This is a genomic window from Bacillus lumedeiriae, assembly GCF_044891285.1.
GTDB classification, from domain to species: Bacteria; Bacillota; Bacilli; order Bacillales; family Domibacillaceae; genus Pseudobacillus; species Pseudobacillus lumedeiriae.
Genome location: NZ_JAUIYO010000001.1, coordinates 1 through 675,240, shown reverse-complemented (window position 1 = coordinate 675,240; position 675,240 = coordinate 1). Strand labels below are relative to the sequence as shown.

General features: G+C 42.6%; 672 protein-coding genes, 21 tRNA genes, 2 rRNA genes, 3 other RNA genes, 9 pseudogenes, 8 riboswitches and 8 other annotated features. Of the genes and pseudogenes, 591 read left to right on the top strand and 116 right to left on the bottom strand.

The window, feature by feature from the left end; genetic code table 11:
• From QYG89_RS03535 to QYG89_RS03400, 28 genes are all read left to right on the top strand, one after another.
• Positions 1 to 126, top strand: a 23S ribosomal RNA gene (locus QYG89_RS03535); the annotation flags it as partial.
• Positions 127 to 342: 216 nt separating this feature from the next.
• Positions 343 to 458, top strand: a 5S ribosomal RNA gene (rrf, locus tag QYG89_RS03530).
• A gap of 6 nt (positions 459 to 464) precedes the next feature.
• A tRNA-Val gene (locus QYG89_RS03525) sits at positions 465 to 540 on the top strand.
• Positions 541 to 545: 5 nt separating this feature from the next.
• Positions 546 to 621: transfer RNA gene (locus tag QYG89_RS03520), tRNA-Thr, on the top strand.
• Positions 622 to 650: 29 nt separating this feature from the next.
• A tRNA-Lys gene (locus tag QYG89_RS03515) sits at positions 651 to 726 on the top strand.
• Positions 727 to 735: 9 nt separating this feature from the next.
• Positions 736 to 817 (top strand) — tRNA-Leu (locus QYG89_RS03510).
• Between the two features lie 76 nt (positions 818 to 893).
• Positions 894 to 968 (top strand) — tRNA-Gly (locus tag QYG89_RS03505).
• Between the two features lie 8 nt (positions 969 to 976).
• Positions 977 to 1,065, top strand: a tRNA-Leu gene (locus QYG89_RS03500).
• Positions 1,066 to 1,076: 11 nt separating this feature from the next.
• Positions 1,077 to 1,153: transfer RNA gene (locus tag QYG89_RS03495), tRNA-Arg, on the top strand.
• Between the two features lie 8 nt (positions 1,154 to 1,161).
• Positions 1,162 to 1,238: transfer RNA gene (locus tag QYG89_RS03490), tRNA-Pro, on the top strand.
• A 15-nt stretch (positions 1,239 to 1,253) separates the two neighbouring features.
• Positions 1,254 to 1,329, top strand: a tRNA-Ala gene (locus tag QYG89_RS03485).
• 16 nt (positions 1,330 to 1,345) lie between these two features.
• Positions 1,346 to 1,419 (top strand) — tRNA-Met (locus QYG89_RS03480).
• A 7-nt stretch (positions 1,420 to 1,426) separates the two neighbouring features.
• Positions 1,427 to 1,503 (top strand) — tRNA-Ile (locus QYG89_RS03475).
• Between the two features lie 19 nt (positions 1,504 to 1,522).
• A tRNA-Ser gene (locus tag QYG89_RS03470) sits at positions 1,523 to 1,615 on the top strand.
• A gap of 22 nt (positions 1,616 to 1,637) precedes the next feature.
• A tRNA-Met gene (locus QYG89_RS03465) sits at positions 1,638 to 1,711 on the top strand.
• Positions 1,712 to 1,715: 4 nt separating this feature from the next.
• A tRNA-Asp gene (locus tag QYG89_RS03460) sits at positions 1,716 to 1,792 on the top strand.
• A gap of 17 nt (positions 1,793 to 1,809) precedes the next feature.
• Positions 1,810 to 1,882, top strand: a tRNA-Phe gene (locus tag QYG89_RS03455).
• Positions 1,883 to 1,893: 11 nt separating this feature from the next.
• Positions 1,894 to 1,967: transfer RNA gene (locus tag QYG89_RS03450), tRNA-Gly, on the top strand.
• Positions 1,968 to 1,982: 15 nt separating this feature from the next.
• A tRNA-Ile gene (locus QYG89_RS03445) sits at positions 1,983 to 2,056 on the top strand.
• Between the two features lie 6 nt (positions 2,057 to 2,062).
• A tRNA-Asn gene (locus tag QYG89_RS03440) sits at positions 2,063 to 2,137 on the top strand.
• A 22-nt stretch (positions 2,138 to 2,159) separates the two neighbouring features.
• A tRNA-Ser gene (locus QYG89_RS03435) sits at positions 2,160 to 2,250 on the top strand.
• 3 nt (positions 2,251 to 2,253) lie between these two features.
• Positions 2,254 to 2,325, top strand: a tRNA-Glu gene (locus QYG89_RS03430).
• Between the two features lie 341 nt (positions 2,326 to 2,666).
• On the top strand, positions 2,667 to 4,082 hold the full coding sequence (locus QYG89_RS03425; protein WP_404314547.1) for an isochorismate synthase: 1,416 nt from the start codon (positions 2,667 to 2,669) through the stop codon (positions 4,080 to 4,082).
• A complete protein-coding gene (menD, locus tag QYG89_RS03420) occupies positions 4,075 to 5,838 on the top strand; it encodes a 2-succinyl-5-enolpyruvyl-6-hydroxy-3-cyclohexene-1-carboxylic-acid synthase (protein WP_404314545.1) in 1,764 nt (587 codons plus the stop codon). Before QYG89_RS03425 ends, menD begins: the two co-directional genes overlap by 8 nt.
• Positions 5,829 to 6,638, top strand: a complete 810-nt coding sequence (gene menH / locus QYG89_RS03415) for a 2-succinyl-6-hydroxy-2,4-cyclohexadiene-1-carboxylate synthase (protein ID WP_404314543.1) — start codon at positions 5,829 to 5,831, stop codon at positions 6,636 to 6,638. The genes menD and menH overlap by 10 nt, the downstream gene beginning before the upstream one ends.
• 15 nt (positions 6,639 to 6,653) lie before the next feature.
• Positions 6,654 to 7,472, top strand: a complete 819-nt coding sequence (gene menB, locus QYG89_RS03410; RefSeq protein WP_404314541.1) for a 1,4-dihydroxy-2-naphthoyl-CoA synthase — start codon at positions 6,654 to 6,656, stop codon at positions 7,470 to 7,472.
• A gap of 87 nt (positions 7,473 to 7,559) precedes the next feature.
• Positions 7,560 to 7,718, top strand: coding sequence for a hypothetical protein (locus QYG89_RS03405; protein WP_404314539.1), 159 nt, complete (start codon positions 7,560 to 7,562; stop codon positions 7,716 to 7,718).
• Between the two features lie 166 nt (positions 7,719 to 7,884).
• Positions 7,885 to 9,336, top strand: coding sequence for an o-succinylbenzoate--CoA ligase (locus QYG89_RS03400; protein ID WP_404314537.1), 1,452 nt, complete (start codon positions 7,885 to 7,887; stop codon positions 9,334 to 9,336).
• A gap of 54 nt (positions 9,337 to 9,390) precedes the next feature.
• Here the strand turns inward: QYG89_RS03400 and yidD are convergent, their stop codons facing one another.
• Together yidD and ytzI are read right to left on the bottom strand one after the other, a co-directional pair.
• Complete coding sequence (gene yidD, locus QYG89_RS03395; RefSeq protein WP_404314535.1) at positions 9,391 to 9,633, bottom strand: membrane protein insertion efficiency factor YidD; 243 nt, start codon at positions 9,631 to 9,633, stop codon at positions 9,391 to 9,393.
• Between the two features lie 13 nt (positions 9,634 to 9,646).
• Positions 9,647 to 9,811: a YtzI protein gene (gene ytzI, locus QYG89_RS03390; RefSeq protein ID WP_404314533.1), complete on the bottom strand. Its 165-nt coding sequence runs from the start codon at positions 9,809 to 9,811 to the stop codon at positions 9,647 to 9,649.
• Between the two features lie 126 nt (positions 9,812 to 9,937).
• Here ytzI and QYG89_RS03385 point away from each other — a divergent pair, with 126 nt between their 5' ends.
• Positions 9,938 to 10,378, top strand: coding sequence for a Dps family protein (locus QYG89_RS03385; RefSeq protein WP_404314531.1), 441 nt, complete (start codon positions 9,938 to 9,940; stop codon positions 10,376 to 10,378).
• A gap of 52 nt (positions 10,379 to 10,430) precedes the next feature.
• Here the strand turns inward: QYG89_RS03385 and QYG89_RS03380 are convergent, their stop codons facing one another.
• Positions 10,431 to 10,679 carry a DUF6154 family protein gene (locus QYG89_RS03380; RefSeq protein ID WP_404314529.1) on the bottom strand — a complete coding sequence of 83 codons (249 nt, stop codon included), beginning with the start codon at positions 10,677 to 10,679 and terminating at the stop codon, positions 10,431 to 10,433.
• Between the two features lie 169 nt (positions 10,680 to 10,848).
• Between QYG89_RS03380 and QYG89_RS03375 the strand changes: the two genes are divergently transcribed.
• The 4 genes from QYG89_RS03375 to QYG89_RS03360 all read left to right on the top strand — a co-directional run bounded on the left by QYG89_RS03375 (position 10,849) and on the right by QYG89_RS03360 (position 12,835).
• A complete protein-coding gene (locus QYG89_RS03375) occupies positions 10,849 to 11,163 on the top strand; it encodes a hydrolase (RefSeq protein ID WP_404314527.1) in 315 nt (104 codons plus the stop codon).
• 130 nt (positions 11,164 to 11,293) lie between these two features.
• Positions 11,294 to 11,773, top strand: a complete 480-nt coding sequence (gene ytkD / locus QYG89_RS03370; protein ID WP_404314525.1) for an RNA deprotection pyrophosphohydrolase — start codon at positions 11,294 to 11,296, stop codon at positions 11,771 to 11,773.
• A gap of 16 nt (positions 11,774 to 11,789) precedes the next feature.
• Entirely contained in the window at positions 11,790 to 12,563 is a 774-nt protein-coding gene (locus QYG89_RS03365) for an alpha/beta hydrolase family protein (RefSeq protein WP_404314523.1), read from the top strand.
• 29 nt (positions 12,564 to 12,592) lie between these two features.
• A complete protein-coding gene (locus QYG89_RS03360) occupies positions 12,593 to 12,835 on the top strand; it encodes a DUF2584 domain-containing protein (protein WP_404314521.1) in 243 nt (80 codons plus the stop codon).
• A gap of 103 nt (positions 12,836 to 12,938) precedes the next feature.
• Here the strand turns inward: QYG89_RS03360 and pckA are convergent, their stop codons facing one another.
• Positions 12,939 to 14,525, bottom strand: a complete 1,587-nt coding sequence (gene pckA, locus QYG89_RS03355) for a phosphoenolpyruvate carboxykinase (ATP) (protein ID WP_404314519.1) — start codon at positions 14,523 to 14,525, stop codon at positions 12,939 to 12,941.
• Positions 14,526 to 14,761: 236 nt separating this feature from the next.
• Positions 14,762 to 14,924, top strand: a riboswitch (SAM riboswitch).
• A gap of 151 nt (positions 14,925 to 15,075) precedes the next feature.
• Between pckA and metK the strand changes: the two genes are divergently transcribed.
• Positions 15,076 to 16,275 carry a methionine adenosyltransferase gene (metK, locus tag QYG89_RS03350; RefSeq protein ID WP_404314517.1) on the top strand — a complete coding sequence of 400 codons (1,200 nt, stop codon included), beginning with the start codon at positions 15,076 to 15,078 and terminating at the stop codon, positions 16,273 to 16,275.
• Between the two features lie 68 nt (positions 16,276 to 16,343).
• On the opposite strand, the gene QYG89_RS03345 is transcribed toward metK, so the two are convergent.
• Positions 16,344 to 16,871, bottom strand: a complete 528-nt coding sequence (locus QYG89_RS03345; protein WP_404314515.1) for a gamma carbonic anhydrase — start codon at positions 16,869 to 16,871, stop codon at positions 16,344 to 16,346.
• Positions 16,872 to 17,004: 133 nt separating this feature from the next.
• On the opposite strand from QYG89_RS03345, the gene QYG89_RS03340 reads away from it, so the two are divergent.
• Both QYG89_RS03340 and QYG89_RS03335 read left to right on the top strand, forming a co-directional pair.
• The gene (locus tag QYG89_RS03340) at positions 17,005 to 17,814 is read left to right on the top strand and encodes an alpha/beta hydrolase (protein WP_404314513.1); all 810 of its coding nucleotides are present in this window, start codon (positions 17,005 to 17,007) and stop codon (positions 17,812 to 17,814) included.
• Positions 17,815 to 17,823: 9 nt separating this feature from the next.
• Positions 17,824 to 18,912: a tetraprenyl-beta-curcumene synthase family protein gene (locus tag QYG89_RS03335; RefSeq protein ID WP_404314511.1), complete on the top strand. Its 1,089-nt coding sequence runs from the start codon at positions 17,824 to 17,826 to the stop codon at positions 18,910 to 18,912.
• 98 nt (positions 18,913 to 19,010) lie between these two features.
• Here the strand turns inward: QYG89_RS03335 and QYG89_RS03330 are convergent, their stop codons facing one another.
• Positions 19,011 to 19,583, bottom strand: a complete 573-nt coding sequence (locus tag QYG89_RS03330) for a class I SAM-dependent methyltransferase (protein WP_404314509.1) — start codon at positions 19,581 to 19,583, stop codon at positions 19,011 to 19,013.
• Positions 19,584 to 19,727: 144 nt separating this feature from the next.
• Between QYG89_RS03330 and QYG89_RS03325 the strand changes: the two genes are divergently transcribed.
• The 4 genes from QYG89_RS03325 to QYG89_RS03310 all read left to right on the top strand — a co-directional run bounded on the left by QYG89_RS03325 (position 19,728) and on the right by QYG89_RS03310 (position 25,994).
• Positions 19,728 to 23,681, top strand: a complete 3,954-nt coding sequence (locus QYG89_RS03325; protein ID WP_404314507.1) for a tetratricopeptide repeat protein — start codon at positions 19,728 to 19,730, stop codon at positions 23,679 to 23,681.
• Between the two features lie 200 nt (positions 23,682 to 23,881).
• The gene (locus QYG89_RS03320) at positions 23,882 to 24,700 is read left to right on the top strand and encodes a basic amino acid ABC transporter substrate-binding protein (protein ID WP_404314505.1); all 819 of its coding nucleotides are present in this window, start codon (positions 23,882 to 23,884) and stop codon (positions 24,698 to 24,700) included.
• A gap of 41 nt (positions 24,701 to 24,741) precedes the next feature.
• Complete coding sequence (mmuM, locus tag QYG89_RS03315) at positions 24,742 to 25,686, top strand: homocysteine S-methyltransferase (RefSeq protein WP_404314503.1); 945 nt, start codon at positions 24,742 to 24,744, stop codon at positions 25,684 to 25,686.
• Between the two features lie 122 nt (positions 25,687 to 25,808).
• The gene (locus QYG89_RS03310) at positions 25,809 to 25,994 is read left to right on the top strand and encodes an H-type small acid-soluble spore protein (protein ID WP_404314501.1); all 186 of its coding nucleotides are present in this window, start codon (positions 25,809 to 25,811) and stop codon (positions 25,992 to 25,994) included.
• A 149-nt stretch (positions 25,995 to 26,143) separates the two neighbouring features.
• On the opposite strand, the gene QYG89_RS03305 is transcribed toward QYG89_RS03310, so the two are convergent.
• A complete protein-coding gene (locus QYG89_RS03305; RefSeq protein WP_404314499.1) occupies positions 26,144 to 27,100 on the bottom strand; it encodes a TIGR01212 family radical SAM protein in 957 nt (318 codons plus the stop codon).
• 202 nt (positions 27,101 to 27,302) lie between these two features.
• On the opposite strand from QYG89_RS03305, the gene QYG89_RS03300 reads away from it, so the two are divergent.
• The 4 genes from QYG89_RS03300 (at position 27,303) to QYG89_RS03285 (ending at position 31,934) form a co-directional block, all read left to right on the top strand.
• Positions 27,303 to 28,499: an MDR family MFS transporter gene (locus QYG89_RS03300; RefSeq protein WP_404314497.1), complete on the top strand. Its 1,197-nt coding sequence runs from the start codon at positions 27,303 to 27,305 to the stop codon at positions 28,497 to 28,499.
• A gap of 50 nt (positions 28,500 to 28,549) precedes the next feature.
• Positions 28,550 to 28,770, top strand: a binding site (T-box leader).
• 46 nt (positions 28,771 to 28,816) lie between these two features.
• Positions 28,817 to 31,228: a leucine--tRNA ligase gene (gene leuS, locus QYG89_RS03295; protein ID WP_404314495.1), complete on the top strand. Its 2,412-nt coding sequence runs from the start codon at positions 28,817 to 28,819 to the stop codon at positions 31,226 to 31,228.
• A gap of 17 nt (positions 31,229 to 31,245) precedes the next feature.
• Positions 31,246 to 31,551, top strand: coding sequence for a rhodanese-like domain-containing protein (locus tag QYG89_RS03290; protein WP_404314493.1), 306 nt, complete (start codon positions 31,246 to 31,248; stop codon positions 31,549 to 31,551).
• A 227-nt stretch (positions 31,552 to 31,778) separates the two neighbouring features.
• A complete protein-coding gene (locus QYG89_RS03285) occupies positions 31,779 to 31,934 on the top strand; it encodes a YpzG family protein (RefSeq protein WP_404314491.1) in 156 nt (51 codons plus the stop codon).
• Positions 31,935 to 31,972: 38 nt separating this feature from the next.
• Here QYG89_RS03285 and QYG89_RS03280 read toward each other — a convergent pair whose 3' ends face one another.
• Positions 31,973 to 33,226, bottom strand: coding sequence for a BaiN/RdsA family NAD(P)/FAD-dependent oxidoreductase (locus QYG89_RS03280; RefSeq protein ID WP_404314489.1), 1,254 nt, complete (start codon positions 33,224 to 33,226; stop codon positions 31,973 to 31,975).
• A gap of 135 nt (positions 33,227 to 33,361) precedes the next feature.
• Between QYG89_RS03280 and QYG89_RS03275 the strand changes: the two genes are divergently transcribed.
• From QYG89_RS03275 to QYG89_RS03265, 3 genes are all read left to right on the top strand, one after another.
• The gene (locus QYG89_RS03275; protein WP_404314487.1) at positions 33,362 to 34,981 is read left to right on the top strand and encodes a putative polysaccharide biosynthesis protein; all 1,620 of its coding nucleotides are present in this window, start codon (positions 33,362 to 33,364) and stop codon (positions 34,979 to 34,981) included.
• Positions 34,982 to 35,144: 163 nt separating this feature from the next.
• Positions 35,145 to 36,050, top strand: coding sequence for a DMT family transporter (locus QYG89_RS03270; RefSeq protein ID WP_404314485.1), 906 nt, complete (start codon positions 35,145 to 35,147; stop codon positions 36,048 to 36,050).
• Between the two features lie 19 nt (positions 36,051 to 36,069).
• The gene (locus tag QYG89_RS03265; RefSeq protein ID WP_404314638.1) at positions 36,070 to 36,777 is read left to right on the top strand and encodes a pseudouridine synthase; all 708 of its coding nucleotides are present in this window, start codon (positions 36,070 to 36,072) and stop codon (positions 36,775 to 36,777) included.
• Positions 36,778 to 36,822: 45 nt separating this feature from the next.
• On the opposite strand, the gene QYG89_RS03260 is transcribed toward QYG89_RS03265, so the two are convergent.
• Positions 36,823 to 37,044: a DeoR family transcriptional regulator gene (locus QYG89_RS03260; RefSeq protein ID WP_404314483.1), complete on the bottom strand. Its 222-nt coding sequence runs from the start codon at positions 37,042 to 37,044 to the stop codon at positions 36,823 to 36,825.
• Positions 37,045 to 37,345: 301 nt separating this feature from the next.
• Between QYG89_RS03260 and pepV the strand changes: the two genes are divergently transcribed.
• The gene (gene pepV, locus QYG89_RS03255) at positions 37,346 to 38,770 is read left to right on the top strand and encodes a dipeptidase PepV (protein WP_404314481.1); all 1,425 of its coding nucleotides are present in this window, start codon (positions 37,346 to 37,348) and stop codon (positions 38,768 to 38,770) included.
• A 79-nt stretch (positions 38,771 to 38,849) separates the two neighbouring features.
• Here the strand turns inward: pepV and cysK are convergent, their stop codons facing one another.
• Entirely contained in the window at positions 38,850 to 39,779 is a 930-nt protein-coding gene (cysK, locus tag QYG89_RS03250; protein ID WP_404314479.1) for a cysteine synthase A, read from the bottom strand.
• Positions 39,780 to 39,939: 160 nt separating this feature from the next.
• Here cysK and thpR point away from each other — a divergent pair, with 160 nt between their 5' ends.
• The 4 genes from thpR (at position 39,940) to trmB (ending at position 43,467) form a co-directional block, all read left to right on the top strand.
• Positions 39,940 to 40,494, top strand: coding sequence for an RNA 2',3'-cyclic phosphodiesterase (thpR, locus tag QYG89_RS03245; protein ID WP_404314477.1), 555 nt, complete (start codon positions 39,940 to 39,942; stop codon positions 40,492 to 40,494).
• A gap of 6 nt (positions 40,495 to 40,500) precedes the next feature.
• The gene (locus tag QYG89_RS03240) at positions 40,501 to 41,478 is read left to right on the top strand and encodes a nuclease-related domain-containing protein (protein WP_404314475.1); all 978 of its coding nucleotides are present in this window, start codon (positions 40,501 to 40,503) and stop codon (positions 41,476 to 41,478) included.
• Between the two features lie 503 nt (positions 41,479 to 41,981).
• Complete coding sequence (locus tag QYG89_RS03235; protein ID WP_404314473.1) at positions 41,982 to 42,758, top strand: phosphotransferase; 777 nt, start codon at positions 41,982 to 41,984, stop codon at positions 42,756 to 42,758.
• A 67-nt stretch (positions 42,759 to 42,825) separates the two neighbouring features.
• Positions 42,826 to 43,467: a tRNA (guanosine(46)-N7)-methyltransferase TrmB gene (trmB, locus tag QYG89_RS03230; RefSeq protein ID WP_404314471.1), complete on the top strand. Its 642-nt coding sequence runs from the start codon at positions 42,826 to 42,828 to the stop codon at positions 43,465 to 43,467.
• 249 nt (positions 43,468 to 43,716) lie between these two features.
• On the opposite strand, the gene QYG89_RS03225 is transcribed toward trmB, so the two are convergent.
• On the bottom strand, positions 43,717 to 44,355 hold the full coding sequence (locus QYG89_RS03225) for a YhcN/YlaJ family sporulation lipoprotein (protein ID WP_404314469.1): 639 nt from the start codon (positions 44,353 to 44,355) through the stop codon (positions 43,717 to 43,719).
• Positions 44,356 to 44,519: 164 nt separating this feature from the next.
• Here QYG89_RS03225 and QYG89_RS03220 point away from each other — a divergent pair, with 164 nt between their 5' ends.
• Entirely contained in the window at positions 44,520 to 45,374 is an 855-nt protein-coding gene (locus QYG89_RS03220) for a YtnP family quorum-quenching lactonase (RefSeq protein WP_404314467.1), read from the top strand.
• A 136-nt stretch (positions 45,375 to 45,510) separates the two neighbouring features.
• Here the strand turns inward: QYG89_RS03220 and QYG89_RS03215 are convergent, their stop codons facing one another.
• Positions 45,511 to 45,831 (bottom strand): hypothetical protein, encoded by a 321-nt coding sequence (locus QYG89_RS03215; RefSeq protein ID WP_404314465.1) that lies wholly within the window; start codon positions 45,829 to 45,831, stop codon positions 45,511 to 45,513.
• A 153-nt stretch (positions 45,832 to 45,984) separates the two neighbouring features.
• Between QYG89_RS03215 and QYG89_RS03210 the strand changes: the two genes are divergently transcribed.
• The 14 genes from QYG89_RS03210 to motS all read left to right on the top strand — a co-directional run bounded on the left by QYG89_RS03210 (position 45,985) and on the right by motS (position 59,926).
• A complete protein-coding gene (locus QYG89_RS03210) occupies positions 45,985 to 47,058 on the top strand; it encodes a M42 family metallopeptidase (protein WP_404314463.1) in 1,074 nt (357 codons plus the stop codon).
• 46 nt (positions 47,059 to 47,104) lie between these two features.
• Positions 47,105 to 47,623, top strand: coding sequence for a DUF84 family protein (locus QYG89_RS03205; protein WP_404314636.1), 519 nt, complete (start codon positions 47,105 to 47,107; stop codon positions 47,621 to 47,623).
• Positions 47,624 to 47,698: 75 nt separating this feature from the next.
• A complete protein-coding gene (locus tag QYG89_RS03200; RefSeq protein ID WP_404314461.1) occupies positions 47,699 to 48,715 on the top strand; it encodes a PTS transporter subunit IIC in 1,017 nt (338 codons plus the stop codon).
• Position 48,716: 1 nt separating this feature from the next.
• Positions 48,717 to 49,028 carry a thioredoxin family protein gene (locus QYG89_RS03195; RefSeq protein ID WP_404314459.1) on the top strand — a complete coding sequence of 104 codons (312 nt, stop codon included), beginning with the start codon at positions 48,717 to 48,719 and terminating at the stop codon, positions 49,026 to 49,028.
• Positions 49,029 to 49,112: 84 nt separating this feature from the next.
• Positions 49,113 to 49,925, top strand: a complete 813-nt coding sequence (locus QYG89_RS03190; RefSeq protein WP_404314457.1) for a DUF1444 domain-containing protein — start codon at positions 49,113 to 49,115, stop codon at positions 49,923 to 49,925.
• A 156-nt stretch (positions 49,926 to 50,081) separates the two neighbouring features.
• On the top strand, positions 50,082 to 52,592 hold the full coding sequence (locus tag QYG89_RS03185) for a DNA translocase FtsK (RefSeq protein WP_404314455.1): 2,511 nt from the start codon (positions 50,082 to 50,084) through the stop codon (positions 52,590 to 52,592).
• Between the two features lie 143 nt (positions 52,593 to 52,735).
• Entirely contained in the window at positions 52,736 to 54,040 is a 1,305-nt protein-coding gene (gene murC, locus QYG89_RS03180) for a UDP-N-acetylmuramate--L-alanine ligase (RefSeq protein ID WP_404314453.1), read from the top strand.
• Positions 54,041 to 54,246: 206 nt separating this feature from the next.
• Positions 54,247 to 54,729 (top strand): DUF948 domain-containing protein, encoded by a 483-nt coding sequence (locus tag QYG89_RS03175; RefSeq protein WP_404314451.1) that lies wholly within the window; start codon positions 54,247 to 54,249, stop codon positions 54,727 to 54,729.
• A 26-nt stretch (positions 54,730 to 54,755) separates the two neighbouring features.
• Entirely contained in the window at positions 54,756 to 55,415 is a 660-nt protein-coding gene (locus QYG89_RS03170) for a YtxH domain-containing protein (protein WP_404314449.1), read from the top strand.
• A gap of 110 nt (positions 55,416 to 55,525) precedes the next feature.
• Positions 55,526 to 55,846 carry a bacillithiol system redox-active protein YtxJ gene (ytxJ, locus tag QYG89_RS03165; RefSeq protein ID WP_404314447.1) on the top strand — a complete coding sequence of 107 codons (321 nt, stop codon included), beginning with the start codon at positions 55,526 to 55,528 and terminating at the stop codon, positions 55,844 to 55,846.
• Positions 55,847 to 56,130: 284 nt separating this feature from the next.
• The gene (locus QYG89_RS03160) at positions 56,131 to 57,207 is read left to right on the top strand and encodes a bifunctional 3-deoxy-7-phosphoheptulonate synthase/chorismate mutase (RefSeq protein WP_404314445.1); all 1,077 of its coding nucleotides are present in this window, start codon (positions 56,131 to 56,133) and stop codon (positions 57,205 to 57,207) included.
• 72 nt (positions 57,208 to 57,279) lie between these two features.
• The gene (ccpA, locus tag QYG89_RS03155; RefSeq protein ID WP_404314443.1) at positions 57,280 to 58,275 is read left to right on the top strand and encodes a catabolite control protein A; all 996 of its coding nucleotides are present in this window, start codon (positions 57,280 to 57,282) and stop codon (positions 58,273 to 58,275) included.
• A gap of 125 nt (positions 58,276 to 58,400) precedes the next feature.
• A complete protein-coding gene (gene motP, locus QYG89_RS03150; RefSeq protein ID WP_404314441.1) occupies positions 58,401 to 59,210 on the top strand; it encodes a flagellar motor protein MotP in 810 nt (269 codons plus the stop codon).
• Positions 59,207 to 59,926: a flagellar motor protein MotS gene (gene motS / locus QYG89_RS03145; protein WP_404314438.1), complete on the top strand. Its 720-nt coding sequence runs from the start codon at positions 59,207 to 59,209 to the stop codon at positions 59,924 to 59,926. Before motP ends, motS begins: the two co-directional genes overlap by 4 nt.
• Positions 59,927 to 59,952: 26 nt before the next feature.
• Here the strand turns inward: motS and QYG89_RS03140 are convergent, their stop codons facing one another.
• Positions 59,953 to 61,116 (bottom strand): acetoin utilization protein AcuC, encoded by a 1,164-nt coding sequence (locus QYG89_RS03140; protein WP_404314436.1) that lies wholly within the window; start codon positions 61,114 to 61,116, stop codon positions 59,953 to 59,955.
• A 128-nt stretch (positions 61,117 to 61,244) separates the two neighbouring features.
• Complete coding sequence (locus tag QYG89_RS03135; protein WP_404314433.1) at positions 61,245 to 61,877, bottom strand: GNAT family N-acetyltransferase; 633 nt, start codon at positions 61,875 to 61,877, stop codon at positions 61,245 to 61,247.
• 204 nt (positions 61,878 to 62,081) lie between these two features.
• Here QYG89_RS03135 and acsA point away from each other — a divergent pair, with 204 nt between their 5' ends.
• On the top strand, positions 62,082 to 63,800 hold the full coding sequence (acsA, locus tag QYG89_RS03130; protein ID WP_404314431.1) for an acetate--CoA ligase: 1,719 nt from the start codon (positions 62,082 to 62,084) through the stop codon (positions 63,798 to 63,800).
• Between the two features lie 266 nt (positions 63,801 to 64,066).
• Positions 64,067 to 64,282 (top strand) — a binding site (T-box leader).
• Between the two features lie 64 nt (positions 64,283 to 64,346).
• Positions 64,347 to 65,609, top strand: coding sequence for a tyrosine--tRNA ligase (tyrS, locus tag QYG89_RS03125; protein WP_404314429.1), 1,263 nt, complete (start codon positions 64,347 to 64,349; stop codon positions 65,607 to 65,609).
• Between the two features lie 296 nt (positions 65,610 to 65,905).
• Here the strand turns inward: tyrS and rpsD are convergent, their stop codons facing one another.
• Positions 65,906 to 66,508 carry a 30S ribosomal protein S4 gene (rpsD, locus tag QYG89_RS03120; protein ID WP_404314427.1) on the bottom strand — a complete coding sequence of 201 codons (603 nt, stop codon included), beginning with the start codon at positions 66,506 to 66,508 and terminating at the stop codon, positions 65,906 to 65,908.
• 427 nt (positions 66,509 to 66,935) lie between these two features.
• Here rpsD and QYG89_RS03115 point away from each other — a divergent pair, with 427 nt between their 5' ends.
• Entirely contained in the window at positions 66,936 to 68,750 is a 1,815-nt protein-coding gene (locus QYG89_RS03115; protein WP_404314425.1) for a sensor domain-containing diguanylate cyclase, read from the top strand.
• A gap of 267 nt (positions 68,751 to 69,017) precedes the next feature.
• Here QYG89_RS03115 and hisJ read toward each other — a convergent pair whose 3' ends face one another.
• Complete coding sequence (gene hisJ, locus QYG89_RS03110) at positions 69,018 to 69,821, bottom strand: histidinol-phosphatase HisJ (protein WP_404314422.1); 804 nt, start codon at positions 69,819 to 69,821, stop codon at positions 69,018 to 69,020.
• Between the two features lie 201 nt (positions 69,822 to 70,022).
• On the opposite strand from hisJ, the gene ezrA reads away from it, so the two are divergent.
• The 5 genes from ezrA to QYG89_RS03085 all read left to right on the top strand — a co-directional run bounded on the left by ezrA (position 70,023) and on the right by QYG89_RS03085 (position 76,657).
• Entirely contained in the window at positions 70,023 to 71,711 is a 1,689-nt protein-coding gene (gene ezrA / locus QYG89_RS03105; RefSeq protein WP_404314420.1) for a septation ring formation regulator EzrA, read from the top strand.
• Positions 71,712 to 71,836: 125 nt separating this feature from the next.
• On the top strand, positions 71,837 to 72,967 hold the full coding sequence (locus tag QYG89_RS03100; RefSeq protein ID WP_404314418.1) for a cysteine desulfurase family protein: 1,131 nt from the start codon (positions 71,837 to 71,839) through the stop codon (positions 72,965 to 72,967).
• An 11-nt stretch (positions 72,968 to 72,978) separates the two neighbouring features.
• Positions 72,979 to 74,181, top strand: a complete 1,203-nt coding sequence (gene thiI / locus QYG89_RS03095) for a tRNA uracil 4-sulfurtransferase ThiI (protein ID WP_404314416.1) — start codon at positions 72,979 to 72,981, stop codon at positions 74,179 to 74,181.
• Between the two features lie 169 nt (positions 74,182 to 74,350).
• Complete coding sequence (gene mbcS / locus QYG89_RS03090; RefSeq protein WP_404314414.1) at positions 74,351 to 75,937, top strand: acyl-CoA synthetase MbcS; 1,587 nt, start codon at positions 74,351 to 74,353, stop codon at positions 75,935 to 75,937.
• Positions 75,938 to 76,291: 354 nt separating this feature from the next.
• Positions 76,292 to 76,657 (top strand): EamA family transporter, encoded by a 366-nt coding sequence (locus tag QYG89_RS03085; RefSeq protein WP_404314412.1) that lies wholly within the window; start codon positions 76,292 to 76,294, stop codon positions 76,655 to 76,657.
• Between the two features lie 227 nt (positions 76,658 to 76,884).
• On the opposite strand, the gene QYG89_RS03080 is transcribed toward QYG89_RS03085, so the two are convergent.
• Positions 76,885 to 77,685, bottom strand: a complete 801-nt coding sequence (locus QYG89_RS03080) for an NAD kinase (protein WP_404314410.1) — start codon at positions 77,683 to 77,685, stop codon at positions 76,885 to 76,887.
• 178 nt (positions 77,686 to 77,863) lie between these two features.
• Here QYG89_RS03080 and sppA point away from each other — a divergent pair, with 178 nt between their 5' ends.
• The 8 genes from sppA to QYG89_RS03040 all read left to right on the top strand — a co-directional run bounded on the left by sppA (position 77,864) and on the right by QYG89_RS03040 (position 84,001).
• Complete coding sequence (gene sppA / locus QYG89_RS03075; RefSeq protein WP_404314408.1) at positions 77,864 to 78,874, top strand: signal peptide peptidase SppA; 1,011 nt, start codon at positions 77,864 to 77,866, stop codon at positions 78,872 to 78,874.
• A gap of 13 nt (positions 78,875 to 78,887) precedes the next feature.
• Entirely contained in the window at positions 78,888 to 79,472 is a 585-nt protein-coding gene (locus QYG89_RS03070; protein ID WP_404314406.1) for an RDD family protein, read from the top strand.
• A gap of 116 nt (positions 79,473 to 79,588) precedes the next feature.
• A complete protein-coding gene (locus tag QYG89_RS03065) occupies positions 79,589 to 80,221 on the top strand; it encodes a DUF2953 domain-containing protein (RefSeq protein ID WP_404314404.1) in 633 nt (210 codons plus the stop codon).
• Positions 80,222 to 80,236: 15 nt separating this feature from the next.
• Complete coding sequence (ytfJ, locus tag QYG89_RS03060) at positions 80,237 to 80,671, top strand: GerW family sporulation protein (RefSeq protein ID WP_404314402.1); 435 nt, start codon at positions 80,237 to 80,239, stop codon at positions 80,669 to 80,671.
• Positions 80,672 to 80,796: 125 nt separating this feature from the next.
• Positions 80,797 to 81,297 carry a thiol peroxidase gene (gene tpx / locus QYG89_RS03055; RefSeq protein WP_404314400.1) on the top strand — a complete coding sequence of 167 codons (501 nt, stop codon included), beginning with the start codon at positions 80,797 to 80,799 and terminating at the stop codon, positions 81,295 to 81,297.
• Positions 81,298 to 81,518: 221 nt separating this feature from the next.
• Positions 81,519 to 82,511 (top strand): class I SAM-dependent methyltransferase, encoded by a 993-nt coding sequence (locus QYG89_RS03050; protein WP_404314398.1) that lies wholly within the window; start codon positions 81,519 to 81,521, stop codon positions 82,509 to 82,511.
• A gap of 72 nt (positions 82,512 to 82,583) precedes the next feature.
• Complete coding sequence (locus QYG89_RS03045) at positions 82,584 to 83,774, top strand: acetate kinase (RefSeq protein ID WP_404314396.1); 1,191 nt, start codon at positions 82,584 to 82,586, stop codon at positions 83,772 to 83,774.
• 74 nt (positions 83,775 to 83,848) lie between these two features.
• A complete protein-coding gene (locus QYG89_RS03040; protein WP_404314394.1) occupies positions 83,849 to 84,001 on the top strand; it encodes a hypothetical protein in 153 nt (50 codons plus the stop codon).
• 70 nt (positions 84,002 to 84,071) lie between these two features.
• Here the strand turns inward: QYG89_RS03040 and QYG89_RS03035 are convergent, their stop codons facing one another.
• A complete protein-coding gene (locus QYG89_RS03035; RefSeq protein ID WP_404314392.1) occupies positions 84,072 to 84,704 on the bottom strand; it encodes a YitT family protein in 633 nt (210 codons plus the stop codon).
• Between the two features lie 197 nt (positions 84,705 to 84,901).
• On the opposite strand from QYG89_RS03035, the gene QYG89_RS03030 reads away from it, so the two are divergent.
• Positions 84,902 to 85,747: an EcsC family protein gene (locus QYG89_RS03030; RefSeq protein ID WP_404314390.1), complete on the top strand. Its 846-nt coding sequence runs from the start codon at positions 84,902 to 84,904 to the stop codon at positions 85,745 to 85,747.
• Positions 85,748 to 85,817: 70 nt separating this feature from the next.
• Here the strand turns inward: QYG89_RS03030 and QYG89_RS03025 are convergent, their stop codons facing one another.
• From QYG89_RS03025 to QYG89_RS03015, 3 genes are read right to left on the bottom strand one after another with little or no spacing between them, the layout of a single operon-like run.
• Positions 85,818 to 87,467 carry a b(o/a)3-type cytochrome-c oxidase subunit 1 gene (locus tag QYG89_RS03025; RefSeq protein ID WP_404314388.1) on the bottom strand — a complete coding sequence of 550 codons (1,650 nt, stop codon included), beginning with the start codon at positions 87,465 to 87,467 and terminating at the stop codon, positions 85,818 to 85,820.
• Positions 87,464 to 87,952, bottom strand: a complete 489-nt coding sequence (locus QYG89_RS03020; protein WP_404314386.1) for a cytochrome c oxidase subunit II — start codon at positions 87,950 to 87,952, stop codon at positions 87,464 to 87,466. The genes QYG89_RS03025 and QYG89_RS03020 overlap by 4 nt, the downstream gene beginning before the upstream one ends.
• 14 nt (positions 87,953 to 87,966) lie before the next feature.
• On the bottom strand, positions 87,967 to 88,098 hold the full coding sequence (locus QYG89_RS03015; protein WP_404314384.1) for a cytochrome c oxidase subunit 2A: 132 nt from the start codon (positions 88,096 to 88,098) through the stop codon (positions 87,967 to 87,969).
• Positions 88,099 to 88,486: 388 nt separating this feature from the next.
• Between QYG89_RS03015 and QYG89_RS03010 the strand changes: the two genes are divergently transcribed.
• From QYG89_RS03010 to QYG89_RS02970, 9 genes are all read left to right on the top strand, one after another.
• The gene (locus tag QYG89_RS03010) at positions 88,487 to 89,695 is read left to right on the top strand and encodes an argininosuccinate synthase (RefSeq protein ID WP_404314382.1); all 1,209 of its coding nucleotides are present in this window, start codon (positions 88,487 to 88,489) and stop codon (positions 89,693 to 89,695) included.
• A complete protein-coding gene (gene argH / locus QYG89_RS03005) occupies positions 89,692 to 91,086 on the top strand; it encodes an argininosuccinate lyase (protein ID WP_404314380.1) in 1,395 nt (464 codons plus the stop codon). The genes QYG89_RS03010 and argH overlap by 4 nt, the downstream gene beginning before the upstream one ends.
• Positions 91,087 to 91,567: 481 nt before the next feature.
• Entirely contained in the window at positions 91,568 to 92,650 is a 1,083-nt protein-coding gene (locus QYG89_RS03000) for a putative 2-aminoethylphosphonate ABC transporter substrate-binding protein (RefSeq protein ID WP_404314378.1), read from the top strand.
• 23 nt (positions 92,651 to 92,673) lie between these two features.
• Positions 92,674 to 93,690 carry an ABC transporter ATP-binding protein gene (locus tag QYG89_RS02995; RefSeq protein ID WP_404314376.1) on the top strand — a complete coding sequence of 339 codons (1,017 nt, stop codon included), beginning with the start codon at positions 92,674 to 92,676 and terminating at the stop codon, positions 93,688 to 93,690.
• Positions 93,691 to 95,448: a putative 2-aminoethylphosphonate ABC transporter permease subunit gene (locus QYG89_RS02990; protein ID WP_404314374.1), complete on the top strand. Its 1,758-nt coding sequence runs from the start codon at positions 93,691 to 93,693 to the stop codon at positions 95,446 to 95,448. It abuts the gene before it with no gap.
• Positions 95,449 to 95,465: 17 nt separating this feature from the next.
• Entirely contained in the window at positions 95,466 to 96,263 is a 798-nt protein-coding gene (phnX, locus tag QYG89_RS02985) for a phosphonoacetaldehyde hydrolase (protein WP_404314634.1), read from the top strand.
• 14 nt (positions 96,264 to 96,277) lie between these two features.
• Complete coding sequence (gene phnW, locus QYG89_RS02980; RefSeq protein ID WP_404314372.1) at positions 96,278 to 97,375, top strand: 2-aminoethylphosphonate--pyruvate transaminase; 1,098 nt, start codon at positions 96,278 to 96,280, stop codon at positions 97,373 to 97,375.
• Positions 97,372 to 98,562: a saccharopine dehydrogenase family protein gene (locus QYG89_RS02975; protein ID WP_404314370.1), complete on the top strand. Its 1,191-nt coding sequence runs from the start codon at positions 97,372 to 97,374 to the stop codon at positions 98,560 to 98,562. The genes phnW and QYG89_RS02975 overlap by 4 nt, the downstream gene beginning before the upstream one ends.
• Before the next feature lie 42 nt (positions 98,563 to 98,604).
• Entirely contained in the window at positions 98,605 to 99,390 is a 786-nt protein-coding gene (locus QYG89_RS02970; protein ID WP_404314368.1) for a DeoR/GlpR family DNA-binding transcription regulator, read from the top strand.
• Positions 99,391 to 99,537: 147 nt separating this feature from the next.
• Here QYG89_RS02970 and QYG89_RS02965 read toward each other — a convergent pair whose 3' ends face one another.
• Complete coding sequence (locus QYG89_RS02965) at positions 99,538 to 99,987, bottom strand: universal stress protein (RefSeq protein ID WP_404314366.1); 450 nt, start codon at positions 99,985 to 99,987, stop codon at positions 99,538 to 99,540.
• Positions 99,988 to 100,067: 80 nt separating this feature from the next.
• Positions 100,068 to 101,162: a M24 family metallopeptidase gene (locus tag QYG89_RS02960; RefSeq protein ID WP_404314364.1), complete on the bottom strand. Its 1,095-nt coding sequence runs from the start codon at positions 101,160 to 101,162 to the stop codon at positions 100,068 to 100,070.
• A 139-nt stretch (positions 101,163 to 101,301) separates the two neighbouring features.
• Between QYG89_RS02960 and QYG89_RS02955 the strand changes: the two genes are divergently transcribed.
• Positions 101,302 to 101,982, top strand: a complete 681-nt coding sequence (locus tag QYG89_RS02955) for a metal-dependent hydrolase (RefSeq protein WP_404314362.1) — start codon at positions 101,302 to 101,304, stop codon at positions 101,980 to 101,982.
• A gap of 115 nt (positions 101,983 to 102,097) precedes the next feature.
• Positions 102,098 to 103,411, top strand: a complete 1,314-nt coding sequence (locus QYG89_RS02950; protein ID WP_404314360.1) for a DRTGG domain-containing protein — start codon at positions 102,098 to 102,100, stop codon at positions 103,409 to 103,411.
• A gap of 113 nt (positions 103,412 to 103,524) precedes the next feature.
• On the opposite strand, the gene QYG89_RS02945 is transcribed toward QYG89_RS02950, so the two are convergent.
• Positions 103,525 to 103,830: a YtpI family protein gene (locus QYG89_RS02945; protein ID WP_404314358.1), complete on the bottom strand. Its 306-nt coding sequence runs from the start codon at positions 103,828 to 103,830 to the stop codon at positions 103,525 to 103,527.
• 96 nt (positions 103,831 to 103,926) lie between these two features.
• Here QYG89_RS02945 and QYG89_RS02940 point away from each other — a divergent pair, with 96 nt between their 5' ends.
• Positions 103,927 to 104,868: a DHH family phosphoesterase gene (locus QYG89_RS02940; RefSeq protein ID WP_404314356.1), complete on the top strand. Its 942-nt coding sequence runs from the start codon at positions 103,927 to 103,929 to the stop codon at positions 104,866 to 104,868.
• Between the two features lie 3 nt (positions 104,869 to 104,871).
• Here QYG89_RS02940 and ytrI read toward each other — a convergent pair whose 3' ends face one another.
• Together ytrI and QYG89_RS02930 are read right to left on the bottom strand one after the other, a co-directional pair.
• On the bottom strand, positions 104,872 to 105,381 hold the full coding sequence (ytrI, locus tag QYG89_RS02935; RefSeq protein WP_404314354.1) for a sporulation membrane protein YtrI: 510 nt from the start codon (positions 105,379 to 105,381) through the stop codon (positions 104,872 to 104,874).
• The gene (locus QYG89_RS02930) at positions 105,378 to 105,713 is read right to left on the bottom strand and encodes a YtrH family sporulation protein (protein ID WP_404314352.1); all 336 of its coding nucleotides are present in this window, start codon (positions 105,711 to 105,713) and stop codon (positions 105,378 to 105,380) included. Before QYG89_RS02930 ends, ytrI begins: the two co-directional genes overlap by 4 nt.
• Before the next feature lie 146 nt (positions 105,714 to 105,859).
• Between QYG89_RS02930 and dnaE the strand changes: the two genes are divergently transcribed.
• The 8 genes from dnaE to QYG89_RS02890 all read left to right on the top strand — a co-directional run bounded on the left by dnaE (position 105,860) and on the right by QYG89_RS02890 (position 116,804).
• A complete protein-coding gene (gene dnaE / locus QYG89_RS02925; protein WP_404314350.1) occupies positions 105,860 to 109,210 on the top strand; it encodes a DNA polymerase III subunit alpha in 3,351 nt (1,116 codons plus the stop codon).
• 106 nt (positions 109,211 to 109,316) lie between these two features.
• Positions 109,317 to 110,555 carry an NAD(P)-dependent malic enzyme gene (locus tag QYG89_RS02920; protein WP_404314348.1) on the top strand — a complete coding sequence of 413 codons (1,239 nt, stop codon included), beginning with the start codon at positions 109,317 to 109,319 and terminating at the stop codon, positions 110,553 to 110,555.
• A 4-nt stretch (positions 110,556 to 110,559) separates the two neighbouring features.
• Positions 110,560 to 111,177: a FadR/GntR family transcriptional regulator gene (locus QYG89_RS02915; RefSeq protein ID WP_404314346.1), complete on the top strand. Its 618-nt coding sequence runs from the start codon at positions 110,560 to 110,562 to the stop codon at positions 111,175 to 111,177.
• A gap of 79 nt (positions 111,178 to 111,256) precedes the next feature.
• Positions 111,257 to 112,129 (top strand): acetyl-CoA carboxylase, carboxyltransferase subunit beta, encoded by an 873-nt coding sequence (gene accD, locus QYG89_RS02910; RefSeq protein ID WP_404314344.1) that lies wholly within the window; start codon positions 111,257 to 111,259, stop codon positions 112,127 to 112,129.
• Positions 112,126 to 113,076: an acetyl-CoA carboxylase carboxyl transferase subunit alpha gene (gene accA / locus QYG89_RS02905; RefSeq protein ID WP_404314342.1), complete on the top strand. Its 951-nt coding sequence runs from the start codon at positions 112,126 to 112,128 to the stop codon at positions 113,074 to 113,076. The genes accD and accA overlap by 4 nt, the downstream gene beginning before the upstream one ends.
• 264 nt (positions 113,077 to 113,340) lie before the next feature.
• The gene (gene pfkA, locus QYG89_RS02900; protein WP_404314340.1) at positions 113,341 to 114,300 is read left to right on the top strand and encodes a 6-phosphofructokinase; all 960 of its coding nucleotides are present in this window, start codon (positions 113,341 to 113,343) and stop codon (positions 114,298 to 114,300) included.
• Between the two features lie 28 nt (positions 114,301 to 114,328).
• Positions 114,329 to 116,089 (top strand): pyruvate kinase, encoded by a 1,761-nt coding sequence (pyk, locus tag QYG89_RS02895; RefSeq protein ID WP_404314338.1) that lies wholly within the window; start codon positions 114,329 to 114,331, stop codon positions 116,087 to 116,089.
• 328 nt (positions 116,090 to 116,417) lie between these two features.
• Entirely contained in the window at positions 116,418 to 116,804 is a 387-nt protein-coding gene (locus QYG89_RS02890) for an FxsA family protein (RefSeq protein ID WP_404314336.1), read from the top strand.
• A gap of 126 nt (positions 116,805 to 116,930) precedes the next feature.
• Here QYG89_RS02890 and ytvI read toward each other — a convergent pair whose 3' ends face one another.
• A complete protein-coding gene (gene ytvI / locus QYG89_RS02885) occupies positions 116,931 to 118,061 on the bottom strand; it encodes a sporulation integral membrane protein YtvI (protein WP_404314334.1) in 1,131 nt (376 codons plus the stop codon).
• Positions 118,062 to 118,263: 202 nt separating this feature from the next.
• Between ytvI and QYG89_RS02880 the strand changes: the two genes are divergently transcribed.
• The 18 genes from QYG89_RS02880 to rplT all read left to right on the top strand — a co-directional run bounded on the left by QYG89_RS02880 (position 118,264) and on the right by rplT (position 137,887).
• Positions 118,264 to 118,719 carry a DUF441 domain-containing protein gene (locus QYG89_RS02880; RefSeq protein ID WP_404314332.1) on the top strand — a complete coding sequence of 152 codons (456 nt, stop codon included), beginning with the start codon at positions 118,264 to 118,266 and terminating at the stop codon, positions 118,717 to 118,719.
• Between the two features lie 292 nt (positions 118,720 to 119,011).
• Positions 119,012 to 120,130, top strand: coding sequence for a citrate synthase (gene citZ, locus QYG89_RS02875; protein ID WP_404314330.1), 1,119 nt, complete (start codon positions 119,012 to 119,014; stop codon positions 120,128 to 120,130).
• Positions 120,131 to 120,440: 310 nt separating this feature from the next.
• Entirely contained in the window at positions 120,441 to 121,730 is a 1,290-nt protein-coding gene (gene icd, locus QYG89_RS02870; protein ID WP_404314632.1) for an NADP-dependent isocitrate dehydrogenase, read from the top strand.
• Between the two features lie 222 nt (positions 121,731 to 121,952).
• On the top strand, positions 121,953 to 122,666 hold the full coding sequence (locus QYG89_RS02865) for a response regulator transcription factor (protein WP_404314328.1): 714 nt from the start codon (positions 121,953 to 121,955) through the stop codon (positions 122,664 to 122,666).
• The gene (pnpS, locus tag QYG89_RS02860; protein WP_404314326.1) at positions 122,663 to 124,441 is read left to right on the top strand and encodes a two-component system histidine kinase PnpS; all 1,779 of its coding nucleotides are present in this window, start codon (positions 122,663 to 122,665) and stop codon (positions 124,439 to 124,441) included. The genes QYG89_RS02865 and pnpS overlap by 4 nt, the downstream gene beginning before the upstream one ends.
• Entirely contained in the window at positions 124,425 to 127,061 is a 2,637-nt protein-coding gene (gene polA, locus QYG89_RS02855) for a DNA polymerase I (protein WP_404314324.1), read from the top strand. The genes pnpS and polA overlap by 17 nt, the downstream gene beginning before the upstream one ends.
• Positions 127,062 to 127,088: 27 nt before the next feature.
• Positions 127,089 to 127,925 carry a DNA-formamidopyrimidine glycosylase gene (gene mutM / locus QYG89_RS02850; protein ID WP_404314322.1) on the top strand — a complete coding sequence of 279 codons (837 nt, stop codon included), beginning with the start codon at positions 127,089 to 127,091 and terminating at the stop codon, positions 127,923 to 127,925.
• 65 nt (positions 127,926 to 127,990) lie between these two features.
• On the top strand, positions 127,991 to 128,623 hold the full coding sequence (gene ytaF / locus QYG89_RS02845; RefSeq protein WP_404314320.1) for a sporulation membrane protein YtaF: 633 nt from the start codon (positions 127,991 to 127,993) through the stop codon (positions 128,621 to 128,623).
• A gap of 20 nt (positions 128,624 to 128,643) precedes the next feature.
• Positions 128,644 to 129,246, top strand: a complete 603-nt coding sequence (gene coaE, locus QYG89_RS02840; protein ID WP_404314318.1) for a dephospho-CoA kinase — start codon at positions 128,644 to 128,646, stop codon at positions 129,244 to 129,246.
• 156 nt (positions 129,247 to 129,402) lie between these two features.
• A complete protein-coding gene (locus QYG89_RS02835; protein ID WP_404314316.1) occupies positions 129,403 to 130,431 on the top strand; it encodes a glyceraldehyde-3-phosphate dehydrogenase in 1,029 nt (342 codons plus the stop codon).
• Positions 130,432 to 130,769: 338 nt separating this feature from the next.
• A complete protein-coding gene (gene speD, locus QYG89_RS02830; RefSeq protein WP_404314314.1) occupies positions 130,770 to 131,147 on the top strand; it encodes an adenosylmethionine decarboxylase in 378 nt (125 codons plus the stop codon).
• A gap of 146 nt (positions 131,148 to 131,293) precedes the next feature.
• A complete protein-coding gene (gene nrdR / locus QYG89_RS02825) occupies positions 131,294 to 131,752 on the top strand; it encodes a transcriptional regulator NrdR (protein ID WP_404314312.1) in 459 nt (152 codons plus the stop codon).
• Positions 131,753 to 131,814: 62 nt separating this feature from the next.
• The gene (locus tag QYG89_RS02820) at positions 131,815 to 133,227 is read left to right on the top strand and encodes a replication initiation and membrane attachment family protein (RefSeq protein WP_404314310.1); all 1,413 of its coding nucleotides are present in this window, start codon (positions 131,815 to 131,817) and stop codon (positions 133,225 to 133,227) included.
• On the top strand, positions 133,214 to 134,146 hold the full coding sequence (dnaI, locus tag QYG89_RS02815) for a primosomal protein DnaI (RefSeq protein WP_404314308.1): 933 nt from the start codon (positions 133,214 to 133,216) through the stop codon (positions 134,144 to 134,146). Before QYG89_RS02820 ends, dnaI begins: the two co-directional genes overlap by 14 nt.
• 342 nt (positions 134,147 to 134,488) lie before the next feature.
• Entirely contained in the window at positions 134,489 to 136,429 is a 1,941-nt protein-coding gene (thrS, locus tag QYG89_RS02810) for a threonine--tRNA ligase (protein WP_404314306.1), read from the top strand.
• 121 nt (positions 136,430 to 136,550) lie between these two features.
• Positions 136,551 to 136,681: a sequence feature (ribosomal protein L20 leader region), on the top strand.
• 72 nt (positions 136,682 to 136,753) lie between these two features.
• On the top strand, positions 136,754 to 137,272 hold the full coding sequence (gene infC / locus QYG89_RS02805; RefSeq protein ID WP_404314630.1) for a translation initiation factor IF-3: 519 nt from the start codon (positions 136,754 to 136,756) through the stop codon (positions 137,270 to 137,272).
• Between the two features lie 22 nt (positions 137,273 to 137,294).
• Positions 137,295 to 137,495 (top strand): 50S ribosomal protein L35, encoded by a 201-nt coding sequence (gene rpmI, locus QYG89_RS02800; RefSeq protein ID WP_041097707.1) that lies wholly within the window; start codon positions 137,295 to 137,297, stop codon positions 137,493 to 137,495.
• 32 nt (positions 137,496 to 137,527) lie between these two features.
• A complete protein-coding gene (gene rplT, locus QYG89_RS02795; protein ID WP_404314303.1) occupies positions 137,528 to 137,887 on the top strand; it encodes a 50S ribosomal protein L20 in 360 nt (119 codons plus the stop codon).
• Between the two features lie 73 nt (positions 137,888 to 137,960).
• Here rplT and QYG89_RS02790 read toward each other — a convergent pair whose 3' ends face one another.
• Positions 137,961 to 138,176 (bottom strand): hypothetical protein, encoded by a 216-nt coding sequence (locus QYG89_RS02790; protein WP_404314301.1) that lies wholly within the window; start codon positions 138,174 to 138,176, stop codon positions 137,961 to 137,963.
• A 229-nt stretch (positions 138,177 to 138,405) separates the two neighbouring features.
• On the opposite strand from QYG89_RS02790, the gene QYG89_RS02785 reads away from it, so the two are divergent.
• From QYG89_RS02785 to QYG89_RS02755, 7 genes are all read left to right on the top strand, one after another.
• Positions 138,406 to 138,648, top strand: a complete 243-nt coding sequence (locus tag QYG89_RS02785) for a DUF1294 domain-containing protein (RefSeq protein ID WP_404314628.1) — start codon at positions 138,406 to 138,408, stop codon at positions 138,646 to 138,648.
• 17 nt (positions 138,649 to 138,665) lie between these two features.
• The gene (locus QYG89_RS02780) at positions 138,666 to 139,154 is read left to right on the top strand and encodes a dUTP diphosphatase (RefSeq protein WP_404314299.1); all 489 of its coding nucleotides are present in this window, start codon (positions 138,666 to 138,668) and stop codon (positions 139,152 to 139,154) included.
• Between the two features lie 79 nt (positions 139,155 to 139,233).
• Positions 139,234 to 140,319: a M42 family metallopeptidase gene (locus tag QYG89_RS02775; protein ID WP_404314297.1), complete on the top strand. Its 1,086-nt coding sequence runs from the start codon at positions 139,234 to 139,236 to the stop codon at positions 140,317 to 140,319.
• A 392-nt stretch (positions 140,320 to 140,711) separates the two neighbouring features.
• Positions 140,712 to 142,562, top strand: coding sequence for an assimilatory sulfite reductase (NADPH) flavoprotein subunit (locus QYG89_RS02770; protein ID WP_404314295.1), 1,851 nt, complete (start codon positions 140,712 to 140,714; stop codon positions 142,560 to 142,562).
• 31 nt (positions 142,563 to 142,593) lie between these two features.
• Complete coding sequence (cysI, locus tag QYG89_RS02765; protein WP_404314626.1) at positions 142,594 to 144,318, top strand: assimilatory sulfite reductase (NADPH) hemoprotein subunit; 1,725 nt, start codon at positions 142,594 to 142,596, stop codon at positions 144,316 to 144,318.
• Between the two features lie 134 nt (positions 144,319 to 144,452).
• Positions 144,453 to 144,770 carry a hypothetical protein gene (locus QYG89_RS02760; RefSeq protein WP_404314293.1) on the top strand — a complete coding sequence of 106 codons (318 nt, stop codon included), beginning with the start codon at positions 144,453 to 144,455 and terminating at the stop codon, positions 144,768 to 144,770.
• A 99-nt stretch (positions 144,771 to 144,869) separates the two neighbouring features.
• Complete coding sequence (locus tag QYG89_RS02755; protein ID WP_404314291.1) at positions 144,870 to 145,139, top strand: PepSY domain-containing protein; 270 nt, start codon at positions 144,870 to 144,872, stop codon at positions 145,137 to 145,139.
• 104 nt (positions 145,140 to 145,243) lie between these two features.
• On the opposite strand, the gene QYG89_RS02750 is transcribed toward QYG89_RS02755, so the two are convergent.
• Together QYG89_RS02750 and QYG89_RS02745 are read right to left on the bottom strand one after the other, a co-directional pair.
• Complete coding sequence (locus tag QYG89_RS02750) at positions 145,244 to 146,266, bottom strand: AI-2E family transporter (RefSeq protein WP_404314289.1); 1,023 nt, start codon at positions 146,264 to 146,266, stop codon at positions 145,244 to 145,246.
• A 130-nt stretch (positions 146,267 to 146,396) separates the two neighbouring features.
• Entirely contained in the window at positions 146,397 to 147,083 is a 687-nt protein-coding gene (locus QYG89_RS02745) for a DUF421 domain-containing protein (RefSeq protein WP_404314287.1), read from the bottom strand.
• 227 nt (positions 147,084 to 147,310) lie between these two features.
• On the opposite strand from QYG89_RS02745, the gene QYG89_RS02740 reads away from it, so the two are divergent.
• A complete protein-coding gene (locus tag QYG89_RS02740) occupies positions 147,311 to 148,888 on the top strand; it encodes an S-layer homology domain-containing protein (RefSeq protein WP_404314285.1) in 1,578 nt (525 codons plus the stop codon).
• Positions 148,889 to 149,063: 175 nt separating this feature from the next.
• Here the strand turns inward: QYG89_RS02740 and QYG89_RS02735 are convergent, their stop codons facing one another.
• Positions 149,064 to 150,461: an S-layer homology domain-containing protein gene (locus QYG89_RS02735; RefSeq protein WP_404314283.1), complete on the bottom strand. Its 1,398-nt coding sequence runs from the start codon at positions 150,459 to 150,461 to the stop codon at positions 149,064 to 149,066.
• A gap of 210 nt (positions 150,462 to 150,671) precedes the next feature.
• Between QYG89_RS02735 and QYG89_RS02730 the strand changes: the two genes are divergently transcribed.
• Complete coding sequence (locus QYG89_RS02730; protein ID WP_404314281.1) at positions 150,672 to 151,490, top strand: squalene/phytoene synthase family protein; 819 nt, start codon at positions 150,672 to 150,674, stop codon at positions 151,488 to 151,490.
• A gap of 250 nt (positions 151,491 to 151,740) precedes the next feature.
• Here QYG89_RS02730 and QYG89_RS02725 read toward each other — a convergent pair whose 3' ends face one another.
• Positions 151,741 to 151,884 carry an acid-soluble spore protein N gene (locus tag QYG89_RS02725; RefSeq protein ID WP_404314279.1) on the bottom strand — a complete coding sequence of 48 codons (144 nt, stop codon included), beginning with the start codon at positions 151,882 to 151,884 and terminating at the stop codon, positions 151,741 to 151,743.
• A 406-nt stretch (positions 151,885 to 152,290) separates the two neighbouring features.
• Here QYG89_RS02725 and QYG89_RS02720 point away from each other — a divergent pair, with 406 nt between their 5' ends.
• The 6 genes and pseudogenes from QYG89_RS02720 to QYG89_RS02695 all read left to right on the top strand — a co-directional run bounded on the left by QYG89_RS02720 (position 152,291) and on the right by QYG89_RS02695 (position 157,369).
• Positions 152,291 to 153,745: an N-acetylmuramoyl-L-alanine amidase gene (locus QYG89_RS02720; RefSeq protein WP_404314277.1), complete on the top strand. Its 1,455-nt coding sequence runs from the start codon at positions 152,291 to 152,293 to the stop codon at positions 153,743 to 153,745.
• A gap of 244 nt (positions 153,746 to 153,989) precedes the next feature.
• Complete coding sequence (locus QYG89_RS02715) at positions 153,990 to 155,426, top strand: FAD-binding oxidoreductase (RefSeq protein WP_404314275.1); 1,437 nt, start codon at positions 153,990 to 153,992, stop codon at positions 155,424 to 155,426.
• A pseudogene (locus QYG89_RS02710) lies at positions 155,423 to 155,984 on the top strand (MFS transporter). Before QYG89_RS02715 ends, QYG89_RS02710 begins: the two are co-directional and overlap by 4 nt.
• Complete coding sequence (locus tag QYG89_RS02705; RefSeq protein WP_404314273.1) at positions 155,984 to 156,364, top strand: hypothetical protein; 381 nt, start codon at positions 155,984 to 155,986, stop codon at positions 156,362 to 156,364. Before QYG89_RS02710 ends, QYG89_RS02705 begins: the two are co-directional and overlap by 1 nt.
• Positions 156,365 to 156,385: 21 nt before the next feature.
• Positions 156,386 to 156,562 carry a DUF4083 domain-containing protein gene (locus QYG89_RS02700; RefSeq protein WP_404314271.1) on the top strand — a complete coding sequence of 59 codons (177 nt, stop codon included), beginning with the start codon at positions 156,386 to 156,388 and terminating at the stop codon, positions 156,560 to 156,562.
• Between the two features lie 18 nt (positions 156,563 to 156,580).
• Positions 156,581 to 157,369: a nucleotidyltransferase domain-containing protein gene (locus QYG89_RS02695; protein ID WP_404314269.1), complete on the top strand. Its 789-nt coding sequence runs from the start codon at positions 156,581 to 156,583 to the stop codon at positions 157,367 to 157,369.
• A gap of 106 nt (positions 157,370 to 157,475) precedes the next feature.
• On the opposite strand, the gene QYG89_RS02690 is transcribed toward QYG89_RS02695, so the two are convergent.
• A complete protein-coding gene (locus tag QYG89_RS02690) occupies positions 157,476 to 157,667 on the bottom strand; it encodes a hypothetical protein (protein ID WP_404314267.1) in 192 nt (63 codons plus the stop codon).
• 416 nt (positions 157,668 to 158,083) lie between these two features.
• On the opposite strand from QYG89_RS02690, the gene QYG89_RS02685 reads away from it, so the two are divergent.
• From QYG89_RS02685 to QYG89_RS02660, 6 genes are all read left to right on the top strand, one after another.
• Positions 158,084 to 158,281, top strand: coding sequence for a hypothetical protein (locus QYG89_RS02685; RefSeq protein WP_404314265.1), 198 nt, complete (start codon positions 158,084 to 158,086; stop codon positions 158,279 to 158,281).
• 244 nt (positions 158,282 to 158,525) lie between these two features.
• Positions 158,526 to 159,929 (top strand): M48 family metallopeptidase, encoded by a 1,404-nt coding sequence (locus tag QYG89_RS02680; RefSeq protein ID WP_404314263.1) that lies wholly within the window; start codon positions 158,526 to 158,528, stop codon positions 159,927 to 159,929.
• Between the two features lie 24 nt (positions 159,930 to 159,953).
• Positions 159,954 to 160,358: an RDD family protein gene (locus QYG89_RS02675; RefSeq protein WP_404314261.1), complete on the top strand. Its 405-nt coding sequence runs from the start codon at positions 159,954 to 159,956 to the stop codon at positions 160,356 to 160,358.
• Between the two features lie 467 nt (positions 160,359 to 160,825).
• On the top strand, positions 160,826 to 163,552 hold the full coding sequence (locus QYG89_RS02670) for a response regulator (protein ID WP_404314259.1): 2,727 nt from the start codon (positions 160,826 to 160,828) through the stop codon (positions 163,550 to 163,552).
• A gap of 26 nt (positions 163,553 to 163,578) precedes the next feature.
• Positions 163,579 to 164,430 (top strand): CheR family methyltransferase, encoded by an 852-nt coding sequence (locus QYG89_RS02665; protein WP_404314624.1) that lies wholly within the window; start codon positions 163,579 to 163,581, stop codon positions 164,428 to 164,430.
• Positions 164,402 to 166,477, top strand: a complete 2,076-nt coding sequence (locus QYG89_RS02660) for a PAS domain S-box protein (protein ID WP_404314257.1) — start codon at positions 164,402 to 164,404, stop codon at positions 166,475 to 166,477. The genes QYG89_RS02665 and QYG89_RS02660 overlap by 29 nt, the downstream gene beginning before the upstream one ends.
• A 66-nt stretch (positions 166,478 to 166,543) precedes the next feature.
• On the opposite strand, the gene QYG89_RS02655 is transcribed toward QYG89_RS02660, so the two are convergent.
• Positions 166,544 to 167,947 carry a Mur ligase family protein gene (locus QYG89_RS02655; RefSeq protein WP_404314255.1) on the bottom strand — a complete coding sequence of 468 codons (1,404 nt, stop codon included), beginning with the start codon at positions 167,945 to 167,947 and terminating at the stop codon, positions 166,544 to 166,546.
• Positions 167,948 to 168,269: 322 nt separating this feature from the next.
• On the opposite strand from QYG89_RS02655, the gene QYG89_RS02650 reads away from it, so the two are divergent.
• Complete coding sequence (locus tag QYG89_RS02650) at positions 168,270 to 169,487, top strand: ATP-grasp domain-containing protein (protein ID WP_404314253.1); 1,218 nt, start codon at positions 168,270 to 168,272, stop codon at positions 169,485 to 169,487.
• 36 nt (positions 169,488 to 169,523) lie between these two features.
• Positions 169,524 to 169,922 (top strand): CotY/CotZ family spore coat protein, encoded by a 399-nt coding sequence (locus QYG89_RS02645; RefSeq protein ID WP_404314250.1) that lies wholly within the window; start codon positions 169,524 to 169,526, stop codon positions 169,920 to 169,922.
• 75 nt (positions 169,923 to 169,997) lie between these two features.
• On the opposite strand, the gene QYG89_RS02640 is transcribed toward QYG89_RS02645, so the two are convergent.
• Entirely contained in the window at positions 169,998 to 171,026 is a 1,029-nt protein-coding gene (locus tag QYG89_RS02640) for a YheC/YheD family endospore coat-associated protein (RefSeq protein WP_404314622.1), read from the bottom strand.
• A 162-nt stretch (positions 171,027 to 171,188) separates the two neighbouring features.
• Here QYG89_RS02640 and QYG89_RS02635 point away from each other — a divergent pair, with 162 nt between their 5' ends.
• Positions 171,189 to 172,400, top strand: coding sequence for an ATP-grasp domain-containing protein (locus QYG89_RS02635; RefSeq protein ID WP_404314248.1), 1,212 nt, complete (start codon positions 171,189 to 171,191; stop codon positions 172,398 to 172,400).
• A gap of 328 nt (positions 172,401 to 172,728) precedes the next feature.
• Positions 172,729 to 173,208: a hypothetical protein gene (locus QYG89_RS02630; protein ID WP_404314246.1), complete on the top strand. Its 480-nt coding sequence runs from the start codon at positions 172,729 to 172,731 to the stop codon at positions 173,206 to 173,208.
• Positions 173,209 to 173,243: 35 nt separating this feature from the next.
• On the opposite strand, the gene QYG89_RS02625 is transcribed toward QYG89_RS02630, so the two are convergent.
• The 3 genes from QYG89_RS02625 to QYG89_RS02615 all read right to left on the bottom strand — a co-directional run bounded on the left by QYG89_RS02625 (position 173,244) and on the right by QYG89_RS02615 (position 175,188).
• A complete protein-coding gene (locus tag QYG89_RS02625; protein ID WP_404314244.1) occupies positions 173,244 to 173,594 on the bottom strand; it encodes a 2Fe-2S iron-sulfur cluster-binding protein in 351 nt (116 codons plus the stop codon).
• A gap of 3 nt (positions 173,595 to 173,597) precedes the next feature.
• The gene (locus tag QYG89_RS02620; protein WP_404314242.1) at positions 173,598 to 174,446 is read right to left on the bottom strand and encodes a family 1 encapsulin nanocompartment shell protein; all 849 of its coding nucleotides are present in this window, start codon (positions 174,444 to 174,446) and stop codon (positions 173,598 to 173,600) included.
• Positions 174,447 to 174,630: 184 nt separating this feature from the next.
• Positions 174,631 to 175,188 (bottom strand): IMEF encapsulin system ferritin-like cargo protein, encoded by a 558-nt coding sequence (locus QYG89_RS02615; RefSeq protein WP_404314240.1) that lies wholly within the window; start codon positions 175,186 to 175,188, stop codon positions 174,631 to 174,633.
• A gap of 328 nt (positions 175,189 to 175,516) precedes the next feature.
• Between QYG89_RS02615 and QYG89_RS02610 the strand changes: the two genes are divergently transcribed.
• Positions 175,517 to 175,663 carry a hypothetical protein gene (locus tag QYG89_RS02610; protein ID WP_404314238.1) on the top strand — a complete coding sequence of 49 codons (147 nt, stop codon included), beginning with the start codon at positions 175,517 to 175,519 and terminating at the stop codon, positions 175,661 to 175,663.
• A gap of 169 nt (positions 175,664 to 175,832) precedes the next feature.
• On the opposite strand, the gene QYG89_RS02605 is transcribed toward QYG89_RS02610, so the two are convergent.
• Positions 175,833 to 176,171, bottom strand: a complete 339-nt coding sequence (locus QYG89_RS02605) for a DUF1360 domain-containing protein (protein WP_404314236.1) — start codon at positions 176,169 to 176,171, stop codon at positions 175,833 to 175,835.
• Between the two features lie 466 nt (positions 176,172 to 176,637).
• Here QYG89_RS02605 and QYG89_RS02600 point away from each other — a divergent pair, with 466 nt between their 5' ends.
• Both QYG89_RS02600 and QYG89_RS02595 read left to right on the top strand, forming a co-directional pair.
• Positions 176,638 to 176,916, top strand: a complete 279-nt coding sequence (locus tag QYG89_RS02600) for a hypothetical protein (protein WP_404314234.1) — start codon at positions 176,638 to 176,640, stop codon at positions 176,914 to 176,916.
• Between the two features lie 93 nt (positions 176,917 to 177,009).
• A complete protein-coding gene (locus QYG89_RS02595; RefSeq protein WP_404314232.1) occupies positions 177,010 to 177,315 on the top strand; it encodes a hypothetical protein in 306 nt (101 codons plus the stop codon).
• A 138-nt stretch (positions 177,316 to 177,453) separates the two neighbouring features.
• On the opposite strand, the gene sspI is transcribed toward QYG89_RS02595, so the two are convergent.
• Positions 177,454 to 177,660, bottom strand: a complete 207-nt coding sequence (sspI, locus tag QYG89_RS02590; RefSeq protein WP_404314230.1) for a small acid-soluble spore protein SspI — start codon at positions 177,658 to 177,660, stop codon at positions 177,454 to 177,456.
• A gap of 113 nt (positions 177,661 to 177,773) precedes the next feature.
• Here sspI and QYG89_RS02585 point away from each other — a divergent pair, with 113 nt between their 5' ends.
• From QYG89_RS02585 to pheT, 3 genes are all read left to right on the top strand, one after another.
• Positions 177,774 to 178,541: a TrmH family RNA methyltransferase gene (locus QYG89_RS02585; protein ID WP_404314228.1), complete on the top strand. Its 768-nt coding sequence runs from the start codon at positions 177,774 to 177,776 to the stop codon at positions 178,539 to 178,541.
• A gap of 43 nt (positions 178,542 to 178,584) precedes the next feature.
• Positions 178,585 to 178,810: a binding site (T-box leader), on the top strand.
• 126 nt (positions 178,811 to 178,936) lie between these two features.
• Complete coding sequence (gene pheS / locus QYG89_RS02580; protein WP_404314226.1) at positions 178,937 to 179,971, top strand: phenylalanine--tRNA ligase subunit alpha; 1,035 nt, start codon at positions 178,937 to 178,939, stop codon at positions 179,969 to 179,971.
• An 18-nt stretch (positions 179,972 to 179,989) separates the two neighbouring features.
• Positions 179,990 to 182,404: a phenylalanine--tRNA ligase subunit beta gene (gene pheT, locus QYG89_RS02575; RefSeq protein WP_404314223.1), complete on the top strand. Its 2,415-nt coding sequence runs from the start codon at positions 179,990 to 179,992 to the stop codon at positions 182,402 to 182,404.
• Between the two features lie 193 nt (positions 182,405 to 182,597).
• Here the strand turns inward: pheT and rnhC are convergent, their stop codons facing one another.
• Complete coding sequence (gene rnhC / locus QYG89_RS02570; RefSeq protein ID WP_404314221.1) at positions 182,598 to 183,530, bottom strand: ribonuclease HIII; 933 nt, start codon at positions 183,528 to 183,530, stop codon at positions 182,598 to 182,600.
• A 90-nt stretch (positions 183,531 to 183,620) separates the two neighbouring features.
• Between rnhC and zapA the strand changes: the two genes are divergently transcribed.
• The 15 genes from zapA to uvrC all read left to right on the top strand — a co-directional run bounded on the left by zapA (position 183,621) and on the right by uvrC (position 199,925).
• Positions 183,621 to 183,881, top strand: coding sequence for a cell division protein ZapA (gene zapA, locus QYG89_RS02565; RefSeq protein WP_404314219.1), 261 nt, complete (start codon positions 183,621 to 183,623; stop codon positions 183,879 to 183,881).
• A gap of 5 nt (positions 183,882 to 183,886) precedes the next feature.
• Positions 183,887 to 184,435, top strand: a complete 549-nt coding sequence (locus tag QYG89_RS02560) for a CvpA family protein (RefSeq protein WP_404314217.1) — start codon at positions 183,887 to 183,889, stop codon at positions 184,433 to 184,435.
• A gap of 78 nt (positions 184,436 to 184,513) precedes the next feature.
• Positions 184,514 to 186,232 carry a DNA polymerase/3'-5' exonuclease PolX gene (polX, locus tag QYG89_RS02555; RefSeq protein ID WP_404314620.1) on the top strand — a complete coding sequence of 573 codons (1,719 nt, stop codon included), beginning with the start codon at positions 184,514 to 184,516 and terminating at the stop codon, positions 186,230 to 186,232.
• Positions 186,233 to 186,252: 20 nt separating this feature from the next.
• The gene (locus QYG89_RS02550; RefSeq protein ID WP_404314215.1) at positions 186,253 to 188,607 is read left to right on the top strand and encodes an endonuclease MutS2; all 2,355 of its coding nucleotides are present in this window, start codon (positions 186,253 to 186,255) and stop codon (positions 188,605 to 188,607) included.
• A gap of 31 nt (positions 188,608 to 188,638) precedes the next feature.
• Positions 188,639 to 189,049, top strand: coding sequence for a DUF350 domain-containing protein (locus QYG89_RS02545; protein ID WP_404314213.1), 411 nt, complete (start codon positions 188,639 to 188,641; stop codon positions 189,047 to 189,049).
• A gap of 313 nt (positions 189,050 to 189,362) precedes the next feature.
• Entirely contained in the window at positions 189,363 to 190,823 is a 1,461-nt protein-coding gene (locus QYG89_RS02540; protein WP_404314211.1) for a carbon starvation CstA family protein, read from the top strand.
• Between the two features lie 92 nt (positions 190,824 to 190,915).
• Entirely contained in the window at positions 190,916 to 191,230 is a 315-nt protein-coding gene (locus QYG89_RS02535; protein ID WP_404314209.1) for a cupin domain-containing protein, read from the top strand.
• 96 nt (positions 191,231 to 191,326) lie between these two features.
• Entirely contained in the window at positions 191,327 to 192,202 is an 876-nt protein-coding gene (locus QYG89_RS02530; protein ID WP_404314207.1) for a VanW family protein, read from the top strand.
• Between the two features lie 197 nt (positions 192,203 to 192,399).
• Positions 192,400 to 194,088: a long-chain-fatty-acid--CoA ligase gene (locus QYG89_RS02525; RefSeq protein WP_404314205.1), complete on the top strand. Its 1,689-nt coding sequence runs from the start codon at positions 192,400 to 192,402 to the stop codon at positions 194,086 to 194,088.
• 121 nt (positions 194,089 to 194,209) lie between these two features.
• Positions 194,210 to 194,794 (top strand): TetR/AcrR family transcriptional regulator, encoded by a 585-nt coding sequence (locus QYG89_RS02520; RefSeq protein ID WP_404314203.1) that lies wholly within the window; start codon positions 194,210 to 194,212, stop codon positions 194,792 to 194,794.
• Between the two features lie 33 nt (positions 194,795 to 194,827).
• Positions 194,828 to 195,601, top strand: a complete 774-nt coding sequence (locus tag QYG89_RS02515; RefSeq protein ID WP_404314201.1) for an enoyl-CoA hydratase — start codon at positions 194,828 to 194,830, stop codon at positions 195,599 to 195,601.
• Between the two features lie 55 nt (positions 195,602 to 195,656).
• Positions 195,657 to 196,430, top strand: a complete 774-nt coding sequence (locus QYG89_RS02510) for an electron transfer flavoprotein subunit beta/FixA family protein (RefSeq protein ID WP_404314199.1) — start codon at positions 195,657 to 195,659, stop codon at positions 196,428 to 196,430.
• A gap of 24 nt (positions 196,431 to 196,454) precedes the next feature.
• Positions 196,455 to 197,435 carry an electron transfer flavoprotein subunit alpha/FixB family protein gene (locus tag QYG89_RS02505; RefSeq protein WP_404314197.1) on the top strand — a complete coding sequence of 327 codons (981 nt, stop codon included), beginning with the start codon at positions 196,455 to 196,457 and terminating at the stop codon, positions 197,433 to 197,435.
• 258 nt (positions 197,436 to 197,693) lie between these two features.
• A complete protein-coding gene (gene trxA, locus QYG89_RS02500; protein WP_404314617.1) occupies positions 197,694 to 198,035 on the top strand; it encodes a thioredoxin in 342 nt (113 codons plus the stop codon).
• A gap of 105 nt (positions 198,036 to 198,140) precedes the next feature.
• The gene (gene uvrC, locus QYG89_RS02495) at positions 198,141 to 199,925 is read left to right on the top strand and encodes an excinuclease ABC subunit UvrC (protein ID WP_404314195.1); all 1,785 of its coding nucleotides are present in this window, start codon (positions 198,141 to 198,143) and stop codon (positions 199,923 to 199,925) included.
• Positions 199,926 to 200,008: 83 nt separating this feature from the next.
• Here uvrC and QYG89_RS02490 read toward each other — a convergent pair whose 3' ends face one another.
• Complete coding sequence (locus tag QYG89_RS02490; RefSeq protein WP_404314193.1) at positions 200,009 to 200,434, bottom strand: YslB family protein; 426 nt, start codon at positions 200,432 to 200,434, stop codon at positions 200,009 to 200,011.
• A 284-nt stretch (positions 200,435 to 200,718) separates the two neighbouring features.
• On the opposite strand from QYG89_RS02490, the gene QYG89_RS02485 reads away from it, so the two are divergent.
• The 18 genes from QYG89_RS02485 to yihA all read left to right on the top strand — a co-directional run bounded on the left by QYG89_RS02485 (position 200,719) and on the right by yihA (position 219,302).
• Positions 200,719 to 201,327 carry a succinate dehydrogenase cytochrome b558 subunit gene (locus tag QYG89_RS02485; RefSeq protein WP_404314191.1) on the top strand — a complete coding sequence of 203 codons (609 nt, stop codon included), beginning with the start codon at positions 200,719 to 200,721 and terminating at the stop codon, positions 201,325 to 201,327.
• Between the two features lie 55 nt (positions 201,328 to 201,382).
• The gene (sdhA, locus tag QYG89_RS02480; RefSeq protein ID WP_404314189.1) at positions 201,383 to 203,143 is read left to right on the top strand and encodes a succinate dehydrogenase flavoprotein subunit; all 1,761 of its coding nucleotides are present in this window, start codon (positions 201,383 to 201,385) and stop codon (positions 203,141 to 203,143) included.
• Positions 203,144 to 203,145: 2 nt separating this feature from the next.
• Entirely contained in the window at positions 203,146 to 203,913 is a 768-nt protein-coding gene (gene sdhB / locus QYG89_RS02475; protein ID WP_404314187.1) for a succinate dehydrogenase iron-sulfur subunit, read from the top strand.
• A 241-nt stretch (positions 203,914 to 204,154) separates the two neighbouring features.
• Positions 204,155 to 204,379, top strand: a complete 225-nt coding sequence (locus tag QYG89_RS02470; protein WP_404314185.1) for a helix-turn-helix domain-containing protein — start codon at positions 204,155 to 204,157, stop codon at positions 204,377 to 204,379.
• Positions 204,380 to 204,600: 221 nt separating this feature from the next.
• Complete coding sequence (locus tag QYG89_RS02465; protein ID WP_404314183.1) at positions 204,601 to 205,050, top strand: MarR family winged helix-turn-helix transcriptional regulator; 450 nt, start codon at positions 204,601 to 204,603, stop codon at positions 205,048 to 205,050.
• Between the two features lie 10 nt (positions 205,051 to 205,060).
• Positions 205,061 to 205,864 carry a glutamate racemase gene (gene racE, locus QYG89_RS02460; RefSeq protein WP_404314181.1) on the top strand — a complete coding sequence of 268 codons (804 nt, stop codon included), beginning with the start codon at positions 205,061 to 205,063 and terminating at the stop codon, positions 205,862 to 205,864.
• 111 nt (positions 205,865 to 205,975) lie between these two features.
• The gene (locus tag QYG89_RS02455) at positions 205,976 to 207,022 is read left to right on the top strand and encodes a GerMN domain-containing protein (RefSeq protein ID WP_404314179.1); all 1,047 of its coding nucleotides are present in this window, start codon (positions 205,976 to 205,978) and stop codon (positions 207,020 to 207,022) included.
• Positions 207,023 to 207,191: 169 nt separating this feature from the next.
• Entirely contained in the window at positions 207,192 to 207,932 is a 741-nt protein-coding gene (gene rph / locus QYG89_RS02450; protein WP_404314615.1) for a ribonuclease PH, read from the top strand.
• A gap of 16 nt (positions 207,933 to 207,948) precedes the next feature.
• Positions 207,949 to 208,557, top strand: coding sequence for an XTP/dITP diphosphatase (locus QYG89_RS02445; protein ID WP_404314177.1), 609 nt, complete (start codon positions 207,949 to 207,951; stop codon positions 208,555 to 208,557).
• The gene (locus QYG89_RS02440; protein ID WP_404314175.1) at positions 208,554 to 209,063 is read left to right on the top strand and encodes a metallophosphoesterase; all 510 of its coding nucleotides are present in this window, start codon (positions 208,554 to 208,556) and stop codon (positions 209,061 to 209,063) included. Before QYG89_RS02445 ends, QYG89_RS02440 begins: the two co-directional genes overlap by 4 nt.
• A gap of 265 nt (positions 209,064 to 209,328) precedes the next feature.
• Positions 209,329 to 209,405: transfer RNA gene (locus QYG89_RS02435), tRNA-Arg, on the top strand.
• Between the two features lie 113 nt (positions 209,406 to 209,518).
• The gene (locus tag QYG89_RS02430) at positions 209,519 to 209,623 is read left to right on the top strand and encodes an RsiV family protein (protein ID WP_404314173.1); all 105 of its coding nucleotides are present in this window, start codon (positions 209,519 to 209,521) and stop codon (positions 209,621 to 209,623) included.
• Between the two features lie 187 nt (positions 209,624 to 209,810).
• Positions 209,811 to 210,788: a hypothetical protein gene (locus QYG89_RS02425; RefSeq protein WP_404314171.1), complete on the top strand. Its 978-nt coding sequence runs from the start codon at positions 209,811 to 209,813 to the stop codon at positions 210,786 to 210,788.
• A gap of 144 nt (positions 210,789 to 210,932) precedes the next feature.
• Positions 210,933 to 212,219 (top strand): trigger factor, encoded by a 1,287-nt coding sequence (gene tig, locus QYG89_RS02420; protein WP_404314169.1) that lies wholly within the window; start codon positions 210,933 to 210,935, stop codon positions 212,217 to 212,219.
• A 584-nt stretch (positions 212,220 to 212,803) separates the two neighbouring features.
• Positions 212,804 to 214,066, top strand: a complete 1,263-nt coding sequence (clpX, locus tag QYG89_RS02415; protein WP_404314167.1) for an ATP-dependent protease ATP-binding subunit ClpX — start codon at positions 212,804 to 212,806, stop codon at positions 214,064 to 214,066.
• 369 nt (positions 214,067 to 214,435) lie between these two features.
• Positions 214,436 to 216,106, top strand: coding sequence for an ATP-dependent protease LonB (gene lonB / locus QYG89_RS02410; RefSeq protein ID WP_404314165.1), 1,671 nt, complete (start codon positions 214,436 to 214,438; stop codon positions 216,104 to 216,106).
• A 288-nt stretch (positions 216,107 to 216,394) separates the two neighbouring features.
• Positions 216,395 to 218,725, top strand: coding sequence for an endopeptidase La (gene lon, locus QYG89_RS02405; protein WP_404314163.1), 2,331 nt, complete (start codon positions 216,395 to 216,397; stop codon positions 218,723 to 218,725).
• Positions 218,715 to 219,302, top strand: coding sequence for a ribosome biogenesis GTP-binding protein YihA/YsxC (gene yihA, locus QYG89_RS02400; RefSeq protein ID WP_404314161.1), 588 nt, complete (start codon positions 218,715 to 218,717; stop codon positions 219,300 to 219,302). The genes lon and yihA overlap by 11 nt, the downstream gene beginning before the upstream one ends.
• Positions 219,303 to 219,493: 191 nt before the next feature.
• Here yihA and QYG89_RS02395 read toward each other — a convergent pair whose 3' ends face one another.
• Positions 219,494 to 219,979: a LiaI-LiaF-like domain-containing protein gene (locus QYG89_RS02395; RefSeq protein ID WP_404314159.1), complete on the bottom strand. Its 486-nt coding sequence runs from the start codon at positions 219,977 to 219,979 to the stop codon at positions 219,494 to 219,496.
• Between the two features lie 198 nt (positions 219,980 to 220,177).
• Between QYG89_RS02395 and hemA the strand changes: the two genes are divergently transcribed.
• The 8 genes from hemA to ysxE all read left to right on the top strand — a co-directional run bounded on the left by hemA (position 220,178) and on the right by ysxE (position 228,853).
• Positions 220,178 to 221,518 carry a glutamyl-tRNA reductase gene (hemA, locus tag QYG89_RS02390; RefSeq protein WP_404314157.1) on the top strand — a complete coding sequence of 447 codons (1,341 nt, stop codon included), beginning with the start codon at positions 220,178 to 220,180 and terminating at the stop codon, positions 221,516 to 221,518.
• A 13-nt stretch (positions 221,519 to 221,531) separates the two neighbouring features.
• Positions 221,532 to 222,365, top strand: a complete 834-nt coding sequence (locus QYG89_RS02385) for a cytochrome C assembly family protein (protein ID WP_404314155.1) — start codon at positions 221,532 to 221,534, stop codon at positions 222,363 to 222,365.
• Between the two features lie 19 nt (positions 222,366 to 222,384).
• Positions 222,385 to 223,317 carry a hydroxymethylbilane synthase gene (gene hemC / locus QYG89_RS02380; RefSeq protein WP_404314153.1) on the top strand — a complete coding sequence of 311 codons (933 nt, stop codon included), beginning with the start codon at positions 222,385 to 222,387 and terminating at the stop codon, positions 223,315 to 223,317.
• Complete coding sequence (locus QYG89_RS02375; RefSeq protein WP_404314151.1) at positions 223,314 to 224,099, top strand: uroporphyrinogen-III synthase; 786 nt, start codon at positions 223,314 to 223,316, stop codon at positions 224,097 to 224,099. Before hemC ends, QYG89_RS02375 begins: the two co-directional genes overlap by 4 nt.
• Positions 224,096 to 225,073, top strand: a complete 978-nt coding sequence (gene hemB, locus QYG89_RS02370; RefSeq protein WP_404314613.1) for a porphobilinogen synthase — start codon at positions 224,096 to 224,098, stop codon at positions 225,071 to 225,073. The genes QYG89_RS02375 and hemB overlap by 4 nt, the downstream gene beginning before the upstream one ends.
• A gap of 15 nt (positions 225,074 to 225,088) precedes the next feature.
• Positions 225,089 to 226,378 (top strand): glutamate-1-semialdehyde 2,1-aminomutase, encoded by a 1,290-nt coding sequence (hemL, locus tag QYG89_RS02365; protein ID WP_404314149.1) that lies wholly within the window; start codon positions 225,089 to 225,091, stop codon positions 226,376 to 226,378.
• A 289-nt stretch (positions 226,379 to 226,667) separates the two neighbouring features.
• Positions 226,668 to 227,804, top strand: a complete 1,137-nt coding sequence (gene spoVID, locus QYG89_RS02360) for a stage VI sporulation protein D (RefSeq protein ID WP_404314147.1) — start codon at positions 226,668 to 226,670, stop codon at positions 227,802 to 227,804.
• Between the two features lie 62 nt (positions 227,805 to 227,866).
• A complete protein-coding gene (gene ysxE, locus QYG89_RS02355; protein WP_404314145.1) occupies positions 227,867 to 228,853 on the top strand; it encodes a spore coat protein YsxE in 987 nt (328 codons plus the stop codon).
• Positions 228,854 to 229,134: 281 nt separating this feature from the next.
• Here the strand turns inward: ysxE and QYG89_RS02350 are convergent, their stop codons facing one another.
• Positions 229,135 to 229,326 (bottom strand): hypothetical protein, encoded by a 192-nt coding sequence (locus tag QYG89_RS02350; RefSeq protein WP_404314143.1) that lies wholly within the window; start codon positions 229,324 to 229,326, stop codon positions 229,135 to 229,137.
• 189 nt (positions 229,327 to 229,515) lie between these two features.
• Here QYG89_RS02350 and nfsA point away from each other — a divergent pair, with 189 nt between their 5' ends.
• From nfsA to pheA, 22 genes are all read left to right on the top strand, one after another.
• Positions 229,516 to 230,259 (top strand): oxygen-insensitive NADPH nitroreductase, encoded by a 744-nt coding sequence (gene nfsA, locus QYG89_RS02345; protein ID WP_404314611.1) that lies wholly within the window; start codon positions 229,516 to 229,518, stop codon positions 230,257 to 230,259.
• A 37-nt stretch (positions 230,260 to 230,296) separates the two neighbouring features.
• Positions 230,297 to 230,534, top strand: a binding site (T-box leader).
• Between the two features lie 40 nt (positions 230,535 to 230,574).
• Positions 230,575 to 233,217 carry a valine--tRNA ligase gene (locus QYG89_RS02340; protein WP_404314141.1) on the top strand — a complete coding sequence of 881 codons (2,643 nt, stop codon included), beginning with the start codon at positions 230,575 to 230,577 and terminating at the stop codon, positions 233,215 to 233,217.
• A gap of 189 nt (positions 233,218 to 233,406) precedes the next feature.
• Positions 233,407 to 234,702, top strand: coding sequence for a bifunctional folylpolyglutamate synthase/dihydrofolate synthase (locus tag QYG89_RS02335; RefSeq protein ID WP_404314139.1), 1,296 nt, complete (start codon positions 233,407 to 233,409; stop codon positions 234,700 to 234,702).
• Between the two features lie 137 nt (positions 234,703 to 234,839).
• Positions 234,840 to 235,586, top strand: coding sequence for a prepilin peptidase (locus QYG89_RS02330; RefSeq protein WP_404314137.1), 747 nt, complete (start codon positions 234,840 to 234,842; stop codon positions 235,584 to 235,586).
• A 131-nt stretch (positions 235,587 to 235,717) separates the two neighbouring features.
• Positions 235,718 to 236,674, top strand: coding sequence for a hypothetical protein (locus QYG89_RS02325; protein ID WP_404314135.1), 957 nt, complete (start codon positions 235,718 to 235,720; stop codon positions 236,672 to 236,674).
• A gap of 318 nt (positions 236,675 to 236,992) precedes the next feature.
• Entirely contained in the window at positions 236,993 to 237,580 is a 588-nt protein-coding gene (locus QYG89_RS02320; protein WP_404314133.1) for a Maf family protein, read from the top strand.
• A 22-nt stretch (positions 237,581 to 237,602) separates the two neighbouring features.
• Positions 237,603 to 238,292, top strand: a complete 690-nt coding sequence (gene radC, locus QYG89_RS02315; protein ID WP_404314131.1) for a RadC family protein — start codon at positions 237,603 to 237,605, stop codon at positions 238,290 to 238,292.
• Between the two features lie 135 nt (positions 238,293 to 238,427).
• Positions 238,428 to 239,444: a rod shape-determining protein gene (locus QYG89_RS02310; protein WP_404314129.1), complete on the top strand. Its 1,017-nt coding sequence runs from the start codon at positions 238,428 to 238,430 to the stop codon at positions 239,442 to 239,444.
• Between the two features lie 152 nt (positions 239,445 to 239,596).
• A complete protein-coding gene (gene mreC / locus QYG89_RS02305) occupies positions 239,597 to 240,490 on the top strand; it encodes a rod shape-determining protein MreC (RefSeq protein WP_404314127.1) in 894 nt (297 codons plus the stop codon).
• Complete coding sequence (gene mreD, locus QYG89_RS02300) at positions 240,487 to 241,002, top strand: rod shape-determining protein MreD (RefSeq protein ID WP_404314125.1); 516 nt, start codon at positions 240,487 to 240,489, stop codon at positions 241,000 to 241,002. The genes mreC and mreD overlap by 4 nt, the downstream gene beginning before the upstream one ends.
• A gap of 75 nt (positions 241,003 to 241,077) precedes the next feature.
• Entirely contained in the window at positions 241,078 to 241,764 is a 687-nt protein-coding gene (gene minC, locus QYG89_RS02295; RefSeq protein WP_404314123.1) for a septum site-determining protein MinC, read from the top strand.
• Positions 241,757 to 242,566 (top strand): septum site-determining protein MinD, encoded by an 810-nt coding sequence (gene minD / locus QYG89_RS02290; protein ID WP_404314121.1) that lies wholly within the window; start codon positions 241,757 to 241,759, stop codon positions 242,564 to 242,566. Before minC ends, minD begins: the two co-directional genes overlap by 8 nt.
• 265 nt (positions 242,567 to 242,831) lie before the next feature.
• Complete coding sequence (locus tag QYG89_RS02285; protein ID WP_404314119.1) at positions 242,832 to 243,491, top strand: peptidoglycan DD-metalloendopeptidase family protein; 660 nt, start codon at positions 242,832 to 242,834, stop codon at positions 243,489 to 243,491.
• Positions 243,484 to 244,341, top strand: coding sequence for a M50 family metallopeptidase (locus tag QYG89_RS02280; RefSeq protein ID WP_404314117.1), 858 nt, complete (start codon positions 243,484 to 243,486; stop codon positions 244,339 to 244,341). The genes QYG89_RS02285 and QYG89_RS02280 overlap by 8 nt, the downstream gene beginning before the upstream one ends.
• A 53-nt stretch (positions 244,342 to 244,394) precedes the next feature.
• Entirely contained in the window at positions 244,395 to 245,861 is a 1,467-nt protein-coding gene (locus QYG89_RS02275; RefSeq protein WP_404314115.1) for an Rne/Rng family ribonuclease, read from the top strand.
• 47 nt (positions 245,862 to 245,908) lie between these two features.
• Positions 245,909 to 245,988 (top strand) — a sequence feature (ribosomal protein L21 leader region).
• A 13-nt stretch (positions 245,989 to 246,001) separates the two neighbouring features.
• Positions 246,002 to 246,310 carry a 50S ribosomal protein L21 gene (rplU, locus tag QYG89_RS02270; RefSeq protein WP_404314113.1) on the top strand — a complete coding sequence of 103 codons (309 nt, stop codon included), beginning with the start codon at positions 246,002 to 246,004 and terminating at the stop codon, positions 246,308 to 246,310.
• A 12-nt stretch (positions 246,311 to 246,322) separates the two neighbouring features.
• Positions 246,323 to 246,655 (top strand): ribosomal-processing cysteine protease Prp, encoded by a 333-nt coding sequence (locus QYG89_RS02265; protein WP_404314111.1) that lies wholly within the window; start codon positions 246,323 to 246,325, stop codon positions 246,653 to 246,655.
• A gap of 15 nt (positions 246,656 to 246,670) precedes the next feature.
• On the top strand, positions 246,671 to 246,955 hold the full coding sequence (gene rpmA, locus QYG89_RS02260) for a 50S ribosomal protein L27 (RefSeq protein WP_049663432.1): 285 nt from the start codon (positions 246,671 to 246,673) through the stop codon (positions 246,953 to 246,955).
• Positions 246,956 to 247,170: 215 nt separating this feature from the next.
• Positions 247,171 to 247,716, top strand: coding sequence for a Spo0B C-terminal domain-containing protein (locus QYG89_RS02255; RefSeq protein ID WP_404314109.1), 546 nt, complete (start codon positions 247,171 to 247,173; stop codon positions 247,714 to 247,716).
• A 41-nt stretch (positions 247,717 to 247,757) separates the two neighbouring features.
• Complete coding sequence (gene obgE, locus QYG89_RS02250; protein ID WP_404314107.1) at positions 247,758 to 249,047, top strand: GTPase ObgE; 1,290 nt, start codon at positions 247,758 to 247,760, stop codon at positions 249,045 to 249,047.
• A 387-nt stretch (positions 249,048 to 249,434) separates the two neighbouring features.
• Positions 249,435 to 249,887, top strand: coding sequence for an ACT domain-containing protein (locus tag QYG89_RS02245; protein ID WP_404314609.1), 453 nt, complete (start codon positions 249,435 to 249,437; stop codon positions 249,885 to 249,887).
• Between the two features lie 57 nt (positions 249,888 to 249,944).
• Positions 249,945 to 250,802 (top strand): prephenate dehydratase, encoded by an 858-nt coding sequence (pheA, locus tag QYG89_RS02240; protein ID WP_404314105.1) that lies wholly within the window; start codon positions 249,945 to 249,947, stop codon positions 250,800 to 250,802.
• Positions 250,803 to 251,016: 214 nt separating this feature from the next.
• Here pheA and QYG89_RS02235 read toward each other — a convergent pair whose 3' ends face one another.
• Both QYG89_RS02235 and QYG89_RS02230 read right to left on the bottom strand, forming a co-directional pair.
• Positions 251,017 to 251,556: a transcription repressor NadR gene (locus QYG89_RS02235; protein ID WP_404314103.1), complete on the bottom strand. Its 540-nt coding sequence runs from the start codon at positions 251,554 to 251,556 to the stop codon at positions 251,017 to 251,019.
• 60 nt (positions 251,557 to 251,616) lie between these two features.
• On the bottom strand, positions 251,617 to 252,741 hold the full coding sequence (locus QYG89_RS02230) for an IscS subfamily cysteine desulfurase (RefSeq protein WP_404314101.1): 1,125 nt from the start codon (positions 252,739 to 252,741) through the stop codon (positions 251,617 to 251,619).
• Between the two features lie 105 nt (positions 252,742 to 252,846).
• On the opposite strand from QYG89_RS02230, the gene nadB reads away from it, so the two are divergent.
• The 12 genes from nadB to rpmG (QYG89_RS02170) all read left to right on the top strand — a co-directional run bounded on the left by nadB (position 252,847) and on the right by rpmG (QYG89_RS02170) (position 266,218).
• On the top strand, positions 252,847 to 254,442 hold the full coding sequence (gene nadB, locus QYG89_RS02225) for an L-aspartate oxidase (RefSeq protein ID WP_404314099.1): 1,596 nt from the start codon (positions 252,847 to 252,849) through the stop codon (positions 254,440 to 254,442).
• Positions 254,411 to 255,289 carry a carboxylating nicotinate-nucleotide diphosphorylase gene (gene nadC, locus QYG89_RS02220; protein ID WP_404314097.1) on the top strand — a complete coding sequence of 293 codons (879 nt, stop codon included), beginning with the start codon at positions 254,411 to 254,413 and terminating at the stop codon, positions 255,287 to 255,289. The genes nadB and nadC overlap by 32 nt, the downstream gene beginning before the upstream one ends.
• On the top strand, positions 255,267 to 256,370 hold the full coding sequence (gene nadA, locus QYG89_RS02215) for a quinolinate synthase NadA (RefSeq protein ID WP_404314094.1): 1,104 nt from the start codon (positions 255,267 to 255,269) through the stop codon (positions 256,368 to 256,370). The genes nadC and nadA overlap by 23 nt, the downstream gene beginning before the upstream one ends.
• 223 nt (positions 256,371 to 256,593) lie before the next feature.
• A complete protein-coding gene (safA, locus tag QYG89_RS02210; protein ID WP_404314092.1) occupies positions 256,594 to 258,129 on the top strand; it encodes a SafA/ExsA family spore coat assembly protein in 1,536 nt (511 codons plus the stop codon).
• 106 nt (positions 258,130 to 258,235) lie between these two features.
• Positions 258,236 to 259,084 carry a phosphotransferase gene (locus QYG89_RS02205; RefSeq protein ID WP_404314090.1) on the top strand — a complete coding sequence of 283 codons (849 nt, stop codon included), beginning with the start codon at positions 258,236 to 258,238 and terminating at the stop codon, positions 259,082 to 259,084.
• Positions 259,085 to 259,156: 72 nt separating this feature from the next.
• The gene (locus tag QYG89_RS02200; protein ID WP_404314088.1) at positions 259,157 to 259,783 is read left to right on the top strand and encodes a YhcN/YlaJ family sporulation lipoprotein; all 627 of its coding nucleotides are present in this window, start codon (positions 259,157 to 259,159) and stop codon (positions 259,781 to 259,783) included.
• Between the two features lie 139 nt (positions 259,784 to 259,922).
• A complete protein-coding gene (locus QYG89_RS02195) occupies positions 259,923 to 261,335 on the top strand; it encodes a LysM peptidoglycan-binding domain-containing protein (protein ID WP_404314607.1) in 1,413 nt (470 codons plus the stop codon).
• 174 nt (positions 261,336 to 261,509) lie between these two features.
• The gene (locus QYG89_RS02190; protein ID WP_404314086.1) at positions 261,510 to 262,511 is read left to right on the top strand and encodes a permease; all 1,002 of its coding nucleotides are present in this window, start codon (positions 261,510 to 261,512) and stop codon (positions 262,509 to 262,511) included.
• 16 nt (positions 262,512 to 262,527) lie between these two features.
• A complete protein-coding gene (locus tag QYG89_RS02185; RefSeq protein ID WP_404314084.1) occupies positions 262,528 to 263,472 on the top strand; it encodes a TIGR03943 family putative permease subunit in 945 nt (314 codons plus the stop codon).
• Between the two features lie 172 nt (positions 263,473 to 263,644).
• Positions 263,645 to 264,820, top strand: coding sequence for a hypothetical protein (locus tag QYG89_RS02180; RefSeq protein WP_404314082.1), 1,176 nt, complete (start codon positions 263,645 to 263,647; stop codon positions 264,818 to 264,820).
• A 39-nt stretch (positions 264,821 to 264,859) separates the two neighbouring features.
• Positions 264,860 to 266,044: a GTP-binding protein gene (locus QYG89_RS02175; RefSeq protein WP_404314080.1), complete on the top strand. Its 1,185-nt coding sequence runs from the start codon at positions 264,860 to 264,862 to the stop codon at positions 266,042 to 266,044.
• A 24-nt stretch (positions 266,045 to 266,068) separates the two neighbouring features.
• A complete protein-coding gene (gene rpmG, locus QYG89_RS02170; protein ID WP_404314078.1) occupies positions 266,069 to 266,218 on the top strand; it encodes a 50S ribosomal protein L33 in 150 nt (49 codons plus the stop codon).
• Between the two features lie 58 nt (positions 266,219 to 266,276).
• Here rpmG (QYG89_RS02170) and ssrS (QYG89_RS02165) read toward each other — a convergent pair.
• Positions 266,277 to 266,463: non-coding RNA, 6S RNA (gene ssrS / locus QYG89_RS02165), on the bottom strand.
• Positions 266,464 to 266,573: 110 nt separating this feature from the next.
• Between ssrS (QYG89_RS02165) and QYG89_RS02160 the strand changes: the two genes are divergently transcribed.
• The 7 genes from QYG89_RS02160 (at position 266,574) to yajC (ending at position 271,521) form a co-directional block, all read left to right on the top strand.
• The gene (locus QYG89_RS02160) at positions 266,574 to 266,777 is read left to right on the top strand and encodes a hypothetical protein (RefSeq protein ID WP_404314076.1); all 204 of its coding nucleotides are present in this window, start codon (positions 266,574 to 266,576) and stop codon (positions 266,775 to 266,777) included.
• 184 nt (positions 266,778 to 266,961) lie between these two features.
• Complete coding sequence (gene ruvA / locus QYG89_RS02155; RefSeq protein WP_404314074.1) at positions 266,962 to 267,573, top strand: Holliday junction branch migration protein RuvA; 612 nt, start codon at positions 266,962 to 266,964, stop codon at positions 267,571 to 267,573.
• Positions 267,574 to 267,809: 236 nt separating this feature from the next.
• Positions 267,810 to 268,811, top strand: a complete 1,002-nt coding sequence (ruvB, locus tag QYG89_RS02150; protein WP_404314072.1) for a Holliday junction branch migration DNA helicase RuvB — start codon at positions 267,810 to 267,812, stop codon at positions 268,809 to 268,811.
• Positions 268,808 to 269,014: a DUF2905 domain-containing protein gene (locus QYG89_RS02145; protein ID WP_404314070.1), complete on the top strand. Its 207-nt coding sequence runs from the start codon at positions 268,808 to 268,810 to the stop codon at positions 269,012 to 269,014. The genes ruvB and QYG89_RS02145 overlap by 4 nt, the downstream gene beginning before the upstream one ends.
• A gap of 19 nt (positions 269,015 to 269,033) precedes the next feature.
• Positions 269,034 to 270,062, top strand: coding sequence for a tRNA preQ1(34) S-adenosylmethionine ribosyltransferase-isomerase QueA (queA, locus tag QYG89_RS02140; protein WP_404314068.1), 1,029 nt, complete (start codon positions 269,034 to 269,036; stop codon positions 270,060 to 270,062).
• Between the two features lie 29 nt (positions 270,063 to 270,091).
• Positions 270,092 to 271,231 carry a tRNA guanosine(34) transglycosylase Tgt gene (gene tgt / locus QYG89_RS02135; protein WP_404314066.1) on the top strand — a complete coding sequence of 380 codons (1,140 nt, stop codon included), beginning with the start codon at positions 270,092 to 270,094 and terminating at the stop codon, positions 271,229 to 271,231.
• Positions 271,232 to 271,257: 26 nt separating this feature from the next.
• Positions 271,258 to 271,521, top strand: coding sequence for a preprotein translocase subunit YajC (gene yajC, locus QYG89_RS02130; RefSeq protein ID WP_404314064.1), 264 nt, complete (start codon positions 271,258 to 271,260; stop codon positions 271,519 to 271,521).
• 116 nt (positions 271,522 to 271,637) lie between these two features.
• Here the strand turns inward: yajC and QYG89_RS02125 are convergent, their stop codons facing one another.
• A complete protein-coding gene (locus QYG89_RS02125) occupies positions 271,638 to 272,009 on the bottom strand; it encodes a TIGR04086 family membrane protein (RefSeq protein WP_404314062.1) in 372 nt (123 codons plus the stop codon).
• Positions 272,010 to 272,106: 97 nt separating this feature from the next.
• Between QYG89_RS02125 and QYG89_RS02120 the strand changes: the two genes are divergently transcribed.
• Positions 272,107 to 272,751 carry a DUF421 domain-containing protein gene (locus QYG89_RS02120; protein ID WP_404314060.1) on the top strand — a complete coding sequence of 215 codons (645 nt, stop codon included), beginning with the start codon at positions 272,107 to 272,109 and terminating at the stop codon, positions 272,749 to 272,751.
• Positions 272,752 to 272,807: 56 nt separating this feature from the next.
• On the opposite strand, the gene spoVB is transcribed toward QYG89_RS02120, so the two are convergent.
• On the bottom strand, positions 272,808 to 274,343 hold the full coding sequence (spoVB, locus tag QYG89_RS02115; RefSeq protein ID WP_404314058.1) for a stage V sporulation protein B: 1,536 nt from the start codon (positions 274,341 to 274,343) through the stop codon (positions 272,808 to 272,810).
• Between the two features lie 114 nt (positions 274,344 to 274,457).
• Here spoVB and QYG89_RS02110 point away from each other — a divergent pair, with 114 nt between their 5' ends.
• The 7 genes from QYG89_RS02110 to dtd all read left to right on the top strand — a co-directional run bounded on the left by QYG89_RS02110 (position 274,458) and on the right by dtd (position 284,100).
• A complete protein-coding gene (locus tag QYG89_RS02110) occupies positions 274,458 to 274,769 on the top strand; it encodes a post-transcriptional regulator (protein ID WP_404314056.1) in 312 nt (103 codons plus the stop codon).
• Between the two features lie 142 nt (positions 274,770 to 274,911).
• A complete protein-coding gene (gene secDF / locus QYG89_RS02105) occupies positions 274,912 to 277,176 on the top strand; it encodes a protein translocase subunit SecDF (RefSeq protein WP_404314054.1) in 2,265 nt (754 codons plus the stop codon).
• Between the two features lie 114 nt (positions 277,177 to 277,290).
• On the top strand, positions 277,291 to 278,196 hold the full coding sequence (locus tag QYG89_RS02100) for a cation diffusion facilitator family transporter (RefSeq protein WP_404314052.1): 906 nt from the start codon (positions 277,291 to 277,293) through the stop codon (positions 278,194 to 278,196).
• A gap of 88 nt (positions 278,197 to 278,284) precedes the next feature.
• The gene (recJ, locus tag QYG89_RS02095) at positions 278,285 to 280,651 is read left to right on the top strand and encodes a single-stranded-DNA-specific exonuclease RecJ (protein ID WP_404314050.1); all 2,367 of its coding nucleotides are present in this window, start codon (positions 278,285 to 278,287) and stop codon (positions 280,649 to 280,651) included.
• Positions 280,642 to 281,157, top strand: coding sequence for an adenine phosphoribosyltransferase (locus QYG89_RS02090; RefSeq protein ID WP_404314048.1), 516 nt, complete (start codon positions 280,642 to 280,644; stop codon positions 281,155 to 281,157). Before recJ ends, QYG89_RS02090 begins: the two co-directional genes overlap by 10 nt.
• A 293-nt stretch (positions 281,158 to 281,450) precedes the next feature.
• Positions 281,451 to 283,646: a RelA/SpoT family protein gene (locus QYG89_RS02085; protein ID WP_404314046.1), complete on the top strand. Its 2,196-nt coding sequence runs from the start codon at positions 281,451 to 281,453 to the stop codon at positions 283,644 to 283,646.
• Positions 283,647 to 283,659: 13 nt separating this feature from the next.
• The gene (gene dtd / locus QYG89_RS02080; RefSeq protein WP_404314044.1) at positions 283,660 to 284,100 is read left to right on the top strand and encodes a D-aminoacyl-tRNA deacylase; all 441 of its coding nucleotides are present in this window, start codon (positions 283,660 to 283,662) and stop codon (positions 284,098 to 284,100) included.
• A 139-nt stretch (positions 284,101 to 284,239) separates the two neighbouring features.
• Here the strand turns inward: dtd and QYG89_RS02075 are convergent, their stop codons facing one another.
• Positions 284,240 to 285,562, bottom strand: a complete 1,323-nt coding sequence (locus tag QYG89_RS02075; RefSeq protein ID WP_404314042.1) for an N-acetylmuramoyl-L-alanine amidase — start codon at positions 285,560 to 285,562, stop codon at positions 284,240 to 284,242.
• A gap of 237 nt (positions 285,563 to 285,799) precedes the next feature.
• Positions 285,800 to 286,033, top strand: a binding site (T-box leader).
• Positions 286,034 to 286,312: 279 nt separating this feature from the next.
• Between QYG89_RS02075 and hisS the strand changes: the two genes are divergently transcribed.
• The 10 genes from hisS to QYG89_RS02025 all read left to right on the top strand — a co-directional run bounded on the left by hisS (position 286,313) and on the right by QYG89_RS02025 (position 294,757).
• Positions 286,313 to 287,590: a histidine--tRNA ligase gene (gene hisS, locus QYG89_RS02070; RefSeq protein WP_404314040.1), complete on the top strand. Its 1,278-nt coding sequence runs from the start codon at positions 286,313 to 286,315 to the stop codon at positions 287,588 to 287,590.
• The gene (gene aspS, locus QYG89_RS02065; RefSeq protein WP_404314038.1) at positions 287,591 to 289,366 is read left to right on the top strand and encodes an aspartate--tRNA ligase; all 1,776 of its coding nucleotides are present in this window, start codon (positions 287,591 to 287,593) and stop codon (positions 289,364 to 289,366) included. It begins immediately after the preceding gene.
• A gap of 68 nt (positions 289,367 to 289,434) precedes the next feature.
• Positions 289,435 to 289,624: non-coding RNA, 6S RNA (gene ssrS / locus QYG89_RS02060), on the top strand.
• A 200-nt stretch (positions 289,625 to 289,824) separates the two neighbouring features.
• Positions 289,825 to 290,592 carry a tRNA threonylcarbamoyladenosine dehydratase gene (locus QYG89_RS02055; RefSeq protein ID WP_404314036.1) on the top strand — a complete coding sequence of 256 codons (768 nt, stop codon included), beginning with the start codon at positions 289,825 to 289,827 and terminating at the stop codon, positions 290,590 to 290,592.
• A 47-nt stretch (positions 290,593 to 290,639) separates the two neighbouring features.
• Positions 290,640 to 290,777 carry a YpzI family protein gene (locus QYG89_RS02050; protein ID WP_404314034.1) on the top strand — a complete coding sequence of 46 codons (138 nt, stop codon included), beginning with the start codon at positions 290,640 to 290,642 and terminating at the stop codon, positions 290,775 to 290,777.
• A 255-nt stretch (positions 290,778 to 291,032) separates the two neighbouring features.
• Positions 291,033 to 291,809, top strand: a complete 777-nt coding sequence (locus QYG89_RS02045) for a hypothetical protein (protein WP_404314032.1) — start codon at positions 291,033 to 291,035, stop codon at positions 291,807 to 291,809.
• Positions 291,810 to 291,812: 3 nt separating this feature from the next.
• Complete coding sequence (locus QYG89_RS02040) at positions 291,813 to 292,184, top strand: GntR family transcriptional regulator (RefSeq protein ID WP_404314030.1); 372 nt, start codon at positions 291,813 to 291,815, stop codon at positions 292,182 to 292,184.
• Between the two features lie 4 nt (positions 292,185 to 292,188).
• Positions 292,189 to 292,878 (top strand): ABC transporter ATP-binding protein, encoded by a 690-nt coding sequence (locus tag QYG89_RS02035; protein ID WP_404314028.1) that lies wholly within the window; start codon positions 292,189 to 292,191, stop codon positions 292,876 to 292,878.
• A gap of 11 nt (positions 292,879 to 292,889) precedes the next feature.
• Positions 292,890 to 293,810 (top strand): ABC transporter ATP-binding protein, encoded by a 921-nt coding sequence (locus tag QYG89_RS02030; protein WP_404314026.1) that lies wholly within the window; start codon positions 292,890 to 292,892, stop codon positions 293,808 to 293,810.
• Positions 293,810 to 294,757: an ABC transporter permease gene (locus QYG89_RS02025; protein ID WP_404314024.1), complete on the top strand. Its 948-nt coding sequence runs from the start codon at positions 293,810 to 293,812 to the stop codon at positions 294,755 to 294,757. The genes QYG89_RS02030 and QYG89_RS02025 overlap by 1 nt, the downstream gene beginning before the upstream one ends.
• A 94-nt stretch (positions 294,758 to 294,851) precedes the next feature.
• On the opposite strand, the gene QYG89_RS02020 is transcribed toward QYG89_RS02025, so the two are convergent.
• The 3 genes from QYG89_RS02020 to QYG89_RS02010 form a co-directional block, all read right to left on the bottom strand.
• Entirely contained in the window at positions 294,852 to 295,646 is a 795-nt protein-coding gene (locus QYG89_RS02020) for a DUF2935 domain-containing protein (protein ID WP_404314022.1), read from the bottom strand.
• A gap of 147 nt (positions 295,647 to 295,793) precedes the next feature.
• Positions 295,794 to 298,091, bottom strand: coding sequence for a 5-methyltetrahydropteroyltriglutamate--homocysteine S-methyltransferase (gene metE, locus QYG89_RS02015; RefSeq protein ID WP_404314020.1), 2,298 nt, complete (start codon positions 298,089 to 298,091; stop codon positions 295,794 to 295,796).
• A 163-nt stretch (positions 298,092 to 298,254) separates the two neighbouring features.
• Positions 298,255 to 298,402, bottom strand: a riboswitch (cobalamin riboswitch).
• A gap of 283 nt (positions 298,403 to 298,685) precedes the next feature.
• A complete protein-coding gene (locus QYG89_RS02010; RefSeq protein ID WP_404314605.1) occupies positions 298,686 to 299,444 on the bottom strand; it encodes a DUF3050 domain-containing protein in 759 nt (252 codons plus the stop codon).
• Between the two features lie 315 nt (positions 299,445 to 299,759).
• On the opposite strand from QYG89_RS02010, the pseudogene QYG89_RS02005 reads away from it, so the two are divergent.
• Positions 299,760 to 300,293 (top strand): annotated as a pseudogene (locus QYG89_RS02005) (protoglobin domain-containing protein); the annotation flags it as partial.
• An 18-nt stretch (positions 300,294 to 300,311) separates the two neighbouring features.
• On the top strand, positions 300,312 to 301,052 hold the full coding sequence (locus tag QYG89_RS02000) for a methyl-accepting chemotaxis protein (protein ID WP_404314603.1): 741 nt from the start codon (positions 300,312 to 300,314) through the stop codon (positions 301,050 to 301,052).
• Between the two features lie 59 nt (positions 301,053 to 301,111).
• On the opposite strand, the gene QYG89_RS01995 is transcribed toward QYG89_RS02000, so the two are convergent.
• Positions 301,112 to 302,377, bottom strand: coding sequence for a replication-associated recombination protein A (locus QYG89_RS01995; protein WP_404314018.1), 1,266 nt, complete (start codon positions 302,375 to 302,377; stop codon positions 301,112 to 301,114).
• A 154-nt stretch (positions 302,378 to 302,531) separates the two neighbouring features.
• Here QYG89_RS01995 and QYG89_RS01990 point away from each other — a divergent pair, with 154 nt between their 5' ends.
• From QYG89_RS01990 to QYG89_RS01900, 19 genes are all read left to right on the top strand, one after another.
• Positions 302,532 to 303,209, top strand: coding sequence for a YczE/YyaS/YitT family protein (locus QYG89_RS01990; RefSeq protein ID WP_404314016.1), 678 nt, complete (start codon positions 302,532 to 302,534; stop codon positions 303,207 to 303,209).
• The gene (gene cymR, locus QYG89_RS01985; RefSeq protein ID WP_404314014.1) at positions 303,206 to 303,628 is read left to right on the top strand and encodes a cysteine metabolism transcriptional regulator CymR; all 423 of its coding nucleotides are present in this window, start codon (positions 303,206 to 303,208) and stop codon (positions 303,626 to 303,628) included. The genes QYG89_RS01990 and cymR overlap by 4 nt, the downstream gene beginning before the upstream one ends.
• Positions 303,629 to 303,642: 14 nt before the next feature.
• Complete coding sequence (locus QYG89_RS01980) at positions 303,643 to 304,788, top strand: cysteine desulfurase family protein (protein WP_404314012.1); 1,146 nt, start codon at positions 303,643 to 303,645, stop codon at positions 304,786 to 304,788.
• Between the two features lie 34 nt (positions 304,789 to 304,822).
• Positions 304,823 to 305,938 carry a tRNA 2-thiouridine(34) synthase MnmA gene (mnmA, locus tag QYG89_RS01975; RefSeq protein ID WP_404314010.1) on the top strand — a complete coding sequence of 372 codons (1,116 nt, stop codon included), beginning with the start codon at positions 304,823 to 304,825 and terminating at the stop codon, positions 305,936 to 305,938.
• Positions 305,939 to 306,260: 322 nt separating this feature from the next.
• Positions 306,261 to 306,416 carry a hypothetical protein gene (locus QYG89_RS01970; RefSeq protein ID WP_404314008.1) on the top strand — a complete coding sequence of 52 codons (156 nt, stop codon included), beginning with the start codon at positions 306,261 to 306,263 and terminating at the stop codon, positions 306,414 to 306,416.
• Between the two features lie 337 nt (positions 306,417 to 306,753).
• Positions 306,754 to 307,416, top strand: a complete 663-nt coding sequence (locus QYG89_RS01965; RefSeq protein ID WP_404314006.1) for a tetratricopeptide repeat protein — start codon at positions 306,754 to 306,756, stop codon at positions 307,414 to 307,416.
• A gap of 12 nt (positions 307,417 to 307,428) precedes the next feature.
• Positions 307,429 to 309,819, top strand: coding sequence for an SF1B family DNA helicase RecD2 (gene recD2, locus QYG89_RS01960; RefSeq protein ID WP_404314004.1), 2,391 nt, complete (start codon positions 307,429 to 307,431; stop codon positions 309,817 to 309,819).
• Between the two features lie 74 nt (positions 309,820 to 309,893).
• Positions 309,894 to 310,082: a hypothetical protein gene (locus QYG89_RS01955; protein WP_404314601.1), complete on the top strand. Its 189-nt coding sequence runs from the start codon at positions 309,894 to 309,896 to the stop codon at positions 310,080 to 310,082.
• Between the two features lie 492 nt (positions 310,083 to 310,574).
• Entirely contained in the window at positions 310,575 to 311,654 is a 1,080-nt protein-coding gene (locus QYG89_RS01950) for an AI-2E family transporter (protein WP_404314002.1), read from the top strand.
• 337 nt (positions 311,655 to 311,991) lie between these two features.
• Complete coding sequence (gene alaS, locus QYG89_RS01945; protein WP_404314000.1) at positions 311,992 to 314,625, top strand: alanine--tRNA ligase; 2,634 nt, start codon at positions 311,992 to 311,994, stop codon at positions 314,623 to 314,625.
• Positions 314,626 to 314,707: 82 nt separating this feature from the next.
• Complete coding sequence (locus tag QYG89_RS01940) at positions 314,708 to 314,974, top strand: IreB family regulatory phosphoprotein (protein ID WP_404313998.1); 267 nt, start codon at positions 314,708 to 314,710, stop codon at positions 314,972 to 314,974.
• Positions 314,975 to 314,980: 6 nt separating this feature from the next.
• The gene (gene ruvX / locus QYG89_RS01935) at positions 314,981 to 315,397 is read left to right on the top strand and encodes a Holliday junction resolvase RuvX (protein ID WP_404313996.1); all 417 of its coding nucleotides are present in this window, start codon (positions 314,981 to 314,983) and stop codon (positions 315,395 to 315,397) included.
• 13 nt (positions 315,398 to 315,410) lie between these two features.
• Entirely contained in the window at positions 315,411 to 315,698 is a 288-nt protein-coding gene (locus QYG89_RS01930; RefSeq protein WP_404313994.1) for a DUF1292 domain-containing protein, read from the top strand.
• A gap of 236 nt (positions 315,699 to 315,934) precedes the next feature.
• Entirely contained in the window at positions 315,935 to 317,050 is a 1,116-nt protein-coding gene (gene mltG / locus QYG89_RS01925) for an endolytic transglycosylase MltG (RefSeq protein WP_404313992.1), read from the top strand.
• Positions 317,051 to 317,254: 204 nt separating this feature from the next.
• On the top strand, positions 317,255 to 317,899 hold the full coding sequence (locus QYG89_RS01920; protein WP_404313990.1) for an O-methyltransferase: 645 nt from the start codon (positions 317,255 to 317,257) through the stop codon (positions 317,897 to 317,899).
• 1 nt (position 317,900) lies between these two features.
• On the top strand, positions 317,901 to 318,830 hold the full coding sequence (locus QYG89_RS01915; protein ID WP_404313988.1) for a peptidase U32 family protein: 930 nt from the start codon (positions 317,901 to 317,903) through the stop codon (positions 318,828 to 318,830).
• Positions 318,831 to 318,943: 113 nt separating this feature from the next.
• Positions 318,944 to 320,209, top strand: a complete 1,266-nt coding sequence (locus QYG89_RS01910) for a peptidase U32 family protein (protein WP_404314599.1) — start codon at positions 318,944 to 318,946, stop codon at positions 320,207 to 320,209.
• Between the two features lie 353 nt (positions 320,210 to 320,562).
• On the top strand, positions 320,563 to 321,033 hold the full coding sequence (greA, locus tag QYG89_RS01905) for a transcription elongation factor GreA (protein ID WP_404314597.1): 471 nt from the start codon (positions 320,563 to 320,565) through the stop codon (positions 321,031 to 321,033).
• A 120-nt stretch (positions 321,034 to 321,153) separates the two neighbouring features.
• Positions 321,154 to 321,774, top strand: a complete 621-nt coding sequence (locus tag QYG89_RS01900; RefSeq protein ID WP_404313986.1) for a DUF1510 family protein — start codon at positions 321,154 to 321,156, stop codon at positions 321,772 to 321,774.
• Positions 321,775 to 321,978: 204 nt separating this feature from the next.
• Here the strand turns inward: QYG89_RS01900 and QYG89_RS01895 are convergent, their stop codons facing one another.
• Positions 321,979 to 322,182: a DUF2536 family protein gene (locus QYG89_RS01895; protein ID WP_404313984.1), complete on the bottom strand. Its 204-nt coding sequence runs from the start codon at positions 322,180 to 322,182 to the stop codon at positions 321,979 to 321,981.
• Between the two features lie 301 nt (positions 322,183 to 322,483).
• On the opposite strand from QYG89_RS01895, the gene mtnN reads away from it, so the two are divergent.
• A complete protein-coding gene (gene mtnN / locus QYG89_RS01890; protein ID WP_404313982.1) occupies positions 322,484 to 323,179 on the top strand; it encodes a 5'-methylthioadenosine/S-adenosylhomocysteine nucleosidase in 696 nt (231 codons plus the stop codon).
• A 435-nt stretch (positions 323,180 to 323,614) separates the two neighbouring features.
• Here mtnN and sigK read toward each other — a convergent pair whose 3' ends face one another.
• Positions 323,615 to 324,325: an RNA polymerase sporulation sigma factor SigK gene (sigK, locus tag QYG89_RS01885; RefSeq protein WP_404313980.1), complete on the bottom strand. Its 711-nt coding sequence runs from the start codon at positions 324,323 to 324,325 to the stop codon at positions 323,615 to 323,617.
• A gap of 258 nt (positions 324,326 to 324,583) precedes the next feature.
• Positions 324,584 to 325,123, bottom strand: a complete 540-nt coding sequence (pssA, locus tag QYG89_RS01880) for a CDP-diacylglycerol--serine O-phosphatidyltransferase (protein WP_404313978.1) — start codon at positions 325,121 to 325,123, stop codon at positions 324,584 to 324,586.
• 122 nt (positions 325,124 to 325,245) lie between these two features.
• Between pssA and QYG89_RS01875 the strand changes: the two genes are divergently transcribed.
• The gene (locus QYG89_RS01875) at positions 325,246 to 326,034 is read left to right on the top strand and encodes a phosphatidylserine decarboxylase (protein WP_404313976.1); all 789 of its coding nucleotides are present in this window, start codon (positions 325,246 to 325,248) and stop codon (positions 326,032 to 326,034) included.
• Positions 326,035 to 326,086: 52 nt separating this feature from the next.
• On the opposite strand, the gene sda is transcribed toward QYG89_RS01875, so the two are convergent.
• Positions 326,087 to 326,224 (bottom strand): sporulation histidine kinase inhibitor Sda, encoded by a 138-nt coding sequence (sda, locus tag QYG89_RS01870; protein ID WP_404313974.1) that lies wholly within the window; start codon positions 326,222 to 326,224, stop codon positions 326,087 to 326,089.
• 331 nt (positions 326,225 to 326,555) lie between these two features.
• Here sda and QYG89_RS01865 point away from each other — a divergent pair, with 331 nt between their 5' ends.
• From QYG89_RS01865 to QYG89_RS01830, 8 genes are all read left to right on the top strand, one after another.
• Positions 326,556 to 327,107, top strand: coding sequence for a YqeG family HAD IIIA-type phosphatase (locus QYG89_RS01865; RefSeq protein ID WP_404313972.1), 552 nt, complete (start codon positions 326,556 to 326,558; stop codon positions 327,105 to 327,107).
• A gap of 14 nt (positions 327,108 to 327,121) precedes the next feature.
• Positions 327,122 to 328,210 carry a ribosome biogenesis GTPase YqeH gene (gene yqeH, locus QYG89_RS01860; RefSeq protein WP_404314595.1) on the top strand — a complete coding sequence of 363 codons (1,089 nt, stop codon included), beginning with the start codon at positions 327,122 to 327,124 and terminating at the stop codon, positions 328,208 to 328,210.
• A 144-nt stretch (positions 328,211 to 328,354) separates the two neighbouring features.
• Complete coding sequence (aroE, locus tag QYG89_RS01855) at positions 328,355 to 329,203, top strand: shikimate dehydrogenase (protein ID WP_404313970.1); 849 nt, start codon at positions 328,355 to 328,357, stop codon at positions 329,201 to 329,203.
• The gene (gene yhbY / locus QYG89_RS01850) at positions 329,190 to 329,483 is read left to right on the top strand and encodes a ribosome assembly RNA-binding protein YhbY (protein ID WP_404313968.1); all 294 of its coding nucleotides are present in this window, start codon (positions 329,190 to 329,192) and stop codon (positions 329,481 to 329,483) included. Before aroE ends, yhbY begins: the two co-directional genes overlap by 14 nt.
• Complete coding sequence (locus QYG89_RS01845) at positions 329,480 to 330,052, top strand: nicotinate-nucleotide adenylyltransferase (RefSeq protein WP_404313966.1); 573 nt, start codon at positions 329,480 to 329,482, stop codon at positions 330,050 to 330,052. The genes yhbY and QYG89_RS01845 overlap by 4 nt, the downstream gene beginning before the upstream one ends.
• Positions 330,042 to 330,614, top strand: coding sequence for a bis(5'-nucleosyl)-tetraphosphatase (symmetrical) YqeK (gene yqeK, locus QYG89_RS01840; RefSeq protein ID WP_404313964.1), 573 nt, complete (start codon positions 330,042 to 330,044; stop codon positions 330,612 to 330,614). Before QYG89_RS01845 ends, yqeK begins: the two co-directional genes overlap by 11 nt.
• Complete coding sequence (rsfS, locus tag QYG89_RS01835; RefSeq protein WP_404314593.1) at positions 330,614 to 330,970, top strand: ribosome silencing factor; 357 nt, start codon at positions 330,614 to 330,616, stop codon at positions 330,968 to 330,970. The genes yqeK and rsfS overlap by 1 nt, the downstream gene beginning before the upstream one ends.
• A complete protein-coding gene (locus QYG89_RS01830) occupies positions 330,967 to 331,704 on the top strand; it encodes a class I SAM-dependent DNA methyltransferase (protein ID WP_404313962.1) in 738 nt (245 codons plus the stop codon). Before rsfS ends, QYG89_RS01830 begins: the two co-directional genes overlap by 4 nt.
• 193 nt (positions 331,705 to 331,897) lie before the next feature.
• On the opposite strand, the gene comER is transcribed toward QYG89_RS01830, so the two are convergent.
• Complete coding sequence (gene comER / locus QYG89_RS01825) at positions 331,898 to 332,722, bottom strand: late competence protein ComER (protein WP_404313960.1); 825 nt, start codon at positions 332,720 to 332,722, stop codon at positions 331,898 to 331,900.
• A gap of 141 nt (positions 332,723 to 332,863) precedes the next feature.
• On the opposite strand from comER, the gene QYG89_RS01820 reads away from it, so the two are divergent.
• The 3 genes from QYG89_RS01820 (at position 332,864) to QYG89_RS01810 (ending at position 336,316) form a co-directional block, all read left to right on the top strand.
• Positions 332,864 to 333,514, top strand: coding sequence for a helix-hairpin-helix domain-containing protein (locus QYG89_RS01820; protein ID WP_404313958.1), 651 nt, complete (start codon positions 332,864 to 332,866; stop codon positions 333,512 to 333,514).
• 74 nt (positions 333,515 to 333,588) lie between these two features.
• Positions 333,589 to 333,999, top strand: coding sequence for a deoxycytidylate deaminase (locus QYG89_RS01815; protein WP_404313956.1), 411 nt, complete (start codon positions 333,589 to 333,591; stop codon positions 333,997 to 333,999).
• Positions 334,000 to 334,021: 22 nt separating this feature from the next.
• The gene (locus QYG89_RS01810; protein WP_404313954.1) at positions 334,022 to 336,316 is read left to right on the top strand and encodes a DNA internalization-related competence protein ComEC/Rec2; all 2,295 of its coding nucleotides are present in this window, start codon (positions 334,022 to 334,024) and stop codon (positions 336,314 to 336,316) included.
• A gap of 68 nt (positions 336,317 to 336,384) precedes the next feature.
• On the opposite strand, the gene QYG89_RS01805 is transcribed toward QYG89_RS01810, so the two are convergent.
• Positions 336,385 to 336,516 carry a YqzM family protein gene (locus QYG89_RS01805; RefSeq protein ID WP_404313952.1) on the bottom strand — a complete coding sequence of 44 codons (132 nt, stop codon included), beginning with the start codon at positions 336,514 to 336,516 and terminating at the stop codon, positions 336,385 to 336,387.
• 285 nt (positions 336,517 to 336,801) lie between these two features.
• On the opposite strand from QYG89_RS01805, the gene holA reads away from it, so the two are divergent.
• Entirely contained in the window at positions 336,802 to 337,821 is a 1,020-nt protein-coding gene (holA, locus tag QYG89_RS01800) for a DNA polymerase III subunit delta (protein WP_404314591.1), read from the top strand.
• 113 nt (positions 337,822 to 337,934) lie between these two features.
• Here holA and rpsT read toward each other — a convergent pair whose 3' ends face one another.
• Positions 337,935 to 338,189, bottom strand: a complete 255-nt coding sequence (gene rpsT, locus QYG89_RS01795) for a 30S ribosomal protein S20 (RefSeq protein WP_404313950.1) — start codon at positions 338,187 to 338,189, stop codon at positions 337,935 to 337,937.
• Positions 338,190 to 338,385: 196 nt separating this feature from the next.
• Here rpsT and gpr point away from each other — a divergent pair, with 196 nt between their 5' ends.
• Positions 338,386 to 339,489, top strand: coding sequence for a GPR endopeptidase (gene gpr, locus QYG89_RS01790; RefSeq protein WP_404313948.1), 1,104 nt, complete (start codon positions 338,386 to 338,388; stop codon positions 339,487 to 339,489).
• Here gpr and QYG89_RS01785 read toward each other — a convergent pair.
• Positions 339,479 to 339,730: a hypothetical protein gene (locus QYG89_RS01785; RefSeq protein WP_404313946.1), complete on the bottom strand. Its 252-nt coding sequence runs from the start codon at positions 339,728 to 339,730 to the stop codon at positions 339,479 to 339,481. The genes gpr and QYG89_RS01785 overlap by 11 nt on opposite strands.
• 91 nt (positions 339,731 to 339,821) lie before the next feature.
• On the opposite strand from QYG89_RS01785, the gene spoIIP reads away from it, so the two are divergent.
• From spoIIP to QYG89_RS01600, 37 genes are all read left to right on the top strand, one after another.
• Entirely contained in the window at positions 339,822 to 340,991 is a 1,170-nt protein-coding gene (spoIIP, locus tag QYG89_RS01780; protein WP_404313944.1) for a stage II sporulation protein P, read from the top strand.
• Positions 340,992 to 341,016: 25 nt separating this feature from the next.
• Complete coding sequence (locus tag QYG89_RS01775) at positions 341,017 to 341,313, top strand: hypothetical protein (protein ID WP_404313942.1); 297 nt, start codon at positions 341,017 to 341,019, stop codon at positions 341,311 to 341,313.
• Between the two features lie 147 nt (positions 341,314 to 341,460).
• On the top strand, positions 341,461 to 343,296 hold the full coding sequence (gene lepA / locus QYG89_RS01770; protein ID WP_404313940.1) for a translation elongation factor 4: 1,836 nt from the start codon (positions 341,461 to 341,463) through the stop codon (positions 343,294 to 343,296).
• A 73-nt stretch (positions 343,297 to 343,369) separates the two neighbouring features.
• Complete coding sequence (hemW, locus tag QYG89_RS01765) at positions 343,370 to 344,521, top strand: radical SAM family heme chaperone HemW (RefSeq protein ID WP_404313938.1); 1,152 nt, start codon at positions 343,370 to 343,372, stop codon at positions 344,519 to 344,521.
• 108 nt (positions 344,522 to 344,629) lie between these two features.
• Positions 344,630 to 345,658: a heat-inducible transcriptional repressor HrcA gene (gene hrcA / locus QYG89_RS01760; RefSeq protein ID WP_404313936.1), complete on the top strand. Its 1,029-nt coding sequence runs from the start codon at positions 344,630 to 344,632 to the stop codon at positions 345,656 to 345,658.
• A gap of 159 nt (positions 345,659 to 345,817) precedes the next feature.
• Complete coding sequence (grpE, locus tag QYG89_RS01755) at positions 345,818 to 346,393, top strand: nucleotide exchange factor GrpE (protein ID WP_404313934.1); 576 nt, start codon at positions 345,818 to 345,820, stop codon at positions 346,391 to 346,393.
• A 32-nt stretch (positions 346,394 to 346,425) separates the two neighbouring features.
• Positions 346,426 to 348,258 carry a molecular chaperone DnaK gene (gene dnaK, locus QYG89_RS01750; RefSeq protein WP_404313932.1) on the top strand — a complete coding sequence of 611 codons (1,833 nt, stop codon included), beginning with the start codon at positions 346,426 to 346,428 and terminating at the stop codon, positions 348,256 to 348,258.
• Positions 348,259 to 348,411: 153 nt separating this feature from the next.
• Entirely contained in the window at positions 348,412 to 349,527 is a 1,116-nt protein-coding gene (gene dnaJ, locus QYG89_RS01745; RefSeq protein WP_404313930.1) for a molecular chaperone DnaJ, read from the top strand.
• A gap of 22 nt (positions 349,528 to 349,549) precedes the next feature.
• Positions 349,550 to 350,491 (top strand): 50S ribosomal protein L11 methyltransferase, encoded by a 942-nt coding sequence (gene prmA / locus QYG89_RS01740; RefSeq protein WP_404313928.1) that lies wholly within the window; start codon positions 349,550 to 349,552, stop codon positions 350,489 to 350,491.
• A gap of 47 nt (positions 350,492 to 350,538) precedes the next feature.
• A complete protein-coding gene (locus QYG89_RS01735; RefSeq protein ID WP_404313926.1) occupies positions 350,539 to 351,291 on the top strand; it encodes a 16S rRNA (uracil(1498)-N(3))-methyltransferase in 753 nt (250 codons plus the stop codon).
• 5 nt (positions 351,292 to 351,296) lie between these two features.
• Positions 351,297 to 352,640 (top strand): tRNA (N(6)-L-threonylcarbamoyladenosine(37)-C(2))-methylthiotransferase MtaB, encoded by a 1,344-nt coding sequence (mtaB, locus tag QYG89_RS01730; RefSeq protein WP_404313924.1) that lies wholly within the window; start codon positions 351,297 to 351,299, stop codon positions 352,638 to 352,640.
• A gap of 171 nt (positions 352,641 to 352,811) precedes the next feature.
• A complete protein-coding gene (gene deoC, locus QYG89_RS01725; protein ID WP_404313922.1) occupies positions 352,812 to 353,495 on the top strand; it encodes a deoxyribose-phosphate aldolase in 684 nt (227 codons plus the stop codon).
• Positions 353,496 to 353,630: 135 nt separating this feature from the next.
• Positions 353,631 to 353,804 carry a 30S ribosomal protein S21 gene (rpsU, locus tag QYG89_RS01720; RefSeq protein WP_039238310.1) on the top strand — a complete coding sequence of 58 codons (174 nt, stop codon included), beginning with the start codon at positions 353,631 to 353,633 and terminating at the stop codon, positions 353,802 to 353,804.
• Positions 353,805 to 353,823: 19 nt separating this feature from the next.
• The gene (locus QYG89_RS01715) at positions 353,824 to 354,270 is read left to right on the top strand and encodes a GatB/YqeY domain-containing protein (protein WP_404313919.1); all 447 of its coding nucleotides are present in this window, start codon (positions 353,824 to 353,826) and stop codon (positions 354,268 to 354,270) included.
• 585 nt (positions 354,271 to 354,855) lie between these two features.
• Positions 354,856 to 356,118, top strand: coding sequence for an NfeD family protein (locus QYG89_RS01710; RefSeq protein WP_404314589.1), 1,263 nt, complete (start codon positions 354,856 to 354,858; stop codon positions 356,116 to 356,118).
• Between the two features lie 12 nt (positions 356,119 to 356,130).
• Positions 356,131 to 357,129: a flotillin-like protein FloA gene (gene floA, locus QYG89_RS01705; protein ID WP_404313917.1), complete on the top strand. Its 999-nt coding sequence runs from the start codon at positions 356,131 to 356,133 to the stop codon at positions 357,127 to 357,129.
• Between the two features lie 38 nt (positions 357,130 to 357,167).
• Positions 357,168 to 357,563, top strand: coding sequence for a hypothetical protein (locus QYG89_RS01700; RefSeq protein WP_404313915.1), 396 nt, complete (start codon positions 357,168 to 357,170; stop codon positions 357,561 to 357,563).
• Positions 357,564 to 357,621: 58 nt separating this feature from the next.
• Positions 357,622 to 357,906, top strand: coding sequence for a sporulation protein YqfC (gene yqfC / locus QYG89_RS01695; protein WP_404313913.1), 285 nt, complete (start codon positions 357,622 to 357,624; stop codon positions 357,904 to 357,906).
• Positions 357,907 to 357,918: 12 nt separating this feature from the next.
• A complete protein-coding gene (gene yqfD / locus QYG89_RS01690) occupies positions 357,919 to 359,148 on the top strand; it encodes a sporulation protein YqfD (RefSeq protein WP_404313911.1) in 1,230 nt (409 codons plus the stop codon).
• The gene (locus QYG89_RS01685) at positions 359,111 to 360,073 is read left to right on the top strand and encodes a PhoH family protein (protein ID WP_404313910.1); all 963 of its coding nucleotides are present in this window, start codon (positions 359,111 to 359,113) and stop codon (positions 360,071 to 360,073) included. Before yqfD ends, QYG89_RS01685 begins: the two co-directional genes overlap by 38 nt.
• Before the next feature lie 179 nt (positions 360,074 to 360,252).
• The gene (gene ybeY / locus QYG89_RS01680; RefSeq protein ID WP_404313909.1) at positions 360,253 to 360,726 is read left to right on the top strand and encodes an rRNA maturation RNase YbeY; all 474 of its coding nucleotides are present in this window, start codon (positions 360,253 to 360,255) and stop codon (positions 360,724 to 360,726) included.
• Positions 360,704 to 361,093, top strand: coding sequence for a diacylglycerol kinase family protein (locus QYG89_RS01675; protein WP_404313907.1), 390 nt, complete (start codon positions 360,704 to 360,706; stop codon positions 361,091 to 361,093). Before ybeY ends, QYG89_RS01675 begins: the two co-directional genes overlap by 23 nt.
• 87 nt (positions 361,094 to 361,180) lie before the next feature.
• Positions 361,181 to 361,579: a cytidine deaminase gene (locus QYG89_RS01670; RefSeq protein WP_404313905.1), complete on the top strand. Its 399-nt coding sequence runs from the start codon at positions 361,181 to 361,183 to the stop codon at positions 361,577 to 361,579.
• A complete protein-coding gene (gene era / locus QYG89_RS01665; protein WP_404313903.1) occupies positions 361,572 to 362,492 on the top strand; it encodes a GTPase Era in 921 nt (306 codons plus the stop codon). The genes QYG89_RS01670 and era overlap by 8 nt, the downstream gene beginning before the upstream one ends.
• A 115-nt stretch (positions 362,493 to 362,607) precedes the next feature.
• Complete coding sequence (locus QYG89_RS01660) at positions 362,608 to 362,763, top strand: YqzL family protein (RefSeq protein ID WP_404313901.1); 156 nt, start codon at positions 362,608 to 362,610, stop codon at positions 362,761 to 362,763.
• A gap of 24 nt (positions 362,764 to 362,787) precedes the next feature.
• Positions 362,788 to 363,561, top strand: a complete 774-nt coding sequence (recO, locus tag QYG89_RS01655; protein WP_404313899.1) for a DNA repair protein RecO — start codon at positions 362,788 to 362,790, stop codon at positions 363,559 to 363,561.
• 175 nt (positions 363,562 to 363,736) lie between these two features.
• Positions 363,737 to 363,892 carry a hypothetical protein gene (locus QYG89_RS01650; RefSeq protein WP_404313897.1) on the top strand — a complete coding sequence of 52 codons (156 nt, stop codon included), beginning with the start codon at positions 363,737 to 363,739 and terminating at the stop codon, positions 363,890 to 363,892.
• A 158-nt stretch (positions 363,893 to 364,050) separates the two neighbouring features.
• Positions 364,051 to 364,941, top strand: coding sequence for a glycine--tRNA ligase subunit alpha (gene glyQ, locus QYG89_RS01645; RefSeq protein WP_404313895.1), 891 nt, complete (start codon positions 364,051 to 364,053; stop codon positions 364,939 to 364,941).
• On the top strand, positions 364,934 to 367,006 hold the full coding sequence (gene glyS, locus QYG89_RS01640) for a glycine--tRNA ligase subunit beta (protein ID WP_404313893.1): 2,073 nt from the start codon (positions 364,934 to 364,936) through the stop codon (positions 367,004 to 367,006). The genes glyQ and glyS overlap by 8 nt, the downstream gene beginning before the upstream one ends.
• A 246-nt stretch (positions 367,007 to 367,252) precedes the next feature.
• Positions 367,253 to 367,888, top strand: coding sequence for a helix-turn-helix transcriptional regulator (locus QYG89_RS01635; RefSeq protein ID WP_404313891.1), 636 nt, complete (start codon positions 367,253 to 367,255; stop codon positions 367,886 to 367,888).
• Between the two features lie 30 nt (positions 367,889 to 367,918).
• The gene (locus tag QYG89_RS01630; RefSeq protein ID WP_404314587.1) at positions 367,919 to 368,725 is read left to right on the top strand and encodes a pyruvate, water dikinase regulatory protein; all 807 of its coding nucleotides are present in this window, start codon (positions 367,919 to 367,921) and stop codon (positions 368,723 to 368,725) included.
• 552 nt (positions 368,726 to 369,277) lie between these two features.
• Entirely contained in the window at positions 369,278 to 371,089 is a 1,812-nt protein-coding gene (dnaG, locus tag QYG89_RS01625; RefSeq protein WP_404313889.1) for a DNA primase, read from the top strand.
• Between the two features lie 45 nt (positions 371,090 to 371,134).
• Positions 371,135 to 372,256, top strand: a complete 1,122-nt coding sequence (gene rpoD, locus QYG89_RS01620) for an RNA polymerase sigma factor RpoD (protein ID WP_404313887.1) — start codon at positions 371,135 to 371,137, stop codon at positions 372,254 to 372,256.
• Between the two features lie 294 nt (positions 372,257 to 372,550).
• Entirely contained in the window at positions 372,551 to 373,084 is a 534-nt protein-coding gene (locus QYG89_RS01615; RefSeq protein ID WP_404313885.1) for a hypothetical protein, read from the top strand.
• Positions 373,085 to 373,247: 163 nt separating this feature from the next.
• The gene (cccA, locus tag QYG89_RS01610; protein ID WP_404313883.1) at positions 373,248 to 373,610 is read left to right on the top strand and encodes a cytochrome c550; all 363 of its coding nucleotides are present in this window, start codon (positions 373,248 to 373,250) and stop codon (positions 373,608 to 373,610) included.
• A gap of 95 nt (positions 373,611 to 373,705) precedes the next feature.
• Positions 373,706 to 374,434: a tRNA (adenine(22)-N(1))-methyltransferase gene (locus tag QYG89_RS01605; RefSeq protein WP_404313881.1), complete on the top strand. Its 729-nt coding sequence runs from the start codon at positions 373,706 to 373,708 to the stop codon at positions 374,432 to 374,434.
• Positions 374,412 to 375,530 carry a Nif3-like dinuclear metal center hexameric protein gene (locus QYG89_RS01600; RefSeq protein WP_404313879.1) on the top strand — a complete coding sequence of 373 codons (1,119 nt, stop codon included), beginning with the start codon at positions 374,412 to 374,414 and terminating at the stop codon, positions 375,528 to 375,530. Before QYG89_RS01605 ends, QYG89_RS01600 begins: the two co-directional genes overlap by 23 nt.
• A gap of 51 nt (positions 375,531 to 375,581) precedes the next feature.
• Here the strand turns inward: QYG89_RS01600 and QYG89_RS01595 are convergent, their stop codons facing one another.
• A complete protein-coding gene (locus tag QYG89_RS01595) occupies positions 375,582 to 376,538 on the bottom strand; it encodes a 4-hydroxy-3-methylbut-2-enyl diphosphate reductase (protein WP_404313877.1) in 957 nt (318 codons plus the stop codon).
• Positions 376,539 to 376,629: 91 nt separating this feature from the next.
• Positions 376,630 to 377,145: a VrrA/YqfQ family protein gene (gene vrrA, locus QYG89_RS01590; protein ID WP_404313875.1), complete on the bottom strand. Its 516-nt coding sequence runs from the start codon at positions 377,143 to 377,145 to the stop codon at positions 376,630 to 376,632.
• A 187-nt stretch (positions 377,146 to 377,332) separates the two neighbouring features.
• Between vrrA and QYG89_RS01585 the strand changes: the two genes are divergently transcribed.
• Together QYG89_RS01585 and QYG89_RS01580 are read left to right on the top strand one after the other, a co-directional pair.
• Complete coding sequence (locus QYG89_RS01585; RefSeq protein ID WP_404313873.1) at positions 377,333 to 378,655, top strand: DEAD/DEAH box helicase; 1,323 nt, start codon at positions 377,333 to 377,335, stop codon at positions 378,653 to 378,655.
• Between the two features lie 93 nt (positions 378,656 to 378,748).
• Positions 378,749 to 379,648 (top strand): deoxyribonuclease IV, encoded by a 900-nt coding sequence (locus QYG89_RS01580; RefSeq protein WP_404313871.1) that lies wholly within the window; start codon positions 378,749 to 378,751, stop codon positions 379,646 to 379,648.
• Positions 379,649 to 379,691: 43 nt separating this feature from the next.
• Here the strand turns inward: QYG89_RS01580 and QYG89_RS01575 are convergent, their stop codons facing one another.
• A complete protein-coding gene (locus QYG89_RS01575) occupies positions 379,692 to 379,946 on the bottom strand; it encodes a DUF2624 family protein (protein WP_404313869.1) in 255 nt (84 codons plus the stop codon).
• A 109-nt stretch (positions 379,947 to 380,055) separates the two neighbouring features.
• On the opposite strand from QYG89_RS01575, the gene QYG89_RS01570 reads away from it, so the two are divergent.
• From QYG89_RS01570 to QYG89_RS01555, 4 genes are all read left to right on the top strand, one after another.
• Positions 380,056 to 380,928, top strand: coding sequence for a YitT family protein (locus tag QYG89_RS01570; protein ID WP_404313868.1), 873 nt, complete (start codon positions 380,056 to 380,058; stop codon positions 380,926 to 380,928).
• 286 nt (positions 380,929 to 381,214) lie between these two features.
• Positions 381,215 to 381,994: a metal ABC transporter ATP-binding protein gene (locus tag QYG89_RS01565; protein ID WP_404313867.1), complete on the top strand. Its 780-nt coding sequence runs from the start codon at positions 381,215 to 381,217 to the stop codon at positions 381,992 to 381,994.
• A complete protein-coding gene (locus tag QYG89_RS01560; RefSeq protein WP_404313866.1) occupies positions 381,991 to 382,827 on the top strand; it encodes a metal ABC transporter permease in 837 nt (278 codons plus the stop codon). The genes QYG89_RS01565 and QYG89_RS01560 overlap by 4 nt, the downstream gene beginning before the upstream one ends.
• Positions 382,828 to 382,831: 4 nt before the next feature.
• Complete coding sequence (locus QYG89_RS01555) at positions 382,832 to 383,254, top strand: Fur family transcriptional regulator (protein WP_404313865.1); 423 nt, start codon at positions 382,832 to 382,834, stop codon at positions 383,252 to 383,254.
• A 274-nt stretch (positions 383,255 to 383,528) separates the two neighbouring features.
• Here QYG89_RS01555 and QYG89_RS01550 read toward each other — a convergent pair whose 3' ends face one another.
• Entirely contained in the window at positions 383,529 to 384,116 is a 588-nt protein-coding gene (locus QYG89_RS01550; protein WP_404313864.1) for a 5' nucleotidase, NT5C type, read from the bottom strand.
• A 154-nt stretch (positions 384,117 to 384,270) separates the two neighbouring features.
• Between QYG89_RS01550 and QYG89_RS01545 the strand changes: the two genes are divergently transcribed.
• Positions 384,271 to 384,612 (top strand): hypothetical protein, encoded by a 342-nt coding sequence (locus tag QYG89_RS01545; protein ID WP_404313863.1) that lies wholly within the window; start codon positions 384,271 to 384,273, stop codon positions 384,610 to 384,612.
• Positions 384,613 to 384,641: 29 nt separating this feature from the next.
• On the opposite strand, the gene ispG is transcribed toward QYG89_RS01545, so the two are convergent.
• The 3 genes from ispG to QYG89_RS01530 all read right to left on the bottom strand — a co-directional run bounded on the left by ispG (position 384,642) and on the right by QYG89_RS01530 (position 387,052).
• Entirely contained in the window at positions 384,642 to 385,739 is a 1,098-nt protein-coding gene (ispG, locus tag QYG89_RS01540; RefSeq protein WP_404314585.1) for a flavodoxin-dependent (E)-4-hydroxy-3-methylbut-2-enyl-diphosphate synthase, read from the bottom strand.
• A gap of 122 nt (positions 385,740 to 385,861) precedes the next feature.
• Complete coding sequence (locus tag QYG89_RS01535; RefSeq protein WP_404313862.1) at positions 385,862 to 386,194, bottom strand: hypothetical protein; 333 nt, start codon at positions 386,192 to 386,194, stop codon at positions 385,862 to 385,864.
• Between the two features lie 69 nt (positions 386,195 to 386,263).
• A complete protein-coding gene (locus tag QYG89_RS01530; protein ID WP_404313861.1) occupies positions 386,264 to 387,052 on the bottom strand; it encodes a DUF1189 domain-containing protein in 789 nt (262 codons plus the stop codon).
• 213 nt (positions 387,053 to 387,265) lie between these two features.
• Between QYG89_RS01530 and QYG89_RS01525 the strand changes: the two genes are divergently transcribed.
• The 8 genes from QYG89_RS01525 (at position 387,266) to pstB (ending at position 397,321) form a co-directional block, all read left to right on the top strand.
• A complete protein-coding gene (locus QYG89_RS01525) occupies positions 387,266 to 388,900 on the top strand; it encodes a Na/Pi cotransporter family protein (RefSeq protein ID WP_404313860.1) in 1,635 nt (544 codons plus the stop codon).
• A gap of 183 nt (positions 388,901 to 389,083) precedes the next feature.
• Positions 389,084 to 389,692, top strand: a complete 609-nt coding sequence (gene sodA, locus QYG89_RS01520; RefSeq protein ID WP_404313859.1) for a superoxide dismutase SodA — start codon at positions 389,084 to 389,086, stop codon at positions 389,690 to 389,692.
• Positions 389,693 to 389,786: 94 nt separating this feature from the next.
• Complete coding sequence (locus QYG89_RS01515) at positions 389,787 to 391,019, top strand: MFS transporter (protein WP_404313858.1); 1,233 nt, start codon at positions 389,787 to 389,789, stop codon at positions 391,017 to 391,019.
• A gap of 147 nt (positions 391,020 to 391,166) precedes the next feature.
• Complete coding sequence (locus tag QYG89_RS01510) at positions 391,167 to 393,299, top strand: peptidoglycan D,D-transpeptidase FtsI family protein (RefSeq protein WP_449727741.1); 2,133 nt, start codon at positions 391,167 to 391,169, stop codon at positions 393,297 to 393,299.
• Between the two features lie 296 nt (positions 393,300 to 393,595).
• Positions 393,596 to 394,558, top strand: coding sequence for a PstS family phosphate ABC transporter substrate-binding protein (locus QYG89_RS01505; RefSeq protein WP_404313857.1), 963 nt, complete (start codon positions 393,596 to 393,598; stop codon positions 394,556 to 394,558).
• Between the two features lie 78 nt (positions 394,559 to 394,636).
• Positions 394,637 to 395,581 (top strand): phosphate ABC transporter permease subunit PstC, encoded by a 945-nt coding sequence (gene pstC / locus QYG89_RS01500; RefSeq protein WP_404313856.1) that lies wholly within the window; start codon positions 394,637 to 394,639, stop codon positions 395,579 to 395,581.
• Positions 395,581 to 396,471: a phosphate ABC transporter permease PstA gene (gene pstA / locus QYG89_RS01495; protein ID WP_404313855.1), complete on the top strand. Its 891-nt coding sequence runs from the start codon at positions 395,581 to 395,583 to the stop codon at positions 396,469 to 396,471. Before pstC ends, pstA begins: the two co-directional genes overlap by 1 nt.
• A gap of 34 nt (positions 396,472 to 396,505) precedes the next feature.
• Entirely contained in the window at positions 396,506 to 397,321 is an 816-nt protein-coding gene (gene pstB / locus QYG89_RS01490; protein ID WP_404313854.1) for a phosphate ABC transporter ATP-binding protein PstB, read from the top strand.
• Between the two features lie 380 nt (positions 397,322 to 397,701).
• Here the strand turns inward: pstB and QYG89_RS01485 are convergent, their stop codons facing one another.
• The gene (locus QYG89_RS01485; protein ID WP_404313853.1) at positions 397,702 to 398,181 is read right to left on the bottom strand and encodes a hypothetical protein; all 480 of its coding nucleotides are present in this window, start codon (positions 398,179 to 398,181) and stop codon (positions 397,702 to 397,704) included.
• 4 nt (positions 398,182 to 398,185) lie between these two features.
• Positions 398,186 to 398,563, bottom strand: coding sequence for a hypothetical protein (locus QYG89_RS01480; protein ID WP_404313852.1), 378 nt, complete (start codon positions 398,561 to 398,563; stop codon positions 398,186 to 398,188).
• A gap of 218 nt (positions 398,564 to 398,781) precedes the next feature.
• On the opposite strand from QYG89_RS01480, the gene rpmG (QYG89_RS01475) reads away from it, so the two are divergent.
• From rpmG (QYG89_RS01475) to QYG89_RS01455, 5 genes are all read left to right on the top strand, one after another.
• Positions 398,782 to 398,931: a 50S ribosomal protein L33 gene (gene rpmG, locus QYG89_RS01475; RefSeq protein ID WP_077247170.1), complete on the top strand. Its 150-nt coding sequence runs from the start codon at positions 398,782 to 398,784 to the stop codon at positions 398,929 to 398,931.
• A 76-nt stretch (positions 398,932 to 399,007) separates the two neighbouring features.
• Positions 399,008 to 399,580, top strand: coding sequence for a 5-formyltetrahydrofolate cyclo-ligase (locus QYG89_RS01470; RefSeq protein ID WP_404313851.1), 573 nt, complete (start codon positions 399,008 to 399,010; stop codon positions 399,578 to 399,580).
• 76 nt (positions 399,581 to 399,656) lie between these two features.
• On the top strand, positions 399,657 to 400,829 hold the full coding sequence (locus QYG89_RS01465) for a rhomboid family intramembrane serine protease (RefSeq protein ID WP_404313850.1): 1,173 nt from the start codon (positions 399,657 to 399,659) through the stop codon (positions 400,827 to 400,829).
• A gap of 83 nt (positions 400,830 to 400,912) precedes the next feature.
• On the top strand, positions 400,913 to 401,125 hold the full coding sequence (locus QYG89_RS01460; protein WP_404313849.1) for a YqgQ family protein: 213 nt from the start codon (positions 400,913 to 400,915) through the stop codon (positions 401,123 to 401,125).
• Positions 401,126 to 401,449: 324 nt separating this feature from the next.
• Positions 401,450 to 403,315, top strand: coding sequence for an LTA synthase family protein (locus QYG89_RS01455; protein ID WP_404313848.1), 1,866 nt, complete (start codon positions 401,450 to 401,452; stop codon positions 403,313 to 403,315).
• A gap of 145 nt (positions 403,316 to 403,460) precedes the next feature.
• Here the strand turns inward: QYG89_RS01455 and QYG89_RS01450 are convergent, their stop codons facing one another.
• The gene (locus tag QYG89_RS01450; protein WP_404313847.1) at positions 403,461 to 403,634 is read right to left on the bottom strand and encodes a DUF2759 domain-containing protein; all 174 of its coding nucleotides are present in this window, start codon (positions 403,632 to 403,634) and stop codon (positions 403,461 to 403,463) included.
• 192 nt (positions 403,635 to 403,826) lie between these two features.
• Between QYG89_RS01450 and QYG89_RS01445 the strand changes: the two genes are divergently transcribed.
• On the top strand, positions 403,827 to 404,459 hold the full coding sequence (locus QYG89_RS01445) for an MBL fold metallo-hydrolase (protein WP_404313846.1): 633 nt from the start codon (positions 403,827 to 403,829) through the stop codon (positions 404,457 to 404,459).
• Positions 404,460 to 404,647: 188 nt separating this feature from the next.
• Here QYG89_RS01445 and QYG89_RS01440 read toward each other — a convergent pair whose 3' ends face one another.
• Positions 404,648 to 404,890, bottom strand: coding sequence for a DUF2626 domain-containing protein (locus tag QYG89_RS01440; RefSeq protein WP_404313845.1), 243 nt, complete (start codon positions 404,888 to 404,890; stop codon positions 404,648 to 404,650).
• A 279-nt stretch (positions 404,891 to 405,169) separates the two neighbouring features.
• Here QYG89_RS01440 and comGA point away from each other — a divergent pair, with 279 nt between their 5' ends.
• The 8 genes from comGA (at position 405,170) to QYG89_RS01400 (ending at position 409,364) form a co-directional block, all read left to right on the top strand.
• The gene (comGA, locus tag QYG89_RS01435; protein WP_404313844.1) at positions 405,170 to 406,255 is read left to right on the top strand and encodes a competence type IV pilus ATPase ComGA; all 1,086 of its coding nucleotides are present in this window, start codon (positions 405,170 to 405,172) and stop codon (positions 406,253 to 406,255) included.
• Positions 406,236 to 407,249, top strand: coding sequence for a competence type IV pilus assembly protein ComGB (gene comGB, locus QYG89_RS01430; RefSeq protein ID WP_404313843.1), 1,014 nt, complete (start codon positions 406,236 to 406,238; stop codon positions 407,247 to 407,249). The genes comGA and comGB overlap by 20 nt, the downstream gene beginning before the upstream one ends.
• A 17-nt stretch (positions 407,250 to 407,266) precedes the next feature.
• Complete coding sequence (gene comGC, locus QYG89_RS01425) at positions 407,267 to 407,590, top strand: competence type IV pilus major pilin ComGC (protein ID WP_404313842.1); 324 nt, start codon at positions 407,267 to 407,269, stop codon at positions 407,588 to 407,590.
• Positions 407,580 to 408,041 carry a competence type IV pilus minor pilin ComGD gene (gene comGD, locus QYG89_RS01420; protein ID WP_404313841.1) on the top strand — a complete coding sequence of 154 codons (462 nt, stop codon included), beginning with the start codon at positions 407,580 to 407,582 and terminating at the stop codon, positions 408,039 to 408,041. Before comGC ends, comGD begins: the two co-directional genes overlap by 11 nt.
• Positions 408,025 to 408,333, top strand: a complete 309-nt coding sequence (locus tag QYG89_RS01415; RefSeq protein ID WP_404313840.1) for a type II secretion system protein — start codon at positions 408,025 to 408,027, stop codon at positions 408,331 to 408,333. The genes comGD and QYG89_RS01415 overlap by 17 nt, the downstream gene beginning before the upstream one ends.
• A gap of 10 nt (positions 408,334 to 408,343) precedes the next feature.
• On the top strand, positions 408,344 to 408,745 hold the full coding sequence (gene comGF, locus QYG89_RS01410) for a competence type IV pilus minor pilin ComGF (RefSeq protein WP_404313839.1): 402 nt from the start codon (positions 408,344 to 408,346) through the stop codon (positions 408,743 to 408,745).
• A complete protein-coding gene (locus tag QYG89_RS01405) occupies positions 408,745 to 409,125 on the top strand; it encodes a hypothetical protein (protein WP_404313838.1) in 381 nt (126 codons plus the stop codon). Before comGF ends, QYG89_RS01405 begins: the two co-directional genes overlap by 1 nt.
• A gap of 68 nt (positions 409,126 to 409,193) precedes the next feature.
• Positions 409,194 to 409,364: a YqzE family protein gene (locus QYG89_RS01400; RefSeq protein WP_404313837.1), complete on the top strand. Its 171-nt coding sequence runs from the start codon at positions 409,194 to 409,196 to the stop codon at positions 409,362 to 409,364.
• Between the two features lie 178 nt (positions 409,365 to 409,542).
• On the opposite strand, the gene QYG89_RS01395 is transcribed toward QYG89_RS01400, so the two are convergent.
• Complete coding sequence (locus QYG89_RS01395; RefSeq protein ID WP_404313836.1) at positions 409,543 to 410,331, bottom strand: YqhG family protein; 789 nt, start codon at positions 410,329 to 410,331, stop codon at positions 409,543 to 409,545.
• Positions 410,300 to 412,000 (bottom strand): DEAD/DEAH box helicase, encoded by a 1,701-nt coding sequence (locus QYG89_RS01390; RefSeq protein ID WP_404313835.1) that lies wholly within the window; start codon positions 411,998 to 412,000, stop codon positions 410,300 to 410,302. The genes QYG89_RS01395 and QYG89_RS01390 overlap by 32 nt, the downstream gene beginning before the upstream one ends.
• 157 nt (positions 412,001 to 412,157) lie before the next feature.
• Positions 412,158 to 412,248: riboswitch (glycine riboswitch) on the top strand.
• A 3-nt stretch (positions 412,249 to 412,251) separates the two neighbouring features.
• Positions 412,252 to 412,333: riboswitch (glycine riboswitch) on the top strand.
• 98 nt (positions 412,334 to 412,431) lie between these two features.
• Here QYG89_RS01390 and gcvT point away from each other — a divergent pair.
• From gcvT to gcvPB, 3 genes are read left to right on the top strand one after another with little or no spacing between them, the layout of a single operon-like run.
• The gene (gene gcvT / locus QYG89_RS01385) at positions 412,432 to 413,532 is read left to right on the top strand and encodes a glycine cleavage system aminomethyltransferase GcvT (RefSeq protein ID WP_404313834.1); all 1,101 of its coding nucleotides are present in this window, start codon (positions 412,432 to 412,434) and stop codon (positions 413,530 to 413,532) included.
• Positions 413,533 to 413,554: 22 nt separating this feature from the next.
• Positions 413,555 to 414,901: an aminomethyl-transferring glycine dehydrogenase subunit GcvPA gene (gene gcvPA, locus QYG89_RS01380; protein WP_404313833.1), complete on the top strand. Its 1,347-nt coding sequence runs from the start codon at positions 413,555 to 413,557 to the stop codon at positions 414,899 to 414,901.
• Entirely contained in the window at positions 414,894 to 416,366 is a 1,473-nt protein-coding gene (gene gcvPB, locus QYG89_RS01375; RefSeq protein ID WP_404313832.1) for an aminomethyl-transferring glycine dehydrogenase subunit GcvPB, read from the top strand. Before gcvPA ends, gcvPB begins: the two co-directional genes overlap by 8 nt.
• Positions 416,367 to 416,605: 239 nt before the next feature.
• Here gcvPB and QYG89_RS01370 read toward each other — a convergent pair whose 3' ends face one another.
• A complete protein-coding gene (locus QYG89_RS01370; protein ID WP_404313831.1) occupies positions 416,606 to 416,980 on the bottom strand; it encodes a rhodanese-like domain-containing protein in 375 nt (124 codons plus the stop codon).
• 159 nt (positions 416,981 to 417,139) lie between these two features.
• On the opposite strand from QYG89_RS01370, the gene QYG89_RS01365 reads away from it, so the two are divergent.
• The 3 genes from QYG89_RS01365 to QYG89_RS01355 all read left to right on the top strand — a co-directional run bounded on the left by QYG89_RS01365 (position 417,140) and on the right by QYG89_RS01355 (position 421,943).
• Positions 417,140 to 417,976: a lipoate--protein ligase family protein gene (locus QYG89_RS01365; protein ID WP_404313829.1), complete on the top strand. Its 837-nt coding sequence runs from the start codon at positions 417,140 to 417,142 to the stop codon at positions 417,974 to 417,976.
• Between the two features lie 319 nt (positions 417,977 to 418,295).
• Positions 418,296 to 420,857, top strand: coding sequence for a vitamin B12-dependent ribonucleotide reductase (locus QYG89_RS01360; RefSeq protein WP_404313828.1), 2,562 nt, complete (start codon positions 418,296 to 418,298; stop codon positions 420,855 to 420,857).
• Positions 420,858 to 421,070: 213 nt separating this feature from the next.
• Positions 421,071 to 421,943 (top strand): patatin-like phospholipase family protein, encoded by an 873-nt coding sequence (locus tag QYG89_RS01355; protein ID WP_404313827.1) that lies wholly within the window; start codon positions 421,071 to 421,073, stop codon positions 421,941 to 421,943.
• Between the two features lie 9 nt (positions 421,944 to 421,952).
• Here QYG89_RS01355 and QYG89_RS01350 read toward each other — a convergent pair whose 3' ends face one another.
• Together QYG89_RS01350 and QYG89_RS01345 are read right to left on the bottom strand one after the other, a co-directional pair.
• Positions 421,953 to 422,315 carry an SA1362 family protein gene (locus QYG89_RS01350; protein ID WP_404313826.1) on the bottom strand — a complete coding sequence of 121 codons (363 nt, stop codon included), beginning with the start codon at positions 422,313 to 422,315 and terminating at the stop codon, positions 421,953 to 421,955.
• A gap of 40 nt (positions 422,316 to 422,355) precedes the next feature.
• Entirely contained in the window at positions 422,356 to 423,300 is a 945-nt protein-coding gene (locus QYG89_RS01345; RefSeq protein ID WP_404313825.1) for a DUF1385 domain-containing protein, read from the bottom strand.
• 139 nt (positions 423,301 to 423,439) lie between these two features.
• On the opposite strand from QYG89_RS01345, the gene QYG89_RS01340 reads away from it, so the two are divergent.
• The 28 genes and pseudogenes from QYG89_RS01340 to QYG89_RS01205 all read left to right on the top strand — a co-directional run bounded on the left by QYG89_RS01340 (position 423,440) and on the right by QYG89_RS01205 (position 447,403).
• Entirely contained in the window at positions 423,440 to 423,949 is a 510-nt protein-coding gene (locus QYG89_RS01340) for a YqhR family membrane protein (protein ID WP_404313824.1), read from the top strand.
• 66 nt (positions 423,950 to 424,015) lie between these two features.
• Positions 424,016 to 424,471: a type II 3-dehydroquinate dehydratase gene (gene aroQ / locus QYG89_RS01335; protein WP_404313823.1), complete on the top strand. Its 456-nt coding sequence runs from the start codon at positions 424,016 to 424,018 to the stop codon at positions 424,469 to 424,471.
• On the top strand, positions 424,464 to 425,525 hold the full coding sequence (locus tag QYG89_RS01330) for a M24 family metallopeptidase (RefSeq protein WP_404313822.1): 1,062 nt from the start codon (positions 424,464 to 424,466) through the stop codon (positions 425,523 to 425,525). The genes aroQ and QYG89_RS01330 overlap by 8 nt, the downstream gene beginning before the upstream one ends.
• 22 nt (positions 425,526 to 425,547) lie before the next feature.
• The gene (efp, locus tag QYG89_RS01325; RefSeq protein WP_404313821.1) at positions 425,548 to 426,105 is read left to right on the top strand and encodes an elongation factor P; all 558 of its coding nucleotides are present in this window, start codon (positions 425,548 to 425,550) and stop codon (positions 426,103 to 426,105) included.
• A gap of 124 nt (positions 426,106 to 426,229) precedes the next feature.
• Entirely contained in the window at positions 426,230 to 427,150 is a 921-nt protein-coding gene (gene spoIIIAA / locus QYG89_RS01320; RefSeq protein ID WP_404313820.1) for a stage III sporulation protein AA, read from the top strand.
• The gene (gene spoIIIAB, locus QYG89_RS01315) at positions 427,147 to 427,659 is read left to right on the top strand and encodes a stage III sporulation protein SpoIIIAB (RefSeq protein WP_404313819.1); all 513 of its coding nucleotides are present in this window, start codon (positions 427,147 to 427,149) and stop codon (positions 427,657 to 427,659) included. The genes spoIIIAA and spoIIIAB overlap by 4 nt, the downstream gene beginning before the upstream one ends.
• 17 nt (positions 427,660 to 427,676) lie before the next feature.
• Complete coding sequence (spoIIIAC, locus tag QYG89_RS01310; RefSeq protein WP_404313818.1) at positions 427,677 to 427,880, top strand: stage III sporulation protein AC; 204 nt, start codon at positions 427,677 to 427,679, stop codon at positions 427,878 to 427,880.
• Between the two features lie 24 nt (positions 427,881 to 427,904).
• Positions 427,905 to 428,288: a stage III sporulation protein AD gene (gene spoIIIAD / locus QYG89_RS01305; RefSeq protein ID WP_404314581.1), complete on the top strand. Its 384-nt coding sequence runs from the start codon at positions 427,905 to 427,907 to the stop codon at positions 428,286 to 428,288.
• 56 nt (positions 428,289 to 428,344) lie between these two features.
• Positions 428,345 to 429,535, top strand: coding sequence for a stage III sporulation protein AE (gene spoIIIAE, locus QYG89_RS01300; RefSeq protein ID WP_404314579.1), 1,191 nt, complete (start codon positions 428,345 to 428,347; stop codon positions 429,533 to 429,535).
• 17 nt (positions 429,536 to 429,552) lie between these two features.
• Entirely contained in the window at positions 429,553 to 430,164 is a 612-nt protein-coding gene (gene spoIIIAF / locus QYG89_RS01295) for a stage III sporulation protein AF (RefSeq protein WP_404313817.1), read from the top strand.
• Positions 430,157 to 430,789 carry a stage III sporulation protein AG gene (gene spoIIIAG / locus QYG89_RS01290; protein WP_404313816.1) on the top strand — a complete coding sequence of 211 codons (633 nt, stop codon included), beginning with the start codon at positions 430,157 to 430,159 and terminating at the stop codon, positions 430,787 to 430,789. The genes spoIIIAF and spoIIIAG overlap by 8 nt, the downstream gene beginning before the upstream one ends.
• Entirely contained in the window at positions 430,790 to 431,344 is a 555-nt protein-coding gene (locus QYG89_RS01285) for a SpoIIIAH-like family protein (RefSeq protein ID WP_404313815.1), read from the top strand.
• A gap of 205 nt (positions 431,345 to 431,549) precedes the next feature.
• Positions 431,550 to 432,050 carry an acetyl-CoA carboxylase biotin carboxyl carrier protein gene (gene accB / locus QYG89_RS01280; RefSeq protein ID WP_404313814.1) on the top strand — a complete coding sequence of 167 codons (501 nt, stop codon included), beginning with the start codon at positions 431,550 to 431,552 and terminating at the stop codon, positions 432,048 to 432,050.
• 13 nt (positions 432,051 to 432,063) lie between these two features.
• A complete protein-coding gene (accC, locus tag QYG89_RS01275) occupies positions 432,064 to 433,422 on the top strand; it encodes an acetyl-CoA carboxylase biotin carboxylase subunit (protein WP_404313813.1) in 1,359 nt (452 codons plus the stop codon).
• Positions 433,423 to 433,425: 3 nt separating this feature from the next.
• Positions 433,426 to 433,848 carry an Asp23/Gls24 family envelope stress response protein gene (locus QYG89_RS01270; protein WP_404313812.1) on the top strand — a complete coding sequence of 141 codons (423 nt, stop codon included), beginning with the start codon at positions 433,426 to 433,428 and terminating at the stop codon, positions 433,846 to 433,848.
• 135 nt (positions 433,849 to 433,983) lie between these two features.
• On the top strand, positions 433,984 to 434,370 hold the full coding sequence (gene nusB, locus QYG89_RS01265) for a transcription antitermination factor NusB (protein ID WP_404313811.1): 387 nt from the start codon (positions 433,984 to 433,986) through the stop codon (positions 434,368 to 434,370).
• A gap of 29 nt (positions 434,371 to 434,399) precedes the next feature.
• Entirely contained in the window at positions 434,400 to 435,248 is an 849-nt protein-coding gene (gene folD / locus QYG89_RS01260) for a bifunctional methylenetetrahydrofolate dehydrogenase/methenyltetrahydrofolate cyclohydrolase FolD (RefSeq protein WP_404313810.1), read from the top strand.
• A 229-nt stretch (positions 435,249 to 435,477) separates the two neighbouring features.
• Complete coding sequence (xseA, locus tag QYG89_RS01255) at positions 435,478 to 436,833, top strand: exodeoxyribonuclease VII large subunit (protein WP_404313809.1); 1,356 nt, start codon at positions 435,478 to 435,480, stop codon at positions 436,831 to 436,833.
• Positions 436,823 to 437,050 carry an exodeoxyribonuclease VII small subunit gene (gene xseB, locus QYG89_RS01250; protein WP_404313808.1) on the top strand — a complete coding sequence of 76 codons (228 nt, stop codon included), beginning with the start codon at positions 436,823 to 436,825 and terminating at the stop codon, positions 437,048 to 437,050. The genes xseA and xseB overlap by 11 nt, the downstream gene beginning before the upstream one ends.
• Before the next feature lie 2 nt (positions 437,051 to 437,052).
• On the top strand, positions 437,053 to 437,937 hold the full coding sequence (locus tag QYG89_RS01245) for a polyprenyl synthetase family protein (protein WP_404313807.1): 885 nt from the start codon (positions 437,053 to 437,055) through the stop codon (positions 437,935 to 437,937).
• A gap of 231 nt (positions 437,938 to 438,168) precedes the next feature.
• Positions 438,169 to 440,066, top strand: a pseudogene (gene dxs / locus QYG89_RS01240) (1-deoxy-D-xylulose-5-phosphate synthase); the annotation flags it as partial.
• Positions 440,064 to 440,906, top strand: a complete 843-nt coding sequence (locus tag QYG89_RS01235; RefSeq protein WP_404314577.1) for a TlyA family RNA methyltransferase — start codon at positions 440,064 to 440,066, stop codon at positions 440,904 to 440,906. The pseudogene dxs and the gene QYG89_RS01235, both read left to right, overlap by 3 nt.
• 148 nt (positions 440,907 to 441,054) lie before the next feature.
• Positions 441,055 to 441,504: a transcriptional regulator AhrC/ArgR gene (gene ahrC / locus QYG89_RS01230; protein WP_404314575.1), complete on the top strand. Its 450-nt coding sequence runs from the start codon at positions 441,055 to 441,057 to the stop codon at positions 441,502 to 441,504.
• Positions 441,505 to 441,521: 17 nt separating this feature from the next.
• Positions 441,522 to 443,231 carry a DNA repair protein RecN gene (recN, locus tag QYG89_RS01225; RefSeq protein WP_404313806.1) on the top strand — a complete coding sequence of 570 codons (1,710 nt, stop codon included), beginning with the start codon at positions 441,522 to 441,524 and terminating at the stop codon, positions 443,229 to 443,231.
• Positions 443,232 to 443,323: 92 nt separating this feature from the next.
• On the top strand, positions 443,324 to 444,013 hold the full coding sequence (locus QYG89_RS01220; protein ID WP_404313805.1) for an MgtC/SapB family protein: 690 nt from the start codon (positions 443,324 to 443,326) through the stop codon (positions 444,011 to 444,013).
• A 282-nt stretch (positions 444,014 to 444,295) separates the two neighbouring features.
• Positions 444,296 to 445,501 carry a SpoIVB peptidase gene (gene spoIVB, locus QYG89_RS01215; protein WP_404313804.1) on the top strand — a complete coding sequence of 402 codons (1,206 nt, stop codon included), beginning with the start codon at positions 444,296 to 444,298 and terminating at the stop codon, positions 445,499 to 445,501.
• Between the two features lie 284 nt (positions 445,502 to 445,785).
• Complete coding sequence (gene spo0A / locus QYG89_RS01210) at positions 445,786 to 446,574, top strand: sporulation transcription factor Spo0A (protein WP_404313803.1); 789 nt, start codon at positions 445,786 to 445,788, stop codon at positions 446,572 to 446,574.
• Between the two features lie 94 nt (positions 446,575 to 446,668).
• Positions 446,669 to 447,403, top strand: a complete 735-nt coding sequence (locus tag QYG89_RS01205; protein ID WP_404313802.1) for a glycerophosphodiester phosphodiesterase — start codon at positions 446,669 to 446,671, stop codon at positions 447,401 to 447,403.
• A gap of 464 nt (positions 447,404 to 447,867) precedes the next feature.
• On the opposite strand, the gene QYG89_RS01200 is transcribed toward QYG89_RS01205, so the two are convergent.
• Complete coding sequence (locus tag QYG89_RS01200) at positions 447,868 to 448,104, bottom strand: DUF2627 domain-containing protein (RefSeq protein WP_404313801.1); 237 nt, start codon at positions 448,102 to 448,104, stop codon at positions 447,868 to 447,870.
• Between the two features lie 130 nt (positions 448,105 to 448,234).
• On the opposite strand from QYG89_RS01200, the gene QYG89_RS01195 reads away from it, so the two are divergent.
• The 7 genes from QYG89_RS01195 (at position 448,235) to QYG89_RS01165 (ending at position 456,782) form a co-directional block, all read left to right on the top strand.
• Positions 448,235 to 450,292 (top strand): sigma 54-interacting transcriptional regulator, encoded by a 2,058-nt coding sequence (locus QYG89_RS01195; RefSeq protein WP_404313800.1) that lies wholly within the window; start codon positions 448,235 to 448,237, stop codon positions 450,290 to 450,292.
• A 149-nt stretch (positions 450,293 to 450,441) separates the two neighbouring features.
• Complete coding sequence (bcd, locus tag QYG89_RS01190; protein WP_404313799.1) at positions 450,442 to 451,542, top strand: branched-chain amino acid dehydrogenase; 1,101 nt, start codon at positions 450,442 to 450,444, stop codon at positions 451,540 to 451,542.
• 20 nt (positions 451,543 to 451,562) lie between these two features.
• Positions 451,563 to 452,015, top strand: coding sequence for a hypothetical protein (locus tag QYG89_RS01185; protein WP_404313798.1), 453 nt, complete (start codon positions 451,563 to 451,565; stop codon positions 452,013 to 452,015).
• Between the two features lie 40 nt (positions 452,016 to 452,055).
• On the top strand, positions 452,056 to 453,480 hold the full coding sequence (lpdA, locus tag QYG89_RS01180) for a dihydrolipoyl dehydrogenase (RefSeq protein WP_404313797.1): 1,425 nt from the start codon (positions 452,056 to 452,058) through the stop codon (positions 453,478 to 453,480).
• Between the two features lie 26 nt (positions 453,481 to 453,506).
• On the top strand, positions 453,507 to 454,502 hold the full coding sequence (locus tag QYG89_RS01175) for a thiamine pyrophosphate-dependent dehydrogenase E1 component subunit alpha (protein ID WP_404313796.1): 996 nt from the start codon (positions 453,507 to 453,509) through the stop codon (positions 454,500 to 454,502).
• A 17-nt stretch (positions 454,503 to 454,519) separates the two neighbouring features.
• Positions 454,520 to 455,503, top strand: coding sequence for an alpha-ketoacid dehydrogenase subunit beta (locus QYG89_RS01170; RefSeq protein WP_404313795.1), 984 nt, complete (start codon positions 454,520 to 454,522; stop codon positions 455,501 to 455,503).
• Between the two features lie 28 nt (positions 455,504 to 455,531).
• A complete protein-coding gene (locus QYG89_RS01165; protein WP_404313794.1) occupies positions 455,532 to 456,782 on the top strand; it encodes a dihydrolipoamide acetyltransferase family protein in 1,251 nt (416 codons plus the stop codon).
• A 185-nt stretch (positions 456,783 to 456,967) separates the two neighbouring features.
• Here the strand turns inward: QYG89_RS01165 and QYG89_RS01160 are convergent, their stop codons facing one another.
• The gene (locus QYG89_RS01160; protein ID WP_404313793.1) at positions 456,968 to 457,828 is read right to left on the bottom strand and encodes a DUF1002 domain-containing protein; all 861 of its coding nucleotides are present in this window, start codon (positions 457,826 to 457,828) and stop codon (positions 456,968 to 456,970) included.
• Between the two features lie 227 nt (positions 457,829 to 458,055).
• Here QYG89_RS01160 and QYG89_RS01155 point away from each other — a divergent pair, with 227 nt between their 5' ends.
• The 5 genes from QYG89_RS01155 (at position 458,056) to QYG89_RS01135 (ending at position 465,050) form a co-directional block, all read left to right on the top strand.
• Entirely contained in the window at positions 458,056 to 459,987 is a 1,932-nt protein-coding gene (locus QYG89_RS01155) for a methylmalonyl-CoA mutase family protein (RefSeq protein WP_404313792.1), read from the top strand.
• Entirely contained in the window at positions 459,980 to 462,172 is a 2,193-nt protein-coding gene (gene scpA / locus QYG89_RS01150) for a methylmalonyl-CoA mutase (RefSeq protein ID WP_404313791.1), read from the top strand. Before QYG89_RS01155 ends, scpA begins: the two co-directional genes overlap by 8 nt.
• A complete protein-coding gene (gene meaB, locus QYG89_RS01145; RefSeq protein ID WP_404313790.1) occupies positions 462,169 to 463,296 on the top strand; it encodes a methylmalonyl Co-A mutase-associated GTPase MeaB in 1,128 nt (375 codons plus the stop codon). Before scpA ends, meaB begins: the two co-directional genes overlap by 4 nt.
• Positions 463,297 to 463,511: 215 nt before the next feature.
• Positions 463,512 to 463,949 (top strand): BrxA/BrxB family bacilliredoxin, encoded by a 438-nt coding sequence (locus tag QYG89_RS01140; RefSeq protein WP_404313789.1) that lies wholly within the window; start codon positions 463,512 to 463,514, stop codon positions 463,947 to 463,949.
• Between the two features lie 102 nt (positions 463,950 to 464,051).
• The gene (locus tag QYG89_RS01135; protein WP_404313788.1) at positions 464,052 to 465,050 is read left to right on the top strand and encodes an aromatic acid exporter family protein; all 999 of its coding nucleotides are present in this window, start codon (positions 464,052 to 464,054) and stop codon (positions 465,048 to 465,050) included.
• A gap of 23 nt (positions 465,051 to 465,073) precedes the next feature.
• On the opposite strand, the gene prli42 is transcribed toward QYG89_RS01135, so the two are convergent.
• On the bottom strand, positions 465,074 to 465,169 hold the full coding sequence (gene prli42, locus QYG89_RS01130) for a stressosome-associated protein Prli42 (protein WP_404313787.1): 96 nt from the start codon (positions 465,167 to 465,169) through the stop codon (positions 465,074 to 465,076).
• A gap of 175 nt (positions 465,170 to 465,344) precedes the next feature.
• Here prli42 and mce point away from each other — a divergent pair, with 175 nt between their 5' ends.
• The 4 genes from mce (at position 465,345) to QYG89_RS01110 (ending at position 469,152) form a co-directional block, all read left to right on the top strand.
• Positions 465,345 to 465,761, top strand: a complete 417-nt coding sequence (gene mce / locus QYG89_RS01125) for a methylmalonyl-CoA epimerase (protein WP_404313786.1) — start codon at positions 465,345 to 465,347, stop codon at positions 465,759 to 465,761.
• Positions 465,762 to 465,763: 2 nt separating this feature from the next.
• A complete protein-coding gene (locus QYG89_RS01120; protein ID WP_404313785.1) occupies positions 465,764 to 467,320 on the top strand; it encodes an acyl-CoA carboxylase subunit beta in 1,557 nt (518 codons plus the stop codon).
• Between the two features lie 134 nt (positions 467,321 to 467,454).
• Positions 467,455 to 468,576: a M20/M25/M40 family metallo-hydrolase gene (locus QYG89_RS01115; protein ID WP_404313784.1), complete on the top strand. Its 1,122-nt coding sequence runs from the start codon at positions 467,455 to 467,457 to the stop codon at positions 468,574 to 468,576.
• Between the two features lie 99 nt (positions 468,577 to 468,675).
• Entirely contained in the window at positions 468,676 to 469,152 is a 477-nt protein-coding gene (locus QYG89_RS01110; protein ID WP_404313783.1) for a chemotaxis protein CheW, read from the top strand.
• Between the two features lie 237 nt (positions 469,153 to 469,389).
• Here QYG89_RS01110 and QYG89_RS01105 read toward each other — a convergent pair whose 3' ends face one another.
• Positions 469,390 to 470,784, bottom strand: coding sequence for an APC family permease (locus QYG89_RS01105; RefSeq protein WP_404313782.1), 1,395 nt, complete (start codon positions 470,782 to 470,784; stop codon positions 469,390 to 469,392).
• A 523-nt stretch (positions 470,785 to 471,307) separates the two neighbouring features.
• Here QYG89_RS01105 and rnz point away from each other — a divergent pair.
• Positions 471,308 to 472,222: a ribonuclease Z gene (gene rnz / locus QYG89_RS01100; RefSeq protein WP_404313781.1), complete on the top strand. Its 915-nt coding sequence runs from the start codon at positions 471,308 to 471,310 to the stop codon at positions 472,220 to 472,222.
• Positions 472,223 to 472,357: 135 nt separating this feature from the next.
• Here the strand turns inward: rnz and namA are convergent, their stop codons facing one another.
• Positions 472,358 to 473,371 carry an NADPH dehydrogenase NamA gene (gene namA / locus QYG89_RS01095; RefSeq protein ID WP_404313780.1) on the bottom strand — a complete coding sequence of 338 codons (1,014 nt, stop codon included), beginning with the start codon at positions 473,369 to 473,371 and terminating at the stop codon, positions 472,358 to 472,360.
• 69 nt (positions 473,372 to 473,440) lie between these two features.
• Positions 473,441 to 474,268 (bottom strand): pyrroline-5-carboxylate reductase, encoded by an 828-nt coding sequence (proC, locus tag QYG89_RS01090; RefSeq protein ID WP_404313779.1) that lies wholly within the window; start codon positions 474,266 to 474,268, stop codon positions 473,441 to 473,443.
• Positions 474,269 to 474,331: 63 nt separating this feature from the next.
• Positions 474,332 to 474,546 (bottom strand) — a binding site (T-box leader).
• A gap of 214 nt (positions 474,547 to 474,760) precedes the next feature.
• Between proC and QYG89_RS01085 the strand changes: the two genes are divergently transcribed.
• Complete coding sequence (locus tag QYG89_RS01085; RefSeq protein WP_404313778.1) at positions 474,761 to 475,732, top strand: MBL fold metallo-hydrolase; 972 nt, start codon at positions 474,761 to 474,763, stop codon at positions 475,730 to 475,732.
• A 118-nt stretch (positions 475,733 to 475,850) separates the two neighbouring features.
• Positions 475,851 to 476,642: an SDR family NAD(P)-dependent oxidoreductase gene (locus QYG89_RS01080; RefSeq protein WP_404313777.1), complete on the top strand. Its 792-nt coding sequence runs from the start codon at positions 475,851 to 475,853 to the stop codon at positions 476,640 to 476,642.
• Positions 476,643 to 476,685: 43 nt separating this feature from the next.
• On the opposite strand, the gene QYG89_RS01075 is transcribed toward QYG89_RS01080, so the two are convergent.
• The gene (locus tag QYG89_RS01075) at positions 476,686 to 476,877 is read right to left on the bottom strand and encodes a YqzH family protein (RefSeq protein WP_404313776.1); all 192 of its coding nucleotides are present in this window, start codon (positions 476,875 to 476,877) and stop codon (positions 476,686 to 476,688) included.
• Between the two features lie 57 nt (positions 476,878 to 476,934).
• A complete protein-coding gene (locus QYG89_RS01070) occupies positions 476,935 to 477,156 on the bottom strand; it encodes a CDGSH iron-sulfur domain-containing protein (RefSeq protein ID WP_404313775.1) in 222 nt (73 codons plus the stop codon).
• 90 nt (positions 477,157 to 477,246) lie between these two features.
• Here QYG89_RS01070 and QYG89_RS01065 point away from each other — a divergent pair, with 90 nt between their 5' ends.
• Positions 477,247 to 477,561, top strand: coding sequence for an iron-sulfur cluster biosynthesis family protein (locus tag QYG89_RS01065; protein ID WP_404313774.1), 315 nt, complete (start codon positions 477,247 to 477,249; stop codon positions 477,559 to 477,561).
• 24 nt (positions 477,562 to 477,585) lie between these two features.
• On the opposite strand, the gene QYG89_RS01060 is transcribed toward QYG89_RS01065, so the two are convergent.
• The gene (locus tag QYG89_RS01060) at positions 477,586 to 478,515 is read right to left on the bottom strand and encodes an alpha/beta hydrolase (protein WP_404313773.1); all 930 of its coding nucleotides are present in this window, start codon (positions 478,513 to 478,515) and stop codon (positions 477,586 to 477,588) included.
• Positions 478,516 to 478,854: 339 nt separating this feature from the next.
• Between QYG89_RS01060 and QYG89_RS01055 the strand changes: the two genes are divergently transcribed.
• Together QYG89_RS01055 and QYG89_RS01050 are read left to right on the top strand one after the other, a co-directional pair.
• On the top strand, positions 478,855 to 479,109 hold the full coding sequence (locus tag QYG89_RS01055; RefSeq protein ID WP_404313772.1) for a DUF3886 domain-containing protein: 255 nt from the start codon (positions 478,855 to 478,857) through the stop codon (positions 479,107 to 479,109).
• On the top strand, positions 479,075 to 479,344 hold the full coding sequence (locus QYG89_RS01050) for a hypothetical protein (protein WP_404313771.1): 270 nt from the start codon (positions 479,075 to 479,077) through the stop codon (positions 479,342 to 479,344). The genes QYG89_RS01055 and QYG89_RS01050 overlap by 35 nt, the downstream gene beginning before the upstream one ends.
• Here the strand turns inward: QYG89_RS01050 and QYG89_RS01045 are convergent.
• A complete protein-coding gene (locus QYG89_RS01045) occupies positions 479,323 to 480,243 on the bottom strand; it encodes an aldo/keto reductase (RefSeq protein WP_404313770.1) in 921 nt (306 codons plus the stop codon). The two genes, QYG89_RS01050 and QYG89_RS01045, sit on opposite strands and share 22 nt — an antisense overlap.
• A gap of 133 nt (positions 480,244 to 480,376) precedes the next feature.
• On the opposite strand from QYG89_RS01045, the gene QYG89_RS01040 reads away from it, so the two are divergent.
• The 17 genes from QYG89_RS01040 (at position 480,377) to QYG89_RS00960 (ending at position 495,304) form a co-directional block, all read left to right on the top strand.
• Positions 480,377 to 480,928, top strand: a complete 552-nt coding sequence (locus QYG89_RS01040; protein ID WP_404313769.1) for an NUDIX hydrolase — start codon at positions 480,377 to 480,379, stop codon at positions 480,926 to 480,928.
• Positions 480,929 to 481,040: 112 nt separating this feature from the next.
• Positions 481,041 to 481,676, top strand: a complete 636-nt coding sequence (spoIIM, locus tag QYG89_RS01035) for a stage II sporulation protein M (RefSeq protein WP_404313768.1) — start codon at positions 481,041 to 481,043, stop codon at positions 481,674 to 481,676.
• 109 nt (positions 481,677 to 481,785) lie between these two features.
• Positions 481,786 to 482,277 (top strand): ferric iron uptake transcriptional regulator, encoded by a 492-nt coding sequence (gene fur / locus QYG89_RS01030; RefSeq protein ID WP_404313767.1) that lies wholly within the window; start codon positions 481,786 to 481,788, stop codon positions 482,275 to 482,277.
• Positions 482,278 to 482,521: 244 nt separating this feature from the next.
• A complete protein-coding gene (locus QYG89_RS01025) occupies positions 482,522 to 482,752 on the top strand; it encodes a YqzK family protein (RefSeq protein WP_404313766.1) in 231 nt (76 codons plus the stop codon).
• A 6-nt stretch (positions 482,753 to 482,758) separates the two neighbouring features.
• Complete coding sequence (gene xerD, locus QYG89_RS01020) at positions 482,759 to 483,652, top strand: site-specific tyrosine recombinase XerD (RefSeq protein ID WP_404313765.1); 894 nt, start codon at positions 482,759 to 482,761, stop codon at positions 483,650 to 483,652.
• A gap of 100 nt (positions 483,653 to 483,752) precedes the next feature.
• Positions 483,753 to 484,937 carry a phosphopentomutase gene (deoB, locus tag QYG89_RS01015; protein WP_404313764.1) on the top strand — a complete coding sequence of 395 codons (1,185 nt, stop codon included), beginning with the start codon at positions 483,753 to 483,755 and terminating at the stop codon, positions 484,935 to 484,937.
• A 10-nt stretch (positions 484,938 to 484,947) separates the two neighbouring features.
• Positions 484,948 to 485,763 (top strand): purine-nucleoside phosphorylase, encoded by an 816-nt coding sequence (locus QYG89_RS01010; protein ID WP_404314573.1) that lies wholly within the window; start codon positions 484,948 to 484,950, stop codon positions 485,761 to 485,763.
• 11 nt (positions 485,764 to 485,774) lie between these two features.
• Positions 485,775 to 487,079: a pyrimidine-nucleoside phosphorylase gene (locus QYG89_RS01005; RefSeq protein WP_404313763.1), complete on the top strand. Its 1,305-nt coding sequence runs from the start codon at positions 485,775 to 485,777 to the stop codon at positions 487,077 to 487,079.
• A 402-nt stretch (positions 487,080 to 487,481) separates the two neighbouring features.
• Positions 487,482 to 488,660 carry a D-alanyl-D-alanine carboxypeptidase family protein gene (locus tag QYG89_RS01000; RefSeq protein WP_404313762.1) on the top strand — a complete coding sequence of 393 codons (1,179 nt, stop codon included), beginning with the start codon at positions 487,482 to 487,484 and terminating at the stop codon, positions 488,658 to 488,660.
• Between the two features lie 115 nt (positions 488,661 to 488,775).
• Positions 488,776 to 489,138: an anti-sigma F factor antagonist gene (spoIIAA, locus tag QYG89_RS00995; RefSeq protein WP_404313761.1), complete on the top strand. Its 363-nt coding sequence runs from the start codon at positions 488,776 to 488,778 to the stop codon at positions 489,136 to 489,138.
• A complete protein-coding gene (gene spoIIAB, locus QYG89_RS00990) occupies positions 489,128 to 489,568 on the top strand; it encodes an anti-sigma F factor (protein ID WP_404313760.1) in 441 nt (146 codons plus the stop codon). The genes spoIIAA and spoIIAB overlap by 11 nt, the downstream gene beginning before the upstream one ends.
• Before the next feature lie 11 nt (positions 489,569 to 489,579).
• Positions 489,580 to 490,338: an RNA polymerase sporulation sigma factor SigF gene (sigF, locus tag QYG89_RS00985; protein ID WP_404313759.1), complete on the top strand. Its 759-nt coding sequence runs from the start codon at positions 489,580 to 489,582 to the stop codon at positions 490,336 to 490,338.
• A 168-nt stretch (positions 490,339 to 490,506) separates the two neighbouring features.
• The gene (locus QYG89_RS00980; RefSeq protein ID WP_404313758.1) at positions 490,507 to 491,130 is read left to right on the top strand and encodes a stage V sporulation protein AA; all 624 of its coding nucleotides are present in this window, start codon (positions 490,507 to 490,509) and stop codon (positions 491,128 to 491,130) included.
• Positions 491,114 to 491,539, top strand: a complete 426-nt coding sequence (locus QYG89_RS00975) for a stage V sporulation protein AB (RefSeq protein WP_404314571.1) — start codon at positions 491,114 to 491,116, stop codon at positions 491,537 to 491,539. The genes QYG89_RS00980 and QYG89_RS00975 overlap by 17 nt, the downstream gene beginning before the upstream one ends.
• Positions 491,540 to 491,763: 224 nt before the next feature.
• A complete protein-coding gene (locus QYG89_RS00970) occupies positions 491,764 to 493,236 on the top strand; it encodes a spore germination protein (RefSeq protein WP_404313757.1) in 1,473 nt (490 codons plus the stop codon).
• A 160-nt stretch (positions 493,237 to 493,396) separates the two neighbouring features.
• The gene (gene lysA / locus QYG89_RS00965; RefSeq protein ID WP_404313756.1) at positions 493,397 to 494,716 is read left to right on the top strand and encodes a diaminopimelate decarboxylase; all 1,320 of its coding nucleotides are present in this window, start codon (positions 493,397 to 493,399) and stop codon (positions 494,714 to 494,716) included.
• Between the two features lie 228 nt (positions 494,717 to 494,944).
• Positions 494,945 to 495,304, top strand: coding sequence for a GNAT family N-acetyltransferase (locus QYG89_RS00960; protein ID WP_404313755.1), 360 nt, complete (start codon positions 494,945 to 494,947; stop codon positions 495,302 to 495,304).
• 48 nt (positions 495,305 to 495,352) lie between these two features.
• Here the strand turns inward: QYG89_RS00960 and QYG89_RS00955 are convergent, their stop codons facing one another.
• Positions 495,353 to 495,910, bottom strand: a complete 558-nt coding sequence (locus QYG89_RS00955) for a DUF309 domain-containing protein (RefSeq protein WP_404313754.1) — start codon at positions 495,908 to 495,910, stop codon at positions 495,353 to 495,355.
• A 155-nt stretch (positions 495,911 to 496,065) separates the two neighbouring features.
• Here QYG89_RS00955 and QYG89_RS00950 point away from each other — a divergent pair, with 155 nt between their 5' ends.
• The 15 genes and pseudogenes from QYG89_RS00950 (at position 496,066) to QYG89_RS00880 (ending at position 510,126) form a co-directional block, all read left to right on the top strand.
• Entirely contained in the window at positions 496,066 to 496,812 is a 747-nt protein-coding gene (locus QYG89_RS00950; RefSeq protein WP_404313753.1) for a segregation/condensation protein A, read from the top strand.
• Positions 496,799 to 497,389 carry an SMC-Scp complex subunit ScpB gene (gene scpB / locus QYG89_RS00945; protein ID WP_404313752.1) on the top strand — a complete coding sequence of 197 codons (591 nt, stop codon included), beginning with the start codon at positions 496,799 to 496,801 and terminating at the stop codon, positions 497,387 to 497,389. Before QYG89_RS00950 ends, scpB begins: the two co-directional genes overlap by 14 nt.
• Before the next feature lie 98 nt (positions 497,390 to 497,487).
• The gene (locus QYG89_RS00940; protein ID WP_404313751.1) at positions 497,488 to 498,588 is read left to right on the top strand and encodes a D-alanyl-D-alanine carboxypeptidase family protein; all 1,101 of its coding nucleotides are present in this window, start codon (positions 497,488 to 497,490) and stop codon (positions 498,586 to 498,588) included.
• A gap of 15 nt (positions 498,589 to 498,603) precedes the next feature.
• Entirely contained in the window at positions 498,604 to 499,197 is a 594-nt protein-coding gene (locus QYG89_RS00935; RefSeq protein WP_404313750.1) for a nucleoside recognition domain-containing protein, read from the top strand.
• Positions 499,198 to 499,725 (top strand): spore maturation protein, encoded by a 528-nt coding sequence (locus QYG89_RS00930; RefSeq protein WP_404313749.1) that lies wholly within the window; start codon positions 499,198 to 499,200, stop codon positions 499,723 to 499,725.
• Positions 499,726 to 499,889: 164 nt separating this feature from the next.
• Positions 499,890 to 500,621, top strand: a complete 732-nt coding sequence (locus QYG89_RS00925; RefSeq protein WP_404313748.1) for a pseudouridine synthase — start codon at positions 499,890 to 499,892, stop codon at positions 500,619 to 500,621.
• A 168-nt stretch (positions 500,622 to 500,789) separates the two neighbouring features.
• Positions 500,790 to 501,323, top strand: coding sequence for a thiol-disulfide oxidoreductase ResA (gene resA, locus QYG89_RS00920; RefSeq protein ID WP_404313747.1), 534 nt, complete (start codon positions 500,790 to 500,792; stop codon positions 501,321 to 501,323).
• Between the two features lie 16 nt (positions 501,324 to 501,339).
• Positions 501,340 to 502,953, top strand: a complete 1,614-nt coding sequence (resB, locus tag QYG89_RS00915) for a cytochrome c biogenesis protein ResB (protein ID WP_404313746.1) — start codon at positions 501,340 to 501,342, stop codon at positions 502,951 to 502,953.
• Positions 502,954 to 502,975: 22 nt separating this feature from the next.
• Entirely contained in the window at positions 502,976 to 504,163 is a 1,188-nt protein-coding gene (gene ccsB / locus QYG89_RS00910) for a c-type cytochrome biogenesis protein CcsB (RefSeq protein WP_404313745.1), read from the top strand.
• A 199-nt stretch (positions 504,164 to 504,362) separates the two neighbouring features.
• On the top strand, positions 504,363 to 505,067 hold the full coding sequence (locus tag QYG89_RS00905) for a response regulator transcription factor (RefSeq protein ID WP_404314569.1): 705 nt from the start codon (positions 504,363 to 504,365) through the stop codon (positions 505,065 to 505,067).
• Complete coding sequence (locus tag QYG89_RS00900) at positions 505,064 to 506,836, top strand: ATP-binding protein (RefSeq protein WP_404313744.1); 1,773 nt, start codon at positions 505,064 to 505,066, stop codon at positions 506,834 to 506,836. The genes QYG89_RS00905 and QYG89_RS00900 overlap by 4 nt, the downstream gene beginning before the upstream one ends.
• A 177-nt stretch (positions 506,837 to 507,013) precedes the next feature.
• A complete protein-coding gene (locus tag QYG89_RS00895) occupies positions 507,014 to 507,172 on the top strand; it encodes a hypothetical protein (RefSeq protein WP_404313743.1) in 159 nt (52 codons plus the stop codon).
• Between the two features lie 144 nt (positions 507,173 to 507,316).
• Positions 507,317 to 507,447, top strand: a riboswitch (FMN riboswitch).
• A 155-nt stretch (positions 507,448 to 507,602) separates the two neighbouring features.
• Entirely contained in the window at positions 507,603 to 508,184 is a 582-nt protein-coding gene (locus QYG89_RS00890; RefSeq protein WP_404313742.1) for an ECF transporter S component, read from the top strand.
• Positions 508,185 to 508,443: 259 nt separating this feature from the next.
• Positions 508,444 to 509,184 (top strand): annotated as a pseudogene (locus tag QYG89_RS00885) (MCP four helix bundle domain-containing protein); the annotation flags it as partial.
• Positions 509,185 to 509,538: 354 nt separating this feature from the next.
• Positions 509,539 to 510,126 carry a methyl-accepting chemotaxis protein gene (locus QYG89_RS00880; protein ID WP_404314567.1) on the top strand — a complete coding sequence of 196 codons (588 nt, stop codon included), beginning with the start codon at positions 509,539 to 509,541 and terminating at the stop codon, positions 510,124 to 510,126.
• 235 nt (positions 510,127 to 510,361) lie between these two features.
• On the opposite strand, the gene QYG89_RS00875 is transcribed toward QYG89_RS00880, so the two are convergent.
• Positions 510,362 to 510,610 (bottom strand): ferredoxin, encoded by a 249-nt coding sequence (locus tag QYG89_RS00875; RefSeq protein ID WP_404313741.1) that lies wholly within the window; start codon positions 510,608 to 510,610, stop codon positions 510,362 to 510,364.
• A 221-nt stretch (positions 510,611 to 510,831) separates the two neighbouring features.
• On the opposite strand from QYG89_RS00875, the gene QYG89_RS00870 reads away from it, so the two are divergent.
• The 4 genes from QYG89_RS00870 to QYG89_RS00855 are packed head-to-tail and all read left to right on the top strand — an operon-like array spanning position 510,832 to position 514,688.
• Positions 510,832 to 511,878: a helix-turn-helix domain-containing protein gene (locus QYG89_RS00870; protein ID WP_404313740.1), complete on the top strand. Its 1,047-nt coding sequence runs from the start codon at positions 510,832 to 510,834 to the stop codon at positions 511,876 to 511,878.
• Between the two features lie 6 nt (positions 511,879 to 511,884).
• Positions 511,885 to 513,348, top strand: a complete 1,464-nt coding sequence (locus tag QYG89_RS00865; protein ID WP_404313739.1) for a RecQ family ATP-dependent DNA helicase — start codon at positions 511,885 to 511,887, stop codon at positions 513,346 to 513,348.
• Positions 513,345 to 513,926: a CPBP family intramembrane glutamic endopeptidase gene (locus tag QYG89_RS00860; protein WP_404313738.1), complete on the top strand. Its 582-nt coding sequence runs from the start codon at positions 513,345 to 513,347 to the stop codon at positions 513,924 to 513,926. The genes QYG89_RS00865 and QYG89_RS00860 overlap by 4 nt, the downstream gene beginning before the upstream one ends.
• A gap of 21 nt (positions 513,927 to 513,947) precedes the next feature.
• Positions 513,948 to 514,688 (top strand): LysM peptidoglycan-binding domain-containing protein, encoded by a 741-nt coding sequence (locus QYG89_RS00855; protein ID WP_404313737.1) that lies wholly within the window; start codon positions 513,948 to 513,950, stop codon positions 514,686 to 514,688.
• A 90-nt stretch (positions 514,689 to 514,778) separates the two neighbouring features.
• On the opposite strand, the gene QYG89_RS00850 is transcribed toward QYG89_RS00855, so the two are convergent.
• Genes QYG89_RS00850 through QYG89_RS00840 form a run of 3 tightly spaced genes read right to left on the bottom strand, consistent with a single transcriptional unit; the run spans position 514,779 to position 515,864 of the window.
• Positions 514,779 to 515,348 (bottom strand): manganese catalase family protein, encoded by a 570-nt coding sequence (locus QYG89_RS00850; protein WP_404313736.1) that lies wholly within the window; start codon positions 515,346 to 515,348, stop codon positions 514,779 to 514,781.
• Positions 515,349 to 515,379: 31 nt separating this feature from the next.
• Complete coding sequence (locus tag QYG89_RS00845; protein WP_404313735.1) at positions 515,380 to 515,640, bottom strand: spore coat protein CotJB; 261 nt, start codon at positions 515,638 to 515,640, stop codon at positions 515,380 to 515,382.
• Positions 515,637 to 515,864, bottom strand: coding sequence for a spore coat associated protein CotJA (locus QYG89_RS00840; protein ID WP_404314565.1), 228 nt, complete (start codon positions 515,862 to 515,864; stop codon positions 515,637 to 515,639). Before QYG89_RS00840 ends, QYG89_RS00845 begins: the two co-directional genes overlap by 4 nt.
• A gap of 192 nt (positions 515,865 to 516,056) precedes the next feature.
• Between QYG89_RS00840 and QYG89_RS00835 the strand changes: the two genes are divergently transcribed.
• From QYG89_RS00835 to QYG89_RS00825, 3 genes are all read left to right on the top strand, one after another.
• A complete protein-coding gene (locus QYG89_RS00835) occupies positions 516,057 to 516,767 on the top strand; it encodes a metallophosphoesterase (RefSeq protein ID WP_404313734.1) in 711 nt (236 codons plus the stop codon).
• Between the two features lie 96 nt (positions 516,768 to 516,863).
• A complete protein-coding gene (locus tag QYG89_RS00830) occupies positions 516,864 to 517,445 on the top strand; it encodes an adaptor protein MecA (protein WP_404313733.1) in 582 nt (193 codons plus the stop codon).
• Between the two features lie 98 nt (positions 517,446 to 517,543).
• Entirely contained in the window at positions 517,544 to 518,515 is a 972-nt protein-coding gene (locus tag QYG89_RS00825; protein ID WP_404313732.1) for a YpdA family putative bacillithiol disulfide reductase, read from the top strand.
• Positions 518,516 to 518,546: 31 nt separating this feature from the next.
• On the opposite strand, the gene QYG89_RS00820 is transcribed toward QYG89_RS00825, so the two are convergent.
• Positions 518,547 to 519,524 (bottom strand): asparaginase, encoded by a 978-nt coding sequence (locus QYG89_RS00820; RefSeq protein ID WP_404313731.1) that lies wholly within the window; start codon positions 519,522 to 519,524, stop codon positions 518,547 to 518,549.
• Positions 519,525 to 519,620: 96 nt separating this feature from the next.
• Between QYG89_RS00820 and prsW the strand changes: the two genes are divergently transcribed.
• The 36 genes from prsW (at position 519,621) to QYG89_RS00640 (ending at position 552,396) form a co-directional block, all read left to right on the top strand.
• Positions 519,621 to 520,304, top strand: coding sequence for a glutamic-type intramembrane protease PrsW (gene prsW, locus QYG89_RS00815; protein ID WP_404313730.1), 684 nt, complete (start codon positions 519,621 to 519,623; stop codon positions 520,302 to 520,304).
• A gap of 106 nt (positions 520,305 to 520,410) precedes the next feature.
• Positions 520,411 to 521,145 carry a spore cortex-lytic enzyme gene (gene sleB, locus QYG89_RS00810; protein ID WP_404314563.1) on the top strand — a complete coding sequence of 245 codons (735 nt, stop codon included), beginning with the start codon at positions 520,411 to 520,413 and terminating at the stop codon, positions 521,143 to 521,145.
• Between the two features lie 16 nt (positions 521,146 to 521,161).
• Complete coding sequence (gene ypeB / locus QYG89_RS00805) at positions 521,162 to 522,511, top strand: germination protein YpeB (RefSeq protein ID WP_404313729.1); 1,350 nt, start codon at positions 521,162 to 521,164, stop codon at positions 522,509 to 522,511.
• Positions 522,512 to 522,624: 113 nt separating this feature from the next.
• Complete coding sequence (locus tag QYG89_RS00800) at positions 522,625 to 523,287, top strand: flagellar brake protein (RefSeq protein WP_404313728.1); 663 nt, start codon at positions 522,625 to 522,627, stop codon at positions 523,285 to 523,287.
• 107 nt (positions 523,288 to 523,394) lie between these two features.
• Positions 523,395 to 524,072: a (d)CMP kinase gene (gene cmk / locus QYG89_RS00795; RefSeq protein ID WP_404313727.1), complete on the top strand. Its 678-nt coding sequence runs from the start codon at positions 523,395 to 523,397 to the stop codon at positions 524,070 to 524,072.
• On the top strand, positions 524,072 to 524,653 hold the full coding sequence (locus tag QYG89_RS00790) for a lysophospholipid acyltransferase family protein (protein ID WP_404314561.1): 582 nt from the start codon (positions 524,072 to 524,074) through the stop codon (positions 524,651 to 524,653). Before cmk ends, QYG89_RS00790 begins: the two co-directional genes overlap by 1 nt.
• Positions 524,654 to 524,753: 100 nt before the next feature.
• Positions 524,754 to 525,899: a 30S ribosomal protein S1 gene (gene rpsA, locus QYG89_RS00785; RefSeq protein ID WP_404313726.1), complete on the top strand. Its 1,146-nt coding sequence runs from the start codon at positions 524,754 to 524,756 to the stop codon at positions 525,897 to 525,899.
• A 175-nt stretch (positions 525,900 to 526,074) separates the two neighbouring features.
• Positions 526,075 to 527,127, top strand: coding sequence for a type 2 isopentenyl-diphosphate Delta-isomerase (fni, locus tag QYG89_RS00780; RefSeq protein ID WP_404313725.1), 1,053 nt, complete (start codon positions 526,075 to 526,077; stop codon positions 527,125 to 527,127).
• 435 nt (positions 527,128 to 527,562) lie between these two features.
• Positions 527,563 to 528,873, top strand: coding sequence for a ribosome biogenesis GTPase Der (gene der, locus QYG89_RS00775; protein WP_404313724.1), 1,311 nt, complete (start codon positions 527,563 to 527,565; stop codon positions 528,871 to 528,873).
• A gap of 19 nt (positions 528,874 to 528,892) precedes the next feature.
• Positions 528,893 to 529,945 carry an NAD(P)H-dependent glycerol-3-phosphate dehydrogenase gene (locus tag QYG89_RS00770; RefSeq protein WP_404313723.1) on the top strand — a complete coding sequence of 351 codons (1,053 nt, stop codon included), beginning with the start codon at positions 528,893 to 528,895 and terminating at the stop codon, positions 529,943 to 529,945.
• A gap of 246 nt (positions 529,946 to 530,191) precedes the next feature.
• Positions 530,192 to 530,389: a DUF2768 domain-containing protein gene (locus QYG89_RS00765; protein ID WP_404313722.1), complete on the top strand. Its 198-nt coding sequence runs from the start codon at positions 530,192 to 530,194 to the stop codon at positions 530,387 to 530,389.
• Positions 530,390 to 530,412: 23 nt separating this feature from the next.
• Positions 530,413 to 531,120 carry a hypothetical protein gene (locus QYG89_RS00760; RefSeq protein WP_404313721.1) on the top strand — a complete coding sequence of 236 codons (708 nt, stop codon included), beginning with the start codon at positions 530,413 to 530,415 and terminating at the stop codon, positions 531,118 to 531,120.
• 352 nt (positions 531,121 to 531,472) lie between these two features.
• Positions 531,473 to 532,951, top strand: coding sequence for a stage IV sporulation protein A (spoIVA, locus tag QYG89_RS00755; RefSeq protein WP_404313720.1), 1,479 nt, complete (start codon positions 531,473 to 531,475; stop codon positions 532,949 to 532,951).
• A 273-nt stretch (positions 532,952 to 533,224) separates the two neighbouring features.
• The gene (locus QYG89_RS00750; protein ID WP_152149430.1) at positions 533,225 to 533,497 is read left to right on the top strand and encodes an HU family DNA-binding protein; all 273 of its coding nucleotides are present in this window, start codon (positions 533,225 to 533,227) and stop codon (positions 533,495 to 533,497) included.
• Between the two features lie 263 nt (positions 533,498 to 533,760).
• Entirely contained in the window at positions 533,761 to 534,327 is a 567-nt protein-coding gene (gene folE / locus QYG89_RS00745) for a GTP cyclohydrolase I FolE (protein ID WP_404314559.1), read from the top strand.
• A gap of 23 nt (positions 534,328 to 534,350) precedes the next feature.
• A complete protein-coding gene (mtrB, locus tag QYG89_RS00740; RefSeq protein WP_404313719.1) occupies positions 534,351 to 534,578 on the top strand; it encodes a trp RNA-binding attenuation protein MtrB in 228 nt (75 codons plus the stop codon).
• Between the two features lie 12 nt (positions 534,579 to 534,590).
• Positions 534,591 to 535,385: a heptaprenyl diphosphate synthase component 1 gene (locus QYG89_RS00735; protein WP_404313718.1), complete on the top strand. Its 795-nt coding sequence runs from the start codon at positions 534,591 to 534,593 to the stop codon at positions 535,383 to 535,385.
• A gap of 3 nt (positions 535,386 to 535,388) precedes the next feature.
• Complete coding sequence (locus QYG89_RS00730; RefSeq protein WP_404313717.1) at positions 535,389 to 536,096, top strand: demethylmenaquinone methyltransferase; 708 nt, start codon at positions 535,389 to 535,391, stop codon at positions 536,094 to 536,096.
• A gap of 18 nt (positions 536,097 to 536,114) precedes the next feature.
• Positions 536,115 to 537,077 (top strand): heptaprenyl diphosphate synthase component II, encoded by a 963-nt coding sequence (hepT, locus tag QYG89_RS00725; protein WP_404313716.1) that lies wholly within the window; start codon positions 536,115 to 536,117, stop codon positions 537,075 to 537,077.
• Positions 537,078 to 537,171: 94 nt separating this feature from the next.
• Positions 537,172 to 537,618, top strand: coding sequence for a nucleoside-diphosphate kinase (ndk, locus tag QYG89_RS00720; RefSeq protein ID WP_404313715.1), 447 nt, complete (start codon positions 537,172 to 537,174; stop codon positions 537,616 to 537,618).
• 155 nt (positions 537,619 to 537,773) lie between these two features.
• Positions 537,774 to 538,547, top strand: a complete 774-nt coding sequence (locus tag QYG89_RS00715) for a CheR family methyltransferase (RefSeq protein WP_404313714.1) — start codon at positions 537,774 to 537,776, stop codon at positions 538,545 to 538,547.
• Between the two features lie 195 nt (positions 538,548 to 538,742).
• Complete coding sequence (aroC, locus tag QYG89_RS00710; protein WP_404313713.1) at positions 538,743 to 539,915, top strand: chorismate synthase; 1,173 nt, start codon at positions 538,743 to 538,745, stop codon at positions 539,913 to 539,915.
• A gap of 2 nt (positions 539,916 to 539,917) precedes the next feature.
• Positions 539,918 to 541,009, top strand: a complete 1,092-nt coding sequence (gene aroB / locus QYG89_RS00705) for a 3-dehydroquinate synthase (protein ID WP_404313712.1) — start codon at positions 539,918 to 539,920, stop codon at positions 541,007 to 541,009.
• Complete coding sequence (aroH, locus tag QYG89_RS00700; RefSeq protein ID WP_404313711.1) at positions 541,006 to 541,386, top strand: chorismate mutase; 381 nt, start codon at positions 541,006 to 541,008, stop codon at positions 541,384 to 541,386. The genes aroB and aroH overlap by 4 nt, the downstream gene beginning before the upstream one ends.
• Before the next feature lie 30 nt (positions 541,387 to 541,416).
• A complete protein-coding gene (gene hisC / locus QYG89_RS00695) occupies positions 541,417 to 542,517 on the top strand; it encodes a histidinol-phosphate transaminase (RefSeq protein ID WP_404314557.1) in 1,101 nt (366 codons plus the stop codon).
• Between the two features lie 14 nt (positions 542,518 to 542,531).
• Complete coding sequence (locus tag QYG89_RS00690; protein ID WP_404313710.1) at positions 542,532 to 543,635, top strand: prephenate dehydrogenase; 1,104 nt, start codon at positions 542,532 to 542,534, stop codon at positions 543,633 to 543,635.
• A gap of 11 nt (positions 543,636 to 543,646) precedes the next feature.
• Positions 543,647 to 544,936 (top strand): 3-phosphoshikimate 1-carboxyvinyltransferase, encoded by a 1,290-nt coding sequence (aroA, locus tag QYG89_RS00685; protein WP_404313709.1) that lies wholly within the window; start codon positions 543,647 to 543,649, stop codon positions 544,934 to 544,936.
• A 370-nt stretch (positions 544,937 to 545,306) separates the two neighbouring features.
• A complete protein-coding gene (locus tag QYG89_RS00680) occupies positions 545,307 to 546,566 on the top strand; it encodes a tetratricopeptide repeat protein (RefSeq protein WP_404313708.1) in 1,260 nt (419 codons plus the stop codon).
• 38 nt (positions 546,567 to 546,604) lie between these two features.
• Positions 546,605 to 547,144, top strand: a complete 540-nt coding sequence (locus QYG89_RS00675) for a ReoY family proteolytic degradation factor (protein WP_404313707.1) — start codon at positions 546,605 to 546,607, stop codon at positions 547,142 to 547,144.
• A 268-nt stretch (positions 547,145 to 547,412) separates the two neighbouring features.
• Complete coding sequence (locus QYG89_RS00670; protein ID WP_404313706.1) at positions 547,413 to 547,880, top strand: YpiF family protein; 468 nt, start codon at positions 547,413 to 547,415, stop codon at positions 547,878 to 547,880.
• Between the two features lie 156 nt (positions 547,881 to 548,036).
• Positions 548,037 to 548,540: a ubiquinol-cytochrome c reductase iron-sulfur subunit gene (locus QYG89_RS00665; protein ID WP_404313705.1), complete on the top strand. Its 504-nt coding sequence runs from the start codon at positions 548,037 to 548,039 to the stop codon at positions 548,538 to 548,540.
• Positions 548,541 to 548,554: 14 nt separating this feature from the next.
• Entirely contained in the window at positions 548,555 to 549,229 is a 675-nt protein-coding gene (gene qcrB, locus QYG89_RS00660) for a menaquinol-cytochrome c reductase cytochrome b subunit (protein ID WP_404313704.1), read from the top strand.
• 51 nt (positions 549,230 to 549,280) lie between these two features.
• Positions 549,281 to 550,054 carry a menaquinol-cytochrome c reductase cytochrome b/c subunit gene (locus QYG89_RS00655; protein WP_404313703.1) on the top strand — a complete coding sequence of 258 codons (774 nt, stop codon included), beginning with the start codon at positions 549,281 to 549,283 and terminating at the stop codon, positions 550,052 to 550,054.
• A gap of 107 nt (positions 550,055 to 550,161) precedes the next feature.
• Complete coding sequence (locus tag QYG89_RS00650) at positions 550,162 to 550,773, top strand: DUF1405 domain-containing protein (protein ID WP_404313702.1); 612 nt, start codon at positions 550,162 to 550,164, stop codon at positions 550,771 to 550,773.
• Positions 550,774 to 550,853: 80 nt separating this feature from the next.
• Positions 550,854 to 551,645 carry a sporulation protein YpjB gene (locus tag QYG89_RS00645; protein ID WP_404313701.1) on the top strand — a complete coding sequence of 264 codons (792 nt, stop codon included), beginning with the start codon at positions 550,854 to 550,856 and terminating at the stop codon, positions 551,643 to 551,645.
• A 70-nt stretch (positions 551,646 to 551,715) separates the two neighbouring features.
• Positions 551,716 to 552,396: a zinc metallopeptidase gene (locus tag QYG89_RS00640; protein WP_404313700.1), complete on the top strand. Its 681-nt coding sequence runs from the start codon at positions 551,716 to 551,718 to the stop codon at positions 552,394 to 552,396.
• Between the two features lie 83 nt (positions 552,397 to 552,479).
• Here the strand turns inward: QYG89_RS00640 and QYG89_RS00635 are convergent, their stop codons facing one another.
• Positions 552,480 to 553,352, bottom strand: a complete 873-nt coding sequence (locus tag QYG89_RS00635) for a YitT family protein (RefSeq protein WP_404313699.1) — start codon at positions 553,350 to 553,352, stop codon at positions 552,480 to 552,482.
• A gap of 182 nt (positions 553,353 to 553,534) precedes the next feature.
• Between QYG89_RS00635 and QYG89_RS00630 the strand changes: the two genes are divergently transcribed.
• From QYG89_RS00630 to QYG89_RS00605, 6 genes are read left to right on the top strand one after another with little or no spacing between them, the layout of a single operon-like run.
• On the top strand, positions 553,535 to 553,864 hold the full coding sequence (locus QYG89_RS00630) for a nucleotide pyrophosphohydrolase (protein WP_404313698.1): 330 nt from the start codon (positions 553,535 to 553,537) through the stop codon (positions 553,862 to 553,864).
• A 3-nt stretch (positions 553,865 to 553,867) separates the two neighbouring features.
• On the top strand, positions 553,868 to 554,668 hold the full coding sequence (gene dapB, locus QYG89_RS00625) for a 4-hydroxy-tetrahydrodipicolinate reductase (RefSeq protein WP_404313697.1): 801 nt from the start codon (positions 553,868 to 553,870) through the stop codon (positions 554,666 to 554,668).
• Between the two features lie 13 nt (positions 554,669 to 554,681).
• Entirely contained in the window at positions 554,682 to 555,398 is a 717-nt protein-coding gene (gene bshB1, locus QYG89_RS00620) for a bacillithiol biosynthesis deacetylase BshB1 (RefSeq protein WP_404313696.1), read from the top strand.
• Positions 555,395 to 556,546, top strand: coding sequence for an N-acetyl-alpha-D-glucosaminyl L-malate synthase BshA (bshA, locus tag QYG89_RS00615; protein ID WP_404313695.1), 1,152 nt, complete (start codon positions 555,395 to 555,397; stop codon positions 556,544 to 556,546). The genes bshB1 and bshA overlap by 4 nt, the downstream gene beginning before the upstream one ends.
• Complete coding sequence (locus QYG89_RS00610) at positions 556,539 to 557,732, top strand: CCA tRNA nucleotidyltransferase (protein WP_404313694.1); 1,194 nt, start codon at positions 556,539 to 556,541, stop codon at positions 557,730 to 557,732. Before bshA ends, QYG89_RS00610 begins: the two co-directional genes overlap by 8 nt.
• Positions 557,717 to 558,703: a biotin--[acetyl-CoA-carboxylase] ligase gene (locus QYG89_RS00605; protein ID WP_404313693.1), complete on the top strand. Its 987-nt coding sequence runs from the start codon at positions 557,717 to 557,719 to the stop codon at positions 558,701 to 558,703. Before QYG89_RS00610 ends, QYG89_RS00605 begins: the two co-directional genes overlap by 16 nt.
• 223 nt (positions 558,704 to 558,926) lie before the next feature.
• On the opposite strand, the gene QYG89_RS00600 is transcribed toward QYG89_RS00605, so the two are convergent.
• Complete coding sequence (locus QYG89_RS00600) at positions 558,927 to 560,006, bottom strand: PQQ-dependent sugar dehydrogenase (RefSeq protein WP_404313692.1); 1,080 nt, start codon at positions 560,004 to 560,006, stop codon at positions 558,927 to 558,929.
• A 303-nt stretch (positions 560,007 to 560,309) separates the two neighbouring features.
• Between QYG89_RS00600 and panB the strand changes: the two genes are divergently transcribed.
• From panB to QYG89_RS00545, 11 genes are all read left to right on the top strand, one after another.
• On the top strand, positions 560,310 to 561,149 hold the full coding sequence (panB, locus tag QYG89_RS00595) for a 3-methyl-2-oxobutanoate hydroxymethyltransferase (RefSeq protein ID WP_404313691.1): 840 nt from the start codon (positions 560,310 to 560,312) through the stop codon (positions 561,147 to 561,149).
• Entirely contained in the window at positions 561,146 to 562,003 is an 858-nt protein-coding gene (gene panC, locus QYG89_RS00590) for a pantoate--beta-alanine ligase (protein ID WP_404313690.1), read from the top strand. Before panB ends, panC begins: the two co-directional genes overlap by 4 nt.
• Positions 562,004 to 562,009: 6 nt before the next feature.
• Positions 562,010 to 562,393: an aspartate 1-decarboxylase gene (gene panD, locus QYG89_RS00585; RefSeq protein ID WP_404314555.1), complete on the top strand. Its 384-nt coding sequence runs from the start codon at positions 562,010 to 562,012 to the stop codon at positions 562,391 to 562,393.
• A 320-nt stretch (positions 562,394 to 562,713) separates the two neighbouring features.
• The gene (dinG, locus tag QYG89_RS00580; RefSeq protein ID WP_404313689.1) at positions 562,714 to 565,521 is read left to right on the top strand and encodes an ATP-dependent DNA helicase DinG; all 2,808 of its coding nucleotides are present in this window, start codon (positions 562,714 to 562,716) and stop codon (positions 565,519 to 565,521) included.
• 72 nt (positions 565,522 to 565,593) lie between these two features.
• Positions 565,594 to 566,400 (top strand): ComEC/Rec2 family competence protein, encoded by an 807-nt coding sequence (locus QYG89_RS00575; RefSeq protein ID WP_404313688.1) that lies wholly within the window; start codon positions 565,594 to 565,596, stop codon positions 566,398 to 566,400.
• An 82-nt stretch (positions 566,401 to 566,482) separates the two neighbouring features.
• A complete protein-coding gene (locus QYG89_RS00570; protein ID WP_404313687.1) occupies positions 566,483 to 566,653 on the top strand; it encodes a YpmA family protein in 171 nt (56 codons plus the stop codon).
• Positions 566,654 to 566,691: 38 nt separating this feature from the next.
• Positions 566,692 to 567,891 carry a pyridoxal phosphate-dependent aminotransferase gene (locus QYG89_RS00565; protein ID WP_404313686.1) on the top strand — a complete coding sequence of 400 codons (1,200 nt, stop codon included), beginning with the start codon at positions 566,692 to 566,694 and terminating at the stop codon, positions 567,889 to 567,891.
• Positions 567,892 to 568,167: 276 nt separating this feature from the next.
• Positions 568,168 to 569,379 carry an amino acid--tRNA ligase-related protein gene (locus QYG89_RS00560; protein ID WP_404313685.1) on the top strand — a complete coding sequence of 404 codons (1,212 nt, stop codon included), beginning with the start codon at positions 568,168 to 568,170 and terminating at the stop codon, positions 569,377 to 569,379.
• Positions 569,380 to 569,506: 127 nt separating this feature from the next.
• Entirely contained in the window at positions 569,507 to 570,199 is a 693-nt protein-coding gene (locus QYG89_RS00555; protein ID WP_404313684.1) for a DnaD domain-containing protein, read from the top strand.
• Positions 570,200 to 570,215: 16 nt separating this feature from the next.
• Entirely contained in the window at positions 570,216 to 570,869 is a 654-nt protein-coding gene (gene nth / locus QYG89_RS00550) for an endonuclease III (protein WP_404313683.1), read from the top strand.
• A complete protein-coding gene (locus QYG89_RS00545; RefSeq protein ID WP_404313682.1) occupies positions 570,866 to 571,351 on the top strand; it encodes a YpoC family protein in 486 nt (161 codons plus the stop codon). The genes nth and QYG89_RS00545 overlap by 4 nt, the downstream gene beginning before the upstream one ends.
• A 117-nt stretch (positions 571,352 to 571,468) precedes the next feature.
• Here the strand turns inward: QYG89_RS00545 and QYG89_RS00540 are convergent, their stop codons facing one another.
• Together QYG89_RS00540 and recU are read right to left on the bottom strand one after the other, a co-directional pair.
• Entirely contained in the window at positions 571,469 to 574,243 is a 2,775-nt protein-coding gene (locus QYG89_RS00540; protein ID WP_404313681.1) for a transglycosylase domain-containing protein, read from the bottom strand.
• Positions 574,244 to 574,387: 144 nt separating this feature from the next.
• On the bottom strand, positions 574,388 to 574,993 hold the full coding sequence (gene recU, locus QYG89_RS00535) for a Holliday junction resolvase RecU (protein WP_404313680.1): 606 nt from the start codon (positions 574,991 to 574,993) through the stop codon (positions 574,388 to 574,390).
• A gap of 400 nt (positions 574,994 to 575,393) precedes the next feature.
• On the opposite strand from recU, the gene QYG89_RS00530 reads away from it, so the two are divergent.
• The 23 genes and pseudogenes from QYG89_RS00530 (at position 575,394) to QYG89_RS00420 (ending at position 597,605) form a co-directional block, all read left to right on the top strand.
• The gene (locus QYG89_RS00530) at positions 575,394 to 575,636 is read left to right on the top strand and encodes a hypothetical protein (protein ID WP_404313679.1); all 243 of its coding nucleotides are present in this window, start codon (positions 575,394 to 575,396) and stop codon (positions 575,634 to 575,636) included.
• A gap of 81 nt (positions 575,637 to 575,717) precedes the next feature.
• Positions 575,718 to 576,068 (top strand): DUF1798 family protein, encoded by a 351-nt coding sequence (locus QYG89_RS00525; RefSeq protein WP_404313678.1) that lies wholly within the window; start codon positions 575,718 to 575,720, stop codon positions 576,066 to 576,068.
• 62 nt (positions 576,069 to 576,130) lie between these two features.
• Complete coding sequence (locus QYG89_RS00520) at positions 576,131 to 576,523, top strand: YppG family protein (protein WP_404313677.1); 393 nt, start codon at positions 576,131 to 576,133, stop codon at positions 576,521 to 576,523.
• A gap of 202 nt (positions 576,524 to 576,725) precedes the next feature.
• The gene (locus QYG89_RS00515) at positions 576,726 to 579,008 is read left to right on the top strand and encodes a DEAD/DEAH box helicase (protein WP_404313676.1); all 2,283 of its coding nucleotides are present in this window, start codon (positions 576,726 to 576,728) and stop codon (positions 579,006 to 579,008) included.
• A 1-nt stretch (position 579,009) separates the two neighbouring features.
• Complete coding sequence (locus QYG89_RS00510; protein ID WP_404313675.1) at positions 579,010 to 580,248, top strand: ribonuclease H-like domain-containing protein; 1,239 nt, start codon at positions 579,010 to 579,012, stop codon at positions 580,246 to 580,248.
• Positions 580,249 to 580,578: 330 nt separating this feature from the next.
• A complete protein-coding gene (locus QYG89_RS00505; protein ID WP_404313674.1) occupies positions 580,579 to 580,815 on the top strand; it encodes a CotD family spore coat protein in 237 nt (78 codons plus the stop codon).
• 214 nt (positions 580,816 to 581,029) lie between these two features.
• A complete protein-coding gene (locus QYG89_RS00500; RefSeq protein ID WP_404313673.1) occupies positions 581,030 to 581,590 on the top strand; it encodes a DUF1273 domain-containing protein in 561 nt (186 codons plus the stop codon).
• Between the two features lie 82 nt (positions 581,591 to 581,672).
• Positions 581,673 to 581,990 carry a cell division regulator GpsB gene (gene gpsB, locus QYG89_RS00495; protein WP_404313672.1) on the top strand — a complete coding sequence of 106 codons (318 nt, stop codon included), beginning with the start codon at positions 581,673 to 581,675 and terminating at the stop codon, positions 581,988 to 581,990.
• A gap of 75 nt (positions 581,991 to 582,065) precedes the next feature.
• An RNA gene (gene rnpB / locus QYG89_RS00490) (RNase P RNA component class B) lies at positions 582,066 to 582,461 on the top strand.
• Positions 582,462 to 582,730: 269 nt separating this feature from the next.
• The gene (locus QYG89_RS00485) at positions 582,731 to 583,870 is read left to right on the top strand and encodes a THUMP domain-containing class I SAM-dependent RNA methyltransferase (RefSeq protein WP_404313671.1); all 1,140 of its coding nucleotides are present in this window, start codon (positions 582,731 to 582,733) and stop codon (positions 583,868 to 583,870) included.
• A 224-nt stretch (positions 583,871 to 584,094) separates the two neighbouring features.
• Positions 584,095 to 584,333, top strand: a pseudogene (locus QYG89_RS00480) (VOC family protein); the annotation flags it as partial.
• Positions 584,334 to 584,429: 96 nt separating this feature from the next.
• A pseudogene (locus tag QYG89_RS00475) lies at positions 584,430 to 584,781 on the top strand (DUF2200 domain-containing protein).
• 138 nt (positions 584,782 to 584,919) lie between these two features.
• Positions 584,920 to 587,142, top strand: a complete 2,223-nt coding sequence (gene purL, locus QYG89_RS00470) for a phosphoribosylformylglycinamidine synthase subunit PurL (protein ID WP_404313670.1) — start codon at positions 584,920 to 584,922, stop codon at positions 587,140 to 587,142.
• Between the two features lie 366 nt (positions 587,143 to 587,508).
• Positions 587,509 to 587,610, top strand: a pseudogene (locus tag QYG89_RS00465) (hypothetical protein); the annotation flags it as partial.
• Between the two features lie 110 nt (positions 587,611 to 587,720).
• Entirely contained in the window at positions 587,721 to 587,876 is a 156-nt protein-coding gene (locus QYG89_RS00460; protein ID WP_404313669.1) for a hypothetical protein, read from the top strand.
• Positions 587,873 to 588,709, top strand: coding sequence for a cytochrome c oxidase assembly protein (locus tag QYG89_RS00455; protein ID WP_404313668.1), 837 nt, complete (start codon positions 587,873 to 587,875; stop codon positions 588,707 to 588,709). The genes QYG89_RS00460 and QYG89_RS00455 overlap by 4 nt, the downstream gene beginning before the upstream one ends.
• A gap of 162 nt (positions 588,710 to 588,871) precedes the next feature.
• Positions 588,872 to 588,973, top strand: a riboswitch (purine riboswitch).
• A gap of 118 nt (positions 588,974 to 589,091) precedes the next feature.
• Positions 589,092 to 589,676 carry a xanthine phosphoribosyltransferase gene (locus QYG89_RS00450; protein ID WP_404313667.1) on the top strand — a complete coding sequence of 195 codons (585 nt, stop codon included), beginning with the start codon at positions 589,092 to 589,094 and terminating at the stop codon, positions 589,674 to 589,676.
• Positions 589,673 to 590,980, top strand: coding sequence for a nucleobase:cation symporter-2 family protein (locus QYG89_RS00445; RefSeq protein WP_404313666.1), 1,308 nt, complete (start codon positions 589,673 to 589,675; stop codon positions 590,978 to 590,980). Before QYG89_RS00450 ends, QYG89_RS00445 begins: the two co-directional genes overlap by 4 nt.
• Positions 590,981 to 591,596: 616 nt before the next feature.
• On the top strand, positions 591,597 to 595,238 hold the full coding sequence (locus QYG89_RS00440; protein WP_404313665.1) for a dynamin family protein: 3,642 nt from the start codon (positions 591,597 to 591,599) through the stop codon (positions 595,236 to 595,238).
• Complete coding sequence (locus QYG89_RS00435) at positions 595,219 to 595,446, top strand: hypothetical protein (RefSeq protein WP_404313664.1); 228 nt, start codon at positions 595,219 to 595,221, stop codon at positions 595,444 to 595,446. Before QYG89_RS00440 ends, QYG89_RS00435 begins: the two co-directional genes overlap by 20 nt.
• 14 nt (positions 595,447 to 595,460) lie before the next feature.
• Positions 595,461 to 596,297 carry a sulfurtransferase gene (locus tag QYG89_RS00430; RefSeq protein ID WP_404313663.1) on the top strand — a complete coding sequence of 279 codons (837 nt, stop codon included), beginning with the start codon at positions 595,461 to 595,463 and terminating at the stop codon, positions 596,295 to 596,297.
• A 97-nt stretch (positions 596,298 to 596,394) separates the two neighbouring features.
• Positions 596,395 to 597,309 (top strand): 5'-3' exonuclease, encoded by a 915-nt coding sequence (locus QYG89_RS00425; RefSeq protein WP_404313661.1) that lies wholly within the window; start codon positions 596,395 to 596,397, stop codon positions 597,307 to 597,309.
• Positions 597,310 to 597,329: 20 nt separating this feature from the next.
• Positions 597,330 to 597,605: a DUF6123 family protein gene (locus tag QYG89_RS00420; RefSeq protein WP_404313660.1), complete on the top strand. Its 276-nt coding sequence runs from the start codon at positions 597,330 to 597,332 to the stop codon at positions 597,603 to 597,605.
• Positions 597,606 to 597,722: 117 nt separating this feature from the next.
• On the opposite strand, the gene QYG89_RS00415 is transcribed toward QYG89_RS00420, so the two are convergent.
• Positions 597,723 to 598,628, bottom strand: a complete 906-nt coding sequence (locus QYG89_RS00415) for a DMT family transporter (RefSeq protein WP_404313659.1) — start codon at positions 598,626 to 598,628, stop codon at positions 597,723 to 597,725.
• Entirely contained in the window at positions 598,625 to 599,026 is a 402-nt protein-coding gene (locus tag QYG89_RS00410; protein WP_404313658.1) for a ribonuclease HI family protein, read from the bottom strand. Before QYG89_RS00410 ends, QYG89_RS00415 begins: the two co-directional genes overlap by 4 nt.
• Before the next feature lie 167 nt (positions 599,027 to 599,193).
• Between QYG89_RS00410 and QYG89_RS00405 the strand changes: the two genes are divergently transcribed.
• Genes QYG89_RS00405 through QYG89_RS00395 form a run of 3 tightly spaced genes read left to right on the top strand, consistent with a single transcriptional unit; the run spans position 599,194 to position 600,519 of the window.
• A complete protein-coding gene (locus tag QYG89_RS00405) occupies positions 599,194 to 599,631 on the top strand; it encodes a hypothetical protein (RefSeq protein ID WP_404313657.1) in 438 nt (145 codons plus the stop codon).
• Between the two features lie 21 nt (positions 599,632 to 599,652).
• On the top strand, positions 599,653 to 600,306 hold the full coding sequence (locus QYG89_RS00400; protein WP_404313656.1) for a reverse transcriptase-like protein: 654 nt from the start codon (positions 599,653 to 599,655) through the stop codon (positions 600,304 to 600,306).
• Positions 600,307 to 600,339: 33 nt separating this feature from the next.
• A complete protein-coding gene (locus QYG89_RS00395; RefSeq protein ID WP_404313655.1) occupies positions 600,340 to 600,519 on the top strand; it encodes a zinc-finger domain-containing protein in 180 nt (59 codons plus the stop codon).
• Positions 600,520 to 600,563: 44 nt separating this feature from the next.
• On the opposite strand, the gene cspD is transcribed toward QYG89_RS00395, so the two are convergent.
• Positions 600,564 to 600,764, bottom strand: a complete 201-nt coding sequence (gene cspD, locus QYG89_RS00390) for a cold-shock protein CspD (protein ID WP_041096853.1) — start codon at positions 600,762 to 600,764, stop codon at positions 600,564 to 600,566.
• 253 nt (positions 600,765 to 601,017) lie between these two features.
• Here cspD and mntR point away from each other — a divergent pair, with 253 nt between their 5' ends.
• The 13 genes from mntR to QYG89_RS00325 all read left to right on the top strand — a co-directional run bounded on the left by mntR (position 601,018) and on the right by QYG89_RS00325 (position 613,163).
• Positions 601,018 to 601,437, top strand: a complete 420-nt coding sequence (gene mntR / locus QYG89_RS00385; protein WP_404313654.1) for a transcriptional regulator MntR — start codon at positions 601,018 to 601,020, stop codon at positions 601,435 to 601,437.
• Positions 601,438 to 601,796: 359 nt separating this feature from the next.
• Positions 601,797 to 602,477: a class I SAM-dependent methyltransferase gene (locus QYG89_RS00380; RefSeq protein WP_404313653.1), complete on the top strand. Its 681-nt coding sequence runs from the start codon at positions 601,797 to 601,799 to the stop codon at positions 602,475 to 602,477.
• Between the two features lie 54 nt (positions 602,478 to 602,531).
• Positions 602,532 to 603,029 carry a hypothetical protein gene (locus QYG89_RS00375; protein ID WP_404313652.1) on the top strand — a complete coding sequence of 166 codons (498 nt, stop codon included), beginning with the start codon at positions 602,532 to 602,534 and terminating at the stop codon, positions 603,027 to 603,029.
• Positions 603,030 to 603,054: 25 nt separating this feature from the next.
• Complete coding sequence (locus tag QYG89_RS00370) at positions 603,055 to 604,938, top strand: ABC-F family ATP-binding cassette domain-containing protein (protein ID WP_404313651.1); 1,884 nt, start codon at positions 603,055 to 603,057, stop codon at positions 604,936 to 604,938.
• Between the two features lie 76 nt (positions 604,939 to 605,014).
• Positions 605,015 to 606,139 (top strand): conserved virulence factor C family protein, encoded by a 1,125-nt coding sequence (locus QYG89_RS00365; RefSeq protein WP_404313650.1) that lies wholly within the window; start codon positions 605,015 to 605,017, stop codon positions 606,137 to 606,139.
• An 18-nt stretch (positions 606,140 to 606,157) separates the two neighbouring features.
• Positions 606,158 to 606,592 (top strand): BrxA/BrxB family bacilliredoxin, encoded by a 435-nt coding sequence (locus tag QYG89_RS00360; protein ID WP_404313649.1) that lies wholly within the window; start codon positions 606,158 to 606,160, stop codon positions 606,590 to 606,592.
• 45 nt (positions 606,593 to 606,637) lie between these two features.
• A complete protein-coding gene (locus QYG89_RS00355) occupies positions 606,638 to 607,441 on the top strand; it encodes a class I SAM-dependent methyltransferase (protein WP_404313648.1) in 804 nt (267 codons plus the stop codon).
• Complete coding sequence (locus tag QYG89_RS00350) at positions 607,438 to 608,394, top strand: thymidylate synthase (RefSeq protein ID WP_404313647.1); 957 nt, start codon at positions 607,438 to 607,440, stop codon at positions 608,392 to 608,394. The genes QYG89_RS00355 and QYG89_RS00350 overlap by 4 nt, the downstream gene beginning before the upstream one ends.
• Before the next feature lie 19 nt (positions 608,395 to 608,413).
• The gene (locus tag QYG89_RS00345) at positions 608,414 to 608,896 is read left to right on the top strand and encodes a dihydrofolate reductase (protein WP_404313646.1); all 483 of its coding nucleotides are present in this window, start codon (positions 608,414 to 608,416) and stop codon (positions 608,894 to 608,896) included.
• Between the two features lie 294 nt (positions 608,897 to 609,190).
• Positions 609,191 to 610,189 carry an ABC transporter substrate-binding protein gene (locus QYG89_RS00340; RefSeq protein ID WP_404313645.1) on the top strand — a complete coding sequence of 333 codons (999 nt, stop codon included), beginning with the start codon at positions 609,191 to 609,193 and terminating at the stop codon, positions 610,187 to 610,189.
• Positions 610,190 to 610,253: 64 nt separating this feature from the next.
• Entirely contained in the window at positions 610,254 to 611,273 is a 1,020-nt protein-coding gene (locus tag QYG89_RS00335) for an ABC transporter permease (protein ID WP_404313644.1), read from the top strand.
• Positions 611,248 to 612,042 (top strand): ABC transporter ATP-binding protein, encoded by a 795-nt coding sequence (locus QYG89_RS00330; protein WP_404313643.1) that lies wholly within the window; start codon positions 611,248 to 611,250, stop codon positions 612,040 to 612,042. Before QYG89_RS00335 ends, QYG89_RS00330 begins: the two co-directional genes overlap by 26 nt.
• 278 nt (positions 612,043 to 612,320) lie before the next feature.
• Positions 612,321 to 613,163: a DegV family protein gene (locus QYG89_RS00325; protein WP_404313642.1), complete on the top strand. Its 843-nt coding sequence runs from the start codon at positions 612,321 to 612,323 to the stop codon at positions 613,161 to 613,163.
• Positions 613,164 to 613,312: 149 nt separating this feature from the next.
• Here the strand turns inward: QYG89_RS00325 and QYG89_RS00320 are convergent, their stop codons facing one another.
• Positions 613,313 to 613,819 (bottom strand): PCYCGC motif-containing (lipo)protein, encoded by a 507-nt coding sequence (locus QYG89_RS00320; protein WP_404313641.1) that lies wholly within the window; start codon positions 613,817 to 613,819, stop codon positions 613,313 to 613,315.
• A 157-nt stretch (positions 613,820 to 613,976) separates the two neighbouring features.
• On the opposite strand from QYG89_RS00320, the gene QYG89_RS00315 reads away from it, so the two are divergent.
• From QYG89_RS00315 to QYG89_RS00275, 9 genes are all read left to right on the top strand, one after another.
• Positions 613,977 to 614,756, top strand: coding sequence for an SGNH/GDSL hydrolase family protein (locus tag QYG89_RS00315; protein ID WP_404313640.1), 780 nt, complete (start codon positions 613,977 to 613,979; stop codon positions 614,754 to 614,756).
• Complete coding sequence (locus tag QYG89_RS00310) at positions 614,753 to 615,334, top strand: YpmS family protein (RefSeq protein WP_404313639.1); 582 nt, start codon at positions 614,753 to 614,755, stop codon at positions 615,332 to 615,334. Before QYG89_RS00315 ends, QYG89_RS00310 begins: the two co-directional genes overlap by 4 nt.
• A gap of 183 nt (positions 615,335 to 615,517) precedes the next feature.
• The gene (locus QYG89_RS00305) at positions 615,518 to 615,742 is read left to right on the top strand and encodes a YozE family protein (protein WP_404313638.1); all 225 of its coding nucleotides are present in this window, start codon (positions 615,518 to 615,520) and stop codon (positions 615,740 to 615,742) included.
• A 170-nt stretch (positions 615,743 to 615,912) separates the two neighbouring features.
• Positions 615,913 to 616,683: a sporulation protein gene (locus tag QYG89_RS00300; protein ID WP_404313637.1), complete on the top strand. Its 771-nt coding sequence runs from the start codon at positions 615,913 to 615,915 to the stop codon at positions 616,681 to 616,683.
• 81 nt (positions 616,684 to 616,764) lie between these two features.
• Positions 616,765 to 617,469 carry a purine-nucleoside phosphorylase gene (gene deoD, locus QYG89_RS00295; RefSeq protein WP_404313636.1) on the top strand — a complete coding sequence of 235 codons (705 nt, stop codon included), beginning with the start codon at positions 616,765 to 616,767 and terminating at the stop codon, positions 617,467 to 617,469.
• Positions 617,470 to 617,543: 74 nt separating this feature from the next.
• On the top strand, positions 617,544 to 618,347 hold the full coding sequence (locus QYG89_RS00290) for a M15 family metallopeptidase (RefSeq protein ID WP_404314553.1): 804 nt from the start codon (positions 617,544 to 617,546) through the stop codon (positions 618,345 to 618,347).
• 205 nt (positions 618,348 to 618,552) lie between these two features.
• Positions 618,553 to 620,061, top strand: coding sequence for a lmo1851 family serine protease (locus QYG89_RS00285; protein ID WP_404313635.1), 1,509 nt, complete (start codon positions 618,553 to 618,555; stop codon positions 620,059 to 620,061).
• A gap of 228 nt (positions 620,062 to 620,289) precedes the next feature.
• The gene (locus QYG89_RS00280) at positions 620,290 to 621,201 is read left to right on the top strand and encodes a CobW family GTP-binding protein (protein WP_404313634.1); all 912 of its coding nucleotides are present in this window, start codon (positions 620,290 to 620,292) and stop codon (positions 621,199 to 621,201) included.
• Between the two features lie 542 nt (positions 621,202 to 621,743).
• On the top strand, positions 621,744 to 622,463 hold the full coding sequence (locus QYG89_RS00275) for a CAP domain-containing protein (RefSeq protein ID WP_404313633.1): 720 nt from the start codon (positions 621,744 to 621,746) through the stop codon (positions 622,461 to 622,463).
• Positions 622,464 to 622,607: 144 nt separating this feature from the next.
• Here the strand turns inward: QYG89_RS00275 and QYG89_RS00270 are convergent.
• Positions 622,608 to 623,923, bottom strand: a pseudogene (locus tag QYG89_RS00270) (IS1182 family transposase).
• 391 nt (positions 623,924 to 624,314) lie between these two features.
• Between QYG89_RS00270 and QYG89_RS00265 the strand changes: the two are divergent.
• Positions 624,315 to 625,106, top strand: a complete 792-nt coding sequence (locus QYG89_RS00265; RefSeq protein ID WP_404313632.1) for an SDR family oxidoreductase — start codon at positions 624,315 to 624,317, stop codon at positions 625,104 to 625,106.
• Between the two features lie 102 nt (positions 625,107 to 625,208).
• Positions 625,209 to 625,345, top strand: a riboswitch (cyclic di-AMP (ydaO/yuaA leader).
• Positions 625,346 to 625,410: 65 nt separating this feature from the next.
• On the top strand, positions 625,411 to 626,724 hold the full coding sequence (locus tag QYG89_RS00260; protein ID WP_404313631.1) for a TrkH family potassium uptake protein: 1,314 nt from the start codon (positions 625,411 to 625,413) through the stop codon (positions 626,722 to 626,724).
• 289 nt (positions 626,725 to 627,013) lie between these two features.
• On the opposite strand, the gene QYG89_RS00255 is transcribed toward QYG89_RS00260, so the two are convergent.
• Entirely contained in the window at positions 627,014 to 628,390 is a 1,377-nt protein-coding gene (locus QYG89_RS00255; RefSeq protein WP_404313630.1) for an MATE family efflux transporter, read from the bottom strand.
• 176 nt (positions 628,391 to 628,566) lie between these two features.
• A complete protein-coding gene (locus tag QYG89_RS00250) occupies positions 628,567 to 629,124 on the bottom strand; it encodes a GNAT family N-acetyltransferase (RefSeq protein WP_404313629.1) in 558 nt (185 codons plus the stop codon).
• Positions 629,125 to 629,430: 306 nt separating this feature from the next.
• On the opposite strand from QYG89_RS00250, the gene QYG89_RS00245 reads away from it, so the two are divergent.
• The gene (locus tag QYG89_RS00245; protein WP_404313628.1) at positions 629,431 to 630,315 is read left to right on the top strand and encodes a patatin-like phospholipase family protein; all 885 of its coding nucleotides are present in this window, start codon (positions 629,431 to 629,433) and stop codon (positions 630,313 to 630,315) included.
• 151 nt (positions 630,316 to 630,466) lie between these two features.
• On the top strand, positions 630,467 to 631,153 hold the full coding sequence (locus QYG89_RS00240; RefSeq protein ID WP_404313627.1) for a DUF421 domain-containing protein: 687 nt from the start codon (positions 630,467 to 630,469) through the stop codon (positions 631,151 to 631,153).
• A gap of 47 nt (positions 631,154 to 631,200) precedes the next feature.
• Here QYG89_RS00240 and QYG89_RS00235 read toward each other — a convergent pair whose 3' ends face one another.
• Both QYG89_RS00235 and QYG89_RS00230 read right to left on the bottom strand, forming a co-directional pair.
• Entirely contained in the window at positions 631,201 to 631,407 is a 207-nt protein-coding gene (locus tag QYG89_RS00235) for a cold-shock protein (protein ID WP_404313626.1), read from the bottom strand.
• A gap of 114 nt (positions 631,408 to 631,521) precedes the next feature.
• Positions 631,522 to 631,704: an aspartyl-phosphate phosphatase Spo0E family protein gene (locus QYG89_RS00230; RefSeq protein WP_404313625.1), complete on the bottom strand. Its 183-nt coding sequence runs from the start codon at positions 631,702 to 631,704 to the stop codon at positions 631,522 to 631,524.
• 308 nt (positions 631,705 to 632,012) lie between these two features.
• Between QYG89_RS00230 and QYG89_RS00225 the strand changes: the two genes are divergently transcribed.
• A complete protein-coding gene (locus QYG89_RS00225; RefSeq protein WP_404313624.1) occupies positions 632,013 to 632,237 on the top strand; it encodes a hypothetical protein in 225 nt (74 codons plus the stop codon).
• Between the two features lie 163 nt (positions 632,238 to 632,400).
• Here the strand turns inward: QYG89_RS00225 and QYG89_RS00220 are convergent, their stop codons facing one another.
• Complete coding sequence (locus tag QYG89_RS00220; protein WP_404313623.1) at positions 632,401 to 632,595, bottom strand: hypothetical protein; 195 nt, start codon at positions 632,593 to 632,595, stop codon at positions 632,401 to 632,403.
• A 256-nt stretch (positions 632,596 to 632,851) separates the two neighbouring features.
• On the opposite strand from QYG89_RS00220, the gene QYG89_RS00215 reads away from it, so the two are divergent.
• From QYG89_RS00215 to QYG89_RS00205, 3 genes are all read left to right on the top strand, one after another.
• Positions 632,852 to 633,103, top strand: coding sequence for a hypothetical protein (locus QYG89_RS00215; RefSeq protein ID WP_404313622.1), 252 nt, complete (start codon positions 632,852 to 632,854; stop codon positions 633,101 to 633,103).
• Entirely contained in the window at positions 633,100 to 634,113 is a 1,014-nt protein-coding gene (locus QYG89_RS00210; protein ID WP_404313621.1) for a peptidoglycan recognition protein family protein, read from the top strand. The genes QYG89_RS00215 and QYG89_RS00210 overlap by 4 nt, the downstream gene beginning before the upstream one ends.
• 353 nt (positions 634,114 to 634,466) lie before the next feature.
• Positions 634,467 to 637,199 carry a response regulator gene (locus tag QYG89_RS00205; protein WP_404313620.1) on the top strand — a complete coding sequence of 911 codons (2,733 nt, stop codon included), beginning with the start codon at positions 634,467 to 634,469 and terminating at the stop codon, positions 637,197 to 637,199.
• Positions 637,200 to 637,299: 100 nt separating this feature from the next.
• Here QYG89_RS00205 and QYG89_RS00200 read toward each other — a convergent pair whose 3' ends face one another.
• Complete coding sequence (locus tag QYG89_RS00200; protein WP_404313619.1) at positions 637,300 to 638,166, bottom strand: polysaccharide deacetylase family protein; 867 nt, start codon at positions 638,164 to 638,166, stop codon at positions 637,300 to 637,302.
• Positions 638,167 to 638,515: 349 nt separating this feature from the next.
• Between QYG89_RS00200 and QYG89_RS00195 the strand changes: the two genes are divergently transcribed.
• The 4 genes from QYG89_RS00195 to QYG89_RS00180 all read left to right on the top strand — a co-directional run bounded on the left by QYG89_RS00195 (position 638,516) and on the right by QYG89_RS00180 (position 643,062).
• Positions 638,516 to 639,850, top strand: a complete 1,335-nt coding sequence (locus QYG89_RS00195) for a D-serine ammonia-lyase (RefSeq protein WP_404313618.1) — start codon at positions 638,516 to 638,518, stop codon at positions 639,848 to 639,850.
• A 153-nt stretch (positions 639,851 to 640,003) separates the two neighbouring features.
• On the top strand, positions 640,004 to 640,708 hold the full coding sequence (locus QYG89_RS00190) for an SH3 domain-containing protein (RefSeq protein ID WP_404313617.1): 705 nt from the start codon (positions 640,004 to 640,006) through the stop codon (positions 640,706 to 640,708).
• A gap of 479 nt (positions 640,709 to 641,187) precedes the next feature.
• On the top strand, positions 641,188 to 641,880 hold the full coding sequence (locus tag QYG89_RS00185; protein WP_404313616.1) for an FMN-dependent NADH-azoreductase: 693 nt from the start codon (positions 641,188 to 641,190) through the stop codon (positions 641,878 to 641,880).
• Between the two features lie 411 nt (positions 641,881 to 642,291).
• Positions 642,292 to 643,062, top strand: coding sequence for an NRDE family protein (locus tag QYG89_RS00180; protein WP_404313615.1), 771 nt, complete (start codon positions 642,292 to 642,294; stop codon positions 643,060 to 643,062).
• Positions 643,063 to 643,120: 58 nt separating this feature from the next.
• On the opposite strand, the gene QYG89_RS00175 is transcribed toward QYG89_RS00180, so the two are convergent.
• Entirely contained in the window at positions 643,121 to 643,693 is a 573-nt protein-coding gene (locus QYG89_RS00175) for a biotin transporter BioY (RefSeq protein ID WP_404313614.1), read from the bottom strand.
• Positions 643,694 to 643,973: 280 nt separating this feature from the next.
• On the opposite strand from QYG89_RS00175, the gene QYG89_RS00170 reads away from it, so the two are divergent.
• The 21 genes from QYG89_RS00170 (at position 643,974) to QYG89_RS00070 (ending at position 662,601) form a co-directional block, all read left to right on the top strand.
• Positions 643,974 to 645,314, top strand: a complete 1,341-nt coding sequence (locus QYG89_RS00170; protein ID WP_404313613.1) for a S8 family peptidase — start codon at positions 643,974 to 643,976, stop codon at positions 645,312 to 645,314.
• A gap of 106 nt (positions 645,315 to 645,420) precedes the next feature.
• Positions 645,421 to 645,543 (top strand): hypothetical protein, encoded by a 123-nt coding sequence (locus QYG89_RS00165; protein WP_404313612.1) that lies wholly within the window; start codon positions 645,421 to 645,423, stop codon positions 645,541 to 645,543.
• A gap of 139 nt (positions 645,544 to 645,682) precedes the next feature.
• The gene (locus QYG89_RS00160; RefSeq protein ID WP_404313611.1) at positions 645,683 to 646,552 is read left to right on the top strand and encodes a GHMP family kinase ATP-binding protein; all 870 of its coding nucleotides are present in this window, start codon (positions 645,683 to 645,685) and stop codon (positions 646,550 to 646,552) included.
• 325 nt (positions 646,553 to 646,877) lie between these two features.
• Positions 646,878 to 647,069: riboswitch (cobalamin riboswitch) on the top strand.
• Between the two features lie 335 nt (positions 647,070 to 647,404).
• Positions 647,405 to 647,785, top strand: a complete 381-nt coding sequence (locus QYG89_RS00155; protein WP_404313610.1) for a (2Fe-2S) ferredoxin domain-containing protein — start codon at positions 647,405 to 647,407, stop codon at positions 647,783 to 647,785.
• Positions 647,786 to 647,806: 21 nt separating this feature from the next.
• Entirely contained in the window at positions 647,807 to 649,393 is a 1,587-nt protein-coding gene (gene cobJ, locus QYG89_RS00150) for a precorrin-3B C(17)-methyltransferase (RefSeq protein WP_404313609.1), read from the top strand.
• A 14-nt stretch (positions 649,394 to 649,407) separates the two neighbouring features.
• A complete protein-coding gene (locus QYG89_RS00145) occupies positions 649,408 to 650,295 on the top strand; it encodes a sirohydrochlorin chelatase (RefSeq protein WP_404313608.1) in 888 nt (295 codons plus the stop codon).
• Positions 650,292 to 651,083: a precorrin-6A reductase gene (gene cobK / locus QYG89_RS00140; protein WP_404313607.1), complete on the top strand. Its 792-nt coding sequence runs from the start codon at positions 650,292 to 650,294 to the stop codon at positions 651,081 to 651,083. The genes QYG89_RS00145 and cobK overlap by 4 nt, the downstream gene beginning before the upstream one ends.
• Complete coding sequence (locus QYG89_RS00135) at positions 651,073 to 651,720, top strand: precorrin-8X methylmutase (protein WP_404313606.1); 648 nt, start codon at positions 651,073 to 651,075, stop codon at positions 651,718 to 651,720. Before cobK ends, QYG89_RS00135 begins: the two co-directional genes overlap by 11 nt.
• Complete coding sequence (locus QYG89_RS00130) at positions 651,717 to 652,826, top strand: cobalt-precorrin-5B (C(1))-methyltransferase (RefSeq protein WP_404313605.1); 1,110 nt, start codon at positions 651,717 to 651,719, stop codon at positions 652,824 to 652,826. Before QYG89_RS00135 ends, QYG89_RS00130 begins: the two co-directional genes overlap by 4 nt.
• Positions 652,819 to 654,033 carry a precorrin-6y C5,15-methyltransferase (decarboxylating) subunit CbiE gene (gene cbiE / locus QYG89_RS00125; protein WP_404313604.1) on the top strand — a complete coding sequence of 405 codons (1,215 nt, stop codon included), beginning with the start codon at positions 652,819 to 652,821 and terminating at the stop codon, positions 654,031 to 654,033. Before QYG89_RS00130 ends, cbiE begins: the two co-directional genes overlap by 8 nt.
• Entirely contained in the window at positions 654,030 to 654,731 is a 702-nt protein-coding gene (gene cobI, locus QYG89_RS00120) for a precorrin-2 C(20)-methyltransferase (protein ID WP_404313603.1), read from the top strand. Before cbiE ends, cobI begins: the two co-directional genes overlap by 4 nt.
• Complete coding sequence (cobM, locus tag QYG89_RS00115; protein WP_404314551.1) at positions 654,728 to 655,501, top strand: precorrin-4 C(11)-methyltransferase; 774 nt, start codon at positions 654,728 to 654,730, stop codon at positions 655,499 to 655,501. Before cobI ends, cobM begins: the two co-directional genes overlap by 4 nt.
• A complete protein-coding gene (locus QYG89_RS00110) occupies positions 655,498 to 656,625 on the top strand; it encodes a cobalt-precorrin 5A hydrolase (protein WP_404313602.1) in 1,128 nt (375 codons plus the stop codon). Before cobM ends, QYG89_RS00110 begins: the two co-directional genes overlap by 4 nt.
• Before the next feature lie 13 nt (positions 656,626 to 656,638).
• Entirely contained in the window at positions 656,639 to 658,045 is a 1,407-nt protein-coding gene (locus QYG89_RS00105) for a cobyrinate a,c-diamide synthase (RefSeq protein ID WP_404313601.1), read from the top strand.
• Positions 658,023 to 658,658 (top strand): precorrin-2 dehydrogenase/sirohydrochlorin ferrochelatase family protein, encoded by a 636-nt coding sequence (locus QYG89_RS00100; protein ID WP_404313600.1) that lies wholly within the window; start codon positions 658,023 to 658,025, stop codon positions 658,656 to 658,658. The genes QYG89_RS00105 and QYG89_RS00100 overlap by 23 nt, the downstream gene beginning before the upstream one ends.
• Complete coding sequence (gene cobA, locus QYG89_RS00095; RefSeq protein ID WP_404313599.1) at positions 658,658 to 659,446, top strand: uroporphyrinogen-III C-methyltransferase; 789 nt, start codon at positions 658,658 to 658,660, stop codon at positions 659,444 to 659,446. The genes QYG89_RS00100 and cobA overlap by 1 nt, the downstream gene beginning before the upstream one ends.
• A gap of 28 nt (positions 659,447 to 659,474) precedes the next feature.
• Positions 659,475 to 660,218, top strand: a complete 744-nt coding sequence (locus QYG89_RS00090; protein ID WP_404314549.1) for an energy-coupling factor ABC transporter permease — start codon at positions 659,475 to 659,477, stop codon at positions 660,216 to 660,218.
• 3 nt (positions 660,219 to 660,221) lie between these two features.
• Positions 660,222 to 660,515 (top strand): energy-coupling factor ABC transporter substrate-binding protein, encoded by a 294-nt coding sequence (locus QYG89_RS00085; protein ID WP_404313598.1) that lies wholly within the window; start codon positions 660,222 to 660,224, stop codon positions 660,513 to 660,515.
• Positions 660,512 to 661,288, top strand: a complete 777-nt coding sequence (gene cbiQ / locus QYG89_RS00080) for a cobalt ECF transporter T component CbiQ (RefSeq protein ID WP_404313597.1) — start codon at positions 660,512 to 660,514, stop codon at positions 661,286 to 661,288. The genes QYG89_RS00085 and cbiQ overlap by 4 nt, the downstream gene beginning before the upstream one ends.
• 23 nt (positions 661,289 to 661,311) lie before the next feature.
• Complete coding sequence (locus tag QYG89_RS00075) at positions 661,312 to 662,136, top strand: energy-coupling factor ABC transporter ATP-binding protein (RefSeq protein ID WP_404313596.1); 825 nt, start codon at positions 661,312 to 661,314, stop codon at positions 662,134 to 662,136.
• A gap of 195 nt (positions 662,137 to 662,331) precedes the next feature.
• A complete protein-coding gene (locus tag QYG89_RS00070) occupies positions 662,332 to 662,601 on the top strand; it encodes a YiaA/YiaB family inner membrane protein (RefSeq protein WP_404313595.1) in 270 nt (89 codons plus the stop codon).
• Positions 662,602 to 662,667: 66 nt separating this feature from the next.
• Here the strand turns inward: QYG89_RS00070 and QYG89_RS00065 are convergent, their stop codons facing one another.
• Positions 662,668 to 663,123 carry a DinB family protein gene (locus tag QYG89_RS00065; protein WP_404313594.1) on the bottom strand — a complete coding sequence of 152 codons (456 nt, stop codon included), beginning with the start codon at positions 663,121 to 663,123 and terminating at the stop codon, positions 662,668 to 662,670.
• Positions 663,124 to 663,353: 230 nt separating this feature from the next.
• Between QYG89_RS00065 and QYG89_RS00060 the strand changes: the two genes are divergently transcribed.
• Together QYG89_RS00060 and cobT are read left to right on the top strand one after the other, a co-directional pair.
• Positions 663,354 to 663,968 carry a histidine phosphatase family protein gene (locus tag QYG89_RS00060; RefSeq protein WP_404313593.1) on the top strand — a complete coding sequence of 205 codons (615 nt, stop codon included), beginning with the start codon at positions 663,354 to 663,356 and terminating at the stop codon, positions 663,966 to 663,968.
• Positions 663,937 to 664,998 carry a nicotinate-nucleotide--dimethylbenzimidazole phosphoribosyltransferase gene (gene cobT / locus QYG89_RS00055; protein ID WP_404313592.1) on the top strand — a complete coding sequence of 354 codons (1,062 nt, stop codon included), beginning with the start codon at positions 663,937 to 663,939 and terminating at the stop codon, positions 664,996 to 664,998. Before QYG89_RS00060 ends, cobT begins: the two co-directional genes overlap by 32 nt.
• Before the next feature lie 61 nt (positions 664,999 to 665,059).
• On the opposite strand, the gene QYG89_RS00050 is transcribed toward cobT, so the two are convergent.
• Positions 665,060 to 665,623: a hypothetical protein gene (locus tag QYG89_RS00050; RefSeq protein WP_404313591.1), complete on the bottom strand. Its 564-nt coding sequence runs from the start codon at positions 665,621 to 665,623 to the stop codon at positions 665,060 to 665,062.
• Positions 665,624 to 665,955: 332 nt separating this feature from the next.
• Between QYG89_RS00050 and QYG89_RS00045 the strand changes: the two genes are divergently transcribed.
• Positions 665,956 to 666,840: a hypothetical protein gene (locus QYG89_RS00045; protein ID WP_404313590.1), complete on the top strand. Its 885-nt coding sequence runs from the start codon at positions 665,956 to 665,958 to the stop codon at positions 666,838 to 666,840.
• Positions 666,837 to 667,637: a hypothetical protein gene (locus QYG89_RS00040; RefSeq protein ID WP_404313589.1), complete on the top strand. Its 801-nt coding sequence runs from the start codon at positions 666,837 to 666,839 to the stop codon at positions 667,635 to 667,637. The genes QYG89_RS00045 and QYG89_RS00040 overlap by 4 nt, the downstream gene beginning before the upstream one ends.
• A 327-nt stretch (positions 667,638 to 667,964) precedes the next feature.
• On the opposite strand, the gene QYG89_RS00035 is transcribed toward QYG89_RS00040, so the two are convergent.
• On the bottom strand, positions 667,965 to 668,192 hold the full coding sequence (locus tag QYG89_RS00035) for a hypothetical protein (protein WP_404313588.1): 228 nt from the start codon (positions 668,190 to 668,192) through the stop codon (positions 667,965 to 667,967).
• A gap of 379 nt (positions 668,193 to 668,571) precedes the next feature.
• Between QYG89_RS00035 and QYG89_RS00030 the strand changes: the two genes are divergently transcribed.
• A complete protein-coding gene (locus QYG89_RS00030) occupies positions 668,572 to 669,864 on the top strand; it encodes a helix-turn-helix domain-containing protein (RefSeq protein WP_404313587.1) in 1,293 nt (430 codons plus the stop codon).
• Between the two features lie 104 nt (positions 669,865 to 669,968).
• On the opposite strand, the gene QYG89_RS00025 is transcribed toward QYG89_RS00030, so the two are convergent.
• Positions 669,969 to 671,375 (bottom strand): M20 family metallopeptidase, encoded by a 1,407-nt coding sequence (locus QYG89_RS00025; protein WP_404313586.1) that lies wholly within the window; start codon positions 671,373 to 671,375, stop codon positions 669,969 to 669,971.
• 60 nt (positions 671,376 to 671,435) lie between these two features.
• A complete protein-coding gene (locus QYG89_RS00020; protein WP_404313585.1) occupies positions 671,436 to 672,680 on the bottom strand; it encodes an MFS transporter in 1,245 nt (414 codons plus the stop codon).
• Between the two features lie 305 nt (positions 672,681 to 672,985).
• Between QYG89_RS00020 and QYG89_RS00015 the strand changes: the two are divergent.
• Together QYG89_RS00015 and QYG89_RS00010 are read left to right on the top strand one after the other, a co-directional pair.
• A pseudogene (locus QYG89_RS00015) lies at positions 672,986 to 673,072 on the top strand (recombinase family protein); the annotation flags it as partial.
• Between the two features lie 101 nt (positions 673,073 to 673,173).
• Positions 673,174 to 673,296: a hypothetical protein gene (locus tag QYG89_RS00010; protein WP_404313584.1), complete on the top strand. Its 123-nt coding sequence runs from the start codon at positions 673,174 to 673,176 to the stop codon at positions 673,294 to 673,296.
• On the opposite strand, the gene QYG89_RS00005 is transcribed toward QYG89_RS00010, so the two are convergent.
• On the bottom strand, positions 673,293 to 675,026 hold the full coding sequence (locus QYG89_RS00005) for an amidohydrolase (RefSeq protein WP_404313583.1): 1,734 nt from the start codon (positions 675,024 to 675,026) through the stop codon (positions 673,293 to 673,295). The genes QYG89_RS00010 and QYG89_RS00005 overlap by 4 nt on opposite strands.
• Between the last annotated feature and the right edge of the window lie 214 nt (positions 675,027 to 675,240).

Genomic DNA, 675,240 nt, shown 5'->3' with positions numbered 1-675,240 from the left:
CAAGATGAGATTTCCCATAGCGCAAGCTAGTAAGATCCCTGAAAGATGATCAGGTAGATAGGTTCGAGGTGGAAGCGTGGCGACACGTGGAGCTGACGAATACTAATCGATCGAGGACTTAACCAATAACGAAAAGCGTAGGCGCCTGTACTGCTCCGACAGGCAAATGTTCTTTAACCAAAGAAGTTCGTTCTTTGACTTCATTGGTTGAAGGTTATTTGACCCGAGGAGCAAGGCGCCGCAGCTGGACAAGCGAAAAGCAACACCAAATGGCACTCGATTGCCGGTTACTTGAAACATATTATCCAGTTTTGAAAGAACAATTCTTTCAACTTTATACAGTCTGGTGGCGATAGCGAAGAGGTCACACCCGTTCCCATACCGAACACGGAAGTTAAGCTCTTCAGCGCCGATGGTAGTTGGGGGCTTCCCCCTGTGAGAGTAGGACGCTGCCAGGCAAAAACGGAGGATTAGCTCAGCTGGGAGAGCATCTGCCTTACAAGCAGAGGGTCGGCGGTTCGATCCCGTCATCCTCCACCAGTATTGCCGGTGTAGCTCAATTGGTAGAGCAACTGACTTGTAATCAGTAGGTTGGGGGTTCAAGTCCTCTCGCCGGCACCACTTTTAAAGAATAAACGTCTTATTAAGACGAGCCATTAGCTCAGTTGGTAGAGCATCTGACTTTTAATCAGAGGGTCGAAGGTTCGAGTCCTTCATGGCTCACCACTTTTATATGCGGGTGTGGCGGAATTGGCAGACGCACCAGACTTAGGATCTGGCGCCGCGAGGCGTGGGGGTTCGACTCCCTTCACCCGCATCCTGTTCTAATGATCTTCTGTTAAGAACTGTCACGTCCTGTGACAAACACAGAAGTCAGAACATCCTGTTCAAGCGCGGAAGTAGTTCAGTGGTAGAACACCACCTTGCCAAGGTGGGGGTCGCGGGTTCGAATCCCGTCTTCCGCTCCATAGAAAGTGCCGGGGTGGCGGAACTGGCAGACGCACAGGACTTAAAATCCTGCGGTAGGTGACTACCGTACCGGTTCGATTCCGGTCCTCGGCACCATTTCAACTTATGCGCCCGTAGCTCAATTGGATAGAGCGTTTGACTACGGATCAAAAGGTTAGGGGTTCGACTCCTCTCGGGCGCGCCATATATAAACGGGAAGTAGCTCAGCTTGGTAGAGCACTTGGTTTGGGACCAAGGGGTCGCAGGTTCGAATCCTGTCTTCCCGACCAGTTTTAACACATTGAGGGGCCTTAGCTCAGCTGGGAGAGCGCCTGCTTTGCACGCAGGAGGTCAGCGGTTCGATCCCGCTAGGCTCCACCAATATTATTTTTATTATGGCGGTGTAGCTCAGCTGGCTAGAGCGTACGGTTCATACCCGTGAGGTCGGGGGTTCGATCCCCTCCGCCGCTATTTTATTGGACCTTTAGCTCAGTTGGTTAGAGCAGACGGCTCATAACCGTCCGGTCGCAGGTTCGAGTCCTGCAAGGTCCACCAATTGAATCATTAAACATTCGGAGGAATACCCAAGTCTGGCTGAAGGGATCGGTCTTGAAAACCGACAGGCGGGTTAAACCGCGCGGGGGTTCGAATCCCTCTTCCTCCGCCATTTCTTTTCTCAATTATATCGCCGCGGGGTGGAGCAGTTCGGTAGCTCGTCGGGCTCATAACCCGAAGGTCGCAGGTTCAAATCCTGTCCCCGCAATCACGGTCCGGTAGTTCAGTTGGTTAGAATGCCTGCCTGTCACGCAGGAGGTCGCGGGTTCGAGTCCCGTCCGGACCGCCATTCATACATAATGATATGGCTCAGTAGCTCAGTCGGTAGAGCAATGGACTGAAAATCCATGTGTCGGCGGTTCGATTCCGTCCTGAGCCACCTTCTTATTTGCGGGTGTAGTTTAATGGTAAAACCTCAGCCTTCCAAGCTGATGTCGTGGGTTCGATTCCCATCACCCGCTCCATTTATTTATGTAAATGGGCCTGTAGCTCAGCTGGTTAGAGCGCACGCCTGATAAGCGTGAGGTCGATGGTTCAAGTCCATTCAGGCCCACTCCATTCCGCAGTAGCTCAGTGGTAGAGCAATCGGCTGTTAACCGATCGGTCGCAAGTTCGAATCTTGCCTGCGGAGCCATATTCATTTTTATATGTTTGATGGGGAAGTACTCAAGAGGCTGAAGAGGCGCCCCTGCTAAGGGTGTAGGTCGCGTAAGCGGCGCGAGGGTTCAAATCCCTCCTTCTCCGCCATATGGCCCGTTGGTCAAGCGGTTAAGACACCGCCCTTTCACGGCGGTAACACGGGTTCGAATCCCGTACGGGTCATCCTAACAAAAAGCTGTTTCCTTTTATGAGGGGACGGCTTTTTTCTTTTTTCTAAACAAATCTTCTTTTGCTTCTTTCATTTTTTCTTATTGAATGACTATATTAATAATTATTGTTGATTAGAGCGGAAAGTGAGTGCCCCGGTGGAGATCATCAGGAGAGTTTAACAAAGCTTATTAAATAAAAACATAGTCAGGAGACTGAATGATATGACAAGCTCTAATAGGGCAAAATAGCCGTAAATAAGGGGGAATCATTGACAGAAGGAGTTCTAGAGGTGTATCTTTAAATAGGTTTGACTAGAAATAATAACTGATTTAAGTGCAATGGAGGAGAGTTCATTGTCTACTGTAAAAAGCCAGCCGATCAAGAAAGCACTTATACATTCGATTCAAGAAAAACAGAATAATAAGCAGCCCGCTTTATTTAGCTATGTTGAAAAGGTTGATTGGATAGATTCTCTGCAATTTTATAAAAGCGGACAAGCTTTGTATGCAGGGGAACGCTTTTTCTGGAAAGATCGCGATGAAGAAGTGGCAATTGTCGGATTAGGCAATATTTATACCGTCTGCAGTGAAAAGACCGATCAGTCACGTTATGGGGAAGCGGAAGAGAAATGGAATGATATGATTAAATGTGCATCCATTCACAATCCTTTCGATATTTATGGAGTTGGTCCTGTTTTATTTGGCGGCTTTTCTTTTGATCCAAAGCAAAATCAAGAAGAAGAATGGACAAAGTTTTCGTCTGCCTTTTTTTATTTACCGGAATATATGTTGACAACTTATGAAGGGGATTGTTATTTAACAACGAACGTCATTTGTCCTTCTGATGAGCTGGATGAGTTGATTGATAAATTAGTATCCAAAAGAAACTGGCTGCTAGCGCAGGTGGGATTAGATCAGCCAGATGAGTATGCTCAGTTAGTTAATATAGAAGAAAAAGATGCTGAACAGTGGAAAAAGGCAGTGAATGCGGCTGTTGATCAGATTCGATCGGATGATGAATTGAAAAAAGTCGTCCTCGCGAGAAAGATCGTTGCTGATTTTAATAAAGATATTGATCAAGATCAAGTGTTAGAACGGTTAATGGAGCAGCAGCCGGAAAGTTTCATTTTTTCATTGGAGGCAATGAAATGCTGTTTTCTTGGAGCCTCACCTGAACGCTTAGTGCGTAAGCGAGACGAAGTGATTTTATCTACGTGTCTGGCTGGTTCTATTAAAAGAGGACAGACGGATGAGGAAGATCAAGCATTGGGGAATCAATTGCTGAATGATGAGAAAAATCGTATTGAACATGATTATGTCGTTCAAATGATTAAAAAGGAAATGGAGCATTTATGTCATACAGTAGATATTCCATGTGCCCCAGAGCTGATGAAAATACGTGATATTCAACACTTATATACGCCGGTAACCGGCTTTACGGAAGAAGATCGTTCGATTTTGCAATTTGTGGAGAAGCTTCACCCCACACCTGCGCTTGGCGGACTGCCAAATGATAAGGCGCTTCCTGTGATCCGTCAGCTCGAGAAAATGGATAGAGGCTTTTATGCCGCTCCTATTGGCTGGATGGATTATCGGAAAAATGGCGAATTTGCGGTTGCTATTCGTTCTGGTTTATTAAGAAAACAACAGGCATTTTTATATGCCGGATGCGGGATTGTAGAAAATTCAGAGGCCGAAAGTGAATTAGCGGAAACATATATTAAGTTCCGGCCTATGCTGCGAGCGTTGGGAGGAGCTGCTGATGAATAATAGCCGACAAGATTTAACGTTATATAATGCTCATTTTATCGATGGGCTTGTAAAAGCGGGAGTAGAAAGCGCCGTAATTAGTCCGGGGTCGCGGTCTACTCCTATGGCGCTTTTATTAACAGAGCATCCAGATATTAAGGAATATATTCAAATTGATGAACGTTCAGCGGCCTTTTTTGCCCTTGGCCTTGCAAAAGTATCAGGGAAGCCCACCGCATTGCTGTGTACGTCTGGTACGGCTGCCGCTAACTATTTGCCGGCGATCACAGAGGCAAACAATGCGCGTATTCCACTCATTGTGCTGACGTCAGATCGTCCACATGAGTTAAGAGAAGTAGGAGCGCCACAAACGATCGACCAGAACCGCTTGTATGGTACTCATGTAAAATGGTTCGCTGAAATGGCACTGCCAGATGCGGAGGAAAGTATACTGCGTTATGTGCGTACTACTGCGGCTAAAGCAGTATATACAGCAAAACAATCACCCGCAGGACCAGTTCACTTAAATTTTCCTTTCCGTGAACCGCTTCTTCCAGAATATGATGGTTTATTTGAACGATTAGAAACCGATCGATTTCCTGCGATTCATTTAAATGAAGGAATGCGTGTTCTTCCGCAATGTGAGATTGAGGAACTGGCTGCTCTTCTGCAGGGAAAAGAAAAAGGATTGATTGTTTGCGGGGAGCAGCAGTCGGAGGGATTTGAAGAAGTGGTAGTGGAACTGGCTGAAAAGCTTGGCTACCCAATATTAGCTGATCCTCTTTCTGGTTTACGAAGCGGAGCAGTTTATTCTGATTTAATTATAGATAGTTATGATGCTTTTTTAAGAAATGATCGAGTGAAGCAAGAGGCCGTCTTTGATGTTGTGCTGCGTTTTGGAGCAATGCCTGTGTCAAAGGCACTCACGCAGTTTCTCTGCAGGCATGCGGGAAAAGTGCATTGTGTAGTGGACGGAGGCGGCGGCTGGAGAGACCCAATTGGTGTTGCTACTCATATGCTTGCTGCGGATGAAAGTGCTTTTTGCCGTCTGCTTACTTCTTGTTTGAAAGAACGTGAGGATACTTCTCTATGGATGAGAAACTGGATTAGAATAAACCAAGGGGCAAAAGCGAAGATGGAAAGTATAGGGGAAGATCAAGAATTAGATGAAGGAACGTTGTTTTATGAAATACTGCAGCGGCTGCCTGATCCATCCGCCTTATTTGTTGGCAATAGTATGCCGATTCGGGATCTTGACTCTTTCTTTTTTGCTAATCATCGGCGTGTTCGACTTCTGGCTAACCGAGGAGCAAATGGCATTGATGGTTTAGTTTCTAGCGCCCTCGGAGCGGCTGCAGTCACTTCCCCTCTCTATTTAATTATTGGGGATTTATCTTTTTTCCATGATTTAAATGGTTTGCTGGCTGCTAAGTTGAATGGCATAAAAATGACGGTGATTGTTATTAACAATAATGGCGGGGGTATCTTTTCTTATTTGCCGCAGGCAGCAGAACCGAAGCATTTTGAACGATTATTTGGCACACCAGCCGACCTTGATTTTTCTTATGCTGCTCAATTATATGGAGCCGGCTATGAAAAAGTAAGCGACTTATCTTCATTAGACACCGCTATGGCCAAAGCTGAACGAGCGGATGGCCTGTTCATTATTGAAGCAGTGACCGACCGTGTGAAAAATGTGATTGCTCACCGCGAATTATGGGAAAAAGTTTCCCAGGAAATGAACAAGTTGACGGCGGGTGATGATTTTTGGAAATAATGATTGAGAACTGTCACTATCACGTTGAAACTATTGGTAACGGCGATCCATTGCTCCTGCTGCACGGATTCACAGGGAATGTAGGTACATGGAAAGAGGGAATAGCTTATTTAAAAGGGGAGTACCGATGCATAACCGTAGATATTATCGGTCACGGAAAAAGCAGCTGCCCGGCCGAAGCGGAAAGGTATAATATCGAACTTGTGGCCCGTGATCTAAAAGAGCTGATGAATCAACTTGGCTATTCCCGTTTTCATGTCCTCGGTTACTCTATGGGCGGCAGACTAGCATTAACGCTCGCTGTTCTTTTTCCGGAAGCTGTGCAATCTTTACTATTGGAAAGTGCTTCTCCAGGTTTAAAAACAACAAACGAACGTTTGCGGCGCAAAGAATCAGATGAGGCTCTTGCGCAGAAAATAGAGAGAGAAGGTATAAGGGCATTTGTCGATTATTGGGAAAGCATTCCTCTGTTTGCGACACAAAATAAATTGCCGCTAAAAAAACAGGAAATGGTTCGGCAGCAGCGCCTGCAAAATTCCATTGTTGGTCTTAGCAGTTCATTAAGAGGCATGGGGACCGGTTCACAACCATCTTGGTGGGAGCAGCTTCCTAGTCTTTCTATGCCTGTACTGCTTCTGACTGGTACAGAAGATAAAAAATTTACGAAGATTGCTTATGAAATGTCGCAGCTGTTTCCGTCAGTTGTTTGGAAAGAAATTAACGGAACCGGACATGCGATTCATGTGGAAGATTGCGAGAAGTTTGGTACAATAATAAAGGAGTTTTTGTCACATACATAACAAGGAGGAAGAAAAATGTCTATCAATTGGATTAGTGAACGAGAATATGAAGATGTTTTATACGAAACATATAATGGCATTGCAAAGATTACAATCAATCGACCTGAAGTACACAATGCTTTTCGTCCGAAAACAGTCATGGAATTAATCGATGCCTTTGCCTATGCACGTGATGATCAAAAAATTGGTGTCATCATTTTAACAGGTGCCGGCGACAAAGCATTCTGTTCAGGAGGCGATCAACGAGTACGCGGCCACGGCGGCTACGTAGGGGAAGATGAGATTCCACGTTTAAATGTCCTCGACTTGCAGCGTTTAATCCGTGTGACTCCAAAGCCAGTTATTGCCATGGTGGCTGGTTATGCAATTGGAGGCGGCCACGTTCTGCATGTAGTGTGTGATTTAACCATTGCTGCGGAAAATGCTGTATTTGGCCAAACAGGTCCAAAAGTCGGCAGTTTTGATGCAGGATACGGTTCAGGCTATCTAGCGCGTATTATCGGACATAAAAAAGCTCGTGAAATTTGGTACTTGTGCCGCCAGTACAATGCTCAAGAAGCGCTTGATATGGGGCTTGTCAACACAGTTGTTCCACTTGAAGAGCTTGAAGCAGAAACGGTGAAATGGTGCGAGGAAATGCTTGAAAAGAGTCCAACGGCTCTTCGCTTCATTAAAGCAGCGATGAATGCGGATACAGACGGTTTAGCAGGTCTTCAACAAATGGCTGGGGATGCTACATTGCTTTACTATACAACAGACGAAGCAAAAGAAGGAAGAGATGCCTTCAAGGAAAAACGCAAACCAGATTTCGGCCAGTTCCCAAGATTCCCATAATAAAAGCGAAAGCGCCTGTTCTGCCCCGACAAGCAAATGTTCTCCTCCAAAGAAGTCGGCTCTTTGACTTCATGGGGAGGAGGTTATTTGACCTCGAGGGACAAGGTGCTGCAGCTGGATGAAATAAAAGCGAAAGCACCTGTTCTGCCCCGACAAGCAAATGTTCTCCTCCAAAGAAGTCCGTTCTTTGACTTCATGGGGAGGAGGTTATTTGACCTCGAGGGGCAAGGTGCTGCAGCTGGATAAAATAAAAGCGAAAGCACCTGTTCTTATTAACAGTCATACGCCAAGCTGATGGAATGATGTTTTATAACCATGCAGTCAGGCTGGAGGGCTAGTTTTGAATATGAAAAGCTTGATGGGCAGCCATCAAGCTTTTTTGTCAGCTAGAGAAGAATAGGAGGGGTGAAAGATGACTAAAAGTGTACCAAATTGGCTAAAGCAGCGGGCTTTTTTGACGCCAGAGCGTCCGGCTTTGCATTTTGAAGGGAACGTATGGACATTTTCAGAACTGTATGAGAAAGCATTGCGCTGGGCATCTGCTCTAGAAAAACAAGGCCTGAAAGAAGGAGATCGGGTTGGACTGCTCGTACAGAATACACCAAATGCGGTTTATGTGATTCATGCGCTTCAGCAGTTAGGAGTTTCAGCTGTTCTTTTAAATTCGCGTTTAACGGCGAATGAGCTGCTTTGGCAGTTAGAAGATACGGCAGCGGCAGCCGTACTTTATGATCCTGTATATCAAAAAGCGGTTGAAGAGTTAAATGGACATTTTTTTAGGATAAGTTTAGCCAGTCTATCGTCACCTGAAGGGTTTAGCTGCCGAGAGGAGTTTTTACTTGATGATATTTGCTCTATTATGTATACATCCGGCACAACAGGAAATCCGAAAGGTGTTCAGCAGACGTATGGAAACCATTGGTGGAGTGCCACAGGCTCCGCTTTAAATTTAGGGCTGCAGGAAAAAGACTGCTGGCTTTGTACTGTACCCCTTTTTCATATAAGCGGTTATTCGATTTTAATGCGCAGTGTTATTTATGGAACGTCTGTCAGACTGTATAAACGATTTGATGAGAAGGAAATTAATAAAGCACTCAAGAGGGGGGATGGAACCATTATTTCTGTTGTCTCCGCGATGCTGTCCAGGCTCCTAGCTTCGCTGGAAGGAAAGTATCATCCCCATTTTCGATGTATGCTCCTTGGCGGCGGCCCGGCTCCAAAACCGCTTCTCGAGGCATGTGCTGAAAAGCAAATTCCGGTTTTCCAAACATATGGGATGACGGAAACAGCTTCACAAATTGTGACACTTCCACCCGAATATAGTTTAACAAAGCTTGGATCAGCGGGAAAACCGCTATTTCCATGTCAATTAAAAATTGATGCAGAACCTCATTCAGAAGGGGAGATTCTCGTTAAAGGACCTAATGTAACAATCGGTTATCTTCATCGGGAAAAAGCGAATCGCACCGCCTTTACAAATGGCTGGTTTCGTACGGGAGATATTGGCTATGTAGATGAGGAAGGTTTTTTATTTGTGCTTGACCGCCGTTCAGACTTAATTATTTCAGGGGGAGAAAATGTATATCCTGCTGAAGTAGAAGCCGCTTTGCTTAGCCATCCAGCCGTAAGTGATGCAGGGGTTGTTGGAGTGGCTGATGAGAAGTGGGGACAGGTACCGGCTGCTTTCGTCGTTGTCAATAAGCCGGTAGGTGCAGCAGTCTTGCGCCAGTTTTGTGAAGAGCGGCTGGCGAAATATAAATGTCCATATTATTTTTTCCAACTCGATGAACTCCCTAGAAATGCGTCAAAGAAATTACTGCGGCGCGAGTTAAAAAATGAATTTGAGAAGAGAGGAGGAGGGTGAAGAGGAACATAATCGTCCTTCATCCTAATTAAAAAAGACTTGAGGATGTACGACTCAAGTCTTTTTTTTGCGATCACTCCATGTGTCAGGAACAAAATCAAAGCCCCCTGGGTGAAAAGGATGGCATTTTAAAATACGGACAACCGTTAAATATCCGCCTTTCCATACGCCGAACCGTTTGACGGCCTCCAAACCATAATGAGAGCATGTTGGATGGAAACGACATGTTGGCGGCTTTAATGGAGAAATCACTTTCTGATAAAACCGGATAATAAAAATAAAAAGCGGCTTCAACATGACAAGCCCACCTTTACTTTGAGTCAGATTCTTGTTGACTGTCTTCTGGCGGCAAATGAGGGTTATTGTCCACTGGGTCGACTGTATGTTTAAATTGGTAGCCTTTGTTTACTGTATAGACAGACAGCGCAATCACTAGCGCAATAATGATAACAGAAATGATCATAATAATAATCAATGACATTACCTCCCCTTCTTATCATATCACTTTTTTCGTTTGTGTGGAGAAAAGAATGGATGGTTTTAAAGAAGGGAATTCAGGGTAATAACTAAAGAGCAGGATAAATGACAGGAGGAAATATATATGTCTAAACAATTGATTGAACAAGTAAACAAGCAAATTGCCAATTGGACAGTGATGTATACAAAATTACATAATTATCACTGGTTTGTAAAAGGCCAGCAGTTTTTTGCGCTTCACGAAAAGTTCGAAGAGTTTTACACAGAAGCTGGGACCCATATTGATGAATTAGCGGAGCGTTTGCTTGCTCTTGAAGGAGCACCGGTTGCCACACTGAAAGAAGCATTAGAAATGGCGACAGTGAATGAGGCGGAAGGAAAGGAAACGGCTGAACAAATGGTACAGTCGATCATTGATGATTTTACAACGATGATCAATGAATTAAAAGAGGCAATGAATCTTGCTGCGGAAGTGAAAGATGAAACAACAGGCGACATGCTGCTTTCCATCCATCAAGGACTTGAAAAGCATGTGTGGATGTTAAAATCATTCTTAGGTAAATAATTGAAAGAAAATGAAAGGATGTTCCCGGTTGGAAACATCCTTTTCTATGTATTTAATGGTACAAGCGTTTATCAGCGAAGCCGTGATCTGTATCAATTGTATCAAATTTCTGTTTCAACGCTTCAAATAAGTAGAGCCGGAAAAAGTAAGCGAGCTCTTCTTCTTTTAACTCCTTGATCATACCTAAAATTTCCTTTTGCGACAGTTGTTCAAGTACAGTGAGTGTGATCATATCCAGATCTTCTTCTGTTCCTTGAAGTCTTCCGCGGTAAATTTCAAACAGTTCATCGACTAGTTTCAAGTTACCCTCTCCTTTGTTTAAAAGTGTGTGTACTTGTCCTCCCAATCCCTTATAACATTTATACCTTAATTCGGCCAAATAAACCAGTAGATAAGTGATAGAAGAAAATAATTAATTTTATTCATTTTTACGAATAGAAAGGGAACGATAAGCAGAGGAGGTGTCTGAAATGCAGGAAGATAAAAATGTTTATTACATTTCCATTGCTAATGGAGAGATCATGAGGCAGCCAAACGTGTCTCCGTGGAACTTTAAGATTTATGCGACAGACGATGAGATTACGGTCTTAAGAGGGTTGTTTGATTCTAACTATTCAACAGAGTGGGAAAACTTTTTTCGTGCTCACGTGCCTTATGTCCAGTATCATTATGACCGGGAAAATGACCAGTATGATGATCGCCTGAAAAAAGTATATAAAATGATTTATGATTTAGGTGATGAGGAAGCGAAACAGCATATAAAGGAAACATGGAGAATAGAATGAATAGATGTTCTCTCGCCCCTGAAGGGAAAAATAAGGTATAATGGGGTCAAACTCGGGAACGTTCACAGGCAGACGGTAAAAAGTGAGCAGACCGCTTGTCAGCGTGAGCGATAGAAACAGGGGAGAGGACATGAGCGAATTTACGGATGAGAATGGCTGCCGGGTAACGCTTGTCTTTCAGAAAGAAGCTTTTTCATTACCTGCCCGGCATGTCATTGTCTTTTGCCGCTTTAAACAAAAGTGGCTGCTGACGCTTCACACGGTACGAGGACTTGAGTGTCCCGGCGGGAAGGTGGAAGCGGGAGAAACCATTGAAGAAGCGGCCAGGCGTGAAGTATTTGAAGAGACCGGGGCGATTGTGAAAAGCCTGCAATTCGTTGGCGAATATTTTGTTAGGCGCCCGGAAAATCCTTTCGTAAAGGCGATTTTTTTTGCAGAAATAGAGAAGATAGTAGAAAAAGAAAATTATATGGAAACAGAAGGTCCGGTATTATTTGATCAAGATTTGTTGACAGAAAGAATGAATAGCAGCTTTAGCTTTTTGATGAAAGATGAAGTGGTAGAAAGAACGTTAGACTTTTTGATGAATAAGCAATGGCTGCAACAATAATAGATGTGGTGATAAGATGGGAAGAATCATTGATTGTTTCCGCTTTCCATCCCCTAATCCGCATGTTTTACTATCCATGGTTACTTACTGGTCGGGGGGATTGAAAGTCAAAGGAATGCTTGCGGAACCAGCGGCAGAAGGACAATATGACGGCTTTCTTTATTTACGGGGCGGCATTAAAAATGTAGGTATGGTACGCCCCGCGCGAATTGCCCAATTTGCTTCTGAGGGCTTTATCGTATTTGCTCCTTTTTACCGGGGCAACCGCGGAGGAGAAGGAAATGAGGATTTTGCCGGAGAAGATAGAGAAGATGCTTTTGCTGGATTTGAATTGTTGGAAGCTCATCCGCGAGTGACGAATCGTGTGCATATTTTCGGATTTTCAAGAGGTGGCGTGATGGCACTATTTACGGCTTTGGAAAAAGAACATGCGGCTTCTGTTGTTACATGGGGCGGCGTATCCGATATGATCTTAACATATGAGGAAAGAAAAGACTTGCGTCGGATGATGAAGCGGGTAATCGGCGGGAGTCCGAATAAACGAGAAGAGTTGTACAACTGGCGCACACCGCTGTATAAACTTGAGCAGTTAAAAGCACCTGTACTAATTATTCATGGATTGAAAGATGAGAATGTTTCACCCCAACATGCATTTCGTCTGGAGGAACGGTTACAGCAGGTGGATCATCCAGCCCAGACTTGGTACTTTCATCGGTATGGCCACTACTTTCCGCCAGCTGTTAACCGAAAAATCGTAACGGATTTATGCCGCTGGATGAAACAGCAGTAATAAAAGAGAAAACAGGGGAGGGATATGGGATGGGGATGCCAATGGAATTGAACACAATGATTGTGACGAAAGGCAAGGAGCAAAGACTAGAGGAGAACGTATTCTCTTTAAAAAAAGAGGGCTATCGATTATACCCTATAGATATACCGGTTCCTGTGCATAAAACAAGAGATGGGGATATAATCGGTACCGCCGTCATTGAAAAAGTCGAATGGACACAAGACGAAACACAAATTACATACAGGCTTATTTTTTTAAACTCTATTAATTAAAAAAGACGACTCGGGAACATAAGCAAAGCGGTAGAAATGGTAAACAATAAGTATAAGAGATAAACAAAGAGTGCACCGCTGGGGTGCACTCTTTGTTTATATGTTAGATTTGCGGTCCGCCAAGTTCTATAATTTCTTTTGATACGTTCGCAAACTTTTTGAAGTTTTCACGGAACTTACCAGCAAGTTCTGCTGCTTTTGTCATAAATGCATCTTCATCAGCCCAAGCCTTACGCGGAATTAATACATCATCCGGTACACCTGGTACATGAAGTGGAATTTGTAAGCCGAATGTTTTCGTTGTGTATGTTTCAACGTTGTTTAATTCACCTTCAAGAGCTGCTTGAACCATTGCACGTGTATAAGCAAGCTTCATGCGGGAGCCTACGCCGTATTCGCCGCCAGTCCAGCCAGTGTTGACAAGGAATACTTGAACGTTATGTTCGTCAATTTTCTTACCAAGCATTTCTGCATAGCGTGTCGCTTCAAGCGGAAGGAAAGGTGAACCAAAGCAAGTAGAGAATGTTGCTTGCGGAGAAGTAACACCGCGTTCTGTACCTGCAAGTTTAGATGTATATCCGCTCAAGAAATGGTACATTGCTTGTTCTTTTGTCAATTTGCTGATTGGAGGCAGAACGCCGTACGCATCAGCAGTTAAGAAGATAATTGTGTTCGGATGGCCGGCTACGCTTGGATCAACGATATTATCAATTGCTTGCAGCGGATAAGCGGCACGTGTATTTTCTGTCAAGCTGTTGTCATCGTAGTCAGGAATGCGTGTTTCTTCGTCAAGAACAACATTTTCAAGAACAGAACCGAAACGGATGGCATCGAAAATTTGAGGTTCTTTTTCACGGGAAAGTCCGATTGTTTTTGCGTAGCATCCGCCCTCAATATTGAAGACACCGTTAGAAGACCAGCCATGCTCATCATCACCGATTAAGCGGCGGTTTGGATCTGCGCTTAATGTTGTTTTACCTGTTCCCGAAAGACCGAAGAATAGAGCAACATCACCTTCGTAACCAACGTTTGCTGAGCAGTGCATAGATAAAATATCATTTTCAGGAAGAAGGTAGTTCATAACAGAGAAAATTGATTTCTTCATTTCCCCTGCATATTCCGTTCCACCGATCAAGACGATGCGGCGCTCAAAAGACACGATAATAAATGCCTCTGATTTTGTACCATCTACAGCAGGATCTGCTTTAAAGCTTGGAGCGGATACGATCGTGAAGCCAGCTTGATGATTCTCTAGTTCTTCCTTCGTAGGACGAATGAAAAGTTGATGAACAAACAAGTTGTGCCATGCATATTCGTTGATGACCTGAATTGGCAGACGGTGTGCTTGATCTGCTCCTGCAAAACCTTTGAAAACGAATAGTTCTTCTTTTTCACTTAAATAGTTGATTACTTTCTTGTATAATTGATCAAACACTTCAACAGAAATTGGCTCATTGACTGAACCCCAGTCGATTTTATCTTTGGTGGACGGTTCTTCAACGATAAATTTATCTTTAGGAGAACGCCCTGTATATTTGCCTGTTTCAGCACACACTGCACCAGAAGCTGTTAATACGCCTTCTTTGCGGTTAAGTACTTTTTCCACAAGTAATGGCACAGACGGCTGCATTGTTACGTTAGAACCCTTTAAAAGCTCCAAAATTTCGCTTGAAACGCTCACAGTCTTCATAAATTAATAACCATCCTTTATTTAAATTTAAATTAGTTATTTTTTTATCGTTTACTCAAAAGTAGTATAGCACATTCCAATTAATAGTCTATACTATTGATTTATTTTTTTGTAATTTTTTATTTATAACATACCCATTTCTCTATAAGAAGAAAAGCGGAAAAAGGAGGAGCTTTTTACGTGAAATTGGTTGACATCGCTGGCTGGATTTCGTATGATTTAACCTTGAACGGATACTCTTATCCTGAGCTGGCGGAGGGACAGGCCCGATGAAGCCCGGCAACCTGCTTGAATGTACGTGGCAGCCGCATAAACTGCCGTTGCTTATACATGTATAAGCTTCTTTTTCAAGACAAAGGTGCTAACCTGCTGCAAGGGCAAAACCTTGAACGATAAGAGTGAAAGGCCTATGTTGAAATGACCAACCTTTCCTCTCTTTATTTTCAGGAGGGGTTTTTTATTTTTTAAAAGGATAAACTTAGGGACATGAGTACCGTATAATGAACGATCAGCTGAACGAAAAGCTGATCATTTTTAAGGAGGAAGTTTCATGACAAAAAAACGCCGTCTTTTTACTTCAGAGTCAGTAACTGAAGGACATCCGGACAAAATTTGTGATCAGATTTCTGATGCTATTCTAGACGAGATCTTATCAAAAGATCCGAATGCACGTGTAGCAGCGGAAACATCTGTGACAACTGGCCTTGTGCTTGTAGCTGGGGAAATTACAACAACTTCTTATGTAGACATTAACAAAATCGTTCGGGAAACAGTAAGAGAAATTGGCTATACGCGCGCGAAATACGGATTTGATGCCGAAACGTGCGGTGTATTGACGTCTATTGATGAGCAGTCTGCTGATATTGCGGCAGGAGTCGATGTTGCGCTTGAGGCACGTGAAGGCCAGATGAGCGATGAAGAAATCGAAGCGATCGGTGCGGGAGACCAAGGATTAATGTTTGGATTTGCCTGCAATGAAACGAAGGAATTGATGCCTCTTCCAATTTCACTTGCTCATAAATTATCCCGCAGGTTGACAAAAGTGAGAAAAGATGATGTGCTTTCTTATTTGCGTCCAGACGGAAAAACACAAGTGACGGTTGAATATGATGAGAATGACAAGCCAGTCAGAGTAGACACGATTGTTATTTCTACTCAGCATCATCCGGAAGTAACACTTGAGCAAATTCAGCACGACTTACGCGAACATGTCATTAATCCAGTTGTTCCTGCTGAATTAATTGATGAAGAAACAAAATTCTTTATCAACCCGACAGGCCGTTTTGTTATCGGCGGTCCACAAGGAGATGCGGGCTTAACAGGCCGGAAAATCATTGTAGATACATACGGTGGTTATGCGCGTCATGGCGGAGGAGCTTTCTCCGGTAAGGATCCGACAAAAGTAGACCGTTCCGCTGCGTATGCTGCCCGCTATGTAGCAAAAAATATTGTCGCTGCCGGTCTTGCGGACAAATGTGAAGTTCAGCTAGCCTACGCAATTGGTGTAGCACAGCCTGTATCCATTTCAATTGATACATTTGGTACTGGCATAGTATCTGAAGATGTGCTCGTTCAGCTTGTCCGCAGCAACTTCGATTTACGTCCGGCTGGTATTATCAAGATGCTTGATCTGCGCCGTCCAATTTATAAACAAACAGCGGCTTATGGACATTTTGGCCGTACAGATGTTGATCTTCCTTGGGAAAGAGCAGATAAGGCGGAAACGTTAAGAGAGCAAGCAACAAACTAAACAAAGGTTCAACGTTCGTTTGGGCCGCCATCAGGCTGCTTGTAAACAATCTGAAGCCTTCAAACTCGTTAGGAGTTTGAAGGCTTTTTTTGAATGCTTTTATAATAATGTCCCTTTTCTACATACTCTCTAACGATTCTTTCCATGTCTTGTCGATCTGCATCATTCACAGGACGAATGACTTTTGCGGGCCGTCCAAAGGCGACTGAGTGAGGAGGGATGATTTTCCCTTGTGGAACGAGGCTTCCTGCACCGATAAAAGCACCTTCACCAATTTCAGCATTGTCTAAGATGATGGAGCCCATGCCAATGAGTGCGTTTTTTCTAATTTTGCAGCTATGCAGAATGACTTGATGGCCGATCGTTACTTCATCTTCAATGATCAGCGGATTGTTAGGACTTTGGTGCAGGACTGAATTATCTTGTATACTTACTTTTTTGCCGATAATGGTCGGGGCAACGTCTCCGCGGATAGAGGTGTTAAACCAAATGTTTGATTCCTCCCCGATTTTGACATCACCAGTAATGGTTACATAATCAGCTATATAAGCAGAATTAGCAATTTCAGGTGTTTTATTATTATAAGGATAGATCACTTCATGTTCCCCTTTCTGTCAGTTGTACAAGAAATATATAGAAGGTTTGCTTATTATTTTAACTAAAAGGGTTTGGTTTGTATAATAGAAGATAACAAATACAGTACTTATCAGTGCCAGAGGAGGAAACGTGATGTGGAAATGGGAAACAGAAAGTCAGCCAAGGGGCGTCATCGTTATGATTCATGGAGCAATGGAGCATCACGGCCGGTATGGCTGGCTGATTGAAATGTGGCGCAGAAATGGGTTTCATGTAGTAATGGGGGATTTGCCCGGTCAAGGAATGACGTCGCGGGCGACGAGAGGACACATTTCTTCTTTTAATGAATATATCGATGAAGTGAAAGAGTGGGTGCAGGCAGCTTATCAATTTGACTTGCCTTTATTTATATTTGGCCACAGTATGGGAGGACTCATAGCAATCCGGCTGCTTCAGGAAATGGAAGTGGAAACAGCAGGGGTCATTTTGTCGTCACCGTGTCTTAGAATGATTCATACACCACCCAAAATACTGGAAATGATGTCGTATGGCCTAAATTCACTTGCCCCTTCGTTGAGAATATCAACGGGGATGACAGTGGAAATGGCAACAAGGAATGAAGAGGTAAGACAAGCAGATAAAGAGGATACACTCTATATAAATAAAGTATCAGTCCGCTGGTACCGCGAGCTGCTGCAAGCGATCAAGGCGGCAGGATTAACAGTAGAGGACATGCCGGACGTGCCGCTTCTCGTCATGCAGGCAGGTGATGACTTAATTGTGGATAGAAAAGCCGTTAGAAAATGGTTTCACCGGCTTGATTTATCTGAAATGCATTATAAAGAGTGGCCAGGATTGTATCATGAAATATTTAATGAACCGGAGCGGGAGGAAGTATTTCATTATGCAAAGGGATTTGTGATGAACAGGCTGCGTTTATTAGGATATGTAGTTGAGGAATGAGGTGAAGAAATGTCTATCCCTATGGGGCCGCTTCATTTAATGCACAGTATTTATAAGAAAGTATTCCCTCTCGTTCACGAACAGCTGCAGTATTGGAAAGAGCAGGCGGCGAAGATTCCGAATGAGGAACTGCGCCGGCAGGCTTTAGCAAGTATCGAGCATAAAACCTTTCATTGTGAGGGAGGGTCCGTGTTGGCGCTGTTATCAGAGAAAAGGCTTCTAGAAGCGGTTCGTTTTATTGTGGCTTACCAGACGATCAGTGATTATCTGGACAATCTTTGTGATCGCAGCACATCACTTGATCCGGCAGATTTCTCTGCGCTTCATGAATCAATGGAAGATGCATTGTCACCGGGACCTCCGCTTCGTGGTTATTATCGCTTCCGGGACGATAAGGACGATGGCGGTTACTTAGCTAAGCTTGTAGAAACGTGCCGATCTGTGCTTGTCGGAATGGAAGGATACAAAGTCATTGTTCCTCACCTTAACGAGTTATGCCGCTATTATTGTGATTTGCAAATACATAAGCATGTGAAGAAGGAAGAGAGGGAGGAACGCCTCATCTCCTGGTTTGAAGAGTACCGCCACGAGCTGCCCAATATGGAGTGGTATGAATTCTCTGCCTGTGCCGGCTCTACGCTCGCCATTTTTTGTTTAGTGTCATATAGCTTGAATGCTCCGTTAAGTACCGAGCAGGCGCGGCAAATAAGAAACAGTTATTTTCCTTATATTCAAGGGCTTCACATTTTGCTTGATTACTTTATTGATCAGCAGGAAGATCAGGAAGGCGGGGATTTGAACTTTTGTTTTTATTATCCAACCGAACAAAGGTTGTTTGAGCGGCTGGAGCATTTTATCGAACAGGCAGATAAGCATATAAAAGGACTGCCCCATGCTCAGTTTCATAAGTTGATTAACCGTGGGCTCCTTGGCCTTTACTTATCGGATAATAAAGTGTTTGAGCAGAGGCGCATCCGGCAAATATCCAAGAAGGTCATTCATAAAGGCGGGGCAGCCAGCCGCTTTTTTTACTGGAACGGCCGAACATACAGACGGGTACAGCGGGCATTTCCGCAGCTGTTCATTAGGAAGGGATAGGCGGATCAAGGGATGACTCAAAGCCAAAATGTAAGATTCGTTTGAGTCACCCCCCTTTTAAGATCTACGATGACTGTCATCCCATCCAAGCAGTTCCCCTATCTCTTTTCAATGGCCACGATAAATGGCGGATTGTTCGCCTGGTTAATAAATTCATAACGAAGAATATGTGCTTTTTGCTGGTCGATTTGTTCCGCGAAATTGATCAGCTTTTCTTTTTCTACCGCTCCTTCCTCGTGACCGTGATAAATGACAAGAACGATGATCCCGCCAGGAGCGAGCATCGATAATATTTGTTCTATTGCAGCAATCGTTGTATCGGGCTTAGTGACGATTGATTTATCTCCTTTTGGTAAATACCCGAGGTTGAAAATAGAGCCTATCAGCCGGCCGTGCCATTCATTGGGAATACAGACAGCTGCTTGTTCATGGCCGTGGGCGAATAACGTCACACGTTCATTGAGGCCGTGCTCCTGAAGGCGCGCAGCAGTATTAGCCAGGGCTTGTTCTTGAATATCGAAGCCGAATACGTGACCGCTGTCACCGACGAGTTTGGCAAGAAACAACGTATCATGGCCATTGCCAACCGTTGCATCAATCACCGCACTTCCTTCTGTTACTACTTTTTCAAGCAGCTTGCGGGCGAATGGCAAAATTCCATCCAAATTCATGAGGCAATCGCTCCCTTTTTACAATGTCTGAATGGGTAAATCATTCTTGATCATTATACTTAAAATGTGTCATTGTTGGTATAATCGACGTAATCAATAGAATAGTAGTAATAGGAAAAAAACAAAAAGAAAGGGCGTTGCTTTTTGAATACAGTAATAACGAAGCCGTCCCAAATTAAGACTGTGTCACAACTCATCGATACCATTGGGCAGCTTTGGACGTTAAAATCATATAAAGCTGTACGTGAGTGGCTCAAGCAAGTGGAGTCAGAGAATGAGTATTATCGGTTAATCCGGCTGGCAGATGCCGGTGCAATGTATGCCTATAGCACGTTTTTGGCTTCTATGGCGAATAAGCAGTTTCAATCGGTCCGAACGTTTTCATGGTATTGCTACAATTTACTCGACCAAGGCAGGAGCTTAGAGGCTGAAACGAAAATGAAGCAGCGTTTATTTGATGAAGATGTCGCTTCATTGACAATCGAAGAAAAAAAATCGGCCTATCTTTTGCTTGTAAAGGCACTTTGTCAGCTGCACCGCTATCGGGAAGCCATGGAATATATCTGCCTGATCGAAGAAGCAGGCGGTTTTCTTTCACCCGACCAAACAGCTGATTTTTATATGGAAACAAATGATTGGGTCCGTGCCCAACAAGAGGTGAAAAAGGGGCTCGATTTGTCATTTGATGAGCGCGGCGATGCGAGCTGGCTCGTCTATGCAGATCTTTTATCAAGACAAGGAAGCCACGAAGCAGCGCTGCAAGTGCTGCAAAAGGGAGCAGGTCAGTTTCCAGGACACCCCGTGTTCCAACTTGAACAAATGCGCATTTTTCATCTCCTCGGCAATTTTCAGGAGATTCTTGATCGCTTTGAGCGTTTGAATAAGGAAAATCCTTTTCATGTGAATGTCGACTATTTTATTTATTTGAAAGCAGAAGCTCTTTATCGGCTTGGGAAATGGGACGAGCTGCAAAAGTGGATTATAGAACATAATGCCGTTTTAAACAAGACAGTATTTAGTGAGCGGACGATTCATCCAAATGGTGCTTATCGGGAATTAGCTATTCAGCCGATTCGTCAAAAGTTGAATTACTGTGTACCAGCAGCGCTTTCGATGATTCTGCAAGCGGCGGGACAAACAGTGTCACAAGATGAAATTGCCCAGCACGTTTTCGATGTGACTGGATCAAAGCTGACGACGGCCATTGATTACATGGCATCTCTCGGGTTTTCATCAGCCTTTTTCAAAGGAACGATCGAGTTGTACAAACATTTCATTCATGCGGGCTATCCAGTCATGCTTGATCTGTTGATTGAAAACAGTTCACACGTTCAGCTCGTTGTCGGTTACGATGACCGGCTCGGCGTGCTGCTCGTGCAAGACCCGAATGAGCTGGAGGTCTTAATGGTTCCTTATGAAGAAGCAGCCCACACGTACCGGCTGAAGGATCAATTATCGATCGTATTCGTTCAGGAGGAAAAAAAAGCGCTGCTTGCCTGCTTAAATGAACAGGATCATCAGTTTTTTCAACGACTTTTTCTCTACTTAGACAAGCTGGAGCAAGAGACGGATGATCTGTTGGATGAGTTCCTTGCTTATTTAGTGGAAAACGATCAGGAGATATTTGCGTCGATTATCGGGTTAACGAGGATTCAGCATGCAAAAGCTAAATCGCTGCTTAACAAATGGATTGATCATGTGACAGAGCGGTTTGGAGAAGCGGATGAAGAAGCACGGCTTCTCATTGCTCATTCTTATTACATGCATGAGCAGACGGGCGAGGAATTTCAGCGGGTGATGAATGGGGTGAAGAGGAAAAATGCTTACGCTTATTTCCTCCTTGGTGTAGTAGACTATCAGAATGATCAAACCGAGCAAGCGATTTTGCACTTAAAGCGATCGCTTGAAAAAGATCCATTTCAACCATCCGCTTATGCGTATTTAGCACGATGCTATGCTGATTTTTCGCAGTTTCAGCTGGCACAGCAGTGGGCGCTCGTTGCACTTGAACAGGCAGAAACAGATGAATTTATCCGTTCCACTTATGCGGTCATTTTGTTTGAGTCAGGAGCGATTCAGGAAGCGCTGTCTATCTTTGAAGAGTTATCTGAAGACTATCCAGATGATCATTACTACGTGTATGAAATTGGTCATTGTTACATGGAAATGAGAGATAAACGAGCGGTTCAATGGTTAAAGCGTGCAATCGAGATGAATCCAGCTGTTCCCTATCCATATTTGCGTATTGCTGAAATTCGTATGAGCGAAGAAAAGTGGGAACGAGCGGAAGCGTATTTACGTATCGGAGCAGAGGATGCTGTGCCGGAAGAGGAAACGGGCCTTCTTTGGCTGCATGTCGGTCATACAAGAATGGGACGGGAGATGTACGATCACGCAGAAGAAGCTTATAAGCGGGCCGTTCAGCTTGATACCGATGGAGAACTGCTGGCGGTTGTGTACGAGGCACAGTCGATAATTAAACAAGGAGATTGGCAGCGGGCAGAACAAGCCATTCACTGTTACGCTGAGCCTTCTGAAAATCCGGATATGTATGTACGGGCTGGCGCGATGATGATTGAAGAAGCGGACGGAGACAGAGAACAGGAAATCGGCTTTGACTTTATGGAAGCGGGCCTTCTAGAAGGAGGCGGATTGGCGGAGCATGTTTCGATGTATGTCGATTATGTGGAAGATACGCCATTTATTCATCGTGCATTAGCATTTTTACAAAAGCTTCGTGCCCGCTATCCGTTAAGTGATCTTTACTGCTATGAAGCGATTTTTCATGAACAGCTGGAGAATGTGACACTTGCTGAAAGGCTTTTACTAGAGGCAGCGGCACTTGATAATGAGAGCACGTTTCCGCATTACCGTCTCGGCAAACTGTACCGGACGTTAGAAGAATACACCTCTGCCGAGCATCATTTACTCGAATGCTTGACGATTGATCCCGATTTTACAGCTGCTCATGAGGAACTGGCGTACGTGTATGAAGAAATGGACAGCATCGACAAGGCGAAAAAGCATCGATTCCGCGTATTTGAGATAATGCCGCAAACATGTGATGTTGAGCAATTAGCAGAATGGATGTCTTCTCCTGATGAGCGGAAAAAATTGCAGCATCACCTCGAATATCTACAAGGGACGATCGATGAAGAATGGCGGCTTCAAGCGTTGAGTGAAGTGCTGGAGATTGAAGAAGCGGTCGGCCTGCTGGAAAAAGAGGAATCAGCTGAACTAAAAGCTAAACTAGCGGCGTTGTATGCCCGAAGCGGGCGGGAAAAAGATGCGCTGGCCTTAATGGAAATACTCATTCAAGAAGAACCGGACAATGAAGGGCTATATGGGGCATGGATGGAAGCTCTTTACCATTCTAAGAAACTTCTCAAAATCGAAAAAATCATTAAACAGATGGAACTGTCATCGAAAGACGCAGCAGCTGTCTATAGAAACAGCGGCAATGCCCTTATTCCTTATGTGGATGAAGAAGTGGAGAAAGAGAAGAGCGGATTGTGGAAAAAAATCACTGGAGGATTAAAAACAATTGGCTTGATTGGCGCGGTTGCTGCTTTATACGAAAAAGCAATTGAATTAGATCCCGATCATCCTCAAAGCTACGACCGGCTGGCCTCCTTTTACGTAGAGAGGGATGTGGCAGATGATGCGGTGAAGGTGCTGAAACGTTATCTCTCCCGCTGTGAAGATGACAATTTGCGTTTTAAAGCAGCAGCCATAGCGCTGGGCTATGGAACAGAAACAGGAAAAGAAAAGTACATGAAAGAAGCGCAGGAACATCTTCTTTTATTAAAGGAACGCCATCCGTCTGATGGAGAGGTCCGGGAAATGCTGGCCGATTCTTTTCTATTCCTTGGCCAGCTGGAGGATGCACTGGCAGGATATGAAGAACTTATTAAAGGAGCCCCATATAAAAAAGAGGGCTATATTGGAAGAATACTCGTGCATCTTGAAATGGAGCAGCCGCAAGAAGCAAAATGGCATTTAGATCGGATACCAGAACAAATGCGGGAGTGTGTGAATAGACGATTAGAAGAAATAGCCAAGGACAATCCAGAGGTTGCAGAATGGCTTAAAGTATAGTGAGAAAAAGACCGGCTGCTCGTGTGCCGGTCTTTTTCTGTGGTGACAGCAGCTGTTTGCAGACAGAAATAGATAAAAAATTAATCTTTGAAAAAAATGTAGAGCCATGTATTATTAAGCTTGTGTGGTTTTTAGAATAATCGCTCAATTGTAAAATTTGCATTTTAATTTTTATTACAGCAGTTTTAGGAGGAAGATTTATGAGAAAGCGCGTGAGTAAAGGGATTTTAGCATTAGGTATGGCAAGTTTATTAGCTTTCGTCTCAGCTTGTGGACAAGAAAAAACAGAAACAGGCAGTGAAGATGCGAAAGAGAAGGTAATCGTAGGGACTGATGCAGCTTATGCACCGTTTACCTATATGGATAAAGGGAAGATTGTCGGTTTCGATATTGACGTTGTAGATGCCGTTATGAAAGAAGCTGGTTATGAATATGAAGTGAAAAATATGGGATGGGATGCCCTGTTTGAAGGGACACGCCAGGGCAGCCAACTTGATATGGCAGTCTGTGCGATTACAGTGAACGATGAACGTAAACAAACATTTGATTTTTCATCTCCATATTATCAATCTACGCATATGATTATGACGAAAGAAGATGCTGCGGTTCAAAATGCGAATGATTTAAAAGGCTTAACAGTAGGGGTGTTAAATGGCTCAACGGGTCAAATGGCAGCAGAACAGATCTTAGGGAAAAATAATCCCGATATTAAAAAGTACGAAAGCGATGTAGTATCTATTATGTCGTTGAAAAATGGTGCTGTTGAAGCAGTGATCGCTGATAATACGGTCATCAATGAATATTTGAAAAATAATCCGAAAGAACATTTCAAAACGTTTGAAGACCACAAGAATTTTGATGCAGAATTTTATGGATTGATGCTGCCTAAAGACAGTGAATTAACGGCTAAAGTTGATCAGGCGCTTAAAGAGGTTATTGCAAATGGGACGTATAGTAAAATATATGAAAAATGGATGGGAACAAAACCTAACATAGAAGCATTGCAAGCAGCAAAATAGTTACTGATAGGAAGAATAGCACAATGACTGGAGGGACGACAATGAATCCTATAGACAATATTTTAAAGGCATTTCCAATGATCGTACTAGATGGGGCGATGGCTACTGAGCTTGAACGCCATGGCTGTGATTTGAACAATAGTCTTTGGTCAGCTAAAGTGCTGATGGAGAACCCGGAGATCATTAAGCAAGTGCATATGGATTATTTTAATGCTGGTGCTGATTGTGCGATCACAGCTAGTTATCAAGCGACAATCGAAGGTTTTGCCCAACATGGATTGTGCAAAGAGGAAACGTTACATCTCATTCAGGAATCTGTTCGAATAGCTCGGGACGCACGAGATGAATTTTGGAATAACCTTGAACATCAGGGGAATCGTCCGAAACCGATTATAGCGGCTTCAGTAGGCCCTTATGGTGCATTTCTTGCGGATGGTTCGGAATATCGAGGAGATTATACAGTTACAGAAGATGAGTTAATAGCCTTTCATAGATGGCGTATGAAAGCATTAATTGATGCAGGGGCGGAAGTGCTGGCATGTGAAACGATCCCTAATATGCTGGAAGCTAAAGCTATCGTTAGATTATTAGAAGAAGAATTCCCAGGGACATATGCGTGGATTAGTTTTAGTGCAAAGGATGAAAGCCGTATTAGCAGCGGAATTCCTATCGGTGAGTGTGCAGCGTGGCTGGATGCGCACGAACAAGTGGCTGCGATCGGAATAAACTGCACATCACCTGAATACATATCGCCGCTAATTAAAGAAACAGTTCAACATACAAAAAAGCCCATCATCGTTTATCCGAACTTAGGGGAGATATACGATGCCTCGACGAAAACCTGGTCCGGAGCTCCAGCAAGAGAATCTTATGAAAGCCGTATTCAAGAATGGTACGAGTGCGGCGCCCGATTGATCGGTGGATGCTGTCGAACAAAACCAGAAAATATAAAAACTATCTCTGAATGGTCAAGGCGGGATAGGTGATAGGTCAAAAGAGATCGGTTTCAATGCTGTAAAGCAGCAGAGCCGGTCTTTTTTGCTTTGGTGTATAAAATGAACTTACCTTCACAAAATAAACCGATCACACGATTTGGGAGGTAAGCGTAATGGATGTAAAACGTGCAAAGCAAATTTTTTCTTCATCGGCAGATATTGATGTAACATTCCAAGGTACTTCTGTCTGGATTGATGAGCTGCATGAAGATGAGAAAATGGCCACTGTTCATTTACGAGGACCGTTAGAGGAAAGAACACAGGTCGCCATTGCGGATTTAGTTGAGGAAGAGAAATAATATAGGAAGAGGCCGCATCTAAAAGTTGTTTTGTTATCAACTTTTGGATGCGGCCTTTTTGTTTAGTTATGTGAATGATTATTGGCGATTGGAGCGGAGGGAGAGAGTCCTCATTGGAAATCAACAGGCAGGTTGAACATAGCCTTTATTTACACGATGGGACAGCTATATTTTTTCCCCTGCCAGCTGTTTCGCCGCTTCAGTTCAGCATCAATAGCATTCAGCACGTCCCATTTATTTACGCTCCACATCGGTCCGATCATTAAGTTGATGGGACCGTCGCCGGTGATGCGGTGGATGATCATGTCCGGCGGTAAGATTTCTAACTGATCACAAACGAGATGGACATAATCCTCGAACGATAAAAATTCAAGCAGCCCTTTTTCATATTGCTTGACCATTGGCGTGCCTTTTAATAAGTGAAGCAAATGGATTTTAATTCCTTGCACGTCAAGCTTAGCGACCGCCTGAGCGGTTTCCATCATCATTGCTGGTGTCTCGAGCGGCAGGCCGTTAATAATATGGGAACAAATACGGATGCCGTGTTTGCGTAACTTTTCTACGCCTTGTTCATAGGATGGAAAGTCATGTGCACGGTTAATGAGATTGGCTGTTTTTTCGTGAACGGTCTGTAATCCAAGTTCAACCCATAAATACGTTCTTTCATTCAATTGGGCCAAGTAGTCAACGACGTCATCTGGAAGGCAGTCCGGACGTGTAGCAATTGACAAGCCGACGACCCCTTCTTGATGTAAGACTGTTTCATATTTTTCCCGCAGTACATCTACAGGGGCGTGTGTATTTGTATACGCTTGAAAATACGCCATGTATTTGCCATCTTTCCATTTACGATGCATCTTTCCTTTTATATCGTTAAACTGTTTGACAAGATCATCCGCACGGCTGCCGGCAAAGTCTCCGGAACCGGCTGCACTGCAAAATGTACATCCTCCGAATGCTACAGTGCCGTCGCGATTGGGGCAGTCAAAACCTCCGTCTAATGCGACTTTAAACACTTTATGTCCGAAATGACTTCGTAAATGGTAATTCCATGTATGATAACGTTTATGATCGCTTGCATAGGGAAACGGATTGAGTGTCATCAATGTCATCCTCTCTTTCAAACTACAGGCAGAAGCTGCAGCATAAAGAAAATTTTATCATGAATGAGCGGAAGATGGCGAATCTAATTGAAGGCAGAAGTATTCAGAATTTTAAGTTCGGAAAACAGCTTGAAACAATTGGGTATGCGTTCTAAAATAATATTTTGGAAATCGAAATAATTGGCTGAAAAGGAAGGGATGCAATATGCCAAAAGCCGTTTGGCTGTTAGTGATCGGCATGGTGATTAATGTGACAGGCACTTCGTTTTTATGGCCGCTTAATACTATCTATATACACGGAGAATTAGGTAAATCCTTGTCTGTTGCAGGGATTGTTTTAATGTTGAATGCTGGTGCAACGGTTGTCGGTAACTTGCTCGGAGGAGGACTGTTTGACCGGCTCGGCGGCTACCGCACGATTTTGCTTGGTGCGGGGGTGAACCTGTTTGCGATGGCTGGCATGACGATATGGCATGGCTGGCCCCACTATGTCATCTTCTTGACGATTGTTGGTTTCGGCTCGGGAGTTGTTTTCCCAGCAGTATATGCCTTGGTCGGTGCTGTTTGGCCTAAAGGGGGCCGCCGGGCATTTAATGCGATCTACATTTCGCAAAATGCGGGTGTTGCGATCGGCTCGTCTTTAGGCGGTTTTGTTGCATCCTTTTCATTTAATTATATTTTTGCCGCGAACTTCATTATGTTTGCCGCGTTCTTTTTACTGTCTGTGTTTGGCTATCGTCATATGGCAGGCGTGACTGGTGCTCAGATGAATGTATTTTCGGAAAATGGAGGAGTGCGCAGCCGCAGCAAGCTGACAGCTCTGTTGATTTTATGTACGGCGTATATGCTGTGCTGGGTCGGCTACGTGCAGTGGATGTCAACGATTGCGAGTTATACACAGGAAGTAAATATTAGCTTAAAGCAGTACAGCTTCTTGTGGACAGTGAACGGAGTGCTCATTGTGTTTGGACAGCCGCTCGTTAATTTCTTCGTTCGAACATTCCAGGACAATATGAAAAAGCAAATTTTGATTGGGATTTGCATATTCATCGTGTCATTTGGCATTACAGCATTTACCGACGGATTTAAAGGGTTTTTAGCTGCAATGATTATTTTAACGATCGGTGAAATGTTTGTCTGGCCGGCGGTGCCGACGGTGGCTAGTCAATTGTCACCGAAAGGAAGAGAAGGGTTTTATCAGGGGATTGTAAACAGCACAGCGACAGCGGGGCGGATGTTCGGCCCGGTGCTCGGCGGGATATTAGTGGATGTGTACGGCATGACAGTGCTATTTATCACACTTATTGCATTTTTACTGATTGGCATTGTATTGACACTCGTTTATGAACGTCCTCTAAAAAAAGAAAAAGACGATTCAGTACCTTCCATATCTTCTCTTTAAGCTTGCAACTGCGGGAGATTTTGTCTAAAATAGTCGTAGATTGAATAAGCTAAAAGATGATGACGAGGAGTAGTAGTGGCTATTTTCGGAATAAGAGAGCTGGCGGAAGGTGCAAGCCAGCCCGGAACACCATGAACTCGCCTTTGGAATTGCAGATGTGAACAGTCATAAGTAATATCTGCCGCTGATCTGCGTTAAAGACGTAAAGCAGAGTGCTTAATGGAAGCACTAATCTGGGTGGTACCGCGGGAACTATACTCTCGTCCCAATTATGGGGCGGGAGTTTTTTAATATTTCATTAGGAAAGGGTGTTACATATGAGTTTCAATCATCAGAAGATTGAACAAAAATGGCAGACATACTGGGAAGAAAACAAAACATTTAAGACAGCAGAGAAGGAAGATCAGCCAAAATTTTACGCACTGGATATGTTCCCTTATCCTTCAGGTGCCGGCCTTCATGTTGGCCATCCGGAAGGATATACAGCAACAGATATTTTATCGCGTATGAAACGGATGCAAGGCTATAATGTTCTCCACCCAATGGGCTGGGATGCCTTTGGCTTACCGGCAGAGCAATACGCGCTTGATACCGGCAACGATCCGGCGGAATTTACTGAACAAAACATTAATAACTTCCGCCGCCAAATTAAGTCGCTCGGCTTTTCTTACGATTGGGACCGGGAAATTAATACGACGGATCCAGAGTATTATAAATGGACGCAGTGGATTTTTCTCCAGCTTTATAAAAAAGGCCTCGCTTATGTCGATGAAGTAGCGGTGAACTGGTGTCCAGCACTCGGTACCGTTCTTGCTAATGAAGAAGTCATTGATGGAAAAAGTGAACGCGGCGGCCATCCAGTTGAACGACGTCCGATGAAGCAATGGATCTTAAAAATTACTGAATATGCCGATCGTTTACTGGAAGATTTAGAAGAGCTTGATTGGCCGGAAAGCATTAAAGATATGCAGCGTAACTGGATCGGCCGTTCAGAAGGAGCAGAAGTCACATTTGCGATTGATGGGCATGAGGAAACATTTACTGTGTTTACAACACGTCCAGATACACTTTTTGGAGCTACATATGCGGTTTTAGCGCCTGAGCATCCATTTGTAGAAAAAATTACGACAGATGAACAAAAAGAAGAAGTTGCCCGTTATTTAGATAAAATTAAGTCGAAAAGTGATCTTGAACGCACAGATTTGGCGAAGGAAAAAACAGGCGTGTTCACTGGTGCATATGCGATCAATCCGGTAAACGGAGTAAATATGCCGATTTGGATTGCAGACTACGTCCTCATGAGTTACGGAACAGGTGCTATTATGGCCGTGCCGGCGCACGATGAACGTGACTATGAGTTCGCGCAGACATTCCATTTGCCGATTAAAGAGGTCGTTGCCGGCGGCGATATCGAGAAAGAAGCGTACATAGGTGACGGCGAACATGTTAACTCTGGCTTTTTAGACGGAATGAATAAAGAAGACGCGATTACAGCGATGATTAACTGGCTTGAGGAAAAAAAGCTGGGTACGAAAAAAGTAACGTATCGTCTGCGTGACTGGCTGTTCAGCCGCCAGCGTTACTGGGGAGAACCGATTCCAATTATCCATTGGGAAGATGGTACAATGAGCCCAGTGCCGGAAGAGGAACTGCCGCTTATGCTGCCGGTTACAACTGAAATTAGACCGAGTGGAACGGGCGAATCACCACTTGCTAACATCGCTGAGTGGGTAAATGTAACAGACCCAGTAACAGGGAAAAAAGGCCGCCGGGAAACGAATACGATGCCACAATGGGCGGGAAGCTGCTGGTATTATTTACGCTTTATTGACGCCCACAATAGTGAAGCGCTTGCTGATCCTGATAAATTGAAGGAATGGCTGCCTGTAGATATTTACATCGGCGGAGCAGAACATGCCGTTCTTCACTTGTTGTATGCACGTTTCTGGCATAAAGTGCTGTACGATATCGGTGTTGTTCATACGAAAGAGCCGTTCCAGAAGCTGTTTAACCAAGGAATGATCCTTGGTGAAAATAACGAAAAAATGAGTAAATCAAAGGGCAATGTCGTTAATCCTGATGAAATCGTAGAAAGCCATGGAGCAGATACACTGCGCCTATATGAAATGTTTATGGGGCCTCTTGATGCTTCTATTGCTTGGTCAACAACCGGCTTAGATGGTGCGCGCCGTTTCCTTGACCGTATTTGGCGCTTGTTCGTGCAAGAAACGGGCGAATTAAGTGAAAAAATTACGGACTCTGGCAATGAACTGGAGAAGGTATATCATCAAACAGTGAAAAAAGTGACAGAAGACTATGAGCATTTACGTTTTAATACCGCCATTTCACAAATGATGGTGTTCATCAATGAAGCGTATAAAGCAGCTACACTCCCGAAAGAATATGTGGAAGGGTTTGTGAAGCTTCTTTCTCCAATCGCACCGCACATCTCTGAAGAATTATGGGAGAAACTTGGTCAGCAAGAAACAATCAGCTATCAGGCATGGCCGACGTTTGATGAATCGAAGCTTGTTGATAATGAAGTGGAAATTGTCGTTCAAGTAAATGGAAAAATGAAAGCAAAACTAATGGTGCCTAAAGAAGCGACGAAAGAAGAAACAGAACAAATCGCCATGGATGAAGAAAAGGTACAAGAGCAAATCACAGGCAAAACGATTCGCAAAGTTATTGTTGTACCAGGAAAGCTTGTGAACATTGTAGCCAACTAACAGAAAGGATGTTATATATGGAACGAATTCCTGAAATTACACCAGAAGAAGTGAAACAAAAATTAGCCAACGGTGAAAAACTAGAGCTTGTTGATGTGCGAGAAGACGATGAAGTAGCCGAAGGGAAAATCCCTGAAGCGAAGCACATCGTCATGGGAACGATCCCAGAACATCTCGATCAATTTGACAAAGAAAAAGAATATATTTTCGTCTGCCGCTCCGGCCGCCGCAGTGAAAACGTCTGCTACTACATGCGCGACCAAGGCTTTAAAGTCCGTAATATGACAGGCGGCATGCTTGAATGGACTGGTGAAACAAAATAAATAGATAGGCTGTTCCCTGATAAAAGGAAGATGTCATGCATCCCAATAAAGATATTATCAATAAAAGTGAGGATATCATGAGTCGCAGAGGGAATATCAAGAATCACAACTAATATCCAAAAAATGAGCAAGAAAAGAAATGATAGTTTCATTCGTTTTCACACATACTAAAACGGATATTCAACAAATGAATATCCGTTTTCAAAAATTCCGGTGAGGTGAGCCTAATGACCAAAAAAGCGTATTTAGATCCGAAATCTCAGAAGATTCACCATAATTGGACGAGACCGAAACGTACAAATTCGCAAGTGAATGGGCATACAGAAATGACGCTGCGCACAATGCTGAATAAAAGTGTCTCGAACGAAAACCGGTTTTGTTAATGAATGAAAAGCAGGGGAAGTGTTTCCCTTGCTTTTTTCTATTGTGCCGCATTTAGGCCAGCGAGTCGGCCTGTAATGAGGGCGGAAGTGATGTTGTAGCCGCCTGTATAGCCGTGGATATCAAGCACTTCTCCACAAAAAAACAAGCCAGGCATTTTCTTTGAAGCCATTCTTTTTGGATCAATCTCTTTCACAGAAACACCGCCGCCGGTGACAAATGCTTTTTCGAGCGGCAGTGTACCGTTGACGGAAAAGCGGAATTGCTTGCATAAATGAGCAAACTGGCGGGCTTTTTCTGCGCTGATGTTACTGCATGGCGTGTCTTCATCGATACCAGCCTGCTCAAGTAAAAACAATAAATAACGTTCTGGCAATAGACCCTTGAAGCTATTTTTAACGGCTTTTTTCGGATGGTCAGCGAGAAGTCCGCGAATTTCACTGAAAAGTTGTTCTTCATTTTTCTCCGGCAGGCTGTCAATGGCCATGAACACTTCATTTGTTTTGCTTTTTTTCAATGCTTTCACGACAAATTGACTGCAGCGGAGAACAGCAGGTCCCGATACACCGAAATGAGTGAAAATCATGTCCATGTGGTGAGTGATGATTGGTTTTCCTTTTGAATTCAATACACTAAGGGCCACATCGCGAAGCGACAGTCCCTGTAGCTTCTTTTCTTTAATAAATGGTTCATTGGACGTTACTGGAACTTCTGTTGGATAAAGTTCTGTTACCGTATGTCCAGCTTTTTCTGCCCATGGATAGGCATCCCCGGTTGAGCCGGTATGAGGAACGGAACTGCCGCCTGCAGCAACAACGACGGAACGGCTGTGGATGGACTGGCCGTCGCGTAATAAGATACCTGCTATGTGTTCATCTTCAATTAGCAGATCACCTACAGCTGTATTCACTCGAATGTCAACATGCAATTCCGAAATCCGGTGAAGCAATGCATCGACAACTGACTGGGCTTTGTCGGTTACAGGAAACATCCGTCCATGGTCTTCTTCTTTCAGTTCGATGCCAAGGCCTTCAAAAAAACGAATGATGTCTTCATTATTAAAAATGGAAAAGGCACTATATAGAAAACGTCCGTTGCCCGGGATATGTTTAATGATTTCATCGACCGGCAGACGGTTGGTCACGTTGCAGCGGCCGCCGCCTGATATGGCAAGTTTGCGTCCGAGTTTGTTTCCTTTATCGACGAGCAATACACGCGCGCCCTGTTCACCGGCTGCAATAGCAGCCATTAAACCGGATGGACCGCCTCCGATCACTATTACATCGTATTCCATTAATAACTCCTTCTTTCTTGAACAATTCTATTCATAGTAGATGATTTCTTTCATGCTTGTCAATGAACAGAAAAAAGAGGTAAACTGATTTTTAGTGTTTGTATTTATTTTAGAGGAACGGAAAGGGAATTTTTTATGTCTTCAAAGCTGATTAGGGGAACATTCATTTTAACGTTGGGGACATTTATCTCCAAATTTCTTGGCTTGTTTTATGTCATACCGTTTTATTCCATTGTCGGTGAGGAAGCAACGTCACTTTATCAATATGGCTACGTGCCATATACGATCTTCATAAGTATAGCGACCGCTGGTGTGCCGCTTGCTGTTTCTAAGTTTATTGCCAAATATAATGCACTCGGTGAGTATGCTGTTGGCCGCCGGCTGTTTAAATCGGGTCTAATGATCATGTCGGTGACAGGATTTCTTTCATTTCTCATCATGTACATCTGTGCTCCAGCCTTTGCCAACATGATGATCGTTGATGAAAAACAAATTTATACACAGGAAGAAGTGGCTTATGTTATCCGTGCTGTCAGCTTTGCGCTGATTATTGTTCCGTTTATGAGTTTAATGCGCGGTTTTTTTCAAGGACATCAGTCGATGGGACCATCTGCTGTTTCGCAAGTTGTCGAGCAGATTGCACGTATTATCTTTTTGTTAGCGGGAGCATATCTTGTATTGAATGTAATGAACGGAACGGTCGTAGAGGCGATCGGTGTGGCCACGTTTGCAGCCTTTGTTGGAGCAGTGTTCGGCTTGCTCGTTTTATTGTGGTATTGGAAAAAGCGGAAAAAGCATTTGGATGAACTGCTTGAGAAAGATACAGGCAGCGTTCAAGTTTCACTCGTCGATATTTACAGAGAAATTGTCGTTTATGCGATTCCGTTTATTTTTGTCGGCATTGCGATTCCGCTTTATCAGCTTATTGATACGGTCACCTTTAACCGGGCAATGGCCGCCATTGGCCAGGCGGAAATATCAGATACCGTATTTGGAATTGTCAATTTTAGTACGCAGAAAATTGTTATTATCCCTGTTTCGCTGGCGACCGCTTTTGCGATGACACTTGTACCGCTCGTTACAAGTTCTTTCGTATCGGGAGAACCAGGGAAAGTTAAAAAACAGCTTGATCAGACGTTCCAAGTGCTGCTATTTTTAACGGTTCCTGCAGTCGTTGGTATTATGCTGCTGGCGGAACCATTTTATACAGCATTTTATGAATATAGCGAACTTGGCACAGCGATTTTACGGACGTATGCGCCTGTTGCGATTTTATTTGCTTTATTCACTGTAACGGCTGCCATTTTGCAAGGGATCAATGAGCAGCGCTTTACAGTGTTCAGCCTACTAGTCGGGATTTTATTAAAATTATCGCTAAATATCCCGCTTATTAAACTATTTCAAGGAGAAGGAGCGATTTATGCGACAGCGATCGGCTATGGCGCATCGATCATCATTAATTTATTAGTGATTAGGCATTATGCCGGTTATTCACTTCGCTCCATTGGAGGAAAAATTAGTCAAATTGCGTTGTTCAACGTTATTATGGCGGCAGCTGTGTTTGCTGTATATTTCGCTATGCATCCGTTCTTTAGTATAGACAGCAAACTGCAAAGTACGCTTTTAATTGCGATTTGTGCCGTGATTGGCGCCGCTGTTTACTTTTATCTAAGCTTTAGAACGGGGCTTGCCAGTGCGTTATTTGGAACAAGACTTGATCGAATGAAAAATAAGTTTAGAAAAGCAAAAATATAATGATTCATTAGAACAAGGGGCCGTCCTAAAACCAAAGTGTCAGACCCCACATCGACAATATATTGTGTATTCAAAGGATAAACATCCGCTATATACAGCGTATTGAAGATGAGGTCAGACCCTTATGGGACAGTCCTTTTTCTGTTAAAGGGAGGAAAGGAAGATGGAAGGTGCCGTCGCTTATCAATCAAGAACAAAAGGGATGGTTATGGTACTAGCCAGTGCCTTGTTTTGGGGTGCATCGGGTGTAATTGCACAATTTCTGTTTCAACAGCAGGGGATTGGCGTAGAATGGCTCGTTACAGTCCGGCTGCTAGTTGCGGGCCTGCTTTTACTTGCATTTTCAGCAGTAAAAGAAAAGAAACCTATTTTCGATATTTGGAAAGATCGGTTTAGCTGGCCGTCGTTGATTCTGTTCAGCTTGTTTGGAATGATTGGTGTACAGTATACATTTTTTTCAGCCATCCAGCATGGAAACGCAGCAACAGCAACGGTTTTACAATATTTAGCTCCTGTATTAATTGTTTTATATCTCGCTATCCGTTCGAAAGCGCGTCCGGCTTCAAAAGAAATTATCGCTGTTCTTTTATCGGTATTAGGTACTTTTTTTCTCGTAACGGGTGGCAATCCGAACGAATTGGCGATTTCCGGACAGGCTTTATTTTGGGGGCTCAGTTCATCGATCGCCCTTGCTATTTACACTCTGCAGCCGCTTAAACTGTTACAAAGATGGGGATCGATTCTGATCGTCGGCTGGGGAATGACAGTGGCTGGTGTCGGCTTTACCTTCGTTCACCCGCCATGGAAATTTGAAGGAACCTATTCTTTGGCAGCGTTGGCTGGAGTCAGCTTTGTCATTATTTTTGGCACGCTGCTTTCTTTTTACTTATACTCAGAAAGCTTGAATTATTTGCGCGCATCAGAAACGAGCCTGCTTGCTTGTGCAGAACCGCTGTCTGCTGTCTTTTTATCGGTGTTCTTGCTCCGTGTTCCATTCGGCTTCGGGGAATGGTTTGGTACGGCTTGTATCATCATAACAGTGTTAATATTGTCGCGGGAAAAGAAATAAAGAGGAGCGAGGAATGAAGATGAGAATTGATAAATTGCTGGCCAATATCGGACATGGCAGCCGTAAGGAAGTAAAACAGTTACTAAAAACCGGAGCCGTGGAAGTCAATGGGGAAGTAGTGAGAGACGCAAAGCAGCACGTGGATCCTGCGAATGATCTTATTATGCTTCATGGCGAAGAAGTGTATTATCGGGAGTTTATTTATTTAATGATGAATAAGCCTCCAGGCGTTATTTCAGCAACCGAAGATACAAGAGATGAAACGGTTGTAGATTTGCTGGAAACAGACCACGCTGTGTTTAAGCCGTTCCCAGTTGGCCGGCTTGATAAGGATACGGAAGGTTTGCTTTTATTGACAAATGACGGCGTGCTGGCCCATCAGCTGCTGTCGCCCAAGAAGCACGTGCCAAAAACGTATTTTGCGGTAATCGACGGAGAAGTGACGGAAGAAGACGCAGCTGCTTTTCAAAAAGGAGTCACGCTTGACGACGGATACGTAACGAAACCGGGGCAGCTGGAAATTTTAAAAAGCGGCCTGCGTTCAGACATTGAGCTGACGATCACAGAAGGAAAATTCCATCAAGTCAAGAGAATGTTTGAAGCAGTCGGAAAAAGAGTCGTTTACTTGCAGCGGATCTCTATGGGACCGCTTCAGCTCGATGAAGAATTAGAACTCGGGGAATACCGGGAATTAACTGAAGAAGAAGTAGCTCTGTTAAAAGGATGAGCGAACAAAACAAAAAGGCCCCTGCCAATGAAGCGGGGGCTTCGTCTATGAAGTCATTCGAACTTTTTTTTGTGTCGTTGTCCACTTGCCGCGGCTTGGGCTGATCACCAAGTCGTTGTAAGCTAACACATTCAAATCTCTTTGAATGGTGCGAGGAGTGATACCAAATTCATCTACAATTTCCTGAGTCGAAACAGTCCCATTTTCCTTAATAAACAGATAGACTGATTTGATCCGATTTAGCATCCGATTTGTTGAAGGTTTCAAAAAACCACTCCCTCATCTTTTTTCACAGAGGCAATACAACAGACGACGGTATGTTGAGAAGGGCTGCGCTTCTCGTTTGGATATGTAACTGATGGAACGCAGACAACTCCTTTACTCAGTTGTATAAGATGTCTGACAATTACATTTTACCCTATTTATATTTATATATCTAGAAAAAATGCTTAGATTAACGGAATTTTACATATTATTTACTTTTTTTATGAAATAGAAAAGGGTTATGTATTCTTTTTCTACTACAAACTGGGTAAAATGAAGAAAAAGACAGACAGGGGGAAGTGTAATGAAAGAAATAAACTGGAAATCAGAAGTGGAAAAGCGGCAGGAGAGTTTGCTGCACGATTTACAGTCATTGATAGCTATTCCAAGTGTGCTTGATGAAGAGCATGCGTCACCAGCAGCCCCACTTGGCGAAGGGGTCAAAGCAGCTCTTGATTTTATGTTGGATCTTGGAGAAAAAGATGGATTTATTGGAAAAAATATAGACAATTTAGCTGGCCATCTTGAATTTGGTTCGGGGGAAGAGCTTATTGGTGTGCTGTGCCACGTAGATGTTGTGCCAGAAGGCGACGGCTGGACGGTGGAGCCATTTGGCGGTGAAATCAGAGATGACAAAATCTTCGGACGCGGGGCGATTGATGATAAAGGACCAACGATGGCTGCCTATTATGCGATGAAAATTATTAAAGAGCTGGACCTTCCTTTACATAAGCGGGTGCGGATGATCATCGGAACCGATGAAGAGAGTAACTGGCGCTGTGTCGACCGTTATTTTGAAAAGGAGGAAATGCCGTCTGTCGGTTTCGCACCGGATGCAGATTTTCCCATTATTTATGCTGAAAAAGGGATCGCTGATTTTGATATCATCCAGAAATTGGATGAACCGATTAAGCGCTGTGCAGCGGACGTCATTGTCCATTCTTTTGAATCAGGCAGAAGGTATAACATGGTGCCAGATTATGCGAAAGCGGCCGTAACGGTAAACCGCGGGCAGACGGAGATTCTCCAGAGTTATAAGGCATTCATTGATAAGAATAGGCTGACTGGCCAATTTCACATCGATAATGGACAGCTTATTTTAGAATTAAAAGGTGTGTCTGCTCACGGCATGGAGCCGGATCTTGGGAAAAATGCCGGTCTTTATTTAGCCAAGTTTTTAGCGGAGCGACAGCTCGATGAAAAAGCAGCCCGCTTCTTGCAATGGACGAGTGAATGTTTATTCGAAGAATCCCGGGGGCAAAAGTTAGGGGTAGCCTACAATGATGATATCACCGGAGACTTGACGATCAATGTAGGCAAGCTGTCGTTTACTGAGGAGGCTGGCGGCCGGTTAGGAATCAATATGCGTTATCCAGTCACATTCCCGCTGGAAGAGAAAAAAGCAGCATTGACAGTGAAACTTGCAGAAGAAAAGTTCCAAATCGACAACTTTTCTGATAGCCCGCCGCATCATGTGGACAAAGATCATCCATTTATCCAAACGCTGTCCAAAGTGTATGAAGAGCAAACAGGAGAAAAAGCTGAATTGCTTTCAATTGGCGGCGGCACATATGCCCGCAGTTTAAAAACAGGTGTCGCATTTGGCGCGCTGTTCCCGGAACGGGAGGATGTGGCTCACCAAAAACATGAATATATGTTTATTGAGGATCTGTTGAAAGCAACAGCGATTTATGCACAAGCTATTTGGGAACTTGCCGGGAAAAAATAAGCCGCAGAACTTCGTGTGATGTTACCGGTCAACCACTGATAAGAAAAACGCCCTTCCTCAAAATGGAAGGGCGTTTTTCTTATGATTGAAACAAATCACTTGATAAGTAACGTTCGCCAGTGTCGCAGATAATGCAGACGACGACATCATCTTTCGTTAGCGTTTTTGCCGTTTGGATCGCTGCATAGCAGGCCGCACCTGAAGATGGGCCGACGAGAATGCCTTCTTCGCGGGCAAGGCGTCGGACAGTTTCGTAAGCATCTTCATCCTCAATCTTATAAATATAATCGTATACATCTTCATTTAGTGTATTTGGAATAAATCCGGGACTCGTGCCGACGAGCTTGTGTTTGCCAGGCTTGCCTCCTGATAAGACAGGAGAACCAGCAGGCTCTACGACGTGAACTTTTAGTCCAGGAACGTGTTCTTTTAACACTTCGCCTGTACCAGTAATGGTGCCGCCTGTGCCTGCAGTGGCGACGAAAGCACCGAGATTTTTGCCGATTTGCTTGACGCCGTCTAAAATCTCAAGAGCTGTTGTTTTCCGGTGCGCATTTGGATTTGCCTGATTGTCAAATTGCATCGGTATAAAGCTATTAGGAATCTCTTTAGCCAGCTCCTCTGCCTTTTTGATGGCCCCCGGCATTTTTTCGTCACCTGGTGTCAAGACCACCTCTGCACCGTATGCTTTTAATAAATTAATCCGCTCTTTTGTCATTGTATCAGGCATGACTAGAATCGCTTTATAGCCTCTAGCAGCCGCATTCATTGCGAGGCCGATACCGGTATTGCCGCTCGTAGGTTCAATAATGGTAGCGCCCGGTTTTAGCAAGCCTTCTTTTTCCGCTTCTACAATCATATTGAAGGCAGCGCGGTCTTTTACACTCTTGCTCGGGTTAAAAAATTCCAGTTTTAAATATACGTCCGCCCCATGTTCAGGATTTAGGCGGTTTAATTTTAAGAGGGGTGTGTCTCCGATTAATTCAGCAATGTTGTTGACCGTTTTCACTCTCGTTCATCCTTCCATCGTTTTTCTTACTTCTATTAATATCATATTAATTCGGATTAATCCAATCAATACAAAGTGAAATGATTATTTTTTCGATTTGTGAAACACCTCCGCCGTTTGATAAAATAGAAGGAAAATGCACGATAAAGGAGCCGCTGACATGAGAAGCAATCATTATTTTTTTGCCCTTCCTTTGCCGCTTGAGTTAAAATTACATCTTCATCAAATGGTGCAGCAGCAACAATTGCCATTCGCCCGTTTTGTTCATGAAGAGGACTTGCATTTAACGTTAGCTTTTTTAGGGGCAGCAGAAGAAGAACAGCTGCAAACAGCCCTTCAGCTTGTTGCTTTATCTGTACAAGACGTTGAAGCGTTTCCGCTTGTGATCGATTCTTTCGGCACGTTTGGCAAAAAGGATGAGCCGCGTATTTTTTGGATGGGGGTAAAAGCGGAGGAACGCTTGAATGAATTGCAATCGGTGGTGAGCCATGCCTGCCGAAAAGCAGGGTTTACACTTGATAATAAGCCGTTTCGGCCGCATATTACGCTGGCTAGAAAATGGAAGGGAGAGGCTGCATTTCAACTGCCGCATATAAGTGTAAATCAAAAATTTTTAGCGGAATCGGTCATTCTTTACGAAACTTATCTCGATCAGAGTCCGAAATATAAAATGAGGAACAGAATGAAACTTCATAAATGTGAAGGAAAGGAATAAAAAGAGATGGCACAGTTGATTAAGCTGCAGGATTACATATCTAGGTATGAAACAGACATTTATCATTATCCTGCTCGTTTTGTTCGATTGAAAAAGCAGCAATGGGAGAGCATGCGGCAATATTGGGAACGAAATCGTCTAGGGGAAGAGCCCGCTGTTGTTTCAGCTGAAGAGCCGGAAGAGGAGCTTGACGAGCCGGGGGTGATAAAAAAGCTGAAATTGCTTTTTTGGAAGGAAAAGGAAGAGGAGGCCGCTTCTGTTCAAGAAGAGGAACCGTCTATATTTGAAACCATTGAATTGAATGGGGTCGCTAATTTAGAAGAACTAAAGCACAAATTTCTTGATCAGCTTTTTACATTTCAAGTAAAATGGGCAAGTTCCACTGTACGTGAAAAGTCCTATATTGATGCCAAGTATTTTCACGATGAACGGCTGAAATTTTTTTTACAGAGGCTTCCAGACAACTACTTGGTGTTATATGAGCCTGTACTCCGATTGAAGAAGGCGCCGGTAGAGCTTGATGTGATTTTGTTGACACCGACAGAGGCGTGGTGTCTAACATTTCTAGAAGAAGAAGAGCAGTCTGTCTATATTGGATCGGGTGAGCGTTTTTGGATGAAGAGAAGCGGGGAAAAGGAGGGGCGGCTGTTGAGTCCGGTACTTGCTGTCAGTCGGATGGAGGCGGTGCTGAAACATTTGTTTCAGCAGCAAACACTGGATTACCCTATTAGAAAAGCGATTGTTTCCCGTAATGGTTTTATCGATTACCCGGATGCGCCATTTGGACTGGAAGTCATTGATTATCGATCATTTCCGACGTGGTTTACCCGCATGAGAAACTTATCTTCTCCATTAAAGACGATTCAATTGAAGGCCGCAAAAAGCGTGCTGGATTTCGGGCAGACAACGAGTGTCCGCCGTCCGGAATGGGATGAGGATCACGATTTTCTGTTCATAAGTGAGACCGAGGAGCAGGAACATTAACGGAAACATCCCCTGTTCCTCGGGGCAATGCACGAAATACCTAGCGGAACGCGGTGGTTCGTGATAAAATACTAAATAACTTTTAAGATGAGCACGTAGATGGCGGCTCAGGAGATGCAGTCTGCCATAATGCGAAGATAGAGCTGTCTCATAAGGGATTGACCTCACTCTCCATACATCGTATATAGCGGATGCGAATCCTTTGAATATGCAATAGATTGTTGATGTGGGGTTTGACACTTTATTTAGGCAGCCCTGTCTTTTTTAATGAATGGCTATGTTAAAGACTATTGTTGATTGGAGCGAGAAGCGAGTGCCCCAGTGGAAATCAACAGGCTAGTTTAACAATGCGTAATGAATAAGAAATATAAGGCTTTTGGATTTAGCTTTGGCGTGTAGCTTCGGATACTATCGGCTTGACTTAAGCTTATCACTGATAGGTGGATGTCTTTGCGCTTTTCTTATTCACGAAATGAGCCAAACAAAGATGAAGGTGACTAACGGTGGAACACTTACTTGGACAAGATTGGGAAATCACTCCGGCCGGCGGAGTAACAGGACAGGCCTACATAGCTAAACATGATGGGCAGCAATTATTTTTAAAAAGAAACTCTTCTCCTTTTTTGGCGGTTCTATCGGCAGAGGGAATTGTACCAAAGCTGATCTGGACAAGGCGGCTTGAAAATGGAGATGTGATCACGGCCCAGCATTGGCTTAAAGGCCGGGAACTTGTTCCGGCGGAGATGAAGCAAAGCCGGGTGGCCAGATTGATGAGTAAAATTCATTCTTCCCAGCCGCTGTTGTCCATGCTTGAACGGCTTGGTAAAAAGCGAGTGTATCCGGAGATGATGATGATCGAGATCGAAAAGCGGCTTGATGAGGAAGCTAAGAATCATCATGATATTCGAAAAACTATCTCGTTTCTTCATAGTTATCTTTCAGAAATTGGGCACGGAGAATATGTTGTTTGCCACGGAGACATTAATCATAATAATTGGCTGTTGTCTGATGAAAACGAATTATATTTAATCGACTGGGACGGAGCGATGATTGCTGATCCGGCGGTTGATCTAGGAATGATGCTATATAAATACATTGAAGAAAATAAACGGGAAAGCTGGCTTGCTCAGTATGGCTTGGCCTATACACCGCATCTTGAATTGAGAATGAAGTGGTATGGACTGGCGCAAACGCTTTTAGAAATACAGTGGAATAAGGAAATTGGCCGCCTTCGGGAAATGAGAGAAGGCCTTTTCGATCTTCCGCAGATTTTGTCTTAATAGCTGTTGCATGTCTGCAGTAAGCATGATATGGTTTGAACGAAAAATTTTTTAATGAGGTGCCGATATGCGACTAAGACATAAACCTTGGGCCCGAGAGAAAATAGAGGCCCATCCACAATATATCGTTCCCACTCCAGAAGACTATCAAGGGAACTGGAAAGAAGTATTCAATAATAACAATCCTTTGTATATTGAAGTAGGTACAGGCAAAGGCCAATTTGTTACAGAGATGGCGAAAGCCCACCCTGATATTAATTTTATCGGTATCGAGCTGTATGAAAGTGTAATTATCACAGCATTGGACCGGCTCATTGAAGCAGAACTTCCAAATGTGAAGTTGTTGAATGTGGATGCGCGAAACTTGTCTCAATATTTCACTAAAGGAGACGTCAGCCGTGTATATTTGAACTTTTCTGATCCGTGGCCGAAAACCCGCCATGAAAAACGCCGCCTGACATATCAGACGTTTTTAAAGATGTATGAGGATATCATGCCAGATGGCGGGGAAATTCATTTCAAAACAGACAATCAAGGGCTGTTTGAATTTTCTTTGAAAAGCTTTTCCGCTTATGGAATGCTGCTGACATTCTTGAGCTTAGATCTGCATAACAGTGACTTTGAAGGCAATATTATGACAGAATATGAAGAGAAATTTTCAGCGAAAGGCCAGCGGATTTACCGGGTTGAAGCAAAATATCGCTCATAGGACGTGCTATACATCAATGAGACTGACCCAAAAGGTCGTTAAAAACGACTTTTCAGGGTCAGTCTTTCTTTAGTTTTTAACAACGTTCAAACGATTATTTTTCACTGGGTTGAATTGTAGTGGAAGGCGAAGCGCCCGGAACGGAAATGAACGAACAAGTTTAAATAACCATGCAAGGATGCCCCTAAAAGTTATATTTTGGGGGCATTCTCAATAAGTTAATCGATAGATACTTTTACTTGTTAAAGCTTAACGGGCATTTGGAAATACTCTCCGAACGGTTTCGTTAAACTCCGTGAATAGTCCTTCTACTGGATGACCTTCATTAATTTTGTTTCCATACCCGGTCATTCGTTCAACGAAATCCGGGTTTGTTGATACATACACATGGTTAACACTTGGATCTGCTTTTCTTACTTGATCAGCGATTTTCTTTTCCATTTTGCTTGTAAGACTGCCTTCTGTTCCGTCACTTAAAACGACAGCAGTATACGCATTATGATCAGTTACAATTACGTTGGCCGAGCGCACTCCTTTTAGCGATACGACTCGATCCGCAGCTTCATTAGCTACTTTCATTCGAGATTCGTTATTATTACGTACATTTACATTATTGTTATTGCGTAAATTCACGTTATCATCATTAAAATCATGCATGCCATTTCGATGATCGACAAGGTCGTTATCACCCAATCCATTTCGAATATCGACACGATCATTATTATTGAATTCATTTTGATGATCAACGAGACCATCGTTTGGGTTGTACCGTACATTACGAATATCATTATCCCGTTCGGTTACTGTGTTATTTCCAGGAAAAGCATTACAACCGAATAGGAGGGCGATTGGCAAAACAGCGACTGTTAAACGTTTTAATTTGACCATGATGATCTCTCCTTCTGTTGATGTACAAGTGTTAACATGAGCAAATTATTATTTTTTTATTCGTGAATTTAATTATTTGGTCTGTTGATAAAAATGGGTCTATAGAATAGCCTTTTGAATACATGATATAATTGGATCTATATAGATAAAGGGGAGAATGGCAGATGGAGACGCTGAAAGTGGGAAGTTTGACGTTGACGTGGTTAAATGGCGGGGTGACAAACATGGATGGCGGCGCTATGTTCGGTGTTGTACCGAAACCGCTTTGGTCGCGTAAGTATGCTCATAATGACAAAAATCAAATAGAACTGCGGACGGATCCGATTTTTTTTCAGCTTGAGGGGAAAAATATTCTTATTGAATCAGGAATCGGCAATGGGCGGCTAACAGACAAGCAAAGGCGCAATTATGGGGTAGAAGAAGAATCAAAAGTGGAGGCGTGCTTACAACAGATGGGGTTGACGCCGGAAGATATTGATCTGGTTCTCATGACGCATATGCATTTTGATCATGCTCTCGGTTTGACGAAACAGATAAATGAAAAGCTTACACCTGCTTTTCCGAATGCAGTCATTTATACATCAGAAGTAGAGTGGGAAGAAATGAGACATCCGAATATCCGGTCAAAAAATACGTACTGGAAGGAAAACTGGGAAGCGATTGAGCATCAAGTAAAAACGTATAAGTCAGAATGCGAACCAGTCAAAGGTGTAAAAATGATTCATACGGGGGGACATAGCAGCGGTCATTCAATCATTACCGTGAAAAATGGTAATGAATGTTTAATTCATATGGCAGATCTTATGCCGACACATGCTCACCAAAATGTCTTGTGGGTGCTCGCATACGATGATTATCCAATGGACTCGATTGCAGCTAAACAAAAGTGGCTGCCTAAAGGAATGGCGAAGGGAGCCTGGTTCTTATTTTACCATGACGCAGTGTACAGGGCAGTGAAGTGGGATGAGAATGGTGAAATGATTGATTTCGTGAAAAGAGAAAAAAACACAGCAAAATAGTAAAGCAGTTCGTTTATATCTATGTCCTTTACTGCTCTTGTATAGCGGGGAGGAGTTTATCTATCATTTACGACAGGGAAAAGAGGTTGACTCAAACTAGTCTAATGATGTGATTATAAGTCAACCTCTTCGTTTATTAGTATGTCTTATATACGTCCATAATGGCTCCGGTTTTAGAATCAGCGATAAATTCGAACTGTTCTCTTTTCTGACCGATTGTGCGGGACACGCCGCCTTTGTAGATTAATTTGTTCATGCCCGTTTTCTTTAATGTTTCCGGTTTCATTTTTACCCAGGAACCATCAATGGCACCTTCCGTTTTAAATGCGTCTTTTACTTCTTTTAATGCTTTCTCGGCTGAAACGTATGTAGCTTTTGATAAGTTTTGTTGTACGAGTAAAGCTCCGGCCGCTCCGGCTGCTGCTCCTAGAATAAATGTGCTCCACTTGATGCTCATTTTCTTCACCTCTATTTTAGTAGAATAATATAAGTATACATCAATTTAAAAGATGCTGAAACTTCTGTCTTCTATGTTCAATAATTTGTCATGAACTTACTGGAAAGCTAGTCCAACTTTCTGTAAGATGTAGGTAAAAAAGGGAGGCACATAATGAATAAAGAAACGATGGAACTCTTTAAAACGTTAACAGAACTGCCTGGCGCATCGGGAAATGAGCATGACGTGCGACGATTCATGCGTGCGCAGCTAGAGCGTTATGCGGATAATATTATCCAAGATGGGCTCGGCAGTATTTTTGGTGTGAAGAAAGGGAAGGAAGATGGTCCTGTCGTGATGGTCGCCGGCCATATGGATGAAGTTGGCTTCATGGTGACGCAAATTACAGATAACGGCATGATTCGTTTTCAGCCGCTTGGCGGCTGGTGGAATCAAGTACTCCTTGCCCAGCGGGTGCAGATTATGACGGACGATGGCCCAGTGATCGGTGTGATCGGTTCTATTCCTCCCCATTTATTAAGTGAAGAACAGCGTAAGAAGCCGATGGAAATAAAAAATATGCTTATTGATATCGGTGCTGATGATAAAGAAGATGCAAAAAGAATTGGCATTAAGCCGGGACAGGCAATTTTACCAGTGTCCGCTTTTACACCGATGGCGAATGAGAAAAAAATTCTTGCTAAGGCATGGGATAACCGTTATGGATGCGGGCTCGCGATTGAACTGTTGAAAGAGCTAAAAGATGAAACAGTTCCGAACATTCTTTACTCCGGAGCAACGGTGCAGGAAGAAGTTGGTCTGCGCGGTGCTCAGACAGCAGCTGAAATGATTCAGCCAGATATTTTCTATGCTCTTGACGCAAGTCCTGCTAATGATGCATCAGGTGATAAAAATGAATTCGGCCAAATCGGTAAGGGGGCTCTTCTTCGTATTTTTGACCGTACAATGGTGACCCATCGCGGCATGCGCGAATTTATCCTTGATACTGCAGAGAGCCATCATATTCCGTATCAATACTTTGTGTCACAAGGCGGAACGGACGCAGGTCGTGTTCATACTTCCAATGAAGGGGTGCCGAGTGCAGTGATCGGTATTTGTTCCCGCTATATCCATACGCATGCTTCCATTATTCACGTTGATGATTACGCGGCAGCAAAAGAGTTGCTCATACGCCTCGTAAAAGCGAGCGATCAAGCGACCGTTGCTTCAATAAAGGCGGGAAGTTGAGAGAAGAGCACAATATTTGAAGGGGAACAAAGAAAGAAGGGATCACTTGAAACTCGCTATCGGTTCATTAAATAAAGCAAAGAAATTAGCTGTGGAACGAGTGGTAAAAGAAGCAGGGCTGGAAATGGACATAGTGACACTTTCTGTTCCGTCTGGTGTCAAAGAGCAGCCATTTTCCGACGAAGAGACGAGGTGGGGGGCAATCAACCGGGCAACACGTGTTTTAAGTGAAGGCAACGCTGATATTGGCATCGGTCTTGAAGGAGGGGTAATGGAAACAGCAGAGGGACTATTTTTATGCAATTGGGGAGCACTTGCTGTAAAGAACCAGCCGGTTATGACAGCCGGGGGTGCCAGAATCCTGCTGCCGCAAGAAATAGCCGATTGCCTTCGGAGTGGTGAGGAACTGGGTCCAGTGATGGATCGATTCACCACTCGGGAAGGCATTCGTCATTCTGAGGGAGCCATTGGTGTTTTCACGAACGGTCTCGTTACGAGAGACGAAATGTTTGTACATGTAGCGAAATTGTTACTCGGTCAATTTTTGTTGAAAAATAACAGATAGCCTCTTCATCTGTCGTAGAAACAAGTATATAATTGTCTTTACACCAGTAAATAAAAGGTGTAAGGAGGAAGAGGGATGAAAGCATATTTACAGAAAAAAGGTGTGACGCTGTCACCGAAAGTATATTTTGTAGATGCGCTTAGCTTCATGGCGCTCGGGCTGTTCAGCTCGCTTATTATTGGATTGATTATTAAAACAATCGGCCAGCAGTTTGCTGTTCCTTTTCTCATAGAAATGGGAGAACTGGCGATGGGTTTAATGGGGCCGGCCATTGGAGTAGCTGTCGCTTTTGGCTTAAAAGCTCCCCCGCTTGTTCTTTTTGCAAGTGCCGTGACGGGAGCTGCGGGCGCGGCACTTGGCGGTCCAGCCGGCAGTTACATAGCAGCTCTTTTAGGTGCTGAAATCGGCAAAGCATTAAGTGGAACAACAAAGGTAGATATTATCGTTGCGCCATTCGTCACGATTGCATCTGGCTATACGGCAGCTGCCTTTTTAGGACCGGGCATTGCTGAGTTTATGAAATGGTTCGGAAGCTGGATCAGCTGGGCCACTTTGCAGCGGCCGATTACGATGGGCATTTTAGTGGCTGTATTAATGGGACTCGCCCTTACCGCTCCAATTTCGAGTGCGGCCATTGCTATGATGCTCGATTTAAACGGTCTTGCTGCAGGAGCCGCAACGATTGGATGCAGTGCGCAAATGATTGGTTTTGCTGCAGCCAGCTGGCGTGAAAATAAATTTGGCGGATTTATCGCTCAAGGACTCGGTACTTCCATGCTGCAAGTACCGAATATTATTCAGCACCCGCTCATACTTATTCCTCCGACCATTGCCGGTGCGCTTTTGGCGCCCATTGGTACAACGATATGGCCAATGATGAATAACGCCGCAGGTGCTGGAATGGGGACATCAGGATTTGTCGGGCAAATCATGACTTTTTCTGTTATGGGCTTTGAAGCAAGTGTCTTGATGCAAGTCTTTCTGCTTCATTTTGCCGGTCCGCTTGTGATAAGCTTAGTGATATCAGAAGCGATGAGGAAAAAAGGCTGGATTCAGCCAGGACAGATGACGATCTCGACAGGAGGGAAATAAAATGAAGAAGTTAACATCAATGGACGAGTTTCAGCAGATGAAAGAATCAGGAAAGCATCTCTTTTTGTTTTCTGCTGACTGGTGCCCGGATTGTCGGGTTATTGAGCCGGTTCTGCCTGAAATAGAAGAGAAATACAATGATTATACATTTGTCTATGTGGATCGTGATGATTTTCTTGATTTATGTATAAATATGGACATTTTCGGTATTCCGAGCTTTATTGCATTTGAAAATGGCCAAGAGCTTGGCCGCTTCGTCAGCAAAGATCGAAAGACGAAAGAGGAAATTGAACAATTTATTGAAAAGCTGTAAAATTGAACGTCTGGTTTGTCGGCCGCTTCTTGTATGTGTGAGGAGAATATCGACAGCCAGGCGTCTTTGTTGAGGAAGGAGAGGATGTTTGTGGATTCAACAAAGCTAAAACGTATTCTTGAAGAACGTTTGCAAAAGGATAATCGCGCCTTTATATTTAACCGTGAAAAAGACGAGCTGCGGATTGAAAATAAAGAATCGGAAAAAGGAATTACCGTTTCCTTGCCCGGAATTATAGCTAAATGGCACGAGAAAAAAGAAAAAGCGATCGATGAGGTTGTTTATTATGTGGAAGAAGCGCTGGCAGTGATGGGAGCAGATCATTCACTGTTGGATCAGGAAAAACATATTTTTCCTGTTATTCGTTCCACTTCTTTTCCAAAGGAGACCACAGAAGGTGTACCGTTCTTTATAGATGAACATACGGCAGAAACGCGTATTTATTACGCATTGGATCTTGGCAAAACGTATCGCCTGATCGATGAGAGATTAATGAAAAAAGAGAATTGGACGGAAGAGCGTATTCGTGAAATGGCGCGTTTCAATCTTCGTTCTTTATCAACGGATATGAAGAAAGACGAGGTTTCCGGCAATTTGTTTTATTTTCTGAATACAAATGACGGGTATGATTCCAGCCGTGTGTTGAATGAAAAGTTTTTAAAAGAAATGGCTGAGAACATCCAAGGTGACATGACAGTGTCTGTGCCGCATGGCGATGTGCTCATTATTGGTGACATCCGGAATGAAACGGGTTACGACATACTCGCCCAAATGACGATGAGTTTTTTTGCCGGCGGTCATGTCCCCATTACAGCTCTCTCCTTTATTTATGACGAAGGGCATCTGGAGCCGATCTTTATTATGGCTAAAAATCGACCCGCTGAAAGAAAAAATTAAATAATCTCTAGGAAAAGTTCTGAAAGCGGATCGCCGCTTTCAGCTTTTTTTATGGCTGGCGGTTCGAAAGGCTCAATTGTTGCGATTCACTATCGTAACAATGAAAAAAACTGTTAAAATAGGAATGAACTTTTAAAAAAAGAAAGAGTGATTTTAATGAGTTTTTTCAAAAAAATAATAGGATTATTTCGCGAAGAAATAGATGATGAATTCGAACAGTATGATGAACCGCTAAAGCATAAAGAGACGATTTTACAGCGGACGGATGAGCAGACAATGCTTCATTCCGTTCATGGGCGTACCCCTGATACACAGGAAATGGAAACGAGAGTAACGTACCGCTATCCATCACAGGAATTGTTGCCTCGGAGACATCATGAAACACCGCCGCGGCCGCGCCGGGAAAGGCGTTCAGATAGACAAGCTGTTCCTGATACCCAGGAGAAGCACGGAGAATATAGATACGTACAAGAGGAGGTGGTCCCTCCTGTAAAGCCGGTAAAAGCTTCACCAGCTTACAAACTGTCTCCTGGGCCATTTAAGCCGACAGAAATTCCGTCTCCTGTATATGGTTTTCGAAAGCGTCCTTTAAACGAAACAAAAAATATTGAAAAATGGATAGACAACGAAGATCAGCTGGATTCCCTGCTTTCGCCAGTGCTTGAACACGAACCGGATTCGACGGGCATGGCTATTGAGAAACAGGAAGAAGTGATCGTTGCTCCTTCTAGTGTTTTTGAAAAAGAAGAGTCCGTACCTGAGCCGTCAAATGAAGAACCGCTTTTGTTGTTTAAGGTGGAAGAAAAGAAAAAAGTATTTGATGCGGAAGCCATGCCATCCTTTAGGGCGGAAGAGGAATCAGCTGCAGCAGTGATTGAAAAAGAAGAACAGCCTGTTGTAGATCCTCCGCTTCAAGAAGAGCCCATTGTACAGGTGGAGATGGAAGAAGAAATAACACCTCAGGAAAAATATAAAGAAGAACTCCCAGAAGAGAAAAACGTCCTTCAGACAGAGGAAAGCAGACCGAAACGAAGACAAACACCGTTTAATGTCGTGATGTTAAAGAAAGACCGTGAAGCTTGGGAAAAGCGGGAGAAAGGGTCTTCTCAGCCATCTGTACAGCTTGTTCCTGCTGAGGAAGAAGCTCCTGTCGGCTGTCTTGATTTAGAACCGGAATACGTTTCGGAGCAGACAAAGAAACAGGAAGAACCAGAACAAGAAATGGCTTACGGGGCCGAACCAGACTACTACGTGTTTCCTTACGAAACGTACTTATCGCCGCCTATAGTAAAAGAAACAGAAGGGGAATGGGTAGAATCACAAAGCGAAGTGCTGAATGAAACGTTTAAAAACTTTAACGTAAAAGCTGCTGTTGTGAATGTCACTGTCGGCCCATCTGTGACAAGGTTTGAAGTAGAACCGGAACGAGGGGTAAAAGTAAGCAAAATTACCAATTTAACCGATGATATTAAACGGAGTCTCGCTGCCCGCAATCTTCGTATTGAAGCACCTATCCCCGGGACGCAGGTCATTGGAATTGAAGTTCCGAATAAAAAGAGCAGGCCTGTACAAATTAGTGAAATTATCTCTAGTTCAGTATTTAAGGACCATTCTTCTCCACTCACGTCAGCATTAGGACTCGATATATCTGGAGAGCCAGTTGTACTTGATTTAAAGAAAATGCCGCATGGCTTAATTGCCGGTGCGACAGGATCGGGAAAAAGTGTTTGCATTAACTCCATTCTTGTCAGCCTTCTATATAAAGCAGCCCCGCATGAGTTAAAGCTGATGCTCATTGATCCGAAAATGGTCGAACTTGCGCCTTACAATGGCATTCCTCACTTAGTGAGTCCTGTCATTACCGATGTGAAGGCAGCTACAGCTGCGTTAAAGTGGGCGGTGGAGGAAATGGAGCGGCGCTATGAATTGTTTGTTCACTCTGGTGTTCGTGATATTACGAAGTACAATGAAAAAGTAAAAGAGAATGGGCAAAAAAGCCAACATTTGCCTTATATTGTGATTATTATTGATGAACTGGCCGATTTAATGATGATGTCACCGGCTGATGTAGAAGAAGCGATTTGCCGGATTGCCCAAAAAGCACGGGCATGCGGCATTCATTTAATTGTCGCGACACAGCGTCCTTCTGTGGACGTCATCACAGGGTTAATCAAAGCGAATATTCCGACGAGAATTGCTTTTTCTGTCTCATCACAAGTGGACTCGCGGACGATCATCGATACAGGGGGAGCGGAGAAGCTTCTAGGCCGAGGTGATATGCTGTTTTTAAACAATGGGGCATCTGAAACGGTTCGTTTGCAAGGTACATTTGTTTCCGATGATGAAATTGATACAATCGTTGCACATGTAAGAAAGGAGCAGGAGCCGCAGTACTTGTTCCAGCAAGAGGATCTGCTGCAAAAAGCGGCACTGTCTGAAACAGAAGACGAGTTGTTTTTGGAGGCGTGTGAATTTGTTGTTCGTCAGGGGGGGGCGTCCACTTCACTGTTACAGCGCCACTTTAAGGTGGGCTACAATCGAGCGGCCCGGTTAATTGAAATGATGGAAACACAGGGGCTGGTATCCGGCCAGCGGGCTGGCAAACCGCGGGAAGTGCTCATGACAGAAGAGGAGCTGCATGCTCTTAATGAATCGAGTATGAGTTGAAAACTTAAAATACCTTTTTATCCGAATAAAGAAGTGTTATAATATTTCAATGTAAAACGCTAACTGTCCGTCGTCTATAAAAGGGCAAAATGGCTTAAGATACATATAATGCTTACGGATAGACGAATGCTGGAGGTTCTATTATGACGATATACCACTTTGTTGGAATTAAAGGCTCGGGAATGAGCGCCCTTGCACAAGTGCTTCACGACCAAGGTGAACAAGTGCAAGGCTCCGATGTTGATAAATCTTTTTTTACACAGAAAGCGCTGGAGGAAGCGGGAATCCCTATTCTTTCGTTTCGGCCGGATAATATTCAGCCTGGCATGACTGTCATTGCGGGGAATGCCTTTCCTGATGACCATGAAGAGATCCAACGGGCAAACGAGTTGCAGGTGCCTGTTATCCGCTACCATCGTTTCCTAGGAGACTTTATGCAAGGCTTTACGAGCATTGCTGTAACAGGTGCTCATGGAAAAACATCGACTACTGGTTTGCTAGCCCATGTAATCAGCGGTGCAAAGCCCACTTCCTTTCTAATTGGAGACGGTACGGGAAAAGGAGAAAAAGGAGCAAAATACTTTGCTTTTGAGGCGTGTGAATACCGCCGTCACTTCTTATCGTACGACCCTGATTACGCGATTATGACGAATATTGACTTTGATCATCCGGATTACTTTAAAGATGTAGAAGATGTCTTTTCTGCTTTTCAAGAAATGGCATTAAAGGTTAAAAAAGGGATTTTTGCATGTGGAGATGACGAACATTTGCAAGGTATTCATGCAAAAGTACCTGTCGTCTTTTACGGATTTGCGGAGGAAAATGATTTCCAGGCACGCAATATCCAGCACGATGCAACAGGCACGATATTCGATGTGTTCGTCCGCCATACATTCTATGCTACATTTAAAATTCCGTCATTCGGAGACCATAACATATTAAATGCACTTGCTGTCATCGCCCTTTGTCAGTATGAAGAAATCGATACAAGCATTGTGCAAGAGCGTCTGCTTACGTTCGGAGGAGTGAAGCGGCGTTTCTCAGAAAAAGTAATGGGTACGCAGATACTGATTGATGATTATGCCCATCATCCAACGGAGATCAAGGCGACGATCAATGCAGCGCGCCAAAAGTATCAGGATCGGGAAATTGTTGCTATTTTTCAGCCTCATACCTTTTCAAGAACACAGACCTTTTTAGATGATTTTGCGGAAAGTCTTAATGGGGCAGACTCTGTTTATTTGTGTGATATTTTTGGCTCTGCCCGTGAACATCAAGGAACACTGACTATTGAAGATTTACAGAAAAAAGTTCCTGGTTCTGTTTTATTGAAAGAAGGAGACACGGCATCCTTATCACAACATAAAAACGGAGTGTTGATTTTTATGGGGGCGGGAGATATTCAAAAGTTCCAAGCCGCGTATGAAAACTACTTAAATGAAGAATAATAAGGAAATGACGGCTGTCATTTCCCTACCCGCTGTCGGAGAAATTCTTCGGCAGTTTTTTCTTGGTTTAGCACTAAATGTGAATAATTTATACTTTTTTCACAAATAAGAAGGAAAAATAGGGATTTGAGAGAAGTTAAAGAGTGTTTATTCCTTTATTTACAGGGTAACTTTAGTGTATAACAAGTTGGAGGAGGTGTTCCAGAATGGAAGTTATTCTGTATGTGAGTGCTTTAGTAGCAGCGCTTGCTTTTTTAATTCTTGTGTTAAATTTGTCCAAAACGTTGAAGTCAGTAAACAACACATTGGACAGCCTGGCCCGTACGATAGACAGACTGGAAGGACAACTACAAGGGATTACATCAGAGACGACGGAATTACTACATAAGACGAATGCACTTGCGGAAGACGTTCAGCATAAGACTGAACAGTTGAATGCAGTCGTGTATGCTGTGAAGGATGTAGGTACCACTGTCCAGAACCTAAATCAGTCTATCAATAAAGTAACAACAACTGTTGCTTCACAGATGGAGAAAAACCAGCACAAAATTTCTCAAGCTGTACAATGGGGAAATGTAGTAAAACAGCTCATCGGCAAATTTAAAGATGACCAGACGCAAACGGTGAAAGCGGGAGCGTTGTCTCCTTCTGAACCAGTTGTGCCCGTGACTCGCCAGCCGAACCATTAATTAATGAATGAAGGGGAGAGATCGAGATGGAAAAAACGAAAAAGCCAACTGTAAAGTATGATAATTATGAAGCGGGCAATAATTATGATGATAGCAGCATTAATACGAAAGATTTTCTAATCGGTGCATTAGTAGGCGGATTAGTCGGTGCTGCTACTGCTTTATTTACGGCGCCAAAATCCGGTAAAGAGCTGCGTGGTGACTTTAATTCACAAACATATATGTTGAAAGAACGGGCATGCGGCTGGACAGAAATGGCAAAAGAAAAAGGAAACAGCTTTGCCTCTGCAGCCAAAGATAAAACAGTTACCCTGTCCCAGTCCGTTCAAGAACAATCTAGTGTGTTAATGGATAAAGTGAAAACAATCATGCCATCTGGAAGCAATACAAGTGCTCAAGAAGCAGGCAGCACACCGGATAAGGCTCAAGAAACAGCAGATCCTGTTTCTCAAAAGCTGGAAGAAACGAAAAAAGCGTTTGAACAAACGGAAAAAAGCTTGGATCAAGCAAACCGTTCAGCTGTTCCATCCGATTCCAAGCCCGCATCTCCTTCCTCTGCCAATCGGGATCAAGCAGAATCTAATGAAGAAGAGAAAGAGGCTGTCCCAGTAGCTGTAGGAGCTGCAAATCAAAATAGTACTGTTAACAGCAGCAGAAAAAATAACAATAAAAAGAATAATAAATAATAAGAGTTTTTCATAGACTTTGTGTATTATCCGGAACAGCGGGACAACCCGCTGTTTTTTGGATCAAAAATTCTTTTATTTACTAAGTTCAAACTAGAAAGGTGATTCTTGTGGAAAAGGTTCATTTAGTTGCCGATTTTGAAAAATTGATGGAAGAAAATAAGCGTTTCTTTTTTTTGAAACATAGCACGACTTGTCCTGTGAGTGCTAGCGCGTTTGCTGAATACGAGGCTTTTTTGGATGAACACCCGAATGAAAAAGGCTATTATTTAGCGGTACAGGATTCAAGAGAGCTGTCTAATTACATTGCAGAAAAATACAATGTTATTCATCAATCTCCTCAAGCCTTTTTGTTTGAGAATGGACAGCCTGTCTGGCATGAGTCACATTGGAAAATCACGGGGGAGCAGCTAAAACAAGCAGGTTTTTAATCCTGTGAAGTCTATAGAAAAGGAACGGCCGAAGAGGAAGAATGAAGCCTTTTTAGCCGTTATTTTTCACTTTTTTACTTTAACGCTTAAAAGCGTCTAATAAATAAAGAAAAATATTCGTGACATTTCAGAATGTTTGTTTTATAATAATCCCTAATATTACAAATGATTGTTTCTCTCTTGTACCACTCTTTCAAATGACGAAAGATGGACGCTCAAATAGAGAAAAATAACAGTTAATGATTAGGAATTGTAGACACCATTAAAGCGGAAGGATGATGATTGTGAGTAACCAAGGATTAGATCAGTTAAGACAACGTGTTGACGAAATAAACGTAGAACTTCTAAATCTTATTAGTGAGCGTGCCGAGCTTGTACAGGAGATTGGGCGTGTGAAAGAAAAACAAGGTGTCAATCGTTACGATCCTGTCCGCGAAAGAGCAATGCTGAATGGGATTGTTGAAAGCAACAACGGTCCGTTTGAAAATTCGACGATCGAGCATTTGTTCAAGGAGATTTTTAAAGCAGGATTGGAATTACAGCAAGACGATCACCGCAAAGCACTTCTTGTTTCCCGTAAGAAAAAGCCAGAAGACACAATTGTTGACATTCGCGGCGAAAAAGTGGGAGACGGTGTACCAACATTTGTATTTGGACCGTGTGCAGTAGAGTCTTATGAACAAGTAGCAGAAGTGGCACAGGCCATTAAAGATAAAGGATTAAAATTAATCCGCGGAGGCGCATTCAAACCGCGTACTTCTCCATATGATTTCCAAGGTCTTGGCGTAGAAGGCTTGAAAATCTTAAAGAAAGTGGCAGATGAGTACAACCTTGGAGTTGTGAGCGAAATTGTAAATCCAGCTGATGTAGAGCTTGCTTGCGATTACATTGACGTGATTCAAATCGGTGCCCGCAATATGCAGAACTTTGAGTTGTTAAAAGCAGCCGGTGATGTGAAAAAACCGGTATTATTAAAACGAGGTCTTGCTGCAACCATTGAAGAGTTCATTAATGCAGCGGAATACATTATTTCCCGCGGAAATGATCAAATTATCCTTTGCGAGCGCGGCATCCGCACGTACGAGCGTGCTACACGCAATACACTAGATATTTCAGCTGTACCGATTTTAAAACAGGAAACTCACTTGCCGGTTCTTGTTGACGTTACACATTCGACAGGACGCCGTGATTTATTAATTCCAACAGCAAAAGCAGCACTTGCTATTGGAGCGGATGGAGTAATGGCTGAGGTACATCCAGATCCAGCAGTAGCCCTTTCTGATTCTGCTCAGCAAATGAATTTGCAACAATTTAATGAATTTTACAGTGAAGTTCTTCGATCTATTCCTGTAAAAGCGTGACTCCTGTGTATTCACAGGAGTTTTTTTTGTTAAGATAGAGATAGATGCTAATGTGAAGGAGAAGAGATAAAAATGAATGTAACGATCTATGATGTAGCACGAGAAGCAAGTGTTTCTATGGCTACCGTTTCCCGTGTAGTGAATGGAAATCCAAATGTGAAACCAGCTACACGAAAAAAAGTGCTTGAAGTAATTGAGAGGCTGGGCTATCGTCCAAATGCAGTTGCCCGCGGACTTGCTAGTAAAAAAACGACAACGGTCGGTGTCATTATCCCTGATATCTCAAATATTTTCTATGCGGAGCTTGCGCGGGGCATTGAAGATATTGCGACAATGTATAAATACAATATTATTTTAAGCAACTCTGACCAAAATGCAGATAAAGAAATGCGCTTAATCCATACAATGCTTGGCAAGCAAGTAGACGGACTTGTCTTTATGGGCGGACAAATTACAAAGGAGCATGTGGAAGAATTTGAACGTTCTCCTGTTCCTGTTGTGCTGGCAGGCTCTGTAGAATCCGCAGGCCGTATTCCATCCGTTAATATTGATTACAGGGAAGCAGCAGTGGATGCCGTTAGTATGCTGGCGGAAAAAGGTCATCAACATATTGCTTTTGTTGCCAGTCCATTGCATGATACGACCAATCAACACGCACTAAACGGTTATAGAGACGCACTTGCCTCGTTCGATTTGCCGGCAGCGGATGATCTCCTTGTGGAAGGGGATTATACGTATGATTCTGGAATCGAAGCGTGGCACAAACTTCAGGAGGCGGAAGTAAGACCGACGGCTGTGTTTGTCAATAATGATGAAATGGCTCTCGGTGTCATTCATGGCGCTCAGGACAGCGGTGTGAACATTCCAGAGGAACTTGAGGTAATCAGCTTTGACAGCTCTAGACTCGCTTTGATGGTGCGGCCACAGCTGACATCTGTCGTGCAGCCTCTATATGATATTGGGGCTGTTGCTATGAGATTATTAACGAAATACATGAATAAAGAAGAAGTTGAAAGCCCAAATGTTGTCCTGCCTCACCGAATTGAAAAAAGAGGGTCAACAAAATAACCTTTCCTCCGATACTAAACATATAAGACGAATTTCAAGTCTATTTTAGACACCCTCGGGCTCATAAAAAAGTGGAGATTTGTCAGCAGCCCGGGATTTGTTTGTCAGAGAGTAGGGGAGGAAAGATGAAAAAGTTCGATGCATTGACACCGATTGGTATCGTTGTGGGGATTGCTTTGTTAGCCTTTGCTGTTTTGACGAGCGGCGGCATGGATGGCTTTGCTTCATTCATCCATTTGCCGTCGACTTTGATCGTTTTCGGCGGTCTGACAGCGGGGTTATTGATCAACTTTCCATTGAGCGAGATCAAGCAGTTGTTCACCGTTGTGAAACAAGCGTTTCGTGAAGAGGAAATGGATTTAGAAGCGCTCATTCAACGGTTTGTCGAGCTGTCTGAAAAAGCGCGGCGGGAAGGATTGCTGACACTTGAAAGTGAATTAGCACAAGAAGACAACAAGTTTTTAAAAAAGGGAATGCTGTTAGCGATCGATGGCCTTGAGCAAGAGATGCTTGTTGATATTATGAATGCTGAGATTATTGCTTTAGAAGAGCGCCATAGAAAGAAGCGAAGCATGTTGGAAAAGGCGGGCGATTACGCACCAGCCTGGGGAATGATCGGTACATTGATCGGTCTTGTACTCATGCTGAAAAACTTAGATGATCCGACTTCGCTTGGTCCGAATATGGCTGTAGCTCTGTTAACTACTCTTTACGGTTCATTGCTTGCTAACCTTGTCTTTTTGCCGATGGCTGCAAAGTTGGAATTGAAAACGGAAAAAGAAGTATTTTTTCGTGAAATCATTATTGAAGGTGTTGTCGGTGTGCAGTCGGGGCAAAATCCGAACATCCTTCGAGAGAAGCTGCAGGCATTTTCAGCTGGAGATAAGAGGAAAGTAAAAGCAGCATTGGCGGCAAGTGAGGCGGCAGAAGTATGATCAGCAGGCGCCGCTCTTCCCGCAAGCCGGCACAAAAAGGGTCTCCGAAGTGGATGGTAACCTTTGCCGATCTTGTGACGCTCGTGTTAGTGTTTTTTATTTTACTTTTTTCTATGTCGCAAATTGATATGATCAAGTTTAAATCGATCGCTCAATCATTTAATACGCAAGGGGTTTTTGAGACGAATGATTCCATCGTCCCTGGAGAATACCCGTCACCCAAAATGAATAAAGAAGAAGTGAATAAAAATGAACAATCCCTCGATCAGCTTGCCAAAGAAGTGCAAAAGTATCTAGAGGAAAATAAACTGGAAGATACAGCAGCAGCTATCAGAAATGAACGGGGAGTCGTGCTCGTTTTGCAGGAGCAGATTGTGTTTAGTACGGGAGATGCTGTCGTGCTCCAGGAGGCTTATCCCTTTTTAGAGAAAACGGGCAAGCTGCTTAAAGCGATGCCTAACCTGGTGAAAGTGGAGGGGCACACCGATAATCGCCCGATTAAAAATTCTATTTATCCATCTAACTGGGAATTGTCCAGCGCGCGTGCAACGAGTGTGATCCGTTTTTTTATTGATGATATTGGTCTCGAACCTGAACGGTTTATCGCTGTTGGCCATGGTGATACACGTCCGCTCGTTCCGAACACGACGGAGGAAAATATGCAAAAAAACCGCAGGGTACAAATTGTTATCTCTGACCCGACTTATAAAGAATAAAAAAAGGTTGACTCTTTGATTTAGAGTCAACCTTTTTTCTGCTGGCGAAGCGGGTATAACATTTTTTCCATCGTTAAACGGTTTTGTTCTTCGATTTCTTGTTTACGTGGAATAGCGGGATATGCTCCTATAGGATCATCCCATTCTTTAGGCAGCTGCACGGGTGATTTAGCACTCCAATGTTTCAGCCACTCTGCTGGCAGAGGGCCAGATACATTGGATTGATTGGTCATGACAAGCCAAATATACGCCCAGGCCCGTGGAACGACCCGCCATATGTCATAACCGCCTCCCCCGACAGCGATCCAGCGCCCGTCGCAGTATTTATGGGCGATTTGATGAGCAATTTCAGGAATGCGCCGATACGTCTTCATCGTGACGGATAAGTGGGTGAGCGGATCATAAAAGTGGGCGTCAGCTCCATTTTGAGTCAAGATGACATCTGGTTTGAAAAAATCAGCTATTTCCCATACAGCTGTTTCATAAGATTCGAGCCAGGAATCATCTTCGGTAAACGCGTCTAAAGGGAGGTTGAATGAAAAACCGTACCCTTTTCCTTGACCGCGTTCATGAACCGTTCCTGTCCCAGGAAACAGGTAGCGCCCCGTTTCGTGGATAGAAAAGGTGCATACGTCCGGATCATCATAAAAGGCCCATTGTACGCCATCGCCATGATGGGCATCCGTGTCAATGTATAGGACCCTTGCGTGATACTTCTCCTGCAAATATTTAATGGCAACGGAGCTGTCATTATAAATGCAAAAGCCTGCTGCTTTGCCGCGAAAGCCATGGTGAAGCCCGCCGCCTATATGTAAGGCGTGCGCTGCTTTTTCTTGCATCACCCAGTCTGCAGCTGTCAGTGTGCCGCCGACAAGGAAGGAGCTTGCTTCATGCATGTCTTTGAATATCGGTGTATCCTCTGTCCCGAGGCCGTATCCTTCGGCGATATCAAGAGCCAATTCTCCCTTGCCTGCTTTGTGAACGGCCTCTATGTAGGCAGCATGATGAATAAGCTGCAATTCTTCACTCGAAGCCATACGAGGAAGAATCATGTCGCTGTCTTGAATTCGATCCATTTTTTTTAGCAAGTCAATCGTTAACGTAAGCCGGAATTGGTTAAAAGGATGATCTTTGGAAAATTTATAAGAAAGCAGCTGATCAGAATAGACGAATATTGCTTCTTTTTTCATAAAAACATGCCTGGCATATTCAAGCGCAGTTCAGTATGCCCTTTCTTCTTTACATCAATAGTCATTGTGACCGGCTTCATCATTTGCATACGGACTTGCTCTACTATCATTGTATTCATCCCCCTTCGTTAATACATAAAACGATTCACAAAGCGGATTTGATCAAATCGTTCAATCGATGTCTGGTCCACATGTCTGCCGATCCGTGCCATCAAACAGTTAGCCGGATGTGAGCTAATTTCGGGATCATCCGTTGCAAACCATTCTAAGCCGCCGCTGTTCATCATTCTTTCCATGACTTTCCTATATTGCCATACATTCAATCCGGTTCCTTTTAAATCCCAGTGCCAATAGTATTCGGTCGTGATGATGATATAGTTTTCCATCATGCCATCAAGCATAGACAGTTTAATCATACTGGTGCCAAGTTGTGCGCCGCGATAAGGAGGAGCAACTTCTACTGCTCCCAGTTCAATTAAATTGTCGAGCTTTGCTTCTGACCATCTCTCGAGCGGGTCAGGATAAAGGTATGTTACGTAGCCGACGATTATATCGCCGCTTCGGGCAATAATAATGCGCCCTTCAGGAAGATCAGCAATTTCTACGATCGCTTGGTGCTGCTGTTTTGGCTGTCGGAAAGCGGTCAGCCCTTCATGAAACGTCATATGTGCCAACGCTTCCGAAGAAACAGGGCCTTCAACGACAATCGTTCCCTCTGATGTCTCTATTTCTTGCGAATGATATTCTTTTTTATGTTCCATTACGTCACCGCCTTAGATCATTCCATAGTTGTATTATACCTAAATTCGTATGAGAAAAAGCTTTTTTAACTGAATTTTTAGAATGAATGAACGTTGAAGCAGTCAGGTAGATTCATAGAATGAATGATTATTTCAAAATTGTGAAAACTATCAAATTACGATATAATAAAATAACAGAAACTTACATGAGGGGGATTCAGTCATATGAAATTGGAAACGCTGACAGCACAAGAAGGAAAGCATAATCTGAAAAACTATGACGAACTATATGCTTCATTTGATTGGAAAGAAGCAGAAAAACATTTTTCTTGGGCTGAAACTGGCAAGGTAAATATCGCTTATGAGGCGATTGACCGCCATGCTGAATCTGAACGCGGACAAAAGGTCGCTCTTTATTATAGAGACGCCGGCCGAGATGAAAAATATACATTTGCGGAAATGAAGGAATACACGAATAAGGCAGCTAATGTGCTAAAAACAGCTGGAGGGGTAGAAAAAGGAGACAGGGTTTTTGTATTTATGCCTCGTTCGCCGGAACTCTATTTTGCTGTACTTGGTACAATCAAAGCGGGAGCGATTGTCGGTCCGCTTTTTGAAGCCTTTATGGAAGGGGCTGTTCGTGACCGTTTAGAGGACAGTGGAGCCAAGGTGCTTATTACGACTCCTGAGCTGCTCGATCGCGTACCTGTGAAAGATCTGCCTGAATTACAAACGATTTTTCTCGTTGGAGACAATATACCAGCGGGAGATAAATACGTAGATTTTAAAGAGAAAATGAAAGAAGCAGATGCATCGTTTGATATCGAATGGATGAATCTTGATGATGGCATGATCCTTCATTATACTTCTGGCTCGACAGGCAAGCCTAAGGGAGTATTGCACGTACAACAGGCAATGGTTCAGCAATATATGACAGCTAAATGGGTGCTTGACTTACAAGAAGAGGATGTCTATTGGTGTACGGCCGATCCAGGCTGGGTTACAGGTACATCCTATGGTATTTTCGGTCCTTGGCTGACAGGAACGACTAATGTCGTTGTTGGAGGACGCTTTAAACCGGAAACATGGTATCAAACACTTGAAGATTATAAAGTGACGATTTGGTACAGTGCGCCGACTGCGTTCCGCATGTTAATGGGAGCGGGAGATGAAGTGGTGAAAAAGTTTGACTTAAGCTCACTTCGCCATATCTTGAGCGTAGGTGAACCGCTTAATCCGGAAGTCATTCGCTGGGGGATGAAAGTGTTTAATCTCCGTATTCATGATACATGGTGGATGACGGAAACGGGTGCTCACATTATTTGTAATTATCCATCGATGGATATTCGTCCGGGATCTATGGGAAAACCAGTTCCAGGCGTACAAGCTGCGATTGTGGATGATCGTGGGAATGAGCTGCCTCCAAACAGGATGGGGAACCTTGCCATTAAGAAAGGCTGGCCAGCCATGATGGCTGCTGTTTGGAACAATCCTGCAAAATATGAATCTTACTTTATGCCTGGTGATTGGTATGTCTCTGGAGATTCAGCTTATATGGACGAGGACGGTTATTTCTGGTTCCAAGGCCGTGTTGATGATGTAATTATGACAGCCGGGGAGCGGGTAGGACCGTTTGAAGTCGAGAGCAAACTCATCGAACATCCAGCTGTTAACGAAGCTGGGGTCATCGGCAAACCAGATCCAGTGCGCGGGGAAATTATTAAGGCATTTGTCGCTCTCCAAGAGGGATATGAGCCGACAGAAGAGCTAAAAGAAGACATTCGCCAATTTGTAAAAACAGGACTCGCTGCTCATGCCGCACCGCGCGAAATTGAATTCCGGGACAAGCTGCCAAAAACGCGCAGTGGAAAAATCATGCGCCGCGTCTTGAAGGCGTGGGAGCTGGATCTTCCGACAGGTGATTTATCAACGATGGAGGATTAACGCACGAAGAGATGATCGGCTTTGAAACACTATACTAGTTGTTTCAAAGCCAATTTTTGATGAAGGCTTTGTTAATGACTATGGTTGATTTTACCTCTTTGTTAATTGGAGCGTAAGGAGCGATAGCGACGAGGAGGCTCCCGGACTGTCCATGGAAAGCAAGTGCCTATAGCGGAAGCCAACAAGCGAGTTTAATTCGCCTTGATGAAAAGCATATTTGACTTTTGTGTTCTTATCTGTTTATAATGTGTTCTATACATTTACATATCTAAGCGTTGAAAGGATTCAGTAGTTCGCTATCCCTGTTTTGAAGAGAGCCGGTGGCTGGTGGGAACCGGTACAAATAGTTGAACGAATTACCTCCTGGAGCTTTTGCTGTGAACGATCGGAGTAGCAGCAAACGGATAAAACCGTTATTGGAATGAGTGGAGAAGAACTTTCTCAAGCTTGGGTGGTACCGCGCGAATTTATGCGTCCCTGCAGTGATGGCAGGGGCGTTTTTATTTTGTGCAAAAACAGTGAGGAAAAAAGAAAGGAAGACAACCAATGAATCTAATAGAAGAACTGCAATGGCGGGGAATTATTTATCAGCAAACGGATGAGGAAGGCATTAAAGAACTATTAGAAAAAGAACAAGTATCTCTTTACTGTGGTGTCGATCCGACAGCGGACAGTATGCATATTGGTCACCTGCTGCCGTTTCTAACGCTGCGGCGCTTTCAAAATAACGGGCATCGTCCGATCGTTCTCGTCGGTGGAGCAACGGGTCTGATTGGCGATCCAAGCGGAAAGAAAGAAGAGAGAAAACTACAGACGCTTGAAATGGTACAGCATAACGTTGCTTGCATTCAAAAGCAGCTGAAGCAAATTTTTAATTTTGAAGGAGAGAATGGCGCTAAGCTTGTCAATAACTATGACTGGGCAGGCTCGATGGATATCGTGACGTTCCTGCGTGATTTCGGTAAGCACGTTGGTGTCAACTACATGCTGGCGAAAGATACAATCGCTTCCCGATTAGATACAGGAATCTCATTTACAGAGTTTACGTATACGATTTTACAGGCGATGGACTTCTTTCATTTGTATGAAAACCATAACTGCAAAATGCAAATTGGAGGCAGTGATCAGTGGGGGAACATTACGACTGGATTAGAATTAATTCGTAAAATGAAATCGGAAAGTGATAAAGCATTCGGATTAACGATTCCACTCGTGACAAAAGCAGACGGTACGAAGTTTGGAAAAACGGAGAGCGGCGCGATCTGGCTTGATCCAGAGAAAACATCTCCGTATGAGTTTTATCAGTTCTGGATTAACACGGCCGATGCTGATGTTGTTAAATACTTGAAAATTTTCACATTCTTGACACCTGAAACGATTGAGGAACTTGAAAAAGCTGTTCAAGAAGAGCCGCATTTACGCCGGGCACAAAAAGCGCTTGCTGAGGAAATGACGCGTTTAATTCATGGAAACGAGGCGCTTGAACAAGCACAGAAAATTACAGCTGCTTTGTTCAGCGGTGATGTAAAGAGTTTAACGGCTGCAGAAATTGAACAAGGATTTAAAGACGTGCCGTCATTTGAACAGGAAAGTGACGCAGAAGCAGGACTAGTAGATGTGCTTGTAGCGGCCGGTATTTCTTCATCCAAACGCCAGGCACGGGAAGATATCCAAAACGGTGCTGTTTCTATTAATGGTGACAAAGTAACCGATACTGCCTATACGCTATCTGATACAGATAAGATGGACGGACGCTTCACGGTGATCCGCCGCGGGAAGAAGAAATATTACTTAATTAAATATAAATAAGCGATCAAATTATAAGTAATGAGACATTGATCTGTTGTTATTTAATGAAAAGAGAGGCTGACCCTAAAAAATCGTTCAAAACGACTTTTTAGGGTCAGTTTTTTTAAGGAAAATTTAAAGGATTGATTTTTCACTGAGTTGATTGTAGAGGAAGGTCTGAAGACTCCTGTGAGAAAAGAGAATGACTGTAAAAGTTATACTTTTGGAGCATTCGCTTCATTTAATGAATATGTGGGCATAAAAATAACAAGTTCCATTTGCAGGGCAAATGGAACTTGTTGAGTAGAGGTTTCTTATTAACGAGAGTAGAACTCTACGATAAGTGCTTCGTCGATCTCAGCTGGAAGCTCAGAACGTTCTGGAAGGCGAGTGAATGTGCCTTCTAATTTGTCAGCATCAAATGTTAAATAATCAGGTACGAAGTTGTTCACTTCAACCGCTTCTTTAACGATTGTAAAGTTTCTTGATTTTTCACGAACACCGATTGTTTGACCTGGTTTTACTTGGTAAGATGGGATGTCTACGCGACGGCCATCAACAACAATATGACCATGGTTTACAAGCTGACGAGCTTGGCGGCGAGTGCGGGCTAAGCCAAGACGGTAAACAAGGTTGTCTAAGCGGCCTTCAAGAAGGATCATGAAGTTTTCGCCGTAAACGCCTTTCATTTTACCAGCTTTTACGAACAAGTTCTTAAATTGGCGCTCGTTTACACCGTACATGTGACGAAGTTTTTGCTTCTCTTGTAATTGTAGTCCATATTCAGACAATTTTTTACGTTGGTTAGGACCGTGTTGTCCAGGTGCGTAAGGACGTTTTTCTAATTCTTTACCTGTACCGCTTAGAGAGATTCCAAGGCGGCGGGAAATTTTCCAGCTTGGGCCAGTATAGCGAGCCATAATATAGCTCCTCCTTTAATGTTTTTATTTTGTTGTAAAATAAAAACCGGTGAAACAGCAATCAGGCCATTTTATTTTCATGTACCATCGCCCCAGCAGCAAGGGGTTACGCGATACACCATTTGCAAATAGATTGCAAAGGAACAAAATGGGCACATAAAGGTGCTCACATAGGCTGCAATTATTTTACACAAGGAATAGTATATAATTTACTAGTTGTTCTGTCAAGGAAAGATATAAGTCTATGTTGAAGATATAGGGAGTTGTATAGGTCTTTATTATTATAACGCATACATCCCTTATGGTATAATTAACCTAACATTGATATAATTGGTTATTATTGAAATATTTCCATTAAGTATAATGGTTAGTCTTTGAGGTGAGAAAACAACAGGATTGTCCAATTAGAATGGCAGGTGGTTACTACATGAGTCAGCGTTATGAAAGCAAGTGGACAGCGAGTTTTAAAGTGTTATTGTACGACTTGATGATTAGTTTCCGAGGCTCCTTATTTGATGTGGAGCGCTTTAGGGAGGAATGGCTTTTCCTTGTCGGCAGCCAATTTCGTACGAAACATGTGCAGTTGTTTGGTACCGGCAGCCTAACAGAAGTGAAATGGACCTTCGAGGAACAGAAAAAAGCAGAGCATGCTTTTGCAAAGCCATATCTTCTTTATACAGGCGGACAAACAGATTGGCCAGTCTCTCCTTTATACAATTTTGGGGTGAGATTGATTGATAAAGAGATGTATTTGTTTATGAAGGTAAATAAAGAGGTACTAGCCGATCTTGAAGAAGAGGATTTGTTATTTTTTACAGAAGAAAGCAGCCGTCTAATGGAGTGGGCGCATAATATGTACGAAATGAGAGCAAGCGTCGCACGATATAAAGAGCTGTTTAACGTAACGGGAAAATTTCATTCTTCGATGAACATTGAGTTTGTGTTAAAGGAAATTGCCGCGACATTGCAACGGATTTTCCCTTTATACTCGTACCACTTTCTGATGACGATGGAGGGTACTTATACTGGCATGCCAGTCAGCCATTTTGATTTTGATAAAGTAAGCGAGGAGGGGATGGTGTCTTATACGAATGGCACGGTTCAAGTGGATGATGTCAATGGTATTTTATATGCTCCCCTCATTGGCAAGCAGGGGGTATACGGTGTGCTGCAGGTGAAACTTCCCAAGGGAGAAGCGATCTCCAAGCAGGAGCAAAAGTTTATCCGGATGGTTGCCAGTGCAGGCGGCAATGCCATTGAAAAAGCAGGACTGTATCATCAATCGCGGAAGTTGAATGAAGATTTACGGCTGATTAATGACACATCCCATCGGGTCAATTCCAGCTCTAATTTTTTAGATATTACTAACTTTTTAAGATTAAAAATTATTCATTCTTTTCATGCATGTGCGGTTGGCTTTATTTTTTTTAACGAACAAACAACGAAAGTAATGGCAGGAAGCAGTTCGTTTTTCTATAAACAAGAAGGGGAAGAACTGATTCGCTTTGCTTCCAACAAGCTCCGAAAGGAAAAAGAGGCGTTTTTTATAGGGAATCTGGCAGATAAGATAGAAAAGTGTGATTTAGCAGGCCATACGATGATGGCTGTACCTATGGAGCTGGGAGAAGAGATGAAAGGTTTTTGTCTCGTGGTCAAAAATAAATCTTATGGCTTTACTTTTGAAATGTATAAACTGCTGCAATCTCTTATTCGTCACTCTACACTCGCTTTAGCGAATGCTCTGCTGCGCGAAGAATTAGAGAAAATGGTAGTCACTGATCATTTGACGAAATTGTATTCAAGAAGTTACCTGGATCAAACACTCCGGACATCTACTGAAACAGACGAAGCGGGTGTCTTTCTTCTGATCGATATTGATGATTTTAAAGTCATCAATGACACATATGGACATGAGACTGGAGACAAAGTTCTTATTCAAGTGGCACAGATTGTACAAGCGTATGTCCAAAACGAACAGATTGCTGCCCGCTGGGGGGGAGAAGAGCTGGCTGTTTATTTGCCTAATGGTTCCATTGAAGAAGGAAGAGAGCTGGCTGACAAACTTGTGAAGGAAGTAGAGACAAACACAAAGCCGGCTGTTACGATTTCCTGTGGGGTTTCCTACTGGTCCAAAGAGCATCCGGATTCCCGAAAGCATCTGTTTAATTGTGCAGATGCTGCTTTATACGAAGCGAAAAGAACGGGAAAAAATAAAGTGTCATTAGGCCAATGCTGTGTATAGACCGGCGTAAAATGAATTTCAGTTCCAATTTGAAAAGAGGCTGACTCAAAAGGTCGTTACAAGCGGCTTTTTAGGGTCAGTCTTTATTTGTTTTTTAGAAATAATCAAATGATTATTTTTTATCGGGTTGATTGTAGTGGAAGGCACGAAGACTTCTGCGGGGAAAGCGAGCATGTGAGACCCCGCAGAAAGCAAAGCGCCTAGAACGGGCAAGTTTAAAGAACCATACAAAAAAGAGGTTGTGTCCGCCTTTTATGAACAAATAAATCAGTTATGATGGAGAAGCGGCATATCCTTAAAGCCCTGGCCGATGTCTTTCGCTTGATGGGCATCTGATCCGTATATGAGTGGAATACCCATTTCTTTTGCTTTTTGGGCAATGGCGGGCGGCGGGTAAGACTCACAGCATAACGGCTTGATAAGACCGGCTCCGTTAAAATCAAGTTCATAGCCGTTTTTCTTTATTAACTGCAGCAGTCCATCTATTTCCATACTGAAATCTCTTTCACAAGGGAACCGCTTTTGGAACTTATGTACGAGTGTTATATGCCCGATTCGCTTGGGTTTAAAGGAGCCGAGGTCCGCTTCAATCGAGCGCTTTACTGTTTCGAAATACGTTTTATACACGGCCCCTGTTGATCCGAAAATCTCTGTCATTTCCCCAAATAAATCGGCACTATAGTCCAGGCAGTACCAGTTTGCAAGCCTTTTTAAAAAATGAACAGACAAAATCGAATCATCCAGAAGCGGACCGTATTCATTTAAGAAGGCAGCCGTTTCTTTTTCAAAGCCTTCAATATAATCAACTTCAAGTCCAATTTGTATAGTTAAATCAGCCGCATACTCTCGTTTTACACGCTGCAAGGATGAGAAATAAGCATCTAAGAAATCTGGATTCATTCCGCTGTCGCGCGTAGGGGTGCTGTCTATAAAACAGGCAGGTAAAGGAGCATGCTCAGTGAATGTCAGCTGAGAAAAACCTTGATTGATTGCTTCTTCAATATAGCTGTCTAACGTATCTTTCGTCCCGTGAGGACAAAAGGGTGTATGGATATGTCCGTCTCTTTTCATCAACATTTCCTCCCTGAAAAAATAACCGTATTTTAAGTGTATCAAAAAATTTAGAAGGGAGCTTAAAAAAAACAATTTTTGTCGTCAAAAAATGTCACATACTATGGTATCATTATTAATAATTGAGCGAAATTTGTATAATACACGACTTTAAATAGATGGAACGCTTATTTTTGCAGGTAGGAGAACAGGAGGCTTACGATGAAATTCATCATTGCTGTAGTCTTAATGGCAGCTATTCTATTAATTATTGCCTATTTTAATAGAAAAAAAATATACAAAGAAATTGATGCGTTGGAAAAGAGGAAAATAGAGATTATGCACCGTCCGGTGACGGATGAGCTCTCGAAGGTAAAGCGGCTTAATATGACTGGACAGACAGAGGAGCTGTTTGAACGTTGGCGTCAAACTTGGGATGAAGTACTCACTGTCGATTTGGCACAAGTAGAGGAGAAGCTGTTTGAATCAGAGGAGCGTACAGATCAATTTCGGTTTGGAAAAGCGAAAGAAATCAACGAAGAGATCAACCAGAATCTGGAAGAGTCGGAAGAGAAAGTGGACGGCATTTTGGCCGAACTGAATGAGTTGATTGGCAGCGAAGAAAGCAACCGCGAAGAAAGCGAGGAGCTGAAAGCCATGCAGCGGGCAGCGAAGAAGCAGCTCCTTGCTCACCGTCACACATTCAGCAAGGCAGCTCCTGTGCTTGAGGAACAGCTTAACTCATTATCTTCCAAGTTTGAAAAGTTTGAAGCACAAACCATTGAAGGAAACTATTTGGCAGCTAGGGAAGTGATCTTGAAACTTTCGGATGATATGAATCATATAGTGCACAAAATGGAAAAAATTCCGGTTCTGATGGCTGAAGTATCTAACTTGCTGCCGTCACAGTTGAATGAAATTGAGTCTGGCTACAAAGAGATGGTGCAAAAAGGTTATTTGCTCGAACATTTACAGGTTGAAAAAGAAATCAAAAGCTTACGTGAACAGCTTTCTCTTTATAAAGAATTTATTATCAAGACAGAAACGAATGAAGTAGAGGCTGGAATTCAAGATGTGAAAGAAAATATTGAATTTTTCTACGATTTGCTCGAGAAAGAAGTAGAGGCGAAACACTTTCTCACAAGAAATGATCAGCAAACGAGAGATCAGCTGGAAGGCGTGAGAACGGCTAACGAAGATTTACAGGCAGAGACTGAACACGTGCGCTTAAGCTATCAATTGGCGGAGGAAGAGTGGATCATCCCTCGGAAACTGGAAGAAGACATTTTTCGTCTCGGAAAAAGATATGATTTACTGGAGGCGAGAATTACAGAGCAAAATACGGCCTATTCTTTTTTACACGAAGAATTGGAAGAAATCCAGAAACAATTGGAAGAGCTGCAAAAAGAACAAACGAGCTTTAGTCATTTTTTAAAAACGCTTCGTAAGGATGAAATGGATGCACGCGAAAACTTAAATCAACTTCGTAAAAAAATTAAAGACATTTTTCGTCAGATTGACAAAAGCAATATACCCGGCGTCCCGGACTTTTATCAATCCATAACGGAGGAAACGACAGAGCGCATCGCTGCCGTCGTACAGGCATTAAATGAAAAGCCGCTGAATATGAAGGCGGTTCAAGGGAAATTGGACGAAGCAGTTTCTTCTGTAAACAGCCTTGAGCGTAAAACAGTAGAAGTCATTGATCAGGCGGAGTTGGCAGAACGTATTATTCAATATGGAAATCGATACAAGCGTTCCAACCCGTCCATTAGCAGTCAGCTTCAACAGGCGGAACTTGCTTTTAGAAACTATGATTACCGTTCTGCACTTGAAGAAGCGGCCACCGCTATCGACAAAGTCGATCCGAAAGGTTTAAAGCAGCTTGAGGACATGATGAATAAAAAGTAAACGATACGGCCTCGGCAGATTGGGTGTCAATCAAGCCGGGGCTTTTTTTTTGTGCGAAGTTTCCTTCAAAAAGCAGCTATGTTAAGATAAATAGTTGAACAAACTGAAATGAAGCAGGTGCGAACATGATCTATTTTGATAATAGCGCAACGACAAGACCATATAAAGAAGCCTTGTCCGCCTTTGTAAAGGTAAATGAACAGTTTTTTGGCAATCCATCATCGCTTCACCATCTAGGTGTGCAAGCAGAACGATTGCTGACAGAAGCCCGCAAACAAATCGCTTCGCTTGTGGGGGCCGAGCCGGAGGAGATTATTTTTACATCAGGCGGTACGGAATCAAATAATTTAGCATTAAAAGGAGCGGCTCTCGCCAATAGGCACCGCGGGAATCATATTATTACCCAACAGACGGAGCATCCTTCTGTCATAAACGCATGCCGTCAGCTTGAGGATGTTGGATTTCGCGTGACTTATTTGCCAGTAGATAAGGAAGGAAGGGTCTCTGTAAAAGAGCTGGAACAGACCCTTACAAATGAAACGATTATCGTATCCATCATGCATGTGAATAACGAAACGGGAACCATTCAGCCGGTGAAACAAATCAGCAGGCTGTTACGAGAATATCCAAGGGCTTTATTTCATGTGGATGATGTTCAAGGACGTGGAAAAGTTGGGTTAGATCTAGAGGGAATTGATCTTTGCTCCTTGTCTGCGCATAAATTTCATGGGTTGAAAGGGAATGGTGTGTTATATAAAAAAAAGCAAATTAAACTATCTTCCCTTTTATCTGGAGGCAATCAAGAAAGTGGCTGGCGAAGCGGCACAGAAAACACAGGCGGCTTGGCGGCAATGGCGAAAGCGCTGCGTTTAACAGAAGAAAAGCGGAAAGAACACATTGATATGATGAAAGAAATCCAGTTGTTTTTACGCACTGAGCTGAAACAAATAGATGGCACGGTCATCCACACACCCGAAGAAGGATGTGCGCCGCATATATTGAATTTTTCGATCGCGGGAATGAAAGGAGAAGTTCTCATTCATGCGCTTGAGGAAAAGGGATGCTATTTGTCAACGACAAGCGCCTGCTCTTCCAAACAAAAGAAAACGAGTGCAGTTCTGACGGCAATGGGTGTGTCGAGAGAAGAAGCTGACAGCAGTATCAGACTTAGTTTGTCTTATGAAAATACAATGGAAGAAGCTCGAAGCTTTATCCGTCTATTAAAAGAAACCATTCCAAATTTAACGAGAGTATAGAGGTGGCAGCAATGAATTATGATCGCATATTAATCCGGTATGGTGAACTTTCTACGAAAGGGCGCAACCGCAATCAATTTATCAATAAATTGAAAAAGAGTATTTTGCATCTATTAAGGGATTATGATGAAATAAAAATTGAATTAGGACGCGACCGAATGTTTATCCATTTAAACGGCACGCCATTTGAAGCGGTAAAAGGTCGGCTGGGCCGTATATTTGGCATCCAGTCATTCAGCCCGGTTGTCCGTACAGATCAAGAGATTGAGGAAATGAAGGCTGCTGCGCTGGAACTTGTAAAGCGGAATTTCAGCTCAGGAAAAACGTTTAAAGTCTCTACCCGCCGCTCTGATAAGCGGTTTGAATTAGACACAAATGAAATCAATTATGCGATCGGCAGCCATGTCCTTAGAAATATGGAAGATTTGAAAGTGGACGTAAAGAACCCTGATATTAATTTGCTCGTAGAGGTTCGGGAAAAAGGTGTCTTTTTATCATGTGAAAAGTATGCAGGGGCTGCTGGATTGCCATCAGGAGCCAGCGGAAAGGCGATGCTGCTGCTTTCTGGCGGAATCGATAGTCCTGTAGCCGGCTACTTTATGATGAAAAGAGGAGTCGAAATTGAGGCCATTCACTTTCATAGTCCCCCTTACACGAGTGAGCGGGCGAAGCAAAAAGTGATCGACCTAGCGGAGCGGCTGACAGAGTTCGGGGCGGAAATGAAGCTCCATATCGTTCCGTTTACAGCTATTCAGCAAAAAATCCAGGAACAAGTGCCGGAAAATTATACGATGACATCGACAAGAAGAATGATGCTCGTTATCGCCGATCGGATCCGTCAGAAATGTGGGGGGCTTGCCATTGTAACCGGGGAAAGTCTTGGACAAGTAGCGAGTCAGACGCTGGAGAGCATGCAGGCAATTAACGATGTTACATCTACTCCGATTTTGCGGCCGCTGATTGCGGCGGATAAACTGGATATTATTGATGTGGCCAAAAAAATCGGCACGCATGATATTTCTATTCTTCCTTACGAAGACTGTTGTACGATTTTTACGCCGCCATCACCAAAAACACGGCCAAAGCTTGAGAAAGTGCAACGCTTTGAAAGCTTCGTTGACTTCCAACAAATGATAGAAGAAGCCGTTCAAAATATGGAAACTGTTTATTTGCCGAAAAGCACAACAAAGGATGAATTTTCGGAGCTGCTTTAATAATTCACAATCTGTCCTAAAGCTTATTCTTTTGGGACAGATGTTCTGTTAAACGCGCAGCATGCTCTAACTGTGATAGGCATGTAACCTTTTTATTGTTCATACATTTCGCTAACTGTACTTTATGTTAAATAATGAATGAACGTATATTAATCAAGGGGGGACGTTGATGAAGAGAGAAGATTTATTGGCACCTGAAAGATATAACATTGTAATGGAAGTGGAGAAATTCGCAAAGGACCCCGCCCGTCTAGCATTAAAGTGGGAAAACGAAGCAGGCGAGAAACAAGAAATAACATACGTACAGTTAATGAAAAATGCGAACAAGATTGGAAATGTCTTTCTATCGAATGGATTGAAAAAAGGAGATCCTATTTTAATCATGGTGCCGCGCTTAATCGAGGCATATGAAATCTTTCTTGCCGCATTAAAAACCGGTTTAGTCATTATCCCAAGCGCAGAATTGCTGCGTACGAAAGATTTAAACTATCGAATTGAACATGCCGGTGTAAAAGGTGTCGTCTGTTATGCACCGTTCACCGAACAGTTTCAGAATGTAGATCAAATAGATGAATTAACTACACTTTCATTCGGTGGGGAAGTAGAAGGCTGGGTGAATCTTGAGCAAGCAATGCTTGAGGCTTCTGATGAATTGGTTATGGCGGAAACATCGAAGGATGACATTGCCTTTCTTCCTTATACGTCTGGCACGACAGGCAATCCTAAAGGTGTCGTACATACACATGCATGGGGATATGCTCACTTAAAAACAGCAGCTCCAAATTGGCTTGGTATTAAAGAGGGGGATGTTGTTTGGGCAACGGCGGGTCCGGGCTGGCAAAAATGGACGTGGAGCCCATTTTTATCTGTACTTGGTTCAGGAGCTGTAGGATTTGTTTATCATGGCAAATTTGAACCGAAAAAATATCTCGAGCTGCTAGAGAGAAATCGTATTAATGTATTGTGCTGTACCCCAACGGAATACCGCCTCATGGCCAAGGTGGACCATCTATCGGATTGCGATTTATCCAGTTTGCATAGCGCTGTTTCGGCCGGTGAGCCATTAAATCGGGAAGTCATTGACACATTTCGAAAATATTTTAATGTAGACGTGCGTGACGGATATGGCCAGACGGAAAGTACACTCGTGATTGGTGTGTTAAAAGGCATGAAAATAAAGCCTGGATCGATGGGTAAACCGACACCGGGCAATCGTGTGGAAATCATTGATGAAGAGGGCAAGCCGGTGGAAGCGGGGGTTGTCGGAGATATTGCTGTCCATATGGATACACCAGCGTTGTTCAAACATTACTATAGGGATCCGGAGCGGACCGCTATGCAGTTTAGAGGAGATTACTATTTAACGGGCGACAAAGCGAAAAAGGATGAAGACGGCTACTACTGGTTCGAGGGCCGCAGCGATGATATTATCATTAGCTCGGGCTATACGATCGGTCCTTTTGAGGTAGAGGATGCGCTCGTCAAGCATCCGCACGTCAAGGAATGCGCAGTTGTTGCTAGTCCCGATGAAATTCGCGGCCATATCGTGAAAGCATTTGTTGTGCTGCAAGACGGCATTGATCGGACGAGTTCAGAGCTCGTAGAAAAACTGCAAAATCATGTTAAATCAATCACAGCCCCTTATAAGTATCCTAGAGAAATTGAATTTGTCGATCATTTGCCGAAGACTTCTTCTGGAAAAATCCGCCGCGTTGAACTGCGGGAGGCGGAAAGAAAAGTGAAAAGCTCATTCTAGAAAGCCGATGTTATGTATAAAAGAAACCTGCTGTCTTCAGCGGGTTTCTTTTATACATAATGGGTTTAATGGGTTGGGCAACCAAACGTCCGATGTTTGGGTAAGAGTGAGGTGTTAGAATGAATGGACGAACAAAGGCAGGAGTAATATATATATTACTTGCCTGAGTATTGTGGGGAACGTTTCCGCTTTACTGGAAAATGCTCGAACATGTGACTGCCCAAGAGGTTCTCGCGAATCGGGTATTTTGGTCATTAATTACGATGTTGCTGCTTCTCTAGTTTACTAGAAAAATAGGAACGTTGAAGGCGACACTCAACATGATGAAACAAAGGCCGAAAGAAGCTGCGGTTCTTGCAGCCGCTTCTGTTCTTATCAGCTGCAGCCTTCTTAATATATTGGTGGTCAAAAGCAGAACTATCGCTGTTGTTTATTTCTTCTTCTACCGATTTGCTGCTGGTCGCCGGTGGAGTGGTCGCTGTACTGCCGATGCTGTTGTTTGCAAAAGGTGCCCCCATCGTCCCGCTTTCTGCGATCGGTGTTTTACAGTATGTTACTCCGACGATGACGCTGCTTCTTGGGATCTTCGTTTATCATGAACCATTTTCTAGTATCCTGCTAATCTCTTTTTCGTTTATTTGGACAGCGCTTGTCATTTTTACGTTTTCACAAAAGAGACGAATCAGTCATGAGAAAAAATACAAAAAAGGAAGTGCGTAACGAGCGATAGCCCGTTCGCCCTTCCTTTTTGTTCTTTTCTCCTACAACGATCCATAGTGATATTATATAGGGCTGTTGACAAACGCCTGCTTGTTTATGATTTTTCGGTTTTGCTTATAGAAAGACTGTGTTAATGATTCTTGTTGATTGGAGCGGAAGGCGCGATAGCGATGAGGGGGCTTCCGGACCGCCTGCAGCAGAAATCAACAGGGCAGTTTAACAAAGGCTTATAAAAAAGATCGTTTCACTTTGTGCCAGAAAGAGTTGTCTTTCAGTTTGACCGTTTTAATGCGTTTTTCGCTTAATGAAATTTTAATTTCTTCAATATGCTGAATGCTCATCGCTTCATTATCAAGGCCCATAATGGGATAATTGTTGCTGCCTTTGAGCATTTTTAGCGTAAGTGTACGGTCACCGCTTAAAATAAAAGAGGAGCCGAGCGTACGGTAGCGCTTGTTGTTTAATGAAGCGAGTTCGCTCACTTGCATGCATGGAAGAAGCGGATCGACAACGGCACCATTTACTGACTTATTATAAGCGGTGCTGCCAGTCGGAGTAGCGATAATCATTCCATCGCCCCGAAACATTTCAAAATGAAGGTCGTCGATGTACACATCCATTTCCATCGTTTTAATAATACTAGATTTAATGCTGAATTCATTTAAACAGTGAAACACAGCATTCTGATCGACAGAAATTTGTAAAACCGGGTAACGGCGCACCTCTAGTTCTGCTTTTGACATCAATTCAATTAAGCTTTCTGTATCACTTGCATGAAAATCGCAATACATATTCAAATCATTGAAGATCGAAATTCCTACATATAGACAATCCTCTCGGAATCCGCTTTTTCGAACTGCTTGCAAAAAGGTGCCGTCACCGCCGACACTGACGATGATGTTTGCCTGATCCGAACGGTCTACAACAGTAAAATCATACCGTTCTGCAAGTTTTTTCAGTTCGGTTACTTTCTCTGACACGTTTTTTCGGCGTGTTTCATAAAAATATACATTTCGGCGTTGATCCATAAAAAAATTCTCCTTTTTCTGGGAAGACTAGTAGGTTGTTTGTGGATGTTTTGTTAAAATAAGATAACTATGCCTAGTCCAAAGTGTTTAACATAGATTTTATCTATCAGTTGGACTATGTTGTAAGTGTATCATGGACTGGATTATTTTTCGAAGGCAAAAGGAAGGAGAGGATCAAGTGAGTAAGAAAAGAATCATTGCCTTGGCGCTTGCTGCTGGATTATTGATTGTGTCTATCATTGTCAATACAGCTTCTATTGCATTGACTTCTGATATTTCTGCTGTTTGGGAAACGGCTATGAGGGCAAGTGAAGAAGAGCTTACAGAGCATGTAGAGGAGGAAGGGAATGCAGGGGAGAAAATTGCTGTTTTGCCGGTTGAAGGTGTTATTCAAGATACGGGTACGACAGAGTCTTTTTTCTCTTCGCCAGGCTATAATCACCGGCAGTTTATGAAACAGCTGGATAAAGTGCAGGAGGACCGTACGGTAAAAGCGGTGATTCTTCAAGTGAATTCACCGGGCGGCGGTGTGGTTGAGAGCGCACAAATTCATAAAAAAATCATTGAAATAAAAGAAAAAACAAAAAAGCCGGTTTATGTATCGATGGGGGCTATGGCGGCATCCGGCGGCTATTATATATCTGCACCTGCTGATAAAATTTACGCCAGTCCAGAAACATTGACCGGCTCCCTCGGTGTGATTATGCAAAGCGTGAATTATTCAAAACTCGCTAAAAAATATGGTGTGGACTTCGTCACCATTAAGAGCGGTCCTCATAAAGACATTTTGAGCCCGACCCGCGAAATGACAGAAGAAGAAAGAAAGATTTTACAATCGATGATTAATAACTCTTATAACGGTTTTGTCGATGTCATTGCGAATGGCCGCGGCATGTCAAAAGAACAAGTGAGAAAAATAGCCGATGGTCGTGTATATGATGGCCGCCAGGCGAAAGAATTGAACTTAATTGACGGTTTCGGCTATCTTGAGGATACAATTGCAGCCTTGAAAAAGGCGGAGAATTTAAAGGATGCTCAAGTCGTTACGTATGAATCGAATCTAGGCCTGCCCTCATTCCTGACGATGAAAGCGCAGCAAATGATCGGTGGAAATGCAGAGGCTCATGCACTAATGAAAATTCTTTCACATCCAAATTCACCGCGGCTTATGTATTTGTACGCGGAGTAAAGGGGAGTAGATTATGAAGGAAGAATCAAATAAAGAATGGGAAGAACAGGAGCATCTAGGGACTGAAGAACAAGCGGCACAAGCGCATGATCAACAGAAAGAAGAAGCTCCCGATACCGACAAAATACAGAATACTGCCTCGGCTGCCCTCGCCTTGCATTACGCTGGTTTTTGGATGCGTTTCTGGGCATACCTGCTCGACTTAATCGTCATTGGCAGTATCTCGCGTCTATTCGTGTATCCTCTCTTTCGCTCGCTGGGCATAGACACAGCGTCAGGCGAACTGTTTTCTGCTATTAACATGGCTACGGTTGCTGTCTTTTATTTGTATTTTATGTTAATGACGAAAAAGTGGGGGCAGACGGTTGGTAAAATGGTGTTTGGCTTAAAAGTAATTTCATTGAAAAGCTCCGCGCTTTCTTGGAAAACCATTTTATTCAGGGAATGGATCGGCCGCTATATATCCGCTACGATTCCTTTCTTATACGTACTTGTCGCCTTCTTGTCAAAAAAACAGGGACTGCATGACTATTTTGCTGATACAACGGTGATCCACGAACATACGATGATTGTAAAAACATCTGCTCATACTGTGTAAATAGAGCTGCTGGCTAATGGCCGGCAGCTTTATTTATGCAGCCTATATAAGCACTGTTTCATGTTTACTTTCTTTTTCCAGCGGACAGACTGTTTAGCGGAAAAGGAGGGAGATAGATGATTTATCTTTGGTGGGGGAGCGCTATTTTAGCTGTAATCCTTATGATTCTTTTTTTATTGAAGATTCGAATATTTATTCATTTTCTCCGTATCCCAGGGTATAAGGAAGCGTATATCCGCTTTTTCCTTTTTCGTGGACTTTTCTCTTATACTTTTTATTTTCCTTTTAAGGACGATCAGGCACCCGATGCTGTAAAAAAAGGAATGAAGGAAGAAGTGACTTTTGAAGAGGCGCAGCACTTTGCTCAACAAGCGAAAGGTAAGCTGGAACGTGTAGAACATCTTCATCGTGTGACGCGCTCCTTTTTAAAGAAGATAGAAATTCATACATTCCTATGGCGGACGGCCATAGGAATGAAAGATGCCGCTTGGACAGGTACAGCGGCAGGTTCTCTTTGGGCGTTAAAAGGGGGCATCCTTTCAGCGGCAGGCCGCATGATGAAGATCACAGCAGCTCCCGAGATTGACGTTGTACCGGTCTTCGGGCAATCCATTTGGAAGGTAGAATGTTCATGTATGATTTCGTTTCGTGCAGGGCATGCTATAGCTGCAGTCATTTCGTTGTTTTTTCACCGGCGCCGCCGGAAAAAACATGTGAAGACAGGACCGGCTTTTCAAAAAAATGGCTAAAAGGGAGGGATAAATATGAGTGACCATCCAATTGAAGGATTGATGACGACAGCCATGGAAAACTTGAAAGATATGATCGACGTGAATACGATTATCGGTGATCCGGTAGAAACGCCTGACGGCAGCGTGATTATGACCGTTTCTAAAGTAGGATTCGGGTTTGCTGCCGGGGGAAGTGAATTTATGCGTGACAAGCAGGGCGGTGATCAAGGATCAAGCCCATTTGGCGGTGGAAGCGGCGGCGGAGTGTCGATTACGCCTATCGCTTTTTTAATCGTTAATTCAGACGGTGTTCGCCTGCTTCACTTAGATGAAAATACTCACCTGCTCGATAAAATCATTGATTTAGCGCCATCTGTGATTGATAAAATTCAAAGTATGCTCAACAAAAAAAAGCAGTCTTCTAAACCACCAGCAGAAAAAAAATCCTCCTCAGATTTTACGATTTGACGGGGGATTGAATATTTTCCCCTTGCTGTTCGTCAGCAAGGCTTTTTCTTTGTGTTTTTCTTTTAAATGAAAGGGAAAACAAGTATGATGGTAAGTGTGAAAATGATAGAGGAGGGATTATCAATATGGTGAAAGTCACATTTAAAGGGCATCCGATCTCATTGCTTGGAAATGAGGTAAAGGCAGGGGATCAGGCACCAGGTTTTACGGTATTGGCAAACGACTTATCTGAAGTAACATTAGCGGATTCTAATGGGAAAGTGCGCTTAATCAGCGTCATCCCTTCGATTGATACAGGTGTTTGTGATCAGCAGACACGCAAATTTAACGAAGAGGCATCACAAATTGATAATGTGCAGGTCATCACGATTTCTGCAGATCTGCCATTTGCGCAAAAACGCTGGTGTGCAGCAAGCGGACTAGAACATGTGAAAGTATATTCCGACCATCGTGATCTTTCGTTTGCGGAGGCATATGGGGTACATATGAAAGAACTGCGTTTGCTGGCGCGTTCCGTATTTGTTATTGACAGCCAAGACAAAGTTACATATGTTGAATATGTAAATGAGGGAACAGACCATCCAAATTATGAAAAGGCAATCGAAGCAGCAAAAGCAGCCAAGTAAAATAAAAACAGGGGGACTATTTTATAAGCCCCTGCAATAGAGGAAGAGGGTGTCCGAAAAGTAAAGGTTTCAGGCACCCTTCAGCTTATTATAAATGAATGCAGTAAGGTTCCTCGGCATATTAACTTAGCAGTGTGGACTGATATGAACAGTTCGATGATCAAATACAAAAGTAAGAGCCCTCAATCTTTTCTAAAGCAAGGCATACAGGAGGAACGAACATGAACAAACTATCCCCAATTGAACGCTTATTTAATACCTTCGATGAAACAGCGGTCATTCTTCAACAAGAACTGTCCTGTACCTATTTGGACGCATTGGCAGAAACGGCCGAAAACTTATTCCAACAAAAAGTGTTACAAGACGAAATGAGTGAGTTCGCTAAAAAGAAATTATGGAAAGCATATGAACAAGTGAAACTCTCTGACTATTCAAAAGAAGAAATACGCCAGGCGTATCAATTCTCTATTTTAAAAGGCATGCAGGAAAATGTGCAGCCGAACCATCAAATGACACCTGACTCTATCGGTTTATTTATGAGCTATTTACTAGAGAAGTTCATGGGAAAGGAGAAAGAGTTTACGATTCTTGATCCTGCAGTTGGGACAGGGAACTTGCTTTTAACGATCGTTAACCGCCAGCCGGAAGCGTCTATTTCAGCAATAGGAGTAGATGTGGACGATCTGCTCTTAAATCTTGCCTGGAGCGGTGCGAACTTGATGGAACATTCCACCCAGCTTTATAATCAAGATGCATTGGAACCGCTGTTTATTGATCCTGTTGATGCAGTGGTCTGTGATTTGCCAGTCGGCTGGTATCCAAATGACATCAGGGCAGCCGATTATGAATTAAAAGCAGAAGAAGGCCATTCATATGCTCACTATTTATTCATAGAACAAAGCATTAAGCATACGAAGCCTGGCGGTTATCTGTTCTTCTTAATTCCGAATGACTTGTTTGAAGGAGCTGGTGCCCAGCAGCTGCACCGCTTTTTACAAAAACATATTCACATTCAGGGACTGATTCAATTGCCGATGACAATGTTCAAAAATAAACAAGCGGCGAAAAGTATTTTAATTTTACAAAAGCAAACCGAAGGCCTGCCTGCTCCAAAGCAAGTCTTTCTAGCCTCTATGCCATCTATGAAAGACCGGCAAGCGATGCAGTCTATCATGGTTAAAATGGATGCTTGGTTTAAAGAAAACAAATCGTAGTCAGCTAGATCACTCGCAGCGGTCGCACCTGACATTACAGGAATGGTAACTCTTGAAAATGAGGAGATTTTTATGTCTAAAATTATAGCCATCAACGCCGGAAGCAGCTCTTTAAAGTTTCAGCTGTTTGATATGCCGGAAGAACGAGTCATCACGAAAGGGCTTGTCGAACGAATCGGCCTGCCGCAATCTTTATTCAACATTACAGTGGACGGCCACAAGCAAAAGGAGATCCTAGACATTCCGAACCATGCAGAAGCTGTTCGCATTCTGTTGCATAAATTAACAGGCCTTGGCATTATTGATTCGCTTGAAGAAATTGACGGCATCGGCCACCGGGTCGTTCACGGAGGAGAAGTATTTACTGACTCCGTGTTAATTACAGAAGAAGTAGAAGAGAAAATTGAGCAGTTATCTGATTTGGCTCCGCTGCATAATCCAGCGAATATAACGGGAATCCGCGCATTTAAAGCGGCTCTTCCTAGCGTGCCTGCGGTAGTAGTATTTGATACAGCTTTTCATCAGACGATGCCTGAAAGTTCCTTTTTGTATAGTTTGCCGTACCATTATTATACTGATTATGGCATCCGTAAATACGGATTTCATGGCACCTCCCATAAATATGTCTCGCAGCGAGCGGCTGAACTGCTTGAAAGACCGATTGAACAGCTGCGTTTAATTTCCTGTCATTTAGGAAATGGTGCGAGCATTGCCGCAATCAGCCACGGTCAATCAATTGATACATCTATGGGATTCACACCGCTTGCAGGGGTTACAATGGGCACAAGATCAGGAAATATTGATCCCGCTCTTCTTCCTTTTATTATGGAAAAGACAGGGAAGACGGCGGATGAGGTACTGAGCGTGTTAAATAAAGAATCTGGTATGCTGGGTGTGTCCGGTTTTTCAAGCGATCTGCGTGATATCGAAGAAGAAGCTGCCAAGGGAAATGAGCGCGCGAGTCTCGCACTTGAAGTATTTGCTGGCCGAATACATAAATATATTGGTTCGTACGCCGCCCGTATGTCTGGTGTCGATGCCATTATTTTCACAGCTGGTATTGGTGAAAACAGCCCAGTCATCCGCAGCCGTGTTCTGCGCGGCCTTGAATTTATGGGCATCTATTGGGATGCTGCCCGTAACCAGATCCGAGGCGAGGAAGCCTTTATCAATCATCCGCATTCCCCGGTGAAGGTCATCGTCATTCCAACGGATGAAGAAGTAATGATCGCCCGGGACACGATGAAATTGGCTGGGCTATAAGGTAAGAAGGCTTTCGTCTCAAAGAATGAAAGGTTCACTCCTGGATATTATATGAAAGAAAGGAGTGGAACCTCATGAAGAAACGAAAGGATATCGAGGAACCGATAATAGCTGAGGGCATTGACACGGAGGATCAATTAAAAGAGAAGGCAACTCAAGAAGAGATTTCTAGAGGAGAGTATACGGAAGTAATTACGTTATCCTTAGATGAAAATGATCCAAGTTAATAGGTGAAAGAAAAAAGAAGCCATTGTCCCGTGCCTTGTCCAAAGGTGTGAGGAATGGCTTCTTTTTCTTTTATCTAGGGTAAAGGCTGATCGATTTGAATGAAGTCAATATAGCAATCAGGACCGAAACACATATGATGGTAAACAAGGAATAGATTAATTTCGGATCTTTAAATAGAAGTAAACCGGAAGCAAGGATAAGTGAGTCAATGAAAAAAACGATAAACCCTGCATTAATGGCAAAGTGCTTTGAAAGTAAAAGTGCCAGCAGGTCCACCCCGCCCGGAGAGATGTTATACCTTAGCATCAATCCTGTTCCCACTCCGATGAATAGACCGCCAACAGAGGCACTTGCCAAAATGGGAAGATGAACAATTCCGCTTAATGGAATGAGTAAATCAATCAAAATAGGAGTAATGAGAGTCCCGTATAAACTATTAAAAAAACAAGATCGGTCCAGCTTAAAGGCGAGAACATAAACAGGCAGGTTCACACAGATGATTGTAAGGCCTATTTTGAAATCCCATAAATAATTAAATAATAAACCAATCCCAAAAACCCCTCCCTCAAGAAGGTGAAAGGGAAGAATGAATAGATTAATTCCTAATCCGATTAGTAGTCCTGAAAGTCCGATGATGATCATTTTTCTCAGTATTTTTCTCCACTCCTTGTCCAGATGCCTTATTAAAAAGTATGCGTACAAAAAGCAGCCTATTCTTATAACTAGGCTATGTTAATGCTTATTATTGATGCTGCTGCTTCATTGATCGGAGCGGAAAGCAATAGGGGAGTGTAATGTAGCCTATAAATAAAAAAAGAGAAAGCTAGTGGAAATTGACAATCTTCCTTCGATCATAGAAAATAAAAAGACGAGAAACCGTACGAAAAGGGGGGTTCCAGATGGCTTGGACAGAACGAGACGAAGTGGTTTGGGAAGAGATTATGACATGGGAACAGTCACTTGCCGAACACGAAGGAAATGATTTTCAATATACATATTCAAAGTGGCTGAGTACAGCAATGGAAGCCATTCCAGAAGAGATGCTGTCTGCTTTTTTTGGACAATTGGACGGTGCCTTGTTTCATATGCACTCGCTGCTTCAAGGATCACAGTTTCAAAATGAGGCGCGAGAACGGATATTAACGTCTGCTCGTGTGTTTAGGGAAGATGTAAAGGTGATTGCCGATTTAAAAAAATTGACGATTGATCAGATCTGCTATTTAAATAGCCAGCAGTCATCAAGGCATCGCCTTTATTCTCTTATTCAAGGGGGAATTACGGGGACGGGCGGGGCCGTTCCGCTCGGCACAGACCTCGCAGTCATGGCTGCTCTCAATTTGCGAGCGGTGCAAATCACAGCGATGACGTATGGGTATGACCCGCAGATGCCATTTGAAATGATGGCTTCTTTAAAGGTTTTTCATGCTGCTTCACTGCCGGAACGATTGAAAATAGAAGGATGGCAGGAGCTGCTAATTGAACTGGAAGAACGTGATCACCCTTATTTTTATAAGGAAACGGAACAGCTGACCGACCTGACATGGATGGAGGGACCGGTCAAACAGCTCGGCAAGCTTCTTGCCATCACCCTGTTTAAAAATAAAAAAACGGCTAATCTGCCGCTCATTAGTCTGGCCATCGGTGCCGGAACGAATTATCGCCTGACAAAAAGCATTACTGAATTTGCTGAAAAATATTATCAATATCGCTGGCTGCAGGAAAAGAGAGAAGCGGCCAGAGCTTAACGTAAAGCGCTATCGTTTGATAAAGATGAATAAAAAACGCCTGGATGACATCATCCAAGCGTTTTTTTATTTACCATAGTTTATATCCTGGAGATCCTGGAGGTGCATGCTGAATCATATGCATAAATGGAATCGTATACGCGAGTAAAATTAATACGATAACAATCGTGATCCATAACCACCATTTGTCGAAGAACAGCGGTGTTTTTTCTGCCGATTCTTCGGGTTCTCCAATGGGGAATTCTTCCTCGCCTTTCGGTGCGAACCACAAGAGCTGAACGACGATATATAGAACTAAGATGATCCCAAGGAAAAGCATGGAACCGCCGACGGCTTGGGCGACTTGGTAAGGAATCCATTCAGCCGCTTGAACAGAATCGCCGTACGTAGAGAAAGACGAGCGTCTTGGTGCGCCGAATAGGCCTACCCAGTGCATCGCTCCTGACATGATCAGCATACCGATCGACCACACAACCGCCTGAACAATAGCTAGTTGGTTTAACTGCTTCGTGAACGTTCTTCCTGTTAAGTGAGGAATGAGCCAGTAAGCAGCACCGAAGAAAGTAAGAACGACTGTTGTGGCGATCGTTAAGTGAAAATGTCCGGTAACCCAAATCGTATTGTGAATGACTTGATTCAACTGATGCGATGCATTGATAATCCCGCCGGCACCCCCTGGAATAAAAGCAGCCATCCCGATAAAAGGTACAGTGAAGCGGGCATCTTTCCATGGAAGGACTTTTAACCAGCCAAATAGACTAGATGCCCCTTTTGACCGGCCGAATCGTTCAAATGTCGCAAACATACTGAACGCAGTCATTAAAGATGGAATAACGACCATCAGTGTCAGTACTACTTGAATATATTTCCAGATAGGAGAGATGCCGGGTTCAGTTAACTGATGGTGAAACCCGACAGGAATCGAAAAGAATAGGAACAAAATGAACGACATTCTTGCGAGTGAATCAGAGAAAATCTTGCCCCCGATTACTTTTGGAATGACAACATACCATACCATATAGGCAGGAAGCAGCCAAAAGTATACGAGCGGGTGGCCGAAATACCAGAAAAGTGTACGGCTGACTAATACATTGATGCCATCTGTCCATCCCATCGACCATGGAATGAATTGAAGTAAAACAGTAGCGGCTACACCTAGTGAACAGATGAGCCAAAGCGCCATATTAATGACAGCCATAAAGCTAAATAAGGGACCCACTTGACCGGGATGCTGCTTTTTCCATTTCGCATAATGAGTAAACATGGCAAATCCTGAAATCCAGCTGCCCACGACGACTAAAGCAAGGCCGATGTAAAAGCCGGCATGCGCTTGAAGTGGAGCATAAAAGGTATAAAGAACGGATGCTTCTCCTGTTAAGATATAAAAGGTAGTGAGAGAAGTACCGATCGTCATCGTCCAAAAACCAATCCAGCTGGAAAGGCGTGCTTTATCGGATAGAGCGCCTGCCGTGCGGCTCATGCCGGCAAATTGAAAGCCGATAATAAAGAATGTTGTTAAAATGAGAGCAAGTAAGACGCCATGAGCCGTGAGAATTTGATAATATCCGATGCCAGCGGGAAGCTCTACTTTGCCAGAGCGGACCAATACTTGAAGAAACCCGCAAACTCCGCCGAGAAATAAAGCGATAAATGCAACGATAATATGCGCTAAAGCCAGTTTTGCATCTTTTCTATTTACTTTCACTGCTATTTCGCTCATACGTGATCAACCACCTTTATTTTAGCGTGCATAAGGTGATGCCCGCCCCCACAGTATTCATTACATAAGAGAGTGAACTCGCCTTCGTTTCGGAAGACTTGGGTTGTTTCACTGACATGGCCGGGCTCAAGCATCATGTTGGCATTTGTGCCGGCAATCTCAAATCCGTGAACAACGTCTTTCGTCGTGGCAATAATATGGACTGTCGCCCCTTTTGGAATTTCTACAACTTTGTCTTGTGTACCGACATCAAAGGAAAAGGCAGAGGTTAATACGACAAGTTGGTATTCATTGTCACCAATCTTCTTCAATCCCGGCTCATCAAAAGGAGTGGTGGTCTCCACTGTCTTTGGATCGACGATCTTCCCTGAACTTGGCGGATGATGCCCGGATACAAATGCGTTGATTCCAACAATGACGAGAAATAGAACAAGAGAGCTGATTCCGAACACTAGCCATATCTTTTCATACTTGTGTAAATGCATAGGATTTCCCCCAATCACATTCTAGATAAAAACAAATTCCAAATAGCAAACCAAGAAAGAAGAACGATGCCTCCGACGATAAGGACAGAAAAGAACGTTCCTTTTAATGAATCTTTTTTGTACGTCTTTTCTTTGTCTCTTTCCATACGTGTCACTCCTTTGTGAGTAGGATAAAGTATCTACTGTTATCTTACTCTCACAGGTTGTGATGTGTTGCACATGAATGTGAACATTGTTTCGCAAAAGTGTGAAACAACTGTGAATGGAAGGGAAGCGAATCTAGTTTTTTAAAGAAAGACTATGTTAATGATTATTGTTGATTTTGCTCCCCTGTTAATTGGAGTGGACATCAACAGATGAGTTTAACGATGCCAAAAGAAATCATTGGTTATTTATTCAACAAAGTGAATTTTTTTAAAATAAATACTTGAAAGTATAAAAGGAACGTGATATATTTTATTCATACGAAAGAATAAAAATAAAATTTAATGTATATTTATACTTATAGATAACATCTTAGAGGAGGAAGTATCAATGAACAAAAAAGTTGTGTTAGCTTATTCTGGCGGTTTAGATACATCGGTTGCGATTCCGTGGCTGAAAGACAAGGGGTATGACGTTGTAGCATGCTGCCTTGACGTTGGAGAAGGAAAAGATTTAGAGTTCGTTAAAAACAAAGCACTTCAAGTTGGTGCGGTAGCGAGCTATATGATCGATGCGAAAGAGGAATATGCAAATGAATATGCATTGATTGCTCTTCAAGCCCACACATTATATGAAGGGAAATATCCGTTAGTATCCGCGCTATCACGTCCGCTTATTGCGAAAAAGCTAGTAGAGGTAGCTGAAAAAGAAAATGCGGTCGCTGTTGCTCACGGATGTACGGGTAAAGGAAATGACCAAGTACGTTTCGAAGTTTCTATTAAAGCGCTGAATCCAAACCTTGAAGTAATGGCGCCTGTACGTGACTGGAAATGGTCACGTGAAGAAGAAATTGAATATGCAAAACAAAACAACATTCCAATTCCGATCAACTTAGACAGCCCATTCTCTATTGACCAAAACTTATGGGGAAGAAGCAATGAGTGTGGGATTTTAGAAGATCCATGGGCAGCTCCTCCAGCAGACGCATACGAATTAACAGCAGCGCTGGAAAATACACCGGATGTGCCGGAAGTGATTGAAATTGATTTTGAACAAGGTGTGCCTGTTGCGTTAAACGGCAACAAGTATTCCTTAGCTGAATTAATCCTTGCTCTGAATGAAGTGGCAGGAAAACACGGTGTCGGAAGAATCGACCACGTAGAAAACCGCCTTGTTGGTATCAAATCAAGAGAAGTGTATGAGTGCCCGGGTGCCATGACATTAATTTTAGCGCATAAGGAATTAGAAGATCTAACGCTTGTAAAAGAAATGGCACACTTCAAGCCAGTCATTGAAAAGAAAATGACAGAACTTATTTATGAAGGTCTATGGTTCTCTCCATTAAGAAATGCTCTTGAAGCATTCTTAAAACAAACACAGCAATTTGTTACTGGTACAGTGCGTGTGAAATTATTCAAAGGCCACGCAATTGTAGAAGGAAGAAAATCAGAGTACTCATTATATGATGAAAAACTTGCAACATATACAACAGAAGATGAGTTTGATCATGAAGCAGCTGTTGGATTCATTCAGCTGTGGGGTCTGCCGACAAAAGTGAACTCTATGGTTCAGCAAACGAAAGAGAAAGTTAGTCAATGAGCAAGCTTTGGGGAGGGCGCTTTCAAAAATCAGCGGAAGAATGGGTAGACGAATTCGGCGCCTCTATCCACTTTGATCAAGAGCTTGTTTTTGAAGACCTTGAAGGAAGCATGGCACATGTAACGATGCTTGGCAAAAGCGGCATCTTAACAGAAGAGGAAACAAATCAAATCTTGGGCGGCCTTGAGGTTTTAAAGGAGAAAGCCTCAAAAGGTGAATTAACGTTCTCGGTTGCCCAAGAGGACATCCATTTAAATTTGGAAAAATACTTGATCGAAGAAATTGGCGCGGTCGGCGGCAAATTGCATACTGGCCGCAGCCGTAACGATCAAGTCGCCACTGATATGCATTTGTACTTGAAGAAGCAGGTCAAACTTATCATTGGACTGATTGAACAGTTTCAAAAAGCCCTTGTGGAGAAAGCAGAGCAGCATGTGGAAACACTTGCGCCCGGCTACACTCATCTGCAAAGAGCTCAGCCGATTTCATTCGGCCACCATTTAATGGCGTACTTTTGGATGCTGCAACGAGATAAAGAACGGTTTCAAGAAGGATTGAAGCGCATAGATGTCTCGCCTTTAGGGGCGGGAGCGCTGGCTGGAACCACATTCCCGATTGACCGTGAATTATCAGCAGATCTGCTTGGATTTTCCGGCGTTTATGCCAACAGCATGGATGCGGTCAGTGATCGTGACTTTATCCTTGAATTCTTGAGCGGTGCCTCCATTTTAATGATGCATATGTCCCGTCTTGCTGAAGAAATGATTCTTTGGTCGAGCCAGGAATTCCAATTCATTGAAATGGACGACGCTTTCTCGACCGGTTCAAGCATTATGCCGCAAAAGAAAAACCCTGACATGGCGGAGTTAATTCGCGGAAAAACAGGGCGCGTCTATGGCAACCTGTTCAGCCTGCTCACCGTATTAAAAGGCCTGCCCCTTGCGTATAACAAAGATATGCAAGAGGACAAGGAAGGGATGTTCGATACGGTACATACGATCATCGGTTCCTTAAAGATTTTCACAGGAATGGTTCAGACAATGAAGGTGAATGAGGGCCGCTTAGAGGAAGCTGTCCACAATGATTTCTCCAATGCCACGGAGCTCGCTGATTATTTAGCGTCAAAAGGCACTCCATTCCGAGAAGCACATGAAATCGTTGGAAAGCTTGTGCTTCATTGCATTCAAAATCAATGCTATCTCGCCGACCTGTCTTTAGAGGAGCTAAAGTCAGCGTCTGAGAGCATTGAAGAAGACATTTATCAAGTGTTGTCTCCATATGAGGCCGTTAAAAGAAGGAAGTCTTTAGGCGGCACTGGCTTCGACCAGGTTCAGCTCCAAATCGAGACAGCTAAACACTTGATCAATGACGAAAAGCCCCTTAAGAAGTAAGGGGCTTTTTTGTTATGCTCATTATTAAAATATTCAAGTTTGTCATTGCTCCATGTTAGCTGGTTTTTCCTCGGTTTGTACAACTCTTTGCCTCAAAACCCTACATATCAACGAGTAAAGTACTTGAACAGCTAATCTTGTTTATACTCCTCTCCATTTACATGAAAAGCTCATTCAAATGAACGAATCATTCTGCTAAAAGAGTAAATCTCCTTAATTCTTTATCTATTCATTCCTTTGATCTACATGCCTTATGTGAAAAAAGTTGCCTCATTTTTGTGGAAGTTTATACAAAATATTAAGTCAATGTAAATAATTTGAAGGTGCAATTGTGGTTTTCGTTTGATTTTACAATGAAAACACATGATTCAAAGCTTTTCCATAAAAAACAAAAGATTAACAATACAACTAATCGGTTTTTACTTTCGTTTTTTATAGTGAGTTTGTAGAGAAACAACCAATTGAAAAAGGAGAGAGTAACTTGAAGGCAAAAAAGCAAAAAGTAGTCGCCCTTGCAACTGTACTCGTTTTATCTTTAATGGCCGGTTGTTCGGGCAAAGAAGAAAAAGCATCCGCAAAAGATGGAGAAGAAAGGCTGGAGGGTGAATTAACCGTTTATACAGCGATCGAGGAGGAGCTGATTCCTGTTTACCTTGAATCATTTGAAAAGAAATATCCGGAAGTGGATGTAAACATTATCCGTGACTCAACTGGGGTCATTACAGCAAAGCTCTTAGCTGAAGGAGAAAACACTCCGGCTGATGTCGTTTGGGGAACAGCTGCCTCTAGTTTGCTGGCGCTCGATGAAAAAGACATGCTTGCGGGTTATTCACCTAAAGGAGTTGACCGGGTGCATCCTTTATTTAAAGATTCCAGTCAGCCGGAAAAATGGGTAGGGAATACAGCATTTATGACAGGGATTGCTGTAAATAAAAAAGAACTAGAAAAGAAAAATCTTTCCATGCCTAAATCATATGAAGATCTATTAAAACCAGAATACAAAGGAACGCTCGTAATGCCGCATCCTGCTTCTTCAGGTACTGGATTTTTAACCGTTTCTGCTTGGCTGCAAATGATGGGAGAAGAAAAAGGCTGGGATTATATGAAGAAGCTTCATAAGAATGTTGCTTCATATACTCATTCAGGATCAAAACCGGCCAAGCTTGCATCAGCAGGTGAGTATCCAATTGGAATTTCTATGATTTACAGTGGAGTAAAAGAAAAACAGAAAGGTTCTCCGATCGAAGTCATTCTTCCAGAAGAAGGGCTGGGCTGGGAAGTTGAAGCAAACGCCTTAATTAAGAAAGTTGAAGAAGAGAATAGAGAAATTGCTCAAGCATTTTTAGACTGGGCCATTTCTGATGAAGCCATGAAAGAATATTTTGAAGCTAATGGATTTGTCACAATTGAAAATGATTTCAAAACGCCGGAAGGATTTCCTGCTGATGTGGATAGTCAATTGTTTGATAAAAATGATTTAAAATGGGCGGCAGAGAACCGTGATGCCATTTTAACTAAATGGGAAAAAGAGTTTGGTCAAAAAGCTGAGGCGAAAGAAGAATAATAGGCGAAAGGATGTCAATCACCATGAAGGATTATTTAAAAATTGACCACGTCAGCAAAAAGTTTGGAGATGTCACTACATTAAATAATCTCTCTTTTAATGTGTCTAAAGGAGAGTTCCTATGCTTATTAGGTCCAAGCGGCTGCGGGAAAACGACATTACTTCGTATTATTGCCGGATTAGAAGAGCCGTCCTCTGGAAAGATATTTATCGATGGACAAGATGTAACGGCTGTTTCACCGGCGAAAAGAAATATTGGGATCGTTTTTCAATCGTATGCTCTTTTCCCAAATCTAACTGCCTTGAAAAACGTTGAATTTGGATTGAAAGCTAAAAAAATACCTAGACGTGAAGCGAGGGAGAAAGCCCTGGATGCTTTAGAGATGGTTGGCTTAGCGGATAGTAAAGATCGCTATCCTGCACAATTATCAGGAGGACAGCAGCAACGAGTGGCACTGGCCCGCGCGCTCGCCTTATCCCCGGATTTCCTTCTATTGGATGAACCGTTATCTGCGCTAGATGCTAAAGTCCGAGAAAAGCTTAGGTTTGAAATTCGTTCTCTTCAAGAAAGACTAGGCATTACGACAATTATGGTTACCCATGATCAAGAGGAAGCTTTAACGATGGCGGATAAAATTATTGTGATGAAAAGCGCGGAAATCATGCAAATAGGCACCCCTCAAGAAATTTATCAGCTGCCAGCCAATCCATTCGTAGCTGATTTTATCGGGGCTATGAATTTTATTAATGTCCATCCGGCCGATCCAAACGGGCAAATGCTTGCCATCCGGCCGGAGCAGATTACGTTAACTGACGGATCGGGCATACGTGCTGTTGTGGAGAAACTTGAATTTAGAGGGCCGGTATATAGAGGATTAGTTAAGCTTGAGGACTTTGGCTCGCCGTTACACAATAAGCCGGTACTTATTGATATAGCTACAAATATCGTTCAGCAGAGAAAAATCCAAAAGGGCGGTACACTCACTCTTTCTTTAGGTGAAAAGCAAATGCTGTCATATCGAGAGAAAGTGGGCGTTTAAATGGAGTGGCTAGAAAAGAATGAAACAGCAGCTATCTCTAGACGAATAAACAAAAGAGGCAGAAAAAACGAATGGCTGCAGCGTTTACTCCTTCTTAGTTTGATTGGCACTTTCTTATTACTGTTGGTTTTTCCACTGTACCAATTATTTGTTCAAGCATTTTACAGCAAAGATGGCTCATTTGTCGGATTAGAAAATTTCATTCAGTACTTTTCTTCACCGGCGCTTGTCCAATCATTGAAAAATACGATTTTTATATCAAGCACGACAACGATGATTTCAACTGCCTTGGCGTTTGTTTATGCCTATGCACTCGTCCGATCAGCGATTCCTGGAAAATGGTTCTTTAAATCTGTAGCGCTTCTTCCATTATTTGCGCCAACAATGATGCACGGAATTGCTCTCATGTATTTATTTGGAAACCAAGGATTAATCACGAATGGTTTTTTTGGAATTTTGCCAAATGTATCGTTTGAATTGTATGGCCCTATAGGAATTATCATAGCGGAAGTTATTTATACATTCCCACAGGCGTTGTTAATTTTACTAGTCGCTTTTCAAGGAACAGACTATCAAATGTATGAAGCAGCTGACACTCTTCGTGCAAGCAAGCTTAAAAAATTTCTAGTAATTACGCTGCCCGAGGTGAAGTACGGTGTGATCAGTGCGTCATTTGTTGTCTTTACCTTGAGCTTCACAGACTTTGGAGCACCAAAAATTGTGGGGGGACAATACAACGTACTTGCAACAGATGTTTATAAACAAGTGATCGGCCAGCAAAATATAGCAATGGGTGCCGCGGTGGGCATCATCCTTATGCTTCCAGCTGTTTTTGCTTTTATCGTTGATAGACTGACAAAACAAAAGCATGCTGCATCCATTTCAGCTAAATCAAAGCCGTTTCAAATTAAAAAGGGCCGGTTGAGAGATACGATATTGTTCCTGTTTTGTTCGGCTATCACAGGCGCTGTTTTGCTAATGGTCTCTGCCGTTTTAGTTGCTGCTTTTACAAAGGTATGGCCGTATGATCTAAGCTTCACTTTTGAACATCTCGGTATTTCCAGCTATACGGGTAACGGGATGGAATCATTTAAAAACAGTGTACTTGTCGCTGTGATTACAGCCATTCTTGGAACATGTTTAACCTTTTTATTCGCCTATGGAATAGAAAAAATCCGCCGGATGTCCGGTTTAAGAAAAATTGGTTACTTTCTATCTGTAATCCCTCTGGCTGTACCAGGTCTTGTTATCGGGCTTGGATATATATTCTTTTTCAGCCAGTCAGAAATCCAATTTCTTTCATGGGAGTTTAAGAATCCTTTTCATTTTTTATACGGAACAGTTGCGATCATAGTCATGGCAAATATTATCCATTTCTATTCGGTTGCCTTCGTCACGGCGACTACATCGTTAAAGAAATTACATAAAGAATATGAAGTGGTATCTGAATCTATGGGAGTCCCTTTTTACAAAACATTTTTCACCGTTACGGTTCCTATGTGTTTGCCGGCTATTTCGGAAATGGCTATGTATTTCTTTGTCAATTCTATGGTGACTATTTCTGCAGTGATGTTTTTGTATTCGCCGGACTTTAAATTGGCGGCGGTCTCTATTGTTAATATGGATGATGCTGGGAATTTGGCTGCAGCGGCAGCGATGAGCTCACTTATTTTATTAACAAATATACTTATAAAAGTTTTACATGAAATCATAACAAAAAAGATGCTCCTGCGGGTGTCCCGCTGGCAGCGAAGATAGGGGAGATAAACATGGAAATGAAAATTAAAGGTGTTATTTTTGACTGGGCAGGAACGACAGTAGACTATGGGTGTTTTGCACCGGTACAAGTGTTTGTTGAAATTTTTAGAGAAAAAGGAGTTGAAATTACAGTTGAAGAGGCACGTACGCCGATGGGACTGGGGAAACTTGAACATATTCGTGTGCTGACTGAAATGCCGCGAATAAAAGAATTATGGAAAACTGTCCATGGGGGTGATCCTGAAGAGAAAGATGTTCAGGAGATGTATGAACGGTTTGAAGAAGAATTATTCGCTATTCTTCCAAATTATGCGACTCCAGTTCCAGGATGTTTGGAGCTTATGGAAGCACTTCGTCAGCGCGGGATCAAAATTGGTTCAACGACCGGCTACACAGCAGAGATGATGGAAGTCGTTACAGAGCAAGCTGAAAAACAAGGGTATGCCCCAGATTGTCTAATTACATCGGATGAAGTACCTGCCGGACGTCCTTATCCGTGGATGATTTACTTAAATGCGATGAAATTAGGTGTCTATCCAATGAACGCAATGATTAAAGTTGGGGACACAATTGCAGATATAAAAGAAGGAAAAAATGCCGGGATGCGGACAGTTGGCATCATTTTAGGGAGCAGTGAACTAGGTCTGACGGAAAATGAAGTGAAATCAATGGAAAATAGCGAGCTGGAAAAGAAAATACAAGAAGTACGGGAGCGTTTTATCGAGGCGGGTGCTGACTATACGATTTTACAATTGGCTGATTTGGAAAAAGTAATTGACGAAATTGAGCAAGAACAACTAATTACTGTTTCATAAAGGAGAATATTTAAATGGAAAACTCACATTATTTACTATTGACGCCCGGCCCGCTTACTACGACAAAACAAGTCAAGGACGCTATGCTAAGAGATTGGTGTACATGGGACGACGACTACAATGGTCTTGTTCAAGAAGTTCGCAGAAAGCTTGTAGAGATGGCTGTGAAAAACACTGAAAAATATACAGCGGTGTTAATGCAAGGGAGCGGAACATTTACTGTAGAAGCCACTATAGGGTCAGTTATCGAGTCGTCGGGAAAGCTTTTAGTTTGCGCGAATGGAGCGTATGGAAACAGAATCGCTCAGATCGCGCGCATACTTGGCATTCCAACAGTTATGTGTGAAGCAGACGAAAATGAACCGATCCAAATTGAACAATTGGAAAGAGTCTTAACAGAGCACGCAGATATCACTCATGTGGCAGCGGTCCATTGTGAAACAACTACAGGGATATTGAATCCAATACGGGAAATTACTAAAACAGCCAAGAAACATAACAAAATCACAATTATTGATGCAATGAGTAGTTTCGGCGGTATTGAAATAGATATGGAAGATTGGCAGATTGATTTTCTTATTAGCAGTGCAAATAAGTGCATTCAAGGAGTACCGGGATTTGGGTTCGTCATTGCTAATCGCATAGAGATTGAAAAGTGCAAAGGGCGGGCGCGTTCTCTATCGCTTGATTTGTATGATCAGTGGGAAACGATGGAACATTTTAACGGAAAGTGGAGGTTTACTTCGCCTACCCATGTTGTACGGGCATTTTATCAAGCGCTGCTTGAACTTGAAGAAGAAGGAGGTGTGATGACCAGGCAGGAGCGCTATGAACAGAATCAGAGACTGCTAGTGCAGCGGATGAAAGAAGCAGGATTTAAACCGTTTATTAAAGACGAATATCATTCGCCTATCATCACCTCATTCTGTTTTCCAAATGAAGATTTTCATTTTGCTTCATTTTATGAATATTTAAAAGCGCAGGGGTTTGTCATTTATCCAGGCAAGGTTTCACAAACAGATACCTTTAGAATTGGAAACATTGGTGACGTACATGAAGCTGATATTCTAGCATTAACAGAAACAATTGAAAGAAGGAGTGTTTATCAATGAAAGTATTTTGTTTAGGCGGGGCAGGGAAAATTTGTCGTGAAGCGATCTTAGACTTAGTTCAATATTCCAATTTTGAAAAAATCACAGTAGCTGATTTTAATGAGCAAGAGGGAAAAGACGTTGTGAAGTGGCTCAATGACCCAAGGGTGGACTTTGTGCAAGTTGATGTAACGGATATAAAAGAGACTGTATTAAAAATGAAAGGATACGATATTGTTTTAGATGGAACAACAATTAAGCTGAATGGATTGTCTTCTGAATGTATTGCAAAAGCAGGATGCCATGGAATTAATTTAAATGGATTTGGAGAAGAGAACAAGTGGAATGACTTGTTTGTGAGAAATGGAAAAACTCTCCTCCCAGGTTTTGGCATGACCCCGGGATTAACGCAAATGATGGCTATGCATGCGGCTAATCAGATGGATACGGTAGAAAGTGTGCGGGTAAGCCATGGTTCTTTCCGGCCAATTGCCTTTTCAGCCTCCATTGCTGAGACAACTACGTATGAATATGATCCAGAATTGCCGACAAGAGTAGTATTTGAAGACGGGGAAATGAAACAAGTCCCCCCGTTTGCCCGGCCGCGAAGAATTCAACTGCCTGAACCTTATGGGGAAACGATTCAATATATTATTCCGCATGCTGAAACGATCACTCTCTCTAAAGCATTGAAAGATAAGGGAATTAAATTAATTGAAACCAGGGGGACGTGGCCTGAAAAGAATATGCGTCTTGTGAAATCGCTATTCGATTATGGAGTTTTGCGAAATACACCTATTATGGTAAATGGTAAAGAGATTGGTATTATGGATTGTATATCTCAATACTTACTGGAGTCTGAAGAAGGTCAGCAAACGGAATTATACGGCTATGCGCTCCATGTAGAAGTTGAAGGAACTAAACATGGGAAACAGGTTAATCACACACTATATCATACACATCCAGCTTCAGATGGGTCTATACCTGGATGGGAAAAGCTGCGAGCTTATACACGAAATGTGGCAACGCCTTTTGCTATTGCCGCCATCTTAATTGCTAATGGACAGGTAGAAAAGCATGGGGTGATCACCCCGGAAGAAGCTTTTCCTAATCCGTCACTTCTTTTTGAGGAGTTGAAAAAAAGAGACATTTTTGTTCACGAAGAAGTGAAGGTCATAAAAAAAGAAGATGTTCTGCTATACCTTTAGTGAAAGAAATAAGATTAAATATTTGACATTGGAGGTACGGCAGTGTCTGTTATAAGTGAAGAGAGAAAGCGGATAATCGTCGAAAAAATAGAGGTGAAAGGAAAAGTCAAAGTAGCGGAGTTAGCAAGTGAATTTGCGGTTTCCACTGAAACCATTCGCCGCTATTTGGAGGAGCTGGATAAAGAGCAAAAGTTAAAAAAAGTGTATGGAGGAGCTGTAAAATTAGCAGCCACTCTGTTAAGTGAGCCCTCCATGTTTGAAAGAAAAATATGGAATGTTGAGCAAAAGAAAAGAATTGCCTACAAAGCAGCTACCTTTATACGTGATGGAGATGTGCTGATGATTGATGAGGGAAGCACTACTCTGCAGCTGGTACCTTATATTCTTCATTATAAAAATCTGACTATTATTACTAATTCTTTTGCACTGGCTAATCAGCTCATATCGGCAGTTAATAAGAAGTTTTTTGATGGAGACGTATTATTTATTGGTGGAAAGGTCAGTTCTCAACATTATCGAGTAGCCGGCCCTATGTCTCAGCAAATTATGAATCAGCTGCATTTTGAAAAAGCATTTATTTCAGTGGATGGTATACTCCCAAACTTCGGATTATCATGCTATGACCTAGAAAACGCTAAGTTATCAGAAAAAATGATTAAGCAAGCGAGCCAGACATTTGTTTTAGCGGATCATTCGAAGGTAGGAGTAAAAGCTACATATCAAATTACTAATTTGAGTAAAGTTGATTATATTCTTTCGGATAAGCATCATTCAGAGGGATGGAAAGAGAAGTTAGAAAAAGACGAGGTTGAATGGGTGAAATGCTGAAAAAACATTTCAGTCTAGGGTATTGATAAGCGTTTTCAGTCAGCTTGAAGGTATCTAAAATGGACTTTGTCTACAATCTGCATTTCAATCTATTTTTTTCATGTACCAACCGCCTTGGCCTGTTTTTCGCCAAGGCGGTTTTTAAAATCATTCTCCTTTGTCCGTTCGGACGACGAGAACATCGCAGTTGGAGGAGCGGGCGATGTGTTCGGAGACACTTCCGATCAAGAAGCGCTCCATAGCGTTTAACCCGGTTGCTCCGCATACGATTAAATCTGCTTTAACTTCTTTTGCTGCGCTTTTTGGGATGATTATTTTCGGAGAACCATATTCAACATAAGTATTCACAGTTGAGACACCAGCTTCTTCAGCCGTCTGTTTATACTTTTTCAGTAAGTCAGCGCCATAAGTAGCTGCTCGTTCCGAGATGGAGCGTTCATATGCTTCAAGTGCAGCATACGAGCGGGTATCAATAACGTGTATAAGGTTTAATACTGCATTATTCCGCTTAGCAATTTCAATGGACTTTTGAAAAGCCCATTCTGCTTCTTTTGAACCGTCTACAGCAACAAGAATGCTTTCATACTTCATGTTCATGATTGATTCCTCCTTTTCCTTCATTTTACATGAAAAAGAAGGAAGTTAAAGTTGATAATCTTTTGAAAATGTGAAGTTTTTTAAACAAATGTTAAAGCTTTGGGAAAAGAGGTTAAGATCTCGACGCCGTCCTCTGTGACGTATACGTCATCTTCAATTCGCACACCCGCCGTATCTGGCACGTAAATCCCTGGTTCGATCGTAAAGACCATGCCTTCTTCCAAACGCAATTCGTTCGTCTCGGTAATGTTTGGGTACTCATGGATACTGATGCCAAGTCCATGCCCAAGGCGGTGCGGGAAGAAATCGCCGTAGCCTGCTTCTGTAATTAAGCGTCTAGCCGTTAAATCAATGTCTTTGGCCATCATTCCGGGCTTGATAGCGGCGATTGCGGCTTTCTGCGCTTTTAAGACAGTTTCGTATATGTCACGCTGCTTCTCTGAAATTTCTCCAAAAGCGACTGTGCGCGTAATATCTGAGCGATATCCTTCATACATGACACCGAGGTCGAATAAAACAAAGTCCCCTTTTTGCACTTTCGTATGTCCAGGTATTCCATGTGGAGACGCTGCGTTTTTACCGGTTAGTACCATTGTAGAAAAGGCCATTTCCGCAATGCCATGCTTTTTTATTTCAAATTCAACTTCTGCGCGTATGTCTAGTTCCGATTTGCCTTCGCGAATGGCACTTGCTCCTATTTCCACAGCAAGATCGGCATATTGTGCGGCTTTTTTCATAAGGGCAAGTTCGTCTTTGTCTTTAATCATGCGCAGTCGTTCTAGTTTCTCTTCAGCGGCGATAAAAACAGCGCCTGGAAAGCGTCCGATCAGCTCTTCATACCGCGCCACATTCAAATGATGCTTTTCAACTGCGATATGGTTTACATGATTAACCCGGCTTTTTACCCGCGATTCAATCATATCCCAGGGGTTTTCAATATCGGTGTAACCGACAATCTCAAGCGTCCAGCCGCTGTTTCGTGCATCAGCCTCATCCAGCTTCGGACAAATGAGAAAAGGTTCAGCTTCAGGGAATACAGCTGCACCGAGCAGTCGCTCATAAGGATCGCTTCTGAAGCCTGTTAAATAAAAGACGTTTTCAGGGGCTGTAATAAAAGCGAAAGGAATATTTTTTTCCTTCATCCAATTCATTAATTTTTGTAATCGTTTGTTCATATTGTTTCCTCCCTAAGCAGTGGATTTGCTAAGTAGAGCATATCAACAAATACAAAGTAAATAAATAGACAGGCAGGTGATTTTGGTGTTTCATTGAATCATAAAGAGTGGAAATATTTTTAGAAAAGGAGTTTTACATATGAAGGTATCTTATCATGGACATTCTGTTGTGAAAGTAGAAACGAACGGGAAAACCATTCTAATTGACCCGTTTATTACGGGCAACGATGTAACAGATTTGAAAGTGGAAAATGAGTATCCGGACGTCATCATTTTAACACATGGGCATGGCGACCATGTAGGTGATACGGTTGAACTTGCGAAAAAAAGCAATGCACTTGTCATTGCCGTGAATGAATTAGCTGTTTATTTAAGTCATCAAGGAGTGAATGCCCATCCGATGCATATTGGAGGAAGCCGCGAATTTGACTTTGGACGGGTGAAATTTACACAGGCGTTTCACGGTTCGGGTATTCAACAGGAAGACGGCACGTTTCTTTATATGGGAATGCCTGCGGGCGTGCTGCTTATGGCTGAGGGCAAAACGATTTATCATGCCGGTGACACAGGCATTTTCTCTGATATGAAATTGATCGGTGAATTGCACCCGATTGATGTAGCCTTCCTCCCGATTGGAGACAATTTCACGATGGGGCCTGATGACGCGGCACTTGCGGCTAAGTTTTTGCAGGCCAAGCAAGTAGTGCCGATCCATTTCAACACGTTCCCGCCTATTAAACAAGATCCGTATGCATTTATTGAGAAATTAGAAGCGAAGAACGGAAAAGTGTTAGAACCCGGAGAGGGAATTAAACTATAACAGTCTGCAGGCTGCAAGAAGAACCTTGCGGCCTTTCTTTAAGTAGGATTGAATAAGGAAGTCTTTCAAAGTATAATAACTGTATTAGCAAGTCTGAAAGGGACAGGTGAAACAGTTGATTACAAAACACGAACAGATTTTACAATACATAGAGGGCTTGCCGATCGGGGAAAAAATTTCTGTCCGGCAAATTGCCAAAGTGCTATCGGTCAGTGAGGGAACAGCGTATCGGGCGATCAAAGATGCAGAAACGAAGGGGTTTGTTTCTGCTATTGAACGTGTTGGTACGATTCGAATTGAGCAAAAGAAGAAAGAGAATATTGAAAAACTAACGTTTGCTGAAGTGGTCAATATTATTGATGGCCAAGTGCTTGGCGGCCGAGCAGGGCTTCATAAAACGCTGAACCGATTTGTCATTGGGGCAATGAAACTAGAGGCGATGATGCGATACACAGGTCCTGACAATCTATTAATTGTCGGCAACCGTACGAAAGCGCATGAACTGGCACTGCAGGCGGGAGCGGGTGTATTAATTACCGGCGGATTCGAAGCGGATGATCACGTGACGAAGCTTGCAGATGAATTAGAGCTGCCCGTGATCACAACAACGTATGACACATTTACAGTGGCGACGATGATTAACCGTGCAATTTATGATCAGCTCATTAAAAAGGAAATTGTACTTGTTGGGGATATTTTTACGCCTTTTGATCAAACGGTTTCATTGTCTATCGGTGATACGATCGGGGATTGGATTGAGAAAAATCGTGAAACGCTCCATAGCCGCTTTCCGATCCTTGATCGTCAGCTGAAAGTGCAAGGAATCGTGACAGCGAAGGATATCATGGGGGCTGAGCAGGAAACATTGATTGAAAAAGTGATGACAAAACAGCCGATTACCGTCACGATGAATACGAGTGTAGCTGCTGCTGCTCATATGATGATTTGGGAAGGGATTGAATTGCTGCCGGTCGTTGATGACCAAAACCGCATTCAAGGAATCATCAGCCGACAAGACGTGCTGAAAACATTGCAAATGGCCCAGCGTCAGCCGCAAATGGGAGAAACACTAGATGATACAATTACGAATCAGATCGATTTATTAGGCGATCAACCAGAAGAAACATATACATTTGAAGTGACTCCGCAAATGACGAATCAGCTCGGCGCAATTTCTTACGGAGTATTTACAACGATCGTGACTGAAGCAGCAAGACGCTCACTGCGGGCAAAGAAAAAAGGTGATATTGTCGTGGAGAGTATTACCATTTATTTTTCGAAGCCAGTACAGATGGAAAGCTTGCTAGAAATCCACCCAAACGTCCTCGAAGTGGGACGGAAATTCGGAAAAGTAGACGTCGAAGTATACAACGGCGGCATGCTCGTCGGCAAAGCCCTCATGATGTGCCAACTACTCGACAGGCAATAAAGAAAAGCGGAAGCGCCTGTTCTGCTCCGACAGGCATTTAGCAGGTGATGTTGAACGTTCAGCTCGTCAGTAAAAAATGAAGCCGCTCTCAAAAGGAAGCGGCTTTGTAACCATTATTGATTTTTTAATTCTTCTGCTTCTCTTTGTGCAAATGGCCGGAAGTGGCGGTATGCTTTAAATCCAACCCAGAGACTAGCAAAGCCGATCAATAAAAATAAAGCGGCGACAATATAAGAAGTGGTCGTCTGGTGGATAAATAATGTATTCAGGCCGAAGCAGCCGACAAATAGGCCAAGAGCCATGCTAGATTTTGCGGATAACCATTTTTTCTCCATCGGACGTCTGCTTCTGACGTATTGAACCTTATAAAGAATATAAAAAACGAACGATAGAACGATAATAAATACTAAAACAGGCATGTTTTTTCCTCCAATTAATTGTTCAAACATCTCCATTTTAACGGGAATGAGGAGGAAATTCTACTAAAAAACTTGACCGCCGTAAAGGAGACAGGCATGAAAAATCAAATTATCCAAAAAATAAAAGAATACGAGACGATCATTATCCACCGTCATGTGCGTCCTGATCCTGATGCGTACGGCTCACAAGGTGGTCTGGCAGAAATGATCCGTGCTTCTTTTCCTCATAAAAAAGTGTATGCAGTGGGGAAAGAAGAGCCGACACTAACTTATTTGAGTAAGCTTGATGTAATCCCAGATGAAGCATACGAAGGTGCACTTGTGATCGTTTGCGACACAGCGAATCAAGGGAGAATTTGTGACAGCCGTTACACATTAGGCAAAGAGTGGATTAAAATTGACCACCATCCGAATGAAGATCCGTACGGTGATCTTTTATGGGTAGATACGTCTGCGAGTTCTGTCAGTGAGATGATTTATGACTTGTATGAAACTGGCAAAGAAGATGGACTGCAATTGAATGATGGGGCTGCTCGTCTCCTATTTGCAGGGATTGTCGGAGATACGGGCCGCTTTCTTTATCCAAGCACAACGAAGCGTACGATGAAGTTTGCCGGTGAATTGCTTCAGTTTGATTTTGACCGTGATGAATTATTTAACCGTATGTATGAAACGGAGGCGAAAGTGCTGAAACTGCAGGGCTGGATATTACAAACGTTCACCTTGTCAGCAAGTGGAGCTGCTTCTGTCAGTTTGAAAAAGGAGCTTCTCGATGAATTCGACGTTTCACCAGCTCAAGCCTCACAGCTTGTTAGTTCGCTCGGCGGTGTACAAGGTATTAAAGCGTGGGTGTTTTTTATTGAAGAAGATGATCAAATTCGCGTTCGCCTGCGTTCAAAAAAACCGGTGATTAATGAAATTGCCAAAAAATATAAAGGGGGAGGCCATCCGCTTGCTGCTGGTGCTTCTGTGTATTCATGGGAAGAAGCTGAGAAGGTGGCTGCTGATCTCGAAGCGCTTTGCCGTGGAAGTGTGTAAAGTTTAACTGTCTTCCAGCTCCATTTCCAACTGAATGTGAATGGTTGTATAAAAATACCATTCTTTTACATGAAGAGAATAGTTTCGCTTATTGATTTTGAGCGTTTTATTTTCAATCGTCTGCCGGATCAGTTCCTTATGAGAGTACACTGTCTCAAGGTCTTTGGCATATAAGACAGATAAATCTTCCTTTATTTGTTCTTTGGCAGAAAAAATACTTTGGGCATCATCAATACCGTATTTTTTATAATTCATAATATCTACTTCAATATCCTGCACAGTCAGCTTGTGCAGGTTTTTTTTATTCAATTCTTGATATTCTTCCTGCCAGATAGAAAGCTGTACCTTTAGATTGTTCATATGATTCTTTTGTTTTTCCAACAAAACAGCTTGTCGCTCCTGCATGGCGCCGAACATGTAAAGAAAGAGCAGCCAGCTGATACAAAAGCCAATCGCAGCTCCGCTTAATAGCCATCGTACCTTTGGTTTATTATAAAGAGAAGGTACCCTCATGGCGCAATATGCTCCCCAGTCAGCCAGACAATGATCGCTGTGCCGGTGGCTGTTCCTCCCATCGCTGATAAAATAAGCAGGAATTGTTTAAATAAATCTTTCGTATCTGCATTTAAAAACCCCCGCTCAAAGCTATATACGGTATCAAACGTCCCTCCGATAGCCGCAATAATTGCCCAAATTCTTAAGCCTTCACTTATTTGTGAAATGCTAGTGAAAAGCGGCTTCCCAGTTGCAAATGCTGAAAGCCCCCCGATAAGCGAGCCGCCAAGCAGGACACCGAACGCGATAAAGTAACATTTAAATAATTCGTTAAAAAAAGTTTCTGCCATATGTCCTCCTTATCTGCTTGTCTTTCTATTTATATATGTACTGATAGACCTTCCTATGAAAATAGAACATATTTTCTTTTTTATAACGGTACACTTATAATAAAGACAGAATAGAGAGCGAAAAGTTTCGAGGAAGGGTGAGGGGGATGTTCACACATCTGCAGGTTCAAACAGGCTATAGCCTGCTGTCAAGTTCTATATCTATTGATAAACTGACGGCAAAAGCGAAAGAACTAGGCTATCATGCGCTCGCTATCACAGACCGCAATGTGATGTATGGTGCTGTGCCTTTTTACAAGGCATGCAAGAAGTCAGGCATGAAGCCGATTATCGGGTTAATTGCTGATGTGGAAAGCGGAGTGAGTGAAGGCTGTTCATATCCGCTCGTGCTGCTGGCTAAAAATAACACCGGCTATCATCACCTGCTGAAAATTTCGAGCGTCATTCAAACGAAGGCAAAAGAAGGGATTCCATTAAAGTGGCTGAAAGGTTATTCTGCGGGTCTATTTGCTTTTACTCCGGGAATGGAGGGTGAAGTAGAGCAGCTGCTTTTAAAAGACCCGGTACAGGCAAAAAAAGCGGCCATTTTGCTGCAGCAGCAATTTGAACCGGGGCATTTCTTTTTATCGGTTGCCCGCCATGGAAGACAGGAAGAGGAAACGTTCATAGAAGCGATGAAGAAACTCAGTGCTTCTCTTTCTATTCCGCTGCTCGCTGCTAATCGGGTCACCTATCTCAATCGGGAAGATGCTTTTGCTGTTCAGTGTCTGGAAGCTATTCGTGATGGAGTGAAACTAGGGGATAAACACATAGATGAAAATGATCGTGCCTACTTTTCTTCTAAAGAAGAAATGTCGGAGTTATTCGCCGATCTGCCCCAAGCACTGGAACAGACGATGCGAGTGGCAGAAGCCTGTGAAGTAAATCTTTCGTTTGACCGCCGGCTTCTCCCGAAGTACCCGATACCGAACGGACAATCTGCTGCCAGTTATTTAACAGAGCTTTGTCGAAGCGGGCTGGAAGAAGCAGGGGTCTTAGGACAGCCGGCGTATGAGAATAGGCTCGTCTATGAACTGCAGACCATTGAAAGAATGGGCTTTTGTGATTACTTTCTCATTGTCTGGGACTTTATGAAGTTTGCAAAAGACGAACATATTTTAACGGGACCGGGAAGAGGATCTGCCGCTGGTTCCCTCGTTGCCTATGCTCTCGGTATTACGACAGTGGATCCACTCGAACATGATCTGCTGTTTGAGCGATTCCTTAATCCGGAGCGCGTGTCTATGCCGGATATTGATCTCGATTTTCCAGATCACCGCCGGGATGAAGTGATTCGTTACGTTGCTAATAGATATGGAGCGCTTCATGCCGCGCAAATTATTACGTTTGGTACGCTGTCTGCTAAGGCGGTGATGCGTGATATAGCACGGGTTTTTGGCTTTTCTGCGAAAGAGCTGGAGCGGCTGTCCCGGCTGATTCCATCGCGTCCTGGATTAACACTTAGCCAGCACTATGAAGAAGCAGGGAATTTCCGTGAGTGGGTATGCGAAACGGACGTACATGAAAAAGTATACAAGCTCGCTTTAATACTTGAGGGACTGCCGCGTCATACATCAACCCATGCCGCTGGAATGGTGATTACAGAGGAGCCGCTGACGGAACTCGTTGCTATTCAAGAAGGCAGTGATGGTGTATTTTTGACACAATTTCCAATGGATACGCTCGAAGACCTCGGGTTGCTGAAAATAGATTTGCTCGGACTGCGTAATTTGACGATTGTCGAAAGAATGATGGACTCTATTTATTATGCAGAAGGAAAAAGAGTGACTTTGCAGAATATACCTTTACAGAATGAAGAAACGTTTCGGCTTTTGGGAGAAGGAAAAACAACGGGGATTTTTCAGTTGGAATCAGAAGGGATGCGCAAAGTGCTGATGAGGCTGAAACCAAATCGTTTTGAGGATATTGTGGCGGTGAACGCGCTTTATCGGCCGGGACCGATGGAACATATTCCTCTTTATATTGAGCGGAAGCACGGGCATCGGCCGATTGACTATCCTCATCCTGATTTGAGGGACATTTTAGAGCCGACGTATGGCGTACTCATTTACCAAGAACAAATTATGCAGATTGCCTCTAAATTAGCCGGTTTTTCATTAGGAGAAGCTGATTTATTAAGAAGAGCGGTCAGCAAGAAGAACAAGGATGTGCTTGATAGTGAGCGCCGGCACTTTGTCGAAGGAGCGGTGAACAATGGATATAGCAAAGAAACAGCGGAGAGTGTTTACCGCCTCATCGTTCAATTCGCAAATTACGGGTTTAATCGCAGCCATGCAGTCGCTTACAGCTTTATTGCTTACGGGATGGCCTATGTAAAGGCCCATTACCCAGCTATTTTCATGGCGGCGCTGCTGAGTTCTGCTATGGGCAATGAAGATAAAATCAGACAGTACGGGGCTGAAGCAAGGGGAATGGGGATTTCTTTACTTCCTCCTTCTATTAATCGCAGTCAATATCCTTTTCAAGCGGATCGGAATAACATTCGCTTCAGCCTCGCGTCTATTAAAGGGATCGGAGCGGGCGTACTGAAAGCGATCCTGAGCGCCCGAGAACAAGGACCATTTACTGATTTGTTTGATTTTTGTCTGAGAATCCCGTTAACGATCGTTAATCATAAGGCGATGGAAGCGCTCATATATGCAGGAGCATTCGATGAGTTTAATGAAGAGCGTGCCGTGCTTTTAGCGACGCTGGATGTAGCGATTGAACATGCAAAGCTCATTCAGCCTGCAGATGGGATAAATGAAGAATCATTCATAGAAGATGACTTTTTTCCAAAACCTAAATATGTACAAGCGGCACCGATTAGTATTGAGGACAAGCTTCATTTTGAAAAAGAAGTCCTTGGGCTCTATTTATCAGCTCATCCAACGGAGCCGCATGAACCGCTGTTTAAGGAAGCGGGGGGAGTGGCAGCGGCTAGTCTAGCTGCCGGACAACGCCGTGTGTCTGTCGGTGTTTTCATTAATGAAGTGAAAGTCATCCGCACCAAAAAGGGAGAAAACATGGCATTTGTTCACTGTTCGGATGAAAGCGGTGAAGTGGAAGGAGTAATGTTTCCAGCCGTTTACAGAATGTATCTGTCCCTTCTTACAAAAGGCGGAATTCTGTATGTAACAGGAGATGTGGAAGAAAGAAGCGGACGCACACAGCTGATTATTAAATCTGTACAAAGCATAGAAGAATTGAAAGAGCGGCGGCAGGAAAGAAACAAAATATTATATTTGAAAATTCCTGATTCGCCAGACGAACATTTAATTCTTGAAGATATTCATCGGCTGATCGGCCGCTTCAAGGGAGAAACACCTGTCATCCTTCATTATGAAAGAAATCGCCAGACGGTCAAACTTCCCGAGAAAAATGCCATCAAACCAACGAAGCAATTACTGAAAGAGTTGGAACAAATCATTGGGAAAGAGTGTGTAGTACTTAAATAATTATTACTTTACAACTTTCCGCCGATGGTTTATTGTGTAATAGATAAAAACGTGGTCTGACCACTTGTGGCGGTTTAGACTGGTTAAAAACAGGGAGCGAGAAATAATGTCAATTAGAGAAGAAGCTTTACATATGCATAAAGTTAATCAGGGGAAATTATCTACTGGTATTAAAACAGAAGTGAAAAATGCTAAAGATTTAAGCCTTGCCTACTCACCGGGCGTCGCAGAACCATGTAAGGAAATCTATGAGAAACCGGAAACAGTGTTCGATTATACAATTAAAGGAAATACAGTGGCAGTCGTTTCAAATGGAACAGCAGTACTTGGATTAGGCAATATTGGCGCAGAGGCCGCAATGCCGGTCATGGAAGGAAAAGCAGTGTTGTTCAAGAGTTTTGCGGGTGTAGATGCATTTCCTATTTGTTTAAATACAGAATCGTCCGATAAAATCGTCGAAACCGTGAAATTAATGGAGCCGACATTTGGCGGTGTCAACTTAGAAGACATTGCTGCTCCACATTGCTTTGAGATTGAAGAGCGCTTAAAAAAAGAAATGAATATCCCTGTGTTTCACGATGATCAGCATGGAACAGCTATCGTAACGGCAGCTGGCCTGCTTAATGCACTTAAATTAACAGGAAGAAAGATTACAGACATTAAAGTCGTGGCTAATGGAGCTGGAGCAGCTGGTATTGCCATTATTAAGCTTCTGGCAAACTATGGAGTGCGTGATATTATTATGTGTGATTCACGCGGAGCGATTTATGAAGGCCGCCCAGAAGGGATGAATCCTGTAAAAGAGGAAGTAGCTAAATTTACGAATGTCAGCCGTCAAGAAGGTACACTTGAAGACGTTATTAAAGGCGCGGATGTATTTATCGGTGTATCTGTTGCAGGCGCATTGACGAAAGAAATGATTGAAACAATGAATCCTGAGCCGATTATTTTTGCAATGGCGAATCCGGTTCCGGAAGTTATGCCGGAAGTAGCGAAAATGGCAGGGGTTTCTGTCATTGGAACAGGACGTTCAGATTTCCCTAACCAGGTGAATAATGTACTGGCATTTCCAGGGATTTTCCGTGGAGCGTTGGACGTGCGCGCTACGCATATTAATGAACAAATGAAGCGTGCAGCTGTAGAAGCTATCGCTGGATTAATTGATGACAGTGAGCTTCATGCTGATTATGTGATTCCTGGTCCGTTCGATCCGCGTGTGGCACCAGCTGTCGCAGCAGCAGTGGCGAAAACGGCAATGGAGACAGGTGTTGCTCGTTTAAAAGCAGATCCTGAAGAAATACGTAACCGGACGATGCAGCTGGCTTTTATCGGAAAAGGTGAATAAAGCTGTGGAAAATGAGCGGCCGCAGTCCAAATTTGCAGAAGTCGTTGAAAAGATTCGTAACATGATCGCGGCAGATGGTTTGCTTCCTGGAGATAAGCTGCCATCTGAGCGGGAATTATCTGAACGGTTGTCTGCGGCACGTTCTTCTGTTAGAGAGGCTTTGCGAGCATTGGAGCTGCTTGGATTAATTGAAACAAAGCGGGGAGAAGGTACATTTCTTCGAGATTTTAATAACCATCAGCTCGTTCAGCTGCTCAGTGCATTTATTCTGCAAAGAGTTCAGACGAAAAGGGATGTCTGGCAGACAAAAGAAATTATAGAAAAGGGATGTTTGTCGACTGTTATGACACACCCCGATCTGGAAGCGCAGATGTCTACACTTGCTAGGAAAATGGCAGAGCCTCATTTTACAGAATATGATTTTTTTGCTTATTTAATGGACGTAAGCGGCAACTCGCTTTTAAAAAAAATCTGGCTGGTCGTATCGGATTATGCAGCGGCGATTCATCAGGAAGATCGACTGGCAGCTAACAAAGATGCATTTGTTCGTTTAATTCATATAGTAAAGACAAAAAACGTAAAAGATATTTTTGAAGCGTACAAGCAGCTCTCCAGTCGGTAGGCTGTTTCGTTTTTTTGCTGTCCATCTCGTAAAATCAGATAAATAAGTTGAAGTTTTTTACAAAGGGAGAGGATGCAATTTGATTAAAGATTTATTTAATAAACAAAAACCAAAAAAGAAGAAATATGCAACGATACCTACAGAAGCAAGCAGACAGGATGTACCTGAAGGAATTATGCAAAAGTGCCCGAGCTGTAAGAAGATTATGTATACAAAAGAGTTGAAGAAAAACTTGCATGTTTGTTTACAATGTGGCCACCATCATGGGATGACGGCGTTTGAACGCCGCGATTCTTTTATAGATGAAGGGACATTTCAGGAACTAGACGCTGAACTTACGTCAACGAATCCTCTGGATTTTCCGGGATATTTAGAAAAGGTTGAAGCAGATCGGCAAAAAACAAAAATGAATGAAGCGATTTTAACGGGCGTCGGTCAAGTGGAAGGTTTTGAAGTAGTCGTTGCTATTATGGATGCGAACTTTCGCATGGGAAGCATGGGATCGGTCGTTGGAGAAAAGATCACGCGGGCGATTGAAGAAGCGGATAGGAGAAATGTACCGTTTGTGATTTTTACTGCCTCAGGCGGAGCTCGAATGCAAGAGGGTGTTCTTTCTTTAATGCAAATGACAAAAACAAGTGTCGCTTTAAAGCGTTTTAGTGAAAATGGCGGATTGATCATTTCGATTATGACTCACCCGACAACGGGCGGAGTATCTGCAAGCTTTGCTTCGCTCGGCGACTATAATTTCGCAGAACCGGGAGCATTAATTGGATTTGCAGGAAGACGGATTATTGAGCAGACGATTCGTGAAAAGCTGCCGGAGGATTTCCAGACAGCTGAATTTTTATTAAAGCATGGTCAGTTAGATGCGGTGCTTCACCGTCATAAAATAAAAGAAAAACTTGCTTTTTTACTTGATATACATCGACCGGGTGGTGAACTCGTATGATTGGATTAGAGTTTGAGAAACCAGTATTAGAACTTAAAGGGAAAATCGCTGAATTAAAAGAGTTTACTTCGACTTCTGACGTTGATTTGACAGAGGAAATTGAAAAGCTTGAGCAGCGGTTGAAAAAGCTAGAAAAAGATATTTATGAAAGTATGACACCGTGGGATCGAGTTCAAATGGCCCGGCATCCGGAACGGCCGACGACGCTTGATTACATTGGCTTCTTATTTACTGATTTTATGGAGCTTCATGGCGACAGGTTATTTGGCGATGATGCAGCGATCGTCGGCGGGGTTGCAAAATACCATGGTCTTCCAGTCACTGTGATTGGGCATCAACGGGGCCGCGATACGAAGGAGAATATTAAGCGTACATTTGGTATGCCGCATCCAGAAGGATACCGAAAAGCGCTTCGTTTAATGAATCAAGCAGTGAAATTTAAGCGTCCAATTATTTGTCTTATCGATACGAAAGGTGCTTATCCAGGAAAAGCGGCAGAAGAGCGCGGACAGAGCGAAGCGATTGCTAAAAACTTGTTTGAAATGGCGGGCATGGAAGTGCCTATTATTTGTATCGTCATTGGTGAAGGAGGAAGCGGCGGTGCGCTTGCACTTGGTGTAGGCGACAAACTGTTTATGCTTGAGAACTCTACGTATTCTGTCATTTCCCCTGAGGGGGCAGCAGCTTTGCTTTGGAAAGATGCTTCTCAAGCGAAGCGGGCAGCGGAGACGATGAAAATTACAGCAGGCGATTTAAAAGAGATGGATATTATTGATGGGATTATTCCAGAAGTAAGCGGCGGTGCTCACCGTAATGTTGCACAACAGGCAGCACTTATTGATAAAGTGCTGAAACCAGCACTGAAAGATTTGCTGCAATTGCCAGCTGCTGACTTGCTTGAACAGCGCTATGTGAAATATAAAAAAATTGGTCAATATGAGATTTAATTGTTTTTCGATAAAAAGATAGCAACAAAAGGGGAACGTGCAGCAAAAAGCACGTTCTTTTTTGATTAGGAAATGGAATCGTGCTGATTCTCATGATTTATACGCGATGAGGCTTCTTAATTCGTGACTAAAATTAAGTAATCGTTTAAACTGAACATTGGATGATTATTACAACCAATAGTCATTCCAACACAAGATCATGTTCTAATCGTGCTGACTGCATGAACGGGTAATCGAATACATATGGAGACGGGGGAGATTCACGTGAAGCGTATTGGAGTGCTGACAAGCGGTGGGGATGCACCGGGAATGAATGCAGCCATTCGCGCCGTGGTTCGCAAAGCAATTTATCATGGATTAGAAGTGTATGGTATTTATCAAGGATACCAAGGATTAATTTCTGGTCATATTAAAAAAATGGAGATAGGCTCTGTCGGTGATATCATTCATCGTGGAGGAACCATTCTCCATTCAGCGAGATGCCCTGAGTTTCAATCAGCAGATGGACAGAAAAAAGGATTGAAGCAGCTAATAGAACATGGAATCGAAGGGGTTGTCGTGATCGGCGGCGATGGTTCTTACCGCGGCGCAAAGGCGCTGACAGACCTCGGATATCCATGTATAGGTGTACCAGGCACGATTGACAATGATATTGTGGGTACAGAATTTACGATTGGGTTTGATACGGCTTTAAATACAGTGATTGATGCTGTAGATAAAATTCGTGATACAGCAAGCTCCCATGAACGAACATTTATTGTGGAGGTCATGGGAAGATCTGCTGGAGATCTCGCTTTATGGGCAGGCCTTGCTGCTGGAGCCGAGACAATCGTTATCCCTGAAGAACCAATTGATATGGAAGCGATGAAAGTACGATTGTTAAAAGGGCTTGAACGGGGGAAGAAGCATAGCATCATTATTGTTGCTGAAGGTGTCATGAGCGGGAGTGAATTTGCTGAGAAAGTGACAGAAATAACAGGGATTGATACGAGAGTATCTGTTCTGGGTCATATGCAGCGAGGCGGCTCACCGACGGCTGCGGATCGCATGCTTGCTAGCCGCCTTGGAGCGAAAGCTGTCGAACTTTTACTAGCGGGAAAAGGTGGACGGGCAGTCGGTGTTGAGTGCAATGAACTTATTGATTATGATATTACAGAAGCGACATCTCTTCCCCATAAATTAGATTTGGACATCTATCGATTATCAAAAGAATTATCCATTTAATATATTCTCACGAGGAGGATAACAACACATGAGAAAGACAAAGATTGTATGTACGATTGGACCAGCGAGTGAAAGTCCGGCTATGCTTGAGAAATTGATGGAAGCAGGGATGAACGTTGCCCGCTTGAACTTTTCCCATGGAAATCATGAAGAGCATGCAGAACGGATTAAAAACATTCGTGAAACGGCCAAGAAGACTGGAAAAACGATCGGGATTTTGTTAGATACGAAAGGACCGGAAATTCGCACACATAATATGGAGAATGGTTCTATCGAACTTGCTGCCGGCAGCAAGGTGATCGTGTCTATGCATGAAGTAATCGGAACGCCCGATAAGTTCTCAGTTACTTATGAAGGACTTGTTGAAGATATCGGGATAGGCAATGAGATTTTGCTGGACGATGGATTAATTGCACTTAAAGTGACCAGCATTGATAAACAGCACGGAGAAATTCATACAACCGTCCTGAACAGCGGTACACTAAAGAATAAAAAAGGCGTAAACGTACCAGGTGTATCTGTGAAGCTTCCTGGCATTACAGAAAAGGATGCAGAAGATATTAAATTCGGTATTGAGCAGGATATTGATTTCATTGCTGCTTCTTTCGTTCGTCGGGCATCGGATGTGCTTGAAATTCGTGAATTGTTAGAACGATATCATGCAAATCATATTAAAGTGATCCCGAAAATTGAGAATCAAGAAGGGGTCGATAATATTGACGGTATTCTTGAGGTGTCCGATGGACTCATGGTTGCCCGCGGGGATCTTGGGGTAGAAATTCCTGCGGAGGAAGTACCGCTCGTTCAGAAAAACCTCATTCAGCGATGCAATATACTCGGAAAACCTGTCATCACAGCTACACAAATGTTGGATTCGATGCAGCGCAATCCACGACCAACGCGCGCGGAAGCAAGTGATGTAGCTAATGCCATTTTTGATGGAACAGATGCGATCATGCTTTCAGGTGAAACAGCAGCGGGCATGTATCCTCTTGAATCCGTACAAACGATGCATAACATTGCTGAGCGCACAGAAACAGCTTTAAACTATTCTGAAATCTTATCGATCCGGAGCAAAATGAGCCGTCATACAATGACAGATGCGATCGGGCAGTCTGTAGCCCATACAGCAAATAACCTTGAAGTGAAAGCAATTGTGACACCGACAGAAAGCGGTCATACAGCGCGGATGATTTCACGTTACCGCGCAAAAGCGCCGATTGTGGCTGTTACATCCAGTGAGCAGGTCTCCCGCAGTTTAGCGCTCGTCTGGGGCGTGTTGCCACACATTGGACCGAAGGTAAAAACAACGGATGAAATGCTGGAATTGGCCGTTCAGCAAAGTTTAAGCACGAACCTTGTTACACATGGTGATTTAATTGTGATCACTGCAGGTGTGCCGGTTGGCGAGTCTGGTACGACAAATCTTATGAAAATCCACATTGTCGGAGATGTTCTAATGAAAGGCCAGGGAATTGGCCGGAAGTCGGCTTACGGAAAAGTTGTCACCGCGAGAAATGCAGAAGAAGCTCTTAATAAAGTGGAAACAGGAGACATTCTTGTAACCATTGGCAGTGACAGAGATATGGTGCCGGCTATTGAAAAATGTGCCGCGCTTATTACTGAAGAAGGCGGATTAACAAGCCATGCGGCTGTTGTTGGTATTAACCTTGGTGTTCCCGTTCTCGTTGGAGTGGAAAATGCGATGTCTATTTTAAAAGATGGACAAGAAATTACCGTTGATGCAGCAAGAGGCATTATTTATAACGGACACGCGAACGTACTTTGATGAAGTAAACAAGCACTGCTCAAAAGTCGGGCAATCACGGACTTTTGGGCAGTGTTTTTATTGGAATAGTCATGGCCTATTGTTTCTGTTGTTCTTTCGTTGATTGGAGCGGAAATCAACGGAGGAGTTTAATAAATCCATTGAGCTAAACGGCTGAATAGCAGCCAGAAAGCGTGGAAAGAGTTTTAAATCTGTGGAGCAGCTGTCACCAGGAAAGATCAATGAATCAAATAGTACACAGGGTGTCCAACGGTTCTATTTTGCGAAAATCCTTGTCCGAATGATATAATGAAGAGGAACATATATTGCTTAAAAAGGAGAAAATCCGTTGAGATACTTACTGTTTATTTTCATTGTCGTTCCTGTGCTGGAAATTGGACTGCTCATGTTTTCCGGAAAGACGATCGGGGTGCTGCCAACGATTCTGCTTATTTTGGCAACGGGGTTTTTAGGGGCCTACTTTGCAAAGAAACAAGGGATGCATGCCCTTATGAAGCTGCGTGAAGAAGTACAAAATGGCCGATTGATTGGTGATGCGGTATTAGATAGTGTATGTATACTAGTCGGTGGTTTGCTACTGTTAACTCCGGGATTTGTCACAGATATTTCTGGCTTTTTGCTGTTGTTTCCTTATACGCGAAATGGGCTGAAACCACTTCTATTGCGCCTGCTCCGAAATTCATTTCAAAACAAAAACATCATCATCATGAAATAAACAAAAGCGCAGGCGTCTCGATCAGCCCCAACAAGCAAATGTTCTTCTCCCAAGGGAGCCGCCTAGACAATTGAATGTATAAACTTCTATAAATAGTAAAAAACGTCAGCCCTTACTGACGTTTTTTTATTTGGCAGGAGGAGAGGAATTCTTGCCGACAATATAGCTCCATAAATCTGTGAATACTCCTGCTTGATGAAGTGCATTAATGATAACAAGAACGACTGGCCCTAAAATTAGGCCAAAAAAACCTGCAAGCTTAAAGCCGACAAATAACGCAATAAGCGTGGCAAGAGGGTCAAGGCCGATGCTTGAGGAGAGGACTTTTGGTTCCATGATTTGCCGCTGTACGATGATGATGACATATAAAACGGTTAGTCCGATGGCAAGACTCGTATCACCGGCTATAAACTCATAGATAATCCAGGGAATGAATAGTGTTCCCGTTCCAAGATAGGGAAGGAAGTCCACCAAACCGGCAACAAGTGCTAATGTGATCGCATAATTAACCCGTAAAATAAGCAGACCGATTAAAACAATCAATGTTGTAATTGAAACAAGGGTTAATTGTGCGCGTAAAAAGCCGAACAATGCTTTTTTTAGAGCAGTAAACACTTTCCTTAAACTTGTTGTCGCTTTAATTGGCAAATAAGTCAGCGACCGCCGCTGAAGCTTTTCCCAATCTTTACTGATGAAAAAGGCAGCAAGAAATGAGAAAATGAATCCAGTTGCAAAATTAGGGATCCAGGAAATCAGTTTAGGAAGTTTCAGAAAGAAGTTTTGGATGAAGTCACCTGCTGTTGAAGCGAATTGTTCACCTGCTTCCTTGATATTTGTGGACAATGTATCACGCTGGCTAGTATCGAGTGATTGGAATAATCCGGCTGCCCGTTCGTAAATGGGGATCACTTGGGACGCAAATAATGCTTCCATTTGTTGGACAACTACATGGATGTGGCGGGGAACAACCGAGGCAAAATAGTTAGCACCTGAAACAATCTCTGCTATTAAAAGTGTCATGCCTCCGGCGAAAACAGCAATGATAAGGAGAATAGTCGTGCCAATCGACGCTGTCCGCGGCAGTCTTGCCTTCGTTTCTAGAAAGCGGACGAATGGCTGCATGAGGAAAGCGACAGCAAAGCCGATAATAAACGGATAGGTGATTGATGCAACGTAGTACAAAGCAAGAAGAAGAAAAATAGCAGAAACTATGACAATGACCGACCGTATTAGCTTGTCCCGGCTAGATGGATTCATAAGCTCACCTCCCCTGAAAGTAGACTGTCCTTACATTGTATCAAGGAGAGAGGAAAAAGAGGAAGGAAAACGACTCGTATTATCCCGACAAAAATTGCATTGTATATAACGGTATGGATCAGAATGCCGTGTGCAATATTCATTAACATCCCGCTGGTTCGGGTAAAGCCGCCGCGGAAATAGAAAGGAGGGAAAAGAGAACATGCAGCCGTATTTATTTTTACTGATGCTTCTTATGATTGGTTTTATCGCCAAAAATCAATCACTGCTTATTGCTGTTGCTGTCCTGCTGCTCATGAAGCTTATTGGTTTGGACGACAAGCTTTTTGCTGCCGTTCAATCTAAAGGAATAAATTGGGGAGTGACCATTATTACGATTGCTGTGCTGGTACCGATTGCGACAGGAGAAATTGGGTTTAAAGATCTTAGTGATTCATTGAAATCTCCGTTTGCATGGATCGCTCTTATTTCAGGAGTCTTGGTGGCTCTTCTAGGAAAAAGCGGATTAATCTTGCTGGCGGAGGATCCTCATATTACGACTGCGCTCGTTTTTGGAACCATAGCAGCTGTCGCTCTTTTTAACGGTGTGGCGGTCGGCCCGCTGATCGGTGCGGGGATCGCTTATACGGCTATGAGGGTTTTCGAGCAGTTTCAATAGAAATCCTATTTATTTAGATGTATAATGATCAAAGAAGGAAAAATAATTTATTAGTATAACACGTTTTTCCCCCGTGTTTTATTTAAAAAACATGACGATTTTGTAGATTGTATAGTTTTTTAGACACTTAACGTTCACAAATATCAAATAATTGTTTATAATAGCAGATGAAAGCGCAATCTTTTTATACATTCGCATTTTATGCGGGCTTCTGCTGAGCAAACGCTCAGCAATAAGTATGGTTTTAAAAAAGGCAATGGGGGAAACTAACAGTCGAAGGAGAGAGGAAATTATGACGACCACTCGTGGATTAGAAGGAGTAGTTGCAACAACATCTTCAGTAAGTTCTATTATTGATGATACCCTTACATACGCAGGTTATAACATCGATGATCTAGCTAAAAACGCAAGCTTCGAAGAAGTAATTTATCTGCTTTGGCATCGGAAACTCCCTACACAGGCAGAGTTGGACGAGTTAAAGCAGCAGCTGGCAGACAATTATGACCTTCCTCAAGAAGTACTCAATCATTTCAAACTATATCCAATTGACAAGGTTCATCCAATGGCCGCTCTTCGTACAGCCGTATCATTAATCGGTTTATACGATGAAGAAGCAGATGTAATGGATGAAGAAGCGAATTATCGCAAAGCGATTCGTCTGCAAGCAAAAATCCCTGCACTTGTGACAGCGTTTGCGCGTATTCGTAAAGGCCAAGAGCCAATAGCACCACGTAAAGATTTTGGCTTAGCGGCAAACTTTTTGTACACGCTCTCTGGGAAAGAGCCAGAGCCTGTGGAAATCGAAGCATTTGATAAAGCGCTCGTTTTACATGCGGACCATGAGTTAAACGCTTCTACATTTACGGCTCGTGTATGTGTTGCTACTTTGTCGGATGTTTATTCTGGTGTTACGGCAGCGCTTGGCGCATTAAAAGGCCCTCTTCATGGCGGAGCAAACGAGCAAGTCATGAAAATGTTGTCAGAGATCGGCTCTGTTGACAATGTTGAGCCGTATATTTTAAGCAAGTTAAATAACAAAGAAAAAATTATGGGCTTTGGCCATCGCGTGTATCGTCAAGGTGATCCGCGTGCGAAACACTTGAAAGAAATGTCGAAAAAATTGACAGAATTAACTGGAGAACCGCAATGGTATGAGATGTCTATACAAATTGAAGAGCTCGTAACAGCTCAGAAGCCGCTTCCGCCGAACGTGGATTTCTATTCAGCATCTGTCTACCATAGCCTTGGCATTGAACATGATCTGTTCACGCCGATCTTTGCGGTAAGCCGCGTTTCGGGCTGGCTCGCACACATTCTTGAGCAGTATGCAAACAACCGCTTAATCCGTCCACGTGCAGAGTATACAGGTCCTGGTATGCAAGAATACGTGCCGATTGAGGAACGTAAATAAATTTAATGTTTTTAAAAGCAAAAAAGTTTACAAAGTTTTTAAAAGCAAAAAAATTTACAAAAACACAAAAAATTGGTGTAATATATTAAAGGTTAGATGGCACATGCCTCTAACCTTTCAGATTGTAGATAAAGTGTATGTAGACACTTTTAGGCTGATCGAAAACGATCGTCTTTCGAGGCACGAAGCCTGGATGAGGGATAGGGCAGCCAAAGGAGCCGCAAGCAGCGCAGACAGGAGAATAGTGAAGAAAGCAATCGATTGTCAACAGCCTAAAAGGTTAGATGGCATAGGCCTCTAACCTTTGATTATGGAATTGGAGGTATTCTCGATGACACAAGCTGAAAAAATTACTGTATCAAATGGAGTTTTAAACGTACCAAATCATCCGGTGATCCCATTCATTGAGGGAGACGGAATTGGTCCAGATATCTGGGCAGCAGCTTCCCGTGTAATGGATGCAGCTGTTGAGAAAGCATACAATGGCGAAAAGAAAATCGAATGGAAAGAAGTATACGCTGGAGAAAAAGCATTTAACAAAACAGGTGAATGGCTTCCAGAAGAAACATTAGAACAAATCCGTGAATATTTAATCGCGATTAAAGGTCCGCTAACAACACCAATCGGCGGCGGTTTCCGTTCTTTAAACGTCGCTCTTCGCCAAGAATTAGATTTATTCGTCTGCCTTCGTCCAGTACGCTATTTTGATGGAGTACCTTCTCCTATTAAGCGTCCTGAAGATACAGATATGGTTATTTTCCGTGAAAACACAGAAGATATCTATGCTGGTATTGAATACAAAGAAGGCTCAGATGAAGTAAAGAAATTAATCAACTTCCTGAAAAATGAAATGGGTGTGAATAAAATCCGTTTCCCGGAAACATCAGGAATTGGTATCAAACCTGTTTCTAAAGAAGGAACAACGCGCCTTGTACGCTCTGCTATTAACTACGCGATTAAAGAAGGACGCAAATCGGTTACTTTAGTACATAAGGGTAACATTATGAAGTTTACAGAAGGCGCCTTTAAAAACTGGGGATACGAATTAGCTGAAAAAGAATTCGGCGATAAAGTATTCACTTGGGCGCAATATGACAAAATCAAAGAAGATCAAGGCGCAGAAGCAGCAAACAAAGCACAATCTGATGCAGAAGCTGCTGGCAAAATCATCATTAAAGATGCTATTGCTGACATCTTCCTTCAACAAATTCTAACTCGTCCAAAAGAGTTTGATGTAGTAGCGACGATGAATTTGAATGGGGACTACATTTCTGATGCTCTTGCTGCACAAGTCGGCGGAATCGGTATTGCTCCAGGAGCAAATATTAACTATGAAACAGGACATGCTATTTTTGAAGCAACACATGGCACAGCTCCTAAATATGCAGGACTTGACAAAGTCAACCCTTCTTCTGTTCTACTTTCAGGCGTGCTTATGCTTGAACATTTAGGATGGAATGAAGCGGCGAAAATGATTACCAATTCTGTTGAGAAAACAATTGCATCAAAAGTAGTAACTTATGACTTTGCTCGTTTGATGGAAGGTGCAACAGAAGTAAAAACTTCTGAGTTTGCTGATGAATTAATTAAAAACCTTTAATGAACAGCATCACTACATTAAAGTAATGAAAGAAGAGGTCGACTCTAAAGGATCTGACCCTACGCACAATTATTGTATCTAATGGACTTGAATCTTTTTAGTATACAGTATATTGATGTTGTAAGGGCTGACACTTTGATGAGTCAGCTTCTTCTTTTTTATTTTAGGTATGATTGCGCTATAATCGAAGGGAGTAGTAATCATTTCTTAGGGGAGGACGAAATGAACAAAAAGATACTAGTTGTGGACGATGAATCATCCATTGTAACCTTAATTAAATATAACTTAGAACAGGCAGGATATGAAGTCATCACGGCATTTGATGGGGAAGAGGCGTTAAAAAAAGCCCTCGGAGAACGTCCGGATTTACTTGTCCTAGATTGGATGCTTCCAGGATTGGATGGAATGGAGGTATGTAAAGAACTGCGGCAGCAAAAAGTGTCTATACCGATTTTAATGCTGACAGCAAAAGATGAGGAATTCGATAAAGTACTTGGTCTTGAGCTTGGGGCGGATGACTATATGACAAAACCATTTAGTCCAAGAGAGCTGCTTGCGCGGGTCAAAGCGATCTTGCGCCGCCTGCAGCACATGCCGAAACCCGAGGAAACCAATAGACAGGAAGAAGGTTTCAAGGTTTCGGACATTCACATTTTTCCAGAAAAATATGAAGTATATTATCGAGAGAAATTACTAGAACTTACACCCAAGGAATTTGAACTGCTGCTTTATTTAATGGAAAACAAAGGGCGGGTATTGACGCGTGATCAACTGCTTAGTGCTGTTTGGAAGTACGATTTTGCTGGTGATACACGGATCGTAGATGTACATATTAGCCATTTACGAGAAAAAATTGAACAAAATACAAGAAAGCCGGAATACATAAAAACCATCCGGGGATTAGGTTATAAATTAGAGGAGCCGAAGTCTTCATGATTAAGTTTCGCACTCGGCTGGTGCTTGCTCTCATTTCGTTGCTTGTACTCGTTCTAGCTGCTCTAGGAATCATGCTTGGACAAATGTTTAAAGGTTATTATTTATCCACATTTAATGAGCGTTTAGATAAAGAAGCAGAGATGTTAGCGGGACAAGTCAGCCGGGCAGGTGGAATTCATGCTTTTAATACAGAACTTGCAACAGAATGGAGCAAACAGCTGCAAGTTCGAATTTCCCTTGCAGATCAGTCGGGTACATTACTTTTCGACAGTGGTGCTGTGAACCATTCAACGATTTCCGAACATCAAGAAATTGTTAAACAACTGGCTAGTGCTACTCATTCTGCTGCTTATCAAGAAGCGCTTGCTAACAAGTTTGGCGAACACTACCACTGGCGGATAGTGAAAGGTAAAGACGGCCAGATAGACGGAATCCTCGTATTAAACACGAAGGTAAAGGATCTTGACTACATTTACCGGAAAATTTGGCTCATTTTACTATTTTCTCTTGGTTTTTCGCTAATACTGCTTACACTATTCGGAACAAAAATTACGAACCGCTATACAAAGCCGATTGAGTCGGCGACAAAAGTAGCGATAGAGCTGGCAAAAGGGAATTACCGAGCGAGAACGTATGAGACGCCCTCGGATGAGGTAGGTATGCTGAATACATCGATTAATATTCTCGCCCGCAATTTACAGGAAATGATGCAGGCACAGGAAATGCATCAAAATCGGCTGTCTACGTTAATTGAAAACATAGAGAGCGGGCTTTTACTCATTGATGCCCGCGGTTTCATTATTATGGTGAATAAATCATTTAAAGAGTTTTTCCATCTAGATGATCAACAATTGATTAAAAGAAGGTACCATGAAGCCGTTCAGCATTCAGAAGTAATTGGAATTATTGAGGAAGTCTTTATGACGGAACAAAATGTACGCAGACAGATGTTGTTGCCGCTGCGGATCGAACGAAGGCATTTTGAAGTGTCTGGTGCGCCGATTATTGGGACAAATGATGAGTGGAAAGGGATTTTAATTGTTTTTCATGATATTACGAATTTAAAGAAACTGGAGCAAATACGAAAAGATTTTGTCGCAAATGTTTCGCATGAATTGAAAACCCCCATTACCTCCATTAAAGGCTTTACTGAAACATTATTGGACGGCGCTCTTGAAGATAAAGAAGCGCTGACGATGTTTTTAAATATTATTTTAAAAGAAAGCGAGCGGATGCAGACGCTCGTCATGGATCTATTGGAACTGTCAAAAATTGAGCAAAAGGGAACGGTTTTAAATGTTACTCGTCTAGCTGTTGATGAAATCATTGAAGACATCGTACCTACACTTCAAAATAGGCTGGACAATAAAAATATTCACTTTACGCTTCAACTTAAAAATGAATTATGGGTAGATGGAGATATCGAGCGTTTAAAACAAGTGTTTTTTAATTTAATGACGAATGCTATTTTGTATACGCAAGAAGGCGGTCATATAGAAGTGCACGCCTTTGAACAGAACGATCGGGTCGTCGTGGAAGTTGCAGATAACGGCATTGGTATTGCCAGCAGTGAATTATCGCGTATTTTTGAACGTTTTTACCGTGTGGATAAAGCGAGAAGCCGCAACTCTGGTGGAACCGGACTTGGCTTGGCTATTGTGAAGCATATTATCGAAGCACATGAAGGAGATATTTTCGTGAAAAGTAAAGTGAATGAAGGCACCACGTTCACTGTATGTTTAAAAAAGAGCTTGGAGGATGATCGTTTTGAATAAAAAAATCGTATTAATTGACGGCAACAGTGTCGCATATCGGGCCTTTTTCGCACTCCCTTTACTGAACAATAACAAAGGTGTACATACGAATGCGGTGTATGGTTTTACGATGATGCTTTTAAAAGTATTAGAAGAAGAGAAGCCGACTCATCTTCTCGTTGCATTCGATGCCGGCAAAACGACTTTTAGGCATAAAACATACGGTGAGTATAAAGGAGGAAGGCAAAAAACACCTCCTGAATTGTCCGAACAATTTCCTTATATCCGTGAATTGTTGAAAGCTTATGGCATTGCTCAATATGAATTGGAAAACTATGAAGCGGACGATATTATCGGCACGCTGTCACAGCAAGCAGAGGAACATGGATTTGAAGTCAAGATTTATTCCGGGGATAAAGATTTAACCCAGCTGGCATCCGATGCAACGACTGTTTGTATTACGAAAAAAGGCATTACCGATATTGAGGAATATACACCTGCTCATATTGACGAGAAGTACGGTCTGACACCAGCACAGATTATTGATATGAAAGGACTAATGGGGGACTCTTCGGATAACATTCCAGGCGTGCCGGGTGTTGGAGAAAAAACGGCTATCAAGCTATTGAAGCAATTTGATTCTGTAGAAAAGCTGCTTTCATCAATCGATGAGGTAAGCGGAAAGAAGCTGCAGGAGAAATTACGGGAACATCGCCATCTTGCTGAGATGAGTAAGGAACTTGCTGCGATTTTACGTGAAGTGCCTCTCGACTTTACAGTAGACAGTCTTGAATATAAAGAAAGGGACAATGAAAAAATATACGAGTTATTTAAAGAGCTCGGCTTTAATTCCCTGCTCGAAAAGCTAGATCATCCAGTGGAAGAAGCAGCGATTCATGAAAAAACAAGCTATGAACTAGTGACAGAATGGAACGAAGAGTTGTTTACTGACGATTCTTCCTTTTATTTGGAGATGATTGCTGAAAACTATCATCATGCTCCTATTGCGGGCTTTGCACTAAGCGGAGGCAATGGAACGTATTTTATCCCAGCAGAAGCAGCTGTTCAGTCTGCCGTCTTTAAAGAATGGGCAGAAGACGAGACGAAGAGAAAGTCGGTGTATGATGCGAAGCGCACGGTTATTGGATTAAGACGTTATGGAATTGAGCTGAAAGGGATTGATTTCGATATTTGGCTTGCTTCGTATTTGTTAAATCCATCAGAATCGCCGGAAGATTTCGCTGCGGTTGCTAAGCTGCACGGTGTATCCTCTGTGCAGCCGGATGAAGTAGTGTACGGTAAAGGAGCAAAAAGGAAGTTACCAGAGCAAGAGCAATATGCAGAACATATTGCGTCAAAAGCAGCAGTGATTGAAAAGTTAAAAGCGATTTGTCTAAAAGAAATGGAAGAAAATCAGCAGCTGGAACTATTTTATGAGCTCGAACTGCCGCTCGCACTCATTCTTGCTGATATGGAATGGGAAGGTGTGCAAGTGGATGTTAATCGTTTAAAGGAAATGGGAGAAGAGCTAAAGGGCAGGCTTGCTGATATTGAACAGACTATTTATGCGCTTGCCGGCACAGAATTTAATATTAATTCACCTAAGCAGCTAGGTACGATTTTATTTGACAAGCTTGGCCTGCCGCCTATTAAAAAAACAAAAACTGGTTACTCCACATCGGCAGACGTACTCGAAAAACTGGCACCATCTCACGAAGTTGTGGAACACATTTTAAACTATCGCCAGATTGGCAAGCTGCAGTCTACTTATATTGAAGGACTGTTAAAAGTAGTCGATCCAGAGACGCATAAAATTCATACGCGTTTTAATCAGGCACTTACGCAAACGGGAAGATTAAGTTCCGCAGAGCCTAATTTGCAAAACATTCCGATCCGGCTTGAAGAAGGAAGAAAGATTCGACAGGCATTTGTTCCAGAAGATGATGACTCTGTTATTTTTGCGGCAGATTATTCGCAAATCGAACTGCGGGTACTGGCCCACATTGCGGACGATGAAAAATTAATTGAGGCATTTTTACATGACCTTGATATTCATACAGCGACAGCCGCTGATGTGTTTCATGTAAAGCAAGATGAGGTAGACAGCAATATGAGACGCCAGGCGAAAGCAGTTAACTTTGGAATTGTCTATGGTATCAGCGACTATGGGTTATCACAAAGTCTTGGAATCACAAGAAAAGAAGCTGCGACCTTTATTGAACGCTATTTGCAATCTTATCCAGGTGTGAAAGAATATATGGATACTGTTGTTCGTGAGGCGAAAGAAAAAGGATTTGTGACAACCTTGCTCCAGCGCCGCCGGTATATTCCGGAAATTACGAGCCGTAATTTCAATTTGCGCGGCTTTGGAGAGCGGACTGCGATGAATACTCCGATTCAAGGCAGTGCGGCCGATATTATTAAAAAAGCAATGATTGCGGCAGTTGAAAAGCTAGAAAAAGAAAAACTTAAGTCGAAGCTATTGCTGCAAGTGCATGATGAATTAATTTTTGAAGTGCCAAAATCAGAAATCGAAACGATGAAACGGCTCGTTCCAGAGGTCATGGAACAGGCAGTAAAGTTGAAGGTTCCATTAAAGGTAGATTATTCTTACGGACCGACATGGTACGATGCGAAATAATAAACAGGACGGAAGGGAGAGATCCGCTTGCCTGAAATGCCAGAAGTGGAAACTGTCCGGCGTACACTTGAACAGCTCGTCGTCGGCAAAACGATTCAAGGAGTAGAGATCCGCTGGCCGAATATTATAAAAAAACCGGAGCAAGCTGAACAGTTTGCTCATGCATTAGTTGGAGAAACTATTCGTGATGTCGTGCGAAGAGGAAAGTTTTTAATTTTTGTGCTCGATCATTACTCGCTCGTTTCTCATTTACGCATGGAGGGCAAATACCGTTTGCATGAATGCGGAGAAGAGGAAGAACCGCATACGCATGTGTTATTCAAATTCACCGATCACTCCGAGCTGCGTTACCGCGATGTGAGGAAGTTCGGCACGATGCACTTATTTCAAAGAGGACAGGAATACGATTCTTTGCCTCTTTCACAGCTCGGTCCGGAGCCATTTTCAGATCATTTTTCCATTGACTATGTGAAGAGTAAACTAGAAAAAACGGAACGAAATATGAAAGCTGTGCTGCTGGATCAAAAAGTATTTGTCGGTCTTGGCAACATTTATGTAGATGAAACACTCTTTCGTGCTCGAATTCATCCAGAGAGAAAAGCCAATTCACTCAGGGAAGAAGAAATTGTGATTCTTCATCAAGAAATTGTCGCCACGTTAGAAGAAGCTGTTGAAAAGGGTGGAAGTACGATTCGCTCATATGTGAACAGCCAGGGACAAGCTGGTACGTTTCAAGAAACTCATTTCGTATATGGCCGCACAGGAGAACCTTGCAAAAAATGCGGTGAACCGATTATTAAAATGAAAACAGCCGGCCGGGGCACACATATTTGCCCGAACTGTCAAAGGCTTCTGCCTAGGTAAAATTGAACCTTCCCATCTATCCTTCCATATACTACAGTAACGTTCGACAGGGGAGGAGCTGTTTAATGGATGGGTATCTTTCATTGTTTATGCTTGCAGCGGCGGTTAGTTTAGACAGTTTTAGTGCGGGGCTTGCTTACGGATTGAAGAAGCTGAAATTGCCAGTCAAATCTTCTATTGTTTTATCCCTTTGTTCAGCAACGGCACTTCTCGCCGCGATGGGAGCGGGCCATTGGCTCAGCAGGTGGTTTAGCGGAGCAGCAGCGAGCCGGCTTGGCGGTGTGATTTTAATTTCTCTTGGGATGTGGGTACTGTGGCAATTTTTCCGAGGAGGACAAAAGCACGGACAGACGGAAGAAAGGCCGCTCATCCATTTAGAGTTGAAGCGGTTAGGTGTAGTTATTCATATTTTCAAACGACCGACTGCTGCTGACTTGGATCAGTCGGGGACGATTACCGGGCTGGAGGCGCTGCTGCTTGGATGCGCGCTGTCGCTTGATGCATTCGGTGCAGGGATTGGCGCGGCCATGCTTGGCTATCCGGCGCTGCTTCTCGCATCAGCAGTTGCTGTTATGAACTTCCTATTTGTCACAAGCGGTCTCGCCTGCGGCCGGAAATTTGCGGGCATTCTATGGATACAACGGGTTGCTTTTATTCCTGGTATTTTATTAATCATTTTAGGGACATTAAAAATCTAGTAACGTAGAGGGGGAAGACGATGGCAGTAATGATCGGGCTGACCGGCGGCATTGCAAGTGGAAAAAGCACGGTCAGCCGCCTGTTACAAGAGTTAGGCTACACGATAGTAGATGCGGATGTGGCTGCCCGGACAGTAGTTGAGCCGGGCAGCCCGGCGCTTTCGCAGATTGCCGGGGCATTTGGTGATGAAGTGCTTTTGCCCGATGGTTCACTTGACCGCAGAAAACTAGGCGACCTTATTTTTAATGATGAAAAACAGCGGGAAAAACTGAACGCCATCGTTCATCCAGCTGTCCGCCAGTTCATGATGGCTGAGAAAGAGGCGGCTATTGAAGAAGGAAAGCAAACAATCATTATGGACATTCCACTTTTATATGAAAGCAAGCTGACATGGATGGTGGACAAGGTTCTTGTTGTTTACACAGATGAAGCCACCCAGCTGCACAGGCTTATGGTACGCAACGATTTAGATGAGGCGGCAGCTCAAGCGCGGATCGCCTCTCAGCTTCCACTCCGCGAAAAAGCCAAAAAAGCCGATGCTGTCATTAACAACAATGGCACGATCGAACAAACGAAACAACAGCTGCTGCATATTATTAAAGATTGGAAACTTATTCCTTAATCCTGTGTAAAAGTATTCGGGTCTTTTCATTTTCAAAATAGTTAAACTTTTTATTTTGTCGTTTTTAAGGTTCTTTTTGAAAGTGAATATGTTATACTAATCGCAGATAAGAAAACAATTAAGTATAACATTTATAAATATAGGAGGAACCGATATATGAAGGCGAAAGTAGCAATTAACGGATTTGGCCGTATCGGAAGAATGGTGTTCCGCAAAGCAATTTTAGAGGATAATTTTGAGATTGTAGCAGTGAATGCAAGCTATCCTGCAGAAACACTCGCTCATTTAATTAAGTATGACACAAATCATGGAAAATTTGAAGGCGATGTGCAAGTTGAAGAACGTGCATTGATCGTAAATGGCAAGCGTGTTCAATTAGTAAATAACCGCGATCCTCGTGAACTTCCATGGAAAGAGCTTGGCATTGATATTGTTATTGAAGCAACAGGGAAATTCAATGACCGCGAAAAAGCAGCTCTACATCTAGAAGCTGGAGCGAAAAAAGTAGTGTTAACAGCGCCTGGTAAAAATGAAGATGTGACGATCGTAATGGGTGTCAATGAGAACGATTTAGACATCGAAAAACATGAAGTGATTTCTAATGCTTCTTGTACAACAAACTGTTTAGCTCCAGTAGCAAAAGTGCTCGATGACAAATTTGGTATTGAAAATGGCTTAATGACAACTGTCCATGCCTACACAAATGACCAAAATAATATTGACAACCCGCATAAAGATTTACGCCGTGCCCGTGCATGTGCTCAATCTATTATTCCAACATCTACAGGAGCGGCAAAAGCGCTGTCACTTGTTCTTCCTCAATTAAAAGGGAAAATTCATGGCATGGCTTTACGTGTACCAACGTCTAACGTTTCTTTAGTTGATCTTGTGGTTGACTTAAAGCGTGAAGTAACAGTAGATGAAATCAATAACGTGTTTATCGAAGCGTCTCAAGGTGCGTTAAAAGGCATTCTTGACTATACAACAGAGCCGTTAGTATCTGTTGATTTTAACACAAATCCTCATTCATCGATTATCGACGGTTTATCAACAATCGTGATGGATGGTACAAAAGTGAAGGTTCTTGCATGGTATGATAACGAGTGGGGTTATTCTTGCCGCGTCACTGATCTTGTGAAGTACGTAGCTGAAAATATGAAAAAAAAAATTGAAGTAACTGCATAATTAATAAAAAAGGAACTGTTTCATAAGAACCGGGCAATTTGGTTTTGGGACAGTTCCATTCTTCTGTTTTCAAGGGAATTCATGCATAAGTCTTTCACAGCAGCGCTGAACAATATATTTTGATTTCTTTTATACCTATGCAATAAGTTCCCAAGACAATCCTTTCGAAAAAATTCATACAAGATGTTGCAAAATTAGACACTTCACAGTATACTAATTTTCGTGTGAAACAAATAGCTGCTTAAAGGGTTAGGACCTCTTCGGACTAACTTTCCCCCGTGGCGGTTATCACTTTTACAACGAATCTTCTAAAAAATTGTAAAAGGGGGAAACGATCTTTGGATACTATGGGTCGTCACGTCATCGCAGAACTATGGGGCTGCAATCTTGAGAAATTAAATGATATGGAAACAATTGAACAGATTTTTGTGGATGCTGCATTAAAGTCAGGTGCTGAAATTCGCGAGGTGGCTTTTCATAAATTTGCCCCTCAAGGTGTAAGTGGAGTCGTCATCATTTCTGAATCGCATTTAACTATTCATAGCTTTCCAGAACACGGCTACGCAAGCATTGATGTATATACTTGCGGAGACCTTGATCCGAATATTGCAGCCAATTACATCGCAGAGGCACTAGAGGCAGAGATACAGGAAAAGATGGAAATGCCTCGAGGAATGGGCCCTGTTCAAGTAAAACAAAAAGCAAGTGTGTTATAAAAAAGGTGTATGCGATGAGCATACACTTTTTTGATTTAGACAAAGTCTAGTTAGATTCCCTTAGGCATTAAATCTATCATGGTCTTGTGCATTTGGCTTCTTTTTAATATGATGAAAGTAGCGAATTTAGAATCGGGGTTGATATAATGAAATGTCCGGCTTGTGAACATAACGGCACCCGGGTCATCGATTCAAGACCTGTGGACGAAGCGCGTTCGATCCGCCGCCGCCGGGAGTGTGAATCGTGTGCCTACCGGTTTACCACTTTCGAAAAAGTGGAAGACTTGCCGTTGATTGTTGTGAAGAAAGAAGGTACGCGGGAAGAATTTAACCGTGAAAAGCTTTTGCGAGGGCTGATTAAAGCATGTGAAAAGCGTCCGGTTTCCCTCGAACAGCTGGAGAAGTTGACAATGGATGTGGAAAAAGACATACGAAGCCAGGGGGTTTCAGAAATCCAATCGGAAAAAGTTGGAGAAATGATTATGGACCGGCTGGCAGCGATAGATGAAGTAGCTTACGTTCGTTTTGCTTCTGTATACCGCCAATTTAAAGATATTAATGTGTTTTTGGACGAGTTAAAGGAATTAATAAAAAAAGAAGAATAGTAAGCTGGAGGAAACGACCGTTCTCTAGCTTTTTTTTATCATTGAAAGGTTAGATGGGTGATATGAAAAGACATTGGAACGAAATTCAGCCGGTAGATGAGTACATAGCCTGTCTTAGCGGAACACTTCATGAAACGGATCGGCGCATTTTAACATTTTTGTATCAGCCGCTGCTCGGAACGACTTGCTTTAGTTTGTATATGACGCTTTGGGGAGAGGTGGAAGAAAATCGACTTCGTGCCCAAGCGGCAAATCATTACCATTTAATGAATGTTCTTGATAAAAATCTTCAGGAGATTTATGAAGCGCGTCTAAAGCTTGAAGCGCTTGGATTATTAAAAACATTCGTAAGAAAAAACAATGACTTGCGTGAATTTGTTTATGAGCTGCAGCCGCCTCTCACGCCGCAGCAGTTTTTTAACGATGGCATGCTTAATGTGTTTCTGTATCGTAAAATTGGCCGGTCCCACTTTTTAAGGCTGAAAGAATTTTTCACGGATGACACTACGTATACAGTCGAACACGTAGACATTACGAAAGATTTTCAAGAGGTATTTTCTGCCGGCACGCCGCCGCTTGACCGTGATATGTTGGAAGACAGCCTGCTTTCGAAAGATAAGATGTTTGTGTCTAAATCAAAGGGAAAAGGCATTCCTCTCAAAGTCGATCAATTTGACTTTAGTTTATTGGAAAGTTCCCTTCAGGGAGCGATGATACCAAAATCCGCACTGACACCGTTTGTAAAAGAAATGATTGTGAAGCTGGCTCATCTTTACGGTATTACACCGCTTGAAATGAAAAATTTACTGCTGACGGCTGTTGATGAGAAGGACGAGATTGATGTAGACGTGCTGCGTAAATCGGCTCGTGATTGGTATCAGCTGGAAAAGGATGAAAAGCTGCCTGAACTTGTTCACTTAGTCCAGCCGGCGGCGCTGCGTACGATTCAAAGCGAACCGGCCTCTAAAGAAGAAGAACTGATTCAATATTTAGAAACGATATCTCCGCGGCAGCTGTTAATTGATATTTCGGGCAGTATGCCGTCGAGTTCAGATATGCAAGTGATTGAGGGGATCCTTTTTCAATATAAACTGCCGGCAGGTGTCACGAATGTACTTATCCAATACGTGATGCTGAAAACCGACATGAAGCTGACGAAAAAATATATCGAAAAAATCGCATCACACTGGGCGCGCAAAAAGGTAAAGACCGTGAAAGATGCGATGGAGCTTGCAAAAAATGAGCACCGTCAATATGCAGAGTGGGCTAAAAGTAAAGGAAAGCCGAAACAAAAAGTGACCCGTACAGAAAAGCTTCCTGACTGGTTTTATGAAGAAGGGAAAGAAAAAGAAAACGGAAAAGGTCCTTCTCCAGCTGCTGATCAGGAACTAGAAGCGAAAAGACAGGCGCTTGCGGAAAAAATCAAGAACAGGCGCTTGAAAAGGCAGGTGACAAACAGCGATGAAGAGAATTGATGAAACGCTAAATAAATTGACGCGTTCTCCCGATTTTAAAGCCCGTTATGAAAAGACACGCCAAGAAATTTTAAATGATCCGGCTGTCCGTCACTTTTTGCGTGAACACGAAGGTCAAATAACATCGGACATTCTTGATAAATATTTAATGAAGCTGTATGAGTATAAAACCCAAAGCTTCTCTTGTGAAAAATGCCCGAGCCTTCGTGAGTGTATTAACGTCATGAAAGGTTTTGAACCGAAGCTCGTTTGGCGCCGCGGCAGCATCGATATTGATTATCATCGCTGCTCGCGTAAAATTCGAGATGATGAACAAAGAAAGAACGAAAAGCTAATCAACAGCATTTATGTGCCGAAAGATATTTTGAATGCTGATTTTTCCAATCTTGATTTAGGAGATCTCGGCCGGCTGAGGGCGATCGAATTGGCCCAGCAGTTTACAGAAATATATTCGAAAGATCAATCGACGAAGGGATTGTTTATTTACGGTCCATTCGGTGTTGGGAAATCATATTTGTTAGGCGCTGTAGCGAATGAACTGGCGGACATGAATGTCCCTTCCCTCATCGTGTACTTTCCAGAGTTTGTTCGGGAGATGAAGCAGTCATTCAATGATCAGTCGATGAACTCGAAGCTTGAGGCTGTCAAAAAAGCACGGATACTGATGATTGACGATATTGGCGCAGAAGCCATGTCCAGTTGGATGCGTGATGATATTCTCGGAACAATTTTGCAGTTTAGAATGCTTGAAGGACTGCCGACGTTCTTTACTTCCAACTTTAGTTATGATGAGCTTGAGCATCATTTAACGTATTCCCAGCGTGGAGAAAAAGAAGAGCTGAAAGCGAAGCGTGTCATGGAACGGATCAAATTTTTGACGGTGCCTGTCGAAATGAAAGGAGCTAACCGTCGAAAATAGGAGAGAATCCTATTGATTTTCAGAGGAGTAAAGAATATAATACGGACATACAAATAAATAACAAGACAAGTTTTGATAAGGACATGGGTACTTTTTTACGGTTTCCAGAGAGGGAGAGCCAGGCTGAAACTTTCCTAACACGGAGAATGTACTTACCGCCTTTGAACTTCGGCTGTGAACGCAGTAATGCTAGTAATGGACCGACGGCAGCAGCCGTTATCTGATCTGGAGATTTCAACGATGTTTGTTGAAAAGTAGGGTGGAATCGCGATGTAAACCTCGTCCCTTCATTTTGAAGGGGCGGGGTTTTTTATTTTTTCAAAAAAGTAAGGAGTGTTTATTATGTCTGAAATGCTGAATATTACATTTCCTGACGGGTCCGTCAAGGAGTTTTCAAAAGGAACATCAACAGAGGAAATTGCCCAATCTATCAGCCCGGGCTTAAAGAAGAAAGCACTTGCTGGAAAAGTAGGTGGCCAGCTGCTTGATTTACGCACACCCATTCAAGAAAGCGGCAGCTTGGAAATCGTTACACCAGACCATGAAGATGCGCTTGAAATTATACGTCACAGCACGGCTCACTTAATGGCTCAAGCGATTAAACGCCTGTATGGCAAAGATAATGTGAAATTGGGCGTCGGTCCAGTGATTGAAGGCGGCTTCTATTATGATATTGATCTTGATGAGTCGATCACACCGGAAGATTTACCGAAAATCGAAAAGGAAATGAAAAAAATTATCGGTGAAAACTTGGAAATTGTTCGCAAGGAAGTAAGCCGTAATGAAGCGAAAGAGCTGTATGAAAACATTGGTGATGAATATAAAATTGAGCTGATTAGTGCGATTCCAGAAGAGGAAACAGTCACTATTTATGAGCAGGGCGAATTTTTTGATTTGTGCCGCGGTGTCCATGTACCTTCAACAAATAAAATTAAAGAATTCAAGCTGTTAAGTATTGCGGGTGCTTATTGGCGTGGAAATAGTGATAACAAAATGCTTCAGCGTATTTACGGGACAGCCTTTTTCAAAAAAGAAGAACTTGAAAGCCATTTGAAAATGCTGGAAGAAGCGAAAGAGCGTGATCACCGGAAAATCGGGAAAGAGCTTGATCTGTTCATGAACTCACAAAAAGTTGGCCAAGGGCTGCCGATGTGGCTGCCAAAAGGCGCGACAATTCGCCGCATCGTTGAGCGCTACATCGTTGATAAAGAAGAAAGTCTTGGATATGATCACGTATACACACCGGTAATGGGAAGTGTCGATTTGTATAAAACGAGCGGCCACTGGGATCATTATCAAGAGAATATGTTCCCAGTTATGGACATGGACAATGAACAGCTCGTTCTGCGCCCGATGAACTGTCCGCACCACATGATGATTTATAAAAACAGCATTCATTCTTACCGCGAACTGCCGATCCGTATTGCTGAGCTTGGCACAATGCACCGCTATGAAATGTCAGGGGCGCTTTCAGGATTACAGCGCGTGCGCGGTATGACATTGAACGATGCGCATATTTTCGTTCGTCCAGATCAAATTAAAGAAGAATTCAAACGTGTTGTCCGTTTGGTTCTTGAAGTATATAAAGACTTTGATTTGAAGGATTACTCATTCCGTTTATCTTATCGTGATCCAGCGGACACGGAGAAGTATTATGATGATGACGAAATGTGGAATAAGGCGCAAAGTATGTTGAAAGAAGCGATGGATGAACTAGGTTTAGATTATTATGAAGCCGAAGGAGAAGCAGCGTTCTACGGACCGAAGCTTGACGTACAAGTGAAAACAGCGCTCGGTAAAGGAGAAACGCTGTCTACAGTCCAGTTGGATTTCTTACTTCCGGAAAAGTTTGAATTAACTTATGTCGGTGAAGACGGCAAGCAGCATCGCCCAGTCGTTATTCATCGCGGGGTTGTTTCGACAATGGAGCGCTTCGTTGCCTTCTTAATTGAAGAGTATAAAGGAGCATTTCCAACTTGGCTCGCACCAGTCCAAGTACAAGTGATTCCGGTTTCTGCGGATGTTCACTTTGACTATGCAAAAGAAGTGCAGGAGAAACTGCGCTCAGCGGGCATCCGCGTGGAACTGGACAGCCGTGACGAGAAAATTGGCTACAAAATCCGTGAAGCGCAAATGCAGAAGACACCATATATGCTCGTTGTTGGTGATAAAGAAATCGAAACAAATTCTGTCAATGTCCGTAAATACGGTGAACAAAAATCAGAAACAATGGCGTTCGCTGATTTCCTTGAGTCAATCAAAAAAGAAGTGAAAAAAGCATAACTTTTGAAAAAGGTGTTGCCTAATTCAAGAGACTTTGTTAGAATTGTTTTTGTTGAAGTGCTTTTGATGAATTGACGAAGAACGCTAGTTATGGTATATTACTAAGGTGAACTGAATACACATTAATAAGCAGGAGCACCCGCTTCTCACCTGATTGACGCACCAGCAGTTGGCAGGTTTGATATAACAATAAATAGCTGATTTATGCTGTTTAATGCGGGTATGCACTCATACCCGCATTTTTTATTGCCTAAAAACAATGCTGGTTGTCAATGTGTGTTCTGGGATAGAAACGTTTATTCTCAAAAACCTTGGAGGTGGCTCATTATTAGCAAAGATATGTTTGTAAACGAGGGGATTCGCTCCCGTGAAGTTCGTTTGATCGACCAAAATGGAGAGCAGCTTGGAGTCAAGTCAAAGAACGAAGCACTCGAAATCGCTGGACGAGTTAATCTTGATCTTGTGCTTGTTGCACCAAACGCGAAACCGCCAGTTGCCCGTATTATGGACTACGGCAAATTCAAGTTTGAACAGCAGAAGAAAGACAAAGAAGCTCGCAAAAACCAAAAAATTATCAACTTGAAAGAAGTGCGCCTCAGCCCAACAATTGAGGAACATGATTTCAATACAAAACTGCGCAACGCGATCAAGTTCTTGGAAAAAGGGGACAAAGTGAAAGCTTCTATCCGCTTTAAGGGACGTGCGATTACTCATAAAGAGATCGGACAACGTGTACTTGACCGTTTTGCTGAAGCTTGTCAAGAAGTAGCTACTGTCGAAACCAAACCAAAAATGGATGGACGCAGTATGTTCTTAGTGTTAGCACCTAAAAACGAAAAGTAATCAGTTTGAGGAGGAAGAAAAAATGCCAAAAATGAAAACTCACCGCGGCTCAGCGAAACGTTTCAAAAAAACAGGTTCTGGTAAGCTGAAACGTTCTCACGGCTACACTAGCCACTTATTTGCCAACAAATCTACAAAACAAAAACGCAAGCTTCGCAAAGGAACGCTTGTATCTAAAGGCGATTTCAAACGCATTCGCCACATGTTAGACAATCTTAAGTAAGACTAGCACTCATATTCTAGGAGGGAAATATTATGCCACGCGTAAAAGGCGGAACAGTAACTCGCAGACGTCGTAAAAAAGTTCTTAAATTAGCAAAAGGTTTTTTCGGTGCTAAACACCGTTTATATAAAGTAGCCAACCAGCAGGTTATGAAATCCCTGCAATACGCTTACCGTGATCGTCGTCAGAAAAAACGCGACTTCCGTAAGCTTTGGATTACACGTATTAACGCAGCTGCTCGCATGAACGGTCTTTCTTACAGCCGTTTAATGCACGGCTTGAAGCTTGCAGGTATCGAAGTGAACCGTAAAATGCTTGCTGACCTAGCTGTTAGCGATCTACAAGCGTTTAACCAATTAGCAGAAGCTGCTAAAGCTCAGCTTAATAAATAAGAACGACTTCAAAATCAGACCCGCTTTTAGCGGGTCTGATTTTTTTGAATCAAGGTGTCAGACTTTTATGGGATCATTCGTACTTCTCTCCGTCAAAGAAATGCTGAAACTTCTCCATTTCCGGATCTTTTTTTAATTTGGTTATTTGATAAGGGCTTTCTGATTGCTTGAGATCGATACGAATACCCAATTGGGCCGTACCTTGCGGATCAGAAATAACGCCTTCATGTTTCCCGTCAAAATGAGGGCTGCTATCGCCGGAATGTATGCTTCTCGTTTCTCTTGCCACTAGGTTTTCACCTGCTTCCATTAAGATCAATTATATTCTTCTCTGGTGTCCGGCTCTTTATACGGAAGCCGCCTCAGGAGATATGTGCGTAATTTATGAAAAGAAGTTTGCTATTCATGATAAAAGCTGTGATTCATGAAAAGTTTCCTGCAACTTAAAAAAGACCGGCTGAATCACCGCTTTATCTGTGCTTTTTTGCTAAAATAACAGAGAGGTGAGCCCGTTGTTGATGTATTTTGTATTGATTAACATGATCAGCTATATTGTTATGGGAAATGATAAAAGGAAAGCGAAGCGAGGCGCATGGCGGACACGTGAACGTACACTTTGGCTGTTAGCGTTTATAGGCGGAGCGGTGGGCGGCTGGATTGCGATGCAGGCACACCGTCATAAAACTAAACATGCTGCTTTTAAATATGGCATGCCAGTTTTAGCTATTGTTGATCTTAGCCTGCTTGCTTATTTTTCATAAAGAAGGGAGAAAATAACGTGAACTTATCTAAGTTGTTCCACATGCAAAAGGCCCTAGATGAATACATTGAAGCAGAGCATGACCTGCAAAATGTGGATTTGTTTGATAAAAAAATACTCGCTTTACTCGTTGAATTGGGTGAACTGGCTAATGAGACGCGCTGTTTTAAATTTTGGAGCTTGAAAAAGCCAAGTGAGCGTACAGTCATTTTAGAGGAGTTCGTAGATGGGGTGCATTTTATTTTGTCGCTTGGCTTGACACTTTCTTTAGAGACAGAAGCATCGGTGACTGAGGAGGAGCCTGCTGATTCAATAACGGAACAGTTTCTTCGTATACATGAAGCTGCTCATTTATTTAAGCAGGACAAATCAGCAGAGACATATGACCGATTACTTAATGGTTACTTTGCGCTTGGCCGTCTGCTCAGCTTTTCAGCAGAAGAAGTGGAAAAAGCATATGTTGCTAAAAATGAAGTCAATTACGAACGTCAGAAGCAAGGTTATTAGAGGAGAATTTTTGCGTGTTCCTTAAAAAGTACGTATACTGAAAGCAGATACATATTTTTTACATAGGAGGGATTTTTTTATGGCTAAAATGGACGAAACTTTAACGATGCTGAAAGAGTTAACAGATGCTAAAGGAATTGCTGGGAATGAGCGTGAAGTCCGTAACGTTATGAAAAAATATATAGAGCCGTTTGCGGATGAAGTAACGACCGACAATTTAGGCAGTTTGATCGCTAAACAAACGGGGGATGCGAATGGGCCGAAAGTGATGGTTGCCGGCCACTTAGATGAAGTCGGCTTCATGATTACTCAAATTGACGACAAAGGTTTCCTTCGCTTTCAAACGGTCGGCGGCTGGTGGAGCCAGGTAATGCTCGCTCAGCGCGTGACGATTGTGACGAGAAAAGGTGACCTCACAGGTGTTATTGGCTCCAAGCCGCCGCATATTTTATCGGCGGAAGCACGTAAAAAGCCAGTTGATATTAAAGATATGTTTATCGATATCGGCGCATCTAGTAAGGAAGAAGCTGAGGAGTGGGGAGTTCGGCCGGGAGATATGGTTGTGCCTTACTTTGAATTCACGGTCATGAATAATGAGAAAATGCTGCTCGCTAAAGCATGGGACAATCGTATTGGCTGTGCAATTGCCATCGATGTTATGAAATATGTCAAAGGCAAGCAGCATAAAAACATCGTATATGGTGTTGGAACGGTACAAGAAGAAGTCGGACTGCGCGGGGCGAAAACATCGGCGCAGGCTATTCAGCCGGACATTGCCTTTGGGGTGGACGTCGGTATCGCCGGTGACACGCCAGGTGTATCCAGCAAAGAAGCAATGAGTAAAATGGGCGGCGGTCCGCAAATTATTTTATATGATGCATCGATGGTTTCCCATAAAGGATTGCGCGATTTTGTGACAGATGTGGCGGATGAATTAAATATACCTTATCAATTTGATGCAATGGCCGGCGGAGGTACAGATTCAGGAGCCATCCATGTGACAGCGGGCGGTGTGCCAAGCTTATCAATTACGATCGCTACACGCTATATCCATTCACATGCTGCTATGCTTCACCGCGATGACTACGAAAATGCCGTCAAACTGATTGGCGAAGTTATTTTAAGGTTAGATCGTGACACTGTTAATAAGATTAAATTTGATTGATGAAAACAGCTGCCCTAAAAGCGAAGATCTTCGCTTTTAGGGCAGCTTTTATTTTAAAAGATAGTATGGATGGATAAATGTTCGGCTCGCCGCTGTGTAATTTTAACGCTTGACACGATGACTGTAAGGGACGTTAAAAGTGATAAAACCTACTTGACATATAGGGATAATAAATATATCATAAAACATAATCATTGAGACGCTGTTTTAGCAGATGAACTGCCTTGCGTTTTCTGCATCATTGTATCTTTACATGAAGGGAGAGGAATAGAAAAGGAAGCCAACTGGACCTTATTCCTTTCACGTTTTTTTGTTATGGTGACAAATGAAACGATGAATTCTATGAAAGTATAATGATGGATTATTTATATTTCTTTGTGAGGTGGATAACGTTGCAACTTCAAGTAATAAACAGTCCTTTTAGCCAGGAGCAAACAGAGCTCCTCAATCGTCTTCTATCAACGCTGACGGATTCACAAAAAATGTGGCTGAGCGGTTATCTTGCTGCTCCGCAAAACGTTTCCTCTGCAAGTGGAGCAGGAGCTGCTTTGCAAGGGTTATCGGAGGCTGGCCTGCTTTCTCAACATACTGCTCAATCCTTGACTAAGGAAGTGACGGTTCTTTTTGGATCACAGACTGGCACGGCCCAAGGAATTGCGGCGAATGTATCGGAAAAGTTAAAAGAACGCGGCTTTCAAGTCACGCTTTCTGCAATGAACGAATTCAAGCCTAATAACATCAAGAAGGTTCAGAATCTTCTGATCGTGGTTAGTACGCACGGAGAGGGAGAACCGCCGGATAATGCTATAGCTTTTCATGAATTCCTTCATGGCAGAAGAGCTCCGAAATTAGAAGATTTAAAGTTCTCCGTTCTATCCTTAGGAGACAGTTCCTATGAATTCTTCTGCCAGACTGGCAAGGAGTTTGACAAACGGCTGGAAGAGCTGGGCGGTCAACGGCTTTATACGCGTTTTGACTGCGATTTAGATTATGAAGATCCTGCTGCAGAATGGCTGGAAGGTGTTCTCAATAATTTGGGTGAGACGAAGGAGCAGGTGAATGCTGCCGCTGCCGCTTTAGTATCCGTTGGAACGGGGGCATTGACTGATCAGCAGAAGTATTCCAGAACCAATCCTTTTAAAGCAGAAGTGTTTGAGAATATTAATCTGAATGGCCGCGGATCGAATAAAGAGACGAGACATCTTGAACTCTCTCTTGAAGGTTCTGGTTTGGAGTTTGAACCAGGGGACAGCTTAGGCATTTATCCTGAGAATGATCCTACATTAGTAGATATGTTGATTTGGGAAATGGGCTGGAACCCTGATGAACATGTTCCAGTGAATAAGCAAGGGGAAGAGCGTTCATTGCGGGATGCGCTCATTTCAAACTACGAGATTACTGTGCTGACTAAGCCTTTATTGGAGAAGGCGGCAGAGCTTTTCTTGAGTGATGAGCTGCAAGGTCTTGTATCATCAGGAAATGGAGAAAAACTGCGAGAATATATGGAAGGGCGCGATCTTTTGGATCTCGTTCGGGACTTTGCTTTAAAGGGAATACCAGCGCATACATTCCTGTCTGTTCTTCGGAAAATGCCTGCCCGTCTTTACTCGATTGCGAGCAGTTTAAAAGCGAATCCAGATGAAGTGCATCTTACGATTGGAACGGTAAGATACGATGCTCACGGGCGCGGCCGTAATGGAGTATGCTCTGTACAATGCGCAGAACGAATTCAGTCAGGCGACTATTTGCCGATTTTTATCCAGCATAATCAGAACTTTAAGCTTCCTGCTAATCCTGACACACCAATTATTATGATTGGACCTGGTACTGGAGCAGCACCGTTCAGATCATTCCTTCAAGAACGAGAAGAAGTGGCGGCTCAAGGGAAATCGTGGCTGTTCTTCGGTGACCAGCACTTTGTTACCGATTTTCTTTACCAGACAGAATGGCAGAAGTGGCTGAAAAAAGGTGTGCTGACAAAAATGGACGTTGCTTTTTCACGTGATACGGAGGAAAAGGTATATGTTCAGCATCGCATGCTTGAGAAGGGCAGAGAATTGTATCAGTGGCTGGAAGAAGGAGCAATTGTCTATATTTGCGGCGATGAGAAACATATGGCACATGACGTACATGAAACGCTGATACAAATTATTGAACAAGAAGGCGGCAAAAGCAGGGAACAAGCGGAAGCATACCTTGCTGACATGCAGCAGCAGAAACGTTATCAGCGCGATGTATATTAAGCAATACAGATAGAAAGGAGTTACGAAAATGATTAAAGAGAAATTACTACAGGCACCAGAAGGCCCTCCAAGTGATGTGGAGAGGATCAAAAGCGAGAGCAATTACTTGCGGGGCACCCTTGCGGAAACAATGATTGAACCGTTGACTGCAGGGATATCTGATGATGATAACCGATTAATGAAATTCCATGGCAGCTACTTGCAGGACGACAGGGATTTGAGAAATGAACGTGAGCGGCAGAAGCTTGAACCAGCCTATCAATTCATGGTGCGGGTGCGTGCTCCCGGCGGTGTAGCTACACCGGAACAATGGCTCGTCATGGATGACATTGCCCATAAATACGGCAACGGAACGCTGAAGCTGACGACTCGCCAGGCGTTTCAAATGCATGGAATTTTAAAATGGAACATGAAAAAGAGCATTCAAGAAATTAATGCGTCTTTAATGGATACTTTAGCTGCCTGCGGTGACGTGAACAGGAATGTTATGTGTAATCCCAATCCGTACCAGTCGGAAATCCATGCAGAAGTGTACGAATGGTCTAAAGAACTGAGCGATTATCTTTCGCCGCGTACGAGAGCTTATCACGAGATTTGGCTTGATGAGGAAAAAGTAGCAGGTACTCCTGAAACGGAGGAAGAAGTGGAACCGATGTATGGCCCGCTTTATTTGCCTAGAAAGTTCAAAATCGGCATCGCTGTTCCTCCTTCTAACGATGTAGACGTCTTTTCTCAAGATCTAGGCTTCATCGCAATTATAGAAGAAGGAAAGCTGCAAGGGTTTAACGTAGCGATCGGCGGAGGCATGGGAATGACCCATGGGGATAAAAATACATATCCTCAAGTAGCCCGGGTGATCGGTTTCTGTACGCCGGATCAGATTCTAGATGTCGCGGAAAAAGTTATTACGATTCAACGTGATTATGGCGACCGTTCTGTCCGAAAATATGCCCGCTTTAAGTATACAGTTGACAGACTAGGATTGGATGTCGTTAAACAAGAATTGCACAATCGATTAGGATGGGAGCTGGAAGAAGAACGGCCTTATCATTTCGATCATAATGGTGACCGCTATGGCTGGGTAGAAGGAAGCAATGGCCATTGGCATTTTACTTTATTTATTCAAAACGGCCGCGTGACCGATTTGGAGAATTATCCGCTTATGACGGGTTTAAGAGAAATTGCTAAGATCCATACTGGGGATTTCCGTCTCAGCCCGAATCAAAATCTTGTGATTGCGAATGTAACGAGTGAGAAAAAGAATGAAATCGTTGGGTTGATTGAGAAGTACGGATTGACGGACGGTAAGCAACATTCCGCATTACGCAGAAATTCACTGGCTTGTGTGGCTCTTCCAACTTGCGGACTGGCTATGGCTGAAGCGGAGCGTTATCTGCCAGTTCTAATAGATAAGATTGAGGAGATCGTGGAAGAAAACGGCCTGAACGAAGAGGAGATCACTATTCGTATGACGGGATGCCCGAATGGATGTGCCCGTCCAGCCCTGGCGGAAATCGCGTTTATTGGCAAATCTCCAGGAAAGTACAATATGTATTTAGGAGCGGGCTTTTCCGGTGACCGTTTAAGCAAGATTTACAAAGAGAATATCGGAGAAGAAGAGATTTTGGACACACTTCGTCCAATTCTTTCCCGGTACGCAAAAGAGCGGCAAGAAGGTGAACGTTTCGGTGATTTTGTCATCCGTGCCGGCTACGTTAAAGAAGTTCATTCTGGGCTCGATTTTCATGATGAATAGAAGAAACATATCATATTATATAAACCTCTAAAAAAGTAGCAGGGACCGATTTCCGGTTCCCTGCTTTTTTGTGTGCAATATAAGGTGCCACTGCTTGTAGGTTAACTGGTACAATAAAGAAAAAAGGAGAAAATATGCAAATCTATAGTTTGTCGTCCATTGCTTTTTCTTTTATCGGAATGTTATTTATTGGTCTTTCTTTCGTTCTTAGTCATTTTAATGAATATCTATTTGCTATGGGACTGATTTTTTCATTGGCGGGAGTCGTTGTGAGTGTTAGAGCGATTACTAAAGGAGAGACGGGAATAGTGAAATATATTGCTATTGCTGCTTTCGGACTAGTGAATTTGACTGTTATCTGGGCAGCTCCCTTCCATTATATCCAGTTATTCACATGGGTGAAAAATTGGCCGATCATTGAGCAGCTATTAGTAAGGATACGAGAGTCTTAATTAGATCATTGCCTATATATCTTGACATTCGGCACTCCCCATAAGATGAATGAGTATGATAAGAAGTAAATGATAATATTAAAGGTAAGGTGGGCATTGATGAGTAATAATTGGTACGATCCACATTCTTACGGGTACAGGAATCAATGGAATCCTGGCGACTCGTACAATTGGTATCGCCGGATAACGATAGAAGAGGCCATAAAAATTGCTGTAGAACGAGTGCCGGGCCAAGTAGTAAAAGTAGAGCTGGAGCATGAACATGGGAGATGGATTTACGAAGTGAAGATTATTACACCACAAGGCGTCAAATATGAGGTGGAAGTTGATGTGAATACTGGCAGGATTACAAGGGTAGAGCTTGATTAAAAGGATCAATCAAATAAAATGAAAAGAAGCAGCTCTTTTATCAATGGACAGGAGGGCTGCTTCTTTTGAAATAGGCTATGTTAATGACTATTGTTGATTAGTATTTATGATGATACGGATGTTGTTATTTCTTTATTTGTTACCTCAAGGACATCGAGAAGGAAGACGAATACTGGAATCCCAATAATCAACCCCCATACCCCGAAGAAATGCTCTGAGAAAAGAAGGACAATGAACGTATAAAAAACAGGTAAATCTGTTTTAGAAGACATGAGCTTCGGATTTAAAATGTATGCTTCAATAGCATGGATAATGGCGATGGCTAGGACCACATAGAAGACTTTAATAAACCCCCCAATCGTGTAAGCGATCAAGCAAAGTGGAAGAAGTGAAATGATGACACCTGCCACAGGAATGAGTCCTAGAAAGAAGATCATAATCGCTAATCCAAAGATTTGCTGGAATCCGAGAATCGTCAAGGCGATGACTGATAAAAAACAATTAACGATCGCAATAATAAATTGTGCTTCAATGACTTTGCCGAATGTACGTGTAAATTTTTTCCCAAAGAATTCAATCTCATAGTAAAAAGGAGCGATTTTGCTATGTTTAAATTTAGCAGTGAATTCTTGCAAACGATGTTTCTCCAGTAGAAAGAACAAACTTAAAATGAGGGAGATCATAATATCAATACTCATTTTACTAATATCGGTAAACGATTTTAGCAGGAAAGAAAAACCGTTCTCCAAATAGGCGGAAATTTGGTCGCCGGAGATGAATTTTTCGATATAGTTAATAACAATATTCTCATGAGGCTGTGTATAAAAAGCCGTAATGCGTTTAATAAGCTGACCGATTTCTATCGTGATGATTGGCAAGTATTTCACTAATCCAAACGTCAACAAACCGACAATCAGCGAATACATCAGTAAAACAAGGAGCCTGCGATTGAACGGGACACGCTTAGCAGTGAATTCCACAAGGCGATCCATCAAAAAAGCAAAAATAAATGTCAGCAAAATTAAGTTAATCATGCCCCGCATAGCGAATAACATCAAAATAATTAAGCCGGAAATGATGATGCGTTTAACTCCTTTTTTCTGAAAAAATCCTTTTATTTCATCCATCTAGGTCATTGCTCCTTAGTAAGTTTCTCACTTTTGATGCTTTCTCCTTTATTATCAACTCATAAGACCAAGTTGACAAGTAGAAAGACATTTTTTTAAAGGATTATTCGTACCGGGAAAGGATGAACAATCATGTAGTTTTAGGATAAGTCTGTACAAACATTCCGTCCCCTTCCAGCCATTCAGCTATAAAAACATCTTTGTAATCAGAAACACTTTGTGATAATAGCTGCATTTTTAACCAAGATTCATCAAATCCCAAATCTTTGATTTCATCCCACAACACTTCTCCATCACGAATAAGAGTGACAGGGACATAAGCTGGTTTCCCTGGAAGATTGAAGTTTTCCAATGTCGCTTTTTGATATTGTGGTTTCTTTAATATACTAATGGAACCATTAGCCTCTAAATAACAAAAGGCTACTTCACGAATGGAAAAGGTTTCACTTTGGCGAAGCAGACTTTGCAGCTGATTGAGATTCATCCGGCTCTTTCTTAAAGCTTCTGGGTCAACGATTCCGTTGTTAATAATAGCAGCAGGCTTTCCTTGAAAAATACCACGGAAAAACAAATGTTTTCTTCCAAGATATTCGACAGTAAATAGTAACAATCCCCACAAACTCATTGAGTAAATAATATAGAAAGTTCCCACTTTATCATCATATAAGGCATTTCCCAGCAGTTCACTTAACACAATAGAGGCGATAAAAGTGAAGGGGGTAATTTGATTAATGATTTTCCTTCCAACCCACTTAACGATTATAAAAAGAAGGAAAAATCCAGTAATAAGTTCCATTGTTAAATGCATGATATTCATATTGATACATACTCCAATCTAATCATTCTTTATATAATTATTATCAATCATTTCCAATTGGTGTTTGTTGTAGTACGTATTTTACTGAGTAGATGTTTTCGTGAATGATGGGTTAAAAGTGGAGGTTTATGGGGTTAATTTGATGGAATGGTTATATTTTCCTAGAGGATAAATATTTAGATTAATATATAATAAGTGTTTAGAATATTTTAGAAAGGGAGTTTCATATGATTAAGATTCTAGTAAGGTGTCTTGCGGCCTTGTTCATATTCATCCTAGTTTTGCCGTATTCCAGTCAGGCTGCCACAGTTCAATCTTTTAAAGATGTAACGAGCTTTAAAAAAGAGATTGAGTTTTTAACGAGTAAAGAAATTATTTTTGGTTACCCAGATGGTACATTTCGTCCAAATGAGCCTATTAAACGGGTTCATGCTGTGCAGATGATTATGCGTGAAATGAAGCCCGAACTTGGCAAGGCGCCTAATCCAAACTTTAAAGATATTAAGCCGGGGGACCGAGGCTATGAGGAAGTAGCTAAAGCGGTAGAAATGGGGATTATCTCTGGAAAGGGAAATAATATTTTTGATCCGCAAGGGAATTTAACTCGTGCAGAAATGGCGATCATTCTTGTGAGAGCCTATGAGTTAGGCGGTATTTATCCGAAAGGCTTTACTGATGTTCCGATGTCATCTAAAGCATACTGGTATATTTCTTCGTTAGCTGCCAGCAATATTACAGTCGGATATCCTGATGGCACGTTTAAACCGGTACAGCCAATTAACCGTGCCCAATTTTCTGCATTTATGGCCCGGATCATTGAACCTTCTTTCCAGCCGAAGAATGTAGGAATAGCTGATACGCTTTTAGAGGCGTTGTTTGATGGTGATATTCTTGATTATGATATCGATCCCGTAAAACCGATTGTTTATTTGTTAGATGGCAGCACGAATGAAGTTGTTGCTTTAAACTATGAGACATATGACGCTGAGTCTGTGGAGTTGGACTTGCCAGCAGAACGCATTGCTTATGCGAACAACAAGATTTATGCCACTCAATTAAAAGGAAAGCACGATTACTATGTGCCTGACAAGGATCAACGAGGAGCATTTGCTGTAATTGATGCGGCAACGATGAAACAAGACAAGGTCATCAATATTGATCTTGATCCATATGACATTGAAGCGGATGACAATGGCATTGTTTATATCTCATCAGGCTCTGGACAGCATACAAAACTTGTCAGCTTTGACAGCAAGACGGGTGAAATTATCAGTTCACAAGGGATCTATGCGCGAACACTGATAGAGATGCACCCGTCCCAAAAAAGGTTGTATACGATCACGACTGCCCTTTCGCCGAGAACGATGAGTTCGTTTGCCATTACTAACGGCGCATTAAACGAAGAACAGCGTTCACCGTACCATGGCGATTATGATTTGAATAAAGATTTAACGATTTCACCGGATGGAAAATATATTTTTAACAGTACAGGCCACATTTTTCGCTCTTCTGCTACACCAAGTGCGGACATGGTTTATTTCGCTAAGCTGGATCGTCCATACAGCTCTATTGCTTTTGACGCTGAGTACGGCGAATTATATACAGCTAACAAGAAAAATTACATCCAAGCATATGATTATAAAACAATGAAGCCGATCGAGCAATTGGAAACATACGGAAATGTTGATAAAATGTTCTACATTCCGAAAGAGAATATATTGCTTATTTTCTCACAAGTCACTCTAGGCGGCTCCACTGTTCCATTTACAGGCTTGGAGAAAGTGTATTTTGAGATAGAAGAATAAAATAAATATTCATCTTCATGCCATCCCTTTGATGCAATCAAGCAAAGAGGGGCTGGTGTTTTTGTGAACATACGAATCGGTGACAGAAAAAATGGGTGCGTTAAAAGAATAAAAGAAAAGGGGACCACCTTTCTTCGCTTAATGACAGCGGTAAAAGGATGGTCCCCTCGTCTAATTAATTCATTTTTTGCAAAGCTCTGCTTGCAGCGGCTGCTTTGGCGCCGGATTCAAAAAGATCCAATTGCATCGTTACAAAGCTTTCTTTGTCACTTAACGCTATAATCGTGCCATTTGTTGTGGATTTCACTTCCGTACCAGCATCTGTCAGGCGTTTTAGGACAGACGCATCTGCGAAATCTGCTCCTTTTCCATGTGACAATACAGCAAGAGTTGGCGCAACAGTGTCGACAAATTCTTGCGATGTTGCTGTTGCTGCACCGTGCTGGCCTGCTTTCAACACTTCTGCATCAAGCGTATATTTCGTCATTAACTGTTTTTCTAATTCCGTTGTGGCATCAGACATGAGCAAAAAGTCGATGTCGCCATGGCTGACTTCGAGAACGACTGAGCCATCGTCTGCGTTTTCAGCTTGACTGTTGGCGTTTAGAACGTTGATGGACACCTCTTGATCTGTTGATAGATTTTGTCCTTCTTTCGCTGGTGTTAATGCCAATTTTTTTGCTTTCACTGCATTTACATAATCTGTATACTCTTTTGACGTGCCCGTTAAGCCAGAGTCGATAACTTTTTGGACGTTAAAATGATGAATGACATAGTCAGCACCGCCGATATGTTCTGAATCAGGCTGCGTCGCAATGAATGTATTGATCTCTTCAATTCCAAGAGCTTCGAGTTCTTGGGCGATGGCTGTATCGGACGGACCGGCATCAACAAGTACTGTTTCTCCGCTCGGAAGGCCGATTAAGGTTGCATCACCTTGACCGACGTTCAGGAAAAGGATGCCAAATGCGTCACCGGCAAAGGAATCCATCGCTCTTGATAAAAAGGCAGCGAATTGTCCGCGTGTAACTGGAGCGTTTGGTCGGAATGTTCCATCTTCATACCCGTACGTAATGTCGGCAGCGACAATATTTTTTATGTAAGGATAAGCAGCTGAACTTGGCGAAACGTCAGGAAAGTCAACATCAGCTTCATCTGTCAGATCGAATGCTTTGGCAAGAATGATCGCCATTTGCGCACGTGTAACTGTTTGATTAGGCCGAAATGTATGATCCGGGAAGCCGGAAATGATACCTTCTTCTACAGCAGAAGTGATATAACCGGAAGCTGTATTCGATGCATGTACATCGATAAATGGCGTGTTTCTTTTTTCTCCGTCAAGATCAAACGTTTTTCCGATTAAAATAGCGGCTTGCGCCCGTGTTACTGCTTGATCAGGTTTGAATGTGCCGTCCGGATAGCCGCTGATGATTTCCATATCGGATAAGAAATCGATGTCCTCAAAGAAGCGGTGGGAATCAGGCACATCTGTAAACGAAGCCGCTTGTGCGAACGGCGTAAACAGAGTCAAGCCAAGAATAAAACTGAAAAATATAGATAATGGCTTTTTCAAATTAGTAACTCCTTTCAATTGTTGTAATCAGTATAAGTGAGGAAAAAATAAAAAAATACAGGAAGTTTTTGGCGAATAATCCTGCAGCTTATTTCTGTAACAATCAAATTTAATAAGAAGTCAAATTTTATGTTAAACTATTGTTATCATTAAAAAAAACGGTTTCTTAAACCGTTTGGCGTGTGACCGTGAAAAACAGGAGGCAACAAAATGAGCGAAATCAATCATTTACAAAAAGACGCGATCGACGTGTTAAAGGAGACGAGCAGGACGTTTTTTATTCCTATCAGTCAGCTTGCTCCAGGCGTACAAGAAGCTGTCGCATCGGCCTACTTATGTATGAGAGCGATCGACGAAATAGAAGACCATTCGGAACTCGATCAGGCAGCGAAAAGCAGCCTGCTGTATTCAATCAGCGACATGTTGACGAACCCATTTAATAAAGGGAAGTTTGAATCGGCCATTGCTCCTTATCAATCAGTCTTACCAGAAGTCACTGTGCGGCTCAGTGATTGGATTGACTTTTGCCCGGCGACGATTGTTGAGAATGTGTTAAGTGCAACGTCTACGATGGCAAAGGGGATGGCTGAATGGGCAATGAAAGGCTGGAAAGTCAAGGACGAAGAAGACTTAGATCAATATACGTTTTATGTTGCCGGTTTGGTAGGAGTGATGCTTTCTGATATTTGGAAGTGGCATGATGGGACGGAAACAGACAAGCATTTAGCAATCGCTTATGGCCGCGGCTTGCAGTCTGTTAATATTCTCCGAAATCACACAGAAGACGGCGAAAGAGGTGTAAATTTCTTCCCGGAGGGGTGGGGATTGGAAGAGATGTTTGCGTACGCCAGACGAAACTTGGCATTAGCTGACGTTTATATAGAAGATATTAAAGAAGGCTCCATTCTTAATTTCTGCAAAATTCCGCTGGCTCTTGCTCATGGCACACTTGACGCTTTGGAAAAAGGAAAAGAAAAAATGAGCAGAGCTGAAGTGAATGAAATGGTCAGCGAAGTAGTAAGTAAATAATGAAGATAGGAAAACTGTCTCCAAAGTCAATGAAGTACTGGCTTTGAGGCAGTTTTTTTTATGTGTGAAGCTAGAATAATTGAAGGAAAGCTGCCTCATAAAGGTCTGCCTTCATCTTCAATACACTATGTATAGTGGATATTCATCCTTTGAATATACAGTATATGGTTGATGCGAGGTCCGACACTTTAGTATAGAGACAGCTGTTTTGGGCTGTGAAATTGGGAGTCCTTATTGCTTAACCTGTTACTTACTCACCCTTTGTTTGGATGACTTGTGGATGCTTTCCTGACTTATCCTGCATTTGTTTTCCTTTGTTTGCATCGAAGGCAGTGGGAGGTGACCCCGCATGATTAGATGCGAACTGATTTCTGCCTGTTTTTGGTTTGCTCATTTGTATATCCCTCCTTTTCCATTATAGCTTTGCCAAAATGAAGAGAGATATCAATGATTTGTTTAGGGAATTGTTTCCTGAAGGGAGTGGTTTTTCTTTTTTTGCTATGTTAATGACTATTGTTGATTTTTCTACTTTGTTGCTTTTCGCTGCAGGTGAGCTTAACAAAGCCATTTTTTAAACAACAAATGATCATTACAAATTTAGATTTTATATCATTCAATATTTATGCTTAGTTTTATTACGAATATATTACAATATTATTTTTAATGTTACAAAGCAATCAGAGATCTACATAATTAACCTATTTCTGTCGAAAAGTAGAGTAAGAGTAGAAATGTGGATGTTTAAGAAGAAAGTTGTATACTAGAATCAAATGGTAAATTTTATGAAAGGAGATAAAGTTGTGAGAAAAAGTGTGGTTTTTGTCATATTAGCGTTTGTTTTAGTCGTCCCTCTTTTTGGATTTCACACAACGGCGCAGGCCAGCGGATTTACGGACGTGCCTAGCCGGGCGTTGAAAGAAGTGAACTATTTGATGAAAGGGGGCATTGCCCACGGTTCATCAGCGACGAGATTTTCTCCTGAGACAGTGGTGACCCGCGAAGAAGCAGCTGTATTTATCAGCCGGGCTTTGCAGTTAGATGGCACAAAGCGTGAGACTGTTTTTAAAGATGTATCGGCGGATAACGATTCATCCGGCTACATTCAATCAGCAGTAGAAAAAGGAGTTTTGTCCGGTTACGCTGGCGGAAAATTTCTTCCATATAAAGAAGTGACACGTGGTGAAATGGCTGTAATGATGTCAAGGGCATTCGGCTATGAGTTTGGCGGTACGCTGTCTGGGGCAGCGAATGCATTGATGTCACGAGGGATCGCAAACGGAGTAGAAGATGGAACGTTCGGGTCCAGCCGGCAGATTATCCGTGCTGACTTTTCCGTATTCCTTGCACGCGCGATCAATCCCGAATTCCGTACGAAAAACACTGCCCAATTTAAAAAGAAGTTATGGGTAAATGCCACTAGTTTGAATGTACGTACAGGTCCAGCTACTAGTTATGAGAAGGTCGGTTCCCTCAAAACAAATGCGGAAGTATCCGCTAGTCATGAAATTGGCAGCTGGATTTATATTCAATCAGGCAGCCTTACAGGATTTGTACATAAAAGCTACTTGAGTGACAAGGAGTCAGCGAACAGCGGCAATAATGACTCTGATAAAGGCGATATAGATGACGGCAGCGAAAATCCCGGCACAATAGATAACGTGGACCCGCGCCTTGCTAACCAAGTAATCATTCTTGATCCTGGCCACGGCGGCGGGGATTCTGGAGCTGTCGGTTTCGGATTAAAAGAAAAAGATGTTGTGCTCGATACAGGTTTAAAAGTAAATGAATTATTTAAGAAAACACCGTTTCAAGTGTATATGACTCGTACAAGTGATACCTTTCCAACGTTATCAGAACGTCCGAAATTTGCCAAAAGTAAGGGCGGAAATGTATTCGTCAGTATCCATGCAAATGCCGGGGGCGGAACGGGGATTGAGACTTACTATTATGCAGCAGCAACAAACCCGTATGTTTCTGATAGCAAGCTGCTAGCGACAAAAATCCAGCAGCGTATGCTTACCGCTTTACAGTTGAAAAACCGTGGGGTGAAGACAGCTGGTTATTACGTAATCAAATACAACAGTATGCCGGCAGCCCTTGCTGAACTTGGTTTTATAGATAATAAAAACGACAATGAGAAACTGAAATCAGATTACTGGCGTGCACAAGGTGCTAAAGCCATCTACCTCGGAATTTTGGACTACTACAAAGAGAAAGGCTACAACGTCGATTCCCTTTATGACGCGGCAAAATAAAAGAAGAATGCTCTAAAAGCCAAGCTTTTAGAGCATTCTTCTTTTTATTGTAAGAAAAGTGATCGAACGGTCGGACAACTCATGAAGAAAACGGATAAATAATCCGAATAGTGAACAATTGTAGTTTACTCGTCTTCAATCTATCGCAGGTTAAGAAAATATATTCCATAATTTCCATATATGATAAAATTATGTAAATGCGTATGTTAAGATAAACATAGACAATTTTTGGGAGTAGTCACTTATGAATAAAAAAATGATCTCTTCTTTTTTTATTGGATATAGTTTGCTTTTTTTCGGCTCTATGTATATATATGAACAAAAAAATTCTCAGCCGGCAGTGGTCGATGCTGGAAGGCTGCTGCCGACAACTGTAAAAAGTATTAAGCAGGCGGAGGGAGAGCGACAATTGCAGACTATCATCCGTCAGGCCAAACAAACGGGAGATAAGATTTCAATTGCCGGTGTGCAGCACAGTCAGGGCGGGCAGACGTATTATCCGAATGCAATTATGATTGATATGACAAGATACAATAAAATTCTCGAGTTTCATCCACAAAAACAAACGATTACTGTTCAAAGCGGAGCGACTTGGGACGATATTCAGCAGCGGATTAATCCGTATGGTCTAGCAGTAAAAGTCATGCAGTCGCAAAACATTTTTACTGTTGGCGGATCGTTAAGTGTAAATGTTCATGGCCGTGACATTCGAAATGATTCGTTAATTGATACAGTTGAATCGTTTCGGCTGCTCACAGCAGACGGAGAAATTATTCATGTCAGCCGAGAGGAGAACGAAGAGCTTTTCCCTCTCGTGATTGGTGGATACGGCTTGTTCGGAATTATTTTAGACGTTACTTTCACGTTAACAGAAGATGAACTATATAAAACGAATACAAAGTTTATTGATTATAGAGAATACGCGTCTTATTTTACAAAAGAGGTTACGAATAATCCTCATGTAAAAATGCATTTAGCCCGTATTTCAATTGCGCCTGATACATTTTTACGGGACATGTACGTAACGAATTGGACACTCGCTGCCAATCAACAAGACCTTTCTTCTTATAATCAATTAAAAGAAGACCGAATCGTGGCGGCACCGAAAATGCTGCTCGGTTTTTCTCGTTATAGCGGCTGGGGGAAAAATAGTTTTTGGGAGCTCCAACGGACATACATGGAACAAGGAAACGGAAAGCTGGAAACGAGAAATAACGTTATGAGGTCGGAAACGGCATTTATGGAATACGAAAACAGCAGACGAACAGAAGTTTTGCAGGAGTATTTTGTCCCAGTTAATAAATTTACGAGTTATATAGACGATTTACGAAATGTGTTGGAACAAGAAGAGTTTAATTTACTTAATATTACGATCCGTTACGTGAAGAAAAATGAGCGGGCCGTTTTGTCCTATGCAAAAGAAGATATGTTTGCATTGGTTTTACTCATTAATCAAGGGCGGTCTTCAGTGGATGTCAAACAAACCGAAAAGGTCATTCGAAAGATGATTGATGTTACGCTTAAGTATAATGGCAGTTACTATTTGCCTTACTACCCGTATCCGACGAAAGCGCAGCTGCGCACGGCTTATCCGCACAGCGAAGAGTTTTTTCGCATGAAAAGAAAGTACGATCCGGATGAACGCTTCATGAACTTTTTCTATGAGGAGTATGGCAAATGAATTTTCAGCGATTTATTTTTTCACAAAGCTTAATTATGATGGCAGGCAGTATGATTTTTCCTTTTTATGTGCTGTTGCTGAGAAATATTGGGGACAGCTACTCACAATTCGGCTGGGCGTATGGCTTGTTTGCCTTAACGTCTGCCGTTGCTTATCCAGTGATTGGAAAAATGGCGGACAAGTCAGGCGATCGGAAGCTGCTCATTTTTTATGCGTGGGGGATGGCTGTACTCCTGTTGTTCTTTCCACTCGTTACAGAAGTATGGCAAGTATACATTTTGCAAATCTTTATGGGACTGCTTGGTGCCTTGCAGAAAAACACAGAAAAAACGTCGCTCGCCCGCCGTGTCGCTAAAGAAACAGCTGGTAAAGAAATCGGAAACTATCACACATGGACATCAATTGGAGCGGCTGTCGCTATCATTTTAACTGGTTATCTTGTTGACTTTCTGACGATTGGTACGATTTTTTTATCTAGCTTCAGTCGTATACGTTATTAGCGGGATGGTTTTAATAAAAAACGAGCAGCAAAATAAAAAAGGGAGAGGTGCGTTATAGTGAAAAAACTTTTAACAATCCTGTTAGTAGTTTTAATTGCCGGCTGCTCGTCCTCATATAATGAAGAAGCAGGATACAAACAATCAACGATTTACAATGATTTTCCTGTTCCAGAAAATGCCGAACCTCAGGAAGCAAAGTTTGGCAACCCTAACATAGAAAAGGGGGTTAAATATGAATTAAAAAACATTGGAGGCGAGCAAGGGCTGCTGCCGCCCGAGCGGTATTTTCAAGAGCTGGAGGAAAGAGGATGGAAAGAAGAGAAAGACAAACAAATGGGATCGGTTCACTTATTCAAGAAAGATGATACAGTGATGTTAGTTGATATTAAACAAGACTATTTTAATTTGTATCAAATGAAAGTAGGTGCACCCTACTAAAGCAGTGGGAAGGATAGAGGCATGCATATAAATATTGGAGATGTATTGTGGCAATTATTTAATTTAGGGCTGCTTGTGCTTATTGTGATTTTTATCGTGCAGTTTTTTCGTTCGGCCAAACAAAGGAAAACGCAGCTTGATCGCATTGAAAGTAAGATAGATGCAATGAATGCTTTTATTAAAAAGAGGGACGAATGAAGCAGGAGGCTCTAGTAAATGAAAGAAAAAATTTTAAAAACCATTACCCAAATCGAAAAAGATTACAATGTCAAAATAGTGTATGCATGTGAATCTGGCAGCCGCGCGTGGGGCTTTCCTTCGAAAGACAGCGATTATGATGTGCGGTTTGTCTATGTGCATGAAAAAGATCATTATTTAAGCATTGACCCGGTCGGTGTCGGCACGAAGCGGGATGTGATTGAACTGCCGATAAATGACCTGCTTGATATGAATGGCTGGGAGCTGACGAAAGCGTTAAAACTATTTCGCAAGTCCAATCCGCCTCTTTTGGAATGGCTGCAATCGACGATTGTTTATTACGAAGCTTTTTCAACCATTGATCGGATGAAAAATTTACATAGAGAGGTTTTTGCACCGCATTCTTGCTTGTATCATTATTTAAATATGGCCCGCAACAATTATCGGGAATATTTGCAAGGGGAAAACGTAAAAATTAAAAAGTATTTTTATGTCCTTCGCCCTGTGCTGGCTGCGAAATGGATTGAAGAGTTCAATGAATTTCCGCCGCTTGAGTTTCAAACACTGCTGGAAAAAATGATTCCAGCGGGAGAGATAAAAGACGCCGTTGCTATTTTATTAGAGAGAAAAATGTCTGGTGATGAACTTGATGTGGAGCCGAGGATCTACATCATCAATCAATTCCTTAATGAAGAAATCGTTCGGCTTGAAGCATATGCGAAAAGTTTAAACGTCCACATTCCCGATCCAACCGGACAGCTTGATGAGCTGTTTAGAGATACGCTGGAAGAAGTATGGGATAAATGAAGAACTGCTTATCTTATTTTAGATCAATGATCTGCCGTCTAAACTTGCTATAGAAGCTGTCTCAAAACAAAAGGATCCACTCCTTATGAGACAGCTTTTTAGTCGATCATATTTTAAAGGGCAGCCATTTCAAAAGAGGAGACCTATGTTTATCAACTACTTTTAACTCATCCATTAATAGTTTATCTTGGTGGTCGATGATCCATTTTTTTAAATCATGTTTATCTTTAAAATGAGAATAATAAGTTTCGCCACCTTTGCCAACAGCATTGACAACATATCTGTACGTATGATCCATATCGTCCACCTTCGTTATTTATTGTTTTCAACAAGCATTATAACAAGGTTAAGTTAATATTCCACTATTTTTTTATGAAAAACATGTGAAGATTCATTTTTAAAAGTGAATAAACCAATGGGCCATATCCAGAGGAGAATAATATATGAAAAAAACAATAATAATGACAGTGATCGTCTTCGTCTCTCTCATTCTTGCAAGTTGTAAAGGTTTGGATGACGAAAACCGTCACGTCCAAGTTGAATAAGAAAAGTGGCCGGTACTTAAAACAGTAAGCGGCAGGAAAATTATTGCTGAACTGGAACAAACAACGAAGGATACAAAAATAAGAAGAGATAGGACAGAGCATACTGGTTGAAGCATCCGGTCCAATTTTCGAGTCTTATCCTGGACAAGGTTCAGTCAAATATGTAAAAGTGCTGCCAACATATCAGCCTGAAAAAGCGGATTTAACTGAAGCGAAAGTTGTACGTCAAGCCATTAAGCAATCAAAAAAAGGAGAAAGATTCGTGCTCGCTGTTAGTAACATTGCGTTTGATGTGAAAGCGGATCAATGGAAGGTGGAATTTACCGAAGAGCAAGATGTTTTTGAAGTGATTGTGGATGATCGATAAAAGAAAAGACGGAACGATGAAAAGAACACGTACAGTAGTTTTAGTCATAAAAAAGCTATTTTCAGTAAACTAAAAAATAGGTATTAATATCCTGGGAAATAATCGAAGGAAGACCGATACTAAAATAGTAGATATCTATTCCACTATATTCCTATAGTATATTCTTCCTTCTACCATTATTCTAATATGGAGACAAATGAAGCAATAGGAAAAAGTGATGATGAAAGGAGTGGAAGGAAGGAAAATGAATCAGGAAATACAGCTTAAGGCCCTCGTTCATAAAAATGAGAATAAGTATTTTTGGCTCGTACTTGTGATTAGTCTTCTTACATATATTGGTTTCGTTATGTCGATTGTGGGTATTTTTATTATAGTAGGCTTGTTTGCTCTTTCGTTATTTTTACACGCGCTCTCGATTGGGTATATTCGTATGAATGCGGTGAAGTTAACAGAGAGACAGTTTCCGGATGTATACGAGCAAACAAAAGAATTGTGTGAGAAAATGGGGATTTCATCTGTGCCCGACGTCTATGTGATGGAGTCGGCGGGAGCATTGAATGCATTTGCTACTCGTTTTTTTGGAAAGAATATGGTCGTCGTTTATTCGGAAATTTTTGAATTGACGACGAGGGGAGCAAAGGATGAATTGGCGTTTGTGATTGCACATGAGCTGGCGCATATTAAGAGGAATCATTTATCAAAAATGTTGTTTATTTTACCAGCGATGTGGATACCAGGGATTGCCGAATTGTATTTGCGGGCTTGTGAATACACATGTGATCGCTATGCTGCATATTATATAGGTAATCGGGAAGCAGCTAAAAATAGCTTAACGATTCTTGCTGTCGGCAAAGCACTTTATCAACGGGTAGACCGGACAGAATATTTAGATCAAGTTAATCAGGAAAAAGGTTTTTTCGTCTGGCTGAGTGAAGTGCTGTCAACACATCCGCCTTTACCGAAACGAATATATGAAATTGCTCTGTTCTTTGATGAACCAGAGCAGACTGTCATTGTGAAGAAGACAAGGAAGCTCGTTTGGCTGTGGATACCAGCCGCTTTACTGACCTTTGGGCTGATTGTAGCAGGCAGTGTCTATGGGATAGAGAAACTTTCTGATTTCGCTTTTTCTGATGAGTACGAGGAAGTTGAGGAGAGTGAAACGCCGGCGGGAGATATTCCTCCGGTGATCGAAGCTGCAGTAAAAGGAGACACCGCGAAAGTCAGTGCCTTTATCCAAAAGGGAGGAGATGTTCATATAACAGATAACCAAGGATATACGCCGCTTCACTGGGCTGTCTTAGACAGCAATAAAGAGATGGTCGATCTGTTATTAAAAGCCGGCGCTGATCCGAACGAAGAGGATGATTATGGAATGACTCCATTTACAGCCGCCGCCCAGCAAGGAAATGCCGAAATGGTGGAAAGGCTGGCAAAAGCCGGAGGGGAACTGAATTATCAAAGTGCAGACGACGAAACGACACCATTGCTGTATGCTGTATTCAGTGAAGATGCTGCAACAGTAGAGACGTTATTGAAGTTAGGAGCCGATCCTGAATATAGAGACAGTGAAAACATGACTGTCTTGATGTACGCGATTGAATCAGGAGATCGTGACATTATTGCCTTATTAAAAAAGGCGAGCTAATAGAGGAAGAAGGAGAGAGAGTACATGATTACACAACCAGCGGGGTTTTGGAGAAGGTTGTTTGCTAATATTTTAGATGCCATTATTATAGGTGTGCCTTTATCTATTTTAAGTTATTTTATTGTAGGAAACTGGGATGGAGATGTATTCACGAGCGTTATAAACGCGTTATACGCTTTAGTGCTGCCTGTGATTTGGTCAGGGTATACGATTGGAAAAAGGATACTTGGCGTCCGCATTGTCAAAGTAAATGGTGACAAGTTAGGCTTTGGGGCTATGTTGATGCGTACGCTTGTCGCAGGTCTTGTTTACGTTGTAACGTTAGGTATCGGTTTAATCATTAGTGCCTTTATGGTCGGCTTGAGAGAAGATAAGCGTGCGATCCATGATTTTATTGCAGGCACATATGTGACTCGTGAAAAACCTTAATAAGCAGGGCAGAGAGCTGTCTTAAGGGCTTCTCCAATTTATACAGTTGGAAAGGTTAGGCCTTTATGAGGCAGCTCTTTTATTGTAAGCCTGTGTTAATGACCATTGTTGAATGGAGCGGAAAGCGGGTACCTGCAACAGAAATCAACAGGGAAGTTTAACAAAGCCTATTTTACGTAAGAGGAGCGATCTTCTTCAAGTAAGGGAGAAGACTGCCCTCCCTTACACTTTTTTATTTTTAGAAAAATCTGAAAGTGTTATTGCGAATCTATGTTTTTAATGGCACAATTAAATAAAAATACTTGATAGTATGATGGAAAAAGAATAGAATCGCTGCTTTGAGAAGTAGTTTAAAAGCGAAGATGATCGGTTTTAACATGTACATATCAGCATGGCGTAAAATATATATTTTATTCTTGGCTGCTGCGTACATGAGCAGCAAATGATCGAAGGGAAAAGGGAAGACGATGAAATTTAAAACAAAACTGTATGTAGGGTTTGGCTTTCTTTTCGCGCTGTTTATTGTTTCTTATCTTATTCTTATGGTCATGCTGAATGAGCTTAGCCATAATACAAAGGTTGCCGTAAAAAACTATGAGATGCTTGATTTAGCTAATACGATTCGAAATGAATTGAATGCGTTCAGCCGAGACTCAAGGGGAATGTCGGCTAATCCGCCTGAAGACCTGTATAAGCAATTCGAGAAAAATAAAGAACAGGCTTTTCGCAATGTAAATGAAGCGATTGAATCGTTAGAAAAGCTGGACAAGCGTGAAAAGTCACAGCAGTTAATCCAGCAGTTAAAGATAACAGGTAAGGAATATCATGATCTGGAAGAAGAAATGGACGCATTAAGATTGGCAGGGGAATTTTTTGAAGTAGATGACCGTTTTTGGTATGAAAGCTTAGACTTAAGAGAAAGAATGAGTGAGCTTGCAGGTGAATTACAAACGATCCAGAAAAAGACGATTGATAAGGAACTGAAACAATCTGTCCAAACATATAAACGAGCGAATCAAATGATTTTCATCTATGTGTTAGCCGGTTTTCTTGCAGGCGTTGTGATGACCATTTGGATCCTTCGGAGTGTGACAAGGAACTTGAACAAAGTGACGTCTGTGATGACAAAAGTTGATTTCAGCCAATCTGATCAGCTGCCGCGCATAGAGGTCATGACCAAAGATGAAATTGGAGAAATCGCTGTGGCGTTCAATGAAATGGCTCAATCTCTCGAAGAGCACGCTATGGAGGAGAAAAAATTAAAAATTGAAGCAGAGGATCAAAGCTGGTTAAATAAGAAAATAGCTTCGATTGCTAATATGTATCCGGGAATAGATGATTTGGAAACATTAGCCCGTTTGTTCATTACGAAGGTTGCTCCGATCGTAGGGGCAGATTATGGTGTTTTCTATATGAAGGATCGTAACGGAGAGGGATTGCAAAAGCTTGCTGCCTATGCTGATTACGATCGGGAAATAGGCAAAGAAAGCTTTCGTCTAGGGGAAGGGATCGTTGGACAATGTGCAAAGGAAAATCGCATTATCTATCTTGATCAAGTCCCTCCGGGGTATATACAAATTAAATCAGGTCTTGGCACGGCTCCGCCGGCTCATGTCCTTGTCATTCCAGCAGAATTTCATGGGGAAGTGCTCGCTGTTGTTGAGCTGGCCTCATTTGAAACGTTCAGCTCCCTGGAACAAAAGTTTCTTCTGGAGATTATGCGCACTGTTGGTGTGAACATAAACAGTATTTTAAGGCATATGCAAGTAGAGAAGCTGCTAGGTGAATCACAGATGTTAACTGAGGAGCTGCAGAGTCAATCAGAAGAACTGCAGCTGCAGCAGGAAGAGCTGCGCACAGTGAATGAGCAGCTGGAAGAGCAATACGAACAGTCTGAACAGAAGACGAAAGAATTAGAAAAAATAAAAGATATGCTAGAGGAAAAAGCACAACAGCTGCTCGCTAGTTCACAATATAAATCAGAGTTTCTTGCAAATATGTCTCATGAGCTGCGAACTCCGCTTAACAGCTTGCTCATCCTAGCTCAAATGCTTGCTGAAAATGCCAGCGGTACCCTCACTCCGAAACAAGTGGAGTATGCAAGAACTATTTTCTCTTCAGGTAATGATCTGCTGCATTTAATTAATGACATACTAGACATCGCAAAAATTGAAGCCGGCAAAATGGAAGTTGTTTTCGAGAATGTAAAGATAAATGAGATAAAAGAGTTCATCCAATCACAATTTGCTCCGATTGCTCGCATGAAACAAGTCCAATTACATGTTCAACTTGCTCCTGATTTACCAGAAGTCATTCATACGGACAAACAGCGTTTACAGCAAGTGCTTAAAAACTTATTATCCAATGCGTTTAAGTTTACTGAGCATGGGTCTGTATCTTTAATGATACAAAAGGCTGAAAGTGAACATCCGGATGTAGAGTTGGCTTTCATCGTTCAGGATACAGGGATTGGAATTTCAAAAGAAAAGCAGGAAAGTATTTTTGATGCATTTAAACAGGCAGATGGCACGATCAGCCGCAAATATGGCGGAACCGGATTAGGGCTTTCCATTAGCCGGGAGATTGCTCATTTGTTAGGCGGTTTCATTGAAGTTGAAAGTATAGAACAGAGCGGAAGCACATTCACCTTGTATTTACCCAACTATCGAAAAATAAAACCATTTCAGCGATCCCTTCCTGAAATGGAAGCAGCGGCTGGATTGGCTGAAGCGGCGGATTCCATGCTTGTCGATACAGCTAAACCATTATTAAAGCCGGATGGTGTGAAAGAAAAGCAGCTGTCTAGGAGGAAAGAATTGCTTCGGGGAAAGCAAATACTCATTGTAGATGACGACATGCGTAATATCTTTGCTTTAACTACGGCGCTTGAAGGTTATGAAGTGGATGTGCTGTTTGCGGAGAATGGCAAGGAAGGGATTACATTGTTACAACAAAATCCTGGGGTCGATTTAATCCTCATGGATATTATGATGCCAGAGATGAATGGATTCGAAGCTATTCAAGCGATACGCCAAATGCCGGAATTCCAGCGGCTGCCGATTATTGCTCTTACAGCTAAAGCGATGAAAAATGACCGAAAGCAGTGTATTGAGGCAGGAGCTTCTGATTATATTAGCAAGCCGGTGAACCTAGAACAATTATTTTCGATCATGCAAGTATGGTTATATAGATAGGTGGGGGTAGAGTGACTAACGGGGTAATGGAACAAGAAGAATACAGCGAATGTCAGCTGCATAATGAAATGGAAACAATAGAAATAGACTTATTACTCGAAGGGATTTATCGTTACTATGGACTTGATTTTCGCAACTATGCTCGTCCGTTTTTAAAGCGCAGAATTTGGAACCGGATTCGAGCCGAAAATGTATCGAGCATTTCGGGTTTACAAGAAAGGGTTTTTCATGATCCCTATGCTATGAAAAAACTGTTTTGTGATTTTTCCATTAACGTCACAGAAATGTTTCGTGACCCGAGCTTTTTTCTATCCTTTCGAACACAGATTATCCCGCTCTTAAGAGAACACTCTGAAGTTCGAATTTGGCATGCCGGCTGTTCGACTGGAGAAGAAGTGTATTCTATGGCAATTCTTTTGCAAGAAGAAGGACTGTATGAAAAAACGCGGATTTATGCGACAGATATGAATAACAATGTATTAAAGTATGCGCAAAGAGGCGAGTTTCCTTTGCATAGAATGCAGCTGTACACGAAGAATTATTTGGCTGCGGGAGGAACGAGAGCGTTCTCGGAATATTATACAGCCGAACATGAAAATGCGAAATTTGATCCATATTTAGCCAAAAATGTGATTTTTGCTGAGCATAATTTGGCGGCTGATCGTTCGTTCAATGAATTTCATGTAATTATTTGCCGCAATGTGATGATTTATTTTAATAAATTGCTTCAAAATCGTGTATATAATCTTCTTCACCAAAGTTTAAGTGTATCCGGCATTCTAGGACTAGGCAGTAAAGAAGGGCTTAAATTCACAAGTATTGCAAATTTTTATGAGGAAGTGGATCCAATTGAAAAATTATATCGAAAGATTAAATAATCCTTTGTCCACTCACGTCATGCCGGCAAGTAGTGAAGAGAAAGAAACGAAAAGCATGCAAGCGGTAAAGCAGCAAAAAGTAAACATTTTAATGGTGGACGACCGTCCCGAAAATTTGCTGACATTAGAAGCCGTACTGACCTCATCTGACTATCACCTCGTGTGTGCAAATTCTGGGGAAGAGGCCTTGAAGAAAGTACTTGAACAAGACTTTGCTGTGATTTTGTTAGACGTACAGATGCCGGGATTAAATGGATTTGAGACAGCCCATCTGATTAAAGCGCGGGAAAGATCTAAATATATTCCTATTATTTTTATCACAGCTATTAGTCAAACGAAGAAAAATGTTTTGCAAGGGTATAATCTTGGGGCTGTAGATTATATTGTTAAACCATTTCATCCAGAAACGTTAAGATTAAAGGTTCAACAATTCGTTAAAATGTATAAGAATAATGAGCATATACAGCATCAACATGAAATGCGGCGTCAGTCTGAACTGAAAGAAGTGAACGCCAAACTAGAGCGGACGGCGTTCAATTTGCGAAAAAACAAGGAATTGGCTAGAGTAATCGGTGAAACGCTATTAGATACGATTATTACTTTCGATGAGCAAGGGTACATCTTATCGGTCAATCCCGCTGTTACACGCATGTTCGGTTATTCAACGAAAGAATTGAATGAACAACATATGGCTAAACTGCTGCCTGGATTTGCTTCTTCCCTTATGGATTACGTAAGAGAGATGACAGGGCAGCTGCTAGAGGCTTCAGCTAAAAACAAAGAAGGGAAAGAGATCCCTGTTGAAATCCAAATTGGGGAAGCCCAAATAGAAGACGAATGTCTGTATGTTTGTTCGATCCGTGATATTACGGATCGAAAAAAAATGGAGCAGGAGCGAAAACAGCAGTATGACATGCTCGAACAGCTAGTAGAAGCGAGAACTCAAGAATTGTTAGCAGCGAATGAACAGCTGCGAAAAGAAGTAGAAGAGAGAAAGAAAATAGCTGAAGATCTTCGCGTATCTAAAGAACACTTTTATAAGATTTTTCAATCGAGCCCTTGTTTAATTGAAATTCGCACATTGAAAGAAGGCAAGTATATCGATGTGAATGCAAGCTGGCTGAATTATACGGGCTATACCCGTGAGGAAGTGTTAAACCGAACAGAATCGATTTTAAATCTCACGGCTGATAGCAGCGTAGAAACAAAGTCGTGTGTTCAAAATGCAGAAGTCCGGTACGAAACAAAGGATGGCATTGTCCGGCATGGCTTGTTATCAACTGAAATTTTTGAAATTCAAGGGGAAAAGTGTGTATTAAGCACCATTACAGACATTACAGAAAAGGTACGGCTAGAGGGTGAAGTGGCCCGCCTCGACCGTTTATATTTAGTGGGTGAAATGGCGGCGGGAATTGCCCATGAAATAAGAAATCCAATGACTACTGTCCGAGGCTTTTTAGAATTGTCCAAGAGTGATCCCGAACATTTAACGGTCAAGTATGTTGATTTAATGCTGGGAGAATTAGATAGGGCAAACTCGATTATTACTGAGTTTCTAAATTTAGCCAAAAACAAGGTGAGTGATCAGAAGAAGCAGAAGCTTAATCCGATCATTGAGGGGCTGTATCCGTTAATACAGGCAGAAGCGTTAATGAATGATAAGTTCGTTTCACTCCAGCTGAGTGAATGCCGGGAACTTCATCTTGATGAGAAGGAAATTAGTCAATTAATTTTAAATTTATCTTTGAATGGGTTAGAAGCTATGAATTCTGGCGGAAAATTAACCTTGAAAACATATGAAGAAAAACAGACAGTTGTTTTAGAAGTACAAGATGAAGGATGCGGCATCAAACCAGAGTTTCTCGAAACGATTGGAACACCATTCTTTACAACGAAAGATACCGGGACAGGGCTTGGGCTGGCCATCTGTTACAGTGTGGCTGAACGTCATAATGCGGTGATTGATTTGAACACAAACGAAAAAGGAACGACCTTTTTAATTCGATTTAAACATATAGAAGAAAATCAAAATGAAGCTGCTCCATAAGTGTCTGACACCTATGGAACAGCTTGTTTTTTTGTGATATTTAGCCGTTATGAAAACTGAAAAAGACTACTCCCTGCTTTGCTTAGTATCCTTCTTTAAGTATTGAATGATCTCATCAAAATCTTTGCCGTTGCCCCCAGTTTTAAAGTATAGAAGATCGTCGGGCTGTAAGAAAGTATCAAAGAAGGTTTTCATTTCTTCCACTTCTATGAAATGATAAATTTTTTCTTTTTCTACTCCGGCCTGAATCGCTGCTACTCCAAAATCTTTTGCAATAGTGCCTTTAGTGATAAGTATGTCTATTTCTAGATCTTTTATCAGCTTTCCTGCCTTTTCATACTCTTCATCTGCATATATTCCAAGTGCAGACATTCTTCCTAGGACAGCAATCGTCCTTTGAGATGGCAATGATATTTTCTTTAATGATGATAAACCACTCTTTAAAGAAGCCGGGGTAGATTTCCATGTGTCATCAATCAGAGTGACCTGTCTGCGGCTTTCGATCATTTGAAAATGAGCGTCTAAATGCTGAAAGGATGCCAGCCTTTTTATCGCTGTTTTCATATTTATGCCAACTTCTATAGCTGCTGCGATAGAAGCGATGGCATTGTAGACATTATGCTCTCCTAAACCAGGGACAGATCCATTATAAGATTTACCTTTATAATTTAATTTAAAATGCATCTTCTTTTCATCGAATACTATATCATCTATGTTCAAATCAGCGTGTTTGCTTTTCCCGAAAGTCACAATTTCTCCCCGATACTTAGAGAAATTCATAGATGAAATGTGTGGATTGTCAATATTAATAATCAGTGTTCCGTTATTATTGAGACCTTTCATTAATTTTTCTTTTTCTGCTATATAGTCTTTAAAGGAATGGAATCTATCGGTGTGGTCAACATCAATCATCGTTATAATTCCGATCGTTGGGAAGAAATATTTACAGGTCTCCATCATATGACCAGGTGCGGCTACTGCTGTTTCTATAACTGCTACATCCGTTTCTTCGTCAATCCCCATTAAATAACGAAGGTTATAATAGCCAGCATTTTTATTTGAAATGGTTGATTGTACGTTAAGGTCTTTTTGAAGAATATGTTTAATCATTTCCTTCGTCGTCGTTTTTCCACAAGTACCAGTGACAGCTATAACAGGAATATCAAACAAATGCCGATAATAGGAAGTGAATTTGTAGAAGGCCTCCATCACATCGTCTACCATAATAATTTGTTCCGTTTTCAATTTTTCCATATTTGAAAAAGAAGCATCGGTTACTATATAAAAGTTTTTAAAACCTTTCAATTTTTCCCCATCAAGAAAAGTTTTTCTGCTTCTGCGGAAATATAATGTGTTATGATCCGCGGCAAATTTGTTATGGGTGACTTTTGAAATGGAGATGCCTAGATGGGCTTCACCAGGTGTGATCTCCATGGCAGTTAATATATCTTTCAAGGCTAGAGGATCCAACTTTCTTACTCCTCTCTTTAATTTTTGTGAAACTTTACAATAATTATTATATGCATATATAAACTTATGGAATAGGTATCTGTACTTCATTCACTCTAAAAAATAGATTTATGAAGAGAGAGTTTTCTGCTCGTGAGATTGTTAGTATGTTTTGATAAAATGCCTAACACTCAGTTTTGTGGCACCTAAACTGGGCTGTTAATAATATGAATTTTCTAGTGAATATGTCCATTCGTTTTGAAGATGAATGGAATAAGATACAGCATAGGCTAGTGTGCTATTTATTCAAGTGTTTCATGTTATATGGAGGCATTAATACAAAATGAAAGCTATTATTTTCGTGGATTCCAATCAATCAGGATCAAGTTGGGAAGGAATCAAAGCAGCAAAAAAGCTGGGCTATTTTGTTCACTTGTTAACGGATCGGGTGAGTTTTTTAAAGAACAGTGAAGGGTTTAGTGAAATAGATCAAATACATGCTGTAGATTTGGAAGAGAAAGAAAATATTCAAGAGGCGATCATAAACATTCAGTGTGTTCATCATGTAGTTTGTATTATAAGTTTTATCGATTCTTATATTCAGATGGCAGCAGAGTTTTCAAATCGTTTCTGCGGTACAAATATATCGACGGAAAGTATAAAGAGAATGGAGAATAAATCATTAACGAGGACTTATTTAAAAGATAAAGAGTATTCTCCATCTTACTTCATCGTTCAAAAAAACGAGTCAATGAAGCATTGTATCCTCCGTCTCAAAGGCAAATATCCTCTTGTTGTTAAATTGCCCCGCTCGACAGGATCAAAGGATGTTTTTTTTATTAAAACTGAATACGAGTTAAGAAACAGAATGAAATATTTGCGAGAGAGGTATCCAGAGGAAGATATCCTTATTGAAGAGTATCTGGAAGGGCCGCAATTCATTGTTGAAGCGATCGTTTACGATGGGAATGTCCAGATTGCGGCTGTCGTTAAACAAGAGATTACCAGAAAAGAGAGGTTCATCGTTACAGGCTATAGCCTATCTTCAGAACTCGATAGAGAGGTCTATCATACGCTCATTGAAACCTCCCTAGAAATTATCAAGGACTTAGATATAAAGAATGGAAATTGCCATTTGGAATTAAGATTGACCGATGAGAGATGGAAACTAATTGAAGCCAATCCTCGTATTTCCGGTGGAGTCATCAATCGGCTCATCGAAGAGGCTTATGGATTTAATTATGCACAACAAATAATCAACGTTTATTCAGGGAATCAGCCCCTGCTAATAAGGGAAGATGAAATGTGCGTGTATGCCCATTACATGACAGTGGGTTCATTAGGTACACTTTTGAAAGTCACTGGAATGACTGAAGCTATGAGCGAGAAAGGGGTAGCTGAAGTGTATATAAAACCGAGAAATGGCCAAACATTAACTCCTCCTTTATCAATGGGACATAGATACGGTTATGTGTTAGCGAAAGGTACGACAGAGAAAGAGGCACAAGAAATCGCATTAAGAGCAGCTAACTATATTCAATTCCATCTTGATCCTATTTAAATGTCGATAACATTATTATAAAAGGGGGGAGTACTATTGAGCTCTTCAACTCTTAAAAGCTCCATATATGAGCAAATGGAAAAATCATTACAAAAGCATGAACAGCTAGGTCATAAAAAGGATACCGTTCCTTTTTTATTGTACACGAAAAAGGGGAAGGCTTTTTGGGCAAGGGGAATGGATGATATGCATGATTGGTTCTTTTCTCCATTCTTTACAGTAAAGAGTTTAAATAAGGATGGAAATTGTGCGGTTTTGGCTATTTTAGAGCCAGTCGGTATGGATGGATGCAGGGTAGAAAAGGTTGAAGAGGTTTTTTCGTTACTTAAGACGAACATTTGCTTAACAGTCGACTTAACATGCTTCTGTGCCATTCAATCATTTTCTTCTAAATTAGTGGAACGTTCATTTCCAATTATTGAACAAAAGAAATGAAAAAGGGCCTTTTTCGAATGTTCGTTAAAAGTTAACTAAAGAAACCATCGTTCCATGACACGATGGTTTCTTTAGTTAATGAGTCTTTTTCGCTAAGTACCTCGCGTAATCGATAGTATTCTTTACTACATCTAATTCTAAATAAAATAGTACAGGCGGACCAGGCCGCCAATTCACTTCAAAAATCCATAGCTTTCTATTTTCGTCAATTCCCACATCGATTCCTAATTCATCAAAATAATCTTCTCCATATAGAGATTCAAAATGGATAGGGAAGTTTAGTGCGAACCATTCCAGTTCGCGCTTTATGTTATACCAATCTTCATCAAATTCTGCTTGTAAAAAATGATCTAGAAAGGCGGTATACCCCCCGCTGCCCATGTTAGACGTGATCGTACCTAGTTTCCCTATTCTTGGATAAATAGAAGTGATAGCCCATTTTCCTTCTCCATTTTTTTGCACATGCAATCTAAAGTCATACACATGCCCCGTTTTTATTTGACAAGAAATAAATGGCTGAACTAAATATACTTCTTCCTGTATTTTAGAGTTGATGAAGTGTACTAACCCATTCTTATCCGTAACCGAAACCTTTCCTTGATTATTTATTCTATATTGATTCTTTCTTTCTTGTTGGATAAATGCAATTCCAGCCCCTTGATGTCCGGAAGCTGGTTTAATAATGATTTTTGAGTATTGTTCAATCATCTCCCACCAGTTGCGTTCATTTGTTAAATCGCACGTAGGAATAAGAAAAGGTTCAAAGTCTTTTCCGTTCTTAATTCTTTCATGAACTACTAATTTATTTCCAACTGAGTGGCTTGTAAACGGAATTTTACCGGATAACTCTCTAAAAATATGCCGAGCTTTATCGCTTACTGGGGAGCTGACATTAAAAATGACATCAGGATAAGGGAACTCTTTATCAATCCAATGGCCATTTTCATACACTTTTCCTACTATGCGTTGTGTTTCTAGATTTACTGTGCCAGGGGTGAAGTAAAAAAAATTAATACCTTCCGCTTTTGCTACAACAGCATAAGCATAAGCTTTTCTTACTTTTCTAGGGTCTTTCCGATGATGGAGCATTCCAATTAAGACCATACCGTGTTCCATTCCCCTCCTTTACAAACTCATTATAAAAGCTGCCTATGTAGTCATAGGCCCAGAACAAATTTTTCTCTTTTTTATATCTTATTTATATAGGCAGGTGAAGGAGTTAAGCCTTAATGAAAACTTATGATGATGGGATGATGAATATAACTCATGAAAACTCTTGTTTTTATTGGAGGCAATAAATCGGGATCAAGTAGGGAAGCAATTAAAGCGGCAGAGAGATTAGGCTTCTTTACTGTCTTGTTAACGGACAGGGAATCATTCATACAACAAAGACTGGAATTTCCAGATGTTCATCAAATGATTCTGACAACATTGACTGACAATAATCAATTAATAGCAAAAATCGAAGAAATACAAAAACAAGGAAAACAAATCATAGCTATTTTGAGCTTTATAGATCCTTTCGTTCATGTAGCGGCCGCGTTATCAAAAAGGTTTTGTTCGGGAGCTGTCTCGCCTGAACCGATTCAAATGATGGAGGATAAAGTTTTAACTCGTGAACTCCTTAAAGATCATTCAGTTTCACCGTATTTTGCAAGATACACAAGTGACCAGTCCGTGAAGGGTTTTCTTAATGAACAAAAGCCAACGTATCCTCTCGTCGTAAAATCACCTACCTCGACGGGATCAAAAGACGTTTTGTTTGCAAACAATAAAAAGAAATTAAAGAGAGCTATTCAAGCATTAGTAAGGAAACAAAATGAAGAGATTTTGATAGAAGAGTATTTAGAGGGACCTCAATATTTAATTGAAGTGTTAGTACACAATGGAAAAGTCCACATTGTTGCTGTAATTGAGCAGGAGATTACCTTTTACAAACGTTTTATTGTTACCGGGTATTGCTTGTTAGCGGATATGGAGAAATCTTTCTATAATCATATTTTTAAAACGGTCAGCTCCATTTTAGAAAAGTTTGGACTGAAAAATGGCGCTTGCCATCTAGAGATGAGATTAGTGGATGGTCAGTGGAAACTAATAGAAATTAACCCGAGAATATCAGGCGGGGCTATGAATCGAATCATTGAAGTAGCCTATGGAATTAATCTAGTTGAAGAAACAATTAAATTATTTGTAGGACAGGAACCTAATCTTATAAAAAAACATAATCGATTTGTGTACACACATTATATAACTGTAGACACTCAAGGGGAATTGGTGAAAGTAACAGGAAGGAATCGCTGTTCGCGAATTCCTGGGGTAGAAGAAGTATTTATCAAACCTAAAAAAGGAAAACTATTGCGTCCTCCTCTATCGATGGGGGATCGTTATGGATATGTCATCGCCTCTTCAAATATAAAAGAGGAAGCCATAAAAATTGCCAAGAATGCGGCTATGGAAATAAAGTTTCATCTTGAATGAGTATAATGATTAAACAAGCATCTTTTCCCAAGGGAAATACAACGTGACTGCTCAGTAGTGTAACAATGAGCCGGCAGTGTATTTCCCTTTAAAAATATAGCCACATCTTAAAAGTGAATGCTTGCAGCAAGGAGCGTTTCTGTATGTTTGGGGACAGTTGGATTTTGTAGAAATGCATAAAAGTCATTTAAGGATGGATAAAGGAGTTTCAAAAGCGTAGATTCTGTGACCATCTCCGAATTATTTGAAGAAAAAACAAATTGACAATGATTCTCATTTTCTTTAAAATAAAAGTAACATATCTAGAAACTGGAGCGGAGGGAATCCCATGTTTAACATGCTGCATGGATTAAAAGACATTCATACCGTGATTTCAAATAAACGTAAGATTGGCGGAGCAGCGGAAGCGGATACGATTCAATTGTTATCAGGTGAAGTGTATGTTCATCCAGTATTTACGAATATTGATCTTTCAAAAGGACAATATGTTTCCCTCTGTTTTATTGATGAAAACGGAACGAATATTATGACACATGTTGATCAAATCGCGGTCATTAAAGGACTGCAGCACAAGTTGATCTGCCAGCTGGACAATGCTTGCGTCAAACGAATGCTGCTGCAGGATACGATCCAGCATTTGCGAAAGCTGTGCGAAGTCAATGAAGGCTTTGTCACTCATACATTTAAGGAGGAAGCGCTGCAGCTCGTTCGCGATATTAGTGTCAAAGAATTAGAAAAAAGTGATGTAAGTCTGCCGTTCTCATTGGAAAGGAAACTTATCCATTTAAATGACCGACTGCACGCATAAAAAAGGAACCGTCCTGAATTCTTGGGACGGTTCTCTTATTGTAATTCTGCCTGACAGGCTAAGCGATAACCTTCTGTTAAAGCGTGCTGCAGTTTTTTTTGCTCTTTTTCATTTGGCGGTAATAGATGTGAAGCCCCCTCGATGATTTTTACCGTACAAACACCGCACGTGCCTTTTCGGCATTTGAACTCGAGAGGCTTGCCTTGTTTTAATGACGTATTTAATAAGTTGCCCTTCATACGCTTAATATCAAATACGTGCTTGTTTTGCTGCAGGCGAATGAACGTGTCCTGCTGTGTCTTACGAGGGTGTCGGGAAGGTGTAACAGGCTCGACAGCCGGCTGCTTTGGAATCAAAGAGCCGACGGTAACTCTCCTCTTATCCATCCATTAATCCTTCGGGTCAACGAGTGTACAAATGGCTGACGGACGTTTAATACGCAATACAGCTGTTTCATACACACGGAAAGGGTGATTCATCCCTTCTTCTCCTAAATGAGCTGTTTCAAAATCTTCAGAAATAGCTAAATCTAGATTGTTGCGTCCTGTATTGACAATGACACCTGCTTTTCCTTTTAAGGCAGGAGATTGAAAGACCCCATCGGTAATCAGTTCACGGACATGTTCAATTTCAAGTACGTTCGTGTCTTTATGCACACGATGCAAAAGAGAGTACAGTTCAGGCGATAACACGAGTGCATATGGACCGTTGTGATTCATTTCTAACAGCTTGTTTCTTGCATCGACGATATCCTGGAAGGCGCTCCCTGATTCGTGCCAATTGCCGATTAAGTGTGTCAGCCTGCCTTTTACATTCATTAAACCTGGAATATCAAATTCTTTTGATCCATGAAAAATCATTTGATCTTCTAAAATAGCGACATCGCGCGCAGCATTAGCCGCTACAGAAAAGTCGATGGGGATATCTAATACTTTCGCTTGTTCTAAATCCCGCCAATATAATACGAAGTCTTTATATAGCATGGGGATCGTATAGTTGACCCGCTTGCTGGATTCAATATCGGTATCGAATGATCCTTGAAAGTCCATTTTTGCCTCATGGTTTTCAATGAAAATATCGTTAAAGACGCTTTGTACACCTCTGCCAAGCGGCCCGTATAATTCAATAAAGCGCCTGCCGACGAGCTGTCTCCGCGCTGCCTCAATAACCGTTTGATCCAGCTGTGTGAAATCTTGTTCTGTTAAAGGTGAATCTGGATACAATTGCGATTTATTCATTTATTCATACCTCCTTTTTTACATTGGGTTTGTTAAATGTCTCTGTTGATTTCCGCTGCAGGCGCTCGCTTTCCGCGGGCGGTCCGGGAGCCTCCTCGTCGCCTGCGGGTCTCACTTGGACACGCTTTTCCCGCAGGAGTCTCGCACCTTCCGCTCCAATCAACAATAGCGATTAACATAGCCTTTAAATTAACCTTCCCACAGTAAAGCCTTTGCGTTTTGGAGGCTGCACTGCCGGGGGAGTACCTGGAGAGGCTAAATGATCATGATGTTCATCATGATGGGCATGGGGATCAACATAATCGTGGTCAAACCGTTCGTTAATTTCTGCCAGCTTTGCTTTTACATACTGATACCCCTCATAAGCCTCCGCCCTGAGCTTATTTAATAAGGTGCTGCGTTCTTCATCTGTAAATGAAAAAAGCGCCAAATCCAAATGTTCAACGAAATTATGCAGTCCGAATTTTTCTAGATTAAGTTCTTGTAAAAGCCGGTTAAATTCGTTGTTATGGGGTGAAAAGTCTGTTTCTTGTTTTTCTGTTTGAAATTTATGAATCAGCGGAATGAGTACATCAAGCCGGGAAAGCCGTTGTTCTTCTTCTTCGTAGATATGATGGTAGTACAAACGTTCATGATCATCCGCAGCATGTTCAATGACGGGATCAAGCATACCCATAAACTGTTCAATCGCATCCTTCGTCGTTGTGAAAACTTGATAAAATGAGGATAATTCTTCATTCACTCATGACACCCCCTAGTTACGAATAAAAACCAGTATGCCCAAATCTTTTCACTTTATTACCGGTTTTTTGTATAAAAATTGTAACTGATGTTCCATTCCCTTTTTTCTTGATAAAAAAACGAACAAGTGCAGCATGTCCAAAAAAATTTCTGTATATATGTAGTGGGCCGAAACTTGCTGTGCTAAACGATCTGACGGAGTTTTAGAGGGTATCAATGGGAATGAATTTTATCAGAATCAAGCGATGCGAAATGATGAAAGTACATGTGTATAACGTAAATTCAGGGGGGCAAAATAAGGGGAGGATAAAAGAAAGGAGCGATAGGCTATGAGTATATACAAACAATTCCCTGTTGCTGACTTAAATAAGAATCATCTGCAGAAAGTGCAGTCACTTGAAAAAGAATTAAGGCAAGAATTAGGCGAGAACATTGTACTGATTGCCTATGATGAAGAAAATAGGCAAGAAGCCTGAAAGTAAGTGATACGATCAGGCACGTAACAGCACGCTGCTGGATAATAGGAACAACAGACCGAAGCTGACTTATAAGTGTCTGAACTCGTCTTCAATACTGGATAATCATACTATTCATTGTTGAGGTGAGATCTGACACACTTGATGAGTCAGCTTCGATTATAATTATTCATATTTTAGATTCAATGAGTGCGGCTACTCCCGCAACTGCGAACACCAATATGACTGGAAAGGTGAAGGGAAGATAAATATAGGACAGTACGACACCTAAGGAGCACCAAAATCCAGTGCACCAATAACAGCTTAGGAGTTTGCCGATCCAAGAGCGCAATCCTGTGCCTTTGATTTCAATGTAGGTTTCAATATTCCCCGATGAGTCTTCTTTAAAAATCTCGTTCATGAAAGGCCTGCGAATAAAAGAAGTAATTTCATCAAAAACAATGAAATGAGTGAGGCGAAAAGAAGCTAATGAAAGAATGATGAAATCAAACCAGTCGATGGTAGTCATGGTCCACATCCTTTTCCTTAAGTATTTAAAGAAAGCGTCTATTTCATCTCATTTTTTAACTGTACGGCTTCAGCTTTTAATTCCCCCGCTGACTTTTTCCGTTTTCAATCTAATCATAATCTTCAACATAGCTTTTTTTAATAAGACATGACAGAAAAAGCTACAATATCATATGCATGTCAAAGCCTAATGTGCTAAAAAGTTCCTTTTAAACGTAAAAAGGTTGAACCAAAAAGAAAGTGTCATCCCATGCTGCGACATTTGTTTCGGGAATGGATAGGTCAATGGCCTAATTTAATAAAGATAAGCTCTTTTTTGACTGACAGGCATATGATATGAGGGAATAGACATTCTTTTATAAAGCAATAGATAAATATACAGTGATTGTTGACGTTCGTTATTACTAAATGGGAATGTTTATGCCAGAAAAGTGGATTATTGAAAAAAGAAAAGGGGAGTAACTGTAATGAATCCAGAGATGCAAATGTTACCTGAAGAATTTATGAGGGCAGCTCAAGGAAGTCATGCGGATGAACACCTTGTCCGCAGGCCGATTGGCAGATACCATAGACCATTTTATGGAAGACCTTTCTTTGGTGGGTTTGGTGTGCCTTTCTTGGGAGGATTAGCGGGTGGATTATTAGCAAGTTCGTTGTATTATCCATATGGTTACCCATATTCATATTACGGTTATCCTCCATACGGCTACCCTCCATACGGCTACCCTCCATATGGATATTATTAAGATCCTAAGCAGGGCGAAATGATAAAGAGAGACACAAAGTGGGAGAGAATTGAATAAGGTAAAGTGCAAGCAAAAATAAAGGGGGATATTCTTTTGTATTACCAAGACTTTAACTTTGAAGATGAACAGCTTATGGAGCGGGATGGATTAGGCAACATGGAAATGATGGATGAAAGACAACAGCCATACCAAATGCACCATTATCCGCAGTATCATCAGTCCTATCACTATCCATATCATCATCCATACCCTCACTATCCATATCCGAGACCGCGGCCAATAAGTCATTATCCGCATTATCCTTATCATCATCCATATCACCATCACCACCACCACCACCCGCATTACCAGCCATATCCGTATTCTTCAGGGCATCGTATGGATGGATGGAATGAATAGAAAGGAACAGAGCTGTCCGAGTATTCGGATGGCTTTTTATTTTAAATGGAATGAGCAGTCTAGAGTATAGCAGGAGTTGTCTCATAAGAGTTGAATGCCTTGATTTTGAGAAAACTCCTGCTAAGTGTAGCCTGTTTTTTATCTCAATCCTTCTTCTAGCGTTTGCAGCATGTGTTGTTTTTCTTGCTCATCCGCGTTATTCCAAAACACTTCAAACAAGACACCAAGGCCAGGCAGCATTTTTTCTTCATTGCGCTGGATTGCATCGACGATGGTTTGTTCCAGCTGTTCTTGAGAACTTCCTGACACGTTATTTAAAACGGCATTACGCAAGTTGAAATTCATATGGCTCGCTCCTTTTCGCAGTGATCCATTTTATTTTCACCGGGTCTTTCGTTTATTATGCGGAAAAAATAAGCTATAATGAAGCAGCGAAAACGGAAAGAGGAGCGGAAGACGTGAAATTTATTCAATCAGTAAAAAACCCGCAAGTGAAGCAATGGAAAAAACTGCTGACGAAAAAAGAGCGGGAAAAAACCGGCCAGTATATGTTAGAAGGTTTTCATTTAGTGGAAACAGCGTTACATTATAAAGACGAAATCGTTGAATTAATCATTTCCGAGGAAGCAGAACTGCCGCCGCATTGGAATGTGGACGACATAGAAATGACGATGGTGACACCTGAAATAGCGAGAGCATTGTCTGATACAGAAGCAGGCCAGGGAGTGTTTGCCATCTGCCGCAAGCAAGAGTTTTCAGAGGTCTTGGAAGGCCGTACATATTTGCTTATTGACGCGGTGCAGGATCCAGGCAATATCGGCACGATGATCCGGACGGCAGATGCAGCTGGACTTGACGGGGTCATTCTTGGAAGCGGCTGTGCAGATCTATACAATTCGAAAGTGCTTCGGTCGGCCCAGGGAAGCCATTTTCATTTGCCGATCGTCCAAAGACCGCTGCTTGAAGTCATTCATCAATTGAAAGAGCAGGGAATACCAGTCTTTGGCACATCCCTGCAGGAGGCGTCTGACTACCGAGAGGCAGAAGTGATGGATGCGTTTGCCCTTCTTGTCGGCAATGAGGGAAGCGGTGTGGATGAAGATTTATTGTCAGTGACGGACAGCAATGTATTTATTCCTATTTATGGACGCAGTGAATCGTTGAATGTGGCAGTTGCCGCTGGGGTTTTACTGTATCATTTCAAACAATCCTTGAAAAACGTTTGAATTTTTAAGTAGGGTTGACTATAATAACGGTAATTGCATAAAGGAAAAGGCAATGACAGAGAAGAGTAGCTCATTTGATTTCTTTCAGGGAGAAAGTGTCAAAGACTGGAAGCACTTTTACGAAATGATGAGTGAAGTTCACCTCTTGAGCCGGCATCGGGACCGCTATTTGCGTAAAGATGCCCCGGTGAAGAACCGTTACGTCAATGAAGTGAACATGTTTGGCATGTTAAAAAGGGTGGTACCGCGACCAAAGCCTCGTCCCTTTCCGGGAGACGGGGCTTTTTTTATTGGTTAAAAAAACTGAAAAATCATCGCATGGCAGAACCTTTGCGTGCTGGTGCTAATGGAGGCGCCTGCGCATTTGTTCTGTAAAAATGAAGGAGGAGTCAGACATGGAGCAGCAATTAAAAGAGTTACAAACAGAGGCGCTCGCTAAAGTCGAAGCAGCTGAAGACTTGAAGCAGCTAAATGACATTCGTGTCGCTTATTTAGGAAAAAAGGGACCGATCACAGAAGTATTAAAAGGCATGGGGAAATTGTCAGCGGAAGAACGCCCGAAAATGGGGGCGCTTGCGAATGAAGTACGTGCTGCTGTTGCATCGGCAATTGAAGCGAAGCAGACGGGGCTAGAGCAAAAAGCGATCGTGGAACAGCTGGAAAAGGAAACAATTGATGTGACCCTGCCAGGCCGTTCGGTGAAAAGCGGCAGCGCTCACCCGCTCACACAAGTTGTAGAAGACATTGAAGACTTGTTTATCAGCATGGGCTATTCGATTGCTGAAGGCCCGGAAGTGGAAACAGACTATTATAACTTTGAAGCGTTGAATCTGCCTAAAGGCCACCCAGCACGCGATATGCAGGATTCTTTTTATATTACAGAAGAGATTTTGCTGCGCACACATACATCACCTGTGCAGGCGCGTACGATGGAAAAGTATAAAGGCAAAGGTCCTGTGAAAATTATTTGTCCAGGAAAAGTGTATCGCCGCGACAACGACGATGCCACGCATTCTCATCAATTTACGCAGATTGAAGGTCTTGTTGTTGATGAAAACATTAGCATGGGCGATTTAAAAGGCACGCTTGAAGTGTTTGCTAAGAAAACATTCGGTGAAGATCGCGAAATTCGTCTCCGTCCAAGCTTTTTCCCATTTACGGAACCATCTGTTGAAGTTGATGTCAGCTGTATGTGCGGCGGGGAAGGCTGCCGGATTTGTAAACATACTGGCTGGATCGAGATTTTAGGAGCGGGTATGGTGCATCCGAACGTATTAGAAATGGCTGGCTTTGATTCAAAGAAATATACGGGTTTTGCATTTGGAATGGGTCCGGACCGAATTGCGATGCTGAAATATGGCATTGATGATATCCGTCATTTTTACACGAATGATGTGCGTTTCTTAACACAATTTGCAGAACATGAATAATTAAAGGAGGTTCAAACAATGTTTGTTTCATATAAATGGCTGAGCGAATACGTTGATTTAGGCGGGATGCCGGCAAAAGAACTGGCGGAGAAAATTACCCGCAGCGGGATTGAAGTAGAAGGAGTCGAAGTGCTCGGCGAAGGGATTAAAGGGGTCGTCGTCGGCCATGTTCTCGAAAAAGAGCAGCATCCGAATGCGGACAAATTAAATGTTTGTCAAGTAGACATCGGAGAAGGCGAGCCAGTGCAAATTGTTTGCGGTGCATCGAATGTAGATAAGGGACAAAAAGTAGCAGTGGCGAAAGTAGGGGCCGTTCTTCCGGGGAACTTTAAAATAAAAAAAGCGAAACTGCGCGGTGAAGCATCACACGGCATGATTTGTTCCCTGCAAGAACTCGGCATTGAGAGCAAGCTTGTCGCTAAAGAATATTCAGAAGGCATTTTCGTTTTTCCAAACGATGTGACGCCTGGGGAGGATGCGCTGTTACAGCTGAATCTAGATGACGAAGTACTTGAGCTTGGCCTCACACCGAACCGGTCAGACTGCTTGAGCATGATTGGTGTTGCTTATGAAGTAGCTGCCATTCTTGGCCAGGACGTGCTGCTTCCTGCTATTGAAGTGAATGAAGCGGCTGAGCAGGCTGAAGACTGGATTAAAGTGAATATTGAAGCGAAAGAGGACAATCCACTATACATAGCGCGAGTCGTGAAAAATGTCAAAATCGGCCCATCTCCGCTTTGGATGCAGACGCGCCTCATGGCGGAAGGAATTCGTCCGCACAATAATGTCGTTGATATTACGAACTATATTTTGCTTGAATATGGCCAGCCGCTCCATGCGTTTGATTATGACCGGTTAGGTTCTAAAGAAATTGTTGTCCGCCGCGCTCGTGATGGTGAAAAAATGGTGACACTCGATAATGCAGAACGGACGTTGTCATCCGAGCACCTAGTCATTACAAATGGAGCAGAACCTGTAGCGCTGGCAGGCGTTATGGGCGGTGCTAATTCTGAAGTAGAAGCCGATACGACAACGATCTTGATTGAGTCTGCTTATTTTAACGGTCAGCGTGTCCGCCAAGCATCTAAAGATCATGGTCTTCGTTCAGAAGCAAGCGCCCGCTTTGAAAAAGGTGTCGATCCGAACCGCCTGCAGGCAGCGGCTGACCGGGCTGTCCAATTAATCGGACAATATGCCGGTGGAGAAGTGCTGGCTGGAAGTGTCGCTGCCGGTGAAATCAATCTTGAACCGAAAACTGTTTCGGTGACACTTGAGAAACTAAACCGTGTACTTGGAACGAATTTGCAAACAGCAGAAGTAGAAGATATTTTCCGCCGTTTAAAATTTGAAGTAGCAATAGATAACGAGTCCTTCATTGTTACTGTGCCGACTCGCCGCGGTGATATTACAATTCCAGAAGATCTGGTTGAGGAAGTGGCTCGGCTATACGGCTATGACCATTTACCGACAACGGTTCCAACAGGTGCAGCATATCCTGGCGGTTTGACTGACTACCAAGAAAAACGCCGCGCTGTTCGCCGCTTTTTAGAAGGAGCAGGTTTATATCAAGCGATCACTTATTCTTTAACGAGTGAGAAAAAGGCGAAAGAATATGCTTTAGAAAACCGTGAATTAATTAAACTTGCGATGCCGATGAGTGAAGAGCGTGCTTATTTACGATTGAGCATCGTACCTCAGCTGCTGGAAACCGTTGCTTACAACAATGCTCGTCAAATCGACTCACTTGCCTTGTATGAAATTGGCAGCGTCTTTTTAAGGGAAGCAGGTGCGGAACTGCCGGCAGAAGAAGAACATCTAGCAGGCGCGATCACGGGACTATGGGAAGAGAATCCATGGCAGGGTGAAAAGAAAGCTGTTGATTTCTTCGTTGCCAAAGGTATCCTAGAAGGACTTCTTGCTAAACTTGGTCTTTTAGAGCGCATTGTATTTAAAAAGGCAGAGGTCTCTGGTATGCATCCGGGACGTACCGCGGCTGTTGAACTCGACGGAAAAGAGATCGGTTTCGTTGGACAGGTGCATCCGCAGCAAGCTAAAGATCTAGATATAAAAGAAACATACGTTTTTGAACTAAAACTAAGCCCATTATTTACAGCTGAAACAGAAGCGGTCGTTTACGAACCAATTCCGCGCTTCCCATCCATTACACGTGACATTGCTCTCGTTGTAGATTCAAGCGTGGAAGCAGGTAATTTACAGGCCATTATTAAAGAAGCCGGCGGCCAGCTGCTGAAAGATGCGCGCGTCTTTGATCTGTATGAAGGAGAACATATTGAAGCAGGCAAAAAATCCATTGCCTTCTCTCTCAAATACTTTGATCCAGAAAGGACATTAACGGACGAAGAAGTCGTTCAAGTGCATAACGGCGTATTAGAGGCATTGAAAGAAAAAGCAGGCGCAGAATTAAGAAGTTAATGCTTGTTTAAGCACTCCCGCAAATGGCGGGAGTGCTTTTTTGGGGCTGCGTTCACAAATCTCTTAAGTGCGTGCACAATCGACAAATATGTGCGCACAAAATTGGGAAAGCCGCTCATAAGTCGGCGAAAGCGTCACAGGAACATGCAGTTGCGAAAGCCTGACCCGATTGATCGGGTCAGGCTGTTTCTTTTCAATATTTGTTAATTAGTTTTTTCGCTTTTTCGGTATTGGCAAAATGTTTTTTCGTAAAATAAAGCAGAGCGTCTTCGCCTTTTTCACGAATTAACCGGGCAGCTGCGGCATCCACTTGGCTGCCGGCACCCTTTGGAATAGTAAAGCCTGCTTCACTGCTCAGTTTGTCCATTTGTTTAACGAAAGCATAGCGGGCAATGATCGAGGCCGCGGCGACAGAAAGGTGAATGCTTTCTCCTTTTGTACTAAAAAAGACATTTTCCTGAAAGACTCGTTTTTGATCTTTTAAATAGCGATAATACGTACTCTCTTCGGCGAACTGATCGATTAATACAGCTTCTGGGCGTTCGGGAAGAATCTTTTCATGCAAGTTAATAAGTGCTTGGTTATGAAGCAGTGCTTTGATCTTTCCCTGTGACATGCCTGTTTGCTGCAGTTCATTGTATTTTTCATTTTTTAAAATGAGCAGGCTGTATGGTACTATTTTGGCGATTTTTTTGGCGATGCTGACGATTTGAGAATCGGTTAAGTCTTTTGAATCGCGGACACCCATATCCTTCAGCTCATTCATTTGATCTTTCCTTACATAGGCGCTGACGACGGTGATTGGACCGAAATAATCCCCGGTACCGACTTCGTCGCTGCCTATAACAGACATTCCCGAAAAACCAGGCGGCAAGCTGACAGCGGATGGTTTTTTTTGTTTGGCAGGGGCTGCTTTTGCAGTTTCTCCCGGCCACTTAGCGGCTTCTGACTGCGCTTCTTTTCCTTGGAACAGCACTTTGCCTGAACGGTAGCCAGTGATGGAACAGGCGGATGTTTTGGCAGCAAAGACAGCACCTGCCGGCAGCTTGCCGGTGGAATAGGCAGCATAATGCGCCTTCATTTGCGAAAGAGTGACATTCGATACATTCAATACAGTATGGCTCAATAGAAATTCTCCTTTATAGTTGCGGCTTTTCATGATTTCTTACTCATGGTATGATAGCACGTAGGATTCTTTACGAATGGGGGCTTTCCAGTGTCGAACGAACAAAAAAATCGCATTACGGTTAACATATACGGACATCATTATACAATTGTCGGCACAGAATCGAAAAGTCATATGCAGCATGTAGCTCGTATGGTCGATGAAAAAATGCGGGAAATTAAATTAAAGAATCCAGTTCTTGACTTGAATAAAATTGCCGTTTTGACGGCAGTAAACACGGTTCATGAGTATATGAAATTACAAGAAGAAATGAACCACTTAAAGGAAGAACTGAAAGGACTGAAAGGTTGACCGACATGATTGACATCATTATCCTTCTATTTATATTTTTCGGCATTGTGATTGGTTTGAAGCGAGGGTTTATTTTGCAGTTTTTTCACATAGCCGGTTCCATTCTTGCTATTCTTGCCGCCCTTACCTTACGGGAGCAAGTGGCGCCGCTGTTGAAAAATTGGATTCCAATGCCGCCGGTTGACCAAAATCTAGCATTTAGGTTTGTGACCACTAGTTTCGAATCATTTTATTATGGAGCGATTGCCTTTATTCTTATTTTTCTTTTAGTAAAAATCGCCTTGTCCATGCTCGGTTCTTTAGTGAACAAGGTGGCCCAGATACCTATTATAAGGGAAGTAAATAAGATTGGCGGAGGAATTTTTGGATTTCTGGAAACTTATCTTTTGTTATTTGTGCTTATCTATCTGGCTGCCTTGCTTCCACAAAACGGGCTTTCAACGATGATCGATAATTCCGCAGTGGCTGCCTATATGATTCATCATACACCTTATTTATCGGATGCACTTCAAAATTTTCATTCGCTTGATCAGTTGAACCGCTTCTCTTTTTAAAAGAGAAGTTTTTGTTTTGTCAGGCTTTTCTGTTACTATTAAGTAGGGAAAATGATCGATGGTGAAAGCATGGTGACGATGATGGTGAATAAAAAAGATATTATTCGTTTATTAGAAAAAATAGCGATATATATGGAATTAAAAGGAGAAAACCCGTTTAAAATTGCTGCTTTTCGAAAAGCGGCCGCTGCATTGGAAACAGATGAACGCAGCTTGTCTGAAATTGAAGATGTGACAAAGATCGCAGGAATTGGTAAGGGGACGAGTGCGGTAATCCAAGAATACCGCGAAACGGGTGAGTCTGTTGTGTTAAAGGAGCTGCAGGAAGAAGTGCCGGCAGGGCTCGTTCCTTTGCTTGGGCTTCCCGGACTCGGCGGTAAAAAAATTGCCAAGTTGTATAAAGAGCTGAATGTGAAAAATATAGATGATTTGAAAGACGTATGTGAAATGAACAAAGTACGTGAGTTGTCTGGCTTTGGTGCGAAAACAGAAGAGAAGATCCTGGCGGCGATTGAAGAAGCAGGCAAGCGGCCGGAGCGCCTGCCGATTACGTATATGCTGCCACTGGCGGAATCGATCGAACGTCAGCTTGCTAGTATGAAAGGCATCCAGCAGTTTTCACGTGCGGGAAGTTTGCGTCGCCTGCGGGAAACGATTAAAGATCTCGATTTTATTATTGCCGCTGGGGATGCTGCGCTCGTAAAAGAGCAGCTGTTACAACTGAACGGAATGAAAGAAGTGATTGCAGCGGGTGACACGAAAGTTTCACTCGTCCTTGAAGGAGAGTGGGACGTATCGGTCGATTTCCGTATTGTCACAGCTGAGGAATTCTCTTCTACGCTCCATCATTTTACCGGCTCCAAAGACCATAATGTCCGCATGAGACAGCTGGCAAAAGAGCGTGGAGAAAAAATCAGTGAATACGGTGTCGAGTCTATTGAAACGGGGGAAGTGAAGACGTTTCAAACGGAAGAAGAATTTTATCATTATTTTAATCTTCCGTGGATTCCCCCAGAAATACGGGAAGATGGAACAGAAGTAGACCAATTTAAGGAAAAGGATTCTTTAATTAAGCTTAGCGACATCAAGGGCGATGTTCATATGCATACGACTTGGTCGGATGGGGCGTATTCTCTTGAGGAGATGGTGGAGGCATGCCGCGCTAAAGGGTATGAGTACATGGTGATTACAGATCATTCCCGCTTTTTAAAAGTAGCAAATGGACTGTCAGTCGAGCGGCTGCTCCAGCAAAATAAAGAGATTCGGCGGTTAAATGAACAATACGAAGACATTGAAATTCTTTCTGGTATTGAAATGGATATTTTGCCGGATGGCACGCTTGATTACGATGATGATGTACTAAGCCAGCTGGACTTTGTCATTGCTTCTATTCATTCTAGTTTTTCTCAGCCGCGGCAGACGATTATGGCTCGATTAAAAGCCGCATTAAGGAATCCGCACGTCGACTTGATTGCTCATCCGACTGGGCGGCTCATTGGCCGCCGGGATGGTTATGACGTGGATATGGAAGAGTTAATTGAACTAGCAAAGGAAACGAATACGGCTCTTGAGCTAAACGCGAATCCGCATCGGCTCGATTTATCAGCAGACTACTTGAAAAAAGCACAGGCTGCTGGGGTGAAGATTATGATTAATACGGATGCCCATGCGATTGAACATCTAGAATTTATGGAAATTGGCGCTAAAGCGGCAAGAAAAGGCTGGCTTCGACCTGAAACGGTCGTTAATACGTACAGCAAAGAAGACTTTTTGGCATTCGTTCATCGAAACAAATAAATAGGGAGGATTCCTGTTACGTGAATAAAAAGGTATTAAAGACTCTTGAGTTTGACAAAATTAAGCAGCAGCTTGCCGAACATGCAGCCTCCAGTCTAGGGAAAGAACAGGCAGAATCTTTGCAGCCGTTCGTTTCGTTTGATGAAGTGGTCCGTCTGCAGGAGGAAACAGATGAAGCGGCACGAGTGCTGCGTATAAAAGGACATGCTCCGCTTGGCGGCATTTATAATGTCCGGCCGCAAGTGAAGCGGGCGCAGATCGGCGGCATGCTGAATGGCATGGAGTTCGTCCAAGTAGCTAGTACAATCTATGCGGGCCGCATGATGAAGCAGTTTATTACAAATTTAATTGAAGATGGTGAGGAGCTGCCAATTCTTTCGGAAAAAGCAGATGAGCTGCCGGTACTGACACCGCTTGAACATAAGATTAAGCATACAGTTGATGAACATGGCGGCGTGCTCGATTCAGCGAGTGAAGCGCTCCGGCATATTCGTCAGCAGATGCGCGCCAATGAAAGCCGGATTCGCAGCAAGCTCGAAAGTTTAATTCGCGGGAGCAATGCCCAGAAAATGTTATCCGATGCGATCATTACGATTCGGAATGACCGCTACGTTATTCCAGTGAAACAAGAATATCGCGGACATTACGGCGGCATCGTCCATGACCAGTCTTCATCCGGTCAGACGCTATTTATTGAGCCGGAATCGATCGTGCAAATGAACAACCAGATTCGCGAATTTAAGCTGAAGGAACAATTGGAAATTGAACGGATTTTTACTGAGCTGACCGTAGAGGTTGAAGAGCATGGAACAGAACTTTATTACTTAACCGGTCTGCTTGGCGATCTTGATTTTATGTTTACAAAAGCAAAGTTTGGCCAAGTAATCAAAGGCACGAAACCATTGATTAATCAAAATGGCTATATCCGGCTGAATAAGGCGCGCCATCCACTTTTGCCGATTGATGAAGCGGTAGCAAGTGACATCGAACTTGGAAAAGATTACACAACGATCTTAATTACAGGACCGAATACCGGCGGGAAAACAGTTACATTAAAAACACTTGGATTGACCACCCTAATGGCTCAGTCAGGTCTGCAGGTTCCAGCGCTGGATGGCTCGGAAACAGCAGTGTTCGGTTCGGTTTTTGCCGATATTGGAGATGAGCAGTCCATTGAGCAAAGTCTAAGTACATTTTCATCTCATATGGTGAACATCGTTGATATTTTAAAGCACGTCGATCATAACAGCCTTGTTTTGTTTGATGAGCTTGGCGCTGGTACAGATCCTCAAGAAGGTGCGGCGTTGGCGATGTCGATTCTTGATGACGTACATAACCGCGGGGCGCGTGTCATTGCGACTACGCATTATCCGGAGTTAAAAGCTTACGGCTATAACCGAGAAGGCGTCATTAATGCGAGCGTAGAATTTGACGTGGAGACGCTGAGTCCAACGTACCGCTTGTTAATCGGTGTGCCAGGACGAAGCAATGCGTTTGAAATTTCTACCCGTCTTGGGCTTGACCCTGGCATCATTCAGCAGGCACGGGGACTGATCGGTGCAGATACGAATGAAGTCGATCAAATGATCGCTTCACTTGAACAGGCACGCAGAAAGGCTGAAGAAGAAGAGAAGGAAGCGCGTGAGTATTTGAAGCTTGCTGAACAGCTGCATAAAGATATGCAAAGGCAAATGCAGGATTATTATGCAAATGAAGAAGAACTTGCAGAGAAGGCGCGCCAAAAAGCAGCAGATATCGTCGAAAAGGCGAAAGCAGAAGCAGAAGAAGTCATCCGCGACTTGCGTACGATGAGGCTGGAAAAACTAGCAGATGTGAAAGAGCATGAATTAATTGAAGCGAAGCGGCGGCTGACAGAGGCTGTGCCGGAAACGAAAAAAGCGCCAAAGCAGAAAGCAGCGGCCGTAGAGCGCATACTAAAGCCGGGCGACGAAGTAAAGGTCCTCAGCTTTGGCCAGAAAGGCACATTGCTTGAAAAAGCGGGCGATCACGAGTGGCACGTGCAAATCGGAATTATGAAGATGAAAGTGAAAGAAAGCGACTTGCAATTCATGAAGTCAGAGAAAAAAGCCGAACCGAAGCCACTTGCTATGGTACGCGGCAAAGATTATCACGTCAGCCTTGAACTGGATTTGCGCGGCGAACGCTATGAAGATGCGTTAGTAAAAGTGGAGAAATACATTGATGATGCCTTGCTCGCCGGTTATCCGCATGTTTCTATTATCCATGGAAAAGGAACGGGAGCGCTGCGAAAAGGAGTTCAAGAATATTTAAAAAATCATCGATCGGTAAAACGGACTCGCTTTGGTGAAGCAGGCGAAGGCGGCAGCGGCGTGACAGTCGTTGAATTGAAATAAGAAGAATCCGAAAAAGAGGGGCTTTATTGATATGAACCAGTTTTGGGAAAATGAATTCGTGCAGCTTGCTGGTTATTACAGCGTCGTCATTGTTTGTATAACGCTGTCGCTGGCTGTATTTGAACTGGTAACGAAATACCGTAACTGGGAAGAGATCAAAAAAGGCAACATGGCTGTTGCAATGGCAACAGGTGGAAAAATATTTGGCCTTTCTAACATTTTTCGCCACTCCATTGCCCACAACGACAGCGTTTTGACAATGGTCGGGTGGGGGACATTCGGTTTTATCTTACTGTTAGCTGGTTACTTTATTTTTGAATTTCTAACTCCCCATTTTAAAATCGATGAAGAAATCAAAAAAGACAATCGTGCGGTCGGTTTTATCGCGATGGTAATTTCCGTCGGATTATCGTATGTCATCGGCGCAGCTTTAATGGATTAAGGAGAGGGACTATGGAAACATTAGCGAAAGTACTGCTCGCACTATGCGGCGTCTTTCTGATCATTGGGATCGTTTATTTAACATTTATTGCTTAAAGTAGAAAGGGGCTGTCTTCATCAGGAAGCAGCTCTTTTTTTGGGCTGGAATCAATGTTAAAGTGGCAGGAATATCATGAATAAGGAGAAATATATCGTGACTCATTGAAGGATATCCTCCATGAATAGGTCAATAAGGTCAATCATATTACAATGAAGAAACTATTCGTCATCCTTTGAAAAGATTTGTCATATGTTTATTCAAAGGAGGGAAATCCATGTTCACATTTATTGCCGCTATTATTTTACTGATAGTCAGCTATTTTACGTATGGCAAGTATGTGGAGAAGGTGTTTGGAGTCAAGCAAGAAAGGAAAACCCCGGCTTATACGCTTGCTGATGGTGTGGATTATGTGCCAATGGATAAAAAGAAGAACTCACTGATCCAACTGTTAAACATCGCTGGTGTCGGACCTATTTTTGGACCGATTATGGGAGCGCTTTATGGGCCTGTTGCTTTTATTTGGATTGTTTTTGGAGCCATTTTTGCTGGGGCGGTTCATGATTATTTAACCGGAATGATTTCACTTAGAAACCGTGGCGCTCATTTGCCGGAACTTGCCGGGATCTTCCTTGGAAAAGCTTTTAAGCATGTAGTAAATGCTTTTTCAATTTTATTGCTCGTGCTTGTTGGAACGGTCTTTGTGACATCTCCAGCGGCATTACTTGCAGATTTGACCCCCGGATGGATGACAGCCGGCGTTTGGATTGCTGTTATTTTTGTTTATTACTTACTGGCTACTCTTTTGCCGATTGATAAAATGATCGGGCGCTTCTATCCTATTTTCGGTGCGCTTTTATTAATTAGTGCAGTCGGAATTGGAGGTGCGCTGTTATTCCAAGGCCACCCGATTCCAGAACTTTCATTTGTGAATATGCATCCTGACAATCTTCCTATTTTCCCGCTTTTATTTTTAACGATTTCGTGTGGAGCACTGTCTGGTTTCCATGCAACACAGTCTCCGATTATCTCGAGAACGACGCAGGGAGAGTCACAGGGACGTTTTATTTTCTATGGCATGATGATTACGGAAGCTATTATTGCGATGATATGGGCAGCGGCGGCGATGTCCATTTTCAATGGAACCACGTTAAATGAATTGCTGGCAGCTGTAGGACCAGCTGGAATCGTGAAAGAGGTAGCGATGACAACACTGGGGGCAGTGTTTGGAACGTTGGCTGTTCTTGGAGTGATCGTGCTGCCAATTACGTCTGGGGATACAGCTTTCCGCAGTGCACGAATGATCATTGCTGATTATATTGGGGCTGGACAGAGAAACATCGGTAACCGCTTATGGATTGCTGTACCGATGTTTGTCGTTTCAGTTGCCCTCACGCAAGTTGACTTTACGATTCTGTGGAGGTATTTCTCTTGGGCGAACCAGTCAACGGCTATGATTGCTCTCTGGGTAGGGGCGATGTATCTTGCCTTGCAGAGGAAAAACTTCTGGATTGCGGCTATACCAGCCGCATTTATTACGATGGCAACTTTCACTTATATATTGAACGCGCAAATCGGATTTGGTTTGTCGATGAATGCCGCTTATATAGGGGCAGCCATTATCACGGGAATCATCGTTATCGGCTTTTTCTGGGGGCTTAAACGAAAGTTCGCCGCAGCAGAAAGCGGGAAAAAGCCAATTGTGCTTGATGACGGGTTAGGAAAACTCATTTCTTAAATGAAGGACGGGTGTCGGTCCATTGACACCCGTCCTTTTTTATGAAAATCTGAATGGGAGGAAATGATGTTTTGTGAGGAGGAGAGTTTTTTATGGATAAGCAATCAATGATGAATTATGTGACCTTTTCAGATGAGAAGTTTACTCGAAACGTCGTGAAAAGCGGAGGGAAATCGATGGCCTTCGTTCTAAATTTTCAGCCGGGTCAGGCGCTTCCTCCGCACCCTCATCCAAATGCCGACGTATATGTCGTTGTATGGGAAGGGAGCGGCACATTTACTGTAGACAGTAAAAGCTTTTTAGCTGAAAAAGGTGATATTGTTCATTGCCGCGGTGAAGAAGTGCTTTCCTTTAAAAATGACAGCAATGTAAACACAACATTATATGTTACGTTAGCAAGGGATTAAGGCAGTTAAAATAGCCGCCCTTAGTAAATGAGCCGATACTCTTTTTCATACATGAAATCGTCTCTTCAACTAATACTAGGACGAGGAGGTAATGGAATGATAAAGAAAATGATTTGTATGGTTCTTTTGCTATTGGCGGCAGTTCCCCCCCATCAACCCTCAGCTCAAAGACTCATCGTTACAGATCAAACGAACAGTGAAACCATTATGCATCAGCATTTTTCTCTTTCCCCGATTGGCGAGGTATGGATTGATCAAGAAAAATTGCACTTATTGATGGAGCGTTTAAGTAAACAAGTCTATAGGGAACCAGTTAATGCGCGGCTGGATGACAAAGGAACCATTGTTCCGGCCGAGCTGGGAACAATTCTTGATCGGCAAACATTTCTAGAACAATTTTATTCCTTTTACTATGGAAACGAATCAGGTGTTATACATGTTCCAACAAAGAGCATTTATCCAAAAGTGGATAGTGAGCTTTTGGCGGAAATTAGTACGAAGGAGGTCGGCCGTTTTACAACTTATTATAGGGAGAATAATAAGGAACGTTCCCATAACATTGTTTTGGCAGCAAAAGCCATTGATAATCATGTCGTTTTCCCGGGGGAGAAGTTTTCTTTTAATGATGTTGTCGGAAGGCGCACGAAAGAAAGAGGCTATAAGCGCGCACCGGTTATTGTAAGAGGTGAACTTGCGGAGGATATTGGCGGAGGCATATGCCAAGTTTCTTCCACATTGTTTAACGCAGTAAATTTAAAAGGAGTACAAATCATTGAACGCTACTCACACAGTAGAAGGGTGCCATATGTCCCTCCTGGCAAAGATGCTACAGTCAGTTGGTGGGGACCGGATTTTGTATTCAAAAATCAATACAATCAGCCCATCTTGATTCGTGCAGCATCAAAACATGGCAAAATGACTGTGCGTATATTTTCATCCGAAGCGATTGAAATAAAAGGAGCTTTTTATTAGTAAATCCAAGGTTAAACATAACGATAGAGCATCAATCGAAACGGGCTGAATTAGCCGTATTCCCTCTCTCTAGTTCTTAAAAATACGACTACTTCATGAAAAGGCTTTGCTTTTTTAACATTTGGCAAGGCCTTCATGAATAGTTTATAATTGAGTGCAATATTTTCAACATTCAAAATGGATGTGGAGGGATAAAAATGGACGATCGGCCTTGGCTTGCACAGTATCCAGAGGAAATACCGGCAACGCTTGCCTATGAAGAACAACCGGTTCAAGCATATCTGACGAAAGCAGCAAGAGATTATCCTGCTAAAACAGCCATTCATTTTATGGGAAAAGAGTTGACGTTTCAGGAAGTATATGAATCATCTTTAAAAGTGGGCTGTTATTTGAAGAAGCTCGGTGTTGAAAAAGGCGATCGGGTAGGAATTATGCTTCCGAATGGACCGCAGGCAGTTATTAGTTATTTTGGCATTTTATATGCTGGTGGTGTCGTCGTTCAAACAAATCCGCTTTATACAGAAAGTGAAATAGAATACCAGCTGAAAGATTCAAGTTGTAAAGTGATGATTACATTGGATATTTTATATCCCCGTGTACAGCAGGTGATGGATCGCACGGATTTAAAACATATCATTGTAACGGCTGTGAAAGATTATTTGCCTTTTCCAAAAAACATTCTTTATCCTTTTATACAGGCAAAACAGACGGGCCTGAAAGTTCAAGTAGAAGAGCGGGGAACGAACCATGAGTTTAAGCGCATTATCGCTTCAGAGAGAGCGGAAGAATTAGATATTCCTTTCGACTTTGACGAAGATATTGCACTGCTTCAGTATACGGGAGGGACGACAGGACTGCCGAAAGGTGTCATGTTAACTCATAAAAATTTGATAGCGAACACTTCCATGTGTGCTTCTTGGCTGTATAAGTGCAAGAAGGGAGAGGAAGTGATGCTGGGGCTTATTCCGTTTTTTCATGTATACGGTATGACGACTGTGATGATCTTATCCATTATGCAGGCTTATAAGATGGTGCTTCTCCCAAAGTTTGACGTAAAGATGACATTGAAGACAGTTCACAAGCAGCGGCCTACTTTATTTCCAGGTGCTCCTACTATTTATATTGCGTTATTGAATGACCCTGATCTGCACAAATATGACTTATCTTCTATTCGCGCATGCCTCAGCGGATCAGCCCCTCTTCCTATTGAAGTGCAGAAGAAATTCGAGAAGGCTACCGGCGGCAAGTTAGTAGAAGGATACGGGTTATCCGAAACATCGCCTGTTACACATTCGAATTTTCTATGGGATCGTGAGCAGGTGAAAGGCAGCATCGGTGTCCCATGGCCGGATACAGAGGCAGCTATTTTATCTATGGGTACAGGAGAGATCCTTCCTCCGGGAGAGATTGGAGAAATTATTATTAAAGGGCCGCAAGTGATGAAGGGATACTGGAATCGTCCGGAAGAAACAGAAATGACATTTAAAGATGGCTGGCTGTTGACAGGGGATATCGGCTATATGGACGACAAAGGCTATTTCTTTATTATTGATAGAAAGAAAGACATGATTATTTCTGGCGGTTACAACATTTATCCGAGAGAAGTGGAAGAAGTATTGTATGAACATGAAGCGGTGCAGGAAGCAGTGGTTGTAGGTGTGCCACACCCTTATTGGGGAGAGACGGTGAAAGCATATATCGTCTTAAGGGAAGGGTACTCAACAACTGAAGAAGAATTAAACCAATTTGTAAGAACATACTTAGCCGCTTATAAAGTGCCGAGAATTTATGAATTCAGAGAGGAGCTGCCAAAAACAGCTGTTGGCAAAATTTTACGACGTGTATTAATAGATGAAGAGAGAGCAAAGCAAGAGAAAACGAAATGACTGAAATAATGAAAGAAACACTCGTCCCTCTCTTGACTCTTTATAGACAAAACGATAATATAAACCATGAATGAATAGTCATTCATTTTGGAAAATATTGAGAGGGCGGGAGGATCACCCTGTGAAACGAAATAAACCGAAATACCATCAAATTATTAATGCTGCTGTTGTAGCGATCGCGGAAAATGGCTATCACCAAGCTCAAGTGTCAAAAATAGCGAAGCAAGCCGGCGTCGCAGACGGCACCATTTATTTATATTTTAAGAATAAAGAAGATATTTTAATTTCGTTATTTCGAGAGAAAATGGGCAGTTTTGTAGAAGAAATTCAAAAAGCGCTGGCAGGAAAAAGCACAGCTGCAGAGAAGTTAATGTTATTAGTAGAACATCATTTTACTATGTTGGCAGAAGATCGGCATTTAGCTGTGGTGACTCAATTGGAGCTTAGACAATCGAATAAAGAGCTTCGTTTGAAAATTAATGCGGTGCTGAAGGAGTATATGCAGCTCATTGACGAAGTGTTGAAGGAAGGGGTCGAGAAAGGGGAATTCCGGTCATCATTAAATGTCCTGCTTGCTAGACAAATGATTTTTGGGACGATAGATGAAACAGTGACTACCTGGGTCATGAACGAACAAAAGTATGACCTTCCGGCTCTTGCTCCTGAAGTAGGAAATCTGCTGTTAAATGGTTTTTCTATTCGTTGATTGGTATCGAACATAAGGGGGGAATGACAGGAGATGGAATACATATCCTGGAAAAGAGAAGGGCGGACAGCTGAAATACTTATTCAGAGACCGCCTGCAAATGCCCTTTCAAGCGCGTTAATCGCTGACATTGAGCAAGCGTTCAATGAGATTGAACAGGACAAGGAAGTGCGCGTCGTTCTGATCAGCGGTGAAGGCAGGTTTTTTTCAGCTGGCGCTGATATTAAAGAATTTACAACAGTGAAAAATGGCAAAGAGTTTTCGAAGCTTGCGCTGCGGGGACAACAGGTGTTTGAACGAATTGAAACATTTTCAAAGCCGGTCATCGCTGCGATTCATGGAGCTGCACTAGGCGGTGGATTGGAGCTGGCGATGAGCTGTCATATACGACTCGTCTCGGAACAGGCAAAGCTCGGATTGCCTGAACTTTCACTTGGATTGGTCCCAGGGTTTGCAGGTTCCCAGCGTTTGCCTCGTTATATAGGAGCGGCCAAGGCGGCAGAGCTGCTTCTGACGAGTGAGCCGATATCCGGCATGGAAGCTGTACAGTGGGGACTAGCTAATCATGCATTTCCGGAGGAGGAGCTGCTCACAAAAGCCCGGGAAATGGCTGCGAAAATATCTTTAAAAAGTCCAGTCAGCATGAAAGCAGCCATTGAACTGATGAATTATTCTAAGCATGCCCAGTACTACGAAGGAGCGGCAAGAGAAGCCGAACTTTTCGGAGAAGTGTTCCAATCCCAAGATGCTAAAGAAGGAATTGGTGCATTTATAGAGAAGCGCCAGCCGAAGTTTACAGGTAATTAGTTTTTTCAGAAAAGTATTTGCCGTTTGGAAAACGACCAAAGCAGGAGGGGAAAGCATGAACATTTACGTACTGTTAAAGAGAACATTTGATACGGAAGAAAAAATCAGTGTGAAAAATGGTGCGATCCAAGAAGACGGTGCGGAGTTCATCATCAACCCGTATGATGAGTACGCGGTTGAGGAAGCGATCCAAATTCGCGATGACAAAGGCGGCGAAGTAACCGTTGTGTCCGTCGGTTGTGAAGAGGCAGAAAAGCAGCTGCGTACCGCACTTGCAATGGGAGCAGATAGGGCTGTACTTATTAATATAGAAGATGATATTGAAGAGAGTGATCAATATACAACAGCAGCTATTCTGGCGGAATACTTAAAAGACAAAGGTGCAGACTTAATCATTGCCGGCAATGTGGCGATTGATGGCGGCAGCGGTCAAGTCGGTCCGCGTGTGGCGGATCAGCTTGGCATTCCATATGTGACGACGATCACCGGTATTGAAATTGACGGTGAGACAGTGACAGTCATTCGTGATGTGGAAGGAGATTCAGAGAAAATTCAGACGACGCTGCCGCTGCTCGTAACGGCTCAGCAAGGGCTGAATGATCCGCGCTACCCATCGCTGCCGGGCATTATGAAGGCAAGGAAAAAGCCGCTCGATGAACTAGAGTTAGATGATTTGAATCTGGATGAAGAGGATGTACAAGCGAAAACAGAGACGATTGATATCTTTTTGCCGCCGCAAAAGGCTGCAGGACGCATTTTAAAGGGCGATTTAAGTGATCAAGTGAAAGAATTGATTCATGCACTTCATACAGAGACAAAAGTCATTTAACAAACTAGGCGGGAGGGGATAAATATGGCGAAAAAAATATTGGTATTGGGAGAAGTACGGGACGGAACGTTAAGGAATGTGTCTTTTGAAGCGATCGCCGCTGGAAAGAAAGTGGCACAGGGAGGCGAAGTGATCGGTGTGCTTATTGGCCAATCAGTAAGCGGATTGGCAGAGCAGCTTATTCATTACGGTGCGGACCGTGCGGTGACGGTGGAAGATGAAAAATTATCACAATACACATCCGATGGGTTTTCGCAAGCGCTGCTTGCCGTTGTGAATCAGGAAAACCCAGAAGGTATTCTTTTTGGCCATACAGCGCTGGGCAAAGATTTATCGCCGAAGGTCGCTTCCCGTCTCGGAGCGGGCCTCATCTCAGATGCAACAGCAGTGGAAGAAGAAGGAGACAGTATCGTCTTCACCCGCCCGATCTACTCGGGAAAAGCTTTTGAAAAGAAAAAAGTGAGCGCCGGTCTTATCATGGCGTCCATTCGTCCAAACAATATTGCGCCGCTTGAAAAAGATCAATCCCGTTCCGGAAACGTATCTTCTGTATCAGCAGATATTAAGGATATCCGCACGATTATCCAGGAAGTTGTCCGTAAAACAGAAAAAGGGGTCGATTTGTCGGAGGCAAAAGTGATTGTCGCCGGCGGGCGCGGTGTGAAAAGTGCAGATGGTTTTAAGCCGCTGCAGGAGCTCGCTCATGTACTTGGCGGTGCCGTCGGTGCTTCCCGCGGTGCATGTGACGCTGATTATTGTGACTACTCACTGCAAATTGGCCAGACAGGGAAAGTCGTGACACCGGATCTTTATATTGCCTGTGGCATTTCGGGAGCGATTCAGCACTTGGCGGGAATGTCCAATTCGAAAGTCATTGTCGCGATTAATAAAGATCCGGAAGCGAGCATTTTCAATGTAGCGGACTACGGCATTGTCGGGGACTTGTTCGAAGTCGTTCCCATGCTGACAGAAGAGTTTAAAAAACTGAAAATCGCTTCTTCCTAAATAGGATGTGAAAAAGCTGGTGCCCGGTGCATCAGCTTTTTAGAGTGAGGTTTTTTACTTATGTTCTGCAGTTGTTCAAAAAGCTATGTTAAAGGCTAGTATTGATGCGGCCCCTTTGTTGATTGGAGCGGAAATCAACAAAGGGAGTTTTAACGAAGCTATTCAGAATGAAAGAGTAAAGGGAGGACAAAAGGGGAAAGTAAGAAATGAAGCAAAAAAATAGCATCCGTTTCTAATAGGTGCTATACTGACCGTAATATATGTAACTTTAGGAGGTTTTTTGAAATGGCAATTGTAAAAGCGACTGACCAAAACTTTACTGATGAAACAGCTAGCGGACTTGTGCTGGCAGACTTCTGGGCTCCGTGGTGCGGACCTTGTAAAATGATCGCTCCTGTATTGGAAGAACTCGATACAGAATTGGCGGAAAAAGTGAAAATTGTCAAAATTGACGTGGATGAAAATCAAGAAACAGCTGGAAAATTCGGTGTTATGAGTATTCCAACGCTTATTTTATTCAAAGACGGCCAGCCTGTCGATAAAGTGATCGGCTTCCAACCGAAAGAAGCACTTGCTGAGCTTGTGAACAAACACGCTTAATCTTAATATGAGAAAACCGTCTTCTGCCCTAAGCGGAAGGCGGTTTTTTGTAAGAATGTGATGAATGAACAGCATGGAAAAAGAAATTGTCCGGGAGGTGGGAAAATGAATCAGAATATCAAAAACAAGCTGGCACTGCTCCCGGACCAGCCGGGCTGCTATTTAATGAAAGACCGGCAGGGAACGGTGATTTATGTCGGCAAGGCAAAAGTATTGAAAAATCGGGTACGCTCCTATTTTACCGGTTCACACGATGCGAAAACACAGCGTCTCGTCGGGGAAATAGAAGATTTTGAGTATATTATTACTTCATCTAATTTGGAAGCATTAATCCTTGAGCTAAATTTAATTAAAAAGCATGATCCAAAATATAATATTATGCTGAAGGATGATAAAAGCTACCCATTTATTAAGCTGACTGCAGAAAGACATCCTCGGCTGATCATTACCCGCAAAGTCAAAAAAGACAAAGCGAAATATTTCGGTCCTTATCCGAACGCCTACGCAGCCACCGAAACAAAAAAGCTGCTTGACCGGCTGTATCCGCTTAGAAAATGTTTGAATTTACCGGATCGGGTATGTCTTTACTATCATATGGGACAGTGTCTTGCTCCTTGTGTGAAGGAAATAACAGAAGCGCAGTACAAGGAAATGACGAATGAAATTGCTCGTTTTTTAAACGGAGGCCATCAAGCAGTGAAAGAACAGCTGACCGCAAAGATGAATGAAGCAGCGGAAAATCTTGAATTTGAGCGGGCGAAGGAATTTCGGGATCAAATCGCTTATATTGAAGCAACGATGGAAAAGCAGAAGATTAATATGACCGATCTGATAGACCGTGATGTATTCGGCTATGCTGTCGACAAAGGCTGGATGTGTGTACAAGTATTTTTCGTCCGCCAAGGGAAGCTGATTGAGCGCGATGTTTCCTTGTTTCCTATTTATGATGAGCCGGAAGAAGAGTTTTTGACATATCTTGGTCAATTTTATGACCAGCCGAATCATTTTAAGCCGAAAGAGATTTTACTGCCGGAAAAAGTAGATGATTCTCTCGCGGAAGGATTAATCGAGGTAAAGATGATCAAGCCGCAAAAAGGAAGAAAGAAAGAGCTTGTAAAGCTGGCTGTCAGTAATGCCCAAGCAGCGCTGACGGAAAAATTTGCATTAATCGAGCGCGATGAAGACCGGACGATTAAAGCAGTAGAGCAGTTAGGAAGGGCGATGAATATCCATACACCGCTTCGAATTGAGGCGTTTGATAACTCAAACATTCAGGGAACCAATCCAGTGTCAGCGCTGATTGTGTTTATTGACGGCAAGCCGGCGAAAAAAGAATACCGCAAATTCAAAATTAAAACGGTGCAAGGGCCAGATGATTATGGCTCCATGAGAGAAGTGATTCGGCGCCGCTATAGCCGTGTGCTGAAGGAAGGGCTTCCGCTGCCGGATTTAATTATTATTGACGGCGGGAAAGGACAGGTTGAAGCGGCAAAAGATATTTTACTGAATGAATTAGATTTGGACATTCCTGTTGCAGGTCTTGCGAAAGATGAGAAGCATCGGACGTCACAGCTCTTATTTGGTACACCGCTTGATATCGTGCCGCTTTCCCACAATAGTCAGGAATTTTACTTATTGCAGCGCATTCAAGATGAGGTCCATCGCTTTGCCATTACGTTCCACCGTCAGCTTCGGGGGAAAAGTGCGATTCAATCTGTGCTGGATGACATCGCTGGGGTGGGGCCTAAACGAAAACAGCAGTTATTAAAACATTTCGGCTCAGTGAAAAAATTGAAAGAGGCAACGATAGAGGAATTAAGATCGATTGGCATTCCCGAAAAAACAGCGGAAGAAATTACTAGGAGTCTGAAGGAACCGGATAGTAAATGAAAAGAGACGATCCTATAAGTGAGGAGTGTGTAATCACTTATAGGATCGTCTCTTTGTGAATGGAGGAGTTAAATATTATGACACTATTCCCATTTGACCGTAAATACTATTTTTTTGGATCGTTTTTGTATATCGATGACTGACTCTGCATCGATTTGCTGCTGTAAAGCGATCTGTTCAGCTAAAAAACCACTTTCAAGAGAGAAGGAAGGTTCTGACTGAACCGAAAATCTTCTTTCAACAAACGGACCGCTTAGTTCAAACGTCTTTTCCCGTTTCGTTTCTTTTAGAAGAATAAGATTGCCCCAGCCTGCTTCGTGGAAAAAGGAAAAGAGGTCTTCGATGTTCCCGCAAGGAAATTTTCTGGCAAGTGATTTGCCTGCCCAGTAAAGAATGGAACTAGCTTCTTTACCGAGTATGTCTGTTAACAAGGCATCTCTTAGTAATTCATAACCAAAAACAGGTACAACAAGCTCTTCTGTTTCTTGGAGGTCGAGTTGATTCGTCAATTTTTATCCCCACTTTCTGTTATCCATTATATACAACTGCTGAAAGAGAAAAAAGAAGTTTGTGGATTTGATATATTGGTATAATAAAATTAAAAATGAAGGGTAAAATAATGAAGCGGTGTTCACTTTATTAATTTTTTTACGATATGAAAAGATGTGTACGTATCCTTGACGCTTTTTGGCGATGGGAGTAAAATGGTCTTGTCACAAAATAGTTACAATATGAAGCTTTGCCGAAAGAAAGGATAATTTGTCGGATGCTTCAAGATTAAGGGGGGTAAAACATGGCTGACAACCGAGAGTTTTTTTATCGCAGGCTGCACTCATTGCTAGGTGTCATACCTGTAGGGTTATTTCTGACGCAGCACTTGGTCGTAAACCATTTTGCAACGAAAGGCGAGGAAGCATTTAATAAGGCTGCTGGTGTTATGGAAGGATTACCGTTCCGTTATGTACTAGAAGCACTCATCATTTTTCTGCCGTTATTATTCCACGCTATTTATGGATTGTACGTTGCATTTACAGCAAGAAATAATCCAGGCAGATATGGATTTTTTAGAAACTGGATGTTCTTCTTGCAGCGTGTAACTGGTGTAATTACGCTCATATTCATCGCATGGCACGTATGGGAAACGAGAATCCAGGCAGCACTTGGCGCCGAAGTAAACTATCAAATGATGGCGGATGTATTCTCTAATCCGTTCATGATTGCGTTTTACATAGTCGGTGTCATTTCGACTGTATTCCATTTCTCTAATGGTTTATGGGGCTTCTTTGTAAGCTGGGGAATCGCAGTTTCTCCGCGTTCGCAGCAGATCATGACATATGTTACGATGATTGTTTTTGTTGCACTTTCTGTCATCGGTCTTCGCGCAATTTTTGCGTTTGTATAAGGTAATCGTCGAATGAAGTTAAGTTCGGAATTGGGAAAAAAGGGAGTGAGTCTCAATGAGTAATGGAAGAGTTATCGTAGTCGGCGGCGGCCTAGCCGGTTTAATGGCTACAATCAAAGCAGCAGAAGCGGGAACGCAAGTCGATTTGTTCTCCTTAGTTCCAGTTAAACGCTCCCACTCTGTGTGTGCACAGGGCGGTATTAACGGTGCGGTTAACACGAAAGGTGAGGGGGATTCACCGTATATTCACTTTGATGACACGATCTACGGTGGGGACTTTTTAGCGAACCAGCCGCCTGTAAAAGCAATGACGGAAGCAGCGCCTGGTATCATTAATTTATTGGACCGTATGGGAGTTATGTTTAACCGTACACCTGAAGGCTTGCTTGATTTCCGTCGTTTCGGCGGTACACAGCATCACCGTACAGCGTTTGCTGGAGCAACAACAGGCCAGCAGCTGTTATATGCGCTTGATGAACAAGTACGCCGCTTTGAAGTAGCGGGTCTCGTTACAAAGTATGAAGGTTGGGAATTCCTGGGTATTATCACGGATGATGAAGGAATCTGCCGCGGAGTTGTCGCACAGAACTTACGTGATATGCACATTCAGTCATTCCCTGGAGATGCGGTTATTATGGCATCTGGCGGACCTGGTATTATCTTTGGGAAATCGACTAACTCTGTTATTAACACAGGATCAGCTGCTTCTATCGTTTATCAACAAGGAGCACACTATGCGAACGGCGAATTTATTCAAATTCACCCGACGGCCATTCCAGGCGATGACAAGCTTCGCCTTATGAGTGAATCTGCACGTGGGGAAGGCGGACGTGTTTGGACGTATAAAGATGGTAAACCTTGGTACTTCTTGGAAGAAAAATATCCAGCCTATGGAAACCTTGTACCACGTGACATTGCGACACGTGAAATTTTTGACGTGTGCGTAAATCAAAAGCTTGGTATCAATGGTGAAAACATGGTGTATCTTGATCTTTCTCATAAAGATCCGCATGAACTGGATATTAAACTGGGCGGTATTATTGAAATTTATGAGAAGTTTATGGGTGATGATCCGCGTAAAGTACCGATGAAAATCTTCCCAGCTGTTCATTATTCTATGGGTGGATTATGGGTAGATTACGAGCAGCAAACGAACATTCCAGGTCTTTTTGCTGCTGGTGAGTGTGATTATTCTCAGCACGGTGCGAACCGCTTAGGCGCAAACTCCCTGTTATCGGCTATTTACGGGGGAATGGTTGCTGGACCAAATGCTGTAAAATATATTCATGGCTTAGAAAAGTCAGCTGATGCGATTTCTTCTTCTGTTTTTGAAAGCAGAGTGAAAGAAGAAGAAGCAAAATGGAACGACATTATGTCTATGGACGGCAAGGAAAATGCTTATATCCTTCATAAAGAACTCGGTGAGTGGATGACAGCAAACGTAACGGTTGTTCGTTACAACGACAAGCTGAAAGCAACAGATGACAAAATTGTTGAATTAATGGACCGTTATAAAAACATCAACATTAACGATACAGCGAAATGGAGCAACCAAGGTGCTGCATTTACACGTCAGTTGAAGAATATGCTTCATCTTGCGCGTGTTATTACAATCGGTGCTCTTAACCGTAATGAAAGCCGTGGAGCTCATTACAAGCCGGAATTCCCGGATCGTAACGATGAAGAATTCATGAAAACAACAATGGCAGCATTTAAAGGGGAAAATGAAGCACCTGCTTTCCATTACGAAGATGTGGACGTTTCCTTGATCCCTCCGCGTAAACGCGATTATTCTAAAAATAAGGAGGAGAAATAAGGATGAGTGAAAATAAAACAGTCCGCTTTATTATTACTCGTCAAGACGCAATGGATTCCGCGACATATGAAGAAGAGTTTGTGCTTCCATATCGTCCGAATATGAACGTTATTTCAGCGCTCATGGAAATTCAGCGTAATCCGGTCAATGCAAAAGGTGAAAAAACAACACCAATTGCTTGGGATATGAACTGTCTTGAAGAAGTTTGCGGCGCCTGCTCAATGGTCATTAACGGCAAGGCAAGACAATCATGTACGGCTCTAGTTGATAAGCTTGAACAGCCGATCCGCCTTGCACCGATGAATACTTTCCCGGTTGTTCGTGACTTGCAAGTTGACCGCAGCCGCATGTTTGATTCATTAAAACGTATTAAAGCATGGATTCCGATCGATGGAACGTATGATCTCGGAGCGGGTCCGCGCATGCCGGAAAGAAAACGCCAATGGGCATACGAATTATCTAAATGTATGACTTGTGGTGTTTGTCTTGAAGCATGTCCAAACGTAAACAGCAAATCTGATTTCATTGGTCCTGCGTTTATTTCACAAGTCCGTTTATTTAACGCTCATCCAACTGGAGCAATGAATAAAGATGAACGGTTGAATGCATTAATGAGTGACGGCGGCCTAGAGGGCTGCGGAAACTCACAAAACTGTGTACAGTCATGTCCAAAAGGTATTCCTTTAACGACATCTATTGCAGCTGTCAACCGCGATGCTACAATCCAAGCTTTCCGTAACTTCTTCGGAAGCGACCATCATGTAGACTAATATATTTCAGCCTTCAGCTTATCCAGCTGAAGGCTGTTTTTTGTTTATTAGACCAAGATAGATTTAAATGCTGGGTTTCAATTTGTGACTGATGCTGTAATTAGCGGTCAGCTAACTAAAAATTGAGGGGATTTTTGTTTGGTGATTGTCAAATTTCTACTTACTTACATATGATACGGTAACGGCCATTCTATTAATTAGGTGATTAGAAGCTGGCGGAAGCGAGGAGGGTACATGTCAAGTGAGGGAGCACCGCTTTGATCGTAAACCGCTATTAACAAAAAGAGAAAAAGAAGTATTTGAGTTACTTGTGCAGGATCGGACAACGAAAGAAATTGCTGAAGAGCTGTTTATTAGTGAAAAAACGGTCCGTAATCATATTTCTAACTCTATTCAAAAGCTTGGTGTAAAAGGAAGATCACAGGCTATTGTTGAATTGCTTAGGATGGGAGAATTGAAACTTTAACAAGTCATGCCAGGCTTAGCGGGAGTTGTTTCATAGAGGTCTGATCCTTTTATTTTAAGACAGCTCCTGCTATTTTTTATGTCGGCTGCCAAAGAGCAGGCATCCTCTGTTTTCGTTCCTTCTTCCCTTGCATTTTACAGAAAAACAGGCGAAAATAAATAGATGGGTTGGAGTCCTGTTACTATGTGAACAAGGGAACTGATGAGTAAGGAGTGCTGAGAATGGCAGCAGATTTTGAGGAATCGCTTGATTGTGTTGCTGATATTGAAAAAGAGTTGCGGTACATAAATGGCATCATTAAACAAAAAGGCCGGGAAATATTAAGTGATTATAAGATTACTCCTCCTCAGTTTATTGCTTTGCAATGGCTGTTTGAAGAAGGGGATATGACAATCGGTGAACTATCTACTAAAATGTTTTTGGCTTTTAGTACAATGACTGACCTGATTGATCGAATGGAACGAAATGAGCTGGTTGAACGAGTGAAAGACACGAATGACCGCCGAATTGTCCGGATCCATTTGCTGCAAAATGGCGCGAGCATGATTGAAGAAGTCATCAAAAAGCGTCAGCTGTATGTGCAGCAGGTTTTGCGAAATTTTAGCGGTGCTGAAATACGAACGTTAAAAAGCAATCTAGAAAAAATGCATCAAGAAATGAAGGCAAAATGAGGCGAGGAAAGTGAATAGACCGATCGGTGTAATTGATTCGGGGGTCGGCGGTTTGACCGTAGCGAAAGAGATCATGCGTCAGCTTCCGAATGAAACGATTTATTATACAGGAGATACTGCCAGATGTCCGTATGGACCAAGACCGGCAGAGGAAGTGAAGGAATTTACTTGGGAAATGACCCGTTTTTTAATAGAGAAAAAGATTAAGATGCTCGTCATTGCCTGTAATACAGCTACAGCGGTTGTACTGGAGGAAATTCAAACAGCCCTTTCCATTCCGGTTATTGGGGTGATTCATCCAGGAGCAAGAGCGGCGATTAAACAGACAAGAAATGATCAAATTGGAGTGCTCGGAACGATTGGTACGATACGAAGCGGTGCTTATGAAGCGATGCTTACTTCGATTAATAAAAAAGCAGTGGTTACAACACTTGCCTGTCCAAAGTTTGTTCCTCTCGTGGAAAGTGGAGAGTATAAGGGTAAAATGGCAGAGAAAATTGTGGCTGAAACACTTATGCCGTTAAACGGAACAGAGATTGATACGGTCATTTTAGGATGTACTCATTATCCGCTGCTTGAACCGATTATAGCGAAGGCGCTCGGTAATCATGTGCGGATTATTAGTTCTGGCGAGGAAACTGCCCGTGAAGCAAGTGCGATTCTTGATTATAAAAAACTGTTAGCAAAAGAATCTCCTGAGCGGCTGCCGCACCTTTTCTTCACGACAGGCTCACGGGAGTTATTTTATGAAATCGCCTCTGATTGGCTGCAAGATAAAGAGATTCATGTTGAAGCAATCCGCTTAACCCGCTAAGCAGAATGATAATGAAGGGAATATCCGCTGGCACAGAAGATTTGTCCAAGCCGGTTCTAAGATTTCAAAACCTCCGTATATTTAGTACAAACAGTTTTAGGAGGGGTAGTTATGAGAAAAAAGAAAACGACCGCGGCGATGGTCATTTTAATTTCTTCTGTCTATGCAGCGGGCTGCGGACTATTGCCTGAAGAAAAAAAAGAAAAAATTGATCCTCCGCAGTCGGTTGTTTATACGGACAACCTGGCTGGCGGTGAAGAACAGCAGGCTGTACAAAATAAAAACATGGTTATGACGGAACTGTATTTAATTGATAAAAATGGTTATGTTGTTTCTCAAACGATGCCGCTTGCGAATACGAAAAGTTTGGCCAAGCAGGCGCTTGAATATTTGGTGGCAGAAGGGCCGGTTTCAAACGTGATTCCAAATGGATTTCGTGCTGTATTGCCAGCAGGAACACAAGTGAAAAGTGTAAATATAGAAGATGGAACAGCAACTGTTGATTTTTCTCCGGAATTTAAAGAATATGCTAAAACGGATGAAGCGAGAATTGTTCAATCCATCACTTGGACATTGACTCAATTTGATTCTATTGAACGGGTAAAATTGCAAGTGAATGGCCATCCGCTTTCAGAAATGCCTGTTGCCAAGATGGTGCTTAATGAAGATGGATTAACACGCCAGAACGGTATTAATATAGATGCGTCAGGTGTGGTGGATCTTGCTGATACGAGACCGGTAACTGTGTATTATATGGCGCAGCAGGGAGAAGAGTATTACTATGTACCTGTTACAAAACGGGTGAACAATGATGAAAAAGATCAAATTACTGCTGTGGTAAAAGAGCTGGCGAAAGGGCCAAGTGTGGATTCAGGGCTTGTAACTGAGTTTTTACCGGAAGCTGAACTGCTGGAAAAACCGGTCGTTAAAGAAGGTCGAGTGACACTCAACTTTAATGAAGCAATTCTTGGAAGCTTTGAAAATAAAATGGTATCGGAGCATGTATTGAAGTCACTTGCATTGTCTTTAACAGAAGGCGGTCAGATCGAGAGCTTTGCTATTCAAGTCGGCGGCAGTTCCAATATTACGACTGAACAAGGGAAGCCGCTCAGCAGCTCCGTGACCCGTCCTGATATAGTGAATCCGGTAGATTTGTGAAAGGGCCGTCTGCTCATAACAGATGGTATATGCATGTAATTCTTCTTGAGAATCATCTGTCTAACTGCCTGTTATCTAGGTATTTAGATGAATGATTTCTTTTTTTTGTCTGAAGAAAAGTGCTACTATAAGAAGATGCAGGAAAAAGGAAATGACGGAGGGAATTATGATGAGAGTGGATGGAAGAGAAGCACACGAACTTAGAAGTGTGCACATTGAAACAGATTATTTAAAACACCCAGAAGGATCGGTGCTCATTCAAGTCGGGGACACGAAGGTCATTTGCACAGCAAGTGTTGAAGACCGAGTGCCCCCGTTTATGAGAGGCAGTGGAAAAGGCTGGATTGCTGCCGAGTATTCGATGCTGCCGCGGGCCACGGGACAAAGAAACATTCGGGAATCTTCAAAGGGAAAAGTGTCGGGGAGAACGATGGAGATCCAGCGGCTGATCGGGCGTTCTCTTAGAGCAGTCGTTAATTTAGAAGCAATCGGTGAACGGACGGTCTGGATCGATTGTGACGTGATTCAGGCAGACGGAGGTACACGGACAGCCTCCATTACCGGTGCATTCGTTGCGCTATCGTTTGCGCTTAATAAGCTGTATGAAGAAAAGAAATTGTCGTCATTTCCGGTCATTGACTTTTTAGCAGCAGCTAGTGTGGGAATCGTTAAAGAACACGGTACAGTGTTAGACTTAAATTACATAGAAGACAGCCAGGCGGAAGTAGATATGAATGTTGTCATGACTGGAAAAAATGAATTTGTTGAGCTGCAAGGAACGGGAGAGGAAGCGACTTTTTCCATCAATGATTTGCATGGGCTTCTGGAACTTGCTCAAACAGGTATCACTAGCTTGTTCGCTATTCAAGCCACAGCTCTTGGTGAGATTGCTGGAAAAATTGGCAAGTAATGAAAAGGAGAATGAGATGAAGACAGTCATTATCGCAACAAAAAACCAAGGGAAAGCCAAGGAATTTACGAGTCTTTTTGCGGACTATGGAATGGAAGTGAAAACGTTGCTTGATTACCCGGAGATCACAGATGTTGAAGAAACGGGAGAAACATTTGAAGAAAATGCAGTATTAAAGGCAGAAACTATTTCAATTGAAACAGGCCAGCTCGTCATTGCGGACGATTCCGGCCTAATCATTGACGCACTTGACGGCCGGCCAGGTGTATATTCTGCGCGTTATGCAGGCCTTGAGAAAAATGATGAGGCTAACATAACAAAAGTTCTTGATGAACTGCAAGGAGTATCAGCGGATGAACGAACGGCCCGTTTTTATTGTGTGCTGGCAGTCGCCCGCCCCGGAAAAGAGACGGTGACCGTATCAGGAGCCTGTGAGGGGAGAATAACGGAAGAAAAACAAGGGAAAAACGGCTTCGGCTATGATCCTATTTTTTGGGTGGAATCGTTCGGAAAAACGATGGCAGAGCTTCAGCCAGCAGAGAAAAACAGCATTAGCCACCGCGGCCGGGCGATGAAGCGGCTTGGAGAGATGCTTCCCGAATTGATTGGTGGTGAAGCAGGGTGAAAGTGCTGGTAGTCAGCGACAGCCATGGCTGGAGCGAAATGCTGACAGAGTTGAAAGATCGCTATGAAGGAGAAGTGAATGCACTGATTCATTGCGGTGACTCTGAACTTGATGCCGATGATCCGGCCATCCAAGGTTATGTAGTCGTACGGGGAAATTGTGACACAGAAGATGAGTTCCCATATGATATTGTGGAAGGTGTCGAAGGCAGAAGAATGTTTATTACCCACGGCCATCGTTACAATGTAAAAATGTCACTCATGAAATTGTCGTATAAGGCGCAGGAGTATGGGGCTGACTTCGTTTTTTTCGGTCATACCCATATGCTTGGCACAGAAAAAATCGACGGCACCATTTTCTTGAATCCAGGCAGTATCACGATGCCGCGCGGAAGCCATGAGAAAACGTACTCCCTAGTAGAAGCTGATGATGGGCAGGTGAACATTCGTTTCTTTGACGATAAGCATCAAGAGCTGACAGAATTGAACTGCACATTTTCATTGTAGTTGAAAAGGTTTGTCCAAAAGGTCTGTGTTCGCTGATTTTTTGGACAAACTGTCTTCTTTTCATTAAAATGGGTTATGTTAATGAATGTTGATGCTGCTGCCCTTTTGTTGATCGGAGCGGAAACAAGCAGGCAGGTTTAACCAACCGAAATAATAAAAAAATTAAAAAACGCGTTGACAACTTTTAACTCAGTTGTTATTATAATAATTGTCTTAAATAACTTGTTCAAACAACGTCAACGACAACGGTTGAACAAAAATATATGTCCCAGTAGCTCAGCCGGATAGAGCAACGGCCTTCTAAGCCGTCGGTCGGGAGTTCGAATCTCTCCTGGGACGCCATACATAACTAACCAACCTTTTAGGCAGTAGTCTAAAAGGTTTTTTCTTTGTGAAGAGGCGTAATTCTCCACAGCTCCTGCTGACAAATAGAAATTGACAGCAAGACTCCACTTGTGTATACAGACGGAGGGATTAAAGTCGTATTCCAAGAATATGAGATAGGGCCTTATGCTATGGTTCGTCCGGTTATTACCATTCCATCCATAGTTTATAAATAACTTTTTGGTATCAATAATCTCCCTCGGGAGGCGACACACAACAAGCTAACCTTTCAGGCGATTGCCCGGAAGGTTTTTTCTTGGCTTTTTTTTTCAAAACAGACGTGCTACACTTACAGAAATACAGAAGCAGGAATGGGAACAGCGGCTGTTTTCATTCCTATAGAGATGATCGGGTGACGGGCTGATGAAAAAGAAAAAGTGGGATAGAAAAGGCAATGTATTTATTTTCCCGGGAACGAGTGAAGCGCTTATTCAAAAAGGAAGAGAGGCTCTCGAAGGGAAGGATTATGATCAGGCGGCTTTGTTTTTATCCGAGGCATTAGAATATCCGCTTGCTGAAGAAGAGGATGTGAAAATGGCTCTTTTATTAGCGTTATATGAAAGCGGGCGCTATGAAAATGCCTTGAGATTATGCAGTGATATGCTTCATAAAGGGCTTGGCGATTACTATGATGTGATGGATATTTACGTGCTTATTCTTATGCAGCAAAAACAATATGACACTATTTTTTCTATGTTGACGGCCCTGATGGAAGAAAAGCAGCTGCCAGAAGAAAAGCGAGAGTATTTCGAGCGTCTTCTCACTTTAAGTAAAAAGATGATTGACTCTCCTGACACAGAGTGGAAACCGCTGTTTACCGGTAAAGAAAGCTTGCGTGAGAAGACGTTGAAACTGATGGAACTCGTTCATGTGAACATTCATCCATATACAGCTGAATTAACCGCTATGCTAGAAGGAGCGGATACTGACCCATTTTTACAAACGCTTGCTTTAAATGTATTAAAAGAGCATGGGGTGGAAAAACCGGTAAACGTACGGAAGTTTTATTTTGAAGAAACGGTCGTACCGGGGCAGCTAATGGATGCGTTTGAACAGGACTATTTTAAAGAAGTGATTCGTTTGCTGGAAGAACATCTGGCGGATACTGATCCTGTACAGTTCGAACAGGCCAAAGAAATGGTTAAGCGTCATTTTTTTCTGCTGTATCCGTTTGAACCTGATAAGATCTCTCCGGAAGGGTGGGCAAAAGCTGTGATTCAGCTGCTTCGAGCCTATTATTCAGAAGCGGAGCCGCGGGCAAATGTAGAACTAGAGAAGGATGTCGAGATGAGCCTCGCTTTTATGCGGAAATTGGACGAAATTTCTTCGCCGATCCTGTAGGCTTTTTGTTGAAAGAGAAAAAACGTATGTTATAATGTAAAGGTCATAATGTGTCCTTTTTGTGTAGGAAATAACATACATAGGGCGGCCGAACAACTTATACTGTTCATGATGATCAATTTATAGATTTTTGGAGGGAACTTTATGTCTGCTAAATGGGAAAAACAAGAAGGGAACCAAGGGGTTCTTACAGTAGAAGTAGATGCGGAAACAGTAAACAACGGTTTAGATGCCGCATTCAAAAAAGTAGTAAAAGATATTAACGTACCTGGTTTCCGTAAAGGAAAAATGCCTCGCGCTTTATTCGAAAAGCGTTTCGGTGTAGAATCTCTTTACCAAGATGCATTAGATGTCATTCTTCCGGAAGCATACGGAAAAGCGGTTGAAGAAGCAGGAATCGATCCTGTTGACCGTCCTGAAATTGACATTGAGCAAATGGAAAAAGGGAAAGAGCTGATCTTCAAGGCAACAGTTACAGTTAAACCTGAAGTGAAGCTTGGGGAATATAAAGGTCTTGAAGTTGAAAAGCTAAGCACAGAAGTAACAGATGAAGATGTTCAAGAAGAGTTAACTGCTCTTCAAAAGCGTCATGCTGAGCTTGTTGTTAAAGAAGACGGCAAAGTAGAAGACGGTGATACAGTTGTTCTTGACTTTGAAGGATCTGTGAATGGTGAAGTATTCGAAGGCGGGACAGCTGAAAACTATTCACTAGTGATCGGTTCTGGCACATTCATTCCTGGTTTTGAAGAGCAATTAGTCGGCCTGGCAACTGGCGAAGAAAAAGATGTGGAAGTAACGTTCCCAGAAGAGTACCATGCAGAAGATCTTGCAGGTAAGCCAGCTGTATTTAAAGTGAACATTCATGAAATTAAAGCTCAAGAGCTTCCTGAGCTAAATGATGAATTTGCGAAAGAAACAGACGAAGATGTTGAAACATTAGATGCTTTGAAAGAAAAAATCCGCACACGTTTAGAAGAGCAAAAGAAATCTGCATCAGAGCAGGCGCTTCGTGACACACTTGTAGAAAAAGCAGCAGCTAATGCAGAAATCGATGTTCCAGAAGTGATGGTTGAAACTGAAATCGACCGCATGCTTCAAGAATTTACACAAAACCTTTCTATGCAAGGGATGAACCTTGACCTTTATTACCAATTCTCTGGTCAAAGTGAAGCAGACCTTCGCGGTCAAATGAAAGAAAACGCTGAAACACGCGTACGCACAAGCCTAACGCTTGAAGCGATTGCCAATGCAGAAAACCTAGAGTCAACTGAAGAAGATCTAGAAAAAGAATTAAGCAAAATGGCAGAACAATTCAACATGGCAGTAGAAGACATTAAAAAAGCATTAGGAAGCCTAGAAGGCATGCAAGCGGACTTGAAGATCCGTAAAGCGGTCGAATTCCTTGTAGAAAACAGCAAGGTTAGTGCATAATATAGGTAAAGATAGACAAGGCGCGAACTGCTCGTGCCTTGTTTTCTACCTACTACATACATAATAGAAAAGCGAAAGTGCCTGTTCTGTCCCGCCAGGCAAATGATCCTCTCCCAAATAAGCCGTTCTTTGGCATCCTTTGAAGAAGGTTATTTGACCCGAGGGGCAAGGCGCTGCAGCTGCACAACATAACATAGTAATAAAAAATGTTTTAGTAATAGTTAAGTAAGTAACACATTATATATACAAAAGACCTTTTATTTCTGTTAACACGGGAAAATGTGGTACAATGCAATACATACTTTTTTAAACGAAAAGCGGAAGCGTCTGTTTTGCTCCGACAGGCAAATGTTCTTCCCACAAAGAAGTCGCTCTTTAACTTCATTGGGAGAAGGTTATTTGACCCGAGGAGCAAGGCGCTGCAGCTGGACAAACGAAAAGCGGAAGCGGCCGTTTAGACTCGGCAGACATAAGACGGACCGCTGAAGTGGCGTTCTTTGCCACACAGGCGTGACGGCTTATGACCGAGAGTCTGGCCGCTAGAGCTGGACAAGCGATTAATTATTCATAAGGGGTGAAAATCATTGTTCAAGTTTAATGATGAAAAAGGACAGCTTAAATGTTCTTTCTGTGGAAAAACACAGGATCAGGTGCGCAAACTTGTAGCAGGTCCTGGTGTATATATATGCGATGAGTGTATTGAGTTATGTACAGAAATAGTAGAAGAAGAACTTGGTACAGAAGAAGAAGTAGAATTTAAAGATGTCCCAAAACCAATGGAAATCCGCGATATTTTAGGCGATTATGTAATCGGTCAGGAGCGTGCTAAAAAGTCATTAGCCGTTGCCGTTTATAACCACTATAAGCGCATCAATTCCAACAGCAAAGTGGATGATGTAGAACTGTCTAAAAGTAACATCTGTTTAATTGGTCCGACAGGAAGCGGAAAAACACTTCTTGCTCAAACGCTTGCCCGTATTTTAAATGTGCCATTTGCTATTGCGGATGCCACATCTTTAACAGAGGCAGGGTACGTTGGAGAAGATGTGGAAAACATTCTTCTTAAACTGATCCAGGCTGCAGATTATGATGTGGAAAAAGCAGAAAAAGGCATCATTTATATTGATGAAATTGATAAAGTAGCCCGTAAATCTGAAAATCCGTCGATTACACGGGATGTTTCTGGTGAAGGTGTACAGCAGGCGCTTCTAAAGATTTTGGAAGGTACAGTAGCGAGTGTTCCTCCGCAAGGCGGACGTAAACACCCTCATCAAGAATTCATTCAAATTGATACGACGAACATTCTGTTCATTTGCGGTGGAGCATTTGACGGGGTAGAACAGATTATTAAGCGCCGCCTTGGTCAAAAAGTAATTGGTTTCGGTTCTGATACGAAAAAAGAAGAAGAGGTAGAAGGTTCTCTTCTTTCTAAATTAGTACCGGAAGATTTATTGAAGTTTGGGTTGATTCCTGAATTCATCGGTCGTCTTCCAGTCATCTCAAGCCTTGAGCAGCTGGATGAAGAAGCACTCGTTGAAATCTTAACAAAGCCGAAAAATGCACTTGTGAAGCAGTACCAAAAAATGATGGAACTTGACGATGTTAACCTAGAGTTTGAAGAAGATGCCCTCCGCGAAATTGCTAAAAAAGCGATTGAACGTAAAACAGGTGCACGCGGACTCCGCTCTATTATCGAAAGCATCATGCTGGATGTCATGTATGACCTGCCTTCACGAGAAGACATCAAAACATGCATCATCACAAAAGAAACTGTCCTCGACAATGCAGCTCCCAAATTGCTAGGCGAAGACGGCCAAAAAATAGACTTAACAAAAACATCAGCGTAAAAACGAAAAGCGTAGCCGACTGTTCTGGAGCGACAGCCTAAGTTGTTCTGGCGAAATGGCGTTCTTCAGTCATACAGCAAGAACAGTTTATGACTCGAGCTCCAAGGAGGCGGAGCTGGACAAAAAAGCAAAAACAGGACACCCTTAAATGAGCAGGGTGTCCTGTTTTTCTATCCTAAAAGGAACTTTTGGAGCAATAGCTGTTTATGAGTATCAAAACGAGGCGATACTGGCAAATAAGAAAACAGATGATTCAGCAGCATAAGGAATGACATCCGAATGTTCAAATAGGCCGTGTGTAAAGAGAGATATTTCTTAAGAAATATCCGCTTAAGCATGGTGTACTTTGCTGGTATTGGAGGATGAGATATGAATTGGACAGTAGTTGCGATCGTAGGACAGCTTGTATTTGGATTGATTATCAGTCTTTATTTTTTTACGATGTTGAGAAAACAGCATACGAATAAAGTGACGATTGATCGTGAATCAAAAAAAGAAATGGAAATGATGGGAAAAATGAGGGCCGTTTCATTAACACAGCCGCTTGCTGAGAAAATCCGTCCAAAGAGATTTTCAGAAATCGTTGGTCAGGAAGAAGGAATCAAAGCATTGAGGGCAGCTCTTTGCGGTGCTCATCCACAGCATGTCATTATTTATGGTCCACCTGGGGTAGGGAAAACAGCGGCAGCCCGTCTTGTACTCGAAGAAGCCAAAAAGAATAATCGTTCTCCTTTTGCCCCATCAGCTGTGTTTGTAGAATTAGACGCAACAACAGCCCGGTTTGATGAGAGAGGAATTGCTGATCCGCTTATTGGCTCGGTGCACGATCCGATTTATCAAGGAGCTGGTGCACTTGGACAGGCAGGCATCCCACAGCCGAAAAAAGGAGCAGTCAGCAACGCGCACGGCGGTATTTTATTTATTGATGAAATTGGTGAATTACATCCGATTCAAATGAATAAGCTGTTAAAAGTATTAGAAGATCGAAAAGTGTTTTTTGAAAGTATTTATTATAGTGAAGAGAATGACACGATTCCAAAGCATATTCATGATATTTTTCAAAACGGGCTTCCGGCCGACTTTCGAATGATCGGCGCGACAACGAGGCAGCCTGAAGAAATACCAGCTGCTATTCGCTCTCGTTGTCAGGAAGTATATTTTAACGAATTGGATGATAAACATTTAATGGATATTGCTAGTAACGCTGCTGAGAAAGCAGGCATGTCTATGACGGAAAAGGGATTAGCGCTTGTAGCAGGGCATACCCGAAATGGTAGAGAAGCTGTGAATTTGGTCCAAATGGCTGCGGGCATAGCGATGATGGAAAATAGAAAAGAAATCCTTAATCAAGAAGTAGAATGGGTGATTCATTCAAGTCGGCTCTCACCAAAATGGAATGCCCGCATTCCAGAGAAATCCCAAGTCGGCCTCATTAACGGGCTCGCTGTCACGGGACCGAACAGCGGGGCTTTGCTTGAAATTGAGGCAGCTGTCCTTCCTGCAAAAGAGAAAGGGACGGTCACAGTTACAGGCATTGTAGAGGAAGAAACATTCAAACAGCCAGCCAAATCGATCAAACGAAAAAGTATGGCAAAAGGGTCAGCGGAAAATGCGGTCACGGTATTAAAATCGATGGGAGTACCGGTTGAGCAATTTAATATTTTCATTAACTTTCCTGGCGGCATGCCTGTAGATGGTCCATCTGCTGGTGCAGCGCTTGCACTGGCTGTTTATTCGGCCATATATGGACACCCGGTAGATCATACAGTCGCAATTACGGGTGAAATTGGACTGCATGGCCAAATAAAACCGGTCGGGGGTGTTTTGCAGAAAGTGCTTGCTGCGAAAGAGGCGGGAGCAAAAAAAGTACTTTTTCCAAAAACAAATGACACGCTTCTTTTAGAGAAAATAGATGGCATTGAATTGGTCGCCATTTCTCAATTGCAAGAAGCATTTGACCACTTCTTTGATAAGCAGGCCGAACAGGAAGGGCTTGTTCAACCTGGAAATATCTTGTCTCAACAGAAAAAATCGATGTAATCCACAAGAGGCTGTCCAATAAGTGCCTGGCTCCTCCTTCATACGTTAAAATATAGTGGGCGGTTTGTTCGTTATACTATATATGACGTTGGAGGTGCCCGGCTTTTTGTTTTTGAAAGCGCTGTGGGGAGCAGGGCGAAAGATAGGCAGGAGATAATTTGTTCTAGAATGGACACTCCTATTTAAATAAGATAAGATTGTACAAAACAGCTATTTTGCGGTGAAAAGCGTAAAAGAGAGAACAGGCGGCTGTTTTGCCTGATGTTTGAAGTGATGGAGGTTATATGTATGAGCAATCAAAACGTTTACACTGTGCCCCTCCTGCCGCTCCGGGGATTGTTAGTGTATCCTACAATGGTACTGCACCTGGATGTCGGCCGTGAGCGCTCGATCGAAGCGTTGGAGCAGGCAATGATGGACGATCATTTAATTTTTTTAGCTACTCAAAAAGATTCGAATATAGATGATCCCTTACAGGAAGATTTGTTTGAAATCGGAACATTGACCAAGGTCAAGCAAATGCTGAAGCTCCCAAATGGCACGATCCGTGTTCTTGTGGAAGGATTACAGCGGGCGGCGATGAAGCAGCTAGATGATAAAGAAACCTTTTATTTAGCAACGGTGGAAACATACGAGGATGAAATGGAAAAAGACACAGAGACGGAAGCGCTGATGCGGACACTTCTGCAGTATTTTGAACAATATATCAAATTGTCTAAGAAAATCTCAGCGGAAACGTATGCGGCGGTCATAGATATTGACGAACCAGGACGTTTAGCTGATATTGTAGCGTCTCATTTGCCGATTAAGTTAAAGGATAAACAGGACATTCTCGAAATAATTAACGTAAAAGAGCGTTTGAATCGAATCATTGATTTATTGAATAACGAGAAGCAAGTGTTGAACTTGGAAAAAAAGATCGGTCAGCGAGTGAAAACGTCAATGGAGCGCACGCAAAAAGAATACTTTTTGCGTGAACAAATGAAGGCCATTCAACAAGAGCTTGGTGATAAAGAAGGTAAGACCGGGGAAGTAGAAGAACTATCGAAACGGATTGAAGAAGCGGGTATGCCGGAGCATGTGGAAAAGACGGCTGTAAAAGAACTGAATCGCTTTGAAAAAATTCCTTCCAGCGCGGCAGAAAGTGCCGTCATTCGCAATTATCTTGAATGGCTGATTACGCTGCCGTGGACAAAAGCGACAAAGGACGATTTAGATGTCACAAAGGCAGAAATGGTATTAAATCGTGATCATTATGGACTAGAAAAAGTAAAGGAACGCGTACTTGAATATTTGGCTGTGCAGCAGCTGACAAAGTCGTTAAAAGGTCCTATACTCTGTCTTGCAGGCCCGCCGGGTGTAGGGAAAACGTCGTTGGCACGTTCCATTGCTGAATCGCTTGGCAGAAACTTCGTCCGTATCTCTCTCGGCGGTGTGCGTGATGAGTCGGAGATCCGTGGTCATCGTCGTACATATGTAGGGGCTATGCCGGGACGGATTATTCAAGGCATGAAAAAGGCAGGAACGATCAACCCAGTCTTTTTGCTTGATGAAATTGATAAAATGTCGAGTGACTTCAGAGGGGACCCGTCTTCAGCCATGCTTGAAGTGCTGGACCCGGAACAAAACTTTAATTTTAGTGATCATTATATTGAAGAAACGTATGATTTATCGAAAGTAATGTTTATTGCAACTGCTAATGATTTGTCAACGATCCCCGGGCCTCTTCGTGACCGGATGGAAATTATTACGATCGCTGGTTACACAGAGCTGGAGAAGATTCACATTGCGAAATCTCATTTGCTCGTGAAACAAATAAAAGAGCATGGACTGACGAAATCTCAGCTTCAACTGAGGGACGATGCCATTCAAGATATTGTCCGCTATTACACGCGTGAAGCGGGGGTTCGCGGTCTTGAACGCCAGCTCGCAACAGTTTGCCGGAAAACAGCTAAAATGATTGTATCTCAGGAAAAAAAGCGCATTGTCGTGACGAGCAAGAATTTGGAAGAGCTTTTAGGCAAACGGAAGTTCCGTTATGGCCAGGCAGAAACAGTGGATCAAGTAGGGGTAGCGAACGGACTAGCTTACACAGCTGTAGGCGGGGATACGCTGCAGATTGAGGTGTCGCTGTCGCCAGGGAAAGGAAAGCTCCTATTGACAGGAAAGCTTGGAGATGTGATGAAAGAATCGGCACAGGCTGCTTTTAGCTATGTTCGCTCTAAAACTGAGGAGCTGGAGATTGAAAGTGATTTCCATGAAAAATACGATATCCATATTCACGTTCCAGAAGGCGCTGTGCCGAAGGACGGCCCTTCTGCCGGTATTACGATGGCAACGGCCCTTATTTCTGCTTTAACGGCGCGTCCGATCCGGCGAGAAGTTGGTATGACCGGCGAGATTACTTTACGCGGCCGTGTTCTGCCGATCGGAGGTGTGAAAGAGAAGTCGCTTGGGGCTCATCGGGCAGGGCTTAGAACTATAATTCTTCCGCAAGATAATGAAAAAGACATCGAAGACATTCCAGAAAGCGTGCGCAATGATCTGACATTTATCCTTGCTTCCCATATGGATGATGTATTGAAAATCGCATTGACAGGTGAAAAACATGAAGGTTAACCAAGTAGAACTCGTCATCAGTGCTGTTAAGCCAGCACAGTATCCAGAAGACTCGCTGCCAGAATTTGCGCTGGCTGGGCGCTCTAATGTAGGAAAATCATCCTTTATTAATAAAATGATTCAGCGTAAGAGCATGGCGCGAATTTCATCTAAACCAGGTAAAACACAGACGCTCAATTTTTACAAAATTGAAGAGACCCTTTACTTTGTTGATGTTCCTGGTTACGGCTTTGCTAAAGTATCAAAAAAAGAACGGGAATCATGGGGTAAGATGATTGAAACGTATTTAACGGCGAGAGAGCAGCTGAAGGCGTGTGTGCTCATTGTTGATTTGAGACATCCGCCGACGACAGACGATGTGATGATGTACAACTTTTTAAAGCATTACGACATTCCAGCAGTCGTTGTCGCTACGAAAGCCGATAAAATTCCAAAAGGTAAGTGGCAAAAGCATTTGAAAGTGATTAAAGATAAGCTGGAGTTTGATCCGTCAGACGATATCGTCGTTTTTTCATCCGAAACCGGCCAGGGGAAAGATGAAACGTGGGGCTTCATTCATAAACGAATGAAGCAATAAAAAAAGCTGATCCAAAAGGTCGTTAAAAACGACTTTAGGGTCAGCTTTTTCTTTGAAAAAGTTCAAACGATTACTTTTCACCGGGGTGATTGTAGGGAAGGCGCACGAAGGCTCCTGCGGGGAAAGTGAACAGGTGAGACCCCGCAGAAAGCGAAGCGCCTGGAACGGAAATCAACGGACGAGTCTTGATGTTATTTCTTTTTTACAAATAACAAATAACCGCCGATGGCAATTAATATAACCGGCCAAAACTGCCAGAGGGAAAGCGCACGGTTTTCAAGCAGACCAAGCCATTCAATAACCTTATCATAAAAAAGAGTAATCATGGCAAGAATGAGAAATAATAAGCCTTGAAACAAGCCATTTCTCGTTTTTTGATACTGCAGCAAAAAGCCGAGTGAAATAATTAAGATAAAGACACCGGTATCATTTGACCAAAAGTCAAAATGATTTACAACGTGAAAATGAATTCCAAAGCCTGTTAGAATGACACCGGGCAAAATGCCGCTTCCATCTTTGCTGTTGTAGGTATCGGCCAAAAAAGCGAGACCGATGACGAGAAGAAGCGTCGGCCAGCTTAAAAATGGCTGGAACCAAGCAACGGCGGTCTGCTGAAGGAAAAAATATAAACCGAATCCGATTAAGATAACTCCTGGAAAAATACGCTGCTGCTTCATGAGATAGTTTCCCCGCCTTCTATTACCCCACTTGAATCTTCGTTCCTATTTTGTTACGCTAACTAGTGGGCTTATATAGGTTTATGACTTTTAGATTTCACGCTTTTAATGTTAGCATATGTTCACAATTTGTGAATAAGGAAAATTTGTTCCGTGTTATAATAAGAGTAACAGATTTTTACGGGGGTGCCTCAAAACGTGCATATTATTGTAGTAGGATTGAACTATAAAACAGCCCCAGTGGAGATACGCGAACGTTTATCTTTTCAAGATACTGACTTAGAAAAGGCTATGTCAGAACTCCGGAATCAAAAAAGCATTTTAGAAAATGTCATTCTTTCTACTTGCAATCGGACAGAAATTTATGCGGTCGTTGATCAGCTCCATACAGGGCGTTATTATATTAAAGATTTCTTAGGGAAATGGTTTGGCATGGAAAAGGAAGAATTTACGCCTTTTCTGTTTATACATGAACAGGAAGCAGCGGTTGAGCATCTGTTAAAAGTGACAAGCGGATTAAATTCCATGGTACTTGGAGAAACGCAAATTTTGGGACAAGTGCGCTCGAGCTTTTTGAGCAGTCAGGAAATTGGGGCAACTGGGACCGTTTTTAACCATTTATTCAAACAAGCGATTACACTTGCGAAAAAAGCACATGCTGAAACAGAGATCGGTGCGAATGCAGTCTCTGTCAGCTACGCAGCTGTGGAACTTGCTAAAAAGATTTTTGGCAGTCTTTCCGGCAAGCATGTGCTCGTTGTTGGCGCTGGGAAAATGGGTGAACTTGCTATTCAGAACCTGCACGGCAGCGGAGCTACAAAGGTAACCGTCGTAAACCGGACGTTTGAAAAAGCAGCAGCACTCGCCGAGAAGTTTGATGGTGATGCGAAAACATTGGCAGAGCTTCAATGTGCCCTCGTGGAAGCGGATATCTTAATTAGCTCGACAGGCTCAAGCGACTACGTTATTACGAAAGAAAGAATGGCGGCAGTAGAAAAGATGCGCAAAGGCAAACCGTTGTTCATGGTGGATATTGCCGTGCCGCGTGATCTTGATCCAGCCATCTCTGACTTGGAAAGTGTTTTTCTATATGACATTGATGACTTAGAAGGAATTGTAGAGGCAAATCTTGCGGAACGTCAAAAAGCTGCCGAGAAAATTGAACTCATGATTGAAGCTGAAATTGTTGCTTTTAACGAGTGGATCAATATGCTGGGCGTTGTTCCAGTTATTTCCGCCCTTCGCCAAAAAGCGCTCTCGATCCAGGCAGAAACGATGGTCAGCATTGAACGGAAAATGCCTGAATTAACAGAACGTGAACGCAAAGTATTAAACAAACATACGAAAAGCATTATTAATCAGCTGTTAAAAGACCCGATTTTACAGGCGAAAGAACTGGCTGGGGATAAACATTCAGCTGAAAAATTAGCCCTGTTTACGAAAATTTTTAACATCGAAGAAGAAGTCCAAAAGCAGCAGGCAGGAACAGTGGCACAACACATTCAGCCGGCTCAAACAAAGCCGCTATTCCAGGGATAAGCGAGGTTACTTGATGTTTGAACAAGGAATGGCCAGGCTCCACGAACTGATGGTAATTTTATATGCATTAAGCGTGATGCTTTATTTTATCGACTTTTTAAACCAAAATCGGAAGGCGAATAAAATCGCCTTCTGGATGTTATCGATTGTTTGGGTTCTTCAAACAATTTTTTTGTTTTTATATATGCTGAAAACGAATCGTTTTCCAGTTCTCACCCTTTTTGAAGGGCTTTATTTTTATGCATGGATTCTGATTACACTCTCACTGATAATTAACCGATTGCTGCGGATGGACTTTACTGTGTTTTTTACGAACATTATTGGTTTTGCTATTATGGCCATACATACGTTTGCTCCTGTCCAGATGCAGTCAGAGGCTATGGCAGAGCAGCTCGTGTCTGAATTGCTGTTTATTCATATTACAATGGCCATTTTGTCCTATGCCGCATTCTCGCTTTCTTTCATTTTTTCTATGCTTTATTTGCTGCAGCACCGGCTGTTGAAAATGAAGAAATGGAGCCAACGGTTATGGCGTCTCAGTGATTTAGACAAATTGGAAAAGCTGTCGTACGTATCAAATGCAGTTGGCGTGACAATGCTGTTGTTAAGTTTAATTCTCGGTGTGATCTGGAAATTTATTAAACTGCCGGATGTCAGCTGGTACGATGCAAAGATTATTACATCCTTTATTTTGTTGATGATTTATAGTGCTTATCTTTACTTGAAAGTTCGTAAGGGGCTGTATGGCAAATCATTGGCGCTGTTGAACGCAGCTGCCTTTCTAATTATCTTGATTAACTTTTTCCTAGTGAGCCGATTTTCATCGTTTCACTTTTGGTACACTTAAAGTAACGCGGGAGGGTATTATGAGAAAAATTATTGTCGGTTCGCGCAGAAGTAAACTGGCTTTAACGCAAACAAATTGGGTAATAGAGCAATTGAAGAATTTAAATCCTGAATTTGATTTTGAAGTAAAAGAAATTGTGACAAAAGGCGACCGGATTTTGGATGTCATGTTGTCTAAAGTAGGAGGAAAAGGCCTGTTCGTGAAGGAAATTGAACAAGCGATGTACGATAAAGAGATTGATATGGCTGTACATAGTATGAAAGATATGCCGGCCCAACTTCCAAAAGGATTAACGATCGGCTGTATACCGGTGCGGGAAGATCATCGTGACGCTTTCATTTCAAAGAATCATGTGAAGCTCCATGATATGCCGGCCAGTGCCGTTGTGGGTACGAGCAGTCTTCGCCGCAGCGCTCAAATTTTAGCTGTTCGTCCGGATCTTGAGATTAAGTGGATTCGCGGAAATATAGATACCCGGCTTGCTAAGCTTGAGACAGAAGAATATGATGCGATTATTTTAGCGGCGGCAGGATTGTCACGCATGGGCTGGGCATCTGATATTGTGACGGAATTTCTTGAACCCGAACTTTGCTTGCCGGCAGTAGGGCAGGGAGCACTTGCGATTGAATGCCGGGAAGATGATAGAGAGCTATTAGAACTGCTTTCGGCTTTTTCTAGTAAAGAAACGACAAAAACAGTCACAGCGGAACGCTCTTTTTTACATGAAATGGAAGGCGGCTGTCAAGTGCCGATTGCCGGCTTTGCTGTTAGTGAAGGGGACAATACAGTGCTGACTGCTCTTGTCGCTTCACCGGATGGAAAAACGATTTATAAAGAAACAGTGAAAGGCAGCGATCCGAAAGCTGTCGGTATCGAGGCAGCTGCCCGCTTAAGTGAACGGGGAGCAAAAAAATTAATTGAGTCGGTGAAAGCGGAGCTCGATGCTGAATGACACCAGAGCGGCCGCTTGTTGACAAACACATATTGGTCACCCGTCCGAGAGGACAAGCAGGGTCATTTATTGATAAAATAGAAGCAGCCGGGGGAATGGTTCATTTCGTTCCCTTGATTGCTTTTCGCTCTTTTGCCGATAGGCGGGAAAGGGATCGGCTGCAGCAATTGTGTACATATGATTGGATTATTTTAACGAGCAAAAACGGTGTTGACTTTTTCTTTAAGCGTTTGGAAGAGATGGGAGCCGCTCGCACAACTATAAAGGCCCGCTTTGCCGCCATTGGAACAGAAACAGCCGCTGTGCTCAAGGGGTACGGATTTCAAGCGGACTATATCCCTAAAAAGTTTTCTGCCGACCAATTTGCCAAAGAAATTAAGGAAGGCAGCTTTGAGGCGAAAAAAGTATTGATTCCAAAAGGGAACCTTGCTAGAACGCTGATTGCTGAAGCTCTTAGAAGAGAAGGGATGATCGCTGATGAATGGATCGTCTACGAAACTTATTTTCCAGAAGAGGAAAAGAAGCATTTAGTCGATTTACTTCAAACAGAAAAGACAGATGTGATCACATTTACGAGTCCTTCTTCTGTCCGTCATTTTATGAAGGCAGTAGAGGAAGCAGGCAGCCACACCATTGGACAAACGGTTGTCGCCTGTATCGGACCAGTCACTAAAAAAGAAGCGGATCACTTTGGCTTTCACACACCGATTTGCCCGGACGTCTATACGAGTGAATCTTTGGCAGAGGCTATTATCCGCTATTTCAGAAAGGAAGAGGAATAATGGAATTACAATTTAAACGTCATCGCCGCTTGCGTCAATCGGCGAATATGCGCGCGCTTGTCCGTGAAACATTTCTTCATAAGGAAGACTTTATTTATCCATTGTTTATCGTAGAAGGAGAAAATATTAAAAATGAAGTCGTTTCTATGCCTGGTGTGTTCCAGTTATCGATGGACCGCCTAAAAGAAGAGATGGATGAGATCGTTTCGCTCGGATTGAAGTCAGTTATTCTATTCGGTGTACCAGTTGAGAAAGATGCAGAAGGCACAGGCGCCTATCATAATCACGGGATCGTCCAGGAGGCGACACGCTACATTAAACAACACTATCCAGAGATCATTGTGGTAGCGGATACATGTTTGTGTGAGTATACGGATCATGGTCATTGCGGTGTCATTGAAGGGGATAAAGTGTTGAATGATCCGTCCCTTAGCCTGCTTGTTCAAACAGCAGTCAGTCAAGCAGAAGCGGGTGCTGACATCATTGCTCCGTCTAACATGATGGATGGGTTTGTTGCGGCGATCCGCCACGGGTTAGATGAAGCGGGCTTTACCGATGTGCCGATTATGTCCTACGCAGTTAAATATGCATCTGCTTTTTACGGTCCGTTTCGTGATGCCGCAGATTCTGCTCCGCAGTTCGGCGACCGCAAAACGTATCAAATGGACCCGGCAAACCGCTTGGAAGCTCTTCGTGAAGCCCAGTCAGATATGGAAGAAGGCGCTGACTTTTTAATTGTAAAACCAGCCTTGTCGTATTTGGATATTATTCGTGATGTACGAAATGAATTCAATGCCCCAGTTGTTGCTTATAACGTCAGCGGTGAGTATTCGATTGTCAAAGCGGCAGCATTAAATGGATGGATTGATGAAAAAGCAGTAGTGATGGAGAAATTAACGAGCATCAAACGAGCGGGAGCCGATTTAATTATTACATATTTTGCAAAAGATGCAGCCCGGTGGCTGAGCGAATAAGGGGAGGTTTCTTTCATGCGTTCTTATGAAAAATCAAAACAAGCATTTCAAGAAGCAGTTAAATTAATGCCAGGCGGTGTGAACAGTCCGGTACGTGCTTTTAAATCTGTGAATATTGATCCCATCTTTATGGAGCGGGGAAAAGGCTCTAAAATTTATGACATTGACGGCAATGAATACATTGACTATGTATTATCATGGGGTCCGCTTATTTTAGGACATGCGAATGACCAGGTAGTCGAAGCGTTAAAAAAGACAGCAGAAACTGGAACGAGTTTTGGAGCTTCTACATTGGTAGAGAATGAGCTGGCGAAGCTTGTGATCGAACGTGTTCCATCTATTGAAGTCGTTCGGATGGTTTCTTCTGGAACTGAAGCAACGATGAGTGCTCTTCGCCTTGCCCGCGGATTTACAGGCCGCAGCAAAATTTTAAAGTTTGAAGGCTGCTATCATGGCCATGGCGACTCCCTGTTGATTAAAGCAGGCTCTGGTGTGGCAACATTAGGACTTCCAGACAGCCCAGGTGTACCTGAAGGAGTGGCGAAAAATACGATTACCGTTCCTTATAACGACCTTGAAGGGGTAAAATATGCGTTTGAACAATTCGGCGATGATATTGCCTGTGTCATTGTTGAACCTGTTGCTGGCAATATGGGAGTCGTTCCTCCAGAACCAGGTTTCCTGGAAGGGCTGCGTGAAGTAACAAAGGAAAATGGAGCTCTTCTCATTTTTGATGAAGTGATGACAGGTTTCCGTGTCGGTTATCATTGTGCGCAAGGCTACTTTGGAATCACACCTGATCTGACGTGTCTAGGGAAAGTAATTGGCGGCGGCCTCCCGGTCGGTGCTTACGGCGGCCGAGCAGATATCATGAATCAAGTAGCCCCAAGCGGCCCTGTTTATCAAGCAGGTACGCTGTCAGGAAACCCTATGGCAATGACAGCAGGTCTAGAAACCCTTCGCCAGCTGACACCGGAAACGTATGAAGAATTTGGACGTAAAGCAGATCGTCTAGAAGAAGGACTGACTAGAGCAGCGGAAAAATACAACATTCCAATTACATTTAACCGCGCTGGCTCCATGATCGGCCTATTCTTTACGAACGAGCGTGTAACGAACTATGAAAAGGCAAAAACCTCTGATCTTGAATGGTTTGCTGATTACTACCGAGAAATGGCGAATGAAGGTGTATTCCTGCCGCCATCGCAGTTTGAAGGATTGTTCTTATCTAGTGCTCATACAGCTGAAGATATTGAACATACGATTGCAGCTGCTGAAAAAGCATTCAGCCGTTTAAAAAAATAAGGGATGTTAATGATCATTGTTGATTATAGTGGAAAGAGAAGTACCTGCAGCGGAAATCAACAGAGGAGTCTAACATAGCCAAAAAATAAAATAAGATAAAACCCGCCTTTGCGATGAATGGCGGGTTTTTTTGTGCCGAAAAAACGACCTAATCAACATGAAAGAGGCAATTGTTCATAATCTTTGCTTAGGTGTCATACAAATAAATTGTAGGAGAAGATGAATGTAGATAGAATGCGGTCATTCCAATGAATGAAGCAGGACTGGTGACTTGAAAGGAGGAAATAAAGTGACGTCTCAAGATCTATCGTATTTACGATTTTCATTAGAAGAAACCGTACAGTTTACAGCTGGAAAGGAAGTAGGAGAATTATATTCTATTTCTCTTGATCCACAAATTCAAACAGAAGAAGATGTAGAATTTGTTAGAATGCATGGTTTTTTAGAGCTTTCGGGAGAATATGCCCCAGCAGAACAAAGAGAAGAGCAGCAGTCAAATACACATACTTATAAATATGTACAGCAAGTATTAGAGCGTGGAGACGGTGAATGTGAATTTTTCCACCATTTTCCTATTGATATAACCATACCCAAATCCCGAATTTCTAAAATGGAAGATGTGGAGATTTACATTGATTCATTCGACTACGAATTCCCTGAAAAGTCCAATTTGAAATTAGTCGTAGATTTATCGATCTCTGGTGTAGCAGAGGAAAAAGCAGAAGCGAAAAGAGCGCCAGATACTAAGGTGGAGGCGAGTGAAAAAGTAAAGAAAGAAGAAAATGATCCGGCTGAAAAAGTAGAGGCGGAATTTTCAATATTAAAGTTAGATGTAAGTGAGGAAGAGATATTAGAAGAAGAAGCGGATTTCTCAGTGGAAGTAAAAAGGCAGCCTGATACATCGGAAAAAGAGGTAGAAAGCCAGCTCGTTCAAGCGATAGAGAAGAGAAAAGAAAAACAGGTGACAGAATCTTCAGGGGTCCGTTCAGATAAAGGCAGCCAAGGAGCGCCATCAACAGAAACAAATGAATCTCCTAATGTGACTGAGTCTCCATCTGTGGAGCCAATAGAGGCAAATGAATCTCCTAACGCGGCTGAGTCTCCGTCTGTAGAATCGATAGAAGCGAATGAATCTCCTGACGTGACCGAATCGCCATCTCAGGAACCTGAAGTAAAAGAACAAAAGAAGAAAAAAGCATTTGGACTAAAAAAGACAGAATCTATGACATTGACGGACTTCTTTGCTAGAAAAGAACCAGAAGAGATGGTCACCTGGAAAATATGTTTTGTTCAAAAAGATGATACATTGCAAAAGATAGCAGAGCGCTATGAACTGCCAGTGACCGACTTAGTTCGGGAGAATAAATTAGAAACGAATCAAAGCATTGAAGAAGGTCAAGTGCTTTATATACCGCCTTCTCGTTAACGGTCTGGCTGTTCCCGATTGAAATTGGGACAGCCTTATTTTTTATAAAGCGGGTGAAGACAGTGGAACAGCCCTATTCAGCGATTTGGAACAGTTACGGAATAAAACCTAAGCATATAGAGACAATGGGCCGTGTACAAAAAATATCTACAGATAAAGGAACCTTTGCTTTAAAAAGAATTCCTGCTGCAAGAGGGATGGATTTTTTATTCAATATGCAAAAGTTTTATCAGGCGGGCTATCATCGATTTGTTCCCGTCTATCCAGCTTTAGACGGCAGGTATGGAATTCTTCAAGGCTCCTATATTTATTATTTAATGCCATGGGTGGAAAACGGCAGCCAAGTGATGCAAGAAGTGGAGAGAAAGATGTTTCGAGAAGCGGCCAGACTTCATTTAGTCTCTGCGGTCGATGTGCCGGTATCGAAAAATGAACGTGTAGAACAGTATGAGCGAATAGAGAATATTTGGAAAATGCAGGAAGATCATCTGGAGATATTTTTAGAGCTTTCGGAAAAGGAAACGTATATGTCGCCGTTTCAGCTGCTTTTTTGCCTGTACTATACAGAGATTCTTCAGGCTTTTTCTTACGCGAAAGAAAAACTGAAAGAGTGGAAAGAAGCGACTGAGGACGAAAAAAAAGAAAGAACGGTTCAAGTACATGGACAGCTTGACCCTGCTCATTTTCTTGTTGACCGGAACGGGGGCGGCTATTTTATTAATTTAGAACAATCTAGGAGGGGGACACCTATACATGATTTGGTTCCCTACTTTGCCCGCGCCTTGGATGCTTTTCCGGAGGGGTCTGCCGCCGCGGGTGAGTTGTTTACGTATTACACAGAGTTTTTTCCACTTAAAAAAGGGGAAAAATTATTATTTCAAAGCTATATGGCTTATCCAGGAGCCATTTACGAAACGATTGCTGATTATTTTTCGGGACAAAAAAAACAGAATGAATGTCACTATACGAAGAAGCTTCAGAAGAATTATTGGCAAATGAAAAACATTGAGTATTTTGTCACTAGCCTGAAAGAAGAGAGCAGCGAGTAAAGGGGATTTCCTATTTGACGATGTTTATTCCATGGGGCTGTGTTAAATGTTCCTGTTGATTTCCGCACCAATCAACAAAGTAGAGCCTTCTATGAAAAAATGTCCCCAATATGTATATCGTTACATTTGATAAATATATCGCTCGTTAGGAAGAAGAAGTTTTCATTCACCTATGATGAACAATCCTAACAAGTAGAAGACGAGCCTCTCTAAAAGGGTGTATAAACTTTTCAGAGAGGCTCGTCTTGTGATCTAAAAGTGAGCAGAAATTCGTGTCTATTTCAAATCCACTCGAGATGAAGAGCAACGGCAATGAGAACAAAAATAGCCAAAACGATCACGTCCAATGGTGTTGGAATGAAAATGGTGCGTATACCTTGGAAAATGCAAAAGGGGATAGCCAGCTGACAGCAGACACGCCGGACTGTCCGCAGCCACGGAGGCAAAGAATAAGGATTGTATCTTCTTCTCATAATGACACCTGCCTGTTGCTTGATATCGTTAAGCGTTCTTTTTTATTATATGTAGCAGAGAACAAGAGGTGATTTTTAGCAGGGGAAGGCAAGAAAATTGACAGATGATGGACATTGATTTACGTTGAAAAAGAGAAGATCGCTAATACATATGTTTGTTTATGAGGAGAAAAGGGGAGGATGGTAATGATGTTGGATTTGTTGAAGTCGCATGTGTCTGTTCGAAAATACAAAGAGGAGCCGATTTCTGATGAAACGTTCTTTGAGCTGCTCGAAGCTGCCCAGCATGCTGCAAGCTCTCATTTTGTGCAGGCATATTCTGTTATACGTGTGAAAGATCGCGAGAAGCAAGTGAAACTCGGAGAATTATCAAAGAACAAACAGCAATTTGAATCTGCTGCCCTGCCGCTCATTTTCTGTGCCGACTTGAAACGGCTGGAAAAAGCAGTCACACTTCATGGGAAGCCCTTTGAAGGAAGCGGGGCGGATAGTCTGCTCGTTGCTGTCATTGACACTGCGCTGTTTGCCCAAAATTTTGTTATTGCTGCTGAATCAAAAGGGTACGGCATTTGTTATATCGGCGGCGTGCGCAACAATCCGCAAGCGATCAGCGAGCTGCTTCATTTGCCGGACTATGTAATTCCGCTGTTCGGTTTAACAGTCGGTGTGCCGGCAGAATCGAATGAAGTGAAGCCGCGCCTGCCGCTGGAAGCCATTTTGCATGAAGATTCGTATGATGAAGAAAAGTATGATCATTTGCTGCCGGAGTATGATGAACAAATGGGGGCATACTATGCCAGCCGTACAGCCAATAAAAAAGATGCAGCCTGGACGAGCGGAATGGCTTCCTTTTTATCAGAGCCGCGCAGGGCGTATATGTTTGACTTTCTGCAGTCGAAAGGTTTTATAAAAAATAACGGGAAGAAAGATTGACGATTGCGCCCTTTTTTCGATAATATATGAGTGATATAGAAAAGCACTGACCGGGAAGAGTACGAAGATAGTGTTTGCTTAAAGAGAGGAAAGCTCACGGCTGAAAAGCTTTCCGCAAAGCTCCTTTGGAATGTCGCCCGCGAGCTGCTTCTGCGAATTTCTTAGTAGTAGAAGCCGGTTGCCAGCCGTTAATGGATTGAGAGCTGAATGGCTCTGCTTAGCTGCAGTCATTCATGAAAAAAGGTGGTACCGCGAACAACTCCTTCGTCCTTTTGGCGACAGGAGTTTTTTTGTGCAAATAAGGAGGAAATATTGATGGAAAACAACGAATTGTCGATGCCGACAAAATATGATCCACAAGCCATTGAGCAAGGCCGATATGACTGGTGGGTACAAGGAAAATATTTCGAAGCGAAAGATGATGAAACGAAGCCGCCGTATACGATCGTTATTCCGCCGCCAAACGTAACAGGAAAACTTCACCTCGGTCATGCGTGGGATACGACTTTGCAAGATATTTTAACGCGGATGAAGCGGATGCAAGGGTATGACGTTCTTTGGCTGCCGGGCATGGACCATGCCGGGATTGCTACACAGGCGAAAGTAGAACAAAAGCTGCGTGAAGAAGGCAAGACACGCTATGATCTTGGCCGGGAGAAATTTTTAGAAGAAGCATGGAAATGGAAAGAAGAATATGCAGGATTTATTCGTCAGCAATGGGCGAAGATGGGTCTGGGCCTTGATTACAGCCGCGAACGCTTTACGTTGGATGAAGGCTTATCGAAAGCCGTTCGTGAAGTATTCGTTACGCTTTACAACAAGGAACTGATTTATCGAGGCGAATATATCATTAACTGGGATCCGGCAACGAAAACGGCGCTGTCTGATATTGAAGTCATTTACAAAGACGTACAAGGCGCTTTTTACCATATGAAATATCCACTTGCTGACGGCAGCGGCCATATTGAAGTGGCAACGACCCGTCCAGAAACGATGCTTGGTGATACAGCTGTTGCTGTTCATCCAGAAGATGAGCGTTATAAGCATTTAATTGGAAAAACAGTCATTCTGCCAATTGTCGGCCGGGAAATTCCAATTGTCGGCGATGACTATGTGGATATGGAGTTCGGTTCTGGTGCGGTGAAAATTACACCAGCTCATGATCCGAATGACTTTGAAATTGGTAATCGTCATAATCTAGAACGTATCCTCGTAATGAATGAAGACGGTACGATGAATGACCGCGCCGGCAAATATAGCGGAATGGATCGTTTTGAATGCCGTAAGCAAATTGTGAAGGATTTGCAAGAAGCAGGCGTACTGTTCGAAATCGAAGATCATATGCATTCCGTCGGCCATTCAGAGCGCAGCGGTGCAGTCGTAGAACCGTACTTATCGACTCAATGGTTCGTCAAAATGCAGCCGCTTGCCGATGAAGCGATTAAGCTGCAAGCGAAGGAAGACAAAGTCAACTTCGTACCGGACCGCTTTGAAAAAACTTATCTTCATTGGATGGAGAATATTCGTGACTGGTGTATTTCCCGCCAGCTTTGGTGGGGGCATCGTATTCCAGCTTGGTACCATAAAGAAACAGGAGAAGTATACGTCGGACATGAAGAGCCAACAGATGCGGAGAACTGGGAACAAGATACAGATGTACTTGATACGTGGTTCAGTTCTGCCCTATGGCCGTTTTCAACGATGGGCTGGCCGGATGAAGCAGCCGCTGACTTTAAACGTTATTATCCGACAGCTGCGCTCGTGACTGGTTATGATATTATTTTCTTCTGGGTGTCCCGTATGATTTTCCAAGGTCTGGAATTCACAGGCGAGCGTCCATTTAAAGATGTCCTCATTCATGGACTTGTCCGCGACGCAGAAGGCCGGAAGATGAGTAAGTCATTAGGAAACGGTGTAGACCCGATGGAAGTCATTGATCAGTACGGAGCAGATTCTTTGCGCTACTTCCTATCAACGGGCAGCTCGCCGGGACAAGATCTTCGCTTCTCAGTGGAAAAAGTGGAGTCTGTCTGGAATTTTGCCAATAAGATTTGGAACGCTTCCCGTTTTGCGTTAATGAATATGGATGGATTGAAATATGAAGAAATTGATTTGAACGGTGAGAAATCCGTTGCCGACAAATGGATTTTAACACGATTAAATGACACGATCACCAACGTAACGAAGCTTGCTGACCGCTATGAGTTCGGTGAAGTAGGCCGTGTGCTCTATAACTTCATTTGGGATGACTTCTGTGATTGGTACATTGAAATGTCTAAACTTCCGCTGTACGGTGAGGACGAAGCAGCGAAGAAAACGACACGTTCGATTCTTGCTTATGTATTAGACAACACGATGCGTCTTTTACATCCATTCATGCCGTTTATTACCGAGGAAATATGGCAGAACCTGCCGCACAGTGGGGAGACGATTGTCACATCTAAATGGCCGGAAGCAGATGCAGCGTTGTCTGATCAACAAGCAGCGGCTGACATGAAGCTGCTCGTTGATATCATTCGTTCTGTGCGTAATATCCGCGCTGAAGTAAACACACCGCTCAGCAAAAAAATTAAATTGATCGTGAAAGCGAAAGATGAAACGGTACTGAACACATTGGAACGCAACCGTGCATACATTGAACGCTTCTGTAATCCAGAAGAACTGATTCTATCCATCGATGCAGCGGCTCCTGATAAAGCGATGACAGCTGTTGTCACTGGTGCAGAATTATTCTTGCCGCTTGAAGGCTTAATCAACATCGAAGAAGAAATTACCCGTCTGCAAAAAGAATGGGATAAATGGAACAGTGAAGTGGAACGCGTTCAGAAAAAACTTGGCAACGAGCGATTCATCAGCAAAGCTCCGCAAAAAGTCGTTGATGAAGAACGTGCGAAAGAACAAGATTATTTAGAAAAACGCGCCTCTGTTGAAGCGCGCATGAAAGAAATGCAAGGGTAACTCTATTGATTAGACGAATTCACTGAGAGTGGATTCGTCTTTTTCAAAGCGGGATGGCGGATAAAGAGAAGAAAGTGGTCAGTAAACTTGTGAAACTGGCTCGTAAATGCTGTGAACCGGTTAAGAAATCACCAAAGTGTCACACTTGGCCCGCATTTTTAAAATAGAAGTGATCAGGAGGAGAAACAGATGAACCATACATATGAACAAGCACTGGCCTGGATTCATGGCCGGCTTCCGCTTGGCATTAAGCCGGGACTTAAACGGATGGAATGGCTCATGGAGAAAATGAATCACCCGGAGCGTCGTCTGCGGGCTGTGCATATTGGAGGAACGAACGGCAAAGGCTCTACTGTCGCCTATATGCGTTCCATGTTACGAGAAGCCGGTTATGAAACAGGCACGTTTACTTCGCCGTACATTGAGCAATTTAACGAGCGAATCAGTGTAAATGGCGAACCAATCAGCAATGAAGCGATGATCGAACTCGTTGAAATCATCCGTCCGCTGGCAGAAGAGCTAGAAAAAACGGAACTCGGCGGACCGAGTGAATTTGAAATCATTACCGCGATGGCGATGTACTATTTTGCTTACATCCATCCAGTAGACGTTGTTTTATTTGAAGTTGGTCTCGGCGGCCGGTTCGATTCCACGAATGTGATCCACCCGCTTCTGTCTATCATTACGACGATCGGTATGGATCACATGCAATTTTTAGGAGATACGATTGAAGACATTGCTTTTGAAAAAGCCGGCATTATTAAAAATGGCGTGCCGGTCATTACAGGTGTTAAACAGAAAGCCGCTCGAAAAGTGATCACCGAGCGGACGCGAGAAGTAAGATCATCTGTCTATCAGCTCGGAAAACAATTCACAGCCGACTGGCAGGAATCACTGCCTCAAGGTGAAGACTTTCATTTCCAATCTGTGTTTGCAGATATGAAAGACCTGCATACCGGTTTGAATGGGCTGCATCAAACAGAAAACGCGGCGATTGCAGTAATGGCGCTTTTATATTTGCGTGCTTTTTATGCTTTTCAAATAGATGAAGAACAGATCCGTTCTGGGCTTCAAACGGCAAATTGGCCGGGAAGAATGGAGCGAGTATCTGAGCAGCCTGTTGTTCTATTAGATGGTGCGCATAATCCAGAAGGCATGAAGGCTCTCGTTGCCTCACTAAGTGAACGCTTCCCCGGCAAAGAAATTACCGCCTTATTTGCCGGCATGAAAGACAAGCAGCTGGATGGCATGGTGGTCATGCTTGAAGAAGCGGCAGAAAGAATTGTATTTACAAGTTTTGACTTTCCGCGGGCCGCGGGGAAAGAAGAATTTGAGCCATTCTTAAAGACTCATCAATGGCAAGAGGATTGGAAAGGGTGGATTGAAGAATTTCGGTCGTCAGCTAAAGAAGACGAAGTGCTCGTCGTGACCGGATCGCTTTATTTTATTTCGGAAGTAAGGAATTTGTTTGACAGCCGTTCTTAAATAGAACGGTTTTTTGTATGGAATAGTGTGGTAAAATGTAAAGTAACATTCCATTTAATAAAGGAGGAAAAAACATTGTGTGTAAAAGGTAGGAGAAGTGATGGCTTGGGTGGAGATCCACGCCTGAGAAGCCAAAAATGATATTCATATTCTTTTTATACGGTCTTGTGTTTGGTTCTTTTTTTAATTTAGTTGGTATAAGAGTTCCGGTGGGCCGGTCCGTCATGACGCCGAGAAGTATGTGTACAGCATGCAATCACCTATTGACCGCTAGAGAGCTTATTCCCGTTGTATCGTACGTTTGGCAGAACCGATCGTGCCGAGTGTGCTGTTCTCCAATTTCCCCATTATATCCCTTCGTGGAAATCATAACCGCTTGTTTGTTTGCCTTCGCATATGCCAAATTTGGCTTTCAACTTCCATTGTTAAAAGCTTTGACCCTTATTTCCTTATTAATGATTATTTTTGTCTCTGATATTGTCTATATGCTCATCCCTAATAAAATACTTTTATTCTTCACGTATTTATTCCTCATTCAATGGATCTTTTTGCCTGCTTCGATGAAAATGGATGTACTGCTAGCAGGGGTAATGGGAGGGGGCTTATTGATCCTTATGGCTGCGGTCTGCAAAGGGGGGATCGGAGGAGGGGATATTAAGCTGTTTATCTTGCTCGGGTTTGTTTTAGGGTTAAAGGAGTTTTTAGTTACCTTCATCCTGTCCGTTTGGCTTGGAGCGCTTGGAGGACTTCTCGGGATGATGTTAGGGAAAGTTAAGCGTGGACAGCCTTTTCCGTTTGGTCCATTTATTGTAGTAGCCGCGCTGCTGGTCCTATTTTATGGTGAATTTATTTTTACGTTCTATCTCTCTCTTTTTCATAATTGATAAAGAAAAGGCGAAACTCAATAGTATTTGCCGAAAGTTTTCTAGAGCAGGACGACAAAAGTCTTGTTCTTTTTTTTATCTGCTATGTTAGCATGAAGGCAACTTTAATGGATGTGGAAGGGTGATCGTAAATGGACAAGCCAAAGAAGTCACAGGGCGTTTTTATAACGATCGGCGGCAAGAAAAAACAGGAACGGAAAGAACTCATTGTTCAAAGTTTGAAAAAGGGTCCAATAGAAAGTGCAGCAGCAGCTGAAGAGCCAAAAAAAGCAGAGGAAGAGGAATTTCAGTGGATTTTTCCTAATGAAACAGAACGGAGAGACGATGTCCTCAAACAATATGCTCCAGTAGAAAAAGCAGCAACTAAGCGGGCAACAGGAAAACTGTTTATCATTGTGATCAGCGCTGTGTTAATCGGTGTACTGTTCGGTTATGCGTTAGTAAAAATCATTACACAAAAAGAAGAGGCACCGCCTCAAGCTGTTTTAAAAGAAGAAACAGTCGAACAAAAAGCAGCAGCTCCTTCCGCGCCGTCAGCCCCAACATCTCCCAAAACAACTAGCGCTATGCTTTTGCCGCTAGAAATCACTGTTGTTCAAGGAGGGGTTTTTTCGACGAAAGATGCGGCTGCCTCGGTCAAACAACAAATCAAAAGTGTCGGATTGCCTGCTGAAATCGTGGCACAAAATGGTCAATATACGGTTCTTCTTGCGGTTTCATCAACGATGGAAACAGCTAAAATAGTTGGAGGTGTGTATGAACAAGCAGGTGTTTCCACTTATGCGAAACAAACATCCGTTTCCCCTGCTGAAGGCTTACAGGGGGAAGCCGGCAAGTTAGCTGCTTTGCTGCCGGTCGTAGCAGAAGAAAGTGGAAAAAGCGCAGCCGGATTATCTGTTGATACAGGGAAACTGCAAGAAGTGAACGACCAATTGAAAGCAATTAAAATCCAAGCAAACGACGAGGCATCTGCTCAATTGAAAAAATTACTGACAGCAGCGTTAACTGAAGCCAAAAGCGATCAGCCGCAGGCCGCCAAAACTGCGCAAGAGAAGCTTCTGGCTTTTTTGTCCGTATATGGAAAATAAGTAAATGACGAACTTAATTCTAAGGGTTTCCCAAACGTCGTCTTTAGGGAAATCCTTTTTAAAATTGTAGGCTTTGTTAATTGGAGCGGAAGGAAAGACAGCGGCGAGGAAGCTCCTGGACTGCCCCCGGAAATTAACAGGCACGTTTAACATAGCCAAATGGTAAAGGCCTGACCGACAATCGTTGCTTAGGAATGGCGGTTGATCTAGGGAAGCGAATTGAGTCGGTCTTTTCTTTGGAAAAGATTGTAGTACATCCCTGCTTTTGATATGATAACGGTGTATCTCCCTTAATCCTCGAAAGATAGGTGAATGAATTTGACACAGTTGATTTTAGCATCAGGTTCTCCGCGGCGAAAAGAACTCCTCGAACAAATTGGTCTAGTCTTTACAGTGAAAGTAAGCCACGTTGATGAAACGATCCCACTTGGAATGACACCAGAAGAAATTGTTATGCACTTAGCTTCTACGAAAGCGGCTGCCGTCGCACAAAGTGATGAAAATAGTTTTGTCGTCGGTGCGGATACAGTTGTGGTTCTCGACGGCGAAATTTTAGGAAAACCAAATGACCGCCGGGAGGCTAAAGAAATGCTTCATCGTCTTTCAGGCTGCACGCACGCCGTCTATACGGGAGTGGCCGTCAGACATAAAGCTAAAGAACATGTCTTTTTTGAAAAAACAAATGTTACTTTTTGGGAGCTGACGGAAGAGGAGATAAACGGCTATCTAGATACAGAAGAACCGTTTGATAAAGCGGGTGCATACGGCATTCAAGGAGCGGGTGCTGTCTTGGTGAAAAAAATTGACGGTGACTACTTCTCCGTTGTCGGCCTTCCACTTTCTTCATTGTATAGACAGCTTAAGCAGCTTGGCTGGCAGGGCACTGCTTTCCACTTCCCCTCCTGAAAAGGGAAAAGGAGAGAAACATATGCCAGAAGAAACATTTATGATTCGTGATGTCCCTGCAGAAGATCGTCCCCGGGAACGGTTAATTACGAACGGTGCATCCAGCTTGTCTAACCACGAGCTCCTCGCCATTATTTTGCGGACGGGTACGAAAAGCGAGTCCGTCCTTCAACTGGCCAATCGCCTCTTACAAACCTTTGAAGGTCTCCGTTTATTGAAAGAAGCCTCACTTGAAGAAATCACTTCCATTAAAGGAATCGGCAAAGCAAAAGCCGTCCAAATCATGTCAGCCCTCGAACTCGGACGCCGTATTAGCCAATTAAAATTTGAAGACCGTTACGTCATCCGCTCACCGGAAGATGGAGCTAATTACGTGATGGAAGAAATGAGATTCCTCACACAAGAGCATTTCGTCTGCTTATACCTCAATACGAAAAACCAAGTGTTGCACAAACAAACGCTGTTTATAGGCAGCTTAAATGCCTCGATCGTGCATCCGCGCGAAGTATTTAAAGAAGCGTTTCGCCGCTCTGCGGCTTCCATTATTTGTATCCACAACCACCCTAGCGGCGATCCGGGACCGAGCAGGGAAGACATTGATGTGACAAAAAGGCTTGCGGAATGTGGAAAAATTCTTGGAATTGAGCTGCTAGACCATTTAATTATAGGTGAAAAGAAATTTGTTAGTTTGAAAGAAAAAGGCTATTTATAACGCTAGGATTTTTTTTTTCATTCGGTTATAATATAAGTTATGATTTTTGCTAGTTGTTTTTGTCGAAAACTTGGAGAATAATGTCGAAATAATCATCATAATGAAAGTAATGGATCGAGAAAGGGAGATACTTGTATGTTTGGAATTGGAAGCCGAGATCTTGGAATAGATTTGGGAACGGCTAATACGCTCGTTTATGCAAAAGGAAAAGGTGTCGTTGTGCGCGAACCGTCTGTTGTGGCTCTTCAGACAGATGCAAAGCAAATTGTAGCGGTCGGAAATGATGCAAAAAAAATGATTGGTCGTACACCGGGAAACGTGGTAGCAACGCGGCCGATGAAAGATGGCGTAATTGCTGATTATGAAACAACGGCAACGATGATTAAATATTATTTGAAACAAGCAACAAAAAGTGGAAAAAGCTTCTTTGCCAGCAAGCCCTATGTCATGGTCTGCGTGCCATCTGGTATTACAGCTGTTGAGGAACGGGCAGTGATTGATGCGACCCGTCAGGCAGGCGCGCGTGATGCGTATACGATTGAAGAACCGTTTGCAGCTGCAATTGGGGCCAACCTTCCTGTATGGGAACCGACAGGAAGTATGGTTGTTGATATCGGCGGAGGAACGACAGAAGTAGCCATTATTTCTCTTGGCGGGATCGTTACAAGCCAGTCTCTGCGTATCGCTGGAGATGAAATGGATGATGCTATTGTTGCCTATATTCGCAAACAATATAATTTATTAATTGGTGATAGAACATCTGAAACCATCAAAATGGAAATCGGGTCAGCAGGTGACTTTGAAGAGCTTCCAAGCATGGAAATCCGGGGCCGGGATTTATTGACCGGACTGCCAAAAACGATTGAGATTACCGGAGAGGAAATTGCTGATGCCTTGAAAGATACAGTCACAGCCATTGTTGATACGGTAAAAAGCACATTGGAACAAACACCGCCGGAACTTGCGGCAGATATTATGGATCGCGGGATTGTGCTGACAGGCGGAGGGGCGCTCCTTCGCAACTTAGACAAGGTCATCAGTAAAGAAACAAACATGCCAGTCATCATCGCTGAAAACCCGCTTGACTGTGTAGCGATTGGGACAGGAATGGCGCTTGATCATATTGATTTATTTAAAAATAAGAATAAATAAGGTACGGTTTATCTAGCTGCAGCGGCCAGACTCTCGGTCATAAGCCGTTCCGCCTGCGTGGCAAAGAGCGCCACATCGGCGTTTCGTCTTATGTCTGCCGAGTCTGAACGGCCGCTTCCGCTTTAATGCAAACAAACAGAGGTGGAGTATTGATGCCACAATTTTTTACAAATAAGCGTCTGATCATTCTTCTTGGAAGTATTATTGTTCTTGTCGCTTTAATTGGTTTTTCTCTCCGTGATAGGGACAATTTATCTTGGCCGGAGCAATTTGTTAAAGACATTGTTGGTTTAGGTCAAGCAGCGGTGTCTAAACCTGCAAATGGTTTCGCAGGTTTTTTTGATGAGATTAAAGACTTGCGGAACACATACGAAGAAAACAAAGAATTGAAAGCACGGATTAAGAAGACAGCCCAGCTGGAAAGTGATGTAGCTCGTCTTCAAAAAGATAACGAAGAACTTCGAAAAATATTGGATAAAAAGCAGAGTTTAGCAGATTATGAGCCAGTGCAGGCGACAGTGATCGCACGTAATCCGGACCGCTGGTATGATGTCATTACGATTGACAAAGGAGAGGCAAATGGCATTCTCCCTAACATGGCTGTGATTACCGCCGAAGGATTAATCGGAAAAGTGAGAAACACATCGAAATTTACGTCCACTGTTCAATTGTTAAGTGCTCATGATTCGAGAAATCGTGTATCAGCAGTGATTCAAGGAAAGAGTAACGTATTTGGGGTCATCGAGGGATACGATAAAGAGAAGAAAGCTCTGCTGATGACGAAAGTTCCTTATGATTCTAAAGTGAAGAAAGGAATGCTTGTCACTACATCTGGTAAAGGCGGCGTTTTTCCGAAAGGGTTAATTATTGGTAAAATTAAAAAAATGGTGCCGGATGAATTTGGTTTAACGCAAACGGCGCTGATTGAACCCGCTGCTTCCTTTAACGACCTTGAGCATGTGATGGTTACGAAACGCGGAATGACAATGGTTTTTCCAGAAAAGAAAGAGCGCAAACAAGTTCTTATTGAGGAGGGGAATCTGTGAAACGGTTTTATCTTCCTCTCCTAATGGTTGCGCTTTTTTACAGTGACAGTTTGTTTGCAGCTGCTTTTCCAGAAACGGCATTTGAAGGGAAATATATGATTGTGCCGCATTTCTTTCTTGTTGGCTTGTTATTCATGTCCATTTTTTTTGACCGCAACACAGCGATTAAATATGGTTTTCTGTTCGGCTTTCTTTTTGATATATTTTATACAGGAATATTAGGGGCTTACATGTTCTTTTTGCCTTTGATCGTGTATATCGTATCAAAGCTTGTAAAAGTTCTGCAAAACCACCTGTTTATCTTGAGCTTTATTGTGTTATTTGGAGTTTTTTTACTTGAGCTCATTATGTTTCAATTGAATGTGCTTGTTGAGCGGACAGAAATGGATTTGACACAATTTACATCGATTCGCTTGTGGCCAACTTTGCTTTTAAATCTAATCTTTTACCTTCTTTTAGCCATTCCGTTAAAAAGTGCCTTTGAAAAGCTTCGGCGTATTTACAACGATTAATCCGTAAGAATGTAAAAAGAGGAATCAAAGGAAGGTTTGTCGAATTAATTGGACAACAGAGGTGAATTTCGTGCTATGAAGACAAAACAGAACGTTGTCATTAAAGGGACAAAAGATGGACTAACTTTACATTTGAATGACAAATGTGCATATGATGAATTGTTGCAAGAGCTGAAAGAAAAAATGGATACTGTGAACGGCCAGGAGCACGATTCTATCATTACCGTCACCGTTCAAGCAGGCAACCGCTATTTGCTGGACGAAGACATAAATCAAATAAAAGAATTAATTAACCAGCGTGAGCATCTTGCTGTAGAAGAAGTGAAGTTCAATGTAATGACGATGGAAGAAGCCATTCGCTGGAAAGAAGAGAGCGAGATCACTTCTTATACAGGAAGAATTCGTTCGGGGCAAATACTAGAGGTTCCTGGTGACTTACTGTTAATTGGCGATGTGAATCCCGGGGGAACAGTAAGGGCGGGAAGAAACATTTTCATTATGGGAGCTTTAAAAGGAGTAGCCCACGCTGGCTGTTACGGAGACGACATGGCTGTGATTACTGCTGGCCGGATGACGCCGTCTCAACTAAGGATCAGCCGTTATTTAAATCGCGCACCCGATCGTTATGAAGAAGAAGATCATTACGAGACGGAATGCGCCTACATAGATGAATCTAACCAAATTGTGGTTGACCGCTTGCAGGTGTTGAAGCATCTGAGACCGGAGATTTCTACGTTTAAAGGGGGAACACACAGTGGGTGAGGCTATAGTTATTACATCTGGAAAAGGCGGGGTCGGCAAAACAACCACTTCAGCCAACCTAGGCACTGCACTTGCATTGCAAGAAAAGAAAGTTTGTTTAGTAGATACAGATATTGGACTAAGAAATTTAGATGTCGTTATGGGGCTTGAAAACCGGATTATTTATGATTTAGTCGATGTGGTCGAAGGACGCTGCAAAATTCATCAAGCGCTTGTGAAAGATAAGCGCTTTAATGACTTGCTTTATCTGCTGCCGGCTGCCCAGACAACAGATAAGTCTGCTGTCCAGCCTGAGCAGTTGAAAAAGCTTATGGAAGAATTGAAGCAGGATTTCGATTATATTTTAATAGACTGCCCGGCTGGTATTGAACAAGGATATAAAAATGCTGTGGCTGGGGCTAACAAAGCGATTGTCGTTACGACCCCTGAAAAAGCTTCTGTCCGTGATGCCGATCGAGTCATTGGATTATTAGAAAAAGAAGAAGGTATGGAACCTCCGAAGCTAATCATCAATCGTGTACGCAGCCATATGATGCAGCAGGGCGATATGATGGATGTCGATGAGGTGGCGGCGCACTTATCCATTGAGCTAATTGGTGTTGTGATTGATGATGATGAAGTCATTAAATCTTCTCATAACGGTCAGCCAGTTGCTCATAACCCGAATAATAAGGCCTCTATTGCTTACCGTAATATTGCTAGAAGAATTCTTGGAGAATCTATTCCGCTCCAACAGCTGGATGATACAAAAGAAGGCTTCCTCACACGTTTAAAAAAGTTTTTCGGTGTTCGTTCAAAATAACCATGAAAGTAAGCTGTCTGTCAGCCAGTAAGGCTGCAGGCGGCTTTTTTTTATGAAGATTATATGAATGATGATTGTCGATTGGAGCGGAAGGTACGACAGCGACGAGGAAACTTCCGAACCGCCCGCAGCGGGAATCAGCAGCGTAGTTTAACAAAGCCTTTATGAATAGCTCATGCTCATCTAATTATGGCAATTCTTCCTTCTTAATTGGGCTTGTCAGTCATATAGTGTACAAACCTATGTATAAAAGGAGGAAAGATGCGTGAAGGAAGAGAAAGAACTGTTTCCGCTGACAGAAGAAAAGGAAGAGCTGCATCCTTTATTCAGCTGGGAACGCTTTTTATTTAAATGGCTTGCAGCCGCTGCTTTAGTATTAGCTACCGCTATCTTGTTTCAACATCCTTCTCCAGTGTTTGAAGAGGGACGTGGGTGGATGGAGCAGACGATGGAGAAAGAGTTTCCGTTTTCGAAAGCCGCTGAGTGGTATGAACATACGTTTGGAGAACCTCTTCCATTTACTGTGAACAGCTGGAAGGCTAAAGAAGAAAGGCTGAACGAAGGTTCTGAAGTTGCGCTTCCGGTATCGGGCCATATTTTAGAAGACTTTCAGACGAATGGCCAGGGAATTCTCGTGAAAACTGGTTCAGAAGAGGAGGTAAAATCTATCAGGGATGGGACCGTTATTTTTACGGGAACAAAAGAAGGTCTTGGAAAAACGGTTATTGTGCAGCATGCTGACAACAGCGAATCGTGGTATGGACACTTAGCTTCTTTATCTGTTCAGCCGTATGAACGAGTGAAAGCAGGTCATATACTCGCAAAGGCGGCAGCAGGAGAGAAGATGGGAGAAGGACAATTTTATTTGGCGATCAAGCGAGAGGGTGTGTTCATTGATCCGAATCAGGTGGTTCCGTTTGAATAATTGGATGAAGAACGTGCACGTTCATCCGCTGCTATGGGGAGTGACTGGTGTTTGTGTGCTGACAGGAACATTTTTGCACCTTTTGCTTATTTTTATCGTGATTGCCATTCATGAATTAGGTCATGTGTTGGCTGCTCATCTGCTTGGATGGCGAGTGAAAAAAATTATTTTCCTGCCGTTCGGCGGGGCAGCAGAAGTAGACGAATACGGAAATCGTCCTTTGCAAGAAGAATTGCTCGTTGTGCTCGCGGGCCCCCTACAGCATCTATGGATGTTTGCAGCGGCTTGGCTTATGCACGGGGGAGGTTTTCTGCCGGATCAGATATATGAAGCATTCCTGCAAATAAACATGGCTATATTGTTGTTTAATTTGCTTCCTATTTATCCGCTTGACGGCGGCAAGCTGCTTATGCTGCTGTTCTCTATCGCAAAACCTTTCTTATCTGCCTTTCGTCTCGTTATTATTTGTTCTGCCTGTTTATTGTTCTGTTTGCAAATCATCGTATTTCTGTTCTTTCCTTTCCATTTACAGGCATGGGCCATATTTATTTACTTAGCATGGACACTCTGGCGGGCCTGGAAAGAAAAGCGTTATTCATTTATGCGTTTTTTACTTGAACGACACTATGGAAATAAAGGTTCAGCAGATTTCTTAAAACCGTTGACTGCTCCAGCCGGCGAACCGGTCATGAATGTGCTTGAACGATTTCAGCGCAATGCTAAACATATTATTTACGTGACAGATGAAGGGAAACAAAAAGGAAGACTAGACGAGAATGAATTGTTATATGCTTATTTTTCAGAAAAGAAAACGGATTGCTGTTTGCAGGATTTACTGCCTATTGATTGACGGGAGCGCCAGGCAGCAGTAAAGTGGAACAAAAAGAGGAAAGCGGGTTTTATATGAATACATTGATTGTCAGCGTGAAAGGCAGAGAAAAAAGACTAGCTGTCATCAAAAATGGACTGGCCGATCAATTCCATATCTTTCAGCCGTCACATACCTCCCGTGTCGGCTTTATTTATTATGGGATTGTATCAAAAGTGGAAAAAGGGATGAACGCTTGCTTCGTGAACATTGGGCTGAAGCAAAATGCCTATTTGCATCGAAATGATTTGCCTAATCATCAAAATAAACCGATCAATGAACTCGTTCATCAAGGACAAAAACTCATCGTTCAAGTGACGAAAGATGGATCGGAAATGAAAGCGCCCCGGCTGACAGCAATGATTGAATGGCCGGGAGAACTGCTCGTTTATTTACCTTTGGGAGGCTATACAGCTTTATCCAAGAAAGTGGAAGATGAAAAGAAGCGCCGTGAATGGATGAAGTGGGTGGAGGATCATAAGCAGGAAAAGGAAGGGGTTATTCTCCGCACGGCAGCGTTTCATTCATCGAAAGAAGCGCTGCTGGCCGAGTGGAAATGGCTCCGTGCTGAACATGAAAAGATCATAAAAAGAGCAATGGGGACGGGAGCGCCTGTTTTATTAATGGAAAAGCAGCAATTAAAGGAAGAATTATTTGTTCAGATGACAGCACTCGGGCAAGGGGAACTGATTTGTGATGAGTTGGAGTTTCTATCAACTATAAAGCAGGATTTTCGTTTTAAAAAAAGTAATTGGACAGCCGTGTTTCATTCCAATGATGAAGATGTGTTTGCTGGTTATGGCCTAGAGGAAGCGGCGGAAGTTTCTTTAAAGCGGAGAATCTGGCTCCCAAGCGGCGGATTTATTGTCATTGATAGGACAGAAGCGATGACAGTGATCGATGTGAATACAGGTAAATTCACTGGAAAAAGCAATCAGCAGCAGACCGTACTGCTGACGAATAAAGAAGCAGCGGCAGAGAGTGCTCGTCAGCTTCGGCTTCGGGACATCAGCGGCATCATCCTAATCGATTTTATTGATATGGTTAGTGCAGCGGACCAGCAGGAAATCGAAAATCAACTCATTCAGGCAGCGAAAAAAGATGCAAAACAGATTTCGATACGCGGATTTACTTCTCTTGGTCTCATGCAGATCACTCGTAAAAAAACCAAGCCATCCCTCATAGAGACGCTGACAGTTCCTTGTCACACATGTCAAGGGACTGGGCGGGTGATAAGTGCGGAAACGGCCGCATTTCAGCTGGAGAGAAAGCTGTTTGAATGGGAACGGGATGCCTCGGAAGCTGTGCTCGTTGAAGTGACGCCGGATGTACTGGCCGCATTCGCTGGCGAAAAAAATGAATATCACGAAAAGCTGGAGAAATGGCTTCATAAAAAAATTGTATATAGGGTGATTCAAGAGAATGTGCCAATTGGAAGATTTGTGCGTGGGGGTGCTTACGAGGAACTGGCGGCAAAAGGGACAGTTATAAAAAGAAGTTGACATGAAAAAACTAAAGTGATAAAATTTCAATGTTATTGTTTGTAGCACCCGTGCTACAACCGCACATAGCAGGTTAGAAGTGTTTGCTTTGCCAGACCACCTGTGAATGGCGAGTCTGAGTGATTAAGGAGGTGCAGGGAATGTACGCAATTATTGAAACTGGCGGTAAGCAAGTGAAGGTAGAAGAAGGCCAAGCGATCTATATTGAAAAATTAGAAGCTGCAGAAGGCGATTCTGTCACATTTGATCAAGTATTATTCGTCGGCGGTGAGAATGTAAAAGTAGGCAGTCCTTTAGTTGAAGGTGCTACTGTTACAGCTAAAGTTGAAAAACAAGGCCGTCAAAAGAAAATTACTGTATTCAAATTTAAGGCGAAGAAAAACTATCGCAAAAAGCAAGGTCATCGTCAACCATACACTAAAGTTATCATCGAAAAAATCAACGCGTAAGGCGATGGTTGAATGATTCAAGTAAATGTGGTAAAGCATCCAACAGGAAGAATTACTTCTTTCACAATGGATGGACATGCAGAGTTTGCTGAACATGGAAAAGATCTCGTCTGCGCAGGAGTGACAGCTGTTTCTTTTGGAGCGTTGAACGCTATTCTTTCATTGACTGATGCAGAGCTTAGCATTGAACAAGGGGAAGAAGGCGGATTTCTTAAATGCCTCGTTCCGGAAGACCTTCCGGCGGGCACGGACGAAAAAGTTCAACTGCTTCTTGAAGGAATGATTGTTTCTTTGCAGATGATTGAACGTGAGTATAGCAAATATATACAAATTACTTTTCGCTAACAGGAGGTGAAACTCATGTTAAGATTAGACCTTCAATTTTTCGCATCGAAAAAAGGGGTTGGTTCTACAAAGAACGGACGTGATTCTGAAGCAAAGCGCCTTGGTGCTAAGCGCGCAGATGGTCAGTTCGTAACAGGCGGATCAATTCTTTACCGTCAGCGTGGAACGAAAATCTACCCTGGTGAAAACGTTGGCCGCGGTGGTGACGACACTTTATTCGCAAAAGTTGACGGCGTTGTTCGCTTCGAGCGCTACGGCCGTGACAAGAAAAAAGTGAGCGTATATCCTGCAGCTCAATAATGAAGTGAGAAAGCTCTAACCGACTGGTTAGAGCTTTCTTTATGGCCATTTCGCTGTCACTTTGAAATGTTTACTCTCTATTCGGTTTAATTTCTGGTATACTAATTGACAGCAGGAATTAACAGGAAGATTGCGAACGTATGGTTGATCGTAAAGCAATAAGTACCCTTCTTTTTCTTCCATACATGTTTGACATAAGGGAGGGAGTTTTGGCAATGGACAGAAAAAATGAGAACTGGACGATTATTCGGGCGCTTCAGCATGTTCGTCATGACTGGATGAATCATATTCAGCTTATTAAAGGATACATTGCGCTTGGAAAAACGGAAGAAGCGGAGAGAACCATTGAACAAATCGTTATGCAGGCAAAGCAGGAAGCCCATTTATGCAGTCTGCCTTTGCCGGAACTTGTGAAGCTGCTCGTTACATTTAATTGGGATCAGCATTCATTTCAGCTGGAATATGAAGTGCTGGACAAGAATATACGCACGGAGACGAATGATGAACAGCTAGTAAGCTTAATGATCTCTCTTTTTGATTTAATGGAGCGCTGGATTGAAAAGTATGCCGATAATCAATTGTACCTTTCCATCGAAGGGACGAACGACGGACTCCGTTTCTTTTTTGAATTTAGCGGAATAATAACAAACACAGAGGCATTCATCCGGGAGTTAACGGGAGCATTAAATACGGCCCATGTGAAACGAGGCCAGATTCACTCTCACTCACTAGAGGAATGCTCGTTTGAAGTGATAGTGTAACATTGCTATAAAAAAGCGTATGTTCATATTAGGAGGATTTTATGTTTGTAGATCAGGTAAAAGTATATGTCAAAGGTGGAGACGGCGGGAACGGCATGGTGGCTTTCCGACGTGAAAAGTATGTCCCAAAAGGCGGGCCAGCCGGCGGAGACGGCGGGAGCGGAGCCGATGTTGTTTTTGAAGTAGATGAGGGGCTCAGAACATTGATGGATTTCCGCTATCAGCGCCATTTTAAGGCGCCGCGCGGCGAACACGGCATGAGTAAAAATCAGCACGGCAAAAATGCCGCGGATATGATTGTAAAAGTTCCGCCTGGTACAGTTGTGACAGATGAGGATACGGGAGAAGTTGTTGCTGATTTAATAGAGCATGGTCAGAGGGCTGTGATCGCAAACGGCGGACGCGGCGGACGCGGCAACTCCCGCTTTGCGACGCCGGCAAATCCAGCGCCGGAGCTGTCTGAAAATGGAGAACCAGGGCAAGAACGCTACATTGTGATGGAATTGAAGTTATTAGCAGATGCCGGGCTTGTTGGTTTTCCAAGTGTTGGGAAATCAACGTTGCTTTCTGTTGTTTCAGCTGCCCGTCCGAAAATTGCAGCGTATCATTTTACAACGATTGCCCCAAATCTTGGTGTAGTGGAAACGGGCGATGGCCGCAGCTTCGTGATGGCGGACCTTCCAGGGTTAATTGAAGGCGCTCACGCCGGAGTAGGGCTAGGTCATCAGTTTTTACGTCATATTGAACGGACGCGCGTCATTGTTCACGTTATAGATATGTCCGGTATGGAAGGGCGCGACCCGTATGACGATTATATGACGATTAATAAAGAGTTGAAAGAATATAATTTAAGGCTGACTGAGCGCCCGCAAATTATTGTGGCAAATAAGATGGATATGCCTGGCTCTGAGGAAAATTTAGCAGCATTCAAAGAAAAGGTGAGTGCAGAAACACCAATTTTTCCAATTTCTGCTGTTACTCGTGAAGGACTAAAAGAACTTCTGTTTGCGGTGGCAGATAAAGTGGATGAAACACCAGAATTTCCACTGGCTCATATGGAAGAAGAGAAAGGCATTCACCGTGTCATGTACAAATACGAAGATCGACCGGCAGAATTTGCTATTACGAGGGATTCCGCTGGCACATTCGTCGTAAGTGGAGCGAAAGTGGAAAAACTGTTTAAAATGACGGATTTTTCAAGAGAAGATTCGATCCGCCGCTTTGCCCGTCAGCTTCGTTCGATGGGTGTGGATGATGCGCTGCGTGAACGCGGAGCAGAAGACGGCGATATCGTTCGTCTGCTTGATTATGAGTTTGAGTTTGTAGAATAAGGATGATAGGCTGAAGCGCCTAGCTCTTAGGGTCAAATAACCTTCCCCAATAAAGTCAAAGAGAGACTTTATTAGGGGAAAGAACATTTGCCTGTCGTGGCTAAACAGGCGCTTCCGCTTTTAGTTTATCTAGCTGCAGCGCCTAGCCCCTCGAGGTCATAAGCCAAACCGGCTGAATGGCTGAAGAACGCCATTTCACCAGTTCGTCTTATGCTTGTCGTGGCTAAACAGGCGCTTCCGCTTTTAGTTTATCTAGCTGCAGCGCCTAGCTCCTCGAGGTCATAAGCCAAACCGGCTGCATGGCTGAAGAACGCCATTTCACCAGTTCGTCTTATGCTTGTCGTGGCTAAACAGGCGCTTCCGCTTTTAGAGTGAGGGAGAGCAGTGATTAAGAAGGATTTTGAACGTAAATTTTATCTTGTACGTGAAGATGTGCTGCCAGAGGCGATGAAAAAAACACTTGAAGCGAAAGAACTGATTGATCGGCATCGGGTAGACTCTGTGTGGGAAGCGGTAAAGGCAGTAGATTTGAGCCGCAGTGCGTATTATAAATACCGGGATACAGTCTTTCCTTTTCATAAAGTGGTGAATGAGCGGATCATTACCTTGTTCTTTCACCTTGAAGACCGATCAGGCACATTGTCTGAATTGCTTGGTCTTGTCGCTAAATATGATGGCAATATATTAACAATTCATCAAACGATCCCCATTCAAGGGAGAGCGAACGTTACACTTTCATTAAATGTAAGTAATATGACGATTGATTTAGATGAACTGCTGGCAGATTTAGAAAAACTCGAATTTGTCGATACGGTGGAAGTGCTCGGCTCAGGTGGATAAGAGCCGGCTTTTCTATAGTCAAATAATTTTCAATTTTCTTATAAGGGGTAGGTTTTATTGCGAAAAATTGCTTATTTAGGTCCTGCGGCTACTTTTACTAATTTAGCTGTACGCCATTCTTTTCCAGATGAAGAGCACGTTCCTTATTTAACGATCCCAGCTTGTATGGATGCCGTCATTAATGGGGAGATGGATTTGGCTGTTGTGCCGATTGAAAACACACTAGAGGGAACAGTCAATTTAACGATTGATTATTTGTTCCATGAAGCCGATTTAAACATTGTTGCTGAAGTGATCGAACCCATTCAGCAGCACTTACTTGTACATAAAGACTATGCTTATGAATGGCAGCAAACAGAAAAGATCTTGTCGCATCCGCATGCTATTGCCCAGTGTCATAAGTTTTTACACGGTTATTTTCCCGACATTCCATATGAACAAATGACATCAACGGCAGCGGCGGCAAAATACATAAAAGAACACCCAGAGCAGCGGCTGGCGGCAATTGCTAATGAGTTATCTGCACAGGAGTACGACTTAGCCTTTGCAAAAGTGAATATACACGATTATGACTTCAATCATACGAGGTTTATTGTGTTATCTAGACAGGACGAAGAACTATCATTGCCGATTGCTCGTCCACGTGATAAAACAACAGTCGTTATTACACTGCCATCCGATCGGCCGGGTGCACTGCATCAAGTTCTTTCCGCTTTTTCGTGGCGCAATATTAACTTAAGCAAAATCGAATCCCGTCCGTTAAAAACGGGCCTTGGCAATTATTTTTTCATTATTGATATCGGACAGAGGATGGATCAAGTACTCGTACCAGGGGCCTTTGCTGAAATGGAAGCACTCGGCTGCAAGGTCAAGGTGCTAGGCAGCTACCAGGCTTATTCGATTACATATGAATAATAAAAAGCTGTCTTTGTGGACAGCTTTCAGGCTGTTGACAAACGCTCGCTTTCTTCGTTGCTCACCGGCCTGCGGTGCTCATGACCCCCTATGGCCGCTCTGCTCCTCGGCAGGTTTTGGGCCTCGAAAGACAAACGTTTTCAATCGGCCTGAAGGTGTATAAAATAAATTTTGTCTATAATCAAAAAAGCTGTCTTTGTGGACAGCTTTTTTATTATTCACTAAGTAGAAACCCTGCCTGTTTTAAAGCGGCTTCTGCTTCATCTAGAGTCTGTTTTTCTTTTGCGGCAATGGTATGCAAATGGACACCGTCTGTTAATTGTGAAAGATAGGACGCATTTGTTTCGTTAATGCGCTGTACAAACTGCGCCGCTTCTTTTCGGTTAGAGACCATAACGGAAGCAGTCAAATCTCCATAGACGGGATGCTCAATTCTCACATCTTTAACAAGCACTCCAAGATCAACGAGTATATTCAGTTCGTTCTCTGTATCTTGTGGTTTGTGAATGCAGGCAACCGCGCGTTCAAACCATTGTTCTGGTGCAGGGGACGCGAAATAATAATAGCCTTGGCTTGTGGCAATAATTGGTTCATTTCGTGCCTTTAATAACGTAATATCGTTAACGATCACTTGGCGGCTCACATTTGACCGATTGGCCAGTTCACCGCCCGTTAACGGTTCTCCGCTCGTTTTGAGCCATTCTAAAATGAGCTGGCGCCGTTCTTCTCCTAAAATTTTTTTTCCGGGAGCCATAACAATCCCTCCATGTACAATCTTTGCTGTTTTTATTCTAGCATAAGATCCATCCCTGTTCTAACAGGAAATGACGGATGTGATTTCAAGAAGAGCCTCACCAAGCTGTCCCATTTCTTCCGGAGTTGTCCGGCTGCTGAATGAAACGCGGAAAAACTGCCTTGCCTCTTCTATGGAATAACCCATAGCCTGGATCGCCTTCGTGCCGGTTTCTGAGCGGGAGTCACATGCACTCCCTGTTGAAATAGCGAATCCCCGTTCGTTTAGTTTCAGTAAAACGAGCTGTCCTTCTATACTAGGTGCGGTCAATCCAATAATCGATGGAAGCTGGCTTGCTTCATCACTTTCAATCCAGCGAAAAGGAGAGTTGGCCAGTTTCTTCTTTAACCCATTTCGAAGCTCCCATTCTTTTTCTAAATTGAACGTTTGACACGCTTTTTCCGAGGCTGCGATAAAAGCAGCAATGGCAGGTACATCTACCGTTCCTCCACGAAACCCATTTTCATGAGTTAAACCAGGAAAAAGAGGGGACCAGCGGATAGAAGGATGGATGTACGCCGCTCCGACTCCTTTTGGACCGAATAGTTTATGGGAAGAAAGTGAAAGACTGTCTACCCATGGAAGCAGCGGGCAAAGATCCAGTTTTCCGAATGCCTGAACACAATCTGAATGGAATAAAATACTTTTCTGCTTTAATAATCTTCCAATGTCTTCAATTGGATGGATCGCTCCAATTTCTTGATTGGCATATTGCAAGGAAACGAGAACGGTATCAGGACGAATCGCAGCGGCCACTGTTTCCGGTTCTATCGTTCCCTGTGAGTTAAGAGGGAGTTTTGTAATGTAGAAACCTTCTTTTTCCAAATAAGCCATCGCCGCATGAACAGACGAATGCTCCGCTAATGATGTGATGATGTGTTTCCCTTTTGTTTTTGATGCTTGTGCGAGTGAAACGATGGAGAGTAAATTGCTTTCTGTTCCACCTGATGTAAAGTAAATGCCGTCTTCTTTGCCGCCAATCAGCTGAGCGAGCGTTTTTCGGCATTGTTCGAGTAAAAAGAGGGACCGGCTTCCTTCATCATGAAGACTTGAGCTGTTGCCGAAAAACTCTCGGCTCGTTTGTATATAAACAGACAGTGCTTCTTCACTCATCGGTGTAGTAGCGGCATAATCAAAATAGATCAATAGATTTTCCTCCTACATAAAAGGATTTAAAAAAAGACTTGTCATTAGTTTAAATTTATGTAAACATATGTGTCAAGACACCTGTTAAAACAAGAGGGGAAAACAATGGACAAACAAGCGGATGTGATTATTGTTGGCAGTGGACTTGCTGCTTTGCAGCTCGCTCATCATTTACATTCATCCTATCATGTGATTATTCTCACAAAAACGATGATTCGACAAAGTAATTCTTATATTGCTCAAGGCGGAATTGCCGCAGTGATTGATAAAGAAGACAGCATTCATTCGCATGTGGAGGATACGTTAAAAGCAGGAAGATATCATCATTTTACTGAGGAAGTGGGAAGGTTAGCCAGTGAAGGGGCGGGAGCGGTAAAAGAATTAATTGCCAGCGGCTTTTCTATTGATAGAGAAGCGGATGGACAACCGTCTCTTGGACTTGAAGGTGCGCATAGTGCGAGAAGAATCATCCATTCTGGCGGTGATGCAACAGGACGGTATACAGTTGAACATTTGCTGGAACGTCTGCCTGTTAACATTGACATTATTGAAGGAGAGATGGCTTATGAGTGTATACTGTCGAAGGATCGTTCCACTTGCCTTGGTGTAAAAACAAAAAATAAAGACGGTATGATTCGCCGTTACTGGGCACCGCACATTGTTTTGGCAGCGGGCGGAGCCGGAGCTATTTATCCATTTACATCGAACCAGCCGACGTTAACAGGAGACGGAATAGCGATGGCTTTCCGTGCTGGAGCGGAAATAACCGATATGGAGTTTGTTCAATTCCATCCGACATTGCTTTTTATAGATGGGGCAACGAAAGGATTGATTTCTGAAGCTGTCAGGGGAGCGGGTGGTAGATTAGTGGATGAGAATGGCATCCGCATAATGGATAAGATTCACCCGTTAAAGGACTTAGCACCACGCCATATTACTGCCTATGAAATTTACCAGACACGAGCAAATGGGAAATCTGTTTTCTTAGATATTCGTTCGATTCCCCATTTTGAAGAGAAGTTTCCAACCGTCACCGCGTTATGTGAACGGAATCATGTGCCAATTAGTAAAGGACTCATTCCAGTCGCTCCTGGCAGCCACTTTTTAATGGGAGGAATCTCGACGGATTCCAACGGATGTACGACAGTTCACGGGCTGTATGCAATTGGGGAGACAGCGCACAGCGGTGTTCATGGTGCTAATCGTCTTGCAAGCAACTCCTTGCTTGAGGGTCTAGTGTATGGAAGAAGACTTGCTGACTTTATTAATAGCCAGGTTGCAGCAGATAAAAAGCGTGAGGAGACTTTTGGTTATAAAGAACAAATGAAAAATAGATTAGCAGCCGAACTGTCGAGAGAAGACTTGCAAACTCGTACGATGAAAGCTGCGGGCATCATCCGTACGCAGGAGAATTTAGCAAGCCACATCAGTTATTTAGAAGACAAAGGTTTTCAAAAGTGGATAAACAGCGGCTTAGACGAGCTGAATATAGAAAATATAGAAAAAGTGTACATGCATATCAATAGTTATTTAATCAGCCTGGCAGCCTTACTGCGGGAAGAAAGCCGTGGAGCACACATCCGTACAGATTTTCGTACAGAAGAAAGGAACTGGTACGGTAAAAGAATTGTGCAGACGATAGCCGGAATAAAGATAAGGGGTGGGCAGCATGAACGAGATCAAATTAGAATCCATGCTTAAGCAGTTTTTTATCGAGGATATTGGAGACGGAGATTTAAGCGGAGAAGCACTTTTTACCCGGGATGAAAGAGGAGCGTTTACTTTACTTGCGAAAGAAAGTGGAGTTTTTTGTGGAAAACAAATTTTAGAACGCGGCTTCGCATTGATTGATCCTTCTTCTATCGTACGTATAAACAAGGAGGACGGCGAGGTTGTTTCTCCCGGAACGATCATTGCGGAAGTAGAAGGAACGATGCAGGGGCTGTTACAAGGGGAGCGTGTCATCCTTAACTTAATTCAGCGTATGTCGGGAATTGCTACGGCTACAGCAGAAGCGGTGAAACAAACAGCAGGAACAAAAGCGAAAATTTGCGATACTCGAAAAACAACACCCGGGCTGCGAATGCTGGAGAAATATGCTGTGAAAACGGGCGGGGGCTATAATCACCGCCGTGGATTATACGATGCTATCATGCTGAAGGATAATCATATTGCTTTCGCCGGCGGTATTAAGCAGGCAGTGGAGAAAGCGCGTGATGCGATTGGCCACACTGTAAAAATTGAAGTGGAAATTGAAACAAAGGACCAACTCATAGAAGCAGTAGAAGCCGGTGCCGACATTATTATGTTCGATAACCGGACACCTGAAGAAATTAAACAATGGCTGCCGCTTGTGCCAGAACACATTGCGACGGAGGCTTCTGGAGGGATCTCATTTAGCGGCATCCGTCCATTTGCAGAAAGCGGCGTTGAATGGATTTCACTCGGTGCACTCACTCATTCTATTCGTGCTTTAGACATTAGTGCCAAAGTGATAGCAAAGTCTTTGAAGGAGGAAGTCAGTCATGTCTATCATGGAAATCATTAAACAGTCATCTTTTACATTGCCGGAAAAATACCGTGAGATGGAAACAAAAGAAATGGAAGAGCGTATAAGAGAGATCAAGCATCAGCTTGGAGAGGCATTGTTTATTCCCGGTCATCATTATCAGCGTGATGAAGTCGTTCAATTTGCTGATGCCATAGGTGATTCTTTACAGCTCGCTCAAATTTCTGCAAAGAATAAGCGAGCGAAACACATCGTATTTTGCGGTGTTCACTTTATGGCGGAAACAGCCGACATTTTGACAACAAAGGAACAAACTGTGATTTTACCAGATATGCGTGCCGGCTGTTCGATGGCAGACATGGCGGACATCTATCAAACAGAAACAGCGTGGAAAGAATTACAGGCTTTATTCGGTGATACGATGCTGCCGCTCACGTACGTAAATTCAACAGCAGCCATTAAAGCTTTTGTCGGCCGCAATGGCGGCGCTACTGTAACATCGTCTAATGCCCATGCTATGGTTAAATGGGCTTTTGAACAAAAAGAAAGAATTCTATTTTTGCCGGATCAGCATCTAGGCCGCAATACCGCCTTTGATTTAGGTGTTGAGCTTGATGAAATGGCAGTATGGAATCCAATTAGTAATGAACTAGAATATGAGGGAAGCTTGAGCCGGGTAAAAGTGATTTTATGGAAAGGTCATTGCTCCGTCCATGAAAATTTTACAGTAAAGAACATTGAATATGTTCGAAGCACATATCCGGACATGAAAATCATCGTTCATCCAGAATGCACCCGTGAAGTTGTCGGCTTGTCTGATGATAATGGCTCGACTAAATATATTATTGAAGCCATTGAAGGAGCAGAGCCGGGAACTGCCTGGGCCATTGGAACGGAAATGAATCTCGTTAATCGCCTCATTCAGCAGCATCCAGATAAACAAATCATCTCATTGAACCCGAATATGTGTCCATGTCTGACGATGAACCGTATCGATTTACCGCACTTATTGTGGTCACTTGATACGATCGTGGAAGGCGGCGAAGGGAATATCATTAAAGTAGATGAACAAACAGCTCGTGAAGCGGTTCTTGCATTAGAACGCATGCTAAATAGATAACTAAAAAACATCCGCCGTCGTGCGGATGTTTTTTAGTAGTGAACAAAGAGTTTAAAACCACCACTAAATAAAGTTGCAGATTGAGGAATCTTTCTTTTCAATTTCGGCTACAGTCATTCTTTTACTCATAACTTCTCTTATAAGCTCATACAATTTGGTGTAGGTTCGTTCACAAATTCGTATCGCTCACATATACTACGACGAATGCCTGAGGAGGGAGAAGATGAGAATCCATATTGTTCAGAAAGGGGACACACTCTGGACGATCGCTAAAAAATACGGAGTGAACTTTGATGAGCTCAAAAAATTAAATGCCCAGCTCTCTAATCCGGATTTGATTATGCCAGGGATGAAGATTAAAGTACCGACACCGGCGGGATCACCAAAAAAGGAAATGCCAAAGAAGGCTAAGGAAGCACCAATTGTACCTTCGCCCGCACCGGTAAAAGAGCAGCCGGTACCTGTTCCTCCGATAGAAATAGAAGAAGAACAACCGATGCCGATTTCCCCGGTAACAGAACAGCCGATGCAGATTCCTCCGGCAAAAGAACAGCCCAAGCCGGTTTCTCCGGTGAAAGAGCAGCCAATGCCGGTTTCTCCGGTGAAAAAACAACCTAAGCCGGCTATGCCGCCGCTTCCTCCTATTATACCGGAAGTGGAGATTAATCAAATTTTTCAAATGAACATGAATCAAATGCAACAAACGGTACAGCCGCAAGCTCCGCCTTCGGTTCCGAATCCACCTGCTAAGCCAAACAATATTTTTCCGGGGCTTGGTAAAAAAGAAGAAGAGATAGAAAGCCCGAGTCTGCCAATTGCACCGCCGCCTATGCCAGAAATGGAGATGGCACCACAATTACAAGGGGGATGTACTTATCAAATGAATCCATGGATGAATATGCATCAGATGGCTCCACAAGTTCAAGGGTATGGAATGCATCCGGGGCTTTATCCTCATTGGTGCGTACCAATGCCGATGCAGCCTTCGTACGGTGCGGTTGAGAATGAGATGATGCAAGCACCGCATAGTGCAGTTGAGAACAAGATGATGGAGTCGCCGGAACAAACACCACCGAATTATCCAATGATGGAGTCGCCGGAACAAACACTACCGAATTATCCAATGATGGAGTCACCGGAACAAATACCACCAAATTATCCAATGATGCATTACCCGTCACCAGATCAAGTTCAAGGTATGCAAGAGCAAATGCAGGCAATGCCAATGCCTTATGCTCCACAAATGTATCCAGCTCCATCTTATCCAATGCAGCCATATCCGACACCTGGAAATTGTGTGCCGGTGACACCCGTGATGCCAGGATCAGGTTATTGTCCGCCGTATGGAATGGGAATGATGCCACATCCTCCAATGGGATATGGAATGGAGTCACCTGAATATATGATGCCATCGAATGTGATGGGAGCAAATCAGCCGATGGTTCACCCCGCTATGATGCCGCCGAATGTAATGGGAGCAAATCAGCCGATGGTTCAGCCAGCGAATGTAATGGGAGCAAATCAGCCAATGGTTCAGCCAGCGAATGTAATGGGAGCGAATCAGCCGATGGTTCAGCCTGCAAATGTCATGGGGGCGAATCAGCCAATGATTCACCCGGCTCATATGAATGATTATTATCATCACCCAATGATGCATCCGTCATATGGAATGGCAATGCCGTATCAGCAGCCTCCGTCAAAATTACCGGGACAGTCGGGCTGCGGCAGCCAGCGTTTTGATGAAGAGGATGAAGAATAATTTCCATCAGGGAGACGGATTGACAACCCGTCTCTTTTTTCTGTTACCTGCCTATTTGAATGAAGAAATACAGACTATTCTTCCATTAAAAAGAGGCAAGTGGATCGTGAGGACAACTAAGCATGTATGGTTCGTTAAAAGATACACATCCTTGTTTCAATTGGAAAAACAATTGAAGTTATGCCGCGTTTTGAAAGAAGCTGGATTTTCACAAGTAATCTCTTTTCATCCTGCTTCTCCTGTTAGATTGGAAAAGCAAGTCTTTGCTATCCTGCCTTTTGTCCAGCCGGCAAAAAAAATGTTTAGTTTTCAGACGAGAATGGAAAGAGAAGAGGCTCTCCAACTGCTTGCTTCGTTTCATCGGCAAACAGAATGTGTTTTTAAATCGGTCAGTGCGGAATTTCCTGTGTTTGATCAACTGAGCGTTTGGCATAAAAGGCTGGCGGATTTTCAACAGGTATTTCCAGAACTTTCTCGTTATTTTCCTCCGTCTATTTTACAGCGCTATGCAGAAATGGGAGCATGGTGTCTGAATGGGCTGCTAGTCAGACCGCAGAAGGAGGAAAAAAATGCTATTATTCACGGGGATGTAGCTGCTCATAACTTTTTGCGCTCAGCTGATGGAGTATTGTATTTAATTGACTTCGATTTAGCTGCCCGGGCTCCTGCTATGACTGATTATGTGCAGTGGGTGAATCGGGTACTGCCGCTCGTTGACTGGGATTTGGAAGAAATAATGAAACATCGTGTCGTTTCTAACTATACACATAAAAAAAACTGGCTGCTTTATGTGTTGTTCCCTTCTGATATTTTTCGCGAATGCCAGCGAGTTATTCATATGAATGCTTTTGGAAAAAACCCAATATATGAACATGCCTATGATCTTGCTGTTAAATCATTTGCGCAGCGGGAGCATTTTTTCAGGAAATGGAAGAAGGAATGGGAGAAACAATAAGCATAAGAACACTCCACTTCTGCAAACTAAGAAGGGCATTGTCTGCCCGAATACAAGTTCAGGGGTGGAATCATGCAGAAAACATTAAAAGTTTTTGCTGTATTTTCTTTAACGGCAAGTCTCGCTGCGTGCGGCACAGCAAAAGAGAGCGGCTATGGCGGAACGATGAATCAACCCGAACAGCAGGGATATTATTCAGATACAGGGTATGAAAAGAAACAAGATCGTTATTTGCGCGTCGGTGAAAGTGATCATCCGCCAAACCCAACTAAACCGCTTGCTAAGGAAGACCGTAATTTTTTTGAGCGCGATAATGAGCATCCTCATAGCAGGGACGTGAATTACCATGGTAATAGAGGGCTGCCCGATCATCGAACGAAAAGCTCTTACTATACAAACTACAACGGCAGGCTTGCGGAACAACTGGCAGCCAAGGCAGGAACGGTTGAAGGGGTGCATGCAGTTCAGACGTTTATCAATGAGAAGGAAATTATCATCGCTCTTCAGCTCACAGAAAACAGTAATGCTCAAACAGTCAAAAAACAGGTGAAACAAACAGTAGCGGATGATACAAAGGGCGCTAAGGTAAAGGTAACTACTAATAGCGGGACTTTCAACTACATCCGCAATTTGGATAATGGATTACGCGATGGCGGGCCGATTGACTTAAAAGATACCCGCTTTAGCAGGGATAAATAAACAGAGGTGCTGGCGAATGCCGGCACCTCTGTTTATTGTTATCTTTCCGATGAAATAGTGTATTTGGAGGGAGGTGGTTGCCTTATAGTTTAAGGGTGCATATGTATAGTGGTATGACAGGGATTTGGAGGAGACAATGATGATTATACATGTAATACGAAGAGGAGAAACGCTAGATCAGCTTGCTCGGCAGTATGGAGTAAGATCATCCCGGATTGCAGCAGTAAATGAACTGCCTGATCCTAGCCGCCTTGTGGTTGGTCAGGCGCTGATTATTCCTATTTCCGCCCGCCGGCACACGGTGAAGACAGGGGAAACGCTTTATCACATCGCCCAGCAGCATGGAGTGGAAGTAAATGATATGATACGAATCAATCCAATCAGTGATCCGAATAAAATAACCCCTGGGATGGTTTTATATATTCCACCGAGAAGGCATACCGTGCGGGAAGGGGAAACATTATCGCGAATTGCTCAGTACTATGGAACGGATGTGGGGGAACTGATGAAGTTAAATCGTATTCAGCATCCGACTGCTATTTATCCTGGACTTGTCCTGGAAATTCCATTTACAAAGCCTGTGATAGACGTAAATGCGTACACGATTAATATGGGAGAAGAAGGAGCCCAAGAAGTGCGTAAAGTAGGTGATTATTTAACGTATGTCGCCCCATTTGCTTACATTATGAAAGCAGACGGCGGGCTGGAATCAATAAATGATGAGGCGACACTTCAAGCAGCTCGTGCCGAGAGAGTGGTTCCAATGATGTCTATTACGAATTTTACTGCAGGAGATCCAGGGTCTCGGCTTGCTCATACCATTTTAGGAAGCAGGGAGCTGCAAGAAAAGCTATTGACCAATATACTTGAGATAATGAAAAGAAAAGGCTACAGAGGGCTGAACGTCGACTTTGAAAACGTGTTTCCAGCAGACCGTGAGCGGTATAATCAATTTTTGCAGCGGGCAGTTGACCGGCTTCACCCCGAGGGTTTTTTTGTTTCTACAGCGCTTGCTCCTAAAGTAAGCAGTGATCAACAAGGACTCTTGTATGAAGCGCATGACTATGAAGCCCATGGACGGATTGTAGATTTTGTTGTGTTGATGACGTATGAGTGGGGTTATCGCTTCGGTCCCCCACAGGCCATTTCTCCACTCAATCAAATTAAGCGAGTCCTCGACTATGCAGTGACCGTCATCCCGAGAAACAAAATCTTTTTCGGTTTTCAATTGTATGCCCGTGACTGGCTTCTTCCGCATAGACGAGGGCAGGAAGCGCAGACGTTTGATATGCAGGAAGCTGTCCGCCGTGCAGTCAAATATGGAGCGGCTATTCAGTATGATGAAGCATCCCAATCACCTTTTTATCGGTACATGGATGAACGGGGGCGCATGCACGAAGTCTGGTTTGAAGATGCCCGCAGTGCCCAGGCAAAATTTGACCTCGTGAAAGAATATGGGCTCCGCGGCATCAGTTACTGGGTGCTAGGCTATCCATTCCCACAAAATTGGTACCTGCTGCAAGATAATTTTAGAATACGGAAACTTGGGTGATTTAAGAATAACAAAAACACTGCCAACCTCTGTTTGATGTTGGCAGTGTTTTTAATCATAAATGGAAGGGAAGTGGCTGCAGGTGGAGTTAGTTTATTAAATTTTTAGTTCTACTTTTGGTGTAACTCATATACATAGAATAGTACGAAAAACAACAAAGAAATGGGGGATTGTATGGTTCGTTGGGGAAGGACAACCTTGATTGAATTCACTGGATTATTGGCAGCAGCTGTAGGGGTCTATTTTTCAATGTTTGGCGGATGGGTGATGAAGCAGGACTTTATTGGGGAAATTCCGTCATCACTCTTGCAGCTAAATACTATCTTTTTAAGTATTTTAATTGAAGCCGTACCGTTTGTGTTAATTGGTGTGCTGATCGCGGGGGTTATTCAAATTTTTGTGACTGAACAACATATTCAGAAATGGATTCCCAAGAATAAGTTTTTAGCAGTGACAATGAGCTGTGTGATAGGAGCTTGTTTTCCAGCGTGTGAATGTGGAATTGTGCCAATCGTTCGCAGGCTTGTTGCTAAAGGGGTTCCTATTTATGCAGGAGTCGGCTTTTTGTTGACCGGGCCGCTGATCAATCCCATTGTTATTTTTTCTACTTACATGGCTTTCGGTAATGATCTAAAGATGGCGGGTATGCGTATGATTGTTGGTTTTGCTGCAGCTCTGATTATTTCTTTAGTTGTTAGCTTGTTCTATAAAAAAAGTCAGCTAAAAGAGACGAGAGATGAGCCAATGAAAGCTATGAATGAGAAGGCTGCTTTTTCTGTTCGATGTTGGGACATGCTGAAACATTCTATCGATGAATTCTTTGATATGGGTAAATATTTAATTATCGGCGCTTTTTTTGCTGCATTTATGCAAACGTATATTTCGACGCAAACATTGTTGCAAGTTGGTGAAGGTTTGATCTCTTCCACATTAGTTATGATGGCACTAGCCTTTATCTTATCACTTTGCTCAGAAGCAGATGCGTTCATCGGTGCCTCTTTTCGACATGTATTTCCTGAGTATTCTATCTTGGCATTCTTAATTTATGGTCCGATGATTGATTTGAAAAATACACTCATGCTTTTAAGTGCGTTTAAAATGAAATTCGTTCTTCAGTTAGTGATGTTAATTACAATCGTGGTGTTTATATGTATTAGCATATTAGATTGGCTGTAGGAAGGGGGAGAAAAAGATGCACTTTCGCTTTCAACAAGCCTTGCGGGCGATCACAATATTTGCTTTTTTTCTTTTTTTGATCAAACTCCATCTTGGGGGAGACATCACAAAATACATCAATCCGAAGTATGTGCTGTTCAGTCAAGTTGCTGCTGTTTTGTTTCTATGTTTGTTCTTTGTACAAATCCAGCGAATTTGGACGGAAAAGCATACACATGATGAGCATTGTCATCATGGATGTGGTCATGATCATGGCCATTCATCCGGTTTATCAGTTAAAAAGGTTCTTTCCTACTTCATTATCATATTTCCGTTAATCACAGGCTTTTTATTACCTGCTCAAATATTGGATGCCTCGATTGCTGCTAAAAAAGGAACGGTACTGACTATACCGGCAAAGATTCAAGAACAGACAGAGAGCGAACCGGAGTTGAGTCTTCTAGAAGACTCAGCAATTGAAACAGAACGAAATCCTTATACTTCTGAAAATGGAGAGGGGAGTTTTGAAGATCAAGAGCCGCTGCCGAATCCAAATGAAATGACGGATGCAGAATACAAAGAAAAAATAAAGCAGCTCGATCACTCGGCAATCATTGATATGAAGGATGAAGTGTTTGAACCGTATTACGGAGAGATCAACGCTGATCCTGAAAAATATACTGGCAGAACAGTAAAATTGACGGGATTTGTATACAAAGAGAAAGGACTTCAAGCTAATCAAGTAGTGATCGCTCGATTTTTAATTACTCATTGTGTGGCAGATGCAAGTCTGATTGGTTTTTTAACTGAGTTGGATGAGGGACAGGCTGTGAAAGAAGATACATGGCTGGAAATAGAGGCGACAGTAAAGGTTACATTGTATAACAATGAGAAATGGCCAATATTGAAAATGACATCTTGGAAAGAGATTGCCGAACCCAATGAGCCATATGTATATCCTGTTTTAACAAGAATAAAATAGCTGCTGAAAAGAAAAAGGTCATTCTAAGTTTTGTTTGATTTATAAAAAACACTTGCAAATAGTAATGATTACGTTTTATTATAAGTTGGAAAGCTAAAATGAAAAAGTAAATAAATTTTTTTCTGTTTTAAATCGTAATGATTTTGATTTATGTAGAGGAGGTGAGAATCTTTTGATTGATTGGATCATTATTGGTGGAGGCATACAAGGCTGTACCGTTGCTTCATTTTTGATAAAAAGCGGAAAAACAACAATAGAACGATTACGCATGATCGATCCCCATTCTAAGCCATTATTTAATTGGAAGAGAATGACGGGGTTAATAGGAATGCCATTTCTTCGCTCTCCGTTTGTTCACCATATAGACGTTTCACCGTTTAGTCTTCAATATTTTGCAAAGAAAAATTTTTCTCTAGATCATTTTTATGGAGGCTATAAGCGGCCTTCATTAGATTTGTTTAATGCGCATTGCGATGAAACGATAAAAGAAGTAGACATGGAGAAGTGCTGGATTCAAGGCCGAGTAAAGAAAGTTGAAAGGGATGGAGAACGGTGGACTGTTCAAACAGAAGACGGGGCTGTCTTGCATAGTAAATATGTTGTCATTGCAATTGGAGTAACGGAACAACCTATTTGGCCAAAATGGGCGAAACAGGTAAAGAAGATGAATCGTTCACGAATTTGTCATGTTTTTGATCAAGAAGTTCAGACTGTTGAAGAATTTGTACCTCCTTTTCTGATCATTGGCGGTGGGATCACTGCAGCCCATTTAGCTATTAAGTTAAGTGGACAATTTCCGGGTCAAGTTACACTTTTAACCCGCCATCTGTTTCGCATTCATCAATTTGACAGTGATCCAGGCTGGCTAGGACAAAAATATTTACGCTTATTCCAACAAATCGGTTGTTTTCATGAACGGAGAAAAAAGATCCAGCAGGCTCGAAATAAAGGGTCGATGCCAAAAGATGTGTACCGGATATTACGTGCTCTTCAAAATACGAAGAGCTTGAACGTTATCAAAGACGAAGTCGATGCTAAATCGATTGTAGTAGAGAACCAGTATATAAATATTCGACTGAGTCATTCAAGAGAGCCGATGCAGGCAGGGAGCATTCTCTTGGCTAATGGATTTGACCCTTCTCTTCCAGGGAAAGGATGGCTTCATGCACTGATTCAACAGGAAAACCTAACGTGTGCTAATTGTGGCTATCCGATTGTTTCACAAGCATTGGAGTGGTGTCCTCATTTGTTTGTGGCGGGCGCTCTTGCTGAGTTGGAGGTAGGACCTGCGGCTAGAAACATTGCAGGAGCAAGAATGGCCGCAGAAAGAATTGTAACGGGCATATAAAAATCGTAATAATATCGATTATCATTTTTGGGGGATGACATGAAAAAGAAAATTCCAGTTACTGTATTGAGTGGATACTTAGGATCAGGGAAAACAACTCTTTTAAATCATATATTAAAAAACAGAGAAGAGAAAAAAGTAGCTGTTATTGTGAATGACATGAGTGAAATTAATGTTGATGCTTCTTTCATTAAACAAGGCGGGTTTTCACGGACAGAAGAAAAACTTGTGGAAATGCAAAATGGCTGCATCTGTTGTACGCTTCGGGAGGATTTAATTAAAGAGGTGGAAAAGCTTGCTGCAGACGGTGACATCGATTATATCGTGATTGAATCAACGGGAATTAGTGAACCGGTGCCAGTCGCTCAAACATTTACATATGTAGATGAGGAATTGGGCATTGATTTATCAGCTTTTTGCCGTCTGGACACGATGGTAACAGTCGTCGATGCGAACCGCTTCTGGCATGATTTTGCTTCTGGGGAAAGTTTGCTTGAGCGTAAAGAGGCGACAGATGAAACAGACACGAGAGAAGTAGTTGACTTATTAATCGATCAAATTGAATTCGCCAATGTAATCTTACTGAATAAAATTGATTTAGTACAAGAAGAAGATGTGCTTGAATTAAAAGCAGTGCTGCAACAGTTGAATCCAGAAGCGCGCATTGTTTTAACGGATCATAGCAAGCTTTCATTAGATGAAGTGCTTGATACGCATTTATTTGATTTTGATAAAGCCAGTCAAGGAGCCGGCTGGATCAAAGAGTTGAACAATGAACATACGCCGGAAACGGAAGAGTACGGCATTTCATCTTTCGTTTACCGCAGGCATCTCCCGTTTCACCCGGAGAGACTTATGAGCTGGCTGGAGGGCTGGCCAGTAGATGTCGTGCGGGCGAAAGGATTTATTTGGCTTGCTTCCCGCAACAACATGGCAGGAATATTGTCACAAGCCGGTCCATCTATTATTTTTCAAGGAGCGGGGGAATGGGTTGCGGCTTATCCTGAACAGGAGCAGAAGCAAATGCTGCAGGAAGAGCCCGAGCTGTTAGAAAGATGGCATGAAGAATATGGAGACAGAATAACAGAAATCGTCATGATTGGCATAGGCATGGATCGACCTCAAATTGAACAATCTTTAGACGCCTGTTTGTTAACAGAAGAAGAACAAAAAGAAGAGTGGTCTTTATTGGCAGATCCGCTTCCACCGTTCATTACGGCTTAATAACATTTTAAGGAGAGAAAAAGAATGAGAGTAAATATTACGTTAGCATGCACAGAAACAGGAGACAGAAATTATATCACAACGAAAAATAAGCGTACGAATCCAGAGCGTTTAGAATTAAGAAAATATTGCCCGCGCTTAAAAAGACATACGCTGCACCGTGAAACGAAGTAAATGAAATGCATCAAAAAAAGCCGGCTTCCTTAGAGGAAACCGGCTTTAAGTATGTAATAGAAAGGCCGCAGTTGCCGTACGTTTAATGAAGTTTTAAAACCACCACTCCATAAAGTGGGTGTTTGCAGAAACGTTCTTATCGTCCTCGCCAGTGACGTGGCATGATAGTCCAGCTTCAATTTAAAACTCCCTATTTCAGCTTAAAGGTTAAAACTTTATTAAGGTTACGCACAACGCAGCTGATATGTTTATATTACATAAATGCATGAATAAAAGCAACGTTAAATTTATCCATGATGTTTAATTTTTTACGAGCAGGGAAAAAACAAATAAACAATGAAAGCGAGGGAGAATCATGAAGATCATCAATGTTGAGCTTCAATATGATCAGAAAAAGGTAAAAGGTGATGTCAGCCGTACGTTGAATAATCTCTTGAAAACCGAAGGAATCGAAGTCCTGTCTGTTCATGAAGAGACCTCTCAAGGAGAAGCACCGCCGCTTGATACGATTCCCGATACAAACTCTGCCGGTGCAGGAGGTATGGGTTCCCCCGATTAACTATATTTTCGAGCATGCCGCCTAAGAAGGCGGTTTTTTTGTTTGTTCCTTTTTCTTTTTGGCAAAAATGAAATCAAAGTCGATTTCAATGTCAGAACAAATGTTTCTTTTTCATTTTTTTTCACGAGTTAATCGTGGTATGATACAATGGAGAACAGTGTGTAATATAGGGGAGCGAATACATTTGTATGAATACATAAAAGGCAGCGTAACGTTCGTAGGGCCGGAATATGTTGTGATTGAAAATAGCGGCATCGGCTTTCAAGTGCTCACGCCGAATCCGTTTGCTTTTTCGAAATATGAACAACAGATGATCACTGTATATGTGTATCAGCATGTGCGTGAAGATGTACTGGCTTTGTATGGATTTGTTTCTATAGAAGAGAAGCGCTTGTTTGAGAAGTTGATTTCTGTCTCGGGCATTGGACCAAAAGGTGCGCTCGCTGTACTGGCGAGCGGTGAGCCGCAGCAAGTAGTGTCGGCTATCGAACAGGAAGATGAGAAGTTTTTGACTAAATTTCCGGGTGTTGGTAAGAAAACGGCCCGCCAAATGATTCTTGATCTAAAAGGAAAACTAGCTGATGTTGTGCCGGAATTTTTTCCGAATTTGTTTCAGCCTGATGGTATAGAACAGAAACCGGCTTCATCTGCTGAACTCGAAGAAGCGCTGCTTGCACTTGAGGCGCTGGGCTATTCAGCTCGGGAAATTAAGAAAATCAGCCTAAAATTAAAAGCGGAACAGTTAACGACAGACCAGTATATACGTAAAGGTCTGCAGCTTTTGTTAAATGGCTAAAATGAAACTTTTATCAATGGGGGTTTCATCCCCCATTGATTGTACAAGGAACTCAGGCTAAGAACGCCACGTCCTGTGGCAACGCCTGAGTAACCAACATCTTGTTGGTCCGAATGGATCGGGCGTTTACCGGCAGTTGATCCTCCGCCCATGACTCTTAGAAACAGCTAAAACCTTGAGGCAGGGGACTTACTTCCAGTTAATTCCGGATAAATGAATGAGGGAGTGATTACGCGATGGAAGAACGCATCGTTTCTGGAACGGCTGAAATGAATGAGCTGTATGAAGAACAATCGCTGCGTCCTCAGACGTTAAAACAATACATTGGTCAGGAGCAAGTGAAGAACAACTTAGCCATTTTTATTGAGGCAGCGCGGCAGCGGCAGGAAACCCTCGATCATGTGCTGTTATATGGGCCTCCTGGGCTTGGAAAAACAACGCTTGCGGCCGTTATTGCTAATGAAATGGGAGTGCAAATGCGGACGACGGCCGGGCCGGCCATTGAACGACCGGGCGATCTTGCTGCTATTTTGACAGCACTTGAACCGGGAGATGTGCTGTTTATTGATGAGATTCACCGTCTGCCGCGGGCGATCGAGGAAGTGCTCTACCCAGCAATGGAAGACTTTTGTCTGGATATTGTTATTGGGAAAGGGCCAAGTGCGCGGTCTGTACGTCTAGATTTGCCGCCATTTACGTTAATTGGAGCAACGACACGAGCCGGTTCACTTTCAGCGCCGCTTCGTGACCGGTTTGGCGTATTAAGCCGCCTCGAATATTATAGCGAGGAACAGCTTGGGGAAGTCGTGATGCGGACAGCGGATATTTTTCATACAGCCATTGATCAGGCTGGTGCTCATGAAATTGCCCGCCGTTCAAGGGGAACGCCTCGAATTGCCAACCGGCTTTTGAAGCGAGTGCGCGACTATGCTCAAGTGCGCGGCAACGGAAAAATTACGTATGACATAGCAGAAGAGGCGCTTGAACTGCTTCAAGTGGATCGAATGGGGCTTGATCATATTGATCATAAGCTGCTAAAAGCGATTATTGAACGGTTTCGCGGAGGCCCGGTCGGCATTGAAACGATCGCTGCAAGCATCGGTGAAGAAGCAGAAACCATTGAAGATGTGTATGAGCCGTATTTACTGCAGATTGGCTTTTTGCAGCGTACACCGAGGGGGCGGGTGGTGAGTGAATTAGTTTACCGCCATTTTCGAATGGAGGCGCCGGCTGAATGAGTGGAATTGGGAAAACATTGATGCTTTTAGGTGTTATTCTCTTTGTTGTTGGACTCGTTATGCAATTTGTTAAAATCGGCCGGCTGCCCGGCGACTTATTATTTAAAAAAGGAAATACAACATTTTACTTTCCAATCATGACGTCCATTATCGTTAGTGTAGTGTTGTCACTCATTTTTTATATGATCGGAAAGTGGAAATAAATAGATAGGGATGAAGAAAGTGAAAGTAGAGGATTTTGATTTTAATCTTCCGGAAGAATTAATTGCGCAAACACCGCTGGCTGAGCGGACAGAAAGCCGCTTGATGGTACTGGATAAGGAAACAGGTAAGGTTACACATGAAGTATTTAAGCACATTACTTCTTTTTTGCAACAGGGTGATTGCCTTGTACTCAATGACACGAAAGTAATGCCGGCCCGCCTGTACGGTGTAAAAACAGAAACAGGGGCAAAAATCGAAGTGCTCCTCTTGAAGCAGGAGGACGGCGACCGATGGGAAACGCTCATTAAACCGGCAAAGCGAATTAAAAAAGGAAGTCAAATTACGTTTGGAGACGGCCGTCTTTCGGCGGTTTGCATAGATGAAAAAGAGCATGGCGGCCGAATATTAGAGTTTTCGTATGAGGGAATTTTTTATGAGGTACTCGACGAATTGGGAGAGATGCCGCTTCCGCCTTATATTAAAGAGCAGCTGAGAGAGCGCGATCGTTATCAAACTGTATTTGCAAAAGAGCGAGGATCAGCCGCGGCTCCGACAGCAGGGCTTCATTTTACTGAAGAGTTGTTAGAGGACATACGGAAAATGGGCGTACACATTGCATTTCTGACGCTGCATGTTGGTCTTGGCACGTTTCGCCCAGTGTCTGTTGATACGATTGAAGAACATGAAATGCACGCCGAGTTTTATCACGTATCCGAAGAAACAGCCCGCCTGATTCAGAAAGTGAAAGACGAAGGCGGCCGTATTATTAGTGTGGGAACGACATCAACGCGTACATTGGAAACCGTCGCTCGCGACCATGACGGCCGAATCGAGGCGGCGAGCGGATGGACGGACATCTTTATTTATCCAGGATTTAAGTTTCAAGCGATCGATGGCATGATTACGAATTTTCATTTGCCGATGTCGACGCTTATTATGCTCGTTAGTGCACTTGCCGGGAAAGAGCATGTGATGAATGCTTATAATGAAGCAGTGAAAGAAAAATATCGCTTTTTCAGTTTCGGCGATGCTATGTTAATTAAATAATAGAATGTTGGAAGCGAGGTGGCATTGATTTGCCAGCGATTAAATATGAATTAATTAAAACGTGTAAACAAACAGGGGCACGTCTTGGACGGGTTCATACACCACATGGGAGTTTTGAAACACCTATCTTCATGCCGGTTGGAACATTGGCAACTGTTAAAACGATGTCTCCAGAAGAATTAAAAGAAATGGGTGCCAATATTATTTTAAGTAATACGTACCATCTCTGGCTGCGTCCGGGCCAAGAAATTGTGAAAGAGGCGGGCGGTCTTCATAAATTTATGAACTGGGACCGGTCCATTTTAACGGATTCCGGTGGTTTTCAGGTGTTTTCTTTAAGTGAATTTCGTAAAATTGAAGAAGAAGGCGTTCATTTCCGTAATCATTTAAACGGAGATAAGTTATTTTTATCCCCGGAAAAAGCGATGGAAATTCAAAATGCCCTCGGCTCAGATATTATGATGGCGTTTGATGAATGCCCTCCTTATCCGGCGGAATATGATTACATGAAGCGTTCAGTCGAACGGACATCACGCTGGGCAGAGAGATGTTTGAAAGCCCATGCCCGCCCAGAAGATCAAGGGTTGTTTGGAATTGTTCAGGGTGGAGAGTATGAAGAGTTGCGCCGTCAAAGTGCCCAGGACCTTATTTCGCTTGATTTTCCTGGATATGCCATCGGCGGTCTATCTGTTGGAGAGCCGAAAGATGTCATGAACCGTGTTCTTGAATTTACTACTCCATTTTTACCGGCGAACAAACCGCGCTATTTAATGGGAGTAGGCTCACCAGATTCTTTAATTGATGGCGCCATTCGCGGAGTAGACATGTTCGATTGTGTGCTGCCGACGCGGATTGCGAGAAATGGGACACTCATGACGAGTGAAGGACGGCTCGTTGTGAAAAATGCTAAATATGCCCGCGATTTTGGCCCGCTTGATGAAAATTGTGACTGCTACACGTGTCGAAATTATTCACGTGCTTATATTCGTCATTTAATTCGAACAGATGAAACGTTTGGTATAAGACTTACAACTTACCATAACTTATATTTTCTGATAAAATTAATGGAACAAGTGAGAGAAGCGATTAGAGAAGACCGTCTGGGGGATTTCAGAGATGAATTTTTCGAGGCCTATGGATTTAACCGTCCAGATGCGAAAAACTTCTAGCATCGTTCTCGGAAAGGGGTGAAATTATGCAGTCAATTATTATGCTCGTGTTAATGTTTGTAGTGTTTTACTTTTTGCTTATCCGTCCGCAGCAAAAGCGGCAGAAAGCAGTGGCACAAATGCAAAATGATTTACAAAAAGGTGATAGGGTCGTTACGATCGGCGGGTTGCACGGCTTTATCGATGCCATTGAAGAAGGTACGGTTGTGATTAAATGCGGGGACGGCAGTCGTCTGACGTATGATCGTTCTGCGATCCGTGAAGTATCTGAAAAAGCGGCTGGACAATAAACAAAAGAAAAGCAAATCACTCCAAGTGGGGAGGATTTGCTTTTTCTTTTTGGCTTTGACTATGATAATGATTATTGTTGATTGAAGCGAAAATTAATAGGGAAGTTTAACAAATTCTATTTTTTGGATGAGACATTTACTCCGAGAACACCGCCCATCATCGCTGTGATGATGAAACAAAGGTGATAGACCAGCTGCTCCCATTGAAAGACGGAATCGTGGCCAAGGTATTGATACAACATCATAATGATGCTATATAAAAGTCCAGCTGCCCCTCCAGAAAGCCATCCTTTATTGCCTGAGAGTTTCCCTGAAATGAAGCCCCCAATAAATAATACGAGAAACGAAGCGATGGTAATGGAAAGCAGCAAGGATGATTCAGTTAATGAACTGAATCGCAAAATTAAAGAAAAGATTAGGCTGCATACTGCGGCAAAAGCGAAAATGACGGCTGTTCCATACATAATCCCATAACTGAAAGGTTTCACGTTAAAGCCCTCCTTAATTTCCATTGTTTGTTCTTCATGTTTTTTTGATTTAGGTCCACACTAAAAACAAATATGAATGAACATGAAGGGGAGTCTTATGGTTTATTGGACAATCATTTTCCGAGCGATATTTTTATATATCGTTATTTTATTTGTATTTCGGCTGATGGGCCGGAGAGAAATTGGTGAACTGAGTATTCTCGATCTCGTTGTGTTCATCATGATTGGTGAAATGGCGGTCATGGCCATTGAAGAACATGATGATCCACTGATGCATACGATCGTGCCAATTATCGTATTAGTACTTATTCAAATTTCATTTGCTTATGTTTCACTTAAAAGTGTCAGATTCCGCGAGTTTATTGAAGGCAAACCAGAAATCATCATTAGGCATGGAGAAATTGACGAAAAGGCGATGCGAAGACAGCGATATAATTATCATGATTTGCTTTTGCAAATGCGTGAAAAGGATATCCGGCATATTGATGATATAGAATTTGCCATTTTAGAAACGTCAGGGAGTCTGTCAATATTGCAAAAAGAAAACAAACGAAAAAATGGCTCGTTTACATTGCCGCTTGTACTTGATGGGGCAATTCACTATGAGCATCTACAGATGATAAACAAGACAGAGCAATGGCTTATTCGAGAATTGGCAAGCAGAGGATACAAAGACATAGAACGGATTTCTTTCTGCAGCTTTCATGATGGCCGTTTTTTTATTGATGAAAAAGATAAGTGAAAAACGGCTTGTTATTTTATGCTGCATGAATGGGTGATTCTCTGTAAATAAACGTTCTATTTTAGAAAAGGAATCCGCGATAAATCCCGCTTTGTAACGAGTCCAAACATAATAGAAATAACAAAGTAGCAAAGGGTAGTAGTGACTGCCCCAGCCGCCAGATAAGTGACAGGGCGGAATTCACTAAGCAATAGTTCGTTTAATGAACGGCTAATGAAAAAGGACGAAACCATAGCAACAGTAAACATAACGTATTGGCGTACATTCACTGAAATCGAAATCTTTTTAAACACAGTGGCTAAATGCAGCAGCGTGACGAGTAAAATACTCGCAGCCATACCAAGAGCAGCTCCATATATGCCAAATTGCGACTGCGAGGCAAAAATGAAAATAACAGTCAATTTGACAACTGCCCCAATCAAGCTATTGATCATCGCTGCATTCGCTAAATTTAACGCCTGCAAAACAGCTTGGAGAGGACCTTGATAGTAATAAAATAAGAAAAAAGGAGCCATTAATGTGATAAAGCGGGCGCCATTTGATGAGTGATACATAAATTGCATGAGCGGCTCCGCGTATAAAAACAAAAGCAAAACAGAAAGTCCTCCTGTGACAAGACAGAAACGGAGTGCTTCTTGCACGCGGTGTTCGAGTACCTGATGTTGTTTTTTAGCATACGCTTCACTGACAGCTGGAACGAGAGATGTGGATAAAGCTAATGTAACGAATGAAGGTAAAAACATGACCGGCAGCGCATATCCCGTTAATACGCCGTATTCTTTTGTTGCAGTAATGGCTGTGACACCAGCAATAGCAAGACTTTGTGTCACAACAATCGGTTCAAAAAACCATGCCAGCGAACCGATCATCCGGCTGCCAGTCGTTGGTATAGCGACTTCAAACAGTTCTTTTGCCGTTTCTTTGCCATTACGAATGGCCCGAAAAAAACGGCGGCGAAGCAGAAAGTTCTTATTAAACCGAAACATTAGCAGTAAATAAAGCAGTGAAATCAATTCGCCGCAAGCAGCCGCAGCCATGGCCCCAGCTGCTGCAAACTCGATTCCGTAGGGAAGCATTTTTTTCGTAAAGAGGGCAATTAAACCGATCCGGACGACTTGTTCCAGTACTTGAGAATAAGCAGCTGGCTTCATGTTTTGTCTGCCTTGGAAGTACCCGCGCAAAACGGACGAAACGGCAATGATCGGGATAGCAGGTGTAATAGCTATCAAAGGATAATATGTGCGCGGATCAGTAAATAACACTTTGGATAAGTAAGGGGCAAGCAGCAAGAGTGCCGGCGTAAAAAGTAGTGATAAGGATAGGGTGATAGATAGTGAGACGGCTAAGATTCGTTTCATTTTTGCGACATCGCCTCTTGCTTCAGCGGCAGCCACACTTCTAGAAATCGCTACAGGCAGCCCTATTTGCGTCAGTGTAACGACAAGAATAAATGATGGAAAGACCATCATATATAGCCCGACGCCTTCTTCACCGATCAGGCGGGCGATCACAATTCGATTGACAAAACCAAGTATTTTTGTAATGAACATAGCAGCCATTAAAACGAGAGTCCCTTTTAGAAACTTTGACATCTGTCTCCCTGCCTTCTCAAAATAGATGAATTGCTTTACAATGATATATATGCCTCCTAGTCGGGCAAGCATGACAAGTTCATTTATTCTTCTAATAAAAAGGGGATGGGGAGAATGAAGGGGATACATCCGTATGAGAAATATTTTCAACATCTGCTGCCGGTATTAAAAAGTAAAGTTGAGGAGTTCCGATTGTTGAATTATGGAACAATTGATATTCCGTCTCTGTGGGAATACTTAACAAACAAAAAATGGCGAAAGCCGGAAGAGGATGTACATATGTATCAGCTCGTTGCTGATATCGTATCGACAATGCCAGGGGATTATATGAATTATGCAACGGTCGAATCGTACCGCTCGACAAATTGGCTCGAGGAAGTCAACGAAGAGGAATTACAGGAATTGCTCGGAGCGAAAAAGAATTAAGCAAAATTGACACTCGTTATTTTCTGCTTCATAATAGTTTTGTTAAGGAATTCTGGTATCCTTTTACCAGAATTTTTTTCATCATTTTAGAAATCATTGTTTTATTATGTATGGATGATTCGGATTAAGGAGGAAGTTTGTAATGGTAAAACGCAGCCGGATCGTAGCCTTTTTTCTTATTGTACTGCTGCTTGCGAGTGCAATCGGGCTTACGGCGAAGGATATTGTCAACGATATTAAGCTCGGCCTTGATTTGCAGGGCGGATTTGAAGTGCTGTATGAAGTAAAGCCGGCGAAAGCAGGGCAGAAGATTACAGAGCAGGTAGTAGTTAACACAGCGGATGCGCTTGATAAGCGGATCAATGCGCTTGGAGTCAACGAACCAAGTATTCAAATTGAGGGGGGCAACCGCATCCGTGTTCAGCTTGCTGGTGTGGAAGATCAAAATGAAGCAAGGAAAATGCTGTCGACACAGGCGAACTTGTCTTTCCGTGACACGACAGATAAATTGATGCTGGATGGAAGTGATCTTGCAGAAGGGGGAGCGAAGCAGTCCTTTACTCAAGAAGGAGCGCCTAATGTTGCCTTAAAGCTGAAAAGCAGCAAAAAATTTAAAGAAGTGACTGAACACGTTGTCAGCATGGCGCCGAATAATCAGCTCGTCATTTGGCTTGATTTTGAAGAAGGGAAAGATTCTTTCCAGAAAGAAATTCAAAAGGCAGACCCTAAGTTTTTATCCGCACCAAATGTAAGCCAAGTGTTCAATACAAATGAAGTGACGATTGAAGGGAATTTCACGGCAGAAGAAGCGCAAAACCTTGCTTCGTTATTAAACGCTGGTGCGCTGCCGGTGAAGCTGGATGAAGTGTATTCCACTTCTGTCGGTGCACAATTTGGTGAAAAAGCATTGAATCAGACGATTCTGGCTGGAATTGTTGGGATTGCAATTGTTTTCTTATTCATGCTTCTTTACTATCGACTGCCAGGTCTTATTGCTTCCATTACTCTTTCAGTTTACATTTATTTAATCCTGTTAATCTTTGATTGGATGAACGCTGTCTTGACACTTCCAGGTATCGCAGCATTGATCCTCGGAGTTGGTATGGCAGTAGATGCTAACATTATTACGTATGAACGGATCAGGGAAGAAATTAAAGTCGGCCGATCGATCCGCGCCGCTTTCAAAGAGGGGAATAAGAACTCATTCCTGACAATCCTTGATGCGAACTTGACAACGATTCTAGCGGGGGTTGTTCTATTTTACTTTGGTACGAGCTCAGTTAAAGGATTTGCTACAATGCTCATTATCAGTATTCTCGTGAGCTTTGTTACAGCGATTTGGGGATCACGTCTATTGCTCGGTTTGTTTGTCCAAAGTAATTGGTTAAAAGACAAGCCAGGCTGGTTCGGCGTTCATCGAAAAGATATAAAAGATATTAGCGAAAACTATGATACACTCGATTTGCCAACGCGTTTTGACCGTTTTGACTTTGTTAAACATCACCGTAAGTTATTTGCTTTTTCAGCCCTTGCCATTATTGCAGGGATGATTGTTCTTGGGATATACCGCTTAAATCTTGGGATCGACTTTTCCAGCGGTACACGTATGGAAATCATGTCAAAAGAGCCGCTGACTGAGGAAATCGTGAAAGCAGAGTTGAAAGAAGTTGGGCTTTCTACCGATGACATTGTACTTTCAGGTGAACATAAGGAAGTAGGTGTCGCCCGTTTTAAAGAGTCGTTTTCTCAGGATAAAGTAGCTGAAGTGAAAGATCATTTTGCTAAAAAATATGGCAGCGAGCCTAGTATCAGCACGGTTTCACCTACTGTTGGAAAAGAGCTTGCGAAAAATGCGATGATCGCCCTTGTCATTGCTTCCTTGGGAATCGTGCTGTACGTTACGGTCCGCTTTGAAATTTACATGGCGCTCGGTGCCATTATTGCTTTGATGTACGATGCCTTTTTCATTGTTGCCTTTTTCAGTCTGACACGGCTTGAAGTCGATATTACGTTCATTGCCGCCGTCTTGACGATTATCGGTTATTCGATTAACGATACGATCGTTACCTTTGACCGAATGCGTGAAAATATGGCCAAAAAGCGTAAAGTTAAAACAGAACAAGAGCTTGAAGACATCGTTAATGTCAGCTTGCGTCAAACGATGACTCGCTCTGTTAATACTGTTTTGACTGTCGTTATTACCGTTGTCGCTTTGCTTATATTTGGAAGTGAATCCATTCGTAACTTCTCAATCGCACTCTTAGTCGGGTTAATCTCGGGGACTTATTCTTCTCTCTTCATAGCTGCCCAGCTATGGCTCGTATGGAAGAAAAAAGAACTGAAGAAAAAAGGCTCGATCGTGACCTACAAAGAGAAAAAACAATGGAGCGACGAACCACAGGTATAGAAGAGCGGAAAGTGAAAAAAGCAGCCTGCAGAAATCTTTTGCAGGCTGCTTTTTTTATGATTCTTTATCGAATGGTCCATAATAACAGTAGGTGAAGATAGAGGAGGGCGTCAAATGGAGAAAGAGGAGCGATTTAAAAAAGCAGAGTTTGCAGCGATGATAGGGGTGGTTGGCAATATTGCTCTCGCTGTCCTTAAGTGGGTGTGTGGAATAGTCGGGAATAGCCGGGCACTCATTGCGGATGCTGCACATTCAGCGTCTGACGTAGCCGGGTCTCTTGCTGTCTGGATCGGATTGAAGGCTGCCAAACGCCCGCCAGATGAAGATCATCCATATGGACATGGAAAAGCAGAGTCAATTGCAGCTATTATTGTTGCTGTTTTACTTGTGCTTGTCGGTATAGAAATTGGTATTTCTTCAGTAAAAGCTTTTTTTCATTCAATTGAACCGCCGAAAGCGATTGCTATTTATGCAGTGATTTTTTCTATTCTTGTGAAAGAAGCGATGTTTCGATATAAGTATCGGTTGGGAAAAAAGTTAAAGAGTGATGCGCTTATTGCGAATGCATATGAGCATCGTTCGGATGTATATTCTTCTATCGCGGCGCTAGTCGGAATCGGGGCAGCGATGCTTGGAGGGAAGCTTGGAATTGATTGGCTTATTTATGGAGACCCTGTCGCTGGTCTGCTCGTTTCTTTACTCGTTTTGAAAATTGCCTGGAATATTGGAAGGGAATCGATCCACAACACGCTAGACCACGTGCTTCACGAAGAAGATACAGAGTCATTTAAGGAAAAAATATTTTCTGTACCAGAAGTAAAAAAAATTAATTCACTGTATGCCCGGGAACATGGGCATTATGTCATCATTGATTTGAAAATTGCAGTCGATCCGCTAATAACGGTAGAAGAAGGGCACCAGGTCGGGAAAAAAGTAAAGCAGAAGCTGCTTGAACTGGAAAATGTACAAGATGCGTTTATTCATATTAATCCTGCTGGACCCAATATAGAAGAGGAATGATCAAAAAGAAACTATTTTTTGAAAATAAAGGCTTGCATTGAATCCCCATTTTTACTCTTGTATAATAGTAAGGCTGAGGGGTGACGGTATGCTAAAATCAAAAAAACGCTGGGTTGTCAAGGAAACGAATGCACAAACACGCGATCAATTAGCAGAACAACTAGAGATAAGCCCGCTGCTGGCCTCTTTGTTGATCAATCGCGGGATCACTGAGACGGAGGCAGCACGGAGTTTTTTATATGATAAAGGAAATGAATTTCATGATCCATTTTTGCTTAGCGGGATGAAAGAAGCGAGTGAACGCATTCATCGGGCGATTGCAGATGGAGAACCAATTTTAATATTTGGAGATTATGACGCGGACGGGGTAAATAGCACGTCTGTGATGATGACCGTTTTAACGGATTTAGGAGCAAAAGTAGATTTTTACATTCCTAATCGGTTCACAGAAGGATATGGCCCAAACGAAGCAGCGTTTCGTCAAGCGAAGGAAAATGGCTATCGGCTTATTATCACTGTAGATACAGGAATCGCTGCAGTAAAAGAAGCGGAGGTTGCGGCTGAGATCGGTATCGACTTAATTATTACTGATCACCATGAACCAGGCCCAGAATTGCCGCAGGCGTTGGCGATTATTCATCCGAAGCTTCCAGGTGGCAGCTATCCATTCCCCTATTTAGCAGGGGTCGGAGTAGCTTTTAAAGTGGCACATGCCCTATATGGCCGCCTGCCAGAACATTTATTAGATCTGGCAGCTATCGGAACGATTGCTGACCTTGTTCCGTTAATTGGAGAAAATCGAACGATTGCCAAAGCTGGGATAAAAAAGCTGCAGCAAACAACGCGTCCCGGCATTGAAGCATTGTTACAATTAACAGCAACGAAGCCAGAAGCAGTAAATGAAGAAACGATTGGTTTTATGATTGCCCCCCGTATTAATGCAGCCGGACGTCTTGGCGATGCCGATCCGGCTGTGGATTTGCTCTTGACAAAAGATAGGGCAATGGCGAATGACCTGGCGCAGGAAATTGATGCGATCAATAAGGAGCGTCAAGCCATCGTTGCAGACATCGCAAAAGAGGCAATTGAGATGGTGAAATCTCACTATCCTCCTGACAAATATCCAGTTATTGTTGTCGGAAAAGAAAATTGGAATGCAGGTGTCATCGGTATTGTCGCATCCAAATTAGTGGATACGTTTTATCGTCCGGCTATTGTGCTGGACTTCAATCCGGAAACAAATAAGGCAAAAGGTTCAGCGAGAAGTATTGCCGGTTTTGATTTATTCAAAAATTTATCCCAATCCCGGGATATCCTTCCTCATTTTGGCGGACACCCGATGGCGGCAGGAATGACATTGGAGCTCTCTGATGTCGATGAACTAAGGGAGCGTCTTTGTGTGCTGGCTCATGAGCAGCTGACAGCGGAAGACTTTATTCCGGTGACCGAGCTGGATGCGGTCGTGCCGCTCGATCAAGTGAGCCTTCCTATTATCGAACAATTGAATCGGCTGGCACCATATGGAGTGAATAATCCGAAGCCGCAAGTAATGATTGAACATGCAGGTGTAACAGCCATGCGAAAAATTGGTTCAGATAAAACCCATTTAAAGCTCCAGCTTGAAAGTGAAGCTGGCTCATTAGATGGTATTGGCTTTGGTCTTGGCCACTGTGCAGATCATATTGCCCCATTTTCAAAAGTATCTGTCATTGGGGAACTATCTGTTAACGAATGGAATAACATCCGTAAGCCCCAGCTGTTTCTAAAAGATCTAAAGATCACTCATTGGCAGCTGTTTGATGCAAGGGGCCACCGGCAGTTTGAAAAATGGATCAATGAAGTGCCAGATAGCCGCTTGTTTATTACATTTAAAAAAGAGACAATTAATGAATTGGATTTAGAAAAGTATGAGTCGGAAATGGTACATATAAGCGGACCGGAAGAGGCGGCGCAGTTGTCCATTCAAGGGAAAAATATTGTATTTGTTGATTTACCGCCGGAAATGGAAACGATCGCAGCGGTGATGCAAACGGGATGCCCGGAGCGTATTTACGTCCACTTCCATCAAAAGGACAGCCATTTCTTTAGCACGATGCCTACCAGGGAACATTTTAAATGGCTGTATACATTCCTATTCAAAAGAAAAAGCTTTGATTTAAAGAAATATGGAGATGACCTCGCTAAGCACCGCGGCTGGTCTCGCGAAACGATTGAATTTATGTCAAAAGTGTTTTTTGAACTCGGTTTTGTTACAATAAGTGAGGGAGTGATTCATTTAAATGAACAAGCTCCTAAGAGAGATTTGAATGAATCACCAGCTTATCAAAATAAAAAAATGCAGCTAGAATTGGAGAATAAGCTGCTGTATTCTTCCTACCAGGAATTAAAGTCTTGGCTGGATGAATATGTGAAGGTTTCCGTTGATAATGAGGAGGAAGTAGAATCATGGATTTAAAACCGTATATTAAAATTGTGCCAGATTGGCCAAAGCCTGGCATTAAATTTAAAGATATTACTCCTTTGATGGATAATGGCGAAGCATTTCGCTATGCAACAGATCAAATTGTTGAATATGCAAAAGAAAGAAACATTGATTTAATCGTCGGTCCTGAAGCCCGCGGATTTATTGTCGGCTGTCCGGTTGCTTATGCGCTCGGTGTTGGTTTTGCACCTGTTCGTAAAGAGGGGAAGCTTCCACGTGAGACGGTGAAAGTAACGTATGGAAAGGAATACGGGGATGATGTATTGACGATCCATAAAGATGCAGTGAAGCCGGGTCAGCGTGTATTGATTACAGATGATTTACTCGCAACAGGCGGTACGATTGAAGCGACCATTAAATTGGTTGAACAGCTTGGCGGTACTGTAGCTGGGATTGCATTTTTGGTAGAACTGTCTTATTTAGACGGGCGCAGCAAATTAGATGGCTATGACGTATTAACACTCATCCCTTATGAATAAATTTGAAAAATAGGCACTGTGAAAAGTGTCTGTTTTTTTATATTATTTTTTGGTGTATGGCTATATTAATGACGAGCGGGCGATTGCAGCTGAAATCAACAGGGGAGTTAACAAAGCCATATTTTAAGAAGAGTGCGAGAGTAAAGCGGGTGTTTTCGACATGTTTTTTCATTTTCTTCAAAAAGTGTGAAAGATGGCTTTACATCCGTTCGTTTTTTTTCGATAATAAGAACTATTAGAATCATTTAGAAGTAACTAAAAATATTTAATAGATGGTAAAGGTGAGTAAACATATGGCGAAAGATCGGGTATTGACTGCCGACGAAGTGACCGAGAAAGCGAGTAAATATTTAAACGCAGAACATGTCAAGCTCGTAGAAAAAGCTTATAAATATGCTGAAGAAGCGCATAAAGAACAATATCGTAAGTCAGGGGAGCCTTACATTATCCATCCGATTCAAGTGGCAGGCATATTGGCAGATTTAGAAATGGACCCAGCTACGATTGCTGCCGGTTTTTTGCATGATGTTGTAGAAGATACAGAAGTGACACTAGGGGATATTGAAGAAGAATTTGGAAAAGAAGTCGCCATGCTCGTTGATGGAGTGACAAAGCTCGGAAAGATTAAATATAAATCAAAAGAAGAACAGCAAGCAGAAAATCATCGGAAAATGTTTGTGGCTATGGCCCAGGATATCCGCGTCATATTAATTAAACTGGCGGACCGTCTCCACAATATGCGGACGCTGAAGCACTTGCCGCACGAAAAACAGCGGCGTATTTCTAATGAAACATTGGAGATCTTTGCTCCGCTTGCTCACCGGCTCGGAATTTCAAGAATTAAATGGGAATTAGAAGATACGGCTCTGCGCTACTTGAATCCGCAGCAATATTATCGAATCGTCAATTTAATGAAAAGAAAGCGGGCAGAACGCGAACAATATTTGGATGAGGTCATTGAGGATGTAAAAGATCATCTTGATGAAATAGAGATCAAAGCTGACCTTTCTGGACGTCCGAAACATATTTACAGTATTTATCGTAAAATGGTCCTTCAGCACAAGCAATTTAATGAGATTTACGATTTGCTTGCTGTTCGTGTTATTGTTGACAGCATTAAAGATTGTTACGCGGTGCTTGGCATTATCCACACATGCTGGAAGCCGATGCCCGGACGATTTAAGGATTATATTGCAATGCCAAAGACAAATATGTACCAATCCCTTCATACGACGGTCATCGGGCCGAAAGGAGACCCGCTGGAAGTGCAGATCCGTACGAAGGAAATGCATCATATTGCTGAGTACGGAGTGGCGGCTCATTGGGCGTATAAAGAAGGAAAGACGGTTGATGACACCGCGTCATTTGATAAAAAAATGTCTTGGTTCCGAGAAATTATGGAGTATCAGAATAACTCCGCGGATGCGGAAGAGTTTATGGAATCATTGAAGATCGACTTTTTCTCCGATATGGTGTTTATCTTTACACCGAAAGGTGACGTCATTGAGCTTCCAAAGGGGTCTGTACCGCTTGATTTTGCGTACCGAATTCATTCTGAAATTGGGAATAAAACAATCGGTGCAAAAGTAAATGGAAAAATGGTGCCGCTTGATTATAAACTGCAGACAGGGAATATTATTGAAATTTTAACATCTAAGCATTCATATGGGCCGAGTAAGGACTGGCTAAAAATGGCTCAGACATCACAGGCGAAAAATAAAATCAAACAATTTTTCAAAAAGCAAAACCGAGAAGAGAATGTTATTAAAGGCCGTGAACAAATCGAAAAAGAGATTAAAAATATGGGTTTTGATGTGAAAGACGTAATCACTTCCGAAAACGTCAAGCGTGTGGCGGAAAAATTCAACTTTACGAATGAAGAGGATATGTATGCCGCGATCGGCTATAACGGCATCACCGCACTGCAAGTGGTCAATCGTCTAACGGAAAAACTGCGGAAAATAAGGGATCAAGAAGCGTTCGTTCAAGAGTCATTAAAAGACTTAAAGCCGGCTCCATCCCAGCCGTATCAAAAGAAAAATTCCGGTGTCACAGTCAAAGGCATTGATAACCTGCTGATCCGGCTTTCACGCTGCTGCAATCCGGTTCCTGGCGATGATATTGTTGGTTATATTACGAAAGGACGGGGCGTGTCCGTTCACCGTTCCGATTGCCCTAATGTGACCGATGAAGAATTAACAGACCGTCTCATCGAAGTGGAATGGGAAAGTGGTGCAGCGAATCAAAAAGAATATACTGTTGAGATTGAGATTTCAGGATACGATCGTCAAGGACTGTTGAATGAAGTGCTGCAGGCTGTTAATGAAACAAAAACAAATATTTCAACTGTTTCGGGTAGAGCAGACCGTAACAAAGTTGTTAAAATTGATATGGCTATTTTTATTCATAATATTAGCCATTTGCACAAAGTAGTTGAACGCATTAAGCAAATTCCGGATATTTATTCCGTGCACAGAATTTTACATTAAGGGTGTTTAAGGAATGAGAGTTGTTTTACAAAGAAGTAAAGAAGCGTCCGTCACAGTAGAAGGGGAAGCCGTTGGTCAAATTGACAGCGGCCTCGTTTTACTCGTCGGTGTGACCCATGAAGATAGCGAAGCAGAAGCCGCTTATTTAGCTGAAAAAATTGTTCAACTTCGAATTTTTGAAGACGAAGAAGGAAAGATGAACCGTTCGCTGCTTGATGTGGGTGGTGCCATCCTATCCGTCTCCCAATTTACTTTGTATGGCGACTGCCGCAAAGGGCGCCGTCCCAATTTTATGGCTGCGGCTAAAGGGGATCAAGCGAAAAAGGTATATGATCGATTCAATGAATTGTTGAGAGAAAAAGGTATCCATGTTGAAACCGGACAATTCGGTGCGATGATGGATGTGGCTCTCATAAATGATGGACCAGTAACATTTATATTAGAAAGTAATTAACAGAGATGGTTTTCTACTTGTGGAAGACGATGCTTTGAATGCAGCAGCAGAGGACATGAAGGGTAGTAGGAATAGGCATGTTTACAAAGAAAGGCTCTTGGCGGCTGATGAACCGCTAAGAGCCTTTTCTGCCGCTATCCTATTCATTAAAATAAGATTTTAATCCATTGTACACACCATTTGTGATTAGCTCTTGGTAAGGGTTTGTGACAACAGTCAATTCTTCCTGTGGATTGCTTAAATAGCCCAGTTCTAGTAAAATGGCAGGCTGGTTGTTTTCGCGCAGAACGAAATAATCCCCATGACGGACTCCGCGATTTTTAATTGGAAGAGATTGTGATAGTTTACGATTTACATTGTTGGCTAGTTCTTTGTGATTGTTATGATAGTAATACGTAGTAAAGCCGTTGGCACCACTATGATAGGTGCTATCGTAATGCAGACTAATGAAAGCGTCTGCACGATGATATTTGGCTGTCGCCACCCGTGAAGGAAGAGAGACGTATCGGTCATCTGAACGGGTTAAAATGACATTAGCACCCGCTTGTTTTAGCTTATGGTATAAACGATCAGCTGTTTTTAACGTAATAAACTTTTCAAAGGTTCCTTGCATACCAGTCGTGCCGCCGTCTATACCGCCATGACCAGGATCTAAAATAATGGTTTTACCTTGCAGTCCAGGTGTGCGGCTGGCAGATGCTTGAGAGGAAGCCTCCCCGTTTACCGATACGACCCAGCTGGCTACATAGGCTTGTTGGCCGCTTGCCAGACGGATTTCATACCAATCGCCTACCCGTGCGTGAATAGGATAGCGTTCTCCTTGGGATCCTCGTGCCACGATCGAAGAAGACCTGCTGGCATCAGAACGAAGGTTTGTTCCGTTATATAAAATAACTGCAAAGCCGTCAGCCACCGTTTTACTATTGGCCGCTGATGAATTCGTTTTAGTTATCATCCGGACAAATTGCTCGCTGATCCAAGCTTCTTGTCCTTTGTAACGAATATGTACCCAGCCGTTTTTGCTCTCAGTAACGGATACTTGATCACCGATGTTCAGTTTACCGATTACATTTGCTGATAGGGATGGTTCGCTGCGGACATTCAAGTTATCTGCTATAACAGCCGCTGGTTTGCCTGATGATGCGTTTTTTACAACTGTTTGTTGCGCCGTTTGAGAGGAGCTGTCCGCTTTTTTGACGATATAGCCGGCTATCCAGCCTTTTTGTCCATCCTCCAGCTGAATTTGATACCAGTCGTATTTTTCTTTTAATACTTCGTATCGTGTACCGCGTGCGGCTTGTCCGACTACGCTCGCGGACATGCTTGGTTCGCTGCGGACATTTGCTGTATTAACAGCAATTTCTATTTTAGATTGCGGTCCTTCTGCTGAAACAAAAGCTGCCGGCAGAAGTCCCAAGAAGAAAATAAATGCCGCAATCAAACCCATTTGCTTTCTATCCATAATCCACCGCCTTAAAAAATAAATAAATGCACTTCTCATTTTAGCATCTAATTCATTATTTGGTGTCTATTTCCTTTATTTTTTTCAAATTAAGAAAAAGGACCGCCATGATAAGTGCCCGCATTTGCCGCTGCTTGGCTGTCTAACATAAAATGTGGACAAAGTTGTAGAAAAGAAACTTGAATGCTCTCGCAAAGTTTCTTATAATAGGAACATCTGAATTTAGACAATTAAATGATCAAACCGATAATGGAGAAAAGTAATTAAGAATCGCCCGTTCAGAGAGGAATGGCCATGGCTGTAAGTCATTCTCGTCAGCGTCTTAGTGAACGAACACTCCGGAGGTTTTTCCTTGAAAGAAGCTATGCTTTTAGTAGGGGAAAACGCGCACAGGCGTTAGCTGGAAAAGTGAAAGCGGTTCGGCCGTTTTAACTAGGGTGGTACCACGGGAATAAAACTCTCGTCCCTTGTCTCGGGGATGAAGAGTTTTTTTTATTTCGAAAAAACATCTAAAAATTTATTCTGCATGAACTGGCAGTAAGATCTCCCTGCCTCGAGGCTGTTTCTAAGAAGCATGGGCGGGGATCAACTGCCAGTAAACGCCCGATCCATTCGGGCCGACAGGATGTTGGTTACTCAGGCATTGCCACAGGACATGGCGCTCTTAGCCTGAGTTCCTTGTTCCATCAGTGGGGGATAAAGAAAACCTCCACTGATGGGAATTTCATTTTATTTGAAGGAGGAACAATCATGAGTGTAAGCATTCCACGCGGCACACAAGATATTTTACCGGGAACGGTGGAAAAGTGGCAGCGTATTGAAAAAATCGCTACGGATATTTGCCGCAATTATCAGTATAAAGAAATTCGGACGCCGATTTTTGAGCATACGGAATTATTTCAAAGAGGTGTTGGGGACACGACAGATATCGTGCAAAAAGAAATGTACACTTTTACCGACCGCGGCGACCGCAGCTTAACCCTCCGGCCGGAAGGAACCGCAGCGACTGTCCGCTCTTTTGTGGAAAACAAAATGTTTGGTGATCCGAATCAGCCGGTTAAGCTATATTATCAGGGGCCTATGTTCCGCTACGAACGTCCACAATCTGGACGATACCGTCAATTTGTTCAATTTGGTGTAGAAGCTATTGGCAGTGAGGACCCGGCAATTGACGCTGAAGTGATCGCTCTGATCATGGATATTTATCAAGCGGCTGGACTGCAAAAAATTGAACTCGTTGTGAATTCACTAGGTGACACAGAAAGCCGTATCGCTCATAGAGCAGCGCTTATTGGGCACTTTCAGCCGCAGATTGGGGAGTTTTGTGAAGACTGTCAAAGTCGTCTTGAGAAAAACCCAATGCGTATTCTTGACTGCAAAAAAGACCGTGATCATGAATTGATGAAATCGGCACCGTCGATTTTAACCTATTTAAATGAATATTCCCGTACATATTTTGAAAAAGTGCAGCAGTATTTAACCGCACTGGACATCGACTTTACGGTCGATCCGACTCTCGTCCGCGGGTTGGATTACTATAACCACACTGCATTTGAGATTATGAGCAGAGCGGAAGGATTTGGAGCGATTACGACCCTTTGCGGGGGCGGGCGTTACAATGGATTAGTCAGTCAAATGGGCGGACCAGATGTACCAGGTATCGGCTTTGCCTTCAGCATGGAAAGATTTCTTGCCGCTATGGAAGCAGAGGGGATTGAATGGGAAGATGAAAGCCGCCTTGACTGTTATGTCGCTTCTCTCGGCGAAGAAGCGAAAGATTATACAGTGAAGCTTGTTCATGATTTACGAAAAGCGGGCATCAAAGCTGAACGTGATTACCAAGATCGAAAAATGAAAGCGCAGTTTAAAGCAGCCGATCGTTTAAAAGCGAAATTTGTAGCAATTCTTGGTGAAGATGAGTTGAAGGAAAATAAAATTAATTTGAAAAACATGGAAACGGGCGAGCAGCAAGAAGTAGCGCTTGACCAATTCATTGATACATTACAGCAGAAGATGGAGGAAAAATAAATGTTTGGCAGAACTTATGAATGCGGAAAGGTATCAGAGCAGCATATTGGAGAACAAGTGACATTAAAAGGATGGGCGCAGCGCCGCAGAGATTTAGGAGGAGTTATTTTTATTGATCTCCGCGACCGTACAGGTATTGTCCAAATCGTATTTGATTCAGAAACATCAGCAGAAGCGCTGGCTGTAGCTGAAAAAGTACGTAACGAATATGTGTTAGATATTCAAGGGACGGTTATTGCCCGCGATGAAAGCACGATTAATGAAAATATCGCTACAGGAAAAATTGAAATTAAAGTGAATCAAGTAACTATTTTAAGTGAAGCGAAAACACCTCCATTCCCAATTGAAGATTCAACGGAAGTGGCAGAGGATATTCGTTTAAAATACCGTTACATGGACCTGCGCCGTCCAGTTATGTATGAAACGTTCAAAATGCGCAGCGATATTACTAAAACAGTGCGCGACTATCTTGACGAAGAAGGATTTCTCGATGTAGAAACACCTATTTTAACGAAAAGTACACCGGAAGGCGCCCGCGATTATTTAGTCCCGAGCCGCGTCCACGGAGGCGAATTTTATGCGCTGCCGCAGTCGCCGCAAATTTTCAAACAGCTGTTAATGGTATCTGGCTTTGACCGTTATTACCAAATCGCCCGCTGTTTCCGCGATGAAGACTTGCGTGCAGACCGCCAGCCTGAATTTACACAAATTGACATCGAAGCAAGTTTTATGAGTCAAGAAGACATTATGGCGATGGCAGAAGAAATGCTGAAGCGTGTGCTGAAGCGTGTAAAGGGAATCGAGATGACAGAAGCATTTCCACGGATGACGTATGACGAAGCGATGAACCGCTTTGGATCTGACAAACCAGATACTCGCTTCGGCATGGAGCTCGTAGATGTATCCGAACAAGTGAAAGGTTCTGGCTTTAAAGTATTTGCTGGTGCGGTAGAAAGCGGCGGTCAAGTGAAATTGATCAATGTGAAAGGCGGAGCCGTTGACTATTCCCGTAAAGATGTGGATGCATTGACTGAATTTGCTGCTATATATGGTGCTAAGGGGCTCGCTTGGATGAAAGTGGAAGCAGATGGCTTAAAGGGACCAATTGCGAAATTCTTCTCAGAAGAAGAGCAAGCTGGATTGCTGGCTTCAGCCGAAGCGGCAGAAGGGGATTTACTGCTGTTCGTTGCTGACAAAAAGTCAATTGTTGCTGATGCACTCGGAGCACTTCGTCTCAAACTGGCGAAAGAACGTGGATTGATTGATGAAAACAAATTTAATTTCTTATGGGTGACGGATTGGCCGCTGCTTGAATATGATGAAGAAGAAAAACGCTACTATGCAGCTCACCACCCATTTACGATGCCAGTGCGTGAAGATTTGCCACATCTGAATGATGAGCCGCAAAAAGTACGCGCACAGGCGTATGACATCGTCTTAAACGGATATGAACTCGGCGGCGGATCCATTCGGATTTTCGAGCGCGATATTCAAGAGAAAATGTTTGAAGTTCTTGGCTTTACGCAAGAGGAAGCGAAAGAACAATTCGGTTTCTTGCTAGATGCATTTGAATATGGAACACCTCCTCATGGCGGTATCGCACTTGGACTGGATCGGATGGTCATGCTTCTTTCAGGCCGTACGAACTTGCGTGATACGATTGCATTCCCGAAAACAGCAAGCGCGAGTGACCTGCTGATGGATGCACCGAGTGAAGTAAGCCCAAGCCAGCTTCAAGAACTGCACTTAAGAATTCGTGAAACAGCGAAAAAATAATTTTTAAATATTTAGACAATTCGAGTTGAAAACTGCATTTTCATGTGGTATCATAATTCCAATGAAGGGAAGTCCTGATGTGTACGTTTATTTTCACTATCTGTTTTGACCGAACAATGTATGTGACGGGAGCTCGGGTTTGTAAATGGCGTACATGCCTCATTGGCTGAGGACTTACAAAATTTGCTATAGAGCACCCACCTGCCTAGTGCGGGTTCAAAACATATAGATCCATAAGACGGCACGATTGGGACTTTCCCTCTATAACAAGGATGATCCGCAGCTCCTGATAATCAGGGGCTGTTTTTTGTTGTTTAGATAGGTAATCATCAGCGCAGGGAGAATCCTTTTGTTCGGAAAAATGGGGAAAAGATTGATTGGATGATTATTTTCCAGTAAGATTAATCCTATCTGAAAAGATAACAATACATTATTTTAGTTATGGAGTGATCCTATCAATGCTGCATCAATTTTCACGCAATGAACTTGCCTTCGGACAAGAAGGACTCGATATTTTAAAAGGCAGCACTGTTGCCATTCTTGGTATCGGCGGTGTCGGCTCATTTTCTGTTGAAGCACTGGCCCGCTCGGGTGTTGGCCGTCTCGTGCTTGTCGATAAGGATACAGTGGACATTACGAATATTAACCGTCAGCTGCCGGCGCTTTTATCGACGATCGGTCAGCCAAAAACAGATGTAATGAAAGAACGTATTGCTGACATTAATCCGGAATGCGAAGTGATTGCGCTGAACATGTTTTATACAGAAGAAACATATGAACAATTTTTTAGCTATGATTTAGATTTTGTTGTAGATGCATCGGACACGATTTCGTACAAAATTCATTTGATGAAAGAATGCTTAAAACGTAATATCCCGATTATCTCCAGTATGGGAGCAGCGAATAAACTTGATCCGACACGCTTTAACATTGTGGATATTTCGAAAACACATACAGATCCGATCGCTAAAGTCATCCGCACACGTCTCAGAAAAGAAGGCATCCGCAAGGGAATTCCAGTTGTATTTTCCGATGAAAGCCCGCTTGTTATTCGTGAAGATGTCCGCAAAGTGGTCGGCAATGATGAAGCGCCCATCCGTAAAGCAAAGATGCCGCCAGCTTCCAATGCGTTCGTGCCTTCCGCCTGCGGGTTGATTATGGCCAGTTATGTCGTTAGGGAATTGCTGAAAGGCATTAAAGTTACCCGTGTCAGCGATGAAAAATAAGTATAAAACCCTCTGTCTCGGACACGTTATAAACAGAGGTGATAAAAATGGGAAAAGATCGACAAGAAAAAAAGCTTAGGAGCCAAAAGAAAGTACAGTCCGACCGGGATCAAGCGCTGCATTACGGAGGCGCGACACGGTATGAAAAAGATGGAGAAGCTGGCAAGAGCATAAATGAATCATAAGAAACAGCCCGCATGTGATGATATGCGGGCTGTTTTTTTTGAGAGTTTTAGTGGAGTGTTCCAAAAGTATAACTTTTAGGGACGCTCCTTTTTTGTATGGTTGTCGGTTGATTTCCGTTTTAGGCGCTTCACTTTCCCCGCAGGAGATCTTCGGTTAGGTTTTTGTTTTGAGAAAAAATTGGAAAATGAAGTTGACAGTCAATCTTGTCCTAGTGTACTATTAAACTAGTACAGTAATACATGGGGGGATGACGAATGTTTCAAGGGCTGTTGAAAAAGGATTTTTTGCTCATTAAAAATTACTTTTGGTTATGGCTGACTTTAGTGTTGGCCGCGTATTTCTGCGGAGTTGCTTTTGCTGTTTATTATGGAAAATTTTATTTGGTGTTTCCGTTTCTCTTTGCTATTTATTTTTTTCATGTCGGGCTTTTAGGAATTACAGAAATGATGTTGCTGAAGTCTGAAGAAAAAGGACATTATTGGCTGCATGGTACAGCGGGCGGGATCAAGCTGTTGCTTTCCAAAATGCTGATTGGCCTGCTCGTTTTTTTCGTTTCTTTAGTATTGACAGACGTATTGGCGCTTATCTCTTTGAACATTGCATTACCAGAAGGATTGATCAACACATCAGACAATAGACTGCCTTACACAGAAGGGTTTTTATTAAATATCGCTCTTACTGCTGGAGCTTTGTATTTTGCGATTTGGGGATTGTTTCTTTGGACAGTTTATCATTCGCTGAATGGGTATCCGGTGTTAAAGAAAATACGTTGGCTGTTGGTGATGGGGGTCTATTTCCTTGTACAGTGGGGAACAGCCAAAGTGATGCAAATCCCGCTTATTCAAAAGTGGTTTGCAAGCTGGACAGTTAATATAGGAGAAACAGGTGAAAGTGCATGGGGGATAGGAGGCATGCGTTTTTCTGTAGTGAATGGTGATCTTCAGCTTTGGCCGATGATCCTCTCTATTCTTTTTCATGTTGCTTTATTTTTAGCTGCTGCTTGGCTGCTCAATCGAAAAGTAGAGGTGTAAGATATGACCGAGGAATTCAAAACATCGAAACCAATATACAGTCAACTTGCTGATCGAATCATCCATCAGTTTGTCCGCGGGGAAATCAGCCCTGGTGAAAAGCTGCCGTCAGTCAGAGAGATGGCGATCCAGTCAGGAGTGAATCCGAATACGATTCAACGGACATATGGGGAGCTTGAGCGCATGGGTGTGGTAGAAACGAAAAGAGGGCAGGGGACGTTTATGACAGAACAAACTGACATGAAAAGGCAGCTAAGGATAGAAATTCAAAAGGAAATGATCGAAACATTCATACAAAACATGCGTGGGATTGGTGCAGAGGATAAAGAGATCACGGAAGCGATCGAGCAATTTTTATCTAAAAAGGGAGAGTGAGATAATGATTGAACTTAGACACGTCACGAAAGATTATGGCAAGCGAAAAGCGTTAGATGACATGAGTCTGCGATTCGAGAAAGGAAAAGTGTATGGCGTTCTCGGACCAAATGGCAGTGGAAAGTCGACGATGATGAAAATGATCGCCGGCCTCGTAATTCCAACAAAGGGCGACATCCAGATCAATGGGGCAGGAGTGAGCCGTCATGTGGCAAAGGATGTGGCGTATTTAGCAAGTGAAGGCATGATTTATCCAGGATTGACCGTCCAGCAAATGATTGATTTCTTTGCTTCGCAGTATGCCGACTTTTCAATGGAAAAAGCGGAAGAACTGATTCAGTTTATGAATCTTGAGCGTCATCAAAAAACAGCAAAATTGTCAAAAGGGCAGCAAGGACGATTGAAGCTGCTGCTCGTTCTTTCCCGTGAAGCGCCGGTGCTGCTTTTGGATGAACCGTTTCTAGGACTCGATCCGATGGTCCGTGACACGATTGTGAAAGGGCTTGTTTCGTTTATTGACTTCGGCGAGCAGACGGTCATTATTACTACTCACGAAATTACGGAAATCGAACCTGTGTTAGAAGAGGCCATTATTTTAGATGAGGGGAAAGTGCGCGGGCATTGCCGCGTAGAAGCTCTTCGTGAAGAAGAGGGAGTATCTGTGCTGCAATGGCTAAAAAGTAATTATAAGTAGGGGGAGAACTCATGAATGCATTAGTAGAGTTGAAAAACGTTTCAAAAACGATTAAAGGTAAAAAAATCATTGATTCATTGAGTTTTACGGTACAAAAAGGAGAAGTGTTTGGCTTTCTTGGGCCGAATGGGGCAGGGAAAACGACGACGATCCGTATGATTGTCGGCTTAATGAAACTGACTGATGGAGATATCTTCATTTGCGGTCATAGCATCCAAAAGGATTTTGAGAAAGCGGTCAGTCAAATTGGGGCCATTGTAGAAAACCCAGAAATGTATAAGTTTTTATCGGGCTACGAAAATTTACAGCAATATGCCCGCATGCAAAAAGGAGTGACGAAAGCGAGAATTGATGAAGTCATCCAGCTTGTGGGATTAGGCGGCCGCATTCACGACAAAGTAAAAACATATTCACTCGGCATGCGCCAGAGGCTCGGGATCGCTCAGTCACTGCTGCACAACCCCAGAGTTTTAATCCTAGATGAGCCAACAAACGGGCTTGATCCTGCAGGTATTAAAGAAATCCGTCAATATATCCGGGATTTAGCTGAGAAAGAAGGCATGGCTGTGATCGTATCAAGCCACTTGCTTTCGGAAATGGAAATGATGTGTGACCGTATTGGGATTATTCAAAAAGGACAATTGATTAACGTTCAATCTGTACATGATTGGATAGATGACGGACGGGAAATGTATTCCATAGAAGTCAATCATGTAGAAAGAGCTGCTAAATTAATGACTGCCTCGTTTCCGGATGCCCTCGTGAAAATAGCGGGAGAATGTTTATCCGTTGAAGCAGATAAAGAACAAATACCTGAACTTATCAGTTTACTTGTTTCAAAAAATCTTAAAATTTACGAGGTAAAACAGCTGTCGAAAACACTAGAAGAAAGATTTCTAGAAATAACAGAAAAACAAGAGGCGGTGAGCTGATGGTACGCTTAATTCAAAATGAATGGATTAAAATTTTCAAACGGCCAGGCACGTATGTGATGATTGGGCTGCTCATTCTTATGGCCGGTGTGTTTGCCGGCTTTACCAAGTATGATGAAAGCAAGCAAAAAGAGATACAAAACTGGCAGCAGGTCGTCAAAGCAGAAAATGCTGCTTATGAGCAACAACTAAAAGAAGTCTCCAATTTATCGAAAGACCGTAAAGAATACTTGCAAGGCCAGATCAAAGTGAATGAGTATCGGATCGAACATAATGTGCCGGCTAATACGAAAACAAACGTCTTCTCTTTTATTGAAGAAGGCAGTGACTTACTTAGCTTTGCTGGTTTATTTATGATCATTATTGCAGCTGGCATTGTTGCGAGTGAATACACATGGGGGACGATAAAACTGTTGTTAATCCGCCCCATCAGCCGTACGAACATTCTTTTTTCAAAATATGCCGCTGTCTTCCTATTTGGCTTATTCATGATTTCTGTGCTTTTCTTGGTATCCGCACTAATAGGAGTCGTCTTGTTCGGTACGTCCGGTGAATCTGTCCATCTCGCATATGAAGGCGGAAAAGTTGTTGAACAAAGCATGATTCTTTACTTGCTTAAAATCTATTTGTTAAAATCAGTGGATGTATTTATGCTCGCTGCGATGGCATTTATGATCTCTGCCGTGTTCCGCAGCAGTTCACTGGCTATCGGTATTTCGTTGTTTTTACTGTTTATTGGTACAAATGCTACAATGATTATCGCCATGAAATATGAATGGGCGAAATATCTGCTATTCGCGAACACGAACTTGCTGCAATTTGAAAATGGGCAAACACTTGTAGATGGTATGACACTTAGTTTTTCAATCACGGTTCTAGCTGTCTACTATATTATCTTTCAGCTGCTCGCGTTTGTTACATTTGCTAAAAGGGACGTTGCTGCTTAGGAGCAAAATCAATGCAGTTGACTATCAATGACTTCCCGTTGACTATATTCAAAACGAAAAACTGCCGGCAAAATCGACAGCTTTTCTCCATTAGTTAGTTTTTTAATCTCGGCTTGGTTGGGTCACAGTTTGGCTGTTCTATTGTGGTTGATCCAGCCAGCTTCTGTAAGTAATAACACTCTTCTCTCAGCATATGATCCGCCATTAGAGGGGCAAATGTTCCAAGTGCTTCTTTACTTATCTCCAGCTCCTCAATTTCCTGAAGAAAATTCATAAACAGTTTCATTTCCAGTGAGGCATCTTTATTAAACTTCTCCAATGCAGGAAAGGTAGAGAGATTAGTTCGTAAAAAACCTGTCAATTCTACTGCTTTTAAATAAAACGCCTCAAAATCCTTTGTGAATTTGTCACTTTTTTGTTTAATCTTTTTTTCAATCCGATCCATATTATCCGATATGGCTCCAGCGTGTCCAGCTGCATCTAAAAGCCAAAGTAAATGATGATGAAGCGCATGGTAAGTAGGAGGGACTTCTCCTTTTTTTAAGTAATCTAACAGCCGTAAATATTCGTCAAGCTCATTAATCATATGATTAACAAACGTTGGACCGAGATGAATTGAAATTTTCCCGACGAGATGTCTTTCTAATATAGTTAGTTTAAAAGCCTTTAATTTTTTAGCTTCCTCATCAGCTCGTCTGCTCAAAGCCGATAAATCACTCGTCTCGACTTTCTTTAATAGATGATCAAATGTTTGGATGAAGTAAGAGGATAATTCAATATCACGTTTTTCATTAGCGGCAAGTGAATCATGAATAAACCTGGCATGATCGCCTAATATTTGCAGCCAAAATTTATGTTCAAACGTTGCTGCTTCTCTGTAATTTATCATTATGTTCTCTCCCTTATTTAGATGCTTTTATTATCTTATCGGGAGAGGATGAATGTTATGATTATTTTAACATTGCAACAAAAGGCAAATACCAGGAACCCCGGTATATCATTTTAGAGGGGGCCTGGCATTTTACAATGAATTGATTTAGTTTTCTTGTAAAATAGAATACTGTTCTCGAATGACTTTTGCAGCAGCAACCATGTTTTTCAAGGAAGCGATGGTTTCATCGGTTTTTCTCGTTTTTAAGCCGCAATCCGGATTAATCCAGAACTGGCCAGGATCAAGCACTTGCAGACCTTGTTTGATAATATCGGTCATTTCTTTAATAGCAGGGATCCGAGGGCTATGAATATCATACACACCTAAGCCGATGCCTTTATCGTAGGCCTGATCATTAAAAGAAGAAACGAGTTCGCCATGGCTGCGGGACGTTTCGATAGAAATCACGTCGGCATCGAGTGCGCTAATGGCATCGATAAAATCGTGAAACTCGCAATAACACATATGTGTATGAATTTGTGTCCCGTTCTGCACAGAAGAAGTGGCGATTCGAAATGCTTTTACTGCCCAGTTTAAATAATGATCCCAGTCTGTTTTTTTCAATGGCAGCCCTTCTCGAAGTGCGGGTTCATCGACTTGAATCATGCGTATACCAGCTGACTCTAACGCTTCAACTTCTTTCCGCAGTGCCAGGGCGATTTGATTTGTTACTTCTTCTTTTGAAAGATCATCGCGGACAAACGACCAGTTTAGTATCGTTACGGGGCCGGTAAGCATCCCTTTTACGGGCTTGTCTGTCAAAGACTGGGCATAGACACTTTCTTTCACAGTTATTGGCTGAAGAAATTCTACATCTCCGTAAATGATTGGGGGTTTAACACAACGGGAGCCGTAAGATTGTACCCATGCTTTTTGCGTAAAAGCAAATCCTCCCATTTTTTCACCGAAGAACTCTACCATGTCGGTCCGTTCAAACTCCCCGTGTACAAATACATCTAGTCCGATTTGTTCCTGAAGGGCGATCCATTCTTTTATTTGTTGTTGAATGAAATCTTCATATTTTTCAGCTGACCATTCTCCTTTTCGCCATTTTTGTCTTGCTTGGCGAACTTCCGTCGTTTGTGGGAAACTGCCGATCGTTGTCGTTGGCAAGAGCGGCAAATCGAATATAGCCCGCTGTTGTTCGCGGCGTTCGTTAAATGGAAGCGGACGCTTTGTCTGTTGTTCATTGACTGTACGAGCTGCCTCTTGAATACTCGTTTTATTTCTCGCTGACGAATGGGCTAGCTGCAGGCATGCATGCTGGCTTTCTTGTATGAAATCGGCGATAGCAGTTTTTCCATTGCGAAGAGCTTTCGTTAATGTTGTCACCTCTGCTAATTTTTCATCAGCGAAAGCGAGTGCCGCATGAAGCGTTGGATCTAAAGATGTTTCCACGGCGGCAGTAACTGGTACATGAAGCAGGCTGCACGAGGGTTGAAGCCAAATTCGTTCGGCCGGAACATGGGGAAGAATGGTTTCAATGATTTCCCATTTCTTTTGTAAATCAGCGCGCCAAATGTTACGACCATCAATGATACCAACCCCTAGAATTTTATCGGCTGGAAATCCGTTGGACTGAAGTAATTCAATCGTTCTATCTTGACCATGAACAAAATCCATTCCAATACCTTGGACCGGCAGCTGAATGACTTCTTCATACCATTCTATTGAATCAAAGTATACTTGCAGCGTGATGTTTAGAGCCGGAGCGGCCTTGTTCAGTTGTTTATAAATTTCTGTTATTGTTTTCATCTCTTCTTTTGCAATAGAGGAAGCTAAAATAGGTTCATCCATTTGCACCCATTCGACGCCTTCTTGCTCCAATTCCTGCAAAACTTGGGCATATAGCGGGATGAGCTGCAAAAGAAAAGCAGGAATATCTGTCTTATGATATCCTTTGGACAATTTTAAAAAGGTATAAGGACCGATCAGAACAGGCTTCCCGTTTATATTTAACTTTTCTTTTGCTTCCCGGTAAGCGGCAAGCGGTTTGTTTTCTGTTAATGCAAGTTTTTTTCCTTCATATTCCGGTACAATATAGTGATAGTTTGTATTAAACCATTTCGTCATTTCACAAGCGACAGCTGTGTCGTTCCCTCGTGCCATCGCAAAATAGGTAGCTAGGGGAACTGGACCGCTAGTGTAAGTGAAGCGCTCTGGTACCATACCAAACATAGCTGCTGTATCTAGCACTTGGTCATAAAAGGTAAAGTCTCCAACTGGAATTTGATCAATTCCTTTGTCCTTTTGCTTTTTTAAATGTGTTAGTCTGATACTTTCCATTTCTTCGAGAAGTTGCTGTTCACTGACTTTGCCTGCCCAAAAGGATTCCAGTGCTTTTTTCCACTCGCGGTTTTCTCCGATGCGCGGATAACCTAAATTGCTGCTTACTATTGACATATTAACCTTCTCCTTTTACGTAAAATAGCTGATAAAAACAAAAAAACATTTCTAACAAATGTTAGAAATGTACGTGTATCTCCCAAAAAAGGGATAAACGGCATGCCGAAGCAAGCGCCTAATTCGCGTATATTCTAACACCTCCCTATCTGCCGTAGGTTAAACAGCGTCGTTAAAATAGGCAGGTGTCTGGCTTCAGGTTGACCGTATGGCAAACTGTCACAGTGGCGGGACCGCACCGGATTATCGTTTCACCGGTTTCCCTTTTAAGGCTTAACGATTGTTAAGCCACCTATTTCCATTGCTTTATGTATAACGGATGATTGTGTTCAAAGTTAGCATACAGAAAAATATCTGTCAACTAAGAATAATAAGAATAATCTGATAAAAATCTGTGTATAATCAATTTTCATTCTAGCGATGGTGATTACTTTGAACGTTGCTTTTTAAGAATATATTTTTTAGTGAAGGGTTTATTGTACTAGGGTTATTACACTGTCTGAAGCAGTACCTCATCATATATTCATTTCCTGTTTGTCTTAGAAATACAGATGCCAGACAGCCCCCGACTATAAGTAGAAGGGGGGTAAAAAATTATAGGCCTTTTTCACGGATTTCTGTTAATACACCGTCCCACAAATGTTTACGCATTTGCAGCGACAGTTCAGCGACTTTTAATGCGTCTTCTTTCTTTTCAGCATCATCACCGCATAAATCATGTAAAAGTCTTTCTGCAAGAGGACCGTGTTCATCTTCATCTAGCTCAATATGGCGTTTTAAATAATAGTCCAGGCGCTCATTAGAAGAGCCTTCATTTTGCAGTGCATCTACTAAGAGTTGGAACATATCAGGAATTAAGCCTTCCCGTCCGTAGAAGAAAGCAGATGCGACTTCATGAACTTTGCCTTTTAAGGATAAATCTAAATTAAAAGCGGTAAATTGCGCCGCACTTGGAGGGACGATCTCTTGTTTTAATGCATCTTCGTGATCCATTCCGTCTTTAAGCGCTTGTAAAAAGGCATGGATCGGGGCTGTATCTGCACCGCATTCTTCCATCGCATCGACATAAAGTTGAAAGTGGCTGATGTATCCCCCTTTTCCGTCTTCATCAGACTCTTCTGCAAGTACAATTTCATTAATAAATCTCGTATACGAAGGAATGTCGTAAGCCATCCAAGGAACTGAAATGGATGTAACGGATTGCTGTAGTCTTTTTAATAGACTCATAAAATCCCACACAGCAAACACATGATGTTTCATTAGTACTTTTACTCGATCGGGTGTATTTACTTCTCGGTATAGAGGGTGAGTAAGAAGTTCATCACGAATCGTTTCTAGTTTAGTAATATTCACAGTCAAGTTAATAGCCTCCTTTAATTTAATGAACGAAATGAACAGACAATCGGTGTAAATCATTTCTATCATACACAATATTTATAAAAAAACTAGTATTTGGGTTAGAATGTTGATAAATGTTCGCTTTCTGCGTAGTACGTTCTTCTTGTAGTAAAATGATTGTATATTTATTAAAGAATTGTTGTAGTTAAATGGAATTACTATATGGTATAATCAACCAAAAAACCGGGAGTGGCAGGCGTTCTTCTAGTGAATAAGCATTAAGAAGGGGAGGGCTGGAAAGGCAACCGGCAAAATTGGGGGAGTGTGGCGATGTTTGGATTAATGAAATCCAGGAATGAGAAAAAAAGCTGGCTGAAGCACCCTGAAAAGATGAATGTAATAATCAATGTACAAGATCCTTCGGTTTTGATGAAGATGGACATGATTCGTCTCTCCAAAGAAGATATGAGAATATTACAGAGGGTTCAGCCCATCGTTGCAAGCAACATGAGCAAATTAGTTGAACAATTCTATGAAGAAATTTTACAAGTAAAGAGGTTAAAAGAAATCATCTTGCAGCACAGTACGATCGAACGATTGCAGCAGAAGCTTAGTGCTCATCTTCTGGAAATGTTTAGCGGCAAGATTGATCAAGACTATTTGGACAGACGTTTACGTGTCGGCAGGACTCACTATAGAATTGGATTAAATCCTTCATGGTATATGGGAGCTTTTCAAAATTTACAAAGTACGCTATTTTCCATTATTTACAGTGAAGTAACGGATAAAGATGAAGTTAGAGCGATCTTATCCGTGATAAATAAAATGTTAAGTTTCGAACAGCAGCTCGTTCTCGAAGCGTATGAACGTGAAACACTGCAAATGCTAAGGGCCCAATTTGAAAGGGGAAAATCCGATTTGCAAAATAAAGTCATGGCAATAAGTGAAGGGTTAGCTGCTCTTGCTGAGGAAACACAGATCTCTGTTGAAAGTTTAAGCACTAACATTCAGGAGGTCAATGAAACGACAACGGAAAGCAATGAACTGGCCGTTTTAGCTAAAAAGCATGCCGTTGAAGGCGGGGATAAATTAACTGAATTATTAGAAAAAGTGAGTGTGATTAAAAGGTTTACAGAAGAGATGAATGAGCTCATCTACAAATTAGGCGAGTCTTCCAATCAGATTTCATCTGTTCTCCGTATCGTTCAAGGAATTGCTGATCAAACGAATTTATTAGCCTTAAACTCTGCGATTGAAGCAGCAAGGGCGGGCGAGCATGGGAAGGGATTTGCTGTCGTCTCCCAGGAAGTCAGGAAGCTGGCAGAACAAACGAAACATTCTATTGCTGAAATTCACAGCTTAATTGCTGCATCGGATCAATATAATCATCAAGTAATGGTGTCGTTAAAACAAGTAGAGGGTGCTGTTCAGGCGGGAATTTTGGCGACAGAGCAGACAAATGTATTTTTTCAAGAGATTATCCACTCCATTCAACAAAGCGGGAAAACCGTTTTAACGGTTCAAGGACAAACAGGAGAGCTCCTTCAAGCAGTCAGTGAAATTGAAAAAGCTACAGCCAGTGTATCAACAGCTGCAGAACAATTAAATGAAACGATGAAATAAAAAATTGGAGCACTTGGCGTAACAAAACAGGGGCTGTCATTAGGAAAGCCCCTGTTTTGTTATTTCCCTCTTTCGATCTTCTCATAAATTCCCGACAACGCTTGTTCAAATTTCCCGGTTTGTTTCGGTTCGTAGTAGCGTTTGTTTTTCAATTTGTCAGGCAGATACTGCTGCTTCACCCAGCCGCTGTCATAGTTGTGCGGATATTTATAATCGATGCCGCGGCCGAGTTCCTTGGCGCCTTTGTAGTGAGCATCTTTTAAGTGATCGGGCACGTTGCCGCCTTTGCCGGAACGGATGTCAGCGAGAGCAGCATCGATCGCAGTGATCACTGTATTGGATTTTGGTGACAGGCACAGCTCGATGACAGCAGCAGCGAGTGGAATGCGTGCTTCTGGAAAACCGATTTTCTCTGCAGTTTGTATGGCAGCAAGTGTCCGCTGTCCGGCCTGTGGGCTGGCGAGGCCGATGTCTTCATACGCGATGACGAGCAGCCGTCTCGCAATGCTTGGCAAATCGCCGGCCTCGATCAATCGTGCGAGATAATGAAGCGCCGCGTTGGCATCACTGCCCCGAATTGATTTTTGAAAGGCGCTTAATACGTCATAGTGAGCGTCACCATCTTTATCGTGAGAGAAGCTCTTCTTTTGCAGACATTCTTCTGCCGTTTCGCGGCTGATCGTAATCAAGCTGTCTTCATTTGGGGGTGTGGATAGAACGGCGAGCTCGAGTGCATTTAACGAACTACGCACATCGCCGCCGCTTCCTTGTGCGAAGTGATGCAGCGCCCCTTCGTCTATGTTTACATTGTATTTGCCCAGTCCCCGCTCTGTATCTTGGAGAGCCCGCTTTAGTGTTTCTGCGATTTCATCAGGTGTGAGCGGTTTTAGTTCGAAAATCTGGCAGCGGCTGCGAATCGCTGGATTGATGGCGTGATATGGATTGCTCGTCGTCGCTCCAATCAGCGTAATCATTCCATTTTCCAAAAAAGGCAGCAAGAAATCCTGCTTCCCTTTATCAAGACGGTGCACCTCATCGAGAAGCAAAATTACTTTGCCAGACATTTTTGCTTCTGCAGCCACGATTTCCATGTCTTTTTTGTTGCTTGTGACAGCATTCAGTGTACGAAACGCGTATTTTGTACTGCCGGCAATGGCGCTGGCAATTGAAGTTTTACCGATGCCGGGCGGACCGTATAAAATCATGGATGACAGCTGTTTCGCAGCGACCATTCGTTGAATGATCTTCCCATCACCGACGAGGTGTTTCTGGCCGACGATGTCTTCAATGGTCCGCGGCCGCATTCGGAAGGCTAATGGCTTCATATACATTCCTCATTTCCTTTTCCGATTCTTTTCTTTCACTGTACCATAGGAAATGAAAGCGCGGCATGTTTTTTGATCTGTTTTCTATGATATAATAGCGAGAGTTGAAGAGGTGAAAGTACGACAGACAGCTCATTCATAAGGGGAAAAACAGATGAAAAGAGAAGCGCTTAAAAAGCAGGGGAATATGGTGACTCGGCTGATTATTTTTACGATTGGCCTTTTATTGATGTCACTTGGCACTGTACTGCTCATTCGTGCAGGTCTCGGGGCGACGCCATGGGAAGCCTTGCACGTGGGTTTGTATAAGCAAATGGGATTGACAGTTGGAACATGGTCAATTATTATTGGGTTTCTTATTTTGGGTGCGTCGTCCATTTATTTACGGGAATGGCCGCAGTTTGGAGCGTATTTAAATATGCTTCTTGTTGGTGTATTCATTGATTTCTTTTTACTGCTGCCGGTCATTGTCACGCCAGATCACTTTACTGGTAAATTAGTGATGTTTATTGCAGGTGTGATCGTTATGGCATACGGGATGTCTATCTATCTTTCTGCGCAGCTTGGGGCTGGTCCGAGGGATAGCTTTATGCTCGCTGTGATGAAAAAAACAGGCTGGAAAGTATCCAGTATTCGACGGGGGATGGAATTCATCGTGCTGGCGATTGCCTGGCTGATTGGCGGTCCAGTTCATTTTGGCACGTTTTTATTTAGTTTTTTAATGGGAACAGCTGTCGGAGTTTCGCTGCCGCAGTGTCAGTGGCTTTCCGATAAAATAATTATCCGAGTAAATCAGTGGAAAAAAGTTCATAACCAGGAGGTAAATATATGAGAATCTCAACTAAAGGAAAATACGGATTAACGATTATGATTGAATTAGCCAAAAGGCATGGAGAGGGTCCAACCTCTTTACGAGTGATTGCCAGCACTCACAATTTATCTGAACATTACTTAGAGCAATTAATTGCGCCGCTTCGTAACTCAGGTCTTGTTCGCAGCATCCGGGGCGCATACGGCGGATATGTGCTCGGCCGGGAACCAGAAACGATTACATCAGGCGATATTATCCGTGTGCTGGAAGGGCCGATTACTCTCGTTGAAGGAATTGAAGAAGAAGAGCCGGCAAAGCGCGAACTATGGATTCGAATCAGTGACGCGATTAAAAACGTGCTTGAAAATACGACATTAGATGATTTGGCGAAGCATACAGATGACCGCGGCCAATCTGATGCGTACATGTTCTATATTTAAGGAGTGGGAAAAAGATGGAACGCATTTATTTGGATCATGCAGCGACCACACCACTTCACCCCGCAGTGATTGAAACGATTGCTGAGCAAATGGCTGGCGCGTACGGTAACCCGTCAAGCATTCATTCATTTGGCCGGGAATCACGCCACATTCTAGATACAGCGCGGACAACGGCAGCCAAAAGCATCGGTGCTGATTTCAATGAAATCATTTTTACGAGCGGCGGGACAGAAGCGGATAATTTAGCGATCATCGGTACGGCACGAGCGATGAAGCATAGGGGCCGCCACATTATTACGTCAGCAGTTGAGCACCATGCAGTCTTGCACACATGTGCTTATCTTGAAAAAGAGGGTTATGAAGTGACATATTTGCCGGTGGATGAAGCAGGAGTAATCAGCTTGTCTGATTTTGCCTCCTCACTGCGCGAAGACACGATTTTAGTCTCTATTATGTACGGCAACAACGAGGTAGGGGCTATTCAGCCGATCGCTGAAATTGGCGAATTACTGAAAGAACACCCGGCCGTTTTTCATACGGATGCGGTACAGGCATATGGAATGGTTTCGATTGATGTCAACAGCCAACATATCGACTTATTATCCGTTTCCAGCCATAAAATCAATGGCCCTAAAGGCATCGGTTTTTTATATGTAAAAGACGGATTAGCCCTTACACCCGGCCTTTTTGGCGGCGAGCAGGAAAGAAAGCGGAGAGCGGGAACGGAGAACGTTCCAGCGATTGCCGGTTTCGGAAAAGCGATCGAAATAGCAATGGAATCTATGAAAGAAAAAAGAGAGCAGTATACCGGGTTTAAAAAGCAGCTCGTTCATTTATTGACGGAAAAAGGAGTGGGCTTTGCAGTAAATGGTTCACTTGAACAAACGTTACCCCACGTGGTAAACTTGAGTTTTCCTGGGACGGATGTAGAGTCAATGCTCGTGAATTTAGACCTTGCCGGGATTGCTGTTTCGAGCGGGTCCGCTTGCACAGCGGGTTCGATTGAACCGTCCCATGTGCTTGTTGCTATGTTTGGTAAAGACTCTGAACGCCTCCGGAATTCGATTCGCTTTAGTTTCGGATTAACGAATGCGAAAGAACAAATAGATGAAGCAGGGGAGGCTGTGGCGAAAATCGTCGCACGTTTAACGAGTCAGTAAGAGGCTGTCTCCTGCGGGAAAGAGAGTGGACAGAATGAAGAAAGCACCGAAAGATACCCGTGTGGTTGTCGGTATGTCCGGCGGTGTGGACTCTTCGGTTGCGGCCCTTTTATTAAAGGAGCAGGGCTACGATGTCATCGGCATTTTTATGAAAAACTGGGATGATACAGATGAGTTAGGCGTCTGCACAGCAACAGAGGATTACAATGATGTCATACGTGTGTGCAATCAAATCGGTATTCCTTATTATGCCGTCAATTTTGAAAAGCAATATTGGGACAAAGTATTTACTTACTTCCTAGATGAATATAAAGCAGGCCGCACGCCGAACCCGGACGTCATGTGCAATAAAGAAATTAAGTTTAAAGCTTTTTTAGAGCATGCTGTTAGTCTTGGTGCGGATTATCTTGCGACGGGCCACTATGCAAGAGTAGACCATAGTGGTGAAGAAGTGAAAATGCTCCGCGGTCTTGACCAAAACAAAGACCAGACTTACTTTTTGAACCAGCTGCAGCAGGATCAGCTGGAGAAAGTGTTGTTCCCAATTGGCGATATTGATAAAAAACGCGTCCGTGAAATCGCTGCGGAAGCGAATCTCGCGACAGCAGCAAAAAAAGACAGCACCGGTATTTGTTTTATCGGTGAGCGTAATTTTAAAGAGTTTTTGGGCGGTTACTTGCCGGCACAGCCTGGACTAATGACGACAATGGCTGGTGAAGTAAAAGGCCGTCATGATGGGCTGATGTACTATACAATCGGTCAGCGTCATGGCCTTGGCATTGGCGGATCAGGGGAGCCATGGTTTGTCGTAGGAAAAGACTTAGAAAAAAATGTTCTCTATGTGGATCAAGGGTTCCACAACGATCTTTTGTATTCAGACTCCTTGATTGCTGATCATGTCAGCTGGGTGTCGAACAAGCCAAAGTCGCAGTCGTTTGAATGTACAGCGAAATTCCGCTATCGCCAGCAGGACAACAAAGTAACTGTGCATGTGCTGGAAGGCGGGAAAGTGAAAGTTGATTTTCATGAACCTGTCCGGGCCATCACACCGGGACAAGCCGCCGTCTTTTATGATGGTGAGGAATGTCTTGGGGGCGCTACGATTGATCAAGTCTTTAAAAATGGAGAACGCCTGACATATGTCGGCTGATGAAGTGAATTAAAAAAAGAGATGCTATTAGCAGTCTGCCTTTTATTTGCCATAAGTGCAAATTTTCTAATCTTAGCAGCACAAACCATGCCCATGGTTTGTGCTGCTGTTTTTTTTTAACACAGTGTCAGACCCCTATATACAGTCTATTAAAGATGGAATCAGTCAGCTTATTTGATCCATATTAAACTAACAGATAAAAAGTTTAATAAGTATTATTTATGTATTGTCATAAGGAGTATTTATATGTTAATATTAGTTCCAATCATGAATAGATTGATCAAATAACAAAAAAGAACTTTTAAAATGGAGGAACTTTATTGTGTGGGTAATCACTGCTTATTCCAGAAGTAATGTTAAGATGTTTGAGTTTGATACTGAAAAAGAGGCCAAAGGTGCATTAGAGAAAATCCAAGGTTACAAAATTTTAACTGAAGTTGTTTACTTTAATGACGATTGTTTCGTTGGCGTGCAATAATTTAAATTTGTTGTGGGGATTTTTTGAATGAACGTTCATTAATTTTTTGGTATAATATCCCTTTCTTCAGCAGGTTTGTTTTATAACACGTGTTGTCTTTAAGAGATTCATTCCATAGTTATCAAGTTAAGAGAATAATATAAAAAGACCATCCTTATTCAGTATGCTTCTGAAAATAAAAGGATGGTCATTTCTTTGTCTTCCATGCAGTAATCCCCTAACAAAATAGTATGATGGTTCCGTCTTTGTTTATTTTTCTTTGAAGCGTTTTGTCTTGCAGTTAAGATTTTTCCGCTCTATGGTATAATTTTGATAAATATAATGATAGAGGTGTCCCATGGATAAAAACTTACAAGGTATTGAATATTTGCAGCAAGGAAAAGTGGAAGAGGCTCTAAAGTTATTTTCGGAACGGATTGAAGAGGCGCCGAATGACCCGACGGCTTATATTAATTTTGGCCATGTTCTTTCCGCTGTTGGCGAGCTTGAACGGGCGGAAAGGTTTTATAAAAAAGCGATTGAGCTGGATCCAGCAGCCGGAGCGGCCCATTATGCTATCGGTACATTTTATTACGAACAAGAACGGTTAGAGGAGGCTTGCCGTGAGTTTGAACAAGCGGTAAAGTCTGGTCTTGAAGAAAGTGATGCATTTTTCATGCTTGGCATGACACTTGTACAGCTTGATCAGCCGCTGCTTGCCCTGCCATATTTACAGCGCGCCGTTGAATTAAATGAAGCGGATACGGAAGCGCGCTTTCAATTCGGACTCGCTTTAGCGCAGGCGAAATCTTATGATGAAGCGATCCGTCAGCTGGAGAGAGTGATTGAGGAAGATCCAGGGCATGCGGATGCTCATTACAATCTTGGGGTTGCTTATGCCGGACATTTGGAAGACGCGGAAAAAGCAATGACAATGTTCAATCGTGCACTTGAAATACAGCCGGATCATATGCTTGCTGGGTACGGAAAGAAAATGATTGAAAAAGCCAAGAAAAAGTAAGGAGTGTTCTCCATGGAACAAGAGTCAATGGATTTGTTCACAAACGGGGAAAAGTATGTGAAGGGCCGTCACCTCGTGACGATTTTCCATAATGAAGAAAACTTTTATTCGGTGATGCGTATCCGCGTCACTGAGACAAATGACACATACGAGGAAAAAGAAGCAGTTGTCACCGGCTATTTTCCACAAATTCATGAACAAGAAGTATACACTTTTTATGGCCAATTTAAGGAACATCCGAAATTTGGCCGCCAGTTTCATGCGCGCCATGCCCAAAAAGAGATCCCGCAGACGAAGCAGGGAATTATGACGTATTTATCGAGTGGGTTGTTTCAAGGAATTGGGAAAAAGACGGCGGAAATGATCGTAGAAACGCTCGGTGAGGGAGCGATTTTGAAGATTTTGGATAATCCTGCTGTACTTGAAGACGTGCCGCGCTTGACCGCTGAAAAAGCACAAAAACTGCATGCTGCTCTTCTTGAACATCAAGGGCTGGAGCAGGTGATGGTCGCTCTTAACCAGTACGGTTTTGGGCCGCAGCTTTCTATGAAGATTTATCAGGCTTACCAGCAGCAGGCGATCGAAAACATTCAGAAAAATCCATATCAGCTTGTAGAAGATGTGGAAGGGATCGGCTTCGGACGGGCGGATGAGCTTGGGGCGCAGGTTGGCATTCATGGTGAGCATCCGGACCGGTTGAAGGCAGGCATTTTATTTACAATGGAACAACAATGCATGCAGGAAGGGCACTGTTATTTAGAGGTAGAACCGCTGTTGAAAGGAGTAAAAGCGCTTCTCGAAAAAAGCGGAAAAGGACAAGTGGCCTTTGAAGCGATCGCCAAACAGCTGATTGCTCTTGAAGAAGAGGGGAAAGTCATTGGCGAAGAGCAACGTGTATTTTTGCCTTCTTTATATTTTTCAGAAAAAGGACTCGTAACGAATATCGGGCGTCTGCTTGAACAGACAGAGTATGAGGATCAATTTCCGGAGTCAGAATTTTTACTGGCGCTCGGAAAGTTAGAGGAACGGATAGGCGTACAATACGCTCCTTCCCAAAAAGAAGCGATTCAAACAGCGCTTATGTCTCCGGTGATGCTGTTGACGGGAGGACCCGGCACTGGAAAGACAACGGTAATCAAAGGGATTGTTGAGCTGTATTCGGAACTCCATGGCTGTTCGCTCGATCATAAATCATATGGAAAAGACGAGGTTTTTCCGATTAAACTTGCGGCGCCGACCGGACGGGCAGCAAAGCGGATGGCGGAATCTACGGGACTGCCCGCAGTGACAATTCACCGCCTGCTTGGTTTTAATGGCCAGGAGACGATGGAAGAGGACGAAGGCCGTGAAGTCAGAGGGCGCCTGCTCATAGTTGATGAAACATCGATGGTCGATACGTGGCTTGCCCATCAGCTATTTAAAGCTTTGCCGGATGATATGCAAGTGGTGCTTGTAGGTGATGAAGATCAGCTTCCATCTGTTGGACCCGGCCAAGTACTGAAAGATTTGCTTGCGTCTGGAGTGATTCCGACTGTGAAGTTGACGGATATTTACCGGCAGGAGGAGGGGTCCAGCATCATAGAAATGGCCCATGAAATTAAGAACGGACTCCTGCCATCCGAGTTAACGAAGCAGCAAAAGGACCGTTCATTCATAGCCTGCCGCATTCAGCAAATTCCCGATGTAGTGAAGCAAGTCGTAACTAGTGCGATAAAGAAAGGATTTACGGCAAAAGACATTCAAGTGCTTGCGCCGATGTATAAAGGACCAGCCGGTATCGATCGTCTCAATGAAATTTTGCAGGAAATCTTCAATGCGAATCCGGATGGTTCCCGAAAACAGATTGACTTTGGAGACGTTCATTATCGGATCGGTGATAAGGTGCTTCAGCTCGTCAATCAGCCGGAACAAAACATTTTCAATGGGGACATCGGAGAAGTGGTGTCTATCTTCTTCGCTAAAGAAAATACAGAAAAGCAAGACATGGTCATTGTCTCATACGAAGGAAACGAAGTTACATACACGAGGCAGGATTTAAATCAGATTACCCATGCTTTCTGCTGTTCGATTCATAAATCGCAGGGAAGCGAATTTCCCATCGTCATTTTGCCAGTCGTTAAGAGCTATTACCGGATGCTGCGGCGTAATCTTCTTTATACTGCTATCACGCGCAGTAAACAATTTTTAATTTTGTGCGGAGAAGAAGAAGCATTTCGTATTGGGATTGAACGCAATGATGACCTCGAACGTAAAACATCATTAAAAGAAAAATTGCTTAAAACCCTGGTGGATCATGTTCTAGACGACGAAACAGGGGATTCCATCTTGCTGACAGAAGAAACGATCACTGCCATCGATCCGATGATCGGCATGGAAGACATTACACCTTACGATTTTTTATAAGGACAAAATGTATAAAAATGGGCGGATCCGGGCAACCTGTTTGCCAAAAAGGAAAAATGTGCGAGGTGACGCCCATGATTACGTGTCCGAACTGTAAAAGCAAAGATCTCGGTAAAATCGGTACAACCCAATACTACTGCTGGAACTGCTTCATTGAACTCTCCATTGAACAAAACATTATCTCCGTCCACCAAGTAGAAGAAGACGGCTCCCTAAGTTCCCTAAACGACCTGTTCGAAGAAGATCAAAGAAGAATGGGGTAAAAAGAAAAGGGGAAGACGTCCGCTTATCGGCGACAAGCATAAGACAAGCCAGCTGGAAGGTTGCTCTTTAACCTTCTGGACGGATTGGCTTATGACCTCGAGCCGATGGCGCCTGGAGCTAGACAAGAAAAGCGGAAGCGCTTGTTCTGCCCCGATAAGCAAATAACCTTTTCCCGAGGAAGTCGCTCTTTGACTTCATGGGGAAAAGGTTATTTGACCTCGAGGGGCAAGGCGCTGGAGCTGGATATAAGAAAAGCGGAAGCGCCTGTTCTGCCCTGACAGTTAGGCAAAATCGAAAAAGGCTTGTGAAGACCTCTTCCCTTCACAAGCTTTTTTTCAAGAGTTGATTACACATTTCTCTAGTTATTCAACAAAACCGAAATTTTAATCATATTTTCTACGTGTTCTCCCTTTCTTTTGCTAATCATGAATAAATATGCCGCATCCAGCCGCAAACTAGACAAAATAGTTTGTCAAAGGATGTTGGGTCCGATGGAAAGTAAATTGAAGTTAAAGTGGATTTATTGGGCATGTGCAGGGCTTTTGACGTTATTATCCATATATGTGCTCTATTTGTTAAGCCCGCTGCTTAGTCCATTGTTTCGTGGCTTAGCGTTCAGTCTGATGCCATTTTTATTAGGCGGATTCATTGCCTATTTGCTGCATCCGCTCGTAGAAAAAATGGTCGAGCGGGGTGTTTCACGAACGATAGCTATTGTACTCATTTATATATTGTTTTTTGGTATCATTGGCATCAGTTTATTTAAAGGGATACCGGCATTTATCAATCAGCTGAGGGAGTTATCACAAAGTGCTCCTGAACTTTCACGGTTATATGAAGAACAAATCATTGCTCTTGAGGTAGAAACGCTGAACTGGCCGGATGGGGTGCAGGAAAAGATTCACAATCAAATTATTAGTTTTGAGCGCTGGCTTTCCAGTCTCGTAGAAGTATTTATGAATACACTGATGAAAATGGTTAATTTTTTGTTGCTGCTGGCAATTGTGCCGTTTATTGCTTTTTATTTCTTGAAAGACATCCATCGTGTAAAGAAGGCGGCGTGGAAGCTCACTCCAAGCAAATGGAGGTCACGGGCGCTGCGTTTCGTGAATGAATTAGATTGTTCGCTTGGAGGCTACATTAGGGGGCAGCTCCTCGTCTGTTTTTTAGCAGGGGCAGCATCTGCTTTGCTATTTACGTTTATTGGGCTAAAATATGCTGTTTTACTCGGGCTCATTATTGGTTTAACGAATGTGATTCCATACTTTGGACCAATTATTGGAGCAGTGCCGGCTATTTTTGTTGCCCTGACAATGTCTGTACAAATGGCGATCTACACAGCCATTATCGTATTTATATTACAGTTTATCGAAGGAAACGTGCTGTCCCCATGGATTGTTGGGAAAAGTGTACACCTGCACCCGCTATTTATTATTGGGGCGCTGCTCATTGGAGGCGAAGCAGGAGGCGTTTTTGGCCTAATTGTTGCTGTGCCGGTTCTCATTATTTTCAAAGCAGCCTTTGCCGCAGAAAGACGTGTAAAAGTCCGCCTGCAAAAAGTCCCTCGTTGACAAACACATCTAAAGTTTTTTATAATTCGATATATCTCAACAAATATAAATCAATGATGGATCGAGTATGTTATAGACCGCCCGAGTGCTAAGCGCGTCAGAGAGGAGTTTCCATGGCTGGAAGAAACTCCGGGTGAAGGATAACGGAAAGCTAGTCCGGAGAGCAGTTAATCCCTGCCGTCTGCCGCGTTAAGGCATTTGAGAGATGAATTGGCGAGACTAGTTCATAATCAGGGTGGTACCGCGAGAAGCTTCGTCCCTGTCCAGGGAGTGGGGCTTTTTTTGTTGCCTGAAAATAAAATGTTATTTTTTATCATTAGATTAGGAGGAATGACAAATGAAGTCTTTGACTGGCGCACAAATTCGTCAGAAATTTTTAGAGTTCTTTCAGGAGAAACATCACCGCGTAGAGCCGAGCGCACCGCTCGTTCCGCATGAAGACCCAAGCTTGTTGTGGATCAACAGCGGTGTAGCAACATTGAAAAAATATTTTGATGGCCGGGTGATTCCTGAAAATCCGCGCATCACGAACGCTCAAAAATCCATTCGAACGAATGATATTGAAAATGTCGGGAAAACAGCCCGCCACCATACGTTTTTCGAAATGCTTGGAAACTTCTCGATCGGTGAATACTTTAAAAAAGAAGCAATTCATTGGGCGTGGGAATTTTTAACAGATGAAAAGTGGATGGCTCTTGAGCCAGAGAAGTTGTCTGTTACAATCCATCCGGAAGACGATGAGGCATTTGCGATTTGGCATAAGGAAGTCGGCTTGCCTGAAGAGCGGATTATCCGTTTAGAAGGAAACTACTGGGATATTGGTGAAGGGCCAAGCGGACCAAATACAGAAATTTTTTACGATCGGGGCGAGTCGTATGGAAATGATGAAAATGATCCGGAATTGTATCCAGGTGGAGAGAATGAGCGTTATTTAGAAATTTGGAACCTTGTATTTTCTCAATTTAATCATAACCCAGATGGTACATACACACCGCTTCCAAAGAAGAACATTGATACAGGAATGGGACTTGAGCGGATGGCTTCCGTTATGCAGGAAGTACCGACGAACTTTGATACAGATTTATTTATGCCGATTATTGAAGCAACAGAAGTTATTTCTGGAGAGAAATATCGGAAGGACGCTGAAAAAGATGAAGCATTTAAAGTCATTGCCGATCACATTCGTACGGTTGCTTTTGCAGTAGGAGATGGAGCGCTTCCGTCGAATGAAGGACGTGGATATGTACTGCGCCGCCTGCTGCGCCGAGCAGTCCGTTATGCGAAGAGAATAGAAATTAACCGCCCGTTTATGTTTGAGCTCGTACCGGTTGTCGGTGAGATCATGAATGACTTTTACCCTGAAGTGAAAGCCAAGCAGGAATTCATCCAGCGTGTCATTAAAAATGAGGAAGAGCGTTTCCATGAAACATTGCATGAAGGTCTGGCCATTTTATCTGCTGTGATTCAAACAGCTAAAAATAACGGTTCAGATACGATCGCAGGTGCAGATGTGTTCCGTTTATATGACACATACGGTTTTCCAGTTGAGCTGACAGAAGAGTATGCTGAAGAAGAAGGCATGAAAGTAGACCACGAAGGTTTTGAAAAGGAAATGACGAATCAAAGAGAACGCGCTCGTGCGGCCCGCCAAGATGTGGATTCCATGCAGGTGCAAGGCGGTGTGCTTGGTGACATTAAAGTGGCAAGCGAATTTACAGGGTACGATGAATTAACCGCTGAAGCAACAGTAGAAGCGATCATTGCTAACGGTGAAATAGTGGAAGAGGCACAGGCTGGTGAAGCGGTGCAGCTTATTTTAAGTCAAACACCTTTCTATGCGGAAAGCGGAGGGCAAATCGCTGATAAAGGAATGATCGAATCGGAGCATGGACGTGCGGCTGTTCAAGATGTTAAAAAAGCGCCAAACGGACAACATGTGCAGCACGTTGTTATCGAAAGCGGAAAATTGACAAACGGACAAAAAGTAACTGCCCGCGTTGATGCCTCGTCCCGGACGAAAATTATTAAAAACCATACGGCTACTCACCTTCTTCATCAAGCATTAAAAGACGTATTAGGAACACACGTTAATCAGGCAGGATCCCTCGTTGGACCTGAGCGTCTTCGTTTTGACTTTTCTCACTTTGGGCAGGTGACGCCTGAGGAAATAGAGGAAATCGAAGCGATCGTCAATGAAAAAATTTGGCATAGTCTGTCTGTTAATATCGCTCAAAAGCCGATTGCTGAAGCGAAGAAGATGGGAGCGATGGCGCTGTTTGGCGAAAAATATGGTGACATTGTCCGCGTTGTATCTGTTGGAGATTACAGTTTGGAGCTGTGCGGCGGCTGTCATGTGCCGAATACGTCTATGATCGGCTTGTTTAAAATTGTTTCTGAGAGCGGCATTGGAGCTGGTACGCGCCGTATTGAAGCAGTTACTGGAGAAGCGGCATATGAATTTTTAAACAACCAGGCTGCTTTATTAAAAGAAGCAGCCAACAAGCTGAAAGCGAACCCGAAAGATATCGTTGCAAAAGTGGACAGCTTACAGGCCGAAATAAAAGAGCTGCAGCGCGAAAATGAATCGCTTTCCCAAAAGTTGTCTAACATAGAAGCAGGAAGTCTGCTTGACCGTGTGCAGGAAGCGAATGGAGTGAAGTTTCTCGCTGTCCGCGTTCAAGCGGCCGATATGAACAATTTACGTTCAATGGCAGATGAATTGAAACAAAACCTTGATTCAGGTATCATCGTTCTTGCTGCACCAACAGAGGATAAGGTAAACATCATTGCTGCTGTAACAAAAGATTTAGTGGAGAAAGGATACCATGCCGGCAAGCTGATCAAAGAAGTCGCTTCACGCTGCGGTGGAGGTGGAGGCGGACGCCCAGATATGGCACAGGCGGGAGGAAAGGATCCGGCAAAAACAGAGGAAGCACTCAATTTTGTGGAAGAGTGGATCAAATCCATTTGATTCCATGAAAATTTATTGTACAATGGAAATAACTTGTACAAAAGAGAGTTTTCACTTTCAAGCCTAAAGCGAGGTGCTATTAATGAGCTCTTTTGATCAAACGATGAAATTTAATTTTTCCGAAGAACCGTTTGAGCAGAATGTAGAAGAGGTGCTTTTTAAAGTACATGAAGCTCTGCGGGAAAAAGGATATAATCCAATTAACCAAATCGTTGGCTATTTGCTTTCTGGAGATCCTGCTTATATTCCACGGCATAATGATGCGCGTAACTTGATCCGCAAGCTTGAGCGTGATGAAATCATTGAAGAGCTTGTAAAAACGTATTTAAAACAGCGCCGAGAGGAATAAATATTTATGAGAGTAATGGGGTTAGACGTCGGTTCGAAAACGATCGGCGTCGCTGTCAGCGATGAATTAGGCTGGACTGCACAAGGCATTGAAACTATTCGTATCAATGAAGAGAAGCAGGATTTCGGTTTAAGACGCATTGAAAGCCTGTGTGAAGAATATGAAATTGAAAAATTTGTTGTCGGGCTTCCTAAGAATATGAATAATACAATAGGTCCGCGGGGAGAAGCTTCTAAAAGCTTTGCTAAAAGGCTGGAAAAGCGCTTTTCGCTGCCAGTTGTACTTTGGGACGAGCGGCTGACAACGATGGCAGCGGAAAGAGTGCTGCTCGAAGCAGACGTTACCCGTAAAAAGCGTAAAAAAGTAATCGATAAAATGGCCGCCATGATGATTCTGCAAGGGTTCTTGGACAGCCAAAAATAATGAGGTGGATAAAATGGATCACGGAGAAAAACAAATTACAATTATTGACGAAAATGGAAATGAGCAATTATGCGAAGTGCTTTTCACGTTTGATTCGGATGACTTCGAAAAGTCATACGTGCTTTACTTCCCTGTTGGAGCAGAAGAAGATGATAATGAAGAAATTGAAATTCATGCTTCTGCGTTCATTCCTGGAGAAGACGGAGAAGATGGTGAACTTCAGCCGATCGAATCCGATGAAGAATGGGAATTAATCGAAGAAATGTTAAATACGTTCCTTGATGAAGAAGAGGAAGAGTAAGCATTCTCACTAGTGCTGACAGATTTGAGGCAGCATATTTCAGCCATATAGAAAGCGGCTTTTCTACTTTCAAAGAGCTGTGTGCTGGAGCTGATCAGCTTGCTGGAACTAGAAAAGTATATATTTTCCTATCTTTGAGAAAAAAGGATCGGGGGCTTCCCGATTCTTTTTTTTATGAGATATAGTATAATAAAAAAGCGAAGAAAGGCTCGGTATTTGTTGAAGGGAGTAGGTTTATGTCGAAACAGTCATATATCCAAACGCCTGGGAAAAAGAGGCGTTTGAGAAAAGCGATATTGTTTGCCTTTGTTTCAATTTTTCTCATCATTGGCGGACTGGCAGCAGGTGTTTATTGGTTTGTTCAATCTGCACTTGAACCTGTGAACAAATCAAACCACAAGCCTGTACAGGTAAACATACCGATCGGCTCCAGCTTATCGGTAATTGCAGAGCAGCTGGAGAAAAAGGGCATTGTTAAAAACGCAGAAATCTTTAAGTACTATGTAAAATATAAAGATGAAGATAATTTGCAAGCCGGAGAATATACATTTACACCGAGTATGACAATGGATGAACTGATTCGCAGTTTGAAAACGGGAAAAGTGATCGGCCAAGGTGAAGTGAAGCTGACGGTTCCAGAAGGGTATCAGCTGACACAAATTGCTGCTATTATAAGCAAAGAAACAGGCCGGCCGGCAAATGAGATTTTCCAATTGATGAATGATCAATCCTTTATTAAGGAAATGATGACGAAATATCCTGAGCTGTTGACAGAAGAAATATTAGCTAAAAACATTAAATATCCGCTTGAAGGCTATTTATATCCAGCCACTTATCATTATGGAAGCAAGGAGAAGCCGGTCAAAGAAATAGTGGAAGACATGCTTAAAAAAACGGATAGTGTGCTCGTGCAGTATCGGACATCTATGGCGGCCAAACAAATGACCGTTCATCAATTGCTGACGATGTCTTCTTTAATTGAAGAAGAGGCGACTGAAAAAGCAGATCGCCGCAAAATATCTAGTGTGTTTTACAATCGCTTAGCCATTAATATGCCGCTGCAAACAGATCCCACCGTGCTTTATGCGCTGGGCAAGCATAAAAAACGCGTACTTTATGAGGACTTAAAAGTTGAATCGCCGTACAACACTTATAAGGTGAAAGGGTTAACACCAGGACCGATCGGCAATAGTGGTATATCATCTATGGAAGCGGCTTTAAATCCGGAAGACACGGAATTCCTCTATTTTCTTGCTTCGCCGTCAGGAGATGTGTATTACACGAAAACATTGGAAGAACATAACAAACTGAAGGAAAAATATATTACGAGTTATCACGATAAACAAAGGTAGCAAAAACGGTTCTAACTAGCGTTTTATGAGAGAAACATCGCTTTTCTTTCTCTGTTGTGGTAAAATAGTTCAAGTGTTTTTCAGGAAAGAAAGATGAATAAAGGATAAACAAGCAGAAAGCTGATAGGCTTTCTTCTTTTTCTTGTTATTTAGGAAATGAAACGTTTGAAGGCTGTGAATCACTTTATAAATAAGGGGAATGTCATGGACAACATTATCCATAAGTATATAGAATCATTAATTAAAGACCGTTCAGGCCTTATCTCGGAAATGGAAGCCATTGCCCGGGAGCAAGGTGTCCCGATTATGGAGGCGGCTGGAATCGAAGCGTTGCTGCAAATTATGCGTATCCAGCAGCCGCGAAGAATTTTAGAGATTGGCACAGCGATTGGTTATTCTGCTTTGCGAATGGCTCAGGCTCTTCCAAATGTGGAGATTGTCACGATCGAGCGGGATGAACAGCGTTATCAGCAGGCGATTGATTATATTAGCCGCTCAGGTAACAAAAGCCGGGTGACTGTCCTATTCGGGGATGCCCTTGAATTAGCAGCGGAAGCAGGAGAAAAAGGGCCGTATGATGCTATCTTTATTGATGCAGCGAAAGGACAGTACACAAAATTTTTCGAAAGCTATTCAGCCTTTTTAACAACGAATGGAACGGTCTATACGGACAATGTTTTATTTAAAGGCTACGTTGCTGGAATACCAGCTGAATCAAAACGTATCAACAATTTAGTAAAAAAAATTCAATCTTACAATGAGTGGCTGATGAATCACCCAGACTTCGATACAGCAATTATTCCGGTTGGAGACGGATTGGCTATCAGCCGTAAAAGAGGTGGAGAGTAACATGAAAAAACCAGAATTGCTCGTCACGCCACATAATGTGGAGTCAATCGAGCTGCTTGCCGAAGCAGGCGCTGATGCATTTGTCGTTGGAGAACAGCGGTACGGATTACGCTTGGCAGGAGAATTTAATCGAGAGAACGTGAAACAAGCGATCGAGATTGCCCATACGAAAGGAAAGAAAGTATACGTGGCGATGAATGCGATCTTTCATAATGAAATCGCTAATGAACTAGATGATTATGTTGCTTTTGTTAAAGAAGCGGGTGCCGATGCAATTATTTTTGGCGATCCGGCTGTCTTAATGTCCGTCCGAGCGGCTGCTCCAGACATGCCGCTGCACTGGAACACAGAAACAACGGCTACGAACTATTTTACTTGCAACTACTGGGGACAGCGTGGAGCGGTAAGGGCTGTTCTTGCTCGTGAATTAAGCATGGATGCTGTGATTGAAATAAAAGAGAATGCCGAAGTAGCGATTGAAGTGCAAGTACATGGCATGACATGTATGTTTCAGTCTAAACGGCCGCTTTTAGGTCATTATTTTGAATACCAAGGAAAAGTAATGGAAATTGAAAATCGCAAAGAAGCCAAAAATATGCTTTTATATGATGAAGAACGTAACAATAAGTACCCAATTTTTGAAGATAAAAATGGTACTCACATTATGAGCCCGAACGATATCTGTATCATTGATGAACTTGCAGACCTTATCGAGGCAGAGGTTGACAGCTTCAAAATTGACGGCCTGCTTCATTCACCAGAATATTTGCTTGACGTAACAAAATTTTACCGTCAAGCGATTGATTTATGCTCAGACCATCCGGAAGAATATGAAGACGTAAAAGAAGATCTGTTAGAAAAAGTGGAAGCGATGCAGCCAGAACATCGTCCATTAGATACAGGCTTTTACTTTAAAGAGACGGTCTATTAAAAAAGCTATGTTAATGACTACTGTTGATTGGAGCGAAAGACGCGGAACCCCTGCGGAAATCAACAGACAAGTTTAACAAAGACATTAAAAAAGGAGGAACAATCGTGGATGCGATCAGAAATGATAATATTTCAACTATCGTGGATGGCAAAAGAGTCATTGTAAAAAAACCAGAACTTTTGGCACCGGCCGGCACGCTTGAAAAATTAAAAATTGCCATTCATTATGGAGCAGATGCTGTGTATATCGGTGGCCAAGAATACGGTCTACGTTCAAATGCCGGCAACTTCACACTTGAGGAAATGAAAAAAGGGGTGGAATTTGCTGAGAAATACGGAGCGAAAATATACGTGACAACAAATATTTATGCTCATAATGAAAATATGGAAGGTCTAGAAGACTATTTGCGCGGACTGCAGGAAGCTGGCATTACCGGAATTATTGTAGCCGACCCGCTTATTATCGAGACGTGCCGCCGTGTGGCACCGAAAGTCGAGGTGCATTTGAGCACCCAGCAATCTTTGTCTAACTGGCGTGCCGTTCAGTATTGGAAAGAAGAAGGACTGCACCGTGTCGTTCTTTCTCGTGAAACGACTGGTGAAGAAATGCGTGAAATGAAAGAGAAAGTGGATATTGAAATAGAAACATTTATTCACGGAGCTATGTGTATAGCTTACTCAGGCCGCTGTGTGCTCAGTAACCATATGACTGCTCGTGATTCGAACCGTGGCGGGTGCTGCCAGTCATGCCGTTGGGACTATGATCTTTATTCTTTAGAGGAAAATGGAGAGCAGGCATTATTCTCTGAAGAAGATTCCCCGTTTGCGATGAGCCCGAAAGATTTAAAGCTTGTTGAATCCATTCCACAGATGATTGAACTAGGTATTGACAGCTTAAAAATCGAAGGCAGGATGAAATCGATCCATTATATTGCTACTGTCGTTAGCGTATATCGTCAAGTCATTGATGCGTACTGTGCTGACCCGGAAAACTTTCAAATTAAGCAGGAGTGGCTCGACGAACTTGAAAAGTGTGCGAATCGCCCAGCAGCTCCAGCTTTCTTTGCGGGCACACCAGGAATGGAAGAGCAGTTGTTTGGTGTTCATGGCAAAAAAGCGTCTCATGACTTTGCGGGTCTTGTTCTCGACTACAATGAGGAAACGCAAATGGTGACTTTACAGCAGCGGAATTTCTTCCGTCCTGGAGACGAAATCGAATTTTTCGGTCCGGAAATCACTAACTTCAAACAGAAGGTTAATAGGGTTTGGGACGAAAAAGGAAATGAATTAGATGCGGCTCGTCACCCGCTGCAAATTGTTCGTTTTAAAACAGAAAAACCAGTGTATCCGAATAATATGATGCGGAAAGAACTTGTGTAACATGTATGGCTAAGGGCCGGCCGGCGGAAGGAAATCCTGTATGGCCGGCTCCTGTTAAAGGAGCAGGGTGAAGTGACATTTGTAAGAGTGTGTTCATCTAGTGGAAACAAAAATCTAAACAGTTCTTGAATAAACCGTTATTTTATAGTATCTTTTTATGAAACAGACATAATCTTTTAAAAACAAAGGCTGTCTCAATCATTGGAGCGGACTTGCGGTGCGTTCATATATAGGGGAAAATGCTTTCGCTATATATGAGTACGTCAATAGCTGCTTCAAACGAGGCAGCCTGCTCATGTTTATTTGTTTTCCTTTATGAAGGAAGACGCGAGATGAAAAGGAGTGGAAGGGACTTGTCAACAGAAAAAGTATATCCTATGACCAAAGAGGGGAAAGAAAAGCTAGAGCAGGAACTGGAATATTTAAAAACAGTGAAACGTAAAGAGGTAGTAGAAAGAATTAAAATTGCCCGCAGTTTCGGTGATTTATCGGAAAACTCTGAATACGATTCAGCAAAAGAAGAACAAGCCTTTGTTGAAGGGCGCATTGGTACAATTGAAGCGATGATCCGCAATGCAGAAATCATTGAAGAGGACAACAGCAATGTTGTTTCTTTAGGAAAAACGGTCGTTTTTGTTGAGCTGCCTGATGGAGAAGAAGAAGCATATACGATTGTCGGAAGTGCTGAAGCTGATCCGTTTGAAGGCAAGATTTCAAACGATTCCCCGATCGCGAAGAGCTTGCTCGGCAAGGAAGTAAACGATGAAGTTGTCGTGCAAACACCTGGTGGAGAAATGAAAGTGAAAATTGTCTCAATTAAATAATTAAATTCAAAAAGCGTTAAAGGGATAGGCCTTTAGCGCTTTTTTCAATCAAAATGGCTTCATGTTCCAACGAAGTCATGATAAAATGTAGAATGATGCCAAAGAGAAAGGAGTTGTATCATGGCACAGTCAACACGTGCAGGAAGAAAATCTAAACGAAGAAAAACAAACCGAATCTTAAATACTGCCATTGCGGTGGTCGTTCTTTTAATCATTATTGTCGGCTTTACCATTTTTTCTGGTGGTGAAAAAGAAGAAGTATCGCAGCCGCCAGTAAAGAAGGAAGAAACGCAGCAGCCTGCAGGTAACGAAGAAGATGAACAGCCGGCTGATATAGAAGCAGACACGACTTCTCAAGTGGAAGAAGAAGAAGAGGAAAAGGACGAGCAGGAAGCAGTCGTTGAAAAAGAAAGCGACGAGCCGAACGTTGAGAAAGAAATTACTAATCCCAACTGGACGGGGGCTGGTACTTCACAATCCGGTCAGCATACGTCTTCATTCGATACGTCTTCAGTCGATTGGCAAGAAAAAACGGCTGCCTTATCGTATGCAACAGGTATTCCACAAGAAGAAATGACTGTATGGTACATTAGCGGAGACGGGCCAAAGGGAGCCATTGGAACGGTTTCCCCGAAAAGTGACAAGAATGATGCCTACCGTGTATATATTAGCTGGGTGGACGGTGAAGGCTGGAAACCGACTAAAGTATATAAGCTGAAACACAATGATAAAGGCCGTTAAACGGTAAAGGGGATTCGCGTGATCGCGAGTCCCCTTTACTTTTTTGCTGATTCTAAGCGGCTGCCTTCCGCTTTTCTTTGGTCTAGCTGCAGCGCCTAGCTCCTCGAGTCAAATAACCTTCCCCCAATGAAGTCAAAGAGCGGCTTCTTTGGGGGAAGAACATTTGCCTGTCGGAGCAGAACAGGCGCTTCCGCTTTTCTTTTCTTATTTCATTTTAAAGTGAACGACTGCTGAATAGTGTCTGCGTCCGTCTGTGTCGATTTGCATTTGGTGAGAGACGGAATGAACGCCGAGGAGGATTGCCCGGTTTTGTTCAACTTTTTCGGCGATCTTTTTTTCCAATGAAACGAGGTCGCCCGCTTCAAAAAGTTCAATTTTATCTTCAATTAAATCGAGTTGAAACAACATGGATTTACTCCCTTCAAGTTGAAATCATACTTTTTATGTACATGTGGTGAGCTGTCTTCTTTCGCTTAAAGCTGGCAGCTCTAATAGACGGTACTCTCATTAATATAGTATACTGCGGACGGCAGAGGTGGTACAAGTCATCTCTTGCTTAGCACAACTTTTCATCCTTGTTTAAAGGTGAACTGTGTCCGTCTGGATTTTCTCGTTCAGAAAAGCAATAAACGAAAAAACGGGCAAGCGATTCAATGGAAAAAGTGCTAGAATGAAACAGGTAAATGTGAAGAAAATGGAGGACTCACTAATGAAAATAGCAATTATTGGGGCAATGGAAGAAGAAGTAGTTATTTTGCGTGAAAAAATGGAAAATCGCCAAGTAGAAACGATCGCTAATAGTGAATTTACAACAGGAACACTCAATGGTGCGGAGGTTGTTTTGCTGAGATCTGGTATTGGAAAAGTGAATGCGGCGATGACAACTGCTATTTTGCTGCACCATTTTAAACCAGATGCTGTCATTAATACGGGGTCAGCCGGAGGACTTGATCCGAAATTAAACGTTGGTGACGTGGTGATTTCTACGGAAGTTCGTCATCACGATGTCGATGTGACGGTATTTGGCTATGAATATGGTCAAGTACCTCAGCTGCCCGCGGCTTTTAAAGCCGATGAAAGGCTGATTGATATTGCTGTAGGCTGTATTGCAGAAGAAAAGGAGGTACAGGTTGTCCAAGGATTGATTGCAACAGGTGATTCGTTTATGAACGACCCGGAACGTGTACTTTCAATAGGAAAGAAATTTGAAGGGCTTCAGGCCGTTGAAATGGAAGCAGCGGCCATTGCACAAGTCGCTCATCAATTCGGTGTACCATTCGTTATTATCCGCTCAATTTCAGATATTGCCGGCAAGGAATCTAATATTTCATTTGAACAGTTCCTGCCGAAGGCCGCCCGCCATTCTGCTAACTTTGTTATGAGCATCGTTGATCAATTGGCCTAACAGTAAAGTGTGAAGAATTTGTGAAAACGGTGCTACAGATTCTCTAATTTGTGGTACATTATATAGTAAATAGCTTTCACGAGTACGTAAGGAGTGAAGAATGATGGTCATGATGATTATGGGATTGCTGCTTGCTACGATTATGGGTGTACTAGTCTCCATCACAATTGATTAATAAGAAAAGCGGAAGCGCCTGCTCTGCTCCGACAGGCAAATGTTCTTTGCTCAAAGAAGTCGCCCTTTGACTTCATTGAGCGAAGGTTATTTGACCCGAGGAGCAAGGCGCTGCAGCTAGACAGAAGAAAAGCGGAAGCGCCTGCTCTGCTCCGACAGGCAGATGTTCTTTCACTTGGAGCAGAACAGGCGCATGATCGTTCTCGAAAAGCAAATATTACTTTTCAGAAAAAACCGGCTCTAGGCCGGTTTTTTAGATCTTTAATTTCCATGACCTTTTTCTTCTCGATAAAATTCGTGAAACATTTTCATGAGGGCGCGTTTTTCAATGCGTGATACATAACTGCGTGAAATGCCAAGTTCCTTGGCAATTTCACGTTGTGTTTTCTCCTCGTTTTGGTTTAATCCAAAACGGGCGATGATCACTTCCTGTTCCCGTTCATCGAGTACTTTCATAAATTTTAACACTTTTTTTAGTTCGATGGTCAGCAAAATATGCTCAAGTACATCTTCATCTTCCGATTTTAAAATATCAAGCAGATTAATTTCATTCCCTTCTTTGTCATGGCCGATCGGATCTTGAAGAGATACATCCTTTTTCGTTTTCTTTAAAGCGCGCAAATGCATTAAAATTTCATTTTCGATACATCGAGCCGCGTAAGTGGCAAGTTTCGTGCCTTTTCCGCCTGAATAGCTTTCAATACCTTTAATTAAACCAATTGTGCCGATAGAAATTAAATCTTCCGAATCTTCTCCGGTATTTTCAAACTTTTTGACGATATGCGCAACGAGCCGGAGGTTGTGCTCGATCAATTTGTTGCGCGCATCCATGTCGCCTTCCGCCATTTTTTCTAAGTATAGTTTTTCTTCTGCGGGGGACAGCGGCTGGGGAAAGGCATTGTTTTTTACGTATGACACGAAAAAAAGCAATTCTTTTACGGCGTATGACAAAGCAGCAAGAATGCTGAACATCAGCCAGCCTCCTTTCTGTAAATCCGCTATTGTCTAAGTGTATGAAAGGAAAGCGCAAGATTTGCCTGTCCCCTCCATATTTCAGATTTTAAAGCGTGAATAAACTACAGTATGGGAAGAATAGAGAACGTGGACAAGGAGCTCTCTGGTAAGCGGCTGACACTTTTGTTTACAGTGCAGTCAAGAGTGGCGGTAAATAGGAAGAGGAATGAATGGTTACATTGAAATTAAAATAACCCCAGGGGGTTCCTGGGGGCTTTACACTTTCTTTAGTTTGAATGGACTGACCATTAATAAAGATAAACAGATAATGATGACCATAAATGACGGCATTGGTAAATAAGGGATGGTTAAATAGCTGAGTGTAAGCAGGCATCCGGCTGCTGTGATTGGAAGTCCGTGGAAGTAACCGTTGTTTTCAGAGATGTTGAAGCGAGCTAGCCTGAAAGCTCCACAGCCGATATAGAAAACAGTGAAGAATGAGCCTGGGAAGCCGAATTCAGATAAAATACCTGTATAAAGCAGCAAAGCAGGAGCGACTCCAAATGAAATAATGTCACACATAGAATCCAGCTGCTTGCCAAGTTCAGATTCGATATTCAATTTGCGGGCGATCATTCCATCAAATCGATCAGCTAAAGCAGCGACAAAAATAAGCAGCAGGCCAAGATGATATTGTCCATGCATCGTCATTAAGATGGAAAAGCCGCCTAAAGCTAAATTACCTAATGTCAGCACATTGGCAGTTTGCGCTTTTACTTTCTTAATTGTGGTATCTATCACTTGAGAAATAAACAAATTTACACTCTCCTCGGATTTAGCAGGAAATCTGCTGATAGTTTATTATATAATAATATTTTAGCGATGATCTATTATACCATAAAGTGGATGAAGTTTTAAATTTTTTTGGAGGTTACATTGTGCGACGGCAATTATATCGTTTTTTGATCGAGTTAACAAATAAAAGATGGTCATCCTGGCTCATTCGACGATACACAAGCTCTTCCTTAAGCAAGCCGATGATTCGCTCGTTTATAAAGATTTATCGGGTGAATGAAAAGGAAATGGCTCATTCAGTGAAGAACTATCGGACGCTTCATGATTTTTTTATACGTGAGCTGTTGCCTGAAGCAAGAACAATTCATTACGGGCATAGACACGTTGTCAGCCCTGTGGATGCTGTGCTTGCAGAGGCAGGATCAATTATGGGCGGCTGTGAGATTGTTGTAAAAGGAAAGTCTTATTCTGTCACCGAAATGCTTGGAAGCCGTGAAAAAGCGGCCAGCTACGAAAAAGGCACGTTTCTCGTTCTTTATTTAAGTCCGAGCCACTATCACCGGATTCACAGCCCCATTGATGGGCGTGTAGTGGATGAATGGACACTAGGCAGGTATTCCTATCCGGTAAATGCATATGGGCTAAAATATGGCAAGGCGCCGCTTTCGAAGAACTACCGCGATATAACTGAACTTGCATTTGATTCGGGAAACATGGCTGTAGTGAAAGTAGGAGCGATGTTTATTAACTCGATTGAACGTTCTCACGATCGGTCAGTATGGAAGCAGGGGGAAGAAGTAGCTTACTTCAACTTCGGTTCCACAGTTGTTCTTTTATTTGAGCCGGATACGTTTAAATTAAATGAACAATTGACCATTCCGTGTGAGGTAAAAGTCGGTGAAAAAATCGGTACATTGATTAAGAGTGTTTAAAATAAACTTTGTTGACAATAAAAAAAAGCACTGCTTGAGCGAGTGCTTTTTATTAGCATGCTTTTACTTGATGATAGAGGGCTCTCTTTTTTAATTCATCTTCAATTAATGAGATAAAGTCACGACTAAGGCCAAGTTTACAAGCTTTCGTATAAGTTTCTAAGAGTAAGTCATCTGAAAGGCGGTTCATTAATCGTTCACCTCCAGTAAATTAAATGGTCTATAATTAGTAAAGTTGCATAGGATGTTAGGTTGAAGTATCTTACTACCTCACTTTACTAAATATAAACAAAAAGAACAAGTGTTCCTTTATCCACAGAAGGACGTGGATAAATTGTGGACAGGTTGTGTTTAAGTGATAAAAAATAGCCAAAAGCTAGAAGGATAATGTGTATAAAGTTATCCACAATAAAAAAATTAAAAATATGTCGAAAAATTTTTTGGTATATTTATAAAAGTAAAAACTTGGCGTTATATGTTTTGCTTTGTCACAATAGCCAAAATCCGCTATGATAAAAGCAATGAAAGCGGAAAGAACGGGGTGCAGGGTATTGTTAAAGAAATTTTTACCGAGCAAGCATGTTAAAAGTATTTTTCATATTACACCGCAGGATTTGACAGCCCGAGGAATAAAAGCGATTATTACCGATTTAGATAATACGCTCGTTGCCTGGGACCGTCCGGATGCAACACCAGAATTATTAGAATGGTTCAAGGAAATGAGAGAGGCAGGCATTAAGGTGCTGATTGTTTCTAACAATAATAAAAAACGTGTCAGCACGTTTTCTCATCCAATTGATATTCCGTATATTTTTGAAGCCCGTAAACCGATGGGCAGGGCGTTTCGTCAAGCGGTAAAAATATTAGGTGTCAAGAAGGAAGAGACCGTTGTGATCGGCGATCAGCTGCTGACAGATATATTTGGCGGCAATCGCAATGGTTTTTACACCATTTTAGTCGTGCCGGTCGCACAGACTGACGGTTTTTGGACAAAATTCAACCGCCGGATTGAACGGAGAATCATGAATTTTTTTAAACGAAAAGGTTTAATTCAATGGGAGGAAAATAAGTGAATAACGAAAAAATTATGTGTACAGGGTGCGGCATCGACGTACAGACGGAAGATCCAAAAGGACTTGGCTATGCGCCGGCTTCCGCCCTTGAAAAGGAAGCGGTTGTCTGCCAGCGCTGCTTTCGCTTAAAGAATTATAATGAAGTGCAGGATGTTTCTTTAACAGATGATGATTTCTTAAAGATTTTAAACACACTTGGACAAACGGACAGTTTAATTGTTAAAATCGTCGACATTTTTGATTTTAACGGCAGCTGGCTTCCGGGGCTGCATCGTTTTGCCGGAAGCAACCCCGTTCTTCTAATTGGCAACAAAGTCGATCTTCTTCCTAAATCAGTGAAAAAGAACAAGTTAATTAATTGGATGAAACAGGAAGCGAAAGAACTTGGCTTAAAACCGGTCGATGTGCTGCTCGTCAGTGCGGCTAAAGGAGAGTCTATAGGAGAAGCCATACAAGCGATCGATTATCATCGAAAAGGGAAAGATGTCTACATAGTCGGATGTACAAATGTGGGCAAGTCAACGTTTATTAACCGAATTATTAAAGAAGTGACAGGGGAAAAAGATGTCATTACTACTTCTCACTTCCCGGGCACAACACTTGATATGATCGAAATACCACTTGATGATGGCCATTTTCTCGTGGATACACCAGGGATTATTAATCATCATCAAATGGCCCACTTTGTAGATAAGAAAGACTTGAAATACATTACACCTAAAAAAGAAATTAAGCCAAAAATCTTTCAGCTGAACGAACAGCAAACTTTGTTTTTTGGCGGTCTTGCCCGCTTTGACTATCTTTCAGGCGGCCGTCGATCCTTCACCTGTCATGTATCGAATGAATTAATGATTCATCGGACGAAGCTGGAAAAAGCGGATGAATTATATAGTATGCATGCTGGAGAATTGCTCACTCCGCCGCGAAGAGAAGAGATAGAAGAGTTTCCAGAGCTTGTCCGCCATGAATTTATGGTGAAAGAAGGAAAAATGGATGTAGTCTTTTCTGGACTTGGCTGGGTGACGATCAATGAACCAGGTGCCAAAGTAGCTGCTTATGTACCAAAAGGAGTCAGTGTTTTTCTGCGGAGATCTTTAATTTAAAGGCTATCGTTGATTTGTTGATTGGAACGGAAGGTGCGAGACTCCTGCGTGCGGGAAAAGCGTGTCCACGGGAGACCCCGCAGGAGCGGCAGCGAAAATCACAGATATCTTTAACAAAGTCGATTTAAAAGAAGGTGAAAATGAATGAAAAAGTTATTTGGAGTTATAGGAGACCCGATTGCTCATTCGATGTCGCCTCTGATGCATAACGATGCCTTTGGCCGGCTCGGCATTGATGGATATTATCAGCCTTTTCATGTAAAACCGGATGATCTAGAAGCGGCCGTTCGCGGTATGAAAGCGATTGGTGTGCAAGGATTTAACGTAACGATCCCTCACAAATCGGCCATTATTCCGCTGCTTGACCAAGTAGATCCACTGGCACGGGCAATCGGTGCTGTTAATACAGTTGTCCGTGAGCAGAATGGCTGGACGGGTTACAACACCGATGGAATGGGATTTGTCCGCGGACTTCGTGAGGCATACGGGGAACCTCTTGAAGATAAGCGGGTATTATTGATCGGTGCAGGAGGTGCCGCGCGTGCCATTTACTATACCCTTGCTTCTGAGAATGTGAACCAGATTGACATTGCCAATCGAACGCTTGAAAAAGCATCCGTTCTTGTCGATAACTGTCCTTATCCGGTTGCGAGTAAAGTGCAAACAACAGATGAAGCGGCAAAACAGCTGGATGTTTATGATATTGTGATTCAAACAACGTCCATCGGCATGACACCGCTTATTGAGGAAAGTCCGCTGTCAATGGCTAACATGAAGCCAGGTGCGTTTGTTTCGGATATTATTTATAATCCTTTGGAAACGAAGATACTAAAAGATGCAGAAGAACGAGGTGCCCGTATTCAAAACGGATTGAAAATGTTCGTGTATCAAGGCGCACTGGCATTCGAAAAATGGACAGGCCAAACGCCTGATATTGATTCAATGGAAGAAATTGTACGTCATCAATTGGGAGGAAGTTATGTTAACAACTAAGCAAAAAGCATTTTTACGTTCAAAAGCTCATCACCTGGACCCTATTTTCCAAGTGGGAAAAGGCGGAGTGAATGAAAATATGATTAAACAAATTGCGAATGCCCTAGAGGCCCGCGAACTCATTAAAGTGAGCATATTACAAAATTGCGGGGAAGATAAACATGAGGTGGCAGAACAATTAACAAAGGGAGCCCGTGCAAAGCTTGTACAGGTCATTGGCAGCATTATTGTCCTGTATAAAGAATCTAGGGAAAATAAAAAGATTGAGCTGCCGCGATGAAGAAAAGAACAGGTATTTTAGGAGGCACATTTAATCCTCCGCATTTTGGTCATTTAATTATAGCAAATGAAGTGTTAGAGGCGCTTGATTTAGATGAAATCCGCTTTATGCCCAACCATATTCCGCCGCATAAAACGATCGCTGAACATATTCACGATGATGACCGGATCCGCATGCTCCAAGCAGCGATCGACGGACATTCGCGTTTTTCTCTGGAATTAACGGAAATGGAGCGAAAAGGGACTTCCTACACATTTGATACAATGAAATGGTTAAAAGAGAAGGAACCGGAAACAGAGTTTTATTTTATCATTGGCGGGGATATGATTGAATATTTACCGAAGTGGCATAAGGTGGATGAACTGTGCCGTATGATCACGTTTGTCGGTGTGCGCCGGCCGGGATATTCAACGACAACCCCCTATCCGGTCGTGCTGATTGAAACGCCTGAAATTCATCTTTCTTCTTCGATGCTAAGAAAAAGAGCGGCAAATGGAGGCACATTGCGTTATTTGATGCCGGAAAAAGTAATGGCTTATATAAAGGAGAATCGCTTATATGGAACGTGAAAAGGCGCTCTCACTCGTCAAGGAACAAATAACAGAACATCGCTACAATCATACGCTTGGCGTCGTAGAAACGGCTGTTGCGCTCGCTCAGAGGTACGGGGCCGATGTGAAAAAAGCGGAGCTTGCTGCTATTTTTCATGACTATGCTAAATTTCGTCCGAAAGAGGAAATGGCGGCAATTATTAAGCAGCAAAACATGGATCCGCAGCTGTTGGCGTTTCATTCAGAGTTATGGCATGCCCCGGCAGGTGCCTATTTAGTGGCAAAAGAAGCTGGTATCGAAGATGAGGCTATTTTAGACGCTATCCGCTTTCATACGTCGGGAAGAGTGGGCATGACACAGCTTGAAAAAATCGTTTATGTGGCTGACTACATCGAACCGGGCCGTCATTTTCCAGGTGTGGAAGAGGTACGCGAATTAGCAGATAAAGATTTAGATGCAGCGCTGATCCAGGCGCTGAAAAACACGATTCAGTTTTTAATGAAGAAAAATCAACCGGTTTATCCGGATACTTTTCATACGTACAATGATTTGACAATGAAGAAGGGGGACACAAATTGATGGATCAACCCGAAATTTTACAAAGAGTCGCTGCGGCGGCAGATGATAAAAGAGCGGAAAATATCGTCGTTTTAAATATGCAGGGAATTTCACTAATGGCTGACTATTTCATGATTTGCCACGGGAATTCTGATAAGCAAGTACAAGCTATTGCCCGTGAGGTTAAAGAGCAGGCAGAGGAATTAGGATATCAGATAAAACGCATGGAAGGGTTTGACGAAGCGCGGTGGGTACTCATTGACCTTGGCGATATTATCGCCCACGTATTCCATCGTGATGAGCGGCTTTATTACAACCTAGAACGGCTTTGGGGAGATGCGCCTGAACTTGATGTGCAGGGCGAGCTGCTTACATGACATATGAACGCTTTGCTCATATATACGACTTTTTAATGGGGGATGCGCCGTATGAAGAGTGGATGGTTTTTTTTCAGCGGCATGCATCTGCGCTGTCCGGAAAAGAGGTATTGGATCTGGCCTGCGGCACAGGTGAATTCACTTGGCGTCTCGCAGAAGCGGGCTGGGAGGTAACAGGCGTTGATTTATCAGACAGCATGCTTTTCGTGGCCCGTCAAAAAGCGGAGGAAAAAAACTTGTCCATTCCATTATTTCAGCAAGATATGAGAGAGTTAGAAGGAATTGGCCCGTTTGATGTCATTACTATTTTCTGCGACTCCCTTAATTATTTATTGGAAAAAGAAGACGTGAAGCGTACATTTGAAAGTGTATATAGGCAGTTAAAACCAGGCGGCCTGTTTTCATTTGATGTCCATTCCTTGTATAAAATGCGACATACTTTTAAAGATGGCACCTTCACAGCAGTTGATGAAGAGATCTCGTACATTTGGAACTGTTTTGACGGTGAACAGCCTGATAGTATTGAGCATGAACTAACTTTCTTTGTTCATGACGAGGAAACAGATCAGTATGAGCGGTTTGATGAGCTGCATACTCAGCGTACCTTTGCACCTGAACAATATGAAGTATGGCTTCAGGAATCTGGGTTTATTGACATTCAAATCACCGCCGACTTTACTGAACAGCCGCCGGAAGAAACAAGTCAAAGAATATTTTTTGTGTGCAGAAAATAATTTCTCGCACATCCATCAGGGCAGACTATAGCGGCTCTGCGGAAAGTGAGAAGGAGAGGCTTGAATGAAATGGGCCTCTCCTTTTTTATGGCTGTGTTAATGACACTTGTTGATGAAAGCGGAAATCAATAGGTAGTTTAACAAATTTTTTTGTGAAAAATAAAGGGTTTATCTATCTGACGGCGAATGGTTATTAAGGGATTCCAAATTGTGCCGTTGTTTCCTGTTTATCTTCCGCGAATTTTTCATGTGTAGCTTGAAACAGCTTCGTGAACATGTCCCCGGTTTCTGCTTCTAAGACAGCAATGCCTTTGCCTGTTACCCCGCCTTTCACACATACTTTTTCCTCTAGCTGTGCCAGTGTATATTCCCTTTGTTTAAATAATTCACCGAGCCCGGCAAGCATGGACTCTGCTAGTTTTTCCGCTGTTTGTGCGTCCATTCCTGTTGTTTCTGCCCCTTCAATGAACTTTCTCGTTAAAAAGCTGATAAATGCTGGACCACAGCTGACAAGGTCCGATGCCGCACGGGTGATAGACTCATCAATTTCTACTGCTTCCTCACATAATTGATCCATTCGCTTTTTCATTTCTGCTTTCCAATCACTTCTGCATTTTTTGCCGTACGTATAAAGTACAGTGCCTGACAACACCTTATTTGTAATGCTGGGAATCATCCGCATGCATGAGCATGGCAAAATTGATTCCAGCTGGGCGGTGCTGACGGGGCTTGTAATCGATACGACACATTGCTCAGGACGAAATAAAGGCCGAACACTTTCGAGAAGCGGGTAAATATCGTGAGGTTTGACGCAAATAAATAAAATATCACACGTCTTCACAAGCTCAGAAACTTCGCTGCAAACGGTCATTCCTAGATGCCTTTTTTGGATGCGCTGCGCTTTTTCGATCGTTCTATTCATAATGAAGAGGTCTGCAGCAGCAGCAGCTTTGGATGCAACTAATGCGTCAATTAAGATTTCCCCCATATTGCCTGTTCCGATTACTCCTATTTTCATTTAGAAATCCCCCTTATCCCCGATCTATTTAATTAACCGCCAACAGGGAAAGAAAGCCTCGCTGATGGAAGTTTCATTTTATAAATCCGCTTTTACAATGTATGAAAAAAAATTTAGTTTATGAAAAAGAGGTGTAAAAGGTTGGATATAAAAGCTTTCATAGAAAAATATAAAATATATTTTCTTATAGGTACAGCGCTTGCGGCAATTGGCCTTTATCAGCTGACTGAGGAAGAAGAACCGCTTTCAAAAGAGCCCTTTGTGATGGAAGAGTCAATCCCAGCAGAAAAAAAACCTGCCTCTCCCTTACAGGAAAAGCCGCAGGAGCCCGCTGGTTTGATGGTCGATATAAAAGGAGCTGTTGCAGTTCCAGGGATTTATTCTTTGAAAAACGGCGATCGGATCAACGATGCAGTAGCAAAAGCGGGCGGCTTTCAAAAAGATGCCGATCGGACGGTGATCAATCTAGCGCAAAAGCTCCAAGATGAAATGGTTATTTACGTACCGCTCATCGGAGAAGAGCCCCCTGACAACATATCTGCTGGAATGCCGGGAGAAAGTGTCGGAGGAAGCCTAGGGGAAGGCGGCGGGAGCAGTGGGGGGATTAATATAAATACAGCCGCTGCCAGGGAACTTCAGGAGCTGCCGGGCATAGGGGAGGCAAAAGCACAGGCGATTATTGATTATCGGGAAACGACAGGACCATTTTCAAAACCAGAAGATTTAAAAAACGTTTCGGGTATCGGGGAAAAGACGTTTGAAAAGCTAGAACCGCTCATTGTTGTTCATTAATTAGGATTGACGGACCTCTTTTGTTGCCGCTACACTAAAGAAAATGAAAAACATTGAGGAAAGAGTGAAAATGGATGACTAGAAAGAGTTGGGATGAGTATTTTTTAGATATTGCGGATGTGGTTTCTACCCGTTCGACATGCACTCGTCTGCATGTCGGCTGTGTAATCGTGAAAGATAAACATATTGTGGCCACTGGTTATAATGGCTCTATTCATGGGCATGAACATTGCGAAGAAGAAGGGTGTTTGTTATCAGATGAGAAGCGCTGTATTAGATGCTTACATGCAGAATTAAATGCGGTGCTTCATGCAGAAAGAGATAAGCTGAAGGGAGCAGCGGCTTACGTTACGCATGAGCCATGTGAAAACTGTGCCAAAACACTAGCACAAGCCGGAATCCAAAAAATTGTCTATAGGCATGCCTACCCGAATAAATGGAATCAACACTTTCTGAAAGGAATTGAAGTCGTTCATTTAACTTAATCTGATTTCTAAAGGAGGAGTTATGCGCGGGAAATTTATTTATATGGCAGCTGGCATGCTGACAGGTGTATTGTGGGCGCTTCCTTCTTTAGGAAATGTCCGCTTGCTGCTGACTGCCGCTGCTTTTTGGCTCATCATCAGACTAGATATGAAAGGAAAAGCAGCTTTTTTAAGTTATTTAATTCTTGGTTTAGTGTCCGGCGAGTTTCATGAAGAACGAAATGTGACGGCGTTCACAGGGGAAGAAGAGAAGTGGTTCGTTTCTTTTTCAGAAGAAATCATTATAGATGGCGACCGGCTAAAAGCTACTGTTATAGCGGCCAATCATGAAAAGCTGCGTCTTCTTTACCGATTATCTTCACCAGAAGAGGCAGAACAGCTTCGGAACGTATTGGTTCCTGGTATAGCCTGCCACGTCTCGGGAGTGCTTGAGAAACCAGAAGGAGCCCGCAATCGTCATGGATTTGATTATCAAACGTTTCTTGAACATAAACATATTTTTTGGCAGCTGAAAGCTGATCGGATGTCTGTGTCTTCTTGCATACAGAAAGGGAATTTAGTGAAAGGTGATATTCTTCTTTGGAGAGCGAAAGGGATGGACCATTTGAAAGCGGTGTTTCCTGAAAGTTTGCAGCCAGTCGCTGCTGCTTTGCTCTTTGGAGATCGTTCCTTAACAGAAGAAGAAACGATCAGGGCGTATCAACGCCTTGGGGTCATTCATTTATTAGCTATATCAGGTCTTCACGTAGGTTTAGTCACATTTCTCATGTACTACACGATGATACGAGCCGGAATGAGTAAGGAAGCAGCACACGTCCTTTTGCTGTTATTCCTCCCTGTTTACGCACTTATAGCAGGCGGTTCACCTCCTGTCGTCAGAGCTGTGCTGATGACGTTCCTCCTATTATTATCCATTCGTTTACGACACCAATTCACCTCTCTCGATGCATTAGGTATAAGCTTTATGCTGGTTGTTTTTCTGGATCCATACTTTATTTACCAATCGGGATTTCAGCTTTCTTATCTCGTTAGTTTTTCACTCCTTCTATCCTCTAAAGTTATTCTATCCGCTCCATCTTCTTTTTTAGGAAAGATGTTGGCTGTGACATCTGTTTCTCAAATCGCTGGTTTACCGGTGCTGATGTATCATTTCTTTGAAGTCTCCCTTTATTCCTTTGTTGCAAATTTATTCTTTGTGCCTTTTTATTCGTTCCTCGTTTTGCCTTTGCTTCTTATTGTCTTTCTTTTTAGTTTTGCCGTGGAATCTGCCGTCATCTTTTTAGAGCCGCTTCGTTTTTTTCTTGAAAAAGTAGATCGGGCGGCAGTGGAAGTAAGTGAGTGGCCGGCTGCTGTCATTGTGACCGGACGTCCGGACGCTTTTTCCTTGACCATTATTTGTCTTTTAAGTGTTCTCTCTTTTTTGCAGTGGGAAAAAGTGAACGATTTGAGGAGAATGGGTGTTTTGCTGCTGTTAATCATCGGCCTACCTGTCATTGTTCATACGTATTCAGCAGCGGGAGAGGTGTCATTTATTGATGTGGGACAAGGAGACGCTATTTTTATTACACTTCCGTTTAATAAAGGAAATTATTTGATTGATACGGGTGGACTGCTCCCTTTTCAAAAAGAGGAATGGCAACAGCAGACAAAAGACTTCTCCATTGGAGAGAATGTGCTGCTTCCTTATTTAAAAGGAAGGGGAGTGACGCGTATTGATAAACTGTTTTTAACGCATAGTGATTATGATCATATCGGTGCAGCCCAAGAGCTGTTTGGGCATATTGTGATAAAGGAAATCGTGATCAGCCCAGGGGCCGAAGTGAAGCCGGTTATGAAAAAAACCATTCAACAGGCTGCTGTGTATAACATTCCCGTTCGTTACGGAAAATATATGGAAAGCTGGCAGGAGGGTAACGCTTACTTTCAGATATTGTCGCCGATTGATTATCAGTATGAAGGGAACAATGATTCGCTCGTCATCTATGCGGTGTTAGGCGGGAAGAAGTGGCTGTTCACAGGGGATTTGGAAGCGGAAGGAGAGAAGCAGCTTATAGAAAACTTTTCTATCGATGTCGATATTTTGAAGGTAGGACATCACGGAAGCCATTCCTCTACGACGGAAAGGTTAATCGCTGAAACAACTCCGGAAGCAGCTGTCATTTCTCTTGGAAAGAACAATCGCTATGGACACCCCCATAAAGAGGTAATTGAACGGCTTCAAAGCTGGGAAGTGAATGTTTGGAGAACAGATATTCACGGAGAAATAACGTACACATATAAAGGGGAAACAGGCACGTTTTCAACGGTTCGCCCGTAAGATATAGCAAGGAACCCCTTTTATAGAGAAAAGAAAAGAAGCCCGCCAATTGATGGGCTTCTGCGCAGTTATCCGATGAACTTGATCGCCTGTGCAATGATGAAGATAACAGCAAAAAATGCGAAAGAAACACCGAAAGCGACACCGGAGTCTATTGCATCATTCCGTTTTGATTGGACATTTTTTTCGAATTCGTTCACAACTACCCCTCCTATTTCACTTATAGTATAGACGAACCTTTATAAAAAATCCAGACTGTCCTCGCTAATTCCTGTATTGACAAGAGTTAACTGCGATAAGATTCACATTTTCGGTAAACATATAATTAACGTGATCAACCGCTTGCAAAGTTGTTTCCCGGGGCAGCGTTGCCGGCGTTTATATAGATCATCGGGGAAACTTTTCCGGAAGTTTCCCCTTGTCAAATGGGAGATGCTTTTTTAACATGAGAGTATCATACATGAAAATGGAGAGAAAAGCCATTGATGCCCATTTGGAGAAATATAGAGAAAAAACAATTTTCACCTATTTATTTGTTATACGGAACGGAAGCGTTTTTAATTAATGAAACGAAACAAAAGCTTATTCACTCTGTGCTGACAGAGGAGGAAATGGACTTTAACTATTCAGTATACGACTTAGAAGAAACACCAGTAGAAACGGCTCTTGAAGAAGCGGAAACTTTTCCTTTTATGGGAGAGAAGAAGCTAGTCATTTTACATAATCCTGTGTTCTTAACGGCTGAACGTTCAAAGGATAAAGTGGAACACAACGTGAAAAAGCTAGAGGAGTATGTGGCTGATCCAGCTCCCTACACGATCCTAGTTTTGACAGCTCCTTATGAGAAATTGGACGAGCGCAAAAAAATTACAAAACTGTTAAAGAAAAATGCGGAGGTCATGGAAGCGAATAAACTGCATGACAAAGAATTGAAAACGTGGCTTCGGGCTCGTGCCGCTGCGAACGAAGTACAAATAGATGAAGAGGCTTTAGAGCATTTTTTGATCATTGCTGGCACCAATTTAATGATGCTTGCCTCGGAGATGGATAAATTATCGATTTATGCCCGCGATGAGCAGCGGATTACGAGGGAAATCGTCGATCAACTAACAGCCCGTTCTTTAGAACAGGATATTTTTGCGCTTGTAGATAAAGTTGTAACAGGGAAAATTGAAGGAGCTTTCCGGATTTATTATGATTTGCTGAAATTAAATGAAGAACCGATTAAAATTTTAGCTGTGATTGCCAATCAGTTCCGGCTGATTTATCAAACAAAGGAATTATCGAGAAAAGGATACGGACAGCAGCAGATTGCCGGCTTTTTGAAGGTGCATCCGTTTAGAGTAAAGCTTGCGATTGGTCAGTCTAAAAACTTTTCTGATGAGCAGCTTGCCGCAATTATGGGGATGCTGGCCGATAGTGATTTGCAAATGAAAACAAGCGGGATGGCCAAGCCGCTGATTGTAGAAATGTTTTTGTTTAAACTGCAAAGCTTAATCAAATGAAAAAAACGACTTAGCCTAGGGGGCTAAGTAGACTTTGTCTACAAACAAAACAAAGAAAGCTGACTCAATACAATATTGAGTCAGCTTCCTTTATTAAGCCTAACGACTAGTTATTAGGCGTTTAGCTTTTTCATTAAACGAGATTTTGTACGGCTTGCAGTGTTTTTATGAATCAAACCTTTAGCAGCCGCTTTATCAAGACCTCTTACTGCTTGAGTGAAAAGTACTTTTACGTTTTCATCGTTGTTAGCCACTGCTGTTTCGAATTTCTTTACAGCCGTACGCATTGCAGATTTTTGTTGGTTGTTGCGCTCTGTGCGGTCTTGAATCGTTTTTGTGCGTTTGATAGCAGATTTAATATTTGGCATTCCAGTCACCTCCTCAAACGATCGAGATTCTATTTTTTACTCGACTTCCACTTTTCCTTAATAATTAAGAACAAAAGTTATTCTATCAAACAGAAAGTGAGATTGCAATAGTTACATTTGCAATTTGTGTCAAGGAATGAACTTTTACACAGTCGGGCAAACTAGAAGTTAAAGTTTACGTAAAGGGTGAGAAAAAATGAAAGAATCATCTATTGATTTAAGTCAATATGCTGTAAGAACCGACCTTGCAGTGGAAGCGAAAGCGCTTGTTGAAGAACGACAAGAAAAAAAGCAGAAACTTACTGGTATTTTGACAGAGGAGCGAACAGTCAATGGGATTTCTATTACGAATGTTACCATTGATGTGGAGGGGGAAAAGGCGACTGGAAAAAAAGCGGGGCATTACTTAACCATCGAGTCTCAAGGCATCCGCAGTCATGATACGAGTCATCAGCATGAAGTGGCAAAAGTGCTGGCGAGTGAGCTTGCTGCTTTTTTGAAGAAGAAAGGCATTCATGAAAATGCGAGCTGTCTCGTTGTCGGTCTTGGTAATGAAGATGTGACACCGGACGCGCTGGGACCGCTCGTGTGCGGAGAAATTATGGTGACGAGGCACTTATTTGAATTGCAGCCAGATCAAGTGGAAGAAGGGTACCGGCCGGTTAGTTCCCTCGTTCCGGGAGTCATGGGGATGACGGGGATTGAAACGAGCGATATTGTGTTTGGAGTGGTGGGAAAAACAAAACCGGATTTTATTATCGTGATCGACGCGCTTGCTTCGAGGTCTATTGAGAGGGTGAACGCTACGGTCCAAATTGCCGACACAGGCATTCAGCCGGGAGCGGGAGTAGGGAATAAGCGAAAAGAAATCAGCGAAAAAACGCTTGGTGTTCCTGTCATTGCCATCGGTGTTCCAACTGTTGTAGATGCGGTTTCGATTACGAGTGATACGATTGATTTTATATTAAAGCATCTAGGGAAAGAAATTCAGGAAGGGGATCGTCCTTCAGGAGCCCTTGCCCCCGCCGGTTTTTCTTTCGGCAGAAACAAACTGTCAGAAAATCATTTGCCAGATGAACAAAATCGCCGTTCTTTTCTTGGAATGATCGGTATATTACCCGAAGATGAAAAGAGACAGCTCATTCGAGAAGTGCTGTCACCGCTTGGGCATAACTTAATGGTGACACCAAAAGAGGTAGATTTATTTATTAAAGATACGGCTAATTTAGTAGCCAATAGCTTGAATGCTGCCCTGCATTCAGCCGTTGATCAGGAGAATACCGGCTTCTTTACGAAGTAAGGAGTTTCCACTTTTCTGTGTCCGGCTCCGCCTCCTTGTGGCTCGAGGTCATATGCCAATCTGACTGCATGGCTGAAAAACGCCATTTCGTCAGCCTGTCATATGCTTGTCGCCCCAGAACAGTCGGCTCCGCTTTTCTAATGTCCAGCTGCAGCGCCTTGCTCCTCGGGTCAAATAACCTTTTCCCAATGAAGTCAAAGAGCGACTTCCTCGGTAAAAGAACATTTGCCTGTCGGAGCAAAACAGGCACTTCCGCTTTTCTAATAAAGTTGTTCTGCTTTTTCTCATAAGGTCATACGATAGTACAAGACTTTTGCAGAAAGGGTGGAGCAATGAAGGAGAATCAGCCGTACGACCTCTTTTCAATTAACTTGTCAACAATCTTAAAAGGAATCATGATTTTTACGATCTCTCTCCTTTCTCTTTTTTCCATTGCCGGCTTGTTAACGTCGCTGACGTACAATTACAGAATATCTTCTCATTCTGTCAATGAAGCAGCGGAACACGTATCAGGCGGCGCGCTTTATTATTTATATACTATGGAAAATAAACTGTTTGCTGCGCACGCGCCTGAGAATGCACGGCCGCCATTGTTGAGTGAATTGGCGTTTCGTTATGCCACAAATGTCCGTTTTCAGGATCCGCGCAGCTTTTTAGGAAGGGAAGTTCCTGGGTTTTCCATTTATGATGGAGAAATCTTAGTGGCAGGAGAAGGAACTGATTATACGAATATGCCGATTGAATCGGAGCCTCCTGCTGAAGCGCTGGATAAAGGAAATGATGCAATCGTGAATCCTGCGAAAGAGTTTCCGAAAGAAAAGGATGACACACCTCCTTCCTTAACAACGAACGGAAAGAAGCGGGTATATATGTATTTTACTCATACGAGAGAGTCGTATTTGCCGCATTTACAAGGTGTGAGTTCAGTGGATGCTGCGCATCATTCAACGCTAAACGTGACAAAGGTTGGCGAAATGGTACAAGACCATCTTGAATCAAAAGGAATCGGAGCCGAAATCGACAAAACTGATATTGTTGCTAGGCTGAATGAATCGGGGAGAAGCTATGGTCAATCTTACCAAGAATCACGTGCCGTTGTCGCTTCTGCCCAGACAAACAATCGGGATTTGCAATATTTTATTGATATTCACCGCGATTCGCAGCGTAAAAAAGTGACGACAGCCGTGATTAATGGAGAGAGTTATGCAAAGCTGGCGTTTGTTGTGGGTGGAGAGCATGCTAATTATGAAAAGAACGTGAAATTAGCAACTGAGCTTCATAATTTGTTGGAAAAAAAATATAAGGGATTATCCAGAGGGGTTATTTTAAAGCAAGGTAAAAATACAAACGGTAAGTTTAATCAAGATTTGTCCGAAAAAGCCATGCTCATTGAATTTGGCGGGGTGGATAATACATTTGAGGAGTTAAACCGGACGGCCAACGCATTTGCCGATGTGTTTGCGGACTATTACTGGCAGGCTGAAGCAGTTCAGGCAAATTAACTAGAGATTGAGAAAGGATCGTAAAATGAAAACGTTTCTATTGAAAATTTGCCTCGTTGTTTCTATTTTTTTTATGGGTGTGTTAATCGGCTCTTTCCATAACAGAAGCTGGCAGGAGCCGTCTCCTTATGAGAAGGCTGCCTTAATCAAAAAAGAAAAAGCACCGGCTTTTTCTTTTTTTCAAAAAGATGAAGCCGAGATGGATTTGCGCATGAGAAAGAAAAAAATAGAAGATGGGGAGTCTGTGAACGTCTTTTCAAAAGTTGGACAATCCTTAGCTGAAGCGGTAAGTGTTGCCGCTGCTTCATTATTTAATGGCTGAAGCCCGCTTGCCCGTTTTTCACGGCAGCGGTTTTTTTGTTTGATGGTCAGTACAGGCGTCTCCGCTTTTGTTAATTGTCAATTGCTTTTCTGGCTGATATAATCAATCCTAGTATACATGTGCCGACTAACAGGAGTGAAGAAAATCATGAATAACGAAGAGAAACGAAGAAGACAAGAGCATATTAGGAACTTTTCCATTATTGCTCATATCGATCATGGGAAGTCGACGCTGGCTGACCGTATTTTAGAGTACACCAATGCTCTGTCTGCCCGGGAAATGAAAAGTCAGCTGCTTGACTCGATGGATCTTGAACGCGAGCGCGGCATCACAATTAAATTAAATGCTGTTCAGTTAAATTATAAAGCGAAAAATGGGGAAGAATATACTTTTCATTTAATTGATACGCCAGGACACGTCGATTTTACATACGAAGTGTCCCGAAGCCTTGCTGCTTGTGAAGGAGCCATTCTGGTTGTAGATGCAGCACAGGGGATCGAAGCGCAGACGCTTGCAAATGTTTACCTTGCTTTAGATAATAATTTGGAGATTGTGCCGGTCATCAACAAAATTGATTTGCCAGCTGCTGATCCTGAGCGTGTACGTCAGGAAGTAGAGGATGTTATCGGGCTTGATGCATCAGAAGCGGTACTTGCCTCTGCGAAAGCAGGAATCGGTATTGGAGAGATTTTAGAACAAATTGTTGAAAAGGTTCCGGCACCAGCGGGGGATCCAGAAGCTCCGTTTAAAGCACTTATTTTTGACTCCCTGTATGATGCCTATCGCGGAGTGGTTGCGTACATTCGTGTAGTCGATGGTTCGGTAAAGCCTGGGGACAAAATCAAAATGATGGCAACTGGAAAAGAATTTGAAGTGACAGAGGTCGGGGTATTTACACCAAAAACAACGGCCCGGGATGAATTGACAATCGGTGATGTCGGCTTTTTAACGGCTGCCATCAAGAATGTCGGCGACACGAGGGTTGGGGATACTATTACTTCAGCGAAGAATCCAGCAGCTGAAGCTTTGCCTGGTTATAGAAAACTGAATCCGATGGTTTATTGCGGTCTTTACCCGATTGACTCATCTAAGTTTAACGACTTGCGTGAAGCGTTAGAAAAGCTGGAACTCAACGATTCTGCCCTTCAGTTTGAACCGGAAACGTCACAGGCACTCGGATTCGGTTTCCGCTGTGGGTTCTTGGGACTTCTGCATATGGAGATTATCCAAGAACGGATCGAACGCGAATTTAAAATTGATTTAATTACGACAGCACCGAGTGTTATTTATAAAGTGCGAATGACAAATGGTGAGGAAATGAATGTGGACAACCCTTCTAATATGCCGGATCCTCAAAAGATCGACGCTGTTGAAGAACCATACGTAAAAGCTTCCATTATGGTGCCGAATGATTACGTAGGGGCTGTCATGGAACTTTCCCAAAATAAACGCGGCATTTTCATTGATATGCAGTATATGGATGAAAACCGGGTCAATGTCATTTACGAAATTCCACTTTCAGAAATTGTATATGATTTCTTTGATCAGCTGAAATCCAACACGAAGGGCTATGCTTCTTTTGACTATGAATTGATCGGTTATAAGCCGTCCAAGCTTGTGAAAATGGATATTTTATTAAATAGTGAAAAAGTCGATGCTTTGAGCTTTATTGTCCATCGCGATTTTGCTTATGAGCGCGGCAAAACGATTGTTGAAAAATTAAAAGGGCTCATTCCTAGACAACAGTTCGAAGTGCCCGTCCAAGCAGCGATCGGCCAGAAAATTGTTGCTCGATCAACAATTAAGTCGATGGGGAAAAACGTCCTTGCTAAATGTTATGGCGGAGACATTTCTCGGAAACGTAAACTTTTAGAAAAGCAAAAAGAAGGAAAAAAACGGATGAAGCAAGTAGGATCTGTTGAAGTACCTCAAGAAGCATTTATGGCTGTTTTGAAGATGGACGATGACAACAGCAACAAATAAGGAATAAAGAAGGGGAAAGCGCAGCCGCTTCCCCTTTTTCACGTGATTGAATAAATAAAAAAGGGAGGTTCACATGATACGTTCTGCTTACATTCATATCCCTTTCTGCCGGCAGATCTGCCATTACTGCGATTTTAATAAAGTGTTTTTAAAAAATCAGCCGGTGGAGGATTATCTTAGTACCTTGGCCGCTGAGATGGCTATGACGATTCAGCAGTTTCCAACAGACCAGCTCGATACGATTTTCGTCGGCGGGGGCACTCCGACAGCGCTTGATGCTAGGCAGCTTGACACATTGTGCCGAGCCATTCGCCGTCATCTGCCCTTTTCTAAAGGAGAATTTACGTTTGAGGCAAATCCTGGAGATTTAACGACAGAAAAATTAACGGTGCTGAAAGAGTATGGTGTAAACCGCTTAAGTCTTGGAGTGCAGTCATTCAACGATGATCTGCTTCGGGCGATTGGACGCACACATACGAGCCGCGACGTATTTGAAACGGTAGAAAGAGCGAAACAGTTAGGCTTTGATAATACGAGCATTGACTTAATTTACGCACTCCCGAATCAAACACTTGCTGATTTCAGAGAGACGTTGAAACAAGCATTAAGTCTTGAACTTCCGCACTATTCTGGGTACTCACTAATCATTGAACCGAAAACGGTGTTCTATAATTTGATGAGAAAAGACGCCCTGCCGCTTCCAAAAGTGGAAACAGAAGCGGCAATGTATGAAACACTTGTAGAAGAAATGGAAGGCTCGGGATTACGCCAGTATGAAATCAGCAACTTTGCTCGCCCTGGGTTTGAAAGTCTTCATAATCTCGTATACTGGAATAATGAATCTTATTATGGATTTGGTGCTGGTGCTCATGCTTACATCAATGGGGTAAGGCGTTCTAATCACGGTCCATTGAAAAAATACATGACTCCCGTGCAGAAGGGAATATTGCCTATACTAGATGAAAATAAACTGGAAGAAAAAGAGAAAATGGAGGAAGAAATGTTTCTTGGTCTTCGTAAAACATCTGGTATATCAGCTTCTCATTTTGAAAAGAAGTTTGGCGTGTCACCGTTTGTGATCTTTAAACAGCCGATTGCAGAGATGTCTGCTAGGGGGCTGCTTACCGTGGAGAACAGCGAGTGGATTCGACTGACAGCCCAAGGGAAGCTTTTCGGAAACGAAGTATTCCAATCATTTTTATTTTCTGCAGAAAGTCATGAATAAAGAAACGAAGCAATGAATGCTCTGTCGTTGACAATGACCGTTGATTTTGATAATTTATTTATAGATTTAGCACTCATAACGAGAGAGTGCTAACAGGGGTGATCAACGATGTTAACCGCTCGTCAACTTTTTATTTTGCAAGTAATTATTGATGATTTCATTCAATCTGCGCAGCCAGTCGGCTCTCGCAGTCTCGCGGAAAAAGAAGGGATAACATTTAGCTCAGCTACGATTCGTAATGATATGGCTGAGTTAGAGAGCCTTGGTTTTATAGAAAAGCCCCATACCTCTTCAGGACGTGTACCGTCTGAAAAAGGGTATCGTTATTACGTGGATCATCTATTACATCCTAAAAAGCTGAATCATCAGGAAGTGGAGACGATCCATTCGATTTTTGGGAATCACATGTATGAACTGGAAAAAGTCGTCCAAAGATCGGCTGAAATTTTATCCGAATTGACGAATTATACGGCCATCGTCTTAGGGCCGGAGTTAAAGGATATTAAAGTAAAGAAATTGCAAATTGTGCCGTTGAGTAAAGAAACAGCGATTGCGATTATCGTAACAGATACGGGGCATGTGGAAAATCGGGCGTTTACTTTGCCTGAGCAGGTAGATGCCTCTGACATTGAAAAAATGGTCAATATATTGAACGATCGGCTCATCGGTGTGCCGCTTTCTGAACTGCATGATAAATTGTATAAAGAAATTGTTGTGCTGCTCCGCCGTCATATTCGCAATTATGATGCGATGCTGTCGATGTTCGATAAAGTAGTCGATCTGCCCGCGAATGAAAAGTTGTTCTTCGGGGGCAAGACGAATATTCTCAATCAGCCTGAATTTCATGATGTGGAAAAGATTAGGCTTGTCATGAATATGATTGATCAAGAAGCAGGAATGTACCGTCTAATCAGCGATGTACCTACGGGCATTCAAGTGAAAATTGGAAAAGAAAATCAAAATGCGGCCATGGAACACTGCAGCCTGATTACCGCTTCTTATTCCATTGGTGATGAACAAGTTGGAGCGATAGCTATTCTTGGGCCGACGCGAATGGAGTATTCCCGTGTGATCAGTCTTGTCGACTTTTTAAGTCATGATATGACTAAAACATTAACGAACTTGTATCGTAGTTAAAAGTGGATAGAGGACACTTAAAAGGATTTGACTTCACCTTTTGTATACTGTATATAATGTATGGTTGCGGGGTCTGACACTTTAGCTTGGAGTCAGCCTCTTCTCTTTGTGCGAAAAGGCGGGTCGTTCGTCCAATGTCCTTTAAAGGAGGTGAAATGAATGTCCGAAGAAAAACAATTGAACAAAGAAGAAACAAAAGAAATGGAAGAACAGCAAATAATAGAAGAAGCTGCTTCCCAAGTGGAGGACATGCCGGTTGAAGAACAACCTGCAGCAGATGCTTCTCTTGAAAAAATAAATGAACTGCAGCAGCAGCTTGAAGAAGCTGAAAATCGTAGTTTGCGTCTGCGCGCAGATTTTGATAACTTTCGCCGCCGCGTGCAATTAGATCGCGAAGCAAGCGAGAAGTATCGCGCTCAGAACTTAATTTCTGATCTTCTTCCAGTGCTGGACAACTTTGAACGCGCTTTGCAGGTAGAAGCGACAAACGAACAGACAGAATCTGTTCTGCAAGGAATGGAAATGGTGTACAAAGGTCTTATTTCAGCGTTGGAAAAAGAAGGAATAGAGGTCATCGAAGCGGTTGGTAAAGAGTTTGATCCGAACGTTCACCAAGCGGTCATGACAGATAGCAATGAGGCACATAACTCAAATGAAGTGATTGAAGAGTTTCAAAAAGGGTACAAACTGAAAGACCGCGTCATTCGTCCGTCAATGGTTAAAGTCAATCAGTAAACATTTACATATTTTCAAGGGGGAAATCGCAAATGAGCAAAATCATCGGTATCGATTTAGGTACAACAAACTCATGTGTAGCGGTTCTTGAAGGCGGGGAACCGAAAGTTATTCCAAATCCAGAAGGCAACCGTACAACGCCATCTGTTGTTGCGTTCAAAAATGATGAGCGCCAAGTAGGTGAAGTGGCTAAGCGCCAAGCCATTACAAATCCTAATACAATCATGTCTGTGAAGCGTCATATGGGAACGAATCATAAAGAAACAATTGATGGAAAAGAATATTCTCCTCAAGAGATTTCAGCAATGATTCTTCAATATTTAAAATCATATGCAGAAGAGTATCTTGGTGAAAAAGTAGACAAAGCGGTTATCACTGTTCCTGCCTACTTTAACGATGCAGAGCGCCAAGCGACAAAAGATGCTGGGAAGATTGCCGGTCTTGAAGTAGAGCGTATTATTAACGAACCGACAGCTGCTGCGCTTGCTTACGGGATGGATAAAATGGATGAAGACCAAACGATCCTCGTTTATGATTTAGGCGGCGGAACGTTCGACGTGTCGATCCTTGAGCTTGGAGATGGGGTATTTGAAGTTCGCTCTACAGCTGGTGATAACCGTTTAGGCGGAGATGATTTTGACCAAGTGATCATCGATTACTTAGTGCAAGAGTTCAAAAAAGACAACGGCATCGATTTATCAAAAGATAAAATGGCGATGCAGCGTTTAAAAGATGCGGCGGAAAAAGCGAAAAAAGACCTTTCAGGTGTGACATCTACGCAGATTTCTTTGCCGTTTATTACAGCGGGCGAAGCGGGACCGCTTCACTTAGAGCTGACGTTGACTCGTGCGAAATTTGATGAGCTGTCTTCTGATTTAGTTGAGCGGACGATGGGACCTGTGCGTCAGGCGCTATCTGATGCTGGTCTTTCTGCTTCTGAACTTGACAAGGTAATTTTAGTCGGCGGATCTACTCGTATTCCGGCTGTGCAGGAAGCAATTAAAAAAGCGACAGGCAAAGAGCCTCATAAAGGAGTTAATCCGGATGAAGTCGTTGCTATGGGGGCAGCTGTACAAGGCGGCGTGTTAACTGGTGATGTTAAAGACGTCGTTCTATTAGATGTCACTCCGCTTTCTTTAGGAATCGAAACGATGGGCGGTGTGTTTACGAAACTGATCGATCGTAACACAACGATCCCAACATCGAAATCACAAGTATTCTCTACAGCAGCCGATAATCAAACAGCGGTAGACATCCATGTTCTCCAAGGGGAACGTCCGATGGCATCTGCGAACAAAACACTAGGGCGCTTCCAGTTGTCAGATATCCCGCCGGCTCCACGCGGTATCCCGCAAATCGAAGTAACATTCGATATTGATAAAAATGGTATCGTGAATGTCAGTGCGAAAGATATGGGCACAGGAAAAGAACAAAATATTACAATTAAATCTTCTTCTGGCTTATCTGATGAAGAAATTGAACGCATGGTGAAAGAAGCCGAAGAAAATGCAGAAGCAGATAAAAAGCTTAAAGAAGAAGTGGAACTGAAAAATGAAGCAGACCAGCTCGTTTTCCAAACGGAAAAAACATTGAAAGAACTAGAAGGCAAAGTCGATGCGGATGAAGTGAAAAAAGCAGAGGATGCAAAAGAGGAACTGAAGGCGGCTCTTGAGAAAAATGAGCTTGAAGACATCCGTGTGAAAAAAGACGCTCTTTCAGAAATCGTCCAAAACTTATCTGTTAAATTATATGAAGAAGCAGCAAAACAAGCGCAACAAGCTCAAGGAGGACAAGAGCAAGCATCTGGCCAGAAAGGCGATGATGTGGTTGATGCTGAGTTTGAAGAAGTAGACGACAAGAAATAACTGCTTCATTTGTCTGCTTACAGACATTGGAAAGTCAAAGTCAGGGGTTCCTTGGCTTTGGCTTTTTTAAATGAACACGATCAACTATTCACTATTACTAAGTAATTATGTTAAAATAGCCTTTATGCGAAATGAATCGGGGAGTGGGCAATCATGGGTAAACGAGATTACTACGAAGTACTCGGCGTTGAAAAAAGCGCCTCAAAAGATGAAATAAAAAAAGCATACCGGAAGCTCTCAAAAAAATACCATCCAGACATTAATAAAGAAGCCGGTGCGGACGAAAAATTTAAAGAAATTACAGAAGCATATGAAAACTTAAGCGACGAGCAAAAGCGGGCACAATATGACCGATTTGGCCATGCAGGCCCTAACCAAGGCTTTGGCGGCGGCCAGGATTTTGGCGGTTTTGGCGGCTTTGAAGACATTTTCAGCACATTTTTCGGCGGCGGCCGCAGAAGAGATCCGAATGCACCGCGGCAAGGAGCGGATCTGCAATATTCGATGACCATTAGCTTCGATGAAGCGGTTTTCGGTAAAGAAACGGATATTCAAATTCCGAAAGAAGAAACGTGCGACACTTGTCACGGCACAGGTGCGAAGCCGGGCACGAATCCGGAAACATGCGGTCACTGCCACGGTACAGGTGAATTAAGCATCGAACAGAATACACCGTTTGGCCGCATTGTGAATCGCCAGGCATGTCCTTATTGTCATGGTACAGGCAAGTTGATTAAGGAAAAATGCTCCACTTGCAGCGGAGATGGCGTTGTTACAAAGAATAAAAAAATTCATATTAAAATACCTGCGGGAATCGATGACGGCCAACAACTGCGCGTATCAGGACAAGGAGAGCCAGGAGTAAACGGCGGACCTGCCGGCGATTTATTTATCGTTTTCCGCGTGCTTCCTCATGAGCTGTTTGAACGGGATGGCGATGATATTTATTGTGAAATTCCGATTACTTTCGTGCAATCAGCGCTTGGAGATGAAATTGAAGTGCCGACGATTCACGGAAAGGTAAAGCTGAAAGTGCCTGCTGGAACACAAACAGGGACGAAATTCCGCCTGCGCGGCAAAGGTGTGCCAAACGTGCGCGGATATGGAACAGGTGATCAGCATATTCGGGTGAAGATTGTTACTCCGACAAAATTAAATGAAAAACAAAAGCATTTGCTGCGTGAATTTGCTGAAGCAAGTGGTGAAATGCTGGATGAACAGGAAGAAGGCTTTTTTGATAAAGTGAAACGTGCTTTAAAGCGCGACTAAATGAGAATGGAGCTGGCAAGACATGAAGTGGTCTGAGATTAGTATTCAAACAACAAATGAAGCCGTGGAACCAATTTCGCATATTTTACATGAAGCAGGTGCAAGCGGAGTCGTGATTGAAGATCCATTTGAGCTGATCAGAGAAAGGGAAGACCGGTTCGGGGAAATTTATGCGCTCAACCCTCATGATTATCCGGAAGAAGGCGTTGTTATCATTAAAGCTTACTTGCCTGTGAACAGCTTCCTCGCTGAAACGGCAGAAGGCATCACAGAGTCTATCAAAAATCTAGCGAATTATAATATTGATGTGGGCCGTAATGAAATGAACATCACCGAAGTAAATGAAGAGGACTGGGCAACAGCTTGGAAGCAATATTACAATCCAGTTAAAATTTCTGAAAAATTTACGATCGTGCCGACATGGGAACAATATGAACGGGTTAGTACAGATGAACTGATTATTGAGCTGGACCCCGGAATGGCATTTGGAACAGGTACCCATCCGACGACTGTGATGTGTCTGCAGGCGCTGGAACGTTACGTACAGGCGGATGACTATGTCGTCGATGTCGGTACCGGATCAGGTGTGCTAAGCATTGGAGCTGCTTTGCTTGGAGCGAAAAGAGTAACAGCTCTTGACCTTGATGAAGTGGCTGTCGCAGCAGCGAAAGAAAACATTCAATTGAATAAAGTAGAGGATACGGTCACTGTACTGCAAAATAATCTGCTTGACGGCATTAATGAACAGGCAGATATTGTCGTGGCAAATATTCTGGCTGAAGTCATTCTTTCTTTTACGGATGACGTCGCAAAAAAAGTTAAGCCAGGTGGCTGCTTTATTTCGTCCGGTATCATTGGTCAAAAGAAAGAACAAGTAAAAGAAGCAGTGAAAGCAGCTGGATTTGAGATAGAAGAAACGATGTTAATGGAAGACTGGGTCGCGATTATTGCTAGGAAGCAATAATCGGAATTTGTAGAAAAAATGAAATTGTGGCAGACGGGGTGACAATCGTGCAGCGATATTTTTTAAAGGATCAGCCGAAAGAGGATGGGAAAGTAACGATTACAGGGGAAGATTTTCATCATTTAGCGCGGGTAATGCGCTTAAAGGAAGGAGACCGTGTATACGCCGTGTTCCCAGATGGACAATCAGCAGAAGTAGAGATTGAAGAAATTTCCGCTGATTGTGCCCTTGCTTTTATAGTGAAATGGATGCATGATGAGAAAGAGCTGCCGGTTGCTGTCACCATTGCGAGCGGCCTGCCGAAAGGGGATAAATTCGAACTCGTTATCCAAAAAGGGACGGAACTAGGGGCCAGCCGATTTATCCCTTTTCATGCGGATCGCTCCATCGTCAAATGGGATGAGAAAAAATCCTCTAAAAAGACGGAACGCTGGTCAAAGATTGCGAAAGAAGCAGCGGAACAATCCCATCGAAACTACATGCCGGATGTACGTGTCCCGGTGAGCTTTCAACAATTGATTCAAATCGGACAAGATTATCCGTTTAAACTATATGCATTTGAAGAAGCAAGCAAACAAGGAGAAAAAACGGCGCTTCATCACTTGTTGAATCAAATGAAACAGGGGGATGAACTCTTAATTGTTTTTGGACCGGAAGGCGGCATATCGGATAAAGAAGCAGAGCAGCTGCGCGAAAATGGATTTATCCCGTGCAGCTTAGGTCCAAGGATTTTACGGACAGAAACGGCCCCTCTTTATGCTTTAGCCGCGATCTCCTACCATTTTGAACTAATGAGGTGACGAATATGCCTACAGTGGCATTCCAAACACTTGGATGTAAAGTAAATCATTATGAAACAGAAGCAATCTGGCAGTTATTTAAAAGCCACGGCTATGAACGGACGGAATTTGAATCAACTGCAGATGTATATGTGATTAATACGTGTACAGTAACGAATACAGGCGACAAGAAAAGCCGTCAAGTGATCCGTCGAGCTGTCCGCAAAAATCCTGATGCTGTCATTTGTGTAACCGGCTGTTACGCACAAACTTCTCCTGCGGAAATTATGGCGATTCCAGGGGTCGATGTTGTTGTGGGTACACAAGATCGCGTCAAGATGCTTGAATACATTGAGCAGTATAAAAAAGAACGCCAGCCGATTAATGGGGTTGGCAACATTATGAAAAATCGAGTATATGAAGAACTGGACGTTCCTGCTTTCACAGACCGCACCCGGGCCTCGTTGAAAATTCAAGAAGGATGCAACAACTTTTGCACGTTTTGCATTATTCCTTGGGCACGCGGCTTAATGCGTTCCCGTGATCCACAGGAAGTGATCCATCAGGCACAGCAGCTTGTAGATGCTGGTTATAAAGAAATCGTGCTGACTGGTATTCATACAGGCGGGTACGGTTCGGATATGAAGGATTATAACTTAGCAATGCTGTTGACAGATTTAGAAGAAAAGGTAAAAGGCTTGAAGCGTATTCGGATTTCCTCTATTGAAGCGAGCCAGCTGACAGATGAAGTGATCGAAGTCATCGACCGCTCGAATATTGTCGTTAGACATTTACACATACCTCTTCAGTCAGGTTCGAATACAGTGTTGAAAAGAATGCGCCGTAAATATACGATGGAGTTTTTTGGAGATCGCTTAAACCGCTTGAAAAAAGCACTTCCAGGCCTTGCTGTTACGTCGGATGTGATCGTCGGCTTCCCGGGTGAAACGGAAGAAGAATTTATGGAAACCTATAACTTTATTAAAGAACATCAATTTTCTGAGCTTCATGTGTTCCCTTATTCCAAACGGACAGGTACACCAGCTGCCCGCATGGATGATCAAATTGATGAAGAAGTGAAAAATGAGCGGGTTCACCGTCTTATTGCACTATCTGATCAGTTAGCAAAAGAGTACGCCTCTCGTTTTGAAGGAGAAGTTCTGGAGGTTATCCCTGAAGAACCGTTTAAAGAAGGAAGGGAAGACGGTTTGTATGTAGGGTATACGGATAACTATTTGAAAGTCGTCTTTCCAGCAACAGAGGACATGGTCGGCGACATTGTCAAAGTGAAAATAATGAAAGCCGGTTACCCTTATAATGAAGGACAATTTGTACGTGTCGTTCAAGAGGCGCTTGAGTCAACAATATAATGAGAAAAAAGAAGGGCGGTCTCAGAATTGAGGCCGCTTCTTTTATTTTTGGCTATGTTAATGACTAGTGTTGATTGGAGTGGAAAACGAGCGCTTGCTCTCGCAATTTTACATGTTCGATGGTACGATAGGAAGATATGAATGACTTGTTAAAAAAGGGGTTGTGTATTGATGACAACAGAACCATTCAGAGATATGGCAAAGATCATTGACCATACACTGTTAAAGCCTGAAACAACGAAGGAAGAAGTGAAGAAACTTTGTGAAGAAGCAAAGATGTATGAGTTTGCTTCTGTATGTGTGAATCCGTTTTGGGTTGCTTATGCAGCCGATCAGCTCAAAGAAACGGAAGTAAAAGTATGTACAGTGATCGGATTTCCGCTAGGGGCGGTTACAACAGCGGTAAAAGCGTTTGAGACAGAGGATGCCATTCGAAACGGAGCGGCTGAAGTAGATATGGTCTTAAATATTGGGGCATTAAAAGACAAAGACGATGAAACAGTCTTAAAAGATATTAGGGCTGTTACAGCTTCTGCCCGCGGAAAAGCGCTGACGAAAGTGATTATTGAAGCAAGTCTTTTAACAGAGGAAGAAAAAGAAAGAGCCTGTCAGCTTGCTGTCCAAGCCGGGGCCGATTATGTGAAAACATCCACTGGTTTTTCTGCAGGGGGAGCGACAGTGAATGATATTGAGCTAATGAGAAAGACAGTCGGGCCTGCTATCGGCGTGAAAGCTTCTGGAGGCGTGCGCAGCCAAGAAGATGCTTTAGCGATGGTTGAAGCAGGCGCTACAAGAATCGGAGCCAGCTCCGGTGTGAAAATTGTTCAAGGTTTGAAGTCGGATTCGAACTATTAAGTTTTGAACATTCCGCAGAATGTTTGTAAAGGAAATTTCTTGACCGTTATAATAGCTTGTATTATAATTATTTAGTACATGGAATTTCCATTATGGAACATGTAATCGTAAGTGTTCGGAGGGAGGGAAAGAGAGATGTCAAAAACAGTTGTTCGTAAAAACGAATCGCTTGAAGACGCCCTACGTCGTTTCAAACGTACTGTTTCCAAAACGGGAACGTTGCAGGAATACAGAAAACGTGAATTTTATGAAAAGCCAAGCGTAAAGCGTAAAAAGAAATCAGAAGCGGCTAGAAAACGTAAGTTCTAATAGGAGAGAGGGTAATACTTTGAGTCTTCTCGAGCGTTTAAATGATGATCTGAAACAAGCGATGAAAAGCAAGGAAAAAGAAAAATTGACTGTGATCCGCATGTTGAAAGCTTCTCTGCAGAATGAAGCGATTAAATTAGGCAGCGAAGGGTTAACAGAAGATCAAGAGTTGGCGGTTCTTTCTCGTGAAGTGAAACAGCGCAAAGACTCCCTCCATGAATTTGAGAAGGCGGGGCGTGCTGACCTCGTTTCGAAAGTTCAAACTGAACTGACTTACGTGAACATATACATGCCCGAACAGCTTTCAGATGAAGAGCTAGAAACAATTGTTCAGGAAACAATTGTGGAGGTTAATGCTTCCTCTAAAGCAGATATAGGCAAAGTAATGAGCGCTCTAATGCCGAAAGTCAAAGGCCGGGCTGATGGCGGTCTCGTCAATAAGCTCGTTCAGCAAAAACTAGCATAAAGAAGACGGCAGGATATCCTGCCGTCTTTTTTATGCTTATTTTACGTAAAGCCTTCTATTCACTTATAAACCTGTGATAACTTTTTTTCAAAGAGTCCAATTCATTGGCGTTCACAGTGTGCCATTTTCATACTCATAATAACTACTATCTTCATCCCGCATACTGATTGATGTTATAATTCGAAATATCATTCTAGTACCTCAGTTCTGCCCTTTAGTTGAATAAAACACGGTTTAATTATTTTCTCTATTATAGATACTTATTCGAGAGATATCCCTAAAAACTTTTATATTAGGGTAATTTAAGTAATAAACTTGCGAATTCGCCCTTCGCTTTTCTGGTGGCCAGCTTCAGCGGCCAGACTCTTGGCTGTCAGCTGTCACGCCTGTGCAGCAAAGAGCGCTACTTCGACGGTCCATCTTATGTCTGCCAAGTCTCAACGGGAACTTCCGCTTTCCTTGTTATATTTTTGAAACTTTTTCTTTACAATGAACGTATAGGAGGTAAAGCGTTTTTGAGGGGTGGTGAGTTCGATTAGGAAGTGGTCCTTTTGGTTGTTTGGGTTTGTGGTGTTTTTAGCGGGGATGGGTGTTCCGTTTTTGTCGAAAGCAGAGGAGCGGCCTGTGTATATCGTGCCGGTGCATCATGAAGTGGAAAAAGGGTTATACGCCTTTATGAAACGTGCGTTTCAGGAGGCGGAAGAAAATGAAGCACAGTTAATTGTGCTGGATATTCATACGCCGGGCGGGGCCGTGGATGCGGCTGGTGAGATTGGCAAACTTTTAGATGAGACGGATACTCGGACAGTGGCCTTTATTAATGACCGGGCGCTGTCGGCAGGGGCATTCATTTCGCTTCATACAGATGCTATCTATATGGTGCCTAATGCACAAATAGGAGCCGCGGCTATCATTGATCAGCAAGGAAATATGGCGGATAAAAAAGCGCAAAGCTATTGGCGTTCGGCGATGAAAAGTGCCGCCGAAACGAGCGGTCTCGATCCGAAATATGCTATTGCTATGGCTGACCCGGACGTAGATCTGCCGGAATATAATGCGGGAAGAGGTGAATTGCTTACCTTTTCATCAAAAGAAGCACTTGAAACAGGCTATTCAAAAGCGACAGTCAACCGTTTGGAGGAAGTGCTTCAATATGAAAAGGCAAAAGGCGCACCTGTAGTGAAAGTGAAAGAAAGCTGGGCGGAAAAAGTAGCCCGCTTTGTCACACATCCGATTGTTGTTCCTATTTTATTGTCACTGGCAAGCCTTGGATTAATTCTAGAATTATATTCACCAGGGTTCGGATTGCCGGGGAGTGTCGGTCTTGCTTCGCTGTTGTTATTTTTCTATGGGCATCTAGTGGCTGGTCTTGCCGGTTATGAATCAGTGCTGCTGTTCATTGTGGGCGTGCTCCTTATTGCCGCTGAACTATTTCTGCCGGGCGGAATTGCCGGCATATTAGGTCTCTCTGCTGTTACAGGGAGTATTCTGCTTGCAGGCGATAATGTAAAATGGATGGGAATCTCTTTAATAATAGCTATGGCAGTCTCCATTGCTGCTATGATTATCATGGTAAAGGTGCTTGGTAAAAAGATGAAGTTTTTTAGAAAAATAATTTTAACGGATTCTACGAATACGGAAAGTGGTTATGTATCCAATGTGAGCCGTTCCGAACTTCTTGAAAAAATCGGCATAACAAAAACGCCTTTCCGGCCGGCTGGTACGGTGATCATTGATGGCGAGCGGGTTGATGCAGTCAGCGAAGGCGGTTTTATTGGGACAGGAAAAAAAGTCAAGGTAGTAAAAGTGGAAGGCGCACGAATCGTCGTCCGAGAACTTGAGGAATAGGGAGGAAAAGGAATGGATCTAAGTTTTATGTTTATGATCGCTGTTATTATTGTCGGTATTATTGTATTATCTGTATTCTTTACGTTTGTTCCTGTTATGCTGTGGATTTCTGCTTTAGCGGCAGGGGTAAAAGTCAGTATTTTCACATTAGTTGGAATGAGGCTCCGCCGGGTTATTCCGAGCCGCGTAGTCAATCCAATGATTAAAGCGTCGAAAGCGGGATTAAATGTTACGACGAATCAATTAGAAAGTCATTATTTAGCTGGAGGAAATGTCGATCGAGTCGTTAATGCGTTAATTGCGGCGCAGCGGGCGAATATCGAATTGTCTTTTGAACGGTGCGCGGCGATCGATCTGGCCGGCCGGGATGTGCTTGAAGCGGTACAAATGAGCGTGAATCCAAAAGTGATTGAAACCCCGTTTATTGCTGGGGTAGCGATGGATGGGATTGAAGTAAAGGCAAAAGCGCGTATAACGGTTCGTGCCAATATTGAACGATTAGTCGGAGGGGCTGGAGAGGAAACGGTCGTCGCCCGTGTTGGTGAAGGGATTGTTTCCACGATCGGTTCAAGCAATAATCATAAGAAAGTACTTGAAAATCCTGATATGATTTCACAAACAGTATTAAGTAAAGGGCTCGACGCAGGCACAGCCTTTGAAATATTATCTATTGATATTGCGGATGTAGACATCGGGAAAAACATCGGAGCGGAACTTCAAAGAGAGCAGGCAGAAGCCGATAAGAATATTGCACAGGCGAAAGCGGAAGAACGCCGGGCTATGGCTGTAGCGAACGAGCAGGAAATGAAGGCGCGCGTTCAAGAAATGCGCGCGAAAGTAGTAGAAGCGGAAGCAGATGTACCGCTTGCGATGGCAGAAGCACTGCGCACAGGCAATATCGGTGTGATGGATTATATGAACTATAAAAATATTGATGCAGATACGGGCATGCGCGGATCGATCGGTAAAATGGCTGGCGGCAGCAAAGATGGAAAAGAGAATGAAAAGTAAATGTAAGGCGTCCGTCCTTTTGAAAGGAGATCTCGGAAATGGAATCAATCATTATAGCGATTATTGTCGGGCTGATTTCATTGATGACCGGCCGGTTAAAAGGTGATAAAAAAGAAAAAAGGCAGCCGTCTGCCCAGCCGGGAAAGCCGTTCTCTTCTTCTGCTTCTGATGTTTACAAACAAGCAAAGAAGCAAAAGAACAGCCAGGTGAAAAAAAGCCGGACAGAAAATAAGGAGGAGTATGAAGCGAAAAAAACAGCCGCGGCCAAAAGTGAACAGTCAATGGGCCGGCTAAGCCGCTACCAAGTAGACAACGAAACGATACAGCGGGCTTCCTCTCCCGCTCCAAGGCTTGACATAGAGGCGGACGACTTAGCTAAGGCTGTTATTTTATCAGAAATCCTGGCTCCTCCAAAAGCGTTAAGAAGGAAATAAACTGACATGTTCCCCCCTCTCCTCTCATACATTTGAAAGGAGAGGGGGGTTCTTTTTTATGACGAAAAAGTGGGGGGAGCAAATGAAGGGCTGGCTGACAAAATCGCTGAATCTACCCGAAGATGTCATGATGGACCTTCCCCGGATCACGATGATTGGCCAGCTGCATATTTATATTGAAAATCATAGAGGATTGCTTGCTTTCTCAGATAAAGAAGTGAGATTGATGCTTACCAAAGGCCAACTCTTAATTAAAGGAAAATCGTTTACGATCAAAACCATTTTACCAGAGGAAATATTGATAGAAGGGAAAATTGAACAGCTCGTTTATTTGGAAGGGTAAGGGGGAAAAAGCTTGAACAATCAGTGGCTTGCTTTTTTTCAAGGGGTTATCTTTGTGAAATTGCAGGGAAAAGGAGCCGAGCGCTTCATTAATCGTTTGACCCGTTCACGCGTTCCGATTTGGCATGTCACTAGACAGGAGGAGCAGGTAATTACGTTCTCCTGTTCTTTAAGGCATATTCATAAGATACGAAAAGCAGCGCGTACATTTGATGGAGAGGTTTATTTTTATAGAGGGGAAGGCTTCCCTTTTTTAATGAAAAGATTATTGAAGAGCTCGGGATTTATCGTTGGTGTGTGCGCTTTTTTTATCATTATTTTGCTATTATCCAATGTTGTCTGGAGGATCGATATTGGCGGGGCAAGTCCGCAAATGGAACACGAAATCCGTAAAGAGCTGGCTAGTATGGGCATTAAAAAAGGAAAGTTTATTTTAGGTTTGGATGATCCTGAAACGGTTCAGCAAAAGCTGTTGGACCGCGTGGAAGGATTGACGTGGATCGGTGTAGAAGTAAAAGGGAGTACGTTTCATTTTCGTGTCGTAGAAAAAAATGAACCAAAGAAAAAAGAGCAGAAAGGACCCCGGCATCTAGTAGCATCCAAAGAAGCGGTCATTGTGAAATTGTTTGTTAAAAAAGGACAGGCTGCCGTCAAAAGGGATCAGTTTGTTCATAAAGGCCAGCTGCTCGTTTCTGGGTTAATTGGGACGGAAGAAAAGCAAAAAGAAGTGGCAGCCGACGGGGAAGTGCTTGGCGAAACATGGTATAAAACGACGGTGGAAATGCCGATTGCGACAGAGTTTCATGTTTTAACCGGCCGTCACGTGACGAAGCATATGTTGGAGGTTAAAACGTTTAGACTTCCTATATGGGGATTTAAAAATCATTCTTTTGCGAATCATAAGAAGGATGAGCAAATACATTCTGTGTCTTTCCTAGGAATGAAGCTGCCGATAAGCTATGTGGAAACAACGTACTATGAAAGTAAACAGACAAATCGTTCTTATACGGAAAAGGAAGCAGAATTACATGCATTAGAAGCAGCAAGAAAAGATTTGCGGGCAAAGCTGCCTGAAGAAGCAGAAATCCGCGGTGAAAAAGTTTTACAGAGACAGCTTACGAATGGTAAAGTAAAGTTGACCATACATTTCCAGGTGCTAGAAAATATAGCCATCGGGAAACCAATTACTCAAGGAGACAAAGAGGATGCCAGAAGAAAAAAACATAATGAATATTCAACTTGAAAACCCAAATGAGGCTGCAGCCTTATTGGGAGTATCAGATAAAAATTTAACTATTTTAGAAAAAGAGTTTGATGTTTCGATCGTGACGAGGGGAGAAACGATTCATATAGCCGGCATAGAAGAAAAAGTGGAGCTCGTCAAAGAAATTATTTACCGCCTGCTTCTTATTATTCGTAAAGGAATTAATATTGGTGAACGGGATATCGCTAATGCTGTGCAAATGGCGAAGAATGGAACCGTTGAATATTTAGATGAATTGTATAACCAGGAAATCACTAAAAATGCAAAAGGGAAATCCATTCGCATAAAAACGCTCGGCCAGCAAGAGTATGTGACGGCGATTCGCAAACATGATCTTGTCTTTGGTATTGGTCCTGCTGGTACGGGAAAGACGTATTTAGCGGTCGTTATGGCTGTTCATGCCTTAAAAACAGGACAAGTTAAACGCATTGTGTTAACAAGGCCGGCTGTGGAGGCGGGCGAGAGCCTTGGCTTTCTCCCGGGAGATTTAAAGGAAAAAGTGGATCCATATTTGCGTCCGCTTTACGATGCTTTGCATGATGTCCTAGGCATGGAACATACACAGCGGTTGATTGAACGAGGCACGATTGAAGTAGCTCCGCTTGCCTATATGCGAGGCCGGACACTTGACGATGCGTTCGTTATTCTAGATGAGGCGCAAAATACGACGAAAGCACAAATGAAAATGTTTTTAACAAGGCTCGGTTTTGGATCGAAAATGGTCATTACTGGTGACCGTACACAAATTGATTTGCCAAAAGGAGCACAATCAGGGCTCGTTTCAGCTGAGCAGATTTTAAATCGTGTATCTTCTATTTCCTTTATTTATTTAGAACAGAGTGATGTTGTCCGCCATCCTCTCGTTGCCCGAATTATTGCGGCTTATGAAAAAGCTGATAGCTGACAGACAGTCTACGGGCTGTCTGTTTTTCTTTTTTCTTTACTTAGGAGCTGCACATGATTTTTTAAAAGAAACCTGTTATGATTTTGTATGAAAGATGAGCGGCCGTTTACAGGAATAAAATATGCTCCGACCTGCTCATAATTGCCAGAGAAACGAAAGTGTAAGAACGGAGGAAAAAGATGAGCTTAGTAATAGATATGATCGATGAAACAGAAGAGCTGGAAGCGGAGGCTTTTCAACTTGTGGAGGTGCTGCTGAAGCTGACAGCCGAACGAGAGGATGCTGCAAGCGACAGTGAGGTGTCTGTGACGTTTACTGATAATGAAAGAATTCGCGAAATTAATCGTGAATACCGGGGGAAAGATAAGCCGACAGATGTGATTTCTTTTGCGCTGGAAGAAATGGATGAAGAAGAGGTTGAAATCAGTGGTGCGGAAGGCATGCCCCGCATACTAGGAGATATCATTATTTCTGTTACACGGGCTAAAGAGCAGGCGGAGGAATACGGTCACAGTTTTGAACGAGAGCTCGGTTTTCTTGCTGTTCATGGCCTGCTTCATCTGCTTGGATACGATCATATGACAGAGGAAGATGAAAAAGTTATGTTTCAAAAGCAAAAGGATATTCTCAATGAATATGGATTGGGACGATAAGAAAGCTTTTCGTTGGAAGCGGTTCAAGCATTCTTTTCGATTTGCGCTTAACGGCTTAAAGATTGCTGCCAAAGAACCGAACTTCCGCTTTCACATGGCCGCTGCCTCAGTGGTGACAGCAGCAGGTTTTATCCTGTCTTTATCACGTATAGAGTGGCTGTTTATTTTGATCATGATCTTTGGGGTTATGGTGTTTGAAGTGATTAATACGGCAGTTGAAAAAACGGTTGACCTCGTGACAAAGGAGTATCATCCGCTGGCAAAAGAGGCAAAAGATTTAGCGGCAGGTGCGGTTTTGCTGTTTTCTTTTCTGTCCATTCTAATAGGAGCAATCATTTTTCTGCCGAAGATATGGCGTTTATTTTAGATAATTTAGATTTTTCAGAAAAATATTCAGTAAATAGATTACAAATGAGGCGATTTGTATTAAAATAGAAAATAAAGGAGCATACATTTGAAACAAGAACAATTAATCGAGGAAGCAAAAGCAGCAAGAGAGCGCGCTTATGCCCCTTATTCAAACTTTAAAGTAGGAGCTGCGCTTCTGACGAAGGAAGGCAAAGTCTTTCACGGATGTAATATAGAGAATGCTGCCTACAGTATGTGTAATTGTGCAGAGAGAACGGCTTTATTTAAAGCGTGGTCTGAAGGAGAAAAAGAATTTGCGGCGCTGGCAGTGGCTGCGGATACGAAACGTCCTGTTCCTCCATGCGGTGCATGCCGGCAAGTCATCTCTGAACTGTGTACACCCGATATGAAAGTGATTTTAACGAACTTGCAAGGTGATATAGAAGAAACAACGGTTGAGCAACTGCTTCCAGGAGCATTTTCACAGGGGGATCTACATGAATAGACACGAAGGAAATAACACATACAAATCAGGCTTTATTGCAATCATTGGCCGCCCAAACGTTGGGAAATCCACCTTTTTAAACAGGGTAATTGGTCAAAAAATTGCGATCATGAGCGATAAGCCGCAAACAACAAGAAACAAAGTACAGGGCGTCTATTCGAAAGATAACGCACAAATGATCTTTATTGATACGCCGGGTATTCATAAGCCAAAGCATAAGCTCGGAGATTTTATGATGAAAGTGGCGGTCAACACGTTAAGGGAAGTGGATCTTGTACTCTTTATGGTGAACGCAGAGGAAGGCTATGGCCGCGGAGATGAGTTTATCATTGAAAAGTTAAAAGGCGTTCAGACACCTGTTTTTCTCGTTCTAAACAAAATTGATCGTGTGCACCCTGATCAATTGATGGATCTGATCAGCCAGTATAAGGATTTGTATCCGTTTACCGAGATTGTTCCCATTTCCGCCCTGGAAGGAAACAACGTGGAGCGTTTGCTCGATCAAATTGAAGAAAAGCTTCCCGAAGGCCCGCAGTATTATCCTGCTGACCAAGTGACTGATCATCCGGAGCGCTTCATTGTATCAGAGCTGATTCGGGAAAAAGTCCTCCATTTAACTCGGGAGGAAGTGCCGCATTCCATCGCGGTTGTCATCGATCAGATGAAGCGGCGCGGAGATAAGGATATTATTAATGTAATGGCTACGATCGTCGTGGAACGGGACTCGCAAAAAGGAATTGTCATTGGAAAGCGCGGGGCTTTGCTAAAAGAAATCGGCCAGCGGGCCCGGCACGATATTGAAAGCCTGCTCGGTTCCCAAGTATTTTTAGAACTGTGGGTGAAGGTTCAGAAGGATTGGCGAAATAAGGCATCCAACCTTCGAGATTTTGGATTCCGTGAAGACGAATATTAACCAGCAGATAAAATAATTAGAAATTTTTGCTCCTCATAATCAAAAGGTAATCGGTGAAGCTAATAAGGAAGCCATAGGTGAAAGTAAGTGTCAAACTAAGAAAGGTGGGAAAAATATGTTGGATTTTACCTGGAAGGTCTTTTCTGAGACGGGAAATGTAGAATTGTACCTTTTGTATAAGGAAATTGAAAAAGACAACGAGAAATCCCCATTTGAGCGTGAGTACCGGTTGGCTGACTTTGATTTCCCGGTTACTGAAATGACGAATTGAGGAGGATAGAAGGGCGGCCTTCTCATGCTTCAAAAGATTGAAGGAATCGTAATTCGGGCATCTAGTTATGGCGAAACAAATAAAATAGTGACGATATTTACACGGGAGAAAGGCAAGCTTGCATTTATGGCACGAGGAGCAAAGAAGCCAAACAGCCGCCTTTCTGCCGTTACTCAGCCATTTACACACGGGAGTTTTTTAGTCCGCTTTGGCAGTGGCCTCGGAACGATGCAGCAAGGTGAAATGTTAACCTCAATGAGGCATATTCGAGAAGACTTAATCATGTCTGCTTATGCCGCATATATGGCTGAACTGCTGGATAAAAGCGTGGAAGAAAAGCGAGCAAACCCTTATGTATATGAGCTGCTTGAGCAAACTTTTCATTATTTAAACGAAGGATATGACGCGGAAATTTTAACGCATATCTTTGAAATGAAGATGCTGCAAGTAATCGGCCTTCGTCCTGAGCTGTCCAGCTGTGTTAATTGCGGCAGCCAAGAAGGTCGATTTGCTTTCTCCATCCGAGAAAATGGCTTGCTGTGCCACCGTTGTTTTGGCATCGATCCTTATTTGCTTCAGTTGTCAACGGCTGCGCTTAAGCTGCTCAGGCTGTTTTACTTTTTCGATTTACATAGACTAGGCAAGATTAATGTAAAAGAAGAAACGAAAAAAGAAATTCGCATGGCTATCTCACTCTATTATGATGAATACTCTGGGATTTATTTGAAATCGCGTCGGTTTCTTGAGCAAATAGAAAAGATGCAGTTGATTTTTGACCAAAAAGAAGATGATGATTGACAAATTTCTTATTTTGGATTAAGTTTTTTATATTCAACTGAAATGAATAATGGCTGCAGTGAAGGAATGGAGTACGTGATTTCCTCTTTTAGAAGCGAACCTGGGATGGTGAAAGCCAGGGAAAGAGCATTACGGAAAGGCGGTCTGGAGCAGCGCTTTGTAAAAGAGGCCGTATATGACGGCAAATAGGGTGGAACCGCGGGTAACTCTCGTCCCTATGTACACGATGTACATAGGGACGAGAGTTTTTTTTATTGAAAAGGCTATGTTAATGACCATCGTTGATTTTGCTCCTTTGTTGAATGGAGCGGAAGGCGCTAGACTCCTGTGAGAAAAGAGTGTCCATGGGAGACCCCGCAGGCGCGATAGCGGCGAGGAGGCTCCCGGACGGTCCGTGGAAAGCGAGCGCCCCAGGGGAAATCAACAGGGAAGTTTAACAAAGCCCGTAAAAAAGATACCAGTCACTAATGACAGAAAGAAGGGATAGCTATGAATATTCAAGAAATGATTTTAACTTTGCAAAAACATTGGTCTGATCATGGCTGTATTTTGATGCAGGCATATGATGTTGAAAAAGGAGCAGGTACGATGAGCCCTTATACATTCTTACGGGCACTCGGTCCTGAACCGTGGAATGTAGCTTATGTAGAGCCGAGTAGACGGCCAGCAGACGGCCGCTACGGAGAAAATCCGAACCGTTTATATCAGCACCATCAGTTTCAAGTCATTATGAAGCCTTCACCTGATAATATTCAAGAAATGTACCTGGATTCTTTAAAAGCGCTCGGCATTGATCCCCTCGAGCACGATATCCGCTTTGTAGAAGATAACTGGGAAAATCCTTCTCTTGGCTGTGCAGGTTTAGGATGGGAAGTATGGCTTGACGGTATGGAAATTACGCAGTTTACGTACTTTCAGCAAGTCGGGGGTCTAGACTGTAAGCCGGTTTCAGTTGAGATTACATATGGAATTGAACGGCTTGCTTCCTACATCCAGGAAAAAGAGAATGTCTTTGATCTTGAATGGACAGAAGGCTTTACAGTGCGGGATATTTTCTATCAGCCTGAATTTGAACATTCTAAGTATACATTTGAAACATCAGATGCGGACATGCTGTTCAACTTATTTACGATTTACGAGAAAGAAGCAAAACGCCAAATGGATGAAGGATTGGTTCACCCAGCCTACGATTATGTGTTGAAATGTTCACATGTATTCAATGTCCTTGATGCTAAAGGAGCTATTTCTGTAACAGAACGAACAGCTTATCTTGGACGTATGCGCAGTATGGCAAGACAAATCGCAAAAACGTTTTACGAAGAACGTGAAAAATTAGGATTTCCAATGTTGAAAGGGAAAGGAGAGCTGGAACATGAATAAAAAAGATGTATTGTTAGAAGTTGGCTTGGAGGAAATGCCAGCCCGCTTTGTAACAGAGTCAATGAATCAGCTCGGCAGCAAAGTAGAAGCATTTTTACAGGAGCAAAAAGTGTCTTATGACGAACTGAAGCTTTATTCCACTCCGCGCCGTTTAGCGGTTCTCGTTCAAGGGGTAGCAGAAGCCCAAGAGGATATTGAAGAAGAAGCGAAAGGTCCGGCCAAAAAGATTGCTTTGCAGGAAGATGGTACATGGTCAAAAGCAGCTATTGGATTTACGCGCGGACAAGGAATGTCTGTTGAAGACATTTATTTTAAAGAAATCAATGGTGTTGAGTACGTTCATGTAAATAAATTTGTGAAAGGAAAGCCAACAATGGAGCTGCTGCCGCAGCTGCGGGAGATTATTATTAGTCTGCATTTCGGAAAAAATATGCGCTGGGCAGATAATGATCTTCGTTACATTCGGCCCATTAAATGGCTTGTTGCTTTGTTTGGATCAGAAGTCATTCCTTTTGAAATTACGAATGTATCTACAGGACAGACGACACAAGGTCATCGTTTCTTAGGCGAAACAGTCACAATTGCCTCCCCAGCAGCATACGAAGAGCAGCTAAAAGGACAATTCGTGATTGTGAATCCTGCTGACCGAAAAGAAATGATCCGCCAGCAGCTGTCTCAACTGGAAGAAGATCAGTCATGGATTATTCCAGTGGATGAAGAGCTGCTTGAAGAAGTAAATAATTTAGTCGAATATCCAACGGCTTTATACGGTGCCTTCAATCAAGACTTCCTTGAGTTGCCTGAAGAAGTCCTCATTACATCTATGAAAGAGCATCAGCGCTACTTTCCGGTGAAAGATGGAGAGGGTACACTGCTTCCTTACTTTGTCACGGTTAGAAATGGAGACAGCCGCTCACTCGACAAAGTCGCCCGCGGAAACGAAAAAGTGTTACGAGCACGATTGGCAGATGCTGACTTTTTCTATAAAGAAGATCAAAGCAGAGACATTCCTTTCTTTTTAAATAAACTACAGGCGATTGTGTATCATGAAAAGATCGGCACATTAGCTGAAAAAGTAAGCCGGATTCGCCGTCTGTCAGCCAAGCTGAGCGAAATGGCGGGAGCAGACAGAGAAAAACAGAAAAAGGCCGACCGTGCAGCCGAGATTTGTAAATTCGATCTTGTGACACAAATGGTGTATGAATTTCCTGAACTGCAGGGCATTATGGGTGAGAAGTATGCGCTGCAAAAGGGAGAGGATCAAGAAGTTGCGCGGGCAGTCAATGAACATTATGAGCCGCGTCATGCCGATGATGAAGCACCAGAAACGTTTACTGGAGCGGTTGTCAGCTTAGCCGATAAATTGGATACGATCGTATCTTGCTTTGCTGTTAACATTATTCCGACGGGCTCTCAAGACCCTTATGCCTTAAGAAGACAAGCAGCGGGAATTGTCCTCATCTTAGCTGAAAAGAAATGGGATCTTTCGCTTGAAATGATTTTACAGACAGCCATTGCTGTTGTGAAAGAGGATGGAATTGGTGAAAAAGAGGCAGAATTGCTTTTAGAAGAGCTCACAGCATTCTTTAAGCTTCGTATCAAACACAGCCTTCAAGAACAACAAATTCGCTATGATTTAATTGATGCTGTGCTTGCAGGGGCAGTAGGTTCTTTACCATCGCTGTTTGCTAAAGCGGCTGTGTTGATGGCACATAAGGAAGATGCCGGATTTAAAGAAACCGCAGAGGCACTTAGCCGTGTCGCTAACATCGCTAAAAAAGCAGAAACAAGAGCAGCGATTAAGGAAGAGTGTTTTATGAATGAAGAGGAGAAAGTTCTGTATAAGGAATTCCTTCGCGTACAAGAAGGGCTGCAAGAGACGAGGGAAGCTGAGGGACAATTTGCTCTTCTAGAAAGCTTAAAGAGACCAATTGAGCAATATTTCGAACACACAATGGTGATGGCAGAAGATGCAGCTGTAAAAGAAAATCGCTTAAATCAGATGAGAGAACTAGCAGAAATTATTTTAGAGTTTGCAGATTTTAATAAAATATTAGTGAAGTAAAGCGGTGTAGAAATCTCTTTATTTAAACAGATGATGGATCTATGCCAGCGCAAAATGCAGCAGCTTTATGGAAACTGTTCTTTCCATTCCAGTTAAATAGTATATAATATTTATTATATGGTATAACACTTTTAAATGGTTGAGGTATAGGCGCCTGCAGATGATTAGTTATGAAGTATTTGGAAATCTTATTTCTTATTGCTTTATCATGACAATGCAGGCGTTTGTGCTGCTATTGCGCATTAGGTGGTGAGGGAGATCGAACTGAATAATCGTCAGGAAAAAATCTTGCAAATTGTTAAAGAAAATGGTCCGATTACAGGTGAGAGTATTGCTGAACGATTGAATTTGACGAGAGCGACATTACGCCCAGATTTGGCCATTTTAACGATGGCCGGTTTTTTAGATGCACGGCCTCGCGTAGGCTACTTTTATACAGGTAAGTCAGGCACTCAGCTACTCACGGAAAACTTAATGAAAATATACGTGAAAGACTATCAGGCAGTTCCGGTTGTCATAAGGGAAAACGTATCTGTCTACGATGCCGTTGTCACCATGTTTTTAGAGGATGTCGGCACACTATTCGTCGTAGATGAAAACGGCCATTTAGCTGGTGTGCTTTCACGTAAAGATTTACTTAGAGCAAGCATTGGAAAACAGGAACTAAGTGCTATTCCAGTCAATATTATTATGACAAGAATGCCGAATATCACTGTTTGTGAAAGAGATGACTTGCTGATCGATGTGGCTAATAACTTAATTGAAAAGCAAATAGATGCAGTTCCAGTTGTCAAGAAAACGGAAGCAGGCTGCGAAGTAATCGGCCGTATTACAAAAACCAATATTGCTAAAGCGTTTGTCTCGCTGGCAGATGATGACTGATACGGTTTTGAAAGGAGGTTCTATTTTTTGCTGAATGATCCAATCATATACATTGTTTCTGATTCAGTAGGTGAAACAGCTGAGCTTGTAACGAAAGCAGCTGTCAGTCAGTTTAATGGATCACATGCTGTGATTAAACGGTTTCCATATGTTGAAGACATATCCAACATTGACGAAGTGATCGACTTAGCAAAAATTGAGCAGGGAATTATCGTCTATACACTCGTTAAGCCGGAAATTAGAAATTATATGAAGCAGCAAGCGCAAAAGGAAAATATTATCATTTTTGATTTGATTGGTCCGTTGATGGAGGAACTTGAGTCATTATACAAACGTCCGCCTTTAATGGAACCAGGACTTGTGAGAAAGCTGGATGATGATTATTTCAAGAAAGTGGAGGCTATTGAATTTGCTGTAAAATATGATGATGGCCGGGATCCACGCGGGTTATTAAAAGCGGATGTCGTTTTAATTGGTGTTTCAAGGACGTCAAAGACGCCGCTTTCTCAATATCTTGCTCATAAGCGATTGAAGGTGGCTAACGTCCCGCTCGTACCAGAAGTAGATCCTCCTGAAGAATTGTTTGCCCTATCTCCGGAAAAGTGTTTCGGCTTAAAGATTAGCCCTGAAAAATTAAATCAAATTCGCAAGGAACGCTTAATTTCGCTCGGTTTGAATGATAGTGCAAGCTATGCCGACCTTGGACGGATTAAGATGGAAATTTCTTATTCTGAAGAAATGATGAAACGTATCGGCTGTGAAGTGATTGATGTAACAAATAAGGCCGTAGAAGAAACAGCCAATATCATTTTAAATAGGCTTCGTAAGAGAAAATAGAGGCTTCCCATAAGTGATTGAGCTCCCCTTCATCAGTTAGAAATTCGAAGCATACGTATCTATGCGCATCCCGTTGGGTATAGATATGGCTGAGAAGAACGGAGCTTTTCACTTGTTGGGCAGCTTTTTTCTGCGTTATTAGAAAATATTAATGGTTTTTTCTAATAAAGTATACTATAATAAAAAATTGTGATAAAAATGTATCTAAAATAGGTTTAACGCCTTGGATAAAGGAATAAACTAATTGTATGCTGCCTTGACACGTACTGTTCCGACAGCACACATTGTTCGATTTTTTTTTAGGATATTTTGTATTAAAGAAGGATTCTAATCAAGATTGTAGAATTATAATGCATAGAGAAAGAAAAACATGGCAGTATTTGTCGACTTCCTTCGATTGTAGGCTTGGGTGCAAATAGAACAAGAATAATCTTACAGAGAAGAAGTGGATGGGTCCGTGTAGAAAAAACAGATGTAAGAAAGACAAATGATAGAAAAACTGAAGGAGATTCAGCTTTTGTATCGAACAATAGTATAGCTGGTGATGTACACGTGGCAGGAAAGATTCCTGAAGAAACGATTCAACAGATTAAACAGTCGCTAGACATTACCGAAGTAATTAGTGACTACGTGCAATTGAAAAAGCAAGGACGCAACTTTTTCGGTTTGTGTCCATTTCATGGAGAGAATTCTCCATCTTTCTCTGTGGCACCCGACAAGCAAATTTATCATTGTTTCGGCTGTGGAGCCGGGGGAAACGTGTTTTCTTTTTTAATGGAAATTGAAAATATCTCTTTCCAGGAAGCAGTCGGAAAGCTTGCTGAACGTACAGGAATTGCCGTCAGCATCCCGAATGCCGGCGATCAGCGCAGTGATCCCCTTCTAAAGGAGCATAGTCAGCTACTAGAAGCCCATGAGCTGCTGGCAAAATTTTATCATCATTTGCTTATGAATACGACTGAAGGGCAAGAAGCGCTTGACTATCTAGAAAAACGGGGGTTTTCCAAAGAGAGCCTAGAATCATTCCAAATTGGCTGGGCGCTTCCTAATTGGGATTTTACGGCTAAATTCCTTCAAAAGCGGGGATTTACTGCTGAGCAGATGGAACAAGCAGGTTTAATTATTCGGAAAGAAGAGGATGGAAGCTATTTTGATCGTTTTCGTGGACGAATTATGTTTCCTCTGCATGATGATAAAGGAAAAGTAGTTGCTTTTTCTGGGCGCTCACTTCATGAGGAAAAGCCTAAATATTTAAATAGTCCAGAGACGCCTATTTTTAATAAAAGCCGTCTCTTGTATAATCTCCACCGGGCAAGAGCGGATATTCGCAAACAGCATAGTGCGATTCTCTTTGAGGGATTTGCAGATGTGATTGCAGCAGCAGGGGCCGGTGTAGAAAATGGAATTGCTACGATGGGCACTTCTTTAACGGATGCTCATATTCAGCAGATCCGGCGAATGACTGATCAGGTGATTATTTGTTTTGATGGTGACTCAGCGGGTATACAGGCTGCCTTCCGCGCAGCGGGCTTGTTACACGACAGCGGCTGTGACATTAAAGTTGCTCTTATTCCAGACAAAATGGATCCGGATGATTATATTAAACAATATGGCGCCGATAAGTTTCGCAATAATGTCATTAGTACCGCCATGACGCTGATTGCTTTTAAAATGGAATATTACAAGCTAGGAAAGAACCTCCAAGATGAAGGACAAAAGCTGCAGTACATTGAGGAAGTAGTAACGGAAATTTCTAAGTTGAAAAAAGCCGTCGAGCGTGATTATTACTTGCGGCAGCTGGCCGAACGCTTTTCACTTTCTCTTGACGCACTTAAGCAGCAAGAAAAACAGCTATTTTTCGAAGCGAGAAAAAAACAAACTCCAAATGAGCGTACGTTTCAGCCTGTGACAGTGCTGCAAACGCCTAAAAAGCTCTATCCTGCCTTTCAAACAGCGGAGCGAAGATTAATTGCCCACATGTTGAAAGATGTGGATATTGTTTATAAGGTAAGGGAATTACTTAATGGAGAAGTGTTTAATCTTGACGAGCACCAAGCTATTTTTACGTATTTACTTGGCTTTTATGAAGGAGGCAATGTACCAGATTCGAGTACATTTATTAGTTTTCTCCCGAATGCCAACCTGCGCCGCCTCGTTTCAGATATAGAAATGATGATGGTAAGTGAAGTTATAAATGATGAAGAAGTGAACGATTATATAAAAGAAATATTTAATTACAGAAAAGTGCTGGAAATAAAAGAAAAAAAACAAAGGCAGATGATAGCGGAAAAGGAAAAGAATTACGAAGCTGCCGCTCAGCTTGCCATGGAAATTGTAAGGTTGAAAAAAGAGTTGAAAAAATAAGAAAAGCAGTATGAGGCAAGGATGTTGGAAGGAGGGGGACGACGAATGGCTGAAAAGTCTACACGTTCCAAAGAAACCGAAGTAACGCTGGAAAGAGCAAAAGAGCAAATTATTGAGATAGGGAAAAAAAGGGGCAAGCTATCCTATGACTATGTAGCAGATAAGCTTTCTTCCTTCGAAGTGGAGTCTGACCAGATTGACGAATTTTATGAGCATCTTGGTGAGCAGGGAATAGATGTAACGAATGAAGAAGATGGCGATGAAGATCCGAACATTCATGATCTCGAAAAAGAAAATGAAGAATTTGACCTCAACGATTTAAGTGTTCCGCCGGGTGTGAAAATTAACGATCCAGTACGCATGTACTTAAAAGAAATCGGCCGGGTGGACCTTCTATCTGCGGAAGAAGAGATTGCGCTTGCTACTCGCATTGAAGAGGGCGATGAAGAGGCGAAACGCCGTCTTGCAGAGGCCAATCTGCGTTTAGTTGTCAGCATAGCAAAACGCTATGTCGGCCGCGGCATGCTCTTTTTGGACTTAATCCAAGAAGGGAACATGGGATTAATTAAAGCAGTAGAAAAGTTTGATTACCGTAAAGGATTTAAATTCAGTACGTATGCTACATGGTGGATTCGTCAGGCTATTACTCGAGCGATTGCCGATCAAGCAAGAACGATCCGGATTCCGGTTCATATGGTAGAAACCATTAATAAGCTGATTCGTGTACAAAGGCAGCTTCTTCAAGATCTTGGCCGTGAACCATCTCCTGAAGAAATTGCAGAAGAAATGGATTTAACGCCTGAAAAGGTGCGGGAAATTTTAAAAATTGCTCAAGAACCCGTGTCTCTTGAAACGCCAATTGGGGAAGAAGATGACTCCCATTTAGGCGATTTCATTGAAGACCAGGAGGCGACATCTCCATCTGAACACGCAGCATACGAACTCTTAAAAGAGCAGCTAGAGGACGTGTTAGATACATTAACCGACCGGGAAGAAAACGTACTTCGCCTTCGTTTCGGACTAGATGATGGACGTACCCGGACACTAGAAGAAGTCGGTAAAGTATTTGGTGTTACACGGGAACGGATTCGTCAAATTGAAGCGAAAGCTTTGCGTAAGCTTCGCCATCCAAGCCGCAGCAAACGTTTAAAAGACTTCCTTGAATAGGACCATGTTTAACCAGCAGGTTAGTAATGCCAACAAGTAATGTGTAAATCTTGTTCAGGCTGTTGATTAACGCTTGCTTTTTTCGCTGCCCGACTGTCTAGTGGTGCTTGTGATGCTCTTAGGCATTCCGCTACTAGGACTCGGTGCTTCGAAAGATACATGCTGTCAATCAGCCTGAGGGACTTTGTCCACAATCTCAGTTTACTTCCTACAAGAAGTAAACTATTTTTTTACATAAAAAGCAGGTATTTGAGCATTTTTCGCGAATATGTGTATGACAGGATGTGACAATGGATGAAGCAAGAAAAAAAACATATAATCATTGAAGAAATCCACTTTTGGAAAGATCATCACATGCTGCCTAATCACTACTGCGATTATTTACTCACACTTTATACACAAGGAGAAGGAGTGCCGGAAAACGCTGTCAAAAAATCGAATGCGTCGCGTCTGACTTTTCTAAGTTCTGCTGCTTCTCTTTTTTTGCTGCTAATTTCTCTATTTGTTCTATATTTTACTGAATTGTCTTTCCCTTTGCAAATGGCGATTTTGGCGGCTTTTGTCGTTTTATTGATAGGCTTCGCTATTTACTTTTCTAAAAAAGGTTTTTTTCTGCCCATGATGTATGTTGGAGCGGCAATTTTGTTTTTAATTTTTACGATAGAATGGCATGAAAAAATATGGGGAAGCAATGCAAATACGCTTTATCTTTTACTGTTTTTTCATTGTATAATCTGGTGGTTTGCAGGATGGAAACTCCGGCACATTTACTTTACTATTTCCGCATGGCTCGGTGTTGGACTGCTCATTGTTTTTATTGTTATATAATAAAAAAAATTGGAAAATAAAAAAAGACGAGGAAATGTGTCTAATTTACGACAAATGAGTAAAAACTTCTAACTAAGGGCTTTTCGTCTTCTTCATTTTAAAGTAGAATGGTAAGTGTTTGTACTTTCTATTTGTTATTTGTGTACATAAGGGGGGTTAAGAAATGAATCGTAATCCAATTATTCCGTACTTACTGATTGCTGTGTTTGGTCTTGGCCTAATTTTCTTCCTTTCTTTAGAAGGACTTAGCAATTCTAAAGAAATGGCAGAGGGCGGAGAAAAGACGGAAGAAAAAGCAGAAGGTGGAGCGTTTGATCCAGAAGGCTTCTACAAGCAGACTTGCATAGGCTGTCATGGCGGCAACTTTGAAGGCGGAGCTGGTCCTGCATTAAAGGGAATCGGTGAGAAAGTATCTAAAGACGAAATTAAAGATGTCCTTTTAAATGGTAAAGGATCTATGCCTCCGGGTCTTGTTCCAGCTGAAAATGCTGACGCAATGGCTGATTGGGTAAGTAAAATTAAATAATATAAAAAAGTTCTTTGCCCGGGGCAAGGAACTTTTTTTATGAAGCTTTTCCGTTTACAATGAAAATAGAACATAAAACTAAAAGTGGTGACAGAATGAATATTAACCAATTATCTAATCGATTGATGGCTGTTGCATCCCGAATACCTCCTCAAGCTGTCTTTGCGGATATAGGCTCAGATCATGCCTATTTGCCTTGTTACGCTATAAAAAAAGGGATGGCTTATAAAGCGATTGCCGGAGAAGTGGCGGAAGGCCCGTTACGCGCTGCTGAGCAGCAAGTAAAGAATGCCGGTCTTGAAGAAAAAATCTCCGTTCGAAAAGGAAATGGACTTGAAGTGATTGCTGTTGGCGAGGTCGATTGTGTGACGATTGCCGGCATGGGCGGTACGTTGATTGCCTCCATTTTAGAACAAGGAAAAGATAAGCTTACGGACGTCAAGCGGCTCATCTTACAGCCAAACCTGCGCGCAGATCATATTCGCAGGTGGCTCATTGAGAACGACTGGGAATTAATTGATGAGGAAATTATGGAAGAAGACGGGAAGATCTATGAAATTTTAACTGCTGAGAGAGGAAATCCAAAAAAGCCTTATAGCACAAGAAAAGAGCTGGAGCTGCTTACAGGCCCGATGCTGCTTGCTGAAAAAAGTGATGTGTTTTTTAAAAAGTGGCAAAGAGAAGCAGATCAGCTGGAAGTGGTGCTGAAGAATATAACAAAAGCAGAAAATCAAGAAGCAGCGTTAGAAAAAAAACAAGCTGTGCTTCATGAGCTTCAGTTGATTAAGGAGGCAATTGATCGTGAAGAACGCGAACGGACATGAGATTATTCAACTATTTGAACAGTTCTCTCCCAAAAAATATGCCATGGAGGGGGATAAAATTGGTTTGCAAATCGGCCGATTAAACAAACCGGTCGAACGTGTGCTTATTGCACTAGATGTACTTGAGGAAGTGGTAGATGAAGCAATTGAAAAAGATGTACAGCTGATTATTGCTCATCATCCCTTAATTTTCCGTCCGCTGAAATCCATTGTGACGAGCGATTCATCAGGGAGGATCATCGAAAAGCTCATTAAACATGACATTGCGGTTTATGCCGCTCATACGAACTTAGACGTAACGAAAGGCGGAGTAAATGATCTTTTGGCGGAAGCGCTGGAGTTAACAGAAACTAGCGTCCTCGTACCGACGTTCCAGGAGAGCTTGAAGAAGCTTGCAGTCTTTGTGCCGGTTAGCCATGCCGAACGTGTGCGACAGGCGTTAGGCGCAGCAGGAGCGGGCTTTATTGGCGAATACAGCCACTGTTCTTTTTCTACCGATGGCACTGGACGTTTTATGCCGGGAGACCGAACGAATCCATATATCGGACAGGCTGGTCAATTAGAAAAGGTAGAAGAAGTGAAAGTGGAAACAGTCTATCCGAAGAGTCTTGAGAAAAAAGTGCTGTCTGCTATGCTGAAGACTCATCCCTATGAAGAAGTGGCTTATGACGTATATGCGCTTGAGAATGAGGGAGAGACACTTGGACTTGGCAGAATCGGCAAGCTGGAATATGCGATGACACTGCGTGAATTTGCGGAATTTGTGAAAGAAAAGCTGGATGTAAAAGGAGTTCGGGTGGTTGGTCAATTAACGGACGAAGTAAGAACAGTAGCTGTACTCGGCGGTGATGGAAATAAGTATTTTCAATCAGCTAAATTTAAGGGAGCAGATGTATATGTAACGGGTGATTTTTATTACCATACTGCTCATGATGCCCTGGCTGCCGGCTTAAATGTGGTGGATCCCGGCCATAATGTAGAAAAGGTAATGAAAGCAGGTACAGCGAACAAAATGGCCGTCTTAGCAGCTGAGAAGAAGCTGGCGGTCCAGTTTATTCCGTCGTCTATTCATACGGACCCCTTTACGTTTATTTAAAAGGAAACAGAGGCTGGCTCTTAGTTTTGAGCCAGCCTCTGTTTTGTACTGCTAACGAGTTGTTAAAGTGGATCTTTTCACTTTCGGCAAAATCTTATTTAATGGAACTTTTCTTTCCCGAACCCATGTATTTTCATCCAGTGGATCAAATTGCTCTAGAAATTGGATCACTTCTTTTACAATTGGTGTTGGTGTGGAAGCTCCAGCGGTTACAGCAGCTTTTTTTGCATCTTTCAGCCACTCAATTTCAATTTCGGTCACGTCCGCTACCCGATAAGCTTTCGTACCAGCAATTTCAATAGATACTTGAGCGAGACGATTGGAGTTATTACTTTTAGGATCGCCCACCACGATTAAAACATCTGCTTCGCCCGCTTGTTCTGCTACAGCCTCCTGCCGGACTTGAGTCGCCAGGCAAATTTCTTTATGCATCTCCACATGCGGGTATTTTTCTTTAATTTTGTCCATAATATCTGCAACATCCCATTGACTCATCGTTGTCTGGTTAGTAACGATGACTTTGGGACTCGTGATCATGAGTTTGTCTACGTCTTCTGGTTTTTCAACTAAATGAATGATAGCGGGAGCGACACCGATTGCTCCTTCTGGTTCTGGGTGTCCTTTTTTTCCGATATAGATGATTTCATAGCCTTCTGCTTTTTTCTCACGGATGAGATTGTGTGTATTTGTGACATCCGGACACGTAGCATCGATCGTGACAAGATTCTTTTTGCGGGCAAGTTCTCTTACCTCTGGAGAAACACCATGAGCAGTAAAAATGACGGTTCCTTCGTTCACTTTCTCCAGGATCTCTTTCCGGTTGCTGCCGTCCAAAGTAATGATTCCTTCCTCCTCAAATGCGTCCGTTACATGTTTGTTGTGAACAATCATCCCAAGGATATAGATGGGGCGCGGCAAGTTTTTATCTAGAGCGGCGTTTCGAGCGATAATCATAGCGTCTACTACACCGTAACAATAGCCTCTTGGAGCAATTTTGATTAATTCCATAAAAAAACCTCCTATTTGTGTAATCGGAGTGAGATGTGTACGAATTCATTATATAGGAGGAGGGCGCACTTTGGAAGTAAACAACTGTTTATTAAATATAAAGTTTTGGTTGGGAAGTTTTCGGTGCCGAGCCTGATTTTGTTTTTAAAGAAGGCGGGTGCTCTTCTTCTTTTTTTTCGTCCTTCTGATCGTGTGTCTTTTTTTTCTCATGCCGTGGCTGTTCCGATGGATGATCAGATGGAATGTGCTCTTTTTTTTCTTCCGGGAGAGTTTTTAAGCCTTTGTACAATTTCCACATGGAAGGCAGGTTCCTTACGAGCGGTCCGTACTGTTCGATAATGGGTCCTGCTTGCTGCATCGTTTTTAATACTTGCTGTGTGTTAGAGAGTATTTGCTGAAGGTTGATCGGATCGGCGGCTTTTTGAGCGGCCGATCCTGCTCCTTTGCGTTCAAATCCAGTCAGGCCCCGTCCTCCCCCTTGTTTTAGCCGTCCGAATAGCCCTCGTCCGGCACTTCTGGGCATAGCAGACGGTCGAGGAAATGGCCGTGCTGCAGGCGGATAGTAATGTGGAGGCAGAGGACGGCTGTTGCGTGGAAAAGGCATCATAAAATATTCATCCTTTCACATATTATTTCTTCTTTGTTATTGTATGCAGAGAAAAGAGAAAAGGTTTAGTACATGAATAATCTTCTAAAAAGGGTAAAATTATTTCTGAGACTTTGATTTGTAGAGGATTTTAGTATAATATCAAGATGGAGAAAAAGGCTGATTTCAGCCAAAAGGAGTGTCACATTTGACAAAGCACCAATTTGAGAAATATGGTTTTCAACCATTTATTAATAAAGGAATAGAAGAATTAGGGTTTCATGAACCGACAGATATACAAGCACGAATGATTCCTTTTATTTTAAAAGGGGAAAGTGCGATCGGCCAATCGCAGACGGGTACAGGCAAGACGCACTCTTACATTCTGCCGATCCTTAATCAAATCAATCCTGCTAAAAAAGAAGTACAGGCGGTCATTACAGCGCCGACTAGGGAATTAGCTAATCAAATTTATCAAGAAATTCTTAAGATTGCCCGGCTGTCTGAGGAAGAAATAACAGCGCGCTGTTATATCGGAGGAACTGATAAGCAACGCGATATCGAGAAATTAAAAAGTCAGCCGCATATTGTTGTCGGCACTCCAGGAAGAATCAACGATTTAGTGCAGGCACAGGCGCTGTTCATTCATAAGTCAGCTATGCTTGTCATTGATGAAGCCGATTTAATGCTGGATATGGGTTTCATCGTGGACGTTGATCAAATTGCCTCTCGAATGCCTGAGCAGTTAAATATTTATGTTTTTTCAGCGACGATTCCTGAAAAACTGAAACCATTTTTGAAAAAATATATGGAAAATCCCGAGTTTATTCATATTCAGCCTAAGCATATTTCCGCAGAAAACATTGAGCATGTGCTTGTACCGAAAAAAAGCCGTGAAAAAATTGATCTGCTTTTTGATATGCTGAAATCATACAATCCATATTTAGCGGTAGTATTTACAAATACGAAGCAGAAAGCGGACGAAGTAGCGGACGCTCTTTTAGAAAAAGGGATGAAAACAGGCCGGATACATGGAGATTTATCGCCGCGAGACCGTAAGAAAATGATGAAACAAATCCGCGACCTTGATTATCAATTTATTGTAGCAACCGATCTTGCGGCGCGGGGCATCGATATTGAAGGAGTCAGCCATGTCATTAACTATGAGCTTCCGAGGGATCTTGACTTCTACATTCACCGGGCAGGCCGGACGGCGCGGGCTGGTTCTTCCGGGATTTGTGCGACAATTTATACACCTTCCGATGAAGATGCGCTTGTTCGTCTGGAAAAGCTCGGGATTACATTTGGCCATGCCGATCTGCGCAATGGAGAATGGATAGAGCTTGTAGACCGCAATCAGCGGAAAAAGCGGGAAAGAACAACCGATGAAATCGATGAAAAAGCAAAATCAATTGTCCGTAAACCGAAAAAAGTAAAGCCGGGTTATAAGAAAAAAATGCAAAGAGAAATGGTGCAATTTAAAAAGCGCGAGCGTCGTATAGCATCCAAGCGCACTAATAAAAAAGGTTGATGTTTGGAGGAAAAGACCTGTTGCTGCAGGTCTTTTTTGCTGAAAAAGGTGTGTTTTTTTAGTAAAATAATAAGAAGTAAAGGAGAGGTATGTATGTTGAAAATTGGTTCTCACGTTTCGATGAGCGGAAAAAAGATGCTGCTCGGAGCAAGTGAAGAGGCGGCGTCTTACGGTGCAAATACGTTTATGATTTATACAGGCGCCCCACAAAATACAAGACGAAAGAAGATCGAAGAGTTAAATATCGAAGAAGGCTGGCAGCACATGAGAGAAAACGGAATGGAGGATATCGTTGTTCACGCTCCTTACATTATTAATATCGGTAATACCATTAGTGCCGATACATTTGAGCTCGGTGTAACCTTTTTACGATCGGAAATAGAGCGGACAGCTGCTCTTGGCGCTAAGCAGATCGTGCTGCATCCAGGAGCTCATGTGGGTGCTGGGGCAGAAGCAGGCATCAAAAAAATTGTCGAAGGGCTGAATGAGGTGCTGACAAAAGACTTGGATGTGCAGATTGCCCTTGAAACGATGGCTGGAAAAGGCTCAGAGTGCGGAGCGTCTTTCGAAGAGCTGGCGATGATTGTAGACGGTGTGTATTTAAACGATAAGTTGTCTGTTTGTTTCGATACGTGCCATACTCACGATGCCGGCTACTCTATAAAAGATAATTTTGATGGTGTGCTCGATGAATTTGATCGTATTGTTGGTGTTGAACGTATAAAAGTTTTACATATTAACGATAGTAAAAATGAACAAGGTGCCCGAAAAGACCGCCATGAAAACATTGGTTTTGGTCATATTGGATTTGAAGCACTCAGCTATATTGTTCATCATCCCCAATTGACGGAGATCCCTAAAATATTAGAAACACCGTATGTTGGTGAAGATAAGAAATCAAGAAAGCCTCCCTACCAGCTTGAGATTGATATGTTTCGGCGGAAAACATTTGATGAAACGCTTCTTACGAAAGTGGCTGCCCTTAGCAAGTAAAAAGAGCCGGCCGGAAGAAAGATGGAACGGCCGGTGTTTTTATCTATGAGTGGAACATTGTGAGCAGTTTGCTTAGTTTTTTGGCGGTTTGTTCATTAGTGATGATAGCAATTTCCCTCAATAAACTCTCTCTCTCATATTCATTGAATAAATCAACTTTTTTTCTGCGCAGGCGGCTGGCAATCCTTTCAGCTTCTTCTCTTTTTAGCGGAATATCAAAACCTTCGGCATACTTTAACAGTTCATCACCCGTTATCATTTGGACTTTTTGATTAATAAAGTGCTGTAGGAATTTCACTTGTGGTCACTCCTTTTCCTCTATATTTAATGTATGAGAAAAGAAAGGGAAGGTGATTGGAAGGCAAAAATATATAGTCAGAATATTTTAATAAAAAAGGACTGGTGTTATGCCTAAACAGCATAGGAAGGAAAAGAAATCTCACATATTGTACCGATTCATTCTTATTCTAATCGGAGCGGCATGTGCAGCGGCAGCTATTGAACTATTTCTCGTTCCAAATAATATTATTGATGGCGGCATTATCGGTATTTCATTAATTTTAAGTTATTTATTTAAGCACCCGCTGCTGAATTTCTCAACATTTGTGGTTTTGTTGAATATTCCATTTTTATATTTTGGATATAAACAAATAGGAAAAACATTTATGTTTTCTTCTTTATTTGGAATTGTTTGCCTTGCAGTATTAGAGAACAGTTTTCACCGGTTCACTCCGTTTACCGATCAGCCGGTCTTAGCGGCTGTGTTTGGCGGGCTTCTGCTGGGAGTGGGGGTTGGTCTCGTTATTCGTCATGGCGGAACACTTGACGGCACTGAAATTATGGGTATTTTATTGACTAAACATTTGCCTTTTTCAGTGGGAGAGTTTGTTATGTTTATTAACGTGTTTATTTTTGGCTGGGCTGCTTTTGTTCTTGGGACCGAAAATGCGATGTACTCTGTTATGACCTACTATATTGCATTTAAAGCCATTGATACAGTGATCCAGGGTCTTGAAGAAACGAAAGCTTGTATTATTATTTCTGATTTTTACGAAGAGATGTCCGATGTTATTTTACACCGTCTTGGGCGGGGAACAACGAAGCTGCAAGGAAAAGGCGGATTCACAGATTCAGAAAAAGAAGTGATTTATGTCGTCGTAACAAGGCTGGAAGTAACAAAACTGAAAAGCATCATCAATGATGTGGACCCGGATGCTTTTTTAACGATTATGAATACGCAGGAAACAAAGGGAGGCCGCTTTAAGACGGCGATTCACTAATCCCAAGACTCAAAAAACAAAGAATATATTGTCATTTGAAGGGTTGACATTCACTGTTTACAAGTATAACGGGAGTGAGGTCAGCTCTTTTTGAATTCGCTATGTTCACCACTAGTGTTGATTTTGCTGCTTTATTGATGGAGGAGGAAAGTGAATGCCCCCAGCGGAAATCAACAGGGGAGTTGAACAAAACCTTTGAATCAATTCCATTTACTTTTTCAATAGAATGTTGTATACTTTCATTTGGTTTGTAAATCGTAATCATTCTTACAAAGGAGACACTTCAATGAATCAATCATCTATCATTGAAATTAAAAACGTGTCCTACCGTTATGACCGGGATAATGTGTTAGAAAATATTCAATTATCTGTCCCTAAAGGGGCTTTTTTAGGTTTAGTAGGTCCGAATGGCTCGGGGAAGTCCACTTTGTTAAAGCTTATTTTAGGGTTATTAAAGGTGAAAGAAGGAGAAATCTTTTTATTTGATACTCCCCAGAAAAACTTTAAACATTGGGATCGAATCGGTTTTGTGTCACAAAAAGCTAATTCATTCAATACGGGCTTTCCAGCTACCGTCTATGAAGTAGTGGCAAGCGGGCTGACGAAAAAGCTTGGCCTTTTTCGGCTGCCTGGCAGTAAAGAAAAGCAAGAAATTAAAGCAGCAGTCGAAGCGGTCGGCATGGAGCAATTTCTCGATCGGAATATCGGAGAGCTTTCTGGCGGCCAGCAGCAGCGTGTATTCATTGCGAGGGCGCTTGTTTCAAAGCCTGACATTCTGATTCTTGACGAGCCGACTGTTGGTGTGGACAGTAAAAATGTGCAATCGTTTTACGAAATGCTGTCTTACTTGAATAAAAAAATGGGCATCACGCTTTTATTAGTTACACATGATATTGGTATTATTAGTGACAAAGTGACTCATGTAGCCTGCCTAAATAAATATCTCCACTTCCACGGCAGCATGAAGCAGTTTGAAACGCTTGATGAAAAAGATTTATCTGACCTATATGGCTATGGCATTCACCTTCTTGATCATCATCACGACCATCAGGGGGCCAGTGTATGATTGAAGCCATTATTCAATATGAATTTTTACAAAATGCCTTTTTAACAGGCATGATGATCGGTATCATTGCACCGCTGCTCGGCGCTTTCATTGTTGTGAGAAGGCTTTCGCTTATTGCTGATGCCCTGAGCCATGTTACGCTTGCTGGGATTGCTGCGGGACTGTATGTTAATCAGACGTTTCCTTATTTAGCGTGGCTTAACCCGCTTTATTCAGGCATGATATTTTCCGTGACAGGTTCTTTATTTATCGAGCGTCTGCGAACCGTGTACAAACATTACCAAGAGTTGGCGATCCCCATTATTCTATCGGGAGGCATAGGAATTAGTGTCATTTTTATTTCATTGGCAGATGGATTTAACACTGACTTATTTAGTTATTTGTTTGGGAGTGTCAGTGCTGTCAGCCGCAACGATTTATGGACGATTTGCCTGATTGGTGCTGGTGTTATAGCTGTGATCTATTTATTGTATAAAGAACTGTTTTTATTATCTTTTGATGAAGAACATGCGAAAGCCTCTGGTATTCCAGCAAAATCCATTCATTTTGTCTTTATTGTTCTTGTCGCTCTTGTGATTGCGGCGTCTATGAGGATTGTCGGTGTGCTGCTTGTGTCCGCGCTTATGACTTTACCAGTAGCGGCATCTATGCGGGTGGCAAGAGGCTTTAAGCAAACCATCGCTTATTCTATTCTCTTTGGTGAAATAGCTGTCATTGCCGGGCTTGTGAGTGCATTTTACTTGGATCTTGCCCCAGGCGGAACCATTGTCGTTTCTTCTATTTTGATACTGCTATTTGTTATTACAGCTAAAAAGTTTGTAAAGGCGGGATAAAAGCATGAATTTAACGGAAGCAGTCGAGCTTTTAAAAGAACGGGGATATAAACAGACAGGGAAACGGGAAGATATGCTTGAGCTGTTTGCACGGAAAGATAAATATTTAACGGCAAAAGAAGTACTAGAAGATATGAAAGCCAGCTATCCAGGTCTCAGCTTCGACACCATTTATCGGAATTTGGCTTTGTTCGTGGAAATGGGCATTCTAGAGGAAACAGAATTATCCGGTGAACGCCATTACCGCTTTACCTGCTCTCATAAAGAACATCATCATCACTTCATTTGTCTAGCGTGTGGAAAGACACAGGAGATTCATCTGTGCCCAATGGATCATGTGGACGAGCTGCCCGGCTATGAAATTTCAGGGCATAAATTTGAGATTTATGGTACATGTCCAGCATGTCTGCCTGCAGGGAACCAATAGAAAAATCGATAACAGATAAAATGCCATGAAAAGAAAGGCTGACTCAAGGTCGTTAAAAACGACCTTGAGTCAGCCTTTTTCTTTAGGTTTTTTGACAAAATTCAAACGATTATTTTTCACTGAGTTGATTATAGAGGAAGGTGAGAAGACGCCTAAGGGGGAAAGCGAAGCCCCTGGAACAGAAATCACCGGGCAAGTGTAAAGAAGCATACAAGAAAGGAGAGGTCTCTAAAAGTTATATTTCTTGGGTCCTCTCTTTCTTTCCTGCTTTATGCTATTGCTGTATAAAACTTTCCGAATCAATCCACGCCTTTACCCATTGTTCTGCTTGAGCCCAGTTATCGACACGAATAACGCCGCTTGGAACAGGATCCTGATTGTATGGAGTATTAAACAACAGAACAGGAATGCGCAGCTCCTCATGGATACTGACCGCGTTATCATGTTTATCTTCGAAGAAAATGTCTACCTTATGCTGTTTGGCTGCTTTAATTTTATCATGGGAACCAATAAGCTCGATCCGGTCATATAAAATATCTTTTGTCTCAAACCATTTTTGTGTAAGGTCCAGCAAGTGACTTCGGCGGGCGCTGATAAAAAACAATTGAAACTGTTCTTTCCATTTCAAAAGCACATCCTTTGCCCCCTCTGCAAGAGGCGAACTCCAATAAATGTCGGGCTCTCTTTCATTGAACCAATCCTGACAACGTTCTGCTGGAATGTCCAAAGCTTCAGATAAATCATATTTTTTTATATCGTCCAGCGTAATATTTAAGGAAAAATCTTTATTAATAAATGGAATCAAACTAGTCGGACAAGTGACTGTGCCATCAATATCGATGCCAAAACGCTTTTGTTTCATGATCTTTTACTCCTTACGTTGTGAAATCTTTATCAAAGTGTATCACATTTCAGTCAAGATTGTTATGAAAGACGACTGATCTTTGTCTGAATAAATTTAGCAGGTGGGCAGATACTATAAAGGCTCCTCAAATGATGAAAGCGAGGGATAATGAATGGATGATCATAATTTAGATCCAGATCTAAGGAATGTGGACAGGACAGGTGAGCGGTATGACGAAGAAACTGCTGCGGAACTGACTGAGCCCTTTACTTTAGGCAGAGAGGACAGAATAGACGATGAGGCCGGCCATGAAGAAGGGGGACGCGGATTTGGTTATACAGGTTTAATCTTATCCATCATTGCCTTGTTTGTGATGCCGGTGGTATTAGGCGCTGTCGGAATCGTTCTCGGGTTTATTGCAAGAGGCCGGGGGGCAGAAGGCCTCGGAGCCTGGGCAATTGGTATAGGAGCTGCGGCTGTGATCATGGGGCTGTTCATTTATCCATTTTTTTAGATAAAAAAAGCCTGGCATCTGCCAGGCTTTTATGTGTTTTGTTCTTCTTTCTTTTGCTGCTGATCATATTCTGCAGCAATTTTGTCAATTTCTTTTTTCAGTTCCTCAACCATTATATCTTCTGGCACTTTACGGACAATCTCTCCCTTGCGGAACAACAAGCCTTCGCCGCGGGCACCAGCAATGCCGATGTCGGCCTCGCGTGCTTCACCTGGTCCGTTTACAGCACAGCCAAGTACGGCTACTTTAATTGGGGCTTTAATCTTTTGAATGTATTCTTCCACTTCATTAGCAATACTGATTAAATCAATCTCAATTCGTCCACAAGTCGGACAGGAAATTAAAGTGGCTGCGTTAGAGGAGAGGCCGAAAGATTTTAACAGCTCTCTTGCTACTTTGATTTCTTCTACAGGGTCAGCACTCAAAGAAATACGCAATGTGTTGCCGATGCCTTTACTTAAAATGGCTCCAAGACCTGCTGCACTCTTAACTGTGCCAGCAAACAAGGTGCCTGATTCTGTAATGCCAAGATGAAGCGGATAGTCAAATGCTTGTGCTGCTTTCTCGTATGCTTCAATGGCCAAGTTCACGTCAGAAGCTTTCATGGACACGATAATATCGTGGAAGTCCAGGTCTTCTAGAATTTTAATGTGGTGCAGGGCACTCTCTACCATTCCGTCTGCTGTAGGATAACCGTATTTCTCCAAAATGCGGCGTTCAAGGCTTCCTGCGTTGACACCTATACGAATGGGAATGCCTTTCGCTTTCGCTGCATTCACAACGGCTTCCACTTTTTCACGGCGTCCAATGTTACCCGGGTTAATCCGTATTTTATCAGCACCGCCTTCAATGGCTTTTAAGGCGAGTTTATAATCGAAATGTATATCTACTACTAACGGGATATTAATTTGTTTTTTAATATCTGCGATCGCATTGGCTGCACGCTCATCCGGACAGGCGACACGGACAATTTGACAGCCTGCTTCCTCAAGACGATGTATTTGTTTGACAGTTGCTTCTACATCGTGAGTCTTTGTCGTTGTCATGCTTTGGATAAATAGTTCGTTGCTCCCGCCGATCGTTAAGTTTCCAACTTTCACCGGGCGTGTATTTGAACGATGGATAATTTCACTCAATGGTGACTCGCTCCTTTTTCATTCTAATAAAAGCTGCTTCAATCATCAATTGTACCAGTAATCGGGAGGATCTGACAAGAATATGACAATGAAAAAAGATTGTTCCCGTTCAATCATTCTTCGTATAAGGGGAATTTATAGCTTTCACCCCTGCGGATGCTGTCAGGAGAGACGCCTTTATTTAAATCTTGAAAGTCTGAGATTGCTGTTTCAATATCGGCCGGCAGCCTGCCGTTATGAAGTGCAGCTAAAATGGAAAGAACGGTATCGCCCGTTTCTACTTCCACTTCTTCATACGGAAGGGAAGGAGGCGGCACTTCCGTATGCTCCGCTTTCACTTTTGGCTGCTGTTCCTCATTAGAATGAGGCAGCGATCCATTTGTCAAGTCGTTCCAGAGGCCGGCAGCGATAAGAATAACAGCGATAAAAAGCAAAAAATTTTTCATGTCTCCACCTCTTTTTTATCACTATATGCTCGTCCAAGAAAAGTAGGACAGAAAAAAGGTGGAGACCGCTTATTTTACAGCTGCTTGCTGTTTTGATTTCGGTACAGGGATCCATCGGATAGCGAGAAAGAGCATAACAGCCGTGAGCAGCCAATCCATCAGGAAGTCCATCGGAAGAACGATCCCGGTTAAACGCATGATAGAAAAGAGCACGATAGCGGGTGTGATTGCGTAGGCAGCTAGGCGCCAGCTTTGCCGATAAAATAATTTTCGATTGGTTAATCGTTTAAAAAGCATTCCTATCGCAGCGAAAATGGATACTTTTATAAAGCCAAGACAAGCTGTGAATAAATAATAAAGAATAAAGAGCACAGGCAAGATAATCATTAAATAGGATTGAAGCGCATCTGCATAACTGATTGCTTTCTTTTTGGTGATAGCTTCCAATCCCGGGAAATCATAAGAAAATGTCTGAAGCTGACCGCCGGAAGACAAAACGAGTTCTTCCTTTAAAAGCCCGATGACCTGCCCGCTTTCTGTTAATTCTTGAGCTGACACTTTGCCAGATGGATCAAAAATGATATCAAGGCTTCCTTTGTTGAACCGCTTTGTTTCATTGTCTGGGGAAACTAGTCGGCCATTTTCAATTGTAAAAGACGGAATGCTTTGTATCATCGTTTCCTTGAAAGCTGAAAGGCCGCCCGTTGCGAGAAGGCTGAATTGAATCATAAATGGCAGAGAAGAGATAAACATCAATAAAAAGATGTAAGTCATCGTTTGGCCGATCCCTTGAAAGCGGAAAAGAGAAATGGTTTTCGGGGAATAAAGGCTTTTCCATAATTGTTGAAAAATATTCATATTGTTCATCCTCCTTCCTATTATTTTATTCAGATATATCTTTTATTTTCAAGTAGTACGATCTTGTTTTGTAATGAAATTGTAATATATAGCGCCTAATGTTAATGAATTGTAAATTTTTCATCTGAATCATTTACTTCTTCCTTATGTTTTATTAATAATTGTAGAGGGTTTGCAAGTATTGTCGAATTCATTTAATTAGGAGTTGAAAAGATGGAGATAAATGTCCAGGAAATGCTGTTTCAGTTTTTTGGCGGGCTTGGCATATTTTTATATGGAATCAAGTTAATGGGCGATGGTTTGCAGCAGTCTGCCGGGGATCGTCTGCGTGATATTTTAGACCGGTTTACGACTAATCCTCTTATGGGAGTGTTAGCGGGGATTCTTGTCACGGTACTCATTCAAAGTAGTTCGGCAACGACAGTCATTACAGTGGGATTAGTTAGCGCCGGCTTTATGACACTCAGACAAGCAATTGGTGTCATTATGGGGGCCAACATTGGAACGACAGTCACTGCCTTTATTATTGGAATTGATGTCGGAGCATACGCACTGCCTATTTTAGCGCTTGGTGCTGTATTCATCTTTTTCTTTAAGAGCAAGAAAGTACATAACGCAGGGATGATTCTCTTCGGTTTTGGTGCTCTGTTTTTTGGTTTGGAATTAATGAGTGATGGGATGAAGCCCCTTCGTACATTAGACACGTTTCATGATTTAACTGTCAGCATGAGTTCGAGTCCTATTCTGGGAGTAGTGGTTGGTACGGTCTTTACGGTGATCGTTCAAAGCTCCAGTGCAACGATTGGCATTCTGCAAGGATTGTTTTCCGAAAACTTGTTGGATTTAGATGCTGCGCTGCCAGTTCTTTTCGGTGATAATATCGGTACGACGATAACAGCGGTGCTTGCATCGATTGGTGCCTCTGTAGCTGCAAGACGGGCAGCAGCTACTCACGTGTTATTTAATGTGATCGGCACGACGATTTTTTTAATCATTCTTCCATTATTTACACAGTTCGTTCTTTATTTAACGAGTACGTTGAATTTAGAGCCGAAAATGGTGATTGCTTTTGCCCACGGAACATTTAATATAACGAATACGATCATTCAGCTTCCGTTTGTTGGTGTACTTGCTATGATTGTAACGAGACTGATTCCAGGTGAAGATACAGTGATTGAGTATAAAGCCAAGCACCTTGATCCAATTTTTATTGAGCAGTCTCCTTCCATTGCCCTTGGTCAGGCGAAAGAGGAAGTGATTCGCATGGGGCAATTTGCTGTCAAAGGAATGGAAGAAGTTCATGAGTATCTAAAAACAAGGCATCAAAAAAATGCCGACATGGCTACTCAAATAGAAGATGCCTTGAATAATCTTGATCGGAAAATTACTGATTACTTAGTCAAATTGTCTGGAACATCGCTTTCAGCAGTAGAGCTTGATAAGCGTAACACGTTAATGGATGCTGTCCGGGATATTGAACGAATTGGCGATCATTGCGAAAATATTATTGAACTGGTTGATTACCAGCAGGCGAATAAAGTGAAAGTGACGGACAATGCAATGGCGGACTTGGAAGAAATGTTTGTTTTAACGATTACGGCGGTCAATAAGGCGATTAAAGCCTTGGACGAAAATGATTTGAATCTGGCTAAGGAAGTTACAGAAAAAGAAGTGTTAATTGATAAAATGGAAAGAAAATTGCGTAAACAACATATCTTGCGTATGAACGAGGGGCTTTGTACTGGACAGGCAGGAATCGTGTATGTAGATATTATCAGTAACCTTGAGCGGATGGGAGATCATGCGGTCAATATTGCTGAAGCGATTCTTGGGATTAGGGACGTATAAAAAAGGAAATAGTTAACTGCTTGACTTTTAGATTGGGAGCAGCCGGTTTGTCTGTCACACTTTAGGCAGTCCGGCTGCTTTTTCTTAATAACCGATAGGCATTATTATTGATTAGCGCTTTCAAGTTTGTTACTCTTATAATTGAAAGTTTAGTAACAAACATTACATAGGGAGGAATTTATTATGGCATTTCAATTACCTGAATTACCTTACGCATACGATGCATTGGAGCCCCATATCGATAAGGAAACAATGAATATCCACCACACGAAGCATCACAACACATACGTAACAAATTTAAATAACGCGCTTGCAGGCCAAGACGAGCTGGCAAGCAAGTCAGTAGAAGAAGTTATTGCTAATCTTGATGCGGTTCCTGAGTCTGTTCGTACAGCTGTGCGCAACAATGGCGGCGGACATGCAAATCACACTTTATTCTGGCAGATTCTATCTCCAAATGGCGGTGGAGAGCCAACAGGCGCACTAGCTGATGCGATCAATAGCAAATTTGGAAGCGTAGAGAAATTCAAAGAAGAGTTTGCTGCAGCAGCTGCAGGCCGTTTCGGTTCTGGCTGGGCATGGCTCGTTGTTAACAACGGTGAACTAGAAGTAACAAGCACACCAAACCAAGACTCTCCAATTATGGAAGGAAAAACTCCAGTTCTTGGATTAGACGTTTGGGAGCATGCTTACTACTTGAACTATCAAAACCGTCGTCCAGACTACATCCAAGCATTTTGGAATGTCATTAACTGGGACGAAGCAGCGAAACGCTACGAAGCAGCAAAATAATGAAATAATAAAAAGCGGGCCTATTCAAAGGCTCGCTTTTTTGCATAACTTTGTCCTTTTCTCCAAACGATATAAGGAGAAAGGGGGATGCATCTTGTCGATCATTCGAAAGAGATTCCGCCACTTGGCACTGTCGAGAGATCTTGGACTGCTGCTGTTCATTGGCGGCTTATATTCCCTAAGTGTGGCGTTGTCCAATACGTTTGTGAACATTTTTTTGTGGAGGCAGTCAGGCCAATTTATTGATTTGGCTATTTATAATTTAGCAGCTGTTGTTTTTCAGCTGCTGGCTTATCTTGCTGCCGGCCAATGTGCAAAAAAAATGGATCGTGTGATTGTGTTAAGAATGGGTGTATTGTTTCTTAGTATTTTTTACATGGCTGTGTTATTTATCGGCAGTCAGGCATCGGAATGGATTGTCCTTCTTGGGGCTTTGCTTGGAATCGGCTATGGGTTTTACTGGCTCGCTTACAACGTTCTAACGTTTGAAATTACGGAACCGGAGACGAGAGATTTTTTTAATGGCTTTTTCGGGTCTTTACTTTCAGCAGGGGGAATGATTGGACCGATGCTCGCAGGCTTTATTATTAGCCGCTTCGCTTCGAACACAGGGTATTTCATTATTTTTGGCATTTCTCTTGGCTGTTTTCTTATCGCAGTTCTATTAAGTCTGCTGCTAAAACGGCGTCCATCACGAGGTCGTTTTCAATTATTGGCTGTTTGGAAGGAAAGAGATCGCCACCCTGATTGGAAACGGATTTTAAATGCGCACTTTTTCCAAGGATTGCGGGAAGGGGTCTTTGTTTTTGTCATTTCGGTTTTAGTGTTTATTACGACAGGAAGTGAGCTGGCCCTTGGCACATATGGATTGGTTTATTCGGGTGTTTCTTTTATTAGTTACTCGCTCGCTGTTAAATTAGTGAAGAAGCAATATCGAAAAAACGTGATTCTTGCCGGAGGTGTCATCCTTTTCTTATCGTTATTTCTCATTATAACAGATCTCACATTCACGAAGCTGCTCATATATGCGGCAGTAATTGCGGTTGCTTATCCATTTTTACTCGTTCCTTACTCATCGATGACATATGATGTAATCGGTCAAAGCAGACAGGCAGGCGAACGAAGAGTGGAATATATTGTGGTGAGGGAAGTATTTGTCAGCATCGGTCAAATGATTTCCATCTTATCTTTTATTGCTGCCATTACATTATTTGACGAAAAAGAAAGCATCCCGATCCTGCTTATTATTCTCGGAGCGGGACATAGCATTATTTATTTTTGCATTAGAAATGTGAACATGCGGTCTATGAGGGACTTGGTGAATTAATCCAAGCCCCTTTCTTGGGCCTAAATGTAGAAAAAAGATGGGAACTTGTTTAAAATGGGGAATAGAGAAATAATAGATTTTTTATAGAGAGGATAATGAATAGTGAAAAAAACAAAGAGAAAGAGGAAGACACATGTTCCATTTCGAATGAACATGATGTTTTTTGTTGTCTTTTTGCTTTTTTCGATCTTAATTTTCAGACTGGGTATTGTGCAAATCGTCCAGGGGGAAGATTATCAGCGGAAAATTGAGCGAACAGAAGACGTTACAGTAAATGCCAGTGTGCCGCGGGGGAAAATCTTTGATCGTAACGGTCAAATTATCGTGGACAATGTACCGCAAAACGCAATTACATATACGCGTAAAAAAGGTGCTTCACAAGAAGAAATGAGGGAAACAGCTGAAAAGCTTGCGAAGCTGATTGATAAAGAAACAGATCAAGTCACTGAACGTGATAAAAAAGATTTTTGGATTATGAAAAATGCCGAAGAGGTCAAACAAAAAATTACTCCTCAAGAGTGGGAGAAATACAAGGAAAATGAAATATCAGAAAAAGAGCTGTATCAAATGCAGCTCGATCGAATTACTGAAAAAGATTTAAGTTCATTGACAAATAACGAGCTGGAAGTGCTTGCGATTTATCGCGAATTTACTTCCGGTTATGCCATGACTCCACAAGTCGTCAAAAACAAAAATGTGACAGAGGAAGAATATGCGGTCGTCAGTGAAAACTTAGCATCTCTTCCAGGAGTGAATACAACGACTGACTGGGACCGAGCGTATGCTTACGACAAAACGCTGAAATCAGTGCTTGGGAATATCTCTTCTTCCCGTGAAGGACTGCCGAAAGAAATGGTTGATTTTTATCTTTCAAGAGATTATAGCCGTAATGATCGTGTTGGTAAAAGTTATATTGAATATCAGTATGAAGAGGTGCTCCGCGGCCAGAAAACAAAAGTGAAAAATATTACGGATAAGTCTGGAAACATTCTAGATTCCGAAGTCGTGCGAAAAGGGCGGCGCGGAGACGATTTAATTTTGACGATTGATATGGACTTACAGCAGGCAGTCGAAAAAATTATTGAAGATGAACTTGGGCAGGCGAAACGACAGGGAGGGCACCCCCTTCTGGATCGGGTGTTTGTGACCGTGATGGATCCAAATACAGGAGAAATACTAGCGCTTGCCGGAAAGAAATATGAAGTAAAAGACGGAAAAGCCTTAATGGCTGATTTTGCGCTTGGCAATATGACCACATCTTATACGATGGGTTCCGTCGTTAAAGGGGCAACTGTTTTAACTGGGTATATGACTGGTGCGATTCGTCCGGGGGAAACTCTTGTTGATGAACCGTTAAAATTCGCGGGAACTCCTCAAAAAAGTTCTTGGTTTAACCGCGGCGGTGCGTTAAGGATTAGTGATCAGTATGCTTTAATGCGTTCTTCCAACGTTTATATGTTTAAGACAGCGATGAAAATCGGAAACGCGAAGTACCGGCCGAATGCTGCATTAAAAATCGACCCAGAGGCTTTGCCGACGATGCGCCGTTATTTCAGCCAGTTTGGCCTCGGTGTACGTACGGGCATTGATCTTCCGAATGAACAAATTGGTTTTCAGGGAGAGATGACGCAGCCAGGTCTAGCGCTTGACTTTTCAATTGGCCAATTTGATACGTATACACCGCTGCAGTTAGCACAATATGTATCTACTATTGCGAATGGCGGTTATCGAATGAAGCCGCATATTGTCAAGGAAATTCGTCAGCCGGCAGCGAAAACGGGCAAAATCGGCCCAGTTGTTGAAGAAATCAAGCCTGAAGTGTTAAATCGCCTTGATGCAACTCCGGGGCAAATTAAGCAAGTGCAGGAAGGATTTCGGATGGTAATGAGCGGCTCGCAAGGAACCGCTAAAAAATATTTTGCAGGAGCTTCGTACAGTCCAGCCGGTAAAACGGGAACGGCAGAAGGGGTGTATGACGGGCCAAAGCGGGAACAATATTTAAAAAATGGCCAGCAGCTGCCAATGACTTGGAATATTAATCTAGTCGGCTATGCGCCTTATGATCACCCGGAAGTGGCTTTTGCTGTTGTTGTGCCATGGGCCTATCAAAGCGGCGGCAGCTCCGCGTCGATTAATAATATAGTCGGCCGAAAAGTACTCGATAAATATTTTGAATTAAAAGAGCAAAAAGCAAAAGAAGAAACATCAGATGTTATCGTTGAAAAAGATATCTACTCAAAAGATAGTAAAGAAGAGGAAGAAAGTGTGGAAGAAGAATAAACAGCCGGCTCCTGAAGCCGGCTGTTTTTTTGTTGAAAGACTATTGTTAACTGAAGTGGAAGATGCGAGACTTTTTCGGGAAAAGGGCATCTAAAGGAGACCCCTCAGGAGCCGGGGGCAGGTTCCAGTGCCTTAGTACCCTCAGCGGAAATCAACAGGCACGTTTAACAAAGACTTGTGGAAAAATGTCGGTTTACAAAACATTAACATTCTATTAAAACTTGTTTAACAGATTCCTGTTAATCTGATCACTGTAAAGAAAAACAAAACTTACGGGATATCAGGGGGAGAATAGGATGAAAAAGATAAAACTGTTAACAGGTGTAGCAATGATGAGTACTGCGCTTGTTCTTGGAGCATGCGGCAGTACAAATAACGAAGGAAATGCAGAGCAATCGGCAGAAGAAAATAAGCAAATGCAGGGAAATATTCAGATCGATGGTTCTTCGACTGTTTTTCCGATCATGGAAGCTGTATCTGAAGAATATATGATGGAACAACCCGATGTAAAGGTGACTGTCGGCCTTTCAGGAACAGGAGGCGGCTTTGAGAAATTTAGTGCTGGTGAAACGCAGCTAAGCAACGCATCCCGTCCGATTAAAGATGAAGAAAAAGCAGTCCTAGAAGAAAAAGGCATCGACTTTACAGAATTTAAGCTTGCTTACGATGGTCTCTCTGTCGTTGTAAATAAAGAGAATGATTGGGTGGACAGCCTGACGGTTGAAGAACTACAAAAAATCTGGATTGATAATGGAAAAACGAAAAAATGGTCTGATATTCGTAAAGGATGGCCGGAAGAGGAAATTAAGCTATATTCTCCCGGAACAGACTCGGGTACGTACGACTACTTTGATGAAGTCATTTTAGAAGATGCGCCGATTGATAAATCAGCTGTACTGTCTGAAGATGACAACGTACTGGTGCAGGGAGTAGCAGGGGAGAAGCAAGGAATCGGCTACTTTGGATATGCGTACTACCTAGAAAATAAAGATAAATTAAAAGTGGTTCCGGTTGATGGCGGGAAAGGTGCCGTTGAACCGACGAATGAAACAATCGAAAGCGGAGAATACGCTCCATTGTCAAGACCGCTGTTCACATATGCTGCTAATAAAGCGGTAGCCGACGATGCAGCTGTTTATGATTATTTGAAATTCACTCTTGAGAACGCAGGTGCATTGGCAGAGGAAGTCGGCTATGTCAAACTTCCAGACGAAGAGTATAAAAAAGCGCTGGAAACATTAGAAGCTTTAAAAAAATAATCTGAGAAATGAATGACAGTACGAGCGGGATGGAGAAATTCTGCCCGCTTGTATGGGGAGTTGAAAGGAGTTTTCAGTTTGAAAACGAACGATAAGCAAAATATTCCGGTTCGGCGTCTGCTTGATGAAAAATTTGAGAGCGGCTTTCTGAGCAGGAGGGAGAAAGTGATTCCGATCTTTCTCTTTCTCATGGCAGCTGTCTCTGTTGTGACAACGATTGGAATTGTGATGACGTTAATTGTTGAAACGTTTACCTTTTTTAAAGAAATAACAGTTACTGAGTTTTTGAGCGCAAAGGAATGGTATCCATTCTCTGAAAGCGCCGCCTCATACGGCATCTTGCCATTGTTCGTCGGCACATTGAAAATTACTTTAATCGCCTCAATAACAGCTGTTCCAATTGGGCTTGCTGTTGCCGTTTATTTAAGTGAATATGCGTCTGAAACAGTAAGGAAATTAATGAAACCTGTGTTGGAAGTATTGGCGGGAGTGCCGACCATTGTATATGGCTTCTTTGCATTAACTTTCGTCACACCCGTGCTTCGAACGATGTTTCCTTCATTAGAAATGTTCAATGCAATCAGTCCTGGAATCGTTGTCGGGATGATGATTATTCCGATGATCGTGTCCCTTTCAGAAGATGCACTTTCTTCTGTACCCCATGCTGTACGTCACGGGGCACTGGCACTCGGGGCAACGAAATGGGAAATGACCTGGCGGGTCGCTTTTCCAGCGGCTTTGTCAGGAATTACAGCTTCCATTGTATTAGCTATCTCTCGTGCCATCGGTGAAACGATGATCGTGTCTATTGCGGGGGGATCGACGCCGACAGCTTCATGGGATTTAACGGCTTCCCTGCAGACGATGACATCTTACATTGTCCAAGTAAGCACAGGCGACGTCGGGTATGGTACAACAATTTATTATAGTATTTATGCAGTTGGTTTTACGTTGTTTCTTTTTACACTTGCTATGAACATGCTGGCACAGCGAATTTCGAGGAAATTCAGGGAGGAGTACTAATGGATAATGCACAGAAAAATATTCGTACAGACGAAATGATGAAGAAGATTCCAGTCCGTCTCTTAAAAAACAAGTTGTATAAAGGACTATTTTTCTTCGCTGCTGTCTTTACTGTCGTTCTGTTAGTTGTGCTCCTTTTCCGGATTTTCTCACAAGGTGCCGGCTATCTTTCGTGGGATTTTCTTCAAAATTTTGCTTCAAGACGTCCCGAACAGGCGGGGATTAAGGCGGCAGTAGTCGGGACGCTTTGGATGATGGCTGTCGTTGTTCCTGTTTCTTTATTACTAGGTGTCGGCACAGCTATTTATTTAGAAGAATACGCAAAAAAAAATCGGATGACCCGCTTGATTCAAATGAATATTTCTAACCTTGCTGGTGTTCCTTCCATTGTTTTTGGCTTATTAGGGCTAACCATTTTTGTAAGGGTGTTTTACCTTGGAAATAGTGTATTGGCTGCTGGGTTAACGATGAGTCTTCTCATTCTTCCTGTCATTATTGTTGCTTCTCAAGAGGCGATTCGAGCAGTTCCGAAAGAATTAAGAGAGGCATCCTATGGTCTTGGGGCTACGAAATGGCAAACCATTTTGCGGGTGGTGCTGCCATCTGCCTTGGCAGGTATATTAACTGGAAGTATTCTTGCTTTCTCGCGTGCTATTGGAGAGACAGCTCCGTTAGTCGTTATCGGCATCCCGGCATTCGTTGCTTTTCTGCCTAAAAATGTGTTTGACCAGTTTACTGCCCTGCCAATGCAGATTTATAACTGGACGAGCAGACCGCAGGAAGAGTTTCACTTTCTTGCAGCTGCCGGCATTATTGTCTTGCTGATCATTTTAATTTTAATGAACTCAGCAGCCGTATTCGTTCGCAGCCGCTATGAAAAGAGATCATAAATCAACGGAAGAAGATACATGAGGAGGAAATGAAATGGCTATAGTAGCTTTTAAAACTCAAGCGGAAAAAATCAACGAACAATCATCGGCTGAACGCCGATCCGTTTACACGACAAAAAACTGTAATTTATGGTATGGCAATCACCATGCTTTAAAAAACATTAATCTTGATATGAAGGAAAGAGAAGTAACGGCTATTATTGGACCTTCAGGCTGTGGGAAATCAACTTATATTAAGACGTTAAACCGTATGGTAGACCTCGTTCCTAACGTCAAAACGTCAGGAACCATTGAGTATCGGGGAAGAAACATTTTCAGCAAAGATTTTCACGTGGAAGAGCTGCGTACCAGAGTCGGCATGGTGTTTCAAAAGCCGAACCCGTTTCCGAAGTCAATCTTTGAAAATATTGCATTTGGATTAAGAATTCATGGGGTGAAAAACAAAAAAGTCATTTACGAAACAGTTGAGAAAAGTTTGCGTCAGGCCGCCATTTGGGAGGAAGTAAAAGACAGAATGCATGAACCGGCCTATGGATTATCCGGCGGCCAGCAGCAGCGGCTTTGTATTGCCCGCAGTTTGGCTCTTGAGCCAGATGTATTATTAATGGATGAGCCGACTTCGGCACTTGATCCCGTATCGACATTAAAAGTGGAAGAGCTGATTGAGGATTTGAAAGAGAATTATTCAATTATTATTGTGACACATAATATGCAGCAAGCATCCCGGATTTCAGATAAAACAGCCTTCTTCCTAAACGGGGAAGTCGTAGAGTATAACGATACGTATACGATTTTCAACAACCCGGCAGACCACCGTACACAAGACTACATCACAGGAAGATTCGGTTAACAAAAAAAAGCGGAAGCGCCTGTTCTGCTCCGAAGGGCAAATGTTCTTCACCCAGGGAAGTCGTCCTTTGCCTTCATTGGGTGAAGGTTATTTGACCCAAGGAGCAAGGCGCTGCAGCTGGACAAGAAAAGCGGAAGCGCCTGTTTTGCTCCGACAGGAAAATAATCATGACCAAATAGACGATACCCCTAAAGTATAACTTTAGGGGTATCCCTTGTATGCTTCTTTGAACTTGTCCGTTGCCTTCGCCTTCTCCGCGAGAGCCTTCGTGCTTTCCACTTCAATCAACTCATTAAAAAATAATTGTTTGAACTTTGTCAAAAAAATCGAAAGAAAAAGGCTGACCCAAAAGTCGTTTTTAACGGCTTTTGGGTCAGCCTCTATTTAGTTGTTAGAACAACCGCTATTTCTTTCATCGTCATAGAAGGGTGGAGAGTATGCTCGCCAATTTGGAGTTTGGCGGCATAGCCGTTTTCGGTCAAATATGTATTGAAGGTTTCGCTGTCTTGGATGATGCCCGCTTTTTCCAAAAGGCGTCCGGCTTCGGAAGAGGACATGCCAGGCTCGATTCGTAACTTGTATGATCCCTTCTTAGCTGTTGCCTCTTTCTTTGTTTCTTTTCCTGAAGTCTTATTTTTTTGACTAGTTAAGCGATGTAAATCCTGCTGTAAATTCTCTTTTTCTAACTTTTGTTGCTCTGCTTCATCAGCGGATAGTACGGTATAGTGTTTTTCCTCCAGCTTCTTTATCATGGTTTTGTCGGACAATGATGTAGAAGTGCCCCATCCATTATAAAGGAAAAGAGCAAGTGAAGCGGCGAGCAGTCCGAATGCAAATGCCCTCATCGTTTGTTTATTCATTTCATCAACCTTCCCTTTGATTCATGTATGGTGTTAAAATATACTGGACTTGTGAAAGGGAAAGAGAGGACTGTTTTGCGATATCATCTATTTTTGTTCCCTGGTAGTAAAGAGAAATCACTTGATTTTTAAGAATTTCGTTAATACTTGCCGTTTCTTCAGCGGCAGGAGAGCCTTCATGTGAAAGAGGGACAGGGGGCCCAATTAATAATTCCTCCTCAAGTACTTTTATTTGTTTTTTTAATTGATACGTCTCTTGTAAGAATTGCATAGACAACTCTTCGACTTCTTTTTCGAGCAGGCGGGAGCGGTCTTTTAAGAAGAAAGATAGCAATAGAAAAATGATACCCGCTGCAGCCAGTCCGATAACTAGTCCATTCATTTTTATTATTCACCTCACTGTGCAATCTATGTCTAGTTATAGCATATTTAAGGCAGACATTCATAGTGTTAGACAGGTCTAAAAAGAGAGAGAAGAAAAATTTTGATTAAGCGGAAGAACAGAGAAAGTCGGACTAGCATTTATTACAGAAAAGTGCTATTATAGAAAAGTCGTAAATGAAGATACAAATGTATTGAAAAGTTTGGAGGGAAAAAAAGATGCGCGTAAATATCACATTAGCATGCACTGAATGCGGTGATCGTAATTATATCTCTACTAAAAACAAGCGTAACAATCCTGATCGTCTTGAACTGAAAAAATATTGTTCAAGAGAAAAGCGTGTTACTGCACACCGTGAAACAAAGTAAGCAGCAGGGATTTATTTCCTGCTGTTTTTTTGTATATAAAAAACGTAACTAGTCAATGAATGGAGGCTGTCTTATAGTGGAAAAACAGGTCGTAAGGCGTCAAGTGAAAGAAGAGCTGTCAAAAATGAGCAAGTGTACATATGAACAGCTTTCTTTTCAAATTGCCCGTCAATTATTTTCCCTTAAAGAATGGAAAGAAGCACAGACAGTAGCTGTGACAGTTTCTAACGTACCTGAAGTGGATACATGGCAAATTATTCGGCAAGGATGGATGGAAGGGAAAAAGATGGTCGTACCGAAGTGTGTGCCGGCAGAGAGAGCGATGCGTTTCTACGAACTAAAATCTTTTACTGAACTAGAAATGGTGTATTTTGGTTTGTACGAACCCAATCCATCAAGCACTTGTTTAGTAGACCGTGCAGAAATGGAGTTGATTCTCGTTCCTGGCCTTGCCTTTAGCCGATCCGGCAGCCGTCTTGGCTTTGGAGGCGGATATTACGACCGGTTCTTAATGGGATATGAAGGCAAAACAGCTGCTCTTGCTTTTTCACAGCAGCTATTGGAAAATCTGCCTAGGGAGCCTCATGATGTGCCGGTGATGAAGCTCATTACGGAAGATGAAATGATCAGTTGCACGCCGGAGCATTAATACGCCTTTCTTTACAACCGCTTTTTCTGTTCGTTATAGTTACAATAGAAAGAAAACGAATAAAGGCAGTGATGAAATGGGGTCTTATGAAAATAGCTTGTTCTGGAAGATGGCATACTTTTTAGTTGTAGAACAGGATTACCACATTGTCCAGATGCATGAGAACCGTCAAGAAATGTTATTGGAGAATTTGTCGAATAAATCGGCACAGATCATTCGAATGGTGCATAGTGAACTAGATTGGGGCAGCCGGATGCGCCGTGACATTCAGCAAACAGCAGCAGTGGGAGAAAGCATTCGTAAACAGCTGGTGAAACGAGAGCTGACCGTTATTAATATTTATTTGTCTCCTTATCCACCGATCGATGAATATGCATCCTACATAAAGGAACCTTTTTATTTTCCAAAAGGAAAGCGGACGAAAGTCTCTTCCATCTTGTTTTCTTATGGTCATATGAGTCAAGCAGCGAAGTCTTTCGGCCGTTTATTTTCGGGAAGTATAGAACCGGCTTTTTTTGAGGCGGGGTCTGAGGAAGAGACAGCTGCTTACAGACGGACAGCCCTTGCTCATTCGCTCAAAAGAAGCGAGGAAGATAAAAAATTGTTTCACTTTTCCACTCCTTTCTTTTCTCGTATGTTTATAGCTGTTCAAGTGATTGTATTTTTATTGTTAGAGCTAACCGGGGGCAGTACAGATGCACGAAATTTAATTCGTTTTGGTGCAAAGTTTAACCCGCTCATTCTCGAAGGGGAGTGGTGGCGCTTCTTTACTCCTATTTTTTTACATATAGGTTTCTTGCATCTCCTTATGAATACATTCGCTCTTTATTTCCTTGGTACAGCGGTAGAGCAGATATATGGCCGTTTCCGTTTTCTCTTCATCTACTTATTTTCAGGGTTTGTAGGAACATTGGCCAGCTTTGTGTTAAATGATCATCTATCTGCCGGGGCCAGTGGTGCGATCTTCGGCTGTTTCGGTGCCTTACTTTACTTCGGCCTTATTTATCCGCGCTTGTTTTTTCGAACAATGGGTATGAACGTGATTGTTGTGATTGGCATTAATCTCGTTTTTGGTTTCTCGGTCCCGGGGATTGATAATGCAGGACATATAGGCGGTTTAATAGGTGGTTTTTTAGCTACGGGTGCCGTTCATTTTCCAACGAAGAAAAACCCGCTTATGCAATTCGTCTTTTTTGTGGCGGCACTTTTATTGTCGGCAGGCGGCTTATATGCAGGTTTTCTAAAGTGAGTGCACGTATAAGGTTGTCAAAAGCTTGCCAGTGTGTAAAGATTCTCTTATCCAATCTTAACGAGGGAGCTATTTGAACTAGGATGAAAACGATGTGGGACGTACAGCAGCTTTTAAAGAGATATGGGGTTTTCGTTTATGTAGGCGACCGTTTAGCAGACCTAGAATTAATGGAAGCGGAACTCAGAGACTTGTACCAGTCGCAATTGATGGAAGGACAGGAGTTTCAGCAGGCGGTTCTAATCTTGCGTCGGGAACGGCGGATGGAAAAGGAGAAGCAGGCCCGCAGATCATGAATAAGTGAAAACTGGGATTGTTTCAAGAATGGATATTCCTTTTGAACGGCTAGTATATCATCAGTGATTGTATACTATATGTGATCATAAGGGAGATACCTTCTTTTGAGACAATCTCTTTTTTTTTCGGAGAATTTAGTAAGATGAAACTTTTTGTTTTATGATACGTATAATTGAGTAGACGTCAGACTATTATTCTACAAAATCTCTGTTTTTCTTCGTTTGCTTTTTTGTAAAAAAAGTATTAAGATTAGCTATGATGTTTTTAAAGTGGACGGTTTTATACAGAGTTATCCGCATGCTTTGTGTTAAGGAGGTCATTAAATGAAGGGAACCTTACGCAACAATGTATCTCTCATCTCTGTTGTCGTTTTGTTCTTATGGATTAAAACGTATATTATCTATCAAACAAGCTTTAATATTGAAATTGAAAATACATTACAGGCGTTTATTTTGTTTATCAATCCATTAAGCTTTATTATGCTGATCATAGGGATTAGCATGTTCTTTAGGAGCGATAAGGGAAGAAACCGTTATCTGATGTTCATCGGTTTTCTACTCACTTTCTTGCTTTATGCGAACGTAGTTTTCTATCGTTTTTTTAACGATTTCATTACGATGCCTTTATTGTTTCAGACAAGCAATTTTGCAGATTTAGGCAATAGTGTCACGGAAGAATTTAAATGGTATGATGTTTTTTATTTTGCGGACCTCGTTGTATTAGCAGTGATCTTAAAAGTAAAGCCAAAGTTCGTGAATTTTCATACCGTGCCGAAAATGCATCGCCGGGCTTATTTTCTGGCAGCTGCTGCTATGTTCTTTTTAAACTTGGGCTTGTCTGAAATTGAGCGCCCTCAATTATTGACAAGAACATTCGACCGTGAAATGCTTGTCAAAAATATTGGTACATTTAATTATCATATTTATGATGTTATTTTGCAGTCCAAGTCATCTGCGCAGCGGGCGCTGGCGGATGGCAGTGAATTGGCTGATATCGAAAACTATTCAGACGCAAATTATGCTAAGCCGAACGATCAGTTATTTGGTGTAGCGAAAGGCAAAAATCTAATTGTCGTATCTGTAGAATCTACCCAGGAATTTGTGATCAACAACAAAGTAAACGGCCAGGAAATTACGCCGTTTATGAATCAATTCGCAAAAGAAAGTTTATATTTTAATAACTTTTATCACCAAACGGGACAAGGTAAAACATCAGACGCTGAGTTTCTTATTGAAAACTCGCTTTATCCATTAAGCCGTGGAGCTGTTTTCTTTACGCATTCAGGCAATGAGTTCAACTCTATGGCAGAGAGATTACATGAAAACGGTTATTATTCAAACGCGATGCATGCCAACAATAAAAGCTTCTGGAATCGTGACATCATGTACAAATCTTTAGGGTATGAGCGCTTCTATGAAGTGGGCGATTATGATGTAAATGAAGATAACAGCGTAAACTGGGGAATGAAAGATATTCCATTTTTTGAACAGTCCGTGCAGCATATGAAAGAAATGCCTAAGCCGTTCTATTCGAAACTTCTTACGCTAACGAACCATCATCCATTTTATTACGATGAAGAAGACAAATTTATCGATGAATTCACTTCTAAGAGCGGTACACTAAACCGTTATTTCGTCACTGTGCGTTATACAGATGAAGCGCTAAAGAAATTCATTGGTGACTTAAAAGCTTCCGGACTCTATGAGAACTCAGTCATTGTCCTTTATGGAGACCATTATGGAATTTCTGAAAATCATAACGAAGCAATGGGTCAGTATTTAGGTAAAGAAGTGACACCGTTCGTTTCGACTCAGCTGCAAAAGGTACCGTTTATGATTCATATCCCTGGTGTAAAAGGCAGAGTTATTGATAAAGTAGGCGGTCAAGTGGATGTTCGTCCAACATTGCTTCACTTACTCGGCATCCAAACAAAAGATGATTTAGAGCTCGGTCAAGATTTATTATCTGAAGATCATGAAGACTTAGCTGTATTTCGTGATGGACGCTTCGTCACGAAAGATTATGTCTATGCAGATAACAAATGCTGGGATAAGGCAACCGAACAGCCGACAGATAAGAATTACTGCGTACCATACATGGAAAAAGCATCTACTGAATTGAATTATTCAGATCGAATTATTTATGGTGACTTGCTTCGCTTCTATGATCCAGATTCAGCTAAAAAATAAGATAAACGAAAAAGCCCGCCGGCAGCCGGCGGGCTTTTTTACTTGTGATATGTGATAAAGGATACTATGTTTACATTTATAGATCGTTGAAAAATAAAAAACCTTCTCTGCTAACAGCAGTGAAGGTTTTTGTCTGGAAAATGAATTAGGCACCAGGATATCCGTTGTGAATAACGGTCATGATTGTAAACCAGCCAAATATTCCTAGTGTGCCAAATCCGAAAAGAATGCCTAAAACATTTTTGTTTTTTAAAGCGCTCAACGTGCTGAATACGGCGAGAAGAGCTACTAGAGCAAAGATAATTACTAAGCCGTTCATAGTCACACTCCTTTCTTCGATTGTTCGATCATTGTGTAATCGAAGGTAATTATGTAAAATCAGTACATATACATTCACTATTCTATAGTTTTTTTCTTTGTTTGTCGAGTTGAAAAAGCGATTGTTCTTTAAAAAGACACCATTGATTGGTACGATAAAGATAATGAAAAAGGAAAGGTGTGCGAATAAAAAATGGATTGGATCCAACTGCCATTAGGCGCATTGCAAACAAATTGTTACATACTATCTAATCAGGCGAAAGAGTGTATTGTGTTTGATCCCGGGGCCGAGGGAGAAAAACTTGTTCAGTGGTTAAACAAAAATGATCTAAAGCCCCTCGCTATTTTGTTAACACATGCCCATTTTGATCATATTGGTGCCGTAGAGCAAGTGAGGCAGGCATTTAATATTCCTGTTTATCTGCATAAGGAAGAAGAGGATTGGCTTGTTAATCCAGCTTTGAATGGATCAGCCCGCTTTCAACTTGGGGAAGTAAGCGGTCAGCCGGCTGATTACCTGTTGAAAGATGAAGCATCTTTAGAAATAGGAAGCTTTTCGTTTCAACTGTTTCACACACCGGGCCATTCACCAGGCAGTGTTTCGTACTTTTTTGAAGAAGGAAATGTATTATTTGCCGGCGATACGTTATTTATGGGCAGCATTGGCCGCACGGATTTACCGGGTGGTAATCACGAGCAGCTGCTTAAAAGCATTCATGATCATTTATTGACATTACCGGAAGAAGTTATCGTTTTGCCTGGCCATGGACCAGCGACAATGATTGGTGACGAAATGGAAAGTAATCCATTTTTAAACGGCTTTTAAGATGAATAGCCGTACTCTTAGAAGTAACGAGCTTTTTCTCTCTATGCTGTCATGAATAGTATTTGATGGATTGCTCCGTACTATTCATGACAATGCAGAAGCCTGCTATGTTTTTGAGGGCAGTTTAATGAAGACTGTATTCAATAAAAAAAGCCGGTCGTCATCGACCGGCTGACAGTGCCATGGAATTAATGGCCTGCTCCAGGAGTTACCATAAAGGTAGTCCAATAACTGTATCCGCAGAAGAAAACAGTTAAGTATGCTGCGAAAATATACATATACATACGTTCAGTTAAATTTAAATATCCTACAATTAAGAAGAATCCTGTCTGTCCGAGGAAGAGCAATGCCGTTTTATTCATATCGCCAAGATAGAACATGACAGCAAAGATTCCAGTCCAGAATGCTAATACGCGGAACATGCGGTCCATTATGTATCCCTCCTTTACCCTTCACTCCATCAGTATATAATTATAATAGAACGATGACAGTATTGTAAACATAACTTTCACTCACTTTGTGACGATTGCGTGATATTCTATCCACTTTTGTTATTTATATCCCTTGATTGCATCCTATTGCAGGTGGTAATAGCGTGCCCCGCTTTGTCCATTTTACGTAAAAAATTTGTGTCATTAGAGAAGGAGTTTATACAATGGTGTCGAATAAAGTCTAAGTAGCCTAGTTGAAAGGTGGTGAAATGAAAAAAAATGATGATTGAAGAAACGGTTGAGCAGCTTTTACAAGAAGCACTTACCTTCGATTCTACGGACATTCACTTTACTCCCCGTAAGCATGGTTATGCTGTTCAAATCCGCTCACACGGCCAACTGCTTCCCCATTGTGAATTTTCATTGCGCGAAGGCGAAAGGCTGATCTCTCATTTTAAATTTATGGCTTCTATGGATATCGGAGAAAAAAGGAAGCCGCAAAGCGGTTCGTTCCAGCTCGAAGTCTTGGGATTTTTAATTTCTTTACGAATTTCTACCCTGCCCACTGCCCTTTCAAAAGAAAGCCTCGTGATTCGATTACTCCCCCAGCAAGGTGTCCCTGATTTACTTCAGCTTTCTCTTTTTCCGAGTTCTGCTAAAAAACTCCTCGCCTTCCTATCACATGCCCATGGATTAATTATCTTCACCGGGCCAACAGGAAGTGGTAAAACAACTACACTCTATTCCCTTATCCAGCATAGCGCTAGTCAACATGGCCGAAATGTGATCACTCTCGAAGATCCTGTGGAAAAACAAAACGACCAGTGGCTGCAAGTACAAGTCAATGAAAAAGCAGGTGTGACATACTCTGCTGGGTTGAAAGCGATCTTAAGACATGATCCAGACGTGATCATGGTTGGAGAAATCCGTGATGAAGAAACGGCGAGAATTGCGATACGGGCAGCACTTACAGGACATTTAGTACTTACCACACTTCATACACGTGACGCTAAAGGAGCTGTGTTTCGTCTGCTTGAATTTGGCTTGAAATGGCATGAAATTCAGCAGACGCTAGTCGGTGTAACTGCGCAGCGTCTCGTCAACCTTCTCTGTTCGAAATGCGGGGCAGATTGCTCTCCCCATTGCCGCTCGGGAAAAAAACGTAAACAGGCCACTGTCTATGAAATATTAAACGGCTCTGATTTGCAGGCCGTATTGAAGGAAGCGAAAGGGGAACAAAGTACGTATCACTACCCGCTGTTAAAAGATTTGTTAAGGAAGGGGATTGCCCTTGGATATCTCTCTCAAACTGAATATGATCGTTGGATATTTGAGGAAACGGAAGATGGGGAAATACCAAGGTGAATTTATTTTTAGATTAGGAAAGATGCTGAATCAAGGCTTTACGATCGGTCAAGCACTCGAGTTTTTGTTAATGAATTTTGATCGTAACCATCGTGAATCCATTCATCTGATCCAATCTGAATTAAATGTCGGTACGCCTCTGAATGAAATTCTCCTCAAGCTAGGCTTCCCATCTATGATCTGTCTTCAAGTGTACTTTGCCGAAAAGCATGGCCGTCTGCCAGAAACGCTGACCCAGGCAGGCGAGCATTGGAAAAAAACAGAACAAGCGAAAGAAAAACTAGCCAAGCTGCTGCAATATCCGCTTTTTTTACTGTTTCTTTTGTTTTTGCTGTTATTTCTACTTAATAGGTTTTTAATGCCGCGATTGGAAGAGTTATATTCTACGCTTGGTTTTACTCCGAGCGGCGGCACGTTTCTGCTTATTACCTTTTTGCAAAAGTCTCCATCTCTCTTTGTTTTTGCTGCTGTCAGCCTCATCATGATTTTCTTCTTCTCTTTCTATCATTATCAGAAACAAACTCCTCACAATAAAATCAAATGGCTCATTAAAACCCCTATCGTTTCTGTTTACTTCTCTTTATTATTTACCCGGCTTTTTGCTAAAGAAGTTGCTTATTTATTGCAAAGCGGCTTTGCTGTTAATGAAATTCTGCTTATTTTACAGGAGCAGACGATGCATCCAATGTTGCAACATATCGCTATAGAGATTAATTATCGGTTAGTTACCGGTCAGTCGTTTGCGGAAGCGGCGGAACAGATGCCTTGTTTCGTCTCCCAGCTTCCCCGTATTCTTCGTCATGGTGAAATGAATGGACGGCTCGCTCAGGAATTGCTCATATTCAGCCAATTTTGTGAGGTGCTCATTGAAAAAAAGATAAAGAGAGGATTAGCGATCCTGCAGCCTGCTATCTTTTTATTTGTTGGTCTTGTTGTCGTTTCTATTTATTTGTCTGTGATGGTGCCGATGTTCCAAATGGTCGGTTCAATTTAAAGATGGAGGATCTATTCATGAAGAAAAAAAGGATGAGAAACAATCAATTAGGATTTACTTTAATTGAAATGATGATCGTTCTGCTAGTCATTTCGGTTTTACTATTCGTTGCTATTCCGAACGTGGCAAAACAAAGCAATAATATTAATGAGAAAGGCTGTACAGCGTTTAAACAAATGGTACAAGGGCAGGTGCAGGCTTATCGAATCGATTTAAAGAAATACCCCGCTTCCATTGCAGACATGATTGATAAAGGTTATTTGAGAGAGGGTGAGAAAGATTGTCCGAATGGAGATGAATTAAAGATTGGAGCAGATGGAGAAGTATCGATTGTTAAATAAGTTGGCTGTATCAATAAAGAAGGAAAAGGGTTTTACTATCATTGAGACGATAATCGTTCTTATGGTTATACTCGTTTTGTTATCCGCAGCTGTACTGCCATTTCCTAAGCTTGCTGCTAACTTTGAAAAAGAGAAATTTCTTAATCAGCTGCAAGCGGATCTTTTTTTAGCGCAGTCATATGCGGCAGCGAAGCAGGAGGTAGTAGAGGTTAGATTTATTCGTGCTAATAATTGCTATGTTATACGATCGGCTGCTCTCTTTTCGGACATGGCTATTCAAAGGGAATTGCCCGATACGATGCAATATGCCGAGAGCTCATTGGCGAATCTGTCTTTTTTGCCCAACGGAAACACGACCAGTTTTGGGACGGTTCGCTTTAAGTATCGGGATCGGTTGATTTCTGTAGTTTTTCAAATTGGCAAGGGGAGATTTTATGTTAAAGAAGAATGAAAAAGGGTTTACACTGGCAGAAAGTCTGCTTTCGCTTATGATCATGGCTATGCTGGCCGCTTTTATATTGCCGTTTATGGTGCAGATGACGAGCCAGTCAAAAGCATTGTGGGATAAACAAAGAGGGATGAGAATTCTTTATGAAGAGGGAGAGAAAAGGTGGAATGAAAGAAGAGATTTTCACGTTGTCTATAATGAAGCAGGAGAAATGTATGATATTTCCTGGGAAACAACGAAAGCAGCTGCTTGTTTGGAAGTGTCCCAACAAGAGATCTGTATTAAAGAACAGTGAAGGATTTACGATGATAGAATCTTTGCTTGTTTTATTCATATTTATAGGGATTGCTGCTCTATTTCCTCTTGCCTATGGGGCAGTCTATCGAACAGAAGAGAAGCTTGATCCAGAAAGAAAAGCAGAGTGGGAGCTGTTTGTGCTTCAGCTTAGAAAGGAACTGTATTTATCCCGCACGTTGTCCATAGCTGAAGACGAGTTAACAATTGTCCATGATAGTGATACGATTACACTCCAAATATTCAATGAAGGCATTCGAAGACGGGTCAATGGAAAAGGTCATGAAATGATTCTGCAGGAAGTTTCTTTTTTTCAATTCTACCCATGCAGTTCTTCTCTATGTGTCGAGGCAGCTTTTAAAAATGGTGAAAAAGAACAAGCAAAGTTCCACATTTTCAACGGAGGGACATGATGAAATGTTTCATAGATAATGAGAAAGGGATCCTGCTGCCCTACACATTGCTGCTTTTTGTCATCGTTTGTACAGCTGCTATTTTTGGAACAAGTATCTTCGTCAGTAAGCAGCAGACGGCTTTATTCTTAACGGACTATTACGAAACGAAAGTAATGGAGTTAATGACACTTCAACATGCTGTATGGCTTTTAGAAAGTGAAGAAGCCATTTCAGGCACATACCGTACAAACCGTGGGGAAGTGATTTATGCATCCGCACCGAATAAAGGAGAAGACGTAGTCGTTATTCATTTAAAAACGATAAAAACAGACACCCGGTTTTCATCTAGAATTATTTATCATTTGAATGAACGCCGGATCATTCAATGGTTTGAATAACAAGGGGACTGCTGTTTAAAATGAGGGGAAATTGGAAAAACTGACATCGACCATGGGAGGCGATGTTAATGAATGAATATGTAAAATACTTTATGGGGGCTTTTTTTGGTTACTTAAATGAGCCCAAACGAGTAAGAAAAGAAAAACGCCGGCAGAAACAGGCCGGGCGCCCTGCTTTCTCTGCTAGATGGTTCGGCCTGCTTCCTTGGGCGCTGCGCCAGTTATTTCATAAAAAGTGACGGGCAGCGCTATTTACATATGAATGAAGCGGTTCTCATTTATTCCACATTAACCGGCAGTAAGCCCCCGTCTCAAGGCTTTAGGTTGTTTCTAAAAAGCATAGGCGGGGAGAAACGCCCGATCCGTTCAACTAACCACCAGCGGGTAAAGAAAATTCCCAGCTACGGAAGTTGCACTTTATCCGCTGGAAGGATGCAGGTAAATGAGGCCGCCGTTAATCGTATCTACATAAATTCTTGGCGAATATTGTTTTTCAAGTGCCGCTTTTTCAATAAAGTAAGCCTCGGGCTTTTTCTCCTCGTTTTCATAAAAGTCATCAAGTAAAGTTAAATCTTCGTTCCACTTCATTCGCGCTTTTACAGCCCAATCATGGTTTTCGTTTTCAATTTGAGAAGTTAAAAAACGCTGCAGCCGCTTAACGCCGCTTGTAGGTTTGATTAAAGGAGTAATGGTAAAAGAATAATCGGGAATTTTTGATACTAAAGATTTGTAGCTCAGTTGACCCATAAAGTCTTCTTGAATCACGCCATTAATTAAATTAAGACCGAATGAATGAAACATATCTTTTTTGCGATTAGCCTCATAAGAAACTTTCATATTGACTAACAGCCAGGGGTGAAGAGCCTGCCGGCTGTCCGTTGTTTTTTGTTCGTAAAGACGGATAAAACTAGTATGCTGCTTGGCAGATTGGAAAATTTGCTGCAATCGCGGAGTGCCAAAATGAACGCTTTCTCCTTTCAGCTCCTTAGGGGCTTTCGACTGCTCGGTAATAAGGGTTAATGAAAGCGGTTCGCCCTTCATTCCTGTTTTTTCAGCATAATGCCAGTAAAATGGCCGGTTCATCAGCTCTTTATCCAGCTCAGGGGTTAGTTTGACAGTGAGTGAACCTTCTGTTTCTTCTAAAAAGGTACATTCAGCCGCTTTAAAATAAGTGTTAAGAAATAGATGAATTTCGTTTTTCAGCAAATGCGTCCTCTCCTTTTTTCCATTCGTTTGCGAGTTCAATAGCTGCCTCGAGATTTTTCATCTTCACTTGTAATTCACCTTCTGTTTTTGAATGCTGAAAAATATCAGTTAAGTGTTCTTGCATATTAGGAATTTCCATCCTCTCTAAAATGTCATCAAGCTGCCCGACTGCTTGTTCAAATAAATGAATTTTTTCATAGAGAAGCTGGAGAATTCTGTCTTCAATCGTATCTTCAATGCTGAAATTGTAAATATGTACATCCTCAGATTGTCCAAAACGGTGAACACGGCCAATCCTTTGTTCAAGCCGCATAGGATTCCATGGAAGATCAAAGTTGATTAAATGATGGCAAAACTGCAAATTCAGCCCTTCGCCGCCGGCCTCAGTTGCAATTAAGACCTGGGCGTGCTGCTGAAACAGCTGTTTCATCCAATCTTTTTTTCCGCGCTTAAAGCCGCCGCGAAAGGGAACAGATGAAATGCCATGTTGTTTAAAAAACCATTGTAAATATAGCTGGGTGGCCCGGTATTCCGTGAAAATAATGACTTTGTCGTCGATCGAATGAACGAGTTCTAATGCTTTTTGCGCTTTTGAATTTTGCGCAATGTTTTGGATATGAGATAACACCTCTTGAAAACTTTCCGGAAAGGCAAGTTCGTTTCCGTATAATTTCTTTGCCATATTTTTCAACGTGAAAAAGACGGCTTCTTTGCTGCTGCAAGCTTCTCTCTGCAAGGTGAGTAACGACAAGGCAGAGCTGATCTCCTGAGGCTGGCTGCGGACAAACTGTTGAAGTGTGTCGTAAAGCGCACGCTCCTCATCCGTGAATGTTACTTTGATGGATTCCACTTTTCTAGCCGTCCACTCTACCCCTGTGTCCTGACGGCGGTTGCGGATCATCACTTTATTCATCAGCTTCATTAAATGCTGGTGGTTTTGTACTTGCCGGTCTCCTTTTTTAAATTGATCGGTAAATTGTCCTTCGCTTCCTAGATGACCAGGCTTCAACAGTGAAACGAGATGAAACATTTCATCCAATCGATTTTGAATAGGCGTCGCTGTCAGGAGCAGACAAAACTTCTTTTTTAAATGGCGGACAAACTGATAGTTTTTTGTTTTATGATTTTTTAATTTATGAGCTTCATCAATAATGACTAAATCGTAGTCTTGTTCATAAATTTTTTCTTTGTGAGGACTTCGTTTCGCTGTATCAATGGAAGAGATGACAATATCATATTGATCCCAGGCATAAAACTTTTTCTGGGCCACGGCTGGAATATAAAACTTGGTGTTCAATTCATCAGCCCATTGTGAAACGAGGGAAGCGGGAGCTAAGATCAATACTTTTTTTACGAGACCCCGTATTAAATATTCTTTTAATACGAGTCCTGCCTCGATCGTTTTCCCAAGTCCTACTTCATCGGCTAAAATGGCTTTTCCATTCATTTCCTCGATGACTTTTCTTGCCGCTTCAAGCTGATGGGGAAGAGGAGTGAGACCTGGCAAAAACTTAGGGGCTAACAATCCTTCAAAATTCGACACCATCATTCGTGTTTCCATTTTTACAGTTGATTGAAAAAGCGACCAGCTTCCCCACGGTCCATCTTGTTCAATTCTTTTCTCTAACTCTTCTTCCCATGCGTGGTTAAAGTGTATATCTACGTTCATTTTAAAAACTCCTTTATAAAATGTATTGCCGAAACCTCACCTTTAATGGTAGGATGTAAAGGAACTAAATATTATGTCATTTTGCAAAAAACGAACATTATTGATTGTTTCTAATCAGGTGTTCATAGTATACCCATTTATTAATTAAATATAGCGAATGAAGGCAAGGGGAGAGACTGTTTATACAGCGCCGAAGGAGCAAACAAACTTTTTGTGAATCTCTCAGGCAAAAGAACTCTTGCTGGACGCATCTCTGGAGAGTGTTTCGTCATCGAAACCACCAAAGAAGACAGCCCATTTGATGGGGGTAAACTTTCAGGTTCAAGGACAGAGGACAACTTTTATAAGCTGTTCTCTGTCCTTTTTTATATTCAGAACGGATGGAACCGCAAAATGACGATGAAACAATAAGCATTGAAAGGGGCAGGAGAATGGGAGAACTAAAGCGTACGCCGCTGTTTGAACTGTATAAACAATATGGGGCAAAAACCATTGATTTTGGTGGATGGGAGCTCCCTGTTCAGTTTTCAAGTATTAAAGAGGAGCATGAAGCTGTCCGGACGAAGGCTGGTCTTTTTGATGTATCCCACATGGGAGAGATTACAGTCAAGGGAAAAGACGCCTTAGCTTTCTTGCAAAAAATGATGACGAATGACTTGTCAAAGCTGCAGCCCGACCGTGCCATGTATACAATTATGTGCAATGAACAAGGAGGTACGATCGATGACTTGCTCGTCTACATGCTGGCTGAAGAAGACTACCTGCTTGTCGTGAATGCCGCAAATACCGAGAAGGATTTCCAGTGGCTGAAAGAGCATGGGACAGGAGAAGTGCAAATAAACAATGTATCGCAGGATTGGGCGCAGCTTGCCATTCAAGGACCGGCTGCTGAAAGCATTCTTCAAAAGCTTGTAGCCGGTGTTGACTTACAAGACATCAAGTCATTTGCATTTCGCCAGCATGTCAGCATCAATGGTGCACATGCTCTAGTGTCACGGACTGGATACACAGGAGAAGATGGTTTTGAGATTTATAGTCAAAGCGGCGATGCAGGGAAGATATGGAAGGATCTATTAGAAGCGGGCGAAGAGGAAGGCTTAGTTCCATGCGGCCTGGGTGCACGTGATACATTGCGTTTTGAAGCGAATCTGGCATTATATGGTCAGGAACTGTCAGAAGATATATCGCCAATTGAAGCGGGCCTTGGCTTTGCTGTTAAAACAAATAAAGAAGAATTTATCGGACTCACAGCTTTAAAAGAGCAGAAGGAAAATGGCTCTAAGCGGAAGCTGATTGGTCTTGAAATGATTGATAGGGGGATCCCGCGTCATGGCTATCCCGTTTTTTCAGGAGAAGAAGCGGCAGGTCACGTAACGACGGGTACGCAATCACCGACATTAAAGAAAAATATTGGTCTTGCATTAGTCAAAGCCGAGCTGGCTGTACCAGACCAGGAATTGTTCGTAGAGATCCGGGGTAAAAAACTAGCAGCAAAAACAGTGAAACCGCCATTTTATAAACGTTCAAAATAAGAGGAGAGAAGGGGGAAAAGTTATGAAACATCGTTATTTGCCAATGACTGAATCTGATAAGAAAGAGATGCTTTCGGCAGTTGGTGTTCAAACAATTGATGAATTATTTGCAGACATCCCTGAACAAGTACGTTTCCAAGGGTTGTACGATATCAAGGAAGCAAAATCGGAACCGGCTTTGAAAAAAGAATTGAGTGCAATGGCTGCCAAAAATGCGAATGCAAAACAATATGCTTCCTTTTTAGGGGCAGGCGTATATGATCATTACACACCGTCCATTGTGGACCACGTCATTTCCCGTTCTGAATTTTATACAGCTTATACACCGTACCAGCCAGAAATTTCTCAAGGGGAGCTGCAAGCCATTTTTGAATTCCAAACGATGATTTGTGAATTGACAGGTATGGATGTAGCCAACTCCTCGATGTATGATGGAGGTACAGCTTTAGCAGAAGCGGCGATGCTTAGCGCGGCTCAAACGAAAAAGAAGAAAGTACTCGTATCAGAAACGGTTCATCCTGAATCGCGTGACGTATTAAAAACGTATGCGAAAGGACAGGGCATTGAAGTGATCGAAGTACCTCATATGAATGGTGTAACAGATATTGATCAATTAAATCAGCTTGTAGACAGCGACACAGCGGGGGTTATTGTTCAATATCCGAACTTTTTCGGCGCCGTTGAACCACTTGCAGAAGTAGAAAAAGCGGCTCACGGACAAAAAGCGATGTTTGTTGTCTCTTCTAATCCGCTTTCTCTAGGTGCGTTGACACCTCCTGGAAAGTTTGGAGCAGATATTGTGATTGGTGATGCACAGCCATTCGGTATTCCAGCTCAATTCGGCGGACCACATTGTGGATACTTTGCCGTAACGAAAAAGCTGATGCGTAAAGTGCCGGGCCGTCTTGTTGGCCAGACACATGATGATGAAGGCCGCCGCGGATTTGTGCTGACACTGCAGGCGCGTGAGCAGCATATTCGCCGTGATAAAGCGACTTCTAATATTTGTTCTAACCAGGCACTCAATGCTCTCGCAGCCAGCGTAGCGATGACAGCTTTAGGTAAAAAAGGTGTTCGTGAAATCGCGGTGCAAAACTTGCAAAAAGCATTTTTTGCTAGAGAAACAATGAAGCAGCATGGTCTGGATATCGTGTTTGATGGACCAATATTTAATGAGTTTGTTGTCCGTTTAAATAAGCCCATCAAAGAAGTGAATCAAAAGCTGTTTAAAAAGGGAATAATAGGCGGCTATGATCTTGGGCTTACTTATAAAGAATTAGAGAATTGTATGTTAGTTGCTGTGACAGAATTGCGGACAAAAGAAGAAATTGAGCTCTTTGCAGCAGAATTGGGGGATAGCCATGAATAAGAACGATCAGGAGCTTATATTTGAAGTGTCTCAGCCGGGGCGGATTGGCTATAGTCTGCCTGAGTTAGATGTACCGGAAACAGCTTTATCGGCACTTTTGCCTGCTGGGTATTTGCGGGAAGAAGAACCTGAACTTCCAGAGGTGTCTGAGCTCGACATTATGCGTCATTATACAGCGTTATCGAAGAGAAATCATGGGGTAGACTCAGGATTTTATCCGCTTGGTTCATGTACGATGAAATATAACCCAAAAATCAATGAAGATGTCGCACGTTTTGACGGCTTCGCTTATATTCATCCGCTTCAGCAGGAAGAGACTGTACAAGGGGCATTGGAGCTCATGTATGATCTGCAGGAGCACTTAAAAGAGATTACTGGTATGGATGAAGTGACCCTTCAGCCGGCAGCTGGTGCTCATGGTGAATGGACGGCACTGATGATGATCCGTGCGTATCACGAAACAAATGGTGATTTCAATCGTACAAAGGTCATCGTTCCCGACTCTGCTCATGGTACAAACCCGGCCTCTGCGACGGTCGCAGGCTTTGAAACAGTGACGGTCAAATCGGGAGAAGACGGATTAGTCGATTTAGAAGACTTGAAACGTGTGGCCGATGAAACAACGGCTGCGCTTATGCTGACGAATCCAAACACGCTTGGCTTGTTTGAAGAGAATATTTTAGAAATAGCCGAAATTATTCATGGGGTCGGCGGCAAGGTGTACTATGATGGGGCAAACTTAAATGCGGTTATGTCGAAAGCGCGGCCTGGAGACATGGGATTTGACGTCGTTCACTTAAACCTTCATAAAACGTTCACTGGTCCCCACGGCGGCGGCGGTCCGGGATCTGGCCCTGTAGGTGTGAAGAAAGACTTGATTCCTTATTTGCCGAAGCCTGTGTTAGTGAAAAAAGACGATGTATACCACTTCGACTATGATCGTCCGCAAGCGATTGGGCGCGTGAAGCCATTCTATGGAAACTTTGGTATTAACGTTCGGGCTTACACATATATCCGTTCGATGGGACCGGATGGCTTGAAAGCAGTGACGGAATATGCTGTATTAAATGCGAACTATATGATGCGCAGGCTCGCTCCTTATTTCGACCTGCCATTTGACCGTCATTGTAAGCATGAATTTGTGTTGAGCGGTAAGCGTCAGAAAAAGCTTGGTGTACGTACGCTTGATATAGCGAAGCGTCTGCTTGATTTCGGTTTTCATCCGCCAACGATCTACTTCCCGCTGAATGTAGAAGAGTGTATTATGATCGAGCCGACAGAAACCGAATCAAAAGAAACACTTGATGCGTTTATTGATAAGATGATTCAGATTGCGAGGGAAGCAGAAACAAATCCTGAAATCGTTCAAGAAGCGCCTCATACAACCGTCATCGGCCGTCTTGATGAAACGACAGCGGCTCGCAAGCCTGTCCTTCGTTACGAAAAAGAATTGCAAAATATTTAATATAGAAAAGAGAGGATGTCCCAAGAGTATAACTTTAGGGGCATCCCCTTTGTTGTGTGATTTTTTTAAACTTGTTCATTGATTTCCATTCTAGGTGCTTCGCTTCCCTGCAGGAGTCTTCGCGCCTTCCACTACAATCAACTTAGTAAAACATCATCGTTTGGATTTTGTCAAAAAAAAACAAAAGAAAGACTGACCCTAAACAGTCGTTTTTAACGACCTTTTGGGTCAGCCTCTTTTCACTTACTTTTCACTTTTCCAGTCCATTGTTTAAAGCCGCCTCGAAGATGATAAAGATCGCGGTAGCCTTTTTTGTACAGTGTCTGGGCCGCCCGGCCGCTGCGTATGCCGCTTTGGCAGTATAGATATACGGTCTTGTCGGGACGGATTTCTTTCATGCGCGTTTTTAATTGTGTAAGTGGGATATTACGGGCGCCAAGAATATGGCCGGCTTCAAATTCGTTCGGTTCACGGACGTCAATGAGCTGCGCCTTGCGGTAGCCTTTAATGAACTCTTCCTGAGAGAGCGGCTTGACCGCTTTTTTCTGGGAAAAATACATATATAAAGTATACAAAATAATGACGCCTAAAATGGTAGCTATTGTATAGAGCATTGGATACACCCCTTCCTAGTAGACATGCGCTGATTTCTATTATAAACGTGGCTGTGTGAAGAATCAAAAGAAATAAACACAGTGTATACCTCTTTGTTTTTTTCTCTGCTTTTGATACACTAGGTGAGTGAATTTATTATAAAGAAGGCGGCAATCATCATGAAAAAAGAAACTTGGAAGTTTGTTGATTCCGGCCGGCAATCGGCAAGCTTCAATATGGCAATGGATGAAGCTCTGCTGGAGTGGCACAGCGAAGGCAAAATTCCGCCGGTTATTCGTTTTTATGGATGGGAGCCGGCAGCGCTGTCGATCGGCTATTTTCAAAAAGCGGCAAAGGAAATTGATTTTGCTGCTGTTAAACGACATGGTCTCGGTTTCGTCCGTCGTCCAACAGGCGGAAGGGGTGTGCTTCACGAGCATGAATTGACATACAGTGTCATTGTGACAGAGGAGCATCCTAATATGCCGACGGGGGTGACGGAAGCGTACAGGGTGATATCTGAAGGAATTCTAAAAGGGTTTCATCAGCTTGGATTAGACGCTTATTTTGCGATACCAAGAACGGAAGAGGAAAAAAGCAGTTTGAAAAATCCACGCTCCTCTGTCTGTTTCGATGCGCCAAGCTGGTATGAACTCGTTGTTGAAGGCCGAAAGGTAGCAGGAAGTGCGCAAACGAGACAAAAAGGTGTGATTCTGCAGCACGGTTCGATTTTGCTTGATCTGGATGAAGATAAGCTGTTCAGTTTATTTACATATTCAAATGAACGCGTGAAAGAGCGGATGCAGCAAGCATTTAAAAATAAAGCTGTTGCCGTGAATGAAATCAGCCCGAATAAAGTGACCTATCGTATGGCAGGAGAAGCATTTAAAAAAGGGTTTGAAGAAGGTCTTGGCATTGAATTGGAGCCGTATGAATTTACACGGGAAGAAATGATCTATATTGAACAACTTGCAAAAGAAAAGTACTCTTCGGATGAATGGAATTTCAAAAGGTGAATCGTCCAGCAAAAGAGAAACTGGCCTTGAGGTCTGTTCTCTTTTTTTGCGGAAAAATGACTGGTTTCTTAATTGATAGGCAAACATGAAAGTTTTTCTTTTTTCGAGAGTATCGCTGCTTTATCTAATGAAATCGCACTTTTACCCATAAAACCCGTTATTTTTCAGCTTGACAAAAAAATGTTTTTAACTCAATATATAGTAATGAGTTAGGAAAAACAAACACAATATGTTGTGTTTGTTTTAGTTTTTAGTTAAAAATATCGTTATATAATGTTTGAATGACTACGAAATTTGTAGAAGAAAAGGAGTTGTGATTATGTCTGTTGCGTCACAAAAGAATATGTCCCTCAACATTGACAGACTGAACAAAGACATCAGTGTCTTTCCACAAGTTCATCCTGTCACCCCGGATATGAAAATCACTCATAAAGGGGTTTCACGTCTCGTAATGATCGACCGCTATTCGTTTAAAGACACGGAGAAAGTCACATTAACAGAAGGCGATTTTGTTGTGTTAACGATTAAAGAGGATCCGAAGTTTCCAGCAAGAGGTGTTGGTTTCATTACTAGTATCGATTGGCAGGAGAAAAAAGCGGAGGTACTTGTGGATGAAGAATTCCGCGGTGCTCTCGATGATCCGAAAGAGCAGGAAACAGGGATCATTCGCCGTCCGCTTGATGTGATTGAAAAACCTCTAGAAATCTATTACGAACAAATCGCTAAGCGCAACGCAACAGGTCTTGCCTCTGTGGAAACAACAGAAGAAAAACGGAAAGAATGGTTCGAGAAATTCTACCAAGAGCTCGTGAACTTAAACTTTATTCCAGCGGGACGCGTTCTTTACGGAGCGGGAGCACAGACTGACGTAACATACTTTAATTGCTACGTGATGCCTTTCGTTCCGGATTCACGTGAAGGCATTTCTGAACATCGTAAGCAAGTAATGGAAATCATGAGCCGCGGCGGCGGTGTCGGCACTAACGGTTCAACCCTTCGCCCGCGCAACACACTGGCCAAAGGCGTGAACGGAAAATCATCCGGATCGGTCTCCTGGCTTGATGACATTGCGAAACTGACACACCTTGTGGAACAGGGTGGGTCCAGACGCGGAGCGCAAATGATCATGTTAGCGGACTGGCATCCAGATATTGTAGAATTTATCATTTCAAAAATGCAAAATCCGCGTATTTTACGCTATTTGCTTGAAAATACAGAAGATGAACAAATCAAAAAAGCGGCGAAGGACAAGCTGAACTTTAAGCCCCTTACTGAACGTGAAGAAGCGATGTACCAAGGAGTGGTGAATTACAAAAACATTCCTGGCTACGGCGGATTCAGTGCTGAAATTATTAAAGAAGCAGAAGAGAAACTCAGAACAGGCGGAACATACACCGTTCATAACTCAGAATTTTTAACAGGCGCCAACATTTCTATCTGTCTGACAAAAGACTTTATGGAAGCAGTGGAAAAAGACGCTGACTATGAACTGCGCTTTCCAGCTGTTGAAAAATATACAAAAGAAGAAATGGTTTACTATAATGAAAACTGGCATAAAATCGGCGATGTCCGCGAATGGGAAAAGCAAGGACATGCTGTGCGCACATACCGAAAAATCAAGGCGCGGGAATTATGGAACTTGATTAACATTTGTGCAACGTACTCTGCAGAGCCAGGCATCTTTTTCATTGACAATGCCAACGATATGACGAATGCGAAAGCCTATGGCCAGCAAGTAGTAGCGACGAATCCGTGTGGGGAGCAGCCGCTCGCACCATTTTCTGTCTGTAACTTAGCTGCTGTAAATTTGGCTGAAATGGCAGACAAAGAAACAAAAACGGTGAATTTTGAGAAGTTAAAAGAAACGGTTCGCACGGGCGTCCGAATGCAGGACAACGTCATTGATGCGACTCCTTATTTCTTAGAAGAAAACAAAAAGCAAGCGCTCGGTGAACGCCGCGTCGGTCTTGGTGTCATGGGACTTGCAGACTTGCTCATTTATTGTGAAAAAGAATACGGTTCGCCTGAAGGCAACGAATTAGTGGACAAAGTATTCGAAACGATTGCAACAACAGCTTACAGAGCATCTGTTGAGCTGGCGAAAGAAAAAGGCAGCTTTCCGTTCCTTGAAGGTGAAACAGCGGAAGAAACAAACCGCCTGCGCCAAGCGTTCACGGAAACTGGTTATATGAAGAAAATGCCGGAAGATGTACGAGAAGCAATTCTTGAACACGGCATTCGGAATTCGCATCTCTTAACTGTTGCTCCAACGGGGTCCACTGGAACAATGGTTGGAGTGTCAACAGGTTTAGAACCTTACTTCTCCTTCACATACTACCGCAGTGGACGTTTAGGGAAGTTTATTGAAGTGAAGGCGGATATTGTTAAAGATTATTTAGAACAGCATCCGGAGGCAGATCCAGATCAGCTGCCAGAATGGTTTGTGACAGCGATGAGCCTTGCGCCTGAAGCGCACGCGGATGTTCAATGTGTCATTCAGCGCTGGATCGACAGCTCGATATCCAAAACGGTCAACGCACCGCGCGGGTATACAGTGGAACAAGTTGAGCGGGTGTATGAGCGTCTTTACAAAGGCGGCGCAAAAGGCGGCACAGTGTATGTAGACGGCAGCCGTGATGCACAAGTCTTAACGTTAAAAGCGGAAGAAAATAATTTTGATGAACAAGAAGAGACGACAACGAAAGAACATGAGCATCACATCGTTCTCGTTGATACGATTCAAGAAATCCGCTCTACCAATGTAACGATCGGCAGCGAAGTCGGCAATACATGCCCGGTCTGCCGTAAAGGAACAGTAGAAGAAATGGGTGGATGCAACACTTGCACAAACTGCGGCGCCCAGCTGAAATGTGGATTGTAATAAATAATGGATAAAACCAGCTTCCAGCTTTCTCAGGAAGCTGGTTTTTTTATGAACAAAGTTACCGAACAGCACTGCGTTAAAATAACGATCAAATGTCCAAAGTCAACAAACGAGCTGCTCCCGCCAATCATCGTTTTTTAAGATTCTCTTCTAGGACAAATTCTTTCCGCTTACATATATAAAAAGCGGGTAAAGAGGGGAGAAAGGTGTATGCGAATTGACGGGGTCTTTTCTGGAGGGGGGATTAAAGGGTTTGCCCTCGTTGGTGCCTATGAGGCGATTGAAAATAGAGGGCTGACATTTGTACGGCTGGCGGGCACAAGTGCCGGGGCGATTATAGCGGCCTTAATTGCTGCGGGGTATACGAGTGAGGAATTGAAGAAAATAGTAAAAGATGTCAATGGAAAACAGCTGCTTGACGAAGCCCCTTTTGACGTTCCGTTCGTCCGCTGGCTGAAAATTTATTTTAAACTGGGATTGTATAAGGGGAAAAAACTCGAACAATGGCTGGAAGGCTTACTAGCGCAAAAAGGAATCTATTCATTTGGCGATCTGGCACCTGAAACTTTGCGGGTGGTTACATCGGATATTACGAATGGCCGAATGCTTACACTTCCAGACGACTTGCCGGCTTATAAAATTAATCCCCGAACCTTTTCTATTGCGCGGGCGGTGAGAATGAGCTGTACGCTTCCTTACTTTTTCCAGCCTGTAAAGTTATGCGGCCCTCATGAAAAAGCGCTTGTAGTAGACGGCGGAGTGTTAAGTAACTTTCCCATTTGGCTGTTTGATGAGGAAAAAAAACAGAAGAGACCGGTACTTGGAATAAAATTAAGCACACAAACGACGGGACTGCCGCGGCAAGTAAATACAGGGGCAGATTTATTTGGTGCGATGTTTCATACGATGAAAGACGCACACGATGCGAGATATATTTCGAGAAGACATGAGAAAAATATTATTTTTATTCCGGTAAAAGGTACCGCCGTCACTGACTTTAGTTTAACAAACGAAAAAAAAGACGCCCTCATTCGAACAGGGCGCGAATATGCAGAGGCGTTTTTAAAACGCTGGTGCTATTGACAACCGGGATTAGGAAGACGCCCGGTTATTTCTTTTTCCTTTTTTTCCATCAATCACAGTTAAGTGACTGGTGCTCTTTCTGCGGAAAGGTTTTTTCTTTTTCGAGGAACTAGGTGAAGCAGAAGAAGGTTTTTGCCGCTTCTGCAGCCTTTTCTTTGAATGTTTAGCTGCTTTAGCAAATGCCTTATCTTCTGTGCTGCCGCCAAGCCGCTTTCGAATGACTAGACGGTAAAGGAAATAAATAACTACAGCCGTAACTGCAAGGACAGCCAGCTGTCTCGCTAAAGCTCCAGGCGTATAAATAAGCATGGAAACTAAACCAATAGCAGCGAGTCCGATGAGTGTATAGGTAATGACTGACCGGATTGTCAAAAGAGCCACCTCCTATGTTAAATAAGCTGTTATTCACATATTAGACAATTTCCCCCACATCTAATCCCTTTCTCGTTCTTTCTTCCATGGCTAACAGTTTTTCAAATGAAGCAATAGCAACTTCTACTTGATCATCTTCTGGTTCTTTCGTTGTTAGCAGCTGAAGCCATAGTCCTGGATAGCCGAGATAACGAAGAATGGGAACATCCCGAAGCTTATTTGTCAACTGCAGCACTTCAAATGAAATGCCAAGGACAACCGGGATCAAGGCAATTCTGTTTAATACCCTGACATAAAGCGGATCTGTTGGTACGAGCATATAAACAAAAATGCCGACAATCACAGTGAATAAGATAAAACTAGATCCGCATCGATAATGAAGTCTAGAAGCAGCCTGCACATTTTCTACTGTTAATGGGCGTCCGCTCTCAAATGCGTTAATCACTTTATGTTCAGCTCCGTGATATTGAAATACTCGTTTAATCAGCGGGGCTAAAGAAAGAAAATAAATATAGATAAGCAGAAGAGTCAGCTTGAAAAACCCCTCAATTAGAATTTGAGCAAAATCACTTGAAAACACTGGACGTGTTAATTCTGCTAGAAAAACAGGCACGAGTGTAAAAATAAATTTTCCGAATAAAAAAGAAAGAATGCCAATGGCCGCTACTCCGAGGATCATGGTCCATTTTGACGGTTCTGCACTGTCTTTCATCTGTTCATCTTCGTCGGGGTCTAAATCGTACCGCTCCTGGGCAAAGTTTAAATGCTTGGAGCCCGTGGACGCTGAATCTAGAATGGCAAAAATCCCCCGCAAAAAAGGAATTTTTTTAAGCTTTTGCCAAGCAGGCTTTTGTGTTCTTGGTAAATGGAAGAATTCAATGGAACGGTCTTTCCGGCGAATGGCTGTCACTGTATGATGTTTTCCACCAAACATGACTCCTTCGACTAGCGCCTGCCCGCCATAAACCGGCTTTTGATCACTCATCTCATACCCTCTTTCATTGTTAACAAGTGTAAATAATTTCTATAATACATATTCTATCCCTTATTAAGCAAAAATAAAAGCTGAATGACTCAGTAATCTTGTTTTTATGTGTTTCGACTCATTTTTATGGAGGTGCGTGATGGGAGAGAAGCAAGTGAAAGAATCAAAAGCTGAATATCCTCTAGGATATGCTTTGGCCATTGGGTTGTTTGGAGGGCTGATATGGAGTATCGTGGCACAGCTTGCTGCTTACTTTCATTTTATGACGATTGATATCAATGCGATCGTCAAATATGTAAATATTGCAAAGATCCAAAGCGGCTTTCCGAAAGTAGCGGCTGGAATGGTCTTTCAGATCATTGTATCTGTTATTCTTGCCATGATTTATTATTTTTTGTTGAGGAAGAGCAAAACGATTTGGTCAGGTGTCCTCTTTGGTGCGGTGATTTGGGTGATCTTGTTTATGATTATTCATCCGTTTGCAGCGAGCATTCCTTCTTGGCAAAAACTTAATGCCAATACGCTGTCAACAACGATTTGCCTGCTTGTGCTTTACGGTTTATTTATTGGATATTCTATTTCATATGGATATGAGCAGCATCTTTTAAGGGAACAACGTTTAAATGCTTGGCAAAAGCAAAGCGAGTAAGTAGTCCTGGCGATTTCAAATATGTTAAAATATTCATGTAACTAACAATTTGGGGCAGGGGATCGCATGAAACATATTCTTTTATTAAATGGACCTAATCTAAACCGGCTCGGAAAAAGAGAACCGCATATTTATGGAAGTGAGACGCTCGAGGATCTCGAAAATCGAATCATCCATAAGGGAAGAGAGTTGGGTGTAGCTGTCAGCACATTTCAATCTAATCATGAAGGTGGATTGATTGACCGAATTCACCAGGCGGCTGATGAAGAAATGGACGGCATTATCTTTAATCCTGGGGCTTTTACTCATTATAGCTATGCACTTCGCGATGCGGTTGCTTCTATCACTATACCGGTCATCGAAGTACATATAAGTAATATTCATAGCCGCGAGCCATTCCGTGAACACTCGGTCATTGCGCCTGTGGCGGCTGGGCAAATCGCTGGTCTTGGACTTGCGGGTTATGAATTTGCTTTGCAGGCCCTTTTACATAAACAAGGGAAGGGAGAAACGAATGACTAAAATTGAAAAGCTTCGTATGCAAATGAAACAGGAAGGCATTGACGGCTTGCTTGTCATGAGTCCTTATAATCGCCGTTATATGACGAACTTTACCGGTTCTGCAGGGGCGGCACTGATTTCCGAAGACCAGGCGCTCTTTATTACAGATTTTCGTTATGTGGAGCAGGCCGAAAAACAGGCGGCGGGATTTGGAATCGTTCAGCATAAGGACACATTGCTTGAAGAAGTAGCTGTTCAAGCCCAAAAGCTTGGCATTCAGCGCCTTGGATTTGAGAAGACTTATACGACGTTCCAGTCTTATGAAACGTTGAAGGGGCTCTTTAAAAAAGAATTAGTACCGGTCAGCGGCATGATTGAAAAATTGCGCTTGATTAAGGATGATTCAGAGATTAAGATATTAAAGGAAGCGGCCGATATCGCCGATGCAGCCTTTAAACATATCATTGAATTTATCCAGCCGGGCATGACGGAGTTAGAAGTTTCTAACGAATTGGAATTTTTCATGAGAAAATGGGGAGCATCTTCTTCTTCGTTTGATACAATTGTGGCTTCGGGAAAACGTTCGGCTTTGCCGCACGGTGTAGCAAGCGATAAGGTCATTGAAAAAGGCGATATGGTTACATTGGATTACGGAGCTTATTACAAAGGATATGTTTCCGATATTACCCGGACTGTAGCGGTGGGAGAGCCATCGGAGCAAATGAAGGAAATTTATCAGATTGTGCTTGATGCCCAAATGAAAGGTGTAGAACAGATTAAAAGCGGTTTGACTGGAAAAGAAGCAGATGCTATCACCCGTGATCACATTGCTGCAAAAGGATACGGGGAATATTTCGGCCACTCGACGGGCCACGGCATTGGGCTTGAAGTTCATGAAGGGCCAACGCTTTCCTTCCGTTCTGATACGATTCTTGAACCGGGTATGGTCGTTACTGTTGAGCCGGGCATTTATTTGCCAGGTATCGGCGGTGTTCGTATTGAAGACGACTTATTAATTACAGAAACAAGCAGCGAAACGCTCACGCATTCCACGAAAGATTTACTTATTCTTTAAGGAAACAAGGAGGAACTACAGCATGATTTCAGTAAACGATTTTCGTACAGGGTTAACGATTGAAGTAGACGGCGGTCTTTGGCGCGTCGTTGATTTTCAGCATGTTAAGCCTGGAAAAGGAGCGGCTTTTGTCCGTTCAAAACTGCGCAACCTTCGCAATGGCAGCATTCAGGAAAAAACGTTCCGTGCAGGAGAAAAGGTTGGAAAAGCGCAAATTGACCACCGCAGAATGCAATATTTATATGCAAGCGGCGATCAGCACGTATTCATGGACAATGAATCTTACGAGCAAATTGAACTGCCGGCTTCACAAATTGAGTATGAGCTTAAATTCTTAAAAGAAAACATGGAAGTATCTATCATGATGTACCAAACGGAAACACTTGGATTGGACCTGCCGAATACAGTAGAACTGAAGGTAGTAGAGACAGAGCCTGGAATTAAAGGCGATACGGCTTCAGGAGGTACAAAGCCTGCAACAGTGGAAACTGGCTTAACTGTTCAAGTGCCATTCTTTGTTAATGAAGGTGACGTATTAGTTGTTAATACAGATGACGGAAGTTACATTTCCCGTGCATAATGAAAAGAGCTTGACACTTTGTGTGTCAGGCTCTTTTTTTCTTTTATCAAAACAGAGTCGTCATATCTTGAAATCAACTACATACATTGAATAAAAAAGGGAGGAGAAAAAGGAGGAAGCGTTCATGGAAACGATATATGCCTATTTGCCGCAAACATTAAAAGAAGCGATTAGTACGATGTTATCCGATCTAGAACATGACATCGAAGAAATTAGGGTGCGTATCGGCAAGCCGCTCGAAATTATTGCTGGCCGTCACTACCACTTGCCTCATGTTGTGACAATGGAGGAAGGACAAGCACTCGTCAATAAATTAAGCCAGCATTCCTTTTATGCACTGGATGAAGAGTTGAGGTGCGGCTATTTAACGATTGCGGGGGGACATCGGGTTGGATTAGCGGGAAAGGTGATCCTTGATGGCGGAAAAGTAAAAGCGTTACGCCACCTTTCCTCTTTTAACATAAGAGTGGCCAGGGAAAAACGGGGAATTTGTCACTCACTCATTCCCTGGATTTTTGAGGAGAAATGGAAAAACACATTAATTATTGGAGCGCCTCAGACTGGAAAGACGACATTGCTTAGGGACTTGGCAAGAACGGCAGCTACCGGGAGGGAAGAACAGCAAATTATGCCGGTAAAAGTAGGGATCGTCGACGAGCGGTCAGAAATAGCCGGCTGTGTGAAAGGGATTCCCCAGCTTGATGTTGGTTTGCGTACGGATGTTCTTGATGCTTGTCCAAAAGCAGAAGGAATGATGATGATGATTCGCTCGATGAGTCCGGATGTGTTAATAGCAGATGAAATAGGAAGAGCGGAAGATGGACAGGCGGTAGCTGAGGCCATCAATTCTGGCATCACATTAATGGCGACAGCCCACGGTTGGAGTTACACGGAAGTCATTCGCCGGCCGATTATGCAATCCATCATCGAAAGTGGGGCGTTTGAACGGTTTGTAGAACTTTTCTCTAAAGATGGTGTAAGGTCCTTTATTGTGCTGGACCGATACGGTCATCCATTGACTCAGCCGGCAAGGGTAAAAGTGTGAAGTGGGCGGGCGCACTGCTGATCCTCTTTGCGTCGTTTTGGATTGGAGCAGAGCAGACCAAAAAGTTAAGTGACCGGCCTAAGCAAATCCGTCTCATAAGATCCGCCTTACAAGCGCTCGAAGCGGAAATTGTGTACGGGTTCACGCCGCTTCATGAGTCAGCAAGGAAATTATCTGAACGGCTGCCGCCGCCAATCAATGAGCTGTTCGCCTGCTTTAGCGAATTGTTGACATCAACTGAATTAGATGCCAGAGAAGCGTGGAAAGAAAGTCTGGCAAACATATGGCCGAAAACAGCGTTAACAGAAAGTGAACGGGCGATTCTTTTGGAATTTGGCGAAACGGTGGGAAAACACGACCGTGTGACGGAGCAAAAACAAATTCTCGTCACATTGAATCATCTGGAACGCCAGGAAGAGGAGGCGTATGAAAAGCAAAAGAGATACGGGAAAATGATCAGAAGTTTGAGTTTGATGGGCGGGCTGTTAATCGTGCTTCTGCTGTTTTAGCAGAGAGGAGGAACAATATGGGGATTGAGGTGGAGGTCATTTTTAAAATTGCCGGTGTCGGTTTCATCGTGGCATTCCTCCATACGATTTTAGAACAGGTAGGGAAGAAAGAATATGCCCAGTGGGTGACATTGTTCGGGTTCATCTACATTTTGTTTCTAGTGGTTTCTGTTGTAGAAGAGCTGTTTGACAAAATTAAACAAGTATTTTTATTTCAATGACGGGAGAGGAAAGCCATTGAAATTATTCAAGTAGCTGCTGTTGTTCTCGTGACTGTTTTTTTGGTTCTTCTTTTACAGGAACAACAGCCTGTTTTTGCTTTTTTGCTCGTGATGTTTGTTGGAAGCGGTTTGTTCTTGTTTTTGGCAGATCGAATTGGAGAGATCATTCTCATGATTAAAAAGCTGGCTGCACGTGCTGAAGTTGAGCTCGTTTACGTCGAAACGATCTTAAAAATTATTGGGATTTCTTATATTGCTGAGTTTGCTGCTCAAATTACGAAAGATGCCGGCCAGGAAGCGTTGGCAGCTAAAATGGAGCTGGCGGGTAAAGTCATTATTTTATCGATGGCTGTACCGATTTTAACGCTTCTGATCGAAACCATTTTAACAATGCTTCCGGGAAAATGAAAACAGCGGCAGGCTGCGGCGCGTACAGAAAACACAGCCGGAGGAAGGCGGTGGGAATGATGCGGCTCTGTCAAAAAATCGCTTTGCTGTTGGTCATGCTCTTGTTCTTTACGGTTGATTCGATTCAAGCGGAATCAACGGAGGAAAATGATGTCAACATTGGGGCGGTCGCCGAAGAACAGCTCGGGCAGCTTGGAGTGGATGATCTCTCCCTCTATTGGGATCAATTGTTGAAAACGTACGGACAATATTTGCCAGAAGCTGAACGGCAGCCGTTTACTAATCTTTTTAAAGAAGGACAAGCATTTTCCATTGAAGCTTGGGCAAAAGGGTTATTAAGCTTTGTATTCCATGAATTATTTGCAAATGGAAAATTGCTTGGCACCTTAATCTTATTGACCGTTTTTTCCGTATTTCTACAAATTTTACAAAACGCCTTTGAGCAGGGAACGGTGAGTAAAACGGCATACGGCATCATCTTAATCGTACTGCTCATATTAGCATTGAATAGCTTTCGTCTGGCTATGGACTATGCCATGGAAGCTGTCGATCAAATGGTGCAATTTCTATTGGCTCTTATGCCGATTTTACTTGCTCTTTTAGCTTCAACGGGCGGAGCCGTTTCAGCTGCCGTTTTCCATCCATTTTTACTTTTTTTTATGAATATTAGCGGGCTGGTCATTCAAAAAGTTGTGCTTCCGCTTTTATTTTTCTCGACGTTGCTAAGTGTGGTCAGCTTATTTTCTGAGAACTATAAAGCGACTAAACTAGCTGATTTGCTTCGTCAATGGAGTGTTTTTCTGTTGAGTGCGTTTATGGCTGTGTACTTGGCCATCGTTTCCATTCAAGGATCAGCCGCCGCAGTAGCGGATGGGCTGGCAATTCGGACGGCGAAATTTTTTGCCGGTAACTTTATTCCGGTCGTTGGGAAGATGTTTACGGAAGCGGCAGATACGATCATGAGTGCATCCTTACTGTTAAAAAATACGGTCGGGATCGCAGGCGCCGGTATTTTACTGCTGATTGTGGCATTTCCAGCTTTGAAAATTCTCGCTCTCGTGATTGTCTACAGGGTCGCTGGTGCGATTTTGCAGCCTCTCGGAGACGAAACGATCACCGACTGCCTTGAAATTATCGGGAAGAATATGACGTACGTCTTTGCCTCGCTGGTCATCGTCTCTTTTATGTTTCTTTTATCCATTGTCATTCTCGTCGCTGCCAGCAACGTGACGATGATGATCCGCTGAAGAAGGGAACGAAACTTATGACTTTTTTAACCGACTGGCTTGAAAGCGTCATCGCCTTTATTTTGCTGGCTGCTGTCATGGACTTGCTGATGCCGTCCAATCGCTTTCAACAATATGCAAAGGTTGTCGTGGGCTTACTTTTACTGTTTGTCATGCTGCAGCCTTTGTGGAAAGTTTTTTCGGTAGATATGGAGAAGGAGCTGTCGGAATGGATCGCTGGCACGATGAATAATACGCACGCAGAAACGGCAGCTATGAATAAGCAAAGCACGTTAGAGTCGTCGAAACAGTTGTTTATTTTGAAAAACAGTGAGCAGCAGCTGGAGGCACTCGTAGAGAATGAATTAAAAGAGACGTTTCATAAACAAATAGTAGAAATCAATATTCAAGTGGGGCAATGGGAACACTCTCTGCCGGAAAGCATTGAACGAATAGATGTATATATCGCGTCCCTTTCAGCCGGTCCAGTAGATCATTACGTCAAAGACATTCACATTGATTCATCGGCAAAGGTAGAAGAAAACCAGCAGGAAGAGAAAGGTTTAGCTTCTTTTCTCTCAAAAAAGTGGAATATTCCAAAGGAGCAACTGAATATTCATATGGTAGAGGAGGGGGACAGCCTTGAGTGACCATAAAAAACGTCCGACGTGGCTGCAATCCTTGATCACAGCTAAAAAAAGCGGAGAGGAGAAAACATCTAACAAAGCAAAATGGATGGCGATCGCAGCTATTCTAGGCATTAGTTTCATGCTTCTAAGCGATTTGAAGGACAAGGGGGAAATAAGCGCTGTCCTCCCGCAGGAATCTTCTCAAGCGGCGGGCGAGCAGAAGGAGCCTGCACAGGATGATTTTAAGGCAGCTTATGAAAAAGAGCTTACTGCTGCTCTAGAGCAAATAGCCGGAGTCAGCAACGTCACGGTCGTTGTCACCATTGAAGCATCTGAAAGAAAGTTGTATGAGAGAAATACGACTGTCAAAAAACAAGAAACAAAAGAGCAGGACAAGAAAGGCGGGGAACGAACCATTACCGATCAAATGCAAGAGGAAAACTTAGTGATGGTAAAACAAGATGGCGGAGAAGTGCCAGTCATTCTTGAAATGAAAAAGCCGGAAGTCCGCGGTGTACTCGTTGTCGCTGAAGGAGCCGAAAACATTCAAGTGAAAAAGTGGATCATTGAATCGGTAACGAGAGTGTTGAATGTACCGAGCCACCGTGTGGCAGTCATGCCGAAAAAACCAAAGGAGGATGCTTAAATGCTATTAAAAAAACAAACTGTTTGGCTGCTGACAATGTTAAGTTTAGTCGTTGTTCTATCGGTCTATTACATTACCTCACCAGAACAGCTTTCCCCAGAAACGGCCTCGCCTGCGGAAGAAGGGGACGTGACAGTTGAAATGACGGAAGCGAAAAATGCAGCTGGAGATAAGCAAACGGCCATTATTACGGAATCTGCGGGAGATGAAGCTTTTGATATGCTGCGCTTAGAGATGCAGGACGACCGCAATAAAATGAAAGAAGAACTAACAGCAAAAGTAGCATCAGCTGATGTATCCGCAGAAGATAAAAATTCCGCATATGAAGAAATGGAGAGGTTGACAGAACTCGCAACGAAAGAAAATGTGCTGGAAACATTAATTAAATCTAAAGGTTATTCTGATGCACTTGTCCGGGCAGATGGAGAAAGTATTCGTATTACTGTGAAGTCTAACGAGCATTCAGCTGCAGCCGCTAACGAAATTATCCGTCTGGCAAAGGACGAGCTTGGCAAGCATCAGCCGGTCGCTGTCGAATTCCAGCCCGTTAAATAGACAGGTCTTAAACAGTGAAAGAACTCCCATTTAGGTTGGTTTTCGTCCAGCCTGATGGGGTTTTTTCATTTTATTATTTTATCTTTACAGAAAAAAGGCTACAATGAACAGTACACGCTTCAATGAACTTTTCAGTTGAAGTTTTACTAGATGTTATCGTAAGATATTATCATCTAGTCATAATCTTTCAAGGGGTGTCCATTTAATGAAAGTACAGGAAATTAGAGAACTTATTAAGCTTATAGACAAGTCGTCGATTGACGAGTTTGTATTTGAATTCGAAGGCAGCAAAGTAGAAATGAAGAAGAATTCAGGTGTGACTTATTCAATTGCGCCGCAGCCAGTAGTTGTACAAGAGACAGTGCAAGCCGCACCGGTACAAGTGGAATCTTTACCAGCGGCACCGTCTGCTGTTCAGGAAGTACCTGCACCAGAAGCACCAAAGTCAGTAGATACAGATGAGAACTTACATACAATTACTTCTCCTATGGTAGGAACGTTCTATCAATCCCCTTCTCCTGACGCTGAGCCATACGTTAAGCCAGGCACGAAAGTTACAGGGGATACGATTGTATGTATCGTTGAAGCAATGAAACTCTTTAATGAAATAGAGGCAGAAGTAAACGGAGAGATTGTTGAAATTCTTGTGAAAGACGGTCAATTAGTAGAATATGGCCAGCCGTTATTTTCAGTAAAGCCTCAATAAGGGAGAGATCGGAATGATTAACAAGTTATTAATAGCCAACCGTGGAGAAATTGCAGTGCGGATCATCCGTGCTTGTAAAGAACTCGGTGTGGAAACAGTAGCCGTTTATTCCGAAGCCGATAAAGAGGCTCTCCACGTACAGCTCGCTGATGAGGCTTATTGTATCGGACCAACGGCATCTAAAGACAGCTATTTAAATTTTACCAATATTATCAGCGTCGCCAATTTAACAAACTGTGATGCTATTCATCCCGGTTACGGATTTTTGGCGGAGAATGCTGACTTTGCTGAACTGTGCCGCGAATGCAATATTATTTTCGTCGGTCCTTCACCAGAAGCCATTACACAAATGGGGACAAAAGATATCGCACGTGATACGATGAAAAAAGCAGGTGTGCCGATTGTTCCTGGTTCTGCCGGAATTATCCAATCGATTGAGGAAGGTCTTGCTGTTGCTGCCGGTATTGGCTACCCAGTGATTATTAAAGCGACAGCAGGCGGCGGCGGAAAAGGCATCCGTGTAGCACGAACGGAACAGGAATTAGAGAAAGGCATTCATATGACCCAACAGGAGGCAGCGACTGCGTTTGGAAATCCAGGTGTATATTTAGAGAAGTTTATCGAAGACTTCCGTCACGTGGAAATTCAAGTGCTGGCGGATACGCACGGCCATGTGATCCATTTAGGAGAACGCGACTGTACCATTCAGCGCCGTATGCAAAAGCTGCTTGAAGAAACGCCGTCACCAGCTCTTGATGCAGCCATTCGTGAACAAATGGGAGCTGCTGCCGTAAAAGCGGCTCAAGCTGTGGATTACACAGGAGCAGGAACTGTAGAGTTTATTTACGACTACAATCAAAAGCAATTTTATTTCATGGAAATGAATACACGCATTCAAGTAGAGCATCCTGTCACCGAAATGGTCACGGGAGTCGATTTAATTAAAGAGCAAATTCGAGTGGCCTCTGGAGAGAAGCTTTCTTTGTCTCAAGAAGACGTGGAGTTTACTGGCTGGTCGATCGAATGCCGCATCAATGCGGAAAATCCCGAGAAGAATTTTATGCCGTCTCCTGGAAGAATTACCGTTTATATGCCGCCTGGCGGTTTCGGTGTCCGCGTTGATTCAGCGGCCTATCCAGGATATATGATTCCACCTTTTTATGACTCTATGATTGCTAAACTGATCACATATGGGGCAACGCGGGAAGAAGCCATTGCCCGCATGAAAAGAGCTTTAAGCGAGTTTGTGATTGAAGGTGTCAATACGACGATCCCTTTTCACTTAAGACTGCTTGAGCATGATCAATTTGTCAGTGGAGAATTCAATACAAAGTTTCTTGAGTTGTACGAAGTAATGAAACCGGGGGTGTAAAAAATGGCAGAGAACAATCAATCAGTAAATCAAGTGTTAGAAATGAGTAATGGAGCAAACGGACTCGGAAGAATTGAAATTGCACCGGAAGTCATTGAAGTGATTGCGGGGATCGCTGCCTCAGAAGTAGAGGGCGTTGAAAAGATGCGTGGAAGCTTCGCGTCTGGTGTGGTGGAGCGTCTTGGAAAGAAAAATCACGGCAAAGGGATACGTGTTGATTTAACAGAAGAAGGCATTAAAGTGGATGTATATTGTGTGATCGCATTCGGTGTTTCCATTCCGAGTGTTGCCCAAAAGATTCAAGACAGCATCCGGCAGGCATTGTTAAATATGACTGCTTTGGAAGCTGAAGAAGTCAATATCCACGTTGTCGGCATTCAATTCGAAACAAAAAACACTGAAAACGATTTCGCCCCAGAGGCATAATTGAGAAAGCCAAAGGATTGTTTCCTTTGGTTTTTTCTACGGGATGAGTTTTTTTCAGAAGAACGTGCGTCTTCTTTTGAATATGTGCTATTATCTTTTTATGATGCAGAAAAAGGCTAAAGGAGCTTGAAATACATGAAAAGACGTACAGCACGTGAAAAAAGCCTGCAGGCACTCTACCAGATCGATATAAGTGGTGCAGACCCAGCAGAAGCCATTGAAAATGTTTTGGACGAAGCGCCGGTTGATGAATATCTACAGGCGAGTGTAACAGGAACAGTGCAGCATTTGGAAGAAATTGATGAAACGATCAAAGCGAATTTAGAGAACTGGTCTTTTGACCGTTTAGCTAAAGTGGATCGGAATATTTTGCGCCTTGCTGTATTTGAAATGAAATACGCGGAAGATGTACCAGAAAAGGTGGCTATTAATGAGGCGATTGAACTTGCCAAACAGTTCAGCGATGACCGGTCAAGTAAGTTCATTAATGGCGTTTTATCTAGAATTAAACAAACTTTATAAGTGGTCGAAGCAAGGAAGGGAGAAAAACAATGACAGCAGCTATTATTGATGGCAAAGCTATTGCCGGAGACATTCGTACAGAATTAAAGGGAGAAATCGCAGACTTAAAAAATAAAGGAATCACACCAGGCCTTGCCGTCATTTTAGTGGGAGAGGACCAAGCCTCTCATACATATGTACGTAACAAAGACAAAGCTTGTGCTGAAGTAGGAATTCATTCAGAAATTTATCGTTACCCAGCAGACCTATCCGAAGCAGAACTTCTTCAGAAAATTGCAGAACTGAACGAGGATGATAACATTCACGGTATTCTTGTTCAGCTGCCTTTGCCAGCTCATTTATCTGAGGATAAAGTGATTGACGCTATTTCTCCAGAAAAGGATGTAGACGGTTTTCACCCGGTGAATGTCGGGAAAATGTCGATTGGTAAAGAAGCGTTTTACTCCTGTACACCGTATGGTATTATCAAAATGCTTGAAAGAGAAAACATTTCTTTAGAAGGAAAGCACGTCGTCGTTGTCGGCCGGAGTAATATTGTTGGCAAGCCGGCAGCTCTTTTATCAATAAAAGAAAGTGCAACGGTCACTGTCTGCCATTCAAGAACGAAAGACCTTTCAGCTTTTACGAAACAAGCGGATGTAGTCATTGCAGCTGTTGGAAAAGCAAAATTCTTGAAAAAAGATGATTTCAAGCCAGGAGCAGTTATTATTGATGTTGGCATGAATCGTGACGAAAATGGTAAACTATGCGGCGATGTTGACTTTGAAAGTGCGAAAGAAACAGCTGGGGCGATTACTCCGGTACCAGGCGGCGTTGGCCCGATGACGATTACAATGTTGCTTTATAACACTGTGCAGTCGGCAAAACAAAAAGCATAATAAGCCGTCTAAATCAATTTCTATAGGAGAAGCTGTCTTCCAATCATGTTATAATGGGGAGGCAGCTTTTTACTATTTAGAGGACTATCAAATAACCGCACATGAATCATACTGCTAAGGAGCGGGGTTACGCCCAGCCCGTACAGCTGGCCATTAGCGGAAGAACGTTTTGTGCCTAAGGCGGATGAAGGCCTTACGCATTTGTTCTGTGAAAAGGTGGAATGGAAAGATGGAGATTAATCGCTATTTAACCGTTAAAGCGCTGACAAAATACATAAAAAGAAAATTTGATGCCGATCCTCATTTAACAAATGTATTTGTTAAGGGGGAGATTTCCAATTTTAAAAGCCATTCGAGCGGACATATGTATTTTACATTAAAGGATGATAAAGCACGTATTTTGGCCGTTATGTTTTCTTCAGCTAACCGTTCGCTGAAATTCCAGCCGGAAAATGGCATGCAGGTGTTAGTAACAGGGGACATCACTGTTTACGAGTCGGGAGGCCAATACCAAATTTATGTGAAAACGATGGAGCCTGACGGTGTGGGCAGCTTGTATCTAGCTTTTGAGCAGCTGAAGAAAAAATTGGAAAAGGAAGGTCTTTTTGATGAGGATAAGAAAAGGCCGCTTCCTGCTTATCCCAAAACAATCGGGATTGTGACTTCACCGACAGGGGCTGCTGTTCGGGATATCATCACGACAATTAAACGCCGTTACCCGGTGGCAGACATGCTGATTTACCCAGCCCTTGTACAAGGGGCAAACGCTGCGCCGTCGATTGTTTCAGCTATTCAGCGGGCCAACAAGGATGAGCGGGCCGATGTGTTGATTGTGGGACGCGGAGGAGGGTCTATTGAAGAGCTGTGGGCCTTTAATGAAGAGGAAGTGGCTAAAGCTATTCGCTTTTCAATGATTCCCGTCATTTCGGCAGTCGGCCACGAAACCGATGTTACGATCGCCGACTTTGTGGCCGACAGAAGAGCACCGACACCGACGGCTGGAGCTGAAATGGCCGTTCCGCATCTTGACGAAGTGCTCGAGAAAGTGTTTGCCCGCAAAACAAGGCTCATCCGGGCTATGTCAGAAAAGATTAGACGTGACAAAAAGCGGTATGAAGCGGCGAGAAACTCTTATATTATTCGCAATCCGCATGCGCTGTACAGACAGCAGGAGGAACGGCTGGACCACTTAACTGACAGGCTTCAGAAAGAACAATCTATATATATAAAAAATATAGCCGTAAAGATTCATGATTTAACAGGGCGGCTGCAGCGAAGTCATCCAGAACGAAAAATGAAGGAAGCAAAGCAGCAAGTTGAGCGGCTTGATGCCGCTCTTTCGCGGCAGATCGGACAGCTGCTAAAAAGTAAAAAAGAAGCATTTGGACAGCGCGTGTCCATGCTGGATGCGCTCAGCCCGCTGAAAATTATGGAGCGGGGCTACAGCCTTGCCTATGATGAAGAAAATAAGCTTGTGAAATCAAGCGGGGATGTGCAAGCAGGAGAAAAACTGAAGGTTCAGCTTGCCGATGGCAGTCTTACTTGTCAAATAGAATCGATTGAGGTGAATAGCAGTGGAAAGTAAAGAAGTCACGTTTGAAGAAGCGATGGACAAGCTGGAGTTAATTATTACCAAACTTGAAGAAGGAGATGTTCCGCTGGAAAAAGCGCTTCGTCTGTATCAAGAAGGAATAGGCTTGTCCGCTTTTTGTCATTCTTTATTAAGTCAGGCAGAAGATCAGCTTGCGAAAATAATGACAGACGATGGGGAAAAAGAGTTTGTAATAGATGAGGGGGAGTAAGCATGGCGGCTGCACTGTCTGCTTTTATACATGAATATAAAGAAGTACTGGAGAAGGAGTTAAAAGAATTAATTGAGGAGCTGCAGGCACCCAAAGTATTAAAGGAGGCAATGGATTATTCGCTTCAGGCGGGCGGCAAAAGAATTCGGCCAATGCTTGTTTTTGCGACGCTTGCTTCCTTTCAAAAGGAACCGAAAATCGGTCTGGAAGCTGCTGCGGCACTTGAGATGATCCATACGTATTCTTTAATCCATGATGACTTGCCAAGCATGGATGATGACGATTTAAGAAGGGGACAGCCGACGAATCATAAGGTGTTTGGCGAAGCGGCAGCGATTTTGGCTGGAGATGCTTTATTGACATATGCCTTTCAAGTCATCGCGCGATCTAACAATTACTCGAGTGATCAAAGAGTTACGCTGATCGAGTGGCTGGCTAAGGCTGCAGGACCTGAAGGAATGGTGGGCGGCCAAATGGCTGATATTGAAGGGGAGACAAAAGAACTGACACTCGAGGAATTAGAGTACATCCATAAAAATAAAACAGGTCGTTTACTTGCCTACAGTGTAATGGCTGGAGCCATGCTTTCTGGAGCGGATAAGCACCAGTTGGAACATTTCCGCAAGTATGCTTTTCATATAGGGCTTGCTTTCCAAATACGTGATGATATTTTAGATATCGAAGGATCAGAAGAAAAAATTGGGAAAAGAGTCGGCAGCGATTCTGCTAATCACAAAAGCACGTATCCATCTTTATTAACGATGGCTGGCGCAAAAGCCCAGTTGACTGAGCATGCCGATGCCGCACGGGCGGCACTTCGTCAAACGAATACAGATTCTGCTCTTCTGTTCGAACTGATTGATTTAATTGTGACGCGCGAACAGTAAGAAAATTAGCTAAAATTGTTGTGGTTTGTCTTATGTGATATAATGATCATATTGTTTGTATAAAACGGCCGTTATCACACTTTGTGTTAGCGGCTGTTTTTTCAAGAGCCATTTACATGAATGAAAAAGTGATGGAGCGGCTGTTTCTTTATGTAAAAAGTTGTAGAAAATAATGATGACGTTATAATAAAGAAAAACGAAACGATACAGTGATGAAAGCGAGTGATCCTATTGGATCTGTTATCTATTAAAAGTCCTGCTTTTTTAAAGAGCTTGACGATGGATGAGTTAAATGAATTAAGCGCGGACATTCGAAAGTTTTTAATTGAAAACTTATCGAGAACCGGTGGGCATATCGGACCTAACCTAGGGGTAGTGGAACTGACAATTGCCCTGCACCGTTGTTTTAATAGTCCGCAAGATAAAATTTTATGGGACGTTGGCCATCAGTCATATGTTCATAAAATCTTAACTGGACGAGCGGATCAATTCGAGACACTTCGCCAGTATAAAGGATTATGCGGTTTCCCTAAAATGGTGGAAAGTGAGCATGATGTGTGGGAAACAGGTCATAGCTCCACTTCTTTGTCAGCGGCGATGGGGATGGCCATTGCCAGAGACTTAAAGAAAGAGAATTCCCATATTGTGCCCGTCATTGGTGATGGAGCGTTAACAGGCGGGATGGCGCTTGAGGCACTGAATCACATTGGTGATGAAAAAAAGAATATGATCGTGATTTTAAATGATAATGAAATGTCTATTGCACCGAATGTCGGTGCCCTTCACAGTGTGCTTGGCCGCCTGCGTACGGCTGGCAAGTACAATTGGGTGAAAGATGAACTTGAAGGATTGTTAAAGAAAATTCCGGCCGTCGGCGGAAAAATGGCTCAAACGGCTGAGCGTCTAAAGGACAGTTTGAAATATTTATTTGTTTCTGGGATGTTTTTCGAGGAGCTCGGGTTCACGTATCTTGGTCCGATCGACGGTCATAATTATGAAGAGCTGTTTGAAAACTTGCAGTATGCTAAAAAAACAGAAGGTCCAGTGCTGCTGCACGTTTTAACGAAGAAGGGCAAAGGATATGGACCAGCTGAGCTTGACACGAAAGGCACATGGCATGGAACAGGTCCTTATAAAATCGATACGGGCGATTTAATTAAGCCGGTTGGACAACCGCCTGCCTGGAGTTCACTCGTCAGCGAGACCGTAAGAAAACTTGCTCGTACGGATGAGAGAATTGTGGCGATTACACCCGCGATGCCAGTCGGTTCTAAGCTATTAGGTTTTGCTGAAGAATTTCCTGACCGGATGTTTGATGTCGGCATTGCAGAACAGCATGCAGCAACGGTCGCTGCTGGACTTGCTACACAAGGAATGAAACCATTTCTTGCAATTTATTCTACTTTTCTACAACGGGCCTATGACCAGGTCGTCCATGATATTTGCCGTCCGAATTTAAATGTGTTTATCGGTATTGACCGGGCGGGTCTTGTCGGTGCAGATGGAGAGACCCATCAAGGTGTATTTGATATTGCCTTTTTGCGCCATGTACCGAATATGGTGCTCATGATGCCGAAAGATGAAAATGAAGGGCAGCATATGGTGAACACAGCTGTTCAATATAACGATGGGCCGATCGCCATGCGTTTTCCACGGGGAAATGGACTTGGTGTCGCGATGGACGAAGAGTTAAAGCAAATTCCGATCGGCTCATGGGAAGTGCTGCGGGAAGGAACAGATGCAGCGATCTTAACATTCGGAACAACGATCCCAATGGCGATGAAAGCGGCCGCACTTGCGGAGAAGCAAGGAATATCCGTCCAAGTAGTGAATGCCCGTTTTATCAAGCCGCTTGATGAAACGATGCTTATGCGTCTGTTTGAATCAGATATGCCGATTTTAACCATTGAAGAAGCCGTTTTAGAAGGCGGTTTTGGCAGTGCGGTACTTGAATTTGCTCACGACCGCGGTTTTTACGGTCATGTGATTGACCGCATGGGGATTCCTGATTGCTTTATTGAACATGGCAGCGTCAGTTCCTTGTTGGAAGAAATTGATTTAACAGAAGAAGCGGTTATTCGCAAGCTGTCGGCAATGACACCAAAAAAACAGAAAAGGGCGTAAGTATGAAAGCAAAGAAAGAACGTATTGACGTGCTGCTCGTAGAAAGAGGTCTCATTGAAACGAGGGAAAAAGCGAAACGTGCAGTGATGGCCGGTCTTGTCTATTCAAAGGAAGAGCGTCTTGAGAAGCCGGGAGAGAAAATTCCAGCAGACGCACCTTTACAAATAAAAGGGAATGTGCTTCCTTATGTGAGCCGGGGCGGCTTAAAACTAGAAAAAGCCTTAAAAGAATTTCAATTGGATGTTAAAGGGAAAATGATGCTCGATATTGGTTCATCTACGGGCGGATTTACGGACTGCGCTTTGCAAAATGGGGCCAAAATGTCTTATGCACTTGATGTTGGCTATAACCAACTGGCATGGAAGCTGCGCCAAGATGAACGGGTTGTCGTCATGGAGCGGACGAATTTTCGCTATGTCAAGCCCGAGGATTTGACAGAAGGAGCACCCCAGTTTGCAACCATTGATGTATCTTTTATTTCGCTTTCATTAATCCTTCCTGTTCTGAAAACATTGCTCGTACCGGGAAGCGACGTAATGGCACTGATTAAACCGCAATTTGAAGCGGGAAAAGAACAGGTTGGGAAAAAAGGCATTGTCAGGGATCCGGCGATTCACAAAGAAGTGATAGAGAAGATCATCAGTTTGGCACTTGAACTGGGCTATGATGTCAAAAATTTATCCTACTCACCGATTACCGGCGGCGATGGTAATATCGAATTCTTAATTCACTTAACTTGGCCGGAAGAAAGCACTGGAACCGGGGAGAACTTACTGGAGGTCTCTGTTGATTCTATTGTACAGGCGGCCCATCGTGAATTAAAACAAATGAAAAAACCAGAGTAACTGCGTAGGAAAACTGGCTGGGAGCTTCCAGCCAGTTTTTTATTGACATTCATTTTCGGACGATGTTCTCCTTCTATACATCAGAAGGTAAATAAGATAAAATATTGTATACTAAAGTATAATTATACGACACATGAGGTGAAGAATGATGAATAAAGGCCAACGTCATATAAAGATTAGAGAAATCATCGCTAATAACGAAATAGAAACACAAGATGAATTAGTGGACTACTTGAAAGATCTTGGCTATAACGTGACACAAGCAACCGTTTCCCGGGACATTAAAGAACTTCACTTAGTGAAGGTACCATTAATGGATGGGCGTTATAAATATAGCCTGCCTGCTGATCAGCGCTTTAACCCTTTGCAAAAATTGAAACGTTCGCTCGTGGATGCTTTTGTCAGCATCGATTCTGCGGGTCATTTTGTAGTGATGAAAACACTTCCAGGCAATGCTCAGGCAGTCGGTGCCCTCATCGATAATTTGGATTGGGAAGAGATTATGGGGACGATTTGTGGGGACGATACGTGTTTGATCATTTGTCGTGCGCCGGATCATACCGCTGTCATTTCAGAACGCTTTTTAGAAATGCTTTGATTTGAGGTGAATATACATTGCTGCAGGAACTGTCCATACGCAACTTTGCTATCATAGAAGAACTTCAAGTATCTTTTGAAAAAGGATTAACCGTGTTGACTGGTGAAACAGGTGCAGGGAAATCGATCATCATTGATGCCATTCATTTGCTTGTCGGCGGCCGCGGATCTTCCGAATTTGTTCGCCACGGTGAAAAAAAAGCCGAAATAGAAGGCATGTTTCAAGTAGAAAGCCGTCATCATCCATGTGTCAAAAAAGCGCAGGAGTTTGGAATTGATCTGGAAGAGGAAACAATTATCATCCGCCGAGAAATTTCGTCCAGTGGCAAAAGCGTCTGCCGGATTAATGGCAAGCTTGTAACGATCGCTATGTTAAGAGAAGTCGGTTCAACGCTTGTTGATATCCATGGTCAGCATGAGCACCAGGAATTGATGGATGCTAACCAGCATTTACGCTTGCTCGATCAATTTGGCGGTGCAGAAGTATTAGCTGCAAAAGAAAACTACGCAGAAGTTTATCAGCGGTATGAACAAACGGCCAAAGCACTTAGCCAATTAAGTGAAAATGAACAACAAATGGCTCACCGGCTAGATTTAATCCAATTTCAGCTGTCCGAAATTCAAAAAGCCGAATTGCGCTTACATGAAGATGAGGAACTGACCGAAGAAAGAAGAAAGCTTGGCAACTTCGAAAAATTGTATGAATCTGTTCAAAATGCGGCCAATGCATTACAGGGAGAAGGAAAAGGGCTAGATTGGCTTGGCCTTGCAATGACAAGCTTAGAAACGGCAGCCGAAATTGATGAAACGTATAAAGGAGTCTTCGAAACGGCAGCTGAAAGCTTTTATGCCCTTGAAGATGCAGCCCGGCACATCAGTTCGGAATTAGACAGTTTGGAATTTGATCCGAATCGGCTCAATCTGATTGAAACGCGATTAAATGAAATCAATCAGCTGAAACGAAAGTATGGGGAATCTATTGAAGAGATCATTGAATATGGGGCAGCGATCGAAGAAGAAATTGACACATTAACGAATCGGGAAACGCACATTGAAAAATTGTGCAAGGAACTCGCCTCTTATGAAAAAGATTTATTGCTTGAAGGGGAACAGCTTAGCCTTTTAAGAAAAAAGGCGGCCGAAAAGCTGACAGAAGCCATTCATCTTGAGCTCAAGCAATTGTATATGGATAAAACGGTTTTTGATATTCACTTTGAAACATCGATCGAAAAAGTGTCTGCTGGGCAAAAGCGATTTAAAAAAGAAGGGCTGGATGAAGTGGAATTTTATATTTCAACAAATCCAGGAGAACCGGTTAAACCTCTTTCTAAAGTGGCATCAGGTGGAGAAATGTCACGGATTATGCTGGCGATGAAGACCATTTTCTCCCAGCATCAAGGGATTACTTCCATTATCTTTGATGAAGTAGATACAGGAGTGAGCGGACGGGTAGCCCAAGCGATCGGTGAAAAAATTTATGAAGTTGCCGTTCATTCGCAAGTCCTTTGTATCTCTCATCTGCCGCAAGTAGCAGCCATAGCCGATACTCATTTATATATTTCAAAAGTGCTGGCAGACGGACGGACGAGAACGTTTGTGGAGCCGCTGGAGAATGAAGAGAAAGTCAGAGAAATTGGGCGTATGATTTCCGGAGTGGAAATGACCGATTTAACGAAACAGCATGCAAAAGAGCTGCTCGATTTGGCTGCGTCGTTAAAAAAGAAATAAAGAGACCATTTTTTCTGCATCCTTGCTCGCTTCTAAAAAAACAGAGATAAAAGAAAAGTCTAAATGATTTTAGGCAAAGGAGACCGAGAGAGATGTCCCTACAAGTGAGTGATTTTATTTTTAATCTTGGTATTGCAACTATTTTATCGATTGTCATCGGTTTGGAACGAGAAATTAAGAAAAAGCCTATTGGTTTAAAAACATGTGTCGTGATCGGGATTACTAGTTGTTTATTGACAGACGTGTCCATTGATGCCGCCAATCATTTTGCGATTCCTTATGAAAAGCCAATGGATCCCCTCAGGCTTGCCGCTCAAATTGTGTCGGGAATTGGTTTTTTAGGAGCTGGTGTTATTTTAAGGAGAAATAATGATATTATTTCTGGCCTGACAACGGCGGCTATCGTTTGGGGAGCAGGTGCAATCGGAATTGCCTGTGGTGCCGGCTTTTGGATGGAAGCGATCATTGCGACTTGTTTAATGATTATTAGTGTAGAATTATTCCCAATTATCTTTAAATGGATCGGCCCTAAATCTTTAACGGAAAAGCAATTAAAAGTAAGGATTATAGTAGATGACGCTGAAAAAATGACTGAAATTCTTAAGCATATGAAAAATACAGACATGAAAGCACATAAAGTTCGCATTAAAGATGTGCAAGAAGGAGCTTTGCAGCAAATGGATTTAATTGTTTTAGTCAACGAAAAGCGATATACGACCGATGTGTATTACCAATTAAAGCAAATCAAGCATGTAGTAAGCGTTGAAATGGAGGCTCTTTAAACAGCTTGATGGTGTTTAATAGTGCAATCTAAGGAGGTTGGCTCAAAAGAGTCTAACCTCTTTTTTATTGCTTTTGACTTTGTTAAAATTTCCTGTTGATCTGCGCTCCAATAAACAAGAAGGAAAAATCCGCCATAGTAATTAACAAAGTCTTATTTTTCATTATTGATTGTTATTCACATCCAACTGAGGGCAGCTTTTTTTGTAATAAATGATGAGCTTCAAGGAGAAAGTATACATACAGCCGGTAAGTCAGTTTTAGAAGCGAGGAGAGTGAATGGTTTGAACAAACGTAAATTCAGTATAGCCACTGGTGGAATTCTCCTTGTTTCCTTTGTAGTATGTTTAATCATCGGCTCTTTCATGAACCGCGCATATGCTGCGGACATGAATAATTTAGAAAAAGAAACACGATCGGCAATAGAAGAACAGGGATCGGACAATGTCAATGGAATTTTACAGCTGGCGGGTTTTTCAAAAGAAAATGAAAAAGCTGCAGCAGCCCGTGAAATTCGTGTCATTCCGGGAGGTCAGTCTATTGGTATTAAGTTAAACACGATGGGAGTCCTCGTTGTTGGCCACCATCTCGTCGATACAGTAGATGGCAAGCAGTCTCCAGGAGAGAAAGCAGGCATTCGAGTAGGCGATATTATTACGGAGATTAATGGGAAAAAAGTTGAAAAAATGCAGGAAATTCGTCCATTTGTTCAACAAGCTGGACAAGAAACGGAACCACTTAAAGTAACAATTTACAGAAATAAAAAAGTGATTCATGCAGCACTAAAGCCGATGAAAGATGAAAATGATCAGTCCTTTAAAATCGGCTTATATATTCGGGATTCCGCATCGGGCATCGGTACACTTACTTTTTTTGAGCCTAACTCAAAAAAATATGGTGCACTCGGCCATGTGATTGCTGATGCAGATACGAGAAAACCAATTATTATCGAGAATGGGGAAATTGTAAAATCAAAGGTAACATCAATCGAAAAAGGACGCAATGGAAATCCGGGTGAAAAGCTGGCTCAATTTTCAACAGATCAGAACAAGCTCGGCAATATAACGAGAAACAGTCCATATGGCGTATTTGGCCAGTTAAAACAGCCGCCTCCTAATGGATTAATAAAGGAATCTTATCCTGTTGCATTGTCGCATGAGGTAAAAGAAGGGCCGGCAAAAATCTTGACAGTTGTTAATGGAGAAAAAGTGGAATGGTATGATGTAGAAATTGTCAGCACAATTCCGCAAAAGTATCCAGGAACAAAAGGAATGGTATTAAAGGTAACGGATAAGGAGCTGCTTGATAAAACGGGGGGAATTGTTCAAGGGATGAGCGGCAGCCCGATCATTCAGAATGGGAAAGTGATTGGAGCTGTCACGCACGTATTTGTGAATGATCCGACTTCTGGTTATGGTGTGCACATTGAATGGATGCTTAATGAAGCAGGTATTTCGTTAACGAAATCTGAACAGAACGAGGCAAGCTGAACAAGCGGAGAAGTCCGCTTGTTTTTTTATATGATAATCGTAATGGTTATTTATTGTTTGCTGCTTTGTTAATTGGAGTGGAAAGCGAGTGCCCCCAGCGGAAATCAACAGAGGGAGTTGAACAAATCCTTATACATAAATGGAAGAAATTCGTCGAATATAAAAGAAGATCGACGAAAAATATATATATTATTAAAATTAAAAGGAAATCATAGCCCTTTGTCGAAAAAAACTAGTAGAATAAACATATAATCGAAAGTGAATGGTGGAAGGGGAAGTTAACGGTGAAAAAAATAAAAGTGGCTATTGTAGATGATAATCGAGACCTGGTTAATATGCTTGAGGAATATATTTCTTCACAAGAAGATATGGAAGTCGTAGGAAAGGCAAATAACGGACAAGATTGTTTACACATGCTTCCAGAGGCAAAACCAGATGTGTTAATTTTAGATATTATTATGCCTCATGTTGACGGATTAGCTGTGCTTGAAAAAATGAGAGAACTTGATCTTGCTCCAGTCCCGAATGTGATTATGCTTACAGCGTTTGGCCAGGAAGATGTGACGAAAAAAGCTGTGGAGCTTGGCGCTTCTTATTTTATGCTGAAGCCTTTCGATATCGAAAGCCTATTCAATCATATCCGCCAAGTGAGCGGCAAAGAAAGTTTCATCGTACCTCATTCTTCGCAAGAAATAACAAGACAGCCGGCTAAAAAAGCGGTAAATCTGGATGCCAGTATTACAAGTATTATTCATGAAATCGGTGTCCCGGCCCATATAAAAGGATATATGTACTTACGTGAAGCTATTTCTATGGTGTACAACGATATTGAATTACTGGGTTCCATTACGAAAGTATTGTATCCGGATATTGCTAAAAAATATAATACAACTGCCAGCCGCGTAGAACGGGCAATCCGCCATGCCATTGAAGTAGCGTGGAGCCGCGGGAATATTGACTCTATCTCCAGCTTGTTTGGTTATACGGTGTCTATGACAAAGGCGAAGCCGACGAATTCAGAATTCATTGCGATGGTGGCCGATAAACTTCGTCTTGAACATAAAGCGTCTTGATAGGACCGGACAGAGTGTTTCATGTTACTGGTAAATAAAGGGATATTTCACGTGTTTTTGCAAGGCAGCAGATACGAAAAAGGATGTGTTTTTTATGACCGCTATCTTTGCTCACCGCGGCTTCTCTGCAGCAGCCCCTGAAAATACAATGGCTGCCTTTCGAGCAGCGGAAGAAGCGGGAGCCGACGGCATTGAGTTGGATGTCCAGCTGACAAAAGATGGCCGTCTTGCTGTCATTCATGATGAGAAACTGAACCGTACGACAAATGGCCGGGGATATGTGAAAGACTGGGAATGGAAAGACTTATCTAAGCTGGAAGCGAAGTATAAGTTTCCAGAAGCAGCCCACGATACGGGCATTCCGTTATTAGAGGATGTATTTGAATGGATGAGGGAAAATGAGATCATTTGTAATATTGAGTTGAAAAACAATGAATTTCCCTACGCTGGCATGGAAGAAAAGGTGATTCGCCTCATTCATCAATACAATTATGAAAGTCGTGTCGTTATTTCTTCGTTTAATCATTATTCATTAACGTATGTGTATCGGCTCGCACCGGATTTAGAAACGGCTGCTCTTTATTCCTCGCACATCTATATGCCTTGGAAATACGCGGAAGCCATTCGTGCGGGAGCTATACACCCGCATATTCGCACAGTTAAAAGTGAAATGATCCATGCAGCTGTTGAGCACGGGATTCACATTCGCCCCTATACAGTGAATAAAGAAAAGCACATCCAATGGTTAATCAAAGAAGGGTGCTCAGCTCTTATTACAGATGACCCGAAACTCGCTATATCGATACGAGACAGCATACTGGATGTATAGAAAAGCGGAAGTGCCTGTTCTGCTCCGACAGGCAAATGTTCTTCGCTCAAAGAAGTCGTCCTTTGGCTTCATTGAACGAAGGTTATTTGACCGGAGGAGCAAGGCGCTGGAGCTGGACAAGAGAAAAGCGGAAGCGCCTTGCTCAGCCCCGACAAGCAAATGTTCTGTTCCCGAGGAAGTCGTCCTTTGACTTCATTGGGAAAAGGTTATTTGACCTCGAGGGGCTAGGCGCTGGAGCTGGACAAGAGAAAAGCGGAAGCGCCTTGCTCAGCCCCGATAAGCAAATGTTCTGTTCCCGAGGAAGTCGTCCTTTGACTTCATTGGGAAAAGGTTATTTGACCTCGAGGGGCTAGGCGCTGGAGCTGGACAAAAGAAAAGCAGAGCCGACTGCTGTTGGACGAAACGAGATAAATAAAAAGCTCCTTGTGCATGTCTGTCAAAAGACAGAAACGCACGAGGAGCTTTTATTTACGTTTAAATTTATCTTGTACTTTGTTGTTTTTTCGATCCCTGCGAAAGATAAAGCCAGCAACAAATCCCAGTCCGCCTATAAACAGAAAGAGACCCACAAGAAATTGCAGCCAGAGGAAAGGAAAAGGCGGCTGCAATATGCCAAAGAGCATATCTCTCATTAACTTTATGCCAAGGCCTGCTAAAAAGCCAGGAATCACTAAAACTAATAATGCGATCAGTCGGATCATTCCATTTTACTCCTTTGATTCTTACTCACAAAAATCATATCTTACCTGTAAAATTTGTCAAGCAAGAAGCATATGTATACAATAACAGTATGCAAAAAATTGCAGACTGAAAGCATGCGGGAGGGATTACATGCAAACAGCTTTAATTATTGGCGGTGGCCAAGGCGGGCTTTCAGTATTAAAAATATTAGAAAATAGCCAAATGATGAAGGTAACAGCTGTCATTGATGTGAATGAGCAGGCCCCTGCTATCCGTCTGGCAGAGGAACTGGGTATTCGTACAGGACAAGATTGGCGTGAATTTATGAAGGAGCGTCCGGATGTCGTGATCGAAGTAACTGGTGACCGCCGGGTGTTTAGCGAAATTCGGCAATGTCACCCCAATGAGATTGTGATCCCGGGGAGTTTTGCTCATTTGCTCGCACAGCTTCTTAAGCAACAAGAAGAGCTGATTACCCAATTGAAACATCAATCGTATCAATATGACGTAATGTTTGAATCCATAGATGAAGGAATGGTCGTCATTGATCGTTCAGAAAGAATTATTTTATTTAATAAAAGTGCGGAACGGATATTAGGCATTTTTAAAAAAGAAGCAATAGGAAAATCTATTACAGATGTTATTCCGAATAGCCGTCTGCCGCAAGTGTTAAAGCAGCAGCAGCCGGAAATCAACCAGGAGCATAAACTGACATCTAATGAGAAAATTATTACTTCCCGCTTTCCGATGCTTACTGAAGAAGGGGAAGTGATCGGTGCTTGTTCGATCTTTAAAGATATTACTAAAGTCGTTCATTTAGCGGAAGAAGTAACGAATTTGAAAGAGATTCAAACGATGTTGAAAGCCATTATTTTTTCAAGTGATGATGCGATTTCGGTCGTAGATGAAAAAGGAAGAGGCCTGTTAATTAATCCGGCTTACACAAGATTGACCGGGTTAAGTGAACGGGAAGTCATTGGGAAGCCCGCTACGATTGATATTTCTGAAGGGGAAAGTGTGCATTTGCAAGTGCTTGATAAGAGGCAGCCGGTGCGGGGGGTAAAAATGTATGTCGGTCCAAAGAGAAAAGAAGTTGTCGTTAACGTAGCGCCGATTATTGTAGATGATCAGTTAAAAGGCAGCGTGGGTGTCATTCATGATCTGACAGAAATTCAAACGTTAACGAAGCAGCTTGATCGGGCAAGGCAGATTATTCGTACACTAGAAGCAAAATATACGTTTGAAGAAATTATCGGTTCTTCTGAGGAAATGAAAATAGCTGTTGAACAAGCAAAGACAGGCGCAAATACACCTGCCACTGTCTTGCTGAGAGGGGAATCGGGAACAGGAAAAGAGCTGTTTGCCCATGCTATTCATAATGCTAGTACACGGCGCTATAATAAATTTATCCGTGTCAATTGCGCGGCATTAACGGAGTCGCTCCTCGAAAGCGAACTTTTTGGCTATGAAGAAGGCGCTTTTTCCGGTGCCCGGCGCGGCGGCAAAAGAGGGCTGTTTGAAGAGGCGAATAATGGAAGTATGTTTCTTGATGAAATTGGTGAATTAAGCGCCAATATGCAGGCAAAACTGTTACGTGTACTGCAGGAACATGAAATTGTCCGAGTAGGCGGCACAGCTTCGATTTCCGTGAATGTTCGTATTATTGCCGCGACTAATGTGGATTTGGAAAAAGCAATAGCAGAAGGAACGTTTCGCGAGGATTTGTACTATCGGCTGAACAGGATGCCTATACATATTCCTCCTCTTCGTCACCGAAAAACAGATATTCCTCTCTTATGTGATCGGCTGATCGCCAAAATTAATCAAGACTATGGACGAAATGTAAAAGGAGTAACTGCTGAAGCGCTGAACAAGCTGATGAATTATTCCTGGCCGGGAAACGTGCGGGAGCTGGAAAATGTATTAGGCAGAGCGATGATCTTTCTAAAATATAGCGATCATTGGATTGATGAGGCTGATTTGTCTTCTTTAACAGAAGAAAGAGAAGCTGTGCACACGGAGAAAGGAAGGACGGATGTCAGTCCTCGCCACGGCTGCTCACTTCAAGAAATAATGGACGGTTATGAAAAGGAGCTTCTTCAAAGCCGTCTGGTTCAAAATAATGGCAATAAAACGGCCACGGCTAAAGAGCTGAACATCTCCATTCGCAGCTTATATTACAAGTTGGAAAAGTATCATCTGCATTGAGATGCATGCAAAAAGATGCATGAATGCACATAACTGCAGGGACCGAGTGAAAAAAATGAAGCGTTTACTGCCATCTCCTCTTGGTATAATAATTGCATTATAAAAAAAGAACAGATATCATTAACTACTTAGAATGAGGGGGATTTATCTTGGAAATTTTTAAATATATGAAAATGTACGATTATGAACAATTAGTGTTCTGTCAAGATGAAACTTCAGGTTTGAAAGCGATTATTGCCATTCATGATACCACACTTGGTCCGGCGCTAGGCGGCACGAGAATGTGGACGTATGAATCAGAAGAGGAAGCGATTGAAGACGCCCTTCGTTTAGCGAGAGGCATGACATATAAAAATGCGGCAGCCGGGTTAAATTTAGGAGGCGGGAAAACGGTGATTATTGGTGATCCCCGCAAAGATAAAAATGAAGAAATGTTTCGGGCATTTGGCCGCTATATTCAAGGGCTGAATGGCCGCTATATTACAGCTGAAGATGTGGGCACGACAGTAGAAGATATGGATCTCATTCATGAAGAAACCGATTATGTTACGGGGATCTCTCCTGCCTTTGGATCTTCGGGCAATCCATCCCCAGTTACAGCATACGGATGCTTTGTCGGGATGAAGGCGGCCGCTAAAGAAGCATTTGGCACCGATTCTTTAGAAGGATTGACCGTATCTGTGCAGGGGGTAGGAAATGTTGCCTATCATTTATGCCGCCATCTCCATGAAGCAGGAGCGAACTTAATCGTTACAGATATTAACAAAGAAGCAGTCAAGAGGGCTGTCGATAATTTTGGGGCGAAAGCGGTGAATCCAGATGAAATTTATGGAGTTCAAGCCGATATTTTTGCACCATGTGCCCTTGGAGCAATCATCAATTCCACAACGATTCCTCAACTGAAAGTGAAGGTAGTAGCTGGATCTGCAAACAATCAATTGAGGGAAGAAAAACATGGAGATGATCTTCATGAACGCGGTATCGTTTATGCTCCTGACTATGTTATCAACGCTGGGGGAGTCATTAATGTGGCTGATGAGCTCAATGGTTATAACAGGGAACGTGCTATGAAAAAAGTAGAATTGATTTATAATAACATTGAAAAAACGATCGACATTTCCAAAAGAGACAACATCCCCACTTATAAAGCTGCTGACCGGATGGCAGAGGAGAGAATTCAAAAGATGAGCAGAGCGAGAAACCAGTTTCTATTGAATGGCCATCATACTTTGTCCCGGCGCAAAAATTAATAGAAAGCGGAGGTGCGGCCTTGCAGTCGACAGTATTCCGCATACTCGTTATGTATGTATCCGGAGAAGAAGTCATAGCGGGTGTGTTTGATAATCAAACAGCAGTGTTTGAGCAAACCTTACGTATGGAAAGGAAACCGCTATCCTATCAGCCGATCATACAAATGTGTACGAACGTACTAGCCTCACTTGATGAAGAAGGCATCAACGTCTGGAAGCTGCAGGCTGTTTGTGTACCCCACTCGATAGAAGGGGGGACAGGCGGACAAGAGGAAATGGAAAGGAATCAAGCAGCGATTAGATGCGGCATGGACATGGCCCGATGTATGTCAGATCGCTTAAATATCCCTGCTTATTTTGCAGTGCCCGGCTGTCTTTCAGAAGCAGATCATGAGCAGGCTGTTTATCCGGGAGACCCTAGCCTGCTTTATTTAGCAAAACAAGCCCTTTTCATGTTAGAGGATGATTATTAATATACTAGGTATAGGGCAGAGAGAAAGAGGAGGAGAGGACTTGGCTGAAGAATATGATTTGATTATTCTTGGCGGGGGAACGGGCGGATATGTTGCTGCGATCCGCGCCTCACAACTTGGTTTAAAAACAGCCATTGTAGAAAAAAGCAAACTCGGCGGCACATGCCTTCATAAAGGATGTATTCCTTCTAAAGCACTGTTAAGAAGCGCAGAAGTATTTAAAATGGCTAAAAACAGCGAGGAATTTGGGGTAAATACAGGTGATATCACCTTAAACTTTACGAAAGTACAGGAGCGGAAGCAAGAAATTATTCATACGCTTTATAGTGGCGTGAAAGGATTAATGAAAAAAGGAAAGATAGATGTGTATGAAGGGATCGGCCGTATTTTAGGGCCTTCCATCTTTTCCCCCATGCCTGGGACAGTGTCTGTTGAAATGAACGATGGGACGGATAACCAGATGCTCATTCCTAAAAATGTGATTATTGCGACCGGATCAAGGCCACGCCCTCTGCCGGGACTTACATTCGATGGAGACGTGATTTTATCTTCTGATGACGCACTGGAACTTGAAAGCGTCCCCTCATCGATTCTCATTGTCGGCGGTGGTGTCATTGGCATTGAGTGGGCTTCCATGCTGGTCGATTTTGGAGCGAAAGTGACGGTTCTCGAGTATGGCGGCCGGATTGTGCCGACAGAAGACGAAGAAGTGTCTAGAGAAATGGAACGGCTGCTGAAAAAGCGCGGGGTGGATATTGTTACTAAGGCAAGGGTGCTTGCTGAGACAATGGAAAAACGGGATGGTTCTGTTACGATCCAAGCGGAAACTGCCGAAGGAGTGAAAACATACGCAGCAGAAAAAATGCTCGTTTCTGTTGGACGGCAGGCGAATGTAGAAGGAATCGGGCTTGAGAACACGGAAATTGAAGTGGAGAAAGGCCATATACTGGTGAATGAGTTTTATCAAACGAAAGAATCTCATATTTATGCCGTTGGGGATGTGATTGGCGGTCTGCAGCTTGCACATGTGGCTTCACATGAAGGTCTTACCGCTGTTCATCATATAGCTGGTGGAGAAGCAGATCCTATCGACTATACAACGGTTCCTAAATGTATTTATTCCAGCCCAGAAGCAGCGAGTGTCGGTTTGACAGAACAAGAAGCGAAAGAGCAGGGATATAAGGTGAAAATCGGCAAGTTTTCCTTCCGTGCGATTGGCAAAGCACTTGTTTATGGGGAAAGCGACGGCTTTGTTAAAATAGTAGCAGATAAACAAACTGATGATTTGCTTGGCGTTCATATGATCGGGCCTCATGTAACAGACATGATTTCAGAAGCGGGTCTTGCACGTGTGCTGGACGCGGCAGCCTGGGAAGTAGGGCATACGATTCATCCGCATCCTACACTTAGTGAAGCGGTCGGGGAAGCTGCTCTTGCCGTGGACGGAAAAGCAATTCATTCGTAATGATAGGGAGAAGGAGAGGGATTCATATGGCTGAAAACCGCCACACTGCAATCGGGTTAAGTGACCAAACCGTATTGGAAATGTATGAAACGATGCTGCTTGCCCGCCGAATTGATGAACGAATGTGGCTTCTGAACCGCTCGGGAAAAATTCCGTTTGTCATCTCCTGCCAAGGACAAGAAGCCGCGCAGGTAGGAGCGGCTTTTGCACTTGATAGACAGAGAGATTATGTGCTTCCTTATTATAGGGATATGGGAGTGGTCCTCACATTTGGCATGACCGCAACGGATATTATGCTTTCGGGTTTTGCAAAGGCAGAAGATCCAAGTTCCGGCGGCCGTCAGATGCCTGGGCATTTTGGGCAAAAGAAGAACCGGATTGTCACGGGGTCTTCTCCAGTGACCACCCAGGTTCCTCATGCAGTTGGAGTTGCGCTAGGGGGAAAAATGACAAAGGAAAACATCGTGACATTCGTCACATTCGGAGAAGGATCATCCAATCAAGGAGACTTCCACGAAGGAGCGAACTTTGCGGGCGTGCATAAACTACCTGTTATTTTCATGTGTGAAAACAATAAGTATGCCATTTCTGTGCCGGTAGAAAAGCAGCTGGCATGTGAAAATGTCGCTGACCGGGCACAAGGATATGGCATGCCGGGGTTCACCATTAATGGAAATGATCCGATTGAAGTATTTAAATATGTGAAAGAGGCAGCTGACCGCGCAAGGCGAGGAGAAGGGCCGACATTGATTGAAACCATTACGTATCGCATAACGGCCCATTCATCAGATGATGATGACCGCGCCTATCGTTCGCCGGAAGAGATAGAAACAGCGAAAGCTCACGACCCGATTATAACGTTTAGCGCCTATTTGAAAGAAGCGGGTGTACTGAATGATGCGCTAGAAAAAGAAATCAATGATCGGGTGATGGATGAGGTGAATCGTGCCACTGACTACGCTGAAAATGCGCCGTACTCGCAGCCAGAAGACGCATTGACACATGTATACGCAGAGGAGTAATAAGGGAGGAGAAAGCGATGTCAGTAATTTCTTATATAGATGCCGTCACGATGGCGATGCGTGAAGAAATGGAGAGGGATCCGAAAGTATTTGTTCTCGGTGAAGATGTGGGGAAAAAGGGCGGCGTTTTTAAAGCAACAGCAGGTTTGTATGAACAATTTGGCGAGGATCGTGTCATGGATACCCCCCTGGCAGAGTCAGCAATTGTTGGAGTTGGTATTGGGGCAGCGATGTATGGAATGCGGCCGATTGCTGAGATACAATTCGCCGATTTTATTATGCCGGCTGTCAATCAGATTATTTCGGAAGCTGCTCGTATTCGTTACCGTTCGAACAATGACTGGAGCTGTCCGCTTGTCATTCGGGCCCCGTATGGCGGCGGAGTGCATGGAGCATTGTACCATTCGCAGTCGGTAGAAGCGGTGTTTGCTAATCAGCCTGGATTGAAAATCGTGATGCCTTCCACGCCTTACGATGTGAAAGGGCTGTTGAAAGCAGCTATTCGTGATGAGGATCCTGTTTTGTTTTTTGAGCATAAACGAGCGTACCGGTTAATTAAGGGAGAGGTGCCCGAGAGTGACTATGTGCTGCCGATCGGTCGAGCGGATGTGAAGCGCAAAGGAGAGGACTTGACGGTTATTACGTATGGGCTGTGTGTGCATTTTGCGATACAGGCAGCAGAAAGACTGGCAAAAGACGGGATTGAAACGGAAATTCTCGATCTCCGTACGGTTTATCCTCTTGATAAAGAGGCGATTTGTGAGGCGGCAAAGAAAACAGGAAAAGTCCTTCTAGTAACGGAAGATAATAAAGAAGGAAGTATCATGAGTGAAGTAGCGGCTATTATTGCCGAACACTGCTTATTTGATTTGGATGCGCCGATTAAGCGGCTGGCGGGACCGGATGTGCCGGCGATGCCTTACGCACCGATGATGGAGAAGTTTTTCATGGTCAATCCGGATAAAGTAGAGAAAGCTATGCGGGAACTGGCTGAGTTTTGAGGCAGTTTGATAGGAAGGGGGATTTTTTGTGGCAACGGAGAAAGTAACCATGCCGAAGCTTGGGGAAAGTGTCACCGAAGGAACAGTCAGCCGGTGGCTTGTCAAAGCAGGTGATCACGTCAACAAGTATGAGCCCATTGCTGAAGTGATGACAGATAAAGTAAATGCGGAAGTACCTTCTTCTTTTACAGGTACGATTAAAGAATTGATCGCTGATGAAGGAGAGACATTGGAAGTTGGAGCCGTCATTTGTCTAATGGACGTTGAAGGTGCAGCGGTTATAGAAGAATCGGATCAAAAAGAAGATGCTGCGGCATCTGGCCAAACTGAAACAGCAGAAACCTTAAAAACGGGAAATGAAAACAAAGCCCGATATTCACCAGCTGTATTGAAACTATCTCAGGAGCATCAAATTGACTTAACGCAAGTGAGCGGATCTGGAAAAGGCGGGCGGATTACGCGTAAAGATATTATGAACATCGTACAATCTGGTGACATTCCAAGACCGCACCAAACATCGGCAGCTGTAGAAAAAATGACCGGGCAGGCGCCATTTCAAGCGGGTGCTGCTCCTATACCGGGCGATATTAGCATTCCGGTGAGCGGCGTCAGAAAAGCCATTGCGGCGAATATGGTCCGCTCTAAGCATGAAGTGCCGCATGCCTGGATGATGACGGAAGTGGATGTAACGAACCTTGTGGCCCGTCGTGATGCTTTAAAGCAGGAATTTAAAGAGCGTGAAGGCTATAGCCTAACGTATTTTGCTTTTTTCGTCAAAGCAGTTGCTCAAGCGTTGAAAGAATTCCCACAAATCAATGCAATGTGGGCTGGAGATACGATCATTCAAAAGAAAGAGATTAATCTTTCGATTGCTGTAGCAACAGAAGATGCTTTGTTTGTTCCGGTCATTAAACGGGCTGATGAAAAAACAATCAAAGGGATTGCGAAGGACATTCATGATCTCGCCGGTAAAGTACGTTCAGGCACAATGAAAGCAGAGGATATGCAAGGCGGTACATTTACAGTCAATAATACTGGAACATTCGGATCGGTCCAATCCATGGGCATCATTAATTATCCACAGGCGGCGATTTTACAAATTGAAGCGATTGTAAAGCGCCCGGTTGTTGTAAATAATAATATGATTGCGATCCGTGATATGGTTAATCTTTGTCTGTCGCTTGACCACCGTGTGCTGGATGGTCTCGTCTGCGGGCGCTTCTTGCAGCGGGTAAAAGAAATTTTGGAGAGTATATCAGCCGATACATCTGTTTATTAAGGGATTTGGCTATGTTAATGATGATTGTTGATTGGAGCGGAAGGTGGGAGACCCCGCAGTGCGACAGCGGCGAGGAGGCTCCCGGACCATCCCCAGCAGAAACTGATAAGGAAGTTTAACAAAGAGAAAGATTTAAAAAGCTGACCCGTTTCGGCACATAGACCGGGGTCAGCTTCGTTATTTTCTTATTTAAATAGATTAGCGATCCAGTCAACGATCGCCTGCAAGAAATCAAGAATCGATTGTAAAATGCTTTTTCCTTCTTCGGAATTTTTGAAGTCGTTCCATTTTTCTTTTGCTTTATCAATCTGCTCATTCACTTGATCCCAGTTAATGTCGAGATTTTTCATTTTATCGAACAAAGCAGAAAGCTGGTTGATTTGATCTTGTGTCAGCTGGATGTTCAGTTCATTTGATACATTGTTAATAATAATCTTAATATCTTGAAGCGTTTGCGGATTTTGTTTAGCTACTTCTTCTTTCACACGTTGAATGAGTTCAGTCGCCTGTTGTTCCCCAATTTCATCCCCGAGTTTGGCCGTTGTAACCATTTCTTCATTGGCGACTTGCTTTTGTTCTTCCGGAATTTTCTCTCCAGTTGAAGTTTCATAAGCTTTAATAAGACCAGTGAGAGCAGCGGTACCTGATACTTCAAATGGAGCGGTAATATAAATATCCGCATCCTTTACACCTGCTGTAGATAAAGCGTTCGTATACATCTCTTTGGATACCCAGGAAATATTGTTTGTCTCAACGTTAATGCCGTATCCTTTTTCTTTCATCGTAATTTTGCTGGATGAGATCGCTTTAGAACCAATTTGCGCTTTCGGTATATAGTTTCCTAGATATTTATGTTCTTCTTCATTGGATACGGTAATAGTGGTTACATCATTTGGAACGTCCATCTCGTTTAGAATTTGCTCTTTTTGAGCAGGTGATAAGTTCTCGCCAAGAGTCACGATCACATCGCCAACGACACTGTCTGCCTGCGCAATCGTAGTGAAGCTTAAAAAGAACACTCCCAGCCATGCGAAGATTTTTTTCATTTTTTTCTCCCCTAATTCAGTTTCCTTCTAATGAAGAAGGTAAAGATAGCATAGCATGATATAAAGATTTTTTCACGAATGGACTAACATGAATAGGTCATGTTTCTCTTTTTCTCACGAGACCTTCGTTGATTGTAGAGATCTAGTCAGATAAAATAATAGTGATTGAATATTTTGAATATTTTAATAAAGTGAGATGAAAAAGCGAAGCAAGGAGAGGAGATTTGATGAGAATCCAAGAAATGAAAGCTCAACAATTTCCAAAAGCGGCGTGGTCGGAATGGAGAAAAACAGCAGAAGCTTCTTTAAACGGACAATCGCTACAGACTCTTCATACAGCTACTTATGAAAACATTTTATTAAAGCCTTTATATGGACGGGAGGAGACAGCAGATTTTGCCGATCAATACCCGGGTTTTCCTTCTTATACGAGAGGATTTTACGAAGGCGGTTATCTTGAAACCTCTTGGAAAAATGCCCCTTCCGTAAAATCAGATACTGGCACGGATTTAAAGAAAAAAATGTCTGTAGCTCTGCAGGAGGGTCAACAGGCGTTATCGTTTGTGGTGGAAGACATCTCCCAAATGACATTCACTCAGTTTTCTGCCCTTCCTTTAGAAGAATACCCCTTATATATCCATACAAACGATCATTTTCTTGCTATTGCTTCCTTTTTATTAAAAATTAAATCTAGCCGCGTAACGGGAGCAGCCGGGACAGATATCGTTTCTCTTTATGCTAAAAAAGGACTCGTGCCAAGTGAGCGAGCGCTTGCATTGCAGGCAGAGGCCGTAACAGCATTGAGAAAAGCTCTTCCTAAACTGAAAACTATTCGCATCGACACTACTCCTTATCATGAAGGGGGGGCAAATGCGGTTCAAGAGATTGCCATTGCCCTTGCTGAAGCTGTGTTTTATATTGAATGGCTGAAAGAAAAAGGATGGTCTCCGGTGGAAGTCATTGAAAAGATGTGTTTCCACTTTGCGATCGGTTCACAATTTTTTATGGAGATAGCCAAACTAAGAGCTTTTCGAAAAGTTTGGTATGCTCTTTGCAGCTCGTATGGAGTGAGCGGAGAGGCAGTGAAAGTCCTAGTAGGAGCAGAAACATCTATATTTACTTTTTCGAAGCTTGATTCTCATGTCAACCTTTTACGTACGGGCAGCGGGGTGTTTTCCGCCTTGCTTGGCGGAGTAGAATATGTGCAAGCTGTTCCATTTGATCAATTGAACGGTCCTTCTTCTTTAGGAGAACGGATGGCAAGGAATATTCCCCTCATTTTACAGCATGAGTCTTACCTTGGAGAGGTCATCGATCCAGCAGGCGGTTCTTATTATATAGAAACATTAACAACAGAACTCAGCCAAGCGGCATGGGAGCATTTCATACAGATGGAAGCGGCGGGCGGAATCATTTCGGTTCTTAAGGACGGTACCGTTCAAAAGGAATTGGCTGCTGTTATGAAAAAAAGAAGAGAGGATTTGGCAACGCAAAAGAGATCGATGATTGGAACGAACAGTTATGCTGATCTTCATGAACAGGTACCGAAAGAAAAGCCGAAGCCTTCTGTATCATTGTCTGGAGAATCTATTTCTTTGTTTCAAGAGTTGACGGGTAAAGTCAAGGATCAAACAACGATTGCTGCGCTTTATGTGAAAGACAGCGGTACTGCGGTTATACCGATTTCATCTAAAAGATTGGCTGAGCCGTTTGAAAGATTAAGGGAACGGGCCGAACGAATGCAATTGTTAGGAAAAAAAGTGAAGGCTGGTCTTATTTGCTTAGGACCATTAAAAGAGTTCAAGCTGCGGGCTGACTTTGTGATAAGTCAGCTTTCAATAGGAGGCATTGAGAGCGAGCTAAGCGGAGAATGCCAAACGATTGAAGAAGCTGCGCAATTCGTAAAGGAAAGTCAGCTGGCTTATTACTGTATTTGTGGAAAAGATGAAGCATATGAACAATTCGGTCCATCACTTGCTGCAGCTGTAAAGAAAGAGAGAAACAATATCCTGCTGGATCTTGCTGGGAAGCTTTCGGCTGAAACAGAAGCTAAGTGGCGCTGTTCAGGTCTCGATGGATCCGTCTATTCAGGACAAAATATCGTCAAAAAGTTAACCGCTTTACTCCATCGTTTGGAAGGGGTGGAAACAAGTGACTAAACCGGATTTTACACAGTTCTCTCCAAAAAATAAGGAGGATCAGCCCTCTTTGCAAGAATGGAAAGCTGCATTGGAACGGAAAGTGAAGCAGTCCTTTGACAAGCTCTCTTTTGAAACGAACGAACGCATTCATTGCCGGCCGCTTTATAGGAAAGAAGATATAAAAGATTTCAGCCACCTAGATGATTTACCTGGTATGGTTCCTTTTACGAGAGGACCTTATCCGGCCATGTATACGAATCGTCCGTGGACGATTCGCCAATATGCCGGCTTTTCGACGGCGGAAGAAAGCAACGCCTTTTATCGCCGAAATTTGGCGATGGGGCAAAAAGGGCTGTCTGTTGCTTTTGACCTGCCGACTCACCGGGGATACGATTCTGATCATCCCCGGGTCGTTGGAGATGTCGGTAAAGCAGGGGTAGCGGTTGATTCTGTGGAAGATACAAACATTTTGTTTGCCGGCATTCCGCTGGATCAAATGTCTGTATCGATGACGATGAACGGGGCGGTCCTGCCCGTGATGGCCTTTTATATCGTAGCAGCAGAAGAGCAGGGAGTACCTCCTGAAAAACTGTCGGGAACGATTCAAAATGATATTTTAAAAGAATATATGGTGAGAAATACGTATATTTATCCGCCGGATGTTTCCATGCGTATTGTTGCTGATATTTTTGAGTATACCTCCAGTTATATGCCGAAGTTTAATAGTATCAGCATTTCCGGCTACCATATGCAGGAAGCAGGAGCGCCGGCAGATATCGAACTTGCGTATACATTGGCAGATGGACTGGAATACGTACGGACAGGATTAAAAGCAGGCATCAGCATTGATTCATTTGCACCGCGGCTTTCATTTTTCTGGGCGATTGGAATGAATTATTTTATGGAAGTAGCAAAACTGCGGGCAGCCCGGCGTATATGGGCGCAGATGATGAAGTCATTTGAGCCGAAACATGCGAAGTCAATGACGCTGAGGGCGCACTCTCAGACGTCCGGCTGGAGCTTGACAGAACAAGATCCGTTCAATAATGTGACGCGGACGCTCATTGAAGCCCATGCGGCAGCGATGGGGCATACTCAGTCGCTGCATACGAATGCATTGGATGAAGCGATCGCTCTTCCAACCGATTTTTCAGCCCGGATTGCCCGTAATACCCAGCTTTATTTACAGGAAGAAACGGGAATTACGGACGTGATCGATCCGTGGGCCGGCTCTTATTATGTGGAAATGTTAACGGATGAATTAATGGAAAGAGCGTGGAAGCATATCGAAGAAGTGGAGCGCTTGGGCGGCATGACGAAAGCGATTGAAACAGGCTTGCCAAAAATGCGGATTGAAGAAGCAGCAGCGAGACGCCAGGCGCGAATAGATTCTAGGGAAGAAACGATCGTTGGAGTGAATCGTTATCGTTTAGCGGAAGAAGATCCTCTTGATATTCTTGATATTGATAATACAGCCGTCAGGCGAAAGCAGATTGAGCGTTTGCAGCAGGTGAAGGAAGCGCGTGATCAAGCAAAAGTAGATGCAACATTGAAGGAGATCACAAACGCAGTCAAAACTGGCAAGAGAAATTTGTTGTCATGTGCGATCGATGCGGCAAGGGTCCGAGCGACACTCGGTGAAATTTCTGATGCGATTGAGCAGGTCAGCGGAAGGCACAAGGCAGTGATCCGATCAGTAAGCGGAGTGTACAGTTCGAATTTTTCAGATGGAGATCAAATAGCTGAAGTGAAACGGATGACAGATGAATTTTATAAACAGGAAGGGCGGCGGCCGCGCCTCCTTGTCGCTAAAATGGGCCAGGACGGCCATGACCGCGGGGCAAAGGTCGTAGCTACTGCCTATGCTGATTTAGGGTTTGATGTGGATATCGGTCCATTGTTTCAAACACCAGAAGAAACGGCAATGCAGGCGGTTGAAAATGACGTGCATGCGATCGGTGTAAGCTCACTTGCAGCTGGTCATAAAACTTTGCTGCCTGCTTTAATGGCTGAGCTTAAAAAGCTCGGCCGCGAAGACATTGTCGTTTTTATCGGCGGGGTCATTCCTGCTCAAGACTACGAGTTTCTGCGGGCTAATGGAGCAGCCGCTATCTTTGGACCAGGCACTGTCATTCCGGTTTCGGCTCAGAAAGTATTAGAAGAAATATACAGCAGACTCGGCTATGAGGAACTGGATGAATGATGGATAAAAACGAACATTCAAATATAGAGGAGAACAGCGAGTCAGCTCTTCATGTCTTAAAAGGCATCACATCTTCCCACGATGGTTTTACTTCTTCCCAAAAGAAACGGTTTCAAAAGAAAGAGGAGACACTGCCGGATGTTTATGAACTGGCGGGAAAAGTACGGGCTGGGGAACGGAAAGACTTGGCTAAGGCGATCACTTTTATCGAAAGCAATTTAAACAGCCACTACACATACGGCCAGGAGCTGCTGCAGCAGCTCCTGCCTTATACAGGTGAATCCATTCGTATTGGGGTCACGGGGGTGCCCGGAGCTGGGAAAAGTACGTTCATTGAAGTGCTTGGCTATATGCTTTGTGAAAACGGTCTCAAAACAGCCGTCATGGCCATTGATCCGAGTTCATCTATTTCCGGCGGAAGCATTCTTGGGGACAAAACGCGAATGGAAGAGCTGGCGAAACATCCGAACGCGTTTATTCGTCCATCTCCTTCTGGTGGTACACTTGGGGGAGTTCATCGAAAAACGAGAGAAACGATGCTTCTATGTGAAGCGGCTGGCTTTCAGGTCATTCTTATTGAAACGGTCGGCGTTGGCCAGGGGGAATTTACCGTCCGCAGCATGGTTGATTTTTTCCTGCTTATGACACTGACAGGGGCAGGGGACGATCTGCAAGGGATCAAAAAAGGCATTATGGAGCTGGCAGATGCTATTGTCGTCAATAAAGCAGACGGAGAGAACAAGCAGCTTGCTGAGAAAACAAAACGGGAATTTAATCAAATCCTTCGTATGATTCAGCCAGCAACAAGAGGCTGGGAAACGAAAGCATTTACTTGTTCTGCCATTCAGAAGGAGGGCATTAATGAACTATGGGGGGTTATTCAAGAATTTGAAGGAAAAATGAAAGAGAGCGGCATGTTTGAAGAACGCCGCCGCCTGCAAACGAAAGAGTGGCTGCACACGCTCATTATGGAACAGCTGAAAATGAATTTCTATAACCATTCCTATGTCATGACACATTTGGATGATATGGAAACAAAAGCGATGTCTGGAGAAATCACACCGGCCCAGGCGGTCAGCGACCTATTTACCAATGTATATAGGCATAAGGAGCCGTTCGAATGAAAGAATCGGAGCTGCCTTAAACGTGTCAGACACGTTTAAGGCAGCTCCTTCACAATGGGAGTTTAGGGGGGCCGAATCTCGTTGCTTTCTTTCTATTCCCTGGAGCGGGGCGCTTCAAACATAATTATTTAAAAAATAAATGTGATTATTTGAAAACAACAAGTAATTGGCTTATCATAAGAATACATGAAAGAGGAAAAAGGAGTGGGGAAAGAATGAATATAGATTTTAACTTTTTAATGAATGATGTCGTGCGCCAAGCACGTGAGGAAATTACAGCTGCTGGATATACACAGCTGCAAACACCGGAAGAAGTGGAAGAGGCTTTAACGAAAAAAGGGACAACTTTAGTAATGATTAACTCTGTCTGCGGCTGCGCGGGCGGCATCGCACGTCCGGCTGCTGCTCATTCTATTCATAGCGACAAACGTCCAGACCATCTTGTAACGGTGTTTGCCGGCCAGGATAAAGAAGCAACAGCGAAAGCACGCAGTTATTTTGTCGGTTATCCGCCATCCTCTCCGTCATTTGCTTTATTGAAAGACGGCAAACTGTGCACGATGGTAGAGCGTCATGAAATTGAAGGGCATGATCCAATGTCTGTTGTGCACAAGCTTCAAGATGCGTTTGAGCAATATTGCGAAGAAGTATAAAAAACATCATGGAAGAGACTGTCCCGCAGATGCCTGACTTTTTGCTTTTGGGGCAGTCTTTTTCTTTCACAACAATGAATTTTTCAGTTCAGGAGAAAGCATATGTTCAAAATTGGTTATCGAACAGCTAAAACAGCCATCGGTACAGCTTTGGCTATTACTATTTCCCAATGGGCGGGTCTTGGGGGCTTTGTATCGGCTGGGATTATTACAATTTTATGTATTCAAAATACGAAGAAACAGTCACTAAGGGCTGCTTGGAGCCGCATTCTTGCCTGTACAGTGGGCATGATTTTTTCTTTTTTCTTTTTTGAAGGCATTGATTATGCGCCGTGGGTGATTAGCCTGCTGCTCTTGTTTTTTATTCCGACCCTTGTCTTTCTGAATTTGAAGGAAGGCGTTGTTACGAGCTGTGTCATTATCCTGCATATTTTCTCGGCTGGTCAAGTAACGAAAGAGCTGATCGTAAATGAATTCGGTATTATTTCCATTGGAATCGGCGTGGCCCTTGTGATGAACTTATATATGCCGAGTGTAGAGAAGAGGATGTATCACCTGCAAGAGGAGATTGAGCAGAACTTTATGACGATTTTTCACAAAATTGCCCTCTATCTGCGGGATAAAGATCACATGTGGGATGGGAAAGAAATTGTTGAAACGGAAAAACTGCTGAAGGAAGGCAAAGAACTGGCTTTTAAAAACATAGAAAATCATCTGTTGAAAGATGATACGCTGTTTTATAGCTATTTCGTCATGAGAGAAAAGCAGTTCGACATCATCGAACGGATTTTAGGGATTGTCACATCCATTTCCCATCAAGTGAAAGCAGCTCTTGTCCTTGCTGACTTTATGGATGCGTTAAGCACCCGCATTCACCCGGGAAATACGGCGCCGTTTCACTTAAATCAATTGTATGATTTAAAAGCAGAAATTGATGGGATGGGATTGCCGGATACTCGGGAAGAGTTCGAAGCAAGGGCAGCATTGTTTCAATTTATTAAAGAGATAGAAGAGTATTTACTCATTAAAAGTTCTTTTAGAGGGTTAAAAAAGGAACAAAAAATCGAGCGGAAAAAGAAGCCAGTACCTGAAATGGAATAGGTACTGGCTTCTTTTCATACATTTTATAAAAACATGGACAATCCAAAAAATAAGGTGGAAACGAGCATTGTCAGCAACATAATATAAATAACAGTTTTCTGGACTATTTTGTTTCTCATGAACGTTTTGATCGCTCCTTCTGCCGTTTTGGACGAGGTTCTTTATTTCTTTTATCATATCGGCTTTTACGAAAAATCTCAAGCTGAATTACTAGGAAGACTGGCAAAAAGCAGGGATTGGCCAGTCTGTATCGAACATGATAATTACTGCCGTTCTTTTGAAGGAGGTCTCATTATGAATCGTGTTGACCATATTGGCATTGCGGTACGTTCGCTTGAAGATACGCTGCCTTTTTACACAGAGCAGCTCGGACTTGTGCTCATACAAACAGAAGAAGTCGCTTCTGAACAGGTGAAAGTTGCTTTTATTGATGCGGGAAATGTAAAACTCGAACTGCTTGAACCGCTGAGCAGTGAAAGTGCGGTTGCTAAGTTTATTGCAAAGCGGGGACAGGGAATTCATCATGTGGCCTTTAAAGTAAAAAATATTGAAGAACGCATTCGGGAAATGAAAGAAAAAGGCATTCGTATGATTAATGAGAAACCAAAAATAGGAGCAGGAGGAGCTGAAGTCGCTTTCATACACCCTGCATCGACACATGGTGTGTTATTTGAGTTTTGTGATAAGAGTAAAATAGAAGGAGGAATCTAACGATGACAACTCCAGATATTTTCACACGTATTAACGAGCTTTATGACAGGCGCAGGGAAGTGGAGCTTGGCGGGGGAGATGAGCGGATTGAAAAGCAGCACGCAAAGGGAAAATGGACAGCCAGAGAGCGGATTGAAGCACTTCTTGATCCCGATACGTTTGTTGAAATGAATCCATTTATTGAACATCGCAGTACGTATTTTGGATTAGAAAATATCAAAGGACCGGGGGATGGGGTCGTTACAGGCTACGGAAAAATACATGGCCGCCCTGTTTATTTATTTTCGCAGGATTTCACTGTTTTTGGCGGTGCGCTTGGGGAAATGCATGCGAAGAAAATAGCCCATGTCATGGATCTTGCAGCGAAAAATGGCGCTCCCTTTATCGGTTTGAACGATTCAGGCGGTGCCCGTATTCAAGAGGGAGTCGTTTCGCTGGATGGCTACGGCCATATTTTTTACCGAAATGCGATTTATTCGGGCGTTATTCCGCAAATCTCAGTGATTATGGGTCCTTGTGCGGGCGGAGCGGTTTATTCACCAGCTATTACAGATTTTGTGTTTATGGTCGATCAAACGAGCCAGATGTTTATTACTGGGCCGAAAGTAATCGAAACGGTAACAGGGGAAAAAATCACTTCAGAAGACCTTGGAGGGTCAAAGGTACATAATGAAATCAGCGGGAATGCACATTTTCGGGGAGGCTCTGAAGGAGAAGTGCTGGAAATGGTGCGTGCACTATTAAGTTATTTGCCATTAAACAACGAGGAGAAAGCACCGAGCTTAGAGTGCACCGAAGCGGATGATTATCGTGAAGATTTGACAGATGTGGTGCCATTTGACGGGCTTCGCCCTTATGATGTAAGAAAAGTTATTGAACAAGTCGTGGACCCTCATACGTTTATGGAAGTACAAAAGTCGTTTGCTAAAAACATTGTCATCGGCTTCGCCCGTATCAAAGGAGAAGTAGTCGGACTCGTCTGTAATCAACCGAGGTTTATGGCAGGGGGGCTTGATATTGACTCTTCTGATAAGGCATCGCGGTTCATTCGTTTTTGTGATGCCTTTAATATCCCGCTTATCACATTTGAAGATGTATCTGGCTTTTTCCCAGGCGTGAAACAGGAGCATGGCGGCATTATTCGTCATGGCGCAAAGATTTTATATGCTTATTCAGAAGCGACCGTTCCAAAAATCACGGTTATTTTGCGCAAAGCTTATGGTGGGGCCTATGTAGCTCTGAACAGTAAATCAATCGGCGCTGATCTAGTGTTTGCCTGGCCTAATGCAGAAATTGCGGTAATGGGGCCGCAGGGGGCAGCGAATATTATTTTTGCGAAAGAAATTGCAAACAGTCATCATCCGGAAGAAACGAGGGCGAAGAAGATTGAAGAATATCGCGCAAAGTTTGCTAATCCTTATATCGCTGCAGCGCATGGGATGGTGGATGATGTCATTGATCCCCGTGAGACACGGATTAAACTGATTCAAGCACTTGAAATGATGAGAACGAAAAAAGAAGCGCGTCCGAAGAGAAAGCATGGAAACATTCCTCTATAAATTATTTGAGGCTGTCCCATAAGGGGCTTACCCTTTGGTTTTGGGTCAGCCTCTGTTTTTTATGTGAAATATTTGGAATTGATTAGTTGAAAGAGTATACTGAAAATGGAAAAGATGCAAAGGGGGTCCAACAAATGGTTAACAGAGAACGGTTGTTAAATGAATTTCTCGAGCTTGTTCAAATCGATTCAGAAACGAAACATGAAGGAAAGATAGCCAGCGTGTTGACGAAAAAGTTTGAGGAGCTAGGTGTACATGTCTATGAAGATGATTCTGCTGTTAAAACGGGTCATGGCGCTGGTAATTTAATTTGTACATTGGAAGCAACGAAAGATGGGGTTGATCCCATTTATTTTACATCCCATATGGATACAGTGGTACCTGGAGCCGGCGTGAAACCAAGTATCGAGAACGGTTATGTTGTCACAGACGGTACAACGATTCTCGGGGCTGACGATAAAGCAGGACTTGCTGTGATGCTTGAATTGGTTAAAGTGTTAAAAGAGAAAAATATGAAACATGGAATGATCCAATTTATTATTACAGCGGGAGAAGAATCCGGGCTAGTCGGGGCAAAAGCACTGGACCCTGCTCTTGTGAAAGCAAAATTTGGCTACGCACTAGATAGTGATGGCACAGTAGGAAATATTATTGTGGCGGCACCGACTCAGGCTAAAATCAAAGCCGAAATCTTTGGGAAAACAGCGCACGCCGGTGTTGCTCCGGAAAAGGGAGTATCGGCTATTACCATTGCCGCCAAATCGATTGCTAAAATGCCGCTTGGCCGGATTGATAAGGAAACGACGGCTAATATCGGCCGGTTTGAAGGGGGACAAGCAACAAATATCGTTTGTGATTATGTTAGTATTTTAGCGGAAGCACGTTCACTCGTACCAGAAAAAATGGAAGTACAAACAGCAAAAATGAAAGAAGCCTTTGAACAAACAGCGGCTGAAATGAATGGACGGGCAGATGTGCAAGTAGAAGTCATGTATCCCGGGTTTAAATTTGGCGAAGGGGATCATGTCGTTGAAGTGGCGAAGAAAGCTGCGGCACGGATCGGCCGGACGAGTGAATTGTTAACGAGCGGCGGAGGAAGCGACGCGAATGTCATTGCGGGCTTCGGTATCCCTACAGTGAACTTAGCTGTTGGATACGAAGAAATACACACAAAAAATGAAAGAATGCCGATTGAAGAACTGATCAAACTGGCTGAAATGGCAGCAGCGATCGCAGCGATTGCTGCTGAAGAATAAAATAGAGAAGATAAGGGTTGATTCAAAAGGGTCTGACACTTTTGAGTCAGCCTTTTTGTCTATTATATGGTACATTAGAAGAGAAAAGGGGGAATTTTCTTGCAAATAGTAAATAAAGCTGTGGTTTTTGAAAGCGGCCATGAAGAGTATGCTGTTCCCATACAATCGGTAATCTCAATAGAAAAGGTGAACTTTATCAATCCAATTCCCCATATGCCTCTTTACATGAGGGGAGTCACGAAAGCTAGGGAAGATCTCATTCCGGTGATTGATTTTGAATCTGTTCTTTATAATCGGTCTCTTGCTGGGGAAGAAGCACGCTTGCTCGTCGTTCAGACAGAGTCGCTGCAGATCGGTCTGTTAGTGAAGGATGCAAAAGAAATTATAGACATCCCACAAGAGGCTCTGAAACAAATGGGGATCGCAGCCTATGAAAAAACGAAATACTTCATAGGAGTAGCCGCGTTTTCTGATCGGCTGATCACGATCATAGATCCCGATATACTAGTCTCTTCATTAGAAGGAATTAAAGACATCCAAGAATATATGAAGCAGAATAAATTGTTCCCTGCATGAGCGTGATCAGTAATGGGACATACCCAGCAAAAAAACGCGGAGATAACAGGCTCCGCGTTTTTACTGCTTCTTTTAGACTTCCAAAATGAGAAACAAGTGTATGAAATTGTATCGACACCCAATTACAGCGCTTTCAATTTTGCACCCAAAATTGAAAGCGCTTGAAAAATTATTAAGACTGTTAGGCAAAATGAGTGCGTTTACACTCGACTGATTAACCAGTCGATATGTCTTACTTCATCCGATCTTGTTCATCTTATTCGTAGATGAACCTGGTTGAGCTGAAGAAGGCTTTTTAAATAAGAAATAAATACCCACAGCCCACCATGCGAGTGTGATGATCCATTCAGGACCAGTAAGCGCAGATGGCATGCCTGGCATATACAGAACGATAAACCCTGCTGTTAAGATTAAAGAAAGCCAGCCGATCGTGTTGCTGTTGCCAGCTTTGAACGGACGCTCTAGTTCTGGTTGACGTTTGCGCAGCCAGATAAAGGAGATAGATACCATAAAATAAGCAAGTACAATCGCAAGACCTCCTGCGTCAACAAACCACACGAGTGCTGGACGGCCAAGAAGCGGACTAAAAGTGGACAGCAGTCCGATGACTAAAATTGCATTGGCTGGTGTTTTATGTTTTGGATGAATTTTACCGAACCACGCTGGCAGTGCTCCATCTTGCGCCATCGCGTACATAATCCGGCTTCCTCCGATGATAAAAGCATTCCAGCTCGTTAAAATACCAGCAATTCCTCCAAGGATTAAAATTTTAGCAAATAGAGGTGAACCAAAGGCTGCGCCCATTGCATCAGCTGTAGCTAGGCTGGACACCTTCAATTCAGCTGGCCCAAGACTTAATGAAACACCATAAATAATTAGTACATACCATAAAACAGCGAAGCTAACAGATAAAACAATAATTTTACCGATTGCTTTCATAGGGATATTCATTTCTTCCGCTACTTGTGGAATAACGTCAAATCCAACAAATAGGAAAGGAGTCATAATCATAACGGCCATCACACCTGCTGTACCCCCGACAAACAATGGATCCATGTTTTGGATTTCACCGCCGCCGAATGTAGAACCGAATACGAGCATTAATCCGATCGCTGTTAAGAGAAGAGTAAGTACAATTTGTAAGAAGGCTGCCTGTTTGACACCCATCCAGTTAATAATCGTGACAATAATAGACCCAACCATTCCGATCGCTGCCCAAGAGAAATATACATCCCAGCCTCCAAGCGTCCATAAATAGCCGGCTTGATAATTTGGGAAAATATATTGTACTACAGTAGGTAAAGCGACTGCTTCAAAAGCTACAACGGAGATGTACCCTAACAAAAGAGCCCAGGCAACAATAAATGCAGCCTTTATTCCAAGCGTTTCTTTAAGAAAATGATACGCTCCTCCGGTTTTTGGAAACACAGTTGTCATCTCCGCATACGTTAAACCCACGAAGATAACGAGAATTCCGCCGAGAAGAAAGGCGACAATTGAACCGATGGATCCAGCTTTTAAGATCCAATCTCCAGACAAGACGACCCAGCCCCAGCCGATCATGGCACCGAAAGCTAGGACGAGCACGTCCACCCTGGATAGCACTTTGTTGAAATCTTGTTGTTTTTCCATTTACAAACCCCCTATGCATACATGAAACCATCTCTCCCGCACCTGTCAACAGTTTGGTTTTAATTTTTAGTTTTATCTGAATAATAATAAAAGTCAGTCTCGTATACGGCTGTTATTTTTTAAAAATAATAAAAAAGAACGAAAAAAAGCCAGAAGTAATCAAGCCGCAAATAAGGATGCAGATTGAAACAAACTGGCTTCTTGACTGCTGAAGCAATTCTGGAAGGAAAAGTGAGCAGACTGAACAGTTATTATATAAAATTGGATAAAAACCAGCTGAATTTTGTTAAAATCATATCAGGTGCGGTTTTGATTAATGATAGTTTATAACATTGATAATAATTTGTAAACGAATTTTCAAAATTATTTAATTAATAACGTGTTTTTTGAAAATGGAAAACAATAAATTATTTTGAAAAATAAAGAGTCTAATGGATTAAAGATGAAGGAATGTTCTTTTCGCCGCTGCATTGTATAATGGAAAGAAATAAATTAACGGAGACCATAGAGGGAAGTGGATAGAATGGATATTTTATTTTTAGGAACTGGGGCTGGTGTCCCTGGGAAAGTGAGGAATGTCAGCTCTTTAGCACTGAAAATGCTGAATGAGAGAGGGGCTGTATGGCTGTTTGATTGCGGAGAAGCGACACAGCATCAAATTTTGCATACTTCGCTGAAACCGCGACGGATTGAAAAGATATTTATCACTCATTTGCACGGGGACCATATTTTTGGTCTGCCAGGTCTGCTGAGCAGCCGCTCTTTTCAAGGAGGAGAGCTGCCCCTCACTGTCTATGGGCCAAAAGGGATAAAAGAATTTATTTCTGTCAGTCTGAATGTAAGCGGGACAAGGCTGCAGTACGAATTGGATGTGGTAGAAATAGATGAGGGAATCGTTTGTGAAGACAGTCAGATGACAGTGGAGGCCCGCCGGCTTGAACATGGGATTGAGTCGTACGGGTACCGTCTTCAAGAGAAAGACAAACCAGGTGTGCTGCTCGTTGATCAATTGAAAAAAGACGGTGTGCCGCCCGGTCCTTTATATAAAGAAATTAAAATGGGCTGCCCGGTGACGTTAGCAGATGGACGTTCGATTGATCCTAGTAAGTATACCGGCCCAGCGCAAAAAGGGAAAACGATTGCTATATTAGGAGACACGAGACCTTGTGAGGCGGCTGTTGTACTGGCTAGCGAGGCGGATCTGCTTATTCATGAAGCTACATTTTCAGCGGAAAATCCGCAAATGGCGTATGATTATTTTCATTCAACAACCGCTCAGGCAGCGGAAATTGCTAGGCAAGCAGGTGTAAAAGCGCTTGTTCTCAACCATATTAGTTCGAGGTATACGAAAGAAGAATCTATTCATTTGAAAACTGAAGCTGAGGAGGTATTTACTCCAGTTATTCTCGCCCATGATTTAATGGAGCTTTCCATTTAAAGAGGTCCAGGCTCCAAAGGGCTAGACCCCGCCACAACAATATATTGGATCAACTATGGAATAATGAACATCCATTGTATGCCGTATATTAAAGGCGGGGTCAGCTGCTGTCTGAGTTAACCTCTTGTCCTACTATTACCAGCCTCGTTCATACTGTATCGGAGCTTTAACTTCAGTTCTTAATTCTTTTGACGCGCGAAGCGGCCAATATGGATCGCGCAGCAGTTCACGGCCGAGAAAAATTAAATCTGCCCGTTCGTTTCGTAAAATTTCTTCTGCCTGCAGAGGGGAAATGATCATGCCAACGGCTCCAACAGGAATGCCCGCCTCGTGTTTGATCGTTTCCGCGAGTGGCACTTGATAGCCCGGAAAGGTGCTGATCTTCGCTGGAACGACTGCACCCGAGCTGACATCGATTAAATCGACACCCAGCTCTTTCAGGTGTTTGGCGATTTCGCTGTAATCATGGACAGTTAGGCCATTCTCGTGATAGTCGTTTGCAGATACACGAACAAACAGCGGACCATTCCACACGTTTTTTATTTCCCTTATAATTTCTGTTAAAAAGCGCAGACGGTTTTCTTTATTTCCACCGTATTCATCTTCCCGATGATTCGTAAGCGGGGAAAGAAACTCATTAATTAAATAGCCATGTGCTCCGTGCAGTTCGATCAGATCGAATCCAGCTTCTTTTGCCCGTCTTGCCCCTTGGGCAAATGCTTTGATTGTTCTCTCGATATCAGCTGCTGTCATTTCCTTTGGTGTTTTCATTGTTTCATCAAACGCCAGTGCAGTAGGTGCTAAGATGTCTCCGCTCACTTCTGATTTGCGTCCCGCATGAGCCAGCTGAATGCCGATTTTCGCTTCGTGTGCTTTCACTAAAGAAACAAGCTTTTGGAATCCTTCGATGTGATCGTCACCCCATATCCCGAGGTCGTGTTCAGAAATGCGCCCTTCAGGAGTGACAGCCGTAGCTTCTACTATAATTAAACCGACTTGGCCAACGGCTCTGGCAGGATAGTGAACAAGGTGCCAGTCATTTACTTTTCCGTCTGTTTCTGCGGAGTACATGCACATCGGTGACATGACGATGCGGTTTTTTAGTGTCATGTTTTTAATCGTATAAGGTTCAAATAATTTTCTGGCCATTGGAATCCCCCTTCATATGTTTCCAACGTCCATTATAGCAAGATTTTTCCGCTGGCCAAAGGAATCGGTTTAGTGGTTAACTGGATTTTGATAAGGCAGGCCGAGCCGCTTTGATTGAGCAGTCGCTTCAATAATGCAATCAACGAGTGCTTGCTTTACTCCTTTGCTTTCTAAAATCCGGATCCCAGCTTCCGTTGTTCCGCCGGGGCTCGTTACACCTTTGCGCAGCTGTTCGGCTTTCCCGTCTGTTGCTGAAAGCATTTCCGCCGCACCGAGAAGAGTTTGAATAATGAGCGGTTTTGCAGTTTCCTTTTCCAAACCAATTGCTTCTGCCGCTTGTTCCATCGCTTCTGCGACATAATAAATATAAGCAGGACCGCTTCCGGAAAGACCGGTGACAGCATCCAACTGTTCTTCTTTCACTACTTTGGTTAAGCCGATAGAAGAAAAAAGAGCGAGAGCCGCCATTTTTTGCTGTTCTGTAACATGGTCATTTACGGCAATGGCTGTTGCTGATTTTCCAACAGCTGCGGATGTATTTGGCATGGAACGGACGACAGCACAAGGACGGCCGACTTCGCGTTCGATAAAGTCAATCGTAACCCCTGCCATTAATGTGATAATTAAAGAAGAAGGCGGGAGGTAGGCTTTCACTTGCTCCATCGCCTCTTTTGCGTCCTTTGGCTTCATAGCTAACACAATAATTTTACTGTCTGAGAGCATACTTTCCATACCATAGCCAGTGTGGATATTGTAAATGGTTTTCAGCTTCTGAAGTCTGTCTTTGTTGGCTTTATTTGTGGCATAAATATCGCTGGCAGCTAAAGCGCCGCTTGAAATGGCTCCTGAAATCATCGCTTCCGCCATCGAGCCTGCACCGATAAATGTTGTTTTCATCTGAACATCCTCCTTTGATATAGCGATCAATCGATACATAAAAAAACACCCTTTCGTCCTCTAATAAAGGACGAAAGGGTGTTTGCTTCCGTGGTACCACCTTTGTTTGCGGATGAATCCGCACACTCTGATCCCGATAACGCCGGGGCCGCGTTTAGGTTTTCCTAAAAGCTCAAAAGGCAGGTTCAATAAAACAGCGGGTGATGGAGCCTTTCAGCCGGTGAGCCCCATTCTCTTGCACCATTTTTTATTTACTAATCCTTTTTCATCGCATGTTTGTTTTTGGAATTTTCTCTTAAATTGTAGTTTGATTATATGTGATTATGCAGAATGATGTGCCGGTTTGTCAAGGGTGAATTTAAAGTAACGTGTACGACTTCTTGTTTTAATGTGTGAAAATAATGACAAATCCATGCTTAACCGCTAAAATTAGTAAAGATATTACTTTTTTAAAATAAAGATAAATCTATGATACAGGCAGGTGTTTTGTTTGTGAATGTTGAAGAATTTGGCGATATTATAAAAATTACGCTGCCGACTCCTTTTCCAGTCGGTGATGTCAATGTTTTTTTAATAAAAGGGGAACGATTGACACTGATCGATGCAGGAGTGAAAACAGCTTCTTCGTTCGAGGCGCTTGTTACGGGGCTGTCGGAGATTGGCTATACGCTCGATGACATTGAGCAAGTTGTGTTGACCCACCATCATCCCGACCATATCGGTCTGCTTGATTTCCTTCCTGAAGGGACGGATGTGATTGGGCACCCTTATTGTGCAAAGTGGCTTACAAAAGATCCAACATTTTTGCAGGAAAACTTACTGTTTTTTCGGGAGCTGTTTGTACAATTTGGTTTGCCAAAAGAAGCAGAACCTGTACTGAAAAAAATTCAGTCTCCATTAAAATTCAGCAGTGAAAATAGTGCGTTAACGATCGCCGTGCGAGAGGGAGACAGGCTGCCGGGACTTAAAGACTGGCGCATTTTCGAAACGCCGGGTCATGCCCAGAGCCACCTCGTCTTTTTGCGTGAAAAAGATGGAACTTTAATCGGCGGGGATCATATTCTAGCCGCTATCTCCTCTAATCCGCTCATTGAGCCGCCGTTTATTTCGGGAGCAGAACGGCCGAAACCGCAGCTGCAGTACAATCAATCATTAAAAAAAATGTTGGAGCTTCCAATCGATATCGTGTATACAGGACATGGTGAAGAAGTGAAAAATGTCGTCCCGCTCATTAAGAGCCGTCTCGAGCGCCAGCATGAACGCGCCATGTCTGTGAAGGAAATGCTGCGAGAAAAGCCGCTGACTGCTTTTGAAGTGTGTATGCGTCTTTTCCCAACTGTGTATAAAAAAGAAATGAGCTTAACATTGTCAGAAACGGCAGGACAGCTTGATTATTTGCTTGATATCGGAGAAGCAGGAGTCGAGAGGGATGACAAAGGGGTTCTTTCTTATTTTCTTTTATAAAAAGCTATGTTAATGACTAGTGTTGATTTTTCTACTTTGTTGATTGGAGCGGAAAGCGAGTGCCTGCAGCGGAAATCAACAGGCGTTTAACAAAGCCTTATAAAAAGTGAGGGGTAAAATGAGCCGTCTACGAGGGAAAACAATCGTTATTACCGGAGCGTCAAGTGGTCTTGGAGTGGAAATTGCAAAACAGGCGGCAGCGGAAGGAGCCCGTCTCATTTTGCTTGCCCGCCGTTCAGACCGTCTGGAAGAGGTGAAAGAAAGCATACGCCGTACGTTTTCAACTGAGGTTTACTCCTATTCTGTGGATATTAGCCAAAAGGAAGAAATAGAAAACGTGTTTATGCATGTTTTACAGCATGTTTCCGAGATTGATATTCTTGTCAATAATGCGGGGTTTGGAGTATTTAGTGAAGCACACGAAGCGAAATGGGAAGAGACAGAAGCGATGTTTCGAGTAAATGTCCTTGGTTTGATTGCCTGTACACAAATGGTCATTCCTCATATGAAAGCCCGAGGAAGCGGCCACATCATTAATATTGCTTCACAGGCCGGTAAAATGGCCACGCCTAAATCAAGTGTATACGCTGCAACGAAACATGCTGTACTCGGTTATACAAACAGCCTGCGGATGGAAATGGCGCGTGATGGTGTACGTGTAACGGCGGTGAATCCGGGGCCGATCGCAACGGAGTTTTTTACACTAGCTGATCCATCGGGCTCGTATGTTGCAAATGTCGGGAGATGGATGTTAAAGCCGGAGAAAGTGGCCCGTAAAGTCGTAGGGGCGATGGGGACGGCTAAAAGGGAGATTAACTTGCCGAGATGGATGAGTACAGGCAGTTTAATCTATACATTGTTCCCTCGTACTGTGGAGCGTCTCGGCCGCAAAGCATTTTTTAAAAAATAGACAAGCATATAAAGAAGAGGAGTGCTCGCAGGTCCCCTCTTCTTTATATACTTGTAATAAACTCATATACTACATCCTCAATGATTTCGTATAATTCTCCATCGTGTTCAGCTTGGTGTTTTTGTATGCGCTGGATTAATTCTTTGTATAAAACCTCCGCTTCTTTTCCTTCTGATGCAAAGTTATACTGAGCCAGGCTTTGTCTAATCATTTTTTTCATCAATAATTGTTCCAAAACGTTCACCTCTTTTAGGGGAGAAAAAGAGCAGCCGATGAAGGCTGCCCAGCTTTCTTATTTATTTTCTTCATTCAATGCTTTTTCTGCACGTACACAGGATTCGAATTCTCCTCTGTGTGCGCCAGTGCAAAATGGCATGTTTTCTGATCTGCCGCAGCGGCAAAGAGAGAAGACTGGTTTTGTTTCAAATACGTTTCCATCCATATCAACCAGTTCGACATCTCCCGATACTTTAAAAGAACCATTATCCATTACTTTGATTTGTGCTTTTGACATTTTTCTATCCCCTCTCTTATCATTGACACAGTTCGATAGTATGAAAAAAACGGAAAAAAAGCAATATTCTTTTGGAAAGGAGATAAGAATGTGAAGATTTATATAAAAGAACAGGCGGCAAGTAGATTGGCTGGTAAACTAGGGGGAGGAAGGTTAAAACTACATTACGACACAGAAGGATGCGGCTGTGGAGTGAATGGCGTTCCAGTGTTATGGATAGTAAGTGAACCGGCAGACGGGGATGTAGAGATAGGGACAAACGCGATGCCCGTACTCGTTGAAAAATCGCACATTGTGTTTTATGCAGATGAACTGATAATTGATGTATCAGGAGCCCATCAATATCGACTCAGCAGTCCTCAGGAAATTTTAAACGGCTGGATGAATCTAGTGAGAAAAGAATAAAGGGAAAATTCCCCACTTTCAATTTTAGAAGCGGGGTTCTTTCTTTTCATGAAAATAATAAGTTTCCAAAAAATAGTCGATCGCTTGTTGATAGGCTTCTGGGTCTTCATTATAGGATTGGGCATGGGCGCCTTTCGGGGCAAGATAAAGATCCTTTTGTCCTTTTTTATGCTCGTACAATTCCTTTGTCATACTAGGAAGAATGTAGTCATCTTCTTCACTATGGATAAAAAGGACTGGTTTTTGAATATGTTTCACTGCCTCGAGCGGCGAAACGTGTGTAAGATGAAAGCGGCCGCGCAGAAACACTGCCCACTCCGCTAAATGGATCAGCAGGCGGGGGGCCGCTTTAATTTCACGTTTCATTTGATGAATCAATTGGGCGCGAAAGTCGGAAAATGGGCAGTCTGCAATATAAAAATCCGCTCGGTCTTCAACCAATCCCGCGTAGAGCAGTGTTGTCGCCGCTCCCATAGATTCTCCGTGAATCCCGAATGAAACATCCTGCCCTTCACGGCGGATGAGCTCATGGACGACTGCCTGCAAGTCCTCTTTTTCGTAATAACCGTAGCTCGTTGTGTTACCTCCTGATTCTCCGTGCCGGCGATGATCATAAATGATGCCATTAAACCCGCGTCTCAAAAATAAGTTCATGTATTTAACAGAATTGACTTTTGTTTCAGTTACACCATGACAGAAGATCATGTATGGACCGCCTGGATGTGGAGTGACAAACACTGCTTTCAGCTTATAGCCAAACGGGGAGTCAATCCACACTTCTTCTTTCGGAAGCTGTTCGTAATGTTTGAGATCGAGCCGGTTTGCTTCTACTTCGCGCCGATAAATGAGTGCTTCATTTTTTTTTCTCATATATAGAACACGACTAGATAAATAAAAGCCAGCCGCAGCCGTAAGCGCCGCAGCGGAACTGAGTGCTGAGATCCATTTTTTCACTAATTGTCACCTCGAGAATTTGTTATTTGTCAGTGTACCATTTCTCAAAAGAAAGATCATTTGAACAAATGGTCTGATCCCATGTAAAATAAAATGAAACTTCCATCAGTGGGGGATTTTCTTCATCGCCCACTGATAAAACAAAAAACTCAGTCGTTGCCACATCCTGTGTCCACGCCTGAGTAACCAACATCCTGTTGGCCTGAATGAATCGGGCGTTTACTGGCAGGGGATCCCCCTGCCTACGCTTCTTAGAAACAATCTGTAGCCTTGAGGTGAGGGGCTTACTGCCAGCTAATGCGGGGTAAAAGCAATCAAGTGAGGGGAAGGGAAGAAGCAATGAAGAAGAAAAAACAAGTGAAAGCCAATGAAGGACTAAAAAGCCAGCAAGAGCAGCTAACATTGAAAGATACGCTGAATGCAGGTATTCTTGAACAATTGAAAGAAAAACAAAAGAAATTAAAGGTGGAAGAAGAAGCGAAACAAGCCGCTGCTGAACAAAAAAAGCGGGAAGAGCGGCGCCGGCGCGAGAAAAATAAAAGCTTTGAAGAATTGTTAAATGAAAGCAATATGGATTGGGAAAAATACAAATAAAGAAGTAGAGCGGCCATTGATTGACCGCTTTCAGGCTGTTGATAAACGCTCGCTTTCTTTGCTGCCCGCCTGCGGTGCTCCTGACCCTTCGGGTCACTCCGCTCCTCATCAGGCTTCGCGCCTAGAAAGACAAACATTTTCAATCAGCCTGATCATGTCTAGAATAGACTTTGCCTACAGTTTGAAGCAGTCATTGATTGACTGCTTTTTATTTTATCTATGCTGTTCATATTGATTCGCTTTTGTCAGCTGTTGAATCAGCCCATATTCCTCTTCTGATAATATTGGTTCTTTCACTGCGCGGATATTTTCTTTCAGCTGGCTGACAGAGCTTGCTCCGGCTGCGACAGAGGCAACTGCTTCATGCTGAAGAGTATAGCGCAAAGCGAGTCCATTTAACGTGCGGCTGTTTGAAAGTTTGTTTTCGATTTCAGTTAGTAATTCGGTGAGTTCTGCCGCAGAATAATTTAGAAAGTCTTTTTCTTGAAATTGATTGAGTTTTTTTCGCCAATTGGTACTTAACAAACCTTTGGCCAGCGGACCGCGGGCGACAACGCTGATGCCTTGCTCGTGAAGAAGCGGCAGTACTTTTTCTTCGGGGCGGCGGTCAAGCGGACTGTACTGCAGCATAACGCTGTCGATGGCGGAACGATCAGCAAATGTACGAATGACGTTCGGCCGGATAGAAGAGAGGCCGTATGCACGAATGAGTCCTTCTTTTTTCAACTCTTCAAATGCCTCAATCGTTTCTTCGGTCGGGTCGTCTAAGGTCCCGCCGTGCAGTTGATACAGGTCAATATACTCCGTTTGCAGGCGCTGCAGGCTGTCTTTTACCGCCTCTTTTATGTACGCTTTTGACGGATCCCACGTCCAGCCATCTTTCCCTTGTTCCCATCGGTTTCCAACTTTTGTTGCAATGATCACCTGTTCACGTACGGGTTTTAAAAAAGTGCCGATAAGTGTTTCGTTGACGCCAAAATCGTATAAATCAGCCGTATCAAAGTAATTGATTCCTTCTTCAAGAGCGGTTTCTACAATGGACCTTGCTAAAGCTTCTTCTTTTCCGAGTGACATGCATCCGAGAGCCAGTTCGCTTACATATAAATTGGATGTTCCAAGACGCTGTTTTTTCATTTTATCTAACTCCCTTCTTTGGCCATCATAACGAAAGAAGGACGTGTTCGACAAATCATTTGTTCGTTTCTTTTCGGACCGCCGGCTATGATAAACTGAACAAGAGAAAATAGAAAGAAACGGAGTGATAAGCGTGAAGAAATTTGAAGAAAAGACGATTCATACCGAAAAAATATTTGAAGGAAAAGTCATCCAATTGCAAGTGGATGACGTGAAACTGCCGGATGGCAATGAGGCGAAAAGAGAAATCATTAAACATCCTGGTGCCGTAGCTGTCCTTGCTTTAACAAATGAAGGCAAGATTGTCCTCGTTGAACAGTACCGAAAAGCGCTTGAGCGTTCCATCATAGAGATCCCGGCTGGCAAGCTTGAAAAAGGAGAAGGGCCTGAAGCCACCGCCCGTCGTGAACTGGAAGAAGAAACGGGCTATGTTTGTCAAAATATGAAGCTGCTGCAATCTTTCTATACTTCACCGGGGTTTGCGGATGAACTCGTTTATTTATATATGGCAGAAGGGCTGGTAAAAAAAGAAGAGAGTCTTCCTCCAGACGAAGATGAATTCGTTGAATTGATGGAAGTGACACTTGAGGAAGCGGAAAAGCTAGTACAGGAACAAAAAATTTGGGATGCAAAAACAGCGTTTGCTATTCAATATTTACAGCTGCAAAAAGCATTGACGAAGTAAAAAAGCAATGAGATGGCGGACACGGAAGGACATTAAAAAATGCCCGTGCTCACTAAGCATAACTGCCCCCTTTTACACATAAATTGGATTAATGGCAAAAGGGGGAGCTTATATGCAGAAAAAGTTATCGTCGATTATGATTGGCCGGCACGTCCAAGCGAACGCTTCCATTTATTTATTTGTAAGCGTGCTGTTTTTCATGGGTGTTGTGTTTGGAGCGATTGTTGTAAATAGTTTATCGCTCGCTCAAAAAGAAGACTTAGCGTATTATTTGCAGCAATTTTTTGGACAAGTATCAACCGGACAGATTGCTAACTCAGAGGATTTATTTTGGCAGAGCTTGATGCATAATGTAAAGTATTTAGGTTGTATGTGGTTATTCGGCATTTCGATTATCGGCTTGCCGCTTATTTTCCTCTTTTTGTTCATGAAAGGGATTGTCATCGGCTTTTCCGTCGGTTTTCTCGTACAGCAAATGGAATGGCAAGGGTTTTTTTTAGCGGTGGCAACGATCCTTCCGCAAAATTTAATTATTATTCCTATTTTTATTTTCGTGGCTGCCGTATCTATCGCTTTTTCACTGCAGTTGATTAAAAAGATATTTATGAAGCAGACTAGTCAGTTTTATATATCTGCGTTTTTTTCAAGATATATCCTCTTTTTCTTATTAGCGGCTGTTATGGCGACAGCAGCAGCAGGAATCGAAGCGTATGTTTCTCCTGCTTTTATGAAATGGGTAATAAAGTAATAATTATAACATGATAATAATTATAATATATATATTGTAATTATTTTATTTTGCAACTTCCTCCCATTTTGATATAATGAAACTACATCGGCGAGGGAGGGACTTAAATATGGAAAGCCGGCTTGAACGTATTAAAAAGCAGTTGCATTCAGCGAGTTATAAATTGACGCCCCAGCGGGAAGCGACTGTACGGGTGTTACTTGAACATGAAGAAGATCACCTGAGTGCAGAAGATGTCTACCTCCTCGTTAAAGAAAAGTCACCCGAAATAGGGTTGGCTACCGTCTATCGAACGTTGGAATTGCTGAATGAGCTGAAAGTAGTTGATAAAATAAATTTTGGAGATGGTGTATCCCGCTACGATTTGCGCCAAGAAGGAGCGGCCCATTTTCATCATCATCTCGTCTGCATCGAATGTGGCTCTGTAGATGAAATTCAGGAAGATTTGCTGGAAGACGTGGAGAAGATTGTGGAACATGATTGGAAATTCTTGGTGAAAGATCACCGCTTGACGTTTCACGGTATTTGTTGGCGCTGCCGAGAAAAACTAGGAAAAGAAGAAAAAACACAAACATCGCTGGAAGAACAGCACGCTGAATAAACAGCCTTTCAGATTGTAGGCACCTTTAGGCTGATTGAAAACGTCTGTCTATTAAGATGCGAAGCCTGATGGGAATCATAAGTACCGCAGACGGGCGAGCAATGAAGAGAGCGAGCGTTTGTCAGCAGCCTGAAAGCCTTTCGCACACCGGAAGGCTTTTTATTTTAAGTAAAACCCCTTTGTTCTAATTGTTGGACCCTTGCTCATAAGCATGTATAAAAAGAAAATGGGCGGGTGGAAACCAATGAAGCGGGACTTAGCAAAAACCATTTGGGGGACATGCAAAGTATTTATCTTTTTTACGAGCTGCACGTTATTGTTTTACAGTGGATTTCTTTGGATTCAACATGAATACGAAAAACAGCACCGTTATACAGAGCCGGAAGGAGAAGCGATGAAAGTGATTTCGCCATTAGAGGAGAATACAGACCGCTGGCTTGAACGGCTGCTGCTTTTTTATTTGGATGGGGAGTAATATGAAATGAAAGATCGCCTGCAAGACTTTATTCACTATATGATCGTTGAAAAAGGATTAGCAAAAAACACAGTTGCAGCTTATGAACGTGATTTAAAGCATTACATATTATTTTTGGACAAGGTGGAGCAGCTCACTTCTTTAAATGACGTGATGCGTATGCATATCGTTCAATTTCTTGGCCATTTAAAAACAGAAGGAAAGTCAGCTAAAACGATTGCCCGTCATGTGGCCTCTATTCGTTCCTTTCATCAATTTCTTTTACGGGATAAAGCTGTGGAGCATGACCCGTCTGTTCATATTGAACCGCCAAAAATGGAGAAAACGCTGCCGAAAGTGCTTAACTTAACAGAAGTAGAAGCGCTGTTGGAGTCACCTGACATTTCCACCCCGCTTGGGATGCGCGATCAAGCGATGCTTGAACTTTTATACGCGACAGGCATGCGGGTAAGCGAATTGACTTCATTAAACTTGGATGACATTCATTTAATGATGGGCTTTGTGCGCTGTACAGGAAAAGGAAATAAAGAAAGAATTATTCCGATCGGAAAAACAGCTATACGTGTCATTGAAACATATTTACAAACAGGCCGCCCGAAACTACATTCTAAAAAGCATGCAGAGGAAGCCTTATTTTTAAACCATCATGGTAAACGTTTGTCAAGGCAAGGGTTTTGGAAGATTTTAAAGGCTCTGGCTAAGAAATCAAATATTCAAAAAGAATTAACCCCTCATACATTAAGGCATTCTTTTGCCACGCATTTATTGGAAAACGGAGCAGACCTGAGGGCGGTACAGGAAATGCTTGGACATGCTGATATTTCCACTACACAAATTTACACACATGTGACGAAAACAAGAATGAAGGATGTTTATACTCAGTTTCATCCAAGGGCTTAATGTTCACTTTCAAGCGGTTGACAAATAATTTTTGGATTATGCCTATATCAAAAGGGATAACATGGTGAATAGAAGAATCGTAAAAAAAGGGGGAATCAATATGACGACGCCTGCATATAAGCGGATTCATTTAATCGTTTTGGATTCCGTCGGCATCGGAGAAGCACCCGATGCTGCAAAGTTTAATGATATAGGAGCGGATACAATCGGTCATATTGCGGAGAAAATGAATGGGCTGCAGATGCCCCATATGGAAAAGCTTGGACTTGCCAATATCCGCGATATTCAAGGACTAAAAAAGATGGAAAAGCCTCTTGCTTATTATTCGAAGATGCAGGAAGCTTCCAGCGGAAAAGATACGATGACGGGTCATTGGGAACTAATGGGTCTCCGTATCGAAACGCCATTTCAAGTATTTCCTAATGGATTTCCGGCGGAATTGATTCATGAACTGGAAGAAAGAACGGGAAGAAAAGTGATTGGAAACAAGCCGGCAAGCGGCACCGCAATTTTAGATGAACTTGGCCTTGAGCATATGGACACAGGGGCGCTCATTGTCTATACATCGGCTGATTCTGTTTTGCAAATAGCGGCACATGAAGAGATTGTACCGCTGGATGAGCTTTATCGAATTTGTGAAACGGCTAGAGAGCTGACATTGGATGAGAAATATATGGTCGGCCGTGTGATTGCCAGGCCGTTTACAGGACAGCCAGGTGCGTTTGTCCGTACAGTCAATCGTCATGACTATGCATTGAAACCTTTTGAGCGTACGGTAATGAACGAGTTGAAGGACAGCGGCTATGATGTCATCGCTATCGGAAAGATCGCCGATATTTTTGATGGTGAGGGCGTGACAGAATCGATTCGTACAACATCTAATATGGATGGCATGGATCAATTTATCCGTGTGTTTGACAAACCATTCACGGGGCTCAGCTTTATTAATCTCGTTGATTTTGATGCTTTGTTTGGCCATCGCCGTGACCCAGAAGGATACGGCCGCGCACTTGAAGAATTCGATGCGCGTCTTCCGGAAGTGTTTGACCGTATGAAAGAGGACGACTTACTGATTATTACTGCAGATCACGGCAACGATCCGGTGCATCATGGAACAGATCACACGAGAGAATACGTGCCTCTGTTAGTCTATTCGAAGTCCATGGAGCAAGGGAGAGAGCTGCCGGACAGAAAAACATTTGCAGATGTCGGGGCAACCATTGCTGATAACTTTCAAGTAAATAGACCTGCTCACGGAGAAAGCTTCTTACACGATTTATCATGAGGAGAGAGAAATCATGAGAGAGAAAATTGAACAGGCAGCTGAGTTTTTAAAAAAAGAAAGCAATAAACAGCCGAAAATTGGATTAATCTTAGGGTCTGGTCTTGGGGTGCTCGCAGATGAAATCGAATACGCTGTTAAAATTGCCTATAGCAGCATACCCGACTTTCCTGTCTCCACAGTGGAGGGACATGCCGGACAGCTTGTATTTGGCACACTCTCAGGAAAAGAAGTTGTTGCTATGCAAGGGCGGTTTCATTATTATGAAGGCTATTCTTTTCAACAAGTCGCTTTTCCTGTGCGTGTGATGAAAGCGCTCGGGGTGGAAACAATCATTGTTACTAATGCGGCTGGCGGCATCAACGAATCGTTTCGTCCAGGAGATTTAATGATTATTACCGATCACATCAATAACATGGGCGGCAACCCGCTCATTGGACCGAATGACAATGAACTAGGTGTAAGATTTCCAGATATGTCTGAAGTTTACAGTAAAAAGCTGCAAAGTCTTGCGAGGGAAACAGCTGCAAAGGTGCATTTGTCTATTAAAGAAGGGGTATATGTCGGTAATACGGGTCCGGTCTATGAAACGCCCGCAGAAGTTCGGATGGCAAAAGTGCTCGGCGGTGATGCGGTCGGTATGTCGACTGTTCCGGAAGTGATTACTGCCCGCCATAGCGGCATGGAGGTACTTGGTATTTCCTGTATTTCTAATATGGCAGCCGGCATCCTTGATCAGCCGCTTACACACGATGAAGTGATTGAAACGACGGGAAGAGTTCGTGCTGACTTTCTTCTATACATTAAAGAAATTGTAAAATCGATGTAAGAGGTGATCCTATGAGAATGGTCGATCTGATTGAAAAGAAACGGGATGGAGAACCATTAACGACTGAAGAAATTCAATTTATCGTCGAGGGCTATACAGAAGACAGCATACCTGACTATCAAGTAAGTGCGCTGTTAATGGCGATTTACTTTCAAGGAATGACTGAAAAAGAACGGGCAGATTTAACGATGGCTATGGCTTCATCTGGCGATCAAATTGATCTTAGAGCAATCGGAGGCATAAAAGTAGATAAACACTCTACAGGAGGCGTAGGCGATACAACCACGTTAGTTCTCGGTCCTCTTGTCGCTGCAGCTGGTGTACCCGTTGCAAAAATGAGCGGACGGGGGCTTGGTCATACAGGCGGAACGGTGGATAAGCTTGAGGCGGTTGCTGGCTTTCATGCGGAAATTACAAATGAACAGTTTATTGCATTAGTGAACAAAAATAAACTAGCTGTAATTGGGCAAAGCGGTAATTTAACTCCGGCCGATAAAAAGCTTTATGCACTGCGCGATGTAACAGCTACAGTCAATAGCATTCCATTGATTGCAAGCTCTATCATGAGTAAGAAAATTGCTGCTGGAGCAGACGCGATCGTTCTTGATGTGAAAACTGGAGCAGGTGCTTTCATGAAAACTCTAGAGGATTCTAAGGAATTAGCACAGGCGATGGTGAATATCGGCAATAACATAGGGCGAAAAACGATGGCTGTTATTTCGGATATGAGCCAGCCGCTTGGATTTGCGATCGGCAATGCTCTTGAAGTGAAAGAAGCCATTGATACATTGAAAGGGGAAGGCCCAGAGGATTTAACTGAACTGTGTCTCGTGCTGGGCAGTCACATGGTCTATGCTGCGGGCCGGGCCGATTCGCTGGAAGCTGCCCGTCAAATGCTTATTACAATCATACATAATGGAGAAGCATTACAGAAATTTAAAGTTTTTATAGAAGCGCAGGGTGGGGACAGTTCGATCGTGGATCACCCGGATAAGCTGCCGCAGGCGAAGTACAAAATTGAACTGCCGGCAAAGGAAGATGGCTGGGTGGCAGAGATTGTTGCGGACCATGTTGGAACAGCTGCTATGTGGCTTGGAGCCGGCCGTACAACGAAGGATTCGGATATTGACCTTGCCGTCGGTATTCAGTTGAATAAAAAAATTGGCGAAAGCGTAAAATCTGGCGAATCTCTTGCTTCCATTTACAGCAACAGCGAGGAAAATGAGCAAGTCATAGAGCAATTATATAGGAGTATTCTTTTATCAAAGGAAAAAGTACAGCCGCCCGTGTTGATTCACGGAGAGATAACAGGTTGAAGAATGCCTGATTTGTGGAAGGATCATTCAAAAGAGAAGAGAACATCTGAAAGAAGAAAACTGCAGTGGTATAATGTATGTACATAAGAAAATCTTCCTTTTTGGTGTTGAAGTGTATGGTAACTTCATTATACCAAATGGGAAGGTTTTCTTATTTTTTGATAACATTCAAACGGTTATATTTCGCTGAGTTGATTGTAGTGGAAGGCGTGAACTCTTGCATGGAAAGCGCAGCGCCGGGAGCGAAAATCAATGGACAAGTTTAAAGAACCATACAAAAAAGAAGGTGCCTCTAAAAGTTATACTTTTGGAACACCTTCTTTTTTTGTATAAAAATAGCGTATGTGGAAAAAATGGATGTATATAACATGGAAAGTTTACCACTATATTGGAGGTCATTATATGAAGAAGCGAATGTTTCTGTCAATGATTGCCGTTTTGTTCATATTTTCTGTTATTTTGCCATCATCGATCGCTGATGCTGCAGAAGAAAAAATCAAAATGGCTGAACAGTCAAAATCAGCAATTTTAATCGAACGGGATACAGGGGCTATTTTATTTGAAAAAAACAGCCGTAAACCTCTTCCGCCAGCTTCGATGACAAAAATAATGACAATGCTGTTAATTATGGAAGCGATTGAGGATAAAAAGCTGACGTGGGATGAAAAGGTTCGTACGAGCGAATACGCGGCATCTATGGGTGGATCGCAAATTTTCTTAGAACCTGGTGAAGAGATGACTACACGTGAAATGATGCAGGGAATAGCGATCGGATCAGCTAATGATGCATCTGTCGCCATGGCTGAACGAGTAGCCGGCAGTGAAGAAATGTTCGTTAAGAAAATGAACGACAAGGCAAAAGAACTGGATTTAAAACAGACAAAATTTAAAAACTCCACAGGTCTTCCGGAGAAAGGACACTACAGCTCAGCTTATGATATGGCGGTTATGGCAAAGGAGTTATTAAAGTATAAAGAAATTACAAAATATACCGGCGCTTATGAAGAATATCTTCGGGGAGACAGCGAAAAAAAATTCTGGCTGGTTAATACGAATCGGCTCATTAAATTTTATCCTGGGGTAGATGGATTGAAAACAGGTTTCACCAATGAAGCAAAATATTGCTTGACCGCTACAGCATCAAAAGACAATATGCGAGTGATCGCTGTTATTTTTGGTGCACCGACACCGAAGGATCGAAATGCTCAAATTACTAAAATGCTTGACTATGGATTCCATCAATATGAAGTCAGCCCTCTTTATGTAAAAGGAGAAAAAATTAGCTCTTTGGAAGTAGCTAAAGGAGACAAGTCTGCTGTCTCATTAGAAACTGCTGACAAAGTTTCGATCTTAATGAAAAAAGGAGAAAAGAAAGGGGGATTTTCTAAGGAAATTAATGTAAGGAAGAATGTGCAGGCACCAGTGAAGCGGGGGGAACAACTCGGAGAATTAATGATTAAGCAAGATGGAAAAGTTGTATCTAAAACACCGCTTCTCGCAAAAGAAGATGTCAATCGGGCCAGCTGGTGGCAATTTTATAAAAAAGTGTTCCATTACTTTTCCAAAACAAATGCTTCGTAAGTGACGAAAGGGCACCTGTTTTAGCGAATTCATTCTAGTTTTGTCATGAGGAAGGATTGCGCAGAGAGACCGTCGAAATGTTCTCTTATCAAGGTGAAAAAAGGGGGGATTGTCAGTGAGCTTAACAGTAGAGCTTGAAGTGACAGATCAAGTGCTTTGTATGCGTCTGGCAGGTGAATTAGATCACCACACAGCCGAATCACTTCGTAATCAGGCGAGTGAAGCCATTGAAAAGGAAAATGTACGGCATATCGTATTAAATCTTGGGGATTTAACATTTATGGATAGTTCAGGTCTGGGTGTCATTTTAGGAAGGTATAAACATATTAAACAGAAAGATGGAGAAATGGTAGTCTGTTCGATATCTCCGGCTGTCCGAAGGCTGTTTGATATGTCGGGCCTCTTTAAAATTATTCGGATGGAAGCATCTGAACAAGAGGCATTGGAACGATTGGGGGCTGCCTGCTATGAGAAATGAAATGAATGTTCAATTTAGCGCGCTCAGTGAAAATGAATCGTTTGCCAGAATAACAGTAGCAGCATTTATCGCCCAGCTCGATCCTACAATGGATGAACTGACAGAAATTAAAACCGTTGTATCTGAAGCGGTTACGAATGCGATTATTCATGGATATGAAGGGAATCCAGCCGGGATCGTTTACATGTCTGTTATTCTTGAAGACGGAACGGTTGACCTCATTATTCGTGACGAAGGAATTGGAATGGAAAATGTGGAAGAGGCACGGGAGCCTTTATTTACGACAAAGCCTGAGCTTGAGCGTTCGGGGATGGGATTCACTATTATGGAAAACTTTATGGATGAAATTGAAGTCATTTCCCATAAAGGAACAGGCACGAGCATTCGATTAAAAAAGCAGCTTGCAAATAAAAAAGCCATGTGTAATTAAGGGGTCCTGCCATGGATGTCGAAATAAAAAAACAAAAGACTGAAATTCTATCGGACGCTCAGCTGAAACAATTAATTAAGGAAAGCCAGGAAGGAAGCCAGGAGGCAAGAGACACGATCGTGGAGCGGAATATGAGGCTCGTCTGGTCTGTCGTTCAGCGCTTTATTAACCGGGGATATGATCCGGATGATTTGTTTCAAATTGGCTGTATTGGTTTATTAAAGTCGGTTGATAAATTTAATTTAAGCTACGATGTGAAATTTTCGACATACGCTGTGCCAATGATTATTGGAGAAATTCAGCGTTTTATTAGAGATGACGGGACAGTGAAAGTGAGCCGGTCATTAAAAGAAATGAGTAATAAAATCCGCCGGGCCCGGGAAGAACTGCTGAAAATGCATAGCCGGACACCGACTATTCAGGAAATAGCAGACTATCTGGATATTTCTCCTGAAGAAGCGGTTATGGCCCAAGAAGCCGCACGGTCCCCATCGTCTATTCATGAGACCGTATATGAAAATGACGGCGATCCGATTACGTTGCTAGATCAAATGGCTGACAAAAACAGCGAGCATCCATTTGATCAGATTGTACTGAAAGAAGCGATTAGAGACTTGGAAGAGAGGGAGCGGCTGATTGTGTATTTACGCTACTACAAAGATCAGACTCAATCTGAAGTAGCTGCCCGGCTCGGAATATCACAAGTTCAAGTATCCAGGCTCGAAAAAAAGATCCTTTCCCAAATGAAAGAGAAGATGAATGTGACGTGAAACCAGGTTATAAAAGTCGATTTTATACAACCTCGAGTTGAAATGAAAGCTCAGCCGGTTAAGCAAATATTGCTTGCCGGTTTTTGTTTTGCCTTGAAAGGTGTGCATGATTCTCTTTCTTACGTTCATACTAACAACTAATCATTTATTTAACGGGGTGGGAGATTTATGGAAGCTTCGATATACATCCGGCTTCACCACCGTATCCGGCATCCATTAAATGCACAAGTGAAGCTGAGAGAGATTGCTGAAGTCATTGCACCGGAAAGTATGCTTCCTGATCTGTTATCTACGGATATTCATCAAGTGAAGCGAGAGGAAGGGCAGATCGTTATTATTGATGCGATGATGGTCGTTGAAAAACTGCATCGGTATTGGCCAGATACAGATATTCAATTTATCGGTCCGTCTCAAACGATTATCGATACGACACCACAGTCAAAAAACACATCGTTTCCGCTCTTTTTATTCGTTTGGTTTCTGTTGTTTATAGGAGCTGCACTAACTATTATGAACTTCCACGAAGATGTCAGTATGCTCGATGTACATATAAAACTATATGAAATCGTTACTGGCGAAAAAACAGATCATCCGCTGATCTTTCAAATTCCATACTCCATTGGACTTGGGGCAGGGATGGTATTGTTTTTTAATCATTTGTTTAAAAAACGCTTTAATGAAGAACCTAGTCCGCTTGAGGTGGAAATGTTTAATTACCAGCAAGACCTAGATCAGTATGTCATTTTTCATGAAAGAAAAGAAAGAAGACCGGACGATGGCGGCCGTTCATAACTTTTTGCTCATAATCATAGGCATCGCCGGCGGGGTGGCCGTAGGAGCAGGATATGTTGCTTTTATTACCGTTTTAGGCATTATTCCCCGGCTCATGCAGCTGACAAAAACGTGGAAGCAAATTAAAAGTTACGAATGGGCGATTATTGCTGGTGTAATGGCGGGTACACTCGTCAGCTTCTTGCCTCTTACGTTTCATTTGCCGTCGCTTTTACTCATTCCTATCGGCTTATTCAGTGGTATCTTTATCGGCTTACTAGCTGCTGCATTGACAGAAGTACTCAATGTCTTTCCCCTTTTAGCGAAAAGAATCGGTATTCATGAACGGGTGATTGCGCTTATGATGGCCATCGCACTCGGAAAAGTGGCTGGTTCACTATTTCACTGGCTTTACTTTATCTATCAATAAGGTTTTGTTAAACATGCCTGTTAACTTACGCTGCAGGCGCTCGCTTTCCGCGGACGGTCTGGGAGCCTCCTCGCCGCTATTGCGCTTGCCGGGTTTCCCCTGAACACGCTTTTCCTGAAGAAGTCTAGCGCTTTCCACTCCAATCAACAAAGGAGTAACATCAATAATAGTCATTAACATAGCCGTCAATAAAGAGTTTGAACAGACAGCAGGGAGGGTTCAACATGACAGATCTGGAAATAAAGATCCCGAAAGATCCGGAAAAAATGGATCAGCTTATGAAGGATAAAATCGGACTTGGAAAAAGCTTTGATGTGGGTGTCCGAGAATTTATCATACTCGGGAAAAAAGTTCATATTTATTATGTGAATGGCTTATGTGATTCACAGTTTATCATCGAAGTATTTGCCGTGTTGACACAGTTGAATGAGAAGGAAAGAAGAAGTCTGCATGTGGCACAAACGATTGAAAATCATTTAGCTCATCAATCAGTTGATCAAGTAGAAAAAATAAGTGATGTAATTGATCAAGTACTGTCGGGGTTAATTGCGATTGTCATTGAAAATGATGAAAGGGCACTGATCGTCGATGTCCGCAGTTATCCAGGACGTCAGCCTCAGGAGCCAGATACGGAAAAGGTAGTCCGCGGCTCCAGGGATGGTTATGTGGAAAATATTATTGTGAATACAGCACTGACGAGAAGGCGGATCAGAGACGGCCGGCTTTGCTTTGAAATGACAAAAGTAGGGAAGCGGTCCAAAACAGATATCGCGATCGCCTATATCGACGGCATTGCTGATCCAGATCTTGTCGAAATTATCAAGCAGGAACTAGATTCTATTGATATAGATGGTATTCCGATGGCAGATAAAACGATAGAAGAATTTATCGTTAAGCAGGGGTATAATCCTTATCCAATTGTCCGATACACAGAGCGGGCAGACATTGGCGCTGTTCATTTGCTAGAAGGGCATGTGCTGCTGTTCGTGGACACATCGCCGAGTGTTATAATCATGCCAGCTACTTTCTTTCACCATATGCAGCATGCGGAAGAGTACCGTCAATCTCCAGCAGTTGGTACATTTGTGCGCTGGATCCGTTTTATAGGAGTATGGGCTTCGTTATTTTTATTGCCATTTTGGCTGCTCGTTGCACTTGAACCATCATTGCTGCCAAAAGCGCTTGAATTTATCGGTCCGAATAAAACAACAAATATTCCGCTCGTCCTCCAAATATTTATTGCGGATATCGGTATTGAATTTTTAAGAATCGCAGCCATTCATACGCCTACACCATTATCAACAGCGATGGGATTGATTGCAGCGGTGCTTATTGGCCAAATTGCAATTGATGTCGGGCTGTTTGTTCCCGAAGTCATTTTATATGTGGCTATTGCAGGAATCGGAACTTTTGCCACGCCGAGTTATGAAGTCAGTATTGCCAATAAGCTGTTCCGCTTGTTTTTACTTGCTGCTGTTTCGTTATTTAAAGTGCCGGGCTTTATGATTGGAACTACTATAATCATTATTTTTCTTGCTCGGATGCGTGCTCTTAACACGCCTTATTTATGGCCGCTTTTACCTTTTGACCCGAAAGCTTTTGCTCAAGTATTTGTTAGGCGGACAGTGCCGGGGTCGAGACTTCGTCCAAGCATCGTTCACCCAGAAGATCCTTATAGACAGCCGTCAGGAAAATAACGGTGTTGAGGAGAAGGGCAATGTATGGTATATTACTTTTAATCTAAATTTTGTTTGCCGATAGACAGTCTGCTATAAGGCAGCTGTCTATTTCTTCTAAATGTATTGGGAGCCAATTAACAAATCTGGCAGGCAAAACTTCAAGAATTGAGGCGATAATATGCATACATATGGGACGGCCCGTATAAACAAAGAAGGACATTTGGAAATTGGAGGGATGGATGTCGTCAGTTTGGCTGAACATTACGGCACTCCTCTATACATTTATGATGTTGCGTTAATTAGGCAAAGAGCGCGGGCATTTAAACAAACGTTTGAACAGCTCGGTGTTACTGCTCAAGTCGCTTATGCAAGTAAAGCTTTTTCCGCTATCGGCATGGTTCAGCTTGCTAACCAAGAAGGTTTGTCTCTTGATGTTGTGTCTGCTGGCGAACTTTATACGGCGATGAAAGCAGGATTCCCTGCTGAGCGTATTCATTTCCATGGAAATAATAAAAGCCGTGAAGAGTTAATTATGGCTCTTGAACAGCAAATCGGCTGCGTCGTAGTAGATAACTTTTATGAACTGGAATTGTTAGAGGCTCTTTGCAATGATCGGGGAGAACAGATGAATATCCTGCTCCGTGTCACTCCGGGAATTGAGGCTCATACACATGACTATATTTTAACTGGACAGGAAGATTCTAAGTTCGGATTTGATTTAAATAATGGACAGGCAGAAGAAGCCTTGAAAAAAGCGCTGGAAATGAAAAGAGTGAAACTGCTTGGCCTTCATTGCCATATCGGTTCACAAATCTTTGAAACAACAGGTTTTACACTTGCTGCGGATAAGGTTATTCAAAAACTAGCGGACTGGAAAAATCGTTTCCAATTTGAAGCAAAGGTATTGAATTTAGGCGGAGGGTTCGGTATTCGCTACACAGAAGAAGACAAGCCGCTTGAACCTGCTAAATATGTAGAAGAAATTATTAAAGAAGTCCAGCTGAAAACAACGGAACTTAATCTTGCGATGCCTGAAATTTGGATTGAGCCGGGACGTTCACTTGTCGGTGATGCTGGAGTTACCTTATATAGCATCGGTTCGGAGAAAGATGTTCCTGAAGTGAGAAAGTATTTGGCGATTGACGGTGGAATGAATGATAACATTCGCCCTGCCCTATACAATGCGAAGTATGAAGCGGTACTTGCTAATCGGGTGAATGATCCAGTAGAAGAGACCGTGTCGATTGCAGGTAAATGCTGTGAATCTGGCGACATGCTTATTTGGGATTTGCCGCTGCCTAAAGCAAAGCCTGGAGACCTCCTTGCTGTTTTCTGTACGGGTGCTTACGGTTATTCCATGGCGAATAACTATAACCGGATTCCAAGACCTCCTGTTATATTTGTGGAAAATAATCAGGCGGAATTAGTAATCAGACGGGAAAGCTATGATGATTTGGTGAAGTTGGACTTGCCGCTGAATGTGACAGTGAAGCAATAGCTGACCATTGAATCAGAGGTGACATATGAAAAAGAATAACATTTGGCTATTTGTTTTATTGCTATTTTTTTCAATAGGCTGGGGATTATACTATGTATTTTTTATCGTGAAGTAATAGTAAAATAGCAGTTGAGAAACTTCCATTTCGTTGGTAAAATAGGAGCATGTAGACATAGGAGTAAAAAATTGCAACTGGCAATTGCGACTTAAATTGAAGAGGGATTTAGGATGCTGATTCGTTATAAAAAAACTTTTGAAAAAATAGCCATGGGCTTGCTGTCGTTTATGCCTGAAGAAAGAGATATTAAAAAGCTTCAGGAGACGATGAAGTTATATGAAACAGCAGATGAATGGCAGCTGTATTTATGGAAAGAAGAAGAAGACATTGTCGGTGCGATCGGAGCTAAGATGATAGCAGACGAAGTGGAAATTCAGCATATTTCCGTTAATCCATCCTATAGACAGGAAGGGATCGGCAAGAAAATGCTGAAAGCGTTAAAAGACACTCATTCAGATAAGCGTATCGTACCTAATCCAGCCACAGCTACTTTCTTCTATAAGTGCGAAGCAGAAGAAGACCCGGCATAAACGACCTGGGTCTTCTTCTATTGTTCGTTGTTTAAAAAAACATGGTCTTTAAGAGTCATAGTCAGAAGGAGCGCCTGTTGTTACGAGTAGTTCTCGGCCTCGGCGTTCTTTTAAAGATTGTTCACGGGCTGCAATAACATCAGAGCGGTCTCTTAACAGATGTTTATTATATAAATAATCGGGATTCTCGGTTTTTAGTTCAGAAGAAAAGGTTTGTTGAAAGTGGCGGTATTGGTGAATGACTTCTTCATCTGCAAAAGGAATGGCCATTGGAGTAAATGTTTTTCCTTCTTTGATTTCTTGGAGGCGGGAGGTAAGCTGATTAATAAACGCATCCTCGTCGATCCCGAGTTTTCTTAATTCCTCTTTTCGCTTCTGGAAAATGGTCAACGCTTTGACCGCTAGCTTTTGGGCACCGGCAAAGTTGCTGCGGCGATGGTGATAGAAAGAAACAGCCACTTGAATCAATCCGACCCAAATAGAGTCCCGTGCTCCATCCGTTTTTTCTTTCCAATATTCTTCTAACACTTCATGGCATTCAAAGTAATCATGATCTTCATGAAAATGGACCAAAAAACTCAAGTACGGCAATGGAAAAGAATACATGAAAATCCTCCTAAGTTGGTGTGCTTGCTTTATCCATCTTATCACGTTATCTCTGTTTCAATCAAATTAAAAAAAATGGCTGGACACAAGCGGGTATTCCTCTATACTAAAAAAGGAGATTAATTGTCTGAACTGAAAAGAATTGGTGATGAACGATGCAATATAATGTTAAAACAGAGGTATTTGAAGGGCCGCTTGATTTATTACTTCATTTAATTCAGCGGCTGGAGATCGATATATATGATATCCCGGTGGCGGAAATCACGGAACAATATTTGTTGTTTATCCACGCGATGAAAGAGCTGGAGCTTGATCTTGCCAGTGAATATTTAGTTATGGCTGCTACTCTTCTAGCCATTAAAAGTAAGACTCTTCTCCCTGTCCATGAAGAAGAAGCGGATGAAGCATGGGAAGAAGATCCGCGTGAAGAGCTAATCGAGCAGTTAGTAGAGTATAAAAAGTTTAAAGAAGCAGCAAAGAAGCTTCAAGATAGAGAACGTGAGCGCGGACAGTTTTTTACGAAAGCGCCGAGTGACTTAACCGCTTTTGATCATGGGGAAGCAGCAGTGTCTGAATTGAACGTGACAGTATATGATATGCTCGGAGCATTTCATAAGCTTCTCCGCCGAAAAAAATTAAAGCAGCCATATACGGCTGTAATAGCTAGACGAGACATTTCCATTGAAGGCCGGATGGATGAAATTTTATCACAGCTAAAACAGAGCCAGAAACGTTTGAGATTTGAAGAGTTGTTTGCTGCGGGTGATAGAGAATTGTTAGTCGTCAGCTTTTTAGCTATATTGGAATTAATAAAGAACAATCAAATAGTAGTAGAACAGCAGGACAATTTCTCAGAGCTGTACGTCCGGGCGAAAGGGGAAGCAGATCATGGCAATCATTAATTGGCTGGGCATCACGGAAAGCTTGCTTTTCGCGGCAGGTGACGGGGGCTTGACTTTAAAGCAGCTGGCAGAAGTACTTGAAGCAGAAGAGTTCGAAGCAGCAAGTATTATAGAAGAATTAAAAGAAAGATATGAAAAAGAAGATGAGCGCGGCATTGAATTAATAGAGCTAGCTGGGGCGTACCAGTTAGTGACAAAAAAAGAACATGCTCCTTATTTGAAAAAGCTTGTCGACAGCAGTCAGCCACAGACGTTATCACAGGCTGCGCTTGAAACGCTGGCGATCATTGCTTACAAGCAGCCGATCACTCGAGCGGAGATTGAAGAGGTGCGTGGAGTGAAAACAGAAAGCGCCCTCCACACACTTTCAGTAAGAGGGCTGATTAAAGAAACAGGGCGGAGCGAAGGACCCGGCCGGCCGATTTTATACGGTACAACGAAAGAATTTCTTGATTGTTTCGGTCTGAAGGACTTGGCAGAACTGCCGTCTCTTTCTGAAGAGCTGACTTCCGCTGATCCAGAGGAAGGCGACTTGTTTTTTGAACAATTTGAACAAATATTTAAAGATGAGTCTTAAAAAGCGGCAGATGCCGCTTTTTTTATTTTATCTCTCTTCATTCTAAATGAGTCCTGTTTGCATATATTTGTACAAATGAGCAAGGGAGAGAAGAGTGGATGAAAAAAAAGCTGCCAGTTGCTATCTTAGCCTTTCTGCTGTTTCTGACATCCGGAACTCCTGCAGCAGCAGACGGACCGAGTGCAGCGAGTGCTGTATTAATGGAACAGCAAAGCGGACGAGTACTCTATGCAAAAGAACCTCATGCTGTCATGCGCATTGCTAGCATTACGAAAATTATGACAGCTATTATAGCGATCGAATCGGACAAGCTGGATGAAGAAGTGACAGTGAGTGAGCGGGCGGTGTATACGGAAGGATCTTCCATTTATTTAAGGAAGGGCGAGAAAATTATTCTGAGAGATTTAGTGTACGGATTAATGCTCCGGTCAGGAAATGATGCAGCTGTATCGATCGCTGAGCATGTCGGAGGAAGTGTAGAAGGTTTCGTTTATTTAATGAATGAGAAAGCAAAAGAGATCGGGATGAAGAACACATATTTTGCGAACCCGCATGGCTTAGATGACAGTGAGAAGCATCGGTCTACTGCCTATGATATGGCGCTGCTGACGAGGTATGCGATGAAGAATGCCGAGTATCGTAAAATTTCTAGTACGAAAGTGTATAAATCACCTGATGAGGACGGGGAATGGGACAGGGTATGGCGTAATAAAAACCGCTTGTTGACTGAGAAATATGAGTACTGTACCGGTGGGAAAACGGGTTATACGAAAAAGGCCAGCCGGACACTCGTATCAACAGCAACAAAAGGAGAATTGGATTTAATCGCTGTGACACTCAATGCGCCCGATGATTGGAATGATCATATTTATTTGTACGAAAAGGGCTTTTCAGAATATAATTCGAAAATTGTTCTTCAAAAAGGAGAAGTAACAGCAGCCAGGCATCCCATTTACAAAGGGAAGGTGTATCTGAAACGGAACGTCGTTTACCCTTTAACAAAAAAGGAAGAAAAACACGTTTCGATTCGTTTTCGTTTACTAAAGCCGAAAAAACAATGGGAACCAGAGGATGTCCCGCCTGTTGTAGGACAAGCGGAAATCTATTTAAAAAAGAAGAAAGTACAATCGCTGCCTATTTATTATAAACATGAGGAAAAGGAAGGGAAAAAACGGGGAGAGTGGTGGCCTTGGTCATGAACGGCGGGATAAAGAATGGTTAACTTTATATGGGTAGGGCTGACGGTTATTGGTCTCGTTTTTGCTGCTATTAACGGAAAGATGGAAGAAGTAAACGAGGCCGTGTTTAAATCGGCCGGCGAAGCCGTAACGATCTGTATTGGGTTGATCAGTGTACTCGTTTTCTGGCTCGGTTTAATGAAAATTGCAGAGAGAGCGGGCTTGCTGCAGCAGCTTGCCCGCTTGTTCCAGCCATTTGTCAAAAGGTTATTCCCTGACATTCCGGACGGACATCCGGCGATGGGGTATATCCTATCCAATATGACAGCCAATTTTTTTGGGCTTGGCAATGCAGCTACGCCGCTTGGGATTAAAGCAATGGAAGAGTTAAAACGGCTAAATGGCGGGAAGGCAGAAGCGAGCCGGTCGATGATTACTTTTCTAGCGATCAATACGTCGAGTATTACTATTATTCCCACGACTGTACTTGCCATTCGCTTTTCTTATGACTCCGCCTCACCTGCGGAAATTGTTGCTCCGACCATTTTGGCGACCGCCTGTTCAACAATAGCAGCGATCGCGATTGATCGCTTCTTTTACATGAGAAGGAAAAAGAAGGGAGGGAAGTAAGTGGAATGGCTTTCTCTCTTGTCCATGTGGCTAATTCCAGTGATGATTGCATTCATCTTACTGTATGGGACATTTAAAAAAATACCAACATACGAGAGTTTTGTAGAAGGAGGAAAAGAAGGGATTCATATAGCTGTGTCCATTATTCCTTATTTAATTGGAATGATGGTGGCAATCGGAATTTTTCGGGCTTCAGGAGCACTAGATAGTTTAGTAGAGTGGATGAGTCCGCTTTTATTGTGGATCGGTTTGCCGCCAGAAGTGTTTCCGCTTGCCATTATCCGGCCGATTTCTGGAAATGCTGCGCTTGGAATGGTCAGTGATTTAATTGCTGTCCATGGCCCGGACTCCTTTATCGGCCGCCTTGCTTCCGTCATTCAAGGAAGTACAGATACAACATTTTATGTACTAACCGTTTATTTTGGGGCGGTCGGCATCAAGAAGATGGGTGACGCGCTAAAAGTGGGATTATGGGCCGATCTAGCAGGATTCATTGCTGCGCTTGCCATTGTTTCCTGGATGTTTTAACTTGACGAAACAACTAAAAAAACTGCCGTTAAAGGATGATCAATTTTGATATCTTTAGCGGCAGTTTTGCGTTGTATCGGAAAGAGAGCCCTCATTCTTTTCTTATTTGCATTGATATGTAATAATGCATAAAGACACATATTGAAAACTTTGAGGTGAAATGAATGGAACGGCTACAGAAAGTGATTGCCCAAGCCGGCATAGCTTCCAGAAGGAAAGCAGAACAGCTGATTGTGGAAGGCAAAGTGAAAGTGAATGGAAAAGTAGTGAAAGAACTTGGTACAAAAGTGGGAATGTCTGACCGGGTGGAAGTAGAGGGAATTCCGGTTGAACAGGAAAGAAAAGTGTATTATCTGTTTTACAAGCCGCGTGGGGTGATTTCGGCTGTATCGGACGATAAGAACCGCAAAGTTGTGATGGATTTCTTCCCGTTCGTGGAACAGCGGATCTTTCCGGTTGGACGATTGGACTATGATACGTCAGGTTTATTGCTTGTAACGAACGATGGGGAGTTTGCTAATTTGCTTACGCATCCGCGTTATCAAATAGACAAAACATATGTAGCCCGCTTGAACGGCATTCCGCAGCGGCACTTGCTCAAACGATTAGCGGAAGGCATTCAGCTGGAAGATGGTAAAACCGCTCCTGCTAAAGTAAAAGAGTTGTCTGCTGATAAAAGAAAGCAGCGGTCATTCATTGAGATCACTATCCATGAAGGAAGAAACCGTCAAGTCCGGCGCATGTTCGAAGCGATCGGTTTTGATGTGCAAAAATTGAAAAGAGAACGGTATGCTTTTTTGAATTTAAATGGACTAAATGCCGGTGAATTTCGCGAACTGACTGCTCATGAAGTGAAACAGCTCCGTACGCTGGCTGAAACAGGCTCCTTGCGCTAAGCGAAGAAATCGTCACACATCCTTCAAATCCCCTTCAGCCAACAAAAAGGGAAAATGGTATAATAGGGGTAGTTTTGAATCTTTTTGTCGAATGATTGCAAAATTCATGTTCGTTGAAGGATTAGCAGAAACGCATACGTCTATACTTCATAAGGAGGGCGCAGAAGCTTGAGCAAAAAGAAGAAACGGTTAATCGTTCGTTCAATTATTTTAGCAGTGTTAGCGGCGGCAGTCGGCTATACATTTTATTCGAACTTAACGAAAGAGGCGCGCGGCAACTTGCAAAAGGGAGACAAAGCGCCTGATTTTGTTTTAACAGATTTATCAGGAGAAACACGGCAGCTGTCGGATTATAAAGGAAAAGGAGTGTTTTTAAACTTTTGGGGCACTTGGTGTGAGCCTTGTAAAAAGGAAATGCCTCATATGGAAAAAATGTCAAAAGAGTTTAAAGACCAAGGGGTAGAAGTGCTGGCCGTCAATGTTGGAGATTCCGAATTGCAGACGAAGAAATTTGCTAAACATTATGGCCTGACTTTTCCGATTGCTATTGATTCGACAAAAGAAGTACAAGACGCCTATGGGATCAATCCGCTTCCGGCAACGTTTATGATCAGCCCCGAAGGAAAGGTTGAAGAAATTGTTGTTGGCGGGCTAGTGAAAGAAGAACAGGTTCGAGCTTTGTTTGAAAAAGTGAAACCTTAACTTAAGGAGTTTTAGTATGGCGAAAGTAAAATGTGAATGTGGCCACGTAAATCCGCATGGAACCATTTTATGTGAATCATGCGGCAGGGCGCTGACAGAAGAAGCGCGGAATGAAAAGCTACATGATATGCGTTATGAGGGCAGCGCCCGCCGGTCACAAACGTACAATAAATCAATGATCGATAAAGTGTGGAACTTTTTTTCTTCTGTTAAAGTCGGTATCTGGCTCATTGTGCTGACGCTAGTTGCCTCGTCTATTGGGACCATCTTTCCGCAAAAGTTTTTTATTCCGAGTAATGTGACGCCAGCCCAGTATTACGAAGACACATACGGTACAGCAGGCAAAATCTATTATACGCTCGGATTTCATGATCTATATAATTCTATTTGGTTTACTGCTTTAATCGCAGCAATCGGTGTATCACTTGTTATTTGCAGTCTGGACCGCGTGATCCCGTTGTATCGGGCTTTGAAAAATCAACGTGTCAACCGGCACACCACATTTATGAAAAAGCAGCGCTTGTTCGCTTGGAAGGAAGGCAGTCTTCAGCCCGCTGAACTGGATAAAATAAAAGAAAACTTGAAAAGCAAGCGTTACCATGTAAGGGAGGAAGAGGGCAGTCTTCTTGCTGAAAAAGGCCGCTTTTCCCGCTGGGGCCCTTATGTGAATCATATTGGACTGATTATTTTCTTAATTGGTGCGATGCTCAGATCCACAGAAGGAATGTACATAGATGAACTGTTATGGATTCGCGAGGGAGAAACGCTTGAAATCCCGGGGACAAAGGGAGAGTACTATTTAAAAAATGAAAAATTCACGATAGAAAATTATGATAAAGAAAAAGATCCTGAAGTATTTAAAGCAGCGCTTGAACGAACAGGAGGCGTGGTGAAAAACTATCAGACGGATGCTGTTCTTTATCGAAATGAAAATCGTGATCTTCCAGGAGCCAAACCGAAGCTTGTTAAGGTCAAGGAAGAAGAAATACGAGTAAATGAACCGATGAAATTTGATAAATTTGCTCTTTATCAAGACAGCTTTAGTAAAGATGAAATGAAGGCAATGGAACTTGCATTAACGAACAAAGCAACAGAAGAAGAAGCTGGCAGAGTGAAAATTGATCTCTTCAATCCGCAAGATACATATAATCTGGGCAATGGCTATAAAGTAGAATTGCTTGGCTATTATCCGGATTACGATGGAATAGGGGAGGATGGGGAACCCAAAACAAAATCACCGCTTCCTAACAACCCTGCATTCTTATTTAAAATGGTATCACCTCAGCATCCAGAAGGAGAAATCAGCTTTACTGCTATCCGTCAAACGTTAGAACCTGTAGGAACAACAGATTATAAAATGGAATTTAGAGGAATCGAAACACGCAATATTTCAGCTTTAACTGTGCGCAAAGATTTAACTTTATGGATACTCGGCATAGGCGGGGCAATTTTTATGATCGGTGTTGTTCAAGGTGCCTATTGGAATCATCGGCGCTTATGGATTCGCCAGCTGGAGGGGGAGATCTATGTTGCTGCCCACACGAATAAAAATTGGCATGGGCTGAAGCGGGAAATTAATTCCATAGCCGAAAACACAGCCATTCCAATTCCAGAAGATCAGCAAGCATAATGTTAAAAGGAGGAAACGTCCTATGTCCGATTTAGTCCAATGGAGCGGGAATTTATTATATACTTCATTTATCTTGTATTTAATTGCAACCTTTCTATTTGGCGGAGCAATCCGACCGAAGAAAGATGGAAAAAAGCAAGGCGAAAACCGCTGGGGGAAACTTGGCATTACAGTAACGATCATTGGATTTATCGCCCAGCTCGGCTATTTCTTTACACGCTGGGCCGCTGCAGGCCATGCACCTGTAAGTAATTTATTTGAATTTATTACGTTCTTTTCTATGATGCTAGTAGGCGCATTTATTATTATTTACTTTATGTACCGCCTTGCTGTTCTCGGTGTGTTTGCGCTGCCGGTTGCACTTGTGATTATTGCATATGCGAGTATGTTCCCGCGTGATATCAGCCCGCTTATCCCGGCATTGCAAAGCCAATGGCTTCATATTCATGTGACAACTGTTGCGGCGGGAGAAGGGATTCTTGCCATTAGTTTTATCGCGGGATTAATTTACTTAGTGAAAACCATTGATCATTCGAAACGAAGCAAACAAACGATCTGGCTGGAAGTCATTATGTATAGCCTTGTTGCCGTTGTCGGTTTTGTCGCTGTTACGACAACGTTCACACTATCCGGCTATGAGGCGAAATTTGAGTATATCAATAAAGAAGGCGTGTCAGCACAAGAAACATTCACCATCCCAGCGGTCGTTGGCCCGCATGAAGGACAGCTTCTGACAGAAGGCAAGTTCGAACCGCTTGCAGATCTTCCGGCATTTATCAATGCGAAAAAACTGAACACAACGCTTTGGTCACTAGCTGCGGGGGCTTTATTGTACGGATTAATCCGACTGCTCACGAGAAAGCGGATCGGGGCTCTTGTTCAGCCGCTCGTTAAAAATATTAATACTGATTTAATGGACGAGGTAAGCTATCGATCGATCTTAATTGGATTTCCGGTCTTTACACTGGGCGGATTGATCTTTGCCATGATTTGGGCACAGATCGCCTGGACAAGATTTTGGGGCTGGGATCCGAAAGAAGTATGGGCTCTTATCACATGGCTGTTCTATGCGGCCTTCTTACATCTGCGTTTATCTAAAGGCTGGCATGGAGAAAAGTCAGCTTGGCTCGCTGTGATAGGGTTTGTTATTATTATGTTTAACCTCGTTGCTGTCAATCTCGTTATTGCCGGCCTGCATTCATATGCTTAACTGTCTCCGCCTTGTGCGGAGGCTTTTTAATAAATTGAAAAAAATCTGTAGTTAGTTGATAATACATGATAGATAGATCAAGTTGTAGGCAGCGTCTATTTTCTACATTCCCAGGCTGATGAAAAGCAGTTGTCAATGGTTTGAGGAAGAGAATCGAATTTATTGCTTGAGTAGGGAGGAAGACATAGTGGAAAACGAAATGAAAATTTTAGTCGTAGATGATGAAGAAAGAATTCGCCGTTTGCTGCGCATGTATTTGGAAAGAGAAAATTATGAAGTAGATGAAGCAGAAGATGGTGAAACAGCGCTTCAACTCGCATTAAATGAGGAGTATGATTGTATTTTACTCGACATTATGATGCCTGGCAAAGATGGGATTGAAGTGTGCAAAGAGCTACGCGAGAAGAAAGCGACACCAGTCATTATGCTGACGGCAAAAGGAGAAGAAGCAAACCGGGTGCAAGGCTTCGAAGTGGGAACGGATGATTACATCGTGAAACCGTTTAGCCCGCGTGAAGTCGTTCTGCGGGTAAAAGCGCTTTTGAGAAGATCGTCTCCAACATCTTACTTGCAGACAGATACAAAATCAAAAGACTTAATTGTTTATCCTCATTTAACGATTGATAATGATGCCCATCGTGTAACCGCCGACGGAGAGGAGGTCAGCTTAACTCCTAAAGAGTACGAATTGTTGTATTTTCTCGCAAAGTCGCCGGATAAAGTATTTGACCGGGAGCATTTATTAAAGGAAGTATGGCACTATGAATTTTTTGGTGATTTAAGGACGGTCGATACACACGTAAAGCGTCTGCGTGAAAAATTAAATAAAGTATCAGAAAAAGCATCAAAAATGATTGTCACAGTATGGGGAGTAGGCTATAAGTTCGAGGTAGTGAATGAATGAAGCTGTGGAGAAGTGTAGTAGGAAAACTGTGGATGACGATCCTGCTGCTCGTTTCCTTCGTCCTTTTTTTTCTAACGATTTTGCTGTTGGAGTTCTTTGAGAATTATCATACAAGCGAAGTGGAAAAAGGTTTATCTGACACAGCGATGAAAATTTCTAAAGTGATTGCTGACCATGAAGATAAGCAAACGGGCATGGAAGTAGCATGGGAACTCGTGGATGAACCAGTTCACGTCATTATTGCCGAAGACAAAGAAACGTTTTATTATCCGCCTAATGAACCGACTGAAAATAGGCTGAAGCGCAATGAAATCGTTCAGCAGCCCGTCCTTGCCCGTGTGTTTACGGAGAAGAAAATGGTAAAGACTGAACTGATGGTAAATGAGAACGGTCAGGCGAACCGCCATGAAAATTCGATTGCCATTGCGGTTCCGCTGGAAATGGAAAAAGGAAAAGATGGTGCAGTGATTATTTATCAGTCCCTCGAGGTGATAAAAGAAACATCTCATCAGACGACGAGGCTCATCTTACTTGCTGCAGGGATTGCGATCTTTTTAACGACGATTTTCGCGTTCTTCCTGTCAACGAGAATCACTGCTCCATTGCGTAAGATGAGAGAAGCGGCCACTGAATTGACAAAGGGAAACTTCGATACGACTGTGCCTATTTTAACGACGGATGAAATTGGTGCACTTGCCACGTCATTTAACCAAATGGCAAAGCAGCTGAACCATAATATTCATGCACTCAATCAGGAGAAAGAGCAGCTGGCGAGTATTTTAAGCAGCATGGCTGACGGTGTGATCACTTTTAACCGGGATGGCACGATCCTAATCACCAATCCGCCTGCTGAACGCTTTTTGCAAAACTGGTATTACGAAGTCGGAAAAGAGCAGTCAAATGAGACGATGCCTTCACTTGTAGAAGAGCTTCTGAGAGAAGCTGTTCAAACAGAAACCGAAAAAGTTGGCGAATTTTCTGTTCAAGGACGTTCGTATGTAATTATTGTCAGTCCGCTGTATAATGCGAAAACGGTCCGCGGTGCAGTAGCTGTTGTCCGAGATATGACAGAAGAACGTCGGCTTGATAAACTGCGAAAAGATTTTGTCGCCAATGTCTCGCACGAACTGCGTACGCCGATCTCAATGCTTCAAGGCTATAGTGAAGCGATTATCGACGATATTGCTGCAACAGAAGACGAAAAAAGAGAAATGGCTAGAATTATTTACGATGAATCTTTACGGATTGGCCGGCTCGTCAATGAGCTTTTAGACCTCGCCCGAATGGAAGCTGGTCATATTTCATTAAACTTAGAAGAAGTAGACGTTCCTGCTTTTATTCAGCGGGTGACTGATAAATTTCAAGGAATAGCCAAAGAAAAACAAATTGACTTAACATGGCATATCCCGAATGAAAAGGTATTAACGAAACTAGATCCAGATCGTATCGAACAAGTGTTGACTAACTTGATTGACAACGCTTTGCGTCATACACCGGAGCATGGGTTTGTGAAGGTAAGTTATGAGTTGAAAGCAGATGGGCATCATGTGTCAGTGCAGGATTCGGGAGCAGGAATCAGTGAAGAAGATTTGCCGTTCGTATTTGAGCGCTTCTATAAAGGGGACAAAGCCCGGACGAGAGGGCGCTCTGGAACGGGGCTTGGACTTTCCATTGCTAAAAATATTATTTCTGCCCATAATGGCAGCATTAAGGTGCAAAGTAAACTAGGCCAAGGGACTATTTTTTCATTTCGGCTGCCTGAGCTGTAAGAGAATAAACGATTGATCCCACATGATCTGGCAGTAAGCTCCTGCCTTTAGACTGCGTGCTGTATAGGCGGAGGACAAAAAATTAGCATTGCGAATGAAAAAAAGAGTCATACTGGAAACGCTTCCTGGCATACAACTAGAAGGGCGGTAAAAAAAGCAAGTTGGAGGCGGTTCACCATGAAAGACTACATGAAGCGATTTATGATTGCGCTGCTTATGGCTATCTGTGTTAGCTTGCTGATGATTGGCGGGGGATTGGCACAATCAAAAAATGAGAAAAAGCAGTCCCATATGCCAGAAAGTCATCTTGAACAATTAGGAGAGAACTACATATGAGTCGGGCCGTGTGAACAGTAAAGCATGAGTTGTTCATTTAAAGCAAGGGGGCATCCTCTTGCTTTTTTTTATTGTCATTGGTATGATTTAGTTAATTCTAATGGTTGTTCATGCAGGAACATCAATAGAATAAAAAAATCACATATTCATCTTCGGGGCAGGGTGAAATTCCCGACCGGCGGTATGGAAGCAGCAACTTCTGAGCCCGCGAGCCGCAAGGCTGATTTGGTGAGACGCCAAAGCCGACAGTATAGTCTGGATGGGAGAAGGTGAAGGTCTGCCAACGTTCAAAATGTGCAGAGTTGAACGTTTATTTGAGTATGACTATTCTCCCTCAAGTTGCTTTTTGCTTGAGGGATTTGTTCTTTCTCAAGTGTATTGGCAGCCTTTCTTCTTATGAATGATGAATAGGAAGAAGGAGAGAATGATTGTGAGAAAAATGAATATTCGTACGTTGACGTCTGTGGGGTTATTAAGTACACTGTCTTATTTGTTAATGCTGCTGAACTTTCCGATCCCGCCATTTCCAAGCTTTTTAATGATTGACTTTAGCGAGATCCCTGCACTGATCGCAGCTATCGTTTTTGGGCCGTTGGCCGGTATTATGGTAGAATTAATTAAGAACGTTTTGGACTTTTTTATGACTGGAAGCCCAACTGGTGTTCCTATTGGTCATTTAGCTAACTTTACAGCAGGAATTACTTTTATTCTTCCAGTCTATTATGTATATAAGAAATTTGAATCGAAAAAAGGACTAACTGCTGCTTTAGCTGCAGGTACGGTACTTATGGCTGTGATGATGAGTGTGTTAAATTACTATATTATTTTACCTGCTTACACGCTATTTTTGAACGCGCCGGCAATGAGTGATCCTCAAATGAAGCAACTAGTTGTTTCAGCTATTTTGCCTTTTAATCTCGTGAAAGGGATTGCTATGACAGTCGTATTTCTTTTGATTTATTCTCGAATTCATGTATGGATGCGCAAACAGACAGCCATCCATAGTGCTTAATTTCTGTCCATTTATCTAAAAACAGCTCCAAACGCCATTCCCATAGCGTTTGGAGCTGTTTTTTTACTATAATTCTATATGATTGATGTAGTGATCCATGTATTAACAATATTGTTTTTAGTATCCAAAATATTGAATAAATTACTATTGTGAATAATCTATAGTAAAAAGGTACTTTTACTTTACTATGACAAAGGGTATAATTAGGCATGTTAATTGTTGACTATAGTGGCAAAAGTATGAATTGGAGGTCTTGTAAGTGGGTTTTTCAATAGCGAAAAAGTTGTATTCGAGTTTTATATCCATTTTACTCATTTTATTCATCATCGGAGCGGTAGGGTATTTCGCCGCTATGAGATTACATAATGAGTATACGTTTTTGCTCGATGACCGTGTAAAGAAAGTGGATATGATTAATGAACTCATTGCGATACAAAAAGATGTAACGATAAATTCACTCAGTTATTTTATTTTTAATGAGCAAAGCAATTTAGATAGAATAAAGGACGATCAAAGGCAGTTTATGGACGTGCATCATCGCCTAGAGCAAATGACGACGCAGCCGCAAAATAAACAACTGTTAAGAGAAATAGAAGAAGCAAGTGGCCGTTATCATGTTCTCGTTCCGAAGATTTTTGAAAGCAAAGCTCAAGGCCTTGACTGGTCTGGCTATGCGAGCGAGGCGAACGAACAAGAAGAAATCATGAAAGTAAAGGCGGAAGAACTGAAACAAGTACAAGTGGCTCAGCTGAACAAAACACGTGCAACGTTAAACAATCTAGTCGTATCTACGAGAATGTTTCTTATTGCTTTAGGTGCAGCCGCTGTTATTGTAGGCGGAGTGATTGCTTATGTGATTGGCCGATCGATCACGGTGCGGGTAAATAAGACGACAGCTGCTTTAAAAGAAGTCGCCGCTGGCAATTTACAAGTAGAGAAACTTCAGGTAGGAAGCAGCGATGAGATTGGAGAGATGGGAATCTCTTTTAACCAAATGCTGGATGATCTGCGGAGCATACTGTCTAAAGTAAATGAATCGGCTTTGCAGTTGTCAGCCCAATCTCAGCAATTGTCAGCCAGTGCTGAGCAAAGTACAGCTTCTTCACAAATGGTGGCGGGCGCAGCTGAAGAAAATATGAACGGAAGCAGCATGCAGCTCGAACTTGTTAATGAGTCTGTTGCATCTATGGAAGAGATGGCCGCTGGAATTGGACAAATTGCCAAAAGCAATGAAGAGATGCTTCATTCGGCAGAAGAAGTAGAGTCTCTTGTTGTAAAAGGAGCTCAGTCTATTAACAGCGTATCAAGCCAAATTAACGAGATTCATTTGTCCATTAAAGAAGCAGAAGAATATATGGGAATTCTCGAACAGCATGCAACTCAAATCCAAAGAGTAACCGGTTTAATTACGGATATTTCAGAACAAACGAATTTATTAGCTTTGAATGCTGCGATTGAGGCAGCACGAGCAGGGGAGCACGGGAAAGGGTTCGCAGTAGTAGCAGAAGAAGTGCGGAAGCTGGCTGAACAATCGAAAAGTTCTGCTGCTGAGATAGAGGAAATGGTGAAAAACATTCAAACAGATACGAATATGGCAGCGTCTTCTATTCAAACGGGGAGCAGTAAAGTGGAACAAGGGCTTTCTGCTTCGCAAACATCACTAGAAGTCTTTGAGACGATTAAGACGTCTGTTACGGATGTAGGAAGCAAGGTGGAAACGGTTTCTGCGGCTATTGAGGAATTACAGGCAATGACAGAGAATGTTTCACAAAGTGCAGCAGAGGTAAAACGCATCGCCGAAAAAACGGCTGCAACTGCACACGACTCAAGTGCAGCAACAGAAGAACAGCTGGCGGCCATTGAACAAATATCAGCAAGTACGCAATCTTTAGCTTCACTGGCTGTTGAATTGCAATCAGAAGCAAATAAATTCAGGATTTAACCGTAAGCAGCAAAAGAAGATGCCCTAAGGGGCATCTTCTTTTGCGTAGTTCTTTGCACTTGTCCGTTGATGTCCCTTCTAGGCGCTTCGCTTTCTCCGCAGGAGTTGCTCCTTTCATTGCAATCAACTCAGTGAAAAATAAACGTTTGAGCTTTGTCAAAAAAATCTAAAAAAAGCTGACCCTAAAAAGTCGTGTTTAACGACCTTCTGGGGCAGCTTCTTTGTGTATTTCGATTTACTCATGTTTGGAAGGATCACCGTCAAATGGTTCGTCTGCCACTTTAATAGAGTCAGTTGGGCAGCCTTCAGATGCATCTTCCATGTCTTCCTCTAGCATTTCTGGTACAGATGCAGTTCCTTGGTTGTCATCTAAAATAACGAACGCAAGTCCTTCATCATCATAGTCGTAAATATCTGGGGCAGCTGCTCCGCAGGCACCGCAGGCGATACATGTATCCTGATCAACAATTGTGTATTTTGGCATATTGTGTAACCTCCTAAATATCTCTTCAAGCATGTATAGGAATTGTCCATTTATTCTTGCTTGAAAACCTCTACATCTCATTGTATATCCGATTAGTTTTCTTTTCAATCCTAAATTCTAATAAAAAAATGATAAGGCTTTCATTAGTAATTTATCCATATGCGAGGAATTTTGACATATTTCGTGGTAAACTAAATGAAAGTACAAAAAGGAGACGAATGATGTCTTTTTTACAGGCAGTCTTACTAATGATGATTGATCAAATAAATGAACAAAGGACGATCGCGTCTATTTTTCATTTATTAAAAGGAAAAAAATCTTCACAAACGATACAAGATGCCAAGTTGTATCATTTAGACAAATGGTTTCAAACAGCTCCTTTTTTAGAGAGAAAAGATTTTGATCAAATGATTCATGAGCTAGCTGCTCAACAGCTCATTGAAATAGATGAAATGCTTCATGCAAAAGTAACTGCTTCTGGAAAAGATATATTGGAAACCATTGCTGCAGATTTCCCGCCTCTCCAATATTTACACGGCTGGAAATTGCAAGACTGCGCTAATATGTTTTGGAAAAGGCTCTCTTTAACTGTTCAAGTAGCTTCCCATTTCATTTATCAAGATTCCGCTTATCTTCCAGTGACGAGAGATGAGCAGGCCCAGCGGTGGCTGAAATCCTTTGTAGCGGGCAGGCGTTTGCCTAAAGAACAATTAGCAGCACGTCTGCACCGAGAATTATTTGCCCTTTTGAGTGAACAGACAGCTGAGGATCCGCTGATTCTTGTGCTTCGGCTCTCTGGAAAAAAGAGAACGGGCAAAACAACAGCCCAAGCGAGTATGCTGCTTCACATGGAAAGTACGGAATATTGGTATCGCTTTTTACATGTACTTCACGCCGCGGTCCAGCACATTATTCAGCATGCCGCAGATTTCCCGCTGTTATTCGCGATGATTGAAGACATATATGAGCCCGTTGTTTTAACGCAGTCAACAAAAAAAACAGCGGAGATGCTGGGCAGAGGTTTTACCATTGAAGCCATCACAGCGAATCGGCGGTTAAAACGAAGTACAGTGGAAGATCATATTGTAGAATTAGCTTTTCACTATCCGAATTTCTCCATCCGTCCTTTTGTCAGTAAGGAGATGGAGGAGAAGGTACTGCAGGCAGCTGCGGTGCTTTCCAATAAAAAGATTAAACCAATTAAAGATCAGCTGCCGGACGTTTCATATTTTCAAATTAGGCTCGTATTAGCCAAATATAGCAGGTGAAGGAAAATGAATGTGGACCAAGTTTTATTCGAACGATTTGGCTACTCCGCTTTCAGGACCGGCCAAAGAGAAACGATTGAATCATTACTTTCAGGCCAGCACACATTGGCTATGCTTCCAACGGGAACGGGGAAATCATTGTGCTATCAGCTGCCTGCCTATTTACTGCGGGGAACCGTGCTCATTGTTTCTCCGCTTTTGTCTCTTATGCAGGATCAAACGGAACAGCTGAAAATGAGAGGGGAAAAAAGTACAGCAGCCTTAAATTCTTTTTTATCTTTTCAAGAAAAACAACAAGTTCTCCGCCATCTTTCAAGATATCGTTTTCTTTTTTTATCACCTGAAATGTTAATGAGCGAAACGGTTATTAGAGCGTTAAGAAAAATTCGCATTTCTCTTTTTGTCGTTGATGAAGCGCATTGTATTTCTCAATGGGGACATGACTTTCGTCCGGACTACCGTCTTTTAGGAGAAGCAAGAGAAAAGCTTGGGTGCCCGCTGACCCTTGCATTAACAGCGACGGCTACAGCGGAAGTAAGGCGTGATATTATTCATCATTTGAAAATTGAGCAGGTGAAGGAATGGGTTTTCTCGGTTGATCGTCCTAATATTGCGATGACAGTAGAACACCTTTCGTCGCGGGGGGATAAGCAGAGCAGACTTTTAGAATTAGTGAGGCAGCTTGAAAATCCAGGAATTGTATATTTTTCAAGCAAACGCGGCGCAGAGGAGGGCGCAGAATGGCTGCGGCAAAATGGAGCAGGGAAAATAGCATTTTACCACGGCGGAATGGAGCAAGAAGACCGGATTTTAATTCAGCAGCAATTTTTGCATGATGAGCTGAATGTAATTTGTGCAACAAGTGCTTTCGGGATGGGTGTGAATAAAAACAATATTCGGTTCGTGATCCATTACCATCTGCCACCTCAGCTCGAGTCTTATTTGCAGGAAATCGGCCGGTCTGGGCGGGATGGAGAGAAGGCGCTCGCTGTTTTGTTATATGCGCCGGGAGATGAAGAATTTCATTCCATGATCGCCCAAGGGGAATTTCCTTCTGGCAGTCAAGTGATGAGCTATTTATCAGCAGCTGGCGGACAGACGGAAGAGGAACGGGCTGCTGCTTGTCAGCTTACTGATGTCCAGCTTCGTTTTCTTCGTCATTATGCTGATGAAGCGACAAGAATAGGCAGGGGAAGTCCGATTGACTATGTCATAAGCAAACGGCAGGAACGACTTGGACAAAAACAAGACAAGCGACAGATAATGCTGCAGTGGGTGGGGACGAAAGAGTGCCGGAGGAAAAAGATCCTTCACTATTTTGCCGAACAAATGAAAGAAAAGCCGGATCCTTGCTGTGATCTATGCGGCATAGATTTACAGCAGTACAACCGTCTATTTTCACAAGAGAAAAAAGATGAAAAGTTAGCCTGGCAGGCCATTTTGCGTTCATTGCTGCAGGTTGAAGGATGATGAGAAAAAATAAACAAGCCGATCTTATCAGGCATATGACTGATAAGGAGGTATTAAATGCCCTTTATTTGACACAGGCTCTTTTATTGTTGTTTTCGTTTATTATAGGTTTCTTTTTATTCAAAGATGCAGCAAGTTTTTTCCGTTTATTTAAATGGTCTTTTCTTGATATCGCGGTTATAGGCGGAGGCGCTGGAGCGGCTGTAGTTGCAATAGACCTGTATTTGATGAAAATCCTTCCTGAAAAGTATTATGACGATGGCGGTATTAATGAAAGGCTGTTTACAGGCCGCTCCACTGCCGGGATTTTTGGGATTGCCTGTTTCGTGGCAATAGCTGAAGAAATTTTTTTCAGAGGAATGATTCAAACGATGTTTGGGTTTATTCCAGCAAGCATTTTCTTTGCGTTGATTCATATAAGATATTTATCACAGTGGTATTTAACACTTAACGTGATTCTTTTAAGTTTTGGAATTGGCTGGTTATTTGAATGGACAGGTAATTTGGCGGCTGTTATTATGATGCACTTTACGATCGATTTCTTGCTGGGTCTAGCTATTCGCAGTAAATATAATTAAGAATGAATAAAGAAGGGATAAATGATGACGATAGATCCTTATCGTGAATTAGCGAAAAAAACGCGTGTAGAGATTCAAAAAGTTAAACCTGAACGGGAAGAACAGCCTATTCAAGGCTCCTCGCGGATGGAAAGAAAAGAACAAAACAAGCAAAGAAACTATCCTTTATTAAAAGCACTGCTTGTCTTTTTTCTGACATTGCCTGTGGTTACCTTGTTTTGGTATACGTATACGAAAGAGCATTCCCGCTCTTCAACGACTGTCGTGACCGAACATTCGGAGGCTGTCATACCGGCTTATGCAGAAGCTGGAAAAGAAGAAAACCAGCCTGAACAAAAGGATGAAGAGAATGCGAGTGAGGGAGATCAAGAGAAAGAAGAAATAACAGAAGAACGGACTGAACCTGTTCAGGAGCCAGCTGCCGACGTGAGGGAAGAGCCTCAAGAAGTCAGCAAACAACAGACAGAGGGACAAACGAAGCTGGCAGCGGTGCCCCTGAAAGCAAAGGAAGACGCTGTACAGGAAATGACAAAAAGTGAGAACGAGCCAGCTGAGAAAGAAGAAAAAGAGCTGAAACCGAGTGATGAAAAGCCGGTCGAAGGAAAAGTAGTTTATCATACAGTGAAACCTCAGGAGACCGTTTTTCGGATATCTATGATGTATTACAAATCACAGGCTGGTATTGAAGAAATCAGACGAGCGAACCATTTGAATGGCAATGACATTCGGGTGGGACAAGTATTAAAAATCCCTCTCCCTTGAAACTTCTGGGAAGAGGGGTTTTTGATCCCTAATCAATAAAAAGGAAGCACTTGCATGCTGCATTTCGGCCGATGTCAAGCGGCTGGAAAACTAGAAAATTTTCTTGCGGTCTCTTTCTTCTTTTAGCATCTCCACAGCTTCCCTGAAACGCTGGGAATGAATAATTTCACGTTCCCGTAAATAACGAAGACTGTCATTTATGTCGGGATCATCACTTAAATCAATTAGCCATTGATACGTAGCCCGTGCTTTTTCTTCTGCTGCGATGTCCTCATAAAGGTCAGCGATCGGATCGCCTTTTGCTTGAATGTAAGTCGCTGTCCAAGGTGAACCGGCCGCGTTATGATAAAAGAGGGCCCGGTCGTGGTTAGCATAGTGAGAACCGAGGCCCGCTGCTTTCAGTTGATCAGGTGTCGCATCTTTTGTCAGCTTATATACCATTGTAGCGATCATTTCAAGGTGAGCGAACTCTTCTGTTCCGATATCCGTCAGTAAGCCGACTACTTTGTCTGGGATGCTATAACGCTGGTTTAAATAGCGCAAAGCAGCAGCCAGTTCACCGTCAGCCCCGCCATATTGTTCAATTAAGTATTTGGCAAGCATCGGATTGCATTTACTTACCTTCACCGGATATTGCAGCTTCTTTTCATATATCCACATAGTAATCTCCTTTCTGAGGACATCTTTTTGGCTATACTTGCCAAGGCCACGGAGCTTCCTTGTAATCAAACGGACAACGGGCATAGCTGTACCCGAAGCTCGTTAAAGCTCCGTACTTTTGTTCAAACACTTTTTTTAAATTTTTACTGAGCTTCACGTACTCGTTGTACTGTTTAACAGCCTCAAGATCACCAGGGTGTGTATGGAGGTAAAGTGCTAATTCAACGATGACGAAATCGGCGGCTTGAATTTCTTCGAGTTCGCGGTAATACTCTGGGGGAAGCGGCTTCATTCTCTGACCCCCTTCTGCATTTCTTTCAGTGAAAAATAAGGATCAAAAAAACATTTCCATAGCGTCCCATGTTTCAATGCTGCCGGTGCAGGAAACTGTTCAAGGCCCGGCGGTTGAAAGCCAACAAATAGATTCGGCGGAGTAGAATATCTTTTTACTGTTATTGGCGGGCAGGGGTCCATTGGACTGACGTAGGGGCGGTATGTTCTATACCATGTGTGCATGTTCATTCCCTTCCTCCTTCTTTGGTGCTTCAATACCCTATTGTATGGGGGATGGTATGAGATTATTTCTTTTTTTTACTGAATCTGTTATTCTGATTATTATTTTGTATTATTACTATTTAAGGAACGAAGGGAAGATTAATGTTGTATTTAATGATCGCTTTCCTCTTCTTGGCCGGGGTGCTTTTTTTTATGTGGAGGGAAGCGCAGCGTAATGAAGTGAAAATGGATGTGCTGACGTTTCAAAATTATCCGAGTTCAAAGCCGCTTACTCTTTTTTTTATTTCTGATATTCATCGGCGTTCTATTCATCCGTCTATTATAAAAAAGATTCAAGGGAAAGCTGATTTAGTGGTGATTGGCGGTGACTTAGCGGAGAAGGGTGTTCCGTTAACTAGGGTAGCTGGTAATTTACAGTTGTTAACACAAGTGGCCCCTGTTTTTTTTATATGGGGAAATAATGATTATGAACTTTTAGCTGAAGAATTGGATCGGTTGTTTCAGTGTTACGGCATCCGCGTGCTGAGGAATGAATCGATTTGTCTGCCGCTCGCTTGTGGTTCTTCTATTTATTTGCTGGGTGTGGATGATTTTAGTAAAGGCAACAGCCGAAAATCTCCTGCCTTTGCGGGAGTGCCAAATGAATCGTTTAAAGTGCTGGTCAGTCACAATCCAATTTTTCAAAAAAAGCTGACGGCAGCTGATGGTGTCTCGTTGTTCTTGAGCGGGCATACGCATGGGGGGCAAATTCGCTTTTTTGGCATCGGTCCTTATAAAAAAGGGGGATGGGAACAAAAAGGAGAGATGACGGTTCTCGTTTCAAATGGCTACGGAACGAGTGGTGTCCCATTTCGTCTCGGTGCAAAAGCGGAGACGCATTTAATTACCATCAAGAAAGAATAACAGGGCGTTTTCATTTAAAATGAGATAACAACTCACCATCTGCGTTTTGATTCATAGTATGTGATAAAGAGGTCCTTAAGCAGGGGGCAGCAAACTATGAGGATAGAACGTTTATCAGATAATAAGGTGATGCTTTCCATTACTTACGAAGAGTTAAGAAAAAAAGGATGTACGAAGAAGCATATTCTGGAGGACTCGTACATTTGGCACGAAATCTTTGATGAGATGCTAGATGCGATTGAAGAGCAGCTGGATATTGACACTGAGGGAATGATTGCCATTGAAGTACATTCTATGTCAGGGGATGAACTAGTTCTCATTTTGACGATTGACCATTTTGAGTTTTTAGATACAGTAGATGAAGTGCCGGCGGAGGAAGATGGAGAATACGGATGCGATCTGACATTTAAATTTACAGATATTGAAGACATTATCGGATTGGTTCATGATGAAAAAAAAGTAAGGGATATCGAGAGCTCGCTTTTCTATTTTAAAGATGCTTACTATCTCTGTTTGTCATTCGATTTTGATAGTCAGTATGACGCTCTTGAAGCTGTCTTGTTAGAGTACGGAGTGTTATCAAGTTTGCCCGAAGAGATGTTAAAGGAGTACGCTCTTCTTGTTATTCCATTGGAGGCCACGAAGAAAGTTTATGAATACTTTGTTAAAAAAGCATAACTCCATCAAGATATATCCGTTGAAAGTCAACACAATTTCTCCTATCATCAAAGTATGATAGGAAATTTTTTTGTACGGATAACAAGGAGTGGGGAATTATGCGTAAGGAAGACTGTATTATTGTCGGAGGCGGACCATGCGGCTTGTCTGCAGCTATTGCATTGAAGGAAATTGGTAAAGATCCACTTGTCATCGAAAAAGGAAACATTGTGAATTCCATTTACAATTACCCAACACACCAGACATTTTTCAGCTCTAGTGAAAAGCTGGCCATCGGTGATGTGCCTTTTATTATTGAAGGACGCAAACCAAAGCGTAATCAAGCATTAACGTATTATCGAGAAGTGGTGAAAATGAAGGATCTTCGTATTCAGCGCTTTGAAACAGTCAAGAAAGTAGAAAAACAGCCCAATGGCTTGTTTCATGTTTATTCATCTACCGATGTGTATGAGGCGAAATATGTCATTATTGCGACTGGTTACTATGATCATCCAAATTATATGAATATTCCTGGAGAAGAATTAGATAAAGTATGTCATTATTTTAAAGAAGCTCATCCTTATTTTGATACGGATGTCGCTGTCATCGGCGGTAAGAATTCATCAGTCGACGCAGCGCTTGAACTTCATAAAGCAGGGGCGAGAGTAACGGTTCTCTATCGCGGCGGCGAGTATTCAAAAAGCATTAAGCCATGGATTTTGCCAGAGTTTGAAGCACTCGTTCGAAATGATGAAATTAAAATGGAATTTCATGCTGAGATAGTGAAAGTGACGGAGGATGCTGTGATTTATACTCAAAATGGCGAAGAAAAACAGCTGGAAAATGATTTTGTGTTTGCTATGACCGGGTACCATCCAGACCACAGTTTTTTAAAAGAAATGGGTGTAGAGATCGATGGGGAAACAGGCCGTCCAATGTACGATGAGAGGACGAAGGAAACAAATGTAGAAGGGATCTTTATCGCTGGAGTAATCGCTGCAGGCAACAATGCCAATGAAATTTTTATCGAAAACGGGCGTTTTCACGGCGGTGAAATTGCAGCAGCGATTGCCCAACGGGAAATGATATAGTGAAAAAGGGGCTGACACAATCAGCTCCTTTTTATTGTTCAAACACTTTTTTTATCTGTTCTGGTGCGAAGTTCGAGGCTAGTGCCATCAGCAGCTTTATTCTCGCTTTTTGTCCATTGAGCCCATTTGAAAAAATAACACCAAGCTCTTTTAAATGTTTGCCGCCTCCTTCATATCCATAAACGTCCTGAACGATGCCGTTAAAACATCTGGATACGAGTACGATGGGAATGTTTTGATGAATAAGTTCTTTGATTGCCGGCACAACAGCAGGAGGTAAATTGCCTTGGCCGAGCGCCTCAATGACGACCCCGTCGTAAGGGAGGTCTTTTAATAAAAGGAGCAAATGCGAATCCATGCCGGCATAAGCTTTGATCAAAGCAACGCGCTTATTCACGGAAGTGACAGGTATTTTTTGCCGGCGGATCGGCTGTTGATGGAAGTGTACGTTTCTTTTCGTAACAATCCCGATTGGTCCGTATTGCGGACTTTGAAAGGTTGAGAGGCTGCTCGTATGCGTTTTTGTGACATTGTCAGCAGCGTGGATTTCATCGTTTAGAACAACTAATACCCCTTTTCCTCTCGCTTCACTGCAGCCGGCTGTGCGGACAGCTGACATTAAATTAGATAATCCGTCTGTCCCAATTTGATCACTTGAACGCATCGCGCCAGTGACGATGACTGGGGTTTCGGTTTCTAGTGCCATATCAAGGAAATAAGCCGTTTCCTCCAGTGTGTCTGTCCCATGTGTAATAACAACCCCGTCAAAGTGCTGCTTTTGAAGTGTCTGATCGATCAAGATTTTCAGCTCAAGCATTTCTTTTGGAGTGATCGAGGGGGATGGGAGATGAAAGGGTTCAACAGAAGCGATGACAGCCGATTCATCCAGCGGCTGATCAACTGAGAGCAGGGGGTTGGTATCGGCCGGCTTCACAGTACCTGACTGTTGATCAACCTTCATGGAAATCGTTCCGCCTGTATGAATGATTAATATCTGTTTTTTGGACAAAAGAAAAACCTCCACTTTACAAATTTAGATTAAGTATGTTCAATCCTTTTCAACAATGATACGATGAAGAAAACCGAAAGAAAAGAGGATAAACTTATGCTGGCGGTTTTTTCAGCAGGTGTGGCTCCTGGATTAGCCCTTTTATGTTATTTTTATCTGCGGGATCAGTACGATACAGAACCGGTGACAACCGTTGCGAAAACGTTTATTTACGGGGCTCTTCTTACATTTCCAGTGATGTTTATTCAATATGTGCTGGCCGAAGAAGGGGTTGTTCTTCCGAATGCCGCTTCTGCTTTTTTTACTGTTGGTTTATTCGAGGAATTTGTGAAGTGGTTTATCTTATATTATTTAATTTATTCCCACGTAGACTTTGACGAACCGTATGATGGAATCGTTTATGGGACAAGTGTTTCGCTCGGCTTTGCGACAGCGGAAAATATTTTATATTTATTGTCTTATGGAGTAGAACACGCTTTTTTGCGGGCGCTGCTGCCGGTGTCAAGCCATGCGCTGTTCGGTGTATTAATGGGTTTTTATTTAGGAAAAGCAAAGTTCAGCCGCGATGGAAGAAAAGGCGGCCGGCTTGCTTTCTCTCTTTTGATCCCATTTTTGCTGCATGGGTTATATGATTATATTTTATTTATTGAGTCAGTTTGGCTGTACTACATTATTCCTTTTATGCTGTTTCTTTGGTGGCTGGCGTTAAGGAAAGTCAAACAAGCTCACAAACTTTCGGATCATCATTATCTGCAGATGGTACGTGACGGAAGCTCTTAATTGAAAAGGGGCTTCTTTTTTTGTATAAAAATATGCACCTTGCAAAAAATACCCTTAAACATCATCGATTAGGTGGAGGGTAAAAAAGATGAGTATTCGTTCCAATGTGAAACAAATGGCTGTAATGATTGCTTTTGTTATGAGCTTTATTACGTGCAGCATACTTGTTATGCCAAACACACCGCAGGCATTTTCAGGGCAGGTCATCCAAAGAGGAGCTTCTGGGGAAGACGTGCTTGAACTTCAGACAAGACTTCAATATATCGGTTACTATAAAGGGAAAATCGACGGTGTATATGGATGGGGTACTTACTGGGCTGTGCGAAACTTTCAAGAGGCCTTTGGAATGCCGGTGGACGGTCTTGTCGGAGCGGCGACAAAGAATAAGCTTGTAAAGGCATCAAAGTATGATAAGGGTTATGCAAAATCACAAGGATCTAAGTCTTCTGGAAGCAAACCAACGGCGACCAGTGTGCCGCCCGGGTTTTCACAAAATGATATCCAGCTGATGGCAAACGCTGTACATGGGGAAGCTCGCGGTGAACCATATGAGGGACAAGTAGCGGTGGCATCGGTGATTTTAAACCGAGTGCAAAGTCAAAGCTTTCCAAATTCTGTGTCGGGTGTAATCTTTGAACCGCGTGCGTTCACAGCTGTGGCGGACGGGCAAATCTGGCTGACACCAAATGAAACATCGAAAAAAGCGGTTATCGATGCGATCAACGGCTGGGATCCAACAGGCAACGCGTTGTATTATTTTAATCCTGATACGGCAACGAGCCCTTGGATTTGGACGAGACCACAAATTAAAAAAATAGGCAAGCACATTTTCTGCGAATAAAAAAGGGGGGACTACTATGCTGCGCACGCTAACTATTGTTATTTTATCGCTGGCCGCGGTCGGTACGGGTTTCTGGGGCTACCAGGAACATAAAGAAAAAAATGCTGTGTTAATTCATGCCGAAAACAACTATCAGCGCGCTTTTCATGATTTAACCTTTTCCATTGACCGGATACATGATCAAATCGGTTCTACTCTTGCTATGAATTCTCGAAAATCCCTTTCGCCGGCGCTTGCTGATGTGTGGCGGCTGACGTCGGAAGCACATAATGATGTCGGACAGCTGCCATTGACGCTTCTGCCATTTAACAAAACGGAAGAGTTCCTTGGCAGCATCGGGGAATTTAGTTATAAAACAGCTGTGAGAGATTTAGAGAAGGAACCGCTCACAGATAAAGAATATACCCACTTGAAAAATTTGTATGAACAGTCGGCTGATATTCAAAATGAGCTGCGGAAAGTTCAGCACATGGCATTGAAAAATAACTTGAGATGGATGGATGTAGAGCTTGCTTTAGCTACAGATAAAGGAGGAAGTGATAATACGATCATTGATGGATTTAAAGCAGTTGAAGAGAAGTCAAAGGGGTATAGTGAAGCGAATGTCAGTACACTGCCCGGCGATACCAATCAGCTTGATGACAACCGTTTAAAAAACAATAAAGCCGCCCCAATCAGTAAAAAAGAGGCAGTTGACAAGGCGAAAGCATATACGCAAATGGAACAAGTAAACAATGTAAAAGTGACGAAAAGCGGGAAAGAGTCAGACTTTTCATTTTACAGTATCCGTATGACAAATAAAAATGGTGTAGAAGCGAACATTGATGTGACGAGAAGAGGCGGCTATCCTCTTTGGTATATTATTAATAGAGAAGTGGGAAAGCCGACAATCAGCCTGAATGACGCAAATAATAAAGCGGCGGCCTTTTTGAAGAAACGAGGTATGGAAGGTTTAGTAGCTGATGAAAGTACACAATATGATAGTGTCGGTGTATTTACGTTTGTAGGTGAAAAAGATGGCATACGAATCTATCCAGATGCAGTGAAAGTAAAGGTTGCTCTAGATAATGGTCAAGTGATTGGTGTGGCAGCTAATGAATATTTAGAGAACCATCACGAAAGAAAGTTAGAAAAGCCGGCACTGACGGAGAGCGAGGCGGCTAAATTTATTAATCCCAACGTCCGGATACAAGAAAAGCGCCTGGCGGTTATAAAGAACGAGCTTAATCAAGAGGTGCTTTGTTATGAGTTCTTAGGCACGCTTGGAGAAGAGACATATCGAATCTTAATTAACGCCAAGGACGGTACAGAAGAGCAAGTAGAGCAGCTCCGCCGAGTAGAACCGATATACGACAATTTATTGTAAAGTATTCCGTTCCCCACACTCACTCATTGCATTTTCCTTAGCTGCGTACTATAATTTGGGAAAAGTATAAGTGCAAATGCACGAGAGGAAAAAGAATTGGGTGAGTGATACATATGATCGAAACGGGAATGCCCCTGCTGCTTATTTCTACGGATGATGAAGGGCAGGAGGAACATTATCGCTGTCGGGTAGCCGATACCGATGAAGGCCAAATATTCATTGATTATCCAGTGAATATAGAGACGAACCGCTCCACTTTTTTTTTACATGGCACACAGCTTATGCTGGAGTTTATCGATCCACAACATTCCTCGGCTGTCTATACATTTAATACAGAAGTAACCGGCCGGACGAAAAGGAATATTCCACTCTTAATTCTTCATGATCCTGGTCCAGAACAATACAAACGGGTTCAGCGGCGGAAGTTTGTAAGGGTGCCGATCCCTGTTGACGCAGCGGTTCATTTCGAAGACAGCCAGCCTTTCACAGCTGTCACTGAAGATATTAGTGCTGGGGGGATTGCTGTCGCCATTCCAGCGGAAATAGAAACGAAAAGCGGGAAAGAGGGCAAAGTGTATCTCTCTATTCCGATGCAGTCGGGAGAACACCATTATTTTGAGATAAAAGGAAGAATTGTACGAACACGTACCGATCACAATAACCGAACCATTGCATCTATTGAATTTATCGACATGTCACATACAGATCAACAAATTTTGTTGCGTTTTTGTTTTGAACGTCAGCTCATGATGAAAAGAAAGGGGCTCGTTCAATAATTGCCCGCCGAATGGCGGGCTTTTTTAGGCTGTATCACAGCTTTTTTAAAGAATATCCTCCCACTGTATGGTAGAATAAGGAGAAAAACTGTTTAGAAGGTGAGCGTATGGACAAAAAAATGCAAATCGCCATTGACGGACCGGCGGCTGCGGGGAAAAGTACGGTAGCAAAAATTATTGCCGAAAAGTTATCTTATATTTATATTGACACGGGTGCGATGTATCGGGCCCTTACTTATAAAGCTATTCAAGAGCAGGCTGACCTCGGAAACGCCGATCAGCTGCTGCAATTGCTTTGTGAATCATCCATTGATTTGAAAGCAGGGGAAATAGGCCAGCTAGTATTTCTTGATGGACAAGATATAACGAACGAAATAAGAACGAACGAAGTGACGAATGCTGTTTCTCTCGTGGCTAAGCATGCATCTGTGCGCGAAGAAATGGTAAAGCGCCAGCAGGCATTCGCCGAGAAGGGCGGAGTTGTCATGGATGGCCGCGACATAGGTACACATGTACTGCCTCAGGCAGAAGTGAAAATTTTTCTAAAGGCAAGCACAGAAGAACGGGCAAAAAGAAGACATTTAGAAAATATATCTAAAGGATTTTCTTCAAATCTAGAGAAGTTAAAAGAGGAGATTATTCTTCGGGATAAGATAGACTCAGAGAGGGCAGCCGCGCCGCTCAAGAAAGCGGATGATGCGGTGGAAATGGATACTACATCTTTGACAATTGAAGACGTGGTCAGCCAAATCATTTCGATTGTCGAAGGAAGGAAAGAGGCATGATCACATTTTATTCCATTGCCAAAAATACTGTTAAATCGATCTTAATGCCGCTATACCGCATAGAGGTGATTGGCCGGGAACATGTTCCGAAAGAGGGCGGCGTATTGCTTTGCAGTAACCATATCTCCAATTTAGACCCGCCAGTTGTAGGGATTACATCAGCTAGACCTATTTCATTCATGGCAAAAGAAGAATTGTTTCATGCTCCTGTTTTTGGGAAAATGCTGAAGCACCTCAAGGCATTTCCGGTGAAAAGGGGGATGAGTGATCGGGAAGCTCTCCGAAAAGGTCTTCAAATTTTAAAAGAAGGAAATGTACTCGGGCTTTTCCCAGAAGGAACCCGTTCAAAAACAGGCGAGGTTGGTCAAGGTTTGTCTGGTGCAGGTTTTTTTGCTTTGCGTACGAATGCTCATGTTATTCCTTGTGCCATTATCGGACCTTATAAACTGTTTAGTAAACTAAAGGTTGTTTACGGTCCTCCCATTAACATGGATGAGCTCAGAAGCCAAAAGGCAAGTATTGAAGAAACAACAGAAGTAATTATGTCTCATATTCGAAAGCTGAAAGACGAGTATCGTTAAAAGCTTCATGCTTGACAAATGACGGCAATTGTTAGAAGTTAATAGAAAGAATATTTTATCAAAATGAATGTAAGCAGTTCTGTATTAAGGAGGAGTACATATGACAGAGGATATGAACCAAGTAGAAGTTAACAATTACACAGTAGGCGATAAAGTACAGGCTACTGTAGTGAAAGTTGAAGAAAAGCAAGTTCAAGTAGAAATTGAAGGAAGCAAAAAAGACGGTATTATCCCAATCAGTGAACTTTCCAGCCTACACGTAGAAAAAGCAACAGATGTGGTGACAGAAGGCGACAAACTAGAGCTTCAAATCACAAAAGAAGAAGACGATCTATATGTTCTTTCGAAGCGCAAGGCAGATGCAGAAAAAGCGTGGGAAGAAATGAATAAGCGCTTTGAAAGCGGAGAAATATTTGATGCGGAAATAAAAGAAGTAGTTAAAGGAGGGCTTGTTGTTGATCTTGGCATCCGTGGATTTATCCCAGCCTCATTAGTCGAAGATCACTACGTTGAAGACTTTGAAGACTACAAAGGAAAAACAATGAGCTTTAAAATTGTTGAACTAGATCAGGATAAAAACCGATTAATTTTATCTCATCGAGCAGTGCTTGATCTGCAAAAGACGGAGAATAAAAAGAAAGTGCTTTCCGAAATTTCGGCAGGAGATATCATTGAAGGAAAAGTTCAGCGTTTAACGGACTTTGGTGCCTTTGTTGATATTGGCGGAGTAGACGGTCTTGTTCATATCTCTCAGCTGTCTCATGAGCATGTAGAAAAGCCATCTGATGTCATTCAGGAAGGTCAAGAAGTAAAGGTGAAGGTTCTGTCTGTGGATCGAGACAGCGAAAGAATTTCTTTATCTATTAAGGAAACGCTGCCAGGACCTTGGGCTGATATTGCAGAAAAAGCACCTATTGGAGCTGAGTTGACAGGAACAGTAAAGCGTCTCGTTTCTTATGGAGCATTCGTAGAAGTGCTTCCGGGAGTGGAAGGGCTAGTGCATATTTCACAAATTTCCAATAGACATATCGGTACTCCACATGAGGTGCTGCAGGAAGGGCAAGAAGTAAAAGTTAAAGTGCTGGATGTAAACGAAGAGGAAAATCGACTGTCACTGAGTATGAAACAATTCGAAGAGCAGGCTGAGCCGGAGCAGGAATCCTATAATATGCCTGAAGAGAGCACTGGCTTTCAGCTTGGAGAAATGATTGGCGATCAATTAAAGGGTTTAAAAAGAGGACAATAAATTAAAGTAGAGTTTGAATCTATTTATAACGGATCCGCGGACTGTAGACAAAGTCTATTCTAGGCATTTTTAGGCTGGTTGAGGGCGTTTGTCAAAGCCTGCGGATCTATTTATGTGTTATATGGATTCGATTTCCTGCTTTTGGTTGTATAGTATAAGAAAACGGTGATAAATAGTGACAAGATCACAGCGAAAACGGGATCATATCCAATACGCACTTTCAACAGGTCAAAGTAGAAAAACAGGTCTCGACGATGTTGAATTTGTGCACCAAAGCCTTCCTGATACGGCGGTTAAAGATATATCTATGCAGACGGAAATTGGTGGACTTGTATTCAGTTCGCCGATTTTTATCAATGCGATGACAGGCGGCGGCGGAAGCGCAACGGAAGAGATTAATAGACAGCTTGCTTTAGCGGCGAAAGAAACAGGAATGGCGATAGCGGTTGGTTCGCAAATGGCTGCTATCAAAAACCCAGAGGAAAGACAGTCATTTGCTGTTGTCCGTAAGTGTTACCCTGATGGAATTATCCTGGCTAATCTAGGCAGTGAGGCGACAGTGGAGCAGGCAGAAGCAGCTGTCGAGATGATCGAGGCGAATGCTCTTCAAATTCATTTAAATGTGATTCAGGAGCTGACAATGCCGGAAGGTGATCGAAGCTTCAAAGGAGCGTTGGAGCGGATCGGGAGGATTGCGGATAAGCTGACTGTACCGGTTATTGTAAAAGAAACCGGTTTTGGATTAGGAAAGGAAGCTGCAAAGAAGCTGGCAGAGTTGCCAGTGGCTGCGATAGATGTGAGCGGATTTGGCGGCACGAACTTTGCCGCTGTTGAAAATGAGCGCCGGCAGAGAACTCTTAGTTATTTTAACAGCTGGGGTATTCCTACGGCTGCTGCGATCGTAGAATGCAAAGCAGCAGCTAAACACATGGATATCATTGCTTCTGGCGGGATTCAGCATAGCCTTGATGCAGCGAAAGCGCTTGCACTTGGAGCTAGGGCAGTTGGAATGGCTGGTCTGCTGTTAAATGTGTTGATGGACAGCGGGCCTGAAGCATTAATAACCGAAATCTCCGCTTTACATGATGATTTAAAAATGATTATGTGTGCTGTTGGAGCTAGAGAAGTGGCAGATCTTCATAATGCTCCACTTATTATTAAAGGGGATACGTATCATCGGTTAAATGTCCGTGGATGTCATCCAGCCGCTTTCAGTCAAAGATCGTAAACTGAATGAATGTAGTTGCCTGACACTTAGAATATTGATAAAATGAACGAGTTCAGTAAAGCCCTTCTTATGTGGAAGGGTTTTATTTCTTAATTAAAGGCTATGGTAACTACTATTGTTAATTGGAGCGGAAGGCGCGATAGCGGCAAGGAGGCGGATCCCGGACCGCCCACGGAAAGCGAACGTCCCCAGCGGAAATCAACAGGGGAGTTTAACAAAGCCTAATTAAGAAAGTATAAATGTTAAGGGGTTAAAACGTGAACGAGCTCCGAGTACTGTCAGCTTGAAGACGCAAGTCTGTTATTTCGGAAGGCAAAGATTGCCCTCTGTCAGCGTTTGGCTTGTATTTGCTAACAAGGAGCACTTTTACTTTTCTTAGTACGAATAAGGAACGTGAAAGTGAGATAGAACGAATGTATGGAAAGGATGAACGAAATGGTGAAACCAGTAGTAGCCATTGTTGGCCGCCCAAATGTAGGGAAGTCCACCATTTTTAATCGTATTGTCGGTGAAAGGATTTCTATTGTTGAAGATATTCCTGGTGTGACGAGAGACCGTATATATAGTACCGGTGAGTGGCTGAATAATGAATTTAATTTAATTGATACGGGTGGAATTGATATTGGCGATGAGCCGTTTTTAGAACAAATTCGCCAGCAGGCAGAAATCGCTATTGAAGAAGCAGACGTGATTATCTTTTTAACGAGCGGCCGCGAAGGGGTGACCTCTGCAGATGAAGAAGTGGCAAAAATATTATATCGCTCAAAAAAGCCAGTCGTGCTGGCTGTGAACAAAGTAGACAATCCAGAGATGCGCAGTCAAATTTATGACTTTTATTCGCTCGGATTTGGCGAACCGTTTCCGATTTCTGGCTCACACGGCATCGGTCTTGGAGATATGCTGGATGCCATCGTTGGTCATTTTCCGAAAGTAGACGAAGAAGATTATGCTGAGGATGTCATTAAATTTTCTTTAATTGGCCGCCCGAATGTCGGGAAATCTTCTTTAGTGAATGCCCTGCTTGGAAAAGACCGCGTCATTGTCAGCGATATTGCGGGGACAACAAGAGATGCGATCGATTCTCCGTATGTATACGAAGATCACAAATATGTCATTATTGATACAGCGGGTATGCGTAAAAAGGGAAAGATCTATGAGACGACAGAAAAATATAGCGTGCTTCGGGCACTTCGAGCGATTGAGCGCTCTGATGTTGTACTCGTTGTCCTTAATGCAGAGGAAGGCATTAGAGAGCAGGATAAGCATATTGCAGGATACGCCCATGAAGCTGGACGCGCTGTGATTATCGTAGTCAATAAATGGGATGCGGTCGAAAAAGATGAAAAAACGATGAAAAAGTTTGAAGAGAGCATTCGCAGTCACTTCTCCTATCTTGATTATGCACCGATTGTCTTTCTATCTGCTAAAACGAAGAAGCGGGTGCATACTTTGCTGCCGGTGATCAACCGAGTAAGTGAAAATCATTCTATGCGGGTTCAGTCCAGCGTATTAAATGATGTCATCATGGATGCGGTAGCTATGAATCCAACACCGACAGATAAAGGGAAGCGCTTAAGAATTTATTATGCGACGCAAGTGTCTGTAAAACCGCCGACATTCGTTGTTTTTGTCAATGAACCAGAGCTGATGCACTTTTCTTATGAGCGCTTTTTACAAAACCGTATCCGCGAAGCATTCGAATTTGAAGGAACACCTATTCGAATCCTTTCACGTGCTCGAAAATAAAAAAAGCGGGTGAATATTCATGAAGAATAAAGAGAGAATTGCAATAGTCGGTGCAGGAAGCTGGGGAACGGCCCTGGCGATTGTCCTTGCCGATAACGGCCACGAAGTTCGCCTTTGGATGCATAATAAAGATCGTGTCAACGAAATCAATGAACGACATACGAATAGTCAGTATTTGCCAGGTATTGAGCTGCCTGTGAACATCATTGCCTCTGACTCATTGGTACAAGTGCTAGATGGATTAGATACAGTCGTACTGGCTGTTCCGACAAAAGCGATTCGCGAAGTGCTGCAATCGATCAAACAAATTCAAAAAACTCCTTTGACGATCGTTCATGTCAGCAAAGGGATTGAACCGAACACGCTTATGCGTATCTCGGAAATGATAAAAGAAGAACTTCCTGAAGAGCTATGCAGCGATATTGTTGTTCTTTCCGGCCCAAGCCATGCAGAAGAGGTAAGCCTGCGTCACCCGACGACTGTAACGGCATCTTCAGAAAATATGCAGGCGGCAGAACGCATTCAAGATATCTTTATGAATCAGCATTTCCGTGTTTACACTAATACGGATGTAGTTGGAGTAGAGATTGGCGGGGCCTTGAAGAATGTCATTGCTCTTGCGGCGGGTCTTTCCGATGGGCTCGGATATGGGGACAATGCAAAAGCTGCATTAATTACAAGAGGGCTTGCGGAGATTGCCCGCCTCGGTACGAAGATGGGGGCAAACCCTTTAACGTTTTCCGGACTGGCTGGAATTGGTGATTTAATTGTTACCTGCACGAGCGTTCATTCCCGAAATTGGCGTGCGGGAAACATGCTTGGGAAAGGACAGAAGCTGCAAGATGTTCTTGAGAGTATGGGAATGGTTGTAGAAGGTGTGCGCACAACGCGGGCAGCCCGGCAGCTTTCTGTTAAATATGATGTGGAAATGCCGATTACTGAAGCACTGTATCGGATTTTGTTTGAAGGACAAGAACCGAAGGCAGCCGTCGATGAATTGATGGCACGGATGAAAACAAATGAAATGGAAGATTTAGTGGATATCATTGACCGCCGGCAGGGAGATAAGTAGAAAGAGTGTATGAGTCATTAAAGCATGTACACGAATCATACAGGCCGGCATCTGAAAAATGATAGTTGTAACAGCTGAAGCGGCAACAAGCTGCTTCGGCTTTTTTTGTGTCGTCAGATAGACCAAATGTGTATTAGTTATGTTATAATCACGATGAAAACAAGGCTTCACCGCATCAGTTTCAGCTTCTTATGAGGGGGGCTGATATCTGTATGCACAAATAATTAATGAAAGGGGCAGTGAAAGATGTCGACAGCCATGATGAATATGTGGATTTCTTTTATAGGAATGGGTTTAATGATCTTTTCTGTGTTCGCCATATATTTAAGCCGTTATAAATTAAAGAATGGATTTTTAAAAGTCGTTTCCGCTCTTTTAGCGTATACGTGTATGATCATCGGTGGACTAATCATGGTATATATTGTGTTTAGTGGTCCAGCTTGAAGATTGAAGGAGAGAATTATAGAATGAAAAAACTAGCAATCACTGTAATGCTTGTCTTGACTGCTGTCCTGACAAGTGGATGCATGTACCCGCAGGACCAGCTTGCAGAAAATCAAATACCGTATGAAGATCAAATTCAAACTGTTCAATCAGCAGTTAATCAGTTTAAAGAAGAAAATGGCGGCATCTTGCCGATTAAAAATAAAGAAGTCGATACGCCGCTGTATGAAAAGTATCCGATAGACTTTAAAAAGCTTGTGCCTCAATTTATGGCTGAACCTCCTGGCAATGCGTTTGAATCGGGCGGGATTTTTCAGTATGCATTGGTAGATGTCGAAAATAATCCAACGGTTAAATTAATCGATTTGCGTATGGCTGAACAAATTAGGGATGTTCAGATGCGTATTCGATCACAAGGATATCCTCCTTTTAAAAAGACCATAACCAATAACGTATATTCGCTGGATTTTAAAAAGCTTGGGTATAAAGAAGAACCGTACGTCGTCAGCCCGTATACAAATCATAATCTTCCGCTCGTTATTTCAGGAGATGGCCGTATCTATGTGGATTACAGCAGCGACCTATATGCAGTTCTTAAGGAATCAGGTCAAAAAATGAAAAAAGGGGAAGACATTCGACCGCTTCTGTTAGAAGACTCCCCATTTGCACCTGCTTTTTCTCTTCCGTACACAGTAAATGACCAAAACGAACCAGTTTTTACAGTTAAATAAAAGGCTATGTTAATGATTATTGCTGATTTTGTTACTTTGTTGATTGGAGCAGAAGGCGGGCGTCCCCCAGCTGAAATCGACAGAGGCGTTTAACAAAGTCAAATAAAAAGAAAAATAGGCTGCCCCAACAGCGAAGGAATATATCTCTGTACCGTTACATATAGTGTAAAGCAAGCAAGAAGCTGCTAGATGTTGACGTGTTGAAGAGGTGCCAGATACTTTGCGGGGGCGGCCTCTTTTGTTTTTATAGGAACAATTTCAGTCATATAAGAGCAGGACAACATCATACAATTTACTGTATGAACGATGCCGCTAATAAAAAAAGCAAACAATAAAGTCGGGAGGGAATTCTTTGGAAAAAGCAGATATTTTTAAAGATATAGCTGAACGGACGGGGGGAGATATCTATTTAGGGGTTGTTGGTGCAGTCCGTACTGGGAAATCCACGTTCATCAAAAAATTTATGGAACTGCTTGTTCTTCCTAACATAGACAATGAAGCAGAGAAAGCGAGAGCGCTTGATGAATTGCCGCAAAGTGCAGCGGGAAAGCAAATTATGACGACAGAACCGAAATTTGTACCTAATCAAGCGATTTCTATAAATGTAGATGAAGGACTTTCGGTTAATGTCAGACTTGTTGATTGTGTGGGCTATGTGATTGAGGGAGCGAAAGGGTATGAAGATGAGAATGGGCCGCGGATGATTCACACACCTTGGTTTGAAGAACCGATTCCATTCCACGAAGCGGCCGAAATTGGCACGCGTAAAGTAATTCAGGAGCATTCAACGATCGGTGTATTAATTACGACGGATGGCACCGTCGGAGAAATTCCAAGAAACAATTATATAGAAGCAGAAGAACGTATCGTTGAAGAGTTAAAAGAAGTAGGCAAACCTTTTATTATGATTATCAACTCGGCTCGCCCGCATCATGCTGAAACAGCCAGTCTTCGTGACAGCTTAGCCGAGAAGTATGACATTCCGGTAGTGGCCATGTCTGTTGAGAGTATGAGGGAGACAGATGTGATGAACGTGCTTAGGGAAGCTTTATTTGAATTTCCGGTGCATGAAGTAAACGTGAATTTACCTGGATGGGTTATGGTGCTGAAAGACAATCACTGGCTGCGCGGGCATTATCAAGAAGCGATAAAAGAAACCGTGCAAGACATTAAACGTCTTCGGGATGTTGATCGGGTCATCGAACAGTTTGATCAATATGAGTTTATCGAGAGTGCGGGGCTCGCAGGAATGGATATGGGGCAGGGTGTAGCTGAAATCGATTTATTTGCTCCAGATGATCTCTATGACCAAGTGTTAACGGAAGTAGTCGGTGTAGAAGTTCGCGGAAAAGACCATTTGCTGGAGTTGATGCAGGAATTAGCAGTTGCTAAAACAGAGTATGATCAAGTTGCTGATGCATTGCGAATGGTCAAACAAACAGGATACGGTGTAGCGGCACCTTCTCTTGCCGATATGAGTTTGGATGAACCAGAAATTATTAGGCAGGGTTCACGTTTTGGTGTACGCTTAAAAGCAGTAGCGCCGTCTATTCATATGATAAAGGTAGATGTGGAATCGGAATTTGCGCCGATTATCGGTACGGAGAAACAGAGCGAAGAACTCGTCCGTTATTTGATGCAGGACTTTGAAGATGACCCGCTTTCTATTTGGAATTCTGATATATTTGGAAGAAATTTAAGTTCGATTGTACGTGAAGGCATCCAAGGGAAACTGTCACTGATGCCAGAAAACGCAAGATATAAATTGAAAGAAACATTAGAAAGGATCATCAATGAAGGGTCAGGCGGCATGATCGCTATTATTTTATAGACACATATATACAGACTCTCTGAACAAGTGGGAGTCTTTTTTTTGTTTCTTTTGTGACGGAAAGCTAGAAAGAATAACAGTTCTTAAGGATTCTGCTTGATATGGCAAATCTTATGTGATAATCTTTTAACAGAATTAATGTATGAAAGCATTGATTTATAAGCTTTTTTCCGTTTGTATGTATAAAAATTGGGAAAATGGTTTACGAATGAAAGTGTAAGAGTATAAGATGTAGATTTTCGTTGAAACCCCCTTTGGGAGGAGGTGAATGGCATGAATAAAACAGATTTAATTAATCAAGTTGCAGAAACAGCAGAATTATCTAAGAAAGATGCTACTAAAGCGGTTGAAGCCGTCTTTGATGCCATCCAAAACACACTAGCAAGCGGAGACAAAGTTCAATTGATTGGTTTTGGAAACTTTGAAGTACGCGAGCGTTCTGCACGTAAAGGGCGTAACCCGCAAACTGGAGCAGAGATCGAGATTGCAGCGAGCAAAGTACCTGCATTTAAACCAGGAAAAGCTTTAAAAGATGCGGTTAAATAATTACATAGCCTGACGGCTAAAAGAGAGGCCTCTATGGTCTCTCTTTTTTGTATGGAAGAACAGCTGCTCTCCCTTTTCTTGTCCAGCTGCAGCGCCTTGCCCCTTGAGGTCAAATAACCTTTCCTCAATGAAGTCAAAGAGCGGCTTCTTTGAAGAAAGAACATTTGCTTGTCGGGACAGAACAGCCGCTTCCGCTTTTCTTGTACTTATGCTACTATTTAGTGAGTGTTTTAATTTTACGATTGATAGAGAGGATTGTAGGTATGGCTGAAGTGAATCGTACTCAAATTGAAGAGGCAGTTCGAATGATTTTAGAAGCGGTTGGAGAAGATCCGAACCGTGAAGGACTGCTGGATACACCTAAACGGGTGGCTAAAATGTATGAAGAAATTTTTTCAGGTATAAATAAGGATCCAAAAGAATATTTCGAAACAATTTTTGGAGAGGATTATGAAGAACTCGTTTTAGTAAAGGATATTCCTTTCTATTCTCTGTGTGAGCATCATCTTGTTCCGTTTTTCGGACATGCTCATGTGGCGTATCTTCCTAAAAACGGAAAAGTCACTGGTCTCAGCAAGCTGGCAAGAGCGGTGGAAACGGTGGCAAGGCGCCCGCAGCTTCAAGAGCGAATTACAGCTGAAGTGGCTGACGCCATCATGGAAAAGCTTCATCCACACGGTGTGATGGTAGTGGTAGAGGCGGAGCATATGTGCATGGCTATGCGCGGGGTGAAAAAGCCAGGGGCAAAAACAGTTACAACTGCAGCGCGCGGAAAGTTCGCTAATGATGTTCACTCGCGCTCAGAGCTATTGAACTTAATTAAAGGCTGACAGAAGAGAGGTAGGGGGGTCAAATGAAGAATAATCAAGCCGACTTTATTATGATCCGGGCGATGGAAGACGGAGTGAATGTCATTGGTTTAACAAGAGGATCGGATACCCGCTTTCATCATTCGGAAAAGCTTGATAAAGGCGAAGTCATGATCGCTCAATTTACAGAGCATACTTCCGCTATTAAAGTTCGCGGCCGTGCCAAGATTGTGACAAGTTTCGGTGAAGTAGAAAGTGGAAATGAAGTATAAGGGGTATACAAGATGAATGAATGGCTTAAACGAAAAATGATCATTGAAAAAGAAGTACAGCGGAGGCTGTCTTATCCTTATCTAAAAAAATATATTGATAAACCAGCAATCGATGACACCCGCTTGCTTATTTTAATGATGCCTTTTACGGTGAAGCAATTGTCGTCGGACGACACGAAAAAATATATAACAACGGCCACATTAATTCAAATCGCCCTTGATACTCATGAAAAAGTAGTAGCTTCATCAAGAAATATCGCAATAGACCAACAGCTGACGGTGCTGGCTGGAGATTATTTCAGCGGATTGTATTATCAGATTCTTGCAGAATTACAAGATATACAAATGATCCGTGCCCTCTCGGCTGCTGTCAAAAGCATGAATGAGAATAAAATTATTCTTTATCAGAAGGAACATGTATCTATTGAATCTCTAATGGAAAGTGTATATAAGATTGAAACAGAAATTGTCGAACAGTTTTACACAGTATTTCACTTTCAATCCTTCGTTCCGGCTGTTTCCCGGCTGCTATTTGCGAAACGGCTTCTACAGGAAAAACAGGACTTTCTATCAGGAGAAAAGTCTACTATTACGGAAGCGATAAAAAGCTTAGACTTTTCACAGCGGAAGAATCAGCTGGATGGTGAGCACTCAATCATTCAAATTTATGAATATTATATCGAAGAGGCTAGAAACGAGGCGGAAAAAGCTTTAGAACATGAGCCGCCCGCCCATTCTGCCTGGCAGCTGTATCGTGCACTGTATAATGTGGTCTTTGGAAACAAAACATATGCGGAAGAAGGTTGAGGAATGCAACAATCAAAAGAAGAAAAAGTCCATCATGTATTTGAGAAGATTTCCTCTAATTATGATCAAATGAATTCTGTTATTAGTTTTCAGCAGCACAAGCGATGGAGAAACGAAACGATGAAGAAGATGGCTGTGGAACAAAATGCGGCTGCTCTTGATGTGTGCTGCGGAACAGGAGACTGGACAATCGCCCTTGCGGAAGCGGTCGGATCACAAGGGCGTGTAGTCGGTCTTGATTTCAGTCAAAATATGTTAAACGTCGGGAAAAGGAAAGTAGAAGAAGCGGAATTGAAGCAAGTAGAAATGATTCAAGGGAATGCCATGGAGCTGCCATTTGAGGACAATACATTTGATTATGTGACCATCGGTTTTGGACTTCGCAATGTTCCGGATTATATGCAAGTTCTAAAGGAAATGAACCGTGTTCTGAAGCCTGGCGGTATGGCTGTTTGTCTGGAAACTTCTCAGCCGGCTATGATCGGTTTTCGGCAGTTGTACTTCTTTTACTTTCGTTTTATCATGCCGTTGTTCGGAAAGTTATTTGCTAAAAGCTATAAGGAATATTCATGGCTGCAGGAATCTGCCCGTGATTTTCCTGGGATGAAAGAACTGAAGCAGATGTTTGAACGAGCAGGATTTACGAATGTCAGTTACATGCCTCACACAGGCGGTGTGGCGGCAACCCATATTGGTTTTAAACAAAAGTAAATAAGCTGGGTGGAAAACATGAAGTTAACTATGCTGTATTCGTTTTTAAAATCAGATATTGATTTAATAGAAAAAGAATTAGAACGGGCGATTTCCTCCACCTCTCCTTCATTACGAGATGCATCGCTTCATTTGCTGCAAGCAGGCGGAAAGAGAATTCGGCCGATTTTTGTTTTACTTGCGGCTAAATTTGGCGAATATAATATAGAGCGGGTAAAAAACGTAGCAGTTGCTCTAGAATTAATTCATATGGCTTCACTTGTTCATGACGATGTCATTGATAATGCGGAACTTCGGCGCGGCAAACCAACGGTAAAGGCTGAATGGGATAATCGGGTAGCCATGTATACAGGTGACTATATTTTTGCGAGAGCCCTTGAGTATATGGCTGATATTGAAAGTATTGAAGCACATCAAGTTTTATCTAATACCATGGTAGAACTGTGTGTAGGGGAAATCAATCAAATTAAGGATAAATACCGCTTTGATCAAAGTTTGCGGGATTATTTGCGAAGAATTAAAAGGAAAACAGCGATCCTAATCGCAGCAAGCTGTCAAATTGGCGCGATTTCTGCCAACGTTCCAAAATGCGTAAGTGAACAGTTATTCCAGTTCGGCTATAATGTGGGAATGGCTTTTCAAATTACGGATGATATTCTTGACTTCACAGCGACGGAAGCTGAGCTTGGCAAGCCGGCTGGAAGTGATCTCTGGCAGGGGAATGTAACCTTGCCTGCCCTGTATGCTCTTGAAGATGAGAAGATGCGGGAGAAAATCATCGGAGTAAATGCACACACAACGAAATCGGAGATAGATGAAATCATCGCTCATATGAAACGAAGCGATGTCATTGAACGTTCACATGCATTAAGTCAGCGCTACCTAAGCCGCGCATTAAGTATCGTAGATGAATTGCCATCTAATCGAACAAAAAAGACGCTTCGGGATATCGCTAAGTTCATTGGCAAGCGAAAATATTAATTTTTTTAATGAACAAGTTGTCAATGCATTCAATCAGTGGTACTATTTTGAAGGATTGTTATTAAAAATGATACATAATATAGGAGTGAATACGATGGAAAAAACATATTTAATGGTCAAGCCTGATGGTGTACAAAGAGGTCTAATCGGTGAAATCGTTGCACGTTTTGAAAAGAAAGGTTTTCAATTAGTCGGCGCAAAACTTATGAGCGTGTCTCAAGAAACAGCTGAACAACATTACGCAGAACATAAAGAGCGTCCTTTCTTCGGTGAATTAGTAGACTTCATTACTTCAAGCCCTGTGTTTGCGATGGTTTGGGAAGGTGAAAACGTAATTGCGACTGCTCGCCAAATGATGGGTGCTACAAACCCTAAAGATGCGGCTCCTGGAACGATTCGCGGTGATTTCGGTGTGACTGTCGGCAAAAACATTATTCACGGATCAGATTCTCCAGAAAGCGCAGAAAGAGAAATTGCGATTTTCTTTAAAGAAGAAGAATTGACAACTTACAACAAACAAGTGAATGAGTGGATTTACTAAAAAGCTTAAGCTGCTGTTACTATACAGCGGCTTTTGTTTTCTATTTTTTTGAAAAAATTGTCCTCTTTTCCTTTTTCTTCGTTATAATAGGACTATAGAACGATAGAGAAATACCTAATCATATAAATGGTTAAAAGAAAGAGGGGGAGAAAAAAGTGAATGATTACGGGAGTTTTATTGTAAATATAAAAAGAAAAACAGGCATTGACCTAAGTAAATACAAAGAAGCGCAAATGAAAAGACGTTTAACGTCATTGTATGAAAAGAAAGGATGTCATTCCTTTAATGAGTTTTTTGACTTAATCAATAAGGATAGACACACTCTAAATGAGTTTTTGGACCGGATGACGATTAACGTATCAGAGTTTTACCGAAATGCGAAACGATGGGAAGTGCTTGAGCAAAAGATTTTCCCCCGGCTGCTTTCAACAAATAAACGTTTAAAAATCTGGAGTGCGGCTTGTTCAACGGGAGAAGAGCCTTATACAACAGCGATGATTCTTTCTAACTATTTACCGCTGTCTCAAATTTCGATCCATGCTACGGATTTGGATGAAAACGCCATCCAAAAAGCAAAAATAGGGGTTTATTCTAGTTCGTCGCTGGCCGAAGTGCCTGCTCATATCAAACACAAGTTCTTTACTAAAGAAGGCGAATTTTATAAAGTTAACGAAGAGGTTAAACGAACAGTTACGTTTAAAAAGCAAGATTTATTAGCCGACCGCTTTGATTCTAATTTTGATTTAATTATTTGCCGGAATGTAATGATTTACTTTACTGAGGAAGCAAAAGATCAATTGTACAAAAAGTTTAGTGCTGCATTAAAGAAAGACGGCGTGTTGTTTGTGGGCAGCACAGAGCAAATTTTTAATCCAGGCCTATATGATTTTGAAGCAGAAGATACATTTTTTTATCGAAAAACGAAATAAGATGCATGTAAGGCTTTTCATGAAAAGGCCTTTTTCTTGATGGAAAATAATATTTAGAAAAATGTCAAAGAATTATGACAAATATGGCGGTAATTGTGGTAAAATTCTCGAAAACACACATAAGTTTATCATATTCAATAAAGATATGTTATAGTAGTACATAACCGCTTTAACGAGTTGAAGGGAGAAAGTATAATGAGATATTTAACAGCAGGGGAATCACATGGACCACAATTAACAACAATTATTGAAGGGCTGCCTGCGGGTATGCCGCTTACGGCTGAAGAGGTAAATAAAGAGCTTGGCCGCAGACAAAAAGGACACGGCCGAGGCCGCAGAATGCAAATTGAGAAAGATCAAGCGCAAATTAAGAGCGGTGTTCGACACGGCTATACGCTTGGCTCACCTGTCACTCTCGTCGTTGAGAATGATGATTGGAAGCACTGGACAAAAATAATGGGCAGTGAACCATTCAATGAATTAGAAGAAGAAGAGGTAAAACGACAAATTACCCGTCCGCGGCCGGGACATGCAGATTTAAATGGCGGGATAAAATATGGCCATCGAGACATGAGAAACGTACTTGAGCGATCTTCCGCCCGTGAAACAACTGTACGTGTGGCAGCGGGAGCCGTCGCTAAACAGCTATTAAAGCTTTTGGGTATTGAGATTGCTTCTCATGTTATTGAAATTGGCGGAATTAAAGCCGAACAAGCAGACTTTGAAAGCTTGGAACAGCTGCAGGAATTAAGTGAAAACTCACCTGTACGATGCCTAGATCCGGAAGCGGAGAAAAAGATGATGCAAGCGATTGATGATGCAAAAGCAAACGGCGATTCAATCGGCGGGGTTGTTGAAGTGATTGCTGAAGGAATGCCGGCTGGAGTAGGAAGCTATGTTCATTGGGATAAAAAGCTAGATGCAAAGGTGGCAGCAGCTATTATGAGTATCAATGCTTTTAAAGGAGTAGAAATTGGCATTGGCTTTGAAGCAGCTGAAAGATTCGGAAGCGAGGTACACGATGAAATTGCCTGGGAAGAATCAAAAGGATACTACCGGAAAACAAATCGTCTAGGCGGTTTTGAAGGCGGGATGACGACGGGCATGCCAATTATTGTTCGTGGAGTCATGAAGCCGATTCCTACACTTTATAAACCGCTTGAGAGCGTAGATATTGATACGAAAGAACCATTTACAGCAAGCATTGAACGTTCTGACAGTTGTGCTGTGCCAGCAGCAGCGGTTGTCGCTGAAGCAGTTGTCGCTTGGGAACTTGCTTCTGCTATCGTAGATCAATTTTATAGTGACCGGATGGATGCTCTATCTGCAACACTAGAGGAATTCCGACGCTATACGAAGGAGTTTTAAGCATGAGGGAATTGATGATCGAAACACCAGATCAATCTTATCCTGTATATGTAGGGGAAAACTCCTTGCAGAAGCTTAAAGAATTATTTGGCGGTCCTTTAAAGAGCACAACGAAGCTGCTTGTTATTGCTGATGAGCATGTGTCATCTTTGCATGGAGAAACGTTGAAAGAATCTCTTCCGTCTCAGCTGTCGTATGAGTGGCTGACGATTCCAAAGGGAGAAGCGGCAAAAAGCTTTGCAACCTTTGAGAAGTGCTTAACCTTTGCTCTTGAAAAAGGACTTGACCGCAAGTCATGCATCTTGGCCTTTGGGGGCGGTGCAGCTGGTGATTTGGCTGGATATGTGGCAGCGAGCTATATGCGGGGAATTTCATTTATTCAAATTCCGACAACGATTTTGGCGCATGACAGCGCGGTAGGAGGGAAAGTGGCTATCAATCATCCGCTCGGTAAGAATATGATCGGCCACTTTCACCAGCCGGCGGCTGTTGTTTTTGATACACGCTTTCTCCATACACTGCCTGAGCAGCAGGTTCGTTCTGGCTTTGCCGAAATTATTAAACATGCCTTAATTGCAGACCCTGACTTTTTACAAGAACTGATGGCAAATGTAAAGAGTTTTCAAGACTTATCTGCGGATTACCTTGCTTATTGTCTTGAAAAAGGTATTCAAATTAAAGGGGAAATCGTTAAAGAGGATGTCAAAGAGCACGGAATTCGGGCCTATTTGAACTTTGGGCATACATATGGTCATGCTCTTGAGGCCAAGCTTGGGTACGGCCGGGTCACACACGGAGAAGCGATCGCAGCCGGTATGGTTTTTGCTCTTCATGCCAGTGAAAGGAAAGAAGGTCTCCTATTCGATTTAAAGAGATTTATCGGATGGCTTAAAGAGCTTGGATATCCGCTGGACTTGAATATGGGGCTTTCATTTGACGAACTATACACATTAATGGCAAGAGACAAAAAAACGGTCGGTGAAAGTATTCGTTTTGTTTTATTGCAAGAAGTGGGTCGCCCAGTGATCAAAGAAATAAGCCGGCCGGAACTAGAAGAAGCTGATCAATTTATGAGAGAGGAGGCTGCCGTATGATGAGAGGTATAAGGGGAGCAACGACGGTAAAAGAAAATAACGAACAAGAAATGATCGATTGTACAGAAATATTATTAAAAGAAATGATTGAACAAAATCATTTGCAGCCGGAAGATGTTTGTTCCGTTTTTATTTCAGTTACTAATGATATTGATGCTGCTTTTCCCGCAAGAGCTTTAAGACAGCTCCCAGGCTGGGAGTATGTGCCTGTTATGTGTATGAGTGAAATCCCGGTACCAGGCAGCTTAGCTCAATGCATTAGGGTCATGATGCATGTGAATACGACAGCAGCACAGCAGGAAGTACAGCATATTTATTTAGAGGAGGCTGTGAAGCTGCGGCCAGACCTGCAAAAACCAAGCAAAACAATCAGCTAAGAGAAGAAAGATGGAAGGATCGTGATGAAAATGAAGTGGAAAAAGCAGATAGCGAATTTGAAAGCTTATCAGCCTGGACGTTCAATTGAAAGTGTGAAAAAAGAGTACGGCCTTGAAGAAATTATCAAGCTTGCTTCAAATGAAAATCCTTTCGGCTCATCTGATAGAGCAAAAGAATGGGTACAGTCTTACACGTCTTCATATGCTATTTATCCAGATGGTTATGCGACTGTTCTGCGCTCGGCTCTTAGTGAATTTCTTGGTGTGAAAGAAACACAGCTGATTTTTGGCAATGGATCTGATGAAGTTATTTTAATGATTTCCAGAGCGATGCTTGAACCGGGAAAGAATACGGTGATGGCGGATCTTACTTTCCCTCAGTACCGGCATAATGCTGCAGTTGAAGGAGCGGAGGTTCGTGAAGTGCCGCTCGTCAATGGTGCGCACGATTTAGAGGCGATGCTTGCAGCTGTGGACGAGCAGACGGCGGTTGTCTGGTTATGCAGCCCGAACAATCCGACAGGTATTTACATTAAAAATGATGAACTGATCCAATTTTTAAATAAAGTTCCTCAAGATGTACTCGTCGTACTAGATGAAGCTTATCATGAATACGTAACAGCAGATGACTATTACAATGCTGTTGAAATTGCTGAACAATATCCGAATGTGATCGTTTTAAGAACGTTCTCGAAAATTTATGGCCTTGCCAGCTTCCGAGTCGGCTATGGCTTCGGATCTGAAGATGTGATCCGTGCCCTTGAACCAATTCGTGAGCCATTTAATGTTAATACGCTTGGTGCAGGAGCTGCCTTAGCCGCTCTTTCTGACCAGGAGTTTGTAGAAATGTGCCGAACAGAAAATAAAAAAGGGCTTGAGCAATTTTATCAATTTTGTCAAAGTGAAAACTTAGACTACTATCCATCAGAAGGGAATTTTGTTTTAATTAATTTCAAATGCGACAGCGATGATGTAGCTCAGTACTTAATGAGAAAAGGCTATATTGTCCGTTCAGGAAATGCTCTCGGCTGTCCTGGCGCTGTTCGAGTGACCATTGGCTCGCAAGAACAAAATGAAGGAGCCATTCGAGCGATGAAGAGCTTCTTAGCAGAAAACTCGATCAGACAGTAGGTGCTTGTTTAACTATGAGAGGAACTGTATTTATTGCCGGTTTAGGTCTAATTGGCGGATCACTGGCCAAGACAATAAAAAAAGCCCATCCGCAGGCGGAAGTTATCGGATATGATATCCGTAAAGATGAAGTAGGGCTTGCGGAAGCACTGAATATTATTGATAAAAAAGCAGAATCATTTCAAAGCGGAGCTGAACAGGCGGATCTCATTATTTTGGCAGCCCCCGTTTTGCAGACAGAAGAGCTGATTAGACAGCTGGCTGAATTTGATTTAAAAAAGGAAGTCATTATTACAGATACAGGAAGCACTAAAAGAAGGATCATGGAGTGTGCGGAGGTCTTAGAAAAGCGTCAGATTACCTTTATCGGAGGTCATCCGATGGCCGGCTCTCATAAAAGTGGAGTGGCTGCTGCCAAAGAACTGTTGTTTGAAAATGCGTTTTATTTATTAACCCCGGGTGAGCATACGAACGATAAACAATTGGCTGTCTTAAAGAAATGGCTTGAAGGAACGAAAGCAAAGATCATCGAGCTGTCTGCTGAAGATCATGATTACCTTACAGGTGTTGTCAGTCACTTTCCACATGTAATTGCGGCCTCTCTCGTCCGTCAGGCCCAGAAATGTAATGATAGTAATTCACTGATTTCCCGTCTTGCCGCAGGCGGATTTAAGGATTTGACGAGAATTGCCTCATCTAATCCAGAAATGTGGAAAGATATTTCGTTACATAATAAGGAAGTGCTGCTGGCGCTGTTAAATGATTGGAAAATAGAGATGGAAAGAGTTATAGATATTTTACAAGAGGAGAGCGCTCCTCTTCTATTCGATTACTTTAATGAAGCGAAAAAATTTAGAGACGAGCTTCCTGTTAAAGCGATAGGAGCGATCCCGTCATTTTATGACTTATACGTAGATATCCCGGATTATCCGGGAGTGATCTCTGAAATTACTGCTTATTTAGCGGACGAAAGAATTAGCATCACGAATATTAGAATTATGGAAACAAGAGAAGATGTATACGGCGTGCTTGTTATTAGTTTTCAAAATGAAAAAGATCGTGCGCGGGCACAGCGGTGTATTGAGAAACAGACAAATTATGACTTATTTTTAGCCTAAAGGGTGATTTTATGAAGGAAATGGAAGTAGAGCTGACGAATTCCCGGCTTAATGGACGATTAGAGGTACCGGGAGATAAATCGATTTCTCATCGTTCGATTATGTTTGGTGCCTTGGCGGATGGTAAAACAACGATTCGTCACTTTTTAAAAGGTGAGGACTGTTTGCGGACGATTGACTGCTTCCGCAAGCTTGGTGTCAAAATTGAAGAAACCGATGAAGAAATTATTGTGTACGGAAATGGATGGGAAGGATTAAGTGAACCGGTGGACATCCTTGATGCTGGTAACTCCGGAACGACGACAAGACTTTTATTAGGTATTTTAGCCGGACGGCCATTTCACTCTGTGCTGATCGGCGATGAATCTATTGGGAAGCGGCCGATGGATCGTGTCGTTGCCCCTCTCGTAAAAATGGGAGCGAAAATTAATGGCAGAAATGGCGGACGATTTACACCTCTCGCCATTGATGGTTCAAAGTTGAACTCCATTCAATATGAATTGCCTGTGGCAAGTGCTCAAGTAAAGTCAGCCATTCTCTTTGCAGGCCTGCAGGCGGAAGGCGAAACGGTAATTACTGAACCCCAGCCGACACGTGATCATACGGAAAAAATGATCGAGCAGTTCGGAGGAGAAGTGGTTCGCCGCGGCAATGATATTATTGTTAAAGGCGGTCAATCATTTAAAGGAACAGACGTGTATGTTCCTGGAGACATCTCTTCAGCTGCCTTCTTCCTAGCGGCGGGTGCTATGGCTCCTGAAAGTGAAATTATTCTTGAGAATGTCGGTTTAAATCCAACAAGAACGGGAATTGTTGATGTACTGATCCAAATGGGAGCCGATATACATGTTCAAGAAAACAATACCGAGGGTGAAGAAGTTGGTACGATCACCATTCGCACCTCAAATCTCAAAGGTGTAGAAATTGGCGGAGATTTAATTCCGAGACTCATCGATGAAATTCCGATCATTGCTTTGCTTGCTACGCAGGCAGAAGGAAAAACGGTGATCAGGGATGCGGAAGAATTGAAAGTGAAAGAAACGAATCGTATTGACACTGTAGTGGACGAGTTGAAAAAACTTGGGGCGGAAATTCAAGCGACAGAAGACGGCATGATTGTATATGGCAAAAGCCAACTGTCGGGCAGTCAGGTTTCTTCGCATGGGGATCATCGAATCGGTATGATGCTTGCTGTTGCTTCTTTAGTAGCAAAAGGAACCATCGAGCTTGAAAACCCTGAAGTCATCGCGATTTCTTATCCATCATTCTTTGAAGATATGAAACAATTGATTAAGAAATAATGGCTGATTTTATCACATCTCTCAGGCTGTTGGCAAACGCGCCTGCCTGCGGTACTCATGACCTTTTGGGTCACTCCGCTCCTCGGCAGGTGTCGCGCCTTGAAAGACAAACGTTTTCAATCAGCCTGACAATGTCTAAAGATAGACTTTGTCTACCATTTGAAGGGCTGATTTTATCAGCCCTTTTTTTATTTTTCTATGTAAGCTGCTAGTCTCAAAGGTGCATGCAATTTTCTAAAAGGGAAGAAGGAAAATAGGTTTTGCCGGAGAATGTATTGTAGTACAGAAAATAAAAAAGTTGCTGACAGGCTTTTCTTTCACTATGATAACAATATTAGCAAACTGTTTTTTAAGAAAGGGTTCGAAGAAAATGTCCTATGCACAGCAAATGCTCGAAAGTTTACAAAAAGGGGACGATGAAAAAGCGTTTTCCTTGTTTGAAAAGGTTCAATTATTTTCCACAGATGAAGAGAAGTTTTCATTGGCTGAACAACTGTATGATCTAGGATTTCTGGAAGAAGCACGCAAGCTTTTCGCAGGATTGCTCGAAGCTTTTCCAGAAGAAGGAGAGCTGTATGTACTTCTTGCTGAAGTGCTCGTCGATATGGACCAAGAAGAAGAAGCGATGCTGATCCTTAATCGATTAAAGCAAACGGATGAGTACTATCCGAGAGCCTTGCTGCTGCTTGCCGATCTATATCAGATGCAAGGGTTATATGAAGTAAGTGAGCAAAAGCTGCAGGCTGCAAACCGGATGCTTCCTGATGAACCGGTCATTCACCTCGCGCTTGCGGAGCTGTTTCTCGAACAAGGCAAGTATTTAGAAGCGATCCGCTACTATAAAGGATTGCTTGCTGCTGGAAATGAAGAGATGGCCGGTATTTCTATTCATCAACGTTTAGCCGAGGCATTGAGTGCGGGCGGTGCTTTTGAGGAAAGTCTTACATATTATGAGAAGGCACTTGAAAGCAGGCTGGAAATCAATACGTTATTCGGATATGCTTTTACAGCTTTTCAGGCAGGTTTTTATCAAACGGCTATCACTAAGTTCAATGAGTTAAAAGGGCTTGATCCAGATTACCATTCTCTGTATCTTTATTTAGCGAAAGCGTATGAGCATGAGGAAGAACTTGAAAAAGGAGTGGAAGCGGCGAAAGAAGGTCTCCGGCAGGATGAGTTTCAAAAGGAGTTGTACTTTATTGCAGGTAAGCTCAGTTTAAAACTAGGAAAAGAAGAGGAAGCGGAAGAGTTTCTAAGGTCTGCTCTCGTATTGGATCCTGAATTCTCAGAAGCTGGTCTTACACTCAACAAGCTTCTTTTTCACCAAGAACGTTACGAAGATGTATTGGAAATTACTATGCTGCTGACGAAAGAAGGAGAGGCTGACCCACAATTTCTTTGGGATGAAGCAAAAGCGAGCAATGAATTAGAAAAGTACACTGAGGCATTAATTGCCTATGAAGAAGCATATAATTTTTTTAAGGACAACATACACTTTTTACAAGAGTACGGATATTTTCTAATGGAAGAAGGAAAACACAGCGAGGCACTGCGAATATTCCATCATCTATTACAACATGATCCAGCTAATGAAGAATGGCTGCTGCTAATTGAACGGCTTTCTGATTAAACTAAATACTACTATCTTTACAGAGGAGGGATTTATACATGACTGCCCCTGTATCTGTTCATGAGAAAAAAGATTTTATCCGCTGGTTTTTAAATCACTACCAATTGAAAAGAAGAGAGTCAGTATGGATTTTAAATTACTTAATGAGCCACGATCAGTTAATGGAAAAAGTACACTTTGTAGAAGATGCACAGTATTGTCCGCGCGGAATGGTAATGTCCACTCACTGTGTTGATACGGCCCCGTTCCGTTTCTTTAAAGAAAACATTATGACGACAGATGCGGAGAAGTCATTCCATGATATCCGGTTGAACAAGGAAGAGGATATTTATATTGAATTAAAATTCAGATCATCGAATACCTCCCATCAGTACGCTGCTGTGATGGAAGAAAATCCATTTATGCCCCGCAATTTGAGAATTACAGAAAAAGATAAGATGCTTGCTGAAAAGTTTCTGAAAGAAGGAATTTATCATTTTCAGAAGGAACGCCTGCTGAAGGCGATAGATGAAGCGCTGGATTGCGGGGATAAAGAAGCATTTCTTAAATTGACAGATCAATTGAATCAGTTGAAGTAAAGATCCTCTGATAAGAGCCTGGCATCTCCGTTATGCTCCTATATATAGTAGATGGAAAGTCTATCATACTATATGAAAGGGCAGCGGGAATGTCAGGCTCTTTGCATGCGAGCAAAGGGGGACCATACGGGAGCGATAGAGACAAGGAGGCTTCCGGACTGCCTGCGGAAAGCGGGTGCCTCCAGTGGAGTTTAACATAGCCATTTTGGAAGGAAGAAAGGTGGTTCACAGCTGGGCGGCATGATATGATAAAAAAGAGGTGAATAAAATGAATTGGAATGGTAAAGATACAGAGAGTTTTCAACAGCAGAAAGAGTATATTGATACGGTTCTCATGCCGCTCTCCCCAGTTTCTTTTGAAAAAGATATGAAAGAAACGGCCTCTCAATATGAATTTATTCAGCTTTTGACGACTTTGCTTGAGAAACAGTTCAAAGGCAGGCTGCTGCTCGTGCCGCCGTTTGCTTACTTAAAGCAGCAGTCGGAGGAAGAGAAGCTGAACGCATTGAACCGTTGGGGGGAGGAGCTGGACAAGGCGGGGTTTAAGCACAAGTTTTTCTTTACTTCAGATAGCAGCTGGAAGATTGCTGAAGAGAAGATCAACGGTTCATTGATTTGGGTGCCATCTGTTCCGCTTGAGCATATGGAGAATTCATACAAGTATTCTTTAATCGAAGAACAAGCTAAGCAATTTGTCAATATTATTGTTCATAAATGGCAGCAGAATTTGTCATAATTCAGAAATTCGTCACATACTTTGACACAATTTAAACTGTTGTGATATTGACCTGTTATCGAGTTTGGATTATCATAATGATGTCCTAGTTTATGTTTGTGCGCTTTTATAATAATGTCCGATGCGGACACAGCTTATAATAGAGGGGGGAAAAGAATGAGTAAACAACCTGTATCAAGACGTCAATTTCTTAACTATACACTGACAGGTGTTGGCGGCTTTATGGCAGCTGGCATGCTGATGCCAATGGTTCGATTTGCACTTGACCCGGTTCTGGCACATGGTGCAAAGGGAGAATACCATACAACGAAGCAAAAAGTGGATGAATTGACGACAACACCAACTCGTGTAGACTTCTCTTACGAACAAAAAGATGCATGGTACACATCTGACGTTACACAAACGGCTTGGGTTTACAAAGATGAAAAAGGCGATATTGTCGCTCTTTCACCTGTTTGTAAACATTTAGGCTGTACGGTTGACTGGGAAGGCAGCGGTCACAAAAGCAAGTTCTTCTGTCCATGCCATAACGGATTGTATGAGAAAAATGGCAAGAACATTCCGGGTACACCACCGACAAGACCGCTTGATAAGTATCCGATAAAGGTAAAAGACGGTTTTCTGCAGCTCGGTAAGCCAGAGCCACAAACTATTGCGTAAAGGAGGCGTAACCTATGCTAAACAAAATTTATGATTGGGTGGATGAGCGTTTAGATATTACGCCTTTGTGGCGGGATATTGCTGATCATGAAGTGCCTGAACACGTAAACCCGGCCCATCACTTCTCGGCGTTCGTTTACTGTTTCGGCGGGTTAACATTTTTTGTAACGGTGATCCAGATTTTATCAGGGATGTTTTTGACAATGTATTACGTACCTGACATTAAAAATGCATGGGAATCCGTATATTATCTTCAAAATGAAGTAGCATTTGGAATGATTGTACGTGGGATGCACCACTGGGGTGCAAGCTTAGTTATCGTTATGATATTCTTACATACTCTGCGTGTGTTTTTCCAAGGAGCTTATAAGAAGCCTCGTGAATTGAACTGGGTAGTCGGCGTTTTGATTTTCTTCGTCATGCTCGGCCTTGGATTCACTGGTTATTTATTGCCATGGGATATGAAAGCGCTATTCGCAACGAAAGTAGGAATTGAAATTGCGGCTTCTACTCCGTTTATCGGGGAACAAGTAAAGACCTTACTTGCTGGTCACCCAGATATCGTCGGAGCACAGACTCTTACTCGTTTCTTTGCGATTCACGTGTTCTTCCTGCCAGCAGCCCTGCTTGGTTTAATGGGAGCTCACTTTATTATGATTCGTAAACAAGGTATTTCCGGACCATTGTAAAATGAAATTTTAAATGAATGTGTCACATCTTTTTAAAAGGAGGGGAACGCTATGCATCGCGGAAAAGGAATGAAATTCGTTGGCGATTCGCGTGTCCCGGCAGAACGCAAGCCGAATATTCCAAAAGATTATTCGGAATATCCGGGAAAAACAGAAGCCTTTTGGCCGAACTTTTTATTAAAAGAGTGGATGGTCGGTGCCGTTTTCTTAATTGGATATTTATGTTTAACAGTAGCGCACCCATCTCCGCTTGAGCGTGTCGCGGACCCAACAGATACAGGTTATATTCCACTTCCAGACTGGTATTTCTTATTTCTTTACCAGTTATTGAAATACACGTACGCTTCTGGACCTTACAACGTGATTGGAGCCTTTATTATTCCGGGCTTGGCCTTTGGAGGACTTTTGCTTGCTCCATTCATTGATCGTGGACCAGAACGCAGACCGATCAAGCGTCCGTTTGCAACAGGATTCATGCTTCTTGCTTTAGCTGCAACTGTTTTCTTAACATGGGAATCTGTTGTTAATCATGACTGGGAAGCTGCAAAAGCACAAGGTCAGATCGTTGAAGAAGCGGAAATTGATCAAAATGCAGAAGGTTACAAAATCTATGCCGATCAGAAAAACGGCTGTATTAACTGTCATGGTGAAAACATGACAGGTGGTCCAGCAGCACCTTCTCTTGTCGGTACTGGATTAGCACCTGATGAAATTAAGAAAATTGCTCATGAGGGAAGAGGCGCAATGCCTGCAGGTCTATTTAAAGGCACGGAAGAAGAGCTTGATAAAATGGCCGAATTTATTTCTACTTTAGAAGCAAAATAATTAAAAAAGATGCCCTGTTTTTGAATAGGGCATCTTTTTTGTATATGATTATGAAAAGGCGTATATATTGTTTGTAGACTTTTAGAAGAAAGACGAGATGGTGCACTTTGCAATATTTATACTGGTTGTTAGCGGATAAAAAAGTTTTACTGGCATTATTTGTTATTAATCTAATTGGTACAATCTATGGATACATGTGGTATGGCCCTCAGTTAGCACGAACGGAGTGGTTGTTCCTTCCATTTGTTCCAGACAGTCCAACAGCAAGTTTATTTTTTACGATTGTGCTACTTGGCTTTCTTTGGAGAAAATCATGGGGGCTGTTTCAGGCATTGGCGATCGTTACTTTGTTTAAATATGGAATTTGGGCCGTTGTGATGAATCTATTGACATTAAAAGTAACGGGTTATTTACCTTGGGAGGGATACATGCTGATGGCTTCACATTTAGGCATGGCCATTCAAGGAATGCTATATTCTCCATTTTACCGAATCAAACGATGGCATTTAGCGGCAGCAGCTCTCTGGGCTTTACATAATGAAATCATCGACTATGTATATGGGCAATACCCTGTTTATGCCCAGCTCGATTTATATATTAAAGAAATTGGTTATTTTACTTTTTGGCTGAGCATTCTATCTATTTTCCTTGCTTGGTACGTAACTGTCAGGGAGAAGTCTGTGAAATGGCCATTATGGAAAGAGGATCGACAAGGCTGACGAGTACGGACTCATAAGTTTCTCTTCTCGTTTCCTTTGTTCCTGCATATATTAACAGCAGGAGCGGAGGAGGGAGAGAAATGAAAAAAATAAAGTATTTGTTTCTTGTCTGTTGCTTATTTATCATTCCCATTCATAGCAAGGCAGAGGATGCCAATACCCGCCTTCTTAAATTAGATCAAACCGCCGGTCAGGCACTGGAATTTACAAAAGCCGGCCGTTATGATGGGGCAGAAGCACAGTTGAAAACTGCTCAGCTTGAACTAATACACATGCAGTATGAAAGCAGCGGGCTTTCTATGGAGGAGTGGACAGTCTTGTCGGCAGCTCTTGGCCAGGCTCTTCAAGTCCTTCAATCTCCTGAAGGAAAAGAAAAAGAGACATTGGAAATGGTCACATCGTTTCGCTTGGCAGCAGATGCGGTTGTTTCTCGTTATCAACCGTTATGGATTGAATTAGAACAGCCTGTTCTGTCTTCGCTAGAATCTTTAAAAAAATCTTCTGCCGCAGCAGATGCCCCCGGTTTTCATGAATCTCTCAATACGTTTCTCGCTAACTACTACATGATTCAGCCGAGTCTAAAAATGGATATTTCTAAAAAAAGAGTTGAGGCACTTGATCAGCGGGTCCGTTATATGGATCAGCATCGGGAAGAGATTTTTATTGATCAATCTGCCCAGTCTGAGGTTAGTCAGCTCCAGAAAGAAGTAGAGACCGTGTTTAAAGAAATGGATAAAGAAGAGACTGCTCAGCCTTCTCTTGGATGGGTGATTAGTATTACTGGCGGAATTATTATTACGACTCTATCCTATGTAGGCTGGAGAAAGTATAAGGGTCAAAAGGAAGATGCGAGAGAAAAGCAGAATGATTGATATAAAATATGGGAAAGGATAAAATAAAGGAGTAATTAAATATAAAGATAAACGGGGGTAGCACCACACTATGGGATTCCTGATTTACTTTCTAATCCTCATTCTCGTTCCAATATGGGCACAGATGAAAGTAAAAAGCACGTACAAAAAATATTCAAAGGTATCAGTTTCTACTGGAGTGACAGGGGCACAAACGGCGCGGCGCATTTTAGATGACAATGGCCTGGCGCACGTCAAAGTCTTAGAAACACACGGTTTTTTAAGCGATCACTACAATCCGCTGACAAAAACAGTCCATCTTTCTCCGGACAATTACCATGGCCATTCGATCGCTGGAGCTGCTGTGGCAGCCCATGAGGTAGGTCATGCGATTCAAGATAAAGAAGGGTATGCCTTTCTTCGCTTCCGGCATGCACTTGTACCTGTAGCGAACATCGGTTCAAACTTATCATGGATTTTCATTATGATTGGAATATTCACATCTATGACAGGAGCGTTTATGCTCGGCATTATTTTAATGGCGGCAGCTGTTTTGTTTCAAGTAGTGACATTGCCTGTCGAATTTAACGCTTCTTCACGTGCGATGGACCAAATCGTTTCATCAGGGGTTATTCGTAACGATGAGGAGCGGGAAGCGCGTAAAGTGTTAAATGCCGCTGCTATGACATATGTGGCTGCAGCAGCAGTAGCTGTACTTGAATTGGCTCGGTTAGTACTTATGTTTACTGGGATGCAAAACAGTGACGACTAATTGAATCATGAGGAAAAGGAGGCTGACTCATTTCGAGTCAGCCTCCTTTAGTTTATGGACCACATCCACTTATGGTATTTTCTTTAAACCTCAATGGGCCGCTTGTTTTCATCAAGCGTGAACCCTTCCCCGAGTACGTCGTGAACGACAGTGACAGAAACAAAGGCATGTGGATCAATCGAATTAATAATGTTTTTAAGGCGGACAATTTCATTTTTACCGACCACGCAATACAGCACTTCCTTGTTTTCTTTCGTAAATGAACCATGCCCTTTTAAGACTGTGACGCCTCGTTCCATCTGTTTATTAATTTTCTCAGCAATTTCCTCTGGATAATTGGAAATAATCATAGCACCTCTCGCCGCATAGGCGCCTTCCTGCATAAAATCAATAACTTTAGCCCCTACAAACACGGCGACGAGTGTGTACATGGCTTCGCGGTAATTTAAGTATGTTAATACAGACGCTGTAATAACGACGGCATCAAATAAAAACATCGTCTTTCCCATACTGACACTGCGGTACTTATGAACGAGCCGGGCGATAATATCTACCCCGCCTGTCGTACCGCCATAGCGGAAGATAATACCGAGTCCCACACCGGCAAATACGCCGGCAAATAAGGCAGCGAGAAATAAATCTTCATGAAGCGGAATAGGCAGCTGCTTACGTTGAAAAATCCAAAGAAAAACAGAGACACTGACTGTACCGATCACCGTGTAAAAAAACGCCATTCTGCCGAGCAGTTTCCAGCCGATAAAGAACAGGGGGACGTTGAGAATTAAATTGGAATAAGAAGGATCAAATTTAAATAGGTTGTACAGCAGTAAGGTGATCCCGGTAAATCCACCTTCTGCGAGCTTATTTTCCATATTGAAATGAACAAGCCCGAAACTATAAATTGCACTTCCAAGCAGGATAAAGAAAATGTTTTTCAGTTTCATACCCAATAGCATCTGTTAACCACCTTTATGTTAAATGTTGAGACAAATGTTGATACCTGTCATTATATATAACTGTAGGACATCCTACAATAAGGAATGTCAAAGACTCAATACATAACGGAATGATAAATTTATTGTCAACTAGTCAAGAATTGGCTAACATAAAATTAACGAGGAGGAGAGTCAGGAAGACAATGGATAAAACGATGAAAGAAATGCAGAAAGAAGTAGATGACTATATTGGTCAATTTAAAGAAGGATATTTCAGCCCGCTGGCCATGGTGGCTCGGCTGACAGAAGAGCTGGGGGAACTTGCTAGAGAAGTGAATCATCATTATGGAGAAAAACCGAAAAAAGCAACGGAAGAAGAAAAAGCCATTGCGGAAGAGCTTGGTGATGTGCAATTTGTTATTATGTGTCTGGCTAATTCATTAAACATTGATTTGCAGGCGGCACATGAACAAGTTATGGAAAAATTCAACACAAGAGATAAGGATCGCTGGACGCGAAAAGGGGAGGAATAAATAATGGAGACAATTAAAGTAATCATTGCTGGAGCACGTGGAAGAATGGGAAAAGAAGCTGTATATATGGTGCAAAAAGCGGAGAATTTACAGCTGGCAGCTGTTTTAGATCATAAGTATAATGGACAAATGCTTAGTGAATTAGAAGGATTTGCAGGGATAGATGTACCGATTTTTACAAATATTAATGAATGCTTTAGTGAAGTTGAAGCAGATGTATTGATCGATTTAACCACGCCAGAAACTGGGTATATACATACGAAAACGGCACTGGAACATAACATTCGCCCAGTTGTCGGCACGACTGGTTTTACAGAAGAACAATTGAAAGAATTGAAGGAGCTGGCTGAAGAAAAACGTCTCGGCTGCATCATTGCGCCGAACTTTGCTGTTGGAGCTGTGCTTATGATGAAGTTTTCTGAAATGGCGGCAAAGTATTTTCAAGATGTGGAGATCATTGAGCTTCATCACGATAAAAAATTAGATGCACCATCCGGTACAGCTGTCAAAACAGCTCAAATGATTGCTGGGGTAAGAGAGGCAAAGCAGCAGGGACATCCAGAAGAAAAAGAAACGATGAAAGGTGCACGCGGGGCAGAAATGGAAGGAATGCATATTCACAGTGTACGTCTGCCAGGATTAATTGCTCACCAGCAAGTAATGTTTGGAGCGGACGGACAGACATTAACGATTCGCCACGATTCATACAATCGAGCTTCTTTTATGTCTGGAGTAAAAGTATGTGTAGAAACAGTTATGAAAGTAGAGACGCTTATCTACGGAATGGAAAATATTTTAGACTAACAAGGAGGGGCTTATGAAAGGGATTAAAGCAGATATCCTTGCTTTCGGTGCCCATGCGGATGATATTGAAATCGGCATGGGCGGCACAGCGGCTAAATATGCCGCTGCTGGTCAAACAATTGTTTTTTGCGATTTAACGAAAGCAGAGCTGTCATCGAACGGCACGGTGGCTTCGAGGACAGAAGAAGCACAAAAGGCGGCGGATCTGTTAGGTGTTCAAGAAAGAGTGACGCTTGATTTGCCTGACCGAGGCTTGTTTTTAACACAGGAATCGATTCGATCCGTAGCAGAGATCATTCGCCTCTATCAGCCGAAAGTTATTTTTGCTCCTTACGAGAAAGACCGGCATCCAGATCACGGTGCCTGTTCCCGTATTGTACAAGAAGCTTTTTTCTCTGCGGGCATTAGAAAGTATGAAACGAATGGAAAAGACAATGCCCATAAAGCGGATCGTCTGTATTTTTATATGATTAATGGCTTCCACTCTCCTGACTTTTGTGTCGATACGAGTGACTTTATGCATACAAAAAAACAAAGTTTGCAAGCATATAGGAGTCAATTTGAAATGGGAGCGGATTCAGTAGTCACTCCTTTAACGAGCGGATACATAGAGGCAGTTGAAGCAAGGGACCGAATGATGGGTAAAGAAGTCGGTCAGACATTTGCGGAAGGTTTCCTGACGACAGTGCCTTTGCTGATAGAACATGATTTGATAGGGGATAAAGAATGAAATTAAAGATAGGCATCGTATGCTACCCTACTGTCGGCGGATCCGGTGTAGTAGCAGCGGAACTCGGAAAGCTGCTTGCAGAAAAAGGGCATGACATTCATTTTATTACAACGGATCGGCCATTTAGGCTGAATCGGATGTATCATAATATTTACTTTCATCAGGTAGACGTGAACCAATATTCCGTTTTTCGGCATCCGCCGTATGAAATTTCACTAGCGAATAAAATCGCTGAAATCATTAGAAGGGAGCAGCTTGATATTTTACATGTGCATTATGCGATCCCACATGCTGTCTGTGCGATTTTAGGAAGACAAATTGCACGTTCCGATATTAAGATTGTGACCACTCTTCATGGCACCGATATTACAGTGCTTGGAAATGATCCTTCTCTAACCGCCGCTATTCGTTTTGGCATTGAGGAATCTGATGCTGTCACGGCTGTCTCCAAAGCACTCATTACACAGACGATGGATGTGCTTCATCCGGAAAAAAGCATCCATCCTATTTATAATTTTATTGACGAACGGGTGTACCGGAAAATGCCGTCAGATGATCGTCTGCGCAATGAGTTTGGCATTGCCCCCGAAGAAAAAGTAATTATGCACGTATCCAATTTTCGCAGTGTTAAAAGAGTCCCGGATGTCATTCGCGTTTTCAAGCGGCTGCGAGAAAAGATGCCTGCAAAATTACTTCTTGTCGGGGACGGTCCAGAAATGACCGTCGTCTGCCAGCTTGTTGCAGAGCTGAATTTAGAGAATTGCGTCTTGTTTCTTGGCAAGCAGGATAACTTGGAAGAATTGTATGCCATTAGCGATCTCGTGCTGTTGTTGTCTGAAAAGGAGAGCTTCGGTCTCGTCCTTCTTGAAGCGATGGCTTGCGGTGTTCCTTGTATTGGCACGAACGTTGGAGGGATTCCAGAAATCATTGAAAATGGAAGAAACGGGTTTATTTCTGAAGTAGGAGATATCGAATCGATGGCAAAGCAAGCTTTCCTGCTCCTGAATGATGAAGCCGTTTATGCGAAAGTAAGTGAACAGGCGGTTCAAACCGTGCAAACCCGCTTTCATTCAGAAGGGATCATTCAGCAGTATGAACAGTTATATTTTGCTCTGCTGACTGAACAAGAAGGTGTCGAGCGTGAGTAATCGGCTAATGTTTGAACAAGCCTCACCGATATTGGCAAGACTTGAGGAAGAAGGGTTTACAGCCTATTATGTCGGCGGCGCAGTGAGAGACTTTTTGTTGAACAGGCCGATTGGAGATGTGGATATCGCTACTTCTGCTTTGCCGGAGGAAGTAAAGGCTGTTTTTCCAAAAACAGTAGATGTGGGCATCGAACATGGCACAGTACTCGTTCTTTGGCACGGGGGCGGCTACGAAGTGACGACTTTTCGAACAGAAACCGATTATAAGGATTTCCGCCGGCCGGAAACAGTATCTTTCGTTCGAACGCTTGAAGAAGATCTGCAAAGAAGGGATTTTACGATCAACGCGATGGCCATGGATCGGCACGGAGCCATTATTGATCCTTTCGACGGCAAGGAAGCTCTGCAATCTCAGCAAATAAAAACGGTCGGCTGCGCGGAGGAACGATTTTCGGAGGATGCGCTGCGAATGATGCGGGCGGCAAGGTTTGCCAGTCAGCTCGGTTTTCACGTGGAGATGGAAACGAAACAGGCATTAAAACGCTGTGCACATTTATTGAAACATATTGCTGTCGAACGAAAATTAATGGAAATGAATAAATTATTGGCTGGAAAGGAAACGAGAGCCGGCTTGCGGGTGCTCCTTGAGGGAGGCTTAGCCCCTTTTCTGCCCGGGCTGGATGGGGAAGAGGACGTATTGACGAAGATGCTTTCATATGATCTTAGCCGCTTAACGCTTCAGCAAAAGTGGCTTTTTCTGCTCGTCCTTCTTACGCCTGCTGCCGCAGATCAGTGGCTAAAAGCGTGGCGAATGCCGGCTAAAACCATCAAATATCTAACCGGGACTTATGAGTGGTTTTTGCAGCGTGGAAAAGATGAGTGGCCTGTTTTTTCATTGTATGAAGCAGGAGTGGAGCGGGCAGCAGATGTGGAGGCGGTAAGCGCCCTTCTTGCCGGGCGCTCCGCTCACATAGGTCCTCTTGAAAAGCGGTATGCAGATCTGCCGATAAAAGATCGCAAAGAACTTGCCGTTACGGGAAAAGAATTGAAAGTGTGGAAAAATGAACGGGGCGGCCCATGGATGAAAAGTTATCTTGAGACGATCGAACGGGCTGTTGTTGAAAGGAAAGTTGAAAATAGCACAGAAAAAATAAAGGAGTGGCTGGAAGCGTGCAATCTTCTGTAAAACAGCAATTATTAGAGGCATTTTCAAAAGCGGATGGAGAATTTGTATCCGGACAGGCGCTTGCGGAAATTCTCGGCTGTTCGCGGACGGCCATCTGGAAGCATATTGAAGCATTAAGACAAGAAGGATTTGAGCTGGAAGCCGTTCGGAAAAAAGGGTATCGTATTTTAACAAAGCCGGATAAAGTGACAGAAAATGAGATTTTGATTGGATTGCAGACGGACTGGCTCGGCAAGAAAATTGTCTCGCTGGAAACAACAGATTCTACTCAAAAAGAAGCTCACCGATTAGCTCAAGAAGCTTTTAAAGAAGGAACCGTTGTTATTGCGGAAGAGCAGACAGCGGGCCGGGGGCGAATGGCAAGAGAATGGTATTCTCCAAAGTACACCGGCATTTGGATGAGTATTATATTAAAACCGTCGCTGCCGCCTTATAAAGCGCCGCAATTTACCCTTATTACAGCGGTCGCAATTATAGAAGCGATTATGGAAACGACCGGGCTTCATCCTGAAATTAAGTGGCCGAACGATATTTTGTTAAACGGAAAAAAAGTCACCGGCATTTTAACAGAACTGCAGGCGGATGCTGATCAGATTCATTCGATTATTATCGGAATCGGTATGAACGCCAACCAGAAAGAATTTCCAGATGAATTGAAAGAGATCGCCACTTCACTCGCTATTGAAAAAGGCGAGGTCGTTTCACGGTCACAGCTCGTTCAGGTAATTTTGAAAAATCTTGAAATGTACTATGATGTTTATATGAAAGAAGGATTTACGAATATAAAAAAACGCTGGGAAAAATATGCCCTTTCTATTGGCAAACAAATTACAGCCCGCACAGTTACCGGTGCTATCCGCGGCAAAGCACTTGGCATTACGGAAGAAGGTGTGCTGAAGCTGCTTGATGAGGAAGGGACCATTCACGATATTTACTCAGCGGATATCGAAATCGATCCAAAAACGCATTGATACTTATAAACAATGGAGGAATCTCAAAAGTTTAGCCTTTGGGATTCCTCCATCTTGTTTAAATGAATAAGCTGCGTTGTGTAGCGATTTTTGGATTTATATACGGAATATGCACGATAATCAGGTTTTTGAACAAACTGCTAGAACTTATGCGCAAATATTATAAATGTATGTGCGGTTATATCCAGATTGTGTATGGGAACGGTCAAGATGTGCACGCAGGTTAAATATCTCCATTTTTTAATAAGGAAAGATAGAGCAGGCGATCATCATTTTCAGCGGGAGTGCCCCGGCCATCGGTGTTATTCGTCACAACATATAAACTGTCATTATCTACATACACATCTCTTAGCCGGCCCCCCTGATCAAAAAAGACCGTCATTTCCTTGTTCTCTAGATTCAATGCAAGCAGTTTTTCCCCTCTAAGTGTGGCAATAAAAAGTTTGCCGTCATGATAAGCCATCCCTGAAGGAGCCCACGTTTCATTTCCAGAGTGAATCATCGGTGTTTCCATCCCTGCTTTTTTTTCGCCTCCTTCGATGACAGGCCAGCCGTAATTTTTGCCGGGAGTGATAATATTAATTTCATCATGAGCGCTTTGCCCGTGTTCGGCCGCATACATCGTTCTATTCTCACTCCAGGCTATCCCTTGCGGATTCCGATGACCATACGAAAAAACGTAGGAATCTTCAAAAGGGTTGTCTTCCGGGACCGAGCCGTCTAGGTTAAGCCGCAGAATTTTTCCAGAGAGCGTCTGTATATTTTGTGCAGATTGTTTCATACCAGCATCTCCAGCGGTTACATACAATTTGCTGTCGGGGCCAATGGCGAGCCGTCCGCCGTTATGAATGAAGCCGCCGGGAATGCCCGCTAACAGTACCTTTGTTTCTTTCCATAGATTTTCCTGTTTTTGAATTTGGATGATGCGGTTCAATATCCTTTCGCCGTCATGATACGTATGGTACACATAAGCGAGATGATTCTGAGAGAAGCCAGGGTCAAGCTCAAAGCCTAATAAACCTCCTTCACCTTCGTGCAAAACGGGTTGGCTCAGTTTCAACTCCATCAGTTCCTTTTTACCGTTGGGAAGCACATGAACGATATTTCCTCCACGCTGGCTAATAAAAAAAGTATCATCAAGCTTTGTAATATCCCATGGAACCTGCAGGTTTTCTGCGATTACTTCTGTTTCAGTTGATGCATCAGCAGTGGGGTTTTGTGAAGCAGTACTTTTACTTGTTCCTTTTTCGGGAGAGGCGCATCCCGAAAGTAAAATGAGAGCGGCCAGCAGCCATTTTTTCATGTCATCACCTTCCTAATTCAAATGAATCTTACTCATCATGATACCCAAACGTTGAAATTTACAATAGTCAAAAAAAAAAGATATTGCTATAATAAAAGCGGGCAGTATCGTTATCGAACTGCACTCGTCTATTGTGAAGCCACAGGAATAGTTAAATAAGCGAAAATTCTGCCTTGATCCGTAAAGGACAGGGACAGAGGGTCGAAACAACGAATACAATTATTCGGGTCCTTCTGTGTCTGAAGGACCCTTTTTATTTTATGATTGTTTCGTCTCCTCTGAATGAAAAAGGAGGAAGCGTAGATGAAGCAAACGAGTGATTTTATCAAAATGAAAAAAGACGGCGAAAAAATTGCCATGATCACAGCTTACGACTATCCATCTGCTAAATTATCAGAAGAAGGCGGAGCGGATATTATCTTAGTAGGTGATTCTCTAGGAATGGTCGTTCTTGGTTATGAATCGACCGTTCCCGTTACACTCGATGATATGATTCATCATACGAAAGCAGTTAAGCGAGGCGCAAAAGAGACATTTATCGTTACAGACCTTCCTTTTATGACTCATCATATTAGCAGAGAAGAGACGATGCGGGCTGCTAGAAAGCTTATGCAAGAAGCGGGTGCGCATGCTGTGAAGCTTGAGGGTGGAGAAGGAACGGTGGAAGCAGTTCGGGAGCTGACACGTGCCGGTGTACCGACGGTCGCTCACTTAGGGCTGACACCACAGTCAGTCGGTGTTCTCGGAGGCTATAAAGTGCAAGGGAAAACGGCAGAAGCGGCTAGGAAATTGATAGAAGAGGCGAAGGAATTAGAGAATGCGGGTGCCTTCATGATCGTGCTTGAGTGTGTTCCTTATCAAATTGCCGCCGAGGTGACGGCTGCACTTTCGATTCCGGTGATCGGAATAGGCGCAGGCAAAGAAACGGATGGACAAGTGCTTGTGTATCATGATCTTGTTCAATATGGTGTGAATCGCACGCCAAAATTTGTTAAATCATATGGCAATGTAAACCGTGTGATTACACCGGCAGTTTCCGCTTATGTAACAGAGGTAAAAAGCGGGGCATTTCCGGCAGAGGAACATTCATTCAAGATGACAGAAGAAGAAGTAGAAGCGTTATATGGAGGGTTACGTTCATGAAAGTAGTCAAAACAGTGGCAGAACTAAAAGATTTTGTGCGGGCAGAGAAAAACGCAGGGCATCAAATCGGTCTTGTACCGACAATGGGTTTTCTGCATGAAGGCCATCTCGCTTTAGCTGAAAAAGCACGGAAAGATAACGACGCTGTAATTATGAGTATTTTTGTTAATCCGCTGCAGTTTGGCCCGAATGAAGACTTTGAACGTTATCCGCGTGATGTGGAAAGAGATACGAAATTAGCAGCAGCAGCAGGGGTGGACTGTCTTTTTGTTCCTGAAGTAGAAGAAATGTATCCGGCCCCTTCGGTCGTGACAATGACTGTCGCAGCAAGAACAGATAAGATGTGTGGTGTGAAACGTCCTGGCCACTTTGATGGAGTTGTGACGGTCGTAACCAAGCTGTTTCATTTAGCTCAACCGGACAAAGCCTATTTCGGCTTAAAAGATGCTCAGCAATTTGCTGTGATTGACGGGCTGGTTAATTCATTGAACTTCCCCGTAGAAATCATTGGTGTTGAAACGATTAGAGAGGAGGATGGGCTGGCAAAAAGCTCCCGTAACGTCTACTTAACTGAAGAGGAACGTATTCAGGCCCCTTATTTGCAGAAAGCGCTGCAGCTAGGTGTTCAAAGCGCTGTGCAGGGGGAAAAAAGCACAGAGAAAGTGATCGAACGGACCATCTCCTACTTGCAGGAACATGCCGGAGCAGCCGTTGATTATGTCGAATTGCTTTCCTATCCTGAATTAGAGCCTTTAGAACAAGTACAAGGAAAGATGGTTCTTGCCGCAGCCGTCAATTATTCAAAAGCGCGCTTAATCGATAACATCATTTTTAATGTAAACGAGGGGAGATGAATGAAGATGTTTCGTACGATGATGAATGGAAAAATCCACCGGGCCACTGTAACAGAAGCCAACTTAAATTATGTAGGCAGCATTACCATTGATCAGGATTTAATCGATGCAGCGGGAATGACTGTGAATGAGAAAGTGCAAATTGTCAATAACAATAACGGCGCCCGTTTAGAAACGTATGTTATCCCTGGTGAACGAGGAAGCGGCGTTGTTTGCTTAAATGGAGCAGCAGCGAGACTTGTCCAGCCGGGCGATAAAGTGATTATTATCTCTTATGTAATGGTCGCTGAAGAGAAAGTGAAAGATCACCAGCCGAAAGTGGTCGTTGCCGGTGAGAATAATGAAATTGAACAGCTTCTTCATGAGGAGATTGCTGGTACGATTATTTAAAAGGTAGAAAGAATGGGGCTGACCCAAAAGGTCGTTAAAAACGACTTTTTAGGGTCGGTCTTTTTTAGATTAAACTTATTAGATATTGTTGGATCATTTCAGTGAACATGAGAGACGTTCCTCTTCTTGCTTCAACGTTTGTGGAAAGGAAATCAACGGATAAATTTAAAGAACCATACAAAGGGATGGATGATCGAATAAAATATGAAGACGGCTTTTTAGGACGGCCTTATTCTACAATGTACATTCTGGCTCTTTCTCAATTTTATATGTTACACTAAATAAGGAGATTTTATTTAAAAAAGGTGTGTTAAGCCGCTATGACGTATCCAAAATTTGTCGTCACTGACCTTGAAACGACCGGCCATGCGTCGAAAGGGAATGACCGCATTATCCAGGCCTCCTTTGTCGTTATTGAAAATAAACAAATTACCGGACAGTATACTTCTTTTTTTAACCCGCAGATGCCTATTCCTATGTTTATTGAGGAGCTGACGGGGATTTCGGATGAGATGGTGAAAGATGCTCCGCTTTTTCATGAAGCAGCGAAAGATATTCTTCCCCTATTAGACGATGCTGTTTTTGTTGCCCACAATGTCGCTTTTGATCTTCAATTTCTTCAGGCGGAGCTTGAAAGGGCGGGATACTCCTCCTTTTCAGGTGCAACGATTGACACGGTAGAGCTGGCTAGAATTGTCTGGCCGATGTCAGACAGCTATAAATTGGGAGAGTTAACCGGTAACCTCGGTTTAATCCACGATCGGCCGCATCAGGCGGACAGCGATGCTTATGTCACAGCAGAAATGCTCTTAATGATGATAGAGAAGCTCGAAAGCCTTCCTATGGTGACACTGGAAAAACTAGAACAGCTTGCCCGGCGGTTAAAAAGCGATATTTATTTATTAATGAAGGCCATCATTGAGACGAAACAGCGCAATATCGAACAGCTGCCGGAGCAGATAGAAGTATATAGAGGGCTTGCTCTTCGCAAAAAGAAGATTGAGCGGAGGTTCGTCGAAAAAGCTTCCTTAGCTTACCCGGAAACAAAGGAAGAGAAGGCAGCTTTACTCTCCGCTGTGCCCCAGTTTGAACTTCGAAATAGCCAAATGGATATGATGAATCTTGTTTATGAATCCCTGCAGATCTCTAAACATTTGGCGGTAGAAGCAGGAACAGGTACAGGGAAATCACTCGGCTATTTGCTGCCGGCTGTCTACCGAAGCAAACAAGAAAAAGAACCCGTTATTGTGAGTACGTATACCGTGATTCTCCAGCAGCAGCTATTGCAGAAGGAGATCCGTCAACTGCAAAAAGTATTGCCATTTCAGATTATGGCAGCTGTGTTAAAAGGAAGAAGCCACTATATCGATTTGTATAAATTTACTCAAAGTTTGAAAGAAACAAGTGATAATTATGACTTTGTTCTTGCTAAAATGCAGATTCTTACTTGGCTGCTTGAGACAGAAATAGGAGATGTGGACGAAATTAATTTGTCCTCCGGCGGTGAACTTTTTTGGAACGAAATTAAACAAGACGGAGATTACATGAATAAAGGCCGCAAAGCGTGGCTGGATAAAGATTTTTACTTACACGCGAAAAAGCAGGCAAAGGAAGCAGACATTGTAATTACGAATCATTCGCTGCTTGTAGCAGACTTGGCAGCAAAAAAATCTGTGTTCCCCCCCTATACGCATGTCATTATTGATGAAGCCCATCATTTCGAGCGGGCGGCACGAGATCGCCTTGGTGTATCCATTGATCAGACGGGGTGTAAACAATTATTCGGCAAAGTCGGTACGTATGAACAAAAGGAACTGTTTTATCAAATTGAACAGTTATTCGTGAAGTACTGTTTATCGGAACAGGAAGATGAACGGATCTCCATTAATCGAAAGCTTCAAGAACTCCAGTTTGAAAGTGACGAATGGTTTAAAGTGCTGCAGATGTACTTTGACCATCATACGAAAAAAAGGGCTGGAAGCAGTTGGCATCGGCGCCAGCTGCGATTAACTTCCGAATCAAGACAACTTACTTATTGGGATCACGTAGAATATGGAGCGGAAAGAATTGATCTGTTAATAGGAGAACTCGTCGTCTGGATGAAGCAGCGGCTGAAGAAAATCACTGAATTTCGTGAACAAATGACAGCATCAGAACAGATGAAAATGGATGATTTCCAAGAAATGATTGAAGAATGGCAAGACTTTCAGCTGGCACTGGAAAAAATCATTTTTCGTCCAGAAGAGGATGAGGTCATTTGGATGGAGGGAGACAGCCGTTCCCTTTCTAACACATTTGTCCTTAAATCTCATCCGATGGAAGTGGCAAAGATGATTCAAGAAGCTATTCTTGAAAAGAAACATGTAATTTTCACTTCAGCAACGTTAACAGTGAACGGCTCCTTTCAGTTTTTCGCTGCAGAGTCAGGATTGTCCTCATTCGATCATAATGAAGTGATCTTATCGTCTCCTTTTGACTTTCAGAAAAATTGCCGGATGATCATTCCTAACGATGTACCTAACGTAAAAAGTGTATATCACGAGGAGTACATTGAAGCACTGGCTAATCATTTAACTGCCGTCGCTGAAGCAGCAAAAGGCAGAATGCTCGTTTTATTCACTTCGTTCGATATGATGAAGAGAACTCACGATTTGATGAAAGACAGCGGGCTGATCGATGACTATATTTTGTTAGCACAAGGTATTACGAACGGGAGCAGAGCCCGGCTGACAAGGAATTTCCAAAGGTTTGATAAGGCGATTCTATTTGGTACGAATAGTTTTTGGGAAGGCATCGATATTCCTGGAAAAGACTTGTCTTGTCTCGTCATCGTCCGTCTGCCTTTTTCGCCGCCGGACGAGCCGTTTACGCAGGCGAAAAATGAACAGCTTACTCAAATAGGAAAAAACGCTTTTTCAGCGTATTCTCTTCCGCAGGCTGTTTTGCGCTTCAAGCAGGGTTTTGGACGATTAATTAGGAGCAGTACAGACAGAGGGATCATTATCGTATTTGACCGGCGTATACAAACGAATACGTATGGAAAAACCTTTTTGCGTTCGATCCCCGACATTCCTGTAAAGGAAGCATCGCTTAGTGAAACGGTTGAGATGATTGAAGACTGGCTGTGATTTCCGGACGGTGCCCGCGTTTATTTTTGAGATGAATGACATACTCTAACGGTAGCGAAAGGAGCGGCCGTTATGAGGAAGATTATAGCTGTTATTATTTGTCTATTGTTCATTTTTCCTATGTATGCGGATGCATCCGTCGTCCATTTGAATTTGAAAGCAGATGAATTTGCTCTTTCATTTTTGCCGCTGACTGATGGAGAAGCAGCCATTTTGCATACGGCGGACGGACGCCATTACTTAATTAACACGGGCTATAAGGGCACCGGAGCGGAAATCTTTCGATACATGAATCAATTTCAGATTCGTACATTGGACGGTCTCATTATTACGGAAAAAAAATATTGGCAAGAGCCCATTATCCATCAATTAGTAAAAAAGCGGAAGCTGAAAAAAGTAATCTCTGGCCTGCCGATGCAGGGAACCTTTCAGGAGGACGGTCTCATATATGAAGAGTGGAAAGAGGGGGACTTGCGGAAGCTGGGACCCGGGGTTCACTTAGTTGTTCTTTATAGTGGATTGAAAAAAGGAGAAGGGCTTGATTTCTCCATTAAACATTATGATTCTCGATTTTTATGGATGTCGTCAGCTTCCCCATCAGCTGAAAAGAAAATGTTCACTCATTCTCTCAAAGACAGCAACATTGTGAAGATCCCTATGTTTGGAAAACGGGGAAGCATATCTTACAGTTTATTGACGCACATCGATCCGCAAACGGCTGTCTTATTTAAGCAAAAAAAACGACATCCAGACGGAGAGTTAATGGAAATGCTCCATCAAATGTGGATTGATATTTACTATACTGAACAGCATGGATTATTCACCATTAAATTTACGAAAGAAGGCTACGAAATCTTTTCTGTACCCTATTTGAAATAGAGGGGATTCTAATTTTTTCGAAAAATTTATTAATGACCTTCGATGATTTCCTGCTATAATATAAAAGAATGGAGGCATTCAAATGGAAAGTAAAATTGAAGTTTTATCCACTGTCACCATCAAGAACCAGCCTGACTTGTATAAAGTGGTCGATATATTGAACCGCACGTTAAAGCGGGAAGATCTCATGTTTGGTCTGGCACTCGATAAAAAAGACAAAGATAAAGCTGTTTTTACTATTTACCGTACATAGTTATGATGAAAAAGAAAAGAATAGTGGAGGTATTCCCCGTGAACGTTCAATTAGCTCAACGAGTTAAAGCATTAACTCCTTCTACAACACTTGCTATTACAGCTAAAGCAAAAGAAATGAAGGCACAAGGCATCGATGTTATTGGTCTTGGAGCAGGAGAGCCTGATTTTAATACGCCAGCACATATCATTGAAGCTGCCTATGAATCATTGAAAAAAGGACAGACAAAATATACGCCGTCCGGAGGTCTGCCAGAATTAAAAGATGCGATCATCGGCAAGTTTGAGAAAGATCAAGGTATTTCATACAAACGCAGCGAGATCATTGTGACTGTCGGAGCAAAACATGCTCTATATACGTTGTTTCAAGTCATTTTGGATGAAGGAGATGAAGTCATCATCCCGACTCCATACTGGGTAAGTTATCCAGAGCAAGTCAAATTAGCTGATGGTACACCGGTATACATTGATGGTAAAGAAGGAAATAACTTCAAAATTACACCAGAGCAGCTTGAATCCGCTATTACAGCGAAAACAAAAGCCGTCATTATTAACTCGCCAAGTAATCCTACAGGTATGCTTTATTCGAAAGAAGAATTGCAGGCACTTGGAGAAGTGGCGTTGAAACATAACATTTGGATCGTTTCAGATGAAATTTATGAAAAGCTTGTTTATGGTGAGAATAAGCACGTATCTATTGCAGAGATTTCGCCTGCTTTAAAAGAACAGACAATCATTATTAACGGTGTGTCAAAATCTCATTCGATGACAGGATGGCGTATTGGCTATGCTGCTGGTAATGAACAAGTGATTACAGCGATGACCGATCTTGCAAGTCATTCGACATCTAATCCAACAGCCGTATCCCAATACGGTACGATTGCAGCGTATGAGGGAACGCAAGAACCAGTAGAAGAAATGAAAAAAGCATTTGCAGAGCGTTTAAATATTATTCATCGTAAGCTGAATGAGATTCCAGGTGTCAGCTGCTTAAAACCGCAGGGAGCTTTCTATTTGTTCCCGAATGTGAAAGAAGCGGCAGCATTGACAGGGTTCAGTGATGTAGATGGTTTTGTAAAAGCACTTCTCGAGGAAGCAAAAGTAGCGGTTATTCCAGGAAGCGGTTTCGGTTCCCCAGATAATATCCGTCTATCTTACGCGACTTCTCTTGACTTGCTTGAAAAGGCGGTTGACCGTATTGCAGAGTATGTTAACAGTCATGCGGCAGCTAAGAAATAATTCTATAGAATAAAACATTATACGAGAGAAAGAAATAGAAGAGTCTGGCTCAAAAAAGGTCTGGCCTTACTTTTAATGTACTGTATATAGTGGATGTCTATCCTTCAAATACATAAGTACATTGATGTTGTGAGGTCTGAAACTTTGAATTTGGGTCAGGCTCTCTTTTTTATGGGAAATAAAGGGAGGATGTCCACTTCTTGAATTTCATAAAGAAAGCCAGCTATAATATGAACAAATAGGCGAGTAATGACTGGACGGAAGGGGGCCGCTTAGATGAAAACGGTGATAGCAGAAGCAGGTCAATTCGTTGGACAAGAAGTGACCATTGGAGCATGGCTGGTAAATAGACGTTCCAGCGGCAATAGGGCTTTTTTGCAATTCCGCGATGGAACAGGCTTTATTCAAGGGATAGTCGTAAAAAGTGATGTCGGAGAAGATTTGTTTAAAAAAGCAAAATCTGCTGTCAAAGGATCTTCTGTGTACGTTACCGGAATGGTTCAAGAAGATCACAACTCCCTGATTGGATGTGAATTGATCATAACCAATCTAGAAATTGTTTCTGTGTTGATGGATCCCCTAGAGGTATCAAATACGTACGGCATCGAATCGGAAGCGGATCACCACCACCTATGGTTCCGATCCCGCCGCCAGCATGCAGTCATGAAAATTCGCAATGAGATCATCCGGTCGACGACAGCTTTTTTTAAACAACAGGGGTTTGTTCAAGAAGATCAATCGGTTGTCATGCGTAATGCACCGGAAGCAGCGTCAGCTGGAATGATGTTTTCCTTTAAGCAGGATGTCCGGTCAGACAAATTACATGCGGGACGTCATCTAATTGAATGCTGGATGATTGAGCCGACGACAGCTTGCTCTTATTTTGAAGATCATCTGAAGGTACAAGAAGAATACGTCATTCATATCATCCGCTCGGTACTAAAGAACTGCCAATTAGAGTTGGACCGGCTCGGACGGGATACACTAAAGCTTGAGAACGTTCAAGCCCCGTTTCCGAGAATTACGTATGATCAAGCTCTCGAATTTTTACACAAGAATGGATTTCATCATATGAAATGGGGAGATCATTTCGATGCTTCTCATAAAACAGCGATCGCAGAACGCTACGGGTATCCGATGTTTATTACGGATTACCCTGCTTTGATGAAATCATGTTATATACCGCTGGGTGAAAGTCGTGAGAAAATCGTATTATGTGCTGTACTCATTGCACCTGAAAGATCTGGCGAAATGATGGCCGATTCGAAACGGATGAAGGAACAGGCCATTGTCCAAGAAAATGACATATGGGGTCCCCAATGGAGGAAGAATAGCCCTTTCCCATATGTAAGTATTGAACTCTCCCTTGAACAGATGATTGCTTGGATTAGTGGAGTAGAGCGCATTCATGAAATGATTCCTTTCCCGCAGGTCATACATCATCTACCTGCTTCCTCCCAGTGTAGAGTTGGGAAACTGAAACGTTAAATTTGGGGCGCTGACCATTTGTTTTTTAACTGAATGAAGCGTTCATGTTTCCTGAATAATAATTTCTTAGTTGTCAATTCTCATTTTTAAAATGGCATCATGATATACTAGGAACGAGGTGTCTGCGATGGAACAAAAAGATTTATTAATGCACTGGATGGATGAAGGAATGGTCAGTGTGCCGCAAGTGCTGCTGGCTCATTATAGTAGATTGAAGTTGTCGGAAGCTGAACTTGTCTTGCTTCTGCAGATTTTTGCATGTAAACAGAAAGGCCGGCATTTCCCGACATTCGAGGAACTGTCCGCTTCTATGACCATTTCTACTGAAGAGTGTTCAACTCTAGTACAAAAGCTCATACAACAGCAAGTCATTGCAATCGAACAAGGGGATGCGCTAGGTTTTGAACGTTATTCGTTAAAACCTCTTTGGGAAAAGTTGGCGAATTTTATGATTCAGCAGTCTAGACAGTCTACTCTTCATCAAGCGATGAACGAGGAGCAAAATTTATATACTTGTTTCGAACAAGAATTTGGCCGGCCGCTGTCGCCGCTTGAATGCGAAACGCTGGCTATTTGGATTGATCAAGATCATCATGATGCTGTTATTATTAAAGCTGCCCTGAGGGAAGCTGTTATTTCCGGAAAACTGAATTTCCGCTATATTGATCGAATTCTTTTCGAATGGAAAAAGCAAGGAATTGAAACGCTGGAGCAAGCGAGGGAATATGGTCAGCGTTTCAGGCAGCATCAACAACCCTCCTCTGATCAAGTGCAGCGATCTAAAAAAGCCGTTCCTTTTTATAACTGGCTTGAACAGTAAAAGGAGAGAAAGAATCATGCTGAATAAAACACAAATACGCTATTGTCTCGACACGATGGCTGAGATGTTTCCAGATGCTCATTGTGAATTGAACCATGATAACCCATTTGAATTAGTTATTGCAGTGGCATTGTCAGCTCAATGTACAGACGCGCTAGTGAATAAAGTGACAAAGGATTTATTTAAAAAATATAAAACGCCAGAAGATTACTTGTCTGTTCCTCTCGAAGAACTTCAAGAGGATATTCGTTCGATTGGTTTATTTCGTAATAAAGCTAAGAACATTCAAAAGTTAAGCCGGATGCTCTTAGAGGAAATGAATGGCGAAGTACCTAGAACACAGGATGAACTCGTTAAGCTTCCGGGTGTTGGCCGCAAGACAGCGAATGTAGTCGCTTCTGTTGCTTTCGGTGTGCCTGCGATTGCTGTTGATACGCACGTAGAGAGAGTAAGTAAACGGCTCGGTTTTTGCCGCTGGAAAGACACTGTCACAGGGGTAGAAGAGACGCTTATGCGAAAAATTCCAAAGGAAGAATGGTCAGTTACTCATCATCGCCTCATTTTTTTCGGGCGATACCATTGCAAGGCGCAATCTCCTCAATGTGACATCTGTCCGTTGCTCGACTTATGTCGTGAAGGGAAAAAACGGATGAAGAGGAACGTGGGGTGAAGAAGCAGTTCATTACCATTCCACATGAATTAAGGCACGCGTTGTTTTTTACAGGAGAAGAAGTAAGGCTGCCAGCTGAGGTTTCCATAGGGGCCTATCCATTTTTTATTTATGAAATGTTAGGACAGGAACAACCGTGGCTTAGTGAGGAAAAGGGATTGTCTATGATTGAAGCCGAATGGCATGAGCTGAAAATGACACTACAACAAAAATTCGAAAAGCGTGATCAAACCATTCAGGAGGAAATGAAAGCAGCCATTGCCTTGTTTTTTATGGAACTGTTTTGGTCAAATAGTCTGCCTGTTCAATTAAATGGCTGGCAGCAAAAAATAAGCTTCCTTGAGATCAAACCGGTAAATATGAAGGAGCGGATTGAATTTATTCTGCGGCGGCCTTATTCTTATCAGGCATACATACAACTCTGTGAACTAATGACGGAACAGGTCAAGAAGATAGCGAGGTATCGTGTGGTAAAAAAATAGGCTTTGTTATAGAACGTTTTTAGCTAATAAAAAAGCAGGATGGCGCTTCATTCGCCATCCTGCTTTTTTATTTATGTGTATGTTTCCTCTATTGTTGAGTAATAGAGGAAGGAAGAACTACATATCTGAATCTTGTTGTGTATTGCCAGGGGAAGGGGTAAGTGTTCCTCCTGTTTCAGGCGGTGCAGTTGGTGGTGTAGTGGTTGGCGGCGCATTGTTATTTCCGCCATTGTTACCATTGTTGCTGTCATTGCCGTTATTTCCGCCATTGTTATTATTGTTGTTACCGTTGCCGTTATTTCCGCCATTGTTATTATTGTTGTTACCGTTGCCGTTATTTCCGCCATTGTTATTATCGTTGTTACCGTTGCCGTTATTTCCGCCATTGTTATTATCGTTGTTACCGTTGCCGTTATTTCCGCCATTGTTGTTACCATTGTCCCCAGGCTGTTCCGGTGGTAAGACGTCGGTACTATCATCTTGTGGAGGCTCTTCTTCTCCCGGAACAGTGATCGAAGTCGATGCGGTATCGAGTGTTTCGCCATCGACTGTGACAGTTACAGTGTAACTATACGACTGTCCTGGCTGGGCGTTGCCGAAGACCGCTGAGTTTCCGCCTGTTGACTGTGATTCTCCGGTAGATGAGGAAACAGTAAAGCTTGGTGAACCTTTGCCTCCGAATGACCAGGATACTGAAATACTTTGAGAAGCTGCATCATAGGAAGCTGTTAAGTTTTCAATTTTTCCTTCTTTCTCTTTTTCCTTCTCTTCATCTTTCTCTTTTTCTTTGAAATCATTAAATACTTTTTTTGGCTCTTCTCCTCTAATAAAGAGTTCATATACCTTTTCGCTGCTAGGTGTGCCCGCTCCGGCAATTTGAGCTGGATTTGTTCCTTTTTTAATTGGTAATTCAACAACACTGTTTGGTTTTTTGAAGTTTTTCGTTTCTTTATCAGATGAAACTTCTTCCATTAGATTCTTAAACAGTTCTTTAGAAATATTTTGGCTGTTTTTGGATAAATAATCGCTTTTCTTTTCATATCCTGTCCAAATAGCTGCCGTATAGTTCGTTGTATAGCCAACGAACCATGAATCCGGGGCAGCTGATGAGGAGATGTTCCAATCTCTTTTTTCCTTGGCTGTGTAGTTCGTTGTCCCTGTCTTACCTGCAACAGGAAGGCCTGGAATGTTAGCTCTTCGTCCGGTTCCTTCTTTGACAACATCTTTCAATACATCAGTGATCATATAGGCAGTATAATCACTCATTGCTTTTTGAGGTTTGATGTCATTCTTTACTTCTGTTTCACCATCTGATAAGACAATTTTCTTTACGGTATGCGGCTTGTTATACGTTCCGCCATTACCAAAAGCAGCATACGCACCAGATAAATCAAGCGGAGAAATACCGCCCATTGCTCCGATAGAGTTAGATTCATTTTCTGATTGATGCTCTGGAATATGAATACCAACATTGTTTAAAAATTCGTTTGCTTTTTCATGTCCAACTTTTTGATACGTTTGCAGTGCCGGAATGTTACGCGAGTGTACTAGTGCTGTTCTTAAAGTGATCGGGCCCATATAAGAGCCGCCTGCATTTCGGATCGGCGCACCATTCGAGTAGGAATATGGCCGGTCATCCAGCTGCTGATAGGTCGACCATTTCAAATATTCGATGGCCGGTCCATAATCGATAAGGGGTTTAATAACTGATCCAGGCTGACGCTGTTTCAAGTCCACTGCATAGTTAAAGCCGCGTTCCACTTCTTGGTTCCGTCCGCCGCCGATTGCCCTTACTTCTCCAGTCTTCGTATCAATCAAAGAAATACCAGCTTGGAATTTTTCGCTCGGATAGTGAATGATCTCATCTGTATTCAACAGTTTTTCCATATATGTTTGTGCTTTTGGATCAAGTGTTGTATAGATTTTTAGACCGTCAGAATAGGGATTATATTCCCCCATTGACTGTACTTCTTCCACAACCATATCGATATACGAATTGAACTTCTTTACATTTCCGGCATCAGGTTTCTTCTTAGCCACTTGTTCTTTAATCGATGTTTGTTTCGCTGCTTCCATGTCTGCAGCAGAAATTTTTTGATGCTGTTCCATTAAAGACAGAACGATATTGCGGCGTTTTTCCGCACGATCTGGATGATCGAACGGATTATAGTTATTTGGACTTTGCGGCATACCGGCAATGACAGCTGCTTCAGGAAGCGTCAATTCATCGAGGTCTTTATCAAAATAATGATTAGCCGCTTCTTTAATACCGTGGATACCATCTGACATATACACTTTGTTGACGTACATTTCAAAAATTTCTTCTTTGGAATACTCTTTATCAAGCTGGTAAGCAAGCCATGCTTCCTGTGCTTTTCTTTTTAACGTTTTATCAGGGGATAAGAAGGACATTTTCACTACTTGCTGTGTAATTGTACTCGCTCCCTCTGAACCAAAGCCTTCCGTTACGTTCTTAATAGCTGCTCCTCCGATACGGATGATGTCGATTCCATGGTGTTGGAAAAAGCGAGCATCTTCCGTAGCAAGGATGGCATCTCTCACTAACTGGGGAATATCTTCATATTTGACGTAATCCCGCTTGGCTGAGCCTACAGATGTAATGAAATCGCCATTCATATCGTAAATTTTTGACGATATCGGATCGCGAAGCAGTGCTTGATCAAGCTTGGGGGTGTCCTTCACCATCAGGGCAAATGTGCCAGCGCCTGCTGCCATTGATAAAAGAAATAAGGCGGCAAGGGTAAAAAATATTTTTTTAGCTAGGGACGCTGTTCTTTTTTTTGAATTTTTTGCCGTTGGCGCTTCTTGCTTAGCGGTGCGCTTGTTCTTCTGCTTTCTTCTTTCTATACGTGAATTATACTGATCAGACATTTGTCCAATATCCTCGCTTTCGATGAAAATAAAAAGTGGTTACATTTACTGTCATAGCATGTCTACAAAATAGAAAATGTAACTTTCATTTACGTTTATATGATGAGCGGAAGGTTCTTGTGGGCTGCATCCACACGGCTTTAATTAAAAGTACAGCCGATCGATCACCGACAAATAAGGAATGAGCGGTTGAAAACCTTTCGGAATTAAAAAGCCGGTGTTTTCGATTTCTGTTTTCGTAATCGATTTCCGGCCGCCTTGTTCCATCCTGTCCCAATAATCAAACAGCTGGCATGCAGGAAGATAAAATACTTCCTCTGTCAAGGCGAAACGGATAATGACGAAGCTGATGCCATTTTGTTCTTCCACTTTTCTCATATGGATAATTTGATGTTCGTGAAAGTTTTTCAGTGGAAATGCAGTGGCGCTTCTCGTTTCTTTCGCCTCAAAATCGACATATCTTCCGCGGTATACGCCGTTGTAGTCGGTAGTAGAGGCTTGTTGGAAGTAAGCTTCTTTAATGACGGCTGCGCTTCTTTTAGGATAATCCACTTGAACGATTTGCACGGGGGTTGGCTTTTTATGAATCACCGCTAATCCTCGCTCAAGATAGAAGATGTTCGTGTCATTCAAATCTTTTTCAAGTGTCATCCCTCTATTGCTGTAGCTGTTTTGCAGCGCTGGTTTCTTACTAGCCGCCCCAGTTGCAGCCGGGACATACTTTTTTCCATTGGGATATTTTATTGCCATTGCATACACCTCACAAGATACTACATATCATAACAGAAAAAATTATACATGGGGTAAGAAAATAGGCTGATTTTTGGCCTTCCCGTTTAATGAAAATAGGAGCAGTTTTTATCCTGCTTGTACAGTTATGCGGCTTGCCCGGCCGATATAACTATGATGCTTCTTTATTATAACCTTTTCTGGCGAGCGCTGCATTTAATAGAATCCCACAATCATACAATGGATGAAGGCGTTGTCGAATAGAGAGAAATTTTTGTCTGGCCTCTTCTTTCTTTGCCGAATGCAACCTAGTTTTGTCAAGTGAGAAGGAGTTCTTGAAAGGTAAAGAGAAATGAAGCTACAAGAGATTAAGACGAGCCGGTAGAACGTTAAGGAATAAAAACATAAAGGAGTGGGATGTATGACGAGAGAAGAAGTGCTTCGTACATTGAACGAAATTGAGGAGAAAGTGGATCAAATCGAAAAGGTACTGAAGAAAAGAGTTACCGTTATGCATAAAGCTCACTATTCCCGACTTGCGAAAAAGAAAGAAGCGGTGATTACGCGTATGGGGCTGCTCGAAGAGGGTGCTGAATTTTTATTGTCTGCTGCTCCTTCCTATAAAATGGTCCAATCGTTTAAAGTAACGTGTGAGCCGGTTTAATTAGCAGTGTCTTGAAGATTAATGGAAACAAATATACAATATGTGGAGCGACAGGTAAGAGAATGAGAAGGGAAATGAAAGATGACGACACTTCAAGAGCTGACGGAAGAGCTGTTAAACATAGTGAACGATGCTAACGAGCGCTACCATATAGCGAGAGAGACAAAAGAAAAAGGAGATTTCTATACAGAAGTAAAACCATTTTCTGACAAAGCCCGCCTATTGACAGAGGCGTGGGAGAAGGAAATCACCAGCTGTTTTCAAACCACTTGTTTTAAGCATATTCATGGTCCGCAAGTAAAGGCGGTCGTGGAAAACATCGAAATGATTTCTGTACAGGCATTTTTTCCGGAAACGAGTTATACTCGTTTTCGAAATTATGTGGAATCAACTTTGTTTGTTTTAAAGCAATTGTTAAAAGAATTGATATAACTATCACTCTTCCCGGCCGGCCAGCATAACATGTTATAACCAATGTTGTGGGAGGGAAGAAGATGAACCCGTGGGATCCAGTGTATCCTTATCCTGGATATTATCCATATCATTCGCCGGCTGCCTACCCTGGTCACACAGCGTCGCCAGCTGGGTACCCCGGCTACACCGTTTCTCCACCTAGGTACTCCCAGCTTTCCGGGGATTTGTGGAATCATCCGCTTTATCAAATGCAAATGCCGCAAGGACCGTACCAGATGTACCCATCTGCTTCTTCTGCATCGCAAAATGCTCCTGCATCTAAAAGCGGCAGCCAGCTTTTGCTGCAGTCTTTTAAAAACAAAGATGGTACATTTGACATTGGCAAAGCAGTCGATACAGCGGGAATGATGGTGAATACCGTGTCCCAGCTTTCGAATGTAGTGAGCGGGATCGTAAAAACCTTTAAAGCATAGGTGTCAGCCTATGTTTTTTTCTTGTGCTGCAAATGATATGTCTTTTTTATGCCGCTATTCTTTTATGATAGGGTATGTTCATGACTAGTGTTGATTTTTCCCCTTTGGTGATTGGAGCGGAAATCAACAGGCACGTATGAATAAAGATCATTGGTCTTTTAAATGGATCGTTCCTTCGCTAGAATGAAAGAGAGGTGAGGGCATGTTATCTAGCAAAAAAACGTTAAAAGAAGCCATCGACTGGCTGCGGCAGGAAGAAGCCGTTCGTTCTAATATTATTCATTGGCAGACGATACCTGAAAAAGAAGCAAATACAGTTTCGCTGCCGGCTGATCTTTCACCCAAACTAGCGGAAGCTTTGAAAAACAGGGGAGTTAAACAACTATATACACATCAATTGTCCGCGTATGAGGCAGCCCGAAATCATCAAAGTTTCGTAGCGGTTACACCGACAGCATCTGGAAAAACACTTTGTTACAATTTGCCTGTGCTCCAGTCGGTGATTGAAAATGAGGAAGCGAGAGCCCTTTATTTATTTCCGACAAAAGCGCTCGCTCAGGATCAAAAAAGTGAAATCAACGAATTGATTGGGGAAATGGGTCTTCCGATCACGAGCTATACGTATGATGGAGACACCTCAGCAAATATCCGTCAAAAAGTAAGAAAAGCCGGGCAAATCGTTCTTACAAATCCGGATATGCTGCATTCAGCCATTTTGCCTCATCATACGAAATGGGTATCATTATTTGAAAATTTAAAGTACATCGTTATTGATGAGCTTCACATATATAGAGGGGTATTCGGCAGTCATGTGGCGAACGTTCTGCGCCGTCTGCAGCGAATTTGCCATTACTATGGAAGTGATCCTGTTTTTATTTGTACGTCAGCAACGATCGCCAATCCGCTGGAACTTGCTGAATCATTAACAGGCAAAGAAATGGCGTTAATAGATAATAACGGGGCACCCGCCGGCAGAAAGCATTTTGTATTTTATAACCCGCCGATTGTGAATAAGCCGCTCAATATTCGCCGAAGTGCTGTGCTGGAAGTCCGCCGGCTTGCCGGAGAAATGTTGAAAAGTAAAATACAAACGATCGTGTTTGCGAGAAGCCGGGTGCGGGTAGAGATTATTTTGACGTATTTGCAAGAACTTGTGAAAAATGAATTAGGGCCGAAATCGATCAGAGGGTACCGAGGAGGGTACTTGCCTTCGCAGCGCCGGGAAATTGAAAAAGGTTTGAGAAACGGTGACATTTATGGAGTAGTCAGCACAAATGCATTAGAACTTGGAGTAGATATCGGCCAGCTCCAAGTTTGTGTGATGACTGGTTATCCGGGAACCATTGCCAGTGCCTGGCAGCAAGCGGGAAGAGCTGGCCGCCGTCATGGCGAGTCACTTGTCATTATGGTTGCAAGCTCTGATCCGCTTGATCAATTTATCATTGACCACCCTGATTATTTCTTTAAGCGGACACCAGAAACAGCCCGCATTAACCCAGATAACCTCGTTATTTTAGTAGATCATCTAAAATGTGCCGCTTATGAGCTTCCGTTTAAGCATGGGGAACGGTTTGGCGGAATAGAGATTGAAGATGTGCTTGAGTTCTTAACGGAGGAAAGAGTGCTTCACGAGAACAATGGGCAATGGTTTTGGATGAACGATTCATTTCCTGCTCACAATATTAGTTTGCGGTCCGCTTCACAAGAAAATGTGGTCATTATCGATATTTCTGTCACAGGAAGTCATCATGTCATTGGGGAAATGGATACATTCAGTGCGATGACATTGCTGCATGAAGAAGCAATTTATTTGCATCAAGGAATACAGTATCAAGTAGAAAAGCTTGATTGGGAAGAGAAAAAAGCATATGTAAGAGAAGTAGATGTTGACTATTTTACAGATGCCAATTTAGCTGTTCAGCTGCAAGTGCTGGAGGAAGATAAAAGACGAGATAAAGATTATGCTGTTTTTTCATACGGAGATGTCGCTGTTCATGCCATGGCTACGATCTTTAAAAAGATCAAATTTGATACGCATGAAAATATTGGATCGGGCCCGATTCATCTTCCGGAGGTGGAGCTGCATACGAATGCTGTGTGGATGTCGCTGCATGATGAATTGAGAAATGTCTCACAGGAACGTCTGGAAAATGGTTTAATCGGTGCCGTTCATTCTTTAAAAGCGATCATTCCTTTATTTGCTATGTGTGATCCAAAGGATATTCATATCGTTCCCCAAGTAAAGGCCAGCCACAATGAAAAGCCGACTATTTTTATTTATGATCATTATCCAGGCGGCGTTGGGCTGAGCGAACAAGTCTTCAGTCAATTGGAAGAAATTTTAAAGAGGGCCGCTGAACTGATTCGCGAGTGTTCTTGTCCAAGCGGCTGTCCTTCCTGCATTGGGACAGAGGCTGTTTTTGATTCTGCCAAAGAGGACGCATACCGTCTGCTTGAGATGTTTTCAATGTTAGGAGAGAAATAAAGTGGGGTTATCTAAGAAGCTTCAACGGATGAAACATCATATTATACGGGAAGACACAGAAAAAGGGACAATTGAAAAAAAAACATTACAACAGATCGACCTGCCCTATAGAGAAGAGTGGGAAAAGGCTGGAGTGCACACGTATGTTCTTGGCGGCCAATTCTGTCTAATCCGTGAAGTACGGTATCCACTTTCTTTGAAACATGGCAAGTATCAGCTTTCCGAAATCAAAAAAGCGGTGAAAAAGTGGAATGAATGGGAAGGAGTGCATCCATTATCTGCAAAAGGAATGGAAGCATCGGATTTATTTTTCTTTGACACGGAAACAACTGGACTCGGAGGGGGAGCAGGAAACACTATTTTTTTACTTGGCTATGCAAGAGTGCTGGATGAAGAAATCGTTTTGCGCCAGCACTTTTTGCCCGCACCGGGAAATGAAGTTGCTCTATATTCGAGCTTTCTCGAAAGAGTGGACTATACAACACTTGTCACATATAACGGAAAGTCTTTCGACTGGCCGCAAGTGAAAACACGCCATACCCTCGTTCGTGAACACGTTCCGAAGCTGCCGAGCTTTGGACATTTTGATTTGTATCATGCATCGAGAAGATTGTGGAAGCATTCGATGGAATCTGTGAAGCTCGTAAACGTAGAAAAGGAGAAGCTGGATATTCATCGGATGGAAGACATCCCAGGCTATTTAGCGCCGATGATTTATTTTGATTTCGTCGAAAGAAAGCATCCAGAGGGAATAGTAAAGGTCATGCAGCACAATGAAAGGGATATTTTAACACTCATTACCCTTTATACGCATATTAGCTTTCACCTTTTACAAGAAGAAAAGGAAAGGACTAGCGGTGAGAGGTTAGAAGTAGCCAAGTGGTTTGAAGCGGTTGGAGAAAAAAAACGGTCGGCCGAAGCCTATGAAAAACTAATTGAAGAGCAGCAAAAAGATGTGGAAATAGCGGCTAGTCATGCATTGGCTTTTCATTTAAAGAAAGAAAAAAAGTGGGATAAAGCGCTTGCTCTGTGGCAAAATGTATGTGAAAAAGGAACGATGAGGGAGAGAATCGAAGCGCATATTGAGCTGAGTAAATATTATGAGCACAAAGAAAAGCATTATGTTCAGTCGCTGCATCATGCAAAGGCAGCCGGCTCTCTCTGCAGCCTAGAAAATAAGCGGCTCATAGAAAGTATCGATCAACGAAAAAAACGATTAGAAAAGAAAATAAAACGATGAAACAAACTTGTTGCTTTATTGTAAAAAACGACATTTTTTTGTTAATCTCGCCAAAATAATTTCTGTTTGTTTATTGTTTATTAGGACGAAAGACGGTAGAATGTAGAATAGTGAAGAAAAATAAGAGAAAACAATTATGAGGTGGATTGAAAGTGTATCGCGCGTTATTCGTATTATTTTTCGTATTTGTCGGCCTAACAGCTTTTCTAATGACTAATTTAAAAGACAGTTTTTACGGCTTAATGTAAAATAGGTGTTTGTCCTAGTACATGTTCCTCCTTCTTGCATAGAATATTCTATACAGCAGAAAGGGAAAGGGGGAACAGAATTATGCATTGTCATCGACCAAAAGTATTGCCGGCGGTGGTTCATCCGCCTATGTGCTGTGAGCATCACACATTCCAACAATTTATTGTTCCACATATTCATCCAACACATATAGCCAACATTAACCATCAAATGTACGAACACCAGCATTACTTCCCACAAACTCAATCTTTTGCTCAAAATGTCCATCATCAACAGCAATTTTGTGGGAGACGCCCTCGTCGGCCATTTGGCTTTTAATTGAGGAAAGCAGGGGGAACCTCCCCTTGCTTTAGCTTGTAGACAAAGTCTATATAAATATCATCCTCAGACCGATTGAAAGTGTTCACCATGTAAATTGTGAAGCTGGTTAGGATCGAAGTGACTGGAAGATCATAGGCAGCGCAGAAAACGAGCGTGTTGAAGTAAGGGGGGGAGCCTCTTGCTTTTTTATTGCTTTAAGGGAGGTGGCTTTGTGTCCGTTTGGACAGTAACTGGGTACAAGCCATATGAGCTTGGGATTTTTAAAAAAGACGACCAGGCGGTCATTTATATAAAAAAAGCGTTAGAAAATGAACTGCGCAGACTGCTTGAAGAAGGACTGGAATGGCTGTTGATCAGCGGCCAGCTCGGTGTGGAATGTTGGGCAGCGGAAGTCATGCTTCAATTAAAGGAAGAATATCCACAGGTCAAGCTTGCTGTACTCACCCCATTTCTCAATCAACACGAAAATTGGAACGAAGATAATCAGCATAATTATGAAGTATTACTAGCAAAAGCAGATTTTGTAGATTCGGTATCTAAGCTGCCTTATACAAGCCCAGCGCAGTTCCGGAATAAAAATCAACTGTTTTTACATAAATCTGCCGGATTGCTAGTTATTTATGATGAAGAACATCCAGGTTCTCCTAAGTATTTATGGAATATGGCCCGCTCGTTTCAACAGAACCAAGCCTTTGAAATCCGCCAAATCACGTTTGCTGATTTACAATTTGTTGCAGAAGAGGAACATTCAAAGGAAATAGACTGGCAATAAACGTTGAATGGATTGACAAATCAGCCTGTTTTTGAAAAAATAAACGAAACAGGGTTTGGAATATATTGAGGTGATGACGGGAATGTTATCTAGTAAAGTAAGATTAACAGCAAAGGATATTTTGGAAAAGGATTTTAAAACATCCATGAGAGGGTATAACCCAGATGACGTAGATCAATTTCTTGATTTAATTATTAAGGATTATGAAGTGTTCCATCAAGCAATTGAAGAGCTTCAACAGGAAAACCTTCGTTTGAAAAAGCAAAGCGAAGTCACCATGCGCCGCTCTCAACCGGCTCCGGCTCCGCAGCCTGCTTCTGGATCTACGAACTTCGATATCCTTAAGCGCTTATCGAATCTTGAGCGGCATGTGTTTGGAGATAAGCTGTATAATGAGTGATTTTTTAAGTAAGTTAAACACAGGCTCTTGATTTGTCTGGCGTTTTCTACTATAATGATTCAGGTGATAATAATAGCGTTCGGGTAATCGCTGCAGCTGTCTGGCTGCAGAGGAAAGTCCATGCTCACACGGTGCTGAGATGCCCGTAGTGTTCGTGCCTAGCGAAGACATAAGCTAGGGCAGTTCGGCTCCGGCTGGATTGACGGCAGGGAAAATGCCTAAGTCCTTAGGATATGGCATGAATACCTTGAAAGTGCCACAGTGACGTAGCTTTATAAGAAATTATAAAGGTGGAACGAGGTAAACCCCGCGAGTGAGCAACCCAAATTTAGGTAGGGGCACCTTCTTTAAGGAAATGAACGATAAGAAGGGCGAATGTATAAGAACATTCGGAGATAGATGATTACCGCCGGAGTACAAGATCATCCCTGATCGCTTGCAGTACGATGGTACAGAACATGGCTTACAGAACGCTATTACGGGATATATATGAAAGCTCTCCTTTATGGAGAGCTTTCATATTATAGACAACATATATTTTAGATACTCTCAGGCTGATTGAAAACGTTTGTCTTTCAAGGCGCGAAGCCTGACGAGGAGCGGAGTGACCAGGAGGGTCATGAGCACCGCAGGCAGGTGAGCAACGAAGAAAGCGAGCGTTTGTCAACAGCCTGAAAGCTCTCCTTTATGGAGAGCTTTTGTTCTATACGGATACATACTTCATAAGTGCAGGTGATGAAATGTCAACATATACATTAATAGCTACGGCCGCTATGGGTTTAGAAGCGATCGTTGCAAACGAAGTGAAAAATCTTGGTTATGAATGTCACACGGAAAATGGAAAAGTTATTTTTCAAGGGGACGAATCAGCTATTGCCCGCTGTAATTTATGGCTGCGGACAGCTGATCGTCTAAAGATTGTTGTTGGAGAGTTTAAAGCGACCACCTTTGATCAATTATTTGAGGCAACCAAGGCGCTGCCGTGGGAAAGGTATTTGCCAGAGGATGCGGAGTTTCCGGTTCAGGGAAAATCAGTAAAATCGACTTTATTCAGCGTATCTGACTGCCAGGCAATCGTAAAAAAGGCGATTGTGGAACGATTGAAAAGCAAGTATAAGATTCAGACGTGGCTGCAGGAGACAGGCCCTTTATTTAAAATCGAAGTAGCCTTATTAAAGGATCGTGCGACACTGACGATTGATACGAGCGGAGCCGGTTTACATAAACGGGGGTACCGTATTGCGCAAGGTGGTGCGCCATTGAAAGAAACACTGGCAGCAGCTCTCGTTCAGCTGACGAATTGGCATCCTGATCGCCCATTTTTTGACCCATTTTGCGGTTCGGGTACGATCCCGATCGAAGCGGCCTTAATTGGTCAAAACATTGCACCGGGTTTTAACCGGGAATTTGTTTCGGAAGCATGGCCTTGGATCGAAGAGGACGTGTGGGAAAATGCGAGAATTGAAGCAGAAGACGTCGCGAATTACGATCAGCCACTCGACATTACAGGAAGCGATATTGATCATCGGATGGTGGACATTTCCCGTAAAAATGCGTTTGAAGCGGGTTTGGCTGATTTGATCGAGTTTAAACAAATGAATGTATCCGACTTTACTGCTTCTAAGGAATATGGAGTCATCGTTGGAAACCCTCCATATGGGGAGCGGCTTGGCGACCGGCCTGAAGTGGAGAAAATGTATCAGAACATGGGCCGGGCATTTGCGGAGCATGACACGTGGTCTGTTTATATGCTGACGTCACATGAAGGATTTGAAGAGTTCTACGGTAAAAAGGCGACAAAAAAACGCAAACTGTTCAATGGCTTTATTCGGACAGACTATTACCAGTATTGGGGAAAACGTCCGCCTAGAAAAGATTGATGTAGTACGGGTTTAAAGGCTCTCAAACATGGTGGTCAAAAATTCACTGGATTATCTTTAACTTGACCAGATTACTTTTCCAATGAAAAATCATTGGGAGGAAGATGGACATGTGATTGAAATCCGCTATTCAAGAGTTCTTGGACGACAGAAATGACAAAAACTTATCAAGCTGCACTTTGAAGATGTACCGTCAAAATTTAGGGCTGTTCTTAGATTACTGTACATTAAAAGGGCAGGAATTTATGTGTATCGATAGTAATATAAAACATGAGTTTTCCTTCACACCTTCATTTTCGATCTATGTTACTTGTGAATCAGAAGCTGCAATTGACCATCCCTATCAAAAATCGAGTGATGCGGGGGAGCCCTCATGCGGATTGGGGACTATGGTTTCAGTCGGAAATTTGGTTGGCTAGTTGATCGTTTCGGTGTGTCATGGCAGCTTGATTTACCTAACTAATATACATAAGAACATCTGTTTCTTTGTGGGGAATCAGCTTTCACTACCTGTAGGTTATTGTTCCACCCTCATAAAAGAAAAAAAGCAGGATACATCATGGGCAAACATCGGATTTATACAACCAGTTTTGCAAGTGTTTACCCCCATTATGTGACAAAGGGGGAGAAAAAGAACGTACGAAAGATGAGGCAGATGAAATGATCCGTTGGCTGACAGGATTTAGCCAAGAAGAGTTAGAAGCACCAATGGATAACGAGACAGACTTTGAAACGTTCTTTACGGAAGCTCCCCAAATAATCCTTCACGGGGTCTAATCAAATGTGTAATCTGCAGAGTCGGAGTGGAAGACATCGAAGAACCTACTATACAGGGAATTCGCTGCTTGGACAAGCTAATCGATGAGTTAGCAAAAGGAAAAGCAATGGAGAAGGTTTTGCGTGTTAAATAAAGAAAAGCGAAGAAACACCGATTTATGTAAATAGAAGAACAGATGCAGACATTCAAACTAGCAGCAGATAAATCCTAGCCATCTGGATATCTTCTTATTAAATAAACAAATTAAATTCTTTTTTGGAGGTAATTATTGATGTCGCAGCATAACATTAGCCCAGAACAAATTGAAAATGAACAAATATACAAGGAAATGGGGTTAACAGACGAAGAGTATCAACTAGTAAAAGATCTATTAAAACGTCATCCGAATTACACGGAAACAGGCATTTTCTCTGCCATGTGGTCGGAGCACTGCAGCTACAAATCATCGAAATCATTACTTAAAAGGTTCCCAACGAAAGGAAGTCATGTTTTACAAGGACCTGGTGAAGGTGCTGGGGTTGTTGATATTGGTGATAATCAAGCAGTTGTTTTTAAAATTGAAAGTCATAATAGTCCGTCTTTTGTCGAGCCATTTGAAGGTTCAGCAACAGGTGTTGGCGGGATTATGCGTGATGTCTTTTCAATGGGAGCAAAACCAATTGCAGCCATGAATTCATTACGTTTTGGCAATCTAGATAATGACCATACTAAACTGTTATTTTCTGAGGTTGTACGTGGCATTGCGAGCTATGGCAATGTGATCGATGTTCCAACTGTTGGCGGCGAGATACAATTTGATGAGCAATATGAAGAAAATCCATTAGTCAATGCGATGGTTGTTGGGCTTGTTCATCATGACGATGTGCAAAAGGGTGTTGCCGCTGGTGTAGGTAATGTAGTTATTTATGCTGGTGGGGATACCGGAAAAGACGGAGTTGGTGGTGCATCGTTTTCTTCAGATGTTGTCGAAGGTGGAAAAGAAGAGAATACATCTGCAGTCGCAATCGGAAATCCATATATCGGTAAAAAATTAATGAATGCATGCTTGGAAGTCATTCAGTCGGATGCATTAGTTGGCATTCAAGATATGGGTGCGGCAGGATTAACATCATCTGCGAGTGAAATGGCAGCTAAAGCAGGTACGGGAATTGAGATGAATCTTGACCTTGTCCCACAGCGGGAAGAAGGTATGAATGCTTATGAAATTATGCTGTCTGAATCACAGGAGCGGATGTTATTAGTCGCGAAAAAAGGTCAGGAGCAGGAAATTCTTGATATTTTTGCGAAATATGAGGTAGATGCGGCAGTTATCGGCGAGGTTATTCAGGAAAAAACCTTCCGTATTAAGCATCATGATGAGGTTGTCGCAGATATTCCTGTCAATATTTTAGCTGATGATGCGCCTGTCTATCATTTACCATCAAAAGAAGCGTCATACTATCAAGAATTTCAAGCGATTGAAAATGAAGTTCCAGCAGTAGACGATCATCAAGCGATGTTAAGACAGCTCTTACAGCAGCCGACAATTGCAAGCAAGGAATGGGCATACAAGCAATATAATGCTGAGGCGCAAGGAAACACCATTGTTGGTCCTGGATCTGATGCAGCAATCGTGAAAATCGATGGAACGGATAAAGCAATTGCGATTACGACGGACTGTAATTCTCGTTATATTTATTTAGATCCAAAAGTTGGCGGGCAAATTGCCGTCGCTGAAGCAGCACGTAATCTTGTTTGTTCTGGTGCAAAACCACTTGCAATTACAGATGGCTTGAACTATGGCAACCCAAACAATCCAGAAGTATTTTGGCAAATGGAAGCGAGCATTGATGGGATCAGCGAGGCATGTCTTGCACTTCAGACACCAGTTATTAGCGGTAATGTTTCCTTATATAATCAATCAAAAGACGAAGCGATTCTTCCAACACCAATCATTGGTATGGTCGGACTAATCGAAAATACAAAACATGTGACACCGAGCCATTTCCAGAATAATGGTGACCTTGTTTATTTAATTGGTGAAACGTTCCCTGAATTCGGCGGCAGTGAACTGCAAAATATAATTGCTGGAAAATATTCAGGAAAAGCGCCAGTCATTGATTTACAAGTTGAAACGAACCGTCAAAACTTACTTTCGACTGCAATTAAAGAAGGTCTTGTAGTATCTGCACATGATTTATCTGAAGGCGGACTTGCTGTTGCCTTAGCTGAGAGTTTATTTAAGGGACAAGGCTTAGGTGTTGAAGTTAGCTTAATTGGTGACGCAACGGTAGCGTTATTTAGTGAATCACAATCAAGATTTTTAGTAACTGTAAAAGCAGAAAACAAAGAACAATTTGAAAATTTATGGACAGAAGCAAGCCAAATCGGCTCGGTAACTAACCATGGGAAATTGATTGTATCTGTAAACGGTGAACATGTAATTGAGGATACTGTTGATGAACTTCACAAACTTTGGAGTGAAGCGATTCCTGGGTTAGTAGCATCTAAATAAATTTGTTCTAGAATATCTAAATAAGAATGAAAGTGAATGTGTTAAATAACCTTTTGGTAGAACACGGCACCTTTGTGAAGGGGCCGTGTTCTACCTATAAATTTGCAAAAAAGAGGACGGTATTATATTTGGAATTTGGAAACATGAAAAGGCAAAGGAGTCCCAAAGCATATTATCGTATGTTGAGAATGAAATTGAGACTATCATTAAATCAATAGTAAATAAAGCTTTCCGAAGTGAACTTGGAACAAATGATACAAACGAAGAAAATGCAATTGAATTGCTAAAAAATACTACAAGAACATAAGTAATTGGTGAAAGGTTAATCTGGTCAACATTCTTAATAATTTGCTTTAAACCCAATTCCACGGCAAGAAAGCGACAAAAAAGCGAACGCTGTTTAACGGCTTTATCCGAACGGATTATTACCAATACTGGGGCAAGCGCCCGCCGAGAACGAACGATTAAGTGAACGAACATTTTACAGGACGATTGTAGAAAAATTGCGAATATTTGTTACAATGGGGATAAGCGTAAAAATATACTGGGATTGTAGACAAAGTGCAGGTCCACTGAAAATGTTTGTCCTTCAAGGCGCGGGACCGGGTGAAGAGCGGAGTGACCAGAGGGAATACCGCAGACAAGCGGACAACGAAGAAAGTGAGCGTTTGTCAACGGTCTGGAAAGATCCTTTTGCTTTGTTAGCGATCAATAATAGGAGGGCAATGAAGTGATCGGAAATATTACTTCTGATGCGAATTGGTTTCAGTTATGGGGAATAGGTTATTTTATATTTTTGCTATTATTGTCTGTTCTGTACGCAAAAGCAGCTTCTTCTGGCAAGTATACATTTAAAACAATGCAGCGCATGTCTTTTTATTTCGGCTTGTTTTTGTTTTATCTGTTTGTTGGCAGCCCGTTTGCTGTCATCGCTGCGGAAGATTTATTCAGTGCCCATGTGGTCGAGCTGATGGTCATGCTATTCGTCGTGCCGCCCCTTTGTGTCTTAGGTTTACCTAGGGAGTTTTTGCGGTCGTTCTTTTGGTCTTATCGAATGCGATTTGCTTTAAAGCTGTTTACTCATCCTTGGGTAACAGCGCTGTTATTTAACTTATTATTGTCGGTTTATCTTGTTCCGTCCATTTTTAACTATGTGCAAAAACATACATTTCTTTTAGGACTGCTCCAGTTTTTGCTGCTGGGAGCTGCTTTTTTAATGTGGTGGACTATCATTTCACCGCTGCCAGAAATCAACCGCTTGTCGGAATCCATACGGGTCATGTATGTGTTTGTGGCATCCATTTTATTGATGCCGATTGGGATTTTTCTGCTCGTTGCTGACAGCCCGTTTTATGAAATGTATATGAAGGGACAGCAGCTAATGCCTAACTTAACCGCTCTCCAAGACCAGCAGCTGGCGGGTGGTATGCTAAAGGCGATTCAGCTAGGCTCTTATGGCATCGCTCTCTTCCTGCTTATTTCCAAATGGGCGAAAAAAGAAGAAGAACCAGATGATCATGTCCCCTGCTATCCGGGACAAGCTATGAATTATCCGATAAAGAAATAAAAAGGAGCATGCTGCCCAAAAGCTGGTTATTCATCCGCTTTTAGGCAGCTCTCTTTTCTTTTCTCCTCTTTTTGGAAAAAATGGCGAATAATGATTAAAAAAGTATACAAAATGTTCGTTATTAGGATTGTCTTTCTTTCTTATACTGATATAATATGAATACAATAAAACTTAACATTCGCTCATATAATCGCGGGGATACGGCCCGCCAGTTTCTACCGAATGACCGTAAATCATTTGACTATGAGTGAGCAGTGGAATGGCAGTCTTTCTTTCTGTCTTCTTCAACCCAAAGGGCATTGCTTCACTCTGTACTGAGGAATGGAATGATCTTTGGGATTTTTTTGTCTCAAAGATCGATTAAAAAGAGGGAGGACACGAAATGAAAAGCTTGCAAGATAAGATTGTGAAAGAAGGAAATGTACTTTCAGATGAGGTGTTGAAAGTAGATTCTTTTTTAAATCATCAAATTGATCCTAAATTAATGAAAGAGGTCGGGGAAGAATTTGCCCGCCGTTTTGCAGGTGAAAAGATCACAAAAATTTTAACGCTTGAATCAAGCGGAATTGCTCCGAGCGTGATGGCAGGTCTCGTACTAGATGTACCGGTTATTTTTGCAAGAAAGCGGAAATCACTGACGTTAACGCAAAACTTATATACAGCGGATGTATACTCCTTTACGAAGCAGGAAACGAATCCGATTGCTGTGTCACAAACCTTTTTAACGAATGAAGATCATTTGTTAATTATTGATGATTTCCTTGCTAATGGACAAGCTGCTTTAGGGTTGTTAGATATTGCTGAACAAGCAGGAGCAACGGTAGCAGGAATCGGAATTGTTATTGAAAAAGCATTCCAAGATGGAGGCAAATTATTGCGTGAGAAGAACGTGAGAGTAGAGTCTCTCGCGATGGTGCAATCGCTTGAAGGCGGCAAGGTCACATTTAAGGAAGGAGCTCTCTCATGAAATCCTCTGTTCTAAAAACAGCTTCATTAGGGATGCAGCACGTACTGGCGATGTATGCCGGAGCGGTGATTATCCCGCTGATCGTCGGCGGAGCGATGGGATTAACAGGAGAGCAGCTGACCTATTTAGTATCGATTGATATTTTCATGTGTGGTGTCGCTACGTTCTTGCAAGTATGGAAAGGCCGTTTTATTGGAATCGGCTTACCGGTCGTGTTAGGCTGCACATTTACGGCAGTCGGCCCGATGATTGCTATCGGGGGAGCACATGGACTCCAGGCGATTTATGGTGCTACGTTAGCTGCTGGGGTATTTGTATTATTGATCTCTTCCTTTTTCAGCCGTCTCGTGCGCTTTTTTCCACCGGTTGTGACGGGCTCTGTCGTAACGATCATTGGATTGACGTTAATTCCGGTAGCAATGAATAATATGGCAGGCGGACAAGGAAGTCCTGATTTCGGATCATCATCGAATATTATTCTCGCATTTACTACTTTATTGATCATTATTGCGTTGTTCCGTTTCTTTACAGGCTTTATTCGTTCCGTTGCCGTACTAATTGGTCTGCTTGCCGGCACAGTAATTGCAATTTTTATGGGGAAAGTAGATTTTTCTCCAGTGGTGGATGCTTCTCTTTTTCATATGGTGAAACCATTTTACTTTGGACTGCCAACATTTGAATGGACATCTATTATTACGATGATCCTCGTTGCTGTTGTCAGCCTTGTCGAATCGACTGGCGTGTATTTCGCCGTTTCCGATATTTGTGATGAAAAGGTGGAGGAAAAAGACTTAGCAAAAGGTTATCGGGCAGAAGGGATGGCTTATGCACTTGGAGCCATTTTCAACTCTTTTCCTTATACGGCTTTCTCGCAAAATGTCGGGCTGATGCAATTGTCAGGTGTGAAATCAAAAGTAGTGATCTATTACACAGCCGGCTTTTTAGCGATTCTCGGGCTGCTTCCAAAAATTGGCGCATTCACAACGATTATTCCTGCATCCGTGCTCGGCGGCGCGATGGTGGCGATGTTTGGTATGGTGGTGGCACAAGGAATGAAAATGCTGAGCCGTGCAGATATGTCGTCTCAAGAAAACTTATTAATCATTGCCTGCTCCGTAGGTATGGGGCTTGGAGTAACGGTCGTTCCAGATTTATTTGCCGGAATGCCGGAAAGCCTGCAAATTTTAACGAGCAACGGAATTGTAGCTGGAAGCTTCACAGCTATTATCTTAAATATTTTGTTTAATGAGATTGGAAGTAAGAATAAGAAAGTTGTTACATTAGCCGAATCAAAAGTTTCGTAAAAATTTTGAGAAAATAAATGTCGTAACGTCATCCCCATTTCTTTACTACAAAGAGATGGGGGTGGCGTTTTTTGTGTGTAAATAAATGATGGATGAAATGACAAGGATAAAATAAATTGGAAATGAACGGCGTTTTGTCACATACATTTTTAAAAGGCTGGGTAACTGTTGTTGATTGGAGTAGAAAACGGATGACCCCAGTGGAAATCAACAAGGGCGTTTAATAAAGCTTTTTATAAAAAACAGAAAAAATAAAAAAGTGGTATTGAAAATCATTATCGTCCATGCTAATATGTAATTGAGGATGATAACAATTATCAACTTATGAAAAAATGACTAAACAAAAAGGATGGTGCTTTGCATGGTTTGGATGTTTGTGGCGGCGACAGTTGTAGTATACGGGGGCGTAATGAAATACGTAACAGACCATGTAGGTAAGCCGCAAGTACCTCATAACTAATCCTAAATAATGAATCGAATAGTGAACTGAAAGAAGGCATAGACAGCCTTCTTTTTTTCGTGTGGGAAAGTTGGCGAAAATCGTTTACAATAAGAGAAATACGATTTAGGCTGTAAATATAAGAAGAAAGATCATGCACATAAGGAGACTTACACAATGTCAGTAGTAACTGTACAACCATCAATTACACAAATGATTTCTAAAACGGTCGGTCTGTTTGAACTGTTTCAGAAGGCCGGTGACGCAGAGCGTGCCAGAAAAGCGGAATTATTTTTGAAAAAGCTGCACGATGAAGAGTTTATCGTGGCTTTTTGCGGTCATTTTTCCGCGGGAAAATCCACGATGATCAATGCCTTAACAGGTGAAGCACTACTGCCGTCAAGCCCGATTCCAACGAGCGCGAACCTCGTGAAAATTCATGGTGCTTCGGAAGACTTTGCCAAGGTATATTATAGAGACAAACAGCCGCTTCTCTTTAAGGCGCCTTACAACTTTGAGAAAGTGAAAGAGTTTTGTAAAAATGGAGAAGAAGTCGAATCGATTGAAATCGGCCATAGCGAATCGAATCTGCCGCCGGAAGTGACGGTCATGGATACGCCAGGGGTAGACTCTACCGATGATGCCCATCGAATTTCAACAGAATCGGCTCTGCACCTAGCTGATATGGTTTTTTATGTTATGGATTATAACCATGTTCAATCAGAATTAAACTTCATCTACACGAAGGATTTGCTCGCTCACGGTGTAAAACTGTACTTGATTATCAACCAGATCGATAAGCATCGGGATGAGGAACTGTCCTTTGATGAATTTAAACAATCTGTTTTTGACTCTTTTTCAGCTTGGGGAGTCCATCCGGAACGCTTCTTCTTTACAAGCTTGAAGAAACCAGATCTCTCCGCGAATGACTTTGACGAAGTGAAGCAGCTCATCCATCAAAGTATGACAGATAGAGAAGAACTTGCTTTCCGTTCCGCTGAGACGATGATGAACAAGCTGGCAGCTGAACATTTGAATTGGCTGGAAGATGAGCAGACGGAAACGAAGGCAAAGCTTCTGGACATACTCGGCGACGATTGGGAAACACAAGAAATTGTTTCTAAAGAGCAGGAAATGAAAGCACAGCTCGATCAGCGTGATACGGCCGTTCTCGTGAAACAAATGGAAGACAGCCGGGACAAAGTGCTCGACAACGCCTATTTAATGCCGGCCTCGACACGGGATTTGGCGAGAGAATATTTAGAAGCTGTACAGCCGGGGTTCAAAGTAGGGTTATTGTTCAGTAAAAAGAAAACAGAAGAAGAGCGGCAGCGGCGTCTCGAACGCTTTGCGGCAGACCTAACGGAAAAAGCGAAAACGCAGCTCGAATGGCATTTGCGACAGCAATTAAGCAGCTGGCTTAAATCAACTGGCCTCACGAATGACAAGCTGCAGTTAGCTGCGGAAGAACTTGTCGTGCAGGTAGATGAATCACTCATCACGGAAACAGTAAAACCGGGTGCGATGGCAACGGGTGACTATGTGTTAACGTATAGTGATGATGTAGCCGCTCGATTAAAGAAACGTGCACGTATGATCACCGATTCGGTAAAAGAAGAAGCGGCGGAAGAGATGGCTAAACAATTCGCTGCGGAAAAACAGGAGCTGCATGCCCGATGGCTGATTTGGCATGAGAAGCTGACAGCTGTTCAAAAACTGGAATCATTAGATGAAGCCGTCAAAGGTCAGCGCCAGACTATTACTCATTTACTGGATGAAGAAAACAGCACGATGCCTTCTCGATATGAAGCATTCGTCAAACAATGGAATGAGCAGTTAAATGACGTCATGATATACGATGAACAGATGGCTCTGTCAGCTATCCAAGAAACAGAGGAAAAGCGCAGTGAAACACTAGAAAGTCTGGATCAAACACCGCAAGAGCCAACGGCAGGTGCAGCGGAAACGGCAGACCGTTTAAAACAAATGAGTCAGAAGCTGGACGGAATTCCTGGGTTTACTCGTTTTATTGACGGACTGAAGCAAAAAGCCGCTCGTCTGGAGCAAAGAAAATATACGATTGCGCTGTTTGGTGCATTTAGTGCAGGGAAATCCTCTTTCGCGAATGCAATGCTCGGGGAAAAGGTGCTTCCAGTATCACCGAACCCGACGACAGCGGCCGTGAATCGTATTCATCCGCCTGATGAAACACATGAGCATAGAACAGCAGCTGTCCATTTAAAAACGGAAGCACAAATGCTTATCGATTTACAGCAATCACTGCAATTCTTTAATCGCACGGTAGAGTCTCTGCAAAGTGCCAGTGTGATGATCCCAGAGTTATTGCAAAAAAATGAAGGGGAAGGCCGTGAAAAAATTCACTTATCCTTTTTGAAAGCTTTCTATGAAGGCTACAGTGAGTACAGCGGATTGCTCGGTCAAACATTAACAGTCGATTTGCCAGCGTTCCAAGGTTTCGTTGCGAATGAAAAGCAAAGCTGTTTCGTCGAGTCAATTGATTTGTATTATGATTGTGAATTTACACGTCAAGGTGTCACACTCGTTGATACGCCGGGGGCGGATTCCATCAATGCAAGACATACAGGTGTTGCATTTGAATACATTAAAAATTCGGATGCCATCTTGTTTGTGACATATTATAACCATGCTTTCTCAAAAGCAGACCGCGAGTTTTTAATTCAGCTCGGCCGGGTGAAAGATGCCTTTGAGCTGGATAAAATGTTTTTTATCGTCAATGCGATTGATTTGGCAAGCAGTGAGGAAGAAGTCGATGAAGTCATTGGCTATGTGAAAGACCAGCTTCTTCAGTACGGTATTCGCTTTCCGCGTATTCACGGTGTATCCAGTCTGCAGGCTATTCAAGAAATAGAGAGGGGAGAATTAGATCACCCTCACTCCAACTTGCAGCCGTTTAAACAGGCATTTCATCAGTTTTTAGAAGGTGATTTAGCACAGATGGCCGTGCAGTCGGCGGAAGCTGAATGGGAGCGTGGCTTAGAGCAGCTGCGTCAGCTGATTGCAACAGCGAAAGAAAACCGTGACAATCGAGAGCAGAAAAAAGCTGAACTCCAAAGCCAGCTTGGGCAAATCAATGACCATTTGAAAAATGAAACGGTTCAATTAATAGAAAAGAGACTAATCCAGGAGATGGATGAGCTCGTCTTTTATTTAAAACAGCGTGTCTTTTATCGCTTTTCTGATTTCTTTAAAGAATCGTTCAATCCAGCAACACTAAGCAGCAGCCGTCCATCTAAAACAGCCCTTCATGAAGCGATGAAAGAGCTGCTTGAGGCTGTCGGTTATGACTTGGCGCAAGAAATGAGAGCGACGAGTCTTCGGTCTGAAAAACAGGCACATAAGCTGTTGGCAGAAAAATATGCGGCGATCCAGCTTAACTATCAAGCGATTCAGCCGCAGCTGCAATTTTCAGTGATTGAATGGTCTTCCAAAGAAACACCTGAATTCCCTGCCGCTTTTCAAGAAATAGCACCAGAGGCGTTTAGTGAAGCGCTGGCTATATTCAAAAATGCGAAGTCATTCTTTGAGAAAAATGAAAAACAGCTCATGCAAGACGCTCTGCATGACCAGCTGTCTGAGCTGGCTGATCAATATTTAGCGGGAGAGAAAGAAAAACTGCGGAACTGGGCGCTGGAAGAAGCAGCGGACGGCATGGCTGGTATGAAAGATACGGTGTCTTCCGATATTCAAGAACAGTTTAATGCATGGCTGCAAGTGCTGGATGCAGCAGAAAATATTGAACAATGGGAGCGCACATTCGTTGAGCTTCAACGAGCGTAAACAAGAAATCATCCGCCGCTTTCACGTTTGTGCTACGTGCCGTTATTTTCAGCCGGTAAAACAGGAAACAGGCATGCGCTACGATTGTTCCCGGCTGAAATATGAAACGAAGCCCACTTATCAATTTCATTGCTGGAATCCGAAAGATCACGTCGTTACACTGCTGAAAAAGAAAATAGAACAAGCAAAAAAAGTCGATGACGAGTAAAAGGAGAGAGAATTGTGGAGTATATTCGTTCGATTGCCTGGCTTTCGGAACATTTACATGATCCGAATGTTTGTATCGTAGACTGCCGTTTTCAATTAACAGATCCTGCTGCCGGTGAAAAGGAATATAAAGAAGGGCACATCCCAGGGGCATTTTATGCTCATTTAGATCGTGACTTGTCAGGTGAAAAAGGGGTGCACGGCGGAAGGCATCCATTTCCTGAACTGCAGGAGCTGCGCAAGATTGCCGAATCTTATGGAATCACGGACGACACCATCGTCATTGCTTATGATCATGGGGAAGCGATGTTTGCCGGCCGTTTCTGGTGGCTCCTGTCCTATATAGGCCACAAGCATGTCTACATTCTTGATGGGGGTTTTTCCGAATGGAAAAAGCAGGGGCTTCCTGTTTCGAGTGATAGTCCATCCCCGAGAAACGGACATTTATCGGTAAATGTGCAGCATGGTTGGACTGCTTCGATCGAGGATGTGAAGAAAGCGGCTCTTGAAAACGATGGAACCATTCTCATTGACTCGCGTGCACCCGAACGGTACGCGGGAATATTGGAACCGCTTGACCGGGTGCCGGGGCACATCCCTACGGCAGTCAATTACTTTTTCCAAGAGGGATTAAATGGCACCCATTGGAAAGGCGAAGAGGCGCAAAAGGAACGATTTAAAACATTAGACAGGGATCAGCCGGTCATTGTTTATTGCGGATCAGGTGTATCAGCGACGCCAAATATTATCGCCCTCAAACAAGCTGGTTTTCAGCATGTCCGCCTTTACGGGGGAAGCTACAGTGACTGGTCATCTTATGAAGAACTGCCTGTAGAAAAGAAAGACCATTGATCGACAAGCCGTTTCGTTGAAAACAACGGACGGCTTTTTTCTATGTTTTTGCTTAATCACAGCAAGAATAATGCTAAAATAATAGAGAGGTGAAAACATGAACAAACGTGAACACTTGCTGCTCGTAGACGGTATGGCTTTGCTTTTTCGTGCTTTTTTTGCTACGGCAGTAAGCGGCCAATTTATGGTGAATTCGAAAGGAATGCCGACCAATGGTGTTCAAGGGTTTATGAAGCATTTATTAATGGCGGTCGAGCATGTCAAACCAACTCATGCAGCGGTATGCTGGGATATGGGCAGCCAAACATTTCGAAATGAATTATTTTCAGACTACAAATCTAATCGGCAGGCGCCTCCTATCGAGCTCATTCCGCAATTTGATTTAGCTAAAGAAGTAGCTGACGCTTTTTTATTGCCTAATATCGGTGTGGAAGGGTTTGAAGCAGATGACTGTATCGGCACCATTGCTAAACAAGAACATAAAGAGAGGCAAGTAACTATTTTAAGCGGGGACAGGGATTTATTGCAGCTGCTCGATCAAAACATTGAAGTTATGCTGCTGCAAAAAGGATTTGGGAATTATTTGACGTATACAACAGAGAACTTTTTCGATGAATTTGCGATTACGCCGAGTCAATTTATTGATGTAAAAGCGTTAATGGGCGATTCAAGTGATGGGTATCCGGGTGTGAAAGGGATTGGCGAGAAAACAGCATTTAAGCTTGTGAGGGAATATGGCACGGTTGACAGCATTATGGCCAATCTTAAACAGCTTACCCCGTCACAGCAGAAGAAAATTGTGGAAGGAACCGACATGCTACGGCTGTCACAGCAGCTGGCAGAAATTGATTGTTATGTACCTCTTACATGGAATGTGAACGAAGCGATATGGGAAGGAATTGTCAGTCAGGCAGAACAGACGGTGGAGGAATTGGAACTAAACGTACTGCGGCGACATTTAGTACAAATGAAAGCGGCAGCTGATGTAAATAGATCTGATCCGTTTGCATAACTTCTAAGGTGGGAACGAAAGTGGAGAAAGAACAAACCTTGGCCGATTATTTACTTGAGTTGGAAGGAAAAGGTTTCAGGTTTTCAGATGATACGATCTCGTTTATTTATTTTGGGAAAAGGTCTACCGAGGCAGCCGATTCTTTAGTAATTACGGCTGTAGACATTACATTAAAAGTACAAAGGGAATTTGATGGCAGTTTTTTCTTATCTTTATTGGAATGGTTTAAAGAAAAGGGGATAGGAGATCAGCAGGCGGCTATGCGGTTTGCCCGCTCGGCTGGTTTGTTAGAATAAAAGCAGAGCTGTCTCAGAGATAAGGTATCAGCCCCTCTTACTCCGCTTACTCCTCTTTAAGGAGTATAGATAAGTAGTATGAGAGGGGGCAGTCTTTATGAGACAACTCTGTTTTTCTTATGACTTATCCGCAGCAGACCTAAAGTTCAGCCACTTCTGAACGGGGATTTCTGCCAGCAGCATACCAATGAAGATAAAGGCACAGCCGGTTAACCCAGCAGCAGTCAGCCGTTCATCGATCCAGAAGAAGGCAGTTAAAGCTCCGAACACTGGCTCCATCGACAGAATAAGAACCACCCTTGTTGGTGTCGTATATTTCTGAGCGCTCGTCTGGATAAAAAACGCAAGAGCAGTCGCAAGGAAAGCTGTAATGAGAAGGGTACTCAAGACAGAAGGATTCGTTAAATTGGCAGCTGTTAATGCTGAATGCCAGTCTTCTAACAGGAACCCGCCTATAAAACATAACGCAGCGACAGTGATAACTTGTACAGCGGTTAATGTTAATGCGGAGGAATGTTGGGTAAACACATCAGTATATATGATATGAAAGGCGAAACCCAATGCACCAATCAAAACGAAAAAATCGCCGATATTCCATCCGCCGGCACCGCCAGCTGTCAATAAATATAAGCCAGCCGCAGCTGTTACCGACCCGACTGCAGCGTTTAGTGCCGGCCTCTTTTTTAAAAGAATAAGAGAAAGAAGCGGTACAAGCACTACGCTTAACCCAGTAATAAAGCCTGTTTTAGAGACCGTTGTATACAATAAGCCAATCGTTTGAAAAGCATAACCGATCGTCAGACAAACACCTAAAATCAATCCGTGTTTCCACGTTTTTGCCGTAAGTTTGGCTGTTTCTTTACGAAAAAGGATGATCGCGAAAAGCAGGAGAGCGGCAAGCAGAAAGCGGAGGCCGTTAAATAACAGCGGCGGCAAAAAGGCAATCGCCTGCTGAACAATAACGAAGGTCACTCCCCAAATAAGGGCAACAAATAATAAAGAAAGTTCTGCAAGCCATCTCATTGGTCTTCATGTCCTTTATTCTTTCTAATCGCCTGGCGGGCAAGATCATCCGCGCGATTCTCTTTGCTCGGAATCCACTTCACAAAGAAAAGCGGAAATTCTTTTGATAAAGCTAAAATGTCAGCTAACAGCGGTTTATAAAGGTCTTTATGTATATATTCTTTCTCAATCGCCTGTACAACGGTTTGTGAATCGCTGCGCAGGGAAACGGTCGCCGCCCCCATGTCCTTCAACACCTCAAGTGCTTTAATCACAGCAATAAACTCTGCTTCATGTGTATCCTTTACACCAAGAGGAATGGAGTGCTGACTGACATGGCTGCCGTCCTTAATGAAAATACCGGCACCTGCTAACCCAGGAGAACCAGTACTGGCCCCATCCGTATATACTTCAAACAAACAAATACCCCCTTTGTCTTCATAACAGTAAATTGTACAAAAAAAACAAAAAACTTGCAATAATAAAAGCGGAAGCACCTGTTCTGCTCCGACAGGCAAATGTTTTTTGTTTAAAGAAGTCGTCCTTTGACTTCATTGAGCGAAGGTTATTTGACCCGAGGAGCAAGGTGCTGGAACTAGACAAGGGAAAAGCGGAAGCGCCTGTTCTGCTCCGACAGGCAAATGTTCTTCGTTCAAAGAAGCCGTCTTTTGACTTCATTGAGCGAAGGTTATTTGACCCGAGGAGCAAGGCGCTGGAGCTAGACAAGGGAAAAGCGGAAGCGCCTGTTCTGCTCCGACAGGCAAATGTTCTTCGTTCAAAGAAGCCGTCTTTTGACTTCATTGAGCGAAGGTTATTTGACCCGAGGAGCAAGGCGCTGAAGCTAGACAAGGGAAAAGCGGAGCTGGCTGAGAGGTTGTTTTTAGTCTTTCGGAAACTTTTCATGCAAATGGGAAAAGATATACATATCAGCAGTTTTCCGACACAAGAAAAAATTATAAAAAACCTGTCTTTATTGGCGTATTTGAGCATAACGTACACTATACAAAATCGTGAAAAATGGTGAAGAAGAAAGCAGGGATCGATCATGAAAATGAAAATTAAGTGGCACTACGAATTTAAGGGAAGGAAAACGGAATTTGAGTCAGGTTGGCTGACGAAGGAACATGTTTTGCCTATTATTGAGGATCTGACAAAATCGGGACGAATGAAATCAGCAGCAGTCATGGATGAGCTGTTAAATGAATGGACAGTCAAGGAGTTTATTAAATTAAATAAGAAATTAGACGAAGAGCCAGGGGACGTGGAGGTCTATTTCGATGGAGGATTTGAGCGGGATACGCAAACCGCCGGGGTAGGCATTGTTATTTACTATAAGAAAAATGGGGATCAGTGGCGCTGTCGGGTGAATGAACAAATGACGCAGCTCGAATCGAACAACGAGGCAGAATACGCAGCACTTTATAAAGCGATTGGACTGCTCGAAACGATTGGTGTAAAACAAGTTCCCGTTACTATTACCGGCGATTCTCATGTAGTATTAAAACAGCTGACAGGAGAATGGCCCTGCTTCGACGATACGTTGAATAAATGGCTGGATCGGATTGAAAGTAAAATAGAATCCCTTCGTCTTACACCGCTTTACAAACCAGTGGACAGAAGGCAAAATAAAGAAGCAGATAAATTGGCCAATCAGGCACTGCAAGGGAACTTTGTCAATAGTCATTCTGTGATCTCTTAAGAAAAAGGATGGATATAGAAAGGTGTGACATGCTTGGAAAGAAAACAGCTTATGGCGGAAATGGGAGAGATTCTTGATACGTATTGTGAAGATTGCTTATTAAAAGCCGTTTTCCGAAAAGAAAAAGGCAAAGCGTTTGCCCATAAGTTTTGTATTACAAAATGTACGGTAGGAGAACAGCTGAGAAAATGCGGGGAACAGCTGCTTAAATAATAATGAAAAAAAGCCGGCAGAAATGCCGGCTTTGTTAGTCGAGATTAAAGTTTTACAACGTTAGCTGCTTGAGGTCCACGGTTTCCTTCTACGATTTCAAAAGAAACTTCTTGACCTTCTTCTAAAGACTTGTAGCCATCGCCTTCGATTGCAGTGAAGTGAACGAATACATCGTCTCCGCCTTCTACTTCGATAAATCCGAAACCTTTTTCATTGTTAAACCATTTTACTTTACCGTTTTGCATGTTTATGAATCCTCCTAAATCTTCGAAACACATCTTATCTATATGTGCCCAAATCAAAGTATTCATTATGAACAGAAAAGTCTGTTCATAATACCTATAATATACAATAAAGTATAAGAGTAGTCAAGAAGAGAAAAGATAGAATAGTCAAAAAACTTATTTTTGCTTGATTTACAAGGAATATTTCGCTGTCTTGTAATAAAATAACTGTTATAGTAAACTTGATTTGATGAGTATATTCAGGAGGTACCAGATGCCGACACCAAGCATGGAAGATTATATAGAACAGATTTTCATACTTATAGATACAAAAGGATACGCACGTGTGTCCGATATTGCGGAAGCATTATCCGTTCACCCTTCATCCGTAACGAAAATGGTTCAGAAACTAGATAAAGATGAATATTTAATATATGAAAGATATCGTGGATTAGTCTTGACGGCCAAAGGGAAAAAAATTGGTAAGCGCCTCGTAGAAAGACACGATTTATTAGAAGAGTTTCTGCGAATTATCGGTGTAAAAGAAGAACACATTTATGAGGATGTGGAAGGAATTGAACATCATTTGAGCTGGGATTCTATTGATCGGATTGCTGATCTTGTGGAATATTTTAACGAAGAACCGGCCAGAATCGAAGGGCTGCTTTCCGTACAAAAGAAGCCGTTAGAATAAAGAACCCGCTTCCTAGGATGATAGAAAGAAGTCTAGCCTCATTTTCAATGTGTGATTAGCGATTGTTAACCCGCTGGCTATCTAAATAGTGTTGGTGCGAGGATTGATATGCCTGTTCCAAGAAGACCGGTCATCAATAGGTGCCGCTACATAGGTCCATGCAATGAAACCGCCTGCAGCTTGCGAGCGGTTTCATTTTATTGCCGAAAACAGTTCGCTTGCTTTAAAATAAAGGCTATGTTAATGACGGTGGTTGATTATGCTCCTTTATTAATTGGAGCGGAAGGCACGAGAATCCTGCGGAAATCAACAGGCACGTTTACAAAGCCAACATAAAAAGAAAGCAGGGAGGAATGAAGATGACAAATATATCATGGCATGAAGATGCGAAAGGTCAGTGGAATGAAAGGGCAGGCGGATGGCAGTCAAAGAGTGCAGAAATGTGGGAGCATGGCAGCCGAAAAGCCATTTGTCCTTTTTTCGTCACTCATGTCCCGCCCAACAGTTTTGTAGCAGATTTAGGCTGCGGGGATGGGTATGGCAGCCTAAAACTGCATCAAGCCGGTTATAAAGTGATCGGAATTGATTTATCTAACAAGATGATAGAATTCGCCCGAAGGTTTGAAAAGGATCATCTCACATTTAAGCAGGGAGATTTAGCGCATCTTCCATTTGAAGCTGGAAAGCTGGATGCTGTTATGGCAATCAATTCCCTTGAATGGACAGAAAATCCGGCTCATGTACTTCAGGAAATTAATCGGGTGCTAAAGCCTGAAGGGAAACTCTGTGCAGCGATATTGGGGCCGACAGCGGGACCGAGAGAAAATAGTTATGGCCGTCTAAGTGGAGATTCAGTTATTATGAACACAATGATGCCTTGGGAGTTTACCAAATTGGCATCCGAACATGGGTTTAAGTATATTAATGAAAAACATGTATACAAGGGCGGTGTCACAGAATCAGATGCAAGGTCTTTTCCGCCCGAATTAAAACAGGCGCTGACATTTTTCACCCTATTTATGATGGGAAAAAGAAAATAAAAAGATATAGACAACATTCATTTTATATGTTTTGGACTGAAAGAAGGTGTTTCATTGTTTGATCCAACAGCTTTTGATAATATCAAATTTATGATACAAGCTGAAGTCTACGACCGTGACCTGGATGACCTTCTTCACATTCACAGCCGCAGTGATAAGGTTGATCTTGCCAGTCTTGGACGGGAAGCAGCCATCACTTTTTCATTGAAAGAAAAACCGCAACTTCGCGTGACCCTGATCATTCAGGCAGATCTGGAAAAGCTAGCAGGTGAATTGATGAAGCTTCCCGGAGCGTTTCCAGGAGTGTCTTTGCACATCGTGTATACGGGGCCGGAGCATGTACTTACGGACGGATGCATGAATCGTCTGGAGAATGGATGGGGAGCAGCGAGACGCTATGAACGGAAAAAAATCGCATCCAATCAAATGGAAACGGTTCATGAGTGGCATATTTATTTTGAACGGACGATCACAGAAGACATGATAGAAGAACTTGGTGATTTAGTCGGTTTTATTGTCGAGACGCTGGAAACAGCACCGAACAGCGAATGATCTGCAAAATGGGGAGAGAACATAAATGAGAGCACTGACTGTGCAAGGGATGACAAAATCGTACGGAGAAAAAGTGTTGTTTAATGGGCTGACTTTTTCTATTGCCGAAAAAGAACGGATTGGATTAATTGGTGTCAATGGAACAGGCAAATCAAGCCTGCTAAAAATCGTAGCAGGAAAGGACGTGCCTGACAACGGAGAGATTGTTTCTCCGAACGATTATACGATCGCTTATTTAGAGCAGGAGCCTGAAATGAATCCGGCACTGACTGTCATGGATCAACTATTTTTAAGTGAGGCGCCGGTGATCAAGCTGTTAAAAGATTACGAAGGCACGCTCAAACAGCTTGAAAAGGAGCCAGAAAGTACGGTGGTAGCTGAGAAGCTGTTCGAACTGCAAAAACAAATGGATGCTCTCGGTGCATGGGAAGCGAATACGAATGCAGAAGCGATTTTGACCCGGCTTGGTATTCCGGATTTCAGCCGGAAAATCGGCGAACTTTCCGGTGGTCAGAAAAAGCGGGTGGCACTTGCTCAAGTGCTGATTGAAACACCGGATCTGCTCATTTTGGATGAGCCGACGAACCATCTTGATTTCGAGACGATCCGCTGGCTGGAAGATTATTTAAGCAAGTATTCAGGAGCAGTGCTGCTTGTGACCCATGACCGTTATTTTCTTGATCGGGTAACGAATAGAATGTTTGAATTGGATCATGGCCTCCTGTATACATATAATGGAAATTACCAGGATTATATTGCTGCTAAGGCAGAGCGGGAAGAACAGCAGTCTGCCGCTGAAGATAAGCGGAGAAACTTATATCGGCGGGAGCTTGCTTGGATGCGCAGAGGAGCAAAAGCGAGATCAACGAAACAAAAGGCGCGGATTGACCGTTTTGAACAATTAGAAGGCTCACTTGGCCAAGGCCCGAAAAAAGAACAAGTTGATTTGTCGGTGCAGGGCAGCCGGCTCGGAAAGCAAGTATTTGAATTGAAAAATGTATCGAAGTCATTCGATGGAAAAACGATTTTGAATCACTTTGACTTGCTCGTTAAACCAGGAGACCGCCTTGGAATTGTCGGTAAAAATGGCAGCGGCAAATCTACATTTATGAATCTGCTTGCCGGAAAAATATCGTTTGACAGTGGGGAAATGATTACGGGACAAACAGTAAAGACCGCCTACTATACACAGGAACGGACCGATATGGATGAAAACATGCGAATGATCGCTTACATTCGCGAATCCGCCGAAGTGGTGACGACAAAGACAGGGGAAAAGATTTCCGCTGCACAAATGCTTGAGCGTTTTCTCTTTCCGATGCATGCACATGGTACGCCGATTTACAAGCTGTCTGGTGGAGAAAAGCGCCGGCTTTATTTATTGAAGCTGTTAATGACACAGCCCAATGTACTATTGCTGGATGAGCCGACGAACGATCTTGATACTGAGACATTGACGGTTCTGGAAGATTATTTGGAAGAGTTTTCCGGTGTTGTGATTACTGTTTCCCATGATCGTTATTTTCTAGATAAAACCGCCGATCGTCTGCTCGTCTTCCAAGGAAATGGCATGATTGAATCTTATTACGGACTGTACAGTGACTATTTGGCAGAACAAGCCATCGTAGAAAAACAAGAGGAACTGCCCGTTAAAGAAGTAAAAACAGAAGTCAAACAGGAAAAGACGAAAAAGAAAAAGTTAAGTTACCACGAACAGCGCGAATGGGATACGATTGAAGAAGAAATGGCGAAAGTAGAAGAGCGTATCGCAGAAGCAGAGCAGGAGCTGGAAGCAGCGGGAAGTGACTTCGAAAAAGCCCAGCAGCTAAGTGAGGAACTGGAGCAGTTAAATGAAAAGCTGGAACACTTCATTGAACGCTGGAGTTATTTATCAGAATTCGTTCAATAAGCAAAATGAAGCCGCCGTTCATTTATTTGTGTTAGAATGGCGGTAAAGGTTGAGCTGTGGAAAGGAGTCATTCGTGTTGCTTATTTTAAAAATCGAGCCTACACCGAGTCCAAACACGATGAAAATTATACTGGATGAAGAGCTTGCTGCTGGAAAAAGTAACAACTATAAAGCCGGCCATGCGGAAGATGCTCCCGAAAAAATACAATCTATTTTAAAGATAGAAGGAATTAAGGGTGTTTATCATGTGGCTGATTTTTTAGCTGTTGAACGGAACGGCAAGTATGATTGGAAAAATCTGCTTCCGCAAGTAAGAGAAATATTTGGAGAAGCGGCAGCTGGAGAAAGTACAGATGCCAACGTTGAAGAAGCCTACGGCGAAGTACAGACGGCGATTCAAGTGTTCAAAGGAATCCCCATTCAGTTAAAACTAACATCAGCGACTGAGGAGAAACGATTTCCGCTGCCTGATTACTTTATAGAAGCATTCAAAAAAGCCCAATTGGCAGATGATAATTATGTACTTCAAAGAAAATGGACAGATTTTGGGATTCGTTACGGTGATTTAGATGAAATTGGACAAGAGGTATTGGAAGAAATTATCGCTGCTTATCCGCAAGAACGTTTGGGATTTTTAGCTGCATCCGGGGCAGAAGGAAAGTCAGCTTCAGAAATGAAACGGCACGGCCTGAAGGTCACTGCTTCTATGTGGCAGAAAGAGGAAGATTGGCGCCGGCGCTATCAATGGCTGGAGCAGATGGAAACTCCTTCTGCAGCTGATTTGCCTTTATTACAGCTTGCGCTTAAAGATAACAAACCGGCGATCCGCCGCCTTGCTGTTGTTTATATTGGCATGATTGAAGACAAACAAGTACTGCCGCTTTTATATCAGGGATTAAAGGATCCTACTGTAACGGTCCGCCGTACAGCTGGTGACTGCCTGTCCGACCTTGGTTTTGAAGAAGCCGTTCCTGTGATGTGTGATGCTTTGCAGGACAAAAGCAAAATTGTCCGTTGGCGGGCTGCGATGTTTTTATATGAAGTTGGTGATGAAACAGCGCTTCCTGCTTTAAAGCAGGCGGTAAATGATCCGGAGTTTGAAGTGCAAATGCAAGTGAAGATGGCAATCGAACGGATTGAGGGCGGAGAAGAGGCAAAAGGCTCCGTCTGGAAACAAATGACTGAATCAAGAGAAACGTGAGAATGGGAGGAAGAGAAAATGACAAATGCTTATGAAGAATATATGAAACAAATGGTAGCACCCATGCGTGCTGAATTAACGAATGCAGGATTTAAAGAGTTAACGACAGCGGAGGAAGTCAATGAATTTATATCGAATGCAGAAGGAACGACTCTCGTTGTTGTAAACTCTGTTTGCGGCTGTGCTGCCGGGCTTGCCAGACCTGCTGCAGTTCAAGCATCCATGAATGAAGCTTCTCCAGACCATTTAGTGACGGTGTTTGCCGGCCAGGACAAAGAAGCTACGGCGCAAATGCGGGAGTATTTCGATGGATATGAGCCATCATCCCCATCGATGGCATTACTAAAAGGCAAAGAAGTCGTTCACTTCGTTCCACGGGAGCACATTGAAGGAAATGATATTGGCTCAATTATTCAAGATTTAACGAAAGCCTTTGATCAATATTGTAAATAAACGAAGGGGATGTCTAATGCGGCATCCTTTTTTATGGGAGAACGTATGATTGTATCTACATCTGCAAGAACAAATGACAAACTTGAGGAAAAAGCCAGACAGATAGCTGCTGAGCTTGGCTTTTCATTTATTAAAAGAGATAAACGATCGGTTGCCTCACTGCAGGCCCAATACGGAACGGGCTGTCTGATCGTTGCTAAACATCGACTGGAATTTCATTCTGTTGATGGGGCTGAACCATTTTTCTTTCATCCAAATTCCGCCTCATTCCGTGTCAAACGGTTAATGAGAGGAGAATCGGACCCATTCATTGATGCGGCTAGGCTGCAACCGGGCATGTCGCTGCTTGATTGCACGCTGGGCCTTGCGTCGGATAGCATTACAGCAAGCTTTGTTACGGGACCCGCTGGCCGGGTAATGGGGATAGAAGGGAATTCTGTGCTTGCTTATATCATAAAACATGGGCTGACTGAATGGGAATCACCGCTGCAGGAATTAAATGAACCGATGAAACGAATTGAAGTAATAAGCGGACGATATCAGAATGTACTGCCTGGTCTTCCGGATCAATCGGTGGATGTCGTCTATTTTGATCCGATGTTTACTAAGCCGATTCTTTCTTCAAAAGGGATTGCTGGGTTGAGGGAACTTGCTGTGCATGATGAATTAACAAGGGAGATCGTGCAGGAGGCCCGGCGAGTAGCTAAACAGAGGGTTATTTTAAAAGATCATTATCAATCCAAGCGGTTTTCTGAGCTTGGTTTCAAGCAGCACGTTCGCCCAACGTCGCTCTTTCACTTTGGAACGATTGAGGCAGCAGATGAGATGAACAAGGAGTGGAAAGAATGAGCAAGAATGAACAGCAGTATTTGGATTTGTGCCGTCGCGTCCTGAAGGAAGGAACGAAAAAGGAAGATCGGACTGGAACAGGTACGGTTTCTATCTTTGGTGCACAAATGCGATTTAACCTGCAGGAGGGCTTTCCGCTTTTGACAACGAAGCGCATTGCTTTTCGTCTTGTGGCAAGCGAGCTATTATGGTTCATAAAAGGCGACACGAATATTCGTTATTTGCTTCAGCATAATAACAATATCTGGAACGAATGGGCGTTTAAGAACTGGGTAGAAAGTAAAGATTATAACGGACCTGATATGTCAAATTTTGGTTTGCGTTCTCAGCAGGATGAAGAATTTAACGTTCTGTATCAAGAGCAAATGGAACACTTCAAACAACGCGTATTGGAGGATGAGTCGTTTACTGCTGCTTACGGCACACTCGGCGATGTATACGGCAGCCAGTGGCGTGCGTGGAAAACATCTGCCGGCGAAACGATTGATCAGTTAAAAGAAGTGATCCAAACGATTAAAACGAATCCAGATTCCCGCCGGCTTATCGTTTCGGCATGGAATCCGGAAGACATTCCATCGATGGCCCTGCCGCCATGCCATACGATGTTCCAATTTTATGTGTCAGAAGGAAAGTTGTCCTGCCAGCTTTATCAGCGTTCCGGAGACCTGTTCCTAGGCATTCCTTTTAACATCGCAAGTTATGCCTTGTTAACCCACTTAGTCGCGCATGAATGCGGTTTAGAAGTGGGGGAATTTATTCATACATTAGGTGATGCACATATTTATACTAATCACTTTGATCAAGTGAAAGCTCAATTGGACCGCGAGCCGAGAGAACTGCCATCATTAAAGTTAAATGAGGAAAAGCAGTCGGTATTTGATTTTGAGATGGAAGATATTTCACTTATAGGCTATGATCCGCATCCGGCCATTAAAGCACCGGTAGCGGTATAACGAAAGGGAAGGTGATCGGATGATTTCTTTTATTTGGGCAATGGATGAACGTGGTGTGATGGGGAAGGATAATACCCTTCCGTGGCGGCTTCCAGAAGATTTGAAGTTCTTTAAAGAAACAACGATGGGCCATCCGATCGTGATGGGAAGGAAAACATATGAATCGATCGGAAAGCCCCTCCCTGGCCGTGAAAATATCATTTTGACCCGCGACAAAAACTATGAAGCAGCCGGATGTACGGTCGTTCACTCTTATGAAGAGCTTCTGGACAGGCCAAAAGAGGAAGATCTATTTATTACTGGTGGAGCAGAAATTTTTAAACAGATGATGCCTTACGCTGATAAACTGTACGTGACAGTGATCTACCACTCATTTGAGGGGGATACCTTTTTTCCGGATGTGATCCAGTGGGAGGATTGGGCGCTTGTATCCGAAAAACAAGGTGAGAGAAATGAGAAAAATCCTTACGAATACTATTTTCGTATTTACGAGAAAAAATAGCGGAGATTCTCCGCTATTTTTTATTTTGACAACCGTTAAATAGTGTAAAAAGAAAGGGAAAGGGATAGAGGGAGAAACTCGAGAAAATTTTTTTCAAATAGTATAAAAAAAGATGAAGGTCATAAGAGAACTGAGATTTAAAGCCGAGAAATAAAAAGGCAAGATGGTACACAATTCAGCCAATTAGTATTCTGAAAATACTTGATTTTCCACTATCTTTGAAGCATAATGAATTTATCTTGCAAATGTGTCTGAAAATTGACAAATATTACAAAGTTTTAAGGGGGAAAGAACATGAAAAAATGGATGAAAGGCATAGCTATTACTGGCATAACAAGTGCAGTTTTACTTGCCGGGTGTGGCGGAAAAAGTGAAGAAAAAACGCAAGAAGCATCGGATACGAAGGAAAAGGCGTATCAAATTGGTGTGACACAAATTGTTGAACACCCGTCCCTTGACAATGCTTACAAGGGCTTCAAGAAAGCATTAGATGATGCAGGGATCAAAGCAGAATATGATGTACAGATCGCCCAGGGAGATCAAAATAATAACCAGACGATCGCAAACAACTTTGCTGGAGATAAGGTGGACCTCATCTTTGCTAACTCCACTCCAAGTGCTACAGCTGCGTTAAATGCGACAAAAGATATACCGATTGTGTTCACTTCTGTTACAGATGCGAAAGCAGCTGGTCTAGTGAAAGATACGGACAAGCCTGGCGGAAACATCACGGGAACAACAGACTTGCATCCAGAAGCGATTTCCAAAACAATTGAATTTATGGCAAAAGAATTCGATGGAAAACGTGTCGGAGTTATCTATAATGCAGGGGAGCAAAACTCAGTCGCTCAAATCGCAGAAGTGAAAAAGGTAATGGATAAAAATGGCCTTAAAATGGTGGAAGCAACAGTTTCCGCTTCTTCAGAAGTAAAACAGGCTGCTGAGTCACTCGTTGGGAAGGCTGATATGATGTATATCATTACGGATAATACAGTCGTGTCCGCTCTAGAGTCGGTTATTCAAGTAGCGAACCAACAAGATATTCCTTTATTTGTAGGGGAACTGGACTCTGTTAAACGCGGAGGATTTGCGGCATTTGGGTTTGAATATTATGACATTGGTTATGAAGCAGGAGAAATGGCAGTAAAAATATTAAAAGACGGAGCGAAGCCGGCTGATATGGCTGTCCAGCCTCCACAAAACTTAAAGCTGTTAATTAATGAAAAAGCAGCAAAAGAAATGAATATTAAAGTAAAAGATGAATGGAAAGACCAAGCGGAATTTGTAAAGTAATGAGTGAAAGGGGCTTTTTGGTTAAAAGCCCCTTTTGCATCCGTCCAACAGGAGGAGATTATATATGTTCACAGCCTTATTTGGCTCTGTAGAGGTCGGTGTGATCTACGCCATCATGGCGTTAGGAGTCTACCTGTCTTTCAGAATATTGGATTTTCCCGATTTAACAGTAGACGGGAGCTTTGTCACAGGAGGAGCAACAGCAGCAGTATTAATTATTTCAGGCGTCAATCCGTTTCTTGCAACGATGGGAGCTTTAGCGGCTGGTTTTTTAGCCGGCTGTGTTACCGGTATTCTTCACACAAAAGGAAAAATCAATGCGCTATTATCTGGTATTTTAATGATGATTGCTCTTTATTCTATTAACTTGCGCATTATGGATAAACCGAATGTGCCGCTGCTTGCGGAAGAAACGGTGATTACACAGATTTCTGCCTGGTGGCAGGGGCTGGGCTTTGACAGTATGATGCAAAGTTTGCTTACGTCTATCGGCTTAAGTTCTTATATTCCTTCTACATGGGGAGTTCTCATTGTCATGGCTCTGATCGCTTTCGTCATTAAAAAGATGGTGGATCTGTTCTTAAAAACAGAAATCGGCTTAAGCTTGCGGGCGGTTGGTGACAACGATGGCATGGTACGGAGCTTTTCAGCGAATACAGATTGGCTGAAAGTGCTTGGATTAGGTATCTCTAACGCACTTGTTGCCTTTTCAGGGGCGTTAGTGGCGCAATATAACGGCTTCAGCGATGTAGGGATGGGAATCGGGATGATTATCATCGGTTTAGCATCTGTTATTATCGGGGAGGCAGTGGTAGGAAACTCGACAATTGTAAGAGCTACGCTTGCCGTGTTAATCGGAGCGATTTTGTACCGCTTAATTATTACATTGGCGCTAAGAGCAGATTTTCTTGAGACGGGTGACATGAAGCTCATCACAGCAGTGATCGTGATCTTCGCCCTTGTCGTACCTAAATTGATCGAAAAACAAAAATCAGGGGCAAGAAGGAAAAAGCGGGCTGCTCAATTAGGGTTAGATAAATCAAATGGAGGGGATCAAGTTGCTGCAGCTAGATCGGATTTATAAAGTTTTCTATGAAGGAACCCCTGATGAAAAGATCGCATTGAATCAACTGTGCTTACAAATGAAACCAGGTGATTTTGTGACAGTCATTGGCAGTAACGGAGCAGGGAAATCGACGTTGATGAATATGATTTCCGGAAATCTATTTCCTGATTACGGAACTGTAAAAATTAACGGCACAGACATGACTTCGATGCCGGAACATAAACGGGCTAAAAAAATCGGCCGTGTCTTCCAAAACCCATCGGCTGGAACGGCTCCAACGATGACGATTGAGGAGAATCTAGCATTGGCTTATAACCGGACAAAACCGCGTTCTCTTCAATTCGGTGTCACGAAAAAGCGGCGTGATTATTTCCGAGAGCAGCTGGAAATTCTTCATCTTGGACTAGAAGACCGGCTGCAGGCCAAAGTTGGACTGTTATCCGGCGGTGAGCGGCAGGCATTGTCTTTATTAATGGCGACATTTACAAAACCAGACATTCTTCTCTTAGATGAACATACGGCAGCCCTTGACCCGGCAAGAGCGGATTTAATTACAAAACTGACGAAAGAAATTGTGGAGAAATTCCAGTTAACAACGTTAATGGTCACTCATAATATGCAGCAAGCACTTGACCTTGGTAATCGTCTCATTATGATGGATAAAGGTCAAATTATATTCCAGGCAAACGAAACAGAAAAGCCGGAGCTGACAGTAGAAAAATTGCTAGCCGAATTCCAACGAATCCGCGGCGAAGCACTGCTAAGCGACCGATCATTACTGGCGTAAAGAAGAGCGGAAGCGGTCGTTTAGACTCTCGGGCATAAGACGAGCCGGCTGGAAGGTTTATTCTTTAACCTTCTGGACGGATTGGCTTATGACCTCGAGCTGATGGCGCCCGCCTAGATTCAAAAAAGGACGAAGACAACCTTCGTTCTTTTTTTTGTGTGTTTTAACTGAAAACAGGACGGAGAAACAGAGGATTGTTTATAAAAGAATAAGATGTTAATCACCGGTATTTCACGTTATAATGTTTTCAGGTTGATTGATAGTAAGGATGTGGAGTTGTGCAGAAAATTAAAATTGTAACAGATTCAACATTGGATGTAAAAAAAGAAATACTAGATAGGTATGGAATTACTATTGTTCCTTTAACGATTTCAATGGATGGAAAGACCTATTTAGATACGGTTGATATTTCTCCTGATGAGTTTTTGGAGCGGATGAAACAGTCGAAAGAACTTCCAAAAAGCTCGCAGCCTTCCGTCGGACGCTTTTTGGAAGTGTATGATGAATTGGGCAAAGACGGAAGTCAGGTGCTGTCTATTCATATGACAGGAAAGATGAGCGGAACGGTCCGATCAGCCCAACAAGCGGCGGAAATGACCGAGTCTGACGTGACAGTTGTCGATTCTGGTTACATTTCGAAAGCCCTTTCTTTTCAGGTTATTGAGGCGGTTAAGCTGGCGGAGCAAGGCAAAGAGGTAGAGGAGATTGTTCGACAGCTGCAAGAAATCCGATCGCAGACAAAATTGTATCTCGTTGTTGATACATTAGAAAATTTAATTAAAGGCGGCCGTATCGGTAAAGCGAAAGGGTTTATTGGTTCGCTTTTGAATATAAAGCCGATCACTCATCTTGATACAGGAGAATTGAGTCCAGTGACAAAAGTCCGGAGTCATGCCCAAGTCATTAAGTATTTGTCTACGCAAATTGCGGAGGAAGTAAAAGAGAAAAAGATAGTGAAAGTGGGAATCGTCCATGCGGGCGGTTATGAACTGGCGAGCCGTCTAAAAGAAAAATTGATTGAACTGATAGGGGTTGAAGAGATCGAAATTGAAACGACGACTCCTATTATATCCACCCATACCGGTCTTGGTGCTCTTGGTGTCATGTATTGGGCAAAATGAGCTGAAAACATTAGCGCTTATATGAAAAGGGATTGATTCAAAAAGAAAGTGTCAGACCCCACATTAATGTTGTATATTCGAAGGATTCGCTTTCGTGATATACAGTGTATTAAGAGTGGGATCAGACTGTTTTTGAGTCAATCTCTTTTTCATGAAGGCATTGGGGTAGGTGTTGGTTTAGCGTAGCCTTCCTTATACTTTTCATCAATATATCTGCGAATGTCTTTTAGTGATTTTCCATCCTGTGACATGAGGACGGATTCTGCTGCAATTTCTAAGCACACCCCGCAGCGGGTTCCGTGATCGTCCCAAACGACTTGTCCTTCTGAGATGTCAGCAACGAAACAATTTAAATTGCTTTGATGACCGGCTGAATCGCCGCATCCGCAATAACAAGGCATGGAGGCAAGCACATCGGGATTTTTAGCAGCTGCTGCATAGATGGCTTTCATTTGATCGTCTTTATCGTTTAAAAACTGAGGCAGATCGTCAACCGATGAAGTAGTTTCCTGGAGGTCTCCATTCGGCTGAGTGTGCAGATGGCCATGCTCCGAAGAATCCGCATCACCGGATTTTTCGTTCTCTGTTTTTGAAGAACATCCGGCGATTAATGCGAGCAGAGTGCCGAGAACGGCGAAATAATAAAGCAGTTTCATGCATCTAAACTCCTTTTCAGTGTGTTTTAGTATACAGGCATACATATTATACTATACGATGAGATAAGAACCTAATCAGACAGCTTTAGGATCCATACTTCTTGTAAAAAAGGAATATGCTATAATATGAATTAATTTAAACAGCGGGGTGAACAACTTGAGAAAGATATGGATCATTTTCTTTGCCTTCGTCTTTGGTTTAGCGGGCTGTTCTCAGCACAAGAACGAACGAGAAGAAGTGATTCCAAAAAATTTAGATATCGTTTCCATCGGCGACTCCTTAACACAAGGAGTGGGGGATAGTACGGACAGCGGCGGTTATATTCCATATTTACAGCAGCAGCTCGAACAGCTGTCCGAAGTGAAAGGTGCCCACTTTGTTAATTATGGTGTAAAAGGGAACCGAACGGACCAGCTGCTCAAACGACTCGATCAGCAGGACGTGAAGCAATCTATTAAAGAAGCGGATTTTGTCATTATTACGATCGGCGGCAATGATATTATGAAAGTATTTAAAGATAATTTTACGAAGCTCAGCATAGGGGAATTTGATCATCAGCGGCAGTCCTATGAAGGGCGGCTTCATGAAATTATCCAAACGGTGCGGAAACAAAATAGTCAGGCAGGCATCGTCTTCATTGGTCTTTATAATCCTTTTATGAAATTATTTGCTGATGTGAAGGAAGTAGAAACGATTGTGAACGACTGGAATGAAACGAGCAAGACAGTTGTAGAACAGTACGACAAAGCCTGTTTTGTCGCTGTGGAAGATCTTTTTCGGAATACGGAAGAAAATCTCTTTTATAAAGATCAGTTCCATCCAAACGACAGAGGATATGAACTGATGGCTAATAGAATATTTGAAACGATTAATGGAAAAAAGCTTGAAGAACTAACGAACAAGAAGATTATTTATGCAAATGGGGAAAGTGAATGAAAAAAGGATGGAAACTAGCATTTTTAGGATTACTCGCTTTGAATGGTATAATTGTTCTCCTTCTTGCTATAGGCTTGTTTTCGCCAATCCAAGATGAGACGCTGCCAAAAGTAGATGCGCAGGAAGAAGCGGTCGAATTTCAAGTGAAATCCAATAAAGAAGATTTAAATAAAGTCATCAAAATGTTTGTGGAAAAGGAAAAAGCAAAAAGTTTCGTTGATTATAATGTGTATTTGCGTGATCAAGTAGAATTATATGGAGATGTAGCTGTTTTTTCCGAACGAATTGATTATAAATTGACATTTGAACCAGAGGCCTTAAAGAATGGCAATGTCGTCCTCCGGCAAAAAGGAATCAAAGTCGGAAAAATTAACTTGCCTGTTTCCTACGTGCTGAAGGCTGCAAGGGATGCTTATCAGTTTCCAGATTGGGTAAAGATTATGCCCAACGATGAAATGATTTACCTGTCACTAGACAAAATGGAACTGAAGAGTAACTTGAAAGTACGGGCGGACCGCATCGATCTAAAAAAAGACGATATTCGCTTTACGCTCCAGCTGCCGGTCGATCAAGACTAAACAAAAGCTATCCTATAAGTGTGCACTTCACTTAGGGATAGCTTTTGTTTTGAGAAGTGAATAATCGGACTTTTCATCCATCATCTTAAAATGGTGAAAATAGGTAAGGGCCGTCTATGAAAAAGTTTTTCTTTACATGAAATATATTCGTCCTTTATATTGAGTGAAAAAGGGGCTGATGTTGTGAGAAAATCATTTTTTCATTATTTAATGAAGTTTCGAGAAGAACCGCCGAGAGACGAGTTAGCGGACTTTGCGAACCATGCCTTTACCGATCATAGCTTTCCAAAAACGGCTGAGCATTATGATGAATTAAGCCGTTACTTAGAAATGAATGGCTTCTATTTGACAAGCATGGCTGTATTTGATGAAGCGTGGGATCGGTATATAGAAGAGGAAAAAGAATAAGAGGCTGTCTAGATGATCAATCCAGCAAAACATCTTTGCTGTCATCTAGAGAGGGGGAATAAGGAGCTTATGGGCATCCTTATTTTTTTTATACATTTACGGAAGCACAGTGAAACTTTTACGATCACATCGACGTATAGTAAAGCGATTACATAAAAGGGGGAGCTTATATGTCTTTTTTTAACAAAATACTTGCCAGCATAGGGATTGGCGGCGCCAAAGTCGATACAAAGCTGGAGAAATCGGAATATACGGCTGGGGAGATGATCAGGGGACAAGTGGAAATATACGGCGGAAGTACCGAGCAGCAAATTGATTCAATTTATTTAACGGTATATACAACCTTTATTCGCGAAACCGATGACAGAAAACATACAGATTATGCAGCGGTGAAACATCATAAATTAAATGAACCTTTCAAAATTGGCGCAAATGAAACGAAATCGATTCCTTTTTCCATGGAACTGCCGATAGATACACCCATTACTTATGGAAATACGCGCGTTTGGGTAGCAACGGGTCTCGATATTAAAAACGCTGCCGATCCGGGTGACAAGGATTATATTGAAGTGCGGCCGACGAATATGGCAGCTGCCATTCTAGAAGAAGTAGAACAGCTTGGTTTCAGGCTGCGGCAAGTAGAGTGTGAGCAAGCGTCAAAGAGGCTGGGCAGCCGCTACCCATTTATTCAGGAATTTGAGTTTGTACCGACGAGCGGTCCATTTCGCGGCAAGCTGGATGAACTGGAAGTAATGTTCCTGGCTCAAACGAAAGAGAAAGCGGAACTGCTTATTCAAGTCGATCGGAAAGCAAGAGGGCTTGGCGGATTGCTTGCAGAAGCATTTGAAATGGATGAAACACACGTAAGACTAACAGTGATGTCCCAAGATGTGCCGAGACTAAACGAAACATTAAAGGGAGTCATCTCTAAATACGCTTAAGAAAAATTCGTATTCGTTGCAGACATTTCCAAAAAAGATTACAATAGTTACATTATGTGGAAATGATTCGGGAGGGATACAATGAGCATTCATATTGGAGCGAAAGAAAATGAAATAGCAGAAACGGTCCTTCTTCCAGGGGATCCGTTGCGGGCGAAATATATTGCCGAAACCTTTTTAGAAAACCCCGTATGCTATAACGAGGTTAGAAATATGTTTGGCTATACTGGCACGTATAAAGGCAAGAAAATCTCTGTGCAAGGGACAGGGATGGGTGTACCGTCTATTGCAATTTATATTAATGAGCTTATGCAAAGCTATCATGTGCAAAATTTAATTCGAGTGGGTACGTGCGGGGCGATCCAAAAAGATGTAAACATACGGGATGTTATTTTGGCTATGAGTGCGTCCACAGACTCCCAAATGAACCGGATCGCTTTTAAAGGAGTAGATTATGCTCCGACAGCGAACTGGGAATTATTAAAAAAGGCTTTCGATGCAGGTACTGAAAAAGGCCTTCAGTTAAAAGTGGGGAATGTATTTACATCTGATATGTTTTATAATGATTATGCAGAACACGAAAAGTGGGCAAGCTGCGGCGTTTTAGCGATTGAAATGGAAACAGCAGCTCTTTATACGCTGGCAGCTAAGTATGGCCGAAAAGCACTGTCGGTTCTAACCGTGAGCGATCACATTTTAACAGGGGAAGAAACGACGGCTGACGAACGCCAAACGACTTTTAACGAAATGATCGAAGTAGCTCTTGAAACGGCGATTAAAGAATAATAGAATAAACGAAGGAAAACCAGCCTTTGGACGGGCTGGTTTTCTGTGTAAAGTGTATGGGAAAAGGTGATGAAATGAAAAAAGCAGGCTGGGCATTAACAGCTGTTTTGCTGCTTAGCGGCTGTCAGCAGTTGAGTGGGACAGGGCAAGACGAGCAAGCAGGGGAAGACGGAAAGAGTGTACAGGAGCATCAAGAAAAGTCAGCGAAAGAAAAAGAGGCATCTGCTGGCCCTAAGCTGGAAGCAGTCTTCTTTAATGAAATCAAGGAAGTAGACGGAAAGGCAGTCATCACGAATCCTGAAAATATCATGGCCCTCGTAAATAAGCAATATTCACTGCCGGCGGATTATAAACCGCAAGATTTAGTGCGTCCGAATGTGCCGTTTTCGTTCGGTGAACAGGACATTGAAAAAAGTTACATGCGAACAGAAGCAGCCGAAGCCTTAGAAAAAATGATGGCAGGAGCAAAGGAAGATCACATTGATTTGTTTGCTGTGTCTGGCTATCGTTCCTATGAGCGGCAGCAAGAAATAATGAACAACCAAATAGCGAAAGTCGGCTCGTTTGAAAAGGCAGCCGAGGCGGTAGCCCCTCCTGGACAAAGTGAGCATCAAACGGGCCTCTCGATGGATATATCGGCAGAAAGTGTCCAATTTGACTTGCTGCAATCGTTTGAAACGACGAAAGAAGGGCAGTGGCTCGCTACTCACGCCCATGAATACGGATTTATTCTTCGTTATCCAAAAAATAAAGAAACTGTAACGAAATACATGTATGAACCATGGCATTTCCGCTATGTCGGTGTAGAGGCGGCAAGAGAAATCTTTCAACAAGGCTGGACATTGGAAGAATACTTTCAAGAAGTAGAAAAAATCTAACGCATATCTAAAATGAAAGATATCATTTAGTGAAAAGGATCTGTCTCTTAAGGGGTTATCTTCTCTAATCATACCTGTAATCGTTCTTCTTTGTTTATTGAAGGGCAAGGTATAGAGCTGGAGAGGATTGACACTTTGCTTTTGAGACCGTTCCTTTTTTCTTTTTAATTCAACTGAAAACTGATAGAATGTAAGAGTTGAATAGATGACTATTAATGCATGGAAAGCGGTGAGCATCATGGAGGAAAACAGGTCCGGCCAGCCTGATGACAAACAGCACTCTCATTATGTCCGAATAAAGAAGTTTCATTTTATTATGTTTGTATTTTTTCTCGTTTTCTCGACAGCGGCCATTACAACTGCTGCTCTTGCTTTTGGTGATGGAAAAGCGGCAGATGTCGGTATAAAGCCGCGTCAGGAATTTGAAAAGTTATACGAGGCTTACGATAAGCTGCAACAAAACTATTATACAGACATCAACAAAGATCAGCTGGTGAATGGGGCTATTAATGGGATGATCGAGTCTCTAGATGACCCTTATTCTGATTACATGGATAAAAAGGAAGCAAGCCAATTCCATGAAAGTATTTCATCCTCATTTGAAGGAATTGGTGCAGAAATCCAGGAAGAAAAAGGAACGATCAAAATTGTCTCTCCTATTAAAGGATCACCTGCAGAAAAAGCAGGGCTCCGTCCGAATGACCGCATCATGGCGGTTGATGGCAAAAGTCTGCAAGGAATGAGCTCGTCTGAAGCCGTTTTGCTTATACGGGGTAAAAAAGGGACGAAAGTCAAATTGAACATTCAGCGTGCGGGAGTAACAGAAGCGTTAGAAGTAACGATTGTCCGTGATGAAATTCCAATTGAAACAGTGTATGCAGAAATCAATAAAGACAAAGTTGCACATATTCAAATTACTAGTTTTTCTGAACGCACAGCAGCTGAACTGAAAACAGCGATTGAAGATATGCAGGCGAAAGGCATGGAGTCGATGGTGATCGATGTCCGGCAAAACCCAGGCGGACTGCTGGATCAAGCAGTTGAAATTACGAATATGTTTGTGCCGGAAGGAAAGGTTCTTTTTCAGGTGGAAGACAGCACGGGCAAACGCGAAAAGATGGTGTCTGATAACAAGAAAAAATTCACTATTCCTGTTGTTGTGCTTGTCGATGGCGGCAGTGCCAGCGCGGCTGAAATCTTCGCCGCAGCTATGAAAGAATCTGCAGGTGTCCCGATCATTGGAGAAAAAACATTTGGTAAAGGCACGGTTCAAACAGCGGAAGATTTCAAAGATGGGTCCAACATGAAGTTTACGACAGCTAAATGGCTGACACCAAACGGCAACTGGATTCACAAAAAAGGAATAGAGCCAGATCAAACCGTGAAACTGCCTGCTTACTCTCATTTATCTTACCTAGATCCTGATAATGAATTAAAGCTGGACAGCTTATCAGAAGAGGTAAAAAATGCAGAGAAAATGCTCGAAGCGCTTGGGTATTCTCCTGGCAAGGTAGATGGTTTCTTTGATGAAGACACAGAACAAGCGGTAAAAGAGTTCCAAAAACAAGCAGCCATCGAACAAACAGGTGTGTTGTCCGGGGAAACAACGGTAGAATTAATGAATGATATAAGAGAGAAAATTCAACAAAATGATACGCAAAAACAAAAAGCTATAGAAATCCTTACGAAACAGCCAAAAGATTCTGCTTCGTAAGGAAGCTGAAAGAAGACTGTCCTATAAGTGATTGTCACCTTCTTCCATGTTATGTTGGCAATGAAGGAGACAGCGCTTTGTTTAGGACGGTCTCTTTTTATATAGGCTATGTTAATGACGATTGTTGATGTTGTTCCTTTGTTAATTGGAGCGGCCCCATGCGAAATCAATAGGGAGTTTAACAAAGTATTTATATAAAACATGATACATGAAAAGGATGAAGGGAAAATGAAAAAACAAGTATACGTATTATCAGGATTTCTTGGCAGTGGTAAAACTACTCTACTCAAACAGCTGCTGCTTTATTTAAAAGGCCAACATCGCCGCCCCGCTGTACTTATGAACGAACTAGGAGACGTCTCTGTCGATTCTGCAGCCGTTGAAAATGATACGCCGCTAAGGGAGTTGTTGAATGGCTGTATATGCTGCACAGTGCAGGAACAATTGGAATCCCAATTACAGGAGCTTCTTTTTAATGAAACGTTCGATGATTTAATCATTGAAACGACAGGTGCTGCCCATCCTGTCGAGGCGATCGATGCAATTATGTCTCCGCTGTTTTCAGATCAGCTGGAGTGGAAAGGGATAGTGACTGTCGTCGATTGTTTAACATGGAAAAAAAGAGCGTCACTTTCGCCTGCTGTTCTCCAGCTCATGTATGAACAAATAAAGCATGCCGACTTGCTTATTCTAAATAAAACAGATCTCGTTTCAGAAATGGACGTTGCGACCCTCACTTATGAGATTCAGCAGATTAATCCGCAGCGAATGCTATATGTAGCTGTCAACGCCAAAGTACCAATGAAAGCCCTAGAAAGCTTGGCGATGTCTAAAAAGGAAGGAACAAAAACGGTACGCGTTGATCAACATCTGCATTTGAATGTCTTCAGCCATACATTCGATCATCAGGTCAACATGGAAGCATTTGAACAATGGGTGCGCAGACATAGCGGTCAGATTTACCGTATGAAAGGATATGTTCCTGTTGAGCAGTCTAAATTTCCAATGCTTTTTCAATATTCTTATGGGATGCCTCTATGGATGCCGGAGGAAATGAACATGCCAGCAAATTTGGTGATTATAGGTGAACAATTGGATCAAATAAATATGCTCGCCGAGTTAAAAGAGCTAGAAAAGTAGTTGTTTCCGTACAAATCATCCTTTGACCTTTGATCTAGGCCACATGTTAATGATTTTGTTGATGGGAGTGGCAGGTAAGAGCCTTCTGCGGGAAAAGAGTGTTCAAAAGAGACCCAGCAGGCACGACAGCGGTAAGAAGGCTCCCGAACCGCCTGGGGAAAGCGAGCTCCCCCAGTGGAAATCAATAGGAGCGTTAACAAAGACACTCGAAAAGAAGATGTTGAAGTTGTCATCAAATTGTCTTTTTTGCAAAAAACGAAAAAGTTATTTTTCGTTTTTCAGAGAAGAAAACATGCCAATTTTATGAATAAAGGCCGAATTTAAGGTAAGTGTGTTAAGATGTTCCCGGCCGTGAAAACAATGGGAAACATTGATAATTCAAGGGTTATTTAAGAGAAAACATAAAAAAATAGATTAGTAGAAGAAGCCAGTTTCTATGGAAAATAGAACTGGCTTTTTTCCCATGAATTACCCGGATTATTACAAAAAAATCATGATACGATTTTAATGTAAAAACAAGAAAAAATAGGAGTGAAGTTTACATGAATAAAAAAGTACTAGTTTCATTAGCAGCCTCATTAACTCTTTTTGCTTCTCCATTTGCAAATAAAACAGAAGCTGCAGCACCAGTTTCACAACCAACAGTCAAAGTTCAATGTAAAACAGGAACAATCGTTCTTTCTAAAGAGATGTCCTATCAGCTTATGCAAGGAAACGTGGATTGGCAAACGTTCTTAAAGAACTATGGCTGGACCGTTCAGCAGCCAGCAAAGCCTGGAACACAGCCAGCACCAACGACAAAACCAGCACCGGCACCAACAACAAAGCCGGCACCAGAAACAACAAAACCAGCACCAGCGCCATCAACAAAGCCAACGGCCGGCCTAAAAGCATTCGAGCAGCAAGTGGTCGATTTAACGAACCAGGAACGCCAAAAAGCAGGATTATCAGCTTTGAAGATTGATAGTCAATTAAGCTCTGTAGCTAGAAAGAAATCAGAGGATATGCTGGCAAAAAATTATTTCTCACATACAAGCCCGACATACGGATCACCATTTGATATGATGAAACAGTTTGGTGTTACTTATCGTACAGCGGGAGAAAACATTGCTAAGGGGCAACGCACACCTGCAGAAGTAGTGAAAGCGTGGATGGAAAGCCCAGGACATCGTGCGAATATTTTAAATAAAGATTATACGCACATCGGGGTTGGTTATGTAGAGAATGGAAACATTTGGACACAAATGTTTATTGGAAAATAAATGAATACAAAAGCATCGTGATTTCACGATGCTTCAGTTTGTAGACAAAAGGGGTTCGGAATGGTCTCATTCCGAACCCCTTTTTGGTTTTTTATTGGCTTTAAAGCTATTTCAGAGAGGAACAGGCCTCTCCGGGTTCATTATTTAGGCCATTACTGAACCTTGCCAAGTCCAGTTGGCCATTTTCTTAAGATTCATGGCAGCGAAAGTAAGCATCGCCTGCATCGACAATTTTTTAAGTCCCCTTAACGATGTCCAACGCATGCCATGCTTTTCTTTTGCATCTGCGAAAACACGTTCAATCGTTTCTTTGCGTTTCGCATAGATGGGTTTGACCCCTTCGTGATGGCGAAGATGGTCGGCTTCCTCCACATATTCCTGCCAAATGTGACGAGTGACCACTTTTTGATGGTCTTTACTTTCTGTACACTTGGCTAAAGAAGGACAGGCTGCACACACCTGTTTCGGTGATTTGTACTCACGATACCCCTCTTTATTCGTTGTCGAGTAGGTCAAGACTTCCCCCTCCGGACAAAGGTAACAGTCAAAGTGCTCATCGTAAACATACTCATGTTTTCGGAAGAAGCCTTCTTTTGTGCGCGGTCGTGTGTAAGGAAGGACCGGCTTCATGTCATTTTGCATTAAATAACTGGTAATCGCAGGTGTTTTGTAAGCACCGTCTGCGGCAACGGCTCGAGGGTCTGGCTGTCATGTGTATTGCCTGGTGTGACCATCGCACCGAGTACGAATCCCTTACGGTCTGCGGCCGCATGAAAGGAATAGGCGAATTGTTTGGTCCGTTCGTCTTTGACATAGTAGCCACTATCCGGATCAGTGGTGCTTTCTTTGATTTCTTTGGTTTCTTCCTTGTCGAACTTATCCGGCGGGAACGGCTTTTTCCCATGGTCCTCCCGGTCTTGATTAATCTCTTCTTGAAGACGTTCCTGATACGCGCGCGTTTCTTTGCGAACCACTTTCTTTTCGAATTTACGCTTATTCGCACTGGCTTTTACATGAGTGTAATCCACAAAAACGTGTTCCGCACTGATGAGCTTTTTCTCGGCGGCTATTTTTAAGATACGATAGAAGATCTGTTCAAACAGGTCGGTGTCTTTGAAACGGCGCTCGTAGTTCTTACCGAAGGTGGAGAAATGCGGCACTTTATCATGGAAACCGTACCCTAAGAACCAGCGGTAGGCCATATTGGTTTCTGCTTCTTCAATCGTCTTGCGCATAGAGCGGATGCCAAATGTATATTGGATGAATGTCAGTTTAATTAAAATAACAGGATCAATGCTTAGGCGGCCTACTTCCGAGTACAACTCTTCCACCAAGTCATAAATAAAAGAGAAATCAATCGCTGCCTCCATTTTACGAACCAGATGATTCTTTGGTACAAGCTGATCTAGAGCGATCATTTCTATTTGGTCCCGTTGGATTGAATTGTGTTTCGAAAGCATCTTCATCACCTCAAGCATTTTATCTATTTATTTTAAAACAGGTAATTATTATACGGCTACCCTTACTTTGTAAACCCTGTTGATTGGAATGGAAGGCGCGAAGACTCCTGCGGGATCAGCGGGACAGGTGAGACCCCGCAGGCGCTTTTGCGGCGAGGAGGCTCACCGCCCGCCCCGCGGAAAGCGAAGCAGCCTGGAATGGAAATCAACAGCCCCCATTCACAAGCAAAATAAAAAGACCGTAGACAAACTTCAATTTTCATTGAGTTTGTCTACAGTCTGAAGCATCGTGATTTCACGATGCTTTTTCTTATGATGAGATTAAATTTGCATATTCCAAAAGGGATGATTAGTATTAATCTATAGATCATTTTTTTTTGGAGAGGATGTCATGGGGAGGAAAACGGTACTCATTACAGGAGGCTCGAGGGGAATTGGCAAGCGGACGGCCATTCGGCTCGCTGAACAGGGGTATGACATGATGATCAACTACCGTTCGAGTCAAGCAGATGCAGAAAAATTTGCACAAGAGCTATCGAAAATGTTTGGGGTTCAAGCGGTCGCTGTACGGGGAGACATTTCAAACAAAGAAGATTGTGACAACATCATTCAAGCCTCTTCTGAAATCTTCGATGGGGTGGATATTCTCATACATAATGCAGGCCCTTACGTCTCAATGCGGAAAACGATGGATGAATACACGTGGGATGAATGGCAATATATGATTAATGGCAATTTAAATAGTGCGTTTTATTTAACGAAGTTAGCCTTGCCATATATGCGCAAGAAACAGTGGGGCAGGGTGATTACATTCGGATATGATCGAGTGGAAACAGCACCAGGATGGATTTACCGATCTGCTTTTGCTGCCGCGAAAGCTGGTCTTGCCTCTCTTACAAGAACAATTTCTTTGGAGGAAGCAAAGAATGGCATCACTGCCAATATGATTTGTCCAGGGGATATTGCCGGCCGCTGGAAAGAGGAAACGATTGCAGAAGCAAGAAGTGAGAGCAGTTCTCCTGTCCCGATCGGACGGCCAGGAACAGGAGAGGACTTAGCTAGAGTGGTCTCTTTTCTCGCTTCTGAAGATGCGGACTTTATTACGGGAAGTGTGATCCCTGTTACTGGCGGTCAAGATGTTCTAGGGAAAATCTACCGCTATGATTATGACAATCGGATGTAACAATACGCTATTTAGATTGTGGAAAAGTTTATTTTAGACATTCTAGGGCTGATGAAAAAATCTTTACTTTTACTGGAAGCGGGAGTAGAATAGGAACATTCAACTAAATGATTGCTTAATCCGCATGGAGCGGGGGAACCAACGCAGGCAACTGCAGGGGTGAAGCCAATGATATTGGCCGGGCAAAACCTTCCAGCCCGAATCCGACAGCTAACCTCGTAAGCAAGCAGGAAGGCTTCTAAACCATTAGCAGAAGCTGATGGTTTTTGTGTTGGAAAATTACTGAAAAAGAAGGGATTTACGAATGAAACGATTGAAACTATCTCCCTCAACACTGCTCCTATTTGTTTATGGAACGTTTATTTCACTTGGTGCGGTTTTACTAAAGCTGCCTATTTCTACAAATGGTCCGTTGAGCTGGATTGATGCTTTATTTACATCCACCTCGGCAATGACTGTGACGGGACTAGGAGTCGTAGATACTGGTACACACTTTACGAGATTTGGCCAGGTCGTCATTATGGGGCTTATTCAAGTAGGGGGATTAGGGATCATTTCATTTGCTATGCTCATTTTTATCATGACAGGTAAAAAAATCGGTTTGAAAAAGCGGCTTGTCATCCAGCAGGCGCTCAATCAGGATCAAGTAGGAGGGATCATTCGTCTCGTAAAATATTTATTCATTATTTCACTTACGATCGAAACGGCCGCAGCCTTAGCGCTTTCCATCAAATGGATACCAGAACTTGGATGGAGAAACGGCATATTCTATAGCTTTTTTCACGCAGTCTCTGCTTTTAATAATGCGGGCTTTGCCTTATGGCCGGACAATTTATCGCGTTATGTCGGCAGTCCTATTGTCAATATCGCGATTACGACGCTCATTATTTTGGGTGGGATCGGCTTTACTGTCATTGCGGACGTATGGCAAAAACGGAAGTGGAAACGACTGTCTTTGAATACAAAAGTCATGTTGGTTTCAACAGTTATTTTGAATCTTATTCTTTTTCTGCTGTTTTTTTTGCTGGAGAGGAATAATGGTCATTCGTTAGCGAAACTTTCGCTTTCGGATCAGCTGTGGGCCTCTTATTTCCAAGCGATTGCTGTTAGAACGGCCGGGTTTAACACAATTGATTTAAGCGGCATAGATCCCTCTACGGCGTTTCTATGGATGATTGCTATGTTTATTGGGGCAGGGAGCGGTTCGACAGCGGGAGGCATTAAATTAACTACATTCGTTGTATTGATTGTCAGTATGCTTACGTATGTACAAGGAAGAAAAGATATCCACTTATTCAAACGAACAATCCGCCAGGAGCATGTGCTGCGGGTATTATCGATTACAACGGTCAGTTCGTTTATTGTCGTTGCAGGGATATTGCTGTTAAATATTACAGAAAAGCTGCCATTTTTGCCTCTGGCATTTGAAGCCGTCTCTGCTTTTGGTACAGTTGGATTAACGATGGGCATTACAGCTTCCCTTTCCATTATAGGGAAATTAATTATCATTTTGATTATGATTACGGGAAAAGTAGGCCCGTTGACGCTTGTATATATTCTTGCTCGTAAGCAGCAAGATCATTACAGATATCCAACGGAAGATATTTTAACAGGGTGATGGAGAGGATTATATAGAAAGAAGTTGACTTAAAAAGTCGTTAAAAACGACTTTTTAAGGTCAGTCTTTTTATTTAGATTAAAATATCTTATTGACAAAGTTCAAACGATTAGTTGATTGTAGCGGAAGGTGCGAAGACTCCTGCGGGGAAAGTGAAGCGTCTGGAACGGAAATTAACGGACACGTTTAAATAACCATACAAAAAAGGGGATGTTCCTAAAAGAAGTGATACTTTTGGAACATCCTCTTTTTCGTTGTAGAATGCCTGGGTTTAGCGATGATCCTTTCGTTAAGCGAGCAGCTTGTTCACGGGCTTTTTAGTATGAGATTCTTTGCGCTGAATGAGAAGCAGACGAGCGGAAAGGGTCAGTGCTCCGGCTGTTAAGCCAGATATTAACCCAATCCAATAGCCGTACGCTCCCAAATCGGTCGTGTTGGCTAGGTAATACCCTAATGGGAGACCGATGATCCAGTAACTGATTAAGGTCATGAAAAACGTTGTGTTTACATCTTTATAGCCGCGTAAAGCTCCTTGAACTGGTGCTTGAATGGCATCAGACAATTGAAACAAAGCGGCAAACAATAAGAAGTGGGCAGCGAGTTCCAGTACTTCTGCATCGTTCGTATAGATTGATGCAATTTGATCACGGAATAACATGAGAATGGTTATACATAATAACGAGAAAATCACAGCTGTGCCAACACCGAGCCAGCTAAACACTTTTGCGTCTTTTAACCGGGAAGCTCCTACTTCAAATCCGACAATAATCGTTAAGCTCATGGAAATACTAAGCGGGAGCATATAAAGCAAAGTAGCAAAATTAATAGCTATTTGATGAGCGGCAATGACATTCGTGCTGTATTCACTCATAAATAAAGTAACCGCAGAAAAAATGCTCGTCTCAAAGAATAGAGAAAAGCCGATCGGAATGCCGATGAGCAAAATTTCTTTCCATTTAGCAACTGAAATTCCTGGGAATGACTGGAAGATATTGTACTGGCTGAACGGCCGCTCGCGATGAACGACAACAGCAGCAATAAACATAATCAGCCAATACGTAATGGCTGAGGCATAACCAGCCCCGACTCCTCCAAGTGCAGGGAGCCCCCATTTCCCAAAGATTAGAGCATAATTAAAGAAGACATTCAAGGGCAGTGAGAGTAGTGTAATAACCATGGACGTTCTTGTCATCCCGAGTGCATCAATGAAACAGCGGAGAACTGTATAAATGAAAACGGGAACGATGCCGAAAGATAAAGCAACGACATAGTTTCTTGCGATCTCCCTCACTTGCTCTTCAAGATTCATTGTATTTAAAATAGGGTCGAGGATGAGGCTGCCCATAGCAACAACCATTACAGCAAGAGCAATAGAAACATAGATCCCTTGCATCACTGTGAAAGGCACTTCATCCTTCTGACGAGCACCGGCCAGCTGAGCTACAATGGGGGTAATAGCAAGCAGAATACCGCTTAAGCCAGTATACACAGGCAGCCATAATGAAGCCCCGATGGCTACTCCAGCCAGGTCATGTGAAGAATAACGGCTGGACATCATGATATCGAAGAAATTCATAGCGAATAATCCAAGCTGTGTAATTAAGATGGGGACTAAAATATATAGGAGCCTTTTCATTTTTTGCTTCATTGTAAAAGTCTGTTCCAAATTGATCCTCCTTTATTCTGCGCATTTACACGCAGAATGAGAAAATTATACCACAAAAATGACAAGACTGCTCAGTGTATAAATAACATTGAAAAAGCCCTTCAACGGACGCTGAAGGGCTTTGAAAAGGAAAGGTATAACAGAAAGAAAAGAAGAAGAGGGTAATAGATAAAGGATTAAGCTTCCATCGTTTGTTCTTCTACAGCTTCGTTTTGTTGGCGAAGTGTATAGAAAGTAAACAGGTCTTTCGATACCTCAAATAAATCAAACACTTCATTTCTTTCATTAATGCGGGAATAAATCATCGGGCGCGTTTCATTTGCCAGAATGGCATAAGGAAGCTTTTCTGCAGCTTTGCGCGATCGTGTATTCACCTTGCGAATTTGCATAAAGACGGATTCCATACCAAGTTCAAAAAATAATTCATGAAAAAAAGATTCTTTTGCTAATGCGTTATAGCCTTTGCCATGATAAGGCTTGCCGAGCCAGGTGCCGAGAAAGCCAGACTTTTCATGGATATCATATAAATTAATTGTACCGATTGGATTGCCCCAATCATCAGTAATAGTACGGGAAATTAATTCCCCCCGTTCCTCTGATTCAATCGTTTGCTTTGTGAGAAAGACGAATTCTTCATAGGAATGGGCTTTTTGACGCACAAAAGGGAAGACTTCAGGGTGCATCATCAACTCAAATAGTACATGACTGTCATGTACATCGCGCTTCTTTAACATGTAAATCCCTCCAAATGAGGGCACTCCGGTCCTGTTGTGTCCGAATTCACCCTCGAAATTTTTCATAGCGTTCATAAAAAATTTCGGGGTGGGAATCGAACCCACTAGAACCAGCTGCAGAAGCTGGTGGCGCACCATTTGCCTTCCCTAATTCCCATCGAATTGTTGTAAATGTGAGTCTATCATACAAAAAAAACTCTCATTTGAAAATAGGTTTTGGCCTAATTTTATAAAATTTTTTTAAGAAAAATAGGTTGACGATTTTCGAGCAAATCTAGCGTGTTTAAATGAGGAGTTTGATAAAATATGTATGAAAAGGAGTGGGTGAATATGCACACAAAGATCGGCCTTGTTCTTGAAGGCGGCGGCATGAGAGGGCTTTACACAGCAGGTGTGCTAGACTTTTTTCTAGAAAATAAAATAGAGTTCCCATATGTCATTGGTGTTTCGGCTGGTGCCTGTAATGCCGCATCTTACATCTCCAAACAATGGGGAAGAAACAAACGGGTAAACATCGGGTTTGTGCGGGATTCAAAATACATGTCATTTCGGAATCTCCTTAGAAAAGGTGAACTGTTTGGTATGGATTATGTATTTGATGTCATTCCCAATCAAATTGTGCCATTCGATTACGAAGAATTTAAGCGAAGTGAGACGGAATTCGTTGTTGGAACAACAAATTGTTATACGGGAGATCCCGTCTATTTTGGCAGAAAGGATTATAAAGAAGATTTATTAACACCGATTAGAGCGTCAAGTTCGCTGCCGTTTGCTGCGCCTGTTGTTACCTTCCAGGGTTATCACTTGCTTGACGGCGGTATCAGTGATCCTATCCCAATTAAGAAGGCAGAACAGGATGGCTGCACCCGTAATGTCATTGTATTGACACAGCATGAAGGGTATGTGAAAGCACCTTCTCGTCTTCATTTCCTCGTCAAAAGAAAATACGCACACTATCCCGGTGTCGTACGAATTCTAGAAAATAGATGGAAGATTTACAATCGAACGCTAGAGTATATCGCACAACTGGAAAGAGGGAACAAAGTGTTTGTCATTCGCCCGACACAATCGCTCGAGGTAAGCCGTGTCGAACGTAACCAGCGTAGGCTCACCAAGCTATATGATCTAGGGTGGCAGGATACGGCTGATGTATACAGGTCGTTGACAGAGTGGCTAAAAACAGTAAAGTAATGCTTGGCTAAGAACAGATATCAGGATAAACACCCGCTGAACAATCAGCGGGTGTTTTTATGTTGGAGGCAAAGCAGGGTTTTTGCTTGATTGAACATGTATATAAAGGGAATAGAGAAGACAATATCACTTTGTGGCAGGAGGTCAATGAATGTATTTGTCTATTACATTAAAAATAATCATAGGGTTAATTGCCTTGCTTGCTGTCATTCGGTTATTGGGAAAAAAGGAACTCTCCCAAGTAACTCCATTCGATTTTATTTATTTACTCTTATTAGGAAGTTTTCTGGAAGAAGGGATATTTGATGAAAAAGTGTCGATCTTTCAAGTTTTATATGCAATAGGTCTCTGGGGGACATTGATTTATGTCATTGAGATGCTTGTTATGAAATCGGATAGGGCCCGTAAACTGCTAAAAGGAGAGTCCACTGACTTAATCATGAAAGGAAAAGTTGATCAAGAGGCGTTAAAGCAAAATCATATTGAAATGGAACAGCTGCGAATTTTAATGAGGAGCAAAGGGTATTTTTCATTAACAGAAATTGAACATGCTACGCTGGAAACGAGCGGTACACTGAGCATTTTGCCAAAAGCAAAGGAAACGGCTGTTAAACCAGGCATGCTTAATATAACACCGGAAGAAAACACACCGACTTATTTACTTGTGGATGAAGGGGAAGTGAAAGAAAAAGAATTGAAAAAGGCAGGGAAAAGTAAAGAGTGGCTGTTATCGGAGTTGGAAAAAGAAGGGATAAAAGATACAGCTGATCTCTTTTATGGGGAATGGTCAGAGAAAATGGGTTTGTATCTCATTCCATATGAAGAAAAAGATCAATAAATATAATCTAGTGCAAAAAGAAAAAGGGGAAATGGCCATTCCCCTTTCTATTCTTTATGTAAATTATTGTTTTTGAGGAAATGCGTATGTCTCGTGCCGCTTTCCATTTGACTGCCGCAAAATGGGCAGGCCGGTGCTTCAGAGGTAGAAAAGTCCTTTCTCATCCATCCGTTGCAGTTTTCTGATACGCATTCCCACGTGTTTATATCTTCATTTGGCAAAGGCTCTTCCCGTCTGTTATTGTAATAAGCCATCTTATCACTTCCTATTTATTATATTTTCACACCTCTTTATTATCTCATACTATTCCGTTTTTTCCTAAAAATCTTCACCAGTTAAGCAATAACATGTACTAAAAAGCAAAACAATCAGTTACAGGGAGGCTTGTCTAATACTAGTAACTGATATGTATAGATGAGTTTATCTAATTCTGCACTGTGCTGTAGAGTTTCAAAGTGGTTAAGTCCTTTTGTCATGCCGGTTTGAATCATCAAGTTTCGTTTAGAATTAATTTCTGCAGTTAAATCGCTGAAAGTTTCATATTTTTGCATGAGCGAACTCTCCTGGGTAAATATTTTTTGCATAAAAGATCCAATATTACATATTATGCCGACTTCAGAAAAAAAATGAAAGGTGTTCGACAAAACTTCTGTTAATGTTACATAATCATCGGTAAAGCTCTATAAACAGAAAAGGCGGGCTATTTTTGTGTTCTTTAATCGGCATTTTTTGCATAGAATTTACATGTAAGCAGATGAATGGAGGGGAGAACTTATAAAAAGCGGGAAAAAATTAGGAAGGAATTTACATAGTAATGAAGAAAATGTAATAGAAGCAATGAAGGGGGCGAAGGTAAAGAATGGTAGATTTATTCCACTCGGTTCAAAAAGTAAAAACAAGTGATCAGTTGCTCAACTTATTAAATGAGGATTGGAAGTTTGTTTGGTTAGAAGATGAACAGAGAGAGATAAAAATAAATCTCCATAGCTGGAAAGACTATGCCTGCTACGAATTTACACACATGCCGCGGCATGGGGTCTGCCCAATTGAAAACTTGTGGGAATTTATCAAAGTGACCGATTAAGTGTAAGTAATAAATGAATGATTTATACAGAGGTTGACTCAAAAAGGCCGGTCCTTACCGAACAGGCTGTATATATAGTGGATATTAACTCCTCTAATATACAGTATATCGTTGGTGTGAGGGATGGGACTTTGTTTGAGTCAACCTCTTTGCTTTGTTTGGATTAGCAGTCTAGATTATTGCAATTGTCTTTGTTGCGGTTGTTTCTTTCGCGATTATTATCCAAAAACTGTGCATCGTTTTCAACAGCAAACTCAACATTCGCTGTACTGGAATTGGAATTGTTTTTGTGGTTTTTATTTGTTTTGTCAAAATTCGGTTTTTCAGCGTTTTGTGCCCTTTTTCTTTGTTTATACATGTTTGTTTCCTCCTAGAGATTATTTTTGCAAACCTGATGTGGAAATGCAGCAGTGTTTTAGCGAAGATGTCAAGTACGCTAAATAGATGAAACAATCACTCATCTCCTGCTGGCTTTATTAATTTGGCTTAAACGGAAAGAAGTATTCGGGAACAATCACGAATACTGTGTCATTACGTTGATTCCTTTGAAAGTCTAGTGAATGAGCCGTTCCTAAGGAAAAAGAAATGAATACAATGTCTTAGGAGGTGAGAAAATGTTTGAATTATACAACATCGCGATTATTCCGCTGGTTTTGGGAGTGGTGGAACTGTTTAAACGGGGAGGGATGCCGGTGAAATACAGCCCATTTGTTGCGGTAATTTTGGGGCTGTTATTTGGAATTTTCTATATTGGAACAGATATAAAAGAAGGCATCATTATCGGTTTGATGTTAGGTTTATCTGCTTCTGGGTTATATAGCAGTTCAAAAAATGCAATGGAGCAAAGAAAGAAGGATTCATCATGAACATCATCGTCGATTTTATTGAAGGGCTGCCGCAGCGAAATTACCGCCATGGATTTAATAAGCCTGAAGGAATCGTTGCTCATTCGACAGGAATTATGAACATGACGAATGATACAGTGGCTAGAAACCGCCGTGTTTTTACGCCTAGTTATGTGAGAAAGAGGGGAGCCTTCGTACACGGATTTGTTGATCATGAAAGCTATTGGCAATCTGCTGATTACCGTTATATTGCGCACGGAGCAGGAACAACAGCTAACCGTCGATTTATTCATATTGAATTGTGTGAAACAAAAAACCGTGAACATTTTTTGCAGTCTTATAAAAACTTTATCGGGGTCATTGTAGATATTATGAAAACATATGGCTGGAAGCCGGAACGCCAGCAAACGTTATGGACACATGGGGAAGTCGCTTCCATTTTAGGAGGCACGACACATAATGATCCGTTTCCCTATTTTAACTATCATGACATAACGATCAATCAATTTTATAAAGATGTAAAGACTGCATATGAAGGAAAAACGATGTCGATCGACTATCCAGGCGTTAAATGGGGAAGCGGGCTAACCGAGGAGCAAATTGTCCAGTTGCAGCGTGCATTAATAACATTGGGCTACGATTTATCTCAATATGGTGATGATGGAATATATGGAAAGGAAACAGCAAATGCTGTCATGATCTATGAGCGCCGTCATCACGAATCGGCAGATGGGCATGCTGATCCAGCGATTTTTGCAGCTATTCTTGCTGATGCAGAAAATGTAACACAGCGTAAACAGAAACCTGAAGAAAAAATTTTCGCTCGTTTAGTATCTGGCACATTCGCTACTGAAGAAGACCGCAATCAGACAGCAGATAAAATTGCTAAAGAAACAGGCTGGACGATTTACAAAGCAGGCTGTATGGAATTACGGATTGCAACTGGTACGTTTACGACAGAAGAGTCCGTTCGCAAGGCTGAAAACATCATGAAGAAATATGTGAAAGTGGTTTATGTGAAATATGAATAAGTTCACCTGCGCTTACTCTTAATGAGTGAGAATTTTTTGGTTTTTCTCCACAATATAATTGTTGGGAATGAGCAGGAAACCCTGAATCAAAAAATAATTGACACGTATTGAATTAGGTAATATTCTGAAAATACGGAAAACTAAATAGGGTGCGTAAGAATGATAGTTGTAGAAGGGTGTACAGTATACTATCTGTAAGGCTAGAGGTGCCAGTCTCTTTGCTTTTAAGACATCCTCTTAAATTTAAGTGAAAGGACAGAGAAAGAAAGAGATTCTGTCCTTTTTCTTTTTTTGTATTGAAAGAGCAGAGAGCGATGCGAACAATCAACAGACAAATAAGGAAAGGAGAATTTATGAAATTTAAAACGAAATTATATGTAGGATTTGGCGTTCTATTCGGACTCTTTATCATTTCCCATTTCGTTATTATGATCATGATGAATCAACTGAATGACAAAATGACGAACGTAGTTAAAAACTACGAAATGCTTAATTTGGCTAATAATATTAAAGAAAGTCTGCTTGATTACAGCATGGAATCGAGAGGCATCATGGCTAATCCGCCCGAAGAGCTGCGGGGAAATTTTACGAAGAATATGAATGAAGCCCGAGACCGAGTTAATGCAGCGATAGAAACATTAGAGAAAATGGATAACGGTGAACGCTCAGAAGAATTAATTCAGCAATTGAAGAGATTGAACACACCTTATTTTGAAAATGCAAAAGAAACAGATGCATTAATAAAAGAGGGGAAAATAAAGGAAGCAAATCGGTTGTATTGGTATGAAGGCCGGGGAATGAGAGAAGGAATGATCGAAATTGCTGATGAAATACAAACAATCAGGAAACAAACAGTTGACAAAGAATTAAGTAACTCTAGCAAGACTTATTACTTAGTAAATCAAATGATCGTTGTCTTCACAATAGTAGGTTTCCTAGTCGGTCTTGGCATGATTGTTTGGATTCTGAGGAGTATAACAGGAAATTTGAACAAAGTTACTTCTGTTATGACAAAAGTGTCGTTTGAAGAATCAGATCAATTGCCGCGTATAGAAGTCGTATCTAAAGATGAAATCGGCGATATTGCGGTAGCGTTTAATGAAATGGCGCAGGCACTGGAAACACACACGATGCAGGAGAAACAGTTAAAAGAGGCCGCCGAGGAACAGAGCTGGCTGAAAACGAAAGCGGCGGAAATGGCTAATATGTATCCAGGAATTGATGATTTGGAAACGCTAGCCCGCCTGTTTATTACGAAGGCGGCACCTATTGCAGGGGCGAATTACGGCATTTTCTATATGAAGCAGCAAAGAGGCGGGGAGGAAAGGTTATGGAAGCTGGCTGCCTATGCCGATCACCAGCCGGGAACGGGGAAAGAGAGCTTCCAGATAGGGGAAGGAATTGTCGGACAGTGCGCACTGGAAAACCGCATGATCTCCCTCGATCAAGTGCCCAAAGAGTACATAACGATTCAGTCAGGTCTTGGCATGGCTCCGCCAGCCCATATCCTTGTCATTCCGGCTGAATTTCAAGGAGAGGTATTGGCTGTTATTGAGCTGGCTTCGTTTAAAGAGTTCAGTCCGCTCCAGCAAAAGTTCCTCGAGGAAATTATGGGCCATATCGGTGTGAACATCAACAGTATTTTAAGGCATATGAAAGTAGAAAAACTGCTGGAAGAATCGCAAATGCTGACGGAAGAGCTGCAGAGTCAATCAGAAGAGCTGCAGCTGCAGCAGGAAGAGCTTCGGACCGTGAATGAGCAGCTGGAAGAACAATACGAGCAGTCCGAACAGAAGACAAAAGAATTAGAGAGCATTAAAAATATACTGGAAGAAAAGGCGCAGCAGCTGACCATTAGTTCGCAGTATAAATCGGAATTTCTGGCGAATATGTCGCACGAACTGCGGACACCGCTGAACAGCCTGTTGATTTTAGCGCAAATGCTTGCCGATAACGCTGAAGGGAACCTGACTCCGAAACAAGTGGAATACGCAGGAACGATTTTCTCGTCAGGGAACGACCTGCTGCATCTCATTAACGACATCTTAGACTTGGCAAAGGTGGAAGCAGGCAAGATGGACGTCGTTTTTGAAGACGTCAAGATAAATGATGTAAAGGCCTTTGTCCAATCACAATTTGCCCCGATCGCCCGCAGGAAGCAGCTTCAGTTACACATGCAGTGTGCGCCAGATTTGCCGGAAACGATTCGGACGGACAAGCAGCGCCTACAGCAGATTTTGAAGAACCTATTATCGAATGCGTTTAAATTTACGGAACAGGGAACGGTTTCTTTAACGATAGAAATGGTACAAAGTGAGCATTCCGGTGCGGAGCTGGCTTTTGTCGTTAGGGATACAGGCATCGGGATTTCACAGGAAAAACAGGCCGTTATTTTTGAGGCGTTTAAACAAGCGGACGGGACGATCAGCCGCAAATATGGCGGAACGGGATTAGGGCTTTCCATCAGCCGGGAAATGGCTCATTTACTAGGCGGATTCATTGAAGTGGAAAGTATAGAGCGTAGCGGCAGCACGTTCACTTTGTATTTGCCTAATGATAAAAACATAAAAGAAGTGGAACACTCCCTCTATGAAATGGAAGCAGCTGCTGGAATCGTGAATGATTCAAGCGACCTAGTAAATGATTCAGTTAAGCTTTCACTGCCATTAGGGGAAAAAGAAAGGAAGCAGCTATTTGATAGAAAAACGTTGCTTCAGGGAAAGAAAATTCTTATCGTAGATGACGATATGCGGAATATATTTTCATTGACTGCGGCGCTTGAGCGTTATCAAGTAGAAGTAGTGTTTGCGGAAAATGGCAGGGAAGGCATTGAAGCGTTACAAAAAAATCCAGAAATTGATTTAATCCTTATGGACATTATGATGCCCGAGATGAATGGATTCCAAGCGATTCAAGAGATACGGCAAATCCCTGAATTCCAAAGTCTGCCGATCATTGCTCTAACAGCAAAGGCGATGAAAAATGACCGAAAGCAATGTATTGAGGCAGGGGCTTCTGACTACATTAGTAAGCCGATCAATGTGGAACAATTATTTTCGATTGTACAAGTATGGTTATATAAGTAGGTGAGCAGTGTATTTATATAGTGAGGGTATGAGCGCATAGAATGAGAGAAGACTTTGACTTGAAATGAAGAAGAAACCGGTGCTGAGATGCACCGGTTTTTTATGAATAAAAGTCGAATGGCGGCAAGTTTTCATTGAGTATTTCCGTTTTATAATGATTGATTTGTAAGTATTGCAGCAGCTGTTCGAGATGCTGAAGAGTCGTTGTTTTCTCATGAAGCAAAATAACCGTAGGCTTGCTTTCATCATGAGGCCGCTGAAGCTGATTAATGACATATGGAACATATTGTTGGCTTCTAAATTTCCAGTCAAGGCTGTCAATAGTCCAATCCCACATTTTAAATTCGGCCTCCTTGACCTTTTCACGGTATTCAGGAGTCATAAAGGGAACGGAGCCATAAGGAGTACGAATTAAATGGCTCTTTAATCCGGTCAGCCCTTCCAGTGTATGCTGTGCTGTTTTCATTTCATCTACGACCGACTGTGAAGAGCGGTAAATTTTATTTTTGTTATGGGTCACACCATGCATTCCTGCCGCATGACCTTGTTTTACCATTTCTTTTACGGCATCTGGATAAAGGCGCATGTTCGGTTCAAGCATAAAAAAGGTCGCTTTCGCCTCATAACGGTCAAGCAGATCTAATATTTCTTGTGTAACAGGCGCGGGACCGTCATCAAATGTTAAATAGACGATTTGTTCCTGTAACGCATTCGCTGGGATCGGCAGCTGTTGTGAAAACACTGGTTTTACTTCCTGTTCTTGTATGTGATCATCGGCTTTTTCATGAGGCGGTTGTTCTTCGGCGGCCGCTTTGACCGATGACGGAGTTTTTTGTTTAGCTAACGCAGTAGATTGAGTGTATTGATTCAGGTGATAGGCGGATAGACAGAAACAAATCGTTAATAAGACGAAGGCAACGGTAAGTAATTTTATATTATTATTTCTTCTTTTTTGCTTTTTCCTCAATGCAAGTCACACTCCATTGTTATCTTTCACATAAACTGGCTGTTTTTCCAGTAAAAAATGATTACTAAAGTTATAGTATCATAGTTTTAGGGCAGAAGGAGGCATTTTTAGAAAAAACTCATTTTTCCTATCTTGATAAATAAAAGTTCGTTTGGGAGTATCCGCTTTTTGTATATAATGAAAAGGATATGATCATGATTATTGTAGATTTTTCCCTTGTATCCATTGGCGCGAAAGGCCCATGACTCCCGTGGGAGAAGCGTGTTCACTGCAGCGGAAAGCAACAGAGGGATTTAACAAAGCTAATGAAAAAATAAAGAGAACCGCAGCGAAGAATGGAGGAATTTGAATGAAGCAAGAGAGAGTGAATGAGGAACAATTACAGCCCTATTGGCCGCTCGTAAAGGAAATGACAGCGGGCCGGGAAGTCACCTGGCTTAATGGTCAAAAATTACATACTTATGACGCCGATTTACCGATTACGATAGAGGATATGAAGGAAGCCCATGCCAGACTAAGAAGGTTTGCTCCTTTTTTAGCTCACGTATTTCCTGAAACGAAAGAAGCGGGAGGAGTGATTGAATCTCCTTTCATGGAAATCCCCAGTATGAAAGAGTACTTGGAGAAGAAGCATGGCACGATTCTTGAAGGCGGCTTATATTTAAAAGCCGACCATTTGCTGCCGGTTGCAGGTTCAGTGAAAGCACGAGGCGGCATGTATGAAGTGTTAAAGTATGCGGAAAATATTGCGATGCAGCATAACTTATTATTAACAGAAGAGGATTATAGTAAACTTGCAACTGATGAAATGAAAACCTTTTTCTCAAATTATTCTCTTGCTGTCGGTTCTACCGGCAATCTGGGATTAAGCATTGGTATGACAGGAGCGGCTCTTGGTTTCCAAACGACTGTTCATATGTCTGCTGATGCGAAGGAATGGAAGAAAAAGCGGCTGCGGGACAAAGGTGTAACGGTTATTGAATATGAAGAGGATTATAGCCAGGCAGTCGAAGAAGGCAGGAGGATGAGTGCAAGAACGAAAAATAGTTTTTTCATTGACGATGAACATTCAAAAGAGTTATTCGTCGGGTATTCTACAGCGGCACTCCGTCTGCAAAAGCAGCTGCAAGAACAGCAGATCATCATTGATGAAAATCATCCATTGATTGTGTATTTACCGTGCGGTGTAGGCGGAGCGCCCGGGGGGATTTTTGCTGGCTTGAAGCGGGTATTCGGAGAACATGTATATGGTTTTTTCGCAGAACCTGTGCAAGCTCCCTGTATGCTGCTCGGTTTGTTGACGGGGCTGCACGATCAAATTGCGGTGCAGGATGTCGGCATTGACTTGCGGACAGAGGCAGATGGATTAGCTGTCGGCAGACCATCCAGTTTTGTCGGTAAAGCAGTCGCTCCTCATTTAGACGGAATCTTTACGGTATCAGATGACAAGCTGTTTGTTTATTTGCATCAGATGAATGAATTGGAAGGAGAGAGGCTCGAGCCATCTGCACTTGCAGGAATGGAAGGACCTGTGCGGGCAAAGATGAGCGGCTGGCTGGACAAGCAATTTACGAGCAGCCAAAGACAAAATGCCATTCATCTTGTATGGTCAACAGGCGGGAGCCTCGTGCCTGAAAAAGAAATGTCTGCGATGATTAAAAAAGGGAAGCAGCTGCAATCGTAACATATGGAGAAAATTTATTATCATTCACGTTCGAGCTTTTCCTGTGATCCCTAATCTGAGTGTAACAGTAATTCCTTCACATGCTAGAGCTTTATTTACAAGTGACAGAAGAAATAGTATGATTTTCCTATTACATTTCGGGGGGGGGATCGTATGAATAAAAGAAAGATGATGAAAAGCCTGCTGGCATTTATTTTGGTCTTATCATTCGTATTGCAGCTTAATGCAGTAAATGCTAGCGCAGTAACGGTGACTAAGACAGGCTGGGTGAGTATTAATAGCGGCACTCTTACCGTCAGAAGCGGGCCAGGGACCAGTTATAAAAAAGTTGGTTCATTAAAAAATAATGTTTCAGTGACGGTGTATTCACAATCTAAAAATGGTTGGTCTCAAATTGGTTATAACAACAAAAAGGCCTATGTTTCTACTCAATATCTTAGAATGTATAGTTTTTTAATGGATAAAACAAAAGTATATACATATAGAGGAGAGGGAAGTGACTATAAATCTCAGTATAGAGGCAAGTATTACGGATGGGATAAATGGAATGATGGAGAGAGCTCCTTCGTCATAAAAGAAGATAGTAAAGGTTTGTATTTTGGTTGGCCTGAATCTGAATATTTTACGGAACTTGTTTATCCTTTAAAGGTCGGGAAAGAGTGGTCAGAATGGGGGATAAAACATAAAATTACAGCAATGAATGGAACTTTAACTACTCCGGCCGGAACTTTTAAAAATGTAGTTACTGTAAAATCAAGTGACGGCTATACGAGCTATTATGCCCAAAATGTTGGGCTGCTAAAAACAGTTTCTAATGGTGTAACAATGAGCGAATTAGTTGGTCTACAAAAGAAATAAGCCCTTGGCAGATAAATCATTTATTAGAATGGCCTGATTTTTAAATCAGGGCCATTCTTTTTGTATAAGTGTAAAGCAGTTCTTCCTCAGCATGAATGGATGATGGTTTTGAAACGGATACTATCCGAAGTTTTTTCATGGATGATGAAAATTCAAAGTTGAAACTAGTTAAATAAACATACTAACCCCCTAGAATGTTCAGTCTTCTAGGGGGTTAGTATGTTTATTAGTCAATATATGACTTTTTGAAGAAAGAAAGGTTTCAGAATACTGGCACTTCAACTTTCACTGCCCACGCCATGAAGCATCATTAAATAGAGGGAAATCCTGCATTTATTTCCGAAATAAACTTTCTTGACAAAACAAACAAATGAAAATATACTAAGTTTCATAAAGTAACTTTGTGTTAAAGTGAAATGAAAATATAACAGACATAGTTATTTTGCATTTGATTTTATGTTTTCATGGAGGGGTTTTAAATGGCATTTTTAAAAAAGTTATTTGGAAACAAAGAACAAAATTTGAATATAGAGGAGAATAAAACAATGTCAAAAGTATTATTTATTAAAGCTAATGATCGTCCAGCAGACCAGGCAGTTAGTTCAAAAATGTATGAAACATTTGTAAACACTTTTAAAGAAGCTAATCCACATGCAGAAATTACTGAACTCGATCTTTTTGAACTTGACCTTCCTTATTACGGAAACACGGCGATTACAGGTAGTTATAAACGGAGCCAAGGCTTAGAGTTAACAGCTGAAGAAGCAAAAGCAGCGGATATCGTTGAACAATACTTAAATCAATTCCTAGCAGCTGAGAAAGTAGTATTCGCTTTCCCATTGTGGAATTTCACAGTTCCTGCTCCACTGGTAACATATATTTCCTATCTTTCTCAAGCAGGAAAAACATTCAAATATACAGAACAAGGTCCAGTTGGACTAGCTGGTGACAAAAAAGTGGCTGTATTAAGCGCTCGCGGTTCAGACTATTCTTCCGAACAGATGGCTTCTATGGAGATGGCTGTTAACTATGTAACGATCCTTCTTAATTTCTGGGGCATTAAAGATTTTGAAACAGTAATAATTGAAGGACATAACCAATATCCTGAGCGTTCACAAGAGATTGTGGCAGATGGATTAGAAAAGGTAGCAAAAGCTGCTGCAAAATTCTAAATAAAAAGCCTGTCGTCTTTACTCTAGGGACTGCCCCCGTAGAGTGAGGAACAGGCTTTTTTGTATGCTTTTTATTATTAGTTGATTTACTTATTAAACGAAGCAACAGCTTCGTTTAGGAGTGGTTTAGAAACGATGTGTTGATATTGATTCATACTTATCTAAATCGTGTTGTGCTTCATTATCTCTTGTATCTGCTTTTGCTATCTTTTATCCAAATTCTTTTATTCAAAGAACTTCAAAACGTATAAAGCTGTTCGTTTTATTGACTTTCTTAGCGAAGCTATGGTATTTAAAATGGAGATGCCTGTACAAAGCCTTAGCATTAATCAAACAAACAGGCTCCATCATGATCTTACTTCAGAGCCAATTGGAATCAAGCGGATATAACTATCAGAAAGGTGCAGAAACATGTGCTTAATTAACTTTCGCTTTCAACAGCATGAAACATACAAGTTAGTGATCGCCGCTAACCGGGATGAATTTTTCAGCCGTCCTACTCAAAAGGCTCATTATTGGGAGGATGCGCCCCATATTTTGGCCGGGCGTGATTTGGAAAAGATGGGGACATGGCTGGGCGTGACGAAAACAGGACGTTTTGCGGCGTTAACGAATGTCCGTGACCCTTCGGAGAAAACAGAAGGAAAGCGGTCACGCGGAGAAATCGTCCGTGCTTTTTTAACAGGCACACATTCCCCCGAAGCGTTCATGTCGGAACTGCAAAAACAGAGGGACGAATACCCAGGATTTAATCTACTCGCCGGGACAGCGGATGAATTGTGGCATTACAATAATAGGAAAGATGAGCTGCAGGCTGTTGCTCCTGGTACACACAGTTTGAGCAATGCATCGTTAAATACACTTTGGCCCAAGATGGAAAAAGGAAAAAACAGATTGGATAAGTGTCTCGACGATGCACCGGCTGATCCCGCCGATTGTTTATTCACTTTTTTACAGGATACGGACAGGGCTCCAGATGAAGAGCTGCCAAATACAGGTGTTTCTCTTGAATGGGAAAGAAAGCTTTCGCCCATCTTTATTAGCGGGGATGACTATGGTACGAGGTCTTCAAGTGTGCTGCTTATTGATCAGATGAATCATGTGTATTTTGCGGAAAGAACGTATCTTCAAGGAAGCCTTGCTGCGGAAGAAACGTTTCATTTTGTTACTGAGTCTATATAAAAAGAAAAAGCTGTCTCAGAAGTCAGGGAGTAACCGACTTTGAGACAGCTTTTTGTGATTAAGCTGTACGTTTCGGAGCAGGCTGAGGCAGTAAGCGGGCAGATGCCAAACGCTTACGGGCAAGGATACCAATCCATGAAGCTAGGAATGCTTTCAACACTCCGCCGATAATAAACGGAGCAAATCCTCCAGCGAATGCCTCGGGCCAACTAAGTCCAGCCATCACCTTTAACCAGGCTGTACCGAAAGCTAAATTGATAATCATACCGATCATGTTAGCTATAAAAGCGTGCAGAACCGTGACTCCTGTTTTTTCAATATACCATCCGATAAAGAATGCAGAAAAAATAAAGCTAATAATGTATCCTCCAGTCGGTCCGAAGATAACCCCCATCCCGCCAGACATACCAGAAAAAACAGGAAGACCCACTGCACCGATCAACATGTATAGAAGTGCTGATAATGCTCCATATCTGGAGCCGAGAATCGTAGCAGCCAGTCCGATAGCCAACGTCTGCCCTGTAATAGGGACTAACGGCAATGGAATAGTAAGTTGTGCAAGAATACCAATAATGGCTGCAAAAATAGCCGCCGTCAGCATCATTCTAAGCCTCTCGTGCTGAGTAGACATGTTCATCCCTCCAATCCATTCATTCACATAAGTGTTAACCTTATTTTAATTGTGGATAACTAAAGGTGTCAACTAAATTTTCAAAAAAACAAATAATTAATTTCACTATGTGTAAAATTCAAACAAAATCATATAAAAACTAAGCAATAAAGGCATTTAAAAGATCTTTATGGTTATTGTGGCACAAAAATTATTAAAAACAGGACAAACACCTTTACCACTTCTTTATCTATTTCATAGGTTATAAAAATACGTCAATAAAATAGATAGGAGTGGCTACATGTTTGGTTATTCAATGATCAAAATGGTAAGAGCGCATGCTCATAAGCTTGATCGACCTCTTCGTGAAAAATTGTTAAATTTGTATAAACCCTTTAAATGGACACCTTGTTTTTTACACAAAATGTTAGAGGGATGGATGAAAAAAACAAAAAAGCTGACAGTGATTGTAGAGTTCGAAAAAAGCGAAATGGCTTTTGAGTCAGCTCTTCATGAAGTTGATAAGGTGATCGACCGGCATTTTAAGTGTCGAATCAGGAAAAAATTTTCGCTTGTATCATGTGTGAGTGTGGAAATGACACCGTTAGCATTAGAAGAAATGTTAGAGCATTGTTCATGCATAAAAAAGGTCTATTTAAATCATGAAGTCCGTGCTTTATTAGATGTCGCAGTCCCGTCCGCCAATGCAAAAGGCGTTGTAAGAAATGAAACATCGTTAACGGGCGAAGGGATAACAATTGCCATTATTGATACGGGAATTTATCCTCATCAAGATCTTCAAGGAAGAATTATAGATTTTGTTGATTTTATTAATCAAAGAACGGAGCCATATGATGATAATGGACATGGGACCCATTGTGCCGGAGATGCAGCGGGCAATGGATCGGCTTCTTTAGAGAGGAAATATGCGGGACCTGCGCCGAAAGCAAATGTAATTGGCGTGAAAGTGTTGAATAAACTAGGTTCAGGATCACTTGAAACAGTTATGCAAGGAATAGATTGGTGCATTCAATACAATGAAGATGAGAATAACAAGAATAAAATTGATATTATTAGCATGTCTTTAGGCAGCTCTCCCCAATCATACAATAAGGAAAATGATGATCCAATGGTGCAGTATGTCGAGTTAGCCTGGAGTCATGGGATCGTTGTTTGTGCAGCAGCAGGCAATGATGGTCCGGAAAAACAAACAATTGCGAGTCCAGGTATTAGTGATCAAATTATTACGGTTGGTGCTTTGGATGATCGAAATACAATGGACACGAGAGGAGATGACGATGTGGCAAGCTTCTCGAGCAGGGGACCTACCCCATACAAAGTAACAAAACCAGATATTTTAGCGCCGGGGGTCAATATCGTTTCGCTTCGTTCTCCTAATTCATACTTAGACAAGATACAAAAATCGAGCCGTGTCGATTCTAACTATTTCGTCCTCTCAGGTACTTCAATGGCAACGCCCATCTGTGCGGGAATTGTAGCTCTCATTTTACAGGCTAAGCCAAATGCTTCACCGGATGAAGTGAAAGAATGGCTAAAAAATGGAACGACTGCATGGAAAGAACGAGATCCGAACGTATATGGTGCCGGATATATTGACGCTGAACGTTCAATTCCAGAGTGAATGATGCATAGAACAGAACGAGACGTATTATATATACACTATTACGCAATAACCAGGAAATAGGGAAAACACTGTTTGAGCCAGCTTAAATATTGGGGGTAATAGTGTGAAAAAGAAAGAAGTCGTTCGATTGAAAAACAGGGAGAGGCCGGCTGACCCAAATGATGTGGCAAATGGTCTGGATGAATGGGAAAATGAAGGCGGCAGAATAGCAAAATGTATAGGATAAAACTATAATCTACAGCTATATTATAATCCTTTCTTCGGGTAAAATAGCAGGTGGTGTCCGTGAACACCATCTGCTATTTTGCATGAAGAAAGAATTATTTATTGACGACGATAGCTTCCGGTTGAAGGGGGAATATTTCATGAAAAGAGGAGCGGGCAGCTGCTTTGGAACATTCGGGGAGCTGGTGCAGGGGGAAGTGAACAATCATCCTTTTTTATTTACTTTTCCAGTGCCGCTCAAAAGCAGAGCTATATTCGTTCCGGCAAGTGATACTAAGGAGATAAGCTGCACACCCCATAAAGAAAAGATGACAGCTGCCGCCAGGCTCACTTTAGAAAAAATAGGGATTGGAACAGGCGGGTGTTTGTATTCCTATTCCCAGATCCCTATTGGAAAAGGAATGGCGAGCAGCTCCGCGGATATTACGGCAGCGATCCGCGCTGTAGCAGCTAGTTTTGGAACGATATTCGCTCCTTCTGACATAGCGGCTATAGCAGCGGCCATTGAACCGACAGATGGTGTCATGTATGAAGGAATCAATGCGTTTAATCAACAGACTGGTGAACGGCTGCAATCTTTTCCTGAGGCGCCAGACTTATTCCTTATTGGCTACGACAGCGGCGGTACGGTAAATACAGATGATTGTTATTCATCAAAAAGAGTATACACGCCAAATGAGAAAGCAGAACTGCAGCAGCTATATAACGGGATAAGTACCGCCTTATTGTCAGGGAAAATAGACGACATCATGCTGGCAGCAACGAAAAGTGCCGGGATCAATGAACGCTTTCTACCTAAACCATTCTTTTCGTTGTTTAAGGAAATAGCCAGTCGATTCGAAGCAGGAATCATTATCGGCCACAGCGGCACCGTCATTGGCTTTCTTTTAAGCGGCAATGATCATTTATTGATAAAAAAAGTGCAGGAGATTAAGGGGATCGTTCAACAGATGACAGGATGGAACCCATTTATTATGACTTCTTTTCCAATTGGCGATGCTAATGACTAGTGTGAATTGGCCCCTTTGTTGATTAGAGCGGAAGGTGCCAGACTCCTGAGGAAAAAGCGTGTCCACGGGAAAATCCGCAGGCACGGAGGCGAAAATCAACAGGCGAGTTTAACAAAATCTTTTATTCCAAAATAACTAAGTGAAAAGGCATCATTTTATTTAATTTGAAAAAACCACTTGTCAAATGAGTGATCTTCCTGCTAATCTAATAACGATGTCGAAAAGTTACGAAATTTGGATAATATACATAATATTGATAGGTGTAGATCAGATCTCTTTTAGAGACTTCTAGGCTGATAGAAAGCATTTTCTGACAGCCGGATAATTGAATAATTAAGATGAGAGTGCCCGGGAGAGTCAATCTCCGGGATAATAGGGAAATCGGTGAAAATCCGATGCAGCCCCCGCTACTGTAAACGGTGATGAAATTGTCAATAACCACTGGTGTAACTGCCGGGAAGGGACAAGAGTAAAGCGATCCGTAAGCCAGGAGACCTGCTTTCTTCTTTGAACCATCATTCTTCGGAGGGAGGAACGGGATGGCTGTATGGAGCGGAGCTGGCATGCGCGGCTATTTTGCTTGACTCGATCCAATCATAGCTATGCACACGTATGTGCTTAAGTCCTTAACTTCTTATGAAGTTAAGGACTTTTTTTATTTTTCAGCTATGTTCATGACTACTGTTGATATTGCTGTTTAGTTGATTAGAGCGGAAGGTGCGGGACTCCCTCCGGAAAACGTGTCCACAGGAGACCTTGCAGGCGCGATAGCGGCGGGGAGGCTCCCGAACCGCCCGCAGCGGAAATCAACAGGCGAGTTTAACGAAAACTTTAGAAAAAGGGGCGGATAGTATGGCAACTTGGGATTTAACGGAAATGAATCATCACGTATTGATTTGTAACGGTTCGAGCTGTATGAGAAAAGGCGGGGAAGAAGTAACGCAGGCGATCAGAAATGAAATTAAAAATCGGGAGCTTGATGTCCGTGTTCATACGACAAGAACAAGATGCAATGGCCGCTGTAAAGATGCTTGTGTCGTGATTGTTTATCCAGAAGGTACATGGTATCACGGAGTAGATGAACAATTGGCAAAAGAGATTGTCACTTCACACCTTGAAAAAGGAGAGCGGGTAGAGAAGGCCATTACTTACACGTATGCGGGCCAAGGAATGCAGCTAAAGAATGACCGTGAAGCAGGAGTATCTAAAGAGAAAGAAAAACAAAAGCAGTAAACGTATAAGGAGGCAGTAAAAGTGAATGGAAAACTATTAATTGTCGGCTTCGGTCCGGGAAGTGCCGAACATATTACGGAGCGGGCAAAAGAAGCGCTAAAGGAAAGCGACTGCATTATCGGCTATAAAACATATGTAGAGTTGATTGCTGATTTCATTGAAGGAAAAGAAGTCATCAGCACAGGAATGTCAGAAGAAGTCAGCCGGGCGCAGGCGGCGGTCAAGTTGGCCGAACAAGGAAAAATAGTAGCTGTTATTTCGAGTGGAGATGCCGGCGTGTACGGGATGGCGGGGCTTGTCTACGAAGTACTCGTCGAACAAGGATGGAAAGAAGCGGACGGTGTCAAAGTAGAAATTGTCCCTGGGATTTCAGCGATTAATTCTTGTGCATCTCTCCTTGGGGCGCCGGTGATGCATGACGCGTGCACGATTAGTTTGAGTGATCACTTAACTCCTTGGGATTTAATCGCTAAGCGGATCGAAGCGGCCGGCGCAGCTGATTTCGTGATTGCTTTGTACAATCCGAAAAGCGGGAAGCGGACGAGACAAATTGTGGAAGCGCAGCGTATTTTATTAAAGCACCGCTCACCGGATACGCCGGTCGGTCTTGTCAAAAGTGCCTATCGGGAAAGAGAGCACGTCGTCATCACGAATTTGCAGGAGATGCTCGATCATGAAATCGGCATGCTGACGACAGTCATCATTGGCAATTCAACGACTTTTCTTTATGACAATAAAATGATTACGCCGAGAGGTTATCAGCGCAAGTACACGTTGACGTCAGAAAAGCAGCCGCTAAAGCCTCATGAACGGCTGAAGCCGAAAAATGAGCCGTGGGCGCTGCATGGAGGAAAAGCGGAGCCGACCGCATTATACGAACTCGGTATGAAAGCCCTTCAGATGCTGGATAAAAAGGAACATCAAGTGTCTGAAGATTCACCATTTAAGCAAAAGGCCGAATCTATTTTTGAAGTAGCTGTCAGTCCAGGAGTCGCTAATAAATTATTTTCAGCAGAACAGCTGCTCGTTCTCTCGAAGGCAGCGGGAGAAAAAGGCTCGATTGAATATACACCGCACCATCAAGTGATCTTGCGGGTGCCGACAGAAAATCCCGATCAATTGGTCACAACTTTGCAGGAGGCAGGATTTCTCCTTGCTCCCATTGGTGACGTGGCTACTGTCAAGGCTTGTGACTTTTGTGACGGTGAAAAGAAAGATGCCATTCCATATGCGGAAAGGCTGTATGAAAAGTTCAATGGGCTTGATTTGCCAAAAGAAATGCGCATCGGGTTGAATGGCTGCGGCATGGCTTGCTACGGTGCAGTGAATGATGACATCGGCATCGTCTTTCGCAGAGGGAAATTTGATTTGTTTTTAGGAGCGAAAACGGTTGGAAGAACGGCTCATGCCGGACAGCCTGTCGCTGAAGGTGTAGAACCGGACGCACTGATCCCGCTCCTAGAAAACATTATTGCGGAATACAGGGAAAAAGGACATCCGAACGAACGACTGTTTAAATATTTTAAGCGCGTGAAAAGAATTCAAAACTTTGAGTATCGTGATATAGAGCCAAAAATAAATCTTGAACCTGCACCGTGCGGGGATTAAAGGAGCATATAGAAATGAAAGCTATATTATTTGTCGGTCACGGCAGCCGTGATCCGGAAGGAAATGAACAAATTAGACAATTTATTGACAAGCTGACCCCTGAGCTTGAGACCAACATTATCTATGAAACTTGTTTTTTAGAATTTGAACAACCCAATATTGCTAAAGGGATTGACACGTGTGTAGCAAAAGGGGCCACATCTGTCGCGCTCATTCCACTGATGCTGCTTCCAGCGGGCCATTCCAAGATTCATATTCCACATGAAATCGATGAAGCGAAACAGAAATATCCTCATGTCGCATTTACATACGGCAAACCAATCGGTATTCACTATGAAGCGGTGGAAATTTGTAAAAGCCGCATTTTAGAAACGGGTGAATGTAAAGAGGATGAAGAGGAGGGACCAGCTGTGATCCTGCTTGGACGGGGAGGGAGTGACCCGGATGCAAACAGTGACTTATTTAAAATTACTCGTCTTCTTTGGGAAAAACTGCGTGTGCCTATCATTGAAACTGCTTTTATCGGCGTCACTTCTCCGAGCCTAGAAGAAGCGGTAGAAAAAACGGTTCGGCTCGGTGCAAAGAAAGTGATCATTTTACCTTATTTTCTCTTTACAGGTGTTTTAATTAAGCGGCTTGAAAAAATGACCGTACAATTTCAAGCGGCCTATCCGGGCATTTCTTTTTCACTGGCAGAATACTTCGGTTTTCATCCTAAGTTAAAAACGGTCATTAAAGACCGGGTGGAAGAAGCGCTGCAAGGGGAAGTGTATATGAACTGCGATACGTGCCAGTACCGTTTTGAAGCGATGGAGCATATCGATCACCATCATCATCATGACCACGATCATGATCATAGCCATCATCATGAAGAAGGAATCAAGGTGGAGGCAGTCAAATGATTTTCTTTTTAGCTGGAACGAGCGATGCGAGGGAGCTGGCAGTGACACTGCAAAAGGAAGGCTATCCTCTCATTGCTTCTGTCGTGACAGAGAATGCAGTAAAGGAACTGGAGCAAGTGCAGATTGGAGCATTCGCCGGCCGGATGGATGCTGAAGAGATGTGTACTTTTATAACGAAAAAACAAGCAGCTGCGGTTGTTGATGCAAGCCATCCTTTCGCGGAAGAAGCATCGAAAAACGCGATGGAGGCCGCGAAACGAGCGAATGTTCCTTATATCCGTTTTGAAAGAAAAGAACAGAATTTCGCGGAATCTCCACTTATTACTTATGTTTCCTCTTATGAAGAGGCCGCGGAACGAGCAGCAGATACGAAAGGAACGGTCATGCTGACGACAGGAAGTAAAACGCTGGCTGTTTTTACTGAAAAACTGCTGTCAAATCCAGACATTCGTCTCATATGCCGGATGCTTCCGAGAAAAGACAACATGGAGAAATGTGAACATCTCGGCTTGCCGCAAAAAAATATCGTAGCGATTCAAGGACCATTCACGAAAGCATTTGATCAAGCACTGTACGAACAATATGAAGTGAAATGTATGGTGACGAAAGCGAGCGGCCAGCGCGGCTCGGTCGATCAAAAAGTCGAAGCAGCGAAAGAGCTCGGCATTAAAACGATTGTGATTGAACGGCCTGACATCCAGTACCAAAACCGCTGTTCTTCATTCGATGAAGTGATTCAACAATTAAAAAAACAAGGAATTAAGGGAGGCGCAATCAGTGGACTTTAAAACAGAATTCAAGCCGGAAACGGTTCAGCCGATGGAAATTGAAGGGCTTAGCTTTGATATCATTACAGAAGAATTTGGACCGCATACATTGACAGACGAAGAATATAAAGTCGTCCAGCGTGTGGTGCATGCGTCTGCTGATTTCGAACTAGGTAAAAGTATGCTGTTTCACCCAAAGGCGATACAAGCAGGGATTGACGCGATTAAAAGAGGAGAACGAGTCATTTGTGACGTGCAAATGGTACAGTCCGGTGTAAGTAAGCCGCGAATCGAAAAGTTCGGCGGCAGCATTCACGTGTACATTTCTGATGAAGACGTGATGGCGGAAGCAAAACGGCTAAATACGACGAGAGCCATTATATCGATGCGAAAAGCTACAGCAAAAGGAGACGGCGGCATTTATGCGATCGGCAACGCGCCGACTGCTCTATTAGAACTGATTCGTCTCGTGAAAGAAGGATTGGCGAAGCCGAGTCTAGTAATCGGGCTGCCTGTCGGGTTTGTTTCAGCTGCTGAATCGAAAGAGGAGCTGGCGAAGCTTGATATTCCTTACATTACGAACATTGGAAGAAAAGGCGGAAGCACAGTGACAGTCGCTGCTTTGAACGCTCTATCTCTGCTTGCGCAAAAAGAATGACCATGAGAGCGCAGGAGAAGAAAGAAGAAAAGCCGCTCAGAAAAGGCTATACGACCGGCGCCTGCGCCACGGCTGCTGTACAGGCAGCGTTAGTTTCTTTGTTATCAGGAGAGAAACAAGAATCAGCGACGATCTACCTGCCGGCAAAAGTGTTTGCTACTTTCGCCGTAGAGTCTTGCCAAGTACAGAAAGACCGCGCTATTGCAGCGATCAAAAAAGATGCGGGCGATGATCCCGATGTGACGCATGGGGCCATTATTTATGCAGAAGTCATGTTGAAAAATGAACCGGGCATTGAGCTTGACGGCGGAGAAGGAGTCGGCCGGGCAACGAAACCCGGTTTGGCTGTAGAAGTCGGTCAGGCAGCGATTAATCCAGTGCCAAGAAAAATGATTTTGTCAGAAGCAGAGAAAATATTAACGGACTACCAATACTCCAAAGGGATAAAGATCATCATTTCTGTTCCCGGCGGAGAGGAAATGGCCAAAAAAACATTGAATGGCCGTCTTGGGATCATTGGCGGCATTTCGATATTGGGCACGCGCGGAATCGTTATGCCTTTCTCTACTGCCGCTTTTAAAGCAAGCATTATCCAGGCGATACACGTAGCGCGGGCTGGCGGCTGTGACCATGTGGCAGTGACGACCGGCGGACGAAGTGAGCAATATGCGATGAAACAATTGCCTCATTTAAAGGAAGAAGCTTTTATTGAAATGGGAGACTTTATCGGCTTTACGCTCAAGCATTGTAAGCGTCTCGGGATTAAGAAAGTATCGATGGTCGGTATGATGGGGAAGTTTTCCAAAGTTGCCCAGGGGGTGATGATGGTGCACTCCAAAAGCGCCCCTGTTGATTTTAACTTTCTCGCTGAGATCGCTGGACAAGCGGGGGCTTCTTCTGAAGAAGTGGAAGAAGTAAAAAATGCGAATACAGCCTCCCAAGTAGGAGAACTAATGGCCGCTGCCGGGTACGACCGTTTTTTTGATATTCTTTGCGGCAGCTGCTGTGATTATGCGATTAAAGAAGCAGGCGGCGGTATAGAAGTAGATACGACGTTGTACACGTTTAAAGGGGCATGTTTAGGAAAGGCGGAACGTCATGGATAAAGAGATAAAAATCATTGGAATTGGCGATGATGGACAGGCTAGTCTTCTTCCAATCTATCAAAAATGGATTAGGGAGGCGGAGCTATTAGTCGGCGGAGAGCGGCAGCTGGCATTTTTCCCTGAATATCCGGGAGAAACATTTACAATCAAGGGGAACTTGCGTGAGCTGAAAGAAAAACTGCAGAAACAGCGGGGACACACAGTCGTCCTCGCCTCAGGTGATCCTTTATTTTATGGGATTGGCGGTTATTTATCGAAAGGGGTCGAAGCGGAAATCTATCCGCAGCCCAGCTCCGTACAGCTCGCTTTTGCACGAATGGGAGAAAGCTGGAGTGACGCAGTAATCATCAGTTTGCATGGTCGGCCGCTGGCTGGCCTTGCGCAGCGGATAGACGGTAAAGCGAAGGTAGCTCTATTAACAGATGACGTAAATTCGCCTGCAGCCATTGCTCACTATTTGTCTCGTTTTGAGATGACTGAATACGAAGTGTTTATTGCGGAAAACATCGGCGGTGAAAACGAACGCTGCCGGTGGATGTCAATTGATGAGATGAAAGCGGCCCAATGTTCACCATTAAATGTTGTCATTTTACGAAGCAGCAGGGAAACAAAAGTATGGCCGCTCGGAATACCTGATAAAGAGTTTGTTCAAAGAAAGCCGGATAAAGGGTTGATTACAAAAAAAGAAATCCGTGTGTTGACGATTGGACAAATGAATCTTCAAAGGGACAGCATCGTTTGGGATATCGGTACATGCACGGGATCTGTCGCTATCGAAGCGGCAAAAATCGCCGTAGATGGAGCGGTGTATGCCATTGAAAAGAACGAAGAGGATCTTAGGAACGCGAAAGAAAACTTTGTGAAATTCCGAACAGATATAACAGCTGTTCATGGCAAAGCACCGGATGGTCTTGAAGATTTTCCTGATCCAGATGCGGTATTCATCGGCGGCACGGCAGGAAATATAGATGGGATTTTTGATACATGCTGCGGGCGTTTGAAAGAAGGCGGCACAATTGTAATGAATGTCGTGACGATTGAAAATTTGTACGAAGCCCAGCAAGCGCTCAAGAGCCGCGGGTTTCAAGTAGATATGACACTTGTCCAAATAGCTAGGAGTAAGCCAATTTTGCATTTAACGAGAATGGAAGGGCTAAATCCCGTTTATATCATCACAGCAAAGAGAATGGAAGGAGCACAATCATGACAGGTACACTATACGGAGTAGGCGTCGGACCAGGCGATCCAGAATTGATCACAGTGAAAGCATTTCGTGCACTGCAGGAATGCCCCGTTATTGCCTACCCGAAAAAAAGAAAAGGCAGCAAAAGCTATGCGAGGAAAATCATTGATGCGTATGTGGATCCATCGGAAAAAGATATGCTCGGCCTCGTCTTTCCAATGACAAAAGATCCGGCCATACTAGAGCGGGAATGGAATGCTACGGCAGAAGCCGTATGGGAAAAGCTAAACGAAGGAAAAGACGTCGCTTTTGTGACAGAAGGAGACCCGCTATTGTACAGCACGTTTATTCATATGATGAACGTAATGAAAGAACGCTATGGAGATGTCAATATGAAGGTCATCCCTGGCATTTCCTCGATTAATGGAGCGGCTGCCCGTTTGTCACTGCCGCTTGCGGAAGGCGATGATCTTGTTGCCATCGTTCCAGCGAAGGATGACTACGAAGCCATGAAAGAAGTCATTGAAGCGCATGACTGTGTTATTTTTATTAAAGTGGCTAAAGTGATTAACTTGATGCTGCGGATTTTGAAAGAGCTGAATTTAACAGATAAAGCAGCAGTCGTTTCTAAGGTGACATCTGAAGAGGAAATTGTTTGGAACATCGAAGAGCTCGAAGGCGCGGAACCGGAGTATTTGACGTTAATGGTGGTGAGAAAATGAAACTGTTCATCGTCGGGGCGGGACCAGGAGCGGCAGATTTAATTACGGTGAGGGGACTTCGCCTGATCAAAGAAGCTGATACCATTTTATACGCGGATTCTCTCGTGAATGAAGAAGTGTTTCGGGAAGCAAAGCCAGAGGCGGAAATTTTAAAGACAGCCGGCATGCATTTAGAAGAGATGATAGAAGAGATGATCGAGCGGTTACAAGCGGGGAAAAAAGTCGTCCGGCTTCACACAGGAGACCCGGCTGTATATGGAGCCATTATGGAACAGATCACATTGTTAAAAGAAAGAGGCGTCGACATCGAAATTGTACCTGGTGTCAGCTCGGTTTTTGCTGCTGCAGCTAGTGCGGGAGCTGAATTAACGATTCCGGATTTAACGCAGACCGTTATTTTAACGAGAGCAGAAGGCCGCACACCGGTGCCTGAACGTGAAAAATTAGCGGAATTAGCTAAGCATCATTGTACGATTGCTTTTTTCCTCAGTGCGACGTTGACGAAAAAAGTCATGAAAGAATTAATAGAAGCGGGCTGGGCTCCTGAGACACCGGTAGCTGTCGTGTACAAAGCGACATGGCCGGATGAAAAGATTGTCCGGACGACGGTGCAGCATCTGGATGAAGATCTGCGCAAAAATGGGATTCGGAAACAGGCGATGATTCTAGCCGGCTGGGCGCTCGACCCGAACATTCATCAAAAAGACTTTCGTTCGAAATTATATGATAAAGAATTTACCCACGGTTATCGCCGGGGGGTGAAATCGTGACGGTGAAAGCAGACAGGACTGTATTGCCGGTCATCGCAGCGAAAGGCGATTATGCCGTTGTTGCTATTACCAAACATGGTACGCAGCTTGCTAGGGAAATAGCTTCTTTATTTCATGGCAGTGATCTTTATTATATGAAGAAGTTTGAACAGGGAGATGAAAACGAACGCGGAATTACGTTATTCGAAGGATCCGTTCGTTTGCTTTTGCCTGAACTGTTTGCCAAATATAAGGGATTAATTCTTATTATTTCACTCGGAGCCGTCGTCCGTATGATTGCACCAATTTTAAAAGATAAGAAAACCGATCCTGGTGTTGTCGTTGTGGATGATAAAGGAGAGCATGTGATCAGTGTGCTTTCTGGGCACATTGGCGGAGCGAATGAGCTTGCGCGGGAAGTAGCCGCTTTAATCGGTGCCTACCCCGTTGTGACAACCGCTTCTGATGTGCAAAAGACGATTCCGGTTGATTTATTCGGCCGCCGTTTCGGCTGGGTGTGGGAGTCAGATGAAAAGTTGACACCAGTCAGTGCTGCCGTCGTGAATGAAGAGAAAGTAGCTGTCGTGCAGGAGTCAGGCGAGAAAAACTGGTGGATGTATGATACACCGATGCCTAATACGATTCATTTGTACTCCTCGATACAAGAGGCGATAGACGAAAAACCGGCCGCTGCTCTCGTCGTATCCCATCGGCAGCTGGAAGCGAGTGAAGAAGTGATTCTCGAAAATGGTGTTCTGTTTCGGCCAAAAGTACTCGTGCTTGGCATCGGCTGTAACCGCGGCACGTCCGCTGAAGAAATTGAAAGAGTTATTATGGAAACGCTGGATGAGTTGAAAGTAAGCATCAAAAGTGTAAAAACAATAGCAACGATTGATTTGAAAAAAGATGAAGCTGGTTTATTAGAAGTCGTGAAGAAGCATCAATGGAGTTTTGAATACTATCAGCCGGGAGAACTGAATCAGAAGAAGATCAGCCAGCCGTCAGAAACGGTGTATAAGTTTACCGGCGCATATGGCGTCAGTGAGCCGGCTGCGATGCTGTCGAGTGGGAACGATCAGCTTTTGCTTGCTAAGAAAAAATCAGGAAATGTCACGATTTCTGTTGGTTTCATCTCCCACACATAAGGAGGAGAAAGAAATGAGTCAAAGAAGAATCATGATTGCCGGCACAGGAAGCGGAGCGGGAAAAACGACCGTCACACTCGGTTTATTGGCTGCTTTTCACGCAAGCGGGCGTACTGTGCAAGGATTTAAGTGTGGACCGGATTACATTGATTCGGCGTACCATACAGCTGTTACCGGCAGACCGTCCCGCAATTTAGACAGCTGGATGATCGACCGGCAGACGGTTAGGGACATTTACGCTAGAGGAGCAGCGGATGCCGATCTTTCTATTGTGGAAGGAGTCATGGGGTATTTCGATGGAAAAGACCCTTTGAACAACGAAGGCAGTTCAGCTGATATTAGTGAGCTTCTCGATTGTCCAGTATTGTTAGTCGTCAACTGTGCCAGCATGGCGAGAAGTGCGGCGGCGATCGTTAAAGGTTTTCAAGCGATGGATCCATCCGGAAGTATTGCTGGAGTCATTGCAAACAGAGTAGGAAGTGAAAGTCACTTTCATATCGTGAAAGCAGCCATTGAACAGGAATGCGGAGTTCCTGTCGTTGGTTATTTAAAGAAAGAATCCACGATTGCTATTCCTGAACGCCATCTCGGTCTCGTGCCATCTGTAGAAAGAGGAGAATTGTCTGGGTTTTTCGGTGGGCTTGGTGATCTTGTTTCCTCTACGTTTGATTTGGATGCTATTTGGAATCTAGCTCAAGCTCCTAGAATAACAGAAAGTGAGCAGTCGATCTTTAAACAAAAACAAGAAGTATCAGTAAAGATCGCTGTTGCGAAAGATGCGGCATTTAATTTTTACTATAAAGAAAACTTTGAGCTGTTAGAAGCAAGCGGAGCCGAGCTCTTATTTTTCTCACCGCTTGCAAACGAAGCGATTCCAAAAGAGGCTGACGGCTTATATATTGGCGGCGGTTTTCCAGAAGAATTTGCTGCTCGTCTGGCGGAAAATGAAGCAGCTAAAGCCTCGGTGCAGCATTCCATTGCAGAAGGCATGCCCACACTTGCGGAATGCGGCGGTTTTATGTATTTAACAAGCTCCATTGAAGATACAGAAGGGGATGTTTATCCGATGACCGGAGTGATTTCCGGCAAGGTGACGATGCAAAAAAAACTAGCCGCTCTCGGTTACCGGGAGTTAACGGGAATGCACTCGAATTTTCTTTTGCCCGCTGGAGAAAAAGCGCGCGGCCATGAATTTCACTATTCTACTTTTAGCGGGGAACAGATATTGCCAGCGGCTTGGAAATCGACGGGAAGAAGTGGAGAAAAAGAAGAAGGGGCTGCGACGCAGCATTTAGTCGCCGGCTATTCTCATATTCACTTTGCCTCTTCACCAGAAATGGCACGCAGGTTTGTTAGAGCTTGTCGAGACTATCAAACTAATCAGAGGAATGAGAACGATGCTCTATCCAGCCATGCTTAACTTGACTGCTAAAAAAGTGGTTGTTGTTGGGGGCGGCCCCGTCGCAGCCCGAAAAGCAGCTTCGTTAATTGCCGCTTCAGCCATCGTTGAAGTAATTAGTCCGGAAATATCAGAAGCAATGAATGAGCTGATTGATCGTCATCAAGTGAAGTGGAAACAAAAAAAGTTTTCCCCAGAGGATTTGGCCGATGCGTTGATTATTATTGCAGCGACGAATGACAGAGAAGTAAACAAAAGTGTTCAACAGAATGCAAGTTCCTTTCAGCTCGTCAATCTTGTTGATAATCCAGCAGAGAGTGACTTTTTTGTTCCGGCTTCTTTTCAAAAAGGCAAGCTTTGTATGGCGGTAAGCACAAACGGCGCAAGTCCAAGCGTGAGTAAAAATATTATTCGAGAGTTACAACAGCAATTTGATGATCATTATGTGGATTATTTAAATTTTTTGGAACATTGCCGGACGGTCGTTAAACAATCATTTTTTGATTCTTCCATAAGAAAAGTGATTTTAAAAGAGCTTGCCAGTCCCGCTTTTGCCGAGAAGGCGAGAACGGCCTCCTCTATGGAAAGAAAGCGCCTATTTACAAATTTATTAAAGGATTGGACGGATCAATAATGAGAAAAGGAAAGGTATTTCTAGTTGGCGCAGGGCCCGGTGACCCGAAGCTGATTACGGTAAAGGGAATGGAATGTATTCAACAAGCCGATGTGATTGCCTATGACCGGCTCGTGAATAAAGAACTGCTTACGTATGCCAAACAAGATGCTGAGCTGATTTTTTGCGGCAAGCTTCCCGGCAGACATGCCCTTATTCAAGAGCAGATTAACCAGCTTTTAGTAGAAAAAGCAGAACAAGGGTTGACCGTGACCCGTCTCAAAGGAGGAGACCCTTGCGTATTTGGCCGGGTTGGGGAAGAAGCAGAGGAGCTGGCTAAGAGAAGCATTCCGTTTGAGATCATCCCAGGCATTACAGCTGGAATAGCAGCCCCTGCCTACGCCGGAATTCCAGTCACTCACCGTGATCACGCGTCAAGTTTTGCGATTGTCACTGCTCACGGACGGGAACAAAAAGGGGAAGATCATATTAATTGGCAAGCGCTCGCACAAGGGATGGATACAATTGCTTTTTACATGGGAATCGGCAATTTACATCATATATGTGAACAGTTAATTCATCACGGAAAGCCAGCTTCTACCCCGGCAGCGATCATCGAATGGGGAACGACAGCAGCTCAGAGGACTGTGACAGGTGAACTTTCGACCATTGAGCAAAAAGCGAAAGAGCATCACATCACGAATCCAGCGATTGTACTCGTGGGAGAGGTCGTTCAGCTGAGGGGAAAAATTAACTGGTTTGATGAGCAGTCTATTGAAGTGAAACATGATCCTATATTGATTAAATAAGACGGTAAGAGGTGAAGAAATGCATAACATGAATAGAGCAGCGATCGCAATAGCCGTTTTCGCTTGTTATTTTTGGCTGAGTTCACTCCAACCCGCATTTGCCATGCATATTATGGAGGGATTTCTTCCATTAAAATGGGCTATTTTTTGGTGGGTCATTTCTATTCCATTTATAGGAGCAGGCATGCGATCCATTCAAAAAACAATTAAAAAACATCCAGAAACGAAAATGATGCTAGGCCTGGCAGGAGCATTCGCCTTTGTGCTGTCCGCGTTAAAAATTCCATCTGTGACCGGAAGCAGTTCACATCCGACAGGGGTAGGTCTTGGCACGGTATTGTTCGGTCCGCTGGCCATGGCTGTACTTGGAACGATCGTTTTATTATTTCAGGCGCTGCTGCTTGCACACGGCGGTTTAACGACACTTGGAGCGAATGCTTTTTCAATGGCGATCGCTGGACCACTTATTACATATGCCATATATAAAGGATGTAAAAAACTAAAACTCGGTTTGACCGCGGCCATATTTTTAGCGGCCTTTTTTGGTGATTTAGGCACATATACGGTGACTTCTTTACAATTAGCTCTTGCTTTTCCAGCAGAAGTTGGAGGAGTCACTGCGTCGTTTGCTAAATTCGCTGCTATTTTTTCAGTCACCCAGCTATCGCTTGCAGTATGTGAAGGGATTTTAACTGTTGTGGTCATGAATTGGCTGATGAAATATAACGAAAACGAATTAAAGCAGCTGAGCATTACAGTGAAGGGGGCATAAACAATGAAAAATATTTTTTTACTCGCACTCGTTGTTCTCTTAGCTGTTCTGCCTCTCGTGGTCAATCATTCAGCGGAATTTAACGGGGCGGACGGCGAAGCAGAAGAAGCGATTACAGAAATCAGTCCTGGCTACACACCGTGGTTTGATTCTCTTTGGGAGCCGCCGAGCGGAGAAGTGGAAAGCCTGCTGTTTGCCTTGCAGGCAGCGATAGGAACATTGTTTATCGGTTATTTTATCGGCTCCAGCCGCATGAAAAAAAAGCTAGAAGAGAAATCGGCTGAACGTCTGGGATGATGCTAATTGATTATTATGCTCATCACAATCGTTTTTCGCGCTTTCATCCGGTGGAAAAAGCATGGTTTGCTTTTTCCCATTTATTTTTAGTGCTGTTTTTAAAACATATTTTTGTTTCTGCTTTTGTATTTTTTTTGATGGGGGCAGTTGTTGTGTGGGGCGCTAGGATTCCTTGGCGGCGGTACCTCGCTCTGCTGAGTCTGCCGTTTCTCTTTCTTATTTTAAGTATTCTCCCTCTTGTTTTCTCCATCGCGCCGGCGGGAACAGAACCAGCAGCGCTGATTCGAAGCAGCAGCTTTGGCGGATGGTTCGTATACATTTCTCTTTCTTCTGTTCAACAGGCCGCTGGTTTATGTTCGTCTGCTTATGCGGCGGTCAGTTGTATGTATTTTTTTATTTTAACGACCCCTTTTCACGGAATAGCACTAACCATGAACGTGCTGCGAGTGCCTCCGCTGTTTATTGATCTGGCTGCAGTGACGTATCGGTTTATTTTTGTGTTCATTACGAAAGCGGAAGAAACGTATAAGGCTCAAAAGTTAAGAGGCGGCTATAGTCATTGGCGTTCCTCCCTCCGTTCGCTGTCCGCTTTAACAGCAAATTTATTCGTCCAAACAATGAGAGAAGCAAAAGAAGTACAAATGGCAGTAGATGCCCGCGGGGGAGCTGATGCGGCAGGGGAACAGACGCATAGCTACGTGTTGAGACCTAGAATATGGGGAGTCACTTTGCTGTTGTTTTCCCTCTCATGCTGCATCGGTGTGTTTTTTTAGAAGGAAAAAAAGGATGGCGTGTCATGATTGAATTAAAAAGCATTAGTTATAAATATATAGATGGAACGAAGGCGCTGGACAACTTGTCACTAACGATTACACCCGGGAGAAAAATTGCCGTGCTTGGCAATAATGGAGCGGGAAAGTCGACGCTTTTCCTTCATCTGAATGGCCTGCTGAAGCCGGCAGAAGGTCACATTTTATTGAACGGGGCCCGACTCACGTATAAAAGAAAAGAATTACAAGAGTTAAGGAGAGAAGTAGGCCTCGTTTTTCAACATCCGGATACCCAGCTTTTCTCTCCAACTGTTCGTGAAGATGTGATGTACGGACCTGTCAACTTAGGATGGACGAGTGAACGGGCCGAACGAGCGGCGAGGGAGGCAATGGAGGCAGCAGGTGTGTTGGAATTTCAGCATAAGCCGCCTCACTTCTTAAGCATTGGGCAGAAAAAGCGGGCGGCCATTGCCAGCGTTGTCGTTATGAAACCCAAACTGCTCATTCTTGATGAACCAACAGCAGGACTGGACCCTTTTTATACAAAGAAAATGATGCAGCTGCTGACAGAGCTGCACGATGAGAAAACAACGATCATGCTTTCTACACATGACGTCAACTTTGCTTATGAATGGGCAGATGAAGTATTGATTATGCAACAAGGAGGTGTGCGCGCGTTAGGCAGAGCAGAAGATGTTTTTCAGCAAAAAGAGCTGCTTGCGGAGTGTAACTTAGAGCCGCCTTGGGTGCTGGAAATATTCACGGCTCTCCAAGGAGGAGAAAAAGAGAAAAACGTGGCAGCACCAACATCAAAGAAAGAACTGCTCGAATGGATCAAAAATAACAAATAGAAATAGTAATAACTTCATAAAATGTATAATCTTTATGAAAAAGTGAACAGTTGTTTATAGGAGTAAATAACTGTTTGATATGTGAAAAGGTACCAATTTAACAAGGAGATTGATATGATAAACAAGGTGCATCTTCTTTATTTGGAGATGGGCACGTAAGGATTACTATGCACTCATTTTTAGGGGGTCATCAACATGCAAAAGTACAGACGGAGAAATACTACCGCCTTCACAGTGTTGTCCTATTTTACGCTTTTTGCAGGAGTTTTCTTGTTTAGTATCGGTCTTTATAATGCAGATATGGAGCTCAATGAAAAAGGCTATTACATCGCCGTGATGATTTTGGTGGCTGTGGGCGCGATTTTGACGCAAAAGGTGACGAGAGATAATGTGGAAGATAATGAAATCATTGCCGAACAGGAAAGGCTGGAAAGACAACAGGGTATGTCCAAAAAAGTGGATTAATGATCGGGCAGAGAATGAAGGCTGACTCAAAAGGACGAAATCCTTTTGAGTCAGCTTTCTATACGGTTAGACGATTTTTGCTTGAGATTGAATGATACCTAAATGCAAGCCTTCGTGGAACAGGGCAAAATTTAGCAAGTCATCAATCGTTTCTAATGCTAATGGGCCAATTTTAATAGTAGCTGCCGGCTGATCAGACAAGCGGCCTTCAAAATGCGCTTGAATCCGAGCTTTTTGTTGGGTAAGCAGCTCGATAACTTCTTCTTTAGAAGGAACTGTTTCCGGCCAGTCGGAAGGCTTCGTACCCATACCGAAAAATGGCGCATACTTCTCTGCGTCTGTTTGTAAATCTGGAGCCGCTGCTTTCAATAACGTCTCTAATGATACATAAATGTGTCCGGCATTCCATTTAATCGTGTTAGAAAACCCTTCAGGCTGTTGATCCCATTTACTTTCATCAATATTTGCAAGTGCATTCACTGTTGCTGTTCGAACGAAATCAAAACGCTCCCAAATTGCCACGAACATCTCCTCCTTTTATACGATCCCTTTTATTATAAAAGAAAAAATAAAAAAAGCCCGTTTAACGACTTGCCATATGTAAGATTGTAATGAATCATATCTTTATGATCATCCTGAAAGTTCCCTAAAGAGGACTTGTTTACAATTAGATAATATCAAATTTGACTAAATATTCAAAAAATATTTTCCGGGAAATGTTTTAGTTGACAGAAGGAAGAGGAGAGTTGTAAATGGAAATTATTTTGATCAGACATGGAAAGTCAAGCCATACAGATACAATGGGGATGACATGTTCACAATTCTCTAAATGGATCAATGATTATGATGCGGCAGGAATTACTAAAGAACTATCGATACCCCAACAGACAAAAAAGAAAGCACAAGAAGCAAAGCTGATTGTCACTAGTAATTTGAAGCGATCCATCCAATCCGCTCAGCGGTTAAACATCCATGCTCCTATCGTATCCGATTCTCTTTTTCGGGAAGCAGAAATGCCTGTTGCAGCCCTGTCTTTCTTTCCTATGAAAGCACCGCCGTCTTTCTGGGCATTCTTTTATCGCTGTGCGTGGCTGGCGGGGTATAAAGGGAATAAGGAATCGATGAAAGAGGCGCAGCAAAGAGCTGTAAAGGCGAGTGAGCAATTAATTCATTTAGCAGCCCAATATGATCAAGTGCTAGTAGCAGGACATGGGATTTTCAATCGAATGATTGCCCGCGAGTTAAAAAGAGCAGGGTGGTCGGGTGCGAAAAAAACTAGCCGGAAGCATTGGGATTGTACGATCTATACATTAAGAGGAAAAGGGGAAGTAGAGGATGATAAAGTTTCAGGTGCCGCCATTAAATAAAGAGATGGGTATACAAGTAACGAACTATATTCATACATTAACAAAGCCCATGGGGAGTTTAGGGAAATTGGAGTTATTTGCGATTAAATTAGCAGAAATGACAGGTGTGCCCTTTCCAGAAGTGTCACCACCTGGCGTTATTGTATTTGCAGCTGACCACGGAATCACACAAGAAGGGGTCTCTGCTTTTCCACAGGAAGTCACCGTGCAAATGACAGCGAACATGGCGAATGGCGGGGCAGCGATCAATGTATTCAGCCGGCAGATCGATGCGAAGTTTAAACTAGTAGATGTAGGAGTAGCTTCAGATATAGTAACTGAAGGCATCATACATAAAAAGGTTAGAAAAGGGACAGCAAACTTTTTACATGAAGAAGCGATGACGAAAGAAGAAGCTGTGCAAGCTATTTCCGTCGGTTACGAAGAAGCGAAAAGCTTGATTGATGAAGGCATTAAGTGTCTGATTGTCGGAGAAGTAGGGATCGGCAATACGACGGCCAGCAGCGCGGTGCTAACTACTTTAACAAACGCTGATCCAGCAGAAATTGTAGGCCGGGGGACTGGGATTTCAACAGAGCAGCATGAACGAAAAGTAGACATCGTCAAACAAGCTGTACATAATAGACAGCCAGATCCACGAGATGCCCTTGATATTTTATCTAAAGTAGGAGGACTGGAAATGGCCGCAATGGCTGGCGCGATGTTAGCCGCAGCAGAAAGAAGAGTACCTATTCTTCTTGATGGCTTTATTTGTACCGTTTCTGCCTGCATCGCACGTCTGCTGGCTCCTGCGTCGTCTGATTATATGATTGTATCCCACCATTCAGCTGAACCAGGGCATACGAAAGCGATGAATCATTTAGAAAAATCGCCTATTTTGCAGCTGAATATGCGTCTGGGAGAAGGAACAGGGGCAGCCATCGCTTTTCCTATTCTTGAATCTGCTGTGAGAATGACAGCAGAAATGGCTACTTTTGAAAGTGCAAATGTGACGAATAAAGAAAACGATAAAGTAAATGTGAAAGGATGAAAAAAAGCAGTTAGAACAATTTCCCGCCTCTCCATTGTGCAAGAGGCGGTTTTACAATTAATTATTGTTTGTTCTTTTTCTTGAGCCATTCTTTATATTCGGGTTCGGTATACTCATCCGTTTTTACAACAGTCCAGCGGCCATTTTTAACCTTTAGGGAGATCTCTGTTAAAAGCTCCCCTCCGGACTCAATGTAATCATTACGCAAATAACCAATACCGCCATGAACGAGGACAATGACCTCTTCGTCGGTTATGACTTTTACCTTCATTCGATCACGACTTTCTATACTGTAATTGGCGTCTATCAATTTAAAACCTTTATTTAAGGATTCAACTTCATCTTTTTCTACATTGATACCTTTCTGAAGATCATAATCTCCCTTTAAATCTGGATACTGATTCCAAAGAAGATGAATATCGTTATTTATCACTGCTTGTGTTCTGTAATACATATATGTCATGACAATCTTATTATATTTCATCCAATCAGACGGTTCTGGTTCAATAAAACCATCTATATCCTCTTCTACATTCTGATTCACCGTTGTAGCTGCATGTTGTTGGCATCCAACTAAAGAAAATACAATAACGGCCATTAAAATTCTAAAAAGATATTTCCTCATATCTCCCTCCACATGTTCACATAACATTATAAAATTAAAGTCTTTTCTTTAATCAAGTATAAAGGAAGTTTACTTCGAGGTAAATATTTCCTTTTTAGGATTAAAAACAAAGAGGAATTGGCGTATGATGTAATTGGAGGTATGGACCATTATAGGGGAAACTAGGAAGAGCTGTTTGAAATGATTACCGGTAAGAAATGAACTAAGATTCACTCTTTATAAAAAATAGTAGAATAGTAGTCATTTCAGATTGACAGGATGATGCAAAGTTTTTTGTGCTATAGTTTTAAATGATTTAATCAACGGAGTATATTGCTTTGAGGAGACATGTTATGAATGATAGGAAGGGTGTATTAGAAAGGCGGCTTCAACATGAAGGGCTTCGTTCGGTGATACCGAATGTTGAAGATTGTAAGCTGCGCTTCGTTTATGAACAAAAAGACCAGTTGTTCGAATGGCTTCTTTTTGAAAAAGAACATCAGAATTATGGCTGTTTGATTGAACATCAAGCTGATCAAATGAACATATCTTCTAACCTAAAGATCATTGAACAATGTCAGTCATATGAACTAGATGTACAGGCATTGTTGAAGGTTGCTGATTTGTTTTTCAACTCCCAAAGAAACAAAAACTGGCAGCCGCTTTCTCAAAAGAAAAATAAACGGTTTGAAGCATTCCAGACGTGCTTAGAAATTTTTTCTTTTTTAAAAGAATCTAAAGATGGACTGGCAGCTGTTCAAATGGAACACAAGGAAGTAGAATTTGTTGTCTCCCTTTTTAAGAGATTACGAGAACTTGATGAGATGGGGAAGAATCAGCACCATTTACTTTTGTGGCGAAAGACTGAACTTTTCAATCAAAATGAGCGGCTTCAGTTTCTGAAAGGCTTGCACTCTGCTTTTATTATTTTTCGAAAGCTTGCAAAGCTTCCTTTCCACGAGGCCTATCAGCTTGGTATTCCACAAATAAGAATGATGACAAGATTGAGATGGCGCTGGCTGCATTGGCAAGTATATACATATTGGCATGATGAATACTTTTACTTATTTAGCCGCTGGAAATCAAACCCGAATGATTTTGAAACGATGCAGCAAACGTTATTGAATGTAACGAATCCAGTAGTCTCTCGCCTTTATCCAAAGGAGATCAATGTCTTAGATCTGACGCTTTCATGTAAGGATGAGCTTTTTCGTTTCCAAAAGGAGGCGGGCTTATGATTTTTACGTACTTTTTGATTATACTTGGAAGCATCCCGATGATTCTATTTCTATTTGCACTGATCGAACATCGCCATTATCGGATTCTTTTTCGGCATTTGCTTATTTGTGCCGTTATATGGCTTGTGGTATACGGAATAGCTGCCATGCTCAATTTCCATTATTGGTCCGTCTACCAATTGCCGTTTTTGCCGAAATGGGAAGAAATAAAAATCATGTTGTTCGTCGTGGGGGCTTTATTTGCGATTGTTGTCATGATCGCTATCCTGACAGGGCTTTTCATGCGGGTTCATTTTCGAAAATGGTTTGCAGACCAAGGTAAGCTTTTTTTGGTTATGGGCACTTTATGTTTGAATATCCTTGTTATGTTTATTTTCATTATGCCAGCGGGACAAAAGTATGATTACAGTGTTATTTTAGATTATGCAGAAGACCAAATTAAAGAATTTACTCCTTCTGAAAACAATCCGGTTACGGCAGTTTTGGCTGCCTCTCAGCAAAACTGCTTTTCACGCTCATCATCCTGCCGACATTCTAGCTACGATAATTTAGTAGTAGTTAAAAACTTTAAGGACCAAGGATTGTGGGTTCGAATGGAAATTGCCTTTTTAAACCGCGACAATGAAGTGATGGATGTTTTTAGATTTGGTCCTGTTTATCTACAAGCGGGGGAGACCGTCCCTGTTGTGTCCAAATATGAAGTGGAAAACTCAAGCATTTGGGATCGCTGGACGAACTTTACAGAGGACCGTACTGCTTCTATTCAATATCGATATCAGTGGAAGTCTGATTCTTAAGGAAGAAACTTTCCCTTTTTAGCTTAGAGTCTGTTAGAAGAGACAAATAGGTTGAAAGCGTGTCATTTGTTGGATTGATCGAATGTTAAAACCAAACAATCCTGAAAATCGAGGTTATGATTTGCTTCTAGTCCTCGTAGATTTAATCGTCAGTTGGTTAATCAATAAAACTATAGAGCGCAATTCTTGTACAGGGGATTGTGTTCTTTTTAATTAACACCCTGAACTTAATAAGAAATCTGTTTGTTTAGCATGGCTTACTTGATACAAAATGCGCAGTAAGTAATGTGAAAAAGTGAATCCCTCTTTAATTATAGAGGGACGTTGTTAGTAATATAGCGGCTGTCGATTCTGGCAAGGAGGAAACCTATTTATATCTTGGATCATACGATAATCATACTGTTTTAATGCAAATTGAGATCTATACAAATATTCCAGAACAAAAATTTTTCCTCCAGATACATTGCATAAAATACCTGAAGTTCCTTGACCGTTAGATAACGCGATTCCGACAGGCTGACCAATTAAGCGCCTAATGTTATTTTGCCACGGCATGTTGATCCCTCCTTTAAATACATCTTATGTATCCAATAGTATTAGGTGCTTGTAAAGGCTCTGTGGTTAAAAAGTATGTCATATTTCGTGAAAACTGTGCAATAAAGTAGTGGGATTTTTTAAAAAATAGCATCATTTTCTTTCAAATTTATATAAGAAATTCAACATCTTCAACCGTTGATCTATACACTTAAAGAGGCTTTTACTATTTCAACTCCCTTGAAGATATACATATGTACATTTTCCTGACTCTGCTCCTCTGCAGCTAGATTTCAAAAATACCGCGAGTTTCATGAATTTTTGATATAATTAATGAACAACAATAACAAAATTTTTAAAAAAGTATCTTATGGTTTAACTTGAAAGAGGAGGGGCATTCTTGAAAATTCGTCTGGGACTCTTAGGGGCGTCAGACTCCTTGGAAATTATCCAATCTGTTGTAAATAAATATCCGGAATTTATTTGTACATCCCTTGAATGTTTAACAGAAGAGGACTTAATCGAAAAAGTACGGCCTCATTTAGATGAAATTGATATGTGGCTTTGTTCGGGCCCCATCACTTATAAAATCGTTCAGGACTGGAAAGGGATTGAAGTCCCTGTTTTTTATGTAACGTATAGCGGGTCTACCCTATACAAAACAGTATTGCGAGTATTATATGAACAACAGGTTGAGGTGGATGAGATTAGCTTTGACTCTTGTAATATTTCTGCCTGGGAGCATGCATTACAAGAGGCAGGAATAAAAACTAAACCGAGATTTGTAGAATCCGAGATGATTAGTTTAGAAGGGCTGGTAACATATCATTTCGAGCTTTGGAAAAGCGGCCAGACGAAAGCAGCTGTCACTGGCCATCCTATCGATCATGAACTTCACCGCCTCGGCGTTCCTGCTTATCGAAGCCTTCCTTCAACAATGGCGATCGAGGCAGTATTAACGAACATTCTCCGCACTTACGAAATGCTGCATTTTAAGGCTACTCAAATTGCTGTGCAGATCATTGAAATTGATTCTTTTTTAGGATTGAAAAAAGATTCATTTTCAACAGATGAAATTTTTAGAATTGAGCTTAAGTATATGGAAAAGCTGCTATCCTATACAAAAAAAGTGCATGGATCCATTAAGCCTTCGGGATTTGGACGCTATGTTATTTTTACCACTAGGGGATTATTACAGGATGTAACAGGGAACTTCAGCCACATACCAGACATCAGCAATCTTGATGAACTTAGCAAAGAGGCAGTTACCTGTGGAATTGGTATTGGACAGACTGTATATGATGCCGAAATTAATGCAGGAAACGCTTTATTACATGCAAAGGAATGCGCAAAAGGCACATGGATGGTTTGTTTTGATAATAAAAAAATTGCAGGTCCATTAGGGAAACCAGAGCAGCTTACATATTCCTATGCATCAAAACAATTGGAATCGATAAGCCGACAAACTTCACTTAGCGTGATCACATTAAATAAGTTAAAATCTTCTCTAAAGAAGCTTTCAAGTGACAAGCTGAATGCAAATGAGCTTGCAAAATATATGCAAATACCTCCAAGAAGTGCCCGTAGAATTTTAACAACACTTGAGCAGAATGGATTTGCACAGGTCGTTGCTGAGGAAAAGCCTCACACACGCGGGAGACCTCGAAAAGTCTATAGGATTTCTCCATTTTAATATTGTTAAATGATGAGATTCCCGTGTAAATGCGCTTAGTTAATAACTGATTTGCGGCTTGTAGCTGTAAAAAGAGCACATTCTCAGAATGTGCTCTCCGTTTTTTAAATTCGAACTTTATATTCCTTTACTTCTGGTGGTAATGGACACACGTATTCTTCCCCATCACGACGCTCCACAAGCTCCTGCTTTGCTTCTTCAATCATCTCCGGGTGATGGAGAACTTCGGCAGCGGTTGCTGCCATAATTTTCCCTGCATGGAGCATTCCTTTATGGGCGAGAGAAGTCGTTCCGGTAGCGACGATTTGCCATGTATGAAGGGGGGTTCCGAGCGGTTCGCATACAGTCATACATTGTGCGGTCGGAACAATCCAGCTCACATCTCCCACATCTGTTGAACCTGCCATAAAAACATTGGATGTAAATGGATTAATGATGTCCGCTATATCTTTTCCTGCCAATTCTCGATTCTGTTGAACTTCAAAGTTTTTGTCTGCCTCTGCCAGCGTGGCGCGAATCGCTTTAGCAAATTGCACTTCCTCATCCGAATATTCTGGTACACCTAAAGCTAAGAAATTATCATACATTATTTTTTCTAATGTTGTGTTCGGAATCACATTCGAGAGTGCTGAAGCCAAATCGATTTCTACCTGGGTGCCGGTCATCAGAGCCGCACCTCTAGCAATCTCGCAAACCCGCTGATAAATTTCTTCTGTTTGCGAGACTTTTGGTGCTCTCACAAAATATAATACTTCCGCCTCCGATTGGACTACATTGGGAGAAAGTCCGCCAGTATTTGTGATCGCGCAATGAACGCGTGCTTCAGGAATAATATGTTCACGTAAATAATTGACGCCGACATTCATTAGTTCTACCGCATCAAGAGCGCTTCTTCCTAAATGAGGGCTGGCTGCTGCGTGCGCGCTTTTTCCTTTAAATTTAAAGTAAACTTCATAACAAGCAAGTGTTGCCACAGACATGATGTTATTGGTTGTCCCTGGGTGCCACGTGAAGGCAACATCCACGTCATCAAACACACCCGCTCTTGCCATAAACGTCTTACCGCCGCCGATTTCTTCTCCGGGACAGCCATAATAGCGGACCGTTCCTTTAATGTCATTTTCCTTCATATAGTCTCGCAGGGCGATAGCGGCAGCAAGTGAACCTGTTCCTAGTAAGTTATGGCCGCAGCCGTGACCATTTCCGCCAATTTTCTCAGGAGCAAATTGGGGAACACCGCCAGATTGACTGAGGCCTGAAAGAGCATCAAATTCTCCTAAAAATGCTATAATAGGATTTCCACTGCCAAAACTACCAACGAAAGCGGTATCAATATTTCCTATACCTTTTTTAACAGCAAATCCTTCTTCCTCTAAGGCTTTACAGAGTAATTCAGCTGATTGAAATTCTTCAAAACCTGTTTCAGCATAACTCCAAATTTTATCACTTATTTGAATAAGCTTTTCTCGCTTTTTTTCTATTATTTTTGATAATTGATGACGATAGTCCATGTTCTTCACCTCTTGTAGTGTAATCTTTTCAACTCAATGTAAACAATCCTTTTTATTGATTTAAACGCTTACATCTGAGTCGTTGCTTGCAATAATGTTAGTATTATTTTTCGGTAATCTAAATACTAAAGCACCAATGAATACGATAACTAATGATCCAATCAGGAAGAAGAAGGCTGCTTGAAAGGATCCGTTAAATGCATCTATAAGTGCTCCCATCGTTGTCGGAGCAATAAAACCTGCTAACCCGCCGGCAAAGTACATCGTTCCCATAAATGATCCAGTGATATTTTGTGATACATATTTGAGTGGAATAGTTATAATAGCCATAGCAATTGCTGAATCTCCAATAGAAAAAATACTTTGATAAGCAATAGCCACTTGAATAGAGGGTGCCTTAAACATTAAAAATAAACAAAGTCCTGAAATAACCGCACCAATTAAGATAATAATCTTCTCTTTGCCTGCTAAAGATTTATCAATTAGATAGCCTGTTAAAAGAGCTGCCAACAAACCAAAGGCTTGTGGAATCATCGCAAGAGAACCAACTGTTTTTAAGTTTAAACCACGTGTTTGCTCCAAATAGGAAGGCAGCCATGAAGAGAAACCCCAATGCACAACACTTGAACAAAAATACATAATGACAATGGTCCATAGAAGCTTACTTCGATATAAGTCTTTCATTGGAATTTTTGGAAGGCTATCACCATCTTTTGTTGTGTTGACGACCTTTGGAGGGTTGTAATATTTAAATAATAGTAGTGTGACAATGAGACCGATCCCGCCTACAATATAAAACATAACACGCCAGCCCCAAGTATCGGCAATTAAACCAGCTGCGTATAAAGCCAACACACCGCCGATTAACTGACCAGCAAATAAAAACGATTTAGCTCTTGCGCGAACCTCTCTTTTATAAATCTCCGTAATAGCCACGCCACTGCCTGTAGGCAATCCTCCATCTCCTAATCCAAGAATAAATCGGATCGCTAAAATTGTTAAAAATGATCCGGCCATACCTGTTAACAGCGAAAATAGAGAGATAATGAAAACGGCTATGACAATAACTTTTCTAGAACCAAACTTGTCCGAAATCCATCCCGCAAGCAGGGTCATACACGCACTGCTTAACCAAAAACTGCTAATTACCATGCCGCTCTGTGTTTGTGATAGGTGCAATTCTTTACTAATAGGTATGATTGCGACATTCATACCGAACAACGTTAATGAATCAACAAGCCAACCTAAAAATAGTAGTGAAAAAATAAAGTTACGTTTACCTTTGCTTATTTGTGCATGAACCATGGGTATCACTCGCTTTCTTTAAATTAAACAATGCAATTAAATACGTTTTGTTCCTCCTTTTATTTACGGTTAATAAAGGTCATGACCATAATTTTATACGGAATATTAGCGATTCGCAATAGATTATTGAATATTTTAAATAGAAAAATTTGAGATTCATTGTAAGGGCGGCGAAGTCCAAGTTTTTACATTCGAAAATTATTGATTTTAAAAGTATATTTGCTCATTGTCGTTCGCAAAAATATACTTTTACGAACGGTTTTTAGTAGAATTATAGAAAAAGGAACCGAATGAGGGAGATAAAAATGGACGTTCGAAAATTTAGATACATACGAGTCAGCAGCAAAGATCAAAGTGAAGGGCGGCAACTTGTAGCCATGAAGGCGAAAGGGAGCGCGGCAATATGAGGGGATTGATGTTGCTCTGAAAATGGTGTGGCTTTTGGTCGGCTAAAGGTTCGGGTAACGGAAGGGGCTAAAGAAGTATACCATCAATGGAAAGCAGGGGAAATGACAGCAGTGAGGGCTGTGCAGGAAGCAAAGAGACGGTTCTTGTGCTTCACCAGCAAGTGAATGAAGCAGTAGAACCGTCCCCGTGTATTCTATCCTCAATTTAATTTTCGTAGATAACTTTATCGTTCACAATTGTCTTAAGTACTTTGATTTCTTTAATTTTTATAGGGTCAATTGTTAACGGATTTTCTTCCAAAATAACAAAGTCTGCAAATTTTCCTTTTTCGATTGAGCCTTTTTCATTTTCTTCGAAGTTTTGCCATGCTGCATCACTTGTTACTGCGCGAAGTGCCTCTAATGGTGTGATTCTTTGCGCTGGACCGATCACCTTGCCGCTTCTCGAAGTCCGGTTAACAGCAGACCATACTGCCTGCAGCGGGTCCATTGGGGTAATGTGAGAATCAAGGTGAATGCTAAATTTAATACCACGATCAATGGACGATTTAAGAGGACTCATCATAGAAGCTCGTTCAGGCCCCATGAATATATCCCTGTGCTGATCGCCCCAAAAGAAGGTATGGGAAACAAAATATGATGGTGTAACACCCAGTTTTTTCATTTCATCCAATTGATCTAATCTAGCCATTTGAGCATGCTCAATACGATGTCTGGTATCTTTACGCGGATACTTCTCCTGGGCAGTACGGAAGGCGTAAAGAATATCATCAATTGCTGCGTCTCCGTTACCATGAATCGCAACTTGATATCCAGCCTTATGCAATTCTATTACTCGCTTCGTTAATTCCTCACGACTTGTCGCCGGATATCCCCGATAATTTGTATCATCTCCAGGAGGCACATGATATGGTTTACTTAAATAACCGGTGTACCCTTGAATGGATCCATCATGAGATAGCTTCACAGGGCCAATCTTCAACATATCACTACCGAAACCTGTTACAAAACCGCCTAATTCACCAGAGGTTATAGCGCCGCCAAACCCAGCACCCATGGCTGTAACCCTTAACGGAAGCAAACCTTGCTTTTGATATCTTTGTAAATCAATAAGACCCTGTTTATTTGCTCCAGCTATAATCGAGGTCGTTACACCTTTTGAGATATAATCCTGGACGGCCTTTTTAAACGATGCAAGATTTTCCTCTTCTGTAACAACAGGGATATGCTTGCTTACAAGACCTTTAGCAGATTCCTCTAATACTCCAGTCGGTTCTCCTGTCTTAGGGTCCTTTACGATTACCCCGCCCGGTGGATTAGGAGTCTCTTTTGTAATTCCTGCCAATTTAAGTGCAGCACTATTAGCTACCGCTAAATGTCCGGAAGTATGTCCGATATAGATTGGGTACTCCGTCGATACCTTATCCAGATCTTCACGTGTCGGGTGACGTCCTTCCACTAAAAGTGTCTGATCGTACCCTCGCCCGAGTATCCATTCACCTTCATGGGTTTCCATCGCTCGATCTTTCAAGGCAATGATCAGATCATCAATATTTTTAATAGGACCTACCGGTGGGCTATTTAAATTAACTTGAACAGTTCCATCCATTCCGGAGCTTGGAAAATGACTGTGGGCATCATAGAATCCCGGCAGTATCACTTTATTCTTTAAATCAACGACTTTCGTTTGCCGTCCCTTTAACTTGCTAATTTCCTTATTTGAACCAACAGCAATGATTTTTCCGTCCTTGACTGCTACGGCTTCGGCAATAGCAGCATCTTTATCCATGGTGATAACTTTTCCGTTAAAGTAAACAGTATCAGATGCGAGAGGATCAAGATGGCCTGGAAGTGTACCTGAAGAAAAGCCTACTAATGCAAGCGCAAAAACTAGGGAAAAGATAAACAAATTTCTTTTACTTAAAAAGTTTCTTTTCAAGAAAAAACCCCTTTTCTGATTTAAGATCCTTTCCATAACACCCCTTGATTTATGTCATATACACTGATGAGGTTCTAAGAAATATTTCATTCAAACAACTAGAAAGAGATCACCCCCTACTAAATGGTGTTAAAAAAGTTTCATAAACATCATGATGTCAGTACCAGTTGTAAATATATTACATTGAATATTCAGAATATTTCATGAGGCTATA

Coding starts and splice junctions, on each gene's coding strand:
- ytrI (WP_404314354.1), bottom strand. CDS start 105,381: ATGAGGGTACCTTCTCTTTATAATAAACCAAAGGTACGATGGCTATTA.
- QYG89_RS03185 (WP_404314455.1), top strand. CDS start 50,082: ATGAGTTTTTTCAAAAAAATAATAGGATTATTTCGCGAAGAAATAGAT.
- thrS (WP_404314306.1), top strand. CDS start 134,489: ATGTCTGAAATGCTGAATATTACATTTCCTGACGGGTCCGTCAAGGAG.
- prmA (WP_404313928.1), top strand. CDS start 349,550: ATGAAGTGGTCTGAGATTAGTATTCAAACAACAAATGAAGCCGTGGAA.
- QYG89_RS02745 (WP_404314287.1), bottom strand. CDS start 147,083: ATGAATATCATGCATTTAACAATGGAACTTATTACTGGATTTTTCCTT.
- QYG89_RS01155 (WP_404313792.1), top strand. CDS start 458,056: ATGAGAATCCAAGAAATGAAAGCTCAACAATTTCCAAAAGCGGCGTGG.
- spoIIIAC (WP_404313818.1), top strand. CDS start 427,677: ATGGGGATTGAGGTGGAGGTCATTTTTAAAATTGCCGGTGTCGGTTTC.
- QYG89_RS02525 (WP_404314205.1), top strand. CDS start 192,400: ATGGACGATCGGCCTTGGCTTGCACAGTATCCAGAGGAAATACCGGCA.
- QYG89_RS00630 (WP_404313698.1), top strand. CDS start 553,535: ATGGATAAAACGATGAAAGAAATGCAGAAAGAAGTAGATGACTATATT.
- QYG89_RS00085 (WP_404313598.1), top strand. CDS start 660,222: ATGAAAAATATTTTTTTACTCGCACTCGTTGTTCTCTTAGCTGTTCTG.
- QYG89_RS02055 (WP_404314036.1), top strand. CDS start 289,825: ATGCTGCATCAATTTTCACGCAATGAACTTGCCTTCGGACAAGAAGGA.
- QYG89_RS02920 (WP_404314348.1), top strand. CDS start 109,317: ATGTCAATTAGAGAAGAAGCTTTACATATGCATAAAGTTAATCAGGGG.
- QYG89_RS00460 (WP_404313669.1), top strand. CDS start 587,721: ATGTTTGTCCTTCAAGGCGCGGGACCGGGTGAAGAGCGGAGTGACCAG.
- QYG89_RS01415 (WP_404313840.1), top strand. CDS start 408,025: ATGTTAAAGAAGAATGAAAAAGGGTTTACACTGGCAGAAAGTCTGCTT.
- metE (WP_404314020.1), bottom strand. CDS start 298,091: ATGTCAATAGTAAGCAGCAATTTAGGTTATCCGCGCATCGGAGAAAAC.
- QYG89_RS01390 (WP_404313835.1), bottom strand. CDS start 412,000: ATGAACGTAGATATACACTTTAACCACGCATGGGAAGAAGAGTTAGAG.
- QYG89_RS01650 (WP_404313897.1), top strand. CDS start 363,737: ATGACGGCAAATAGGGTGGAACCGCGGGTAACTCTCGTCCCTATGTAC.
- lon (WP_404314163.1), top strand. CDS start 216,395: ATGAGCAATCAAAACGTTTACACTGTGCCCCTCCTGCCGCTCCGGGGA.
- QYG89_RS02975 (WP_404314370.1), top strand. CDS start 97,372: ATGAAAGTATTTTGTTTAGGCGGGGCAGGGAAAATTTGTCGTGAAGCG.
- QYG89_RS00220 (WP_404313623.1), bottom strand. CDS start 632,595: ATGTATAAACAAAGAAAAAGGGCACAAAACGCTGAAAAACCGAATTTT.
- recD2 (WP_404314004.1), top strand. CDS start 307,429: ATGGAACAAGAGTCAATGGATTTGTTCACAAACGGGGAAAAGTATGTG.
- panB (WP_404313691.1), top strand. CDS start 560,310: ATGAAGCAAACGAGTGATTTTATCAAAATGAAAAAAGACGGCGAAAAA.
- cobA (WP_404313599.1), top strand. CDS start 658,658: ATGAGAAAAGGAAAGGTATTTCTAGTTGGCGCAGGGCCCGGTGACCCG.
- QYG89_RS02750 (WP_404314289.1), bottom strand. CDS start 146,266: ATGGATGAAATAAAAGGATTTTTTCAGAAAAAAGGAGTTAAACGCATC.
- QYG89_RS00380 (WP_404313653.1), top strand. CDS start 601,797: ATGACAAATATATCATGGCATGAAGATGCGAAAGGTCAGTGGAATGAA.
- yihA (WP_404314161.1), top strand. CDS start 218,715: ATGAAGGTTAACCAAGTAGAACTCGTCATCAGTGCTGTTAAGCCAGCA.
- holA (WP_404314591.1), top strand. CDS start 336,802: ATGCCCATTTGGAGAAATATAGAGAAAAAACAATTTTCACCTATTTAT.
- meaB (WP_404313790.1), top strand. CDS start 462,169: ATGATGGATAAAAACGAACATTCAAATATAGAGGAGAACAGCGAGTCA.
- QYG89_RS00735 (WP_404313718.1), top strand. CDS start 534,591: ATGAATGAATGGCTTAAACGAAAAATGATCATTGAAAAAGAAGTACAG.
- QYG89_RS01005 (WP_404313763.1), top strand. CDS start 485,775: ATGAGAATGGTCGATCTGATTGAAAAGAAACGGGATGGAGAACCATTA.
- QYG89_RS01045 (WP_404313770.1), bottom strand. CDS start 480,243: ATGAAAAAACAGCGTCTTGGAACATCCAATTTATATGTAAGCGAACTG.
- pyk (WP_404314338.1), top strand. CDS start 114,329: ATGAGAAAGACAAAGATTGTATGTACGATTGGACCAGCGAGTGAAAGT.
- QYG89_RS02185 (WP_404314084.1), top strand. CDS start 262,528: ATGCACTTTCGCTTTCAACAAGCCTTGCGGGCGATCACAATATTTGCT.
- hepT (WP_404313716.1), top strand. CDS start 536,115: ATGAAGTTAACTATGCTGTATTCGTTTTTAAAATCAGATATTGATTTA.
- QYG89_RS03025 (WP_404314388.1), bottom strand. CDS start 87,467: ATGAGCGAAATAGCAGTGAAAGTAAATAGAAAAGATGCAAAACTGGCT.
- proC (WP_404313779.1), bottom strand. CDS start 474,268: ATGAAAACAACATTTATCGGTGCAGGCTCGATGGCGGAAGCGATGATT.
- QYG89_RS01440 (WP_404313845.1), bottom strand. CDS start 404,890: ATGGACCGCATGTTCCGCGTATTAGCATTCTGGACTGGAATCTTTGCT.
- nadA (WP_404314094.1), top strand. CDS start 255,267: ATGTCTATCATGGAAATCATTAAACAGTCATCTTTTACATTGCCGGAA.
- QYG89_RS02715 (WP_404314275.1), top strand. CDS start 153,990: ATGAATAAAAAAATGATCTCTTCTTTTTTTATTGGATATAGTTTGCTT.
- comGB (WP_404313843.1), top strand. CDS start 406,236: ATGGGGAAATACCAAGGTGAATTTATTTTTAGATTAGGAAAGATGCTG.
- QYG89_RS00600 (WP_404313692.1), bottom strand. CDS start 560,006: ATGAAAAAATGGCTGCTGGCCGCTCTCATTTTACTTTCGGGATGCGCC.
- QYG89_RS02485 (WP_404314191.1), top strand. CDS start 200,719: ATGGCTGACAACCGAGAGTTTTTTTATCGCAGGCTGCACTCATTGCTA.
- QYG89_RS00665 (WP_404313705.1), top strand. CDS start 548,037: ATGAGTAAACAACCTGTATCAAGACGTCAATTTCTTAACTATACACTG.
- QYG89_RS01685 (WP_404313910.1), top strand. CDS start 359,111: ATGCCAGAAGAAAAAAACATAATGAATATTCAACTTGAAAACCCAAAT.
- QYG89_RS00070 (WP_404313595.1), top strand. CDS start 662,332: ATGCAAAAGTACAGACGGAGAAATACTACCGCCTTCACAGTGTTGTCC.
- deoC (WP_404313922.1), top strand. CDS start 352,812: ATGACAACAGAACCATTCAGAGATATGGCAAAGATCATTGACCATACA.
- QYG89_RS02030 (WP_404314026.1), top strand. CDS start 292,890: ATGAATGCATTAGTAGAGTTGAAAAACGTTTCAAAAACGATTAAAGGT.
- QYG89_RS01465 (WP_404313850.1), top strand. CDS start 399,657: ATGGGGTCTTATGAAAATAGCTTGTTCTGGAAGATGGCATACTTTTTA.
- QYG89_RS02385 (WP_404314155.1), top strand. CDS start 221,532: ATGTTTGAACAAGGAATGGCCAGGCTCCACGAACTGATGGTAATTTTA.
- QYG89_RS00355 (WP_404313648.1), top strand. CDS start 606,638: ATGATTGTATCTACATCTGCAAGAACAAATGACAAACTTGAGGAAAAA.
- QYG89_RS00840 (WP_404314565.1), bottom strand. CDS start 515,864: ATGCACACATGGTATAGAACATACCGCCCCTACGTCAGTCCAATGGAC.
- QYG89_RS00425 (WP_404313661.1), top strand. CDS start 596,395: ATGAACAAACGTGAACACTTGCTGCTCGTAGACGGTATGGCTTTGCTT.
- QYG89_RS02335 (WP_404314139.1), top strand. CDS start 233,407: ATGAACCATACATATGAACAAGCACTGGCCTGGATTCATGGCCGGCTT.
- dapB (WP_404313697.1), top strand. CDS start 553,868: ATGGAGACAATTAAAGTAATCATTGCTGGAGCACGTGGAAGAATGGGA.
- QYG89_RS01830 (WP_404313962.1), top strand. CDS start 330,967: ATGACATATGAACGCTTTGCTCATATATACGACTTTTTAATGGGGGAT.
- QYG89_RS01200 (WP_404313801.1), bottom strand. CDS start 448,104: ATGATCCGACTGATCGCATTATTAGTTTTAGTGATTCCTGGCTTTTTA.
- QYG89_RS00275 (WP_404313633.1), top strand. CDS start 621,744: ATGAATAAAAAAGTACTAGTTTCATTAGCAGCCTCATTAACTCTTTTT.
- bshB1 (WP_404313696.1), top strand. CDS start 554,682: ATGAAAGGGATTAAAGCAGATATCCTTGCTTTCGGTGCCCATGCGGAT.
- QYG89_RS00870 (WP_404313740.1), top strand. CDS start 510,832: ATGTCTTTTTTACAGGCAGTCTTACTAATGATGATTGATCAAATAAAT.
- mtaB (WP_404313924.1), top strand. CDS start 351,297: ATGCCTACAGTGGCATTCCAAACACTTGGATGTAAAGTAAATCATTAT.
- QYG89_RS00075 (WP_404313596.1), top strand. CDS start 661,312: ATGATTGAATTAAAAAGCATTAGTTATAAATATATAGATGGAACGAAG.
- acsA (WP_404314431.1), top strand. CDS start 62,082: ATGAAATTGGAAACGCTGACAGCACAAGAAGGAAAGCATAATCTGAAA.
- radC (WP_404314131.1), top strand. CDS start 237,603: ATGCCAGAAGAAACATTTATGATTCGTGATGTCCCTGCAGAAGATCGT.
- QYG89_RS03195 (WP_404314459.1), top strand. CDS start 48,717: ATGAAGAAGTTAACATCAATGGACGAGTTTCAGCAGATGAAAGAATCA.
- QYG89_RS02530 (WP_404314207.1), top strand. CDS start 191,327: ATGATAAAGAAAATGATTTGTATGGTTCTTTTGCTATTGGCGGCAGTT.
- pepV (WP_404314481.1), top strand. CDS start 37,346: ATGAAAGAAATAAACTGGAAATCAGAAGTGGAAAAGCGGCAGGAGAGT.
- QYG89_RS02175 (WP_404314080.1), top strand. CDS start 264,860: ATGAAAAAGAAAATTCCAGTTACTGTATTGAGTGGATACTTAGGATCA.
- QYG89_RS00290 (WP_404314553.1), top strand. CDS start 617,544: ATGAAAAAAGCAGGCTGGGCATTAACAGCTGTTTTGCTGCTTAGCGGC.
- rph (WP_404314615.1), top strand. CDS start 207,192: ATGAGAGTGGATGGAAGAGAAGCACACGAACTTAGAAGTGTGCACATT.
- QYG89_RS00400 (WP_404313656.1), top strand. CDS start 599,653: ATGAAAATGAAAATTAAGTGGCACTACGAATTTAAGGGAAGGAAAACG.
- QYG89_RS00835 (WP_404313734.1), top strand. CDS start 516,057: ATGTGGAGGGAAGCGCAGCGTAATGAAGTGAAAATGGATGTGCTGACG.
- QYG89_RS01560 (WP_404313866.1), top strand. CDS start 381,991: ATGATTGAAGCCATTATTCAATATGAATTTTTACAAAATGCCTTTTTA.
- cobT (WP_404313592.1), top strand. CDS start 663,937: ATGATAAAGTTTCAGGTGCCGCCATTAAATAAAGAGATGGGTATACAA.
- sigK (WP_404313980.1), bottom strand. CDS start 324,325: ATGTTCAGCATTCTTGCTGCTTTGTCATACGCCGTAAAAGAATTGCTT.
- sigF (WP_404313759.1), top strand. CDS start 489,580: ATGGATGTCGAAATAAAAAAACAAAAGACTGAAATTCTATCGGACGCT.
- QYG89_RS00320 (WP_404313641.1), bottom strand. CDS start 613,819: ATGAAACTGCTTTATTATTTCGCCGTTCTCGGCACTCTGCTCGCATTA.
- dinG (WP_404313689.1), top strand. CDS start 562,714: ATGACGTATCCAAAATTTGTCGTCACTGACCTTGAAACGACCGGCCAT.
- QYG89_RS01965 (WP_404314006.1), top strand. CDS start 306,754: ATGGATAAAAACTTACAAGGTATTGAATATTTGCAGCAAGGAAAAGTG.
- QYG89_RS01615 (WP_404313885.1), top strand. CDS start 372,551: ATGAAGCAAGAAAAAAAACATATAATCATTGAAGAAATCCACTTTTGG.
- QYG89_RS00655 (WP_404313703.1), top strand. CDS start 549,281: ATGCATCGCGGAAAAGGAATGAAATTCGTTGGCGATTCGCGTGTCCCG.
- rpmA (WP_049663432.1), top strand. CDS start 246,671: ATGTTAAGATTAGACCTTCAATTTTTCGCATCGAAAAAAGGGGTTGGT.
- comGA (WP_404313844.1), top strand. CDS start 405,170: ATGATGATTGAAGAAACGGTTGAGCAGCTTTTACAAGAAGCACTTACC.
- QYG89_RS02930 (WP_404314352.1), bottom strand. CDS start 105,713: ATGGCAGAAACTTTTTTTAACGAATTATTTAAATGTTACTTTATCGCG.
- QYG89_RS02695 (WP_404314269.1), top strand. CDS start 156,581: ATGAAAGAAAAAATTTTAAAAACCATTACCCAAATCGAAAAAGATTAC.
- rpmI (WP_041097707.1), top strand. CDS start 137,295: ATGCCAAAAATGAAAACTCACCGCGGCTCAGCGAAACGTTTCAAAAAA.
- QYG89_RS02820 (WP_404314310.1), top strand. CDS start 131,815: ATGAAAAGACATTGGAACGAAATTCAGCCGGTAGATGAGTACATAGCC.
- QYG89_RS02955 (WP_404314362.1), top strand. CDS start 101,302: ATGAAGGTATCTTATCATGGACATTCTGTTGTGAAAGTAGAAACGAAC.
- QYG89_RS02050 (WP_404314034.1), top strand. CDS start 290,640: ATGGGAAAAGATCGACAAGAAAAAAAGCTTAGGAGCCAAAAGAAAGTA.
- dtd (WP_404314044.1), top strand. CDS start 283,660: ATGAGAGTTGTTTTACAAAGAAGTAAAGAAGCGTCCGTCACAGTAGAA.
- mmuM (WP_404314503.1), top strand. CDS start 24,742: ATGAATCCTATAGACAATATTTTAAAGGCATTTCCAATGATCGTACTA.
- accA (WP_404314342.1), top strand. CDS start 112,126: ATGATTGGATTAGAGTTTGAGAAACCAGTATTAGAACTTAAAGGGAAA.
- QYG89_RS00370 (WP_404313651.1), top strand. CDS start 603,055: ATGAGAGCACTGACTGTGCAAGGGATGACAAAATCGTACGGAGAAAAA.
- hrcA (WP_404313936.1), top strand. CDS start 344,630: ATGTTAACCGCTCGTCAACTTTTTATTTTGCAAGTAATTATTGATGAT.
- QYG89_RS03335 (WP_404314511.1), top strand. CDS start 17,824: ATGTCTATCCCTATGGGGCCGCTTCATTTAATGCACAGTATTTATAAG.
- QYG89_RS00335 (WP_404313644.1), top strand. CDS start 610,254: ATGTTCACAGCCTTATTTGGCTCTGTAGAGGTCGGTGTGATCTACGCC.
- QYG89_RS02090 (WP_404314048.1), top strand. CDS start 280,642: ATGGATTTAAAACCGTATATTAAAATTGTGCCAGATTGGCCAAAGCCT.
- cmk (WP_404313727.1), top strand. CDS start 523,395: ATGGACAAAAAAATGCAAATCGCCATTGACGGACCGGCGGCTGCGGGG.
- aroB (WP_404313712.1), top strand. CDS start 539,918: ATGAGGGAATTGATGATCGAAACACCAGATCAATCTTATCCTGTATAT.
- QYG89_RS03375 (WP_404314527.1), top strand. CDS start 10,849: ATGCAGGAAGATAAAAATGTTTATTACATTTCCATTGCTAATGGAGAG.
- mbcS (WP_404314414.1), top strand. CDS start 74,351: ATGAAGAGAGAAGATTTATTGGCACCTGAAAGATATAACATTGTAATG.
- QYG89_RS02110 (WP_404314056.1), top strand. CDS start 274,458: ATGAAGGGGATACATCCGTATGAGAAATATTTTCAACATCTGCTGCCG.
- QYG89_RS02945 (WP_404314358.1), bottom strand. CDS start 103,830: ATGCCTGTTTTAGTATTTATTATCGTTCTATCGTTCGTTTTTTATATT.
- QYG89_RS01370 (WP_404313831.1), bottom strand. CDS start 416,980: ATGCTCTATACAATAGCTACCATTTTAGGCGTCATTATTTTGTATACT.
- mntR (WP_404313654.1), top strand. CDS start 601,018: ATGCCGACACCAAGCATGGAAGATTATATAGAACAGATTTTCATACTT.
- cymR (WP_404314014.1), top strand. CDS start 303,206: ATGAGAATCTCAACTAAAGGAAAATACGGATTAACGATTATGATTGAA.
- yajC (WP_404314064.1), top strand. CDS start 271,258: ATGCAGTCAATTATTATGCTCGTGTTAATGTTTGTAGTGTTTTACTTT.
- rpmG (WP_404314078.1), top strand. CDS start 266,069: ATGAGAGTAAATATTACGTTAGCATGCACAGAAACAGGAGACAGAAAT.
- QYG89_RS00830 (WP_404313733.1), top strand. CDS start 516,864: ATGAGGATAGAACGTTTATCAGATAATAAGGTGATGCTTTCCATTACT.
- QYG89_RS00505 (WP_404313674.1), top strand. CDS start 580,579: ATGCATTGTCATCGACCAAAAGTATTGCCGGCGGTGGTTCATCCGCCT.
- ruvX (WP_404313996.1), top strand. CDS start 314,981: ATGAGAGTAATGGGGTTAGACGTCGGTTCGAAAACGATCGGCGTCGCT.
- QYG89_RS00265 (WP_404313632.1), top strand. CDS start 624,315: ATGGGGAGGAAAACGGTACTCATTACAGGAGGCTCGAGGGGAATTGGC.
- QYG89_RS01285 (WP_404313815.1), top strand. CDS start 430,790: ATGCTATTAAAAAAACAAACTGTTTGGCTGCTGACAATGTTAAGTTTA.
- panD (WP_404314555.1), top strand. CDS start 562,010: ATGTTTCGTACGATGATGAATGGAAAAATCCACCGGGCCACTGTAACA.
- QYG89_RS00025 (WP_404313586.1), bottom strand. CDS start 671,375: ATGGACTATCGTCATCAATTATCAAAAATAATAGAAAAAAAGCGAGAA.
- QYG89_RS00100 (WP_404313600.1), top strand. CDS start 658,023: ATGCTCTATCCAGCCATGCTTAACTTGACTGCTAAAAAAGTGGTTGTT.
- secDF (WP_404314054.1), top strand. CDS start 274,912: ATGGTAAAACGCAGCCGGATCGTAGCCTTTTTTCTTATTGTACTGCTG.
- menD (WP_404314545.1), top strand. CDS start 4,075: ATGAATAATAGCCGACAAGATTTAACGTTATATAATGCTCATTTTATC.
- rnz (WP_404313781.1), top strand. CDS start 471,308: ATGGATATTTTATTTTTAGGAACTGGGGCTGGTGTCCCTGGGAAAGTG.
- QYG89_RS02740 (WP_404314285.1), top strand. CDS start 147,311: ATGATTAAGATTCTAGTAAGGTGTCTTGCGGCCTTGTTCATATTCATC.
- QYG89_RS00230 (WP_404313625.1), bottom strand. CDS start 631,704: ATGCAAAAATATGAAACTTTCAGCGATTTAACTGCAGAAATTAATTCT.
- comER (WP_404313960.1), bottom strand. CDS start 332,722: ATGAAAATAGGAGTAATCGGAACAGGCAATATGGGGGAAATCTTAATT.
- cspD (WP_041096853.1), bottom strand. CDS start 600,764: ATGCAAAACGGTAAAGTAAAATGGTTTAACAATGAAAAAGGTTTCGGA.
- QYG89_RS03170 (WP_404314449.1), top strand. CDS start 54,756: ATGGAAAAAACGAAAAAGCCAACTGTAAAGTATGATAATTATGAAGCG.
- QYG89_RS00530 (WP_404313679.1), top strand. CDS start 575,394: ATGACGAGAGAAGAAGTGCTTCGTACATTGAACGAAATTGAGGAGAAA.
- QYG89_RS00940 (WP_404313751.1), top strand. CDS start 497,488: ATGAAAAAAAAGCTGCCAGTTGCTATCTTAGCCTTTCTGCTGTTTCTG.
- accB (WP_404313814.1), top strand. CDS start 431,550: ATGAAAGTACAGGAAATTAGAGAACTTATTAAGCTTATAGACAAGTCG.
- QYG89_RS01170 (WP_404313795.1), top strand. CDS start 454,520: ATGTCAGTAATTTCTTATATAGATGCCGTCACGATGGCGATGCGTGAA.
- QYG89_RS01700 (WP_404313915.1), top strand. CDS start 357,168: ATGGAATCAATCATTATAGCGATTATTGTCGGGCTGATTTCATTGATG.
- QYG89_RS00895 (WP_404313743.1), top strand. CDS start 507,014: ATGAAAGACTACATGAAGCGATTTATGATTGCGCTGCTTATGGCTATC.
- nfsA (WP_404314611.1), top strand. CDS start 229,516: ATGTTGGATTTGTTGAAGTCGCATGTGTCTGTTCGAAAATACAAAGAG.
- QYG89_RS02635 (WP_404314248.1), top strand. CDS start 171,189: ATGAAAACTCTTGTTTTTATTGGAGGCAATAAATCGGGATCAAGTAGG.
- QYG89_RS01775 (WP_404313942.1), top strand. CDS start 341,017: ATGAAAACGTTTCTATTGAAAATTTGCCTCGTTGTTTCTATTTTTTTT.
- QYG89_RS00145 (WP_404313608.1), top strand. CDS start 649,408: ATGAAAGCTATATTATTTGTCGGTCACGGCAGCCGTGATCCGGAAGGA.
- QYG89_RS02700 (WP_404314271.1), top strand. CDS start 156,386: ATGCATATAAATATTGGAGATGTATTGTGGCAATTATTTAATTTAGGG.
- QYG89_RS01175 (WP_404313796.1), top strand. CDS start 453,507: ATGGCTGAAAACCGCCACACTGCAATCGGGTTAAGTGACCAAACCGTA.
- yqeK (WP_404313964.1), top strand. CDS start 330,042: ATGGAACGTGAAAAGGCGCTCTCACTCGTCAAGGAACAAATAACAGAA.
- argH (WP_404314380.1), top strand. CDS start 89,692: ATGAGCAAGCTTTGGGGAGGGCGCTTTCAAAAATCAGCGGAAGAATGG.
- QYG89_RS03280 (WP_404314489.1), bottom strand. CDS start 33,226: ATGGAATACGATGTAATAGTGATCGGAGGCGGTCCATCCGGTTTAATG.
- QYG89_RS02510 (WP_404314199.1), top strand. CDS start 195,657: ATGAACATTTACGTACTGTTAAAGAGAACATTTGATACGGAAGAAAAA.
- QYG89_RS03225 (WP_404314469.1), bottom strand. CDS start 44,355: ATGGTCAAATTAAAACGTTTAACAGTCGCTGTTTTGCCAATCGCCCTC.
- QYG89_RS01865 (WP_404313972.1), top strand. CDS start 326,556: ATGAAAGCGGAAAGAACGGGGTGCAGGGTATTGTTAAAGAAATTTTTA.
- QYG89_RS01940 (WP_404313998.1), top strand. CDS start 314,708: ATGAGCTCTTTTGATCAAACGATGAAATTTAATTTTTCCGAAGAACCG.
- QYG89_RS01235 (WP_404314577.1), top strand. CDS start 440,064: ATGAAAGCAAAGAAAGAACGTATTGACGTGCTGCTCGTAGAAAGAGGT.
- QYG89_RS03065 (WP_404314404.1), top strand. CDS start 79,589: ATGATTTATCTTTGGTGGGGGAGCGCTATTTTAGCTGTAATCCTTATG.
- QYG89_RS00190 (WP_404313617.1), top strand. CDS start 640,004: ATGAATAAAAGAAAGATGATGAAAAGCCTGCTGGCATTTATTTTGGTC.
- resB (WP_404313746.1), top strand. CDS start 501,340: ATGGCGAAAGTAAAATGTGAATGTGGCCACGTAAATCCGCATGGAACC.
- QYG89_RS00235 (WP_404313626.1), bottom strand. CDS start 631,407: ATGGCTTATTACAATAACAGACGGGAAGAGCCTTTGCCAAATGAAGAT.
- aroH (WP_404313711.1), top strand. CDS start 541,006: ATGATGAGAGGTATAAGGGGAGCAACGACGGTAAAAGAAAATAACGAA.
- QYG89_RS00280 (WP_404313634.1), top strand. CDS start 620,290: ATGAAAAAACAAGTATACGTATTATCAGGATTTCTTGGCAGTGGTAAA.
- tyrS (WP_404314429.1), top strand. CDS start 64,347: ATGAATCTAATAGAAGAACTGCAATGGCGGGGAATTATTTATCAGCAA.
- hemC (WP_404314153.1), top strand. CDS start 222,385: ATGAGAAAAATTATTGTCGGTTCGCGCAGAAGTAAACTGGCTTTAACG.
- QYG89_RS01360 (WP_404313828.1), top strand. CDS start 418,296: ATGTCTGTTGCGTCACAAAAGAATATGTCCCTCAACATTGACAGACTG.
- QYG89_RS00770 (WP_404313723.1), top strand. CDS start 528,893: ATGAAGAATAAAGAGAGAATTGCAATAGTCGGTGCAGGAAGCTGGGGA.
- aspS (WP_404314038.1), top strand. CDS start 287,591: ATGTTTGGCAGAACTTATGAATGCGGAAAGGTATCAGAGCAGCATATT.
- QYG89_RS00485 (WP_404313671.1), top strand. CDS start 582,731: ATGTCAACATATACATTAATAGCTACGGCCGCTATGGGTTTAGAAGCG.
- QYG89_RS00845 (WP_404313735.1), bottom strand. CDS start 515,640: ATGAAGCCGCTTCCCCCAGAGTATTACCGCGAACTCGAAGAAATTCAA.
- QYG89_RS02515 (WP_404314201.1), top strand. CDS start 194,828: ATGGAATACATATCCTGGAAAAGAGAAGGGCGGACAGCTGAAATACTT.
- QYG89_RS02540 (WP_404314211.1), top strand. CDS start 189,363: ATGTTCACATTTATTGCCGCTATTATTTTACTGATAGTCAGCTATTTT.
- deoB (WP_404313764.1), top strand. CDS start 483,753: ATGACGACGCCTGCATATAAGCGGATTCATTTAATCGTTTTGGATTCC.
- obgE (WP_404314107.1), top strand. CDS start 247,758: ATGTTTGTAGATCAGGTAAAAGTATATGTCAAAGGTGGAGACGGCGGG.
- cbiQ (WP_404313597.1), top strand. CDS start 660,512: ATGATGCTAATTGATTATTATGCTCATCACAATCGTTTTTCGCGCTTT.
- pheT (WP_404314223.1), top strand. CDS start 179,990: ATGTTTGTTTCATATAAATGGCTGAGCGAATACGTTGATTTAGGCGGG.
- QYG89_RS00950 (WP_404313753.1), top strand. CDS start 496,066: ATGCAATATAATGTTAAAACAGAGGTATTTGAAGGGCCGCTTGATTTA.
- deoD (WP_404313636.1), top strand. CDS start 616,765: ATGAGCATTCATATTGGAGCGAAAGAAAATGAAATAGCAGAAACGGTC.
- dnaE (WP_404314350.1), top strand. CDS start 105,860: ATGTTCACACATCTGCAGGTTCAAACAGGCTATAGCCTGCTGTCAAGT.
- hisC (WP_404314557.1), top strand. CDS start 541,417: ATGAAGTGGAAAAAGCAGATAGCGAATTTGAAAGCTTATCAGCCTGGA.
- recO (WP_404313899.1), top strand. CDS start 362,788: ATGCTTCAAAAGATTGAAGGAATCGTAATTCGGGCATCTAGTTATGGC.
- QYG89_RS03400 (WP_404314537.1), top strand. CDS start 7,885: ATGACTAAAAGTGTACCAAATTGGCTAAAGCAGCGGGCTTTTTTGACG.
- QYG89_RS02075 (WP_404314042.1), bottom strand. CDS start 285,562: ATGGATAGAAAGCAAATGGGTTTGATTGCGGCATTTATTTTCTTCTTG.
- QYG89_RS00675 (WP_404313707.1), top strand. CDS start 546,605: ATGACTGCCCCTGTATCTGTTCATGAGAAAAAAGATTTTATCCGCTGG.
- QYG89_RS00175 (WP_404313614.1), bottom strand. CDS start 643,693: ATGTCTACTCAGCACGAGAGGCTTAGAATGATGCTGACGGCGGCTATT.
- QYG89_RS00215 (WP_404313622.1), top strand. CDS start 632,852: ATGTTTGAATTATACAACATCGCGATTATTCCGCTGGTTTTGGGAGTG.
- sda (WP_404313974.1), bottom strand. CDS start 326,224: ATGAACCGCCTTTCAGATGACTTACTCTTAGAAACTTATACGAAAGCT.
- spoIIIAF (WP_404313817.1), top strand. CDS start 429,553: ATGACTTTTTTAACCGACTGGCTTGAAAGCGTCATCGCCTTTATTTTG.
- QYG89_RS01450 (WP_404313847.1), bottom strand. CDS start 403,634: ATGAACGGCTTAGTAATTATCTTTGCTCTAGTAGCTCTTCTCGCCGTA.
- QYG89_RS00245 (WP_404313628.1), top strand. CDS start 629,431: ATGTATGAAAAGGAGTGGGTGAATATGCACACAAAGATCGGCCTTGTT.
- aroC (WP_404313713.1), top strand. CDS start 538,743: ATGAGATATTTAACAGCAGGGGAATCACATGGACCACAATTAACAACA.
- qcrB (WP_404313704.1), top strand. CDS start 548,555: ATGCTAAACAAAATTTATGATTGGGTGGATGAGCGTTTAGATATTACG.
- QYG89_RS00520 (WP_404313677.1), top strand. CDS start 576,131: ATGAACCCGTGGGATCCAGTGTATCCTTATCCTGGATATTATCCATAT.
- cobM (WP_404314551.1), top strand. CDS start 654,728: ATGAAACTGTTCATCGTCGGGGCGGGACCAGGAGCGGCAGATTTAATT.
- rsfS (WP_404314593.1), top strand. CDS start 330,614: ATGGATCAACCCGAAATTTTACAAAGAGTCGCTGCGGCGGCAGATGAT.
- QYG89_RS02880 (WP_404314332.1), top strand. CDS start 118,264: ATGCAGCCGTATTTATTTTTACTGATGCTTCTTATGATTGGTTTTATC.
- xseA (WP_404313809.1), top strand. CDS start 435,478: ATGGAGATTAATCGCTATTTAACCGTTAAAGCGCTGACAAAATACATA.
- QYG89_RS01845 (WP_404313966.1), top strand. CDS start 329,480: ATGAAGAAAAGAACAGGTATTTTAGGAGGCACATTTAATCCTCCGCAT.
- QYG89_RS02665 (WP_404314624.1), top strand. CDS start 163,579: ATGGAACAAGAAGAATACAGCGAATGTCAGCTGCATAATGAAATGGAA.
- QYG89_RS00960 (WP_404313755.1), top strand. CDS start 494,945: ATGCTGATTCGTTATAAAAAAACTTTTGAAAAAATAGCCATGGGCTTG.
- polX (WP_404314620.1), top strand. CDS start 184,514: ATGATGGTGAATAAAAAAGATATTATTCGTTTATTAGAAAAAATAGCG.
- minC (WP_404314123.1), top strand. CDS start 241,078: ATGAAGACAAAACAGAACGTTGTCATTAAAGGGACAAAAGATGGACTA.
- QYG89_RS00825 (WP_404313732.1), top strand. CDS start 517,544: ATGCGTAAGGAAGACTGTATTATTGTCGGAGGCGGACCATGCGGCTTG.
- QYG89_RS02865 (WP_404314328.1), top strand. CDS start 121,953: ATGAACAAAAAGATACTAGTTGTGGACGATGAATCATCCATTGTAACC.
- QYG89_RS03045 (WP_404314396.1), top strand. CDS start 82,584: ATGTCTAAAATTATAGCCATCAACGCCGGAAGCAGCTCTTTAAAGTTT.
- QYG89_RS02990 (WP_404314374.1), top strand. CDS start 93,691: ATGGAGTGGCTAGAAAAGAATGAAACAGCAGCTATCTCTAGACGAATA.
- cbiE (WP_404313604.1), top strand. CDS start 652,819: ATGGATAAAGAGATAAAAATCATTGGAATTGGCGATGATGGACAGGCT.
- QYG89_RS00285 (WP_404313635.1), top strand. CDS start 618,553: ATGACTATTAATGCATGGAAAGCGGTGAGCATCATGGAGGAAAACAGG.
- tig (WP_404314169.1), top strand. CDS start 210,933: ATGTCTGCTAAATGGGAAAAACAAGAAGGGAACCAAGGGGTTCTTACA.
- QYG89_RS03070 (WP_404314406.1), top strand. CDS start 78,888: ATGAAGGAAGAATCAAATAAAGAATGGGAAGAACAGGAGCATCTAGGG.
- nrdR (WP_404314312.1), top strand. CDS start 131,294: ATGAAATGTCCGGCTTGTGAACATAACGGCACCCGGGTCATCGATTCA.
- QYG89_RS01660 (WP_404313901.1), top strand. CDS start 362,608: ATGTTGGATTTTACCTGGAAGGTCTTTTCTGAGACGGGAAATGTAGAA.
- QYG89_RS01675 (WP_404313907.1), top strand. CDS start 360,704: ATGAATATGGATTGGGACGATAAGAAAGCTTTTCGTTGGAAGCGGTTC.
- QYG89_RS00760 (WP_404313721.1), top strand. CDS start 530,413: ATGAAAAAACTAGCAATCACTGTAATGCTTGTCTTGACTGCTGTCCTG.
- QYG89_RS01000 (WP_404313762.1), top strand. CDS start 487,482: ATGAAGAAGCGAATGTTTCTGTCAATGATTGCCGTTTTGTTCATATTT.
- QYG89_RS01105 (WP_404313782.1), bottom strand. CDS start 470,784: ATGGAAAAACAACAAGATTTCAACAAAGTGCTATCCAGGGTGGACGTG.
- QYG89_RS00670 (WP_404313706.1), top strand. CDS start 547,413: ATGAATTGGAATGGTAAAGATACAGAGAGTTTTCAACAGCAGAAAGAG.
- nadB (WP_404314099.1), top strand. CDS start 252,847: ATGGACAAACAAGCGGATGTGATTATTGTTGGCAGTGGACTTGCTGCT.
- citZ (WP_404314330.1), top strand. CDS start 119,012: ATGACGACCACTCGTGGATTAGAAGGAGTAGTTGCAACAACATCTTCA.
- QYG89_RS02145 (WP_404314070.1), top strand. CDS start 268,808: ATGAGTGGAATTGGGAAAACATTGATGCTTTTAGGTGTTATTCTCTTT.
- QYG89_RS02620 (WP_404314242.1), bottom strand. CDS start 174,446: ATGAATAAATCGCAATTGTATCCAGATTCACCTTTAACAGAACAAGAT.
- QYG89_RS03310 (WP_404314501.1), top strand. CDS start 25,809: ATGGATGTAAAACGTGCAAAGCAAATTTTTTCTTCATCGGCAGATATT.
- QYG89_RS01345 (WP_404313825.1), bottom strand. CDS start 423,300: ATGAGTGATCAAAAGCCGGTTTATGGCGGGCAGGCGCTAGTCGAAGGA.
- rpoD (WP_404313887.1), top strand. CDS start 371,135: ATGGCTGAAAAGTCTACACGTTCCAAAGAAACCGAAGTAACGCTGGAA.
- sdhB (WP_404314187.1), top strand. CDS start 203,146: ATGAGTGAAAATAAAACAGTCCGCTTTATTATTACTCGTCAAGACGCA.
- mnmA (WP_404314010.1), top strand. CDS start 304,823: ATGAAGAAAGCACCGAAAGATACCCGTGTGGTTGTCGGTATGTCCGGC.
- QYG89_RS00680 (WP_404313708.1), top strand. CDS start 545,307: ATGTCCTATGCACAGCAAATGCTCGAAAGTTTACAAAAAGGGGACGAT.
- folE (WP_404314559.1), top strand. CDS start 533,761: ATGGCTGAAGTGAATCGTACTCAAATTGAAGAGGCAGTTCGAATGATT.
- QYG89_RS00020 (WP_404313585.1), bottom strand. CDS start 672,680: ATGGTTCATGCACAAATAAGCAAAGGTAAACGTAACTTTATTTTTTCA.
- spoIIIAE (WP_404314579.1), top strand. CDS start 428,345: ATGATGCGGCTCTGTCAAAAAATCGCTTTGCTGTTGGTCATGCTCTTG.
- QYG89_RS00730 (WP_404313717.1), top strand. CDS start 535,389: ATGCAACAATCAAAAGAAGAAAAAGTCCATCATGTATTTGAGAAGATT.
- gcvT (WP_404313834.1), top strand. CDS start 412,432: ATGGGAGAACTAAAGCGTACGCCGCTGTTTGAACTGTATAAACAATAT.
- QYG89_RS01455 (WP_404313848.1), top strand. CDS start 401,450: ATGAAGGGAACCTTACGCAACAATGTATCTCTCATCTCTGTTGTCGTT.
- QYG89_RS00575 (WP_404313688.1), top strand. CDS start 565,594: ATGAGGAAGATTATAGCTGTTATTATTTGTCTATTGTTCATTTTTCCT.
- QYG89_RS00240 (WP_404313627.1), top strand. CDS start 630,467: ATGTATTTGTCTATTACATTAAAAATAATCATAGGGTTAATTGCCTTG.
- QYG89_RS02265 (WP_404314111.1), top strand. CDS start 246,323: ATGATTCAAGTAAATGTGGTAAAGCATCCAACAGGAAGAATTACTTCT.
- QYG89_RS03050 (WP_404314398.1), top strand. CDS start 81,519: ATGAACAAACTATCCCCAATTGAACGCTTATTTAATACCTTCGATGAA.
- QYG89_RS00130 (WP_404313605.1), top strand. CDS start 651,717: ATGACCATGAGAGCGCAGGAGAAGAAAGAAGAAAAGCCGCTCAGAAAA.
- motS (WP_404314438.1), top strand. CDS start 59,207: ATGATCAGCAGGCGCCGCTCTTCCCGCAAGCCGGCACAAAAAGGGTCT.
- QYG89_RS02340 (WP_404314141.1), top strand. CDS start 230,575: ATGGAAAACAACGAATTGTCGATGCCGACAAAATATGATCCACAAGCC.
- QYG89_RS00260 (WP_404313631.1), top strand. CDS start 625,411: ATGAAACGATTGAAACTATCTCCCTCAACACTGCTCCTATTTGTTTAT.
- QYG89_RS01365 (WP_404313829.1), top strand. CDS start 417,140: ATGAAAAAAGAAACTTGGAAGTTTGTTGATTCCGGCCGGCAATCGGCA.
- glyS (WP_404313893.1), top strand. CDS start 364,934: ATGAATAAAAAAGATGTATTGTTAGAAGTTGGCTTGGAGGAAATGCCA.
- QYG89_RS03190 (WP_404314457.1), top strand. CDS start 49,113: ATGTTTGTGGATTCAACAAAGCTAAAACGTATTCTTGAAGAACGTTTG.
- floA (WP_404313917.1), top strand. CDS start 356,131: ATGGATCTAAGTTTTATGTTTATGATCGCTGTTATTATTGTCGGTATT.
- dnaJ (WP_404313930.1), top strand. CDS start 348,412: ATGGGTAAACGAGATTACTACGAAGTACTCGGCGTTGAAAAAAGCGCC.
- mltG (WP_404313992.1), top strand. CDS start 315,935: ATGTCGAAACAGTCATATATCCAAACGCCTGGGAAAAAGAGGCGTTTG.
- QYG89_RS00415 (WP_404313659.1), bottom strand. CDS start 598,628: ATGAGATGGCTTGCAGAACTTTCTTTATTATTTGTTGCCCTTATTTGG.
- thpR (WP_404314477.1), top strand. CDS start 39,940: ATGAGAAGCAATCATTATTTTTTTGCCCTTCCTTTGCCGCTTGAGTTA.
- ccpA (WP_404314443.1), top strand. CDS start 57,280: ATGAATGTAACGATCTATGATGTAGCACGAGAAGCAAGTGTTTCTATG.
- QYG89_RS02190 (WP_404314086.1), top strand. CDS start 261,510: ATGGTTCGTTGGGGAAGGACAACCTTGATTGAATTCACTGGATTATTG.
- spoIIIAA (WP_404313820.1), top strand. CDS start 426,230: ATGGAAACGATATATGCCTATTTGCCGCAAACATTAAAAGAAGCGATT.
- ypeB (WP_404313729.1), top strand. CDS start 521,162: ATGCTGCGCACGCTAACTATTGTTATTTTATCGCTGGCCGCGGTCGGT.
- QYG89_RS03330 (WP_404314509.1), bottom strand. CDS start 19,583: ATGAATTTGGATGGAATTTTGCCATTCGCCCGCAAGCTGCTTGAAAAA.
- uvrC (WP_404314195.1), top strand. CDS start 198,141: ATGAATCAGAATATCAAAAACAAGCTGGCACTGCTCCCGGACCAGCCG.
- QYG89_RS01810 (WP_404313954.1), top strand. CDS start 334,022: ATGCGCGGGAAATTTATTTATATGGCAGCTGGCATGCTGACAGGTGTA.
- polA (WP_404314324.1), top strand. CDS start 124,425: ATGATCGTTTTGAATAAAAAAATCGTATTAATTGACGGCAACAGTGTC.
- xerD (WP_404313765.1), top strand. CDS start 482,759: ATGAAAGATCGCCTGCAAGACTTTATTCACTATATGATCGTTGAAAAA.
- QYG89_RS02560 (WP_404314217.1), top strand. CDS start 183,887: ATGATTGACATCATTATCCTTCTATTTATATTTTTCGGCATTGTGATT.
- QYG89_RS02200 (WP_404314088.1), top strand. CDS start 259,157: ATGCAGAAAACATTAAAAGTTTTTGCTGTATTTTCTTTAACGGCAAGT.
- trmB (WP_404314471.1), top strand. CDS start 42,826: ATGCGACTAAGACATAAACCTTGGGCCCGAGAGAAAATAGAGGCCCAT.
- pheS (WP_404314226.1), top strand. CDS start 178,937: ATGGAGCAGCAATTAAAAGAGTTACAAACAGAGGCGCTCGCTAAAGTC.
- QYG89_RS01460 (WP_404313849.1), top strand. CDS start 400,913: ATGAAAACGATGTGGGACGTACAGCAGCTTTTAAAGAGATATGGGGTT.
- QYG89_RS01050 (WP_404313771.1), top strand. CDS start 479,075: ATGAAAGCAATATGGATTGGGAAAAATACAAATAAAGAAGTAGAGCGG.
- QYG89_RS02545 (WP_404314213.1), top strand. CDS start 188,639: ATGAACCAGTTTTGGGAAAATGAATTCGTGCAGCTTGCTGGTTATTAC.
- cccA (WP_404313883.1), top strand. CDS start 373,248: ATGAATCGTAATCCAATTATTCCGTACTTACTGATTGCTGTGTTTGGT.
- QYG89_RS00540 (WP_404313681.1), bottom strand. CDS start 574,243: ATGTCTGATCAGTATAATTCACGTATAGAAAGAAGAAAGCAGAAGAAC.
- fur (WP_404313767.1), top strand. CDS start 481,786: ATGGAAAGCCGGCTTGAACGTATTAAAAAGCAGTTGCATTCAGCGAGT.
- QYG89_RS01115 (WP_404313784.1), top strand. CDS start 467,455: ATGGTTAACAGAGAACGGTTGTTAAATGAATTTCTCGAGCTTGTTCAA.
- ahrC (WP_404314575.1), top strand. CDS start 441,055: ATGAATAAAGGCCAACGTCATATAAAGATTAGAGAAATCATCGCTAAT.
- QYG89_RS03040 (WP_404314394.1), top strand. CDS start 83,849: ATGAAGAAACGAAAGGATATCGAGGAACCGATAATAGCTGAGGGCATT.
- murC (WP_404314453.1), top strand. CDS start 52,736: ATGACGATATACCACTTTGTTGGAATTAAAGGCTCGGGAATGAGCGCC.
- QYG89_RS01815 (WP_404313956.1), top strand. CDS start 333,589: ATGACTAGAAAGAGTTGGGATGAGTATTTTTTAGATATTGCGGATGTG.
- QYG89_RS02535 (WP_404314209.1), top strand. CDS start 190,916: ATGGATAAGCAATCAATGATGAATTATGTGACCTTTTCAGATGAGAAG.
- aroQ (WP_404313823.1), top strand. CDS start 424,016: ATGAAACATATTCTTTTATTAAATGGACCTAATCTAAACCGGCTCGGA.
- hemW (WP_404313938.1), top strand. CDS start 343,370: ATGATACGTTCTGCTTACATTCATATCCCTTTCTGCCGGCAGATCTGC.
- QYG89_RS02680 (WP_404314263.1), top strand. CDS start 158,526: ATGAATCAGGAAATACAGCTTAAGGCCCTCGTTCATAAAAATGAGAAT.
- aroA (WP_404313709.1), top strand. CDS start 543,647: ATGAAGGAAATGGAAGTAGAGCTGACGAATTCCCGGCTTAATGGACGA.
- QYG89_RS03200 (WP_404314461.1), top strand. CDS start 47,699: ATGAAAGCATATTTACAGAAAAAAGGTGTGACGCTGTCACCGAAAGTA.
- QYG89_RS02965 (WP_404314366.1), bottom strand. CDS start 99,987: ATGAACATGAAGTATGAAAGCATTCTTGTTGCTGTAGACGGTTCAAAA.
- QYG89_RS01140 (WP_404313789.1), top strand. CDS start 463,512: ATGAATATAGATTTTAACTTTTTAATGAATGATGTCGTGCGCCAAGCA.
- nadC (WP_404314097.1), top strand. CDS start 254,411: ATGAACGAGATCAAATTAGAATCCATGCTTAAGCAGTTTTTTATCGAG.
- prsW (WP_404313730.1), top strand. CDS start 519,621: ATGCTGGCGGTTTTTTCAGCAGGTGTGGCTCCTGGATTAGCCCTTTTA.
- QYG89_RS00645 (WP_404313701.1), top strand. CDS start 550,854: ATGAAAAAAATAAAGTATTTGTTTCTTGTCTGTTGCTTATTTATCATT.
- QYG89_RS01505 (WP_404313857.1), top strand. CDS start 393,596: ATGAAAAAGATAAAACTGTTAACAGGTGTAGCAATGATGAGTACTGCG.
- ezrA (WP_404314420.1), top strand. CDS start 70,023: ATGAAATTCATCATTGCTGTAGTCTTAATGGCAGCTATTCTATTAATT.
- QYG89_RS02120 (WP_404314060.1), top strand. CDS start 272,107: ATGGTTTATTGGACAATCATTTTCCGAGCGATATTTTTATATATCGTT.
- hisJ (WP_404314422.1), bottom strand. CDS start 69,821: ATGAAAAGAGACGGACATATCCATACACCCTTTTGTCCTCACGGGACG.
- QYG89_RS01580 (WP_404313871.1), top strand. CDS start 378,749: ATGTTGAAAATTGGTTCTCACGTTTCGATGAGCGGAAAAAAGATGCTG.
- QYG89_RS03030 (WP_404314390.1), top strand. CDS start 84,902: ATGGCTTGGACAGAACGAGACGAAGTGGTTTGGGAAGAGATTATGACA.
- QYG89_RS00765 (WP_404313722.1), top strand. CDS start 530,192: ATGTCGACAGCCATGATGAATATGTGGATTTCTTTTATAGGAATGGGT.
- icd (WP_404314632.1), top strand. CDS start 120,441: ATGGAATTGGAGGTATTCTCGATGACACAAGCTGAAAAAATTACTGTA.
- QYG89_RS02670 (WP_404314259.1), top strand. CDS start 160,826: ATGAAATTTAAAACAAAACTGTATGTAGGGTTTGGCTTTCTTTTCGCG.
- QYG89_RS01525 (WP_404313860.1), top strand. CDS start 387,266: ATGGAGATAAATGTCCAGGAAATGCTGTTTCAGTTTTTTGGCGGGCTT.
- QYG89_RS00905 (WP_404314569.1), top strand. CDS start 504,363: ATGAAAATTTTAGTCGTAGATGATGAAGAAAGAATTCGCCGTTTGCTG.
- QYG89_RS03360 (WP_404314521.1), top strand. CDS start 12,593: ATGGGGATGCCAATGGAATTGAACACAATGATTGTGACGAAAGGCAAG.
- QYG89_RS00525 (WP_404313678.1), top strand. CDS start 575,718: ATGACGACACTTCAAGAGCTGACGGAAGAGCTGTTAAACATAGTGAAC.
- QYG89_RS03270 (WP_404314485.1), top strand. CDS start 35,145: ATGGAAGGTGCCGTCGCTTATCAATCAAGAACAAAAGGGATGGTTATG.
- QYG89_RS01995 (WP_404314018.1), bottom strand. CDS start 302,377: ATGAAGCCATTAGCCTTCCGAATGCGGCCGCGGACCATTGAAGACATC.
- comGC (WP_404313842.1), top strand. CDS start 407,267: ATGAAGAAAAAAAGGATGAGAAACAATCAATTAGGATTTACTTTAATT.
- QYG89_RS02325 (WP_404314135.1), top strand. CDS start 235,718: ATGGACAAGCCAAAGAAGTCACAGGGCGTTTTTATAACGATCGGCGGC.
- QYG89_RS01595 (WP_404313877.1), bottom strand. CDS start 376,538: ATGGAATTAATCAAAATTGCTCCAAGAGGCTATTGTTACGGTGTAGTA.
- thiI (WP_404314416.1), top strand. CDS start 72,979: ATGAATTATGATCGCATATTAATCCGGTATGGTGAACTTTCTACGAAA.
- QYG89_RS01400 (WP_404313837.1), top strand. CDS start 409,194: ATGAATGAATATGTAAAATACTTTATGGGGGCTTTTTTTGGTTACTTA.
- pstA (WP_404313855.1), top strand. CDS start 395,581: ATGGATAATGCACAGAAAAATATTCGTACAGACGAAATGATGAAGAAG.
- QYG89_RS00205 (WP_404313620.1), top strand. CDS start 634,467: ATGAAATTTAAAACGAAATTATATGTAGGATTTGGCGTTCTATTCGGA.
- QYG89_RS02375 (WP_404314151.1), top strand. CDS start 223,314: ATGACACCAGAGCGGCCGCTTGTTGACAAACACATATTGGTCACCCGT.
- QYG89_RS00185 (WP_404313616.1), top strand. CDS start 641,188: ATGGCATTTTTAAAAAAGTTATTTGGAAACAAAGAACAAAATTTGAAT.
- QYG89_RS00195 (WP_404313618.1), top strand. CDS start 638,516: ATGAAGCAAGAGAGAGTGAATGAGGAACAATTACAGCCCTATTGGCCG.
- comGF (WP_404313839.1), top strand. CDS start 408,344: ATGATAGAATCTTTGCTTGTTTTATTCATATTTATAGGGATTGCTGCT.
- QYG89_RS01920 (WP_404313990.1), top strand. CDS start 317,255: ATGGACAACATTATCCATAAGTATATAGAATCATTAATTAAAGACCGT.
- QYG89_RS01120 (WP_404313785.1), top strand. CDS start 465,764: ATGACAACTCCAGATATTTTCACACGTATTAACGAGCTTTATGACAGG.
- QYG89_RS03080 (WP_404314410.1), bottom strand. CDS start 77,685: ATGGATCAACGCCGAAATGTATATTTTTATGAAACACGCCGAAAAAAC.
- QYG89_RS00875 (WP_404313741.1), bottom strand. CDS start 510,610: ATGCCAAAATACACAATTGTTGATCAGGATACATGTATCGCCTGCGGT.
- rpsD (WP_404314427.1), bottom strand. CDS start 66,508: ATGGCTCGCTATACTGGCCCAAGCTGGAAAATTTCCCGCCGCCTTGGA.
- mtrB (WP_404313719.1), top strand. CDS start 534,351: ATGAAGAATAATCAAGCCGACTTTATTATGATCCGGGCGATGGAAGAC.
- lonB (WP_404314165.1), top strand. CDS start 214,436: ATGAATTGGACAGTAGTTGCGATCGTAGGACAGCTTGTATTTGGATTG.
- aroE (WP_404313970.1), top strand. CDS start 328,355: ATGAAAAAGTTATTTGGAGTTATAGGAGACCCGATTGCTCATTCGATG.
- QYG89_RS02100 (WP_404314052.1), top strand. CDS start 277,291: ATGGAGAAAGAGGAGCGATTTAAAAAAGCAGAGTTTGCAGCGATGATA.
- namA (WP_404313780.1), bottom strand. CDS start 473,371: ATGGCCAGAAAATTATTTGAACCTTATACGATTAAAAACATGACACTA.
- QYG89_RS00445 (WP_404313666.1), top strand. CDS start 589,673: ATGAAATCCTCTGTTCTAAAAACAGCTTCATTAGGGATGCAGCACGTA.
- vrrA (WP_404313875.1), bottom strand. CDS start 377,145: ATGATGCCTTTTCCACGCAACAGCCGTCCTCTGCCTCCACATTACTAT.
- QYG89_RS03215 (WP_404314465.1), bottom strand. CDS start 45,831: ATGAGCATCAAGTGGAGCACATTTATTCTAGGAGCAGCAGCCGGAGCG.
- ytvI (WP_404314334.1), bottom strand. CDS start 118,061: ATGAATCCATCTAGCCGGGACAAGCTAATACGGTCGGTCATTGTCATA.
- QYG89_RS00515 (WP_404313676.1), top strand. CDS start 576,726: ATGTTATCTAGCAAAAAAACGTTAAAAGAAGCCATCGACTGGCTGCGG.
- QYG89_RS01565 (WP_404313867.1), top strand. CDS start 381,215: ATGAATCAATCATCTATCATTGAAATTAAAAACGTGTCCTACCGTTAT.
- QYG89_RS00035 (WP_404313588.1), bottom strand. CDS start 668,192: ATGCCGTGGCAAAATAACATTAGGCGCTTAATTGGTCAGCCTGTCGGA.
- QYG89_RS00450 (WP_404313667.1), top strand. CDS start 589,092: ATGAAAAGCTTGCAAGATAAGATTGTGAAAGAAGGAAATGTACTTTCA.
- lysA (WP_404313756.1), top strand. CDS start 493,397: ATGCATACATATGGGACGGCCCGTATAAACAAAGAAGGACATTTGGAA.
- QYG89_RS02025 (WP_404314024.1), top strand. CDS start 293,810: ATGGTACGCTTAATTCAAAATGAATGGATTAAAATTTTCAAACGGCCA.
- QYG89_RS01195 (WP_404313800.1), top strand. CDS start 448,235: ATGCAAACAGCTTTAATTATTGGCGGTGGCCAAGGCGGGCTTTCAGTA.
- QYG89_RS01530 (WP_404313861.1), bottom strand. CDS start 387,052: ATGAATATTTTTCAACAATTATGGAAAAGCCTTTATTCCCCGAAAACC.
- QYG89_RS00850 (WP_404313736.1), bottom strand. CDS start 515,348: ATGTGGATATATGAAAAGAAGCTGCAATATCCGGTGAAGGTAAGTAAA.
- QYG89_RS00225 (WP_404313624.1), top strand. CDS start 632,013: ATGGTAGATTTATTCCACTCGGTTCAAAAAGTAAAAACAAGTGATCAG.
- rpsA (WP_404313726.1), top strand. CDS start 524,754: ATGACAGAGGATATGAACCAAGTAGAAGTTAACAATTACACAGTAGGC.
- QYG89_RS02730 (WP_404314281.1), top strand. CDS start 150,672: ATGAGCGAAATCAATCATTTACAAAAAGACGCGATCGACGTGTTAAAG.
- ytaF (WP_404314320.1), top strand. CDS start 127,991: ATGGATGGGTATCTTTCATTGTTTATGCTTGCAGCGGCGGTTAGTTTA.
- ndk (WP_404313715.1), top strand. CDS start 537,172: ATGGAAAAAACATATTTAATGGTCAAGCCTGATGGTGTACAAAGAGGT.
- QYG89_RS01330 (WP_404313822.1), top strand. CDS start 424,464: ATGACTAAAATTGAAAAGCTTCGTATGCAAATGAAACAGGAAGGCATT.
- QYG89_RS01955 (WP_404314601.1), top strand. CDS start 309,894: ATGATTACGTGTCCGAACTGTAAAAGCAAAGATCTCGGTAAAATCGGT.
- QYG89_RS00210 (WP_404313621.1), top strand. CDS start 633,100: ATGAACATCATCGTCGATTTTATTGAAGGGCTGCCGCAGCGAAATTAC.
- QYG89_RS01340 (WP_404313824.1), top strand. CDS start 423,440: ATGGGAGAGAAGCAAGTGAAAGAATCAAAAGCTGAATATCCTCTAGGA.
- QYG89_RS01135 (WP_404313788.1), top strand. CDS start 464,052: ATGTTCAAAATTGGTTATCGAACAGCTAAAACAGCCATCGGTACAGCT.
- spoIIAB (WP_404313760.1), top strand. CDS start 489,128: ATGAGAAATGAAATGAATGTTCAATTTAGCGCGCTCAGTGAAAATGAA.
- QYG89_RS00010 (WP_404313584.1), top strand. CDS start 673,174: ATGGAAAGCAGGGGAAATGACAGCAGTGAGGGCTGTGCAGGAAGCAAA.
- rpmG (WP_077247170.1), top strand. CDS start 398,782: ATGCGCGTAAATATCACATTAGCATGCACTGAATGCGGTGATCGTAAT.
- QYG89_RS00160 (WP_404313611.1), top strand. CDS start 645,683: ATGAAAAGAGGAGCGGGCAGCTGCTTTGGAACATTCGGGGAGCTGGTG.
- QYG89_RS00925 (WP_404313748.1), top strand. CDS start 499,890: ATGGAACGGCTACAGAAAGTGATTGCCCAAGCCGGCATAGCTTCCAGA.
- QYG89_RS01445 (WP_404313846.1), top strand. CDS start 403,827: ATGGATTGGATCCAACTGCCATTAGGCGCATTGCAAACAAATTGTTAC.
- QYG89_RS03135 (WP_404314433.1), bottom strand. CDS start 61,877: ATGGAACATAAAAAAGAATATCATTCGCAAGAAATAGAGACATCAGAG.
- mce (WP_404313786.1), top strand. CDS start 465,345: ATGAATCGTGTTGACCATATTGGCATTGCGGTACGTTCGCTTGAAGAT.
- QYG89_RS02625 (WP_404314244.1), bottom strand. CDS start 173,594: ATGGATAAGAGGAGAGTTACCGTCGGCTCTTTGATTCCAAAGCAGCCG.
- gpsB (WP_404313672.1), top strand. CDS start 581,673: ATGTTATCTAGTAAAGTAAGATTAACAGCAAAGGATATTTTGGAAAAG.
- QYG89_RS02650 (WP_404314253.1), top strand. CDS start 168,270: ATGAAAGCTATTATTTTCGTGGATTCCAATCAATCAGGATCAAGTTGG.
- pckA (WP_404314519.1), bottom strand. CDS start 14,525: ATGAAGACTGTGAGCGTTTCAAGCGAAATTTTGGAGCTTTTAAAGGGT.
- pstB (WP_404313854.1), top strand. CDS start 396,506: ATGGCTATAGTAGCTTTTAAAACTCAAGCGGAAAAAATCAACGAACAA.
- QYG89_RS02350 (WP_404314143.1), bottom strand. CDS start 229,326: ATGAGAAGAAGATACAATCCTTATTCTTTGCCTCCGTGGCTGCGGACA.
- QYG89_RS01160 (WP_404313793.1), bottom strand. CDS start 457,828: ATGAAAAAAATCTTCGCATGGCTGGGAGTGTTCTTTTTAAGCTTCACT.
- QYG89_RS00865 (WP_404313739.1), top strand. CDS start 511,885: ATGAATGTGGACCAAGTTTTATTCGAACGATTTGGCTACTCCGCTTTC.
- QYG89_RS02610 (WP_404314238.1), top strand. CDS start 175,517: ATGAGTATATACAAACAATTCCCTGTTGCTGACTTAAATAAGAATCAT.
- QYG89_RS02755 (WP_404314291.1), top strand. CDS start 144,870: ATGAGTAATAATTGGTACGATCCACATTCTTACGGGTACAGGAATCAA.
- QYG89_RS02040 (WP_404314030.1), top strand. CDS start 291,813: ATGACCGAGGAATTCAAAACATCGAAACCAATATACAGTCAACTTGCT.
- QYG89_RS00955 (WP_404313754.1), bottom strand. CDS start 495,910: ATGTATTCTTTTCCATTGCCGTACTTGAGTTTTTTGGTCCATTTTCAT.
- QYG89_RS00855 (WP_404313737.1), top strand. CDS start 513,948: ATGATGACGATAGATCCTTATCGTGAATTAGCGAAAAAAACGCGTGTA.
- nusB (WP_404313811.1), top strand. CDS start 433,984: ATGAAAAGACGTACAGCACGTGAAAAAAGCCTGCAGGCACTCTACCAG.
- spoIIP (WP_404313944.1), top strand. CDS start 339,822: ATGAAGGAGAATCAGCCGTACGACCTCTTTTCAATTAACTTGTCAACA.
- QYG89_RS01205 (WP_404313802.1), top strand. CDS start 446,669: ATGACCGCTATCTTTGCTCACCGCGGCTTCTCTGCAGCAGCCCCTGAA.
- QYG89_RS02960 (WP_404314364.1), bottom strand. CDS start 101,162: ATGAACAAACGATTACAAAAATTAATGAATTGGATGAAGGAAAAAAAT.
- QYG89_RS01605 (WP_404313881.1), top strand. CDS start 373,706: ATGAATATTAACCAATTATCTAATCGATTGATGGCTGTTGCATCCCGA.
- QYG89_RS02000 (WP_404314603.1), top strand. CDS start 300,312: ATGCTAAGGGCCCAATTTGAAAGGGGAAAATCCGATTTGCAAAATAAA.
- QYG89_RS02395 (WP_404314159.1), bottom strand. CDS start 219,979: ATGAAGCAGCAGCGTATTTTTCCAGGAGTTATCTTAATCGGATTCGGT.
- QYG89_RS00570 (WP_404313687.1), top strand. CDS start 566,483: ATGGAAAGTAAAATTGAAGTTTTATCCACTGTCACCATCAAGAACCAG.
- QYG89_RS01550 (WP_404313864.1), bottom strand. CDS start 384,116: ATGAAACAAAAGCGTTTTGGCATCGATATTGATGGCACAGTCACTTGT.
- menB (WP_404314541.1), top strand. CDS start 6,654: ATGTCTATCAATTGGATTAGTGAACGAGAATATGAAGATGTTTTATAC.
- QYG89_RS02045 (WP_404314032.1), top strand. CDS start 291,033: ATGTTTCAAGGGCTGTTGAAAAAGGATTTTTTGCTCATTAAAAATTAC.
- QYG89_RS00105 (WP_404313601.1), top strand. CDS start 656,639: ATGAGTCAAAGAAGAATCATGATTGCCGGCACAGGAAGCGGAGCGGGA.
- glyQ (WP_404313895.1), top strand. CDS start 364,051: ATGAATATTCAAGAAATGATTTTAACTTTGCAAAAACATTGGTCTGAT.
- QYG89_RS01895 (WP_404313984.1), bottom strand. CDS start 322,182: ATGTTGTTTCAACTCGATTTAATTGAAGATAAAATTGAACTTTTTGAA.
- motP (WP_404314441.1), top strand. CDS start 58,401: ATGAAAAAGTTCGATGCATTGACACCGATTGGTATCGTTGTGGGGATT.
- folD (WP_404313810.1), top strand. CDS start 434,400: ATGACAGCAGCTATTATTGATGGCAAAGCTATTGCCGGAGACATTCGT.
- QYG89_RS01405 (WP_404313838.1), top strand. CDS start 408,745: ATGAAATGTTTCATAGATAATGAGAAAGGGATCCTGCTGCCCTACACA.
- ytfJ (WP_404314402.1), top strand. CDS start 80,237: ATGAGTGACCATCCAATTGAAGGATTGATGACGACAGCCATGGAAAAC.
- der (WP_404313724.1), top strand. CDS start 527,563: ATGGTGAAACCAGTAGTAGCCATTGTTGGCCGCCCAAATGTAGGGAAG.
- QYG89_RS00300 (WP_404313637.1), top strand. CDS start 615,913: ATGTCTTTTTTTAACAAAATACTTGCCAGCATAGGGATTGGCGGCGCC.
- QYG89_RS01915 (WP_404313988.1), top strand. CDS start 317,901: ATGAAAAAACCAGAATTGCTCGTCACGCCACATAATGTGGAGTCAATC.
- ruvB (WP_404314072.1), top strand. CDS start 267,810: ATGGAAGAACGCATCGTTTCTGGAACGGCTGAAATGAATGAGCTGTAT.
- QYG89_RS00250 (WP_404313629.1), bottom strand. CDS start 629,124: ATGTTAAAGAAGCGCGATGTACATGACAGTCATGTACTATTTGAGTTG.
- era (WP_404313903.1), top strand. CDS start 361,572: ATGAATAGACACGAAGGAAATAACACATACAAATCAGGCTTTATTGCA.
- QYG89_RS00060 (WP_404313593.1), top strand. CDS start 663,354: ATGGAAATTATTTTGATCAGACATGGAAAGTCAAGCCATACAGATACA.
- ccsB (WP_404313745.1), top strand. CDS start 502,976: ATGTCCGATTTAGTCCAATGGAGCGGGAATTTATTATATACTTCATTT.
- QYG89_RS03020 (WP_404314386.1), bottom strand. CDS start 87,952: ATGCATTTACACAAGTATGAAAAGATATGGCTAGTGTTCGGAATCAGC.
- QYG89_RS00555 (WP_404313684.1), top strand. CDS start 569,507: ATGGAACAAAAAGATTTATTAATGCACTGGATGGATGAAGGAATGGTC.
- QYG89_RS01220 (WP_404313805.1), top strand. CDS start 443,324: ATGTCCCTACAAGTGAGTGATTTTATTTTTAATCTTGGTATTGCAACT.
- QYG89_RS01555 (WP_404313865.1), top strand. CDS start 382,832: ATGAATTTAACGGAAGCAGTCGAGCTTTTAAAAGAACGGGGATATAAA.
- efp (WP_404313821.1), top strand. CDS start 425,548: ATGATTTCAGTAAACGATTTTCGTACAGGGTTAACGATTGAAGTAGAC.
- QYG89_RS01080 (WP_404313777.1), top strand. CDS start 475,851: ATGAGCCGTCTACGAGGGAAAACAATCGTTATTACCGGAGCGTCAAGT.
- QYG89_RS02310 (WP_404314129.1), top strand. CDS start 238,428: ATGTTTGGAATTGGAAGCCGAGATCTTGGAATAGATTTGGGAACGGCT.
- rpsU (WP_039238310.1), top strand. CDS start 353,631: ATGTCAAAAACAGTTGTTCGTAAAAACGAATCGCTTGAAGACGCCCTA.
- QYG89_RS03140 (WP_404314436.1), bottom strand. CDS start 61,116: ATGAAAAAAGAAGCAATATTCGTCTATTCTGATCAGCTGCTTTCTTAT.
- QYG89_RS00980 (WP_404313758.1), top strand. CDS start 490,507: ATGGAAGCTTCGATATACATCCGGCTTCACCACCGTATCCGGCATCCA.
- QYG89_RS02465 (WP_404314183.1), top strand. CDS start 204,601: ATGGCAGCAGATTTTGAGGAATCGCTTGATTGTGTTGCTGATATTGAA.
- metK (WP_404314517.1), top strand. CDS start 15,076: ATGACAAAAAAACGCCGTCTTTTTACTTCAGAGTCAGTAACTGAAGGA.
- sspI (WP_404314230.1), bottom strand. CDS start 177,660: ATGAATTTCAACTTGCGTAATGCCGTTTTAAATAACGTGTCAGGAAGT.
- accC (WP_404313813.1), top strand. CDS start 432,064: ATGATTAACAAGTTATTAATAGCCAACCGTGGAGAAATTGCAGTGCGG.
- QYG89_RS02725 (WP_404314279.1), bottom strand. CDS start 151,884: ATGAGCAAACCAAAAACAGGCAGAAATCAGTTCGCATCTAATCATGCG.
- QYG89_RS01070 (WP_404313775.1), bottom strand. CDS start 477,156: ATGTCAAAAGCACAAATCAAAGTAATGGATAATGGTTCTTTTAAAGTA.
- QYG89_RS01980 (WP_404314012.1), top strand. CDS start 303,643: ATGGAACGCATTTATTTGGATCATGCAGCGACCACACCACTTCACCCC.
- QYG89_RS03340 (WP_404314513.1), top strand. CDS start 17,005: ATGTGGAAATGGGAAACAGAAAGTCAGCCAAGGGGCGTCATCGTTATG.
- QYG89_RS00860 (WP_404313738.1), top strand. CDS start 513,345: ATGATGAGAAAAAATAAACAAGCCGATCTTATCAGGCATATGACTGAT.
- ytkD (WP_404314525.1), top strand. CDS start 11,294: ATGAGCGAATTTACGGATGAGAATGGCTGCCGGGTAACGCTTGTCTTT.
- panC (WP_404313690.1), top strand. CDS start 561,146: ATGAAAGTAGTCAAAACAGTGGCAGAACTAAAAGATTTTGTGCGGGCA.
- QYG89_RS01510 (WP_449727741.1), top strand. CDS start 391,167: ATGAACATGATGTTTTTTGTTGTCTTTTTGCTTTTTTCGATCTTAATT.
- QYG89_RS02160 (WP_404314076.1), top strand. CDS start 266,574: ATGAAGATCATCAATGTTGAGCTTCAATATGATCAGAAAAAGGTAAAA.
- nth (WP_404313683.1), top strand. CDS start 570,216: ATGCTGAATAAAACACAAATACGCTATTGTCTCGACACGATGGCTGAG.
- QYG89_RS03285 (WP_404314491.1), top strand. CDS start 31,779: ATGACCAAAAAAGCGTATTTAGATCCGAAATCTCAGAAGATTCACCAT.
- QYG89_RS01480 (WP_404313852.1), bottom strand. CDS start 398,563: ATGAATGGACTAGTTATCGGACTGGCTGCAGCGGGTATCATTTTTCTA.
- mtnN (WP_404313982.1), top strand. CDS start 322,484: ATGAAAATAGCAATTATTGGGGCAATGGAAGAAGAAGTAGTTATTTTG.
- QYG89_RS03175 (WP_404314451.1), top strand. CDS start 54,247: ATGGAAGTTATTCTGTATGTGAGTGCTTTAGTAGCAGCGCTTGCTTTT.
- phnX (WP_404314634.1), top strand. CDS start 95,466: ATGAAAATTAAAGGTGTTATTTTTGACTGGGCAGGAACGACAGTAGAC.
- QYG89_RS03290 (WP_404314493.1), top strand. CDS start 31,246: ATGGAACGAATTCCTGAAATTACACCAGAAGAAGTGAAACAAAAATTA.
- QYG89_RS00350 (WP_404313647.1), top strand. CDS start 607,438: ATGAGCAAGAATGAACAGCAGTATTTGGATTTGTGCCGTCGCGTCCTG.
- QYG89_RS01245 (WP_404313807.1), top strand. CDS start 437,053: ATGGCGGCTGCACTGTCTGCTTTTATACATGAATATAAAGAAGTACTG.
- QYG89_RS01355 (WP_404313827.1), top strand. CDS start 421,071: ATGCGAATTGACGGGGTCTTTTCTGGAGGGGGGATTAAAGGGTTTGCC.
- QYG89_RS03220 (WP_404314467.1), top strand. CDS start 44,520: ATGGAGACGCTGAAAGTGGGAAGTTTGACGTTGACGTGGTTAAATGGC.
- QYG89_RS03265 (WP_404314638.1), top strand. CDS start 36,070: ATGAGAATTGATAAATTGCTGGCCAATATCGGACATGGCAGCCGTAAG.
- spoVB (WP_404314058.1), bottom strand. CDS start 274,343: ATGTCAAAGTTTCTAAAAGGGACTCTCGTTTTAATGGCTGCTATGTTC.
- purL (WP_404313670.1), top strand. CDS start 584,920: ATGTCGCAGCATAACATTAGCCCAGAACAAATTGAAAATGAACAAATA.
- QYG89_RS03010 (WP_404314382.1), top strand. CDS start 88,487: ATGAACAAAAAAGTTGTGTTAGCTTATTCTGGCGGTTTAGATACATCG.
- alaS (WP_404314000.1), top strand. CDS start 311,992: ATGAAGTCTTTGACTGGCGCACAAATTCGTCAGAAATTTTTAGAGTTC.
- QYG89_RS03365 (WP_404314523.1), top strand. CDS start 11,790: ATGGGAAGAATCATTGATTGTTTCCGCTTTCCATCCCCTAATCCGCAT.
- QYG89_RS03115 (WP_404314425.1), top strand. CDS start 66,936: ATGAGTCAGCGTTATGAAAGCAAGTGGACAGCGAGTTTTAAAGTGTTA.
- rplT (WP_404314303.1), top strand. CDS start 137,528: ATGCCACGCGTAAAAGGCGGAACAGTAACTCGCAGACGTCGTAAAAAA.
- QYG89_RS00560 (WP_404313685.1), top strand. CDS start 568,168: ATGAAAACGGTGATAGCAGAAGCAGGTCAATTCGTTGGACAAGAAGTG.
- QYG89_RS03275 (WP_404314487.1), top strand. CDS start 33,362: ATGTCTTCAAAGCTGATTAGGGGAACATTCATTTTAACGTTGGGGACA.
- QYG89_RS02445 (WP_404314177.1), top strand. CDS start 207,949: ATGAAGACAGTCATTATCGCAACAAAAAACCAAGGGAAAGCCAAGGAA.
- QYG89_RS02940 (WP_404314356.1), top strand. CDS start 103,927: ATGAAAAATCAAATTATCCAAAAAATAAAAGAATACGAGACGATCATT.
- QYG89_RS00170 (WP_404313613.1), top strand. CDS start 643,974: ATGTTTGGTTATTCAATGATCAAAATGGTAAGAGCGCATGCTCATAAG.
- QYG89_RS00440 (WP_404313665.1), top strand. CDS start 591,597: ATGTCAGTAGTAACTGTACAACCATCAATTACACAAATGATTTCTAAA.
- ybeY (WP_404313909.1), top strand. CDS start 360,253: ATGAGCTTAGTAATAGATATGATCGATGAAACAGAAGAGCTGGAAGCG.
- lepA (WP_404313940.1), top strand. CDS start 341,461: ATGAATAACGAAGAGAAACGAAGAAGACAAGAGCATATTAGGAACTTT.
- QYG89_RS02995 (WP_404314376.1), top strand. CDS start 92,674: ATGAAGGATTATTTAAAAATTGACCACGTCAGCAAAAAGTTTGGAGAT.
- QYG89_RS02085 (WP_404314046.1), top strand. CDS start 281,451: ATGGCGAAAGATCGGGTATTGACTGCCGACGAAGTGACCGAGAAAGCG.
- QYG89_RS01545 (WP_404313863.1), top strand. CDS start 384,271: ATGGATGATCATAATTTAGATCCAGATCTAAGGAATGTGGACAGGACA.
- QYG89_RS00345 (WP_404313646.1), top strand. CDS start 608,414: ATGATTTCTTTTATTTGGGCAATGGATGAACGTGGTGTGATGGGGAAG.
- QYG89_RS03320 (WP_404314505.1), top strand. CDS start 23,882: ATGAGAAAGCGCGTGAGTAAAGGGATTTTAGCATTAGGTATGGCAAGT.
- yqfC (WP_404313913.1), top strand. CDS start 357,622: ATGACGAAAAAGTGGGGGGAGCAAATGAAGGGCTGGCTGACAAAATCG.
- spoIIM (WP_404313768.1), top strand. CDS start 481,041: ATGCAGAAAAAGTTATCGTCGATTATGATTGGCCGGCACGTCCAAGCG.
- QYG89_RS02255 (WP_404314109.1), top strand. CDS start 247,171: ATGGACAGAAAAAATGAGAACTGGACGATTATTCGGGCGCTTCAGCAT.
- QYG89_RS01930 (WP_404313994.1), top strand. CDS start 315,411: ATGGATCACGGAGAAAAACAAATTACAATTATTGACGAAAATGGAAAT.
- QYG89_RS01055 (WP_404313772.1), top strand. CDS start 478,855: ATGAAGAAGAAAAAACAAGTGAAAGCCAATGAAGGACTAAAAAGCCAG.
- pnpS (WP_404314326.1), top strand. CDS start 122,663: ATGATTAAGTTTCGCACTCGGCTGGTGCTTGCTCTCATTTCGTTGCTT.
- QYG89_RS02835 (WP_404314316.1), top strand. CDS start 129,403: ATGAAGGCGAAAGTAGCAATTAACGGATTTGGCCGTATCGGAAGAATG.
- QYG89_RS00155 (WP_404313610.1), top strand. CDS start 647,405: ATGGCAACTTGGGATTTAACGGAAATGAATCATCACGTATTGATTTGT.
- QYG89_RS00970 (WP_404313757.1), top strand. CDS start 491,764: ATGACAGATCTGGAAATAAAGATCCCGAAAGATCCGGAAAAAATGGAT.
- yidD (WP_404314535.1), bottom strand. CDS start 9,633: ATGTTGAAGCCGCTTTTTATTTTTATTATCCGGTTTTATCAGAAAGTG.
- QYG89_RS01485 (WP_404313853.1), bottom strand. CDS start 398,181: ATGAATAAACAAACGATGAGGGCATTTGCATTCGGACTGCTCGCCGCT.
- QYG89_RS03100 (WP_404314418.1), top strand. CDS start 71,837: ATGATCTATTTTGATAATAGCGCAACGACAAGACCATATAAAGAAGCC.
- prli42 (WP_404313787.1), bottom strand. CDS start 465,169: ATGAGAAACAAAATAGTCCAGAAAACTGTTATTTATATTATGTTGCTG.
- bshA (WP_404313695.1), top strand. CDS start 555,395: ATGAAATTAAAGATAGGCATCGTATGCTACCCTACTGTCGGCGGATCC.
- cobI (WP_404313603.1), top strand. CDS start 654,030: ATGACAGGTACACTATACGGAGTAGGCGTCGGACCAGGCGATCCAGAA.
- QYG89_RS01710 (WP_404314589.1), top strand. CDS start 354,856: ATGGGTGTTCCGTTTTTGTCGAAAGCAGAGGAGCGGCCTGTGTATATC.
- QYG89_RS00750 (WP_152149430.1), top strand. CDS start 533,225: ATGAATAAAACAGATTTAATTAATCAAGTTGCAGAAACAGCAGAATTA.
- QYG89_RS01990 (WP_404314016.1), top strand. CDS start 302,532: ATGAAAAGAGAAGCGCTTAAAAAGCAGGGGAATATGGTGACTCGGCTG.
- QYG89_RS00310 (WP_404313639.1), top strand. CDS start 614,753: ATGAAAAAAGGATGGAAACTAGCATTTTTAGGATTACTCGCTTTGAAT.
- QYG89_RS00640 (WP_404313700.1), top strand. CDS start 551,716: ATGGGATTCCTGATTTACTTTCTAATCCTCATTCTCGTTCCAATATGG.
- QYG89_RS02600 (WP_404314234.1), top strand. CDS start 176,638: ATGAATCCAGAGATGCAAATGTTACCTGAAGAATTTATGAGGGCAGCT.
- QYG89_RS03385 (WP_404314531.1), top strand. CDS start 9,938: ATGTCTAAACAATTGATTGAACAAGTAAACAAGCAAATTGCCAATTGG.
- QYG89_RS00975 (WP_404314571.1), top strand. CDS start 491,114: ATGGCGGCCGTTCATAACTTTTTGCTCATAATCATAGGCATCGCCGGC.
- QYG89_RS01950 (WP_404314002.1), top strand. CDS start 310,575: ATGGAAAGTAAATTGAAGTTAAAGTGGATTTATTGGGCATGTGCAGGG.
- QYG89_RS01535 (WP_404313862.1), bottom strand. CDS start 386,194: ATGAAAAATTTTTTGCTTTTTATCGCTGTTATTCTTATCGCTGCCGGC.
- QYG89_RS03210 (WP_404314463.1), top strand. CDS start 45,985: ATGAATAAAGAAACGATGGAACTCTTTAAAACGTTAACAGAACTGCCT.
- leuS (WP_404314495.1), top strand. CDS start 28,817: ATGAGTTTCAATCATCAGAAGATTGAACAAAAATGGCAGACATACTGG.
- yqeH (WP_404314595.1), top strand. CDS start 327,122: ATGTGTACAGGGTGCGGCATCGACGTACAGACGGAAGATCCAAAAGGA.
- QYG89_RS02760 (WP_404314293.1), top strand. CDS start 144,453: ATGCAAATCTATAGTTTGTCGTCCATTGCTTTTTCTTTTATCGGAATG.
- QYG89_RS00045 (WP_404313590.1), top strand. CDS start 665,956: ATGAATGATAGGAAGGGTGTATTAGAAAGGCGGCTTCAACATGAAGGG.
- QYG89_RS02035 (WP_404314028.1), top strand. CDS start 292,189: ATGATTGAACTTAGACACGTCACGAAAGATTATGGCAAGCGAAAAGCG.
- sdhA (WP_404314189.1), top strand. CDS start 201,383: ATGAGTAATGGAAGAGTTATCGTAGTCGGCGGCGGCCTAGCCGGTTTA.
- mreC (WP_404314127.1), top strand. CDS start 239,597: ATGCCACAATTTTTTACAAATAAGCGTCTGATCATTCTTCTTGGAAGT.
- QYG89_RS01900 (WP_404313986.1), top strand. CDS start 321,154: ATGGCACAGTCAACACGTGCAGGAAGAAAATCTAAACGAAGAAAAACA.
- QYG89_RS01270 (WP_404313812.1), top strand. CDS start 433,426: ATGGCAGAGAACAATCAATCAGTAAATCAAGTGTTAGAAATGAGTAAT.
- QYG89_RS00340 (WP_404313645.1), top strand. CDS start 609,191: ATGAAAAAATGGATGAAAGGCATAGCTATTACTGGCATAACAAGTGCA.
- rplU (WP_404314113.1), top strand. CDS start 246,002: ATGTACGCAATTATTGAAACTGGCGGTAAGCAAGTGAAGGTAGAAGAA.
- QYG89_RS02775 (WP_404314297.1), top strand. CDS start 139,234: ATGGCTAAAATGGACGAAACTTTAACGATGCTGAAAGAGTTAACAGAT.
- QYG89_RS02785 (WP_404314628.1), top strand. CDS start 138,406: ATGTATTTTGTATTGATTAACATGATCAGCTATATTGTTATGGGAAAT.
- gpr (WP_404313948.1), top strand. CDS start 338,386: ATGAAAGAATCATCTATTGATTTAAGTCAATATGCTGTAAGAACCGAC.
- gcvPB (WP_404313832.1), top strand. CDS start 414,894: ATGAATAAGAACGATCAGGAGCTTATATTTGAAGTGTCTCAGCCGGGG.
- QYG89_RS02605 (WP_404314236.1), bottom strand. CDS start 176,171: ATGACTACCATCGACTGGTTTGATTTCATCATTCTTTCATTAGCTTCT.
- QYG89_RS02425 (WP_404314171.1), top strand. CDS start 209,811: ATGAAAAAGAAAAAGTGGGATAGAAAAGGCAATGTATTTATTTTCCCG.
- QYG89_RS03300 (WP_404314497.1), top strand. CDS start 27,303: ATGCCAAAAGCCGTTTGGCTGTTAGTGATCGGCATGGTGATTAATGTG.
- QYG89_RS01570 (WP_404313868.1), top strand. CDS start 380,056: ATGCCTAAACAGCATAGGAAGGAAAAGAAATCTCACATATTGTACCGA.
- QYG89_RS02195 (WP_404314607.1), top strand. CDS start 259,923: ATGATTATACATGTAATACGAAGAGGAGAAACGCTAGATCAGCTTGCT.
- QYG89_RS02505 (WP_404314197.1), top strand. CDS start 196,455: ATGGCGAAAAAAATATTGGTATTGGGAGAAGTACGGGACGGAACGTTA.
- QYG89_RS00090 (WP_404314549.1), top strand. CDS start 659,475: ATGAATAGAGCAGCGATCGCAATAGCCGTTTTCGCTTGTTATTTTTGG.
- QYG89_RS02640 (WP_404314622.1), bottom strand. CDS start 171,026: ATGGTCTTAATTGGAATGCTCCATCATCGGAAAGACCCTAGAAAAGTA.
- QYG89_RS00040 (WP_404313589.1), top strand. CDS start 666,837: ATGATTTTTACGTACTTTTTGATTATACTTGGAAGCATCCCGATGATT.
- safA (WP_404314092.1), top strand. CDS start 256,594: ATGAGAATCCATATTGTTCAGAAAGGGGACACACTCTGGACGATCGCT.
- hisS (WP_404314040.1), top strand. CDS start 286,313: ATGAGTGTAAGCATTCCACGCGGCACACAAGATATTTTACCGGGAACG.
- QYG89_RS02020 (WP_404314022.1), bottom strand. CDS start 295,646: ATGATAAATTACAGAGAAGCAGCAACGTTTGAACATAAATTTTGGCTG.
- QYG89_RS00050 (WP_404313591.1), bottom strand. CDS start 665,623: ATGAGGAAATATCTTTTTAGAATTTTAATGGCCGTTATTGTATTTTCT.
- QYG89_RS00360 (WP_404313649.1), top strand. CDS start 606,158: ATGACAAATGCTTATGAAGAATATATGAAACAAATGGTAGCACCCATG.
- sodA (WP_404313859.1), top strand. CDS start 389,084: ATGGCATTTCAATTACCTGAATTACCTTACGCATACGATGCATTGGAG.
- rpsT (WP_404313950.1), bottom strand. CDS start 338,189: ATGCCAAATATTAAATCTGCTATCAAACGCACAAAAACGATTCAAGAC.
- QYG89_RS02330 (WP_404314137.1), top strand. CDS start 234,840: ATGATATTCATATTCTTTTTATACGGTCTTGTGTTTGGTTCTTTTTTT.
- QYG89_RS03015 (WP_404314384.1), bottom strand. CDS start 88,098: ATGGAAAGAGACAAAGAAAAGACGTACAAAAAAGATTCATTAAAAGGA.
- QYG89_RS02690 (WP_404314267.1), bottom strand. CDS start 157,667: ATGGATCATACGTACAGATATGTTGTCAATGCTGTTGGCAAAGGTGGC.
- yhbY (WP_404313968.1), top strand. CDS start 329,190: ATGTTAACAACTAAGCAAAAAGCATTTTTACGTTCAAAAGCTCATCAC.
- QYG89_RS03240 (WP_404314475.1), top strand. CDS start 40,501: ATGGCACAGTTGATTAAGCTGCAGGATTACATATCTAGGTATGAAACA.
- QYG89_RS00690 (WP_404313710.1), top strand. CDS start 542,532: ATGAGAGGAACTGTATTTATTGCCGGTTTAGGTCTAATTGGCGGATCA.
- recU (WP_404313680.1), bottom strand. CDS start 574,993: ATGGCAATAAAATATCCCAATGGAAAAAAGTATGTCCCGGCTGCAACT.
- coaE (WP_404314318.1), top strand. CDS start 128,644: ATGGCAGTAATGATCGGGCTGACCGGCGGCATTGCAAGTGGAAAAAGC.
- QYG89_RS00800 (WP_404313728.1), top strand. CDS start 522,625: ATGATCGAAACGGGAATGCCCCTGCTGCTTATTTCTACGGATGATGAA.
- grpE (WP_404313934.1), top strand. CDS start 345,818: ATGTCCGAAGAAAAACAATTGAACAAAGAAGAAACAAAAGAAATGGAA.
- dnaI (WP_404314308.1), top strand. CDS start 133,214: ATGAAGAGAATTGATGAAACGCTAAATAAATTGACGCGTTCTCCCGAT.
- QYG89_RS02675 (WP_404314261.1), top strand. CDS start 159,954: ATGATTACACAACCAGCGGGGTTTTGGAGAAGGTTGTTTGCTAATATT.
- hemL (WP_404314149.1), top strand. CDS start 225,089: ATGCGTTCTTATGAAAAATCAAAACAAGCATTTCAAGAAGCAGTTAAA.
- dnaK (WP_404313932.1), top strand. CDS start 346,426: ATGAGCAAAATCATCGGTATCGATTTAGGTACAACAAACTCATGTGTA.
- QYG89_RS01025 (WP_404313766.1), top strand. CDS start 482,522: ATGAAGCGGGACTTAGCAAAAACCATTTGGGGGACATGCAAAGTATTT.
- QYG89_RS00935 (WP_404313750.1), top strand. CDS start 498,604: ATGGTTAACTTTATATGGGTAGGGCTGACGGTTATTGGTCTCGTTTTT.
- QYG89_RS02455 (WP_404314179.1), top strand. CDS start 205,976: ATGAGAAAAAAGAAAACGACCGCGGCGATGGTCATTTTAATTTCTTCT.
- phnW (WP_404314372.1), top strand. CDS start 96,278: ATGGAAAACTCACATTATTTACTATTGACGCCCGGCCCGCTTACTACG.
- QYG89_RS00635 (WP_404313699.1), bottom strand. CDS start 553,352: ATGCTATTGGGTATGAAACTGAAAAACATTTTCTTTATCCTGCTTGGA.
- QYG89_RS00180 (WP_404313615.1), top strand. CDS start 642,292: ATGTGCTTAATTAACTTTCGCTTTCAACAGCATGAAACATACAAGTTA.
- scpB (WP_404313752.1), top strand. CDS start 496,799: ATGGCAATCATTAATTGGCTGGGCATCACGGAAAGCTTGCTTTTCGCG.
- QYG89_RS02235 (WP_404314103.1), bottom strand. CDS start 251,556: ATGGCTCCCGGAAAAAAAATTTTAGGAGAAGAACGGCGCCAGCTCATT.
- gcvPA (WP_404313833.1), top strand. CDS start 413,555: ATGAAACATCGTTATTTGCCAATGACTGAATCTGATAAGAAAGAGATG.
- cobK (WP_404313607.1), top strand. CDS start 650,292: ATGATTTTCTTTTTAGCTGGAACGAGCGATGCGAGGGAGCTGGCAGTG.
- QYG89_RS02630 (WP_404314246.1), top strand. CDS start 172,729: ATGTTTAACATGCTGCATGGATTAAAAGACATTCATACCGTGATTTCA.
- QYG89_RS02275 (WP_404314115.1), top strand. CDS start 244,395: ATGAATACATTGATTGTCAGCGTGAAAGGCAGAGAAAAAAGACTAGCT.
- QYG89_RS00880 (WP_404314567.1), top strand. CDS start 509,539: ATGGGAATTCTCGAACAGCATGCAACTCAAATCCAAAGAGTAACCGGT.
- tpx (WP_404314400.1), top strand. CDS start 80,797: ATGGTGAAAGTCACATTTAAAGGGCATCCGATCTCATTGCTTGGAAAT.
- QYG89_RS00900 (WP_404313744.1), top strand. CDS start 505,064: ATGAAGCTGTGGAGAAGTGTAGTAGGAAAACTGTGGATGACGATCCTG.
- recJ (WP_404314050.1), top strand. CDS start 278,285: ATGCTAAAATCAAAAAAACGCTGGGTTGTCAAGGAAACGAATGCACAA.